At 61.1% G+C, this 911,790-nt stretch carries 837 protein-coding genes, 8 tRNA genes, 48 pseudogenes, 3 riboswitches and 2 other annotated features (2 of these 898 running past the window's edge); of the genes and pseudogenes, 363 read left to right on the forward strand and 530 right to left on the reverse strand.

Translation table 11 applies throughout. The features are described from left to right. The 4 genes from msrA to QOV41_RS11495 form a co-directional block, all read right to left on the reverse strand. On the reverse strand, positions 1-49 hold the 5' end (the start) of the coding sequence (gene msrA / locus QOV41_RS11480) for a peptide-methionine (S)-S-oxide reductase MsrA (RefSeq protein ID WP_284576697.1). The gene continues 677 nt to the left of window position 1, outside the view; 49 of the gene's 726 nt are visible here — the first part of the coding sequence; its start codon is at positions 47-49; the stop codon falls past the left edge of the window. A gap of 102 nt (positions 50-151) precedes the next feature. Beyond that, positions 152-421: an EscU/YscU/HrcU family type III secretion system export apparatus switch protein gene (locus QOV41_RS11485; protein ID WP_284576699.1), complete on the reverse strand. Its 270-nt coding sequence runs from the start codon at positions 419-421 to the stop codon at positions 152-154. Further along, on the reverse strand, positions 418-1,272 hold the full coding sequence (fliK, locus tag QOV41_RS11490; RefSeq protein ID WP_284576700.1) for a flagellar hook-length control protein FliK: 855 nt from the start codon (positions 1,270-1,272) through the stop codon (positions 418-420). The genes QOV41_RS11485 and fliK overlap by 4 nt, the downstream gene beginning before the upstream one ends. A gap of 943 nt (positions 1,273-2,215) precedes the next feature. Beyond that, positions 2,216-2,959, reverse strand: a complete 744-nt coding sequence (locus tag QOV41_RS11495) for a glycosyltransferase family 2 protein (RefSeq protein WP_284576702.1) — start codon at positions 2,957-2,959, stop codon at positions 2,216-2,218. Positions 2,960-3,116: 157 nt separating this feature from the next. On the opposite strand from QOV41_RS11495, the gene QOV41_RS11500 reads away from it, so the two are divergent. Further along, on the forward strand, positions 3,117-3,758 hold the full coding sequence (locus tag QOV41_RS11500; RefSeq protein WP_284576704.1) for a sulfite oxidase-like oxidoreductase: 642 nt from the start codon (positions 3,117-3,119) through the stop codon (positions 3,756-3,758). A gap of 119 nt (positions 3,759-3,877) precedes the next feature. Continuing rightward, entirely contained in the window at positions 3,878-4,702 is an 825-nt protein-coding gene (locus tag QOV41_RS11505) for an ion channel (protein WP_284576705.1), read from the forward strand. Here QOV41_RS11505 and QOV41_RS11510 read toward each other — a convergent pair. From QOV41_RS11510 to QOV41_RS11525, 4 genes are read right to left on the reverse strand one after another with little or no spacing between them, the layout of a single operon-like run. Next, positions 4,699-7,392: a sensor histidine kinase gene (locus tag QOV41_RS11510; protein ID WP_284576707.1), complete on the reverse strand. Its 2,694-nt coding sequence runs from the start codon at positions 7,390-7,392 to the stop codon at positions 4,699-4,701. The two genes, QOV41_RS11505 and QOV41_RS11510, sit on opposite strands and share 4 nt — an antisense overlap. After that, positions 7,393-7,626 carry a hypothetical protein gene (locus QOV41_RS11515; RefSeq protein WP_284576709.1) on the reverse strand — a complete coding sequence of 78 codons (234 nt, stop codon included), beginning with the start codon at positions 7,624-7,626 and terminating at the stop codon, positions 7,393-7,395. Next, a complete protein-coding gene (locus QOV41_RS11520; RefSeq protein ID WP_284576711.1) occupies positions 7,610-7,993 on the reverse strand; it encodes a response regulator transcription factor in 384 nt (127 codons plus the stop codon). Before QOV41_RS11520 ends, QOV41_RS11515 begins: the two co-directional genes overlap by 17 nt. Positions 7,994-8,047: 54 nt before the next feature. Further along, complete coding sequence (locus QOV41_RS11525; RefSeq protein WP_284576713.1) at positions 8,048-9,676, reverse strand: helix-turn-helix domain-containing protein; 1,629 nt, start codon at positions 9,674-9,676, stop codon at positions 8,048-8,050. 190 nt (positions 9,677-9,866) lie between these two features. Between QOV41_RS11525 and QOV41_RS11530 the strand changes: the two genes are divergently transcribed. Genes QOV41_RS11530 through QOV41_RS11550 form a run of 5 tightly spaced genes read left to right on the forward strand, consistent with a single transcriptional unit; the run spans position 9,867 to position 15,005 of the window. Further along, on the forward strand, positions 9,867-11,222 hold the full coding sequence (locus QOV41_RS11530) for a substrate-binding protein (RefSeq protein WP_284576715.1): 1,356 nt from the start codon (positions 9,867-9,869) through the stop codon (positions 11,220-11,222). A 54-nt stretch (positions 11,223-11,276) separates the two neighbouring features. Next, positions 11,277-12,308 (forward strand): branched-chain amino acid ABC transporter permease, encoded by a 1,032-nt coding sequence (locus tag QOV41_RS11535; protein WP_284576717.1) that lies wholly within the window; start codon positions 11,277-11,279, stop codon positions 12,306-12,308. A 4-nt stretch (positions 12,309-12,312) separates the two neighbouring features. Beyond that, positions 12,313-13,461, forward strand: a complete 1,149-nt coding sequence (locus tag QOV41_RS11540; RefSeq protein ID WP_284576719.1) for a branched-chain amino acid ABC transporter permease — start codon at positions 12,313-12,315, stop codon at positions 13,459-13,461. A 9-nt stretch (positions 13,462-13,470) separates the two neighbouring features. Then, positions 13,471-14,235 (forward strand): ABC transporter ATP-binding protein, encoded by a 765-nt coding sequence (locus tag QOV41_RS11545; RefSeq protein ID WP_284576721.1) that lies wholly within the window; start codon positions 13,471-13,473, stop codon positions 14,233-14,235. A gap of 14 nt (positions 14,236-14,249) precedes the next feature. After that, positions 14,250-15,005 (forward strand): ABC transporter ATP-binding protein, encoded by a 756-nt coding sequence (locus QOV41_RS11550; RefSeq protein ID WP_284581294.1) that lies wholly within the window; start codon positions 14,250-14,252, stop codon positions 15,003-15,005. Positions 15,006-15,090: 85 nt separating this feature from the next. On the opposite strand, the gene QOV41_RS11555 is transcribed toward QOV41_RS11550, so the two are convergent. The 7 genes from QOV41_RS11555 to QOV41_RS11585 all read right to left on the reverse strand — a co-directional run bounded on the left by QOV41_RS11555 (position 15,091) and on the right by QOV41_RS11585 (position 19,199). Next, positions 15,091-15,867 carry a LamB/YcsF family protein gene (locus tag QOV41_RS11555; RefSeq protein WP_284576723.1) on the reverse strand — a complete coding sequence of 259 codons (777 nt, stop codon included), beginning with the start codon at positions 15,865-15,867 and terminating at the stop codon, positions 15,091-15,093. Next, positions 15,864-16,763 (reverse strand): 5-oxoprolinase subunit C family protein, encoded by a 900-nt coding sequence (locus QOV41_RS11560; RefSeq protein WP_284576725.1) that lies wholly within the window; start codon positions 16,761-16,763, stop codon positions 15,864-15,866. The genes QOV41_RS11555 and QOV41_RS11560 overlap by 4 nt, the downstream gene beginning before the upstream one ends. Beyond that, positions 16,760-17,431, reverse strand: a complete 672-nt coding sequence (locus QOV41_RS11565) for a 5-oxoprolinase subunit B family protein (RefSeq protein ID WP_284576726.1) — start codon at positions 17,429-17,431, stop codon at positions 16,760-16,762. Before QOV41_RS11565 ends, QOV41_RS11560 begins: the two co-directional genes overlap by 4 nt. Before the next feature lie 102 nt (positions 17,432-17,533). Next, positions 17,534-17,710 carry a hypothetical protein gene (locus tag QOV41_RS11570; protein WP_284576727.1) on the reverse strand — a complete coding sequence of 59 codons (177 nt, stop codon included), beginning with the start codon at positions 17,708-17,710 and terminating at the stop codon, positions 17,534-17,536. Between the two features lie 119 nt (positions 17,711-17,829). After that, positions 17,830-18,066 (reverse strand): hypothetical protein, encoded by a 237-nt coding sequence (locus tag QOV41_RS11575; RefSeq protein ID WP_284576729.1) that lies wholly within the window; start codon positions 18,064-18,066, stop codon positions 17,830-17,832. A gap of 24 nt (positions 18,067-18,090) precedes the next feature. Then, positions 18,091-18,180 (reverse strand) — tRNA-Ser (locus QOV41_RS11580). A 47-nt stretch (positions 18,181-18,227) separates the two neighbouring features. Beyond that, entirely contained in the window at positions 18,228-19,199 is a 972-nt protein-coding gene (locus QOV41_RS11585; protein ID WP_284576730.1) for a quinone oxidoreductase family protein, read from the reverse strand. Positions 19,200-19,420: 221 nt separating this feature from the next. On the opposite strand from QOV41_RS11585, the gene QOV41_RS11590 reads away from it, so the two are divergent. Next, positions 19,421-20,584 (forward strand): FAD-dependent monooxygenase, encoded by a 1,164-nt coding sequence (locus tag QOV41_RS11590; protein ID WP_284576732.1) that lies wholly within the window; start codon positions 19,421-19,423, stop codon positions 20,582-20,584. Between the two features lie 54 nt (positions 20,585-20,638). Here the strand turns inward: QOV41_RS11590 and QOV41_RS11595 are convergent, their stop codons facing one another. From QOV41_RS11595 to QOV41_RS11605, 3 genes are all read right to left on the reverse strand, one after another. Continuing rightward, positions 20,639-21,349, reverse strand: coding sequence for an invasion associated locus B family protein (locus QOV41_RS11595; protein WP_284576734.1), 711 nt, complete (start codon positions 21,347-21,349; stop codon positions 20,639-20,641). Between the two features lie 244 nt (positions 21,350-21,593). Beyond that, a complete protein-coding gene (gene mfd, locus QOV41_RS11600) occupies positions 21,594-25,079 on the reverse strand; it encodes a transcription-repair coupling factor (protein ID WP_284576736.1) in 3,486 nt (1,161 codons plus the stop codon). Further along, a complete protein-coding gene (locus QOV41_RS11605; protein ID WP_284576738.1) occupies positions 25,076-25,366 on the reverse strand; it encodes an FAD assembly factor SdhE in 291 nt (96 codons plus the stop codon). The genes mfd and QOV41_RS11605 overlap by 4 nt, the downstream gene beginning before the upstream one ends. Positions 25,367-25,496: 130 nt before the next feature. On the opposite strand from QOV41_RS11605, the gene recG reads away from it, so the two are divergent. Beyond that, positions 25,497-27,605, forward strand: coding sequence for an ATP-dependent DNA helicase RecG (recG, locus tag QOV41_RS11610; RefSeq protein ID WP_284576740.1), 2,109 nt, complete (start codon positions 25,497-25,499; stop codon positions 27,603-27,605). Between the two features lie 101 nt (positions 27,606-27,706). On the opposite strand, the gene glmS is transcribed toward recG, so the two are convergent. Together glmS and glmU are read right to left on the reverse strand one after the other, a co-directional pair. Further along, positions 27,707-29,533: a glutamine--fructose-6-phosphate transaminase (isomerizing) gene (gene glmS / locus QOV41_RS11615; RefSeq protein WP_284576742.1), complete on the reverse strand. Its 1,827-nt coding sequence runs from the start codon at positions 29,531-29,533 to the stop codon at positions 27,707-27,709. Between the two features lie 3 nt (positions 29,534-29,536). Continuing rightward, positions 29,537-30,889 (reverse strand): bifunctional UDP-N-acetylglucosamine diphosphorylase/glucosamine-1-phosphate N-acetyltransferase GlmU, encoded by a 1,353-nt coding sequence (glmU, locus tag QOV41_RS11620; protein WP_284576744.1) that lies wholly within the window; start codon positions 30,887-30,889, stop codon positions 29,537-29,539. A gap of 141 nt (positions 30,890-31,030) precedes the next feature. Here glmU and QOV41_RS11625 point away from each other — a divergent pair, with 141 nt between their 5' ends. From QOV41_RS11625 to QOV41_RS11635, 3 genes are all read left to right on the forward strand, one after another. Further along, positions 31,031-31,798, forward strand: coding sequence for a coiled-coil domain-containing protein (locus QOV41_RS11625; protein WP_284576746.1), 768 nt, complete (start codon positions 31,031-31,033; stop codon positions 31,796-31,798). A 78-nt stretch (positions 31,799-31,876) separates the two neighbouring features. Next, positions 31,877-31,951 (forward strand) — tRNA-Lys (locus tag QOV41_RS11630). A gap of 30 nt (positions 31,952-31,981) precedes the next feature. After that, positions 31,982-32,509, forward strand: coding sequence for a hypothetical protein (locus QOV41_RS11635; RefSeq protein ID WP_284576748.1), 528 nt, complete (start codon positions 31,982-31,984; stop codon positions 32,507-32,509). Between the two features lie 43 nt (positions 32,510-32,552). Here QOV41_RS11635 and map read toward each other — a convergent pair whose 3' ends face one another. The 13 genes from map to QOV41_RS11700 form a co-directional block, all read right to left on the reverse strand. Further along, complete coding sequence (gene map / locus QOV41_RS11640) at positions 32,553-33,308, reverse strand: type I methionyl aminopeptidase (protein ID WP_284576750.1); 756 nt, start codon at positions 33,306-33,308, stop codon at positions 32,553-32,555. 4 nt (positions 33,309-33,312) lie between these two features. Beyond that, a complete protein-coding gene (gene pgi, locus QOV41_RS11645) occupies positions 33,313-34,953 on the reverse strand; it encodes a glucose-6-phosphate isomerase (RefSeq protein ID WP_415926712.1) in 1,641 nt (546 codons plus the stop codon). 22 nt (positions 34,954-34,975) lie between these two features. Next, positions 34,976-36,103: a tRNA guanosine(34) transglycosylase Tgt gene (gene tgt, locus QOV41_RS11650; protein ID WP_284576752.1), complete on the reverse strand. Its 1,128-nt coding sequence runs from the start codon at positions 36,101-36,103 to the stop codon at positions 34,976-34,978. A 197-nt stretch (positions 36,104-36,300) separates the two neighbouring features. Then, on the reverse strand, positions 36,301-37,374 hold the full coding sequence (queA, locus tag QOV41_RS11655; RefSeq protein ID WP_284576754.1) for a tRNA preQ1(34) S-adenosylmethionine ribosyltransferase-isomerase QueA: 1,074 nt from the start codon (positions 37,372-37,374) through the stop codon (positions 36,301-36,303). Positions 37,375-37,428: 54 nt separating this feature from the next. Further along, entirely contained in the window at positions 37,429-37,848 is a 420-nt protein-coding gene (locus QOV41_RS11660; protein WP_284576756.1) for a hypothetical protein, read from the reverse strand. Positions 37,849-37,858: 10 nt separating this feature from the next. Then, positions 37,859-38,308: a DMT family transporter gene (locus QOV41_RS11665; RefSeq protein WP_284581297.1), complete on the reverse strand. Its 450-nt coding sequence runs from the start codon at positions 38,306-38,308 to the stop codon at positions 37,859-37,861. Between the two features lie 115 nt (positions 38,309-38,423). Then, complete coding sequence (locus QOV41_RS11670) at positions 38,424-38,936, reverse strand: peptidylprolyl isomerase (RefSeq protein WP_284576758.1); 513 nt, start codon at positions 38,934-38,936, stop codon at positions 38,424-38,426. A gap of 179 nt (positions 38,937-39,115) precedes the next feature. Further along, positions 39,116-39,667, reverse strand: a complete 552-nt coding sequence (locus tag QOV41_RS11675) for a peptidylprolyl isomerase (RefSeq protein WP_415926713.1) — start codon at positions 39,665-39,667, stop codon at positions 39,116-39,118. After that, the gene (gene coaD, locus QOV41_RS11680) at positions 39,664-40,158 is read right to left on the reverse strand and encodes a pantetheine-phosphate adenylyltransferase (protein WP_284576760.1); all 495 of its coding nucleotides are present in this window, start codon (positions 40,156-40,158) and stop codon (positions 39,664-39,666) included. Before coaD ends, QOV41_RS11675 begins: the two co-directional genes overlap by 4 nt. A 29-nt stretch (positions 40,159-40,187) precedes the next feature. Further along, positions 40,188-41,438, reverse strand: coding sequence for an MFS transporter (locus QOV41_RS11685; protein WP_284576762.1), 1,251 nt, complete (start codon positions 41,436-41,438; stop codon positions 40,188-40,190). 106 nt (positions 41,439-41,544) lie between these two features. Then, entirely contained in the window at positions 41,545-44,280 is a 2,736-nt protein-coding gene (gene gyrA, locus QOV41_RS11690; RefSeq protein ID WP_284581300.1) for a DNA gyrase subunit A, read from the reverse strand. A 117-nt stretch (positions 44,281-44,397) separates the two neighbouring features. Next, on the reverse strand, positions 44,398-45,399 hold the full coding sequence (locus QOV41_RS11695) for an aminoglycoside phosphotransferase family protein (RefSeq protein WP_284576764.1): 1,002 nt from the start codon (positions 45,397-45,399) through the stop codon (positions 44,398-44,400). An 88-nt stretch (positions 45,400-45,487) separates the two neighbouring features. Then, a complete protein-coding gene (locus tag QOV41_RS11700; protein WP_284576766.1) occupies positions 45,488-45,892 on the reverse strand; it encodes a winged helix-turn-helix transcriptional regulator in 405 nt (134 codons plus the stop codon). 139 nt (positions 45,893-46,031) lie between these two features. Between QOV41_RS11700 and QOV41_RS11705 the strand changes: the two genes are divergently transcribed. The 3 genes from QOV41_RS11705 to QOV41_RS11715 all read left to right on the forward strand — a co-directional run bounded on the left by QOV41_RS11705 (position 46,032) and on the right by QOV41_RS11715 (position 50,085). Then, entirely contained in the window at positions 46,032-46,910 is an 879-nt protein-coding gene (locus QOV41_RS11705) for an NmrA family NAD(P)-binding protein (RefSeq protein WP_284576768.1), read from the forward strand. 112 nt (positions 46,911-47,022) lie between these two features. Further along, positions 47,023-49,371 carry an efflux RND transporter permease subunit gene (locus QOV41_RS11710; protein ID WP_284576771.1) on the forward strand — a complete coding sequence of 783 codons (2,349 nt, stop codon included), beginning with the start codon at positions 47,023-47,025 and terminating at the stop codon, positions 49,369-49,371. 186 nt (positions 49,372-49,557) lie between these two features. Next, entirely contained in the window at positions 49,558-50,085 is a 528-nt protein-coding gene (locus tag QOV41_RS11715; protein ID WP_284576773.1) for a hypothetical protein, read from the forward strand. 107 nt (positions 50,086-50,192) lie between these two features. Here the strand turns inward: QOV41_RS11715 and ssb are convergent, their stop codons facing one another. Continuing rightward, complete coding sequence (gene ssb / locus QOV41_RS11720) at positions 50,193-50,714, reverse strand: single-stranded DNA-binding protein (protein WP_284576774.1); 522 nt, start codon at positions 50,712-50,714, stop codon at positions 50,193-50,195. Positions 50,715-51,052: 338 nt separating this feature from the next. On the opposite strand from ssb, the gene QOV41_RS11725 reads away from it, so the two are divergent. The 4 genes from QOV41_RS11725 (at position 51,053) to QOV41_RS11740 (ending at position 55,195) form a co-directional block, all read left to right on the forward strand. Next, positions 51,053-51,205 carry a hypothetical protein gene (locus QOV41_RS11725; protein WP_284576776.1) on the forward strand — a complete coding sequence of 51 codons (153 nt, stop codon included), beginning with the start codon at positions 51,053-51,055 and terminating at the stop codon, positions 51,203-51,205. A gap of 374 nt (positions 51,206-51,579) precedes the next feature. Further along, positions 51,580-54,471 carry an excinuclease ABC subunit UvrA gene (gene uvrA, locus QOV41_RS11730; RefSeq protein WP_284576778.1) on the forward strand — a complete coding sequence of 964 codons (2,892 nt, stop codon included), beginning with the start codon at positions 51,580-51,582 and terminating at the stop codon, positions 54,469-54,471. 223 nt (positions 54,472-54,694) lie between these two features. Then, entirely contained in the window at positions 54,695-54,847 is a 153-nt protein-coding gene (locus QOV41_RS11735) for a hypothetical protein (protein WP_284576779.1), read from the forward strand. A 198-nt stretch (positions 54,848-55,045) separates the two neighbouring features. Further along, positions 55,046-55,195, forward strand: a complete 150-nt coding sequence (locus tag QOV41_RS11740; RefSeq protein ID WP_284576781.1) for a DUF1127 domain-containing protein — start codon at positions 55,046-55,048, stop codon at positions 55,193-55,195. A gap of 79 nt (positions 55,196-55,274) precedes the next feature. Here the strand turns inward: QOV41_RS11740 and QOV41_RS11745 are convergent, their stop codons facing one another. Next, on the reverse strand, positions 55,275-55,937 hold the full coding sequence (locus tag QOV41_RS11745) for a glutathione S-transferase family protein (RefSeq protein WP_284576782.1): 663 nt from the start codon (positions 55,935-55,937) through the stop codon (positions 55,275-55,277). A gap of 140 nt (positions 55,938-56,077) precedes the next feature. On the opposite strand from QOV41_RS11745, the gene QOV41_RS11750 reads away from it, so the two are divergent. Beyond that, positions 56,078-56,638, forward strand: a complete 561-nt coding sequence (locus QOV41_RS11750; RefSeq protein WP_284576783.1) for a type 1 glutamine amidotransferase domain-containing protein — start codon at positions 56,078-56,080, stop codon at positions 56,636-56,638. 42 nt (positions 56,639-56,680) lie between these two features. Continuing rightward, a complete protein-coding gene (gene trmFO / locus QOV41_RS11755; RefSeq protein WP_284576784.1) occupies positions 56,681-58,066 on the forward strand; it encodes a methylenetetrahydrofolate--tRNA-(uracil(54)-C(5))-methyltransferase (FADH(2)-oxidizing) TrmFO in 1,386 nt (461 codons plus the stop codon). Here trmFO and QOV41_RS11760 read toward each other — a convergent pair. The 4 genes from QOV41_RS11760 to yajC all read right to left on the reverse strand — a co-directional run bounded on the left by QOV41_RS11760 (position 58,063) and on the right by yajC (position 62,274). Next, positions 58,063-58,911, reverse strand: coding sequence for a phytoene/squalene synthase family protein (locus QOV41_RS11760; protein WP_284576786.1), 849 nt, complete (start codon positions 58,909-58,911; stop codon positions 58,063-58,065). The two genes, trmFO and QOV41_RS11760, sit on opposite strands and share 4 nt — an antisense overlap. Further along, the gene (locus QOV41_RS11765) at positions 58,912-59,301 is read right to left on the reverse strand and encodes an Mth938-like domain-containing protein (RefSeq protein ID WP_284576788.1); all 390 of its coding nucleotides are present in this window, start codon (positions 59,299-59,301) and stop codon (positions 58,912-58,914) included. A gap of 12 nt (positions 59,302-59,313) precedes the next feature. Further along, the gene (secD, locus tag QOV41_RS11770; RefSeq protein ID WP_284576790.1) at positions 59,314-61,860 is read right to left on the reverse strand and encodes a protein translocase subunit SecD; all 2,547 of its coding nucleotides are present in this window, start codon (positions 61,858-61,860) and stop codon (positions 59,314-59,316) included. Positions 61,861-61,923: 63 nt separating this feature from the next. Then, on the reverse strand, positions 61,924-62,274 hold the full coding sequence (gene yajC, locus QOV41_RS11775; RefSeq protein WP_284576792.1) for a preprotein translocase subunit YajC: 351 nt from the start codon (positions 62,272-62,274) through the stop codon (positions 61,924-61,926). A gap of 199 nt (positions 62,275-62,473) precedes the next feature. Between yajC and QOV41_RS11780 the strand changes: the two genes are divergently transcribed. Next, complete coding sequence (locus QOV41_RS11780; RefSeq protein ID WP_415926774.1) at positions 62,474-63,355, forward strand: ATP-binding protein; 882 nt, start codon at positions 62,474-62,476, stop codon at positions 63,353-63,355. Between the two features lie 56 nt (positions 63,356-63,411). Here the strand turns inward: QOV41_RS11780 and QOV41_RS11785 are convergent, their stop codons facing one another. From QOV41_RS11785 to QOV41_RS11835, 11 genes are all read right to left on the reverse strand, one after another. Further along, the gene (locus QOV41_RS11785) at positions 63,412-64,680 is read right to left on the reverse strand and encodes a peptidoglycan DD-metalloendopeptidase family protein (RefSeq protein WP_284576795.1); all 1,269 of its coding nucleotides are present in this window, start codon (positions 64,678-64,680) and stop codon (positions 63,412-63,414) included. A gap of 159 nt (positions 64,681-64,839) precedes the next feature. After that, positions 64,840-65,607, reverse strand: a complete 768-nt coding sequence (gene surE, locus QOV41_RS11790) for a 5'/3'-nucleotidase SurE (RefSeq protein WP_284576797.1) — start codon at positions 65,605-65,607, stop codon at positions 64,840-64,842. Beyond that, entirely contained in the window at positions 65,607-66,935 is a 1,329-nt protein-coding gene (serS, locus tag QOV41_RS11795) for a serine--tRNA ligase (protein WP_284576798.1), read from the reverse strand. Before serS ends, surE begins: the two co-directional genes overlap by 1 nt. 109 nt (positions 66,936-67,044) lie before the next feature. Further along, a complete protein-coding gene (tatC, locus tag QOV41_RS11800) occupies positions 67,045-67,857 on the reverse strand; it encodes a twin-arginine translocase subunit TatC (protein ID WP_284576800.1) in 813 nt (270 codons plus the stop codon). A 3-nt stretch (positions 67,858-67,860) separates the two neighbouring features. Continuing rightward, positions 67,861-68,595, reverse strand: a complete 735-nt coding sequence (gene tatB / locus QOV41_RS11805) for a Sec-independent protein translocase protein TatB (protein ID WP_284576802.1) — start codon at positions 68,593-68,595, stop codon at positions 67,861-67,863. A gap of 37 nt (positions 68,596-68,632) precedes the next feature. Next, complete coding sequence (gene tatA, locus QOV41_RS11810; protein WP_284576803.1) at positions 68,633-68,848, reverse strand: twin-arginine translocase TatA/TatE family subunit; 216 nt, start codon at positions 68,846-68,848, stop codon at positions 68,633-68,635. 129 nt (positions 68,849-68,977) lie between these two features. Next, positions 68,978-69,622, reverse strand: coding sequence for an SMC-Scp complex subunit ScpB (scpB, locus tag QOV41_RS11815; RefSeq protein ID WP_284576805.1), 645 nt, complete (start codon positions 69,620-69,622; stop codon positions 68,978-68,980). After that, on the reverse strand, positions 69,619-70,404 hold the full coding sequence (locus QOV41_RS11820) for a segregation and condensation protein A (RefSeq protein WP_284576807.1): 786 nt from the start codon (positions 70,402-70,404) through the stop codon (positions 69,619-69,621). Before QOV41_RS11820 ends, scpB begins: the two co-directional genes overlap by 4 nt. Positions 70,405-70,483: 79 nt before the next feature. Continuing rightward, the gene (locus QOV41_RS11825; RefSeq protein WP_284576809.1) at positions 70,484-72,556 is read right to left on the reverse strand and encodes an SPOR domain-containing protein; all 2,073 of its coding nucleotides are present in this window, start codon (positions 72,554-72,556) and stop codon (positions 70,484-70,486) included. Between the two features lie 76 nt (positions 72,557-72,632). After that, on the reverse strand, positions 72,633-74,378 hold the full coding sequence (argS, locus tag QOV41_RS11830; protein WP_284576811.1) for an arginine--tRNA ligase: 1,746 nt from the start codon (positions 74,376-74,378) through the stop codon (positions 72,633-72,635). Between the two features lie 31 nt (positions 74,379-74,409). Then, on the reverse strand, positions 74,410-75,585 hold the full coding sequence (locus tag QOV41_RS11835) for a deoxyguanosinetriphosphate triphosphohydrolase (RefSeq protein ID WP_284576812.1): 1,176 nt from the start codon (positions 75,583-75,585) through the stop codon (positions 74,410-74,412). Between the two features lie 68 nt (positions 75,586-75,653). On the opposite strand from QOV41_RS11835, the gene QOV41_RS11840 reads away from it, so the two are divergent. Genes QOV41_RS11840 through xth form a run of 3 tightly spaced genes read left to right on the forward strand, consistent with a single transcriptional unit; the run spans position 75,654 to position 77,967 of the window. Further along, complete coding sequence (locus QOV41_RS11840; RefSeq protein ID WP_284576813.1) at positions 75,654-76,004, forward strand: HesB/IscA family protein; 351 nt, start codon at positions 75,654-75,656, stop codon at positions 76,002-76,004. A gap of 60 nt (positions 76,005-76,064) precedes the next feature. Beyond that, complete coding sequence (locus QOV41_RS11845; RefSeq protein WP_284576814.1) at positions 76,065-77,171, forward strand: serine hydrolase domain-containing protein; 1,107 nt, start codon at positions 76,065-76,067, stop codon at positions 77,169-77,171. A gap of 16 nt (positions 77,172-77,187) precedes the next feature. Next, complete coding sequence (gene xth / locus QOV41_RS11850; protein ID WP_284581301.1) at positions 77,188-77,967, forward strand: exodeoxyribonuclease III; 780 nt, start codon at positions 77,188-77,190, stop codon at positions 77,965-77,967. Here xth and QOV41_RS11855 read toward each other — a convergent pair. The 5 genes from QOV41_RS11855 to QOV41_RS11875 all read right to left on the reverse strand — a co-directional run bounded on the left by QOV41_RS11855 (position 77,964) and on the right by QOV41_RS11875 (position 85,492). After that, entirely contained in the window at positions 77,964-78,773 is an 810-nt protein-coding gene (locus QOV41_RS11855) for a tetratricopeptide repeat protein (RefSeq protein WP_284576815.1), read from the reverse strand. The two genes, xth and QOV41_RS11855, sit on opposite strands and share 4 nt — an antisense overlap. A 501-nt stretch (positions 78,774-79,274) precedes the next feature. Continuing rightward, the gene (locus QOV41_RS11860; protein WP_284576816.1) at positions 79,275-82,034 is read right to left on the reverse strand and encodes a valine--tRNA ligase; all 2,760 of its coding nucleotides are present in this window, start codon (positions 82,032-82,034) and stop codon (positions 79,275-79,277) included. Between the two features lie 157 nt (positions 82,035-82,191). Next, positions 82,192-82,998 carry a PopZ family protein gene (locus QOV41_RS11865; protein ID WP_284576817.1) on the reverse strand — a complete coding sequence of 269 codons (807 nt, stop codon included), beginning with the start codon at positions 82,996-82,998 and terminating at the stop codon, positions 82,192-82,194. 189 nt (positions 82,999-83,187) lie between these two features. Beyond that, positions 83,188-84,552, reverse strand: a complete 1,365-nt coding sequence (locus QOV41_RS11870; RefSeq protein ID WP_284576818.1) for a TolC family outer membrane protein — start codon at positions 84,550-84,552, stop codon at positions 83,188-83,190. Positions 84,553-84,688: 136 nt separating this feature from the next. Then, entirely contained in the window at positions 84,689-85,492 is an 804-nt protein-coding gene (locus tag QOV41_RS11875) for a protein-L-isoaspartate O-methyltransferase family protein (RefSeq protein WP_284576819.1), read from the reverse strand. A 226-nt stretch (positions 85,493-85,718) separates the two neighbouring features. Between QOV41_RS11875 and QOV41_RS11880 the strand changes: the two genes are divergently transcribed. Both QOV41_RS11880 and QOV41_RS11885 read left to right on the forward strand, forming a co-directional pair. Further along, positions 85,719-86,993, forward strand: coding sequence for a lipopolysaccharide biosynthesis protein (locus QOV41_RS11880; protein ID WP_284576820.1), 1,275 nt, complete (start codon positions 85,719-85,721; stop codon positions 86,991-86,993). Continuing rightward, on the forward strand, positions 86,990-88,222 hold the full coding sequence (locus tag QOV41_RS11885; RefSeq protein ID WP_284576821.1) for a GNAT family N-acetyltransferase: 1,233 nt from the start codon (positions 86,990-86,992) through the stop codon (positions 88,220-88,222). The genes QOV41_RS11880 and QOV41_RS11885 overlap by 4 nt, the downstream gene beginning before the upstream one ends. A gap of 62 nt (positions 88,223-88,284) precedes the next feature. Here QOV41_RS11885 and QOV41_RS11890 read toward each other — a convergent pair whose 3' ends face one another. From QOV41_RS11890 to QOV41_RS11940, 11 genes are all read right to left on the reverse strand, one after another. Further along, entirely contained in the window at positions 88,285-89,265 is a 981-nt protein-coding gene (locus QOV41_RS11890) for a TerC family protein (RefSeq protein ID WP_284576822.1), read from the reverse strand. Then, positions 89,265-89,747, reverse strand: coding sequence for a TerB family tellurite resistance protein (locus QOV41_RS11895; protein ID WP_284576823.1), 483 nt, complete (start codon positions 89,745-89,747; stop codon positions 89,265-89,267). Before QOV41_RS11895 ends, QOV41_RS11890 begins: the two co-directional genes overlap by 1 nt. A 264-nt stretch (positions 89,748-90,011) precedes the next feature. Further along, positions 90,012-90,602 carry an exopolysaccharide biosynthesis protein gene (locus tag QOV41_RS11900; protein ID WP_284576824.1) on the reverse strand — a complete coding sequence of 197 codons (591 nt, stop codon included), beginning with the start codon at positions 90,600-90,602 and terminating at the stop codon, positions 90,012-90,014. A 67-nt stretch (positions 90,603-90,669) separates the two neighbouring features. Beyond that, complete coding sequence (locus tag QOV41_RS11905) at positions 90,670-90,924, reverse strand: hypothetical protein (RefSeq protein WP_284576825.1); 255 nt, start codon at positions 90,922-90,924, stop codon at positions 90,670-90,672. A gap of 44 nt (positions 90,925-90,968) precedes the next feature. Continuing rightward, entirely contained in the window at positions 90,969-92,747 is a 1,779-nt protein-coding gene (locus QOV41_RS11910) for a potassium/proton antiporter (protein ID WP_284581303.1), read from the reverse strand. Positions 92,748-92,780: 33 nt separating this feature from the next. Beyond that, positions 92,781-93,224 (reverse strand): PTS sugar transporter subunit IIA, encoded by a 444-nt coding sequence (locus tag QOV41_RS11915; RefSeq protein ID WP_284576826.1) that lies wholly within the window; start codon positions 93,222-93,224, stop codon positions 92,781-92,783. A 124-nt stretch (positions 93,225-93,348) separates the two neighbouring features. Continuing rightward, the gene (locus tag QOV41_RS11920) at positions 93,349-94,467 is read right to left on the reverse strand and encodes an FUSC family protein (protein ID WP_284576827.1); all 1,119 of its coding nucleotides are present in this window, start codon (positions 94,465-94,467) and stop codon (positions 93,349-93,351) included. A 115-nt stretch (positions 94,468-94,582) separates the two neighbouring features. Further along, positions 94,583-95,563: an energy transducer TonB gene (locus tag QOV41_RS11925; RefSeq protein WP_284576829.1), complete on the reverse strand. Its 981-nt coding sequence runs from the start codon at positions 95,561-95,563 to the stop codon at positions 94,583-94,585. A gap of 5 nt (positions 95,564-95,568) precedes the next feature. After that, positions 95,569-96,015, reverse strand: coding sequence for a TonB system transport protein ExbD (gene exbD / locus QOV41_RS11930; RefSeq protein ID WP_284576831.1), 447 nt, complete (start codon positions 96,013-96,015; stop codon positions 95,569-95,571). Between the two features lie 3 nt (positions 96,016-96,018). Continuing rightward, positions 96,019-96,993 (reverse strand): tonB-system energizer ExbB, encoded by a 975-nt coding sequence (gene exbB, locus QOV41_RS11935; RefSeq protein ID WP_284581304.1) that lies wholly within the window; start codon positions 96,991-96,993, stop codon positions 96,019-96,021. Between the two features lie 257 nt (positions 96,994-97,250). Beyond that, the gene (locus QOV41_RS11940) at positions 97,251-97,976 is read right to left on the reverse strand and encodes a helix-turn-helix domain-containing protein (protein ID WP_284576832.1); all 726 of its coding nucleotides are present in this window, start codon (positions 97,974-97,976) and stop codon (positions 97,251-97,253) included. A 358-nt stretch (positions 97,977-98,334) separates the two neighbouring features. Here QOV41_RS11940 and QOV41_RS11945 point away from each other — a divergent pair, with 358 nt between their 5' ends. From QOV41_RS11945 to melA (QOV41_RS11965), 5 genes are all read left to right on the forward strand, one after another. Further along, positions 98,335-100,422 carry an ABC transporter substrate-binding protein gene (locus QOV41_RS11945; RefSeq protein ID WP_284576834.1) on the forward strand — a complete coding sequence of 696 codons (2,088 nt, stop codon included), beginning with the start codon at positions 98,335-98,337 and terminating at the stop codon, positions 100,420-100,422. Between the two features lie 63 nt (positions 100,423-100,485). Beyond that, positions 100,486-101,496 carry an ABC transporter permease gene (locus tag QOV41_RS11950; RefSeq protein ID WP_284576836.1) on the forward strand — a complete coding sequence of 337 codons (1,011 nt, stop codon included), beginning with the start codon at positions 100,486-100,488 and terminating at the stop codon, positions 101,494-101,496. 59 nt (positions 101,497-101,555) lie between these two features. Continuing rightward, positions 101,556-102,686 (forward strand): ABC transporter permease, encoded by a 1,131-nt coding sequence (locus tag QOV41_RS11955; RefSeq protein WP_284581305.1) that lies wholly within the window; start codon positions 101,556-101,558, stop codon positions 102,684-102,686. An 11-nt stretch (positions 102,687-102,697) separates the two neighbouring features. Further along, entirely contained in the window at positions 102,698-104,368 is a 1,671-nt protein-coding gene (locus QOV41_RS11960) for an ABC transporter ATP-binding protein (RefSeq protein ID WP_284576838.1), read from the forward strand. A gap of 10 nt (positions 104,369-104,378) precedes the next feature. After that, positions 104,379-105,746, forward strand: a complete 1,368-nt coding sequence (gene melA / locus QOV41_RS11965; RefSeq protein ID WP_284576839.1) for an alpha-glucosidase/alpha-galactosidase — start codon at positions 104,379-104,381, stop codon at positions 105,744-105,746. A gap of 64 nt (positions 105,747-105,810) precedes the next feature. Here melA (QOV41_RS11965) and QOV41_RS11970 read toward each other — a convergent pair whose 3' ends face one another. Further along, positions 105,811-107,349: a tryptophan halogenase family protein gene (locus QOV41_RS11970; RefSeq protein ID WP_284576841.1), complete on the reverse strand. Its 1,539-nt coding sequence runs from the start codon at positions 107,347-107,349 to the stop codon at positions 105,811-105,813. A gap of 80 nt (positions 107,350-107,429) precedes the next feature. After that, positions 107,430-108,884: an alpha-glucosidase/alpha-galactosidase gene (melA, locus tag QOV41_RS11975; protein ID WP_284576843.1), complete on the reverse strand. Its 1,455-nt coding sequence runs from the start codon at positions 108,882-108,884 to the stop codon at positions 107,430-107,432. A 212-nt stretch (positions 108,885-109,096) separates the two neighbouring features. Here melA (QOV41_RS11975) and QOV41_RS11980 point away from each other — a divergent pair, with 212 nt between their 5' ends. The 4 genes from QOV41_RS11980 (at position 109,097) to QOV41_RS11995 (ending at position 112,860) form a co-directional block, all read left to right on the forward strand. Then, on the forward strand, positions 109,097-109,858 hold the full coding sequence (locus tag QOV41_RS11980; protein WP_284576845.1) for a helix-turn-helix domain-containing protein: 762 nt from the start codon (positions 109,097-109,099) through the stop codon (positions 109,856-109,858). Between the two features lie 230 nt (positions 109,859-110,088). Continuing rightward, positions 110,089-112,074 (forward strand): PP2C family protein-serine/threonine phosphatase, encoded by a 1,986-nt coding sequence (locus QOV41_RS11985; RefSeq protein ID WP_284576847.1) that lies wholly within the window; start codon positions 110,089-110,091, stop codon positions 112,072-112,074. Then, positions 112,061-112,396 (forward strand): STAS domain-containing protein, encoded by a 336-nt coding sequence (locus tag QOV41_RS11990; protein WP_284576849.1) that lies wholly within the window; start codon positions 112,061-112,063, stop codon positions 112,394-112,396. The genes QOV41_RS11985 and QOV41_RS11990 overlap by 14 nt, the downstream gene beginning before the upstream one ends. Before the next feature lie 11 nt (positions 112,397-112,407). Next, positions 112,408-112,860 (forward strand): ATP-binding protein, encoded by a 453-nt coding sequence (locus tag QOV41_RS11995; RefSeq protein ID WP_284576851.1) that lies wholly within the window; start codon positions 112,408-112,410, stop codon positions 112,858-112,860. Here QOV41_RS11995 and QOV41_RS12000 read toward each other — a convergent pair. From QOV41_RS12000 to QOV41_RS12015, 4 genes are all read right to left on the reverse strand, one after another. Then, positions 112,828-113,304: a hypothetical protein gene (locus QOV41_RS12000; RefSeq protein ID WP_284576853.1), complete on the reverse strand. Its 477-nt coding sequence runs from the start codon at positions 113,302-113,304 to the stop codon at positions 112,828-112,830. The genes QOV41_RS11995 and QOV41_RS12000 overlap by 33 nt on opposite strands. A gap of 30 nt (positions 113,305-113,334) precedes the next feature. Beyond that, positions 113,335-115,188, reverse strand: coding sequence for a glycosyltransferase family 2 protein (locus QOV41_RS12005; RefSeq protein ID WP_284576855.1), 1,854 nt, complete (start codon positions 115,186-115,188; stop codon positions 113,335-113,337). Positions 115,189-115,214: 26 nt separating this feature from the next. After that, positions 115,215-116,192: a carbohydrate-binding domain-containing protein gene (locus tag QOV41_RS12010; RefSeq protein WP_284576857.1), complete on the reverse strand. Its 978-nt coding sequence runs from the start codon at positions 116,190-116,192 to the stop codon at positions 115,215-115,217. Between the two features lie 809 nt (positions 116,193-117,001). Next, entirely contained in the window at positions 117,002-117,400 is a 399-nt protein-coding gene (locus QOV41_RS12015; protein WP_284576859.1) for an ArsR/SmtB family transcription factor, read from the reverse strand. 182 nt (positions 117,401-117,582) lie between these two features. Between QOV41_RS12015 and trhA the strand changes: the two genes are divergently transcribed. Then, positions 117,583-118,263 carry a PAQR family membrane homeostasis protein TrhA gene (gene trhA / locus QOV41_RS12020; protein WP_284576861.1) on the forward strand — a complete coding sequence of 227 codons (681 nt, stop codon included), beginning with the start codon at positions 117,583-117,585 and terminating at the stop codon, positions 118,261-118,263. Positions 118,264-118,269: 6 nt separating this feature from the next. On the opposite strand, the gene QOV41_RS12025 is transcribed toward trhA, so the two are convergent. Then, the gene (locus QOV41_RS12025; protein ID WP_284576863.1) at positions 118,270-118,743 is read right to left on the reverse strand and encodes a DUF192 domain-containing protein; all 474 of its coding nucleotides are present in this window, start codon (positions 118,741-118,743) and stop codon (positions 118,270-118,272) included. Between the two features lie 10 nt (positions 118,744-118,753). Continuing rightward, positions 118,754-119,302: a cold-shock protein gene (locus QOV41_RS12030; RefSeq protein WP_284581307.1), complete on the reverse strand. Its 549-nt coding sequence runs from the start codon at positions 119,300-119,302 to the stop codon at positions 118,754-118,756. A 237-nt stretch (positions 119,303-119,539) separates the two neighbouring features. On the opposite strand from QOV41_RS12030, the gene QOV41_RS12035 reads away from it, so the two are divergent. The 7 genes from QOV41_RS12035 (at position 119,540) to QOV41_RS12065 (ending at position 122,456) form a co-directional block, all read left to right on the forward strand. Continuing rightward, the gene (locus QOV41_RS12035) at positions 119,540-119,956 is read left to right on the forward strand and encodes a VOC family protein (RefSeq protein ID WP_284576864.1); all 417 of its coding nucleotides are present in this window, start codon (positions 119,540-119,542) and stop codon (positions 119,954-119,956) included. A gap of 153 nt (positions 119,957-120,109) precedes the next feature. Next, positions 120,110-120,595 carry a YcbK family protein gene (locus QOV41_RS12040; RefSeq protein WP_284576866.1) on the forward strand — a complete coding sequence of 162 codons (486 nt, stop codon included), beginning with the start codon at positions 120,110-120,112 and terminating at the stop codon, positions 120,593-120,595. A gap of 73 nt (positions 120,596-120,668) precedes the next feature. Continuing rightward, a tRNA-Glu gene (locus tag QOV41_RS12045) sits at positions 120,669-120,743 on the forward strand. A 51-nt stretch (positions 120,744-120,794) separates the two neighbouring features. Continuing rightward, positions 120,795-120,869, forward strand: a tRNA-Glu gene (locus tag QOV41_RS12050). 181 nt (positions 120,870-121,050) lie between these two features. Beyond that, entirely contained in the window at positions 121,051-121,251 is a 201-nt protein-coding gene (locus QOV41_RS12055) for a hypothetical protein (RefSeq protein WP_284576868.1), read from the forward strand. Between the two features lie 151 nt (positions 121,252-121,402). Next, positions 121,403-121,564 (forward strand): hypothetical protein, encoded by a 162-nt coding sequence (locus QOV41_RS12060; RefSeq protein WP_284576870.1) that lies wholly within the window; start codon positions 121,403-121,405, stop codon positions 121,562-121,564. 286 nt (positions 121,565-121,850) lie between these two features. Beyond that, positions 121,851-122,456, forward strand: coding sequence for a flavodoxin family protein (locus QOV41_RS12065; protein WP_284576872.1), 606 nt, complete (start codon positions 121,851-121,853; stop codon positions 122,454-122,456). A 35-nt stretch (positions 122,457-122,491) separates the two neighbouring features. On the opposite strand, the gene ribH is transcribed toward QOV41_RS12065, so the two are convergent. The 5 genes from ribH to QOV41_RS12090 all read right to left on the reverse strand — a co-directional run bounded on the left by ribH (position 122,492) and on the right by QOV41_RS12090 (position 127,806). After that, complete coding sequence (ribH, locus tag QOV41_RS12070) at positions 122,492-122,944, reverse strand: 6,7-dimethyl-8-ribityllumazine synthase (protein WP_284576874.1); 453 nt, start codon at positions 122,942-122,944, stop codon at positions 122,492-122,494. A 9-nt stretch (positions 122,945-122,953) separates the two neighbouring features. Next, positions 122,954-124,153, reverse strand: coding sequence for a 3,4-dihydroxy-2-butanone-4-phosphate synthase (gene ribB / locus QOV41_RS12075; protein ID WP_284576876.1), 1,200 nt, complete (start codon positions 124,151-124,153; stop codon positions 122,954-122,956). Then, a complete protein-coding gene (locus tag QOV41_RS12080; RefSeq protein ID WP_284576877.1) occupies positions 124,129-124,740 on the reverse strand; it encodes a riboflavin synthase in 612 nt (203 codons plus the stop codon). Before QOV41_RS12080 ends, ribB begins: the two co-directional genes overlap by 25 nt. Beyond that, positions 124,721-125,770 (reverse strand): bifunctional diaminohydroxyphosphoribosylaminopyrimidine deaminase/5-amino-6-(5-phosphoribosylamino)uracil reductase RibD, encoded by a 1,050-nt coding sequence (gene ribD / locus QOV41_RS12085; protein ID WP_284576879.1) that lies wholly within the window; start codon positions 125,768-125,770, stop codon positions 124,721-124,723. The genes QOV41_RS12080 and ribD overlap by 20 nt, the downstream gene beginning before the upstream one ends. 81 nt (positions 125,771-125,851) lie before the next feature. After that, positions 125,852-125,999: riboswitch (FMN riboswitch) on the reverse strand. Between the two features lie 142 nt (positions 126,000-126,141). Next, positions 126,142-127,806 (reverse strand): ABC transporter ATP-binding protein, encoded by a 1,665-nt coding sequence (locus QOV41_RS12090; RefSeq protein WP_284576881.1) that lies wholly within the window; start codon positions 127,804-127,806, stop codon positions 126,142-126,144. A 146-nt stretch (positions 127,807-127,952) separates the two neighbouring features. On the opposite strand from QOV41_RS12090, the gene QOV41_RS12095 reads away from it, so the two are divergent. Continuing rightward, positions 127,953-128,702 (forward strand): glutathione S-transferase, encoded by a 750-nt coding sequence (locus QOV41_RS12095; RefSeq protein WP_284576883.1) that lies wholly within the window; start codon positions 127,953-127,955, stop codon positions 128,700-128,702. Between the two features lie 3 nt (positions 128,703-128,705). Here the strand turns inward: QOV41_RS12095 and QOV41_RS12100 are convergent, their stop codons facing one another. Next, a complete protein-coding gene (locus QOV41_RS12100; RefSeq protein WP_284576885.1) occupies positions 128,706-129,404 on the reverse strand; it encodes a helix-turn-helix transcriptional regulator in 699 nt (232 codons plus the stop codon). A gap of 73 nt (positions 129,405-129,477) precedes the next feature. Here QOV41_RS12100 and QOV41_RS12105 point away from each other — a divergent pair, with 73 nt between their 5' ends. Then, positions 129,478-129,897, forward strand: coding sequence for a VOC family protein (locus QOV41_RS12105; RefSeq protein WP_284576887.1), 420 nt, complete (start codon positions 129,478-129,480; stop codon positions 129,895-129,897). 72 nt (positions 129,898-129,969) lie between these two features. On the opposite strand, the gene QOV41_RS12110 is transcribed toward QOV41_RS12105, so the two are convergent. From QOV41_RS12110 to QOV41_RS12120, 3 genes are all read right to left on the reverse strand, one after another. Further along, positions 129,970-131,130 carry an MFS transporter gene (locus QOV41_RS12110; RefSeq protein ID WP_284576888.1) on the reverse strand — a complete coding sequence of 387 codons (1,161 nt, stop codon included), beginning with the start codon at positions 131,128-131,130 and terminating at the stop codon, positions 129,970-129,972. After that, positions 131,127-131,672 (reverse strand): TetR/AcrR family transcriptional regulator, encoded by a 546-nt coding sequence (locus QOV41_RS12115; protein ID WP_284576890.1) that lies wholly within the window; start codon positions 131,670-131,672, stop codon positions 131,127-131,129. The genes QOV41_RS12110 and QOV41_RS12115 overlap by 4 nt, the downstream gene beginning before the upstream one ends. A 62-nt stretch (positions 131,673-131,734) precedes the next feature. Further along, positions 131,735-132,466, reverse strand: coding sequence for an SDR family oxidoreductase (locus QOV41_RS12120; RefSeq protein WP_284576892.1), 732 nt, complete (start codon positions 132,464-132,466; stop codon positions 131,735-131,737). 74 nt (positions 132,467-132,540) lie between these two features. Here QOV41_RS12120 and QOV41_RS12125 point away from each other — a divergent pair, with 74 nt between their 5' ends. Next, complete coding sequence (locus tag QOV41_RS12125; RefSeq protein WP_284576893.1) at positions 132,541-133,170, forward strand: TetR/AcrR family transcriptional regulator; 630 nt, start codon at positions 132,541-132,543, stop codon at positions 133,168-133,170. 81 nt (positions 133,171-133,251) lie between these two features. Here the strand turns inward: QOV41_RS12125 and QOV41_RS12130 are convergent, their stop codons facing one another. From QOV41_RS12130 to QOV41_RS12160, 7 genes are all read right to left on the reverse strand, one after another. Continuing rightward, a complete protein-coding gene (locus QOV41_RS12130; protein WP_284576895.1) occupies positions 133,252-134,331 on the reverse strand; it encodes a Gfo/Idh/MocA family protein in 1,080 nt (359 codons plus the stop codon). Then, the gene (locus QOV41_RS12135) at positions 134,328-135,182 is read right to left on the reverse strand and encodes a sugar phosphate isomerase/epimerase family protein (RefSeq protein WP_284576896.1); all 855 of its coding nucleotides are present in this window, start codon (positions 135,180-135,182) and stop codon (positions 134,328-134,330) included. The genes QOV41_RS12130 and QOV41_RS12135 overlap by 4 nt, the downstream gene beginning before the upstream one ends. A gap of 23 nt (positions 135,183-135,205) precedes the next feature. Beyond that, positions 135,206-136,609: a CehA/McbA family metallohydrolase gene (locus QOV41_RS12140; RefSeq protein WP_284576898.1), complete on the reverse strand. Its 1,404-nt coding sequence runs from the start codon at positions 136,607-136,609 to the stop codon at positions 135,206-135,208. A gap of 138 nt (positions 136,610-136,747) precedes the next feature. Continuing rightward, positions 136,748-137,854, reverse strand: coding sequence for an ABC transporter ATP-binding protein (locus tag QOV41_RS12145; RefSeq protein WP_284576899.1), 1,107 nt, complete (start codon positions 137,852-137,854; stop codon positions 136,748-136,750). A gap of 6 nt (positions 137,855-137,860) precedes the next feature. After that, positions 137,861-138,691: a carbohydrate ABC transporter permease gene (locus QOV41_RS12150; RefSeq protein WP_284576900.1), complete on the reverse strand. Its 831-nt coding sequence runs from the start codon at positions 138,689-138,691 to the stop codon at positions 137,861-137,863. Then, positions 138,688-139,629 carry a carbohydrate ABC transporter permease gene (locus QOV41_RS12155; RefSeq protein ID WP_284576901.1) on the reverse strand — a complete coding sequence of 314 codons (942 nt, stop codon included), beginning with the start codon at positions 139,627-139,629 and terminating at the stop codon, positions 138,688-138,690. Before QOV41_RS12155 ends, QOV41_RS12150 begins: the two co-directional genes overlap by 4 nt. Before the next feature lie 166 nt (positions 139,630-139,795). Further along, positions 139,796-141,142 carry an extracellular solute-binding protein gene (locus tag QOV41_RS12160; protein ID WP_284576903.1) on the reverse strand — a complete coding sequence of 449 codons (1,347 nt, stop codon included), beginning with the start codon at positions 141,140-141,142 and terminating at the stop codon, positions 139,796-139,798. A 300-nt stretch (positions 141,143-141,442) separates the two neighbouring features. Here QOV41_RS12160 and QOV41_RS12165 point away from each other — a divergent pair, with 300 nt between their 5' ends. Next, a complete protein-coding gene (locus QOV41_RS12165; RefSeq protein ID WP_284576905.1) occupies positions 141,443-142,486 on the forward strand; it encodes a LacI family DNA-binding transcriptional regulator in 1,044 nt (347 codons plus the stop codon). A 3-nt stretch (positions 142,487-142,489) separates the two neighbouring features. Next, positions 142,490-144,427, forward strand: a complete 1,938-nt coding sequence (locus QOV41_RS12170) for a DUF5054 domain-containing protein (protein ID WP_284576907.1) — start codon at positions 142,490-142,492, stop codon at positions 144,425-144,427. Between the two features lie 197 nt (positions 144,428-144,624). On the opposite strand, the gene QOV41_RS12175 is transcribed toward QOV41_RS12170, so the two are convergent. Then, positions 144,625-144,993 (reverse strand): response regulator, encoded by a 369-nt coding sequence (locus QOV41_RS12175; protein ID WP_284576909.1) that lies wholly within the window; start codon positions 144,991-144,993, stop codon positions 144,625-144,627. Between the two features lie 328 nt (positions 144,994-145,321). On the opposite strand from QOV41_RS12175, the gene QOV41_RS12180 reads away from it, so the two are divergent. Further along, on the forward strand, positions 145,322-146,824 hold the full coding sequence (locus QOV41_RS12180) for an ATPase domain-containing protein (protein WP_350149806.1): 1,503 nt from the start codon (positions 145,322-145,324) through the stop codon (positions 146,822-146,824). Continuing rightward, complete coding sequence (locus QOV41_RS12185; RefSeq protein WP_284576911.1) at positions 146,808-147,866, forward strand: sensor histidine kinase; 1,059 nt, start codon at positions 146,808-146,810, stop codon at positions 147,864-147,866. The genes QOV41_RS12180 and QOV41_RS12185 overlap by 17 nt, the downstream gene beginning before the upstream one ends. A 146-nt stretch (positions 147,867-148,012) precedes the next feature. Here QOV41_RS12185 and QOV41_RS12190 read toward each other — a convergent pair whose 3' ends face one another. After that, the gene (locus QOV41_RS12190) at positions 148,013-148,930 is read right to left on the reverse strand and encodes a DUF389 domain-containing protein (protein ID WP_284576912.1); all 918 of its coding nucleotides are present in this window, start codon (positions 148,928-148,930) and stop codon (positions 148,013-148,015) included. A gap of 276 nt (positions 148,931-149,206) precedes the next feature. On the opposite strand from QOV41_RS12190, the gene QOV41_RS12195 reads away from it, so the two are divergent. Continuing rightward, entirely contained in the window at positions 149,207-149,671 is a 465-nt protein-coding gene (locus QOV41_RS12195) for a DUF305 domain-containing protein (RefSeq protein ID WP_463054425.1), read from the forward strand. Positions 149,672-149,744: 73 nt separating this feature from the next. On the opposite strand, the gene QOV41_RS12200 is transcribed toward QOV41_RS12195, so the two are convergent. The 4 genes from QOV41_RS12200 to QOV41_RS12215 all read right to left on the reverse strand — a co-directional run bounded on the left by QOV41_RS12200 (position 149,745) and on the right by QOV41_RS12215 (position 152,097). After that, positions 149,745-150,377 (reverse strand): EAL domain-containing protein, encoded by a 633-nt coding sequence (locus QOV41_RS12200; protein ID WP_284576913.1) that lies wholly within the window; start codon positions 150,375-150,377, stop codon positions 149,745-149,747. Continuing rightward, the gene (locus QOV41_RS12205) at positions 150,320-151,141 is read right to left on the reverse strand and encodes a diguanylate cyclase domain-containing protein (RefSeq protein ID WP_284576914.1); all 822 of its coding nucleotides are present in this window, start codon (positions 151,139-151,141) and stop codon (positions 150,320-150,322) included. Before QOV41_RS12205 ends, QOV41_RS12200 begins: the two co-directional genes overlap by 58 nt. 5 nt (positions 151,142-151,146) lie before the next feature. Continuing rightward, entirely contained in the window at positions 151,147-151,500 is a 354-nt protein-coding gene (locus QOV41_RS12210; protein ID WP_284576916.1) for a GAF domain-containing protein, read from the reverse strand. Positions 151,501-151,731: 231 nt separating this feature from the next. Next, positions 151,732-152,097 carry a response regulator gene (locus tag QOV41_RS12215; RefSeq protein WP_284576917.1) on the reverse strand — a complete coding sequence of 122 codons (366 nt, stop codon included), beginning with the start codon at positions 152,095-152,097 and terminating at the stop codon, positions 151,732-151,734. Between the two features lie 196 nt (positions 152,098-152,293). Here QOV41_RS12215 and QOV41_RS12220 point away from each other — a divergent pair, with 196 nt between their 5' ends. Beyond that, positions 152,294-153,265: a sensor histidine kinase gene (locus tag QOV41_RS12220; protein ID WP_284576919.1), complete on the forward strand. Its 972-nt coding sequence runs from the start codon at positions 152,294-152,296 to the stop codon at positions 153,263-153,265. Positions 153,266-153,377: 112 nt separating this feature from the next. On the opposite strand, the gene QOV41_RS12225 is transcribed toward QOV41_RS12220, so the two are convergent. From QOV41_RS12225 to QOV41_RS12250, 6 genes are all read right to left on the reverse strand, one after another. Continuing rightward, a complete protein-coding gene (locus QOV41_RS12225; protein WP_284576921.1) occupies positions 153,378-153,935 on the reverse strand; it encodes a cupin in 558 nt (185 codons plus the stop codon). A gap of 52 nt (positions 153,936-153,987) precedes the next feature. Beyond that, positions 153,988-155,118, reverse strand: a complete 1,131-nt coding sequence (locus QOV41_RS12230; RefSeq protein WP_284576923.1) for an ABC transporter substrate-binding protein — start codon at positions 155,116-155,118, stop codon at positions 153,988-153,990. 62 nt (positions 155,119-155,180) lie between these two features. Further along, on the reverse strand, positions 155,181-156,167 hold the full coding sequence (locus QOV41_RS12235) for an ABC transporter permease (RefSeq protein WP_284576925.1): 987 nt from the start codon (positions 156,165-156,167) through the stop codon (positions 155,181-155,183). After that, the gene (locus tag QOV41_RS12240; RefSeq protein ID WP_284576927.1) at positions 156,164-157,147 is read right to left on the reverse strand and encodes an ABC transporter permease; all 984 of its coding nucleotides are present in this window, start codon (positions 157,145-157,147) and stop codon (positions 156,164-156,166) included. Before QOV41_RS12240 ends, QOV41_RS12235 begins: the two co-directional genes overlap by 4 nt. Beyond that, a complete protein-coding gene (locus QOV41_RS12245) occupies positions 157,144-158,658 on the reverse strand; it encodes a sugar ABC transporter ATP-binding protein (RefSeq protein WP_284576929.1) in 1,515 nt (504 codons plus the stop codon). The genes QOV41_RS12240 and QOV41_RS12245 overlap by 4 nt, the downstream gene beginning before the upstream one ends. Beyond that, on the reverse strand, positions 158,655-159,521 hold the full coding sequence (locus QOV41_RS12250) for a sugar phosphate isomerase/epimerase family protein (RefSeq protein WP_284576931.1): 867 nt from the start codon (positions 159,519-159,521) through the stop codon (positions 158,655-158,657). The genes QOV41_RS12245 and QOV41_RS12250 overlap by 4 nt, the downstream gene beginning before the upstream one ends. Positions 159,522-159,732: 211 nt before the next feature. Between QOV41_RS12250 and QOV41_RS12255 the strand changes: the two genes are divergently transcribed. After that, positions 159,733-160,827, forward strand: a complete 1,095-nt coding sequence (locus QOV41_RS12255) for a helix-turn-helix transcriptional regulator (RefSeq protein ID WP_284576933.1) — start codon at positions 159,733-159,735, stop codon at positions 160,825-160,827. An 84-nt stretch (positions 160,828-160,911) separates the two neighbouring features. On the opposite strand, the gene QOV41_RS12260 is transcribed toward QOV41_RS12255, so the two are convergent. Beyond that, a complete protein-coding gene (locus tag QOV41_RS12260) occupies positions 160,912-162,852 on the reverse strand; it encodes an alpha/beta fold hydrolase (RefSeq protein WP_284576935.1) in 1,941 nt (646 codons plus the stop codon). A gap of 179 nt (positions 162,853-163,031) precedes the next feature. On the opposite strand from QOV41_RS12260, the gene hisD (QOV41_RS12265) reads away from it, so the two are divergent. Beyond that, positions 163,032-164,330, forward strand: a complete 1,299-nt coding sequence (gene hisD / locus QOV41_RS12265) for a histidinol dehydrogenase (protein ID WP_284576936.1) — start codon at positions 163,032-163,034, stop codon at positions 164,328-164,330. Positions 164,331-164,473: 143 nt separating this feature from the next. Here hisD (QOV41_RS12265) and QOV41_RS12270 read toward each other — a convergent pair whose 3' ends face one another. The 12 genes from QOV41_RS12270 to QOV41_RS12325 all read right to left on the reverse strand — a co-directional run bounded on the left by QOV41_RS12270 (position 164,474) and on the right by QOV41_RS12325 (position 178,040). Next, positions 164,474-165,175, reverse strand: a complete 702-nt coding sequence (locus tag QOV41_RS12270; protein ID WP_284576939.1) for an RraA family protein — start codon at positions 165,173-165,175, stop codon at positions 164,474-164,476. Between the two features lie 49 nt (positions 165,176-165,224). After that, positions 165,225-166,265, reverse strand: a complete 1,041-nt coding sequence (locus tag QOV41_RS12275) for a cupin domain-containing protein (RefSeq protein ID WP_284576940.1) — start codon at positions 166,263-166,265, stop codon at positions 165,225-165,227. A 102-nt stretch (positions 166,266-166,367) separates the two neighbouring features. Beyond that, positions 166,368-167,444, reverse strand: coding sequence for a LacI family DNA-binding transcriptional regulator (locus QOV41_RS12280; protein WP_284576942.1), 1,077 nt, complete (start codon positions 167,442-167,444; stop codon positions 166,368-166,370). After that, positions 167,429-168,193, reverse strand: a complete 765-nt coding sequence (locus tag QOV41_RS12285) for an SDR family NAD(P)-dependent oxidoreductase (protein WP_284576944.1) — start codon at positions 168,191-168,193, stop codon at positions 167,429-167,431. The genes QOV41_RS12280 and QOV41_RS12285 overlap by 16 nt, the downstream gene beginning before the upstream one ends. A 2-nt stretch (positions 168,194-168,195) precedes the next feature. After that, on the reverse strand, positions 168,196-169,524 hold the full coding sequence (hisD, locus tag QOV41_RS12290) for a histidinol dehydrogenase (protein WP_284576946.1): 1,329 nt from the start codon (positions 169,522-169,524) through the stop codon (positions 168,196-168,198). Between the two features lie 70 nt (positions 169,525-169,594). Then, positions 169,595-171,193: an amidase gene (locus tag QOV41_RS12295; protein WP_284576948.1), complete on the reverse strand. Its 1,599-nt coding sequence runs from the start codon at positions 171,191-171,193 to the stop codon at positions 169,595-169,597. 7 nt (positions 171,194-171,200) lie between these two features. Beyond that, positions 171,201-172,253, reverse strand: coding sequence for an ABC transporter ATP-binding protein (locus tag QOV41_RS12300; protein ID WP_284576950.1), 1,053 nt, complete (start codon positions 172,251-172,253; stop codon positions 171,201-171,203). A 5-nt stretch (positions 172,254-172,258) separates the two neighbouring features. Then, entirely contained in the window at positions 172,259-173,143 is an 885-nt protein-coding gene (locus tag QOV41_RS12305; RefSeq protein WP_284576952.1) for a carbohydrate ABC transporter permease, read from the reverse strand. 2 nt (positions 173,144-173,145) lie between these two features. Further along, positions 173,146-174,177, reverse strand: coding sequence for a carbohydrate ABC transporter permease (locus QOV41_RS12310; protein ID WP_284576954.1), 1,032 nt, complete (start codon positions 174,175-174,177; stop codon positions 173,146-173,148). A 141-nt stretch (positions 174,178-174,318) separates the two neighbouring features. Beyond that, on the reverse strand, positions 174,319-175,557 hold the full coding sequence (locus tag QOV41_RS12315; RefSeq protein ID WP_284576955.1) for an ABC transporter substrate-binding protein: 1,239 nt from the start codon (positions 175,555-175,557) through the stop codon (positions 174,319-174,321). Positions 175,558-176,224: 667 nt separating this feature from the next. After that, positions 176,225-177,025 (reverse strand): lysophospholipid acyltransferase family protein, encoded by an 801-nt coding sequence (locus QOV41_RS12320; protein WP_284576957.1) that lies wholly within the window; start codon positions 177,023-177,025, stop codon positions 176,225-176,227. 79 nt (positions 177,026-177,104) lie between these two features. After that, positions 177,105-178,040: a flagellar motor protein MotB gene (locus QOV41_RS12325; protein WP_415926714.1), complete on the reverse strand. Its 936-nt coding sequence runs from the start codon at positions 178,038-178,040 to the stop codon at positions 177,105-177,107. A gap of 365 nt (positions 178,041-178,405) precedes the next feature. On the opposite strand from QOV41_RS12325, the gene QOV41_RS12330 reads away from it, so the two are divergent. From QOV41_RS12330 to QOV41_RS12350, 5 genes are all read left to right on the forward strand, one after another. Next, positions 178,406-179,743, forward strand: coding sequence for a flagellar hook protein FlgE (locus tag QOV41_RS12330; protein ID WP_284576959.1), 1,338 nt, complete (start codon positions 178,406-178,408; stop codon positions 179,741-179,743). 259 nt (positions 179,744-180,002) lie between these two features. Continuing rightward, entirely contained in the window at positions 180,003-180,425 is a 423-nt protein-coding gene (locus tag QOV41_RS12335) for a hypothetical protein (protein WP_284576961.1), read from the forward strand. 386 nt (positions 180,426-180,811) lie between these two features. Beyond that, positions 180,812-181,021: a hypothetical protein gene (locus QOV41_RS12340; RefSeq protein ID WP_284576962.1), complete on the forward strand. Its 210-nt coding sequence runs from the start codon at positions 180,812-180,814 to the stop codon at positions 181,019-181,021. Next, positions 181,018-181,311 carry a hypothetical protein gene (locus tag QOV41_RS12345; protein ID WP_284576963.1) on the forward strand — a complete coding sequence of 98 codons (294 nt, stop codon included), beginning with the start codon at positions 181,018-181,020 and terminating at the stop codon, positions 181,309-181,311. The genes QOV41_RS12340 and QOV41_RS12345 overlap by 4 nt, the downstream gene beginning before the upstream one ends. 105 nt (positions 181,312-181,416) lie before the next feature. Next, positions 181,417-181,620, forward strand: a complete 204-nt coding sequence (locus tag QOV41_RS12350) for a hypothetical protein (RefSeq protein WP_284576965.1) — start codon at positions 181,417-181,419, stop codon at positions 181,618-181,620. Here the strand turns inward: QOV41_RS12350 and QOV41_RS12355 are convergent. The 3 genes from QOV41_RS12355 to QOV41_RS12365 all read right to left on the reverse strand — a co-directional run bounded on the left by QOV41_RS12355 (position 181,582) and on the right by QOV41_RS12365 (position 184,794). Beyond that, on the reverse strand, positions 181,582-183,231 hold the full coding sequence (locus QOV41_RS12355) for an Ig-like domain-containing protein (protein ID WP_284576966.1): 1,650 nt from the start codon (positions 183,229-183,231) through the stop codon (positions 181,582-181,584). The two genes, QOV41_RS12350 and QOV41_RS12355, sit on opposite strands and share 39 nt — an antisense overlap. A 1,104-nt stretch (positions 183,232-184,335) precedes the next feature. Further along, positions 184,336-184,409: transfer RNA gene (locus QOV41_RS12360), tRNA-Cys, on the reverse strand. A 94-nt stretch (positions 184,410-184,503) separates the two neighbouring features. Continuing rightward, positions 184,504-184,794, reverse strand: a complete 291-nt coding sequence (locus tag QOV41_RS12365; protein WP_284576967.1) for a peptidoglycan-binding domain-containing protein — start codon at positions 184,792-184,794, stop codon at positions 184,504-184,506. A gap of 1,451 nt (positions 184,795-186,245) precedes the next feature. On the opposite strand from QOV41_RS12365, the gene QOV41_RS12370 reads away from it, so the two are divergent. Genes QOV41_RS12370 through QOV41_RS12380 form a run of 3 tightly spaced genes read left to right on the forward strand, consistent with a single transcriptional unit; the run spans position 186,246 to position 188,235 of the window. Beyond that, entirely contained in the window at positions 186,246-186,830 is a 585-nt protein-coding gene (locus QOV41_RS12370; RefSeq protein ID WP_284576971.1) for a sigma-70 family RNA polymerase sigma factor, read from the forward strand. Next, entirely contained in the window at positions 186,827-187,474 is a 648-nt protein-coding gene (locus tag QOV41_RS12375; RefSeq protein ID WP_284576972.1) for a ChrR family anti-sigma-E factor, read from the forward strand. Before QOV41_RS12370 ends, QOV41_RS12375 begins: the two co-directional genes overlap by 4 nt. Next, positions 187,471-188,235: an SDR family NAD(P)-dependent oxidoreductase gene (locus tag QOV41_RS12380; protein WP_284576973.1), complete on the forward strand. Its 765-nt coding sequence runs from the start codon at positions 187,471-187,473 to the stop codon at positions 188,233-188,235. Before QOV41_RS12375 ends, QOV41_RS12380 begins: the two co-directional genes overlap by 4 nt. Positions 188,236-188,238: 3 nt before the next feature. Here QOV41_RS12380 and QOV41_RS12385 read toward each other — a convergent pair whose 3' ends face one another. From QOV41_RS12385 to QOV41_RS12395, 3 genes are read right to left on the reverse strand one after another with little or no spacing between them, the layout of a single operon-like run. After that, on the reverse strand, positions 188,239-189,474 hold the full coding sequence (locus QOV41_RS12385) for an SAM-dependent methyltransferase (RefSeq protein WP_284576974.1): 1,236 nt from the start codon (positions 189,472-189,474) through the stop codon (positions 188,239-188,241). Between the two features lie 25 nt (positions 189,475-189,499). Further along, complete coding sequence (locus QOV41_RS12390; RefSeq protein WP_284576976.1) at positions 189,500-190,270, reverse strand: DUF1365 domain-containing protein; 771 nt, start codon at positions 190,268-190,270, stop codon at positions 189,500-189,502. After that, positions 190,255-191,589, reverse strand: a complete 1,335-nt coding sequence (locus QOV41_RS12395; protein WP_284576978.1) for an NAD(P)/FAD-dependent oxidoreductase — start codon at positions 191,587-191,589, stop codon at positions 190,255-190,257. Before QOV41_RS12395 ends, QOV41_RS12390 begins: the two co-directional genes overlap by 16 nt. A 137-nt stretch (positions 191,590-191,726) precedes the next feature. On the opposite strand from QOV41_RS12395, the gene QOV41_RS12400 reads away from it, so the two are divergent. Beyond that, positions 191,727-192,853 (forward strand): IS3 family transposase gene (locus QOV41_RS12400; protein ID WP_415926715.1). Its coding sequence is split into 2 segments (ribosomal slippage): positions 191,727-191,967 and positions 191,967-192,853, totalling 1,128 coding nucleotides; the frame shifts between segments, so codons are not numbered across the junction. A 35-nt stretch (positions 192,854-192,888) separates the two neighbouring features. Here QOV41_RS12400 and recJ read toward each other — a convergent pair. The 4 genes from recJ to QOV41_RS12420 form a co-directional block, all read right to left on the reverse strand. After that, entirely contained in the window at positions 192,889-194,679 is a 1,791-nt protein-coding gene (gene recJ, locus QOV41_RS12405; protein WP_284576980.1) for a single-stranded-DNA-specific exonuclease RecJ, read from the reverse strand. Between the two features lie 41 nt (positions 194,680-194,720). Further along, on the reverse strand, positions 194,721-195,707 hold the full coding sequence (gene glpX, locus QOV41_RS12410) for a class II fructose-bisphosphatase (protein WP_284576981.1): 987 nt from the start codon (positions 195,705-195,707) through the stop codon (positions 194,721-194,723). Between the two features lie 38 nt (positions 195,708-195,745). Further along, positions 195,746-197,086, reverse strand: a complete 1,341-nt coding sequence (locus tag QOV41_RS12415; protein ID WP_284581313.1) for a homoserine dehydrogenase — start codon at positions 197,084-197,086, stop codon at positions 195,746-195,748. 304 nt (positions 197,087-197,390) lie between these two features. Then, on the reverse strand, positions 197,391-198,602 hold the full coding sequence (locus tag QOV41_RS12420) for an LL-diaminopimelate aminotransferase (RefSeq protein ID WP_284576983.1): 1,212 nt from the start codon (positions 198,600-198,602) through the stop codon (positions 197,391-197,393). A gap of 406 nt (positions 198,603-199,008) precedes the next feature. Between QOV41_RS12420 and QOV41_RS12425 the strand changes: the two genes are divergently transcribed. After that, positions 199,009-200,340 (forward strand): glycosyltransferase, encoded by a 1,332-nt coding sequence (locus QOV41_RS12425; RefSeq protein ID WP_284576984.1) that lies wholly within the window; start codon positions 199,009-199,011, stop codon positions 200,338-200,340. A 9-nt stretch (positions 200,341-200,349) separates the two neighbouring features. Here the strand turns inward: QOV41_RS12425 and QOV41_RS12430 are convergent, their stop codons facing one another. The 4 genes from QOV41_RS12430 to QOV41_RS12445 form a co-directional block, all read right to left on the reverse strand. After that, entirely contained in the window at positions 200,350-200,997 is a 648-nt protein-coding gene (locus QOV41_RS12430) for an SdpI family protein (RefSeq protein WP_284576986.1), read from the reverse strand. A gap of 165 nt (positions 200,998-201,162) precedes the next feature. Beyond that, positions 201,163-201,645 carry a 30S ribosomal protein S9 gene (gene rpsI / locus QOV41_RS12435; RefSeq protein WP_284576987.1) on the reverse strand — a complete coding sequence of 161 codons (483 nt, stop codon included), beginning with the start codon at positions 201,643-201,645 and terminating at the stop codon, positions 201,163-201,165. Between the two features lie 2 nt (positions 201,646-201,647). Beyond that, positions 201,648-202,112: a 50S ribosomal protein L13 gene (gene rplM / locus QOV41_RS12440; RefSeq protein WP_284576989.1), complete on the reverse strand. Its 465-nt coding sequence runs from the start codon at positions 202,110-202,112 to the stop codon at positions 201,648-201,650. Between the two features lie 159 nt (positions 202,113-202,271). Then, on the reverse strand, positions 202,272-203,336 hold the full coding sequence (locus tag QOV41_RS12445; RefSeq protein ID WP_284576991.1) for a COX15/CtaA family protein: 1,065 nt from the start codon (positions 203,334-203,336) through the stop codon (positions 202,272-202,274). 79 nt (positions 203,337-203,415) lie between these two features. On the opposite strand from QOV41_RS12445, the gene QOV41_RS12450 reads away from it, so the two are divergent. Continuing rightward, positions 203,416-203,619, forward strand: a complete 204-nt coding sequence (locus QOV41_RS12450) for a DUF2842 domain-containing protein (RefSeq protein ID WP_284576992.1) — start codon at positions 203,416-203,418, stop codon at positions 203,617-203,619. On the opposite strand, the gene QOV41_RS12455 is transcribed toward QOV41_RS12450, so the two are convergent. Further along, a complete protein-coding gene (locus QOV41_RS12455; protein ID WP_284576993.1) occupies positions 203,616-204,656 on the reverse strand; it encodes a polysaccharide deacetylase family protein in 1,041 nt (346 codons plus the stop codon). The genes QOV41_RS12450 and QOV41_RS12455 overlap by 4 nt on opposite strands. 7 nt (positions 204,657-204,663) lie before the next feature. Next, positions 204,664-206,991, reverse strand: a complete 2,328-nt coding sequence (locus QOV41_RS12460) for an exopolysaccharide transport family protein (protein ID WP_284576995.1) — start codon at positions 206,989-206,991, stop codon at positions 204,664-204,666. A 153-nt stretch (positions 206,992-207,144) separates the two neighbouring features. On the opposite strand from QOV41_RS12460, the gene QOV41_RS12465 reads away from it, so the two are divergent. The 5 genes from QOV41_RS12465 (at position 207,145) to QOV41_RS12485 (ending at position 213,297) form a co-directional block, all read left to right on the forward strand. Further along, complete coding sequence (locus tag QOV41_RS12465) at positions 207,145-207,696, forward strand: polysaccharide biosynthesis/export family protein (RefSeq protein WP_284576997.1); 552 nt, start codon at positions 207,145-207,147, stop codon at positions 207,694-207,696. Next, positions 207,696-208,832, forward strand: a complete 1,137-nt coding sequence (locus QOV41_RS12470) for a glycosyltransferase (RefSeq protein WP_284576999.1) — start codon at positions 207,696-207,698, stop codon at positions 208,830-208,832. The genes QOV41_RS12465 and QOV41_RS12470 overlap by 1 nt, the downstream gene beginning before the upstream one ends. A 69-nt stretch (positions 208,833-208,901) precedes the next feature. Beyond that, entirely contained in the window at positions 208,902-210,422 is a 1,521-nt protein-coding gene (locus tag QOV41_RS12475; RefSeq protein WP_284577001.1) for an undecaprenyl-phosphate glucose phosphotransferase, read from the forward strand. Next, positions 210,419-211,879, forward strand: a complete 1,461-nt coding sequence (locus tag QOV41_RS12480; RefSeq protein WP_284577003.1) for a hypothetical protein — start codon at positions 210,419-210,421, stop codon at positions 211,877-211,879. The genes QOV41_RS12475 and QOV41_RS12480 overlap by 4 nt, the downstream gene beginning before the upstream one ends. Then, on the forward strand, positions 211,876-213,297 hold the full coding sequence (locus QOV41_RS12485; protein ID WP_284577005.1) for an O-antigen ligase family protein: 1,422 nt from the start codon (positions 211,876-211,878) through the stop codon (positions 213,295-213,297). Before QOV41_RS12480 ends, QOV41_RS12485 begins: the two co-directional genes overlap by 4 nt. Here the strand turns inward: QOV41_RS12485 and QOV41_RS12490 are convergent. The 15 genes from QOV41_RS12490 to QOV41_RS12560 all read right to left on the reverse strand — a co-directional run bounded on the left by QOV41_RS12490 (position 213,270) and on the right by QOV41_RS12560 (position 232,945). Further along, positions 213,270-214,244 (reverse strand): phosphotransferase enzyme family protein, encoded by a 975-nt coding sequence (locus tag QOV41_RS12490; protein WP_284577007.1) that lies wholly within the window; start codon positions 214,242-214,244, stop codon positions 213,270-213,272. The two genes, QOV41_RS12485 and QOV41_RS12490, sit on opposite strands and share 28 nt — an antisense overlap. Before the next feature lie 51 nt (positions 214,245-214,295). Next, positions 214,296-214,372, reverse strand: a tRNA-Pro gene (locus QOV41_RS12495). A 213-nt stretch (positions 214,373-214,585) separates the two neighbouring features. After that, positions 214,586-216,193 carry a GMC family oxidoreductase gene (locus tag QOV41_RS12500; protein ID WP_284577009.1) on the reverse strand — a complete coding sequence of 536 codons (1,608 nt, stop codon included), beginning with the start codon at positions 216,191-216,193 and terminating at the stop codon, positions 214,586-214,588. A gap of 94 nt (positions 216,194-216,287) precedes the next feature. Next, on the reverse strand, positions 216,288-216,935 hold the full coding sequence (locus QOV41_RS12505) for a ThuA domain-containing protein (protein WP_284577011.1): 648 nt from the start codon (positions 216,933-216,935) through the stop codon (positions 216,288-216,290). Positions 216,936-216,970: 35 nt separating this feature from the next. Further along, positions 216,971-218,644 (reverse strand): acyltransferase, encoded by a 1,674-nt coding sequence (locus tag QOV41_RS12510; protein ID WP_284577013.1) that lies wholly within the window; start codon positions 218,642-218,644, stop codon positions 216,971-216,973. Beyond that, positions 218,644-219,654 (reverse strand): hydroxyacid dehydrogenase, encoded by a 1,011-nt coding sequence (locus QOV41_RS12515; protein WP_284581314.1) that lies wholly within the window; start codon positions 219,652-219,654, stop codon positions 218,644-218,646. Before QOV41_RS12515 ends, QOV41_RS12510 begins: the two co-directional genes overlap by 1 nt. Beyond that, entirely contained in the window at positions 219,651-221,504 is a 1,854-nt protein-coding gene (locus QOV41_RS12520; RefSeq protein ID WP_284577014.1) for a DUF2264 domain-containing protein, read from the reverse strand. The genes QOV41_RS12515 and QOV41_RS12520 overlap by 4 nt, the downstream gene beginning before the upstream one ends. Continuing rightward, positions 221,505-222,539 (reverse strand): ABC transporter ATP-binding protein, encoded by a 1,035-nt coding sequence (locus tag QOV41_RS12525; protein ID WP_284577015.1) that lies wholly within the window; start codon positions 222,537-222,539, stop codon positions 221,505-221,507. After that, positions 222,536-223,573, reverse strand: coding sequence for an ABC transporter ATP-binding protein (locus QOV41_RS12530; protein ID WP_284581315.1), 1,038 nt, complete (start codon positions 223,571-223,573; stop codon positions 222,536-222,538). Before QOV41_RS12530 ends, QOV41_RS12525 begins: the two co-directional genes overlap by 4 nt. Beyond that, complete coding sequence (locus tag QOV41_RS12535) at positions 223,548-224,687, reverse strand: ABC transporter permease (RefSeq protein WP_284577018.1); 1,140 nt, start codon at positions 224,685-224,687, stop codon at positions 223,548-223,550. The genes QOV41_RS12530 and QOV41_RS12535 overlap by 26 nt, the downstream gene beginning before the upstream one ends. Next, positions 224,688-225,677: an ABC transporter permease gene (locus tag QOV41_RS12540; protein WP_284577019.1), complete on the reverse strand. Its 990-nt coding sequence runs from the start codon at positions 225,675-225,677 to the stop codon at positions 224,688-224,690. Between the two features lie 73 nt (positions 225,678-225,750). Further along, entirely contained in the window at positions 225,751-227,655 is a 1,905-nt protein-coding gene (locus tag QOV41_RS12545) for an ABC transporter substrate-binding protein (RefSeq protein WP_284577020.1), read from the reverse strand. A gap of 110 nt (positions 227,656-227,765) precedes the next feature. Further along, positions 227,766-229,499: a heparinase II/III domain-containing protein gene (locus QOV41_RS12550; RefSeq protein ID WP_284577022.1), complete on the reverse strand. Its 1,734-nt coding sequence runs from the start codon at positions 229,497-229,499 to the stop codon at positions 227,766-227,768. A gap of 302 nt (positions 229,500-229,801) precedes the next feature. Continuing rightward, positions 229,802-230,806 carry a LacI family DNA-binding transcriptional regulator gene (locus QOV41_RS12555; protein WP_284577023.1) on the reverse strand — a complete coding sequence of 335 codons (1,005 nt, stop codon included), beginning with the start codon at positions 230,804-230,806 and terminating at the stop codon, positions 229,802-229,804. Positions 230,807-230,977: 171 nt separating this feature from the next. Continuing rightward, complete coding sequence (locus tag QOV41_RS12560; protein ID WP_284577025.1) at positions 230,978-232,945, reverse strand: glucose/sorbosone family PQQ-dependent dehydrogenase; 1,968 nt, start codon at positions 232,943-232,945, stop codon at positions 230,978-230,980. 248 nt (positions 232,946-233,193) lie between these two features. Between QOV41_RS12560 and QOV41_RS12565 the strand changes: the two genes are divergently transcribed. The 11 genes from QOV41_RS12565 to QOV41_RS12615 all read left to right on the forward strand — a co-directional run bounded on the left by QOV41_RS12565 (position 233,194) and on the right by QOV41_RS12615 (position 245,359). After that, complete coding sequence (locus tag QOV41_RS12565) at positions 233,194-234,213, forward strand: LacI family DNA-binding transcriptional regulator (protein ID WP_284577027.1); 1,020 nt, start codon at positions 233,194-233,196, stop codon at positions 234,211-234,213. 320 nt (positions 234,214-234,533) lie between these two features. Further along, positions 234,534-235,685 carry an extracellular solute-binding protein gene (locus QOV41_RS12570; protein WP_284577028.1) on the forward strand — a complete coding sequence of 384 codons (1,152 nt, stop codon included), beginning with the start codon at positions 234,534-234,536 and terminating at the stop codon, positions 235,683-235,685. Continuing rightward, entirely contained in the window at positions 235,682-236,566 is an 885-nt protein-coding gene (locus QOV41_RS12575) for an ABC transporter permease (RefSeq protein WP_415926716.1), read from the forward strand. The genes QOV41_RS12570 and QOV41_RS12575 overlap by 4 nt, the downstream gene beginning before the upstream one ends. Position 236,567: 1 nt before the next feature. Continuing rightward, a complete protein-coding gene (locus QOV41_RS12580) occupies positions 236,568-237,422 on the forward strand; it encodes an ABC transporter permease (protein WP_415926717.1) in 855 nt (284 codons plus the stop codon). Positions 237,423-237,429: 7 nt separating this feature from the next. Continuing rightward, positions 237,430-238,467 (forward strand): ABC transporter ATP-binding protein, encoded by a 1,038-nt coding sequence (locus QOV41_RS12585; RefSeq protein WP_284577030.1) that lies wholly within the window; start codon positions 237,430-237,432, stop codon positions 238,465-238,467. 1 nt (position 238,468) lies between these two features. Further along, positions 238,469-239,305 (forward strand): glycerophosphodiester phosphodiesterase, encoded by an 837-nt coding sequence (locus QOV41_RS12590; RefSeq protein ID WP_284577031.1) that lies wholly within the window; start codon positions 238,469-238,471, stop codon positions 239,303-239,305. Continuing rightward, the gene (locus QOV41_RS12595) at positions 239,302-240,111 is read left to right on the forward strand and encodes an inositol monophosphatase family protein (protein WP_284577032.1); all 810 of its coding nucleotides are present in this window, start codon (positions 239,302-239,304) and stop codon (positions 240,109-240,111) included. The genes QOV41_RS12590 and QOV41_RS12595 overlap by 4 nt, the downstream gene beginning before the upstream one ends. Before the next feature lie 331 nt (positions 240,112-240,442). Continuing rightward, a complete protein-coding gene (locus QOV41_RS12600) occupies positions 240,443-241,744 on the forward strand; it encodes an extracellular solute-binding protein (RefSeq protein WP_284577033.1) in 1,302 nt (433 codons plus the stop codon). A 70-nt stretch (positions 241,745-241,814) separates the two neighbouring features. Next, on the forward strand, positions 241,815-242,696 hold the full coding sequence (locus QOV41_RS12605; RefSeq protein ID WP_284577034.1) for an ABC transporter permease subunit: 882 nt from the start codon (positions 241,815-241,817) through the stop codon (positions 242,694-242,696). Between the two features lie 9 nt (positions 242,697-242,705). Continuing rightward, a complete protein-coding gene (locus QOV41_RS12610) occupies positions 242,706-243,620 on the forward strand; it encodes an ABC transporter permease subunit (RefSeq protein ID WP_415926718.1) in 915 nt (304 codons plus the stop codon). A 1,025-nt stretch (positions 243,621-244,645) separates the two neighbouring features. After that, on the forward strand, positions 244,646-245,359 hold the full coding sequence (locus tag QOV41_RS12615; protein WP_284577035.1) for a PRC-barrel domain-containing protein: 714 nt from the start codon (positions 244,646-244,648) through the stop codon (positions 245,357-245,359). A 66-nt stretch (positions 245,360-245,425) separates the two neighbouring features. Here the strand turns inward: QOV41_RS12615 and QOV41_RS12620 are convergent, their stop codons facing one another. The 3 genes and pseudogenes from QOV41_RS12620 to QOV41_RS19750 all read right to left on the reverse strand — a co-directional run. Beyond that, entirely contained in the window at positions 245,426-246,496 is a 1,071-nt protein-coding gene (locus QOV41_RS12620; RefSeq protein WP_284577036.1) for an endonuclease/exonuclease/phosphatase family protein, read from the reverse strand. Between the two features lie 49 nt (positions 246,497-246,545). After that, positions 246,546-247,672 (reverse strand): IS3 family transposase gene (locus QOV41_RS12625; RefSeq protein WP_415926715.1). Its coding sequence is split into 2 segments (ribosomal slippage): positions 246,546-247,432 and positions 247,432-247,672, totalling 1,128 coding nucleotides; the frame shifts between segments, so codons are not numbered across the junction. 375 nt (positions 247,673-248,047) lie between these two features. Beyond that, positions 248,048-248,755, reverse strand: a pseudogene (locus QOV41_RS19750) (alpha/beta fold hydrolase); the annotation flags it as partial. 638 nt (positions 248,756-249,393) lie between these two features. Here QOV41_RS19750 and QOV41_RS12630 point away from each other — a divergent pair. Further along, positions 249,394-250,482: a PRC-barrel domain-containing protein gene (locus QOV41_RS12630; protein ID WP_284577038.1), complete on the forward strand. Its 1,089-nt coding sequence runs from the start codon at positions 249,394-249,396 to the stop codon at positions 250,480-250,482. A gap of 196 nt (positions 250,483-250,678) precedes the next feature. After that, positions 250,679-251,227 carry an iron transporter gene (locus tag QOV41_RS12635; protein ID WP_284577039.1) on the forward strand — a complete coding sequence of 183 codons (549 nt, stop codon included), beginning with the start codon at positions 250,679-250,681 and terminating at the stop codon, positions 251,225-251,227. Between the two features lie 73 nt (positions 251,228-251,300). Here the strand turns inward: QOV41_RS12635 and QOV41_RS12640 are convergent, their stop codons facing one another. Further along, on the reverse strand, positions 251,301-252,581 hold the full coding sequence (locus QOV41_RS12640; protein WP_284577041.1) for an HlyC/CorC family transporter: 1,281 nt from the start codon (positions 252,579-252,581) through the stop codon (positions 251,301-251,303). Between the two features lie 499 nt (positions 252,582-253,080). Between QOV41_RS12640 and QOV41_RS12645 the strand changes: the two genes are divergently transcribed. The 3 genes from QOV41_RS12645 (at position 253,081) to QOV41_RS12655 (ending at position 256,617) form a co-directional block, all read left to right on the forward strand. Then, positions 253,081-253,323 (forward strand): type II toxin-antitoxin system Phd/YefM family antitoxin, encoded by a 243-nt coding sequence (locus QOV41_RS12645; RefSeq protein ID WP_284577042.1) that lies wholly within the window; start codon positions 253,081-253,083, stop codon positions 253,321-253,323. Further along, complete coding sequence (locus tag QOV41_RS12650; protein ID WP_284577043.1) at positions 253,320-253,706, forward strand: type II toxin-antitoxin system VapC family toxin; 387 nt, start codon at positions 253,320-253,322, stop codon at positions 253,704-253,706. Before QOV41_RS12645 ends, QOV41_RS12650 begins: the two co-directional genes overlap by 4 nt. Positions 253,707-254,502: 796 nt before the next feature. Then, positions 254,503-256,617 carry a putative bifunctional diguanylate cyclase/phosphodiesterase gene (locus tag QOV41_RS12655; protein ID WP_284577045.1) on the forward strand — a complete coding sequence of 705 codons (2,115 nt, stop codon included), beginning with the start codon at positions 254,503-254,505 and terminating at the stop codon, positions 256,615-256,617. Between the two features lie 205 nt (positions 256,618-256,822). On the opposite strand, the gene QOV41_RS12660 is transcribed toward QOV41_RS12655, so the two are convergent. Further along, positions 256,823-258,100, reverse strand: a complete 1,278-nt coding sequence (locus tag QOV41_RS12660; protein ID WP_284577047.1) for a TolC family outer membrane protein — start codon at positions 258,098-258,100, stop codon at positions 256,823-256,825. Between the two features lie 494 nt (positions 258,101-258,594). On the opposite strand from QOV41_RS12660, the gene QOV41_RS12665 reads away from it, so the two are divergent. Further along, positions 258,595-258,744 (forward strand): hypothetical protein, encoded by a 150-nt coding sequence (locus QOV41_RS12665; protein WP_284577048.1) that lies wholly within the window; start codon positions 258,595-258,597, stop codon positions 258,742-258,744. A 683-nt stretch (positions 258,745-259,427) separates the two neighbouring features. Continuing rightward, positions 259,428-259,721: a hypothetical protein gene (locus QOV41_RS12670; protein ID WP_284577050.1), complete on the forward strand. Its 294-nt coding sequence runs from the start codon at positions 259,428-259,430 to the stop codon at positions 259,719-259,721. Positions 259,722-260,292: 571 nt separating this feature from the next. Here the strand turns inward: QOV41_RS12670 and QOV41_RS12675 are convergent. Further along, positions 260,293-261,567 carry a sensor domain-containing phosphodiesterase gene (locus tag QOV41_RS12675; protein WP_284577051.1) on the reverse strand — a complete coding sequence of 425 codons (1,275 nt, stop codon included), beginning with the start codon at positions 261,565-261,567 and terminating at the stop codon, positions 260,293-260,295. Positions 261,568-261,840: 273 nt separating this feature from the next. On the opposite strand from QOV41_RS12675, the gene QOV41_RS12680 reads away from it, so the two are divergent. The 5 genes and pseudogenes from QOV41_RS12680 to QOV41_RS12700 all read left to right on the forward strand — a co-directional run. Next, the gene (locus QOV41_RS12680) at positions 261,841-262,938 is read left to right on the forward strand and encodes a hypothetical protein (RefSeq protein WP_284577053.1); all 1,098 of its coding nucleotides are present in this window, start codon (positions 261,841-261,843) and stop codon (positions 262,936-262,938) included. Next, entirely contained in the window at positions 262,926-264,212 is a 1,287-nt protein-coding gene (locus tag QOV41_RS12685; RefSeq protein ID WP_284577055.1) for an NAD(P)/FAD-dependent oxidoreductase, read from the forward strand. The genes QOV41_RS12680 and QOV41_RS12685 overlap by 13 nt, the downstream gene beginning before the upstream one ends. A 441-nt stretch (positions 264,213-264,653) precedes the next feature. Next, positions 264,654-264,782: a hypothetical protein gene (locus tag QOV41_RS12690; protein ID WP_284577057.1), complete on the forward strand. Its 129-nt coding sequence runs from the start codon at positions 264,654-264,656 to the stop codon at positions 264,780-264,782. A 33-nt stretch (positions 264,783-264,815) separates the two neighbouring features. Next, a pseudogene (locus QOV41_RS12695) lies at positions 264,816-265,491 on the forward strand (IS3 family transposase); the annotation flags it as partial. Positions 265,492-265,806: 315 nt separating this feature from the next. After that, positions 265,807-266,016, forward strand: a pseudogene (locus QOV41_RS12700) (IS481 family transposase); the annotation flags it as partial. On the opposite strand, the pseudogene QOV41_RS12705 reads toward QOV41_RS12700, so the two are convergent. Further along, positions 266,017-266,193, reverse strand: a pseudogene (locus tag QOV41_RS12705) (IS256 family transposase); the annotation flags it as partial. A 58-nt stretch (positions 266,194-266,251) separates the two neighbouring features. Here QOV41_RS12705 and QOV41_RS12710 point away from each other — a divergent pair. Further along, positions 266,252-267,049 (forward strand): annotated as a pseudogene (locus QOV41_RS12710) (IS481 family transposase); the annotation flags it as partial. A 129-nt stretch (positions 267,050-267,178) separates the two neighbouring features. Further along, complete coding sequence (locus tag QOV41_RS12715) at positions 267,179-268,258, forward strand: IS5 family transposase (protein WP_284577058.1); 1,080 nt, start codon at positions 267,179-267,181, stop codon at positions 268,256-268,258. Positions 268,259-268,447: 189 nt separating this feature from the next. Here QOV41_RS12715 and QOV41_RS12720 read toward each other — a convergent pair. The 3 genes and pseudogenes from QOV41_RS12720 to QOV41_RS12730 form a co-directional block, all read right to left on the reverse strand. After that, a pseudogene (locus QOV41_RS12720) lies at positions 268,448-269,469 on the reverse strand (transposase). 44 nt (positions 269,470-269,513) lie between these two features. Beyond that, positions 269,514-270,731, reverse strand: coding sequence for a hypothetical protein (locus tag QOV41_RS12725; RefSeq protein ID WP_284577059.1), 1,218 nt, complete (start codon positions 270,729-270,731; stop codon positions 269,514-269,516). Then, a complete protein-coding gene (locus QOV41_RS12730; RefSeq protein ID WP_284577060.1) occupies positions 270,731-271,912 on the reverse strand; it encodes a lipopolysaccharide biosynthesis protein in 1,182 nt (393 codons plus the stop codon). Before QOV41_RS12730 ends, QOV41_RS12725 begins: the two co-directional genes overlap by 1 nt. 456 nt (positions 271,913-272,368) lie before the next feature. Between QOV41_RS12730 and QOV41_RS19755 the strand changes: the two genes are divergently transcribed. Further along, on the forward strand, positions 272,369-272,980 hold the full coding sequence (locus QOV41_RS19755; RefSeq protein WP_350149815.1) for a phosphotransferase: 612 nt from the start codon (positions 272,369-272,371) through the stop codon (positions 272,978-272,980). Here QOV41_RS19755 and QOV41_RS12735 read toward each other — a convergent pair. From QOV41_RS12735 to QOV41_RS12745, 3 genes are all read right to left on the reverse strand, one after another. Next, complete coding sequence (locus tag QOV41_RS12735) at positions 272,921-273,640, reverse strand: FkbM family methyltransferase (protein WP_284577061.1); 720 nt, start codon at positions 273,638-273,640, stop codon at positions 272,921-272,923. The two genes, QOV41_RS19755 and QOV41_RS12735, sit on opposite strands and share 60 nt — an antisense overlap. A 131-nt stretch (positions 273,641-273,771) precedes the next feature. Beyond that, the gene (locus QOV41_RS12740; RefSeq protein ID WP_284577062.1) at positions 273,772-274,530 is read right to left on the reverse strand and encodes a WecB/TagA/CpsF family glycosyltransferase; all 759 of its coding nucleotides are present in this window, start codon (positions 274,528-274,530) and stop codon (positions 273,772-273,774) included. A 13-nt stretch (positions 274,531-274,543) separates the two neighbouring features. Further along, positions 274,544-275,512 (reverse strand): NAD-dependent epimerase/dehydratase family protein, encoded by a 969-nt coding sequence (locus tag QOV41_RS12745; protein WP_284577063.1) that lies wholly within the window; start codon positions 275,510-275,512, stop codon positions 274,544-274,546. Positions 275,513-275,882: 370 nt separating this feature from the next. On the opposite strand from QOV41_RS12745, the pseudogene QOV41_RS19865 reads away from it, so the two are divergent. The 3 genes and pseudogenes from QOV41_RS19865 to QOV41_RS12755 all read left to right on the forward strand — a co-directional run. Continuing rightward, positions 275,883-276,205, forward strand: a pseudogene (locus QOV41_RS19865) (helix-turn-helix domain-containing protein); the annotation flags it as partial. A gap of 56 nt (positions 276,206-276,261) precedes the next feature. Next, positions 276,262-277,485 carry an IS256 family transposase gene (locus tag QOV41_RS12750; RefSeq protein WP_284577064.1) on the forward strand — a complete coding sequence of 408 codons (1,224 nt, stop codon included), beginning with the start codon at positions 276,262-276,264 and terminating at the stop codon, positions 277,483-277,485. Between the two features lie 71 nt (positions 277,486-277,556). Next, a pseudogene (locus QOV41_RS12755) lies at positions 277,557-277,989 on the forward strand (transposase); the annotation flags it as partial. Positions 277,990-279,122: 1,133 nt separating this feature from the next. On the opposite strand, the pseudogene QOV41_RS19890 reads toward QOV41_RS12755, so the two are convergent. Continuing rightward, positions 279,123-279,648, reverse strand: a pseudogene (locus tag QOV41_RS19890) (transposase). Positions 279,649-279,757: 109 nt separating this feature from the next. On the opposite strand from QOV41_RS19890, the pseudogene QOV41_RS12770 reads away from it, so the two are divergent. After that, positions 279,758-279,957: pseudogene (locus QOV41_RS12770) on the forward strand (transposase); the annotation flags it as partial. A 126-nt stretch (positions 279,958-280,083) separates the two neighbouring features. Here QOV41_RS12770 and QOV41_RS12775 read toward each other — a convergent pair. The 3 genes and pseudogenes from QOV41_RS12775 to QOV41_RS12785 all read right to left on the reverse strand — a co-directional run. Further along, a pseudogene (locus tag QOV41_RS12775) lies at positions 280,084-281,176 on the reverse strand (IS3 family transposase). 10 nt (positions 281,177-281,186) lie between these two features. After that, positions 281,187-281,519, reverse strand: a complete 333-nt coding sequence (locus tag QOV41_RS12780; RefSeq protein ID WP_284581320.1) for a hypothetical protein — start codon at positions 281,517-281,519, stop codon at positions 281,187-281,189. After that, a pseudogene (locus QOV41_RS12785) lies at positions 281,519-282,223 on the reverse strand (transposase); the annotation flags it as partial. The pseudogene QOV41_RS12785 and the gene QOV41_RS12780, both read right to left, overlap by 1 nt. 4 nt (positions 282,224-282,227) lie before the next feature. Between QOV41_RS12785 and QOV41_RS19895 the strand changes: the two are divergent. The 6 genes and pseudogenes from QOV41_RS19895 to QOV41_RS12810 all read left to right on the forward strand — a co-directional run. Then, a pseudogene (locus QOV41_RS19895) lies at positions 282,228-282,926 on the forward strand (transposase); the annotation flags it as partial. A gap of 554 nt (positions 282,927-283,480) precedes the next feature. Further along, positions 283,481-284,035 carry a hypothetical protein gene (locus tag QOV41_RS12795; RefSeq protein WP_284577068.1) on the forward strand — a complete coding sequence of 185 codons (555 nt, stop codon included), beginning with the start codon at positions 283,481-283,483 and terminating at the stop codon, positions 284,033-284,035. Positions 284,036-284,124: 89 nt separating this feature from the next. Then, positions 284,125-285,453, forward strand: a complete 1,329-nt coding sequence (locus tag QOV41_RS12800) for an O-antigen ligase family protein (RefSeq protein WP_284577069.1) — start codon at positions 284,125-284,127, stop codon at positions 285,451-285,453. Then, complete coding sequence (locus tag QOV41_RS12805) at positions 285,453-286,223, forward strand: metallophosphoesterase family protein (protein ID WP_284577070.1); 771 nt, start codon at positions 285,453-285,455, stop codon at positions 286,221-286,223. Before QOV41_RS12800 ends, QOV41_RS12805 begins: the two co-directional genes overlap by 1 nt. Before the next feature lie 95 nt (positions 286,224-286,318). Then, positions 286,319-286,588, forward strand: a pseudogene (locus tag QOV41_RS19770) (Wzz/FepE/Etk N-terminal domain-containing protein); the annotation flags it as partial. 24 nt (positions 286,589-286,612) lie between these two features. After that, on the forward strand, positions 286,613-288,436 hold the full coding sequence (locus QOV41_RS12810) for a GumC family protein (protein WP_284577071.1): 1,824 nt from the start codon (positions 286,613-286,615) through the stop codon (positions 288,434-288,436). A 56-nt stretch (positions 288,437-288,492) separates the two neighbouring features. Here QOV41_RS12810 and QOV41_RS12815 read toward each other — a convergent pair. The 5 genes and pseudogenes from QOV41_RS12815 to QOV41_RS12835 form a co-directional block, all read right to left on the reverse strand. Continuing rightward, positions 288,493-288,836: pseudogene (locus QOV41_RS12815) on the reverse strand (hypothetical protein). Then, positions 288,836-288,964, reverse strand: a pseudogene (locus tag QOV41_RS12820) (IS5/IS1182 family transposase); the annotation flags it as partial. The pseudogenes QOV41_RS12815 and QOV41_RS12820, both read right to left, overlap by 1 nt. Before the next feature lie 205 nt (positions 288,965-289,169). After that, positions 289,170-289,955, reverse strand: a complete 786-nt coding sequence (locus tag QOV41_RS12825) for a sugar transferase (protein ID WP_284577072.1) — start codon at positions 289,953-289,955, stop codon at positions 289,170-289,172. 162 nt (positions 289,956-290,117) lie between these two features. Beyond that, complete coding sequence (locus QOV41_RS12830; protein WP_284577073.1) at positions 290,118-290,591, reverse strand: hypothetical protein; 474 nt, start codon at positions 290,589-290,591, stop codon at positions 290,118-290,120. A gap of 206 nt (positions 290,592-290,797) precedes the next feature. Next, positions 290,798-291,370 (reverse strand): transglutaminase-like cysteine peptidase, encoded by a 573-nt coding sequence (locus QOV41_RS12835; protein WP_284577074.1) that lies wholly within the window; start codon positions 291,368-291,370, stop codon positions 290,798-290,800. Between the two features lie 467 nt (positions 291,371-291,837). Between QOV41_RS12835 and QOV41_RS12840 the strand changes: the two genes are divergently transcribed. Then, positions 291,838-293,256, forward strand: a complete 1,419-nt coding sequence (locus QOV41_RS12840) for a mannose-1-phosphate guanylyltransferase/mannose-6-phosphate isomerase (RefSeq protein WP_284577075.1) — start codon at positions 291,838-291,840, stop codon at positions 293,254-293,256. Positions 293,257-293,640: 384 nt separating this feature from the next. On the opposite strand, the pseudogene QOV41_RS12845 reads toward QOV41_RS12840, so the two are convergent. Both QOV41_RS12845 and QOV41_RS12850 read right to left on the reverse strand, forming a co-directional pair. Beyond that, positions 293,641-294,673: pseudogene (locus QOV41_RS12845) on the reverse strand (IS110 family RNA-guided transposase). 417 nt (positions 294,674-295,090) lie between these two features. Next, positions 295,091-295,270 carry a hypothetical protein gene (locus QOV41_RS12850; RefSeq protein ID WP_284577077.1) on the reverse strand — a complete coding sequence of 60 codons (180 nt, stop codon included), beginning with the start codon at positions 295,268-295,270 and terminating at the stop codon, positions 295,091-295,093. 313 nt (positions 295,271-295,583) lie between these two features. Between QOV41_RS12850 and QOV41_RS12855 the strand changes: the two genes are divergently transcribed. After that, positions 295,584-295,715 carry a hypothetical protein gene (locus QOV41_RS12855; RefSeq protein WP_284577078.1) on the forward strand — a complete coding sequence of 44 codons (132 nt, stop codon included), beginning with the start codon at positions 295,584-295,586 and terminating at the stop codon, positions 295,713-295,715. 300 nt (positions 295,716-296,015) lie between these two features. Then, positions 296,016-296,210 carry a hypothetical protein gene (locus QOV41_RS12860; protein ID WP_284577079.1) on the forward strand — a complete coding sequence of 65 codons (195 nt, stop codon included), beginning with the start codon at positions 296,016-296,018 and terminating at the stop codon, positions 296,208-296,210. A gap of 760 nt (positions 296,211-296,970) precedes the next feature. On the opposite strand, the gene QOV41_RS12865 is transcribed toward QOV41_RS12860, so the two are convergent. From QOV41_RS12865 to QOV41_RS12875, 3 genes are all read right to left on the reverse strand, one after another. Then, the gene (locus tag QOV41_RS12865; protein ID WP_284577081.1) at positions 296,971-297,303 is read right to left on the reverse strand and encodes a hypothetical protein; all 333 of its coding nucleotides are present in this window, start codon (positions 297,301-297,303) and stop codon (positions 296,971-296,973) included. 2,067 nt (positions 297,304-299,370) lie between these two features. Then, complete coding sequence (locus QOV41_RS12870; RefSeq protein ID WP_284577083.1) at positions 299,371-300,381, reverse strand: FecR domain-containing protein; 1,011 nt, start codon at positions 300,379-300,381, stop codon at positions 299,371-299,373. Positions 300,382-301,536: 1,155 nt separating this feature from the next. Continuing rightward, on the reverse strand, positions 301,537-302,109 hold the full coding sequence (locus tag QOV41_RS12875) for a hypothetical protein (protein WP_284577084.1): 573 nt from the start codon (positions 302,107-302,109) through the stop codon (positions 301,537-301,539). A gap of 332 nt (positions 302,110-302,441) precedes the next feature. Between QOV41_RS12875 and QOV41_RS12880 the strand changes: the two genes are divergently transcribed. From QOV41_RS12880 to csgH, 3 genes are all read left to right on the forward strand, one after another. After that, positions 302,442-302,789 carry a hypothetical protein gene (locus tag QOV41_RS12880; protein WP_284577086.1) on the forward strand — a complete coding sequence of 116 codons (348 nt, stop codon included), beginning with the start codon at positions 302,442-302,444 and terminating at the stop codon, positions 302,787-302,789. Between the two features lie 286 nt (positions 302,790-303,075). Continuing rightward, positions 303,076-303,264 (forward strand): hypothetical protein, encoded by a 189-nt coding sequence (locus QOV41_RS12885; RefSeq protein WP_284577088.1) that lies wholly within the window; start codon positions 303,076-303,078, stop codon positions 303,262-303,264. A gap of 2 nt (positions 303,265-303,266) precedes the next feature. Next, positions 303,267-303,662 (forward strand): curli-like amyloid fiber formation chaperone CsgH, encoded by a 396-nt coding sequence (gene csgH / locus QOV41_RS12890; protein WP_284577089.1) that lies wholly within the window; start codon positions 303,267-303,269, stop codon positions 303,660-303,662. Positions 303,663-303,754: 92 nt separating this feature from the next. Here the strand turns inward: csgH and QOV41_RS12895 are convergent, their stop codons facing one another. The 14 genes from QOV41_RS12895 to QOV41_RS12960 form a co-directional block, all read right to left on the reverse strand. After that, positions 303,755-305,029 carry a hypothetical protein gene (locus QOV41_RS12895; protein WP_284577091.1) on the reverse strand — a complete coding sequence of 425 codons (1,275 nt, stop codon included), beginning with the start codon at positions 305,027-305,029 and terminating at the stop codon, positions 303,755-303,757. Next, complete coding sequence (locus QOV41_RS12900) at positions 305,016-305,846, reverse strand: helix-turn-helix transcriptional regulator (protein WP_284577093.1); 831 nt, start codon at positions 305,844-305,846, stop codon at positions 305,016-305,018. Before QOV41_RS12900 ends, QOV41_RS12895 begins: the two co-directional genes overlap by 14 nt. Positions 305,847-305,918: 72 nt before the next feature. Continuing rightward, entirely contained in the window at positions 305,919-306,206 is a 288-nt protein-coding gene (locus QOV41_RS12905) for a hypothetical protein (RefSeq protein WP_284577095.1), read from the reverse strand. A gap of 1,043 nt (positions 306,207-307,249) precedes the next feature. Next, positions 307,250-307,519, reverse strand: coding sequence for a hypothetical protein (locus tag QOV41_RS12910; protein WP_284577096.1), 270 nt, complete (start codon positions 307,517-307,519; stop codon positions 307,250-307,252). A 1,176-nt stretch (positions 307,520-308,695) separates the two neighbouring features. Continuing rightward, positions 308,696-309,211, reverse strand: a complete 516-nt coding sequence (locus QOV41_RS12915) for a hypothetical protein (RefSeq protein ID WP_284577098.1) — start codon at positions 309,209-309,211, stop codon at positions 308,696-308,698. Positions 309,212-310,031: 820 nt separating this feature from the next. Further along, positions 310,032-310,892, reverse strand: a complete 861-nt coding sequence (locus tag QOV41_RS12920) for a 2-hydroxy-3-oxopropionate reductase (RefSeq protein WP_284577100.1) — start codon at positions 310,890-310,892, stop codon at positions 310,032-310,034. Beyond that, positions 310,889-311,674 carry a 2-oxo-tetronate isomerase gene (gene otnI, locus QOV41_RS12925; protein ID WP_284577102.1) on the reverse strand — a complete coding sequence of 262 codons (786 nt, stop codon included), beginning with the start codon at positions 311,672-311,674 and terminating at the stop codon, positions 310,889-310,891. Before otnI ends, QOV41_RS12920 begins: the two co-directional genes overlap by 4 nt. A gap of 3 nt (positions 311,675-311,677) precedes the next feature. After that, a complete protein-coding gene (locus QOV41_RS12930; RefSeq protein ID WP_284577104.1) occupies positions 311,678-312,595 on the reverse strand; it encodes a sugar phosphate isomerase/epimerase family protein in 918 nt (305 codons plus the stop codon). 10 nt (positions 312,596-312,605) lie between these two features. Beyond that, a complete protein-coding gene (locus QOV41_RS12935) occupies positions 312,606-313,637 on the reverse strand; it encodes a Gfo/Idh/MocA family protein (RefSeq protein ID WP_284577106.1) in 1,032 nt (343 codons plus the stop codon). Continuing rightward, complete coding sequence (locus QOV41_RS12940; RefSeq protein ID WP_284577108.1) at positions 313,634-315,352, reverse strand: ABC transporter ATP-binding protein; 1,719 nt, start codon at positions 315,350-315,352, stop codon at positions 313,634-313,636. Before QOV41_RS12940 ends, QOV41_RS12935 begins: the two co-directional genes overlap by 4 nt. Before the next feature lie 10 nt (positions 315,353-315,362). Further along, on the reverse strand, positions 315,363-316,529 hold the full coding sequence (locus QOV41_RS12945; protein ID WP_284577110.1) for an ABC transporter permease: 1,167 nt from the start codon (positions 316,527-316,529) through the stop codon (positions 315,363-315,365). A 9-nt stretch (positions 316,530-316,538) separates the two neighbouring features. Next, positions 316,539-317,525, reverse strand: a complete 987-nt coding sequence (locus tag QOV41_RS12950; protein WP_284577111.1) for an ABC transporter permease — start codon at positions 317,523-317,525, stop codon at positions 316,539-316,541. A 25-nt stretch (positions 317,526-317,550) separates the two neighbouring features. Next, complete coding sequence (locus QOV41_RS12955; protein WP_284577113.1) at positions 317,551-319,662, reverse strand: alpha-amylase family protein; 2,112 nt, start codon at positions 319,660-319,662, stop codon at positions 317,551-317,553. Positions 319,663-319,745: 83 nt separating this feature from the next. Then, positions 319,746-321,674, reverse strand: a complete 1,929-nt coding sequence (locus QOV41_RS12960; protein WP_284577115.1) for an ABC transporter substrate-binding protein — start codon at positions 321,672-321,674, stop codon at positions 319,746-319,748. A gap of 221 nt (positions 321,675-321,895) precedes the next feature. Here QOV41_RS12960 and QOV41_RS12965 point away from each other — a divergent pair, with 221 nt between their 5' ends. Further along, positions 321,896-322,870 carry a LacI family DNA-binding transcriptional regulator gene (locus tag QOV41_RS12965; RefSeq protein WP_284581322.1) on the forward strand — a complete coding sequence of 325 codons (975 nt, stop codon included), beginning with the start codon at positions 321,896-321,898 and terminating at the stop codon, positions 322,868-322,870. 408 nt (positions 322,871-323,278) lie between these two features. On the opposite strand, the gene QOV41_RS12970 is transcribed toward QOV41_RS12965, so the two are convergent. Further along, complete coding sequence (locus QOV41_RS12970) at positions 323,279-324,136, reverse strand: MurR/RpiR family transcriptional regulator (protein WP_284577117.1); 858 nt, start codon at positions 324,134-324,136, stop codon at positions 323,279-323,281. A gap of 267 nt (positions 324,137-324,403) precedes the next feature. Between QOV41_RS12970 and QOV41_RS12975 the strand changes: the two are divergent. The 5 genes and pseudogenes from QOV41_RS12975 (at position 324,404) to QOV41_RS12995 (ending at position 329,606) form a co-directional block, all read left to right on the forward strand. Further along, positions 324,404-325,920, forward strand: a pseudogene (locus QOV41_RS12975) (ABC transporter substrate-binding protein). A 55-nt stretch (positions 325,921-325,975) separates the two neighbouring features. Next, positions 325,976-327,034, forward strand: coding sequence for an ABC transporter permease (locus tag QOV41_RS12980; protein ID WP_284577119.1), 1,059 nt, complete (start codon positions 325,976-325,978; stop codon positions 327,032-327,034). A gap of 15 nt (positions 327,035-327,049) precedes the next feature. After that, the gene (locus QOV41_RS12985) at positions 327,050-328,042 is read left to right on the forward strand and encodes a serine hydrolase domain-containing protein (protein WP_284577121.1); all 993 of its coding nucleotides are present in this window, start codon (positions 327,050-327,052) and stop codon (positions 328,040-328,042) included. Between the two features lie 10 nt (positions 328,043-328,052). Further along, positions 328,053-329,174 carry an anhydro-N-acetylmuramic acid kinase gene (locus tag QOV41_RS12990; protein ID WP_284577123.1) on the forward strand — a complete coding sequence of 374 codons (1,122 nt, stop codon included), beginning with the start codon at positions 328,053-328,055 and terminating at the stop codon, positions 329,172-329,174. Continuing rightward, a pseudogene (locus QOV41_RS12995) lies at positions 329,167-329,606 on the forward strand (GNAT family N-acetyltransferase). The gene QOV41_RS12990 and the pseudogene QOV41_RS12995 overlap by 8 nt, the downstream one beginning before the upstream one ends. Before the next feature lie 17 nt (positions 329,607-329,623). On the opposite strand, the gene QOV41_RS13000 reads toward QOV41_RS12995, so the two are convergent. The 7 genes from QOV41_RS13000 to QOV41_RS13030 all read right to left on the reverse strand — a co-directional run bounded on the left by QOV41_RS13000 (position 329,624) and on the right by QOV41_RS13030 (position 336,437). Then, positions 329,624-330,565 (reverse strand): BadF/BadG/BcrA/BcrD ATPase family protein, encoded by a 942-nt coding sequence (locus QOV41_RS13000; RefSeq protein ID WP_284577124.1) that lies wholly within the window; start codon positions 330,563-330,565, stop codon positions 329,624-329,626. Further along, a complete protein-coding gene (locus QOV41_RS13005; protein ID WP_284577126.1) occupies positions 330,562-331,227 on the reverse strand; it encodes an N-acetylmannosamine-6-phosphate 2-epimerase in 666 nt (221 codons plus the stop codon). The genes QOV41_RS13000 and QOV41_RS13005 overlap by 4 nt, the downstream gene beginning before the upstream one ends. Then, entirely contained in the window at positions 331,224-332,105 is an 882-nt protein-coding gene (locus tag QOV41_RS13010) for a carbohydrate ABC transporter permease (protein WP_284577128.1), read from the reverse strand. Before QOV41_RS13010 ends, QOV41_RS13005 begins: the two co-directional genes overlap by 4 nt. Then, a complete protein-coding gene (locus QOV41_RS13015) occupies positions 332,102-333,022 on the reverse strand; it encodes a carbohydrate ABC transporter permease (RefSeq protein ID WP_284577129.1) in 921 nt (306 codons plus the stop codon). The genes QOV41_RS13010 and QOV41_RS13015 overlap by 4 nt, the downstream gene beginning before the upstream one ends. Before the next feature lie 73 nt (positions 333,023-333,095). Further along, positions 333,096-334,337: an extracellular solute-binding protein gene (locus QOV41_RS13020; protein ID WP_284577131.1), complete on the reverse strand. Its 1,242-nt coding sequence runs from the start codon at positions 334,335-334,337 to the stop codon at positions 333,096-333,098. Positions 334,338-334,389: 52 nt separating this feature from the next. After that, on the reverse strand, positions 334,390-335,454 hold the full coding sequence (locus QOV41_RS13025; protein ID WP_284577133.1) for an ABC transporter ATP-binding protein: 1,065 nt from the start codon (positions 335,452-335,454) through the stop codon (positions 334,390-334,392). Positions 335,455-335,588: 134 nt separating this feature from the next. Then, a complete protein-coding gene (locus QOV41_RS13030; RefSeq protein WP_284577135.1) occupies positions 335,589-336,437 on the reverse strand; it encodes a MurR/RpiR family transcriptional regulator in 849 nt (282 codons plus the stop codon). Positions 336,438-336,545: 108 nt separating this feature from the next. Between QOV41_RS13030 and murQ the strand changes: the two genes are divergently transcribed. The 7 genes from murQ (at position 336,546) to QOV41_RS13065 (ending at position 344,045) form a co-directional block, all read left to right on the forward strand. Beyond that, complete coding sequence (gene murQ, locus QOV41_RS13035) at positions 336,546-337,481, forward strand: N-acetylmuramic acid 6-phosphate etherase (RefSeq protein WP_284581323.1); 936 nt, start codon at positions 336,546-336,548, stop codon at positions 337,479-337,481. A 95-nt stretch (positions 337,482-337,576) separates the two neighbouring features. Further along, a complete protein-coding gene (locus tag QOV41_RS13040; protein WP_284577137.1) occupies positions 337,577-338,602 on the forward strand; it encodes a glycoside hydrolase family 3 N-terminal domain-containing protein in 1,026 nt (341 codons plus the stop codon). Between the two features lie 31 nt (positions 338,603-338,633). Continuing rightward, the gene (locus QOV41_RS13045; RefSeq protein WP_284577138.1) at positions 338,634-340,301 is read left to right on the forward strand and encodes an ABC transporter substrate-binding protein; all 1,668 of its coding nucleotides are present in this window, start codon (positions 338,634-338,636) and stop codon (positions 340,299-340,301) included. 161 nt (positions 340,302-340,462) lie between these two features. Beyond that, entirely contained in the window at positions 340,463-341,440 is a 978-nt protein-coding gene (locus QOV41_RS13050) for an ABC transporter permease (RefSeq protein WP_284577139.1), read from the forward strand. A 12-nt stretch (positions 341,441-341,452) separates the two neighbouring features. Continuing rightward, the gene (locus tag QOV41_RS13055) at positions 341,453-342,331 is read left to right on the forward strand and encodes an ABC transporter permease (RefSeq protein ID WP_284581325.1); all 879 of its coding nucleotides are present in this window, start codon (positions 341,453-341,455) and stop codon (positions 342,329-342,331) included. Then, on the forward strand, positions 342,328-343,146 hold the full coding sequence (locus QOV41_RS13060) for an ABC transporter ATP-binding protein (RefSeq protein ID WP_284577141.1): 819 nt from the start codon (positions 342,328-342,330) through the stop codon (positions 343,144-343,146). The genes QOV41_RS13055 and QOV41_RS13060 overlap by 4 nt, the downstream gene beginning before the upstream one ends. Next, complete coding sequence (locus QOV41_RS13065; RefSeq protein WP_284577143.1) at positions 343,143-344,045, forward strand: ABC transporter ATP-binding protein; 903 nt, start codon at positions 343,143-343,145, stop codon at positions 344,043-344,045. Before QOV41_RS13060 ends, QOV41_RS13065 begins: the two co-directional genes overlap by 4 nt. 186 nt (positions 344,046-344,231) lie before the next feature. Here the strand turns inward: QOV41_RS13065 and QOV41_RS13070 are convergent, their stop codons facing one another. Next, positions 344,232-344,870 carry a DUF1028 domain-containing protein gene (locus QOV41_RS13070; protein WP_284577145.1) on the reverse strand — a complete coding sequence of 213 codons (639 nt, stop codon included), beginning with the start codon at positions 344,868-344,870 and terminating at the stop codon, positions 344,232-344,234. A 136-nt stretch (positions 344,871-345,006) separates the two neighbouring features. Between QOV41_RS13070 and QOV41_RS13075 the strand changes: the two genes are divergently transcribed. From QOV41_RS13075 to QOV41_RS13115, 9 genes are all read left to right on the forward strand, one after another. Then, on the forward strand, positions 345,007-346,572 hold the full coding sequence (locus QOV41_RS13075) for an ABC transporter substrate-binding protein (RefSeq protein WP_284577146.1): 1,566 nt from the start codon (positions 345,007-345,009) through the stop codon (positions 346,570-346,572). Between the two features lie 61 nt (positions 346,573-346,633). Continuing rightward, positions 346,634-347,581, forward strand: coding sequence for an ABC transporter permease (locus QOV41_RS13080; RefSeq protein WP_284577147.1), 948 nt, complete (start codon positions 346,634-346,636; stop codon positions 347,579-347,581). Beyond that, entirely contained in the window at positions 347,578-349,371 is a 1,794-nt protein-coding gene (locus QOV41_RS13085; RefSeq protein ID WP_284577149.1) for a dipeptide/oligopeptide/nickel ABC transporter permease/ATP-binding protein, read from the forward strand. Before QOV41_RS13080 ends, QOV41_RS13085 begins: the two co-directional genes overlap by 4 nt. Next, positions 349,368-350,171 (forward strand): ATP-binding cassette domain-containing protein, encoded by an 804-nt coding sequence (locus QOV41_RS13090; RefSeq protein ID WP_284577151.1) that lies wholly within the window; start codon positions 349,368-349,370, stop codon positions 350,169-350,171. The genes QOV41_RS13085 and QOV41_RS13090 overlap by 4 nt, the downstream gene beginning before the upstream one ends. A 4-nt stretch (positions 350,172-350,175) precedes the next feature. Beyond that, on the forward strand, positions 350,176-351,000 hold the full coding sequence (locus QOV41_RS13095) for a FadR/GntR family transcriptional regulator (protein WP_284577153.1): 825 nt from the start codon (positions 350,176-350,178) through the stop codon (positions 350,998-351,000). Further along, positions 350,997-352,064: an osmoprotectant NAGGN system M42 family peptidase gene (locus QOV41_RS13100; RefSeq protein ID WP_284577155.1), complete on the forward strand. Its 1,068-nt coding sequence runs from the start codon at positions 350,997-350,999 to the stop codon at positions 352,062-352,064. The genes QOV41_RS13095 and QOV41_RS13100 overlap by 4 nt, the downstream gene beginning before the upstream one ends. 275 nt (positions 352,065-352,339) lie before the next feature. Further along, positions 352,340-353,521: an MFS transporter gene (locus QOV41_RS13105; protein ID WP_284577156.1), complete on the forward strand. Its 1,182-nt coding sequence runs from the start codon at positions 352,340-352,342 to the stop codon at positions 353,519-353,521. A 100-nt stretch (positions 353,522-353,621) separates the two neighbouring features. Further along, positions 353,622-353,867, forward strand: a complete 246-nt coding sequence (locus QOV41_RS13110; protein WP_284577158.1) for an SOS response-associated peptidase family protein — start codon at positions 353,622-353,624, stop codon at positions 353,865-353,867. Positions 353,868-354,247: 380 nt separating this feature from the next. Further along, positions 354,248-354,403, forward strand: coding sequence for a hypothetical protein (locus QOV41_RS13115; RefSeq protein WP_284577159.1), 156 nt, complete (start codon positions 354,248-354,250; stop codon positions 354,401-354,403). A gap of 220 nt (positions 354,404-354,623) precedes the next feature. On the opposite strand, the gene QOV41_RS13120 is transcribed toward QOV41_RS13115, so the two are convergent. Both QOV41_RS13120 and QOV41_RS13125 read right to left on the reverse strand, forming a co-directional pair. Continuing rightward, positions 354,624-354,809 carry a hypothetical protein gene (locus QOV41_RS13120; RefSeq protein WP_284577160.1) on the reverse strand — a complete coding sequence of 62 codons (186 nt, stop codon included), beginning with the start codon at positions 354,807-354,809 and terminating at the stop codon, positions 354,624-354,626. A 675-nt stretch (positions 354,810-355,484) separates the two neighbouring features. Further along, positions 355,485-355,634 (reverse strand): hypothetical protein, encoded by a 150-nt coding sequence (locus QOV41_RS13125; protein WP_284577161.1) that lies wholly within the window; start codon positions 355,632-355,634, stop codon positions 355,485-355,487. 126 nt (positions 355,635-355,760) lie between these two features. Here QOV41_RS13125 and QOV41_RS13130 point away from each other — a divergent pair, with 126 nt between their 5' ends. Then, a complete protein-coding gene (locus QOV41_RS13130) occupies positions 355,761-357,056 on the forward strand; it encodes a GGDEF domain-containing protein (RefSeq protein WP_284577163.1) in 1,296 nt (431 codons plus the stop codon). Here the strand turns inward: QOV41_RS13130 and QOV41_RS13135 are convergent. Continuing rightward, positions 357,053-357,256 (reverse strand): hypothetical protein, encoded by a 204-nt coding sequence (locus tag QOV41_RS13135; RefSeq protein WP_284577165.1) that lies wholly within the window; start codon positions 357,254-357,256, stop codon positions 357,053-357,055. The genes QOV41_RS13130 and QOV41_RS13135 overlap by 4 nt on opposite strands. 285 nt (positions 357,257-357,541) lie before the next feature. Here QOV41_RS13135 and QOV41_RS13140 point away from each other — a divergent pair, with 285 nt between their 5' ends. Beyond that, positions 357,542-358,039: a BA14K family protein gene (locus QOV41_RS13140; protein ID WP_284577166.1), complete on the forward strand. Its 498-nt coding sequence runs from the start codon at positions 357,542-357,544 to the stop codon at positions 358,037-358,039. Positions 358,040-358,327: 288 nt separating this feature from the next. Here QOV41_RS13140 and QOV41_RS13145 read toward each other — a convergent pair whose 3' ends face one another. From QOV41_RS13145 to QOV41_RS13165, 6 genes and pseudogenes are all read right to left on the reverse strand, one after another. Next, entirely contained in the window at positions 358,328-358,474 is a 147-nt protein-coding gene (locus QOV41_RS13145) for a hypothetical protein (protein ID WP_284577168.1), read from the reverse strand. 559 nt (positions 358,475-359,033) lie between these two features. Then, a complete protein-coding gene (locus QOV41_RS13150; RefSeq protein WP_284577169.1) occupies positions 359,034-359,561 on the reverse strand; it encodes an RES family NAD+ phosphorylase in 528 nt (175 codons plus the stop codon). Continuing rightward, complete coding sequence (locus QOV41_RS13155) at positions 359,554-359,925, reverse strand: antitoxin Xre/MbcA/ParS toxin-binding domain-containing protein (RefSeq protein WP_284577171.1); 372 nt, start codon at positions 359,923-359,925, stop codon at positions 359,554-359,556. The genes QOV41_RS13150 and QOV41_RS13155 overlap by 8 nt, the downstream gene beginning before the upstream one ends. Positions 359,926-360,175: 250 nt before the next feature. Then, positions 360,176-360,559, reverse strand: coding sequence for a type II toxin-antitoxin system PemK/MazF family toxin (locus tag QOV41_RS13160; RefSeq protein ID WP_284577173.1), 384 nt, complete (start codon positions 360,557-360,559; stop codon positions 360,176-360,178). Further along, positions 360,553-360,921, reverse strand: a complete 369-nt coding sequence (locus QOV41_RS19775) for an AbrB/MazE/SpoVT family DNA-binding domain-containing protein (protein WP_350149843.1) — start codon at positions 360,919-360,921, stop codon at positions 360,553-360,555. The genes QOV41_RS13160 and QOV41_RS19775 overlap by 7 nt, the downstream gene beginning before the upstream one ends. Positions 360,922-361,035: 114 nt before the next feature. Beyond that, positions 361,036-361,287: pseudogene (locus QOV41_RS13165) on the reverse strand (transposase domain-containing protein); the annotation flags it as partial. Positions 361,288-361,877: 590 nt separating this feature from the next. On the opposite strand from QOV41_RS13165, the gene QOV41_RS13170 reads away from it, so the two are divergent. Continuing rightward, positions 361,878-362,177, forward strand: coding sequence for a sunset domain-containing protein (locus QOV41_RS13170; protein WP_415926720.1), 300 nt, complete (start codon positions 361,878-361,880; stop codon positions 362,175-362,177). Positions 362,178-362,402: 225 nt separating this feature from the next. Here the strand turns inward: QOV41_RS13170 and vapC are convergent, their stop codons facing one another. From vapC to QOV41_RS13185, 3 genes and pseudogenes are all read right to left on the reverse strand, one after another. Next, positions 362,403-362,801 (reverse strand): type II toxin-antitoxin system tRNA(fMet)-specific endonuclease VapC, encoded by a 399-nt coding sequence (gene vapC, locus QOV41_RS13175; protein ID WP_284577175.1) that lies wholly within the window; start codon positions 362,799-362,801, stop codon positions 362,403-362,405. Next, positions 362,801-363,034: a type II toxin-antitoxin system VapB family antitoxin gene (gene vapB / locus QOV41_RS13180; RefSeq protein WP_284577177.1), complete on the reverse strand. Its 234-nt coding sequence runs from the start codon at positions 363,032-363,034 to the stop codon at positions 362,801-362,803. Before vapB ends, vapC begins: the two co-directional genes overlap by 1 nt. A gap of 249 nt (positions 363,035-363,283) precedes the next feature. Next, positions 363,284-363,464, reverse strand: a pseudogene (locus QOV41_RS13185) (ATP-binding protein); the annotation flags it as partial. 100 nt (positions 363,465-363,564) lie between these two features. On the opposite strand from QOV41_RS13185, the pseudogene QOV41_RS19870 reads away from it, so the two are divergent. After that, positions 363,565-363,895 (forward strand): annotated as a pseudogene (locus QOV41_RS19870) (transposase); the annotation flags it as partial. 287 nt (positions 363,896-364,182) lie between these two features. Next, positions 364,183-364,569 (forward strand): annotated as a pseudogene (locus QOV41_RS19780) (FecR domain-containing protein); the annotation flags it as partial. 99 nt (positions 364,570-364,668) lie between these two features. Here the strand turns inward: QOV41_RS19780 and QOV41_RS13195 are convergent. Continuing rightward, entirely contained in the window at positions 364,669-365,430 is a 762-nt protein-coding gene (locus QOV41_RS13195) for a hypothetical protein (protein WP_284577179.1), read from the reverse strand. Positions 365,431-365,562: 132 nt separating this feature from the next. Here QOV41_RS13195 and QOV41_RS19785 point away from each other — a divergent pair, with 132 nt between their 5' ends. After that, positions 365,563-366,201: a PilZ domain-containing protein gene (locus QOV41_RS19785; RefSeq protein ID WP_350149846.1), complete on the forward strand. Its 639-nt coding sequence runs from the start codon at positions 365,563-365,565 to the stop codon at positions 366,199-366,201. Here the strand turns inward: QOV41_RS19785 and QOV41_RS13200 are convergent. The 11 genes and pseudogenes from QOV41_RS13200 to QOV41_RS13250 form a co-directional block, all read right to left on the reverse strand. Further along, positions 366,198-366,594 (reverse strand): annotated as a pseudogene (locus QOV41_RS13200) (transposase); the annotation flags it as partial. The gene QOV41_RS19785 and the pseudogene QOV41_RS13200 sit on opposite strands and share 4 nt — an antisense overlap. A gap of 1,102 nt (positions 366,595-367,696) precedes the next feature. After that, complete coding sequence (locus QOV41_RS13205; RefSeq protein ID WP_284577180.1) at positions 367,697-367,936, reverse strand: tyrosine-type recombinase/integrase; 240 nt, start codon at positions 367,934-367,936, stop codon at positions 367,697-367,699. A gap of 224 nt (positions 367,937-368,160) precedes the next feature. Continuing rightward, a pseudogene (gene tnpC, locus QOV41_RS13210) lies at positions 368,161-369,703 on the reverse strand (IS66 family transposase). Between the two features lie 69 nt (positions 369,704-369,772). Then, complete coding sequence (gene tnpB / locus QOV41_RS13215) at positions 369,773-370,126, reverse strand: IS66 family insertion sequence element accessory protein TnpB (RefSeq protein WP_284577182.1); 354 nt, start codon at positions 370,124-370,126, stop codon at positions 369,773-369,775. Beyond that, a complete protein-coding gene (gene tnpA, locus QOV41_RS13220; RefSeq protein ID WP_284577183.1) occupies positions 370,123-370,515 on the reverse strand; it encodes an IS66-like element accessory protein TnpA in 393 nt (130 codons plus the stop codon). Before tnpA (QOV41_RS13220) ends, tnpB (QOV41_RS13215) begins: the two co-directional genes overlap by 4 nt. Continuing rightward, positions 370,478-371,227, reverse strand: a complete 750-nt coding sequence (locus QOV41_RS13225; RefSeq protein WP_284577184.1) for a tyrosine-type recombinase/integrase — start codon at positions 371,225-371,227, stop codon at positions 370,478-370,480. The genes tnpA (QOV41_RS13220) and QOV41_RS13225 overlap by 38 nt, the downstream gene beginning before the upstream one ends. Next, positions 371,224-373,140, reverse strand: a complete 1,917-nt coding sequence (locus QOV41_RS13230; protein ID WP_284577186.1) for an AAA family ATPase — start codon at positions 373,138-373,140, stop codon at positions 371,224-371,226. Before QOV41_RS13230 ends, QOV41_RS13225 begins: the two co-directional genes overlap by 4 nt. Positions 373,141-373,214: 74 nt before the next feature. Continuing rightward, on the reverse strand, positions 373,215-374,438 hold the full coding sequence (locus QOV41_RS13235) for a DUF4357 domain-containing protein (protein ID WP_284577188.1): 1,224 nt from the start codon (positions 374,436-374,438) through the stop codon (positions 373,215-373,217). 1,307 nt (positions 374,439-375,745) lie between these two features. Further along, positions 375,746-376,708, reverse strand: a complete 963-nt coding sequence (locus tag QOV41_RS13240) for an ABC transporter permease (protein WP_284577190.1) — start codon at positions 376,706-376,708, stop codon at positions 375,746-375,748. A gap of 2 nt (positions 376,709-376,710) precedes the next feature. Continuing rightward, entirely contained in the window at positions 376,711-378,234 is a 1,524-nt protein-coding gene (locus tag QOV41_RS13245; RefSeq protein ID WP_284577192.1) for a sugar ABC transporter ATP-binding protein, read from the reverse strand. Positions 378,235-378,274: 40 nt separating this feature from the next. Continuing rightward, positions 378,275-379,204 carry a substrate-binding domain-containing protein gene (locus tag QOV41_RS13250; RefSeq protein ID WP_284577193.1) on the reverse strand — a complete coding sequence of 310 codons (930 nt, stop codon included), beginning with the start codon at positions 379,202-379,204 and terminating at the stop codon, positions 378,275-378,277. Between the two features lie 120 nt (positions 379,205-379,324). On the opposite strand from QOV41_RS13250, the gene QOV41_RS13255 reads away from it, so the two are divergent. The 3 genes from QOV41_RS13255 (at position 379,325) to QOV41_RS13265 (ending at position 383,098) form a co-directional block, all read left to right on the forward strand. Continuing rightward, positions 379,325-380,776: a xylulokinase gene (locus QOV41_RS13255; RefSeq protein WP_284577194.1), complete on the forward strand. Its 1,452-nt coding sequence runs from the start codon at positions 379,325-379,327 to the stop codon at positions 380,774-380,776. A gap of 765 nt (positions 380,777-381,541) precedes the next feature. Further along, entirely contained in the window at positions 381,542-382,033 is a 492-nt protein-coding gene (locus QOV41_RS13260; protein ID WP_284577196.1) for a hypothetical protein, read from the forward strand. A 153-nt stretch (positions 382,034-382,186) separates the two neighbouring features. Continuing rightward, on the forward strand, positions 382,187-383,098 hold the full coding sequence (locus tag QOV41_RS13265; RefSeq protein WP_284577197.1) for a hypothetical protein: 912 nt from the start codon (positions 382,187-382,189) through the stop codon (positions 383,096-383,098). 219 nt (positions 383,099-383,317) lie between these two features. Here QOV41_RS13265 and QOV41_RS13270 read toward each other — a convergent pair whose 3' ends face one another. Beyond that, entirely contained in the window at positions 383,318-384,097 is a 780-nt protein-coding gene (locus QOV41_RS13270) for a hypothetical protein (protein ID WP_284577199.1), read from the reverse strand. Between the two features lie 853 nt (positions 384,098-384,950). Between QOV41_RS13270 and QOV41_RS13275 the strand changes: the two are divergent. The 3 pseudogenes from QOV41_RS13275 to QOV41_RS13285 form a co-directional block, all read left to right on the forward strand. After that, positions 384,951-385,337: pseudogene (locus QOV41_RS13275) on the forward strand (transposase); the annotation flags it as partial. Between the two features lie 88 nt (positions 385,338-385,425). Beyond that, positions 385,426-386,452: pseudogene (locus QOV41_RS13280) on the forward strand (IS110 family RNA-guided transposase). Between the two features lie 258 nt (positions 386,453-386,710). After that, a pseudogene (locus QOV41_RS13285) lies at positions 386,711-387,538 on the forward strand (IS256 family transposase); the annotation flags it as partial. Between the two features lie 500 nt (positions 387,539-388,038). Here QOV41_RS13285 and QOV41_RS13290 read toward each other — a convergent pair. The 4 genes and pseudogenes from QOV41_RS13290 to QOV41_RS13305 all read right to left on the reverse strand — a co-directional run bounded on the left by QOV41_RS13290 (position 388,039) and on the right by QOV41_RS13305 (position 390,647). Continuing rightward, positions 388,039-388,461, reverse strand: coding sequence for a transposase (locus QOV41_RS13290; RefSeq protein ID WP_350151166.1), 423 nt, complete (start codon positions 388,459-388,461; stop codon positions 388,039-388,041). A gap of 9 nt (positions 388,462-388,470) precedes the next feature. Beyond that, the gene (locus tag QOV41_RS13295) at positions 388,471-388,683 is read right to left on the reverse strand and encodes a hypothetical protein (RefSeq protein ID WP_284577201.1); all 213 of its coding nucleotides are present in this window, start codon (positions 388,681-388,683) and stop codon (positions 388,471-388,473) included. 284 nt (positions 388,684-388,967) lie between these two features. Continuing rightward, a pseudogene (locus QOV41_RS13300) lies at positions 388,968-390,107 on the reverse strand (IS110 family RNA-guided transposase). Between the two features lie 39 nt (positions 390,108-390,146). After that, a complete protein-coding gene (locus tag QOV41_RS13305) occupies positions 390,147-390,647 on the reverse strand; it encodes a transposase (RefSeq protein ID WP_284577203.1) in 501 nt (166 codons plus the stop codon). A gap of 264 nt (positions 390,648-390,911) precedes the next feature. Here QOV41_RS13305 and QOV41_RS13310 point away from each other — a divergent pair, with 264 nt between their 5' ends. Then, positions 390,912-391,946, forward strand: coding sequence for a hypothetical protein (locus tag QOV41_RS13310; RefSeq protein WP_284577205.1), 1,035 nt, complete (start codon positions 390,912-390,914; stop codon positions 391,944-391,946). Between the two features lie 555 nt (positions 391,947-392,501). Here QOV41_RS13310 and QOV41_RS13315 read toward each other — a convergent pair. Further along, a pseudogene (locus QOV41_RS13315) lies at positions 392,502-394,051 on the reverse strand (ISL3 family transposase). 401 nt (positions 394,052-394,452) lie between these two features. Next, positions 394,453-395,460, reverse strand: coding sequence for a DUF4214 domain-containing protein (locus tag QOV41_RS13320; RefSeq protein WP_284577206.1), 1,008 nt, complete (start codon positions 395,458-395,460; stop codon positions 394,453-394,455). A gap of 519 nt (positions 395,461-395,979) precedes the next feature. On the opposite strand from QOV41_RS13320, the gene QOV41_RS13325 reads away from it, so the two are divergent. The 4 genes and pseudogenes from QOV41_RS13325 to tnpC (QOV41_RS13340) all read left to right on the forward strand — a co-directional run. After that, the gene (locus QOV41_RS13325; RefSeq protein WP_284577208.1) at positions 395,980-396,204 is read left to right on the forward strand and encodes a hypothetical protein; all 225 of its coding nucleotides are present in this window, start codon (positions 395,980-395,982) and stop codon (positions 396,202-396,204) included. 354 nt (positions 396,205-396,558) lie between these two features. Further along, a complete protein-coding gene (locus QOV41_RS13330; RefSeq protein WP_284577209.1) occupies positions 396,559-396,924 on the forward strand; it encodes a transposase in 366 nt (121 codons plus the stop codon). Then, positions 396,921-397,283 carry an IS66 family insertion sequence element accessory protein TnpB gene (tnpB, locus tag QOV41_RS13335; protein ID WP_284577210.1) on the forward strand — a complete coding sequence of 121 codons (363 nt, stop codon included), beginning with the start codon at positions 396,921-396,923 and terminating at the stop codon, positions 397,281-397,283. Before QOV41_RS13330 ends, tnpB (QOV41_RS13335) begins: the two co-directional genes overlap by 4 nt. A gap of 47 nt (positions 397,284-397,330) precedes the next feature. Continuing rightward, positions 397,331-398,413, forward strand: a pseudogene (gene tnpC, locus QOV41_RS13340) (IS66 family transposase); the annotation flags it as partial. A gap of 276 nt (positions 398,414-398,689) precedes the next feature. On the opposite strand, the gene QOV41_RS13345 reads toward tnpC (QOV41_RS13340), so the two are convergent. Next, positions 398,690-399,712 carry an IS110 family RNA-guided transposase gene (locus QOV41_RS13345; RefSeq protein ID WP_284577211.1) on the reverse strand — a complete coding sequence of 341 codons (1,023 nt, stop codon included), beginning with the start codon at positions 399,710-399,712 and terminating at the stop codon, positions 398,690-398,692. A gap of 69 nt (positions 399,713-399,781) precedes the next feature. Between QOV41_RS13345 and QOV41_RS13350 the strand changes: the two are divergent. From QOV41_RS13350 to tnpC (QOV41_RS13365), 4 genes and pseudogenes are all read left to right on the forward strand, one after another. Further along, positions 399,782-400,175: pseudogene (locus QOV41_RS13350) on the forward strand (IS66 family transposase); the annotation flags it as partial. Between the two features lie 95 nt (positions 400,176-400,270). Next, on the forward strand, positions 400,271-400,636 hold the full coding sequence (gene tnpA / locus QOV41_RS13355; protein WP_284577212.1) for an IS66-like element accessory protein TnpA: 366 nt from the start codon (positions 400,271-400,273) through the stop codon (positions 400,634-400,636). Continuing rightward, the gene (gene tnpB, locus QOV41_RS13360) at positions 400,633-400,980 is read left to right on the forward strand and encodes an IS66 family insertion sequence element accessory protein TnpB (RefSeq protein WP_284577214.1); all 348 of its coding nucleotides are present in this window, start codon (positions 400,633-400,635) and stop codon (positions 400,978-400,980) included. The genes tnpA (QOV41_RS13355) and tnpB (QOV41_RS13360) overlap by 4 nt, the downstream gene beginning before the upstream one ends. Before the next feature lie 70 nt (positions 400,981-401,050). Further along, positions 401,051-402,131, forward strand: a pseudogene (gene tnpC / locus QOV41_RS13365) (IS66 family transposase); the annotation flags it as partial. 20 nt (positions 402,132-402,151) lie between these two features. On the opposite strand, the pseudogene QOV41_RS13370 reads toward tnpC (QOV41_RS13365), so the two are convergent. From QOV41_RS13370 to QOV41_RS13380, 3 genes and pseudogenes are all read right to left on the reverse strand, one after another. Continuing rightward, positions 402,152-403,225, reverse strand: a pseudogene (locus QOV41_RS13370) (IS5 family transposase); the annotation flags it as partial. A 115-nt stretch (positions 403,226-403,340) separates the two neighbouring features. Beyond that, the gene (locus QOV41_RS13375) at positions 403,341-404,609 is read right to left on the reverse strand and encodes a sugar transferase (RefSeq protein ID WP_284577216.1); all 1,269 of its coding nucleotides are present in this window, start codon (positions 404,607-404,609) and stop codon (positions 403,341-403,343) included. A gap of 70 nt (positions 404,610-404,679) precedes the next feature. Then, complete coding sequence (locus QOV41_RS13380; protein ID WP_284577217.1) at positions 404,680-405,810, reverse strand: glycosyltransferase family 4 protein; 1,131 nt, start codon at positions 405,808-405,810, stop codon at positions 404,680-404,682. Between the two features lie 745 nt (positions 405,811-406,555). Between QOV41_RS13380 and QOV41_RS13385 the strand changes: the two genes are divergently transcribed. The 4 genes from QOV41_RS13385 (at position 406,556) to QOV41_RS13400 (ending at position 411,237) form a co-directional block, all read left to right on the forward strand. After that, positions 406,556-407,662 carry a glycosyltransferase gene (locus QOV41_RS13385; RefSeq protein WP_284577219.1) on the forward strand — a complete coding sequence of 369 codons (1,107 nt, stop codon included), beginning with the start codon at positions 406,556-406,558 and terminating at the stop codon, positions 407,660-407,662. Between the two features lie 257 nt (positions 407,663-407,919). Then, complete coding sequence (locus tag QOV41_RS13390) at positions 407,920-409,338, forward strand: mannose-1-phosphate guanylyltransferase/mannose-6-phosphate isomerase (protein ID WP_284577221.1); 1,419 nt, start codon at positions 407,920-407,922, stop codon at positions 409,336-409,338. A 309-nt stretch (positions 409,339-409,647) separates the two neighbouring features. Beyond that, positions 409,648-410,895: a DUF4214 domain-containing protein gene (locus QOV41_RS13395; RefSeq protein WP_284577223.1), complete on the forward strand. Its 1,248-nt coding sequence runs from the start codon at positions 409,648-409,650 to the stop codon at positions 410,893-410,895. A gap of 126 nt (positions 410,896-411,021) precedes the next feature. After that, entirely contained in the window at positions 411,022-411,237 is a 216-nt protein-coding gene (locus tag QOV41_RS13400; protein WP_284577224.1) for a hypothetical protein, read from the forward strand. 416 nt (positions 411,238-411,653) lie between these two features. On the opposite strand, the gene QOV41_RS13405 is transcribed toward QOV41_RS13400, so the two are convergent. Both QOV41_RS13405 and QOV41_RS13410 read right to left on the reverse strand, forming a co-directional pair. Beyond that, positions 411,654-411,860, reverse strand: a complete 207-nt coding sequence (locus QOV41_RS13405) for a hypothetical protein (protein WP_284577226.1) — start codon at positions 411,858-411,860, stop codon at positions 411,654-411,656. Continuing rightward, positions 411,860-413,080, reverse strand: coding sequence for an IS256 family transposase (locus tag QOV41_RS13410; RefSeq protein WP_284577228.1), 1,221 nt, complete (start codon positions 413,078-413,080; stop codon positions 411,860-411,862). Before QOV41_RS13410 ends, QOV41_RS13405 begins: the two co-directional genes overlap by 1 nt. A 53-nt stretch (positions 413,081-413,133) precedes the next feature. Here QOV41_RS13410 and QOV41_RS13415 point away from each other — a divergent pair. Together QOV41_RS13415 and QOV41_RS13420 are read left to right on the forward strand one after the other, a co-directional pair. Beyond that, positions 413,134-413,411, forward strand: a pseudogene (locus QOV41_RS13415) (IS3 family transposase); the annotation flags it as partial. After that, a pseudogene (locus QOV41_RS13420) lies at positions 413,399-413,968 on the forward strand (IS66 family transposase); the annotation flags it as partial. The pseudogenes QOV41_RS13415 and QOV41_RS13420, both read left to right, overlap by 13 nt. 148 nt (positions 413,969-414,116) lie before the next feature. Here the strand turns inward: QOV41_RS13420 and QOV41_RS13425 are convergent. The 7 genes from QOV41_RS13425 to QOV41_RS13455 all read right to left on the reverse strand — a co-directional run bounded on the left by QOV41_RS13425 (position 414,117) and on the right by QOV41_RS13455 (position 424,384). Then, entirely contained in the window at positions 414,117-415,259 is a 1,143-nt protein-coding gene (locus QOV41_RS13425) for a glycosyltransferase (RefSeq protein ID WP_284577229.1), read from the reverse strand. A gap of 156 nt (positions 415,260-415,415) precedes the next feature. Next, positions 415,416-419,069 (reverse strand): glycosyltransferase, encoded by a 3,654-nt coding sequence (locus QOV41_RS13430; protein WP_284577231.1) that lies wholly within the window; start codon positions 419,067-419,069, stop codon positions 415,416-415,418. Then, complete coding sequence (locus QOV41_RS13435; RefSeq protein ID WP_284577233.1) at positions 419,066-420,259, reverse strand: methyltransferase domain-containing protein; 1,194 nt, start codon at positions 420,257-420,259, stop codon at positions 419,066-419,068. The genes QOV41_RS13430 and QOV41_RS13435 overlap by 4 nt, the downstream gene beginning before the upstream one ends. Continuing rightward, on the reverse strand, positions 420,256-421,473 hold the full coding sequence (locus tag QOV41_RS13440) for an ABC transporter ATP-binding protein (RefSeq protein WP_284577234.1): 1,218 nt from the start codon (positions 421,471-421,473) through the stop codon (positions 420,256-420,258). Before QOV41_RS13440 ends, QOV41_RS13435 begins: the two co-directional genes overlap by 4 nt. Further along, on the reverse strand, positions 421,470-422,264 hold the full coding sequence (locus tag QOV41_RS13445; protein WP_284577236.1) for an ABC transporter permease: 795 nt from the start codon (positions 422,262-422,264) through the stop codon (positions 421,470-421,472). The genes QOV41_RS13440 and QOV41_RS13445 overlap by 4 nt, the downstream gene beginning before the upstream one ends. After that, the gene (locus QOV41_RS13450; RefSeq protein WP_284577237.1) at positions 422,261-423,934 is read right to left on the reverse strand and encodes a hypothetical protein; all 1,674 of its coding nucleotides are present in this window, start codon (positions 423,932-423,934) and stop codon (positions 422,261-422,263) included. The genes QOV41_RS13445 and QOV41_RS13450 overlap by 4 nt, the downstream gene beginning before the upstream one ends. Before the next feature lie 216 nt (positions 423,935-424,150). After that, the gene (locus tag QOV41_RS13455) at positions 424,151-424,384 is read right to left on the reverse strand and encodes a hypothetical protein (RefSeq protein ID WP_284577239.1); all 234 of its coding nucleotides are present in this window, start codon (positions 424,382-424,384) and stop codon (positions 424,151-424,153) included. 20 nt (positions 424,385-424,404) lie between these two features. Between QOV41_RS13455 and QOV41_RS13460 the strand changes: the two genes are divergently transcribed. Further along, positions 424,405-424,704 (forward strand): hypothetical protein, encoded by a 300-nt coding sequence (locus tag QOV41_RS13460; RefSeq protein ID WP_284577240.1) that lies wholly within the window; start codon positions 424,405-424,407, stop codon positions 424,702-424,704. Between the two features lie 52 nt (positions 424,705-424,756). Next, positions 424,757-424,903, forward strand: a pseudogene (locus QOV41_RS13465) (transposase); the annotation flags it as partial. A gap of 184 nt (positions 424,904-425,087) precedes the next feature. Here QOV41_RS13465 and QOV41_RS13470 read toward each other — a convergent pair. From QOV41_RS13470 to QOV41_RS13505, 8 genes and pseudogenes are all read right to left on the reverse strand, one after another. Then, complete coding sequence (locus QOV41_RS13470; protein WP_284577242.1) at positions 425,088-425,849, reverse strand: class I SAM-dependent methyltransferase; 762 nt, start codon at positions 425,847-425,849, stop codon at positions 425,088-425,090. Positions 425,850-425,889: 40 nt separating this feature from the next. Then, entirely contained in the window at positions 425,890-426,534 is a 645-nt protein-coding gene (locus QOV41_RS13475; protein ID WP_284577243.1) for a hypothetical protein, read from the reverse strand. A gap of 1 nt (position 426,535) precedes the next feature. Further along, positions 426,536-428,842 (reverse strand): glycosyltransferase, encoded by a 2,307-nt coding sequence (locus tag QOV41_RS13480; protein WP_284577244.1) that lies wholly within the window; start codon positions 428,840-428,842, stop codon positions 426,536-426,538. A 77-nt stretch (positions 428,843-428,919) separates the two neighbouring features. Continuing rightward, positions 428,920-429,318, reverse strand: a complete 399-nt coding sequence (locus QOV41_RS13485; protein ID WP_284577246.1) for a hypothetical protein — start codon at positions 429,316-429,318, stop codon at positions 428,920-428,922. Positions 429,319-430,465: 1,147 nt separating this feature from the next. Then, positions 430,466-430,861, reverse strand: a complete 396-nt coding sequence (locus QOV41_RS13490) for a tyrosine-type recombinase/integrase (RefSeq protein WP_284577247.1) — start codon at positions 430,859-430,861, stop codon at positions 430,466-430,468. A gap of 20 nt (positions 430,862-430,881) precedes the next feature. Further along, positions 430,882-432,086 (reverse strand): annotated as a pseudogene (locus QOV41_RS13495) (IS256 family transposase). A gap of 125 nt (positions 432,087-432,211) precedes the next feature. Beyond that, entirely contained in the window at positions 432,212-432,631 is a 420-nt protein-coding gene (locus QOV41_RS13500; protein WP_284577249.1) for a tyrosine-type recombinase/integrase, read from the reverse strand. A 185-nt stretch (positions 432,632-432,816) separates the two neighbouring features. Then, entirely contained in the window at positions 432,817-433,095 is a 279-nt protein-coding gene (locus tag QOV41_RS13505; protein WP_284577250.1) for an Arm DNA-binding domain-containing protein, read from the reverse strand. Positions 433,096-433,187: 92 nt separating this feature from the next. On the opposite strand from QOV41_RS13505, the gene QOV41_RS19790 reads away from it, so the two are divergent. Beyond that, positions 433,188-433,466 (forward strand): helix-turn-helix domain-containing protein, encoded by a 279-nt coding sequence (locus QOV41_RS19790; RefSeq protein WP_350149865.1) that lies wholly within the window; start codon positions 433,188-433,190, stop codon positions 433,464-433,466. 228 nt (positions 433,467-433,694) lie between these two features. Here QOV41_RS19790 and QOV41_RS13510 read toward each other — a convergent pair whose 3' ends face one another. The 4 genes from QOV41_RS13510 to QOV41_RS13525 all read right to left on the reverse strand — a co-directional run bounded on the left by QOV41_RS13510 (position 433,695) and on the right by QOV41_RS13525 (position 437,911). Continuing rightward, complete coding sequence (locus tag QOV41_RS13510) at positions 433,695-433,913, reverse strand: DUF6447 family protein (RefSeq protein ID WP_284577252.1); 219 nt, start codon at positions 433,911-433,913, stop codon at positions 433,695-433,697. A gap of 16 nt (positions 433,914-433,929) precedes the next feature. Continuing rightward, positions 433,930-434,475: a hypothetical protein gene (locus QOV41_RS13515; RefSeq protein WP_284577253.1), complete on the reverse strand. Its 546-nt coding sequence runs from the start codon at positions 434,473-434,475 to the stop codon at positions 433,930-433,932. A gap of 53 nt (positions 434,476-434,528) precedes the next feature. Further along, the gene (locus tag QOV41_RS13520) at positions 434,529-435,335 is read right to left on the reverse strand and encodes a SapC family protein (RefSeq protein WP_284577254.1); all 807 of its coding nucleotides are present in this window, start codon (positions 435,333-435,335) and stop codon (positions 434,529-434,531) included. 347 nt (positions 435,336-435,682) lie between these two features. Continuing rightward, positions 435,683-437,911 (reverse strand): DUF4214 domain-containing protein, encoded by a 2,229-nt coding sequence (locus tag QOV41_RS13525; protein WP_284577256.1) that lies wholly within the window; start codon positions 437,909-437,911, stop codon positions 435,683-435,685. 424 nt (positions 437,912-438,335) lie between these two features. On the opposite strand from QOV41_RS13525, the gene QOV41_RS13530 reads away from it, so the two are divergent. The 7 genes from QOV41_RS13530 (at position 438,336) to QOV41_RS13560 (ending at position 446,618) form a co-directional block, all read left to right on the forward strand. Continuing rightward, complete coding sequence (locus QOV41_RS13530; protein ID WP_284577258.1) at positions 438,336-438,650, forward strand: helix-turn-helix domain-containing protein; 315 nt, start codon at positions 438,336-438,338, stop codon at positions 438,648-438,650. Positions 438,651-438,659: 9 nt separating this feature from the next. Next, complete coding sequence (locus QOV41_RS13535) at positions 438,660-440,339, forward strand: hypothetical protein (RefSeq protein WP_284577259.1); 1,680 nt, start codon at positions 438,660-438,662, stop codon at positions 440,337-440,339. A gap of 74 nt (positions 440,340-440,413) precedes the next feature. Next, positions 440,414-442,036, forward strand: coding sequence for a DUF6311 domain-containing protein (locus QOV41_RS13540; protein ID WP_284577260.1), 1,623 nt, complete (start codon positions 440,414-440,416; stop codon positions 442,034-442,036). After that, positions 442,033-442,977 (forward strand): glycosyltransferase family 2 protein, encoded by a 945-nt coding sequence (locus QOV41_RS13545; protein WP_284577261.1) that lies wholly within the window; start codon positions 442,033-442,035, stop codon positions 442,975-442,977. Before QOV41_RS13540 ends, QOV41_RS13545 begins: the two co-directional genes overlap by 4 nt. Continuing rightward, on the forward strand, positions 442,974-443,378 hold the full coding sequence (locus QOV41_RS13550; RefSeq protein WP_284577262.1) for a GtrA family protein: 405 nt from the start codon (positions 442,974-442,976) through the stop codon (positions 443,376-443,378). The genes QOV41_RS13545 and QOV41_RS13550 overlap by 4 nt, the downstream gene beginning before the upstream one ends. A 157-nt stretch (positions 443,379-443,535) precedes the next feature. Further along, positions 443,536-445,266 (forward strand): type I secretion system permease/ATPase, encoded by a 1,731-nt coding sequence (locus tag QOV41_RS13555; RefSeq protein ID WP_284577263.1) that lies wholly within the window; start codon positions 443,536-443,538, stop codon positions 445,264-445,266. An 11-nt stretch (positions 445,267-445,277) separates the two neighbouring features. Further along, a complete protein-coding gene (locus QOV41_RS13560; RefSeq protein WP_284577264.1) occupies positions 445,278-446,618 on the forward strand; it encodes an HlyD family type I secretion periplasmic adaptor subunit in 1,341 nt (446 codons plus the stop codon). Positions 446,619-446,777: 159 nt separating this feature from the next. Here QOV41_RS13560 and QOV41_RS13565 read toward each other — a convergent pair whose 3' ends face one another. From QOV41_RS13565 to QOV41_RS13575, 3 genes are all read right to left on the reverse strand, one after another. Beyond that, entirely contained in the window at positions 446,778-447,965 is a 1,188-nt protein-coding gene (locus QOV41_RS13565) for an O-antigen ligase family protein (RefSeq protein WP_284577265.1), read from the reverse strand. Positions 447,966-448,107: 142 nt separating this feature from the next. Further along, positions 448,108-449,313, reverse strand: a complete 1,206-nt coding sequence (locus QOV41_RS13570; RefSeq protein WP_284577267.1) for an EpsG family protein — start codon at positions 449,311-449,313, stop codon at positions 448,108-448,110. 73 nt (positions 449,314-449,386) lie between these two features. Next, a complete protein-coding gene (locus QOV41_RS13575; RefSeq protein ID WP_284577269.1) occupies positions 449,387-449,509 on the reverse strand; it encodes a hypothetical protein in 123 nt (40 codons plus the stop codon). Between the two features lie 132 nt (positions 449,510-449,641). On the opposite strand from QOV41_RS13575, the pseudogene QOV41_RS19900 reads away from it, so the two are divergent. From QOV41_RS19900 to QOV41_RS13595, 3 genes and pseudogenes are all read left to right on the forward strand, one after another. Then, positions 449,642-450,276: pseudogene (locus tag QOV41_RS19900) on the forward strand (IS5 family transposase); the annotation flags it as partial. 57 nt (positions 450,277-450,333) lie between these two features. After that, positions 450,334-451,554, forward strand: a complete 1,221-nt coding sequence (locus QOV41_RS13590; RefSeq protein ID WP_284577228.1) for an IS256 family transposase — start codon at positions 450,334-450,336, stop codon at positions 451,552-451,554. A gap of 41 nt (positions 451,555-451,595) precedes the next feature. Next, positions 451,596-451,751: pseudogene (locus tag QOV41_RS13595) on the forward strand (transposase); the annotation flags it as partial. Positions 451,752-452,026: 275 nt separating this feature from the next. On the opposite strand, the gene QOV41_RS13600 reads toward QOV41_RS13595, so the two are convergent. Continuing rightward, entirely contained in the window at positions 452,027-452,416 is a 390-nt protein-coding gene (locus QOV41_RS13600) for a hypothetical protein (RefSeq protein WP_284577270.1), read from the reverse strand. Positions 452,417-452,566: 150 nt separating this feature from the next. Next, entirely contained in the window at positions 452,567-453,502 is a 936-nt protein-coding gene (locus tag QOV41_RS13605; protein ID WP_284577271.1) for an IS110 family RNA-guided transposase, read from the reverse strand. Positions 453,503-453,702: 200 nt separating this feature from the next. Between QOV41_RS13605 and QOV41_RS13610 the strand changes: the two genes are divergently transcribed. Beyond that, a protein-coding gene (locus QOV41_RS13610) for an IS3 family transposase (protein WP_284577273.1) occupies positions 453,703-454,934 on the forward strand; the annotation gives its coding sequence in 2 pieces (ribosomal slippage) (positions 453,703-453,997 and positions 453,997-454,934; 1,233 coding nt in all). After that, positions 453,987-454,103: a sequence feature (AL1L pseudoknot), on the forward strand. Its footprint overlaps the gene before it by 117 nt. A 45-nt stretch (positions 454,935-454,979) precedes the next feature. On the opposite strand, the gene QOV41_RS13615 is transcribed toward QOV41_RS13610, so the two are convergent. Further along, positions 454,980-456,329 (reverse strand): TadE/TadG family type IV pilus assembly protein, encoded by a 1,350-nt coding sequence (locus QOV41_RS13615; protein WP_284577274.1) that lies wholly within the window; start codon positions 456,327-456,329, stop codon positions 454,980-454,982. A 470-nt stretch (positions 456,330-456,799) separates the two neighbouring features. Here QOV41_RS13615 and QOV41_RS13620 point away from each other — a divergent pair, with 470 nt between their 5' ends. After that, positions 456,800-458,152, forward strand: coding sequence for a M16 family metallopeptidase (locus tag QOV41_RS13620; protein WP_284577275.1), 1,353 nt, complete (start codon positions 456,800-456,802; stop codon positions 458,150-458,152). Then, entirely contained in the window at positions 458,149-459,489 is a 1,341-nt protein-coding gene (locus QOV41_RS13625) for a M16 family metallopeptidase (protein WP_284577277.1), read from the forward strand. Before QOV41_RS13620 ends, QOV41_RS13625 begins: the two co-directional genes overlap by 4 nt. 1,602 nt (positions 459,490-461,091) lie before the next feature. On the opposite strand, the pseudogene QOV41_RS13630 reads toward QOV41_RS13625, so the two are convergent. Further along, positions 461,092-461,289: pseudogene (locus QOV41_RS13630) on the reverse strand (hypothetical protein); the annotation flags it as partial. Positions 461,290-461,528: 239 nt separating this feature from the next. Beyond that, on the reverse strand, positions 461,529-463,208 hold the full coding sequence (locus QOV41_RS13635) for a flagellar hook-basal body complex protein (RefSeq protein ID WP_284577279.1): 1,680 nt from the start codon (positions 463,206-463,208) through the stop codon (positions 461,529-461,531). 408 nt (positions 463,209-463,616) lie between these two features. On the opposite strand from QOV41_RS13635, the pseudogene QOV41_RS13640 reads away from it, so the two are divergent. The 4 genes and pseudogenes from QOV41_RS13640 to QOV41_RS19795 form a co-directional block, all read left to right on the forward strand. Beyond that, positions 463,617-464,576: pseudogene (locus QOV41_RS13640) on the forward strand (IS630 family transposase). Between the two features lie 232 nt (positions 464,577-464,808). Continuing rightward, entirely contained in the window at positions 464,809-465,339 is a 531-nt protein-coding gene (gene lptE / locus QOV41_RS13645; RefSeq protein WP_284577280.1) for an LPS assembly lipoprotein LptE, read from the forward strand. 163 nt (positions 465,340-465,502) lie between these two features. After that, positions 465,503-465,655, forward strand: a pseudogene (locus QOV41_RS13650) (integrase core domain-containing protein); the annotation flags it as partial. A gap of 93 nt (positions 465,656-465,748) precedes the next feature. After that, positions 465,749-465,825: pseudogene (locus QOV41_RS19795) on the forward strand (IS3 family transposase); the annotation flags it as partial. 217 nt (positions 465,826-466,042) lie between these two features. On the opposite strand, the gene QOV41_RS13655 reads toward QOV41_RS19795, so the two are convergent. Beyond that, positions 466,043-467,281, reverse strand: a complete 1,239-nt coding sequence (locus QOV41_RS13655) for a family 16 glycosylhydrolase (protein WP_284577282.1) — start codon at positions 467,279-467,281, stop codon at positions 466,043-466,045. Between the two features lie 101 nt (positions 467,282-467,382). Between QOV41_RS13655 and QOV41_RS13660 the strand changes: the two are divergent. The 5 genes and pseudogenes from QOV41_RS13660 to QOV41_RS13680 all read left to right on the forward strand — a co-directional run. Continuing rightward, positions 467,383-467,524 (forward strand): annotated as a pseudogene (locus QOV41_RS13660) (IS3 family transposase); the annotation flags it as partial. 698 nt (positions 467,525-468,222) lie between these two features. Continuing rightward, the gene (locus QOV41_RS13665) at positions 468,223-468,435 is read left to right on the forward strand and encodes a cold-shock protein (protein WP_284577284.1); all 213 of its coding nucleotides are present in this window, start codon (positions 468,223-468,225) and stop codon (positions 468,433-468,435) included. A gap of 72 nt (positions 468,436-468,507) precedes the next feature. After that, a complete protein-coding gene (locus QOV41_RS13670; protein WP_284577285.1) occupies positions 468,508-469,203 on the forward strand; it encodes a spermidine synthase family protein in 696 nt (231 codons plus the stop codon). Between the two features lie 96 nt (positions 469,204-469,299). Further along, the gene (locus tag QOV41_RS13675) at positions 469,300-470,373 is read left to right on the forward strand and encodes a DUF4037 domain-containing protein (protein WP_284577286.1); all 1,074 of its coding nucleotides are present in this window, start codon (positions 469,300-469,302) and stop codon (positions 470,371-470,373) included. Positions 470,374-470,524: 151 nt separating this feature from the next. Then, the gene (locus tag QOV41_RS13680; protein WP_284577287.1) at positions 470,525-471,631 is read left to right on the forward strand and encodes a LacI family DNA-binding transcriptional regulator; all 1,107 of its coding nucleotides are present in this window, start codon (positions 470,525-470,527) and stop codon (positions 471,629-471,631) included. Here QOV41_RS13680 and QOV41_RS13685 read toward each other — a convergent pair. Then, positions 471,609-472,631 (reverse strand): LacI family DNA-binding transcriptional regulator, encoded by a 1,023-nt coding sequence (locus QOV41_RS13685; protein WP_284577288.1) that lies wholly within the window; start codon positions 472,629-472,631, stop codon positions 471,609-471,611. The genes QOV41_RS13680 and QOV41_RS13685 overlap by 23 nt on opposite strands. 179 nt (positions 472,632-472,810) lie before the next feature. Between QOV41_RS13685 and QOV41_RS13690 the strand changes: the two genes are divergently transcribed. The 11 genes from QOV41_RS13690 to QOV41_RS13740 all read left to right on the forward strand — a co-directional run bounded on the left by QOV41_RS13690 (position 472,811) and on the right by QOV41_RS13740 (position 487,403). Beyond that, a complete protein-coding gene (locus QOV41_RS13690) occupies positions 472,811-475,582 on the forward strand; it encodes a glycoside hydrolase family 2 protein (RefSeq protein ID WP_284577289.1) in 2,772 nt (923 codons plus the stop codon). A 91-nt stretch (positions 475,583-475,673) separates the two neighbouring features. Then, entirely contained in the window at positions 475,674-476,756 is a 1,083-nt protein-coding gene (locus tag QOV41_RS13695; protein WP_284577290.1) for an ABC transporter ATP-binding protein, read from the forward strand. 96 nt (positions 476,757-476,852) lie between these two features. After that, the gene (locus tag QOV41_RS13700; protein ID WP_284577291.1) at positions 476,853-478,127 is read left to right on the forward strand and encodes an extracellular solute-binding protein; all 1,275 of its coding nucleotides are present in this window, start codon (positions 476,853-476,855) and stop codon (positions 478,125-478,127) included. Between the two features lie 60 nt (positions 478,128-478,187). Further along, complete coding sequence (locus QOV41_RS13705; protein WP_284577292.1) at positions 478,188-479,069, forward strand: carbohydrate ABC transporter permease; 882 nt, start codon at positions 478,188-478,190, stop codon at positions 479,067-479,069. Between the two features lie 56 nt (positions 479,070-479,125). Then, positions 479,126-479,947: a carbohydrate ABC transporter permease gene (locus QOV41_RS13710; RefSeq protein WP_284581332.1), complete on the forward strand. Its 822-nt coding sequence runs from the start codon at positions 479,126-479,128 to the stop codon at positions 479,945-479,947. A gap of 248 nt (positions 479,948-480,195) precedes the next feature. Continuing rightward, positions 480,196-481,797 carry a peptide ABC transporter substrate-binding protein gene (locus tag QOV41_RS13715; RefSeq protein WP_284577293.1) on the forward strand — a complete coding sequence of 534 codons (1,602 nt, stop codon included), beginning with the start codon at positions 480,196-480,198 and terminating at the stop codon, positions 481,795-481,797. Between the two features lie 53 nt (positions 481,798-481,850). Continuing rightward, entirely contained in the window at positions 481,851-483,605 is a 1,755-nt protein-coding gene (locus tag QOV41_RS13720; RefSeq protein ID WP_284577294.1) for an ABC transporter ATP-binding protein, read from the forward strand. Positions 483,606-483,614: 9 nt separating this feature from the next. Next, entirely contained in the window at positions 483,615-484,544 is a 930-nt protein-coding gene (locus QOV41_RS13725; RefSeq protein ID WP_284577295.1) for an ABC transporter permease, read from the forward strand. Then, positions 484,541-485,425, forward strand: coding sequence for an ABC transporter permease (locus tag QOV41_RS13730; protein ID WP_284577296.1), 885 nt, complete (start codon positions 484,541-484,543; stop codon positions 485,423-485,425). Before QOV41_RS13725 ends, QOV41_RS13730 begins: the two co-directional genes overlap by 4 nt. A 1-nt stretch (position 485,426) precedes the next feature. Continuing rightward, positions 485,427-486,623, forward strand: coding sequence for an aminotransferase class V-fold PLP-dependent enzyme (locus tag QOV41_RS13735; RefSeq protein ID WP_284577297.1), 1,197 nt, complete (start codon positions 485,427-485,429; stop codon positions 486,621-486,623). Positions 486,624-486,680: 57 nt separating this feature from the next. Next, on the forward strand, positions 486,681-487,403 hold the full coding sequence (locus QOV41_RS13740) for a FadR/GntR family transcriptional regulator (RefSeq protein ID WP_284577298.1): 723 nt from the start codon (positions 486,681-486,683) through the stop codon (positions 487,401-487,403). 89 nt (positions 487,404-487,492) lie between these two features. Here the strand turns inward: QOV41_RS13740 and QOV41_RS13745 are convergent, their stop codons facing one another. Continuing rightward, on the reverse strand, positions 487,493-487,693 hold the full coding sequence (locus QOV41_RS13745) for a hypothetical protein (RefSeq protein WP_284577299.1): 201 nt from the start codon (positions 487,691-487,693) through the stop codon (positions 487,493-487,495). A gap of 169 nt (positions 487,694-487,862) precedes the next feature. Next, positions 487,863-487,914: a sequence feature (sul1 is cis-regulatory element that is thought to sense ions involved in sulfur or methionine metabolism; They are found in Alphaproteobacteria), on the forward strand. 249 nt (positions 487,915-488,163) lie between these two features. Between QOV41_RS13745 and QOV41_RS13750 the strand changes: the two genes are divergently transcribed. From QOV41_RS13750 to QOV41_RS13770, 5 genes are all read left to right on the forward strand, one after another. Continuing rightward, complete coding sequence (locus tag QOV41_RS13750; protein WP_284577300.1) at positions 488,164-489,651, forward strand: SulP family inorganic anion transporter; 1,488 nt, start codon at positions 488,164-488,166, stop codon at positions 489,649-489,651. A 13-nt stretch (positions 489,652-489,664) separates the two neighbouring features. After that, complete coding sequence (locus tag QOV41_RS13755) at positions 489,665-490,519, forward strand: universal stress protein (protein ID WP_284577301.1); 855 nt, start codon at positions 489,665-489,667, stop codon at positions 490,517-490,519. A 19-nt stretch (positions 490,520-490,538) separates the two neighbouring features. After that, a complete protein-coding gene (locus QOV41_RS13760; RefSeq protein ID WP_284577302.1) occupies positions 490,539-490,889 on the forward strand; it encodes a TraR/DksA family transcriptional regulator in 351 nt (116 codons plus the stop codon). 179 nt (positions 490,890-491,068) lie between these two features. Beyond that, a complete protein-coding gene (locus tag QOV41_RS13765; protein WP_284577303.1) occupies positions 491,069-492,346 on the forward strand; it encodes an MFS transporter in 1,278 nt (425 codons plus the stop codon). Between the two features lie 80 nt (positions 492,347-492,426). After that, positions 492,427-492,888 (forward strand): DUF4126 family protein, encoded by a 462-nt coding sequence (locus QOV41_RS13770; RefSeq protein WP_284577304.1) that lies wholly within the window; start codon positions 492,427-492,429, stop codon positions 492,886-492,888. A gap of 50 nt (positions 492,889-492,938) precedes the next feature. On the opposite strand, the gene QOV41_RS13775 is transcribed toward QOV41_RS13770, so the two are convergent. Beyond that, positions 492,939-493,490 carry an EF-hand domain-containing protein gene (locus tag QOV41_RS13775; RefSeq protein WP_284577305.1) on the reverse strand — a complete coding sequence of 184 codons (552 nt, stop codon included), beginning with the start codon at positions 493,488-493,490 and terminating at the stop codon, positions 492,939-492,941. 270 nt (positions 493,491-493,760) lie between these two features. Here QOV41_RS13775 and QOV41_RS13780 point away from each other — a divergent pair, with 270 nt between their 5' ends. Beyond that, positions 493,761-494,687, forward strand: a complete 927-nt coding sequence (locus tag QOV41_RS13780) for an MYG1 family protein (protein ID WP_284577306.1) — start codon at positions 493,761-493,763, stop codon at positions 494,685-494,687. A gap of 42 nt (positions 494,688-494,729) precedes the next feature. Here the strand turns inward: QOV41_RS13780 and wecB are convergent, their stop codons facing one another. Beyond that, positions 494,730-495,878, reverse strand: a complete 1,149-nt coding sequence (gene wecB / locus QOV41_RS13785; protein ID WP_284577307.1) for a non-hydrolyzing UDP-N-acetylglucosamine 2-epimerase — start codon at positions 495,876-495,878, stop codon at positions 494,730-494,732. Between the two features lie 174 nt (positions 495,879-496,052). Here wecB and QOV41_RS13790 point away from each other — a divergent pair, with 174 nt between their 5' ends. Next, positions 496,053-496,307 (forward strand): hypothetical protein, encoded by a 255-nt coding sequence (locus QOV41_RS13790; protein ID WP_284577308.1) that lies wholly within the window; start codon positions 496,053-496,055, stop codon positions 496,305-496,307. A gap of 83 nt (positions 496,308-496,390) precedes the next feature. On the opposite strand, the gene QOV41_RS13795 is transcribed toward QOV41_RS13790, so the two are convergent. After that, entirely contained in the window at positions 496,391-497,080 is a 690-nt protein-coding gene (locus QOV41_RS13795; protein WP_284577309.1) for an outer membrane protein, read from the reverse strand. Between the two features lie 337 nt (positions 497,081-497,417). Between QOV41_RS13795 and QOV41_RS13800 the strand changes: the two genes are divergently transcribed. The 3 genes from QOV41_RS13800 to QOV41_RS13810 all read left to right on the forward strand — a co-directional run bounded on the left by QOV41_RS13800 (position 497,418) and on the right by QOV41_RS13810 (position 499,659). Then, complete coding sequence (locus QOV41_RS13800) at positions 497,418-498,011, forward strand: acyloxyacyl hydrolase (RefSeq protein ID WP_284577310.1); 594 nt, start codon at positions 497,418-497,420, stop codon at positions 498,009-498,011. 89 nt (positions 498,012-498,100) lie between these two features. Next, positions 498,101-498,242: riboswitch (FMN riboswitch) on the forward strand. Positions 498,243-498,340: 98 nt separating this feature from the next. Beyond that, a complete protein-coding gene (locus tag QOV41_RS13805) occupies positions 498,341-499,303 on the forward strand; it encodes a DMT family transporter (RefSeq protein ID WP_284577312.1) in 963 nt (320 codons plus the stop codon). Between the two features lie 101 nt (positions 499,304-499,404). Continuing rightward, positions 499,405-499,659: a hypothetical protein gene (locus tag QOV41_RS13810; protein WP_284577313.1), complete on the forward strand. Its 255-nt coding sequence runs from the start codon at positions 499,405-499,407 to the stop codon at positions 499,657-499,659. On the opposite strand, the gene QOV41_RS13815 is transcribed toward QOV41_RS13810, so the two are convergent. The 6 genes from QOV41_RS13815 to QOV41_RS13840 form a co-directional block, all read right to left on the reverse strand. Beyond that, on the reverse strand, positions 499,656-500,111 hold the full coding sequence (locus QOV41_RS13815) for a MerR family transcriptional regulator (protein WP_284577314.1): 456 nt from the start codon (positions 500,109-500,111) through the stop codon (positions 499,656-499,658). The genes QOV41_RS13810 and QOV41_RS13815 overlap by 4 nt on opposite strands. A gap of 27 nt (positions 500,112-500,138) precedes the next feature. After that, positions 500,139-500,450, reverse strand: coding sequence for an integration host factor subunit alpha (locus QOV41_RS13820; protein WP_284577316.1), 312 nt, complete (start codon positions 500,448-500,450; stop codon positions 500,139-500,141). A 237-nt stretch (positions 500,451-500,687) separates the two neighbouring features. Beyond that, on the reverse strand, positions 500,688-501,665 hold the full coding sequence (locus QOV41_RS13825; protein ID WP_284577318.1) for a beta-ketoacyl-ACP synthase III: 978 nt from the start codon (positions 501,663-501,665) through the stop codon (positions 500,688-500,690). Between the two features lie 5 nt (positions 501,666-501,670). Next, positions 501,671-502,732 (reverse strand): phosphate acyltransferase PlsX, encoded by a 1,062-nt coding sequence (gene plsX, locus QOV41_RS13830; RefSeq protein ID WP_284577320.1) that lies wholly within the window; start codon positions 502,730-502,732, stop codon positions 501,671-501,673. A gap of 82 nt (positions 502,733-502,814) precedes the next feature. Further along, positions 502,815-503,354 carry a YceD family protein gene (locus tag QOV41_RS13835; protein ID WP_284577321.1) on the reverse strand — a complete coding sequence of 180 codons (540 nt, stop codon included), beginning with the start codon at positions 503,352-503,354 and terminating at the stop codon, positions 502,815-502,817. Then, the gene (locus QOV41_RS13840; protein WP_284577322.1) at positions 503,351-503,878 is read right to left on the reverse strand and encodes a ubiquinol-cytochrome C chaperone family protein; all 528 of its coding nucleotides are present in this window, start codon (positions 503,876-503,878) and stop codon (positions 503,351-503,353) included. The genes QOV41_RS13835 and QOV41_RS13840 overlap by 4 nt, the downstream gene beginning before the upstream one ends. Before the next feature lie 156 nt (positions 503,879-504,034). Between QOV41_RS13840 and QOV41_RS13845 the strand changes: the two genes are divergently transcribed. Next, on the forward strand, positions 504,035-504,487 hold the full coding sequence (locus tag QOV41_RS13845; RefSeq protein ID WP_284577323.1) for an outer membrane protein assembly factor BamE: 453 nt from the start codon (positions 504,035-504,037) through the stop codon (positions 504,485-504,487). Between the two features lie 39 nt (positions 504,488-504,526). On the opposite strand, the gene nusB is transcribed toward QOV41_RS13845, so the two are convergent. From nusB to QOV41_RS13880, 7 genes are all read right to left on the reverse strand, one after another. Then, a complete protein-coding gene (gene nusB / locus QOV41_RS13850) occupies positions 504,527-505,021 on the reverse strand; it encodes a transcription antitermination factor NusB (protein WP_284577324.1) in 495 nt (164 codons plus the stop codon). Positions 505,022-505,054: 33 nt separating this feature from the next. Continuing rightward, positions 505,055-505,543, reverse strand: a complete 489-nt coding sequence (gene nrdR / locus QOV41_RS13855) for a transcriptional regulator NrdR (protein WP_284577325.1) — start codon at positions 505,541-505,543, stop codon at positions 505,055-505,057. A gap of 20 nt (positions 505,544-505,563) precedes the next feature. Next, complete coding sequence (gene glyA, locus QOV41_RS13860) at positions 505,564-506,865, reverse strand: serine hydroxymethyltransferase (RefSeq protein ID WP_284577326.1); 1,302 nt, start codon at positions 506,863-506,865, stop codon at positions 505,564-505,566. A 119-nt stretch (positions 506,866-506,984) separates the two neighbouring features. Beyond that, positions 506,985-507,066: riboswitch (ZMP/ZTP riboswitch) on the reverse strand. A gap of 50 nt (positions 507,067-507,116) precedes the next feature. After that, positions 507,117-507,332 (reverse strand): DUF6898 family protein, encoded by a 216-nt coding sequence (locus QOV41_RS13865; RefSeq protein WP_284577327.1) that lies wholly within the window; start codon positions 507,330-507,332, stop codon positions 507,117-507,119. A gap of 75 nt (positions 507,333-507,407) precedes the next feature. Further along, positions 507,408-508,610: a L,D-transpeptidase family protein gene (locus tag QOV41_RS13870; RefSeq protein ID WP_284577328.1), complete on the reverse strand. Its 1,203-nt coding sequence runs from the start codon at positions 508,608-508,610 to the stop codon at positions 507,408-507,410. A 294-nt stretch (positions 508,611-508,904) separates the two neighbouring features. After that, positions 508,905-509,414: a transcriptional regulator LdtR gene (ldtR, locus tag QOV41_RS13875; RefSeq protein WP_284577330.1), complete on the reverse strand. Its 510-nt coding sequence runs from the start codon at positions 509,412-509,414 to the stop codon at positions 508,905-508,907. Positions 509,415-509,604: 190 nt separating this feature from the next. Next, positions 509,605-509,994: a hypothetical protein gene (locus tag QOV41_RS13880; protein WP_284577331.1), complete on the reverse strand. Its 390-nt coding sequence runs from the start codon at positions 509,992-509,994 to the stop codon at positions 509,605-509,607. A gap of 95 nt (positions 509,995-510,089) precedes the next feature. Here QOV41_RS13880 and hemB point away from each other — a divergent pair, with 95 nt between their 5' ends. The 3 genes from hemB to QOV41_RS13895 all read left to right on the forward strand — a co-directional run bounded on the left by hemB (position 510,090) and on the right by QOV41_RS13895 (position 512,466). Continuing rightward, complete coding sequence (gene hemB, locus QOV41_RS13885; RefSeq protein WP_284577332.1) at positions 510,090-511,103, forward strand: porphobilinogen synthase; 1,014 nt, start codon at positions 510,090-510,092, stop codon at positions 511,101-511,103. Positions 511,104-511,168: 65 nt separating this feature from the next. Further along, positions 511,169-511,678 (forward strand): RDD family protein, encoded by a 510-nt coding sequence (locus tag QOV41_RS13890; RefSeq protein ID WP_284577333.1) that lies wholly within the window; start codon positions 511,169-511,171, stop codon positions 511,676-511,678. 59 nt (positions 511,679-511,737) lie between these two features. After that, entirely contained in the window at positions 511,738-512,466 is a 729-nt protein-coding gene (locus QOV41_RS13895) for an arginyltransferase (RefSeq protein ID WP_284577335.1), read from the forward strand. A 7-nt stretch (positions 512,467-512,473) separates the two neighbouring features. On the opposite strand, the gene QOV41_RS13900 is transcribed toward QOV41_RS13895, so the two are convergent. From QOV41_RS13900 to rpoZ, 11 genes are all read right to left on the reverse strand, one after another. After that, complete coding sequence (locus tag QOV41_RS13900; RefSeq protein WP_284577336.1) at positions 512,474-512,794, reverse strand: Dabb family protein; 321 nt, start codon at positions 512,792-512,794, stop codon at positions 512,474-512,476. Continuing rightward, positions 512,791-515,091: a DNA topoisomerase IV subunit A gene (parC, locus tag QOV41_RS13905; RefSeq protein WP_284577338.1), complete on the reverse strand. Its 2,301-nt coding sequence runs from the start codon at positions 515,089-515,091 to the stop codon at positions 512,791-512,793. The genes QOV41_RS13900 and parC overlap by 4 nt, the downstream gene beginning before the upstream one ends. Before the next feature lie 169 nt (positions 515,092-515,260). Then, complete coding sequence (locus QOV41_RS13910) at positions 515,261-516,463, reverse strand: IS256 family transposase (protein WP_284577339.1); 1,203 nt, start codon at positions 516,461-516,463, stop codon at positions 515,261-515,263. 670 nt (positions 516,464-517,133) lie between these two features. After that, a complete protein-coding gene (recO, locus tag QOV41_RS13915; RefSeq protein ID WP_284577340.1) occupies positions 517,134-517,844 on the reverse strand; it encodes a DNA repair protein RecO in 711 nt (236 codons plus the stop codon). Positions 517,845-517,945: 101 nt separating this feature from the next. Continuing rightward, positions 517,946-518,869: a GTPase Era gene (gene era, locus QOV41_RS13920; RefSeq protein ID WP_284577341.1), complete on the reverse strand. Its 924-nt coding sequence runs from the start codon at positions 518,867-518,869 to the stop codon at positions 517,946-517,948. Continuing rightward, on the reverse strand, positions 518,866-519,573 hold the full coding sequence (rnc, locus tag QOV41_RS13925; protein ID WP_284577342.1) for a ribonuclease III: 708 nt from the start codon (positions 519,571-519,573) through the stop codon (positions 518,866-518,868). Before rnc ends, era begins: the two co-directional genes overlap by 4 nt. Continuing rightward, positions 519,573-520,364, reverse strand: coding sequence for a signal peptidase I (gene lepB / locus QOV41_RS13930; protein WP_284577343.1), 792 nt, complete (start codon positions 520,362-520,364; stop codon positions 519,573-519,575). The genes rnc and lepB overlap by 1 nt, the downstream gene beginning before the upstream one ends. Positions 520,365-520,394: 30 nt before the next feature. Continuing rightward, positions 520,395-520,814 carry a holo-ACP synthase gene (gene acpS / locus QOV41_RS13935; RefSeq protein WP_284577345.1) on the reverse strand — a complete coding sequence of 140 codons (420 nt, stop codon included), beginning with the start codon at positions 520,812-520,814 and terminating at the stop codon, positions 520,395-520,397. After that, a complete protein-coding gene (gene pyrE, locus QOV41_RS13940; RefSeq protein ID WP_284581334.1) occupies positions 520,811-521,404 on the reverse strand; it encodes an orotate phosphoribosyltransferase in 594 nt (197 codons plus the stop codon). Before pyrE ends, acpS begins: the two co-directional genes overlap by 4 nt. Further along, positions 521,391-523,673, reverse strand: a complete 2,283-nt coding sequence (locus QOV41_RS13945) for a RelA/SpoT family protein (protein ID WP_284577346.1) — start codon at positions 523,671-523,673, stop codon at positions 521,391-521,393. Before QOV41_RS13945 ends, pyrE begins: the two co-directional genes overlap by 14 nt. Positions 523,674-523,778: 105 nt before the next feature. Beyond that, on the reverse strand, positions 523,779-524,147 hold the full coding sequence (rpoZ, locus tag QOV41_RS13950; RefSeq protein WP_284577347.1) for a DNA-directed RNA polymerase subunit omega: 369 nt from the start codon (positions 524,145-524,147) through the stop codon (positions 523,779-523,781). A gap of 216 nt (positions 524,148-524,363) precedes the next feature. Between rpoZ and QOV41_RS13955 the strand changes: the two genes are divergently transcribed. Further along, positions 524,364-524,927 (forward strand): LabA-like NYN domain-containing protein, encoded by a 564-nt coding sequence (locus tag QOV41_RS13955; RefSeq protein WP_284577349.1) that lies wholly within the window; start codon positions 524,364-524,366, stop codon positions 524,925-524,927. Positions 524,928-524,930: 3 nt separating this feature from the next. On the opposite strand, the gene smpB is transcribed toward QOV41_RS13955, so the two are convergent. Both smpB and dapA read right to left on the reverse strand, forming a co-directional pair. Continuing rightward, entirely contained in the window at positions 524,931-525,431 is a 501-nt protein-coding gene (smpB, locus tag QOV41_RS13960; protein ID WP_284577350.1) for an SsrA-binding protein SmpB, read from the reverse strand. Between the two features lie 5 nt (positions 525,432-525,436). Further along, entirely contained in the window at positions 525,437-526,312 is an 876-nt protein-coding gene (gene dapA, locus QOV41_RS13965; protein ID WP_284577352.1) for a 4-hydroxy-tetrahydrodipicolinate synthase, read from the reverse strand. Between the two features lie 233 nt (positions 526,313-526,545). Between dapA and QOV41_RS13970 the strand changes: the two genes are divergently transcribed. Together QOV41_RS13970 and QOV41_RS13975 are read left to right on the forward strand one after the other, a co-directional pair. Next, positions 526,546-528,567, forward strand: coding sequence for a lytic transglycosylase domain-containing protein (locus QOV41_RS13970; RefSeq protein WP_284577353.1), 2,022 nt, complete (start codon positions 526,546-526,548; stop codon positions 528,565-528,567). A gap of 60 nt (positions 528,568-528,627) precedes the next feature. After that, positions 528,628-529,557, forward strand: coding sequence for an alpha/beta hydrolase (locus QOV41_RS13975; protein ID WP_284577354.1), 930 nt, complete (start codon positions 528,628-528,630; stop codon positions 529,555-529,557). Between the two features lie 4 nt (positions 529,558-529,561). Here the strand turns inward: QOV41_RS13975 and QOV41_RS13980 are convergent, their stop codons facing one another. The 6 genes from QOV41_RS13980 to QOV41_RS14005 all read right to left on the reverse strand — a co-directional run bounded on the left by QOV41_RS13980 (position 529,562) and on the right by QOV41_RS14005 (position 536,328). After that, a complete protein-coding gene (locus QOV41_RS13980) occupies positions 529,562-530,554 on the reverse strand; it encodes an OmpA family protein (protein ID WP_284577356.1) in 993 nt (330 codons plus the stop codon). Positions 530,555-530,825: 271 nt separating this feature from the next. Next, a complete protein-coding gene (locus QOV41_RS13985; protein ID WP_284577357.1) occupies positions 530,826-531,161 on the reverse strand; it encodes a hypothetical protein in 336 nt (111 codons plus the stop codon). A gap of 320 nt (positions 531,162-531,481) precedes the next feature. Continuing rightward, the gene (locus QOV41_RS13990) at positions 531,482-532,882 is read right to left on the reverse strand and encodes a porin family protein (protein ID WP_284577359.1); all 1,401 of its coding nucleotides are present in this window, start codon (positions 532,880-532,882) and stop codon (positions 531,482-531,484) included. A gap of 463 nt (positions 532,883-533,345) precedes the next feature. Continuing rightward, complete coding sequence (gene nagA / locus QOV41_RS13995) at positions 533,346-534,506, reverse strand: N-acetylglucosamine-6-phosphate deacetylase (protein WP_284577360.1); 1,161 nt, start codon at positions 534,504-534,506, stop codon at positions 533,346-533,348. Beyond that, positions 534,503-535,513 (reverse strand): SIS domain-containing protein, encoded by a 1,011-nt coding sequence (locus tag QOV41_RS14000; RefSeq protein WP_284581335.1) that lies wholly within the window; start codon positions 535,511-535,513, stop codon positions 534,503-534,505. The genes nagA and QOV41_RS14000 overlap by 4 nt, the downstream gene beginning before the upstream one ends. 26 nt (positions 535,514-535,539) lie before the next feature. After that, the gene (locus tag QOV41_RS14005; RefSeq protein WP_284577361.1) at positions 535,540-536,328 is read right to left on the reverse strand and encodes a GntR family transcriptional regulator; all 789 of its coding nucleotides are present in this window, start codon (positions 536,326-536,328) and stop codon (positions 535,540-535,542) included. A 246-nt stretch (positions 536,329-536,574) separates the two neighbouring features. Between QOV41_RS14005 and QOV41_RS14010 the strand changes: the two genes are divergently transcribed. Further along, on the forward strand, positions 536,575-537,477 hold the full coding sequence (locus tag QOV41_RS14010) for an N-acetylmuramic acid 6-phosphate etherase (protein WP_284577362.1): 903 nt from the start codon (positions 536,575-536,577) through the stop codon (positions 537,475-537,477). Between the two features lie 23 nt (positions 537,478-537,500). On the opposite strand, the gene QOV41_RS14015 is transcribed toward QOV41_RS14010, so the two are convergent. Next, positions 537,501-539,933 (reverse strand): glycoside hydrolase family 2 protein, encoded by a 2,433-nt coding sequence (locus QOV41_RS14015; protein WP_284577363.1) that lies wholly within the window; start codon positions 539,931-539,933, stop codon positions 537,501-537,503. A gap of 132 nt (positions 539,934-540,065) precedes the next feature. Between QOV41_RS14015 and QOV41_RS14020 the strand changes: the two genes are divergently transcribed. Both QOV41_RS14020 and QOV41_RS14025 read left to right on the forward strand, forming a co-directional pair. After that, positions 540,066-540,542, forward strand: a complete 477-nt coding sequence (locus QOV41_RS14020; RefSeq protein WP_284577364.1) for an SRPBCC family protein — start codon at positions 540,066-540,068, stop codon at positions 540,540-540,542. Between the two features lie 88 nt (positions 540,543-540,630). Continuing rightward, the gene (locus QOV41_RS14025) at positions 540,631-540,831 is read left to right on the forward strand and encodes a DUF2934 domain-containing protein (RefSeq protein WP_284577365.1); all 201 of its coding nucleotides are present in this window, start codon (positions 540,631-540,633) and stop codon (positions 540,829-540,831) included. A 104-nt stretch (positions 540,832-540,935) separates the two neighbouring features. Here the strand turns inward: QOV41_RS14025 and QOV41_RS14030 are convergent, their stop codons facing one another. After that, positions 540,936-541,379: a DUF1236 domain-containing protein gene (locus QOV41_RS14030; RefSeq protein ID WP_284577366.1), complete on the reverse strand. Its 444-nt coding sequence runs from the start codon at positions 541,377-541,379 to the stop codon at positions 540,936-540,938. Between the two features lie 330 nt (positions 541,380-541,709). Here QOV41_RS14030 and QOV41_RS14035 point away from each other — a divergent pair, with 330 nt between their 5' ends. Next, positions 541,710-542,042, forward strand: coding sequence for a DUF1236 domain-containing protein (locus tag QOV41_RS14035; RefSeq protein ID WP_284577367.1), 333 nt, complete (start codon positions 541,710-541,712; stop codon positions 542,040-542,042). Here QOV41_RS14035 and QOV41_RS14040 read toward each other — a convergent pair. The 6 genes from QOV41_RS14040 to QOV41_RS14065 form a co-directional block, all read right to left on the reverse strand. Then, positions 542,039-543,409, reverse strand: a complete 1,371-nt coding sequence (locus QOV41_RS14040; RefSeq protein WP_284577368.1) for an ATP-binding protein — start codon at positions 543,407-543,409, stop codon at positions 542,039-542,041. The two genes, QOV41_RS14035 and QOV41_RS14040, sit on opposite strands and share 4 nt — an antisense overlap. Continuing rightward, positions 543,406-544,068 carry a response regulator transcription factor gene (locus QOV41_RS14045; RefSeq protein WP_284577369.1) on the reverse strand — a complete coding sequence of 221 codons (663 nt, stop codon included), beginning with the start codon at positions 544,066-544,068 and terminating at the stop codon, positions 543,406-543,408. The genes QOV41_RS14040 and QOV41_RS14045 overlap by 4 nt, the downstream gene beginning before the upstream one ends. Next, the gene (locus QOV41_RS14050) at positions 544,069-544,665 is read right to left on the reverse strand and encodes a PepSY domain-containing protein (protein WP_284577370.1); all 597 of its coding nucleotides are present in this window, start codon (positions 544,663-544,665) and stop codon (positions 544,069-544,071) included. Between the two features lie 251 nt (positions 544,666-544,916). Next, positions 544,917-546,167 carry a nutrient deprivation-induced protein gene (locus QOV41_RS14055; protein ID WP_284577371.1) on the reverse strand — a complete coding sequence of 417 codons (1,251 nt, stop codon included), beginning with the start codon at positions 546,165-546,167 and terminating at the stop codon, positions 544,917-544,919. After that, entirely contained in the window at positions 546,167-546,583 is a 417-nt protein-coding gene (locus QOV41_RS14060) for a phage holin family protein (protein ID WP_284577372.1), read from the reverse strand. Before QOV41_RS14060 ends, QOV41_RS14055 begins: the two co-directional genes overlap by 1 nt. Next, the gene (locus tag QOV41_RS14065) at positions 546,570-547,256 is read right to left on the reverse strand and encodes a hypothetical protein (protein WP_284577373.1); all 687 of its coding nucleotides are present in this window, start codon (positions 547,254-547,256) and stop codon (positions 546,570-546,572) included. Before QOV41_RS14065 ends, QOV41_RS14060 begins: the two co-directional genes overlap by 14 nt. A 273-nt stretch (positions 547,257-547,529) precedes the next feature. Between QOV41_RS14065 and QOV41_RS14070 the strand changes: the two genes are divergently transcribed. Next, positions 547,530-548,681, forward strand: a complete 1,152-nt coding sequence (locus tag QOV41_RS14070; protein WP_284577374.1) for a GGDEF domain-containing protein — start codon at positions 547,530-547,532, stop codon at positions 548,679-548,681. A gap of 3 nt (positions 548,682-548,684) precedes the next feature. On the opposite strand, the gene QOV41_RS14075 is transcribed toward QOV41_RS14070, so the two are convergent. Then, positions 548,685-549,182 (reverse strand): SH3 domain-containing protein, encoded by a 498-nt coding sequence (locus QOV41_RS14075; RefSeq protein ID WP_284577375.1) that lies wholly within the window; start codon positions 549,180-549,182, stop codon positions 548,685-548,687. Positions 549,183-549,313: 131 nt separating this feature from the next. On the opposite strand from QOV41_RS14075, the gene QOV41_RS14080 reads away from it, so the two are divergent. Beyond that, positions 549,314-550,033: a class I SAM-dependent methyltransferase gene (locus tag QOV41_RS14080; RefSeq protein WP_284577376.1), complete on the forward strand. Its 720-nt coding sequence runs from the start codon at positions 549,314-549,316 to the stop codon at positions 550,031-550,033. A 3-nt stretch (positions 550,034-550,036) separates the two neighbouring features. On the opposite strand, the gene QOV41_RS14085 is transcribed toward QOV41_RS14080, so the two are convergent. Next, positions 550,037-550,915: an alpha/beta hydrolase family protein gene (locus QOV41_RS14085; protein WP_284577377.1), complete on the reverse strand. Its 879-nt coding sequence runs from the start codon at positions 550,913-550,915 to the stop codon at positions 550,037-550,039. A gap of 92 nt (positions 550,916-551,007) precedes the next feature. On the opposite strand from QOV41_RS14085, the gene QOV41_RS14090 reads away from it, so the two are divergent. Continuing rightward, positions 551,008-551,238 (forward strand): hypothetical protein, encoded by a 231-nt coding sequence (locus tag QOV41_RS14090; RefSeq protein WP_284577378.1) that lies wholly within the window; start codon positions 551,008-551,010, stop codon positions 551,236-551,238. A 4-nt stretch (positions 551,239-551,242) separates the two neighbouring features. On the opposite strand, the gene QOV41_RS14095 is transcribed toward QOV41_RS14090, so the two are convergent. The 6 genes from QOV41_RS14095 to QOV41_RS14120 form a co-directional block, all read right to left on the reverse strand. Further along, the gene (locus QOV41_RS14095) at positions 551,243-551,398 is read right to left on the reverse strand and encodes a hypothetical protein (protein ID WP_284577379.1); all 156 of its coding nucleotides are present in this window, start codon (positions 551,396-551,398) and stop codon (positions 551,243-551,245) included. A gap of 1 nt (position 551,399) precedes the next feature. Further along, on the reverse strand, positions 551,400-551,570 hold the full coding sequence (locus QOV41_RS14100; RefSeq protein ID WP_284577380.1) for a hypothetical protein: 171 nt from the start codon (positions 551,568-551,570) through the stop codon (positions 551,400-551,402). Between the two features lie 62 nt (positions 551,571-551,632). Continuing rightward, positions 551,633-552,148 carry an HD domain-containing protein gene (locus tag QOV41_RS14105; RefSeq protein ID WP_284577381.1) on the reverse strand — a complete coding sequence of 172 codons (516 nt, stop codon included), beginning with the start codon at positions 552,146-552,148 and terminating at the stop codon, positions 551,633-551,635. 1 nt (position 552,149) lies between these two features. Beyond that, positions 552,150-552,986 carry a DUF1206 domain-containing protein gene (locus QOV41_RS14110; protein WP_284577382.1) on the reverse strand — a complete coding sequence of 279 codons (837 nt, stop codon included), beginning with the start codon at positions 552,984-552,986 and terminating at the stop codon, positions 552,150-552,152. Between the two features lie 28 nt (positions 552,987-553,014). Then, on the reverse strand, positions 553,015-553,380 hold the full coding sequence (locus QOV41_RS14115) for a hypothetical protein (RefSeq protein ID WP_284577383.1): 366 nt from the start codon (positions 553,378-553,380) through the stop codon (positions 553,015-553,017). Between the two features lie 12 nt (positions 553,381-553,392). Then, positions 553,393-553,902, reverse strand: a complete 510-nt coding sequence (locus QOV41_RS14120; RefSeq protein ID WP_284577385.1) for a YidB family protein — start codon at positions 553,900-553,902, stop codon at positions 553,393-553,395. A gap of 186 nt (positions 553,903-554,088) precedes the next feature. Here QOV41_RS14120 and QOV41_RS14125 point away from each other — a divergent pair, with 186 nt between their 5' ends. From QOV41_RS14125 to QOV41_RS14145, 5 genes and pseudogenes are all read left to right on the forward strand, one after another. After that, complete coding sequence (locus tag QOV41_RS14125) at positions 554,089-554,547, forward strand: hypothetical protein (protein ID WP_284577386.1); 459 nt, start codon at positions 554,089-554,091, stop codon at positions 554,545-554,547. A 57-nt stretch (positions 554,548-554,604) separates the two neighbouring features. Beyond that, on the forward strand, positions 554,605-554,829 hold the full coding sequence (locus QOV41_RS14130; RefSeq protein WP_284577387.1) for a hypothetical protein: 225 nt from the start codon (positions 554,605-554,607) through the stop codon (positions 554,827-554,829). Between the two features lie 451 nt (positions 554,830-555,280). Then, positions 555,281-555,475, forward strand: a pseudogene (locus QOV41_RS14135) (arsenical resistance protein ArsH); the annotation flags it as partial. A 223-nt stretch (positions 555,476-555,698) separates the two neighbouring features. Further along, complete coding sequence (locus QOV41_RS14140; protein WP_350149904.1) at positions 555,699-556,259, forward strand: VWA domain-containing protein; 561 nt, start codon at positions 555,699-555,701, stop codon at positions 556,257-556,259. Between the two features lie 4 nt (positions 556,260-556,263). After that, positions 556,264-556,977 carry a DnaJ domain-containing protein gene (locus tag QOV41_RS14145; protein ID WP_284577389.1) on the forward strand — a complete coding sequence of 238 codons (714 nt, stop codon included), beginning with the start codon at positions 556,264-556,266 and terminating at the stop codon, positions 556,975-556,977. 7 nt (positions 556,978-556,984) lie between these two features. Here the strand turns inward: QOV41_RS14145 and QOV41_RS14150 are convergent, their stop codons facing one another. From QOV41_RS14150 to QOV41_RS14160, 3 genes are all read right to left on the reverse strand, one after another. Then, positions 556,985-557,359: an SPW repeat domain-containing protein gene (locus QOV41_RS14150; RefSeq protein ID WP_284577390.1), complete on the reverse strand. Its 375-nt coding sequence runs from the start codon at positions 557,357-557,359 to the stop codon at positions 556,985-556,987. A gap of 227 nt (positions 557,360-557,586) precedes the next feature. Continuing rightward, a complete protein-coding gene (locus QOV41_RS14155) occupies positions 557,587-557,961 on the reverse strand; it encodes a hypothetical protein (RefSeq protein WP_284577391.1) in 375 nt (124 codons plus the stop codon). Further along, positions 557,945-558,622 (reverse strand): helix-turn-helix domain-containing protein, encoded by a 678-nt coding sequence (locus tag QOV41_RS14160; RefSeq protein WP_284577392.1) that lies wholly within the window; start codon positions 558,620-558,622, stop codon positions 557,945-557,947. Before QOV41_RS14160 ends, QOV41_RS14155 begins: the two co-directional genes overlap by 17 nt. A 139-nt stretch (positions 558,623-558,761) precedes the next feature. Here QOV41_RS14160 and QOV41_RS14165 point away from each other — a divergent pair, with 139 nt between their 5' ends. Next, a complete protein-coding gene (locus QOV41_RS14165; RefSeq protein ID WP_284577393.1) occupies positions 558,762-559,505 on the forward strand; it encodes a response regulator in 744 nt (247 codons plus the stop codon). Here QOV41_RS14165 and QOV41_RS14170 read toward each other — a convergent pair. From QOV41_RS14170 to QOV41_RS14200, 7 genes are all read right to left on the reverse strand, one after another. Next, positions 559,495-561,042 (reverse strand): PAS domain S-box protein, encoded by a 1,548-nt coding sequence (locus tag QOV41_RS14170; protein ID WP_284577394.1) that lies wholly within the window; start codon positions 561,040-561,042, stop codon positions 559,495-559,497. The genes QOV41_RS14165 and QOV41_RS14170 overlap by 11 nt on opposite strands. A gap of 159 nt (positions 561,043-561,201) precedes the next feature. Beyond that, on the reverse strand, positions 561,202-561,402 hold the full coding sequence (locus tag QOV41_RS14175; protein WP_284577395.1) for an Asp23/Gls24 family envelope stress response protein: 201 nt from the start codon (positions 561,400-561,402) through the stop codon (positions 561,202-561,204). 51 nt (positions 561,403-561,453) lie between these two features. After that, positions 561,454-562,656 (reverse strand): cation:proton antiporter, encoded by a 1,203-nt coding sequence (locus tag QOV41_RS14180; RefSeq protein ID WP_284577396.1) that lies wholly within the window; start codon positions 562,654-562,656, stop codon positions 561,454-561,456. A 588-nt stretch (positions 562,657-563,244) separates the two neighbouring features. Beyond that, positions 563,245-563,430 carry a Flp family type IVb pilin gene (locus QOV41_RS14185; protein WP_284577397.1) on the reverse strand — a complete coding sequence of 62 codons (186 nt, stop codon included), beginning with the start codon at positions 563,428-563,430 and terminating at the stop codon, positions 563,245-563,247. Positions 563,431-563,735: 305 nt separating this feature from the next. Then, positions 563,736-564,896, reverse strand: coding sequence for a glycosyltransferase family 4 protein (locus QOV41_RS14190; protein ID WP_284577398.1), 1,161 nt, complete (start codon positions 564,894-564,896; stop codon positions 563,736-563,738). Positions 564,897-564,927: 31 nt separating this feature from the next. After that, complete coding sequence (locus QOV41_RS14195; RefSeq protein ID WP_284577399.1) at positions 564,928-566,241, reverse strand: oligosaccharide flippase family protein; 1,314 nt, start codon at positions 566,239-566,241, stop codon at positions 564,928-564,930. Positions 566,242-567,019: 778 nt separating this feature from the next. Further along, positions 567,020-567,109, reverse strand: a tRNA-Ser gene (locus QOV41_RS14200). Between the two features lie 174 nt (positions 567,110-567,283). Here QOV41_RS14200 and QOV41_RS14205 point away from each other — a divergent pair. Continuing rightward, positions 567,284-567,784: a DUF2147 domain-containing protein gene (locus QOV41_RS14205; protein WP_284577400.1), complete on the forward strand. Its 501-nt coding sequence runs from the start codon at positions 567,284-567,286 to the stop codon at positions 567,782-567,784. On the opposite strand, the gene QOV41_RS14210 is transcribed toward QOV41_RS14205, so the two are convergent. Further along, positions 567,771-568,469: a glutathione S-transferase family protein gene (locus QOV41_RS14210; RefSeq protein WP_284577401.1), complete on the reverse strand. Its 699-nt coding sequence runs from the start codon at positions 568,467-568,469 to the stop codon at positions 567,771-567,773. The genes QOV41_RS14205 and QOV41_RS14210 overlap by 14 nt on opposite strands. A 98-nt stretch (positions 568,470-568,567) precedes the next feature. Beyond that, on the reverse strand, positions 568,568-569,008 hold the full coding sequence (locus QOV41_RS14215) for a glyoxalase superfamily protein (protein ID WP_284577402.1): 441 nt from the start codon (positions 569,006-569,008) through the stop codon (positions 568,568-568,570). A 310-nt stretch (positions 569,009-569,318) separates the two neighbouring features. Between QOV41_RS14215 and QOV41_RS14220 the strand changes: the two genes are divergently transcribed. After that, positions 569,319-570,089, forward strand: a complete 771-nt coding sequence (locus tag QOV41_RS14220; RefSeq protein ID WP_284577403.1) for a sulfite exporter TauE/SafE family protein — start codon at positions 569,319-569,321, stop codon at positions 570,087-570,089. On the opposite strand, the gene QOV41_RS14225 is transcribed toward QOV41_RS14220, so the two are convergent. The 4 genes from QOV41_RS14225 to QOV41_RS14240 form a co-directional block, all read right to left on the reverse strand. Continuing rightward, on the reverse strand, positions 570,086-572,179 hold the full coding sequence (locus QOV41_RS14225) for a molybdopterin-containing oxidoreductase family protein (protein ID WP_284577404.1): 2,094 nt from the start codon (positions 572,177-572,179) through the stop codon (positions 570,086-570,088). The two genes, QOV41_RS14220 and QOV41_RS14225, sit on opposite strands and share 4 nt — an antisense overlap. Positions 572,180-572,323: 144 nt before the next feature. Beyond that, positions 572,324-572,923: a hypothetical protein gene (locus QOV41_RS14230; protein ID WP_284577405.1), complete on the reverse strand. Its 600-nt coding sequence runs from the start codon at positions 572,921-572,923 to the stop codon at positions 572,324-572,326. 233 nt (positions 572,924-573,156) lie between these two features. Continuing rightward, on the reverse strand, positions 573,157-573,471 hold the full coding sequence (gene sugE / locus QOV41_RS14235) for a quaternary ammonium compound efflux SMR transporter SugE (RefSeq protein ID WP_284581337.1): 315 nt from the start codon (positions 573,469-573,471) through the stop codon (positions 573,157-573,159). A 127-nt stretch (positions 573,472-573,598) separates the two neighbouring features. Continuing rightward, positions 573,599-575,167: an MDR family MFS transporter gene (locus QOV41_RS14240; protein WP_284577406.1), complete on the reverse strand. Its 1,569-nt coding sequence runs from the start codon at positions 575,165-575,167 to the stop codon at positions 573,599-573,601. Positions 575,168-575,298: 131 nt separating this feature from the next. Between QOV41_RS14240 and QOV41_RS14245 the strand changes: the two genes are divergently transcribed. Further along, a complete protein-coding gene (locus tag QOV41_RS14245) occupies positions 575,299-575,922 on the forward strand; it encodes a MarR family winged helix-turn-helix transcriptional regulator (protein WP_284577407.1) in 624 nt (207 codons plus the stop codon). Here QOV41_RS14245 and QOV41_RS14250 read toward each other — a convergent pair. The 4 genes from QOV41_RS14250 to QOV41_RS14265 form a co-directional block, all read right to left on the reverse strand. Then, positions 575,919-577,859 carry a DEAD/DEAH box helicase gene (locus QOV41_RS14250; protein WP_284577408.1) on the reverse strand — a complete coding sequence of 647 codons (1,941 nt, stop codon included), beginning with the start codon at positions 577,857-577,859 and terminating at the stop codon, positions 575,919-575,921. The genes QOV41_RS14245 and QOV41_RS14250 overlap by 4 nt on opposite strands. Before the next feature lie 196 nt (positions 577,860-578,055). Continuing rightward, on the reverse strand, positions 578,056-578,241 hold the full coding sequence (locus tag QOV41_RS14255; RefSeq protein ID WP_284577409.1) for a tautomerase family protein: 186 nt from the start codon (positions 578,239-578,241) through the stop codon (positions 578,056-578,058). Further along, a complete protein-coding gene (ndk, locus tag QOV41_RS14260) occupies positions 578,241-578,663 on the reverse strand; it encodes a nucleoside-diphosphate kinase (protein ID WP_284577410.1) in 423 nt (140 codons plus the stop codon). The genes QOV41_RS14255 and ndk overlap by 1 nt, the downstream gene beginning before the upstream one ends. Before the next feature lie 111 nt (positions 578,664-578,774). Then, the gene (locus QOV41_RS14265) at positions 578,775-579,149 is read right to left on the reverse strand and encodes a hypothetical protein (protein ID WP_284577411.1); all 375 of its coding nucleotides are present in this window, start codon (positions 579,147-579,149) and stop codon (positions 578,775-578,777) included. A gap of 210 nt (positions 579,150-579,359) precedes the next feature. On the opposite strand from QOV41_RS14265, the gene QOV41_RS14270 reads away from it, so the two are divergent. The 3 genes from QOV41_RS14270 to QOV41_RS14280 all read left to right on the forward strand — a co-directional run bounded on the left by QOV41_RS14270 (position 579,360) and on the right by QOV41_RS14280 (position 582,549). Continuing rightward, positions 579,360-581,228 carry an ABC-F family ATP-binding cassette domain-containing protein gene (locus QOV41_RS14270; protein WP_284577412.1) on the forward strand — a complete coding sequence of 623 codons (1,869 nt, stop codon included), beginning with the start codon at positions 579,360-579,362 and terminating at the stop codon, positions 581,226-581,228. Next, on the forward strand, positions 581,225-581,656 hold the full coding sequence (locus QOV41_RS14275; protein ID WP_284577413.1) for a cupin domain-containing protein: 432 nt from the start codon (positions 581,225-581,227) through the stop codon (positions 581,654-581,656). Before QOV41_RS14270 ends, QOV41_RS14275 begins: the two co-directional genes overlap by 4 nt. 68 nt (positions 581,657-581,724) lie before the next feature. Further along, positions 581,725-582,549 (forward strand): DUF4344 domain-containing metallopeptidase, encoded by an 825-nt coding sequence (locus QOV41_RS14280; protein ID WP_284577414.1) that lies wholly within the window; start codon positions 581,725-581,727, stop codon positions 582,547-582,549. Between the two features lie 19 nt (positions 582,550-582,568). On the opposite strand, the gene QOV41_RS14285 is transcribed toward QOV41_RS14280, so the two are convergent. Genes QOV41_RS14285 through QOV41_RS14295 form a run of 3 tightly spaced genes read right to left on the reverse strand, consistent with a single transcriptional unit; the run spans position 582,569 to position 585,132 of the window. Then, on the reverse strand, positions 582,569-583,186 hold the full coding sequence (locus tag QOV41_RS14285; RefSeq protein ID WP_284577415.1) for a YitT family protein: 618 nt from the start codon (positions 583,184-583,186) through the stop codon (positions 582,569-582,571). After that, positions 583,183-583,629: a DNA polymerase III subunit chi gene (locus QOV41_RS14290; RefSeq protein ID WP_284577416.1), complete on the reverse strand. Its 447-nt coding sequence runs from the start codon at positions 583,627-583,629 to the stop codon at positions 583,183-583,185. The genes QOV41_RS14285 and QOV41_RS14290 overlap by 4 nt, the downstream gene beginning before the upstream one ends. A 21-nt stretch (positions 583,630-583,650) precedes the next feature. Beyond that, positions 583,651-585,132: a leucyl aminopeptidase gene (locus QOV41_RS14295; protein WP_284577417.1), complete on the reverse strand. Its 1,482-nt coding sequence runs from the start codon at positions 585,130-585,132 to the stop codon at positions 583,651-583,653. Between the two features lie 191 nt (positions 585,133-585,323). Between QOV41_RS14295 and QOV41_RS14300 the strand changes: the two genes are divergently transcribed. The 6 genes from QOV41_RS14300 (at position 585,324) to rsmA (ending at position 592,655) form a co-directional block, all read left to right on the forward strand. Continuing rightward, positions 585,324-586,391 (forward strand): LptF/LptG family permease, encoded by a 1,068-nt coding sequence (locus QOV41_RS14300; protein WP_284577418.1) that lies wholly within the window; start codon positions 585,324-585,326, stop codon positions 586,389-586,391. Beyond that, positions 586,388-587,455, forward strand: coding sequence for an LptF/LptG family permease (locus tag QOV41_RS14305; protein WP_284577419.1), 1,068 nt, complete (start codon positions 586,388-586,390; stop codon positions 587,453-587,455). Before QOV41_RS14300 ends, QOV41_RS14305 begins: the two co-directional genes overlap by 4 nt. 23 nt (positions 587,456-587,478) lie before the next feature. After that, positions 587,479-589,764, forward strand: a complete 2,286-nt coding sequence (locus QOV41_RS14310) for an LPS-assembly protein LptD (protein WP_284577420.1) — start codon at positions 587,479-587,481, stop codon at positions 589,762-589,764. 72 nt (positions 589,765-589,836) lie between these two features. Beyond that, positions 589,837-590,766: a peptidylprolyl isomerase gene (locus tag QOV41_RS14315; RefSeq protein ID WP_284577421.1), complete on the forward strand. Its 930-nt coding sequence runs from the start codon at positions 589,837-589,839 to the stop codon at positions 590,764-590,766. Positions 590,767-590,817: 51 nt separating this feature from the next. Beyond that, entirely contained in the window at positions 590,818-591,816 is a 999-nt protein-coding gene (gene pdxA, locus QOV41_RS14320; RefSeq protein ID WP_284577422.1) for a 4-hydroxythreonine-4-phosphate dehydrogenase PdxA, read from the forward strand. Then, positions 591,813-592,655, forward strand: coding sequence for a 16S rRNA (adenine(1518)-N(6)/adenine(1519)-N(6))-dimethyltransferase RsmA (gene rsmA / locus QOV41_RS14325; protein WP_284577423.1), 843 nt, complete (start codon positions 591,813-591,815; stop codon positions 592,653-592,655). The genes pdxA and rsmA overlap by 4 nt, the downstream gene beginning before the upstream one ends. On the opposite strand, the gene QOV41_RS14330 is transcribed toward rsmA, so the two are convergent. From QOV41_RS14330 to fabD, 7 genes are all read right to left on the reverse strand, one after another. Further along, positions 592,652-593,896, reverse strand: coding sequence for an MFS transporter (locus QOV41_RS14330; RefSeq protein WP_284577424.1), 1,245 nt, complete (start codon positions 593,894-593,896; stop codon positions 592,652-592,654). The two genes, rsmA and QOV41_RS14330, sit on opposite strands and share 4 nt — an antisense overlap. A gap of 34 nt (positions 593,897-593,930) precedes the next feature. Continuing rightward, positions 593,931-594,569 (reverse strand): guanylate kinase, encoded by a 639-nt coding sequence (gmk, locus tag QOV41_RS14335; protein ID WP_284577425.1) that lies wholly within the window; start codon positions 594,567-594,569, stop codon positions 593,931-593,933. Between the two features lie 99 nt (positions 594,570-594,668). Further along, positions 594,669-595,790, reverse strand: a complete 1,122-nt coding sequence (mltG, locus tag QOV41_RS14340) for an endolytic transglycosylase MltG (RefSeq protein WP_284577426.1) — start codon at positions 595,788-595,790, stop codon at positions 594,669-594,671. 165 nt (positions 595,791-595,955) lie between these two features. Next, complete coding sequence (fabF, locus tag QOV41_RS14345) at positions 595,956-597,224, reverse strand: beta-ketoacyl-ACP synthase II (protein WP_284577427.1); 1,269 nt, start codon at positions 597,222-597,224, stop codon at positions 595,956-595,958. Between the two features lie 21 nt (positions 597,225-597,245). Further along, complete coding sequence (locus QOV41_RS14350) at positions 597,246-597,482, reverse strand: acyl carrier protein (protein WP_046103861.1); 237 nt, start codon at positions 597,480-597,482, stop codon at positions 597,246-597,248. Between the two features lie 227 nt (positions 597,483-597,709). Then, positions 597,710-598,447 carry a 3-oxoacyl-[acyl-carrier-protein] reductase gene (fabG, locus tag QOV41_RS14355; RefSeq protein WP_284577430.1) on the reverse strand — a complete coding sequence of 246 codons (738 nt, stop codon included), beginning with the start codon at positions 598,445-598,447 and terminating at the stop codon, positions 597,710-597,712. A gap of 56 nt (positions 598,448-598,503) precedes the next feature. Then, positions 598,504-599,454: an ACP S-malonyltransferase gene (fabD, locus tag QOV41_RS14360; protein WP_284577432.1), complete on the reverse strand. Its 951-nt coding sequence runs from the start codon at positions 599,452-599,454 to the stop codon at positions 598,504-598,506. A gap of 323 nt (positions 599,455-599,777) precedes the next feature. Here fabD and rpsF point away from each other — a divergent pair, with 323 nt between their 5' ends. From rpsF to QOV41_RS14410, 10 genes are all read left to right on the forward strand, one after another. Next, entirely contained in the window at positions 599,778-600,173 is a 396-nt protein-coding gene (gene rpsF, locus QOV41_RS14365; protein WP_284577433.1) for a 30S ribosomal protein S6, read from the forward strand. A 19-nt stretch (positions 600,174-600,192) separates the two neighbouring features. Further along, entirely contained in the window at positions 600,193-600,447 is a 255-nt protein-coding gene (rpsR, locus tag QOV41_RS14370) for a 30S ribosomal protein S18 (protein WP_284577435.1), read from the forward strand. Positions 600,448-600,548: 101 nt separating this feature from the next. Continuing rightward, complete coding sequence (rplI, locus tag QOV41_RS14375) at positions 600,549-601,121, forward strand: 50S ribosomal protein L9 (protein ID WP_284577436.1); 573 nt, start codon at positions 600,549-600,551, stop codon at positions 601,119-601,121. Between the two features lie 230 nt (positions 601,122-601,351). Beyond that, positions 601,352-602,836, forward strand: coding sequence for a replicative DNA helicase (locus QOV41_RS14380; RefSeq protein WP_284577438.1), 1,485 nt, complete (start codon positions 601,352-601,354; stop codon positions 602,834-602,836). Positions 602,837-602,838: 2 nt separating this feature from the next. Further along, positions 602,839-603,969, forward strand: coding sequence for an alanine racemase (alr, locus tag QOV41_RS14385; protein WP_284577439.1), 1,131 nt, complete (start codon positions 602,839-602,841; stop codon positions 603,967-603,969). A 74-nt stretch (positions 603,970-604,043) separates the two neighbouring features. Then, entirely contained in the window at positions 604,044-604,601 is a 558-nt protein-coding gene (locus tag QOV41_RS14390; protein WP_284577440.1) for a DUF1697 domain-containing protein, read from the forward strand. Next, positions 604,602-606,005, forward strand: coding sequence for a DNA repair protein RadA (gene radA, locus QOV41_RS14395; RefSeq protein WP_284577441.1), 1,404 nt, complete (start codon positions 604,602-604,604; stop codon positions 606,003-606,005). A 122-nt stretch (positions 606,006-606,127) separates the two neighbouring features. Beyond that, positions 606,128-606,727: a CvpA family protein gene (locus QOV41_RS14400; RefSeq protein WP_284577442.1), complete on the forward strand. Its 600-nt coding sequence runs from the start codon at positions 606,128-606,130 to the stop codon at positions 606,725-606,727. 166 nt (positions 606,728-606,893) lie between these two features. Beyond that, the gene (purF, locus tag QOV41_RS14405) at positions 606,894-608,381 is read left to right on the forward strand and encodes an amidophosphoribosyltransferase (protein WP_415926721.1); all 1,488 of its coding nucleotides are present in this window, start codon (positions 606,894-606,896) and stop codon (positions 608,379-608,381) included. Beyond that, the gene (locus QOV41_RS14410; RefSeq protein WP_284577445.1) at positions 608,381-609,115 is read left to right on the forward strand and encodes an SDR family NAD(P)-dependent oxidoreductase; all 735 of its coding nucleotides are present in this window, start codon (positions 608,381-608,383) and stop codon (positions 609,113-609,115) included. Before purF ends, QOV41_RS14410 begins: the two co-directional genes overlap by 1 nt. 60 nt (positions 609,116-609,175) lie before the next feature. Here QOV41_RS14410 and QOV41_RS14415 read toward each other — a convergent pair whose 3' ends face one another. From QOV41_RS14415 to guaB, 14 genes are all read right to left on the reverse strand, one after another. Then, positions 609,176-610,450: a hemolysin family protein gene (locus QOV41_RS14415; protein ID WP_284581338.1), complete on the reverse strand. Its 1,275-nt coding sequence runs from the start codon at positions 610,448-610,450 to the stop codon at positions 609,176-609,178. Between the two features lie 132 nt (positions 610,451-610,582). Beyond that, positions 610,583-612,043, reverse strand: coding sequence for a ribosome biogenesis GTPase Der (gene der / locus QOV41_RS14420; protein ID WP_284577447.1), 1,461 nt, complete (start codon positions 612,041-612,043; stop codon positions 610,583-610,585). A gap of 33 nt (positions 612,044-612,076) precedes the next feature. Then, positions 612,077-612,916: a tetratricopeptide repeat protein gene (locus tag QOV41_RS14425; protein ID WP_284577449.1), complete on the reverse strand. Its 840-nt coding sequence runs from the start codon at positions 612,914-612,916 to the stop codon at positions 612,077-612,079. A gap of 94 nt (positions 612,917-613,010) precedes the next feature. Then, positions 613,011-614,582, reverse strand: a complete 1,572-nt coding sequence (gene guaA, locus QOV41_RS14430; protein WP_284577450.1) for a glutamine-hydrolyzing GMP synthase — start codon at positions 614,580-614,582, stop codon at positions 613,011-613,013. A 53-nt stretch (positions 614,583-614,635) separates the two neighbouring features. Continuing rightward, positions 614,636-615,121 carry a TspO/MBR family protein gene (locus QOV41_RS14435; RefSeq protein ID WP_284577451.1) on the reverse strand — a complete coding sequence of 162 codons (486 nt, stop codon included), beginning with the start codon at positions 615,119-615,121 and terminating at the stop codon, positions 614,636-614,638. Positions 615,122-615,187: 66 nt separating this feature from the next. After that, the gene (locus tag QOV41_RS14440) at positions 615,188-616,477 is read right to left on the reverse strand and encodes an RsmB/NOP family class I SAM-dependent RNA methyltransferase (protein ID WP_284577452.1); all 1,290 of its coding nucleotides are present in this window, start codon (positions 616,475-616,477) and stop codon (positions 615,188-615,190) included. Then, a complete protein-coding gene (locus tag QOV41_RS14445; protein ID WP_284577453.1) occupies positions 616,477-616,845 on the reverse strand; it encodes a VOC family protein in 369 nt (122 codons plus the stop codon). Before QOV41_RS14445 ends, QOV41_RS14440 begins: the two co-directional genes overlap by 1 nt. Positions 616,846-616,860: 15 nt before the next feature. After that, positions 616,861-617,286, reverse strand: coding sequence for an MAPEG family protein (locus tag QOV41_RS14450; RefSeq protein WP_284577455.1), 426 nt, complete (start codon positions 617,284-617,286; stop codon positions 616,861-616,863). 83 nt (positions 617,287-617,369) lie between these two features. Then, on the reverse strand, positions 617,370-617,786 hold the full coding sequence (locus QOV41_RS14455) for an SRPBCC family protein (RefSeq protein ID WP_284577456.1): 417 nt from the start codon (positions 617,784-617,786) through the stop codon (positions 617,370-617,372). Further along, positions 617,783-618,181: a DUF1801 domain-containing protein gene (locus QOV41_RS14460; protein WP_284577458.1), complete on the reverse strand. Its 399-nt coding sequence runs from the start codon at positions 618,179-618,181 to the stop codon at positions 617,783-617,785. Before QOV41_RS14460 ends, QOV41_RS14455 begins: the two co-directional genes overlap by 4 nt. A 7-nt stretch (positions 618,182-618,188) precedes the next feature. After that, the gene (locus tag QOV41_RS14465) at positions 618,189-618,620 is read right to left on the reverse strand and encodes a DUF1801 domain-containing protein (RefSeq protein ID WP_284577459.1); all 432 of its coding nucleotides are present in this window, start codon (positions 618,618-618,620) and stop codon (positions 618,189-618,191) included. Positions 618,621-618,629: 9 nt separating this feature from the next. After that, positions 618,630-618,851, reverse strand: coding sequence for a hypothetical protein (locus tag QOV41_RS14470; RefSeq protein ID WP_284577460.1), 222 nt, complete (start codon positions 618,849-618,851; stop codon positions 618,630-618,632). After that, a complete protein-coding gene (locus tag QOV41_RS14475) occupies positions 618,848-619,171 on the reverse strand; it encodes an ArsR/SmtB family transcription factor (RefSeq protein WP_284577461.1) in 324 nt (107 codons plus the stop codon). Before QOV41_RS14475 ends, QOV41_RS14470 begins: the two co-directional genes overlap by 4 nt. A gap of 114 nt (positions 619,172-619,285) precedes the next feature. Continuing rightward, a complete protein-coding gene (gene guaB, locus QOV41_RS14480) occupies positions 619,286-620,788 on the reverse strand; it encodes an IMP dehydrogenase (RefSeq protein ID WP_284577463.1) in 1,503 nt (500 codons plus the stop codon). A gap of 160 nt (positions 620,789-620,948) precedes the next feature. Here guaB and QOV41_RS14485 point away from each other — a divergent pair, with 160 nt between their 5' ends. From QOV41_RS14485 to QOV41_RS14495, 3 genes are all read left to right on the forward strand, one after another. Continuing rightward, on the forward strand, positions 620,949-621,470 hold the full coding sequence (locus QOV41_RS14485) for a hypothetical protein (RefSeq protein WP_284577465.1): 522 nt from the start codon (positions 620,949-620,951) through the stop codon (positions 621,468-621,470). A 105-nt stretch (positions 621,471-621,575) separates the two neighbouring features. Then, positions 621,576-622,958 carry an MFS transporter gene (locus QOV41_RS14490; protein ID WP_284581340.1) on the forward strand — a complete coding sequence of 461 codons (1,383 nt, stop codon included), beginning with the start codon at positions 621,576-621,578 and terminating at the stop codon, positions 622,956-622,958. A gap of 35 nt (positions 622,959-622,993) precedes the next feature. Then, the gene (locus QOV41_RS14495; protein WP_463054430.1) at positions 622,994-624,361 is read left to right on the forward strand and encodes an MFS transporter; all 1,368 of its coding nucleotides are present in this window, start codon (positions 622,994-622,996) and stop codon (positions 624,359-624,361) included. Between the two features lie 6 nt (positions 624,362-624,367). On the opposite strand, the gene QOV41_RS14500 is transcribed toward QOV41_RS14495, so the two are convergent. Further along, positions 624,368-625,102: an RlmE family RNA methyltransferase gene (locus tag QOV41_RS14500; RefSeq protein ID WP_284577469.1), complete on the reverse strand. Its 735-nt coding sequence runs from the start codon at positions 625,100-625,102 to the stop codon at positions 624,368-624,370. Further along, a complete protein-coding gene (locus QOV41_RS14505; protein ID WP_284577470.1) occupies positions 625,092-626,276 on the reverse strand; it encodes a Ppx/GppA phosphatase family protein in 1,185 nt (394 codons plus the stop codon). The genes QOV41_RS14500 and QOV41_RS14505 overlap by 11 nt, the downstream gene beginning before the upstream one ends. 243 nt (positions 626,277-626,519) lie before the next feature. Here QOV41_RS14505 and QOV41_RS14510 point away from each other — a divergent pair. From QOV41_RS14510 to QOV41_RS14520, 3 genes are all read left to right on the forward strand, one after another. Next, positions 626,520-626,593: transfer RNA gene (locus tag QOV41_RS14510), tRNA-Gln, on the forward strand. Between the two features lie 148 nt (positions 626,594-626,741). Next, the gene (locus tag QOV41_RS14515) at positions 626,742-628,385 is read left to right on the forward strand and encodes a site-specific integrase (RefSeq protein ID WP_284577472.1); all 1,644 of its coding nucleotides are present in this window, start codon (positions 626,742-626,744) and stop codon (positions 628,383-628,385) included. Between the two features lie 630 nt (positions 628,386-629,015). Continuing rightward, complete coding sequence (locus QOV41_RS14520) at positions 629,016-629,777, forward strand: hypothetical protein (protein WP_284577473.1); 762 nt, start codon at positions 629,016-629,018, stop codon at positions 629,775-629,777. Between the two features lie 40 nt (positions 629,778-629,817). Here QOV41_RS14520 and QOV41_RS14525 read toward each other — a convergent pair whose 3' ends face one another. From QOV41_RS14525 to QOV41_RS14620, 20 genes are all read right to left on the reverse strand, one after another. Next, on the reverse strand, positions 629,818-630,375 hold the full coding sequence (locus QOV41_RS14525; RefSeq protein ID WP_284577475.1) for a hypothetical protein: 558 nt from the start codon (positions 630,373-630,375) through the stop codon (positions 629,818-629,820). Between the two features lie 98 nt (positions 630,376-630,473). Beyond that, positions 630,474-630,989, reverse strand: a complete 516-nt coding sequence (locus tag QOV41_RS14530) for a hypothetical protein (protein ID WP_284577476.1) — start codon at positions 630,987-630,989, stop codon at positions 630,474-630,476. 66 nt (positions 630,990-631,055) lie between these two features. Continuing rightward, the gene (locus QOV41_RS14535) at positions 631,056-631,268 is read right to left on the reverse strand and encodes a hypothetical protein (protein ID WP_284577478.1); all 213 of its coding nucleotides are present in this window, start codon (positions 631,266-631,268) and stop codon (positions 631,056-631,058) included. A gap of 227 nt (positions 631,269-631,495) precedes the next feature. Continuing rightward, positions 631,496-632,002, reverse strand: coding sequence for a hypothetical protein (locus tag QOV41_RS14540; RefSeq protein WP_284577479.1), 507 nt, complete (start codon positions 632,000-632,002; stop codon positions 631,496-631,498). A 64-nt stretch (positions 632,003-632,066) separates the two neighbouring features. Beyond that, positions 632,067-632,492 carry a hypothetical protein gene (locus tag QOV41_RS14545; RefSeq protein ID WP_284577481.1) on the reverse strand — a complete coding sequence of 142 codons (426 nt, stop codon included), beginning with the start codon at positions 632,490-632,492 and terminating at the stop codon, positions 632,067-632,069. A 436-nt stretch (positions 632,493-632,928) separates the two neighbouring features. Then, positions 632,929-635,211 carry a tape measure protein gene (locus QOV41_RS14550; protein WP_284577483.1) on the reverse strand — a complete coding sequence of 761 codons (2,283 nt, stop codon included), beginning with the start codon at positions 635,209-635,211 and terminating at the stop codon, positions 632,929-632,931. After that, the gene (locus QOV41_RS14555) at positions 635,208-636,827 is read right to left on the reverse strand and encodes a terminase large subunit (protein WP_284577484.1); all 1,620 of its coding nucleotides are present in this window, start codon (positions 636,825-636,827) and stop codon (positions 635,208-635,210) included. Before QOV41_RS14555 ends, QOV41_RS14550 begins: the two co-directional genes overlap by 4 nt. Continuing rightward, positions 636,802-637,170, reverse strand: coding sequence for a phage terminase small subunit P27 family (locus QOV41_RS14560; protein WP_350149930.1), 369 nt, complete (start codon positions 637,168-637,170; stop codon positions 636,802-636,804). The genes QOV41_RS14555 and QOV41_RS14560 overlap by 26 nt, the downstream gene beginning before the upstream one ends. 23 nt (positions 637,171-637,193) lie before the next feature. Next, complete coding sequence (locus QOV41_RS14565; RefSeq protein WP_284577487.1) at positions 637,194-637,508, reverse strand: phage head closure protein; 315 nt, start codon at positions 637,506-637,508, stop codon at positions 637,194-637,196. Continuing rightward, entirely contained in the window at positions 637,508-637,918 is a 411-nt protein-coding gene (locus tag QOV41_RS14570; RefSeq protein WP_284577489.1) for a DUF3168 domain-containing protein, read from the reverse strand. Before QOV41_RS14570 ends, QOV41_RS14565 begins: the two co-directional genes overlap by 1 nt. Further along, on the reverse strand, positions 637,915-638,340 hold the full coding sequence (locus QOV41_RS14575; protein ID WP_284577490.1) for an HK97-gp10 family putative phage morphogenesis protein: 426 nt from the start codon (positions 638,338-638,340) through the stop codon (positions 637,915-637,917). The genes QOV41_RS14570 and QOV41_RS14575 overlap by 4 nt, the downstream gene beginning before the upstream one ends. Continuing rightward, positions 638,340-638,630: a head-tail connector protein gene (locus QOV41_RS14580; protein WP_284577492.1), complete on the reverse strand. Its 291-nt coding sequence runs from the start codon at positions 638,628-638,630 to the stop codon at positions 638,340-638,342. The genes QOV41_RS14575 and QOV41_RS14580 overlap by 1 nt, the downstream gene beginning before the upstream one ends. Continuing rightward, positions 638,627-639,031, reverse strand: coding sequence for a hypothetical protein (locus QOV41_RS14585; protein ID WP_284577494.1), 405 nt, complete (start codon positions 639,029-639,031; stop codon positions 638,627-638,629). Before QOV41_RS14585 ends, QOV41_RS14580 begins: the two co-directional genes overlap by 4 nt. A gap of 14 nt (positions 639,032-639,045) precedes the next feature. After that, positions 639,046-639,396, reverse strand: a complete 351-nt coding sequence (locus tag QOV41_RS14590; protein ID WP_284577495.1) for an HNH endonuclease — start codon at positions 639,394-639,396, stop codon at positions 639,046-639,048. A 1-nt stretch (position 639,397) separates the two neighbouring features. After that, positions 639,398-640,009, reverse strand: a complete 612-nt coding sequence (locus QOV41_RS14595; protein ID WP_284577496.1) for a hypothetical protein — start codon at positions 640,007-640,009, stop codon at positions 639,398-639,400. A gap of 3 nt (positions 640,010-640,012) precedes the next feature. Further along, a complete protein-coding gene (locus tag QOV41_RS14600; RefSeq protein ID WP_284577498.1) occupies positions 640,013-641,521 on the reverse strand; it encodes a phage major capsid protein in 1,509 nt (502 codons plus the stop codon). After that, positions 641,521-641,838 (reverse strand): gene transfer agent family protein, encoded by a 318-nt coding sequence (locus tag QOV41_RS14605; RefSeq protein WP_284577499.1) that lies wholly within the window; start codon positions 641,836-641,838, stop codon positions 641,521-641,523. Before QOV41_RS14605 ends, QOV41_RS14600 begins: the two co-directional genes overlap by 1 nt. After that, positions 641,838-643,091, reverse strand: a complete 1,254-nt coding sequence (locus QOV41_RS14610) for a phage portal protein (protein WP_284577500.1) — start codon at positions 643,089-643,091, stop codon at positions 641,838-641,840. Before QOV41_RS14610 ends, QOV41_RS14605 begins: the two co-directional genes overlap by 1 nt. 69 nt (positions 643,092-643,160) lie before the next feature. Then, positions 643,161-643,940 carry a hypothetical protein gene (locus tag QOV41_RS14615; RefSeq protein ID WP_284577501.1) on the reverse strand — a complete coding sequence of 260 codons (780 nt, stop codon included), beginning with the start codon at positions 643,938-643,940 and terminating at the stop codon, positions 643,161-643,163. A gap of 191 nt (positions 643,941-644,131) precedes the next feature. Beyond that, the gene (locus tag QOV41_RS14620) at positions 644,132-644,680 is read right to left on the reverse strand and encodes a hypothetical protein (protein WP_284577503.1); all 549 of its coding nucleotides are present in this window, start codon (positions 644,678-644,680) and stop codon (positions 644,132-644,134) included. 446 nt (positions 644,681-645,126) lie between these two features. Here QOV41_RS14620 and QOV41_RS14625 point away from each other — a divergent pair, with 446 nt between their 5' ends. From QOV41_RS14625 to QOV41_RS14655, 7 genes are all read left to right on the forward strand, one after another. After that, the gene (locus QOV41_RS14625) at positions 645,127-645,972 is read left to right on the forward strand and encodes an autotransporter outer membrane beta-barrel domain-containing protein (RefSeq protein WP_284577505.1); all 846 of its coding nucleotides are present in this window, start codon (positions 645,127-645,129) and stop codon (positions 645,970-645,972) included. A gap of 231 nt (positions 645,973-646,203) precedes the next feature. Next, positions 646,204-647,226 carry a LacI family DNA-binding transcriptional regulator gene (locus QOV41_RS14630; protein ID WP_284577507.1) on the forward strand — a complete coding sequence of 341 codons (1,023 nt, stop codon included), beginning with the start codon at positions 646,204-646,206 and terminating at the stop codon, positions 647,224-647,226. Between the two features lie 91 nt (positions 647,227-647,317). Further along, positions 647,318-649,015 carry an ABC transporter substrate-binding protein gene (locus QOV41_RS14635; protein ID WP_284577508.1) on the forward strand — a complete coding sequence of 566 codons (1,698 nt, stop codon included), beginning with the start codon at positions 647,318-647,320 and terminating at the stop codon, positions 649,013-649,015. A gap of 179 nt (positions 649,016-649,194) precedes the next feature. Next, entirely contained in the window at positions 649,195-650,169 is a 975-nt protein-coding gene (locus QOV41_RS14640) for an ABC transporter permease (protein WP_284577510.1), read from the forward strand. 3 nt (positions 650,170-650,172) lie between these two features. Next, on the forward strand, positions 650,173-651,210 hold the full coding sequence (locus QOV41_RS14645; protein WP_284577512.1) for an ABC transporter permease: 1,038 nt from the start codon (positions 650,173-650,175) through the stop codon (positions 651,208-651,210). Further along, positions 651,200-652,171, forward strand: a complete 972-nt coding sequence (locus tag QOV41_RS14650; RefSeq protein ID WP_284577514.1) for an ABC transporter ATP-binding protein — start codon at positions 651,200-651,202, stop codon at positions 652,169-652,171. Before QOV41_RS14645 ends, QOV41_RS14650 begins: the two co-directional genes overlap by 11 nt. Then, complete coding sequence (locus QOV41_RS14655) at positions 652,153-653,169, forward strand: ABC transporter ATP-binding protein (protein WP_284577516.1); 1,017 nt, start codon at positions 652,153-652,155, stop codon at positions 653,167-653,169. The genes QOV41_RS14650 and QOV41_RS14655 overlap by 19 nt, the downstream gene beginning before the upstream one ends. A gap of 108 nt (positions 653,170-653,277) precedes the next feature. Here the strand turns inward: QOV41_RS14655 and nadE are convergent, their stop codons facing one another. From nadE to QOV41_RS14675, 4 genes are all read right to left on the reverse strand, one after another. After that, entirely contained in the window at positions 653,278-654,093 is an 816-nt protein-coding gene (nadE, locus tag QOV41_RS14660; protein ID WP_284577517.1) for an ammonia-dependent NAD(+) synthetase, read from the reverse strand. Positions 654,094-654,209: 116 nt separating this feature from the next. Beyond that, positions 654,210-655,655, reverse strand: coding sequence for a glycosyl transferase family protein (locus tag QOV41_RS14665; protein ID WP_284577519.1), 1,446 nt, complete (start codon positions 655,653-655,655; stop codon positions 654,210-654,212). Continuing rightward, a complete protein-coding gene (locus QOV41_RS14670) occupies positions 655,652-657,451 on the reverse strand; it encodes a hypothetical protein (RefSeq protein ID WP_284577520.1) in 1,800 nt (599 codons plus the stop codon). Before QOV41_RS14670 ends, QOV41_RS14665 begins: the two co-directional genes overlap by 4 nt. 118 nt (positions 657,452-657,569) lie before the next feature. Beyond that, on the reverse strand, positions 657,570-657,734 hold the full coding sequence (locus QOV41_RS14675; protein ID WP_284577522.1) for a hypothetical protein: 165 nt from the start codon (positions 657,732-657,734) through the stop codon (positions 657,570-657,572). Positions 657,735-658,449: 715 nt separating this feature from the next. On the opposite strand from QOV41_RS14675, the gene QOV41_RS14680 reads away from it, so the two are divergent. Further along, the gene (locus QOV41_RS14680; RefSeq protein WP_284577523.1) at positions 658,450-658,830 is read left to right on the forward strand and encodes a response regulator; all 381 of its coding nucleotides are present in this window, start codon (positions 658,450-658,452) and stop codon (positions 658,828-658,830) included. A 127-nt stretch (positions 658,831-658,957) separates the two neighbouring features. On the opposite strand, the gene QOV41_RS14685 is transcribed toward QOV41_RS14680, so the two are convergent. Together QOV41_RS14685 and QOV41_RS14690 are read right to left on the reverse strand one after the other, a co-directional pair. Continuing rightward, the gene (locus QOV41_RS14685) at positions 658,958-660,385 is read right to left on the reverse strand and encodes an aminobutyraldehyde dehydrogenase (protein ID WP_284577524.1); all 1,428 of its coding nucleotides are present in this window, start codon (positions 660,383-660,385) and stop codon (positions 658,958-658,960) included. Then, entirely contained in the window at positions 660,382-661,167 is a 786-nt protein-coding gene (locus QOV41_RS14690) for a gamma-glutamyl-gamma-aminobutyrate hydrolase family protein (protein WP_284577525.1), read from the reverse strand. The genes QOV41_RS14685 and QOV41_RS14690 overlap by 4 nt, the downstream gene beginning before the upstream one ends. A gap of 77 nt (positions 661,168-661,244) precedes the next feature. Here QOV41_RS14690 and QOV41_RS14695 point away from each other — a divergent pair, with 77 nt between their 5' ends. Next, positions 661,245-662,606, forward strand: coding sequence for a glutamine synthetase family protein (locus QOV41_RS14695; protein WP_284577526.1), 1,362 nt, complete (start codon positions 661,245-661,247; stop codon positions 662,604-662,606). Further along, a complete protein-coding gene (locus QOV41_RS14700; RefSeq protein ID WP_415926722.1) occupies positions 662,606-663,910 on the forward strand; it encodes an NAD(P)/FAD-dependent oxidoreductase in 1,305 nt (434 codons plus the stop codon). Before QOV41_RS14695 ends, QOV41_RS14700 begins: the two co-directional genes overlap by 1 nt. Positions 663,911-663,925: 15 nt before the next feature. Here the strand turns inward: QOV41_RS14700 and QOV41_RS14705 are convergent, their stop codons facing one another. Both QOV41_RS14705 and QOV41_RS14710 read right to left on the reverse strand, forming a co-directional pair. Continuing rightward, positions 663,926-664,468: a DUF4334 domain-containing protein gene (locus QOV41_RS14705; RefSeq protein ID WP_284577530.1), complete on the reverse strand. Its 543-nt coding sequence runs from the start codon at positions 664,466-664,468 to the stop codon at positions 663,926-663,928. A 4-nt stretch (positions 664,469-664,472) separates the two neighbouring features. Then, on the reverse strand, positions 664,473-664,655 hold the full coding sequence (locus tag QOV41_RS14710) for a DUF2188 domain-containing protein (RefSeq protein WP_284577532.1): 183 nt from the start codon (positions 664,653-664,655) through the stop codon (positions 664,473-664,475). A gap of 123 nt (positions 664,656-664,778) precedes the next feature. Between QOV41_RS14710 and QOV41_RS14715 the strand changes: the two genes are divergently transcribed. Next, positions 664,779-665,294 carry a DUF1440 domain-containing protein gene (locus tag QOV41_RS14715; protein ID WP_284577533.1) on the forward strand — a complete coding sequence of 172 codons (516 nt, stop codon included), beginning with the start codon at positions 664,779-664,781 and terminating at the stop codon, positions 665,292-665,294. Positions 665,295-665,302: 8 nt separating this feature from the next. Here QOV41_RS14715 and QOV41_RS14720 read toward each other — a convergent pair whose 3' ends face one another. The 5 genes from QOV41_RS14720 to iolG all read right to left on the reverse strand — a co-directional run bounded on the left by QOV41_RS14720 (position 665,303) and on the right by iolG (position 670,484). Continuing rightward, positions 665,303-666,415, reverse strand: coding sequence for a Gfo/Idh/MocA family protein (locus QOV41_RS14720; RefSeq protein ID WP_284577534.1), 1,113 nt, complete (start codon positions 666,413-666,415; stop codon positions 665,303-665,305). An 85-nt stretch (positions 666,416-666,500) separates the two neighbouring features. Beyond that, entirely contained in the window at positions 666,501-667,406 is a 906-nt protein-coding gene (locus QOV41_RS14725) for a sugar ABC transporter substrate-binding protein (protein ID WP_284577536.1), read from the reverse strand. Between the two features lie 73 nt (positions 667,407-667,479). Further along, complete coding sequence (locus QOV41_RS14730; RefSeq protein ID WP_284577537.1) at positions 667,480-668,487, reverse strand: ABC transporter permease; 1,008 nt, start codon at positions 668,485-668,487, stop codon at positions 667,480-667,482. A gap of 23 nt (positions 668,488-668,510) precedes the next feature. Further along, the gene (locus QOV41_RS14735) at positions 668,511-669,278 is read right to left on the reverse strand and encodes an ATP-binding cassette domain-containing protein (RefSeq protein WP_284581342.1); all 768 of its coding nucleotides are present in this window, start codon (positions 669,276-669,278) and stop codon (positions 668,511-668,513) included. A gap of 219 nt (positions 669,279-669,497) precedes the next feature. Beyond that, the gene (gene iolG, locus QOV41_RS14740; RefSeq protein WP_284577538.1) at positions 669,498-670,484 is read right to left on the reverse strand and encodes an inositol 2-dehydrogenase; all 987 of its coding nucleotides are present in this window, start codon (positions 670,482-670,484) and stop codon (positions 669,498-669,500) included. A gap of 177 nt (positions 670,485-670,661) precedes the next feature. On the opposite strand from iolG, the gene QOV41_RS14745 reads away from it, so the two are divergent. From QOV41_RS14745 to QOV41_RS14760, 4 genes are read left to right on the forward strand one after another with little or no spacing between them, the layout of a single operon-like run. Continuing rightward, on the forward strand, positions 670,662-670,988 hold the full coding sequence (locus QOV41_RS14745) for a hypothetical protein (protein ID WP_284577540.1): 327 nt from the start codon (positions 670,662-670,664) through the stop codon (positions 670,986-670,988). 21 nt (positions 670,989-671,009) lie between these two features. Beyond that, the gene (locus QOV41_RS14750; protein ID WP_284577541.1) at positions 671,010-671,216 is read left to right on the forward strand and encodes a sugar phosphorylase; all 207 of its coding nucleotides are present in this window, start codon (positions 671,010-671,012) and stop codon (positions 671,214-671,216) included. A gap of 12 nt (positions 671,217-671,228) precedes the next feature. Next, the gene (locus tag QOV41_RS14755) at positions 671,229-671,804 is read left to right on the forward strand and encodes an alpha-ketoglutarate-dependent dioxygenase AlkB (protein ID WP_284577542.1); all 576 of its coding nucleotides are present in this window, start codon (positions 671,229-671,231) and stop codon (positions 671,802-671,804) included. Continuing rightward, on the forward strand, positions 671,801-672,103 hold the full coding sequence (locus QOV41_RS14760; RefSeq protein WP_284577543.1) for a hypothetical protein: 303 nt from the start codon (positions 671,801-671,803) through the stop codon (positions 672,101-672,103). Before QOV41_RS14755 ends, QOV41_RS14760 begins: the two co-directional genes overlap by 4 nt. Here QOV41_RS14760 and murB read toward each other — a convergent pair. Beyond that, positions 672,072-673,106, reverse strand: coding sequence for a UDP-N-acetylmuramate dehydrogenase (gene murB, locus QOV41_RS14765; RefSeq protein ID WP_284577545.1), 1,035 nt, complete (start codon positions 673,104-673,106; stop codon positions 672,072-672,074). The two genes, QOV41_RS14760 and murB, sit on opposite strands and share 32 nt — an antisense overlap. Before the next feature lie 177 nt (positions 673,107-673,283). Here murB and QOV41_RS14770 point away from each other — a divergent pair, with 177 nt between their 5' ends. The 4 genes from QOV41_RS14770 to QOV41_RS14785 all read left to right on the forward strand — a co-directional run bounded on the left by QOV41_RS14770 (position 673,284) and on the right by QOV41_RS14785 (position 678,094). Continuing rightward, positions 673,284-674,030 (forward strand): SDR family NAD(P)-dependent oxidoreductase, encoded by a 747-nt coding sequence (locus tag QOV41_RS14770; protein ID WP_284577547.1) that lies wholly within the window; start codon positions 673,284-673,286, stop codon positions 674,028-674,030. Positions 674,031-674,331: 301 nt separating this feature from the next. Beyond that, positions 674,332-674,814 carry a hypothetical protein gene (locus QOV41_RS14775; protein ID WP_284577549.1) on the forward strand — a complete coding sequence of 161 codons (483 nt, stop codon included), beginning with the start codon at positions 674,332-674,334 and terminating at the stop codon, positions 674,812-674,814. Positions 674,815-674,840: 26 nt separating this feature from the next. Then, positions 674,841-675,554 carry an ABC transporter ATP-binding protein gene (locus QOV41_RS14780; RefSeq protein ID WP_284577550.1) on the forward strand — a complete coding sequence of 238 codons (714 nt, stop codon included), beginning with the start codon at positions 674,841-674,843 and terminating at the stop codon, positions 675,552-675,554. After that, complete coding sequence (locus tag QOV41_RS14785) at positions 675,551-678,094, forward strand: ABC transporter permease (RefSeq protein ID WP_284577551.1); 2,544 nt, start codon at positions 675,551-675,553, stop codon at positions 678,092-678,094. The genes QOV41_RS14780 and QOV41_RS14785 overlap by 4 nt, the downstream gene beginning before the upstream one ends. 474 nt (positions 678,095-678,568) lie before the next feature. On the opposite strand, the gene QOV41_RS14790 is transcribed toward QOV41_RS14785, so the two are convergent. Further along, on the reverse strand, positions 678,569-679,813 hold the full coding sequence (locus tag QOV41_RS14790; protein WP_284577552.1) for an MFS transporter: 1,245 nt from the start codon (positions 679,811-679,813) through the stop codon (positions 678,569-678,571). A 187-nt stretch (positions 679,814-680,000) separates the two neighbouring features. Between QOV41_RS14790 and QOV41_RS14795 the strand changes: the two genes are divergently transcribed. From QOV41_RS14795 to QOV41_RS14805, 3 genes are all read left to right on the forward strand, one after another. Continuing rightward, positions 680,001-680,297: a DUF1328 domain-containing protein gene (locus QOV41_RS14795; RefSeq protein WP_284577553.1), complete on the forward strand. Its 297-nt coding sequence runs from the start codon at positions 680,001-680,003 to the stop codon at positions 680,295-680,297. 37 nt (positions 680,298-680,334) lie between these two features. Further along, positions 680,335-680,721, forward strand: a complete 387-nt coding sequence (locus QOV41_RS14800; RefSeq protein WP_284577554.1) for a DUF4112 domain-containing protein — start codon at positions 680,335-680,337, stop codon at positions 680,719-680,721. A gap of 131 nt (positions 680,722-680,852) precedes the next feature. Next, complete coding sequence (locus QOV41_RS14805; protein ID WP_284577555.1) at positions 680,853-681,476, forward strand: hypothetical protein; 624 nt, start codon at positions 680,853-680,855, stop codon at positions 681,474-681,476. Positions 681,477-681,525: 49 nt separating this feature from the next. On the opposite strand, the gene QOV41_RS14810 is transcribed toward QOV41_RS14805, so the two are convergent. The 3 genes from QOV41_RS14810 to QOV41_RS14820 form a co-directional block, all read right to left on the reverse strand. Continuing rightward, positions 681,526-682,809: a saccharopine dehydrogenase family protein gene (locus QOV41_RS14810; RefSeq protein WP_284577556.1), complete on the reverse strand. Its 1,284-nt coding sequence runs from the start codon at positions 682,807-682,809 to the stop codon at positions 681,526-681,528. A gap of 123 nt (positions 682,810-682,932) precedes the next feature. Beyond that, positions 682,933-684,027: a carboxynorspermidine decarboxylase gene (locus tag QOV41_RS14815; RefSeq protein ID WP_284581343.1), complete on the reverse strand. Its 1,095-nt coding sequence runs from the start codon at positions 684,025-684,027 to the stop codon at positions 682,933-682,935. A gap of 220 nt (positions 684,028-684,247) precedes the next feature. Further along, the gene (locus tag QOV41_RS14820) at positions 684,248-684,763 is read right to left on the reverse strand and encodes a cell wall hydrolase (protein ID WP_284577558.1); all 516 of its coding nucleotides are present in this window, start codon (positions 684,761-684,763) and stop codon (positions 684,248-684,250) included. A gap of 236 nt (positions 684,764-684,999) precedes the next feature. On the opposite strand from QOV41_RS14820, the gene QOV41_RS14825 reads away from it, so the two are divergent. Next, a complete protein-coding gene (locus QOV41_RS14825) occupies positions 685,000-685,227 on the forward strand; it encodes a RodZ family helix-turn-helix domain-containing protein (RefSeq protein WP_284577559.1) in 228 nt (75 codons plus the stop codon). 9 nt (positions 685,228-685,236) lie between these two features. Here QOV41_RS14825 and QOV41_RS14830 read toward each other — a convergent pair whose 3' ends face one another. Next, entirely contained in the window at positions 685,237-685,728 is a 492-nt protein-coding gene (locus QOV41_RS14830) for a MarR family winged helix-turn-helix transcriptional regulator (protein WP_284577561.1), read from the reverse strand. Positions 685,729-686,011: 283 nt separating this feature from the next. Here QOV41_RS14830 and ectA point away from each other — a divergent pair, with 283 nt between their 5' ends. From ectA to QOV41_RS14860, 6 genes are all read left to right on the forward strand, one after another. Continuing rightward, complete coding sequence (gene ectA / locus QOV41_RS14835) at positions 686,012-686,569, forward strand: diaminobutyrate acetyltransferase (RefSeq protein WP_284577562.1); 558 nt, start codon at positions 686,012-686,014, stop codon at positions 686,567-686,569. 53 nt (positions 686,570-686,622) lie between these two features. Next, on the forward strand, positions 686,623-687,897 hold the full coding sequence (gene ectB, locus QOV41_RS14840) for a diaminobutyrate--2-oxoglutarate transaminase (protein ID WP_284577563.1): 1,275 nt from the start codon (positions 686,623-686,625) through the stop codon (positions 687,895-687,897). Between the two features lie 11 nt (positions 687,898-687,908). After that, positions 687,909-688,307: an ectoine synthase gene (locus QOV41_RS14845; protein ID WP_284577564.1), complete on the forward strand. Its 399-nt coding sequence runs from the start codon at positions 687,909-687,911 to the stop codon at positions 688,305-688,307. Positions 688,308-688,328: 21 nt separating this feature from the next. Next, positions 688,329-689,252 carry an ectoine hydroxylase gene (gene thpD / locus QOV41_RS14850; RefSeq protein WP_284577565.1) on the forward strand — a complete coding sequence of 308 codons (924 nt, stop codon included), beginning with the start codon at positions 688,329-688,331 and terminating at the stop codon, positions 689,250-689,252. 93 nt (positions 689,253-689,345) lie between these two features. Next, positions 689,346-690,794, forward strand: a complete 1,449-nt coding sequence (locus tag QOV41_RS14855) for an aspartate kinase (protein WP_284577566.1) — start codon at positions 689,346-689,348, stop codon at positions 690,792-690,794. Between the two features lie 105 nt (positions 690,795-690,899). Continuing rightward, on the forward strand, positions 690,900-691,112 hold the full coding sequence (locus QOV41_RS14860) for a hypothetical protein (protein WP_284577567.1): 213 nt from the start codon (positions 690,900-690,902) through the stop codon (positions 691,110-691,112). A 21-nt stretch (positions 691,113-691,133) separates the two neighbouring features. Here the strand turns inward: QOV41_RS14860 and QOV41_RS14865 are convergent, their stop codons facing one another. The 3 genes from QOV41_RS14865 to QOV41_RS14875 all read right to left on the reverse strand — a co-directional run bounded on the left by QOV41_RS14865 (position 691,134) and on the right by QOV41_RS14875 (position 694,597). Continuing rightward, complete coding sequence (locus tag QOV41_RS14865) at positions 691,134-692,231, reverse strand: M24 family metallopeptidase (RefSeq protein ID WP_284577569.1); 1,098 nt, start codon at positions 692,229-692,231, stop codon at positions 691,134-691,136. A gap of 105 nt (positions 692,232-692,336) precedes the next feature. Next, positions 692,337-693,920: an ABC transporter substrate-binding protein gene (locus tag QOV41_RS14870; protein WP_284577571.1), complete on the reverse strand. Its 1,584-nt coding sequence runs from the start codon at positions 693,918-693,920 to the stop codon at positions 692,337-692,339. Continuing rightward, positions 693,920-694,597 carry a helix-turn-helix domain-containing protein gene (locus QOV41_RS14875; RefSeq protein ID WP_284577572.1) on the reverse strand — a complete coding sequence of 226 codons (678 nt, stop codon included), beginning with the start codon at positions 694,595-694,597 and terminating at the stop codon, positions 693,920-693,922. The genes QOV41_RS14870 and QOV41_RS14875 overlap by 1 nt, the downstream gene beginning before the upstream one ends. A gap of 222 nt (positions 694,598-694,819) precedes the next feature. Between QOV41_RS14875 and QOV41_RS14880 the strand changes: the two genes are divergently transcribed. Genes QOV41_RS14880 through QOV41_RS14900 form a run of 5 tightly spaced genes read left to right on the forward strand, consistent with a single transcriptional unit; the run spans position 694,820 to position 698,778 of the window. Next, entirely contained in the window at positions 694,820-695,800 is a 981-nt protein-coding gene (locus tag QOV41_RS14880; RefSeq protein ID WP_284581345.1) for an ABC transporter permease, read from the forward strand. Further along, the gene (locus tag QOV41_RS14885; RefSeq protein ID WP_284577573.1) at positions 695,797-696,696 is read left to right on the forward strand and encodes an ABC transporter permease; all 900 of its coding nucleotides are present in this window, start codon (positions 695,797-695,799) and stop codon (positions 696,694-696,696) included. The genes QOV41_RS14880 and QOV41_RS14885 overlap by 4 nt, the downstream gene beginning before the upstream one ends. Continuing rightward, entirely contained in the window at positions 696,696-697,529 is an 834-nt protein-coding gene (locus QOV41_RS14890) for an ABC transporter ATP-binding protein (protein ID WP_284577575.1), read from the forward strand. Before QOV41_RS14885 ends, QOV41_RS14890 begins: the two co-directional genes overlap by 1 nt. Then, a complete protein-coding gene (locus tag QOV41_RS14895; RefSeq protein WP_284577576.1) occupies positions 697,526-698,275 on the forward strand; it encodes an ABC transporter ATP-binding protein in 750 nt (249 codons plus the stop codon). The genes QOV41_RS14890 and QOV41_RS14895 overlap by 4 nt, the downstream gene beginning before the upstream one ends. Before the next feature lie 11 nt (positions 698,276-698,286). Further along, positions 698,287-698,778 carry a GAF domain-containing protein gene (locus tag QOV41_RS14900; protein WP_284577577.1) on the forward strand — a complete coding sequence of 164 codons (492 nt, stop codon included), beginning with the start codon at positions 698,287-698,289 and terminating at the stop codon, positions 698,776-698,778. Between the two features lie 65 nt (positions 698,779-698,843). On the opposite strand, the gene putA is transcribed toward QOV41_RS14900, so the two are convergent. Then, positions 698,844-702,233: a bifunctional proline dehydrogenase/L-glutamate gamma-semialdehyde dehydrogenase PutA gene (gene putA, locus QOV41_RS14905; protein WP_284577579.1), complete on the reverse strand. Its 3,390-nt coding sequence runs from the start codon at positions 702,231-702,233 to the stop codon at positions 698,844-698,846. Positions 702,234-702,369: 136 nt separating this feature from the next. Here putA and QOV41_RS14910 point away from each other — a divergent pair, with 136 nt between their 5' ends. Beyond that, complete coding sequence (locus QOV41_RS14910; protein ID WP_284577581.1) at positions 702,370-702,846, forward strand: Lrp/AsnC family transcriptional regulator; 477 nt, start codon at positions 702,370-702,372, stop codon at positions 702,844-702,846. On the opposite strand, the gene fghA is transcribed toward QOV41_RS14910, so the two are convergent. Both fghA and QOV41_RS14920 read right to left on the reverse strand, forming a co-directional pair. Further along, positions 702,843-703,673, reverse strand: a complete 831-nt coding sequence (gene fghA / locus QOV41_RS14915) for an S-formylglutathione hydrolase (RefSeq protein WP_284577583.1) — start codon at positions 703,671-703,673, stop codon at positions 702,843-702,845. The two genes, QOV41_RS14910 and fghA, sit on opposite strands and share 4 nt — an antisense overlap. An 8-nt stretch (positions 703,674-703,681) precedes the next feature. Beyond that, the gene (locus tag QOV41_RS14920; protein ID WP_284577584.1) at positions 703,682-704,809 is read right to left on the reverse strand and encodes an S-(hydroxymethyl)glutathione dehydrogenase/class III alcohol dehydrogenase; all 1,128 of its coding nucleotides are present in this window, start codon (positions 704,807-704,809) and stop codon (positions 703,682-703,684) included. 284 nt (positions 704,810-705,093) lie between these two features. On the opposite strand from QOV41_RS14920, the gene QOV41_RS14925 reads away from it, so the two are divergent. The 12 genes from QOV41_RS14925 (at position 705,094) to QOV41_RS14980 (ending at position 722,787) form a co-directional block, all read left to right on the forward strand. Further along, on the forward strand, positions 705,094-708,372 hold the full coding sequence (locus QOV41_RS14925; protein WP_284577585.1) for a DEAD/DEAH box helicase: 3,279 nt from the start codon (positions 705,094-705,096) through the stop codon (positions 708,370-708,372). A 99-nt stretch (positions 708,373-708,471) separates the two neighbouring features. Further along, positions 708,472-709,035, forward strand: coding sequence for a biliverdin-producing heme oxygenase (locus QOV41_RS14930; RefSeq protein WP_284577587.1), 564 nt, complete (start codon positions 708,472-708,474; stop codon positions 709,033-709,035). Further along, a complete protein-coding gene (locus tag QOV41_RS14935; protein WP_284577588.1) occupies positions 709,019-711,556 on the forward strand; it encodes an HWE histidine kinase domain-containing protein in 2,538 nt (845 codons plus the stop codon). Before QOV41_RS14930 ends, QOV41_RS14935 begins: the two co-directional genes overlap by 17 nt. A 73-nt stretch (positions 711,557-711,629) precedes the next feature. Next, a complete protein-coding gene (locus tag QOV41_RS14940; RefSeq protein ID WP_284577590.1) occupies positions 711,630-712,571 on the forward strand; it encodes a diacylglycerol/lipid kinase family protein in 942 nt (313 codons plus the stop codon). A 3-nt stretch (positions 712,572-712,574) separates the two neighbouring features. Continuing rightward, positions 712,575-713,402 carry a metallophosphoesterase family protein gene (locus tag QOV41_RS14945; protein ID WP_284577591.1) on the forward strand — a complete coding sequence of 276 codons (828 nt, stop codon included), beginning with the start codon at positions 712,575-712,577 and terminating at the stop codon, positions 713,400-713,402. A gap of 93 nt (positions 713,403-713,495) precedes the next feature. After that, positions 713,496-714,446, forward strand: coding sequence for a class 1 fructose-bisphosphatase (locus tag QOV41_RS14950; RefSeq protein WP_284577592.1), 951 nt, complete (start codon positions 713,496-713,498; stop codon positions 714,444-714,446). Positions 714,447-714,529: 83 nt separating this feature from the next. Next, the gene (locus QOV41_RS14955; RefSeq protein WP_284577593.1) at positions 714,530-715,801 is read left to right on the forward strand and encodes an AGE family epimerase/isomerase; all 1,272 of its coding nucleotides are present in this window, start codon (positions 714,530-714,532) and stop codon (positions 715,799-715,801) included. Positions 715,802-715,855: 54 nt separating this feature from the next. Beyond that, positions 715,856-716,641: an SDR family oxidoreductase gene (locus tag QOV41_RS14960; RefSeq protein ID WP_284577594.1), complete on the forward strand. Its 786-nt coding sequence runs from the start codon at positions 715,856-715,858 to the stop codon at positions 716,639-716,641. A 44-nt stretch (positions 716,642-716,685) separates the two neighbouring features. Further along, the gene (gene cysQ / locus QOV41_RS14965; protein WP_284577595.1) at positions 716,686-717,501 is read left to right on the forward strand and encodes a 3'(2'),5'-bisphosphate nucleotidase CysQ; all 816 of its coding nucleotides are present in this window, start codon (positions 716,686-716,688) and stop codon (positions 717,499-717,501) included. A 132-nt stretch (positions 717,502-717,633) separates the two neighbouring features. Beyond that, positions 717,634-718,182, forward strand: coding sequence for a PadR family transcriptional regulator (locus tag QOV41_RS14970; RefSeq protein WP_284577596.1), 549 nt, complete (start codon positions 717,634-717,636; stop codon positions 718,180-718,182). Positions 718,183-718,196: 14 nt separating this feature from the next. After that, complete coding sequence (locus QOV41_RS14975; protein WP_284577597.1) at positions 718,197-719,462, forward strand: efflux RND transporter periplasmic adaptor subunit; 1,266 nt, start codon at positions 718,197-718,199, stop codon at positions 719,460-719,462. 1 nt (position 719,463) lies between these two features. Beyond that, positions 719,464-722,787, forward strand: a complete 3,324-nt coding sequence (locus QOV41_RS14980; RefSeq protein WP_284577598.1) for an efflux RND transporter permease subunit — start codon at positions 719,464-719,466, stop codon at positions 722,785-722,787. Between the two features lie 74 nt (positions 722,788-722,861). Here the strand turns inward: QOV41_RS14980 and QOV41_RS14985 are convergent, their stop codons facing one another. The 9 genes from QOV41_RS14985 to QOV41_RS15025 all read right to left on the reverse strand — a co-directional run bounded on the left by QOV41_RS14985 (position 722,862) and on the right by QOV41_RS15025 (position 734,297). Further along, on the reverse strand, positions 722,862-723,338 hold the full coding sequence (locus QOV41_RS14985; protein ID WP_284577599.1) for a GNAT family N-acetyltransferase: 477 nt from the start codon (positions 723,336-723,338) through the stop codon (positions 722,862-722,864). Positions 723,339-723,439: 101 nt separating this feature from the next. Further along, positions 723,440-725,335 (reverse strand): ABCB family ABC transporter ATP-binding protein/permease, encoded by a 1,896-nt coding sequence (locus QOV41_RS14990; RefSeq protein ID WP_284577600.1) that lies wholly within the window; start codon positions 725,333-725,335, stop codon positions 723,440-723,442. Beyond that, complete coding sequence (locus QOV41_RS14995) at positions 725,335-725,655, reverse strand: ArsR/SmtB family transcription factor (protein WP_284577601.1); 321 nt, start codon at positions 725,653-725,655, stop codon at positions 725,335-725,337. The genes QOV41_RS14990 and QOV41_RS14995 overlap by 1 nt, the downstream gene beginning before the upstream one ends. 148 nt (positions 725,656-725,803) lie before the next feature. Continuing rightward, positions 725,804-728,674 (reverse strand): LysM peptidoglycan-binding domain-containing protein, encoded by a 2,871-nt coding sequence (locus QOV41_RS15000; RefSeq protein WP_284577602.1) that lies wholly within the window; start codon positions 728,672-728,674, stop codon positions 725,804-725,806. A gap of 203 nt (positions 728,675-728,877) precedes the next feature. Continuing rightward, positions 728,878-730,494, reverse strand: coding sequence for a citramalate synthase (gene cimA / locus QOV41_RS15005; protein WP_284577603.1), 1,617 nt, complete (start codon positions 730,492-730,494; stop codon positions 728,878-728,880). 10 nt (positions 730,495-730,504) lie between these two features. After that, positions 730,505-730,981: a GFA family protein gene (locus QOV41_RS15010; protein ID WP_284577605.1), complete on the reverse strand. Its 477-nt coding sequence runs from the start codon at positions 730,979-730,981 to the stop codon at positions 730,505-730,507. Positions 730,982-731,078: 97 nt separating this feature from the next. Beyond that, positions 731,079-732,479: a cysteine--tRNA ligase gene (gene cysS / locus QOV41_RS15015; RefSeq protein ID WP_284577606.1), complete on the reverse strand. Its 1,401-nt coding sequence runs from the start codon at positions 732,477-732,479 to the stop codon at positions 731,079-731,081. 243 nt (positions 732,480-732,722) lie between these two features. Beyond that, the gene (locus QOV41_RS15020) at positions 732,723-733,175 is read right to left on the reverse strand and encodes a c-type cytochrome (RefSeq protein WP_284577607.1); all 453 of its coding nucleotides are present in this window, start codon (positions 733,173-733,175) and stop codon (positions 732,723-732,725) included. A 120-nt stretch (positions 733,176-733,295) separates the two neighbouring features. Continuing rightward, positions 733,296-734,297 carry a fumarylacetoacetate hydrolase family protein gene (locus QOV41_RS15025; protein WP_284577608.1) on the reverse strand — a complete coding sequence of 334 codons (1,002 nt, stop codon included), beginning with the start codon at positions 734,295-734,297 and terminating at the stop codon, positions 733,296-733,298. Between the two features lie 135 nt (positions 734,298-734,432). Between QOV41_RS15025 and QOV41_RS15030 the strand changes: the two genes are divergently transcribed. Then, a complete protein-coding gene (locus QOV41_RS15030) occupies positions 734,433-735,584 on the forward strand; it encodes a DUF2865 domain-containing protein (protein WP_284577609.1) in 1,152 nt (383 codons plus the stop codon). On the opposite strand, the gene gltX is transcribed toward QOV41_RS15030, so the two are convergent. From gltX to QOV41_RS15045, 3 genes are all read right to left on the reverse strand, one after another. After that, a complete protein-coding gene (gene gltX, locus QOV41_RS15035) occupies positions 735,529-736,854 on the reverse strand; it encodes a glutamate--tRNA ligase (RefSeq protein ID WP_284577610.1) in 1,326 nt (441 codons plus the stop codon). The genes QOV41_RS15030 and gltX overlap by 56 nt on opposite strands. Continuing rightward, on the reverse strand, positions 736,851-738,518 hold the full coding sequence (locus tag QOV41_RS15040; RefSeq protein WP_284577611.1) for an NAD+ synthase: 1,668 nt from the start codon (positions 738,516-738,518) through the stop codon (positions 736,851-736,853). Before QOV41_RS15040 ends, gltX begins: the two co-directional genes overlap by 4 nt. A 114-nt stretch (positions 738,519-738,632) precedes the next feature. Further along, complete coding sequence (locus QOV41_RS15045; protein WP_284577612.1) at positions 738,633-739,637, reverse strand: hypothetical protein; 1,005 nt, start codon at positions 739,635-739,637, stop codon at positions 738,633-738,635. A 223-nt stretch (positions 739,638-739,860) separates the two neighbouring features. Between QOV41_RS15045 and QOV41_RS15050 the strand changes: the two genes are divergently transcribed. Then, complete coding sequence (locus QOV41_RS15050) at positions 739,861-740,289, forward strand: response regulator (protein ID WP_284577613.1); 429 nt, start codon at positions 739,861-739,863, stop codon at positions 740,287-740,289. A 12-nt stretch (positions 740,290-740,301) separates the two neighbouring features. Here QOV41_RS15050 and QOV41_RS15055 read toward each other — a convergent pair whose 3' ends face one another. The 5 genes from QOV41_RS15055 to rpiA form a co-directional block, all read right to left on the reverse strand. Further along, positions 740,302-742,227 carry a PAS domain-containing protein gene (locus tag QOV41_RS15055; RefSeq protein ID WP_284577614.1) on the reverse strand — a complete coding sequence of 642 codons (1,926 nt, stop codon included), beginning with the start codon at positions 742,225-742,227 and terminating at the stop codon, positions 740,302-740,304. A gap of 84 nt (positions 742,228-742,311) precedes the next feature. Further along, positions 742,312-743,688 carry a class II 3-deoxy-7-phosphoheptulonate synthase gene (locus QOV41_RS15060; protein ID WP_284577615.1) on the reverse strand — a complete coding sequence of 459 codons (1,377 nt, stop codon included), beginning with the start codon at positions 743,686-743,688 and terminating at the stop codon, positions 742,312-742,314. Between the two features lie 198 nt (positions 743,689-743,886). Next, complete coding sequence (gene gorA, locus QOV41_RS15065) at positions 743,887-745,263, reverse strand: glutathione-disulfide reductase (protein WP_284577616.1); 1,377 nt, start codon at positions 745,261-745,263, stop codon at positions 743,887-743,889. 112 nt (positions 745,264-745,375) lie between these two features. Next, a complete protein-coding gene (locus QOV41_RS15070) occupies positions 745,376-745,888 on the reverse strand; it encodes a DUF2059 domain-containing protein (RefSeq protein ID WP_284577617.1) in 513 nt (170 codons plus the stop codon). 32 nt (positions 745,889-745,920) lie between these two features. Next, complete coding sequence (gene rpiA / locus QOV41_RS15075) at positions 745,921-746,613, reverse strand: ribose-5-phosphate isomerase RpiA (RefSeq protein WP_284577618.1); 693 nt, start codon at positions 746,611-746,613, stop codon at positions 745,921-745,923. Positions 746,614-746,865: 252 nt separating this feature from the next. Here rpiA and QOV41_RS15080 point away from each other — a divergent pair, with 252 nt between their 5' ends. Together QOV41_RS15080 and moaA are read left to right on the forward strand one after the other, a co-directional pair. Further along, on the forward strand, positions 746,866-747,459 hold the full coding sequence (locus QOV41_RS15080) for a L,D-transpeptidase (RefSeq protein ID WP_284577619.1): 594 nt from the start codon (positions 746,866-746,868) through the stop codon (positions 747,457-747,459). Between the two features lie 96 nt (positions 747,460-747,555). Beyond that, entirely contained in the window at positions 747,556-748,563 is a 1,008-nt protein-coding gene (moaA, locus tag QOV41_RS15085) for a GTP 3',8-cyclase MoaA (protein WP_284577620.1), read from the forward strand. Here the strand turns inward: moaA and QOV41_RS15090 are convergent. The 4 genes from QOV41_RS15090 to QOV41_RS15105 form a co-directional block, all read right to left on the reverse strand. Further along, positions 748,560-748,925, reverse strand: coding sequence for a response regulator (locus tag QOV41_RS15090; RefSeq protein WP_284577621.1), 366 nt, complete (start codon positions 748,923-748,925; stop codon positions 748,560-748,562). The two genes, moaA and QOV41_RS15090, sit on opposite strands and share 4 nt — an antisense overlap. An 83-nt stretch (positions 748,926-749,008) precedes the next feature. Continuing rightward, positions 749,009-749,422 (reverse strand): VOC family protein, encoded by a 414-nt coding sequence (locus tag QOV41_RS15095; protein ID WP_284577622.1) that lies wholly within the window; start codon positions 749,420-749,422, stop codon positions 749,009-749,011. Next, positions 749,419-749,898 (reverse strand): Lrp/AsnC family transcriptional regulator, encoded by a 480-nt coding sequence (locus tag QOV41_RS15100; protein ID WP_284577623.1) that lies wholly within the window; start codon positions 749,896-749,898, stop codon positions 749,419-749,421. Before QOV41_RS15100 ends, QOV41_RS15095 begins: the two co-directional genes overlap by 4 nt. Before the next feature lie 112 nt (positions 749,899-750,010). Continuing rightward, a complete protein-coding gene (locus QOV41_RS15105) occupies positions 750,011-750,508 on the reverse strand; it encodes a thermonuclease family protein (protein ID WP_284577624.1) in 498 nt (165 codons plus the stop codon). 199 nt (positions 750,509-750,707) lie between these two features. On the opposite strand from QOV41_RS15105, the gene QOV41_RS15110 reads away from it, so the two are divergent. Continuing rightward, entirely contained in the window at positions 750,708-752,192 is a 1,485-nt protein-coding gene (locus QOV41_RS15110; RefSeq protein WP_284577625.1) for a sensor histidine kinase, read from the forward strand. Here QOV41_RS15110 and cobT read toward each other — a convergent pair. Beyond that, positions 752,189-753,205, reverse strand: coding sequence for a nicotinate-nucleotide--dimethylbenzimidazole phosphoribosyltransferase (gene cobT, locus QOV41_RS15115; RefSeq protein WP_284577626.1), 1,017 nt, complete (start codon positions 753,203-753,205; stop codon positions 752,189-752,191). The genes QOV41_RS15110 and cobT overlap by 4 nt on opposite strands. A 65-nt stretch (positions 753,206-753,270) precedes the next feature. Between cobT and QOV41_RS15120 the strand changes: the two genes are divergently transcribed. After that, positions 753,271-754,119, forward strand: coding sequence for an adenosylcobinamide-GDP ribazoletransferase (locus QOV41_RS15120; protein WP_284577627.1), 849 nt, complete (start codon positions 753,271-753,273; stop codon positions 754,117-754,119). Between the two features lie 62 nt (positions 754,120-754,181). Further along, entirely contained in the window at positions 754,182-754,868 is a 687-nt protein-coding gene (locus QOV41_RS15125) for a retropepsin-like aspartic protease family protein (RefSeq protein WP_284577628.1), read from the forward strand. Positions 754,869-754,870: 2 nt separating this feature from the next. On the opposite strand, the gene dusA is transcribed toward QOV41_RS15125, so the two are convergent. Continuing rightward, the gene (dusA, locus tag QOV41_RS15130; protein WP_284577629.1) at positions 754,871-755,896 is read right to left on the reverse strand and encodes a tRNA dihydrouridine(20/20a) synthase DusA; all 1,026 of its coding nucleotides are present in this window, start codon (positions 755,894-755,896) and stop codon (positions 754,871-754,873) included. Positions 755,897-756,011: 115 nt separating this feature from the next. Between dusA and QOV41_RS15135 the strand changes: the two genes are divergently transcribed. From QOV41_RS15135 to QOV41_RS15145, 3 genes are all read left to right on the forward strand, one after another. Further along, positions 756,012-756,461 (forward strand): universal stress protein, encoded by a 450-nt coding sequence (locus QOV41_RS15135; protein ID WP_284577630.1) that lies wholly within the window; start codon positions 756,012-756,014, stop codon positions 756,459-756,461. A gap of 72 nt (positions 756,462-756,533) precedes the next feature. Then, a complete protein-coding gene (locus tag QOV41_RS15140; protein WP_284577631.1) occupies positions 756,534-757,904 on the forward strand; it encodes an FGGY-family carbohydrate kinase in 1,371 nt (456 codons plus the stop codon). A 43-nt stretch (positions 757,905-757,947) separates the two neighbouring features. Continuing rightward, complete coding sequence (locus tag QOV41_RS15145; protein WP_284577632.1) at positions 757,948-759,267, forward strand: NAD(P)/FAD-dependent oxidoreductase; 1,320 nt, start codon at positions 757,948-757,950, stop codon at positions 759,265-759,267. A gap of 4 nt (positions 759,268-759,271) precedes the next feature. Here the strand turns inward: QOV41_RS15145 and QOV41_RS15150 are convergent, their stop codons facing one another. The 3 genes from QOV41_RS15150 to QOV41_RS15160 all read right to left on the reverse strand — a co-directional run bounded on the left by QOV41_RS15150 (position 759,272) and on the right by QOV41_RS15160 (position 764,805). Continuing rightward, positions 759,272-760,189, reverse strand: a complete 918-nt coding sequence (locus tag QOV41_RS15150) for a DMT family transporter (RefSeq protein ID WP_284577633.1) — start codon at positions 760,187-760,189, stop codon at positions 759,272-759,274. A gap of 107 nt (positions 760,190-760,296) precedes the next feature. Then, positions 760,297-762,771 (reverse strand): beta-mannosidase, encoded by a 2,475-nt coding sequence (locus tag QOV41_RS15155; RefSeq protein WP_284577634.1) that lies wholly within the window; start codon positions 762,769-762,771, stop codon positions 760,297-760,299. Positions 762,772-762,954: 183 nt separating this feature from the next. Continuing rightward, entirely contained in the window at positions 762,955-764,805 is a 1,851-nt protein-coding gene (locus QOV41_RS15160; RefSeq protein WP_284577635.1) for an ABC transporter ATP-binding protein, read from the reverse strand. Positions 764,806-765,102: 297 nt separating this feature from the next. Between QOV41_RS15160 and pepN the strand changes: the two genes are divergently transcribed. Both pepN and QOV41_RS15170 read left to right on the forward strand, forming a co-directional pair. Further along, positions 765,103-767,742 (forward strand): aminopeptidase N, encoded by a 2,640-nt coding sequence (gene pepN / locus QOV41_RS15165; protein WP_284577636.1) that lies wholly within the window; start codon positions 765,103-765,105, stop codon positions 767,740-767,742. A 159-nt stretch (positions 767,743-767,901) separates the two neighbouring features. Then, complete coding sequence (locus tag QOV41_RS15170) at positions 767,902-769,566, forward strand: sensor histidine kinase (RefSeq protein ID WP_284577637.1); 1,665 nt, start codon at positions 767,902-767,904, stop codon at positions 769,564-769,566. A 2-nt stretch (positions 769,567-769,568) separates the two neighbouring features. Here QOV41_RS15170 and QOV41_RS15175 read toward each other — a convergent pair whose 3' ends face one another. From QOV41_RS15175 to ccmI, 8 genes are all read right to left on the reverse strand, one after another. Further along, on the reverse strand, positions 769,569-772,451 hold the full coding sequence (locus QOV41_RS15175; RefSeq protein WP_284577638.1) for a bifunctional [glutamine synthetase] adenylyltransferase/[glutamine synthetase]-adenylyl-L-tyrosine phosphorylase: 2,883 nt from the start codon (positions 772,449-772,451) through the stop codon (positions 769,569-769,571). Positions 772,452-772,499: 48 nt separating this feature from the next. Beyond that, the gene (locus QOV41_RS15180; RefSeq protein WP_284577639.1) at positions 772,500-773,912 is read right to left on the reverse strand and encodes a sensor histidine kinase; all 1,413 of its coding nucleotides are present in this window, start codon (positions 773,910-773,912) and stop codon (positions 772,500-772,502) included. Positions 773,913-773,915: 3 nt separating this feature from the next. Then, positions 773,916-774,587: a response regulator transcription factor gene (locus QOV41_RS15185; RefSeq protein WP_284577640.1), complete on the reverse strand. Its 672-nt coding sequence runs from the start codon at positions 774,585-774,587 to the stop codon at positions 773,916-773,918. 62 nt (positions 774,588-774,649) lie between these two features. Then, complete coding sequence (locus tag QOV41_RS15190) at positions 774,650-776,185, reverse strand: Do family serine endopeptidase (RefSeq protein ID WP_284577641.1); 1,536 nt, start codon at positions 776,183-776,185, stop codon at positions 774,650-774,652. A 120-nt stretch (positions 776,186-776,305) separates the two neighbouring features. Further along, entirely contained in the window at positions 776,306-776,782 is a 477-nt protein-coding gene (locus tag QOV41_RS15195; RefSeq protein WP_284577642.1) for a cytochrome c-type biogenesis protein, read from the reverse strand. Then, positions 776,779-778,752: a heme lyase CcmF/NrfE family subunit gene (locus tag QOV41_RS15200; RefSeq protein WP_284577643.1), complete on the reverse strand. Its 1,974-nt coding sequence runs from the start codon at positions 778,750-778,752 to the stop codon at positions 776,779-776,781. The genes QOV41_RS15195 and QOV41_RS15200 overlap by 4 nt, the downstream gene beginning before the upstream one ends. Beyond that, positions 778,749-779,225, reverse strand: coding sequence for a cytochrome c maturation protein CcmE (gene ccmE, locus QOV41_RS15205; RefSeq protein WP_284577644.1), 477 nt, complete (start codon positions 779,223-779,225; stop codon positions 778,749-778,751). Before ccmE ends, QOV41_RS15200 begins: the two co-directional genes overlap by 4 nt. Then, complete coding sequence (gene ccmI / locus QOV41_RS15210) at positions 779,222-780,307, reverse strand: c-type cytochrome biogenesis protein CcmI (RefSeq protein ID WP_284577645.1); 1,086 nt, start codon at positions 780,305-780,307, stop codon at positions 779,222-779,224. Before ccmI ends, ccmE begins: the two co-directional genes overlap by 4 nt. A 123-nt stretch (positions 780,308-780,430) precedes the next feature. Here ccmI and QOV41_RS15215 point away from each other — a divergent pair, with 123 nt between their 5' ends. Both QOV41_RS15215 and QOV41_RS15220 read left to right on the forward strand, forming a co-directional pair. After that, positions 780,431-781,492 (forward strand): FAD-binding oxidoreductase/lyase, encoded by a 1,062-nt coding sequence (locus QOV41_RS15215; RefSeq protein WP_284577646.1) that lies wholly within the window; start codon positions 780,431-780,433, stop codon positions 781,490-781,492. Beyond that, positions 781,489-783,489, forward strand: coding sequence for an FAD-dependent oxidoreductase (locus QOV41_RS15220; RefSeq protein WP_284577647.1), 2,001 nt, complete (start codon positions 781,489-781,491; stop codon positions 783,487-783,489). Before QOV41_RS15215 ends, QOV41_RS15220 begins: the two co-directional genes overlap by 4 nt. Here QOV41_RS15220 and QOV41_RS15225 read toward each other — a convergent pair. From QOV41_RS15225 to QOV41_RS15350, 26 genes and pseudogenes are all read right to left on the reverse strand, one after another. After that, the gene (locus QOV41_RS15225) at positions 783,486-784,703 is read right to left on the reverse strand and encodes a hypothetical protein (RefSeq protein WP_284577648.1); all 1,218 of its coding nucleotides are present in this window, start codon (positions 784,701-784,703) and stop codon (positions 783,486-783,488) included. The genes QOV41_RS15220 and QOV41_RS15225 overlap by 4 nt on opposite strands. Before the next feature lie 86 nt (positions 784,704-784,789). Continuing rightward, entirely contained in the window at positions 784,790-785,272 is a 483-nt protein-coding gene (locus QOV41_RS15230) for an RT0821/Lpp0805 family surface protein (RefSeq protein WP_284577649.1), read from the reverse strand. Positions 785,273-785,333: 61 nt separating this feature from the next. Then, on the reverse strand, positions 785,334-786,770 hold the full coding sequence (locus QOV41_RS15235; protein WP_284577650.1) for a sensor histidine kinase: 1,437 nt from the start codon (positions 786,768-786,770) through the stop codon (positions 785,334-785,336). A 1-nt stretch (position 786,771) separates the two neighbouring features. Further along, a complete protein-coding gene (locus QOV41_RS15240; RefSeq protein ID WP_284577651.1) occupies positions 786,772-787,431 on the reverse strand; it encodes a response regulator transcription factor in 660 nt (219 codons plus the stop codon). A 30-nt stretch (positions 787,432-787,461) separates the two neighbouring features. After that, complete coding sequence (locus QOV41_RS15245) at positions 787,462-787,752, reverse strand: PepSY domain-containing protein (protein WP_284577652.1); 291 nt, start codon at positions 787,750-787,752, stop codon at positions 787,462-787,464. A 125-nt stretch (positions 787,753-787,877) separates the two neighbouring features. After that, the gene (locus tag QOV41_RS15250; RefSeq protein WP_284577653.1) at positions 787,878-788,618 is read right to left on the reverse strand and encodes a glycoside hydrolase family 108 protein; all 741 of its coding nucleotides are present in this window, start codon (positions 788,616-788,618) and stop codon (positions 787,878-787,880) included. A 24-nt stretch (positions 788,619-788,642) separates the two neighbouring features. Then, positions 788,643-792,026 (reverse strand): baseplate multidomain protein megatron, encoded by a 3,384-nt coding sequence (locus QOV41_RS15255; protein WP_284577654.1) that lies wholly within the window; start codon positions 792,024-792,026, stop codon positions 788,643-788,645. Between the two features lie 24 nt (positions 792,027-792,050). After that, a complete protein-coding gene (locus tag QOV41_RS15260) occupies positions 792,051-792,467 on the reverse strand; it encodes an NlpC/P60 family protein (RefSeq protein ID WP_284577655.1) in 417 nt (138 codons plus the stop codon). After that, positions 792,464-793,354: a DUF2163 domain-containing protein gene (locus QOV41_RS15265; RefSeq protein WP_284577656.1), complete on the reverse strand. Its 891-nt coding sequence runs from the start codon at positions 793,352-793,354 to the stop codon at positions 792,464-792,466. The genes QOV41_RS15260 and QOV41_RS15265 overlap by 4 nt, the downstream gene beginning before the upstream one ends. After that, entirely contained in the window at positions 793,351-793,968 is a 618-nt protein-coding gene (locus tag QOV41_RS15270) for a DUF2460 domain-containing protein (protein ID WP_284577657.1), read from the reverse strand. Before QOV41_RS15270 ends, QOV41_RS15265 begins: the two co-directional genes overlap by 4 nt. Positions 793,969-794,126: 158 nt before the next feature. Then, entirely contained in the window at positions 794,127-794,672 is a 546-nt protein-coding gene (locus QOV41_RS15275; RefSeq protein WP_284577658.1) for a phage tail tape measure protein, read from the reverse strand. Further along, positions 794,662-794,853, reverse strand: coding sequence for a rcc01693 family protein (locus tag QOV41_RS15280; protein WP_284577659.1), 192 nt, complete (start codon positions 794,851-794,853; stop codon positions 794,662-794,664). The genes QOV41_RS15275 and QOV41_RS15280 overlap by 11 nt, the downstream gene beginning before the upstream one ends. Further along, on the reverse strand, positions 794,850-795,164 hold the full coding sequence (locus QOV41_RS15285; RefSeq protein WP_284577660.1) for a gene transfer agent family protein: 315 nt from the start codon (positions 795,162-795,164) through the stop codon (positions 794,850-794,852). The genes QOV41_RS15280 and QOV41_RS15285 overlap by 4 nt, the downstream gene beginning before the upstream one ends. Before the next feature lie 25 nt (positions 795,165-795,189). Further along, a complete protein-coding gene (locus QOV41_RS15290) occupies positions 795,190-795,603 on the reverse strand; it encodes a phage major tail protein, TP901-1 family (RefSeq protein WP_284577661.1) in 414 nt (137 codons plus the stop codon). Positions 795,604-795,736: 133 nt separating this feature from the next. Then, positions 795,737-796,141 (reverse strand): DUF3168 domain-containing protein, encoded by a 405-nt coding sequence (locus tag QOV41_RS15295; RefSeq protein WP_284577662.1) that lies wholly within the window; start codon positions 796,139-796,141, stop codon positions 795,737-795,739. Positions 796,142-796,145: 4 nt separating this feature from the next. Next, positions 796,146-796,487: a phage head closure protein gene (locus QOV41_RS15300; protein ID WP_284577663.1), complete on the reverse strand. Its 342-nt coding sequence runs from the start codon at positions 796,485-796,487 to the stop codon at positions 796,146-796,148. After that, positions 796,484-797,050 (reverse strand): head-tail connector protein, encoded by a 567-nt coding sequence (locus tag QOV41_RS15305; protein ID WP_284577664.1) that lies wholly within the window; start codon positions 797,048-797,050, stop codon positions 796,484-796,486. Before QOV41_RS15305 ends, QOV41_RS15300 begins: the two co-directional genes overlap by 4 nt. 246 nt (positions 797,051-797,296) lie before the next feature. Further along, a complete protein-coding gene (locus QOV41_RS15310; RefSeq protein ID WP_284577665.1) occupies positions 797,297-798,517 on the reverse strand; it encodes a phage major capsid protein in 1,221 nt (406 codons plus the stop codon). Between the two features lie 10 nt (positions 798,518-798,527). Further along, positions 798,528-799,013 (reverse strand): HK97 family phage prohead protease, encoded by a 486-nt coding sequence (locus QOV41_RS15315; RefSeq protein ID WP_284577666.1) that lies wholly within the window; start codon positions 799,011-799,013, stop codon positions 798,528-798,530. Further along, positions 799,010-799,135 (reverse strand): hypothetical protein, encoded by a 126-nt coding sequence (locus QOV41_RS15320; RefSeq protein WP_284577667.1) that lies wholly within the window; start codon positions 799,133-799,135, stop codon positions 799,010-799,012. The genes QOV41_RS15315 and QOV41_RS15320 overlap by 4 nt, the downstream gene beginning before the upstream one ends. Positions 799,136-799,140: 5 nt before the next feature. Further along, the gene (locus tag QOV41_RS15325) at positions 799,141-799,329 is read right to left on the reverse strand and encodes a hypothetical protein (RefSeq protein WP_284577668.1); all 189 of its coding nucleotides are present in this window, start codon (positions 799,327-799,329) and stop codon (positions 799,141-799,143) included. Between the two features lie 112 nt (positions 799,330-799,441). Beyond that, a pseudogene (locus QOV41_RS15330) lies at positions 799,442-800,592 on the reverse strand (phage portal protein). Between the two features lie 93 nt (positions 800,593-800,685). After that, positions 800,686-800,811 (reverse strand): hypothetical protein, encoded by a 126-nt coding sequence (locus tag QOV41_RS15335; protein ID WP_284577669.1) that lies wholly within the window; start codon positions 800,809-800,811, stop codon positions 800,686-800,688. Further along, positions 800,808-801,038, reverse strand: coding sequence for a hypothetical protein (locus QOV41_RS15340; protein ID WP_284577670.1), 231 nt, complete (start codon positions 801,036-801,038; stop codon positions 800,808-800,810). Before QOV41_RS15340 ends, QOV41_RS15335 begins: the two co-directional genes overlap by 4 nt. A gap of 38 nt (positions 801,039-801,076) precedes the next feature. After that, entirely contained in the window at positions 801,077-802,309 is a 1,233-nt protein-coding gene (locus QOV41_RS15345) for a DNA-packaging protein (protein WP_415926775.1), read from the reverse strand. After that, positions 802,299-802,739 carry a hypothetical protein gene (locus tag QOV41_RS15350; RefSeq protein WP_284577671.1) on the reverse strand — a complete coding sequence of 147 codons (441 nt, stop codon included), beginning with the start codon at positions 802,737-802,739 and terminating at the stop codon, positions 802,299-802,301. The genes QOV41_RS15345 and QOV41_RS15350 overlap by 11 nt, the downstream gene beginning before the upstream one ends. Before the next feature lie 88 nt (positions 802,740-802,827). Between QOV41_RS15350 and QOV41_RS15355 the strand changes: the two genes are divergently transcribed. Then, positions 802,828-803,073 carry a KTSC domain-containing protein gene (locus tag QOV41_RS15355; protein WP_284577672.1) on the forward strand — a complete coding sequence of 82 codons (246 nt, stop codon included), beginning with the start codon at positions 802,828-802,830 and terminating at the stop codon, positions 803,071-803,073. Positions 803,074-803,146: 73 nt separating this feature from the next. Here QOV41_RS15355 and QOV41_RS15360 read toward each other — a convergent pair whose 3' ends face one another. The 5 genes from QOV41_RS15360 to QOV41_RS15380 form a co-directional block, all read right to left on the reverse strand. Continuing rightward, a complete protein-coding gene (locus QOV41_RS15360; protein ID WP_284577673.1) occupies positions 803,147-804,379 on the reverse strand; it encodes a DUF2254 domain-containing protein in 1,233 nt (410 codons plus the stop codon). Between the two features lie 155 nt (positions 804,380-804,534). Further along, entirely contained in the window at positions 804,535-804,921 is a 387-nt protein-coding gene (locus QOV41_RS15365; protein WP_284577674.1) for a DUF2147 domain-containing protein, read from the reverse strand. Positions 804,922-805,065: 144 nt separating this feature from the next. Further along, complete coding sequence (locus QOV41_RS15370; protein ID WP_284577675.1) at positions 805,066-806,319, reverse strand: Hsp70 family protein; 1,254 nt, start codon at positions 806,317-806,319, stop codon at positions 805,066-805,068. A 72-nt stretch (positions 806,320-806,391) separates the two neighbouring features. Beyond that, entirely contained in the window at positions 806,392-807,039 is a 648-nt protein-coding gene (locus tag QOV41_RS15375) for a diguanylate cyclase domain-containing protein (protein WP_284577676.1), read from the reverse strand. Positions 807,040-807,119: 80 nt separating this feature from the next. Continuing rightward, a complete protein-coding gene (locus QOV41_RS15380) occupies positions 807,120-807,575 on the reverse strand; it encodes a YcgN family cysteine cluster protein (RefSeq protein ID WP_284577677.1) in 456 nt (151 codons plus the stop codon). A 129-nt stretch (positions 807,576-807,704) separates the two neighbouring features. On the opposite strand from QOV41_RS15380, the gene QOV41_RS15385 reads away from it, so the two are divergent. The 3 genes from QOV41_RS15385 to QOV41_RS15395 all read left to right on the forward strand — a co-directional run bounded on the left by QOV41_RS15385 (position 807,705) and on the right by QOV41_RS15395 (position 811,116). Beyond that, positions 807,705-809,879 (forward strand): transglycosylase domain-containing protein, encoded by a 2,175-nt coding sequence (locus QOV41_RS15385; RefSeq protein ID WP_284577678.1) that lies wholly within the window; start codon positions 807,705-807,707, stop codon positions 809,877-809,879. Between the two features lie 107 nt (positions 809,880-809,986). Beyond that, positions 809,987-810,559: a DUF1214 domain-containing protein gene (locus QOV41_RS15390; RefSeq protein ID WP_284577679.1), complete on the forward strand. Its 573-nt coding sequence runs from the start codon at positions 809,987-809,989 to the stop codon at positions 810,557-810,559. Further along, entirely contained in the window at positions 810,556-811,116 is a 561-nt protein-coding gene (locus tag QOV41_RS15395) for a DUF1254 domain-containing protein (protein ID WP_284577680.1), read from the forward strand. Before QOV41_RS15390 ends, QOV41_RS15395 begins: the two co-directional genes overlap by 4 nt. Here QOV41_RS15395 and chrA read toward each other — a convergent pair. The 4 genes from chrA to QOV41_RS15415 all read right to left on the reverse strand — a co-directional run bounded on the left by chrA (position 811,108) and on the right by QOV41_RS15415 (position 815,171). Continuing rightward, positions 811,108-812,316, reverse strand: coding sequence for a chromate efflux transporter (chrA, locus tag QOV41_RS15400; protein WP_284577681.1), 1,209 nt, complete (start codon positions 812,314-812,316; stop codon positions 811,108-811,110). The two genes, QOV41_RS15395 and chrA, sit on opposite strands and share 9 nt — an antisense overlap. 69 nt (positions 812,317-812,385) lie before the next feature. Continuing rightward, a complete protein-coding gene (locus QOV41_RS15405; RefSeq protein ID WP_284577682.1) occupies positions 812,386-814,089 on the reverse strand; it encodes a methyl-accepting chemotaxis protein in 1,704 nt (567 codons plus the stop codon). A 112-nt stretch (positions 814,090-814,201) separates the two neighbouring features. Continuing rightward, positions 814,202-815,011 (reverse strand): hypothetical protein, encoded by an 810-nt coding sequence (locus tag QOV41_RS15410; RefSeq protein ID WP_284577683.1) that lies wholly within the window; start codon positions 815,009-815,011, stop codon positions 814,202-814,204. Then, on the reverse strand, positions 815,004-815,171 hold the full coding sequence (locus QOV41_RS15415) for a hypothetical protein (RefSeq protein WP_284577684.1): 168 nt from the start codon (positions 815,169-815,171) through the stop codon (positions 815,004-815,006). The genes QOV41_RS15410 and QOV41_RS15415 overlap by 8 nt, the downstream gene beginning before the upstream one ends. Before the next feature lie 183 nt (positions 815,172-815,354). Here QOV41_RS15415 and QOV41_RS15420 point away from each other — a divergent pair, with 183 nt between their 5' ends. Further along, positions 815,355-816,497 carry a DUF2336 domain-containing protein gene (locus tag QOV41_RS15420; RefSeq protein WP_284577685.1) on the forward strand — a complete coding sequence of 381 codons (1,143 nt, stop codon included), beginning with the start codon at positions 815,355-815,357 and terminating at the stop codon, positions 816,495-816,497. On the opposite strand, the gene QOV41_RS15425 is transcribed toward QOV41_RS15420, so the two are convergent. Genes QOV41_RS15425 through QOV41_RS15435 form a run of 3 tightly spaced genes read right to left on the reverse strand, consistent with a single transcriptional unit; the run spans position 816,494 to position 819,760 of the window. Next, the gene (locus QOV41_RS15425; protein WP_284577686.1) at positions 816,494-816,829 is read right to left on the reverse strand and encodes a DUF1491 family protein; all 336 of its coding nucleotides are present in this window, start codon (positions 816,827-816,829) and stop codon (positions 816,494-816,496) included. The two genes, QOV41_RS15420 and QOV41_RS15425, sit on opposite strands and share 4 nt — an antisense overlap. Before the next feature lies 1 nt (position 816,830). Continuing rightward, positions 816,831-817,994: a peptidoglycan-binding domain-containing protein gene (locus tag QOV41_RS15430; protein WP_284577687.1), complete on the reverse strand. Its 1,164-nt coding sequence runs from the start codon at positions 817,992-817,994 to the stop codon at positions 816,831-816,833. Further along, positions 817,991-819,760 carry an ATP-binding protein gene (locus tag QOV41_RS15435; protein ID WP_284577688.1) on the reverse strand — a complete coding sequence of 590 codons (1,770 nt, stop codon included), beginning with the start codon at positions 819,758-819,760 and terminating at the stop codon, positions 817,991-817,993. Before QOV41_RS15435 ends, QOV41_RS15430 begins: the two co-directional genes overlap by 4 nt. A gap of 367 nt (positions 819,761-820,127) precedes the next feature. Between QOV41_RS15435 and QOV41_RS15440 the strand changes: the two genes are divergently transcribed. Together QOV41_RS15440 and QOV41_RS15445 are read left to right on the forward strand one after the other, a co-directional pair. Continuing rightward, on the forward strand, positions 820,128-820,415 hold the full coding sequence (locus QOV41_RS15440; RefSeq protein WP_284577689.1) for a hypothetical protein: 288 nt from the start codon (positions 820,128-820,130) through the stop codon (positions 820,413-820,415). A 155-nt stretch (positions 820,416-820,570) separates the two neighbouring features. Further along, positions 820,571-820,996, forward strand: a complete 426-nt coding sequence (locus QOV41_RS15445) for a SufE family protein (protein ID WP_284577690.1) — start codon at positions 820,571-820,573, stop codon at positions 820,994-820,996. A 7-nt stretch (positions 820,997-821,003) separates the two neighbouring features. Here the strand turns inward: QOV41_RS15445 and QOV41_RS15450 are convergent, their stop codons facing one another. The 10 genes and pseudogenes from QOV41_RS15450 to mbhE form a co-directional block, all read right to left on the reverse strand. Continuing rightward, a complete protein-coding gene (locus tag QOV41_RS15450; protein ID WP_284577691.1) occupies positions 821,004-821,501 on the reverse strand; it encodes a DUF6456 domain-containing protein in 498 nt (165 codons plus the stop codon). Continuing rightward, positions 821,488-821,865 (reverse strand): helix-turn-helix domain-containing protein, encoded by a 378-nt coding sequence (locus QOV41_RS15455; protein WP_284577692.1) that lies wholly within the window; start codon positions 821,863-821,865, stop codon positions 821,488-821,490. Before QOV41_RS15455 ends, QOV41_RS15450 begins: the two co-directional genes overlap by 14 nt. Before the next feature lie 196 nt (positions 821,866-822,061). Further along, positions 822,062-822,484, reverse strand: a complete 423-nt coding sequence (locus QOV41_RS15460; RefSeq protein WP_284577693.1) for a Ros/MucR family transcriptional regulator — start codon at positions 822,482-822,484, stop codon at positions 822,062-822,064. 128 nt (positions 822,485-822,612) lie between these two features. Beyond that, a complete protein-coding gene (gene mnhG / locus QOV41_RS15465) occupies positions 822,613-822,966 on the reverse strand; it encodes a monovalent cation/H(+) antiporter subunit G (RefSeq protein WP_284577694.1) in 354 nt (117 codons plus the stop codon). A 5-nt stretch (positions 822,967-822,971) separates the two neighbouring features. Continuing rightward, a pseudogene (locus tag QOV41_RS15470) lies at positions 822,972-823,271 on the reverse strand (cation:proton antiporter); the annotation flags it as partial. Then, the gene (locus tag QOV41_RS15475) at positions 823,268-823,747 is read right to left on the reverse strand and encodes a Na+/H+ antiporter subunit E (RefSeq protein ID WP_284577696.1); all 480 of its coding nucleotides are present in this window, start codon (positions 823,745-823,747) and stop codon (positions 823,268-823,270) included. The gene QOV41_RS15475 and the pseudogene QOV41_RS15470, both read right to left, overlap by 4 nt. After that, complete coding sequence (locus QOV41_RS15480) at positions 823,744-825,303, reverse strand: proton-conducting transporter transmembrane domain-containing protein (RefSeq protein ID WP_284577697.1); 1,560 nt, start codon at positions 825,301-825,303, stop codon at positions 823,744-823,746. Before QOV41_RS15480 ends, QOV41_RS15475 begins: the two co-directional genes overlap by 4 nt. Position 825,304: 1 nt before the next feature. Continuing rightward, entirely contained in the window at positions 825,305-825,682 is a 378-nt protein-coding gene (locus tag QOV41_RS15485; RefSeq protein ID WP_284577698.1) for a Na+/H+ antiporter subunit C, read from the reverse strand. Next, a complete protein-coding gene (locus QOV41_RS15490; RefSeq protein ID WP_284577699.1) occupies positions 825,682-826,107 on the reverse strand; it encodes a Na+/H+ antiporter subunit B in 426 nt (141 codons plus the stop codon). Before QOV41_RS15490 ends, QOV41_RS15485 begins: the two co-directional genes overlap by 1 nt. Next, entirely contained in the window at positions 826,104-828,497 is a 2,394-nt protein-coding gene (gene mbhE, locus QOV41_RS15495) for a hydrogen gas-evolving membrane-bound hydrogenase subunit E (protein WP_284577700.1), read from the reverse strand. Before mbhE ends, QOV41_RS15490 begins: the two co-directional genes overlap by 4 nt. Positions 828,498-828,748: 251 nt before the next feature. On the opposite strand from mbhE, the gene QOV41_RS15500 reads away from it, so the two are divergent. The 4 genes from QOV41_RS15500 to QOV41_RS15515 all read left to right on the forward strand — a co-directional run bounded on the left by QOV41_RS15500 (position 828,749) and on the right by QOV41_RS15515 (position 832,690). Then, positions 828,749-830,830 carry a S9 family peptidase gene (locus QOV41_RS15500; protein ID WP_284577701.1) on the forward strand — a complete coding sequence of 694 codons (2,082 nt, stop codon included), beginning with the start codon at positions 828,749-828,751 and terminating at the stop codon, positions 830,828-830,830. 72 nt (positions 830,831-830,902) lie between these two features. After that, positions 830,903-831,505, forward strand: coding sequence for a superoxide dismutase (locus tag QOV41_RS15505; RefSeq protein WP_284577702.1), 603 nt, complete (start codon positions 830,903-830,905; stop codon positions 831,503-831,505). Positions 831,506-831,653: 148 nt separating this feature from the next. After that, entirely contained in the window at positions 831,654-832,199 is a 546-nt protein-coding gene (locus tag QOV41_RS15510; RefSeq protein WP_284577703.1) for a response regulator, read from the forward strand. A 20-nt stretch (positions 832,200-832,219) separates the two neighbouring features. Then, positions 832,220-832,690, forward strand: coding sequence for a GNAT family N-acetyltransferase (locus QOV41_RS15515; protein WP_284577704.1), 471 nt, complete (start codon positions 832,220-832,222; stop codon positions 832,688-832,690). Here QOV41_RS15515 and QOV41_RS15520 read toward each other — a convergent pair. The 3 genes from QOV41_RS15520 to QOV41_RS15530 all read right to left on the reverse strand — a co-directional run bounded on the left by QOV41_RS15520 (position 832,687) and on the right by QOV41_RS15530 (position 835,849). After that, a complete protein-coding gene (locus tag QOV41_RS15520) occupies positions 832,687-833,241 on the reverse strand; it encodes an LOG family protein (protein ID WP_284577705.1) in 555 nt (184 codons plus the stop codon). The two genes, QOV41_RS15515 and QOV41_RS15520, sit on opposite strands and share 4 nt — an antisense overlap. A 1-nt stretch (position 833,242) precedes the next feature. Further along, positions 833,243-834,733: a helicase HerA-like domain-containing protein gene (locus QOV41_RS15525; RefSeq protein ID WP_284577706.1), complete on the reverse strand. Its 1,491-nt coding sequence runs from the start codon at positions 834,731-834,733 to the stop codon at positions 833,243-833,245. Between the two features lie 117 nt (positions 834,734-834,850). Further along, positions 834,851-835,849 (reverse strand): asparaginase, encoded by a 999-nt coding sequence (locus QOV41_RS15530; protein ID WP_284577707.1) that lies wholly within the window; start codon positions 835,847-835,849, stop codon positions 834,851-834,853. 148 nt (positions 835,850-835,997) lie between these two features. Between QOV41_RS15530 and QOV41_RS15535 the strand changes: the two genes are divergently transcribed. Then, a complete protein-coding gene (locus QOV41_RS15535; protein WP_284577708.1) occupies positions 835,998-836,867 on the forward strand; it encodes an NAD-dependent epimerase/dehydratase family protein in 870 nt (289 codons plus the stop codon). Positions 836,868-836,871: 4 nt separating this feature from the next. Here QOV41_RS15535 and QOV41_RS15540 read toward each other — a convergent pair whose 3' ends face one another. From QOV41_RS15540 to QOV41_RS15585, 10 genes are all read right to left on the reverse strand, one after another. Further along, positions 836,872-837,624, reverse strand: a complete 753-nt coding sequence (locus QOV41_RS15540) for an ABC transporter permease (RefSeq protein ID WP_284577709.1) — start codon at positions 837,622-837,624, stop codon at positions 836,872-836,874. After that, positions 837,621-838,556: an ABC transporter ATP-binding protein gene (locus QOV41_RS15545; RefSeq protein WP_284577710.1), complete on the reverse strand. Its 936-nt coding sequence runs from the start codon at positions 838,554-838,556 to the stop codon at positions 837,621-837,623. Before QOV41_RS15545 ends, QOV41_RS15540 begins: the two co-directional genes overlap by 4 nt. Then, positions 838,553-839,746: an ABC transporter permease gene (locus QOV41_RS15550; protein ID WP_284577711.1), complete on the reverse strand. Its 1,194-nt coding sequence runs from the start codon at positions 839,744-839,746 to the stop codon at positions 838,553-838,555. The genes QOV41_RS15545 and QOV41_RS15550 overlap by 4 nt, the downstream gene beginning before the upstream one ends. 106 nt (positions 839,747-839,852) lie before the next feature. Then, the gene (osmF, locus tag QOV41_RS15555) at positions 839,853-840,764 is read right to left on the reverse strand and encodes a glycine betaine ABC transporter substrate-binding protein OsmF (protein WP_284577712.1); all 912 of its coding nucleotides are present in this window, start codon (positions 840,762-840,764) and stop codon (positions 839,853-839,855) included. A 197-nt stretch (positions 840,765-840,961) separates the two neighbouring features. Beyond that, positions 840,962-841,294, reverse strand: a complete 333-nt coding sequence (gene rhaM, locus QOV41_RS15560; protein ID WP_284577713.1) for an L-rhamnose mutarotase — start codon at positions 841,292-841,294, stop codon at positions 840,962-840,964. Beyond that, the gene (locus tag QOV41_RS15565; protein ID WP_284577714.1) at positions 841,291-842,289 is read right to left on the reverse strand and encodes an ABC transporter permease; all 999 of its coding nucleotides are present in this window, start codon (positions 842,287-842,289) and stop codon (positions 841,291-841,293) included. Before QOV41_RS15565 ends, rhaM begins: the two co-directional genes overlap by 4 nt. Beyond that, positions 842,286-843,263 (reverse strand): ABC transporter permease, encoded by a 978-nt coding sequence (locus QOV41_RS15570; protein WP_284577715.1) that lies wholly within the window; start codon positions 843,261-843,263, stop codon positions 842,286-842,288. The genes QOV41_RS15565 and QOV41_RS15570 overlap by 4 nt, the downstream gene beginning before the upstream one ends. Then, a complete protein-coding gene (locus QOV41_RS15575; RefSeq protein WP_284577716.1) occupies positions 843,260-844,765 on the reverse strand; it encodes a sugar ABC transporter ATP-binding protein in 1,506 nt (501 codons plus the stop codon). Before QOV41_RS15575 ends, QOV41_RS15570 begins: the two co-directional genes overlap by 4 nt. 134 nt (positions 844,766-844,899) lie before the next feature. After that, entirely contained in the window at positions 844,900-845,886 is a 987-nt protein-coding gene (gene rhaS / locus QOV41_RS15580; RefSeq protein WP_284577717.1) for a rhamnose ABC transporter substrate-binding protein, read from the reverse strand. Between the two features lie 40 nt (positions 845,887-845,926). Beyond that, complete coding sequence (locus tag QOV41_RS15585) at positions 845,927-846,733, reverse strand: DeoR/GlpR family DNA-binding transcription regulator (RefSeq protein ID WP_284577718.1); 807 nt, start codon at positions 846,731-846,733, stop codon at positions 845,927-845,929. 180 nt (positions 846,734-846,913) lie between these two features. Here QOV41_RS15585 and QOV41_RS15590 point away from each other — a divergent pair, with 180 nt between their 5' ends. The 3 genes from QOV41_RS15590 to ybaK all read left to right on the forward strand — a co-directional run bounded on the left by QOV41_RS15590 (position 846,914) and on the right by ybaK (position 851,058). Further along, positions 846,914-849,013 carry a bifunctional rhamnulose-1-phosphate aldolase/short-chain dehydrogenase gene (locus tag QOV41_RS15590; RefSeq protein ID WP_284577719.1) on the forward strand — a complete coding sequence of 700 codons (2,100 nt, stop codon included), beginning with the start codon at positions 846,914-846,916 and terminating at the stop codon, positions 849,011-849,013. A gap of 169 nt (positions 849,014-849,182) precedes the next feature. Then, a complete protein-coding gene (gene rhaI, locus QOV41_RS15595) occupies positions 849,183-850,472 on the forward strand; it encodes an L-rhamnose catabolism isomerase (protein ID WP_284577720.1) in 1,290 nt (429 codons plus the stop codon). 112 nt (positions 850,473-850,584) lie between these two features. Next, positions 850,585-851,058 (forward strand): Cys-tRNA(Pro) deacylase, encoded by a 474-nt coding sequence (gene ybaK / locus QOV41_RS15600; RefSeq protein WP_284577721.1) that lies wholly within the window; start codon positions 850,585-850,587, stop codon positions 851,056-851,058. A 78-nt stretch (positions 851,059-851,136) separates the two neighbouring features. Here the strand turns inward: ybaK and QOV41_RS15605 are convergent, their stop codons facing one another. After that, positions 851,137-851,283 (reverse strand): DUF1127 domain-containing protein, encoded by a 147-nt coding sequence (locus tag QOV41_RS15605; protein WP_284577722.1) that lies wholly within the window; start codon positions 851,281-851,283, stop codon positions 851,137-851,139. Positions 851,284-851,484: 201 nt separating this feature from the next. Between QOV41_RS15605 and QOV41_RS15610 the strand changes: the two genes are divergently transcribed. From QOV41_RS15610 to QOV41_RS15620, 3 genes are read left to right on the forward strand one after another with little or no spacing between them, the layout of a single operon-like run. After that, a complete protein-coding gene (locus QOV41_RS15610) occupies positions 851,485-853,761 on the forward strand; it encodes a heavy metal translocating P-type ATPase (protein ID WP_284577723.1) in 2,277 nt (758 codons plus the stop codon). Then, entirely contained in the window at positions 853,758-854,189 is a 432-nt protein-coding gene (gene cueR, locus QOV41_RS15615) for a Cu(I)-responsive transcriptional regulator (protein WP_284577724.1), read from the forward strand. The genes QOV41_RS15610 and cueR overlap by 4 nt, the downstream gene beginning before the upstream one ends. Next, positions 854,167-854,367 (forward strand): heavy-metal-associated domain-containing protein, encoded by a 201-nt coding sequence (locus tag QOV41_RS15620; RefSeq protein WP_284577725.1) that lies wholly within the window; start codon positions 854,167-854,169, stop codon positions 854,365-854,367. Before cueR ends, QOV41_RS15620 begins: the two co-directional genes overlap by 23 nt. Here the strand turns inward: QOV41_RS15620 and QOV41_RS15625 are convergent. Beyond that, complete coding sequence (locus tag QOV41_RS15625; RefSeq protein ID WP_284577726.1) at positions 854,364-855,077, reverse strand: DUF1428 domain-containing protein; 714 nt, start codon at positions 855,075-855,077, stop codon at positions 854,364-854,366. The two genes, QOV41_RS15620 and QOV41_RS15625, sit on opposite strands and share 4 nt — an antisense overlap. Before the next feature lie 76 nt (positions 855,078-855,153). Between QOV41_RS15625 and QOV41_RS15630 the strand changes: the two genes are divergently transcribed. Further along, complete coding sequence (locus tag QOV41_RS15630) at positions 855,154-855,597, forward strand: MarR family winged helix-turn-helix transcriptional regulator (protein ID WP_284577727.1); 444 nt, start codon at positions 855,154-855,156, stop codon at positions 855,595-855,597. 59 nt (positions 855,598-855,656) lie between these two features. On the opposite strand, the gene QOV41_RS15635 is transcribed toward QOV41_RS15630, so the two are convergent. The 3 genes from QOV41_RS15635 to QOV41_RS15645 all read right to left on the reverse strand — a co-directional run bounded on the left by QOV41_RS15635 (position 855,657) and on the right by QOV41_RS15645 (position 859,222). Further along, on the reverse strand, positions 855,657-856,607 hold the full coding sequence (locus tag QOV41_RS15635; RefSeq protein WP_284577728.1) for a substrate-binding domain-containing protein: 951 nt from the start codon (positions 856,605-856,607) through the stop codon (positions 855,657-855,659). 73 nt (positions 856,608-856,680) lie between these two features. Beyond that, the gene (locus tag QOV41_RS15640; RefSeq protein WP_284577729.1) at positions 856,681-857,700 is read right to left on the reverse strand and encodes an ABC transporter permease; all 1,020 of its coding nucleotides are present in this window, start codon (positions 857,698-857,700) and stop codon (positions 856,681-856,683) included. Further along, positions 857,681-859,222, reverse strand: coding sequence for a sugar ABC transporter ATP-binding protein (locus tag QOV41_RS15645; protein ID WP_284581348.1), 1,542 nt, complete (start codon positions 859,220-859,222; stop codon positions 857,681-857,683). Before QOV41_RS15645 ends, QOV41_RS15640 begins: the two co-directional genes overlap by 20 nt. A gap of 206 nt (positions 859,223-859,428) precedes the next feature. On the opposite strand from QOV41_RS15645, the gene QOV41_RS15650 reads away from it, so the two are divergent. Genes QOV41_RS15650 through cobM form a run of 8 tightly spaced genes read left to right on the forward strand, consistent with a single transcriptional unit; the run spans position 859,429 to position 866,516 of the window. Beyond that, positions 859,429-860,460 carry a LacI family DNA-binding transcriptional regulator gene (locus QOV41_RS15650; protein WP_284577730.1) on the forward strand — a complete coding sequence of 344 codons (1,032 nt, stop codon included), beginning with the start codon at positions 859,429-859,431 and terminating at the stop codon, positions 860,458-860,460. A 44-nt stretch (positions 860,461-860,504) separates the two neighbouring features. Beyond that, a complete protein-coding gene (gene cobF, locus QOV41_RS15655) occupies positions 860,505-861,236 on the forward strand; it encodes a precorrin-6A synthase (deacetylating) (protein ID WP_284577731.1) in 732 nt (243 codons plus the stop codon). Between the two features lie 39 nt (positions 861,237-861,275). Then, positions 861,276-862,445: a precorrin-3B synthase gene (locus tag QOV41_RS15660; protein WP_284577732.1), complete on the forward strand. Its 1,170-nt coding sequence runs from the start codon at positions 861,276-861,278 to the stop codon at positions 862,443-862,445. A gap of 1 nt (position 862,446) precedes the next feature. After that, the gene (locus tag QOV41_RS15665) at positions 862,447-863,079 is read left to right on the forward strand and encodes a precorrin-8X methylmutase (RefSeq protein WP_284577733.1); all 633 of its coding nucleotides are present in this window, start codon (positions 862,447-862,449) and stop codon (positions 863,077-863,079) included. Then, positions 863,076-863,801 (forward strand): precorrin-2 C(20)-methyltransferase, encoded by a 726-nt coding sequence (locus tag QOV41_RS15670; protein WP_284577734.1) that lies wholly within the window; start codon positions 863,076-863,078, stop codon positions 863,799-863,801. Before QOV41_RS15665 ends, QOV41_RS15670 begins: the two co-directional genes overlap by 4 nt. Next, entirely contained in the window at positions 863,798-864,559 is a 762-nt protein-coding gene (locus tag QOV41_RS15675; RefSeq protein ID WP_284577735.1) for a precorrin-3B C(17)-methyltransferase, read from the forward strand. The genes QOV41_RS15670 and QOV41_RS15675 overlap by 4 nt, the downstream gene beginning before the upstream one ends. Continuing rightward, positions 864,556-865,761 carry a precorrin-6y C5,15-methyltransferase (decarboxylating) subunit CbiE gene (gene cbiE, locus QOV41_RS15680; protein ID WP_415926723.1) on the forward strand — a complete coding sequence of 402 codons (1,206 nt, stop codon included), beginning with the start codon at positions 864,556-864,558 and terminating at the stop codon, positions 865,759-865,761. Before QOV41_RS15675 ends, cbiE begins: the two co-directional genes overlap by 4 nt. Further along, the gene (gene cobM, locus QOV41_RS15685; protein ID WP_284577736.1) at positions 865,758-866,516 is read left to right on the forward strand and encodes a precorrin-4 C(11)-methyltransferase; all 759 of its coding nucleotides are present in this window, start codon (positions 865,758-865,760) and stop codon (positions 866,514-866,516) included. Before cbiE ends, cobM begins: the two co-directional genes overlap by 4 nt. Here the strand turns inward: cobM and QOV41_RS15690 are convergent. The 8 genes from QOV41_RS15690 to ugpB form a co-directional block, all read right to left on the reverse strand. Beyond that, the gene (locus tag QOV41_RS15690) at positions 866,513-867,739 is read right to left on the reverse strand and encodes an OpgC family protein (protein ID WP_284577737.1); all 1,227 of its coding nucleotides are present in this window, start codon (positions 867,737-867,739) and stop codon (positions 866,513-866,515) included. The two genes, cobM and QOV41_RS15690, sit on opposite strands and share 4 nt — an antisense overlap. Next, positions 867,726-869,480 carry a glucans biosynthesis glucosyltransferase MdoH gene (mdoH, locus tag QOV41_RS15695; RefSeq protein WP_284577738.1) on the reverse strand — a complete coding sequence of 585 codons (1,755 nt, stop codon included), beginning with the start codon at positions 869,478-869,480 and terminating at the stop codon, positions 867,726-867,728. Before mdoH ends, QOV41_RS15690 begins: the two co-directional genes overlap by 14 nt. A gap of 15 nt (positions 869,481-869,495) precedes the next feature. Beyond that, positions 869,496-869,633 carry a hypothetical protein gene (locus QOV41_RS15700; protein ID WP_284577739.1) on the reverse strand — a complete coding sequence of 46 codons (138 nt, stop codon included), beginning with the start codon at positions 869,631-869,633 and terminating at the stop codon, positions 869,496-869,498. Further along, entirely contained in the window at positions 869,623-871,170 is a 1,548-nt protein-coding gene (locus QOV41_RS15705; RefSeq protein WP_284577740.1) for an OpgD/OpgG family glucan biosynthesis protein, read from the reverse strand. Before QOV41_RS15705 ends, QOV41_RS15700 begins: the two co-directional genes overlap by 11 nt. A gap of 275 nt (positions 871,171-871,445) precedes the next feature. Then, complete coding sequence (locus QOV41_RS15710; RefSeq protein ID WP_284577741.1) at positions 871,446-872,489, reverse strand: sn-glycerol-3-phosphate import ATP-binding protein UgpC; 1,044 nt, start codon at positions 872,487-872,489, stop codon at positions 871,446-871,448. 4 nt (positions 872,490-872,493) lie between these two features. Next, complete coding sequence (gene ugpE, locus QOV41_RS15715) at positions 872,494-873,342, reverse strand: sn-glycerol-3-phosphate ABC transporter permease UgpE (protein ID WP_284577742.1); 849 nt, start codon at positions 873,340-873,342, stop codon at positions 872,494-872,496. A 23-nt stretch (positions 873,343-873,365) separates the two neighbouring features. Next, entirely contained in the window at positions 873,366-874,250 is an 885-nt protein-coding gene (gene ugpA, locus QOV41_RS15720; protein WP_284577743.1) for a sn-glycerol-3-phosphate ABC transporter permease UgpA, read from the reverse strand. 108 nt (positions 874,251-874,358) lie between these two features. Further along, positions 874,359-875,675, reverse strand: coding sequence for a sn-glycerol-3-phosphate ABC transporter substrate-binding protein UgpB (gene ugpB / locus QOV41_RS15725; protein WP_284577744.1), 1,317 nt, complete (start codon positions 875,673-875,675; stop codon positions 874,359-874,361). A 232-nt stretch (positions 875,676-875,907) separates the two neighbouring features. Here ugpB and QOV41_RS15730 point away from each other — a divergent pair, with 232 nt between their 5' ends. Beyond that, positions 875,908-877,233, forward strand: a complete 1,326-nt coding sequence (locus tag QOV41_RS15730) for an erythromycin esterase family protein (RefSeq protein ID WP_284577745.1) — start codon at positions 875,908-875,910, stop codon at positions 877,231-877,233. Between the two features lie 12 nt (positions 877,234-877,245). Here the strand turns inward: QOV41_RS15730 and QOV41_RS15735 are convergent, their stop codons facing one another. The 3 genes from QOV41_RS15735 to QOV41_RS15745 all read right to left on the reverse strand — a co-directional run bounded on the left by QOV41_RS15735 (position 877,246) and on the right by QOV41_RS15745 (position 879,605). Beyond that, positions 877,246-877,896, reverse strand: coding sequence for a phosphoribosyltransferase (locus QOV41_RS15735; protein WP_284577746.1), 651 nt, complete (start codon positions 877,894-877,896; stop codon positions 877,246-877,248). A gap of 60 nt (positions 877,897-877,956) precedes the next feature. Continuing rightward, positions 877,957-878,184: a hypothetical protein gene (locus tag QOV41_RS15740; RefSeq protein WP_284577747.1), complete on the reverse strand. Its 228-nt coding sequence runs from the start codon at positions 878,182-878,184 to the stop codon at positions 877,957-877,959. 182 nt (positions 878,185-878,366) lie between these two features. After that, positions 878,367-879,605: a glycosyltransferase gene (locus tag QOV41_RS15745; protein ID WP_284577748.1), complete on the reverse strand. Its 1,239-nt coding sequence runs from the start codon at positions 879,603-879,605 to the stop codon at positions 878,367-878,369. A 117-nt stretch (positions 879,606-879,722) separates the two neighbouring features. Between QOV41_RS15745 and QOV41_RS15750 the strand changes: the two genes are divergently transcribed. The 3 genes from QOV41_RS15750 (at position 879,723) to QOV41_RS15760 (ending at position 881,652) form a co-directional block, all read left to right on the forward strand. Beyond that, entirely contained in the window at positions 879,723-881,033 is a 1,311-nt protein-coding gene (locus tag QOV41_RS15750; RefSeq protein WP_284577749.1) for an MFS transporter, read from the forward strand. A 214-nt stretch (positions 881,034-881,247) separates the two neighbouring features. After that, the gene (locus QOV41_RS15755) at positions 881,248-881,454 is read left to right on the forward strand and encodes a hypothetical protein (protein ID WP_284577750.1); all 207 of its coding nucleotides are present in this window, start codon (positions 881,248-881,250) and stop codon (positions 881,452-881,454) included. A gap of 12 nt (positions 881,455-881,466) precedes the next feature. Beyond that, complete coding sequence (locus QOV41_RS15760; RefSeq protein WP_284577751.1) at positions 881,467-881,652, forward strand: hypothetical protein; 186 nt, start codon at positions 881,467-881,469, stop codon at positions 881,650-881,652. 65 nt (positions 881,653-881,717) lie between these two features. Here QOV41_RS15760 and QOV41_RS15765 read toward each other — a convergent pair whose 3' ends face one another. From QOV41_RS15765 to QOV41_RS15775, 3 genes are all read right to left on the reverse strand, one after another. Beyond that, positions 881,718-882,155 (reverse strand): FKBP-type peptidyl-prolyl cis-trans isomerase, encoded by a 438-nt coding sequence (locus QOV41_RS15765; protein ID WP_284577752.1) that lies wholly within the window; start codon positions 882,153-882,155, stop codon positions 881,718-881,720. 147 nt (positions 882,156-882,302) lie between these two features. Continuing rightward, positions 882,303-883,511, reverse strand: a complete 1,209-nt coding sequence (locus QOV41_RS15770; protein WP_284577753.1) for a TIGR03862 family flavoprotein — start codon at positions 883,509-883,511, stop codon at positions 882,303-882,305. 88 nt (positions 883,512-883,599) lie between these two features. Next, entirely contained in the window at positions 883,600-885,762 is a 2,163-nt protein-coding gene (locus QOV41_RS15775) for a TonB-dependent receptor domain-containing protein (protein WP_284577754.1), read from the reverse strand. Positions 885,763-885,952: 190 nt separating this feature from the next. Between QOV41_RS15775 and hemP the strand changes: the two genes are divergently transcribed. From hemP to QOV41_RS15800, 5 genes are all read left to right on the forward strand, one after another. Beyond that, the gene (gene hemP / locus QOV41_RS15780) at positions 885,953-886,117 is read left to right on the forward strand and encodes a hemin uptake protein HemP (RefSeq protein WP_284577755.1); all 165 of its coding nucleotides are present in this window, start codon (positions 885,953-885,955) and stop codon (positions 886,115-886,117) included. Between the two features lie 68 nt (positions 886,118-886,185). Then, positions 886,186-887,178: a hemin-degrading factor gene (locus QOV41_RS15785; protein ID WP_284577756.1), complete on the forward strand. Its 993-nt coding sequence runs from the start codon at positions 886,186-886,188 to the stop codon at positions 887,176-887,178. A 6-nt stretch (positions 887,179-887,184) separates the two neighbouring features. After that, the gene (locus QOV41_RS15790) at positions 887,185-888,066 is read left to right on the forward strand and encodes a heme/hemin ABC transporter substrate-binding protein (protein WP_284577757.1); all 882 of its coding nucleotides are present in this window, start codon (positions 887,185-887,187) and stop codon (positions 888,064-888,066) included. A gap of 11 nt (positions 888,067-888,077) precedes the next feature. After that, complete coding sequence (locus tag QOV41_RS15795) at positions 888,078-889,175, forward strand: FecCD family ABC transporter permease (RefSeq protein ID WP_284577758.1); 1,098 nt, start codon at positions 888,078-888,080, stop codon at positions 889,173-889,175. Between the two features lie 4 nt (positions 889,176-889,179). After that, positions 889,180-889,989 carry a heme ABC transporter ATP-binding protein gene (locus QOV41_RS15800; protein ID WP_284577759.1) on the forward strand — a complete coding sequence of 270 codons (810 nt, stop codon included), beginning with the start codon at positions 889,180-889,182 and terminating at the stop codon, positions 889,987-889,989. Between the two features lie 21 nt (positions 889,990-890,010). Here the strand turns inward: QOV41_RS15800 and QOV41_RS15805 are convergent, their stop codons facing one another. Continuing rightward, the gene (locus QOV41_RS15805) at positions 890,011-890,898 is read right to left on the reverse strand and encodes a LysR family transcriptional regulator (RefSeq protein WP_284577760.1); all 888 of its coding nucleotides are present in this window, start codon (positions 890,896-890,898) and stop codon (positions 890,011-890,013) included. A 91-nt stretch (positions 890,899-890,989) separates the two neighbouring features. Between QOV41_RS15805 and QOV41_RS15810 the strand changes: the two genes are divergently transcribed. Next, the gene (locus QOV41_RS15810) at positions 890,990-891,613 is read left to right on the forward strand and encodes a class I SAM-dependent methyltransferase (RefSeq protein WP_284577761.1); all 624 of its coding nucleotides are present in this window, start codon (positions 890,990-890,992) and stop codon (positions 891,611-891,613) included. A gap of 3 nt (positions 891,614-891,616) precedes the next feature. Here QOV41_RS15810 and QOV41_RS15815 read toward each other — a convergent pair whose 3' ends face one another. The 5 genes from QOV41_RS15815 to ytfQ form a co-directional block, all read right to left on the reverse strand. Next, positions 891,617-892,366: a FadR/GntR family transcriptional regulator gene (locus QOV41_RS15815; RefSeq protein ID WP_284577762.1), complete on the reverse strand. Its 750-nt coding sequence runs from the start codon at positions 892,364-892,366 to the stop codon at positions 891,617-891,619. A gap of 2 nt (positions 892,367-892,368) precedes the next feature. After that, complete coding sequence (gene yjfF / locus QOV41_RS15820; protein ID WP_284577763.1) at positions 892,369-893,346, reverse strand: galactofuranose ABC transporter, permease protein YjfF; 978 nt, start codon at positions 893,344-893,346, stop codon at positions 892,369-892,371. After that, positions 893,343-894,356 (reverse strand): ABC transporter permease, encoded by a 1,014-nt coding sequence (locus tag QOV41_RS15825; protein WP_284577764.1) that lies wholly within the window; start codon positions 894,354-894,356, stop codon positions 893,343-893,345. The genes yjfF and QOV41_RS15825 overlap by 4 nt, the downstream gene beginning before the upstream one ends. After that, positions 894,353-895,885 (reverse strand): sugar ABC transporter ATP-binding protein, encoded by a 1,533-nt coding sequence (locus tag QOV41_RS15830; protein WP_415926724.1) that lies wholly within the window; start codon positions 895,883-895,885, stop codon positions 894,353-894,355. Before QOV41_RS15830 ends, QOV41_RS15825 begins: the two co-directional genes overlap by 4 nt. Positions 895,886-895,956: 71 nt before the next feature. Then, a complete protein-coding gene (gene ytfQ / locus QOV41_RS15835) occupies positions 895,957-896,928 on the reverse strand; it encodes a galactofuranose ABC transporter, galactofuranose-binding protein YtfQ (protein ID WP_284577766.1) in 972 nt (323 codons plus the stop codon). 385 nt (positions 896,929-897,313) lie between these two features. On the opposite strand from ytfQ, the gene QOV41_RS15840 reads away from it, so the two are divergent. The 7 genes from QOV41_RS15840 (at position 897,314) to QOV41_RS15870 (ending at position 904,084) form a co-directional block, all read left to right on the forward strand. Then, entirely contained in the window at positions 897,314-897,862 is a 549-nt protein-coding gene (locus QOV41_RS15840; RefSeq protein WP_284577767.1) for an outer membrane protein, read from the forward strand. Positions 897,863-898,076: 214 nt separating this feature from the next. Beyond that, positions 898,077-898,250, forward strand: coding sequence for a DUF1127 domain-containing protein (locus QOV41_RS15845; RefSeq protein ID WP_284577768.1), 174 nt, complete (start codon positions 898,077-898,079; stop codon positions 898,248-898,250). Further along, complete coding sequence (locus QOV41_RS15850; RefSeq protein WP_284577769.1) at positions 898,247-898,510, forward strand: hypothetical protein; 264 nt, start codon at positions 898,247-898,249, stop codon at positions 898,508-898,510. Before QOV41_RS15845 ends, QOV41_RS15850 begins: the two co-directional genes overlap by 4 nt. 409 nt (positions 898,511-898,919) lie before the next feature. Next, complete coding sequence (locus QOV41_RS15855) at positions 898,920-899,444, forward strand: putative pterin-binding protein (protein WP_284577770.1); 525 nt, start codon at positions 898,920-898,922, stop codon at positions 899,442-899,444. After that, positions 899,441-900,811: a sensor histidine kinase gene (locus tag QOV41_RS15860; RefSeq protein WP_284577771.1), complete on the forward strand. Its 1,371-nt coding sequence runs from the start codon at positions 899,441-899,443 to the stop codon at positions 900,809-900,811. Before QOV41_RS15855 ends, QOV41_RS15860 begins: the two co-directional genes overlap by 4 nt. A gap of 2 nt (positions 900,812-900,813) precedes the next feature. Continuing rightward, positions 900,814-901,848: a response regulator gene (locus QOV41_RS15865; RefSeq protein WP_284577772.1), complete on the forward strand. Its 1,035-nt coding sequence runs from the start codon at positions 900,814-900,816 to the stop codon at positions 901,846-901,848. Positions 901,849-901,909: 61 nt separating this feature from the next. Then, positions 901,910-904,084 carry an AI-2E family transporter gene (locus QOV41_RS15870; RefSeq protein WP_284577773.1) on the forward strand — a complete coding sequence of 725 codons (2,175 nt, stop codon included), beginning with the start codon at positions 901,910-901,912 and terminating at the stop codon, positions 904,082-904,084. Between the two features lie 20 nt (positions 904,085-904,104). Here QOV41_RS15870 and QOV41_RS15875 read toward each other — a convergent pair whose 3' ends face one another. The 4 genes from QOV41_RS15875 to QOV41_RS15890 all read right to left on the reverse strand — a co-directional run bounded on the left by QOV41_RS15875 (position 904,105) and on the right by QOV41_RS15890 (position 909,503). Further along, positions 904,105-904,596 carry an NUDIX hydrolase gene (locus tag QOV41_RS15875; RefSeq protein ID WP_284577774.1) on the reverse strand — a complete coding sequence of 164 codons (492 nt, stop codon included), beginning with the start codon at positions 904,594-904,596 and terminating at the stop codon, positions 904,105-904,107. Positions 904,597-904,608: 12 nt separating this feature from the next. Next, complete coding sequence (locus QOV41_RS15880) at positions 904,609-905,736, reverse strand: THUMP domain-containing class I SAM-dependent RNA methyltransferase (protein WP_284577775.1); 1,128 nt, start codon at positions 905,734-905,736, stop codon at positions 904,609-904,611. Positions 905,737-905,867: 131 nt separating this feature from the next. Beyond that, on the reverse strand, positions 905,868-908,066 hold the full coding sequence (glgX, locus tag QOV41_RS15885) for a glycogen debranching protein GlgX (RefSeq protein ID WP_284581351.1): 2,199 nt from the start codon (positions 908,064-908,066) through the stop codon (positions 905,868-905,870). A gap of 310 nt (positions 908,067-908,376) precedes the next feature. Continuing rightward, positions 908,377-909,503 (reverse strand): IS3 family transposase gene (locus QOV41_RS15890; RefSeq protein WP_415926715.1). Its coding sequence is split into 2 segments (ribosomal slippage): positions 908,377-909,263 and positions 909,263-909,503, totalling 1,128 coding nucleotides; the frame shifts between segments, so codons are not numbered across the junction. A 217-nt stretch (positions 909,504-909,720) separates the two neighbouring features. Between QOV41_RS15890 and QOV41_RS15895 the strand changes: the two genes are divergently transcribed. Both QOV41_RS15895 and QOV41_RS15900 read left to right on the forward strand, forming a co-directional pair. Further along, positions 909,721-910,827, forward strand: a complete 1,107-nt coding sequence (locus QOV41_RS15895; protein WP_284577776.1) for a DNA topoisomerase IB — start codon at positions 909,721-909,723, stop codon at positions 910,825-910,827. A gap of 591 nt (positions 910,828-911,418) precedes the next feature. After that, complete coding sequence (locus QOV41_RS15900; RefSeq protein ID WP_284577777.1) at positions 911,419-911,571, forward strand: hypothetical protein; 153 nt, start codon at positions 911,419-911,421, stop codon at positions 911,569-911,571. A 47-nt stretch (positions 911,572-911,618) separates the two neighbouring features. Here the strand turns inward: QOV41_RS15900 and QOV41_RS15905 are convergent, their stop codons facing one another. After that, positions 911,619-911,790, reverse strand: the final stretch of a protein-coding gene (locus QOV41_RS15905; protein ID WP_284577778.1) for a DMT family transporter. It continues 716 nt past the right edge of the window; only the last 172 of its 888 coding nucleotides appear in the window; the start codon falls outside the window, past its right edge; its stop codon occupies positions 911,619-911,621.

Genomic DNA, 911,790 nt, shown 5'->3' on the forward strand with positions numbered 1-911,790 from the left:
AACGACGGCGGTCACGGCGGACCAAGGCGACAGCACGGGAGCGGGGCATGGAGACCTCTTGAGTATGACTATCCACTATATGGATATGCGATACCCCCAGATCAGCCTATTCACGCCGAAATGAAACTAAGCGCAGACTCCGGTAGCTCGTTCAGGACTTGGAGGTTCGCAAAACAAAGCCGATCACGATGGCGGCGGCTTCGTAGAGTTCGACCGGGATGGTGTCATCCAACTCCACACCACTGAGCGCCTCAGCAAGGGCTGGATTCGCCTCGATGACCACGTCATTTTCTTGCGCCAAAGCAACGATGCGCTCGGCCAGCAGACCACGGCCCTTGGCCACGACGCGGGGAGCCTCGCGACTGCCTTTTTCGTATTGCAGGGCTACCGCCAAGGGGCGGCTTACGGGCGGTATACTCATGAAACGGAATCCAAGAGGTGCCCCGAGGGGAGTAGCGGGGACGTGGGAACACCTTGCCGGAGGATAATCGATCCGGGCTGCAGGCCTGCCGCTTGGAGCTGCTCACGGAGGGATTCCATCTCCTGTTCCATCAACTGTCTTGTTTCATCTTCCGCCGCCCACAGCATGACGCCCGTGGCGCCGCCATGCAGTGACACCTGCGCGCCTACTTCCCCAAGTTTGGGAAGGTTGATCGCGAACCGCAACTGCCAGCCGCGCTCCTGATCGGCCTGCACACTGTTCTCTTGGTCGCGGGTGATCTGGATCTGCATGCTTGTCTGGTGGAGCCCGATCAGCACCGGAACCTCCAGATTCCATTCGGCCTTGCCGGATGCAAGGCTATCCGGCAGCGAAGAGTGCTGCTGCAGTCGAATTCGGGCCAGGGATGACTCTGTCCGCTCGAGCACTTGCCGCCCCACTTCGTCGGGTGGTGAGGTTGGGTCGATGGGTGCAATGTCGGCAGCGCGGGCGCGTGGCGGTGCACCTCGAACCGGCGGTGCGGCAACAGCGATTGCCGCCGCCGGCTGCTGCTTGCCGATCCATGAGACAAGGCTTTGTCGAAGCGCCAGCAAGGCGGACTTGACGTCGCCCTGCGGCGAAGGAGAGGTTCCAGCTGCCAACATGGCTTCCCGGAAAATGCCGCTGCTCAAGATCGCGTTGCGGAGTGCTGCGCCCCCGATCCCGCCAGCGGCCAACGGCAATTGCAGCGCTCCCAATTGTTCGGCCGCACGGAGCACCGGCTGTGGCAGCGCGGAGCGGACAGCTGGTGAGGCAAGAGCGCACAGCAAAGCAGCGCTAGAACTCTGCCGCATGCTCCAATCCCGCACCAAGCCGCCAAGCGCTTCTCGGGGATTGCCAGAGTGCGGCGCGCTTGGCCGCGCGAACGTCGCGGGTTCTGCCGGGAGATTCATGGTGGCGCCAATTCGCGCCTGTTGCCCGGTACCAAATACGGTGGGTGTCCGCCCGGAAGGCTTAGCAGCATCAGAAAGGGGAGCGCTCGGCTGTCCGGCCATTTGGCCTAACGGACGCGGGGTAGTGTTACTCTCCCCGGCTGGGGAGGCGCTTCTGGAGACATTAGTCCCGCTTGACGTTTTCCCCTCTGGGGCCTCCCCAGGCGCAGTCGAACTGACGCGCTGGGGAGCCACAAACATTGTGGAAGGCGCATCCGGCGCTCGCGTGGGACTACCACTGCCGTTCGAAACCTGGGGCGGTACAGCCGCCGCCAATTTGACGTTTGCAGAGCCGACTGTCGTCGGCATAACCGGAACACCTTGGATCACCGTTGGAGCTGTAGTCCCTGGCGCCAGAGATGCAGCGCTGGTGGCCACCAGCTTGGGTGAAACGCTTAGTTGAAGACGCGCACCACTTCCCTCCACTTGAAGAGCCAGTCGATCTCCTGGCTTTGCTGCGATAGGGAGCAGTAAGCTGAGCAATCGTCCCTTAATGTCCACCTGGGAAATACCTGAAGCTGCAGTGGAGACGACTTTCCCTTCGACGACCTCTCCTGCCCGGAGCGCAAGAGCGAGCAAGGCGTCGCTGCGCACCGGGCTGGCAAACGGCGGCATTGAATTGATCGGCATCACAGCGCACTTGTCCAAGGCTGCATCGAGAACAGACTTAGCTGCGCCACAAGACCCGTGAAGGCAAAGAGTGCATCAAGGTCAGCCATGAACAAGTTCCGCGTTGCCTCTGACTTGGGGCGAGACACAGAAACGCTAAACCAATCCCGTTACCAAAGCCGTACCGGGCGGACAGCTAGTCTGGGCGAATGTCCTTGTATTCCTTGGTGACTGGCTTGCCGCGGAACGTCACCCAAAAGAAATTCAGCGTGTAAGTGCCCGCTGTGCGGAACACCCCTTCCTTCTCAAGCCGGCGGCCCGAGGTTTTCATCTTGAGGGCGAACGTCCATTTGACACCGCCAACCTTAGATAGACGGACGGCGACGTCCGTATCCTCGCCGAAAAATTCGATGGATCGATCGTAGCCGCCAACCTTTTCCCACGCCGCTCGCTTGAAAACAAAATTGCCGCCCTGAACCACCGAACCAACGCGGAGAACGAACCGGTTCACCAGATAAATCAGTTTGGTGAGGCCATAGAAGCCGTTGACCAGGAAGCGGTTGAACGGGGCCATGTCGTAGTAGACGTAAGGACCACTCAGGCAGACAAGTTTGGGATCCTGCTCGAACTCGCGGTAGACCGTATCGAGCCACCCCTCGGGTACAATGGTGTCACTGTCGATGTTGGCGATCAGATCATAGCCTTCACTGGCGGCGAAGCCCGCGTCGCGCGCGTTGACCAGCCCCTTCTTCGGCTCATCAACGACGCGCACCGTTGGGAAGCTACGGGCGATTTCACCGGTTCGGTCGGTCGAGGCATTGTTCACCACAATTATGCCAGCTTCGCGGCCAGAGCGCGCGACTTCCGCTACTACCGATTCAAGACACTTCCCGATCAGCACCTCTTCGTTGTAGGCCGGTATCACGAAGGCCAGGCTCATCGCATCTTCCCCGCGGGCTCACACATCAAGTCGGTAGCGCATAACGGCTGACGCTAGGAACGGCAACACCAAGCCCCAATATTCGGCGGCTTTTCGGTTGACGGTGGGAGGTGCCCGCGTTCTGTTCGGTTCGCAAATGCACGGTGGGAGCCGACACATGCCAGACGAGAGCAAGCTCACTCGGACAAAGCAGAAATGGGCAGAGGAGGCTCGTTTCATCACTGGTCGCCAAAGCCGGCCCGAGGAGGACCGGCTTCCGCCGGGGCAGCACCTCGTCAAGAACTGGCCGGTCCTGGACATCGGCCTTGAACCCGTCATCGACTTGCCTAACTGGCGGCTGGACATCCGTGGTCTTGTGGATGCTCCCACCAGCTTGAAGTGGGAGGGGTTCCTCGCCCTGCCCCAGACAGAAAAGCTCTCGGACATCCACTGCGTCACCAGCTGGACAAGATATGACAACACGTGGAAAGGCCTATCCACCCAGGAACTTGCAGCCCGTGTCGGGCTGTCGCCTGAGGCGCGATTTGCCATCCTCACATGTGAAGACGGGTACACGACGAACCTGGCGCTATCAGACTTTCTCGTGGAAGACGCCATTCTGGCGCACAGCTGGGAAGGTGAGCCGTTGACCGCCGAACATGGCGGACCGGTGCGGCTGGTCGTTCCGCATCTCTACTTCTGGAAAAGCCCGAAATGGTTGCGCCGGATCGAGTTCACTGCAGAAGACAAACCCGGCTTCTGGGAAGTCCGAGGCTATCACAATCGCGGCGACCCGTGGCTGGAGGAGCGCTACTCGTGACCAGGGGTCGCGAGAAGCTCCACTGATTTCACCTGTGTGTTGTCGCTCCTACAGGAACAGGCTTAGCTGCTGTGTGTTGAGCAGGGGCCGTTATAACCGCGAGACAAGAACCGCCTAGGATGGTCGCAGAACAACAAGAAACCGCAGAGGCGGACGATTCCCCCGCGCGACGGCACTGGTTTGCCCGGGTACGCTCTCGCCTGCGCCTGCTCTACCACAGCCAAGCTGGGTACGCGCAGCGCTTCCAGGCGTCGGTGCTGATCGTCGATTTGGCGATCATCATCTTCTTTATAGCCTCACCACTCCTACGGGATTCGGAAGCCTTCCTGTGGATCGACTATTCCGTTGCAGCCCTGCTAGCGGCGGACTTCATCGCGCGGGCTCTAGCCAGCACCGACATCAGGCGCTGGCTCCGCCAAATACCGGTGATCATCGACATCTTCATCTTGGTCACCCTGCTTGCGCCGACTTGGCTGCTGAATCTAGGCTTCCTCCGGATCATGCGGCTGTGGACGCTGACCCGTACTCGCATCTTCTGGCGTCCTCTCGAAAAGCGCGGTCTCTTGGAGTATCAAGAGCCCATCCAGGCCATGATCAACCTGTTTGTGTTCGTCTTCATGGTGACCGGGTTTGTCTACACGGCGTTCGTGCGCCAAGGAGCTGGCATCACGGGATACGTGGATGCGCTTTATTTCACCGTCACGACCATGACCACCACCGGGTTCGGCGACATCACCTTGCCTGGAACATGGGGCAAGCTCACCTCGGTCGTCATCATGATCATGGGCATTTCGCTCTTCGTGCGGCTTGCCCAAGCTATCTTCCGCCCGCGCAAGGTTCACTTTCCCTGCCCCGAATGCGGCCTGCAAAAACATGATCCCGACGCGGTCCACTGCAAGGCATGCGGGCACATTCTCAACATACCCAATAGCGGGTCCTATTAGCGAATAACCGCGAGCTTTACCCGGAAGCAAGCCCCCGCGAGCTGTCCAGGCACGAGCTCGAGAGACCCGTTCATTCCCGCGATGATCTGGCGCGAGATGGCAAGGCCCAACCCTGCCCCGCTCTGCTCCGAGCCTCGCTCGCCCCGCGCAAATTTCTCGAAGATGAGCTTGCGCTCCGCCTTGGCTACGCCGGGTCCATTATCAGCAATGTCGACGAGATAGCGGCCGGAGCGCACGACGGAACTGATCTGCATGATTGGGTTGCTGGCATCGTTGTACTTCACGGCGTTCGAGATGAGATTGATGAAGACCTGACACAGGCGGTCGCTATCACCATTGACCATGACCGGCTTGGCGCGGCGTCCGCGTTCGACCGTCATGCCTCGTTGGCTCAGCAAGGCGTCACAAACCAAAAGGGCTCGGTCAAGCGCAGCCTCGGCATCTGTCGGCGCATTCGTCCAACTGCGTTCACCCCGCTCCAACGCCGATAAGTCCAGGATTTCATCGAGAAGCCGGGTAAGTCGCAGACTCTCCTGGTGGATAGTGGCAACGAAGCGTTGCCGCTGCCCCTCGTCCAACGCTTCGGGCTGCAGCAATATCTCAGAGAACGATCGGATGGAGGTCATGGGTGTGCGCACTTCGTGGCTCACTTGGCTCAGGAACTCATCCTTCTGGCTGTCGAGCTGGCGCAGTTGCGCATTGGCTTCCTCCAACTTCAGTGCAGTTGTACGTAATTCAGAAGAAGTTCTCTCAAGCTCTTGCGAGTACTCGATAACCTGCTGAGTTTCATCGGCCATTTGCATGACTTCCTCAAGCGAAACGTCGCGGCCGGAAACCACCTTCGACAACATCACATGGGCCGAAGCCGCTCCGATGGAACCGGCCAGTTCACGCTCCAGCTTGCCAATAAAGTCAGGTGAAGGATCGAGCCGGTCGGGTTCGACCCCGCTTCCCTGGGCCGCCGTCTCGAACAAGGTCACTGCACGAGTTTCGCCGAGCACACGTTCCGCAACGAAATAGAGATCGTTTGCTGTCGCCGATCCTCGTACGAAATTGCCCGCAGCCGTGGGCCGGCGGAAGACATCAACAAATACGCTGGCCTGTATTCGCTCTAGCGCCGACTGATTGGTGAGCAACGACACCGTCACGAGCGTCAACACATTCAAGCTGAGGCTCCAAAAGGCGGCATGGGAGAGCGGATCGAGCCCGTCCATCCCGAACATGGCCTCCGGACGCAGCCAGGAGATCCCCCAGGGGCCGTCCCGCATCGTTGCCGACACAGCAGGCGAAAAGCTTTCGAAGGAGGGCAGGAAACTGCACCAGAACCAGACCACGGAGCCAACAGAAATTGCGGCAATCGCCCCCTTCTGTGAAGCCTCTCGCCAGAACAGCGCGGCTAGAACAGCCGGGAAAAACTGTGCAATGGCCGTGAACGAGATCAGCCCGATTGGCGCCAGCGCATCGGAGTCCCGCGTGAAGAAGAAGTAGAAGAAGCCCAGCGACAGGATCAGCAGAATTGAGAAACGTCGCGCCCTGAGCAGCAGGCTCTTTACCCCGCGGCCGTCGCTGCCCTGCCCGGCGCCAAGCCGCAAAGCCAGGGGCATCACGATATGGTTTGAAACCATTATTGATAGCGCGATCGACTCCAGGATGATCATGGAAGTCGCGGATGAAAACCCGCCGATAAAGGCAAACAATGCCAAACTGTCCTGACCCGCAGCAAGCGGCAGCGTCAGTGCAAACATGTCCGGGTTGGCTCCCGCGGGCATGGTGGTGAGCCCATACATCGCGATAGGCAGGATAAAGATGCTCATCAGCAGCATATAGGCGGGAAACGCCCAGGCAGCGACGCGAAGGTGGCTCTCGTCGGAGTTCTCGACCACCGTGACCTGAAACTGCCGTGGCAAGCATACAATGGCGGCAACCGACAGGAACATGGTCGTGACCCAGCGGTCATCAAAACTGTTCTCGGGGTCGATGGTGATGCCAGCAGCGGCGGCCTTAGCGAAGATCCCATCCAGGCCACCACCAATGAACACCACAAAGATGCCAACGGCGAGCAATGCGGTGAGCTTTACCACCGCCTCGAAAGCGATCGCTGCCACGACGCCGTGATGCTGCTCCTTGGCATCCACATGTCGGGTGCCGAAAAGGATAGTGAAAAGCGCCATTCCCGCGGCAACGCCCAAGGCAAGCGTCACGTCATCTATGCCGCGCAGGCTGCCTTGACCGAACTCCGATGAGCCTGCGATGGCCTGGATGGATGATGTCACCGCCTTGAGTTGCAGCGCGATGTACGGAGCAATTCCAATCACCGCAAGAATGGTAACCAGCACGGCAAGCCGATTGGATTTGCCGAACCTCGAGGACAGCAGATCGGCAAGGGAGGTGATCCGCTGATTATGGCTGATGCGCACGAGTCGCCGAAGTAGGAACCACCAGCCGACGAAGACCAGCGTCGGCCCCATATAGATGGTGAGGAACTCGAGGCCGCTGCGAGCAGCATTACCAACCGCGCCATAGAAGGTCCAACTGGTGCAGTAGACCGAGATGGAGAGCGTATAGACGGCCGGGGAGTGTAGCCATGAGCGCTGGTTGGTTCGCGCCCTCCGGTCACCGAAATAGGCGAGAACGAACAGCAGTCCGACGTAGCCGATTGCTGTTGCGATCACGAAGTCGGCCGACAGCACTCAGCCTTCTCCCTCATCTGCCTCGGACATCGGCTCCGGAGGCAATTTGCGCGTAAGCAGCGCCGTCAGCACGATCATCAGCAGCCAAGCGCCGAAAAGATAGAGGATGATCTGTGGTACTCCGAACCGGTTTACCGGCCGGTCAAAGACGTAGACCAGAGGCGGAAAGAACAGCGCTGAACTTGCCACCGTCAGGGCCAGCATCGCGCTTTGCAGCTTACCCCGGTCCAGCATGTTCACCCAGCAGTTGACGCACCGCGCCCACGACCTCGGCATTGGCATAAGGCTTGGTGACAAAGCGGTTGGCCCCCAACTCCTCGGCAATGCGGCGATCCTGCTGTTGCCCCTTGGCGGTAAGAACCAGCACGGGCAAAGCGTGGGTATGGGCGTCCGCTCGAATGTGCTTGAGCACATCGAAGCCGTTTCGCTTCGGCAGCATGACGTCGAGCACCACCATGCGCGGCTGAAACTGACGCAAGGCCGCGATGGCAGCTTCGCCGTCCGTGACAGAACTAATGCTCCAACCTGCTCGCCTCAGAATGAAGTCGAGCGACTCCAAAATACTCGGCTCATCCTCGGCAATGAGAATATCGATAGCCAATGTCCCCCCACGATCTGCACGGTCTCCCCTCCGCGCTGCGACACTTAAGCGCAATCAGCTCGATCCGCCAAGGCCGAACTCTTGAGGCACAAGCGGGCCGCGGGTTTCCCGGTTGCGCCCTGAAGGCGGCGGCGCTTCCTCTTGCCGATCAGGGCAGTCGTGTCGAGTGCACAAGCGACAACTCGGGCCGACCGGCACGTCTGCAGCAGAATTGGTAAGGTCGAGACCTGCTCCGTAGATCGTCCGATCCGCATGCAGGGCATCGCATGCCAGCATGATCGAAACGGGTACAGCTGCCTCCCGGAAGGAGGCGGTTCTGCGCTGTACGGTTCTCGCCAGAAAGAGGTAGCGCGACCCATCCGAGAAGCGCACGACCTGCCGTTGCAGGACGTCCGGTTGGCGGAAGGCCATGTAGACCGCCCAAAGGGGGCAGGCATGACCGCTTTTAGGCAACAGCAAACCGGGAAGCGGGAAGTGCTTGGTGAGGCGACCGGCGGGATCGGAACGCAGAAAGCCGAATGGCACTCCTTCTTGGCCCGGCTTTCGCAGGGTGACGAGGCGATGCGCCACCTGCTCGAAGCTCGCCGAATAGAGCTGCCGCAGCTGATCGATGTCATAGGCGTGTGCGTCAGCATCAGCCAGGAATCGCGCATAGGGGAAGACTATAGCTCCAGCTAGGTAGGACCCCATGGCGCGGGTCGCCAAGCGTCGGGCCAAAGGGGTCGAAAGTACTGCGGCCGAAAGCGAGGTTGCAATCGCGTCAGAGCCCGCTAATTCACCGTAGAGCCGCGCCAACTGAAACTGTCGCGTCGCCAGCGTTGTGGTTCCTGCGAACCAGACCGTTCGGCTTGCCGGATCGTAGCGATACTGCCCAGGGTAGTCCGGAGGAAACTCCCTTGGTCGTGCGCCAACGAGCGTTTGGACACCAAACCCTGCATCGAGCGCCGTCACCATAGCCGCTGGCCCAAATGGTCCGTATTCGGCCAATTCGGAGCGGAGGTTGTCCGCCGCAGTTTCGAGCAGTTCGAAATAGTTGTTGGCATCGAGCAGCAGGTCGTCGATCTCGCGCGCTGGAGAGACGCTACGCCGCTCCTGGCTCGTGCTTTCGAATTGGCCGATAAGGGTACGAGCTACCTCAGTAAGGGTAAGGCTCTCGCGGCCGATGGTAGCCACAAACCGGGCGCGCTCTGTATCGTCCAGCTCTTCGACATCTTGCAGGATTTCGGCGCTGGAGCGGATGGCCGTAACGCCGCTCAGGATCTGATGCAGCAACTGCGACAGCAGCGGATCGGATCGAAGTCGGTCGGCATAGGCCTCTGCTTGGCTTTGTACGTCTCCATACGCTCTGTAGAGTCGTGCCAGCGCAGTGGCGCTGGCGGGATATTGCGCCACGAGTTCCCGCCGCTCGTCAGGTCGGAAGGACACCGACTCAAGCAGGGGATCGGCAAAGCTCTCCTCCAGCTCATGCAGCAGTTTCTGCTCCGCCTTTCCCTCCAACTCGTCGAGGCTAATCGAGAGTTGTTGGGCGATCCGGATCAGCAGGGCACCGCCGACATCGCGTTTATTATTCTCGATGAGATTGAGATAGCTCGGCGAAATGCCGACGGTGCGGGCCAGGGCCGCCTGTGAAATCCCGAGGTTCTTCCGGCGACTGCTGATCCGGAAACCGATCGGTGCACGCATGACCTGCCACTCCCCAGCGCCGCTTCTGTCAACGCATTGACTAGATCAGGTACGATCTAGAACAAGTATTTACAGAATAAGCTCACGATTACAATGCGCTATTGCCTCCATTTTCTCTGTGCCTGAATAATCAGGTAGCGGTGAGCTGACGGCTATGCATCGGCGGCCCCGCGCTAAAAGGAGGAAATCGATGACACTTTGGAAGCGCGGCCTTACCCGTCGTCGGGTGCTGCAGACCGGTCTTGCCGGCATAATCGGGACCGGCGTTGCACCCATGATCTTCACCAAGGGGGCGTGGGCGCAAGAATTCTGCAACAACCCCACCGGTGACACCGTCACCTTTGGGCTGAACCTGCCATTGACCGGCGCCTATGCGGAGGAAGGCGCGGACGAACAGAAGGCCTATGAACTCGCGATCCAGCACCTCAATGGTGAAGGCGATGGTGGCCTGCTCAACGTCATGCAGCCCTCTTCCCTCAAGGGAAATGGCATTCTCGGGAAGAAAGTCGCGTTCGTTACATCCGACAGCCAGACCAAGTCGGACGTTGCTCGTGCCGGCGCGACCCGTATGATCGAGCGCGATGGCGCTATAATGATCACCGGCGGTTCATCCTCGGGTGAAGCCATTGCCGTGCAAGGTCTCTGCCAGGAACTAGGCGTTATCTTCATGGCAGGGCTGACCCACTCCAACGACACAACGGGTAAGGACAAGAAGCGCTACGGTTTCCGCCACTTCTTCAATGCTTATCAGTCAGGCATTGGTCTGGCCCCTGTCCTTGTTCAGGAGTACGGCGCCGATCGCCGCGCCTATCACCTGACAGCCGACTACACCTGGGGCTGGACCCAGGAAGAATCCATCAAGAACGCTACCGAAGCGCTTGGTTGGGAGACCGTAGAAGCGGTTCGTACGCCTCTCGGGGCCGCCGACTTCTCGCAGTATCTGACCCCAGTGCTTAACTCCGGCGCAGATGTCCTGATCCTCAACCACTACGGCACCGACATGGTGAACTCGCTCACCCAGGCGGTGCAATTCGGGATGCGGGATCGTCAGGTTAACGGCAAGAACTTCGAGATCGTCACTCCCCTCATCTCCGAGCTTATGGCCAAGGGCGCTGGCGAGAGCGTCAAGGGCGTGTTCGGCACCTCGAACTGGCACTGGAACCTGCAGGACGAGGGCACCAAAGCCTTCACGAAGTCCTTCGGCGCCGCATACGGCTCGCCACCATCGCAGGCGGCACACACCGCTTATGTTCAGGCGCTGCTCTATGCAGATGCTGTTGAGCGTGCCGGCACCTTCTATCCGCCCGAAGTTATCGCAGCGCTGGAAGGGCACGAGTTCGACAATATGGGCAATGGCCCCACTCTTTACCGTGCCGAAGACCACCAGTGCATCAAGAACGTTCTCGTGGTGCGCGGAAATGAGAATCCGACCAGCGAGTTCGACGTGCTGAACATCGTTCAGGAAGTTCCGCGCGAAGAAGTGGCTTACGACCCCGACATGTTCGGCGGCGAGCTCGGCCCGGCCGAACCTGTGCCGATGTGCTAGTGCCCTGCCCGCCCCGGTGCACCGGGGCGGGCTCCGCTTCAGCCGGAGTCTTCTATGTTTGATGCCATTTTCCTGCAGTTCCTCAATGGACTGGACAAGGGCGGCGCCTATGCCTTGATCGCACTGGGTCTGACCCTGGTGTTCGGTACGCTGGGCGTTGTGAACTTCGCCCACGGTGCGCTCTTCATGCTGGGCGCATTCTGTGCAGTCTTCTTCCGTCAAATGCTGACGCTAGAGACTGTTACGGTCGACGAGACACAGTTGTCCCCCTGGGGAACACCGCTCGAGATACGCGAACCTCTGGTGCAGACCTGGTTCGGCGACCTCGGTGCGGTCCTCGTCAACTACTCGGTGCCCGCTTCCCTCATCCTCACCATTCCGGTGATGCTGATCGTCGGCATCGCGCTGGAACGCGGTATCATCAAGCATTTCTACAAGCGCCCGCATGCCGAGCAGATTCTGGTCACCTTCGGCCTCGCGATCGTTGCGCAGGAAATCATCAAGTCCGTATTTGGCCCCAATCCTCTGCCGCAGCCCATGCCGGTTGAACTGCGTGGCGCCGCCGACATCGGCGCGTGGCTAGGGATGCAGGCAGGCGTGATCACCTACCCCATCTGGCGTTTGGTCTACTTCGCCTTCGCGGCGGTTCTGATCGGAGGGGTGTTCGCCTTTCTTCAGTTTACCACCTTCGGGATGGTGGTGCGCGCTGGCATGGCCGATCGCGAGACCGTCGGCCTCCTTGGCATCAATATTGACCGGCGCTTCACCATCATGTTCGGCCTAGCGGCCGTGGTCGCCGGTATGGCTGGCGTCATGTACACGCCCCTCCTGCCCCCCAACTACCATCTTGGCATGGACTTCCTGGTGCTGAGCTTTGTGGTGGTGGTGGTGGGTGGCATGGGCTCGCTGCCCGGTGCGGTGGCCGCAGGGTTCCTGCTCGGCATCCTCCAATCCTTTGCATCCATGACGCAGGTAAAGGCCCTCATCCCGGGAATCGACCAGATCATCATCTACCTGGTTGCCGTCATCATTCTGCTAGTTCGTCCGCGGGGCCTCTTCGGTCGGCGCGGCGTGATGGAGGCCTAGGCCAATGCTCACTATGTCTCGCAATGACCTGTTGCTCTTCCTTGGCTTCGCCCTGGTCGTGGTCACCATGCCGATTTGGCTGCAGCCTTTCGGCGCCGCTTACCCCGACCTCCTCACGCGCTTCATGATTTTTGCGATCTTTGCGGTGGGCTTCAACATTCTCTTCGGCCTCACGGGCTATCTGAGCTTCGGCCATGCCGCCTTCTTCGGCGTCGGGTCCTACGCGGCCGTATGGTCGTTCAAGCTACTTAGCATGGATGCCCTGCCTGCCATGATCTTCGCTGTGGCAATTTCGGCTGTGTTCGCTCTGGTGATCGGCTTTGTGAGCCTCAGGCGCTCCGGCATCTACTTCTCGATCCTGACGCTCGCCTTCGCGCAGATGAGTTATAATCTCGCCTATTCGGTCCTGACGCCGATCACCAATGGTGAAACGGGTCTGCAGCTCACCCTGTCCGATCCGCGGCACCTCGACCGGCTCTTTGGTGAAGCGGCTGCCCGCCTGCCGGTCCCCAGCATCTTCGGGATGCCACTGACCGGTTACAACGCCTTTTACTTCTGCGCGGCCCTGTTGCTCATCACTTTCTTCCTCGCGCAGCGGATCGCAGGTTCACCATTTGGCATGATGCTCAAGGGCATTAAGTCCAACCAGACGCGCATGAACTACACAGGCTTCAATACCCGCCCCTACACCCTCGCCGCCTTTGTGATCTCCGGAATGTATGCGGGCCTGGCTGGCGGCCTCCTCGCCATTGTCGATCCACTTGCAGGCGCCGAGCGCATGCAGTGGACCGCCTCTGGCGAAGTCGTCCTGATGACCATCCTCGGCGGGGCTGGCACCCTCATCGGACCCGTCATCGGCGCCTGGCTGATCAAGTATTTCGAGAATATCTTCTCCGCGATCAACGAATCCATCCTGGCCCGCTTCTGGGATTTCCTTCCGGAGGGTCTCGATTATGCGGCTGTCGTTGTGACGAGCAAGTTCGTTGGCGAGGGCTGGTTCCTCACGCTGGGCCTCGTGTTCGTGCTGATCGTGGTCTTTCTACCCGGCGGCATTATGGAGGGCGTGCGCCGCATTGCCGGCCTCTTCGATCGCTCTCGGCGGTCCCCAACTAAGCCGGCCAAAGGCGCAGCGCATGCGCAGCCAGCGGAATAGGAGCGCACCATGAGCCAACCTAACATTGTTCTGCATGTCGCCGACGTCCACAAACGCTTTGGAGGACTGCACGCCCTCGCTGACGTGGATCTGCAGATCGAAGAAGGAAAGACTCACGCGATCATTGGCCCTAATGGCGCCGGCAAGTCGACCCTGCTTAACGTCATCATCGGCAAGCTTGCCCCAACGAGCGGACAGGTCGTTTTCGACGGGACTGTGCTGACAGGGCGCAAGCCGCACGAGATCAATCAGCTAGGCATCGCCCGCGTGTTCCAGACCCCGGAGATCTTTCCTGACCTGAGCGTTCTGCACAATGTGATGATACCAGCACTCGCCAAGCGCGACGGGGCTTTCAAGCTCAGCATGCTCCGTTCACTCGAGAGCGAAACATCGGTTCGGGCCGAAGCCGAACATATGCTCGAGGACGTCGGCATGCTTGGACGACGCGAGTCTCCAGCGGGAAGCCTTAGCCGCGGCGACAAGCGGCGGATGGAATTGGCAATGTGCCTGATCCAGCGTCCGCGCCTCCTACTACTCGACGAGCCTACCGCGGGAATGAGCCGGCACGACACCAACACGACGATCGACCTCCTCCAGAAGATTAAGAGCCGCGGGACAACCAAGGTGATCATCGAACACGACATGCATGTGGTGTTCTCCCTGGCGGACAAGATTTCGGTTCTAGCTCAAGGCCGCATTATTGCCGAGGGCACGCCCGACCAGGTGCGTGGCAATCCCAAAGTGCAGGAAGCCTATCTCGGAGGAGCACATTGATGAGCGCCCTGACCATGGAGAACACTATCCTGTCAAATAGCCACGCCGTCAGCGCAGATCCTGCCCCACCCTATTTCAGTATCCAGGACGTCCACGCCTATTATGGCGAGAGCTATATTGTTCAGGGTGTCTCGCTTGACATTCGTCAGGGGGAGATCCTGGCGCTGCTTGGCCGCAACGGCGCCGGCAAATCCTCCACCCTCCGCACGATCGCCCGGCTGGACAAGCCACAGATGCGCGAAGGCGAGATCTGGCTCGACGGTCAACCAATCCATCGCATGAGAAGCTTCGAGGCAGCTCGGGCTGGTATCCAACTGGTGCCGGAGGACCGCCGCATCATCGCGGGGTTAACCGTGGAAGAGAACCTCACGCTAGCCAAGGTAGCCCCAGGAGATGGCTGGAGTCTTGAACGGATCTACGAGAGCTTTCCGAGGTTGGCGGAGCGACGCAGGCAGGAAGGCGTGACGCTCTCGGGGGGCGAGCAGCAGATGCTGGCCATCGCTCGGGCGCTCGCTCGCGACCTTAAGCTCCTGCTTCTGGACGAGCCCTACGAAGGCCTAGCACCCGTTATCGTGCAGGAAATCGAACGCATCCTGCACTCCATCAAGTCACTGGGCATCACCACCATCATCGTTGAGCAGAATGCGGTTGCGGCGCTGAAGCTCGCTGACCGCGCCGTCATCCTCGACACTGGTGAAGTCGCCTTCACAGGCACTGCCAAGGAGGTCTTGGACAACGCAGAACTTCGCCACGAATATCTGGCGATCTAGCTTTCACACCCTGGACCTCAAGGTTCAAAGGCATTCCGCCGATTCAACCTCTCCCCGCCGAGAGGCCCAGGGTGTGAAACGTCGTTTAAGCGAGTGGCAGCGGGCTGCCCTCCACCTCAGGAGCGGCTGGTGCGATCTCGATCCCCTCAGCTTCGAGGGCGCGCCGGATATCCCGTGCGAGATCGACCGCTCCAGGCGTGTCGCCGTGCAGGCAGATGGATCTGGCAGCCGACTGAAGAATGGTACCGTCAACGGCAACTATCTCGCCGCGTCTGGCCAGCCGCAAACAGCGGCCAATAACCACCTCAGGTTCATGGATCACTGCACCGTCTGTCGTGCGCGATAAAAGCAGTCCTTCAGCCGAATAGGCGCGGTCGGCATACGCCTCACGGATTAGTGGCATCCCCAATGCTTTTGCTGCCCGCACCTGCTCGCTGTTGTCGAGCGCCATCACCGCCATTCTGCGGTTCATCGTCTGGATGCTGGCATATATGCCAACCGCAAGGGCCAACTCCTCAGCAGTTTGATTGGCCAGTGCGCCGTGCAGCTTCACGTACTCCAGGGAAACATCGGCTTCCTCGGCGAGGTGGTGGACTAGGAACAGCTGCGAACGAATCTGGCCCAGCAGTTGATCGAGCGGCATCACGAGCCGGAAGCGGCCGAAGCGCTCCCGATCGGCATATCCCGGATGAGCACCAGCGCGCACGCCGCGTGCTTTGCAGGTCTTTAGAATACGCCGGATGGTTGGCGCATCCCCCGCGTGGCCACCACACGCGATGGAGGCGCTCGAAACGACCTCGAGTAGATCATCATCGGCGCCCATGCCTTCGCCTAGATCGGCATTGAGATCGATCGAGTTCATTTTTGTCCCCGAAGAAGCCGATGCGCATGCTCCACCGACACAGGCGCGAAGGCAACCGCCTGCCCCGGTCGCATCTGGGCAAAGCGGTCCAGGTCTGCGGTTATCATACTGGCGATCCGCGGGTATCCGCCCGTCGGCTGGTGATCACGCATCAGAACGATAGGCGAGCCGTCTCCCAGGATCTGTATGTCTCCCGGGACCACGGCGTCCGAGACCAGCGACAAGCTGGTGGTACTGGCAAAAACACCAGCTTCGTCCTCCAACCTCACGCCCATTCGATCCAGTCGCCGCGAAATAGCAAAGGCCGCCGAACAGAAACGGTCCCGCACCTCTGCGGGAAAGGCATGCGCGTGGATGCCCCAGATAAAGCGGATGGGCCCTTCCTCATAGCGGGGGACTGGATGGTCGACATAGTGGTTCTGATCGTTTGCCGTGAGCTCGATCAGGTCCCCGGCCTCTAAGCCGCGACCGTCTAAGCCACCAAGCCGGACACGCGTGCTGGTGGCGCGGCTGCCCAAAACAGGCTCCAGACCAAACTCACTATTGAACCGCAGATAGCCGTAATTCCCCGAAGCACCGGGAGTGATCGATAGCACATCGCCGGCGGAGACTGCGGCCGCCGCGGGCCATGCGAGCTTGGAGCCGTTCAGTTTGGCGTTGAAGATACCACCCGCCAGCCCAATTCGGCACTTTCCGGATTCGACCACCAGATCAAGTCCAGCAAGGGTGAACTCGATGCCTGCCCCCGAAGCCTTGGCCAGCTTTCCCGCCAGATCGAACGCTCCACGATCCATCGGCCCTGACGCACTCAGGCCGTGCCGGAGCATGCCGAAGCGCCCCACATCCTGGATTGTAGTGAGGGGGGCAACGCGCTGTAGCCGGATCCTGGCCCTCACGGTACGACCTCGAACCGCACCCGGTCGCCGGCTCCCAATCGGGTGGGCGGATCGCTGCGGGCATCGAAGTTCGAGAACTCCGTCCAGCCGATCACATGCCAGCCTGTCGGCATCTCCGTCGCCGCTATGGCGGTTTGCCCAGCCGCAAACAGCAAGCTCCCCGCCGACACCTTGGCGCGCACGCTGGAGCGGCGGGGCAGATAGAGGTGTTGCGAGTGCAAGCCAAGATAGACAAACCCCGGTGCAAAGCCGGTCGCCAAGACCTTAAGGTCAGAGGCGTTATGTGCTGCAGCGAAGTCACTGGGCGTCATGCCCAGGCTGTCCGCCACCTCTTGGAGGTCTGGTCCACCCTCCCCGCCAAAAGTCGCCGGAATGACCCAGTCGGTTGACGGAGCGGCTTCAGCCCCGCCCAACCTAATCATCCGCAGCCGTAATTCGCCGGCGACCCGCGCAGGATCTGTGCGCAACGGATCGTACCGGAGCAGCACCGAGACAAGATTGGGTGCCAGCTCAACGACACCTGGCAGAGGGTCGGCGTCTAACTCCGTCGTCAGCGCAATAGCGGCGGCGTTCGCCTGCTCATCCACAACAGTGGCGAACCGCACCAGCAGTGCCGCATCGCCAATGGGCAGCACGGTGGGCGTGGGGAGTTTTGGCCAAGCAATCACATCGGGCTTCCGGACTGAACGAACACCAAACAGTCGTGTCCGACAGTCCGGCTGCGGTCAACTGCAGGAGCAGCAAACCGGCACGCGACAGCGGCTGCCTCCTCAGTTCAGCTCTTGGCCGTCCTGCTCCACCACGGCGTCGAACAAAATCCGAGCCTGCCCTGGCCCGATCGCCTCGATGGCGACCGCCGCGATGGCAGCGAACAGTTCAGCGATTTCCTGGGGATCGGTGATTTCGGCGTCGTCGTCTTCGGCGTCGGCGTTGATCAGGGTAAACACTGTAACGCGCCTCCACATTTGCCAATGACAGGAGTGTGCTGCGATTCCTGTTACAGAATAAATAATGGAAATGGACGATTGCGTGCCAGCAGACCCGTTGCCTGTTAGGTCAACCAGACTTACTCTTCGCCAGCTTCAAGGCGCTCGATATAGGCTTCGATGTCCTCGAAGCTCGCGGAAAATGGCTTGGGCGTGTCGCCATAGACGATCTTAAAACTTGCGTCGTCCCGCAACGCGTGACCGCCGGCGCCGCCAAGCACCTTGATCTTGTCCGATGTAAGAATCGTCAGCCCGTGCCGTGCCGCAATCCGCTTCATGCGGCGCATGCGCGAAGCTTCGAATTCCTTGCGGCTCACCTGAATTTCCTTCCGTGAGGAGAATGGCGGGCAGGGAGGGATTCGAACCCCCGGAAGGCTTGCACCTTCGCCGGTTTTCAAGACCGGAGCAATCAACCGCTCTGCCACCTGCCCGACGCATGAGCGTTTAGCGGCAGAGCGGGACAGTGTCCAGTGCCGAGCTAAGGCAGCAGCACCACAGATCCCGTGGTTTGCCGCGCTTCGAGCGCTCGGTGCGCCTCGGCAGCATCCGCCAAGGGGAAAGTCTGGCCGATCTGCACCTTGATTGCGCCATTCGCTATCGCCTTGAACAGCATGCGCGCGCCCTCCAAAAGGTCTTCTCGCGTGGAGAAATAGGCATTGCCGGTGGGACGGGTCACATACAGCGACCCTTTGCGCGCGAGCACCGTCACGTCGGGAATGGAAACCACGCCTGATGCGTTGCCGAAGCTCACCATGAGACCACGCGGTCGCAGGCAATCGAGAGATTTTTCGAACGTCGCTTTGCCTACACCGTCATAGACCACGTCCACGCCCCTGCCCTCGGTCAATTCGCGCACGCGGACGGCGAAATCTTCCGAGTTGTAGTTGATGACGTGGTCACAGCCATGCCGCCGCGCGTGGTCGACTTTCTCGTCAGTTCCCGCCGTTCCGATCACCGTCGCTCCCAGCGATTTGGCCCACTGCGTGGCGATCAGGCCGGTGCCGCCTGCTGCCGCATGCCAAAGGATTGTCTCGCCTTCGGCCAGGGCCCAGGTTTTGAAAAGGAGGTAGTAGGCGGTCAGGCCCTTGAGCATGACGGCGGCTGCGGTCTGGTCGTCTACACCTTCGGGGATCGGGACGACGCGGTCGGCCGCGGCCAGGCGTTCCGTGGCGTAGGCGCCGATTTGCCCCTGGTAGGCCACCCGGTCACCTACCTGCAGATGGGACACGCCCTCCCCAATTGCGGTGACGACACCGGCGCCCTCATTACCCCCGATGAACGGAGTCTGAACGGGATAAAGCCCTGAGCGCTGATAGGTATCGATGAAATTGAGCCCGATTGCAGACTGCCGAAGCTTCACCTGACCCGGACCCGGAGCGGCAACCTCCTGCTCCTCGAAGCTCAGGACCTCAGGACCACCGGTTTCACGAACAAAAATTGCTTTAGCCATTGATTTGGACTCCGGAACTTCAGGGGGCGGTCATGGGTGGGGACTGTGCTCGGCCAATCTAAGCAGTGCTGCAGCCGCCGGGAACCCCATCGGAGGTGATTTCACCTGGGCTTGCGGCATTCCGCAGCAGCCTTGCCGTGCCGGACCGCTGGTAGGGTCGCCTAACCCAATGTAACCTTCCCGTTCGATTTGCTGTAGCGCCAGAAGTGGAGATCAAGCCAATGAGCGTGCACGATGCAGAAGCGGTGGTAGTCGGCGGCGGGCTTGCCGGTATGGCGGCAGCGATTGCCGTAGCTGCAGCTGGCCTACGGACCCTCCACCTAGCACCGCCCGCCCCAGCGGACCGGCGCACTTCGGCGCTGATGATGCCGAGCGTTGACTATCTCCGGACCGCGGGGCTTATTGAAGCTCCGGCCGCTATGGGCCATGCGCTGACGCAGATCCGCATCATCGACGCAACCAACCGGCTGATCCGGGCGCCCGAAACACTATTCGACGCCAGGGAGTCGGGGCTCGAAGCGTTCGGATGGAATTTTGCCAACAGCAAGCTGCTGGAACGGTTCCAGGCCGTTGCCGAGCAGCAGGGTAACCTCGAGCGGCGCAATCTATCGGTTACCGGTCTCTCCCATCGCAGCGATGGCCCCGAATTGACCCTCGCGGATGGCACTACCATACGCGCTCCACTGATCGTTGGTGCGGATGGCAAAAAGTCTCTCATTCGCGCTGCGGGCGGCTTTCGCGCGCGGGAGAACGGTTTCACCCAGGCCGCCCTGGTATGCGATCTTGACCTTGCCCGCCCGATCGGGGGCACCTCGGTCGAGTTCCATTACCAGCAAGGCCCGTTCACTCTGGTGCCGGCGGGGGACAATCGCGCGAACCTTGTATGGATTGATGATCGGGCGGTCCTGCAGGAGGCGCAATCGGGTGGCAAGGAGCGCTTGCTGACCATGCTTGCAGAAAAGTCGCAGCGCCTGTTTGGTCGCGTCGAACTGGCGACCCCGGCCCATGTTTTTCCGCTCAGCACATTGAGCGTCGAGAAGGCTGGCGATCGTGGGGTGGTGCTTGTTGGCGAAGCCGCCCACGCTTTCCCGCCAATTGGCGCTCAAGGGCTCAATCTAGGTTTGCGAGACGTCGCCGATCTGGCCGATGTATTGGCTTGCGTGGACCGCTCCGCTCCTCGATGGGCTGAGCAGGTCAGCCAGTCCTATGCGACACGGCGTGCAGCCGACCTCGCGCGCACGGGCGGCATGGTCGACACACTTTTCCGCTCGCTACTTTCTGAAATGCTGCCGGCGCAGGCGCTGCGTGCCGGCGGCCTTTGGGCGCTCAAATTGCTGCCACCCTTGCGCAGGCAGGCCTTCTCAATCGGCATGGGCCTTCGCTAAAACAAAGGGGGTGCGGCTTAGCCGCGCCCCCTCATTTGTGGATTTGTTCGGCGCTTACTGAGCGGCAGGGGCCTCAGCCGGCGTTTCGGCAGGGGTCTCAGTGCCTTCTGCACCACCATCCAACTGGCGGCGCAGGTTTTCGGCGCGATCCTGCAGAACCTGCTCAAGGGCGTTCTCACCCGAGGTTTCCTGCTGGAACTGCTCGAACGTCAGCGACTCTTCGCTGTCATAGGTCGCGGTGAACCCGGCAAGACTGATCTCAATCGTCAGGTCTTCGTTCTGACGGTTCTTGGCAGTCAGCTTGAGCGTGCTGCCCTTCTTGAGGGAGTTGATATACTGCTCGTTCACGACCAGTTGTGTGGCGCAGGAGGTCGGGTCGCACAGCATGTAAGGTACGCGGACCGGCTCGGAGCCGTCGATCTGCCAGGTTAGGCCGAAAGGCAGCAGGACGCCGAGCGGAACCGCGGCAACTGCCAGCAGGCGGCTTTCCTGACCCGGATCATCGCGCAGCAGGAAAGAACCAAGAAACTGGCCGTTCGCCAGGACGACCTGGCGCATGATGCAGGCCTTCTGACCATCAGGAAGCGGATCGCACACCTTCAGCCAGTTCTGCGATGGCGCCGCTGTACTCGGGGCTGCTGCCGCAGCGGCTGGCGCTTCGGCGGCGGGAGCCTCTGGAGCGGCTTCCTGCGCGATAGCCGACAAGGGGGACAGCATCATCGCGGCCACTGCGAAACCGGCGACGAGGGGTTTCCTGATGTTCATAGAGTTTCCTTGGCTTCCTTGGCGGTTTAGCGGCATAGGCCGCCGGCAAATTCGAAGTGCCCTTCAAGGGGTCAAATCGGGCAATAACATGACCGATCACCCTTGCCAAAGCGTTAGACAAAACGAGGGCGAACGGGCGCAGGGCGCCCGTTCTCTGTGCTGCGGAGGTCAACCGCAACAGCAGAGTAACATCACATTGAACGGCAATGAGCCTAGCCCTTCTGTGTAAGGGCAGTCCAGTACCCTACGACATCTCTTCCACGAGCTTGGCCAAGCGTGAGAGAATCGCGGCTGCGCCTTTGAGACGCGCCTCCGGGTTGGGCCAGTTCCGCACAAAGACGAGCTTCTGATCGGGCTTGATACGCACCTGGTTGGCAGGATCGCTGACCAGCTTCACCAACCCAGCCGGATTGGGGAACTCGTTGTTGCGCAGCGTCAGTACAGCGCCCTTGGGGCCTGCATCCACCTTCTCGACGTTAGCCTTGCGACACAAAGCCTTCACCAGGATAACCTTAAGCAGCGCTTCAACTTCATCCGGCAGCGGGCCGAAGCGGTCGATTAGCTCGGCACCCGCAGCATCTATGTCCCTGATGTCGGTGAGGTCACCCAGGCGGCGGTAAAGCTGCATGCGCAACTGCAGGTCGGGTACATAGTGCTCTGGGATCATCACCGGCATGCCGAGAGAGATCTGCGGGCTCCACTCGTTTTTGTCCTCGTAATCCTCCTCACCGCTCTTGAGGTTGGCGACAGCCTCCTCGAGCATGGCTTGGTAGAGCTCGAACCCGACTTCGCGGATGTGGCCCGACTGCTCGTCACCCAGGAGATTACCCGCACCGCGAATATCCAGGTCATGGCTGGCAAGCTGGAACCCTGCACCGAGACTTTCGAGCGATTGCAGCACGCCAAGCCGCCGCTCGGCAGTATCGGTAAGCTTGCGATCGGGCGGCACGGTGAAGAGGGCATAGGCGCGCTGCTTGCTGCGCCCAATGCGACCGCGGATCTGATAGAGTTGCGCGAGCCCAAACTGATCGGCTCGATGGACGATCAGCGTGTTGGCGTTGGGAATATCAAGCCCTGATTCGACAATGGTGGTGGCGAGCAACACGTCGAACTTGTTGTCGTAGAAAGCATTCATGATGTCGTCGAGTTCGCCCGGCGGCATCTGGCCGTTGGCGACGACGAAATTCACCTCCGGGACCTGCGCCCGCAGGAACTCGGCGACCTCGTGCTGGTCCTTGATGCGCGGCACCACATAGAAGCTCTGCCCACCACGATACTTCTCGCGCAACAGTGCTTCGCGCACGGAAAGCGGATCAAACGGTGCAATAAAGGTGCGGATGGTGAGCCGGTCCACCGGCGGCGTCGCCAAGAGGCTGAGATCGCGGACGCCCGTGAGTGCAAGTTGCAGCGTGCGTGGGATAGGGGTCGCACTCAGGGTCAGCACATGAACATTGGCCTTGAGCTCCTTGAGGCGCTCCTTGTGACCAACGCCAAAGTGCTGCTCCTCGTCGATGATGAGCAGCCCGAGGTCCTTGAACTTGATGGTTTTGCTGAGCAGCGCGTGGGTGCCCACCACGATATCCACCTGCCCGTCCGCAAGTCCTTCCTTGGTCGCCTTGAGCTCGGAGGCGCTGACCATGCGCGAGGCATGGCGGACCCGCACGGGAAGGCCGGCGAAGCGCTCGGAGAAGGTCTTGAAGTGCTGGCGTGAGAGCAGCGTCGTCGGTACCACCACGGCAACCTGCTTGCCGGAAAGCGCCACGGCGAAGGCGGCCCGGAGTGCCACCTCGGTCTTGCCGAAACCCACATCGCCACAGACCAGGCGATCCATCACGCGCCCCGAGGTCAGATCATCGAACACCGCCTCGATGGCGTTGAGCTGGTCTTCCGTCTCTTCATAGGGGAAGCGCGCCACGAACTCGTCGTAGGCGCCCGAATTGATGTCGACGGCCTCAGCCTTGGTGAGCTGCCGGGCCGCCGCGATCTTGATGAGCTGCTCCGCCATCTCGCGGATGCGCTTCTTGAGACGGCCCTTCTTGGCCTGCCATGCGACGCCACCGAGCTTGTCGAGGGTAACGCTGGCATCGTCAGCCCCATAGCGCGTCAGCAGCTCGATGTTCTCGACCGGGAGATAGAGCTTGGTGTCGCCACCATATTCGAGCTCGACACATTCATGCGGGGCGCCACCAGCCTGAATGACCTTGAGCCCGAGGAAGCGGCCGATGCCATGGTCGACGTGAACGACAAGGTCGCCCGCCGCAAGGCTCGCAGCTTCGGTCAGGGCATCGGAGGCTTTCTTTTTGCGCTGCGGCCGCAGGATGCGTTCGCCAAGGATATCCTGCTCGGAAAGAACCAGCAGGTCCTTGGTCTCGAAACCTGTTTCCAGGGGCAGCACCACGAGAGACGTGGTGGCGGCGCTGGTCGTCTCGGCATCGCGCCAATTGTCGGCGAGCCTTGGATTGTTAAGGCCATGGTCCTGCAGCACCTGCGCCATGCGATCGCGCGTACCGGCACTCCAGCAGGCAACGACACTGCGACGGCCGTTGCGCCGCTCGGCGAGGAGCCGATCGACGATAGCCTGGAATAGATTGGTCTCTGCGGACTGCCGCTCGGCAGCAAAGCTCGGCGGCAGGTGCCCGCCGGCGTCGTCCACGGCCTTCGTTTCGGGCGCCATGAACTGGGACAGCTGAATGACCGAGGCACCGGCTAGCTGGTAGGGGTGCGTATCGACATCGTAGAGCAGGCCAGGCTGGATCGGCTTGTAGGGCGCCCCTGCCCCGGCTACCGCTGGCAACAGCCGAGCCGACTCACGCGTCTCGTAGTAGTCGCGAATCTGTTCGGCACGTTCGCCATAGGCCTCGACGGACTGGTCATCGAACACGAAAGGCGCGTCGCCGGTGTAGTCAGCCAGTGCATCGAGGTGCTCGTAGAAGAAGGGCAGCCAGTGCTCGGTGCCCGAGTAGCGCGAGCCACCGCTGACCGAGGCGTAGAGTGGATCATCGACCGTATTGCCGCCAAAGGCCGCCGTGTAGTTCTGGCGGAAACGCTTGATGGTCTCTTCGTTGAGAACGACCTCGCTCATCGGCGTCAGATCGATACGCTTGAGCTGTCCGGTGGTGCGCTGGGAGTCAGGATCGAAGGTGCGGATGGTCTCAAGTTGGCTGCCGAAGAAGTCAAACCGGAGCGGCGCTTCGGCATTGGCCGGGAAGAGGTCGATCAGCCCGCCGCGTACGGCGAACTCGCCGCTCTCGCGCACCGTCGGCACGCGCAGATACCCGTTGTTGGCGGCCCAGGCGATCAGCTTCTCGCTGTCCACCACGCGCCCGGCGGCGGCCGAGAACGACATGGTCTCGACGATGTCGCGCGGCGGCAGCTTCTGAATGAGGGCGTTGACGGCCGTCAGAACGATGGCGCCCTTGGCCTCGCCGGTCAGCGCCGCGAGGGTGTTCATCCGGGCAGCAATCGTAACGTTGTTGGGCGACACCCGATCATAGGGCAGGCTGTCCCAGGCGGGTAGCATCAGCAGCTGGTGTCCTGGCATCATGACACGCAGGACATCGGCCATGCGCTGCAGCCGGCGACCATCGCGCGCCACGAAAACTAGGCTGACCTTGTCGTCAGGCGCCGTTTCCAGCCGCTGCTGGACCAGTTTGGCCAGTTGCATGGGCTGCATGCCATCGGGAACATTGGCGATGGTGCGCGTTGGCCGCTGGGGAAGATGTTCGTTCATTTGCCGATCCGCTCCTGGTGATCAGCGATCACGAGCGCCAGGAATTCCTGATCCACATTGTCCGGTGGCGTTTCCTGCCCCATGACCCATTTGAGCAGATGGGGATCTTCCTCGCTCATCAAGGCCTCGAGCCGGTCGAGTTCGTCGTGGTCCATATGCTCGGTATGCGCATCGGCATAGGGGCCGAGCACCAGGTCCATCTCACGGGTGCCCCGGTGCCAGGCGCGGTAACGCAGCTTCTTGCGGCGCATAGCAATGTCTTCACGGCTCGCCATTTGTGACGCCATGATCCCCATTCCCTTGAATTCGGCGCCTTCCTTACGCGCATCGCCGGAGTTTGTCAGCCGTCAATGCCCGTGGGGGTGACGCGGTTGCCGCCGCTCATTAGCTTGCCGCCCAAGGAGCCCGTACCGAATCGTGTCCCGTCCCGAAAGCCTCTCACCGCTGTTCCGCTCGCTGCGCTCCATCAAGGGCGTGGGCGACAAGCTCGCGGCACTGCTGACGCGCTATTTCGGCGCGCCCGACGGGCAGGAGGCAATTGCACTCGACATTCTCATGCACATGCCCTCGGGCGTGGTCGACCGCCGGCGCCAGGTCGGCATTGCCGAGGCCTACCTCAATCAGATCGTAACGCTGCGGCTACACATCGACCGCCACCAGCCGCCGCCCCGTGGCAAGCCACACGTGCCCCACCGCGTCTTTGCCCATGACGAGACTGGGGAAGTGCAACTTGTGTTCTTTCGCGCCCAGGGTGGCTGGGTCGAGAAGGCGCTACCTATCGGCGAGGAGCGCTTTGTTTCGGGGCAGATCGGCTTCTTCAACGGCGAAAAGCAGATCACCCATCCGGACTACGTGGTCGAGCCGGACAAGTTCGCGACGCTGCCGCTGGTCGAGCCGGTCTACCCCCTCACCCAGGGGCTCAGTTCCAAGGCCCTTGCCAAGCTGGTGCGGCAGGTGGTCGAGAGTGTTCCGTCGCTGCCCGAGTGGATCGACCCGCAGACGCTGGCGTCGCGCAATTGGCCCAGCTTTGGCGCGGCCATGCACATGGTCCACCTGCCCACAGCACCAGGGGAGGCTGAACTCTGGTCGCCCGCCCGCATGCGGCTGGCCTATGACGAGTATCTGGCTGGGCAGATCACCCTGCAACTTATTCGCTCCACCATGGTGGCGGCGCGCGGAATTGCCCGCACCTTTACCGGCGAACTGACCGGGCGGGTTACCGAGGCCTTGCCGTTTTCCCTTACCGCCGGTCAACAACGGGCCGTCGACGAAATCCGCGCCGACCTCGCCTCGCCGGACCGCATGTCGCGCCTTCTCCAGGGTGATGTGGGTGCGGGCAAGACGGTCGTCGCGCTGATGGCAATGGCGGCCATGGCGGAAAGCGGGGCCCAATCGGCTATGATGGCGCCCACCGAGCTTCTCGCGGCACAGCACTACAAAACACTAAAGCCACTCTGCGACGCCGCCGGGCTTGGCTGCGAACTTCTCACTGGCAAGCTGCCCGCAGCTGAGCGCCGGGCGAAGCTCGCCGGTATTGCTGGTGGCGAGACCGACATCGTCGTCGGCACCCATGCGCTGTTTCAATCCGGCGTCGAATTCCGCAACCTCGGCCTTACCGTTGTCGACGAGCAGCACCGCTTCGGCGTGCATCAGCGCCTTGCGCTGTCGGACAAGGGCAAGCACACTGACCTCTTGGTCATGACGGCGACGCCTATCCCACGCACGCTGGTCCTAACTCATTTCGGTGACATGGCGGTTAGCATCCTTCGCGAGAAGCCACGCGGGCGCCAGCCCATCGACACGGCTGTGCTCTCGATCGGTGAATATGACCGCATCGTCGCCCGCTTGCAGGCGCGCCTGAGTGAAGGGGCGCAGGCGTTCTGGGTATGCCCGCTGGTGGAAGAGAGCGAACATCTGGAGGTCGTTGCCGCCGAAGAGCGCTCTGCCGAACTGCACAAGGTGTTCGGCGATCAGGTGGCCCTGGTGCACGGGCGCATGAGCGCGGCGGCCAAGCAGGAGGTGATGCAGCGTTTCGCCGCCAACGAGCTCAAGCTGCTCGTTGCCACCACAGTCATTGAAGTTGGCGTCGACGTGCCCAACGCCTCGATCATGATCATCGAGCACGCGGAACGGTTCGGGCTGGCGCAGCTCCATCAATTGCGGGGACGCGTTGGGCGCGGCTCCACCCGTTCGGCCTGCCTCCTGCTCTACAAGGACCCGCTCAGCGAGACTGCCAAGGCGCGCCTCGAGACCATCAAATCCACCGAGGACGGCTTCGTGATCGCCGAGCGCGACCTGGAGCTCCGCGGTCAGGGTGACGTTCTCGGCACCCGCCAATCAGGTATGCCGGGCTACCGGTTGGCGGTACCCGACGTACATCGGCATTTGCTGGAGTTCGCCCACGAGGAAGCCCGGACCTTGCTCGCGCGCAATCCCGGGCTGAGTGGACCAGAGGGCGAAGCCGCGCGCACGCTGCTCTATCTCGTCCGCAAGGATCTTGCGATCCCGCTGATCCGGGCTGGATGAGAGGGGACCGTAGACCTCATGGTGAGCTCGTCGAACCAGAGGTGCCCGACCTCGCCTTTCGACAAGCTCAGGGTAAGGTGTTGGGGCTTCGGTGGGGTGCCCTACTCCACCGTCACCGATTTCGCCAGATTGCGCGGCTGATCCACGTCCGTGCCCATGAAGACCGCTGTGTGATAAGCCAGCAACTGCACGGGGATGGTGGCAAGGATCGGCGCCACAAAGCTGTGGACGTGCGGGATGACAATGATGTCGGCGACGCCCTGTCCCACGGTTGCAGCCCCTCCCGCATCGGTGATCAGGATGATCTTGCCGCCGCGCGCGGCGACCTCCTGCATGTTCGACATTGTCTTCTCCACCAACTCGTCGGACGGGGCGACAACGATGACCGGCATATCCTCGTCAACCAGCGCGATCGGACCATGCTTAAGTTCGCCGGCGGCATAACCTTCTGCGTGGATGTAACTGATTTCCTTGAGCTTGAGTGCCCCTTCCATGGCAATCGGATACATGGGACCACGCCCTAAATAGAGGACGTCCTTGGCCTTGGAGAGCTGCTTGGCGATGCCCATGATCTGCTCTTCAGTGGCGAGCGCCTCCGAAACGGCGGCCGGAAGATGAGTGAGCCCTCGGACGAGTTCGGCTTCCTGTTCTGCCGTTAGGACACCGCGAGCGCGCCCAGCCGCAATGACAAGGCTTGCCAGAGCTGTCAGCTGCGCCGTGAGTGCCTTGGTGGACGCGACGCCGATCTCAGGCCCACAGAGAATGGGGAACACCACGCCCGACTCCCGGGCGATGGTGGATTCCAGTGTATTGACCAGAGAAGCAACGTGCTGACCCTGCCCCGCGCAATAGCGTAGCGCCGCCAACGTGTCCGCTGTCTCGCCCGACTGCGAGATGAAGAGCGACAGACCGCCCTTTTCCAACGGCGGCTCGCGATAGCGGAACTCGGAGGCCACGTCGATGTCGACCGGAAGCCGGGCAAAGCGTTCGAACCAGTATTTCGCGACAGCACCGGCAAAATAGGCGGTGCCGCAGGCACTGATGGTCAGCCGTGTGAGATCGGCGAAGTCGAACGGCAGGGTTTCGCGGATAGCCACCTGTTCGGCGCCCATATCCACATAATGGCTGAGCGTGTGCGAGATGGTCTCGGGCTGCTCATAGATCTCCTTGGACATGAAGTGGCGGTGATTGCCCTTGTCCACCATTAGCGCTGACGCCTGCGACACCCGCTGCTCACGCTGAACGATCGCATCCTGACCATCCCGAATGGTGACGCCCTTGGGCGTGATAACCGCCCAGTCGCCATCTTCGAGATAGGTCAGGCGCGAGGTGAAGGGCGCCAGCGCCATGGCGTCGGACCCCAGATACATCTCGGTGTCGCCATAGCCGATGGCCAATGGTGCCCCGTGCCGTGCCGCGATCAGCAGCCCGTTCTGATCCTTGAACAGGAACGCCAGAGCAAACGCCCCCTTGAGGCGCTTGAGCGTGTTGGCCACAGCCAATTCGGGCGCGGCACCATTGGCTAGTTCGCGGCTCACCCAAAGCGCCACCGACTCGGTATCGGTCTGCGACTTGGGCAGGTAGCCATCCCTGGCAAGATCCGCCAGCAAGTCGCGGAAGTTCTCGATGATGCCGTTGTGCACCACGGCTACGCGGTCGGTCGCATGCGGATGGGCATTCTGCTCCGTGGGCGCACCATGGGTCGCCCACCGGGTATGACCGATGCCGATCTGCCCTTCGAGCGGCTCGAAGCTTAGCTTCTGCGCCAGATTGCCGAGCTTGCCTTCGGCCCGCCTGCGCGTAATGGCGCCGCTCTCGAGCGTCGCCACGCCCGCGCTGTCATAGCCGCGATACTCCAGGCGCTTGAGCGCATCCACCAACCGGCCGGCGACCGGCGCACTGCCGACGATCCCAACGATCCCGCACATGATCTATACCTTCCCGGCTTTCTTCTTTGCCGCAGCATCGGCGAAGATTTCCTTCGCCCTTCCTGGCTTAGCCACTTGCCGTGCGCGCCCCAAGGCAAGTGCATCGGCGTCAACATCCTCGGTGATCACACTGCCGCTGGCGACCAAGGCGCCTGCTCCAATAGTGACGGGTGCCACTAACGACGCATTGGAGCCAATGAATGCACCATCTTCAATGACGGTCCGATGCTTGTTGTATCCATCATAGTTCACGGTGATGACGCCAGCGCCAATGTTGACGTTCTCGCCGACGGAAGCATCGCCGATATAGGTGAGGTGGCTGACCTTAGCGCCCTTGCCGATCTCGGCTTTCTTCACCTCGACGAAATTGCCGACCTTGGCTCCATCCTGCAACTCGGCGCCTGGGCGCAGCCGGGCGAAAGGTCCGACGGAAGCATCTGGTCCCACATGGGCGCCTTCAAGATGGCTGAAGGCGTGAATGGTGGCGCCGCTTTCGATCTTCACGCCGGGACCGAAAACCACATTGGGCTCGATGGTGACGTCTGGGGCAATGTCGGTGTCGTATGAGAACCAAACGCTAGCTGGGTCCTTCAGCGTTACTCCTGCCTTCATGAAGTCTGCGCGCCGCACCTCCTGGAACAGCGCCTCGGCACGGGCCAATTGCGTACGATCATTGACGCCCATGACGTCATTCTCAGGAGCCACGCCGAAACCGACATTCTTTCCCGCCTGATTTGCTAGTTCCACGAGATCGGTCAGATAAAATTCACCTTGGGAATTGTTTCCTTCCACCTTGTCGATGAGGTCGCGGAACACTTCGGCGCGGAAGGCCAAGATACACGCGTTGCAAAGCCCGATCCGACGCTCCTCTTCGCTAGCGTCCTTGTGCTCGCGAATAGCTAACAGCCGGTCCCCATCGGTGATGAAGCGGCCATAGCCTGTGGGGTCGCGCGGTTCAAAGCCCAATATAGCTACATCCAGACCGTCATCGAGCCGGTCGAGTACTGCCTTGAAATTTTGGCCGCGAAGGAGTGGATGATCCCCGTAAACAACGGCGACGTAACCTTCTGCTTGGCTGAACAGATCGCGTGCCATTGACGCGGCATGCGCCGTGCCCCGGGCGACCGTCTGCTCGAAATGTGTCACCTGTGGGTGCAGGCGGGAAACGGCAGTTCTGATGGTGTCGTGCTTGGGGCCCGTCACCAGCGCAACCCGCGTCGACCCTGCCTCCAGCGCTGCTCGCGTCACATGGCCGATGATGGGCATGCCACCAACCGGATGCAGCACCTTTGGGGTTGCCGATTTCATCCGCGTGCCTTCGCCCGCCGCAAGAATGATCGAAAGGAGTTCGGTCATGATGGTCCTCCGCGTATGGCGGGCTTGTTGCTGCGCAATTCTACAGATTTATGGCAGCCAGGAGTTGGCGAACCGCTAACCAAACCTGCATTCTCCCCGCAGACGCGGCCTTTGATTCGACCGCTCCATGAGGATGCCCCTTTGGCTAAAGCATCGGACCAGTTCCGGCAATCGGATGTCGCATTGTGGGGCATTGTCGCGCTGGTTTGCGGCGGCCTTGCCGTACTGGGTGCTAACATATCCGCCCTTGTTCCGCAGAGCGTGCTTGCCAGCCTGCACACGACCAGGCTGGAAGGCACGAGCGTCGAGCAATTGCGCCGCCAGGTTGCAGACCTCCGGGAAGAAGCCCGCCGGCTCGACCAGAGCAACAAGCAACTTGAAGCACGCTTCGGCCTTGAGGAGCAGGAAGGCAACGAAGTCGTGCGGCGTGTTGGCGCCCTCGAAGTCACCGTACCCCGCCTGCTCGAAGTGATACCTCCCGGCGCTGCCATCGACACGACAACGTTGACTTCGTCGATCGGAGCGGATGACGGGGTCGAGATGGAGGCCGAAGGCGGCACTGTGAGAGTGACCCAGCGTCCCATGCCGGGCGTAGCTTCCGCTCCAGCCGATCAGCCAATTCCCCAACCTGTCGCGAGCACCCCGGAGCCCGCCGACTACGGCATTGCCATCGGGCCGTCCATCGCCGACGCGCAGGCTCCTGCGGCCTGGCGCGACCTCAACGTGAAGCTGGGTCCGCTGCTCTTTGGTCTCGCTCCTCTGATCGGCGACCGTGACGATGGCACCCGGCAGATCGTGGCAGGGCCGGTTGTCGAACTGGCGGAAGCCACGGAACTCTGTGCCCGGTTCGAGCAGATTTCGGTGCCGTGCACGCCTGTGCCCTACACCGGCACGCCTCTTGATCGCTGATGGTGCGATTGCGGTTGACACGGAGGGCAACGTGGCTATGTTCCGCCGCGACGCCGAAAAGCGTCCGCCCCTTGGTGCGTGCCGGTAGCTCAGTGGTAGAGCATTCGACTTTTAATCGAATGGTCGAGGGTTCGACCCCCTCCCGGCATACCATCTTGAATTCTCGCGAAGGGGCCTCTCGCGGTGTCCAAAGACTTCACTGATCTGCTCAAGGTGCTCGCCGCCACGGTGCTCGTCTTTGCCGTCAGCACACTGGCAATGCTCTACGTGATCCTGCTGCTGGCCCAGTATGGTGCCGACCTGCCCATGGTAGGCTCGCTACCACTGAGCGCCCCACCCGAACTGGTGCCGCTGTTGGCTGACACGCGGCTGTGGACCACCTTGGGCGCCACCCTGGTGACCGCCACTGGGATCGCCCTGTTCTTCACCAGCACCACCATCGATATGGCCCTGCTGATCACGGCCAAGGCGGTGACGGTGGTCATGGTCGCCTTGCTCGGGTTCGTGGGTGGCCACATGGCCTATCTGCAACTCACCGAGAACACCGCGATCAGGTTGGCGCCGCTGACGCCCGCAGCCATCGCCCTGCTCGGTTTCCTGGTTCTGGCCAGCGTCCTCAGCGTCCCGAACCTGCGGCGGCTGGGCAATCTGCGGTTCATCGTCGCTATCGGGTTCGTGCTGCTCGGGCCAGTCTTGCTGATTGCTCTTTAGCGAATCATTCGAACACGTTGTGGATTTCTGCGGAAGCAGAAGACTAAGCAGCCAGCGTCACCACCACGGCCCCGCGCGTCGTCGCCACGACAGTGTGCTCATACTGAACGCAAGGCGCCGGCGGCTCGGCCACCAGCGTCCATTCATCGTCCTCGGATTTCTGGTCGGCCATACGCCCGCCTAGCGACAGAAAGGGCTCGATGGTGAATACCAGGCCATTACCCATGCGCCGCCGCTCGGACTTGTCCGGCCAGGTGGGAATCTCTCCCGGCTCGTCGTGGAGACTATCGCCCACACCGTGGCTAGCGAGATTGCGGATCAGCGTATAACCACCCTTCTTGGCGAACTTGCCGATGGCATCGCCGATATCGCCCAACGGGGCGCCTGCCTTAACGGCTCGGATGCCGGCCCACATCGCCTTCTTGCCGTCACGGCACAGCCCATCGAGCTTGCTGTTGCCCGGAGGGATCACGAACGAAGCGCCGGTATCGGCGAAGACGCCGTTCTTTTCAGCGGACACATCGATATTGACGAGATCACCGGCCTTGAGCACCCGATCCCCGGGGATGCCATGGGCGATCTCCTCGTTGACCGAGATGCAGGTGGCGCCGGGAAAGTTGTAGGTTACTTCCGGTGCCGAGCGGGCGCCATGTTCCTCGAGCAGCTTGCGGCCGATAGCGTCGAGCTCGGCCGTGGTCATGCCCGGCTCCATGGCCGCTGCCATGGCGTCGCGGGCGATGGCACAGATCCGTCCGATCTCCCGCAGGCTGTCGAGTTGTTCTTCGGTGGTGATGGTCAAGCAATCAGCCCTTGTTCGCCAAATAGTATTTCAGCAGCCCTTGCGTCGAGCTGTCATGGCCTTCGGCAGCCGACTTGCCTTCGACCTTGGGCAGCAGCGCCTTGGCGAGTTGCTTGCCCAGTTCCACGCCCCACTGGTCGTAGGAATTGACGTTCCAGACGACGCCTTGGACAAACACCTTGTGCTCGTAGAGCGCAACCAGCGAGCCCAGCACCTCCGGCGTCAGTTGCGGATACATCAGCGTGTTGGACGGGCGGTTGCCCGGGAACACCTTGTGCGGCGCCAGTTCCTTGATCTGATCTTTGGGGAGCCCCTGCGCCTTAAGTTCGGCGACGACCTCTTCCTCGGTCTTGCCGAGCATCAGCGCCTCCGATTGGGCCAGCACATTGGCAACCAGCTTGTCATGATGGGGCGGGAGGTTCTCGTGCGGCTTGGCCGCGACGAGGAAATCACAGGGGATGACATCCGTGCCCTGATGAATCAGCTGATAGAAAGCGTGCTGGCCATTGGTGCCCGGCTCGCCCCAGACGATGGGACCGGTCGACCACTCCACCGGCTTGCCCGAGAGCGTCACCGACTTGCCATTGGATTCCATATCCTGCTGCTGCAGATAGGCGGCAAAGCGGCTAAGGCGCTGGTCATAGGACAAGACGGCATGGGTAGAGAACCCCCAGGCATTGCGATACCAGACGCCAACCAGCGCCATGATAACTGGGAGATTGTCCTCGAGCGGGGTTTCGAGGAAGTGCCGGTCCATGGCGTCGGCGCCCTTGAGAAAGCCCGCGAAATTCTCGTAGCCAACAGCCATGGCGATCGGCAGGCCGATGGCGGACCAAACCGAATAGCGACCGCCGACCCAGTCCCAAAAGCCAAAGATCCGGTCTTCACGGATGCCGAACTTGGCGCAGGCCTCGATGTTGGTTGAAACAGCGGCAAAATGGCTGGGGACCGCCTCCTCGCCCAAGGCTTCGGCAATCCACTTGCGCGCCGAGTTGGCGTTGGTCATCGTTTCGTCGGTCGTAAACGTCTTGGACGCAACGATAAACAGCGTCTTTTTCGGGTCGAGGCGCTTGAGCGTATCGTGGATATGCGCACCATCGACATTGGACACGTAGTGGGCGCGCAAGTCGCCGCGGGTATAGGGCTCGAGCGCCAGTGTCACCATGGCGGGGCCAAGGTCGGAGCCACCAATGCCAATATTGACAATATCGGTGAACTGCTCGCCGCCATGGCCGCGAATGGTCCCGTCGCGCACCTGGGTGGTATAGCTTTCGATGCGAGCAAGCACGTCGCGGACGCCCGGCATAACGTCCTCGCCATCAACGGGAACCGGCTTATCCCCTTGATATCGCAGTGCCATGTGCATGACGGCGCGGTCTTCGGTGATGTTGATGTGCTCGCCCTCGCACATCTGGCTGCGGCGTTCCTCGACGCCGGCGGCGCGCGCCAGATCAAAGAGGGCGGCCATGACCTCCTCGTCGATCCGATTCTTGGAATAGTCCAGCAAGATGCCGGCGCCGCTGGCGGAAAAGCGCTGGAAACGGTTGGGATCCTCAGCAAACATCAGCCGCATGGGCCGCTCTTCCATGTGCTTCTTGAGCTTGCCCAGTGCCGAGAACCCAGCCTTGCGCCCAGATTTTGCCATGTCGATGAACCCTTCCTGAACCTTAAAGTGCTGCCAGATCGCCGGCAGTCCAGCTTGCCCGCGTCTCCGCAGCAAAATCGGTGAACCGCGACGCCTCGATGGCAGCGCGCGCACCCTGCACCAGTTCCTGGTAATAGGCGAGATTGATCTGCGAGAGGATCATCGCCCCCAAAATCTCTTCGGTACGCACCAGATGGTGCAGATAGGCGCGGCTCCACCGCCGGCAATTGGGATTGGGCGATGCCTCGTCGATGGGACGATGATCGTCCTTGTGCCGCGCATTCTTGAGGTTGATCACGCCGAACCGCGTATAGACGTGGCCATGGCGACCAGCGCGGGTGGGATGCACGCAATCGAACATGTCGATGCCGCGACCGATGGCGCCCAGAATGTCATCGGGCTTGCCAACCCCCATGAGGTAGCGCGGTCGGTCGGTGGGCAGTTCGGGCGTGATGGTCTCGATGACACGGAACATCACTTCCTGCGGCTCACCCACGGCGAGCCCGCCCACGGCATAGCCGTCGAAGCCGATGGATTTCAGCCCCTGCGCCGAGCGGGCCCGCAGTTCGGGATCATCGCCGCCCTGCACGATACCGAAAAGTGCCCGGTTCTGCTGATTGTTGAACGCCGCCTTTGAGCGATCGGCCCAACGCAGCGACAGCTCCATGGCCCGCTCCATCTCCTTGCGCTCGGCCGGCAACGCCAGGCACTCGTCGAGCTGCATGATGATGTCGCTGTCGAGCAAGGTCTGGATCTCGATGGAGCGCTCCGGCGTCAGCTCGTAGGCCGAGCCATCGATATGCGACTTGAAGGTTACGCCCTTCTCGGTGAGCTTGCGCAGCTTGGCGAGCGACATAACCTGAAAGCCGCCGCTGTCGGTGAGGATCGGCCGCTGCCAATCCATGAAATCGTGCAGGCCGCCCTGGGCGGCCACTCGCTCGGCGCCAGGCCGCAGCATCAGGTGATAGGTGTTACCCAACAGGATGTCGGCGCCGGTTTCCCGCACCTGCTCGGGGTACATGGCCTTGACCGTACCAGCAGTGCCCACTGGCATGAAGGCAGGCGTCTGGATGTCTCCACGAGGCGTGTCGATGCGGCCACGCCGCGCCATGCCGTCCGTGGCGGAAAGGGTGAAGGAGACTTGTTTCATGGGGCGGGTTCTAGCGGGTTGACCGGAAACGCACAACTGGGGCTGGCCCCCCACCTAGCCTCGCATAGTGAAGCGGATACCCCCACCTAACCTCCCCTTAAAGGGGGAGGAATCGTTCTGCTTACGCCGATGCCTCAACGCCCTCGATCCCGTCCCTCCCCCTCCCAGGGGGAGGTTAGGTTGGGGTTCCAAGTTAGCTATTCGTCGTCTCGCTCCGCCCGCAGCAACAGCGAGCCATCGCCATAGGAGTAGAACCGGTAACCCTCGCGTATCGCGTGGGCATAGGCGTTCTTCATCACCTCCAACCCCGAGAAAGCGCTGACCAGCATGAAGAGCGTCGATTTTGGCAGATGGAAATTGGTCATCAACACGTCGACCGTGTGGAAGCGGAAACCCGGCGTGATGAAAATGTCGGTATCCCCCACAAAGGGCTGCAGCGTCCCGGTAGCGCGGGATGCCGTCTCAAGGAGTCGGAGGCTCGTGGTCCCCACGGCGACAACCCTACCCCCTGCCTCCCGACGAGCCCGGATGCGCTCGGCGGTCGCCTGGTCGATCTCGCCCCATTCGGAATGCATCACATGGTCGTCGGTGTCTTCCGCTTTCATCGGCAGGAAGGTACCGGCCCCTACATGGAGCGTCACCCGCTCGATGCTGACGCCTTGATCGGAAAGATCCTGAAGGAGTTTTTCGGTGAAATGCAGTCCGGCCGTTGGGGCCGCAACGGCGCCATCTTCAGCGGCATAGACGGTCTGGTAGTCGACCTTATCGCGTTCCTCGATGTCACGTTTGGCCCCGATATAGGGGGGTAGCGGCATGGCGCCGTGCGATTTGATGGCTTCGTCCAGCTGGGCTCCACCCAGGACAAATTCCAGGGTAATCTCGCCGGTGTCTCCCTTCCCCGCGACGCGCGCCCGTAGCGGGTCGGCGTCGCCGTTCCCCAGCTCAAGCTCATCCAGCAGGGCGAGCCGCTTGGCCGGTCGCGCAAAAGCCCGCCAGGTGTGGGCGTCGACGCGCTTGTGGAGGTTGAACGATACCGTAGAGCGGTTCTCGCCGCGGATGCGGACGCCCCGCAATTCAGCCGGGAGCACCCGCGTGTCGTTGACAACCAGCACATCCCCTGCCCGGAGCAGATCCCGCAGGTCCGGAATGTGGAGGTCCGTCAAACCCTGCCGGGGGTCGACCAGAAGCAGGCGAGCGGAATCTCGCGGCTCGGCTGGATGAAGGGCAATCAGCTCTTCGGGGAGTTCGAAGTCGAATTCGGTAACGCGCATGGGCAGGTCCCTAGCATGGCTTGGCGCGATGGGAAATCTCACCAGTGGCCTTAGCTATTTGGATAGCGGCTGCACGTCGCAGACCACAGTCCAGACGCCACCCGCACTAACGGAAACGCCGCCGGTCACCAGACTCCTTGGCCGCTCATGGACCTCGACGATCCTTAAGCCGAGAGCCAGGATCGGGCTAACCCTGCCCGATCCATCTCGCCAGAGGACATCGGCGCCAATGAAGCCATTGCCAGCGAAATGCTCGGCGACGAACTCGCCATCATGGTTCGGGTGATCGGGATCGGTGGAGAAGCCATAATCACCGGTGAGTTGCATGTCGATGCGCAGGAAAGGCTGCTCGGCACGGCGGTCATAGTCGAAAACTACCATAACCTCGTTGCTCGCATCGGTGCAGGTATAGGTCTCTGCCGCGTGAGCCGAACTCGAGAGCAGCAGGGCCGCAGCACAGACGAGAGACCGCATCTTTGCCCTCCTAGAAAAGCCGGATCATCAAGGCGCCGGTGATTAATAGCACCGCTCCCGCCAAGCGCCCCATGGTGATTTCGCGCACCGCCATCCCCATGAAGCCGACGCGGTCGAGCGCGAGCCCGGCAATCAACTGACCCGCGACGGACAGGCCCATCACCGCTGCGGCGCCGATCATGGGGGTCAGCATGATGTTGGAGAACACATAGGCAGCGCCCAGGAGGCCACCGGCTACGAACATCCAAGGTTGGGGGGCGCCGAACTTGATCGCGATCCCCGTTGCGCCGCTGTAGAGGAAGGCAATCGCCCAAAGGACAATCGCGCCTGCGACAAAGGACACGCCCGCAGCGGCAATGGGTACTTCGAGGGCCCTGCCCAGTTGCGCGTTAATCGGCGCCTGGGTGGCGATGCACGCGCCGGCGAGAATGCCGACAAGAGCCCAGAGGAAGGTGTCCATTTTCATCAATCAGCATCGAAGGTGGCGCGCCGAGCAGCGCAGGGGCCAAAAGCATTCGGCGGCCCCTGCAGATTCTGCAAGGCCGCCGAAGCGAGATCAGCTATGCGCCTGAAGATCAGGCGGCGATGTCGGCCGCGACCTTCACCGAGACCATCTTGTCGGGATCGGTCACGGGCTCGCCGCGCTTGATCTGGTCGACATTCTCCATGCCTTCGATCACCTCGCCCCAAACGGTGTACTGGCGGTTGAGGAACGGTGCATCAGCAAAGCAGATGAAGAACTGCGAATTGGCCGAGTCGGGGCTCTGCGCCCGCGCCATGGAGGCGGTGCCGCGCTTGTGGGCCTCGGCGTTGAATTCCTGCTTGAGATTGGGGTACTGCGACCCGCCGGTGCCAGCGCGCGAGGGGTTGAAGTCGGCCGAGTTGGAATTGCCGAACTTAACGTCGCCGGTCTGGGCCATGAAGCCGTCGATCACGCGGTGGAACACCACACCATCATAGGCGCCTTCGCGCGCCAGCTTCTTGATGTGCTCGACATGCCCGGGCGCAACTTCGGGCTTCATCGCAATGACGACCTTGCCCTTGGTGGTTTCGATGACGAGGGTGTTTTCGGGATCGGCGTAAGCCATGAGGCGCTCCTGTTCTGGTTCGCGGGCGGTGTAAGGGTGTTATGCCGCGGAGGCAAGCCGGTGCCGGTCGGCACCCCCACGCCAGCCTCCTCCTCCAAGGGGGAGGTGTAGAGCACAATCTCCCTGCGCCACCGATACGTCCCTCCCCCTCACGAGGGGGAGGCTAGGTGGGGGTCTACTTACTTGTACTCGATCTTGGCCGAGACGATCTGGTCGGGGTTGTCGACCTGACCGTTCTGCGACTGCGCGCCCTTTTCAAGCGCATCGACCGCTTCCATGCCGCTCACCACGCGTCCGAAGACGGTGTACTGATTATCGAGGAAGCTCGCATCGGCATAGGTGATGAAGAACTGCGAGTTGAAGGAATCGGGGTCCTGCGAGCGAGCCGCGCCGACGACACCGCGCTGGAAGCTCTCGGAATTGAACTCGGCCTCGACATCGGGAAGCTCCGAGCCACCCATGCCGGTGCCGGTCGGATCACCAGTCTGGGCCATGAAGCCCTCGATCACGCGGTGGAAAACCACGCCATCATAGAAGCCCTCATTGGTCAGCGTCACGATGCGCTCGACATGCTTGGGGGCCAGTTCGGGCAAGAGCTCGATATCGACCACGCCGTCTTCGAGCGTCAGGATCAGATGGGGCTTACCCTCCTGGGCAAAACCGGACGTGGTGGACAGCGCGGCAGCACCGACAACAAGGGCAGCAAACAGGCGGCGGGTGATTGGCATCATTGGCTCTTGAGGGCTTTCAGCACGATTTGCGGGACAAAGGCAGAGATGTCTCCACCCATTTCGGCGATTTGCCGCACCAATGTGGCCGAGATATGCCGAACCGGTGGGCTTGAGGGCAAAAATACGGTCTGCAGGTCGGGCGCCATCTGCGCGTTCATGCCCACCATCTGCATTTCATAGTTATAGTCGGTAGTATCGCGCAGGCCGCGGATGATGAGTTTGGCGCCGTTCTCGCGCGCTGCATTGACCATCAGGCCGGAGAATTCGACAATCCGGAACTCGGTATCGGTGCGCCGACCGACGGGCGCCAGCACCTGCTCGAGCAGGGCGAGGCGATGGGCATGGGCGAAGAGCGGGTTTTTCTTGGTCGCGCTGATCCCCACGGCGACGACCAGCACATCAACAAGTTTGCAGGCCCGCTCGATCACGTCGAGATGGCCATTGGTCACCGGATCAAACGAGCCGGGATAAAAGCCCACCAAATGAGTCATGACGCTTTCTCCTCACTCTCCGGCTTGTGTCACGCACGCTTGGTGAGCGCAAGAACGAGGCTGCTGGCCAGGCCCAAAGCGATCAGCATGGCGCCACCAGCAGCAAACGCGACGGGTGTCCCATAGGCAGCGGCGATGGCGCTGCCGATAAAGGGCGCCGAGAGCATCACCGCCATGATGATCGCTTCGCCGGCCGCGAAAACCCGAGCGATGCGATCGGGCGGCGCCTCGCGCTGCACGATGGTGCGATAGGGCACGAGCATAAAGGCAGTGCTGCCGCCGGCCAGGGCCATCACGGCATAAAAGAGCAGTGCGGGCAGCACGTAGCCGGCGATGGCGGCGAGCGCGAGGGCCAGCGTCACGAGACCGGAGAAGATCGCAGCCCAGATCATGGTCGGCATGGGCCAGCGCGCCGCCAACCGACCGGCAACAAGAGCACCCAGCAGCCCGCCACCACCCGAGGCTGCGATGCTGATGCCGAACGCGGTGGCGCCGAGCCCGAATTCCTGCGTCAATAGAGCAATCAGCGCATCATAAAGAAAGAAGGCGAAATACGCGACCGATGAAAAGACTAGCGCTGCCAGAAGGAGACGGCTGCGGCGGAACTCGGCCACACCAGCGACGAGATCAGCAAGGAACTTGGTGGGCGCCTCGCTCTCGGGCTTTCGCCGCACAGGCAGAGCGATGCCCCAGACCAGCGCGGCGGCGAGCAGAGACAGCACGGCATTAATCCCAAACACCGCCTGGGCCGGAATAAGCGCAAGCAGCAGGCCGCCTATCGCCGGACCGGCGATCTTGGATGTCTGATTGATGGCGTGGTGCAGCCCGTTGGCGGTACCGAGCATCTCGGGAGGCGTCGAAGCCTGGATGGCGGCTTGCCGGGCGGGACCGAAGGCAGAATCGACGCAGGCCCGCAGGAATACGAGCCCCAGCACGGCGGCGGTGCTGGGGGCAACCACCAGCGCCAGCGTGGTCAGCGCCCGGCCGATATTGCTCAGCACCAGCACCCGGGCCAGCGGCGCCCGATCCACATAGACCGCCAGCAGCGGCCCGACGGCCACATAGGGCAAGGTCAGGACGAAGGCGAAGAGGGCCAGCACGAACGGCCCCTCGCCCCAGGCAAAGACCAGGAGCGCAATCACGGCGGCATAGTCCAGCCAGTCGGCGAAATCTGCGGGCACGCTGGCAAAGGCCAGGCGGCGCGGCACCGGCAGACGCAGGAGGGTCGCGTAACCGGTCGTTTGCGCTTGACCGAGCTCTGGTAGTGCGCTGTCGCTCATCGCATGATCTCCAGGGAAGAGAGAGACCATTCCGCTGCGGTAGGCGCAAGCGCCAAACTGCGGTCAGCGCAAAAGAAAAGGGGCGCCGGAGCGCCCCTTCCTGATCCTATTCTCCAGCTGGAGCGATGGGGTCGTTGCCCTCGATTTCGCCGGGCTCCTCGCCCTCGGGTTCGCTGATATGCTCGACCGAGACCACCTTTTCACCCTCGGCCGTATCAAAGACGATAACACCCTGGCTGGCGCGCGAGACCATCCGGATCGGCTTGTCGCCGCCGACCGGTAGGCGGATGGTCTGCCCGCCATTGCTGATCAGCATGATCTGGTCTTCTTCGGCGACCGGGAAGCTGGCGACCAGATGGCCGTTGCGCTTATTGACCGCCATGGCGACAATGCCCTTACCGCCGCGCCCGGTGATCCGGTATTCGTGGCTGGAGGTGCGCTTACCATAGCCGTTCTCGCTGATGGTCAGGATGAACTGTTCCTGCGCGCCCATCTTGGCGTAGAGTTCCTGATCCAGTTCTCCCGCCTCGACACCAGCTTCGTCGGCCGCAAGCTCTTCGGTCTCCACCTCACCGCGCATCGCGCGGCTGCGCTTGAGATATGCCGCGCGCTGCTCGGCGGTGGCATCGGAGTGGTTGATCACGGCCATGGAGATGACTTTGTCGCCCTCGGCCAATTGGATGCCGCGGACCCCCATGGAGTCGCGGCCCTTGAACAGGCGCACGTCGTCGGTGCGGAAGCGGATGGCTTGCCCCAGAGCGGTGGTCAGCAGCACGTCATCATTGACCGTACAGGTGTCGACGCCCACGATCTGATCGCCTTCATCGAGCTTCATGGCGATCTTGCCGTTCTGGCGCACCTCGACGAAGTCGGCCAGCGAGTTGCGGCGGACCGTGCCACGCGTCGTGGCGAACATGATGTCGAGATTACCCCAGGAGGTCTCGTCCTCGGGCAGCGGCATGATGGTGGTCAGCCGTTCGCCCTGCTCCAGCGGCAGGATGTTGATCAGCGCCTTGCCACGGGCGTTGGCCTGCGCCAGCGGCAGGCGCCACACCTTGAGCTTGTAGGCGATGCCGCGGCTGGTGAAGAACAGCACCGGCGTGTGGGTATTGGCCACAAAGAGGCGTGAGACGAAGTCTTCGTCACGCGTGGCCATGCCCGAGCGGCCCTTGCCACCGCGGTTCTGAGCCCGATAGGTCGAGAGCGGCACGCGCTTGATGTAGCCCTCATGGCTAACGGTAACCACCATGTCCTCGCGGGCAATCAGGTCCTCGTCGTCGAAATCGCCGACCACATCGGAAATTTCGGTGCGGCGGGGCGAAGCGAACTGGTCTTTGATCTCGATGAGTTCCTGGCGGATGATTTCCACAACGCGTTCGCGGCTACGCAGGATATCGAGATAGTCCTCAATCTGGGCGCCCAGACCGTTGAGTTCCTCGCCGATTTCGTCGCGGCCGAGCGCCGTCAGGCGTGCCAGACGCAGCTCGAGGATGGCGCGGGCCTGCTCCTCGGAAAGGTTGAAGGTGCCGTCATCGTTGATGCGGTGGCGCGGGTCGTCGATCAGTCGGATCAGCGGCTCGACATCGGCGGCCGGCCAGCGGCGCGTCATCAACTGCTCGCGTGCCGTCGCCGGATCGGGCGCGGTGCGGATGAGCTGGATGACTTCATCGATATTGGCGACGGCAACGGCGAGACCGACCAGGATATGGGCGCGGTCACGGGCCTTGTTGAGCAGGAACCGGGCGCGGCGGGTCACCACCTCGTGGCGGAAGTCGATGAAGCACTGCAAGATGTAGCGCAGGTTCATCAGCTCCGGCTTGCCGCCATTGAGCGCAACGAAGTTGCAGCCGAACGAACTCTGCAGCTGGGTGAAGCGGTAAAGCTGGTTCAGCACCACGTCGGGCAGTGCGTCGCGCTTGATCTCGATGACGACGCGCATGCCTTCGCGCGAGGACTCGTCGCGCATATCAGCGACGCCCTCGATGCGCTTGTCACGCACAAGTTCGGCGATCTTCTCGACCAGCACTGCCTTGTTCACCTGATAGGGCAGCTCGGTAATGATGATAGCTTCGCGTTCCTTACGCACTTCCTCGATGTTCACCCGTCCACGGATGATCACCGAGCCACGGCCCGTCTCATAGGCCGAGCGAATGCCGGCGCGCCCCAGGATGATGCCGCCGGTGGGGAAGTCGGGCCCCGGCAGAACCTCGGTCAGTTCCTCGGTGGTCACCTGCGGATTGTCGAGCACGAGCAGTGCCGCGTCGATGGTCTCCCCCAGATTGTGCGTGGGAATATTGGTGGCCATGCCCACGGCGATGCCGCCGCCGCCATTGACCAGCATATTGGGGAAGCGCGCGGGCAACACGCTGGGCTCTTTTTCCGAGCCGTCGTAGTTGTCGCGGAAGTCCACCGTGTCCTTGTCGAGATCATCGAGCAGGGAGTTGGTGATCTTTTGCATGCGCACTTCGGTGTAACGCATGGCTGCCGGCATATCGCCGTCGACCGAACCGAAATTGCCCTGCCCCTCCACCAGCATGTCGCCCATCGAGAAGGGCTGCGCCATGCGGACAAGCGCCATATAAACGGCGCTATCACCATGGGGGTGGTACTTACCGATCACGTCGCCGACGACGCGGGCCGACTTGCGGAACGGCTTGTTGTATTCGTAGCCGTTCTCGCTCATCGAGAAGAGGATGCGCCGGTGCACGGGCTTGAGGCCATCGCGCACGTCAGGCAGCGCGCGGCTGACGATCACGCTCATCGCATAGTCCAGATAGGACTTGCGCATCTCGTCGGTGATAGAGATCGGTGAGATGTCGGATGGCGACATGCCGCCAGCCATATCTTCGGGCTTATCGGTCACTGAGGTGATTCTTGGTTGTTCGAACTAGCTCATAGATAGGCGATTCCGCTCGAGATTACGAGGTTAGCGCCGCTCAAGCTGTGGAGAGTGGTCGCCCTAGAGCGCCCAGGCGTGGGAGCGTCGGATCACCCGGAGCCAATTCTGCGCCATCCAAGCGGCGCCAGCCCGCTGCTGCTCGTCCCGGTTCTCGTCCAGCGCCTCCCACAAATGCATGGTCAGTGCGCCTGCCAGGGCATTGGATGCGCCTGCCACCCAATAGGCGCTGCGCACGCTTTCGGTCAGCCGCCGCTCCATGCCCAGTCCCGAAAGATAGTGCTTGATGAGGCTGTCATGCGCACTAAGCGCCTCGGGTTCCCAAAGCCGCAGCGACTGGAGCATCGAGCTGGCGTCTTCCAGTGGCGAGCCCTCCCGGGCCCTGCCCCAGTCGAGCAAAACCGGTCGCGCCGGACTGGTGCTGCGGATCAGGGCATTGCCGGGGTGCACATCGCCATGGATGGGACGTCGGTGAAAGGGCTTTTCGGCGAGCAACTGTCCGCGCAGCCGCGGCAGGGCTTCAACGATCCGGTTCAGCGGGCGCAAGTCACGACTGAGCGGGCGCAGTTCCTTGACATACCGGCACCGGTCCAGCGCCTCGACCGCACTTTGGCCGGCTTGCACCAGTTCCGCTTCATAGTCCCATTCCGGCATGCGGATATCGGCACCGTCCAACTCGGCGTGGAATCGGCCCACTTCCCGCAACAGGCCCGCCGTCGACGCATTGTCGCGCCACGGCCAGGCGTTCTTGCGCCGCACGGCCTCGATCACCAGCAGCAGGGTCTCGCCACGGCGGTGGATGCCCAACAGGCGCGGCCCGAGCTTGGAGGCGTGTTGTTGCACCAGGCGCGCATAGATTTCGGCCTCCCGCCGCGGCCGCCCCGAAAGTTGTTTGACGACGAAGCGCAGTACCTTGCGACCGTTGCTGTCATAGCGCGCGGTAAAGAGGACCGTTTCAGCGGCTTCGGTGCCCCCCGCCATGGTCTTGCGCTGCAGATTAGCTCCTTCGCTCGCCACCTTGCCGATTAGTTCGGTCAGGGTCTGGCGCGCGGCCCATTCAGTCAAAGATCCCTCATGCATCCCAATAGTATCGGGAATTCAAAGAGGTGGCTCAACCTTGCTCCTGAATTTTTTTGGATTTCTCCCCCACCCATCAGGCAGGCTGGTCGAAGGTGCGCCGTGCGGCGTCGATCTGCTTGTGGTGCTCGCTGGCCCAGTGGATCAAATGACCGAACGGCACGATGATCGACTCGCCGAGCGACGTCAGCCGATACTCGACAGAGGGCGGGTTGGTGTCGAACACCCGGCGCGCCACCATGCCGTCCCGCTGCAGGTCACGCAGGGTTTGCGTCAGCATCTTTTGTGAAATGTCGGGCACTTCGCGCCGTAGCTGGTTGAACCGACGGGGGCCGCCGGCCAAGGTCATCACCAGCAGCATGCTCCATTTGTCGCTGATCTTGTCGAGCACGCCGCGCACCGGACAGTCGGTTATGGCGCCCGAGGCCTTCTCGTTCCAGCGCTCCACATAGAGTGCGGCTTCCTGCTGGGCATCGCGCATGGGGGTTACCTTCAGGTGACGTTGTGGGGAAGAAGTGCCTTCTTTTCAGCAGTGATGAAGGCGCCTAGTTAAGTCTCCATTCGATACCTACTCTCCATACGCCGCCAGGGCAAGGAGATGGGCAACATGGAGAATGGAAATGGCTGACTTCACCAAACAATCCCTGCTGGTCACCGGCGCGAGCGGTCACCTGGGCCAACTGGCCGTCGAGGAGCTCCTCGCCCGTGGCGCCAGCAGAGTCATCGCTGGCACGCGCGACCCCGCCAAACTTGAGCGGTTCAAGTCCCGCGGCGTCGAGGTGCGCAAGATCGATTTCGACGACACGGCGCTGGCCGAAGCCCTCGTAGGCGTCGATCGCATGCTCATGATCAGCACCGATGCAATCGGCACACGAATCGAGCAGCAGGCTTATGCAGCAACAGCTGCCAAGGCGGCGGGGGTGAAGCATATCGTCTATACCTCCGCGCCCTCGCCGCGACCAAATGCGGGTGGCGGCGCCGCCATCGACCACTACTGGACCGAACAGGCCATCGCCGCGACCGGGCTCGACTTCACCTTCATGCGCAACCACATCTATGCCGAGATCACGCTGATGGGTGCTCCGGCGGCGCTTGGCTCGGGGCAGCTCTTCGATGCGACTGACGGACGTGGCCGGGCCTATGTGACGCGAGCCGATGCGGCCCGTGCGGCTGCCGGAGCCCTGCTCAGTGCCGAGGGCAAATCCATCCATGATGTCACCGGACCCGCAGCCATCACCCAGGAAGAACTGGCGGCGCTATTGGCCGAATTGTCCGGCAAGCCGGTAACTCGCGTAGGCCTGACCGGCGAGCAGTTGCGGCAGGGCTTGGTTGCCTCTGGTGTGCCAGAAGGCATGGCGCATGTCCTTGTCGCCTTCGACCGTGACGCTGCCGAAGGTTACCACGCCGTGGTGAGCGACACGGTGGAGCGCTTCTCCGGTCGGCAGCCGCAATCGGTCCGGGACTTCCTCGTCGACAATCGGGCGGCGCTGAGCGCCTGAGGCCCTGCGCGTCCCACCTGGCGTGGGGCGCGCCACCGTCCGGCTGGACGCCACTGGCGCAAAGCCTTAGGAATCGCGCCCAATTTCTCGCCTGATGTTGGGGATTCGCGGTTTGGCCGAAGGTTCAGTTTTTCAGCGCGCTTGGCAGCGGGCCACGCGCGATCGGTCCATCGGCTTTGGTCTGGAGCGGCTCGGCGCCCTCACCCTGCGCCACCCGCGCATCATGGCGCTGCTGGTGGTGCTCTTCAGCGTTCTCTGCTTCTCGCAGATCCCCCGCGCCAATGTCGACGGCGACCTCTTGCGCGTCTACGCCCATTCGGGCCAGCACTATGATGCCTATGAGCGGCTGTCGGAGAATTTCGGCACCTTTGAGAACGACATCTATGTGCTGGTCAACTCGCCGCGGCTGACCGATCCCGAAGTGCTCGAGGAGATCCGCACCCTCGCGTTCGATCTCGAGCTCAACGACTTTGCCGTGGGCACCATGTCGCCCTTCACCTTGCGCAAGCCCGACGGCGACGGCGGCTCCGTTCCGGCAGTGCCCGAGGGCATGACCACCCCCGAGCAGGTGGCAGCGGCCCTAGCCGATTTGCAGCAGAACGACCCCATGATGCGCAACCTCATCACGCCCGATCTATCCGGCGTGGTGCTGATTATCTTCCCCAATCAGGAGATGACGCGCGAACTGGGCAATGCGGCGATGATCGAGAGCCTGCGCGAAACCGTCGCCTTCTACGAGAGCCAGGACATTCAGATCGAGCTGACCGGGCCCCCGCTCTGGACCTCCGAAATGCTCAATGCGGCGGTCGATGACCAGATCAAGTTCACCGTCTATGGCTTCGCGCTGGGCGCGGTCATTGCGCTTTTTGCCCTCCGCTCGTTGACCGGCGCGCTTCTTGTGGCCGCCACGCCGTTCCTGGCGGTGATGTGGTCGATGGGCATGATCCTGCTCCTCTTCGGCTCGTTCAGCTTTCTTACCATCATCGTGACAACGCTGGTGCTGGTGATGGCCTTTGCCGAGTCGATGTTCTTCATCTTCAACTGGCTCGCCTATTGGCGCGACGGCGATGACCCCAGCGCGGCCGTCGACCGGACGCTCAAATTGGTCGGCCCCGCCACCGCGCTCACCACGCTTACGACGCTGGTGGCCTTCGCCTCGCTCTATGTCTCGCCCGGCCAAGGCGTGCAGGAATTCGCACTGGCGGGTGCGCTGGGCTGCGTCATCATGTTCGTGTGCCTGATGACGGTGATGCCGCTGCTGCTCAAGGCGGCTGTCCGGCTCGGGTTCAAGCTGCCCAAGGCACCGAACTTTGCCCTCAACGCGCCCGTGCCGCTGGCCTGGAAGCTGGCGACCACAGCCGGCAGGCCGGTCACCATCCTCTCCGTGCTCCTCGTCATCCTCCTGCTGGTGCCGTTCTTCGTCATCCAGCCGCGTTTCTCCTTTGAGGACTATGTCGCCAACGAGTCCTCCGCGCTCACCGCTGCCGAGAGCATCGATGAAGGCGTGGGTGGCGTGGCGCCGCTTTATGTCCGCGTGCCGCTCGTCGAGAACGATCCCAATATCGGCCCGGCCGACTACGAGACACTGCGCATCGTCCACGAAATCGTCGAAGGCGAGCTGGGTGACAACAAGGTCATCTCGGCGGCCAGCATGACCAACTACACCGAGAGCGGCTTCACGCGCGAACAGGTGCTGAGCGCCGTCGGCCCCTTCATGCGCAAGCGCTTCGTGACCGATGATGGCTCGCAGGGCCTCGTCACCGGCTTCATGCCGACCGTCATCGAGAGCGGCAAGCTCAAGGAGCTCGTCGCCACCATCGAGAACCAGATCGCGGCGGCCGGCATCGAGGGCGCCGAAGTGGGTGGCTTCCGCGTGCTCACCACCTTCGCTACCGACGACATCGTGCGCTCGCTCCAGGCCTCGCTGACCGCCAGCGTCCTCATCAATCTGGTGCTGATCGGCATTGCCTTTGGCAGCTTCCGCATCGCCCTGGCCTCGACGGTGCCCAATGTCTTCCCGATCCTGGGCACAGTCGGCTATCTCTGGGCGACCGGCGCGGGGCTGCAATTGACCACGGTGATCGCGCTGACGATCGCCTTCGGCATTGCGGTCAACGACACCATCCACTTCCTCTCCCACTACATGCATGGGCGGCGGAACGAAGGGCTGGGTCACCTCGCCTCGGTGGAGCATACGCTCAAGCGCATTGGCGGAGCGATCGTCGCCACCACCGTCATCCTGTGCGCCGGCACGATCATCGTCGCCTTCTCGGCACTCCCCCAGGTGGCGCTGTTTGGCACGCTCTTCGTGCTGTCGCTGGGCCTGGCGCTGGTCGGCGACCTCTTCATGCTGCCGTCCATCCTGGTGGGTGGGGGCAAGTTCTTCGAGCGGCTGCGCGGCACCAAGGAAGATAAAACGAAGTCTGGTGCCACGCCGGTCGAACCAGAGCGGACCAGCTGAGACACAGCTGCTTGCGAGAAATCGGGGCACCCGAATAGATTGTAGACGTCTGATTCGTCTGGCAGGGGGCAGTCTCCTGCCGCAGTCACATTGTTGAGAAGCTTGCGGCCGGAGCCGCACGGATTTGGTATCGGTTTCCGGCATCGGATCTGCCGGGGGGCATGATTCACTGGAGGCTTAGTGCAAATGACCCATGTCGCATCCCTGACGCGCGCCGTCGCGCTCGCAGGCCTGCTCCTTACGTCTGGCGTCGCCAGCGGCCCGGCCTTTGCCGGTCCTGCTGAAGTGGCGTTGCTGCAGTCCTATATTGGGGACTGGCGCGGCCGCGGCACCCTGACCGGCGCCAACAAGGAGACGGTGGTGTGCCGCCTGTCGCTCAACCAGGGCAATCAGGACAAGGTCAACTACAACGGCCGCTGCACCCTGGCGGGCAACAATCTCTCCGTTGCCGGCACCCTGGCCTATATCGATGGTAGCCGCCGCTACGAAGCGGCGATGAGCTCGAACGCCACCTTCACCGGCACAGCAATTGGCCAGAAGCGCGGCAATGGCGTCATCTTCAACCTGCGCGAGCAGGAGGAAGACGAAGAGGGCAAGGAGTACAACATCTCCTCTCAGATCACGCTCGATAACGGTGCGATCAACGTCGCTTTCGATGTGGTCTATGTGGAAACCGGCGAGAGTTTCCGCGCCTCGGTGCCGTTCAGCCGGTAGGCTCCACTTACCGAACAGCAAAGGGCGGCTCGGTGGATCCGCCCTTTTTCTTGGCTGGGCACAAGGAAAAGGGGCCGTCCGGCCCCCCCTCATTCTGCGGTAAAACCTCAGAACGGAATATCGTCGTCCATGCCGCCCGGCTCGAAGGCCGGCGCATTGGTCGATGGCCGGCGCCCACCGCCACCCTGATCGCGCACGCCGCGGAAACCGGTGTCGTTGCCATAGCCGCCGCCGCCCTCGCCAGCGCCACCACCGCCGCGGAAGCCGCCTTCACCCTCACGGCCGTCGAGCAGCACCATGGAGGAGTTGAAGTTCTGCAGCACGATCTCGGTCGAGTACTTGTCCTGACCCGACTGATCCTGCCACTTGCGGGTCTGCAACTGGCCTTCGAGGTAAACCTTGGAACCCTTCTTAAGGTACTGCTCGGCCACGCGGGCCAGACCTTCCGAGAAGATCACCACGCGATGCCACTCGGTCTTTTCGCGCTGTTCGCCCGAATTGCGGTCCTTCCAGCGCTCGGATGTGGCGACCGACAGGTTCACCACCTTGCCGCCGCTCGGCAGGTTCCGCACCTCGGGGTCGGCACCGAGATTGCCCACCAGAATTACCTTGTTCACGCTGCCCGCCATGGCGAACTCCCTGTCAATTCAGCCTGGCGCGTCACCAGGCCCTTTCCAACACATTTGGCGCGCCGCTCAGCTGGGTCGCACCAATCCTGCGGCACCCTACCCCTTTGCCGATCCCGGCGCGCCCCCAAAGGCGAAGTTGTAAACAGGCGCCGCCGCAGCCCTGCAATCGCCGAGGCCAAAAGTTAATGTTCCCATTATGTTCTAGTGCACGAGATTGGTCAACAACCTCCTTCACATTACCGACGTTAACGAGTTTTCACTTACTTTACAGGAGCTTAAGTGGTGCTGCACGCTACCAGAGAGCATCCTCGTCACGTTCCAAACAAGGAGAACATGACATGAAAAAGTTCCTCGCCGCCCTGCTCGCTCTGACCGTGATTAGCGGAGCAGCCGCTCCCGCTTTTGCCGCGGCCCAGTCCTGCCCATTCGTTGATCAGTCGATGTGCCCCGCAGTAGCGCAGTCGCTGGTCAGCGAAGAGAGCAACGCCTGAGCGGTCCAGCGCTCGGCTACTGACACGCTATGTCAGGAGGCCTCCGTCAAGCCAGATCTTGGTTCCCGGAGTCCTCGTGACGCCGGGGACACTGCGTTACATGCGGTAGAGGGAGCGTTGTGGCTGTCCATGCATTCTTTCACGCACAATCGTGGGGCTTGACCAACAGCATTTCGTTCCGCTTATGTTCTCAGACGGGACTCGCTGCTGTTGCTTGGCGTACACGTCATGGTTACCACTCGGCTTGGCAGCCATGCTAACGGGTCGCTTGCGGGGCCTACGCCCCACGCCTATTTGCTGGCTAAGTTCCAGCACAATAAATGACCGATGCCCGTGCCGCCTCCTGGGGCACTGACCGATGGACGTGACCGACCATGCCAATGCCTAGCCAGAACCGTGAGATCATCGTGCGCGGCGCCCGCGAGCACAATCTCAAAGGCATCGATGTCAAGCTGCCGCGCGACAGCCTCATCGTCATGACGGGGCTCTCGGGTTCAGGCAAGTCGTCCTTGGCCTTCGACACCATCTATGCCGAGGGCCAGCGGCGCTATGTGGAGTCGCTGAGCGCTTATGCGCGGCAATTCCTCGAAATGATGCAGAAGCCCGATGTGGAGCACATCGAGGGGCTCTCCCCCGCCATTTCCATTGAACAGAAGACGACCTCGCGCAATCCGCGCTCGACGGTCGGCACTGTCACCGAAATTTACGACTATCTGCGCCTGCTCTTTGCGCGCGTCGGCGTGCCCTATTCGCCCGCCACGGGGCTGCCCATTGAATCGCAGACCGTCTCGCAAATGGTCGACCGGACCTTGGAGTTGCCCGAAGGCACGCGCCTCTATTTGCTGGCGCCCTTCGCCCGGGGCCGCAAGGGCGAGTACAAGAAGGAACTTGCAGACCTGATGCGCAAGGGCTTCCAGCGCGTCAAGATCGACGGCGAATACCACGAAATCGAGGACGCCCCCGCGCTCGACAAGAAGCTCAAGCACGACATCGAAGTGGTGGTCGACCGCGTGGTCGTCAGCCCCGACATCGCCGGCCGCCTGGCGGAAAGCTTCGAAACGGCGCTGAAGCTGGCCGATGGCATCGCACTCATCGAATTTGCTGATGAGCTGGACGAGAATGGTGAACCGCGCCAGATTACCTTTTCGGAGAAGTTCGCCTGCCCCGTTTCCGGCTTCACCATCACGGAGATCGAGCCGCGGCTGTTCTCGTTCAACAATCCTTTCGGCGCCTGCCCGGTCTGCGATGGCCTGGGCACCGAGCAGAAGATCGACCCGGACCAGATCGTCCCCGATGCGTCGCTCTCCGTTCGTGACGGCGCCATCCTGCCTTGGAGCAAGACCAGCGCGCCCTACTATCTGCAGACGCTGACTGCGGTGGCGAAGCACTACGGCGCCTCAACGGGAACCGCCTGGAGCGACCTGCCCTTCGAGGTGCAGCATGCGATGCTCTATGGCACCGACAAGACACCCATCAACTTCGTCTATGACGATGGCCTGCGGCAGTACAAGACGACCAAGCCCTTCGAAGGCGTCATCGGCAACCTTGAGCGGCGCTACAAGGAGACCGAAAGCGCCGGCATGCGCGAGGAGATCGAAAAGTACATGTCGGCCAAGCCTTGCGTGGCTTGTGGCGGTTATCGGCTCAAGCCCGAAACGCTGGCCGTAAAAATCGACGGCCTGCATATCGGTAAGGTCAGCGAGATGTCGATCAAGATTGCATCGACCTGGTTCACCGAGCTTTCGGCAAAGCTCAGCCCGACACAGTCCCAGATCGGCGAGCGCATCCTCAAGGAAATCCGTGATCGCCTCAGGTTCCTCAACGACGTGGGCCTGGAATACCTGTCCATGTCGCGCAATTCCGGCACTCTGTCGGGCGGTGAATCGCAGCGCATTCGCTTGGCGTCACAAATCGGCTCCGGCCTGACCGGCGTGCTCTATGTGCTCGACGAGCCGTCGATCGGCCTACATCAGCGCGACAATGCCCGCCTGCTTGAAACCCTGCAGCGCTTGCGCGACCTGGGCAACACCGTCATCGTCGTGGAACACGACGAAGACGCGATCCTGTCTGCCGACTATGTGCTCGATATCGGGCCGGGTGCGGGCGTCCACGGCGGCAATATCGTTGCCGAAGGCACGCCGCAGCAGATCCTCGACCACCCCGATTCCCTCACCGGCAAATACCTCTCGGGCCGCATGGGCATTCCCCTGCCGGCGGAGCGCCGCGAGGGCAAGACGGGCAAGTCCCTGAGCGTCAAGGGCGCCACCGGCAACAACCTCAAGAACGTTTCCGTAGATGTGCCGCTCGGCATGTTCGTGGCGATCACCGGCGTTTCGGGCGGCGGCAAGTCCACCCTGATGATCGACACCATGTACCAGGCCATTGCTCGCCGTCTCAACGGCGCGCGTGTCGTGCCGGCTCCGCACGAGTCACTGACCGGCCTCGAATTTCTCGACAAGGTGATCGACATCGACCAGTCGCCGATTGGTCGCACGCCCCGCTCCAATCCTGCAACCTACACCGGCGCCTTTACCCCGCTCCGCGAATGGTTTGCCGGGCTGCCCGAAGCCAAGGCCCGGGGCTATGGCCCCGGCCGCTTCAGCTTCAACGTCAAGGGCGGTCGCTGCGAGAAGTGCGAGGGCGATGGCGTTCTCAAGATCGAGATGCACTTCCTGCCCGACGTCTACGTCACCTGCGACGTGTGCAAGGGCAAGCGCTACAATCGCGAAACGCTGGAGGTGCAGTTCAAGGGCAAGTCGATCTCCGACATCCTCGACATGACCATCGATGAGGGCGTGGAGTTCTTCTCGGCCGTTCCGGTGATCCGCGACAAGCTGACGACGCTGCAGCGCGTTGGCCTGGGCTACGTCAAGATTGGTCAACCCGCGACCACCCTCTCCGGCGGCGAGGCGCAGCGCGTCAAGCTCTCCAAGGAGCTCTCCAAGCGCGCAACCGGGCGCACGCTCTACATGCTCGACGAACCGACGACAGGCCTGCACTTCCATGACGTGGCCAAGCTGCTCGAAGTGCTCCACGAGCTGGTCGAGGGTGGAAACACCGTAGTAGTCATCGAGCACAATCTCGAAGTGATCAAGACGGCCGACTGGGTCATCGACCTTGGACCCGAGGGCGGTGATGGCGGTGGCGAGATCGTGGCGGTGGGCACGCCCGAGGACGTCGCGGCCAATCCGCACTCCCATACGGGCACCTTCCTCAAGGAAGTAATGGACCGGCGTCCTCACTACACCACAAGGGCCGCGGAATAGCGGTCTTCTGCTGCCCTTATGGCGTGTCAGGGGCAACAGTCCGTTAGCACTTTCGGGGCATTTGGTGCAGTGCTCCGAAAGCTGTGCGAGGCGAGATTGCTACAGTTCGGTGAATTTGCCATGCGTGCCACGCATGATGCTGTTGACGCATAGGGCATGGCGCAACGTCCCAAATCGCCGCATCTTAGGCTTGCCTGCCACCAGTCAAATGGGAATTGAACCGATGTTTGTGCGTGCCGTCTGGCGCATCAAGCGCCTGGTCGACATCAAGCAGACGTTGCGGGAAATGGACGTTCCCTCGACGCGAGATGCCGACCTGCTGGGCCTGAGCGGCCCTGACTTCACCAAGATGACCCGGTCGCTGTTCGACCGCTAACCTGCACTTGCCACATTTCATAGCAAGGCCGCCGGATGGCCACCCGGCGGCCTTGTCTTTGCCGCGAGCCTTAACGGGTCATGAACCAAACCCGCCCCTACCCCCGCAAAGAATGCATAGCTCGTTTGACCAAAGACCCCCTGCTCATTCCCCCGACTCTGCCCTAAATATAGGCCTGTAACCAAAGGGGATTACCAAATGGACATTCGCAAGACTTTCAAGAAGTGGGCTGCATACCAGCAGACCGTCCGTGAACTCGGCGCTCTCGACAATCGTCAGCTCAACGATCTGGGCATTTCGCGCACTGACATCAATCGCATTGCACGCGACCATGCCGGCTCGCTCTAAGGTTTACTGCAACAACACTGTAGCTGCTGTAGATCGAACACCCGCTTCTCCCTGAGATGCGGGTGTTTTGATTCTATCCCTAGAACTCCAGGCGACCCACTAGTTCGCTGTAGTCCACCATCACCGCCGACCGAAATGCCCTCCGCTGCTGCAGCAGTGCATACCAATGTTCCACGCCCGGCATGCTCGGGCGCAGAACGGGCATGGTGAACCATCGATAGAGCGCCACGCCAGCCACGATGTCGGCATAGCTAAGTTCTTCTCCGCCAAGGTAGTTCTGCTTTAGAAGCACTCCCTCCAGAATGTGCAGGGCCGCCAGCGTGCCACGATGCGATCCGTCTATGGCCGCATGGTTGTGCTGTTCGGGCGGGGTGCGCACGAGTGCCCAGAAGAGGCCAAGCCAGGCAGGCTGAAAGGTCGTCGCCGTCCAATCGGTCCACTGATCGACGGCTGCCCGCTCGTTGACATCGCGTGGCCAGATGCTGCCTTCTCCATACGCCGCGGCGATATAGCGAACAATCGCATGACTTTCCCAGAGGGTCAGCTCACCATCTTGGAGCACTGGCACCAGGCCATTCGGATTGAGTGCTCTAAAGGCGGGATCCCCGAGCCCGCCGAAGCGACCACCGACCTCCCGGTGTTCGAAAGCCAGTTGGAGTTCCCGCAACGTCCAAACCGCCTTCTGCACATTAGCAGAACTGGAACGCCCCCATAAAACAAGCCCTTGGCTCATCTTGTCCATGTGCTCCGCCTCTGTGGTACATTCTTGCTCGAGCTTATCGAACTGGAGGAGCAACGGCAGGGATTTTATTCACATTGGCGCGGAGGGGCAACTCGCTGGAGTCCTCTCCCGTTTAGGCAGAGACCAATATGGAGAGAATCATGCGCGATCTATCAGGCAAGTCCATCGCTATCGTTGCAACCAACGGCTTCGAACAATCCGAGTTGGAGGTGCCCTTGAACAAGCTGCGGGAAGCCGGCGCCGAAGTGCACGTGATCTCGCTCGAGGCCGGGGAAATCAAAGGCTGGGACAAGACTGATTGGGGGAACACTGTTCCGGTTGACAAGACCGTCGATGCGGTGAGCGCTGACCTCTATGACGCAATCGTCCTGCCCGGTGGACAGATCAATCCCGACCTGCTTCGGGTCGAGCCCAAGGTGCTTGATTTGATCAAGGCGTTCTGGGAGCAGAAGAAGGTTGTGGCGGCAATTTGCCATGCGCCGTGGCTGCTGGTCGAAACGGGCATCGTGAAAGGCCGCAAGGTCACTTCCTATCCATCGGTGAAGACGGACGTCATCAATGCTGGCGGCCGTTGGGAGGACAGCCAGGTCGTTGCCGACCAGGGGCTTGTCACCAGCCGCAAGCCAGACGACCTCGATGCGTTCTGCGAAAAGATCGCCGAAGAAATCTGCGAAGGCTTGCACGAGCGCCGCGCGGCGTAACGCACCATTGCTTCGGCATGGCGGGCTTGCTATCTGCCCGCCATGTCCAAACAGATCATACATATCGTCGGCGGCGGCCTCGCCGGCTCGGAAGCCGCGTGGCAAGCCGCCGAAGCTGGCGTTCGGGTTGTGCTGCACGAAATGCGGCCGGTCCGCCCCACCGACGCCCACCACACCGATAGCCTTGCAGAACTCGTCTGCTCCAACAGCTTCCGCTCGGATGACCACGAGCAGAACGCCGTGGGCTTGCTGCATGAGGAGATGCGCCGCTGCGGCTCGCTGATCATGCGGGCGGCCGACCAGCACAAGCTGCCGGCGGGTGGCGCGCTGGCAGTGGACCGACACGGCTTTTCAGCGGCGGTTACCGAGGCGATCTCCAACCATCCAAACATCACCATCGCCCGCGAAGAAGTGGCTGGTTGGCCGCCGGAGGAGTGGGAGAATGTCATCATCGCATCGGGCCCGTTGACCTCCCCTGCCCTGGCCGATGCCATCCTTGCCAAGACCGGCGAAGACGCGCTGGCGTTCTTCGATGCAATCGCACCGATCGTCCACTATGACAGCATCAATCACGATATCGCCTGGAAGCAGTCGCGCTATGACAAGGCGGGCCCAGGCGGCACGGGAGCGGACTATCTCAACTGTCCCATGGACAAGGAGCAGTACGACCGTTTTGTCGACGCGCTGCTGTCCGCACCCCTGCATGAGTTTAAGGACTGGGAGAAGGTCCCCTACTTCGATGGCTGCCTGCCCATCGAAGTGATGGCCGAACGCGGCCGGGAGACTTTGCGGCACGGCCCCATGAAGCCGGTGGGCCTCACCAATCCGCGCAACCCCACAGTCAAGGCATATGCCATTGTGCAGCTCCGGCAGGATAACGCGCTGGGCACGCTATGGAACATGGTCGGCTTCCAGACCAAGATGCGCTATGGCGTCCAGACCGAGATCTTCCGCATGATCCCCGGGCTGGAAGAGGCGCAGTTCGCCCGGCTTGGCGGGTTGCACCGCAACACCTTCATCAACTCCCCCAAGGTGCTTGGGCCCGACCTGCGGCTCAAGGCAGATCCGCGCATTCGCTTTGCCGGGCAGGTCACCGGCGTCGAGGGCTATGTGGAGAGCGCTGCCGTAGGCCTCATCACCGGCCGCCTAGCGGCTGCCGATGCCAATGGTTCACCGCTGACAACGCCGCCGACAACGACGGCTCTGGGTGCGCTTGTGGCTCACATCACGGGTGGCCATATCGAGTCCGAGAGCTATAGCGGCGCTCGCAGCTTCCAACCGATGAACGTGAATTTCGGTCTTTTTCCGCCGGTCACCGTCACCCGTCCCGAAGGAGTCACGCGCTGGCGCGGCAATGACAAGGTCATGGCCAAACGGCGCGCGATCACCTCTCGAGCGCTGGACGATCTCGGCGCCTGGGCGAACTAGCGGCCTCGTCGCAACCCCCACCAGGAGAGCCGGGCGATCTTGCGCCAGTCCGGCTCATCTGGTGCGGCGGCGAAAACCGCGGCGTGGCTGCTTTTGAGGGCCGCCAGCTGCGGCCGCAGAATGGCGACCGGCGCAAACGCGGCGCGCAATTTGGCGGGAAGCACCCCAATTGCCGCATCAGCCTTGTCGAGATGCTCGCCAGCCATCTCGGTCAGCTGACCGACGGCTTCGACCACTCCCTCGCTCTCCTGGCCAGAAAAGAGCTCGCGCTCGCTGACCCCATTGGCCGCAAAAACCGACCAGGGCAGCATGATGCGGCCTTGCGAGGAGACATGGCCGAATGCCCGAAGGTGCCCGATTATCGCATGGGCCACGCCGAGGTGACCTGCCGCATCACCCGTCTCGACCGGTTCGCCGTCATTGAGGATCATGGCGGCGAGCTGATAAAGCGTCGAAGCCGTCTCGCCCGCATAGCCCTCGAAGGTGGCGACATCGGGCATCGGGTCGTCATAGAGATCGAAGCGCCGGGCTGCGATTAGGCGCAGCAGAGTGCCTGTTGGCAGCCGGTACTTCGTCACGGTGTCCAGCAGCGCTTCCGCCACGGGGTTCTGCCGGACCATGCCATGGCCTTCCCCATCGAGCGCATCGGCCCACCATTGCAGGCGGACCTCACCCGGAGCCGGATTGGTAACGCGCTCACGAACTGAGGCGACGTCGGCGTTGAAGGCGTAGAGAGCCGTCACCGCTTGGCGCTGCGGCCCGGTTAGCACCAGCGTGGCGAGATAGCGGTCCCGGTCGGCCGTGCGCAGAGCGTCCGCGGCGTGGCTGAAGCTGTCGGTATCCACTCAGCGGACCCTGTCGACCGCGATCAGAGCGGCGGCAACGGCACGTTCTTCAGCCATCAGGACATTGTAGGTGCGAACGGCACCTCCGGTGGCAATTGCTTCAACAATCACCTGGCGCTCACGAAAGGCTTCGCGCAGCTGCCGCGGAATGGCAGAGATGTCGTGCCCAAGCCCTATCAGCAGGACGTCGATATCGTCAGCAGCCGCCAACACGGGAGCGAGCGTTTCGAGCGTCACTTGGTCTGCTCGCTCGACGCCCCACGCTTGCATGCTACCCGGCACGCACAACAAGGACCCGCGGTGGGAAACACCGGCAAAGCGGAAGCCCCCATTCCCATAGGCATCGATCTGCGTCTGCTGCGGGTAGGAGCGAACTTCGCTTTCCGCCATGCACTAATCCTCTTAGACGGCGGCGCCGTCTGCCTGCTTGGCTTCAACGGCCTGCGGTTCTGCGCGTTCCTTGAGCCCCAGATAGACCAGGATCGGAGCCGCGATAAAGATCGAGGAGTAGGTGCCAACCAGCACGCCGAAGATCATCGACAGCACGAAGCTGCGGATCACTTCGCCGCCAAACACTGCAAGCGCCAGTAGGGCAAGCAATGTGGTTGGGCCCGTCAGGACTGTACGCGACAGTGTGGAGTTGATGGCACGGTTGAGCAGATCAACCAGCGGCACCTTGCGATACTTGCGCATGAACTCGCGCACGCGATCGTACACAACCACCGTGTCGTTAAGCGAATAGCCCACGATGGTCAGGATGGCCGCGATGCTGGAGGCGTTGAACTCGATACCCGTGAGCGCGAAGAAGCCGATTGTCAGTATAACGTCGTGCAGGGTCGAAACCACGGCGCCGACTGCAAACTGCCATTCGAACCGGAACCATAGATAGGCAAGGATCGCGAGCACGGCGACGGAGAGACCGATCGTGCTGGTCATGGCAAGTTCGCTAGAAACCGTGCCGCTTACCGCTTCGGTGCGGCGCACTTCGTAGTTCTCTGCGGTTAGAAGGTCTGTCACCCGGTCAACGGCAGCTTGCTGCGCCTCCGGGCCACCTTCCTGTAGTTCGATGCGGATCAGCAGGTCTTCTGGAGGGCCGAATCCCTGCACCTGCACGTCACCCAGATCGAGTGTCCCAAGCGCCTGCCGGATAACGCCAGGATCTGCTGGCCCATCCTGATGCTGCGCCTCTATCGAGGTGCCGCCCTTGAAGTCGATACCGAGATTAAGCCCATGAATGCCGAACCAAGCGAGCGAAGCAACTGAAAGGATCACAGAAGCCGTGATCGCAGCCTTGCGCCAGTTCATGAACGGGATCTTGGTGTCGTCAGGCACGAATTTGACCAGCTGAACCTTGAGCTGCTTGGGGCGCGCCGCGCCATACCAGCGCTCGATGATGAGCTTGGTAATGAAATAGGCACTGAACAGGGTCGTCATGATGCCGAGCGCCAGTGTCACCGCGAAGCCCTGCACGGGTCCGGAGCCCAGGAAGAACAGCACGATGGCGGCGATGAACGTAGTGACATTCGAGTCAAGGATGGCGCTCATCGCGTTGGAGAAGCCCGCCTCGATCGAGGCGATGATGGATCGTCCCGCCGCCCGCTCTTCTCGGATGCGCTCGAAGATCAGCACGTTGGCGTCAACCGCCATGCCCATTGTCAGCACGATACCCGCAATGCCCGGCAGCGTGAGAGTAGCGCCAAGCAGCGACAGAGCACCGATCACCATAAGTACGTTGATGATGAGCGCCACATTGGCGAAAACACCGAACACGCCATAGGCGATCAGCATAAAAATGACGGTGCTGATGCCGCCGATAATTCCCGCAATCAAGCCGCCCCGTACGCTGTCTGCGCCGAGGCTCGGGCCCACCGAGCGCTCCTCAACGATATCGAGGCTCGCCGGCAGGGCGCCGGCCCGGAGCAGCACGGCCAGGTCGTTGGCCGACGCCGTGGTGAAGCTGCCAGAGATCTGTCCACTGCCGCCGGTGATCGGCTGCTGAATGACTGGCGCGGTGATGACGAGATTGTCGAGCACAATCGCGAAGCGCTGACCCACATTGGCGGAGGTGATCTGTCCAAAGGTAATCGCGCCGCGGGTGTCGAAGCGGAAGCTCACCACCGGCATGCCACGTTGCTGATCATATGCGGGCTGGGCATCGACAAGGGACTCGCCACCCAAGGAGACGTCCTCATAGAGTAGCTCGGCGCCACCTTCCTGGGTGGGAACGATAATGGTACCGGCAGGCAGCCCCTGGGCCTCGGCCTGTGCGGCTGTCATGCCGGGATAGACCATGTGGAAGGTTAGGCGCGCCGTCTGCGAGATCAGATTCTTCAGACGATCTGAGTCGTCGAAACCGGGCACCTGCACGAGAACGCGCGTGTCGCCCTGGCGCTGGATCAGCGGTTCGGTGGTGCCCAACTCGTCGATACGGCTGCGAATAACTTCCACCGATTGCGCCACCAGGGCGCTCATGCGCTGGTTGATCCCCTCGCCAGTGAGAGCAATAGTGAGACGGCCGTCAGCCGCCTGACCAAACGCGAGTTCATCGACCCCGACGCCGGCGAACAATGCGTCGCTCAGGGTATTCTGCAAGCCCGCTAGCGCCGTCGCCGCCTGCTCGCGCTGCGATGGGTCGGTCAACTCAATGGTGATGGTGGCGGAAGCTTCATCGGTCGTGATAATGTTGCCAATACCGTTCTGGTTGGCCAGAACGTTGCGGGCATCGCGTCGAAGATCGCGCAATCGCTCGGTGATGATCGCTTCGCGATCCACCTCCAGAAGCAGGTGCGAGCCGCCCTGTAGGTCAAGGCCCAGCACCATTTGCTGCTTAGGCAACCAATCAGGCAGTCCGTTCACGAAGTCGCGGTCGAGAAAATTGGGGAGTGCAAAGAGCACGCCCATGAGGGCGACCAGAACAATGAGGACAGCGCGGATTGGCGAGGATTTCATCAAGAACGTCCTAGAAAGCAGAAACCGGAGCCCTTGGGCTCCGGCATTGGGAGTAGCCGGACTTTACGCCGGTTTGTTGTCGTTGACCGGCTCGGCCTTGCTACGCACATCTGCGACCATGCTACGCACCAGCTTGACCTTGACGCCCTGAGCGATTTCAACCTCAAGGTCCTCGCCGTCGACAGCCTTTGTCACCTTGCCCACGATGCCCCCAGTCGACACCACCGTGTCGCCACGACGGATGGCAGCCAACATGGCCTGCTGCGCCTTCAGGCGCTTCTGCTGCGGCCGAAAAATCAGAAACCAGAAGATGACCACCAGCAGAAGGATGGGCATGAGCTGGATAAAGATGTCGGCGATACCACCGGTGCCTGGGGCTCCGGCGGCCTGCGCAAAAGCGGGCGTTACGAACATAGGGCGTGCTCCATTTTCTCTTTTTACTTATGAAGGGGCCGCGCCAGGCACCAGCATCAACTGCGCTGCCACTGGACGCATCTGGGGCTTGTTGTACTTGCACCCCGGTCAAAATCGCGCGGACTATACCGTTGCACCCAAGCGATTGCAAAGCCATTCCAATGGCCACAAATTGCCGCGCCTACCACGAGGATCTTCCATAGTGCAGAGCACGAACTATCTGGCGGAAATTGCCGCAACTCTTGAGAAAATCGCCAAGTCACTGGAGACCATGGCACCAACCGCTGATGGCTCTGCAAGCGGCATCGGCGAGGTCGACGCCTACCATTGGGAGGGTAATAGCGCGGTCTTGATGCCCGTCCGTAAAGTAAGCCGCGTGCCACTTGAGATGCTCAAGGGAATCGACCAGGTGCAGGACATCCTGCTGCGGAACACCGAACAGTTCGCCCGGGGCCATGGTGCAAACAACGCTCTGCTCTGGGGCGCCCGTGGCATGGGCAAGAGTTCGCTGGTCAAAGCCATTCATGGAGACATCGCCGGGCGAGGGAACGATGGCTTCCAGCGACTCATCCTGATCGAGATTGCTCGCGAGGATCTGGAGACCCTCCCTGCCCTGATGCGGCGCATCGCTGGTGAGCCGGCTCGCTTTATCGTCTTTTGCGACGATCTGAGCTTTGACAGCGGCGAGACCAGCTATAAGTCCCTCAAGACCATTCTGGATGGCGGGTTGGAAGGCCGCCCCGACAATGTGCTGTTTTACGCAACTTCGAACCGCCGGCACCTGATGCCGCGCGACATGATCGAAAATGAGCGCTCAACCGCAATCAATCCGGGGGAAGCCGTGGAGGAGAAGGTCTCGCTGTCCGACCGGTTTGGCTTGTGGCTGGGCTTCCACAACTGCGACCAAGACACATTTCTCACGATGGTGCGCAGCTATGCCGAGCACTTTGGCTTGGGCTTGGATGAGCAGACCCTGCGAGCTCGCGCCATCGAGTGGGCAGCAACGCGCGGTGCACGATCCGGGCGCGTAGCCATCCAGCTGGTCCGTACTCTGGCCGGCGAAATGGGCAAGCCAGTTTGAGCTTGCGCAAATGAAAATCCCCGCCGTGGCGGGGATCTCGGTACTTCCGCAGCTCTCTAGCTGGCGAGAAGCGGCATCGGGTCGACTGGGGTGGCACCCTTGCGCAGTTCAAAGTGCAGCTGCGGCTTGGTGACCGAACCGGTCATACCAGCGGCACCAATTTTGTCGCCGCGGCTGACGGTGGCGCCCTTGGCAACGCTCATCGAGGACAGATGGGCGTAGGCCGAGACATAGCCATTGGGGTGGCGAATGAGGACGAGGTTGCCGTAGCCTTCCACGCCCGAACCGACATAGATCACGGTGCCATTCTCTGCGGCGGCAACCGCCGCGCCCTCTGACGCTTCAATGTTGATGCCGGTGCCTTTAGATGAGGCGAAATCGACCAGAACGCGGCCGCTGACTGGCCAGCGGAACTTGTCGTTGCCTGACATGGCAGGCTCTGCGGCCGGTGCGGTGGCGACTTGCGTCGGTGCAGGCTGCGGGGCGGCAGCCGGCTGAGCGGGAGCAGCCGGATTGGCGACGGGCGGCGTGCTGGCCTGCATGTTAGTTGGCACCGTCGCAGGAGCGGCCGGCTGGGCGGGCTGCGGCGCGGCCATTGGGATTGCGCTCGCAACTTGCGTGGGCGCCTTGGTGGCCAGAAGATCGGCCCGACCCGGAATCGTAATGGTCTGACCCACGACGATCTTGTCGGGCGAGGAAAGGCCGTTAGCCTGAACCAAGGCCTGCGTCGTCACATCGTATCGGCGAGCGATGGTGTAGAGTGACTCACCGCTGGCAATCGTATGGGTGAAAGTATTGCCGTTGGCCGGTGTCGGCGTTGTTGCTGCGGTGGCCATAGTAGGCACCGAGCTATTGGTGGGGAGGCTGCCGAGAACGGCAGGCGAAGGCATCGGCGCGGCCGAGGCGAGGGCGGGCTGGGGTTGCATGGCTGGCAGGGATCCCTGGGACGGTGAACTCAGTACTGGAAGGTCTTGGGACTGGACGGAGGGTGAGACCCCTGCCGTCGCCACCGGCTGTGCGAAGCCGGTATTGGCAGGTTGATTCCAAGCCGGCTGCACCGGCTGGCTGTTCCAGCTTGCACCACCGATGGGAGCGGGCGGCAGGAACTGGTTCTCGGCGACCATATTTTGTGGCGCACCCAGGCTAGAGGGCATGGGCTGATTGAAACTGGCGGGAGCGGACTGAGCCACCGAGCTAGTGGTGGTCGCATCACCGAAGGTTCGACTGCCGAGGCTTGAACACCCGGTCAGAGCGATGGCGGCGACCATCAGGCTTGCCATGGCAGTGGCGCCTTTGGGCGCGCTACGGAATAGGCGGATACGCATCAGCTCACTCGTTACGCAGGTACTCAACACAAGATCGAAACTACGCGAGTAAGGTAAAGACGAGTTTAAAGCCGATGCGAATTGCGCAAATTGCAGAGCGAGCGATTCAGGGCTGGGTAAGCCTAATGGAACGAGCATCATGAGTGATGCACCGCTGCATCACGGGGTAAGACGAGCCGCCAAGTCGCCAACGAGTGCCATGTGAGTTTGCTGCAGCAACATTGGGGTCACCGTGATGAAGCCGTCACGACGCATGGCCTCGAAATCGGCTGCCGGATCGAGCGGTAGCGGGGTTTCGGGAATGGCGATGAAGAATTTGCCATCATTGTCGCTCGCATAATAGCGAAAGGGCGAGCGGGAGAACCGCTGGTGCGGGACGACGGCAATGCCCTTAGTCGTCGCCGGGTCACAGAAGGGGAAATTGACGTTGTAGTATGTATCGGAACGCCGGTCGGCCGCGAGGATGGCCTTCACCGTTGCTACGCCGTGCGTCTCGGCGTTGGACCAGTTCACATCGCGCCCGTGCTCATAGTTGATGCCCTGGCTCATGGCGATGGCAACGGCGCCCTGCAGTGCACCCTCACGAGCGCCACCGGCGGTACCTGAGCAGTTGATGATATCGCCCAGGTTCTGCCCTGCATTTACACCCGAAAGCACGACATCGGCCGGCTTATCGCCCAGGATATGGGTCATGCCTGCAACAACGCAATCGGCTGGGGAGCCACCAACGACGGCAAAAGTTCGCTCTGCACGTTCCTCGAGCGCCAGCTCTCGACCGAGTGTGAATCTGTGCCCTGCCCCGCTCTGATTGCCGTCTGGTGCTACAATCCAAACGTCGTCCGAAATTGTACGGGCAATTTTGGCCATGATGGCGATGCCGGGCGCATCCACACCATCGTCATTGGTGATGAGGATGCGCAGGCTCATCAGCGGCCGCCTATTGACGTGAGACCACCCATATAGGGCTGTAGGACCTCCGGTATCAGAACCGTGCCGTCCTCCTGCTGGTAGTTTTCCATGACGGCGATGAGGCAGCGGCCGACCGCCGTTCCCGAGCCATTGAGGGTGTGAACATACCGGGGCGATTGCTTCTCGCCGGCCGGGCGATAGCGCGCTTCCATCCGCCGCGCTTGGAAATCACCGCAGACCGACACCGAGGAGATTTCGCGATAAGTGTCCTGGCCCGGCAGCCAGACTTCAAGATCATAGGTCTTGCGGGCGCCAAAGCCCATGTCGCCCGTGCACAGAGTCATGACCCGGTAATGAAGGCCCAGTTTCTGGAGCACCGCCTCTGCGCAGGCCAGCATGCGCTCATGCTCGTCGATCGAGGTCTCTGGCGTAGTGATGGAGACCATCTCAACCTTGTTGAACTGGTGCTGGCGCAGCATGCCACGCGTGTCACGACCGGCAGAGCCTGCCTCGGAGCGGAAGCACGGCGTTAGTGCTGCAAACCGCAAAGGAAGCTCTTCCTCGGACAAGATTGATTCCCGCACCAGATTGGTCAGTGGAACCTCGGCCGTTGGAATAAGCGCTAAACGGCTCTCCCCATGCGGCGTGAAGAAGAGGTCTTCCTCAAACTTGGGCAGCTGGTTAGTGCCAAAGAGAGGCTCGTCCCGAACCAGGATCGGCGGCTGGACCTCGGTGTACTCATGTTCGTTGGTGTGGAGATCCAGCATGAACTGGCCAAGAGCACGCTCGAGGCGCGCCACCTGCCCTTTGAGCACCACGAAGCGGCTACCCGAGAGTTTGGCTGCTGTCTCGAAATCCATCTGCCCAGCAGCCGCGCCAACTTCATAGTGCTCCTTGGGAGCAAAGGAGAAGCTGGGCGTGGCCGGGCGTTCCTTGGCTGCCGTTTCCGGCGATCCGTTGCGGCCGAAATACTCGACGTTGTCGCTCTCGTCGTCACCCTCGGGGACGTCATCTAGGGCGAGATTTGGAATCGCGGCTAGCGCGTTGCGAAGCTCGGCCTCAATCGCACGCTCTTCGGCCTCGCCCTCCGGGATGATCTCCTTGAGCCGCGACACCTCGGCCATCAGTTCGGCTGCCTTGGCTTCATCCTTTTGCGCCTTTGCCTGTCCGATTTGCTTGGACAAGGCATTGCGCTTTTCCTGCGCCTCGTTCAGGCGCTGGATGATTACCCGACGGCGATCATCGATTGCCAAGAGATCAGAGGCGCGAATCGATACGCCCTTGCGCTGTGACAGCGCGGCATCGAAAGCTTCGGCGTTGGCTCTGATCCACTTGATATCGAACATAAGCGCTACGGGACTGTGCCCGCCTCTTGGTTTGCCTGCCGAATGCACACGCCGAGACACGACCTCGTGGCTCGGCAGTTACACCATGAGGTCCAGCGGATACTGAGCGCTAAGACTGCCCGGCTGCCGCGGCAGCATCTGCGGCGGCCCGCTTCTTCTCGATGCGGCGCACGGAGAGAATTGCGAGTTCGTAGAGCAGGTAAATGGGCACGGCAAGGCCGATCTGGGAAATCGGATCTGGCGGGGTGATAAAAGCCGCAAAGGCAAGAATGCCCACAATGGCGTAGCGCCGGCCCTTCTTGAGCATGTCGACGTGCACGAGGTCGATCTGCGCTAGCAGGGTCAAGATCACCGGCAGTTGGAAGCTGACGCCGAAGGCCAGGATAAGCGTCATCGCAAGGCTGAGATACTCGGACACCTTGGTCAGCATCCTGATCTCTTCGGTCTGCATGCCAGCGAAAAAGCCGAGCGCCATGGGCAGGATGACGAAGTAGACCATCATCGCGCCCAGAATGAAGAAAAGGGGCGTTGCGATCAGATAGGGTATAAAGGCGCGGCGCTCATGCTTGTAGAGCCCAGGCGCCATGAACATGTAGATCTGGCTGGCAAGAAACGGAAAGCCGAGGAAAATGGCCCCGAAAAACGCTAGGTTGAGTTGCGTGAAAAAGAACTCCTGTGGAGCCGTGTAGATAAGCTCCAGGTCGCCCGGATTGTCGAATACCCGGCGGTACGGCACGAGTAGGAGATCGAAGATCTGGCCTGCAAAAATGAAGCAGCCGGCCATCAGAACGACAATCGCGATAGCCGAATAGATCAGACGCTTCCGCAACTCGACCAGATGCTCAAGAAGCGGCGCTTCACTACCCGCGAGTTCGTCCTCGGGCTCGGTGCTCTTGTCCTCGATCTGCTTCACGTCGGCCATAGATTAGCTCTCTCCACCGACGGCATCGCCCTGTCCGGCGCTGGGCTTCTTCTTGCGCGTACGGGCTTTTGGCTGCGGCCGGTCGAGGCTGTCAGCGGGCTCGGTCGAAAGACTTTGGGCCGCCCCACCCCGGGTCTTTGATGCGACGGTTGTTTTGCTGGCTGGAGCTTTCGCTGGCGCGGCCTTGCGTTGCCTCGGCGGCTTGGGTACCGGAGAGTCCGCAGGCTCACTCGGCAGTGCCTCGGTCGTCCCGTTGGCGGTGACCTTCTGCGCACTCTGCTCAGCTTCAGCCGAGGAGTCGGCGAGCGGCGTAAGCTCAGTCTTGATTAGCGGCCGCGTTGGTGCGGGCGCGGCTTTCACCGGGCCCACTTCGCTGCTGGTTGTCTGCTCAGTTATGCCAGCAGCGGCCTTGATCTCCTCGACGACGCTCTGACCGTCAGGATCGGCCGGCTTGAGCAAGCCGCTCGGCTTCGGACCTGTGGGCGTCATCGCATTGAAATCCCGTCGGATCTCGTCGCTCGTCTTCTTGAGCGGTGCGGCGATCGAATTGCGCAGATTGCGAACTTCGTCGAGACCAGTGGTCTTGTTCAACTCTCGCTGAAAATCATTGCCCATTCGCCGGACCTGGCCAGCGAACTTGCCTACCCGCTGCATAACGATGGGCAAGTCCTTTGGACCGATCACAATCAGCGCGATTACGCCGACGACCAGCATCTCTGTCCAGCCCAAGCCGAGCATAGTGATATTCCTTCAGTGCGCCGGCCGGCAACGCGGCTTAGACGACGTCTTTCTTCTCGGGCTCGTGAACCGCAGTGGTGTCAGCGGTCGTCGTTACGCGTTCAACGGGCTTGTCGTCGTCGCGCATGCCTTTCTGGAAGGCCTTAATCCCGGAAGCGACTTCGCCCATCATGCCGGAGATCTTGCCGCGTCCAAAGAGCAGGATTACGACGACGGCGACGACGAGAATGCCCCAAATACCTGGCGCGTGCATGTTGGTCTCCCTATAAATCTCAGAACGCGATACACGCGATAGATAGGTCAGAAATAGGTTTAATCGGCAGGAAACACAAGAACGTGTTCGCACGCTTCCGGCGAGTCACGGCAGTTCTCCCATGACAACTTATTGACCGTTTTCGTCTCCTCCAGCGTCATCAGCATTGAACGGGTCTTCGTCTTCGCGCAGTGCGCCATCGAAAGGCAGTGGGATCTGGAGGCCGGGAGGCAAGCGACCCGACAAAAGACCAGCCCCTTTGAGCTCTTCCAATCCGGGCAGATCCCCAAGGCTCTCCAGACCGAAATAGTCGAGAAAAGCATCTGTCGTGCCGTAGGTGACTGGCCGGCCAGGCGTGCGGCGCCGTCCTCGCATGCGGATCCACCCTGCCTCCATCAGCGTGTCCAGCGTTCCCTTGCCGGTGGCCACGCCTCGGACTTCTTCGATCTCGGCTCGAGTAGCCGGCTGGTGGTAAGCTATGATCGACAAGGTCTCGAGCGCAGCGCGCGGCAATGGTCGCGTCTCCTCGTCCTCGCGGCGGAGCAGGAAGGCGAGGTCTTCTGCCGTCCGAAACGCCCACTTTTCACCGCGCCGGACGAGAGTAACGCCACGCTCGGCGTAGCGCTGTCGTAGCGCCTCGATCAGAGCTGGAAAGTTGGCGCCTTCCCCGAGATAGGGCCGCAATTGCTCTATCCCGAGCGGCTCACGAGAGGCAAACAACAACGCTTCGAGGATGCGCAATTGCCGCTCTTGCACGCCGCACGGCTCAGTCACTGTGCATCCTTATGGCGACGGCGCATGAAGAGTGGGCCGAATGTCTCCTCCTGCCGCAAGTCGATTTGCCCTAACCGCACGAGTTCAAGGCTGGACGCGAAAGTGGAGGCGCGGGCGGTCACGCGTTCTGCCGGCTTGCTCAGATAGCTGAGGAGATAGGTGTCGAGCGGCACCCAATCGAAGCTGTCGCCGATGAGCCGCTGGAGAATGTCACGGGCGTCCTGCAAGGACCAGACCGTTCTGGTGGAGGGGGTGTACTCTGTCGCAACGGCCTTTTCGCGCTGCGTGCTGTAGGCCTTGAGAAGGTCGTAGAAGGACGCTTCCCAGCGGCTCTTGCGAACAATTTCCATCGGCTGGGACTCGCCCCTTGCATGAACCTGCATGCCCAGACGGGGCCGCGCCAGCAGTTGCGCCGACGCAGTTCGCATGGCTTCGAGGCGCTTCAAGCGAAACTGCAACAAGGCGGCCAGCATCTCGCCGGAGGGTTCTTCGTCGGAGGGCGCTTGCGGCACCATGAGGCGGCTTTTCAGATAGGCCAGCCAGGCCGCCATTACGAGGTAGTCGGCGGCAACCTCAATGCGCTTTTCACGAACCGTTTCGATGAACTTGAGATATTGCTCGGCTAGGGCGAGTACCGAAACTGCCGATAGGTCCACCTTCTGCCGCCGCGCCAGATCCAGCAGAAGATCGAGCGGTCCCTCATAGCCTCCCACATCGACGTGCAGGACTTGCTCGGTCGCTGCAGGCGCGGGGTCAAGCCAATCTGGCTGCGCGGGTGTCATAGCTGCGGGCGGGGTGTCTCAATCACCCGGGTATCCTTGGTCTCACCCGTGCTTAAGGTCAAGCATCACTCTGTTTGGGCTACATAGCGACGCAGTCGCCGCCTTGAGCTTTTACATTGTTGCACATCTCGGCGGCTTGCTGCATCGAGCTGGCCGGAACCCGAACGCGGTAGTAGATGCCGCGAGTGCCCAGGTCGGCTCGCTGGATTTCCATATTGGCGCCATTGAAGATGGGGCCAAACCGGGAGACCAGCTGGTTTGCCGTCGCGAGCGCGTCCTGTTCGGTACGCTGAGATGCCAGTTGCACATAGGCGGGGGCGGTATCGCCGGACGCCGGCTGCTGCGGTGCGACGCTAGCGGTGTCAGGAAGCGGGTCAATCACCGCGTTCACCGGGGACGTGGGCGCTGGCGGGGTGAAAGGGCTCGGCGTGGCTACTTGGGCCAGGTTTGTGGGCCGCGTTACTGGCACTGGTGCAGTTCGGCCAGCAATCGGATTGCCGCTAGGATCCACGGCAGGAACGATGGTGCCTGGCTCCACGGGCGCTACGGCGACGGCTTCTTCCGGCACAGGGGTCTCAGCAGTTAGCGCGTCAACCGGCGCCGTTTCGCCAGTCGAGGTGAGCGTGCCTGTGGCGGTTTCCGTGCTCGCCAGCAAGGCGGGGCTCGCCATCTGCGCACCAGGGACTTCCGGCACGTTAGGGCGGTCTACGGGTAGCATCGTGCTACCCGCGAGGCTCTCATCACCGCTCACAATGGTACCATCGGGACGAACGGTGACCGTGCGAACCTTGCGATTGGCCAAGCCTTCGGCACTCACGTCTGGTGTGGCGACCTGGGTGACTTCGTCCACATCGGCTTGATCACGGGAGACCAGTTGCTCGTCAGCGCTCGGCGGCACGCCTTCAATCTCGTTGAAGACGACCGACTGCGGCGTGGCGGCGGATGCAGTCTCGACAGCAGGCATTTCCTTGACGGGCGACGCATCGGCGGTCAGCAGGGGAACTGGACCGGCATCGCCGCCGGTTCCGAGGACCCAGTAAAGGCCGCCGCCGGCGACGACGAGGAGGGAAACTGCGACAAGCGGGCCAGCCACGGCGCGGCTAAACCCGAAGGAACGGGGCATGCGGGGGCGGCGAAGCCTGGGACCGCGCGGGGGAGCGGCGACGGGTTCTTCTGGCGCGTCTACCCAGCCGATCTCGGCACCAGTGGCCTCGGCGGCCGCCAGGATGGCTTCGTCTGCGCTGGTGACGCGCCGGTCTTCGGGTTGCGGCTCGCGCGGAAGGGTAGGCGTTGCGAGGCTCCGCAGCGCAGGACTTGCTACCGGTTTTGCAGCAGAAGTGGGAACGGACTGCACCTGGGGGGCGCCACCGTCTGGCTGCACTTCCGGCGATTTCGGTGGTGAATTGAGGTCGATCCGCACAGCGCTGCCGATTAGGCTCTCGATCTCGCTGATCGGGTCTACGTCTGCTTCGACCTGCGGGCGCTGCTGAGTGGGTGCAGGCGAATGCGTCGGAACTGCTTGGACCGGTGCCGGAGCAGCCGGTGCTTGGGCCACAACAGGAACGGCGACCGAGACGGTCGGTTCGACAGGTTGTGCCGAGGTCAACCCGAAGACTGGAGCGACGCGGAATTGGTCTAGTTCAGGACGCGAGGTCGGCTCTTGCCATGCAGAGGGCGCGGTCTCAACCGGCCGCGGCTGCGGCTGGCGAGCTTCTATGGGCATGGCCGGCGTTGGTGCACGAGGAGGAGCAGGCTGGGGCTGCGGTGACGGAGCCTCACTTATGGGCTCCGCCATTTCTGCGGCGATCAAGTCGGCGATGGAGTCGCGGGCTTGCTGCTGCGGCACTGAAGTCAGAGGCTCGCGCTGCGGCGATGGCTCCACCGGTGCGGCCGGCTTTGGCTGCGGAGCGGAAATGCCGAGATCGAAACGGAACGGCTCGGAGCCCCCACCCGTTCCAGGAGCGCTCTGGGGCCGCTGTGACGGAGCCGAGGGCTCGCCACCGGGGATACGAACCGGCGCCGGACGGGCTGGCGGCGGGGGAGCGGCCGGACGCTCGCTCTCAGCATCCTGGGCCATGAGCCTTGCAAGTTCGGCAATCAGGTCATCTGCGGGGTCGGGTTGTCCGGCCATCGGCTGCGGTTTCGCTGTCATCTAGCAGCGCCCTCTCAATTCCACGGCGCCCAAGCTGGGGCGTTTTGCCGCGAGTCAACATAGTATTGCGCCCGAATTATGAAAGCTCTTCGGGTGCTGACACGCCCAAGATCCCGAGGCCATTGACGAGAACCTGGCGCACGGCATCGACAAGGGCGAGTCGAGCCAAGGTCAGCTTTGGGTCTTCAGCATTAACAAACCGTAACGAAGGGTCTTCCTTGCCTTTCGCCCAGAAGCCATGGAACGCCGCTGCGAGCTCATGCAGGTAGAAGGCGATGCGGTGCGGCTCATGGGCGACGGCAGCCGCCGCCACGGTCCGCGGCCAAGCCGAAAGCACCCGCACAAGGTCTAGCTCCGCCTGGGTAGCGATCCGGTCGATCTCGGCGCGAGCGAGTGCAGCCTTCGAGGTGTCGAGGCCGGGAAGATCACGCGCCGCGACCTTGAAGACGGAATAGGCGCGGGCGTGAGCGTACTGGACGTAGAAGACAGGATTGTCCTTGGTCTGTTCCTTGACCAAGGCAAAGTCGAAGTCCATCGCCGCGTCATTACGCCGGAACAACAACATGAACCGGGTGGCGTCAGGACCGACTTCATCCACCAGATCAGCCAGGGTGATGAGATCGCCCGAGCGCTTGCTCATCTTGAACGGCTCGCCGTTCTTGAGCAGCCGGACGAGTTGGCAGATACGCACATCCATGTCGGCTTCGCCATGGGAGACGGCCTTGACGGCGGCCTGCAGGCGCTTGACGTAGCCGGAATGGTCTGCGCCGAGCACGTTGATCATGTGGTTGAAGCCGCGCAGATATTTGTTGCGGTGATAGGCGATGTCAGCCGCGAAATAGGTGTAAGCGCCGTCAGACTTGATCAGCGCCCGATCCGTGTCGTCGCCGTAATCGGTGGCCCGAAACAAGGTTTGCTCGCGGTCCTCCCACTCTTCGGGAGTCTTGCCCTTGGGCGCCTCCAGCCGGCCTTGATAGACCATGCCTTCCTCCCGCAGCCAGGCCAGCGTGGATTCGATATCCCCGCCCTGCCCGTGCAAGGTACGCTCGGAAAAGAACACGTCGTGGTGAATGTTGAGCTGAGCCAAATCGGCCTTGATCAGCTCCATCATTGCGGCCAGTGCAGCCTCACGCGCAATCAGCACCGCCTCTTCTTCGGGCAGGTCCAAGAGGCTACGGCCGTGCTCGGCCGCAAGGGCCTGGCCCGCCGGGATCAGATATTCACCGGGATAGAAGCCCGGTGGGATCTCGATCGTCTCGCCGAGCGCTTCGCGATAGCGCAACATGGCGGAGCGGCCCAGAATGATGGTCTGCCCGCCAGTGTCGTTGATGTAGTACTCGCGGGTGACATCATAGCCCGACCACGCCATCAGCGAGGCCAAGGTGTCGCCAAACACTGCACCGCGCGTGTGGCCGACATGCATGGGTCCGGTGGGATTGGCAGAGACATACTCCACGTTCACCCGCTGACCCTGGCCGAGCGTCGAGCGGCCGAAATCGTCGCCGAGTTCGGCAATGGAGCGCAACACCTGATGCCAGACAGGCGCAGACAGGCGGAAATTGATGAAGCCCGGTCCGGCAACCTCGACGCCGATCACATCGGCATCGGACTTGAACTGCTCGGCCAGTGCGCTGGCCACCTCGCGCGGATTTTTGCCGAGCGGCTTGGCAGTCACCATTGCGGCATTCGTCGACAAGTCGCCATGCGCGGGATCACGTGGGGGCTCAACAACGATACGCGCGAGCAGATCCGCGCTGATCTCGGGGTAAAGAGCCTGCATGGCAGTAGAAATGCGCGCGGCAAAAAGGGCGAAAACGTCCATGACTGACCTGAGAATTGAAGTGGCGCCGGGGTTAACGGAATTCCGGTCGAGCGTCAAACAACCGCGCATACTCGTCGAGGGCGTAGGGGTCGGTCATGCCGGCGATGAAATCGCCAATCACCTCCGCACGTGCAGCCTCCGATGGTGCTGCCGTCGCGGATGCGCCCCAGCGCCCCGGCATGTCCGAGGTGCGCAAATAGCGCGCGAAGAGATCGGAAACTACTCGCTCACTCTGATGCACCGGGGCCATGACGCTGGGGTGACGGTAAACACGCTCGAAGAGAAAGCGCTTGAGCCCTCGCTCGGCTCGTGCGGTATCTGCTGAAAACGCGACCAGGGTGCGCCCTGCTCTCCGCACTTCTTCGGGGCTTTCGACGCCGGCGCCCTCGAGGTTGTCCGAAGTGGTACGGATCACGTCTTCGATCGACCGCGTGATCAAACGCCGCTGAACTTCATGGGCCTGGCGCTTGGGCGCGATGGCGGGGTAGCGGGTGAGGACCTCCTGCACGATCGGGCCGACCAGCGGTACCTCGCGGAGGTCATCCAAGACAATCAGCCCTGCACGCAGGGCATCATCAATGTCGTGCGCGTTGTAAGCCACGTCATCGGCGATGGCAGCGATTTGCGCTTCCAGCGAGGCATGGGTCTCTGGTCGCAAGCCGGCAACGGCGGGGATTTGGTCAAGCGCTTCAACGGCGGCGCCGTCGCCGGTCAGGGGGCCGTTGTGCTTGAGGATGCCCTCCAGCGTTTCCCAGGTGAGATTGAGGCCGTCGTGCTCGGCGTAGCGGTTCTCCAGCCGAGTAACGATCCGGATGGCCTGCATGTTATGGTCAAACCCGCCAAAGGGGGACATGGCCGCATGCAGAGCCCGCTCACCGGCGTGTCCAAACGGGGTGTGGCCAAGGTCATGAGAAAGCGCCACCGCTTCGGCGAGGTCTTCGTTGAGCCGAAGGGCGCGCGCCATGGACCGCGCCATCTGGCTCACCTCCAACGTGTGGGTCAGCCGATTGCGGAAGTGGCGCCCCTCATGGTGGAGGAACACCTGCGTCTTGTGCTGTAGCCGCCGAAAGGCCGTGGAATGAATGATGCGGTCGCGGTCCCGCTGGAATTCGGAACGGGTGGGACTGGGTCCGGTGGAATAGAGCCGCCCCAGCGTTTCCTCGGGCCGGCTGGCATAGGGAGCGAGGTCGCTCGTCGGTGATGTCATAGGCCCTTCCATTAGTCGCCATTCGTTCCTATTTTAGCTGACCGTTATGTCATTACGGCTGGACTAAGATGACCGAAACCGCCCTCGCCTCTCCTGACGTCGTGCTGACCGATCGCGCTGCCAAGCGCGTTTCAAGAATTCTGTCGAAGGAACCTGCAGGTACGGTGCTTCGCGTATCGGTGGCAGGCGGCGGTTGCTCGGGGTTTCAGTACGAATACAATCTCGTACAGGAAACACCTGGTGAAGACGACATCGTGCTGCAAAAAGGCGATGCCGTCGTGCTGATCGATTCTATGAGCCTTGAGTTCATGGGAGGCGCGGAGATCGACTTCGTCGATGACTTGATCGGGCAATCTTTCCAGATCAGGAATCCGAACGCGGTCGCTTCATGCGGCTGCGGAACCAGCTTCGCCGTCTAAGCCATTTTGCATTGTTGAATCGGCTGCAACCCGGCACAAGGGAAGCTGGGGGATTTGACCATGGCCAACATGCAGGCGACCGACAGCACCATTGACGAAGCCATTGCGAGCGGCAAGCTTGTGGGAACGGTGGTGATGGTGGCGAAAGATGGTGAGACCATCTACGCCCGCAAAGCGGGATTGGCCGACCGCGAGGCGCAGAAGCCGGTAGAGCTCGACACGGTTTTCCGTGCGGCATCCCTAACCAAGCCCATCGTGGCCGCCACTATTCTGGCCATGGCAGATCACGGGCTCTTGCGCATCGATGAACCGGTGCGGCGCTACCTGCCGTATTTCCGACCCAGGATGGCTGATGGCACCGAGCCGGTCATCACGCTTCATCATCTTCTGACCCATACCGCCGGGCTCACCTATGACTATTCACGCGATCCCCGCATCAGCGGCGGTTTGACGAATTCGGATATGGCACTGGACGAGGTGCTGCGCCTGATAGCCGAGCAGCCACTGGCTTATCCGCCGGGAACCTCGTGGCAATATTCCGTGGCAATCGACGTTCTTGGCGGCGTTGTGGCAGCGGTCAATGGTGGGCAGTTGAGCGACGCCGTGGCTCATTATGTCACCGGTCCGCTGGCGATGCCCGATACAGTCTTCAGCCTTTCCGAGTCCTCTCGCCTGGCGACACCTTATGCTGACGGTGAAGATGAGCCGGCTCGCATGAGGGATCCACACGCTGCCAACAATCCTTGGGGTGGCGTCACCAGTTTTTCGCCCAGTCGGATTTTCAATTCGACAGCTTTTCAGTCTGGCGGAGCGGGCATGGCTACTACCGCGGCGGACTTCCTCCGCTTTCTCGAAGCGATGCTTCATGGAGGTGGACCCGTTCTCGCCCCGGCAACCGCCGCTAACGCCCTCCGTAACCAGATGGGCTATGAGCGCGAGCCTGGGCAGGCTTTCAGCTTCCTGGGCAGCTATACAGTCGACCCGGAGAAAGCGGGGCACCCCTGGGCCGCGGGCACCAACAATTGGGGTGGGATCTACGGCCACGTCTGGTCCATTGACCCGACCAATCGGATCTCCATGGTTTCGCTGAGCAACACCGCATTCTATGGTGGCGAACTGGATTATCCGCGCGCCCTGCGCCGCGCCGTTTACACCGATCTCGTCTGAGGAATACGCCATGGGCCTGCGCATCGCCACCTGGAACATCAATGGCATCAAGGCCCGGCTGGAACTGCTGTTGCGCTGGCTCGAGGAGGAAAAGCCCGACATCGTTTGTCTTCAGGAGATCAAGACGGTCGACGAGGGCTTCCCGCGCGCCGAGATCGAGGCGCTGGGTTACAATGTCGAGACGCATGGCCAAAAGAGCTGGAACGGCGTTGCCATTCTGTCTTTGGTGCCGTTCGACGAGGTCAATCGTGGCCTGCCTGGCGACGATAGCGACGAACAGGCTCGACTAATTGAAGCGGTGTTTTCAGTAGAGGCCGGCGCGATCCGCGTTTGCAACATCTACCTGCCGAATGGCAATCCGGTCGACAGCGAGAAATTTCCGTACAAGCTGGCCTGGATGGACCGACTGCTCGACTATGTCGAGACGCGGCTTACCTTTGAGGAGCCCTTCGTGCTGCTGGGAGATTTCAACCTCATTCCGGCACCTCTCGATGCCCACAACCCCGAGGGGTGGTGGGGCGATGCGCTCTATCGTCCCGAGAGCATGGAGCGGTTTCGCAAGCTGGTGAACCTGGGCATGACCGACGCCCTGCGCGCCACCACATCGGAGGTGGCCTATACGTTTTGGGATTTCCAGGCCGGTGCATGGCGACGCAATCTGGGGATCCGCATCGACCACCTGATGTTATCGCCGCAGGCCGCAGACCGGCTGGAGAGCGTTGTGGTCCACAAGGACGTGCGGGGCTGGGAGAAGCCCAGCGACCACGTCCCCGTGGAGGGGCAGTTCACGTTCTAGAAGGACGCGAACTGCGGTGCTACACTCGTGGCCAGGCTGCTTGCCTCGAGCCGCTGCTCGGGGGTTGCGATGGACATGGCCTGATTGAGCAGGTCACTAACGTAGGCCGCGTCGGCCGTGCCGATGCAGCGCTGCTGGCCCAGAGTCAGCCACATCAAGCCTTCGACCGGCTGTGCTTCGAAACCGGGAACTCCGTTGAACAACATGTCGCCAAGGCGCGCTTGAGCAAGGCAATGACCCTTGCGGGCGGCAAGTGAGAACCAGCGAGCGCTCTGCAGCGGGCTGACGCCCAATTCGCCCTCTTCGGCATAAAGTAGCCCAACCCGATACTGCGCATCGGCATCACCGAAATAAGTGGCGGCGTGCAGCAGCAGAGCGTGCGAGCGTTCCGCGTCAGCGGGGATGCCCGCATCGGGCAAACCCTTGCGGTAGTAGTCGCCCATCTTGACGAAGGACTGCGCGACGATATCGGACTCAAGCCCCTTGGGTGCCGCATCGGCGTGGAGGTTGGCAATCTGCGAGAAGTAGCCGAACGCCCGGACCGGATCCTTGGCCACGCCTTCGCCATTCTCGTACATGGTGCCCAGCTGGTACATGGCCATGGGCTGTCCTGCGGCGGCAGCACCTTCAAGCGCCGCCAGCAGATCGTCACCCGATACGCCGCCCCCTGCCCCATCCAGCATATTAGCCATGCCAAGGGCCGCGTCGGCTGCAGTTTGGGCGTGAACCGGCAGCGCTGTCGCGGCAAACGCGAACATGGCTGCCATAGCCACGGAAATCAGGGAATGGTCCCCAACTGACCGCATGATACTCCTTTTGCCCGTGCAAATGCGGGCTAACGTCAACCCACCGCCGCACCTCGGCACGAACTGGCCGGAAGCAGAAGCAGGATCATTGAAACAGTCTCGCTCGCGTGACGCGGCGGAGAAAGACTGCGTTAACACTTGGGTAAACTTTGTTTGTGTCGGCATTTGAGCGGAAGCGAGATCAATTCTGCTCCAAATCAGACCGCCACGTGTACTCGTGCGTGCTGGTAGTGCCTGCATCGTCCGAGCCATCTTCAGTTCACCTCCACGCCGATGACCGCCCTTCACCAAGGAAGGCGGTTACGAGCGGCACTGGGGGGAATAAAGCGTAGGCGGGCGCAATCTCGCCCACCCACACAGGTCATCCGCCCCGATGCCTATGCCGATCCGTTTAGGCGCAGATTGTGGCGGGAAACATCGCCAAAATGTTTCCGGCGGGCGTTCGCAAAGTGAATCGCGAACGCTGTTGCTGAATCAGCACATAGAGGCGGAACAGCCGCTCTAGCGGAGCCGCTCCAAGGCCTCCGCGATGCGCGTGCGGCGTTCAAGAGCGGCCTCGCGCCGGGTCTTCTGCTCCTCGATCACCTCTTCTGGCGCCTTGGCGACGAACTGCTCGTTGCCGAGCTTCTTGTCGATCTGGCCGACTTCAGCGTCGAGCTTGCCAACTTCCTTTTCAAGACGGGCGCGCTCTGTTGGAATGTCGATAAAGTCGGCAAGCGGCAGGGCCCAAGTCGCTTCGCCGACCACGAACTGCGCCGACTCGCCGGGGATGTCCTTGCCCGGCGTGATGCTGTCGAGCCGGGCCAGGCGCGTGATGAGCGAGGTCCCTGCCACCAGACGTGCTAGGGTGCGTTCTTGCGCGCCAACGACGACCAGAGGCAGCTTGGCGCTGGCGGGAACATTCATCTCCGCGCGAATGGAGCGGACGCTGGTGATCACCTCGATCAGCCAGTTGAGTTCGGCATCCGCCTCCGCATCCTCGAGCCCGTCGAGCTTTGGCCATTCAGCCAGGATCAACATGCTGTTGCGGGCAGGCCCGAACTTACCCGTTTCCGCCCACAGCTCTTCGGTGACGAAGGGCATGAAGGGGTGGAGAATGGCCAGGATCTGGTCGAGTGCCCAAGCCGCGGTGGCGCGGGTTTCGGCCTTGGCGACCTCATCCTCGCCCATAAAGACGGGCTTGGCGAATTCCACATACCAGTCGCAGAACGTGCCCCAGACGAAGTCATAGGCGGCGTTGGCGGCTTCGTTGAACTTGTAGTCCTCGATCCCCCGCGTCACCGCTGCGGCGCCGCGCGCCGTCGCGCCGACGATCCAGCGATTGAGCGGCAGCTTGTTGTTCTTTGGGTCGAAACCTTCGACCCGACGACACTCATTCATTTCGAGGAACCGCGCCGCGTTCCAGAGCTTGGTGACGAAGTTCCGGTAACCCTCAACACGGTTGATGGAGAGACGGATATCGCGGCCCTGCGCCGCCATGGCAGCGAGGGTGAAGCGTGTCGCGTCAGCGCCGTACTGATCGATGAGCTGGAGCGGGTCGATGACGTTGCCCTTGGTCTTGCTCATCTTCTGGCCCTTTTCGTCGCGGACCAGGGCATGCATGTAGACGGTGTGGAACGGCTCCTCTTCGAGGAACTCAAGGCCCATCATCATCATGCGGGCAACCCAGAAGAAGATGATGTCGAAGCCTGTCACCAGAACGCTGGTTGGATAATAGCGCTGGAGCTCGGCGGCTTTATCCGGCCAACCCAAGGTGGAGAACGGCCAGAGCGCCGAGGAAAACCATGTGTCGAGCACATCCTCGTCGCGCTTCAATTCCACTGTCTCGCCATAGTGCGCGTCGGCGAGCGCCTGCGCCTCGGCTTCATTGGCGGCGACGAAAGCTTCGTTGTCCGGACCATACCAAGCCGGAATGCGGTGGCCCCACCAGAGCTGGCGGGAAATACACCAAGGCTTGATGTTCTCGAGCCACGCAAAATAGGTGTTCTCGTACTGTTGCGGCACGAACTTCGTGCGACCCTCCCGCACGGCAGCCAGGGCTGGCTGAGCCAGCACGTCGGCCCTCACCCACCACTGGTCCGTCAAGAAGGGCTCGATAACAACGAGCTTGGACTTTTCATCGTGGGGGACCATGATCTTCTTGTCTTCGATATGGTCGAGTCCGCGCGCAGGGTTGTCCTCGGCCAGTGCCGTGAGGTCGGCAATGATGGCCTTGCGCGCCGCGAAGCGGTCCAAACCCCGATAGGGGGCAGGCACGAAGTCTGCATCGATGATCTCGCCCCTGGTGGTGAGAACATTGATCTGTTCGAGCTTGTTGCGAACACCCACCTCGAAGTCGTTGAAATCATGCGCGGGCGTGATCTTCACAGCGCCGGTGCCGAGGGCTGGATCGGCATATTCGTCGGCCACGATTGGAATGCGACGGCCAACCAGCGGCAGTTCCACGAACTTACCGACAAGATCCTTGTAGCGTTCGTCTTCCGGATGCACGGCCACGCCGGAGTCGCCGAGCATCGTTTCGGGGCGCGTGGTCGCTACAATGATGTAGTCGCGCGTTTCCCACTCGGTGGGCTTTCCATCTTCGTCGTGTGCAATCGGGAACTGGTAGGTGACGCCATCGGCTAGCGGGTAGCGCAGGTGCCACATATGACCCTTGACCTCGATGTTCTCGACCTCGAGGTCGGAAATTGCGGTTTCCAGGCCGGGGTGCCAGTTCACGAGGCGTTTGGCGCGATAGATTAAACCGCGCTTGTGTAGCTCAACGAAAACCTTGGTGACCGCACGAACCATCTGGTCATCGGCGTCGCCATGGTCACCCATGGTGAAGCGTTCGCGCGAGAAATCAGCGGAGGCACCCAGCCGCTTGAGCTGGTTCATGATCGTGCCGCCGCTCTCGTCTTTCCACTCCCAGACCCGGCGGACGAACTCCTCCCGGCCGAGATCCCGGCGAGACGGCTGCTGCTGCTCCATCAACCGGCGCTCGACGATCATCTGCGTGGCAATGCCAGCATGGTCCATGCCCGGCTGCCAGAGCACATCCTTCTTCAGCATGCGGTTGAAGCGAACGAGGATGTCTTGAATGGTATTGTTAAGCGCGTGCCCTATGTGCAGGGAGCCCGTGACGTTGGGCGGCGGAATGACGATGGTGAATGGCTCAGCCCCTGGCTCAGCCCCCGCGCCGGCAGCAAACGCGTCGGCCTTTTGCCAATCGGCGAAGATGCGGCCTTCAACGGCGCCGGGCTCGTAGGTCTTTTCAAGCATGGAGTCACTCGCAACAGCGGAGGCCCGCTGGCGAAGCGCCGGCAGGCCGGGAGGAAAGGTTGGCTGACTTGAAGCAAAACAGCGGCGCAGGGTCAACTGCGCCTATGCGCATGCCCGTGAAAACAAAAACGGCGCGCCCTAGGCGCGCCGCGTCTGGCTATTCGATACCGCGGGATATGCGACCGATTTCTTTTTCCACCATCCGCTCGACCACCGATGGCAGGTTCTCGTCGAGCCATTCCTTGAGCATGGGTCGCAGCATGTCGCGCATGAGCGACTCGATGGTGGCGCCACCATTGCCAATGCCAAGACCCTGCAGGCGCGTGATGGAACTGCGAACAGCAGCCTGGGTGGCCGGCTCCAGCAATTGGTCGGCCATGTCACTGGTCAGCGAAGGATCAGGTAGCGGCGCGGCCTGTGCCACTGTGGCTTGTGGCCGTGGCTCTGCAGCCTTGGGCGCGGGCTGCGGTGCTGGCTTGGGCTCTGGGGCGGGCTCAACTTGCGCCAGCTGCACCGGTTCAGGTCGCGGTGCCGGCTCGAAACTTGGCAGATCGTCTTCGTCCTCAGCCTCTTCAGTGGCAAAGTCGATGTCTTCTGGCTCCACCAAAGGTGAGAGCGCCTCAACAGGCTCATCAACCTCGTCCGGCTGTTCATCTTCGCCTTCTGTATCGGCGAGGATCGAATCGAAGCTGAAGCCGCTGACGTCGTCTTCGGCTTCCGCCTCTGGTTCATCATCAACGATCTGCGATGGCTTGAGCGCCAGGGGCTCGATGTCGTCGAGCATGTCGCTGAGATCCCGGTCGAGACCGCTCATGGGTCGAGCCGGCGTGGCCTCCATTGGCGGAGGGGCGGCCTGGATGGAGGGCCGGCGCGGAACCCCAGCAGCGTCATCGTCGGCTATAATCTGCCGGATGGACGACAGGATCTCATCCATTGAGGGTTCTTTGGGGGCAGGCTTGTTCATCAGTGCCTCTTACGCAAGCGCTCGATCGGTGGAATGCGGCCATCCGCCGGTGGTCGATCCGATTCGTCCCAATCACCATACCCTTTGAGGCAACAAGAAGGAATCGCGCTACCGACCGAGAAGGCGCTTTCCACTAAAAGTTGTGGCCGGGACTAGCCCGGCCACAAACGATAGGCGCTTGAAGTGCGATCAGTCCTCGACAGTGCGCAATTCCTGCCAAACGTCCTCGACAGTCTGGGTGTAGTCCACCACCTCTTCGATCCGCAGCGACTGACACAGTTCCTGTCCGGCGAGTTGGCCGGTCGCCGACAGGAGAGAGAAGGTGGCGACCACCTTCTGGGTAGACGCGTTGATGACGGCCTCGCGGGCGTTGATCAACTCGGCCTGGGAGTTGAGCACATCCAGCGTCGTGCGGGTGCCCAAGTCACGTTCCTGAATGACACCTTCGAGCACTTCCGAGCCGGCCGAAACTGCCGAGTTGGCGGCGGCAATCTGGGCATCTGCGCTCTGAATGCCGGCCCAAGCCGAAATGACCGCCTCGCGAATCTGGTCGTAGGCGGACATCGCGTCGACTTCGGACTGGATCTGCTCGAGATTAGCCTGCCGAACGCCTGACCCTATAGCTCCACCGGCATAGATGGGAATGGTGATGGAAATGCCAACGCTACCGCTGATGCCATCCGTGGGCGCGCCGCTCGGGCCCGTCCACCGCGTGCCAACCTGTCCCGTCAACGATGCGGTGGGACCAAATGCCGCCTGGGCTGCATCGCTTCCGGCCTGCGCGGCGCGTATGGCAGCCTTGGAGATCAGAATGGCTGGATGGTTGGCCTCGGCCTGGGCAATGGCGGCCTGGATACTCGAGGGGATGAGACGAGCGTAATTGTGGCTAGCCCCGAGACTGCCCGGCGAGGCCCCAACATAGCGCTGGAACGTCGCCTCGCTGACTTCAAGGCTGCTGATGGCTGCCTGATAGGCTGCACGACCCTGCGCAAGGCGTGCTTCGGCCTGAGCCACGTCGATGCGGGTGCCCTCACCTACTTCCAGCCGATCCTGCGCAGACTGCAGCTGCGCCTGGAAAAACTCCAAATTCTCCTGGCGCAACGCCACCAGCTGGCGATCGCTCAAAACCGACATGTAGGCCTGCACGACAGAGAGCAGGACATTCTGAGCAGTATTGAGAATCTGGTGCCGTGCGATCTCCGCACCGGCACGCGCCGCCTCGACCCGCGCGTCGGTCTGGAAATTGTCGAAAATGGTCTGGTTGTATTGCAGCCCGGTCGTTAGCGACTGGGAGTCATTGAATTGACCACCAACCATCGACCAATTGTAGTTGCCCGACACCGAGGCGCCAATCGTCGGCCGCTTCTGCGAAAGTGCCTGGGCAATGTTTTCTGCGGAAGCTTTCGCCTGCAGCACTGCCGATTGCAGCTCGGGCGAAAAAGAACAGGCTGCCGTCAACGCTTGGGTCAATGATTGTGCCTGCACCGGTGCAGTCGGAGCCATAGCAACTCCGAGCGCAAAGGCGCTCACCAACATCTTACGAATGATACGCATGGGCCGTCTCCGATCCCCAGAACACTAGCCGCCACATCGGGGATAAAACAATGTGCCGCGACAATCCTTACCGAAACTTAGCGAAACGAAACGGAACGGACCGTGCCCGCTCGGCAACAGAGCAGGCAAAACGCTACTAGAACACGAACTCTTCCTGCGGCTTGGCCGCAAAGAAGGCGGGCAGCGTCGCGTTGAACTCGGGACGACCCGCCACCGAATCTCCGGTTCGGATGAACACGGTGGCACTCGCCACAGCCCCCTTGCGGCGCATCAAGGTGACCAAACGTCCACCATCGGCGATAAGAGAAACAAAGCTATCGGGCAGCGCTTCGAGCGTACCCTCGACAAGAATGGCGTCGAACTTCTCACCCGCGAGCTGATCCACATCGCCTACGACGATGCGGGCGTTCGCTACATTTAACGCGGCCAGATTCGCTTGGGCGCGTGCTGCGAGGTCAGGATCAAGCTCGAGACCGACGACCGATTCTGCGAGGTTAGCAACAAGAGCCGTGGAGTAGCCAGTGGCCGCGCCAATAACCAAGGCCTTGTCGTTGTTGGTGACCTCAGCCAGCTGCACCAGCCGCGCCAGCGTTGAGGGGGCGCACATAAACCGACCCTGCCCCGGCTTTCCTAGCCAGTGAATGTCGTCGATATAGGCCAGGTCATGCCGGTATTCAGGCACGAACCGCTCGCGTGGCAGCGAAAGCATGCGCGAGATGATGCGCTGGTCAGTCACGCTGTTGGTGCGGACCTGGCCCTCGACCATGTTGACACGAGCATGTTCAAAATCGATCATTGGGAGGGTACCGCCGAGCTTATCCATATGCCGGACGTGAATATCCCCCGCCCCGCCCACTGGCAAGCGGGCAAGTTGCTCCGTGACAAAAAGTTGTTGGTGCTCAAGCTCACGGACCAAGAACGCGTTCAGAGGTTCGTTCATCTGGCATCGGGCGGTGAACGTAAAAAGGTAACTATACGGCCCACTAGACCGTGCCTTTCCGAAGTTTCGACAGTACTTTACCGCTCCAGCCTGGGGGGAACGGGACGGTGACGATCATGCACGGCGGCGCGCATTGAGCGCCTCTCCATCCATTGTGGCGAACAAGACCGGATCAGCCGGGCAATCCCTTGCGTCCGCCCCTTTTGCTGGTCAATCGATCCGCATCATGGGCATCCGTATCTTTGGCGCTGGACTGGGGCTCCTGGCTCAGGTTGTTGCCTCGCGCTTCATCGGCGTTGAAGAGTACGGGCACTTCGCCATCGTGTTCGTCTGGTTGCTGTTGCTAGGCCACCTCGGTACTGCCGGCACCTCTCAACTCCTCTATAAGCTGCTTGCCCAATATCTGGAGACGGGTCAGCTGGTTTTGGCCGCAGGCCTCCTCCGCTTCTGTATGTTGATGACCCTCCTTGCCTCGGGCCTCATTGCGGGCCTCGGCATCGCCGCAGTGCTGTCAGGCTTCCTGCCGCTCGACCCTGATTTTGTTCCGCTGGCCGTCGTCACCCTCTTCGCCGTCCCCCTGCTGGCCTTCCAAGACTTCCTGGAGGCGATCGCCCGCGGCCTCGATCGACCGACACTGGGGATTGGGCCGGCTTACCTGCTGCGACATCTGGCAATCATCGCTGGCCTCGTCGGTTTGTTGCTGGTGGGACAGATAGCAACATCGCTTACCGTCGTGGCGTTGGTCATTGTCGGGCTGGTCGCCAGCATGGCTACGCAGTACGCCCTGTTACGTTCACACCTTCGGGCGGCCATTGGCGGCACTGTGCCTCGCTATCGGTCGCGCGACTGGCTACGCACAACCATGCCGCTTGCTGCGGTCGACTTCGCCGAGGTGCTGTACTTCAATGCCGACGTGATCATCCTGGGCCTTCTGGTCCCCCCCGAACAGGTCGCGTTCTATTTCGCTGCCTCCCGCTTGACGCAGATCCTGGCCTACGTGCCCTATGGGGTCAGCGCTGCCACTGCTCAGAAATACGCGGCCCTCGGCGCTGCCAACCGCCGCAACGATCTTCAGACCCTGATTAGCAAGTCGGCGTTGCTGGCGAGTGTGCTTGCAGCCATCGCCGCACTCGCCTTGTCGCTGCTCGCAGGACCGCTGCTGGAGCTTTTTGGGAGCGGTTATGAGCAGGCCCGCGAACTTGTGCCGGTACTCTGCCTGGGGATGGTGGTCGCCTGCCTGCTCGGGCCGGGCGAGGACGTCCTCAACATGCTGGGAGAGGAGCGGCTGTGTGCTGTTGCCTTCGTCATCGCCCTGGTTGCCAATGTGGCGGCAGCATTCGTCTTGATACCAGTGATCGGACCCGTGGGAGCTGCCATAGCAGTGGTGCTGGGCTTTGCCGTTCGTGGCGTGATGCTGTCGCTCTTCGCCTACCGCCGCCTGGGCCTGGTGTTGCCAGCGCTGGGTACGCTCTTCGCAAAATCAAAGGGGCTTCAAACGTGACCAGTTCCTACACTGTCGAAGTGCTGGATCGGAGCGAACTATGCCAGCTGAGCGCGGCCAACTGGGACGAGCTTTCCGCGAATGCAATCGACGAGAACCCGTTCTACGCTCGCGCCTACGTAATCGCCGGGCTTCAGACCATCGACGCAAATGCCGATCTACGGGCGGTCACGGTGCGCGAACAGGGGGCGCTCGTAGGGCTGTTCCTGTTCCGACTAAAGCGGTGGCCGGTCGAACGCGCGGTGGCTGCCAGCAACGTCTATCAATTTAACACCCAGCCGCTGATCCACAGAGACCATGCCCGTGCCGTCGTGGCGGCTTGGCAGGACGCTCTACAGAAACGTCAAATTCCGCGCCGTTGGAGCTTTCCAGATATCTGTCTCTCCAGCGCCTTTATACGTGAGTGTCAGAGCCTAGGTGCCACCAGCCAATTGGACCTAATCCCTTCTGCCGCCTACGCGCGGGCGCGGCTTACCCGCCTTGACGGCGGCTTCGATGCTCATCTTCAAACTGTGGTCTCGAAGAGTCGCGCCAAGGACATCCAGCGCTCGCTTCGCCGTCTCCGGGAACTGGGAGAGGTGACCTTCGAGCGTCAGCGCGATCCTGCCATGGTTGTCCAGCGGATCGAGGACTTTCTCGCCATAGAGCATGCTGGCTGGAAAGGCCGGGCCGGCACTTCATTCCTGGCCAACGACGCTCATGCCGCATTCGCTCGGCGGGCTTTCCACCAAGAAGGGGCAGCCCGCACTTCGGTGGACTCGCTGTTGCTTGACGGCAAGCCAATCGCGATCTCCGTCAATCTGCAAACCGGCGACACAGTTTTCACCCCAAAATGTGCCTATGACGAGAACTTCCGCAAGTTCAGCCCTGGCCTGGTCTTGGAGTATCTCGTCATCGAAGCCTTCTATCGTGACGGGGAGTGCGCCGAGATGGATTCCTCAACCACGGTAGACAATCACGTTATTCAGGGGCTGTGGAACTGCGACAGGGCGATCGCGCAGGTGCTTATCGGCCCGCCGGGCTGGAAGACCCGCCTGCTGGCGTCGGCGCAGCAACGCTGGGCCAAAGCACGACACACGTTCAAGGCGAGAATCGGCGGGGAAAGAGTGCTGGGGATCCGGGCAGCGCTACGCAGGTGGAAGCACAAGGCCCGACTTATCCAGAGCAACGCGCTCGTTGGCAGTGCCGGCTTTCTGCATGCGTTGGAGGCTCTTGCCCCGGCAATCTGAGCTACGCGGAGCGAAGTCTATGGGCCAGGAGATCGGCTGAACCGAGCTCCCGGCCCTTGTTGTTAGCTCTCAGCCGGCTTCGGCACCGCCGTGCGCCACACCGAGTAGAGGATGCCTGTGGCCAGGATGATGAAGGTGATTGCCAGGGACCATTCGGCCGGGAATTTCTCCCACCCGAGCAGGTCGGCCACAAAGATCTTCGAGCCGATGAACACCAGCAACACTGCCAGAGCCTGCTTGAGGTAGGCAAAGCGGTGCAGGATTGCAGCCAGGGCGAAGTACAGCGCCCGCAGGCCCAGGATTGCAAAGATGTTGGACGTGTAGACGATGTAGGGGTCGGTGGTGATCGCGAAGATCGCCGGCACCGAGTCGACGGCGAAGATCACGTCGGCGATCTCTATCATGACGAGCGCCATGAAGAGCGGTGTCATAAACCTCACCAGCTTACCCGACTTCGGATCTGCCTGACGGATAAAGAACCGATCGCCATGCAGATTGTCTGTCACGCGGAACCGACGGCGCATGAAGCTAAGCACCGGATTGTTCGCAAGGTCGGTCTCGCCGTGTCCGCCCGTCAGCATTTTTATGCCGGTGAAAACCAGGAAAGCCGCAAACACATAGAGAAGCCAACCGAACTCGGAGACGAGCGTGGCGCCGACGCCGATCATTATGGCACGCAGGACGATGACGCCCAGAATACCCCAGAACAGCACCCGGTGCTGCAGATGACGGGGAATGGCGAAATAGCCGAAGATCATAGCAATGACGAAGACATTGTCCATCGCCAGGCTTTTCTCGACCACGAAGCCGGTGAGATATTCGACGCCAGACTGAGGGCCAAGCTGCCACCAGACAAAACCGCCGAACGTCACACCGAGGGCAATATAAAACCCTGAAAGCAGGAGGCTCTCGCGCACGTTGATTTCGTGGCCGTCCCGGTGCAGGACGCCTAGATCAAAGGCGAGCAACGCCATGACCAGACCAATAAAGCCGAGCCACATCCAGGCTGGCTGGCCTAGAAAAATGAGGGTGAGCAATTCCATCAGCGGTCACCTTCCCCAAGGCCCAGAACCACTTCGACGCGGTGCAACGCGCCAAGCTCCGCGGGATGAACAAGGCTGTCCGCGGCAACGACGTTGGTGCAGGTGGCATGGATCGTCCGGCGCTCGGCTGCAGATAGCTGAAGCGTCGCCAGAGAGGACAGAGCTCTGTCCTCCGCTTCGGCGGGATCATCGTCGTAGGCGCGCAGGTGACCGGCGAGTTCCTGCCCCAGATCGGCTACGGAAAAGCCGCGCAGGCGGGGGTTGGCGAGGAACGCCTCCACCAGACGACGGCGCTCGACGAGCTCGACCCGACCATCGGCCCGGGCGATGATTACCGCGGCAGCTACCAAGGCCTGCAGGATCGGCTCCGCACCTGCGCTCTCGACTTCATGGCGCAACTCGCGCGGGGACAGGGACTGCCGAACGCGCGATCCGCGGCCGGGGGAGAATAGGTCGTCATTTGTATTTCTGGCGTTTGCCATGGATGTTTCCTCTCAACTTGCCGCTCGGCACAGCTGAGGGAATGCGCATGGTGATCCAAGATTAGCCGGGCACCAAACGCAGGTGCCCACGAGCCCTGCCAAGGTGATCCGACATCGCGTGGCAGCAGAGCTACCAACGCCAGAGGGGCCCGGTCACGTCATCGAGATTGGGAGGCCTAGTTGTTCTTGCAAGTGGGGGTGCCAGATTTTTCCGCCGCGGACCAGAAGGCCCTGCAGCGCGCAAGCAAAGCGGTCAGCGACAGCTTATCCACTGAAGCCAAAGTACCAGACTGCAACAGGAACGCCGAGCAGCACAATTAGGGCCAGGATCATCAGTGCACCATCGCGAGTCAGCAGACTCGCGGCAAAGAGCGCGATCACAGCAGATGCGATGGAGCCTGATGTCGGAATTATTTCCATGAAAGGCATGAAAAGCGTTAGCAGGGCGACGAGAATGAGCGGCACAAGGAGTATGGGTCGGTGAAAAAGCCAGGTCAGGCGCGGCTTGATAAGTCGCTCGACCAAATGGACCGGCTTGCGCAGCCAGCCGATCCCCTTCCTGACCTTGTCGGTACCCATGTGCCGCTTGGTAATAAAGCCCGGCAACCAGACACATTTCCGGCCGAAGATCAGTTGCACGACCAGAAGGAGGACAATTACCCCGACCATAGTAGTCAGGCCCGGAATGCCGCTGGCCGGTGAGGTCGACACCAGTGAAAAGATCAGCATCAGGGACGCAAACGATCGCTGCCCGAGCGTTTTGACGACCTCGTCCACGGATATGCTGTCGCCCTGAGCCGATTTCTCGAGCTGATCGAGGACGTCGCTGAGCGCGTGTGTTCCTTGTTGTGCCATGCCCCACCTGCTTATGGAGGAGCAACGTTCGTTTTTCGGGGCTGGTTCCTCAGCCAGTCGGGGGCAGCTAAGGTGTCCACTCGCGCGTACAGGATTTGTCGACGTCCGCCGGTTGGCCGCTCTCCTGGTGCTCCAAACAGTCACATTGCGCCAGGAAAGCCGCCGCTTCGGCGTCAGTCAGCTTGTCGCGGGACTTTAGCATTTCCAACTGCCAGCGGCAGAGTTGGGTATTGGATGCCCCTTGGGCGAGCGCTGCGGTAGGTGTGACAAGGCACATAGCGTTGACAAGCGCCAGGAGTGCTGGCGAGACGAAACGGATCATTGCTACCCTTAATCTCGGCAGCGAAGAGAAACGGTCTGTCGGGTCTAATTGCGGCGTCGGCGATAAACGTCCATCAGCTTGCCACCAAGGTTGGTCCAGGATGTGCGGGGCCGGTCTTCATCCACGATAGCCAGTCCACAGGCGACTGCCTGCCCCGCATCGTCAACCTCCCGGACCACGAGTTCGACGGTTCCCAATGCTACCCGATCGCCTATTTCGGCGCGGCCGCCGACACGTGAACCGACGAAGTCGGCAATGCTCACATCGTCTACCTCCGCCGGCAGGGTCACGCCGTAGAGCGCCGCCAGCGTGTGGATCGATTGCCTTGGATCGACATCAAATATGCCGAAGAAATCGCGGTCGTCGGGTGCCACTTCCGCGGGGCCGGCGAAAAGTCGATCCAGCAGGCGCACAAAGCGCGGTGCAGTGAACACATAGACGTTGTCGGCGGGTTGTAGGTGTCGAACCTGCTGCCATTTCATAGAATGCCCATCCCGAATGACCAGTGATGGCCTGGCCCAGCGCGGCAGCCTTGCGCCACGAGCGACCGGGCTCCCCTCCGCCACTTTATAGACCACCAGTTCATGGTGAGCGGTGCCTGGGAGTTCCAGTTCCACGCGGTTGAGGGGACCAACTATTGGCGGCACGATCAGGCGGAGCCAGCGCGCCATTGGCCGCAAGGTCCAGCCTTGGAGAACCAGCGAAACGAGAACCACAATGAAAACGGTATTGAAATAGAGCTGTCCATTAGGCAGTTCAGCAATCACGGGCAGAATGGCTAGGAGGATCGAGACGGCACCACGCAGACCCACCCAGCCAACAAAGACCTGCTCGCGTCCGCGAAAGCCAAAGGGAAGCAGGCACAACCACACAGCAAACGGGCGAGCCACGAGGATCAATACAAATGCCAGCAACAAAGCTCCGGGCGCGGCAGCAAGGAATTCGGACGGCGTCGCATAAAGACCCAGCATCACAAACATGACGATTTGCGCTAGCCAGGTCATGCCTCCCTGAAACCGCCGCAGACCATCGGCGCCCCGCAGCCGCCGATTGCCGGCTACGAGGCCCGCGACGTAGACGGCAAGGAAGCCGCTACCGCCGAGAATTCCGGCGAGAGCGAAGAGGAAAAAGGCCGCTGCCAGGACCAGCACGGGATAAAGCGCACCCTCGAGATCGACGCGGTTGACCACCACGGCGATCAGCAGCCCGCCACCGATGCCCATCACCACACCCAGGCCCATCTGCTGGATGAAACCGAGAAGAACGCCAGCATCGGGGTAGTCGATACCCGCTGCGATTAGCTCGACCAGAAGCATGGTAAGGAAGATCGCCATTGGGTCGTTGGAGCCGGACTCCACTTCAAGCGTAGAGCGCACGCGCTCACGAATGGTAATCTGACCGATGCGCAGCAGGAAAAAGACGGCTGCCGCGTCGGTCGATCCGACGATGGCGCCAATCAGCAAGGACTGGAGCCATCCCAGTCCCAAGGCGTAGTGCGCGGCTACGCCAACTATGGCCGCGGTCAGAACCACGCCTAAGGTGGCTAGGGTGATCGCGGGTCCCGCCGCCTGCCGGAACGAGCGGATAGACGTGCCAAAGCCCGAATCGAAGAGGATGACGGCGAGCGCCAAGCTGCCGATGAAGTACGCAGCGCCTGCATCGTTGAAGCGCAAGCCCAGCCCATCCTCACCTGCCGCCAAGCCGACGAAGAGGAAAACGAGGAGCAGTGGCGCGCCGAAACGAAACGCTGCAAGGCTGGTGAAGATCGAAGCGACCAACAGCCCCGAGCTGACCAGAATGACGAGGTAAATCCAATCGACCAGGGAGTCCTCCTTCGTGCGCCTAACTTGTCGCGGTTAGTTTTCGAATGCCGCCATTACCTCCTCGGCGGACTGGGCACTGCGGAGCTGCTTGATCGTGTCTGCTTTCCGCAAAGCCCGCGCGAAGCTGGCAATGCCCTCGAGATGCGTCTTCGAGGCCCCCGCTGGGGTCAAGAGTAGCAAGACCAGGTCCACTGGCGTGCCGTCCGCAGCCCCAAAATCGACAGGTGTCGCTGGGCGCAAGAAGACCGCCATGGCTTCATCCAGGCCCTCCAGTTGCGCATGGGGAAAAGCAATGCCTGAGCCAATTGCGGTGGATCCCAACTTCTCACGGGCGGCAAGCGCGTGGCGGCATTCATCCACACGCGACCCGCACCGCTCGCTGACGCGCTCGGAGAGAAACTGCAGCACTTCCTTCTTGCTGCCGAGATCGACATCAAGATGCACATCAGCCGACTGCAGCAGGTCTGTGATGCTCATGACAAAATGTCTCCGGTTATCGCAACCGCTGCCGGATTGCGGGCGGCGATTGCTGTTGACTTAGACCAATAAATTAGCGCTGCCGCAATCGGTGCCCGACCGGCTAACGGTTGTTGCCCCCTGCTCAATTCGGGCAATCGTCTTCCGCCTTTTCGCCTACCCCGGCACTGTCCGCCAGGTGATCCATCTCCCGCCGCAATTGGCGCCAGCCAAATGCAACAATCTCGCGCTGCTTGTCCTCGGGGGTGAACTGGTCCGCTGGCCTGCGCTCCAGAAAGGCGTCCCAGTGCCGGGAAACATCCTCAAGATCCTGCCGGATCTGGTCCAGTGCGGATTGGTCGGGCGCATCGCCTGCAATGGCACCGGCGAGTTCGCCCATATAGGCGCAGCTTGCCTTGCGAGAGCGTGTCAGTAGCTCCTGCTGTTCTTCACCTGGGTGCCGGTCGCCACCACTGACCATGCGGTCGAACATGGACAGGTGGTGCCACAGCCGGTCAACCGCATGCAGCATCTGCCCATGCTGGTCGTTTCCGGATCGCTTGATCCATCTCGACTGTCCAAGGCGCTCGCGCGCGGTCGTCAGTTCCCGCGCCACCGCATCGTGGTGCTGGGACCACTTCTCGTTGCCGCAATGGGGATTTGGATCAAAGGCAAGAGCGATCAAGTCGCCGCACCGCTGGACCGCTTCGGATACGTGGTTCCGGGCGCTCTGATGCGCGGTCACCGGGAACACGAATGCGCCCGCGAGCGCACCAATGCCACACCCCACGGCGATGGCGTAGGCCTTCTCGAGAGCCTCTCCCAAGAGATCGCCGCCGCCGCTTGGCGAAAGGATGAGGATGGCGGCGACCACAGCGCCGAAACGCATCTGGGGCCGAACTTCGCCCACCGCACCCATGATCCCGATGGCCAGCAGCAGGGCAACAAGGTTCAACCATTCGGAGGAGCCGATCAGGACCACCCCGGCGAGACCAAGGACGATGCCGAGCGCAGCACCCATAACCCGTCCCAGAGCCACATTGACTGTGCCACCGACACTGGTCTGCAGCACATAGAGTGCCGAGATCACGGCCCAGGTTTTGTCAGGCACCGCCAGCAGCGTGCAAACGAGATAGGTCAAGCCGGTGGCGAGGGCTGCCCGGATTGCGGCACGGACAGCTTCGTGCCGATGAACCGTGGCGCTGAACGCCAGAAACGGAGCAATTCTTCGGCGCTTCGCTCCGGCTGAAGAGAAGATGGTCATAGTCTGGCTCGTTAGCTTTCATCGCCAACGGCCCTGCCGCAAAGAGGGTTGCGAACATCGAAATCAAGCTGGCGTGCCCTGCCCCGCCTCCGACCGAGCCCAGCCGCTCCAGGCTTCAGAGATCAAACTGGACCGGCAGGTTCAGCGTCATGCGCGCCTGGGCAATCTCGGGTGGTGGCGCGGGAACGGGAGACGCGCGGCTAATCATGTCGAGCGCCGCCTGATCGAGCTCGGGAAATCCCGAGGAGCGGACAACCCGTGCAGACAGTACGTTACCGCGCGGATCGATGGAAAACTCGACCTGCGCCAAGCCCTCCTCCCGGCGGGACTGGGAGGAGCGGGGATACCGCTTGTGCCGATTGAGGTAGGACATCAACTGCGATTGCCACCGCGCCGGTGAAACGCTTGGCGCGGAGGCCACGCCGCTGTTCGCGCTCCTGGCGACTTCCGCCTTGGGAGCCTCCACGGCTGGCGGTGCGGCGGTACGTGGCGCTGCCTTCTGTTCGGGAGGGCGCGGCGCGGCGCGGGGGCGCTGGCGCTGCTCGAGCAGACGCGCCGATTGCTGCACCGGAAGGGGCGCCACGACTGCCGGTTCGGGCGCCTCGCCCACCTCGGGGACGACCTCCTCCATGGGCGCATCGACGGGTTCCTCTTGCGGCTCCTCAGGCGCGGGTGGATCTTCTTCCGGCGGCTCCTCGACAACCGGTTCCGGCTCGACGAGTTCGGGCTCCACCGGCTCCTCCGTGGGCTGCTCCACCGGCTCTGGTTCCTCGAGCGGCTCTGGCTCCGCGGGCGTTTCCACCGCTTGCTCCACCGGCTCTTCGGATGGGGCAATCTCCTCCTGCTCGATCATGGCTTGTTGGTCGGGCGGGACATCGGCAATCGCTTGGTCGGTGGTCGTCGCCATGGGGGCCAGTTCGAGCATGATCGCGTCCGTGGGTGCGCCTTGCGGCGCAAGCTCCTCCGCCGGGCGCTTCATCAGCCAATAGGCACCGGCCGCTTGGGTCGAGAGCACGACGACGAAGGCGCCGGTCCACAGCAGCAGATCCCGCCACGACCTTCCCCCGGTGCCATCGATGTGTGCAGAACTGGCCAAGGGCGTCACGGGCCCGAGGTGCCGACGGGCTCCAGTGGCGTTTCGAGCCCCACCAGCGCGATCTTGAGGTATCCGGCAGCGCGCAGCAGGTTCATGACGCCCATCAGCTCGCCGTAGTCGACACTCTGGTCGGCGCGCAGAAAAATGCGCGTCTCCCGATCGTTCGCCGTCAAGTTATCCAGGGCGCCACCCAATCCGTCGCGGGCGACTGTCTCATCACCGAGCGAAAGATCAAGATTTGCTCTGAGCGTCACATAGACCGGCTCGTCGGGGCGCGGCGCCTGTGCCGCACTGGATGCCGGGAGATCGACATTGATGTCGACGGTCGAGAGTGGCGCCGCCACCATGAAGATGATCAGGAGCACCAGCATTACGTCGATGAAGGGCGTTACGTTGATCTCGTGGTTCTCCGCGAGATCTTCCCCTGCGTTCTGGCGAATGCCTCCAGCCATCCCCTACTCCGCCGCTACTGCTTGGAGGACGCCCGGGTGATTGCGGGCAACATAGCGATGGTCGAGATCGCTGCTGACCAGCCGTTCGATAGCGGCCGCGGCGTCTCCCAGAAGCAGTCGGTAGCCCGTGATGGAGCGCGCAAAGGCGTTGTAGAAGATAACCGCCGGAATGGCCGCCACGAGGCCAATGGCGGTGGCTAGCAAAGCCTCGGCAATGCCTGGCGCAACGACGGCGAGGCTGCTGGTCTGCGCGGCGGAGATGCTGATAAACGAGTTCATAATGCCCCAAACGGTTCCGAAGAGGCCTACGAATGGAGAGACTGACCCGATGCTGGCGAGGATGCCAGTTCCCGCCGACAGGCGCCGGCCGACAGCCAATTCGATGCGACCGAGCCGGGAGCCCACCCGCTCCTTGATGCCGCCGTTGTCGGCATAATCAATGACCGTTTCGGCGCGCTCCACCTCTTGCTGGGCTGCATGGAGCAGGCCCACTGCAGCGCCACGCCGACGCGCCAGCGCCTGCGCTGCCTCGGCAAGTGAGGTAGAATTCTGCAGCACGCGCAAAGTGCGGTTCAGCCGGGCTTTGGCTCCCATGAGTTCCAGCGTCTTGGCCAGCCAGATCGTCCAGGTTACCACCGAGGCAAGCGCCAAACCGACCATGACGGCTTTCACCACATAGTCGGCGGCCATGAACATGCCCCAAGGCGAATAGTCATGCGGCTGTGTGGCCGGCGCTAGCTCCATTGAAGAACTGGTGGTGGCGTTTGCCGGTGTCGCAGGCACAGCCTCCTCGTTCAATTGAGGCCCACCAGTACCGGCAGGAACTGCTTCAGCCGAGCCCGCCGATCCGGTTCCTGAAGACGACTGATCGGGAGCAATCACGCCCCCGGCAACACCCTGACCCAGCGCCAGACCGCCCTGGAGGAACATGGCTACTGCCACAACCAGCACAAGCCTAGGCGCCACTCTGCTCATAATAGTTGACTCATTTTATCCGCTTTACCGCTGCTTATGGCACGCTTGGTGCTGGTGTCAACGACTGACGGTAGTAGCGGGTCAGCATGACCATACTGATGGCAAAGGCGAAGGTTGCGGCAAACACTGGTGAGGACGAGAATGTCGGCTCCGTCCGTGTTGGCGCTGCTTTCCTTCGGTGAAGCCTTCCGCAAATCACAGATGCCTGCAGCAACAGCTCGTTTTTTGAGCCGGAATCAGATGTCCGGGGCACACTAAAACTAGCCGATGGTATCGCGCCGCATTTGCGTGGGAGTCATGCCGTAGGCGCGTCGGAAATGCTCATAAAATTGAGTCTGGGAGGTAAACCCCGCCTCCAGCGCCACGTTCGCTACTGAAAGGGTCCCGTCGAACAGCAGGGAGCGCGCGCGAATCAGACGCATGCGGATAACGAACTTCTGGACGGATATGTGCATGACCTTGGTGAAGAGGTTTGTCGCGTAGTTGGGGTGCAGCCCGACCACTTCGGCGATGTCGTTCGCGTTCAAAGGATCGGTGATGTTCTCGACGATATGGCGAACCATCTGCACCACATAGCGTACCGGGGAGCCTGTACGGGTCCGGGTCCCCACCTGGTCGATCCAGGCGGGCAGTAACGTATCCCAGCCTGTCATGGCGGCGCGGCGAAACATCGTTCCGATCTCCGCGCGCACCAGATCGGTGCGCAGCGAGTTTCCGCTGCGATAGTCAGCGTGCCAGCGTTCCAGCGCCTCCAGCCCGACGCATTCCGTCGTCAAAGCGATCACGCCGCCACCCATCAGCGTTTCCGTCAACCGGCCCAGCTGCGGCATTGCGAGAAACGAATCCATGGGCAGGTAGATGTTGAGCTGTCGGCCGGCCTCGGTATTCGGCCCCAAGCGCATCGTTTGGTGCGGGATGCCTGCCCAGAATGCCACCAGGCGCCCTGCCTCGATTGTCACCTGTCCAGCGTCGAAGGCATATTCCATGCTGCCTTCCGTCAGCCAATTGAACTCAATATGTCCATGAGTATGGGGGTGCGGCATGACCTGCGGCGCAAAGGAGCGAATCCCGAAGCGACCAAAGGCCTTACCCGAGGCATAGAAGCTCCTGTCTGGCCGCGGTGTGGGGCGAGGCGCTTTTTCGCGAACAGGAGGTCCGTCCTTTCGCACTGCCGCAACTGCCATGCTAAATCGATCTCTTCTTAGAAACCCGGAATAAGTCTCTACCATTCCGGATTGCTTCAGGCAAAGCAAGGCGTACCATTTTACCCCAAGCACGGGTGTAAGCCGGGAGGAGGTATCCGGTGACGGCGATCATCGCCGATCCGTTGCGCAGGGAGGAAAGATGAGAAGACATTCTATTGCCCTCGGTGGGGCAGGCCTGATGCTGGGCGTCTCCATGCTGGCGGTGCCGGCGCAGGATTATGCGGGCGAGTTGCCCGATCCCCCCGAATTTGCGGCACAAAGCGAGCCCAATTTCGTCAGCGTCTCGGACATTCTGGAATACCGCGCTCTGGAAGAGTACCACGAGCCAAGCTGGGTAACCGAGAAGTACGTGGACGCCGGACTATTGCCGCCCGTTGAAGAGCGCCTCCCAGAGGAACCGCTGGTTTTCAAGACTGCCAATATGCCCGACGGTATCGGCGTTTATGGCGACACCATGCGGCACGTGATCGGCGGCCGACCGGAAGGTTGGAACTATATCGCGGGCCAGTCCCAGGGGTGGGGCGGCATCGACATCGGCCTGTCAGAATGCCTGACCCGTACCGGCCCCCTGTTCATGGTGAACGCCGACGAACTCGAGCCGCTGCCGAACCTCGCGAAGAGTTGGGAGTGGTCAGAGGATGGCCACGAGCTGACCATGCACCTGGTCGAAGGCGCCAAATGGTCTGATGGCGACCCCTTCGACGCTGAAGACGTGATGTTCTACTGGGAGGACAACGTCCAGGACCCCAACGTCGCCGCCGTGCCATCCGGCACTGGCACGCCGGAACGCTTTGGCGCGGGTACGACGCTGGAGGCCCTCGACCCCTACACCATCAAGTGGACCTTCAAGGAAGCGTTTCCAACGCAGTATCTATACGCGATGGCCTACGACTCCTTCTGCCCGGGCCCAAGCCACATCCTCAAGGCCGAACATCCTAAATACAATCCGGACAATTCCTACGACGAGTACAAGAACGCCTTCCCGCCCGAATACCTGAACATGCCGGTCATGGGCGCATGGGTGCCGGTAGAATATCGCCCCGACGACATTATCGTCATGCGCCGCAACCCCTATTACTGGAAGGTGGACGAGGCCGGCAACCAGTTGCCCTATCTGAACGAGATGCACTACCGCCTGTCCACCTGGGCGGACCGCGACGTGCAGGCTGTGGCGGGCTCGGGCGACTTCTCCAACCTCGAACAGGCCGAGAGCTACGTGGAGTCCCTGCGCCGCTCGGCTGAGGATACAGCCCCGGCACGGCTGCAGTTTGGCGCCCGCACCATCGGTTACGCTCTGCGCATGAACATGTCGGCCAATGGTTGGGGTGAACCCGACGACCGCGCCCAGGCCGTGCGCGAACTCAACCGTGAGTTGGACTTCCGCAAGGCAGTGTCGATCGCTCTCGATCGCCAGCGCTTGGGTGAATCCCTGGTTCGTGGTCCTTTCACCGCCATCTATCCGGGCGGGCTCTATGCCGGCACGACATACTACGACAAGGCCTCTACCGTCTACTATCCCCATGACATCGAAGCCGCCAACAGCCTGCTCGACGGCCTCGGCCTGACCGATACCGACGGCAACGGCATCCGCAATTTCCCGGCTGATCAGGCGGGCGGCGCGGACGTAGAAATCACCTTGCTGGCGAATACCGACTACGGCACCGATACCAATTTGGCAGAAGGCGTGATCGCGCAGTTGGAGCCGCTGGGCATCCGAGTGATCGCCAACTTCCAGTCTGGCACTGCCCGTGACGATATGGCCCAGTCCGGCCAGTTCGACTGGACCGTGGAACGCCAGGGTGCTGAAATGGTCTCGGTGGTCCAGGGTACGACAGCGCTCGCGCCGACCGGCCCGCGCACCCATCCATTCCACAAGGCGGGACCGGATGGCACGCTTGACCTACTGCCTTTCGAGCAGGAACTGGTCGACACCGTGAACGACTTCATTGCCACCAGCGACAATGAAGAACGTGCCGACCTGATGAAGCAGTATCAGCGCATCTTTACCGAGAACGTTTATTCCGTCGGCCTGACGCAATATCCGGGCGCGCTGATCGTCAACAAGCGCTTCGCCAACATCCCGGCAGGCGCGCCGATCTTCATGTTCAACTGGGCTGAGGACAACATCATTCGCGAACGAGTCTTCGTTCCAGCCGACCAGCAGCAGGACTATGAACTGCATCCCGAGACGCTCCCCGGCGAACCGGGCGGCGCTGGCCCCGTGTAGTCACCTAGCCTCCAATCTCGGCAGGGGGAGAAATCCCCCTGCCCCATCGAAAGGCTTGCGGCCATGCTCCGATTTGTGACTGTGCGTATCTTGGGCGCCATCCCGCTGCTGCTTCTGCTCAGCATCGTGACCTTCGCCATCATCCAGGCCCCTCCGGGCGACTATGGCGACTATATTCGCGCCATGGCGGTGAACCAGGGCGGCGCCACCTTCGAGCAGGCTGAGATCCAGGCCAACCTCTACCGCGAGGCCAATGGCCTCAATGATCCGATGATCGTGCAATATTTCCGGTGGATCACTGGCATCGTCACCCGCTTCGACTTTGGCCACTCCTTCTACTACAACAAGGAAGTCGGCCAGGTCGTCGCCGAGCGCCTGCCTGCTACCATTGCTCTGGCGCTGGTCTGCCACCTGCTGGCCTCTCTGCTCGGCATCGGTCTCGGCATCATCGCCGCTACCCGGCAATATTCCTGGGTCGATACTGGCCTGGGCATCATCTCCTTCCTCGGCATGACCATCCCGCGCTTTCTGCTGGCCATCATCATCCTCTATGTGCTGGTGTTCCGCATGAACGTCAGCGAGGTCGGGATGTTCTTCTCCGCCCGCTATGGCGGCGCCCCTTGGAGCTGGGACAAGTTCGTCAACCTGATGACCCATATCTGGCCGGTCATCTTCATCGCGACCTTCGGTGGGCTCGCCTATAATATGCGGGTCATGCGAGCCAATTTGCTCGATGTGCTCAACAGCCAGTATGTTGAGACGGCGCGCGCCAAGGGGCTGCCCGAAGGCGCCGTGATCATGAAACACGCGGTGCCCAACGCGCTCCATCCGCTGGTCGCCTATCAGGGCGTGGTGCTGCCCTATATGCTGACCGGCGAAATCGAAGTGGCCATCGTCTTCGGCCTCGCCACGGTGGGCCCCGCCATTGTCGGCTCGATGGGCGTCGGCGACGTCTATGTAACCGCCACCTTCATGCTGGTACTGGCCGCCACCCTGATCATCGGCAACATCATCTCCGATGTGCTGCTCGTCGCGCTCGATCCGCGGGTTCGTCTCGGAGGCGGCAGCGAATGACCGATACCGACACCCGCCGCCCCTCCATCCCGCTACCGTCCGACGTCGCCGGCGGCCCCATGCCCCCGCCTGCCGAGCAGGCCGACGGCTCCGACGGTGTCACCAGCCGCTTCGGCGGCGGCAACGAGGGCTATGCTACTCTGGTTTGGCGGCGTTTCAAGCGCTCTCCCATGGGCATGATTGGGCTGATTCTGGTCGCGCTCATGCTGACCGTGTCGATCTTTGCCGACTTCTTCGCGCCGATGGATCCAAAGGAGGCTAACCTGCCCTTCGCGCCGCCGGACGTCATCGCCTTCGAGGACCCGGACGGCAATTTCAGCCTGATCCCGTACGTCTATCCCATCGGCGACACCGGCGAGTTCGACCCAGTAACGTTCCAACCCCTCACCGGGCTTATCAAGGACAACCCCACGCCGGTCGGCTTCTTCGTCGAGGGCTATGCCTATCATTTCCTCTGGGTCATTCCGTCCAACATCCACTTCTTCGGCGCCGTCGACGGGCGGCCGCTCCAGTTGCTTGGCACCGACAAATTCGGCCGCGATATCCTGTCGCGCGGTATCATCGGCTCGAGAATTTCCCTGATGATTGCCCTCGCGGTGGTCACGCTGACCACCATCGTCGGCACGCTCGTGGGCATTACCTCAGGCTATATCGGCGGCCGGCTCGACAGTTGGGTGCAGCGGTTCGTGGACTTCGTGCTCGCCTTTCCGCAGTTGCCGCTCTACCTGGCTTTGACCTCGCTCATTCCGGTCACTGCGCCATCCAACGTGTTCCTGTCCTTCGTCATTTTCGTGATGGCGGTGCTAGGCTGGGCGCAACTGAGCCGGGAAGTGCGCTCCAAGACGCTATCGCTCGCCCGCATCGAATATGTTCGCGCCGCCATCGCGGTTGGGGCCACCGACAGCCGCATCATCACCCGGCACATCCTGCCCAACGTGCTGAGCCACATAATCGTGGCAGTGACACTGGCCATTCCAAGCGTGGTGCTGCTCGAGAGCTTTCTTGGCTTCCTCGGCTTTGCGGTGAAGCCGCCGCTGATTTCCTGGGGCCTGATGCTCCAGGATACCGGCACCTTCTCGGTTATCGGCTCCTATCCCTGGATCCTCAGCCCCGTCATCTTCGTGCTGGTCACCGTCTTCGCGTTCAATGCGTTGGGCGACGGGCTGCGTGATGCGATCGACCCCTATTGAGGAAACGGCAGATGGCCCAACCCGATTTCACGCCTGTGTCAGACACCCGCCACGACTTGGGGAGCCATGGCCGCGAACTGATCCTCGATGCTCGCAATATTGGAGTGAACTTCAAGGTCGAAGGCGGCACCGTCAACGCGGTACGCGATGTGTCCTTCCAGTTGCACAAGGGCGAGACCATCGCCCTGGTTGGTGAATCCGGCTCCGGCAAGTCAGTCACCGCCCGCACGCTGATGAAACTGCTGACCAAGCGGGCGACGATCCTGCCCGAGACGCGGATTACCCTGTCGGGCAAGAACATCGTGACCATTAGCGACCGCGACATGCGCAAGCTGCGCGGCAATGACATCGCCATGATCTTCCAGGAGCCGATGAGTTCGCTGAACCCGGTCTATACGATCGGCCAGCAGCTATGCGAAGTGCTGCACTTGCACAACCGCATGAGCCGCGACGCCGCCATGAAGAAGGCCGAGGCCCTGCTGGAGGAAGTGCAGATCCCCGAACCCCGTGCGCGGCTCAACAACTATCCTCACCAGCTCTCGGGCGGGCAGCGCCAGCGCGTGATGATCGCCATGGCCCTGGCCAACCGCCCCGACGTGCTGATTGCCGACGAGCCGACCACGGCGCTGGACGTGACGGTGCAGGCGCAGATCCTCAACCTGATCAAGGACCTCAAGGACAAGTACGGCATGGCAGTGATTCTGATCACCCATGACCTGACCGTGGTCCGCCAGTTCTCTGAATATGTTTATGTCATGCAGAACGGGCGGGTACAGGAACACAATGCCACCGAGGCTTTGTTTGCCAATCCCCAGCATGCCTATACCCGACATCTGCTGGCCTCCGAACCAAAGGGCACAGCCTTGCCGCTCGAGGAGGGCGTGCACGAGACCGTGCTCGAGGGCAAGGAGGTCAAAGTCAGCTTCACCCTCAAGCGGGGCGGCTTCTTCAAACCCGACTTCTTCGAACTCAAGGCCGTGGACAATCTCGACATCCATCTGATGCGCCACGAGACGCTGGGCATCGTGGGGGAATCAGGCTCGGGCAAGACCACTTTCGGCCAGGCGCTGATCCGCCTAATTTCCAATCAAGGCGGCCAGATCTTCTTCGATGGGGAGCCGATCCACGATAAAGACCGTGCCGCCATGCGGCCGCTCCGTTCCCGTATGCAGATCGTCTTCCAGGATCCCTTTGCCAGCCTCAACCCACGCATGTCGATCCGCCAGATCATCGAGGAAGGTTTGATCGTCAACGATATCGGCACCAGCCGCACCGAGCGCGGTGACCGCGTGCGCCAAGCGCTCATCGACGCCGGGATGCCCGACACCATCCTCAACCGTTTCCCGCACGAATTCTCCGGCGGCCAGCGCCAGCGCATCGCCATCGCGCGGGCTATCGCGCTTGAACCCGAGTTTATCCTGCTCGATGAGCCGACTTCGGCTCTCGACCTTAGCGTGCAGGCACAGATCATAGACCTGCTGCGCAAGCTGCAGGACGAGAAAGGCCTCTCCTACTTGTTCATCAGCCACGACCTCAAAGTCGTCCGCGCCCTCTGCCACCGGGTCATGGTGATGCAGCACGGCAAGATCGTCGAACAGGGGCCCGTGGCCGACGTCCTCACCAATCCGCAAACCGATTATACGCGCCGCCTTGTCCGCGCCGCGTTCGAAATAGCCGCCTAGGAGCAACTCAATGGCAAATCCCAAGATAACTTTCATCGGCGCCGGTTCGGCGGTGTTCATGAAGAACATTGTCGGCGACATCCTGCAGCGCCCAGCCCTGGCGGGGGCCACGGTGCGCTTGATGGACATCAACCCTACCCGGCTTGAAGAGAGCGAAGTCATCGCCAGAAAGCTGATCGCCACCCTGGGCGTGCCGGCGCAGGTGGAGACCTATTCCAACCAGCGCCAAGCGCTTGACGGCACCAATTTTGTCGTCGTCTGCTTCCAGATCGGCGGCTACGAACCGTCCACCGTCATCGACTTTGACGTGCCCAAGCAATACAATTTGCGCCAGACCATCGCCGATACGCTAGGCGTCGGCGGCATCATGCGCGGCCTGCGCACCGTGCCACACCTTTGGAGCATCTGCGAGGACATGCTGCAGGTGGCGCCCGACGCCGTCATGCTGCAATACGTCAACCCGATGGCGATCAACACCTGGGCCATCTCGGAGAAGTACCCCACGATCAAGCAGGTCGGGCTCTGCCACTCGGTCCAGGGCACGGCGCATGAATTGGCCAACGACCTGGGCATTCCATACGAGGAAATCCGCTACCGCTCGGCGGGCATCAACCACATGGCGTTCTACCTCAAGTTCGAGCACCGCCAGCCCGACGGCTCCTATCGCGACCTCTATCCCGATCTCGTGCGCGCCTATCGCGAGGGCCGCGCGCCCAAGCCGACCTGGAACCCACGCTGCCCCAACAAGGTGCGCTACGAGATGCTGACCCGGCTCGGCTACTTCGTCACCGAAAGCTCGGAGCATTTCGCCGAGTATACCCCCTACTTCATCAAGGAAGGGCGCGAGGATATAATCGAGAAATTCGGCATCCCGCTCGATGAGTATCCCAAGCGCTGTGTCGAGCAGATCGCTCGCTGGAAGCAGACGTCAGAAGACTATCGCAAGGCCGAGCGCATCGAGGTCAAGCAGTCCAAGGAGTATGCCAGCTCCATCGTCAACTCGGTCTGGACGGGCGAGCCTTCGGTGATCTACGGCAACCTGCGCAACAACGGCGTCATCACCAGCCTGCCCCACAACGCAGCAGTCGAGGTGCCCTGCCTAGTCGACGACAACGGCCTGCAACCGACCTATATCGGCGAACTGCCGCCCCAGTTGACCGCTTTGATCCGCACCAACATCAACGTTCAGGAGCTGACCGTGCGGGCTCTCATGGAAGAAAACCGCGAACACATCTATCACGCGGCGATGATGGACCCGCACACCGCAGCCGAACTCGATCTGGAGCAGATCTGGAACCTAGTCGACGACCTCACCGAGGCCCATGGCAGCATGCTGCCCGAATGGGCCCGTGGCACCCCCAAGCAGCGCGTCGCCTAGTTGACACTTTCCCCTGCTGCCTCCTCGCGGCCCCAGCGCATCAGCACTGGGGCCGTTTGCCAGTCTAAGCGTCCTGGAGCAATTGTAGGAACTCGGCGTGGTCGAGCGCCAGCGCGCTTGCTGCGCGATACTCCTTGACCAGTGCATTGAACGTTTCTTGCGCAAAGCGGCGCAGTTTCGGGTCACGCTCCATTTCCCGCCGCGCTAGCGCTTGATCCAGGAGGCCCAACCCGTCGAGCACGGGATAGTAGAGCTGCGTCTCGATGTGCGGCAGACCGCCCAGGTAGTTAGGGAAGTGCTCGCGGCGCGGCATCTCGATCTGCCAGCGGGCAAGCCGCTGGCGCGCTTCGGGGTGGATGCGATTGGCACGCACCTCCCGCCAAAAGGGAGTGTCGTCCCTTTCGGTCACATAGTGCGTGTTGACGAAGGTCCGGAAGTCGTCGACCTGCTGTCCGACACGGGCATTGTAGTCGCCACGGTCGCGTGCCGTCATGTCTTGGGGAGATTTGAGGAACTGTTGACCGAACAACATCATCTGCACGATCGTGCCGTGGATGGATGTGGACTCCAGCGGCTCGAGAAAGCTCGAACTGAGGCCGACCGCGAGGCAATTGCCTACCCAGGCATTCTCCAGTCTACCGATCTGAAACCGAATGTCGCTCCGCACCTCGATGGGCTGGCCAAGCACCCGTTCCACTTCAGCCTTCGCCTCATCTGGCGTCGTGAACTCATCGGAATAGACATAGCCACAGCCATAGCGGGTGCGGGTCGGAATCTGCCACATCCATCCGGCGCTCTGCGCCCAAGCCAACGTATAGTTCGCTAGTTTCTCGCCTGGTTTGGCGTCAAGCCAGAATGGCAGAGCCCGGTTCACCGGCAGTTCATGCGCATACGACTTCCACGCCGCATTGAGTTCCTTGACGATCAGCTGCTTGCGAAAGCCTGTGGCATCGATGAAGAAGTCGCCGGCAAGCCTGCGGTTTTCATCCAGCACGAGGGCAGTGATATTGCCCGTTTCAGGATCACGTTCGATGCCAGAAACTGTGGCATCGACTTTCTCCACCCCTTTGGACTTGCTGGCGAAGAACCTTCCCACTAGCGCCTGATCGAAGTGGTATGCATGGTGGAACGGACCCAAGGGGATCAACGAGCCATCCACCTTGCGCGCATAGGGGGCCTTCTTGGCCTCGAGCAGTGGCTGAAACAGGTGCATCTCCTGCACCGGACGGCCGGCCGCGACAGCGTAGACATTGAGATAGTCGGACGGGGTACCCGCAGGGGCCCGCACCACTTGATGCGGATCATCGATGGGGCCGTAGTAGGTATAGCCGGGACGGCGCCAATCCTGGTGGCGGATGCCAAGCTTGAAGCTGGCGTCCGTTTTGCGCAGGAACTCGAACTCATCGATGCCGAAGTGCTTCAGCAGCACGCGAAAAGCGGCGGTCGTTGCTTCTCCTACGCCAACGGTGGGAATCTTGGAGGACTCCACGACCGAAAGCCGGATATCCAGATTTTGCCGGCGTGCCTCATCCTGAATGATGAAGGCGGCGATCCATCCCGCTGTGCCGCCGCCCACGATCACAAAATGTGCTGGTGTAGCCATCCTCACCCCCGTTCGATGGCAAACTAGAACGAGGACTTGCACTCAACAAGCGCAGGTCCTCGCCCTTGCCTAGACACCGTTCAGTGGTGGGCGCCGCTGATCTCGCGTAGTTCCTCGACGGAGCGGACCTTCTTGCGAGCGGCCCCTTCCCAGTCGCGCGTTTTCACCTGGGATCTGGCGAGGCGTTCCTTGGCCGCTGGCACTGCTTCAGCATATTGCGGGAGCCACTGCGCTTGGGCCACCACCATCTCGTCGACCATGGCCCAGACCTCGTCAGGCGTGCAGATCGCCCCGACAAGCGGATCGTGCAGAACGGCCAGTTTAAGGGTATTGATGTCACCCGTCATTGCCGCTTCCACCGAGAGACGCTGGACGCCCACGGACACCGTGCAGGTGGTCGCACAAGCGGTGGGCAGAGTGATCCCCTCGATCATGTTGATGCCGAAGCGATCAACGTAACCAGGGCTTTCAATTATAGCATCATCCGGCAGATTGGTGATGATGCCGTTGTTCCGGCGATTGAAATGGCCGCGGTAGGTACGGCCAGTTTCCATCGCCTCGATGATGTAGCTGGCGTGCTCGCGGGTCCGCTTGTGCTGGTCCAGCGGCTTGGCGGCTTGTTCCTTGAACAGGGGAAAGTCCGTTTCGAACCAGTTCCGCCGCTCGGTAGAATAGCGGAGATAACCGCCGGTCTCGCCGTGTATCCAATCGCTCATGTCAATCCAGCGACCGATTTCGTCGGGGCGCTTGCGATACCAGGGCAGATATTCCGAGAGGTGGCCGTTGCTTTCGGTGGAGTAGACGCCGAAGCGCTTGAGCACATCGATTCGCACTTTTTCGGTCTTGCTGTAGACGGGGTGGCGCTCGAAACCGGCGATCAGCTCGTCAGCCTCGACCTTCCGGCCCTTGGCGCGGACGTCGATATACCAAGTCTGATGGTTGATACCCGAGCAGACGTAGTCGAGTTCGTCATCCGTGATGCCCAGGACCTCGGCGATCTGGTGAGCGCCGTGCTGGACGCCATGACAGAGCCCCACCACATTGACGCCGCCGTAGAGATCGGCAGCCCAGGTATTCATGGCCATGGGGTTAGCGTAGTTCAGGAAAAGTGCATTGGTTTCAGCAACTTCCCGGATGTCCTTGCAGAAGTCCAGGATCACCGGAATGTTGCGCTGGCCGTAGAGAATACCGCCGGCGCAGATGGTGTCGCCAACGCATTGGTCGACGCCATATTTGAGCGGGATGGAGATGTCGGAGGAGAAGGCCTCCAACCCGCCGACGCGGACGCAGCTCATGATGTAGCGGGCGCCGCTGATCGCTTCGCGACGGTCGGTGGTGGCGGTAACCTTGGCAGGCAGCTTGTTTACCGACACAATAGTTTCAATGACTTGCCGCACCATATCGAGGTTGTGCGGGTTGATGTCGGTGAGGGCGAACTCGACATCGGCGAATTCCGGCACCTTGAGGAGGTCGGAAATCAGGGTCTTGGTGAAGCCGATCGACCCAGCACCGATCACAGTAACTTTGAATGACATGGCAGTCCTCCCGCTGTCGCACAATGGGCGATAATGTGGACACATTGCTAGCCTTGAGCGGCTCTCTGGTGGTAGAGAAAGCTTGTGCCAACCCGGGTAATTTTGTGCTTTCCCAACTCCTCGTTCACGGCCACGACGTGCGCGTTCTAGACCTGCCCAAAGCGCCGGTACCGCTCCACTGCATGGCCGCGAGTGCCGGATATGAACAGCGTATGAACGAGATTTACTCCTGGGATGGATTAAATCGGGGCAGTTCGCCTTTTGTCGTCGTGCAGCACACGCTCACCGGTGAGGGTCGGCTCGACTATGCCGGGGTCCAACATCGATTGGCTCCCGGCGACACGATGGTCCTGACGATGCCGCATGCCCATCGCTACTGGCTGGAGCGCGGTGGGCGATGGGATTATTTCTGGATCGTGCTCAATGGCCGCGAGGCGCTACGATTAGCGCGGGAGATCATCGATGCACGTGGTCCAGTCCTTCGACCTCCCTCCTCTGTGGTCGACCGAATGGCCGCTGGCTGCCTGATACTTCTTGAGCGACAGAGTATCGTTCCGGGAGAAGCCTCAGTTGCGGCTTACGGGGTGATGGCAGCTCTCCACGACGCAGCTTTCATCGGCCAAGAGGAGGCGTCACCCGTGCTCGCAGCCCCGCTACGCCGTGTCATCAACTACATAGAGCAGAACCTTTCGGCAGCGCTGCAAGTAGAGCAACTCGCCGCGATGGCCGAGATGAGCCGCGCTCACTTTGTGCGCCAGTTCAGCGCAGCCATGGGCAGTCCGCCTTCGGAGTGGGTGGTGGAACGGCGTATCGAGAGGATCGAGCGGCTGCTGGTCGCCACTGACCTAAGTGTGGCGGCTATCGCGCAGGCGACCGGCTTTGCCGACGGCAACTATCTCGCCAAGGCCTTCCGGCGACGCAGGGGCATGGCTCCCATCGAGTTTCGGAGGCACGCTCGGGAACAATTGGACTAGCCGACACACTCGACCGGCTCGTCAAATCTCCGACTTCAGAAGCTTCGCGACGCCAATAGTTCAGGTTCACATTGTCAGCCCACTGTTAACCCGTTGTTAATCAGCCGTTTGGAGGAACGGTCGATAGTGGAAAACTAGGTGAACTGATCGTTCTTTGTGGTTGTTTAATCCACGATGTGGCCGCAGGTAGGCGCTACCTGCTCTCGGGCCAACAGGTACGTGGACGCTTAATGAAGATACGCCACATCATCCTTGTTCTTACGCTGGCTCTGGGCCTGGCCCTGGTGTTGGTTGCGGCCATGTTGGTGCAAGAGGAACTTGTCAGGCTCGATACCGCACAGCGACTGCAAGCCTCCAACGAGGTGCGAGAGCACATGCTGGTAGCCAGCACGGCGCTGTCGCGCGAGCGAACCAGTACTTATGTGCACCTACTGACGGGTGATGGAGCGCCCCCAGCGCCAATCGGTGAGCTCCGCGAGCAAGTGGATCTGGCACTTGTGGAAGCCCGGCAGGACCTGACCCGAGGACGATCGTACCTTCCTAATGCGGATCGCAGTCTCGACGTTATTCGCCGGGCCGAGCAGCAGATCGAAGTATGGCGTCTGGTTGCGGATGAGGCGGGGGCAACCCAGGACGGCATGAGCCGGCGGGATGCTGCGGCTGCCTGGATTGCCAGTGCGACAGAACTGGTGCGCACCTTGCAATCCTCTCGCTTGAGCCTGCTGCACAACAATCGCCCTGTGGATCCCACGCTGCGCTCCGAGGCCAATGTCCGCGCCCACGCTGACGTGTTGCACGAAGCTGTCGCGTATAATGAGGCAGTCGGCGTGGGGCTGATTTCCGCAGCAGAAGCGGACCGATCCCGCCTCGAGGCGGTAATGGCCCGCAACGTGGGTCGCATGGAGCTGGCGTGGCAACTGATCGGCGGGGAAATTTCCTCATCGCTCACTCCAGATGTCCGCGGCACCATCGCTGCAGCCCAGCAGACCTATGAGCGCACCTACGATCCTCTACAGGTCACGGTGGTCAATGCGGCGCCAAACCTCACACCGGAAAACGTCCTACAGGCTTGGCAGCTGACCTCCGAGACGACTTTGGACAGCCTAACTCTGATGCAAGCGCACCTGCTGGAAAGTTCGCGCGTGAGGTTGGAAGGCCTCGTCGCACAGGCCCAGCGTTCGGCGTTCCTCGTGACCCTGCTGGCGGTGGGCGGAGTAGTTGCAGCTGTCCTTATTCTCCTGGTGGTTCGGCGACGCGTCATACAGCCGCTCAGACAGGTCAGCGAAGCCATGGTCCGCTTGGCAGCCAATGATCTCACGACACCGGCACCGCGTGCTCGTCGTCATGATGAAGTCGGGCAGATGACGAACGCACTGCGCACCTTCAAAGCCAACGCAATTCTGCGCCAGCGCACCCAAGTGGAGTTGCAGCGCGTGCACCACGACCTTCAAGACACTTATGACCAACTTCGGCGCGACCTCGAAGCCGCTGCCACGATCCAGATGGCCATGCTTCCGCCCCCCGCTGCGGTCGACAGCATCAACCATACTGGCCTCTACTCTCCTTCGAGCCTGGTGGCCGGTGACACCTACAACGTGATCCGACGACCGGGTGGCGGGGTGGGCTTTTTTCAGATTGATGTTGCCGGACATGGCGCGGCTGCTGCGTTGGTCTCGGTGGCCGGTCAGCACACGCTTTCGCAAGCCATTCTCACCCGCCGTGACGATGCGACGCTGGAAGACGTGCTCTCCGAGGTCAATCAGGAGTGGCCCCCTGACCTGCCTTATTTCACCACCATTTTCGGCGAGATAGACCCGACCTATCCCCGCGCCCGGATGGTGCAGGCCGGACACCCCTGCCCGCTTCTGATCGGCGCAAACGGACAGGTGCGTTTTTTGGGCGAGAGCGGATTTCCGATCGGCATGCTGCCACAGGCAACCTATGATACGCTGGAGTTCGAGTTCGCTGCGGGCGACCGGCTTCTGATCTATTCCGACGGCGTGATTGAAACGGAAAACCGGCTAGGGGAATTCTACTCCGAAGACCGCCTTCTCGCCCTTGTTGCCGAGCACGCGCAGCGGTCAACGAAAGATCTCTTGTTGACGCTGCAAGCTTCGCTCAGGAGCTGGCGGGGAATTGACAATCTGACGGACGATGTCAGCGTCCTTGTCATTGAGCGAAACACATCGTGGGGACCCACACATGCTATCCACTGAGACCACCGGAGACGTGCTGGTAGTCCGCCTGACCGAGAAGCGCCTCGACGCTGGCAAGGCACCGCTGTTCAAGGAGCGGATCGGGAGCTTGATCGAAGACGGTGCAAGTCGCCTGGTGCTCGATCTTCGCGACGTAGAATTCATCGACAGCTCGGGGCTGGGGGTGATCGTTTCCTGCCTTAAGCGTCTCGGCCCTGCCGGCAACCTCGCAATTGCCGGGGCCAGCAGCCCCGTGAAGCGGTTGTTCACCCTCACCCGCATGGACCGCGTCTTTTCCATGCACGATACGCCTGAAGCGGCTGTTGCTAGCCTTACCTCCTGAAGGAATGCAGCATGATCCCCGCCGTCAGCCTGCAAATAGACAGCGACCTCGATAGCGTTGAGCTCGTAGCCAAGGCGGTTCGCGCGCTTTGCTCGGACAAGTTGGGCGAAGACATGCTCGCGGACGTTGAACTGAGCGTGGTTGAAGCCATCAACAACGTGATCAAGCATGGCTACCGAGGCGAGAAGGGCCTGCCGGTCGAGGTCAAGATCAGCATCAAGTCAGATCGGGTGGTGCTGGACATCTTCGACGAAGCTCCTCCTATGCCGGGGAGCCTGCTCGAGCCGGACACGGCAGCGCTGTTCGATTTCAATCCTGAAAATCTCGACGAGCTACCAGAAGGCGGAATGGGATTGTCGCTGATCAAGATGACGATGGATGAGATCAGCTACTCTTCTCAATCCGGCATCAATCGGCTGACCCTGACCAAGCTATTCGAAAACCCCGGCACGCGCGTTCAGTAGTGCCAGAACGCGGGGCTCAAGCTCCGGAACGGCTGTAGCAAGGAGGCCGAGCGCGGGTGCGAGCGTCCGAACCTGCTGTCCGCTGCCCTGTTCCAGCATGGCTAGCACGCGGCCAGCGTCCCCAAGGAGTGCGTCGGCTGTGTCCACGCCATTTGCCGTTGCAAGAACCACTGCGTTTAGAAGAGCCGCCTGATGTAGCGGGACCTCAGGGTCTCGCTCGAAGTCTGACCGGGCCAGTTCGAGAGCATCACGCGCGGACTTAGACAACCCTGTTGACCGGTCCGGTAGCTCTCCGGTGACCGCCACTTGCGCCACGACTTGATCGCGGATGCGAGCCTCGGCATCCAGGGCCTCAAGATAGATGATCACCGCGGTCGAGCACACCAACGCCAACAAAAACGCGAGCTGCCCCCGGACCCGCAACAGGGCTTCGCTGAAACTCATGTGATGCACCTAGTTCCTACACAGACCAATTCAGACCGCCTCGCCCTGCATCTTGCCCGAGACGATATCGGCTTCGAACTCGGCATCAGGCTGCCAATAGGCTGCCCGGATGATGGGGAGCATCGAAACCGCATTGCTGAGCCCCCAAAGCGTGTTCGCGATCATCGCTCCTAGCGTATAGCCCGGAATTTCGAAGGTGTACGCTCCCCACCCCCAGACAAGCCCGCTCAAGGTCAAAACGACCACTGCCATTTGCCAGCGCACCAAGCGGCCATAGGTGCCGACCTGCCGATCCTTGGGAGTGACCGGGAACGAAATCTTTTGGCGTCGGATGATGGCCCAGAGCGCCTGCAAGTTGAGGGGAAAGGTGGCGAGATACCAAGCGCGCCCTTTGCTGTTGGAATTACCCCACACAGCAACAAGCTTGGACAATTCATTCAGCAGCAGGAAGGGCGAGATGTGGATGAAGAAATCGAGTGTATAGCCGGCAACTGGCACGATGCCGGTGAACAGGAAAACTATCGGTGAGACGATGAAGATCACATTCCAGATCGGTGACAGATAGGAATAGAAGGTGGCCGCATACATGAGCTTCTGCCAGAGCGTCAGGCCCTTGCGGAAGAAGGGGCTGTCGTTGACGAAGATGTCGAGCGTGCCGCCAGCGTATTTGAAGCGCTGCACCGTCCAACTGAGAAGGTCGTTGGGTGAGAGCATGCGGGCCTGAACCACTGGATGGAGTACCGATTTCCAGCCCCGCTCGCGGTCGGAATGCAGGGTCAGGGATGTGTAGATGTCTTCCGAGACATGAAACTTGTAGGGCTGAAACTCCTCATCAAGGGCGCCCTGCCAGCGCATGGCGCTCCGCAGGGTGTCCGAGATTGCCTCTTCCCCTGTGAGACGACGCGCGGCCGCTTCGTTGCGGCCGGCAGCTGCTTCGATCGCATCTGACCATTGGCGCAGGGCCGACTCCATGACCGCCTCGCGCCGGTGGATGGACCCGGCACCGCAGCAGAAACTCGCATTGGCCCAGTTGCGGCGGCGCAGAATGACGTCAAAAAACAATTGCGGATCGTTGGCGAAGGGATCCTCGCCCAGTTGTACCGGCCCGATCAGCCGCTCGATCCCGCGGCCTAGCCATGCACCCGGCTTGCCGAGCCGGCGTTCAAGCTTGGCCGGCAGAGGCACGCCTGGCGGCACGTCGTAGAACCATTGCGGCGTCTGCACCCAGGCCATTTTGGGGTCGCGGAAATAACCCAGCGTCTCCTCCAAGAAGGTCGGAAACGGGATCATGTCGGCATCGCAGATCAGGATAAAGTCGCCGGAGGTAAGGGTCATGGCGTTGCGCAGATTGCCTGCCTTAAACCCCACATTGTCGGTGCGAGTGATGTAGTTGACACCCTCCTCGGCCGCGACGGCCTCCATCGCCGGGCGCTTGCCGTCATCGAGCACATGCACCTTGAGATCGATTGGATAGGGATAGCGGAGTTGCTGGGCGGCGCGCAGCCCCAGGCGAACCAGTTCGGGATCCTCGCTGTAGGTGGCAAAAAAGACGTCGATCGATAGCGGCCGATCCGGCACCTCCGGATCATCGCTGCAATCGCGAACGGTTTCAGGCAGCGCTGGCGGGCGTGGCGACCGAGCCGACCACAGATTGATGGTAAAGAGCACCAGGCCAATGAAGGCGCCAGTTTCGGCCACGAGCAGCGGAATGGAAAACCACAGCGCATCGAAATTGATGGAGAACAGCCAGCGCCAGCCGATGTACCAGGCTCCGAACACCAGGCAGGCCGTGCACAGGAACTGCCACAGCGCCTCATGCAAAGGCGAAAACGGCAGGGGTGTCCAAGGCTTTTGCGCCTCAAAGCGGGAACGGGGGCGGGACAAGGTGACCTCTCGCGTGCAGCCGGACGCTACTCTCCAGGACCCTGAATCGGCTCGCCCGCCAGCACCTTAGCCTTGGCCTGCTCCAACAGCCAGAGCACCTCTTTCGGATCGGTGTTGCTGGAGCGGATGTAGAGCTCGCCATTGGACTGCCAGCCCAGGATCAGCGCCTGTTCGAGCCCAGCGTCCTGACCGTCGCCCAGCAGGCCGGCAACCGGGCCGCTGGATATGGCTTGCGGGCTCCACAATTGCACGTTTACCCGGCGGTTAGCCGCTGGATCGGCGCCGAATTCGGTCGTGCCCTCGGTGGGCACGATGTTGGCCGCAGGGAAATCGGCGCCGCTCTCAAGGAGTTGGTCGAGCACCGCCCCGGCCCGGGCCGCGGTGATCCGGCGATTGGTCACGTCCGAGCCTGTCTCATCGGCATAGCCGGTGATCGTCACCGAGCAGGCGCCGCTGATCGCTTGGCTGGCGAGATTGCCAAGATTGCCGGAGGGGTCGGTTTCGGGGACAAATTCATTGCGGGCAAAGCCGGTGACCTCAGCGCCGGCGGTGCAGGCAGCGGGCGCCCCCTGCCCCTCACGGTCGCTTGCGGCACCCGCTCCGATCCACCCGCCCTCTGGCGCATTGGCGACGGCGGTTTCGTCGCCTGACCATATCTGCACGCCGGCACCAGCGTCGCGCTCGATGGGCTCGCTGCCGCTGGTAAGGATGAAATCTTCAGGCGTGAGGCCCACCGCGCCGACACGCGCGGCCAGAATGCTGAGATTGCGGTCCTGCCCTTCGCCTTCCGAATAATCATTGGTGAGCCGCACGGTGAAATCACCGGCGCCCGCGAGCACTTGGTCGTCCACCTCGAAGCGAAAGGATGTACCTTCCGGCACGGGGTTCTCGACCGTGCCTGTGCCGACCACCTGTCCCCCAATGGCCGCTTCAAAGGCGGGACCGCCCTCGTAGGCCGAGCCGGAGAGGTTGAGCTCGACCTCTGCGCTCAAGGCAGGCGCCATCGCCAGCATTCCTGTGGTTCCAACCAAGACGCAAGACATAAACCGCAGAACCATTGTGACCTCCACTCTCACAAAACTCCAACGTTGCTCGCGCAAATTTGGATGCCCTGATTTAGGGGGACAGCAGCGTAGGGTTGCCGATTCATGGCCAAACAAGGCAGCAGTTTCGATATGCGCTGAGCCGCTCGGGATGGGAGCAATCGACGTAGAAGCTTGCCCGTTTACCAGTCTTAGGTCCGTGAGTTGTGGCTCGGCGCGATGACGTCGATAGTGCGGAACCGCCATGGCTGCAGAGCTGCGCTGGCCTGCAGTTTGGCCCGGAGTATGTCACCAGAAGGAGAGCTCTGCTCGAGCGGAGCGCACGCTGATGCTGATCCAGTTCATCTTGGCACTGATTGCCGGGGCGGCAGCGGGAACTACATATTTCCTGGTGGGACAATGGTGGCTAGCGCGGCATCAGCGCTCGTCGCTACCTAGACCCACACAGTCGAGCAAAGCGCCACAATTGGCGCGAGGGCCAACCGTTGATCGTTTCATTCAGGCGTTCAAGCAAGAGCGCGGAGACAAGAGCTAGCGGGCTAGAGCAGTTCCCACATAAGCCAGCCGATGCCGATGAGCGCAACCCAGCCGGCGAGCGCCAAGACGATGATCAGATAGAAGCGGGGCACCATCGAACCTCCGCGCGATAGCCATGTTTCCCAACGCGCTGAGCTCATACCCTTTCTGGCCTCTCAACAAGATGGGTAAACCACTCGTTAACGACCAGCGGCTCGCTTCACCCTCCGCCGATCCACAGCAAGGTGTTGAATTTAGAAGTCGAAGCCCATTTGCGACTGCGGGTCCGCCTTGATCTCCTTGATCGTCTTGGAAGCCGCTCGCTTTGCCGCCAGTGCTGCTGGCTCGGGCGTGGATGCAATGATGATCTGTGGCGCTGGCACCGGAGTTGCAGGGGTCATGATTTTGTCCAGCCATTGCTGAGCTGGCGTGAGCCGGTTAGGCAGGAGCCGGTAGCGGTTCTCGCGTCCCTTTTTGGTGAGGCCGATCACCTTGGCCGATTTCAGCACCCGCAGATGGCGTGAGATGGCCGGTCGGCTGATCCGGAATTCAGCCGAGAGCACGTGAACGGGTTGTGGCCCCTCTTGCAACATCTCGACGATTTTGCAGCGGGTAGGATCCGCCAAAGCGTTGAACAGGGAAACAGGAGACATGGGCACACTCGTTTGGCTTCTTATGGTAACGCCTTGATTACTCGTCAAGAAGCTGAGAGCGCAGGAAACCGGTTGTACACCACGGACGTTATGCGCGCGATAGGGATGTCGACGTTTTGGTTGTGCCCGCAACACAACCGCCATCTTTCCCTGCCATGCTGTGCGCCAGGAGTTTCGTTGTCTTGCAGAATACCAAATCATACTCGTGGTGGAGCCGAGAGCAGAGGCCATATACCTTCGCCGAGAAGGTAGCTGACAGCATAGTGCACCTGCTGGGGCTGATCGGGGCGGCTGCCGCCGGTTCCATCCTGCTGACGCTCGCCACCACCCAAACCGCACCCGATGCGGTACCGGCGCTGTCGGTTTATGTCGGGACGCTGCTGGCGGTTCTCGGTATTTCCTTTGCCTACAATCTGTGGCCGGTATCCCCGGTCAAAAAGTGGCTCGCCCGCTTCGATCAGGCCGCAATCTTTCTCTTTATTGCCGGCACTTACACTCCGTTCCTTGCGGTGATCGGCGGCACGCCGGTGGGGATGGCCATGACCACCTTCGTTTGGGGCGCGTCCCTCATCGGCGTGGCGCTGAAGCTTATTATTCCCGAGCGGTTCGGACGCCTAGCTATCGCGCTCTACCTCGCCATCGGCTGGAGCGGTGTGCTGGTCTTCCAGTCGCTCGCACAGACGCTGCCTGAAACCACTCTTTGGCTGCTGCTCGCGGGCGGTGTGACTTACTCGTTGGGCATCATCTTCCACCTGTGGGAGAAGTTGAAGTTCCAGAACGCTCTGTGGCACGTTTTCGTGGTGGGCGGCGCCAGCCTTCACCTGTGGGCGGTGATCGACTGCATGGTCATCCACCGGCTCTAGCGACGTCTATTCTGCTGCGTCTACCCGCTCGTGTTCCATCCGGTCGCCAGCCTTGAGGCCGATCTCCAGGGATCGACCACCTGGGATTTCGAGCACAAACTGCACCGGCCCTTCGGAAGGGATCGAGGTGGGGTCCTGCGGGCGCGCATTGACATGGACGTTGCTCACCACGCCGTCCGCGCGGACAAAAATCATGTCGAGCGGGATGAACGTATTTCGCATCCAAAAGGCAACCGGCCGCTCTTCTTTGAAATCGAACAGCATGCCCGCGTTGTCCGCCAGTTCAGTGCGGAACATTAGACCCTGAGCGCGACTTTCGGGCGTATCGACCAGCTCGACATCGAAGACATGTTCACCCGTTTCGGTGTGGAGCACCAAGCGGCTCTCATCGGCATGCGATGCAACCGTCAAAGCGAGCGCGAAACCCGCCACCCCGGCACTGCGCAGCACCGGAGCAAAGAACGAAAGCGACATGGTCATGGAGAGTTTCCTAGTGCGATGAGGGCGCGTCGCCCCATCCATCCGGCCTGATTTCGGCGACCATAAGGCCTTTAGGTCCGTTTCCGTAGCGAACCAGCACGTGTTGCCCCGGCCGCAATTCCGTAATGCCGAAGCGGCGCAGCGTCTCCATGTGCACGAAAACGTCCGGCGACCCTTCCCCTTCGGAGAGAAAGCCGAAGCCCCGAATGCGGTTGAACCACTTCACCTCGAGCCGAACCATGTTGGAGGTTGGCTCAACCACCACATGGGTGCGCGGCGCCGGCATTTGCGCCGGGTGGCGAGCGGTCGACTCATCCATAGAGACGATGCGGAACGCCTGTAGGCCGCCCGGACGGTTGAGCGCCTCGACGACGATACGCGCGCCCTCATAAGCGGTCTGGTAGCCGTCGCGGCGCAGGCAGGTTACGTGCAGCAGAACATCGGGCATGCCATTGTCGGGCACGATGAAACCGAAGCCTTTACCGGCGTCGAACCATTTGATGGAGCCCGAGATTTCAATCGTGTCCAGCTCGCTGCCGGGCGCATCGGCATGGCTCATCACGCCAGCCTCCGCCGCTGCGGTCGCAGGCATTTCGCCATCGCCCCTGAACTTGGCCCCCATGATCCCATCAGCCCTTCGTACTCGCCCCGCCGCCGCGAGGTACTCCCACAAAACCAAATCAGTGTGGCCGATTCAACGGCAAAAGTTAAGAAGGCGTTTCTGTTTTTGTTGGTGTTGCGGGGGAGCGGCAGGGTTGGTACCCCCTACTCCACATGTCAGCCAAGGAGAACGCCCATGAAATACCTGCACACCATGGTTCGGGTCAGCAATGTCGAGGAGAGCCTGCGGTTCTATTGCGAAGGCCTCGGCCTTGAGGAAGTACGCCGCACCGACAACGAAAAAGGCCGCTTCACCCTTATCTTCCTGCGCGCGCCCGGCGACACTGCTGGCGAGGTAGAACTGACCTACAACTGGGATCCGGAGGAATATACCGGCGGGCGCAATTTCGGGCATCTCGCCTACCGCGTCAAAGACATCTACCAGCTCTGCCAGCACCTCATGGACATGGGCGTGACTATTAACCGTCCGCCGCGCGATGGCCATATGGCGTTTGTCCGGTCTCCCGATGGCATCTCGGTCGAGCTGATCCAGGACGGCACGCTGCCGCCGCAGGAGCCTTGGGTGTCCATGCCCAATACCGGTCAGTGGTAAACCACCCCTGATCAGCACCCGGAGCTGACGCGAAAGGTTTCGCTAACCACGAGGGTTAGCCTGAGGTTAGCGAAACCCAGCGTATTTTAGCGACTTCACATGACCTGTTCTTGTTTGTTGCCAAAGCGCAACACCAGGCTTGGGGAAGTTGCGATGAAGTCCACCACCTCCACCATTAGATCCATGGCTGCCATCCTAGGCTGCGTCCTAACCCTGGGAGCCTGCGTGCCCATGGCAATGTTTGCTAGCTCCAACGGCTCGGCCTATTCGGGCAAGCGCACCGACTGGGGCACGTTCGTGTCGTCCAATGAGGTGAATGCTCTCTGCCTGTCGCCCAAGCTGCGCTTCCTGATCTGGGAGTTCGAAGGCCATTTCGGGCGCAAGGTCATCATGAACTCGGGCTATCGTGATACCTATCACAACGGCAAGGCTGGCGGGGCTAGCAATTCTTATCACACCAAGTGCATGGCGGCCGACTTCCACATCCCCGGTGTCGACAAGCGCCAGCTGATCGCCTTTGCGATGCGGACCAGCGCCGTCGGTGGATTGGGCTGTTATCCCGGCCGGCAGTTCATCCATGTGGACGTGCGCGACCGGCCCCGGGGCTACAACCGGCCGGTCACTTTTTCAGGCTGTTGAAAAAATCGCTCTTGATGGCGCAAATGGGTTGCACAAACAAAATCAGCCCTCTATACGACCGTCACGCGCTTAGGCGCCCTTCGTCTATCGGTTAGGACGGCACCCTTTCACGGTGCAGAGAGGGGTTCGATTCCCCTAGGGCGTACCACCCCCCTTGCTGGGGATTGGTGTTCGGTTTAACACTGAGCGCATTGGTTCCGCGCCCATCGTCTAGCGGTCAGGACGACGCCCTCTCACGGCGTAAACAGGGGTTCGATTCCCCTTGGGCGTACCAACCATTTCAAGGGCTGAGCCGAACAGTCCTGTTGGGTTCTCTTTCTGCAGTTATCGAGTTCATTTCCGGCGACTTGAATCTATCCAAGTGCCGAGGTCTCACCCCCCGACTTTCGCCGGTCACTCCGGTGCAATTGGCTCTATGGTGCACTCGGTGCCATGCCGGCGCTGGGGAGCGAGCAATGAAGACCTCGTATCGCGAGATCTATGGCGGGCCCGAAGTTGTGAGCGTAAGGCAAGCCCCGATGCCAGTGCCCGCTGAGGGCGGTGTCGTCGTGCAGGTCCATGCGGCAACGGTGAACCGCACCGACTGTGCGGTGCGTGTGTCGGCTCGGGTCAGAAGGCTGGCAGTGTCCTTCTCAGCTTTGCTGACTAGGCTTTGAGCCATACCGAGCCGCCTTGCGGCTTCGCCATCGGTTACCAGAGTGTTACCGGTCGCCGAATAGACAGCAGCCATTCTCACCAATGATATTTGGTAACGTTCCGGTAACCATACGGGCCCATGATTCTCCTCAGCCACAGAGAGGATCTCAAATGCACGTCGAGCACTATCAGGACGTCCGTCGCGCACGAGCGCCGGAAGACAAGGAACAGAAGGTCGACCCCATGTGGTCTGCCGATGAAGATGAACGGCGTCTTGCCATCTTCAAACGCGCCGCAGCCGGCGCCCGTAAAACGCTCCGGGGCCAGAACTGAGGCAATAGTCTCAGCGCATCGCGCACTCTCAACCAGCAAGCCGCCCAGTCTAACGGGGCGGCTTTGTTCTTTGCTCAGCACCAGATCTTTGGTGCGCCCATCAGCGAACAGGAGCTGCCAGACACATGGAGTGGATCTCGGCGCGCTCCCTCAGTGGAACGGCTTGGCAGCGGGCTGGTTGAGTACCTGACCACCGAATTGGTCGGGCACGTCGCTTCAGGGCAGCGGTTGGGCCGGACACTCGCACCGCTCGTGCTGGGCCAGGTTCGCCACAAGGAGTTATGACATGCCGCTAAGTGCCATTGCACTGAACTGTACCTTGAAGTCGTCGGGCTCGCCGTCTTCTACCGATCTCCTTCTAAGCCAAGTGCTGGAGGCCTTTCGCCAGGAAGGCGTGGAGGGTGAAATCCTCCGAGTTGCCGACTTCGACGTCAAACCAGGTGTGAGTTCGGATGAAGGCAATGGCGACCAGTGGCCACAGCTACGCCGGCGCATTCTCGATAGCGACATCCTGATTGTGGGAACGCCTATTTGGCTCGGGCAGCCCTCCAGCGTCTGCAAGCGGGTGCTGGAGCGCATGGACGCTTTCCTCGGGGAAAAAGATGACGCGGGGCGGCTGGTTTCCTACGGTATCGTGGCCGGCGTGGTCGTGGTGGGCAATGAGGATGGCGCCCACCACGTTTCAGCAGAGCTTTACCAAGCCCTCAACGATGTCGGCTTCACCCTGCCCGCGAATGCAGTGAGCTATTGGGTGGGTGAGGCCATGGGGTCGACGGACTACAACAAGCTGGAAGAGACCCCCGAAATGGTAGCGAGTGCCACCAAAGCGCTGGCGAAAAACGCGACACATCTGGCCCGTTTGCTTGGGAAAAGCCCCTACCCGGAGCAGTAGGTTCTCCCCTCTAAGCAGTTAGTTGCGCCTTGCACTCAAATCGATCGGATGGTCGCCAGCGCCTCGACACAGGCTGCGGCGGCTTCCCGGCCCTTGTTGTGGGCGTCGTCCCGGCTCCTGACGATTGCCTGTTCGTCGGTATAGGTGGTGAGAATGCCGAACGTCAGAGGCACGCCGGTGGCGAGCGAAGCCGACATCAGCCCCATGCTCGCCGCTTCGCTGATGTACTCGAAATGGGCGGTGTCGCCCTTGATGACGCAGCCGAGGCAGATCACTCCATCGAAGCGGCCACTCTGAGCCAGCTTCTGCGCGATTAGCGGGATCTCGAATGCTCCCGGGGCCGAATAAACGTTATCGTCGCCTACCGAGAGGCCCTGTTCAGCAAGATAGGCAATCGCCCCGTTCCGCAAACCGGAGGTGACCTCTTCATTGAAGCGGCTCACGATGATGGCCAGCCGCGTGGTGGCGGTCACAGTGTTGTCAGACATGGCGGAATCCTATTGATGGGTGAAGGTGTGCCCAAACTTCTCGCGCTTGGTGGCGAGATAGGCTTGATTGAATGGATTGGGTGGAATGACGAGCGGCCGCATCTCGCGCACGGAGACACCGAGGTGCTCCAGCGCCGTGGCCTTGGCCGGATTGTTGCTCAAGAGATCGAGTTGCTTGATGCCCAGCGACTGGAGTATTTGCGCCGCCATGCCGTAATCCCGAGCGTCGGGGGCGAAGCCCAGGGTCGTGTTGGCGTCGTAAGTGTCCTGGCCCTTGTCTTGCAGCGCATAGGCCCGGATCTTGTTGGCGAGACCAATACCGCGCCCCTCCTGCCCCCGCAGATAGATGAGGGCGCCGCCCTCGCTCCCAGAAATCAGGCGCATTGCCTCCTGAAGCTGAGGGCCGCAGTCACACCGCAGTGAACCCAGAGCATCGCCGGTCAGACACTCTGAATGCAGCCGAACCAAGGGTATGTCAGGCAATGGGTGCTTGACCACAGCGACGTGCTCGCTGCCATCCAAGATGGACCGGAATGCATGAACCCGCATGGGCTCGTCGGAAAAAACCGTGGGCAGTTCGGCACTACCGACTTCCTCGATCAGCTTCTCGGTGCGCAGCCGATGATCGACAATGTCCCTGATGCTTACCACGGCCAGTCCGTGGCGGAGCGCGAACGCCTCCAGATCCGGCCTGCGGGCCATCTGCCCGTCGTCTCGCATCACCTCGCAGATAACGGCTGAGCGCTGCAGCCCGGCAAGTCGCATGAGATCAATCGAGCCCTCGGTATGCCCGTTACGGACCAGAACACCACCATCCGCACTGCGAAGAGGAAACACATGGCCCGGTGAGACGACGTCCATAGGATTGACGGCGGGATCGGCGGCGACCTGAATGGTTCTGGCCCGGTCATGCGCCGAGATGCCCGTGGTGATGCCGTCGCGCGCTTCGATTGAGATCGTGAACGCGGTGGCCCGGCGGGCACGATTGGCTGATACCATAGGCGGCAAGCCAAGCCGATCCACCTGGGCACCTTCCAGCGCCAGACAGATCAATCCCCTGCCCTGCATGGCCATGAAGTTGATCGCTTCGGGCGTCACATGCTGGGCTGCCAGGATGAGGTCGCCCTCGTTCTCGCGGTCTTCATCGTCCACTAGCACGACCATCTTGCCGGAGCGGAGGTCGGCTAGTGCTTTGGATAGGGCTGACATAGGCGCTCCACATATTTGGCAATGACGTCGACTTCGACGTTGAGGGCGTCACCGACCTCAATGGACTGCAGGTTGGTGTGATCCCAGGTGTGGGGAATTATGGTCACAAAGAGCGACGCTTTGCCGGACACCGCATCGGTGATCCCGTTGACCGTGAGGCTTATGCCATTGAGGGCAATGGAGCCCTTCTCGACGCAGTAGCGCGCCAGCTCCGCTGGAATCTGGAACTCGAGACGACGCGATCCCGCTTCGGGCAAGATCGCGCTCAGAAAGGCTGTGCCATCCACATGGCCTTGCACCAGATGTCCCGAAAGCCGGGTTTCCAGGCGGACGGAGCGCTCCAGGTTGACGAGCTTTCCGGGCGCCAACCGCCCCAAATTGGTTCGATCGATCGTCTCGGGACTGACGAAGAACGTCGCCATCCCTTCTGACGCGAACGCGGTCACGGTCAAGCAGACGCCGTTGACCGCGACGCTCTCCCCCAGCTCTAGATCAGGATAGCCGGTCTCAAGCTGCAGCACGAGGCTTCCGCCTTGGCGCTCTATGGTTGTGACACGTCCCAGTTTCTCAATTATGCCCGAGAACATCGTGGTCCTTTTCCGTTAGCTCATGCAGTGCGCCGTCGCGCGGATGAATGGTGATGCGGTCTTCTGATCCGGAGGATCCGCCCTGCTCGATGAGAATGAGCTCGTCCCAAAGCGAACTCTTGAGCACCTCGGCGGTTAGGCGTGGACCCGCCTCGACTAGCACCTCCAGTGCTCCCTCCTCGGCAAAGCGGCGGAAGGCTGCGGGCAACGCGTCCTCGATCGACACGCTGAAGCCGCGCTCTCGGGCCGCATTGAGGTAAGCGGCAGGAACGCGCCTTTCTCGGTCAAAGATCGCCAGCAGTCGATGCTTGTGGAGGACGTCCGGCACGTGCCGAACGGTAAACTCCGGATTGTCAGCGAGTATGGTGCCCGAACCCGTCGCGATCACATCCGCCCGCCGGCGCAGGTGATGGGCAAAGGTCAAGGAGCGCGGTGAGGTGAAGGTCTTCTGTCCTGCAGGGGGTATCATGCTGCCATCTGGCCGCACCGCCCGTTTGACCGTCACCCAGGGCAAGCCGGTGCGGATGCGCTTATGAAATGGCGCGATAAGCCGCTCTGCCACTGGCAAGAGCTCGGCTCGGCGCGGATGCTGGAGATCGGCAAGGTAATGCACCTCCAGCCCTGCGTCCCGCAGGCGCTCGCCCCCAGAACCTACCACGCTGTCATTGGGATCTTGGCTGCCGATCCAGACGGCGCGCGCTGGGGTGGAGAGAATTGCATCGGTGCAAGGCGGTGTGCGCCCGGTGTGATTGCAAGGCTCGAGCGTCACCACGACGGTATGGATGCGCTCGACCAACCCTGCTTGGCGACAGAGGCTAATGGCAAGGGCTTCGGCGTGTCGCTCGCCAGCTTTCTGGTGGGCCGCGATGGCAAGTTCGTTTCCCTGCGCATCGAGTAAGACGCAGCCCACGGGAGGATTGGGTGCCGTGGCGCCTTCGAACGCCTTGGCAGCTTCGATTGCCCGCGCAAAAGCGCGCGCTAATATGGCGCCGCTCAGGGAAAGGTTGGGATCTGTCTGGTTTCGCCCCATGTTCGTCCTCATCTAGGTGACGAACTCAGGGCCAATGACAGGAAAAGCGCCCCTCCGAAACGAAGGGTCGCCGCTCACGTCATCTGTTCTCTTCCATCCGGACTATACCGTCGGCCTCGGAATTGAACCGAGTCTGCTGACCTCTCCATCAGGAGAGCGCTCGCGGGCTGATGCGCCAAATGGCACAAACACCGCCGGTGGGGAATTGCACCCCGCCCTGAGAACGTACCCGATCGACATGATCGGGCAGCCGCATGTAGGCCTAGAGGTGGCAGGATGCAAGTCGGTTCAGTTCCGCCGCAGAACTAACGTGATCGTTGGTTCGAGGGAACTGCGCTACTGGACTATGCTACTCGCGCAATTTTACTCCCCTACTTCCGCTGCAGCCCAATTCTGACGACCTTGTCGTCGGGTGCGATGACACTGAGACGGTGGGTGATCGCTATAATGGTGACTTCATCCCTGATGAGCCGCAATTGGTCCATGATGGACTTTTCCGACTCGGCGTCGAGCGCTGAATTGGCTTCATCCAGCAGCACGATAGCGGGGTCGCCATAGAGCGCGCGAGCAATGGCGATGCGCTGGCGTTCGCCACCGGAGAGCTTCAGGCCTCGCTCGCCGACGATGGTGTCAAAACCAGCATCCAAGCCTTCGATGAAGTCGAGGATTGCTGCCCGTTTGGCGGCGCGTTGGAGGCGGGCCGTGTCGAACGCGCGGCCCAGAACGATGTTGGTCGCCAGCGTATCATTCAACAGCACAATGTCCTGCGGCACCGCAGCCACCTGGGCAAACCAATCCGAGCGGGAGACCGCATCGAGATCAGTGCGGTCGACCGTAATGGTCCCGCTCGCCGGCGGCATGGCTTTCAAGAGCAACTTGAACAGAGTGGACTTGCCGGCGCCCGTGTCGCCCGTGATGTAGGTGATGGTGCCGCGCTGGGCGGTGAAGCTGGTTGGGGAAAGGCCGCGGCCATTGGGGTAAACGAACGAGACCTCGGTGAACGCGACAACGCCCTCGGTGAGGGCGAAGGGATGGCGGCTCGTCGGTTCCACATGAGCCTCTGCCTGCCACATCCGGGCGAAAGGAAGGAAGTTCGAGTAGGACTGGGCCAACTGCTGGATGGCCTGCCCCATCATCTGGAAGGGCATGTTGAGTTGGAGAAGGAGCGTGTTGAACAAGACAAGATCCCCCACCGTCAACTCGCCGGACGTGACGCGCGGAACCAGCAGCCAGAGGGTGATGGCGAACTGTGCGGTGAGCGCCAGGCCGAAAACAGATGCATATTTCACCTGGGTCGTCGCGTACCGCCCGAAGGCCTCGAGCACCGATCGCTCACGACTTGTGAACTGGCCAATCATCCACTGGTCTGACTGAAACTGACGCAGCGTTTCCATTGAGGATATGGCGTTGCCGATGAAGCGTGAGCTTGCCTGGGATTGCTCGATGGCTTCGTCGAGATGCGGCCGGGTCACCGAAGTCGCATGGGTAACGAGCGCCACGTACACCACGCCATAGGCAAATACGATAAGCGCGATGTCGAAGTTCAGCACGGTCCCGAGCAGGCCAAGAGCCAGGACAAGCTGTGCGACGCTGGGAAGGATCGCCGCGAGGGCAAACTGCACCACTATGTTGAGAGCGCTTGCACCCTTGTGCTGGGCACTTTCGATCTCAGCCGGGTTATGATCGAGAAAAAAGGTCGAGGTCTTCTCCACCAGTCTCGCGAAGAACGAGGTGGACGTGACGAAGTTCAGGCTCTCCGACGTCATGAATGTCAGAAAGCTGGACATCCGCTGAAAGGCGTAGGCAGCTCCCATGAGGACTGCGTAGACCATGAAGCCCCAGACAAGACCGCTGACCATTGTCGCGGAATTGAGCTGGTCGATCAGCCGCGAGAAGAGATAGGGAGCGCCGATACTGGTGAGCGTGCCAACCATGGTGGTGACAAGCACTGCGAGCAACGCCAGCCGAGCGGTCTTGAGGTACTTTGCGAGAATGGTGCGAAGTGGCGGCGAGATCAGAGCCAGGTCGATTTTCACGGTCACTTCCTCTCGCCGCGAGGTCTCGAAGCGTAGTCGATTCGGGAACTGCGCCAAGAAAATTGTGTGACTGGATGTAGATAGCGCCCAGAGGCGGACATCTTCGAAAGCCTGGCTCTTTGAGCCGCTGCAACGAACCCATCGCCATGACCCGCGTTGCCCTCACTGGCAACGGCACGTTCGGGAGACAAGAATTGGCCGATTATGAGCTTCTGTATTGGTCCGTCCCTTTTCGTGGACAGTTCGTACGAGCTGTCCTGGCATTTGCCGGCACGACTTGGACCGAGGGCGGAGATCAAAAAATCGCTGATCTGATGGAGGGGCCAATTGCGGACATGCCTGTGCCCTTCATGGGACCGCCCGTGCTGATCGATCGAAAAGCCGATTTCGCCATCGCGGAAATGCCGGCCATTATCCTGTATCTCGGCGAAGCGCTGGAGCTCCTCCCCGACACTCCGCAGCTGCGGGCAATGACCATGAAAATCGTCAATGATGCAAACGACGTCATTGACGAAATCACCCTCAACGGGGGCCAACAGATGTGGACGGAAGAGCGCTGGCGGGAGTACGTACCGCGCCTCAAGAAATGGATGAGCCTCTGGGAAGAGACTGGCCGGCGGTATGGACTTGAAGCCGATGCCGGCCACATCCTAGGCGGCAGCACGCCGGGCATAGCCGATGTGATTACCGCCACCCTATGGACCACAATGACCGAGCGCTTCAGTTCGGTTCGTGCGGTCTTTGAGGAAATGGCGCCCATGACGGCAGCCCTGTGCAGGAGGATATCGTCTCTGCCGTCACTCGCCGCCTTGGCAGATGACGCGCGCCGTGACTACGGAACGGCTTATGCCGGCGGGCAAATTGGTGCTTCCATGGCTAAGGTGCTGAACGGCTGAACCTCACCCACTTCTCGTCCCGCCCGTCTCCAGTTGCGCTATGTAGTCTCGCAGCATCGTGGCTCGGCGGGGGCGAAAGTTCTCGTCTCCCTTGCGGACACTCTGCAGGCGATCAAGCCGGAACATGCGGAAATCCCGCCGCAAGCAGCACCAGGCCAAAACCGTCAACGTCCGTTCGGAGTACATGATGGCGAGTGGCAGGATGCGCCGGTTGCTGATGGCGCCGGCACCGTCAGAATAGCTGATGTCGAGGGCGTATTCATGCCAACAGGCCTCCCGAACGGCATCCAGAAACACTGGGGCGCTTAGCTGCCGGTCCGGGCGATAAACGCGAGAAACCGCATGGAGGAGTTGCTGTTCGCGGTCGCTGGGCAGTGTCGCAGCAACCTTCGACAGTACCGCGTTTGCGGCCGCAGACATGGCAGGGTCCCGCATTGCCTTCACTTCAGCGAGCCCGAGGGCGATGACCTCGATTTCCTCCCTGGAAAAGGTTTGCGGCGGCAGAGCGTAGTCTTCGACCAGCCGATAGCCATAACCACGCTCCCCCTCGATTCGAGCGCCTGCAGCGCGGAGGCTATCGATGTCGCGATAGAGCGACCGCAGAGAAACTTCCATGGCTTCGGCCAATCTGGCGGCCGTGATGGGTGGCGGCATCTGCCGCATGAGTTGAAGCAGGCGAAAAAGCCGGTCTGTTCGGGCCATGTCTCCAACTGCCGGAAAGTGTCAGTTGGACTGCCTTATACCCGCAGCATTCCAAACCTCAAAGGAGCTGCAAATGGCAGTGAAAACAGTCGCCCACGTCAACTTCCGCGGTCAGGCACGCGAGGCGTTGAGCTTCTATGCGAGCGTGTTCGTAGGCGATGTCGCCATCGTCACCCACGCCCAGGCCTATGGCACGACAGATGAGGCGGAAGCGAACCTAGTCAGCTGGGGTCAGGTGGTCTCGACGGACGGTTTCGCCCTCATGGCGTACGACGTCCCCGCTGCCATGCCTTTCGATGCAGGCGAGATCCCCTTCTTCGTTTCTGTGCGGGGCGCTGACGCTGACGAGATCTCCGCCTATTGGAAAAAGCTCACCGAGGGCGCAACAATTATCCAACCGCTGGCGCAGTCCGGCTGGGCCAAGCTTTATGGGATGGTCAAGGACAAGTTCGGCGTGACTTGGGTCCTCGACGTGCCCGCTTACCCCGCATGATGCGCCGGGGCCTGGCACGGTCGGGCCCCTTCCGCACCTGGCTGTTCGTGCATTCGGCTTCAACTGGAAACGCTATCCAGCTACGGGACGATGAAGCCAAAGCGGGGCGGCGGGACCAGGGGACCAGAGCAAGGCCGTGCACATGAGAACCGCGAAGCATCCGAGCGCTGGAGCGCTGCCCATGTTGTCCCAAAGCGTCCCGAATAGCGGCGCGCCTATTGTTTGCCCAAGTGCAAGCATCAGGAACGGCAGGCCCAGCCCGAATGCAGGCTGGTCGGCATAGAGCTCGATGCCCCACAACAGGAATACCCCGCTCGACACAATATAGGCGAACCCGAACACGGCCATGACCGCAAAGCCGAGCCATGGCGCTTGCGGCGCTAGCGCAAGTCCGACCAGCGACAGCGCCATGCCGCCGATGGCGAAGCGGTGAACGCGAGCGGTACCGAAGCGCCCGGTCAGTATCCCCGTTCCGATCCCGACGATACCGGCAACGCCCAACACGATCCACGCCGTGGCAATCTGCACGTCTGTGAAGTGCGCATCCTCCCGCAGGACATTAGCGCCAAAGGTCCAAACTGCAGTGCTGGCTGCTCCCGCCAGCAGAGCGCTGATGCACAGCTTGGCCGTACCAACGCGGCTTAGATGCTGCAGCGAGACTCTGGAGGTTTGGTCGTCGTTCGCGCGCTGAGGCATGACGAAAATGAGCCAGACGCTCACGCCAGCACCGATGCTCGCGAAGAGAATATAGAGGCCCCTCCAACTGCCCGGAAACAAGATGACCGCAACGCCAGAAAAGATGATGCCTGCGGCCGTGCCGGCGTTGATTGCGCCATTAGCCCGAGGTCGCTGCATGGAGTCGAAGGTCTGTGCCACCGCTGTTGCTAGGGGTGGCGAGGTCAGCCCAGTGCTTAAGCCCGCCAGTGCCATCGCCAAGCCCAGGGTCCAGGCCGATGCTGCGGATGCGGCAAGCGCCAAGCCACTGACCGCAAGGATGCCGGCAACAACGGTCTGCTGGCGAGAGCTAAACTTGGTGCCAACCATGAATGTTGCGCCGATGCCGAGACAGTAGGCAGCAAAGGCACCACCCCCAATCCATCCAGCACCTGCCGCGTCAATCGCGAGATCGCGACGGATATCGGGCAGCATCAGTCCATAGGCAAACCGCGCCAGGCCATAGGTGAGAGCGGTGAGCGCGAAAGCGGCAGCAACCAAGTTGACCTTGCCCCTCATTGCGACCGCTCTTTTGCAAGAGCCACAAGCGCGCTGGCCGCCCGCTTCGCTTCGCCCACGACGGCGTTCGCCGACACACTCGCCGCCGCCGTCGCGCCTTCAAACAGCAGCCATATCTGCACCGCCAGAGCCGGATCTTCGCGTCCCAGGTTTTGAGCGACGCGCCGGGCAATCTCGCGCTCGAATTCCGCCTTCTGCGTGCGCACAAGAGCCACTATCTCCGCGCTAGCGCCGGCATATTCGCTGCGCGCCCGCAACAGCATGCAGCCGCGTGCCCCATGCTCATCCAGCCAAAGCTGCAACTGGTCGAAGAGGTCCGCAAAAGGATCAGCTGGGTTCTTCCCTTCCAGCCGCGCCATGAAGTGTCGATGCCGCTTCTCCAGCACCGCTCGCACTAATCCGTCGCGTGAGCCAAAGTGCTTGTAAAGCGTGCGCGTCGACGCCCCCGAGGGTGCGAGCACTGCATCGACGCCAACCCCACGGAACCCACTTGCCTCGAATACACTACTCGCGCCGGCGATGATGATCTCGCGCTTGTCCATGGAGTGAAGTGTAAAGCGTGCGTTTTACCCGGTCAACGCTCCGAGCCGTAATTTTGGTTAGGCTACCAGGGAGCGGTGCCCTGTGGTTCCACAAAGCGGCCGGAAACGGCATCCTCGCCTAGCAGGGCGTATTCGACCGGCAGGCGCGCGCCCTCAGCGGGCGTCATGAAGCCGTTGTGGCCGGTCAGGTCCGTTCTGACGTAGCCGGGTGCCACGGAGTTGACGACGATCGGTGCATCCTTGAGTTCAGCTGCCAACTGCACCGTAAGCATGTTGAGCGCTGCCTTGGAGGCATTGTAGCCGATCAACCGTGCATCATAGTACGGAGAGGTTGGGTCACCGTTGATTGCAAGCGAGCCCAACGTGGTCGAGAGATTGACGATCCGACCAGCTTGGGATCGACGCAGCAAGGGCAGCATGGCTTGGGTGACTGCGAGGGTGCCTAGGAAATTGGTCTCCATTAGCCTGCGGGCCGCAGCGACCGCAGCGACCGACGGTGGACCGTCAGCGGCATCCACGATGCCGGCATTGTTCACCAGAATGTCCAACCGCCCGTAAGTGTTTGAGATTTCTTCGGCGGCAGCGGTGATGGTAGCATTGTCATTGACGTCGATTTTGATGGGTTTGACGGTCAGTGCTGCTGCGACGAGCATGGATGCAGCCTGCTCTCCGCGCGCCGTATCGCGCGCGCCGAGCAGAACCGTCACACCAGCCTGCGCAAGCTGGCGTGCAATCTCCAGCCCGATCCCTTTGTTGGCGCCGGTGACAAGGGCGATGCGGTTCGTATCTGTCATGGAAATCCTTCTCCAATTGGTGTTTTGGACCCACCGGAAATATATGAAGGATTGTTCGCTTTGAGGATTCGCATATGGACGCAACACCCCCCTTGCACCTGAAGTCCCGGAAAAAGCCGCGTCAGGCTCGCTCAGAGATCACGGTCGAAGCTATATTCGAGGCGACTATTCAGGTTTTGCTGAGCGACGGCATACACCGGTTGACGACGACCCGAGTCGCCGCTCGGGCCGGCGTCTCGGTCGGGACCATGTATCAGTACTTCCCGCACAAACAGGCGTTGCTCTATGCGCTTAACGAGCGATATCTCGAGCTACTCGCCCAGCGTATGGAGAGGGCGTGCTTGGAGCAGCACGGAGCCCCTACAGCCACAATGATGGAGGCCCTTGTCACCTCCTATTGGGAGGCCAAAACAGAACGCAGCGATGTGACTCGGGCGCTCTACACTTCCGTCGTCGAACTCGATAACTCGGCACTCATCGGAGCTTTCTCTGCGCGCATGGATGCTGCTACGGCGGCGATGTTGGGGAGTGCCTCAGATGCACACTATGCCGACATTTCCCTCGTGAACACCACCCTGATATCGGTGGTCTTCGGCACTGTTCGCAATGTGTTCGAACGCAACCTGCCTCACTCAGTGCAGATGGACATCCGACGCCAGCTGATCGCCATGTGCCAATCATACCTACTGGCATCATCGAATTAGTCAGCCCGTATGCTCACTGTCGCGCCGGAGAGAGCCCAATCAGGTGGCGCAATCACTAGGAGCTACTCGCTACGTCGAAATCTATGTGCTGGACGAATGAAAGTGTCGGGCAACGTCCTTGAACAGCATGAGATCCTGAAGGGAGTCTTCGAGGGTCGTTCGTCCGGGCTGGCCGCTAGTGATGCTGTCGTAGAAGGCCGAGAGCTCGATGCGGAAAGGGTCTTCGTAAACCGGCCCGATAATTTCGGTGCCTGTTTCGCTGTCGCTGGAGGTGGTGATTTCCAGGCGCGTGGGCAGGTTGCGGATATAGGGTGTGTCGTAGTTTAGCTTGAAATGCTGGTTGTTTGTGAGCACTTCGATACCGGCATCAAAGCGTGAAACCTCGTCGATAACTGCTTCATAAACCGCGGTAAAATGGCCGTAGTCAAAAACGGCAACCACAGTTTCACCGCCATGCTGAACGGCGTAAGAACAGCTTTTTGGCGCGCCTAACAGATCCCGCATGGCCGAAAAGCTGTGGGAGGAGAGGCCCGTGAGCACTTGGTAGGCACGGAGTGCGTCGGGCGGGCAATCCTCGCCCATAACCGAGTGGAGCATGGACTGGGTCCGCGCCCGACCTTCAGCGATGAGTTCGGGCGCCAAGTCGTCGGGTTTAAAGACATTGCGGGTCTGGCGGACGAAGAACGGCGCCTCGCGGATGATGTCGCGCACCCGAACATGACGAATGGCCGGGAGCGGCGGCAGGCGCTTCTTGAGTTCAAGAAAGGGCCGCGAGAACCGGCGCATGTAGCCGACGAAGACGATCTGGCCGGGCCTTTGCGCGATGTCGAGGATGGGGCGCAGCTGCTCGGCCGTCAAACAGGCGGGCTTTTCAATGAAGACGTGCTTGCCGGACCGGATCGCCTGCTCCAGCAGCTCGGCGTGCAGGTGGTCCGGCGTCAGGATGAAAACGGCGTCGATGGTCGGGTCGGCGATCAGGCTCGCCGCGTCCTGATGACGTGTGGGAATGCCGTAGCGCTCCGCCACATAGCCGACCAGGCTGGGCGACACGTCGGTGATCGCGGTGACGCGAAAGCGGCTGTCGTCCGCCAACAGCGGCAGGTGCATGAGCTGGGCGACTTCACCCAGGCCAATCAGCCCCACCTTGATCGGGTTGCTCATGGCGTGATCGCCTTCATAAAAGCGAGGTTGCGAGCGGCCAGCTCGAGCGGGGTTTCGCTCATGGTTTCGGCGACGTCCTGTTCGACCACGATGGGGCCGGTAAATGCGCGAGCCTGCAGCACGCGCATCACCGCCTGGATGTCGACCGCTCCGTCAGGCAGCGGGCACATCACCCCTGCCCCATAAGACTCTGCTACCGAGAGCGTGCCATCGAGGACACGCGCGCGGACAGTAGGATCCACATTCTTGAGGTGCATGTAGGCGATGCGAGGGAAGACCTTTTCCATGTAGGCGACTGGGTCTTGGTCCCAGAATGCGTGGTGCCCGGTGTCGAAACAGAGATCGATGTCTGTTTCGGCGAGCAGCCGGTCGATCTGCGCCTCCCGCTCGACTGCGGTGCCAATATGGGGGTGAAAGCTGAGCTTGAGCCCATGCTCCCCTTCCACCACCTGCTGTGCATCCCTTAACAGGGCAGTGAGCGCCTGCCATCCGCTCTCGTCGAGCACACCCTCCTGGCCCGGCGGGTAGGCATTGGACTCGTCCATGACTACCAGATGCTGTGCTTCGAGGCTGACGAGCAGGTCAGCCAGCTCCGCCAACGTGGCGAGCAGTTGCGGACCCGAAGCGGCGTCGGAGAAGGCGTGGACGTGGGTGGCGCCGATCATGGTCAGGCCGCGCTGCGCCAATTCTTCGCGCAGGAGAATGGGATCGTTGGGGAGAAAACCGAACGGCCCCAACTCGGTGCCTCGGTAACCGGCCTGGGCAACTTCATCTAGGTATTGCTGCCAGGAGTAGGTGTTGCCGGTTGGGTAGTTGATGCCCCAGGAGCAGGGTGCGTTGCCGATAAGCATGGCGGTTTTCCAGGATTGAGTGCTTAGCCGTCCACGTAGATTGGATTGCTGATCGCGCGGCGAATGGGTTGCTCGGCGAGATTGCTGCCCTTGAGTTGCCAGGGTAGCTCGCGCGCCCCCATGGCAGCCGTTAGCTCGGCCAAAAGACGCTCGCGACTGGCGGCCGCGACGATCTCGGCGCGCAGGAATTTCTCTGCCCGCTCAGGCACTAAGGTGATCGCCCAGTCGTCGCTGCCGATGGTGGAGATGCGGACGGTTCCCACTGCATCAATGAGCATCAGGAGGTCCCCTTTTGCACCTCGGACTGTTGCACAAACCTGGTCTAACTGTGGTGCAGTGCCGCCCATACCTGTTGTGCCGGTGCTGATTTCGAGATGGGGACCGGTTGGGCTCTCGGTGATGTAGCCATGGCCGCGCTTCATGGCGCCGAGGATGGCATCTTCGGAAAGCTCATCGAGCCACAGGACGGTGGTGGGTCGGGCCAGCACCAGAGGACCTTCCGGCATGAGGCGATCGGGCTGGTGGAAGTCCGAGCCGCCGATGGCGGAGAGCTTCATGCCTGCGGCGAGGCGCCGCTGGTAGCGCTCGAGCGAGATCCAGTTCCAGGCCAGCCAGGTCGACTGCCAGACCTCCTGGCAGTCCGCTTCAGGGAAGTCGTAGTCCCAGGGGATGGTTGGTTTGTCGTGGTTGATGGAGAGCAGCCCACCCTTGTCATGGACCAGTTGCGCCAGCTTGTGGGCGTCGGCGGGTCGTGTCATGCGGAAGTCGATCCACTCGTCCACGCCATAGACATTGGCGTGGCCGGTGGCGGTGGTGACCTCCATGGCCCGGACGAAGACGAGGTCCGGCGAGGATTGTGGGTGGAAGTAACGCCGCTGCGTGATGGTGTTGTGATCGGCTACCGCGAGAAAATCGAGCCCGGCCTGCCGCGCTGCCTCGTGCAGCAGTTCAGGGGCGCCACGCGCGTCGGAATGGAAAGTGTGGCAGTGAAGGTCGCCGCGATACCACCCTCGCCCCTGGCGAACCGGAAAGGTACGCGCCGGCTGCGGCTCGATGCGGCGTTCGGTGTTGTCGAGGCTGATGGTGACGCTGGCCTCGGCGCCCTGCTCGGGGATCTTGTAGAGCCCCAGGATGACATTCCAGCGGCCCGGCTGGATCTCGCCATGCACATAGCCGGGCGTGGCGTCGTCGGTGGCGATGAAGAAATGCTCGCGAGCGCCACCGCTCCAGCCGCGGAAGCCCTCATTGGCAGGGTAGCCGGTGTCGCGCGGGTCGAAGGCGCCCAGGTCGATGACGCAGTCCTCGGCCTTGGGGTAGCTGAGTGTGACATCGATGCGGGTGGTGCCGACCGGTACGTCGAAGGGGATGTAGTAATAGGGATTGGCCGACTGATCAGCGCGGGTGATGTGAGCGGTGATGGTGGTCATCTGCCGCCCGCGTGTTGGAGCCTAGCGGCTACCCCCACCCAACCTCCCCCTAAAAGGGGGAGGAGCATCTGTGGTTGATCGGCGCCCCCGCGGTCAGGGAGCCACTCGGTCACAGCTAGGATAGAGGTCGCTCGCAATTCACTCCCCCACTGCCGGGATACGGTGGCCGGTGCTGTCGAAGAGGTGGACGTGCTGGCTGTCGAAGCCGAGCTGAACGCTCTTGCCGATATCGAGGTGGTCATCGATGAAAATGCGGGCGGTGACGCGTGGATTGTCGCCGCCTCGCTCGATGGTGACGAGGCTTTCAGGCCCCATATTTTCGTTGGCGAACAGTTCGCCCGCGATGGTGTTGGGTCCGCTGCCCGCGCCAATGTTCAGGTGTTCGGGTCGAATGCCGAGCGTGAGCTTGGGGCTGGTGGCCAGCGCTTTGCCGATGGCATCGGACATGGGCAGGGCCGAAACGGAGATGCCGTCGGCTCGCAATTGCAGTTGCCCCTCGAGCTGCGCAGCCTCCACCTCGACCAGGTTCATGGGTGGGTTGCCGACGAAATTGGCCACGAAGGTGGTGGAGGGGCGGCGGTAGATCTCGATGGGCGAAGCGTATTGAACGATCTTGCCCTGGTCCATCACGGCGATGCGGGTGGCGAGCGCCATTGCCTCGGCCTGGTCATGGGTGACGTAGATTGCCGTCATGCCCATGTCGCGCTGCAAGTGGTTGAGGAAGCCGCGCGCTTCGAGGCGCAGCTTGGCATCGAGGTTCGAGAGCGGCTCGTCGAAGAGATAGACCTTGGAAGGATAGACCAGGGCCCGAGCCAGCGAAGTGCGCTGTTGCTGGCCGCCGGAAATCTGGCTGGGTAGCCGATCGAGCAGATGGCCAATCTTGAGCACATCAGCCACTTCCTTGGCGCGGCCATGACGTTTGGCCACGGCTTCGCCCCGCACCTTGAGTGGATAGGCGATGTTGTCCGCCAGGTTCATGTGCGGATAGAGCGCATAATCCTGAAAGACCATAGAGATCTGGCGGTCCTTGGGATGATGATGGGTGACGTCCTCGTCACCGATCAGCACCTTTCCCGAGGTCGGGGTCTCGAGGCCGGCGATCATGCGCAGGCTGGTGGTCTTGCCGCAGCCGGAGGGGCCCAGCAGGCAGACAAACTCCCCATCGCCCACGGAAAAGCTTACATCGGCCACAGCATTGAAGCTGTTGAAGGTTTTGGTGACGTTCTGGAATTCGACAGATGCCATGAGCGGTTAGGCCTTGATGCCGCCAAAGAACCGGAAGCCGAACTTCCAGCTGACGAAGAGATAAAGGGCGATGACGGGGAGTGAGTAGATGAGCGAATAGGCTGCCAGCAGTGTGACAATGGGCGTGCCCGCTTCGGAATAGAAGGAGTAGATGGCGACTGAAGCTGGCATCTGATCGTCGCTGCGCAGGAGAATAAATGGGATGAGGAAGCTGCCCCAGATGTTTACGAAGCCCCAGACGACCACCACTACGATGCCAGGGCGGATGACCGGCAGCGCCACATCGAAGAAGGCCTGGACCGGCGACGCGCCAGCCACCATGGCGCTTTCCTCATAGGATTTGGGGATGGAGTCGATGAAGTCGCGCAGGATGAACATGGCGGTCGGCAAGAGACCGCCGGCGAAGGTGAGGATCACCGCGATGTGAGTGTCGATCAGGCGCATCGAGGAGATGATGAGAAAGATCGGCACCATGGCCGCCGACCCCGACACGACCGAGGAAAAAAGCAGCAGCACATAAGTGACTGCACCCTTGCCCGGGATGGATGAACGCGACAGTGCGTAGGCCGCCAGCGTCGCGGCGGCCCCGACGAGGATGACGCCACCCACTGCCTGGATGAGACTGTTCCAGAGCGCCCGAACGGCGAAGTTGTTGCCGAACACAGTGACGAAGTTGGAGAGGGTCCACGGCTCGGGCATGGCGAGCCCCAGCTCTGCGCGCGCGTTGAAGGGCGCAAAGATGAACCACAGGAGCGGCAAGGCAAAGGCGGCACCGATCAAGGCGGCTAGGGCTGAAAAGGCGAGGCGCCCGAAGAAGGCCGGCAGGGTCAGCTTCATGTGCGGGGCGCCTTCTTTTTGCGGCCGATGCTGAGATAGACCAGCGCAAAGGCGAGATTGATGAGCATCATGATGACGCCCACGGCTGCGCCCTTGCCGAACTGGAAGTCCTGGAAGGCCACGCGGTAGTTGTAGATGCTGACCAGTTCGGTGCGATAGCTCGGCCCGCCATTGGTGAGCAGGAACGGCGTGAAGGTGTTGAACGTCCACATTGTGATGAGGATGAGATCGGTGACGATGTGGCCGCGAATAAGCGGCAGGCCGATATCGCGGAACTTCTGCCAGGAGGATGCACCTGCCACATCTGCCGCCTGGAAGTAGCTGGGCGGGATGGAGGAAAAGGCCGAACTGAACAGCATCATGGAGAAGGCAGCACCGCGCCAGGTGTTGAACACCACGATGACCCAGAAGGGCTGGTCGAGCAGGAAATCGCCGGGCGGCAGCCCCAGGCTCGTGAGCAGCATGTTGAGCGTGCCCTGATCCCGATCGAGAAAGGCGAACCAGGCAAAGCCGATCACCACTTCGGGGAGGATCCAGGCGGCAATAACGAAGGTCTCGGTGATCCGCTTGATCACGGGCGGCACGGTCTGGATGAGCCAGGCCAAAAGCAACCCCAGGAGGGCCTGGCCGATCAAGGCCGAAGCGAGCACGAATTGCGTCGTGAGGATCAGTGAGAAGCCGAACTGGCCGCGCTGGAAGAAGTTGGACGGATCGAACAGTGCAAAATAGTTGGCGAAACCGACGAACTCTGGGTTGAGCGCGGTCCGTCCCAGCAAGGTGCGGTTAGTGAAGGAGACGAAGATCACCCAGAAGAAGGGGGCGATGACAAAGATCGCGACCAGCAGCCCGGCAGGCGTGAGGAAGGCGGCGCCGGCGCGCGTGGAGAGCAGAGCAAAATTGCGGACCTTGCGCCTGGGCTGGCCGGCTTCAGTGGACATGGGTGTTCCGGAGCATGACGGGAAAGCTCCCGAGAAGAGCGTGGGTGGGGCGTCTGGAAACTTGCGGCTGGCGCCGCCCCCACCCGGCCCTTCCAGGGAGGAAGCGTGAAAACAGCGCTCCCGGCGCCTGGTGATCCGCGGATCAGGAGGGCGCCGGGAGCATCGATCAGAGCAGGCTGACGGTGTTTTCCTCGCCAACAATGGCGGTGACCGCAGACTTGTACTGAGCCATGGCTTCTTCCGGCGAGAGTTCGCCCGAAACAACGGACTCGGTCATGCGCTGGATTTCAGACGAGACCGCATTGTAGTCCGGATCGTTCGGACGTGCCGTGGTGAGCGGGAGCAGCGTCTGGCTGACCTCGGTCAGGAACGGGCTGTTGGGGATCTCGATATCGGTGCGCGCAGTGATGCGCGGTTGCAGCTGCTGGAAGGCATTCTGCATTTCGGGCTCGTTCATGAACGAGAGCAGCGCCCAGGCTTCCTGCGGATGCTCGGTGGCAGGATTGAGGACAAAGCCCGTGCCGCCCGAGATAGTGACGAAATCCTGGCCGTTGATGCCAGCACCGGGTTCCTGCGCCGGGATCTTGGCCCAGCCCATGACCTCATCACGGTTGTCGACGGCGAATTCGGAGCCCTCCGGGGTGACCGAGCGGTAGAAGTAATCGCCCTCCAACAGCAGTGCCGTGACGCCATCGCGGAAATTGGCGAAGGAGCGGTTCCGGCCGTCAGCCAGGAGCTGGGCGCGTTGGTCGCCGAGCTCTTCGTCGACATAGATGGTCTTGTAGAGGTTGAGGGTATCGAGAATGCCCTGGCTTTCGACCACGTACTTGCCGTCCTGCATGACGCGCTCGCCGGTGCCGAGCAGCGCTAGCCAGTAGCCCTGCATGGTGGTGGCTTCGCCCATGGCAACGCCGGCGTTGAGCTGGATGGGGAAACTTTCTGGGAAGGCTTCCTTGACCGCGCGGCCGGCCTCGAGGATCTCTTCCCATGAGGTGGGCTGCCAGGTGTCGGCGTCGATACCAGCTTCGGCCAGCATGTCCTTGCGCGTGTAAAGCATGCGCACGTCGGTGCCGAGCGGAATGCCGTAATAGTCGCCCTGGTATTCCATCAGGGCGCGCGAGCCTTCCGACAACGCTTCCCAGCCGGACCAGTCGTTGACTTCCTCGCCGGCGACTTCGTGGAGCGGCTTGAGCAGGCCTCCCTCTACGAAGCTGGGGATCAGGAAACCATCGAAAGCCGAGACGTCGGGACCCGCGCCGGTGGAGAAATCGAGCGCCAGCTGCTGGGTGAGCTGGGCGTCTTCGCCGCCAAACTGGTTGAGCGTGACGTTGACGTCGGGATTGGCTTCCTCGAACGCCGGAATGACGCTGTTTTCGATCCACTCGGCGGTGGCGCTGTTGACGCCGCCAACCACGCAGCGGCAGGTAATATCGAGATCCACGGCAAAGGCCGGGCCGACCAGAGCCGTGGCAGCGCCAAGACCCAATGCAAGACTACGCAGACGATTGCTCATCGCAAAAATCCTCCCATGTGGTGGCTCCGAATTCTCCGGTAGCCGGTGTTGGTCTCCGGCAACGCCGTTAAGAGACCGGTGAAGAATGAACACGTTTTCATTTTCCGTCAATGCGGAGAATTCGCCGACGGAGAACGCCCTGTGGATGCACTGTCACCCATGGCAAGGTTTTGCGAAGCTGCTGTGACAATCTGGGAAGAATTGTATAGCCGGGCCATCGACCGTCAGCTTGACAGGTGACGTGGCACATCGGAGAGAAGTGAACACGATTTCATTGACATGGTGGTGTGGAGGAACGAGATGAGCGAGAGCGGCAGTCTAGCGCCCCGGCGCGCCACCGCCGAAATGGTGGCCCGGCGCGCCAATGTCTCGCGGGTAGCGGTGTCGCGCGCCTTCAACCCGCACACCTCGCTCAAGCCCGAGAAGCGGGCGCTGATCCTCAAGGTTGCGCAGGAGCTAAACTATACGCCGGACCGAGCAGCACGGGCGCTGGTCAGTGGCCGCTCGCACCTAGTGGGGATTATCGTGCCGGATGTGTGCAGTCACTGGGAAAGCCAGGAGATCGACGCGCTGACGACAGCGCTGCAAAACGAAGGGTTCGCTACGCTGCTGTTCAAGACACGCACCGACTACAGCATGGACGAGCGGCTTTTGGCCTATATGCGCGGCTTCAATCCTGACTCGGTGATCGCCTTCGTCGAGAACGTCAAGCCGACGACACTGGCACGCGTCCTCGACCGGGCCGTGCCCATCTACATTCACTATGCGCGGCCGGGAGAAGAAGCGCCGCCACCCGCCGACGGGCCGCTCTTTGATCGGCTCAACGTGTTGCAGCGGACTGGTGTCGAACAGGCCGTGGCGCTGCTGCAGGGATATGGGGTGAAGCGGATCGCCTATGTATCGGGCGTTGCCAAATCACGAGCTAACGTGGCGCGTGAGGCAATGCTGCGTGAAGTGCTTGCCGATCGCGGCATGGCTCCGCCGATCGTGGCGCCTGGCGATTTCAGCTACGACAAGGCCTATGCGGCGACGATCGACCTGTTCCGCATCGGCAAGGGCGTGGATGCCATCTTTGCGGCCAATGACGTCGGCGCGTTCGGGGCCATCGATGCCCTGCGGCATGAACTGGTGCTGCGCGTGCCCGAGGACGTCAAGGTGGTCGGCTTCGACGACATCGCCCAGTCGCACTGGAAGAGCTACAATCTGACCACGGTGAAGTTCGACCTCAACGAACGCGTTCGGGCGCTAGTCCGGCTAATCCTCCGGCGCCTTGCCGACCCGACTGCTCCCTCCCTCCAAGAAACGCTGCAGACCAGCCTCGTTGTCCGCGGCACCGTAGGCTGACCCATGAGCGACAAGCGCATCCACCTGATCTTCAAGACGCATCTCGACATTGGTTTCACCGACCATGCCGCCAAGGTCCGGCGGCAGTATCATGAGCAGTTCATTCCGCAGGCGATCAGCACGGGCGAGCATTTCTATGCCGAGGACCCGGAGCGGCCCCTGTTCATCTGGACCACGGGCGCCTGGCTGATCTGGGATCATCTCAACTCGCAATCGCCCGAACGGGTGAAGCGCCTGGAACAAGCCATTGAGCGCGGGCTGATCACCTGGCATGCCCTGCCCTTTACCACCCACACCGAACTCATGTCCCCTGCCCTGTTCCGCGCCGGGCTGAGCTATGCAAGGGAATTGGACCAAAGATTTGGAAAGAGCACCAGCGCCGCCAAGATGACCGACGTGCCAGGTCATACGCTGGGCATGGTGCCGCTGCTGGCCGAGGCTGGCGTGCGGTTCCTCCATCTTGGCGTCAATACCGCGAGCCCCGTGCCGGAGGTGCCGCCAATCTTCCGGTGGCGCGCGCCCGATGGCAGCGAAGTGGTGGTGATGTACCAGAACTCCTATGGCGCCACTGACTTCCCGGCCGGCGCCGATGTGGGGCTGAGCTTTGCCCACACCAACGACAATGTCGGCCCGCAAAGCGTCGCCCAGACGGTGGAAGCACTGCGGCACCTGCGGCACGAGCAACCGGATGCAGAGATCGTTGCCTCGACGCTGGACGCATTTGGCGCGGAGATGTGGGCCCGGCGCGAGCAGTTTCCCGTCGTCACCAAGGAGATTGGCGACAGCTGGATCTACGGCACCGCCAGCGATCCCGAAAAGCTTGCCCGGTTCCGGGCGCTGCAGCGCGTCTATGACGGCTTCGAAGAGGCGCTGACGCCGGAGCGGCTCGCTTTCGGGCGAGGTCTCGCCATGGTGGCCGAGCACACCTGGGGCGTGGACATCAAGACCTACCTCCGGGATGAGACGGCCTGGGACCGCCCGGAATTCGCGCAGGCGCGGCAAACGGATTACCGCTTCCAATACGCAGAGAAATCCTGGGCGGAGCAGCGCGGCTACCTCGACACCGCCGTTGCCGAGCTTACGCCGGCAGACCAAGCTATCGCGCAGGCCGCGTCGCAAGAACTAACTGCCGCAGCGGAGCCTGAGCTCAGGGATGGCTCGGAACTGCGGGATGGTGGCTGGAGCGCGAAGCTCGATCCGGTGACCGGGGACATCACCAGCATCACCGCGCCCGATGGCCGGGTGCTGGCGGGCCGTGACGGTACGCTGATGGGCTACCGGCATGAGAGTTATGATTGGGCGGCGTTGCAGCAGCATCTGGGGACCTATCTGCAGCATCGGCAGGAGTGGGCAATCCTCGACCATGACAAGCCAGGTCTTGATCGCGTGCGAACCGCCCGGACGGCCACCTTCGCGCCCAAGCTCACAGGCGTTGGGGGCGAGCAGGTCGCAGTCAGTACCTTGCCCGAGGATGCACACCGAGACCTGGGCGCGCCCGAGCGGGTCGAAGTAGAGATCCGCAGCATCGATAACCAGCGCCTCGAGATCAGACTGACGCTGCGGAACAAGCCGGCAAACCGAATGCCCGAGGCGGGCTTTTGGAACTTCACCCCCGCCGCGGCAACCGGCTGGGCCTTGCGCAAGCTGGGGCAATGGAACGAGGCGGAGAACATCGTCCGGGGTGGCGGCGGACAACTGCAAGCGGTCGAGGCGGTCAGTGCTCGCTGGGGCGATGAGCGTATGGTCTTGCAAGTGCTCGATAGTGCGCTTGTCGCGCCCGCGCTCTCGCCCTTCCTTGCCTTTCAGCCGGAACGGCCGGACTTCAGTGCCGGCGTGCGGTGCAATCTCTACAACAACAAGTGGGGCACCAACTTCCCGATGTGGTGGGAAGGAAACTGCACGTTCCGAATGGTGCTAGCCTTGGGTTCGATCGAGCTTTGATTGGCCCTCGTGCCTCTGGGAACTCGTTCAAGTCGGCTCTGCTCTCGCCTCTCCGCCAGATACGAAAAGTAGCGGAGCAGTTGGAAGATGTGCCCGCACTCCACCATCAAGGAGCGGAAATGGAGGGCTGCTTAAAGTCCGCTTCTCTGGAGGTGATCGCGTACGTGCGTTAGCTTCGCATTGTCAGGCCGGAATGCTTAAATGTGCTGCTCTAGAAAATCCACCGCGGAGTGGAGTGGGAAGGGCTTGGACAACATTGTGCTGCCCGGCACTCCTTTGGACCACCACATCCTGGCACTGTCGCCGCTCACATAGAGCACAGCCACGGTCGGGAGCAACTCCCGGGCTCGGCGACCAACGTCCCAACCGTCCGCCTTTCCAGGCATCCGTATATCGGTGAGCACGGCGGAGAAACGCTGCGGTTTTGCCTCCAGCAGCTCTATGGCAGCGTCGCCACTGTTTGCCGTAACGACGTTGAACCCGGCATCTTCCAGAGCCATCTCGATATTGAGGGCGAGCAAGGGCTCGTCCTCCGCGACCAGTACGGTCGGGATTCGCTCTTTCATGCCGTTGCTCCTCGGGTAATCAATGGAGCCGAACGGCACGCGATGCGCTTGCGTTGCAATTCGTGATCAGCGAACTGTCACGTAATCCTTAGCCGCAGCGAAGGTCAGGCAAGCCTAGCCGTTCAGCTCCGGGCGACTATATGTGCCTGGTTGCAGCTTGAGGGATGCTGCCCAGCTTGGGCTCAAAAACCTAACAGTGGGGAGCAACTTTCCTGCGGCCATGCCTGTTGCTTCGTAACAAGGATCACAATTGTCACGGAGCGGCGCTTCAAATATGAGTTCGTCCCAGGCTAGCGACGCCCCGGTTCGCGCCGGAGAAATTCAGAAAATGTCAGACCCAAGGATTTCTACCGGCACCCCAGGGTTAGACATTGTTCTGGGCGGCGGACTTACCCCCGGTCGGCTGTATCTGCTGGAAGGTGCCCCCGGCTCGGGGAAAACCACGATCAGCCTGCAATATTTGTTTGAAGGTGTTCGCCAGGGCGAGAAGTGCCTCTACATCACGCTTTCGGAAACCTCGGAAGAGCTCCAGGCAGTTGCCGTTTCTCACGGCTGGTCGTTGGACGACATCGACATGTTCGAGCTATCCTCGGCGGCGGACGTCTTGGGCGATGGTCGTGAGCAAACCCTCATCCATCCTTGGGAGGTGGAGCTCACCGCCACCGTCGATCTGATCATCAGCAGGGTGGAGGAAATCGGGCCGACGCGCCTGGTCTTCGACAGTCTGTCGGAGCTCCGGCTACTGGCGCAGGATTCATTGCGGTATCGGCGGCAGGTCCTTTCGCTCAAGCAATATTTCGCCGGCAAGAACATAACGGTCGTGCTGGTGGACGATCTTACCGGAGAGAGCGGCGCGCACGATGCTCACCTGCATTCTCTTGCGCATGGCGTTGTCACGCTCGAACGCAATACGCTGGAGTTTGGTGCGGCTCGCCGTCGCCTCCAGGTGCAGAAGATGCGGGGCATCAATTTCATAGGCGGCTTTCACGATGTAACGATCGAGCGGGGAGGATTGCACGTCTTCCCACGCCTGATCGCCTCGCAGCACCATACCCCTTTCGATAGCGAGCCAGTGAAGAGCGGGGTGGCCGAACTGGACGCTCTGATGGGCGGTGGCCCGCTGCGCGGTACCTGCGCCCTGCTCACAGGACCCGCCGGTGCCGGGAAGTCGACGGTCGCCATTCGGTACATCATGGAAGCCTGCGGACGCGGCGAAGCGGTGACGATGTACCAATTCGACGAGCGGATCGGCACGCTACTCGCCCGTTGCAGGAGCATGGGCCTCGATCCCACCCCTCACATCGAGTCCGGCCTGCTCAAAGTGCAGCAAGTGGATCCCGCTGAGATCACCCCGGGGGAGTTCGCCTGGCGGGTGCGAGAAGAGGTCGAAACGCGTGCGGTCAAGATAATCATCATCGACAGCATGAACGGGTATCTGGTCTCAATGCCCGAGGAAAAGCAGTTGCTGCTCCAGCTGCATGAGCTGCTGGCCTATCTCAGCCAGCAAGGGGTACTCACCCTGCTCGTAAACGCGCAGATGGGGCTAGTGGGGACCATGGGCACAAGCCAGCTCAATATCTCTTACATCTCCGACGTCGTGGTGCTGTTCAGGTTTTTCGAAGCAGAGGGGCGGTTGCGCAAAGCGATCTCAGTCATCAAGAACCGCAGCGGCTCTCACGAGGACTCGATCCGCGAGCTTGCGATCGATGCTGAAGGCATCCGCATCGGTGCCCGTCTGACCGAGTTCAGAGGCGTGCTGACGGGCACACCGGAGTTCGTGGGTGAGCAAAGCCGACTAATGGAAAACCGCGTCGATGCCGCTGCGGAGTGAGGTCGTCCACGTCCTCGCGACGCAAGGACGTGATGCACAAAACGTCTGCGGCATCCTGCAGCGCCACCATGTTCGTACCGGCATTGTGGGTAATCTCGAGGAACTCGCCGCAGCCTTGGGAGAAGATACCGGAGCTGTGGTCCTCACCGAAGAGGCAATGGCGCCGAGAAACTGGACCGCTCTGATCCAGGCGCTGCAGCAACAGCCCTCCTGGTCCTCCTATCCCTTTGTTTTCATCGTCAGCCGACGCAACAGCGAATTGTCTGCGAAAGCGCCACTGTCCCTGCTCCCCGCGGAACTGACCAATGTCATGGTGCTGGAAAAGCCAATGGGCTCCACCACCCTGGTCAGCGCCGTTCAATGGGCGCTGGGTGGGCGCGCTCGCCAGTTCCAAACGCGCGATCACCTGCTCGAGATGGAGAAAGCCGCGGCGCGCCAACGCCTGATGACCCGCGAGTTGGCGCACCGGGTCAAGAACACCATTGCCGTGCTGCAGTCGATCGTTTCGCAAACCATGCGGCCGTTCCCCGAAATGGTGCCGGTTCGGGATCAACTGATCGAGCGGTTCGGTGCCCTGGCGCGGGCGCACGATTTGCTGCTTGCAACCGATTTCCGCAGCGCGATGTTTCACGAACTTGTCGAGACATCCACCAGTGTTCATGACGCTGACGGGCAGCAAACCCGGTTCGCTGGTCCAGACTTCGAGATATCGCCACAGGCCGCATTGTCGTTCGCATTGGTGTTCCATGAACTGGCAACCAATGCGTCCAAATACGGCGCGCTCAGTACTCCGTCGGGACGGGTAGAGGTCAATTGGGAGTTTATGCCCGACCAGCTCTTCAAACTGTCCTGGCGCGAACTTGGCGGGCCGCCTGTGCGAGGACCGAGTTCCAAGGGGTTCGGCTCGCGTTTGATCAGTGCAACCCTCGCCGCGATGGGAGAGGTCGAGATGTCCTACGCAACATCGGGCATTGAGCTGTCATTCGCGGGGCCCGCGTCAGCGCTGACCCATGCCATCGACCAGTCTTTCGAGCTGAGCTGACGGCACCGACTAGTTCCGCCGAATAAGGCTGGTGCCTGCGGCGGCTGCCCCCGTTGCATCATGTGGCGCACGCAACCCGCGTCGCGCTTTTTCCACTGCTATAGGCGGCATTGCTTAGACGGGGCTCAGCCTGCGCCTGCAAAGCTTTACGGCAGTGTCTTGCGGTGATGGAGAAGAGCCTGTTTGGCTAGAACGCCAGCCCCTGCAGCCAAGAGGACGAGAAACGCTTCCAGAGCCCAGCGCGCCAACCCTCTCATGGCTAGTTCCAGATCTCCAGCGGCCAACCCCAAGCCGAAGATTGCCATGCTGGGGATAAGCGCGAGCGCCACCATGACGCCCGTGGCAAACACGGTTTCACGCGAGGTTACGACCGCAGACCCCGCGAGGCCGGCCAAGAGCGCGGTGAGGACGCCAGCCCACGAGAAGCTGGACCAGAACTCTATCCAGTGCTGGTCCAGAACATCGCCCCAAGGGGCCGGAGCCACAGTTATGGCTAGCAGGAACCCTATGGCGGAGCCGATCGCCAGCATAAGATAGCCCACAAGCGTCGAGACAAGGCCCTTGCGCATTTCGGACCAGACGCCGGTCACAGGACCAAAAACAATCCTCACCAGGGGCTCAAAACCAGGGGCGATGAGCATGGCGCCGATGACGATGTGCAATTGATCCTGCTGGAGACCAACTGCGGCAACCGCGCCGGCAAGCGTCATCAGGAGCAAGTAGTTGAGGGACAGGTTGGTCTCTCGACGTAGAAGCGTTTCTACTTCCTCCCACGGGGATTCATTGCGCTCGTTCTGGACCGGCCCGCGATCGTCTGGCGCCACCAATGCGGTGAGCTCGCTCATGGCGATACAGGAGCCTTTTGCGATCTTCATGGTCTGCATGACACCGAAGATGCGTTCTGCAGCCCGGTTGGTCGCCTGCACGGTAATCACATCACCGTCGGGACGAGACGAGCCGCCTACCTGCACAGAGATCGCCACAACACCGTCGATCCCTTGCAAGTGATCAAGGAGTTCCGTTCGGTTCTCTGCTGGAATGGCCAGCGTCAACACCCGTGCCATAATTCCCCCCTAGCCACTGCTGATGGGGCAATAGCCACAGAGCGGCCGATGTTCCCGTCTTGCCTCAGAGCAACTTGCCCTAAGGTGCCGGCTCGCCTTGCGCCTAACCTATGTCCAGGGCCGCTTGCCTTGAGCTGGAGCTGTTTCCGGGCACCGTGGTGGGCGACTATGGAACAGCGGCTCCATGCAGGCGTCTGCCCCTGACGGAAAGGAGAAGACCCGCATGGACCACGACCGTAACTCCAAGGACGACTTACCTCCAAATCCGACAAGAAGATGGACAAGATGAAGATGTCCTACTGGCGGTTCGCCGCCATGATCGCCACCTCAACGGTGGTGATGTACGGGTTGATGTATCTCAACACCTATGCGTTCGAGCATATGTTCTGGAGCGAAACCCGGGCCTGGATGGCTCTGGTCATGGGCGCCACCATGGCGATTGTCATGCTCGCCTTCATGCTCAACATGTACAAGAACAAGACTTGGAACTTCGCCATTTTCGGGGGCGCCGTGGTGGTGTTCGCCTTGGCCCTATGGCTGGTCCGCAGCCAGGTGACGGTCGACGACTCCGAGTATATGCAGGCCATGATCCCGCACCACTCCATCGCCATCTTGACCAGCAAGCGAGCGCAAATCAGCGATCCGCGCGTCCGCGAACTCACCGACCAGATTATCGAGACTCAAGAGCGCGAGATCGCGGAGATGAAGTTCCTCATCGAGGATCTGGAGGAGAGCGATTGATGGGCACCAGCGCCGTTGCTCTACTGCATGCGCAGGTAGCGTCTACACAAAGCTTTGCCGTACCTCGGAACTGTCAAGCGCGAGCCTTCTGCGCTTCGGACAACCAACTTTCGAAGGCGGCGAACTCCAGGGGTTTGGCAAGATAGTAGCCCTGTGCCTCGTCGCATCCAGCTTGCGCGAGGAGCCGATAGGCTTCGGCTGTCTCGATACCCTCAGCCACGATCCGGAAGCCCAAGCCCTGCAGCATGCCAATCATGGAGGTGACGAGCAGCAAATCCTTCTCTGCGCGCTCCATCTCCTGCACGAAAGAGCGGTCGATCTTAACGATGTGCGCAGGAATGCGCTTGAGGTAGGCAAGGCTGCTGTAGCCCGTGCCGAAATCGTCCACCGCAATATTGACACCAGCGGACCGCAGGACGTTGAGATGCGCAAGTGCCCGATCACCATTGCGGATCAGGGCGCTTTCGGTGACTTCGAGTTCCATTGATCCAGGCGGGGTGCCACTTTGTTGGACGCGCCGCAGCACACGCTCGGAGAAGTCCTCTTCGTCCAGGTTCGAGGCTGAAATGTTGATCGATATCTGCAGTCGCCGCCCCTCGGCGTTCCAGCCAGCGATATGGCTCAGCGCAGCGTCCAGTACCCAATCCGTCACGGCGCGGGCGAGCCCTGCCTTCTCGATGATGGGAATAAACTCGGCCGGCGGCACGGATCCAAGCTCAGGGTGGTTCCAGCGCAACAAGGCCTCCGCCCCCCGCAGGCCCCCGACTTGAAGTCCAGGCGCGGCTGGAACACCAGGCGCAGCTGATCGGGTGCCGCGAGGGCATTGGGCATATCGGCCACGAGCTTGAAGCGCCGCCGATGGGCTTCATCCTGGTCATCGGAATAAATAGCGACCGGCCGTTGAAGGTCACGGGCGTCTTGCGCCGCGCTCCTGGCGGTCCTCAGCACATCCTTGGCCGTGGTGACGCCCAGCCGAAACGGAGCCATGCCGATGGCTGGCCGGAAGGGCAATGACACGCAATCGGGTCCATGAGAGTTCACCAATGTCGCCCGGATGCGCTCGGCCGTGCCGTAGATCTCTTCGGGACTAAGCGTATTCAGCACCAGGCCGAAGTGGGTATGGTCGATATGATAGAGCTTGGTGTCGGGAAAGCTGTCTTTGAGCAGGCGGGAGGCGCTGGCAGCCAGATCGTCGGCAAAAGACGGGCCCAGGACACGAAGACTGTCCGAGAGCTGCTCGACAGGCAGAAGGTCGATGAAAACGGCGACGCGCTCCCCACCGGGCTGGTCACGGGCGGCGTCCTCGATGTCTTCGGCCATCTGGTTGCGGTTGGAGAGGCCGGTCGAGGCATCCACGCGCCCATAGGCGTGTTGCAGCTCGATCTGCGCCATGACCATGGCTGCCAGATCACTCAGCGCCTTAGTCTCCTGTTCGGTGATGTCTCGTGGTTCGGTGCCAAGGACGCACATCGCACCTAGCGTATAGCCGTCGCTGGTGGTGAGCGGTGCCCCGCATAGAAGCGGACGCCACTCTGCCCAAGGACGCTGTCGCGGTACTTCGCATCGGCTTGGAAGTCCCGGATGACCAGGGGACCGCAGCTGTCCGCGACTTCGCCGCACGGGGCCAGCTCGCGAGGGATTTCCTGGTGATCCACCCCGACCCGCGACTTGAACCACTGCCGGTCTGCATCGGTCAGGGAGACGGCAGCGATCGGCAGTCCGAAGATCTGCGCTGCCATTCGGGTTATCCGGTCAAAGCTCTCGGCTGGCGGGGTATTGAGAAGATTGAGCGCCTTCAACGCATTCAATCTTTCGACTTCGTAGCTCATGTCGCGTGGCATCCTGCTTGCTGCCCACATTGTGGACATTGCCAGCAAACACCGCCCTAACGTTTTCGGTTAATGATCTCTACTGCTCGCCTCAACACTTTGTCAGTTCCCGATTCTTGGTCCCCAGCCTGCTGGCAAGTGCAATACTGTGGAACAACTGCGTTGAAACGCGTCTGCGGGCACAACTCCGACTGGGCAAACAAAGAGCCGCTGTGGAGCCGAACACGTTTTCTAGTCTTGATAGCCGATCAACGCGGCTGCGACCTTGATCATGTTGATCGGCTTGGGGTGGAGCGGGATATCGGAGAAGCGGTCCGGGATGCTGTCCCGTCTCTCACCACTGGCAAATACAAAGGGTATGTTCGCCAGCCTGACTTCATCTGCCAGTCCGTAGATCATCTCCTGCCCCACTCTTATGTTCAGGATGCAGACGTCAGGCTTCTCGGCGCGGAGCATCTCGGCACCGGCATCCAGCGTCATTGCGGGTCCAACAACGATGCCGTTGTGAGACATGATCTCGTCTGCAATGTCGGCCCCTAGAAGATAATCGTCTCCAACGACCAGCACACGTCGCCCTGCGAAATCTGGGTTTGGCATTCTATTGAACTGTCTCCATTGTCCTTTGTAGAACTCCAGAGTTGCAGAACGGTTCGGAAGGCATCAACCTCTCGGCTAAGAGGCGCTCTCGGTGCTGTCGTCCCGATTATTTTGCCTCCCCGCCAGCCACTCTGGTTGCAACTGGGCTGCGTCACCGCCATGTTGCGCCTGATTATTCAGCATAGAGGTCAGATCCTTGGAAAGAATCGCCAAACTGGTGCTCGAAAGCGCCACCGATTACGCGATCATCACCATGGATCTGGCGGGAACCATCACCTATTGGAGCCCTGGCGCGGAGGACATCCTGGGGTGGGCAGCGCAGGACGCCATCGGGCAATCTGTCGACATCATCTTCACGCCGGAAGATCGCGCCAGCAACATTCCCGCCATGGAGTTGGGAAACGCACTCAGCCACGGTCGCAGCATTGACGAACGCTGGCACGTAAAAAAGGACGGAAGTGTTTTCTGGGCGAGCGGCGAAATGCTGCCTCTTGTAGACGGTGGGCCACCAGAGGGGTTCCTCAAGATTCTGCGCGACCGCACCCAGCAGAAGCGCGCCGAAGAGCTGCAGCACCTCCTGACGCAGGAACTCGGTCATCGCATCAAGAACATGATCGCTGTAACTCAAAGTGTGGTGAACCAGTCCTTTCGCGGAGCGCAGGACACCGAAACCGCCAGGCAGGCAATCCTGCAGCGTCTGGCAGTGCTCAGCAGCGCTCAGGACATTCTGGTCGCCGGTAGCACCGATGGAACCCCACTTGGCGAGCTGATCGGCAAGGCGCTGGCGCTCGCCGAAGAAAGGGGCAGAGCTTCACGCATACGCATCGAGGGACCGCACCTTCATGTGGGCCCACGTGCAGCGACATCGATCGCCCTTATCGTTCATGAGCTGCTTACCAACGCCCTGAAATATGGCGCGCTGTCGCGGGACGAAGGCGCTATCTCGGTCGCCTGGCGGCACTCCACACTGGAGGGGGCCCCTGCCCTGGAGTTGGTCTGGACCGAGAGCGAGGGTCCGGCGGTCGTGCCTCCGACCCAGAGCGGGTTCGGTTCGCGGCTGGTGCGAAGCGGCATAACGGGGGCGAAGAGCACAGTCGAACTCGACTTCGCACCAGAGGGACTGCAGTGCCGCATAGTGGCCGATCTCAAAGGCGTGCAAAGCGACTAGCGCTTTAAGCCAGATCGTCAGCTACTAAGCTTTCGATGCTTGGCGGCAATCGGCAGAACTATAGCGCCATGGCTTGCCATACTCACTGGTTGAGCGGTGATGCCACGCAGCTCTAGCCCAGGCCGGACCGGAAGTCGTTGAGACCGGCATCGACAGACGACGGTGCCTCGATCCAGTGGTGCATCGGCTGGCCTAGCGCCGGATCACGTGCCGGAATGGGAAGCATCATGATGCGCTTGACCGCTTGGCGGCGCCCTTCTTCCGTGAGTTTGGCCTGCTGGACATCGTCCCAGTCGCGACCGTCGGGATAGCCACCGACCATCTGGATGTCCGCGGAACTGCCCACCATGCAATGTGACACGCCGGCCGGCAGGACCATGATGTCACCGGTCTCCACGCGCACAGTTTGGCCGCCCTCACCAAACAACGTGACCTCCATCCAGCCGCGGGCGCAGCCGAGGCATTCGTGCGTGGTGGAGTGGAAGTGGTGATAGTCATAGATGCCGGGATAGCGCCAGTTGTTGAACCAGCCATTGGTGCGCAAGCGACCCTCTACGGCACCTTCCCCACCCCCGGGAACTGCGTCTCGGTGCACCAGGAGCGGGAAGCGGCTATTGGGCAGCATCCCAGTTGGCTTTGACCAGTATTGTTCAGTCTCGATTTGGCTCACCTCGACTCCCTTCCGAAAGAAGTTAGGGGCGCCGTGAGGCGCCCCATCCTGATTACTCCGAGCCACCCCAGGCCTCGGGATAGTTCGGCATGTCCTCACAGCCGCACATGGCGTAGTGCAGCGGTGGCATGTTCTCGTTGATATACTCATCAAGGACGTCTTCGGTGATGGCAGGCTGCGGCAGCACCCATTCCGGTCCGGGGACGGGTTCGCCCTTAAGCGTATTGACCGCAGCAATCAGGGCCGTGCGCCACTGGTAGGTTGGATAGGTTGGTGCGATCCCCTTGAAGCCCAGGTCGCGCCATTTCTGCAGGTAGTCCTGCTGGTCTTCACCGGTTACGACCGGGACATCAAAGCCCTGGTCCTCGAACGCCTCGACAGCCGCTACTGCGGTCGCGCCGGCATCCATCCAGACGGCGTCGATATTGCCGCGCTGCAGGTAGTCTTCGACGATCGACTTGGTCTTGGCATTGTCGCCATCGGTGAACTCTTCGCCCAGCACCGTCAGGCCCGCTTCGGCAAACATGTTGCGCGCGCCCGAGGCACGGGTTTCGAGCACGTCCACGCCGGGCAGGATCCGCAACATCAACACGTTGCCGCCTTCAGGGACATTGGCAATGATATGCTCAGCCGCCTGGATGCCGAAGCCATAGCCACCCACCGGGTGAACGAAGGTGACGGGGCAGTCGGTGGTGACGCCACGGTCGAAGACGATGACCGGCAGACCAGCCGCGCAGGCTTTTTCAACAGCCGGCGTCAGGGCGGCCGTCGAGTTCGGCGACACGATCAAGGCGTCGCAATCGCCACCGGCTAGCAGGTCATCGATATCGGCGATCTGCTTGTCGTCCGATCCCTCAGCATCGACATGGGTAAAGGTGCCGATTTCGGGATGCAGCTTGGCTTCCTCGGTCATGTTGGTGTAGCCCACCACACGCCACGGATTGTTGACGCCAGCATTGGAGAAGCACACCGTCCAGGGCCCCTCTTTCTGGAACTCGGATGTGTCGACCATTTCATCGCCCGCATACTGCAGGTAGGGCTGGTCTGCCGGGCCGTTGAAGGTTGCGGTAAGCTGTTCGCGCTGCTTCTCGAACTCGGCGGGATCATCGAAATTGGGCGCCTGCGCGAACGTTGTTCCCGATAGCAGGCCGAAGATGGCCAGGGTTGTAAAAGTCTTCTTCACGTCTTCCTCCCTTGTGAGGTTTTCTCACGTTCCTCAGGTGGCAATCAGCCGCCTGTCGACACTCATCGTCCGGCTCGCTTGCGCTGAGAGGTGGCAAGCGCAACCGCGCCGATGAGAATTAGTCCCTGCACCACGAGCCGAACCGGCTGCGCCAAGCCAAGCAGGTTGAGCAGGGTAAAGATCGCTTCGAGCGCCAGCGCCCCGGCAATCGCTGCGGGGACGGAGCCGCGGCCGCCCAGCAGTTGCGCACCGCCAATGACGGCTGCGGTTATCGCCTGCAGCTCGTAGCCTGATCCAATATCCACTGAGACCCCGGCCCGGCCGCCCAGGATCACGCCGGCCAGAACCGCAGTCAGTGCGGAAACAACGAAGGCGGAAATGCGTACCCGTTGCACCGGCACACCGGCCAGGCGGGCAGCCTGTGGGTTGTCGCCGACCGCATGCAGCAGGCGCCCGAAATTGGTGCGGTGCATGCCCCACCAAAGAATGGCGCCGAACGCCGCCAGACAAATCACGGCGATCGGCAAGAGCCCAATCAGCGGAATGTCGGTGATGTTGTTGCGGCCGAAGAAGCGGAAAGTGTCGGGCAAATAGCCGCGCGGAGCGCCCCCGGACCAGGTGAAGGCAACGCCATTGAGGGTAATCATCATGCCCAGGGTCGCGATCAGCGAAGGCACTTTGAGGTAGCTGACCACCAGACCATTGACGAGGCCGATCACCATACCGATGCCAAGCATCAGCGGGATGATCCAATAGGTCGAGTTGGGATCATTGCTGGCCAGCATGGAGGAGCCGATAACCGTCAGCGTCATGATCGAGCCGACGCTGAGGTCAAATCCACCCGAAACGATCACATAAAGCGCTCCACCCGAGAGGATGGCCAGGGCGGCAGCGCGCTTGAGGAAGTTCATGTAGCCGGTCGGCTCGCCAAAGGCCGGGTTCATGACGATGATGGCCAGGATCAGCGCCACCAGCAAGACGTAGACCGGGTTGATCTTGGGCAAACCGCGCTTCTTGAGTTCGGGCCGCGGGAGGGACTGATCGGTCATGCCGCCACCCTCTGTGAACGGGCGGCATAGAACGCCACTGCAGCCACGATGATGATGCCGCGGAGCACCTGCTTTATGAACGCATCCACCCCAGCGACGTTGAAGATCGAGTCGATCAGGGAAAAGATGATGACGCCAGCCATGGTGCCCCAGATGCCGCCCCGCCCTCCGGCCAAAACCGTTCCGCCGATGACCACAACGGCAATGGACTCCAGATCATAGACGCCCTCGGCGCCGATCCAGGGCGCCCCGGAGCGCAGGCGGGACGCAAGGTAGATGCCGGCAATGGCAGCGCAGAGTGAGCAAATGACATGGGCGCCGATTATCACCCGGTCGGTCTTGATCCCGGCCAGCCGCGCCGCGTCCTTGTTTCCGCCCACTGAATAGATGTCGGAGCCAAAGCGGGTGAAGCGCAGAACGAACCAGGCAAACCCCGCAAGCGCGAACATGAAAATCAGAGAATAAGGAACTATGCCCCAGGAACCATAGGCAAAAACCTGAAATTCTACTGGAACATTGCCGGCGAAGTTATTGTAATAGTACGAGAGTACACCTTGGATTATCAGCGACATGCCCAATGTGGCGATCAGCGGATTGACGTCGAGCTTGGCAATGATGAGGCCATTGATGAAGCCGACAATAGCACCCATGGCAAGCACGGTCAGCAGCGCCGGCAGCACCATGGCGGGTTCGCCATTCATCACCACCGAGGTTACCACCGCCGCTGCGGAGATCACGCTGGCGACGCTGAGGTCTATCGAGGCCACAAGGATGGCAAAGGTCTGCCCGATGGCCGTAATTCCCAGAGTGATCGATCGACCGAGGATTGCCACCAGATTATCGAGCGTCAGAAAGCGGGTCTCGCCTAGCGCGACCACAAGGACAACATAGAGCGAAATCGCCGCGAGCAGCAAAATGGTCGAAGCGTGGCGATCGAAGCGGAAACGCTGTCGTGCGGCCGATTGAGACGCGCTGTTCATGCCACCAACTCCTCGGCTTCGCCGGTTGCCGCCAGCATCAGTTCGGCCTCGCTTGCCGTGCGCCCGAACTCACCCACCAGCCGGCCCGCGCGCATGACCAGGATGCGGTCCGAGGCGCCGAGGATTTCAGGCAGGTCCGAAGACACCATCATCACGGCGGCACCGGCACGCGCCAGATCGCGCATCAGATGGTAGATGCTGGCTTTGGCGTCGACATCGATGCCGCGCGTTGGTTCGATGAAGATCAGCACCTTGGGCTTAAGCGCCAGCCAGCGTGCTACGATCGCTTTCTGCTGATTGCCGCCAGAGAGGAAGCGCATCTCCTGCTCATAGCTGGGCGCCCGCACTTTCATTTGGTCGAGCAGGGCATCCATGCCCGCCATATCGATGAAGCTGTTGGCGTTGCGATCACCCAAGGGATTGGCGAGGCCCCGGGCGGTGAGCATGCCGTTGTCGCGGACAGATTGCATCAGCACCAGCGCGCTGGCCTTGCGATCGCCCGGGAGCATGCCGATGCCGGCGCGGATGGCATCGCGTGGGGTCTTGAGGGCGACGGGTTTGCCCTCGAGGGTAATCGTGCCCGAGGTAAAGGGCTGGGCACCGAAAAGCGCCATGGCGAGTGCCGTTCGCCCTGCCCCCTGGAGCCCGGCGAACCCAACAATTTCGCCGGTGCGCAGTTCCAGGTTGATGTCGCTCAGGGCGTCGTTTCCGCCGCCCGACACCTGGAGCGCAGGCCTGCCGATTTCGGCAGCGCTCGCGGGTTCCGGATAGAACTCGGAGATGTCGCGGCCGACCATGGAGCGAACCACGACTTCGGGTTCCGGCACATGGTCGAAGCTCGCGGCGACTTCGCCGTCCTTGATCACGGTAACCCGATCGGCAACGCGGGTCACCTCTCGCATGCGGTGGGTGATGTAGACGATCGCCGTACCGGAGGCGCGAAGCTGCTGCACCAGCATGAACAGCACTTCACACTCGGTTTCGTTGAGCGCCGCAGTCGGCTCATCCATGACGATGACTTTGGCGTTGAGCGAAATGGCCTTGGCGATCTCCACCATTTGCTGGCTGGCCACATCAAGGTCGCCCACCAGCCGATCCGGCTCGATCCCATGGCGCACGCCGAAGAGGCCGAGGACGCGTTGCGTTTCGCCGACCATAGCCTTGGTGTCGATAAGCCCGTTCCTGCGCGGCTCGCGGCCGAGAAACAGGTTCTGCGCTACGCTGCGCTCGGGCAGCAACGAGAATTCCTGATAGATCACCGATATGCCGGCGAGCAGCGCCTGTTGGGGGTGGCTGAACTGCTGGGCGACGCCATCGATCAGCACCTCTCCGCCGTCGGGGCGATAAACCCCCGAGAGAATCTTGATCAATGTCGACTTGCCGGCGCCATTTTCCCCGCAGAGCGCATGAACCTCGCCGCGGCGGCAGGCGAACGACACGTCGCGCAAGGCTTTGACGCCTGGGAAGCTCTTGGTGATGCCGCGCATTTCGATGACGGGACTATCGCTCACGCGGCAAGCTCCCGCCCGGCGGCATCCCAGGTGCGCCGAATAAAGGCGGCACTTTCTCCATACAGCGTTTCGTAGTCAGGAAAGAGTGGGCGCCAGACGCGGGTCGCGGCGGCAATGGCAGGAAGACCGGCGCCAAAGGCTTCGAGCGTCACCCAACCATCGTAGCCGGAACGGCGCACCGCGCCCATGATCGAGGCGAAGTCGATGTGGCCTCGCCCCGGAATACCGCGATCGTTTTCCGAAATGTGGACGATCCCGACATAGGGAGCCACAATCTCGTAGGCCTCGACCTGATCGCGGTCTTCGATATTGGCATGGAACGTGTCGTACATGATCCGGCAGGCGGGATGATCCACACGGCGTGCGTAGTCCCGGCATTGCGCCGTGGTATTGAGGAAGTAGGTTTCGAACCGATTGAGGTGTTCGAGGCTGAGATAGATGCCATTGGCCTCGGCGCGCTCGGCTAGGGCACGATGCGCTTCGGCGCCGTAAGCCAGTTCACTCTCGGTTGGCCCTGTTCCGGTGAAGTGCCCGATTGGCGCGTGGATGGGGCCGCCAACACTTTGCGCACCCAAGGCAATGGCACAGTCCAGCGCCCAGTCGAGATGCTTGCGGCCTGCCGCCCGCGTTTCGGCATCGGACGAGATCGGGCTCATCTCGGAGCCGGGGACAATGGAGGTCGTGCAGCGCTCGAGTCCCATGGCATCGAGCTGCTTGCCCAACCAGGCATAGTGCTGAGGGTCGCCAGACAACACCGGCACCTCGACGCCATCATAGCCATGCGCCTTGATCTGCCCGATTGCGGGCAGATGCGCTTCGGTCACAAAATCGGTCAAGCACAGCAGATTGATGCCAAGCTTCATAAACGTTTCTCTCTCCCCACCACCGGCGCTTTCCGCTTGAGGTACGTGCAACATGCGCTGCAATCGTCGCCACCAGCGGAAATTGAACGCGCCCGGACGCGGCTCTGGTCAAATTCCTCCGTCGCCCGAAAATCTCTCTTGGCAGCGCTTTCCGCTACTCTCGTTGACTTTCAGGCATCCGACTCTCTAGCCTAGGCCTCAGGAGGCGGACGTGACGATCATTGCGCAGGAGAAGGCGCCGCGCGTTCGAATAAGAACAGTGGTAGATTTTGAACAAGGGGAGCAACCGATGAATGCTGAAATGCGCATGAGCGCCCTGTCCCGCCCGGCAGTGTTCACCGAACCTGGCGCCCTGATGTACGCAGGCAACTGCTCTGACCTTTATCAGGCGGCGCTTGCCGGCAAGGTGACGCTCAATGCCTGGACCCGTCGGAAATACCCCGGCAAGCCATTGGGTGATGCGCTGCCACAAGTGCTGTCGGTGGGCGGCTGGGACGCAGCCCGTGCGCAGGATTGGGGCCTCAAGGAACACTGCAATGAGGGCGTCAAAATCGCCTATCTGGCCCGCGGAAGTATGGTGCTCAAAGTCGACGGCCATCGGCACGAGTTGACCGAGGGGCAGATGTTCGTTGTTCGCCCCTGGCAATTGCACCAGTTCGGCGATCCGCATGTGTCAGCCAGCCAGATCGTTTGGGTGCTATTCGACGTCGGCGTGCGTCGCCCGCACGAGGATTGGCTGTGGCCAGATTGGATGGCTTGGTCGGAACGCGATACCGCTCGGCTCACCAAACTCCTGTCGCGCAACGAACAGCACGTGCTGACGGCCAGCCGCGAGGTAGCGCGCAGTTTCATGGAAATTGACGAGGTGGTTTCGAGCGAGGATATTGCCAGCAACGAGACGCGGCTGCGTCTACAAATTTCAATGTTGCTTCTGCAGTTCATGGAGCAGCTGGAGCGCCAGGCGCCAACCCTCAACGAAGATCTCGCCAGCTCCAAGCGCACCGTGCAGATTTTTTTGGATCGCCTTCCCCATGCGCTCGACCAGCAATGGACGCTCGAAAACATGGCCGCTGAATGCAGCTTGTCGCGCACGCAGTTCTCACAGCATTGCCAAGCGCTAACCAATATGACGCCGGTCCGCTACCTGCAGATGGTGCGGTTGGAGGCGGCTAGGAAATGGCTCTCCGAACGGGCCGCAGCCACGGTGACTGAGATCGCGCTGGAGTGCGGTTTCTCATCGAGCCAGTATTTCGCCACTTGCTACAAACGTCGTTTTGGCTACTCGCCGCAGCAAACGAGGGGCTGAGCGGCCGCTCCATTGGCGATGAGCGCCCTCGGCCGGTCGCAAGCTGATGGGCCACTTGCTCAGAACAAGCGGCCCATATGCTTTCTAGGCGAGTTCCGCCCGCTCCTCCTTGCCGGCATCTGCCAGTTGGGCGAGCTTGACCTGCACCAATAGGCTCAATTCGTCATAGACGTTCCACTCGTCGACGATCTTGCCGTTCTTCCAGTGGTAATGACTCATGCCCATTACCTGCACGCGCTTGCCCGTTGGGTCACCCAGCGTCGACAAAATGCCGTAGCCAAGATGGTGCCCTTCCATGACCCAGCGGACGGCCACCTTCGTGCCGCCCTCCTCGCACGGGTTGGAGGCCACATGCTGCACTTCATAGGACGCGTCGGGTAGCGACCCAATCAGCCCCAGATGCTGGTGGATGATGGCGGCTTGCCCATACAGTTCCTTCATCAGCGGCCCATGATACTGCGCGTTCGGCGCATAATCCTGTGCGATACGGCCGAACATGCGCTTGGTGAAAACCTCGTGCAGCATCTCGATTGTCTGGGCTTCCACATCGTTATGCGCCAGGCTGGTATCGGCTTTATCTGCGGGTGGCGTCTGGCCGAGGAAGCGGCGGTTTTCGCCGATGTCGAGCGACAGCAGGCCGGCATCAAACTTGGACTTGGCGGTCCGCATGGCGAAATGATGCGGATCGAGACCCAGTTGCTGGATGATGGCCATGCTGTCGGCCACCACCCACTCACGATAGATCTTGTTGCGGTAGATCATGCAGTCGGCAATCGTGCGCGACACGAAAGGCCGCCCCGTCGGTGGGCCGAAATGGCCATGCTGAGTGTGGCGGCCCGAGCCGGTTACCAGATGGCTGGTGTAAAAGCCTTCCTGATCATTCCCGTTCCAGATCACCTGCGTGCCCATGCCCCGCCGCTCTGGGAAACTCACCAGCCGCTGGATGGTGTCGCGCACCACGTCCTCGCGGTTGTAGATGGTGCCCGTGGTGCCATAGAGCACACAGTTGTGGGTGTAGTGGGTGTAGATCAGGCCGATATCGCGCTCGTCCCAGATCTTGTGCGTGCAGCGGATGATGTAGTCGACGATGTCGGTGTAGATGTCGTCAAACCCTTCCAGCGACTGCGCGCGCGGCCGATTTGTTGGTGCCAGATCGGCATAATCGTGCCGCTCCACCTGGAGCACCGACTCTTCCATCGCAGACGGCGAAGCGCCCTTGGTCTTTGGATTGGCGGGGACGTCGCTCATATCTGCTCCTTGCTTTGCCTGATCGGCACTTTTCGTGGTGGAAGCCAGCCAGTCGCGCACATGACGCGCCACTGCGGCGGGATTTTCAAGCGGGGCGAAATGCCCCGCTGCGGGAATGGTAAAATAGCGCGCGTTGGGAATACCTGCGGCCAGCTCTTCATGCGCCTCCAGCGGACATACCTGCTCATCAGCGCCGGCCAGCACCAGCGTTGGTACATCGATGGCGCCCAGCCTGGGCCGGCTGTCCACGCGATGGATCGCAACTTCCGATTGGCTGTCCAACACCTCGGGTCCCGCATCGCGCGCCATTGCCAGGATGGTCTCGCGCAAGGCCGCACTCTCGGAGTTACTCGATGAAATGAGGCGACACCACGCATCGAAGATATAGCCGTCCATGCCCTCGAGCCGCGCTTTCGCCACGGCGCCCCGGCGCGTGATGGCGTTGGCTTCAGGATCGGGGCGCGGCGTCGTGTCGAGCAGCGCCAGCCCAGCAATCCGATGTGGCGCCTGCGCGATCATCTCGAGCGCGACGATGCCGCCCAGCGAAAACCCGATCAGGTTAAAACGCTCCGGCGCATCGGCAAGGATCCGGGCCGCCAGCTCCGGCGTGCTCCGCTCCCCCGTGATATTCATCACCCGGGCATGGGGGTGACCGAGCAGTTCGAGCAGCGGCTGGAACAATCGTGCGTCGCACACCGTCCCCGGTAGCAGGAGGAGCGGCACGTCAAAGCCGTCGCTACTTTTCACTGTCTGGAACTGGGGAAAGGGTCTGTTCATCTCTGCCATTGCGGCGGCCACCACCGCGACCGGGCCATTCTCGGTAAAAAACACTGGCAAATATTGAATACGTATGCAAGATCAAAAATCCAGCCGCGTAGCGCCACGAGAATGCGTTGCAAAACCGTTCCTCTTCGTGGTGCCGGCCGCATGATCTGCTGCATTGGAGCGTTTCTCAGATGACCACCGACCCTGCCACGCCCTTTCCCGGCGTCACCTATGTCAAGGCGCCGGAGCGCTCCTCGCTGAGCGACAATGCCCCCGTCGAGAGCCTCGTGGCCGAGATCATCGCCAATGTCCGGGAGAATGGCGACAAGGCCGTACGGGCATATTCTGCTAAGTTCGACAAGGCCGAACTGGAAAGCTTTGAAGTTACACTTGAGGAGCGCGAGCAAGCTCTCGCTGAACTGGACCCGCAAACCCGCAAGGACACCGAGTTTGCCATCGAGAACGTGCGTAAGTTTGCCCAAGCGCAGCTTGCGACCATCCTGCCGCTGGAGGTTGAACCCCTGCCCGGCGTGCATATGGGCCACCGCGTCATCCCGATCGAGCGGGTCGGCTGCTACGTCCCTGGTGGCCGCTATCCCCTTCTGTCGGCTCCGATAATGACCATTGTCCCTGCCAAGGTGGCGGGTGTCGACGAGGTCATCGCCTGCCTGCCGCCCAACGCGCACAAGGCGATGATCGCCGGCTGTCATCTCTCGGGAGCCGACCGCATCTTCCGCATTGGTGGTGCGCAGGCCATCGCCGCCCTCGCCTACGGCACCGAGACGGTTCCCGCCGTCAACAAGATCGTCGGCCCTGGCAATGCTTTCGTCAATGAGGCCAAGCGCCAAGTCTTCGGCCCCGTCGGAATCGACCAACTCGCTGGACCCTCCGAGATCTTCGTGGTCGCCGACGCGACCGGCGATGCCGAGATGATCGCCACCGATCTGCTGGCCCAGGCCGAACACGACATCCGCACCCGTGTGGGCCTTATCACCACCGACCGAGACTTGGCGGAAGCCACCCTGCGCGAGGTCGAGGCGCAGCTGGCAACCCTCTCCACCGCCAGCACCGCTGGCGCCGCCTGGCGCGACTATGGCGAGATCACGGTCTGTGACTCCGAAGAGGCGATGATCGCCTATTCCGATTTGATCGCCGCAGAGCATCTGCAGGTGCATACGGCCGACGCAAAGGCGTTTGCCAAGAAGCTCCGCAACTACGGCTCCCTCTTCATCGGCGAGCTCGCCAGCGTCGTTTATTCCGACAAGAACTCGGGCACCAACCACACCCTCCCCACCATGGGCGCAGGCCGCTATACCGGCGGGCTCTGGGTCGGTGCTTACGTCAAGATCGCCACGCATCAATGGCTGGACGAACGCGGCGTCGAGCAGGTCGCGCCACCCGCTGCTCGCCAGTCCGCCAGCGAGGGACTCGAAGGCCACCGCCGCGCCGCCCAGCTCCGTCTGGATCGCATGCAGAAGAAGAACGGATAGGGGAAAGCACCCCCACCTAGCCTCCCCTGAGAGGGGGAGGAACAGGTTGCTAGCCGGGGCAGCATCAGCCCTAAACACACGCAAGCCATCCCTCCCCCTCTCAGGGGAGGCTAGGTGGGGGTACGGTGGATTTCGCCCCGCGCTCAGCCGATCTTGTCCGCCTCGGCCCAGGCCGCCCGCAGCTTCTCGATAGTGAACCCCGGCGCCCGCGCCGCGGTCAAAATCGGCACTTCCTTGCGCAGCACCACGTCGATAGCCCAAGCCATACGCTCGATGTGCTCGGCGGGGATGACTACCGCACCGTGCCGATCGGCGTGGATCAAGTCGTCGGGTTTCACCGCCATGCCCAGCACGTTCACCGGACAATCGAGCTCGGTTACATGCACAAAGGCGTGGCTCGGCCCCACTCGGCTGGCGATCACCTGATAGCCTTCATCCAGCATGGCTAGATCGCGCAGCACGCCATTGGTTACTGTACCGGCAAGACCCAGCCCCTTGTGCTGGGCAACCTGCATCTCGCCCCAGAAGCCACCAATCACATTGGGCCAATCGGTGTCCTCGATGACCACCACGTTCGGTCCCTCGCCCGCCGAGACATATTCGTAGTATTGGAGGCGCAGCGCCCGTACTTCCGCCGCCGGCTTTTGCGCAGGCGAAGAAGCACGGATCTTGGCGGTGCGGGCAAAGCCCACGACCGGCGGCAGGTCCGGGTCCGCGCAGACAATGGGCTGCTTGGTAAAGCCCTCTGCCGTGCGCCCGCCCATCACATGCTCCAGTGCGTTGCAGACGGTCGGCGTGTCGGATCTGCGCAGGGCGTCCAGCACTTCGGCGGAAATGTCGGGCATAGGTCCTCTCTTCAAGAAGCGGCCCGACCGAAGCCGGGCCAATATAGGGTTATTCAGCTGCTTGGGCGGCGGCAAACTGGGGCGCTGCGGGAGACGCTGCCCCGCGGATCACAAAGGCGATTGCATCGGCCGAAGCAGGGTTGCGGAAGCCGTGCATCAGCCCGATCGGAACAGTCAGCGTGTCGCCGGCACCCATGATCAGCTTGCCCCCGTCCCAGCTGAACTCGAGCGTCCCAGACTGCACGAAGATCACCTCCTGCTCAGCGCGGCTGTGCTGAGCTATGCTGGCGCCGGTTTCCAGCTTCAGGCGCCGCAGGGTGAAATCGTGCTGCCAATGTCCGCTGATGGGGCCAGCCTTGATGCCGTCCTGCCCATCCACATCACCGATGACGGGCGCTTCTTCCACGCCCTCGCCAGCCAAGGGGGAGTTTGGATCGCCTTTGATGTCAGCCGCTTTTATGGCGTACTTCTGCAGTTCTTCCAGCGGCGGCGTGGCCAGTTCCCGCAGCTTCTCCGCGCTCGGGGGCTGCTCGAGTTCGGCACCCTCGGGCACGGTTTCGCCCAGTGTCGTGTCCACCAACTTGCCGCCCTTGAGCAGCTTCAGCCCATAATCTTCGGCCATCTGGAAGACGCTTGGAGCCCAGACGACCTTGCCCGGATCGTCATGTCCCAGCACTACAAAGAGGAAGCCGGTTCCCTCGTCGCGCTTCTCGAAGCCGCGGAACATGTGCGTGGGCACGGTGGCGACGTCGCCCGGATCGACGTCGATATAGCCCTCGTCCTTGTTGGCGCCGAACACGAAGCGCCACTTGCCCGTGTGCACCACGAAGGTTTCCGCCGTGAGGTGGGAATGCTGCGAGTTGGTGCAGCCGAACGGCTGGCGCGCTGCGCCGACGTTAAACCCGTGGGCTTCGGGAATATGCACCACTTGCGCCGGGTTTTCGCTGACGCCCGGCCCGATGATGGTGAAGTTTTCCTTGCGGTCCGAACCGGGGGTGCGCGCATCGATGAAGGCGTTACGTAGCCCTTTGAGGTCCGCATAGCGGACGAGCCGCGGTTCCATGGCGTCCTGGGTCCACTTCGTGGTCATTGCAGGTGTCCTTTCAAATCGCGAATGAGAATAGCGTAGTGATTTGCATTCGTATGCACCGATAGTCGTACACAGGCCGTCAGCTTACGCAGTTTGTGCATGTCAGCTCTCGCGCGGTCGGTAGATGCGGCGGCCGTCGCTCTCCACGAGCCCTGCCTCAGTCAGGCGGGCGGAGCCGCGGACCACCAGGTCGCCGCTCAGGATGCGGTGCTCAGCCTCTATTTCCCCGCTGGTGATCTGATCCATCAGGATGTCGACCGTGGCTTCCACCATCTTCTTGAGCGGTTGGCTCATCGAGGTGATGCCGTAGCTGGTCCAGCGCGCCGGGCCGACGTCGTCATAGCCGACGATGGAGAGATCTTTCGGGATCGAAAGCCCGAACTCGTAGCGGGCGACATCCATCACGGCCACGGCCATGTGGTCGTTGGCAACGAACAGCGCCTCAGGCCGGTCCGAGCGCGATAGCATTTCCCGCGCCGCTGTCTCCGCGTCGGCACGATTATAGTTGCCGGTGCCGATGGTGATCTCGGTGAAGCCATGCGCCGCTAGCGCGTCCCGGTACCCCTCGAAGCGGTCGCGGTTGGTCGACGAGTTCTCGAGACCGGCGATATAGCCAAAGCTCTTGTGGCCACCAGCGACGAGGAAATCGGCGATGCGCTTGCCGCCCTCGCGGTTTCGGGTGGTCACGCTGGAAACCGCGTCGCGTTCGGTGGTGCGGTTGAACAGTACAACGGGGATACCGGCCGTCGCGCATTCCTCGGAGAGTTCGGAGGAGAGCGAGGTCGACGCCAAGATGATCCCGTCCACGCGATACTGCATCAGCTGATCGAAGACGGGATCGCTGTCGCGGTCCATGAAGCCGGTGAACAGCAGCAGATGGTAGTTCTCCGCGGCGAGAGCGCGGCCCAACTCTTCCAGCACATCGGGATAAAACAGGTTCTCGAGATAGGCCATCACCACGGCAATGATGCGCGAGCGTGAGGTGATCAGCGAGCGGGCAATGGCATTAGGCCGGTAGCCCAGGACCTTGGCCGAAGCGAGCACCTTGGCTCGCGTCTTGGGCGAAATGGAAGCGCCTGGCGTGAAGGTGCGCGACACGGCCGACTGCGACACGCCGGCATGCTCTGCCACCTGCGAGGACGTGACGCCCGGCTTTTTGCCGCCTATTCCGCTGTCCATCCGCCATCCACCAGAAGCGATGTGCCGGTCACCAATGCGGCGGCATCGGACGCCAGGAACACGATCGGGCCCATGATATCCTCCACCCGCCCAAGCCGACCGAGCTTGATCTTGGACAGGACCCAGGCCCTGAATTCGGGATCGCTGAGGCTCTTCTCCGTCAGTTCGGTCTCGATAAAGGTCGGGCACACAGTGTTGACGCGAATATTGCTGGCGCCAAGCTCGATGGCCATGCCTTTGGTCAATCCTTCAACAGCGTGCTTGCTAGCTGCGTAGATCGAGCGCCGCGGCCCTGACACATGCCCCATCTGCGAAGAGATGTTGATGATGGAGCCACCCTGCCCCGTAGCGAGCAGACGCCGGACCACGGCCTGCGAGACAAAGATGGTGGCAGCGAGGTTTAGGTCCATCACCGCACGATAGTCGGTCTCAGTCGCCGCCACGAATTCGCTGTGCCGCGCCGTGCCCGCCGAATTCACCAGTATCTGGAAAGGGTCCGCCTCAGCGATGAAGTCCGCCACGGCGTCGGTATCGGTGATGTCGATCGCGACGCCTTCGGCGGCAAGCCCCGCCTCCGCCATCTCATTGACGACCCGGGTCACGTCCTCCGCCGTGCGCGCCGCCACCGTCACATAGGCTCCGGCTTCCGCCAATGCCACGGATGCACCCAGCCCGATGCCACGCGTGCCGCCGGTAACAAGGGCACGTTTACCGTCGAGGCGAAAGCTGGGGGTACGCGGCAGGACCATCGCTATTTCACCGCCTCGGTGCGTGGCCCAGCCGCCGTGCCATATGGCACATTCCTGCCGCCATAGCGACGCACCCGCACATTGGCCTGTTCGGCGTGGCCGACAAAGCCTTCGAGCATGGCCAGCCGAGAGCCATATTCGCCGATCATTGCCGAAGCTTCGTCAGATGTGACGGTCTGCCAAGTACAGGTCTTCATAAACTTCCCCACCCAGAGACCGCCGGTATAGCGCGCCGCCTTCATTGTGGGGAGGGTATGATTGGTGCCGATGACCTTGTCGCCATAAGCCACATTGGTCCGCGGCCCCAAAAAGAGCGCACCGTAATTGCGCATGTTGTCCCGAAACCACATGTCGCGGTCGGTCATCACCTGCACATGCTCGGAGGCGATGCGGTCTGCCTCCGCCAGCATCTCGTCATAGTCCTCGCAAACGATCACTTCGCCGAAGTCCTGCCAAGCCTGCTGCGCGACCTCTCCCGTGGGCAGGATCTCCAGTAGCCGCTCGATCTCGGCCATGGTATCGCGGGCCAGCTTTTCCGAATTGGTCAGCAGAATGGCCGGCGATGTGGGGCCATGCTCGGCCTGGCCCAATAAATCGGTGGCGCAGATCTCGCCATCCACCGTCTCGTCGGCGATCACCAAAGTCTCGGTTGGGCCGGCAAACAGATCGATGCCCACCCGACCGTAGAGTTGGCGCTTCGCCTCGGCAACAAACGCGTTGCCGGGACCGACCAGCATGTCCACCGGATCGATGCTCTCGGTACCGATCGCCATGGCGCCGATCGCCTGAATGCCGCCTAGCACATAGATTTCGTCGGCACCGGCCATCGCCTGTGCGGCGACAATCGCCGGTGCGGGTCTGCCTCCAAAGGGCGGCGCACAGGTAATGACCCGCTCGCAGCCAGCTACCTTGGCGGTAATCACCGACATGTGAGCGGACGCCAGGAGCGGATATTTGCCACCCGGCACATAGCAGCCGACGGCACTGATCGGCACATGCTTGTGGCCGAGGATCACGCCAGGAAGGGTCTCGACCTCAAGATCGAGCATTGTTGCCTTCTGCTTTTCAGCAAAGTTGCGGACCTGCGCCTGGGCGAACTCGATATCGGCAAGGTCCTGCTCGGACAGTTCGGCCTTGCACGCCTCGATCTCTGACTGGCTCAGACGAAAGTCGGTACGATCCCACTTGTCGAACTTGCGCGACAGCTCACGGACGGCCTCGTCGCCTCGCTTCTCGATATCTGCCAGCATCGTCTCTACGGTCGCGCGAACCTGCCGGTCAGCCTCTAGCCGCGCTTCGACATCCTTACCGCGCTTCAGCCATGTCGGCATGGACGCCTCCTCCACTTCTTGAGAACAGTGTTGCATACGTATGCAACTTGGTAAACTGAAAGCTTGTGCTCTACGCCGCTTTCTTGGGCAGTGGCGGCCGAAGGTCGGCCAAGCCGGTGGTCTGCTCATAGTGATGCCCGACCTGACAGATCGTGGCCTCGTCCCAGTGCTTGCCAACCAACTGCATGCCCACCGGCAGCCCGTCCACAAAGCCAATCGGCAAAGCCAAGGCCGGATGCCCCGTCAGGTTGAACGGCAAGGTCCGCATCGCCGTCCAGCGCGGCGCTATGCCATCGAACTCGCTGAACTTGGGTGCTGTTGCCAGCACACTTGCGGTCAGCAATACATCGCAGCCCGCCAGTACCCGGTTCATCTGTTCTGCTATGGCGGTCCGTGCCCGCTGCGCTTGCAGCAGATCGGCAGCCGAAAGCGCGAACCCCGATGCCAGGCTTTGATAGGCGAGCCGCCCGTAATCCCCGGCCCTGCAACGCAGGTTATGCTCATGGATGGCATAGGCCTCGGCCTGCAGGATCACCGCCCCGCAATCCTCGATTTCCTGGTAGTCAGGAAGCTCAACCTCTTGAATTTCATAGCCCAAAAGGGACAGTTGGCTTGCCGCCTGGTCCAAAAGTGCTGCGGTCGGGGGCAACAGTCCGTTAGCATCAAGGTGCCAATTCCGCGCATAAGCTACTCGCAATCGAGGCTCTTGCTGCCCCAGCTTCGAGGCTGCAGCAGCACCGCGATTCGGTTCGGAGATGGCATCGAGGGTAACCGCAGCTTCCCCCACCGTCGCACTTACCGGCCCCACATGGTCCATGCTCCAGCTCAGTGGAAACACGCCATCGCGAGAGACCCGGCCATAAGTTGGCTTTAGCCCCACCACCCCGCAATAAGCGGCGGGCGAGCGCACGGAGCCACCGGTATCGGTACCAATGGCGGTCCGGAGCAATCCCCCCGCTACGGCAGCAGCGGATCCCGACGATGAACCGCCGGTGATATGATCGACATTCCAGGGATTTACAGCAGAGGGGAACGGCAGGTCGAAACTCGGCCCCACCACCGCAAACTCATAGGTCGACAGCTTGCCGAGCAGTACTGCGCCACGATCTTTCAAGCGTCTGGCGACCACGGCATCGGTGTCAGGCACATGGTCCTGCATCAGCCTTGAATGGCAGGTCGTTTTAATGCCTGCCGTATCGATCAGGTCCTTGAGACCGTAAGGAATTCCCTGCATCGGGCCCCTGTCGACCCCGCGAGAAAACGCTGCGTCGGCTGCTGCGGCATCGGCAAGTGCCCGCTGTTTCGTCACCGAGATGAACGCATGATAAACCGGATCCAGCGCCTCGATCCGCGCTAGCGCCGCCTCGGTCAATTCAACCGAGGACAAGCTTCCAGCCCGCAGGCGAGCACCTGCTTCGAGGATAGTGAGTTCGTGCAGCGGCTTGTTGGCAGCACCCTGGTCCGCAGACGCCATTGGCGAGGCTGCCGCCGTGAGTCCGGGCCCCTCAACTCCCAGCGTAAAGACGTGCGCTGGCTCACCTCTCGCGCTGCGCAGCCCTTCAGCGGCAGCCTTGAGGCCAGCTGCCCCTTCAAATATCTGCTTCTGATATTCCGCCGGAATGTCCAGCCTTTCAGCACGGGCAAGCGCCGGTAGATCTGCCGAACTCATCCTAGCCTCACGCCTCGATCCGTTGACCACTCTGGCGGTCGAACAGGTGCACTGATTGTGGGGCAACTGCAATGCGAACCACATCGCCGATCTCGGCGCGATAGTCCTTGCCGACCTTGATCGACACCAGTTCACCGGCAACGCGGAGCGAAATCATCGTTGCTTCACCCAGGAGCTCGACGGAGTAAATCGGCGCCTCGATCTGCCCCCCTTCGGCAGCAAGCGTCGCATCCTCGGCGCGGAAACCTAAAGTCACTGGGCCGTTGCTGCGCCCATTGAGGCCCCCGATACGAATGTTATCCCCGGTGAACACGCCATCGCTTATGATGCCGTCAACGAGGTTCATGGCGGGAGAGCCAATAAAGCCAGCAACAAAGGTGTTAGCCGGACGATCATAGATTTCCATGGGCGTGCCGACCTGTTGAATCACGCCCTTCTTCATCACCACAACCCGGTCAGCCAAAGTCATGGCCTCGATCTGATCGTGCGTCACGTAAATCGTGGTGCGCTTGAGGGTGTGATGCAAATTCTTGATCTGGGCGCGCGTGGATACACGTAGTTTCGCATCGAGGTTGGAGAGCGGCTCGTCCATCAGGAAGGCGTTGGGCTCGCGGACAATGGCCCGCGCCAGGGCCACGCGCTGCCGCTGCCCGCCGGAAAGCGCAGCCGGCCGGCGCTCGAGAAAATCATCGAGTTCCACCATCTTGCTGGCAGCCATCACGCGATCATGGTGCTGATCGGCCGGGACCTTCCGCACCTTGAGCGGGAAGCGGATGTTCTCGTAGACGGTCATATTGGGGTAGAGCCCATAGCTCTGGAACACCATCGAGATGTCCCGATCCTTGGGTTCAAGCTTGTTGACCAGCCGGTCGCCGATCCAGATCTCGCCTTCGGTGATGTCCTCAAGCCCAGCGATCATGCGCATGGTGGTGGTCTTGCCGCAGCCGGAGGGCCCCAGCAGCACCAGGAACTCCTGGTCGGCGATGTCGAGATTGAAGTTGTCGACACCGACGAAGTTGTTCCAACGCTTGGAGATGTTCTTGAGACGGATCTGCGCCATGAGGATCAGCCTTTCACTGCGCCGGCGGTCAAACCGCTGACGATCTGGCGTTGGAAGAAGAGGACGAGCACAAAGAGCGGCACCGTCGCCGAGACCACCGCAGCCACAGCAAACATCACATTGCCCTGCTCCTGCACCGAGCCGAGGAAGCTCGAGATCTTGGGCACCATGGTCTGATTGTCGGCAGACAGGAGCATGGAGGTGACGGCGAAGTCATTGTAGGCGAGTAAGAAGCTGAACAGCCCAGTGGTCACCACGCCGGGCCACATCACGGGTATGATGACCATGCGGAACGCCTGGAACCTGGTGCAACCATCCACCATGGCACTTTCATCCAAGTCCTTGGGAATACTTAGGAAGAAGGAGTGCAGCATCCACAGCGTGAAGGGCTGATTGATCGCCACCAGCACAATAATCGATGTCGGCAAAACGCCCCAGATGTTGAGCTGAAAAAAGGGCAGCAGATAGCCCGAGACCAAGGTGATGTGCGGCATGGCGCGGAAAACGAGGGCTGCGATCAGGATCCAGAAGGCGTAGCGCTGCCCCGACCGGGCGAGCGCATAGCCACCAAGCGTTCCCAGCGTCAGCGAGATCACCGTGACGCAAATCGTGACGATCCCTGTGTTCAGGGCAGCCTTCCAGAACTCCCGTGTAACCCAGGCGCCGTGGTAACCGTCACCCGTGAAGGGCGAGCCCGTCTGGCGAACCGTGTAAGTGCCGAAGATCGCATTCCACCAGCTCTCGCGGCTGAAGAAGTCCGGCTCCACCTTGAACGAGCCCCAAACCGTCCAGAAGAACGGAAAGGCTGCCAGGATTACCCAGATAACGATAAAGCCATAAATGAAGATGTTTAGGGGAAGCGGGCGTTTGTGAGTTGCCGTTTCAGACATGGTCACACCACCTTCCGGTTGAATTCGCGCCAGGTGCGGACCAGCACTGGCATCAGCAGGATGACCACCCCGAGGATCGTCAGAACCGACGTTGCGCCAGCCGAGCCAAAGAGCTGCGCGTCTCCCGACAGATCGTTGAAGATCATCCAGGACAGCGAAGTGGCGTTGGCCTCCGCAGAAAAGCCGACAATGGGCTCGAAGACCCGGAAATTATCCATGAGTTGCACCAGCGCGACAAATGTTGCGAGCGGCGCCAGATGCGGAATGATGACATAGCGGATGCGCTCCCAGCGCGAGGCGCCATCGATCATTGCCGACTCGAGAGTATCGGCTGGCACGGTCTGCAGACCGGCATAGAAAACGACGAAGCTGAAGGGTCCGTTGGTCCAGACGCCATAGGCCAGCAGAGATAGCCAAGTCAGCAGCGGAGAGGCGCGAAGCGACAGCGTCGGATCGTTGAAGATTTCCTGGATCGTCGCACCCACGATGCCGCGAGGCTGGATCATCCAATAGAGGATCAGCGAGCCGATGAGCGGCGTGATGATCATGGGCAGGAGCGAAAAGAATATCACCGGCCCTTTGGTGGGCTTGGGGAGCGCATTTACAGCCAAGGCGATCGCAAATCCGAGCGCCATGGCGAGCGGGGTCACGACGAAGCAATAGACCAGGGTGAAGGCAAGCGCCTTGTAGAATGGCAGATTGTAGATCCGGTTTACCACGTCGCCCAGGCCGCTGTTGCTGGCCAGGATTGCGCCGATTTCATCCACAGCGAGATGACCGCGATTGAGATAAGTCCCAAAGCCATTGAACTGTCCAAGTGGCTGGGCTTCCTTGAGCGCCTCCGTAGCGGCAGTGTCGACGCGCAATTCGGTCGTGCAGCCGCCGAAAGGCTGGCAATTCTCGACTTCGACCAGCACCCGCCCATGCTCGACATGCAGGCTCTGCACAACAACCGAAACGACCGGCAGGGCTATAAACAGCACCATGGCGATCAGCGACGGTAAGATGAAGGCAAAGAACGTCTTATGCGGCATGCGATGCCTCCCCCTGCTGCTGGTTTTTGAGAATCCATATGCGGTGCACCCCTGGAGAGTGCGGGTGGAGGTCCGGCAAGCCGGAGGGAATGGCCTCCACCAACGTCCTCCCGCCAACGCGGGAGGATCTCATTGGCGCCTTTAGAGGTAACCGCCCTCACGCGCCGCTGTGTCGTAAGCGGCCTTCACGTCGGCAAGAGCCTGCTCGGCTGACTCGTTGCCAGCCATGAACTCGGCCAATTCGGTGGACAGCGCCGTGTGAAGCAGGCCCATGTAGGGCTGCATCGGGTAGGCACGCGCGCCGCCATTGGCCGTGGCAATAACACCGACGGCCGCAGGGCCCGGCTCATAGCCTTCAACCAGCCAAGTGGCTACGCCAGAGTTCTCCGCTACCATCTCCGGGCTGATGCCATGGACCATAGCCTGGAAGGAGGCCGCTGCATCCTCGTCGGACACGTTCTTGGCAATGGTGAAGCCGTCCCACCAAAGGGCAGCCGCCGGAACGGTTCCGTCGCCGACGGTCGGGGCCGCTGCTAGCACGGTGTTCTCAGCAACGCCTTCAGCCGCACCCTCGTCATCGATGGTGGCGCCGGCAAGCGAGCCCCACTCGTTCATGATCGCAACATTCCCGGCTTCGTATTCAGCCTTGATCGCGTTGGCATCAAACGTCAGGTAATCGGGGTCCATGAACTCGGTCATGGCGCGCATGATCTCGAGCGTGCGCAGCCCGTCTTCATTGTCGATCGCCAGCTCTGCCGAGCCCGCCTCGAAAAATTCCGCGCCAGTCCCAAGATACGTGTTGACGAATTCCGCTGCGAGATCCCAGCCCGGCTTGACCGAGGCGGCCAACGGGTAATCCATCAGCCCTGCGTCCTTGATGGCCTGCGCCGCTGCCAGAACGTCTTCATAGGATGTCGGCGGCTCAACGCCGGCTTCTTCCAGAACATCTTTGCGATAGAACAGGTGCTGCGCGTTGCCCATAAATGCAATGGCCATTGTCTTGCCATCGATCTTGATCAGCTGATTGGGCATCAGGTCCTGACCATACTGCTCCACCAGATCATCAAGGGGCCGGATCAGATCGTCGTTGAGCAGCGGCACGATGGAGTTATTCGCCACTACCGCAACCGTGTATTCGGCCGGATTGATGGACAGCGCCGGAACCTGCAAGTTCTTGTGCTCAGCTGTAGCGTTGGCCGTCACGGTCACGCCGTCCGAGGCGCACTCTTCGGCTGTCGAATTGATGAGGCGCAGTGCCTCGAAGTCGTTGGAGAGAATGCGGACGGAGCCTGCCCCCTCTATTCCGCAATCCGCAAAAGCGGCGCCGGCAGTCAGGCCAAGCACGCCAAGCGACACCGTCGTCTTCAGCATTAAATTCATCTCGTTCTCCCTTGGCGCACGAGCACAAGGCCGGTCGCCGTCCCTGTTCCAACACTGTCCCGCAGCTGCGGTGAGTTCCTCAGACGCAGCCATTATCTTCCGCACGTCACAATTGTTACGGGCGCTTGCATACGAATGCAAACGCTTTTTGCATTCGTATGCAATGGCAGGTCGTGACTGATTGGGAACCCAGCAGCAGTTGCCGGAAATGCTTTAAAGAGCGAAGGAGAAAGCGTGGGGCTTTGTGGAGGAAGCCCCGGGGCAGCGGTGACGCTACCCTAGAAAGGTATCGGTAACCACTTTATGCCCGTCCAGGATGAAGCACCCGTGCATCTCTATTTCCTGCAGGCACTCCCTGGCGGAATGCACGAGGGGTCTGGGATCATCCTGAGGAGACATTGAAAGTCTCGTGAATATCGACCACGGTCCTGCGTGAGGCGGCAAACCCCTGCCGTCGCTCGTGGCGGTAAATCCCAGGTGGCGCCCCGGACCTCGGAACACATACACATCAACTGGCCGAGACAGTTCAGACACCAACAACATTTCTCCGCGGCAAGGCGCTAGAACAATCCGACTTCACGGCGTTTGTTCCACCGGAGGTGGGGAAAGGCCGGTGTTCCGGCCTTTCCCGAGATATGAAACTGTCCGAAGGCGAATAGAACGGACCTCAGGCAGCTAGGGAGATCCTACTCCGCTCGGCTTCAAGCATGCCCTCGGTCATGCTCGTGAACTCGGCCTCGGCCAAACCCGGGGGGATAATGGGGAGGTAGGAAACTGTTATCGTCCCGGGGGACTTGGGTCCCGACCCCGCCGTGCTCCAGAAGCAGCCGGAGTTGAGCGCAACTGGAAGCGCCGGAACACCCAGATGCTTATACAATAGCCCCGCGCCTCGTTTGAACTTCACCGGCTCCTCGGGACCTTTCCGGCTACCTTCAGGAAAGATAAGAATGGAACGTCCTTCCGAGAGAGCCGCACGACTTTGCTCCAGCATCAGGGAGAACGATTTGGCTCCGGAGGCCCGATCGATGATGATCATGGGAGAGCGTCGCAGGTACCAACCGAGAACAGGGATATTCAGCAGTTCCTTCTTGGCGACGATCGCAACATCAGGAGCCATGACAAGGAACGCCAAAGTTTCCCAAGTGGACTGGTGATTGGAGACGATGAGGCAGGGCGTATCATTTCGTACGCCGCTTTCGGTGTGCTTGAGGCCGACCATTACCCGCAAGATCGCCAGGATCCCACCGGCCCACAGCCGCGTAACCGACCGAATTGCCCGTTCCGGCGCACCCGTCAGGTAGAACCACGGAATTCCGACGGCGAACAAACCGGTCCACAAAGCCAGCACGACGTCGAAGGCTGCCGATCGAATATGAATGGAGCTCGTGATCTTAATTCTCGCGATGAACTGAGGATGCCACAACGGGGCAACGCGCGGCACGATGCGCACTGCTCGCATTGATAGCATATCGGATCCAGCAATTCTTCAGGCTGACCAAAGATTGATTCCCTAGTGCGACCCTTCCACCTGAAGGGACATCCCCGAACTAGTCCCGCGAAGAGGCAAGAGGCGGCTGGAGAATACTGATCTCGATACGCTCATTGGCAGCCATATAGGGGTCCGTGGGAAAGAAGGGCTCAGCTGTTGCACGGCCATGTACGGACTGCACCCATTTTTCGCTCAGCCCAAACTCGCCCAGCATGGAGCGCACCACGTTCGCGCGGTCCATGGTAAGCTCCCAAGGCCCGTAGCGTTCGTTGGCATAGCTGCCCCCAGCTGCTGTGTGCCCGGAGATCTTGAGCGGCGCTTGCAGCTGCTCAAGAGCCGGCGCAATTGAAGCCAGGGCCGCCCGCATAAACTCATGGGGGTTTTTGGACCCCTCCGGGAACATCGGCCTGCCTTGCTGGTCAACAATCTGGATGACGAAGCCCTCCTCGGTCTGCTCCAGGATCAGGTGCTCGGAGGCTTCAGCCAGTTCCGGCATGGCTTGCCAGGCTTGTCGGATCGTCGCGGCAGCGCTGTGGAAGGATTGATCTTTCATGGACTTCAGCTCGGTGGCGGATTGTCCGTCGGCCTTGTCTGCATCGCCCAAGTCGGTTGCGCCGCCACCTCCCCCTGTCGATGCGGCGTCCTCGTTGGACGGGGTGCCAGAGATGGCCCGGTCTTGCTCAAGGTCGATGACAGAACCAGCCATCTTTGCGCCGTTCGGCGCGACAACAGTGCCTGCCAGGGTACCGGCAGAACCATTCCACGAAGTACTAATGTTGGGTGGAGCGAAGTAGTCCGAGAGCCCCTCTTTCTGATCGGGCGTGGTCATGCTGATCAGCCAGAGCAGAAGAAAAAACGCCATCATCGCCGTGACGAAGTCCGCATAGGCGATCTTCCAGGCTCCACCATGATGGGCGTGCCCGGCCTTCTTGACCTTTTTGACGATGATCGGACGAGTGGTGGGGGCCATATCTACCGGGACGTGTTTCAGCAAGAGAGCGCCGACGCGGCGAGACAACCATGATGAGACGTCTGGCTTAACGTACCGTAAGCTCAGGCGAGGTTTTCGGTCTCCCAGGTGCGAACGTGTGAGACCGCGCGCTTAGTGACGTCCGTCAAGGGGCACTCTAGCTCAACTCCTCCCCTGCCCGATCTCGTAAACGTAATGCGTGCGCGTCTGAACCAAGGACCGGAAAAAATTGCCGGCCCGGCTGATCTTTTCTGCCGCGATAAAGCTAGCTGAAGCGGAACGATCGTCCGCAAACTCCAGGAATCGCAGTCCCTCGAACGCTGGCACAGCGATTGCATCATGCTAGCCAAGCGCACTCCACGCGCAGTGTGAAAGAATAGGGGAAACTCATGGGTATCTACGGCGCTCTCTCCAGTGCGGTGACGGGACTTCGCGCACAGGCGCACTCACTGGAGAACATCTCCGGCAACATCGCGAACTCCCAGACCACGGGATACAAGAGAATTGAAACCGACTTTCTCGACCTTATCCCCGATGCCCCGGTTAGCCGTCAGGTTCCAGGCGCGGTGCTGGCGCAGTCGCGCAGCACCAACGACGTCCAAGGTGACATCAAGACCGTGACCAACGAGACCTTCGTTGCCCTCAACGGCAATGGGTTTTTCGTTGTCGAGCCTACGGTGGGCCAGTCGGACGGCCAACCGGTCTTTGCCGGCACCAATTTCTACACCCGGCGCGGTGATTTCGAGATCGACAAGGCAGGTCGCCTGGTCAATGGTGCGGGCTATTACCTCAAGGGCCTCGATGTGGATCCGGGCACCGGCAACGTTTCTGGTTCTGTGCCCAAGATCATCGAGATCTCCAACGCCTTCCTGGAGGCACGGCCTACTACGACGATCAATTATGGCGCCAACCTGCCGCAACTGCCCAAGACGGCCAACTACAAGCCGACCGAGCCAGGTAGCGAACTACTGCGCGTAGATCTTCAGGGCCGCGACATTATGGGTGAACACGAGGATGAATTCATCAATAGCTCGATCTATGGTGGGGCGACCACAATCTACGCGGAAAACGGCGCCCCCGCTGACCTGCAGTTCCGTTGGGCTAAGGCCGATGGTGACACCTGGAACCTCTATTATCTAACGAAGAGCGAGGCCGCTGACGACCAAGCCGCCTGGAAGTGGGTCGATCAGGATTTCTCGTTCGGCAGCAATGGTGTGATGGAGAATCCCACCACCGACACGACAAACTTGAACACCGTCAACATCAATGGCGTGGCCATCGCGAACGTAAGCCTAAGCCATGGCGCCCAAGGCCTCTCGCAATTCGCGGACGTAAACGGGGCGGTAAGCGTCTCCACCTTGAGCCAGAACGGTTATGGCGCCGGTGAATTCGTCGCTGTTGCCATCGACGACAGCGGCCGCGTGGTCGCCAGCTATTCCAATGGCGAGAGGATCGACGTGGCACAGGTTGTCACTGCCCAGTTCAATGCCGTGAACAAGCTTAAGCGCCTAGATGGCGGGATATTTTCTGGCACATCTGAGTCTGGTGAGGCGATCCTGGACATCTCGGGCAGCGGCATTATTGGCGCCGCCTTGGAAGCGTCCAACACCGACATTTCGGATGAATTCACCAAGCTGATCGTCACCCAGCAGGCCTATGCGGCGAGCACTCGGATTGTCAGCACAGCGGATGAGATGCTGCAGGAAAGTCTCAGCATGGTACGCTAATCCGCCAACTCTGCAGTGACATCAACCTAAACCGGCCCACAGGCTCGAAGGCACTATCCGCCTTCAGCCGGGCCGGTCTAGGATAATGAGATGGATGAACCACGGAGATAAACAAGTTACTCTCGGCTCCGGCAATTAGCATGTTGCGGCTCTCTTGTGCTGACGCGATCCATAAAATTGCGAACAATTTTGTTCGGGTATTTCCATATCTTTTTGATCAAGTGTCAGAAGATTGTACAGCCACACCAAGAGCAAAACGATGGACAGCAAAATCGGCAACGCCCTAGGACCTACGGACGCGCTATTCACCGGCCACCAGGAGGCAATGCTCGCAGCCCTCGGTTGCGCCCGCCAATCGAAGCCGAACATCGATCTACCCTGCATCTGTCGGTTTGATGCACCTCGCTCTCAGTTCTTCGTGTCGGACGGCACAAAGGACGGCGAATTGTACGGAGCCGTCTTGATCGAGGGCGAGAAACCGCGGGTCGGCTACTTCAGCCGCTCAGAGCTGACGGTGCTTAAACGCGCAGGCCGGCTCAGGCGCACCGATTTGATGGATGATGTCCTGACGGTTCACGAGGTGGGTCGCATTGCGACCATGAGGTTCCAGGAGGCCCAGTCCGTGAGCCTGGCCGGCGCAACGGATCAATCCAAGCGACGGATGAATGCTCTGGCGCTGTAACGCGAGACCCAGTCTGGATAGATCCACCTCTTCTCAGCAAAGCTCAGAAATTGTTCATGCCGCTCCCCGGTTGTAGGGACCGTACTAAGGGCCGAAACACCGCGGGCGCGCAGAGACCGCGCTTGTTCGGTCAAGTTTTTTCTCATGGGGGTTCAGCCCCAATGCTGGTGCTGGACTGAAATTGCTCGCCTTTTTGTCGCTCCCGCTGCAAATTCCGGTTCCGAAATCTTGCAAATGCTTTTATCTTCGTTCGATCAAGTCGAACGGAGAGCTAGCGTGTAAGAACATGCTGTGGGACTGATCTGCCGCGCGCCCGGACCGCTGCTCGAGCCTGAGGTCACCAACGAGCATCAGTGGACGCCCCAAACGGTGATCGGTGCCCCCTCGTGGACGCCTACGATGTGCTGGATGCCACCGCCGGCCGGGTCGGTCCTCGCAAGCTGAAAGCCTACTGGCCGGAGTTCCAGGGCGAGTTCGATGAGCGGGTATCACCTGCAGAGATCGGCAGTGCAGAGCGACGGCGCCCGCGGCGCCAGCCGGTCACCATTGCAGATCAGCAGAATGGAGGTCAGCACTCCAACTTGCATTACGTATGATCCACGTCCACCACGTCGCCCTCCTGGCGAGCTTCACCACGTTCTGGCGTTGCTGGTGCTGGGTTAGCCTTACCTTCTCGCGCTCGTTCGGAGTGCGGAAGTCGATGCCGGCAGCGCAGGAGGCGGTTGCGGACTGGCAGCGTGCTAGGGAACTTGGGACTGTCGACATTGTTCGGAACGCCTTCGAGGCCGTTGCTGACCTCCCTGCCCCTAGCCTGATCATCGAGGTTGAGCTCGAGCAGTCGATCGGTCGGCCTGTGCGGGTGCCGAACTGCGGGCGGTTAGCATGAAGTTTGAGAGTTTCATCACCGCTGTGGGACGCGCCGGGGCGGTGGTGAGCGGCGGTCGGCTGCACTTCGGTGCGCCGGCCGCTCAGAAAAACTGGAGTGCTCACAATGCTTGAGCTCTCCCTAGCCACCGACCCTTGGGCCATTCTCGCTGAAGCGGGCCAGGCGCTCGGCGGCCAGATCGAAGAGATAATGGCTCTCTCGCCAACTGCGCTTGAATCGAGGAGAGCGGCGAGAGTAAGCCTCGCTGCAGGAGCGAGGCTTTCAAGGCGTTTAGTCTACGAACAGGCGGGAAAAATCGGGGAGCTGTAAATTGTGGCCAGTATCAGCTAGCCCGATCACCGATACACCCCAAGGACCGTCAGAACTTGGCACCTGAATTGCCATGACATACGTGCCCTCCATCGCGCCGGAGGTGATCTCCAGGACCGCAACCTCGCCGTGTGCGTCAACCTCTTCAGTGAAGCTCTGGAAACGAGCAAACACATCTTGGATATCGAGAATGCCGGTCCCATCAAGGCTGTCTCTGAAGATGTTGGTTACATCAGTTCCCATGTCCAGTTGGTCGCTCTCCGTTTCGAAGTCCTGAACCATGCTGAAGCCGTTGGTCGAGATTTCGAAGATTGGACCGTCAGCCGTTTCTTCGACGTAGCCGACCCCTGCGTTGGCGAGGAACCGGTCGGCTCCATCACCGCCTGTAAGCAGGTTAAACTCGCCAGCTCCGTGATCACTTGCGCCGCCATACAAAGCGTCATCGCCGCTATGACCGAAGATGAGGTCGGCGGCAGCTGTGCCTTCAATCTCATCGGCCTCGTTGGTCCCTGAAATGAAGCTGAGGGCAGCTCCAGCTCCGGGATTGCCAGCTACGTCGGTGTAGGCCCCCGCACTGATAGAGACACGGGCCGAAGTTACCGAATCTGACGGCAGGAAGGTTACGCCGTAGGTACTGCCGCTACCGGTCAGATCGGCAACGGTTCCGCCTTCTACTTCGATGTCCGAGATATCAAAGCCCCTCACCACCTCACTGAAGGTGACGGCAAGCTGGATGCTTCCGGCCTCATCAAGATTGGTATCGGCAACTTCGATGAATACCGTGGGCGGGGTTCTGTCGGTGGGCCGGGAGGGCTCCTGCGGCTCTTGGGGTTCCTGCGGCTCTTGAGGTTGTTCAAAGCCAGGGGGCAAGTCGTCTGGAGGGATTACTCCATCCGGGACGACCAGTTCTTGTCCTTCAACGGGTACGAAATCGGTTGGAAGTGGCTGGTTGGCGGGAATGGTGTAGCCCGCCGGAGGCACGTAGGTTGGCAGGAACGGTGCGACCTCTGCCACGCGCTGCATCAGTGCTTCGACGTCACCATTCTCAATCGCGGACTGCGCTCGAGGATCATTGGCAAACTGCGACAGGTTGATGCCGTTGCCGAGGCTGCGGCCTTCTTTGAAGCCGTTACTCATAAAATGGTCAAAGGCTGAGAATCCTCCCGCCCGAACAGCCGCGGCTACATCAGGATTGGCATCCAGATAGCCCTTGAGGTCGAAGAACTGCGAGGTGTTGCGCGGCTCGTGCTGACCATGAAGAACGAAGTGCTCGTAAGCCGAGGCAAACATCCCCGCCTGAATAGCGGCAGCAACATCAGGGTTAGCCGCGAGATAGACTTGCGCGTCGAAAAACAACGAGGCGTCTCGGCCTTCCTCCGCACCATGGCCCATAAAGTGCTCGAACGCAGTAATCAGGCCTGCAGCAACGACGGCCGCCACGTCCGGATTGGCATCAAGGTACAGCTCTGGCTCAAAGAGGGGAGACGGCGAGCGGTTCTCATATTTGCCATAAAGCTCGAAGTGGGCCTGCGCGGTGATTTCGCCGCGCTCAACAGCGGCTGCCACGTCGGGGTTATTGCTAAGGTACCAGACTTCGTTGAAGATGTTCATAATACTTCCTCAACCGGACCTTTTCTGCCAACCTCTCGTGAGGCAAGCAAACGTCGTCCGGTCATCAAATCTACAGGGTTATGGTCGGAGGCCTGCGGGTAGTCACCTCGACTACAACGCCGTCTCCTCGGCCCGAGTGCTCGGGTGCGGTCGCCGGTCTAGTCGGTGTTCGAAACCTTCGCCCCACCCAAATGGGTGGCGAGCTCTAATTGCTCGCACATCTGGAACTGCTGTGTCGTCTCAAGAGGATCTCAGCGCTAGAACTTGCCGCACGTATGATCCACGTCTGCGGAAGTTGACGCCGGCAGCGCAGGAGGCGGTTGCGGACTAGCAGCGTGCTACGGAACTTGGGAGCAAATGCGGAAGTTCCGGCTAATGGCCTTGATGCCGCCAGCGGAGGAAATCGAAATGCGCGCACCTATGATTGTCACAACCGCCGCCGCTCTGTTGTTCTCACTTGGCTTGCCGACTGAAGCGCAACAGCGATTTGAAGGGGAGCTTCTATTCGGTCCTTTTCCAGAGCGGGCTCAGCAAGACCGTTCTGACCGTGGAGACCGTCGCAATGAAGGAATGATGGTGTGCTCGGCGTTCGTAAGCAACGACTGGCGTGACACCATTCCGGTTCCAGACTCATGGCGTCCACGAGACTGTCTCGACTTCGCCAGAGGAATCGGAGCCTCGGGATACAGTCTGGGCTGCTTATTCGAAAGCGGGCAAATGCGAGTAATTTTCGGCGCGGCGGGGAGCGTCAATACGCGTGACGACGGCAGCCTTCCCGAACCGAATTGCGGCTGGAGCTTCCGGCGACAACGATAGAGCGCTTAGCAAGAGCGACACGGCTGCTGTTGCTGTCGTTACTCGCCTCGGGGGTGGGGTCTACGTCAAGTGGGACTACTGACGGCCAGCGAGTGGCGCGCACCTCGCTAGGCGGAGCTTTATCGTCCACAAGCTCCTATGTTGCATATCATGTTGCATAGATTCGCCGGGAGTTTCGAGAAAAGCCCGGAAATGCAGGGTATTCGCTTGCAACACAAATGCAACATGAACGAAGGGCTTCCGGCCCCTACCCCGCCGATAAACCATTAAAATGATTGAGAAGATCTCTGGAGGCCACGCCCGGAATTGAACCGGGGTACACGGATTTGCAATCCGCTGCGTCACCACTCCGCCACGTGGCCTCTGCTGCGGTTTCTCTGAGGTTTGGGCATAGCTGTCAAGCTGAGGTTTGCACACACTATCCGATGTGTGTGCAAAATCCGTTCCCCAGAGGTTCTACACCAGGTGGGCACATCCGCTCACTTCTCCCTGCATCGCCTCCTTGTCAGGCTCGGCACGCCCGGCAAACACCGGCTCAGTGGCGCGCCGCAACGCAGTCATCGTTTGAGCACCAGCGATGCCGTCGACGACTAGCTCTAGCCGGCCCTGGGCCGCCCGGACGGCGGCGTCCGTGGCTGGCCCGAAGTCGCCATCGATCAGCAAGCGCGGCGACGCGCCGTACTCACTCAGCAATTTCAGGCTCCGCACGGCAGCACCGCGCGACCCCCGCTTAAGCAGCGTGGTCATGATTGTCTCCGATGTTGATAATTGCGCCGCGCCAGACGCGCGGATGTGCTAAGCCGCTGGCCAACCGAAGGGATGGACCATGGCGACATTGTATTTCGTGCAGGGCTTCAGGCAGAAAGGCCGGAAGATGGAGCCGGACCAGCCGCAGCAGCACAAGAGTCCCGAGAAGCCATTGCAGCGGCGGAACGGATCGCGCCGACGCGAGCAGGCGTCTGGGCCTATTCAGCAGACGTTGACGTTGAAGCAGATACTTATGATGAGCCCAAGGTTCTGTTTAAAGTCGGGACACTGCCGCCGGGGCTAGCCGATTAAGCCCGCCAATCGCCAGAGCCCCTGCTAGTTCGAGCCTTCCAGGTGCCGCACGAAAGCGTCCGATGGCACCGAAGTTGTCCATTAACTCTGATTTTAATGGGAACGTCGGCAACAGGAACCAAGAAGGTCAGGCACCATTTGTTTGGTGCGGGGATTGATCACCCTCTCCTCAAGCTCGGCGGCTGGACACCTCGTCTGATGATGCCCGGGGCGGCCGCGCAAAAGCCAGCGGGAGGAATGATCGCTCCACAACTCCCATTCGGAAGTCCGCTGCCTAGCCCAACGTTTCCTGTGCGGCCAGCGCGAAGCCATCGTTTGTGGTTCCGCTGGGGCGGGTCCCGGGTTCGCGGTTATCGCTTCCCGCCCCACCACTCGGTTGCTTGAGCTCGAGCGACGTGGTGGAGCCCACAGCGCGTGTCGCCTTGTGGGTGACGCTGACAATACGATAGCTGCCGTCTACGCCGGGGCGAGCGCCGGTGAGAGTGAAAGCGCCCTCTGCTTGAGCCTCAGCGGCAAGGTCGAGCTCGACCGATCCTTCGCCGCCCTCGCGTTATCGTGAGGTGAACGACATGCTCGGCGACCTTTCAGAAGGCATGGGCAAGCGTTACAGCCGTGGCGCCGAGATGCGCAAAACCAGCGTCCGGGTATTCAAAAAACTGGCTCGGTAAGTGTGTGCAAAACGGCTCCGAATGCCCCGAAAATCATCAGCAACGAAGCCGCGTGTGTGCAGGAAATTGAAGCAGTTTCAAAGGCCTATGCAGATTTGCAATCCGCTGCGTCACCACTCCGCCACGTGGCCCCAGAGGCAGTTCCTAGTTGAGGTCAACGGCTTGCGCAATAGCGCCGAAAGCTTAGAGCGAAGTTTTTGATAGCCATCGAAGTGGTGCGTGGCAAACGGAGCGGCTCGCCCTTAGCGTAGGAGTGTGCGTGGCCTTGGCGACGCATAGCTCTTGCCTCCTTATGACCTCCGAAGCGTCGGTCGGAGCGAACACAGCCGACTACATACGGGTGATGGTGTTCGCAATCGACGACGCTGGACTGAATTTGCCAGTCCCATCAAACAGACATGATGATCCACCCACTCGATAACGCCGTATCCCATGCTGACAGGCGCGGAGTGGTCGATGTATGCCTTAGGAATGAGTGATAAAACCACGGGCCACGTGCCCGGCGATTCTGCGTCCGAAGACCCTGCCGTTCTGATTTCGCGCATCGCCAGTGCGAAAGACCGCAGCGCGCTGGCCGCGCTATTCGCCATGTTCGGTCCGCGCGTCAAATCCATGATGCTCAAGCTGGGCGCCAGCGATGCCCTGGCCGAAGACTTGGTACAGGAGACCTTTCTCACGGTGTGGCGCAAGTCCGCGCTCTATTCCAACCAGCGAGGAGCAGTCAGCACCTGGATCTTCACGATCGCCCGCAACTTGCGGATCGACCAGCTCAGGCGCCAGTCCAACAAGCCCTATGACGACCTCGAGACTGTGGAGCTTGCCAGCGACGATCCCATGGGCAGCGTTTTGGTAGAGCAGAACCAGATCATCGCCCGCGTCTCTGCGGCACTCGGTACGCTCTCTCCTGAGCAGCAGAGCGTGGTGCGCCTTAGTTTCATCCAGGACCTGCCGCATGCCCAGATTGCCGAAAAGCTCGGCATTCCGCTCGGCACCGTAAAATCAAGACTTCGCCTTGCATATGAACGGCTCCGGCCTTTGCTGGAGGATCTCCATTGACAGTTACTCACCACCCCGACATCACGACCTTGATGGCTTTCAGCGCCGGCACGCTGGACGATCCTTATGCGACTGTCATCGCAACGCACCTCGCCATGTCGGAGGGCGGCCGCGACACGGTGCGCCGCATCAATGTGATCGGCGGCGCCCTGTTGTCTTCCGAGCCCGAGGTGCCGCTGGCGGACACTGCGTTGGATAGGCTGCTCGATTCCATAGATGATCGGGAGCCGGCCTCTGCATCGGCAGGCGCAACTGCCAGGGACATTCCGCTTCCGCTGCAGCGTTACCTCCCGAACGGCCTTGCCGAGGTAAAATGGAAGTGGACCGGGCCGGGCGTGGCAACGGCCGACCTCGACTGGGGCAAGAATGGGAAGTCCCGTCTGATGCTACTGCGGGTCGCCGCCGGTCGCCCAGTGCCCGAGCATGGTCACGGTGGACAGGAATTAACGCTGATCCTCAAAGGCGCCTATCGCGACCGATTTGGCGTCTTTGGCCCGGGTGACATAGCGGACCATGACGAGGATGTGGAGCATCAGCCGATTGCCGAACCAGGCGATGACTGCATTTGCCTTGTGGCGGTCGACGCCAAGCTAACCTTCCGAGGTCGCCTGATGCGGACCCTGCAGCCGCTCTTTGGCATATGACGCTGCGGCCCGGCGTCGCTTGGGTCATCGGAGGTGGCTCGGGGATCGGAGCGGCAGTCGCCATTCTTCTTGCCCAACGCGGCTGGACAGTTGCCATTTCCGGGCGTCGGGAGGACAAACTTAATTCGGTTGCTAATGGGCAATCGTCAATCCGACCCTATCCGCTCGACGTCACCGACTCGGTGGCCATCGCAGAGAATATGAACCAGGTTGTGGCCGAACTCGGCCGCATCGATCTCTTCATATTCGGCGCTGCCGCGTGGCAGCCAATGAAGGTCGGCAACTACGATTTCGAGCAGTTCCACCGCGTCGTCGACACCAACTATCTCGGCTTCGTGCGGATGCTGGCGCCGCTCGTGACGCAGATGGAGCGTCAAGGCGGTGGACACCTTGCTGCCATCGCTTCGGTGGCCGGCTATTTCGGCCTGCCACGATCTGCGGCCTACTCCTCCACCAAGGCCGGCATGATCAACTTGCTCGAGACCATGCGAGCCGAGCTCGCCCCCAAGAACATTGTGGTACGCATGATCGCGCCAGGGTTCGTGAAATCCGAACTCACCGAGAAGAACGACTTCCCCATGCCGTTCCTGCTGGAGACGGACGATGCGGCACGTCGGATTGTCGATGGGCTGACGCAATCAGATCGGTTTGAAATTGCCTTCCCCCGACGTATGGTCTGGCTGATGAAGACAATCCGTTGGCTACCATATGGCGCATTCTTCCGGCTTACCGGCAGGATGCTGCCCAGAGACAACCCTTAGCCATTAGCTGGGACGGCGGTATTGGTAGATGCCAACATCGATCAGCCCTTCGGTAAAACCCGCCTCGCAGTAGCTCAGGTAGTAGACCCATTTGCGCCTGAAGCGCTCATCATAGCCTAGCGGGGCAATCATCGGCCAACGTTCAAGGAAGCGTTCGCGCCAGAGCCGGAGGGTCTTGGCATAGCTGAGGCGGAAGGTCTCCACATTCTCCAAGATCAGCCCGTGCCGCTCGCCGTATTCGCGCATCGCCGACTTGGTTAGCAGCATGCCGCCGGGGAAGATGTATCGCTGGATGAAATCGGGGCCGCTGCGATAGCCATCGAAATCGGCCTCGTTGATGGTAATCGCCTGGATGGCCGCTGTGCCACCTGGCTTCAGCCGATCATGAACGGTCTTGAAGTAGCTCGGCCAGTTCTCCTCACCCACCGCTTCGATCATTTCGATGGAGCCTATATGATCGTACTGCCCCTCAGTGTGCCGGTAGTCTTCGAAGACAAGCTTCGCCAGATCATCAAGACTCTGCCGCCGAAGGCGCTCCTGACCGTATTTTAGCTGCTCGGCTGAAAGCGTGATGCCGCGCAGATGCGCCTTGTAGTCTCTGGCCACCGTCTCGGCGAACCCACCCCAACCGCAGCCAATTTCAAGAACCGAGGAGCCCTCGGTAATCCCGGCCATGTCAGCGACACGGTGATACTTGGCGCGCTGCGCTTCCTCGAGACTCTGGTCGCCTGAGGTAAAAACGGCGGAGGAGTAGGTCATCGATGGATCGAGCCACTGACCATAGAATTCGTTGCCGAGATCGTAGTGCTCGGCGATGTTCCGCTTGGAGCCTTCGAGGGTATTTCGCCGCGATAGATGATAGTGGAGATCGCTGGCAGCACGGCGGAAGAAGCCGTAATTTGCCCGATCGAGCATCTCCCGGTTCTGCAGGAAGAACCGGAACAGAGCCGTTAGGTCATCCACCTCGACATCGCCGTTGAGGTAGGCAGCGGCGAACCCCACCGTTCCGCGCTGCATTGCTTCGCGAAGAACGTTGAGATTCTTTAGCTTGAGGACGGAGTGGCTCCCCGTGGCAGGATTGCCCAGCGTACGGCTACGGCCATTGGGCAAAACGACGGTGACCGCGCCATGCTTGGGATTGCCCACAAGTTTGACGCCGATAAGTTCAACTGCCCACGCCGCGAAGCGAGTCCACGGCGTAACTCCAGTCTGGGTATTCTCTACTGCTGTTTTGGTCATTGAGCCGCTTAGGTCCAGATCGTCACTAGGCTTGGCGGCGGGTCTTTGGCGGGCGCCGCAACTTCAGTGTCGTGGGCACACCCTTGAGCCACAAGAGCAGGGCCTCCCAATATATGCCGGCCAGTACTTTAGCCGTCATAAACGGATATGCAAGCAGCACTTTGATCAAGCTGGCATCCCGCAAAGGACGCTTTTCGCCGCTGAAATAGGCGGTTAGGCCGCCGCCTTCAACCGAGCCCAGAGTGACGCCGACAAACACCGTCTCCTCCGGCTTGCGTATGGAAAAACGATACTCGCCCTCCATGGTGTTGAAAGGGGAGACGTAGAGCCTCTTGGGAGCCATGTGGCTGATGACCGAACCCTCGTCTGCAACCGCCGCCTGGTAGAAGTGATGTTCACCGAACGTATTGCTGACCTCATAAAGCATGAAGCAGGTCTCACCGTCCGCATTGTCGCAAAAGTAGACCGTGATGGGGTTGAAGGCGAAGCCAAGGATGCGTGGATAGGCCAGCATCCTGATCCGGGAGATATCCCCAATCCCGGCAGCCAGCGCCTTGCGTCGCACAAAATCAGCCAAACTGCTCCCGTCCCGCGGCCCAAAATCACGAACGTGCAAGGACACAAAGTTCAAGCTGTTCAAAGAAAACAGCCGAAGGTCTCGGTCGAGGCTCTCAAGCTGTTCGATGTCGACCAGTATGGAGAAGACCCGATAGCGGAGCACATGGCGCTTGGGACGCGCCCGCTTGTGCACCACCTCGCCAACATAGAGCGCGCCAGCTTCTATTCCGCTGCCCATAGCTGCTCCGGCTGGTCCGCCCAGTTGTGTTCTATGCGCTGGCGTTCATGAGCAACCTGCCACGGGCGCCGTGGCGCGCCGATCCGCTCTGCCACTTCCAGCCCTGCCTGCAGGCCATCTTCGTGGAAGCCATATCCCATCCAGGCGCCGGCAAACCAGGTGCGCTGAACGCCTTGCACCTGCCAAAGATCGCGCTGAGCTGCGATGGCGCGGGCGTCGAATAGCGGATGCTCGTATTGCGCCTCGTAGTGCACTGTTCCCTGAGCAAAGGAGCGATGCGGATTGAGCGTCACAAACAGGTCCGTCTTGGTCCTGAGCGGCTGTAGCTTGTTCATCCAATAGGAGAGGCTCAACGCTGTATCCCCCTCCTCGCCTCGTAGATAGTTCCAGGAAGACCAGAGATGACGTCGCCTCGGCATGAAACTGGCGTCAGTGTGAAGAACGGCACGGTTGCTGACATTTCGAAAGGAGGAGAGGACATTCCGCTCCACTGCGCTAGCATCGCCGAGCAAGGCCAAAGCCTCGTCCGCATGGCATGCAAAAACCACCTGATCGAAGCGCTGGCGCGTCCCATCGGCAAAAAACACCTCCACGCCCTCTACGTGCCTTACCACTGAAGCAATATGGACGGACCTGCGCGTTTCGAAAGCCGCCTTAGCCAGTATGCGGCTGACATACTCCCTTGAGCCTCCAACAACCGTCCGCCACACCGGACGATTGGTCACCTGCAGAAGCGAGTGGTTGGCGAAGAACTCGATAAATGTTCTGGCGGGAAAATCGAGCATGCCGCGCGAGGGCGTAGACCAGATGGCGGCAGAGACCGGCAGGATGTGATCCTCGATAAACACCCGCGAATAGCCGAAACGGTCGAGGAACTCGCCGATCGAGATATCGGGTGAACAGCTGGCGACCTGACGCTGTGCTTGCCGGAAGAAGCGCAAAATGTCACCAACGAGCTGCCAGTGCTCCGGGCGGATGATGTTCCGGCGCTGCCCGAACAGGCCGTTGAGGTGATTGCCGGAATACTCGCGGCGCCCCTCCTCGATCGACACCGAAAAGCTCATGCTCGAGGGGGTCGTCGAAACCTCAAGGTGCGAAAACAGGGCCGTCAGATTTGGATAGTTCTGTTCGTTATAGACAATGAAGCCCGTGTCGACGGCGACTTTTCCTCCGGGCAGCTCGACAGCCACCGTGTTGGAGTGCCCGCCCAACCGGTTCTGCCTCTCCAGAACGGTAACCTGATGGTTTCGCGATAGCAACCAAGCTGCTGAAAGACCTGCGATACCTGAGCCAATAACAGCGATGGTGGGGAGTGTCATGGATCAGAGGTCTCGAGAGCTAACTAACACAAGTTACGTCGAGACAGTTCCTCTGGATCAAAGTTCCAGTGCTTTGTTTGAATAGCCCCTAGATTTGTAGACGCCTTCTTCCCTAATTTTGAGGCAAGGAGGCCTACATGGGCAAAGGCAATTTCAGCGACGAGTTCAAGCGGGACGCGGTGCGTCAGATCACCGAGCGGGGGTATCCCGTTTCGGAGGTGTCGCAGCGTCTGGGGGTGAGTGCTCATTCGCTCTACGAGTGGCGCAAGAAGTATGCATCGGATGTTTCCAAGGGTGGGGATCAGGCCGATGAGATCCGGCAGCTTAAGCGAGAACTGGCGCGGGTCACTGAGGAGCGCGACATCCTAAAAAAAGCGGCCGCGTACTTCGCCAAGGATGCAAAGTGAGGTACGCGTTTGTCGCCGAGCATCGCCAGCAGTTCTGTGTGCGCACCATGTGCCGGTGCCTTTCCATCCATCCCAGCGGCTATTATGCGTGGCTCAAAAGCCCTTTGAGCAAAAGGGCGCGGGAAGACATTCGCCAGACCGAGCTGATCGAAGAGGCCTGGAAGCAGAGCGGCAAGGTTTATGGCTACCGCAAGCTGCATGACGACCTGCTGGACCAGGGCGAGACCAGTTGCGCCAATCGTGTTGCGCGCCTGGCCAGACTGGCCGGGATCAAGGCTCAGATCGGCTACCGGCGCCGGCCTGGTGCCTATGGAGGCAAGCCATCTGTGGTGGTCGACAATACCCTGGCTCGTCAGTTCGACGTCGATGCGCCGGACACCGCCTGGGTGACCGACATCACCTATATCAAGACCATGGAGGGCTTTGCCTATCTGGCCGTGGTCATCGACCTGTTCTCGCGCCGCGTCGTCGGCTGGTCACTACAAAGCCGGCAGACCAGTGAGGTCGTCCTTCAGGCCCTGCACATGGCTGTCTGGCGCCGAAAGCCACAGAACACGGTGCTAGTCCATTCCGATCAGGGCTCCCAGTTCACCAGCATGGACTGGGCTAGCTTCCTGCGACACCACAATCTGGTTCACTCGATGAGCCGGCGCGGCAACTGCCATGACAATGCTGTGGCCGAAAGCTTCTTCAACCTGCTCAAGCGCGAGAGGATCAGGCGTCGGACCTATCGGACACGGGACGAAGCCCGCCAAGATGTGTTCGATTACATTGAGATGTTCTACAACCCCACCCGAAAGCACGTCCGCAACGGCATGCTCTCACCCGTCGAGTTCGAACGGCGGCACCAAATCTAACCCCGAAGGTGTCTACAGAACAAGGGGCTATTCAGTTACCCCTTTGGAACAGCGATGTCGCTGAGCCGAAACTGAACCTGTTCGCGGCCTTGATAGTGATCGATCGATAGGGCGCCGGCGAAGTGCAGGGGTGTGTCGCCCGAGCCAAGAAGCGCATTCCCGGTTGCCGATCCCGCAGCTCGGAAGGCGATTGCCTTAAGACGAGCCCCATCCTCCGAAGCAAGGCTGAAGCTCACGTGACCACCCTTCCCGACAATCTGGGCAAAGCGTGCGCGATGCGCGGGGAAGGCGAAGACCGGCCCTGGATTGCCGGCCCCAAAAGGGCCGGCGCGTTCGAGGTCCCGAACCAAGTCCACCGTGGCGCCGCGCGCCGTCAGTGCGGCGTCGACAGAAACGGCTGTGGACGCTCGGGCGGCGACGACCTGCTCGCCGAGTGCTTCGGAGATAAACGACCGAAATACCCCGAGTTCTCCTGCCCGGATGGTAACGCCAGCGGCCATCGCATGCCCGCCACCCTTGGGTATAAGACCGGCCTCTACCGCCTCGATGACAGCTCTGCCCAAATCAACGCCCGGCATGGAGCGTCCTGATCCGGTCCCATGCCCATCAGGTCCCAAGGCAATTGCGAAAGCCGGGCGATCAAAGCGTTCCCTTAGCCGCGCGGCAACCAATCCCACGACCCCGGGATGCCAGTTTGCCGAAGCGAGAACGAGGACCGGTGGCCCCTCTCCCGATCCGATTTCAAGTTCGGCGACGGCTGCCGCTTCCTCGACCGCCTCGATTTCGATGCGCTGCCGCTCCGAATTCAGCTCTTCTAGGCGCGAGGCTATTGCCATGGCGTGATGCTCGTCATTGACGGCGAGCAACTCAGTTCCCAAAGCTGCATTGCCGATCCGCCCACCCGCATTGATACGAGGTCCAACAAGGAAGCCCAGGTGATAGGGATTGAGCGGACCACTGACCCGTGCTGACAAAGCAAGCGTCGCCATGCCCACATTGCTGCCCTGGCGGGCGACTTCCAGGCCGCGGATGACGAAAGCTCGGTTCAAGCCAGTCAAAGGCACCACATCGCAAATTGTGCCGAGCGCCACTAGATCAAGGAGTTGCATGAGGTCGGGCAGTGCTGTGCCGCCCCGCTCGCGCAGCAGCCTGTTGACTGCGACTAGGGTCATGAAGGTTACACCGACGGCGCACAGGTACCCCAGGCCGGAGATGTCGTCGGGTCGATTGGGGTTCACCAGCGCCGATGCCGGCGGCAGTTCATGATCGGACAGGTGATGGTCGATGACGAGCACATCCGCGCCTCGGCTTCTTGCATGCGCAATGGGATTGTCGCTGGTCGTGCCGCAGTCAAGGGTGATGATGAGAGTGGCGCCGCTGTCGATCAGCTTGTCCATGGCGGCGATGTTAGGACCATAACCTTCGAATATGCGGTCCGGGATATGTACCTGCGGTTCGATCCCGAAATGCCGCAGGAAACGGGTCATCAGCGCACAAGAGCAGGCGCCGTCGACATCGTAGTCACCGAAAAGAGCAATGGCTTCGTGGTCGGTCACCGCCCGAGCCAATCTCTCCGCCAGCGCATCCATGTCCGTTAGCGTGGAAGGATCCGGCATCAAGGCGCGGATTGTTGGCGAAAGATGCATAGCGGCGTCATCGAGACCAACACCACGTGCAGCTATGACCCGCGCAAGTATCTCGGTGATCCCGGTGCGCTGGGAGATCGCCGTTGCGGTACGCGTAGCCTGCGCATCCAAGCGGTCACGCCAGGCGCGGCCGGTTACTGACCGGGTAACATCGAGGAAAGTGCGCGGGGCATTCAGCATGGCGCCACAGGTAGGCGATTTGTGGAGATGGGTCGAGAGGACTAGCGCGCGTGCCGAGCTCGAATCCACCGCACGGTCTGGCTCCAGCTGCGCATGACGATGGTACTCGTCTCAACCGAATCGCGACGTAGTTTGATACCGTCCAGGAGGGTGCCATCGGTAACGCCGGTAGCGGCAAAGAGTACGTCGCCAGAGGCAAGGTCACTTACTTCGTAGATGCGGTTCTGGTCCTCTATACCCATGGCGTAAGCGCGCTCCCGCTTGGCTGGCGTGTCGAGTATCAGCCGAACCTGCATCTGCCCGCCGATGCACCTGAGGGCGGCAGCGGCGAGCACGCCTTCGGGAGCACCACCTGAGCCTAGATAAATGTCAATGCCGGTGTCTTCGGTGTTGACGGCGTGAATAACCCCAGCGATGTCGCCGTCGCTGATGAGTTTCACGCCGACACCTAAGCTACGCAATTCCTCGATCAACGACGCGTGGCGGGGCCGATCCAATACAATTGCAGTGATTTCGGATAGTGGCACGCCCTTGGCGCTGGCAAGGCAGCGCACATTCTCGGTGGCCGACAAGTCGACATGCACGGTACCCGCGGGGTAGTTCGCGCCGATGGCGATCTTGTTCATGTAAACATCGCGGGCGACGTTCAGCAATCCGCCGCGCTCTGCCATAGCCAGCACTACAATGGAGTCCGGCTGGTTCTTAGCGCAAAGCGTCACGCCTTCGAGGGGGTCAACGGCGATGTCGACCTGCGGCCCTCCCCGCGCGCCAACCTCCTGCCCGATGAACAGCGTCTCGCATTCGTGCTCCTCGCCTTCGCCGATGACGATTCGCCCGTCGATGGCGACGCTGTCGAGCTCTTCCTTCAGCGCGAGAACGGCAGCTTCGTCAGCGGCTTTTTCATTGCCTTTGCCGCGCCACTCCGCGGCAGCAATAGCGGCACGCTCGGTAACCCGCACGAGTTCAAGAGTAAGGCTACGGTGCAGATGCGCCGGCCCCCGATCATCCTCGGTCTTGTTGAGCTTCATGCTTCTCCTCCCAGGGCCTGACTTGCCCCGGAGGGATGTCAGAGTGCTTCGATCCGGATCAATTGCGGTTTACCCACAATGAACCCGTCCGCAGCAATCTGCGCAAGCGAGTCGCGGACATCCGATTCCAAAGTTTTCTGCGTAATCATCACGACCGTGCGGGTTGGTGACCCGTCCGGCGCGGTGGCTTTAGCACTGAGATCGGAACGCTGTATGACGGAATCGATCGATATGGAGCGCTCCCCCATCCGCGTGGCGATAGCTGCCAGAGCGCCAGGAACGTCTTTGGCGTTGAGCCGGATATAGAAGCCGCCTTCATGGGCACGCATCGCCGCCTTCCGATAGGGCATCAGCTCCGCGCTGGGCACACCGAGTGGTGGGACACGTGTGCCGCGCGCAATATCGAGGATATCGGATAGAACCGAAGACGCCGTGGGCGGACCTCCAGCACCGGGACCCGCCAACAGCAGTTCGTGCACGTGATCGGTTTCGAGCGCCACCGCATTCATGACGCCATCGACGCCGGCGATTGCAGAGCCTTTCGGGACGAAGGTCGGGTGCACACGCTGCTCGATTCCATCCTCGGTGCGCCGGGCAATCCCTAGAAGCTTGATCTTATAACCGAGATCCGCAGCCACCTTGATGTCGTGCTGCGTTATGCCGGAAATACCTTCGACAAGGATCTGGTCCGGAGCGATCTCGTAACCGAAACAGAGGGTCGCCAAAATGGAGAGCTTGTGCGCGGTATCGTATCCCTCGACGTCGAATGTCGGGTCGGCTTCAGCGTATCCCAAGGCCTGAGCATCCTTGAGGCAATCGTTGAAGCTGATATCCTCATTGCCCATACGGGTCAAAATATAGTTGCAGGTGCCGTTCATAATCCCGAAGACCTTGGCGATCCGCGCTGTGCCCAAGCCTTCGCGCAAGGTCTTGATGACCGGAATGCCGCCGGCGACCGCAGCTTCGAACCCGAGTTGCGCCCCTGATTCCTCGGCGACTTTGGCCAGTTGCACCCCGTGCTTGGCCAGCAAGGCCTTGTTGGCGGTCACAACCGGGCGGCCGATCTCGAGAGCCGCTTTTACTGCGGCGTAGGCAGGCCCATCCTCGCCGCCAATGAGCTCCACAAAGAGGTCGATACCGTCGGACTTTGCGAGGGCCACCGGATCATCGAACCAATCCAGGCCTGAGATGTCGATGCCTCGGTCCCGGGAGCGGGAGCGGGCCGCCACCGCAGTTACGACGAGTTGACGGCCAAGCTTGCGCGTCAGTTCGGCGCCTTCCTTTTGCAGAATGCGGACCAGTGTTGCACCGACATTGCCGAGACCGGCTACGCCGACCCGGAGCGGCTGCTGAGCCTCCCCATCTCCATAGTCCTGCATCGCCTTGAGAATCCGGGTGCGGGTATCAGAACGCGGTTCGCGGCCTTCTCTAAGGTCAAAAACGAATAGCGGATCCCCAGCCACCGTGCGGCCAAAGCGTGTCGGTGTCCAGCCTCGGGCGGCAATGAAGGCTTCAACGGCTTGGCGGAAGGAGGCGATGTCACTCATGGTGGCGCATGTGCATAGGAAATCGCCTAGTCGTCAATAGGAGTGCAGGTATGCACTCAGCTTTGACGCAGGCGTTGTTGATTTCACCTCCCTTGGGCGGAGCTACCCAGGGAGGTGATTACTTTAAGGTCGGCGCTCAGGCTTTGAGCGGCACAACGTTCCCTGCCCCAGCTTTGCCGCCCAGGAGCTTCTTGACGTTACGTGCTGCCTGGCGAATGCGCTGTTCATTTTCAACGAAGGCCAACCGGATATACTGGTCCCCATATTCGCCAAAGCCGACGCCTGGTGCCACAGCCACTCCAGTTTCTTGGATCAGAAGCTTGGCAAACTCGAGGGAACCGAGATGGGCGAACTGCGCCGGAATAGGCGCCCAGGCGAACATCGTCGCTCTTGGAACTGGGATGTTCCACCCCGAGCGGCTGAAGCTCTCAACCATCACATCGCGCCGATGCTTGTAGATCTTGCGCACTTCCTCAATAACTTCGTCGCTACCATTGAGGGCCGCTGTCGCGGCGACCTGGATGGGCGTGAAGGCGCCGTAGTCGAGGTAGGACTTTACGCGCGCCAGGGCCGCGATCAGCCGTTCATTGCCAACTGCAAAGCCCACGCGCCAGCCTGGCATGGAATAGGTCTTGCTCATCGATGTGAACTCGACCGCAATGTCGATGGCACCCGGCACCTGCAGCACTGATGGCGGCGGTGCATCATCGAAATAGATCTCCGAATAGGCCAGATCGGAGAGAATGAAGATGTCGTTGGCCTTACAGTACTTGACCACCTCGGCGTAGAAATCGAGGTCTGCCGTATAAGCCGTCGGATTGGCGGGGTAGTTGAGAACCAGAGCGATCGGCTTGGGAATCGAGTGCCGCACGGCACGATCGAGCGAGCGCATAAAATCTTCGTTCGGATCTGCGGGCATCGAGCGAACCACCCCGCCGCTCATGATGAAGCCGAACGAGTGGATCGGATAGGTAGGGTTAGGCACCAGAACAACATCGCCGGGCGCAGTGATCGCCTGGGCCATGTTGGCAAAGCCCTCCTTTGACCCGAGTGTCGCCACCACTTGAGTGTCCGGGTTGAGCTTCACGCCGAAGCGGCGGCCATAATAGCTCGCCTGGGCTTTCCGCAGCCCAGGAATGCCCTTGGAGGTCGAATAGCGGTGCGTGCGCGAATCAAGCACCGTTTCCTTGAGCTTGTTGACGATGTGGTCAGGTGTTGGCAGGTCCGGATTGCCCATGCCCAGATCGATGATGTCGACGCCGCTCGCGCGGGCCTTGGCCTTGATGGGGTTAATGTGCTCGAACACATAGGGAGGAAGGCGGCGGATGCGGTGGAAGTCTTCGCTCATAATAATCCTCGACGGCCGGCGGGCCTGACGGCCGCGATGCAATGACGCTCTACCTATTGGGTCGTCAAATATCGCGGAATTGTGGTTGTGCTAGGGTTAAGGGTCTGCCCGCTCGGGCAGTTTGATCTATTCGGCTCTTCCCGGCCACGCGGGTGGCCATGGGGAAGAGCTAGCGGGCGTCCGCCGCTGCTGCTGCGCATGCAGCCGAAATCACTGCACCGGCGGCGAGCGAGGCTCCAACCTTGGCTACAGTGTATAGAGACAGCATGTCCCTTGCCCTTCAAAATCGATTTTTGTATTGAAACCGGCTATCGACAGGGCCGTTCATAAATGCTGGCCGGGTTCTTGTAAATGGCCGAAGGCGCGCCGACCTTCGACCGAACGGCCACTATGGTGAGGTACAGCTTTGAAGCGCATTGCGCTGGTCACGATTGGCACACAAGGCGACGTTCAACCCTATATAGCCCTGGCCATCGCGCTCAAGGATCGCGGCTACACGGTTGTCATGGGGGCTTCGGAGGAGTTCGAGCCGCTCGTCACCTCGCTGGGCATCGAGTTTCATTCCCTTGGCCCTTCGATCCAGGCGTTCCTGCGCCAGTCCCGCTTCGAGAATGCGATGAGCCAGTCCATGCTCATCAACGGCCCGTCCCTGCTCCGGCAGGGCCAGCAGATCGCGGAAACGGCAGCTCGTGCCGCCTGGGCCATGTGCCAAGGGGCCGACGCAATCGTCATCAACATGAATACCAGCTTCGGCATCGATATCGCCGAAGCTCTGAATATTCCCGCGATCATGACGGCTCTGCAGCCGCTGAACTCCACCAGCGAGTTCCCCATCTCGATGTACTACGTCGCCGATGATCTGGGACCGGCGCTCAACAAGCTGACCTACACGGCCGCCACGGTTCAGCAAGCTTATTGGAACCTGCCGCGCAATAAGCTGCGTCGCGAGCTCATGGGACTGGAAGCGCGGGTCATGGGTGGCGTCTTCACCAACACCGATGGTTCGCCGCTGACGACCCTCTACGCCTATTCCTCGGCCATTTCGCCACGCCCTCATGACTGGCCGCAAACAGCTATCGTGACCGGCTACTGGACCCTGCGGGACACTTCCGGCTGGGAGCCCTCCCCCGAGTTCAAGGCGTTTCTCTCGGCCGGCGAGGCGCCGGTCTATATCGGTTTCGGCTCCATGCCTTTCGGCGCAGAGCGCAACACACGTATCCTCAAGGAAGCTGTCGAACTCTGGGGCGGGCGCGCGGTGGTAGCCCGCGGTTGGGGGGGCATCGATCCCCGCGATCTGCCTGACAACATCTTTGCTATCGAAAAGGCTCCGCACGACAAGCTCTTCCGCTATGTCAGCGCTGTCGTGCATCATGGTGGCGCCGGGACGACCTCGGCTGGCCTGCACCTGGGCCGCCCCACCTTCGTGGTGCCGCAGGCCATGGATCAACCTTATTGGGGCCGCCGGGTTTATGAACTCGGCTGCGGCCCCAAACCGATCCGCCTCCGCAAGCTGACCGCCGAGACGCTGGCTGCAGCTTTGCAGGACCTCAGCTCCAATTCCGAGTACCGCCGCAACGCCGCCGACCTTGCCGAAGTGCTCCATGGAGAAGATGGGGAAGCAGAGGCAATCAAGGTGATCGAAGAGGTGATGGAGAACTACCGGCCTCGAGCGGTCAAGCTGAGAAAGATCCGGCGCTCGAAACGTCCAAAAAAGAGCGCTCTTAGGACCGCCGGTTAGTTGCGAGCGCTATTGCCGGCGAGAGAGCGCCAGCGCTGTGCTGGTTATCCCAGCAAGCGCTGGAGGCACCAGCAGCGCGACCGTTAGTGCAATGATCAACAGCCCAAGACCGGGATTGATCCAGGCAATGGCGATCAAAGCCAGACCACCCAGTGCGTAGCTCACCCCCAGAACATGATGGGCGATTCGCCAGTGGTGATCCGAAGCAATGGGCCATGGCAGGCGCATACCGGCATAGGTGTGCCGCTCGGCCTCCCGCAACACGATGCCCAAGACGAGAAGACCGGCGCCTTCAGCCAAAGTGACCAGCCGGAGCAGATCTAGATCCGAGCCGATGCCGAGCAATAGCAGCGAGAGCTGAACGGCAGCGATCGTGCCGAGGAGCACTGTCAGGACCGGGACGAAAATGTGCTGGGTCTTGGCTAGGTGGTTCCTGCTCAACATGCGCTCGAGCGAGAAGAAGGCGGCTAACAGCAAGATTTGCAAGCCGGGCGCCACAGGCAGCGTCCAGTCGCGGGGCCATTGCCGATCGGCCGTCCCGCCGCTCCAATGCGCGACGAATGCGAAGCTCTCGGGGATGTGGAGATAGGCCACAGCCGTGATCGCCACCGTCGCCGACAGAAGCAACACGTGAAAACGGGTAACGAGCCCCGTCATTTGGATGCGACGTTCCGACGCCGACACGTCAGCGGCGCATATACTGCACCATAGAACCCTGTGTCCCTCTGCAGATCAACGCCGTCTACGGTCATGTAACTGACAGTCCTGCGATCAACAAAAAAGGGCCGGTCACCCGGCCCTTCTCTGGATATGCTCCGAAGCTTAGCGCTTGGAGAACTGGAACGAACGACGGGCCTTCGCCTTGCCGTATTTCTTGCGCTCCACGACGCGCGGATCGCGGGTCAGGAAGCCACCCTTCTTGAGGGTCGGACGCAGTGCGGGCTCGAAATAGTTGAGCGCCTTGGAGATGCCGTGACGAACGGCACCGGCCTGGCCGGAAAGACCGCCACCGGCGACCGTGACGACGACGTCGTACTGGTCGTTACGTTCGGTCGCCACGATCGGCTGCTTCACGATCAGCTGCAGCACCGGGCGAGCAAAGTACTTCGCGAACTCGCGACCATTGACGGTCACGGTGCCTTTGCCTGGCTTGATCCAGACACGGGCAACGGCGTTCTTGCGCTTGCCGGTAGCATAGGCGCGGCCGAGGGAATCCAGCTTCTGCTCATGCACCGGAGCGGTGTTCACCGCCGGAGCAACAGAGGAGGTGCCAAGGTCTTCGAGAGAGTTGATGGTATCGGCCATGATTACTGCACCCGGCTGTTCTTGGTGTTCATCGCAGCAACGTCGAGCTTTGCCGGGTTCTGCGCTTCATGGGGATGCTCGGCACCTGAGTAAACACGCAGGTTCTTGAGCTGGGCACGGGTCAGCGGACCACCGGGCATCATGCGGCGGACGGCGTTCTCGAGCACGCGCTCGGGGAAGCGCCCCTCCAGCAGCTCGCGGGCGGTACGATCCTTGATGCCGCCGGGATAACCGGTGTGCCAGTAAAAGCGATGCTGGTCCAGCTTGCGGCCGGTCAGCTTCACCTTGTCCGCATTGATGACGATGATGTTGTCACCCATGTCCATATGCGGGGTGAAGGTCGGCTTGTGCTTGCCGCGCAGACGCGAGGCAATGATCGAAGCGACGCGACCTACAACGAGCCCTTCGGCGTCGATGAGGACCCACTTCTTTTCGATCTCGCTCGGTTTTGCCGAGTAAGTGCTCATGCTTGAATTCCCTAGAAATTTGGGGCTTGCCAACCTTCATCCAAGGAGAAAGCGGCACGTTCGGCGCCGCATGTACGCAGGAAACAACAGCCCGTCAAGTCACTAGATTTAGCTGAGCAAAATCAACGCTCTACTCATGCGGTATTATGATACCTCTAATCAACGACGGGCGCGGACCATGTCCGCGATATAGGCCGTGACTGCTCCCGCCAGCATGAACGCCAAAGCTTGGTGCCCCACCGCCAGCGAGATTGGCACCGCATGGAGCAATGTCATGATGCCGAGCACGACCTGCAGCAAAACGAGCACGCCAAGCCGTGGGAGCCAGCCATGCACACCATCGAAGCCGCCCTGGCGGGATTGTTGCCAGAGGACAACTGCCACATAGGCTACGATGAGGTAGGCGAGGCCGCGATGGATGAACTGAACGGTGAGGTTGTTCTCGAAGAAATTACGCCAGAATGGCTCCATCACGCCCATGCCCGAGGGAATGATGGCACCATCCATGAGCGGCCAAGTGTTGTAGCCCATGCCCGCATCGATACCGGCGACGAAGGCCCCTGCCCCAATCTGCAGGAACAGCAGGCAAAGTAGAATGCCAGCGGCCCATAAATGGTGCTTTCGCACGAGACCTGGAGTGCGCCCGGGCTCCAGCGAACGGGGGACATAGACCAGTGCCATGAACAACAAGGAGGCGGCGCAGAGGTGCGCGGCGAGGCGGTACTGGGAGACGGAGGTCAGCTCGGTAAGGCCCGAAGACACCATCCACCAGCCCAGCAAACCCTGGAAACCGCCAAGCACGAAGAGACCGAAGAGCGGCCAAGCGAGCTGCGGTGTGAATCGTTTCTGAACGAGAAAAACAAGGAACGGGACCATGAAAAGCAGCCCCAGCACGCGACCCAAAAGGCGGTGCAGATACTCCCAGAAGAAGATGTATTTGAAGTCGTCCAGCGACATCCAGTTATTGTTCACCTGGTACTGCGGGATCTGCTTATAGGCTTCGAATTCCGCAACCCATTGTTGATCATTTAGCGGCGGAATTGTCCCGGAGATTGGTTTCCAGCTGGTGATCGACAGTCCCGACTCGGTGAGGCGAGTAATGCCCCCCACGACCACCATCAAGAGCACGAAGGCAGCAAGGCTATAGAGCCAGATGCGGACTGACCGCAGCCGGTCATCGGCATATCGTGTATGGCTCAGTGCGGCATTGTGGACCACAGTCACGGCAGTTTCCTGGTAGTCGTCTGAATGCTCGGAGTGGTATGCCGCTCATTCCTACCCCGCAATAGGCGCGATGCCGCAGATGACGCAACGAAACAGGAAGTTGATCGGGATCCTGCTGATCCTGGGTTCGATGGTCGCCTGGCTGTCGATCTGCACTTCGATCTATCTGGCGTTCCCGCCCGCCCTGCCCTGGTGGGTCCTGATGCCCTATTTCATCGTTGCCGGCATGGGCTGGACCTTGCCAGCGATGTGGATCGTGCGCTGGATGGCGCGACCGGACTAATTGGTCAGCTTGCCGATTGCCGAGAACACAGATCCCGTCGCAAAGACATCGACATAGCGGCGCGATTGAAAGTACCCGTTGAGCGAGATGCGCGGGAGTGCATGAGGCTCCTCAAGGTGACGCGGGTAGAGACCGCCGGGACGGGTCGTCACTGCGGTATCAAAGCCGATCTCGCGAGCCAGATCGAATTCGCGCTGCCCGGCCGATAGCGGACCACCAAGCGGATAGGAGAAGTGCGCAGGGCGGTCGCCGAGGCGGTCCTCAATGATGTCCACACAGTCCCCCATCTCCGAACGTGCCTGCTTGAATGGTAGCTTGGCCAATTCGTAGTGATGCACCGTGTGGGCACCAATGGTGCAGAGCGGGTCACCAGCGAAGGCGCGCAGTTCCTCCCAATCCATGATCAGGCTTCGGCACTGGGCTGCAAGATTGTATCCATGCCTATCTGCAAAGGCGTGGAGGATCTCGAGCCGTTCCACTTCCGGCATGTTGCGCATGCGCCAGTACAGGTGGTCGAAGGCCTGCTGCTTCTCGCTTGTCGTCCGGGTATTGAGGTGCTCTATCGCACCCTTGGTGTCGACGGCGATCGCTCCCACCCGCGCGATGATATCCTCGATGGCTTGCCACCAGATCTCGCCGGTCCCGTCGACCAGGGCCGTCGGCACATATAGCGTGAACGGCGCCTCGTGCCGCCGCAGGATCGGCAGGGCATGAGTGAGATTGTCCCGATAGGCGTCGTCGAAGGTCAAGACGGCGAACTGCCTGCCTTTTGCGGGGCTTGCCAGGAGGACCATCGCTTCATCCAAGGTGACGATGTCCAGCCCCAGGGCTCTGATCCGTTCGATTACGTAGTCGAGGAACTGCGGCTGAATCTGCAGAATGGCATTGGGAGAAAAAGCGGGCGGCGTTTCCGGCAACACCCGATGCAGGGTAAAGATGACCCCGCGCGACCCGGACAGTGTCCGAAGCAGCCCCGGAAGACGGGAGGCCCATAAAGCCTCAAATACCGCGCGGATCGCTCTGTACTTGAGCGACATAGCCTACCTACGCCGCAACCATTGCAGGAATGGCGGCCACTTCGACATCCTGGAAGCCGTCATCCGCGAGTTCAGCACAGGCGGCGGCGACAGCTTCACGGTTGGCTTCCTCGTCGGTGACGAGAATGACACGAGCCTCTATCTCGGAGAACAACGGCAGGCTGGAAGAGGAACCAACAGGACCGGTCATCACCACAACCACCTCATAGATGTCTCCGAGCGCCTCGATCAGAGTGGCAGGCTTCATCGACTTCCGCTTCAATTTCGCAGAACATCCCCAGGACACTTCGGCGAAGGTGTTGTCGGAGGATTTCTGCACCACATCACCAAAGCTTGCTTCACCGCGGCTGAGATCGGTCAGCCCCAACTCTTCGCTGGGGCGTGCACTACCGGCATCCACCAGCGCGACACTGAGCCCAGCCGACAACGCATTCCGAACGAGATCCTCGGCCAGAGCCTCACATTCTTCGTTGGAGCGGTAGCCCGAGAGCATCATCAGGTTGGTACGGCCAAGCACGAGGTCGGACGCAAGGTCTTCAGCAGAAAGACTATTGTAGGACACGGCTGGAACCGATGGCATCACCGCGACCGCTACAGGTGCTACTTCCTCAATCCCTGGCTCATCGTTGGCGGGCTCATCGCTCACTTGCTCTGGGGTATCGGAATCGTTGACCTCGCTCAGCATGCGCATGAAGCGCTCGCGAGCCTCCCTTGCGGCAACCTCCTCTTTATCCAGAACGTCCACGACAACGGGCTCGATCTGGATAGGCGTGTCCTGGGCCACGATGACGGGGGCCACTGCAACTTCAGCTGTGCCGGTCTCTAGCTCGGGCTCAGCGACCTCTTCTTCCTCGTCAACCCAACGCTGATCAGGCTCCAACTCGTCCTCGGAAAACGGCACCTGCTCCAGTTCATCCTGAGCCCGCGGCGCAGGCGCTAGCGGCACAAGCGCGCGGCCGGACATCAGCTCACCGAAGGCCACTGCCCCCACCTGCCCCGCCAAAGCGACAAGAGCCACTGCCATCAGGATGAGCTGCGTTTTTGGCGAGGCTGGCGTCACCGAAGGCGCCGCAACACTGACGACCCGCACGTCGGGCAAAGCCGAATTGACGTCGGTCCGAGATACCGCTTCGTTGTAGCGCTGGAGGTAGCCCTCGAGCAGGCCGCGCTGTGCAGCCGCTTCGCGCTCGAGGCCGACGAGCGTGACATTGTCCTGCGTTGCAGTAGAGGCCGAGCCTTTGGCTGTTACCAACTCGTTGCGCAGCGAAGCTTCGAGGTCCGCCTCGATCTGCGCCTCCGCCTCCAGGGCTTCGGCTACCCGCCTCGCTTCGAGGCGGATCTGGTTGTCGAGTTCGGCGATCTGCGCGTTGAGGGCGAGGATTGCGGGGTGATTGGCTAGCAGAGTTGCAGAACGCTGCGCCCGCTCGCTCTGCAGCCCCCCCTTTTCCTGGGTCAGTTGCTGGATGATGACGGACTGACGGACATCACCGACACCCTCAAGCGGCACACCGCGCTCGATCATGTTGCGGATAAGATTGGCTCTGGAAAGAGCCGTGTTCTTGCGTTCCTGAGCCGCATTGATCTGGCCGACAATGGTCGAGAGTTCCTGATCGGCCAGGCTCGTATTGTTGGCACCGAGGAAAAGATCGTTCTGAACCCGGAAGTCGGCAACAGCTTTTTCTGCCTCGCTAACGCTGACGCGCAGTTTTGCAATCTCCTCGGCGAGCCAGCCCGACGCCTCGACGGTATCGCTCAACGATAGCTGCGCGCGTCGGGTCACGTGCGCATTGGCGACGGCGTTGGCGATTTCTGCTGCCAGTTGCGGATCAGTGGATTGTACGGAGACCGAGATAATCCTGGAATCACGCTCCTGGGCAACGGTGAGGCGCTCATTGAGGTTGTTCAGCACCGTCTCGTCGATGCTGGATGGCGTTGAGCGGCGGCCGAGCAATTGCCCTATCAGGCCCATTGGCGAGAACCCGCCACCGCTGCCGTTGAATTCGGTCACCGAGCGCAAATCCAGCCGATCGATGACGCTGACGAGAGTATCGCGCGATTTAAGAAGTTCGATTTGACTGGAGACCACGCCCGCCTCGTTGCCACTGAGAACCGGCGCCTGTTCGTTGGCAGAGCGTATGTAGATATTGCTCCGCGGCTCCACCAGGATGGAGGCCGAGGATTCATAAAGACGCGGCTGGAACATCAGGAAGACGAAGGTGGCGGCCAGAAGTCCCAGCGTCACAAGAATTATGCGCGGCAGCCGCCTGACCACAGCAGCCACCAGAGCCCTGACGTCAATGCGGGCTTCACTTGCGGCATGCGACTCATAGGTCATCACTATCCCCCGTCTCTCGTGGGCGATTTATCGCCGTGACGTGGTAAGCAAACCGTTAAGCGTGCCGCGTTTCGCAACCTCGGGTAAGCGCCGGAAGCAAATTGTTAACCATGCCAAGCCACAGTGCACCCAATCTCAAAGGTCGGGATTCTCATGCGCTGGCTACCAATACTTACCGTTGTCCTGATGCTGCCCGTGGCGGGCTGCGCCACCACTCGACCTGCGACCTATCTCGTGGAGACGAAGGGTCCCTATGAGCTCGACACCGGAGACACGGTTCGGGTCACCGTTTATGGTGATGCGGAGCTGACCACCACCTATCGGGTGGACGATGCCGGTGCGATTGCCTTCCCACTCGTAGGCCCGGTCCTGGTGCGCGGCACGACCACGAACGTTGCAGCACAGCGCGTCGCCTCGGCCCTTGCCAACGGCTATATGCGTAACCCCGATGTTGCCATTGAGGTCGCCGAGTACCGCCCCTTCTTCATCCAGGGCGAAATCGGCAATGCGGGGCAGTTCCCCTACGTTCACGGAATGACGGTGCGCTCTGCCATCAGCACCGCGGGCGGGTTCTCCGACACGGCTGACCGCAACCAAGCGGTGGTCTACCGGCGTCAGCACGATCAGATGGTCAAGGGCAATGTTGATCTCGACTTCCCGATCTTTCCCGGCGACACCATCGTCATTCTCGAACGCTGGTTCTGATGGCCGCAGGAAAACTGCGTATTCTGCAAGTTATGCGAGCGCCGGTTGGCGGACTGTTCCGCCACGTGGCGGACCTCACCAAATGGTTGAATGAACACGGCCACGATGTTGGCCTTGTTGTGGACAGTCTTGCGAACGACGCCCAGACAGAAAGCCGCCTAGAGGCACTCTCGGCCCATGCCAGCTTGGGCGTTCACCGCATCGCCATGCCGCGCGTCCTGGGCAGGGGCGACCTCAATGCGCCGCTGGCCGTGCGGCGCCTGGCGCAGTCCTTGTCGATAGACATTCTGCACGGTCACGGTGCCAAGGGCGGCTTTTATGCTCGACTGGCACGTCTCGGCAGATCGACCATCAGCGCCTTCTACACGCCGCATGGCGGCGTTCTGCATTTCCCGCGCAGCTCCGCTTCCGGCCGCCTCTTTCATCTGCTGGAACGTCGTCTGATGGCGCAAACCAGCGCCATCATTTTCGAAAGCGCCTATGCGCAAACAACTTACAGCGCACTGATTGGCAAACCGGCGTGCCCAACCGAGATCATCCACAATGGGCTGCAAGCCGAAGAATTCCAAGCAGTTCAGGCTGACGAGGATGCCAGTGATTTCGTCTTTGTCGGCGAGCTGCGGGAGCTCAAGGGCATCTTCGTCCTGATCGAAGCGCTGGACGGACTGCGACGTCCGGATGGCCAACCGGCCACGCTCGTCATGGCGGGAGACGGCCCTGCGCACGCGGCACTCGTCAGCGCGATTGAGCAACGTGGGCTAACCGGGCAGATCGAATTGGCCGGCTCACAGCCCGCCCGGAGCATGTTTGCCCGCGGACGCATTGCGGTGGTGCCGTCACTGGCAGAATCCCTGCCCTATATCGTCCTTGAGGCTGCGGCAGCCCAGCTGCCGGTGATCGCCACGCACGTCGGCGGCATTCCTGAGATTTTCGGCCCCACGGCTGCCAATCTCGTGCCAGCTGGCAATGCAGAGGCGTTGCGTGCGGCAATGCAGGCGGCGCTCGCTGATCCGGCCACCGCAAGGAGCGAGATGCACACAAGGCTCGATTACATACGGGAGCGGTTCTCCTCGGACACCATGGCGAGCCAAATCGAAGCTCTCTACCAGCGGGGATCGCGTAAGACTTACCCGTAAGGCTTCACCGAGTTTAAACCCATTGGACATGACAATGCGGGCCGAAGACTTCGCAACCGGTTGTGTCACATGTATCGCGTCGAGCCAAAACAGGCTGTGCTGGATCACGTCGCCAAGCAGAGCGCACCCGATGAGGTGAGGCAAGGCCTTTCGCCGCGCGCCGAGGCCATCATCGCTGCCCCGGTGGAACACGGGCTCTCGGGTCAGGTGCTCTCGGGCTTTGCCCAAGTACTCGAAGCAGTGCTTCTCGGTATCCTGGGCTTTGCCATCTATGAGTCTTATGTCGAGCTCGATCGGGGACAGCCGGAGTTTTACGTCCCCATCATTATGGGCGTCTGCGTTCTCGCCAACATTTTTCTCAACATCGCGCGTACCCATCGCATTGCCGCCTACCGCAAGCTCTTTACCCAGCTCAGCCGGGTGATCGCGGCCTGGGGCACGGTCATCGTCATCGCGGCCGTGTCCATCTATCTGCTCAAGATCGGCCAGCATGTTTCCCGGTTCTGGCTGCTGAGCTGGTTCGGGCTTGGGGCCGCGCTTCTCGTCGCCTACCGCCTGACGTTGCGAGCACTGGTGCTGCGCTGGACGACACAGGGCCGTCTGCGGCGGCGGACGGCAATTGTGGGTGGCGGCAAGGACGCCGAAGTGCTTGTCGAGCAGATCCGCAACAGCAACGACGTCGAACTTCTGGGATTGTTCGATGACCGGGTAGATGAACGCTCCCCCGGCGAGGTTGGCGGCTTTCCCAAGCTCGGCAAGGTCGCCGATCTCATCGAGTTCGCGCGCCGGACGCCCGTGGACCTTGTGCTCGTTTCCATGCCGCTCTCGGCGGAACAGCGCGTGCTGGAAATGCTGACGCAGCTCTGGGTGCTGCCAGTCGACATCCGGCTTTCGGCTCACATGAGCAAGCTCAAATTCACCAGCAGAGCCTATTCCTATGTCGGGGACATTGCTGTCTTCGACATGGCCGACCGTCCGATTTCGGACTGGAACCTGGTCTTTAAATGGATCTTCGACAAGTCCGTGGCGCTGACCGCGCTGATCCTCCTGTCCCCGATCATGGTGGCTACAGCCATCGCCATCAAGCTCGAGAGCAAGGGGCCGGTCTTCTTCATGCAGCAAAGGCACGGCTTCAACAATGAGCTGATCAAGATCTGCAAGTTCCGCTCCATGCGGACCGACATGCTCGATCTCAGTGCCGCCAAGCTCGTCACCAAGGACGATCCGCGCGTAACGCGGGTTGGACGGTTCATCCGCAAGACGTCGATTGACGAGCTGCCGCAACTGCTCAACGTGCTCAAGGGCGAGCTCTCGATCGTGGGTCCCCGCCCGCATGCCCTCCAAGCCAAGGCGGACAACAAGCTCTACTACGAAGCCGTTGAAGGCTATTTTGCCCGGCATCGGGTCAAGCCTGGCATGACCGGCTGGGCGCAGATCAACGGTTGGCGCGGCGAGACCGACACCATCGACAAGATCATGCAGCGCGTGAACCACGACCTCTACTATATCGAGCACTGGTCGATCCTGATGGATCTCTACATCGTGCTGATGACGCCCTTGCGGCTGTTCAACTCCGAGAACGCGTATTGATCCCCGTTATCAACACCCCTTGGAAGGCCGTCGGCCTGCTTGCGCTCACCGCCGTCGGCGCGTTGGCGGCAGCACCGGGACAGGCGCAAAGCGAGATCTGCATGGAATGCATACGGGTGCGGGTCGGGCCTCCGGTGGTGGTCCGTGGCCCCTTCCCGGACGAACTCGATGCGCCCTTCACGGCGCTTAAACTCGCCGACGGCTCGTTTCGCGCCTTCAGCGCCAACGGGTCGACCTATGCAATCGAGGGGCCGACGCTGTGGGACCTGGATGGTCCGCGCCGGGAGGTCATACAGGGCGGTGCGCCGGGGAGCATCAATGATTGTGGCAGCTGGCTGACCTCGACCATGCGAGCCGGCGACCTCGTCCTCGGCTTCGTCCACCAGGAACACGCCTGTGACTACAACCAGGGCCGCACCTATAAATCCATGGCTGTCGCCAGCTCGGCCGATGAGGGCCTCACCTGGAATGATTTGGGGACGGTGATCACCGGCACGGACACCCCGCAGCCCGACAGGACGACTGGCGAAGGCGACTGCACCATGGTGGATGGCTTTGACGGCTATCTCTACGCCTATTGTCTGCGCAATTCCGACTGGCAGACCATCGTCGCGCGGACGCCGCTGAGCAATCCCGTCTCCTGGCGCAAGTATTACGAGGGGCTGTGGGACGAGCCGGGGCTAGGCGGTCGCGCCAGCGATATTGGCTTTATCGGCACCGGCGCCGGCTATCTCAAGACGCACGATTGGGTGGCGGCGGTCGCGAACGACACTTGGTTCGGCGGTCTTCGACTGTCGCTATCTGCCGACAAGGTCAACTTCCTGGATCTCGATGAACCGCTCCTGACGATCGACGGGTCAGATTGGGATCGGCCGGCTGAGACCGACCTCATCGCCTATGCGACCATCATCAACCCGGCAGACGGTAGCAATATCGTCGATGACGACTTTCTCCTAAGCTACATCTATGTCCCGCCGGGTAAGGGTTTTGAGAGCCGATATCTCGTGCACCACGATGTGTCCCTTTCGGTAGAGGATCAGCCGATGGGCGTTCAAGTCGGCATGGCGCTGACCCGCTGGTCAGCCCCAGACGGAGAAAGCTACATCACCTCCAGCGGTCCATTGACCGGCGATCGGCTCGCTTATAGCAGGGACGCCAAGGTCGCCGACCTGCTGACCCACGCCCCCGAGGGGATCGACAGCATCAAACTTGCCGAGTGTTCCAGCGTGCAGGCCGGGCACCTCGATCACATCCTCGACCGCGCCGAAAGCTGTGCGGCAAACGGCTATATGCCAGAACGAACAGCAGGCTGGTTGTATGCGGCCGAACAACCCGGAACGGTGCCGGTCTATCGGTGCTTGGCCCAGGTGACGGAAACGCACTTCGCTTCGAGCGCACCCGATTGCGAAGGTCTTGGCCAGATTGAATCCCTGCTCGGCTACGGGCTCGCGCCATGAGCACCGATGTCGGCGCTCGGGGGACCACACGGCAGGTGGGGGTGAGCCTTGCGGGGCTGCGCTTCGCCGTCTTCACGACACGCAACCTGGTCTTCCTCATCGCCGTGCTGGCGATGAACTACACGCTCAGCCGTCCATCACCAGTTGATCTGCTGTACATCACGTCGTTTCTGATCACGCTCTTCTATCTGACCTTGCTGGAAAAGCCGGAAGTGACCCGCAGGTCGGTGATGCTCGCCCTCCTGCTCGGCGCCTGGGCGGTTTCCTACTTCCTGGCGTCCATGCCGCATTTCAGCAAGGATCAGGTCGGCTTTGAACTGCTGGCCAAGACCTTCGCGATCTCGATTGGGTTTGTGGGTGCTTTCGTTTCGATGAGCTGGAATCGCCGGCACTTCGAAACTTTCATGATGGTCTACATTGCGTCTTGCGTAATTGCCTCACTGCTCGGCACAGCCGGCTTTCTGATCCAGCACCCACTCCTGACTTGGGACGGGAGAGCCAAGGGCCTTATCGACGACCCGAACATGTACGGCTCGTTCCTCATTCCAGCCGTGGTGTTTTGTGCCTATTTCCTGTCGCGCGGACAGGGCAGCAAGTTGCTGCTCATCGGCTCGATCGCGGTTGTCCTCCTCGGCATCTTGCTGTCCTTTTCGCGTATCGCCATTGTGGCGGCGGGCTTTTGCCTCTTCGCCTACATCTTCTTCCACAATCGGCGGCACCCGCGTCGCTTGGTGCTGATTGTCGGCGGCCTGATCATGACCAGTGTGGCGCTCTTCGCGCTTGCGAGCCTCATCTCGGCTGAGTTCACCGACAAGCTCCTGGATCGCCTCACCTTTGCCAAGGCCTACGACCTGGGCGAGCAAGGGCGATATGCGCGCTATATGCTCGTCCTGCCCATGATCCTACAGAACCCAATCGGCGTCGGCGTGCTGCAGCTCGAAAAGATCTTCCCCGAGCCGATCCACAACATCTGGCTCAGTTCCTTCGTCAACTACGGTTGGGGCGGAGGCATCAGCTACATCATTCTTGCCGTCGGCAGCGTCGTGGTTTCGCTGCGTAACTACCGGCGGACAAACAACGAGATCGCCATCGCCTTGCTGATCTCGCTGATGGGCATCATCTTCTGTTCGTCCCTGCACGAGGGGGAGCACTGGCGGCACTCCTGGCTCTTCTACGGGCTGATTTGGGGCCTCAACTCCTACAATGTCGGGCTGCAGCGACCATCCCCCGCGAGGGTGCACGTCAGCCCGGTCAGGCACTCGCCGCAGCCGCAGCGGCGTCCGGCCACAGCTATTCCGTCGCGGACCGGCGTCCCTGCTCCAACAAGACGCAGTGTCGTCGCCCAAAGCAAAGAGCCAGGGGCGGAACGCACCCGCCGCTCAGTGACGGTTCAGTCCCAGAGGGAGCCGGCAAGGTAGCGCCGCGCCAGATCGGCAGTGCCCTCCGCAAACCCAGGCATATGGGATTGCGCCAGCGTGGTCTCGGCGTGTGAGCCGATCCAGGCAAGCAACGCCATGCGCCGCAGCATGACCATGGACTCGAGTTCCGCCTCATCCTCCTCGTTGAAGGGACGGACCGAGCGATAGCTGGAGAGCCAAGCCGATTTCAACGCTGGGATGGCCGGACTGGTCTCGTGGAATGAAATGGAGGCGGCGAAGTCGTAGCCGTACCAGCAGAAGCCGCAATCATCGAAGTCGATGAGGGTGATCTTGCCGGCATCGTCGAGAATATTGCCTAGCCGCATATCGGCATGCACCAAGCCGTATCGTTGCCGGCTCGTGCCATAGCGTTCCAGCCGCGCCGTGAGTGTCTGGCTCAGCTCTTCGAGAATGGCCGCAGTGGCGGGGTTGACGCCCGGAGCGCGGCGCCAATCACCCCAGAGCCCCTCCGGCGAAAGCACCGTCTCTGCATTCCACGCCTGGCGCTTGAAGCCGGACGGTCGCTCCCATTCCATCACGTGCCGATGCATGGTTGCGGCAAAATTGCCCAGTTTCCCGAATAGCCCCGTAAGATCGTCGGCCAGCGTCGGCTCGACGCCGGCGACAAAGCGAAAGAGCACGGCTAGCCGATCCTCGCCGCCTGCGGTTCGGAAGGCCTGCAGCAGGCTGCCGTTCCGCCCCCAGACCGGCTCGGGTATGGCAAGGTCGGTCGCCTGCCGCAAAGCCGTCAGCCAGGCAAGTTCGCTCTCGATGGACGGGCGGGACTGGTAACCTGGACGATGCACCCGTAGCGTGAAGCGCCCCTGCTCGGCCGTATCGATCAGAAAGGTGTGATTTTCGGAGTAGTTGATGAGTTGCGCCGCGGCGCCTTTGGTCTCGTTCCACAGGCCAAGCGCTGCATCAATATCGTACGCCTGCAGCGGCATAGGTAACCCCGTCTCCAGAGATGGAGCAACAAAACAGCTCTTTAGTGAAATTGGTCGGAGCGGCCGGATTTGAACCGACGACCCTTTGTCCCCCAGACAAATGCGCTACCAGGCTGCGCTACGCCCCGACTGCGCGGAGACATAGTCAAGCCCGGCACCGGATGCAACCCCATTCTTGGTGGGTCACCAACAAAGGGAAACGCTGGCTCAGCAGCTAGGCCGTCCTGCCGGTCGTCCGGAGCGGAATGCACAAGTAGTGACCAGCGATGTACGTCACAAACACCGCTTCGAGCTTCCTTCCAACCGCCAAGCGCTCCTGGCTGGGAACGACCCTGCTGGTTCTACTCAGCCGCTACCAAGTCTGCCGCCTTGCTGCCGATGGCCATGGCGGGCGCGTTGGTGTTGCCCGAGACGATAGTGGGCATGACCGAGCAATCGATCACCCGCAGGCCTTCAATCCCGCGGACGCGCAGACTGATATCGAGCACGGCGGCAGGATCCTTCTCCGGTCCCATCGGGGCGGACCCAGAAGGATGATAGTTGGTCTTGACCGTCTGCCCGGCAAAGGCGGCGAGGCTCTCATCATCCACGAGAGCAGGACCGGGCAATATCTCCTCGCGCACCTTGGACCGCAGCGGTTCAGTTTCCAGCAGTTCCCGCGCCACCCGCATGGCCTTGAGCGTCAGCCGCAGATCATCGGGATGGCCGAAGAAATTGCAGTTCACCAGCGGTTGCGCAGCGGGATCGGCAGAGCGCAGCCGGACCGTTCCTCGTGCCTTGGGGCGCAGAAGGCAGGAGGTAAAGGTCACACCCCAGGTCGGCTTGGCCTTGGCGACATCTCGATCCTGATAGACGATCGGCGCGCAATAGAGCTGGATGGTCGGCCGATCCCCGCCGTCGGGATCAAAGAAGAGACACGCCTCGATGCCCGTGGTGGTCACCGGGCCGGAATTGAACAGGAGATATTGTAGGCCATTGCGGATCATCGGCCAGCCCCGGTCCTGGCCGAAATAGCCGGACTTGCCCGTCGTCGTGGCGATGACTGGCACCTCATGATGGTCCTGGAGATTGGATCCCACAGGCAGGTCGGCAGCAACGGAAATGCCGTGCTCTTGGAGGTGATCTGCCGGCCCGATGCCCGAGAGCATCAGCAGTTTGGCGGTGTTATAGGTGCCCGCGGCCATCAGCACTTCGCGCTCGGCATGCACGCGGTGAGTTTCGCCAGCCGCAACATACTCCACACCCACAGCCCGCCCGCCATCGAGGAGTACGCGGTCCACGCGGGCTCCAGTTTCGATCTTGAGGCGCTGATCACCCTCTAGCTGATTCAGAAAGGCGACACTGGCATCGGAGCGGCGCATGCGGCGGTTCCATTTGCCATAGGTATGCTGCATGATGCCCACGCCGTTCTGCCGCTCGCCATTGAAGTCTGGATTAATGGCGTAGCCCATGCCCTGCGCCGCAAGCAGGAAGTCCTCGGTCGTATCGCTGAGATGCCCCGGGTCCGAGACGCGCAGCCCCCCATCAATGCCGTGATAGGAATTGTTGAAGCGGCTATTGGCCTCAAGCGAGCGGAAGTGCGGGAGCATGTCGGCATAGGACCATTGCTCGCCATTGCCGAGATGGGCGGCCCAACCTTCATAATCCTCCTTCTGGCCACGCATATAGACCATCGCGTTCACGGCACTGCCGCCGCCCAGCACTTTCGCCACCGGCACAACAGGTCCCCGCCCGCCGAGCTGTGGCTGAGGCGCCGTCTTGTGCATCTCAAGAAAAGTGTCGCGCGCCAGGTATTTCATGTAGCCGGCCGGCATACCCATGATCGGGTTGGTTCTGCGGCGGCCGCGCTCCAGCAGCAGAACGGACAGGCCATAATCGCGCACAAGGCGCATGGCGGCCACCGAGGCTGCCGATCCGCCTCCGACAATGATGAAATCGTATTTCTGCACGCCTTACCTCGATTACCCGCCGAACCCCATCTTATGTGCTATGCGACGCCAGCTCGGACCTATCAAAGCTGAAAGCGTGCGGGTGGGATAGAGGCTACCGGGCCGCCCAGAGGAGCCCCCGCTGGAGGATCGTACGCACCTGAGGGATCTCCAACTCATCGGCAGTATGGCCGAGCGAGGAATAGAACACCCGCCCCCGGTCGTGCTGTGTCGTGAAGACCACCGGCATCACCACATCCTTGCGCCAGGGATGGAATTCACCTGAGAAGGTGGTGGTGGCAAGCACCTCAACCGCCGGGTCGTAGTTGAGGTAATATTGCTCGGAGGTGTGCTCGAAGCTGTCTATACCCGCCATGATCGGGTGGTCCGATTTGGTCACATCCACCCGATAGGTGATGATGTTGCCCGGGTGCTGCACCCAGTAGCAGCTTGCCGCATAGCGGAAGGGTACGCTGGCGCGGAACGTCGTCGCGAGCCCCATGTGATAGCCTGCCAGGCCGGTTCCGGCGCGAATAGCTCGGACAAGGTTGTCCATCTTGTCGGGGGCGAGTTGCCCGTCGGTGATCACAGGCACGACGAGGTCGTTGCTACCCACGTCCTCGTCGCCCAGCGCGTCGTACTCCGGCGTCACGGTCACCGCAAAGCCTTCCGCCTCTAGTAGGTCGCGCACCACGTTGGCGCCGCGTTCGGGCGTGTGCAGTTCCATGCCGCCCCAGACGACCAGAGCCTTCTTGCCTGCCATTATTCAATGCCTCCACTCGGCGCAGCCCGTTGCGCCTACAATCCAAGCCCCACAGCCTCGGTCCGGTGCACGCCTTTGGGGACAAAGGTGAAGGACGTTTCAACGCCCAAGAGTTTGGCCGCCAGGTGTACGACAGACAGCCACATTTCGGTGCCTTGCAGACTGGGGAACTGGCCATCGGCGAAGGCAAAGCCTTGGTCCTCGACCCACCGCTCCCCTGCCCGCGTGATAATTGCACGGGCGATCGCCTCTGCTTCGGCGCGACGATGATCGGTCTGCCGCAGGCAAAGCCAGAGCGGATGGATGGTGTCGAGCAGATTGCAGGCCGTGTAGGTTGCGTCCGAGAAACCGCCATAGTTGCGGTAGTTGAGCAGCACGGAGTCGATTGCCCGTTCCGCGTTCGGGACCGGCAGGCCCCATTGCGCATAGGTACCGCGGGTCAGTCGATAGAAGCCATTGACCGGCTGCAGCAATCCTTGTTCAGCGGTCGGCGCGCCCCACAAACCGGTGCCGCGGTCCTGTTTGAGTGCCAACCAGCCGAACAGTGTCTCGCGCGATCGTGCGGTCTGGAAGTAGCGCGCGTTGAAATAGAGTGCCGTGCCGATGGCGTCGACAACCGAGCCAGCGCTCCAGGCGCGCTCGCGCCATGGGAGGTTTTCAAGCCAGGAGCACAGCTCGATTGCAGTGAGATCCTCCACTGCAGCAATGCGGTGCAGCGGATGGCTGCCCAGCGCTTCCAGCGCATATCCGACGGCCAGCACATTATAGAGCGCAAGGCCATTCTCTCGTAGCGCCTCCCCTGATCGGGGTGGCTGGAACGGATCTGGAAAGAGACCCGTGGTCGCTTCCTGTACAGCCTGCAGCCTCGCGACAGTGGCGATCCGGTCCAATCGCGGCGGGGTTTCGCCAAAGGCAGCCGCAATCTCGATGGCGTCACACAGGTGCCTGATGCTGCGGCGCTCGGTGCCATCGGCCTCGCGCGAGAGATACTCCCCGGCTCGTTCGTAGCGCGCTAGAATGGTTTTCCATTGCCCCTTGGCGGCGGCGCCAAGGCGTTCCAGCACCGCTGCAACGTCGCTCTTTCCAGACTGGCCTCGGTAGCGGACAACTTTTGCCGGGACGCCTGCAACGATTGCCAGCGGCGGCACGTCCCGACTGACCACCGCACCAGCGGCGATTACGGCCCCCTTGCCCACCCGCACGCCGTCGACGAGCACCGCATTGGCACCGATCCAAACGTCATCCTCAATGGTGATGCCGAGTGTCTCGTGCCTTTGCACATGGATCGGCACGCCGGGGTCATCGAAGCCATGATTGAAGCCCACCAGGGAAGAATGGCTGGCAATCCGCACGCCATCGCCGCACCGCACCTTGCCCGAGATCATGGCGTAGGAGTTGACGGTACAATGGGCGCCGAACTCGACATCGCCACGCACCAAGGCATGGCCGGCGATCCAGCTCCTTTCCCCCAGCACCAGATGCGTGGTGTAGATCGCCGCCTCGGCAGCGATGTATGCAGTTGGGGCAAACTGCGCTCCCGCCACCTCCTCCAGGAGCTTCAGCCGGGCTTGGTGGTCTGCACCGGCGATGTCTTCGGGCGTCCGATCCCAGGTCAGGAACTCCAGACGGCGGCGGTGCCATTGGCCATGCTCGTGAACATCGGCTCCGTTCCCGACAACTGGACCGCTTGTAGGGGTGCCCGCTTCCATTAGGCGAGCCGCTCCAGCAGCGCCGGTTCGACCTCATAGGCCATGGGCAAGCCGGCCACGAAGCGCTCGACCTCCTCGATTGCCATCTGCCCGAGTCGGAGTCTTTCGGTGCCGATCGCCCCGGCCACATGCGGGGTCAGGAAGACGTTGGGCAGGCTGAACAAGGGCGACTGGGCCTCCGGAATTTCGGGGTCGGTAACGTCGATCACCGCATGGATACGCTCGGTCTGCAGTTCAGCAATCAAGGCAGCTTCATCAACCAACGCACCGCGCGCGGTGTTGATCAAGGCCGCACCATCCTTCATGAGCTTGAGCTGGTGCGAGCCGATCATGCCGTGGGTCGACGGCAGTGAAGGGGCGTGGATCGACACCACGTCCGACCTGGCCATCAGCGCATCGAGATCCACCAGTTCGGCTATCTTGGTGATGGGGTCGCCCCCTTGCACGAACGGGTCATAGAGCAGCACCTCACAGTCGAGGCATTCGAGCAGCGTTGCTACCTTGCGGCCGATGCGCGAGGCGCCGATCAGCCCCACGGTGCGGCGGAAATTGCCGATAGGCTCGTCCATCAAAGCATAGCTGCTGCGGCGCGAGGGGTCGGCGCGATAGCGGTCGCGTAACTCGAATACGCGCTTGTTCGCGAAGATGATCGAGGCGAGCGTAAACTCGGCGACCGGTACCGCATTAGCATCGGCCGCATGGGTGACCCGGATGCCTGCCCCGTAGACTGCCGGATCAAGCATGTATTTCACCGTGCCCGCGGCATGCGCGATCAATTGCAAATTGGGGGCAGCGCGAACCGCTTCGGCGGTGATCATGGGACACCCCCAGCCGGTGATGAGGATATCCACGCAGGCCAATGTCTGCCGCGCCTGTGCACTCTCGAACTCTCCGAGTGGCTCCTCCTGGACCACGTCGCAGATCTGGGCGAGCCGGCTCAGCCCGTCCCCATCAAAGACGAACTTGGTTTTGTCGGCAGCCATGGCAAAGGCCAGCTTGGGTCGCATCAGAACCGCTCCGGTACCAGGATGGCGCTGACGTCAACGCCCTCGCGCGCAAACAGCGCCTCGATTTCACTCAGGTCAGGCGCCGCGGGAGGCTGGTTCAGTGCCGCCTCGGCCGCATCGCCTGGCGGCAGGGCCATAGCCGCCGTTACCAGCACCGTCGTGCCGGCGGGGATTTCACCGCGCAGTTGCGGCACAATGGTCTTGGCGACGATTAGATTGGTGTTGGGATATGCTCGATGCGCCCGCCCTTCCCGCTTTCCGCCCAAGTCCACTATGGCACTCACATCGGTCTGGCTCTTCGCGATGGCCCGGCTTGGCTCATCGATGCAGGTATCGGCGTTGAGGTCGGCCCGGGCAATGGCGAACCCGCCCTCTGTTCCGTGTAGCGCGCGTGGCGTCGTGATCCGATGCACGCGGATGTGCCAGGGATGGGCTGGCAGCAACCAGGTCTCGACGGTCACATCGTTCCAGGGTTTCCAGCGGCTGAAGAGCATGTTGCCGGCAATCTGGGCCACTTCGTTGGTTTCGCGAACCCGGAAGTGTCGGCCGTCGTCCGAGAGCGCCAGCGCCCCATCGAATGCCCCCATATTGTAGGCGCGTTCGTCCACCTCAACGGAGAACCCGTAACGGGAAGAGTACGCGAACTTGGCGTATTTCTCGCTGCCATGCCGCATCTGCCAGTTCTGCTGACCGCTTGAAAGCGCCACCACATTGCCTGTGGTGTGCATCATTATCATGCCGGGATGCCGGAGCGGCACCGGCTCGTCGGTGAACCGCGCTGGCGCCTCCTCAGCCGTCCAGAACGGATGATCCTCGGGCAGTGCCAGCGGCAGAAAGGCCTTGAGCGCCCAATAGGGTGAGCCGGCCGAATTGTAGCCCTCGGACATGAAGAGATTGGGATAGCCGTAGCCAATCGAGAGAACGCCGTCTCGATTGGCGATGGGGTGTTGGCTCCACCAGCGCAGATGGCGCAGGAAGTGCCCCTTGATCTCCCCCCAGGGCAGCGCCTCGATATCGGCAAAGGCGAGCGCGCCCCAGATGCCGGCACAGGCAAAGCGATAGGTCAGGCTTCGCCCGAAGGCCAGCGTGCCGCCCTCATCGTCAAACCAGTGCTGAATATCCTTGGCGAACAGCGCCGCCCGCTCCTTGTAGGCGGCGGCACGCTTGTCATCGTTACGCGCAAGCTTGCTGTAGATCAGGCCATAGAAGTGCATGGCGAATGGAATGTAGTGATCGATGCGCCGCACATTGCCATCGCGGTACCATCCGTCACCCAGATAGAAGCCGTCCAGCTCCTCGAGGTACTTCTCTGTGAGCGACCGATCGAAATCGACGCCGCACTCTTCTAGCCCCAGATCGACAAGGATGCGGAAGAACTTCCAATTGTTGTCCGCATAATCGAACTGCCGGGCGTGCTTGAGATAGGCGGCGAGATTGTCCTTCGCCTTTTGTTCCAGCGGCTCCCACACCAGGTGCGGCAGGAGCCGCATGGTAAAGCCGATTGCCGCCAACTCCACCATGCGTTGATCGGTCGAATTGACCGCGCCCCAATATTCGGGATGCTCGGGATTGGTGCCATTGGCCAGGCCGCGGCGATAGAGCTCCCAATGACCGAACTCCCCACCGCCCGCTGCCAAGGGCGTCAGCCCCCACAGCGGCCGAGCAAAGCCTTCGAGATCGGCTGCGGCGCGGTCGAAATGGGCAGCCGCCGCATCTAGCCGCACCCGCGCGCCGCCTTGGGAGAAATAGGGCAGCAGCGGCTGGAACAGGTCCTGCAAGCCTCGTTCAACATCGGCGCGGGTCTGGAGCGGATTGCCATGCAGCGGATTGGCGCTCAGCGGATCATAGGTCATTTAAGCGTAGGTCCTTTGCGGCGCCGCGTCATAGGCGCCATTGAGGTCGAGGGTTTCGGCGAAATGGCAGGCCGCTTCCTGGCGCGTGCCGTGAACTGGCCGAAGTGCCGGCTTTTCGGTGCGGCAGATGTCCTGGGCGTATTTGCAGCGGGTGTTGAAGGGGCAACCCACCGGACGATTGCCGAGATAAGGGATCTCCCCGCGCACTTCCTTGTTCCGCCCTTTCCGGCGGGTCGGATCGGCGATCGGCAGCGCCTCGAGCAGCAACTCGGTGTAGGGGTGCCGGGGCCTTTCGAAGAGCATTTCCGTCGGCGCATTCTCGACGATATTGCCGAGATACATGACCACCACACGGTCGGCGATGTAGTTCACCACGCCCAGATCGTGGCTGATGAAGATGTAGGTCAGCCCGAACTCGCTCTTGAGATCTTCGAGCAGATTGAGCACCTGCGCCTGGATCGAGACGTCGAGCGCCGAGACCGCCTCGTCGGCGATTACCAGCTTAGGGTCGAGCACCAGGGCCCGGGCGATGCCGATACGCTGCCGCTGCCCGCCTGAAAACGCATGGGGATACCGGTCCACAGCTTCACGCGGGATTCCTACTTTTTCGAGCGTGCTGATCACCCGCTCCTCCAGCGCCTTGCCCCGCGCGATCTTGTGGATACGCAATGGCTCGGCGACGATGTCGAAGACCCGCATATTGGGGTTGAGCGAGCTCATGGGATCCTGGAAGATCATGCGGATGTCCTGCCGCCAGGGCTTGATCTGCCGCTTGTTGAGCGCCGTGAGGTCCACATCCGGCTGCCCCTTGGGGTGGTAGATCACGCGGCCTTCGCTAGCCGGCTGCGCCTGGATGATACAGCGGCCCAAAGTGGTCTTGCCGCAGCCACTCTCGCCCACAATGGCCAGCGTCTCGCCGGCATCGACCGTGAGGTTGATATCGGTCAGCGCGTCCAGCCGCCGTTCGGGCGCGAACAGTCCACCCGAAAGCGTATAGTATTTGGATAAGTTGTTGACGGTGAGCAGCTTGGTCATGCCAGTTCCTCCACTGGCTGGCGCGTCAACAGGTGACAGCGCGCATGGTGGCCGTTGCCCATATCGTTCCGCTCCGGCCGGATGGTCGGACACGGCTCGAAGGCGTAGGGGCAGCGGCTCGTGAAGGCACAGCCCACCGGTCGATCCTTGGGCGACGGCACGGTGCCCCGAATGGGCGAAAGCCGTTCGCGATCAGCCTTGCGCGCCATCTTGGGAATGGAGCGCATCAAGGCCTGCGTATAGGGATGCTTGGGCGCGGCGAAGACGTCGAACACGTCCCCCTGCTCCACCACGTCCCCCAGATACATTACCGCCACTTCGTCGGCGATCTCGGCCACAACGCCTAGATCATGGGTGATGAACAGCATGGCCATGCCGTACTCTTCCTGGAGGTCTCGTAGCAGGTCGAGGATCTGCGCCTGCGTGGTCACGTCCAAGGCGGTGGTCGGTTCGTCGGCGATCAGCAGGTTGGGCTTGCACGCCAGCGCCATGGCGATCATGGCGCGCTGCCGCAGCCCGCCCGAAAGCTGGAACGGATAAGCGTCCGCTCGCTCGCGTGCACCGGGTATGCCGACCTGGTCGAGCAGCGTCACGGTGCGCTCCCGTGCCGCCTTGGGCTTGAGGCCCTCATGGACCACCATCATCTCGTCGATCTGGTCGCCGATCGTGTGCACCGGCGACAGCGAGCTCATGGGCTCCTGGAAGATCATGGAGATCTCGTTGCCGCGCACCTTGCGCATGTCGAGGCTATCAGGGTTGAGCCGCGCCAGATCAACCGGCGCTTCGTCCCGCGGAGCGAAGGAGATGCGCCCAGTGCGGATCTCGGCATTCTTGTCGAGCAGCCGCAGCACCGCCCGCGCGGTAACCGACTTGCCGCAGCCACTCTCACCCACCAGGGCCAGTGTCTTGCCGGGCGTCAGCGTCAGGTCCACCTGCCGGACGGCCTCGACGGGCGCCTCATCCGGCGAGGTGAAGACGATGGACATGTTGTCGATGGTCAGCAGGGGATTATCGGCCATGGGGATCAGCGGCATCACGGAGGCCGTCTCCAAGAAAGTTCATGGAAAGGATGATGATGACGACACAAACCCCTGGCGCCAAAAGCCAGGGCGCGCTCGCCAGGGTGCGGATGTTCTGCGCGTCTTGCAGCAGCGTGCCCCAGCTGACGATTGGCGCCTGCAGCCCGAGCCCTAGGAAGCTCAGCGCTGTTTCGGCCAGGATCATGCCGGGAATGGCCAGCGTCGCCGCCGCGATGATATGGCTCATGAAGCTGGGGACCATGTGCCTGGTGATGATGCGCCAGTCGCTGGCGCCGTCCAGTTGCGCGGCGGTCACGAAATCCTCGGTCCGCAGGGACAGAAAGCGTCCCCGCACCACACGTGCCAGTTCCGTCCAACCGATCAGTGAAAGAATGATGGTGATGGCGAAATAGGTCTGCAGCGCCGACCAGTCCTTCGGCAGCGCCGCCGCCAAGCCCAGCCACAGTGGAATGGTCGGCATCGAGCGGATGAACTCGACCGTGCGCATCACCGCACCGTCGAACCAGCCGCCGTAGTAGCCGGCAAAACCACCGATGATGATGCCGAAGAAGAGGCTGAGCGTCACACCCGCTAAGCCGATCGACAGCGAAATCCGTGTTCCATGGATCAGCCGGCTCAGCAGGTCACGCCCCAGCCGGTCCGCCCCCAGAATGTAGAAAGGCGCACGCGGGTCGGCGACGCCGATGAACTTAACCGACATCGGGATCACCCCGGCCAGCAGATAGGGGTCTGATGGCGCAAAGAACTGCACCGGAATACGCACCTCCTCGTCTATGACGAAGGTGCGACGCAGCGCGACCGGGTCGATTTCGGTCTTGTAGCCGTAGACATAGGGCCCCAGCTGCCAGCCGCCGTTTTCATCCAACGCAACGAAATGCAGCCCCTGCGGCGGCGCATAGGTATAGCGGGCGCTATACGCGCTGGGTTCTGTAGGCGCCCAAAATTCCGCCAGTAGCGCCACGAGGTAGAACAGCACCACGACGAACAGGCTCACCACGGCGAGGCGGTGGCGCTTAAAGCGTCGCCACATCAGGCCCAGTTGCGTTTCCCGGCGGGCGGGCTTGGCCTCCACGCCTACGACGGCGTCGTTGAGGATTTCGACCGACATCTACTTACTCCCGTAGCGAATGCGGGGATCGATCAACGCCAGCAGGATGTCCGAGACCAGAGTACCGATGACGGTAAGGACGCTGAGCAAGAGGATGATGGCGCCGGCCAGATACATATCCTGCGTGGTCAGGGACCGCAGAAGCATGGGCCCGGCAGTGGGGAGATTCATCACCACCGAGACGATGACCGATCCGGAGACCAGCGCGGGCAACAGCCAGCCGATGGTCGAGATCAGGGGATTGAGCGCGAGCCGCACCGGATACTTCAGAATGACCTTCCACTCGGGCAGTCCCTTGGAACGTCCGGTCACCACATAGGGCTTCTTGAGCTCATCAAGCAGGTTAGCGCGCAAGATGCGGATCAGCTCGGCAGTACCGGCGAGCGACAGGACCAGAATGGGAGCCCAGGCATGGCTGAGAAAGTCCCAGACCTTTGGCAGGCTCCAGCGCGCATTCTCGAAGGCGGGGGAATAGAGCCCGCCCAGCGTCGTGCCGAACCAGGTGAAGGCGACATACATCAGGATCAGGGCGAACAGAAAGTTTGGCACGGCCAGGCCGATGAAACCACCGATCGTGGCGAGATAGTCGCCCAGCGAATATTTCCGCACGGCGGCATAGGTGCCGATCGGCAACGCCACCAGCCACATAACGATCACCGCAAGGCCTTCGAGCAGGATGGAATTGCCCATGCGACCCCAGATCAATTCTGTCACCGGGCGTTTCCATTCGAAGCTGTGGCCGAAATCGCCGCGCAGAATTCCCGTGATCCACTGCCAATACTGCACATAGAAGGGCTCGCCCAAGGCATATTGCCGACGCAGGTTCTCGATCACGCGTGGATCTACCTGCTCACCTGTCGCAGCCAGCGAGGCAATATAGGTCGTCAGGTAGTCGCCGGGCGGCAACTGGATAATAGCGAACGCCACAAGCGAAATGGCGAACAAGGTCAACACAATGGCGATGATACGCCGGACGATGTACTGGACCATGGTGGGGGTGCCTTGATGGTGGGGGTCTCCCCGCGACGGAGCCGCGGGGAGAGACAAGCGGAGGAGGTTGCCGCTATTCGAAGTACCAGGTCACCGGATTCATCGGCGCCGGGGTCGGGAAGAGCCAGGCGTTGAACATCGTCTCCGGAGCGTTCCGCAGGTTGTTCTTGATGATCGAGTAGGAGTTCGGCATCAGGCTGACGCCGATCACTGGGAACTGCTCCTTGGTAATCTCGAGGATTTGGCGCATCAGCTCCTCGCGCTGGGCAGCATCGCTGGTGGCGCGCAGCTCGGTATAGAGCTCCATCTGCTCCTTGGCCCAGTCCGCTGGCTCCTCGGCGATTTCCGTGTCAGTCCCGGTGTACCAGGCCTGCCACTTGTAGGCCCAAACGGATTCAGCATGGGCTGGGAAGTAGTACCGGGGATCCTGGATGACCTCGAGGCCACCGTCGCCCGCCCAAATCTGGGCGTCATAGTCATTGCCGGGGCGCTTGTCGTAGAAGAGGGTCCGGTCGATGCTGTTGAGCTCCATTTCGATGCCCACAGCAGCAAGCTGCAACTGCATGATCTCGAGCATGTCGATCCACTCCGGCCGCAATGCCGAGATGACATCAACCGTGATCGAGACAGGGCGGCCATCGCTCATCAGGCGAATACCATCACTGTTGGTTTCCGTAAGACCTGCGGCTTCGAGGTGCTGGACGGCCAGTTCAGGGTCGAACTCGGTGTATTGTTTGGCCAGTTCCTCGTCATAGAACTGGGACTCGGGCCGGGGTGCCACCTGGAACGGTTCGCCCTGGCCGGTGAACACCACGTCGATAATTTCCTGCCGGTCTAGTGCGTGAGAGAGACCGATGCGGAAGTCCTTGTTCTGGAACAGCTCGCGCTTTGCCTCGTCGTCGTGGTTGAGGTTCAGCTGCAGCACCAGTGTGTTGGATGCCGAGGGGACCACCTCACCCAGGTGATAGTCACCCTGCTCCTGCCCATCAAAGAACAGGGGCTTGTTGACGGTGGTGGCGATATGGCGCTCCTGGAAGTCGATTTCGCCATTGAGGGCCAGCAACGTCAACTCTTCGGTGCTCTCACTCACCCGCATCGAAAGGGTGTCGATATAGGGCAGCTGGTTACCCTCGGTGTCCACCTTCCAGTAATAGGGATTGCGCTGCCAGGTCACACGGGAGTTGTTGGCCGTATAGGGGGTCTCAATGACCCAGGGATACAGCACGGGCAGTTCGGGGTTGGCGTACCGGATGGTTTCCCAGCCCCACGCACAGCGATCCTGCAGGTGAAGAGCCCAGCTGCTGAAGCCTGCTGCTTCTGCGTCGGCAGCAGCGTTCTCGTTGTAGCTGGGGTGGAACTGGCTGCAGTAGTCTTTTTGCAGCGATACGATGTGTAGCCCATCCGTACTGGCTAGCTGATCCATCAGCATGCCATTGGGGTTGGGGAAGATGAGCTTGAATGTCAGCTCGTCGATGACCTCAATGGACGGCATGTTGTTAGGGTTGTCGATCCAGCTCGAGGCTGGGTAGTCGGGGTCCTGGTACATCTCCACCGCGAAGGCAATGTCTTCGGTGGTGAATGGCTTTCCATCCGACCACTTCACGCCTTCTCGCAGGGTGAAGGTGTATTCGCGCGCGTCTTCACTGGCCTCCCAGGAGACGGCAAGATTAGGCAGGACCTCCTGCCACTGGTCGTCGAAGCGGACCAGTCCTTCATAGGCAACGGTCTTGACGATCATGCCGTTGTCACCGCCGCCGCGCATGCCCATGCGCCAGGTACCGCCATAGTTGCCGATGCTCTCGGCCTCCACCACCTGCGGCTCGGCCGGCAGGCGCTCCTCGACGGGTGGCAGATCACCGCTCTCCACCAGTGCCTCGAGTGCGGGCGCCTGCTGCTGCGCCCAGGCCGGGCCAGCTACCGCCAGCACGGCAGATATTGCGACGGAGCCGGCGAGCCCCAAAAGTCGTTCTTTCCTCATGTGTACTCCTCCCTTGCTCAGGACGTTGGCCCTGAAACCTCGTTGTGGCATCCGGCTCTTCCTCGTGAGCCGGTACCCTTGTGGTGCGCCCCTCGGGGCAGTCCAGCCGCTCAGCCGAGCGGCAAGATTTCCAGCGCGATGTGCCCTTCCCGCTTTGGCTGCCGCGGAGTGAACACCACGCGCGTCAAATCGACGGGCGGCTGATATTGCTTTTCCACTCCAGCATGCCGTTCCAGCGCCACTTCGACTTCCTGCTGGTCGAACTGGACACGCACTCCCGCGGCGCCCTCGCCGATCAGCACGGCATTATCCTGCAGACAGACCTCGGTCGCCGTAATCAGCACCGATTGCAGAACCCCATCGCCTCCAGCGAACTCATATCTGTCCTCGAGCAGCACGCGGCCGCCCGGCGCCTGGCGATCAAGCGCAATCGCGCGCCGCAGCGACCTCACCCCGGCCTCGGCCGGATATGCCGCTGCCATGTCGAGTTCCAGACGATCGGCACTCATGGTGTGTGAGTGGGAGAGCACTTGCGCTTCGCGCTCGCGACCTTCCACCTGTTCAAAGCCATTGACGACCGGCACCGAGTGGCCGCGCGACGATGCCATCAGGTTCTGATAGCGTTCGGGTCCGAAATAGGCTTTGGAATAGCGCCCGCGCCCTGGATCGGTCAGCACCACCTTGCCACCGGCGAGCACCATGAAGGAGCCCACGTCGTTTTGGTTGTGCATCTCCTGGTTGTGCCCGCCTTTGGCGGCGAGCCGAAGTGAGCCGGGCTGATCGGGATCAAGGCGGCTGATCATCCACCCCGTCTCCTCATACCAATCATGGAGCGGCAGCACGGCGGCCCTGCTCTTAGGCGGAAGAGGCCAGGCGTACTGGCGCAGGGGCCACGCGAACTGGTTGAAGCCGGCCACCTTGAAATCATTGCGCATGCCGAGGCCCAGCAGGTCGGGCATGTGCAGATGCTGCGCTAGATGGGTGAGCAACCCAGGATGGAACACCGGATTATTGTCGGAATCCGAGAAGCTCACCCAAACGTCTGGTGCCAGCATGGTGCGCAGCGGGAACTGCGCCACCGACCGGATGAACTCGCCCTCGAGCAGATCGATGGCCCCGCCACTGCGGGCATGCAGCAGCTGCGCCAGCACGACGTAATTGCCGAAGCCATAGGTCCAGTAGTCTGGCCCTTCTGAAGAGCCTCCCTCGCGATCGAAGGTCTCGAGGTAGTCCGCTAGGCTTTGCAGTCCGCGCGTGACGATTTCAGCAAGTCGTGCCGTGTCCGTTTCGAGATAGAGGGCAGCACCCACGGCGCCGGCGACACAAACCGCGGTCCAATTGTTAACCTGCTTTTCTGGGGTGGAATGAAGCCACCAATGATCGTTGCGATGGAGAAATGGTCCGACCACGCGTCGCTCCACCTCAGTCCGCAGCCGTGTCCGCAGGTGAGCCGACAACCGGTCGCCCACCAGATAATCCAGCTCCGCCATGTCCAGCGCGGTCATTGTAGCGGCCAGATCGACCGTCGGACGATCCGGATGATCGAGGTCTCGGGCATGGGCTGGCCAGGCCCAGTTAGTTTCCTCAAGGCGCGCCCAGGCGATTTCTTCGAGCGCGGGAACGAAACGCCCCTGCCCCTCCAGCCATTCCGCCAAAGTGAGGCGGTAGAGCATGTTGCGCCGGGTCCGCTGCGCATCTTCATAGGGCTCGCGGCGGCCGGTTTCTCTGAAGTCGCGGTAAAGCCGGGCCGGTAGCGCTGGAACTGGCGCTTCGGCATCGAGAGCTGCGTCTGCCAGCAGCGCCCCGATGACGTCGTCGCCAAGCCGCTCTTTAAGGCCATGCATTTCCGATGAATTCGAAACCGGAAAAGGCGCGAACGCTGACGCAGAAGCGAGCACCATGCTCACATGTCTGACGTTCCACCGCCGCAGATCCATTAGGTTTCCTCCAGGTCACCAGCCGGAAAGCTGCTTGAAGCACTTGTCGTTGTCCGGCACCGTCCCGCAAAACTATGCATGCTTGCGCAACATTGCAACAGTTTTTGCGGTTTGTGCAAATCTTTGCGCTCGGCGTAGAAAGAGCAGGACCGTAGTTTCCCACTGAAGCAGCTTTAGGCGACGATCAAGGGTAACAATACGGTAGCGAACTAGACGGAAAAGACTGTCTCGCCGGCAACCTGTGTCAGCCCGATTTGGAGCTGTTGCACAGCTGGCTCACCATCCATGTGCTGGGCCAGCAATCGCACTGCGCCTCGCCCGATCGCCTCCCGGTCCACCCGCATGGTACTCAGCCGCGGCGTCGCCATGTTGGCCACGGGTAGATCGTCAAAGCCCACGATGGAGAAGTTTCGTCCAAGCCGACTGTCCGGTCCGTAGATCCCCTCCAGCATCTCGACTGCCGCAATGTCGTTCCAGATGAACGCTGCCGATACATCATGTTTGAGCGCCAGGAGATCGGAGAGCAGTTCGGCGGTCGTTCGCTCGCCCGTATGGACGATGACCGCCTCAGCGCCAGGCGTTGCGGCCATCGCAGCCTGAAAGCCGCGCTCCCGCTGAAGGATCGTTGGGCGAACGCGGTGGGTATAATGGAGAATGCGCCGGTGTCCCGCGTCGAGCAGGCGCTGCGTCGCCTGGTAGGCCCCGTAGAAGTTGGCGGGTGATACCGAACTTAGGAGCATCTCCGGATCACTGCCATTAACCAGGACGACCGAGACCTCCTCGTTCTGGCTCCAGTCTACCAGCTCATCCCACCCATCGATCCCCGCCAGCAGCAGACCGCCGGCGTCCGCCTGCTCAATCTGCTTGCGGATCATCTCGAGCGTTACCGTCGCCTCGTTGACGAGCCGTACATCGAGCGTCATGCCGGACTCCGCCGCCTGCACTCGCATGCCCTCGACGATGCCGAAATAAAACCCGGACATGCCGCTTGTCGCCGAGCCAAGCGGCACCAAGGCTACGGCACGCTTCTCCCCGCCCACGGTAAGTGGTGTATGCTTGGATTTATAACCCAGCTGCCGCGCAATGCGCTGCACATCGCGCCGTACTGCATCACTGATGCCCGTCTCATTGGCCAGGGCCCGCGAGACGGTGCTGATGGAGACGCCGAGATGTTCGGCAATATCGGCCTGGTTCGCGCGGCGCTGGATGACCAATTTGCTTCTCCTGAACTCAACCACGCAATATTTGCGTTTCTTGAGCAAGGCAAGCCGATAGTTACGAGATGCGCCGCGCATCTATATTTGAGAGCGCGCCTACGAGGCCCAAAAGCGACCATATTGGGGCCTGAGGTGAGATGGTGGGGCGAAACCGCCCCACCACTTCGACTAGCGCTGCTCTGCAACCTCGCCGGGCTGCAAGGGACCGAACTCGTTGCCCCAATTGTTCCGGATATAGGTGGAGATTGCAGCGATCTGCAGGTCGTTCAGCTGGTCGCCGAATGGTGGCATGTAGCCAAAGCCATGCACCAAGGTACGGGCCAAGTACTCGTCATCCCCGAGCGACTCGTTGCCGACAAGGGCCGGGCCCTGGGCGCCCTGCCCGGTTGCGCCATGGCAAGCCCCGCAGTTGATGCCGTAGAGCGTCTGACCATTGTTAAACAGCTCATCGAAGCTGGTATCAGCGGTTTCGGTCGCAGCGGCTTGAGCTTCACCCTCGAGATCCGCAGCATCACCCTCAATGTCCCCGGGAACAGCTGCTGACTGCTCGTCGTTCGGGACGTCCGCATCCACCGGGTCGACGCTGGCGTCGTCCGCCGCCTGCTCGGTATCGTCACCTGCCGGCTCAGGCTGGCTTCCCTCAGTCACCTCCGGGGACAGCCCCAAGCCCGACGGCGCCTGGCCTGCGCCATCTTCACTCTCGTAGGTGAACGCAAGGATCGCCCCGGGATTGTGCAGCACATTGGTGAAGCCGCGATCGCCGTAGAGCTGGGCAGCGGTGCCGAAATTGTCAGTCGCGATGAAGACGGTTTTATTGTCCGCCCCTATGGCGGTGTCCCGATACCGGTTCTGCGTACCGAACCAGGCAGTAGGCAATCCTTCGGCCTCCGTGCCATCTTCGCTCAGCTGTTGCACGTAGAGCGTGCCATGCTTGAGCGTAGGCAGAAGCACCGAGTTGTCCCACTCGGGAATACCATCCTCTCCAGCCGCATAGTACTGGATGGAACCAGGAGCGATGGTCGGGTTACAGATCCAGCCGCAATTGCCTTCGAAGTCGTACTCGTCGCCCACCGTCCAATAGGTCGCAATCGGCTCAACGATCTCAGGCTCGAACTCGCTCTCGGGGTATCGTGGCACCTCATCGGGAATATCCCGGCCGGTATAGCGCAGATCCGCCGGCGCCTCACTCCAGTTGCCGTAGACGTAGACACTGTCGTCACGATAGCCCGCAACATTAGGCCAGCCATAATTGCCGCCGGGCTCGAGCACGTTCAGCTCGTCATCGGTATCGGGGCCATGCTCGGAAACATAGATTATGCCCTCGGCGCCGAAGTCGATGCCCTGCGGATTGCGGTGGCCATAGGTGAAGATATGGCTTCGCACGCCTTCAATCTCGGGATTATCCTCGGGGATTGACCCGTCCAAGTTTAAACGCAGAACCTTGCCAGTGTAGGATTGCCACTCCTCGGCGTCGACATCCTCCTGACTTGGCAGGGATTGAGCCAAGTTCGGCCGCTGGTAGTTGCCACCGAAATTGGCCCCCTGTTCGCCAAGCGTATAGTAGATTTTCATGTCGGGCCCGATCTTCACGCGGCCTGCGTTGTGGTCGTTCCAAGCAGGAACTCCGGAGATCAGGTCAACCGGATCGACAAGCACCTGGTTGGCCCCGTCATAGGTGTAGCGAACCAGCTTTTGCCGCGGATCTGGCGATTGGGTCGACCCAGCCTCGTAAGTGTAGGCGAGATAGACGTAGTCATTCCCGGTGCCCTGCAGCAGCTCAGGGTGGAGCGCCATCCCGAGGAGCCCCTGGTGCTGCACGTCGACGCTAACGTCTTCAAGCGTGAGCAGCGTCTGCTGCGCCCCGGTGAAGGGATCGACGCGCGTCACTTCACCAGTGGAACGCTCCGTGACCCAGATCATCTCATCAGGACCCCAGGTAATCTCCCATGGATTGGAAAGCCCGGTCGTGAGCACGCGAGCGGAAAAGAGCTGGTCATCGCCCTTCTCGACTTCCACGGGGTTCTCCTGCGCCATGGACAAGCTGGTGCTCATCATGAGGGCGAGACCAAGCGCTCCCCCACCCACCAATTGGTGCATCTTGAGTGATCGGGGGCCGCCTTGAATACCCTGGCGCATCGATGTCTCCTTATTCACTATGCTATTGTGGCGCGGAATACCGCAGCGAGTGACAACGACGCAGGAGCGACTTAGTTCGCGTTCTCGCTTACGACCTTTTCCGTAGCGCGGACCGTTCAGCGGTGAGACGACGAGCCTCGCAAAACCTGCAGCTCTCTTGTGCGGCGATTTCTGTAAAGGTACAGGCGTCCAGCTTGACTGCCGGTGCGGTTCTTTCCACAAGTCGACGTCCGCAGGAATAAAGCACGATGAGCGACACCAAGACGCGAACCTTTGTCACTGCACATATGGTCGCGGAACGAGCGGGAGTGTCGCGCTCGGCGGTGTCCCGAACCTTCACCAGCGGCGCCAGCGTGTCAGAGGCAACCCGCAAGAAGGTCCTCGAGGCGGCCGCATCTCTCGGCTACCATGTCAATCATTTGGCGCGCGGCCTGCGCGAACGCAGCAACATCGTCTGCCTGGTTGTGTCAGATGTAACCACGCCGATCCGCTCCCGGATGGTGGACGTGCTGACCCGCGATTTGCAGGCTGCCGGCAAGATCACGATGGTGATCAACACCGAAACTGACAATGAAAGCGTCTCTTCCGCCCTTCGGCAAACCCTTAATTACCGCGCGGACGCAACTGTTGTGTTGTCGGGCACGCCGCCCGCACAGCTCATTGAGACTTGCCTCGCCAATGGGCAGCAGGTGGTGCTGATCAATCGCGACGATCGGCTGAGCGGCTCCAGCAGTCTCAACGTTGACAATGCCATGGCCGCGCGTGAGGCCCTGTTCCTCCTGCAGCGCGCGGGGTGCCAACGGCTTGGCCTTATCACCTCGAACGCCCGAACGGCGAGCCTGGTGGAGCGGGAGCACGTGTTCATGGATGCAGCCAAGGCGTCGGGCATTCCTGTGACTGTAGCCGAGGGCGGGCCAACGAGCTATGCCTCGGGCGCGGAAGCGGCGCGGCGGGTGTTTGGTCGCTCCAATGCCCCTGACGGCGTTTTTTGTGTGACAGATTTGCTTGCCCTCGGCTTCATGGATGCCGCCCGGCATGAGTTCGGCCTCAAAATCCCAGACGATCTTTGCATCGTGGGGTTTGATGATATCGAGCAAGCGGGATGGCGCTCCTATCAACTCACCACCTTTGCACAGCCTCTCGAGACGATAGCCGACCGCGTGGTAGCGCTACTGGTCCGGCCCGAAATAGCTTCTTCCACACGGCAGGTCATCGAGCCCCTGCCCGTCTGGCGCAACACCGTTCGCCCCTCAAGCAGCATCGGTTAGCCCCCTCTTGCACACGTGAGCAAGATCTCGGCTGTCATCAAAGCGTTACGTGATAGCCGTAACACCCCGCTCAAGAGCGAGACGGAATGCACTTGTGTGCAACCGTCTTTGGGTGTTGTCTAGCTTCGTGACATGCGCAGCGGCGAAACCCAGCACCAGATTGGGATTGCCTTCCAGAACGCGGGTCACACCGAGGGAGGAGGCCCATGGGGCGGGCGAGCGGGTGCCGATCCACGCTCGTCGACGGCTTGCCGTATGCTGCCTCCGCGATCGGCGTTGCAAGCGCAGCGGCCCAGGGCCGCTTTGATGGGAGACTACAAATGAAACGTCGCGACTTCATGATCACAGCTGCCGCAGCCGCAGCTGGCACGGCATTTATGCCCCGCATGTCATTTGCCGCCGAAGGCGTGATCGACTGGTATACCAGTTCAGACAGCAACATTCTCGACTTTTGGACGAATACGGTGAAGCCTGCCTTTGAAGCAGCTCATCCGGGAGTTACGCTGAACCTGGTGGATGCCGGTGACGGCGCAGGCATTATCTCCATTGGCGAACGGGCCATAGCAGCCAAGCAGTCTGGTGCGGACCCGCAGGCCGATTTCTTTGAGTCCGGAGATGCTCTCCTGCCAGCCGGCGCCATCGATGCCGGGGTCTACACCAATATCGCCGAAGCCGGCCTTGCCAATTACGACAAGATCAACCCGCTGGCGATCCAGAGCGAGTATTCGCTTCCCTATCGCGGCAGCCAAGTTCTGCTGGCCTATGACACGACCAAGCTCGACCCCGCCGACGCCCCTAAGACGTGGGACGAGCTGGTTGCCTGGATCAAAGCCAATCCAGGCCAGTTCGTCTACAACCGCCCCGACAAAGGCGGCTCCGGCGGCAATTTCGTGCGCCGCGCCATCCATCAGGCCAATGGTCTCGATCCTTCTGTGTTCACCGTCGACAACTACACACAAGAGTTCGGCGATGAGGCGCTCGGCAAGGCTTGGGAAATCCTCAACGACATCGCTCCGTCCCTTTATGACAACGGCGCCTATGCCTCGGGCAACACACAGTCGCTGCAGTTGTTGAGCCAAGGCGTGGTCACGATGATCCCGGTCTGGTCCGATCAGGTGCTGCAGGCCATCGATCAAGGCGTCCTCCCAGAGACGACCGGACTCGTACAGCTGCAGGACCTTGCGCTGGCAGGTGGCTTTACGCGCTCCATCGTCATCGAGAACGGTACCAATCGTGATGCGTCGCTACAGCTGGCCGATTTCATCCTTTCAGAAGAAATCCAGAGCGCAATCCTGACTGAACTCGGCGGCTTCCCGGGGGTCAGCTGGGACTACATCTCGCCCGAACTGCGCGAGCGCTTCGCCGACATCGTGCCGCAGACCATCCCAACCTTCCCCGGCGGAGATTGGGAAGCTGCCATCAATGATGGTTGGTACCGCAACGTCGCCCCCAACGTCGATCGCAACTCGTGAACGAAGCAACCGCCGGAGCGGTACGTCCGCTCATCGACACTACGGACAGCAGGAGACCTTCGGGTCTCCTGCTTGTCGCCATCCCTGTTCTTCTCGTTGCTTGGCTGGTGATCTGGCCGATCATAAACGCCATTGCGAGGACCGTCTGGCGCCCTGGGGCGGATGGGGAATACGAGTTCACACTTTCCACATATGTCTTTTTCTTCTCAGACCAGTACAGCATCAACAATCTGACGATTACGCTCTGGACCACGCTGATGTGCGCTATCCTGTTGCTGGTGATCTGTCTGCCCATTTCCCTATACCTGCGCTTCTCGACGGGCCGCCTGCCAGCCTACGTCCAAGCGCTCGCCATCTTTCCCATGTTCGTGCCGTCGATCATCCTGGCTTATGCCTTCATTCGCGTGTTGGGGCCCAATGGCATGGTGGACATCCTGCTCAATGCAGTGGGGCTGCCGAAAATCCGCACTCCCTATCTGACGCCCTGGGGTCCGGTTATTGGCTTGGTTTGGGACAATGTGCCCCTCACCGTGCTGATCCTGCTCGCAGGGCTCGGCAGTGTAGCTAATCAGGGCATTGAGGCTGCCCGAGACGTCGGAGCAAATTGGCTGCAGGTGTTCTGGCACATCATCCTGCCCCGCATTTCTAATTCGATATTGGTGGCAATCTCGTTTGCAGTGCTGGGGATTTTCTCGTCCTTCACCTTGCCCTACCTGCTGGGACCAGCTTCTCCCGAGATGATGGGGCCATTTATGAACCGAACTTTCCGCGAGGTGAACGATCCGCTGAACGCCATCACGCAGGCGGTGATCACCTTCTGCTTCTGTATCGCTTTCGGGCTCTTCTACGTGCGCTCCGTGGCACGCAACCAGGGGAAGTGACATGGATCAGACCGCAATGGGCAGCCTCCCGACAACAAACGCACCACCGAACCGGCTGCCCATAGACTGGACTGGCGTCTCCTTTGCTGCCCTGCTCTCGATAGCGATCATCCTACCGCTGGTTGTCGTCGCCACCTGGGCCTTCACGGAAGTCTGGCGCTATCCGAACGTCATCCCTCAGCAGTTCGGCCTCCGGTTCTGGCACCAGACACTTTCACGCCCCGACGTATGGGCGGCGCTCACGCTCAGCCTGCAGCTCTCGACCGTCGTCACACTGCTGTCGGCAGCTATCTGCCTGCCGGCAGCCTATGCCTTCGCACGGCTTGACTTCCCGGGCCGCAGCATTCTCTTCTTCTCGTTCCTAGCCGGGCATGCCTTCCCAAAATTCGGTCTCTTGATCGCCATTGCCGCCATTTTCCTTCAGCTTAACCTTATCGGCACCTTCTGGGGCGTGGTGCTTATCCAGCTGGTGGGCACCTTGCTGTTCATGATCTGGATCCCTGTTGCAGCGTTCCAGTCCGTGGACCGGCGCATGGAGGAAGCCGCGCGGGACGTGGGGGCTTCGCCGCTCCGGGTGTTCTGGTCGATCACGCTGCCCCAGGCTGGCCCCACCATCGCAGCGGCGGTTCTCCTCAGTTTCGTCGGCACCTTCTACGAGACCGAAGGCGCTTGGCTCATCGGTGCGCCTGGCATTCGAACCATGCCGGTCCTGATGATCTCGTTCATCAACAATCAGATGGTCATTCAATTCGGCGCGGTCCTGTCCGTGATGCTCTGGGTGCCCTCCTTCATCGCTCTCATGTTTGCTCGCCGGGTTATCGGCGGCGGTGCCTTTGCCCGCGGGTTCGGCGCGTAGGAAGACTATGTCCCTTCTCAAGATATCTGATGTTACCAAGGTCTTCCCCAACGGCAATGTCGTCGCGGTAGACAAGTTCTCGCTCGAGGTCGCGGACGGCGAACTCGTTTGCCTGCTTGGCCCCTCTGGCTCGGGCAAATCGACCTTGCTGCGCATTGTGGGAGGCTTTGAGCGCCCCACCTCGGGGTTGATCACCATTGATGGCGAGGACATCACGCAGTTGCCGCCGGAGAAACGCCCCACAGGCATGGTCTTCCAGAGCCATGCGCTTTGGACCCACATGAACGTCTTCAAGAACCTGGCGTTTGGATTGAAGCTCCGCCGCCTGCCCGTTGGCGAAATCCGGAGCAAGGTCGAGGCGGTGCTCGAGTTGGTGGGGCTCGGCGGCTATGGCGACCGCCATGTGGGTCAGCTCTCGGGGGGCCAGCAGCAGCGTGTGGCTCTGGCGCGCTCACTGGTGCTCGAACCCAAAATATTGCTACTTGACGAGCCGTTCGCGAGCCTCGACCAGCATCTGCGGGAGCGCCTTCGTGAGGAGGTCCGCGACATCCAGCAGCGGCTGAAGATCACGACGCTTTTCGTTACCCACGGGCAGGACGAGGCCCTTTCGATGGCAGATCGCATCATTGTCATGCGCGACGGCCGAACCGAGCAAATCGATCGGCCTGACGTCGTGTACCGCGATCCCCAAACCCCCTTCGTGGCAGGGTTCATCGGCACGATGAATCTGCTTGAAGGGGAGGTCTGCGACGGCATCTTCGCCAGCGACGGCCTGTCAGTGCCAGTTCCAGTCTCCGATGGCGCAGCCATGCTGGCAGTTCGCCCTGAAGCACTGGACATCGAGGCGGCGGAGCCTGGCCAAGCCAAGGTCCACCGGGTGACCGATTTCGGCACCCACGGCCTGGTAGATCTCGATCTGCCCAATCGCACCCGTCTCAAGGCCGTGGTCTCTCATCCTGATCTTTTCAGGTCCGGTCAGGGCGTCCAACTCAAGCCACGCGCCATCTATGCCTACCGCAACAATCGCCAGATCTATCGGAGCTGAATTGACAGCACCTCTCTACATCGAACGGGATGGACATCGCACCTGGCTCAAATGGCACCGGGCGCGCCGCAAGCGCAGTGATCCGGTGTTTACCGGCGCCAGGATCGTGGAGGCCATGCAACTGGGCGCCAGCGTCGAGGTGGATCTCGTGGTCCACGCCGACAATGGCTTCGCCATTCTTCACAATCTCGCGCTGGAGGAGGAAACCACCGGCACTGGGCGCGTCCGCGAGACCAGCGCGAATACTCTGCGGAGCCTTGCCCTCCGTGCCAATGACGGCACGCCCCTGCCCGACCGGGTCATGCTGCTCGAGGATCTCTGCGCACTGCTGACCAAGTCACCTCCGCATGGAGACGGGCTCTTGCAGCTCGACCTGAAGGAAGACCTCGCGGCTCTGGATGACCGGACGGTCGCCAACTTTGCGACCAGCATCGCGCCGGTATTGGGCTCCCTCATTTTATCAGGCGGTGATGGCGCCGCCGTCAGCCTCTTGGCGACTGCTTCCCCAACACTGCGGACCGGATACGATCCCTGCTACGGGGACTCGCTTGCCCGTCTCCAGGCAACAGGCGACTACGCCACTTTCATCGCCGACGCACTTGCGACCGCGCCCACGGCTGAAATGATTTATCTCGCCTATGACATCGTGCTCTCGGCGGAGGCGGTTGGCTTCGACATTGTCGCCCCTATTCATGCTGCGGGCCGCCGCATCGACGCTTGGACAATTCGCGAGGTCACGCCCCAATCTCTTGCCGAGGTCGAACGCTTGCTTTCGCTCAAGGTCGACCAGATCACAACCGATGACCCGGAGGGGCTCTTCGCCGCATTCGTCAAATGACAATCGACTATGACCTGATACTCGACGAAATGGTTGCCATTGCGCGCGACGCTGGCACGCTTACTCTTGAGCACTTCCGCGATTTTCGAGCTCTTGAGATCGGCATCAAGGGCCCGGGAGACTTCGTCTCCGACGCGGACCGCGAGGCCGAGCAGCTGATCCGCAAGCGCCTCTTCGCCATCAATCCCGATTGGAGCCTGACAGGCGAAGAGTTCGCCCCCGTCGATGGCGCCGACCCGGAGCATCGGTGGCTGGTTGACCCGATCGACGGAACCACCAATTTCCTGAACGGTCAGCACTACACCATCACCATAGCCTTGCGGCGTGGACAGGAAACGCTCTGCGGTCTGGTGTACAATCCGGTTGCTGACGAGATGTTCACGGCCAGCAAGGGCGGTGGCGCGTGGCTGAACGGAGATCGCGTCCATGTTAGCCGTTCAACGGAGGTCGGCCTTATGTGCGTGGGCACCGGGCTGCCCACCCCCGGCCTTCAGCTTTATCCGGGCGCCTACCAACGGCTGGACATGATCCGCTCTAATATCGGAGCGGTGCGGGTCGTCGGCAGCGCGGCAAACTCTTGCGCCTACGTCGCCGCTGGACGGTTGACCGGCTACTATGAAGAGACCGGCTTTGTTGATACGGCGGCTGGCATTCTTCTGGTCGAGGAAGCCGGGGGCATCGTTACCGACTGGTGGGGCCGCGGACCTGAGGTTTTCGAGCGCACCGGCGCACTCATCGTCGCAAACCCGGCAACGCACGCTTTTTTGCTCGAGCAACTGCGATCAGTTCCGCGCAAGGAACCCTAGCAGCAACTGTTCACAGCCGCCGTACGAACTCTATCTCCACGCTGGCACCAATTCGTACCGGCAACGCGCGAGCCTGCGCGGGCTCACGCCACCATGCATTGCGAGCGGTGCCCGTGCCTGCCCCCACTATAGTGCCCCAGACGACCCCTGATGCGGGCTTTGCGGGCATTCGCCAGGTTGAGCCGAAGGGCACCAGTTGAGTGTCACCAAACTGCCGTGATCCCGTCACCCAGCTGTAAAGCACCGCTGCTACGCACGCGGGGCTCGCACTTAGATGAGCCAGCGGGGCAACAACTTCCTGCTGATACTTTTTGTCATGCAGGAGAGAACCATGGTTCGCCTATCCCTCGCCGCACTTACCGTCGCCCTGACGTCCACCACCGCCTTTGCTCAGACTGAAATCAGCTGGTGGCATGGCATGGGCGGGCATCTCGGTGACGTGATCAATCAGATTGCGACCGACTTCAACGCCAGCCAGGACGAATACGCTATCACCCCCGTATTCAAGGGCTCCTACGAAGAGACGCTGACTTCTGCCATCGCCGCCTTCCGCGCAGGCGAGCAGCCCAACGTCGTGCAGGTGTTTGACGCCGGCGCCGCAACGGTGATCGGTGCAAATGGCGCCACCATCCCCGTGCAGGACCTGCTGGAGAACAACGGTGTCGAATTCAACATCGAAGATTACATTCCAGGCGTGCGCTATTTCTTCGCAGACACCGAAGGCAAGATGATCGGCATGCCGTTCAACTCATCCTCGCCGGTGCTCTACTACAATATGGATGCGCTGAGCGCAGCTGGCATCGACGCCCCACCGGCGACCTATGAGGATTTCGAAGCGATGGCTCCGGCCCTCAAGGAAGCTGGCTACATTCCCCTGGTCCAGACCCATATTCCGTGGGAGTTCGTCGAGAACTTCCATTCGCGCCACAACCTGCCTTTTGCCTCTAACGACAATGGCTATAAAGGTGCTGACGGCACGGAAATCCTGATCAACTCGCCTGAAATGGCCATGCACTTCACCAAGGTGAAGGAGTGGCTCGATGCCGGCCTCTTCGGCTTCTTTGGAACGGGCTGGGATGATAACCAGGCCCACTTCAACGAGGGCGATGCAGCCATGTATATCGGCTCGTCGGGCGACTTCGGTGGGCTCACCGCTGCCGAATTGCCTTTCGAGTGGGCGTCCACCTATCTCCCCTATTGGGAATCCATCACCGAAGAGGGCTATCAGACCTTTATCGGCGGTGCCTCGCTGTTCGCAATGGCCGGCCACTCCGAGGAGGAAAACGCCGCTACTGCTGCCTTCTTCCAGTACCTGACTTCACCCGAAGTCCAGTACATGTGGCACCGCGAAACTGGCTATGTGCCAATCACCACTGCTGCGTACGAACTGGCCAAGGCGGAGGGCCATTATGAACGCTCTCCCGCCGCTGAGACCGCCATCCAGCAGCTTTCGCTCCAGAGCGGTGAAAACACCCGCGGCTACCGCATGGGCTTCTATGTCCAGATCCGCGACGTGGAGAACCGTGAGTTTGCCCGCTTTCTGAACGGCGAAACGACCATTGAGGACGCGCTGTCCACGATCGAGACCGAAGGCAACGAACTGCTGGCCCGCTTCGCGCAGACCCAACAGTAAGCTCTTTTGACTCTCCCTCGGCGGCCCAAATTTGGGGCCGCCGATTTCCTTGCCAAGCGAGGCTAATGTCTTGAAACGCGCCGGCTTCGATTCAAATTGGCTGCCAATACTGCTGCTGCTCCCGCAGCTCTCGATCATCGCCGTGTTCTTCTACTGGCCCGCCCTACAGGCGCTCCGGTCCTCCTTCTTCCTTGAGGACCCGTTCGGGTTCAGTGCCAGCTTCGTCGGACTTGAGAATTATGTGAGGCTCCTCCGCAGCCCGGAATATCTCAACAATGCCGGCTTCACCGTAGTGTTCTCGACCTCGGTCACGTTCTTTTCGCTCGCCATCGCCCTGCTGCTGGCCGTCAAGGCCGACAAGGTGATCCGCGGCGCCAAGACCTACCGGACCTTGTTGATGTGGGTCTATGCGGTGGCGCCCCCAGTGGCTGGGTTCATCACGCTCATCATGTTCAACCAGCGCTGGGGCCCGCTGACCAGCTTCTTTGAGTTGTTCGGCTGGGACTTCCGCGTTCGTCAGAACTATGCCGACACGGCCATAGCCATGATCGTGGCATCGGTGTGGAAGCAGATACCAGTCAACTTCATCTTTTTCCTTTCTGGCCTGCAGTCGATCCCCCGCAATGTCGTGGAAGCGGCAATGATCGACAATCGTTCGGCCGTGAGCCGGTTTTGGACCATCACCTTTCCGCTGCTCGCGCCTACCGGCTTCTTCCTGCTGATCACCAACATCACCTATTCACTATTCGATACCTTCGGGACGATCGACACTATTCTGAGAAACAACCCTGGAGATAACCCCGTGACCTTGGTCTACCGGGTTTATCTGGACGGGTTCCGCGGCCAGGATATCGGCGGGTCGTCGGCGCAATCCGTGGTGCTCATGGTTCTCGTCCTGCTGCTGACGGTGTTTCAGTTCCGCATGGTCGAACGTCGCATTCACTACAACTGAGGGACGATCATGGCTGAAATCTATGAGAGCCGCGCCATCATTGCCTCGACGACCACTCCGCAACTGCGCCGGGCCAAGTTCAATTGGGAGGCTGTTGGCGATCATGCAATCCTGATTGCGGGTGTGCTGTTCATGGTCGCGCCGCTCCTCATGCTGGTGCAGATGAGTTCCATGCCAGACATCGAGACGATCAAGTCGGGTCCCAGCCTTCAGTTCGGTGATCAGCTATGGCCGAACCTGATGAAGGCCCTCTTTGAATCGATGAGCTTTTCCGGTGCGAACACCGGTCTCAACATGTTCAAGAACTCACTGGTGCTGGGGCTCGGCTTTGCAATCGGCAAGGTGGTCATATCGATGATGGCGGCCTATGCCATTGTCTACTTCCGGCTTCGCTTTGGGATGGTCGCCTTCTGGCTGATCTTTACGACCCTGCTGCTGCCGCTTGAGGTGCGCATCGTGCCCTCCTATGAGATCACCCAGAAGCTCGGATTACTGAACACCTATACCGGGCTTATTGTGCCGCTGATCGCTTCGGCTACCGCGACCTTCTTCTTCCGCCAGTTCTATCTGTCGGTACCCGAAGAACTGCTGGAAGCGGCTCGCATCGACGGCGCCGGTCCCATCCGGTTCTTCATCGACATCCTCATTCCCCTTTCGCAAACAATGATCGCGGCGATCTTCATCATCATGTTTGTCTACGGCTGGAACCAGTATCTCTGGCCCACCATGATCGTCACTGATGAAAGCAAGTACACTCTGGTCCAAGGCATCAAGCAGATCACCCAAGGCTTGGACGGCAGTCAGCAAGTGCCTGAGTATGGGCGTTCAAACCTATTGGCCATGCTCGCCATCATTCCGCCGGTCGCGGTGGTGATTTTTTTCCAGCGCTGGTTCGTCAAAGGGCTGACTGAGAGCGACAAGTAGCGCTGGAGATTGTCGGTATGCTCTGAAGGCTTAGCTTCGCTTAAGCAGCTATCGGAAGGTTGAGGAGAACCGCTCCGCGGCATGGGTCCATCCTCGTCCAATAGCTCAGCTTGGGCGCTATTGACGAGCCTACGGTCGGCGCCAAGCAATAGCCTTGGCAGCACTGTAGCAGCCCGGGAGCACCTTGCGGCTGTAGTTGCCTGAGATGATCTGGACGCGGCCATCTGGGCACTGGCCAGTTACAACCCCCACGTGATTGCGCATGACCATGATAGCGCCGAACTGGGCCGGCTGGGCCGGCTTCCCATAGGTGGCGAAATCTCGAGCCCGATTGGAGCCGCGGGGTTGCAGGCCTGCTTCGGCAAGGATCTTGTCTAAGTAGCAGGCGCACCACCTGCTCGGGCAGCCACTTGGTCGGCTTTGCCCGAGATCCCCTTGCATGATCTGAATGAGGGGGCTCGCCGTTGAGGGTGCAACTCCAGCCAGGCTCATCAGAAAAACGGCAAATGCAAGGGTCGGGGCGAACAGCTTCATGCCGATGGGCACTCCTCTACTTCTACGCGAATACTCTGCGGCAAGGTGCGGCAAACCCACACACTGGCCATCTCCGACCGGCCCCAAACCGGTCACCGCGGCGCCCCATTTGGGTGGTGATGGCTGCCGTTGCAGCAGTGGCCATTCAGCCAGTCGTGGCGGTTCGGCGGTGGAGGCTGCAATGCAGGACTGGTTGACTAAGGGACTCATGAGAGTCGGCAAATGTATTCGCCACGTTTCCGTTGCGCGTTTGATCACGCGATAAGCGACTGATCACGCGATAAGCGACGAGCTCTCTCGAGCAGCTGCGGCACCTCTGCCACACTGAGCGACGGTCTTACGGCTTCGACCAAGCGCAGAAGAAGCCATGGCGTCACTGCGCATTGTGAGCCACGTGAATTGTTCGGAGCCAGGTTCACTAGCTGCACCGGTGGGCAACGAAATCACGGGGGTCTCGTTTGAGTCCATCAGGACATACAAAGGAGGACCCGATGAAGCGCACCCTCGTCGCGCCTATGGTTATGCTGTGCTGCGGTTTTGCGAGCAGCTCCCTGGCTCAAGGTCTGGAGCCGGTGATCGTCAACAACTGGGATGACGATTTCTGCCGCGACTCCGGCACCAGCGTCGCCGGACTGATCGCGGGCATCGACGTCTATGGGCCTGTTCGGGGAGCAGAGGCAATCGGCGAGACCGAAGACCTGATCGTCAGTCCAGATGGAGAGGTGTTGGCGCTCATAGCTGAAATCGGAGGCTTTCTCGACATCGGCGACGTCCATGTCAGCGTTCCATGGGAAGTGGTGGAGTTCGGCGAAGGCTGGGCCCGGGTCCCGATCATGGAAGCAAATGTCGGCGATTATCAATTGCTGGATGGCGAGACCGAGTACCGAGCAATTACCGGCGGCATCACCGCAGGCGTCGATGACCTCGATCCAGGTGCAGGTGCCTGGCGCGCCACCAACTTCATCGGCGATCTGGTCGATACCCGCGACGGGGTCAGCTTCGGGCGGGTGCAAGACCTGATAATTTCGGGCGACGAGGCCAAGGCGATCATCATCAGTCCAAATCTGGGCTTCGACCTGTTCACACAATACGCGGTCCCCTTTCAGCCTCTGGCCGAGGGCGAGTGGAGTCCGGGCGATCAGGTGTTTCAGCTGGTCTACGATGAGACCGAGATGGAAGACATCGGCGCCTTCGCCTGCGACTAGACGCGCGTCAAAGGTGCCGCTGGTGGACACGACTGCTGGGGCGGAAGCACCCTAGCGGTCTGGCGTCTATCGGGCCTCCTCTCGACCCTGCTGTATGGCTTCGCTGGCTCTCTCAACTTCCGCAGGGCTGGGTCTTGCATTGCGCTGGACCGACACAAGCTCAGGAGCATGACAGAGCTCGATAAGGAGTGGGAAGTGATCGGAGCCCACGTGGTCCATCAGCCCCATGTCCACGAGCCGAAAGCTGGGATCGAAAAACACATAGTCCAGTGGCCACCGCAGGATGGGCCAGTCTGCGTTGAAGGTCGGGAACGGTCCACGGCCAATCCGGGGGTCCAGGGTTCCGCTGATCTCCTGGAACAGGCGGGTCGTTCTTGACCAGCCGACGTCATTGAGATCCCCAGCCACAATAGCGGAGGTTTGCTCCTCCCGAATTTCTCGGGCGATCAGCAGCAGTTCGGCATCCCGCTCTTCGGTGTCCTCGAGAGGAGGGGGAACCGGGTGAACACCATGGAACGTGATCTCCCTGCCAGAGGGCAGCCTCACGCCCGTCTTAATCGACGGCACATAGTCCTCAAGGAGGAAGCGGACCTGCGGCTCAATCAGCTCATAGCGGGAGAAGAGATGCATGCCATAGCCGTCTTCCCGAGCCTGAGAGATGTGCTCACGATAGGCTTGCTTGAACGGCTCTAGCTCCTCGTCCCACCACTGATTGGTCTCCACTAGAAGCACCAGGTCTGGCTGGGTCTGGTCGACCATCGTCAGCAGTGGCTCGGAGGTGCGATTGCTGACTTGGACATTCGCGGTGAGCAAAAGCAGGCGAGATTCCACGGGGCACGACGCCATGGCAACAGCTTCCGTCGCAGCAAGCGGGGTGTATGGCCAGACCCTATAGGACTGCCAGGCACCGGCACCCACGAGGGCGGCCAATCCAATCAGCACCGGCCCCTTACGCAAGCTCAACACCACGGGCGAAAGCAGCAGGCAGGCAACTATTACCGCGAGCAGTTGGGAGCGGGGAAAATCCCAAACCCTGATCCACCATTCATTGCTCGGGACAGCAGGAATCACCGTCAGCAATATGGCGGCACCACTGACGACAATCAGGGCAACGGAGAGGGCGCGCCGCCAACCCATCAAGGTCTAACCGAGTGAATAGCCCCTTGTTCTGTAGACACCTTCGGGGTTAGATTTGGTGCCGCCGTTCGAACTCGACGGGTGAGAGCATGCCGTTGCGGACGTGCTTTCGGGTGGGGTTGTAGAACATCTCAATGTAATCGAACACATCTTGGCGGGCTTCGTCCCGTGTCCGATAGGTCCGACGCCTGATCCTCTCGCGCTTGAGCAGGTTGAAGAAGCTTTCGGCCACAGCATTGTCATGGCAGTTGCCGCGCCGGCTCATCGAGTGAACCAGATTGTGGTGTCGCAGGAAGCTAGCCCAGTCCATGCTGGTGAACTGGGAGCCCTGATCGGAATGGACTAGCACCGTGTTCTGTGGCTTTCGGCGCCAGACAGCCATGTGCAGGGCCTGAAGGACGACCTCACTGGTCTGCCGGCTTTGTAGTGACCAGCCGACGACGCGGCGCGAGAACAGGTCGATGACCACGGCCAGATAGGCAAAGCCCTCCATGGTCTTGATATAGGTGATGTCGGTCACCCAGGCGGTGTCCGGCGCATCGACGTCGAACTGACGAGCCAGGGTATTGTCGACCACCACAGATGGCTTGCCTCCATAGGCACCAGGCCGGCGCCGGTAGCCGATCTGAGCCTTGATCCCGGCCAGTCTGGCCAGGCGCGCAACACGATTGGCGCAACTGGTCTCGCCCTGGTCCAGCAGGTCGTCATGCAGCTTGCGGTAGCCATAAACCTTGCCGCTCTGCTTCCAGGCCTCTTCGATCAGCTCGGTCTGGCGAATGTCTTCCCGCGCCCTTTTGCTCAAAGGGCTTTTGAGCCACGCATAATAGCCGCTGGGATGGATGGAAAGGCACCGGCACATGGTGCGCACACAGAACTGCTGGCGATGCTCGGCGACAAACGCGTACCTCACTTTGCATCCTTGGCGAAGTACGCGGCCGCTTTTTTTAGGATGTCGCGCTCCTCAGTGACCCGCGCCAGTTCTCGCTTAAGCTGCCGGATCTCATCGGCCTGATCCCCACCCTTGGAAACATCCGATGCATACTTCTTGCGCCACTCGTAGAGCGAATGAGCACTCACCCCCAGACGCTGCGACACCTCCGAAACGGGATACCCCCGCTCGGTGATCTGACGCACCGCGTCCCGCTTGAACTCGTCGCTGAAATTGCCTTTGCCCATGTAGGCCTCCTTGCCTCAAAATTAGGGAAGAAGGCGTCTACAAATCTAGGGGCTATTCAGAGGTCCGCAAATGATAACTCCGATGTCCACCGACGAGTCTGGTCGTCCGTTCATCCATATCGTGTTCCACCATACTCTAGAACCACACACGTCCACAGACCACATCATCATCGCGGCGGCGGTTGGTTATGCATGGCAGCGAAGCTTTTCCTTGAGCAGGACCTCGTCGCATTCCCTCAGCAAAACAGGTGGAGAGCAGTTCAGCTGGCTCTTCCTGCCCGCAGGGGCCACTACCTCAAGCGCTTGTTGAAACTGCTGTCGGTAAGCAAGGACCTGCATGGCTTCGCCTCGCGAGCCAACATGTTTGAGCAAGGACTACTGGGCGACGTCCTTGATTGCCTCGAGCACCGCACCAGAGTGGGTGTAATGCGGCATGTGCCCACAGTTTGGGAGGAGCTTGAGCCGGGAATTTGGCAGGGCTTTGTGCAAGCGTACTGAGTGGTCCTGTGAGGACAGTACAGAATCGCATTCCCCGCAGAGGATGGCAGTGGTCAATTCCATATTAGGGTGGCGCTCTTGGAGTTGCGCCGCGCTGGGTTCCAAAAGCCAACTCTCAAGCGCAAAGGTGCGTGTTTGCTCCGCACGAGCGGTGAGCGAGAACGGGTAGCGGGCTGTCTTTTCCGGAACCTCATGCGGAGCGAAATGCGCTCTCCAGTTCACGGGCTCGCTTAGCCTGGATAGTGGCGGTAAAACGGTGTTGCACAGCAATGGCCCGATGATAGGCTGAGCTGCCAAGCTCGACACGTGCAACAGCGGCCTCCCCATCGGATAGTAGAAGCCCGAGAGCAGAACCAGCCCCGCGCAATGCTGAGGATAGGCAATCCCGTAGGCCAGAGCGGTTAAAGCGCCCCATGAGTGTCCCAGGACAATCGGCCTGTGGGCCTGCAACCGTGTCAATGCCGACCGAAAGAGTTCCGCCTGTCGCTGCGGGGTCCAGGAAACGCCCGATGGGCGAGAGCTATACCCAGAGCCTGGGCGGTCGAAGGCGATTACTCGATAATTTTGGCAAGCGGCTCCAATAACGTTTGGGTAAAATCCTGGAGCAGAGCGCCCTGCCCGTGCAGGAGGACGAGGGCCGGCCCACTACCCTTTTCTACATAGTGTAGACGGACTCCGTCCACCTCGATGAACTTGCCGATAGGCGGGAACCGTCGCTCAGCACTCCAGGATATGTATCGGGAAACCAAATGACTGCGGACAGCAGCAGCGCGGCGGCTATTGCCCAGCTCATGGGCGCGCGAGTTTCCTCGGCAGTAGAGTGGTTCATCGGCAGACATGACCTTTTACAGGTCAGAGTAAGCGATCAACGGCAATCGGGTTCTGGCGAACCCGCAGAGCTCCACGACAACAGAGACGACAATATCCGTACGGGCTGCGCCGCGCGTAGTAAACCGATTGGCAGCATCTTTGTAGAAGCCTCACCTGTGGCAGGAGCAAGTTTTGCCTTACATCATGCCCAAAGCTCCCTGAGTTCACCTCGCACCCGTACCTCATTGCGCTGCACTGTGCCTGCGGGCGGGAGAACACCAGGATGATTGTAGGATCACGCATCCGCTACTGGAGTGTAATGGCCGCAACCATCGCCCGTTGGTCTCGTTGGCTTACAAGGACGGGGCGGAACAGCCGCCGCGTTATCTTTCAACCATTCAAAGGAGACGAGAATGAAACGCAAAAGCACAGCCATATCGTTAGCTGCGGTTCTCATCGCCACTCCCGCGCTAGCACAGCAGACATATGTTTATTCGGACTACGACACGGATGCGAATCTCGGCCTAACTGACACCGAATTCGGCACCTATTCCGCTGACGTGTTTGGCCGGTATGACACCGATCGTGACATGATGCTGTCCGAGGAAGAGTACGGCCTCTTCAACAACGAAGTGGGTCCCTTCGACGAGCCGTTCGAGGCCTGGGACCGCGAGCCCGACGGGTTGTTGACCGAGGATGAGTTCGGAACAGGTTTTTATGGCGCGTACGACACCAACAATGACCTTCTGATCGACGAACCCGAGTTCGGTGCGTACGGCATGAACGAGCAGGTCGGCGATACGGTCGGTGGTCCGGACAACACCGTCCAGACCAATGAAATCGTTCGCCTATCGGACTGGCGCTACGATGATCTCTATGGTCCTGGCGTCAGCGTCGAAGAGTTGATGGACGACATGGACGTCTATGGCCCAACCGGTGAAGAGATCGGCGAGGTCGATGACGTCCTGTTCGGTTCCAACGGCCAGGCTCTCGCCATCATCGCAGAGATCGGGGGCTTCTGGGACATCGGTGATACTCATGTGAGCATCCCGTGGGAGATGGTCGAGGTGAACCTCGACAACGTCATCGTCCCGGTGACCGAAGACACGGTCGGCGACTACTCGCTTTTCGCCCAGGACTACATCACGGCCGATGGTGTTGCCCAGAACATCCAGCAGGTTGATGACGGCTGGTTCGACGACACAGAAACGGGCCCCTATGTATGGCGCGCCAGTGAGTTGATCGGCGAGTATGCGCGGCTGGCTCCTGAAGGCGCTACCGTTGCTGAGAACTACGGTTACGTGAACGACCTCATCATCGTTGATGGTACTCTGCGGGCAACCGTGGTTTCGCCTGATGTCGGTTGGGGCACCGGTGGCTACTATGCTTATCCGTACACCGGGTACCGTCGTGGCGCAGACTACTACGACATCCCGTATGATGAAACCGAAGCTCGTGGACTTGAGCCATTTGAGTACAACCGTATCGGCATGGTCGACTAACCGGCCGTTCAGATCGTGAATGAAATGGCCCCGGTGCAATGCTGGGGCCATTCTTTTAAGTAGCAGGCTCACGGTCAAGCAAGGTGCATTGTCGGGCTCGATGGATAAGGCCCGAACGGACTCAATCCTGCACCTTTCCGCATGCCGGAAGAGCGCGCGCCTCGAGCGTGGTCAGAAGAAACAGTAGGAGAACGTCATGGCAGGTCCCAATGAAGTCCCCAGCAACGAAGCTGATGAAAACCAGCTGCGGATTGCCCGCGAAGAAGGTGCCGTCTACCAGAAGGCGCTCAAATACATGGTTGAGGAAGTAGCCGACAATGGCGCCCAACGAACCGTCGGCGACTATCGCATCGGCATCGCCCAGGAAGAGGCTGAGGGCATGTACCGATTGGTTGGCGAAGGCCAGCTGGAATGGCAAGAGCCACAGGGAGAGAACTGCCACCTGGAGGTCTCCATCAGCGACGCAGGCGATCACCGGTTTGTTCCGGGCCTAAGCATCGAGGTGACGCTCACACCGAAATCCGGCGGCGCTCCGGTCGGACCCATTCAGGTGCCGTTTCTCTGGCATCCCGGCCTTTACCACTACGGCGCTAATCTCACCGTTCCAGGAGATGGCACGTACGACGTCAAGGTGGTCATCGCACCGGCCGAGTTCATGCGCCACGATAAGCGCAATGGCGAACGATACTCCAAAACGGTGGAGGTCACCTTCCCCGACTTCGAGATCAAGACCGGCAGCGAGTAGCCTGATACCTTGGCCCGCTGGGGCTGCGAGCGCCGTGCCCTAGTGGCTTACAGTCGCAACGGCGCGCCAGGTACTATCCGGTCGGGCCGCCCTCCCCGTTAGGGAAAATCTGAACTCTGGCAACGCGGTGCCTGTCCATTTCGAGCACCTTGAAGCGGTAGCCATGCGCCAAGTACTCTTGCTGGGGGTCAGGGATGCGCTTGGCTGCGCTGATCACAATCCCTGCAACTGTCGTGACCTCGTCATCTGGAAGATCCCAGTCCAGCGATCGGTTGAGATCGCGGATAGAGATCGTGCCGTCGACAACGTAGCTGGAGTCGGCTTGAGGTTCGATGCCGAAAGAGCTGTCATCATCGGGCTCATCATGCTCATCGGAGATCTCGCCGACGATTTCTTCGATGATGTCTTCGAGGGTCACCAGCCCCTCAACGGCGCCAGTTTCATTCAGCACCAGGGCCATGTGGGTGTGGCGCTTTAAAAAACCGGAAAGCTGCTTTTCCACGGGCACCGATTCCGGCACGAACCAGGGCTGCGTCATCACTTTGCGGATGTTCAGCTGTGATGCATCGCCACCCGATCTTAGAAGAGCCCTAAGGACATCCTTGCTATGCACAATGCCAACCACCTCGTCTGGATTGGCATCGAAGACTGGTATTCGGGTGTAGGCGCTGTCCAGGATCGCATCAATCAGCTGCTCGACTGGTTGGTTGATGTCGAGGCTGAACATCTTGGTGCGGTGGACCATGACGTCCCGTACTGCGAGGTCCCGCAGGTTCAGAATACCGCTCAGCATGTCCCGATCCCGCTTCACCACCTCGCCTTCGGAGTGTAGCAGGTCCACGGTTCCCCGGATCTCTTCATGACCTGACACCAATTTGGCCTCGTCAGGATCGAGTCCGAAAAGCCGCAGGATCACGTTTACCAGCGCCTGTACGGCCAGAGTGATGGGTGCGAATACCAGCACGATCAGCTTGATGACCGGTGCAACGGCTAGGGCGAATGCTTCCGGGCGGATAAGCGCCAGTGTTTTGGGCAGGACCTCCGAGAACACCACCACAGCCGCCGTCATGGCGATGGTGGCGTAAGCGATGCCCGCTTCCCCAAAGATCTGGATCAGGAGACTGGCGGCAAGCGTCGACGCAAGGATGTTGACGACGTTGTTGCCAAGCAGAATGGCCCCGATAAGTCGCTCCTTTTCAGAGGTGAGCTCTTCGACAAGGCTGGCCCGTTTCTCACCCGATCTTGCCAGCTGATGCATGCGGGCACGGGACGATGCGGTGAGCGCCGTCTCGGAGCCGGAAAAGAAAAAGCTCATCGCCAGAAGCAGCACGATGCCCACGCCGGTCAGCCACATATCGGATCAGTTCCTTCTTCAGTTGATCGCTACGCACCTTAGGGGAACATCAGCCATAGGTCACCTCAACCCCATCCTGCCGCAGCAACTAGGCGCATATGCCGCGACTGAGGGTGTGCTTTTGCGAAAAACTCAATCGCCTCGGCAGCATCGCCCCCTTTCAGGCGGACAACTCCCGGTGCAGCATCTCCACCAGGCACCATGACAAGGACAATGCGGATTGCTTCGCCACCTTTGCGCGGATCTCAAGATGATGTCAGAGCACGGCCTTCGCAGGATTACGGCTTCGGTCGTCTTCTTATCCACCATGCGCTCAAGGTCGCGCAGGCACGCGATCCTCTGTGGAGCTAAGGCGCTCGCACTATCTTTGCTGCACTTGGCCCGCCGCTGGGATGTAGACCCTGTTTGCTCGTCGCAATAGGGGTAGGAACGCACAATGAGCAGCCTTGAATACAACGCCGATCTGAACTAAGTTCGGTGAACTAAGTCGAGGTCGAGCATGAAAACGGTCAACATTCACGAAGCCAAGACGCACCTGTCCCGCCTGATCGCCCAGGCTGCAGAAGGTGAGCCTTTTGTGATTTCAAAGGCGGGCAAGCCTCTGGTGAAGGTTGTCCCCATTGCTGCCGAGCCTGTGGACAGCCGCCGGACAGGGTTCATGCGTGGGCAGTTCTCTGTTCCGGCCGATTTCGACACCATGGCATCGGAGCAGATCAGCGCGCTCTTTGGGGGGAAGCAGTGAAGCTGCTCCTTGATACCCACCTGCTCCTCTGGGCCGCCGGTCAGCCCGAGCAACTATCCGCCGAGGCGCGCGCACAAATAGAAGATCCCGACATAAGGCTGGTTTTCAGTGTGGCCAGCCTGTGGGAGGTCACCATCAAGTCGTCGCTAGGAAGAGCAGACTTCCAGGTCGATCCGCGACTGCTGCGGCGCGGTCTGCTTGACCACCATTACGAGGAGCTTCCAATCCTTGGGTCACACGCAGTGGGCGTGCAATCGCTACCTCCAATACACAAGGATCCCTTTGACCGTATTCTCGTTGCCCAGGCAATCGGGGAAGCAGTCACGCTTTTGACGATGGATGAGACGGTGGGGCGATATCCTGGCCCCATCCGCATGGTGTGAGTTAGCCGTCCAGGCTCGCCCTGCCCGGACGGCCACATCCAGCCACCCGCAGTAGCGGCATCCATCCCGAGCCCTCAGCAGGGGTGCCGCGCCGGCGTCAGCTCTCATCAGCAAAGCCGACCGCTGGTTGTTGTCATCGGCCAAAATCGATGCGCCACGCCCCAGGGATCGACAATACGCGTTATCGAACATTCCCCCGAGAACCGGCCGCTGTTCGATACCGAGCGATACCCAACATTGGCTAAGGGGCAATGCGTCAGGCGCGAGACAGCGGCTACCGATGACAAGACGCCCTCAGGCGATCACAGAAGTCGAATAGGACTGTAATGGAATGGCGGAACGACAGCCGATTGTATATTCCAGCCGCCTTGCGGGTAATCGGTAGCCTTCCGCCCTGGTTGAGCCGATCCGCCACTGAGGCCTCCGCTAGCAAGGTTGAACTGGACGACTAGCCGGGCCACTAATCCCGATCCGTGCTACCCCCGGCTTAGCGTTAAGGAGCACCGGCAAGCAGGATCAGCCAGCCCAGCAAAAATTGACGCACATAGCAGTTCGACAAACGGTTTTATCGGACATTTCCCCCGTCTGCGGGCGCTCCCCCTCGCCCCTCGCGCAGCGATCAACGCCCCCTTCCCCCGACCTGCTGCTCCTGCTCCTGCTCCTGAAAGGGGCAAGAGCTCCCCGGCAGCGACGGGGTTTTAATCCTGCAATTACTTGCGTAAAGTCACAGACCAAGTAACGGAGTTTTCGGGAAATACCGCAGATAGTACCCCCACGATTTACGCGCGAGCGCGAGATGGTTGAGCTGCAGCAAGATGACTTGGCTTCGCAGGACGTCTGGCGCCACGCCATCGAGCGGGCGCAGCTGGGGCTCTGGGACTGGGACCTCACGACCGACCGCTGCTTTTATTCGGCCAGCTGGTTTGCCATGCTGGGTTACAGCGAAACCGAGTTCCGGCACGACAGCGCGCTCTGGCTGCACCTGACCCATCCCGAGGACCGGGAGCGCGCGGTGCGCAGCGGCGAACGGCATCTGGCCGGTGAAACCGGCAGCATTGAAACCGAACTGCGCCTCCGACACCGGGACGGACGGTGGATCTGGGTGCTGGACCGTGGCGGCATCATCGAACGGGATGCATCGGGCCGTCCCCTGCGGGCGGTCGGCGTGCAAACCGACATTTCCCGGCAAAAGGCGGCCGAGGCCGAACTGGCAGATGCCAATGCGCAGATCAGGCTGGCCCTAGAGGCCAGCAGCATGGGGCTCTGGCAGTTTGACATCGATACGCAGAAAAGCCTCTGGGATGGCCGGACCAGAGAAATCTTCGGCCTGCCGCCGGTAGGCGATGAACTGGCACGGGAGGCCTGGCACGCCTTTCTCCATCCCGAGGACCGGGAGCGCACCGAACAGGCGCACGCCATACCGGTCAGTCCCGATAAGCCCACCAGGATCGGCTACCGGATCATCCGCGCTGACGGCCATGTCCGGCATGTCGAGACGCTGTGCAAGCTGCACCGGCTGCCCGGGACTTCGGGGCGCCTCGTGGGCACGATCCGGGATGTCACCGAGGAGCATGAGCGGCAGCAGCAACTTGCGACCGCTGCCCGTCAGGACCCCTTGACGGGCCTCCTCAACCGCGGCGGCTTCGAGGACGTCCTGACCCGGTGGATTGCAGAGGCTGCCGGCAGGCCTTTCGGGCTCTATTACATCGATCTCGACTTCTTCAAGGCGATCAACGACACGCTGGGCCATGCCGCCGGGGACGCGGCCCTGCGCGGCGTCGCCACCCGCGTCGGTCGAGCCATGCCCATGGCCGTGATGGCACGCCTCGGCGGCGATGAATTTGCCGTGGCGCTGCCGCTCGCCGACGAGGATCCAACCATGGCTGCCCAAAGCATGCTGACCGCCATCCGGCAGGTCGGGCCCCATACGCCCCAGGGACAGCGGCAGCTGGGCGCCAGCATCGGGGTAGCGATCATCAACTCACCCCACGCTACTCCCGCCGAAATTCTGGCGCGCGCCGATGATGCCTGCTATGCTGCCAAATCGGGCGGGCGGAACACATGGCACCTCGAGACCGAGGGCCAAGCCAGCTCCGGCATGAGTACGGCGCAACTGGTCGCTGAGCTGACCATAGCCATGGAGGATGGCCGGCTGCGCCTTTTCGGTCAGGAGATCCGCGCACTGGAGCGGCCGGAACAGCCCACCGGCCGGGTTGAGGTCCTGTCGAGACTTCTGTCCCGGCAAGGCCACCTGATCGCCCCAGGCGATTTTCTTCCGGCGGCTGAACGGTTCGGCATGGCCGCGGCGCTTGATCGCTACGTCATCCGCACCGCCTTGAAGACCTTTGGCCAGGCTCTCGGGCGAGGCGCCAATCTCACGCTCAGTTTCAATCTCTCGGCGCATACGCTCAGCGATCCCATGTTGTGGGACTTCGTTGCGACTGTCGCCGAGCAGACCGGCGCGGCGCTGAACAGGCTTGAGTTCGAGATCACCGAGACCGCAGCATTTACCAATATCGGCGCCGCAGAACTGTTTGTCACCGAAGCCCGCAGCCGGGGCTGCCGCGTCAGCCTCGACGATTTTGGTGCTGGACTGAGCTCGTTTTCCTATTTGCGCCGGTTTGCCGTGGACAGCGTCAAAGTGGATCAGTCCTTTGTCCAGAACGTGGAGTCCAGCCCGTTCGACCGAGAGGTGATCAAGTCTCTGGCTGCCATCAGCCGTTCCATGGGCGTCGATGTGATCGCCGAAGGAATTGAAACCCCGGCAGCGCTCGCAGCCTTGCTGGACCAAGACCTCCACATCACTCTGGGGCAAGGATTTCTGTTGCATCGCCCCGAACCGCTGGCACAGGTGGTGGCGAGACTGGTCCCGGGTGCCCAGGTCAAAGCTGTACAGCCAGCCCTCTTGTGAAACGATTTTTTGGCCGATGGCGGCGTTAAATGATCACCTGCAGGCCAACCATATCGATAACGAAGGCATCGTTCCAGTGACCGATGAGCGCAGCCCCGCCAGCCTTTCCCCAGGTTGAAGGTTCGCTAGATCAGCCCAATCGCCAGTCATCCACCCAGGGGTCGGATCGGCCCGAGGATCTGCTGCCCTCTATAAAACTATGGCCCTAGTCCTCGACAGTGCGTAATTCCTGCCAGACATCCTCGACCGTCTGGGTGTAGTCTACCACCTCTTCGATCCCCAGAGACTGGCACAGTTCCTGGCCGGCGAGTTGGCCGGTCGCCGACAGGAGAGAGAAGGTGGCGACCACCTTCTGGGTCGAGGCGTTGATGCCGGCCTTCCGGGCGTTGATCAACTCAGCCTGGGAGTTGAGCACATCCAGCGTCGTGCGGGTGCCCAAGTCACGCTCCTGAATGACACCTTCGAGCACTTCCGAGCCGGCCGGAACTGCCGAGTTGGCGGCGGCAATCTGGGCATCTGCGCTCTGAATGCCGGCCCAAGCCGAAATCACTGCTTCGCGGATCTGGTCGTAGGCGGACATCGCGTCGACTTCGGACTGGATCTGCTCGAGATTGGCCTGCCGAACGCCTGACCCTATAGCGCCACCGGCATAGATGGGAATGGTGATGGAAATGCCAACGCTGCCGCTCATGCCGTCCGTGGGCGCGCCGCTCGGGCCCGTCCACCGCGTACCGACCTGCCCCGTCAACGATGCGGTGGGACCAAATGCCGCCTGGGCTGCATCGCTTCCGGCCTGCGCGGCGCGTATGGCAGCCTTGGAGATCAGAATGGCTGGATGGTTGGCCTCGGCCTGGGCAATGGCGGCCTGGATACTCGAAGGGATGAGACGAGCGTAATTGTGACTGGCGCCGAGACTGCCCGGCGAGGCCCCAACATAGCGCTGGAAAGTCGCCTCGCTGACTTCAAGGCTGCTGATGGCTGCCTGATAGGCTGCACGACCCTGCGCAAGGCGTGCTTCGGCCTGAGCCACGTCGATGCGGGTGCCCTCACCCACTTCCAGCCGATCCTGCGCAGACTGCAGCTGCGCCTGGAACTCCAGGTTCTCCTGGCGCAACGCCACCAGCTGGCGATCGCTCAAAACCGACATGTAGGCCTGCACGACAGAGAGCAGGACATTCTGAGCGGTATTGAAAATCTGGTGCCGTGCGATCTCCGCACCGGCACGCGCCGCCTCGACCCGCGCGTCGGTCTGGAAATTGTCGAAAATGGTCTGGTTGTATTGCAGCCCGGTCGTTAGCGACTGGGAGTCATTGAATTGACCACCCACCATCGACCAATTGTAGTTGCCCGACAGCGAGGCGCCAATCGTCGGCCGCTTCTGCGAAAGTGCCTGGGCAATGTTTTCTGCGGAAGCTTTCGCCTGCAGCACTGCCGATTGCAGCTCGGGCGAAAACGAACAGGCTGCCGTCAACGCTTGGGTCAATGATTGTGCCTAGGCGGGAATTGCCATGGCGGTAAGCAACAGCGTCGCCCGGATGGCGAGACTTATTTGCGCATGCATCGAAGCACTCCACATGTCGAATCCACCCTAGCACAGTTCATGCACCCACCAGCCACAAAAGGACCACAGCAGACCGATCACTTGCACCAAGACAAGCAGCAGCAGAGATTTAGCAAAACTGCACTACACCGGATTACTGTCCATCTGTGTCTTTTCCGCCAACACCAGAACGTTTACGACCGGCAAGGGCACAATGCTCGACACTCGCCTCCTGCTGTCGAACGGCGGCTATGGCACTTTCCACCTCGGCTAGACGGCCCAGGGCGTCAAGATTGTCGATGCTCGTCAAGCCAGGCAATCCTGGCGCTGCGGAGCCTCGCGCCTGCACCTGTTCACGAAGCCGTAAGTGGCTGGACAGTCCTGCGGCAAATCAGTCAGCAGCGCTTTCGGACGCACTCACATCTCTGGAGCTTCAAATGGTCGAACCATCAGAAGCCGGGCCTGCCGCGCGTTCGGAATTTGGTCGGCTTCATATACTGCGGATCTATATCATTGTGCTGCTGGCGCTGGCGTCATGGACGTTTGTCATCGGTGCTGGTGCGCTGATCTGGGCTGTGCTGTCTTGATCCGCGCACTGGTGGAGGGGAGCGAGGATGCGAACGTTGCGGCGTTCATCGCATCCTCGCAGGTATCCGGCATTGGGTGCACGTCCGATGGATCTGGACCTGTCTAGCCTTGATCCATCGTTTCCAACCAAGCCGAATTGGCGATGGCGGCAGATAGTGCGCCATCTGCGGTAGTTTAAGTCCACCCGCTTTTGGTGGATCACGTCACCCGAAGGGCGTTGGAATAGACATCGACGATGTCCTTCGGATCCCGGAGTATTGTCCCAGCGATCCCTGAGGTGCTGGAACACCTCGCCGGGATTGCTGTGCGTTGTGCCATCTGCGAGCCCGTATTTCTTGCGGCCGTTGCCCTGCTCTCCAACCCTGGTCGGCGTGGACTGGAGGAGTAGACACGAAAGCGACGCCAAGAGCCGATGCGATGGTCTTCTTCATGATGACCTTCCCTCCTGAGGGTTGGTGACCTGCTCGCCAAGGGTCTGATCATACGGGATCCAAGGTGAAGAGAGGCTGACAGCAACATTATTATCCAAGATTGGCGCGCATCGTGTTGTACCCCACACTCTCTAGCGGCGATTACTTAGCCTGCCTGATTTGTGAACGTGAGCCGCGGATCAATAGCGTGGGAGGAACGTTGAGGAGGCCTTCGAGCTAATCCCGGCTCATCTATGAGGAGGAACAGCACCATGAAAGCTTCTGTCCTAGCCTTCGCGACCGCAGCAGCCTTTTCCCTGGCAGCAGCGGGCCACGCCAATGCCCAATTTGCCGCCGATGATCCGGTGGTGGATGGCTGCGCGATAAATGAAAATGGATATTATACCGATAGCGGCGTCACCAACCCGATGAACCACTCTCTGGTAGAAGACAGCGCTGAAGACTACAGGGTTCCCGTAGACCCCTGCATGGCCGATGTCTCGGTGCCGAACTCTGTCAATGAACGGATTGAGCGCTACTTCGCCGAGGCAGCAGCTCGCGATTAAGTCCAGGAAAGGCTCGGCCAAGGCCGGGCCTCTTTCATGATCACCCATGGTCATTCGGACTGACACAGGCCGTCGAAAGTATGATGTACTCGAGGGGTCATCAACAACCAGCCTCAGCACTTGGGGCTTTTCCGCTGGAGCACCAGGCTGCGGCGGGCTGGAGACACTGCAATGAGGACTTCTTCTAAAGACAAGAGCGGCACGCCCCTCCCGAGAGGCTGGGTCATCTTGGCATTGGCGACGGCGAGCTGGGGATTGGTGGCGGGGGCGTTATCTGCAACTGCCCACTCGCAGAAGCAAAGTTCGGCTAAGCGCCGGATCGATCCAAGCGCATAGTCAGTTTTCGTAGGCTCTATTTCCCTGGGCTGCGGCCCGGTCAATGCGTCAGCTTCGCTGGCCTTCTAACCAGACAGGCACTGAGCTTGGGGCAGTATGGCCCATCAAGGCGACGGTGGTATATGTCCCAGGAGAGTGGGTCGACCATCATTCTTGCCCGGCGCGAGCGACAGGCGGTCGCCGCGGCAAGCCTGCTCGCGTAGGCTCGCGATGTCCAGCCCAGTCGTGGATCGTGTCAGGCGGTGCGTGGAGGCGCGGCCAGCCGCCGCCCCCGGACGTCTTCCTGCAGATTTGCCGCTGCAAGGGCCTGCTCGACGGGCATGGGACGTCCCAAATGATAGCCCTGCGCGCAATTGATGCCCAGCTTCTGCAGGGCGCCCAGCTCTCGCTGATCTTCAACGCCTTCAGCAAGAATGACACATGCAGTCTGGCGTGCGAATTGCACGAGAGCGGCAGCGAGCGCATTGCGGGCAGGATCAGCATGGATGTTGCGCGTCAGACTGATGTCGAGCTTTATGATATCGGGCTGCAGCGCGAGGATGTGCCTCAGGCTGGCATATCCGGCGCCGGCATCATCCACGGCCAGCCGCACTCCAGCCCCACGCAGTTTGACCAGCGCGAGCTTGAGAGCGTCATAGTCCTCAACCGTAGCATGCTCGGTTATCTCAAGAACGACCCTGGGCCCATCAACAGCGGAAAGCATGCTGGCCAGCGCTGCCGAAACAATCGTCGCCGGGGCGACATTGAGGGTGAGATAAAACCGCGACGGGAGCCGGGACAGCAGCGCCAATCCCCTGGCGACCGCCCGCAATTCGAGCTCGAGGCCGAGCCCGACAGATTCCGCCTTGGCGAACCAGACATCGGGTGGATATCCCTCCGGCCCGGCGAACCGGGAGAGGCACTCGAACCCCAGAATCCGGTCATCCCGCAGTGATCTGATGGGCTGCAGGACAATGGACAGCTCATCCGCATCGAGAACCCGGCGCACCTGTTGCTCTGTGGCCTTCTGCTCCGCTTTGGCGGCCAGGTCCTGACCGATCTGCAAAGCCGTAAGTTCGGCGAAGGCACGCATGATTTTGAGATCACGCGAATTGAGGGACGGTTCAGGCTGCGTACTGACGCAGCAGAACATGCCATAGGTGCGACCGTCGGCGAGCTTGAGAGGGACACTTATATGGGCCTTGATCCCCATGGCCTGCGTCAGGGGAACGCCTTGGGCAAAGGGAAGTTCAGCGGTGTCCGGAATAATTTCGGGAAGTCGACCTTCGAGGATATGCCGGCAATAAACATCGTCGAGCGACATCGAGTCGCCGGCCTTGATCACCTGCTCGAGACCTGGCGCATCAACCGCCCGAAAATACGTCCGGTCACCTACGAATTCGGAAACATAGGCCACCTGCATACCGAGATGGGAGCGGACGGCCTCCAGGATGCGATCGAGCCCGGTCGGTGTTTCGGCGTCTCGGGCCGCCCGCAGCAGGTCAAGGGCATCTTTTATCTCTTCGGTCATTGGAGCCCTCCTCCTAGATGGTGAGCGACTGAGCCTCGCGCGGTTTTCTGCGGCTTACCGGCAGATCCCGACCGCACCAACTTTATCGGCACACAGTTGAGGAAACCTTTCGACTTCACCACCAATATGCAGCCAAGATCTTGGAAATCAACAACTTGATGATCAAGATTAACCATTCCCACCGAAAGAGTTATATGACGGTTAACAACTGATTAACAATCAACTAACAAATGATGACGGCACGAGGGTGCCTCATCCGGATAGGGGCGTCTGATGGTTGAGAAATTTGCGTTTCTGGTTCACCCCCGCAACACCTTGCGGGAAGATATGGGTCTGCTTTTTGGCCCGCCGTTCCGCCTCATTCCCGAAGCGGCACTGCGCACCGCATTGCGCCGGCTGCCGCTCCCTCCGATGGTAACCGGGCAACTTCATCGCGTGGACAGCCCCCAGGACGTCGCCGGCTCGATCATCACCGTGCCCCTTACCCCCACCCAGTTGCTGACACTCCCCCGCAATCAGGTGCAGGCGCGAATTTCTGCGGCCATCGACAAGGCCAAGGACTTGGGGGCGAGCGTAGTGGGTCTCGGCGCCCTTACCGCGCCCGCTTCGGCGGGTGGCAAGGCGTTCGCCAGGCGCACCGATATCGGGGTGACCAACGGCAACGCTTTCACCGCTGCCATGACCCTGCTCGCCATGGAACGCCTCCTGGTGCGCCTTCCCGCTGACACCCTGATCGCGCTCGTGGGCGCAACGGGCAGTGTTGGCACCTGCCTCACCCGCCTGCTGGCGCGCAAACATGCCGGCAGGCTGCTACTCGTGGCCCGCAACCGCGGCCGCCTTGAAACCCTGGCAGAGGAAGTCAGGAGCGATGATCTTGCGGTCAGCGTCAGCACGGACATGGCGGACGTCCGCAATGCGGGACTGGTGGTGCTGCTGACATCGGCACCCGAAGCGATCCTGCGCACCGAGCATCTGGGACAGGGAGCCGTGGTGCTCGACGACACCGTTCCCCGCAACACCGATGAAGGCCTCCTCAAGTCCCGGCCGGATGTAACAATCATCGATGGCGGCCTCGTCGAAATACCGGGCTTTGACCTCAAGGGCTGTTCCATCGGGCTGGCGCCGAAGCTGGCCTATGCCTGCCTCGCCGAAACCATGCTTTTGGCATTGAGCGGACATCGGGGGCACTTCTCCATCGGCGCACCCGAAGTTCACCAGGCCGAACATCTTCTCGGTCTGGCTGCACGATACCGGCATCTCGGCTTCCAACTGGCGCCGTTTCAGTCCTTCGGCCGCAAGCTCGGTGCCTTCGATTATCCGGAAACGGCGCCGCTCTTCTCCGGCAAGGAGGTCGTCACATGCGCCGCGTAGTCATTCTGGGCGGCGGATATGCCGGGCTGCACGCGCACGCCGTCCTCAAACGCCAGCTGAACCGCCAACTGGCGGCAGGCACCTGCGAGATAATTCTGGTCTCCCGTGACCCCTATCACACCTTTCATGGCTGGACCGGCGAGATTCTCTCGGGTCAACTGCCGGTCGAAACCACGCTGACACCGATCGAGCCGCTGGTGGGGAACCAGTTCCTCCAGGCAGAGGTTCTGTCCCTGGATGCCTCCCGCAATTGTCTGCAGCTGGCGGTTGACGGTCGTGTCGAGGAGCTCACCTTTGATCACCTGCTGCTCGCAACAGGCTCGAAGGATCCTTTCGAAACGCTTGATGGACTTGCCGAACACGGCTGGTGCATCAAGGACAGCCGCGACATGCAAAAGCTGGTCCGGCGTCTCGAGGAGATCGAGCGATCGCGTGCCAAGGTGCGCAACGTTGTTGTGGTCGGCGGCGGGTTTGCCGGGGTGGAGACGGCCGCCGCGCTGGCAGAGCGATTTGCCGGCAACGGGCAGACCACAATTCATCTGATGTCGGGTACGCACGAGTTGCTCGAGCAGTTGCGCCCCCAGTTTGATCGCCTTGCCGATACCGCAGCGGCGGCGCTCCGATCCTCCGGCGTTGTCGTCCATGCCGGCCAACACGCCGAAGCGATCGAATGCGACCACGTGAGGACGGCAGACGGCTATCAGCTTGCCTCGGACCTGACCATTGTTGCCGCAGGCATCAGCTTTTCGGTGCTCAAGGGATCAGAACACCTGCCGAGGAACGGTCGAGGTCAGTTGCTGACCGATTGCCACCTGCGGGTGGCCGGACAACACAACATCTGGGCGGCTGGCGATCTGGCGGAGGTATTGCATCCCCTCACCGGCGCTCCCTGCCTCGCCAATGCTCTTTGGGCGATGAAGCAAGGAGACTGCGTGGGACGCAACATTGCCGCGGCAGTTGCCGGCACACGGCTCAAGCCTTTCGCCTTCAAGGGCTTGGGGCAGACCGCCGGCCTGCCCGGGGGACGGGGCATCACCGAGCTCTTCGGCGTGCAGTTCACGGGGCGACTTGCCTGGTTGATCCGCATCCTGTTCTTTGCCTGGTACATGCCGTCCCGCTCAAGAGGGTTTAGCCTGGCGTTAGAACTTTTCAGCCGTATGACCCGACAGTCCTTGAGCCAAAAGGCCCATGCTTGGGATTCGGGTAGCCCCGCCTCGGATCCTGTGCGATCCATCGGCGTTTCCGCGCCAGCTCACTGGCATCGCCCCTCCTAGCAGGTAACAACACACCTCACCCGCGTGAGTACCGGCGGGTGAGGTGCTATGTCTGGGTCGACCTTAGAACAACCGCGCTGAGTAGATAAGGGGCAGAAACCCTGCTTTCGCGAAAGCCTAACGGTTCGCGGGTCCCGCCGGGTTCGAGCGGTCAGTATCCTCTCAGGCCCCTCCGATATGGACCTTGGGGGAGGTGTCGATTGAACTTTCGGATGAGCTGCAGACCTCGATCTGGTGGATAGTACAAAATCCTTCCATTGCCTGAGCTTTTGTGCCTGTGAGGCAGTCTGCCGCAGGCTTTACCCAGCGAATTGCAGGCGGCTCACCGGCACCGAGCGCACCCGCTTCCAGTCCATAAGAGCTGGCTCGGGAAATCTGAACAGTGAGATAAGTGGATTATCTGCCTGACAGCGGCCATCATGGCCGCGAACAGGAGAGATCATGACGAGACGACCCCGCCGCAACCATACCCCGGCGTTCAAGGCGAAGGTGGCACTGGCGGCGCTCAAGGGCGAGAAGAGAGGTGGCTCGGGAAAGTTGGACAGCGGGATAGGTGGATTTCGTGCCTGATGGCGGCCAGTATGGCTGCGCACAGGAGAGACCATGACGAGACGACCCCGCCGCAACCACACACCGGCATTTGAAGGCGAACGTGGCCCTGGCGGCGCTCACGGGCGAGAAGACGCTAGCCGAATTGGCACAGCCGTTCGATTTGCATGCCAACCAAATCACGCAATGGCGCAGCCAACTGCTTGAGGGTGCGGCTGATGTGTTCGGCGGCGACGCTCGCACCGAACCATCCGTCCCCGGCTGTGGATGTGAAAACGCTGCATGCCAAGATTGGCCAGCTGACGCTGGAGAACGATTTTTTGGAAGGTGCGCTCAGCAAAGCGGGCCTGCTGAGCGTAAAGCGATGATCGACCACGACCATGATCTGCCGGTGAGCCGGCAGGCACAGGTGCTCAACATCAGCCGGAGCAGCGTCTATTACCGGCCCCGTCCGGTATCACCCAGTGACCTGGCGCTGATGCGCCGGATCGATGAGCTGCATCTGGATTACCCGTTCGCTGGTGCCCGTATGTTGCGGGATATGCTGGCGAGGGAAGGACTTGCTGTCGGCCGGCTGCGCGTATCCACGCTGATGAAGCGCATGGGAATCCAGGCGATCTACCGCCGCCCCAATACCTCAAAACCGGCACTAGGCCACAAGGTCTACCCCTACCTCCTGCGCAAGTTGTCGGTGACGCGACCCAACCAGGTCTGGGCCATCGACATTACTCTGAGTAATTGATCGCCCGCGCTCTCCGGCGGATCTTGAGGACCGCCAATAAGAGAGGAGAGCAAATTGGAAACGTACTACGTTGGCCTTGACGTCTCGAAGGTCGAGACGGCGATCTGCATCCGACGCCAGGATGGGCACATAGAGTTGGCGGTGAAGAATGACAACGAGTGTGGGTCCATGATGCAGCTCCATGATCGGGCCACATCAGTGAATCACGATAGCATCGTTGTTGCGAGGGTTTTTGCCGGTCTCTAGATGTTTGATCCCGGACTTTGATGGTGCACTATTCTCCATGGAATGGAAGGATGCGCTATGGGACAGGTTCTACACGGCAGCGCCACAACGACAGAGGCAATCCGTCGAGCAATACAAAATAGTCAAGAGAGCCTGAGAACGCTTTCGAAGCGATATGGGATCAACCAGAAGACCGTCGCCAAGTGGAAGCGGCGGAGTTCGACGACCGACCTGAAGACCGGACCGAAAGAGCCGCATTCAACAGTTCTGTCCTTGGAAGACGAAGCGGGCGCCCTCACCACTGGCGAGGTGGTGGTCCATCTCTGCGTTCAGGGCACGCTCAGTCAGCGCCTTCTTCAGCGAATCCAGCAGACCGCCTTGTTCAAACGCCGCACTGGCCGCACCGCCAGCCAGGAGCTGGTCGAGAAGTTCGTTCGGTATGGCAGGTTCTTTGCGTCGCGACATAGGGGAGACTCCTTCTTACCCATTATGCCGCCTACACACGGAAATCCCGACACTCCCGGCGTTTCGCCGTCATACGCTCCTGCCGCTGGACGATTGTTTGTACGCTCTCCAGCCGACGATCCCGCATCTAACCCTGTCTTCACTGCATCGCTGTCTGCAACGACATGGCATCAGTCGCCTGCCCGATGGCGGGGGCGACAAACCTCCAAAGAAAAAGTTCAAGCGCTACCCCATCGGCTATTTCCACATCGACATCGCTGAGGTCCACACCGAAGAAGGCAAGCTTTACCTGCTGGTTGCCATCGATCGCACGTCGAAGTTCGCCTTTGTTGAACTGCATCAGAAGGCGACCCGCCGCGTTGCAGGGAACTTCCTGAGAGCCCTCGCCGCGGCCGTTCCCTACAAGATCCACACCGTGCTTACCGACAACGGCACGCACTTCACCGATCCAAAGGGCGGCGCCTGGACGCCGGAGGAGATCAAGACTTTACGGGCGGAAAAGGCGTTCTTCCACGCCCATTCCTTCGAACTCGCCTGCGCCGATCTCGACATCGAACATCGGCTCACCAAGCCGCGGCATCCGTGGACAAATGGTCAGGTCGAGCGGATGAACCGGACCATCAAGGAGGCGACCGTCAGGCGCTTCCACTACGACAGCCACGATCAGCTTCTTCAGCACCTTCGGGACTTCATCGACGCCTACAACTTTGGAGGGCGACTGAAGACGCTGAAGGGCCTCACTCCATACGAGTTCATCTGCAAGCAGTGGACTGCAAACCCAGATTCATTCATCATAGATCCGATCCATCAGATGCCGGGACTAAACATCTGGACGCCCGCAAAAACTAGGTGTTGAGCCTGGCGTCATCGTAAGGGCGGGCTAAGTCAGCACCTCGGGCAGCATTTGAGCTGGAGACCCGCAAAAACTCTCGCAGCATCGATGCTATCGTGATTCACTGATGTCGCCCGATCATGGAGCTGCATCATGGACCCACACTCGCTGTTCAGTCTCAACGATCATCTTGAGGCGCTGAGTCAGCATGGCGATCCGCTCGAGGTGTTGGAGCAGACGGTAGACTTTGAGTACTTCCGGTCTTGGCTGGTCGAAGGGCTGGGTTATGGCGATGGCAGCAAGGGTGGCCGCCCTCCGTTCGATCCGGTAGCCATGTTCAAGATACTGATCCTGCAAGCCCAGCACAACTTATCCGATGCCCGCATGGAGTTCATGATCCGGGATCGGCTCAGCTGGATGCGGTTCCTGGGGTTCTCGCTCGGTGACCGCACCCCCGATGAGAACACCATTCGCCATTTCCGCAACCGGATGACCGAGACCGGCACGCTCAAGCGGGTGATGAAGGCGTTCGACTGGCAACTGCACAAGAAGGGCTACATCCCTATGTCGGGGCAGATCGTCGACGCCTCCCTGGTGCCTGCGCCCAAGCAGCGCAACACCGATGGCGAGCGGGACGCCATCAAGGCTGGCAAGACGGCACAGGAGATATGGCCTGACGAGCCGGCCAAGGCGGCGCAGAAGGATACCGATGCGCGCTGGACGCTCAAGATTGGCGGCAGGGTGCGGTATCGGCCAGATGGCACGCCGTTGCCCATGATCGCGCTGCCGGTGTTCGGATACAAAAGCCATATCAGCATCGACCGGCGCTATGGCTTCATCCGGGCCGCTGCCGTGACCTCGGCCAATCATCCCGATGGACGCATGCTGCGCCAGGTCATCGACCGACAAAACACTGGCAGCGAAGTCTGGGCCGACAGCGCCTACCGCTCACAGAGCAACGAGGCTTGGCTCGCCGACCGCATGCTGACCAGCCGCATCCATCGGCGCAAGCCCAAGGGCAAATCGATGCCGATCGCGACCGCCAGAGCCAACGCGGCCAAGTCTGCGATCCGTGCCAAGGTCGAGCATGTCTTTGCCCATCAGAAAAACCGGTTCGGCCTGTTCATCCGCACCATCGGCATCACCAGAGCCGAAGCCAAACTCACCTTGGCCAATCTCGCCTACAACTTCGACCGCCTGATCTTCCACGAAAGGTGCGTTGCCAAGGCATGAGTCCGCCCGAAGCACCTCGAAAACGCCTCCATGGGTCGCCACCCAGGGCCGAAGCCCTAGCCCGACACTGAACTCAGCCAGCACTCATGGAAAAGCTGGGGCTCACCAAAGCAGTTTTTGCGGGTCTCCAGCTCTGGGTGTGACGGTCTGTGGTGTTCGACGAGTTTACTTCCTGGGTTCTGGGCAGACTCATGGCGTGGCAACGCACCTTTCGTGGAAGATCAGGCGGTCGAAGTTGTAGGCGAGATTGGCCAGCGTGAGTTTGGTTTCTGCCCGGCTGATACCGATGGTGCGGATGAACAGGCCGAAGCGGTTTTCTGATGGGCGAAGACATGCTCGACCTTGGCACGGATCGCAGACTTGGCCGCATTTGCTCTGGCGGTCGCGATCTGCATCGGCTTGCCCTTGGGCTTGCGCCGATGGATGCGGCTGGTCAGCATCCGATCAGTCAGCCAAGCCTCGTTGCTCTGTGAGCGGTAAGCACTGTCGGCCCAGACTTCGCTGCCAGTATTTTCCCGGTCGATGACCTGGCGCAGCATGCGTCCATCGGGATGATTAGCCGAGGTCACCGCAGCAGCCCGGATGAAGCCATAACGCCGATCGATGCTGATGTGGCTTTTGTAGCCGAACACCGGCAGCGCGATCAGGGGCAACGGTGTGCCATCTGGTCGGTACCGCACCTTGCCGCCAATCTTGAGCGTCCAGCGCGCATCGGTGTCCTTCTGGGCCGCTTTGGCCGGCTCGTCCGGCCATATCTCCTCAGCCGTCTTGCCGGCTTTGATGGCCTGCTGCCCCGACATGGGGATGTAGCCCTTCCTGTGTAGTTGCCAGTCGAAGGCCTTCATCACCCGCTTCAGGGTGCCGGTATCGGTCATCCGGTGGCGAAAATGGCGAATGGTGTTCTCATCGGGGGTGCGGTAACCGAGTGAGAACCCCAGGAACCGCATCCAACTGAGCCGATCCCGGATCATGAACTCCATGCGGGCATCGGACAGGTTGTGCTGGACTTGCAGGATCAGAATCTTGAACATGGCCACTGGATCGAACGGCGGCCGGCCTCCCTTGCTGCCATCGCCATAACCAAGCCCTTCGACCAGCCAAGACCGGAAGTACTCGAAATCTACCGTTCGCTCCAAAACCTCGAGCGGATCCCCCTGCTGGCTCAGTGCCTCAAGGTGATCGTTGAGACTGAATAGCGAGTGTGGGTCCATCACGACGCTCCATGATCAAGCGAGGTCAGTGAATCACGACAGCATCAAAGGCGCGAGGGTTTTTGCGGGCGTCCATCTAGCAGGCTTCTTGGCGGTACAATATCAGCCTTACGAAGGCACACCTCCGCCCATGCTAACGCGAGCAGAGAACCAAACAGAAAATTGATGGACGTCATGCCGGAGTTCACCGTGTTGATCCATAATACCATGCACATCATGGCGGTCGCAGAGCGGCTGTCCGGCCCACCGCGCACCAAATTCCGAACTCGACTTAACTGGCGTCCTAGAAACAACATGAACAACAGCAAGCCCATCACCCCGAGCCGAAACAGAATGTCGAACAAAGTGCTGTGTGTAGCCACAAGCAGTCTATCTTCGTCATCTTCAGAACGAAGCCGCCAACCATCATTGCGGATATCTGAGTAGTTGTTGGAAATCCACTCGGTTCCAAAGCCGACTCCAACGCCGAATGTGTCTACGACAGACCTTAAAACATCTCTCCAAAATAACGCTCTAATAGCTATGTTTGGATCGAGCGGAAGTAAATTACCGAGCAGAATAACCGACAAGACCGAACCAATCACCGCCGCACCGAGCAGCATGATTGGCAGAGTGCGATAAAATGGAAACAGCCTACATGCAACCAACGAAATCATGAACAGCACAGACTGACTGGAGTTACAGAACACCATCATTGCTCCGCAGCTGAACAAGAAAAGGGGCAAACTACGTACCCGATAAAAAACCCATATCGTGAAGAATATGAGGGTTGTAGCATTCTCGTTATTCAGCACATAAATCTGGGTTTTATAGTTCCACTCCCCTTCTCCTAGAAAACGTGACAACCGAGAAATGATTAGCGAGGCGATGAATAGTGAGAAGGCATGCATGATCACTTGTTGGCGCATTCTAGCAAGCCCACCAACCACCGCAGGATACACTATTAACAAGATGGGCAGCCAAGCCCACTGCCGCAGTGCGGCGCCTGGTTCATAATAAAGCGTCCAGCTCGGCGGCATCAGTCGCAGCAAGGATAGCGTTAGTAAAAGAGAAGCGAACAGAAAAAGAGGCATAAGGCCGCCCATCTGCCGCATGTTTGCAACCGTGGCAGTTGCGCAAGCGAAACATACGAGTGCCAACGGCCATTCACCTAGTGGCCTAACCGAACTGAAAACTAGTGCATACAGAGCAGCAGCAACCAAGGCGAAAATTGCGGGCGCACAAGGTTTAGCACGATCTAACGATCGTTCGGCGAGTTCCATCAGCGGCCTACCCTGAACAAATACGCTGTCGCAATCAGTTGCGCCCCCACGTACCCCGCCGATGCTCCTGCGATCCCGCCCCACCAGATTAGAGGGATGCTGCAAAGAGTGACCACCCCCCCAAGTGCGTAGCTACTAAACACCTTCTGCGTCCACTCGCGCGCCAGAAAGGCAAGCCGCAGCGGCAGCGCCACAGACATGAGGAGGTACTTGAGGAATATCACTTGAACTACCCACGAATAGCCAGAATATTCCTCTCCAAATACCACCCGAAGCAGGTATTCAGAGGGAACAACCAGCAGCACCCCCGCAATCAGCATGCAACAGACCGATAGGAGGATGAATCTATTCCTCTTCGCCCGCAATCGATTCAGTCCACCACTATTCAAAGCCCGAGAGAAGCTAGGAGGGAGAATATTCTCTGCCGCATGGAACCCGACGTGTGTTAAACCCAGTATCGATTGAGCCGCTCGCATTATCGCAGCGGCTTCTACACCAACCCAGATTCCAGTAGCTACAATAAAAAATTGCCCATTCGCCCAGTGCAATATCGATGAAGGCACGTTCCAAGACACATATCTTAGAGTTTTATTCACAATCTCATGTTTGCCTCCTGATGCGCCACTAAGTAGATATAAATATCTTTTAAACGGTAGGAGTGATATCGCTGAGCTCAGTAGAAAAAGGGAGAAAATACTGTGTAGCTCGAGCCTTTCCTGTGATGCTAGGACACCCAGTACGACAGCGACGTGCCTGATAAAGCTTGAGGATAGGGAGACTGCGGCATCTCCATCCATATAGGCGAGCTTCCTTAGAAATTCTTGCATTTGCGAGATCGCTGCGAAACTAAGGACAACAACTGCGTAGCTTGGCAGAGGCATCAGAACGCTCAGTGCGGCGGCTGCGAGCACAACGGTAGCGGTCTTGAGCTGCACCATGAAGTAAAAGCTCCTTACCCAGCTTGCACTTCCGTATTTCGGTGCCAAACTCTGCATGGGAGAGCTTATGCCCGCACTTACTAAGCCTTGCAGGAACAACAAGCCGGAGATTATCATGGCAAAGATACCAAAGTCAGCCATTTCTGTGCGACGCGCAATCAGCGCGAGCGTGACGAAGTTGCCTCCGCTAACAACTAGCTGATCAATGCCCACGAAGGTTAATCTCGAAACGCGCTTGCTCAACTCATTTACCCGCTCTGTAAATACATGACGTCTATACTCAGTAAGCTACGGCAAATACAGGCTAAAAAGCGCATTGCAAAGGCCGCAATATTAGCGGGATGGCCGCCCTCCCGCCGGGGGCTTTGGCTTCTACATCCGAATTTCAGCCGCCATTTGCGTGCGGTGAAGCTCCCGGAAGCTCTCGCGAGCGGGAAGGAATATGGTGGCTGGTCCAGCGGCGCATGGACGCGAGTCCCCCTTTCCCTGTTTTCGTGGCTGTGTTTCCCTTGGTTTGCGTACTCCAATGCGGCTCAAGCAACCGAATTTGAACCCGCTGATATACTCTTGGTTGACAAATTGGGTTCTCTGATCGCGTTTTCGACTGTGTCCAAGACTGTACGACGAAGCCTCCTCCCCTCCACAGATCACGTCACAGGTCGCATAGCCTTAGCTGATACTTATGGCAGTTGGGTCACGATGGCCAGCGCTCAAGGGGAATGGCTAGTAGAGCCACTTAATGTGGGACCATTGCTCTCAAAGGCACCGTCTTCGACGCGGAGGGCGTTCCTGGTAGAAGTCTTCTGCAGAATTGACCGCTCCGCGAAGCGAGAGCTTGACACTCTGCAGAGAAATAACTGGTTCAACGAGATTGCCCTCCTTAGCGCAGACCGCGCCTGGGCTTTCAACTTTTCTGAAGCAGCCATGATACTAACCAGCGCAAGCTCGAGTCTTATTCACGGAGATCTTTGGGGTGAGAATGTCGTCGTTTCGGGGCAAGGTCCGAAGCTCATTGATTTCGACAAAGTCTCGATAGCACCGACATTTGTCGACCCGCTTACCATGATCCTTTTAGAGGCTCGAATGCGTCGGTCGGACCTGCTAACTGACTACCTCGCAGGAACTTACGACCGCTACTTGTCAAGACTGTATAGCAGCAGTACTGTCGCGAGCGCCGAACAGTTGCGCCGAGTCTCGTTCATGGGCTGGTTAGCCTGGGCTAGGTCCCTAGGTTGGATCGATCAGCGTTCGCTAGTTCGCTTCCAAGCTCTGTACGGTAGCTGCTTCCGCCCAACACTGAGGCAGCGTTAGCGCAGGACGCTCTGGTACGTTGACAATGTCGAGGGGGTGCGGCAGCGATGTTTTGGCTGGCGCACCCGTTAGCCTGTCTTTGCGAGAGAACGTAAACTCCATCACATCTGGTATTTCCAACTGCTGAAATTTCACGACACCGCAGCAATTGTTTGGGTGTATATGAGTTACCCGATGATTCTGCAGCAGTCGCTCAAAGGCGAGCCTCATAAGTGAATGTCTCTGATGACCAAATAATTCACCCAAATCATGAAACTCCACGACTATGTGTCTAAACCTCGAAAGCAACTCGATCGGCGTATTTGCAAGCACCTCGTACTCCGACCCTTCTATATCCATCTGAATCAGCAAGTCTTGCTCTGAAGCTGTTTCAGGTACAGTCTGCTTGACCCAGTCGGTCAGAGTCAAATGAACAGGGGACACATGCGATCCCAAGTACCGCCTGACGAATCGAAAATTGGGATGTTCCATCGCAGGTCCACTCACCGAATAATCGGCCATAAATACCTTCATGTTCCTTTCGGCAAGTTCATACTCGAAGAGCGATTTAGCCCCTACTCCAGGTGAGAACGCGCAACTGATGTCCTCCAGATCGTCGGGCAGCAGGTAAGCGCCATCTGCGCTGCCTCCAATGCGAATGAGCGGCCGCTTCGGCTCCATGATTTGAAGCCTCTCCATGAGGTAAGACACATCATGGCATAAACTTTTTGCCCCAGAGACACGGCGAATTGCGTTCCCTATGAAGGAAGATCTAAGTCGCCGCCTTACTTTCCAAGCCGTCGTGTTTGTTGTCATGTTTTTCTTCTGATGGCGGTCAACCAGACAAACCGAGGCGCTAGTAAAATGTATCTCGGCCACAAACGGGCGGGATCTTGGATCAAGCGCCAAAGCCATTCTAAGCCGCTCTTTTGCATCCAGGCTGGCGCACGCCTTACTGTGCCGGCATGGAAGTCAAATGCGGCTCCCACGGCTAGCAACGTACAGGACGTATGCCTCACAAGCCTTTGCATCAAGTACTCCTGCTTTGGAGATGAAAGTCCAATCCAAACAACATCAGCTGACGCCTTTTCAATCTCTCCGCTCAGTTCGGCCAGCTCCCCTTCGGTGAGCTCATGATAAGGCGGCGTTTGATGACCAACAATTTGGACTTGCGGATACTTCCGCTGAAAATGTGCTTTCACCATTTCGCTTACGCCCGGCTTGCCACCGTAAAGGTAGTGCTTAAGGCTTGGCTGCGACATTAAGAAGTCCATTGTGTCAGGCCCGCAGGTTCGCTCTACACGAACACCTCGCCTTTTGCCGATCCAAACTAGTGGAGTGCCGTCGGGGAGTACGAGATTGGCGTTCCGGTGGACGCTCATCAATAAGGGATCGTCCTGCGCTCTGACGACATTACTCACATCTGGCGCAGTTACCATGCGGCCCGCATCATCTGAGGCCCAGCTCTGAATTATTCGAGCGACACACTCCGGAGTTACAGCACTGACCGGTACACCTAAAACATCGTAGCTCTCCAACTTGGAGAATGCACTCAGTTCTCTGACTTTCATTCGCATATCACGTTCAGCTCTTGTTCTTTCGAACCTGCCGCTCGATCCAAGCATAAGTTTTCTCTAAGCCTTTGACCAGTGGTTGGGATGGACGCCATCCCAGCTTCTCAGCAATGAGGTTGTTGTCTGAGTTACGGCCACGTACCCCGATAGGCCCAGGGACGTGGTTCTTGTGCAAATGCTTGCCGGCAATGTCCGCTACGGTGTCTACCAACTGGTTGATGCTGACCATCTCGTCTGAGCCTATGTTCACGGGCCCCTCGAACTCGGATTGCATCAGGCGAATAGTACCTTCGATGCACTCGTCGATAAAGAGGAAGGAACGGGTCTGAGTGCCGTCCCCCCATACTTCGATTTCCCCATTATCAGCGGCTTCTGCTACTTTGCGGCAAACGGCAGCTGGCGCTTTCTCTTTGCCGCCTTGCCATGTACCTTCAGGGCCAAATATATTATGATACCTTGCCACGCGATTGTTCATCGCGTGATTGCGATTGTACGCTAGAAATAGCCGCTCAGAAAACAACTTCTCCCAGCCATACTCACTGTCGGGTGCGGCCGGATAGGCAGAGTGTTCCTTGCAATTGGGGTTGGCGGGATCTTCTTGATTGTAGGCAGGGTACATACAAGCGGACGAGGAATAGAAGATCCGCTTGTTATTTCGCTTGTGAGCTCGATCGGCTATATTGAGGTTGATGGTAGCCGAGTTGTGCATGATGTTTGCGTCGTGTTCGCCGGTAAAAATGTAGCCCGCCCCCCCCATGTCAGCGGCAAGTTGATATATCTCGTCGAACCGACGATCTATGACCCGGTCGCAAAAATCCGGCTGGCGGAGGTCGCCAATAACGAAATCGTCCGCTAGGGTCTCGCTAAACTCTGGAAACTTAAGATCTACACCACGAACCCAAGCGCCATCTGTCTTCAATCTGGTGACTAAATGATTGCCAATGAAACCGCCCGCGCCCAAAACAAGTGCTGTCTTCATCAACCCAATTCCTCTTGATGTCCTGGACTTCTTAGCATGTAGGCAGGTAGTGCACCATTAAAAAGGCAATGACTTAGCCGGGGAAACCCTGCTTTCGCCGTCCACGTTGCATGCGAGCCGTGGCGGTCCCACCGAGGGTGGCATAGTAGTTGCTCCTGCTTCTGCCGGGGGAATATTGCCGATGGGCACGAGCAGACGCAGGTTGCTACAGCACCATTTGCACGACCCGGGCGCGCACCTCGGGTGAGAACTTGTTCGTGGGCTTGAACCCAGCGGCTCTTGGGTGTGACTCGCTTGGACTCCCGAGCGGCACACTTGCGCTGATTGAATGGGGGCGAAGGAGATTTCGCCCATGCTGGGATAGGTTTGTATTCGACAGGACCATTCCTCTGAGGAACTTCGGCGTCTGGCGTCACCAGCAAGGATGCCAAGCAGAGCCGCCGGTTGCTGTCGCTGGCGGCGGTTCTTGACGGGATGAACCGTGCTGACGCCGCCCGGATTGGCGGCATGGACCGGCAGACGCTCCGGGACTGGGTGCATCGGTTCAACGAGGCTGGCCCTGATGGTCTGTTCGACCACTGGTCGCTCTGCCCGCCGTCGCGACTATCGGAAGAGCAAAAAGCCGAACTCGTCACCATCGTTGATACCGGCCCCGATCTGGAAATGGACAGTGTGGTTCAGTGGCGCCGGGTGGGAGTGTCGGGATTTCCGTGTGTAGGCGGCATAATGGGTAAGAAGGAGTCTCCCCTATGTCGCGACGCAAAGAACCTGCCATACCGAACGAACTTCTCGACCAGCTCCTGGCTGGCGGTGCGGCCAGTGCGGCGTTTGAACAAGGCGGTCTGCTGGATTCGCTGAAGAAGGCGCTGACTGAGCGTGCCCTGAACGCAGAGATGGACCACCACCTCGCCAGTGGTGAGGGCGCTGGCAACATGCGGAACGGCTATGGCCGCAAAACCGTGACGACCGAGACCGGCAAGTTGGAGATCGATGTGCCGCGCGACCGGCAGTCGAGCTTTGATCCGCAACTGATCGCCAAGTACCAGCGCCGCTTCCCAGGGTTCGACGACAAGATCGTGTCGATGTACGCCCGCGGCATGAGCACCAGGGAGATCGCCGGGCACCTGCGCGATCTGTATGGCATCGATGTATCAGCGGACCTGATCAGCACCGTGACGGACGCTGTGCTTGATGAAGTCGCCACCTGGCAGCAACGGCCGCTTGACCCGGTTTATCCGCTGATCTTCTTCGATGCGATCCGGGTCAAGATCCGCGACGAAGGCATGGTGCGTAACAAGGCGATCCATATTGCTCTGGGAGTGCGCGCCGATGGCGCCAAGGAAGTGCTCGGCCTCTGGCTCGAGCAGAATGAAGGTGCCAAGTTCTGGCTGCGGGTGATGAACGAGCTCAGGAACCGCGGCACCGAGGACATCCTCTTGGCCGTTGTTGATGGGCTCAAGGGCTTCCCCGAGGCAATTACCGCCGTATTCCCCGAGACCGTGGTTCAGACCTGCATCGTCCATCTCCTGCGCAACTCGATGGACTTTGTCTCCTGGAAAGACCGCAAGGGACTGGCAACGGCGCTCAAGGACATCTACCGCGCGACCGATGCCGATGCTGCCGAAAAGGCGCTCGCGGACTTCGATGCCGGCTCTTGGGGGCAGCGCTATCCCGCCATCGGCCAGAGCTGGCGGCGCGCCTGGAGCGAGGTCATCCCGTTCTTTGCCTTCCCTGACGAGGTCCGCAGGATCGTCTACACCACCAACGCCATAGAGGCGCTAAACTCAAAGCTCCGGCGGGCGGTCAGGGCCAGGGGACACTTCCCCAGCGATGATGCCGCCACCAAGCTGCTTTACCTGATCTTGAACCGATCAGAGAAAGAGTGGAAAATGCCGCCACGTGAGTGGTCAATGGCCAAGGCGCAGTTTGCTGTCATCTTTGGCGAGCGCTTCATCAGGGCCATGGCGGCGTAATGTTTAACCGACCGCCCGCACACGAAATTACTGACACTCCCCGCCGGGTCGATCTTCAGCGCGTCGTTAATGGAACCCGGCCACGGCAAGCGGCAGATCAGCGTTATCAGAACGCCTACCTGTCCGGCGCAATCTGCTCGTCGCCGGCCTGGCACTGCCTTATGCCGATACCTTCGCCATGCAACTCCACATCAATGAGATCAGCAGAAGCATCCAGCGCGGCGCGCACGCCGTCTTGATGCTTCGCGCCGGCTGGCACCCAACGGCGAAACTCATCCTGCCGAAGAACATGACGCTACTCTTCCTGCCGTCCCATTCTCCGGAACTGAACCCGGTGGAGAACGTCTGACACCACCTGAGATAAAACTGGCTCTCAAATCGCGTCTTCGACACCTACGACGCAATCATCGACGCCGGGTCCCAAGCCTGGAACAACTTATCGCCCAGCCTTAAACCATCACCTCTATAGGCACGCGCAAGTGGGCACACGTCGGTGAATCATAACCGCCGTTGGTATTACTGGACCGACAGACCCGGTGCGGTTCGGCTCGGCACCACGATCTTGGTGGTGTGCAGCTTCGCGCTGCGAGCCGCTCCGTCAATATTGCGATGCCCCTAGCCGCGTGTAACCTGGAACAAACTTGAGGTCCAGCCTGCACCCATCACGTCTACGGACGAGCAAGTAGGCATTGTCTAACATGACCGCCGTGTAACTAGTTGGTCAGATGCGAGCGGGTAGGTAGAGCCAGGCTGTTCCCCAGCTCTACTTGTTGCGCTAAACAGCAGACAGGCACTTTCTGAACTCCACGAGAGCCCTTCTGGACCCCTGTAGCCCGAACTCGTAAGTGCGTTCTCCGCCCGAACTCGGCAGGACCATCCGCAGTCTAGTGCCGCGCTCAAGCGGCTCTAGAACATTCTCAATGTCAGGATCGACGAAGACCCTCACCGACCCGTCCGAACGCCAGCTACCGTCGAGATCCTCCCACTGTCCTGTGCGCCCAGTGGTGATGGTGATGCCCGAGATAGCGTCGCCCTCAACGTTAAATAGGTCCTCTTGCAATCCTGCTAGTGAAAAGCGAGCAGATCCCTTCTCACCTGCTTCTGCCCCCCGCTGTTTTTGATTGCTCAGTGTGAGCCGGGGCTCCCCCGAGGGAGACGGGAACCGAACACTACAGATGACCCGCTCCGGTTCACTCAAGGTTACGGATGTGTTGATACTCCAGGTGGGCGGCGGCGCCTCCTGTGCTGTTACCGCGCATGCTCCAAAACATAATATTCCGGCTGATAGTAAAGTCTTGTTCATCATCTGGTCTCCTGGTAAATGGGCCAGCAGAGCCTTGCACACTCGGCTACATGTTTGAAATCACATCCGAGGTGCTTGTGTGGATAGGTTGACCGGCTCGTCATTCACCCCGGTAAGTTGATTAGTCGTTTGGTTTGCCAGACGATCTGACTGACGGCCGCTGGCCCATGTCCTTCGTCAGTATTTTCAACTGGGGGTAGACTTGAGTTGGAGACCTGCTGCGAGCCGCGTGCCCCGACATCAAGTTGGTCATGGCGACGGCAGCAAGGGAGCTGGCCTCCGTCCTCTGATCCAGTGGACAAATCAAAATACTGGTGCTGCGGGCCAGCACACTCTAGGTCCTGTTGACAAAGTGCGGCATCCATATCCTTGCGGCGGCTAATGCGAGGGAACGCGGCGAAGGATTTTGCGGTCTTGTCGAAACGTGTGGCGATGCGGCGGAACTGCTTGAACCTGTCGGACATGCGTTCGATACGGTTGGGGTCCTTGTAGACCTTGAAGCCGCACGGCGGAGGGTTCTTGCGGTTCGCCTTGGGTGGGATCACAGGGACAATACCGCTTAGCAGCAGGTGCTGTCGATCATGTGCTGCCAGTCGTCGGTGAGCCCGAGTTCGACCAGGGTCTCGAGCAGAGCGTCCCAGACCCCTTGCTCGGCCCAGCGGCGGAAGCGGACATAGACCGAGTTCCACTTGCCATAGCGCTCATGCAGGTCGCGCCACGGGCAGCCAACCCTCAGGACATGGAGCATGCTGTTCAGATACCGGCGATTAACTTGCACGCCTGGACTTGCGTCCTCGTTCAGCCGGTAGGAGCTCGGCAATAGGCTGCCACTCTGCGTCGGGCAAATCTCCGCGCGCCAAAACCGCCTCCCGAAAAGCAGTCTTGAATCACGGCGAAAGCCAATTTGGGAAACCACTTTGCCAACACGGCCTAGTCTGATGCTGGGATTGAAGCGATCGTGCCAAAGTCCTGACACTCCCATCGGAGCCAGCGACCGAGGACGGGACGCCGGTGGCGGAGGTCTGTCGCAAGGCTGGCTGGGTAGCTGAGGCACCGTTCTATGACTGGCGCAAGCGCTACCCCGGACTGATGCTTCGGAGGTGAAGAGGTTGCGCCAACTCGAGGAGGAGAATGCCAAGCTTAAGCGCATCGTGGCGGACGTCAGCCTAGCAAGGCGTTGAAGAAGTCAGTCGGGTTCGCATTTGAAGCCTGAGTGATCGGCCTTGTGGATGAAGAAGTGGCTAACGAGGCGACTGGAGTGGACCCTGTTTCACCGGACAGTTCGGCGGTTGGGTTTAGGCACTGAGGCGCAGGAACTCGCGTGGTGAGCGGAACTTGAGGCCGGAGTGCGGGTGGACCTCACAATAGTCGTCGATCCATTCGGGCAGCAATGCGGTCTCCCTTGCGATATAGGCGCTGCCATTGTCCGAGAGCCATTCCAGCCGGTGTGAGACCTTGAGTGTCCGGAAGCGGCGCTCGACGGCCGCGATCATCAGGTCACAGACCATCTCGCCGGAGATGCCGGCATTGGCCACGGCCGACCAGGCGATGATCTCCCGGTCGCAGGCATCAATGACGAAAACGATGCGAACCACCTCGCCATTGCGGGCATGGATCTCCAGATGATCGGAGCACCACCGGATGTTGGAGCGCAGGGCAACGACAACGCCATCGTGGGTCCGCGTGGGCCGCAGCGCCGTATGCTTTTGAAGGGTGAGCCCGTTCTGCTGCATGACCCTGAGAACCCGCTTGGTGTTGATGGTGGGCTTGCCCTCCTTGCGCCGCTGCCGGTTGAGCAATGCCGTCAGACGGCGATAGCCATAGGTGGGGCGCTGGTCGATGATCGGGCGCAGTTCGGCAAGAAGAACGAGATCATCGGCCTTACGGTAAGGTCCGCGCAACTTGGATGCTTGGTCGCGCGCTCGATCAGGTTGGACCGGGAGACGCCCAGCGTACGGGCAATGAAGCTCATTGGGAATCGTCCTTTGGATCGCTCCACGACAGCAAGGGCGAGATCCGTTTTTTTGGGCGCGAGAGATCAAGAGCTTCCTTGAGGATCTCGGCTTCCATCGTTTTCTTGCCCAGCATGCGCTCGAGGTCGCGCACGCGCTTCTCCAGCTCCCGCACTTGGGAAGCACCCACAACATCTTCGTCGGCCTGAACGGCAGCATGGCCGCCTTCGAGCATACGGCGCTTCCAGGCGAAGAGCTGGGAAGGGGAGATGCCTGCACGGCGCGCCACGAACGAAACGCTCATGCCCGGCTGAGTGGATTCCTCCACCAACCGCACCTTCTCGGCCACTGACCAGCGCCAGCGGCGCTGCACGGAGGTGATGACTTCGACCCGTCGAAACGGCTCGTCGGAACTCTTGGACATAGTCGTACCCATAGGCGCATGCCTATGCCTTAGCGGCTAAGCCGCCTGGCCGGTCAAAATGGGGTGCGCTCCAGCGACCCGCAGTGCCGATCATGACCCATCCGCGGCCGCAGGCTGGGTCGTTGTCGTCGTAGCCATGCCATGAAAACTCAGCACAGGCGGCGCCGTCACGGGCGCCGTAGCGAACGTCGAGGAAGCCTTTGAGCGCGCCGAAGGCGACTTCGCCATCCGCCGGGCCCTCAAAGGTGAGGTGCGCTGGTTCGACGAGATCGAGGACATTGTTGTCCCAGACATCCATTTCGACGATGCGCCAGCGGCCGGCGAAGGCCTTCGCAAAGGCAGGCACCTTTGCCATCATCGGATCTCCGCAATCAGCTTTGGCAACCGCACCAGATTGTAGGCAGCGGCAGCGAAGGTGAAGGCCCAGCCAACCCGTTCGAGCCCCTTGAACCTGGTCTTGCGCTGTCCGGCCACGGTCTTGATCCAGCCGAAGGCCTCTTCAATCCGCTTTCTGGTGCGCAGGCTCACGGCGTAGCCGGAATGGCGCGCCGTGCGTCCATCGATCGCGGAGCGGCGGCCGCTGATGTTGCGGGCGACATGCGGCGTCACCTGCATCGAGCGCAGCTCGATGACGAAGTCCTCAGCGTCATATCCTTTGTCGGCGCCCAGCGTAATCGTCCGCGGCCGATCGGCATGGGGCTCAGTCATATGCAGCGCCGCCACTCGTTCGGCATGGCCGTCCGCCTGCGTCAGGCAGGCATCGACCAAAAGTCCGTGGCGGTTCTCCATCAGTCCGTGCCCCATAAAACAGAGCTTGGCCTCTTTGCCCGCACCCTTCTTGTACAACCGGCCTTGCGGGTCGGTGCTCGATGCATGGGTGGCGTTCGACCGCTTCGAGAAACTCGAATGGTCCCAAACAGCATCATCGATCCCGAGGCCCACGAACCAGCGGAACTGCAGGTCAAACTCCAGCCGCTCCATCAACTGGCGCTCCGAACGGATCGAATAGAATGCCTGCAGCAGCATCGCCCGCAGCAGCTTCTCGGGCGCGATAGAGGGCGTCGAATGGATGCGGAGACTGGTGGCACGGCGGTAACAGGTGGTGCGACATCGCACACGGATCAAGAACGAAGTCCATTCCATCCATCACACCCATCTGATCCCGAAGTGCCCACACGCTGATTTATTCAAAGGTCGCGGTCGCTCCTGGTTACTGCTGCAGTCGCTACCAAATGACGAGCGGCAAGCTATCGAGAGACACCTTCGTGAGCTTGGTTGGCTTGCTGACGACTTGGCGGTCCTTGACCGGGAGATTGCAGGGACCACCGTTGATGATCAGGCGATCAAACGCTTACACACTATTACCGGCACAAACTTGGTGGTGGCGGCCGGACTGGGGGCGGCAATCGGCGACATCGCTCTTGCTTCGAGAGTCCGCAAAAGCTGGTGAGCTATTTGGGCTCAATCCACGCGCAATCGGGCCTTGGTGCCGCCCACCATGGCCGGATTAGCAAGGCCGGACGCAGTCATGCCCGGGCGATGCTGGTGGAGGCCACCTAGGCGGCCGCGAAAGCACCAGGTCCGCTGCACGCGTTCTTCGTCCGCATCCGGTCCAGGCGAAGCCACCAGGTGGTGGCTGCCGTTGCGGTAGCAACGAAGCTGGCGGTGCTCGTCTGGCACATGCGGACCAAAGGCGAGGAATATCACTGGGCGCGCCCCAGTGGTTGCCCACAAGGTCCGAAGCCTCGTACCAAAGCGAGGTGCCTTTGGCGGCTGCGGCCGCCAAGACTCGATTAACTGTTCATAGCATTTCTGAGCCCGCTTTGCGATCTGCATCTCCCTGATCGCCGAGTTCCTTCAGCTGCTAGGCGTAGCTGGGACTCGGCGATTACCCTTCTGCTGTGACCTGTTTCGTATGTAATACGAGCCTTTGCTTGTCAGGCGACATGGAAAACAACTTTGCTGTCATACCCGTGGGCGTCTACACGCACAGGTGGGACAAAGTGGAACGTGCAAGCCGCCCGCCCCAGGTTTCCACCGCCGTTTTCAGAGCTTAAGGAGCTTGCCAACCGCCACGCTTGCACGCGAGAATAGTCGCTCCTCGCGCCCCATGCAGGCGTTCTCTTTACCAGCTTTGGTCAACACTGCCCGTCCGAAGCGAAGAACAATCAGGGCGAATCGCGCGTGAAGCATTCGAATAAGCGGCTATACCTATGGCTTTGCGCCTCTGGCGTTGTGCTCGCTATCCTTGGAGGATGGGTCGTCACACAAGAAGGAGCCGCGCACACCCACAATGGCGGTACGGCGCTCAAGACCATGAGCATGCGCTCCGAGCACGATGCAACAGGCCTTGGTGTCATTACGCGCTTTGAATTGCTTGCCACCTGTGAGATAGCGTTGCGATCGCGAAATTCCTTCGAGCTTAGGCTGATGCCGCAGTTCTCCTACGGCGAATTGCTGGAGCGGTGCCGCACAATTGCCGAGTCAATCGCCCAAGCTTCACCCAATTTCTCTCTGGCCCTCGCGGTTGCCGCGGACGCCGCCGGCCGGCAGCAGGACTGGCACAGCATGAACCGGTTCCTAGTGGCATCACAAAAGAGCGGTCCCAATGAACAGGTAATAGGCCGCTACCGCTTCCGGGTAGCCGAAGAAAACCTCACTCAGCTTACGCCTGCAGCCAAGCACAGTTATGAATCAGACCTCCGCCTGCAGGTCGTCAGCAAGAAGAGTACACCGTACATTGCCCGCCGATATGCAAGCGACGAAGCCTTCCGGGAACGGGTCGCTGCAGTTCTTTCCGAGATGGACCATGCCGATATACAGCGGTTCATCCGAACCTTGCGAAGTATGCTGCCCCGGGCACCTCAATGACGGAGCAGATGTCGGATATCGTCATTCATGCGACGCGAACAAGGTCGCCAAGCCATGATGGCAGGCTCGATAGAAGGCGCGCCAATACTGTGGCGCTCTGGGCCTGCCTCATACTTGTAGCACTCGCTCCTATACCCCTCGGGAGCGTGCGGCCACTAGCTTGGGGCGTCTGGTGTACCTACCTGGGCACGCTGCTGGCAGCATATAGTTTGCTCATGCATAGCAGCGGAGCGAATCTCCGGGTGCCTCTGCGCGAAATTGGACTCCCTGGGGTGCTATTCGCCCTCATGCTTTTGTGGCTCCTTGTGCAAGTACTGCCGCTTGGAAGAGTTGTGGGTGACTTTCCGATTGAGGGGATTTCCGGGCTTGTCTCCCTTGCGCCAACCATCAGCATTGACCCGGCGGCTACAATTCTCATGTTTGTTCGCCATGCCAGCTACGGCGTGCTCTTCTTCCTTGTTTTACAAGCGGTCGCTAACCCCGGCCGGCGGGAGACAGCTATTGCTGTGGTCCTCATCTCGTGCTTGGCTTACGCATTGCTCGGCATTGTCGCCCTCCAGACCGGCGATTGGATTCTAGGCGTGGACAAATGGGCCCATCACGGTTCTGCCACAGGTCCTTTTGTCAACCGCAACAGCTTTGCAACTTATCTGGCATTTGGCTGTGTGATCGCGTCCGCTCAGCTTTCGCAGCACCTGTCAGCGCGATTTGGCCGTCAACTCGAGGACGACGGAGCTATTCCCTACAATTTGAGCTCGATCCTGCTCTACGCCCTCGCCATGCTCTTTCTGCTTGCGGTTATCGTCGCTTCCCAGTCTAGAATGGGGCTTACTGCCGCCGCTATCGGGGCGACCGTTGTGTTTACCGCCATGGCACTGCGCTCCCTTCAGACTCTACCGGCGGTCGCCGCCGGAATCGCATTGCTTCTGGCGATCGGTATGGCCGCTATTGCTCTCTTCGGTGAAGGCATCTTCGACCGCTTCCAGACCGTAGAGTCATCTGCCGAAGTGAGATTCCAGCTCTACTACCAGGTGCTGCAGCTGATCCGGCTGCGCCCCTGGAGCGGTTTTGGGGGTGGCGCTTTCGAACTGGCGTTCCCACTGGTTCACCAATTTCCGGTCAGTGTCGACTTCAATTGGAACAGGGCACATAACAGCTATCTCTCCCTCTGGAGCGAACTCGGCCTGGTCGCCGGCAGCCTGCCCCTTGCCGTCATAGCGCTGATCGGCTGGCGCAGTGCAACCGCACCGAGAACCTGCGAGGCTGACTGGCGCTCCCGCTCTATCGCGATCGGGGCAATAGCGGTGGCTGCAGTGCACTCTCTGTTCGACTTCAGTCTGGAAATTCAGGCGAACGCAGTCCTTTTTGTTTTCCTTCTGGCGCTTGGTTTCCCTGCGCGCTCAAGGGCACAGTCGTAATGAGCATCTTCGACGGACTGTTTCGTTCAAGAAGCGCTACTTACTTTCGTAGCCATCTGCGCCTACAGCAATGGCCGGCAGCAGTTTACGCCATCGGCGATGTTCATGGCTGCCTGGACGCGTTCTTGCAGATGGAACAGTTAATCTCCGTGGACGCAGTGCCGTTTGCTGGACACAAGCTGATCGTGCTCCTCGGTGATTACGTGGATCGCGGTCCGCGCTCTGCCGACGTTCTCTCCCGCCTGATTGCTCCCCCACCGCCCGGTTTCACCCGTGTTGCTCTGGCCGGAAACCACGAGGAGATGATGTTGAACGCGCATGCGGGGAACGATGTCCGAGCCTGGTTGGACCTCGGTGGAAACGAAACCTTAAAGTCCTATGGAATCGATGATGAAGCGTTTGCGGTGGCCCCCCGGCGTATGCAGAAGCAACTTCTTGATGCACATATTCCCGCTGAGCATCTAAGCTTTCTCCATAATCTCCCGCTCACTCTCAGGATAGACCAAACAGTTTTGGTTCACGCCGGAATAAGGCGGAATATCCCGTTGGACCAGCAGTCCTCTGGCGATTTACTGTGGATCCGTCACGAGTTCCTAGAGACGGAAGCGATAGACGGCCTCACGGTAATTCATGGTCACTCCCCAAGTGAGAAGGTAGAGATAACCCCGGGGCGCATCGGCGTAGACACGGGCGCCTTTGCGACCGGCCGCCTTTCGGCGGTGCGATTGGTGCCCGGATTGGAACCCGTAATCTTGACTACAAGTTCCTGATTGTCTTTGAGGTAAAGCGCGGCGCAGTAGACTGCAGCGGGCGTTGTTTCGTTATAGTACCTATTTAGTGTCACCACGTGCCGGCGGGAAAAAATATGGATGAGACCGAGATCGACCTCCGCAACATATTTGGCCTACTGCGCCGACAGCTAAGGCTAATCATAGTCACAATTCTTCTCGTTGTCGCTGTAGCAGCGCTCGTGACATTATCGCTTACCCCGATCTATTCGTCGTCAGCGCTGGTTCTTGTGGACCCTGGTCGCAAGGATCTCCTCGCCCCTGACGTCCAGGCGTTTGTTGGCGGCAGCGACAGCGCCAAGGTTGATAGTGAGGTGGAGATCCTACGCTCCAACAGCGTGCTCCTGCGCGTTGTCGAAGCGGAGCGACTGGTGCAAGAACTTGTTCAGAATTGGAGCCCATCTCTGCGCCAACGACTGCTTGAATTTCTGCGCCTTGACAGTGCCGAGCCTCTCTCCGCGGGTGAAGCCGTTACCGCCGCGCTTCAAACCCTTCGAGAAGCTCTCACCGTCCAGCGCGTCGGGCTGACCTACGTGGTTTCGGTTCAGGCGCGCTCACCGGATCCGGAGCGCGCAGCGGAACTCGCCAATGCAGTCGCGCAAGCCTACGTCGATGAGCAGCTCCGCTCCAAGATCGATAACGTCTTGTCCGCACGCCAGATCATGCAGGAGCAAGTGGCGGACGCTCGACAAAACATTGTAGCTTCTGAGGGCGCCTTCGACCTCTATATTGAAAGCAATATGGCTCGTATCGTCGCTGATACCGGACGCACTGACCTCGCGCGAATGCAGGCGGAGATTGGCCAGCTTAGTGAAGCGCGCACGCAGTCGGCGGTACGGGCGGACAGCCTCGAAGCGAGCCTAGCGGAAGACAATTTTGCCGGTATAGTGCAGAATCTGCAAAATCAAGCAGCCATAGAACTCGGGCAGCGTCGGCAACGCCTTTCCCAACAGATCACCACCGCCTCACCGGCAGTAGCTTTGGATCTGGAGGCTGAACTAGCCAGCATCGATGAACAGATTCGCGCCGCCGCCGTCAACGAAGTGAACGCTCTCGAAGCTCAAGTTGCCCAAAATCAGGAAGAGGAACAGCAAACACGTCAGCAACTGCGCAGCGCGATTGCTTCGAGCGGCCTCTCGGCCGACATTCTCACCGAGCTGTTTGATCTGCAGCAAGGCGCCGACCTGTCCCGTCAACAGTATCAACGATTGCTAAGCCTGGAGCGGGACTTAGCAACTCGTGCCAGCCTGCAGGTCGCCGACAGCCGCATCGTGTCCCCTGCCCTGCCAAGCGCCCGGCCGGTTTTCCCAAACCCTGCTCTTATTCTGGCGTCGGCCGGACTTGCCGCATTTGGACTAGGTGTGCTTCTCGCCTTCGTCTATGAGAACCTGATCGGCGGTTTCACCCGTGCAGAACAAGCAGAAGCAGTGCTGAAGGCAAGAATGCCATCAGCAATTCCTCGGCAGAAGGGCACCGCCGCCGAGATATCTGCAATGATAGTCCACGCTCCGATGTCAGCTTTCGCGGAAGCCGTGCGCCGCCTCCGCGCCGCGATAGACCAGTGGCGTCCTCCTATGAACGCGTCTTCTACGGCCAAACAGTCGCAGGTCATCATGGTCACCTCCACCGAACCTAACGAGGGCAAAACCACAACGGCAGTGTCCTTGGCCCGCTCCTATGCGACGGGCGGCAGACGAGTACTGTTGATCGATGCAGATCTACGCAAGCCGGGAATTCATCGTCAGGTAGGGGTCGATCCTTCGATGGGGCTTCTCGAGTATCTCAGTGCCGCGCCGGAAGATGCCCCGGAGATCGCAGCCGTTATCACGAGTGACCCCCTCTCCAACGCCACTTTGCTGCTCGGCTCCAACCGAAGCGGTGTTCCAACTGACGATCTGGTATCATTGCCAGCTTTCGAGCGCTTGATAGAAGACTCCAAGAGAACCTTCGACATCATCGTTGTCGATACGCCGCCCGTCGGCCCGGTGGTCGACGCCCTCTATATAGCGCCTTTGGCCAATACGGTGGTTTTCGTTACTAAATGGGCTAGTACAGCTCAGCGGGACGCCAAGTCAGCACTAGACAGCATTAGAGTATCTGCTCCCGATGCTCAGGCTCTCGTAGTGTTGAACCAGGTTAGTGAATCCCGTTTAGCCTACCGGCGGAAATATGGGGGGTATTATGCGCAGGTTTGAGAGAAACTCAAACTGGGAACCGCATCGGGTGAGACTCAAGCAGGGCGTTGAAGAAATCAGTCGGGTTCGCAGTTGAAGCCTGAGTGATCGGCCTTGTGGATGAAGAAGTGGCCAACGAGGCGACCCGCAGTGCCGATCATGACCCAGCCGCGGCCGCAGGCTGGGTCGTTGTCGTCGTAGCCCTGCCATGAAAACTCAGAACAGGCGGCGCCGTCACGGGCGCCGTAGCGAACGTCGAGGAAGCCTTTGAGCGCGCCGAAGGCGATTTCGCCGTCCGCCGGGCCTCAAAAGTGAGGTGCGCTGGTTCGACGAGATCGAGGACATTGTTGTCCCAGACATCCATTTCGACGATGCGCCAGCGGCCGGCGAAGGCCTTCGCAAAGGCAGGCACCTTTGCCATCATCGGATCTCCGCAATCAGCTTTGGCAACCGCACCAGATTGTAGGCAGCGGCAGCGAAGGTGAAGGCCCAGCCAACCCGTTCGAACTCCTTGAACCTGGTCTTGCGCTGTCCGGCCACCCGCCTCAGGGCTTTGACGTGATCGTCGAGATCGAAAAGCGATGTGGGTCAGTGATGCCTTGTTTGAGCGATATTGTGAAACAAACATCAAACGCGCAAGGGTTTGCTGGCGTCCAATCCGGCGGACATGCGCCGTCAGCACTGCGGGGCCAAACCCTTGGAACTGAACGCCGTTTAGGTTGGTAGCACGTTCCGTGTAGCTTGTATGCCACAGTCAGGCGCCTGAGCCACCACCAAATTCCTGCCTAAAGGTCATAGCAATAATTTTAATGTCGAGCCAAAGGCTGAAGTTCTGAACATAGAAAAGATCGCAGTCTATTCGACGCCTAGCTAACGAGCTATCAACCGTAGGTCCGCGAAGACCCCTAGCCTGTGCTAGCCCGGTGAGACCGGGACGCACTAGCAAGCGTCGATCATAATATGGCACAAGTTCGCGATATGAGATGCCCCCAGCGAGCATATCGCTGACATGCGGGCGCGGCCCCACCAGTGACATCTCTCCCCTAAGCACGTTGAGAAGCTGAGGCAATTCATCGATGCTCGTCCGGCGAAGGAAGCTGCCCAACGGCGTCACCCGAGGATCGCCCTCAATGGTCTGGCGCACTCCGCTCGGATCGCAAAGTTCCGCGCTCATGGTGCGGAACTTAAGAGCGCAAAAAGGCTCATTATCTCTTCCTTCGCGCCGCTGCACGAAGATAATCGGGCCACGACTTTCGAATAGAATGGCTGCCGCGACCAGTATCAGGAAAGGCGCGAGCAAGACCAACGCAGCAGCCGCCCCCACTATGTCGAAAGCTCGCTTGACCCGCCCCTGCCATCCGAAGAAAGCGCTTGATACCTCGATATCTGAGGGAGATTCAAGCCAGAATTGCTCCGTCGAACCGGGCGAGGCCAAGTTATCATTGAGAGCCGCTAAGTCGCCGCTTCTGAAGCCATCCGCTACCAAGGCAATCGAGCCTTGGCGGAGTTCTGCTTCGCTGAAAGATTCGGCGCTACTCACCAGACTACTCCTCACCAACCGCCTTCGCCAAAGGCTAACTGTTCATTAAGACCACAACTCACCCGATAGCCAAGACCAACAGCACATTCATGGTCAACATACTTAGTGACGAATGGCCAGTGGGAGCAGGCCATTCCTAGGTTATCACTTTCAGAATAGCTCTCAGGGGCTAGCAGGAGGAGCCAAAACCACGGGCCCCGCACCACCTCCTGGCGCAGTTCCCGCGCCGATACCCGAAAATGCGGGAACCGCCCCGACGAACGCGGTGTCGGGAAAGAGCTGCTCGAAGAGCGCATCGATCACATCGCCGCAGCCCAACTCGCGAGCTATATCGCGCAATTTCTGAAAGAGCGCCAGCGCTTCGGCTTCAGTAATCGATCCAGCAGCGACCAGTTCGGCCACATAGGCTGAATATTCCTGTAAAGCCGGTTCGAGATATTCGACTGCGCAGCAGTTCGAGATATCTTCAAGCGGCTGCACCAGCGGCTCTTCAAGGTCCAGGTCTATGACCTCGCAATTGGTGAACAGTGCCCTGCCACGCTCCACTGCATCTTCAAGCGTCTGCGCGTTCACACCAGCTATTGACGACAAGCCCAACAGCCCCGCAACAAAGAAAGTCTTAAGCACTTTACGCATGGTGTCCTCGCATCCTTTGCCGCACGATCAGTGGTAAAACCTCTACGCCACGCAGTCAATTCCAAATTTACGAAGCTTTAAGCATTTACCGGCCGACTGCCATGCAACGGGATCAAACCAGCTTGGTTGCGCCAAATCATCATGCAGTAAGCAAATAAAAAGGGGCGCTGCGGCACCCCTTCTCATCAGTCACCAATGCATTGCTCTTATCCGGCAACCCAGCGCGTCGGGTTCGGAGAGGACATGGTGCGAATGCGATATCCCGATGCGGCCAAAGACTTAATCGAATTGGTAAGGTTATCCAGCACGTAATCTCCCTTGGTGGTCTTGACCACCAGAACGGCATGGGCCTGACCGCCTCTTGTATGGGTATAGGCAATGCGGAGGGCTCCGGAGGGGAGGCCCTGGCGGATCAGCTGCGCCCGCTTGGTCAGGACATAATCTTCACAATCCCCATATTGAGGATTGACCTGCCAGCTGTCACGCACATCATTGCGCGGCTTGATGGTAGCGTTGACGTGAATATTAACCTGCTGCAGCACAGCCAAGACATCCTGGGTCATCCTGACCTGACCGGCCTCGCCGGATCCGCCAGTGCACTGGTTGCGGTTCTTGGCGCAGAAGACCTGCATGGCAAAGGGTGTGAGCGCGGCGATGTGCATGTCGGTGCGCATGGGTAAACCTACATTGCTCGGCGCGTAGGCCACAGCTGTTCCGGTGGAGGTTATGACCAGGGCGAGAGCGCAGCCGGTCAGCACAGAAGCAAACTTGGTGTTCATCGAAGCCATCCCTCATAAGTTGATGGCTTGAGAATGCAGCCGGGGGTTTGCCGTTTGGTGCGCAATTTCGCTAAAACTTTATTCAAATGGATCGGTGATGAGGGCTGACGTCGTATTCTCTTCGTGCTTAATCTCGATCAGGAGAGTTATTCACGCGAGACCGAGCCGATGCTCAGCAATATCCAATATCGGCTCGGGCAGCGATGTCACCATTCGGGAGCTCGCGGAAACCGTGGCGAGCATCGCAAGCTACAAAGGCCGGATCGGTCTGACATCAGCAAGCCCGATGGTACGCCGCGCAAGCTGATGGATGTGAGACGTCACGCCCACTGGGCTGGTGGGCCGGCATCGGTTGAGCGAGGCATTGCAGAAACTTACCAGTGGTTCCTCAAGCAGAACGCATCCGCCCTCCGATCAGCCTGGTACAAACGCGCGAAAACTCATCTTTGGATAGGTCAACACAGCCCATGATCACTCCTGTTCTCCTCTCTGGCGGATCCGGTACCCGGTTGTGGCCTCTGTCGCGCAAGTCTTATCCAAAGCAGTTCGTGCCCCTCGTGGGTGATGAGAGCCTTTTCCAAGCTTCAGCGCGCCGGCTCTCCGGAGAAGGATATGGATTGCCGCTGGTGCTTACCAATGCCGATTTCCGCTTCATCGTGGCTGAGCAGTTGCAGAAGGTGGACATCGATCCGGGCGCCATATTGATTGAGCCGGAAGGCCGCAATACCGCACCGGCGATCCTCGCTGCAGCACTCTGGCTCGAGCGCAGCGATTCCGAAGCGCTGATGCTGATCGCACCCTCAGACCACGTTGTGCCTGATCCTGTAGCTTTCCGAGCGGCGGTTCAGATCGCGCGGCCAGCTGCGGAGCATGGTAAGATTGTCACTTTCGGCATTACCCCTGGCTATGCCGAGACGGGCTATGGCTATCTCGAACTCGCGGAGGAGCCCGGTGAAGTCTCCGCGCCAATCGATCTCCTGCGTTTCATCGAAAAGCCAACGCCCGAACGCGCACAGGAGATGATTGCATCCGGTACCTGTCTCTGGAACGCCGGCATCTTCCTAGTTTCGGCGGCAACGATGATCAAGTCGTTCCGCCAGTACGCCCCTGCCCTAATGGACCCTGTCGAGGCTGCACTTGCCGATGCCAAGCCCGACCTCGGCTTCCTGAGGCTTGATCCAGCTGCCTGGAGCCGAGCCGAGGACATCTCCATCGATTACGCAGTCATGGAAAAGAGCGACGACCTCGCCGTGGTTCCTTTCTCGGGCGGCTGGTCTGACCTAGGCGGCTGGGACGCAGTGCTGAGAGCCTCCGGACCAGATGAGAACGGGGTTGCCCTCTCCGGCAATGCCACGGCTATCGAATGTGCCGATACGCTGCTGCGCTCCGAAGACGACCGGATCGAGATCGTCGGCATTGGCCTCAACAACATCGTCGCCATTGCCACACCTGACGCCGTTCTCGTCGCTGATGCGTCTCGCAGCCAAGACGTGAAGCTGGCGGTCTCGGTACTCAAGGCTAAAGGCGCCCGCCAGGCCGAAGCCTCTCCGCGCGACCACCGGCCTTGGGGCTGGTATGAGACCTTGGCGCTCTCGAGCCGTTTCCAGGTCAAGCGCATCGTCGTGTTGCCGGGAGGGGTCTTGAGCCTCCAGTCTCACCACCACCGGTCAGAGCACTGGATTGTGGTCGAAGGGACAGCCCGGGTCAAGGTTGGCGATGAGGTCAAGCTCGTAACTGAGAACCAGTCCGTCTACGTTCCTCTTGGAGTCAGGCACAGATTAGAAAATCCGGGCAAGCTGCCAATGACGCTGATCGAGGTGCAGACCGGGCCCTATCTCGGTGAAGACGACATCATACGCTACGAGGACGCCTACGCCCGTCAATAACCAGTTGAAGCCATCGGACAAGCAGATACTAACCTTCGGAGACGCCCCGCCGCATGCGGACAATTGGTACCACAATCACCCGAAAAGGCCTCTATCGCCGGAGAATGTCCTCTGTGGATGGCTCCCGCATTGCAAGAGGTAATTCGAGGTTCTGGCCTATCGGTCGGGTGCAGTCTTCTGTCCCGCCGGTTGTTACAGCCATTGGTGACTGCTGGCCCTGATGGGGTCGGCGAACGGGGTCCCAATCTGATAAGCAGGCTCTAACGCCTCGGACATTTGACGGGTTGTCCCTTTTCCCGGCTTAACCGGTGTTGCCGTCACATCGCGTCGCTCTCACAACTTCATGAACAGATCGCTCGTCTCGATCTGTTGTTTTTCTCTGTTTCACATGGCCAGGCTTGGCGTGTGGCGAGCTTGATAGGTGCCGCCGCAAGCCATGATCGCCCAGACGATCCGTGCCATCTTGTTCGCCATTGCTACGCTCGCCACACTCACCGGTTTCCTAGCAAACAAAGCGAGGAGGCGCGGATCCGCCGTCTCAGGTTTATGCGGCGCCCGGCAGATCAAAGATGTCGCCCCGATCACAAGAAGCTTCCTCAGATATAGGTTGCCCATCTTCGTGATTCGCTCGAGCCGGTCCTTACCACCGCTGGAGTTCTGGGATGGGGTGAGCCCCAGCCAGGCAGCAAATTCTCGACCCGAGCGGAACTGTCCCGGATCGGCAACCGAAGCCGCCAATGCTCTCGCCCCGACTGGGTCTACGCCGGGTATTCTTGATAGCCGCCGCGCTACGTCATGCGTTCTTTGCCAAGCAAGGATTGAACGATCAATGGCTAGAGCCGAACATGAGTATCGAGCACTTGCTCGGAAGGGAGCCCCAGGATCTGCATTGCCAACGCCGGCACCTCAAGCGTTGCCTCCCTTGCGGCGATCTGGCTCGCCAAGCCGAGCGCCCGCTCCACACCTTCAGGGAGATCGATGCCAATCTCGGCTTGGAGCCCGCGGTTCATGTTGACCACTGGGTACGCTGCTTGACCAGCAGGTTACGAGCGAGGTGAAGCGATGGGGCGGCCTGCTGCTCGGCTGACTTCATGGCAACGAAGCGCATGGTAGGACGCGTCACCGCTTCGCAGATCGCCTCTGCATCCACCGCATCATTCTTGCCGCGCTTCACATAAGGCTTCACGTAGGCTGGGGCATCAAGCGCACATCATGGCCAAGAGCTGTCAGCTCTCGAGCCCAATAGTGCGAAGTTCCGCATGCCTCTATCCCAATCAGGCAGCAGCAATTTTGCAAAGAATGGTAGAACTTGGGATCGCCGCAGCGCCTTGCGCACGACGACACTACCCGACGCGTCAACGGCATGAACCTGGAAAATGCGCTTGACCAGATCAAGGCCTTTGGTGGTAATCTGCATGGCGGATGACTCCCTAGCTTGGGTTGCCTGACAGCAAGTCCATTGTGGCACTGAGATGCCGGAAGCGGGAGCCATCCACCTCATCTGATAACGGCAATTTGTCGTGCATGTGCGCCGAGGCGAAACGGCTTCGGGCTCCGCGAGGTACTAGGTGATTTTCGAGCATATCCCTGTATAGAGGCGGTAGTTCAACAGCTTGGTTTATCGGACATTCCCCGGCAAAGAGGCCTTGTCCGAGAGCGTGCAATATCGGACCGGCATCTGGTTAGCGAAAGCATTCGGCAAAAGATCAGGGCAAGGTGTCGGAGCGCATCGAAGCGGAAGAAATCTCTCTTCGGGTACCTGCGCATGAGCTCAGCGGCCACGCGGCTGCTGAGGTCCTTGTCCGGCGCCGCCAAAGGCGAGCCGGCGCAGCAATCAGCCGAGCGCGGCCAAGGCGCCAATGATAGACCAGATCAGCCAGCCAACGCCGACAAACAGTGCCCATGAAAGCAGAGCCATCGCGACAATGATCGGCAACCTGTGTCGGCGGAGCCAGTCCAGCCCTTGTTCCGGGTAACCCCAGCGCCGCAGAACTTCGTAAAGGCGTTCCAGCAATCGGCGCTCCTCCACCATTCGTGCGCGCACCCAAGATGATTCTTCGCTCCAACGCCACCTCGAACCCCGTGAGATGACAAACACCGACTTAAAATTGAGACTAAAATTGCGTTGATCTCAGAAGCGAGCGCGGAGGCGGCTGGCAGGCGGTTGACCAACTGCTCTTTGATGTGCAACTATTCCCCCGAGCCTGGCGCAAGCCTGGAACGCCCACGTGATCGCCACATGCGATCCGGTTCCCGCAATCTGCGAGAGGCTCGATCATGTCCGTATTGGCGTTTCCAAGCTCTCTCGTTCAAACGAGGAGAGCTTGATGAGTAGAGCTCAAACGACGTCTATCTGGCAGCGGCTTGGGACGGCTGGGATGTTGGTGTTTCTCGCACCGTTGCTGATCATCGTCGGCGCTGTTCATGCCCTAAGCAATCGCAGCCATGGCGGCCGCTAGTCGTTCAAGCTTCCGCAGTTGCGAGGTCGGCACAGGCACATTGTCCAACAATGACCCCGCTTAACCAAGTCGATACCACGCCTGCAGGACGGTTTTTGCTGGGGCTGGCGGGGACGTGAAGCTTCCCACACTCAGGCCTGCGGCAATCGCAGCTTCCGGGCAAAGACGCAGATCTGGAGTTCTATCCCATAGCAGAACACTCCCCGGAAAAATTCGTCGCCATGGGCTCGGCACACGCCTTGAACACCCACGAGATCGCCAGCGGACGATCACGGCCGGTTACTTTGTATCGAGATCAGCATGATGACCGCCCTTGGCTCACGGAACCTTCGGGATCAAATCTGGATCGCCGCCATGTGGGTTTTTCTTGCACCACTCATCGTTTTCCTTGGATTGTTGGACATCCTGACCGAGGGCCGCAGTCGAAACTGGCCCCTTAGCGGCAACGAGCACGAGGGCGGACAGCAGCGGGGTCGAGGCAGCCAGGATGGCTGAACGTTTCCCGAGCGGCGCCGTCGCCTGTGCCAGCCATTGCGGTTCTCTTGGCGACAGACACTAGAACAGCCGTGCAATGAGGTAGAATGCGACCCCGGCAGCGATGACTGCGGCCCAGCTTGCAGCTGCGAGGCCCAGGATTATCCATCCACGGGGGAGGCTACGCGCGCGTCTTCGATCGCACGTTTTCGCGTGCTTACCGGTGGAAACTGCCCTTCAATGCTCCGCAACAGCATTGTCGCGCTGGGTCGACGAGTTGTTCGGACGCTCTCTGATTTGGCCGGTCGATGTCTACACCGAAAGGCTTAGCTCACGGGCAAGTGCGTCAAACCAATTCCCGGTTACCAAGCGGCTGGCTCTGTTGTCCTAGCCGAGCAGGACTAGCTCTGTTGAGCAACTTGTCAGCATCAGGCCACCAGTCCAACCTCGATTGGCAGCTCGCGGGGTTAATGCCGGAAACATGACTGTCTCCCGAGCTGCTTTTCATCCAGGGGAACCCGCGCTCGGAAATGGCTATCCCCCCTGACCTGACTGCTGCCGTAGCCCGCTGGCGGCTGGACCAAAGCCCCGTTCCGACCAATAGCGAGGCGATTTGCACGCTTATCCGGGGCGGCTTCGAAGCTGATGGTCAGCATCTGTCAGCAGGCAAGCCGTACCACGATGGTGAGGTCGACGCACTTGCCAGGGCATTGCTTAACGCGGCAGCAAGGGGATCAAGGAACCTCGCCCCTGCGTCGCGCGCCCACCGGTTCGGGCGCATTCAGTGGCTCAAGACCAGCAGCAGGGATCCCATCAGGTAGACAACGGTTGAGACCGTAAGAGAGATACAGGCGAAAAGGAGACTGTATTTCTGCCGCCAGTCAACGACAGCCCGTTGCCAGATCTGGTTGTCATAACGCACGCTCACCATCGCAGGGATGATCGCCCAAAGGGTCGCTATGATCAGCAGCACGCTTGGAGCAAGGTCGGCTCTGCCGCCCACCAGATTGCTCCAGGACTGTGGCAGCAGCCACGCAGTCACATAGATGCTGAACCCGACCAACGGCAGGGCCGAGACTAGTGCAATCCTCGAAATGATCCACGTGCTCTTCAACGCTCCCTGCCCCCAGGATCAAGGAAAGCATGACCATGTTCCGCCTGCAAGCAGACAGCCTGCGGCACGGCCACAAGGTTTCGGCGGCAGGATCAATTTGCAACGCCTTGAAGATATGGATAGCAATCCCAAGGTCAGCACCGTTGTGCAGATGGTCCCGTTTCCTGGGGCTCGGTTCCCGTGGATTTCCCGGTTGTCCTCTCGCTCGCGCAGACGCAACTCTTGAGCGACTTTCATGTAAAGTGACGGTGCGGAATTGCTCTTCCAATCGCAGGTAACCAGGCCGCCCGCTCACTAGCCTGGCGAGTGCATGAACAGGCGCAATATGACGAGGCTCGCCCCGCCAACGACGCCCCAACTGGCACTCGCAAGTCCAAGGATAATCCATCCTCTGGGAAGACTCCCCTTTCCGGGTTTTGCAACAGCAATGTTCATCGAAAACAGTCCCCCTTTGACCGGCATGGTAAGCTGAGGGCAGGTTAAGAAAGGCTTAAACGCTGACCCCCAGCCATGCCGATGCCGCTCACATCCGGAGTCCGAAGAGCCGTTTTCTTCCGCCTCGCTCCATAGCACGCGGTTCAGCCAGAAGATGCGCCCGGTCCAGCATGTTCACCGCAGTCAGGTGAGCACGCGTGCGAAATTGTTAACCTCGGTCGGTGGAGAAAACGGCCGCTGCCCGGCATTGGCCGTTGCGGCGCTGCGCAGGATCAGTCCCCCGCACCTCTACAGCGCCCTCGACCACACCGCAGTCATTGTCGACTACGCAATCGTCGGTTGGGACTTGTCTTCTTCGCTGCTTTCATCCGCCAGCGGTTCCGACATCGGGTTTGTGACACCAGTCTCGGTCCGGTATCCGCTTTCATTGATCAGACAACCTTCCATAACCGGATCATCAACGAGGGCCATCCTGAGCAAGGGAAACGCTGGAACCGCCGACGGAGAAGGCGTCCGTGAGTTAAAGAACAGACAATTTCATCGTATAGTCTCCACTTCGTATGATATGAGAGGAGGCGTGATGAAGGTTATACCGGGCGACTCGATACACAACTTGCTTTGGCGCAGCGCAGACTTCCAGAGAACCGTGCCGGAATGGCAGTGACGAGGCTCTCTGGAGTGAGTACTACCAAGATGACCTTTGTAGTCTGTAAGAGACTGCAGAGGGTGTTTTAGCCCTCAGAGAGATCTCTTGTGCGAAGGCTGCGCAGAGCCGCGAATGTTTGAGCAGCGTTGAACTGATGTTCTCGCCTGCTCTCTCGGCTTGGCGCTGAGAGCAATCGGGCGTACCCGCATTGCCGCTGCACATCACCACCGGCACCTATTCTGCTTGTTGTTTCGAGGACCTGCGAGCTGCACGCCTTCAGGGCGCTGCTGTTAAGCCTACCCGAAAAGGTAATCGGCTCCGACCGGGTCGATGAGGCAGCAAACGCCGCAACCGAGCTGCCTCCGCGCTATCCACTGCATCCCGGGGCCAGCGCCGGCATTGCTGACGATTGCGGCCGACATTTCTGCCCATCGACGCTCGCAAGGCAAACCTGCGATCACCGTGCATTCTGACTTTGCGACTTCCCTTCGCTCCAAAAAGAAAGGCCCCGGCGGGTAACCGGGGCGAAGTGGCCTTTGGAGGTCACAGGTGCAAACCTGTAGGCGTTCAACAGATCGTGCCCGGCTTCGTTCCCTTGGAGCCGATCACGTTTTTAAAGGCGAGCGTTCCCTTTGACTGCGGGCTTCCCGCTCGGCGTGAAGCACCTGTTGGCAAATGCACCCGCACAGCGTGTCTTTCCATCAACACCCATGCGGCGTCAGGAGGAGATGGCTTGGTCAGCATCTTGGCTTTCGGGCACACCCCGCCAGCCAGTTCGCGGAGTTGTCCCCGCTGACATCGGAGCACCCGCGCCTGTGGCCGCAGGTCTAGCCCCCCGCCGCCCACATCCCGGCCGGTGGCTCTCCCCCGGATACTGAAGTTCGCCTGGCGTCCGGCCCCGTGATCGCGGATCACAAAGAGAAGCTGCAAGTGCATGGATAGAGATCCACACACCATGGGTAAACTGGAGCACCTTTCCGGGTCAATCAGTTCCCCTTGCCCTTGCCGTTGCCACCGCTCTTGCCGTCATCACCGCCATTGCCGCTCCCGCCATCGCGGTCGCCAGACTGGCCAGGAGCATTGCCGGTGTTTCCGGGAGAGCTTCCGCCGTGACCGGGGGCGTTGCCGCTATTGCCCGGAGAACCTCCGCCATGGCCGGGGGCGTTGCCGCTATTGCCCGGAGAACCTCCGCCGTGGCCAGGGGGGTCGCCGCTGTTGCCAGGGGGGTCGCCGCTGTTGCCAGGAGAACCTCCGCCGTGGCCGGGGGCGCTATCGCTATTGCCCGGAGAACTTCCACCGTGACCAGGGGCGTTGCCGCTATTTCCCGGAGAACCACCATCATGATCGCCGGATGCGTTGACGTAAGAGAACCCCGCTGCGACATGCCCCGGGGCACTGCCGCCGACCCGGGTCGGCGGCAGTGCCACCTCGGGGTTCGGGGGCCGAGGCGTGCCAGGCGAGACGGGCACAATATCGGCGCTGGTGATGGGCTGTTCACTGGAGGAAACCTCCTCACCGGCGCCCAGACTGATGGTGCTCTCGTGGCGCTCGTCATTCACCTCGACATTGCCGCGCGTGACCGCCACCCTGGACTGCACCTCATTGGACTGCACCACGAAGGCGGTACCCTTGACCACGGCAGCTAGAAACGGGGTCTGCACCGCGAAATGCTGTACGTTCCGGGCCTCGGCATCCACCCCGACTGTACCGGCATGATTGTAGACCGTCGTAAAGCCGCCTACATCGGCGATCTGAGCCGTGGTGTCGGGTCCCAGTTCCACCGTCTCGAGGTTGCGCACGAAGGTAGCTCGGCCGTTGGGCGCGCTTTTGATCACCCGGTCGTCCGAAACCACACTGCCCCGAACCAGCTGCTCCCATTGTCCATAGGTCAGCACGAATACGCCGCCGCGCAGCCGAGTTACGATCCAGTCATCGGCGAGCGCCGGGCTTGTGGTCAGCGCCAGGATGGCCAAGGCCGTCAGTATCCTGCCTTGCATCGCGCAATGTCCTCCAGATCGGCTTCCCGATTTTGAAAAGGACTATGGCGCCGCCAAGATTACCATGACCCTAAACCGCGGCGTTGCCTTTGAGCCATCGTTGCGTGGCCGGCACGGAAGTAAGAGCCTGGCCCCCAGCGATGCTGCCGCCGATGTCGAGCGTACCACACGCCCCATGCAGCGTGGGCTTGGCCGGAGAGCTCTGCCGTACCGGGGCCATCCAATGCACTCCAGCCCCTGCCCCGCGACACGCCCTTGTGGTGAGAGAGGATTGGGTCGCCGGTTCGCCGCGGTGTCCGGCAAGGGGCGTTATCGAACATTCCCCGGCTAACCGGCCGTTGTTCGAGGGGCGGTATCGCTCATTTGCCCGCTACGCGGCCGTTGTCCGCGGCTGGACGTCATCGCAGTTTTTGCCACTGGCACCTGACCGGCACGCCTCGCCCAAGCCTCTCAAAAACACAGCAAACCTGCCCCCTCGCGCCGGAGGCAAGCGCCCGGCGCGAGACAGCATCCAGGGCCGAACCCGCTTTTCGAGGCGCCGCGACGCCTGCTTTGGACGTGGTGACGGGAATGGCGCCATGACAAGCGGGCGGAACCATGCAGCGGCATTGGACCCTTGGCAACCCACAAGGCGGCGGTTGCGCATCTCTCGAAGCGCTCGCCAGCAATCTCGAGCTGGACAAAAAGCCAGTGCACGCGATCTGCGCCCATGCCACCCACCAGGCCGCAACCAGGGGCCTGCGGAGACGGCAAGCCGGATTGGCCCGCATGTTTGCGCGCCCTTCGATGTAAGATCATTGTGAAGCGCACCAGGGGCGAGCCCCCCGCCACCGCCGGAAGAACCTGCAGTTCGCGACCAAGCGAGAGTGCGTGAGCCCACTGCCCCGCTCGGAAAAACGTTGCCGCCGAGTGCCAGAATTTCCGGCAGGTTCGACCAACCAGAACGGCTGCAATGGCTTGGCGGTGCGATCGCGCCGGCCTGAAGTCGTCATCGAACTTGACGCCTATTTCACACCGCGCGCTTCTAATCGCCCAGGACCCCGGCCTCGCCGTGAAGCAGCTCTTAGGGAAGTGCAGATAACCCCGGAGCTGCTCGCACCGAGGTTGTGCGCTGATCGGGCAGATGGACGAGCGGCTATTGGATTGCCTATTGGCTCACTTCTTCCGACCGTCAATGCCCTCATCCCATTCCGGCCAGGACGGCATGTCTGGCCATTCAGGGCTGGCAGGACGAGTGGGTCCGCCGAGACCGGGGTGATGGGGGCTGCCCGGATGGTTGGGACCACCTGGCTTGCCTGGTCCTTGGGGGTAATGCGGTCCTTCCGGGGCTGGATCGATGGGTCCGTTCCCGCCATCATCTTCGCCATCATTGTCCCCGAAGCTGGAGGTTCGGACCGTGCCAGCGCCGCAGCCATCCTCGATCCACCTTGCCATGCGCTGCTGCATGCCGCGACTGGCGCTCTCCTGCAAGGCCTGCAGCGCCTCCATGATGTGCTCGCAACGCGTCCTGTCGAGGCTCCGCGACATATCGTAAAGACGGCGCGAGAGCCTATCGGCGTCCGCCCGCCCCCGATCGGCGTAGTCCATGGCAGACGAGCTGCAATTGGCGGCACCGTAGGACAGGCATCGTGCGACCACGCCATCCATTGCCGGCCGGAACATCTGTCCTTGCACCGGTGCGACGATGATCGCCATCGCCACTCCTGCTCCTATTACGATCTTTCTCATCTCGATCCTCCTTGCTGACGGATGAGGCGCGATACTCCGCGCCACGCACCGGCGATCGCAATGTGCCAAACGTCATGTGCAGCAATGCGTCCTGCATTTGGCAAGGACATCGATGGGACTTGCTCAATTTCCAACCTGGTCCATAGCTTGCCGTGGTGGTCCAGCGAACGACCGGCATCGCCCCAGCCCATCCATCACCTGCCGCCATGATGCCATACAGCGGGACGGGTCCGCGGCCGCCGCTCTAGGAATGGGGTGTCTCGAGGGAGAAACGAGCTCCACGACACGAACCGCCCCGGAATGGTCCGAGGGATATCAACAGGAGAAGCATCATGAACAAGATCATCGCCACCGCCGTCGCCGCCGTCCTGCTCGCCACCGGTGCAGCACAGGCTCAGAACGTGTCCATCGTCGAGCAGTACGGCTACAAGAACGGTCAGCTGACCGTTCAGACCGGCGAGAACTTCAGCTACACCGGCCAGGACGGTCGCTGGAACGAGTCGCGCACCGGGCAGAAGGGCGAGAACGAGGCCGCCACGATTCAGGACGGCGACGGCAATTTCTCGTTGACTGACCAGTACGGCCGCAACTCGGCCCAGACAAAGCAGTTCGGCGACGACCACTGGTCCGAGACCTACCAGCACGGTGCCGGCAACACCTCCCTCACCATCCAGAAGTAGTTCTGGAAAATAGGTGGGAGGGCCGGCGAGGGAGGGCATCCCTTCGCCGGCCTTCTTCATGTCAATAGACCTTCCCCCAGGGGGATGTGTCTCCTCCAAGGGAGATCGGAATGAAACTCAACTCCAAACTCGCCATCGCAGCCGCCATGCTAATCAGCACGCCGGTCATGGCGCAGAACGTCTCGGTCACCAGCCAGAAGGGCACGCACAACTCTGCCGTTACGGTGCAGCTTGAAAGCGGCTGGTCGTCGACCTTCCAGCGCGGAATGAGAACTCCGCCAGCACCGTGCAGACGGGCAAACAGGTCACCTCATCGATCGTGCAGATCGGCGACGGCCACGAGCGGGTCCACGTACAGATGCAGGACTACTCCGCCATGGGCAGCGTGCAGGTAGACGCCTTGCACTCAGGCATGACCAGGGACGGCTCCAGTGGCGGCACCGGCGGGGTGCATCTGCACTTCGGGCTCAAGTAGTCATGGCCAGGACCGTCACGAACGTCCGCGAGGCCGGGCTGCTCCTGGCGGTCCTCGGCGCCGCGGCGTTCGCTCAGGCGAGCAGCGGAGTGCCATTCATGCTCAAGACCTCGAACGAGAGCGGTGTCCGGTGCGGGGTGCAGGAACGCCTCGGCAATGGCATGGTGGAGATTCGCGGCATCGCGGTCTCCGATAGCATGGTGTCAGGCGACTACAGCTTCGAGGTCGTGCAGGAAGGAAGAGGTGGCCGCTCCGTCAACCGTCAGGCCGGCTCCTTTTCGCTGCAGCCGGGAGTTGAGACCATCCTCGGCACCGCCATCATCGGCGCCAACAGCTATCACGCCAGTCTCGTCATCGTGGTGGACGGCGTCACGATCGACTGCTCGCGGCAGGCCTGAGCGACGCCGCAGGTCTTGGAAATATGCGGGCCGCTCCACGGTTGGAGACGAGCGGGCAGCATGTGCAGGTGGCGGAACGCCATATCCTCAAATCAGAACCTGCGACTCAGCGACACGGACACAGCATAGCCAAATGTAGGCGTGCTTGTCAGGGTGGTTATCCCGGGCGAACGCGCAGGCAGATCAAGGTTGAGAGGACCGCTGCCCGAAGCGGCGGTGTCCCCACTCGTTGAAGTGGTGGGAACCGCGGTGAGATGCTCCACCTGTCCATTGAGCGAGAACACCGTTCCATTATCCGCCACGAACGACACCCCGCCCTTGAGGCGGAACAAGCCAGTGCCGCCCCAGCTGGTCCCCTCCTGCCCCGGCAGACCGATATCGGCCATCCCCTCCATAATGCCGGTGGCATCCATACGCCACTGCGTCGAGGTCAGCAGCCACCCCGCGTCCACCCCTACGGTGGCGCTCCAGCGCGTATCCAGGACCTTGGTGGTCGAGAGAGAGGCGAGTGGCCCCACCATGTGCGTGTCCATCCGTTCCTGCGTCCGCAGTCCCACTGTAGGGAAGCGATCGGGAATTCCGGGACCCTCTGCAGGGTCGATCAAGACCTCGTGCCGAACATCCTCTCCGGCGAAGCGGTAAGCGGCGCCGAGCCGAGGGACGACGCTCCACCCCTCTGCGGCCGGTATAGAGGTGGCGAACATGGCCTCCAGCCCGCCGCGGAAAGTGTGGCGGGATACGCTCGACTGTAGCATCGTGCCGCTTATGTCCCCCACCCCGGCGAAGGCGAAACCCTCAGGAGCGAGCACGCCCCCGTAGGCGGCCGAGGTCTCGGGCGAACCGCTCGTGGCCACCGCGGCGTAGGCGCCGCTTGAACCGTTGCGGTTGAGGGCGAACACGGCCTGGGTCCCGCCGCTGGGTGTGCTGCTCGCGATCACGGTGGCCGTGCCGGTGGCGGGCGCGATGACGCTCGATGAGGCCACTGAGCCCGAGGCGTCGAGCTCGATGACCCCCTGCGGCCTGCCGGCCACCAGCAGCACCCTATTGCCCGCGGATAGATCGTGAAGAGCAGTTGAGGATGATGAGGCAGCCAGGAACGAAGCCGACATTTCGACGAAAACGGGGATCTCGCCGAGACGCCCGAGCTCCAGGGCGCCGGCCAGGGATGCGGCGGGGCCGAACGCCATAGCGTCCTTCTCTGCCTGGAGCAGGGGAATACCCGCTGATGTCCATGGCATGCCACGCGCGTGTTGGGTCGCAAAGCCGATGCCCAGACTGCCGCCGGCGCCGCGGAACGGCGCCTCCTGCGCCTGGGACATGATGACACTGGAGACGGCGAGAAGAACAGACAGTTCAAGCACGCGCATGGAGGGCCAGCCTGGTGAGAAGGGAGACGAGCTGCGTCTGCCGGTGCGTCCCGGTCTTGCGCATCACCGAGAGCAGCAGATTGCGCATGCTCTGCTTGGAGGCGCGACGTGCAGCCGCGCAATCCCCGATGGTGTTGCCGCCGATCAACCCCTGGACCAGGTCAGTCTCGCCGGCGGTGAAGCCCAAAGCCTTCCAGAGCACGTCGGCATTCATGCGGATCGGCTTGGAGGCGTCGTCGAGCACGAGCAGGCATCGCCAGCCCTCCTCCTGAGACATGCCGTGGATCAAGCCGGGGCGCGTTCCCGATGGTGGCACGGTATGCATAGACGCAAAGATCCGCCCACCGTCCGAGGATAAGGTGGTGAGAACGCACCGGGCCGGCCGCCGGAACTCCCCGCCCCCAGTAGAAACGAAGGACTTTATCTGCAGATCGAGATTGGCGTCCCGGGCGTGCAAGACGCCGTCAGCTCCCAGGATAAGGCAGTCCATGTGCCGGATCATGCTCTCAGCATGATCGTTGCGTGCGCGGACTACACAACACGCGTCAAGCGCGAAGGCCGGTACGGGTATGAACTCGAGCAATGCATCGCCGCTCTGGCCTTCCAGCGCCGTAGCCTGCCGCTCCCGAACCAATTCGACCACCCGCACAATGTGCGGAGTCAGCACCTCCAAGGTTCGCCGAACGACGCGACGCGCATCGGGATCGTTCTTCTCGTACCGGATCTCCAGCACGAGCTGACGTGGACCGCTCCTGTGCACGACCGCGCCGACGACGTTCTCCGATGCGGTGCGGATAGCCAGGAATTCCTTGTGCAACGCCGAGCGCTCGGGAAGTTCGCTCTGCGCCAGGTCTGCTTCATCGTATAAATGGCCGAGAGGCTCGGACCATTATTGATGCGATATGTAGGGATCGTCCAGCCGAAGCCCTGTCATATAAGCTCGCTCTGCATCCTTCTCGAGCCCACGGTGGATCAGGAAGTTCCCTTGCAGACCAGTTCTGTCCTCGCCGAACAGAAGAACATTGATCCCGGGGCGGATGCGGTGCAGCGCATCCACCATTGCTTGAAGTGATCCCTCGTCTACTATCTTTTGGTAGACCGCACCGATCATCGACTCGGGCACTGCCCCGGCCCGCATGCCCCCATGCTCAAATGCTCGCAACATTTCGACCTTCAATGGCTTCTTCCGGCGGCAGGCAACTTTCGCCCCGCCTCGGGAGCAGGATGCTCCCGACTCCTCGCTCACTAAGATTCTAAACCGCAACAGTACTTTGGCTCGCAAAATGGAACCAGGTCAGTCTCGTTCCGGCCATTGGGGCATCGCCGGCTTGTGCAAGTCTTCTTCTGTGCGGTAGCATCTTCCACCAACCGCATGCGAAGAGTCAACTGATTACGATCACCTTTGTACTTGTCGATCGACTTACTGCAAGGAAAGCACTACAGCGCCTTCTCGTCCTTCTTCCACGCCGCGCCACGATTTTGCTATTTGCAGACCTCGCTCCGTTCTCCCATGGCTTGCGGAGCCTAACTCCAGTTCCGCGACGAAGTGCTCAGTGGCGAACCTACGAGGTCCCCCTGTTTGTTTTTCGGATAGCCTTAACGTCGTGGTCCCCCGGATATCCAGTGAGCTGGCAGAACCCGACGCGGGCCCTCACCGAGCTGGTGAGCCACCACCGATACCGGTCGTTTGGACCGGCCACGCCATGCACAGGATCAAGTGCACTTCAAGTTGCCTGCTCCAGTCCATGACGCCGGTGCCAACAACGGCGCGCTTCGATGCTAGAAGATCCTGTTGGCAGATCGCTGCTCGACCTGTCACGCAGGTCTGCCCCTATACGCTTCGCCACCGAAGGTCTGATTTCAACAATGGAGCCGGCCGGCAACGTGGCCGCTCAGCACTGCGGGAATGGTTATCGGCGAAGGCAGAACATGCGTTCAACCAAGAACGGCTCTGAACCGGCGATCAGGCAAATCAATGCTATACAACCCGTTCTTCCCGGCTGCTGATTGTGGCCGCAGCCGACCAGTTCAACACAGAGTCATTTCTTTTCTTCAGCCGGGGGGCAGTCAGAACTCGACGAGGCGCGGCAGTGGCGGCGGACAGACCGCCTTGTGGCCGGGCAAGCTGGCGACCTCCCGCTGAGCCAGCCTGGTGACCCATGCTAAAGCTTGCCCGGCAGCAACGAGGGCGCAGGCGCGCTCAGCCCTCCCACGCCGCTCCTATTCATTGATAGACGCACCCGGAGCGGCGATATCTTCAAAGCCGCTCAGCAGCGACCGCGTCCAGTCGAGTAGTTCCATCTGTTCGATCTGGTTACCGTCCGACTGGTCTCTCAGCTTCTGGTAGACCACCCCCATCTTGTGCAGCACCCTTTCCTTGAAGCCTGGATCGGTCTCGTCGGCAGCTTCGATGATACATGTGGCAAGCACGGCGACACCGAGCTTAGTTTCGTGCAAATCTGAACGCTTGTCCTGGGATGTGGCAGTCATGGCGTTTTGCGCTCCGATGCAATCGGTTCGCAGCCTAGCACTTGGTGTGGTTCCGGTCACCGCCAAAGGCTGAACGAATATTATGCTGCGCAGCCCACGGCAAGTACGCTCGACCGTCCCGCCTGCCTAGCCTGCCCTCAGACGCACTCGCTAGATCAATGAACTATAGTGAAAGAGGTGAACAAGTACCGAGTAGATGATCGTCTGCAGTACCCGTCGCTGGCGTAAGGGCTCTCACATGGCACTTGCGTTTTGGCGTGCGCGATCGGCTTAGGCGGTTGAACAGACGGTGGTCGTCGGTCCCGAGCTGATGGCGGCAATGACGACTGGTGCCTGATGCAGAACCCGCCGCTCGACATCAACAACATAATCGATCTGATCCCCCGAAGACTTGCTGCAGGGGCCGACGCCGCGGGAGGAGCAATGGGGAGGCCCGGATCGAGGATGTGGCCCGAGCCATGCGCAAGGAGTCGGATCAAAAGTCCCCAAGCCAACCAGGAGAGGCAAGCTCGGCATGGGCGGGATAGAAAAGCGTGAGCGTCATCGGGCTGCTGCAATTGCTCCTGGCATGGCAGCCGCTTAGCCGCTTTGATGAACGAGCTTATCTCCTATAATAAGCGTCTCCTCGGGGTATTCGATAACGCCAATGGTCTGTCATATGTGCAAAGGTAAGATCCACCATTGATGATGTAGAACATCCCCGCGAACGGGCCGTTTGTTCGACAGCAGACGTCTGCGTCATCCGCCCAAAGTGGATTATCCCGGCCCGCCGGTAGGCTAATCGGCGGCCCTGCATGCAGTTCACCTCCCCTTAGGAGCGGCGCGTCCTCGCCAACCCGCCGTCCCGATCTTGTTGCCCGGCAGTTCCAAGCCGGTCCAGCAGCCTTGTCCGCCGCAGAGCTGATTGCCCAGGGCAGCGACTGTTTTGACCGTTTTACCTCGTGGGGAAGTTGTGGGCGAGTTACCGCAGGTCACGGAGATCCGCCGCGAGGCTTTGGCCCTCCACCGAAATCGACCTCGCAGGATACGACTTTGAAGGGAGCAACCCGCCATCACCCACGGTTTTTGCTACGACCAAGAGCCATCGGGTTTATTCCCTACACGCCAAAAGGCTGCATGGGATGTGGATGAAGGCGGCAGGAGCAGCAGTTCCGCCTCTCGAGCCTCAACCAGAGGTCAACGGCTGTCAGCGCAAAGAACCTCAGATCTCCAAGTAGCCTGGAGTGAAGCCGAGCCCGACGCAAGGTCCCCAAACGAGACAGACGCCGTTGAGGTGACCGTGTCTGGCAGAGGCTCCATTACACACGTCTGCATCTTGGCTTGCTCGAGCAGGTCCGTTGCCAGTCCCTGCATAAGCTCATGGACTTCCTCACTCGAGGGTAGAAGCGGGCCGTACGCATTGAGCCCAGCAGTGGCGAGGACCTCTATGGTGTCACCAGCAACAAGCGGGATTTCGGCTGTCTGGGTCTGTGACATGAATACGCCCTTGAGAGCACCGCTGGCGTCCTTCCAGAGAAAAACGCTCGGGGGCTCGATGCCCAGCGAACCTGCGCTAACCGAGACACTACTCTCGGCGCCATGTTGGCCGGACAAAGCTTCCTTCGTCACATCGTACTGTGCGTGCAAATGCTCATGGGGAGCAGTCAAGGCGAGCGCCGTGACGCTGAGGCCCGAACCTAGCAGTGTCAGCATCTCTTAACTCCTCATCAATGATCGTACAGTTCTCAGGAACGTGGCCTAACGACTGCGCTCGCGGGTGGATCCGCGAACACAACCCAGCAGTTCGCGACGGTTGGCGCTACTACACATGTCCCACAGAATAGCGACAAGTTTAGGGCTCACGGACCGCTTTCCATGGCAGCGTAACTGCAAAGACTTCATCGCATATCCGGAAGGAGCGAAGGAACAGCGTCCTGCGCTTGCTTCTGCTAGGATCCCAGTCTCCATGAAGCAGTCACGATGGATTTGGACGGTGACGTGGCCGATGTGGTTTGACGCAAACGGGGGAGCTAGTGGAGCGTCTCCAATAGCGTTCTCTGATTTCGTTCCGTCGCCGTAGCTCTTGCATCTTCGTGTGCTTGCCAGCTCTGGGCCTATCCGCCGTCCTTGCTGACGCGCCGCATGTTTGTGTTGGGGGATGGGTGGATCGAAGCGGTAGCGTAGCGACGCTGATCGGGTCGCCGTTATCTCGTTACACTCCGAGGGGAGTGCCTGGGCAGGCAGGTTCAGCGACATCAGGAACTGCCCCGTATCCGTCATAGCGGACTGCCCTGCCAGCTATGACTATCCCGTGGTCGACAGCGGTGCCTTCAAGTTACCGTTGCGGAGCCCTCCTTGTCGTTGATAGCTGTCGACAGGACGGCATAGCGGATGCTCGCCTTGCCAGGGCGGTGCGAGCAATAGGACCTGAGCTTAAGTCGTAAACCGAACGCCATCAGCTCTTGCCAGTGCCTGCGGGTGTACACGGGTGCCCAGCCCGGAGACACCTGCGCAGCCTGCCGCCTGCGGTTCGCTACTGCTTGGCGACTATCCGATACAAGGAAGAGTGATCCTTGTCACCCAGTCCCTCCGCAAGAGCTTTGTGCATCAGCTGTTCCAGGCTTGCGGTATGAGGCAGACAAAGCTCGAGCTCCCTTGCTGCTTGAAGCGCTAGTCCGATGTCTTTTCTGTGGAGACGAACGCGAAAGCCGGGGTCGAAGGTGCCCTTGATCATCCGCTCGCCATGGACCTCGAGAATACGTGAAGAGGCGAAGCCCCCCATCAGCGCATCGCGCACTTTTGCTGGGTCGGCACCCGCCGCCTTGGCCAACGCCAGCCCTTCAGCCACCGCCTCGATGGTGAGGCCAACGATGATCTGATTGGTGACCTTGGCCGTCTGCCCGTCCCCCACTTCGCCGATGCGGGTGATGTTTTTGCCCATCAGTTCGAACAATGGCCTAGCGCGCTCGAAGTCGGCTTCCGACCCTCCCGCCATGATGGTCAGGGACGCCGCTTTGGCGCCAACCTCGCCGCCCGAGACCGGCGCGTCGACATAGCCGGCCCCCTGCTCCGCGATACGCCGGGCAAAATCCTTGGTGGCGCCGGGCGAAATCGAGCTCATGTCGATCACGAGCTTGCCTTCGGCAAGCCCCTCGGCCACCCCGTTCTCGCCGAATAGCACGGTCTCGACATCGGGCGTGTCGGGCAGCATCAGGATGACGATCTCGGCGGCCTCGGCCACCGCCTTGGCGCTGTCGAGCGCTACCCCGCCTTTGTCCACCAGATGCTGGGACACGTGCTTGACCCGGTGCAGGAACAGCTCATGCCGCGCCTCGATCAGATGCGCCGCCATGGGGCGCCCCATGACGCCAAGTCCGATAAAGCCGATCTTCATGCCTGTGTCCTCCAGGTCTCGAACCAAGTAAGCCCCGCACTGGTGCTGGCCTTCGGTTTGTATTCGGCGCCTACCCAGCCGTCGTAGCCGCTGCTGTCGAGTGCGCCAAAGATGTGCGGGTAGTTGATTTCGCCGCTCCCAGGCTCGTTGCGGCCTGGATTGTCGGCGATCTGCACGTGGGCGATGTGGTCCTTTAGGCGATGGAAGGTGGGCAGCAAATCTCCTTGCACAACTTGCATGTGGTAGAAGTCGTATTGCAGGTAAAGATTGTTGTGTCCGACCTTTCCGGCGATACGCTCGTAGTCGTCGGTGGAATTGACCAGAAAACTCGGGATGTCCCGAGTGTTGATAGGCTCGAGCAAGAGCTTGACGCCGGCATCTTCCAGGCGCGGAGCGGCATATCTGAGATTGTCGACCAGCACCTTTTCGAGCGCTGCGCGGTCCTGATCTTTCGGTGCTATACCGGCCAGGCAATTGACTTGGGTGCAGCCAGTCGCCTGCGCGTGGAGTATGGCCGTATCAACGCCAGCTTGGAACTGAGTCACGCGATCAGGAAGGCAGCCAATTCCCCGCTCGCCGCTTGCCCAGTCACCAGCTGGCAAGTTGAACAGCACTTGCGTCAGCTCGTGCCGGGCGAGCAGATCCTTAAGGGCGAGTGGGTCCTGGTCGTAGGCGCCGACATATTCGACGCCCTTGAAGCCGTCCGCGGCAGCGGCGGCAAATCGCTCCATGAAGGGCACTTCCGTGTAGAGCATCGAAAGATTTGCGGAAAATCTGGGCACGGATCAGGCTCCCCTAAGCGGACCGGGATAGGCGATGAAGTCCCCTCCGCGGCTGACCTTAAGGTAGTTGAGGGCATGGACCTGCCCGACCATTTCGAGCTCTTCGCGATAGACCGGGTCGTGCCAGCCTTCGATGTCGATGGCGCCGGTGTAGCCGACGAGGCGCAGTTCGGAGATGACGTCGGTCCAGTTGGTGTCGCCGAAGCCGGGGGTGCGCATCCAGACGGCCTTCTCTTTGCCGCCGAAACCATGGCGCTTTATCACATCCCAACGAATGGTCGCGTCTTTGCCATGGACATGGAAGATCTTTGGTCCCCACTCCCGGATTTGCGGGAGGGGGTCAATGAGGTACGCCATCTGGTGGCAAGGCTCCCATTCAAGTCCCAGATTGTCCTCGGGCAATTCGTTGAACATCATCGACCACGCGTCGGGATTATGGGCGATGTTCCAATCGCCGGTCTGCCAATTCCCGCCATGCATGGCACAGTTTTCGAACGCGATTCTGACGCCCTTGTCGGCGGCCCGCTTCGAGAGTTCGCTCCACACTTTCTTGAACTGGGGCAGGCTTTCCTCGATGGGTCGGTTGCGAATGCGGCCGGTGAACCCGGCGACGCAAGTGGCGCCGAAGTGATGAGCGTTGTCGATGAGCGCTTCCCAACCGCGCAGGGTCTCGATGTCTTTTTCTTTTTCTTCCAGCGGGTTCCCGAACATTCCCAAAGTCGAGATGGTGACGTCGCGATCGCCGATCACGTGCTTGAGACGCTTGGCGAGCTCGGGCAGGTCCTTGTTCACGGTCTGCCAGAAATAAGGTTCAATGCTTTCAAAGCCGTGGGGCAGGATTTTTTCGAGATAGCCAACCGGGTCGGGTTCGTGTCCGCGGATCATCGTGCCGATGCGGATGGCTTTGGGGTCTATCGCCATGAAATATCTCCTAAATCGTGATTTCGACACGACGGCCCTGGCCGACGCTGTCGATGGCGCCCAGCACCATGGCCAGGCTCTTGATGTTTTCGCGCCCGACGGTTTCGGGCACCGGCCCACCCCGTACTGCGGCAATGAAGTCGGTGATGACCCCCAAATGGCCGCCGACGCGGTCGGCTGGATCTAGTTGCGGGATTTCAACGGCTTGGGTGTCGGGCAGAAGCTTGCCCGCTTCATGTGGCAACGCCGTTTCGGCGCGGATGTCGGCGGCGCCGTCCCAGAGGATCGAGCCGGTGGTGCCGGTGATGCGCCAGGCGCTTTCCCAGCTGGTGCGGAAGCCTGGGGCGCACCAGGAGCCGCGGTAAGTCATTACGGCGCCGCGCGAAAAGCGGAAGCTGGCCAGAGCCGAGGAATCCTGGGCGTACCAGCTGCCCGCTGGATTCCATTCTTCGGCATACACCGAGACGGCACGGTCGTCGGCGACGAAGCGGGCGGCGTCGAAGGTATGGACCGCCATGTCGAGCAACAGCACGTGGGCCATGGTCTCGCGGAAGCCGCCGAAATGCGGGTCCAGGAAGAAATCGCAATGAATGCCAGTGACTTCGCCGATGCCGCCGGAAGCGACGAGGCGCCGGATGCGGCGGAGCTGTTCGAGGTAGCGGCGGTTCTGGACGACGACGTGGAGCTTGCCGGCGGCACCGGCTCTCGCGACCAAATCACGTGCCTGGTCCAGGGTTTCGGCCATGGGCTTCTCGGACAGCACATGGGCGCCGGCGGCAAGGGCGGTGGAGACGATCTCGTGACGCGCCGCGGGGATGGCGACGTCGAGGACAATGTCGGGATTGTGCTTTGCCAGCATGGACTTAAGGTCGGTGCCGATATCGGGATCGATGCCCTGCTCGGCCGCGCGCCTTTCGGCATTGGCGGGAAAAAAGTCGACGATGCCGACGATATCGACGCCGCCGATGGTCTTGATGCAGTCGAGCCATTTCCGGCTCATGGCGCCGGCGCCGGCGAGAACCGCGCGTTGATTGGTGGTCATGATGTTAGCAGACTGGTGTCTTTGAGAGGCACTGACAGGCGGGTTCGGTGAAGCATGCGCTTGTTGCGAGGATCGGGGTTGGGGACGGCCGAGATCAGCGCCCTAGTGTAGGCCGCGTCGGGGTCGGTGCAGATCTTTTCGGCCGAACCCACTTCCACCACCTTGCCGCGGTGCATCACCGCGACCCGGTCGCAGAAATAGCGCACCACCGAGATGTCGTGCGAGATGAAGATGAACGACAGATCGAGCCGCTGCTGGATGTCGAGCAGCAGGTCGAGGATTTGGCTGCGGATGGAGACGTCGAGGGCCGAGGTGGCTTCGTCGGCGATGATGATGCGGGGATCGAGCGCCAGGGCGCGGGCAATGCCGATGCGCTGGCGCTGGCCGCCGGAGAAGGCGTGGGGGTAACGCTCCATGACGTCGGGGGAGAGGCCGACCAGCCGAAGCAATTCGGCGACCTTTTCCTCGATCTGGCGGGACTTGAGCTTGCCCTCGACCACCAGGGGATCGCCGATGATCTGACGGATGGTCATGCGCGGGTTGAGCGAGGCGAAGGGGTCCTGGAAGATCAGCCGCACGTCGGCGTGAAACTTGCGCAAGCCGGCCTTTGGAAGCGTGGTGACGTCGATCTCCTGCCCCTCGCGGTCGCGATAGAGCACGCGCCCGGCGCTGGGCTCAACGACGCGCAGGATGAGGCGGCCGAGCGTGGTCTTGCCCGAGCCGCTTTCACCCACGATGCCCAGGTTCTCCCCGGCGTTGAGGGTGAGGCTGACATCATCCACGGCCTTGACCGCGAACTTGGCCGCGCCGGTGAAGCCGCGGGCGCCGCCATAGGTCTTGGCCAGGTTGTGCAGCGTCAGGATCGGCTGCGGCTCGACCCGCGCGACCGCACGGGCCTCGGCGGGCTGTTCGAGCTTGACCGTCGAGGCCAGGAGCCGGCGCGTATATGGGTGCTCGGCGGCGTAGAAGATGTCGTCGACCGAACCGGTTTCGACGATGCGGCCAAAGCGCATCACGGCGACGTCGTCAGCTACTTCGGCCACCACGCCCATATCGTGGGTGATTAGCAGCATGGCCATGCCACGCTCGCTCTGGAGGCGCTTAATAAGGTCAAGGATCTCGGCTTGGGTCGTCACGTCGAGGGCGGTAGTCGGTTCGTCGGCGATGAGAATATCGGGGTTGCAGGCCAGGGCCATGGCGATCATGGCGCGCTGGCGCATACCGCCCGAGAACTCGAAGGTGTAGCGATTGGCCATCTCGGCGGGGTTTGGGATTTCTACCTGGCCCAGCAGCTCGATGGTGCGCTGGCGTGCCGCCCTCTTGTCGAGACCGACATGGAGCCGCACCATCTCGTCGATCTGGCTGCCGATGGTGTGAACGGGCGAGAGCGAACTCATCGGCTCCTGGAAGATGAGGCCGATGCGGGCGCCGCGCACGGCGCGAACCTCGCGGCTATCGGCGGCGAGTTGGGCGAGGTCGGTTTCCTGACGCTGGGTGCGCAGTATCATCCTGCCCCCGACCATGACGCCGGGACGATCAACGATGCGCATCAGGGCGCGCGCTGTGACCGATTTGCCCGACCCACTCTCACCCACCAGCGCAAGGGTGCGGCCGCGGTGAAGATCGAAGCTGACCTCGCGCACGGCATGGAGGATGTGGGTGCGCAGGTGAAAATCGAGCGACAGGTTCTCAACGCTTAGAACTGGTTGTTCCATGGGGTCGGCCTCAGCTTCCATATGGATCGGCGGCATCGCGCAGGCCATCGCCGAAGAAGTTGAACGAGAGCACGGCGATCACCACCGCGAGGCTTGGCCAGATCAATAGCCAGGGCGCGGTCGAGATCGACCGGATGTTCTGCGCATCCTGCAGCAGCACGCCCCAGCTGACGACCGGCGGCTTGAGCCCGACGCCGAGGAAAGACAGCGAGGTTTCGGCGATGATCATGGAGGGCACGGCGAGCGTAACGACGGCCAGGATATGGCTGGTGAGCGAGGGCAGGATGTGGCGGAAGATGACGCGGCGCTCGCCCGAACCATCGAGCTTGGCGGCGGTCACGAAATCCTCGTTGCGCAGCGAGAAGAAGCGCCCACGCACCTCGCGCGCCAGCCCGGTCCAGCCGAGCAGCGATACGATGATGGTGATGACGAAGTAGACGTTGACGGGCGACCAGGTGAGCGGGATGGCCGCTGCCAGACCCAGCCAGAGCGGAATAGTGGGCATGGCGCTGACCACCTCGATCAGGCGCTGTATGACCGTGTCGACCCAGCCGCCGAAATAGCCCGAGATCGAGCCAAGGACGACACCGAGCACCAGCGATAGGCACACCCCGATCAAGCCGATCGACATGGAAATGCGGGTGCCGTAGATCAGGCGGCTGAGGAGATCGCGGCCGAGCCGGTCGGCGCCCAGCAGATACATGGTTTGGGTCGAATCGAGCGGGCCGAGCAGGTGGCGATTGCTCTCGAACAGCCCCCAGAACCGGTAGACCGGCCCTTCCACGAAAAAGCCGATGGGCACGATGATGCTCTCGTCGACCACGAAGGTGCGGCGCAGGGCGGCCTGATCGATCTCGACCGTGTACCCCTTCACATGGGGCTGGAACTGCCCGTCGGGGGTGAAAAGGCCGATGCTCTGGGGTGGCGCATAGGTGTATTGAGCGCGGCTCGTATCGGGCAGCTCGGGCGCCAGGAACTCGGCAAAGGCGCCGATGAGATAGAGCATGAGAATGACGCCAGCGCAGAACAGTGCGATCTTCTGGCCCAAGAATTTCCGCCAGATCAGCGTCCATTGTCCGGCGGCGGCGTCGGAGATGGGGTCCATACCGGGCTTGAGGCCGGAGATGGCGGGGCCGTCTTCGGCAAGCTTGGCGTCGAGGCTGGGAGACGTGGTCATGCCATCACCTCAATTGTATCGAATGCGCGGATCGAGCAGCGCAAGCAGGATGTCGGAAATCAGCATGCCCACCAGAGTGAGAACGCTGAGCAGCAGGATGAAGCTACCGGCCAGATACATGTCCTGCGCCACCAAAGCGCGCAGCAACAGCGGGCCGGCCGTGGGCAGGTTGAGCACGATGGCGGTGATGGTGACGCCGGATACAAGCTCGGGCAACACCCAGCCGATGGCCGACACGAAGGGGTTGAGGGCGATGCGCACGGGATATTTGAGGATCACCTTGTATTCGGGCAGGCCCTTGGCGCGCGCCGTGGTGACATAGGGCTTGGAGAGCTCGTCGGTGAGGTTGGCGCGCAGGATGCGGATCATGGCGGCAGTGCCGGACATGCCGATGACGATGATGGGGATCCACAGATGCAGGATCAGGTCCCAGGCCTTGCCCCAGCTCCAGGGCGCATCGACATATTCGGGCGAGAATAGCCCGCCCACCGACTGGCCGAAGACGCGGAAGGCGACATACATCAAGGTCAGCGCCAGGATGAAGTTGGGCACGGCGAGCCCGATGAAGCCGAAGAAGGTGAAGACGTGGTCGCCCACCGAATTGCGGCGCACGGCCGAATAGATGCCGATGGGCAGCGACACGGCCCAGACGAACAGCAGCGCGGCAAAGGAGATGGCCAAAGTCGAGCCCATGCGCGACCAGATGATCTCGGACACCGGCTGGTTCCATTCAAAGGAAAAGCCGAAATCTCCCCGGGTCAGGATGCCCGTCATCCACTTGCCGTATTGCACCCAGACCGGCTGATCCAGCCCATATTGGGCGCGCAGGCGCGCCACCGTTGCCGCATCGATCGGCGCGCCGCCGTCGGCGAGCGTCGACATCAACGAGGTGAGGTAATCGCCGGGGGGTAGTTGGATGATGGCGAACGAGATGATCGACATGCCGAACAGGGTCGGGATCATGTAGGCCAGTCGCTTCAGGATATAGTTCAGCATTGCCGCTCCTCCGGCGCCGCAGGGATCAGTGCCAGCTGAGGTGGACGACTTCCATCGTCTCCACCGTCGGCACCGCCACCGTGACGCGACCGTCTTTCAGCTCGAATGCAGCATCCTGGTCGGCCACCACAAGCCGCGCCGACCGCGGCGTGCGGCCTTCGGGCACCTCGATGGTGACCTTGAGCGGGCCCACAGGATAGGTTTCGCGCAGCGGGCCCTTCATCATCATGGGATTGGTGAGGTTGAGAAGGCAAAGCGCTCGTCCGTCAGCGCTTTCGTGCAGCGCCAGGTCGAAGACGCCACGACCCTCAATATTGGCCTCTTGCGTCTTGCCCAACGCCCATTTGACCGAGTTGGCGATGACGCGGCCCTGATCGGGCGCCAGGTAGGTCCAGAATACTTCGCCGATATTCCAGGGAATATAGACCACGCGCCCACCGGCTTCGGTGGTGCGGGCAACGAGGCCCGCGCCCTGAGGGGGCAGGCGCGGATAGACCTCTTCCATCGGCAGGTCCGGAAAATCAGGCACAGTCAGGAATGGCAGGTCGACTTGGGCGGTGGGCTCCACGGCAATGAGCTGGGTGCCACCGATGATGCGCTGGGCACCGGCAAAGCCCTGGGCAATGGGATGGTCGCCGTTGAGTGCCACATAAGCATTTTGCACCGGGCTGCGCGGCGGGCTCTTCATGGTGACGCCGAAGACATCGGCGAGGCCGAAATCGGCTCGGGCCTTGCCCGTGGCGTCGTAGAGCGAGGTTTCGTTGGCAGCAACGACGCTGCCGCCGGCGGCAACATAGTCGCGCACGGCCTGACACTGCTCGTCGGAGAGGTAGGTGGCATTGGCGAGGACCACGACCTTGAAGCGCTGCAGCGCCTCGAGCGTCATGACCTGGTCTGAGAGGAACTCGAACGGCAGCCGAGCTTCGACCAGAGCTTGGTAAAAGCCCATGTCGTTGTGTTCAGCCAGGTGCCGCTTGTCTGGATCCCAATGGCGCAGGGTAGTGGCCGGATCGATGATGGCGATCTCGGCGGTGGGGGCCATCTCCCCCAGCACTGGCTCGATGCGAGCATGCATGGTGAAGGCATTGGCCACGGGCTCGACCCAGCGATCGTCGGGGACGCAGGCATTGAACTTGGTGAACCAGGGGAACAGCCCCTGGGTAATGCCGGCATGGACCCATTGCTCGATCTCGGGGCCGGTCTGCACGGAGTCTTTCCAGCGCGGGATTTCCTCGGGACCGATCGAGGTGATGAGACCCACGGGACGATTGCGGAAGGTGGCACGGATGCGCTTGCCGTTGCGCCCGGCCGACCAGGCGGGCTCGACATTGCGGCGCCCCTGATGATCGACAAACAGGATGGGGCAGTGTTTTTCGATCAGCGAGAGGTCGAACTCCATCAGCGAGGAGCCGCTCATATTGGGAATGAAGCTGGCATGGGGACGCACGGCTTTGACCGCGTCATCCCAATGAGCGACAAGCTTGCTCAGGACCGTGCGACGCCAGGCGGCCCAGGCCTGCCAGACGGGATCGGCAGCGGCGCTGGTTTCGGGCAATTCGAAGCCGCTAGCGGCGCGGAAATTGTCCTCGCAAGCCTTGCAGTAGCACACGCCATGACCCTGCCAGCGGTTTCCGAACAGAGCGTCGATGTCGTATTTGGTAGCGATCTCGACGATGACCTCGGTCATGAACTCGAAATTGTAGCTCGAATAGGCGCAGGTGACGAAAATCTCGGGCATGGCCCAATGGCGGCGGGGCTGGCGATCCTTGGTGAGCGAGACCCATTCGGGATGCGCCTCGGCGGCGTCGGCATGAATGGCGTGTGGATCGACGCGGGCCATGACATGCATGTCGAGGGCGCGTGCCTCGGCCACCAGGGTGCCGAAGGGGTCGCTGTCGCCGATATATTTGGAGACGTAGTGAAGCGGGATGTCGCTGGGATAATAGGCGATGTAGCCGCCGGCCGAGAGGCACAGGGCGTTGGACTTGGTGCGCTTGAACACGTCCACCCAGAAAGCCGGGTCGTAGCGCTGCGGATCATCTTCGACAAAGGTGAGCTGGGTCCAGCGCGTGGCGTTCTGGTACCAATCGGGGGAACGCAGGGTGGTCACGTCTGGGCTGTCGGCGATCTTGAGCATGGGAGAGGATCCGAGCAATAGGTGGCAAGGGGCATACCGGCGGCAGGTGGCCGCCGGTATGAAGCTGACAGCTGGGAGGGGTGTCAGCTGATGTAGTACTGCTCCGGATTAGTGGGCGCCGGGGTGGGATAGCCCCAGGAGTTGGGCATGGTCTCGGGCACATTGTGGATGCGGTTAGAGACGATGCCGTAGCCATTGAGCGGCAGGGTGACCCCGAAGACGTAGAACTGATCGGCGGCGATCTGGATGATCTCCTTCATCAGTTCTTGCTGGCGGGCCTGATCGCCGGTCTGGCGCACCTCATTGTAGAGCTCGAACTGGCGCTTGGTGGCCTCTGGTGGTTCGATCGCATCTACAGAGTCAGGGTCGTTGTACCAGATCTGCCACCCCTTGGCGTAGAACGCCTCGGTGGTGTTGGGGAAGTAGTAGCGCGGATCGAGAATGGCGGAGATGCCGCTATTGCCGCCGAACTTGTGAACGGTGGCGTCGTATTCGCCGCCCTGGCGGACGCGCACTTCCCAGAGCGAGCGATCCATGGTGCGCATCTGCGCGTCGATGCCGATATTGCGCAGCATGGGCAGAACGAGCTGGAAGCTGTCGACGAACACCTGGCGGACCTGGTCGATCTCAAAGATCATGGTCAGGCGCTCGCCGTTTTCCATCAGGCGATAGCCTTCGCCGTCCTTTTCCGGAATGATCCCGTCGAGGATCTCGTTGGCCCGGGCTGGGTCGAACTCGACATATTGGGTGGCCAGCTGCTCGTTGTAGAGCGGGTCCTCGGGGCGGATGGAGGGCTGCGCCGGGGCGCCCTGCCCGATCAGCACCGTATCGATGATGGCCTGCCGGTCGATGGCGTGGCTCATGGCGATGCGGAAGTCCTTGTTCTGGAACAGGGCGCGCTTGGTCGGGTCCTGGTGGGTGAGATTGAGCTGGAACACCATCTCGTTGGGCTCGGTGGAGGTGGTGGTGTAAAAGCCGTAATTTCCCGCTTCCTGGCCGTCATAAAGCACAGCGCGATTGGCGGGGGTGGCGATCCACTGGTCGATTACGTCGATCTCGCCCTGCAGCGCCTTGAGCAGCAGCACCTCGTTGTCGGCGACCACGGCATAGGTCACTCGATCGATATAGGGGAGCTGGTTGCCCTGGGTGTCGACCTTAAAATAGTAGGGGTTGCGATCGGAAATGGCGTATTCGGCGGACTCCCCTAGCGGTTGCAGCACCTTCCAGCCGTAGAGGGTGGGCATGTCCTTGTTCTTGAATATCTCGCCGTCGACCGAAATCCCGCTCTTGATCTGGAACAGCTGTACCCAGCCGGTCATGCCTTGATCTTGGGCGATCTTGTCCGCATCGGGATTGTACTTGATGTGGAACTGCTCGAGGTAGTGGCGCGGGGTGCGGGTGGTGCGGTCGTCATTGGCCCAGGCGAGGCGCAGCGGCAGCAGGCCGTTGGGCTGGGAGAAGACGATGCGGAAGGTGGTATCGTCGACTTTTTCAAAGACCGCCTGATCGCCATTGGGCGAGCGCAGATGGCCTTGGGGGCTGGGGGTCAGTTCGGGATTCATCATCACGTCCTCGTAGAAAAACATGATGTCGTCGGTGGTGAAGGGCTGGCCATCGGACCATTTGTGACCCTCGCGCAGCTTGAACGTATAGACGGACGCGTCTTCGTTGGCCTCGTAGCTCTCTGCGACGTTGGGGATGACGCCGGTGAAATCAGGGGTGTAACGCACCAGCGGCTCGTAGCCCTGATAGCGGTGCATCATGTTCAGCGAACCGCCGCCAACAAGCGCGGTGCGCAGATCGCCGCCATATTGGCCGATGCTCTCATAGGGCTCCACCACCATAGGGTTTACCGGCAGCCGCTCGGCGATTGGCGGCAGATCGCCTGCAGCCACAGCATCGGCGAGCGCCGGTGCCTCTTTGGGAGTGGCCTGCGCGAAGGCAGGGATAGCTGGCAACAGCAGAGCTGCACCGGTGGCGGCAATAAACGTCCTGCGGGAAATGCTGGTCATTAATGTTCCTCCTAAGCTCGGCGCACTGAACGTCGCTCTATGAGCTAACACCAGCCTTCCAGCACAAAACCGTTAGGTCAACAAAATTCTCGTCACTCATGCAAAGCCCTGCTGAATTGCAAAATACTGAGGTACACCTACGGCTTATGAAGCATACCTTGCACATAACAATCGCTGTGCTATAACCTAACAAAACGCCCGGGAACCCTTCTTTGAAAAAAGTGACCCTCCAGGACATCGCCGACCATCTCGGGGTATCGAAGTTCGCTGTATCGAGGGCGTTAGCGGGAAAAGATGGCGTCAGCCCAACGACGCGCCAGCGCATCGCTGACACAGCTGTGGAGCTGGGCTATTCGCGGCCTGTCGACGTCGCCCCGGCGCAGCCGATCATCCAGATCGTTTTCGCTGAGCATGATCCGGTAAATAGCGAGCTCTGGATGCAAATGCAGAACGGCATCCAGGGCGAGGCGGCGGCGGCCGGTTTTCAGGTGCAGACCCATTGGGCCCCGGACGCCGAGAGGGTCGGTGCCATTGCTGGAATCAGTGCTGGCTTCATTCTGGTGGGCCAGCACAGTGCCGAGACGGTGGAGGCATTCCGACGCTCGGGACAGGCAATGGTGCGGCTCGGCTGGGTGTCACCGCTGGAGCAGACAGATCAAGTGTCCGGCGCCGATCATGAAGCTGGCAATGCCGTTGGTCAGTATCTGATTGCCCGTGGCCATCGCCGTATTGCCTTCGTGCACGGCAGCCGGGTGTTGCGTGGCCGTATGGAGCGCCTATTCGGATTGCGTGAGGCTGCCCTTGCCTGTGCTGGCACAAGGATCAGTGAGATCCAGTTCAGTCCCGCTAATCCCTTCGCAGAGGCCTTCCTCAACCTGAGCGTGGATGGCGAACTGCCGACCGCCCTTTTTTGCTCGCATGACAGCTTGGGCGTCTTCGTGGTTTCTGAACTGCATCGGCTTGGCTACAGCGTACCAGACGATGTTTCTGTCATTGGCTATGGCGACTTTGCCGCCGCGACCCAAATATCGCCGATGCTGACGACACTCCGCCTGCCTGGCACCGACATGGGCATTGCCGCTTTCAGAACAGTGATGGATAGGCTGGACCCCAGCCGGCGGCAACTGCCGCCCCAGCGACTGATGTTGGTGCCCGAGCTGATCGAGCGCGACTCAGTGGCAAATCTGGCGCCCTGAACATTGGCCTGGGGCTGTGGTCTCCTACGGCCGGTCACGGCCTCCTGCGGCCAATGTGCAACCAGGGCGAGCATCGGACAATCTCCGAGTTAACCCCAGTGGTCTGGCATTAGTGCTAAGGGAAGTTACACCACGGATGGTGTCGAACAATCCCCAGCAAATGGGCCGTTGTTCGACAACAACTTGCGCTATCGGACATTTCCCGCAGTCGCCGGCTCCGCCCGCCCCCCCAGCTATGGCGCTACGCCGCTGCCCGAACCAAGGTCGGACCTGCTCGGCGCCTAGTCGAGAATCGGTCTGACGCGAGCAGCGGCTTCTCCACCGCAAGACATGCAACGGCTTTTTAGGCAGGTATGGCACCAGCAATGTTCGTAGCCCGGCCCAGCCCATGCGTTCCTAAGCTCGAGATCAGACATTGCGAGGATGAGTAATGTCGCGCGTGCGCTGCAAAGCTTGAATGGACTGGTCGTAGCGCTGCTGCGCCACGCCCATGAAGAGGCAGTCGACGATGCACAATTGCGCCATGCGGCTGACCATTGCGCCGGCCCGCAATCGGCTCTCGCGCGCGTGGCTGATGAGCCGTTCCTGGGCCATTTTCGCCAGTGGCGAAGCCGGCGCTCCAGTGACCGCCACAGTCAGGGCACCGGCCTCTCCAGCGATTTCCAGATAGCGCACGGTATCGCACGTGGTGCCAGAATGGGAGAACCCGAGCGCCACCGTCGCCTCGGGCGCAAGCAAAGCTGCCGACCAAGCCTCATGAGAGTCAGCCATCACGAAAGCATTGCGGCCGATACGGAACAATTTGTGGTGCAGATCCTGTGCCACGAAGTGGCTTGCTCCGACCCCGAACAGGAGGATCCGCTGCGCCTTGTCCATTGCAGCGACCACCCGGCCTAACGCGTCAAAGTCGAGGCTCGAAACGGTCTCCTCGATGGCCATGATCTCGAGCGAAGCGACCTTGGCGGCCATGTCCTGCAGCGTATCGGCCTGAGCGATTTCGGCGCCCAATGTCATGCCCAGTCCAAACTGGGCTGCCTCGCGGCCCAGTTCGGTGGCGAGCGACATGCGCAATTGCGCGTATCCCGTGAGGCCCAGAGCACGACAAAACCGCACGACGGAAGCGACCGAAGTCTGGCAGGAGGCCGCCAGCTCCGAGATCGTCTGATCAAGGACTATGGACGGATTGGCGCGGATCGCATCCGCCACCCGTTGCATGGTGGGGGTGAACCCTGGCGCCGCACTTTCTATGCTCGATTGAATGCCCAATCCGTACTCCTGTGCGCAGCGGAGGATCCGCTCCCCTGCAGCATTCACCTGGTGACCAACGCAATGTAGCCAGTCGCACCGCGAAACAAAAGTTCATCCGCACGATCCAGCTTGAAAATCGTTGACACGATCTAGATGAACTTCCTAGGCTGCAATCAAGCTCGGCCAGCGCCATACCAAGCGTGCGCACCGCGGTGCTCCCGACCAGACATCCGACAGGCATAGTCGTGTTGTCTGGAACTGGACCAAATATGAGGAGGAACAAAAATGCTTCGACCAACTCGACGGACTTTGTGGGCAGGGCTTGCCGTAGCCGCCCTCTCGACGACCGCCCTGGCGCTGCCGGTCCAGGCCCAGACATTGCGCATGGCCTGGTCGCAGGACGCCACCGGCCTTGATCCTCACAAGCAGACGGCGTTTTCCTCCCTCCGCTTGCTCGAGTTGATCTACAGCCGCTTGTGCGGCTGGATGCCGATCTGAACGTAGTGCCTGCGATCGCCCAAAGCTGGGAGTTTTCGGAGCACGCGCAGACTCTCACCTTCACACTCGATCCTGATGCCCAGTTTTCTAACGGTGAGCCAGTAACCGCGGCTGACGTGAAAGCCTCGTTTGAGCGCATTCTTGATGAAGCGACATCGGCCGCCGCTCGGTCGAACTTCCTTTCGATCGAAAGCATCGACACGCCTGACGAGGGCACGGTCGTCTTCAACCTCAACACGGCTGATGTACCCATTCTGGCGTCCATGGCCACGATCAACGCTGCCATCGTGCCGTCAAGCGAGATCGAGGCAGGCTCGATCGGCACCACCACGGTCGGCTCTGGTCCGTTTATCCTTGATTCCTGGGAGCCGAATGCACGGGAAGTACTCACGGCCAATCCGGACTGGGCGGGCGGCGAGCTGGCGATCGATGGCATCAACGTCACCGTGCTGCCCGATGAGACGGCAATCCTGGCGTCGCTCCGTGCGGGACAGATCGACTTCGCCCTAATCAACGATCCGCTGGTCGCAACCATGGTGCCAAACGAGCCCAATTTGCAGCTGAACCGCGTGCCGGGCCTCGCCTACAACGTGCTCCAGCTCAACCCGTCCCGCGAGCCCATGGACAATCTGCAGGTGCGGCAGGCGATGTCCTGCGCGATCGATCGCCAGGAGATCGTCGATGCGGCACTCGCCGGCGAGGGTCATGTTACCGGTCCTTTGACCATGCCAGCCGTCGCCCAGGATCCAGATACGCTCTTCTGCTACGAGCAAGACCTCGATCGTGCCCGTCAGCTCATGGAAGAAGCGGGGATGGCGGACGGTTTCGCAGCGACCGTTATTGGCGCTACCGGTGAGCCGCCGGTGGCTGCCGCCGAAGCGCAAGTGCTGCAGCAGCAACTTGCCGAGATCGGCATCGAGCTCGAGATCGAGATGATGGAGCTCAACGTTTATGTTGATCGCTGGCTCAAGGGCGACTTCGATATGGCGGTGGCGCTCAATGGCGGGCGGCCCGATCCCTATCCGATGTATAATCGCTATTTCACCAAAGAGGGTAACCTCCTCAATGTCTCGAACTTCGTGGATGACATGCTTGACGACCTGATGGCGGAAGGTCAGCGGGAAACGGATCCGGCCAAGCGCGTCGAAATCTTCCAGGAGTTCGAACGTCATCTGGCCGAGCAGGCGCCCTGGCTCTGGCTCTCGACCTCCTACAACTACACGGCCCAGCGGGACAATGTCAGCGGCTACGAGCCGTCACCCACTGGTACGCTGTTCGGCTTGACCAAGGTCTCGGTCCAATAAACCTCAATTCAGGCCGGCCCTCGGGCCGGCCCATTTCCATGAGAACTGTTTCCTAATGCACTATGTGGCGCAGCGGCTGCTGACGTTTCCGCTGATCCTGCTGGGCGTTTCTATTCTGGTATTCGTGTCCATCCGCCTCATTCCGGGAGACGCCATTACCGCGATGCTCGGTACTGAAGCGGGTCTTCTCACCCCGCCGCAACGCGCCGCGCTTGCCAATTATTTCGGCATCGACCAGCCCGTCTGGTCGCAATATATCCGCTGGCTGAGCGGCCTGTTTCAAGGCGATCTGGGCGTCTCCACCATTTATGGCAGACCCGTCCTCCACGTCATCATCGAGCGCTTTCCGCTGACGCTGGAGCTGGCCATTCTCGCTATGCTGATCGCGCTCTCGGTTGGGATCCCTCTGGGCGTTCTAGCCGCCACCCGCAACGAACGCCCGAGCGATCTCGGTGTCCGCCTCCTGGCCATGCTTGGACAGTCCACACCCAGCTTTGTGCTGGGTATTCTCATCATCTATGTTTTGTCAGTGTTTTTCGGCGTCGTGCCGCCCATGGGTGTCTACACGCCGATCACCGTAGACCCGGTGGCCAATCTCAGCCAGCTGATCTTTCCTGCCATTACCCTTGGCTTTGCGTTCGCGGCATCGGTGACGCGCATTTCGCGTTCCGCCATGCTCGACGTCCTGAGCGAGGATTATGTGCGGACGGCCCGGTCCAAGGGTACCTCCGCCATGGGCGTCATCTGGCATCACGCCCTGCCGAATGCCCTCATCCCGGTGGTGACGTTATCGGGCGTCGAGTTCGGCTATCTTCTGGGCGGCGCGGTCATCGTGGAACAGATCTTCGCCCTGCCCGGGATCGGGCGATTGGTGCTCGATGCCATCAGCCAGCGCGATTATGCCCTGGTCCAGGGCACAGTGTTGCGATTTGCAGCGGGAGTTCGGCCTCGCCTATCTGTTTATCTCGCACGACATGGCGGTGGTGGCATCGCCCGCGCGCTGATGCTCAACCCCGATGTGGTGGTGCTTGACGAGGCTGTGTCAGCGCTGGACGTGTCGGTGCAGGCGCGCGTTCTGGACCTCCTGATCGGGTTGGCGCAGACCATCACGTGAGACTGGAGGCCTAGGATGAGCAGACTGGACCAAAAACTCGAGTTGGCCTTTGCCCCGCTTGCCACGGCAGTCCAAACGGGCCGCATCCCGGGTGGGGTGCTTGGTATAGTTGATAACGCCGGCAATCGCGTGATGCGGTCGCTGGGAGCGGCGCAGCTTGTGCCACAACATCGAGAGATGACCGATAACACCTGGTTCGATCTGGCGTCCCTCACCAAGGTGATCTTCACCACCCAGCGCATTCTCGCGCTGGCAGATGCAGGGCGCATCGATCTTGATGCGCCCCTGATCAGCGCATTGCCGGACTTTCGGCAGTACAATCCCGACAATTGGGAACGTCGCGTCACCTTCCGGCAGTGCCTAGGACATCAGACGCCGTTTCCGGCAGTTTTCCCGCTCTATACCTATGGCCGCGATCCTCAGCTGCTGCGCGCTTTTCTGCTGCAGCACCAGTGGGAAGCGGGTCCTGCAGTCTATTCAGACATCAATTTCATGCTTCTTGGTCTCGCGCTCGAGCGGATCGAGCGGCAAGGCATTCGGCAGATGGATCCCGGGCCTGGGTTTGCCTGGTCCGCCGATCCGGCGCAGAGCGCGGCAACGGAAGACGATAGTTGGCGGCACCGGGTGCTCGTCGGCGAAGTACACGACGATAATTGCTCGGCCCTCGAGGGTGCCGGCCATGCAGGGCTCTTTGGCACCGCTGACGCAGTCCTCGACTTCGCCAGGGACCGCCTTGCCGACACAGGTCCCGATGCTCCGATCCGCACCCCGCTCTCGGCGCGTCGCACCCATGGCTGGGAACGTCCCTACGAGGGGTGGTCCGGCGGCGAGCTCTGTTCGCCAGCAAGCATCGGTCATACTGGATTTACCGGGACAGGCCTCTGGATCGATTTTGAACGCGGCTGTGCTTGGACACTCCTCACCAACCGCGTGCATCCGACCCGTCACTTTGACAGCGGCATCGTCGCCCTGCGGCGTGCCGTCGGCGATCTGATCAATAGCGACTAGGAGACACAAGATGGATCCGATCTGGGCCGTCGGACTGATGACGGGGACCGTGCTCGACGGCAATATCGACGTGGCGCTGCTGCGCACGGATGGCGAGAGAATCGAGCAGTTTGGTGTCTTCCAGCTGGCGCCCTACCCCCAGTCGATCCGCAACCTGCTCGAGGACACTCTTGCGGCAGCGCGGAAGTGGAATTTCGAGGGCCCTGAGCCGGCAGTGTTCGCCCAGGCGGAAGAGGCACTAACCCGGGCGCAAGCGGCTGCAGTCGCGGCAGTCATTGAAGAGTCCGGGCTACGCCCGTCCGACATCGGCATTATCGGCTTTCACGGACAATCGGTACTCCATCGCGCGCCGCAGCCGGGCCGGATTGGTGCCACCCGGCAGCTCGGGGACGGGCAATTGATGTCCGATCTCTTGGGCATCCGCGTTGCCTTTGATTTTCGCTCGGCCGACGTGCGGGCCGGCGGTCAGGGAGCCCCGCTCGCCGCCCTTTACCACCAGGCGTTGCTGCGCCGCCTCGGTGCAAATGACGGCCGCACGGCCGTGCTCAATCTGGGTGGTGTGGCCAACATCACCTGGTGGAATGGCGAGGACCAGCTTGTTGCCTTCGACGTCGGTCCGGCCAACGCGCCGATCAACGACTTCATCAAGGCACGGGGTCTAGGGGATATGGACCGGGATGGGCAACTGGCCTTGAGCGGCACTGTCGATGAGGCGCGCCTCGCCGCCCTGCTCACCCATCCCTATCTAAATGCCCCCTACCCCAAATCGCTCGACCGCTTCGATTTCTCCTACACCATGGCCGATGGGCTGGGAGATGCCGATGGGGCCGCGACCCTGACAGCGTTCACCACCGGTGCTGTAGGCAAGGCGCTGGACCTGCTGCCGAGCCGCCCCCACCGCCTGGTAGTCTGCGGCGGTGGCCGGCACAACCCGGCAATTATGGCCATGCTCGAGAGCCGCACCGGGATTGAGGCAGTCTCCGCCGACGCTGTCGGTTGGCGCGGCGATGCCATCGAGGCGGAGTGCTTTGCTTTTCTCGCGGTTCGCGTGTTGCGGGGCCTGCCGATCAGCTTCCCCACGACCACGGGGGCCCCGCACCCAATGACGGGCGGCCGCCTGAGCGATGCCTGAACTTGCCCTCACAGTGACAAACTGCCCCGCGGCTGAAGACTTGGAGCGGATCGGCAGCAGCCTGGCAGCTTTCAATGAGAGCGACGTTGGCCCGGCGGAGCGACAGCCCCTCGCCGTTTTGATCCAGACGGAGGACAGTCTGGTGGCGGGGCTTTCCGGATACACCGCCTGGGGCTGGCTCTATGTGCAGTGGCTGTGGGTTTCCCAAAGCTATCGCGGACAGAAACTCGCGACGAGAATGTTAGCCGCTGCGGAACGGAGGCGCAGCGGCGTGGTTGTCACGGCGCTCATATCGACACCTTCAATCCCCATGCCCAACGTATCTATGAGCGCGCCGGCTATGCGGTGTTCGGCGCCCTGCCGGACTTTCCACATGGTCGCACCCGCAGTTTTCTGTTCAAGCGCCTGGCCGAACACGCAATTGCTTTCTAGAGGCTGGCGAGCAGCAGCTATCCAAGTCCCGCACCAGCAGCCACGATCCTGCGCCACGTTTCACCTTGTGGCGTCTGCAGGCGTGCCGCCGTCAGGGCAGCATCGAGGCTGAGAAAGCGAACCTCGTGCCCCGGCAGGGCGCGACGGATCGCCGGCTGGACGCGCTCGTGCAGTCCCACCACGCCGCCAACGAAACCCGTCGGACGGCGCCCTACCCTCGAGGTCAACGCCACCGCCAACCGAGCAAGTTCGGCGCCCGCCTCCTCCAATACGGCAGCAGCAGTAGCGTCGCCGGCCGTCGCCGCGCGAGCAACGGCAACAGCCAGTGCCCCAATCCGTCCCCGATCGCTGCCGTAGACGAACTGCCTTACATCGCTCCACTCCGATCCTCCAATTTCCCGAAAGATCTCTCGCGCAAGCGGTTCGACGGCGTCAAACGACCCCGTGTGGTCCAGCGTTTTATAAAGGCGATCCAGAGCTTGCAGAGCGATCCAGCTTCCTGACCCGGCATCATCAATCAGGATGCCGCGGCCACCAACCCGCACCACAACATCAGGACCGATATAAAGTCCGATGGACCCCGTTCCCGCTGAGACAAGTATCCCCTCACCAGGCGCAAAAGCCGCTGCATAGGCAAGCACCATGTCGTCCACGGCGGTGACCAAGTGCGCCGGGAGGTTCAGGTACCCGGCAGTAATCGCCTGTACGTCCGAACGCACTGCGGCACCAAATCCGGTCAGTCCAATGGTCACATCAAGGGCAAGAAAGTTCGATGTTTGAATCCCTTCGGCGATCATCCTCAACGAGGACGTAAGCCGATCCCTCTCGGTGGGATTGAACACATGCGCCGTTGCACCGGCCGCGGCCCCACGGCCGATCTCGTGCCCGGCATGATCGCACGCGACCCAGCGGCTTGCGGTACCGCCAACATCGATTCCGAGATGTACCGCCGTTGTCACGCCGGCACGCCTTGGACAACGAACCTGGCCGTGATCTCGCGAGGATTGGTAATCATGGTCCCAACCACAACGGCATGGGCACCAGCTTCGAACGCCTGCCGCACCAGATCAGGCGTGTTATAGCGGCCTTCGGCGATGACCGGCACGTCGAGCGTCCTTGCCAGAGCTTCGAGCAGTTTCAGGTCCGGCTCCGCCGGCCTGGGCTCGGTTTCGCTTGTGTAACCCGAAAGCGTTGTCGCCACATAGTTCGCGCCCCAAGCTGCTGCGGCCAAACCCTCGTCCAGGGTGGATATGTCGGCGAAGACTTCGGCGCCGAGTTCCTCGCGAATACGGCGCACGAGGACAGCAGGCGGTTCGCCATCGCGCGGCCGCGCCGTGCAATCGAGCGCCACAACTTCGGCGCCCGCTGACACGATGGTTTCCGCCGCCTCCAAGTTCGGGGTGATATAAACGGGATGATGGAGTGAGAACAGTTTGTGAATGCCGATTACCGGCAACTGGGCAGCCTTCACCGCTGCGATGTCCGCCGGACCATTGGCCCGGATGGCAACCGCGCCGCCGTCCCGCGCCGCCTGTGCCATCGCCCCCATATAGGTGGGGCCATGGAGCGGATTGTCCTCGCGCGCCTGACACGAGACGATCAGCCCTCGCGGCAGCTTCACTTCACGGCCCCCGAGGTCATCCCTGAGATGAACTGTTTGGAGAGGACGATATAGATGATGATGATCGGGGCCGCCGATAGTGTCAGCCCGGAAAACAGCACACCCCAGTCAGTCGTGTACTCACCCATGAAGGTGGTCAGCCCCTGCGGCAGGGTCTTGAGGTTATCGTTCTGAATGAAGACCAGAGGGAAAAAGAAGTCGTTCCAGATGGGAACCACGTTCTGGATTCCTGCAATGACCATGGCGGGGCGCACCAAAGGAAGCATGATCGACCACATGATCCGTGCTTCGCTCGCGCCATCCATTCGCGCTGCATCCTCCAGCTCGCTTGGCAGCGTCCGGATGAATCCGGTCATGATGAAGACGGTCGTGGGCAAGCCCATGGCCGTATAAACGAATATAAGGCTCAACTGATTGTTGAGGATCGAGAGGTCCCGCAACAGCATGAACAAGGGAATGATGGCCAGCTTCAGCGGCAAGGTCAGCCCCGCCAGAAAGAACATCAAGATGAAGGCCGATCCGGTGAACTGATAGCGCCCGATCGCGTAGGCAGCCATGGTCCCCAAGGTCAGGATCAGCACCATGGAGGTGCCAGTGACAAAGAACGAGTTCAGCAGGTAGCGTAAAAAGTTGGTCTCGGTCCAGATCCGGACGAAATTGCCCAGCTGGGTGAAGTCAGGGATACCAAAGGGAGATTGAAAGATCTGCGGCGTGGTCTTGAACGCCGAAAAGACCATGATGACGATCGGGGCCAGCATCAGCACCGTATTGGCGATTAGGATGATCTGCAGCAGACCGTCACGCCCCAAGGTTCCCAGGAGACCCTTCTGGTCGTAGTAGCCCGTTGTAGTCACGGCGTCGCTTGTGGTGGCGGTCATACCTGGATCTCCCGCGCGCGCAGCCGGATGGTGATGAATGTGGCGACGAATGCGATGAAGACGAAGATCAACACGGCCAAGGCACTGCCGAGCCCGAAATTCTGTTGGCCGGCCGAAACATTGCCAAATGCTGTTCGGTAGAAATAAAGGCCCAGAACATCGGTGGAGCCAAAGGGCGATCCGTCGAGACCTGCCATGATGTAGGGGAGCTCGAACCAATTGAAGGCGCCCACGAACAGAAGCGTGAAGACGATCGTGGCGCTGGGGGCAACCAGCGGCCAGACGATCTTGGTGATCTTGACCCACTCGCTTTGGGTTTCCATGCGCACCGCATCCAGTACCTCACTGGGGATGCGCTGCATGCCAGCCAGAAACACAAGAGTGGGAAACCCCACCATGTGCCAGGCTTGGGCAGCAATCAGCGAGAACAGGGCGGTGTCGCTCTGGCCCAGCCATGGCTGCGCCAGCCAATCAAGACCCACCCCACGCAGGGTAATGTTGACCACACCGAACAGCGGGTGAAGGAAGAGCTTGAAGAGATAACCGACAATAACTGTTGAGAGCACGACCGGCAGGAACACGGCCACGCGGTGAAACCGTGCACCTGGCAGCTCGCGCCACAAGGCATACGCCAGCAGGAACCCCAGTCCGTTCTGCAGCACCATAAGCGCAAAGAACACAATAACATTGTTCTTGAAGGCGTTGAGCGTCCAGCTCCGATAAGGTTCGACGAAGAGCACCGTGTGGAAGTTCTCAAGTCCCACGAAATCACCGCGGCGCAGCCCCTGCCAATCAAAGAATGCGTAGGCAAAGGCAGAAACGATTGGGTAGACGATAAACAGGGCTACAAAGGCGAGCGGTGGCACGACAAGGGCGGTGATCCACAGGCCGCGGCCCGTCATCCGAAGGTGAGGCATGTCGTTTCGCTTCGCTCTGGCGCTGCATAGTGCGGTCCCTCTCAGTTAAGAGGAACCGCTTGGTTGGGGAGTTTTAGTCCTGGAAAGGCTCGTACCAAGCGGCAAGACCGCTGGTCAGGGCATTGCCGATTTCCTCTGGCGTCGTCTCACCGGCGAAGAGCTTCTGCATCTCGGACTGGATGAGGACCGATCCAGAAGGCTCGCCATAGCGGAAATGCACCAGCATCAGGTAAGGGATGGACGACTGATTGAGCTCATTGACTTCGGCCAGCAGCGGGTCATTGAACTGCACGCCTGGCACAGCTGAAACATTGTTCAGTGTGTCCGCGAAGGCCTGGCCGAATTCCGGGCTCGCCAGATAGTTGAGGAACTTGACCGCAGCTTCCTTGTTGGGGCTGGCAGCATTGACGGCATAGCCACCATCAAAATAGAGGCCAACCAGCTTCGCGTCCTCGGCAGTCTCCCCCGGAGCCGCAAAGACGCCCAGTTCAAGGTCAGGGTTCTGTGCACGGAACGTCGCCAGTTCGTAGGAACCGCCGACGAACATGGCGGCCATGCCTGAGCTGAAGAGTTGCTGGGCAGAAGGATAGTCAAGGCCGATGAAACCGTCTGCGAAGTACTGCCCCGCAACGTCAGCCACTTCGCTCAGGGCATTGGTGAACCGTTCGTCGGTGAAGTCGGTGGTCCCGGCCATCAGCTCGTCGTAGAAGTCCTTGCCCATGAGCGAGGAGCCGAGCCCGAAGGTCACGGTCTCGTTCTGCCAGGCCGTCGCTGTGCCGTTGGCGAAGGGAATGACGCCGGCGTCGAGCAGGGTCTGGCTGGCGGCCTTCAGTTCTTCCCAGGTCTGCGGCTCTTCGAGGCCGTTCGCGTCGAAGATGTCCTGGTTGTAGATCACCAGCTGGGTCTGACTGGCAAAGGGCACTGCATAAATGGCGCCGTCGGCGCGCATGCTTTCAGCCGCAATGGCGGGCTCGGCGAACTCGGCGAGAGCCGGTACCGTTTCGGTGGTCAGCGGCTCTAGATAACCTGCCGAAGCGACGTTCTCCAGACCACCATAGGCACGCACCATCATGACGTCCGGCCCGGTGCCGCCAGCAAGCGCTGTGGACAGAATGGTGTTGTAGTTGGTGGCCTCGAAGGTCTCGAAGGTCACGGTGATACCAGGGTTGGCCGCTTCGAAGGTTTCGATGAACTGCTCGTAGGCAGCCCGGTCTTCCTGCCGCCAGCTCCAGAAGGTGAGATCCTGCGCCAGGGCAGGTGCGGCGATACAGAGTGCAGCCAAGGCTGCGCCGATGCGAATGATGTTGGTCTTCATTATTTCCCTCTTCTCGTTAGATTGACCATGGTGGACCGCCCTCCCCGACGCCCTAAGGCGTCAGCCGCCGGCCATCCTCGGCGGAAAACAGATGCACTGCACCCGGGTCGACCACGACAGCCACCCGCTCGTCAGGCTCGAAGATCTCGTCGGGCCCGGTGCGCGCAGCAAGCAGCGTACCGTCGGCCAGGCGAACATAAACATAGGCGTTGTCGCCCAGATATTCGGTATAGACGACCTCGCCGGTAAAGCCGTCGTCAAGAGCGTCCCTGCTCAGCGAGACGGCATCTGAACGTAGGCCAAGCTTGAGCGCCGGCACGTCAGGTAGCGCCCCCGCAAATACTGCGCCACCATCTACAATCGCCAGGCGATCGCCATCACGCCGCACATGGACCAGCGTCATGCGTGGTGAACCGATAAAGCTGGCGACAAAGGTGTTGGTTGGGGTCTCGTAGAGCTCACGGGGCGAACCGACCTGTTCGATGCGTCCCAAGTTCATCACCACGATTTTGTCGGCCAAGGTCATGGCTTCGACCTGGTCGTGAGTGACGTAGATCATCGTGCCGCCGATCTGACGATGCAGACGAGCAATCTCCAGCCGAACTTCGGAGCGCAATGCCGCATCAAGATTGGAGAGTGGTTCATCGAGCAGAAAAACTTCGGGCTTGCGGACCAGCGCCCGACCGATGGCGACGCGCTGGCGCTGGCCACCCGAAAGTTCCCGCGGCTTGCGCTGCAAAAGCGGCTCCAGCCGCAACATCCGCGCTGCCTCAGCAATGCGGGCTTCGACTTCAGCCTTGTCGAGCCCCATAAGGCGGGCGCCGAACGCCATGTTTTCGTAGACGTCCATATGCGGATAAAGTGCGTAGGACTGGAACACCATGGCGATACCGCGACGCGAAGGCGGTACGTCGTTCATGCGACGGCCGTTCAGAAGGAATTCGCCGCCCGAAAGTGGATCCAGGCCTGCAATCAGCCGCAACAGGGTCGACTTGCCGCAGCCGGATGGGCCAACGAAGACGACGAACTCACGATCGCCGATTTCCAGATCGATGCCATGAAGCACATCGGTATTCCGGAAGCTCTTCCTGATGTCCCGGAGCGAGAGTTGAGCCAACGAATATTCCTCCCACCTTCCTGCTCCTTCACGAACAGGCAACCATCAGACCGCTTGCCGACAACCGGAATACTAAATTCCTCGGCAGCGCTGCTGTCAAGAATAGAATATTACGCGACGGAGGGGAGTGCCGACTACACCTTGAGGACGGTTACCGCGGTTTCGCTGCGGTGAATGTAGTCGTGAGCATCGGACTGCCGACGCAGCAGCAGGATGAAGAGCATGTCGGTCAGCATCAGTTGCGCGTCCCGGGAGGTGATCGCCGATGACCGCACCCTCTCCTCGTCGCCCACGGTGAACAGATGAAGATGGGCGAGGTCCAGCAAAGGGTTGGGCTGCATTCCTGTGACCGAGATGATTGTGGCACCGCGCGCCTTGGCAAGTTCGGCAATGCGCAGGGTCTCCACACTGCGACCCGAATGAGAAAGCGCGATCAGCACATCTGCAGAAGTAAGCGCCGAGGCATTCGAGATCTGGATGTGAGTGTCGCTGTCCAAAAGGACAGAACGGCCTAGCTTCAGGAGTTTATAGGAGAAATCTCGGGCGACGAGAGAGGAAGCCCCCACCCCTGCCAACTGGATGCGGCGGGCATCAGCAAGCGCTTCCAGTGCCAAGTCGATGGTGTGCTCACTATTGGCGGCAGACGTTTCCCGCATCGAGAGCAGTTTGGATCCTGTCAACTTCTGCAGGATCGTCATATAGCTGTCGCTGGCTTCTATGGTGCCGTGAATGACACCTCCGGGGGCGTGCCACTCGATAGCTTTGGCCTTGTTCACTGCCAGCTTCAACTGCTGATATCCGGCATAGCCGAGCTTCTGGCTGAACTTCACCACACTGGATTGACTGCGTCCGGTCGCTTGGGCAAGCGCCGCCGAGGACAGGTTCACCATGAGGTCAGGGTGGTCGATAATGTACTGCGCAATTTGGCGATCGGCCTGCGTCATGGCTCCCAGTTTGGCTTCAAGAAGTTTCAAGATCGACATGCCAGCCCCTCATCAGCCCGGCAGCGTCGCGGAATACATAATTCCAAGTTTCGTTGACAGCCGGAATAATCACTCATAGCATCCCCCAATACTCTGAGTGAAGGCATGATGGCAAAAAGCACCCTGGTCGCAGAACTTGAACATCTCGTGTCCGAGTCTCGCAACCCCGACACCATGCAGATCGATCTGATGTCGACGCCGCAGATACTTGCAGCTATGAACGCTGAAGATGCGAAAGTGCCCGACGCCGTTAAGATGGTTCTGCCGCAGATTGCCGCTGCAGTCGACCGCATCGTCGAGGCGTTTCGTCAGGGTGGTCGGCTTATCTATATGGGCGCGGGGACCAGCGGCCGTCTTGGCGTACTCGACGCGTCGGAATGCCCGCCGACCTTTGGCGTGCCCGAAGGCATGGTGGTCGGCCTCATCGCTGGCGGTGACCGGGCCCTGCGGCATCCGATCGAAGGGGCAGAGGACAATCCCGGCGAAGGCAGACGGGATCTTGAGCGGATTGACGCCACTGCGCAGGATGTTGTCGTTGGCATCGCGGTCAGTGGTCGCACACCCTATGTCATCGGTGCCATCGACTACGCGGGCAGTATCGGTGCCACGACGGTAGCCCTCTCGTGCAATCCCGGGTCAGCCATTGACCGTATGGCCGACATCGCCATTTCACCGGTTGTGGGTCCCGAAGCCCTCACCGGGTCGACGCGCCTCAAGTCCGGCACGGCGCAGAAGCTGGTGCTGAACATGCTGACGACGGCCAGCATGATCCGCATCGGCAAGACCTACGAGAACCTAATGGTCGATGTGTCGGTGAGCAACGAGAAGCTTGCCGCGCGCGCGGTCCGCATCCTCGTGGAGGCGAGCGGCTGTTCTCCTGACCAGGCCGAGACTTACCTCGAAAAAAGCCGGAATAACGTGAAGCTGGCGATCCTAATGGCATTGACCGGGATGACCGCACAGGAGGGCGAGATCGCCTTGCAAAGCGCTGGCGGATTCCTGCGTCGAGCCGCGGGCGAACACCAGCCCAGAGCAACCGGTTAAGACAGGAGATCGGCGGTGAATTTTCGCGTCGAACTCCATGCCCTCCCACTGCGAGAGCGGCTCTACCGGGCCGCCAGGCACAAAGGCGTCAGCTGATGTCCGCCACTGCGCCCCTCGCCCTCTTTGTTGGTATGCCCGGCCACGAACTCTCCAGCAGCGAGCAATCTTTTTTTCGGGAAACCAATCCCTTCGGGCTCTTCCTGTTCAAGCGCAATCTCGACAGTCCCGACCAGATCCGCCGCATGGTCGATCAGTTCCGCACTGCGGTCAGCCGCGATGACGCGCCAGTCTATATCGACCAGGAAGGCGGCCGGGTGCAGCGCCTCGATAATGGCAATTGGCCCCTTTTCCGGGATCTGGGCAGCTTCGGCGCTCTCGCCCGCAAGGATCTCGAGCTCGGCAAATATGCCTTGCGTCAGTCGACCCTCGCCATGGGCGCCATGATGAGGGAGCTGGGCCTGGGCAGTGGCACCACCCCCGTGGTGGACCTGGCGCGCACAGGCACCCACAACGTCATCGGCAGCCGCTCATTCGGTGATGACCCAGCGCTTGTCGCCGAACTCGGCCGGGTTGTCCTCGATGCCATGCTTGAAGTGGGCTCCATGCCGATCATGAAACACATCCCCGGCTACGGTCGCGTCTCGGTGGATCCGCACTTCGACTGTCCTGTCGTGGACGCCACCATTGATGAGATGACGGACACTGACTTCGGTCCTTTCATCGCCCTTAAGGATAGTCCCTGGGCCATGGTCGCGCACCTGATCTTCACTCGGATCGACGCTGAGCGCCCTGCCTCAGTCTCCCCCGTCGTTCATGATCTAATCCGCGATCAGCTGGGTTTTGACGGCGTTATTGTTACCGATTGCCTCACCATGGAGGCGCTATCCGGCAGCTGGCCGGAACGTGTCCGCGCCGCACTCGACGCCGGCTACGATTTGGCGCTTCATAGCCAAGGCGATCTCGCCGCCAGCGAGGCTGCCGCCAAGGCCGCAGGTCCGATGACCACCCACAGCCTCGATCGTGTCGCGCGTGCCCAGGCCCGCCTTGGCAACCGCCAGGTCGACGTCCGGGCGCTCCACGCCGAGGTGGAACAAATTTTCAGGGAGAACGGCTTCGCCTGAGCGCGGCCGGACAAAAAGGAGAGATTGAAAGATGCACAAACTGAACTTACTGGCGGCAGCGTCCGTCGCCGTGCTCGGCCTGGCCGCGCCGGCCAGCGCCCAGGACAGCGGCAATGTGCTGACCCTCGCCTCCGAGCAGGTCACCACCTTCGTGCGCAATTTCAACCCCTTCAGCCAGACATCGGCCCGCTACACGACGCAGGACTTCATGTACGAGCCGCTGGTGGTGTTCAACCGCCTCAAGGGCAATGAACCGAACTACCGTCTGGCCGAAAGCTTTGAGCTGGCCGACGATTTGATGTCCATCACCTTCACCCTGCGCGAAGACCTCAAATGGTCCGATGGCGAAGACTTCACCGCCGACGATGTCCTCTTCACCTATGAGTACATCAAGGAGCATCCGGCGCTGGACTTCATCTCCATCTCGGCGCAGCTCGCCTCGGTGGAAAAAGTCGACGACCGCACTGTCCGTTTCAATCTCAACGAACCCAATTCGCTGATCGCCAACACCATTGTCGGCATGCCCATCGTGCCCGAGCACATCTGGTCCGAAGTCACAGATCCGGTCACCTTCGCCAACGAAAACCCCGTGGGCTCCGGCCCGATGACCGAGATCACCCGCTTCACCCCGCAGGTTTACGAGCAGTGCCGTAACCCGCACTATTGGGATGCCGATAACCTCGACGTCGATTGCCTGCGCATGCCACAGCTCGCCGACAATCCCCAGGTGCTCGCAGCATTGGCCGAAGGCAACCTCGATTGGGGTACCAGTTTTATTCCGGACATCGACAACACCTTCGTCGCCAGGGATCCGGAACACCACAAATACTGGTTCACGCCTTCCAGCCTCGTTTCGCTGCAGATGTCGCAGGTTTCGCCTGACGAAAACGCCCGTAAGGCCTTCAACGACGTCAATTTCCGCCGCGCCGTCAGCATGCTGATCGACCGCGAAACCATCGTCGACATTGCCGGATATGGCTATCCGCTCGTCAACCAGGATCCATCGGGCCTGGGCGAGCTCTATGCGTCCTTTGCCAATCCGGAAGTGCAAACCCAGTTCGGCCAATATGGCCGGTTTGATCTTGAAGCCGGCATCGCCCTGCTTGAAGAGTCCGGCTATGTCGACGCCGATGGTGACGGCTACCGCGACAATCCCGACGGCACACCGCTGGAGCTCGATTTCAAGGTTCCCAATGGCTGGACCGATTGGATCGATGCGGTGCAACTGTCCATGGAGACCTTGCAGGAAGCGGGCATCAACGTCTCGATGTCCACGCCGGAAGCTGCCGTCTGGACTTCGGACCTCATTGCCGGCAATTTCGAGCTGACGCTTAATGCGCTGTCGGCGACCGCCAATCCCTACCTGCCCTATATCCGCTCCTTCAATCCGGACGATTTTGGCAAGAGCCGCTTCACTGCGGCCCGCTGGGAAAACCCCGAGGTCGTGGAACTGCTGGGTCGCTACACCCAGGTCAAGGATCCTGCTGAGCAGAAATCGATCATGGACGAGATCCAGATGATCGTCGCCGAAGCGCTGCCGATCATTCCGATCTACAATAGCCCGGCCTTCTATCAGTACAACACCACCCGTTGGACCGGCTGGGCCGATGCCGAAAACCCGAAATATTCTCCGGTCGTTTCGGTCACCAACCCCACCCGCCTGCTGCAGCTACTCGATCTCGAGCCGGTTGCTGAATAAAGCATTGGGGTAGCGGACCACTCCGCTACCCACCCCAACGGCTGTCACCCCGGCGAGACCCCATCCTGACATCTCGAGATGGATCGATCCCCCTTGCGCGGGGATGACACCGCGGGTGACCATCACTTTGCCAGGCCCATCAAGGAGCAAGTGCAGAAACAATGACCTTCCTGCTGCGCCGCCTGGCCTTCTACCTCGCGGCATTCCTTGCTGCCGCGACGATCAATTTCTTCCTCCCCCGCCTCATGCCGGGCGACCCCATCGAGATCATGTTCTCGAGCGCCGGCAGCGAGCTGTCGCTGGAAAATCTCAATGCGCTCAAGCTCACCTTCGGCTTCATCGATGCACCACTGCATGAGCAATATCTGGCCTATCTCCAGAGCGTCTTCAGCGGCGATCTGGGTCGCTCGATCAAATACTTCCCGCTTCCGGTTACCGACCTTCTCGCCCGCGCCCTGGTCTGGACGCTGGGCCTCGTTGGTTTTGCCACGCTGATCAGCTTCACATTGGGCACCCTCCTCGGCATCACCGCCGCCTGGCGCCGCGGCAGCCGCTTCGACTCCATCGTCTCGCTGCTGTCGATCTTTACGAGTTCGGTCCCCGCCGTTGTCGTCGCGCTGATCACGCTCTTTGTTTTTGGTTACACACTGCGCTGGTTCCCCAATGGCTATGCCGCCGATCCCCTGCTCGATCCGGCCTTTTCATGGACCTATATTTCCAGCGTGCTGTATCACGGCACCCTTCCCATGCTGACCATGATCACCGTCCTGACTGGCGGCTTCACCGTCACTATGCGCAACAACATGATCAACCTTCTGGGCGAAGACTATATCGTCATGGGTCGAGCCAAGGGCCTGGCCGAGCAGCGCGTCATGCTGCTTTACGCCGCGCGCAACGCGCTCCTGCCCACCGTATCGAGCCTTGCCATTGCTATCGGCACCGTTTTGGGCGGCGCACTCGTGGTCGAGGTCGTGTTCAATTATCCCGGCATGGGCAACACGCTATATCAGGCTATCCTTGCGCGCGATTACCCGGTGATCCAGGGCCAGCTCCTGATCATGACCGGCGCCATGCTGATTTCCAACTTCATCGTCGATCTCAGCTATGTGCTGCTCGATCCGCGCCTCAAGAAGGCTTGAGCCATGGACCTTCTGAAACAACTGCTGCACAACAGAAAGGCAGTGGTGGGCGTCACCATCCTCCTCGTCATTGTGTTGATTGCGATATTTGCGCCTCTGCTGACCGAATACAGCCCCACCCAGCGCGTCGGCCGTCCGCACCAGCCACCGTCCGCCGACTACTGGCTTGGCACCACCCGCCTGGGCCACGACGTCTTCACCCGCCTGATCTATGGCGCCCGCGTTTCCCTGGCTGTTGGCTTTGGCGCTGGCCTCCTGATCACCGTGATCGGCACAGTTCTGGGTATCATTGCTGGCTACAAGGGCGGCGCCATCGACGAACTGATCAACTTCTTCACCAATATGGTGCTGGTCGTTCCCAACCTGCCATTGCTCCTGGTTATCGCCGCCTTTATCGGTCAGGCGAGCCCCCTGGTTATCGCGCTTATCTTGGGCTTTACCTCTTGGGCCTGGGGCGTGCGCGTCACCCGTTCGGAAACGCTGTCCATCCGGCAGCGCGACTTTGTCAAATCCGCCGAAATGCTGAGCGAGCCGTCCTGGCGGATCATGGCGCTCGAGATTTTTCCCAATCTGATTTCCATCGTTGGTATCAACTTCATCGGCAGCGTCATTTTTGCCGTGATCACCGAGGCGACGCTGGAATTCCTCGGCCTGGGCGACCCCAATACGGTCTCCTGGGGCATCATGCTCTACAATGCTCAGAATGCTTCGGCCCTTTCCGTCGGCGCCTGGTGGGACCTACTGTCCCCCTGCTTTGCGCTCGCCATCCTTGGCCTGGGCCTGGCGCTGATCAATTTCGCCATCGATGAAATCGCCAATCCGCGCCTGCGCACCGGTGGCATGCTCAATCGCTGGACCCGCATGGTCCGCGAGGGCGAGGGCAAGCTATGACCACGTCCACGCTTTTTGTTCGCGACCTCAACATCGACTATATCGGCGCCGAAACCGATTTCCACGCGGTCAAGAATGTCAGCTTCGACATCAAGCCCGGCGAGTTCTTCGGTCTGGCCGGCGAGTCCGGCTGCGGCAAGTCCACCATCGCTTTCGCCATCAGCCGCCTCCACCGCCCGCCGGCCCTGATCCGCAAGGGCAGTCAGATTCTGGTCAAAGACCGCGATGTTCTCGAGCTCGACGATGATGCGCTCCGCCGCTTCCGCTGGCGGGAAGTGGCCATGGTGTTTCAAAGCGCCATGAACTCGCTCAATCCGGTGCTGACCATAGAGGATCAGTTCTACGACGTGCTGCACACCCATACCGGCATGGGCCGTGCCGAGGCGCGCGCCCGCGCCGCCGAACTCCTCAAGCTTGTCGACATCTCGCCCGATCGGCTCGCCAGCTACCCGCACCAGTGTTCTGGCGGCATGCGGCAGCGCATCGTCATCGCCATTTGCCTCGCGCTCAATCCAAAGCTCTTGATCATGGACGAGCCGACCACCGCGCTCGACGTGGTGGTGCAGCGCGAAATCCTGCAGCGCATCGACGTGCTGCGCAAGCAATTGGGATTTTCGGTGCTGTTCATCACCCACGATCTGGGCCTGATGGTGCAGGTCAGCGACCGCATCGGGATCATGCTGGAAGGTGAACTGGTCGAGGTCAACGATGCCCAGACCATCTATCGCACGCCCCAGCACGACTATACACGGCGCCTCTGGGCCTCCATGCCCAAGCTTCATGGTGAACAAATCGGCCGGGAGCCAGGCGCATGAGCGACCCTATTCTTGCGCTCGACAACGTATCGAAGATCTTTGGCCGCGCCGACAAGCCGATCTACGCAGCCCGCGCTGTTTCTTTCGGGCTGCATGCCGGGCGCACGAAGGCTTTGGTGGGCGAATCGGGTTCTGGCAAGACCACGGCCGCGCGCCTCATCATGCGCGAATACCATCCCGATGACGGACGCCTGCTCTTTAAGGGCGAGGCGCTGGGCCAGGCCAGCGCCAAAGCCATCAAGGCTTATCGCGCCTCGGTACAGATGGTGTTCCAGGATCCGTTCTCGTCGCTCAACCCAACGCACACCATTCGCTATCATCTTGAGCGCCCCCTGCAGCTGCATCAAAGGCAGCTGAACGGCTCGCAACGCCGTGCTGCCATTGAGGCACTGCTGGAGCGCGTCAAGCTCGACCCCAAGCTGATCATGCCGAAATTCCCGCATGAACTCTCGGGCGGTCAGCGCCAGCGCATCAGCATTGCCCGGGCCCTTGCGGTCAACCCGCAGGTCATCGTGGCGGATGAACCGACCTCCATGCTCGACGTCTCGGTGCGTCTCGGCATTCTCAACCTGCTCAACGACATGAAACGGCACGACAATCTCGCGCTTCTCTACATCACCCACGATATCGCCACCGCACGCTTTGTCGCCGAAGACATCATGGTCATGTATGCCGGGCAGATCGTTGAATGGGGCGCCACCGAAAGCGTGCTCGGCAATCCCCAGCACCCCTATACCCGCCTTCTGCTCGCCGCCGTTCCCGATCCGGATCGCCGGTTCGGCGATGCGCCGCCGGAGGAGCTCCAACAGCTCGACTTCATTCGCCGCCAGGCCGCCTTGCCGCAGCCCGCGATACGCCAGGTGGCTGCCAACCACCATATACGCCCAATGCCCGGCTGAGACCGGACTGCAGCGGGCGCGCTCGAAAATGGCTGACAAGTGGCGTTATCGCACATTTGCCGCTGCCGCCGCCCCCCCACGCCCTCCGCGAAAACCCGCGCAGGCAGGGCAGACACCGCCCGACACAGCACACCCTGACGCGGCCCGAGCGCCCCCGCGCCAAAAGCAGAACTGCCGGGGGTTATACTATCGGCTTGGCACGTCCCGGAAGAAGTCGGCATAGCCGGGCGCCCGGGTTTCGGCGAGGATGACTGCGAGATCCTCTAGCGGGTTGAGCGACCAGTCAGAGCGGAGATCAACAGCTGGATAGCTCTGTCCAATGTAGACCTTGAGAGCTGCCGACCGAATGCCCCGCACATCACCGCCGGCTGCATTGGCACGCCGCAAGGCACCGATAAGGCGGTCCTCAAGGGCACCCTCTGTCAGCTCGAAGCCAAGCAGCAGCGCCGTTATGACTTCTGGACCCACCAGCATGTTTCCCGCGGCGACAATGCCCGGTGCCATCAAAGCGCCAGCGTAGGAGATGCATGCGGGCCCGGTCCAGGCGGCAGTGTGCCCCTTGCCGTCCACAATGATGCATTGCCGCTGATCTCGTGCTGCATCGTCCTCAACCAGCCGGTCCAGAGCCGCCTCCGGATCGCTGCCACTCGCCAGCAGATCCAGCCCCTCCAAGCCATAGAACGGGTTGGTCATGGCCTGGGTCGCAATCGCGCCAACACCGGCCCGGGCGTGCGGCACCAATGAGCCAACAACCGGTCCACCAGTGGCTGTGGCTACGCCCAATGCGCCAGTGCCCGGATCTCGTGCAACGATGGAAAAGGTCAAAAACGCGCCTCCCTGAACCCCCAATTTATACGCATAGATCGGTTGCGCTGCAAATTGATGCTGATAAATTGCAGCGCAAGGCCGTTCCGGAGGGGAGCTTTGGCGCGGTCGATACCGACATCCCTAGGAGGTAGTCATGACTGCAAAATGGAGGGGCGTAGCAGCCCTGGCTCTTGCGACAGCATTGGCGCTGTCTGGTCCTGCCAACGCGCAAACACCGCCCAATGTTCTCGTCGTCGGCCAAATCGCCGAACCGCAATCGCTCGATCCGCATGTCTCTACGGCCACCAACGACTTCCGCATCGCGGTCAACATCTATGACGGTCTGGTCCGCAACAAGCCTGGCACGCTTGAGATCGAACCGGCTCTGGCGACCGACTGGAGCGTGTCCGAAGATGGCCTCACCTACACCTTCAATCTGCGAGAAGGCGTGACCTTCCACGACGGGTCGCCATTCAATGCCGAGGCAGTGAAGTTCAACTTTGACCGCATGCTCGACGAGAGCCACCCCTTCCACGAGACGGGCCCATTCCCGCTGTCGTTCCAGTTCTCGGCGGTCGAAGAGGTCACCGTCATCGACGACAACACTGTCGAGTTCACGCTCAACGAACCGTTTGCGCCCTTCCTCTCCAATCTCGCCTCCCCCACCGGGCTCATTGTTTCCCCTGCGGCCGTCGAGCAGCATGGTGCCGATTATGGCCGCAATCCCTCTGGCACCGGCGCCTTCAAGTTCGAAGAGTGGCAGGCCAATCAGCGGGTGGTGGCCTCGCGCAATGAGAACTATTGGGATGGCGCAGCGCCGCTCGAAGCGGTGGTCTTCCGTCCCATTACCGATGCCAATACCCGGGTCGCCGAGATGCTCTCGGGTGGCATCGACGTACTGCTGGAAACACCACCGGACAATGTGGCGAACTTCGCCACCGATGACAGTTTCATCGTGCACGAAACGACCGGCCCGCATGTCTGGTACGTCATGCTCAACATGAAGGAAGGCCCTTTCACCGACCAGCGGGTACGCCAGGCGGTGAACTACGCCGTGAACAAGGAGAGCCTCGTCAACGACGTCCTCCAGGGCACCGCCACGGTTTCGGCCGGCCCCATTCCCTCGGCTTTCAACTGGGCCCACAACGAAGCGGTCAAGCCCTACCCCTATGATCCCGAGCGTGCCCGCGACCTTTTGGCCGAAGCGGACGCCGAGGGCGCCGAGCTGACCTTCTTTGTGACCGAAGGTGGATCGGGCATGCTGGACCCGGTCCCAATGGGAACCGCGATCCAGGCAGACCTCGCTGCCGTCGGTCTCGACGTCAACATCGAGACCTATGAGTGGAACACCTTCCTGGCTGAAGTGAACCCCGGCCTCGAGGGCAAGGCGGACATGGCAGAGATGGCTTGGATGACAACCGATCCCGACACCCTGCCCTTCCTGACGCTCCGCACCGGAGCCTGGCCGGAGGAAGGCGGCTTCAATTCGTCCTACTACTCCAATCCTGAAGTGGACGAACTGCTGGACCGGGCCCGCACCTCGACCGATCAGGAGGAACGCGGCGAGCTCTACCGGCAGGTGCAGGAAATCGTTCATGAGGACGCGCCCTGGCTCTTCGTCGCCAACTGGCAGCAAAACGCGGTGACCAGCGCGGCAGTGGGCGATTTCCAGCTGCAGCCGGACTTCAGCCTCGTGCTGCGCGACGTCACCAAGCAATAGTCTCAACCCCGGTCCCGCGGCCCCTCGCTGCGGGACTTCTCCTGCCGCGGTGGTGGTGCCCATGACTGGCTATATTGTCCGACGCCTTCTCACAGCCGTGCCGGTGATCCTGGGGTTGTCGGTGATCGTCTTCCTCATCATGGCGATGATCCCCGGCGATCCGGCTCTGGCGATCCTGGGCTCCTATGCAACGCCCGAGAATGTCGACCGCATCAACCGGGCGTTGGGGCTCGATCGCTCGCTACCCGAGCAGTACTTCATCTGGATCACCAACCTTGTCCAGGGTGACTTCGGCCGCTCCTACATCCTCAACCGCCCCGTGCTCGATGAAGTGCTGGAGCGCTTTGGTGCTACAATGATCCTGGCCGGCACGGCGCTCGTCCTGTGCTCCATACTGGGCCTGCTCACCGGCATCGCTTCAGCCGTGCGCCAGTTTGGCTGGACCGATCGCATCCTGACCTTCTTTGTGCTGATCGGCATTTCCATGCCCGCCTTCTGGCTCGGCCTGATCTTTATCTTCTTCTTTGCCGTGCAGTGGCGTCTCCTCCCCGCCTCGGGCATGTATGCCGTTTATGGCGGCGGCGACCTGCCTGACCTCCTGCGCCACCTTATTCTCCCGGCCGCGACCCTGGCCATTGTTGCAACCGGCGTCATCGCCCGCCTCACCCGTGCTGCCATGCTCGAGGTGCTGCGGCAGGATTTCGTGCGGACAGCACGCGCCAAGGGCTTGTCGGAACGCAAGGTGATCTATCGCCATGCTTTTCGCGCAGCGCTTGTCTCCATCATTCCCGTCATCGGGGTTCAGGCCGGGTTCGTTCTGGGCGGCTCGGTTTACATCGAGACGGTGTTCCAGTGGCCAGGCCTGGGCGCCATGTTGGTCAAGGCCGTCTCGACGCGTGATCTCCTCTTGGTACAAGGTGGTGTGCTCGTGGCGGCGACCGCCTATGTGCTGGTTAATCTGGCGACCGACGTTGCCCAGGCCATGCTCGACCCGAGGCTCAAGGCATGACCGATATTCCTCTGCCGCTTCCCGTAAAGACCCACGCGCGGCTCTCAAGCTGGCAATTGCTGATGAGCAACCGGATGGCTGCCGGCGGCCTCTTCCTGCTTGGGGCCATCCTCCTGCTTGCAGCTTTGGCGCCAATCCTGCCGCTGCCCGACCCCGACCTCACCGATCAGCCCAACCGGCTCCTGCCGCCGTTCTCACCCGGGCACCTTCTCGGCACCGACCATCTCGGCCGTGACATCCTGGCCCGCCTGCTTTGGGGCACCCAGGTTTCCATCCTTGTTGGGCTCAGCGCCACTCTGATCGCGGCGTTCTTCGGCTCACTCATTGGGCTGGTCGCGGGCTATGTCGGCGGACACACCGACAATGTCATGATGCGCCTGATCGATATGCTGATGGCGTTTCCCTACATTCTCCTGGCGCTCGCCATTGTTGCAGTGCTCGGTCCGGGGCTGCTCAACGCGCTCTACGCCATCGCCTTGGTCAACATTCCCTTCTTTGCCCGCAATATCCGCGGCGTCGTTCTTTCGACCCGCCATCGCGAGTTTATCGACGCGGCGCGCCTCTCCGGCAAAAGCCATCCGGAAATCCTCTTTACCGAGGTCCTGCCCAACGTCCTGCCGGTGATCGTCATCACCATGTCCACCACTGTGGGTTGGATGATCCTTGAAACCGCGGGCCTCTCCTTCCTCGGCCTTGGCGCCCAGCCACCCACTTCCGATCTCGGCTCCATGCTGGGCCAGGGCCGCGCGCAGCTCTTCACCGCGCCACATGTATCGATGATCCCCGGCCTCATGATCTTTGCACTGGTCATGAGCATCAACCTGCTCGGTGATGGGGTGCGCGATGTGCTCGATCCGCGACTCCGCTCCGGTGCCCTCAGCCGCCCCATGTCTGTCACGACCATAGATCGAAAGATCACGCCGGCGCCGACGCGCCCTTACTCTGACCTGCTGGAAGTGGAGCATCTGGAGACCGGTTTCCGCGCCAGCGGCGGCACTGTACCGGCGGTAAGAGGCGTGAGCTTCCGCTTAGGCAAGGGCGAATGCCTGGGCCTGATCGGGGAGAGCGGATCGGGCAAGAGCGTAACGGCCCTCTCGCTGCTCGGGCTTGTCCCCTCTCCTCCGGGCGTCATCAGCGGCGGCGCTGTTTATCTGGAGGGAACCGACCTCCTGTCTCTTCCGCAAGGCCAGATGATCGCGCAGCGGGGAGCGCGGGTGTCTTATGTCTTCCAGGATCCGCTCACGACACTGCATCCGCTGCTGTCGGTGGGCGACCAGGTCGCCGAGGCTATTACCGCGCATCAGCCGGTCGGCAAGCGGGAGGCCATGGCGCGCGCCGTCTCACTAATGGAGACCGTGGGTATTCGCGATGCGCAACACCGCGCCAGTGCGTACCCACACGAACTCTCAGGCGGGCAGCGCCAGCGCATCGGCATCGCCATGGCACTCGCCAATGATCCTGACGTCATCATTGCTGACGAGCCCACCACGGCGCTCGACGTCACGGTACAGGCGCGTATTCTCGATCTGCTGCAAGACCTCCGCCGCAGTCGTGGCCTGGCCCTCCTTCTCATCACCCATGATTTTGGCGTCGTGGCCGGCGTTTGCGACCGCGTAGCCGTGATGAAGGAGGGGGAGATCGTTGAACAAGGTCCCACCCCATCAGTGCTGGGTGCCCCGCAACACGACTACACCAGGCGTCTTATCGCCTGCGTCCCCGAACTCGGCGAGGGCCGCTTGTTCCTCGACAAGGTGCGCCCGCTCTTTGCAGCGGCGGAGGCCCGGGCATGACCGACGCCATTGCCATCGACCAGGTGAACAAGATCTTTGGCGGCGGCCGCACCTTCTTTGGCCGGGAGCGCCGGGCCCTTCATGCTGTGCGTGACGTGACCCTTTCGGTGCGCGACGGCGAGACGCTGGCTGTCGTGGGCGAAAGCGGATCGGGTAAATCCACCTTGGCGCGCATGCTGGTGGGCCTCGAGCGTCCGACTTCAGGCAGCATTACCATTGCCGGCAAGAGCGCGGCTGATTTGCGCTCTGAGGGCGCTCCGGCCTTCGGCCGCATAATTCAATATGTGTTTCAAGACCCAATCGCTTCCCTTAATCCCCGCAAGACCATCGACAGGATACTCGACGTGCCGCTCCGACGCCTCGCCCGCCTGGATGCCGCTGCCGGAGCGGCGCGCAAGCGGCAATTGCTTGATGCAGTGCAGATGCCGTCGAACACGCTGGAGCGCTTTCCCCATGAGTTCTCCGGAGGGCAGGCCCAGCGCATTGCCATCGCTCGAGCGCTGGCTGCGGACGCGCGCATCCTTGTTCTGGACGAGCCGGTAAGCGCACTCGACGTTTCCGTTCAGGCCCAGGTCCTCCTGCTGCTTGACGAGCTGAAGCGCGAGTTCGGCCTTTCCTACCTCTTCATCAGTCATGATCTGGCCGTTGTGGAATCGGTCGCCGACCGCGTCGCCGTCATGTATCTGGGCGAAGTCGTCGAGACCGGTGACGCCTGGCAGATATTTGCCGCCCCCGCCCACGACTACACCCGCAATCTTCTCGCCAGTGCGCCGCGCCTCGCGCCCACTCACCCAGCCTGAGCCGATGACCTCAATCAACACCATCGCAGATCTGCCTGACCTTGCAGCACCCGCTGCCAAGCGCAAGCGTACCGACGAGATCGTGGACGCCATCAAGCGCATGATTGTCGAGCACGGGCTCGAGCCCGGAGACCGCCTCCCCCAGGAGCGCGAGCTCATGGCCCAGTTCGAAGCGGGCAAGAGCACCGTGCGCGAGGCTCTCAAGGGCCTCGAGGTTCAAGGTTTGATCCGCGTTCGCACCGGTCCTGGCGGCGGGGCCTTCATCGAGCGCATGTCGGAAGGCCGGGCCATGAGCCTTCTGTCCAACTTCCTTTTCGCCAAGGATCTGAGCATCGCCAACATCTACGCCATGCGAAAGGTGCTTGAGCCACTTGTCGCCGCTGATGCAGTCGAGCTGATCGATGAGACCGGTTTCCAGCGTCTCGGCGAGATCATTGCCATCTATGACCATGAGCCAGCCGATGCCCAAGAACGCTGGCACCAGCGCATGGCCGAACTCGACTTCCATGGCGTGGTTGCCGAATATTCGAGCAATCCCGCGCTCGCTTTCACCTGCCGCTTTCTCCAGCGGCTCCTCAAAGATCTGACGGTCTGCCAGGATATCTACCAGCAGCCCGAACCAGTACTGCGCAGCTCCGGCATTCAGCACCAGCGCGATCTGATTGCGGCCATGCGGCGCAAGGACAAGCAAGCGGTCCAGGCGATCATGACCGAGCACATGCAGGAGGCCGAACAGCATATGCTCGATCTTCAGGCTCGGCTGGAGGATCGTTTTCTGGAGGAGACCCGGCACGGGGCCACCAGGTCACGAAAGGCCGTGGCGCGATGATCGACCAGACCTACCTCCTTGATAAGTTGAGTGCGCTGCTGCGCACGCCCAGTCCGGTGGGCATGACCGACGCGGCCACCGCTCTCGTTGCCGGTTGGCTGCGGGACCTTGGCTATTCACCTCAGTTCACCCGGCGGGGCGTTCTGTTCGTCACCATTGGAGCGGGCAGCCCGCAGCGAGCACTGGCAGCTCACCTGGACACCCTTGGCGCCATGGTCACCGAGCTCAAGGACAATGGGCGCCTCGCCCTGCGCAACACCGGCACCTGGGCCGCGCGTTTCGCCGAGGACGCACGCGTTTCGGTCTTCACCGACACGGGCCAGGCACGCGGCACCATTCTGCCCCTAAAGGCTTCCGGACACCGCTTCAACACTGATGTCGATACCCAAGAAGCCAGCTGGGACAATCTTGAAATCCGACTGGACCTGCCGGTCTATAACCGCGCCGATCTGGAGGCTGCGGGTTTCAATGTCGGTGACATGGTAGCGGTGGACGCCCAGCCAGAAGTCGTTGAGGGTTTCATCGTCTCCCGGCATCTGGACGACAAGGCCGGCTGCGCTGCACTTCTTGCCGCTCTCAAGGCGTTCAAGGACCGCGACGTCTTGCCCGCAGTGCCGTGCCAGGTGATGTTCACAATTGCCGAGGAGATCGGCATCGGCGGCACGCATGGTTTCGGGCCGGACGTACAGGAACTGGTTGCCATCGACAATTCCGTTTCTGGCCCGAACCAGGCAACCCGCGATGACTCCCTGGCTATTGCCATGCGCGATCGGCAGGGGCCATTCGACACCGCTCTCACCCGCCACCTGCTTTCATTATGCCAGATCAACAGCATTCCCCATGTCAGAGACACCTTTCGCCACTATCGCTCCGATAGTGCAGCTGCCGTGGAGGCCGGCTGGGATCTGCGCGTCGGGCTCGCCTGTTTTGCCCTCGACAGCTCACATGGCTGGGAACGCACCCATATTGCCTCGCTCGTTGCCTTAGCCCGACTGATCTGCGCCTATGTCGAAAGTCCTCTTGTGCCGCTCCCGGCCGAGACATACGAGGCGAGCCGGGACTAGTCCCGTTCTCTCCAGCAACTGACCTCGCCAATGCCTCCCTGCAACTTGCCACCCACCCCCTCATTGATGCAGCGGACACCGTGCCAAGTTCAAGAGGGGCCGCACTGGATGCAGATCCGCGCGCGGCCCGTCCTAACAAGCTGGCATAGAAGATTCAGCACTGGAGCCCGAAGATCCAAACAGGCAAATCCGGTCCGGACGACCGTCCAACAAGCAGTGATTTGAACATGAACACAGATGGTCGTGCAGTCCCTCGTGTATCGACATTCTCCAATATGACCACTGGAACAGGGGCGCTGCTGCTGCTGGCGCTCGGGCACACCATTTCCAATCTCGTACGCACCCTCCCGGCGGTCTCGACCGATGTCATCGCCGAGAGTTTTTCGGTGTCGCCCGGCGAGGTCGCCGCCATGACTGGTGTTTACCACCTTGCCTTTGCGGCAGGGCAAATCCCGGTCGGCGTTGCGCTTGACCGCTACGGCGTCAAGAGCGTCTTCATGGTGCTGATCGCCACCATCGCCGCAGGTGCTTTGTTGACTGCACTCGCTTCGAATCCGGCAGCTTTTCTGCTGGGCCAGGCCGTGCTGGGGCTGGGGTGTTCGGGTATGCTACTGTGCCCCCTCACCTACGCGGCCAAATCTCTGAGCAGCGCCAACTTTGCGCTCTGGTCCGCCCTGGTCCTGGCAGTGGGCAATAGCGGCATGCTGCTGTCAGCCAGTCCCATGGCCTATCTGATCGAAGTGGCTGGTTGGCAGCCTGCCTTCCTGGTGTCGTCTGTCCTGGCCTTGAGCCTTGCCCTTTTTGCTTGGCTGGCTCTTCCGGCCGATCGGGGCGCACCTTCGGCGGATCGCGATGCCGGCTCGGAATTCCGGCAGGTGGTGAGAATCGGCCTCTCACCTGTCCTGCGTGGGGTCATTTGCCTGGCCTTTGTTTCCTTTGCCGTGGTTATCGGCATACGCGGCATGTGGGCGGGCCCATGGCTCATGGAGGTCAAGGGTATGGACCGTGTCGGCGCGGGCAATGTGATGCTCGTGCTGACTGTGATGCTGATCACCATGCCCATGGTGATCAGCCTTGTGGACCGGCGTGTCCAGAGGAAAGGCGCTCTGCTGATAGGGGGACATCTGCTGGCCGGGGCCGTGCTTGTCGCCCTTTGTTTGGGAGCCGAACTGCCGGTGAGTTACGATATCGTGTTGCTGGTCATCTTCGGTATTGCTGTGTCGGTGCAGCCGCTGCTTTTTGCCTTGGGCCGCCAGTCAGTTGACACCGCCGATGCCGGCAAGGCCCTTGCCGCGGTCAATCTGGCGTTCTTTGCCGGGGCGGCGGCGATCCAGGCCTTGTCCGCACCCGTCGAGTGGCTCGGAGGCGTGGGTGGGGTCATCGCCTTTTTGGGCGCGTTGTCGTTTCTGGGGGCACTGGTCTTCTGGTGCATTGGTGGTCGGGCCCACCGAGAATGAGACAAAAAAGAGATCATCGCGGCGCTCGAGGATACTCTGACGGGCCGGTGCCCTGTTGTGCCGAAATATGCGCTGCCCGCAGCGATATGCCCGACGATGGTTGAGTGTCGACAGCCGCGAGGGCTTCAAGTCCTGCGGCTGCCTGATTCCTGCCGATGGCCATGTCGAGTGGACCAAGGCCGAGGACGGCGGCAAGGACCCCTGCCTCCTGCAGCTGCCGGATGGGCAGCCGTTCTCCTTCGCCGGCATCTGGGCCCATAACGACAATCTGGGCGTCACCAGCTGCACCATCATCACGGCGCCGGCGGTGCCGGAGATCGCCGACATCACACCCGCATGCCGGTGATGCTGCTATCCGAAGCCTAAGGCAGCTGGCTGGACACCGATCTTTAGGGCACCAACGCCAAAGGCCCTGTTTCTGAAAGCCCAGATCGCCAGCCAGCTGGAGTTCCTCCGGGTCAGCCAAGCCTCGAATAACCGCCGGTACGAGGGCACGGGAAACCAAGAAGCCGTTGATAAATTCGCTCTAGACGGGCTTCTGAGTACCCAGGAGGTGATCGGCGCCTTAACCTTTCGACAACCATAAGCCTCGATCCTACGGCCTCGATTAACTTGTCCGGAGCCGCGCAAATGCGTTCTCTTGCGGCCGCCCTTGGGTGCCTAGCTCTTATCGCTGTCGTTCCAGCTCTCGATGCAGGAGCGGCATCTCCTCAGAGAAGTCCAGAGTTGAAACTGCTAAAGCCGGGGCTTACCTATGTGAGCAACTTCCCCTTCGAAGATCGTCAGGCTGCCTGTCTCGTTCTCGAGTACGAGGAGGACACTCCTGCGTTCGCCGGTTGTTTGCGGGGTGACTTTCCAGAGAACCCATGGTTCGCGGTTTAGGTTGGCCCTGGTGTAACGACGACGGCCCCGACCGGGGGCTGGTCAAGGCCGTCACTGACTTGCTTAGGAGGCCAGTCAGCTCCTGAAATTCTCCAGCCGTATCTTCGTTGCGCTTTCTACCGGCTTCGCTCCAGGTACGGTGAACGAGTCCTTTCTAAAGCCTATAGCTCGCCGCTGGTCCTTCTCCGGCACAACTCATTCGACAGATCGCCCATGACCTTCAGGCCTCGACCACGGATGCCGGCGTCACCTGAGAGCGCACATCGGCAATGCTCTCCATGAACGCCTTGCGGATCAGCGGCGCGTGTTCGTCCAGCAGCCGATGATCTGCCTGGTAGTCGGCTTGCGGGCCATGGATCAGGCGCCCCACGTGAGGCTGTTCAAAAGCGCTGCGGTTGAGAACCATCGCTTAACTCTCCTCTTGCGGTTTTCCGGCGGATGGAGGATCTCAACGCCAGCGTTCTCGTTGCCCAACCTCAGCGAGACGATTCCCAGGTTCGATATGCTTACCCGCCGTGAGAAACGCGCTCTCGTAGCCGCGTCTAAAGCCGCTCTGTTGGTCACAGCGGCGGCTATTCTGTTCACACCCAAGTTCGACATTAAGGGCGGCGCTGATCGGCTGTTCGCCAAATCGCAGCCTGCGGTCACGGCCAGGGCTTCATAGCCCATTGAGCTGATGCTGCGAGAGCCACGCGATTGATGGCGATCCTTCGACGCGATCTGGTGGAATCTCGATGGGAGAACACCTTATGAAGTTGCTCACCGCTTCACTGGTTGCGCTATGCCTTGCAACAGCTTCGAGCTCTGCTGCGACCTACACCCTTGAAATTACAAACAAGACTGGCCGATCAATTTTCAAGGTCTGGGTAGATCCTGGTGAGATCGGAGCGGAGCTTGCGGTAGTAAGCCTGTTTGCAGCAGGCCTGTCACGGTGCCGGACGGCGTTTGCAGAAGCAGCCTCACCATCAACATGCTCAATGCCGGCCGCGCCAATAATTCGGTCTACTGGTGCAGTGATGAGAGCGTAATCGAAGTTGAGCTTCGGTGATTCTGCACTGCCTCGCCCTTGCAAATCGATCTCCTAGAGCACGGCCACACCAGCCGGAGCCAGCGGGCGCGCGGCAAGGAGACGCGGGTCCAGTTGGTTGCAGGGGGCCCGCTTCTGGTAGGCGGCGTAGAGCGCCGTGCCACCATCGGGCTGAGCGTTGAAGCTCAGGGCTTCGGCAGGCACTCGACCCTGCCCCTTTGACGTCACCTTCCCCGCCCTTCGTGTCGCGCATCGGGCGCCACTGATCAGCCGGGGCGATGTAATCCGGGTGCTTGGTGTCGATGGCTTCGGTCATGGCTTCGCAGTTCCTTGGCTGGAGGCGCCTATCAAATTTGTCCTGGCGCTGACCCGCTTAATTGTTCTTTGGCGTTTACAAGCAATGTTGCGACGACGCGACTTGCCATGAAGTGGACTGGCGCCGTGCCTGGTCAGTTCTTTTTCGCCTTGTTGAACCCGATCCTGAGCCTGCTGCTCGCAAGCTTATTCCTTGTGTTGTGGCTCAGGCGGCGCGACTCGCAATACCTGTTGCTTATGTGCGTCGCATTCCTGTTCAACGGCGCCGCGTTTGCCATGAGTGATTATCTTCATCATCTAGAAGGACCAGCACTGCGCTACGGCACCAACATAGCGTTCTATGTGGCCATCGTCCTGGCCTGTACTGGATCGCTGATGCGCGCCAAGCTGCGAATACCAACGATGGCGCTGGTTTGGCTTAGTGTGCTCACCGCTGTTGCGTTTAGTTGGTACCTTTTGGTGCAACCTTCGACTGAGGCTCGCATCTACGTGATGAGCCTCGCCTATGCCCTGATCACTGGCCAAACCGCATGGCTTCTCGTCAAATCGAGACCCCGCTCGGAAATTGACTGGCTATTCGTTGGCCTGATTATGCTCATCTTCCTGTTCGCGATCGTCCGACCACTTGCAGTTTGGCTAAATACCCTAGACCTCAACGAAGGAGGAGATTTCACATCCTCTGAATACTGGGGCACAGTGGTGGCATTCACGCCGGTGCTTGCGATAGTCGTGACGCTGACGTTTATCGGCGCGCTTGCCATGCAGGTCATTTCAGAGCTGCGTGGCGAAACACAAAGAGACTACCTGACCGGGCTGCTCAATCGCCGTGGTTTCGAAAAGCAATTGCTTTCAGAACTCGCGGCTGCCCGTGCCGGCTCAGTACCAGCAGCGGTAATGATCGCGGACATCGACGACTTCAAGAAGATCAACGACACCTTCGGCCATGCCACGGGAGACAAGGTGATTGTCCACGTCGCCCGCATCCTTACCGAGGTAGCCAACGCTGACGCCATCGGAAGGGCGGGCGGCGAAGAATACGCCTTGTTCTTCCGTCAGCGGCCAAGCGCCGGCCTGTTCCAAACCGCAGAGAACATTCGCGAGCAGCTGCAATCGGCACGATTGGACGATCTGCCGGACAGCTATCGGCTGACGATCAGCATCGGAATTCACGTCAGGCACCTGGGTGAGAGCCTCGCCGAAATGATGTCCAGAGCCGACGCGGCTCTTTACCGAGCCAAAGCTGAGGGCAAGGATCGGACATCTATGTCTCCACACAAGTTCCGCGTGGTTTCTGCCGAACAGAGCTTCTAGCATCCACTGTTTAGGCCCGAAACAGGCGGTAGAACGGCACTGCGCCCTCGGCCATCAGGTGACATGGAACAGCTGTGGTCGCCGAGGATGTAGCTGCGGTCGTCGACGCCTTCACCGGCCACAACAATGCCGATCTCGTCGGCCTTGTCCTCATGTCCATTGTTGCCGGATGGACCAACTGCGATGACGACGCGCTGCATGGATGGCCTCCCATTTCGGCAATGGCAGTGAAAGCCTCAGCGACTTCTAATTCGGCATCAGTGCAGATGATCATGGCCGCCTCTTGCCCTGACGAGGTGTGGAATTCAGGGCGACAATCGATAGCATCGCAGGGGACTGCAGCTGACACAGCCACCCGCGCCCCCGATCGAGGTTCTCTGCTGCTCTCGACAAGGTGAATACTGCCACCAGGTTTTGTCTGAACGACCCTCCCCTCTTCGACATTGCTCAGTCCTGCGGTGGGTGGACCGACGAGGAGCTAAGAAATGAAGAAGATCATTGCCGGCGCTTGCGCTGCAATCATGGCTGTCACGAGCTTCGGAGCGGCAGCGGCGCCAGCATCGGCGGGGCAGTTACAGATTACAACAGGCGCGCAGTTCATCAACGTTCAGTCATGGGGCACCCCAAAGGGCGGATGGGAACGGGACCGCGGCTGGAATGCTCGCGATCGGTTTGAGCGACGCCGCGACGGTTGGTACTTCAATGGTCATCGTGGCAGTCGTGATCGCCACCGTGGTTATCAGCGCTACAATGGTTTCTGGTTCCCCCCAGAGGCGTTCGCCGGCGCCATCATTGGCGGCATTATCGGCGGTGTGATTACCAACCAAGCGCCTCGCCATGGGAACAGCTATGGCGCGGTGCGCATCACCCGAGAGCACCTGGTCTGGTGCGAGAACCGCTTCCGGTCCTACCGGGCTTCGGACAACACGTTCCAGCCCTATAACGGGCCCCGCCAGCAGTGCATCTCTCCCTATCTGCGCTAACAATTACAGGCAATGACGCGCAAAGGGCGGTTCTTCGGAGCCGCCCTTCTCCTTGGCGACAAAGAAAAGGCGCTACGACCGATTATGGGAGCGCCTTAGGTTCTCTCGGGAGGAGAGAGGGAGGATCGCTAACAATTTGCGCCTGCGGTATTAACGAGGGCTTAACGGTCATTTGGACGTGCAACAGACTTTGGGGACACCGACGGTGTCCCATCTACCCCGAGCCTGATCGGTGATCCAAGGCCCCGCCAGATGGCTCGAATGCCACTGGTGTACAGAAACGGAAACCTAAGGTCGCCTCTTGGTGTCGATGATCTCGACTGGTCCGTCAGGAGTAACGTCATCGAACATGCCGACGACGAGCCTGCCCGTGAAAACTGCGCCGGTGTCGAGGTTCGTTCGACCCTTTAACCCATAGAGGCGGTTGTTCGACATCAGGTTTGTCGCACATCCCCCCGTCAGGGGCCGTTGTCCGGCAGAAGGTTTCATCGCCCGGTGCGGGGCTTTGGCGCACGCCAGGAGAGGCAGGATTTCCACTGGCGCATTTCGGCTAGGCCCGTTTGTTTGCCTATGGCCGCATGGTTGCCTTTCCCGAGTGCAACCCGAAGCACTCGAACCAGCACAGTCCAAGCCCCAAAGCGCATGATGGTTTGGCACCCGCTCGACCTCTTGCTCTCGCGGCATCAGCCAGGCCAGTAAAGCTGAGACTTTGATTCCGGTGTTGGAGCCAACCTGTTGAAACATCGGTCGAATAGCCGAGCTTCCCGGTCCTCACATGCGCTGACCGCAAGAGCGAAAGTTCCCGATGTCCGCACGCCGTTGCTACTGGCACTCGACGGACCTGGACTGAAGTGGAGTGGAAAAGCCGAAGGAGTTATGGCCAAGAGATATTGCGGCCATGGACTAAATCGCCAAACATGGTGTGGTTGTTTGCCCCCCCGCGATTGCGCTCGACGCCGCTCCTGATCATGTCTCGCGTGCGGACTTCGCCAACTCACTCTTTGGGAGGCCCCCAGGACGCCGGTGATTTCGGCATCCGGCCTTCGGGGTCAAGGATCTCAAGCCTGGGTTGGCCTGGGCGGTTCCAACGCCAAAGTGCGACGCAGGTGCCGCCCGGCGACATGTAAGACGGATAGACGACGCCATCGGCGCCGGCATCAACCAGTCTTTGATATGCAGTGTGAGTGGCAGGAACGATGCCGCTGTCGAGATCGGAGCGCCATTCGATCTGATGAATGCTCTCCTCTAAGCCAAACTGTCGCAAGACTGTGGCAACGGTCAAATCAGGGAGGTATGCGCCAGTCAGGTGCAACTGGGCGATCAGAGCTGAATGCTGTACGAAGCCCTGATTGTACTCCGCCCAGGCCGTTGAAAGCTCACGAGCCGCGTAGATGGTCGGAACGCCCAGCGGATTCCATCGGCCGCCGAACCGAGCAGCCCCCTCCCCCGACAAGGGTTGATATGACCACCGGGGGACATAGGCCCGCCACAATATGATCGGTGGCGCTGGGCCTTCAGGCATAAACGCCCGAACGAACAGCCTCGAGATAGGCCAGAACGCGATCGCTCTTCCCCTCTCCAACGAGATCATAGGCGGTCTTGCCAGCCCATCCCGGGATGGGCTGATGTTTAAACCAGATCACCGCGCGGTTTTCATCGCCGGCCATCTCCGCAGCCATGGCCAGAATTCGGACAATTGGGCTGAGGGCCGCATCGACCTTCCGACTGGCAGACTTGGCCGCCAGGGTATTGCGAGCGATCCCAATTAGCCTCGCGAGTTCGGACTGGTGGAGCCCGAGCTGCTCGGAGAGCCGGTGCGCCGAAAGGAACGGCGAATTACCATCGCCGAAGCGTGTGGCACCAATTTCAAGACCCTGGGATTGCATAGCACATTCCGATCGCGCATTGGTCATCTCCCGGTCAATATGGGCGCAAACTCTGCCCACTTCAAGACGGTGTCCAGCCGCCCCCGCGCTAGTCGGTCTCGCCAATGACCGCGGGCTGCCGGCACCCTCGGCACCATACCGCCCGATAAAACCCTTCCCTCGAAACGACTATTTGCCTCTGGCAGTTCTGTTCGCCGATGGCGTTTTTACGGGGGAAGTTCCCGTCCCAAACAACCCAGACGGCATCGGTCTATTCCTCTTCCTCGTCCTCAGGAAGGTAGAGACCGAACAGCAGGCCGAACTTGGCCAGGACTTCATCCATGATGTAATCCGGCACCTTCTCTCCGGTCGGCGTGCCTCCCCTCTTGCGCCAATCAAGTGCCTTGATTTGATCGACCTGGATGGTGCCGGTAATGGATGTGCCGGCGCCGGTCAGATTGACCCCGACGCCGAGAGCCTTCGACTTGTTGCCCACCGTAGTGATCGGCGCGAAGAACGGCATCCCGGATGCTTTGTTGAACTTCCCGACAGACACCACCAGAGCGTAGTGTTTGCCGGCCTGTTCACTGCCGGCGGATGGTGACAGGTTCAGGTGATAAATGTCGCCGGGATGAGGGTACTGCGGCGTTACCAAATCTCACGCCCCACGGGGGGAGCGTCGATCCAGGCTTGCTCTTCCTCGGACCGAGGCGAGCTGAAGTCACATTCGGCAAGGAGATGGTCCAAGGTATACGCCGGTCGACGAAGCCGGCGCTTTGGGCCAGTCGGTTGAACCGCCTCAACGATCAGCCGAGAGCCTTCCACGGAAACTGTCATTTCCGTTCCTTCGGTCAGGTCAAGTGCATGACGGGCCGGCGCCGGCACCGTCATTATCAGCGACCCGCCTGCTTTTTTCAGAGTTGTGTGGGTAAGCACCCGCTTGGGGGCTTCAGTGCCAATGCGCCGCCTCTCCTCTAGCATGGACTTGCCGCCCTTGGCCGCGCCCCTCTCAATCATTCCCTTGCCTTCCTCGGACCCTTGAACCCACGATCTATGCCACCAGGCTTTCGCGGGGCCCTTCTACTCGAAGGTCATCAGCCTTGCCGCGTAACCTTCGATGTCGGACTATATCTAACATTGTCGCTTCATTTTTTCAAGGATGCGCCTGACTGGCCGTTTCCATCTTCCCTGGAACTTCTCGGCTACCCGCTTACCTCTGTTCCGGGGCAGCAGGTCTTCGAGTTGGTGGCTGGGATGGTCGGCGATACGATACAAAACGTCGGCGAACCAGGCCTGCCGATCAACATCGTTGAGCTTGGCGGTTACGATGAGGCTCTACATGAAAGCAGTCCGCTGCCCGCTACGATCGGAGCCGGCGAACAACGGCCGTTGCGCCGGGGATTGTCCGACAAGGCTTCTTGTCGGACATTCAGCCACTTGCATGGGGAGCGGCCGCGCTCGCACCCGGACGGCTGAATGGCCAGCTCCCTTTCATGCAAGAAGTGAACGCGCCAGCATAAGTGGCGTGGTTGAGACAGTGCTCACCAGACCAGGCCTTGGACGTCCACCGTGGACGCATTCAGCATCTCGCGCGCCTTGCCGGCATGGCGAATTATGACCCGGACGCGCTACCATCCCGGATAGTTCACAACACTCGGCAGTGCTCTGCACTCCCAATGACTTCAGCGTAGCCGCTATCCAGATGTTTCCGTAAGAGGTTTGTCCTGAGTACGGGGCGCGGCAGACCATTGCGGGCAGTGGCGGCCTCCTCAACCAACCGGGATGGTGCGGGGCCTTTGCGGCTCTCAGATGGACGTGGGTGATGGAATTGGCCTAACGCCAACTTCTCTTACCGCCGCCCACTTTTGCGGCGGTTCCGGGCGGAACAACCAACTTCTGCTTTACCACACGGCCACGCTGAAGTTGAACGGCAGCCGCAACCATCCTTACCTGCGAAAAAGGAGCGTTGTGCGATGCAGAGAAGATCTTCCTTGCTACCCGTGATTAGTGCTGCCGCTTTTGGCTTCGTGGGGGCCTATGGCCTTCTTGCTCCTGATCATGGGCAATCAGCAATGCAGGCGGTGCTTGGCAGCTTCGGCGCGGCGGGCTGCACCATTAAGGGCAATGTGAGCATCAGTGGCGGCGAACGGATCTACCACACGCCGGGCCAGCGATATTATGCAGAAACGGTGATCCGGCCCGAATATGGCGAGAAATATTTCTGCTCGGAACAGGAAGCACGCGCTGCAGGTTGGCGTCGAGCCGGCTTCTAACGAGCACGGGGCATGTTTGGCCACACGAAAGCAGCGCTATCCCATGAGCCACATAGAAGCGGTTGTTCGACATCAGGTTTCATCGGCATTTGCGGGTAGACCAGGGTGTGTTCACCGCCGCACCCCCCACCTATCTGGTGTGCAAGGCCGCCCTCGCTCGAGAGGTTGGCCCTCGAGGTCAGGTCGAACGGAATGGGAGTCGAGACGGCGAACCAGTGGATGTGGTCACACCCAGTTCTCGCTACGCAGGCCCGGCATGCGGGAGAATTCCCGCATGTTGTTGGTTACCAGGATCAGGCCTTCTGACCGGGCATGCCCACCGATCTGCATGTCGTGCGGTCTGCAAGGCGTGCCGGCTCGCTCCAGCTCGGCGCGGATCTGTCCGTAGTGGCTGGCCGCCTTCTCCGCAAAGGAGAGTACCTCAAGCCGACCGGCGAAATGATCAATGGCAACAAGGTTCTCAGCACGGCGCATGGACTTTTCTGCACCATAATGGAGTTCACCCAAGGTGATGCTGGAGATGCACAATTGCTCCGCCAATGCATTAAACTTTTCCCGAAGAGCAGGCGGATAGGTCTTCATCACATAGATGCAGATGTTGGTATCGAGCATGTAGGTAAGCATCAGAAAGCCTCACGTTCTTCTGCCGCAGGTTGCTCGCGCTCACTTAGAAAATCTCCGCTGACCCGAGGGCCGAGCTCGAACAGGTCGTCCCAGCGTTGCCCCTGTGGCACGATCAAGCGGCTTCTGCCGACTTTGAGAACATCGACCTGATGGACATGGCCCGGGAAAGCCACGGCCTTTGGCAGCCGGACCGCCTGACTGCGATTGCTCATGAAGATGGTGGACTTGGTCATCGCAACCCCATGTATATCCTCTCGGGATATACATGGAGCATCTGCTGGCCTTCGGCAAGAGCCACGCGCAATTTCCGGGGAGATACTGTCTTACGTACCGCAGGTAAACGCCACGCTCTACGCACACGACCCACACGGCAACATGGTGTGGGTCAGCTGCCGTGCATACCAATGCATACCGAACAGCGCGGTGAGATCCCGCAAGCCAGGAGAAACGTCTCAATCCAGGCGATCACCCGAGAAAGTTGCATCGAGGATAATCAGGTCAAGGCGCAGCAGGCGCTCAGCAAGCTGGCCTGCCCCTTAGAGGCCTTTTCCTGCTCGAGAGCGTTGACCAGGTCGACGGTGGCGAAGAAGCGAACCTTGTTGTGCCGGTATTGCACCGCCTGGTTTCCGAGGGCCGTAGCAATTGGGTTTTACCCATTCCCGGGTCGCGCAGGTGGAAAGCTGCAGTGAGCAATGGCCGACACCAGGTGCTGTCGAACATCTCCGCCGGTGTTCGACATCAGGTTTGTCGCACATCCCCCCGCATCGAGGCGGTTGTTCGACATCAGGCGTTATCGAACATTCTCCCGGGCCACGGGGGCACTCCTTCGGCGAGCATTGGCTCGCAATCCCCTATCAAGGTCCAGCGCCCGGCCAAAGTGGGGAGGAAAAGCACAACTCCCCGCGCCGCCGCCCCGCAGCGCAATGGCTACCGCGAACGGGACTTGGACGCAGGCCGGCACGATCGAGCTGCGCATCCCCAAGCTGCGCAAAGGCAGTTACTTTCGGGGTTCCTGGAGCCTCGGCGGCTGGCCGAGAAGGCTCTGACCGCAGTGATCCAGGAGTCCTACATCCAGGGCATCTCGACACGGCCTCGATATTCTCCCAGTTTTCGTCCCACCCTGAGCGCGTCTGCCAAAAGTGAGACATCGCTGTTCTCGTGCCGAGAGAGTAGCCGAATGCAGAGAATGCAACCGGTGCCATTAAATGGAGAGAAACGCCGACCGAGCATTCCCGGCAATTAGACACTTCGTTTCAAGCTCCCCTTAATCCCGCACGCGCACCCTAAGGCCATATACATCTAGGGGGAGCGGCTCGTCCGCAGCGGTATGAAGATCAGCAGACACCTAGCCGCCATTCTAATGGCAGGAATAGCGCAATCAATGGTACACGCAGCGGCCGCCGACGACTGGGTTGCCACAAAACTGCGCGGCTCTGTACTCGCCTTCCAAGACGGGCAATGGTTGCCGCTGCAGCGCGGCGATGTTGTGTCTGATGAGCGATACATAAAGACCCTCGGCAATGGCCGAGTCCAGTTCACGCGGGGCGCCGAGTCAATCGACCTGTCGGGGCACACAATGGTGCAGATCCTGGACAGAGACGGCGAGAAGTTCACCAACCTGCACCAGCACTATGGCCAAGTCGCCGTCGAGGTAGAAAAGCAGGAGGTGAACCATTTCGCGGTTGTGACGCCACACATGGCTGCAGTTGTGAAAGGAACGCTGTTTGCCGTCAGGAGCGGACACACGGGCGCAAGCGTCGGTGTGGATCGCGGCCGCGTGAGCGTGGCTGATCCAGATACCGGCACCAGTGTGGACATCACCCCAGGACAATCCGCCAGCGTTGACCCGCAGGGTCGTTTTGACGTGTCAGCGGATGGTGGAGTTGAGCTTCCCACCATTCGCAACTCTGCTGGGGAAGTGGTGCTGCCTGAACAGACCGGTGCACCAGCCGAGAGTGCCAGTGAGGGCACCTCTCCAAGCTTCGCTCCCTTTGCCGGCGTTCCTTCGATCAGCGGTGACGAAGAAAATTCGAGCGAACCCGTCGAGAACCGCACCGGTAATGACCCGGGTGGCAACAATGGTAGTGGCCAGGGCGGCAACAATGGCAATGGCCAGGGTGGCGGCAACGACAATGGCCAGGGCGGCGGCAACGGTAACGGCCAGGGCGGCGGCAACGCCAACGGCCAGAGCGGCGGCAACGGCAATGGCCAGGGCGGCGGCAACGGCAACGGCCAGAGCGGCGGCAACGGCAATGGCCAGGGCGGCGGCAATGGCAATGGCCAGGGCAGCGGCAACGGTAACGGCCAGGGCGGCGGCAACGGCAACGGCCAGAGCGGCGGCAACGGCAATGGCCAGGGCGGCGGCAATGGCAATGGCCAGGGCAGCGGCAACGGTAACGGCCAGGGCGGCGGCAACGGCAATGGCCAGGGCGGCGGCAATGGCAATGGCCAGGGCAGCGGCAACGGCAACGGCAACGGCAACGGCCAGGGCGGCGGCAATGGCAATGGCCAGGGCAGCGGCAACGGTAACGGCCAGGGTGGTGGCAACACCGGTGGAAACGGTGGTGGCAATGGCGGCGGCCAGGGCGGCGGCGACGGTGGCGGCAATGGCGGCCAGGGTGGTGGCCAAGGTGGTAGCAATGGCGGCGGCAACGGTGGCGGCGATCGCAGAGGATAGAGTTTGCGCGCGTCCTCACCGCGTGTTTGCTCAATTGCTTTAGGTCCGTAAGTTTTTACGACCCGCTGCCCTGTGGCTCAACCGATGAGTAGTACCATTCAATACGCACGTTTCATTGGGGGAGTCGCCAGTAGGCTGACGCTTCTGGATAAGTCTGACCGCCCCGTGTCGAACTCGGCAGTGTCCTGCTGGACCAGTTCGCTCAGCCCGATCCAAGTAGTAGTTTCCTGTGGTAAGCAGCTAGGGCGGGGGCAAAAGCTAGTTGTTCAGCTGGCGGCCATTGGTGGTTTCCTCGGGCGTGTAGAGCGGGCTGTTGATGGCGGCTTCGCCATAAGATTGCTCCTGGATGAGGCAGGTCGACGCAAATTGTCAGCCAAGATTGTTTGGTACCGTAAGCGCGTCCTTCATGCTGCAGCTGACAATCGGAGTTACAAGAGGTGGAGGCCAGCCAGAAGGGAAAGCACGCTCTTGCTTGCGGATGCGAGGACCGCAAGCTGCCGAGTACTGGATGTCTCTGCTTCCGGTGCAGCGGTCGCGGTCGAATTGAGACCGGGAGTTGGCGAACCACTGGCGGTTGGCCAACTCGTCGGAAAGGTCGTCAGGCACCTGGATGAAGGATTTGCAGTTCAATTCTTGTCTATACAAGATGAAGGCGCCAACGAAGAATTGCTCCTCCCGCTGGCACCGGACGCGAATTCCGCCTTCTATTTCTATATAGATTAGCCGCGGCAAGAGGTTTGGTGCAGGCGGGGGGCACCACTGACCCAATCGAGCTCGCACTTTCCCCCCGAGATTGCTAGCGTTCGGCTTTCAGCTGGTCTGCCCCCACAGAAGGGGCGGTAGTCGGAACCGCTCTTGATGACGGCGTGGACAACACGCGCCATGTTGGCGGTTATCGCGGTGAGCGCGTGCCGCAGCTCGGGGTTGTCCCCGGTCACGAGCTATGTAGCGCTCGAACTTATCGCGAAAGCTGTTCTCCTTCTGGCGAATGGCCACCTGCGCGGCTAACCACAGGGTCCGCCGCATGCGTGCATTGCCATACTTGGACAATTTGGTGCGGCCGCCGCAGAATTTAATTGGTTGCTTTTTGAGCATTGAGGCTTCGCCCGCGTCAGCGGGTTGTAAGCAATAAGATCCAGCGAAGGGGAGCTGATGCCTTAGAATCGGCGACAGCCGCCGTTGCCGACCAGCAGTTCAAGGGAAGAAATTGAAGTCAGCGGGGGTGATTGGAGGCCTACGGGTAGTCACCTGGACTACAAGGCCGCCTCCGCGGCCCGAGTGCTCGGGCGCTGTCGCCGGTCTAGTAGGTGTTAGAACCTTTCGCCCCACCCAAACGGGTGGCGAGCTCCAATTGCTCGCACATCTGGAACTGCTGAATCGCCTCGAAGAGGACCTCAGCGCTCTAACTTGCCGCATAGGGTCCACGTCCACCACGTCGCACTCCTGGCGAGCTTCACCTTCGTTCTGGGGGTGCTGGTGCTGGGTTAGCCTTACCTTCTCCCGCTCGTTCAGAGTGCGGAAGTTGATGCCGCAGCGCAGGAGGCGGTTGCGGACTAGCAGCGTGCTACGGAACTTGGGAGCAAATCCGGAAGTTCCGGCTGATGGCCTTTTATGCCGCCAGTGGAGGAAATCGATATGCGCGCACTTATGATTGTCACAATCGCCGCCGCTCTGTTGTTCTCACATGGCTTACCGATTGAAGCGCAACAGCGATTTGAAGGGGAGCTTCTATTCGGTCCTTTTCCAGAGAGGGTTGAGCAAGACCGTGCTGTCCGTGGAGACCGTCGCAATGAGGGAATGATGGTGTGCTCGGTGTTCGTAAGCAACGACTGGCGTGACACCATTCCGGTTCCAGACACATGGCGTCCACGAGACTGTCTTGACTTCGCCAGAGGAATTGGAGCCTCGGAATACAGTCTGGGCTGCATATTCGAAAGCGGACGAATGCGAGTAATTTTCGGCGCGCCGGGGAGCGTCAATACGCGTATCGACGGCAGCCTTCCCGAACCGAATTGCGGCTGGAGCTTCCGGCGGCAGCGATAGAGCGGTTCCGACAGCGCCATGGAGGCAATTGGCGGCACAGTCTTTCGGCGTGGCAGCAGCGATTTCGGAGATTTAGGTGGCGCGCCCGAAGAGATTCGAATTCCTGCCCCCAGACTCGTAGTCGGGTGCGCCTCCGCCGGAAGAATTCCCCCCGACGGTGCGTAGCGGAGTTGCTCTACCTCCAAAGATCAAGATCGACGTTTTCGATGTAGCGGGCGACCACATTCATGGACTTCCAGCCACCGGCCCGCATGATTTGCAGCACGCCATGACCGTCAATCGTCAACTGCTGAGCCGCTCCCACCCGCAATGAATGGCCAGAAACGTCCCGCTCGAGTTCAGCCTCTTGATCGTGCCGATGTGCCAACTTTTTGAGGACTCGGGAGACCACCACCGGATCAAGAAACCGGCGCAAAACCTTCTCGTGATATATCGGGCGCAGTGTAAGCGGTGTTCTGCGGCCACTTGGGCTCAGGGTCGAGGGAACTGAACGACGTTGTTGCCGCGCATGAAGGCGATGGCTCCTTCGCTGTTTAGAGCGGCTAAGGCAGCATCGCGCGCCTCGCTGTCGGTCTCGAACTGATTGGGAGGGCGCCTCGTTGCTGGTGGTTTCCGATTATGCCGCCAGAGCCAAGAGCGTCAATCGCCCAGCTTTGCAGCATAGTTCCACGGCAGCAGATCGTTGATGCGGCTCTGCTTGTAGTCGGCGATGATGGCGTGGAGTGTTGCGGCCAGCCAGGCATAGGGATCGACAGCGTTGAGCTTGCAGGTTTCGATCAACGAGGCGATGACAGCCCAGTTTTCAGCACCGGCATCATGGCCGGCGAAGAGCGCGTTCTTCCGGTTCAGCGCGATCGGGCGGATGGTCCGCTCAACGGTATTGTTGTCGAGCTCGATGCGGCCATCGGTGAGGAACAGCACTAACCCCGACCAGTATTTGGCGATGTAGCTCAAGGCCTCCCCAAGCGGCGCTTTCGCGGAGACGCGGGCGCGATGAAGGTCGAGCCAAGCCTTTGTCCGGGCGACGGCTGGTCCGGATCGTTCCTGGCGAGCAGCGAGACGCTGTTCGGGGCCCAGGCCTCGGATCTCGGCTTCGATGGTATAGAGCTCGCCGATGAGCCGCACACCCTCTTCCGCAATCGGGGCGGTGCCGGCGCGCGTGATCTCGATCAGCTTGCGACGGGCATGGGCCCAGCAATAGGCGAGTTGGATACCCGCGCCGACGCGGGGGCGCGATCAGTCGGTTGTAGCCGGCATAGCCATCCACCTGCAGGATGCCGCCAAAGCCCTGCAATATCTGTTCGGCATGAAGACCACCTCGGCCCGGGGCATAGGTGAAGGCAACACCGGGTGGTGCGGTGCCATTCCAGGGACGATCATCGCGGGCCAGGGCCCAGAAGTATCCGGTCTTGGTTTTGCGGGCACCGGGATCGAGCACTGGCGCGCGAGTTTCATCCATGAACAGCTTGGATGAGCGCTTCAGATCCGCCATTAGGGCAGCATAGACCGGACGCAACTCGAAGGCGGCCCGACCAACCCAGTCGGCCAGCGTTGAGCGGTCCAGATCAACACCCTGACGACTGAAGATCTGCGCCTGGCGATAGAGCGGGAGGTGGTCCGCATACTTGCTGACCAGGACATGGGCGACCGTGGCCTCGGTCGGCAGCCCGCCAGGGATCAGCCGAGCGGGCGCCGGCGCCTGCACCACGCCGTCGGTGCAGGACCGGCAGGCATATTTGGGGCGACGGGTCACGATCACGCGGAACTGGGCCGGGATCACGTCGAGCCGCTCGGAGACGTCCTCGCCGATGCAGTGCAGCCCGCCGCCACAGCCACAGACCAGGCTTTCGGGTTCGATGATCTCTTCGATCCGCGGCAGGTGTTTGGGGAGTGAACCACGATTGGTACTGCGCGGCTTGGCCGGACGTCGGGCCAGCCGGTCCTCGGCGTCCTCCGCGGCCTGGACAACCGCGATTGCCATTTCCAGATCCTCCAGCGCCAGCTCGAACTGGTCCGGGTCGCTCTTTTCCGATCGACGCCCGAAGGCCGCCTGCTTGAACGCGGCAACCAGCTTTTCCAGTTGAGCGATCCGCTCGTCCTTGCGCTGATCACGCACCTCCGCTGCGATCAGCATCGCCTTGAGGGCAGCAATGTCATCGGGAAGTTCGGCGGCATCGAGCATGGCCAGAATCTACCAGATCAGGCGCCGCCGATCCCGCAAAAAGACCAGCCCTGAGTCATCCTGCCGCAGTTATTCGACCGCTTCTGGTGCCCGCGCTTCTACCGCCCGAACCCGCCGCCAGTCGAGCCCAGAGAACAGCGCCTCGAACTGCGCGTGGCTCAACGTCATCAGGCCGTCCTTCACCGCAGGCCAGCTGAAGTTGTGCTCTTCGAGGCGCTTGTAGGCCATGACGAGACCCGTGCCATCCCAGTAGAGCAACTTCAGCCGATCGCTTTTGCGAGCACGGAACACGAAGACCGTGCCGGTGAACGGGTCCTCGTGCAACACGTTCTTGACCAGCGCAGCCAGGCTGTCGTGACCTTTGCGGAAGTCGATCGGCTTGGTGGCTACCATGATCCGCACCCGGTTCGAGGGGAAGATCATGTGATCGCCGTCAGTGCACGAACGACCGAAGCAATCCGGCGCGCGGAGGCACCTGGCTCCAGCCGGATGACCACCGATCCCAGCACGATCTCCGGCCCGACCGCCGCCACTGGTTCCGCCGCCGTTACATCCTCAACGACTGGAGCGACCATCAACGTCGCGAACTCCATCTGGTCCTTTGGCGCCGGTAGCACCAGCTTCCCGTTTCTAGCCATCGTCCGCCACGAGGAGACATGGTTGGCCTTCAGACCATGCCGCAGCGCGACCTCGCCCACCGTGGTCCCAGGTCGAAGTGTCTCGGCGACAATCCGAGCCTTCTCATCATCGGGCCATTGCCGGTTGCGGCGGCGCCTACCGCCACTTGTGAGAAACTCCAATGGAGCGTCCATGGAGAACCTCCCGCACCAACTTCAATCCGTGCGGAATCTCATGGCTGACAAAAGAACGGAAGGTGGGGCGGGAACACCGCTTACGGCGCAGTAGCGCACCCTCCACAATCTTTGTTACCTCAAGCCAGTGGCGAACTCGCTCCGAAGTTTTCGTCGAAAGCGGCGCCATCCGCCCCTCGCCGGTCGGATCGTTCTTTGCGCGTCTGATGAGAATTGAGAGATTACCTCGCTGGTTTTCTGTCAGGTCGTCGGCACGGAGGGCCACCAGTTCTCCTCTTCTGCATAAGGTGTCGAAGCCCACCCGAACCAGTATCTCGTCGCGCAGACCGATAAGATCTGACGTACACTCCTCGATCAGGCGGTCCCGGATCTTGGCGGTGACCCCCAGTGCCTGGCCCGGGCGGGCGGGTTTCTTGCGACGCGCCCGCCGGACTGCGAGCTTCACGTCCTCATCCTTGCTGGGATCGGGGTGCCGCAGCAGGCGGTGAATGCGGGCGACGCCGCAAAGGCGGCGCCCTAATGTGGAGGGCAGCCGATGCTGCGCCTCCTTGTTCACATACTCCACCACGGTCTCTGGAGTGGCTGGAAGAGCGATGTGGCCATGGCTGATGCACCAAGCCTCAAAATGCTCCATATCCGCTGCATAGCCGCGCAGAGTATGATCGCTATAGGCGCCTTCGAGCCGCTCGAGTTCCTTGCGCCAGTCGCTCATGTCAGCTGCCCTGATTCAGCAGGTTCAACCGCCGAGTCCTGCTCCGTGCCGGCGATGTGGCGCAGTTCTTCGCCCGAGACTACGCGGCGCGCCACCAGGCGCTGAACCAAAGCCTCGATCAGGTGACGGTTCTCCAGAACAAGTCCGCGCGAGCGCAGCATGAGCTGCTGCAAGCGTTTCTCGAGACCACTTCTGGTGGCTAGATCGAGCTCATGAAGGCGGGAGACATCGAGATCGAACGACAGCAGCTGATCGAACAGGCCGGACCGGAACTGCGCTTCGACCAAGAGTTGGGTTGCCATGGCCAAATCGGTGCGAGCCCCGGCATCGCACCGTCCAAGCAGTTCCAGATCTGCCGCGCGGCCGGCCAGAGCAATGGTCACCAGATCCTCGATCCGGGCCCGGTCCAGGTAGAGCGCGCTGAGGTCGCTCACCATGGATCCGGCAGATCCGCCATTCTTCAGCAGCGAAACTGCACTTACCGGCACACCGAGGACCGCCGCCACGATGGCGTGGCCGGCTTCGTGCACCGCGACACGGCGGAGCTCGGCATAAGTACGATCGTCAGTGCCGACCATTGCATGTTCGAGGTCCTGGACGGTCAGCTGACGCGAACCGGCCACGGCGCTCGACTTCGCCATTCCTACCCAACCGGCAATTGCAGCCGGCGTTGGCAAGCCGAAAGCGAAGGCGATGTCGACGACACGCTCCAGCTCCGAGGCTGCAAGATGGCTTCCCACGTAGAACCGAAAGAGATCGGCGACTTCCTCGCGGTTGCCCGGCGGGCTCACTGTCAAGGTCTGCCCGATGCGGCCCGCCCGCAGCACGGCCGCATCGACCCGCTCGGGATAGTTGCTGGCAGCGAGCAACACCAGCGGTTTGCTGGACCGCCGCAGCTTATCGATGTTGAGCAGCACGCCCGTGACGACAGTATTCCACCACTCGCGGTGCTCCGGTGCGAGCGTCCGCCGATCGGGCAAGGCTTCAAGCTCATCGATGAACCCAATCGTTTGACCGTTTTCTTCGACCTGGCGGAAGAACTCGGCAGCGGCCCGGGTGACCCCACCAAGATGCCCATCCGACAACTCAAACCATTCCTTGACGCTGGTCCCGACGAACCGCCACCCGGCAGCGCGGGCGATGGCTTGCGCCAGAAGGGTTTTGCCGGTTCCGGGCGGCCCCGCAAGAAGCGCGAAGGGGGCGTCACGCGAGGTGAGCTCACCTATTTCGAGCTGCTGGAGACGGACGAGCAGCTCCGCGCTCCAGGCCCGTACCCGAGGCGAGAGCGGAAGTTCGGAAACCGGCGGGATAGTGCTGTCTGGGACCAGAGCGATCTCTTGGCGCTTGGCTGCAAGGCGGAGGCGGCGCAGACAATCGGCGGGCTGTGAGCGCGGACGGAGAGCCGCACAGAGTTCAGGAAGATCAAGTGCGGCATCTTCGGCGCGGATCCCGCGGGCTCGCTTGCCGGTGACCTCTGAAATGGCTTTACGCAGCGAGCGCCGGCTCAAACCTGAAAATTTGAGGCTCACGTCGGCGGCGGTGCGGAGCGGCACCGGCACCAGCCCTTCCACGTCAGTGGAGATGGCGATGACCGCACTGCCGCCGCGCTGGGCAACGATCAGACTGTCTTCTTCCTGGGCGGTGCTGCTGGCGCGTTTGCCGGGGCGATAGCCTTGCACAACGACATCTGTATAGTCGCGGTTCAATTGGCGGCGAAGGGCTGTGACCCAGCTGTCGCTCGGCACCTCGATCAGGACGACCATTCCGGGCTGGTGCTCCAGCGCATGGTCGAGTTTCTTGCCAATCAGTTGGTTTACCGCTTGCTGTGCCAGAATGCCTGCAACATCGATGACTTCGCGCAGCGGCGCTTCGTCGTCCTGGCCCTGGGCCTGGATCTGTGGAAATTTACGCATGAGTTCTCCTCGGCGCTCCGCTTGGGAGCTCCTGGATTGAAAAAGGTGGGGTGGGGTGATTGGGCTCGCCGGTGCTAGGCCGCGGGTGACAGAGAGTCCGGATCGTCTGCTGGAGGTCGGGTCCAGGCCGAGAGGTTCGGGCCTTTCGATCCGATAAGGAAATTGGCGGCGCCGCTACCGGAGCCAAAGCAAAGCGGTTCGTTCAGGCGAAAGCGTCCATTGTCCTCGGCCAAGACGCCGGAAAAGAGCCATTCGTGGCGACGGGTCATGGGCGCCGAACCGCTCGAACGGGTTACGCGCGAGCGAACTTCGCTGCCCGCGTGCACGATCCACTCGCCCTCATGTTCGGTTGCCTCAGCATTTATGCCTGCGGCATAGAGGTGGTAGGCGGTGCCGTCCGCGGGGCGCCTTCCGGCAAAAACCGGATATTCTGGATCGCCCTCCGCTCCAACGACGAAATGGAGGACGGGAATATCGGCGAAGCCGAACCCGGCAGCCTTGGCGAGACAGAGGGCCTGGGCCACGAAAAGGCGCAGCTCAAGATATTCCGCAAAGTCGCCGCGATCGCCATTTGGCAGGTGGTGGGCGAGCTTGTACCCCGGCAGCCCGTTTACAATGAGGCCCAGTATTCGTTCGGCAACGCCGGCCTGTTCCTCGGACATGTGCCCGGCAGCGTCCCGGATCACCACGAGCCGGTCAAAGCCGCTGAGATGACCATCAACGATACGCTGGCGGCCCTTGAAAGACTTGCCGGTGTAAGCCTTCTTGCCGGTGAGCGCGCAATAGATGATCGGGCCGTTGATCCCGTGGGAGAGATCAGTGCAGTCGGCGACATCGACGATGAAAATCTCGGGGACAAAGCCGATTGCACTGGAATGGCTGACCGAGGAGCGGAGCTCAACCACATTAGTGTGGCGAAAACCCTGCTTGGCGCCTGGGGTCAGCGAAGGCGAACTGGTCCCCCCTGCCCCCTTCCCGGACGTACCCGATGGCATGCTGATGCGCGTGTGCGGCCCGATCTCGCCAGGTTCACGCTGGAGAACGCCCGCCTCGATCATGGCCATGATCGCCTCGACCGGTGCGGGATGGCCGGGCAGAACAACGATCAATTCGGCGATGCTCGCCGAGCCGGTCTCGAGCACGGTGGCGAGGACGCGCACCTGGACGTCGAAGGTTATGGCCCAGTGCCGCACGAGGCCCGGCGCATCAATGCCGGACCCGGTCGGATCGATTGTGTTGAAGAACGAAGAAACGCACTTGCCCGCGATAGCGCAGGCGTCGAAAATAGACGCAGCCATTGTAACCTCTACTACAGGTTGTGATGGTCAGGCTGCCGGAAACCCGTTGGCGCGGGTCCGGTAGCCGCTCTTTCGAACGGAACCTGGCCAAAAGACACCATCATTGGCGCCTTCTGCAGTGAAGATGGGAGAGGTTTTCCGAACCGTCAACCCAGCATCGAATCAGATGTTGGATGTGGTTAACGCGAGCCTAATTGCGTCTATGCCGCCTGTACAATCAACTGCTTAGTCGGAAGAGTTCATCTGGTACGGCGGGCAACGTCTCGTCATCATACGATGCCTAGGTGTCGGCGGATCGAGGGCAGGCTGAATTTCTGAGGCCAACCGCAGTGGCCGCCCTGGTGCAGCAGCCCCCCTGATTCGACATGCTCACCCCTTGGCCGCCACTCCCATGCGCGGCTCTTTTTCGACCGCTCAGTCTGTTCAGCTTCACCCCGGGAAGCTGGGCAAATGTTTGGTAACGGCGATTGTCAATCGTGCAACCTCGGTCCGGCGAGTCCAATCGCTCGGGTGGCAGTGCCAGTGTGCCGCCTTCTCATCACCAGCTAAACCGCTTGTCCGGTCAGTTCATGGCGGAGTGTCTTAGGCTCTCGATTTGGGGAAGGTGTTGTTGCCCATCCACCCTGCCCCTTTTTCCCGCTGACTGACATGTACGCCCCCATCCGCGGCTACGCTTTCCACGATCACCTCGCCCTCCCTGCCCGCAGGAATGTGCCGGCAGGAAGGGAGGCACAGGTCGGGCGCCCCAGGGCAGCTCCGGCATTTCCACTGGTCATTCTACTGCAATGAGTTCGCCATTGCTTTCAGATCAGGTACGACAGTGTTCCGAGCATCGGCTTCGGGAGATCGGGTGAGCCGCGCTCTGTGCCAGCAGGTTGGCACCGGGCGCCTCAGCACTGCGTCCATTAGTATGGGAATGCATGCTGTCGCCGCGGTAGCGTATCGCCGATCCTGCCGCAGCCCCCTACTTCAAGGCTACATGTTCGACTGTACACGTTATCGCACTAATGTCAGTAACGCCTGACCTCAACCCCGTCCCCCAATCCTTCCAAAGATGCGCCGATCCTGCCCCCTCGCGGCCGAGCGGGAACCCGCCGGTGCACGACAGCAGCCTCGACCGACACCGCACCATGCCGTCACCGAGGCCCACTTCTGACGTGCGAGAAAGGGTAGATGGGCGGGCCGAGCAATCGGTGGGCCCTGCGGGTCATCACCAGCCTGCCCGTCCCTCTCGAGCCCCGCCGCTCATGACGCCGCTTGCAAGATCAGAGAGGAACGAAAAAACTGAACCAACAATCCTATCGGTGCTATCGCCTATTCAGCGACAAGGAGCTTGCGGCAACCGCAAGCAGGATCAACCCGCCCACTAGGACCTGACGCACATAGCTGTCCACACTCATCTGAGTGAGGCCATTGTCGAGCACCCCAAGGACAAGCACCCCCACCACGGTGGCGAGGATCCTCGGTTCGCCGTGGCGTGCCATGGTAGTTCCGAGAAAGACCGCGGCGATGGCGTTGAGCATGAGCCCGCTCCCCTGCACCGGATTCGCCGAAGCAACGCGGCTGGCGTACATAAGGCCACCGGCTGCCGCCGCGAGGCCGGTCAGGGCAAAGGCGGTCAGCCGCAGCCGCTTGACGGCAATTCCGCTCAAATGGGCGGCCTCCATATTGCCCCCGATGGCATAAAGCCGCCGACCCAGCGTCGTCTGCTCCAGCAGGATCCAAACCGCCAGCACGACCACAATGGCGATAATCGAGAGGTTGGGTAGGCTTATCGCCACCCCGCCCCACTCGCCAAGCGACACCCCGCCACGGGCAAAATTGCCGAACGCCTCGGGGATGGACCGACCCGAAATGGTCCTGCCACCGCTGACCACAAAAGCGATGCCGGAGAACATGGTCATGGTGGCTAGGGTCGCTATAAAGGGTAGGATACCGACCAGGCTGACCATGGCGCCGTTGAAAACGCCGCCGAGCAGGCCAATCGCCAGGGCCAGCAGCAGGGCGATCCAGACCGGCTGGTCGGCCGCCATGGCCAGAGCTGCCACGATGCCCGCCAGGCTCGCCATGGAGCCGACACTGAGATCGAAGTCGCCCATCACCATCACAATGGTCATGCCCGCAGCCACGACCATGAGCATGGACACCTGCTGGGTGATGTTCAGCCAGTTGCGCGCCGTGGGAAAGGTGTTCGGCAGCATGATCGAGAAAAAGACGATGATTGCTGCAAAGCCGACAAGCGTGCCGTAACGGCGGATGAAAACCTGCATGGTCAGGAGACCCCGATGGTTGAATTACGGCCGTAGCACAGATTGATGAGGGTCCCCTCCGCCAGACCTGCCGCCGCGGTGATCGTTGTAAAGCGGCCCTGCCGCATCACCCCGATGCGGTCGCTGAGCGCCAGAATTTCCGGCAAGTCCGAAGACACCAGAATGATTGCCGTCCCCCGGGCAGTGAGTTCTCTCAGCATGGAGTAGATATCGTACCTGGCCCCTATATCGACACCGCGCGTTGGCTCCTCGAGCAGGAGCAGTTTAGGAGATCCGGCCAAGGCCCGACCAAAGACGACTTTCTGCTGATTGCCGCCGCTCAGTTCCAGGACCGGCTGCCGCGGCCCCGACGCCTTGAGCCGAATGGCGCGGCCAATGTCATCGGCGAGACGCTGCTCCCGTCGTGGTGTCAGCCAGGTGCCCAGAACGCTGTGGCGCTTGAGATGGGCAAGGGTGATGTTTTCGTAGATGGGACGCGCCATCACCAATCCCTGGCCACGGCGTTCGCGTGGAACATAGGCAACCCCGGCCTGCCAGGCCGCGGCTGGGCGATGGGGACTGTAGGCTGCGCCGTCAACGGCCATGCGACCGCCACTGGGCCGAAGGTCACCAAGAAGCGTGCGGATCAGTTCGGTCTGACCCGACCCGGACAGTCCGGCGATGCCCAGGATCTCGCCTTTCCGGACAGCGAAATCGAGTGGGCCGATGTTCTCCGCCCGCAGTCCTTCGGCGCCGAAGGCCTGCTGACTTGCGGGAGGGGCGATCGGCTTGGGATAGGCTTCCGCCACCGTGCGACCGATCATCACGGCGACCAGGTCGTCATGGGTGATCTCGGCCATGCGTCCACTGTCGATGGAACGGCCATCCCGCAGCACCGTGGCCCGATCGCACAGAGCCATGATCTCGTCCAGCCGGTGGGACACATAGAGCACCGAGCTGCCGATGGCCCGGATTTCCCGCAAAACCCCGAACAGGCGTTCACTCTCGTCCCGCGTCAGCGCGGCCGTCGGCTCGTCCATCACATAAAGCCGGGCGTCCTCAAGCAGCGCGGCAGAGATGCGTACCAGCATCTGGTCGCCCAGCGACAACGCCCCCAAAGTTGTTTTAGGATCGATGTGATCGATGCCCAGCCGCTCCAATGCGCGTCCCGCCGCGGCATTGAGCTGGCGCCAGTCGACCAGAACACCCGCCCGCTGGGGATAGCGTCGCCCCATGAGGATGTTCTCGGCCACCGAGAGGGTCGAAACAACGTTGAACTCCTGGTGGATGAAGCGCAGGCCCAGGCGATAGGCGGTCTTGGTGCTATTGATGTGAACCGGCGAACCATCGACCGCAATCTGGGCAGTATCGGGGGTAACCACTCCGGCCAGAATCTTGATCAGGGTGGACTTGCCGGCGCCGTTCTCGCCCATCAGGGCGTGGATTTCACCCCGTGAAATGACCAGATCGGCGCCACGAAGCGCCGGCACACCCGCATAGGACTTGCTGACCCCGGTGGCGGAAAGAAGCGGAGTGGGAGGGACCATGATCGGCCCTTCCCTACTCTCTTGTCGTGCACAAGCGCAACTATTGGTTTGCGTTGGCGACGGTGATCAGCTTGGTGGGCACGTAAATCACCGATTGCCGGATTTCTTCACCGTCGAGGTAGCGGGCAACCGCGTCCGCCGTTGCGGTGCCGATCCCGGCAAAATCCTGGGCAACAGTCGCCTCGAAATTCCCGCCAGCCGCCACGGCCTCCCGGGCCTGGGGATTGGCGTCGATGCCGGTGATGACGATGCCTTCTCCTTCACGGCCTGCCGCCTCGATAGCCTGCAAGGCGCCGAGCGCCGGCTGGTCCCATGCAGCCCAGACGGCCTTGATGCTGCCGGGCTCGGGATTGGCGGCAAGGATCGCTTCCATCTTGGCGCGACTGTCGGCAATGCCGCCATCAGCAACGTCGGGCGTAACGCTGTCGAGAACGGTGATGTCGGGATAATTGCCAAAAACGGCATCGGCGACTACCCCGCGGACCTGCACCGGGGGGAAAGCATCAAAGACGAACATCACCACATTGCCCTCGCCATTGATGCGATTGGCAACGTAGGCTGAGGTCTCAGCGGCCATGGCATAGCCGTTGCTGGTGACATTGGTGACCAGCAACGGATCGGAACCGGCATCCATGCCGAACACCGGAATTTCATTATCGCGCGCGGTCTGCAGACCCGCCGTCACCTGCGAGGGATCCACATTGATGACGATGGCGTCGACATCCTGGACGACCAGGTCCTCGATGCGGGCAATAACGGCAGCCACATCACCGGCAGTGTCGATAACATTGACCTCCCACCCCTTTTCAGCCGCAACTTCCTCGAAAGCCTCAACGTAGAACTGAGTTCCGGGCTGGGCCATGTAGGGTGTGACAATCGCCACCCTCGACTGGGCATAGGCAGCACCGATCGGGAGCATGGTAACCCCGATGACCAGAGTCGAAACGACTAGTTTGATGTTGGCAGGCAAGGGAACACTCCTCATGAACTCCCGAGGGCAAGCCATGCGGGAGCAATTGTTTTCCTTTTTCTTCAAGGCACTATATGGCCGATCGGGAGATCGGCAAGTCATATCGAGGGGAAGCCTGGCGTGAATTTCACTTTGATCGGTATCGATGTGGGGACAACAGCCACCAAGGCGACCCTGATCGATGCACAGGGCCGAGAACTCGCCAGCTTCAGCCGTCCGCACGGTACCGATCGGTCCGGTCCGGGCAAGGCCGAGCAGTCCGCCGGCGTCTGGATGCAAAGCGTTCTGGCGGCACTGCAGCACTTTGCCGATCATGCCGACCTGTCGAACCTTGCCGGCATCGGGCTCACCTCGCAGGTCAACACCCATCTATTTGTCGACAGCGCAGGCGCACCTCTGCGCCCGGCCATTACCTGGCAGGACACCCGATCTGCAGCAGATGCAGCACACCTCGATCATGCGGTCACCGCCGAACAGAAGACCGCCTGGTTCGGCGGCCCTGTCCCCATTGATGCCAGCCATGCCCTGTCGCGCATGGCTTTCATGGCTCGCACCGAGCCCGAGAGATGGGCGAGAACTCGGCACGTGCTCTTGCCCAAGGACTTCTGTGCCTTTCAGCTGACCGGCGAGCTGGCTTCCGATCCGGTGTCGGCGACCGGGCTCGTCGATAGCAAGGGAAGTTACGTCAATGCCCTGCTCGAGCTCGTTCCCGGGGCCAGGCAACGCCTACCCCCGCTGTTCCCCTTCCATCATGCTGTGGGTCGCGTCAAAGCGGGGCTGCCGTGTGCGGGCACGCCCGTCATGGTGGGGGCAATGGACGCCTGGGCCGGCATGTTCGGGTGCGGAGTGATCGAGGAAGGGGACATGATGTACCAGTCCGGCACCAGCGAGGTTGCCGGGATCGTATCGTCCCAGGTCGTACCAACGCCGGGCGTGATCCTGTTTCCGCCTTATCAGGGCATTCGCATGCATGCCGCCCCGACGCAGGCCGGCGGTGCCTCGATAGCCTGGCTGTCCGCTCTCTTGGGACGGTCGCCGCAGGACCTTTCCCTTTTGGCTGAAAGGCTGAACCGCTCCGAGACGATCCCCTTCTTTCTGCCGCACCTGGCCGGCGAGCGGGCACCGGTCTGGGATGCGGCGTCGCGCGGCGTCTTTGCGCGGCTCGATGAGAGTGCGGGTCCGGGACATCTGGCCCATGCAGTGATGGAGGGCGTTGCGCACTCGGTTCGCTGGGCCTTCGCAGCACTCGAAAAATCGGCTGACCTGCCGCTGGGGAACGTACGGATCGGCGGCGGCGGCTCGCGATCCAACGTCTGGTGCCAGATACGCGCTGACGTATTGGGGACGGGAATGCAACGAGCTGCGGTGCCTGCTGCAGCTGCTCTGGGCGCGGCGATCATTGCCGGCGTGGGATGCGGTGCGTTTAGCTCACTTACCAATGCCGTTCGGCAACTGGTGCAGTATGACCGCGAGTTTCTACCAGATGCCGGCAGAATTGAGTACTACAAGGAGCGGCACGGACATTTCCTTGCTCTATATGAAAGCATAGCACCGTTCAATCAGCGCTTCTGAGTGTTAGTTTTGCTGCCGTCGCTCGCCGTCGGGAGTTCGGTGCTGTTCACGGCTCAATTGAGCTGCGTTCGGAACTTGGAGCGGGTCTGGAGGCCCCGCTATCAGGGTACGGCAAGCGCAACCAGATGCCCGCAGGCTGCGCTTGCGCGTGCTGGTGTTAGTCCTGCTTGGCGTTTTGAACGTAGCCGTGCCCGGGTATGCAGTCCTCAACGGGCTCATTGACTCCAAGGTCATGCAGTTGGGTACTCTCTTCGCCGAGAAACAGGTGCTCCATGCCCCCTTCCGCGGTCTTGAGAAGCTGATGCGACGTGGCTCGGCGGAGACGTTTGGGAACAGGCCGGTGCCGTCATTCCTGCGCTGCTCATGCTGCTCACACCGATAGCATTATCGCAGCGACTCTCTATCGTGCTCTGTGGCAACAGAGTCCGTTAAACCACGAATAGCTGAGAACGGCGGCCCAGCGATTGAATTGGTTCGAGCCACCTCGCCCGTGCACATGCTTTCGGGGCGTGCACAAATTTCATCGCGCCACGGCCGTTATGTTGGAGAATGTACACCTAACGAACCTTGGTCGTTTCACGCGGACCGTCCTTTCCCTGCCGTGCGCCGAACAGCCGGGAGACCGTCGACGTGACCGTTATCCGGTGGGCTCACTCGCGACCCTGCCTCTGCTGGCCTCTGAGGACCGGCGATTAGTTAAAGCTTTATCTATCCTCCTATTTGGACGTGGAGAGGAGCCGGACGAAGGCATGCTTTAAGCAATGCATGAACCTTGAAGTCGAAGACGAAATCATTGGCAGATTTGACCAGGCGCTGCAGGGACGCTTTGAAACGCTCAAGCCAGCGCGGGCTATTGAGCGTAGCATCGATTTCATCGCTGCTTTGCGTGCTGACTATGTTCCTTGGACGGACATCGAGCGCCTCTTCAATCGCGCGTTGTCTGCGCGCGGTAAGCCTGAGCTCGCCTATGGTTCGGTAGCTCGCCTCTACCATCTCGCTCGTGGGAACACTGGAAGTACCGGTTCCGGAGCTTCGCTCCAGGCTGGATCCACTCCGCTCCCACAGGCGGCTTCCGCACCCGAAAGCGCAATCGAATCGACCGTCACCAGCACCGCGGCCGAGGTCGATGCACCAGGAGGTCCACCTGATCAGGTCTTAACCACAGCGGATTCGGCGACCGACCGCGGTTCGGCAGATCCTCACCTTGAGCGCATCCAGGCGCGGCGCAGGGCAAAGAGGGAGATGAACCAACAATGAGCAAGCAGACCAATAGTCACGTTGTTGAACCCACCAGCGTCTCTTTGCCTCCCGCTCGAGCGGGCCCATCTGCACAAGAGTTGAGGCGATCAACCACCACCGGTCGCCCGCGGTCGCCCGGGCGAACACAACAACAGCAATAGAAAGTTACAAATGTCCAATAGCAATCGGGGCGCCATACTACCGCCCACCTTTTTCGCCGACTACGACGTCTTTATCGCCGCCAACCGTAAGGGCGGCATCGGCAAGACCACGATCATTCTGTTCCTGATTGCCTGTGCGCTCCTGCGCAAGGCCGTCTTGCGGGCCTTTGAAATCGATCGTCAGAGCCGTCTCCAGCGCATGTATCCGGGCATCGTTGAACAAGTGGATCTGCCGAGCACGGACCAGTTGATCGAGGACGATCTTTCGGAGGGTCGTGCTTTGGCCCGCGTCTGGCACGCCTTGCGTTCAGCAAAGGAGACAGGCCTCGTATTCCTCGACATCGGTGCAAATTACGAAGAACGAGTGGCCGAGGGGATGCTCCGGGCACGCATTCACAAGAGCATGGCCGCTGCAGGACGGCGGGTTTGTGTGCTCATTCCCTTAGACGGCGCTTCCGACACCATCACGGCCGCTGCCACGGCGGTTCGGCACTTCGGAACCGCCGTTCCGGAAGCGGAATTCGTGTTCGTTCAACGTCAGGCAGAACTCACCATCGACAGTGGTGCACAATCACTGCTCTCGGATGCAGCCAGGAAGGCTTATGTTGAGGTCATCGCACCGCTGCGGGTGCCCGAACGCACTCTCAACATGGGACAGATGAGACAGGGCATACACAGGGCGTTCGTTGCTCTTGCGAAAAACCCGCTGGACTTCATGGAGAGCAGCCCGGCATTGCTTGGAGCTGCAGCAGCTGGTGCGGCTGGCGATCCGCTCCAGGACGAATTTGCGGGGATGGAGATACTGGCCTACTTCGATGATTTCGTCGGCCAGATCGATGAGGAGGCCCAGCGCGTGCTTGGCTTTCGCACCGCCACCGGTGCGCCCGGGAAGAACTCAGGGCCGTCTTCAAAGCCTGCTTGATCTTCTCGCTACCCGCCATCCTGATGGCCTGGAGAAGTCGTTGCGCGGCATCATGGACCTCCTGCAAGCAGGCGACGTGGCGTGGTTAGTGAATAAGGTTCGAGAGAACACGGAACTGTCTGCCTCTCAAAGCCAGGCGTACTCCGGGTATGCCGAAACCTGGAGTGATCTTGTGCGCCTTTTCTGCAGGCTCGTTGAGAAGCTGTTCGGCCGCTGAGTTTAATCTATTGGCGGCTGAGCCTTCATCACTATGGGAACATTATAGAGCCCATCACCCAAGCAAAGCGGCGGCGGAAGTGGTTCTTCGCCGCCTCTTCTCTGAGGTTGCAAGTGGCGACGGAGCTCGTCCCTGGCCTCTTTTAAATCGGTGAAGCAAGCAAGATCGAAGCGTGTTCCCGCGAGGCCTCGAAGTCCCCATTGCTCGAGATCCGTTTCCTTCGTACCTACCCCCCGCCTTCTCCTCCCGATTGCGCACGCAGCAGCAAGGTGCAGTCTAAGTGGACCCAGAGCAGGGTAAATCTGAGCCGCGTTGAAATCGAAAGCCAAGGCGATGTTCGTTAGGACCTGCAAGCTTGGCATCCGGTCCTCATGCCCGAGACGGCCGAAATCAAGTAGTTCCTCCGCAGCATTGTTGCGCAGGAGCATAACCGGATCATCGGCCCGCTTGAGTCCAGACAGATCGATATTGCGGTCGACGAAATTATGCATTCGGTTGGCGCGGTGACATAGAACAAGCAAACTCTGGAGCATTCTAATTTCACGGCTTAACGCTGGCACTTCCCTTTCCCAACCCTCTTTCCGCCTGACGGGAACTTCGATCGCACGGCCCTGCTGCTCAAGGCTATCCGCAAACTGGCGCAATGAGGCTGCGCCATAGAGAGTTTTTAGCCGTTTTGGGCCCAATTGCTCTCGCAATCGTCTAAGTGCATATTCGGCATTCGTTGAACGCTTCATTTTTCCACGGGCGGCACTCTTGAAGTCTGACAAATAGCCGAGCAATATGGCTCGAGCATGTACCGCAGGATCTCCCTCCACCTTACCCGCCATGGCACCCACAAGTAGCCGCTCTAGTCGGTAGACCTGCGCCCCCACATTTTCCTGGACCGCGAGTTCATCTTCGGAATAAGGCTTGGCACCTCGGTCGAGCGGCCCCCCCCCTCAGTCCCCATTTATCATTTAGAACCACCGGGACTTCGAGAAACCTCCGCTTGTCTTCTGGTAAGAGAATAGTGCCCGTGTTCTCGTACATTTGCGCTGTGCCATAGCTCAGACACCAATCCTGGTGAAATTTATCACTACCCAACGCTGCGACAGTCGCCACGTAGCCCCGGACAGCATTGGCAACATCACGCAGCCGATAGCCGAACGAGCGGGAGTACTTCTCCTTCAGTATCGTGATGTGCAGGACGTGCGGACTGGAGAGGGCAACTGGCATATTGTTGATCGGCCCAAAGTACAGGGGGCACTTCTGGAAGAGCTCTGGGAGATCGCTGCTGACGCTCGCTTGGTATGCCCCCATCCCCATCTGCGGTCTCCTATTCCGATTGTCTCCTAGCGGAGAGAGACGACGTCGATCCTCGGCAGATCAGCCGATGCAGTCGCCCCTTCCCTCCTTAGCCGTCAAAGCTAACCGACAGGTTGACGAGGGTATTGCCCCTGTACTGAGGGCAGTGGCTACCACTGGAAATAAGACCCGTGGGTCGTGTCCCGGGACGTGGTGTAACTGAGGTGGTCAAGCCGCTCGCGAGCGCGCCATTACGAGCGCCGTAGTGAGCGAGCGGCTGGGTGGTCATCGACGGATTTCCGGTAAGGTCTGGTTGCTTACCCCAACCCTGCACCTGAAGGACCACCGATGACCGACACGATGATGAACCTGCGCACGCTGGTAGAGAAGACCCCCGACGCCGATATTCTACGTGAGATGATTGGCTTTGCTGCCGAGCGGTTGATGGAGCTGGAAGTGGGTGCTGCCACTGGCGCCAGCTATGGCGAGAAGAGCGTCGAGCGGCGGGTCCAGCGCAATGGCTACCGCGAGCGGGACTGGGAGACGCGGGCCGGCACAGTCGAGCTGCGCATCCCCAAGCTGCGCAAGGGCAGCTACTTCCCGGGTTTTCTGGAACCTCGGCGGTTGGCCGAGAAGGCTCTGACGGCGGTGATCCAGGAGGCCTACATTCAGGGCATCTCCACCCGGTCAGTGGACGACCTGGTCAAAGCCATGGGCATGAGTGGCATCTCCAAGAGATGGGGTGGATGCCAGCCTTCACCGACGGCATCGCAATGTGCCAATTTCGTGGTGTTAGCGCCACGCAAAGGAGAGGCAGGCATCCATGAAGAAGGTTACCATCATCGGGGTAGATTTGGCAAAGAACGTCTTTCAGCTGCATGGGGCAGCAGCTGACGGATCTGTCGTATTCCGGAAGAAGTTCTCGCGATTACAGTTCCAGAAGTTCATGGCGGCCCAGCCAGCTTGTATCGTGGCAATGGAGGCATGCGGCGGTGCTCACTATTGGGCTCGGGAGATGGCTCGACTTGGACATGACCCGAAACTCATCGCACCCCACTACGTGAAGCCATTTGTAAAGCGGCAGAAGAACGACGCAGCGGATGCGGAAGCTATCGTGGAGGCCGCTCAGCGGCCAACCATGCGGTTCGTCGAACCCAAAACCGAGGAGCAACAGTCCCGCGCCATTGTGTTCCGCAGCCGGGAGCAACTGGTCAATCAGCGTACCGAGTTGATCAATGCCTTGCGCGCGCATCTGTATGAGTTTGGTTATGTCGCGCCCCAGGGGATTGGTCACCTGAGCCGACTTGCAGGGGTGATTGAAGACGAAACCCCCGCGCTGCCTGACCTCGTCCGCGATCTGTGCCGTGACCTCCTCGATCGGATCGATGAACTGACCTCACGGATCGATGGGCTGAAGAAGCGGATCGAGGCCCTGTCCAGGCAGGCTGAGGCGTCCAGGCGTCTGCAGACCATGCCGGGAGTGGGACCCATCACCGCCTTGGCGATCGAAACGTTCGCGCCGCCAATGGAGACGTTTAGATGCAGTCGTGACTTTGCCGCCTGGCTTGGCTTGGTGTCGCTGCAAAAATCGACAGGTGGCAAGCAGAGGCTGGGAAAAACATCGAAGATGGGTCAGCGTGATATTCGCCGGTTGCTCATCATTGGCGCCATGGCGGTAGTGCGATGGGCCTCCCGGAGGGGCGCACAACGATTCCTGGCTTAGTCGTATGCTGGGGACAAAGCCGCGAATACTCGTCGCAATCGCCCTGGCCAACAAAATGGCACGGGGGATTTGGGCGATGCTGACGAGACAGGAGGCCTACCGAGACCGAGTGTCGGCAACTGCATAATATGTCAGTAGCGCACCTAATATCGGTACATCGGATGTGAGGAAGGCATGAACTGCATGGGCAAATGATCGACCAGATCTGGGTTGGGAGAACCAGTACTTGGCATTGAGCATAGGTAGCTCGCCCAAGAGATTTGGACCTGACCCGCGCATCACCATACCGGCCTGCGGCCATGTGAACGGCGGCAAATGAAGGCCTGACACAAGACCGCACTCGATCACACGCTCAAAAAGTTCAAATTTTCCTTGCATAACGGCTGGCATCCACACAAGCCAGGTCAGCCGGCTGTGGGAGGAGATCGATGGCCGGGTGAAGGCCTTCCTCGAGCGGCCGATCGAAGGGGACTGGCCGTACCTGTGGATCGACGCGACCTACCTCAAGGTGCGCAGGGGCGGCCGCATCGTCTCGGTAGCGGCCATCATGGCCGTTGGCGTCAATGCCGATGGCCGGCGCGAGGTGCTGGGCATGGAGATCGGCACCTCGGAGGCCGAGGCGATCTGGACCGAGTTCCTGCGCAAGTTGACCCGCCGGGGCCTGCGAGGCGTGAAGCTGGTGATCTCCGATGCTCATGAGGGCATCAAGGCGGCTGTCACCAAGGTCCTCTGCGCCACCTGGCAACGCTGCCGCGTCCACTTCATGCGCAACGTCCTCGCCCATGCCGGCAAGAGCGGTCGCCGCGTGGCCAGTGCCTTTATCGCCACGGCCTTCGCCCAGGAGACGCCGGAGGCGGCCAGCACCCAGTGGCGCGCCGTTGCCGACCAAATTCGCCCTCGCGTGCCCAAGCTCGCCGCTATCATGGACGAGGCCGAGCACGACGTCCTCGCCTACATGAGCTTCCCCAAGGAGCATCGGGCCAAGTTGCACAGCAACAACCCGATTGAACGGGCCAACGGCGAGGTGAAGCGCCGGACCGAGGTCGTGGGCATCTTCCCCAACGAGGACGCCATCACCCGGCTAGTCGGCGCGATCCTGCTCGAGCAAAATGATGAGTGGGCGGTTCAGCGCGCCAGATACATGACACTGGAATCTGTCGCGCCATTGAGCGATGATCCCCTCGTCAGCTTGCCGGCAGTTCCCGCACGCTGATCAACCCGGCCAAGCCGGATATACGTGGAGGCCTCGCCTCAGTTACACCACGCCAAGGGGCACGATCGACCCGTGGATGTTGCCATAGATCGGGAGCGTTCGGGACGCACCCTTGTGCTTAGGCGCTTGGCCGGATCGACAGGGTCAGCGCTTGCCCTTCCTTCCTTGGTCCGGCTGCCCATCATCGGCTCTGCCTCTTGGGTGCCCACATCGGGGACATCCCCGACCTGCTCCTGGCTCTGGAGTGCTCCCCTCTCGTGCAACGCAGTGTGCGAACCGCAAACACCTGGAAGTGCCGGTCTCCGACTCCCGGCCTCCGCATCCGTGTTGCCGAGGCAAAACCTGGGTAAAGGCAATCAGCTGGACGGCCGCAAAAACTATAGGTGTTTGAGCCTGGCGTTCTCGTGAGGGCGGGCTAAATCAGCATCTCGGGCGGCATTTGGGCCTTGGGTTTGATTTCTGCGGTGCTCGAAAAGGGCACTTCTCGCTTTCGGGCAGACTCATGCCCTGGCAACGCACCTTTCGTGGAGGATCAGGCGGTCGAAGTTGTAGGTAAGACTGGCCAAGGTGAGTTTGGCTTCGGCTCGGGCGATGCCGATGGTGCGGATGAACAGGCCGAACCGGTTTTTCTGATGGGCAAAGACATGCTCGACCTTGGCACGTATCGCAGACTTGGCCGCATTGGCTCTGGCGGTCGCGATCGGCATCGGTTTACCCTTGGGCTTGCGCCCATGGATGCGGCTGGTCAGCATGCGGTCGGCCAACCAAGCCTCGTTGCTCTGTGAGCGGTAAGCGCTGTCGGCCCAGACTTCGCTGCCAGTGTTTTGCCGGTCGATGACCTGGCGCAGCGTGCGCCCATCGGGATGGTTGGCCGAGGTCACGGCAGCGGCCCGGATGAAGCCATAGCGCCGGTCGATGCTGATATGGCATTTTTATCCGAACACCGGCAGGGCGATCATGGGCAACGGTGTGCCATCTGGGCGATACCGCACCTTGCCGCCGATCTTGAGCGTACAGCGCGCGTCTGTATCTTTCTGCGCCGCCTTGGCCGGCTCGTCCGGCCAGATCTCCTCAGCCGTCTTGCCCGCTTTGATGGCCTGCTGCTCGCCATCAGTGTTGCGCTCACATGGGAATGGACCTGTCAAGATTCATCATTGGTCCGGCATAGGCTTCCTCCAACTTGCACAGCTTGGGATCCAGGTTCCGAGCCTAGTTGCATGACACGGCTCGTTTGCCGAGCCTGGTCCAACTCACATACGGTCGCCGCTGATGCGGCCGCACCAACATCCCGCGTGCGGCGGGCAAGGCTCAGGACGATGTGACCATTCTGCTTAAGCGGCATTTCGCCAAGCGCAACATCGGTTCGCCGACCTGGATCCGTCAGGACTGATCTGGTCCTGATGGAACTCCAAATGCTTGCGAGCGGGTTCTACCCCGCCCGTTTCATGACCGCCCCCTCGATGACGACGCGCGCCACCAGAAGCTTACGCGCGAGTGCCACGATGGTCGACTTCTTCAAACGACCTCGTCCGCCGAACACGATCCTTAAACCAATGGGTCAGTGTAGAATTCGTCTGATGTTGTAGCCAAAGCCAGGACATCTGGATCAGCGTGGCCCGCAGTGTTGGGTTGCCCCCGCTTTCGAGACGCCTTGTTCCCGATCGATGGAGCCGCTCTGCCATGGGGTGGGAGCTAATCCTGCATATGCGGCGACCTGGCGGCGGTTATCAAATTGCCGGAACAAGCATTCAGACGATATCACAGCAGCGAACTCGGCGCCGATGCCCTTGATCTCGAGCAGCATCTTGGCAGGCGGCGACTTCACCACTGTGGCTTGCGCCGCGATGAGTGCGTCCCGCTCATCTTCGACTGACGATCTGCTCAAGAAGAAGCTCAAGCCGATCCAACTTCCGACAAATCTGCGCTTTCATGTGTGGAGGCCAAACACGTCCATCGCCAGTCCGGAGTTCTTCAAACCGTTGTCGCCGATCCTTGCTCAACGGCGCATAATCCGTGATGCCCTGCGAGAACAGGAGTCCCTTGATGCGGTTGACATGAGCGACACGCTCATTGGTTAGCGTCTTACGTTCGCGGCAAAGCCGGCGATGATCTTCTTCCTCGGTCGACGGCACCCGAACCATGGCACAGACCCGTGGTTCGCCGCGCTTGTAGGCCATCAAGGTTCGAAGAAGCGCCTCCCGTCAATGCGGTCCGTCTTGGCTCGTCGACGGCGGCGCGATACCGCAATCGAGGCGGGATCAACGACATGGCTTTCGATTCCGTCGTTCTCGAGCACTCGGTGTATCCAGAAGCCGTCGAGCCCGGCCTCCTGGATCGTGATGATCGGGTAGTCATGCCCGGTTTTGGACCGGCTTCGTCCGCGCAGTTTCGAAAATAGAGCAAATAGCCCGGCCATGTCTCCAGCTCGCACGGAATGCTTCGACATCTTCTCCCCGTTCCCCGGCGATATCCATGTTATCAACCACTTAGAACGGCTAAGTTCCATCGACACGAAATTTGCGCCAAGATCAGTGCGGATGGCGGTTGGCTGGGTGGTTCGTGCTGTCATATGCATGGTCGCCTCACAGATTGAGTGGGAAGGACAACCTCATTCTGCAAAAGCCGCAGGCCGCCATCCACCCCATAGGATCTGCTTGGGCGCCGGCACCAGGGAGGCATCGACGATCTGCCCCGACATGGGGATGTAGTCCTTCTTGTGCAGTTGCCAGTCGAACGCTTTCATCACCCGCTTGAGCGTGCCGGTCTCGGTCATCCGGTTGCGGAAATGGCGGATGGTGTTCTCATCGGGGGTGCGGTTACCCAGCGAGAAGCCCAGGAACCGCATCCAGCTGAGCCGATCCCGGATCATGAACTCCATGCGGGCATCGGACAGGTTGTGCTGGGCCTGCAGGATCAGGATCTTCACCATGGCTACCGGATCGAAGGGCGGGCGTCCGCCCTTGCTGCCATCGCCATAACCCAGCCCCTCGACAAGCCAGCCGCGGAAATACTCGAAGTCCACCGTCCGCTCCAATACCTCGAGCGGATCGCCATGCTCGCTCAGCGCTTCAAGGTGATCGTTCAGGCTGAAAAGCGAATGCGGATCCATGATGACGCTCCATGATCGGGCGCCATCAATGAATCATGGCTGCAGCAAAGGCGCGAGGGTTTTTGAGGGTCTCCAGACTGAGCCGCATCGGAATCAATCAGAGTAAATCGGAGCAGCTCAGAATACTCGCGAATAGAACAGATTATGTCATAATACTTGTTATTTGGATTGTTTTCGCATTTCGCAAAACTGACAGCATAGTCGGTCTAGACTATTGCATAATTCGCCGTTACAATTTGATCGTACGGTTGCAATGGCGGCACTATGGCTTCGCAGTTCTTTCATGTCAGCATCTATGGTCGAAAGGCGCGAAAGGGCGCATCGCGCCACGAGACTGCCCAAGGTATGCTAAACGAGGCCGCGCGCGTGCCCTCGGCGACGGGTCACCTTAAATCGCCAGTGCCGCCGGTACACTTATACGGGCAATCGCTCCACGCCATAGGCAAGAAGGTGCAAGCACTCGGAGTTCTCGGTCGCGATTGTCGCGGACGCAGGCTGCGCTCCGACGCAGGCTTACTCATGTGCGCCGTAGCTTCCTATCCGGTGCCACTTCTCCAGATGGAGAAAGATTGCAGCGATTACCGGCGCTGGAAGGCGTATGTGGTTGCCTGGCTTCAGGAGCAATTCGGGCCACATCTGAGTGGCGTCTTGGAACATCAGGATGAGACCTACGGTCACGTCCATGCTTTTGTGCTGCCTCCAGTCGCTGAAGACGGGCAGTTGCAATGGGAGATTGTACATCCTGGCCGGCGAGCAAAAAAAGCGGCCGCCGCCGCCGGTGCTTCTTCGCGTGACCAGGACGCTGCGTACGTGGTGGCCATGCAGTCTTGCCAGGATAGCTTTCATAGCTCGGTGAGCGGCCATTTCGGCCATGTTCGTCTCGCAACGCTGCGCGATCGCCGGCCTCGCAAAGAGCATCTCTTGATCAGATCTCTTGAGGCGGAAAACGATCGCATCGCGCGTCAGGTCGCAGAGCTCCAAACAGAGCTAGCAAAACAAGCCAGCATACCGGCTGCCCCGGCACCGACACGCAACGCCGGGCAAGTTGTACCTGAAGCGCAAGAAGAAGCAGGAAGCTCCTTTGACGTGGATGACACCCGTGACGATCATGACGCTTACGCCTCGGAGGTGGAGGCAGAAAGTGCCAACCGAATTGATTTCGCCGAAGCATCTGATGATCTCGGCCTGGAGGAACCGGAGGAGGCATGGGACGATCACCACGACGATAGCTGGGAAGAGAGTCTCGAAGCCGAGTTCGACGACCATTCCGCGCATGACCGCTCCGAGGCAGACGGGTGAGCTGCCACAAATGGTCGGCCCGCAGTAACGCCCTGTGTTTTCGCGCTACCTGCTGGAGGGGAACGCTCTCCCGTCGCGCATTCCGTACACCCTGGAAGCACTTGCACGCGAGACGGTTCTGGGCCAGTCTCTCTTGCCAGGACGGGGCACCTTCTGGTCACCTGATGGAACTTGACCCTCTTTTTCCGCATCGTCAGACCAACGAATTCAAACCCAGACCCGTGTTCACTGAGGAGCGGAAGCACGCAAACGAGCTGCTCGCGCAAAACCACTTCCCAAAGCGGGTTGGAGCAGATCACCAGCGCAGCAGTATCCCGCCATGCTTTTTCCTGGCAAAGGTCAAAAGCGCCGGCCGGGAGGAAAATTAGCGCCCTTGCCAGGCATGCCTGGTGACGAGATCAAGCGATCTTCTCCGCCATCGGACAGGATCCCAGCGCCATGTTCATGCAGCAAGGCACCTGCCAGTCCCAGCCCCCTTAGGTCAATCGGCCCGGAACATTGACCCCTTATCGGCGTTCAGTACTGGCTCTGACGCAGTTTTGGTGATCTGGAGCATCAGCGGGCACCGGTCAACCGGGCCTGCAGCAGGTCTAACTTCCCCCGCCGGTACATTTTCCGCTTCACCAACTTGAGCTTGGTGATCTGGCCCTCCGGCTGACCGTTCGACCACTTGGACACGATGGCAGCTCGGACGGCCTGGATATCTCGGTCGACGCCGTTGGCGAACGATGCCACTAGGCTGGTGCGACCTCGCTCGATCCAGGGATTGAGATCGGCCTCGGTCGTGCGCCGTATTATGACGTGGAAGGCCCCCATAATCTCGCGCGCTTTGATCAGCGCGGGGACGCCTGCCTCGACGGCGGCGACCGTGACGGTCTCTGCCTTTGATAGTGTGTCCCCTGAGGTTGTCATCAGTCGCGCGATAGTTCGCGCCGATGGGCTGCGCCGCAAGGTATCGGCATCCATCCTATCGGCTCGCCGTCGGCGCGTTGCCCACTCGGAGACGACCCGCAGCGAGCCGCAAAAAGCTTGGGCCTTTAGCTGTCGCCAAAGTTCGGCAGCGTTACGATGACCGGCGGCCCATTGGGCGTCGAGCCATGGCAGGTGGACCTCCAGAGAACTCTCACGAACCCTGAACACATCCTCACGCTGACCGCGAAGGATCTGCCGGACTAGACCACGGCTATGGCCGGTGCGACGGACAATCTCCTTGATCGCCACGTTGTCCTTGGCCAATGCGAAGACGGCAGCGTTGGCCTCCTCGCGGCGCTGGTAGCCTTCGTATTGGATCCGCTCGGCAGCAGTTAGAAGCTCCGGGTTGATGGTAGCAGTGCCAATCGCGGCTCTGATGTGACGCATAGATTTGCGGACAGCGTCGAGGAAGGCGCGGCTGGCGTTCTCCATCAGGTGCCATCGATCGGCAACTTGGACGGCGTGCGGCAGCGCCTTGCTTACCGCCAGGGAATAGGCACCGCCCCGGTCGCGCGCCACGATGGCTATCTGGGGTTGTTCGCTTAGCCAAGCCTGAGCGGTGGCAGGTTCACGCTCCCGGGAGCAGGCTTATTGGCCGCCGTCGCTCAAGGTCACAGACAATCGTCGCGCTGGTTACGTCGCCAGGCTCAATCGTCAATGCCAATCACCTCGGACGCGGGAATGCCGGGCAACCGTCGCCGAACCACCCGCAACAGTGTATCGTTGCTGACAGGCAGCATCAGTCGCTTGGCGAAGACAGCTCCGGGGCGGCCGCCCAATGCCAGCCCAAGATGATGGACCAGGCCCTCCAGCCTGCCAGTGCGTCTGGACCACGGCGCCAGCACCTGATGTTCGAACCGCTCCGTGAAGATGATCTGACCGCAGGTAACTACCTCACATCGAAACCGGCGGACGGTCGCGATCAGTCGTACAGACCGCCCAGCCATCGGCAGATCGACAATGCGCCGGCGATAGCGGCTATGGACGCGGCCACTCTCGGCACCACAGCTGGGGCATCGACTGGTGGCACCGGTGCTGTGGATCTCCACCATCGTGGTATCGGCAGTCGATGTAGCGCTTGTGACCGCGAAGCCTCGCGGTACCAGAGACGAGAGGCGAAGCGGCCTTTGCATGTAGCAATCCTAGCTGACGGGAATCACCGCCAGTCAGCTCGCCAACTTCACCAAAGCTGAGTCAGAGCCAAATTGCACGCCGAAACACACCCCTTGCTCTGGTCTGGTGGCGCCGCCACCTCTTATCATCTCCGGAACGCCCTCCCGACTCCCTGGATTGATGGAGAGTGTCCCCATGGCAGCAGTGTCCTTAGGCGACGCCCGCTGGCAGAGGCCGCAATTCGAGCCGAATGGTCAATGATGTCCTCTATGGGACACTTGCCCCTTGTCGGGCGAATGCGCGATAACGCCTTTTGTCGAACAATGGCCAGCGCGCCAACTCGATCGATGATCGCACGCGCTCCACATTCACTTCTGGAAAGTGGCCGGCAAGGAGTGATGGGCAGCGTCAGCAATCCACTTCAGTATAGCCAGATGCCATCGCTGATCTCGCCGATGGTCTGTGCCTTGTTCTCGTTGCTCTCCGAGAAGAATGCCAGCAGGTCGCGGCGGTTAGTTTCACCGGCGGCAAGTTTACCCACCCAGTAATTGTAGCCGCCTTGGTCGTAGTCGCGGCCGAGAGTGTGAGTGTATAGCAGGTCAACGAATTCGGCATCCGAGACCGTCTGCTCTGTACCGAAGGTACTTACGAACTCAGGCGAGTACAAGAAGCTGTCCGCAATATCGACCAGCGTGGTGTTTCCCTCGTCCATGCGGCCGATCCAGTACTTCAACCCCTCATTGTCTGGCGTGCGCTCGAACGCTGCTTGATACAATCTGTAGACCTGCCCCGCATTGCCATTGAGATCCAAGGCAAGCACACCGTCATCGAACTGTAGGCGTTCAACACCGGTAAGGGTCGCGTCGATACGATCGGCGGCGCTGTACAAGTCGAGTTCAGCGCTGAACCTTTCCAGGCGGTAATTATTCCCCACCCCTTGGAGCACAACCCAGTCCAACCCTGCTCCACCGGCAACAGAGCTACTTCCGCTGCCGAGATAGATGACGTCGTCACCGCCGGCTCCGTTGATGTAGTCGTCACCTCCATTGCCGTAGATATAGTCGTTACCGTCATAACCCGAGATCCGGTCCGCATGTACGGATCCAAAAATTTCGTCGTCACCTGCCAACACAAGGCTGAACAGGTCGCCCAACCTGTTAGACGCGATGTAACCGTCCGCCAGGTGCGCTGGGATCTGGAAGTCGTAGGTTTCAGAGGCAAGCTGGTCGCCATCGTATTGCGAGTAGCCCGTTAGAACGCCGCCGGTCAGGTAGTAGTCGGCAGAGTACCGGAAATCGTACCCGTCATATACAGCGGTCAGAAAGCCGTCACTTACAACGAGGCGAGTGCTGCTGGCCTCATACACTTGCCCATACCAGGCGCTCGGGTCGATCGTGTTCAGCGAGACGTAAGAGTTAACAACGGCCATGGCGCTCTCCTTGAACAAATGTACTAGTCGACTGAACGTGATCAATCCACGGAGGTCAACGCCGATGTTGCGTTAACCTTTCTTTTACGGTGCAGCTTGATTGCCGAGATTCGGCAATTAGCTGATGGTCGGTGAAGGAGACAGCCTGGCCAATGGACTTCGGCTTGGCGCACCGGCTCGAGGTATAATCTCCGCCATGATGCAACGCCAACGGCCCTCACCGATGCCGACTTCAGGAAAGAACATCACCGCTGTTGTTTCCCGAGGCTCTATCCTATTCGAGGATTAGAGTATCCCATCAAATCTCGAGGCATTTGGAGCATAGGCCCGTTAGGGAGGCCCCGGTCCGGTGGAGAAGATTTGTTCACAAGGTTCGTCTCCCAAACCTTCGGAGGCCGGATGTTCCTAGATAGCGAGTCACTTCCCGTGCCGGTCTAGGAAGTTGACCAAGCAATCAGGAGAGAAAAGTGGTACTACAGGTCCGGCGAGGCCTTCGCGGTGTCCAAGGAGTTTTGCAAATTGACGCTCCATCTTCGCTATAGCCGCGCCACGGCGGTAGTTTATGAGGCACCAGCCGGTTCGGCGTTGCCGCATCTAGCCGTTGTGCTGCTGGACGGGGAGGTCCTTGTTGCTCACCCGCTGAACGATCGTGACGCAGCGGCGCATTACGCCTCTGAAGCGCGCAAGGTGCTCCAAGCTTTGGAGCTCTCAGACCCTACGCTTGTGATCGACCAGGAAGTCTAACGGTTGCTGGTCGGTCATGGACTGCGCACCGCCCCGCCGCCTCCGGAAAAACTTGGAGATCGCCGCCGTCGGTTAGGCCTATGCCCAGTTTGCCCAGTCTTGCGCTGGCCCGAGGTAGTAGGAACGGCACTGCTGTCGTAGCTCCTGTGCCTACCGGTAGGCCCCGTGACGGGAGATATCTCAGCGTAAACGGAGGTGTGCTTCTTTCTATTTCGACCGCTCCGCGAGGGCCCCACACTATCTTTTCCATCCCAGTCTTCGTAAGCGCCAAGGCCATCCCGTCTGACGTGAAGGTGAGTGGCGAGGTATTGGCACCGTAGCTTGATGACGGTGTGAGTTCCTATGACTGCGCATATGCCCAGTGATAGAAGCTTCCAGTTGCTGGAGGTGGTGCCGAACCGAATAGAGAACAGTCCGGTAGTGGGACGGCGCAACTGGCCGGACGAGACCAAGGCGCGGATCGTCGAAGAGGCATTGGCCCCCGACGTGAACGTGTCGGCGATTGCGCGGCGCTACGGGATGTCGCCGTCCCAATTGTTCGGCTGGCGCCGCAAAGCCATAGCCAAGGGCCAGGTTGAACGGCATGAACGGCTTGGCGAAGACTCTGGCACCTCGGGCGGGGTCATCGAGATCGGCATCGCGGGTGCCACAGTCCGCGTTGGGCCGGCGGTGAGTGAGGACCATCTGCGCCGTGTTATCCGTGCCATCAGGTCGGCATGATCCCCTCGAGCGTGAAGGTGTATCTAGCCAGCCAATCGGTCGACTTCAGGAAGGGACCTGAAGGTCTGATCGGGCTGGTGCGCGATGCCGGTGCCGATCCGTTCAACGGCTCGCTTTACGTGTTCCGCGCCAAACGTGCAGACCGGATCAAGATGGGACGGGACCGGCCTCTGCCTTTACGCCAAGCGGCTGGAGAAAGCGGCGTTCTGCTGGCCCAGGATCGGCAACAGCCGGGTCCAGCTGAGCCATGCCCAACTGCTGTCGCTGGTGGAGGGCATGGACTGGAAACGGGTGCGCGCGGTGCCGGTGAGCCGTTCGCAAACGGCTGGGTAAAAGCCTGCGGCAGACTGACTCACTGACCCAAAACCCTCAGGCAATCTGGAGCCTTTTGTGCCATGATGCGCCTATGGTTCCAGCCGATCCGCAGCAGCTCCCGGATGACGTTGACGCCCTCAAGGCGATGATTGCTGCTGCCCATGCCCAGAAGGCGTCGGCCGATCAAGAGCGCCTGGCGCTGGAAGCCGAAATCGCCGAAGTCAAGCTCATCAACGCTACGGCCGACGAGCGCATCGCGCGCCTGACCTCGATCATCGCCATGCTGCAGCGCGCCCAATATGGCACACGCTCGGAACGCCTGCGTCACGACCCACTCGATGATGAGCAGATGGCCTTCGTGTTCGATGAAATCGAAACCGGCATCGGCGAGATCGAGGCCGGGCTGGCCGCGCGCGACAAACAAGCTGCAGCGCCGCGTGCTTCACGTCCGCGCAAGGGCTTTGCGCCGCACCTGGAACGCATCGAGCAGGTGATCGAGCCAGAGGTGCCAGCTGATTGCGTGGGCCTTGAAGCCGTGCGCATTGGCGAGGACGTCTCCGAGCGCCTCGATGTGATCCCGGCCACATTCCGCGTCATCATCACCCGCCGCCCTAAATACGCCTATCGCCTGGCTGACGGCGAAGACCGCATCGTGCAGGCGCCGGCGCCCGACCACCTGATTGCCGGTGGCATCCCCACCGAGGCGCTGCTGGCCCAAATCGCGGTCAGCAAATACGCCGACGGCTTGCCGCTTTACCGGCAGGAGGAGATCTATGCCCGGGACGGGGTGGAACTGGAACGCTCGCTGATGGCCCAGTGGATGGGACGGCTCGGCTTCGAACTCGAGCCGTTGGCCCAATATGTGCTGCATACCATCAAACAGGGGGAGCGCGTCTTTGCCGACGAGCCCCGGTTACCGACGATGGCACCGGGATCCGGGAAGGTGAAGACGGCTTGGCTCTGGGCCTATGCCCGGGACGATCGACCGTTCGGCGGATCAGGACCACCTATGGTGGCCTATCGCTTCGAGGACAGTCGATCGGGTGACTGCGTCGTCCGACATCTGGATGGCTATCGCGGGATCCTGCAGGTGGACGGGTACGCCGCCTACGACCGACTGGGTAAGGATCGTGGCGCTAACGACGCTATGACCCTGGCCGGGTGCTGGGCGCATCTATGGACGCCCCCGGTTTTGCAAGAACTTTTCACGCGTTTCTGGCGGAGCCTGCGGCTGCAGTCATCTATTCGGCCTCTCGTGTTGTGACGCACCCTGCGTCACCGGCCTTGATGGAATATCCGCGAACCAGACCCCAATCACACTGCGCGAACTCGAAGTTCGATGCGCCCAACGGGTTCACCTGGTCCCGGAACGCCCGGCTTGCCATCACACGCTTTTCTGTCCTCGCAACCGCTTCAGCCCGTTTCCAGGCAGAACTGCACTACCTCGGTGTCACGCGGCCCTTTGTACGGGCTGACCATAAATTCCGCCGAACCGCAGCAACGCCCAAACTACTCGGGCTGTTTTATTGGCGATGGCAACTGCTGCGACATTCGCGGGTCGGCGATCACGTAGCTGAGCTAGCCATGTCCAGGAGCGACCCTTCCATCGCATGATTGAGCGACTGCCATGAATTAGCAGTTTTCGCAGATATCCGTCGCCGCGCTTGCTGATCCCACCGAGCTGTTCTTTGCCCCCCGTTGAATGCTGTCTGGGCACGAGCCCAAGCCAAGCGGCAAAGTGGCGCCCTGATGCGAAGTCGCTTGGATCACGCATGGAAGCAACAAGGGCACTGGCCGTGATGACGCCGACGCCAGGGATTGTCATCAAGCGGCGGCAAGCCTCAGAGGACTTCGCCACCAGAGCAAGATCGTCATCGATTTGGACTAGCTTGGTTTTGATCTCACGAAGCTGGCTGACAAGATATCGTAACGCATGTCGCGCCACCGACGGGATGCGGGTCTCGCTTTCATCTTCGATCATCACGGTCAACAAGCCGATGTTGTGAGCTCGGTTCGGCCCGATGACGCCAAATTCGGCCAGATGGCCTCGGATCGCATTGATGAGCTGGGTGCGTTGGCGGATGAGCATCTCCCGGACGCGGTGAATGACCAGGACCTCCTGCTGCATCTCCTCCTTGATCGGAACAAAACGCATCGTGGGTCGCGTTACCGCTTCGCAGATGGCCTCCGCATCGGCGGCATCATTCTTGTTGGTCTTGACATAGGGCCGTACATATTGCGCAGGGATCAACCGCACATCGTGTCCAATGCTGCGCAACAGCCGGCCCCAATAATGTGCACCCGGGCAGGCCTCAAGAGCAACGAGGCAGGCTGGTAGAGCCTGGAAGAAAGGCTCGACCTGCTCGCGCTTGAGCTGGCGCCTGACTACCACTCTACCGCGCTCATCGGCGCAATGAACTTGAAAGACGGACTTGGCAATATCGAGGCCAACTACGTGAACTGCGTTTGGCATGGTACCCTCCTTCACTCTGATGAAGCCCTATGGTGCCCCTCTGCGCGATGCCGCGGAAGGGGGCGTCCATACCATCATTCGCGGCGCAGGTTCTTCGACCTGCATGCCAGCGATGGCTCGCCCTTTGCCGGTGTCGTAGTCAAGGCCATGGCGCCGCTCTGGGCCATTGAGGAGGACATCCGCGGGTATGGTGCCGAGGTTCGCGCCTGCCGAGCGATCACGCCCCATCGTGACCGACCTGTTCGCCATGCTGGATCGGGAGCTGCCGCGCCTGTCGGGCAAGTCCAAACTGGCCGAGATCATCCGCTATACCGTCAGCCGCCGCGCCGCTCTCGAGCGCTTCCTTGCCGACGGTCGCATCGAGATCGACTCAAATATCGTCGAACGGGCAATCCGTCCGCAGACCATCACCCGCAAGAATGCGCTCTTCGCCGGCTCAGATGGTGGTGGCCGCGCTTGGGCGTACGCCTTCGGTGAAGGCCGCCTTGTCCGTTTAGGTGCTTCGGTCTGATGCTGCGCTCATGAGTATGCTCTTACGAGCGCAGTTATGAGCACAGCATGGGTCATGTGACGGTTATTTCTGGTCCCGAGCGTCGGCGGCAGTGGAGCGATGGGGAGCGCGAGGCGATCCTGATGGCGGCTTTCGCTCCCGGCGCTGTTGTTGCCAAGGTCGCGCGGCAGTTCGATGTTTCCACGAGCCTGATCTACAAGTGGCGCCGTGAGGCTCTCAAGGGTGAGGAGCCGGCGTTTGTACCAGCGGTGTTGCAGCAGGATGCCCCTCATCCTGCGCAGCGGGGTTGGGCTGACCAGCCAACTGCGATCTCGCCCGCCATCATCGTAGATCTGGCGCCTGGCCGAAGCGTACGTATTTCGCCCCAGGCGCCCGAAGGGCTGGTGACTTCGGTACTGCGGGCACTGCGATGATCCCGGTTCGCTCCGATGTGCGCGTGTGGCTGGCCAGCGGCTATACCGATATGCGCAAGGGTATGGGTGGCTTGGCACGCCTGATCCAGGAAGGATTGGGACGGGACCCGTTTGCCGGAGACGTGTTCGTGTTTCGGGGGCGCAGCGGAACACTGATCAAGGCCCTCTGGCACGACGGTGTGGGCCTGTCGCTCTATGCCAAGCGCCTGGAACGTGGGCGCTTCATCTGGCCCTCCACGGAGGGTGGTGTCGTCCATTTGAGCTGCGGTCAGATGAGCTATCTGCTCGAGGGGATCGACTGGCGTAACCCGCAGCAGAGCTGGCGTCCCACGCGCGCGGGGTAGACCCTTTTCTTTTCGTCTTGGCGCAATTTTCTGCTTCACGCCTGAGCATGGCTATGATTCCATCATGGCCATGCAGTCCAGTGTTTCGCCCCTGCCCGATGATGTGGAAGCCCTCAAAACGGCCTTGGCAGCGGCCACCATGCGGGCCGACCAAGCTGAGGCGGCACTGCTGGGCGCTCGGGCCGAGCGGTCCGATGACCAGGCACTGATCGCGCATCTCAAGCTGCAGATCGAGAAGCTCAAGCACCAGCTTTTCGGCGCCAGGTCGGAGCGGAGCAGCCGCCTGCTGGACCAACTCGAGCTTCAGCTCGAGGAGTTGGAAGCCACGGCCAGCCAGGACGAGGCAATGGCTCAGCTGGCGGCCCGCAAGGCCGCCGCTGCAACCGGCTTTGAACGGCGCCGACCATCCCGCCAGCCGTTTCCTGAGCATCTGCCGCGCGAGCGCGTCGTCATTCCTGCGCCTTGTACTTGTTCAGCTTGCGGCGGCACCCGCTTGAGCCGGATCGGTGAAGATGTCACCGAGACGCTCGAAGTCATTCCGCGCCGCTGGAAGGTCATTCAGACGGTGCGTGAGAAGTTCGCTTGTCGGGACTGCGAGAAGATCAGCCAGCCACCGGCACCATTTCATGTGGTTGCCCGCGGCTGGGCGGGCCCCGGCTTACTGGCAATGATGCTGTTCGAGAAGTTCGGCCAGCATCAACCGCTTAACCGGCAGGTGGAACGCTATGGTCGCGAGGGCGTGCCGCTCAGCCTCTCGACCCTTGCCGATCAGGTCGGAGCGGCCGCGGCGGTGCTCGAACCTTTGCATCATAGGCTGGCGGCTCACGTCATGGGTGCCGAACGGCTGCACGGCGATGATACCACCGTGCCGGTGCTTGCCAGAGGCAAGGCCGCAACGGGCCGGATCTGGACCTATGTCCGCGATGACCGACCCTTTGGCGGACCGGCGCCACCAGCAGCGCTGTTCTACTATTCGCCCAATCGCGCCGGTGAGCATCCAAGGCAACACCTGGCGGATTGGTCCGGTATTCTGCAGGCCGACGCCTATGGCGGCTATGCCCGGCTCTATGATGCTGGTCGCCAACCCGGTCCGGTCCTGGAGGAGCCACGCGCGCCGCGCCTTCTTCACGCTGGCCGATATCGAGGCGAGCGCCGGATCTCCGCAATCATTCTTTGGCAACCGCACCAGATTGTAGGCAGCGAAGGTGAAGGCCCAGCCAACCCGTTCGAGCCCCTTGAACCTAGTCTTGCGCTGTCCGGCCACGGTCTTGATCCAGCCGAAGGCCTCTTCAATCCGCTTTCTGATGCGCAGGCTCACGGCGTAGCCGGAATGGCGTGCCGTGCGTCCATCGATCGCGGAGCGGCGGCCGCTGATGTTGCGGGCGACATGCGGCGTCACCTGCATCGAGCGCAGCTCGTTGATGAAGTCCTCAGCGTCATATCCTTTGTCGGCGCCCAGCGTAATCGTCCGCGGCCGATCGGCATGGGGCTCAATCATATGCAGCGCCGCCACTCGTTCGGCATGGCCGTCCGCCTGCGTCAGGCAGGCATCGACCAAAAGTCCGTGGCGGTTCTCCATCAGTCCGTGCCCCATAAAGCAGAGCTTGGCCTCTTTGTCCGCACCCTTCTTGTACAATCGGGCTTGCGGGTCGGTGCTCGATGCATGGGTGGCGTTCGACCGCTTCTGACCATGAAAGCTCGCATCCGGGTTGCGCCCACCACTGCTCCCAGGCGGCTCATCCGCGTTGTCCTCCGGGCACCTGGGCCGGACACTCTTCATCGACGCCCACGCCTCGATCAGCGTGCCATCGACCGAGAAGTGCTCCGTGGATAGCAGCTTCTTGACTGGGGGCTGTGCCAGGACCGCTGCCAGGAACTTGGCCGCGATATCGCCCTCGAGCAGCCGGTCGCGGTTCTTCGAGAAACTCGAATGGTCCCAAACAGCATCATCGATCCCGAGGCCCACGAACCAGCGGAACAGCAGGTCAAACTCCAGCCGCTCCATCAACTGGCGCTCCGAACGGATCGAATAGAATGCCTGCAGCAGCATCGCCCGCAGCAGCTTCTCGGGCGCGATGGAGGGCCGCCCCAAACCCGAATATAGCGAAGAAAACTCACCTTCCAGCGCCAGCAGCGCCTCATTCACCAGCCGACGGATCGTACGCAGCGGGTGATCCTTCCGCACCCGTGACTCCAGATCCACATAGCTGAACAAGGCACCAGTTCTCTCGTCCGATCCCCGCAATCCCGCCTCCCCAAATCAGCGGACACCATTGAATCACGCGACAGCCGATCCGACGAGCGACTTCTTCAACACCCTGCTAGATGTGAGACGAAGGTGGCTTAGAGCTTTTCACCTATCAACGCGCTCCAGAGCCGAACAGCACCGTTTTGACTGTTTTGAAGAGCACGAGCAGATCGAGATCCAGCGAGAGATGCTTGATGTAGTATAGGTCAAAAGAGAGCTTCTCGAGCTCCTCCTGCGTGGTTCCGGCGTAACCCGACGTCACTTGTGCCCAGCCGGTGATGCCGGGCAAGACTAGTGACCGCAAGGCGTATTTAGGCTCGACCTCCTCAACCGCTCGAGAGACGTATTCCGCAACAGGTCTGGGGCCGATCAGGCTCATATCGCCGCGCAATATGTTGACGATCTGAGGCAGCTCATCGAAACGCAACTTCCGGATCAGTTCACAACCTGGAATGATCCGCTTATCGCCGATACTGGTCGATCCGCCCCCACTACCCCGGTACATAGTTCGGAACTTGTACATGCGGAAGCGGCGCCCACCATATCCGCGACGGATCTGAACAAAGACCACCGGGCTGCCATCTCGTGCAAATATGTAAAGCGCGACAAGCGCCGCGATAGGCACCGTCAGTGGCAGGCTCAGAAGCACACCGGCTAGATCAAAGAAGCGCTTTGTACGCGCATAGAGCATCTGGCCGGGTGCGTACGACAGGTGCGATGTGTCGAAACTCGAAACGTCCAATCTCCCCCGCTTTATTTCCAGATAGCGCATCCACGGCATGACCTCGATGCCGCCCAGATAACAGGCCGCCAACAGCGGAGACCATGCTTCGCTGTGGTGCTCCGTGGGGTCAATCAACAGGATCTCGGTGCCCCCGAGTTCAGCTTCCGGCCCAGCGAGCAAAGGCAGTTCGCCGATTTCACGCATGACGTGGTCTGAACCAGAAAAGCCTGCCAGAGCCACTCTTTCATCCAGCTGGCGGTGAAAGCGGACATTGGCAAACGCCATACAGAACACAGTAATGGGAAGACACAGCGCCAGCCCCGAATAGCTCACCGGGACCCGCAGAGCCGATAGAACGCTAACAGCGACGCTGAAGAGCGCGGCAGTCACCACACTGGAGATAACAATGGGCGCCTCATGGCGCCGAAACGCCGTCAGAATTGCCGCAGATATCAAAGGAACGAAGGAGAGGGCGAGAATCGCGGCGCTGATATTGAGCCAGTCTGTTCGCCCCGGAAGCGTGATAATGTAGAGGTAGCACAGCGCCTGCAGGATCACCGCCACGCCTACGGCGAAGGAAAAAGACTGTATCTCGCGAGCGAAGCGGTGACGTCGCGTGCGCCCACCTTGTGTTTGAACATAGGAGAGATCACGCACCGGATAGCTCGGGCCGGATCGACGTCGAGAGCGCTTTAGCATGAGGCTGTGCCTTGGCGGTGGCGCTGCACTAGAGCCCCATGGTTTCGATCATTTGTGCGTTAATCGTACGCACGTCGAACTTCTGTTCGGCGAGACGCCGGCTCTGGCGACCCATCTCCGACACTAGGCTTGGCTCATCGATAAACTTTTGCATCGCTTCAGCCAGAGCAGCGGGGTTTCGGGGCGGCACGAAGAACCCGTTAACACCTTCTACCACCGTTTCCCTACACCCCGGTGTGTCGGCGGTGATTACCGGACGGCCACTCGCCATCGCCTCCTGGATTGAACGCGGAAGCCCTTCCCTATAGTAGGACGGAAGGACATACACCCCGCTTTGGGCAAGCCACGGGCGGACGTCGACATGGCCGGGCCACTCTATGATCTTGTTCTCTGCCCACTGCTTAATGTGAGCAAGAGCAATCGCGTCGGGGTTGGAATCAACTCCGCCGAGGAGAACGAAGCGCACCTCAGGAAATTTGGCCTTAATGATCTTCGCCGCTTCCACGTAGTCGACAATCCCCTTTGCAGCTAATAGCCGCGCGGCGAGTACGAAGGTGATTGGCTTGTTTGCTGGAGGGAGAAGGGGCCACGCGGAGAGATCTACGCCTGTTCCATTAACGCGCACGATCTGGTCACCCTTGACCATCCCCATGGCTTGCAGTTCACGAGCGTCGTCAGGATTCTGAACGAATACTTTTTCAGCTCGGCTAAGCGCGAGGGTATAAAGCAACCGCGCTACACAGTGGATCGACGCGCCGGGCAGACGTTCGCGAGCCCGCATGTCAAAGGCGTAGCCCAACCCAGCGACAAGAGCGTATCGTTGCGGAACTCCTGCCATTGCCGCTGCCAAAGTGCCATAAATCACGGGCTTAATTGCAAAGCTTAGAACCGCATCCAGAGAGAGGCCTGCCAGGACGTGGCGCAGTTGGAGCAAATCTGTGACATCACGCACCGGATTAAGCCCCGTGCGCGATAAGGAAATTTCGACCGCCTCGACGCCTATGTTGGCTAGTGCCTTCCGCTTCGTCGCATCAATGCCTGGGGCAAGGGCGAATACCTGATGCCCCCGCCGCGCGATGTCTTCAAGAAGCGGTGCGCGGAAGTTTAGTAGCGAGAAGGCATCATTGCTGATGATTGCGAATCGTACCTTGCGTATCAAGGTGAACTGGCCAAAAGGTTTTCTGGAGCAGGAACCTGTGCATCATAACGAAGGAGGCGGCGCACATAGTCAAGGCTACGACTTGGATTGAGCCTACGGGCCGGATACAAAACTGACAGACCAGTTGCTCGTCCGTACCGGTGAGGTGAATTCACTCGGTTTCCCTCCGTGGGCACAACGATGCGAACTTTCCTCGAGCGGGCTAGTGGAAGGGACCGTGCCAGCATGCCCTCTACGAATGAGTGCTGGAGTGGGTTGGACCTACCGAGGATGGCTACAACGGTTTGCAAAGTCACCCACACCCACAAAGGTCGTCACCTACAACAATACTGGTAGAGGTGTCGAGGCACTCCGCTACCGCGAACCCGCCCTGAAGGTGGTGAGTCAGCCCGTTTCTATATCGCTTCCATGGCGGCCTGCAAAGGACGGCAGATAGAGTTTGCGAGTGACGAGCAACTCTTCTATGTCTGATTTGCGAGGAAGCGCAGGTGGAGCGGCGGATTAGCCCACTGAGCGGATTACTGGCTTGTCCGTTGAAGTAGAGTGACCCTGAAGGAACTTGGCAGAACCCAGCTCCGGCTACCGATTCCAAGCTGTAGCAGCCCACGCGTCGTTCCAAGCGCGAGAACAACACCGAATTCTCCTTAGGCGCTGTTGTCGCTCGGTTGCGGGTGATAGGAACTAACTGCTTCAGTTCGAGGCAGGGTTATTGATGGAGTGCTCTGGCGAGCTAAAGCCCACAAAGATGCGCATTCTCCACGTGTTCAAAACCTATCTGCCCGAGAGCTTCGCCGGTGTTGAACGGGTTATCTGGCAGATCGCTGAAGGATGTGCCGATCTGGGCATCGAAAGCGAAGTTCTGTCCCTTAGCCGCCACCCAGCCGAAAACTCCGTCGATGTAGGTCGGCATTTTGCTCGGAAATCAAGGCTGCTGATCAACTACGCTTCGACGGGGCTATCACTTGATCTGGTCGGCGCCCTACGTGAGCAGTCCCGCGCCGCGGATGTGGTGCATTATCATTACCCTTGGCCCATGATGGACCTTGCACACTTTCTCGCTCGCCCCGCTCGCCCGACCCTTCTGACTTATCATTCAGACATCGTCCGCCAGAAGGGGCTGGAGAAGTTCTACTCACCGCTACGCAGGGTTTTCTTGGAACAGGTTGACCACATCGTGGCGACCTCTCCCAACTATATGCAAACCAGCCCCATTCTTGAGCGCTATCTTGGCAAGACCAGCGTCATACCCATCGGCTTGGATCCAGCTTTGCAACCCGCACCTACACCGGAACGGTTGCGGAGTTGGAGTGAGCGCCTCGGCAGTCGGTTCTTTCTCTTCGTAGGTGCGCTGCGGTACTACAAGGGAATTCAGTTCCTGATCGATGCAGCCAAGGCGAGTGGATTGCCGCTGGTCATTGTCGGCGATGGGGAAATGCACCGAAACATCGCTTCGGCTGACCTGCCAAATATCACCATGGTGGGACCCGTAGCCGACGAGGACAAGGCGGCACTACTTCACCTGTGCACCGCCTTTGTATTTCCCTCACACCTTCGCTCTGAAGCTTTTGGCGTGGCCCTACTGGAGGCGGCGTTTACAGGCAAGGCCATGATAAGCTGCGAACTGGGAACAGGGACCAGCTATGTCAATGTTGATGGAGAGACCGGGATTGTGGTTCCGCCGGCGGATGCAGAGGCCCTCACATATGCCATGAACAGCCTCTGGAACGATCAAGAGCGGTGCGCAAGCTACGGCCGCGCTGCGGCGGAACGGGCTCATCGTCTCTTTACAGCCCAGGATATGACGAAGGGCTATGTTGAGCTTTACAGAAGCCTCGACGCGAAAGAGCGCTAGCAGCTCGGTCAAATCTCGCTACTAACAAACATTCCGTCCGACGCCTGCGTGGATGGTATCATCAACGCCATCAAAGCTAGAGAGATCCGCAGCCTTTGCACGCGCTGTCTCTGCATTCTGTGATCGAGAAATACGTACCCACCTTGAACAGTGCGCTCTAGACAATTACCAGTACCCATCGTTCAGAAGCCACTCAGATTCCAAGCTGTCTGAGCCGAAGCGCGTAGACTCCAATCTGGTTTAGGTCAGCAAACCTTATGATTACACCCGTTCTTCTCTCCGGCGGTTTCGGTACGCGCTTGTGGCCTGCCTCCCGGAAAGCCTTCCCCAAACAGTTCGTGTCGCTCCTCGGCGAGGAGACGCTGTTTCAAGCTTCGGCACTGCGCCTTTCCGGTGCAGGATATGGATCACCGCTGGTACTTACCAATGCGGACTTCCGTTTTGTCGTCACCGAACAGCTCCAAAAGGTCGGCATAGACCCAGGTGCTATTCTCATCGAGCCGGAGGCTCGCAACACAGCACCAGCGGTGCTTGCGGCAGCGCTCTGGCTGCAGCGCAGCAATCCAGAGAGTTTCATGCTGATCGCACCTTCGGATCATGCAATTCCGGATCCTGACGCGTTTCGAGCGGCAGTTGAGACCGGCCTTCCGGCGGCAACTGAAGGCAAGATCGTCACGTTCGGCATCATTCCAGACCGTGTTGAGACTGGCTATGGCTATCTTGAACTAGCGCAGCAACCGAGTGGCACATCCGCTCCAATTGACTTGGTACGCTTCGTTGAGAAGCCAAGTTACCAAGGCGCTGAAGAGATGATAGCCTCGGGTACCTATCTCTGGAATTCCGGGATCTTCCTGGCCTCAGTTGCAACCATGGTAGATGCTTTCCGTCAGCACGCCCCTGCCTTGGTGAACCAGGTGGGAGCCGCACTGGCAGATGCCAGGACAGACCTGGGTTTCCTGAGACTTGACCCGAAAGCCTGGAGCACGGCTGAGGATATTTCGATCGACTATGCAGTCATGGAGAAGAGCGACAATCTTGCCGTGGTCCCTCTCGCCGCCGGATGGTCAGACCTAGGCAGCTGGGACGCGGTATTGCGAGCCTCATCGGTCGACCCAGACGGGGTGGCGCTCAATGGCAATGCCACTGCCATTGAGTGCTCCGATACACTGCTGCGTTCAGAAGACGAGCGGCTAGAGGTCGTTGGGATCGGGTTAAAAAACATTGTTGCCATTGCAACGTCCGACGCTGTTCTCATAGCGGACCTGGCACGCAGCCAAGACGTTAAGCTAGCGGTGTCAGCGCTGAAAGTGAAGGGCGCCCGCCAAGCAGAAGCCTCACCCCGTGACCACCGGCCATGGGGCTGGTATGAGACAGTCGCCCGTTCAGGCCGGTTTCAGGTCAAACGCATCGTGGTAAATGCAGGAGGTGTATTGAGCCTCCAGTCCCATCACCACCGCTCAGAGCACTGGATCGTGGTCGAAGGCACAGCTCGAGTGACAATCGAAGATGAGGTCAAACTCGTCACGGAAAATCAGTCCGTTTATATTCCGCTTGGGTCGAAGCACCGGCTGGAAAATCCAGGCAAGTTGCCCATGACGCTGATCGAGGTGCAGACAGGTCCGTATCTGGGTGAAGACGATATCGTTCGATACGAGGATGTGTACGCTCGCGTTTGATCAGTCGCGTCCAGAAGCCATCTTGCGGCGCGGGCAACCAGCATCTGAAGCGTCGGCACAAGTCGAAGGAACGGCAACTGGTGTGGTCGATCACCTCCCAGCAAGCGGGGCCCTGCCCCACCCCACCGCGCCCGACATCAGGCGCCAGCAGTCCATTGCGCCGTAACGTCAACGTGATGAAGCTCCGAGGCTCGTGATTTGAAAAGGAGCGCGAACGCCCGCATTTGCGGCGCCGTCGTTGCCGGCTCTTAACGAATTCATGCGGCAATAGCGACCTTCGCTGCAACTTCGAGGCCCCCGGAACTGAACATGTCTGATTACGAATTTACAGGCGCCAAATGGGGTGCTCCATCGCTAGGAGCGAGCGGCGGCCAAGTCACCTGGAGTTTCGCCAAGCTGGCAGGCGCCTTCTACAGCTTCGACGCTGCCATTACGCAGGTGACATACCAGAACCTGATTAGGGACGCCTTCCAAGCATGGGAAGATGTTGCCAACATCGATTTTGTGGAGGTCGCCGATAGCTCAACTTCGAAGATCCGTCTCGGTTGGGATGCGATAGACGGGCGATACAACACCATTGGTGAAGCAACCTACAGCTACTGGCATGGGAGCGAATTCAATCAGCTCGCCAAATCAGAAATCCGCTTTGACACGGCGGAAGTTTGGTCAACAGCCAAGCACTACGTCGCCGGAACTATCAACTTCTACGCCGTTGCGGTACATGAGATTGGTCATGCTTTGGGCTTGGGGCACACCGATGAGCGGGACACAATTATGTTCCCAACCGTTGGGACACGGGTCGCTCTGTCATCCGGTGACATAGCCGGCGCACAGGCTCTTTACGGACCAAGTCTGGCAGCCACAGCGCCGACAGCAGCAGCGTTCAACGGGTCGGCTGCCGCTGATGTTTATGTTGGCACAGGTGCCAACGAAATCATCCTTGGCGATGGCGGCAATGATCGGCTAACCGGCGGCGGCGGCAATGACCACATCGACGGCGGGGCGGGTGTAGACACCGCCGTTTACGGCGGCAGAATGAACCAGTTTCGATTGTCGTCTGACAACGGTGGTGGCGTGACTATAGTGGATTTGCGGACCGGTTCTCCTGAGGGAACGGACACGCTGCTGGGTGTAGAGCGAATTGAGTTCAGCGATGGAACGCTGGCTTTAGATATCAGCGGCATCGCTGGCCAAGCGTATCGGTTGTACCAAGCATCCTTTGAGCGTACGCCTGATAATGAGGGCCTTAAGTACTGGATCGGCCGCATGGATGAGGGGAACACCACCCTCATCGATATTGCAGATAGTTTCCTTCACTCGCCGGAGTTCGTGAGGACCTACGGTACAGAGCAGACCGTTCCCAGCGGGGAATTCGTTGATCTGCTCTACACCCACACCTTGGGACGCGAGTACGATCAGGGTGGATACGATTACTGGGTGGACAAACTCGAAGCAGGAACCACCAACCGTCGAGACCTCCTGGCCTTCTTCTCGGAGAGTGATGAGAACAAGGCCCAGGTTGCGGACGCAATCAGTGACGGCATTTGGCTCTACTAAGGACGGCTTCGCCATGGCAGCGCCCCTTACAGCATAGTCTATCGAGTTCTCTGATGGTTGAATTGCGCCGCCTGCCCGGTTGTGGCTCTATGCGTACGGGCTAGGAGACTAAGACCAGAGATGCAGGTGAACGTATTTATTGGGCACCGCTCCGGCGAGCAGCCAGAGCTGCTGGTACTGCCGTATGGGCCGATGGCTGCCATCCCGCCTCACCTGCAGACACTCGAATGGCGGCACATGGCAACGACCGGAGCAGGCGATAGACTGCTCGGAGCGACCGAAGACAAGATCAAGGCCGAGATAGCAATCAGCGGGTATGCCGTAGTAAGACCGACCGGCTAGTTTGATCCGAATGGTACGGCGATAAGCGGCACTTTCGCCAGGGCAGCTGATCGTTCCTGCTCACGGTGAAGGTCTACAGCTGCGCTGAAGGTCATTCCTGACACCAGCAAGGCAAACGCGCCCAAACTCAACTGCGCCCATCGCCGTTTTAAGCCCTCTGGCCACGCTAGCACCACTTGGAGAGCGCCAACCACCAACAGCAAAAAGGACATGAGTAGAAGAACGATCATGGATGCCGGCCAGAACTCTGAGGTGGTCCCGGTTTCTGAGACAGGGTCATAAGGTGATCTTCCGACGAAAGGGGCGATCCAGCATGAAGACACGTAGACGGTTTACGGCCGAGTTCAAGGCCAAGGTGGCGCCTGAGGCGATCCGCGGCGAGCGGACGATTTCGGAATTGGCGACGAACACCAGCTTCACCCCAACCAGATCATGCGGAGGAAACGGCAGGCCACCGAGAACCTGGCCAAGGCTTCGACGAGAAGGTAACGGATGCACAGGTGGGCCGAGAGGCGGAGGTGATGAAGCTGCACGCCAAGATCGGGCAGCTTGTCGTTGAGCGAGATTTTTGCCAAAGCCTTGGGAGTGTCAGTAATTTCGTGTGCGGGCGGTCGGTTAAACATTACGCCGCCATGGCCCTGATGAAGCGCTCGCCAAAGATGACAGCAAACTGCGCCTTGGCCATTGACCACTCACGTGGCGGCATTTTCCACTCTTTCTCTGATCGGTTCAAGATCAGGTAAAGCAGCTTGGTGGCGGCATCATCGCTGGGGAAGTGTCCCCTGGCCCTGACCGCCCGCCGGAGCTTTGAGTTTAGCGCCTCTATGGCGTTGGTGGTGTAGACGATCCTGCGGACCTCGTCAGGGAAGGCAAAGAACGGGATGACCTCGCTCCAGGCGCGCCGCCAGCTCTGGCCGATGGCGGGATAGCGCTGCCCCCAAGAGCCGGCATCGAAGTCCGCGAGCGCCTTTTCGGCAGCATCGGCATCGGTCGCGCGGTAGATGTCCTTGAGCGCCGTTGCCAGTCCCTTGCGGTCTTTCCAGGAGACAAAGTCCATCGAGTTGCGCAGGAGATGGACGATGCAGGTCTGAACCACGGTCTCGGGGAATACGGCGGTAATTGCCTCGGGGAAGCCCTTGAGCCCATCAACAACGGCCAAGAGGATGTCCTCGGTGCCGCGGTTCCTGAGCTCGTTCATCACCCGCAGCCAGAACTTGGCACCTTCATTCTGCTCGAGCCAGAGGCCGAGCACTTCCTTGGCGCCATCGGCGCGCACTCCCAGAGCAATATGGATCGCCTTGTTACGCACCATGCCTTCGTCGCGGATCTTGACCCGGATCGCATCGAAGAAGATCAGCGGATAAACCGGGTCAAGCGGCCGTTGCTGCCAGGTGGCGACTTCATCAAGCACAGCGTCCGTCACGGTGCTGATCAGGTCCGCTGATACATCGATGCCATACAGATCGCGCAGGTGCCCGGCGATCTCCCTGGTGCTCATGCCGCGGGCGTACATCGACACGATCTTGTCGTCGAACCCTGGGAAGCGGCGCTGGTACTTGGCGATCAGTTGCGGATCAAAGCTCGACTGCCGGTCGCGCGGCACATCGATCTCCAACTTGCCGGTCTCGGTCGTCACGGTTTTGCGGCCATAGCCGTTCCGCATGTTGCCAGCGCCCTCACCACTGGCGAGGTGGTGGTCCATCTCTGCGTTCAGGGCACGCTCAGTCAGCGCCTTCTTCAGCGAATCCAGCAGACCGCCTTGTTCAAACGCCATGGCCGCACCGCCAGCCAGGAGCTGGTCGAGAAGTTCGTTCGGTATGGCAGGTTCTTTGCGTCGCGACATAGGGGAGACTCCTTCTTACCCATTATGCCGCCTACACACGGAAATCCCGACACTCCCAAAGCCTTCGATCGCTGAGCCTCGATCGGAGGAGAATGATGATCGATTCTGATCTCAACCGGCTCTCGATCCGCCGCCAATGCGAACTGGTTTCGATCTCGCGGGCCTCGTTATCGGCAACCGGCGGGAGAGACGCCCGAGAACCTCGAACTGATGCGCATCATCGACGAGGCCTTCATGGAAATTCCCTGGGTATGGCTCCCGACAGATGGCGCGGCACCTATGCCGTCAGGGCTGGTGCGTCGGCCGCAAGCGGATCGTGGCGCCAATGATACCATGACCCTGGCCGGGTGCTGGGCACACGCACGGCGCAAGTTTTTCGACCTGCATGCCAGCGATGGCTCGCCCTTACCAGTGCCGTGGTCAGGGCCATGGCGCCGCTCTGGGCCATCGAGGAGGACATCCGCGGCTATGGCGCCGGACTGCGCGCCAGCATCCGGGCCGAACGTTCCCGCCCCATCGTCACCGAGCTGTTCGCCATGCTGGAGCGGGAGCTGCCGCGCCTGTCGGGCAAATCCAAACTGGCTGAGATCATCCGCTACACCCTGAGCCGCAGGACGTCCTTCCAGCGCTTCCTTGCCGACGGTCGTATCGAGATCGACTCCAACATCGTCGAGCGGGCAATCCGCCCGCAGACCATCACCCGCAAAAACGCGCTCTTCGCCAGATGGTGGTGGCCGGGCCTGGGCTACGATCGCAACGCTGCTGACGACGGCGAAAATGAACGGTATCGATCCGCACGCGTGGCTGACCCAAACCCTCCAGCGCATCGCCGGCGGCTGGCCAAACAGCCAGATCGCCGACCTCATGCCATGGAACTTCAGGCCGTAACGGCCTCGCCTACTTCTCCGCTTACCGCTTACACGTCAAACCCCACTATGCACCAATAATCGCCCTGGATCGCCAATGCGGGGACCACTCGACGACCGGAGGATCATCAAGCAAGCGGAGCTGCACTCGCTGGTTCGACTGAGATGCTTCAAACGGAAGCGACGCTAGAGTAGAGCTTTCGTGCCTCAGCTTGGGCGATCGCCGCACTCATGCCGGACAGAAACCGCTCCCGGGTAAACAGTTGCGCCCGTTGTTCACACGCTACTCGCATTTCCAGTGCGCGATCTGGTGTAAGCATACGGACCGCTCCCTGAAGGTCCCCTGCAGAAGGCTCGGCCGGAAGAAGGAAGCCGGTTTGACCTGGTACAACAGTTTCCAAGAGCCCGCCTTCGGCCACCCCAATCACCGGCTTGCCCGCTGCCATAGACTCGACCGGTGACATACCAAAATCTTCCTCGACCGGGATATAGATGGTCGCGACGGCCCGTGCGACCAGTAGCTTAAGCTCAGCATCCTCAGTCCAGCCCGTGAAGCGGATATTCGGCACCCCCGCAGCTAAAGCTTTCAGCTCATCTTCCTGTTCTCCCCCGGAGGCGACAACAAGATGCAGGTCAGGCATGGCTTTGAAAGCCTCTACAATAGTGCGGATACGCTTAAGTGGGGTAAGCCGCGCAGTGGAAAGGTAATAACCCTGCGACTGTTCCCACCTAAATCCTTCCGTATCTACTGGAGGATAGACGACGACGCTGTCTCGTCCCAGATATCTCTTGATACGCCTCCTGATATTCTCGGAGTTGGCAACAATCATGTCCATGCGCCCGACCGAACGCTCATACCCCCGTTGGAACCAGGCACCGGCCATCGAGAGCCCAAGTCGGCGTCCCACCCCGCCAGTGGCCTCGTAGAACGATTTCTGATCATAGAGGAACCGGGGAGGCGTATGGCAGTAGAAGATGTTGACCCCGGACCCATCTTGCTTGGGCGCGGCGAAAGGAGCCGCTACTCCACTAAAGATGCGCACAGGATAATTGACAGAACGGCGCCTCTCCATAGCGAACGACATCGCCAGAGCTATCGTGGCCAAGCCCGGGGTCTTGATCACCTTGCCCGACATCAGGCTACGGGAGTCAGCTGGAAAGTTCTCCTCGCCGTAGCTGAGTTCCGTTCGATAACCGTATACAAGTTCAGCATCGAGCGCGCAGGCGAGTTCAAGTGCTAAGCGCTCACCACCGCCACGAATTGCGAAGTAATCGTGGTACAGTGAGGTGGTAGAATTACCTTCGCGCAACATTTAGCTCCTACTGACATTCCCACCTGAGCGTCGTCCACTTCTGCCAACTCAGCCGAAGGCATTCACCGGCTATATAGTCTCGTGCTAACCGACTTCCGGGAGTTCTCGGCCAACGCGCACCAACACTGTTCCCTATTCCGACCCAAGCAGATCAGACTACGACGGTAGGGAGCTTGATGCGTGCCCAGTTCGCACATCTCGTAGGCGTTGGCGATTTAAACCGCGGAGCGTGCCTGCAAGGCGGCGGCCCAGAACCGGATACGCGTGAATTTCTCGCCACTCGGCAGCGCGTGCAAGGACACTGCTCACCAACGGGGTGTTTGCCCGCAGGTCATAGGCCAGCTTCTTCAAGCCGTCAGCAAGCTCTCTCGGCGTGGCTCCGGGTAAGGCAAATACGACTTGCGATACGTCGTCAAAAATCGGCGAAGGAGTTACGGCTACAGCCTTCCCTACGGCCAGACCGTAGCGCACGGCGCCGCTCGCGGACTCGGCCGTGGCTTGATATGGATAGACGATGATTTCGCTAGTAGACAGCAGCTTCAAGCTTTCCGCATCGGACAAAAACTCCGTTGTAAGCCGAACCTGGTCTGAGAGGTTGTAGCGCGCGACCAGAGAGTGCGCCTCTTCGATAAGCTGATACGAGACCGCGGCAGGAAAAGCTGCGTTGACGAGATCGAGTTCGAAGCGGAACCCCTCCTCCTTCAAGAGGCGAGCTGCTTCGATCAACTCGATTAGACCTTTGTTTGGAAGGAAGAAACCGTAGCTGGCTAGGCGCACTGGATCGCTCGGCAAGCGCTTCTTTGCCTTTACCTCAGGTGCTGCGAGGACGCCGTGAGGAAAGAGAGCAACATTATCGATGAGACCATGGGCCTTTAGCTGATTAAGATCCTTCACTGAGTGCACTAGTAGCCGATCGCAACGCATCAACGACTGTACAATGGCGGCTAGTCGCTTGTTTGGGTCATGCTGCGGATCGATGGTGGCGTGAAGCGTTACGACGACTGTCTTATCGGCGTCCTTCAGGCGCTTGATCAGCAAAGCAAATTGGTCCAGATCGAAAAACGCGTAGTTGAACTGAATGACGATGGTGTCGAGGCCGAACTCATCCACCGCTTGCATCAAGCGTGAAAAGTCGTCGACCTTTCCTTCACGCCAGCAGCGGCAAACATTATCCGGATCGTCGTCGGGTTCTTCATCTGGATCATCGGCAAGAATAAGCACCGGAATGTCCAGGCCTTCTAACAGATGTTCCGAATAGGTGGCGATACCGCACCGCTTGCGGAACGTGGTAACCCAACCAAGGCGAGGCTCGGCGATGAGGTCGTCGGTTGTTATGGAGCGCACCGCCTCAAGAGTGCGGGAGGCTACGTCGTCCCACGACCAATGACTTAGCAAGTCGAAGGTCTTCTTCGGACGCTTTTGCGCGACCGCTTCTTGCATCAGTTCCGCCAAGTGGTCGGGGTTTGGCTCTGCCCATGCGCTGATCGAATTGCCAGCCTGATGGGTGGTGGCCGCGGCGAACGAATAGTCGATCAGCGAGGCGTTGTCTGAGGTGCAGAAGTCGAGGTGGCCACTCCATCCGGTAGCAATTACATGTAGGCCGGCGAGCATGGCCTCGGCGATGGGCAGTCCAAAGCCTTCCGCTCGGCTCGGTGCGACTAACGTATCGCACTGCTCGTAAAGCCTCTTCAGCTGCGCGTCGGATAGGTCGTCCATAATGAGGGTAACAGGGGGGTAGTTCGGATTGGCGGACCGCAACTCCGACAGCTGCTGCTCTATGGTGTTGTGGGGATTCTGAAAGGTCTTGATGACAAGCAGAACATCATCAGCGCGAGTGAATGCCTCGCCGTAGCTCTTGAGTAGCACATCTGCCCCCTTGCGCGGAAAGCAAGAAGAGACATGAAGGAAAGTGTGCGCGGCGGTTTTGATTGTGTAGCTGGGATCGGCAACAACGCGGGCCCAATGATCCACACCATTGCCAACCACTGTGGCCGGCACCGACACGCCAGCATCGATCATGACCTTGCGAACGTGTTCGGAAGTGGCGGTGACGAACTGGAGATATTCGTTGAACCCCTCGGCATATGAGAAGGGAAACCCCGTCTCCTCCCACGCATAGCAGCTGAAGCCGTTGAGCTGTCCGGCCATGTCGGAAATACGCGGAGGATACATGTTGCGGGAAACTATTTCGGCCGCACGATCGGCCCCGTTTCGTGCGTGCAATGCTGCTACATCAGCATTATTGCGAAGGAACGTAGCATCGGCCTCGTAGTCGCCGGGCCCCTCTGAAGCGAATAGGGAGGCTCCAACGCCCTTTCGATCAAGGGCCAGGCCGAGTTCGCGGTTGACCAGCGCCAAACTGTAACTGCTGTCGAATGGCCCTTCTATGCGCCAACTCGGCTGAGCAGAAACGTTGATGGGACGTAGGCGATTTTCGACTGCCGTGCGGTTGGCAGCGGCAGCCTGAGCAAACTCTGCCAAGTCGGCGGAGCTTGGCGGTGAAAACTGGCTAGCGAGCCCTCTAACCCGTTCGATGAGACTGTGCTCTACGCGCTCGAGGCGAGCAACCGTCTTCGCCCAATCTTCAGGATTAGCCGCTGGAAGCGCTGTGGCCCGCAGCTGGGTAAGCGCCTTTTCAGCACTGGAGGCCCAGGAGAAACGTTTCGCCTGCGACTTTCCTCGTTCAATCAGGCTGGCACGAAACGCCGCGTCGGTGAGGACACGCTCAAGACTGCTCCTGATGGCGTCCACCGAACGGGGATCAAACAGCGCGTCCGGATTGCCTATAATCTCCGGTATGCTCGAGGCATTGGCACCAATGGTCGGTGCACCGCACTGCATTGCCTCTAGACACGGCAGCCCGAACCCTTCGTAGAGCGAAGGGAAAACGAAAGCGTCACAGATGTTGAGCAGTTTGATTAGCTCTGCGTCGGGGATAAAGCCCAACAGCTTGAGTGCATCCGGTGGCAGACCAGCTTGGCGGGCCTTATCCTCAAGTTGCTGGCGCTCTCCTGCGGAAATCCCGCCGGCGAATACCAGCTGACGCCCCTGGCGCGTTACAAGTGGCAGGCGCGCGAACGCTTCTATCAGCCGATCAAGGTTCTTCCTTGGATCTGCACCACCCGTGTAGAATACGAAACGGCCAATAATACCATGGCGCCGTTTTACAGCGTCCCGCGCATCGGCAGAGAGGTTAAGCGGACGGAATTCGGGCTCAGCGCCTTCCGATGCGTTGATGACACGTTCGGCAGGGTATCGAGCGCGTTCTAAAAATTCACTCGATGTGTAGTTGGAGATCGTTATCACCGCCGCGGCGTCACTAATCTCGTTGAGCTTGGCATGGTAGTGCCGGCTGTAGTCAGGGCTTAGATAGCGTTCCGGGAGCGCGAGGGGTATAAGATCATGCACTGCCACTACGGTGGGTACAGTCGCAAGCCGCCCAATACTCAGCGTAGCATCATCACCATAACCCTCAAAAAAACTGGGAATGAACACCACGTCCGGTGCCAACATTTCAATATAGGCTTCACGCAGCAGTGCCGCGGCGCTGTAGCGCCAGCGGTGTTGTGGATCGACATCCCCTGCTTCGCCGAGCATACGCACGATGTGAAGATTTTGCTGCGGCACGGCCGCGAATCTCTGGCGCAATGGAATAAGCGTTTGGTCGAACTGGTCGTTAAGCAGAAGATGGACGTTGTCAGCTTCAGCTTGTCGTACGATTTCGCTCGCAATGTTGGAAGCGTATCGGCCCAGTCCCCGGAACCGACTCTCGTTCTGGCAGGCCTGCAAATCGATCAGAATACGCGTCATCGAATTCCACTGTCCGGCTTCTCGGAGAGCCGAAGGTAAATGCTGGTCGCTCGGGGCGACAGCAGGCGCTCGTCGAGAAGTTGATGATAAGGAAGCCCAGCAGACTGCGCAGCCCGCAAATCTCCATAAATCAGTCGCTGAGCGCGCGTAAAGAGCCCCGGAAAATGGAGCTTGAGCTTCCGAGCGAGCCAACGCGTATGTGGCAGCTTAAGAGCCGACTGTACGGACTCGCGTAGAATTCGGCGGGTGAAGCTTCGGCCCCGCTGAACCAATGTTCCAGCAGCTCGGACGGGGGCGCTCACCCGCCAGGAAGTGCTTTCGTAAACCGCCCGGAGTTCCGCAGCTTGATCTTCCAGCCTGCGCTCCATCGCATGTTGTGCTGACCGTAGCTCCGCGAGATCATCGCGCAACTCGCGCTTTGCCCTCTCGACAGAACGATCTTCAATCGAGGCTTCGAACCGGCTCGATAGAGTATCGAGGGTGAGGCCCCGATCCACGGCGAACACTACACTGGCTGAGGCCATGACGTGCTCCGGACCACTCTTCTGAGCCACAAGAGCATAGTCCGGACTGACCCCGCCGAGAACGTCGAGCAGGCGGGCGGTATCCCTCTCACTCAAGCCAGGACTCTCTTGCAGGCGCAATATCTCTGCGCGGGCAAAACCATAATAGCGCGCCAGGAAGGACATTAGGCCAGGCGGCAACGGCTTATTGTGAGTTGGATCCATGTGGAAGCTTAAGCTGCCGACATGGAGATTCTCGGCGTTAGGCGTTTCGAGGATCAATAAGCCTCCAGGCCGCAGAGCGCGCATGGCCTGACGAAACACCTCTTGCAAAACGTCGAAAGGCAAGTGCTCGGCGATATGAAATCCGGACACAATCGAGAGACTGTCGTCCGGCTCCCCAGCAAGATATGCGATCGCATCGCCATTTGTAGCGGGGAGCCCACGTACAAAGCATTCGGCCAACATGCCCTCGTCGAGGTCCACGCCATGCGCTGAAAAACCATAGGACAGGGCCAGCTCAAGCCACTCACCGCGCCCGCACCCCAGGTCCAGAACCCTGCCCCCAGGCGCCTCCTTGGCGATGACGCGCAAAAAGGCCCCATAGCCTCGCTCCAGCCGACCGGCAATCTCTTCGCGGCTGCCGCGAAAAGCTTGTTCGAAAGCATGATAGAAGTTCTGGCTCACCGCTCCATCTCCAAAGTTGGTGGTATCCACGCGATGCCAACAAACTCGGAGTGCCTGAGGTTAACCACACTGAAAGTGACCGCTAGATCCTGCCACTGATAGTTACGGGAAATGTGGGTATCTTTATCGTGAAGCGCCACGGCAATGGAGTAATTGCCATATCCGATGTTCACAGGGAATCGGAACTTGAAGGTGACTTTTTCGCCGGCGGCAACGTTAGTGAGCGGTTGACCCAATTGGTAGGTGTTGGTGCCAAAGATCGGCGTTCCGAGTCGGTCCTTCAGCATGTAGCCGGCGACAAGTTCTCCGACGGGCTGGTTAGCTCTCGCGACCACTCGCAACACCGCCTCGCTTCCGACGGTGAGCATCTCCGTTGGGCGACCCTCATCATCAAGCAGGGTCACGTCCTCGATTGTGACTTCCCCCGAGCCGGATCGGGTTCGAACCCTACCCTTCTCGTCGGTGGTCTGCTCGAGCAGATGCCCCTCCTTCTGTGCCACCAGAGCATTGTATAGGTCGAGCACTTCCTCGGGCGCTCCATCGCTACGGACCTGGCCAGAGTCGATGAGGATCGCCCGATTGCAGAGCGAAATGATAGACGCTCTGTCGTGAGATACCAGCAGCAGGGTGGTCCCTGCCGTTCGAAACTCTCGTATGCGATTGAAGCTCTTGTGCTGAAAATAAGCGTCGCCGACGGATAGGGCCTCGTCCACAATCAAGATTTCGGGGCGAACCGCGGTCGCGACGGCGAATGCCAGGCGAACCTGCATGCCACTCGAATACACCCGGATCGGCTGATCGAAGTAGCTGCCAATCTCAGCGAATGCTTCGATTCCACCGATCAGGCTATCAATCTGCTCCTGCGAAAACCCCATGAGCCCGGCTGAATTGTAGACGTTTTGACGCCCTGTCATATCGGGATTGAAGCCCATCCCCAGTTCAAGCAGGGCCGCGACGCGCCCGTTCAGCGACACCGATCCCTTGGTGGGCTGCATGGTACCCGTGATGATCTTGAGGAGGGTACTCTTGCCCGCGCCGTTTTGACCAACAATTCCAACAGCTTCTCCAGGCTCAATGTCAAATTTGATCCCCTTCAGAATGTCAGTTTGGCCACGCAGCCGGGGTGCAGCGCCGAACCATGACAGGATGCGTCCCCATTCACTGCGATAGGTGAAAAAGCTCTTGTGGACGTCGTCCACGCGGATTGCAGTCATAGTACGTCCACGATGTCAGAATTGGCACGGCGGAACACAAACAGGGCGACAAAACAAAGGGTTAGCGCGAGGAGAGCGATGGCGGCGATGGCGGGGAGGTTGGGAGGTTGGTGGTAGAGGACAATGCTGTGATAGCTCTCGACCAGAATATAGAGCGGGTTGAGGGCTAGTATCCGCCGATAGGTTTCGGGCACAACATTGGCGGGATAGACGATAGGCGTGAACCAGAACAGCAACTGGATAATAATGGGGACGACCTGTTCGACATCGCGCACGAAGACATTGATGACGCCCAGTATCAGACCGGTTCCGGCAGCGAGTGCGGCGATGATGGGGACCAGGAGAAAGTAGTACATCAGGTATGGCGTGACGAAATGCCCGAGAAACAGGAAAATCACGTTCATCACCAGAAACAATGCGAGATTATTCACCAAGGCCGAACCAATGGCGATGATGGGCAAAGTCATGCGCGGGAAGTTCACCTTCTTGAGCGCATTGGCGTTGTTGATGAAGATCTTGAGGCAGCGGTCGAGGATTTCTACGAACAGGTTCCACGCCAGTAGACCCGCCATGAGATAGACGGCGTAACCATAGGTGGAATCAACACCTGGCAGCCGCGAGGACAGGAGATTGGAGAGGATGAAGGCATAGATCAGAACTTGAGACAGTGGCTGAAGAACCACCCACAAACCCCCGAGCCGGCTGCGAATGAAGCGCGTCAGGAAGTCGTTGCGGATCGAGGTCAGTATGAAAAACCGGTACTGCCAAAGGCTGCGGAGCAGACCGTTCATGTGGATCTTCCGAGAAATACCGGGCCCCGTATAGGCCCGCCGATAGCACTTTGCAAGTTTAGCCTTGCCGTGCCGATTGTCACACCGCCCTTGGTTGCGGGCCTCAAAGCGGGAACAAATGCTAACGGAACGTGCACAGTGAGGGCCTGAACTGCTGTCAAACCGCTAAAGCACGAGGTCGGGGGAAACTGGCGCTGGTAGATCCACACCTGGTGGTCTCCCGGACACGCCATGATCTCATCGGGGGTGCCGAACCGCTCGAGATAGTCGGCGGGCAGGTTTGCGGTCAGCACGAAGTTGGGGCGGAAGGGTTCGCCATCGGTGCGCCGGTCGCGCCAGCGCGCGGTGAAGTTGATATGAGTGTTGAGCCCGGCCTGGGAGAGGTGGATGGCGCCGCCCGACAGGAAGATGACGGATTTGGCGTAGTCGTAATCGGCATAACCGTCGGTGAGGCCACGCTGCTCGAGACAGGCAATCAGTGGCGCGTGCTGGCCGGTGCGGAATGCAGTGAGGAGGCTCGGCGACAACCAGAGGGCCAGAACGCCGAGAGCCAGCCCGACGCCACCAGCCAGCAGGCGGAGGCGCCCTGCCCGCAGCAGCCGCAGTGGTGGCGGCAAGAGGAGCAGCGGCGCTAAATACACAATGGCGATCATGTAGCGCAGCTTGGAGGGGTGATCGATGGCCCCGACCAGTATGGGCAGCACGAGGACGGCCAGGGTCGACAGGGTGAGAAGAAGCGTCTGCACCTGGCGCTCGCTGACGCTGCGGCGCGCGAACAGCTCGCCGATGGTGGCCAGCAGGAGGACGATGCTGACGAGCGCAGCAAGGCTATAGGCAAAGAGCGCGCCGTCGCCATCGGCCAGCCCCTCCCCCAGCACGCGGAAGAACTCGCGGGCCGCATCGAGGGGGCTCACGGCAAAGAGCTCCGCCTGGGAGCTGGGGAAGGGCTTGACCCGTTCGGCCAGGTAAGCGGCGACGCCGAGGAGGCTGACGAGACCGGGCGCCAGGAGGCGGCGCGGCTGGCGCGCCACGAGGGCGAGAAGCCCGGCTGTCGCGGCCAGAGGCGCGACAAACCAAACGAGGAAGATGGGATCGGAATAGACGGTCGCCACGGTGATGGCGCAGAGGACCGGGAGGGCAATCGGCGCCCTGCCCCGCACCAGGACTTGGGCGGCCAATCCAATCGCGACCAGCAGCATCAGCGTCGCGCCGGTGTGGATATAGATCGAGGCGGCGTAGTTGAGGAGCCATTGGATGGGCCGCCCGGCTACAAGGGTGATGAGGACGAGCCCGGCGCCGTAAAGGATAATTGCGGGCGTCGGAGTGAGGCCGAGCGCAGTGCCGAGCAGCAAACCGCCGGCAAGGGCGAAGGCCCCGAGTAGGAGGAGGCTCGCCAGCACGATGGCGACCCGGCCGTCGATGGGCAACAGCGCGGTCAGCGCAAAAAGCCAATCGGGAAAGGCGTAGAGCGCGGCCGAACTCACCCAATCGAACAAGGAGCCGCCCGTAGCGAGGTCCCGCACCAGCAGGAAGGGATGGACGAAATCGCCATCGAAGAGGCGGTAGGGATATTCGCCCGCAGACATCAGGGCCGTGGCATAGGCGAGCGCCACCAGGGTGGCGGCGAGGAGCGCGGTGACGGCGGCGGTTATGGGCTTGGACGCGGACATGGCTGCGGCGGGTGAGCGATAGGACCTCTATAGGGGAGGCTCGGGGGCACGGCAAACATTTGGTGAGCGGGGGAGTGGAAACAGGGGTCCCGCTGCGCGGGAATGACATGGTGGGTGGAGGGGGCTGCGGGTCACCCCACTCTAGCTTTGCTACGGCCTGGGAGGCCGAGCGGCGCTACCCTCCCCTTCATGGGGAGGGTCAAAAAGTGCGCGTGGCTACTTGGTGCGGACCAGGCAATCGCGTTCGCCGACCAGTCCATAATTCTCCCGAAGCACCGTTTCGGCTTCGGCAGCGGAGAGCTCGGGCAGCGAGTGACTTCCCCCGCGGGGCAAGTGGAGCGTCGAACCCTCCAAACGATAGCCGCGCTCGCCGCCCTGCTCGGGATAGGTGCAGGGGGCTGCGGACACACCGGGCACGGCAAGGGTGAGGACAATAAGGGGGATCAGCATGGCGGATAGCTCCTTGTGGGATGGCACGCAAAGCATGGCGATGCGGCAATCTCGTGACCCCTTCCCAGGCCACCGGGATCGGCTTGGCAGCTGGTGGGCAGCAAGCTTGCGCCCTATTGCTCCTGGGCCGGCATAGCCGCCTGCAAGGCTCTCGCATAGGCCGCGCGAGCAGTCTGGAGAATGGCAAGGGTCTGCTGGGCTTCGGCGATCTTTTAATCGACCACCTGCAGATTGGTGATCTGGCTCCGTGCCTCTTCGGACAAGGCAGCGAGATCGAATTGCTTGCCGTCGATGGTGATGGTTGCGCCTGTTGTGAATAGCCCCTAGATTTGTAGACGCCTTCTTCCCTAATTTTGAGGCAAGGAGGCCTACATGGGCAGAGGCAATTTTAGCGACGAGTTCAAACGGGACGCGGTGCGTCAGATCACCGAGCGGGGGTATCCCGTTTCGGAGGTGTCGCAGCGTCTGGGCGTGAGTGCCCATTCGCTCTACGAGTGGCGCAAGAAATATGCATCGGATATTCTTTCATCCCAAGTTGCGCTAAGTCGGGAGGATTGATCCCGCCTAGAGCGCTTGAACCGGGTGTCCCGATCAATGTAGATTTGTTCAGCCGGACTCAAGGGGAGCTTCGGCAATGCATCCCAGGCCGAAGTTTTTTATCAACGACCGTCCGGTTTGATCCACGGCATGGTCACAGTGACCGTTAGCCCAACACCTTCCGATACAAGGCCCGGCCACCGCTGATCCCGTTGTCCAGGGTCTCCCGCTGAAAAGCTTGATCGTTATCGAAAAACAACTCGCAGATCATCTGGACATGGGGAATTGCCGTTTGCGCGGCCGGATACCAGTCTCGAACAGCGGCATTGCTTGCGGGGTTCATTGTGGGCGACCGATCAAAGGTCCAATGGAGGTCATCAAACAGGATGAAACCGCCCGGCTTGACGAGCTCCTTAAGCAGTATGGCGGCAGGTGCATCGTGCACAAAGCTGTGCGCGCCGTCGAGATAAGCGAAGTCGAGCATCGGTCCAGACCCTTCCCTGCGCTTTTTGAGGGCGATCTGTGCCAGGTTCCAGCTGTAACTGTCATAGGTTTTTCGCGAATTACCATAGGCTTCAATGTTGCTGAAGCCCTCGTTCAGTAGATCACGCGCGAGCTCGTCGACGGACACCTCGAAATCGAACAGCAGCAGCTTGCCGCGGCCATTGAGCCGCTTGGCAATTGCAAAAGTGGTAGCGCCAACCCCTACGCCAATCTCCGCAACAACGGGAGCAAGGCATCCGGAGCCAAGAACATTATCAAGCACCAGGAGAGCATCCGCGGAAGGGGCGGAAATGCCTTGGTAGTGCGCCGTCCCGATCTTCTCTAGCATCGCCGGATTTCCCCGCAGATGAGCATAGTGCGATGGTAACGCAGTCGCGGAGCTTATGCATAAGTCGGGGCCCAGATTAGAAACCCAGACTTCCATAAAAGCAGCACAGTTATACCAAGCCAGTAGTGGGGCCAGATCACGCCCCCCGAAGCAGCTCCAACCCAATCGCCACTGTGCTCAACGAAGAAGCGATCGGCTTTAAATCCGTAGCGTCGTTCGATGGACATTCAACGTATATGTTGCGGACGCGATCACGTCCATGCAGCAGGGCGAGGGCAGTCGAGACCGTCGCCTGATCGGCAAAGAACTCGGCATTGGTGTGCATCTGACCGAAGGCGTGGTTGGTCGAGCTGCGCGTGGAGCGGGCAACGAAGTCACCGGACCAGTCAACACGCGTAAGCGGCACGGTATCCCGCAGCCGGTTGGCAATCGGGGCATGGCCATCGGCACGAGCCTTCTCGCAGACGATGTCGACGTCACCGGTCGAAATCGTCCGGAAGTGACCATCAACGCCGTTGATGTTGACGCCCGGGCGCAGCACCATGCGGATGGCTTCGGCATAATCTCCGCCTATCTTTATGCCATCGAACTCAAAAACCTCGCCGCAATATCGGGCAGTCAGGATCGCACAGGCCAGAGCAAGGCTTTGCGATTTAAGATCCACTTCCTGCTTGCGGAAGATGATCGTAGACAAGAGGGGAAGGGCGTCGGTGTAGCAGTTGCTGGTGAGTTCAACGCAGGTTTCGCCGAGCGCGGCGTCGTAGGTTGCAGTGTAGCGCATCTTAGTGAACCCTGGAATTGAGCGTGAGCTCGCAAGCTTCACCGTTCGCCGCGATCTGATGGAAGGTCATCCCCGTCTGCAGTTCCAGGCTGAACTGTGATTGCTGAATGGCCTCGTGGCCACGGATAGACGGAGACACGAGGCTGTAGACCTGACCGTCTTCATTGAAGTCGGCGACGATCTTAAGGGCATGCCCCATCAGGGACTGTGCATTCACCCGATTCAGGCGGGCCATGAGTGATGAGAGATCGTCGAATGTCTCGGACCTGAGAGCGCGCTCACCCGACTGCAGGTTGAGATCTTTCCAGTTGAATGGAACTTCGCGGTCGATCTTACTTTGCTGCACGGAGCTCATCTGGACGGGTATCCCGAGCAGGGCTTCGATTTCCTTCTTGATCTTGCGTGCTTTTTTTAAGCTCTTGATCGCCGCCGAGCGGAAGTAGATCGGCTGATTAAGGCCAGCGTTGCGGGTGCAGAAGTCACCGGGAGTGACTCCGAACACTGCTTCGAGCATACCAGCGTTCATTTTGATGATGGTGCTGGACGGATCTGCTTGTGTTAACGGCTCCTCGGTCGGCTCGTGAGCATCAAGCAAGTTCTGCTGCAGATGCTCAGTGAATTCTTCCGAGGCTTCCGCCGGAGCCACCTGGATTGGCTCGGCAACCTGCTGCGCTTTGAAGGCGGTGATCGGGATGTAGATCTGCCAAACGCCGGCATAGTCCGGAAGCTTGGAGACTATCGTATCGAAAGACATCTGGTTGCGGCAGTAGACCTCCTTGTCGATTTCCTTGGCCCGCTCGCGCAGACCGGCATCCTTATTCCAACAGTAGGTGTTGAGGGCGCGGGTTCGGGCCGTCTGCCCGTTTGACGCTTGGTTAGCCGTGCCCGTGATGGTCACGTTGCTCGAGTGATAGCGTCGTAGCGTCACGTAGCTGCCGGTGTGCTCGATCCTGAAGCCCATGAGAGCCATTCGCAAGGCAAGGTCGAGATCCGAACCGAGCGCAAACGCCTCGTCATAGGGAACCGTTTGCATAACGTCCTTGCGGTAGAAACAGGCGGGATGAGCTGTTATCTTGCCGGTGCCGCGCAGCAAGGTGGCTGCGGTACGCTGCTTGCCGCTGTTGCGCTCGATCACGCCAGTGGTTTCGTCCCAGTCGATCCAGCCTCCATGCGAACCGTGGATCTGACCATCCTTCTGGAAGGCGCGTAGATGGTCGGCAAGACGGTTGGGCAAAGCCGTGTCGTCATCATCCACGACGCAGATATATTTGCCGCGAGCGTTTTCCGTAACCAGGTTGCGAGCGCCCGGAATGGAGGCCCGGCTTGTGCTTTCAAGTCGGATTAGCCCCTTAGCCCATTGTATTTTGTTGAGCGAAGCGCGCAAGTTTTCGACAGCTTGCTCGCTGGAGCCATTGTCCACCACCATGATCTCGAAGTCATGGTCGATCTGCCCGCGAAAGCTGTCGATCGCTTCACGCACCATGCGGAGATGATTTGGGCGCTCCGTCGTTGCGATCCCGAGCGTAACCAGCGGTGCAATTCGCTTCTGGATCTGGGGAGATGCGATTTCAGCGAAATTCGAATACAGGAAAGACATGGAGCGCAGCACGCTCTTGTCCGTATGAGCAATCTTTTGGTTCTGCTGACGAAGCTTCAGAATGCCGTTCATGGAGATCGATGGCTTATGCCACACATGGAAGAGCTGGAGGGCAGCATTGTCCGCCCAATAAAGAGTGCGACCCGAACGGCGAACACGCTCAGCGAAATCTCCGTCCTCATTGCCCCATCCGGTAAAGCGTGAATCCACGCCGCCCACGGCTTCCCAGGTCTTGCGCGAGAAGATTACAAGTCCACCCTGACCCCACTTGGCGCGGAGCCGACCTTTTGGCTTTCCGCCATTCAGCACCACCTTCAAGGCGTCCTGCACGGAAAGTTCCTCGTGCAGGTCTGTGGCCTGAGCAATGCCGATACCCAGACGACCGGCGGCTGCATCGGCAACCATGCGTTCCAGTTCGCCTCTGCTGCAGTTGGAAATCAACATGTCAGCGTCGGCTTTGGCGATCACGTCATTGGACGCAAGCAGCACCCCGGCATTTATGGCTTCACCGCAGCTCCATATTTCCGCTTCGAGGCGTACAACTGTCGCGATGGAGGGCACGTGTTCGCTAAGAACAATTGGCTCAGCGGAGCCGAAATCGACCACAATTATTTCGTTGAGGTAGGGTGAACCCAGCGCCGCAAAGCTTTGGATACAAGCATCGACACGTTCACTGGGCCAATTCCGGACAGGCAAGACAAGCGTGAGCACAGTTGATTCCTCAGAAGTTGGGTTGATCGCTACCCAACTCCCGAAGCTTAGCGACGGTATGGTTACTCGTACGTTAATCAGCCCGCGGAGCTAGTCGGGAAATTGTCCAGCGTCTCCGAACCAATTGCTGTAATTATTCTATTGCCAACGCCGAAACCGACATCGCCGCTGCGCGCTGCAATAGCCAAATCACGCAATACTATAGTTGATCCACCAGTCGTATCTAAAAGCATTGCGTTGAGCTGCTCCAGAGATAGGCGGTTATTTCCAACTACAATGAAGCGTACACCCATGTCTTGAAGACGTTTAACCAGAACTTGCGCATTGGATACGTCTCCCTGCGCTGCCTGTTGTTGAACCATGTTCAGGAACATGGATGGGTCAACATCATAGCTCAGGGTAGGTGTCACCGAAGTTGCTACAATAGCTGTAGCTGCTAGGGCGGCGGTGAGCTTCTTCAAGTCGAATTTACGCATCTCAAACTCCGTATTTATACGGCAATATGGAGCGGATCCGTTTCGGTACGATTAACGTCCTATGGACGTTTTGCTCCTGTCCATTAGTTGTGCTGACAGCCATTCAAGTGGGCCTTCTCGTGGGCCAGGACGAGTTCAGACATCCGGGGACTCATTCTTTCTTCTAAGAGGATCACTCTGCCTTCTAGCGTGCACGCCTTCCTACCTCCGCACCAGAAGTTCGTCTCGAACGAGGCAACCCGCTCGACCGTATAGTTCTGCGTAGGTTCTGCGAGGCACCTCAGCGAGTTAGGCACACTGAATTTCCAGCCATCAACCTCGACATAGCGCCACTCCGCTGCCTCCGTCGTAAGCGGTGCAGCAAGCAGACACGCTGCAATTGCAAGAGAGTGGAAATTCGGCACTGATGTCCTCCACGACTGAAGGACCAATAATGTTGTCTGCCGAGTGAATTACCATGTTTACCGATGATTAACGTTACCGGCGATGCGAATCCACTTGATCGGATATTGCGGTGGTGCGAACTCAGAAGCCTGGCAGCGGACTAGCAAGCAACTACAAAGCGATGACGATCGCCCGGCGGAGCTCCGTACCCGCCCACTTTTTGCTGACGAGTAGCGAGGTGATGCTGCTACTAGGTCGAACTCGGGGGTGAAAGAAACACTACGTCCATCATGCAGTTCCAGGGGCCTCTCTCAGAGCGGTAGATGGATTTGATCCCACGAGCTTTCTGTCGAAGGGGAAGAGGACCTCAAGTCCATAGAAGGGTCGTTTCCTTAGAAGTGATTGGCCTCCAACAGGGGGAGTGTTCTTTCTATCTCTCTAAAGAAAACCACACACACCCACATTCTCTCTATCCATACCTTTATGCATTACCAGAACGTTTATTATTCCTGCATATCGGTGCTGCCCCCGCCTGAATGAGCATCTGTAAAGTCAGCTAATTTCGGTGTTGGCGGGGTATAGCCCGACTAAGTTGACACTGATTTCCCCTCAAAATAGGTCGAGCCCGTACACGATATCCGGGTAGGTGGGGCGGTCCTCGCCTGGGGGGCTAAACGGTTGTCAGTGAGCTTCTCTGCTCATCCTAGACAGGAGTGGACCCCGCCCTGCAGCAGGACAGTGGATCTCAAAGACGTCGGAAGAATCAGCTAGTCGGAAGGCAGACGTCCTCTGCAACACTCAAGTACGCTCGCTCAACGACGGCTGCGGCTTTTTCTGCAGCATCTCTCCGAGTACCGTCACTTAGATGTGCATAGCGTTGGGTGGTTCGGAGTTGGGTATGCCCCAAGAGATCTTGCACTACATAGATGGACACGCCGGTGTTCACCAGGAAGCTTGCAAACGAGTGCCGCAGATCATGCAGTCGGACATCGGGAAGCCCTGCTCGTTTTCTGATGCGGTGCCACGGTCCATACAGCGATGATGGGGGACGTCCGGTCTCGGGCGATGGGAAGATGTAGGGATTGCCTTTGGTGCGCTTGATTGCCTTCAACGATCGTGTCCTTCGGCGTGGTGTAACTGAGGCAGGGCCTCCACGCATATCCGGCTTGGCCGGGTTGGTCAGCGTGCGGGGACTGCCGGCAGGCTGACGAGGGGATCATCGCTCAAATGGGCAACGGATTCCAGCGACATGTATCTGGCGCGCTGCACAGCCCACTCATCGTTTTGCTCGAGCAGGATGGCGCCCACGAGCCGGACGATGGCATCCTCGTTGGGGAAGATGCCCACCACCTCGGTCCGGCGCTTCACCTCGCCATTGACCCGTTTTATCGGGTTGTTCGAGTGAAGCTTGGCCCGATGCTCCTTGGGGAAGCTCATATAGGCGAGGACGTCGTGCTCGGCCTCATCCATGATGGTGGCGAGCTTGGGCACGCGAGTGCGGATCTGGTCGGCAACGGCGCGCCATTGGATACTTGCGGCCTCAGGGGTCTCCTGGGCGAAGGCTGTAGCGATAAAGGCGCTGGCCACCCGGCGACCGCTCTTGCCAGCATGAGCAAGGACGTTGCGCATGAAGTGAACCCGGCAGCGTTGCCAGGTTGCACAAAGGACCTTGGTGACAGCCGCCTTGATGCCTTATCATGAGCATCGGAGATGACCAGCTTCACGCCTCGTAGGCCGCGGCGGGTCAGCTTGCGCAGGAACTCGGTCCAGATCGCCTCGGCTTCCGAGGTGCCGATCTCCATGCCCAGCACCTCGCGTCTACCATCGGCGTTGACGCCGATAGCCATGATGGCAGCCACCGAGACAATGCGGCCACCCCGGCGCACCTTGAGGTAGGTGGCGTCGATCCACAGATAGGGCCAATCGCCCTCGATCGGTCGGTCCAGGAACGCTTTAACCTTACCGTCGATCTCCTCGCATAGCCGGCTCACCTGGCTTTTGGAGATGCCGCTCATGCCCATGGCCTTGACCAGGTCATCTACCGAGCGGGTGGAAATGCCTTGGATGTAGGCTTCTTGGATCACTGCCGTCAGCGCCTTCTCCGCCATCCGGCGCGGCTCAAGAAAGCCAGGGAAGTAGCTGCCCTTGCGCAGCTTGGGGATGCGCAGCTCGACTGTGCCGGCTCGTGTCTCCCAGTCCCGTTCGCGGTAGCCATTGCGCTGGACCCGCCGCTCAGTGCTCTTCTCGCCATAAGCGGCGCCGGTGGCAGCGCTAACCTCCAGCTCCATCAACCGTTCAGCAGCAAAGCCAATCATCTCGCGCAGAATATCGGCGTCGGGGGTCTTCTCTACCAGCGTGCGCAGGTTCATCATCGAGTCGGTCATCGGTGGTCCTTCAGGTGCAGGGTTGGGGTAAGCAACCAGACCTTACCGGAAATCCGTCGATGACCACCCAGCCGCTCGCTCGCTACGGCGCTCGTAATGGCGCGCTCGCGAGCGGCTTGACCAGCTCAGTTACACCACGTCCCGGGACACGACCCCTTCAACAGCGTAATCGCCTGCCCGCTTAACGTAATCTTCCGAGGCTTGCCGGACTTCGAGCGAGGGACCAGCAGTGTCCTCTTGCGCCAGTCAATCTGCTTCCACTCAGCGTGAGTGATCTCATTCCGCCTTGCGCCGGTCAGGAGCAACAGTAGGACCGCATCTGCTGCAACCCTGTTCTCATCCTCGGCCACGGACAGCAGCACTCGCCTCGTCTCCTCTGCCGACAGGAAACGCTCACGGTGAATGTCAGGGGCAAGCTGCAGGGGCGCTGTAGGATTGTCCACGGCAACGCCGGTAATTTTCCATTTTCTCGCCAGGTTGAAGATGTAGCGAAGCAGGATAACAATACGGTTGGTCGTGCCGGCAGCATAGCCTTTGACCCGCATGGTGCGCACCAGGTCACCAACTTGCTCAGCGGAACCTCATCAAGGTAGAGCCGTCCGAGGGCGGGCAGGATGTGGATGCGAAGAATGGTCTCATCAGTTTTCCAGCTTCGCTTGTATTCCTTGACGAAGGGGAGGTAGCGGGATTGAACCAACTCAGCTAACGTCAGGCTTGCCCGCAGTTCCTGTCATTGGACCTGGGGGTCAGGACCAAGAAAGGCTTCGGCTTTGACGGCGCGCCCCTTCCGGCGGGCTTGTTCAAGTGTGACGGCGTCTGCCGTGCCGATCTTGTACTGGCGCTGTGAACCGCGTGCATCGGTGTAACGCTGGAAAAAGGTCTTGCGACCGGTGTTTCGCACCTCCAAGACAAGCCCGGTCAGGCAGGTATCAAAATACTCAGCCTTGGTGCGCCCCTCGGGACACCTTGCGGAGCGAACGAGGGTGGCAGTGAGATTGACCTTTGGCATAGGTGAGAGCGCTTCGTTAAGATCGTCTTTTAGGACGTATACATCCTGATTATGAATGTTCAAGCGCGTATTGATACGTGGGCAGCTTCGCCGTGAGCGCGAGCATCAACTCTCACAAGGCGTCACTGGGGGCACGTATTCGGGCAGCTCGTGGCGTTCTGGGCTGGAGCCAGGCCGACCTTGCTCAGCGCATAGGAAGCACCCAACGATCGGTTAATCGCATTGAACAAGGAGCTGTAGATGCTCGTAGCTCAACAGTCTCCGCTATTGATCAAGCGTTCCGAGATGCAGGGATTATTTTCGAGGACCTAGGTGAAGGCGGCTTCAAGCTCACCGCCCCATCCTCATTGTTTCTGCCGAAGGCTCCGTAAGATGAACCACTGAGGACGACGGTCAAGCTAAGGCTAAAAAGGGTGCTGCCGACAGCATGCCGACAGGGCGGACACGGAAAGCGCAACTAAGCCTTTCCTCGCCACTCCTGTATTCCCGTTTAAAATGAATGTTCTACGCCGCTCTATGGCAGCTGAAAGCCGCCCACGGCATGCCGACAAGATTAGGGGGAAATCGGCCACATAGCGTCAGGTCAAACTATGCTTGCCCTATTGCTGCACACCTTCATCACCGGGCAGAGCCGCCTGCAAAGCCCGCGCATAAGCAGCCCGGGCAGTCTGGAGAATGGCAAGGGTCTGCTGCGCTTCGGCGATCTTCTGATCCACCACCTGCAGATTGGTGATCTGGCTCCGCGCCTCTTCAGACAGGCTGCTCAGATTGTACTGCTTACCGTCAATGGTGATGTTTCCACCAGTTGCATCGGACATAAGGTTTCCTTTTCTTCTAGTTCAGGGTGAGTTGGCCGTGGTCATCCCCGAGCCAGTCAGCTTCGATCTGCAGATTCCAGCCCGCCGCCTCTGCCTGCCGCTTCAGCAGTTCAACAAGCCGGTGCAGGTCGAGGCGGTTCAGGACCACTGCGACGGGGGCCCCTCCTCCACCTTGCACGACCATGTGGAAGTCCTTCGGAGTCACCTTGATGTTCACAGTGGTGACGAGACGGGGCGTTACTTGGATCGTTTCACCTGCGGACGCGTCAGTTTCGGGCTTGGAGACGCCTGTGTTCCCCTGCCCCACCCCAGCAATAGCACCTTGGTGCTCCATTAGGACAATGTCGCTGCGCATTGCGTCGGGCGCTTTGCTGGCGGCAGTGTTGGAGCGCTCAATGATGCTCGCGATCCCGTTGATCAACCGAGCTGTAAGTCGGCGGGTAAGAAGCAGGGCCTGCTGCCCTCCTCCAGCATCTAACGCTAGCACAATGAGCCGATCTTCCGGCTCGTGAAAGAGGATTTTTAGTTGGGTTGCGGTGAAGGCACTTGAGGATTGAGGCATGGTAGGTTTTGTCCTGCAGCTGGCAGCATTACTCAGCAGTCGCTAAGCTCACCTCAATCCTTGAGGATCGCATCCCAGTCGATCTTCTCCTCAAGATCATCATCTTGAGGCTTAAAGAAGGATGCTTGATCCTGTTGCCGCTTTTTGTTCTGTTGCCGATGGTTTTTATGAGCCTGCGCCAATCTAGTCAGCATAGACATGTTTTGCATCGACAGGAGCTGCGCGTACGCTAACGCCAAAGCGCCACCTCGGCGCAGCACCAGAAAACTCTCATCGCTCAGCTTGTTTAAACTAGTCTCGCTGACGCGGAGCAGACCCGTCACGTCACGCTGCGCTCCGCCTTCTTGAAGCTTGATCGGCCAGTCCTCCAACACGCCATGCTCGTGCAGCAACCCCGCCATCTGCTTGGCTGCTTGCTGACCGTTGCGGCTGGCAACTAGGAAGTTCAGCATCTCTTTCGTCGCCTCGGAGGGTTGACCATCCTCGTTAAAAAACGGCTCGCCTTCACCGTCATCACTTACCAAGGCGCTGTCCTCATCCAGGCACAGGGTCAACCGATCTTCCGATGCAGCGCCCAAGAGGAATGGCTGGCTGCGTAAAGCGGCAGGCACGTAGCTGCCCACCCACTGCCCCTGCGGAGCAACGAAGAGGTTTTGCTCAGGCTTGAAGGCTAAAACTGCCACCGGAGCTATGTCACCGTTCGCAGCTGTGAACGCGATCGGTAAGGCACCGGCTGCGTGGCCAAGCTCGTTTGCCGCTAGAAGCACCACGTGCGCACGTTCTGCGAACAAGTAGTTTTGATTACGCTTCCAAGTCTTTCGAGCGTGGCGCTCACGCGTAACAGGCGTTATGTTCGTCATTCGACCCTCCCATTCTGGTGCTCAATGCTTCACTCCAGCAGCGCGCGCTATAGAGCGCTTTAAGTGCAGCCCGCGCAGAGCCCCTCCCGCATTTTAGGTGTTATCCGGGAAACGCTCGGTAATAGCAGCAGCCAGCTGCTTGAGACCGGACGCCGCGAACACAAAGTAGTGGTCCCGCTCTGCTGTAACGAGTTTAAGAAGCACCTCCCGACGGCCCTCCTGCTGAACCACTCGGAACCTCGTAACATGCTGAGCTTGTATCTTCACTTGGTCGTCACTCGTCGCTTCCTCAAAAGACAAAGCGGCGATGATTTCTCACCGCCGCCTCTATGATTAAGCAGACGCTATTAGACGAACACGAAGTCGCTTGTAGACAGGTCAGTCACACCGGTCAGCGAGATCTGGTAGTCGTTGTTATTCAGCGTGCCATCGTTGTTGATGTCGATCCAGAGCATGTTGCTGCTGGTATCGAGAACAACGTCAACGAAGGTATCAGCAGCCACCGTGGAGCCCTGAGCAGCACCAAAGCCGTTTGCCTCGCCAACATAGCGGAGCGTAGTACCGGCCGGAAGCGTGAGACCAGACAGGTCAAGCTTGTCAGTGCCAGCGACAAAGTCGGTGATGGTCACCGAGAAGCCCTGAGCAGCGTCCTCAATCACGAACACGTCTGCACCACCGTTACCAGTAGCCGTATCCGCCGCGCCCAGCGTGATGATATCGGCACGCGAGCCGCCGATGAATACATCAGCTTCAGCCGTGCCGGCGGAGATCGTCAGGACACCAGTCAAACCAGAGGCATCAATGGTGACACCCTGATCATTGCCATCCAGATCGGTCCAAACAGCCGCACCGTTTACAGTAACTGCGCCTGCTCCCGAAGCAACCAACTGAGCATAAGCGCTGGTGTTATCCAGAACAACCTCGCCAGCACCATTGCTGTCGCCGTCGAGATTGAAAGCCTCCAGATTAACAACACCGCTGCCGGTGAATTGACCAAAGGCGTCAGCGGCGTGCTCGATTGTAAGGTTGACTGTGCCGCCATCAGCGTCGAAGCCAACCGTGTCGCTGTCCTGAAGGTTGACGAACGAGTTGTTATTCAACGAGATCAGAGTGTCGATGTTGACACGATTAGCATCGATGTCGGAACCAAGCGCATCTGCGAAAGCAATCTGCTCAACGCCAGCAAGCGCATTGATACGAGCATAGTTTGCATTGGTCAGAGTAGTTGCACCGGTCGAGAGTACAACCGTGTCACGGCCCGCACCGAGATTGATGCTATCTGCGGAAGTGAGATTGCCGAGGGAGAGACCCACGACGTCGGCTCCAGCGCTGCCTTTGAGGGTCAGATCAGCAGTATTGCCGCTGAGATCAATGACAAGACCACCGGTGTTACCCGAAGCGTCAACGCTCGTCAGATCAGTAAGCTCAGCATCCGCAGAGAGGTCAAGCCTGCCTGCACCAGTGATCACCAGCGAAGTAGCATTGTCGTTGTCTTCATATTCGACGAAGCTGTTACCCGCAACGTCGATATTGATTGTACGGACCTCGTCAGCACCATTAGAAATGACTTCGACGTAAGCGCGAGCTGCAGCGGTTCCGAAGCTGTTCAAGTTGATCTGAACGGAACCGTCGGCGCCGAATACACCTTCATCGTAATCAACGACTACGCCGCCAGTGCCGTTGCTCGCGTTGATAGCTACGTTCGACCCAACGTTGTCAAATGTCGTAGAGTTCGAACCGGAGTTTACCTGAGCGACAGATGTAAGCCCGGAAACGCCAGCGAGATTAACAGTCACGCCGGCAACATCGCGAACCTGCAGGCGCTCAACGTTGGTGAGTGCAGGAGCTGCGGTTACGTCCGCGTTCAGTGTCAGGGAGAGAGTATCAACACCTGTACCGCCGTTGATGCTGTCAGCAGCATCAAGCGTCGCATTGTTGCCAATGAACGTGTCATTACCGGCAGTACCGACAAGAGCGTCAATACCAGTAGTGAGCGTGAAAGTGCTACCAGGATTGGCAGCACCTGCGAAGTATGCATCTGCATCAGCCTTGGCAGCATCAACCGAAGCCTGCGTCTCGTCCACACCATCCACAACGGCATCGGCCTGCACAGCAGCCTCAGCGTCGTATTCAAAGCCAGGAGTCGAAGCAGCGTTCTGCGTCCAATAGAGACCAACTTCGGTCTTGTTGTCGAGAACAGCACGGTCAGCAACGCCCTGGGCGGTTTCGCTGGTGATCGCGTTCTGCTGGATCTGGGTGATCACTTCGCCCGGAGTCTTACGACCCGAGGAGATCTCCGCCATGTAGTAAGCAAGGCCATCCGCATCAACGTCGCGGTTGAACATGTTCTGGTAGATCGAACGGATGAAGTTTTCCGACGAAGCCAGCTGCGGGAAGGCCAGGAAGGGATAGGTGGAGATCGCTTCGGGCGAGGCAGCGAACGAGTCAGCGATGTCCTTCAGCGACACGCCAGCGTTCACACGGCCGATCCAGTAGGACAGACCTTCTGGATCTGGAGCACGGTCATAGTAGCCGATGTAGAGCTGAGTAATCAGCTGTGCGGTGGTATATTCCATTGGTGGATATCCTCTTCCAATGACAATCGTACGTATGCCAGACCTCTGGCACACAGGTTCCCTCGAGCCGCTGCAGAAGAACCCCGAGGAGCGCTTTGCCGCCGACAGCTGCGAAGTCTATTTTGGAAATTGGGGTTCCCCCCGCATCCTCCAAAACGGCGCCGAGGAGTTTCGCGATTCGCCGCAATTACTCATCAAGCCCGGCATTGGTGTAGCGAAACTCCGATGCGTCAGCAATAGGGTGTAGAGTAAATTTCATACCAATGTTTGTTGACCCCCAAAGGCGGCTCTGCGATAGAATGGCCCAAGTTCTCTAGATAGAGCGCTGGCAGCGGGCTTCGGCCAGCTGACCTCGGGGGCTTAAGACCTATAACAAACCGGGGCGGGTGTTGCTGCCAGACCACACTCAGGGGTATCGAGCGTCATGTTGGCCAAAACACAAGCACAGGGGAGCGAGACGACCGAACTGCGGCAAGCCGCCGGTCTCTGGCTCAAGGAATGTCGCGAGGCGGCGGGGATCTCCCAGCGCGAACTCGCCAAAACTCTCCATCTCGACTATTATACGTTTATCTCGCAGCTGGAAAACGGCCGGGGCCGTATTCCGCCCAACCGTTATCGCGACTGGGCCGCGGCGCTGCAGATCGACGAGAAGAGCTTCGCCAAGCGGCTGCTGATGTATTATGATCCGGTGACCTACGAGATTCTGTTCTCCGACACCGTGACCGACGCGGCTGTTTAAAGGGACCCGATGACGCTACTTTCCTTCCCCTCCCCGTTTGGCAAGCCCCGGGCGGCTGCCGCCGTTGCGGCGCCCGCACCTCGGCCCCGCCAGGCGAGCGACTGGGGACAGCAGGAGCTGGCCGATCTCTATCGGGTCGAGGCGCTGCTGGTGCAGGCCAATATGGGGGTGGAGACCGAGCGCGGCACCACCGACGAAGGCGAGCCGTGGTTTGTGTTCTGCCGGCCCGATGGCGAGGTGTTTGTCCACCTTTGCCGCATTGACGGGGAATATCTGCTCGATAGCCCCGGTCTCGATGCGCCGCTGCGGGGCACCGATTTCGCGGGGTTGATCGACCAGTTCGTGCGCAGCGCGGCGGCGCGGGCGGCCACGGGCAATGTGGTGCAGTTCCGCAAGGCGCGGCATGACAGCGTGGTTCGGCTGCATCCAGGCATCATGATGGCGGCGCTGATCTGGTCGCTTTATCTCGCCAGCGACCATCTGATGGAAGCCGCACACGCGGCCGAACTCGACCTGGAGGCGGCCGACCTGGGTGGGCTGCTGGGGCTCGAGCCGGGCGCCGACGCCGATGGGCTGGTCGCCGAGCTTGATGCGCAGCTGGCCGGTAATGATAATGCCGGTGCGCCGCCGGCCGAGGGGCCGCGCAGTGCCGAGGGTCGCGGCTGGACTGGTGGCGCGGCATCAGCGGGTCTGGCGGCAACGCTGACGGCCATCGCCGTGACCTATGGGCTGATCGAACAGCGGCAGATCGAACTGGACCTGGCGCATAAGGCCGGTGCGGGCGCGAGCGGTGGCACTGCCCTGCTCCCAGCCGATGCGCTGGACCTCGTGGTCGCCGATGCCGCCGCCTTTGACGGCGCCACGCCACTGGTGCTGGCGCAGGACCCCGGCCCCATCGTCTTGGACGGATTGGCGCTGATCGACCTGACACAGATGGTCGCCGATGGACTGGCCACGGTTTTGGGCAAGCTCGCAGCGGCTGAAACCGCGGCCGACCAGCCCCTGCCTGCAGCCGAGCTGGGGAGCGAGCCCATGCTTTCCGCCGGAGCACGGACGCACGCAGCGCCTGAAACGCAGTGGCAGGCGGCCGCGGTGACCCCACCCGCCGCGCCCACCATTCCGGCGCCTGCGGGAAGCAAGCCGGTATCGGAGGCCATGTCGCTGGTCGCCATGGCCGAAAAGCAATTGGGCAAGCTCACCACCTATACGCTGGACGGCAAGACGATCTCAGCGTCGTTCGACCTGACCGCCTTTAACTTCCAAGGCAGCGCCATGCCGCTACCAGAGGGCGGTGACCTGGTGATCGCAGACGCGGGCGGATGGATCCCGGGCGTGCGGCCGCTGCTCTTGGGTGAATTCGATTTGGTGCTGACGCCCACCGCCGAGGGCAGCGAAGATGATTTTGGCACTCCCTCTTCAGACCACGAAGTACCGGCAGCAGGCGGCGTTGGCATGGGGTTGGGCAATTACGACGCTTTTGCACGCGCCTTTCTCCAGGACTTTATGAGCAGGTCCGATAGCATAGAGATGATCAAGGTTGACCATGCGCTGATCCTGGTGGACATGACGGCCATGGACGATCGGTTCGACCGCTATACATCGAGGAGCTGGGTTACCGACGATAATATGGTGATCACCGCGGTCGGCCACTATAACGACTTCCTTGAGAGCGGACTGTTGTTCGCCTAACCGGCGCAGACTTGATCAGGGCCGCTCTCGCCAGTAGAGAGCTCCCACTCCCCTTCCCGTTCAGCCGGATCGCAATGCCGCACCGCGTCCTCGCCACGTTGTCTGAGCACAAGGTGGACATTATAGGCTTTATTGCCTCCTGCGTGGTGGGTGGCATCTTCCTATGGTTGATCACCCCACCTGGATTCATCCTGGGCGTGTCGAGTTATTGGGACACCCAACTCGAGGACATCGCGCAGTATATCTCGGGCTACCGCGCCTACATGGCAGCGCCATGGTCGCTGCCACTGCTCCGGATCCCCTCGCTCAACTGGCCGCATGGCACGACAGTGACCTTTGTGGACGCCATCCCAGTTTTTGCCTTTGCCATAAAGCTCGTCGATCCCCTGCTACCGATCCCGCATAATCCATACGGGGTGTGGGTGCTGTTCTGTTTCGCGCTGCAAGGCGGGTCGGCCTGGTTCCTCTCGCGGCAAGTGGTCGGGCGCAATTATCTACTCGCGGCGCTGGGCGTCGCGCTGTGTATCATGATGCCGTCCCTAAGTGCCCGGATGGGTCATCTGAGCCTTCAGGCGCATTTCATCCTGCTGATCGCTCTTGGGCTATACTTCCGTGGTCAACGTCTGGAACGACGGCAGACTGTGCTCTGGACGCTGTTGCTGGTGTTCGCCTTTTACACCAATTTTTATCTCACCGCGATGACAACCGCCCTGATGCTCGCAAGTGCAGCAGACAGGACGCTGCGCACGCGACGCCTCGTTGACATGAGCTTTTGTGCCATTCCGCTCCTTGCGGTCGTGATCACGGTCCCACTTACCTTAGGAACCGCCTTCGGCTCAGCCGTACCTGATACGGGCTTTGGCTTCTATTCCATGAACCTCCTCGCACCGGTAGCCGAGGGTCACCTGCTGGCAATGCCGTTCTACGAACCTGGGACAGCGGGACAGTACGAGGGCTACAACTACCTGGGGTTAGGCCTGATCATACTGACTGTGTTCGCCCTTGTTCAGGCAAGGACCAAGGTCGCTGGTGAATTCCACCGCTTCGGGCCTTTCCTTGTCGCCATTTTGATTCTGTGCGTCGTTTACGCGCTGTCGAACGAAGTGTACCTGAGCAATGTCCACCTGTTGCACTGGCAAGTGCCTGGATCACTGGTATCGTTGTTCGAAGCCTTCCGCTCCTCGGGTCGGTTCTTCTGGGTCGTTTCCTACGCGCTGGTGGTCTTCGCCTTGTTCGGCCTCAAGCACATGTCGGGGTTGTCGCGGGGGCTGATTGTTTTCGGAGTACTGGTCATCCAGTTGGCGGACCTAGTGCCCATATATGTGGACATCAAAGACAGCCTAGATCGAGAACCGAATATCCTCGCCGATATTCCGGCATGGAAACTTGCTCTCGATGGAGTCGAAACAATCCACGCCTTTCCGAAATTCAAATGCCCGGGCGGCTATGCGCGAGAAGTCCTGCCGCTGCAGATGGTCGCGGCCGAGGGCGGTTACAATCTTACCACCGGGTTCATTTCCAGGTATGGAGCGGACTGTGATGCTGTAGCGGAGGAAATTGCCGCCTCCGATCCCCTCATCGCCGCCTACGTGTTCGCACACACGCACTATACAGACGATCAAATCCAATCCTTTCTGACCCCGGAAGCTCAATGTCAAAGACTGGAGATCTGGACGGTTTGCCGCATCCAGCCGTGACCAATCCCGTGACGTTCTCGGTGGTGGTACCCTGCTACAATGAAGCCGACGGCATCTCTGCGTTCTGGGATCGGCTTGTATCCGTGATGGGCGACCTGGGGGCACCATGGGAGGCCGTTTTCGTCAATGACGGCAGCCGCGACGCGACCTTAGACCGCCTCCTTGCGCTCCGGAGCGTCCATCAGAACATCAAGATCATCGACTTCAGCCGGAATTTCGGCAAGGAAGCAGCTATAACAGCGGGCCTCGATCACGCTGTGGGCGAGGCCTGCGTCGTCATCGATGCCGACTTGCAGCATCCGCCAGAGACCATCAAGCTCATGGTGTCGCTGTGGCGATCGGGTTCGGAGGTTGTGTTAGGTAAGCGCAAGGACCGTTCCGCGGACTCGAAACTTAGAACTTGGTTTAGCAATCGGTTCTACAGTATTGCCACTCGTATTTTTGAGGTGCCTATCCCCAAGGACGTCGGCGACTTCCGGCTCATGGACCGCAAGGTGGTGACCGCAGTGGGGAATATGCGCGAGAATCAACGCTTCATGAAGGGTCTATTCGCCTGGGTCGGCTTCAAGACCGTTGTTGTCGAATTCGAGGTGGGTGTACGCGAGCATGGAACATCCAGCTTCAATCTGTGGAAGCTTCTTAACTTCGCGGTCGACGGCATAACCAGCTTCACCACCGTGCCGCTACGCTTGTGGTTCTATATCGGCTCCGCCATATCTGCATTCTCATTGATATATGGTGCCGCCATCGCAATTTCGGCACTATTGTTCGGCAATGCAGTGCCAGGCTATCCATCTCTAGCCACGCTGGTTGCTTTTATAGGCGGAGTTCAGCTCATCGGCATCGGTGTATTGGGTGAGTACATCGGACGTGTCTACCGTGAGGTCAAAATGCGTCCGATTTACATTGTACGCGATTGCTATGAGAAAAAGGGGCAATGAGGAACATCGCTGCAAAGCTACAAAGCCTGTTGCGAACAGAGTTCGTGCTGTTCTGCTGCGTCGGTGTTGCCAACACCATCATCCATGCTTCCATCGTGATTGGACTTGTGGAAGTGGCAGGCTTTAGGTCAACCATTGCCAATACCGCTGCGTTTTTTGCGGCCAATGTCTTCTCTTACATTTGCAACGCACGGCTCACGTTCAAGACTGCGCTGTCAGCCCGCGGGTACTTGCGTTTCCTAAGCTCGTCTTTGTTCGTGCTGGCAGCGACGGTGAGCATCGCAGCGGCTGGTGAGTTGGCTGGCGTGCACTATTTGGTGGCCACTGCGTGCCTGATGATCGTCTCGCCTCTTTCGAGCTATTTGCTGGTAAGGCACTTTGCATTCGGCAAGCGGGCGTGACGGGAGTGCCTTGGGGCAGCGCGAACAGTGGATTGTGGTGCTAGAATCCTGCATCACTGGTATATGAAGCCGAAGGTGCTGCTGATCACCGTTGGCGCGCGAACAATTATCTGGGGCTGGACGGCACACCTTATAAAAGGCCGGGTGAAAGCGAATTATGACAACACTTAATCCATTCAAAGCGGCCCTTAAGAGCTACCGAACCATCCTCGTGGCAACCATCACGTTCAGTGTGGCTATCAACATGCTGATGTTTGTCTCCCCGCTCTACATGCTGCAGGTCTATGATCGTGTGCTGCAGAGCCGCAGCGAGACCACTCTGGTTATGATCACCTTCATCGCGCTCGCTATGCTGGCGGTGTACGCGATGCTGGAGTGGGTTCGGTCGCGCGTGCTCGTCCGGGCTGGCTTGCGTTTCGACGAGATGATCGCAAAAGGCCTGTTCAACCGGGTGGTGACCTCAACGATCCGGCAGCCTGGTGGGAAGTCCGAGTTCGTGCTCGGCGACGTTGACCGGCTGCGTGAATTCCTGACCGGCTCAGGCCTGATCGCCATCTGCGATGTGCCTTGGGTGCCGGTATTCATTCTCTTCTGCTTCCTGTTCCACCCCATGGTGGGGTATGTGGCGCTTGCCGGTGCAATCATTGTCTTCGCCCTGGCGCTGCTTAACGAGATTATGACCAAGAAGACGCTGAATGAGGCTTCGGGTCTAGGACAGTCAGCCCAACACTTCGCTACCACGACCCTGCAGAACATCGAGGCCATTCGCGCACTCGGTATGGAAAATAGCCTCCGCAGCCGATGGCACGATATGCACCGCGGTATGCTGGAAAAGCAGGCCGTCGCTAGCGACCATGCTGGGGCCATTCAGTCCTTCTCCAAGTTCATCCGCATGGGTTTGCAGGTGCTCATTCTGGGTGTGGGCGCCTATCTGGTGCTCCAGGGAGAGATTTCGCCCGGTTCGATGATCGCCTGTTCCATTCTCATGGGACGCGCCTTGCAGCCGGTTGACCAGGTGGTGGGGCAATGGAAGCAGGTGGTGGGCGCCCGCCAGGCCTATGGGCGTCTTTCCCAACTCTTCACCCAAGTGCCCGGCGAAGAGGAAAAGACCCAACTACCCAATCCGAGCGGCCGCATCTCCATTGCAAACCTGGCGGTGGTGCCACCCGGCTCGCGCACGCCATTGCTGCAGGGCGTGAGTTTTGAGGCAATTCCCGGCGAGGCCGTTGCGTTGGTGGGCCCCAGTGGTGCCGGCAAATCCAGTTTGATGCGGGCCCTGGTCGGCATCTGGCCGGCTGCGGCAGGAAGCATTCGATTGGACGGCGCTGAGCTGCAGCACTGGGAGCCAGACATGCTTGGCAAGCATCTCGGCTACCTGCCGCAATCAGTGGAACTGTTCAATGGGACCGTCGCTGAGAACATTTCGCGCTTTCAGGAAGGTGCTCGGGACCAGGATGTGCTGGTCGCGGCACAGCAGGCGCGCGTACACCAGATGATCCAGAACCTGCCTGACGGATACAACACTCAGATCGGCGTCGGTGGACGGTCCTTGTCTGGTGGGCAGAGGCAGCGCGTTGGCCTTGCCCGGGCGCTCTATGGTGATCCGGCTCTGATCATACTGGATGAGCCCAATGCCAATCTCGACAGCGAGGGCGAGGAGGCGCTGTTCCAGATCATTCAGGAGCTCAAGGCGCGCGGCAAGACGATCCTTTTTGTCAGCCACAAGATGAGCCTGGTCAGCCTGGCCGAGAAATCCCTGATCTTGGCAGACGGGCGCATGCGCTCCTTCGGACCCACTCAGGAATTGTTGAAGATCAAACCTGCGCCAAAGGCGGTACAAGCTCCTGCGGTGCCGGCAGCCGTCCCGCAGACCCGCAGCATCGCCTAAGGACATAACTCATGTCAGCGACGACTTTCACGAGCGACGAGCCAAACGCACCCCGCGGCAAGGCCAAGGAATTCTCGCCCCGCCCCTATGTGATGATGGGTTATGCGACGATACTGATGACCTTCGGGGTGTTTGGCGTGTGGGCCGCCACCGCGCCGCTGGCCGCCGGTGTTGTTGCCGGAGGAACGGTTTCGGTGGAGTCGAGCCGCAAGATCGTGCAGCATCTGGAGGGTGGCATCGTTGAGGCCATTCACGGACGTGAAGGCGAGATCGTGGAGGCGGGCGAAGTGGTGCTCGAACTCGACGCGACCGAGGCGCAGGGCAACGTAGCCTATCTCGCGGGCCGCATGTACATGCTGCAGGCGCAACAAGCTCGGCTGGAGGCCGAAAGCACCAATGCTGAGGGCATTGTTTTTCCAGAGGTGCTGCTGAACTCGACCGACAGCCTCGTCACGCGTATCGTGACCCTGCAGCAGACCTTGTTCAACGATAGAAAAGCCAGCAAAGACGGGCAGATAGCCATCTTCACTTCGCGCATCGATCAACTTGAAGAAGCCATTCGTGGCATGACCGTTCAGAAGGGTGCGCTCGAAGAGCAGATGACATCTCTGAACGAAGAGGTTGCGCGGCTGACTCAGGGTCAGGAATCGGGCGTTGTCGCAACTAACCAGTTGTCCTCGATGACGCGGTCCGTCCTGCAGTTGCAGGGCGAGCTCGGTTCGGTGACTTCCGAGATCGCCAAGCTGCGACAGTCGATTTCCGAAAGTGAACTCCAGATCATCCAGGTGAGCCAGGAATTCGTGGAGCGCGCGGGAACCGAGCTACGCGACGTGCGCGAGCAGCTCAACGAGACCACCGAACGTTACCACGTCGCGCTTGACGTTTTGGAGCGAACGACGGTGCGGGCTCCGGTTCGAGGCATGCTGCAGAACATCAAGGTGCACACCATCGGTGGCGTGATCCGCCCTGCCGAGCCGGTGATGGACATCATTCCCCTAGATGACGACCTGGTCATTGCGGCGCAAATTCGGCCGATCGACATTGATAGCATCTCAATCGGTCAGGAAGCGGAGGTTCGGTTCCCAGCGTTCTCCACCAAGTCAACGCCAGCCATCTTCGGGCGAATCTCAGTCGTTTCGCAGGACGTTATCGAACCGACGCAATCCAACGAGTTGCCGTACTACAGCGCCCGAATCGAGGTTGCCGACACCGACGTCCCGCAGGATATTCGTGAGCGGCTGCTGCCCGGTATGCCGGTAGACGTGATTGTCTCCACAGGCGAGAGAACGATGTTCGAGTACTTCGTACGCCCGATGACCGACATGTTCCACAAGGGTATGCGTGAACAGTAATTGGGTCGCGCGGATACGATTGCGGAGGGGCTACCCCCCCGCAAAGCCAATAGCAGGAACGGGCTCAACGCGAGCACATCCTACTGCTCGCGGACGTGGGTCTCAGGAGTTGCCGTCACCGCGCACCGCCTGACCTGCGCTAAAGTGCATTCATCCGGGTCAGCTCTCGTGAGTGCTCGATGGCGATGAATTCACATCCAAGGCGGCAATCAACGCCAAGACCACGGCATATAGTACAGTCTGCGTGAGAATTCCAATCATCGCGTTGGTCAAACCCATGGCGAAGTAGCCGACAGGCATCACCACACCGAGGTACAATGCAGCATTCCTCCAGCGGCCTCTGGTGGCCAACGCTCCAGCAAGCGGCGCGGCCAGGTACAACACGTAGCTGAGGAGCCCCAAACTGCCACCGATCACCGCGAAATCCGCTATGTCATTGTGTAGGTGTTGCGAGGGTTTGTACTGGACGGGACCAGGAGGGGCATACTGCGCCGCGGCATGGGTGTAGTCGATCAAGCCATGGCCAAATATTGGCGATGCCTGAAAGGCATTCCACGCGCTGATATACATGTGGAAGCGCTCTCCCACTGAACTGTCACCCGTTGTTCCGCTTGAGAACAAGGTGACGACTGATCCCAATCGCTCCAGCCGTTGTGCAAATCCCAAGACGTAGGCCAAGTAGCCGCCGCCTATCAGAACCACGAGGGTAGCGGCGGCCGCTGGTAGCACCCATCTGCGCGGGAGCAACATGCCCGAGATCATCGCTGCCGCTGCGATGGACACGGGAACGGCTGCAAGAATGGGCCCACGAGAGTTCGCGAGAACAACAGCGATTAGGCCGAGGACCGGCCCTATGACGAAGATGAATCTGCTTCGTCCCTTGGTGCCGAATACGCCAATCAGCGCGACAAACCCGATGGTCAGAGCCAAGTCCGCGAAGTGAATGACGTTGTTTACCGAGTAACCACCGCGGGAGAGCCCCCGCACTGCCACGTCATAGACAGCCACCGCGAATGCGCCCGCTGCACCCACAAGCGCGAAGATGCCGACGAGAGTTGGTGTTAGCTCCCGGCCCAACTTCTGCAACAGCGATGCAAGAGGTCCAACCAGGAAAAGCGGAGCGAGTACGAGAACGGCGAGGACATGGTTCGGGGTGGTCGCAGTAAACACCAGGGCAAGTGCCAAGATAGCCCCAGCGGCTAGCGGCAGCAAAACCGCAGGCTGGCGAATGACACCCCGGCCGCTCGGTTGCACGAATACCAGAATCAGACCGACGCCCATCAGCGCAAGCACGGTGACGTTCGCCACTTCGGGCAGTACAGTCGGCAGGCTTAAGCCGGCAACCAAGGCTATCCAAGAGAGCAGATAAGTTACTTTTCGGGAGAGAGGAATTTAGATGAACCTTTGCACGAGAGTACTTCTAAAGTTGCCCCTGGGGCGCAATGGGAGCCAACGCTAGGCGAGCTAATGAGCGGCGCGTCAGACACTATCATAGCCAACTTTGCAGCACAGATTTATAGGGAAGCCAGGATGGCGCGTTGTCGGCATAGGCGAGCCAGACGCCGAAAGCCGCTGCACTGCATGCGATGATGGCTGCTTGAACGAAGTGAGAGACCGTCCTCCCTGAAATGCTCGGTAGTGTTGCAAAGGCGTATAGCTGCAAAGGCACAAAAAACAGCGCTGTTCTATCAGCCAGAGTGGAGCGCCAGAAGGCGAGCGCGAACAGGCAGACGACAACCAGCGAGGCAATCGTCCAGAGCCATTGCGTTGGTGCCGGGAGCGGGATGCGGCTCAGAATGACGATGAAGCCCGCGGCCGCGACAACAGATTGGGCAATGCGCGCTAGAGCGCCTGCGGAATAAACCCTTGTGACGTCATCTGCTTGCCCCGGCTCCGCTGTGGAGCCTGGCGTCAGTGGCACTTCCGTCCCAGGCGCCACCGATTGCACCGGAGAAAGCGCTGATGGTGGCGCTGGGGGAGTTGATGCCTCTCCCGCCGAAGCTGGAAAACCTGCCTCCCCTGCCGTTATGATATAGCCTTGGATAAGCGAGGCAGCGTGGCCCCACAAAACGGCAAGAACGAGAACAGCCCCGTAGACTATCACCCCTCCTAGCCGAACGAGTGCAGCACGGCCCCATTTTCCGGCGAAAAGGGCTGGCGCAAACACCAGGAGGCAAACGGCCGTCTTGTGAAACACGGCGGCAATGGTGACAAAAGCCAAGAACTTCCGCACGCCCCGTTCTTGGACCGCCAGCATTGCGAGCATACCGAAGCCCACGGCTACAGATTGACGCGAATATCCCATGAACACGACTGTCACGAGATAGGGAAAGGCGACCAGCAGCGCCAAAGTTGGATTCGCCTGGCGGCTGCAGAATATAATCAGCGGTATGATCGCCAGGACGGCGCAAGTAAAATTGACCAGGTAAATCCCGCCGAACCAGTTGGCACCTATCCAGTTCAGGAGCGCATAGCCGGGGTCGGTGGACTGCAGAACGGTGGCAATGTCTGCGTCTTTGGCCGCATCCACCCAGGACAGGTAGTTGTCCCAGTCGTCGCCAACTTCGTGGCGTAAGCCCACCCAGATTATCAAGAGACCCGCTGCTGCGGCCGCTCCGGCAAATCCGGTGCGCGGCCGAAGAAATGAGAGCAGCGCAAGAAGCCCGAACGGAAGGCAGTAGATCAACGTGTGCAATGTCGCTCGCTCATCTGTTTGCCTGCGTCACAGGACACATCAGCTGGATGCTGCAGTGCACCTTGTCGCAAAGTCAGCCGCGCCCCAGCGTAATGGAGACGCGAGCCGTGGTGAAGTCCCCGAGCTTGCACCAGAGGAGATTGTTCCGGATGAGAGCGATCGGGCGGGCCAGAGGCTCCTGATCAACAATGTGCATTATCGGAGCTTGCTCCAGCCTGCAGAGATGTGGGGCCTTCAGAAGCCGCCCAAACCGAGCTAGGGCCTGTTGACAAACTGGATTCCCAAATCGGGCTTACCGTGATTCAAGACTGCTTTTTAGGAGGCGGTTTTGGCACGTGGGGATTTGTCGGACGCAGAGTGGCGGCTCATCTGGGAGCTATTGCCGGCCGAGCGAGGGCGCAAGTCCCGACCAGCGCAAGATAACCGTCGCTATCTGAACGGCATGCTCCATGTTCTGCGCGTTGGCTGCCCCTGGCGCGACATGCATGAGCGCTATGGGAAGTGGAATTCAGTCTATGTGCGCTTCCGTCGCTGGGCCGAGCAAGGGGTCTGGGATGCCTTGCTCGAGACCCTGGTCGAACTCGGGCTCACCGACGACTGGCAACACATGATCGACAGCACCACAGTACGCGGCCACAGCCAGGCAGCGGGCGCTAAAGGGGGACTTATAAGGAGGCTTTTGGTCGATCACGCGGCGGCTTTACGTGCAAAATCCACGCCCGCACAGACGGTCAAGGACGCCCTCTTGGCTTTGTCCTCACGGGCGGAGAAGCATCCGACTATGCAGCCGTTCCTTCCTTGTTGGCCATGCCGGTGGGCAAGCCGCGATTGCTCCTTGCCGATAAAGGATACGATGGCGACGGCGTGCGCCAGGACTTGCTGCTGAGCGGCATTGTTCCGGTGATCCCACCCAAAGCCAACCGCAAGAATCTGCCCCCATGCGACTTCAAGGCCTACAAAGATGGGAGTGTCGGGATTTCCGTGTGTAGGCGGCATAATGGGTAAGAAGGAGTCTCCCCTATGTCGCGACGCAAAGAACCTGCCATACCGAACGAACTTCTCGACCAGCTCCTGGCTGGCGGTGCGGCCATGGCGTTTGAACAAGGCGGTCTGCTGGATTCGCTGAAGAAGGCGCTGACTGAGCGTGCCCTGAACGCAGAGATGGACCACCACCTCGCCAGTGGTGAGGGCGCTGGCAACATGCGGAACGGCTATGGCCGCAAAACCGTGACGACCGAGACCGGCAAGTTGGAGATCGATGTGCCGCGCGACCGGCAGTCGAGCTTTGATCCGCAACTGATCGCCAAGTACCAGCGCCGCTTCCCAGGGTTCGACGACAAGATCGTGTCGATGTACGCCCGCGGCATGAGCACCAGGGAGATCGCCGGGCACCTGCGCGATCTGTATGGCATCGATGTATCAGCGGACCTGATCAGCACCGTGACGGACGCTGTGCTTGATGAAGTCGCCACCTGGCAGCAACGGCCGCTTGACCCGGTTTATCCGCTGATCTTCTTCGATGCGATCCGGGTCAAGATCCGCGACGAAGGCATGGTGCGTAACAAGGCGATCCATATTGCTCTGGGAGTGCGCGCCGATGGCGCCAAGGAAGTGCTCGGCCTCTGGCTCGAGCAGAATGAAGGTGCCAAGTTCTGGCTGCGGGTGATGAACGAGCTCAGGAACCGCGGCACCGAGGACATCCTCTTGGCCGTTGTTGATGGGCTCAAGGGCTTCCCCGAGGCAATTACCGCCGTATTCCCCGAGACCGTGGTTCAGACCTGCATCGTCCATCTCCTGCGCAACTCGATGGACTTTGTCTCCTGGAAAGACCGCAAGGGACTGGCAACGGCGCTCAAGGACATCTACCGCGCGACCGATGCCGATGCTGCCGAAAAGGCGCTCGCGGACTTCGATGCCGGCTCTTGGGGGCAGCGCTATCCCGCCATCGGCCAGAGCTGGCGGCGCGCCTGGAGCGAGGTCATCCCGTTCTTTGCCTTCCCTGACGAGGTCCGCAGGATCGTCTACACCACCAACGCCATAGAGGCGCTAAACTCAAAGCTCCGGCGGGCGGTCAGGGCCAGGGGACACTTCCCCAGCGATGATGCCGCCACCAAGCTGCTTTACCTGATCTTGAACCGATCAGAGAAAGAGTGGAAAATGCCGCCACGTGAGTGGTCAATGGCCAAGGCGCAGTTTGCTGTCATCTTTGGCGAGCGCTTCATCAGGGCCATGGCGGCGTAATGTTTAACCGACCGCCCGCACACGAAATTACTGACACTCCCTACAAAGATCGCAACCGGATCGAGCGCATGTTCAACCGGCTCAAGCAGTTCAGGCGCATCGCCACACGCTTTGACAAGACTGCGAAATCCTTCTCGGCCTTCCTCGCCCTAGCCGCTGCAAGGATATGGATGCCGTACTTTGTCAACAGGACCTAGCAGGCTCCCGCGACGCCTCCTATGGCCTCCACCTCCCCAGGATTACTCACGCCAGGAGCTACCACCTCTGCGATGACTGTCAATTCAATTCCAACTAAAGCGAAAGGACCAGCTCAAGATCGACACCCTTGCCGGGGTTTTGGAACGCTCAGGCGGCGGTGACGCTTCCTGGCGCCTGACTTCTCAGGCACCCCCAGGCGATTTTGCAGGTGGCACCCGCACAGCCAGGCCTCCGAGGAACTGGTTTGTTGTGCGGAGTTTTACGACAGGCCAACTCAGCAGCACTGACTAGTCGTCGTCATCATCGTCTTCATCGTCATCGTCGTCATCGTCATCATCGTCATCATCGTCATCGTCATCGCCGTCATTTTCATCATCGTCGTCTTCGTCTTCGTCTTCGTCTTCGCCATCGCCGTCGCCGTCATTGTCGTCGTCGCCGTCTTCCTCGTCATTCCCGTTGCCGCCGCTGCCATTGGCGCCACCCGTGCCGCCAGCGTTCCCGTTTTCGCCACCGTTCCCCGTGCCGCCGCCGTTCCCGTTCCCCCCAGCGTTGCCGTTTTCGCCACCGCTGCCGTTGCCGCCGCCATTGCCGTGGCCAGATCCGGTTCCGGGTTGATCCTCAGCAGGCGATGTCGGGGCACCAAGGGTTGGGCTGTCGCCATCATCGGAACCATCAGAACCGCTTAGCGAGCCAGAGCTAGCTTCTGCCGCAAATAGCCCGGTAACACCGGGAACAAAGACCGGTGTTTCGGCAGGCGGAGCCGGCGGCGGTGCAACCGGCGGGGGCGGCGCCGGGAGTTCGCCGGCAACTGTATTCAGGTAGCCAGGATTTCCCGGAAGTAGGCGCCGTCCGCAACCATACTGTTCAAGACGCTGAGCAGCTTTCTGGCGGTCGCCGTCAGTGCGGCTTTCACTGGTTTCCCTGCGTCCTGTAACTTTCGCCGGAAGGCTTTGAACGTTGTCGAATGCCTTGAGGCATGCAAGGCAGCAAGATACAGGACTGTTCTGACGGTTGCCCTTCCGCCGCCGATGACCCGCTTACCCTGTCGCTGTCCACTGTCACGGGCGATCGGAGCGAGACCGGCTAATGCCGCGATCTTTCGGCGATCCGTCGTGCCGATTTCCGGCAGCTCGGCCATCAAGGTTGCGGAAACGATCATACCTACGCCAGGCACTGATTGAAGCATGCGGTCCGTTTCCGCTATTTCGGGCGACGATTGGATGATCTCGGCGATCCTGGCCTCGACCTTTGCAATTCGCCGTTCCAGAACCAGGATCAGGCTTTTCATATCGGATCTGGAATCGCTGTCTGTCGTTTGCTGGAGACGGGTCGCCTCCTGCTTTCGCATTTCAACTAATTGACGGCGCCGGATGATCTGCGCGAGCAGCACTTGCCTGGTAGCCGAGATCGGGGGCGTCTGTGCCGGCTGCAGCTTCTGTCCAAAGGTCGCGAGCATCCTGGCATCAACGCGGTCGGTCTTGCCGATCACTCCCATGGCTCTGGCGAAGTCACGCGCTTGGCGAGGATTGACTCGACTGAAGCTGGATTTACCCGCCTCAAGCCCGTCGCGCAGCGCTCGATCGTAACCGCCGCTAGCCTCAAAGATGACCCATGCTCCCTCGCGCGCAACAGCACTGGCAAAGCTCCGGATTCCGGCTGGAGTGTTCTCGATACGCCGGGCACCATGAGCTGGATGATAGATGTCGAGCCAAGCCTTGGCGACATCAACGCCGATGTAAATCTGGTCCATTATGTCTCCTGTTCCTGTACTGCGGGGTCTGCGCAACAGCCCCAATCAACTGTTCAGGATGAACGCGAAAATCGGGTGGCTCCCTTGCCGGCAAACGGGCTTGATCAATGGCCCCGGAGGCTCGCGGGATGCCACCCGCACCATCCATAATAACCGATCTCGCAAAGACAGGAGGCTCCAACTCCTGAGTAGGATGGAGCATGACAAGCAAGACCACGAACAAGTTTTCAGTTGAGGTTCGCGCCCGAGCAGTGCGCATGGTGCAGGAGCATGGCGAGGATTACCCATCCCGCTGGGCGGCGGTCGTATCGATCGCCGAGAAGATCGGCTGCTCGGCCCAAACCCTCAATGAGTGGCTGAAGAAGGCCGAGATCGACAGCGGCCGGCGCGCTGGTGTGACCACGGATATGGCCGAGCGGTTGAAGTCTCTGGAGCGGGAGAACCGGGAGCTGCGGCAGGCCAATGAGATCCTGCGCAAAGCCTCCGCATATTTCGCCCAGGCGGAGCTCGACCGCCCGTTCAAGCGATGATTGCCTTCATTGATGAGCACCGGGATGCTTATGGGGTCGAGCCGATCTGCAGAGTTCTGCCGATCGCCCCATCGAGCTACCACGAACGCGTTGCCCAGCGTTGTGATCCTTGCCGGCGGTCTTCCCGATCCAAGCGCGATGAGGTGCTCAAGCCTGAGATCATGCGTGTGTTTGCCGAGAACTTCGGCGTCTACGGCGTGCGCAAGGTCTGGCGCCAGATGCAGCGGGAAGGCTTTGATATTGCGCGGTGCAGTGTCGCGCGCCTGATGCGCGATCTGGGACTGCAGGGCGTGATACGGGGCAAGCCGGTGCGCACCACGATCAGCGACAAGGCGGCGCCTTGCCCACTCGATCACGTCAATCGCCAGTTCCATGCCCCTGCGCCCAACAGGCTCTGGGTCTCAGATTTTACCTATGTGGCGACCTGGGCCGGGTTCGCCTATGTGGCTTTCGTGATCGACGTCTATGCCCGCTATATCGTGGGCTGGCGGGTCAGCCGCACCGCCCATGCCAGCTTCGTTCTAGACGCTCTCGAGCAAGCGATCCACGACCGCCGCCCCATGCATCGCGGGGGTCTGGTTCATCATTCGGATCGCGGGTCGCAATACGTCAGTATTCGCTACACCGAGCGCCTGGCCGAAGCCGGCATCGAACCGTCTGTGGGCAGCGTTGGCGACAGTTACGACAATGCCTTAGCCGAGAGCATCAACGGTCTTTACAAGGCCGAGGTAATTCATCGGAGCGGGCCCTGGCGGAACATCGAAGCCGTCGAGTTCGCCACCCTCGAATGGGTCGACTGGTTCAATCACCGACGACTGCTGGAGCCCATAGGCAACATCCCGCCAGCCGAAGCTGAGGCAAACTTCTACGGCGCACTGGAACAACCGGCCATGGCCGCATAACTCAAACCAAACAGCCTCCGGATTTCCCGGTGCGGTTCAACTCGCCTACTGCACCACTCGTACGTCGGCCAGCATCTCAGCTATTTTTTTGAATGCCAGTTTCAGTGCGTCGGCATTGGCCGCGTCGTGGTAGTGATTTGTACTTGTTGCACAATCTTCTAGCATGTCGTCTGCCTCCTCATCGAGGTCTCCGAATGCGACCGTAAAGACTTCGATGTTTCTCCCTTTGGCGTATTCGCATAGCCGTTCAGTATCGGCGTTTGTTTCACGCAATTGGCTTTCTTGTTCAGAAGCCCTTCCGCTAGGGTGGACGTGGGTACCGTCCTTTTCGTTATACCTCAGCGTGTTCTCGCCATCGGTCATAAGTACCATGACCTTTCGAGGGTCAATGTTCTCGGGATCATATGTGTGCCCCTGATCGAAGGGAACCGTGGGGGAAAGCACGTTGATCCCCCAAAGCAAGCCGGATGGAATATATGTGTAAAGGGTGGACCCGCCCCAACTTATTTCCATGCCGTTGACAGCAGCACGAAGTGTATGTTCTTGATCGGTAAGAGGAACAATCGGCGTGTTGCATCTCTGGCTAGTACCCATGTGCCCTATGTAGTCTGTGTACGACTGCTCATCGGACAGACGTAATGCGCCTATTCGAGATAGAGCGCATCCATACCATTTGTAGTATACATACCGACATGACCACCAGTAGTCACAAACTCTTATCCGATAGTCGTCTTCGACATCCATCCAGGGTTGGCTGCGGTTTACCAGGCCAACATTGACGTACTCAGAGTACGGTACGACAGATACCATCACTTCAGCGCGTGAATCTGCCAGAACCTCATCCAAGAGCTGATTGGTTGCGTCCTTGAGCGCCTCGATCTTGGTAGAACCAGAGCCAGCGCTGCCAGACATAGACCCGGTGTTGTCGAGTACTAGTGCCAGTTCGAGACGCCCACCTTGCGCGCGTTCCGCCACAGATCTGGCTTGAACGGCGAGAGTGTCGATCCCGACCAGACGGATAAAGTAGGTCTCCACCGAGCCGGTGACCGTTGTCTCTACTTGTTCGGTAGCCGGAGTGTAGGTTACGCTTTCCAGTGCGATCCCGGGCCAACGTTCGAGTGCAGGATTGGCGAAGCCTGCCACCACTAGCCTAAGCTTGGCGCTGTCTCTCTCGCGAGACGTGGCACCCGCGAGTGCTCCAGCATCTGCGGCGTGTTGGGCTGCGCTTCTAGCGGTCATCCAGAAGGTGTAGTCAACCGCCGCACCTGCCACGGCGAATAAGACAATAGCCATGACGCCAAAGATGGTCGCGAAGGCGCCTGACGTGTCCTTGCCGAAGCGCCGGACCGTGTCGCAGAAGCGATTCCATCTGCCGATCTTGGGGGTAGTGTTCATCTGCCGGTCCCTCACCACCGCAAGTCTTGCATCCACATGGATAAACAAGCGGTGAAAGTACCAAAGAGCGCACCAGATTTCGTAGGTCTGCGATGCAGCTGACCACCAAGGCCAGAGAGGCTCAAAGTTTCGGAGAACTGGCCATCGATCCTGTTCCGTCGTCCTAGTGCAGCCGGGCCATAAGTGGGATTGTGGCTGACGTGCTGACAATCAGGGATCTAGAAAATTCCTCAAGTCCAACCGGTCCGAGGCCGAACCCTTCGGAATCCGGGTTCACCTTGATCGGCCTTGATGAAGCCGGTATTGCGCTATACTCGTCACTTGGGGCGTGCACCTCCTCGTAAACGGCCGGGGCGGCACTATTTACCGCCCACTCTCGGTTTCGTGCGCGCAGCACCAGGAGGTGCGGCATCCGCTCCGATTTGCCCATAGCTTGACGCGGACGAGGGCGCTGTACCGAGGGAACAAGAATGCATCGATCCGCACTGGGACTATTGACCGGCTTTGCTTTTGTCGTCTCTGCGGTGGCCCAGGAGACCGTTCCAGCGCCGGCGATCAGCCAGTTCACGCTGGACAACGGTTTGGAGGTGGTAGTCATTCCCGATCCTCGTGCACCGATCGTCACCCATATGGTGTGGTACCGCGTCGGCGCTGCCGACGAGCCGCCCGGCCAGTCCGGCGTCGCCCATTTCCTCGAGCACCTGATGTTCCGGGGCACCGAGGCTTATCCCGCCGGCGTTCTGGCCCGCATGGTGAGCGAACTGGGTGGCAACATGAACGCGTTCACCAGCGCGGACGTGACCACCTATTTTCAGACCGTGCCGCCCGATGCTCTAGGTGAGATGATGGCCATCGAGGCCGACCGCATGCGCAATGTGGCGTTACCGCCCGAGGTGATCGATGCGGAGCGTTCGGTGGTCATGGAGGAACGCCGACAGGTCATAGAATCCAGGCCCGAGGGCGTGCTGGCCGAGGCGTTCGCGGCAACCCAGTTCCAGAACCATCCCTATGGCTCTCCGGTGATCGGCTGGGCCCATGAGATCGCCGCGTTGAGCCGTGAAGATGCCTTAAGCTTTTACAATCAGTACTATGCGCCCAACAACGCGTTGGTAGTGATTGCCGGCGATGTCGAGCTCGACACCGTGCGCGAGCTGGCCGAAAGTACCTATGGCGCGGTTCCCCCAGTACCCGATCTGCCGGAGCGCGTTCGTCCCGAAGAACCGCCCCAGGAGACGAGCCGCACCGTCACCCTGAGCGATCCACGCGTGGCGCTTCCCGGTTTCACGCGCGGCTGGGTGGTGCCGAGCTACCGGACAGCCGAGACGGGCGAAGCCGAGGCGCTCGACGTCCTGGCGGCGCTCTTGAGCGATGGCACCCGCAGCCGGCTCTATCAGGAATTGGTGGTGGAACAGGGTATCGCGGTGCGCGCCGGCGCCAGTTATGGCGGCTCTGCCTATGATGTGGCCACCTTCACTCTCTCGGGGGCGCCACGGCCAGGCACGAGCCTCGATGACCTTGAAGCGGCCATCTATGCCGAGATCGAGGACATCATCGCCAATGGTGTCACCCAGGAGGAACTGGATCGGGTGACAACCCGGTTTATCCGCGACACCGTGTTCCTGCGCGACGACCCCGCCAACATGGCGCGAAGCTATGGGCTTTGGCTGGCAAACGGCCGTACCATCGAAGAGTTGGCCAACTGGCCCCAAACCATCGCCGCCGTCACTCCGGAGGCGGTCCAGGACGTTGCCGCCCGCTATCTGCGTCCCGAGAACGCCGTCACCGGCTACCTCCTGCCCGAAGCCCAGGAACAAGCACAATGATCGCCTTGCCCCGACCTCTTCGCCAGGCACTAACGCTGCTCCTGGTCCCCTTGGCCGTTGCCGCCCTGGTCCTGCCCGCGCAGGCGCAGATCAAGTTCCGCGAGATCACCTCGCCTAAGGGGATCACCGCCTGGATGGTGGAGGATTATACGGTTCCCATCATCACCCTGGCTTTCGCGTTCGAGGGCGGCGCAGCGCAGGACCCTGACGACCAGCTGGGCCGAGCCAATCTGATGTCGTCGCTGCTTGACGAGGGCGCCGGCGATCTTGGCAGCGAGGCCTTCCAGATCCGGCTCGACGAGGTTGGGCTCGAACTGGGGTTCTCGGCGGACCAGGACACGTTTTCCGGCTCGGCTCGCATGCTGGCGGATCAGCGTGGAGAAGCGGCACCTCTCCTGGCGCTGGCAGTCAACGCGCCGCGCTTCGATCAACCGGCGGTCGATCGCATGCGCGCCCAGATCATGGCAGGCCTGGTGGCGCGATCGGAGGACCCCGGCTATGCGGCAAGACTGATGTGGAACAAGGCATTGTTTGGCGATCATCCCTATGGTCGCCCCGAGGAGGGCACGCTGGAAACGCTGCCCAACATCTCCCTTCAAGATTTGAAGGCCTATCACCATGCGGTTTTCGCCCGCGACACTCTCAAGGTGGGGATCGTGGGCGCGATTAGTCCTGATGCGGCAGGCGCGCTGATCGACCAGGTGTTCGGTGGTTTGGCAGAGACGCCCGAGCTGAAGCCGGTTCTGCAAGCAGAGCTGAGCTTTGGGCAGGAATTGGCGGTCGACTACCCGCTGCCCCAGACGAGCATCAACATGGCGTTTCCTGGCGTGGCTGAAGACCATCCCGACTTCTTCCCCGCCCGTGTGCTGACCGAACTGGTGGCCGGCAGAGGCCTCTTGTCAACGCTCAATGTGGAGGTGCGGGAAAAGCGCGGCCTCAGCTATGGCGTCTCTGGATCCATGGTCAACCTTGAGCATGCCGAAGCCATTACCATCGGCACATCCACCAGTCCCGCCCAGGCGGACGAGGCGGTCGAGGTCATCCGGGCGACGTTGTCGGGGGTAGCCGAGAACGGTCCACAGCAAGACGAACTGGAGCGCATCAAGCGCTATCTGATCGGTGCCTTTCCGATCAATCAGCTTCGCTCGTCAATCTCGATCGCGCGGGCCATGGTGGGCCAGCAATTGCGCGATCTGCCGATCGACTACATCGAGGAACGCACCGAACGGATCGAAGCGGTTTCCGCCGCAGAGGTGCAAGCCGTGGCCCAGGAGATTTTCACCGCCGAACCCAGCCTGATGCTTGTCGGTCCCGATCCAGATCCGGAACAAGAGTAACGTCCTTCTCCTGATTGGGACGACCAGGTCACCCTTTGATCCCTTTGGCGAATAGAGGCATCGGGTGAACCGACAGGACAAGCGTTCCCGACTGTTGAGGACAGCTTTGGCAGAGCCAGGTTGAACCCGAGCAGAAAGGGCACACCCGTGAACACGTCACTGCTGGACAATATCCCCGATCGGCTCTTGGAGACGTTGCAGCAGCAGGGAACTCCCGCGCATTGTTCCCTGGATCTGGGGGGACGTGCAGCGTTTGGCGAGGACCGGCTGGGGCTGACCATAAGCCAAACGGGCGCAGAGCCAGGTGGAACGCATGGGATGCAGACCTTTGGGTTGGCCCTGTTTCGCTGTCGGCCGAGCGCCTGATCTGCGAGCCCCCCGTGACACGCCAGTGGGCGCGATCATGGGCACCTGGCCCGGCTCTGGCTGCGGGGCACGCCAGTTCGTCGAGAACCCTGCCCGGTCTGCCGCCAAATGCGCGATAACGCTGATTGCCAGACTTCTGGCGCTCGGGGGCGGACTGCCCAACAATTTGGACGGTTGAGTAGCGGCAATGGGCACGATGCCGAACATGGCCATGTGTGCGGCCATGAACCACTCCATCCCACGCAGGTGTGGTCCTGCGACAGCTGGCGACCGACAGGGGGCGGAAGATAGCGCAGCGACAGCCCGATTGCGTCGAGCAGTCTGTTAGCAGACTGCGAAACGGGCCTACCCTGACGCATTGACACTTGGAGCTGCCCCTAAAAGGTAAATTCGTCAGTTCGGGGTGGTTGGAATGATACGACAGGCGATCGCTGCCGCATTTCATGCTGCCCTGGTGGGCTCAGGGTGCTCGTTTCAGCCCGTCTATCAACCCCATGCCGCAGGCTTGGACGCCACGGGCGTTGTGTTCGACATGGCCGAGCCAAATTCTCGGCTCGAGCAGCGAACGCGATGTAGGCCTTGCCGCCCCACCCCAGACCCGGCGCGGCGGCGTGGCGGTCGGCAGCGCTGAAATTCTCGAAGTGACGGTCACAGCTACGGCCGTGGTCAACCGCCCGGGTATGGAAGCTTTCACCGTGACCCGCTTCGCCACGGCGCTTCACAACTCGAGCAAGTCCGGCTCAGTGTTGGCCACGAACCTTGCTCAGGAGAAGGCACACGAGGTTGCGGCAAACGCCGTCGCCGAAAGGGGGCCAGTTCACCCTCACTTGGCAGGGCTGCTTCATTGCTTCCGGAGATCCAAGCGTGCCCTGCCTCGCCTGCCCTTCTTACCATTGTAAACGAGTAAAGGGTGCACGCTCGTAAAGGCTGAAAGGCGCCGCCAAGGAGCAATGGGGAGTGCCCGGCGCTGCCAAGAGCGATAAGGCCATTTGCCGAGCAGCGGCCTCTTCTCAGGGGACGTTCGACAACATCGAGCGTTGAACCCGATGGACGCCGCTGTGCAGGATCTGGCTATGCCCCTAATCGGCCAGCCATTTCACCGCCTGGCGCGCGGCAAATTAGTTCTGCGGCGAGATAGTGTTGATGGTCACCTCGGCATCCTCGCCATCAACCAGCACAATTGGCGACGCTCTTTGAAGAAAACTTGCCAAGCCTGCCAACAGGTCAGGGCAGTCGTCATGCATAAGCATGAGTACGTCGGCATCTCCCGCAACGCCGCAGCTGGAACAGCGCGAAGATCAGGAGAGAGACGCCCATGACGACAGACGCCGCGGAGGCCAGTCCATAGAGCTTGAGATCGCTGGCAAGGGCGGTCTGCTAGATGAACTGAACAACCAAAGTGTTTGCCGTTCCGGGCCAGCCACCATCGGTCAAGCAGCACCGGTACGACGACGAGGTAGCATGCAGATACAGGAGGCTTGACGCGAAGGCACTGCCGGTTCGTGGCGGCAAACGCCAGCTACTGCGATAACGTCGGTAGATCGCGTCTTTGCGACTGATCCATGCCATCGCACATTCAACCTGCCCTAGCACGGCCAAGGCCGTCAGAGCGCCTCATGCAGATCTATCGTCGACGCCTCGCCGCATTACTCACCACTCCTGTTGCAAATTGCCTACCGCATTGCGTCGAGCGCTTTACCCAGCATTTTGTCGACGGTTGAAGCCACCTGAGTGTTGGCTGAGTAGGCCTGCTGAGTCAGGATCAGGGCTTCGAACTCACGAGGAATATCGGTATTGGAGCCTTCGACGGCGCCGCTGATCAGCTGAACATTTTCTATTGCGATGGGGTCCCCCGACGCCGCGGAAGCGAAGAACCCCCCATTGTCGCCCGGCGTCAGACCTTCCGGTGCTTTGAAACGGACGAGCCGCACCGTGCCCGCTTCTTCTCTGAGCCCGTTATCGAAAACTTTGTAAAGCTGACCGTTCTCGGAGACCTCCACACTAACAAACTTGCCCTTAGCGTTTCCGTTCTGTTGGAGCTCAGTGGTGCGGACCTGTCCACTAGCGCTGAAGAACTGAGTGACCTCACCTGCTGCATGTTTGAGCGTCAGATCACCGAACGCCTTGCCATTGATCACAACATCTCTGAGCTGCAGTCCAGCCGTGCCTACCGGCTCGCCTGCCGCGTTCCGAATCTCGGTGAGCTCGGTACCGTTAAACTGATACTCACCGGCCTTGACCCATTTGGGTTGTCCCTCCGTCGCGGCCGCATCTCCAAGGTAGTACAAGGCCCAGGTCTCGTTGCCGGGTTGCGAGCTGATCTTGGCCCAGCGCATGTCCAGATTGGCGTTCTGCCCGGCATCGTCATAGAGGGTGGCCGCTCCACCAGGAATAGAACCGTCGAGAAAGGTGCGTTCGTCGGGTGCGGCAATGTTGCCAACCAATCCCGGGCTGAAAGTGCCGCTCGCTGTGGCAGTCATTCCCGCAAAAGTAGTTGTAACCTCGAGTTTCTCGGAGTAATCCCCCTCGAGCTCGACGACCAGGTAGTTCTCGTCATCGATATAGACTGTGGCGCCGCTTGCCTCCGGATAGCGCGATTTCACGGCAGCTTCAATCGCCTCCATCATGTCATCGTGGGTACCCGTCGCATCCACCTCGATGTCGTCCGGACCTAGAGGCGGCATTGTGCCCTCGCCGGTGTTGAAAACGAAACGCTGGGTGCGGTCCCCATAGGTCAAGACGACTTCCTCGCCCGTATTGAGATCGTCCGAGCTAACCAGGTCTCCGGCGGGATAGGGGTATTCTACCCTAATCGTGGTTCGGGGAGTCGTTGCCAAGTTGCCGCTGCCGGGCACCTTTGGATCATAAGATGGGGGCATCGGGAGGCTGGGAAGATTGAAGTTATAGTCGATGGACGTGGAGGGCTTCTGAGCCAGCTCGCCTTCCTGGTCGATGAAGTTGGTTTCTCCAGCAGCTCCGAGCCGCAGCCCCGACCCATTGGTAAGGTTCCCAAGAGCATCGAGGCGGAAATCACCGCGCCGAGTATAGACTGTTTGGCCGTCCGCGGTCTGGCTGACGAAGAATTGGTTACCCGTGAGCGCCATGTTGGTGCCGATCGATGAAGCCACAATGTCGCCACTGGCGGTGTTGTTTGCCTTGGAGCTAAACGTGATGCTGCTCCCCCCCATCGCCCGGCCCGTTGCGTCGGGCCCCAGTAACTCGGAGAAACTGCTGTCGATCCGCTTGTAGCCAGCTGTCCTCGAGTTTGCGATGTTGCCGGAGATATTCTGCAGGGCAAAACTCTGGGCCTGCATTCCTGCGACCGCGTTGTACATCGCATTGAAGGCTACCATTCTGTTCTCCAAACACGCTTGTCGATGGGGCTTCGCTATCGATCATGCAAGGGCCGTGCCAAAAAAGAATAGCCCGATCAGCGGCAACCACGTAGGTTGCATGCGGTCGTTTTTGCCGCGTCCTGATCGCGACCCGGTCATTGTTGCCCACCTAAGGTCGCCGCCGGTGCAGCAGACCACACGCATATGATGCAGTGGCTCCGCCTTCAAAAGTACAGCCAGCACTGAGCTAAAGTGCATCAACACAGCGATCGACCTGCAAGCCTGGAATCGGGCGCTCGGCAAAAGTCCGGCGAAGGCACAAAGGTGCAAAGACCAGAGCGTAACCCGAGCTGAGTGAATCGGGCAGGTTTCCAAATCAGTGGTGATCTGATTCACAGTGTTCGCCGGTGAGGGAGGCCGGTGGACATGTCGAGAGCTCTTTCCCTCGGTCTTCGTACACGTGTTCTTGCCGCCGTAGCTGACAGTTTGAGCCACCGCCAAGCTGGTGAGCGCTTTGGCATCAGCGCAGCTAGCGTGAGCCGCCGGAGAGCGCGAGCAGGGCGAGCCTCTTCCTGAGGCGCTAGGCGGCGACCGGCGGTCCGGCCGTGTCGACGCCTGCAAGGCCCTGATCCTGTCTCTGCTCGAGGAGTCACCCGACATCACCCTTAAAGAGATGCGTCAGGCGCTCGCCAAACGCGGCCACCCCTTCGGCTTCGGGACCATCCACCGCTTTTTCGCGCGCCACGCCATCACTTGAAAAAAAAGACGCTCCAAGCGACCGAGCAGGACCGGCCAGACATTCTGAAGCAGCGGCAGGACTGGTTCGAGGGGCAGCTTGATCTCGATCCGACCAAGCTTGTCTTCATCGATGAGACCTGGGCGAAGACCAACATGGTTCGCACCCACGGTCGGGCACCTCGAGGTGAACGGCTGCGGGCCGGTGCACCTCATGGCCATTGGCGCACTACCACCTCTGTTGGGGCGGTAGTGCTGCGCGGCATGATTGCGCCATTCGTGCTCAACGCGCCGATCAACCGCACGGCGTTCGAGGCCTATGTCGAGCAAGTTCTGATGCCGGAATTGCGGCCCGGCGACATCGTCATCATGGATAATCTCTCCAGCCACAAGGGAACCCAGACCCGGGAGCTGATCGAGGCAGCTGGCGCCTTGCTGATGTTCCTGCCGCCATACAGCCCTAACTTCAACCCGATTGAAGACGCCTTCGCCAAACTTAAGGCGATGCTACGAAAAGCTGCCGAGCGAACAGTCGATGCGCTCTGGAACAGGATTGGCAGATTGATCGAAACCTTCACGCCTACCGAATGCGCCAACTACTTCGTCGCCGCTGGATACTATGCAGACTATCGGTGGGCTGCACGAGGATAATTTCCAGTCCATTCCTCGAGCTAGCTGCACCGCCGCCAGCAGCTGGACCTGGTCCGGCGTCAGCACCAGTTCCATGCGATTGCCTCGGCGGTGTTGGCTCACCCACCAGGGAGCCGCCTTGCCGCTCCAGAATTCAGCAGATCGACAGCAGACCGCCAAGCGGGTCCACCCTCACGCATTGACACTTAGCGCCTGCCCCCTACAAGCTACGTCGTCAGTTCGGGTGATAGTGATGATACGACAGACGCTTGCTGCCGCAGTTCTTGTTGCCCTGGTAGGGTCCGGGTGTTCGTTTCAGCCCGTCTATCAGACCAATGCCGCAGGTTTGGACGCCGCGAGCCTTGCGTTCAACATGGCCGAACCGAATTCCCGGCTCGAGCAGATGGTCTATCAGGAGCTATCGCTGCGCTTTACCAGCTCCGGGCATCCCAACACGCCGCACTTGCGGGTGGTCGCCTCTAGCAGCGAGCGCGTTGCGTCCCTTTCCGCCACACCCCAGACCCGGCGCGGCGGCGTGACCATCGGCAGCGCTGAAGCTGTTGAAGTAACGGTCACCGCTACGGCCGTGGTCACACACGTGGGTATGGAAGCTTTCACCGTGAGCCGCGTCGCCACGGCGCTTTACAACTCCAACATACCCAACTCGGTTTTGGCCACGAGCGTTGCTCAGGAGAAGGCACAGGAGGATGCGGCAAAGGCCGCCGCCGAGTCCTTGCGGCTGGCGCTGCTGGCGCGCTTCTCGATAAGCAGCGGAGCGTTGTAGGGGCTATTTCACCTCCACCCGCAGAGCTGCCATCGCTGCAGCTATTCTTCCGGTAAGCCGAGCGCCTCGCCCCGTCTGCCGTTCTGGCCATGTAAACGAATGAAGCTAGCCTGACCCCCGACGCCGGCGGGCGCCTCCAGGGAGCGATGCTGCGGGCGCAATCCTGAACACGCGTTGGTTCCGTAGCCTTGACGATGCCCGGGCAAAGATGGAGGAGTGGCGTAGGGATTACAACGAGGTCCGTCCCCACAGCGCAACCGGAAATAAGCCCCCGATATCGCTCTTGCACCGATCGGCGGCATCCGGCCCCTCCTGATCGCTTCATCCCCCAAAACACCCCGTTGGGTGGTCCAAACTCGGGAGCAGCTCAGCCCATCTATGCACCAACAATAACCCTGGACCGCCAGCAAGGGGGCAGACCTATCGAACCCTGGACGAAGCCGCCCAGGAGGTATTCGACTACATCGAGATGTCTACAACCCAGGCTGAAAGCACGCCCGCAACGGCATGCTATCGCCGGTGGAGTTCGAGCGACGGTACCAGACCTAACCCAGAAGATGTCTACAGAACCTGGGGCTATTCATCCCCACAATACCGACCCGATGAACCTCTAGGGGCTTGATCAATCCCTTGCAGAACCTTCCGAATACAGGTTGTTGGTCGTTGCCCCCGGCCCATGGCCAGTGACTTGCGTCGATCAGATTCAGATGAAAGCGAAGTCATCATAGCTGAGGTTCGCTTTCAGCACGCCATCGAACGTCAGAGTGCTGCCATCCGCAAACTTCAAAACTGCATCTCCCTCTACGTCACTGATGTTGCGGTAGAGCTGCGAGAAGCCCTTCACGCCAGCCAGAGCTTTCGAGACAACCACCACATCGTGGTCGTCACCAGCATTGGGATTGAAGTCCAAGATGATGTCGTTCTCGGCAGTGCCTCCACGCGTCTTGGTGGTGCCAGTAGGAACAAAGTAGAAGATGTCTTGACCACCAGCGCCTTCAAAGACGTCCGAGCTTTGAAAGAAGTCGTACAAGTGGTTAGCTTCAGCAGTTCCTTGGATGGTCACCGAAGGTTGCGGTATCAGCGTTGTTGCACTGTCGCCGATAAGGGCCATCTCTCCATCGAGCGGGGCATAACCCACCCCAGCAACTTTTCCCACCAGTGCAGTGCCGGAATCGACCCACTTGCCTGCCCACGCTTCCATCTCAGGGTTCGTGTCAACACACCAGAGGTTCACAAAGCACTTCATGTCACCAGTGGTCCAGATGTCCCCTGGCATATGCGATGCGTCAAAAGTGCCTACAGTTATCCCGTCGATTGTGAAGGTGGCGTTGGTCCCGGTGACGGTGACCGCATAGGTGTGGAAGCCTTCGGTGGCGTCAAAGCCAAGGTCAATGATCAGTGACCCTTGTTGCTCCTCCAAGGTGACGTGCTCGCCGGTTACCGTCTCCATGTGGATGTTAAGACGCACGACGTTGATGTCGATATCACCGTCACCGTCGAAGTCTGCGCCGTCCTTCCCTAGAAACTCAAAATCGAACTCGATCCAAGGATCATTGAAGTGATCGGCTTTGTAGGTGAACAGGCCAAAGACGGAACCGCTTGTCAGTTCCGGAGCTTGTGCTGTCCACGACCAAGTTCCGGTGGAGGCAACGTCGTAGGACTGAACCTCGCCGCTCTCATAAGGCAGGCGAGCGCGCTTGGGAGCGTTATCAAGAATAAAGTCGAGGGTGTCCGTTTCTTCGTTCCAAACGACGTTTTTGGGCGACCATTTCAGGATACTCGATTGTCCAGCGTTCCAGTCAGACACCTGCCAAGCGTCGCTCAGCAGAGGATTGGTTTCATATCTTGGGTACGCCATGGCGCCGCAGCTTTCAGGTTGATCTCCCTTCGGCGGCATCAGACCGCTTAAGGCAGAAATGTGTTCTGCAAGGGAGATTGCCATTGCTGCTTAGAAGGCGCGCTCACAAGTTAGTGATCAACAACATAGCTTGGCGTTTGTGACAGAAATGTCGCGTCGATTTACCGACATCAGTAGGCTGGATGCTGCTCAGGCACGAGAGGATCAGGCGCCGGACCTATCGAACCCGGATCGAAGCCCGCCCAGGATCTGTTCGACCAGATCGAGATGTTCCACAACCCGAACCGCAAGCCCGCCCGCAACGGCATGCTATCGCCGTTGGAGTTCGCGGCCAGCGCCCGCCGCCGCGTTCGCCCCGTCTCGCTCTCGGCCGAGCGCCTGATCTCTGATCCGGTCCTCTGTACGCCACCCCGGCTCATGTACGCCTGAGGCACCATGGTAAGCCGGTCTGGCGCCATCGATAGCAAAGAACCAGCCAGGTGTGGGCAAATGTCGGGCACCGGGCGGTAGCGGACAGGGCCTGGACAACGGGCAGATGTTGCTCACGCCCAACTCCGGACAACGGCCGGTTCGCCGGGCGAATGTTCGATAACGCCCAACTCCGAACAACGGCCGGTTTGCCGGGGAATGTTCGATAACGCCCATTGTTGTACCCCCGCGGATCTGCCGTGAACCGTGTCCGAAGCCTAGTCGAACTGGTCGCAGCTGCGGCTCGCCCAGCCCGATCTTTCCTTGGCAGTCTGGCGCGTGGTATGCACCCGAGACATCCAGATGAACGGCAGGCTCCATCCCGTTCCGGGCGAGGGACGAGGATCCCGAGACAAACGCGTCGACGAGGAACGACACGTTCACCCTTGCAGCCGTGCCAATATCGGTTATCTTGCGCACACACGTTTGCAGCCGAAGTCGGCTGCCGCTGCCGAATGATACTCGGCTACTGGGCTCCACTACTTGCGAACGTCACCCCCGCCTGCATGTCGCACGCAGGGAAACCGCTCGTATGAGAGCACATAAGGACCACTTCCATGGCTATCAAAGGCACCGTAAAGTTCTTCAACACCACCAAGGGCTTTGGCTTCATCTCCCCCGAAAACGGCGGCAAGGACGCCTTTGTCCATATCTCCGCTGTTCAGCGTTCGGGCCTCGAAAGCCTCTACGAGAACGACAAGGTGGAGTATGAGCTCGAGACCGGCCGCGACGGCAAGGAGTCGGCGACCAACCTCAAGCTGCTCGACTAAAATTTTTGGGGGCGCCTCTAGGGGCGCCCTCTTTCTATTTATGTCGAGGATCCGCCGCTTTCCGAGTTACGCATGAAGCCCTGGATCCATCTCGACACCGCTGACGTTCCTGGCGGATCAACCCAACTGCGCCTCATGCAAAGAGATGACGAGTTCTCCATCATGCTCGGCACCAACGAGCTGATGAACTCTCGCCTTAGTGGCTCGGAGCACGCGCTGGCGGAACTCGCCTCCAAACGGATCGGGACGCGAGGCAAACCAAAAATCCTAATCGGCGGGCTGGGGATGGGTTTTACCCTCCGAGCGGCACTTTCAAGCTTCCCGGCCGATGCCGAGATCGTGGTGGCCGAACTCGTTCCCCAGGTGATCGACTGGGCGCACGGGCTTCTGGCACCTGTTTTCGGAAGCTGCCTCGCAGATCCGAGGGTGAGCGTCATCAACTCCGACGTCGGTCTCCTAATCTCCAGCGCCAGGCTTGATTACGATGCCATTCTGCTGGACGTCGACAATGGGCCGGACGGGGTAAGCCGCGCACAGAACGATCAACTCTATGGCGCCCCAGGGTTGAATGCTGCTTGGGCGGCCTTGCGGGCAGACGGTCTACTTGCCGTCTGGTCTTCGGGTCCCAGCCCATCATTCTCTCGGCGCCTCCTAACGGGGAACTTCTCCGTCGAGGAGGCCAAGGTACGGGCAAGGACTGGCGGGCGTGGAGCGCGTCACGTCATCTGGCTAGCGACTAAGCGTGAGGGACCCAAAGGTAGAGGATAGCAGATCGGTGTTTTGGGCGCAGTTCTCCACCAACGTCTCCCAGCGCCATTCGGGTCGTGCTTACCCGTAGTATTGCAAGACGAATGGAGGGACGAGATGCAGGGCATCGAGCTTTCGCGCCGCTTCTATTTCGACGTGGTCCGTCCGTGGTTGAGCACCATTGCGCCCGGCCTTCCCCACGCCGCTGCGTTGATTGGCTCTGGGTCGGAGCTGCTTGGGTTCGATGACAAAACCTCAAAAGACCACAACTGGGGTCCCAGAGTTCAGTTGTTCGTCTCTCCAGAAGGGTTCAACGAACATGCTGAGGATATTGTGGAGACGTTTCTCCGCGACGCGCCCGCGTCATTTCTTGGCGAGCCGATCGGCTGGCGATGCCGCCCGAACTCTCCTCCCGAGGGTGAGGCGGCAGTTGGGCGTCTTGCGCATGGTGTGGAAGTCTTCACTCTTGCCGGCGGCCTCCGAACTATCCTGGGGCTGGAGTCGGTGACGGACATTACCCCACTGCGCTGGCTTGCCTTGCCTGAACAGCGCCTGCTCGCCTTTACCGCGGGCGCGGTCTTCCACGACGATGGGATTGGCCTGGAGGACGCCCGTAGCGCCCTGGCGTACTTCCCAAGAGATGTTTGGTTGTACAAAATCGCCTGCCAGTGGGGGCGTATCGCCGAGGAACAGGCATTTGTTGGTCGGGCTGGACAGGTAGGTGATGATCTGGGATCGCGGGTTATCGCCGGCCGGCTGGTTCGGGACATTATGCGATTGAGTTTTCTCCTGGAGCGCCGATACGCGCCCTATCCGAAGTGGTTCGGACGGGCGTTCTCCCAGCTCCCGATCGCTGTGACCCTGGCTCCGCTCCTCGACGAGGTATTGCTTGCAGCCAACTGGCAGGAGCGCGGAAACGCTCTCGCGGCGGCTTATCTCGTGTTGGCAAAACGGCAGCAGGAGGATGGCACCGGCGGTGACTTCGAGCCGGTCATCGGCCCCTATCATAATCGGCCATTTCCGACGATCAACACTGACGACCTGATTGCCGCCAGCGCGAGTGGCATCGGGGACCCGCAGCTCAGGCAGCTGCCGTTATTGGGCTCACTGGATCAGGTCACCGACCTCACTCCGCTTATCGAGAACCCCTCGAGGTCAGCACGAATGATAAAAAGTCTCTTTGACGTGTGAACGTCTGCAAAGAATTGCAGCTGCTGCGGACGGGGTCGTGCCAGTTGTTGAAACACATGGTGCTCACCGAGCTCACTAGACCTAACTCACTGTATCGGCATATGCTAATGTGAGCTGAACAGTATTAGCAAAACGCCAAGCCGAAGTGGCCATGTCCAAAAAGATCGCCCAGACGGAAGTGACACATGAACTCGGCCGGCAAAGGCGCGGAGCGCGCCGGGTGACGATGACGGATGTGGCGCGGGAGGCTGGGTGCTCCCAGGCGACGGTATCATTCGTTCTGAACAATGCGCCGGGGATCCGGCTGTCGGCAGAAACTCGGGCGCGGGTGGTCAGTGCGGCGCGGAAATTGGGCTATGCGGTTGCCGGCGTGCCACACACAGGCGCCGGCTCGGCCAATCGGGTGATTGGGTTCGTCGTAGACCAGTTGGCAACCAGCCCCGAAGCCATGGTGGCGATCGAAGGCGTCAGCCAGGCCGCCCGGGCGGATGGCAGTTTTGTGCTGGTGTCCCAGACATTCAATGACGTCGCGGTCGAAAAGGATGTGGTGCGCCAACTGGTTGGCAGTGGTGCGGCCGCCATCGTCTACATGACGATCTTCACGCGCGAGGTGGAACTGCCAGACGACCTGGCAGAGCTCGAGCTCCCCATATACCTGCTCAATTGCTACACTGCCGACCAGGCCTTCCCAGCTGTCATTCCGAGCGAAGTGGCCGGGGGGCAGCGCTGCACGCGCTACCTTATCGAACATGGGCATAGCCGTATCGCCACCATTACCGGGGAGTTGTGGATGGAGGCAGCGCAGGATCGGCTCAAGGGCTACCGGCGGGCGCTGGCGACGGCGGACATCCCCTTTGATCCCGACCTGGTGGTGGAAGGGGACTGGTCGGCGAGTTCCGGGTTCGAGGGGACATGTAAGCTGCTGAGCCTCGATGAGCCACCTACTGCCATTTTCTGCCAGAACGATCGGACGGCGATCGGTTGCTACGAGGCGCTGAAGGAGGCGGGCCTCGTCATTCCCACCGATATGTCTGTGGTGGGCTACGACGACGAGGAAATTGCTCGGCATCTGCACCCGCAACTCACCACCTCGGTGCTGCCGCACCGGGCAATGGGGCAATGGGTGATCGAGCAGATGCAGGAGACAAATGGAGTCCGGCTCTCGCGCTATCCTCTGGTAAAGCTTGAATGTCCGCTGGTCGAACGGGCTTCGGTGAGCACTCCCCCGGTGCAGGTCAGGCCCGTGGCGGCGCAATAGAGGCGCGCGCGACCAGCTCGCACTCGATCTTGATCTTCTGCATGCGCTGATCCTGGTCCGCGGCTTCGAAGCCGTCGAGCAACTGCCCGACAGCCCAGCGCGCCATCTCGTCGTGCGGCAGGATCACGGTCGAAAGCGGCGGCTGCATGTTGGCAGCCAGATCCTCGTCATCGAAGCCGACAATGGAGATGTCCTCGGGAACCCGAAGGCCTAGTTCGCGGGCCGCCTCGTAGCAGCCGATGGCCATTCGGTCATTGAAACAAAAAATGGCGGTCGGCGGGTTGGGGTCCAAGAGCAAGGCCCTGGCCCGCTCCCGACCAGCGCGAATGCTCCATCCGCCCGAGGTTACCAACTGGTCATGGCTCGAGACTTGCCACTTGGTCATGGCCTGGCGGAAGCCCTTCTCCCGATCGACTGACGCTTCGAGCACGGGTTCACCGGCAAGGTGGGCAATGCGGCGATGGCCGGCCTGCAACAGAGCTTCGGTCGCTGCATAGCCGCCGACCAAATCGCCAGGCACAACGGAGGGATAGCGAAGCTTTTTCTCGTAACAATTAAGTAGGACAAGCGGCAACTCGTCGAAGCTTGGCGGTACGCTGACCTGCCGGGTAATGAGCGTCGTATAGATGGCGCCGATGGCCTGCTGGGCGACCAGCAGTTCCATGGCAGCCTGTTCCAGCGCTGCATTGGAACCCGTGCAGAAGGTCGCGACGGTCACGTCCTGCAGCGCCGCTTCATCCCGAGCGCCCTCAAGGAATGGGGCGGCGAAAGGGGTAGTTGAGACCTCATCGATAAAGAGGCCGATGATGCGCTTGCGCCCCTCGGGCACCGGATGACCCTGGCCACGGCGGTAGCCCAGCTCCTCGGCGGCTTCGAGCACGCGGCGGCGCGTAGCTTTCGAGATTCGCGCGTTGGGAACGCCGTTGAGAACCAGTGAGACGGTGGCCTGGGATACGCCGGCGCGGTCGGCCACGTCATGCATGGTTGCGCGCTTGTCCATCAGGTCCCTCCCCCTCTCACACCTCAGTCTGATGCCGCATATACCCCCAAATGGCCAGCGGACTGTTCACCTTATCTGCCGCATTAGCGCTCCTATTGCTGCCCAACTGCACCCTCTTGCCAGAGCTCTGGGACCGGCCTATGGTGATAATATTATAACTAATATTGCTTGAGGGTAAGATGAGCGGCACTGCGGAGGCACGGGCACTCGGGACGGAATCGGCAGCCCGACAGAGTCTCTCGCTGGATGGGGTTTGGCAGTTCCGGCACGAGGATGGTCCCTGGCGTGACGCCCACGTTCCCGGACCCTGGCAGGCCGAATTCTCCGACCTGGTCGATACGAGCGGTCGAGCTGTCTACAAGCGCAGCTTTGCCGTACCCGCTGGTTGGGAGCAGCGTGAACTGGCGCTCAAGTTTGGAGCGGTGAGCTATTTCTGCGAAGTACTGCTCAACGGTGAAAAGATCGGCGAGCACGAGGGCGCTTACCTGCCGTTCGAGCTCATCGTCCCGGCGCGGCTGATCCGAACCAGCAACGAAGTTGAGGTGCGGGTCACCATGCCTTCGGCAGATCACCGCCTCTATCCTGACTTCCCCTTTAGCGAGATCCCGCACGGCAAGATCAGCTGGTACGGTCGCATCGGCGGGCTATGGCAGTCGGTATCGCTCGAGGCGCGGGACGCGCGCCGGATTACCGATGTGGTGATCACTGCGGGCATGGACCGCCAGGTGCGGGTCAATCTCGATTTTAGCGAACCCGCCCTGGGGCTCCCAGCGCAGCTTAGTGTTTGTGACAGCGATGGCGCTGTGGTCGCCCAGGCCCAGGTCACGGCAGCTGCCGAAGCCGAGGCGCTACTAAGCGTACCCGACGCCAAGCTCTGGTCCGTCGACACCCCGAACCTCTACTCCCTGACGGTAGACCTCGCTGATGCCGACACTGTCACCCACAGTTTCGGTTTCCGGACGATCGAGACGGCTGAGGGAAAAATCCTCCTTAACGGCGAACCTATCTATATGCGGGGCGCGCTGGACCAGGACTACTATCCGGACGGCATCTACACGCCGCCCTCACTGGAGTTCCTCGAGGATCAGGCGCGCAAGGCCAAGGAGCTGGGGCTCAACACCCTGCGCTGCCACATCAAGGTGCCTGACCCGCGCTATTACGAGGTTGCCGACCGGCTTGGCTTGCTCGTCTGGACCGAAGTGCCCAATGTGGCGACCTTTACGCAGGCCTCGGCGCGGCGCATGCGCGAAACCATGGAGGGTATCCTCCAGCGCGACCGCAACCATCCCTCGATCATCGCCTGGACATTAATCAATGAGGATTGGGGCACGCGGCTGGTCGAGAACGCCGAGCACCGGCAATGGCTCAAGGACAGCTATGACTGGCTCAAGGCCAAGGACCCCACCCGGCTCGTGGTGGACAACTCGGCCTGTTTCCCCAACTTCCACGTCAAGACCGACCTCAATGACTATCACTATTACCGTTCCGTCCCCGAGCGACGCCAGGAATGGGACGACATCACCGCCCAGTTCGCGGCAGGTGCGGACTGGACGTTCTCGCCGCTAGGCGATGCGGAACGGCGGGGCGACGAGCCATTGATTGTTTCAGAATTTGGGGTATGGGGCCTGCCCGACCCGAAGCTGCTGCGCGGCGCGAACGGCAAGGAGCCCGATTGGTTTGAAACCGGTTCGCTTTGGGGTGATGGGGTTGCCCTGCCCCACGGCATCGAGGCGCGTTTTGCAGCGCTCGACCTGCATCGCACCTTTGGCTCGTTCGATCAGTTCATCGAGCAGGTGCAGTGGTACCAATTCATGAACCTCCGCTACCAGATCGAGCAGATGCGGCTGCATCCCTCGATCGTGGGTTATGTGATCACCGAACTGACGGATGTGCACTGGGAGGCCAATGGCCTCCTGGACATGGAACGCAACCCGCGCGTGTTCCACGACGTATTCGGGACCATCAACGCCGACATCGTCATCGTGCCCAGGCCCGAGCGCTATTCGGCCTATGCCGGCGCGGACCTGCCCATCGAGCTCACGGTTGCGACGGGCGGCCACACCATTCCCGCCGGCGCGGTGCTGCGGTGGAGCGGCGATGTGTCGGGTCATATCGAGGTGCCAGCGACCGGCCCTGTGTCCACCGCTTCCTTGGGCACGCACGCCTTTTCCATGCCTGCCAGTCCCGACAACCGCATGCTCCGCATCGATTTTACGCTCGAGGCGGACGGCGCGGTGCTGGCGCGCAATAGCTGCGAGATCGCGCTCTTTGCCGAGCGCAGCACGGCGAGACAAACCTCCATTGCCGCTGTGGATCCGAAACTCGCGGCTTACGCTGCCGGCCTCGGTTACCAAATCCTCCCGGCTGCCGAGGCCGACATCGTCCTCTGCCATGCGGTGGACGGCAAGGACGTCGAAGCCATCAAGGCGGGTGCCCGTTACCTGATCCTGGCCGATGGCAGCGTCGAAACAAATCGCAACCTGCGCACCGACATGCCGGACGGGGAATTGCCACACCGCAGCATCGTGGCAGATGGCAAGAAGTTCCGACCCAGTCTCGACCAGCATCTGCCCGGCATCAGCCTGGTCGAGCGGGACGGCACGATCTGGCGCGGCGACTGGATCGCCGGCTTCAGCTGGGTCCGTCGCGACGGCCCGTATGCCGCCATTCCCGGTGGACCGATCCTGGACCTCGCCTTTTCCGATGTGGTGCCGCACCACCTGCTGACCGGCTTCCGGCCCTGGGAGATTGGCAACAATGTTCACGCCGGCATGGTGGTCGGCTGGGTGCACAAGCCCGCCGCCATCATTGGCGAGAAACGAGTCGGGCGTGGCGGCGTCGTGGCGACCACGTTCCGCCTGACGCAAGCGGCGCCGGGCAGCGACGCGATGGCCGCAGCGCTCTTCGATGCCCTCGTGCAAACGACCAAGGAGTTGCCGGTGGACCGCTAGCGCGGCCCGCTCACATCAGGCGCGGAGGACTAAACGAGACGCAAAGACGGCAAAAGCCGCAGCGGATCGGCAGACCCAAGAGGAGGAAGCCATGGCCGACATCGTACTCAACGACGTCAGCAAGTCTTATGGACAGGTGAGCGTGCTCGAGCACGTCTCGATGCACATTCAATCGGGCGAGTTCATCGTCTTCCTGGGGCCATCGGGCTGTGGCAAGTCCACGCTGCTGCGGATGATCGCTGGATTGGAAGCGATCAATGGCGGCGAGATCCGCATCGGTGATCGCAGGGTGGACCAGCTACCGCCCAACCAGCGCGGCGTGGCCATGGTGTTCCAGAACTACGCGCTCTATCCGCACATGACCGTGCGGGAGAATATGAGCTTCGGGCTGCAAAATGTCGGCACCAGCAAGACCGAGGTTTCGCGGCGAGTGGACGAGGCGGCACGCATGCTGGAGATCATGCCGCTGCTGGACCGCCGCCCTGCGCAACTTTCTGGAGGTCAGCGCCAGCGCGTCGCCATCGGACGTGCCATCGTGCGCGAGCCTCAAGCATTTCTTCTCGATGAGCCCCTCTCCAACCTCGATGCGGGATTGCGGGTGCGCACTCGGGTGGAACTGGCGCAATTGCACCAGCGGATCGGCACCACGATGGTCTTCGTCACGCACGACCAGACCGAGGCCATGACCCTGGCCAGCCGCATCGTGGTCATGAACAACCGCAAGGTTGAGCAGATTGGCACGCCTATGGAGGTCTATTCCCGGCCCGCCAGCCGCTTTGTCGCCGCCTTTGTCGGCTCGCCTGCCATGAACTTCCTGCCGGCCACGGTTGCGGAGCAAGGGGGCGGTCATGCGGTGGTCGCTGCAGGCGGCGCAAGGATCGCGACGAGCATTCCGGTGGCGGGCCTTCCCACCGGAGGGGAGCTGACACTGGGTATCCGCCCGGACGCTTTGCGCGTGGTGCCATCAGGCGGCACGCTCACCGGCAGTGCCGAGCTCGTGGAGCGCCTTGGCGATCGCACATTCGTGCATGTGCGCCTGGCCGGCGGCGATCTGGTGGTGGCGGAGGACAGCGGCAAGAGCACGCTTCGCACAGGGCAGCCGGTTGTCCTGGAGGTGGATCCGGCAGCGACGCACCTGTTTGACGAAGGAGGCGCTGCCTACCACGCGAACTAGGCAAAACAAGTTTCCGGGGCGCGGCCCTACCCGCTCAATGCGACGCGCAACCGGACAGGCAATACGCATAGAGCATTTTTCATTGGGAGGAACCAAATGAACAAGAGCTTGAAACGACTGGCCTTGGCTTCGACGGCTTTCCTGGCCTTGGCCAGCGGCGCTGTGGCGCAGCAGACCGTTGTCTGGTGGGATTTTCTAGGCGGCGGCGACGGGGTTCGCATGAAGTCGCTCATCGACCAGTTCAACCAGGAGCACCAGGGCGAGATCCAGATCGAGGCCACCACCCTTGAGTGGGGTTCGCCCTACTACACCAAGCTGCAGACATCGGCGGCGATCGGGGAAGGCCCCGACATCGCTACCTATCACCTGTCACGCATGCCTCTTGCGGTCGATAGCGGCACCCTGGCCGAGATCAGCGATGAAGACATGGAGTCGGTGGGCCTATCCGACGCGTCCTACACTGAAGCGGCCGCCAACGCTGCCAAGGTGGACGACACGCGCTATGGCGTTCCGTTCGACCAGCATGGCCTCATCCTCTTCTACAACAAGGACATGCTGGAAGAAGCCGGCATGTTGGACGAGAACGGCTTGCCAACCGGGCTCGACGGCATGGAGAATTTCGAGGCGGCGCTCGAGCAGTTCACTACGGACGGGATGTATGGGCTGTCGATGCCGACCGGAGACCGCTATCGCATGGTCTATAGCCTCTTTGGCCAGCAGGGCGGCACCATGTATGACGAGGCTGCCGGTGGCTTCTTCCCCACCGACGAGGATCTGGAGAAGCTGTCCACGGCAACCGAAACGATGGCGCGCTGGGTGGAGAATGGCTGGACACCGCAGCAGATCGAGTCACCGGCAGCCCTGGCGCTCTTTACCTCGGGGCAATCGCCATTCTTCCTGATGGGCAACTGGGAGGTGCCAACCTTCACTGACCTCGCCGAAAGGGGCGAGATGTTCGAGTGGGGCGCGGTGGAAGTTCCGGTGCTCTTCGACCAGCCGGCAGCATGGTCCGACAGCCACGCCTTCGTCATTCCCGCCAATGCCGGCGCCGAAGCCGATCCCGAAAAGCGGGCGGCGGTGATGGAAGTCATCAAGTGGATGAACGAAAACTCCCTCGATTGGGCGGGCGCGGGCCATCTCCCAGCCTATAACGAAGTGCGCCAGAGTGCCGAGTTCCAGGAGATGAAGCCCCAATCGGTCTATGCCGGCTTTGCCGATACGGCCGTGTTCGATCCGCGCACGACGCTTGCCGGCCCGGCCGCCCCCCTGGGCGACGCCTGGAACAACTACATCGTGCCCGCCACCTCCGGCGAGATGGAGCCTGCCGACGCCGCCGCGCAGATGCGCGACGACCTCAACAGCCAGCTCTAGGCGAAGCGACCGGCCGGCGCCCCAGGGTGCCGGCCTTCTCTGTTCCGTGGAGGTTCGGCGATGCTGCGAGACAAACGCCAGGAATATCTCACCGCGCTGGTGCTGGTGGGTCCATTCATCATCATCTATGGCGCCCTGTTCGTCTGGCCCACCATCCAGATGGTGATGCTGAGCTTCACGGACGCACCGCTGATCGGCCCGGGCGAGTGGGTGGGCCTCGAGAACTACTTCAAGATTTTGAGCCACCGGCTGTTTCATGCCGCCTTTTGGAACACCGCGTATTTCGTGGTTCTGACGGTGGTGCCCAACACGCTGGTGTCGCTAGCCATTGCCATGGCGGTGAACCGGCTCAAGGGCTGGCAGCAGAGCCTGGTGCTCGCGGCTTTCTTCCTGCCCTACATCCTGCCGGTGTCGGTGGTGTTCCTCACCTGGAACTGGATCATCGATGTGCAATATGGGCTGATCCAGTGGCTGGTGCGGCCCTTCAATGGCGGCGAGCCCATCTCGCTGACCCGCACCATTCCCCTATTCATGCCTACGGTTGCCTTTGTCACCATCTGGTGGACGCTGGGGTTCAACGTGCTGCTGTTCATCGCGGGGTTGCGCAATATCTCACCTGAGATCTATGAAGCGGCGGCGCTGGACAGCGCCGGTCGCTGGCGCCAATTTGCCCGCATCACCTGGCCGCTGATCTGGCCGGTGACGGCGCTGGTGCTGACCATCCAGCTCATCGCGCAGCTCAAAATCTTCGATCAGGTCTACCTATTCTCGATCGGCGGGCGGCAGGACGCGACCATCGTCCTGGTGCAGTACATCTACAAGCTCGCCTTCCAGCAAAACCGGGGTGGCGAGGGGGCGACGGCGGCGGTGCTGCTGTTTGCCATGATTATCGTCCTGTCAGTGCTGCAATATCAATTGCTCCGCGCGCGAGGTGAAAAATGACCGCCGAAGCCATTCCGCATGTTGCCGTCAAGACTGAGCGCACGCACCGCGATCCGATGCTCGATTTGGGTGGGCTGGTGCTATCGGCGGTCACCATCGCCTTTGCCCTCTTGGCGTTCTTTCCACTCTACTGGGCGATCATCACCTCGTTCAAATCCGATACGGAGGTGATTGCCAGCGGGCTCTCCCTGTGGCCGCAGCGCCCAACGCTGGACAGCTATATCCACATCTGGGAGCGGACCAACATCACGCAGTGGTACATCAATTCCATGGTGACCTCGGTGCTGATTACCGCAGGGGTGGTGATCAGTTCGGCCGGCTGCGCCTATGCGCTGAGCCAGCTCGACTTCCCCGGCCGGCGGCTCATTTATGTGCTGATCCTGGCGTGCTTCATGGTGCCGATGCAGGCGCTGATCGTGAACCATTTCGTGTTGATGGCGCAGTTCAAACTGCTCAACACCTGGGCCGGCATCATCCTGCCGCAACTGATCGTTCCGGTGGTGATCATCGTCTACAAGCAGTTCTTCGACTCCGTCCCCAAGGAGTTCCGCGAGGCAGCGATGATGGACAGCGCGGGGCATTTCAAGATCCTGTTCCGCATCTACCTGCCGATGAACTGGGGGGTCACGGCTGCCCTTTCGATCATCACCTTTATCGGGGCCTGGAACGCGTTTCTGTGGCCGTTTCTCGCGGCAACGGGGGAAGCAACGATGACGGTGCCGGTGGGCATCACGCAGGTAAAAGATGCCTATGGGATCGTGTACGCCAAGCTGATGGCTTCGGCCGTGCTCGCGGGCTTGCCCGTGGCAGTGCTGTACCTGATCTTTCAGCGACGGGTGACGCAGGCGGTGATGCTCTCGGCCGGGGTAAAGGGCTGAGATCGCCGACGCCGGGAGACGCTACCCTTCGCGGTGTCACCGGCTCAAACCACCTCTCTCCGCTGTGCGAAGTGGCAAGTGATCAATAAGGAAAGGCGCAAGGAGAGTTGCACACCCTCCGATAATTTGTCAGACATATGGCATTTAAAGGTCGAGGGGTCGACCTTTCGAAGAGCAAGAAATGGTTCTCGGCATTGTTGCGGGGACCGGCACAGGGAAAGTCCAAGCTCGTTACAAGGAGGGAGCACATGAACTTCTTACATAGAACGGTCGGCTTGTTGGTTGCGGCCACCAGCCTCACTCTTCCGGTCGTGGCACAAACCACAATCGTGGCGCCGACAGGGTCCACTGCCGGCACCTATATGGACTATATGAAGACGGTCTATGACCGTGGCACCGGGTCGGAACTGCTGCAGATCCCGCTGGCGACCTTCGACAAGGAGTTCGAGCTGACGCCGATGGCGGCCGAAAGCTGGAGCCAATCCGAGGATGGGCTGACATGGACCTTCAAGCTGCGGGACGGGCTGGTGTGGTCCGATGGCGAGCCGCTCACCGCGGAAGACTATGTGTTCGCCCTCCAGCGGGCGGCCACCAGCGGCTATGATTTTGCCTGGTACTGGGACTTCGCCGGGGGCATCCAAGGCTGGAAGGAAGTGACCGAGGGCACGGCCGAGGCCTCTACGCTTGGTGTCCGGGCAGTGGACGATCAGACCATCGAGGTCACTACCAACGCGCCAAAGCCCTATTTTCCCTCGGTGACCAGCCTCTGGTACCCCGTGCCCAAGCACAAGGTGGACGAGCTAGGTGACGACTGGGCACTCAATGTCGACAGCATCGTCTCCTCCGGCCCGTTCTCGATCGAGAGCTGGGAGAAGTCGAACAACTCCGTCGTATTCGTCAAATCCGACACCTATACCGGCCCATGGCAGGCACAGGTCGACCGGCTGGAGCTCGACCCGACTCTCGCTGCCCCGGAAGTCGGACTTCCGGCCTTCCTTGCTGGCGATGCGGACTATTCCTTCCTCAACACTGGACAAGTGCCGGTCGCGACGCAGCGGTTTCCGGACGGCATTCGCCAGAACGCGGTCTTCGCCACCTCCTACATCGCCTATGATCTGGAGGCGGAGCCCTTCAATGACGTCGATGTGCGCCGGGCGCTCTACCATGCAGTGGACCGCGAGGAACTGACCTCCACGGTCCTCAAGGACATCGCCATCCCAGCCGGCTCGATCCTGCCGCCCGGCTATCCCGGCTACAGCGAAGACGTGGTGGCGCAGGCCACGTTTGATCCTGAACTCGCTCAACAATATCTGGCTGAAGCGGGTTATCCCGACGGCGAGGGTTTCCCGCCCATCGAAATCTGGATCCGCGAGGAAGGCGGCTACAACTCGGCAATCGTTCCGGCCATGGCCCAGTACCTGCAGGCTGAATTCGAGGAGATTCTGGGGATCGATGTTTCCATCCGCAGCCTTCCCGGGCCGGAATGGATGGATGGCATGCGTGGCAAGCGCAACAACATCTTCATCGCGCCGTACGAGTACGACTATCTCGATCCGTCCAACTTCTACGGCATCTTTTACAATGGCGGGCGCCACAACTACTTCGTCCCCGAATATGATGCGCTGGTGGCGGAGGCTGACGCCGAGGCCGATTGGGAAACCCGCGTCGAGCTCTATGAACAGGCCGAGCAGGTGATGATCGATCAAGGTCTGATCGTCCCCCTGGTTCACCCGATCACCACGGCAGTGATCTCCGAAGAGCTGGGTGGCGAGGCGTCCGAACCCAACTCCTTGGGCTTCACGCCCCTCGACCGGCTCGGGCACTACTTCTTCACCCATCTGACGAAGTAAGCGCCTGCACTCTGCACCTTCCGGCACGCCGGAGGGTGCTTCGGGGACCAACTATGCCGCTTGTTGAAATCGAAGACCTTCGCGTGAGTTTCCGCCAGTATGGCGGCCGCGTGGATGCCGTGCGGGGCATCAGCTTCAGCCTGGAACAGGGCGAAAGCCTCGGCATCGTGGGGGAATCGGGATCGGGCAAATCCGTTAGTTGCAGTGCGCTCTTGCGGCTGCTTCCAGCGACCGCGGAGATCAGCGCCACCAAGCTCCGGCTCGACGGCACCGATGTGCAAAAAGCGAACAAGGAGGATTTGGCCCGATTGCGCGGACGCACGGCCGCAATGATCTTCCAGGATCCGATGACGGCGTTCGACCCCGTCTTTACGGTCGGGCACCAGATCAGCGAGACCATCCAGGCGCATCGCCCGGTGAGCACGAAAGCGGCCCGGCAAGAGGCCGAAGCGATGCTGCGCCGGGTCGAGATCATCAATGCGCGCGACGTGCTTGATTATTATCCACACCAGCTCTCGGGCGGCATGTTGCAGCGCGCCATGATCGCCATGGCGCTCTCCTGCCAGCCCAAGCTGCTGATTGCGGACGAGCCGACTACGGCACTGGACGTCACCATTCAGGCGCAGATCCTGCAGCTGATCAAGAAGGTGCAGGCCGAATTTGGCATGGCGCTGATCATGATTACCCATGATCTGGGGGTGATTGCCGAAACGGTGGACCGTGTCCTCGTCATGTATGCCGGCGAGGTGATGGAACAAGGCGCCGTGCAACAAATCTTCGACGCACCGCAGCACGCCTATACCAAGCAATTGCTGGCGAGCCTGCAAACGCGCTTCGAACCATCGCGCGGGGACGAGGATGCAGCGCCCGCCCTTGAACTGCGCGGCGTGGCCAAGACGTATCGTACCCGGCGCCGGCGTGGGCTGTTCAGCCAGTATGGCGACTTCCACGCGGTGCGGGAGGTCAACCTCACCCTGCCCCGCAACCGTATTGTGGCCGTTGTTGGCGAAAGCGGTTCGGGCAAGACGACCACCGGCATGATGGCCTTGCGTTTGACCGATGTGAGCCGGGGGCAGATTCTGGTCCACGGGACGGATATCTCCAGCCTCTCCACCGAGGCGCTCAAGCCGTGGCGACGCCAGCTGCAGGTGGTGTTCCAGGACAGCTATTCAGCGCTCGACCCCATGATGACGCTGACGCAGATCATCGCCGAACCCCTGCATATTCACAAAGTGGGCTCCGCGCGCGAGCAGCGGGAGAAGGCGCTGGACTGGCTGGAGCGGGTGAGTCTCGACCGTGCCTTCGCCGACCGCTATCCGCATGAACTGTCCGGGGGGCAGCGGCAGCGCGTCGCCATCGCCCGGGCGCTAGTGCTGGAGCCAAGTGTGCTCGTGGCCGATGAGCCAACTTCGGCGCTGGACGTCACGGTCAAGGCGCAGATCATCGGGCTGCTCAAGCGCCTCCAGGCCGAGATGGGCCTCTCCATCCTCTTTATCAGCCACGATCTTTCCACCGTGAGATCATTGGCCGACAGCGTGGTCGTTATGTATCGCGGGCGGGTGGTGGAAGAAGCGCCGACCCATCGCATCTTCGCCGAACCGCAGCACCCCTACACAAGGGCCCTGCTCGACGCCGTGCCGGCGGCCAACCCTCGCGACAAGCGCGAGCGCCGCTTTCTTTCGGCTGAAGAGATCGACGCCCAGACGCCACGCTTCACGGTGGTGCAGACCGGCACAGCGCCACGAGCGGAGCCGCAATTGGTCACGCTTGCGGGCGGACACCGCGTCGAAGCACTCGTCACGTCATAGGGGCAAGTGATGATCGGTTACATCCTTCGTCGTCTCCTGTCGGTCGCCGTAACGTTTGTTGCGGTTTCGATCATCATCTTCTTGATGATGCACGCCATTCCGGGTGGGCCCTTCGACGCCAACGAGATGCCGGTGTCGGCCGCGGTGCGGGAGCGCATGATGGCGCAACTGGGCCTCGATCAGCCGCTCCATGTCCAATATTTGAACTATATGGCCGGCGTGCTCCGGTTCGACTTCGGCGTGCCTTACCAGAGCCCCGGTGAGAGCGTCATCCAACTCCTGTCGCGCGCCTGGGTGCCGAGCCTGGTCTTGGGCGGACTGGGCGTGCTCATCGGGGCGCCGCTGGGTATTCTCCTCGGCATGGCCGCGGCGCTCAACCGCAACACCTGGGTCGACTATATTGCCTCGGTGTTCGCCACGCTGGGCCTGACCATCCCGGTTTTTGTGACGGCCATGCTGTTGATCCTGATCTTTGCAGTTTGGCTGAACTGGTTGCCCGCCAGCGGCTGGCCCCACCCGGAGCGGTGGATCCTGCCGGTCGCGTGTTACGCCACCATTCCGCTGGCAACCTATGCCCGCTACACCCGCTCGGCGATGCTCGACACGATGAGCCGACCCTTTGTCACCGTATTGCGGGCAAAGGGGCTGTCGGAGCGGCGGATCGTCTTCCAGCATGTCCTGCGCAACTCGGCCATTCCGCTGGTGACGGTCTTCCTGCCCATGTTTATCGGCACAGCAACCGGGTCCATCTTTGTGGAAGCCATGTTCCGGGTGCCGGGGCTGGGCGCCTATTTCGTCTCCTCTATCCAGCAGCGGGACTATCCACTCGAGATGGCGCTGATGCTGATGATCACCTTCATGTATTGCATCGCCTATCTCCTGTCGGACCTGGTCTATGCCCTGATCAACCCGCGTATTCGGGTGGGAGGCACCTCATGAGCGAGTTCACAGCAGAGGCTCCCCCGGCCCGGCAACGCGGTCCGCTCTGGTTTGCCTGGCGCCGCTTCCTGGGCAACAAGGCGGCGGTGGTGGGTGGCGCCGTGCTCCTGGTTCTGGTGCTGATGGCGGTGTTCGCCCCGCTCATCACGCCATACCCGCCTGAAGGGCAACTCTTTCTTACCGAAGCACTGGCGTTTCCCTCGGCAAGCCATTGGTTTGGAGTCGATAATCTGGGGCGGGACTTCTATAGCCGCATCGTCTACGGCGCCCGAGTATCGCTCTCGATCGGTTTCATCGCGGCGGGTTTTTCGGTGCTCATCGGTATCCCGCTGGGTGCGCTTGCGGGGTATTTCGGTGGCAAGGTCGACTGGATCATCATGCGCATCATCGAGCTTTTTTCGGTGGTCCCGCCGCTGCTCGGTGCCCTGTTGCTGGGGTCGCTGACGCGGGGTGGCTATGGCATGATTGTCTTCATCGCCGCGCTGTTCGGCTGGGTGCAGGTGTGCCTGTTGGTTCGGGCGCAGGTGAAGTCTTTCCGCGAGAAGGAATTCGTTCGTGCGGCGCAAGCCCTGGGCGCGTCACCCGCCTACATCATCCGTCGACACCTTATTCCCAATTCCATCAGCCCCATCATCGTCGGGTTCGTCCTGGCGATCCCCCTGGCAATGATGCTCGAGGCGAGCCTGAGCTTTCTCGGGGTCGGGGTGCCGCCGCCAACGCCCACCTGGGGACAGATGATCAATGAGGGCATCGACTACATGTTCTTCTACTGGCACCTCGCAGTGTTTCCCACCGCTGCGCTCGCCATCAGCGTGCTGGCGACCTCGCTTTTCGGCGACGGCCTGCGCGACGCCCTCGATCCGACCCTGAAAGGCCGTTGAAGTGTCCGCCAATCTTGCCCGACAGTTTTTGCTGCGCGAAGACGTCGTCTTCCTCAATCATGGCTCGTTCGGCGCCTGCCCCCGGCCGGTGTTCGAAGCCTATCAGCGGTTCCAGTTGGAGCTGGAAAGTGAGCCGGTGGAGTTTCTGGGCCGGCGCCTCACCGAACTCATGCGCACGCCGCGCGAGGTGCTTGCGGCCGAACTCGGGGCGGCGCCAGCAAATATCGCAGCGGTGACGAACGCCACGAGCGGCCTCAACATCGTCGCCCGCTCGCTGCAGCTGCGGCCCGGCGACCAGATTCTAACCACCGACCACGAGTACTCGGCGCTGGAAAAGACCTGGGCTTTTGTTTGCCGCCAGACCGGCGCGGAAGTGGTCGTGGTGAAGGTGCCACTGCCGCTGGTTTCCGAAGCCAATTTTACCGATGCGATCATCGCCGGAATGACTGAGCGCACCCGAGTACTCTTTCTCAGCCACATTACCTCGCCGACCGCCCTGCTCTTCCCCATCGCCGAAGTGGTGGCCGAAGCACGCCGCCGGGCGATCTGGTCGGTCATCGATGGCGCTCATACGCCGGGGCACATTCCGCTCGAGCTTGATAGCTTGGGCGCGGATTTCTACGCGGGCAATTGCCACAAATGGATGATGACACCCAAGGGGTCCGCCTTTCTCTATGCGCGTCCGGAGGTGCAGGGCCTGCTTGATCCACTGGTTATCAGCCACGGCTGGACGGCGCAGAGCAAGGAACCGGGGGCCAAAGGGGCCTTCGGCAACTCGCCCTTTATCGACGAAATCGAGGTGCAGGGAACACGCGACCCGTCGGCGTGGCTCGCCATGCCAGAAGCAATCCGCTTCCGGCAGGACAATGACTGGACCGGCGTCGCTGCACATTGCACCGCTCTGGCCCAAGACACTGCGCGGCGACTGCAGGGACTGACCGGCCTCGCGCCATTGTCGGCCCCCGAATTTTCGGCGCCGCAAATGGTGGCGATGCCTATTCCCGAATGCGACACCGCCGAGGTCCACAAGACCTTGTTCGATCGGTACAAAATCGAAATGCCAGTCTTCCGGTGGCAGGACACCTACATCGCCCGGCTTTCGGTGCAGGGTTATAATTCTCGACCGCAGATGGACGTTCTGCTGGAGGCGCTCGGCGAACTGCTCGATCTTGGTGAGCCTCGGCGCGCGCATGGCTGACAACGGCGCCAAGATGTGGTGTTTGGCGCCAGCGAAGATGCCTCAAGGACTGGGCTCATGAGTCGGCAAGCACCGCTGCACTTTCTCGAACCGCTGGAGAACCGATCCCGCAACGTGGCGGTGTTGGATGCCCTTGCCGAGATGGTGGAGCGTGCCGGTTTGCAGATCGGTGATCGGCTGCCGCCGGAAACCTCACTGGCGACGAGCCTAGGTGTTGGACGATCGACCATACGGGAAGCGCTTAACCGCTGGGAGGGACTGGGAATCATCCGGCGCCGGCGCGGTGATGGCACCTATTTGTCAGCTCGGGTGCAGACCTCGCGGGGCATTGTCCCGACCATGGTCAGGCTGGAAGGCGAAGCGCTCCTGCGGCTTATGGAAATCCGCCGGACGCTCGAAAATGACGTCGTTCGTAAGGCGACGTTGAAGGCCACGCGCGCGCAACGTGAAGAGATTTCCCGCTTGTGCGAGATCTTGCTCGTCGAAGTTGATGCCGGTCGCCCCTGGCGCAAGGCCGACCACGCCTTTCACGGCGCTATCTATGACGCGTCGGGTAACCCGATGTATGGGCAGTTGCTGATGAACCTCGACCGCGCCCTTGAGCGAGGCGGTTCGTCGCCCTTTTCGGCCGACGCCTTTGGGCTTGGCTCCTTCCCCATGCACCGGGATCTCGCCGATGCCATTTTGGTCGAGAATGTGGATCGAGCGACAGCGGCGATCAACGCGATCCTCGATTCGGTTGAGACCGAGGTGCGCGCTATCATTGCCTTGGGGAAGTAGCGGACGGCAGTACCGCCCGCCTCTATGGTCTCGCTTACCGATGAGGTGCCAAGCGAGGCAATTGTTAGCGTCTGACGCTGAGTGTCAGGTCAGTTTGCGATGACGGCACCGGTAGCAGCGCCAGCACCAGCGCCTACGACTGCACCAGGGGTACCGGCGACCGCTCCACCAACTGCAGCACCTGCGACGCCACCAACGGCTGCGCCAGTGACGGTCCGCTGCGTGGACGTGCAGCCGGTGATCGAGAGAGCCGCGACGGCGACGACGGCGATTGGGGCGAACTTCTTCATCGGGATGCTCCTTTGTGCGTGATGCCAATTGAACAAACCTATGGGCATGCAGTTCCGACGTTGGTTGCAGTTTGTCTTAGGCAAAGAATGCTGAGCTGTCGTTTCAATCGGCATTGATGTTGGTGGAAGGTTGCTATCGGGCAGAGATTGGGGCAATAACGGGCTTGTCGTCGGACCCGCTTGGCGGGTGGCTTCTCCGGGCGCCTATCCCCCGGTCAACTCAAGCACAGTATTTGACAGATCTGCGTTCGCGCATTGTATCCAGCACCACTGTTCTTCGACCCCTTCTGAATAGCTCTTTTATCCACGGCTTGCCGCATTTGGTGGGCCGATCGCGATAGCAGGATTGTTCCCGCTACTGAAAGAGCCGGAAGCCACTGGATCACTGCAGCGACGCACCGAGCCGAATGCGGGGCATCTACTCTGCTGCGCATTCCCACGCTGAAGCCCTACTCTTTACGGAAGAATAAATGATCGAAACCTTGCACCGAATGCGCGCCGAATGGTTCGGCAACATTCGTGGAGACATACTCGCCGGCCTTGTGGTCGCACTTGCCCTGATCCCGGAAGCCATCGCCTTTTCGATCATTGCAGGCGTCGACCCCAAAATCGGCCTTTACGCTTCCTTCTCCATCGCCGTCCTGATCGCTTTTGTGGGTGGGCGCCCGGGCATGATCTCGGCGGCAACGGCCGCCACGGCGGTGCTGATGATTACCCTGGTGCGGGATTATGGGCTAGAATATCTGCTGGCCGCGACCGTTCTTGCGGGCCTGCTCCAGATCGCGGCCGGGTTCCTGAAGCTGGGCTATGTCATGCGGTTCGTATCGAAGTCGGTCATGACCGGCTTCGTCAACGCGCTGGCCATCCTGATCTTCATGGCGCAATTGCCCGAGTTGACCAACGTGACCTGGCTCACCTACGCAATGGTGGCTGGCGGTCTCGCGATCATCTATCTCTTCCCGCGCATCACCAAGGCGATCCCTTCGCCGCTGGTGTGCATCGTGGTGCTGACGGCTATTTCGATCGTCCTCGGCATGGACCTGCGTACCGTGGGCGACATGGGCGCATTGCCCGACACCTTGCCGGTGTTCCTCATTCCGCAGATCCCGCTCACGCTTGAAACGCTCCTCATCATCCTGCCCTACTCAGCCGCCGTTGCGGTGGTGGGGCTGCTGGAATCGTTGATGACGGCACAGATCGTAGATGACCTGACCGACACCAAGAGCGACAAGAACCAGGAGTGCATCGGCCAGGGCATTGCCAATACGGCCACTGGCTTCATTGGCGGCATGGCAGGTTGCGCGATGATCGGGCAGTCCATCATCAACATCAAATCGGGCGGGCGTGGCCGCTTGTCGACCTTCATGGCCGGGGTGTTCCTGCTGTTCATGATCCTGGTGCTGGGCGATCTGGTCAGCATCATCCCCATGGCGGCTCTGGTCGCGATCATGATCATGGTTTCGATCGGTACCTTTTCCTGGGTGTCGCTGAAGAACCTGGTCGTGCATCCCCGCAGCTCCTCGATCGTCATGCTCGCGACCGTGGTCACGGTGGTCTACACACATAACCTCGCAATCGGCGTGCTGATCGGCGTCCTACTGTCCGGCATCTTCTTTGCGTGGAAGATATCGCAGATCTTCCGCGTCACTTCAGTTGCGTCCGATGACGGCCGGGAACGCACCTATACGGTGGAAGGGCAGATCTTCTTTGCGTCGGCCGAGGACTTCACGGCCGCGTTCGACTTCAAAGAGGCGCTCGACAAGGTCACCATCGATGTCAGCCGCGCCCACATCTGGGATATCTCAAGCGTCCAGGCGCTGGACATGATTATCCTCAAGTTCCGCCGCGAAGGCGCGGAGGTGCAACTGGTTGGCATGAACAACGCCAGCGAGACCATCGTCGACCGACTGGCTATCCATGACAAACCAGGGGCGCTCGAACGCCTCATGGGACACTAAGGGAGGATCACCAATGCCTAAGCTCATCGCCTTCGTAGACGGTTCGGTCTACTCTGAAAGCGTGCTGGACCATGCCGCCTGGGTCGCAACGACCATCGGAGCCTCCGTGGACGTCGTTCATGTAATCGGGCGCCGTGATGTATCCAGCGCACCAGTCGATCTCAGCGGCAATCTGGAAGCAGGCGCGCATAGCGCCCTGCTGAACGATCTGGCTGCCCATGACGAGCAACGCGCCAAGCTCGCGCGGGACCGGGGCCGTCTCATCGTCGACACCGCCCGATCCAGGCTGCTCACTGCCGGGGTCGGAGAGGTGCACGCTAAGCTGCGCATGGGCGACATTGTGGATGCGGTCCATGAGCTCGAAGCAGACGCCGATCTCGTCCTTATCGGCAAGCGGGGGGAAGCAGCCGACTTTGCCAAGCTGCACCTCGGCTCTAATCTGGAGCGTGTCGCCCGCACTAGTCGTAAGCCGGTTCTTGTTGCATCGCGCGCCTTCAAGCCCGTCAACCGGTTCTTGATCGCGTTCGATGGCGGCGAGAGCATCATGAAGGCCGTGAACCACATTGCTGCGGGCACGCTGTTCCCCGGTCTTGCCTGTACCATGATCATGGTGGGCAAGGAGACCCCAGAGAACCGCGGCAAGCTGGAGAGTTCGGCGGGGACCCTGCGCAACGCAGGCTACGCCGTCGATGCGCTGATCGAACCGGGCGAACCGGACAAGGTGATCGCAGCCCATGCCGAAGCCGACCACATCGACCTCCTGGTTATGGGCGCCTATGGCCATTCGCGGGTACGCAGCTTCATCATCGGCAGCACCACGACCGAAATGATCCGCTCGGTCCGGATCCCCGTGATGCTGTTCCGCTAGGAAGCGAGCGCCCGGATTCATGCCAGATTCCGATCTCTCCACCGAGATGCTCCCCCGGCTCCAGCAGGAGCTGGAGGAGCTGATCCGGCTTTCGGAAGCTACCGAACAGGACCGCGCGCCCGTGGCCCTCGACCAGCAGAGCGTCGGGCGGCTATCCAGGATGGACGCCATGCAGGGGCAAGCTCTGGCGCAAGCCTCGGACGTCCGGCGGCGTGCCCGCAAGGTTGCCGTAGAGGCGGCCCTGCGCCGCATCGAACTGGGCGAATATGGCTATTGCGAAGACTGCGGTGAGCCTATCGCTGCCGGGCGGCTCAGGGTCGATCCAGCGACCCGGTTCTGCATCTCCTGCGCGCAGTCCTCCGAACGCTAGGCGACCATGCCGCGAGGGTTTACGATCGGCCGACACTTGGGCTAGTTTGACCCAGCTTCATCCGAGCCGCAGTCTGCTCGGTTTCCTTTTCCACCCACCACGGTCCGAGGCTTCGCGAATGCCAGCGGACAATTCAGCAGGCGCTTCTGCGCCTGTTAGCTCCGGATATCGCCTCCAGCATGACGGCCCAGACCAAATCTCCGCCCCTATCCGAACTCACAGCGCGTCAGGTCCAATGGATCGCGGGGGGCTACGCCATGGCGTTTGCGACGATACCGGGGCAGACCATCTTCATCGCGCAGTTCAATACGGCCATTCGAACCCAGTTCGAACTCAGTCACGGGGCGTTTGGCGGCATCTACACCATTGCAACGCTTGCCAGCGCCGTCTGTCTGGTTTGGGCCGGTGGGCTGGCGGACCGGATCGGCGCCCGGGCTTTGGCCATTGCCTCGGCTGTCGGGCTGGGACTGGTTGCGCTCGCCATGTCGGTACAGAACCACATTGTAACCCTCGTGCTGACCTTGGCGGCGCTGCGGTTCTTTGGCCAGGGCATGCTGAGCCACATTGCGATGACGACCATGTCGCGCTGGTTCAACCGCTTCCGCGGCCGGGCGATCTCGCTGGCGGGACTTGGCACCGCCACTGGCGACGCCTTGACCCCGTTTATGATCACCCTGGCTATCCTGACATTTGGCTGGCGCGAGGTTTGGTTCGGCACCGCCCTGACGCTGTTCCTGGTGATCTGCCCCATTATCTGGTTCCTGCTGCGCGACCCACCGGATGGAAAGCGCGCAGTGGCGCGGGGACAGGTCAACCCGGATGGGGAGACCGGTGGCAGCTTGACTGGGTCGCAGTGGAATCGTGGCCGGGTATTACGCGATCCGCTGTTCTTCATGATCATCCCCGGCATCATGGCACCACCAGCGATTGGCACGCTCTACATGTTTCACCAGGCGCATCTGGTGGAGCTCAAGGGGTGGGACCTGACCTTTTTCACAGCCTCCTACCCGCTCCTGGCGCTCACCGTCGTCGTGACGTCGCTCTTGGCGGGAGCGCTCGTCGACCGCTTTGGCGCATGGCGCCTGATGCCAGTTTTCCTTTTGCCCGAAGGGATCGGGTGCCTGGTTTTGGGCCTCATTGAACCCCAATGGTCGAACCCGCTGTTCTTCATCTTGTTCGGTTTGACTGCCGGGATGATGTCACCAGTGGTGGGTGCGCTCTGGGCCGAGGTGTACGGCACAAGGCATATCGGAGCCATTCGCGCATTGGCTACGGCGGCGCTGGTCGCCGCATCGGCCTTGGGACCGGGCATTGCCGGCTATCTGATCGACATCGGTATCGATCTCGACCTGCAGAGCTTCGGCTATGCCGCCTATTGCTTTGGCGGTGCTGCCCTGTTCTTCGCGCTACGGGTGCCGTTCAAGCGGCGCATCGCCGAAACGGCGCGCGGCGAATAAACGAGAGAGCCGGCTGAGGATGCGAGGGAACTGCCCGGTCCGCGACCGGTTGATCTCCCATACTTAACGGGAGATTGCTTGTGCTTGCTTCATTTCTGATGGGCCTCGTGGCCGGACAACGTGCGATGACACCGCTCGCCACCGTTTCTGTAGCCGCTGCCTATGATTTACTGCCCCAAGATAATGGCGCGCCGCGCCTCTTGAGTCATCCGATGGTCGTCACCGGGGCGGTGACCTTGGCCTTGGCCGAGATTGCCGGGGACAAGCAGAAATCGGCGCCGGACCGAATCGTACCGATTGGTTTGACCGCTCGGTTCATCACCTCGGCCATTGCGGGGGCGGCGCTCTCGCCCCGTCGCGACCGGTGGCTGGGTGCGGCGGTGGGTGGCACGACGGCCGTATTGGCCTCCTACCCCGGTTGGAAGGCCCGGCTGAAGGCGATGGAACAGCACGGCCAGACGACGACTGGCCTGGTCGAGGATGCCGCTGTGGTCGCGGGTGCCGCTGCAATTGTCGGCGGGCAGCGCATGATGCGGGGTTAGTTTGAAAACGAGAAGGTGGGCCAAGCGGCCCACCTTCGACTTGCGGATCTTTAGAAGTCGAACCAGCCCTCTTCACCGAGATCACCTGGCTGCGCACCGAACTCGTCGGGGGTCAAGACCTGATCGTCATCGCGGTCAAAGGAGGTGTAGACGCCTTGGTTGAACTCATCCTCGGTCAGCTGGGCGTCGCCATCGGCGTCCCACTCGTTGTAGCGGGCGGTCGTATCCCAGCCAGCCCGGAATTCGGGCTCTTCGATGAAGCCGCTCTCGTCGGTGTCCCAGTCGCCGTAGTCATTGTCGAAAAGCCCGCCACGAGCATATTCATCTTCGGAGATGCCGCCGCTGGCGTCACGGTCATAGGCGCCGTAAAGGCCGGTGCCGATCTCATTGTTGTCCAGATAGCCGCTCGTGTCGGCATCCCAGTTGCGATACATGCCGGTGCCGGTGAAGCCAGTCGAGAATTCGTTCTGATCGATCTGGTTGTCGGTATTGAGGTCCCAACCAGCGTCCTGCGCCAGTACCGGGGTTGCAACCAGCGCGGTGGAAAGCCCAAGGGCTAGAATGAACTTGTTGCATTTCTGCTCTGTGTCCGAACGACTCAAGCCGCTCACCGAACCAATGAGTGGAGGAGCGGCTGCGTTCCTCCACCTGCTGCGCTCGGCTACTGATCTCTGCTGTGATGACCATCAACCCTAGGGTTACGAAGAGATCACGAGTTAGTGGTGAGGTGGAGGAGACGATGCAGCTTACTTGTTGTTAACCCTGGATAACCTGAGTATTGCTTGGTTCAAAGGAGTCTTTCCTGCGAGCGCCTCAGCTCTCGTCGCGTGAGAACCCGCACCAACTCGCAACCTCTTACTGAAGTAGTTCGCATGACCATCGCCTATCTTGTGACCCATTCGGGCGGATTTCATGCGGATGAGCTGCTCTCCAGCGTTGTCCTTACCCGGCTCCATCCGGACGCCGCGATCGTGCGCAGCCGGGCACCTGAATGGATTACGCCGAGCACTGATCGCATCATCTATGATGTGGGCGGCGCCTATGATCCGCAGCACGCCATCTTCGATCATCATCAACGGGGCGCCCCACTGCGCGAGGATGGGCAGCCCTATAGCTCGTTCGGGCTGGTCTGGAGACATCACGGTCGGGACTATCTCGCAGCGAGCGGCATTCCCGCAGAGCATGTCGAAGAGGTCTATGCGGCCTTCGACGCCGATTTCGTGCTCCCGATAGATCTCACGGACAATGGCGCGCTAAGCCCCACGGGCCCCTTGGCGGACCTCACGCTACCGGTACTGCTCGAAACGTTGAAACCAGTGTTCGACGACAAGACGCCAGAAGCCGATGACCGGGCGTTCCATGGGGCGCTGGCAATTGCCCGCAGTTTCGTGGAAGCCCGGGTGGCGCGCTACGCCGCCAAGCTGCGGGCAGAGAGCATTGTTAGCCAGGCCATCGAGGCTGCGGGCTCGAGGCCTATCCTTGAGCTGCCCATGGGCATGCCCTTCCGTCCGGCTATTGTTAAAGCAGGCGCCGAGCACCTGCTGTTTGTCGTGCATCCGCGGGATCGGGACTGGTGCGTCACGACGATCCGGCGGGGCGACGAGGGCTTCGAAACGCGCGCCGATCTGCCGGCGAGTTGGGCTGGGCTGACCAATGCAGATCTCGAGGCTGCCTCGGGTGTGGTTGGCGCCAGCTTCTGCCACAACGGGCGCTTCGTGGCAGCAGCCAAGACGCGCGAGGCTGCGCTCGCCATGGCCGAACTGGCCGTCAGCGAAGCCCAGGCCCATCCCCCGCATTAGCATGACCGTTGAGGGCTGAAGGCTGGCCCTTGGGCGCTTGGCTTAAATCCGGCTTGCTAGCAGGTCGACTATGCGCTCGCCTGCCCGCCCGTCCCCGTAGGGATTGTGGGTCTCAGCCATCTGAAGATAGGCGGTTTCTTGCTCCAAGAGCTGAATAGCCGTGCTGACAATCTTGTCGACGTCCGTGCCGACCAGGCGGGCTGTACCGGCCTCCACCCCTTCTGGACGCTCGGTGTTCTCCCGCATCACCAGCACCGGTTTGCCAAGCGCAGGCGCTTCCTCCTGAATGCCGCCGCTGTCAGTGAGCACCAGATAGCTGCGCTTGAGTAGGTACAAGAAGGGCAGATAGTCCAGCGGATCGGTGAGGATCAGGTTAGGTGTGCCCCGAAGCCGGCGATCAACAATGTCCCGCACGTTTGGATTGGGATGAACGGGGTAGACGATCTGCGTGTCGGGCCGGGCGGCCAGTTGGCTCAGGGCGGTGCAGATCCGTTCGATCCCGCCATCGAAATTCTCCCGTCGATGACCCGTAACCAGGATCAGCTTTTTCGTGGGGTCGAGAAAAGCAAACCGCTGGGCAAAAGAGGCGCTGATGGTGGGATCGGCATCCATAGCCTTGGAGAAATGCAGCAGGGTATCAATGACCGTGTTGCCGGTGACGAATACGCTGGCCTCTTTCTTGCCTTCCGCCAGCAGATTGCGCTGCGCCTGCTCAGTCGGCGCGAAATGCCACTCCGCAAGTTCGCCAAGGACCCGCCGGTTCAGCTCTTCGGGGAAAGGCGAATTGATATCGTGGCTGCGTAGCCCCGCCTCCACATGCGCCACAGGAATACGCTGATAGAAGGCTGCGAGGGCTGCTGCCATTGCGGTCGTGGTATCCCCCTGCACAAGGATTGCGTCCGGGCGAAACGCTTCGATGACCTCCTGCACTCCCGCCAGCACCTGCGCAGTGACCCCAGCGAGTGTTTGCCCAGGGCGCATGACGTCGAGGTCGTCGTGGACGGGCATGCCGGTGAGTTCGACGATACGATCCACCATCTCCCGGTGCTGAGCGGTGATGCAGACCCTGGTTTTAATGCCAGGTCTCGCCATCGCTGCGCGAACGACGGGAAAGCACTTGAGGGCTTCCGGCCGCGTACCGAAAACCACCAGGAGCCGCTTGGCTTGGGGCTGTTGCAGATCGATGCTCATACGGAGCTGCAACGCAGGACATTGGCCGTCAGATGCATCGAGGTGGCTCTGCCCTGAGCCGTAGAGAGGACGAAATTGATAAAATTGCGGGGGGTTAGCGTTACCGGACGCCGGAACTTGCCGTGCGAATACTGCGTGGACATCTTGGCAAGAAGCCGAAGGACCGCTATCGACATGTTGCTGCGTAACCTCCCTATCCAGCTGGATGAAGAAGTAACGATTCTCTTGAACATGGACAAAGATCTCGCATCAGCGATGAACAAGTGGCGTCTTGAGCAGGACCCGCCGCCGGATCCGGTTGCCGCCATTCACGTCCTGCTCAGGCGGGCCCTGGAGGCTGACGGCTACACCCCGGCGACAGATATAGAGCAGACCAAGGACCGCGAGCTGCAGGACCTTGTGCGGGCGTTTCAAGCAGTCAGCCGCTGATGCCGCAGCATGATTGATGCCGCGACCAGGCCGTCGCACACGTTAGCAAACGATGCGAACCGCGGTGTTGCTGCCCCGCTTTTCTAGAACTCGCCGGCGTCGAAGGAGTAGCTGATGCCACCTAGCACATGGTGGCTGGTGAAGTTCGTCGAGAACGTCCCCGCGCCATCGGCAAGGCGCGCGGTGTTAACCGAATAGCTTAGCTTATATTCGCCAAACACACGCCAATCCTCGGCGAACTCATAGCTGGCGCCGGCCAGTGCCTGGAAGGCAGGCCCGGTTAGCTGGTATTCGAAGGTCTCGGTGGCCCCCACGACAGTGCTGGGAGTAGTTGTGACCTCGACATGAGGAATGCTGACGCCGGCCCCTGCCCCGACATAAGCGCGGAGGCCGTTTTCCCAATCATGTTTGTAAAGGGCGTTGGCGGTCAGCAGGTTCAGCCCGTCGGTGAATTCGAGGCGCGTGTAATTGCCTGGCGCGCCGAGTTGGCTTAAATCCGCATAGGCCTTAGCATGGGTGAAGTCGAGCGCTAGGCCCCAGCTGGCGAAGCTCTCCGGCCAGTAGGTCAGCCGAGCGCCATAGTAGACCGGCCCCTCGAACGAGCGCCCTTCCCATTTGAAGTAGCCGCCCTGCACGCTCGTCCCGTTCGAAAGCTCGCCATGGGTATGCGAACTTTCGTTCATCCCGCCGTAGACGGAGACCTCGAGTTCGCCGGCAAAAGCAGCGGTAGACGTCAAGAGCAGGAGCCCAGCAAGGGCCGCAGTTTTTGGCATGGGTGTCACGGGCAAATCAGCGGGATGTAAGGGAATGCTAAGCTCGCCACGGTTGAAGTCAAACCCATGCTGCTGCTCCGCGCAGGTTTTAGGCATGCGTGATAGATGAGCAACAGTACTCCCGAGCCCCCTTTCATTCCGCGGGAAGCGGATGGGCTGGGCACCTTCCGTGGGACCCTTGAACAGCAGTGGTCATCGACTGGCGCGGTGTGGGTCAGCGGCCCGTCCTTGCCAAGGCTCCACAACCATGCTTCCTTCTTGCCTGCAAGCAAACGGGCCGGTTTGGCGGGTCCTTAGCAGCAGCTGCCTGCTAGATGCGTGTTCGAGAGTGAGTTCGATGGCGACATTGAGATCCTGCCTGCTGTTGATGGCTGCACTAGCTGGCACGAGCATGCCAGCCGTTGCCCAAGACCTTCCCTCGGCAGGTGTACTCGATATCGTCGATGAGGTGCGCATCGGCGCCTCCTACCACTTGGTGCATTACACCATGCTGCCGCAGAACCCGCAGGATTGGGTTTGGGATCGGCTAGAGGACGTCAATTTCGACGTTCTGTTCACCTCGCCAGACCTCGACGCGTTTCGGTGGATCGGGTCCCCTCGCCCAGAGATTGGTGCGACGGTGAACCTGCGCGGGGAAGACAGCCTATTCCACGCGGGGCTGACATGGCAGGCACAGCTCTTTGACACGCCGCTTTATCTTGAAGGCACATTCGGCGGCGCCATCCACACTGGCTATTTGGGCGATGAAGCTCCGCTTGGCCGACGCAAGTATGGCTGCCGTGTCAATTTCTATGAGCGTTTCGGCGTGGGCATGACCCTGACCGAAAACGCGACCGCGACACTGGCTTACGAACACATGTCGAACGCCGGATTGTGCGAACATAATGCCGGCATATCCAATCTGAGCCTCAAGTTCGGCTGGAAGTTCTAGCCGCTACGCACCCCTCAGTCGGCCGGCCCGGACCCCTTGCTTCCCTGCGATGGCTACCCTACTTAGACCGGTGCAGGGGTAACGCCTTGCATTGTTCTCAGGGCGGGGTGCGATTCCCCACCGGCGGTAAGGCGGCAACGCCAAGCCCGCGAGCGCCCGACGCAAGTCGGGGTCAGCAGATCCGGTGCGACTCCGGAGCCGACGGTATAGTCCGGATGAAAGAGAACGGGATAAGCGCTGTGTGTCAGCGCCCACGCCGATTACGGCTGGGCCTGCCATGCCACTCCTTCCCGTAACCCTGAGGAAACTGGTTACGGAAAGGACACGAGATGAACCAGATTTCCTCTTCCCGCAACGGCGCCCTGCTCGGCGCGCTGTTCATGCTCGGCGCAGGAATTACCTTCGCCATCACCAACATCGTCACGCCGATAGTCACCTACCAGATGGGCGTGCCATCCACCGCGGTGGTGTTCTGGCAGTATGTGCTGGCGACATCGGTGGCCCTGCCGCTGATCTGGAGGATCGGTTTTTCCAAACTCAAGACGCGGCACCCGGTGCTTCATGAAGCGCGGGCGTTCATTTCTGCGGTGGGCGTACAGTTCTTCGCGTTCGGCTTTGCCAGTGGTGTGCCCGTCTGGCAGATGGTCGCCCTGTCGATGACCGGACCATTCTTTGTTATCGCCGGTGCAACGCTCTTTCTGGGTGAGAAGCTCACCCCGCAACGGCTTGGTGCCGCAGTGGTAGGCTTCCTGGGGGCCGTGCTGGTGAGCCAAATCGGGTCGGAACAGTTCACCTGGGCCTCGGTGCTGCCGCTGCTCGCGGCCGCGTGTTGGGGCAGCGTCTCCGTCATCACCAAATATTTGACGCGCGACGAAGAGCCTGAGTCGCTCACGCTCTACATGCTGGTACTAATCACACCCAACCATTTCCTGATCGGCCTCCTGCTGGGTATGGCAGTGGCGTTGTTGCCCGCCGGGCTTTTGCCCGCAAGCCTTGCGACCGGCTTTGACTTCATGCTGCCGACCGGGGACGCTCTGTGGCTGATCGTTCTGCTTGGTGTGGTTACAGCGGGCGCGCAGTATTTCCTGAGCCTGGCGTACAACACGGCCGACGCCACCTATCTGCAGCCCTTCGACGACCTGAAGCTGCCTCTCAACGTCATCCTGGGATGGATCGTGTTGGGTCAGGTGCCCGATCTCCTGTTCTGGCCCGGCGCCCTGCTGATCCTTGGTGCCTCGAGCTTCATCCTCTGGCAGGAGGCGGACCATCGTCGTCGCCTTAGCTACGCATAAGTTCAAGTTGCCGCAGACAGGCGCCCTGCAGGTCCATGCGGGGCGCCTATGCTCTTTTCCCACGCTGTATTTAGGGTAGAAGGGCGACAAAGGAGCAAAGCATGGCACTCAAGAGCACCGAAGCGACCTGGTTTCGCCCATTGTGGCGCCGCATCGCGGTAACCGCATTCCTGGCAGTATGGCTCGCTTGGGAGTTGATCTGGACACAGGACAGCTTCTGGGCCCTGTTGGTGGGCGCCGCACTCGCCTACTCGCTCTACAACTTCTTTTATGCCTTCCCCAAGGAAGAGCCTGCTGCAGCGCCCGATCCCGATGCGGAAACGCCACCCCGCACCAGCGAGGAACGCCGGGACTAGGTCTCGCGCGCCCGCTCCAGGATGCGCTTGCATTCGAGCAACTCGCGCATCACGTCCGAGAGCTTATCGCGGGCTTCCTGATCCAGCGCCGGGTTCGCCGTCATTTGGGCCTCTTCCAACTCAGCCTCGTCACCGGCGGCCTCGGCCTGCTCGATCATCGGCAACAGGTCTTCGAGCGGTTTGCCCTCGCCCACCGCGATGACGTAGCGCGCCCCCTGTTCCTTGAGGATGCGCTGCACGCCTTTAATGGTAAAGCCTTGATCGTACAGCAAGTGCCGGATGCCGCGTAGCAGCATGACGTCCTCGGGGCGGTAGTACCGGCGGCCACCGCCGCGCTTTAACGGCTTGATGGTGGAGAATCGGGTTTCCCAGAAGCGCAGGACATGCTGTGGCAGGTCTAGCTCTTCGGCCGCTTCGGAGATGGTCCGGAAGGCGTCTGGGGACTTGTCCACTGGCCTATGAGACTCGCTGGATGCTGTTTAGTTTTCAGCACTAACCATAGATTTGTTGATCTTGGACTTCAACACGTTGGACGGTTTGAACACAAGAACCTGTCGGGGGAGGATCGGCACCTCTTCACCCGTCTTCGGATTGCGACCGATCCGCTCGTTTTTGGAGCGCACCTGAAAAGATCCGAACGATGACAGCTTGACGTTGTTGCCCGAAATCAGGGCTTCGCAGATCAGCTCCAGAACCCGTTCGACCAGTTCGGCCGACTCGGTGCGAGACAATCCGACCGTGCCATAGACTGCTTCGGCCAGATCTGCCCGCGTTACTGTCTTCTGCGTCATCCACACCCCCGTCTTGCCGAAAGGTTGGGATTCCTACTGGAACAAGCTCCTGCCGGCATCCAGCAAGAAGCTTGAGGTACGATCTCCGAGAGACCGACCCTGCCACAGGAATCCTTCTGCTCCGGTCAGCACCATTGGCACCGCAATACCCTCATGCGGTTGGCGTTGGCACCTATGTCCTCCACCCACAGGGACACTAACGCCTTGAAACGCCTAAGGTCAATCGGCGCTAACCACTTACCAGCGGATGAGCGAAGCGCCCCAGGTGAAGCCGCCGCCCATGGCTTCCAACATGACCAGATCGCCCTGCTTGATACGGCCATCGGCAACGGCGACGCTGAGGGCCAGTGGAACCGAGGCTGCCGAAGTGTTGGCGTGCACATCGACAGTGATGATCACCTTCTCGGGCGGCAAGCCGAGCTTGTTGCCAGCGCCGTCGATGATGCGCTTGTTGGCTTGGTGGGGCACAAACCAGTCGAGATCATCCACGGTGTAGCCACCGGCTTCCAGCGCCGCATAGACAACATCGGTGATCTTGCCCACGGCATGGCGGAAAACCTCAGGCCCCTGCATATGCACATGGCCAGTCGTGCCGGTAGAGGACGGGCCGCCATCGACATAGAGCTTGTCCCAGTGATGGCCATCAGAGCGGAGAGATGATGACAACACCCCCTGATCGGGAGCATCGTCCGCCAGTTCTACTTTCTCCATGACGACTGCACCCGCGCCATCGCCGAAGAGCACGCAGGTCGAGCGATCGGTCCAGTCCAGAAGGCGGGAGAAGGTTTCTGCCCCGATGACCAGAGCGCGGGTGCCAAGGCCATTCTTGAGGTAGGAGTCGGCTGTTGCCACGGCATAGACGAAACCAGAGCACACAGCCTGGATGTCGAAGGCCATACCGTGATGGATGCCAAGCTTCATCTGCACCAGGGTGGCCGCGGCCGGAAAGGTATAGTCCGGCGTAGTCGTCGCAACGATTATGAGATCGATGTCATCAGGAGTGACGCCCGCATGGGCCATGGCCTTGCGAGCCGCCTCGACAGCCAGATCGGACGTGAACTGGCCTTCTGCCGCAATGTGTCGTTCCTTGATGCCGACCCGCTGCTGGATCCACTCGTCGGAGGTTTCGACCATGGCTGCCAGTTCGGCATTGGTCAGCACCTTCTCGGGAAGATAGCCGCCTACGCCGCGGATGATGGATCGCGTTTTGGTCACGCCGGTTATGCCTCGGTTTCTCGGTTAGCGACAGCACTGGCTGCCTTGATGGGAAAGCGCTTGATAGAGTCCTTGATCTTCTCCACCAGGCGGCTGCGTCCCATTTCATATGCAAGGCCCAAGGCACTTTTGTAACCGATCTCGTCGGTTCCGCCGTGAGATTTGATCACCACCCCGTTGAGCCCCATGAAGACGCCGCCATTGACGGTCCGCGGGTCCATCTTGCGCCGCACGGCGTTGAGAGCAGAAGTGGCAAACAGCGCGCCGATCTTGCTCATCATGTTGGAGCGCAGTGCCTCCGAGAGATACTTGCCGACCTGGCGAGCGGTACCTTCCGCGGTCTTCAGCGCGATGTTGCCGACGAAGCCTTCGGTGACCACCACATCGACAGTGCCCTTGCCGATGTCATCGCCTTCCACGAAGCCATGGTAGCGAAACCCGTTGCCACTTGCTTCAGCGAGCACCCGCCCGGCCTCCTTGATGGAGTCGAGGCCTTTCACTTCTTCGGTGCCGACGTTGAGCAGACCCACGCTGGGCTGCTCGTCGTTGAAGAGACACCTGGCGAGGGCTGAGCCCAGTACGGCATAATCGACGAGTTGCTGCGCATCCGCGCCGATTGTGGCGCCCATGTCCAAAACGATGATATCGCGGCGCAAGGTGGGCCAGATCGCCGCTATGCCGGGGCGTTCAATACCTTCCATGGGGCGCAGGCAAAATGTAGCCATGGCCATCAGGGCGCCGGTATTGCCGCCCGAGATGGCAACGTCGGCCTCCCCATCCTTCACCGTCTGGATGGCCATCCACATCGAGGATGTGCCCTTGCCCTTGCGGAGTGCCTGGCTCGGTTTTTCGTCCATCGCGACGACCTGCTCGCAGTGGCGCACGACCGAGGCGGACTTGAGCTCGGAGAATTCATCCAGGAGCGGATGAATCTGCTCCTGCCGTCCGTGAAAGATGAACCTGACGTTGTTGCGCTCCTTGAGGGCAAGGAGGGCACCGTGGATCACCGCTCGAGGAGCGTTGTCACCCCCCATCGCATCCACAGAAATGGTAATCGTATCTGTCATAATCGCCCGTTCTGCGCCTCCGGCTGGAGGGCACGCAAACATATCCCATCAACCGGTCGGTGCAACCCTGCACCCGAGACGCCTATTCCGACGAGGGCTTGAGCTTGGCAAGTGCAGCAAACGGGCCACTTGCTTCGCCATCATCCTTAGCAGGGAGATCATCCAAGCTTTCACCCGGAAGCCGAGGATAGGGGTCTATAGCCAGGGCCAAGGTTTCGATCAGCAAAGCGCTGAGGTCGACCTCGGGGCCGTCCAGGTGATCGGGGAAATCCTCGTCCTCGAGATCCACAAAGACTTCCGAGCCCGGGGTCGGCTTTGAACCCTCAGCCTCAGGAAGAAACACGCGGTCAACCGGCTCATCGATGTCCTGGGTTACCGGCTCAAACGTAACAACGGAGGGCTGCACGAGCCGCGCCTTGATATGACCCTGGGCGCGAATTCCGCCGCGCAGAGGGACTACGGTCAAAGCTGCATCGAACGACTCGATGGCGCTGACCTTCAACTGTTCAGCCAGCGCTGCCCGCACCTCTTGATCAAGCGATACCTCGACCGAACGGCCGGTCGCCGGTAAGCGGTCAAGTCGAACAATGGCGTCAAAGAGCGGCGAGTTGGATGTGGTCATGCAGTACCCTCGAATCGAATGTCTCCGCTGGTGATCGAGTCTGCCGGCTGCGTAGCCAGGGCGCGGTCCTGCGCGAGCACATAGGTGGCCAATGCCTCCACATGGGGTCCGGTTTCCCCGTCGAAAACATTACGCGCAAGCACCGCCTCGAGTGCAGCCGCGTCATCGCGATCCATGGCTTCGTTCAACGCAGCGAGCAGGCCAAAGAAAATGTTCCCCATCTTCTTGATCTTCTTGGGAACGCCCAGGTCTCCTGCCCCCATCTCACGAAGCGAGCGATCCATGTCCTTGAAGAAGAGGTCGAAAACAGCTTGGCTGAAGTCCTTTTGCGGTCCTGACTGAGCCCGCAACCTGCGAAACAGCAGCGCCAGATGCAGGCTGATCATGTCGAAACGGCCAGTGACGGTGTCGGGGACGTGCCAGTCGGCGTAGAGGCGAGGCTGCCGGGATTGCGCCACAATGGCGCTATAGACGGCGTAAACCGGCTCGGCAGCAGTTTTCTTGCGAAACAGTGACAGGATCATGGGTGCGCTCAGCGTCTGGATCGGTCCAACTGGCGGGCAAAACAGCCAGCCGGACGTTTGCCAGCTTGCCAGAAGGCGTGGTTGGCAGCTACACATTCGGCCGCCATCGCCATGTGGTGCTGGCTATAGTCGAGAGCCATCGGGAAAGTCAAACTCATGCTCCTGCGTACTGTCTCTGGTCCTGTCGCGCCAATTGCGGCCGTTCTGCTTGGTCTGGCGCTCGCCGGCTGTGCGGGTACCAATGGGCTCGTCACCAAGCGGACGCAAGGCTATGAAATCTCCGACAGCGCGATGCAGCAGATCCGCCCCGGACAAAGCGAGCAGCTTGTCCGGCTGGTGCTTGGATCGCCGCAGTCGACCAACACATTCGGTGACCAGTCAGCCTATTACTATGTCGAGACGAAGGTGCGGCAGACCTCGTTCGGCTTGACCATGGTGGATTCGCGCACGGTGCTGGCGATCTACTTCGACAACAACAAGAAGGTTATCGACAAAGCGGTCTACACCCTACAGGACGGCAAGACGGTCGCCATCGAAACGCGCCGGACACCATCATTCGGTGATGACCGAACCTTTATCGATCAGATCCTGAATTCAGTCGGTATGTAAGCGGCAAGGTAGCCCCCCACATCGGGGGCTTTCCTTTGGCTATTTGGTCGCTGTTAGATCGTCGCCGGCCGCACGGGCGAGCGAGTCCAACGTCGCGTTGACCAGTCCCGAGGCATCGTCCTCGTAGAAGGCGCGCGCCACATCCACGTATTCGGTAATAACGACGCGCGCGGGAATATCCTTGCGGCGGAGGAGTTCGAAGCCCGCGGCCCGCAGAATTGCCCTTAAGGTGGCATCGACGCGTTCCATCGGCCAGTTGGCAGCAAGGGCCTGGTCCACCGCCGGATCAATCGCCAGCTGATGCTTGGCCACGCCAGAGACAATCTGCCGGAAAAAGTCGGCATCGGCCGGCAGGTACTGCTCGCCCTCGATCTCCCGACCAAGGTGGAACGAGCCGAATTGGGCCAGAGTGTCCTCGAGCGTCGCCCGGCCGACATCCATCTGATAGAGCGCCTGGACCGCAGCGAGGCGGGCGGCGCCCCTTTGATTGGCCGGGCGGAAAGCCTCCGGATCGCGTTTCGGTGCGGTGACCATGGGTATCCTGTTCGTGTGTCGGCGCGGGGCGACCTAGTCCTGAGACGATAGGCCGTCTGCATGCCTATCTTGTTCCGGGCCGAGATCGGCCAGGAAATTGCGGAAGTCGTCAGCGGCAGAAAAGTTCTTGTAGACAGAGGCGAAGCGAACGAACGCCACATCATCAAGGCCCTTGAGCCCTTCCATGACATATTCGCCGATCTGATCGGAAGTGACTTCGACGTCACCGAGCGATTCGAGCTGTCGAACAATGCCCGAGATCATGCGCTCGACGCGCTCCGGCTCGACCGACCGCTTGCGCAGGGCAGTGTAGACGGAGCGTGCGAGTTTTTCGCGGTCGAACGGGACCTTACGGCCGCTTTTTTTCACGACGGTTAAATCGCGCAATTGCACGCGTTCAAAGGTGGTGAAGCGGCCGCCGCAGCCGTTGCAGACACGTCGGCGGCGGATAGCGCCCGAATCTTCGGTCGGGCGGCTATCCTTCACTTGAGTGTCGTCATTGCCGCAATAAGGACAGCGCATTGTTACCTTTGAGCGTAGCGTTAGGCGTAGATTGGGAAGCGGGCGGTGAGCGCCTTCACCTTGTCGCGGACTGCGCTCTCGACGGCGGCATTGCCCTCATCCGAGTTGGCTTCGCGCAGCCCATCCAGCACCTCGACGATCAAAGCACCGATCTCTTGGAATTCCGCAACGCCGAACCCACGAGTGGTCCCGGCAGGGGTGCCGAGGCGAATACCCGAGGTCACGAACGGCTTTTCCGGATCGAATGGAATGCCGTTCTTGTTGCAGGTGATGTAGGCACGACCAAGGCCCTGCTCCGCCCGTTTGCCGGTGGCGTTCTTGGGCCGCAGGTCGACGAGCATCAGATGGTTGTCGGTGCCGCCGGAAACGACGTCGAGCCCCTGTGACTTGAGCGCCTCGGCAAGGGCGCGGGCATTGTCCACGACCTGACGGGCATAGGACTTGAACTCGGGCTGCAGTGCCTCCTTGAAGGCAACGGCCTTGGCGGCGATGACGTGCATGAGCGGCCCGCCCTGCAGGCCGGGGAACACCGCCGAATTGATCTTCTTGGCGATTTCTTCGTCGTTGCTGAGGATCATGCCGCCGCGCGGACCGCGCAAGGATTTGTGCGTTGTGGTCGTTACGACGTGGGCATGCGGGACCGGCGATGGGTGAACGCCACCAGCAACGAGGCCGGCGATGTGGGCCATATCGACCATGAGGTAGGCGCCAACAGAATCAGCGATCTGGCGGAAGCGGGCCCAATCCCAGATGCGGGAATAGGCGGTGCCCCCAGCTACGATCAGCTTGGGCTTGTGCTGCTGGGCGAGCCGCTCGACTTCATCCATGTCGAGGAGGTGGTCGTCGCGGCGCACGCCATAGGAGACGACGTTAAACCACTTGCCGCTCATGTTCACCGGCGAGCCGTGCGTGAGGTGACCACCGGAGTTGAGATCGAGTCCCATAAAGGTGTCGCCCGGCTGCAGCAGTGCCAGGAACACGGCCTGGTTCATCTGCGAGCCCGAGTTGGGCTGCACATTGGCAAACTGCGCGCCGAAGAGCTGCTTGGCACGTTCAATCGCGAGAGTTTCGGCAACGTCGACAAATTGGCAGCCGCCATAGTAGCGTTTGCCGGGGTACCCCTCGGCATATTTGTTGGTCATGATCGACCCCTGCGCCTCAAGCACAGCGCGGGACACGATATTTTCCGACGCAATCAGTTCGATCTCGTGCTGCTGCCGGCCCAATTCATTGCCAATCGCTTCGGCGATCTCGGGATCGATCTCGGCCAGCGAACTGGAAAAGAAGTTGGGAAAGAGCGAGGAAGATGTGGCGGCGCTCATGGGACGATGACCTCGCAAGTAATCGAGAGGATGGGCATAGCCGAGGCCTTATCATGGCGCGAAGCGCGATTCCAAGGCCAGGAAGATTGCTTTGAAGACATAGGGCTCCCCTGTGTGCGGATGGGCGCCCAGGCGAGCGGCTCTCTAGGTTCGCGTTCCCCGATGGTTACCCATCTTTTCTCGCCAGTAGCGCGAACGGCCGGAATATGCCGCAGATTGGGGAGGAGAGAAAGTGAAAAACGCGCGAGCGATCAGGCAAACTTGCCGCGGGGTGCAGGGGCTGGCGCCGGCTCGGGTTTAGCCAGGGCACGGCGAAGCTTGGCGAGAGCCAGTCGCTCCATGTGACCACGCGCGGCATTAAGTGGCGCGATGACCACCACCTCGGTCCCCGTCGCTTCATCGATGGCGGCGACGCGCATCTGCTGGCCCATCTGGACGAATTCGAACAGGACCGCACCGTCGCTCATGAAGAATCTCCGTAGGCGGAGATTAGCGGGTCTGGACGAGGGCGGAAAGGCCTGCGACCGTTCCGCCCTGCCCCGCTAGGCTTCGAAGGTAACTTTGCCCTGAGCGTCGAACTGGTAGACGTCATCCCGGAAGCTGACGGTACCCTGACGATTGGCCCAGGCGGTGATGTAGGTCGTGTGGATCGGCACGCGCGCCTGGCACTCCACGTCGAGACGTTCAAGCGAAGCGAAGGTGGTGTCGACCCGGGCACGATCCCAATCGCCATTGTCACGCAAGAGCCAGCTAACCAGGTCAGCGACATTGTCGACGCGAACGCAACCCGAAGAGTGGAAGCGGGCATTTTCGCCGAAGAGCTCCTTGCCGGGCGTGTCGTGCAGGTAGCAATCGTAGGGATTGTAGAAATTGATTTTGCAGTGGCCCATGGAGTTGGCCGCCCCCGGCTCCTGGCGATACATGTAGTTGATCGCATTGCCAAGATTGGTCCAATCGATGGAAGCGGGCGAGATCTCGTTGCCGCTGCCGTCGTAAATATGGATATTCTGCTCGGCTAGATAGTTGGGGTTTTCCAGCATGTACTTGGTCAAATCCTTCTGAACCAAGGACTTCGGGACATGCCAATAAGGATTGAAATTGATCTGGCTGATCTTGCTGGCCATGATTGGCGTGGCGCGATCCACGCGGCCGACAACGGCGGTGTGGCGCTGCTCAACCATGCCGTCATTCACCGCCTCGATCGTGGCAGCCGGAATGTTGACGACAACATAGCGTGGGCTGAGTGACGACGCCGTATTCTGGACGCGCGTAAAGTTGAGATAAAGCTGCTGCAGGCGCGTGGCGGCCGGAACCGACAGCGCATACCAGGTCGCCTCATCCACCTGGCCGTTGACGATCAGGCCATGACGGGCCTGGAAGGTGCGGACACCACGGTCGGTCTCGGCATCGAACAAATCGTTGACGTTCTCGACGATGGCCATATCGTTCGAGGAAATCAGGCGACGCTTGAGGGCGATCACCGGACGACCATCCTTGCCCAAACTCAGACCATAGGCTTCCTGCGGAATCTCTTCCCAGCCGCCATTGGCGACGAATGGCTCGTATTGGGAGATGGCGAGCTGCAGATTATAGGCTGTGTCGTAGGACAGGATCGGCTCGTTGGTCGCGATCAGCGCCTCGGCGGCGGCAGTATTACCACCCTGATCGACGTCGCGCAGCACGCGCTTGCGCGAAAACATGTCCCAAATGGACTCGCTTTCCTGAGCGCGCACAATGGCAGGCATTGCGATTGTCGCACCACCCACGGCGAGTGTGCGAAGGAGAGAACGTCTATTTAGCCGCATCGAAAGTCACCCAATTCGTCCCTGCCAGGCAGGCATTTAGATACCATCTCGTCCGGCGCGCTCACAACGCGGTCAACCGCATGTGAACCTGTTCAGACTCTGTCAACTACGCTTAGGACGAGAACGGTTTAAACCAGGTAACGGCGTGGCTTTTGTTTGCGGCACAAATAAGAACGTCGGCCGTGCGGCCGACGTTGTTGAAGCTGTTGTGGCAGGCCGGCAACAGTTAAGTTGCTAGAGCTTGTAGAGGATCTGATCGACCCAGAAGCGCTCAAGGCGGGCCAGAGCCTTGTTGAGACCGTCGAACTCGTCGTCGCCCAGGCCACCGACCTTGTCGATCGATTTGAGATGACGATCATAAAGTTCGTCGATCACTTCGGCCACTTCTTCGCCCTTGGGCGTCAGCTTGATGCGGACCGAGCGGCGGTCGGAGCGGGAGCGCTCCTGGAAGATGTAACCCGTCTCCACCAACTTCTTGAGGTTGTAGGAAACGTTCGAGCCAAGATAGTAGCCGCGGGAGCGCAGTTCGCCGGCGGTCAGTTCGGCATCGCCGATGTTGAACATCAGCAAGGCCTGTACGGGGTTGATGTCGTCCCACCCCATGCGGTCGAACTCGTCCTTGATCAGATCGAGTAGCCGGCGGTGCAGGCGTTCGACACGCGAAACAGCCTCCAGATAGAGCGGCTTCAGGCTGCGGGTCTGTTCAGGAACCATTGCCTCGGCGGCGTTGGATTTGATTGCCATTTTTGCCTCACTGTTCTCTTCGTCTGTGCGATTTTTCGCATCTCATGGGGCTAAACTACGGCGCCCCGACTAAGATCGCCCTAAGCAGTACGCTTAAGAGCATCTTACTGAAAGGCAATGGGAATTTGGCTTTATTCTTCGTTACACCAGTGCAGAAAATTGTAACCTTACCAGTGTGTGGACGCCTTCGTCAGTCGGCAGCCCGGGCGCGACGGATGCGGACACTCAGCACGAATATGATGAGAATGGCGGCAAGAAGGACCAGGCGAACGGCAAAGCCAATAGCGGACATCTGAACGTCCGGGCTGCCCATAAGGTAGAATAGAAGCTCGACGCAGGTGGAGCCCACCAGGAGCACCGCACCCCAGCTTGCCTTGATCCAGAGACCGACGGCGGCGAAGAGGCGAGCCAGGGCGAAGATCGCCAGATAGACAAACCCCGCGGTGCCAAGCTCAGCGATGGGACTGACTGCTCCTAGGTTGACTCCCAACAATCGGGCAGCGTCATTGAGACCCAGCGCCAGACTGATCATCGCGACGATGCGGATATAGATCCCGAAAGGTTGGGCATTGAGGTGCATGGCAGCCTTCTAGTCCTCGCCTGCCGATGCGACAAGCGGGTGCTTGGAGGAACGTAGTGGCGCTGCTAGACCCGTGCGCAGCAAGGAGACCGATGATGGCCGAGCAGTGGGACAAGCACGACATGAGCTTCCTGGACGGACGGCGCCTGCGCCGGCCGCGGCGCACGGCCTGGAGTCGCGCTATGGTGCGCGAAACGGTGCTGACCTCAGCCGACCTTATCTGGCCGCTCTTTGTTATCGAGGGGCAGAATGAAAAGACGCAGATCCGCACCATGCCGGGGGTGGAGCGGCTGAGCGTCGACCTTTGCGTGCAGGCAGCCAAAGCGGCACGCGACGCCGGCATCCCTGCTCTGGCCTTGTTTCCCAACACACCTGACCACTTGCGCAGCGAGAGCGCCGAAGAGGCGTATAATCCCGACAACCTCATGTGCCGGGCGCTGTCGGCCATCAAGGATGCCGTGCCGGAGATCGGACTGATCGCGGATGTCGCCTTGGACGAGTATTCAGCCAATGGCCAGGATGGGCTGGTGCGCGACGGCGAAATCCTCAACGACGAGACTATCGCCGTCATGGTGCGCTCCGCCCTGGTGCAGACCAGGGCTGGCGCCGATATCATTGCACCATCCGACATGATGGATGGGCGCGTCGCGGCACTGCGCGCGGCTCTGGATCAGGAGGGATTCGAGCAGACGCAAATCATGGCGTATGCTGCCAAATATGCCTCCTACTTCTACGGGCCATTCCGGGAAGCGGTGGGATCGGGAAACCGGCTGGTGGGCGACAAGCGGACCTACCAGATGGACTACGCCAATTCCGACGAGGCGATGCGCGAGATCGAGCAGGATCTGGCGGAGGGGGCCGACAGCGTCATGGTCAAGCCGGGGCTGCCCTACCTCGACATCGTGCGGCGGGCCAAGAGCGAGTTCAACGTCCCCATCTACGCGTACCAGGTGAGCGGCGAGTACGCGATGATCGAGATGGCGGCGGCGGCGGGCGCGATCGACCGCAAGGGCGCCATTCTCGAAAGCCTTTATGCGTTCAAGCGCGCCGGGGCAAACGGGGTGTTGAGCTATTTCGCCCTGGAGGTCGCCCGCGACTTGGGCGCCTAAGCCACGATCCGATTTTGTTGCGCACGATACTTGCGGCAGGCGCGAGCCATAACGATGTTGATGGCATGAACCAGAGCCAGACCATGTTGCCCGATCCCGCTACCGCTCCCGAGCTGTTCGAGGGCGTGCTGACGCGACGCGCCTTTGCCTTTGTGATCGATACGATTATCATCACCGCAATGGTGGTGGGCTTCAGCTTTATCGGCCTGATCGCAGGCTTTCTCACCTTTGGCTTGGCCTGGGCGGCCCTGATCTTCGTGATCCCGCTTTCCATCATTCTCTACTATGCGGTGACACTTGGCTCCCCCAAGCGGGCGACCATCGGCATGCAGATGATGGATCTGGTGCTCACTCCGACCCGTGGCCAGCCGTTGGACGGCTGGATGGCCGTGATCCACGCCGCGATCTTCTGGGTGACCGTCTGGATCTCCTGGCCGCTGTCGCTGCTCTTTGCCCTCTTCACGCCGCGTCGGCAGATGATTCACGATCTGATCGTCGGCGGGCTGATGGTCCGCCGGTCGCCCATGGTTCGTCATTGGCAGGACCATAGCTTCCGCAACCAGGCGGCCTATTGAGCCGTTGCCGACGGGGGCTGGCGGGAGTACACTCCCCTGATTGCATCCATGGGTCATGAATGACCGATCATACGCCCGAAACAACGCAGCTGTTCCTGACCGCGGCGATGCCGTGTCCCTACTTGCCTGGAAAGCAGGAGCGGAAGCTGTTCACCCACCTTTCGGGCCGGCGAGCATCAAGCCTGCACCATCTACTGAGCGAGAATGGCTTCCGGCGCAGCCAAAATCTTATCTACCGCCCCGCTTGCGAAGCCTGCAGCGCCTGCCAATCGGTACGGATTGTGGCGGAGAAATTTGAGGAAAGCCGCCGCTTTCGCCGCGTGCAGCGGAACAATGGCGACCTCTCGGTAGAAGTTCGTCCCGCCGTGGCGACCTCAGAACAATACGACCTCTTCAAGCGCTATCTTGAGTCGCGTCACCAGGGCGGTGGCATGACGCAGATGAGCTTTGTCGACTATGAGTACATGGTCGAGGACACGCCGGTGCAGTCAATCCTCGTCGAGTATCGCTCGGCCGAACATCCGGACCAGCCACTCGTCGCCGTGGCGCTGACCGATGTGATGCCCGACGGCCTCTCCATGGTCTATAGCTTCTACGATCCGGACCTGGCGCATCGGAGCCTGGGTACTTTCCTGATCCTCGACCATGTCGAGCAGGTGCGCTCGGCCGGGCTGAGCTATGTCTATCTGGGCTATTGGGTGAAGGACTCGCCCAAGATGGCATATAAGGTCCAGTACCGGCCGCTCGAGGTGCAAAAGGGCACCTCCGGCTGGTGCCCCATCGAGTAGCCAGCGCTTACTGCTGCGCCGCAACTTCCATATCGAAGATCATCAGCACGTTCTGGCCGCCCTCGAGTGCCGCAACGAGCTTGGCGCCGGCCGCCTTGTGGGCGGGATCGGCGAGATAGCGATCGCGGGCAGCGGCATCGGCCAAATCCATGATGAAGCCGTCATTGTAGCCCTGGGAGCGGCCTTCCGGAGAGATGTTCGGCCCGAAATCGGCGCTGAGGAGACCATCGATCTGGCCCACCAGAGCGGCGAGCCCGGCGTAGATCTCTGAGCGCTCATCAGCGCTCACATCAGCCCGGAATTTCACGAAAACACAGTGACGGATCATCCAACGAACCTGTTGTTGCGGGGGAAACCATTGGGCGGCTGCCGTCCGGCAGTGGCGCGATCGCCCAGCCAGGCGGTCAGCTCTTCCATGGGCTTGGTGTAGGTGCGGCCCGAACTATCAGTCCAGGTGAGCCCGTCTGCGGCGTAGAAGGATTTAAGATCGGAGATGCCGCCATCCTTGTAGCGCTGGAGGCGCACGCCCTTGCCACGGCTCATTTCGGCCAGTTGGGCGGCGGGGAAGACCAGCAATTTGCGGTTTTGCCCGATCACGGCGATGCGGTCGCCGGTGAAGGGGACGAGCAGCTTGGCTTCGGCGGGTGCGGTGACGTTGAGTATCTGCTTGCCCTTGCGGGTGTTGGCGATCATATCGTCTTCGCCAACAATGAAGCCGTAGCCGTTGGATGACGCGATGATCCGCTTGGCTCCCTGGCGGTAGACGAAGAGATCGACGATCTCCTGTCCCTCTTCGACGTCCACCATAATGCGCACCGGCTCGCCCTGCCCGCGGCCACCCGGTAGCTTATCACCGGAGAGGGTATAGATCCGGCCGCCGGTGGTCAGCATCAGGATCTTGTCGGTGGTCTCAGCCTTGAATGACAGCTTCAGCCGGTCGCCGGCCTTGAAGCCTTTTTCGTCGATATCATCGGTGTGACCCTTGAGCGCGCGGATCCAACCTTTTTCCGAGAGGATCACCGTGATCGGTTCGCGCTCGATAAAGGCCTCGGTGATCTCGGCGTGATCGGTGTCGGGCGCTTCCCCGAAGATGGTGCGGCGGGCGCCGAGCGCATGCGGCGTCTCGCCGTCCGCTTCGAAGAGCGGATAGGCTTTCTTGAGCGCTTCGACCTGTTTGGCGATCTCACCCCACTGACGCTTGTCTGACGCCAGGAGCGTCTCGAGCTTGCCTTTCTCTTCGGTGAGGTTCTTGTGCTCCTTGCGCAGCTCGAGTTCCTCGAGCTTGCGCAGTGAACGCAGGCGCATGTTGAGGATGGCTTCTGCCTGATTGTCGGTGAGCGAGAAAGTGCTCATCAGGGAGGCCTTGGCATCATCCTCCTCGCGGATGATGCGGATGACTTCATCGAGGTTGAGATAGGCGACGATGTAGCCTTCGAGCACCTCCAGACGCGCAGCGATCTGCGCGAGCCGGTGCTCGGTGCGCCGCACCAACACGACCTTGCGATGATCAAGCCAAGCCTTGAGCGCATCGGCGAGGCTCATCACCCGCGGGACGGTGCCCTTGTCCAGCACGTTGAGATTGAGCGGGAAACGCAGCTCCAGATCGGTGACCTTGAAGAGCTGTTCCATCAGGATCACCGCGTCGACGGTGCCGGCGCGTGGTTCCAGGACGAGACGGATATCGTCGGCGCTTTCGTCACGGACGTCCTTGAGCAGCGGCAGCTTCTTGGCAAGGAGCAGTTCGGCAATCTTTTCGACCAGCCGTGACTTCTGCACGCCATAGGGAATCTGGGTGACGACGATCTGGTAGACGCCCCTGCCCTTTTCTTCTTTGTTCCAGACGGCCCGGACACGGAATGAACCGCGGCCCGTCTCATAGGCCTTGACAATGGCCGAGCGGGTTTCGACCATGTGACCGCCGGTGGGGAAATCGGGACCGCGGACAAGATCGTCCTGGTTCGGGGGCGCCGACGGGTCGGGGTGGACGAGATCCTCGGTGGTACAGGCCGGATTGTGGATCAGCTTGAGCGCGGCGTTGCAGAGCTCGACAAGATTGTGCGGCGGCACAGAGGTCGCCATGCCGACGGCGATGCCGGTCGAGCCATTGGCGAGGAGATTGGGGAAGTTCGAGGGAAGGACGACCGGCTCTTCGTCTTCACCGTCATAGGTCGGCTTGAAGTCGATGGCGTTCTCGGTGATCCCCTCGAGAAGGCGGGTTGCGACTTCGGTCATGCGCGATTCGGTGTAGCGCATGGCCGCCGGTGAATCGCCGTCGATGTTACCGAAATTGCCTTGGCCGTCGACCAGCGGGTAGCGAAGGGCGAAATCCTGGGCGAGCCGCACCAGGGCGTCGTAGATCGACTGGTCGCCGTGCGGATGGAACTTACCGATCACGTCACCAACGATACGGGCCGACTTCTTGTAGCCCTGGCCGGGGTCGAGCCGCAGCAGACGCATGGCGTGGATGATGCGACGGTGCACGGGCTTGAGACCGTCACGCGCATCGGGCAAGGCGCGCTGCGTGATGGTGGAGAGCGCATAGCTCAGATACCGCTCCTCAAGCGCCTGCTTGAGGTCGACGATGCGCTGATCGTCGGCAGGCGGCAGGGTATCGGCGTCAGACATGCAAGCGGTTCTCCCTGAGAACGAATCAGGAAATCAGTATAGCCAAGGTGGCGTCGTGGCTCTGGTTTTTCGGCGAAAACACGGGGTTTTGCACGGCAAATGGATCGTGTCCTTCGGCGTGGTGTAACTGAGGCAGGGCCTCCACGCATATCCGGCTTGGCCGGGTTGGTCAGCGTGCGGGGACTGCCGGCAGGCTGACGAGGGGATCATCGCTCAAATGGGCAACGGATTCCAGCGACATGTATCTGGCGCGCTGCACAGCCCACTCATCGTTTTGCTCGAGCAGGATGGCGCCCACGAGCCGGACGATGGCATCCTCGTTGGGGAAGATGCCCACCACCTCGGTCCGGCGCTTCACCTCGCCATTGACCCGTTCTATCGGGTTGTTCGAGTGAAGCTTGGCCCGATGCTCCTTGGGGAAGCTCATATAGGCGAGGACGTCGTGCTCGGCCTCATCCATGATGGTGGCGAGCTTGGGCACGCGAGTGCGGATCTGGTCGGCAACGGCGCGCCATTGGATACTTGCGGCCTCAGGGGTCTCCTGGGCGAAGGCTGTAGCGATAAAGGCGCTGGCCACCCGGCGACCGCTCTTGCCAGCATGAGCAAGGACGTTGCGCATGAAGTGAACCCGGCAGCGTTGCCAGGTTGCACAAAGGACCTTGGTGACAGCCGCCTTGATGCCTTCATGAGCATCGGAGATGACCAGCTTCACGCCTCGTAGGCCGCGGCGGGTCAGCTTGCGCAGGAACTCGGTCCAGATCGCCTCGGCTTCCGAGGTGCCGATCTCCATGCCCAGCACCTCGCGTCTACCATCGGCGTTGACGCCGATAGCCATGATGGCAGCCACCGAGACAATGCGGCCACCCCGGCGCACCTTGAGGTAGGTGGCGTCGATCCACAGATAGGGCCAATCGCCCTCGATCGGTCGGTCCAGGAACGCTTTAACCTTACCGTCGATCTCCTCGCATAGCCGGCTCACCTGGCTTTTGGAGATGCCGCTCATGCCCATGGCCTTGACCAGGTCATCTACCGAGCGGGTGGAAATGCCTTGGATGTAGGCTTCTTGGATCACTGCCGTCAGCGCCTTCTCCGCCATCCGGCGCGGCTCAAGAAAGCCAGGGAAGTAGCTGCCCTTGCGCAGCTTGGGGATGCGCAGCTCGACTGTGCCGGCTCGTGTCTCCCAGTCCCGTTCGCGGTAGCCATTGCGCTGGACCCGCCGCTCAGTGCTCTTCTCGCCATAAGCGGCGCCGGTGGCAGCGCTAACCTCCAGCTCCATCAACCGTTCAGCAGCAAAGCCAATCATCTCGCGCAGAATATCGGCGTCGGGGGTCTTCTCTACCAGCGTGCGCAGGTTCATCATCGAGTCGGTCATCGGTGGTCCTTCAGGTGCAGGGTTGGGGTAAGCAACCAGACCTTACCGGAAATCCGTCGATGACCACCCAGCCGCTCGCTCGCTACGGCGCTCGTAATGGCGCGCTCGCGAGCGGCTTGACCAGCTCAGTTACACCACGTCCCGGGACACGACCGGCAAATGGCATGCCAAAGCGCCGCCTGAGCTGCGGTTGCCACCTGTGGAGCGGACCCCGAGGCAACGCCGCCTCTTGGGATTGGTAGTAGGTGAGACGACTTCGCCTCGGGATTTGCCGGGATTTGCCGGACCAGCTGGTGTTGCGTCTCCCCAAAGCATGCAGGGAGAGGCGTATATCCGACCAACACCGCTCGGACCCACTCTGGGGGCGATCTCCCCGAAGTCCCGTGGTTCCACCCGCCTGTCTGGTAGCTGCAGCGCCGCTCCTGCGGGGGAATGGAGGGAGTGTAGCTGACGTTTAGGGGATGGGGATAAGTGGATAGGTGGATAGGTGGATAGGTGGATAGATTAGGTGATGGGGTAGAAACCCCCACCTAGCCTCCCCCTGGGAGGGGGAGGAACGGCTCCACTCTGTTGCGACGCTGGTGCCCTCTTCTCCTCTCCCTTCAGGGGGAGGCCGGGTGGGGGTTGTTGCGTCGGACTGCGGTTGGCGGAGGACCTCCTCTGACGCTGGCTAATCCAGAGGTCGGGAGAGAAGCTCGACCAGCGGCTCACGCGTGGGGGGCGGGTCGAGCTGGCGGGGGCCCCAAACGTGAGAGTGGAGGAAGTGGCCGGAGAGCCGGAAAGCGGCGGCGATGTCGGAAGGGCTGGCATTGCCACGCCCGGAGAGAAAGCTGGGGAGCGGCAGCAGGCGCTCCAGATAGGGTTGGGCGGCATTGCGCGAGACTGCGCGGCCCGACCGTGGAGAAACATGGGTGAGATCATCCAACACACCGGTTGCGGCGCAGGCCGATAGATCGAGACCGTAGCCAAGCTCATCCAGGATGGCGAGTTCGAAGCGGACAAGCTCAGCCCCGTCCGGAGGAACCTCGAGCAGGCGCAGGGCCATGCCAAGCAAACGATCATGCGGGTCGCGTTCGGGAAGCAAACGAAGATGCTCGCAGACAAGCTGGCTGAGATAGAGTCGGCGGCGGTCGGCGATCAATTCGGCCGCACGGGCTTGCAGCAGTTCGATGGTGAAAGCGCCCAGGTGGTCTTCCAGCCGGGCGCGCCAGGTGAGTTGGACCGTGTTGCCAGGCTGGAGCGCCGCCGCCTGTTTGCTGGAGCGGCCACCGCGCACGAGCCCGAGTTGCCGACCGCGGCCGACCACCATCGCTTCGGCGATGACGCTGGATTCGCCGTGGCGGCGAACCCCGATCAGCAGGCCCTCACCGGTCCATTCCACAACGGGGGCTCCAGCGGATGTGGCGAGGCATCCCTCTCCTGGTCTCCCCCACAAGGGGGGAGGTGAATTCAGCAATGAGCCGCAGTGGCAGTGCTATGCTCTCACATCTTCCCATGGGGATATTCCAGGCCCATTTCGCGGTAGCGCTCGGGGTCGTCGCCCCACTTCTCCCGGACCTTGACGAAGAGGAAGAGATGGATGGGGACTTCGTACATCTCCATCAGTTCCTTGCGGGCCTCCTGGCCGATGGCCTTGATGGTCTGCCCACCAGCACCAAGCACGATCTTCTTGTGGCTGTCGCGGGTGACGTAGACCACCTGGTCGATTTTGTAGGAGCCATCCTTCTGGATCTTAAAGCTCTCGGTCTCGACCGTGGCGTTGTAGGGGATTTCGTCGTGGACGCGCAGGAAGAGCTTTTCGCGCGTGATCTCGGCCGCGGTGATTGCCATGGTGAGGTCGGTGAGGTGATCTTCCGGGAAGTGCCAGGGGCCGGGCGGGATGTGCTTGACGCACCAATCCATGAAGTCGGCGACGCCGTAGCCCTTGAGGGCCGAAATCATGAAGGTCGCCTCAAAACGTAGCTTCTCGTTGAGCGTTTGGGAAAGCTCCAGCAGTGCCTCGTTCTTGATGGCGTCGATCTTGTTGAGAATCAGCACCTTAGGGTGGCGAATGCTCGCAAGACCCTCGATCATTGAATCAAGATCGGGCGTTATCCCCCTTTCAGCATCAACGATAAAGGCGACGAGGTCGGCATCCCCTGCCCCGCCCCAGGCGCTTTCCACCATGGCACGGTCGAGCCGGCGCTTGGGCGCGAAGATACCGGGGGTGTCGATAAAGACGAGCTGCGCCGCATCGACGGTCACCACACCACGCACCTGGCTGCGCGTGGTCTGCGCCTTGTGGGTGACGATGGACACCTTGGTGCCGACCAGCGCATTGAGGAGGGTCGACTTGCCCGCGTTAGGGGCACCGACCAGCGCGATAAAGCCGCAGGAGGTATCGGCGGGCTGGGACGCATCGGTCATTTCGGTTCCTTCCAAACATTCTGGCGGATCAGAAACTGCTCCGCGGCCTTGTGCTCGGCGATCTTCTTGGATGAGCCGGTGGCGCTGAGCGGCTCGAATTCGCCGAGGCGCACCGAGATGGTGAATTCGGGCGCGTGGTCGGGGCCGGTGCGCTCGGTCTGGGTATAGCTGGGTGGTTCGAGTCCACGCGCCTGCGCCCACTCTTGGAGGGTCGTCTTGGCGTCGGCGCGGTTGGCTTGGCCGTCTACCAAGAACTCCTCGAACATCCGCTCGACGAATTCATAAGCCTTGCCCAGACCACCATCGCAGAAGATGGCGCCGATCACCGCCTCGGTCGCGTCGCCAAGGATCGCTTCCTTTTCAGCGCCCCCGGTGCGCGCCTCGCTCTCGCCCAGGTTCAGCTCGCGACCCAGATCGAGCGTGCGCGCAATGATGGCGCAGGTTTCCTTGCGCACAAGCGTGTTGAGCGTACGGCTCAGCTCGCCCTCATTGGCCTTGGGATAGCGGCGATAGAGCATGTCGGCAACAACGAGCCCAAGGACGCGGTCGCCGAGGAATTCCAACCGCTGGTAGGAGTGCTCGATACGCTTGCTGGGCGACACTGCGCTCGAGTGGGTCAGCGCCCGCTCAAGCAGATCCAGATCGGCAAAGCGATAGCCGAGGCGAAACTGGAGTTTTTCGTGGGTCCGGTCGCGCCTGCTCATCACTCGATGGATTCGAACATGCGATCCCACCGTACATTGGCGGGCCAATGCCAGATCTGCCAGGGCGGAATGTTGTCGCGAATGGAGAAGAACCGCGCCTCGGCCTTGGCGATCAAGTTCACCTCGGGCACGTAGCCGACCTGGCTCAGCACGCGGCTATCGGCGGAGCGATCACGATTGTCGCCCATCATGAAGTAATGATCGGGGGGCACCACATATTCAGGTGTGTTGTCCAGTGGACCATTGTCAGAGATTTCCTGAATGATGTGCACCGAACCATTGGGGAAGGTCTCGCGGTAGACGGTAACCTCGCGGGTGTCGCCTTCGCTGTCGGTATCGAGCGCGGTGCCGATTTCCTCGCGCTCCACTATCGTGCCGTTGATGTAGAGCCGGCCGTCGCGCACCTGGATACGATCTCCGGGCAAGCCAACGATACGTTTGATGTATTCGACGTTCTGCGGCACCGGGCGGAAAACGGCGACGTCACCACGGTTGGGCTCGCGGCCGAAGATGCGCTCGGTGATCGGCAGCTCAAAATCGAGCGCGGTGAAATTGCCGTAGCGGCCGAGCGAGAAGGAGTGCTTGCCGTAACCCCAGACGAACTTGTTGGCGACGAAATAGTCGCCGATCATCAGGGTCTGCTGCATAGACGCGGTGGGGATGGAAAAAGGCTGGTAGAGGAAAGAGCGCAACACGATGGCGATCAGTAGCGCCTCGGCAACGACGACGATGGTTTCCACCCATTCATTCGTCGCAGACTTCTTGGCGGTCTTGTCGGCGGAAGAGCTCATATATTTCCCCGGGGAAAGCGTGCCGAAGCGTTAGGCGTTTGTTCCTGCCGGGTCAATCGGCAGCGCTTCGATGATGACGAAGGCCTGGGCGAGCCCCGCGTCGTCCGTGATGGTGAGGTGAATGTGGGGCACGTGGCCGGGGGGCACAAGGCGCGCCAGCGCTTTTGCCGCGCCATTGGTCAGGTGCATGGTCGGTTTGCCCGACGGCAGGTTCACTACCCCCATATCGCGCCAGTAGACGCCGAACGCGAGGCCTGTGCCCAAAGCCTTGGAGCAGGCTTCCTTGGCGGCGAAGCGCTTGGCGTAGGAGGCGGCGCGCTGAGCCCGGCGATCTGACTTGCGGCGTTCAATGTCAGTGAAGCAGCGATTGGTGAAGCGCTCGCCATAGCGGGCCAGCGTTTTTTCCACTCGACCGATCTGGCACAGATCGGAGCCCAGCCCGATGATCATTTCACCCCCTGGATGCCGCGACTGCCTGGCTTGGTGGGGGGAATGGCGGCCAGTTCAGGTGGCAGTTGATCGGCTGGGTAGGCCGGCACCTTGTATTCGATAAGGCTCACCAGCGGCACGCCGACATCCGCTTCACCGCCGGAACGGTCGATGAGGCAGGCAGCAGCGACCACGTTGGCGCCGATATCCCGCAGAGCTTCGACGCATTCGCGAATGGAGAGGCCGGTCGAAACAATGTCCTCGACGACGATGACCTTGTCGTCAGGCGAAATCTCAAAGCCCCGGCGGAGCTCGAACTTGCCCTCCACCCGCTCGGTGTAGAGCGCGGGCAGACCGAGTTGGCGCGCGGTTTCATAGCCGGGGATGATTCCCCCGATGGCCGGCGAGACTACTTTCGTCACTTCAGCGTAGCCCGCGGAGCGAATCTGGTCGGCCAGGGCGCGGCAGAGCTTTTCTGTCTGGTGCGCGTATTGGAAGACCTTGGCCTTTTGCAGGAAGACCGGCGAGCGGAGCCCCGACGAGAGAATGAAGTGCCCTTCGAGCATAGCCCCGCATTCGCGGAAGATCGCCAACACTTCATCTTTGGTCATCATTGTGTCTCCGGTCGACATTGCCATCCCATTCCAGCGTCGAGATCATGCCCGCCTCGCGCGTGCTCGCCCGCTGCACGGCCGAGAGGCCGGGGCTGCGCTTGAGCGTTGCCAGAACATCGGTGAGCTGGGCAAGATCGCGCACTTCGATTTCAAAGATCATGTGGTGGAAATCGGGGGAGATCATCCGCATTACAAGGTTGTTAATGTTGGCGTCGCACGCTGCAATGGCCGAGGAAATCTGCGCCAGCGAGCCCGGCTTGTTCACCGATTCCATTGCGATAACAGCAGGGTAGAGCCCTTCCCTGCCACTGAGATTCCAGCGCACGTCAACCCAGGCCACGTCGCTGTCGTGCATGTCGATGAGCGCATCGGAATGGATGGGGTAGATCGTCAGTGGAGCATCAGGCTGGAGGATGCCCACGAGGCGATCGCCAGGGACGACGCCTTCTCCTGAGATCGCCACCGGCATGTGGAAGTCCAGTTGTGCAAGCGCAGTCTTGGCGCGGGGCCCCGCTTTCTGTCCCCCCGGAACCCGGAACCGGAACAGATCGGAGGAACGCAGGGCGAACCATCCTGCAGCGGTATCGGCGACGGGGAGATCGAGCTTGCGGCGGCGCTTGTGGAGGCCCTTGATGGTGGCAAGTTCGGTGCCCAATGGCTCGGAGCCGATCTTGCCCTCGCCCACCGCGATCAGCATTTCGCGCTTGCCCGGCATGCCCAGGGCCTCTGCCAGTGCGGCAGATTCGGAGTCGTCCAGCGACACGCCCTCACGGTCGAGCATCATGTTGAGCACGTGCTCGCCCAGAGCGTAGGCGCGTTGCGCTGCCGCCTGTCGGACAGCGCGCCGAATAGCAGCACGCGCCTTGCCGGTTGCTGCAATGCCGAGCCAGTTGAGTGGCGGCATATGGTTCTGATCGCGAATGATCTCCACTTCGTCGCCGGAGCGAAGATGGGTGACGAGCGGCAGGATGGAGCCGTTGATTTTAGCGCCGACACAGGTGTCGCCAATGTCGGTGTGGAGCGCGTAGGCGAAGTCGATTGGCGTCGCGCCACGCGGCAGCGCGATCAGTCGCCCCCGTGGGGTGAAGCAGAAAACCTGGTCCTGGAACAGCTCCAGGCGGGTGTATTCAAGGAAGTCCTCGGTCGAATTGCCGGCGGTCAGGTGCTCGATGGTGGAGCGGAGCGAGCCATAGGCGTGCGATTCGTGCTCGATGCGTGTGAGGTCGGCCGAGGCGCCATCCTTGTAGAGGGCGTGGGCGGCGATGCCGAACTCGGCAATACGGTCCATCTCCTCGGTGCGGATCTGCAATTCGGCACGCTGCCGTCCTGGACCGACGATGGTGGTGTGGATCGACTGGTAATCGTTGTGCTTGGGGACGGAGATATAGTCCTTGAACCGCCCGGGCACGACCTTCCACTTGGTGTGGACGACCCCGACGGTGCGGTAGCATTCTTCCACCGAGCCGACGATGACGCGGAAGCCGATCATGTCGGAGAGCTGTTCGAGCGCGATCTGCTTGCGCTCGATCTTGGTGAAGATCGAGAATGGTGACTTCAGGCGCGCCTTGACCCGGGCGCTGATGCCGGTGGCGGCGAGCCGCTCCGTCAATTCGGTCGAGATGCTGGAGATGGTCTCGCTATATTCGGACTGCATTTCTGCAAGGCGCGATGTGATGGCCTTGTAATGCTCGGGCTGGAGGATCTTGAAGGAGATATCCTCGAGCTCGTTGCGCATGTCCTGCATGCCCATGCGGCCGGCAAGCGGCGCATAGATGTCCATGGTCTCCTGCGCGATACGCGTCCGCTTCTCGGGCGGCATATATTGCAGCGTGCGCATGTTGTGCAGGCGGTCGGCCAGTTTGACGAGAAGCACCCGCACATCCTGGCTGATGGCCAGGAGCAGCTTGCGCAGGTTTTCTGCCTGCGCCTCTTCGCGCGAGACCAGATTGAGGCGCTCAATCTTGGTGAGGCCATCGACAATGGCACCGATCTCGCTGCCGAACATCTGGTCGATCTCAGACCGGGTAGCGTCGGTGTCCTCGATCGTATCGTGCAGGAGGCCAACGGCAATCGAGGCATCGTCGAGCCGGAGGTCCGTCAGGATAGCGGCGACTTCGAGCGGATGATTGAAGTAGGGGTCGCCAGAAGCACGCTTCTGTGAGCCATGCTTTTGCATGGCGTAAACATAGGCCTTGTTCAAAAGCTGCTCATCGACGTTCGGGTTGTAGGCCTGAACGCGTTCGACAAGCTCATATTGCCGCATCATGGGAAGTCGCCGCTCGCTCGCGTCTGCAACTTAGCGCGTTGAAAAGGAAAGAAAAAGGCGCCCGGTGCTGACCGGACGCCTGAAAATGTCAGGTTGCGACAATAATCAGTCGTCGCGACGCTCCGGCGGGGCCAGGCTTTCGATGCCGCGCAGCAGTTCTTCTTCGCTGATGGTGTCGAAATTGATCGAGTCGTCGCCGCCGGCGCTCTCGATGAGCGGCGCCGCATGGCTCTCCGGCTCGTCGACCTCGACATATTTCTGCAGCGAGTGGATCAGATCCTCACGCAGGTCTTCCGGCGAGATGGTGCCGTCACCAATTTCGCGGAGCGCTACAACGGGATTCTTGTCGTTGTCACGGGCGACAGTAATCTGTGCACCCGACGAGATCATGCGCGCACGATGGGCGGCCATGAGGACGAGATCGAAGCGGTTCTCGATCTTTTCAATGCAGTCTTCAACGGTGACGCGTGCCACGAACGTCTCCAAAACTTGTGGAATGAACGCTTGCCATACACGAAGGCGTATGGCGGCACAAGGATTGCTTACGCTTTTGGCTGCCAAGATGACGTGAGCAACTTGGCTGCAGTTGCGGCTATCGGCGCAGTGTGCGAAGAGCCACACAGCTTAATGTTTCCGGCGGAACTTAACAGCGTAGCGCGCGCAGTGTTGCGGCAAACCTGGGGTGTCTTCATGGCTATCGATCCTCGAGAGAAGATCGCGCTTTTTATCGATGGCGCCAACCTCTACGCCGCATCGAAGGCCATCGGGATCGACATCGACTACCGTCGCCTGCTGACCGAATTCTCGGCCAAGGCCTATCTCCTGCGCGCGAACTACTACACGGCGCTGGTGGAAGATCAGGAATACTCCTCGATCCGCCCCCTGATCGACTGGCTCGATTACAACGGGTTCACAGTCGTCACCAAGCCGGCGCGCGAATTCACCGACGCCACGGGACGACGCAAAATCAAGGGGAACATGGACATCGAGCTCACCGTCGACGCCCTCGAACTCTCCCCCTATTATGACCATCTGGTGCTGTTTTCCGGCGACGGCGATTTCACTGCGCTCGTGGCAGCGCTGCAGCGCAGGGGCAAGCGGGTAACAGTCGTGTCGACCCTGACAACGCCGACGCCGATGATCTCGGACGAGTTGCGGCGCCAAGCTGACTTCTTCATGGAACTGACGGAGCTCGCCAAGAGCGTCGGGCGGCCGCAAGCGGCACGGCCGGTGCCGAGCCCCGCCACCGAGTAGGCGTCAGCCGCGACCGCCCTCTTTGAGGATCCGCGACTTATCCCGGTTCCAGTCGCGATTGCGCTGGGTTTCGCGCTTGTCGTAGTTCTTCTTGCCCTTGCCCAGGCCGATTAGCACCTTGGCACGGCCTTGATCGTTGAAATAGATCTTGAGCGGCACAATGGTATTGCCTGCCCTGGAAACCTCCGAATCCAGGCGCGACAGCTGCTTTTTGGAAACGAGCAGTTTCCGCGGACGGCGCTCGGAGTGATTGAACCGGTTCGCCTGCAGGTATTCGGGGATGTGCGCGTTGATGAGCCAGAGCTCGCCCTGTTCGGGCGAGGCATAGGATTCGGCAATCTGCGCCTTCCCCAGCCTGAGCGATTTCACTTCCGTTCCCGTCAACACGAGACCGGCCTCTAGGGTATCCTCGATCTCGTAATCAAACCGCGCGCGCCGGTTCTCAGCCACCAGGCCGTGGCTGATCACACCATTTTTTTTCTTGTCGTTCTTTTGCTGGACCATACGCTCTAGATAAGGCCTGCATGGCGCAATGCAAAGTCGATAGCGTCTTCCGTAGCCTTGGTAATCGGCACCAGTGGCAAACGCAGTTCATTGGCGCAGAGATTAAGCCGGTTGGCTGCGTACTTTACAGCGGTGGGATTGGGCTCAAGGAAGAGGTTGCGATGCAGGTGCACCAACTTGTCCTGGATAGCCAGTGCCCCCCTAAAGTCACCTGCCAGCGAGAGCTCCTGCAGTTGCGAGCAAAGGCGCGGCGCGACGTTGGCTGTCACGGAGATGCAGCCGGAGCCGCCATGGGCATTGAAGCCTAGGGCAGTCATGTCCTCGCCCGACAGCAGGATGAAGTCCTTACCTAGCTTGTCGCGTTGCAGGCTCGCCCGGCTCATGTCGGCCGTGGCATCCTTGACGCCGATGATGTTGTCGTGAGCATCCCGCAGACGCGCAATGGTATCGACCGTGAGATCGACCACGGTCCGGCCGGGTACACTGTAGAGAATAACAGGAATACCGACGGCGGAGGCCACAGCCGAGAAGTGCTGGAAGAGTCCTTCCTGGTTAGGCCGATTGTAGTAGGGCACGACCGAAAGCACCGCGTCAGCACCGGTCTCCTCGGCGAACTTGGCCAAGGATACGGCCTCGGCGGTGGAATTGGACCCCGCGCCAGCCAGGACCGGAACGCGCTTGTTGGCCACCTCGACGCAGATTTCGACGACCCGCCGGTGCTCTTCGTGGCTAACGGTGGGGCTCTCCCCAGTCGTGCCCACGGGCACCAAGCCGTGACTGCCTTCGGCAATCTGCCAATCGACAAAGCTCGAGAAGGCTTTCTCGTCCACCACTCCGTTCCGGAAGGGGGTGAGAAGCGCCGTGATCGATCCTCGCAGCATCTGTCGAACTATCCTTGTTTGGTCTGCCACAGTTCAGCCGTGGCGGTATGAGATGGGGGCGCACCATAGTTTTTCTTGGTGAGCACCACAACGCTTTGTTGCGGGTGGTGTTCCGGCAAACGGCAGGACGCAACGGCGGAAACCCAGCATTTACCACGAAGTGGTAAAACTGGCTTACCCGCAAGGATCGGGCGCCTTGCTGGACATGGGTGCGCGTACCAGTAGGACAGCAGATGAGAAAAGCCCTTTTGACCGGCATAATGACCCTGACTTTGGGAGCGGGTGGCTTTGCTGTCTACCCTCTGGTGTCTGCAACAGAACCGGTCGACACGGTGGTGACGGGTTCGGTTCGCTCGACGGCACCGATCGCCAGGAAGAGTGAAAAGGGATCAGCTGCTTTCCGAGCGGCTCTAGGCGAACTGGCCGATGGCAACGCTGTCGAGGCGTTCAAAGCCGCTGCGGCACTGCCCAATGCGGTGGAGCGGCGAACGATCCAGTGGGCGGCAATCTACTTCAACGCTGGCAAGATCGATTACCATGCAGCGGCAGCTCTGGCGGAAGAGGCGCCAGAATTTGCGGCTTCCTCCACATTCCAGACGCGGCTGGAGCAGTCGTTGACCCGCGCCAAGCTGACCGACGCGGAACTGCTGGAGCTCTACCCGGCAGCTGCGCCCAGTACGATGACAGCGCAGATCGACCTGGCGCAGGCGCTTCTGCGCGCCGGAGAGACCAAACGCGCAACCGAGCTGGCGCAGAGCCTTTGGACCGAGAACTTCCTGACCCGCGAGCAAGAAGCAGAGGTGCTAGCAACTCTGGGCTCGCTGCTCGATAAGGACGACCACTGGGCGCGAGCCATGCGCCTGATGATGCATGATCGCGCCAAGGGAAGCGAGCGGCTGCTGGGCTTTTTCGATGAGGCGCAGAAATCGCTGGTGGTGGCTCGGGCAGCAGTGTCGCGCAATGACGCCGATGCAAAGGCGCGCCTTGATGCGGTGCACCCCAGCATGCAGACCAATCCCGTCTTCATATTCTCCCGGGCCCAGCGCGCCCGGCAGTTCGAGCTTTGGGAGAGCGCGGTCGAATGGCTCAACAAGGCGCCCGCCGAGGTTCCTGAAGCGGGTGAATGGTGGGACGAGCGGGAGGTTTTGGCGCGTCAGCTGCTGGCCTTGGGAGACACCCAACTTGCCTTCGAGGCCGCTGCCGGGCAGACCAACGGGCCGGCAGGGCCATTGGTCCAGGCGAAGTTCTATGCCGGCTGGATCGCCCTGACCTTCCTCGACGATGGGCAAGCGGCACGGGAACAGTTCGCGGCAATGACCGCGCACGCGACGCTGCCTGACTCCATTAGCCAGGCCAATTATTGGCTGGCCCGTGCTGAACTGCGGCTGGGCAATGAGGCGGCGGCGCACGCAGCACTCAAGCGCGCGGCAGAGCACCGAACAGTGTTTTACGGCCAGCTAGCGCGTGCCGAGCTTGGTGAACCGCTCGAAGTGCGCAATTTGCCCAATGCGCGGGATATCACGACGCTTTTCGAACAGAAGCCGCTCGTGCGCGCGGTTCGACTGCTTGCGGCCAATGGCGAGTGGCGCATGGCGGTGCCCCTGTTGCGGCAACTCGGCTTTGGCGCCGACCAGCCTGGCGAATTGTTGTTGGCGGCTGAACTCGCGCGGGAAATTGGCGCCTATCAGCTCTCGATCGCTATCGCCGCACAGGCCGACCAGAAGGGCCATGCGCTCGACCTGCTGAGCTTCCCCGAAGGCGAATGGGCGGACGAGGTGAAGCTGGCAGCTGACGAGGCGGCGGTGCATGCCGTAGTGCGGCAGGAGTCCATGTTCCAGGTGGATGCGGTTTCCCATGCAGGGGCGCGCGGCCTGATGCAGTTGATGCCGGGCACTGCCAAAGACGTGGCGCGTGACCTGGGGCTGGATTACTCGCCGTCTCGCCTGGTGAGCGATCCCGCTTACAATACCCTGCTTGGCTCCACCTATCTTGCCACGCAGCTGGAGCGCTATGACGGCTCGTTGCTGCTTGCCGCAGCGGCATACAACGCCGGGCCGGGTAACGCCAACAAGTGGATCAAGGCATATGGCGATCCCCGCACGGCTCGTGTCGATCCGGTGGTTTGGGTGGAACTGATCCCGTTTTCGGAAACACGAACTTATGTGAAGCGCGTGCTCGGCAACTATTTGGTTTATCGGGAGCGGCTTGGGGCTGAACCGATCACCCAGCAGCAGGCCTTGCGCAGCATTCGCTAGATACACTGCCTTGCGGCCATGCGATGGGTGCCGCTAGAAAGCGACATCCGGGAGTAGTCCATGCCGCGCGCCAGAACCGTACCCGCCGATCACCCCGCCTTTGCTGCGCTGCCCGTGAGCCATATTGCTCTTGGCTCCGGGCTGCGGGTCGCGGTGCATGTTGCCGGGCAGTTCTCGAGCCAGGTCCTGCCGGTTGTTTGTCTACCCGGCTATCAGCGCAACATGAGCGACTTTGCCGAGTTTACATCGGCGCTGCGCCGCACCAGTGGGGGAGATCGCCCGGTGGTGCTGATCGATCTTCCCGGTCGCGGGCGTTCCGATGATCGTCCTCGTGGCGACTATAGTTCGTTGGCCGATGCGCGTGACGTGGCCAGCGTGCTGGCGGCGCTCGGGATTGAGCAGGTGGTGATCTTGGGGCAAGGCCATGGTGGTCAGGTCGCAATGGCGCTGGCGGCGGACCATCCGCTGCTTATCGCCGGTACGGTTCTTCTGGATTCGGGTCCAGTTACAGATTCTCGCGGCATCGTGCGGCTGCGCAACAATCTTTCGCATGTGGAGGGTCTGCGCGGCCCCAAGCTCGTACAAGGCGATTTTCGGCGGGTGCTGGCCGGCGACTATCCCGGCTTGCCGGTTGAGCGGCTCGACGCGTTGATGGGGCGAACACACTATCTCGACAAGCGCGGCCGGGCGCGACCGCTCTACGACAAGCGGCTCATGGCGGCGCTTGCCAGCATAAATTTTGACGATGTGCTCGCGGCGCAGTGGCCCTTCTACGATGCGCTGACCTGTGCCCCCCTGCTGCTGATGCGGACGCAATTGACCGACCAGCTGCGGCGAGAAACCTACGACGAAATGGTGCGCCGCCGCCCAGATGCGGCTGCGACAACGATCCCCGGACAAGGGTCCCCTGCCCTGTTTGATCAGCGAGAGCACATCGAGGCCGTCGCACATTTCATTGCCGGGCTGCCGCCCCTGCGGCGTGCTGCCTAGCGGCTCACGCCTCCTCGTCGGGAATGGTCACCACGATGCGCCGGTTGAGCCGCTTCCCTGCTTCGGTCTCATTGTCGGCCACGGGCTGCGTTTCGCCGTTACCGACGGCATAGAGGCGCTGCGGTTCGATGCCGCGGGCAACAAGGCCGGCAACAACAGCTTCGGCGCGAGCAACCGAGAGGGCAAGGTTCTTGCGGTCATCGCCGGCGGCATCGGTATGACCTTCAATGTAGACCGCGGAGGCGGTGCAGTTCTTCAGGTCGGCCGCCAATTCGTCCAACGCCAGTTCAGAACTTGGGGTAACGGCTGCGGAGCCAGACCGGAAGAGAATGGCGTTGCGGGAGGAGAATTCTTCTAGCGCCGATCGGCACTCTCCAGAATTGGAGAGTGGAATTTCGGAAGCTGCGGTGACTTGCACAAGTTCCGCAGCAACGCTTTCGGCGGCAGGGAGGAGGCCACTCTCGACGGCTGCAGCAGCTTCTTTCGGCAGAGAGATCTCGGCACGCACCAGAACCACACCTGGTGGGACGCCGGCGTCCAGCAGCTCCTGCAATGCCTGGTGGTCGGCGGGCGAGCGCGCCATGCCGGTGATAGAAATGACGTTCTCGCGGAGGGCAAAACGACCTTCGCTTAGATAATCAAGAACACCAAGACCGAAGGTGGTTGCGCTTTGATAGACAGCCGGTTCACCGCTGCCGAGTTGCAGCCAGTGGATATCGGCACCCTCTCGTTCGGCGAACGCCCGGCGGATTGCCTCGCTCGGTGCATAGCCATCGAACACAATGACGCCAGCGGGTTGGCGAGTTGCGCTCATCCAATAATCTTCTACCCGCAGCGCTTCGAAGGTGACAAAGGAACTGCTGTGGGTGAGTTCTGCTGGAGGCGTGGTGTCGGTTGCTTGCCCGAAAGCGGGGGACTGCATCAGCAGTGCCAAGTTGATCCCCCCCATGACTGTCGCGATGGTCAATCCGCGTTTTGATCCTGCCGACGGCTTCATGCTTGCTCCAGCGTCGATGACTGCCGATCGAATCTAGATGAAAAAAGGGTGATTCACGACCGGGTGTGAGCAGCCATGGAGTCGCAGCAACGCCGCTCTCAACCGCTAGCGATCATCCGAGGGCGATGCAAAAAACGAGTGGAGCGAAGGAGGAAGGGTGCTGCCGAGCAGCACTCGGACGGGTTGGCAAGCTTGAGTGATAGCAGGCGGGAGTTACAAACGGAAAAGGCCCGGCAGTGCCGGGCCTCCTGCATATCGATACAGGCCGTGCTTAGTTCGTAAGCGAGTCGGCGCCGCTATCGTCGGCATCAACGGTGCCATCAATCGCGCCATCGCCGATGCCGGTGAATTCGCCGTCCTCGCATTCATCAACGGGGATCTGGCCGTCATCGAGGTCGCCGCCGTCCATATCGTCATCACCCTCGTCCACCAGGGACTCGCCCGTGGGAGTGGCAACCCCGCTCTCGGTCTCGACGCCTTCGGTGTTGATGGGGCAACCCTCGACGACGGGTTCGAGGAGAGTGGTGGCATCCTGAGCAAGAGCTACGCTCGACATCCCGAGCGAGAGAGCGGCAGCAGTTGCAAGTGCAAAAATAGAAGACTTCATGGTTTTGATCTCCACGCTGTTTGAGCCAGTAGCGGCTTGATCAGGAAACGTTACGCTCCGGATTTCGATCCCATAAAATTTCCTGGAACCGAAGCACGTCTCCGGGGTTACGCGCAGTCGGCGCATTGGTCAGCGGTCCTCATTCTGTCCCGGGCTGGCACTGCTGGACAGATTTGTTAGCGGAGAGCTTACCGCAAGCACCCTGAGCGCGACATCATCAACTTCTAAGTCCTCTGCAGCCCAGCTGTGCCTAAGAAATAGCGCTCAAAGAAAAGGCCCAGCGTGAGCTGGGCCTTCCATAAGTGGTCGTGATCCGAGGATTACTCGAACGACTTGGCAGCCTTGAAGGTAACCTTGTAGGCTTCGGTGCTGAACACTTCGCCCTTGAGCGAGGAGGTGAAACCACCGCCAGGAGCCCAAGCGAGTTCGGCAGCGCCGTAGTACACGGTGTCGTCGATACCAGTGGTGGAGGTGTCGTCAGCGGTGATGGCGTCAACGCCGTCGCCGAAGTAGGCACCGACTTCACCGGTCAGCTTGATGGTCTCGGTGACCGCAGCAACAGCCTGGAGGGCAACCTGGGTCGTGTCGAGATCATAGAGGTCGTCGTAGAAGTAACGAGCGCCAAGGTTGATCGCAACGCCTTCGGTGACCGCAACGCCGACCGAACCGCCGACGCCGTAATCGGTGTAATCGCCAAGGGCGCCGTCTTCGACATTGGCAACTTCACCCGAAAGAGCGATCTTGAAGAGGTCGAAGGTGGCTTCGGCGCTGACCAGTGCGTTGAGGACGTCGATGTCAGCGAAGTTACGATCTTCCCAGTAGCCAACAGCGCCACGGACCTTGAACACGTCAAAGGTACCGCTTGCGCCAGCATGCACGAACCAGGATTCGACGTCGCCGTCGAGAATACCCAGGGCAGCACCGGTGACGTGTGCAGTTACGCCCGCACCAGCGTAGCTTACCACGCCGACAAGCGTGCCATGACGAGAAGTGTTAGCAACTTCAGCAGAATCGAAGGTGCTATCGCCGTTCAGGTTCTCAAGACCAACACCGACGCTAACGCCGTTGCCAAGGTCCGAGACAACCTGGATCACGTGACCACCAAGATAGGTGGTGTCGCCGTCAACAAGAATACCCTTGCCGTCGATAGCATCGGAGTTGAACAGGCCGAGGAAGTTGAAAGGTTCGTCATCGGACAGGTTAGCGATCGAGCCCTTGCGGCCAGCCATGATTACAGTGGCGTCACCGATCGAAACATAAGCTTCGTCGATCTGAACGCCATCGAACTTGCCGTCGTTGTCGGGAGTTGAAACGTCCACACCTGCTGCGGTCACCGTGTTGTTCACGCGCGTGATGTCGGTTTCTTTCAGCTTGATCACGGCGCTGGCAGGACCGAAGTCGCTCGGTGCAGTACCAACGAACTTCAACCAAGCTTCGACCTTGGTCGCCCAGTCGGCATCGCCATCGTTCACGGGAACCTTGCGAGTACCATCGAATGTCCGCGCAACAGCGTCTTCGGTGCGGTAGTCGCCCCAGATGAATTCGTAGGAAACGCCACCGGTGATCTGCAGGCAGTTGGTGTCGGACGACAGGGTCAGGCCCGAAAGACCGAGGGTATCGCAGACGTCAAGCGACGTCAGAACGCCGAGATCGGCAGCATAGCCTGCGGTCGAAAGACCAGCAGCGGCAACAGAACCGAGGATAAGGCTCTTGAGTTTCATTAGTTGACCTCCAAAGTCAGTCATTTTGTGCCGGTTACCCAGCGGCTTGTCGAAACGCGACCACACTATCGTGGTGCAGTGTGTTGCCGTCGCGCTGCGACCGACAAACGATCCCATGCATGGATTCGCAAGACCCACTCTACGCATCGGGAAAAGCGGCGCAATTGGGCAGAAGGGGTTTCGGCGCTGCCACAATGTGGTTGCGAAGTGGCTGTTGCAGATTCAGCACAGATTTGGAAACGACCTGTTAAGAATAGTTAATGAAGCCTTAATAGGGCTGCCGAAGAGGCGGCTTCCAAGGGGCTTTCGTGCTGGTGCATGCGTAAAGTAGTGGCTTTGTCGGCCCCGCATCCAAGCCGGCAAGGCCGAACTCGGCTGGGTAGAATTGTGGAGAGATTTCGGCAGTCTGATGTTCGGGCGCCCGGCACTGGGGAGCAGTTTCCGACTCTGGCGGACAGATCCACTAGTTGGTTGACCAGACCTTTTTGCCATTGATCCAGGTGGTTCGAACTTCTCGTCCGGGAGAAAGCTGGACGAAGTTGGCCCGAGCGCCGGGGCGGAGGTGTCCGTGTTGCGCGTCAATGCCGAGCGCGCGCGACGGAACAAGGGACGCCATATTGAGAGCCGTCTCTAGGGGCAACCCCATGTGAGAGTGCATGAACTCGACAGCATCGATCATGTCGAGATCGGCGCCGGCGAGGGTACCGTCTGCGAGGCGCAGGGCCCCGTCGGCGCGGGTGATGGTGCGACCGTTGAGGGTCAGTTCAGCAATGTCGGTGCCGGTCTGCGACATGGAATCGGTAACGAGGAAAATGTGTTCGGCGCCTTTGGCGGCAAGTGCGACCTGGATGCTGGCGGGGTGGACGTGAATGCCGTCGGCGATGAGACCCGCATAGATGGTGGGGTGAGCAAGGGTAGCGCCGACGACGCCGGGCTCACGGCTGCCCAGTTGGCTCATGGCATTGAAGAGGTGCGTGGTCATGGTGGCGCCGGCTTCGAAGGCAGCGCTGGCAGTGGCGTGAGTGGCGTCGGAGTGGCCGAGGCTGACGATGATCCCAGCGCCGGCTAACGCGCTGATTTGCTGTGAATCTACGGTTTCGGAGGCGACGGTGCAGAGCAGGTTGGGAAGCACCTGGCGGGCGGCGACGAGGCGGTCGAGGTCGGCATCGGTCATCGGGCGGATGAGGGCGGGGTCGTGTGTGCCCTTGCGGGGTAGCGAGAGATGCGGGCCTTCCAAGTGGAGTCCGAGAAAACCCGGAAGTGCTTGTTCTGCTGCAGCTTTCCCCGCGGCGATGGCGGCGGTGTTGATCTCGACGGAGTCGGTAATCAGGGTCGGCAGGAGCGCCGTGGTGCCGAACTGGGCATGGGCGGCGATGATGGTGCGGATGGCCGAGAGGCTGGGATCGTTATTGAACAGGACCCCGCCACCACCGTTGACCTGGAGGTCGACGAAGCCCGGCGCCACAAAGCCACCTTCGAGATGAACGGTTTCCGACCGCGCCGGCACCGCATCTGAATGCACAATCGCGGCGACATGGCCGAACTCGATGAGCAGAGCAGCATTGTCATGCCACTCGAACCCATCAAAGATGCGCGGGGCGACAACCGCCAGCAGATCACTCATACGGTTTCGGTGACCTTTTTCAGCATTGGGGGCTCGTCGGGGTTGAGACCGCGATGGCGCGCCAGGGCTTCGACAAAGCCATAGAAGGAGACGACCAGCGCCAGCGGATCGGTGAGCGGATGGCCGGTTGCGGCAAAGGGGAGCTTGCGCGCATCGCCTGATATATCGCTGGTAAGGAAGGCGAGTGCCCCCTGCCCGGCGAGGTTGTGAGCCATGCCGGCAACCGACCATTCGGCGGCGTCGCGAGCAGCAAGCCCGAGGACGGGGTAACCGGGCGTGACGATGGAAACGGGACCGTGCATGACCTCGGCGGAGCTGTAGGCCTCCCCTTGGATGCCGCAAGTCTCCTTGAACTTGAGGGCCGCCTCATTGGCGATGGCCCAGGCGGGACCGCGACCGAGCACATAAAGCGCTTTCTGCCCGTCGAGAGCCGTGACCATGTCGGACCAGTCGCAGGCGACTGCCTGGCTGAGAGATTGGGGGAGATTGTCGACAGCCTCGCCCAAGGCCGTGTCGCCACTCCAGCGCGCCAGGAGGGCCAAGCCGGCAACGACGGAACTGGCGAAGGTCTTGGTCGCAGCGACGCTCTTTTCCACGCCCGCGTGCAGATCAACGGTGAACTCGGCCGTCTCAGCCAGCGGCGAGCCAGCGGTGTTGGTGATGGCGATGGTGGTGGCGCCGGAGCGGCGGGCGGACTGGGCCATGCCCACGATATCGGGCGACTTGCCGGATTGGGAGATCGCGATAGTGGCGGCGCGGTCGAGCTTGAGATCCTTGCCATATATGGAGGCGATGGAAGGGCCGACCGAAGCGACCGGCAGGCCAAGCGTCAGCTCGATAGCGTATTTGAGATAGGAGGAGGCGTGATCCGACGAACCGCGGGCCACGGTAGTGACGAGCAGGGGATCGCGTTCGCGTAGCGCGGCAGCGGCTTGGTCCAGCACTGGTCCTGAATTCTGCAGAAAGCGCGCGACGGCCGCGGGGATTTCCTCGACCTCGCGACGCATATGCGTGGTGGCGGTGGTGGGCAAAGTCACTGTTTGCTGGCTCCGTTTATGTGTGTATCGCCAAGGCGCAGCTCGGCCACGAAATCATAGGTGTCGCCACGGTAGATCGAGCGGGTGAATTCGATCACGCGCCCCGAGGCAAGATAAGATGTGCGTTCGATGTGAAGCCCGGCGGCACCGACCGGCACTTGCAGCAGCTGGGCGTTCTCTTCATCGAGATTGGCGGCTCGAATGCGCTGGATGGCGCGCACCGGCCGGCTGCCGGCCTTGTCCAAATGCCTGTAAAGTGAATCGGTTACGGACTCAGGATCAGGCAAGACGCGAGACGAGAGGCTGGCCCGCTCGATGGCCAGCGGCACGTCGCCGGTGAGCCGAAGGCGGGCGATGCGGGCGACCTGCTCGCCCGGCGAGAGGGCGAGAATAATCGTTTCTTCGGGTGAAGGCAGATAGAGGCCGCGATCCAGCCAGTCGGCGCGAACGGCCATGCCGCGGCGCGCCATATCCTCGGTGAAGGAGGTTAGTTGGGAGAGCGACTGCTCGACGCGCTGGGTCTGCGGCGCAACGAAGGTGCCCGAGCCGTGGCGCTGCACCAGCACCCCATCCTTGACCAATTGCAGCACCGCCTTACGGACGGTGACGCGCGACACATCGACCTTCTGCGCCAAATCGCGTTCGGACGGCAGCGCATCGCCGGGATTGATATCGCCGCGGTGGATGGCGTCCTCAATCCAACGCTTAAGCTGCAGATAAAGCGGTCCACCAGGCGGCAGCGCAACGGGGCCATCAGCAAAGAAGGCGTTGGACAACTCTGCCACCGTCACTGTTCCCCCACCATGTTTGCCCCGACGTGTAGTATTCCGAATTCCTCCGCCCGTGTTCAGGCGGCGCGGCGGTATAATACCAATAAAATACCATTCACCAAGCCCCCGCCCGCAAATTTCTATGCCGTCAGGCAGTGGTGAGAGGGCTGGAGCAGGAGAAGGGGCTTAGGCGTACTTACTCCTGAATGCGGCTGGACAAGTGGTATGTTTTTGGCATTATCCGCGCCGATCGGAGTTCCCATGAGCCAACGCCAAACCGAACTGAGCCATCCGCGCGCCCAAGGCATCGACACCCTGCCTGCCGAAGAGGCCCTGATGATCCTGGCAGAGGGCCAAGCCGAGGCTGCACTGGCGGCGCAAAAGGCCGTGCCGGAAATTGCCAGGGGCGCCAAGCTGGCTGCCGACGCAATCCAGGTGGGTGGGCGGCTGATCTATGCGGCGGCGGGCAGTTCGGGGCTGATGGCTCTAGCAGATGCGCTGGAACTGCCGGGCACCTTTGGAATCGCCCGCGAGCAGGTGGTGGTTCTATTCGCCGGCGGTGCGGCTGCGCTAACTCATCTTGAAGGTGGCCCGGAAGATGATGCCGAGGCGGCCCGCAAGGAAGTCGAAGATTTGGGCGTAGGTGCAGGAGACTGCCTCATCGGCGTTACGGCGAGCGGCAGTACCCCCTACCCGCTGGCTGCAGTTCAGGCAGCGCGCGCTGCGGGAGCGGCGACGATCGGCATCGCCAACAATGAAGGGGCAACGCTGTTCGAGCATGTGGATGTTGCCATCTGCCTGCCGACGCCGGCCGAGGTGATCGCCGGGTCCACCCGGATGGGCGCGGGAACGGCCCAGAAGATCGCGCTCAATATGCTCTCCACCCAAATGGCGATGCTGCTGGGCCATGTGCATGACGGCATGATGGTCAATGTCGTTGCCGACAACATCAAGCTGCGTGATCGTGCCAAGCGGATGGTGGCAGCGATCAGCGGGACTGACGAAGCCACCGCCGAGCGGGCGCTGGAAGCCACGGATGGTGCGATCAAGCCGGCGGTGCTGATCGCAGCAGGCGCCCCTGGCTCGGATGAAGCGCAGCGGCTGCTCGAGGAGAGCGAAGGGCATCTGCGCCCGGCCCTGGAGCGATTGTCGCCCATAGCCTAGCGCTGCGGCGCCTGCCCTTCACATCATCCTTGCACGAGATCGTTGGCGCACCGGAAGACCGGCTTGCTGCTCAAAATCTCGGCGGTCAGCGGCACTGGACTGGTCACCAAAAAGCTACGCGTTTCACCTGGCAGGAGAGTGACCAGCATGTCGTCGATTTCAGCATCGGGGTGAGTGCGGTCAACGAACAGGCAGAGGTCCTTGAGAAGGGTTCGCGCCCTCAGGGTGACGCGCCACTGTTGACCTTCCCCCTCCACGTCGATTTCTACCTTGGGCTTGGGCAGGTCGAGCGCGATGTCTTCGGCGAAGTAGTGGTACGCAGTGCTATCATGCATGGTGGCGATGAGAAGCTCGCGGGCGGGATCGCCAGGCGTCGCCACAGCAGCAGGAATGGCTAGGGAGCCGATGTCGAGCCGATCGGCGCAGAGCCGCCAATGGGTCCATTCAGCCAAGACCGTGCCGTCGAAGCGTAGGCGCTTGATGGTCACCGGACCACGCCAGAACAGCGTCCGCTCATTGGCGGCGAAGAGGTACAGTTCCTCGCCGCGCGGCTGAATGGTGAGAAGGTGGGGGGCATAGACGGCGCGCATGGCGTACCAGAGCGGCTTGAGACGTCCGTAGCCATCGATGGCTGACCAGGAGGTCACCGGCCAGCAATCGTTCAGCTGCCAGACGATGGCACCCATATTGACGGGTCGATGCGAGCGCATGTGCTCGACGGCAAGGCGAATGGCCCGGGCCTGGTTGAGCTGAGTGGCGAAGTGCCAGTCGTCCATGGATTGGGGGGATGGCAGGTGCCCCGCGAGGCCACGCAGGAGCTTGCCATTGCCGATGGTCGCCTTCTGGTGGTGCCAGACACCGGGAGATGTTGGCGTCATCGGCTGATCATGCACGGACTGGCTGAGCGTCGCCCAGGTGGGCGGGGCCTGCCAACCGAACTCCGAGGCAAAGCGCGGGATACTTCCCCTATAGTGCTCGTACCCAATGTCGTTCCACACGTCCCAGATATGGGTGCAGCCATGGGCGGGATTATTGGGATGAATATCCATGCTGCCCGAATAAGGACTGCCTGCCCAATAGGGGCGCGTGGGGTCGAGTTCAGCGACGAGACGCGGCAGGAGGTCAAGATAGTAGCCGAGCCCCCAGGTGCGCCCCTCGAGCGCGGCCTGCCAGCCCCAATCCACCCAGCCCCAGATGTTCTCGTTGTTGCCATTCCAGAGCACGAGCGCGGGATGCGGCATCAGCCGGACGATGTTGTCGCGCGCCTCGGCTTCGATCTCGGCGGGAAGATCGCCTTCCTCCGGATAGGCGGCACAGGCAAAGAGGAAATCCTGCCAGACCAGCATGCCAGCTTCATTGCAGGCCTCGTAGAAGGCGTCGGTCTCGTAGATGCCGCCGCCCCAAACGCGGAGCAGATTGATGTTGGCGCGCTTGGCCTGATCGACGCGGGCGCGGTAGCGATCGGGCGTGACGCGCGGGAGAAAACAATCGTCGGGGATCCAATTGGCGCCGCAGACATAGACGGGAACGTCGTTGACCACGATGGTGAAGGCGGTGCCGTGCGCGTCACTGCCGGTGTCCAGCCGCACCGATCGGAAGCCGATGCGGCGGGACCAGGTGTCGAGCACTTCCTCGCCTCGCAGCAGTTCGACGGTCAAATCATAAAGAGGCTGGCCGCCAAGGCCATGCGGCCACCACAGCTGGGGTTCGGGAACGAGAAGATCGAACGAGGCCAAGCCCTCGACCGGTAACTCACTGGTTACGCCAGCGACAGTGCCGCGGAGGACGGCTCCGGGGGTGCCACCTACAATTTCGGCACTGATGCGCACATGACCATCGGCACCGTGAACTGTGATCTCTGGCCGAACGGAGGCAAGGCGGGCCTCGCTCCAGCTTTCAAGGGTAATGGATTGCCAGATACCGGCAGTGACGAGAGTGGGGCCCCAGTCCCAACCGAAATTGCAAGCCATCTTGCGCATGAGATTGGCGGGGCCCGGATAATTGTTGGGGCGCGGCTCGTATTGGCTGGCGAGCTGTTCGCCACGGGTCCAGGCAGATTCAAAGAGGATCGAAAGCGTGTTCTCGCCCTCCCGCAGCAGCGCGGAGACGTCGAACCGGAAGGTCCGGTTCATGTTGGCGGTTTCGCCGATGAGGGTGCCATTGAGCGAAAGGCGCGCGAAGGTGTCGAGCCCCGGGCAGACGAGGTCCACCTGCCCTGCCCCGTTGTCGTGCCAATCGAAAGCCAGGTCGTAGCGCCAGTCACAACGGCCCACCCAATCCACGGCGATTTCGTTGAGGTCGAGATAGGGATCGGGGATGAGCCGGGCCGCGAGCAGGTCGGTGTGCACCGTGCCCGGCACCGTGGCGGGAATAGCATCGGGCAGTTCGGGGGCGCCCACTGGTCGAGCGCAGGTCAGGGTCCAGTCGGTTTCGAGCACGCGCCGCGTCAGGGTCATCTTGGCCTCGCCTTGGTTCTGGGCTTCCATACATGGAGCGGGGGCCAGGATCGAAGATTTCTTTCGCCCTCATGTCGAAGACCGGTTGCCTCCGTCGTCGCCTGTGTGAAGCTCAATGCAAAGGAGAGAAAGATGAGTCTTCCTACCCAAGACACTGAACGCGATCTGGTTTTGGTCCGGGTGCTGGATGCGCCGCGCGACAAGATCTTCCGCTGCTGGACCGAGCCGGGACTTATCAAGCAGTGGTTCACGCCCAAGCCCTGGACCACGCCGAAGGCCGAAGTGGACCTAAGGCCCGGTGGGCGGAACGTCATCACCATGGCCGATGAAAACGGGACCGAGTTCCCCAATCCCGGGCAGTATCTGGAGATTGTGCCCAACGAGAAGCTCGTTTTTACCGACGCCTATGTCGGGGATTGGGAGCCTTCCGAGAAACCGTTCTTCACAGGCATCCTGCTGTTCGAGGACGCCGGTGAGGGCAAGACGAAATATACGGCGGTCGCGCGGCATTGGACTGTGGAAGATACCGAGAACCACAAGAAGATGGGTTTCCATGAGGGTTGGGGTATTTGCGCCGATCAGCTCGAGGCGCTCGCAAAGACGCTCTGAGGCGAGCAACTCCGTCGCCCTCCTGCCGTTACACTCGCATGGCTCGACGCCAGCCGGCGTCAGCCTCATACGGCATGAGGAGGATGAGATGGACCGCACGCACGAGGACAAGATTCGCGACCGCGCCTACGCGCTTTGGGAGAGGGATGGCTCGCCCGAGGGCAAGCACGAGGAGTATTGGCACCGCGCGGAGCGGGAACTTGCCGAAGAAGATGGGGTGGACACCTCCGAAGAGAACTCGACCGTCTCCCCCATTCCGCTGGTGCCTGGCAGCGTGCCGATGGGCTAATCTAGTACCGCGTTATGCCGGTGGCTGAAGCACAGAAGGGGGGACCATGTGATCAGCCCGATCTTCATTAGCAGCCCGGGCTATGCGCCCGGGCTTGTGTCGGGTTACTGCTCCACGGCCACAACGGTGCCGGGCGAATAGACTACGGAGCGGTCGGACAGGTCCACGAACCAGAGACGATCTTCGGTGTAAAAATAGCCGAAGTTCTCATCGCCTTCGATGGGATGAATGGTGATAGTTTCTGGCAGAACGTAGCCGACCTCCAATTCACCTTCTACGGTGATCGGATCGATGGGGTTGAGGCGGGCATATTCCACCGACGAGGCTTCGACGCCAGCCTGCGCACCAAGGGTGGCGCCGGTAAAGCCGCCGATCACCGCGCCAATCGGCCCAAAGATCAGACCGCCAACAACGGCACCGGTAGCACCACCAGCGGCGCCGCCCACGGCAGCGCCAGCATCGGTATCGGCGTTTGTGGTGGTCTGCGCGAGGACTGGGGCGGCTGCAAGAGACAGCGCCGCGACCGAAGCAAGAAGCATGTTCTTCATTCTTAATCTCCTGTGTAGGACTCCACTTGGAATTGACGCCCCAAGAACACGTAGTGTTGGTGTTTGTTCCCGCGCCATGAAAATGAACCAGTTGCGCCGTTTTTACGCCATTCCGAGAAGATGAACCACATCGTTACTTAATGGTCAGGATATGTACTTTGGATTCACTGGATCATTCGGAACCGTAATCTTCTCCGGCGAGTTCACACCACGCTCCAAGGCTTCGTGGCGCCAGCCTCGCTGGCTAGGTGCAGTGGTGAACCCGAACAACCAAGTGCTACCGTGCCCTGGTCGCACGCGATTCTTGGTTCAGCAGCAAGGAGGGTACGCATGGCCCTGCAACGATCGATTGCCGTTCTCTTGCTTGCTCTCGTGATGGGACCGGCGCTCGCCCAGACGAACCCGCAGGAGATGTCAGTCGAACAGCAAGGCCGGCTCCGTGCTGCAATCACGGCGGCGCAGTCGGGGCCGATCGTGGATGTCGACTTCGCTGTCACCCCGGGCGCGCAGGTGCCCGACCACGTCTCGTTGCAACCGCTACCAGCCGAGATCACTGAGATTGCTCCCGAGCTTGCCGGGCAAAGCTTCTTCCTTTTGCCCGATGGGCGAATTGCAGTGGTGGCTCCGCAATCGCGGGAGATAATCCGGGTCTTCTCGCTTTAGGCAGCAGATCCCGCGGCGTTCGCCAGGGGTAGCGAGAGGCGCACGCGCAGTCCCCCGACCTCGGCACGATGATAGCTGATCGTGCCGCCGTTGATCTCCAGTATCTCAGCAGCCATGGCGAGCCCTAGTCCGGTTCCAGGCTTGCTCTCATCAAGCCGGCGCCCCCGCACGCCCAGTTGCGCCAGATCGGACTCTGCAATGCCGGGCCCGTCATCTTCAATGCTGAGCACGGCGGCCTCTCCTTCTTGGCTGCCATAGACCAAAACGCGCGAGTTCGCCCATTTCGCAGCGTTCTCAAGGAGGATGCCGACAAGCTCAAGGAGATCCTGCCGGTGCAAGTCCACCGTGCAGTCGTCTCCCAGCTGAGCAACCCAATGCAGCCCCTCGCCGCGTCCGGTCTTTTTCAACACGGTCAACGTCCGCAGTACGGCAGCGTTGAGCGAGGAGCGCGCAGCGTGAGAGGTGGTGCGCAGGCGAAGCGACGCTAGCCGCAATTGGTGGTCGATGCGCTCGGACATTTCCGTAGACAGGCTTTCGATCATCTCGGCGTCATGCGGGCTACCACTCTCGCGCAAACGATCTGCAACGCCATGCAGCGCCGCCAGTGGCGTCTTGAGCCCATGAGCAAGATCTGCCGCCCGCGACCGCGCCTTTTCCATGGCCGCATCCCTCGCAGTCAGCAATTGGTTGACTTCCTCGACCAATGGCGACAACTCGGTCGGGTGATTGCCAGCGAGCCGTTCAGCGTCACCCCGGCGCACGGATTCTATCGCCCGACGAAGTGTCTTGATTGGTGCCAATCCCAGGAGAACCTGCAGCCAAGCAGCCACTAGCAGTAGGCCCCCGAGCAGGAGCAAGAGGCGTGTGGTATCCTGCTGGAAACTGGCGATTGCCTCGTCGATGGCGCGGTGATCCTCTCCGATGGTAACGAGGAAAGAGCGGGGGCCATTGGCACCTTCGAGTTCGATCCGCCGCGTCAAGGCGAGCAAGTTCTGCTCGCCCGGCCCAACTTCATGGTGCAGGAGCTCGCCTTGGGCTTCGGGGGACGGCGTCTGCAGCACAAAATCCCACAGGGAGCGCGAGCGGGTGATCTCGCCATTGTCCATCGCTTCGATCTGCCAGTAGCGGCCACTGAAGGGGGTGGAATAAAGTGGATCGGGGAGCGGCGCGCTGATGGCCGGAACGGGGTTCTCCGGCATCAAGACGGCAGCGAGCCGGCTCACCGCAGCCGACATTCCCACCTGAGCCGCGCGCTCGATGTTCACTGTGAAGAGATGCTGCAGTACGCCCGCTGCGACGATCAGCGAAATGACGACCCAGACCAGCGCAAGACCAAGCATGCGCAGGCGCAGGGATCGAAGGATCATGCATCTTCTCCCAGCACATAGCCGAAGCCACGCCGGGTTCTTATCACCTCTTGCCCGAGACGCTTCCGGACACGACCGACCAGCACCTCGACAGCGTTGGAGTCGCGTTCATAGTCCTGGTTGTAGATGTGCTCGGTGATCTCCAGTTGCGACACCACCCGTCCACGCTGGTGCACCAGATAGGCGACCAGTTTGTATTCTTGCGGCGTGAGATCGATTGGTGCGCCATCAAGAAAAACCTGCATTTTGCCCGTGTCGAGCATGTAGCGGCCGAAGGGCACACGGGAGGACGCCAAGCCGCTGGCCCGGCGAACCAGTGAGCGCACGCGAGCGACGATTTCCATGATGTGGAACGGCTTCACCACGTAGTCGTCGGCGCCTGCTTCGATACCGTCGACGCGCTCCTCCCACTGCCCGCGGGCCGTGAGGATCAGGACCGGCGTGGTTTTTCCGGCGGCGCGCCAGCGCTTGAGAATGGTAAGACCATCCATTTGTGGTAGGCCGAGGTCCAGGATGATCGCATCAAAGGCCTCGGAGTCGCCGCGAAACCAGACACTCTCCCCTTCGCTTTCCCGCTCGACGGCGAAACCCGCGCGGGAGAGCGCATTGGTCAGCGTTTCGGCGATACGGTCGTCGTCTTCGGCAACTAGCACCCGCACTCAGCGCACCTCCAGATGGGCGCCGGTTCGCGCCAGATAATATTCAGTTTGCACCCGACCTGCGGGGGTCAGCACCTTGACCGCATAGAGAAGAAAGCCCTTCACGCGGATCAGTTCGGCGTCGATCAGACTGCCGCCTTCGGTCCGCGCCTCCAGATCGGGAAGCAAGGTTTCAAGCGGCACGGCAATGCCCGACCGGACTGCTTCAAGCGCCGCACGCTCTGTACTGCTGCCAATGCTCGACCCGCTTCCGGGATTGCTCGAGGCAGGACTTCCATTGGAGCTCGGCTTGCCTGTACTACCGACCCCGGCACCTCCAGGGCTGTTGCCGGAGCTACTGCCACCTCCGGCGTCGCCGCTATTGCCAGGGCTGCTACCGCCTCCGGTATTGCCACTGTTGCCGGGACTGCTGCCGCCGCCGGCATTGCCACTATTGCCGGGGCCGCTGCCACCGCCACTGTTTTCAGCGCTGCCGGACTCGCTGCCGCTATTCCCGTTGCCTCCGCCGTTGCCATTTCCCTGCGCCCCAGCGGGCGCACTCAGGAAGGCAGTCAAAAAAATGATGGTGAGGAGCGGTCGGGCGAACATGGTGATCATTCTAGTGCTGCAAAGCTGACGGAAGCCTGACAAGTTTCATCACAGCCCCCTCACAGCAAGTCTGTTAGCGTGCTGACGTTGACTCCAAGGTCCCATGCTGCGTCACAGCTTTGGAGCGTCGGCCCTAAGGCACCAGCAGATGCCGCCCCGCACTGCTGGTGCCTTTTCTTCTGCGCGATCCAACAGTTTCAATACGCAAAAAGGGAAGGCAGTTGCCCGCCTTCCCTCTTTGCGATCAGCTTACGCGGTATTTAGAACCGGGTCGGCCCCGGGGTCGAGCTGCCGGTCGTCCCCGCATTGTTGCGTGGGGAGGTTGAGCTGCCCAGATCGTTGGGCTTGGTGGTCGCGCTCGAGCTGGCTTTGTTTGCGGCCTCGTTTCCAGCTTCGGATGCCTTGGACGCAGCGTTGGTCGCCTTGTCCTTGGTGTCCTCATAGAGCGAGGATGCACGCTCCTTGGCCTCATCGTGAAGCTCGGATACCTTCTCACGACCCTTTTCATAGGCTTGCGCGGCCTGTGAGGCAGCTTCGCCCTTGAGGCTATCGGCAGCGTCGCCCATCAGCTCGTCTTCCTGACGAGTATGCGGCAAGGCAGCACCGATGGCAGCGCCCGCAGCAAAGGCCAGAGCTCCAGCGATCAGCGGCTGCTCGCGCATCTGATGCATCAGCTCGCTGTTGAGCTGTCCAGCCCGCTCGCCAGCATAGGCGGCGCCCCCACCAATAGCGCTACGAGCACCGGAGGCACCATCGCTAATGGCATGACGTGCACCAGCAGCGCGTTCGCCGATGGCATTACGCGCTCCGGCAACACGGCGACCCATGGAGCGGCGACGCGAGTTCAGGTTGTCGCCAGCGCCCTGCATCTTCTCGCGGGCCATCTGCCATGTGTGCGATGCCCACTCCAGAGCCTCATCGAGCACGTTGCCCGCTTCGTCGCGGAACGTATTGACCTGCTGCCCGGCGGAGTCAGTGAAACCGCGGAACCTGTTGCCCGCCTCGTCCATGAAGTGACCGGCGCGCTTGCCCATCTTGTCGGATTCGGCCTTGTACTTGCGGCCAGCATCATCGGTGAATTCGCTGAACGTCCGGCCGCGATCGTCAGACGAGCTCCCTACACGCTGCAGGCTGGTGCCCGAGATGGTTGCGACGGGGTACTCAACCTCATCATAATCATAGTCGTCCATGTCATCGTAATCGTCGACATAGTCGACGTCGTATTCTTCATAGACTTCAACAGTTCGGGTGCGGCGGGGTGGCTTCGCCATCAACCAGGCCAAGCTCACACCCAGAAGCGCGAGCGGGATTGGATTGGCAGTTGCGGTACGCTGCAGATTGCCGACGAACTCGCCGCTACTGCCCTTGGCGAAGCTGAGAACCTCGTCGAAGATGTCTCCGGGAGACAAGCGCCCCTGGATTGCATCAATCTTGTTTTCCACACGTCCGCGCTGAGCCTCGACTTCGCGCTGTAGCTCGGCCGCACTTTTGTTATCGGAATCATAGGCCATTAGATTCTCTCCTTTACGACGTCAGCATCACGCGCCAGGGAGCTGGTCGTGCGATCCAGCGTCAGATTGCTGGTCTTGAGGTTACTGCGGCCCTTGGCAATCATCGCCCAGGCAATAATGCCGACCACAACGGCCACGATGAAGGCTGCGAGGGTGGTCGCGAACACTTCTTCCATGCCTTGCGCGACAAGGAAGGACGCGAGCAGCGTAACGATGGCACTGAGCAGCACGCCCAGGGCACCAAGCCCCAGGACGGCACCGGCCATAATCATCTCCACCCCACCAAGCGTCTGAGACACCTTCTCGGATGCCTCAGCCTTGGCCAGTTGGATCTCCTTGCGGAAAAGCCCGGAAATATCGGACGCTAACCCGCTGATCAGCTCCGGAAGGGAGCGGGTATCATTAGTGTCGGCCATTGGTGGAGCTCCCCGAGGTGTAGGAAGTTGCGCCGCCGCTGGTGGAGCTGGTGCCCGCGCCATAGGAGGTACCGGCAGAATAGGTCGAACCGGTTGACCCAGACGGCGTGCTTACCGTCGACCCTCGGGTCGTGCCATAGCTGGTGCCCGCACTATAGGTGGAGGCGGTGGAACGAGGACCCGTAACGTCACGGCGGTGCGACGAAGACATGGCGAAGCGGCTGGCAGCGAAACCGGCGAGAGCCGCGATACCCAGGAATGCCAGCGGCTGACGACGACCGAAATCTTGCGCCATTTCCATGAGGTCTGCCGCGTCGCGATCGCGCACATTGCTAGAGACACGGCTAAGGCTGCCGGCGACTTCCCGTGTGTAGCGGGCGATGGTGGGCTGATCTTCAAGCTGATCGGCGACCTTGTTCATGGCCGAAGCGACGCCGTCGATCTGGCCGGCGGCAAGGTCCTTCTGGTCGTTGGCGAAGGACTTAGCCTTTTCGCCAACGGCACCGACTTGATCCATGGCCTGATCTTTGAGTTCGTTGACGTCCTTGGCCGCCTGGCGACGAACTTCGTCCATGTCGCGCTGAGCGGTCTCCTTGACCTTGTTGAGGTCTTCCTTCACCCGCTGTTCGGGGGCCTGGTTGCTCGTGGTGTTATTCGGATCTTGGATGCTCATGATCCTGCTCCTTGGTTGAGGGGGACCGTCCTCGCCGTACCGCCCTCCGGCCGGCGTTTCATATCATCACAATGGGCGTGAGGACCTTCCGTTCCCCCGGAGCTTGGGATTCCGGGATGCTCATGATGTGCTCGCTGGTCGCCGAGCGTAGTGGCTACTTCGAATGCTATCAGCGATCAGCGATGAATATTTACGTTCGGGTCACTCTACTGGGCTAAGGACAGAGATATGTTTAGCTTTGCCGCCTAGGATGCCGTTGCGTAGGGGATTGGCATGCCGTTCGACTATCGATCACTGCTGGTAGCGATTATCTTCAGTGGCGGCGCCATGAGCCTTACGCTGGTTTCAGCCTGGCTGACGGCGCGCCAGGACAGGTTCCTGATGACCTGGGCCGCGGGCATGATGGTGCTGGTGGCAGCAACCATTACGTTCGCTGCATATGATGAGACCGGGCTTTTATGGATCGGCGCTCTGGCTTTCATGCTGCTGCCGAGCGGGTGCGCGATTGTGTGGGGTGCATCTCGGCAATTCCGGTCTCTTGCTTATCCTATGTGGCACGTGCTGGCGCTGTGCGGGACTTCCGCAGCACTAATGAGCGGCACGTTCGCCTTTGGTGTTACGGGGGTCGGAATCATCTCGTCCAATGTCTTGGCGGGTGCGCTACTCGCAATGACTGGTCTTGCATTCTGGTCGTCCAGGGCAGAGTCGCCGGCACTGATGTCATCCCTTTTTGGGCTTTATCTGGTCTCGGGTGCGTCCTTCGTGCTGTGCGGCGTCGCGCTCCTCTCTCAGCAACAGTTCGTCGTCCAAGGAATGCCGGACAACTGGGCGGAGGATCTAAACGCGCTGGTGTCGATCATCGGGATCACCGGCATCGGCGCGATCTCGGTGGCGCTGAACCATTCAAGGTTGGCGTTGCGACACCAGTCCGAGGCGCGCACGGACAATCTCACAGGCCTCACCAATCGGCGCTCTCTTTTCGAGATACATAACATTCTGCCCCCGCGCACTGCGGTCATCCTTTTCGACCTCGACGACTTCAAGGCGATCAACGACAGTTTCGGGCATGCGGCAGGCGATACCATGCTGCAAGCATTCGCGCAGTGCATCCGGGAGACGATGCCGCCACACTCCACTGCTGCCCGCATAGGAGGGGAGGAATTCGCGATTGTCATGGAGGATATGGACGGGCCGGCTGCCATGTTCGTTGCAGACAGTCTCCGGCTCGTGTTCGGCGCATCGACCATTCGCATCCCGTCCGGCTCCATTCGGGGCACGGTCAGCGCCGGAGTGGCGAATTCTGGTGACCTTCCCAGCACCCTCGACGAGGTGCTGCGGCGAGCAGATGACGCGCTTTATGCCGCCAAGCGTCAGGGCCGCAACCGCGTGAACCTTGAGGCGCCTCGGCTGGTGGCTATCGGCTGAGGGCTACTGGCCGCTCAGATAGCTGCGGTTGACCCAACCTTGCCAGCCATCTGCCCGGACTTTCTGCCAGCCATTCGTGGCGTAGGGCAGGAAAGCAATGCCGCATTGCCGTGGACCAAGCCCGGTCAGGATGCGGGATTTCGGCGAGGGATAGGCACGCAAGTTCAGCACGTCGTTGCGAGCCACACCGGTGACGCAATACATGGCGGGCGAAACCATCGAGAGATAGTGGCGGTGGGCCCAGCCGGCATTGTGGCCGTCTTCAACCGGACACCAATCTCCTTTGCAAGAGCCGGTGATCATCACACCGCAGTCGCCGTAATTCTTGCGGGCGACGATACGGGATTGCGCGCTGGGCCCGCGGCGGAGGTTGAGGACGTCGTCCGTTCGAACATTGACAACGCAGTGCTCCTCACCGGGCACCACCGGATCAGCAATGACCGACGTAGAGCCGAAGAGGCTGCCGCCGAGCAGCAGAAGTGCGGCCAGTATCTGTCTCATGGAATTCCGCATGATCCTCACTCCCTTAAATTAGTATTGCAAGGTATGAAGAGCAATCTGAACGGCAGATGAAGGAGCGGTTGCCACCTTGCCGTTTGCTTGAAGGCGCTACCAGGGACGAGGCAACTTGCATGAGCCACGCGCTCTACCCGGCGAGTTTTTATGAGAGTCGGCGCGAGCACACGCGCCACGCTGCAGACCGGATCCTGAACGCGCTTCCGCGTCGCATGCCGCGCCGGAGCCTCGCCGATATTGGCTGCGGAACGGGCACATGGCTAGCGGCGGCGTTGGCTAATGGGGCCGGCCGGGCAATCGGGTTCGAGGGCGACTGGGTGCGTCCCGACATGCTGGACGATGCCAAGATCGAGTTTACCGCCGTCGACTTGGAGCAGCCCCTCGCCGGACCTGCGGTTGACCTTGTGCTTTCTCTGGAAGTGGCGGAACACCTCTCCGAGGAGCGTGCCCCCAGTTACGTCGCCGATCTCGCCGCCATGGGCTCGGCAGTGCTGTTCAGTGCTGCCATACCCGGGCAAGGCGGCGTAGGGCATCGCAACGAACAATGGCAGAGCTGGTGGGCTCACCTGTTCGCGGCGCATGAGCTACTCGCCTTTGACATCATTCGTCCGCAGATTTGGAGTGACGAGCAGATACCCGCCTGGTACCGCCAGAACTTGGTGTTGTACCTAAGGCAGGACATCGGGCGGAACCTGTTGCTGACGCCCACCGCGCCCCAACTGCTGGATAAGGTTCACCCGGCCTTTTGGGAGCGTGCCAACCGAGAGTTGCGTTATGCCGGTGCCCTGCCCGAGTCTGAAGTCTTGCGTCGGCATCCGGTTCAGAAGCAGCAGTGATCGCTAAAGGTGCTCGCGCAAGAAGGCGAGCATGGCTTGACGCATACGCGGTGTCTCCTCGTGCCCGACACCCGGCTCCGAGATGAGTTGCAGGTTAGCAGGTGCAGATGCATAGGCCGGGAGAAGCTCTTCCCAGGCACGACTGAATGCCTGGGGCGGCGTGAGGCGGTCGGCCTCACCGAGGCAGACCAGTTGTGGGCGAGGCGCAATGAGTGCGGCGATTGCCCCTGCATCGGCTTCTTCGAGAAGGCCGGGCACCACCATATAGATGCCATGGCCGTCATGGGCACCCAGTTCGATCATGGTGCGCTGGTCGGCAAAGCAACAGAGCTGGGCAACAGCTTTAATCCGGTTATCGAGGGCAGCGAGCCAATAGCTCAGCGTGCAGCCCATGGACATGCCGAAGGCGCCTAGCCGGCTGGCATCCACGTCCGGTCGCCCGGCAAGATAGCTAAGGGCAGCCGCCTGCTCGCACACCATCTGTCCGATGAGAGACTTGCCTCTCCACAAAAGCGCCTTTGCGGCTGCCGCCTCACTGGTGGACGAGCGCACACCGAACACAGGCATGTCGACGGCCAGTGTCACATAGCCGGCTCGCGCGAGAACGGGGCCGAGTGGCTCCTGCAGATACTCTCGACCGTCCAAAAGCTCCTGCGCGCCGATCTCGTACTTGCCCCCGTGAGAATGCGCATAGAGGATGGCCGGCAAAGGACCGGCGCTGCCAGTCGGACGCGTGAGTAGACCACGCGTATTCGCATCTCCGATCCGCAGAGTCAGGGTCTCGACGGCGTAATCGCCATGCTCGGCAATTGCAGTGCCGAGGACCGAGAAATCGGGCTCTTTGAAGTGCAGAAGCCCCGCCAGCCGGTGTCGCGTGACCATGGTCTGTGCCGTTCCCTCCAAACTAGCGCTGAATCACCGAAGTGATCATGTGGCCGGCTTGCGCGGTACGCCAGCCCGATTATAGAGGGACTATGAACCGGGCTCCCATTTCTCCCATGGACTTCAAGGTCACAGCCTCCGACTATGACCCGGTGGCGCAGCATCTCCATTTCACGGCCAGTGGAACGCGCGCGGGAGTGAAGTTCACGGTTGCCTCGCGCATCAAATGCCTCAAGGATCCGGTTACTCCTGAGAACATCCACCTGGTGGTCTTGCTCGCCCTCACCGATATCTTCCGTCGCCCCAGCGCCTCCGGCCGGTAGGGAGTTACGGCTTCTTCTTGTTGTTCGGATCGAGCGCGTCGTGATTGCCTGGCTTGCCCAAGGGCGCCTTCTTTTTATCCCGCTGCTCCTGGTCCGGCTTGCCGGCTGCGGTGGCGCCAGCATCAATAACCTTCTCAGGGTCCTTGCGATCGTCAGCCATGTCATGGTCCTCCCGCGATGGAACCTGCGACCACCATCACCAGTTCGTCGATGTCGATTTCGCCATTCACCGAGAAACGGTCACCCTGCCGGTCGACCTTGAGAGCCTGCGGCCTGGCTTCCGCCTGCCGGGTTAGCTCGGCAATGATCGCTTCGCGAATTTGTCTTTCCATTGAAATCACCTCTTCTGTTCAACTGGTGGAAGGCCAGAGCGTTCCCAAACCACGATGCTTGCCTAGCCCTGGGACGCTGCTTCGGCAGCGCGGCGCCAGAGCGTGCTGTCGCCCTCCTTAAGCACCTCGAGGAGCGCAATTTTCTCGCGCTTGTAGACGCGCCAAAAGCTGGGATCGTATTTGGCGGTAGTGCGGGTGTTGTCGATGAGATCGGCAAGCTTGATGGTCTTGGCAGCCGGGGTAGCCTTTGCAGTATGCAGCAGGTCAAGATGCTTGCGCTTGCGCCGGTTGCCATCAGCGGGGCCCGAGACGTCAGTCAGCCAGTCCACGAGTTCGCCCACTTCTCGACCAAACTCGTTGAGGATTTCTTCGATCGTGACCGGCGTATCCTCAACGACGTCGTGCAGCAAAGCCGCCGCAATCATCGGCCCTTCGTGAGGAACCGTCCGCACGATTTCGGCCACAGCTATGGGATGCACGATGTATGGCTCGCCGGTATACTTCCGACGCTGATTGATAGAGCCGTGAGCTGCAGCCGCAAAGGCAAGCGCCCTTCGTTCAAGGCTCGCTGCATCCATGCTAGCTCACCAGGTTTGCGGCCGCGCTTTTGACCTTTGCGACTCGCGGGACAGCCATCGTGCGGTATCGTGCCTCGACGAAGCTGTAGATGCCGAAGGCGATCAGCCCCAGGGCCGCCAAGCCATAGAGGAAACGCCCAAAAGGAAGCTGGTGCACCCAGTCCAAAGCCTCGGCAGTACCGCCGGCCTGTTGGCCGCTGATGGTGATGGCACCGTAGAGCAAAAAACCTCCGGTGATCGCCAGTAAAACGCCACGAGCGGAAAGGCCAAAGGCGCACACCAGATGGAGCTTGTGCTCGTGATCTGCCGGAAGCTGTACGCGCTTTTGGTATTGGGCGGCCACGCCGCGCCATACCTGCACAAGTCCGACCCCGATTACGACGAGGCCAACGAGCCCGAGCATCCAGCGGCCAAAGGGTTGCTGGAGAAGCCAGGAGGCCATGCCGTCCCGTCCGCCGCCGCCCTGACCGCCCCCAGAGCTGCCCACCCCAAGCGCCAGCCGCACAGCAACGAAGACCAAAAAACCATTTGCGACAGCGCTGGCGAAGTTGCCGGCACGCGCGGCATAGCCTTTCGCGTCGTCGTCGTGATGGTCGGCATTGAGCAAGGCTTCCGCCAGGCGCCACATAACGTGGCCGATCAGTCCGATTGCTACCAGCCCCAAGAGTATACGGCCGAATGGCTGGCGCAGAATAGTCGCCAGTGCGCCTTCCGAGTTCGCCTGCCCACCTCCCCCGCCCCAGAAGACGGAGCTTAGTGCGATATAACCGAGGACTAAATAGACCGCACCACGAGCGGCGTATCCACTGCGGGCGAGGAGTTCGAGCTTGTCGTTCATTGCCGTTCCTTTTTCGGCACAACGACACTTAAAGCGGCAGCGTTCCTGCGGAATTTGTAGATGATGCACGGGTCTCGCCCGGCGTTGCTGCTAACTGGTTGATGGCGGCCAAAAGCTCCCTCCTGAGACTGTCCATCTCCGTCAACGCCGTTTCGACCCCGGCTGCGAGTTCGTGGCTGGTGTCCGGCGTGGTAGCCGCGGCGTCGGCCAAGTCCTGCCGTTCCGCTTCGACCGCGGCCAGTGTGCGGCGCGCCACGTCGATGACGTCCGGCTGAGGGCGCCCGGTCTCGCGCGCTTCGCCAGTAGCGCGAATGATGGCAATCGGGTCATTGGACCAACTCGCCACCGATTGGCGAGCCAGGTCAAAACGGGTCGTGAGTTCGTCGAGGGTCAAGTCGCGCCTGCGTTATGCCTGGCCTGACGGCGAATACCGATCAGCTTCCTGCTCACTGGGCACCCGACCCTCAGGCGTGAGCCGATCAACCGTGTCGGGGAGACTGGAGCTCAGGCGCTGCAGCAGGTCGCTCCGGGAGAGGCCCGTCTGCGCCTGCAGTTGCTCGAGCACGTCGTCGCCCAAGGCAGCTTCGAGGTGCTGAGGATCAACGGAGCGGTTGGGGCCCTTGTTCACCCACGACTCCGCCTCTTCGCCATGGCCGGTTTGCCGGAAACGATCAAGCAGACTGCCAAGTCCTTCGTTCAGTGCCTTGCCCTGCCCAGAGGACGCGCCGCCGCCGAGCATGTCGCCTAAGCCGCCCAACATACCGCCGAGCCCGTTGGAGCCACCCTGCCCGGCCTGTCCGCTGCCGGACATACCGCCGAGCATCCGCCCGATGTCATCCCGGTGCTGAAAACCCTTGACTGCGAGGAGGCCCAGCAGTGCCATGCCAGCCGAGCCCATGTTTAAACCACGTGCCATTGCCGTTCTCCGTTGTAGCCGGAGGGTAAGGCGTTGACGTGTGGTTGGTTCCGCTTGGGGTATCGGGCAAAACACTCCCGGTAGATAAACCGTGGCTACTGCCGGAGCCAATGCTGGAGGAAGGCGTTCTTTCAATGAGCCTGCAATGTTTAGCGGCTCAATGGCTCGGGGGGAGCGCGGCAAGTCATGCGGATCACGGCAATCTTTGCTGTCTTGGCCACAGCCACAAGCGGGGCGAGCGCTCAGCAGTTCGACACGCCAAGTGATCTCCTGCGCACACTCTATCTATCCTACATTTCGGGAGTAGAGATCCACGATTTCAGCGCTTACTTCTCGGACGATCTGACTCAAAAGCTCAATGGACAGCGGATCGGACAGGCGGAGCTGCGAGCCCTGGGAGTGGACCCCATCACAGGTGGCAAGGACTGGCAAATCTCCAGCTTCGAGATCCATCCGTTGTCCGAGGCCGGGCGCAGTGCGGATGTAGATGTATCTTTTGTGAACTTTCGGCAGCCCGTATCATTAAGCTTCGAGCTTGTTTGGGAGCCCGTGCACGGCTGGCAGATCGACCATATTACGGGGCGAGCGGGGGACGTGGAGTGGTGTACCCGCGATGTGATCTCCCTGACGCAGACCTCTCCCTAGTCCGGCCCTTGCGGAACGGGTTTCCAGCGAAGCCCACCCTGCCCATAGGAGGACCCGATGACCCTAACCCGCAGCGACATCACAAATATTCTTGGCCCCGTGGACAATCAGAAGGCAGCGGAACTGGCGGCGATCGATGCGACCCCGGCAGAACTCGCGCAAGCGTGGGCCTGGGTCAACAATGACGAGGCGCTGATCAATGAAGGGCGTCCCCTGCCCAGCGGACGGGTGGCGCAACTCGTGGGAATACTCGAGCCGCCAGGGGACGAGGACGAACTCTAGGGCAGCTGTTCAAACGTGATCGCCGCGCATGGAACGCGGCGGCGCGGCTCCCGTTGCCTGCCTGCAGGTTCATCCCTGCGAAAGACCCTCCCAAGAAGGCCCCAGCCGCGCCCCCGGTTGGGGCCATTCTTGTAGCTAATGCCTACAGCCCCTTTGGCGAAGTCGCCCGGCCTCACGGGATGCCGCAGAATACCAAGTCGAGTCACCTCGCCACTCCGGCTCGGAGGGCCGGGTCGAGAGCGATCGGCGGAGCCGATATTCTATCAATCCGTGATTTACCGGGTGCGGGAGGTGGCGAGCCTTCCCGTCCGAAACCGCTGCGGCGGCCGACACGAACCTTGCGAGCCTCTGATTGCCAAATTCGCTCCATGCTGCAGCCCCAAGGAAGCGAGCTATGCCTGAACGCGTCTATGAGCCATGACCAATCCCACCCAGTCCTCCGTCCCCCCAAGCGTGGCAGGAGTTCGATGAGGCTGCGCGCATGAAGCCATCCAGCTACTACGACCGCATCGTCGACGTCATGGAAGAACTGGTGAAGTTCACGCTGGTCAATCGCAGCATCGCGCCTTACCTGACCTCCCGCTATAGCGAGCGCAAAGCAGCCGAGCGCAAGCGGCAGGAACAGGCTGCAAGCAGCGACGTCTGAAGTTCCTTGGCTTGCGAGGGCCGCCTGCGAGACCCATATTGGGGGCATGGCTGAAAAAAGATCCAGTATCGACAAGCTGAACACGCGCGGGACTTCCGGAGCACAGATGCCGGCCAGCTCGTCCAGCGGGCAGATATCGAGCTTCGTTGAGCAAGTTGGCAAGCTTGCACGAACGGGAACGAGCGAGGGCACCGGGAGGCTACTCTTTGCCCTTGATGCCACGATGAGCCGTCAGCCGACGTGGGATTTGGCGTGCGGCCTTCAGGCGCAAATGTTCACGTCGCTCCCGAAGGATGCAGCGCTTGAGGTGCAACTGCTTTACTTCCGCGGCTTCGGAGAATGCAGGGCGTCCAAGTGGGTCCGGAATACTGAGGCCTTGTCTCGCTTAATGTCCGGCATTGATTGCCGTGGCGGCCACACGCAGATCGGAAAGGTCTTCTCCCATGCACGGACAGAGCATGCCCGCAAGAAGATCAACGCGATGGTATATGTGGGCGACGCTATCGAAGAGGATGTGGACACGCTCGCCGAAAAAGCCGGGCAATTGGGGTTACTTGGATGCCCTCTCTTCATCTTTCAGGAGGGGAACAACCCCGGCGTGGAAGCCGCCTTTCGGGAGTTCGCACGCCTAACCAAGGGCGCCTATGCCCGCTTCGACGAACGCGCACCAGATCAATTGGCGGAACTGCTGCGAGCCGTGGCTGCCTACGCCGCCGGCGGGCGTGATTTGCTGAAGCTGCAGCGATCGGGCACTGCGACGGCGTTGCTGCAGCAGCTCTCATAAAGCAATGGGATATGTACTTGGCATCGGCCTACTTCTCCTCATGGGGTTAGCCGCGTATCAATGGGTTGTCGGCATGCGTCCGCAGGCGCGGGGTCGCGTGCTCCGTTGGGGGCTGGGCGGCGTTGCCGTGGGTGCTGCAATCGGCTTGGCGCTGTTGCGCCGCTTCGACCTGGCGTTCTTTGCTGCCGTCGGTGCTTTTTCCATCATCGCCAAGGGGCGTATCGGCCCTTATCAGCTGGGCGGCGACAAGGTGAATGACGGCAACATCTCTAAAGTGCAGAGCCGCTACCTCGCGATGGAGCTCGACCATGATACGGGAGAAGTCAGCGGGCGAGTGCTGTCGGGCCAGTTTGGTGGCTGGGATCTAATGGATCTCGGCGAAGCGGAAACGCGGGCCTTGATCGAGGAAATCCGACATGATCCCGATAGCCTGGCACTGCTCGAGAGCTGGCTTGACGCCAATCGGGCTGGATGGCGCGAGTATTTCGAGGAGGCGGCCGCGTCGCAGGAAACGACCGGAGCCGCGGCAGATCCCGAGGCCGAAGCTTATGAGGTGCTGGGGCTGGCTCCTGGGGCGAGTGCCGACGAGGTCCGCTCAGCTCATCGCGAGTTGATGAAGAAAGTTCATCCCGACCATGGCGGATCGAGTTTCCTCGCCTCGAAGATCAACGAGGCTCGCGATCTTTTGCTGGATAGGCTGAAGGGAAGCCAGCCGTGAGCCGAGATCAGGCGCGGTGTTCAAACCCTTGGTCGAACTTGGAATGCTTGCGCGTCAACAGGGCAACGCCGATCTCGGCAACTCCTAGGACCACATGGGGCACCCAGATCTGATCGGAAAATCCGAACAACCAGAATGGCGAGAGGATCAGGACCAACCCGGCCAGAATATCGGCGCCTAGATGCACAGCCATGGGCACGATCTTGACGACGCTCAATTCATACCGCGTGATAAGGCTGGTCATCAGGAGAACAATGCCGATGACAACTGGCACCCAGAGTGCAGCCGAGTTGCCGACGCCAAACCCGAACGCAAACGGTACGACGATAAGGACGGCTGCCATCAGGTAATCGATGATGCCATGGACGCGGGTACTAATCATAGGGACTTGCCTTCACGAGTTGATAGCTTCAGGAGCACTTGGAACGTGTTAGGGAAGGCAGTTTCGCTTCCTGCCGGACAGGCGAGGCCTCGATCCGCAGATGACGATTGACGATCACTTGCCCGCCCGCCGGGAATTCCTTTCCACCGCTATGCTCCCTTGCGGTGAAAACAAACGCGCGTGAGGGGTGTTGCAAGACCTAACGTAAGTTGGCGGGGGCCAGAAGGTCAGCCGAGCCTGTCGTGGATTTGCACTGCCGCTGCAGCGCTCTGGAGGAGAATGGTTGCAACTGCTTGCTCAGCCTCCGAACTCTCCAGATCGACGCCCAAAAGCACGACCCCAGGGCCCAGAGCCTGCACCTGCTCAAAAGCGGCTTCGGGCAAGAGGCGGCTCAACGACAGCACCGAACTTGGCTGAGGCCAGTCGACGAATGGTCGGATAGCCCCGGCTTCTGCGGTGTAGAGGGTGTAGTTTTTGACGCCATGCTGCTGCAAAGCTTCGAGAGTGTCGACGAGGCCGGTGCCATCGGCAAAGGCACCCACCGCGATCCGCTTCCGCTCTCCCGCAAGCTCTTTGGCCCTGGTGTCAGTGAACCGTTTCATCGCCGTCGGCCAGTTCACGGAGCCGCTCCAGATCACGCACGACGAAAGACCCGCGTGTTGGCAAATCAATCACCCCCATGGCACGGAGGCGGGTCATGTTCCGGCTCACCGTTTCGATAGTGAGACCCAGATAATCGGCGATATCTACCCGGCACATCGGCAGTGGCAGTACCTGACCTGCGGTGCCACCCGGGTGTCGCATCGCCATTGTCATGAGGAAGGTTGCGATCCGCTCCATGGCGCTCTTGCGGCAGAGGAGGATCGATAGGTCCTGCATGGTGGCTACCTGACCGCCAGCCAGTTCCAGTAGCTTCTCGCCCAGTTCTGGCCGCTCCCGCATCGCCCGCAGCAGCGAACTTTTGGGGACAGCACGAACGCGTGTTGTGCCCAGCGCGTCGCAGTCGAAGCGGTAGGCTTCCCCGTGACCAAAGCCGACGATGTCCCCGGCAAATGCAAAAGAAACGATCTGCCGGCGGCCATCCGAAAAGATCTTGTACGCCCGCAGGGCACCGCTCAGAACTTCATAGAAGCCGCTGGTTTCATCACCCTCGCGGAATAGCACCTCATGCGCATCAAGTACGCGAACGCCGCCATTGGAAGCCACGCCGCCCATCCAGGGCGTTTGAGTGTCGTGGGCGGATGCGATAGGTGAAAGCTGCATGGTGCTGGTCCTTGATAGTCACCGACGTCTGTCGACGGAGACAATCAACCAAAGCCATGTAAGGGGCGTACGCCGCTGGCGTATCGAATTGTAACCGAGTGTAACGGCGCTGACGGCCGTAGGCATGTCCGGAGGGCGAATGAGCGAGGCGGCGCCTCACATCCTGGTGGTCGATGACGATGCGCAGGTGCGGCGCATGCTGCGTCGATGCTTCGAGGAGGAGAATTACCGAGTCAGCGAGGCAGAGGATCAGGCTGGGGTCGATGCCGCGCTGGAGACGGGAATAGACCTCATCACGCTCGACCTTAATCTGGGCGGGATCGATGGTCTCTCTATAGCCCGTGCGGTCCGGCAGAGGTGGGATTTGCCCATCATCATGATCACTGGAAAAGGCGACATGATCGACCGCATTGTTGGGCTGGAGCTCGGCGCTGACGACTACATAGCCAAACCCTTCCACCTGCGCGAAGTACTCGCTCGGGTTCGCTCGGTGCTGCGCAGAAGTGGTGCTCGAACCGCGCCAATCCCAGCAGAGCCGACAGCAGGGGCCGCCGAGACGATCCGCTTCGACGAGTTTGCACTCGATCTCAGCCGACGCGCGTTGCAGCGGAATGGCGAAGAGCTGCGCATCACCACGGGCGAATTCGATCTCTTAGTGCTTTTCGCCAAGAACCCGCATCGCGTCCTGAGCCGCGACCAAATCATGGACCTGTTGAAGGGCCACGACTGGTCACCGAACGACAGAAGCATCGACAACCAGATAGCGCGGCTCCGCAAGCTTATCGACAGCGACGGGGATCAACCGCGTCTGCTGAAAACAGTGCGTGGGGTCGGCTACACGTTCACTCCGCAGAGCCTCAGCAAGAGCAGCGTCACGGCCTGAGCGCCTCGGCGATTGCTTCGGCCAGTTCGGCTTGCCGATAAGGCTTACGAAGCACCTTGAGCTGTTGGTCCGATTGGGGCTGCTCGCGGGCAAGTTCCTCGGCAAATCCTGAGGTGAGCAGGATTCTCACCTCGGGGTAAAGCTCCCGAACCTGCGCGCTCAACTCGTATCCGGACATGCCGCCGGGCATGACAAGGTCGGTAAACAGCAAGTCGACCTTGGCGCCGCTCGCTAGCACCGCCAAGGCTTCGCTGGCTGAGCTGGCGGCAAGCACCTCATAGCCAAGCTGGGTCAACCGCGCGAGCGTGAGCTTGCGAACCCGGTCGTCGTCTTCGACCGCCAGCACAACCTGGCCGCTACCTTGGCGCGGCGCCTGGTCAGCTGTTGATGATGCGAGTTCGGCCGGTTCCAGATGCCGCGGCAAATAGATGCTGACAGTCGTGCCCCTGCCCGCCTCGCTATAGATGCTGCTGTGACCGCCCGACTGCTTGGCGAAGCCATAGATCATCGACAGGCCGAGCCCGGTACCGCGGCCCTGCGGTTTGGTGGTGAAAAATGGCTCGAACGCCCGGTCCCGGACTTCGGTGGGCATGCCCGTGCCGGTGTCGGAAACCGAGAGCCGCACATAGTCTCCTGGAGACAACCCTTCGAGATCGTCCACCTCGCGCGCCTCCACAGTGGTGTTGGAGGTTTCAATGATCAGGCGGCCACCATCGGGCATAGCGTCGCGTGCATTGACCGCAAGGTTGACGATGGCGCTTTCGACTTGGGAGGCGTCGACCCGTGTCGACCAGAGGTTGGGCGCCAGCGCATTGGAGAGATAAATAGTCGCCCCGAGGGTTCGATGCAGCATGTCGGTCAACCCCAACACGAAGCTGTTGAGGTTGACGACTTCCGGCTCCAGATGGGAGCGGCGAGCAAAAGCCAGCAATCGGCCCGTCAGCCGCGCGCCAAGATCAGCTGCCTCCAGAGCTTCGTTGGCAAGCTCCTGCTGCAGTGGTGTGGTGAGCTTGCCCTCCAGCATTTCCAAATTGCCGATGATGACGGTCAGCAGATTGTTGAAATCATGAGCGATGCCGCCGGTCAGCTGCCCCAGTGCCTCCATCTTCTGGGCCTGGCGCAAAGCCATTTCGGTAGCCTTGTGCGCTGACAGATCATGGATGATGCCGGTGAAATGGGTGCGCCCATCCATTTCGAACTCGCTCACCGCCAGATGCATCGGGAACAGCGAGCCGTCCCGGCGCCGACCCGTCACCTCGCGCCCGATGCCGATGATGCGTTTGCGACCGGTACTGCGGTAGTTGCGGATATAGTCGTCGTGTTCTGAAAGGTATGGCTCCGGCATAAGGAAGCGAACGTTTTGGCCGATGAACTCCTCCAGCTCATAGCCAAACAGGCGTGCCGCAGCAGGGTTGACGGTGGTGATGATTCCCGTCGCGTCGATGGTGATAATAGCGTCGACCGCCGATTCCAGCATTGCCTGCAGCTTGCGGGCTTGGCCCAACAAACTGGGGTCATGATCGATCGCGCTTGCCATGCACTTCCTCCAGAGTTCGCTCGCGGGAAGTCCTAGCGGGATGGCAGTTTCAGCACAAACGAAATGCCCGAGAGGCCAGAAGCGGGGCGGAATGCTTGATCCAGGTCAAACCTTTGAGTTGAACACTCCCAAAGATGGCCGCAAACCTTACCGGGTCGATCACACCGCCATAGGCGGCGCCAAGACCCAGAACAGCAGAATGACCAGGAGCGCGGCCACAATGGCGCCTGCACTTGGATAATACCTGTACCGACCGCCGCGGGTGTAGGGCCAGCGGTCTTGCGTATGGCCCCACGCTGGCCAAGCCACAATGGCTAAAATGATGAAGACCAGCAGCAACGCGAAAAGAAAGGCGCTCATCGTAGTCGCTCCGTGTGTGTTCCAAGGTGTGTCAGCCGGTCAGGAGACTGGTCACATGTGTTCTGTCCCAAAGTCCTTTTGCTCGTGCGCACCAGCCAGACGTTGACCGGCAAATCGCACGGTGATCGCCCCGGCGAGGCAGGTTATGAAAATAACGATGATGATGGCGTCCAGAAGCTCGTCACTGACAAGGCCTGCGTCGGAGGCCGTCGTCGTCACGGCGAGGGTAGCCGCTGCTTGCGGTATCGTCAGGCCGATCATGACAAAGCGCGCGAGGCGTCCATAGTCGAAGAGATGTCCAGCGATCCACGCCGCCATGGTCTTGCCTACAATAATGACCAGCAGGATTGATCCCGCCATCAACCACACGTTCATATCGGCGAAGACTTCGAGCCTGAGCCGCATGCCCGTCTCAATGAAAAAGAACGGGATGAACAGCATACGGCCGGCAAAGATGAGATGCTCGAAGAGTTCCTCGCGGCCTTTCAGCACCCGGTTGAGGCAGATGCCGGCGAGGAAAGCCCCCAGGATGTCCTCCGCTCCAACTTCTTCGGCGACTGTCGCGAGCAACACCAATATCCCAAGGACAAACAAGGCACTTTCTGCGCGCGTCGTGCCGAGGGTATCGAATACCCAGCGGGTCACGCGAGGAACGGCAAAAAGCGCAATGGCGGCGACGACTGTGAACATGATGATGGGCCATACCCAACCGAAGGCGCCACCGTCCGACCCAGAGACTTGCAGGACCACAATAAGGACGATCAGCGCTGCCGTGTCAGTCAGGAGCGTGCCCCCTACCGCCGCGACCATGGGACGCTCGTGGACCAGATCCATTCGCTCGATCATGGGATAGGCGATCAGCGTATGGGACGAGATCGCAGCCGCCAAAAGCGCTGCACCCGGCCAGTCGAACCCAAGAACCAGGCCAAGCCCGAAAGCGAGTGCGAAAGAGATCACCAGCGCCAGCCCGCCGAAAACTGCAGCCTCGCTCTTGTGGCGGCGAACCACGTCCAGATCGATCTCCAGACCCGCCAGGAACATGATGTAGAGAAGCCCCACAGAGCCGAGCAGTTCGACCGCCATGTCAGGCGCCAGAACATTAAGCGCGCCGGGCCCGATCAGCATGCCAATGAGCAAGAGACCGATCAAAGCCGGCACCGGCAGCTTTCGGAATGTGAGCTGTACCAGTAGCGCCGCCAGCACCAGCACGGTGAACTCCAGCACGGGCTCCTCTATGGGGAAACTCAGTTCCATCCGGATACCTGTAGCCGTTTCTTCGTCGCTTGGACGCGCTTCGATTTACTTCTCTGGGGCAATAGCATCACCTTCGGCGAACGAGTGAAGCTAACAACCGTTCCAGCAGCTTGCTTGGTTCGCAGGCGCCTGGTTTCGGCCGTCTAGGTGAGATCGGGTGATGGTTCATGGACTCCGCGCAATCGCTGGACGGATCGAGAGTGCCACGGTCATTTGAGTCACACCAACTATGTCCCCCCAAGTGCACAGTTATCGCGGTGCGCATCAGACCCCCGAAGGAACCAGCAGGGTGATCCAAGTTTGAGAGCAGCTCAGACAAGCCCCCAAAGTATCCATCACGCTGAATAGAATTTGGGATAACGTGGATCTTTATCACCTCCCAATCGGATCTCCTGCAGGGAGTACTCTGGCGCGGTACCGCCGGCGTTATCTGATGGTTCCGCGGTTCGACGACCTGTTGGCGGCCTGATCTCTCAAAAGGTAAAACCCCACCGGCGAAGAAACCGGTGGGGTAAGATAGACGAGCCAATCGTTGTAACAACCACTGCCTCATGCGCTAGGAGTCTGGAAATACGCAGGGAAGCTGTGCTACGTTCCGGTAGCCTCCGTCCATTCCATCTTCGTATTAATGGTCTCGAAGGTGGCTTTCAGGTTTCCACCGAGCACGCTTACCGCAGCGATGATACCAACGGAAATGAGGGCAGCGATAAGCCCGTATTCGATCGCGGTCGCGCCGCTTTCGTCGTCCTGGAATTTTTTCAGAAGTGCCTTCATTTTCGAGCCCTCAGTTGAACTGTGAAGGCAACCTAGCAAGCTCTCGTTTCAAAGCGGTTAATCGCCGAAGCGCAAATTTCGACGATCGAGGCATAGTTAACATGGAGTAACCAAGGCAAAGGAGGCCATCCTTGCGACGATCTTCGCAAAGACGTTTACCTGAAATGACTGTCTCTACAACCCGGCGCGTCGCCTCATGCCGCTAAAGTTCAGGCAGTCTCTAGATGAGCCTAAAACTGCATTCTCAGACTCAGAGCTATTATCCCGAGAGTTAGGCCAGTACGCGGCATGCATCAGAAACACAGTCACCGCACCTGTTTCGCGGGGACAATGTCCGCTGCGGCAACGATCCTTCTGGCGCGTTCGGCCCAGGTATAGTTCACCAGAAAATCTCGGTGGGCAGTTTCTCCAAGGCGCGTTCTCAAAGCGCTATCGTCGCACAGCGTTTTGATAGCCGCCGCCCATGCTGACGGATCGTTTGGTGGACAGAGGATAGCGTTTTCGCCGTCGCGCAGGACTTCGCGTAGGACAGCAAGGTCGGAGGCGATTATCGGTTTTCCTACCGCCATATACTCAAACATCTTGAGAGGGGAGGTCCATGATCCGATATCGAAACCCACTTTGCGGAACATGTTCTGACCGCTGGATACTGTCCAGATTTGCTCTTGGTTCGGCAACAAGACAACGTGTGATCTCGATATATGGGCCGCCGCCTGACTGTGGGGCTGATGGCCCAGGAACTCTATATTGGGAAACTCCGAGAGCGCCGCCTGCCAGCTTGCAATATCTTCTGGCCGGCCACCGACAATGGTGAAGTGCGCCCAGGGACACAAAGGCACAAGTTGGGCGATGAGCTCCATGCCCTTGCCCTTATATAAATGCCCCACATATCCGACTCGAAAGGGCCCCACATCGGGCGGCAGCGGCAAGGCGCCACGATCCGCGGGATCTGCTCCATCGGCAGCGACGAGGATGCGGCCTTCCAGCTCTGGGTAAAGCCTTAGAAACTCGTTCTTCAGAGCCTCTGTGATTACGATGAGCTTACGAAAGGTAGGCAAAACCAGCATGCGCCTGAAGAGGCGGTCGGCCAGGGATCCCGAGGCCAGAGGGTGATGCTGCTCCACCATCATCGGCACCCCCCAACGGGCGCTCAGATAGCCAGAGAGCAGATTTCGGGCAATCCCAAGGTCCGCGTCGCGAACAGCTGCCCGAGCCGCCAGAAGAGCATTGATGCGACGCGTTCCTGGAACGGGAAACATCGGCCGTCGCTGCAGCTTGAAATCTGGGGCGACGCCGGACGCCGCAAAAATTTCGGCGTCACCGACTGCTCTATCCTGCCAATGGGTATCTGCGTGCAGTGTAACCTCATGCCCCTCCCTGGCCAGGGCGGAACACATCTTCATGACGTGGACACTGTTGGCTGCAAGGGATGGGAGGTAGGACGCGGACAGGTAGGCGATACGCATTCTTTCATCCCTAGGTGCTGGTTTCATCTCGCTACCACGGTGCCGTTCGGATTCCCGTGACGCGACGGGCAAGGCGGTACAGGATTATGTTCTGGATGGCCATGGAAATTGCCGTAGCCGCAGCGGCCCCCATAGGTCCGAAGAGCGGAATGAGACCAAGATTGAGGGCGATATTGAACAACATCACGAAGAACAACACGCGCGATACGAGTTTCTCGTGGCCCGTCATGGAAAGGAAGAAGCTGACGGAGGCAAAAAAAGCATTCGCGAGCTGTCCGAGTCCAAGAATAAGGATGTAATTCTCGGCGCCGGCAAACTCGGATCCCATGATGGTGACCACGATCTGCCGTCCAAACAGAACGAACACGAGGTAGGTTAGCGCTGCCAGTGCGAATACCGCCATCGCATTCATTCTTGCGAGCTTCTGCAGTGCGGCAGTGTCAGCCTTTGCATGAAGGCGAGCGAAGTACGGCCCTACGACCCAAAAGGCAGCAACTTGCCCCAATTCGATCAATGCCGCTCCTTGGAGAGCCACGCGGTAGAGCCCGACTTCCGTCGGGGCAACCAGCAAACCGAGCATGAGAACATCCGTCTGCTTGATGATTTGGCCGATTGCTGCCACGAGGGCCATGGAGCGCGCGCTGGCGAGCCAGGCGCTTCGGTCGGCAACCCCGTTCAGTTCGCTCGAGTGCTTGCCGCTCGGCCAGGAGTTGCGCAGAAGTAGACTCAACAGCGCAAGAATAATCGCCGCCGAAACCAGATTGAGCGCAACCGCTTCGGCGCCCCGTAAATCGCGATCCAAAAGGAAATATGCGCCTACCAGCAGGCTCGTCATCAAGACAGGTCGAAGCAGACTTTCCGGATAGACGCTGGCTAGCACTTTGCGCAAGCCGCGCAGAGCGGCAGATCTGATGGCGGATAGCACTAGCACCGGCACTAAAACCAAGCCGAGAACGAGCGCAAGGTTTTGTCCTGTCGGAAGCTTGCCCCAGAAAACTGCAAGGGCGATGCCGCTCAACACGACGCCAATTGCAGAGAAAGCAAGCGCTACCTGATTGGACCACCGCCATATTTCCTGTATCGCCCGCCAGTTTCCCCGCTGCTCCTCCTTGGCAATTTCCCGGGTCAAGAAATTTGGCAGGCCGAACTGAGAGAAGATGGACAGCAGCGTTGCGACTGAAAGGGCAAAGGCATAGATGCCGAACTCTTCTGCCCCCAGCAAGCGGGCCAGGACCACGCCGACGACCAGGCTGAGGAGGATGCTTGCGCCTTTCAGACTAAACGCAAGCGCAGCGCTCGCGCGAATGGAGCCACTTGCGAGGGATCGAATTTTCCAAGGCTTCAACTAGCACACCCCTCTAGCACCACAAAGAGCAGTACGATAACCGCCATTCCGACCGATATCGTCTGCTGCTGCTTGGTCGAGGGGGTAGTTGCAGCGCCGGCGTTGACCAGGTGAGCCTTCGCCAGTAGAGCCCTCGGGAACTTGCTTTGCCAGGAGCACCGCAATCGGCAATCGTGACAGTCGGCCAACGCCGACTAGAGCCAAAGTCGTGACATTTGCCACTTCGGTTAAAATCGTCGACAGGCAGAGGCCGGTAGTCAGCGCGAGCCAAGCCAAGCCATTGGTGATATCTTGCAAGCACAAGGTTTCCGCTCAGTGATGCGCGGGAACATGTCCGGCACCGCCTGGCACGTCAACTACTGGAGAGGAACCTGTGCGGGCTAATCGCGCATTGGCTTATTAGCCGTGGCATTGAGGACCTTGAGTTCGGCGATCTCGGCATGAGCCGCAGCGACCTTTCCCCTGCGGTGTCGATGTGATCCGGAGTTGCTGCGGTCGGCGGGAATGACGCTTCCGCCGTGACAACCCCCAAAAGCGACTAAGTATTTATGTTTGCCGATCAGCCTGCCGCAGGTTTTTACGTAGCCGATGGCTGCCGGCGCACAAGCGCATTCGCCTCCGGTCCATTTCATCTACCGGAGGTAGGCTCAGATACGCTCGACTGTTGCCGATCCGTGGCCAGCACAAGGCCGCCTTCCCTGACGATTAGCGTCGAGCCACAAGCGGTCCCATCCCAATAGACGATCTTGATGGAGGTCCGCAGCAGAATGTGAGGAAATGGCGGAGAGGAAGGGATTCGAACCCTCGAGACAGTTGCCCATCTGCACCCTTAGCAGGGGTGTGCCTTCGACCACTCGGCCACCTCTCCGGCAAGGCCGTGGATAGCGGGAGGGGGGGCGCATGGCAAGTGGTTTTTAGGCGGGTGTGCTGATCGTGGTCGTAAGGCAGCAGGATGAAGAATGTGGAGGGGTAAATTCCTTTGTTCTGTCACGAAGAGACGGCTTAATCTCTTCGCGAAACGGGCGAATCGAGGAGTGGCGGCATGGGCTCTGCGTTCGGGGTGATTTTGGGGGGAGTGCTGGCGGTGCTCGGTTACGGCGCGGCATTGGCACAAGAAGCGATAGAGGGAACCTGGCGGACGCAATTGCAGTCGGAAATCACCATCGCGCCCTGCGCCGAAGGGTTCTGCGGCGCGCTCAGCAAGATTGTGGTGCCCAGCGAAGGGCTTTCGGCCGACGAGATTGCTGCAGCCGCGGCCATGCCGGTCGAGGCCTATACAGACCACCGCAACAAGGATGCAAACCTGCGCAGCCGGCCCATGCTGGGGTTGCAAATCCTGACGCTACGCCCCAGCACCAAGCCGGGTATTTATGATGGCGACATCTACAATCCCCAGGATGGGAATACCTATTCGGGCTATGTAGAGATGGTGACGATGGATCTTATGCGCCTCAATGGCTGCGTGCTCTACAACATCATTTGCCGCGGCGAGGATTGGGTCCGGGTGATCCCCGAACCCGAAGCGCTGCCTAGCGCTGGTTGAACAGGATTTTCTGAGCGTCCTTGTCTTGGCTGAGATCGCTCGAGGGCTGATCCTTGCCGATCTGGAGGCCTTTGACGACCGCAGGCCGCTGCCCCAGGCGCTCGATCCAAGCCTTCACATTGGGGAAGTCGTTGATGTCCTGCCCTTGGCGCTCCCACCCCTGGGCCCAGCCGATCGACATGATGTCGGCGATGGAATAATCACCGGCGATGTAGTCTTGGGCTTCGAGCTGCTTGTTGAGCACGCCATAGAGACGGTGGGTTTCGTCGACATAGCGCTTGATGGCGTAGGGGATCTTCTCGGGTGCATAGAGGGCGAAATGGTGGTTCTGGCCGAGCATGGGGCCGAAACCGCCGGCCTGCCAGAAGACCCATTCATCGACCCTGACCTGCTGGCGCGGATCGGCGGGGTAGAACTTGCCGAACTTGGTCGCCAGATATTTGAGGATGGCACCCGATTCGAAGATGGAGATGGGCGTGCCCCCGGGACCTTCCGGGTCGACAATGGCCGGAATTTTGTTGTTGGGGGAGATGGCTAGAAAGTCCGGCTTGAACTGGTCACCCTTGCCGATATCGATGCGATGGTAGGTCCACGGCACTTCTAGCTCCTCGAGCATGATGTGGACCTTCTGGCCATTGGGCGTGGGCAGCGAATAGGCGTCGATCGGCTTGGTCTGGGAGGTCATTGCCAGTTCCGTTTGGTTGCTGTTGCGGCTAGCCTATCGGCACTTGCCGATGAATGGCAAGGCGAGCAGATGTCCCGCCCTGCCCGCTTCAGGGTCGATTATTCTCGCGCAACGCGCATTTGTGGGCGCCCGTTGCCCAGCAAGGCCGGAGAGACGCCGTGAATATCGACGGTTGCGGTGACGCGCTGCCGGAAGGCCGAGAAGAGGTCAGAGGTGACGACGTCCACAGGCTCGTCGAAGAGTACAGTCACCTGGTAGTGGCGCATGTCGACCAGCAGTTGGACACCGAGCATGAGGCCACGGAAGTTCTGGCCGAGATAGGTGCCCCTAACCCGATGGCCGACCTGCAGGGGCGCGGCGACCCTGTCGGGCAGCATGGCGCGGGCGGTATTCCAGTCGCGGTAGCCGTGGGCTTGAGCAACCGCCTCAAGCGCAGCGCCCTGGGTGAGCGGTTCGCCCTGGCGGGCGCGTTCCTCTCGCAATGCCTTGGCTTCGGATTTGAGCGTTTGGGCGGAAATGGTGTCGAGCGAAAACGACATAACGTGGTCCTCATGTGCAAGAGGCGACTATTCGCATGGGGCTCGCGTTGCCATGGAGCGCCTCGCAGGGATGAACCAGATGTTCGGTCTCGTGCTCGGGGCTGGGCTTCACCATCGGACGTATCCGGCGAGCGGCAGGTGCCAGCAACCGGGAGGCGGTATGATCCTGCGAGGTGAAGTTGTCAATCGCAGATAAACGCCAGTGATGGCGGGCATCAGACAAAAATGTTGGGTAGGCCAGGCGAAGCGGACTAGGAGGTAGGGATCTTCTTCCAATTCGCCACAAGCCAAGTGACTCCACCGAGGCGCCATGCTCGAAACCCTCTTTCTCCTTGTTGCCGGCCTCCTGGGCGGCGCTGTTAACTCGCTTGCTGGGGGAGGATCGTTCATCGTCTTTCCCGCACTCCTGGCCGTTGGCGTACCACCGGTTATCGCAAACGCGTCCAACACCTATGCGGCCATGCCGGGTTATGTAAGTGGGACGGTTGGCTACTGGAGTGCGATGGCCAAGTACAAGGACCGGCTGGTGCTCTACACCATCATGTCCCTGGTGTTTGGTTACATCGGCGCCGAACTGCTGCTGGTGGTTTCGGACAAGGTCTTTTCGCTGGTCGTGCCCTGGCTGATGGCCTTTGCGGTGCTGCTCTTTATCTTCGGCAACCAGATCAACAGCTTGGTGGCATCTCGGGGTGGTAGCGGGCGTGGCATGAGGCTCGTCGGTTCCGCGCTGCTGCTGGTGTTCCTGGCGCTGGTTTGCGTCTATGGCGGCTTCTTCAATGCCGGCCTGGGCATCCTGCTGCTGGCGTTCCTGGCAACCGCGGGTATGAGCGACATTCACGCGATGAACGGGCTCAAGCTTTATATCTCGAGCATCGTGGCCCTCGTCGCAGTGGCTCGCTTTGCCTTTAACGGCTCGATCGACTGGTATCATGGCTCCATCGCCTTGGTGGGCGTGGTCGTGGGCGGGTATCTCGCAGCTCGGCTGGCTCACCTCATCCCGCGGCAGTGGATCCGGACGGGCGTCATCATCTACGGCGTAGTAATGACGGGCTACTTCTTCTGGGGCGCCTATCTGGCCTAATGGGCTTTCGTGATCCAGACGGCACTGTCATGGTAGGTGGTGCCGCCAAATGGGGGGGCCGGCGTGGCACTGGTGAGCGCGTTGATGCCCCACCCGCCACGATGCGACCTGTTCTTGTGAAGGCCCTCGGCAATCAGCACGCCGAGAGACATGCCGAGCCGCACGCGTGCGGTTAGAATAACGCTGCCGCGCCTATTGCCGACTTTGACCGCATCGCCCTCCGCGATGTCGAGGCGTAATGCGTCCTCGGGGTGGATGAAGACGGTTGGCACGCCCTCGCGCTTCTGGCTGCCGGGCGTCTCGTTAAACGACGAGTTGAGGAAGCCTCGAGCGGGGCTAGTGGCAAGCCGAAAGGGGTGCTCGTGATCTGTCTCTTCGGTGATGCCCCAGTGATCGGCAAACCGGGGCATATCTGCCGGGTCACAGACCCAGAGATAACCCTTTCTATCGGCAGTGCCCTGCCAGTTGGGGGCAAAGCGGAATTTGCCGTCTGGCCAGGCAAAGCCATCCGCGAAACGGGCCTGCGCGTCCGGACGCTCGCGATCGACGAAGCCGGTCTTTTCGACCTCTTCAAGCGCGGGGTAGTTGGAGCGCTGGAAAGTGTCGGCAACCACATCCCTGTCGTTGGTGCGGAAGACATCGTCGGTCAGACCAAGCCGGAGCGCCAGCGCGTTAATGACCTCGTGGTTGGAGCGGACGTCCCCGGGACGTTCGATCAGGGCGGGGCCGAAGAGCACGCGGGTGTGGCCGCCGCGGGTGTAATAATCGTTGTGTTCCAGGAACATAGTGGCAGGAAGGACAATGTCGGCGAGTTCGGCGGTCTCGGTCATGAACTGTTCATGAACAACCAGAAACAGGTCCTCGCGCGCCAAGCCGCGACGGGTGAGCTGCTGTTCGGGGGCGACAGAGGCCGGATTGGTGTTTTGGACGATCATGGCCATGACCGGTGCGCCACCTTTGAGGGCGGTGGCGTCGCCGGTAAGAATGAGACCGATCTCACTCATGTCGAGCCAGCGGGGGTCGCCCTTCTGGAGAAAACTGCCGGTGAGACGCGACTTGTCCAGCGACCAGGTGCCGGAATTGGAGTGGAAGGCTCCACCCCCGCGGTGTTGCCAGGCACCGGTCATGGCCGGAATGCAAAGCGCGGCATGCATGGCGGTGGCGCCGTTGCGCTGCCGGGTGAAACCGTAGCCCAACCGGAAATAGCTGCGCGGCGTCATGCCGACAAGACGGGCGAAAGCCTCGATCTGCTCGACTGAAAGGCCGGTGATCGGGGATGCCCATTCGGGCGTTCGGGCGGCAAGATGGGCTTCGAACTCGGGTCCGAAATCGGTGTAGCGCGCCATATAGGCTCGGTCGGCGAGCCCCTCGCGCAGCAGCACATGCATGACCGCCACGGCCAAGGCCCCATCGGTGCCGGGGCGGAGGATCAGGCCCATATCGGCCTGAGCCATTGTTGCGGTTTCATAGATGTCGATAACGACCACCTTGGCGCCCCGCTCCTTCCGGGCGCGCATAGCGTGGGTCATCACATTGACCTGGGTGTGGACCGCATTGGTGCCCCAGATGACGACGCAATCGCTTTCTGCCATCTGCTCGGGATTGACGCCGCCCAGCATGCCCGTCCCAGCAATATAGCCGGGCCAGGCGGTGCCAGTGCAGATAGTGTCGTATTGGCGCGAATAGCCCTTGGCGGCACGAAGGCGCTCAATGCCATCGCGCTGCACATGACCCATGGTGCCGGCGTAGAAATAGGGCCAGATCGCCTCGGGTCCATGTTCTGCCTCGATCTGGGTGAAACGGGTGGCGATCTCGTCGAGTGCATCCTCCCAGCCAATTTGCTGCCACTGCCCTGAGCCCTTGGGCCCGACGCGGCGCATCGGGTGCAGCAAGCGCTCGGGATGATGGATGCGCTCCGCGTAGCGGGCAACCTTCTCGCAGATGACGCCAGCCGTATAAGGATCGTCCTTGGCACCACGAACGCGCCCGATGGTGTGTGCATCGACGATCTCGACATCGAGCGCACAGGCCGACGGGCAATCATGCGGACAAACGGACCGTGCGGTGCGCAGAGCGAGAGGCTTGTTCATGACGCCGAAGCTACCTGAGGGGACATGACCCCTCAAATCCTTTGATGTGATGGGATCGATCGCGCCGGTGAATGGATGCCCTGGAGGACGTAACCCCACCTAACCTCCCCCTGGGGAGGGATTGGCTGCACTCGGCGTCGGTGGCTATAGGGTTGCGAACGCCTTGGTGGCGGTTTCAGAATTGCGGCGAGCGCGATTGGTGGCGTGGATCGCCAGTTGCGCAGCGCCGGAATGGAACTGCGAGAAAGTCACCGTTTCACTGTGCTGAGTGGTGACGCTGATGCCCCGCCAATTGGGCTGGACCGAGCGCACATCGGACCAGGCAATGCGGGTCTCACGGCCAAAGGCACTGCGATATTCAAGCAAGGTGTTGTTCCAGCGCACCTTGGTGAACAGGCCCCAAACGCCGATACCGAAGGCCCCTGCCCCAAGCGCAAGCGACGCGATGAAAGTGGCAACCAGCTGAGTAGTATCGACATGCCTAGTGCCGCCAATGACGATAACCGCCGACATGAGCACCACGGCCAGAGCAGCGGCGCCATAACAGGCGAAGTATTCGACCATGGACGGACGGAGCTCGGACCAGCCATCGGTGGAAACAGCCTCTTCTCCCTGCACCAGACGAAGCGCAAGAAAGGCCGCATAGCCAAAGGCGACCACGCCGGCGGCGCGGGAGAGCGGCAGATGTGCTGTGGCAGGCACGTATTTGAGGACGATAAGGGCGACGATTACGAAAAGTGGCACTGCCACTTCCTGCCAGCGCAAGGGCACGAGAGCTCTCCAAAATTACCAGAGCCGAGCGACGCAGTTCGGCGATGGGAAGAGAGTCTCGCAACACGCAGTGGGTGGCCACTAACAATCTTGCAAGCGTGCAAGTTTCTGCGGAACCCCGACTTTTTTACAACAGCAAGGAGTTCAAGCAGAGATTCAGCTAACGGGCAGACAGAATCTACAGAAGCACCCAAGCGCCTGAAGGATCAGGATATAACCTTGAGGCCGATGATGCCAGCGATGATCAAGCCCAAACAGGCAAGTCGCGCCACCGTAGCTGGATCGCCAAAGAGGTACATGCCCAAGATCGCTGTTCCAACGGTGCCAATACCTGTCCAGACGGCATAGCCGGTGCCGACCGGCAGCTCGCGCAGGGCGATGCCCAGCAGCACCACGCTGATGATCATTGCCCCCACGGTCAGCACGGTGGGAATTGGGCGAGTGAAGCCCTCCGTGTATTTGAGGCCTAGGGCCCAACCGGTCTCGAACAAGCCGGCAATGACGAGGTAAACCCATGCGATGAGAGAAGCCTCCAAAGGAGCTTGGCCGGGTCGTCCCGGAATGTAGGGGAGCACTGCGGGGTCGTCCCCGCAGTGCCACCGATATAGGGCAGCTGCGGCGCGAGAGAAAGATGCGGCGCAACTCTTCCTAGCGGGGAGTAGCCGGCGCTCCTACCGCAGCCGCAGCAGCCTCCTCCTCGGCGTCAAGCTCGACCTCCGGCTCCTTACGCAGGGTAGTGGCAAGTGGCAGCTCCTTAAGGAAGAAAAGCAGCAAGAAGGCGATCATCGATGCCCCGGCGGCCGTTAGGAACACAGGGTGGAGCGCCGCGGCAAAGCCTTCGAGCACCTGATGACGAACCGGCCCCGGCAAAGCGGCAATGGCTTGGGCGTTCATGGCGCCAGCGGAACTTGCAGGAACTAGCCCAGCCACTTGCCCGGCCAGACCGCTCGCAAAGATTGCGCCGAAGACCGACACGCCGATCGACCCGCCGATCTGCCGAAAGAGCGTGGTGCCGGCCGTGGCGACCCCCACCAGATTGCGGTCGACGGCGTTCTGGGTTGCGGTGACGCTGACGCTGTTGACCGGGCCGATGCCCATGCCCACCAGAAACATGAACAAGGAAACCTGCCAATCCGGCGTTTTCAGAGCCATGGTGCCGAGCAATGTGAGGCCGATGACCAGCAGCGCCGTGGATACAATGGGCAGAACTTTGTAATGTCCGGTGCGGCTCATGAGAAAACCCGAAAGGGTAGAGGCGCCGATCAGGCCCACCATCATCGGCAGAAGCTGCAGCGCGGAGTTGGTCGGCGAAACACCCTTGGCGATCTGCAGATGCATCGGCAGGAAGGTGATGGAGCCAAACATCGCCATGCCCACGAGGAAGCCCGCGATGTTGGTGATGACGAAAGTGTTGTTGCGGAACAGGCCGAGCGGCAACACGGGCTCGGCGGCGTGCAACTCCACCCAAGCGAAAACGGCAAGTCCGACCAATGCAGCCCCGATAAGACCTATGATCTGGGGCGACATCCAAGGGAAAGTGTTTCCGCCAAGGCTGGTGGCGAGCACGAAGGCCGAGAGAGCAGCCGTGAGCAAGGTGAAGCCGAGATAGTCTATCTGGTGGGCGACGCGATTGGGTTTTGGCTTAAGGGCAAAGGCGATTACAGCCAGCGCCAGGGCGCCGAGCGGCAAATTGATGATGAAGATCCACTGCCAGCTTAGATGCTCGACGATGACGCCGCCAAGGAGCGGCCCAACGACAGTCGACACGCCGAAGACGGCACCAAACACCCCCTGGATTTTGCCGCGTTGGCGCGGGGGAATGACGTCTGCCACCACCGTCATGGCCACCACCATGAGGCCCCCACCCCCGAGCCCCTGAACGGCGCGGGCAACGATGAGGAAGTTCATGGAATTGGCGAACGCCGAAAGACCCGCACCGGCGAGAAAGATGAGAATGGCCACCTGCAGCACAATCTTGCGGCCATAGAGATCGCCGAGCTTGCCATAGATGGGCGCGACGACGGTGGAGCTGAGAAGATAGGCAATGACCACCCAGGTCAGGTGTTCGAGGCCACCCAGTTCCGAGACGATCACTGGTAGGGCAGTCGATACGATGGTTTGGCCCAGGGAGGCCAGCAACAGCGTCACCGCCACGGCACCGATAATCAGCGGGATGGATTGTTCGTCCGGCGGCTGGGATGGCTTGATGGCGGACATGATGATTTCCTGGCTTGCAGTCGCCGGCCTTGGGGTGGCCTTGTGGAGTGATGTTTTGGCGGATATATGTGCCCCTAGCAAATACATGTCAACAGCATGCTTCTGCGCGGAACAGGGAACGAGGGGCTGTGATGAGTAAGGCCGGTGAGACTTTGCAGATGGATGCGATCCTGCGTGGAGCGGGCATTGCCAAAAGCACTGTGCAGGCGGTGATCAGCGTCGACGCCCTGCTGCAGAACTGGCGGCGGCGGGCCATGAAGCGCGAACTCGGCCACCGCGCGCTGCAGGACCTCGGCATCGCGCTTGAGCTACAGCAACTTGATGTGCTGACCGCAATTGGAGCGTCTGTAGATGAGTTCGGCGAACTGGCTAACGGTGAAACCACTGTCTCTTCGGTGGGTGAGCGGCTGGGGATCGATCCTTCCCGCGCCAGCCGTGTCGTTAGCGAAATGGTCGAGGCGGGGTATGCCAGGCGAGCTGTAAGCCAGGCCGATGCGCGTCGTACCGTTGTCGAGCTCACCGAGGCGGGAGGTGCGATAGTGGAAGCGGTGCGCGCCTACAAGTTCCTGATCATGGGAGACTTCCTCAGCAGCTGGACGACGGTGGAAGTCGCCCAGCTCGTGCCACTGCTCCGCAAGTTCGGCGCCTGGCCGGAGCACGCACAGACCGGTGTGGACAAATTTGGAGCAGAGATTGCCGCCCTTTCCGAGCAGGTGGCGGTAGCCGCCACCCGCGCAAAAGCAATCCAGGCCTAGACCTGAGGCTTGCGCTTGGGCTTGTGGTCCTTTTTGGCTGGCTTGGCCTTCTTCGGCCGGGGCTCGCCTTCGGCCGCCTTGCCGGCCCATTTCGGCTTACCCTTGTCCTTAGTCGTCGGCTTGGGGCCGCGCGGCTTGTCCGGGCGCGGCGCGCGGACTTCCTCTGCAGGCGGAGCCTCAAAGTCGTCGGCACCAAGCGCAGTCGAGCCGTAGCGCTGCTTTCGGTCGCTTCGTTCGGAGCGCGGCGCTGCGGGATCATAGCGGGCCGGCGGCCCCGGAGGGCGCTTGTTGGACGGGCGTGGTCCGGCCGCTCGGGGAGAGGTGGGGCGCTCGCCGGGGGCGTCGATGGCGAGGATCTGGACGCCACGCTCGCCCGAGCCGTTTTTCTCCACACTACGGGCGAAGCTGTCGGCCTTATCGGCAGCGACTTCGAAATGGCTTTCGGTGTCGAAGATGCGGATTGAGCCGATGGCAGTCTTGGTGACGTTGCCGGCCTTGCACAGCATGGGCAACACCCAACGCGGTTCCGCCTTGTGCTTGCGACCCACGGTGACCTTGAACCAAGTGCCGCCCTCGAAACGCTCGCGCGTGCGTGGGTCCTTGTCGCCGGGCTTGTCCGGCATGGCGTTCTCCGTAACGTCCTCGGGCGCCGGTCGGGAGGCCAATTGCTGGCGCAAATAGGCGGCGGCGATGGCTTCGGCGCTGTGACGAGCCAGCAATTGCGCGACGAACTCACTCTCATCTTCGGCCACCGGCCGGCTCAATGCTTCTGCCGTCAGGATGGATTCCCGATATTGAGCTTCGATCTGTGCGGCGCTGGGAGGCGCCATCATGCTGACGTCCAGCTTGGCGGTTTTCAGGATGCGCTGGGCCACGTTGCGCCGATGCATGGGGGCGATGATGACGCAGGTGCCCTTGCGCCCTGCCCGCCCCGTGCGGCCGGACCGGTGGAGCAGCGTATCGGCGTTGGTTGGAAGGTCGGCATGGATGACGAGGTCAAGATTGGGCAGATCGATGCCGCGGGCAGCTACGTCAGTGGCAACGCAGATTCGGGCGCGGCCATCGCGCATAGATTGCAGGGCGTTGGTGCGTTCGGACTGGGTGAGCTCGCCCGAAAGCGTCACGACGTCGAAGCCGCGATTGTGGAGGCGTGCTGAGAGATGTTTCACGCCCTCGCGGGTGGAGGCAAAAACAATGGTGTTGGCGCTGTCGAAGAACAGCAGCGTGTTAATGATGGCGTTCTCCCGCTCGGCGGCGGGGACCAGCATCAGCTTGTAGTCGATATCGGCATGCTGCTCTTCGCCCGAAGTGGCGCTGATGCGCAAAGCATCCCGCTGGAAGGTCTTGGCCAGTTGCGCGATTGGGCGCGGCACGGTGGCCGAAAACAGCAGCGTGCGCCGGTCTTCGGGCGCGGCGTCGAGGATGAACTCGAGGTCTTCGCGAAAGCCCAGATCGAGCATCTCGTCGGCCTCGTCGAGAACGACGGCGCGGAGTCCCGACATATCGAGGGCGCCACGGGTGATATGATCCCGCAGACGGCCGGGTGTGCCCACGATGATGTGGGCGCCGCGTTCCAGAGCCCGGCGCTCGGTGCGGGCATCCATGCCACCGACGGCCGACGCCGTACGGGCGCCGGCTTCGGCATAGAGCCAGTCAAGTTCGCGCTGCACCTGGAGGGCGAGTTCGCGCGTGGGGGCGATCACCAGGGCCAAAGGCGCACCGGCGGCGCCGAAGCTGTCGTCCTCACCGAGCAGGGTCGGCGCAATGGCCATGCCGAAGGCAACGGTTTTGCCCGAGCCGGTCTGCGCCGAAACGAGGAGATCGCGGCCGGCGGTCTCATCCTCGATAATGGCGGACTGAACGGGGGTGAGTGTTTCGTAGCCCTTGGCGGTAAGGGCACGGGCAAGCGGCGGAAGGATCGTTGCAGGCAGGGACATAGGTGACTTTCATGGGACGCCGGCCAAGCACTTGGCGTCATTTTCCCACAATGGCGGTCATGCCCTGCGGGGAGATTGGAAAAAGAAGGTCCCGCGGTGGCGGGGAGATGCCGTGGTATTGGCGGCACCGATAACACATAGAAGCGAAAAGGGCCGCCATGAAGGCGACCCTCGAAAAATGCGGCAGGCTCCGGGCCTAACGCTCGCTGAAAGGAATGCCGCCCTTGGCCTTGCTGTCCTTAGGCGACTCGACGATCTGCACCGTGACCTTTTCAGGATCGGTGCCGAAATTCTTCACCACCGCATCGGTGATGTCCTTCATAAGGCCCCGCTTCTGCTCGGCAGTGCGGCCCTCAACAGCGTAGACGTAGACCTCGGGCATTAGCCGACCAGTTCGTCGTCGTTGAAGAAGTACTTGATCTCTTCGGCAGCAGTCTCGGGGGCGTCCGAGCCGTGGACGGAGTTCTCGCCGACGGACAGTGCAAATTCCTTGCGGATGGTGCCTTCGGCAGCGTTGGCCGGATTGGTGGCGCCCATAATCTCGCGGTTCTTGAGGATGGCGCCCTCGCCTTCCAGCACCTGGACCACGACGGGCGAAGCGATCATCTGATCGACCAACTCACCGAAGAAGGGGCGGTCCTTGTGGACTGCGTAGAAGCCTTCGGCCTGCTCGCGGGTCATGTGGATCTTCTTGAGGGCGATCGGGCGCAGGCCGTTCTCTTCGAACTTGGCGATGATCTTGCCGATAAGGTTGCGGCGGACCGCATCGGGCTTGATGATGGAGAAGGTGCGTTCGATCGCCATGGCGGTCTGGTCCCTGCTTAAGCTGGTTGGAAGGTGGCGCGCTTGTAGCGGGAGACTGCGACGGAGACAAGACGGCGGCGCGCATGTTCAACCGCCGTCTCGCGCAATGGATCAGCCGTCGACTGCGGTGGTGCCCATGGCGATGATGCCGCCATCCGGCGCGAGCAACGTGACCTCCACGGCTTCCACCATGTCGTTTGCCTCGATGGTCTGGTTCACCTCGATCTGCACGATCTGCAAGGTGCACACTTCCGCCGTGTCGATGGTGGGGAAAGCAATGGCAAGCGTGCCGCTGTTCAAGTCGCCCCGTTGGGCGGGCCCTACCTCCTCGCAGGCGCTTCCCTCATATGAAAAAGAAATCTCCACCTGATTGGGCAGGGTGCGTTGGGCCTCAAGCCCAATAAGTTGACGAGGCTCCTGTGCGGCAAGATGGCTTGGTGCAAAGGCCAGCACGGCGGCAGCAGTAGCAAGCATGGTCTTGATCATGAGTGGACCCCTTCTATCTGATGGCTCGGAAACGCTGAGGGGCACACAAGGGATGCCTCGTTGTGCCAGAGATGGGAGGCATGCGCCACAGCGGTTGCCATAAGCATCGCTTAACTCTATCCAACGACCCCAAGATTTCCGCAGGATCGACACTACTCCGCACTCGTTGCTAGCGCGAGCCTGCCTTCAGTTTCGAAGATTGCCTCTGATATGCTGACCATTTCCAATCTCACCTATCGCATTCAAGGCCGCGAACTGTTCGAGGATGCTTCAGTGGTTCTGCCCACGGGATCCAAGACGGGCTTCGTCGGCAAGAACGGCACCGGCAAGACCACGCTGTTTCACCTGATCCAGGGACACATCGCAGCCGACACCGGCAACATCGATCTCGCCAAGAAGGCGCGGATCGGCGCAGTGGCGCAGGAAGCGCCGGCTGGCAATGAAAGCGTTCTCGACGTCGTACTCTCGGCCGATAAAGAGCGCACTGCCCTGATGGTCGAGGCCGAAACGGCGACCGACCCAGACCGGATCGGTGAGATCTACACTCGGCTGGCCGATATTGATGCTCACACGGCAGAGGCGCGCGCTTCGGCCATTCTCAAGGGTCTTGGTTTCGAGCAGGACCGGCAGAATGCCCCGACGCACGAGCTGTCGGGTGGCTGGCGCATGCGCGTGGCACTGGCGGGTGTGCTTTTCAGCCAACCGGACCTGCTGCTGCTGGACGAGCCGACCAACTATCTCGATCTTGAAGGCACGTTGTGGCTCGAGAAATATCTCGCGACCTACCCGTATACGGTTTTCATGATCAGCCACGATCGCGACCTCCTAAACAAATCGGTCAATTCGATCATCCATCTCGAGCATCGCAAGCTCACCTTCTACAAGGGCAATTACGACACGTTCGAAGAGACCCGTCGCATGCAGATGGAGCTCAACAATAAGTCGCGTGACAAGACGCTCGACCAGATCGCGCATCTGCAAAAGTTCGTTGACCGCTTCAAAGCCAAGGCGAGCAAGGCCAAGCAGGCGCAGGCGCGCGTCAAGATGATCGAAAAGCTCAAGCCTCCTGCTGCCATGTTCGACGAATATGCGGCGCCTTTCCGCTTTCAACAGCCCAAGACTGAGGCCCCTACCCCAATGATCACCCTGGATGGCGTGGCTGCGGGCTATGGTGACAAAACTATCCTGCGCAACATCACCATGCGGATCGACCCCGAGGACCGCATTGCCCTGATCGGTGTCAACGGCAATGGCAAGTCCACCTTCGCTAAGTTGTTGGCGGGCGACATCGAGGCCATGGGTGGCACGCTCAGGAAGGGCAAGAAGCTCGAAATCGCGCACTTCGCCCAGCACCAGATGGACAAGCTCAAGCCCGAGTGGACGCCGCTCGAGCACGTCATCGAGCTGATGCCGACAGACAATGAGGCCAAGCGCCGTTCGCGCCTGAACCAGATGGGGCTGACCACCAGCCGCATGGACACCAAGGCGAAGAACCTCTCAGGTGGAGAGCGGGCTCGGCTACTGATGGGCCTCATAACCTTCTCGGGCCCGGGCATGATGATCCTGGACGAGCCCACCAACCATCTCGACATCGACAGCCGCGATGCGTTGGTACATGCGCTCAACGATTACGAAGGCGCCGTGCTCATCATCAGCCACGATCGCCATCTGATCGAGGCTACCTGTGACACTCTGTGGATCGCCGAAGGTGGCACCATCCGCGAGCTGGACGAGGACCTCGACAGCTATCAGCGCTCCATCACCTCGGGCAAGGAGAGCCGGTCGGGCGGTGGCAGCAAGGCGGAACGGAAGCTCTCCAAGCAGGAAGCGGCTGCGCGCCGTGCCGAGCTTTCTCCGATCAAATCGTCCATTAAGGATGCTGAAACCAAGATCGCCCGTTTGAAGGTGGAAATCGGCAAAATCGAAGTCCAGCTGGCTGACCCCAAGGTCTACAACGGCGCTCCCGAGCGGGTTATTGCTCTGGGCAAGGACAAGGCGCGCTTCAGCGCGGACCTTGAGACCACCGAAGAGCAGTGGCTGGCGCTCAGCGCCGAGCTGGAGGAAGCCGAACGGGCATGAGCAAGCTCAGCGCCAAGGATGTCATCTTTACCCTTGGGATGCAGCGCCATCCCGAGGGCGGCTGGTATGCCCAGACCTTCGAAGATGATGCCAAGGCGGATGGGCGGGCGCATTCGACCGCTATATACTACTTGCTGGAAGCAGGGGACCGTTCGCACTGGCATCGGGTAGACGCGGTAGAGGTCTGGCACTTCTATGCTGGCGCACCACTGCGGTTGCTAATCTCCGATGGCGTGTCGGTGGACGAGCACATGTTGGGCAACAATCTTGAAAAGGGCCAGCGACCGCAGGTGGTGGTGCCACGGGACGCCTGGCAGGCGGCGGAGAGCACGGGTGCCTGGACATTGGTAGGCTGCACGGTGGCGCCGGGCTTCCGCTTTTCCGGGTTCGAGCTCGCCGACAAGGACTGGGCGCCAGGCCAAAAGTAACGACAAGCTTCGTTGACACTGGCTGCAAGCTTGCCTCTGGTTGGGAACGTCCAACTCCCGAGTGCCCGATGCGTCTAGCCCTGTCCCTGTTCTTCGCAGCAACCCTTGCAGTCTTCGGCTGCGGCGCCGTTGCGGCGCAGGATCAGCCTCCCAGCAAGGCAGAACAGGCTGATAGCCGGCGGTTTGCCGCCCACAACAGCCTCTTCGTACTTTATCATGAAGTGGCGCACCTGCTGTTCGATCAGCTCTCGGTGCCCGTCTTGGGGCGCGAAGAGGACGCGGCCGATAATATGGCCAGTTGGCTCCTCCTCAAGAAGCGCAGCAAAGAAGCCGACCAGGCACTCGCCGATGCCGCCCAGGGTTGGGTGCTGTCTGGAGTGGCGTATGACAGCGGTGGCATGGAATCTGACTTCTACGCTGCCCATAGCCTCGATAAGCAGCGCGCTTTCCAGATCGTCTGCTTGATGGTGGGGAGCGATCAGAAAGCCTTCCGGTCCATCGCCAATCAGTACCGCATCGATCGCGACCGGCAGGATAGCTGCCAAGTCGACTTCGACACTGTTGCGCGGAGCTTCGAGGCGGTGCTGGGTGGGGGCAAGTACAAGACGGATGGGACCAGCGTGACGGTTACCTACCACCCAGCCGAGGAAGACTTGCAGGCTGCAGCCGATGCATTCAGGTCCAGCGGCGTGTTCGATCAGGTCGCGCAGGAACTTCGCACCAAGTACAAGCTGCGCCGGCACGTGCGCTTTAATGCGCGAAGCTGCGGGGAGGCAAACGCCTATTACGACCCGGAGAGCCTGGAAGTGATCTTCTGCTACGAGTTGATGCAGGACTATATGGACCTCTACACCGGCGCGTTGGCCGAATCAGGGTCCGGCAAGACCAAGTGACGATGATCGTGCCTCGTCGTCAGCTAAAACCGACATAGCGCCCGGGCTTGTGGTTGAGCGCGATGATCATGTTGAGCACCAGCGCGCCGGCGATGGAGTAGATCACGCGGTCAAAGGGCAGGATGAAAAAGGCGAGGACGAGGATCACCGCGTCAACGCCAAGCTGAAAATAGCCAGCCCGGATGCCGAAATTTTCTTGTAGGAACAGCGCCAGAATATTGACGCCACCGACGCTGGCCTTGTGGCGAAACAGCGAGAGAATGCCCAAGCCCATGAGCCCGCCACCAATTAGGGCGGCAAAGAGCGGTTCGACCTGGCTGACATCGAGCCAAAGAGGGAATTGGCTGGTGAAGTAAGATACCAGACCGACGCAGACAAAGGTCTTGATGGCGAAGGGCCAGCCCATGCGCATCACAGCCAGCACGTAGAACGGCAGGTTGATCGCGAAGAAGAGCACGCCGAAGCTGATGCCGGTCATATATTGCAGGAGGAGTGCCAGACCGGCGGAACTGCCCGTGGTGAGGGTCACCTCCGAATAAAGCACCACGCCCAGGGAGACCAGAGTGGTCCCGATGAGCATGGCGAAGATGTCCTCATGCAGCTTGTGCTTGCTGGGGGTCGAAAGATCGGGAGTCATGCCTTTTTCACCCAGCGCCCATCGGGCTCCTGCTGCCAATAAGTAACGTTGTTGCCGTCGCGCAGGATTTTCCAGGCGGAACGGGCTTCAGCCACGGCATCGGGGTCGTGGCCTGAGAACATGAAGACGATCCGTTCATAGCCGTCGGCCGACTGTGGCACTGCCCGATCCACGTAAAAGCGGCAGACCGCGCCGTTGGGATTTTCGGCCCCGGTGGTGAGCAGAATCGGCTGATAGGCATCCACCGCATCCCCGGCCAAGCCGTGGGGCAGGAAACTGTCGTCCCGATACGTCCAGAGATGGGCGTCGAGCGCCTCGGCCTGTTCCGTTGAACCGACCTCGACAACAGCCCGCCAGCCGCGCTCGAGCGTCTTCTCCAGCAATTGCGGGAGGACGACCTCAAGCGGACGGGCTTCGAGATGGTAGAACAGAACGTCGGGCATGGGAGCGCTCGCTGGCTCGGATCAGCCTTCGTAGTGATCGCGCACGAGTCGGTCGAGGAGAGCCACTCCGAATCCCACACCCCAGGAGGTGTTGACCTCAGTGCTCGAACCGCCGAATGCCGTCCCGGCGATGTCTAGGTGTGCCCATGGCACGCCATTGACGAAGCGCTGCAGGAAGTGGGCTGCGGTGATGGAGCCTGCGCCGCGCCCGGTCGAGTTTTTGATGTCGGCGAACTTGGACTCGAGCAGTTTGTCATAGGCTGGCGCCAGCGGCATACGCCAGACCTTCTCGTTGGCCGCGATACCGGCCGCCAGAAGCTGGCTGGCCAAGTCATCATCGTTGGAGAAGAGCCCGGCATGTTCGTGGCCGAGGGCGACGATGATGGCGCCAGTTAAGGTCGCCAGGTTGATCATGAAACGCGGCTTGAAGCGGTCCTGCGTGTACCAGAGCGCGTCGGACAGCACTAGACGACCCTCAGCGTCGGTATTGATGACCTCGATCGTGGTGCCGCTCATGGCTTTGACAACATCGCCAGGGCGCACCGCCCTTCCCGAGGGCATGTTCTCGACCAGCCCGATCACGCCGACAGCATTGACCTTGGCCTTGCGGGTTGCCAGCGCGAGCATGAGGCCGGTCACGGCCGCGGCGCCGCCCATATCGCCCTTCATGTCTTCCATGGAGGCCGCTGGCTTGATCGAAATGCCGCCGGTATCGAAGACCACGCCCTTGCCGACGAACGCCAGTGGGGCAGCATTTGCCTTCCCGCCACGCCACTGCATGATGGCTAGCCGCGCCGGACGATCCGAGCCTTTGGCGACGCAGAGCAGCGAACCCATGCCGAGCGCTTCGAGCTGTTCGGGTTCGAGGATTTCCACCTCCACGCCACCCCGCGCGAGTTCGGCGGCGCGTTCGGCAAACTCGACTGGCCCCAGCACATTGGCAGGTTCGTTGACCAGATCGCGCGCAAGGAGAGTGCCATCGACAGTCGCGCCTCGGTCGGCAATGGCGCTCTGCGCCGCCTCGGGATCGGAGACGTGTAGGGTGATGGTCAGTTCGGCCGGCGCGTCGCTGTCCTTGGCGGACTTGTACTTGTCGAACTTGTAATGTCGGAGCCGGAGGCCTGCGGCGAGTTCGCCGACAGCCGCGGGGTTGGCGCCGGGCTCATCGATGACGACAGCAACAGAAGCGGCCTTGGTGGCAGCGATCTTAGCCATCAGGGAGCCGCCCCGGTCCGTCCAGGCGTTGAGCGGCGTCTCGCTAGCGGCTTTGCCGCTGCCAAGGACGAGGAGGCGTCCGCCGCCCTGGGGCAGCACATCAAGCATTTGCCCCTGCTTGCCCTTGAAGGCCCCGGCCCCACTTGCCGCCGCCCAGTCCAGACCCGTCGCAGACCAGTGCGCTGCGCCCGCGCCCTCGGGTGTATTGCCTTCGGCAGCATAGATAATGGTGAGGTCGGCAGTGACGTCAGCAAGCGCCGCCGTCTTGATCTGAAGGGTCTGGGACATGAAAGGCCTGAATTGGCGCCGAAGCGGCGAGAAGCAATGGTCCTCCTAGTGTGGGACTCTCTTGCGCCGCGTCAATCCCGCAACAGCGGGAGCAGCAAATCGGCTTTGGCAAGGCCCCGCGCTTGCCGACCGGCGCGAACTCCCCCATGGTCCCGTCGATCCTCGGTGAAAGGGAGCCGGCTGCGCCCCGTATGAAGCGGCTACCCAGCTATTTGTCACGCATCTTCCTAGTCGACGCCGTCATTCTGTTCGGCGTCGTCTGTTTTTTGTTGTGGCTCGTCAGTTGCCTGCGTTCGTTCGATGTCATCTCCGTCAAGGGTCAGGGAGTCTGGACGCTGGGTTACCAGGGCCTACTCAGCATGCCGCCACTGGCGATTTCGTTCTTCTATATCTGTATCGGTATTGGCCTCGTGCGCGCCCTACAGGCGCTCAAGGGCAATCAGGAACTCAACATCATCCATTCCAGCGGTGGACTACCGGGGCTGTGGCGGGCTGCCGGCGTGGTCACTACCGCCGGAGTGGTAGGCGTCTTGCTGCTCTCAAACTTCATCGAGCCCTATGCCAATCGGCGCGCGAGCATCCTGAGCGCCAGCGTAGCCGCCGATTTGGTGAGTTCTACCCTCAAGCCGCAGCGCTTCACGCAGGTGACGCCGGGCGTCGTGCTGCTGATCGGTGGGCGCTCGGGTAATGGCGAGATCCAAGAGTTCTTTGCCGATGACCGGCGCGATCCAGAGACCCGTCGCACCTACATCGCAGAAACTGCTCAGGTTTCCACAGATGGTGAGGAATATGTGGTCGAACTGCGCAACGGATCGCTGCAGAATCACGACGCGAGCGGCCGTTTCTCCGAGATCACATTCGAGAGCTACGACCTCAATGTGGAGCGCCTGTCGCAAGCCACTGGCGAGAGCAATCCGATCTGGGAGCAGGACAGCATCACCCTGGTTCGCATGGCCATGGCCACCGGCTGGACCTCGGACATCGTTCGGCGGCTGGCCGATCGGAACGCCGAAGGGCTGCGGGTGATCGGCATTTGCCTTTTGGTTCTCTCTATGAGCGCATTCCCAAGTGGCAGGCGCGCTAAGGTAGGCGTTCCGCTGGAAGCCTTTGTGCTCCTGATCGCTTTTGGAGAGCGTGGCATCAGCACCTACAGCCCTATGGGCAGCGCTACCGGAGCGTTAGCAATGATCGTGATCGGAACTGCCGTGCTGTTGTGGCGCGTACGACCGCGGCGCACCTGGCCGATGGTGACTGCATGAGTCGGATCGATTGGCTGGTTCTGAAGCGCCTCGGCAGCCGGATCGGCGTCACCGTCTTCATCTTCTATGGGCTGATCGCGCTGGTGGAATCGCTGGATGCGTGGCGGTTCAACTACGTAGCTGAGCAGAACGGCTTCCCTATGGCGCTGCTCATGCTGGCGATGGTTGCGGTCAAATGGACGATCAAGACGCTGCCGGTCACGGTGCTGATGGGAGCGATCATCGGGCTGATCGACCTCAAAGCACGGCACGAGATGACGGTGATAAAATCCAGCGGCATTTCGATCTGGCGCATCGTGCGGGCACCGACGATCGCCTTGCTGCTAATTACGTTTTTCGTCGTGCTCACCGCCGAGACGGTGAGTACGATGATCAATCGCGACCTCTACCCCACACCGCCTGGACCGACGACACAAACCCCTGCCGGCGAAATCTGGCTGGAGCAGCGCAGTGGGGACATGCGCTACGTGCTGATGGCGACCGGGATGGAGCCTGGTGGCAGCGAATTGCACAATGTCACTGCTTTCATGTTGAACGGCGCTGACCAAGAGCGCATCGAGGCACCACAAGCTCGGCTCGAGAATGGTGAGTGGGTGTTCCCCACGGCAGTGGCGCGGAAGCCGGAGAGTGGCGCCATGCCGCTGACGGACTACCGATTGCCGACCAGTTCAACACCGGCCGAGATTAGCCTAAAACTCTCCTCGACCGAGGACATGACCGTCTTTGAACTGGCCGAACTGTTGCGCCGGGGCGTGGCCGATAGTGCCATTCAAAGCGCCGCAACCATGCGCCTGATCAAGCTGATGGCGCTGCCGTTGGTGCTGACCGGCTCGCTTTACATTGCCTTTGCGTTTACCGCGGGTTATCGAAGATCCTCTAATTTTGGTCCAGCGGTCCTCTATGGGATCGTGCTTGGGTTTGTTGTATTCGTGATTACCGAGATGGCCGACCGCGCGGGGTCGACTGGCGTTCTCGACCCGACGTTTGCGGCGGCCGGACCGGCACTAGTGGCGATCGTCATCGGCGTGACGGTGCTGCTGTACAAGGAAGACGGGCGCGCGTGAGGACCTGCCACTGGAGCGAGAGGATGAAGCAGTCGCTCCGGCGCGCCGTAGGCGGTGCCGCGCTGACGCTTGCCCTCTCCTTGGGGGCCATGGGTCAAGGCATCCTGCCCGCAGACCTCTTTTCGGCACCCATCGATCCGGCGGCGCCCACCTCTGTCGAAGCTAACGCTCTAACATTTGAGGCAGACACCAACACCATTCTCGCCAGCGGGGATGTTGTGCTCGGCCAAGGCGGTTACGTGGTTACGGGCGAGAACCTCGTCTACAACCGCGCCACTGGAGAGGTTCGGTTTACCGGCGCCGTTGTCATCCGGGACCCATCAGGCAACATTGCCGAGACCAATGACCTGACCCTGAGGGGGCCCATGCGGCAGGCTTTCCTCGATTCCCTCACACTGACCACCTATGACGGCGCCCGCGTTACCGCGGACAGCACCGAGTATGATGCGGCGCTCCAAACCATTCTGAACAACACCACTTATGCGCCATGCGGGGAATGCATCGACGCGCAAGGGCGGCGGATCGGCTGGTCGATGCACGCGACCAGGGTGACCTACAATCAGGAAGATGGTTCGGTTTATCTCGAGCAACCGAGCCTTGCCATTCTGGGAATCCCGATCGCCTGGGTGCCATTCCTGTGGTTGCCCGACACGAGCGACACGGCGCTCGCCAATGTCCGGATGCCCAGTGTCGACAGCAGCGACAAGACCGGGTTCAAGGTCGAGGTACCGATCACAGCTTATTCCAGCCGCTGGACCGACATCTACCTGACGCCGACACTGTTGACCCGCCAAGGCTTCCTCTTGGGTGCCGAGTGGGTGCAGCGCTTCGACCGCGGTTCGTTCCAGATCAAGGCGTCCGGCCTCTACCAGCGCGACCGTTCCGCCTTCGCAGGTACCGTTGGTGATCTGGACTGGCGCGGCGCCATCCAAACTACTGGGGCGTTTGTGCCAGCATCCAACTGGACTGCCGGTTGGAGCTATACTGCGTTTACAGACGCGGCGTATCTCGAGGATTACCGGCTGGCGGTCGGAGAAGCGACGGTCAACCAGGTGTTCACGACCTATTTGCGGGGCAACACCTATTTCGACGCCCGGCTGCAGCAGTTCAATAAACTCGGCAACGTGACGCAGGAGACGCAGGGACAGCAAGCCCAGGCACTACCGCGCGTGCAGTTCGATCATATCGAGCAACTGCCGCCGGGCTATGGGCGCGTCGAGATCAGCGGGCGGTTGCTGGGCGTGCGTCGGGAATTTGACGCGACCACTACAGTGAACGGTGTTCCCTATACCTTCGGCTATGCCGGCAACAAGCAGCACGCCAGCTTCGAAGCGGGCTGGACGACACAGTGGATCGGCGCCGGCGGCTTCGTGGCGACGCCTTATGTGGGGGGGCGTGCTGATATCGCCTACTACGACGGCGGCAGTAGCCTAGCTTCGGCCCCAGACGCCTCGGCGTTGTGGAATGCAACTCCAATCGCTGCCATGGATGTGCGTTACCCGCTTGTGGCAAGTGACGGACAGACAGTGCACCTGGTGGAGCCCATTGCTCAACTGGTGTACCGCGGCTCGGACACGAGCTTGGTGGGCATTACCAATGAAGATTCTCATGGCGTGGTGCTGGACGACACCAATCTCTTCAGCTTCAACCGGTTCTCCGGCGGCGACCGCCAGGAGACAGGTCTACGGGCGAATGTCGGCGGGCGCTATCAGGCGAGCTTCGCCGATGGGGGCTATGTCGAACTGGTTGGCGGCCAATCTTTCCATCTAGCCGGACCTAATGCTTTTGCCCAAAACGATCCAGCGCAGCTGGGCGTCGGCTCTGGTCTTGAGGCGACTGCATCCTATGCGGTGCTGGGCGCCTATGGCGCGCTTTCGCAAGGCGTCAGGTTTGGCGGCAAGGTCCTGATCGACAGCAATGACCCGCGTGTGGCGAGGGCGAGCCTCGGGGCCAGCTATACCGGCGAGTGGTTTGGTGCGGGACTGGACTATCTCTATATCGATGCCAATCCGGACGCCGGCGTGCTCGAGGCGCAGCATGAGATCGGATCGAACCTTTCGATCCCTGTGACCGAGTACTGGACCGCGAGAGGCGAGGTATACTGGGACCTGGCGGCGCAAAACTGGCTTCAGGTGGGCGGCGGACTGACCTATGATGACGGTTACCTGTTGATGGGAGCCAATGCCCTGCGCACCGGCCCCACTCACAGCTCCCCAAATGATACGCGCGTCACCGCGTCATTCTTCATCAAGGCTCCAGCCGGCTTGAATGTGGGCTATACTGGTGGGGTGCCGGTGCCGGCCTTCTAGGCCTCACATCGGATTTTGGCCGCATTCATCCGGCAATTGACAGCGCGACAGCCCCGCCGCATGAAAGCGGGCATGATCTTTCCTGAAGTGGACGAGAAAACGATGGCGAAGTGGACCTGGGGGCGCATAGTTGGCGCCGCGATCGCCGGTGTGATGCTGACAGTTGCCGCGGCTTTGCCGGCGGCGGCGCAGAATGTGCGGGTGACCGTTGACGGCACGCCGATCACCGACATGCAAGTTTCTCAGCGTGTGCGGTTGTTCGCACTCGAGGGCAACAAGACCGGCACCCAGGGCGCTACCGACCAGCTGATCACCGAAGCCATCCAGATGGCAGAAGCCAAGCGGCTGGGTATCACGGTTTCCAATGCTCAGGTCGACGATGCCCTCCAGCAGGTCGCTCGCAATATCGGCATGGGCCAGGATCGCTTGGTGCAGATGCTGCAAGAAGGCGGCGTGAACATCGACAGCCTACGCGATCGTCTGCGTGCTGCGGTCGCTTGGAACGCTGTCACAGAAGCGGCAATCATGCCGCAGGTGCAGATCTCGGATTTCGAACTGGACCAGCAGGCCGCTACGCGCGTGCAGGACTACCAGAACTTCGACTACATCCTCAAAGAAGTCATCTTCGTTGGCGCCGGCTCGAGCAATCGGTCAGGCCAGGCAAACCAGTACCGTGCCAGCTTCACCGGCTGCGACGCAGCCGTCCCGCTGTCACTGAGCTACACCGACGCTGCAGTCGTCGATATCGGCCGCCGTCACGCTACCCAGATGCCCGAAGCTCTGGCGAAGGAACTGGCCGGTCTCAATGTGGGCGGAATTACCAAGCCCCGAGTGGTGGAAAGCGGCGTGTCGATGCTCGCCGTGTGCGAGAAGACGCAGGCGGAAGACCTAACCTTCATCAAGGGCGACCTGCGCGCCGAAGCCGGTAATGATGCCCTGGCGGAACAGCAAGCCAAGTACTTGGCCGACCTGCGCGAACGCGCCAAGATCATCTACAACTAAGTTCGCCGAGCCCGCCAATGGCGGGCTCCTGCACCTTCGGTGGGGGCCGGAATGCACAAGCCGCTGGCAATCAGCATGGGCGAGCCGGCTGGCATTGGTCCCGATATCCTGCTCAGCCTCTATGCACGGCGGCATGAGCTTAATCTGCCGCCCTTCATCGTCTATGGCCATCTGGACTTCCTGCGCGCGCGCGCCACTCGGCTAGGCCTAAAGATCGGGGCCGAGGCGGCGCAGCCGGCGGAGGCAGAAGCACTTTTTAAGCGGGCACTGCCGGTCTATCCCATCGAAGGCTCGGTGCCGGATCAGCCGGGTCTAGCAAGCGAGGGGGCAGGCGACGTCGTTATCAAGTCGATCGCTGCCGCGGTGCAGGCGACCTTAGCTGGCGCGTGTCGGGGGCTTGTGACCGCTCCTATTCACAAAGCGGTGCTCTATCACGCGGGGTTCAATCATCCCGGACATACTGAATATCTGGCAGAGCTTTGCACCCGCGACGGCAAAACCCCGTTGCCTGTGATGATGCTGGCCCATGGCGGACTGCGAGCTGTGCCCGTCACCATTCATGTCCCGCTCCACGACGTGCCTGGGCTTCTCTCCCGGGAACTCATCGCCGAGACTATCCGGGTCGTCCACCACGACCTCGTCCAGCACTTCCGGATTAGTGCCCCTCAAATTGCCGTCGCCGGGCTCAACCCTCACGCTGGGGAAGCTGGAACGATCGGGCGGGAAGAGTTGGAAATCATTCAGCCAGCGGTCGCGGACGTGCAGGCGGAAGGTATCGCCGCCGAAGGTCCCCTGCCCGCAGACACGCTGTTCTATCCCACGCATTGGGCGCGCTACGACGCAGTCATCGCCATGTATCACGACCAAGCGTTAATCCCGATCAAGACGATAGCCTTCGAAGAAGCCGTCAATCTGACGCTGGGACTGCCCATCGTTCGGACCTCACCCGACCACGGGACCGCCTTCAACCTGGCAGGAACCGGGCGCGCCTCGCCCAAGAGCTTCCTTTCCGCCATTGAAATGGCCGATGCCATGACGCGTGCCGCATGAGCCAAATCGACGACCTGCCACCCCTGCGTGAGGTGATTGCCGAGCACGGCCTAAGGGCAAAAAAAGAGCTCGGGCAGAACTTCCTGCTCGACCTCAATCTGACCGCCCGTATCGCCCGGGTGGGTGGGTCGCTAGAGGGAGTGCGGGTCATCGAAGTTGGCCCGGGCCCAGGTGGGCTCACGCGGGCCTTGCTGGCCGAGGGCGCAAAGGAAGTGATCGCCATCGAGCGGGATGCGCGTGCGCTACCGGCATTGGCGCAGATCTCTGAAGCCTATCCAGGGCGGCTGACCGTGATCAGCGGGGATGCCATGGAGGTCGACTATGGCCTTCTCGCGGAGGGCCCCACCCGGATCATCGCCAACTTGCCTTACAATATCGCGACGCCCCTGCTCACCGGGTGGTTGACGCGCGACCCCTGGCCCAGCTTCTTCGAGAGCCTGACGCTGATGTTCCAGCGCGAGGTGGCTGAACGCATATGCGCGGCGCCGGGCGACGATGCCTATGGACGGCTAGGGGTTCTGGCCGGTTGGCGCACCAATGCCCGGATCGCCTTTAATGTCGGACGGCAGGCATTCGTGCCGCCACCAAATGTAACCTCGGCTGTGGTGCATCTGGTGCCCAAAGCTATTAGCGACGACGTGCGGGTCAAGGATCTCGAACATGTCACGCGAGCCGCGTTCGGGCAGCGGCGCAAGATGGTGCGACAAAGCCTCAAATCCACCGGTGTTCCGGTCGAGGCTCTTCTAGCCGTGGCAAACTTAAAAGGCGACGAGCGCGCCGAGGAGTTGCCCGTCGAGGCCTTCCTGGCCATGGCGCGCGCCCTGCCCCAACTCCGCTAGACACCCGCTAGAGGCGCGGCCGGTTTATCGGGAACTTGTAGCGGCGGCAGCAAGATCAACCGCAGGGCCACCAGCAATGCAAGTACTACGGCGCCACCGCTGACCAGCATCACGCCGGCCCAGCCCCACGCGACCCAGGCATAGCCGCCCAGGGTGCCCAGCACCGACGAGCCGAGATAATAGGCAAAGAGATAAATGGCGGAGGCTTGCGCCCGCCCAACAACGGCGCGGCGGGCCACCCAGGCACTGGCGACGCCATGGGCGGCAAAATAGCCGATGGTGGCGATGGCTAGCCCCGCGATGATGATCGGTGTCGACGGCACAATCGTGAGGAAGACACCCGATGCCATAACCAGCACTAGGACCCAGAACACTCTGCGGCGACCCAAGCGCTGCGCCAGCCCACCGGCCCAGGCAGAACTGAGGCTGCCCAGCAGATAGACAATGAAAATCGCCGAGATGGCGGAGTGACTGAGCGCGAAGGGCGGCAGTGCCAGTCGGAACCCCGCATAGTTGTAGAGCGTGACGAAACTGCCCATGAGCAGAAATGCCGAGGCGAAGAGCCACGGCAAGCCCGGGTCTTCGAACTGCAGTTTGATCAGCCCGGCAAGCTCGCGACCACTGATCCGACGACGGGAAGAGTTGTAAGGGGTGGGGAGCAGGAGGACCACCAGCAGGGCCGCGCAGGCAATGCTCACACCCAAAACCAGCAGCGCCGGCCGCCAACCGATCCAGTCGGCGAGCACGCCCGATAGGAGGCGCCCGGCCATCCCACCGAAGGCAGTGCCACCGATATAGAGCCCCATAGAGGAGCCGAGCGCCTCCGGGTCCATTTCTTCCGCCAGGTACACCATGGCAACGGCCGGCAAGCCTGAGAGGCTCACGCCCATCAGGGTGCGAACAAGAAGGAGAGACGGCCAATCGGGGCAGAATGGTAGTGCGAGCCCAAAAATGGCCGTGACGACAATAGCGCCGACCATAAGGGTCTTGCGGCCAATTCGGTCGGAGATCCAGCTTGCGAGGAGCAACGCCACAGCCAATGTGCCGGTGGTCACTGAAAGAGCCAGCGAGCTGGTGCCGGCATCGAGACCAAACTCTTCCGCAAAAATCGGTAGCAGGGGCTGCACGGAATAAAGTGAAGCAAAAACAGCGAAGGCCGAGAGAAAGAAGGCCGCGTTCGCTCGACGGAACGCTGGAGTGCCGCGCCTGATGACCGTCGGCGGAAGCGGGCTTTGGCTCACGATGCGATATCTGCCCGCACTTGTTCAGCTTCTGTCAGAGTGAATCGATTTGGCTCTGCAAGTCTTTAACGAAGCTCTCCAAATTCATCTGCCGCTCACGCTTGAGGCGAGCCGAAACGAGGATGGACCGAATGCGCTGCGTCGAGCTCTCGAGGTCCTCATTGACGATGACGTAGTCGTATTCGCCGTAGTGCTCCATTTCGAGCCGCGCGTTTTTCAATCGTTTCTCGATGGTGCCGACGCTGTCTTGTGCACGGCGCTCCAGGCGCGCCCGCAACTCCTTGATGGTCGGGGGTAGAATGAACACCGTCACCATGTCGGATCGGCTATTGCGATAGAGCTGCAGCGTGCCCTGGTAGTCTATGTCGAAGAGAATATCGTTGCCGGCCGCCAGCAGTTCTTCCACCTGTGCACGAGGCGTGCCGTAGAAATTGCCATGCACCTCAGCGGATTCCAGCAGCTCGCCGTCGGCCTGCATACGCTTGAAGGTCGCCACATCAATGAAGTGGTAGTGCTTGCCATCCACCTCATCGGTGCGGCGCGCGCGCGTTGTCACGGAAACCGAGAGCCGAATGTTCGGGTCTGCACCGAATAGAGCTCGCGAGATCGAGGACTTACCGGCACCCGAAGGGGACGCGATCACCAGCATCACGCCGCGGCGCTGAAACTCCATTCCGGCTGTCCTTTAGGAATGTAAACTGCTGGCTTGTTGATCCATCAAAGCGCCTGGGTCAAGCTGGCGCAGATGCGGTCCACTGCATTCTTGCTACCCTTATTGAGCGGGGGCCACAGGCTCCACCTCTCCAGGGTCATCTTCCTGCGACAGCTGACGAGCAGCCTCTGCTTCCTCTGCACGCGCTGCGGCTTCCGCTTCGATCTCACGGTAGCGCGCGACGTTCTGCTGATGCTCGGCATAGGTCTCGGCGAAGACGTGGCCCTCACTGGGCGTAGCACCTTTAGCGACAAAGTAGAGATAGTCGTGCTCGTCGGGGCTAGCGACAGCACGGAGCGAGTCAATACCGGGATTGGCGATAGGTGTCGGCGGGAGGCCGTCGATCTGGTAGGTATTGTACGGGGTCATCGCATCGATTTCAGAGCGCCTCAGCCCGCGATCAAGCGTCTGCTGACCCATGGTGATGCCATAAATAATGGTGGGATCGGACTGCAGGCGCATACCTTCGCGCAGCCGGTTCACAAAGACAGCTGCCACCTGCGGGCGTTCACTGCCCAACCCCGTCTCGCGTTCGACGATGGAGGCAAGCGTGAGCATTTCTTCCGGGCTCCCGAGCGGCAGGTCCGGCTGGCGTGAGTCCCAGACCTCCGCCAAAGTAGTTGTCATCGCGGCCTGCATGGAATCGAGCACAGATTGCCTTGTGTCTCCCGGCGTGTAGTCATAACTGCCGGGCAGGATCGAGCCTTCGGCCGGCATGACTGTGATCTCACCAGTCAAGTCTGTATTATCGTTTATACGCTGCACTACCTGCCAGGCGGTCCAACCCTCGGGGATCGTCACGGCATAGCGGATCGGATTGCCTTCTGTCAGTTCGCGCAGGATGTCGGCCATGCTGGCGCCAGCGGGGATGCGGAACTCTCCCGCCTTGATGTTGGTGTTGTCCTCCAACCGTTGCGCCAACTGACGGAAGATGAAGGCATTGGTGATGATTCCCTGCTCCTCCAGCCGTTGGGAAGCACTGGTAAGGGTATTCCCCGCCTCCACTCGGAAGGTGGTTTCTTCGATGAGGGGACCGTCCCCATAGTATTGTGAAGCTGTGTAAAACAGGATGCCGCCGACGACGACCAGCCCGATGACCAGGAGCGTAAGAGCGCCGTTGACTACATCAACGAAGCCGTTGCTGGAGCGGCGGCGCTGGCGGCGTCCCTTACGTTCGATCATCTGATGTCGTCACCCTCTCAGCATCTGGCCGAATCCCGCCCGGCTTCTGTCATTGCACTGGTGCCAAACTGTGGCGGAGCGGCGGCAATTTGGCACGACCATCCACAATGACAAGGGGCACAGAGCGCGATGGCGCTCTGTGCCCCTGGAGTAATCGTGGATAACCTAGCTGACCTTGCGCATCACCAGCGTTGCGTTGGTCCCACCAAAGCCAAAGCTATTGGAGAGCGCCACGTTGATCTCTTTCTTGAACGCCTCTTTCGGCACAAGATTGATGGGCGTTTCAACCGACGGGTTGTCGAGATTAAGGGTCGGCGGAGCGATGTTGTCGCGCATCGCCAAGAGGCAGAAGATCGCTTCCACCGAACCGGCGGCACCCAGGAGGTGCCCGATGGCCGACTTGGTCGAACTCATGACTGCTTTTTCGGCGGCAGCGCCCAGAACGCGGGTCACGGCGCCCAGTTCGATCTCGTCGCCCAGAGGGGTCGAAGTGCCGTGCGCATTGATGTAGTCGACTTCGCCAGCGGAGATGCCAGCTCGCTTGATTGCGGCCGACATGGCGCGATAGCCACCATCGCCATCCGGCGCCGGAGCGGTAATGTGATAGGCATCGCCGGATAGGCCATAGCCGATCACTTCACCGTAGATCTTGGCCCCACGGGCCTTGGCGCGTTCATAGTCCTCAAGGACAACTATACCGGCTCCCTCGCCCATGACGAAACCATCGCGATCCTTGTCGTAGGGGCGGGAAGCAGCTTCCGGGTTGTCGTTGAAGCCGGTGGAGAGTGCCCGGGCCGCAGCAAAACCGGCCAGTGAAAGGCGGTTCACGCAGCTCTCGGCGCCGCCAGCGACCATGACGTCGGCGTCACCCAAGGCAATAAGGCGGGCTGCATCACCAATGGCGTGCGCGCCGGTCGAGCAGGCTGTCACCACTGAGTGGTTAGGGCCTTTAAGACCGAAGCGAATGGAAACATGGCCCGAGGCGAGATTGATCAGGCGCCCCGGAATAAAGAATGGGCTGATCCGGCGTGGACCTTTTTCGTGCAGCGTTACAGAGGCATCATAGATGCCGCCGATGCCACCAATGCCCGAGCCGATCAGAACGCCGGTGCGCTCCTGCTCTTCCTGGGTCTTAGGGACAACGCCGGCATCTTCAATCGCCTGCTGAGAGGCGGCCATCGCATAAACGATGAAATCGTCGACCTTGCGTTGTTCCTTGGCCTCCATCCACTCATCTGGATTGTACTTGCCGTCGGCGTAATCGCCGAGCGGCAAGCGATGAGCAATTTGGCAGGCGATATCATCGACCTGGAAATCGTCGATCCGTTTGGCGCCACTCTTTCCGGCGAGGATATTCGCCCAAGTGGCTTCAACTCCGCAGCCGAGGGGCGTTACGAGGCCCATCCCGGTGACGACAACGCGGCGTAGTTCCATGTCGATACCTATCCGACCAGCTTAGCTGGTGGCTTTGGTGAGGAAGGCGACAGCGTCGCCGAAAGTCTGGATCGACTCGGCAGCGTCGTCCGGGATTTCCACGGAAAACTCTTCCTCGAAGGCCATCACCAGCTCGACCTGGTCGAGCGAGTCGGCGCCCAGATCGTCGATAAAGCTGGCCTTTTCGGTGACCTTCTCGGCATCCACATTGAGGTGTTCCACAACGATCTTGCGGACCCGATCAGCGACATCGCTCATATTTGACTTCCCTTTTCGAAATCGACGTTTGTTGGCTTCTTATTGGCGCGACGCCAATTCTTCAAGCACCGTGTTGGCTGGCAAGACCGGAAATGTAGGCGCCTCCAAAGGCGCCAGCAAGGCGGCTCGTCCATGCAGCAGCAGCGGCGAGTATCGCACTAGAAACGGCTCTGCCAGAAGCCAGTTCCTTGGTTTTCAACGGCTTTGCACGTGCAAAACCGCCGAAATCAGATCATAGCCATGCCGCCATTGACGTTTAGAGTGTGGCCAGTGACATAACCAGCAGCATCACTGGCGAGGAAAACCGCACAGGCGGCAACTTCTTGGGCGGTTCCAAGGCGAGCAGCCGGAATTGTCGACAAGATCGAGTCGCGCTGTTTGTCGTTCAGCTCTTCGGTCATTGCCGACGCGATAAAACCTGGCGCTATCGAGTTCACGGTGATGTTGCGCGAGGCGACTTCATGGGCTAGCGCCTTGTTCATTCCGATCAGGCCAGCCTTGGACGCGGCATAGTTGCCCTGCCCGGGATTCCCCATCACTCCGACTACCGACGAGATCCCGATGATGCGGCCAAAGCGCTGCTTCATCATGCCGCGCAAGACGGCCCGGTTGAGGTGAAAGGCGGCAGTAAGATTGACGGCCAAGACCTCGTCCCACTCTTCATCCTTCATGCGCATGAAGATGTTGTCGCGGGTCATGCCGGCATTGTTGACGAGAATGTCGAGGCCACCCAGCGCCGCTTCGGCGGCGGGAACGAGTTTATCGACCTCATCAAGCTTGGAAAGATTGCAGGGCAGAATTGGGCTGTCCTTGCCGATCTCCTTAGCCGTATCTTCCAGCGCGCCGACGCGCGTACCGCTGAGAGCTACGGTTGCCCCTGCCGCTGCCAAGGCCTTGGCGATCTCCCGGCCGATACCGCCGCTGGCGCCCGTGACCAGTGCGCGCTTGCCAGACAAATCAAACATTTAGTCCTCCTCCGCGGAGATATAGAGTCACAGCCTTGAGTGGCCGATGCAAGGTCTTAAGACAGAACCTGAGCGACGAATGCGTCGATGTCGGCTGGTGTGCCGATAGCTATAGCCGACACATCGGGATTGATGCGCTTCGCCAGCCCGGTCAACACCTTGCCAGTGCCGAGTTCTACCAGATTGGTGACACCACCCTCTTTGGTGAGCCAGGTAACGCTCTCGGTCCAGCGCACTACCCCAGTTACCTGCTCAACCAGGCGCTGCCGAATCTCTGCGGGTTCGCTAATGGGTGTCGCAAGGACGTTGGAGACCACCGGCACGACCGGCGCATGCATCTCGACCTCAGCCAATGCGGCTGCCATGGATTCGGCAGCAGGCTGCATCAAGGAGCAGTGAAAAGGGGCGCTCACGGGAAGCAGGAGCGCCCGCTTAGCGCCCTTGCCCTTGGCCAGTTCCACAGCGCGCTCCACTGCGGCGGTCGCGCCAGAAACAACTATTTGGCCGGGCGCATTGTCATTGGCGACTTCACAGACCTCGCCCTGCCCTGCCTCGGCGGCAACTTCCCGAGCGGTGGCGAGATCGAGGCCCAGAAGCGCAGCCATAGCGCCGTGACCGACCGGAACGGCTTTCTGCATAGCCTGGCCGCGCGTCTTCAAAAGCCTAGCGGCATCGATCAGCGAGAACGTTCCGGCGGCACAAAGAGCAGAATACTCGCCGAGCGAGTGACCAGCCACGTAGGCCGCGTGCTCGGCCAGCCGGACGCCCCGCGTCTCCAGCACCCGCGCTAACGCCACACTGACAGCCATCAGGGCCGGCTGGGCATTTTCGGTGAGGCGCAGGTTATCTTCAGGACCCTCAAACATGACTGTCGAGAGCTTCTGCCCCAACGCTTCATCCACTTCTGCAAAGACGGCGCGTGCTTCGGGGTAGGTTTCAGCCAGTTCCTTACCCATGCCAACAGCCTGACTGCCCTGGCCGGGGAAGGTGAAAGCAAAGCTGGTCATGAAGCTTCCTCTTGAAAGTGTTTGTTGTGCGCCGCACAGGGTCGTTCTGTTCACGGGCGTTTGACGGGAACGTGTGGCGGAGTCAAGGCGAAGCCCGGCTTCCCGGCAGTTTTGCCTTGCTTCGGTGCACCCCTTCGCATATAGCCGCGCCAGCAATTCGTTTGGCCGGGGGCTGAACGGAGGGTTTGCCATTTCGGTGAATAGGCTTTGTGCCGGCCTCCCGTGTTCCCGCTCTTTAGAAGACTGCTTTGACGCCTTTCCGGCTTCAAGGAGGCTCCGCGCCAGGGAATTGCTGAGTGTTAAACCTCTAGGAAGGCGCATCAATGGCCCTTTACGAACATATTTTCCTGGCGCGCCAGGACGTTTCCCAGCAGCAGGTCGAAGAGCTTTCCGCTCAGCTGACCGAAGTGCTCGGCCAGGGTGGCGGCAAGGTCACCAAGAACGAATATTGGGGGCTCAAGGGCCTCTCCTACCGCATCCGCAAGAACCGCAAGGCGCACTACACGCTGATGAACATCGAAGCTCCGGCTGCAGCCGTCGCCGAGATGGAGCGTCAGATGCGCATCAATGAAGACATTCTGCGCTTCATGACCGTGCGCGTCGATGAGCTTGAAGAAGGCCCGTCTGCGATGATGCAGAAGCGCGATCGCGACGACCGCGATGGCCGTGGTGGCGACCGCGGCGGCTTCGGCGGCGAACGCCGTCCGCGCCGGTTCTAATTAGAAGGACAGAAAAGCTATGGCTATTAAAGACCTTACCACCGCCCAGGCCCGCCGTCCGTTCCAGCGCCGCCGCAAGACCTGCCCGTTCTCGGGCGAAGGCGCGCCAAAGATCGACTACAAGGACGTGCGCCTGCTCTCGCGTTACGTTTCGGAGCGCGGCAAGATCGTGCCGAGCCGCATCACTGCTGTTTCGGCTAAGAAGCAACGCGAGCTGGCTCGCGCCATCAAGCGTGCCCGTTTCATCGGCATCATGCCCTACGCCGTTCAGTAATCTGAACGCATTCTGAACGACAATAACGAGCGCTGGGGTCGCGGAATGGTTCGCGACTCCTAACCGTCCACTTCGGGCGGGACAGCACAAGGAATATCCCCATGAAAGTCATTCTGCTCGAGCGCGTTGGCCGTACCGGCGCCATCGGCGACGAAGTCGTCGTCAAGGACGGTTTCGCCCGCAACTTCCTCCTGCCCCAGGGCAAGGCACTGCGCGCGACCGAAGCCAACCGCGCCAAGTTCGCCTCCGAACGCGCCAACATCGAACAGCGCAACGAAGAGCGTCGCCGCTCGGCTACCGGCATTGCCGAAGGTCTCAACGGCAAGGCGATCACCCTGATCCGCCAGGCCGCTGAAACCGGCCAGCTCTATGGTTCGGTTGCTGCCCGCGATATCGTCGAGGCGCTGGCCTCCGATGGTTACACCGTGCAGCGCAGCCAGGTGGACCTGACCGACCCGATCAAGTCGGTGGGCCTACACACCGTGGCGCTCAACCTGCACCCGGAAGTCGCCGTCTCGATCACTGTCAACGTGGCCCGCTCGGATGACGAAGCCGTGCGCCAGGCCGCAGGTGAAGACGTCACCATCACCCAGTTCGAAGTCGATGAGGACAGCGACTTCGCAGCTGGCCAGGCTGACGCTGCCAGCGACGACCGCTTCGACGACGCAGTCTAAGCGACAGCGCCTGATCAAAGCCGAAGGCCGGGCCTCAGCTCCCGGCCTTTTTGTTTGTCTACGACTCGGCTATGTTCACGACCTGTTCACAGCAAGACCGGGGTGCTATATTCCCCGTTGTCCACAGAGTTCACAGGGACGGAGACGCCCCGTTAACCCATGCTCCCATAGTCCGAGACTCTTGCCCGCACCGCGTGGTTAAGAAAGGTTAACAACACTCCCGAGGCATCATGGCAGAGATCGCGCGGCTTCATCCGGCCGAAGAAAAGTCATTCCGTCTGGCCCCGCACAATGTGGAGGCCGAGCAGGCTCTGCTGGGCGCCATTCTGATCAACAATGACGCCTTCTACCGCGTTTCGGACTTTCTGGAGCCCGTTCACTTCTACGAGCCGATCCACCGCGATATCTACGAGGTGGCTGGCAAGATCATACGCGCCGGCAAGTCGGCCGATCCAACAACGATCAAGACCCATCTGCCAGAACAATTGCTGCCCGAAGTCACCATGGCGCAGTATCTGGCGCGCCTCGCGGCCGAAGCCACCACCGTGCTCAATGCGGCCGACTACGGGCAGTCGATCTATGACCTCGCGATTCGTCGCAACCTGATCCTGGTCGGCGAGGAGATGGTGTCGGTGGCCTATGAGTCGGATGTCGACATGACGCCCGACAAGCAGATCGAGAAGGTGGAGGGCGAACTCTTCGCCCTGGCTGAGAAGGGCCGCTATGACGGCGGGTTTCAGAATTTCGGCAGCGCCTTATCGGCCTCCATCCAGATGGCCGGCGAAGCCTATCAGCGTGATGGTGGCCTGTCAGGCATTGCCACGCTGCTCGATGACCTTGACCGCCAAATGGGCGGGTTGCAGCGTTCGGACTTGATCGTTTTGGCCGGACGTCCGGCCATGGGCAAAACGTCGCTCGTGACCAACATCGCCTTCAATGTCGCGAAATCCTGGAAGGGGGAGGTCACGCCGGATGGGCACGTAAAGACCACCAATGGCGGCATTGTCGGCTTCTTCAGCCTCGAAATGAGCTCGGAGCAGCTGGCTACGCGTATTCTGGCCGAGCAGGCCGAGATTTCGTCTTCCGACATCCGCCGCGGCCGCATCCATGACAGCCAGTTTTCCAAGCTGGTCGACGTCTCGAACATGATGAGCAAGCTGCCGCTCTATATCGACGACACCGGTGGCATCAGCGTGGCGCAACTGGCGGCGCGGGCCCGGCGGCTGAAGCGGCAGAAGGGTCTCGATTTCCTGATCGTGGACTATCTGCAACTGCTGTCTGGTTCTAGCAAGGCCTCGAGCCAGAACCGCGTGCAGGAGCTGACCGAGATCACGACGACCCTCAAGGCGCTCGCCAAGGAACTCGAAGTGCCGATCATTGCCTTATCCCAGCTCTCCCGTCAGGTGGAAGCGCGTGACGACAAGCATCCGCAGCTAGCGGATTTGCGCGAATCGGGTTCTATCGAGCAGGACGCCGACGTGGTGCTGTTTGTTTATCGCGAGGAATACTACCTCAAGAACAAGGAGCCCAAGGAAGGCACTCCGGAACACATGGCCTGGCAGGCAGAGATGGAAAAGGTGTACGGCAAGGCCGAAGTCATCATCGCCAAGCAGCGTCACGGTCCCACCGGCACCGTACAGCTGAGCTTTGAGGCCCAGTTCACCCGTTTCGGCAACCTGGCGCGGGCGGACTACCTGCCCGAACGCATGGAATAGGCATGGCGCTGCAATCGGGGCTTGGGGGCCAACTGAGTATCGACCTGGGGGCTCTGGCCCGCAATTGGCGCGCACTCGACAAGGTGAGTGCCGGAGCGCTGACGGCTGCGGTGGTAAAGGCCGATGCCTATGGCACCGGCATCACCATGGCGGCCAAGGCACTCTTCGCTGCTGGAGCCAGGTTCTTCTTTGTGGCCACGCCCGACGAGGGGCTTGCGGTGCGCGCCGCCGTGCCGGAGGCGCATATCTTTGTGCTCGACGGGCTCTATCCCGGCGCTGCCAATCTCTATGTGCGGCAGAACCTCATGCCAGTGATTTCTTCCATGGCGATGCTGGAGGAGTGGCTAGCCAAGTGCCTGGAGCGCAACGAGGCCTATCCGAGCGCCTTTCATTTCGACACCGGCATGAACCGGCTCGGCTTCCGGCTCAATGAAGCTTCTGCCGTGCGGCAGCGCATCGAGGCTCTGGGATATGCCCCGCAAATGGTGATGAGCCATCTCGCCTGCGCCGATATGCCTAACCACGAAAAGAACCGGACGCAGCTGGCGCTTTTCGGTTCGGTGATGACGCAGTTCCCCGGCGTCCCGGCTTCACTGGCCAATTCGGCTGGGTTGATGACGGGCCGCGACTACCACTTCCAGATGGTGCGTCCCGGGATTGCGCTCTATGGCGGCCGTGCCGTCACGGGCCGCAAGAACCCCATGGCGCCTGTCGTGACGCTGCATGTGCCGATCCTGCAGGTCAAGGAAGCCCGTACCGGCGAGACGGTGGGCTATGGCGCCGGCTATTCGCTGTCGCGCGACAGCCGCCTCGCCATTATCGGCCATGGCTATGCCGACGGCTTCTTCCGTTCGCTCTCGGCAAGCAATGCGCGCCCCGGGGGCAAGGTGGCGATCCGCGGCGTGGTCTGCCCCGTGATTGGCCGCGTCTCGATGGACCTGACAATCGTCGATATCACCGAACTTGGGTCTGATCTGCCGACGCCCGGAGAGGGCGCCGAAGTGTTGGGCAACCTCGTCTCCGCCGATGACCAGGCAGATGCGGCAGGCACAATCGGCTACGAGATTTTGACCGCGCTCAAAGGCCGCTACAACCGCAACTATGTGGGCGACGGCCACCTGCCACCCGACTGAAGTTCTCTTTTTGTTCTTGCGCAGTGCGCTAGCGGACGGTAACTACCGTTCCTGTACTCAACCATGGGGGCACTGTGAGCGAGGCGCTGTCCACCTTTATCGTGCTGTTGCGCGCCATCGGACCGGTCACCCATCGGATCATGTCCATGAACCAGTGGCGCGATGCGGTTGAGGCGGCAGGCTATGGACGGGTGGAGACCTATGTGGCGACCGGCAACATGCTGATGGAGGGTGCGGGAACGCCGGCTGGCGTCACGCGGCAGATGAACAAGATCCTGCGCGAACTTGGCCTTGGCTCCAACACCATTGCCGTCGTGCGGCGGCCGGGACAGATGCGCAAGCTCCTGCTTGCCAATCCATTTCCCGAGGCAGCGGCAGAGCGGCCAGGCAATGTAGGCGTCTATTTCTTCGCTGAAAAGCCTGAGCTTGGCTGGCTGGCTGACTACCAGGGCCCGGAGCGGCTGCACGTCGAGGGGGAGCACCTGATCGTGGATTTCCCCTTGGGTATCTCAAAGAGCCCACGTCTTATAGGGATGATTGAGAAAAGATCTGGCACGGCAACGGCCCGCAATTGGAATACGCTGCGCGCACTTGTTGAGCGTGCCGCAGCCCGCAATGGGAAAGAGCACTGATTGGCAAAGTCCCGCACCAGTTTTGTTTGCCAGGCCTGCGGCGCGGTCACCTCACGCTGGCAGGGTCGCTGCGATGCCTGTGGCGAGTGGAACACCATTGTCGAAGAGGTGGCCGATTCGGGCGTGGGTGCCGGTCCAAAGGCTGCCAAGGCGGGCGGCAGGCCAGCCAATCTCGTCCCCCTTTCAGGTGAAACCGAAAGTGCTGCACGGGTTGTTACCGGCATCACCGAACTTGACCGGGTGACTGGCGGCGGGTTTGTGATGGGATCGGCGCTCCTGGTGGGGGGCGATCCGGGTATCGGCAAATCGACGCTGCTGTTGCAATCGGCCGCAGCGCTAGCCAACCAGGGTAAGCGTGTCGTCTACGTTTCGGGCGAGGAAGCGGTGGCGCAGGTGCGCCTGCGGGCCCAAAGGCTAGGGCTGGGCGAAGCCAGCGTGCTGCTCGCGGCCGAAACCAATGTGGAGATCATCCTCGCCACACTGGAGAACGGGCCGGCGCCCGATCTTGTCATCATCGATTCCATCCAGACGCTGTGGACCGATCGCGTCGATAGTGCACCCGGTACGGTCACGCAGGTGCGCACTTCGGCACAGGCGCTGACGCGCTTCGCCAAAAAAAGCGGCGCGGCCGTGGTGCTGGTGGGGCATGTTACCAAGGACGGCCAGATCGCCGGCCCTCGGGTGGTCGAGCACATGGTGGACGCGGTGCTCTATTTCGAGGGCGACACCAGCCATACCTTCCGCATCCTGCGCGGGGTGAAGAATCGCTATGGGGCGACCGACGAAATCGGCGTCTTCGCGATGACGGAACTGGGGCTGGAGCAAGTGGCAAACCCCTCGGCCCTGTTCCTGGACCAGCGCGACGAAGGCGCCGCCGGGTCAGCTGTTTTCGCCGGGATGGAGGGCACGCGGCCAATCCTGATCGAAATCCAGGCGCTGGTGGCCCCCTCCCCGCTGGGTACACCCCGCCGAGCGGTGGTGGGCTGGGACTCGTCGCGTCTTTCCATGGTGCTGGCGGTGCTCGAGACCCGCTGCGGTGTTCGGATTGGGGCCAACGACATTTACCTCAATGTGGCGGGTGGGCTTAAAATCAACGAGCCGGCTGCGGACCTCGCCGTGGCGGCGGCGCTGATCTCCTCACTCACCAATGCACCCCTCCCCTCCGACAGCGTCTATTTCGGCGAGATTTCGCTGGCGGGTGGTGTTCGTCCGGTCGTGCATGGATCATTGCGGCTGCGGGAGGCGCAAAAACTCGGGTTCAAGTCCGTTTCCACCGGCAGGCTGAGCAATGCGGATCGGGCCAGCGGCCTGGACGTTTCGGAGTTCACGGCCCTAGCCGATCTGGTCGGCCGCATTGCAGCGACGGGCACACCGCGGCAGCGGCAAGACGACGAAGGCTGGTAGTCGCCAAGCTCAGGAAGTTAACGTTTCTGGGCACATCGGCCTGCAAGCCTTGGCATTGTGCCGCAAAGCCGGTAAACGAGCCCAGACGGCCGGGGCGACTTTTTGGAGCGTAGCGAGTAAATATGCTGACAGCGTTCGACGTTGGTGTTGGTGTGCTGGTGCTGATTTCAGCGATCCTGGCCACCGCCCGAGGCCTCACACGCGAGGTGTTGTCACTGGCCACTTGGGCCGGTTCGGCGGCAATCGCCATCTATATGTGGCAGTACCATCCCGAGATCGCGCGAGGCTATATTGACGAGCCAATCGTGGCCGATATCGCAACGGTGGTGGTGACCTTCATCGTTGCGCTGATCGTCCTCCATCTCCTCACCATGCGTATTGCCGATTTCGTCGTGGACAGCCGCATCGGCCCGATCGACCGGACGCTCGGCTTTGTGTTCGGAGTGCTGCGCGGCATCCTTATAGCCATCGTCATCACCATTTTCGGCACTTGGTTGCTGGGCAGCAATCTGCCCCCGTGGGCCGCCCAGTCGCAATCGCTGCCGCATTTGCAGAGCATGGGCAGCACGCTGATTTCCATGCTCCCAGAGGGCCTCGAGGAGCAGGTCACCGAGATACTGCGCGGCGGCACCGGACTGACGGACGAAGAACCACCGGCGGTTCAGGAAGTGCCTGTCGCACCTGCAACAGAACCGACTGTGACCCCGCCGGCGCCGATTTGATCACCTTGTGGTGAGCACGCTGCGCTCGCCACAACCCTGACCGCCTTTCAGGACAGTGGTTTCGCGCAGCGAATTGGGCTAAAGGCGGGACCATCAACCTCAGTCTTGGCCGTACCGCCCGCGAGGCGGCCAGCGCGCTGCTTGCAGCATTGGCATGGAGAGCCCGGTGACTCACCCGAGCGACGATTTCAATCTTGATGACGACACCCTGCATGAAGAGTGCGGGGTGTTTGGCATTTTGGGCCACCCCGACGCCGGGGCACTGACGGCCTTGGGGCTGCATGCGCTGCAGCATCGCGGGCAGGAAGCGGCCGGCATTGTCAGCTTCGATGGCCGGCAGTTCCACTCGGAGCGCCAACTGGGCCTCGTGGGAGACCACTTCACCGATCCCGCCACACTCAAGCGCATCCCGGGCAACATGGCGATGGGCCATGTGCGCTATTCCACCACCGGCGAAACGATCCTGCGCAATGTGCAGCCGCTGTTTGCCGAATTGGAAGTGGGCGGCATTGCGATTGCCCACAATGGCAATTTGACCAACGGGCTTACGCTGCGGCGCCGGCTGATCGCCCAAGGGGCCATATGCCAGTCGACATCGGACACCGAGGTCATCCTCCATCTGATCGCCCGATCGCAGCGCACCTCGTCCTCTGACCGTTTCGTCGATGCGATCGGCGCGGTGGAGGGTGCCTATGCAATGGTCGCCATGACGCGCACCAAGCTGATCGGCGCGCGCGACCCCAATGGCATTCGGCCGCTGGTGTTGGGCGATCTCGATGGCAAGCCGATCTTTGCCTCCGAAACCTGCGCGCTTGACATTATAGGCGCCAAATTCGTGCGGGACGTCGAGAACGGCGAAGTGGTGGTCTGCGAGATACAGCCGGACGGGTCGGTCAGCATCGAATCGCTCAAGCCGTTTCCGCCGCGTCGGGAACGGGTCTGCTTGTTCGAGTATGTCTATTTCGCACGGCCCGACTCGGTTGTTGCCGGGCGCAGCGTCTATTCGGCTCGCAAGCGCATGGGCCTCAACCTCGCCAAGGAAGCGCCGGTGGAGGCCGATGTGGTAGTGCCGGTGCCCGATGGGGGAACGCCAGCCGCGATCGGCTACGCGCAGCAGAGCGGCATTCCGTTCGAGCTGGGCATCATCCGCAACCACTATGTGGGCCGCACATTCATCGAGCCGACGCAGTCCATCCGGGCGTTTGGCGTTAAGCTCAAGCACTCGGCCAACCGGGCGGAAATCGCCGGCAAGCGGGTGGTGCTGATTGATGATTCCATCGTGCGAGGCACCACATCGGTCAAGATCGTGCAGATGATGCGCGAAGCCGGCGCGACGGAAGTGCATATCCGCGTTGCCAGCCCGATGATCTATCACTCGGACTACTACGGCATCGATACGCCCGACCCCGAGAAGCTGCTGGCCAACCAGCATGACGATCTGGAATCGATGTGCAAGTTCATCGGTGCGGACTCGCTGGCGTTCCTGTCCATTGACGGGCTCTACCAGGCCGTTGGCGGCGAGAAGCGCAATGCGCAGGCGCCCCAATTCACCGACCATTATTTTACCGGAGACTACCCCACGCAGTTGACCGATTTGAACGGGCGCGCCAAGAACGAGCCCAAACAAATCTCACTGCTGAAAGAGGCCGGTTAATGGCTGTACAACAAGACCTTGCCGGCAAGGTCATCCTCATCACCGGCGCCTCGCGCGGCATTGGTTATGCTGCAGGGGTAGAGGCGGCGCGTCGTGGGGCACATGTGGTAGCGGTCGCCCGCACTGTTGGCGGGCTTGAGGAACTCGATGACGAGATCCAGGAGATGGGCTCAAGCGCTACGCTAGTGCCGCTCGACCTGCGTGACGGCGAAGCCATCGACAGGCTCGGTGCTGCCATCTTCGAGCGCTGGGGACATCTGGATGGGGTGATCGGCAATGCCGGCCAGCTCGGCGTGCTTAGCCCCTGGGCGCATATCAAGCCGGAAGACTTCGAGAAGGTGATGACTGTCAATGTCACCGCCAACTACCGATTGATCCGCTCTGTCGACCTGTTGCTTCGACAGGCACCCGATGGACGCGCCGTCTTTGTTTCCTCGGGTGCAGCGCGCTCGGCTCGGCCGTTTTGGGGCCTCTATGCCGCCAGCAAGGCGGCGCTGGACGCCATGGTCAAATCCTATGCCGGCGAGATCGAGAACACCAGGGTGAGGGCCAACTCATTCAATCCCGGGCCAGTGCGGACCGCGATGCGGGCTAAAGCGATGCCGGGTGAGAACCCCGAGACGCTGCCCACTCCCGCCGAAATCGCACCCAAGCTCGTTGACCTGGTGAGCCCTGGGCTCACCCAAAACGGGCAACTGTTCAGCATTCAAAGTGGCGAGTTCTCGCCACTCTAACTGTCGCTATTGGAGATCTGTTCTCCCCTCCTGGCGAAGGGAGAAAAAGCTAGGATATCACTAAGTGACGTCCGGCGCGATCCGGCTCATCAACACCTTATCGATGCGGCGGCCATCGAGATCCATGATCTCAAACTTCCAGCCATTATGCTCAAACGTCTCGGCGACGGCCGGGATGTGGTTGAGGATAGATAGGATGTAGCCCGCGACCGTCTCGAACTTGGGATCCTTGGGGAGCGCAACTTTTAGCTTGTCGCTGAATTCGTCCACCGGCATCCACCCAGCGACGAGCCAGGAGCCATCTTCCCGGCGGACAAGAGCGGGATCATCACCTGTTTCTTCCTGGAACACGCCGGTGATGACCTCAAGAATATCAGCCGACGTCACGATCCCTTCGAAATGCCCGTATTCGTCGACGACCAGCGCCATATGCACGGTCGAGTTGCGGATCGCCTTGACGACATCCAGGGCATCGGCGTGGTCCATAACCACCGGTACGGGCTGGACGAACTTGCGTAGCTCGAGCGGCTGACCATTGGCGAAAACGCCGATGATGTCCTTGATCGCAACCACGCCTGTTATCGAATCCGGCCCACCGTCCTGCACCAGCAGGCGCGAACGATGCGTGTTCAATATCGTTTTGCGAATTTCGTCACTGTCATCAGCGAGATCAATCAGGTCCACCTCGAGACGCGGCGTCATGAGGCCACGTGCGGAGCGGTCGGCCAAGCGCATCACGCCCGAGATCATCGAATGCTCGTCGGTTTCGATAACGCCCGCCGTCGTCGCCTCGGCGATCAGGGTCCTTACCTCTTCTTCGGTGACCTTCTCCTCGGCGTCTCCGCCCTGCCCCAGCAGCGTGAGAACAGCTTTGCCGGAGATGTCGAGCAGCCACACCAAAGGCGAGCCGATCTTGGCCAGCACCTTCATGGCGGGCGCCACGCGGGCAGCCACGCCTTCAGCATCACGCAACGCGACCTGCTTGGGCACGAGTTCGCCCAGGATCAAAGACCCATAAGTGATGAGCACCACCACAATACCTACGCCAAGCACATCAGCGAGGTTATCGGCCATGCCCATAGACTCAAGCCAGTCGGTCAGGCGCAGGCCCAGAGTGGCACCCGAGAAGGCGCCCGAAAGAATGCCGACCAGGGTGATACCGATCTGCACGGAAGACAAGAACTTGCCGGGGTCCTCGGCGAGCTCGATTGCCGTGGCGGCGCCTTTATTGCCGTTGTCGGCCATGCCGCGGAGGCGGGCCGGACGAGCGGACACAACGGCCAGTTCGGACATAGCCAAAGCACCGTTCACGATAATAAGAACGATGACGATCAGAATTTCTAAAAACAAGGTGGTTTCGTTGGATGCGGCCCCGCACTCAGCATCGGGTCGCTTCAGCGCTTACAATATAGAGACATGGCCATACGTTTCGCCATGGGGGTGCGAGAAAATACCTCCGCGCTGTACCTAGCCGATGCGTCGCTTCTCTTTGTCATCATAGGGATTCTTGCTACCCCCACGGACCCAAAGGCGGATGGGCGTACCCTTGATGTCGAAAGCCTCGCGCAGACCATTAACGAGATAACGCTGATACGCCATCGGCAGCGCCTCGGGGCGAGAGGCAAAGAGGATAAAGCTTGGCGGCCGGGTCTTAGCTTGGGTCATATAGCGTAGCTTGAGGCGGCGACCCGACACGGCTGGAGGCGGGTGGCTATCGACCATGCCCGAAAGCCAGCGGTTAAGGCGAGCTGTCGAGACGTGGCTGTTCCAAGACCGCTCGATGGTGAAGATCGCGTCCATCAGCTTGTCGATGTTGCGCCCGGTCAGCCCAGAAAGGGTCACCAGCGGCACGCCCCGCAATTGCGGCAAGAGGCGCTCGCAAGCCTCGCGCAAGTCCGAGAGCGCCGCATTCTTGTCCTCGATGAGGTCCCACTTGTTGAGGGCGATGACCATTGCCCGACCTTCACGTTCAACGAGATCGGCGAGCGCGAGATCCTGCTTCTCAAAGGGGATCGTCGCGTCGAGCATGAGCACGACGACTTCGGCGTACTGAATGGAGCGCAGGCTGTCGCCAACTGCCAGCTTCTCCAATTTCTCGGTGACGCGGGAACGGCGACGAATGCCGGCCGTGTCAACCAGATTGATAGTGCGACCCTCCCACTCCCAGGGAACGAGGATGGAGTCTCGCGTGATGCCAGCTTCCGGGCCGACCAGCACGCGATCCTCGCCGACCATGCGGTTGATGAGGGTAGACTTGCCGGCATTGGGGCGACCGACAATAGCGACGTTGAGGTAGCGCTTGGGATTCCATCGCAGGGTTGCCTCTTCGCCCTCGCCTTCCAGCATGTCGGCAGTGATGTCGACATCCACCTCGGGCATGGCATCGAGATCGCTCTGCTCACTCTCCTCCTGCTCGGCGTGCGCGAGGGCGACGCGGTCGATGGCCGTCGACACGATCGAGTACAGTTCTGAGAGGCCAAGGCCATGCTCGGCCGAGAGCGGTATCGGCTCTCCGAAACCGAGCTTGAATGCTTCGACGAGCCCAGCTTCGGCGGCGCTACTTTCGGCCTTGTTGCCTACGAGGTGAACTTCCTTGCCGGCCTTGCGCAACACTTGAGCGAAGCGCTGGTCGAGTGGCACCACGCCGGCGCGAGCATCGATCATGAAAAGAATGACGTCGGCTTCATTGATGGCCAGCTCGGTTTGCTGGCGCATGCGATCTTCAAGGCTGCCGTCCTTGACGTCCTCGTAGCCCGCCGTGTCGAGCACCCGGAAGGTGAGGTCCGCGATGCGCCCTTCGGCCTCGCGCCTATCGCGGGTAACCCCCGGCGTATCGTCGACAAGCGCGATCTTGCGCCCGACCAGCCGGTTGAAGAGGGTCGACTTGCCGACATTGGGGCGACCGACAATCGCAACTGTAACTGTCATGTCTTTTGTCCGATCGGCAGGAGCAGGCAGACGCTATTGCGCCGGGGCTGTCTCGGGGGTGGCAACGGGTACCAGAGGCCCAGTATCGGACTGGGCTTCGACTGGCGGCGTAACGCTCTCGGCCGCCACGGGTTCGGCGGCAATCTCTGCGGCGGGCTCTGCCTCTACCACAGTTTCTTCCGTCAGGCCGCTAGTCTCAGCCACCGCCTCCGGCTCCACGGCGCCTTCGGCGAGAAGTTGTGCCATGTAGTAGCCCATGCGGTTGCGCTGGCTGCTTTGGCTCAGCGGGTCGTTGAGCACGGCGTCGAACTGCGCCTGCGCAGCTGCATAGTCGCCGGCTTGGTAGTAGGCCAAGCCCAGGGCTTCGCGGGCGGCGTTGCGCAGCGGGTTGCCTTCGGCAGCTACCGTTGCAAGGCGCGCCTCGACGTCGGCAACACTACCGGCATCGACCAGGAGCATACCCGCTTGTACCAGTGCGAGCTCACGCAAATAAGGATTGGACAGGCTATTGGCGAGCCCGTCATATGCAGCCACTGCTTCGGCGGTGTTGCCCTGCCGGGTCAGGAGCCCGGCTTGCGCGAATTGCGCCAAAGTGGGGTAGCGGCCAGAGCCGTCGGCCATCAGCGCTTCAAGTTGCGCCTGGGCGGCGGCAAGATCACCACCATCGGCCAGTTCCAGCGCTGCATAGAGCTCATCGGAGGACTGGGCGGCGTTGTTGTTGTGGTACCAAGTCCAGCCCTCGTTGACGGCAACGACAGCTACCACGGCAATTGCAGCGCTAATCACGAAGGGGGCGAAACGCCGCCACAGGGCGCGCATACGGTCGCTGCGCAGCTCCTCGTCGACTTCGCGAAAGATATTGTCCTGAGCCATGGCCTGCCTGAGGTCGGATGCTAGTTTTGCGGCACCCTTAGCATGGTGCCCGGTGAATGCAAATGCGCGGAGGGCCCGGCCCTCCAGCGCTCCGTCATTCCCACTCGATGGTGCCGGGCGGCTTGCTGGTCACGTCGTAGACGACCCGGTTGATACCACGCACTTCGTTGATGATGCGGGTAGCGGTGCGGCCCAGGAAGTTCATGTCAAACTGGTAGAAGTCGGCGGTCATGCCATCTACCGAGGTGACAGCCCGAAGCGCGCAGACGAACTCATAGGTACGGCCATCACCCATGACGCCTACGGTCTGCACCGGCAGGAGCACGGCGAATGCCTGCCAGATCTTGTCGTACTGACCAGACTTGCGGATTTCATCGAGGTAAATGGCGTCGGCCTGGCGCAGAATGTCGAGTTTTTCCGGCGTGATGCCGCCGGGGCAGCGGATCGCAAGGCCTGGCCCTGGGAAGGGGTGACGACCGATGAAGCTATCGGGCAGGCCGAGCTCGCGACCGAGGGCGCGGACTTCGTCCTTGAAGAGCTCACGCAGCGGCTCGACCAGTTGCATGTTCATGCGTTCGGGCAAGCCACCGACGTTGTGGTGGGACTTGATGGTGACTGACGGACCACCAGAGAAAGAGACGGACTCAATCACATCGGGATAGAGCGTGCCCTGCGCGAGGAATTCGGCGCCGCCGAGTTTTTTGGCTTCGGCCTCGAAAGTCTCGATGAACAGCCGGCCGATGATCTTGCGCTTGGTCTCGGGGTCGGACTGCCCCTCCAGCTCGCTGAGGAAGAGCCGCGAGGCGTCCACATGCACCAGCGGAATGTTGTACTGATCGCGGAACATGGAAACGACCTGCTCGCTCTCATTGAGCCGCATCAAGCCATGGTCGACATAAATGCAGGTGAGCTGGTCGCCGATGGCCTCGTGGATGAGGACGGCCGCAACCGAAGAATCGACCCCGCCGGAGAGGCCGCAGATGACCTTGCCCGAACCGACCTGGGCCCGGATCTTCTCGACCATCATCTGGCGATAGGCGGCCATGGTCCAGGTCGCTTCGATGCCGCAGATCTTGTGGACGAAATTGGCGTAGAGCTTGGCGCCATCGGGGGTGTGGACCACCTCGGGGTGGAACTGTACCGCCCAGATGCGCCGCTCCTCATCGGCGATCATGGCGAAGGGCGCGCCGGCCGACGTGCCGACAACCTCAAAGCCGTCGGGAATGGAGACGACGCGGTCGCCATGGCTCATCCAGACCTGGTGCTCGGTGCCGAGCTCCCACACGCCTTCGAAAAGCGCGGAAGCTTTTTGCACCTTGAGATCGGACCGGCCGAACTCACGGTGATGGCCTGCTTCCACTTTGCCCCCCAGCGCCATGCAAAGCGCCTGCTGGCCATAACAAATGCCCAGGATCGGTACCCCGGCTTCAAGGATCACCGGATCGATGCTGGGTGCATTCTCGTCCAGGGTGGAAGCCGGGCTTCCAGAGAGAACTACACCCTTCGGCTGCAGCGCTGTGAAGGCTTCACCGGCATGCTGGAAGGGGTGGATCTCGCAATAGACGCCTGTCTCGCGAATGCGGCGCGCGATCAACTGGGTGACCTGCGAACCGAAATCGACGATGAGGATCGAATGCGGGTGATCGGCGATGTCTGGGCTTTGCATGGCGAGGCCTTATCGCCATGGCGCAAATTGCGCAAGCCGTCCCAATGCAAGCCTCAGTTGAGAATGGCGAGGGAGGCGTTAAGCAGGGTCGCAAAGCCCACCCACGCAGCATAGGGCACGAAGAGCCAGGCGGCGAGCTTGTCGAGCTTCCCAGCACTGACAATGAAGCCGATGATGAGCGCAATCATGATGAGAATGACCGCCAAGGCGAGCCAAAGCATTTCGCCGATGAAGAACACCGGAGACCAGGTCCAGTTCACCACCATCTGCGCAAACCAGAGCTTCATAGCGGTGGAACTCGCGTCGATCATGAAGATGCGCCAGCCGGCCACGGCGATCATCGCGTAGAGCGTGAACCAGACCGGCCCAAACACCCAATTCGGTGGATTAAAGGGGGGCTTTTCTAGATTCTGATACCAGGTACCGGGGGAAGTCTGGGTGCCGATCAGCGCGCCGACGCCGATCACCACCACGAGGAAGGCGGAGAGGACAAGCCAAGAACGGGGCGTCTTGTAGTCGACGGCGGAGGCAGCAGCCATGGCAAACAACCGGGGATTGATGGACACCCGGCTTGAACGCGCGGCTAGCGCCGGCGGTTCACCTGATCAGCCGGTGCGACGTAGCGCGTGAAAGTAAAAGCCGTCCGTAGCTGTCCGGTGCGGCGTCAGCGTCAGCCCGCCGCCCGTGGAGACAAGCCCTTCTGGGAGCAGGGTGCCAAATGCGGCGTCCCACAGTTGGGCTGCCGGGACGTCCTCAAACGCTGGATAGGCGGACTTGAAGGCAGCGATCTGGTCATCATTCTCCTCGGGGAGGATGGAGCAGGTGATGTAGATAAGCGTGCCGCCGAGCTTCACATAGGTTTGCCCTTCTGCCAGCACCGCGGCTTGATCTGCAACGCGCTGCGCCAGCAAATCCGACGTTAGCTTCCACTTGGTATCGGGCCGACGACGCCAAGTGCCGGTGCCGCTGCATGGCGCATCGATAACGACGCGATCCATCTTACCGCGAAGATCGTCTAGCGCGCCGGCTTCGGGGGCACGGACCTGAACGTTACGCGCGCCATTGCGCTTAAGGCGCTCGTAAATGGGCGCAAGGCGGCTGCGGTCGCTGTCATAGGCGAATATCTGACCGCGATTATCCATGGCAGCGGCAAGCGCCAGCGTCTTGCCACCCGCGCCGGCGCAAAGGTCCAGCGCCTGTTCACCGGGACGGGCATTTGCCAGCGCGGCCACAATCTGGCTGCCCTGGTCCTGCACCTCGAACCAGCCCTTCTGATAGCCTTCGTCGGTCGTCACATTGGGGGTGCGCGCATCGCGCGGGCCTGCAGGCATGGTGAGGCCGTTGGGTGAGATGGAGGCCTCCGCCGGATCAAAGCGCGCCAGCGACTTCACGACCCGCTCGCGCGTGGATTTCAGCGTGTTTACGCGGAGGTCCAGGGAGGGCCTGCCGGACATGCCCTGCCCTTCTGCAACCCAATTTTCGCCCAGGCCACGGGCGAGAGATGGTGCGAGCCATTCGGGAACATCGGCCCGGACGTAGTCGGGCGCGGTCGCGGGATCAGATGACAGGCGCTCGACTTCTTCGTCGCTCAGGGGAGCCGGAGCGTGGTCATCCTCCTTAAAGGTTTCGTTCAGAGAAGCAGGGTCTTCCTTCCAATCGCGAACCGCGACGGCGAGTACCAGAGCGCGCGGGCTATCATCGCCCATCGCAAAGGCATGGGAGGCGCGTCGGCGGAGGGCATCATAGACCAAATTGCCGATAGCTGCGCGATCGCCCGCGCCGGCGAAACGGTTGTTGAGCCCCCAGGCCTTGAGGGCTTCAGAAACCGGGCGCTTGCGCGATTCCACATCCGCAAGGACTGCAATGGCGGCGGCCAGACGACCGGGGAGACGCATCACTGTTTTCCTGGAAAATGGCAGACATTGATGCGGTTGCCGCTGAAGTCGGTGAAGTCAAACCAGCGCATGGCTCCGTTGGTGTTGATCGGTGTTACCTCCGATCCTGCCGCAACAAGGCTCTCGCGGAGCGCCTCGGGATCGGGAGCGTAGAAGTTGAACGCCACGTGGGTGTTTGGGTCGATTCGCTCCACCGGGATCAAGGTCAGGGCAGTGCTCGTTGACGGAGCGCCCGCGAACCGAAGGCCGATGTGCTGAGCCGAGCGAAATATCTCCACCATGTCAAAGAGCCGGCGATACCACTCGGCAGCAGCGCTGGTGTCGATAGCAGGCACGAAGATGGTGTCGATGCGCAGGACGGGTGGCATTTGGACTTCACCGGCTCAAACAAAAAGGACGCGTCCAACGAGCCATAGCCAGAGCAGGGTCAATACCGCAAGGCCGGCGACATAGGCGCTGAAGCGGCGGAAGACCCGATTGCTGGTCACGTGAATGGCGGCATGGACATAGCGGAGGGCGACGAAGAGCCAGGCGAGAACGACTTCAACCCAGCCCATCGCGCCGGCCCAGAGCGTCACCAGAACGGCAACATAGAACAGCACAGGCAGCTGGAACTGGTTGTCGAAACTGTTCGACAGGAGGCGCGCGCGGAGTGGGTAGGCGGAGCGATCCACCGCGATATCCTTGACGTCGACCTCTCCGGACATCACGCGGGGCACGCGTTCCCGCCCCATCATGGCGAGGATTGCGATCGTCAGCAGAACTTGGGCGGCGATTGCAAGCACGAGGAGCTTGGCAGTAAGGGGCATGTTCAAGCTCTGCTGCAGATTCGGGGCGCGGGACTAAGTGCTTGTACCCTAATCAGTTCCCGCTTGCACACACCCCTTGCTGCTCAAGCCCGCTCTGCCACCTCTTCCAGCTGGTCGAGAAACCCCTTCCAACCGGCATGTGCGCCGCCATAGGCCTGCTTCTGGTCTGGGCGGAAGCCCGATTGCTCCATCCGCAGATGCGTCCCGGTGGCGGTCGGCGTTAAGGTCAGGGTAACGACACTCTCGAGCGCATAGGCGGGATCATCGCTGGCAAAGTTCCAGCTATAGGAGAGCACCCGGTTGGGCTCGATGGCGAGCACCTCACAGTCGAGCGTGCCACCCCACTCGCCGCGCAACTGGAACTTGTGACCGAGCTCCAGCGCAAAGTTATTCTTCATCAGCCACTCCTCGATCAGGTGCGGCTGGGTCAGGGCGCGCCAGAGCTTCTCGGGGGGATAGGCGAATTCCCGTTCGACAATCGCCGTACGAAGTTCGGTCATCGAACCTCTCCCTTGGTGTGGGTCTTGGCTGGTCGAGAAAGATTGAGCGTAATCGCTGCGCGGATCAGTTCCTTGAACGCCTCTTGGTTTATCTCCGCACCTTCCGGGAAATCGATAGCGCGTCGCGTATTGCCTTCCAGGCTGGAGTTGAAGAGGTGTGCCGGATCCGCCACGGCGGCACCCTTTGCGAAGGTGGTTTTTACGACCTTCTTATAAACTTCGCCGGTGCAGATAATGCCGCTGCGGGACCACACGGGCTTGTCCCATTTCCACTCTTCCTCCACGGCAGGATCGGCCTCAAGGATCAGTCGGCGGATCTGCGCGAGGACCTCCCCGCGCCAGTCGGTTAGAGCAGCAATCCTGGCGTCGATCAGTTCGGATGGACCCGCTGTCATTCTCTGCTCACATCTTCTCGCCTGGCAGGCGGCTGGCCTGAACGACCCAATCGGTAAACTGGGCCTCGTCGAGTTCGTCGTTCTCAAAGATATCGAGGTAACGAACCGCCTTCTGCTTGGAGGGCCCGGGCGGCTGCGGACTTAGAGAGGCCCCTTGCATGAAGGTGACCTTGAGGTATTTGTCGAAGCAGTGGTAGCCGAGGAAATAATGATCCTGCTCTACCCCGTAGAGCGGCGAGTTCCACTTCACCGCTTTGCGGACCCCAGGAACGGTGCAAGTGACGAGCTGGTCGATGCGGCGAACCAGGGGGCTTTTCCAACCCGGCGCAGCGGCGATGTAGGCGTCGATCGGCGCCTGTCCATAGCCTTTAGGAATCTGCGGGTTGCCGCCTGAGAGCAGCACCACCCGGGCGGGCGCTTTCCACTCGTTCTCAGCCATTTTCGCCACCTAACTGCCGACGCGTCGGGCGGTGCGCCACCGGGCGAGATAAGGCAGCACGAACAGGTAGAGCCCGCTGAACAATAGCAGGAATAGCGGCACCAAGGTCAGAGCACCAATCCAGAGTGCTACGTCTCCGCGTCCCATGACGGCAAAGTTGGCAAGAACCATCAGCGTGAAGCTGATCGACAGCCACCGATGCGACTGGCGTATCCACTTGTTGGCATTCATTGATCCATCCTCTTGAGCAGGTCTTCCAAACTGTCGAAGCGGTTCTCCCAGAAGCCAGCCATTTCGCGCGTCCAGTCGAGTAGCGGGGAGAGGCCCCTGGCATCGGCCGTGTAGTGCGTTTGGCGGCCCTCATGACGATCCCGAACCAGCCCCGCTTGTTTGAGGACGGCAAGGTGCTTGGAAACGGTGGGCTGGGCGACGCCGGCGAAGGTGGTGAGAGCACCCACCGTCTGCTCCCCCTCGCGACAGAGTCGCTCGAACAGTGATCGACGCGTGGGGTCCGCAAGGGATCGAAAAAGCAGATCCTGGTGTTCTTGCATCAATCCATTCACCATTGACTATGAATTAACGTATAGCCGGCGAGCTATGGAAAATCAATAGCACCGTCCGCCCTCCCCTATTCCAGGGGAAGGACGAGTTCAGGGTCTCAGAGATTAGCGGGCGCTTCGGTAGTTTGGCGCTTCCCGGGTGATGGTCACGTCGTGGACGTGGCTCTCGTTGAGCGCAGCGCCGGAAATCTTCACGAAGGTGGCGTTCTCGCGGAAGTCTTTGAGGGTATGGGCTCCGGTATAGCCCATGGAGGCACGCAAGCCTCCAGCAAGCTGGTGCAGCACTGCCCCAACCGCGCCTTTATAGGGCACCTGGCCTTCGATGCCTTCTGGTACGAGCTTCATCTGATCGCGTACGTCCTGCTGGAAGTAGCGGTCGGCCGAGCCGGACCCCATGGCACCCACGGAGCCCATGCCTCGGTACGATTTGTAGGAGCGACCCTGATACAGGTAGACCTCGCCAGGAGCTTCATCGGTGCCGGCCAAAAGCGAGCCGACCATCACACAGGAGGCGCCGCCGGCGAGGGCTTTGGCCATGTCGCCCGAAAACTTGATGCCGCCATCGGCAATCACCGGAACGCCCTGCTTGGCGCCCTCCTCGGCACAGGACATCACTGCTGCCAGTTGCGGCACACCGACGCCGGCCACCACGCGTGTGGTGCAAATCGAGCCTGGGCCGATCCCGACCTTGATGGAATCCGCGCCGGCGTCAATCAGCGCCTTGGTAGCTTCAGCTGTCGCGACATTGCCGGCGACGATACGGGTGGAATTGCTCTCGCGCTTGACGCGCTCCACCGCCTCGGCAACCCGTACGGAGTGACCGTGCGCGGTGTCGATCACGAGGAGGTCGACACCGGCCTCGATCAACTGCATGGAGCGCTCAAAGCCCTGATCACCCACGGTAGACGCAGCGGCAACGCGCAGCCGCCCCTGCTCGTCCTTGACGGCATGCGGATTGAGCTGCGCCTTCTCGATATCCTTGACGGTGATGAGACCGATACAGCGGTAGTCCTCGTCCACGACCAGGAGCTTCTCGATGCGGTGGCGGTGCAGCAGCACCTTGGCTTCATCCTTGGAGACGCCCTCGCGTACGGTGACGAGCTTCTCGAACGTCATCAGTTCGCGGATGGGCTGGGCTGGATGCGAGGCGAAGCGCACGTCCCGGTTGGTGAGAATACCCACGAGCTTGCCAGTGGCGCGCCCGCCAGTGCCGCCGTTTTCGACCACGGGAATGCCGGAAATGCGATGGTTCTGCATCAGCGCCAAGGCATCGGCAAGCGTCGCGTCGGGTCCGATGGTGATGGGATTCACCACCATGCCCGACTCGAAGCTTTTGACCTGGCGCACCTCTTCGGCCTGTTCGGCAGCGGTGAGGTTCTTGTGAATGACGCCCAAGCCGCCGGCCTGGGCCATGGCAATGGCCATTGCGCTCTCGGTGACCGTGTCCATAGCCGACGAAAGGATGGGAAGATTGAGCGCTATGTCCTTGGTGACATAGGTTGAAATGTCGGTGTCGGTCGGCAGGATATCGGAGCGTGCTGGCTGCAAGAGCACGTCGTCGAAGGTGAGTGCCGCATCGCCGGTGATGGTGGTAATAATCTTCGCCAAGGCCAGACCCTTCCTGCCTTCTGAACATGTCAGAGATGAATGGATTGGAGCTCAGACAGCTATTCTGCCGGAGCTCAGGTTGGCGAGGGTCAATAGCACCGCGAAGGGGACTTGCATAGGCTTTGTAGCGGAGCAGAATGGCGTTAGGCGGAGAGCTGAAATGCGAGTTGGAACAGTAGTGGCGGGGCTGTTGATCGCGACACCGTTGTACGCGGGGGAACTCGGCGCTTGGCTACCGGCAGGGCAGGGGTCGGTCGCATGCTGGTCGCGCGAGTATGACGCGGCACATCTGGCTAGCCATCCTGAGCAGAAGGTCAGCCAGGTGGCGCTGGGTCTCACCTTCTCGGCAGCCGATGCGGACAACCGCGACCGGCAACAGTTTGCCCTTTCGGCCAGCCTGCGGGATGGCAGCCACGGGACGGCGGTCGGTGAATGCAGGGCCGGCGATGGCGCGATGATCTGCGGGTTGGAATGCGACGGTGGCGGCATTGTCGTAACCTCGCGCGGCGAGAGTGTCCTGGTAGATTTGGAGCAGAGCGGATTTATCCGCCTCGCCAGCGAGTGCGGCGCAGACGAAGGCTTTGTTCTGGAAGCAGGAGCCGATGACCGGCAGTTCCTGCTGCACCAACTTCCCGCCGACCAGTGCACTGGAAGTCTCGGAGAATTGGCTAAGCTTCAGTAACGTCACGACTTGGCAGCGGAACCGAGCCTAGCTCATAGTACTTGTGGGCTCACCTCCCTCGGTCGACGATTCCCCGGTTTCATGCCACCAATCCGCCTCACCCCGCTGATCCTGGCGGTCGCCCTCTTCATGGAACAGATGGACTCGACTGTCATCGCCACTTCGCTGCCGGCAATTGCGGCCGATATCGGCACCGATCCGATCGCGCTCAAGCTGGCGCTGACCGCCTACTTCGTGGCGCTGGCCATCTTCATTCCCATCAGCGGATGGATGGCGGACCGGTTCGGCGCCAAGAACATCTTTCGCATCGCCATCTTCGTATTCATGCTGGGCTCGCTGGCCTGCTCCTTCGCCTCCTCGCTGGAGAGCTTCGTGCTGTCCCGGTTCTTCCAAGGCATCGGTTCATCGATGATGACGCCCGTCGGGCGTCTCTTGCTAGTCCGGGCGACACCGCGCAACGAGCTTGTTGCAGCGCTTGCGTGGCTGACAGTGCCGGCGCTGCTGGGGCCGCTCTCGGGGCCGCTGATCGGCGGTTTTCTTACTACTTACCTCAGCTGGCACTGGATCTTTTGGATCAACATACCCATCGGCATTGCAGGGATCATTCTGTCGAGCATCTATCTCAAGGTGCCCGAAATACGCAGCCCGCGGCCTATTGATCTCCCCGGTTTCTTTTTGGCCGGAGTGGCGTTTGCCGGCTGCGTCTTCGGCCTCTCGGTCGTGAGCCTTCCCGCGCTGCCGCTCGCCTATGGCTACATGACATTGGGCACCGGCGTCCTCTCGGGCATTCTCTACCTGCTGCACGCCCGACGCACTGCGTTTCCGCTGCTCGACCCAGCGCTGCTGCGGCACCGCCTGTTCCGCAGTGCCATCACCGGCGGCTCCATATTCCGCATCGGCGTGGGGGCGATGCCCTTCCTCCTGCCCTTGATGTTGCAGCTCGGCTTTGGGCTGAACCCCTTTCAGTCTGGCGCCATCACCTTTGTGGCCGCTATCGGTGCGATCATGAGCAAGTTCATGGCCGAGCGCATCTATGCCCGCTTCGGCTTTCCGCGTGTGCTGGGCACTGCTGCTGTTGTGGGCGGCCTCTTGATCGGAGCGCAAGGGCTGTTCACCGCCACGACTCCGGTGCCGATCATGATGGCTGTGCTGCTGGTCGGCGGGGTCCTGCGGTCCGTATTCTTCACCGGTTCCAACGCTATAGCCTATGCCGATGTGGACGACGAAGAGGCCGCTCAGGGCACGGCAATCGTTGCCGTGGCGCAGCAGCTCTCCATCGCCTTTGGGGTCGCCGTCGCGGGCGCCATTCTCGAGATCAGCACGCATACCCATGGCGGTGGCCTGACGCTGTGGGACTTCCGCATCGCCTTTTTCACCGTCGGCGGGCTCAGCGCGCTGGCGGGCCTCGTTTATTTCGCGCTGCCGGCAAATGCCGGCAGCAATGTCTCGGGTCATCGTGCCATCGAGCATCAGGAGGAGCGAGCATGAGCACGGCTGCGGCGACAGCTGCGCGCACCACGCCCCTGATCCTCGCTACCGCGCTTTTCATGGAAAACATGGACTCCACGGTGATCGCGACCTCCCTGGCCGCCATCGCCACCGATATCGGCACCGAACCCATTGCGCTGAAGCTAGCACTCACCTCCTATCTTGTGGCGCTTGCGATCTTCATCCCCATTTCGAGTTGGATGGCGGATCGCTTCGGCGCCCGGCGCGTGTTCCGGACCGCCATGCTGGTATTCATGGTGGGCTCGATTGCCTGTGCTTTCTCGAACTCGCTGACGGCATTCGTCATCGCCCGCTTCGTGCAGGGCATGGGCGGGGCCATGATGGGCCCAGTGGCGCGGCTGGTGCTGGTGCGCCAGACGCCGCGACATCAACTGGTCGACGCCATGGCCTGGCTGACAATACCGGCACTGATCGGCCCTATTGTTGGACCGCCCTTCGGTGGCTTTCTCACAACTTATTTTTCCTGGCACTGGATCTTCATCATCAATGTGCCGATCGGGATTGCCGGTATCATGCTAGTCGGTCTGGTCCTGCCCAACGAGAAGCGCAACGCGCCCCGCAAGATCGACATGAAGGGCTTTGTTCTCGCCGGCTCGGCCTTCGCGCTCTTTGCCTTCGGCTGCTCGGTGGTGAGCCTTCCAGCGCTGCCGCCGATCTATGGCGCCGTTGCCGCAGCGCTCGGTATTGGGCTGGGCGCCGCCTACACATGGCATGCGCTCGACACCGAGCAACCGCTACTGGACCTGCGCCTCCTGCGGTTTCCGGCGTTCCGCACCGCCGTCGTGGCGGGGACCTTCTTCCGTCTGGGCCAGGGCGCGACGCCCTTTCTTTTCCCGCTGATGCTGCAGCTTAACTTCGGGATGACGCCTTTCCAGTCCGGCATGGTGACGTTCTCGGCGGCTGTGGGCGCACTGGCTGCCAAGTTCGTCGCCAATCGCATCTTTGCCCACTGGGGGTTCAAATATCCGCTGGTGGCCTCCACTGCCATTTCGGCGCTGGGCGTGTTCGCCATGGGGCTTTATACGCCCGCCACCCCGATCCCGCTGATCCTTGGGGTGCTGGTGTTCGTGGGGTTCTGGAACTCCACCTTCTGGACGGGATCGAATGCCTTCGTCTTCGCCGACATTTCCGACAAGGACGCCGGCCAGGCCAACGTAATCAGCCAGGTGTGGGGCCAGTTGATGTTCGCCATGGGCGTAGCACTGGGTGGCGGCACCCTGGAACTCGCGCATCGGGTACGCGGCGGCGACGACCTTGCACTCAGCGACTTCCACATCGCCTTCTATGTGGTGGCGGCTGTCTGCGCGATCTCGACGGTGATGTTCATCCGCATTCCCCGCAATGCCGGCTACGAATTGCTCCGCGGCCCGCATCTTCACTGACAGGGGTCAATCCTCTATCTCTTCCGCTGGTTCGTCAGTCCGTCCCTTGAAGCCCTTGGCGATCAAGTAGGCCTCGGCAGAATCGCTGCGGCTGGAGGGTGGCTTGGCGTGGAAAGTGCTCTTGAAGTGACGCTTGAGCATGTGGAGCAGTTCATGTTCGGTGCCGCCCTGGAACACCTTTGCAACGAAGATCCCGCCGGGCGCCAGCACGTCGAGCGCGAAGTCGGCAGCAATCTCGATCAGTTGCACGATGCGGATGTGATCGGTGGCGCGGTGGCCAGTGGTTGGCCAGGCCATGTCGGACATAACGAGATCGGCCTTCTTGCCGCCCATAGCTTCGATCAGCATGGCGGGCGCATCGTTCTCGGTGAAATCCTTCTGGAGCAGGATGACGCCGGGGATCGGATCCATCTCGAGATAATCGATGCCCACGATCAGAGGATTGGCCACGGTCGAGCCGGTCGCCTTGGCGGCAACTTGCGACCAGCCCCCCGGCGCGGCGCCCAAATCGACAACCCGCATGCCCTTGCGAAAGAGCTTATGCTTGTCGTCCATCTCCTTGATCTTGAAGGCAGCCCGCGAGCGGTAGCCCTCCGCCCGAGCACGGGCGACATAGGGATCATTGAGTTGCCGCTCGAGCCATTTGGTCGAGGAGACCTTGCGGCCCTTGGCAGATTTGACGCGGATCTTGAGGTCCTTGTCGGACTTACGCCCGCCGGTGCCGAGAGCCTTATCCACCATTGCTGTTCCTCCGCGGGTAGCGTGAGGGTCGACGCCCCCGATCGGCATCAATCAGCGAGATCAGGATGCCCTCGCGCAAGCCCCGGTCGGCCACCCGCACCCGCTCGGTCGGCCATTCGCGACGGATCGCCTCGAAGATGGCGCAACCGGGCAGCACCAGATCGGCGCGGTCCTTGCCGATGCAGGGATGGGCGACGCGCCGCTCGAACGGCATGCCAAGCAGCACCCGCATGGTCTCATCGACCTCGATGCGCTTCATCCAGAGCCCGTCGACCTTTTGCCGTTCGTACCGCTCGAGACCGAGATGCAGCCCCGCCAATGTCGTCACCGTACCCGAGGTCCCGATCAGGTGCACCGGATGGGTGCCGATCATCTGGCGCAGCTTTTCGCGCCCACGGAACTGCTTGAGGTGCTCGGCAACGTGCGCCACCATAGCCTCGAACACTTCGGGCGTGACATTGATCCCGCCGAACTTTTCAGCGATCGAGACCACCCCCACCGGCAGCGATTGCCAGGAGCGGATGGACGCTGACATGCGGCCCTGCGATTTGGGCCGACCGCCCCTGAAATCGAGCCAAGCCAGTTCCGACGACCCACCGCCAATATCGAACATCAGCGCGCCCTGCGCCGCGCCCTCGATAAGGTCAGCACAGCCGGTCACGGCCAGTTCCGCCTCGGTACGGCGGTCGACGATTTCGAGCTCGATCCCCAGCTCTTCGTTCACCCGCTCCAGAAACGCCGGACCGTTCTCGGCAGCCCGACAGGCCTCGGTCGCGATCAGGCGCATGCGCGCAGGTTGATGCTCGCGCAGCTTGTTGCGACACTGGCGCAGCGCCTCCATGGTGCGGTCCATCGCGGCGTCCGACAATCTGCCGGTAACCGATACGCCTTCACCCAGCCGGACGATGCGTGTGAAGCCATCCAGCACACGGAAGCCATGGTCATGCGGCCGGGCGATGAGGAGACGGCAATTGTTGGTGCCGAGATCGAGCGCGGCATAAAGCGGGCCGCGATGCTTGCGAGGGGGAGTGGTGGCGGCGGGGGTCCGCTTTTCCGCTGTGACCTGGGGCCGTGAGCCCCCTGCCCCTCCCGGCCGGCCGGAGCCTGCAGGGATACGGATCGCCGGCTCGTCTGGCGACGAAAGCACGGCGGCGGACCGATCAGAATCGGTCACTTTGATCTCCTGTCGTACGCGGTCGCAGGAGACGGCTGGGCCGCTCGCGCCCGAACGCACTGTTTTTGCGTGTCACCGAAGACCCTAGAGCAAGGGGACTGGGAGCGCAATGCAAAGCAGGATGAAGAAAGGTCGGCGGGAGGCGCTTGCAATCTCATGCGGCTTTGTCTATGCAATGCCCGCGCCGGACAGATGGCTTGCCTCACCCGCGCCGCCACCCAAGCTCCATGGTGGCACCCCTGCTGGGGAATAGTTCAATGGTAGAACAGCGGACTCTGACTCCGTCGATCTTGGTTCGAATCCAGGTTCCCCAGCCAATCCTCCTTAAGTCGTTGATTTCATTGTAAGTCGCTGCTTTTGCAGTGCTTTCTTGCGGTCAACTGATCCACTTTGGTGATCCACTTTCAGGCACAATCGCCTGCATCTCGGCACCAGATGGCTATAACTTTGGGGAAGGAGAAATGCATGACGTCCGGCTCCAATCTCAAGACTCGTGGCCCTGTCTATTACGCTAGGCTCAAGGTGCCTGTTGAACTTCAGCAGCTCATGGGCACCGCTGAGCTAGTTCGTTCGCTCCGAACTAAAGACCGGCGCACCGCCAACGTGCGAAAGCTCTCTGTGCTATCGGAATGGCACCAAAAGTTTGATGAACTCCGCCGCCGCCGCGATATGACTGAGGCGGACTTTGCCAACGCCACATGGGAGCAATACACCACCGAGCTTCAGCACGACGACTTGGCGCGCGCCCTCCCCGGCACCGACAAGGAAACTCCTAAGGACATTCGCCAGTATCATTTGAAAGCCTTGCGCGACCATCTGGGCCGGGGCGAAACGGTTCTGGTGCATTGGGCTGCGGACAGCTTTATCGACCGTCGGCAGCTCCTCCTTGAAAAAGGCAGCGCTCAATATCGGGAACTTTGCTTCCGTCTGATGCGCGCCCAGATCGAAGCCTTGCAGCGCGCCAGTGAGCGCGATCTTGGCAATTATGCCGGAATGCCATCCGATCCCATTGTTACCCGCCCAACGGCAACGGCAGAAGTCGCTAAGCCAGGAGAACGGCTGATGGACCTGTTCGAGCGTTATGCAAAGGAAAATCCAAAGCGCGTCAAGGAAGCTGCTCTCATGCAGGCACGGCGCGATATTGGCACGTTCATTGAACTTGTCGGCAGCGACTTTCCCGTAACCAGCCTAGACAAGAAGGCAGCGCGTGAATGGAAGGCGCTGCTTATGGAATACCCGGTGAAGGCAGCAGAGATTGGCATCTTTCGAGGCATGGGGATCAAGGAGATTGTCGAGGCAAACCGCCTATCAAAGACCCCCAGGCCGGTTATTACCGCTAAGACGGTCAACCGCTACATCGCTGCCTTCAGCGCCTTCTGCAATTGGCTAGTAGCGCACGACTACCTCTCGGCTAACCCATTCCCCGAAATGTATCTATCGGTGGACAAGACAAAGACGAACGCCCGCCCCTTCACTGACGAAGAGCGCAAGGTGTTGTTTGCCTCTCCATTCTTCACCGGCTGCAAGGACGATTCTAAATGGCATGTGCCGGGAGACCATCTGATCCGCGACGATCATCGCTATTGGCTCCCTTTCGTGATGATGTATTCAGGCGCACGACCCGGTGAAATTGCCCAGCTCCTAGTGGATGATGTTCGGCAGATGCACGGCGTTTGGGTGCTGCACCTTACCGATGAAGGTGACGACGAAAAGAGCCTGAAGACAAAGGGATCGTTCCGCGTGGTTCCCGTCCACTCCAAGCTGGTGGAGATGGGCTTTATCGATCATGTAAATCGCCAGCGGGAAGCTGGTGAGCGGCGCGTCTTCCCCGAAGCTGAACGCAATGCGCGAGGTCATATCGCATCAGCGTTCGAGAAGAAGTTCGGCACCTATCTCATCAAGCTCGGCCTGAAGCAGGGGCGCGGGATCTCGCTCTACAGCTTCCGTCACGGCTTCTCCGACGCGATGCGGGAGGCCGGCTTCATGGATGATGAGTTTGGCTTCCTTATGGGACACAGCAAGTTCAGCATGACTGCGCGCTATGGCCAGCTTCCGCAGGGCACCTTGCAGAAGCGTGTGCAGTTGATTGAATCAGCAACGTATAGATGATTGGCTTCAGCCGACGGCAAGCGCACGAATGCTAACTCCGATGAATATCGGCATGCTTACAGCGAAAAACGAGCATGTAAACCAAGCAACTACCCACACCGAACCGCGCAGCCACCGGTTGCGTGGAGCGATATTATGCGCCCAAACTGTTGGTAGGAGCGAAGTCAGGATCATCCACCTAACTGTAACTACAACTGAGAAGAGCAACGCGAGAGCCATGGCTGTGCCGGACATTGCCGTATACCAACCTGGCCCGTCCGAGCGAAGGACTGCGAATATTCCTGCCCAAGTAGCAGCCCAGATGGTTGGGACAGTAAGGGTATACCTGGCGTAGTCAAACCATGGTTTTTCCTTGTCGATGGCTTCCCGCGCAGTATCGGGAATAACGGGTCGCGGGATAGCGATCTTCATTTGTGGCTCTCCAGCACGAGCTTCAGTATTTGATATCGCAAATTTGCTCGCTGTTGGGAGGGGTTGTGGTCAGGGAAAAGCAACACATCAAGATTGACGAGCTATCCAGAACAATGGTCCTTCTATTGGTCTAAGCAGTGACCTTGAAAGGCAATAACCGTGGAGTATGGCGCTCCTGAACCGGCGATCACTCGCCTGCATAGAGCATGGGGGTAAGGCTTGGGTAAAGCGGAGTTATTGTTCGCGGTTTTCCTTCTATTCACTACTTTAACCGCTTTGGCCGTAGGTCCGACAATTGGCGGCGAACCGGACACTTGGCTCTACCATTATCAGACGCTATTCGCCGGGCTCCTTGCGCTAGTCAGCGCAATCGGAGCAGCTGTCCTATTGTATCAACAAACGCGTCAAACGGCGGCAATCGAGTGGGAGCGAAAGCAAGGACAAAGAGAGGCAGCCCGCAGTTGGCTATCACTCCATCTCTCGGCCATTGTCGGCTACGCTAAAGGGACAGGTCAGGGCATTTGGTATCTGATGGGTCAGTGCCACAACGGCATATTGCCGGGAGGCGCGCAAATGCCGGACCTGCCTCCCCTTCCGATGGAAGCGGCGCTGGCGGTGAAGGAATTTGCAGAGTTCGCGACCAGGGAAGAGGCGCAGTATCTCGCGCTTATGTTCGCCACCATGCAGGTGCTGGAGAGCCGCGTCAGCTCAGTGGCTACTTCACGCGGAATGCACTACGCAAACTTAGAGGACTACCTTGAAGATGCGGCGGAGCTTTATGCGCGCGCCGAAGTTCTACTCCACTATGCGCGGCACACAACTCAGACGTTCCCTCCCGGCGTGACATGGGACAGATATTGCGCGGCCCTGTTGTTCATCACAGACTACAATGGCGCAACAGAGCGCATCGCCCGGCACATTGACGAAGGCGCTCAGGGGAACATGCAGTCGCTTTTGCCAAACAGATTCCAGCGTGAATGAGCGCCCCATAGGTCTGGGGCGCTCGTTGGTTGCACCAGTGCTAGGTGGCGGTCAACGCGTTAGAAATCGCGAGAACGTTCGAGTTGAACCGCTGCCGGTCTGCCGGATGTTTCTCGGTGAAAGCCGCCAAGTATTCCAACAACGTCACCAATGAAGCGGGATCAGAAGCCAGAATGAGGCTCACAAGCTCTGCCGCTGCGGCAACATCAGCATCCGCAAACTCTTCATTGCCGCGCTTTTCCATGTAATCTGCCCTGGCCGACCGATCGCGCTCGCGCCGTTCCGCCATTGCGCGGTTCACCTCCTCAGCACTTCCATGCTTAGACTGCGCCTGCTTGATGATGCCGGAGATTGCTGAGCTCAGGCCAGGAGTGTTTCCGTCCTCCAGGAAATTCGCCGGAGTGCGACCATGCAACTCCAGCAGCCGCGCAAGTTCCCGAAGATGCTGCGCGCTGAGGCTGCCATCTTCGACCTCCCTCAACAGCTCTTCAGAATCTCTCACCACAAGTTCGAGGTGCCCTTCCTCTGCAAGACCCGTGATGACATGATCGAGCTCATCAAGCACCGCACGTTCAATTGCAGTCGCGTTGTTCGACATGGTATTGTCTCCATAGTGACGGCAGGTGGAAGCGCCTGCCACGCTGCGCCGCCGGGGTGGGTGACGATTGCAACCCGATGCCCACCCGGCGGGATTTCCTACTTTTCCTTGACGCTCCATTCCGGCAGCGGCCAGCGGACTTGCCGCTCCAGGCGGGAGAGCAAACTGTTCAGCCGCACTACATCTGCGAGCGCCTGCTTTTTTCGTTGTGGGTCAGAGAGGTCCGCTGCCTGTAGTTCAGCGATGCGCTGGGCAATCTCCAGTCGCTTGTAGCGATTGATGATGCCTGCCAGTTCTGTGGCGGCATCGAGCAGTTGCCCCACCATGATTTCGGCCCGGCCAATTGATCCCGCGTGGCCCTCGTAAGTGGTTTCTTCGATTTCGCCAGTGGTGGATTTCGGCCCGCTGTCATCTTCGAACGACGGAGCTTCTAGACCCATGATGTCGAAGTTCATTTCGACATTCATCCAATTCCCATCTTGGCTGAGATACTCAAAGAAGGGAGTGCGCAAGAAGTCGGCAGTGCTATCCCCCGCCGTAAGTCGCTCTGTCTTCTTGGCTTGCGCCTGCCGTTCGCGGTAGCGCCGCTGCTTCTCTGCTGGTGAAAGTGCCATGCCTAAGCTTCCTCACTTGGTAACGGTCTTTTAGTTACCGTTACGTTGGAAGTCAAGCCGCTTCTGTCAGGGCTCGCGCTCGATGATCGCGCGCGCCCACTCCGGCCAAATGTTCAGGTCGCCACCTAGCCGGTCCATGATCATGTATTCCTCCACCCTGCCGGTCACCGGACAAGGCCTGAAGCCCATGCGAGCACATAGCTCCGCGTCGTGTTGCGCTTGATTTGTAAGGTTCGCCCAAGTCAGGCTGGAGAGGTAGGTTGGCGCGTCGTCGGTCATTTGTGCCCCAGGTGCTTTGATGATGCTTTGCTGGCACGGCAAGAATCTGACTGTCAAACGAATTTATGCAGTCTGTTCAGAGACTTAAGGCGCTAATTCGCTAAATAGCGAAAGAGCTAAAGCCCGCATCGCAGGGGAAACGATGCGGGCTTTATGTCTTCGCCGGTGACGGACCAAGGAACCGGCAGGATCATTATAGCGCTAGGCTTCTGAGATGCAGACGATTGTCAGTTTTTCTTCGCGGCGCGCGCGTCACGCTTCCGCTTGGCTTCCTTCGCCTTGAAGGCCACTAGCTCTTCCGGGGTCATGTCTTGCAGCTTCGCCTGCTTAAAGGCTGATTGTTGCTTTCTACGGCGCTCCTGCTTCTCAGGGCCGTCTGGCACCCGATACGCTCGAACTGTTCGGCGCTCGGTTTCCATGATGTGCCCGGCATACTCTCCACGACGCTGCGCATTGTATTCATCGCGCCCTTCTCCCTTGCGCTTCGCATCAACGGCTTCCCAATCCCGCTTGTTTTGGTTGTAGCGAGTGTCATGCTCTTTGATGTGTTCGGAGGCATCGCGCGCGCGGCGCAGCAGTTCATCTTGCCGTGGCAACTTTGAGCCTTCTGACGGCTGCTCACCGGATGATGCATCGCCAATATCAGGGGAAATGCTGTCAAGATCGGCAAGAAAACTGATCACCGCACCGGAGTGACTGTTCAATTTTGATTGACTATCATCATCTATTGGCATACAAATAGGCCTAATGAAGTGGCATTCATTCAAGCCCTTAGCGTCTCGCGCTAGGGGCTTTTCTTTATGAGGCCTGCCGAACGAGCTTGGCGAAGTCTTCCGCTACGTCGCGGGAAAACGCGCGAGCTTCGCCTTCAAACGGCACCGAAACCTTCACACCGTTCCCGCGCCGCTCCACGACAAAGTTGCTGTCCAGGTCCATCAAATTGATGGGCTGACCCGTGGCGGCACGCTCAATGGCGGCGGCAAGATCAGCCGCAGATGCTTTGGTGAAAGTAGTCGGGGTATTCTGACCCAAGGTGATACGAACGCCATCAGCAAGGCGCTCAACCTTGATACCGGGCAGATCAGCCGGAATGGTGCCACTTTCGATCTCTCTGCGGACAAAGCGAGCGATAGTTTCAGCCATGGAAAGCTTGAGGGTCTCACCAATGGCAACCAATTGTTGGTGCCGCTCGGTAGGGATAGTGACGGTGGTAATGTTGCGCATGAGCCCTTCTCGTTAATGCAATTTCGTTATAGAACGCAATTGCATTAGTGTCAAATGGAGGTATGCGAGCGTCCGGCGACAAATTTCGGGGAACGCGTCCGGCGACAAATTTCGCTCGTATAGACCCTATATAGATAGAGATAGTTATAAGCAGATAATCTATCCGATGCGAAAATTGTCGCGGACGCGCTTTAGCGGCCTAACTCGCCGCCTGCGGCGGCTCGCGCCCTCCGGGCAGGCGCGCGCTTCGCGCGCGGCGAGTAGATGACTTCCTGGCCGGAAGAGGGTTTGTTCCTCCGGCTTGAAACTTTGCTCCAGCCTCGACTTCAACAAACCTGTTTAGAGACTCACCGGCTGGGGCAAGCCCTGCGGCTGGGCATGCACTCCACCGCACACCCTTTCACCCGCCCAGAGTCACCGCTGCGCGCCTGAGGCACTACTTGCGCATCACCCCGCCCGGTCGCATGGCCTGCCTCAGCTCCTGTTGCACCACAAGGCGCATGCTATTTTCAACTTGCTTAGCCATCCGGCGCGACAGGTCTGCGTTCTGCTCTGGCGTTCCAGCGCTTCCCTCCACCTTGATATTGTTGGTGACGCTCATGCTCACGCCATTGTCGTTGGCACCACGGAGGTTGTCATTCGCAGCGCGAACGGCGGGACCATCCCCGACAAGCCCACCCGACGAAAAGGCGGCAATACTGCCATCATTGATGGCGCGCAGCAGGTCTAGATGCTTCGCCGTCTGGGAAGCCCTTACTACGAACTCACCATCGCTCAGCCGGGCCGGGATGCTGTCACTTGTTGCGGTGCCAGGCCCACGAATAAGCCCACCGGTCGCAGCCTCGACAACACCACCGTCACTGAAGCCAAAAAGGCCGCCAAGCAGCCCGCCGCCACCAGCGCCGCCCATGAGGTTCGAGAAGAGGCTGTTGATGACGCTATCTAGGGCCATATCAAGCAACCGGTCGGCAAGGCGGCTGAAGGCGTTTGTTAGTGCAGTGGCCGCATCGGTGCCGTTCATGAGGTCACTGAAGAGCCCGCCCAGGAAGTCTTTCGCCAAACCCTTCGCACCTTCCATGGCGCTCTGCATCTGATCCATGGCAGCGTTCTGCCGTTCGATCTCAGTCACCAACTCACGGATAGACTGCTTCTGCGCATCTGTGGCGCTGGACCCAGCACGGCGAATCTCGGCATCGATGCGCTTCGCGACGTCACCCGTGCCGATCAAGCGCAGTTCGCTCTCCAGCTCGGCAATAAGCTCTTTCGCGGCATCACGCTCTGCCCTCATAGCCGAAGCACGACCACCACCGCCACCGCCACTACCATTGCTGGCAGGCGTGATCGGATAGTCTGCCAACGTCACCGGCTTCACCGGCGTTGGTGCCTTGAAGGTGGAAGAGAACTCCTGCCAAGTCGGTGCCGAACCGACGGCATCGGTCTGCCCAGCGGCGGCATGAGCAGCAACAGCGGCATCGCGCAGCGCAATGAAGTTGCCGATGACTTCAGCAATCTTTGCCTGAAGGTTGGCGAAGTCGGGGTTGGCTTCCCCCAGCGCAGTGATGGCCTCCCCTGCCATGTCGGCAGTGCCCTTCCCCTCAAGAAGCTGCTGCACTAGGTCCTGAAAGGCTGCGCCCACTTCACCGAACTGGCCTTTGGTGTTCTGAGCCAAATTGACCACCGCCTGCTCTGCCTGCGCAAGCTCCAGCTCAGCATCGGTCACGGAAGTGCCCAAGCGGTCGAACTTAGCCGCTAAGCCATCCACCATTTCGATGACACGCTGAATGTCCTTCACGTCATTGGCAAAGGTCTGGCTTATCGCATCGCCAAGATCATTAAGCGCGCTGTCAAAGGCGGGCGAGTTGACCAGATTGGTGATGCTGGTGCCCAGGGTATCAAGGAAGCTGGCGAAGCGCTGCCCAGCCTGTGACGTTTCATTGAACCGACCAGCGGCATCGATTAGGACATTCTGAAGGCGCACAAACGAAGCTGAGACGGTCATCTCCGCACCAGCGACCTTGTCCTGCAACACCGCCGAACCGGCTTGAAAGGCGTCAAAGAACGCCTGCGACGAAACCTTGCCGTCGACAACCAGCGCCCGGAGCTTGGCAACCGATCCACCGGCTTCATCCAGACCGGCAGCAGCGGCCTGCGCAATCGGCAGTGCGCCCTCAAGGATGCTGTTGAACTCTTCAGCCCGAATGACGCCTGAGCCCATTGCTTGCGATAGCTGGAGCAACGCACCGCTTGCGGACTGCGCATCGGTGCCTGCTACGCGCAGCGCCAAGGCTACGTTGTCGGTAAAGCTCAGCATGTCTTCCGTTGAAGCGCCAAGTTCGCCCTGCACCAGCGACACGCGAGAATAGAGCTGGGCAAGTGCCTCCAGCGGCGCGGCGTTACGTTGCGCAGATGCGAAGAGGCTCTGATAAACCTTGTCCAAGTCTTTTCCCGCCAAGCCCGCCACCTTCAGCGAGTTGGTGACGCGGGTGCTGGCGTCGATGAGCTGCTGAGCGGCGCGTGCAGAGAATGCACCGGCGAACCCAGCAAGCAGGCCAGTGCCGATGCCGGAGAAGTGGCGTTCAATGGTGGATGCCGCGCGCTTCGCCCGCTTCTCCATCCCGTCGAAGTTGCGGCCCACGATGCCGCTAGCCTTGCGCATCTCGCGCTCGAGCTTGTTGATGCGCGCCTCGATAGAGACGGCAAGGATCTGATCGTTACTCATCCATAGACCTTTTTCATGAATTCTGGGTCGTCCCAGGCGGACGGTGAATTGTCGTTTGCAGCCGCGCGCGATACGGCCATCCAGGCGGCAACAGCGCCATCGATGCGCCCGGTGCTCTTGCCCTTGTGCATCGTGCGATTGCCTGCGCTGTCGGTGTAGATGGCGACATTGGAGAAGCACCAGCGAAGCACTGGATGCCCACCATGCCGGAAGGTGCCACCAACAATGTTGCGCTCCAGCTCGTTCAGCGCGGGCGATTGCGTCACCCATCCCTGCCGCATGGTGAGCACCGGCAGGCCATCTTCAAGCAGCGGAGCCATCACCGGCTGTGCATAGGCCGGGTCAAAGTTCAGCTCCCGCACGTCATAGCGGGCGCACAGCTCGCGTAGGTGCTCCGTCACGGCGCTATAGTCGATGACGTTGCCGGGCGTGGCGGTGAGAAACCCCTGCTCTGCCCACTCCGGATAAGGCACACCGTCCCGATCGGCACGGTCGCGCAATAGGTCGCCCGGGAGAAAAAAGTGCGGCTGCACGCTGATGGTGCCGTCTTCATCGCGGAACGCCGCGACAACGGCGGTGAGGTCGGTCGTGGTGCTCATGTCCACACCGATCCAACATGGCTCATTGTCCATCGGCTCGACCTCACCGGCGCATCGGTCATAAACGTCCATGTCAATGAAGGGATCGGTGCTCTGGTCTAGCCAGATGTTGAGCTTGAGCTGTCGGAAGCTCTGCCGCTCCCGCATGCTGCGCTCTGCCTTGGCGGCTGCGCGGCGGAAGCCTTCAAGGCTGGGATAGCCATGCCTCAGGCCCGGATTGGTCGCATACCAAACGGCTTCATCACGCCAGTCAGCATCGCGCTCGGCTTCGAACAGGATCGGGAGAACTGAAGGATCAACTACGTCACCGCGCGCCACCTTCCGCGCGTCTTCGATCTGCTCCCAGGCGACGTTCTCCTGCCCACGTCCGGCAGTCGTCGCCACTACCATCAGGGTGTTGTCCGACTTATCCAAGCCGGATTGCAGCGCTTCCCAAAGGTAGAAGTTCGGCCAGACGTGCAGCTCATCGGCCAGCACAAAGTTTGGTGTCCGGCCATGCTGCGTGCCAGCATCGCCGGAGATGACTTCTAACGTCACCCGTTCCTTGCCGTAGATGATCTTTTTTGCGCTGTTATGTGCATCATAGACCTTCACCGCGTCGGTGATCTGCTTGCGGGCATGCACGATGCCCAATGCTTCCTTGAAAGCGATGCTGGCTTGCTTCCGGTCGGCAGCGGCGAAGATGGCCTCACCATGCGGCACCCGCTCCGGCCCAATGGTGTGCAAGAGAGCAAGGGCCGCGGCAGTGCTGGTCTTCCGGTTGCCGCGGGGAAGCAAAAGCACCACCGTCTTCACGATACGCGTGCCGTCGGGATGGCGCGGGCCATAGATGCGCCGCACCACCCGCTCCAGCCAAGGGTCTAGTTGAAAGCCCCTGCCCGGCAGCTTGCTCTTGGGATGCTTAAGCCAGCGCAGGAAATCGACGGCACGTTCCCCATCGCCGAAGGTGTCTTCGATGGGGGAGCCGTCATAAATCCAAGCCGGATAGGTGCTAGATGGCGAAGGGGTTATCGTCATCGTTCTCTTCGCTGCGCACGGCAGGCCGTGACCGGCTCACCGGCGTCAGGCCAAGCTCAGCAGCGCAAAGCCGCTGCGTCGTCTGGGCAGCATTCATGATGCCAAAGGCAGGGTGCCGCTTGCCCGCTGGGGTGACTAGGCCTTCCGCATTGAGCACGCGCCGGGCTTCCCGCATGGTTGCCACCGCAAGGCAATAGTTCTCCAGCGTTGCAAGATCGGCTTCGGTGAGGGTCTTGCGCTCCAGCACCAGAATAGGTGCGATCTTGCGCCATTCTGCCTTACCGTCTTTCGGCAGATAGGTCGGTGCATGGGGCACAACCGTAACAGGGCTGCTACCGCTCACGATGCTTGCTGGCTTCCGGCCTCTCATGTCGAAGCCTCACATCGAAGTTCAAGCGCGCGGTTCCGGCCTAGCTCGACGATGCCGGTGAGGTCATAAGGATTGCCGCGATAGATCAGCCGGTCCTTGGTCGTTAGGCCATGATAGTAGCGAATACGAAACACCAGCGCGGCAGTGTCAGCTTCCCCGTAGGGCTGCCCGCCTTCCGTGATGCCGTTGCTCACCAGCTCAGCGCGAAGCACTGCGAAGTCAGTCCAAGTGCTGGTCACGGTGCCAGCCGGGCTGATGTGCTCGGTGCGCCGTTGCAGGATAATCGTGCGATCTAACTTCCCGGCGCGCATCAGAGGAACTTCCCCATCTGCGCGCGGAGGCTGATCACGCCATGAGCCCAACCGGATGGGTCGCGCATATAGATGCTGCGCTCCACGCGGATGCCGTCGTGAAGGTCAAAGCCCGGCACCGAAAGCTCACGGCCAATGGCATTCCATACGGCACCGCCGATGGTCTTTGCGCCTTCGAGCCCTTCCCCTTCTGCCCAAATGTGCAGGTCCAGATAGCAGGTCACGTTCCGATAGTTGCGGTAGTGACCGGCCACCTCGACCTGCCCAGCTCCCAGGATAATGCTGGGAAAGGCTTCGGGCCGGGTGTTGCCGTCGCGGATTTCGTGCGGGTCCACCAACTCCATCACGTGCGGTGAAGCGATAAGGCGGTTACGGATTGCAGTCTGTAGGGCAAGGCTTGGTTCGGTCACTGTTTACTCCACCATTCGCGCACGGCCTTTCCGGCAGTGCGGTTGAGACGATTGTTGATGCGCTTCTGAAGGGTTCGGACGGCAGGCCAGAAGAATGGCTGGGCCGGTGCATGGGCGGTGCCGTATTCCACCAGATGCGGATAGCGAACTTCCGAATTGCCAACCGTCACCACGGCCTCAAGCTCATGGGCGGTGCGGGAGCCGCCCGGTTGGGAGTAAGGGGGAGTGGTGCCGCCGGGTGGCGTCACTTCGATGCTTTCAATGAGTGCGCCCGTGTCACGCGACGGCTCAGCGAGATGCTTCATCACGCCTGCCAGCTCTTCACCTGATTTGACGATGGCGGGCTGCATGTCGCGCCGGACAGCATCGGGAATGCCTTCGATCCGGGCCAAAACCCGCTTTAGCTGCGGTGAATAGCCCATCAAAACACCCACTTCCGGTGCGGTGCGATTAGATCGGCATAGCCAAGGGGAAGCTCCTGAGCGCCAACACCGACAAGCACGGCTTCCCGGTTTTCAAACAGGTGCGCGGCCTTCATGAGAATGGCTTCCTGAAGGTCGGCAGGCGCATCGCCATAGATGACCGGTGTTTCAGCGCCAATGTCCGCAGCAACGGACGCTTCGGCAGCGGCGATCTTGCGGGTCAGCAACTCATCGTCGGCATTGTCATCGATGATGTTGAGCTGGGCTCTAAGGTCGGTAAGTGCGGTCACTGTAAAAACTCTATTTCGGTGAAATCTTGCGCGACGGGCCCCCCGCCGGTCCCCTCAAGGGCTGGCAAGTTCTCGACCACCCCCGGTGAGCAGCCTTGGGGCTTTGCTCGGCCAGGAGGCTGGTAACGAAGATTTAACAAATGTGATTTGAGCCATGCGCTAGGCGGGATACAGTGTTGCATCTGACGCATGGAGGTGTGCTGATGAACGTGCAGTGGAGCATTCTGACTTTGAGCCAGCAACAAGCCCTTCGTTCCATTCTCGCGGGGAGCCAAACTCAAGTTCACCGCGAAACGGAAGAGCAACTCCGAAACCTTGGGCTTGCTGAACGAGAAGGCAGTCATGCCCGGATAAGCCAGATCGGCTTGCAGCTTCTCTCTGGCCATTAACGGCTTGTTCAAGGCTAGGCGCCGCCTCATGGCTGCACCGGCCTGCGCTCTTCACGCTGCTTGTGCTTGGAGTGGCAGGAGGTGCACAGCGCCTGCCAATTGGTGCGGTCCCAGAACAGCCGGTCATCGCCCTTGTGCGGAGTGACGTGATCCACCACAGCAGCGGGATTGCCGCACCGGACGCAATGGGGATGGGCTAGCAGGTAGGCAGCCCGCGCCTTCCGCCATTTATGGTTGTAGCCACGCTCGCGCGCTGAAGGGCGGCGGCGATCATGGCGGGCTTTGCGGGCGCGATCCGAAGCGATCTGACAAGCGCAGCGCTCACGGGACGGCACGATGCTTCCGCAACTGCAAAGGCGTGGGGGTGCGACGGGCATGCTACTGCCTCGACTTGAGCGAGTGCAGTGCCTCGCGATTGAATGCGGGGTCAAATCCCTGCTCTTCAATCTGCTTGAGGCGCTCGGTGGTATAGACTTCTGGTGCGTGGCCGGTCTTTTCGGTCGTGCCAAACACGGCTTTCAGAATGTCCGTAATGAGGTCGGTGCGTCCGCTCTTGGCGGCGATGATTTCGGCGGGAGTTGCGTTCCATGCTTCCTCAGGTGCCCAGCCCAGCCAGCCGGTGGCGATGCCGAAGAGCTGCGCAAAGACTTGCTCAGGATCGGCAGGCTTACCGGATGCTGGCTTAGACGGCGTGGGTTCGTCAGGATCGATACCCGCGATAGCCAGGGCGAATTGTGCAAGCGGTCCGGTGAGCCTGCTCCGGACGTTGCCAAGGCCAGAAGCCGCGATTTCAGCCAGCAACAAGCCGGGCGTGATAGCCGCTTCCCTCAGCATGTCCGTGATGACGATGGTGTTGAAGTCCTGCACGGCGGCAAGCAGGCCGGATAGCCCATGCCGCCGGACAAGGCGCATGCTGGCGCGGAGGGACGGGCGAAGCTCATGAGCCTCGCCTGCCAACTCGACAAAGATGCCGTCCGCTCCAAACTTCATCGCTTAGGCGGCGATCTTCAGCTTGGTCAGGGCTTCGCCCATCACCACGCGGCCACCAACACGGCGGCGGGCATGGAGCTTGACGATGCCATTGCCAGCGCCGGTGAGATCGTCGCGGATGATTTCGAAACCGGTCCGGTCTGCGATGGCATAACCGGTTGCGAAATCACCAAAGACGATAGGCGTGGTGCCTGCGGCGGCGTTTGGCATGTCCACTGCCTCATAGACCGGACGGCCAAGCAGAAGCGGCGGCTGACCGGCAGCGATGCCACGTTCCCAAAGGTAGGAGCCGTCAGTGTCCTTCAGCTTGCGGACGGTCGCCATGGTCTGGCGGTTCATCAGCCAAGCGCCGTTGGCGGAATAGGCAGTCTTGACCGAGTAGAAGAGGTCAATGAGGTCATCGCCGGTGATGCCAGCAACTTCGAAGTCCGCAACGTCAGCAGAAGTGAGCACGCCTTCAGCCTGAGTGGTGCCGTTGCCGGTCACAAACCAAGAGGCTTCCTTCTGACCAAAGCGGCGGGCGACGTGGTTGCCCAGGTAGCTGGTGAGGTCGATCTGAGCATCTTCGAGCAGGATGCGCGTGACCGGCACAATGACCGCCATCTCGAAGGGCTTGAGGTCGATCTGATCAAAGGTCGGCTCATCTTCAGTGCGGGCAGCGGTTTCGGTGACAGAGACCGGCTCGACTTCATCAACGAGGCGCGGGAGCTGAAGCAGCGGACCGGACATGCTGATGGTCTGAGCAAGGCCACGGACTGGAGAGAACTCAGCAACCTTCTCCAGAATGGAGGTGGCAACCTGCTCAGGTGCCAGAATGCCGCCGCTCGACGGTGCGGCATAGCCAAGGGACTTCACTTCGGTGCTGTCACCGGAGCGCACGAAATCGGCAAATGCCTTTCGCTCGTTATCGTTGGCAGCAGCCGGGCTGTTGTCGTTGGCAGCGGTTGGGCGGTTTGCCTTCGCTTCCATCTTGTCCAGGCGCGCCGTGAGCTTGGTGATGTTGTCGTTTGCCGCCTTCAGTTCGAGGGCGACTTCTTCGGTAGTCTCGTTTTCCATATGGGTGTGTTCCTGTTCCATGGATTTGACAGAGGTAATCCGCGCGCCGGGGTGCACCGGGCGGCGACAAAGAGAGATTTCCGTGACAGTGACGGCGGAGAACTTGCGACCGCCGGTCGGCAATGGGTCAAAGGCATCTGCCTTGAAGCCGATGCTGAGGCCATTGATGCGGCGCGCCTTCATCAGTGCATGCGCGTCGCGGGAAGGCTTCACGCCTTCAATGAAGAGACGGCCTTTGACCTCAAGCCCGGCGTCGGTCTGCTCAGCAGTTTCCCAGACGCCAACAACCTTGTTCTGGTCGTGCTCTAGGATGATCGGCAGCGCATCGGGAAAGCTGAAGGCTCCCTTTTCGATCACGTCACCAACGCTATCCGGTAAGCCGAACGGCCATGCGATGCCGGAGAGAGTGCCAGCGTCATCGATGCTAACCTCGGCTTTGACTTCTAGCTTCTCCATCAGGCAGCAACCTCATCGCTGGGCTGCGCTGCCGGGCCGGTCCAAAGGTCGGTGAGAATGTCCAGCGCGAGCAAGTGAAGCTCACCAAGCGGGTGCGCTTTCACGTATGCCTGCACTAGGGCCTGAGCCTCTTCCGGATGAGTGCCACCGCCGATGAGGCCAAGCCGGACGGTGTTGACGATCTCGCCAAAGCCCATGCGGCGGGTGTTCTCGATAATGGCACCGATGCCCTTGCCGGTGAGGCGTTCAAGTTCTGGAATCAGGTGCGGCGTGAGCGAGAAGTCCCGCTCACGGTCGCCAAAGAATGCTTTATGCATCAGGCGGCGTCTTTCTCGGTCTCAGGTGGATTGTCGTTGTTCGCCTGCGCCGGTGCAGCGCTGGTCGTGTAAGGGTTTTGCAGCACGTCACCGCCGGGCAGCGGCGGCAAGTTCCGAGCCGCTCGCACTTCATTGGCGGTCATCACGCCCATGCTGCGGTATTGTGCAAACGAGCGCGCCTGAGCCTCATGGCTCACGGTGAGCAAGTCATCAGTTACGAATTCAAAGAAGCGCTTGGTGCGCTCTTCTGAGGTCAGCAGCACGCGGGCATAAGCCCATTCCCAAGCCTCCAGCCAAGGGCGGAGCGTGTAGGTAAGAAACTGGTGCCCCATCTCTTCGGTGTTTGACCAAGTGCCGCGCGTGAGATCGAAAAGCATGGTCGGTGGCACGCGGAAGGCGCGGGCAATCTCTTCGGTCTGAAACCGGCGCATCTGCTCAAATTGAGCGTCAGTGCTGGAAAGGCCAGTCTGCTGATAGGTGGTGCCTTCCGGCAGAATGGCGGGCTTGCCGCTGTTGCTCGGATTGCCGAAGGTGGCATTCCACATATCCGCAATGTTCTTGAGCGCTGCCGGGCTCTTGGCGTCAGTGCTCAAGATGCCGGACGGTCGTGCGCCATTGCTGAAGAGCTTGGCTGCATGGCGCTCTAGATCGATGGCAAGAGCAATGGCGTTGCGGGCCCGGTGAATAGGTGCGGAGCCGCCGAAGGCCTGAACATGAAGCACGTCCCGATAGTCATACCGGACCGCTTTGCGGGCGTTGCCGTGCCGGACCAGGTAGAACGGCTCGGCAGTTGCGGCATCGGTCTTCACCTCGACGCTGCCGGGCTCCAGACGAATAAACTCTACAACGCGACCATCAACACGGTTCGCCAGGGCAAAACCGCCTTGATCGTGCAAGAGCGCATCTTGGGTGAGCTGAGTGCGCAGCTCGGCAGCGCTAGTCCAATCGTTGGCCTCATCGTGCGCAAGGCGAAAGGCAGGGTGAGCCGGGTCGGCTTCCTTGCCCTTGGCATTACGCACGAAGAGTTTGGCCGGGAGGGTGCCAACCGCTTCAGCGATCAGCTCCACTGCCGAAGAGACAGCAGGCACCTGCATTGCCGTTGCTGGCGTGACAGAGATGTTGGAGTGCGTTGGCGCGGCACCAAACAGGCAAGCAGCAAGCGGATCGGTGAGCGTTACCGGCTCAGAAGTGGCTTCTTCAGCCTTTGTTTCGGTGCGCTCAAAGAGGGCGCGGAAAGCATCGAAGAGGGACAAGGGATCGCTCAAGTTGTTTACTTGAGGAATATTGTCTCACAAACGTCATAAAAAGCAAAGAAGAAAGGACTATATTCCTTCTTCCGAGCTTTGTGGCTCAACCAAACTGAGGAGCTTCTGACAGGCCACCCGCCCTTCGCGAACCCCCATTTGCCTCACTTCAGCTTGCACCGGCATAGAGGCCTTCCTTGAAGCCTCGTGCAAATCCTTCAAATCTATGGAGAGCTGCTTGAGCAATTCGATCCCCCTGATCTCTATGGCTTCATTCTCTCCAGCTAAATTCGCTGCCTTTTTAGAGCCAGCGTAAAGGAGCTCAATCCGAGCTGCCAATCGCGGGTTTGAAGAGGGAGACCAATCCTTCTCAAGAGAGATAATTACCTGCCCACCGTAAAGAACCATGAACCGGCTGCTCATCCTATCGAGAGTGCCGTTTGCTATCTCAAGCAATCTGTCGATTTGCTCATCAACGCGCCGTTCCTCATCAACCTGCCGCTGCCGCTTAAGTAACTCAGTTTGCTCTGCTATGAAGGCTACGTTCTTACGAGCTTCAGTAACCTGTTCAGTCGCGACAGCACGCGCTTCAATCAGCTCTTGCCTCTGAGCGGCCAATTCACGGCGCTGCAACAGGACCGCTGCGACCAGCCACAAAAAGGCCAGTGGGGCAAACGCGCCAGCGAAGAAGTCTCCCATCGCGTTCGGCTCAAGGCAAGTGAGGCGCTCGTGAAGCCACCAGCCTTCGCAATGTGAAGTTTGGCTCAGAAACCAGAGGCAAATAGCCGCCCAAACAACTGAGATGGCGAGTGCTATCCAGAGCTCAAGGCTTCTCTCATCTTCTTTCTTTTTAGCCAAAACGAACGATCTCCACCAGCTCAGCTCGCCGCCTTAAGGTTCCGTCCTGCTCTACATCATACCACTTGCCTGGCAACTTTAGCACAGACCACCAAACCACCCGCATGAACTCGGCGCGCGAGACGTGGTCGGCCTAGAAGGATTGAACTCAGTCCCGCGTGATCGACTAACATCGATTGCGGTGAACGAGATCACCCGATCAGTTCGATACCGGATTGCTGAGAGTCCATTACCGCATGATATGCTTCTCGCAACTGCGACTTTGATGCTATCTGACGTGTCTCAAAGCATTGATCCCACTCAGCGATCCACTTGAAATCAGGTGACTCCCGGCGGTTGCCGTCGCCGCCCTGAATTGCAGTCTTCAATCGGGCGTCCTCTCCTGCACCGTTGTAAGTTGAGAAGATCATCTCCATGAAACTTTGATATTTATCGTAGAAATCTTTGGGAAGAAGATAACGATATATATGTATTTGCCGGTCAAGCGTGCGTTTTTTCGAAATTATGTCAATGGGCCTACTCTTCTTCCACTCACCGACCCACATAAAATAGCAGTAAATGTCGTTTAGAGCAGGGGATATTTGATCGTATAGCTCGATTCTCTTCTCAATTAATTTCCGGCTTCGCCACTGCTTCTGTTCCAGGTCTTTTAATCTTTGATTTAGCTTTACACCGAGCACTACTACAGCAATCGGGGTGAGAGCTGAGACGACTAGCTTCAGCACTTCCAGCCACACCATCAGTCCCTCCGAATCCGTGCACTTACCTGCATCTTGCACTGTCCCACACAGGTGATCCACTTTGGTCCATCTTTTTGGCTGATGATCTTGCTAACCTGTTGAAAACTATATACTACGTTCGATAAAGGTAGGGTCCAGGTTCCCCAGCCAGCCTCTTTCGCGCGTTATTATCGAGGGTTTAAAGATTAACCGGAACAGGCGATCGGAACACCCTTTCGTAACAAGCTAACTCGGCGTTGTCGTCCTGAACTGGGTGTGGCCACGCGACCACATGAATCGCCTGATGACCCTCACGGCTATAGCCGCTCGGCGGAGCCTGGCGCTCTCTAAGTCTATCTCGGTATGGATCGCGTCGAAGATCGTTGCCGATTTCGGCCCGCCCTTTGGCGCAGTCGGGGACTACTCCAACACCATCGATAGTGTGGCTGGACGCGTCGTTGCGACAGATGCGGACGGCACACGGATGGTGGCTCTCCCCATTTGCCAGCTTCGGCCGCGTGGACGGCGCCACCGCGGCGCAGGAAGCTGATGTGGGCAATGCCGGCGTCACTGGCGGCGTAGAGTTTGACGTCACGCCCGAGTTCTCGTTGGGGCTTTTTGCCGGTGGCAGCGCTGGTTCACTACGTGCCGACGACGGCAACTCCGCCAATAGTAGCGGGATACATGGCGGCGCGGTGCTATCCTATGACAACAAGGCGGTGTTTGCCGACCTCACCATCGGCGTCAGCCGCTTCTGGGGCAACAGCAACCACGTTGCGGCGCCCGGTCTGGCTGGAACTGTGCTCGGCGCCGACGACTTCAGTGCTGGCGCTAGTTCCGTCGACATGGCGTTTTGGGGAGGGGCAGAGGTAGGATACCGCTCCAACCTGGACAAGGTCGATGTTGCTCCCTACGCCTTCGGTCGCGTGGTGAACCAGCAGCTCGGAGCCTTCGGCGAGAGCTCGACCAGCGTTTTGGCGCTGTCAGGTGACGCGACCGGAATGACCACTGCAGAAGTAGGTGTGGGCGTTCAATGGCTCGGGTCGCCGCTGCTGGTTCAGCAGTTGACCATCACTCCCTCGCTTGACGTGGCCTACGGTCGCCGCCTGGGCGACTTCGAGCGTCCAGTAAGCCTGCTGGGCAATAGCCTGGCGTCGACAGTCCCTGTGGGCCGGGACATGCTGCACATCGATGCGGCTCTAGATGTGTCGAAACCCCAAAGTCCGTTAAGCGTTCGCCTCGGCTACTCCGGTTCGCTGAGTAGCGGCGCACATGCACACGCGGTTAAGGTGAGCCTAATCGGTTCTTTCTAGCGCCGCACTTTGGCATAGGTTTCCGGGTGCAGCTCAGATCAGCACTCGGAAGCATGCCCCAGCTCTTCATTCGTTGTGGAGGAGCGTGATGGCTCGCGATCACCTGAGCACCTGCTGCTTCTCTGTCGTCACAGTCCGCCGCCCTAACAGCGCTTGACAGCGAAATAAAATCGGGAGCATCTTCTCTCTGGGATCGGTCCCACAAGTGGCCGACGGGAGGAAGCAAACGGGATGGCAACCATCACCGATGTTGCGCAGCTTGCCGGAGTTTCGCGCTCCACCGTATCGCGGGTGGTGGCGAGAAACGGTTATGTTTCGGACGCCAAACGCAAGGCGATTGAACAGGCAATCGCCGAACTGGGATACCGGCCGAATACGCTGGCGCAAGCGCTACGCTCCAATCGCTCCAACGTTATTGGGGCGGTGGTGGTTGACATCGGAACTCCCTACTTCGCCAGCATGGTCTTCGGTGTGCAGAGGGCCATCCGCCCTGCCGGCAAATCGCTGATGGTTTCCTCCGGCTACGCCGATCAGGACCAGGAAGCCCGCGCCATTATGGAACTGGTCGATCGCTCCTGCGACGGTATCGTGCTTTACCTCGAGCGTCCCATGCGTCCTGACGTGGTGGACATCGTGCAAGCAGCTCAGATCCCCATAGTGTCGATTGGACACGATCATTGCCCTGTCTCGCGCGGACGCGTGGTGCTCAACAATTATGAGGGCGCGCGGCAAGCGATGCGGTACTTGCTCGAACAAGGGCATCGCCAGATCGTCTACCTTTCAGGGCAACTCACGATCGGCGACACGCTTGATCGCATGCAGGGCATAGCGGCGGCGCTTGAAGAGTTCGGCCTCGAACTTGACGATATTCACATCGTCAATGGCGCTTTCCATGAGAGTTTCGGCTATCGCGCCAGCAAAGAATTGGTGCAGCAAGGGCGCCAGTTTACCGCCATTTTCGCTGGCGATGATGACATCGCTGCGGGCGTGTACCAGGCGCTTCGTGAACTCGGGCTGTCCATCCCCGGCGACGTTTCGGTTATGGGCTTCGATGACGCCTTCTACGCTAAGCACCTGACACCGCCGCTGACCACCGTTCGCCAAGAAGTGGATGCGCTGGGGCAGAGCGCAGCGCAGATGTTGCTACGCCTGCTGGAGGATCCGCTCGCTGGCCCGCTGCACTCGGGCCACGAGACCAGTCTTGCTGTGCGCGCAAGCGTTGCTCAGCCCCACTCGATCGAGGAGGTCGCTTAGTCGCTCTACCATGCCGGTCCGTAGGAGGAAGCCGGAGTACTCTAGAATATGGGATCGATCCCATTGTTTTTGTTCACGAGGAGGAGAACACATGACGGGAAACAAAATGAAGTCCATCGGGCGCATTGCCCTGATGAGTGTAGGCATCTCGGCACTGGCGTTGGGTTTGCCAGCCTTTGCACAGGACGGTGATGTGGTGCTTCGCCTGCACGTTCTAGACAGCGATGCACTGGTCGAGAACTTCAACCCCAACAATCCCACCGGACCCCAGCAGATCGTTCGTGATTTCGTTTACGAGCCGCTCTGGATCGACAATGTGTGGAACCCCGACGAGGACTACCCGGCTCTCGCGACCTCCTATGAGATCGCTGAGGATCTGATGTCGATTACCTACAAGTTGCGCGAAGGCGTCACGTGGAGCGACGGCGAAGAGTTCAACGCCGACGACGTGGTGTTCACCTTCGACTACGCCAAGGCCAATCAAGACTACCCGATGGGTATCGACGTCTATATGGAGGAGACCGACACCGGCAGCATCGTCAGCGTCGAGAAGGTGGATGACTACACGGTCAAGTTCAACTTGCATGAACCTGACTCGCTCGCCCGCTATGCGATTGGCGGCATCTACCCACTGCCGGAGCACATCTGGGCCGATGTGGAGGATCCCAAGAACTTCGCCAATCCTGATCCGGTCGGCACTGGCCCCTGGACGGAACTTGCCAATTTCTCGCGCTCCTCGGTCGATTTCTGCCGCAACGAGACTAGCCGCTATAATGAAGAAAATGCGATCGACTGCCTGCGCTTCCTGCAGCTCAACGGCAACGAGCAGATCATCGCCTCGATGTCTGCCGGCGATGTCGATTGGCTGGGTACCGGACTGACCGATCCGGAAATTACCTTCAAGCCGCAGTCCGAATTCAACAATTACTGGCTCCCCCCGGGTGGCGACGTGAACCTGCAGATCAACACCACCAAGCCGCCATTCAACAATCTCGAATTCCGCCAGGCCATGTCGGTTGCCATCGACCGCGACACCATTGTGGATATCTCGACTTTCGGCCTCACCACCCACACGCGCTTTCCCGTGGGCACGGGCGAGACCTACAGCACCTGGTTCAACGAAGAAGCGCTCGAACCCTATACTTGGCTGATGCGGTACGATCCCGATCGGGCCATGGAACTGCTCGATGGCGCCGGGTTCGTCGATGCCGACGGAGACGGCTGGCGTGACAACCCCGATGGCACGCCCATCCAGTTCGACATCAACATCCCCAATGGCTGGACAGACTGGATCAACACTGGGCAGACCATCTCGGAAAACCTGCAGGACGTCGGCATCAACGCCTCCGTGCGCACCATGGACCAGGGTGCTTGGAACGATCAGGCCCGCACCGGAGACTTCGACTCCTACATCATGTGGACCAACGGCGGCCCGACCCCGTACAACACGTACAATCCGATGTTCAATCCGCGGAACATGGAAAAGGGCCGCGTCGACTACCAGGCCATGCACCAGATGCGCTTGCCCGAGGTCGAAGAAGCCCTCCAGGCCTTCCGCAGCACGGCTGACCGTGATGAACAGATGGCGCACATGAACACCATCCACACGGCAATTGCCGAAAACCTCCCGATCATCGGGCTCTTCGCCAATCCCACCTGGTATGAATACTCGACCCGCAACTTCCAAGGGTGGGTGACCGAAGAAAACCCGTTCGTTCGTCCTACCGTGCATGAGGGTACGCGTGAGCGGGTGATCCACGCTCTCGCTCTCAAGCCGGTCAGCCGGTAACTCCCACGCGGACCAGCGGCTCCCAGCCGCTGGTCAAGTTCAAGGCCCTCACCCGCTGCTCTGCGGTGATCTCCCCGCACGTGAGGGGTGATTGTCTGCCAGCCCAATAGCGACCTTCCCTCTAAGGAGAGGTCTGTCAGCCGGGCGGGTGACTGGGCTTTCCTTTCCGGAGGACCGAAATGACCTATATTCTGCGGCGTCTCGCTTTCTATCTGGCGGCGTTTTTTCTGGCGGTCACGCTCAATTTCTTTATTCCGCGCGTCATGCCGGGCGATCCGTCAGCGCGCATCATCGCCTCCTTCCAAGGGCGCTTGAACGAAGCTCAAGTCGAGGCCATTCGGGCTTCATACGGCGCCAGCGGCTCGCTTTGGGAGCAATATATCGGCTACGTCGCTCAGGTGTTGCGCTTCGATTTCGGTATATCGACCGTCCAGTTTCCCGAACCCACCTCGTCGCTGCTGTTTTACGGCGCGACATGGACCCTGGTACTGGTTGGCATCTCCATTGCCCTCGCCTTTGTCATCGGCACCATGATGGGCATTCATGCCGCCTGGAACCGGGGCGGCTTTTTCGACAGCCTGTTTACGCCGCTTAATGTCATCCTCAACGCTTTCACGCCTGCCGTGGTGGCGCTGCTGCTCTTTTATGCCTTTTCGTTGGAGCTCAAATGGTTCCCCCTAGGGCGCGCACATGCCACCGGTCTTGCACCCGCTCTTGACCTGCAATTCATCGGAAGCGTCCTCTACCATGCAACTTTGCCGGTTCTGTCGATACTGATCGTCAGCTTCGGTGGCTGGCACCTAGGCATGCGCAACGTGATGATCAACCTCCTCAACGAGGACTTCGTGATCCTGGCGCGCGCCAAGGGACTGAGTGATCGACGCGTGCGCTACCGCTATGTGGCCCGCAACGCCATCATGCCGCAGATCACCTCCCTGGCGCTGTCCGTCGGGTTCCTGCTGGGCGGAGCCTTGGTGACTGAGCAGGTGTTCAACTATCCGGGGCTGGGCAAGTTCACCGTCACCGCCATCGAAAGCCGCGACTACTCCTTCATACAGGCGCAGCTGTTGCTGCTGACCATGTCGGTTCTCGTGGCAAACCTTCTGTCCGACATCGCCAATGTCGTTCTCGACCCGCGGCTGCGAAAGGGCTGACCCATGGCTGACATCATCCACACCGCTTCAGTTCCGCTACTGGATCGACTTGACGAGGCAGCCATTGCCAGCGCTGCCCCCAGCCAGGCCGAACTCATGCGCGAGTTGCGCATCAAGTCTCGACCGGGCTGGACCAGCCGTTTACCGCCATCCATGGCGGCCTTCGTGACTAATCCAAAGGGGATGGTGGGCATCGTCATCCTGCTTGGCATGGTCCTGTTTTCGATCCTGGTGCCGATTTTCAGCGAGTACAATCCCCACCGCCGCGCCGGTAAGCCACACGTGAGGCCCAGCTACGAGCATGTTCTGGGTACCACCCGCATGGGCAAGGACGTGTTTACCCAGGTCGCCTATGGCGGACGTATTAGCCTCGCGGTGGGCTTCGGCGCAGGATTGGCCTCTGCCCTGATCGGTTTGGCGATCGGTATCTCCGCCGGCTATTTTGGCGGCCGGACCGATGACATCCTGACCTTCTTTGTCAATGTGGTCCTGGTCTTGCCCGGGCTGCCACTCATCATCGTCATCGCGAGCCTGGTCGAAAGTGCGGGCCCCCTCGTCATCGGCATCGTGCTGGCGCTGACCGGTTGGGGCTGGTCCGCGCGGACCATCCGCACCCAGACCTTGTCACTGCGGACGCGGGAATTTGTCCTCTCCGCCGAACTCATGGGCGAAAAGAAGTGGCGGATCATCCTCAAGGAGATCTTCCCCAATATGTTGAGCTTCTTCATGGGCGGGCTGGTGCTGGGCACCATTGCCGCAATCCTTGCCGAAGCCGCCCTCAGCTTCATCGGCCTGGGCGACCCCAATGCCGTTACCTGGGGCACCATGCTCTACTGGGCGCAGAACAACATGGCGCTTCAAAGCGGCGCCTGGTGGGAAATCTGGCCACCGGCCATTGCCATCATGCTCACTGGCGCCGCCCTCGTCATGATCAATTTCGCGGTGGACGAAATCACCAATCCGCAACTCAAGGCATCACGCGGCATCGGCCGCATCAAGCGGTATCTCAGCCGCAGGGGGAGAAGCGCCGATGTCTTCTGATCGCGTCCTGATCGAAGTTCGCAACCTGACCGTCGATTATGTCGGCGAACATTCTGTCGCTCGCGCCGTCAACGGGATCGACTTCGACATCAAGGAAGGCGAGGCCTTTGGCCTGGCTGGTGAGAGCGGCTGCGGCAAGTCCACTGTCGCCTTCGCCCTGGCGCGGCTGACCCGTTTGCCGGGCCTGGTCTCCGGGGGAGAGGTGCGCCTCAACGGAGAGGATGTGCTCAAGTTCGACAAAGCGCGCCTCAAGGCCTATCGCTGGAACGAGGTCAGCTTCGTCTTTCAGTCGGCGATGAACGCGCTTAACCCGGTCATTCCGGTGTCCGAGCAGATCATGGACGTGATCCAGACCCATCAACCCGAACTTGGCAAAGAGGGTGCCCGGACCCGCTCCATCGAACTCTTCGAGCTTGTCGGCATTCCTTCCAAGCGCCTCGACGATTACTCACATCAGTTCTCCGGTGGCATGCGCCAGCGCATCTGCATAGCAATCGCTCTGGCGCTCAACCCACGCCTTATCATCATGGACGAGCCGACCACCGCACTCGACGTGGTGGTGCAGCGCGACATCATCGAGCAGATCGTTGAACTCAAGTCTCGCCTTGGTTTCTCAGTGCTCTTCATCACCCACGATCTTGGCCTGATGATCGAGTTCTGCGACCGCATCGGGGTCATGTATTCCGGTCAACTGGTCGAGATCGCTCCTTCCGAAGCCATCCTCCAGAATGCATTGCATCCCTATACGCGCGCACTCGGCAACAGCTTCCCGCCGCTCACCGGCCCACGCGCCCGCATGGAAGGGATCCCGGGTACGCCCCCCGACCTTCGTTTCCTGCCGCAAGGCTGCCGCTTCGCCCCGCGCTGCCCGCACGCCATGGACATTTGCCGGGTTGATGATCCCGCCCTGCGTTACTATCCCGAGAACCGGAGCCAGGCCGCATGTCACTTGCTGAACTAGACACCTCCGGCACTGCTGCCGAGAGCCTTGTCGGCGAAACCGTTATCGAGATGGACGATGTCGACAAGGACTTCCTCCTTGGCGGCGCCTTTCTGAACCAGACCCATCTCCAGGCCCTCTCCGGCATTTCGCTCAAACTCACCCGCGGCCGGGCACTAGCGCTTGTGGGGGAGTCAGGCTCGGGAAAGTCCACCTGCGCCCGCATGCTCGCCCGCGCCTACGAGCCGACCAGCGGCGCGATCCGTTTCCATGGCGAAGACATCAGCACCTTCAAGGGTGCGCGCCTCCAACGCTACCGCTCCGAAGTGCAGATGGTTTTTCAGGACCCCTTCGGCTCTCTCAACCCCACACAGTCGATCGGCTATCACCTCGAGCGCCCGCTGCGACTCCATCGCCCGGATCTAAAGGGCAAGGCGATCGCCGCCGAAATGCTCGATCTGCTCGACAGTGTGGGGCTTCGCCCTGCCGTCGACTACCTCAAGCGCCGCCCGCATGAGCTCTCCGGCGGTCAGCGCCAGCGCGTCGCCATCGCTCGCGCTCTCTCGGTCCGTCCTCAAGTGCTGCTCGCCGACGAGCCGACCTCGATGCTCGACGTGTCTGTCCGTCTGGGCATCCTCAACCTGCTGGAAGATCTCAAGCAGGACAGGCGATTGGCAGCGCTCTACATCACTCACGACATCGCAACGGCGCGATACTTCGCCGAGGATACGGCGGTCATGTATGCCGGGCATGTGGTTGAGCAAGGCCCCAGCCAGGAGATTACCGACAATCCGCGGCATCCATACACGCAACTGCTGATCGAAGCGGTGCCTAACCCGCACCGCAAGATTGCCGCCGTTCCGGGGCGTCGCGCCACAGACATTCCCTTGTGGACCCGAGATAGCCGCGGCTGTCCTTTCGTCTCCCGCTGCCTGCGCGCAACAGACATCTGCAAACAGATCATGCCATCAGCGACACCGGTTGGGGCGGGTCACACCGCGCGGTGCCATCACTTATAGTACCCGAGCGTATTCCCCCGATTGCACTGTTCGAAGCAGCAACGCCTCAGGCGGTCGGCAGTGTCAGGGCCCCCAGGCCCCTGACACATCACGCAATCCAGTGATCGGCTATGGTGATGGTGCGACGGGCAGCGCGCGCTTGTGGCTGGAGTTGCGGTAGAAGCGCATGATGATCTGTTCGGCTTCGGTGTCGATCTGCTTGCCTTCGAGAAAATCATCGATCTGCTCGTAGGTAGTGCCGAAGGCCTCTTCGTCGGGACGAAGAGGGGCGCTGTCTTCCAGGTCAGCAGTCGGCACCTTTTCCACGAGATGCTTGGGTGCGCCCAAAACACCTGCAACGGCCCGGACGCGGCGCTTGTTCAAGCCCGAGAGGGGAAGGACGTCAGCGGCTCCATCACCAAACTTGGTGAAGAAACCCATGAGCGCTTCGGCCGCATGGTCGGTGCCAATCACCAGACCCTGCAGGCCGCCCGCCAAGGCATACTGGGCGATCATGCGTTGTCGCGCCTTTACGTTCCCAAGGACAAAGTCCTCTTGTGCTGGGCTAGCGGGGACGAAGCCAGAAGCTCTGACCTGCTCCCACATCGCGTCTGCCGCCGGTTTGATGTCGACCGTATGAACGGCGTCAGGCTTTATCGTTTCGAGTGCGGCCTGGGCGTCGGCTTCGTCGGCCTGTTTGCCATAGGGAAGACGCACGGCCACGAATTGTGCTGCATGTCCTTCTTCCCGCATCTCCTGAACCGCTTTTTGTGCGATCAGGCCCGCCGTGGTCGAATCCACGCCACCGCTGATACCCAACACATAGGCCTTCATCCCTGAAGCCTTCAGATAGGACTTGAGGAAGTCGATCCGCCGTCTCGCCTCCTTTTCCGCATTGAAGTTAGCGGCGACGCCGAGCGTCTCGATGATCTCTGCCTGCTGCATCAGAGTTGCTTCCTTTACCTGGTCTGTTGGTGGGTGAACGCCCGTAGGGCCGATCGGATGCCGGCCCCCACCATTGCCGCAATATCGCTCCTCCAAGCGCTCCCCAGCCCTACAGCTTAGCCGGTTGGATAGGAATGGGTGGTCTTATCCCAGACAATAGGCGCGCCGGTCAGTTTGTGGCGCGCGAACACCGATATCGCACGAGCGAGGGCGAAGAAATTCAAGAGGTTCGAAACAACCATGCGGGGGCCAGCCATCATCCCTTGCAGCGGGCCATAGAGGCGCGCGGTGAAGATGGAGCGCTGCAGCAGTCTGTTGCCCAGCAAAACCAGATTGGTCATGAGCAGCACGGCGTAGGCATCAGCGTTAAGCAGCAGGAACGGCGGCCGGTCGGTCGGAGGAACAAGCGAGAACACGATGTTCAGCGCCAAGAAGTTGAGCATCACGTAATAGGCGATGATGGCAGCCGGCGCGGTGATCAGCCCCTTCCGGTCGCGGAGCAGAAAGTACTTGTGACCCAGCGACCCTTCCCAACCATGCTGGGACCAACCCTGGAACGCAATGCCGAGCAACCAGCGGGCGCGCTGGCGATAGGCGGCGCGAAAGTCGGATGGAAAGTACTCACGCGTCGCCACCGGTAGCCATTCAAGTCGCCCGCGCGCCGCACCTGCATGACCGCGCTGGTCGACGGTGATGCCGATGGGAAATTTGACGAAAATTTCACGCATGCCCATGGCGGCGAGACGGAACGCGATGTCGTAGTCCTCCGTAAGGCTGGTGGTGGAGAACACCTCCCCTGCCCGCTCAGCGCGCAGAGCATCGATGGCACGACGGCTGAAGCAGGCGGAGACGCCCGCGCAAGGCACCACTCCGGTCATGCTTTCTCGTACCACCAGGTCCTTGGAGTGCCACTCGGCGAACTCATCCATATAGGTGCCGGCAACCAATTCCTCGATGCCTCGCGGAAACGAGTAGACCGGCAGCTGGATCAAATCCATGCGTCCAAGGAGATGGTTGAACAGCTTGAGTTCGTAAGGGTGGATCACATCCTCGCTGTCATGCAGCGCTACACCCGCGAAGCGGGTATTCTGGCTGCGCTCATAGGCGAAGATGTCACCCAACACGACGTTGAGGCAGTCGGCCTTGTTGGTGGGGCCGTCGCGCGGCACCACCGACATTTGCACGTTGGGAAACCGCTCCATTGCCGCCCGCACCTCGGCGATTGTGTCGGGATCGTTCTGGTAGACGCCGACAAAAATCCGATAATTGCTATACCGGATCAGGCGATTGCTCGCTGCGAGCATGGCGCCGATCACCTCGCTTTCATGCCAGGCAGGAACCATCAGCGCGATCGGCTGCTCGGGCCGGGCGTCGAGCTGTTCGGCGGTGAGGCGCGGATAGATCGCCCGCGCCCAGAACCAGCGATAAAAGCTGTAGCTCCAATACCAGGCGTCGACAAACAGATCGTCGAGGCTGGACAGCAGGATCAGCACGGTCACCGCCACCGCAAGCAACTCAATGACTTGCTGGTAGGTGGCCAGATAGAAAATGAACTGGCTCATTGCCGCGGACGCTGCCCCAGCGTTTTGCGGATCGTCAGCCGCGCGGCAAGGATCAGCAGCATAAGGGCAAGGAGCCCCACGGCGATCCAGAGCCCGTATTGTTGGAAAAAGCCGGTGAGCTCGCGCCCGGTGTCGCGTGCCTCGGCAAGAAGTGGCCGGTCTGGCGTGGCGCCATCCTGCCAGAGCACGCCGGCATCCCCGACCAGCGCGACCGTTCCGTTGCGGAATTCGAGGACCCGCGGCTGCGGCACGGGACTATTGGCGGGCAGAACGACCTCGACAACGCCACTCTCGGCCACAAGGTTTACCCGGGCCAAGGCGGCTTCAGCCGAAAAGTCCAGCGGCGCTTGTCCATCCGCAACAGGGATTGACGAGATGGGACCACCGGCCATTCGGATAGTAGGCAGGCTCGTCTCTGCAGCACCGAAACTTACCTCCACCTGCGGCGTCAACACGCCCAGTCCATGCAACAGTCGCGCTGCCAAGCTCAGATAGGCTTGCAGGTCTGGAGAGCCCGCCAGCGTCTTCGGCAGGGCGATGTGCACGCCACCACCAAGCCGGCCAGCAAAAGCAGCGAAGCCGTCGGCATTGTTGCGGTCGTAGCGCAGGCCGCTGCCGCTCAGGATCTGGACGGCGTAACCCGATTGCTGCTGACATTGGGCGGCGAGGGCGCGGTCCACTACGACGCGAAGATTGTTGCTGAAATCGAGCATGTCGGGCGGCAGCGTCAGGCGCAGCGTGTTCTGGCCAGTGGCGAGCCGCTGGGCACTCAGCAGTTGCCCATTGAGGTAAATGGTGGCGATTGGCGGTGCGCCCGAACGATCGGGGGCTGCAGCCAGCTCCAGCACCGCCTCGCTGGGCAGCCGCCCGCTTGCGCCGACCAGGGGAAAGTCGAGGTTGAACTCGCCGCGGCTGCGAATCCCTTGCGAGGGCGGCAGGTTCTCAAAAACCGTCAGACTATTTGTCACGGGCAGACGTGCACCCGGCGGCTCGCCAGTGGCCACGCGGCCAGCGCTTGCCAACACACCAGGGGCACTGCGCCAGAGTTGTGCCAGTGCACGAGTGCCTTCGCCCGGTGCAACGGCTATGCGCACTTGCTCGCCCGTATTCACCAGTTCGGCGCCCTTGGCGTTCGCATCCACTGTCAGCGCCACCACGGCGTCTGTATCCGTTGCGAGGCTGAAGTCACGGTTCTGGGTTAACAGCATCACGCCCAGTTCGATCGCGGCAGCAGCTTCTGCCTCCGACATCTGCGAGGGCAGACCCACTACGCCCGCCTGCGGCATCAAGGACAGCGCGTCGGCAATCGTGGTGATCTCGTTGAGTTCCACGGCATAAGCGATGCTGCTGGCTGGCAAGATGGTGATGCTGTTGGCCGGGTCGATCTCTGCGGTGCAGACATCAGCGGGAGCAACCAGATCCCCGCGGAAGCGAACCTCCAGGCCCGCAGGAACCGCCAGAAATGGTTCCGGCACCGTCTCCAGCACGAAACGGGAGGCGGCCTGTTCACCCGGCAGCAGATGTATGGCATCAACGGGCAACCCGTTGATGCTGACAACGAGGCTGCCGCGCTCGAGATTGGGGGCCACCGCGCGCCCATTCACCGTCAGACGCAAGTCGCGGATAGTCGCCTGGCTCGGCATGGGCAGGAACGCACTCTTGGACTCGCTATCGGAGAGCAGCAGGCCATCGGACAGGCCCAATTGACCCAACTCCCACTCGAAGGTGGCAGGAGCTGCAATCGCGCTGGCAGAAGATAGGAGCGTGGCCAGTACCACTTGCAGCAGTCGCTTCACTTCAGAATTCCGGCACGAGCCCGTTTGAGAAAGTGTCGCCGCTACGCCCCTTTTAACCATCTGACCAGCCCTGGGTGAACATAGCTTGTGGTCAGTGTGGGCATGGCTCCGCGCACGGCTACCGACCCGCAAAACGCACGACAAGGAGAAAGCCGATGGCGCCCCCCAGGATCAGGCCCAGCGCGGCACCCCAGGTTCCGGCCAGATGCGCGCCCAAAAGGCTCAAGATGACGGAGATCACAAAGCCGAGAAGGACGAGAAGAAGGGACGCAAGAACTTCCATGCACAACAACCCGGCAAATCCAACCAAGGAGCAACCGCCGTCCGCGCGGGATGGTTTCAAGCGTTAATTGTTATGGTTAATGAGGTCTGAATACGGAGGGTCGCATTCACCTATTTGAGAAGAGGGAACGGCAGCAGATTTGGTGCATTTTTGCGGATGAGGCAGGAGGCAGCGAAAATGGCGCTGAAAGAGCTCTTCACAGGAACGCTGCAACGCGGCGACACCGCTACCAGCTTGCAACAGACCCATCGGTTCCGGAACTACGCCATCGTGGCCCTGGCTTGGGCCGCGTTGCTGCTGCTTTTGCTTCACCCGGCACTATCGCTCCTAGCACTGCTGAGCGCCCCAGTGCTGCTCCGAGCCCGGCCTGCGCCAGTCCCCGTGCGCGTACGGTCTCAGACAATCCTGAAGTAAACACACGGCATTCTCGCTTTGTCTGAGGTAAAGCGAGCCGCGGTCGAGCGTCTGGTACGGATGGTGTTGAGCGTGTCGACACTAAGCCCACCTCCGTCGTCGGTGAGAACCGCTTCCACCGCATAACGGGTCTGCTCGAGTCCCAAGCTGCGGTCGATGGCGACCTGCACCTACGGCTCGAGATCCTTCACATTGAAGCATCCGCCGGAAAATTGTGAACACCCAGGACAGGAACTTGCCTTCTTCCCCAGCATTGAAAGGCCAGCGTCACCAGTCCTAACAACTCTTCTTGAGGCTCCGTGTGACCGCCAATAACGCTACGCGCGTTCTGATCGTCGAAGACGATCCGATCATCGCCCTTATCATGGAAGAAATGGTCGAAGACCTGGGCTATCTTGTCGTCGGCCCCGCCCGTACCGTCGAGGATGGCCTTGCGCTCGCCGGTGGCGATGGCCTGGACTTCGCATTGCTCGATTTCGAGATCGGCGATGGCGACGCTTCCTCCATCGCGCAAACCTGTGCCGACCGCGCCATCCCGTTTGCCTTCACAACGGGCAACGATCCGGTGGCGCTCCGGCAAAATTTCCCGGAGCCTCCGATCATCAGCAAGCCGGTGCTGCAGGCTGAACTGCTCAGCGTCTTGCCTGCTGCCGCGGCTTCAGGAACACTCGTCCAGCATTGAAAACTCAGACCGGGAGCACCACGCTCCCGGTCTCCCGCCGCCGCGTGACCTGAACGGACTCCAACCAGCACGTACCGTGATCGCCAGCGGCACACGCCTTGGAAATTCCCGCTAGCACCAGATCGGTTTAGCCGATCATCAAATGCCGCACCTGGGTGTAGTCAAGCAGCGACTGCATGGAGAGATCGGACCCATAGCCCGAATTCTTCATGCCGCCATGTGGCATCTCGGTCGCCATCACCCCGTGAGTGTTGATCCAGGTGACACCATATTCGAGGGCATTGGCAATTTCCATCGCCACCTCAGCCTGGCGGGACCACACCGAGGATCCAAGCCCGTACTCCGACTGGTTCGCCCAGTCGACCGCCTCCTGCACGTCGTTGAAGGGCGTGAGGCTTAGCACCGGACCGAAGACTTCCTTCTGCACGATTTCCGCTGTGATTGGCGCGGCAACCAATGTGGGCGTATGGAAAAAGCCTTCTGTGTCAGCCGGCGTGCCCTGGATGACGTCGGCGCCTTCACCGCGAGCGCGGCTGACAAAGCCCTCCACTCGCTCCAGTTGTCGGGCACTGATAACTGGGCCGAATTCGACATCGTCGCGTTCGGGCCGGCCGTAAACCAGCGAGGTGATCATGGTCTCGAGTTTGTCGGTCAGCTTCTGCGCTAAGCTTTGATGGACGAAAATCCGGCAGGCTGCGGTGCAATCCTGCCCCGCATTGTAGAAGCTAGCCTCGCGCAGCGTGTCCACGAGCTTGTCGAGATCGGCGTCCTCGCACACGATGACGGGCGCTTTGCCACCCAGTTCCAGATGAGTGCGCTTGATCATCGGCCCCGCCGCTGCCTGCAGCACGGCGCGCCCCGTTCGAACATCCCCTGTCAGCGAAATCATCCGCACCAGATCGTGCGAGATCAAGGCATTGCCCACGTCCGGACCATTGCCGCAGACTACGTTGACCACGCCTGCGGGCAACACTTCGGCGAAAATCTCGCTGAGCGCGAGCAGGCTTAGTGGTGTCAGTTCCGAGGGCTTGATGACCACGGCATTGCCAGCGGCGATGGCGGGCGCGATCTTCCAGGCAGCCATGAGCAGCGGGTAGTTCCAGGGGGCGATCTGCGCGACGACGCCGACCGGGTCTCGCCGCATCAGGCTCGTCATCTTGGAGGACCGATAATTGCCCGAAGCCGGTCCCGGCATGTTACGTACGGCGGTGCCAAAGAAGCGAAAGACATCGGCGACATTGGCGAGTTCGCCGCCCCGCACGAAGCGCAGCGGCTTGCCGGCATTGCGCGACTCGGTGGCTGCCAGCTGGTCCACGCGTGCCTCGATCGCATCGGCAATGCGCAAGAGTGCAAGGCTCCGCTCCTTAGGCGGGCGCTTCGCCCAATCCTTGTAGGCGCCATTGGCGGCACGCACTGCTTGGTCCACCTGATCCAGGCTTGCCGATGGCACATCGGCGAGCGGCTTGCCCAGGGCCGGCTCATAAGCGGTTTCCGCAGGGCCCTGCCCGTCTACGAACTGCCCGTCGATGAAGAGGCGCGTTGCAAAGTCTGTCATGTCGTCAACTCCGATCCGGGCGCAGGCATATAGCTCGCCCGCGCGGTTTCCCCCACGAAATGCCAGAAGGCGAGATCATGCGGGCGCTCCGCAGGTCGCCACTCGGGGTGCCACTGCACCGCAAAAACCGGTGCCGGCGTGTGGGAGGTGGAGAAGGCTTCGATCACGCCATCGGGCCCTCTTGCATTCACCACGAGGCCTTGGCCCAGGCGATCAACCACCTGAAAGTGGACGCTGTTGACGCGCAAACGGTCACCACCTGCATAGCGTTGCAGCATGCTCCCGGTGGCGACGTCCACGTCATGGTCATGGGCGAACATCTCAGCAAGTTCGGCATCGGCATGGGCGTGGTGCCCATCGGCGCCGGCTCCCGCCCGCAGGTCCCGCAGCGAGCCCCCAAGGGCGACGTTGATCTCCTGCAAGCCGCGGCAGATGCCAAAGACTGGCTTGGCTGCCGTCATCGCTGCATGAATCAGCGCACTGCCGAACTGGTCCCGTCCCGCATCATGAGGCGCCTGCGCCGCCAGATCCGAACCATAGCGGCTTGGATGGATGTTAGAGTTGCTGCCGGTCAGCAGTATGGCGTCAAGCCGAGCGATGATTTTGGCTGCATGGCCTTCTGACTGGTTCGAAGGGACGACCAGCGGCACACAGTCGGCAAACTGCTCTAGCGCCTCAAGATAACGGTGCTTGACAGCCTGGGCAGGCTCCCCTTCAACCGGACGATTGCAGGCAATTACGCCGATGACCGGCTTGTGCTCTACCATTGCTTGCTCACTCATTTGACGCTGAGGGGTTCTCAGCCTGCTTGCACCTGCTACTCTAACGCTATGACATACATAGCGTACGACCGACAGTCATGAGCACTGACATGATTGCGAACACCGACATCGTCTCCTGGCTCGAGCAGAACCCGCAAATCGAGGTGCTGCACACGGCGGTCTGCGACCTCAACGGCATCATGCGTGGCAAGCGGATCCCCATCGACCAGGCGCGTCGCATCGGCGAGAACGGCATCCGCATGCCCCTGTCGATCGTGGGGGTGGACGTTTGGGGGGAAGACATCGTCGGCAATCCCCTGGTCTATACCGGCGGCGACACCGACGGCATCTGCAGCCCCACCGGGCGCGGCGCCTTGCCCATCAACTGGACAACCCGCCCAAGCGCGATGATCCCGCTCTGGCTGTTCCAGGACATCAACACGCCTTTCCTGGCCGACCCCCGGCAAGCGCTGGCCCATGTCGTTCGCCGCTATGCCGAGAACGGCTTGCGCCCAGTGGTCGCCACCGAGCTGGAGTTCTACCTTGTCGATCCTGAGGCAGATTCAGCGGTGCCGCCGATCTCGCCCTATACCGGCAAGCGGCTCGATTCCGACGCCATCCTGTCGCTCGACGAGTTGGAGGATTTCGGCGAGTTCTTCCGCGACGTCTACCTGCAATGCGAGCAGCAGGGCGTCCCCGCCGATACCGCCATTGCCGAAAACGGCATCGGTCAGTTCGAAATCAACCTGCTGCACACCGATGCGCTCAAGGCGGGCGACGACGCGGTGCTGTTCAAGCGGATCGTCAAGGGCGTTGCGCGCAAGCACAAGCTGGTCGCCACCTTCATGGCCAAGCCGTATGGCGGGCGTTCGGGTAACGGCTTCCATGTCCACTTCAGCGTCAACGACGCCGCCGACATCAATGTTTTCGACGACGGCACCGAGTCGGGCTCGGAGGTGATGATGCACGCGGTCGGCGGACTCCTTGCAGGGATGGCCGAGTCGACCCTCCTTTTCGCCCCGCACTTCAACTCTTATCGGCGACTACGGCCCGACACCCATGCGCCCAGCGCCGTGTCCTGGGGCTATGAAAACCGCACGACCGCGGTGCGCATCCCCGGCGGCAATCACAAGGCCCGCCGTATCGAGCACCGCGTGGCAGGCGCTGATGCCAATCCCTACCTCGTCATCGCGGGCATTCTCGGTGCGGCGCTCGTCGGCATCGAGGACGAAATGAAGCCGCCCAAGCCGTTTTCCGGCCGCGCCTATTCCGAGCGCCTGCCCAAACTGCCGGCCGACTGGGCCTCGGCAGTCAATGCCTTCGAGGACGGCAACCTCATCCCCCGCATCTTCGACCCGACGCTGCAATCGATGTTTGTCGCCTGTAAGCGCCAGGAGATCGCCGGCTTTGCTTCGCAGGTGACCGATCTCGAATTCAGCGCTTATCTGGAGGTTGTGTGATGGCCCAACCCAACTATGCTGGCGACGGTTCCTACCCGCCGAGCTATTATGCGGCCTCGCGCAACATTATCCGCACACCGGTCAAACTCCAGGGTGACGTCCAGGCGGACGTCTGTGTCGTGGGTGCCGGCTATTCGGGCTTGTCAGCGGCCATTCACCTCGCCGAAAAGGGCTTCAAAGTCGTCGTGGTCGAGGGCGCTCTGGTCGGCTGGGGTGCCTCGGGCCGCAATGGCGGTCAGGTCGTTAATGGGCTGAACGCCAGCCTTGAAACCGTCACCCGCCGCTACGGCGAGGACACGGCCCGTTTCGTCGGCAGCCTCCTCCAGGAAGGCGCTGGCATCATCTATAACTGGGTCGATCGCTACGGCATCGAGTGCGACCTGCGGCGCGGCAACATCTACGCCGCCTACACCGCCCAGCACATGCGCGACCTCGAAGCCAAGCAGATGCTCTGGCTGCAGCACGGCATGGACGGCCACGAACTGCTCGATCGCGAGCGCATCCGCGAACATATAAACAGCCCGGTTTATGTCGGGGGCATGATCGACCATTCGGGCGGCCACATGCACCCGCTCAACCTCGCTCTGGGCGAAGCCAAGGCGCTGGAAAGCCTTGGCGGGGTGATCTACGAGAAGTCGCCGGTCACTGGCGTCACGCAGGGTCCAGACACTGCCGTGGTAAAAACGGCCAGCGGTTCGGTCACCGCTCCCGCCGTCCTCGTCTGCGGCAACGCCTATCTGGGCAATGTCGTGCCCGAACTCACCGCCCGCGTCATGCCCGTCTCTACTCAGATGATGGCCACCGAACCGCTCGGTGAGGAGCGCGCCCACGCTCTCCTTCCCACCGGCCTGTGCGTCGAGGATGTCCGCTATATCCTAGACTATTTTCGCCTCAGCGCCGATCACCGGCTGATCTTCGGCGGCGGCGTCGTTTATGGCGGCACCGATCCCGCCGATGTCGTCGCCAAGCTCCGGCCCAACATGGAAAAGGTGTTCCCGCAATTGCGCGACACCAAGGTCGACTATGCCTGGAGCGGCAATTTCGCCCTCTCCTTCTCGCGGGTGCCGCAACTGGGCCGGCTGGGCAACCGGGTCTATTTCGCCCATGGCTATAGCGGGCACGGCATAACGGGCTCGCATCTCTTCGGCCGCATACTCGCCGAGGCTGTACGCGGCGATCTCACCCGCTTCGACACCTTTGCGAGCCTGCCCTGGATCCCCTTCCCCGGCGGCCGCATGTTCCGCGCCCAATATTCGACGCTGGGCTCATGGTGGTATGCGCTCAAGGACCGGCTGGGCATCTAGCCCCGGCCACTTCCCTCAGCCCGGCTCCCGCCGCAGGGTGAAGAAGAAGGGCGGCAATCCGCGGCAGTCCATCAGCCCCAGCAAAAGATCGGAGGTGACGCTGCGGAACACATCGTTGATCGGCTGGCGATCGTAGATGATGGCGGCGCTGACGACACTGCGGTGCAGCACCGCGCGCAGGCGCGCCGTGGGCTTGTCGTTCCGGATTAAGTGTTTGCCGGCCTTGAAGGCGGTCGCCATCGCGCCAGTGCGCCGCATCGGCATATGCGCAGCCAAGCCCGGGTCTAGCCATTTCGGGTCCACCGCGACGATCCCCTCCGAACCGTGCCGGAATAGAAGCGGCAACACGCTCTCGCTGTCGCGCACCTCCTTGCCATACCACCCGTAAGCGGTGAGCACGCCGTCAAGCGGATGGCCAGTCGCAATCTCGGCGCCGCGCCACCTGCCGGTGAAAGCCTCGGGCGCGAACGCGGGCAGTGCGTCGAACGCGGCCAGCGCCGTCTCGGCGCTCGTCCCTTGCGCCTCCGCAGCTTCTATCCAAGCCTGGTTGATCGCCATCGCTCTAGTCGGGTCGCTTTTCGGGAGGTCCATGGATAATCGAGGGCTCGCCGCCACCCCGTTCGCGGCCCAGTTGTCGGGCGGCAGCCAGCGCCTCTTCCTGGCTTTCGAAGGGGCCGCGCCGCTGCCCATCGGAGAACTCGCAGCACCAGCCCTCCCCCATGATCTCCCAGATATAGACGGTCATGCTCTGCCTCCTTGCGCCTCTCCAACCAACCGCGAAAGCTCCCCTTGGTTCACTCGCGCCTGTGTTGTTTAGGGGAACAATCTCTGCCGCGCCCGATTGCTCCAGCGTGACAGGAGACCCAAGATGAGCGCAAACATTCCTGGCTTTGATGCCTCTGGCGCATTGATGGGCGCTGCCGCCGGCTTCGCGGCAGTCTGGATCATGGACCGTGTCGATTGGTTTGCGTACGAGCATGAGGATGCAGCCGCTCGCGAGCGCACCAAAACCGTGCGACCCGGCGGCATGGACCCGGCCCATGTTGCTGCCGATCGTATTGCCCGTCGAGCCGGCGTCACCCTCGAGCCGAGAGATCACAACCCGGCGGGTCTCGCCATGCACTATGCCATCGGCGTGGTGCCCGCAGCCTTTTATGGCGGGTTCCGGGAGAGCGTTCCCCAGATCAGCGCTGGCCATGGTGCGCTGTTCGGCATGGCCATGTTCCTGGGCCACGACGAGGTTATGAACCCGCTGATGGGGCTTGCGGTCAAGCCGAACGCCTATCCGTGGCAGGCCCATGGACGAGGCTTTATTGCCCATCTCGCCTATGGCCTCGCCCTCGAAACACTGCTCCGCCTAACCGACCCGCGCGTTCGGCACTAAGCGGCGATCTAGAGCTCGACCCAGCGCCCCTCGTCATGGCTGCGCGCCATGGCGTGTACCGCACGCTCGATCAGAAGCCCGTGGCCGAAGTCGATCACCCGCGCCGCCTCGCCTCCAATGGCCCGCAGCACTTCGTGGCATTCGATCAGCTTGAGGTCGTTGAAGCCCAGTCCATGCCCGGGCGCTGGGATGAACCTGTCATAGGGGGCATGCTGTGGTCCAGCCAGGACAGTGCGGAAACCTTGTTCAGAGGGGCGACCCTCCGCCACAAAGAGCTGGAACTCGTTCATCCGCTCCTGATCATAGGCAATGGTCCCCTTGTCGCCAAAGATCTGAAGCGCAATGCGGCCCTTGCGCCCCCAGGCTGATCGATTGAGCGCCATTACCCCGGACACGCCGCCATGCAGCCGCAGCAGCACGGAGGCGATATCCCAGGTCTCGACGGGGCGCTGCCCGCCGCCAGTGACCGGTCGCTGCTCATGGGGCTTGGCGAGCTGTGCCATCACGGCCTCGACAGGTCCAAGCAAGGTCTGCAGCAGGCTCAAGGGATGCACGCCGAAGTCGTCAAGCGCTCCATAGCCGGAGCTCCGTTCGCTCTTCCAGTAGAACGGAGCTTCGGGATCGGCCATAAAATCCTCGTCCATCTCCAGCCGCACATGGTTCACCCGGCCGATAATCCCGTCTTTGACCAGCCCCTCGATGTGACGGACCACCGGGTTCTGGATGTAGTTGTAACCCAACACCGCGACGCGACCGCTCGCTGCGGCCACCGCCGCCATGCGCTCGGCGTCCTCCAGCACCACAGCCATGGGCTTTTCGCACCAGACGTGCTTGCCCGCTTCGAGGGCTGCAATAGCCATTTCGGCGTGAAAAGCATTGGGCGTGGTGATGGAGATCACCGCCACCTCGGGGTCGGCAAGCAGGTCGCGCCAGTCCGCCGTTGCGTGTTCGAAGCCGAATTCCGCGGCCCGTTGCGCGGCAAGGTCCGGATTGGCTTCGGCAAGGTGGCGCAACATGACCTTTGGTCCATCGCCGAACACTGCCCTCACGCCATTCCAGGCCAGCGCGTGGCACTTGCCCATATAGCCGGTGCCGATCAGTCCCACACCGATTGTGTCCACCTCATCCTCCGCTTCTTGCCTGCAGTCCCACATGAATGCGCCCGGAGCTTTCGCTCCGGGCGCGGCCCGTCAGGAGGACGAGAGCCTACTGGTATTCAGCCGCGTTTTCGGATGTCACCAGAACCGTGCCGGTGTCGATCACCGGGTCGATGGTTTCGCCGTTCTTGAGGTCCACCAGCGCCTGGATGCCGAAGCCACCCATATTGCCGGGAGCTTGCGCCACCGTAGCCGCCATGTCGCCGGCGATAACCGCGGCTGCGGCATCAGGATTGGCGTCGTAGCCCACCACCATCACGTCATCGCGGGCAGCAGCCTTGAGGGCTTCCACCGCCCCTAGCGCCATGTTGTCGTTGGAGCCGAAGATACCCATAATGCTAGGGTTACCCGCAAGAATGTTCTCGGTGACCGAGAGGCCCTTGGCACGGTCCCATTCGGCGGTTTGCTCGGCCACCACATTGAGCCCGCAGGCCTCGAGGCCAGCCTTGGCACCATTGGCGCGAAGCTGGGCGGTCGAGTGGCTCATCACGCCCTGGAGGATGGCAACGTCGGCGCCCTCCTCGATATTGTCGCACATATACTGCGCCGCCAGTGCGGCACCCGCCTCATTGTCGGTGCCGATAAAGGTCACACCTTCATTGGAGCCCATGGTATCAACAAAGACGACGGGCACGCCCTGTTCACGCGCGGCCTCGATCACCGGGGCCAGGGCATTTGGATCGGTTGGGGCAATGGCGAGGCCATCGATGCCTTGGGCGAGCAGGTCCTCAACCTGGGTAATCTGTGCCTGCACGTCCGTCTCCGCGGGCGGTGCCACCACCACAACTTCTACCCCCAGTTCCTCACCCTTGGCCTTGGCGCCCTCTTCTACCGCTGCCCAGAAGGGATTGCCGGCGCCCGGCCCCTTCATTGCCAGCACATAGGCAGCATTGGCGCCGCTCGTCATTGCCGTCACCGTAGCGATTGCCACGCCGGCCATCAAAAGCTTCTTCATTTCAACATCCTCCCAGTCTCCAGATCGTCCTCACCGCAGCGCCGGAGACATGTGCGTGCGGCTTATCTCTCCTCTAGCTGCGTGAGCCTGCTTTGCGCCGCAGCACATCGATGTAGACCGCAACGATGATGACGAGCCCGATCAGGATCTGCTGCCAAAACGCCGAGACATTGTTGATGTTGAGCCCGTTGCGCAGGATGCCCATGATCAGCACACCGGCGAGCACACCGATCACCGTGCCGCGCCCCCCGAAGAAGGAAGCACCGCCGATGATTACCGCTGCGATGGCATCCAGTTCGATGCCGATACCGGCATTGGGAAATCCAGAGTCCGTGCGGCCAGCCAGCAGCAGGCCCGAGAGCCCGGCGAAAAAGCCCGAGATCATGTAGACCACCACCAAAGTGCGATCGACATTGATGCCGGACACCCGCGCCGCGTAGGGATTGCCGCCGATTGCGAAGATGTGCCGGCCCATATTGGTCCTTTGCAGGAAGAACCACAGGCTCACCGCGCAGACCAGCACCAGGATGAGGCTGGCTGGCAGGCCCGCCGGGGGAGCAAGGCCAAAGCCGAAGTAGGCCTGACCGATGAACCGGACCTCCTCCTGCAGGCCGGATACCGGCGCACCATTGGAGATGAGAAAGGTCAGCCCGCGTGCGACGTTGAGGGTGCCCAAGGTCATGATGAAGGGGTGCGGCAGCTTCAGCACCGTTAGGCCAATGCCGTTCACAAATCCGACGGCTAGCCCGATTGCGGGACCGATCAGCAGCACGATAGGCCAGGGGATGCCTGCCTTGCTGGCGATCGCCAGTGCCACCATCGACAGGGCCATGATCGATCCGACGGAGAGGTCTATGCCCGCCGTGACGATCACCACATACATGCCTAGGGCCAATAGGGCGAGGCTGGCATTCTGCTTAAGAATGTTGGTTAGGTTGACCGAGCTGAGGAACACATCGGGCTTGATCGCTGCCAACACCAGCATCATAGCAATGACGACAAAGATGATGCCGTAGCCCTCGAGAAACTTGGTGAGCGTCGGATTGGATTTGCGCTGCACGGGAGCGGTGGCTTCAGTCATTGGTTCGTCCCCGCTTCCATCCCTTAGTGCAGCCTGTCGTGGGCTAAAGCTTCAGTGTGCCCCTTGGTGCCCATGATCCAGCCGATCACTTCGTTGCGGCTGGTCTGCTCCAGCTTGGCTTCAGCAAAATTGGTCCCCTGAAAGAGCGCCATGACGCGATCGCAGCAGTAGAAGATGTCGTCCATGCGGTGCGAGATGATGATCACCGCCACCCCGTGCTCCTTAAGCGAGCGGATGAGGTCAAGCACCTTGCCCACCTCCTTGATCGCAAGGGCTGCTGTGGGCTCGTCCATGATGACGAGCTTGGCGTCGAAAGCCGTAGCGCGAGCGATCGCCACCGCCTGGCGCTGTCCGCCCGAGAGATCCTCGGTGTTCTGGTCGATGGATTTGACGTGAATTTTGAGGTTTTCGAGGTGCTCGGCGGCCATGTGCCGGGCCCGCTGATGATCGATGATGGTCAGCGGACCAAACTTGCGGCCTGGCTCCCGCCCCAGATAGATGTTCTCGTAAATTGGCATGTTGCCCGCCAGGGCGAAGTCCTGGTGCACCATTTCGATGCCCAGGCGCTGAGCGTCCTTGGGGCTCGAAAATCTTACCCGCTTGCCGTCGAAGGTCAACTCGCCCTCGCTGGGTACGAACAGGCCCGAGAGGATCTTCATCAGGGTGGACTTGCCAGCGCCATTGTCGCCGACCACGCCCAGCACCTCTCCCGGCGCCACGTGAAAGTTCACGTCATGCAGCGCAGTGATGGCGCCAAAGTACTTCGAGATGCCACGCGCCTCGAGCAGCATACCAGCGATCCTCCCTTCCACCCGGGCCCTCCTCGCCCTGATGGAATAAAAAGAGGTTTTCAGCTTGCTGCTGGAATGTCAATTCCCTTTACCATGAGTGGCACGCTTGTACCTGTGTGGCTTCTGCAACCGGTGTTTCTTGCCTGTTGCAGTATCCCTCGACGCTAAAGAACACGTTCAGGAACCGTTCCTTCTCATGGCATTTTCCGGGCCGGCGCTTCAGGAGATGCGCACTGCTTCACCCGTTTGGAGCGAGCGCGCCGCTGCCTCCGCCAGCTTCTGCGCCATCAATCCATCATGGCCCGAAGCACTCGGCGCTTCACCCTTCTCGAGGAAATCGAGGAAGGCATTCACCTCATTGGCATAGGCCTGCTGGTAGCGCTCCACAAAGGAGAACGGGATCAGATCGGCGGTGAAGCCCCGCTCATCGGCGCGTTCCACCGTCGTCAAGTGCACATTGTTGGCGCGCAACATTCCTTTGGATCCATGCACTTCGATGCGCTGGTCATGCCCGTAAGTAGCGCGGCGAGAGTTGGTGATGACCGCGATCTTGCCCGAAGCGGTTTGCATGTGAACGACGGCCGTGTCCACATCCCCAGCCCCCTTGATCGCCGGATCCGTTAGCACGCTTCCCAGCGCATGTACCACCACTGGTTCTTCTCCCAAGAGGAAGCGCACCATATCGAAATCGTGGATCATCATATCCCGATAGATGCCGCCAGATCGCTCGATATAGGAGACCGGCGGCGGTGCCGGGTCGCGCGCGATAATGGTGACCATCTCCACCTCACCAATTGAGCCCTCCCGCAGTGTCTTCGCCAAGGCCGCATAGTTAGGGTCATAGCGCCGGTGAAAGCCGATCATCAGCGGCACGCCAGCTTTCTCCACCACGGGCAGGCACTGCTCGATCCGCTCCACGCTCAACGACACGGGCTTCTCGCAAAGGATCGCCTTGCCCGCCCGCGCCACCTGCTCCATGATGTCGGCATGGGTATCGGTCGGCGTGGCGATGAGCACGGCGTCGACATCGGAGGCCAGGACCTCCTCGATCGAGGACACCTCAGCCCCCACGCTCTCTGCGAGCGCTGAAGCAGCCTCCGGCACCGCATCGGCGATATACGCAACCCGCGCCCGACCCGACTGCTGCAAATTCCGCGCATGCACCTTGCCGATGCGCCCCGCTCCCAAAATACCAAACTTGACCATTCTAACGCGCCCTCGCGAAACATTTGTTCCGTAGAGTGCCACTTCCAGAATCGGCACTCAAGCTCAGAACGCCGGGCACCGAGTAAGGAAAGTTGCCGCCCATCAAGGAGAGGAACCAATCGCGCCTCCGGGCAATTCAGAAGGGTTGCGCTGCGTATCGGCGTTGGGAGTTGTCGCATGAACTTCATTGATCCTCTGGCAAAGATCACCGTCGAGCCTACCCGCTACTACCTTGTTCTTCATTGCCGTGACGCATGGTGGGTTGATTGCGATGGGAAAGCCTTTGGTCCTTGCGCAAGCAAGGAAGTGGCAATCCACTCCGCGCAAAAGCTCATCAGCATTTTTGAAGACCCCGCGCATCGTGCCGAAGTCTGGGCGCCAGATGAAGGCGGCAGAACTAAGCTTGTGTGGAAACGCACGCCTGCTGGCGAGATCATTTGTGCAACGGAGGCCTGGACGGTACCGGCCGATCAGCGGAACTTTCAAGAGCACATTCAGTTTTAGCTCTCGAAGGAGAATACAAACATGAAGCTTCGAGACTTGCTGGCCCGAGTGAAGGACCTCCCGCCCGATACGCTGGTGTGCGTTGCAGAAGTGGATGAAGCTTTCGCCGCCAACGTCGCCGAGATTGAGCACGTGGATTCAGCCAAGGCTGAGCGCTCTCAGGCCGATGGCAAGGAAGCCATCAATCTCGACGGTGGTTCGGAGAAGGTTCTAGTCATCCGTTGGTGACATCCTCCCCCAATGCAAACCGATCTGTTTGGTGGTCCTGAGCCAAGCCTGCCCCACGGCTTCCGTTATCAGCCGGACGTGGTCACCCCCAACATGCAAGCTGAAGCGCTGGCGGCGCTGACCTACCTCCCCTTCAAAGCCTTCGACTTCCACGGCTTTGAAGGTAAACGCCGCGTTGTATCGTTCGGCTGGCGATATGACTTCAGCAGCGAGAGATTAGAGCCGACGGACGAGATGCCGGCCTTCCTCTTGTCGCTCCGCGAAGTCGCCGCAGGGTTTGCAGGGCTTCCTTCCAGCGCACTCCAGCAGGCGCTCGTAACCGAATACGGGCCCGGCGCGCCTATTGGATGGCACCGTGATAAGGCGGTGTTCGGCAGGATTGTCGGAGTTTCGCTGCTGTCGCGCTGCGAATTCCGTTTGCGTCGGAAAATCGGTGCGAAGTGGGAACGAGCCAAGCTTACAGTGGAGCCCGGTTCAGCCTACCTGCTTTCTGGCCCCGCCCGAACGGAGTGGGAGCACTCCATACCGCCAGTGGAGCACATGCGTTACTCCATAACCTTCCGCGAACTTTTGGGGACCGGCCGGTGACCGCCCGTTCCCAAGTTGAGGTCAGCCCCGATGACGTCTGGGGAGCATTTCGCTGGGCGGAGCGCCCGCGATGCAGCTGCGGCGAGCTTGCTCGCGCGGTAGAAGAGGGACTCATTTTCGTCAGTGACCAGATCATCGAGGTCAGCGGAGAACAAGTTAACCGCTTCTACCTGCTGCCCGTCCAGGGCGATGGCTTCTTTGCCCTATCCGAAGGGGTCGCAATCGACCGCTGTCCGTGGTGCGGCGATCGCGCGATCGGCCGCAAGCTCAAATCAGTTCCGGCTCCTGGACTAGACTAACGCCAAAGCGATCGCGCACTGCGCTGGTAATGCGCTCCGCCAGTTCGGCGATCTCCGCTTGCGTAGCGCCACCATTGTTGACCAGCACCAGAGCATGGCGCTCAGAGACGCCGGCGCCACCCAATCGATACCCTTTGAAGCCGCTTTGCTCGATCAACCATGCGGCGGACAGCTTCGCCCTGCCATCCGCCTGCGGATAACGGGGCATATTGATGTGGCTGGCTGTCAGCTGGTTGGCTACGTCGGCCGAGACAATAGGATTGTGGAAGAACGACCCAGCATTTCCTGTCCGCCGCCAATCGGGCAGCTTGCTCTGCCTCACGGCAACCACGGTGTCGAGGATCGTGGCGGCATCAACATCCTCGGGCAGTTGATTTAGCCCGGGATACGCCAGATTGGGACGCCACTCGCGCGGTAGGGATAGCTTGACAGAAACTACGATGAAACGGCCCGGCGTGCCTTTGAAGACGCTCTGGCGATAGGAAAAATTGCAGGCGGCCCGGTCAAACGTAACCATCGCCTGTTCGGATGTATCGAAGGCCACCAGGGACACGAAGCGGTCCACCAGCTCACAACCATAGGCGCCAATGTTCTGCACGGGGGCTGCGCCCATCGTGCCCGGGATGCCTGCGAGATTTTCCAGGCCCGGCAAGCCTTGCGCGACTGTCCAGCAAACCGCTTCGTGCCAGTCTTCTCCGGCCCCGAACTCCACCACTGTCTCACTGGGGGTTTGGCTCACCACCGCCCTGCCCTTGATCGACATACGTGCCACCACACCATCGTAGAATGGGCGCAACACGACGTTACTGCCGCCCCCAAGGACGCGAAGCGGCAAGTCGAGGCGGCGCGCCTCCTCCAGAAGCGGTGCTGCTTCGTTTGCATTTGTGATGGTCGCACCGAACCGGGCTCGCGCCTCAAGGCCAAGCGTATTGTGAGCGCTAAGGTCGAAGTCTGGCGTTAACTCGACATGGTGGCTCGCGGAGAGGCTAGCTGTGACCGACATGCACTCGTCTTTTCTTGTGGGACTTATCCCAAACCAAAGCTGATGGGCTTATGCCACCATCGCCAGTGAGAGGCAAAGATTGGGTTGCCCTGATTTGGAAGTCGGCAAGCTTGCGCTGATGCCGTGGCACCCGGATAGTATTGACTGCTCGACTCCTAAGCCGAGTGGGAGGCACAATTGAACAAGATCGATCTTGATGGGCGCATAGCTGTGGTGACCGGTGGTGCCCAGGGCATAGGTTACGCGATTGCACGCCGTCTTATTGCTTCTGGCGCGCGCGTGAGCTTGTGGGACATAAATGGCGAGATGCTCGCCAAGGCGACATCCGAGCTAGGGGATGCAGCCTCCGGTCAAGTAGTCGACATTGTTGACTATTCCGCTGTTGAGGCTGCCACCGCGAACATCGAACAAACACTCGGCGGTTTGGACATCCTCGTTCACTCCGCAGGCATTGCGGGCAAGAACGCGCCGCTCGATGAGTATGATCTTAGCGAGTGGCAGCGTGTCATCGCAGTTGACCTTAATGGCGCCTTTTATGTGAACCGTGCAGTTCTGCGCGGCATGAAGGCTCGCAACTATGGCCGCATCGTCAACATCGCCTCCATTGCCGGAAAGGAGGGCAACCCCAACGCGGCTGCCTATGCGGCGGCAAAAGCTGGCGTCATCGCCATGACCAAAGCGGTAGGCAAGGAATGTGCTGGGCACAACATTGCGATCAACGCTATCACGCCGGCCACCGCCAAGACCGGCATTCTTGATGAACTCAAGCCCGAGTTCATCGACTACATGTTGAGTCGCATTCCGCGCGGACGCTTTTTGGAAGTCGAAGAAGCCGCCAGCATGGTGGCCTGGTTGGTCTCTGAGGAGAACAGCTTCACAACCGCGTCGGTCTTCGATCTTTCCGGAGGACGAGCTACATACTAGAGCGGTGTGCAGACACCAGCTTGGCCAGAGATTGTGAACACTTCGGCCCCGCCATCACTTAACCGCGATCAGCTCCGCTCTCAAAGAAGTGGTAAGGCTGCATGGCAAATATTGGGCGTCTCACTATTTCCCATAGCTCTAACCGGCTATAAGGAAGCGGTTGAGCATCTATGCGCTCGTGACCTTCCTGGTCAGGGCCGCATTGGTGGAATTGATTGTACCGGCCGATGCATAAGGCAGCGGTCGCTGTTTGGGGGCAAGCGTGCGGTTTCCTGTTCGTACTTTCGTGGCCGGAGCACTCGTGGCTACCACTTTCTTCGCCGCTGGAGCCGCGCAGGCCGGCCAAGCAGAAATCGATCGGCTGGCGAATTACGTCGGGGATTGGCGCGGCACAGGGCTACTGGTCGGCGGCGATGAGCCTGAGACCTTCACCTGCCGCTTAAGCGTTTCCAAGGGGAATGCGCTGAAGATCAACTATGCCGGCCGGTGCGCACTGCTTAACCGCAATCTGTCGGTCAGTGGGACCATCGCCTACAATGATCAGGCGCAGCAATACGAAGCTGCGATGTCTTCCAACGCCAAGTTCACCGGGCAGGCAGTCGGTCGCGTACGTGGCGAAAACGTTGTGTTTGATCTTCGAAAGCAAGACCGAGACCAATCGGGCAACGACATCGAAGTCGGCGCCGTCATTATCTTGGAGGGGCCGGCAATCACCGTGAACTTCGAAGTGGAATTCAACGATTCCGGCGATGTTCTGACTGCAAGCGTTCCTTTCGCGCAGTGATCGGCAGGGATCAATCAGAGTCCAAGATGCACGACCGAATCCATCACGAGCAACCCTTGATCGACGTGAGGGGCGCCAGTCTTGTGGTCAATGCTCAGCGCCAGACGCATATTCTCAAGGACGTCAGCTTTAGCGTCTCGCCCGGAGAGATCGTGGCGATAACGGGAGCATCCGGCAGCGGCAAGACATCCTTGCTGATGCTGCTGGGTGGGTTGCAGAAGGCCACCAGCGGGCAGGTCGTCGTCGATGGTCAAGATCTGAGCGGCTTGAACGAGGACCAACTCGCCGTGTTTCGTCGCGGCCGTGTGGCCATACTCTTCCAGAATATCAATCTTATTCCCTCGCTAACCGCGGGCGACAACGTTGGGCTGGCACTCGAGATCGTCCAACCCACCCTATCCACCTCAGAACTGACCGCGCGATCCATCGAAGCATTGCGGCAGGTGGGTCTGGAAAACCGTAGCGACAACCTACCCGCTGCGCTTTCCGGCGGCGAGCAGCAGCGTGTCGGATTAGCGAGAGCCTTGGTGACGCAGCCCAAGCTGCTGCTGGCAGATGAACCCACTGGCAACCTCGATGCGGCGAGCGGAGCGAAGGTCATCGAACTTATGTTTTCGCTGGCACGAGAACAGGATGCTGCTGTCGTGATAATCACCCATGACCCGGCCCTCGCTGCTCGGGCCGACCGCACCCTGGTGATGACCGCCGGTGTGCTGCGTCCGGAGACAGCCCTGTCTTGAGCCGGCTGCTGCGTCAGATCCGTTTCGCGCTGGCCGACCTCAAGGGCGATGTTCGGCGCTTCGGCCTGCTCCTGGCCTGTCTGGCGCTCGGCACCGGTTTGGTGGCCGCTGTCGGATCTGTTAGCGCCAATCTTGAACGCACCCTTGAGCGCGAAGCCGGCGTGCTGCTGGGCGGTGACATCGAAGTCACTCAGGAAGGCGAGCCGATCGACGCGGCACTAGTGGAGCAGTTCCGTAGTCTGGGCGAAGTTGCAGAGGTGGTCGACACCAATGCACGGGCGAGTTCGGAGGGGCAGAATGCTCTTGTAGATCTCCTAGCCGCCGGTTCTACCTACCCATTGATCGGCACCATAAGCTCGCCGCAGCTTTCGCCTGGCGTCGCGCTCGATGCGTTCCTGGCCGAACGCGATGGCATGTCCGGTGTGCTGGCTGATCCGGTGCTCTTGCAGCGCCTGAGCGTCGGGCTCGGGTCTACTGTTCGGATCGGCGGAACGCCTTTCGAGGTCCGCGGCACGCTCTCGGGAGTTCCAGACGGCCCGGTTCGCGGCGTTCGCCTAGGCCTCACGGCCCTTATCCCCCTTGAGAGCTACAACACCTTAGCGACCCGGGACATTCCCTTGCCTGGACTTTCGCCTCTCTACCGGTACAAGATCCGGCTTGGAGAAGACTTGGCCGTTCCGGAGGCGCTCGCAGTTCTGGAACAACTCTCCGCTTCTGCCGAGTGGCAAGTCCGCACGGCGCGTGAGGCGATCGGGCCGCTGGTGGAGTACTACGACCTCTTTGCCCGATATCTGCTGCTGATCGGGTTGGCCGCCGTACTGATCGGCGGGTCAGGCGTTTCTCAGGTCGTGACGGCCTACATGCTTGAGCGCCAGCGCTCTGTTGCCACAATGCGGGCGCTCGGCGCCACCGGCTCACGCCTATTGGTGCACTATATGGCCCAGATCGTGCTGCTGGCCATTATAGGTGTCGGCATTGGCGTCTTGGCGGGTGCACTCCTCTCCTTTGCCCTTTTGACCCCGCTGAGTGCTGCCATCGGCTTTCCCTTGCGCGGTACGCTGGAGCTCGTCCCACTGGCAGCCGCGACGGGCTTCGGGCTATTGGCGAGCGCCTTGTTCGCCTATCTCCCATTGCTCCGCGCGCAGCAGATCAGCCCGGGCGTCCTGTTCCGCTCCGCCGTTGCCACGCTCCCGCCGATGCCCCTACGGGCGCTGACCGGACTGGACATCGCGCTACCACTGCTGGTTGCGGGATCCGCCGCCATTGCACTTGCCTACGTGCTGACCGGTGATCTGGCGTTGACGCTCGGAGCAGCGGTTGCTGCCGGACTGGTGCTGCTTGTGCTACAAAACGTCTCCAAATTGCTACAGTTTACCCTGGGACTGGTGCGGCCGGGTAAGGCATGGGTCCGCGGATTGCTGCGCGGAGCGACCGCTCCGGGGTCGGCTGCAGCCGCAACTATTGTCTCGGTCGGCATGGGTTTAACCCTGCTGCTTTCAATGGTTCTGGTTGTTTCCAGTCTCCGTGCAGAGCTGATCGATGCCGTAGTGGAGGATGCGCCCAGCCTCATCGCGACCGATCTTTTTTCCGATGAAGTTGAGACCTTGCAGCAGTTCGCTCAGGACGGGCAGATCGATTGGGTATTAGCAACGCCCATGCTGCGGGGGCGCGTCTTGCGTCTTGATGACAAGGACGTATCTAGCGCCGGCTCGCCGGAGGCCCGCTTTCTGTTTTCAGGTGACATTCCCCTCGGCATGGAACGCGAACTGCCACAAGGCTCCCGGATCGAAGCTGGCCAGTGGTGGGCCGCTGACTATGACGGCCCCCCGCTGGTTTCGCTGCCGTCCCAGCTACAGCGAGAGTTGGGGCTTGAGGTCGGCGACGTCGCTGAGTTCGAGCTTTTTGGGGAAGTCGTTCAGGCAAGCATTGCCAGCTTTCGCGAGTACCGCTTCCAGGAGGGACTCAACTTCGCCGTGGCGTTTTCGCCCGGGTTCATAGAGCAATATCCTCTGACCTACCTCGCATCCATCAAGGTCCACCCCGGCGAAGACGTACCAGTTCAGCAGGCGCTCGCTGCCGAGTTCCCAGATGTCAATTTCGTGCCGGTGGGAGATACCATTGCGCAGCTTTCCAGCGCGCTGAACCAATTAGCGGGCGTGGTACTGGCCGCTGGAGCGCTGGCGCTGACAAACGGAATTCTCGTGCTGATTGGCGCCACCTCTACAGGCCGCAAGCAGCGCGAAGCGGAGGCCGTGATCATGAAAGTTCTGGGCGCGACACGACGCGAGTTGCTCACCTCGGAAGCCATCTATTTCGTTGGATTGGCAATCTATGCGGCAGTGTTTGCCATGATCCTTGGGATCGTGCTTGCTTACCTCGTTGCAGGCAATGTTTTGGGCATAGCGCTCTCGCTCGACGCTACCTCGTTGCTGGTTGTTGCAATCGGGGCGGTGCTGCTGGTGACAGTCGTAGGAGTCCTCAACACGCGCCGCATACTCTCGGTTAGCCCTTCGCAGTTTCTCCGAGGGCGCGTTCTATAGTCAGTCAGGAACGCCTAGCATGCGGCGGCATTTGGCGCGAGTGTGCTGCAGCGCACTGGAATGGAAATCAGATCCGACTCTGAACTGGAGGGCGGAAGGCGGAGCCCCTATCTAAGCTGGCAAAGGGGAAGAGATGACGAGATCTGAGCTCGAGAAACTTAAGCGCATTCTGGGCTTACTAGGTTCAAACCACGGAGGAGAACGGGCGTCAGCTGCTTTGGCGGCTCATAAGCTCCTACAATCCGCCGGCACTTCCTGGGACGAACTCCTGCGCCGAACCGACCCCAGGCGGAAGACCGGATATGGCCAAGACTACCTTGAAGCTGCTGAATCGCGGATGCGCCAGTTGCGAGGCGAAAACGAGCGCCTGGAGGCACAGAACAAACTTCTGAAGTCCCGTTTGGCCGCGGCACGAGAGCAACTCGCGCATGCCAGAGCTGACGACGAAAGCCCGGCTTAGGCAAACTCGCTCAGTTACGCAGGGTGCGCCTCGCTCTCCGGCTCCCCTTCAGGGTGCAGCGGCGCCACAACTGGTGTCGTTTGCGGGAGCGGACGGAAAGCGGCTTGTTCGTCGGCCGGCAGCGGCGGCCTCACAGATGCTCGCCAGACCCCGAAAGCAGCGGCAGCAGCGCCAAGGAGCGCGGTGAAGGCAAAAAGTCCCGCTGGCCCAAGCCGAGCCATCAGCACTGAGGCAACGAGTGGTCCAATAATTGCTGCGACGGAGTTTATAAGGATCATGCCCCCGCTCGCAGCGACAAGATCCTGCTTGGCCACATGGTCGTTCGTGTGGGCCAGGCAGATGGGATAGATGCTGAAGGAAATACCCCCAAACAGGAGCGTTATCCCAAGGAATAGCCAGTTGCCGTCCGGAAGCAGCCACATGGCTACGCTGAGGACACCCAGCGCCGCTGAAACGCCGATGATGATCGTGCGACGGTCAAAAGCGTCAGAGAGCCAGCCTAATGGCCACTGCAAGACCACTCCTCCTGCAATGAGAATGGTCATAAATGCTGCCGTCCCTGACATGCCGAACCCGGATTGGGCCGCAAAGACCGGGGCAAGTCCATAGAGGGCGCCGCTTACAGCCCCGCTGATGGCAACTCCAGCGAGGCCGAGTGGCGAAGCCTGATACAGAGCGCGCAGACTGAATGAAGTCACATGTGGCAGCACGGGAGGCGCTGCTCGGGTTAGGCAGAGAGGCACCAGCGAGAGCGACAGCAGAACCGAAATGATCATGAACAGCACCGGACTGCCCAACACGTTGAAGTTCAGGAGTTGCTGACCTGCCGCCATCGCCGTGAACAGCGTGATCATATAGGTAGACAGGATTTGACCGCGGCTCTCATTGGTCGCCTGTTCGTTCAACCAACTCTCGATGCACATGTAGATGCCAGCCAGGCAGACACCCTCGATGAAGCGCAAGGCAACCCAGATCAGAAGGTCTGGAGTGAGCGCGTGACCCAGCGACGCGGCAGAATAAATAGAGGCTAGTGCGGCAAAAACCCGGATATGGCCGGCGCGGGCAATGAAGCGAAAACACTGCAGCGAGCCCAGCGTCAGGCCAGCAAAGAATGCCGCACTGACGAAGCCAATGGCGATCGAACTGGCGCCGGTATTGGCCATACGCAACCCGATGAGCGTGCCTAGGGCGCCGTTTCCCAGCATCATGAAGGCTACGCTGAAGAGTACAGGGAGGACAGGTCGGATGGCTGTGAGCATGTGCCTCGGCTTTGCGGTCAGAGAGTCTTGTTGAGGGTAACGTCTGCTGTAGTTGGGTGGGTTCCTGCAGTGCGGAAGTGACGCGCTACTGGTCTGAACAACAGCAGATTTCGTATATGGTCAACGAGAGTGGTGCGGGGCGGCAGTCTCGTAGGACGCTGTGGTAGAAGGCCGAAGTGCCCAATGCATGGGGAGCTTGTTAGTCGTTGAACGGCAGAAACGCCACCCGAGGTCGACAGTTTGGCGGAACTGTGGAACTTCGCCGCAAAAGGGGACGTTGGTCCTTCAGGTCAAAAATGGAGGGCTTACCATGCTTGAACTACTTATCGCACTCGTGGTCATCGCGCTGATTGCCGGCGCCCTAGGCTTCACGGGCATTGCTCGCGGCGCTGCGGGTCTCGCCAAGATCGTGTTCTTTATTCTGCTGGCGATCATCGTTATTTTCCTGATTCTTGGCGTGCTCGGGATCGCGGCGATATTCTAGCGCACGAACCCAGGTCGTAGGCGCTATTGTGCCAACATTGTCCAAAAGAACTGCGCCTGTCGCTACCGCAACTCAGCCAGCCGACCATCGGCTGGCTGAGCTCGACCGTCTGGCTAACCTCTTGGACTCGCGCTGGGGCATTCCCGGTACATCCATGCGGTTTGGCGTGGACGCGCTGGTGGGTCTGGTCCCCGGCATCGGCGACGCCGCCGCGGGTGCCGTGTCGCTCTACATCATTTCACAGGCAGCCAAGCACGGTGCGCCCCGACCATTGATCGGCCGCATGGTGGCCAACACTGCTGTGGATTTCGTGGTGGGTTCAGTTCCGCTTCTGGGTTCCGTGTTCGACCTGTTCTTCAAGGCCAACAAACGCAATATGCGGCTCCTACGAGAGCATTTCGAGACAACACCAGACTCGCGCTAGTCTGGCCGCCTCGCGTGAGGGGCTATACCTACCAGATCATCGTACTTGCCCCGATCCCGGCTCTGAACACCTCAGACTGCATCTTTCTCCCCTTGTACTCGTTCGCCCGTAAGCGCTAGCGGGAGATCGATATGGACTGGCTTGTGGACAATCGGGAGCTACTCAGCCTCTTGGCCAATCTTGGCATGCTGGTAGTCTGGATTACCTACCTGCAGGTTTTCATCAGCAGCTACCGGCGCCAGAACAAGCCCAAAATCCTGATCAATCTCGGCGGCGGACGAGAACTGGACGCACGGTGTCTCGTCAGCAACATGAGCGCCGACCCAATCTATGTGCAGTCCATCATCGCAAAACTGCACACGGCGGATCGCGAGATTGCCTGCCCGGTGACCGAGCTCGATGGGGTGGAAGACTGGGAGGAGCCGTCCGACCTGCGGCTGTGGTCGCGACAGGGGCCGCTCGGTGCCGGGAATGTACGCGACATGGGTTCGCTGCGCTCAATCTTCGACCACGTGCTGCGTAGAAAATCGCCAAACGAGGACCCGAGCGCGGTGCAACAGGAACTTATCTCGTTCGAACTTCAGGTCGCGGCGGTCTATGGATCGGAGGACCTGCTGGTCGGTGCAAAGCGCCAGTTCAAAGTGCGGAGCAAGGATGATCAGGTCTGTGTGCAGCCGCTAACCGTCGATGCGAAACAGATCCGCTCCCGTCGGGAGCGGAAGGAGATCAGCCGTCTACTGGAGCAGGAGCTTTAGAAAAGAAAACGGCCCGGGCATTGGGCCCGGACCGTCTGGAGTACTTCCGCTAGAGCGCCGCTGCAATCTTGACTGCTGGCACCAACGGCGCCTCGTCAAAGGTCAGTGGGCGATCCCCTGCCGCATCGTGGATGCGGGTGGGCAGGCCCATCTCGGCCAACAGATCCAGGAACGGACGGGCGGGCAGTTGCTCGACATTGACCATGCGCTTGGCATCCCAATCACCCTCGGCAATCAGGATCGCCGCGGCCACGGGGGGTACACCAGCCGTGTAGGAGATGGCCTGGCTTCCGACCTCGGCATAGTTTTCGGCGTGATCGGAAATGTTGTAGATAAACACCTCCTGCGCCATGCCATCCTTGGTGCCTTTAACGAGATCACCAATGCAGGTCTTGCCTCGGTAGTTCGGCGCCAGTGATGCCGGATCGGGCAGCACGGCCTTGACTACCTTAAGCGGCACCACCTGGAGGCCTTCGGCGGTCGTTACCGGCTGCTCGGAGAGCAGCCCGAGATTGTTGAGGACGGTGAACACGTTGATGTAGTGCTCGCCAAAACCCATCCAGAACCGAACATTGGGCACGTTGAGATTGGCCGAGAGCGAGTGAATCTCGTCATGGCCAGTCAGGTAAGTGGTCTGCGCGCCAACAACCGGCAGGTCATCGGTGCGCTTGACCTCAAACATCTTGTTGGAGGTCCACTGGCTGTCCTGCCAGGTCCAGACCTGGCCGGTGAACTCGCGGAAGTTGATTTCCGGATCGAAGTTCGTGGCGAAGTACTTGCCGTGCGAACCAGCATTGACGTCGATGATGTCAATCGAGTCGATGGAGTCGAAATACTCCTCAGCCGCCAGCGCCGCATAGGCGTTGACGACGCCCGGGTCGAACCCAGCACCCAAAATGGCAGTAATGCCCTTGCGCTCGCATTCGGCGCGGTGCGTCCACTCGTAATTGCCGTACCAGGGCGGCGTTTCGCAGATCTTTTGGGGATCTTCGTGGATGGCGGTGTCGATATAGGCAGCCCCAGTCTCGATGCAGGCGCGCAGCACCGACATGTTGAGGAAGGAGGAGCCCACATTGATCACTATGCCCGCCCGAGTTCGGGCGATCAGCGCTTTTGTCGCCTCGACGTCCAGAGCGTCAAGCTGATGAGCTTGCAACACGCCGGGCATCTTGAGGGATCGTTTCTCGAGCACGCTCTGAACGATCGCGTGGCACTTGTCGACAGTGCGCGAGGCGATGTGGATATCGCCGAGCACGTCGTTTGCTTGAGCGGCCTTATGGGCGACGACCTGCGCCACACCTCCGGCCCCGACAATCAGGACATTCTTTTTCAATTGGCACGAAACACCTTTTCTAATGCGCGGCCGGCAAGGCTCTCAGCCTGCCCTCTGGACGCGCCCCAATCGGCACCGGCGCCTGAGCGGCTACCGGCAGTGGCTACGCTGAACCACGTCACCTCAAGAGAGGCTATCGACGTAGTCCGTGTAGGTGAAGCTCTTGACGAGCCGCACCCGACCGTCCAGTTCCCTCACGGCTATAGAGGGCATCTGAACGCCGTTGAACCAGTTCTTTTTCACCATGGTATAGCCGCCCGCATCCAGAATTGAGATGCGCTGGCCGACCGCCAATGGCTGTTCGAACTGGAACTCCCCAAAGATGTCACCGGCAAGACATGACTTGCCGCACACCATGTAACTATGACCGCCCCGGTTCGGTAGGACCTTGGCTTCGAGGCGGTAGATCAAAAGATCGAGCATATGCGCTTCGATCGAAGAGTCAACGACTGCCAAGTCCTTGCCGTTGTTCAAGATATCGAGAACGGTGACCTCTAGCGTCGTCGAATTGGTAATCGCGGCCTCACCGGGCTCGAGATAAACTTGGACATTCCAGCGCTCCGAGAAGGCCTTGAGCCGATCGGCGAAGGCCTCGAGCGGATAGTTTTCGCCGGTGAAGTGAATACCGCCGCCCAGGCTGACCCAGTCGAGTTGTTCGAGGACGCTGCCGAAGCGCGCTTCGATGCCGGCCAGTATCTCGGAGAAGCTCTCGAAACTGTTGTTCTCGCAGTGACAGTGGATCATCACACCCGAGATTCGATCGAGCACCGGAAGGATGCGGTCCAAATCCCATTCACCCAAGCGGCTGTGTGGACGAGCCGGGTCGGCGATGATGAAACTGGAGTGGCTCACTTGCGGGTTGAGCCGCAGGCCGAGCTGTTTGCCGGCTGCAGCGCCGGCGAAGCGGGTCAGCTGATTGACCGAGTTGAAGATGATCTTGTCGCAATTGGCGACGACCGCCTCTATTTCGTCATCCGAAAAAGCGACGGAATAGGCGTGGGTCTCGCCGCCGAACTTCTCACGGCCAAGGCGAACTTCGTTGAGCGAGGAGGACGTCGTCCCGTCCATGTGCTCGGCCATGAGGTCAAACACCGACCAAGTGGCGAAGCACTTGAGCGCCAGCAGGCATTTGACGCCCGACCTCTGACGCAAATACGATATTTTCTCAAGGTTCCCAAGAAGTACCGTCTTGTCGACGAGGTAATAAGGCGTCTGCAACGTCAATCTAAGCTATCGCACCTCAGGCCGGATCTGCGGGAGTAGCAGGTTGCACGCTGACAAAGCTGGCGCGCACCGCGAAAGCGCACACATACACATTCACTTCCCCTGAAACAAGTGAACGCGCCATTACGACGCGGATGGAACAGCTGAGACTAAAAGGAGGTTCAGCCGACCCCGTGGCCTGGGCCGACTGCACCTGCAATCGTTAGGCTGCGAACTAGCCCCGATAAAAGATGTGCTGCCCGATCTGCTTGAGCTTCTGCATCTTCGGAGCCCAGTTCGGGTTCACATAGTTGGCATGGTAGTGCGTTGCGAGGTGAAGTTCAGCCACCAGCGGCTCGCTGTCAGTGGCCTTTTCAGCAATCTCCATCGCCAAGTTCCAGGCCTTGGTTTCGCTGCGCGTCTCTGGAACGCCATCGCAGGCGAAGGAGAACTGGCAAGCATTGCGCTTGTGCTTGTTCTGATAGACGACGCCGCAGATGCTGTCAGGATAGCGCTTGTCGGCAACGCGGTTGAGAATGACCTGAGCGACGGCCATTTGACCATCGCGGCTCTCGCCGCGGGCTTCATAGTATATTGCGGTCGCCAGGCAATCGACTTCGCTCGCACTAGATGCAGCCTGAGCACTGGCTGTGGTACCCAGCGTTGCCGTAACAGCGGTAAACGTCAGCACCGTCAACATGGAGAGTATCTGGCGGGAGGCACGATTGGGCAGAAGTGAAGAAAGCCGCATTTATTTTGGAACCGCTTCGTTAGTCGTTGAGTTTAAGCTAGTCGCCCCTGGCGAAGCGGTGCGCTTAGACTACGCAGAAGCGCGCATAATCGGGCGGAGTATGTTCAAGGTCTGGGCCATTCCCAGACCAGAATGTGGCAGCCGTTACCTTGACGCGAGTTAACGTTGCGGGAGCAGGCTGCCTATGGGCCGTCTGTATAAGGGAACTTCAAGCCTGCCTCACGCCTTGTGCGGTCATGAGCAAGATCAGTTTTACCGATGGTGGCGGATCCCCAGCAGAAGACCGCAACCGCCGCGAGCGGCTAGGCCTTAGCGTAGACGACCTGGCGGCAGCCGCTAGAATCGACAGCGCTACGCTTGTTGCTTACGAGCAGACCAACGCCGGATCCGAACCAGACCTTGTGGTACGACAAAAGGTCGGTGAGGCGCTCACCCGCCTTGAGGCGGAGAGCGAGACCGAATGACTGCCGCCCTTAGTTTGGTTCGGGATCGGCTATCAGACGAGCGGATGAGTCAAGCACAGCCGCTGCATCGATATCCTCTTGCCCTAGCATCGCAGCCACGCGTTCAAGCGCTGAGAGCAGCATCAACTGCTCCCATTCCGGCAAGCCGCTGAACTGCTGATGAAAGCGTGCATGCGCTCCGTCCGGCGCTATAGCGAGAACACGGCGGCCCGCATCCGTTAGGGACAGCCACACCTGACGTCGATCGCTCTCACCTTTGCGGCGCAAGATCATGCCTTGCGCTTCCAGTTTCTGGATCAGCGCTGTCGTCGTAGCCTGGGTGATGCCCATGCGAGCGGCAATGTGACCAGCTGTATGTTCACTCCCCTCCTCCAGAAGCTGCATGAAAATGAGCTGGGATGGTGTGAGGCCGGTCTCGCGCATCAGCGCCTTGGAGTTGAGCTCGGTTACCCGCAGTATCTTGCGCATGGCCGAAAGGGCAGATCTGGTCCGAGCTTCCAAGACGGGCACCCAAAATGAAGCGATTCAATCTTCTCTAGCGCCGCAGAGCCCGCTGCTAAAGCAGGAAAGTAGGGGCTCGGCGATTTAGTTAGCCCTTTATAAACATATTTGCTCGGCTTACCCCCGATTCTCATCAGCGCCTAGTGTCACCAAATCTCCACATAGCCAGCAACCGCCCGGCCTGCCGACGTTAGCGCCTCACCCACAGAGTGCAACAACTCCCCGCCTGTTGACATTTAGTTATAACGAGCTAACTAATTGGTGCAACGAAAGCGGAGGGAGCATGCAATTGGCAGCCCAGGCAGACGGTACACCGAACAAGGCCAACGATTCTCTCGTGCTGCGCCCGCCGCGCCCGGAGGATGGTGCCAGGGTGTGGCAATTGGTGCATGAGACGGCTAGCCTCGATGATAACTCAATGTACTGTAATCTGCTGCAATGCAGCCATTTTGCAGGCACTTGTGCTATCGCCGAACTCAATGGCGCCGTGGCTGGGTGGGTGTCGGGCTACGTGCCGCCTGAGGCTCCTGATACTCTCTTTATCTGGCAGGTTTGCGTCGCCGAGCACGCCCGCGGCCGTGGGCTTGCCAGGCAGCTGATCGGTTCGGTCTTGACGCGCCCTGCCTGCGAGAATGTTTCGAATCTTCAAAGCACCATCACCGACGGCAACGCCGCCTCCTGGGCATTGTTCGGGTCATTAGCCAAATCCTTGGGCGCGACACTCGGCCGTCAGCCGCACTTCGAGCGCGAAGGACATTTCGGCGGCCAATACGACACCGAACACCTAGTGACCATTGGCCCCTTCTCCAAAGGCGGCCTGCCGGTGCGCAACGCCGCCTGATCGCCCTCCCATTCTCTTTGAAAGCTTAGCCGTCCCTAAGGAGGCAAACCCCTATGACTGACCAGATTGCAACATTCGACCGCGTGGAGAGCCAGGTTCGTTCCTATTCGCGCAGCTTCCCCAAGCTCTTCAACAAGGCGCAGGGCGCCACGATCTTCGATGACGAAGGCACTGCCTATACGGACTTCCTTGCGGGGTGCTCGTCGCTCAACTACGGGCACAACGATCCGGACCTCAAGGCAGCGTTGATCGACTATATCAGCGAGGACGGCATCGCTCATGGCCTCGACATGTTCACCGATGCCAAGGAGCAATTCCTCGAAGCTTTCGAGCGTCTGATCCTCAAGCCACGCGGTATGGACTATCGCGTGCAGTTCACCGGCCCTACCGGAGCCAATGCGGTAGAAGCGGCTATCAAACTGGCGCGCAAGGTAACCGGCCGCACCAATGTGATCTCCTTCACCAATGGATTTCACGGGGTGACCCTTGGTGCTTTGGCAGCGACAGGCAATTCCGGGCACCGTGGTGGCGCCGGCATTCCACTTCACGGCGTGACCCGCGCGCCGTTCGACGGCTATTACGGCAAAGACATCAACACCGCGGAACTGCTCGACCAGCAATTGTCCGACCCGTCGGGCGGCATCGATGCACCGGCCGCGATCATCGTCGAGCCCGTTCAGGGTGAAGGTGGGCTCAACGTCGCTTCACAGGGCTGGCTCAAGAAGATCCAGGCCATCGCGAAAAAGCACGGTGCGCTCTTCATCATCGATGACATTCAGGCTGGTTGTGGCCGGACGGGGACATTTTTCTCCTTTGAGAAGTTCGGCCTGTCGCCCGATATTGTCACTATGGCGAAGTCGCTGTCGGGCATGGGGCTGCCCTTCGCAATCACACTGCTCAAGCCCCAGCATGACATCTGGAAGCCGGCCGAGCACAACGGTACTTTCCGCGGTAACAATCATGCCTTCGTTACGGCCCGGGCGGCGCTCGATAAGTTCTGGGCTGACGGCGCCTTCGAAACCGAACTCGCTGAGAAGGCTGAGTTCCTGCACCGGCGCCTGCGTTCCATCGCCAATGAGTACGGGCTGCGCGTCAAGGGGCGTGGCTTGATGGTCGGCATCGAGACCGACTCGGGTGAAACCGCCTCAGCCATTTGCAAGCTCTGCTTCGAGGACCGGCTGATCATCGAGACATCGGGCGCCCATGACGAGATCGTCAAAATCCTGGCGCCCCTCACCATCGACATGGACCAGTTCGCACGAGGCCTCGACATTCTCGAGAACGCCTTCGAGGCCGAACTCGGTGGCCAGCGCGCCGCCGCGGAATAAGGAAGCACGAGATGATCGTTCGTAATCTCAATGACGCCCGCAAGGGTGAGCGCCTCGTCAATTCCAACGGCTGGGACTCCACCAGACTGCTGCTCGCCGGCGATAATATGGGCTTCTCGTTCCACATCACCCGCATCCATGCGGGTACCAGCCACGAGTTCCACTACAAGCACCACTTCGAGAGCGTCTACTGCATCTCGGGTAATGGCGAGATCGAGGATCTAGCGACTGGCGAAGTCCACCAGATCGAGCCTGGCGTGATGTACGCGCTCAACCTCAATGACAAGCACCGGCTCACGGCCCGCGACGAGATGGTGATGGCCTGCTGCTTCAATCCGCCGGTGACGGGCACCGAAGTGCACCGCGAGGACGGCTCCTACGCGCCGGCAGAACTTGCAGAAACCGCTTAAGCCCCAGAGAGAGATCAACACATGTCACTCGCAACCAACCATATTGCCGACGACTATCCGACCCGCGGCAGCACCGAAACCTGGCTTGAGCGCAAGGATCCCGTATTCTGGGGCAACTGGACGCCGGAAGCGCCGTTGACCCGCGCCCAGGTCGAGAGCTTCGAGAAGAATGGCTTTCTCGTGCTCACCAACGTTTTCTCGGAGGTGGAGATCGCCAAGCTCAAGGATGAGTCGGCGCGCATCCGTTCCGGCGAGATCCAGCTGCAGGCCGACAACCTCATTACCGAGCCTGGGTCAAATGCAGTCCGCACCGTGTTTCGCCTTGATGAAGAGAGCACCATCTTCGACCGCCTCGCGCGGGACGAGAGGGTCGCCGGTCGCGTCAAGTTCCTGCTCGATGACGATCTCTACCTGCATCAGAGCCGGCTGAACTATAAGCCGGGCTTTACCGGCAAGGAGTTTTATTGGCACTCCGATTTCGAGACCTGGCATGCCGAGGATGGCATGCCACGCATGCGGGCCATTTCGGCTTCGATCCTTTTGACCGACAATGATGCGCTCAATGGTCCGCTGATGCTGATGCCCGGTTCGCACCAGCACTTCGTGTCTTGTGCAGGCGAGACGCCGGAGGATAATCATAAATCTTCGCTCAAGAAGCAGGAGATCGGTGTCCCCTCCCCCGACGCGCTAACCCAGATGGCTAACAAGTTCGGCATCGAATATGCTGCGGGCAAGGCAGGTACGGTGGTGCTCTTCGACTGCAACACCATGCACGGATCGAACGGCAACATCACGCCCTTCCCGCGCTCCAACGCGTTCTTTGTCTACAATTCGTGGTCCAATCGCGTGGTATCGCCGTTCGCCGCCAAGAAGCCGCGTCCACCCTTCCTGGCCTCACGCGATCCGAAGGCCCCGCTGGCCATCGAAGGCGGCAAGATCAGCTAAAGGCCGGCCCCTTGACATCCTCCTCCCCGCACGCGGGGAGGACCTTTGGCATGCCTTGCAATGCCCACGAGACACAAACCTCGGACTTGTATTTTGACCACCCCAGCCCACACAGTCGAAAAGATCGGCGGCACCTCCATGTCGCGCAGCCACGAACTGCTGGAGACGGTTCTCATCGGCGGCCGCTCTGCCGACACGCTCTACAACCGTGTCTTTGTTGTCTCGGCCTATGCTGGCATGACCAACAGCCTGCTCGAGCACAAAAAGACCGGAGAGCCGGGCGTCTATGCACTGTTTGCCAATGCGGAATCGGGTTGGCAATGGGGTGATGCGCTCTCGGCCGTTGCCAAGGAGATGGTGGAAAAGAATGCCGAAATCTTCGCCGATCCATCAAGCCGCGACTTGGCCGACAAGTTTATTCGCGAGCGGATCGAGGGCGTGCGCTCTTGTCTGATCGACCTGTCGCGGCTCTGTTCCTTCGGGCATTTCCAGCTGGCGTCACACCTGCTGACCGTGCGGGAGATGCTGTCTTCGTTGGGTGAAGCGCAGTCGGCCTACAACACTGCGCTGCTACTGCGGCAGCATGGGGTAAATGCCCGTTTCGTTGACCTCACCGGCTGGCGACAGGACGAGGAGCGGCCTCTCGACGAGCACATTCGCGCGCAGTTCGATGGCATTGACCTCGCCCGCGAGATGCCGATCGTCACCGGTTACGCCCAATGCATCGAGCAGTTAATGAAGACCTATGACCGTGGCTACTCCGAGGTGACATTGTCGCGAGTGGCGGTGGTGACCGGCGCTGCCGAAGCGATCATCCACAAGGAGTTCCACCTCTCCTCGGCCGATCCCAAGATTGTGGGCTCCGACCGGGTGCGGGTGATCGGTGAGACTAATTACGACGTGGCCGACCAGCTCTCGAATATGGGCATGGAGGCCATCCACCCCCGCGCGGCCAAGTCGTTGCGCCAAGCCGGTATTCCGCTGCGCGTCAAAAACGCCTTCGAGCCGGAGCATCCAGGCACTGTGATCCGTTCGGATTTGCCCGCACGCACGCCTGGCGCCGAGATCGTAACCGGCCTATCGGGTGTTTTCGCATTGCAGTTCCACGACCAGGATATGGTTGGGGTCAAGGGATATGACGCGAAGATCCTCGATGCGCTGACCCGGCATAAGGTCTGGATCATCTCCAAGACCTCCAACGCCAACACGATCACGCATTATCTCAAGGGATCAATGAAGGCCATCCGGCGGGTGGAGAGCGATCTGTCAGAAGCCTTCCCGACCTCGTCTATTGCCCTGCGCAAGCTTGCGATTGTGTCGGCGATTGGTCGCGACCTACGGGGTGCCGGGGTGCTCTCGCGCGCCATCGCCGCGCTTGACCATGCGGGGATCGAGCCCATCGGCATCACCGACATGATCCGCAAGGTCGACCTACAGGTGATGGTCGAAGAGGATCAGTTCGAGACGGCTATAGCGGCCCTGCACCAGGGCCTGGTAGAGGAACGGGTGGCCCGGCGGACCGAGATGAAACGCGTCGCGTAAGGCGCTCTATCCACAGAAAATTCAATTCAGAAACTTTGCTTAAAGTGCCACTGGAACAAAATGCGCGCGCGGTGTCTTAGTGCACAGGCAGAGCGAGTCGCGACCATGCAAGACCAAGCTTACTCCGACAACGGCCTTCTCAAGACGATTGGCCGCATAGAACAGTGCCTCGGCGCCCTGCAGCCCAACCGTGCCGCAGAGATCCGCTTGCGCATGAAGATCGAAGAGGCGCTCGAGACCGGATACGAGATCGCCTATGCCCGCAAGGATACGGACAGCAGCAATGTCAGCAACGTGATCCCGTTCCCCGGCAGGTGAACCGGACCAGTGGTTTGATGTCTAAGCGGATACCGTTGTTCTCGGCATCTCTGATAGGACTTCCGCCACCCCGTTGCGGATGATGACAATCTCCTCAAGGCGCAGCCCGAACCGACCCTGGAGGTAAATCCCAGGCTCGATCGAAAACACCATGCCTTCATCCAACACCGTCTCACTGCTGGCGGTGATGTAGGGGGCTTCGTGGATGTCGACGCCCAAGCCGTGGCCGGTACGGTGGAGGAAATTGGGGCCATAGCCGGCCGCGGTGATGATGTCGCGGGCGGCTTTGTCCACCACACTCGCCGGCACACCCGGCTTGGCGGCCTTAATCGCCGCATTAACGGCCCGCTCCAGTATCGAATGAACCTCCTGGTAGCCTTTGGGCGCCGAGCCAAGATAGCCCACACGCGTCATATCCGAGGGATACCCGCCAATACGGCCGCCAGTGTCGATCAGCACCGCGTCGCCGGGTGCCAACTTGGTGTTGCCGGTGTGGTGATGGGGAAAGGCGCCGTTTGCACCGAAGCAGACGCTGCAGAACTCGGTGGTGGCGCCGTTGGCCTTATAGAAGTCGCGGATAACGGTGGCGACTTCCGTTTCAGTGATGCCGGGACGTAGTGCGGCAAAGCCCGCTTCCATGGCGCGGTCATTGAGCAGAGCACTCGCCTTGAGCCGCTCATATTCGTCCGCATCTTTGCGTGAGCGGAGATAGCCGACCGTATCCTCGGTAAACCGGCGGGAAGCGCCGGGAAGCGCATCGAGCAGCAGTAGCGCAAAATCGGCGCGCATGGTTTCGTCAAGCACGATGGAAGGACTGATGCGAGGCACGCCCGCCGCGTCGATCAGTTCCTCGAGCGCCGGCTGCGGCCCGTCGGCGTCGGCCCACGGAAAGAAAGGAAGATCGGTGTGCTGGCGCGCACTGTCGACATTGAGCGCGGGCATAAGGATTCCAGCAAAGCTCTGGCTCACCAGCAGCAAGACGGGACGCTCATCGCCATGCGGCGAGAGGTCAGCGAGCCAAAGCATATGGCTCGAGGGGCCGATGGCGACGAGATCGGTACCGGTAGCTTCCATGCGGGCGCGCAGATTTGCCATGCGCGTGGAGAGATGGGCGTTCATGTTTGGCTCGAAAGAGAATGCTGGTCGGAAGAGTGGAGGAGCCGAGCCCGAGGGACCAACCCGGCTCCCCTGCGGCGGCGGTCAGGTGCCACCGCTGTCTGGCGCCTAGTCCTTGGTGACGAGGCGATAGTAGACGAAGTCCGAAGTGGCGCCGTTCACATAGCCTTCGACGTTCTCGGCCATGGCGACCTGCGACTCGGCCTGGAACATGATGACGATGGGCGAGCTTTCCTGAACCTTCTGCTGCAGCTCGACATACATCTCGTTGCGCTTCTCGGCATCTGGCTCGGCCAAAGCCGCCATCGTCATCTCGTTCAGTTCGGCGGGAACTTCCCAGCTGTTCCGCCATGTGGTGGTCGCCTGATAGTTGTCATCGGAATTATCCGAATTATAGGCGAACGCCTTGGCGTTGGAGTGCGGATCCATGAAATCCGGGCCCCAATAGAGAAGCATGGCTTCGTGCGCCCGCTCCCGATACTTGGTGATGACCTGAGCGCCAGTTCCTGGGACGATCTCAAAGTTAATCCCCGCCTCGGCGAAGCTGGCCTGCAGTGACTGGGCTATATCGGTGAAGGGCGTGGAGTTGATCACATCGAGGGTGACCTCGATCGGCGTCGTGATGCCCGCCTCTTCGAGGATCTGCTTAGCCTTCTCCAGATCGTAGCTATAGGGCGTCTCGTCATAGGAACCTGGAAAACCTTTGGGCCAGAAGGCCTGATGCTTCTCCATCTGCCCGGCGAGGAAGGACTGCGTCATGCCGTCGTAGTCCACGAGGTAGCGGGCAGCTTCCCACACAGCTGGTGGCGTAAGTTCGTCCGTCTTTTGGTTGAACGATAGGAAGTGGACCGCCGCCTGAGGGTAAGCCTCCACCTTGATTGGTGCTGCCAGGCCGCCGATCTGATCGGGAGTCAGGTTCTTGGCCATATCAACGTCGCCCGACGTCAGCAGGAGCTGCTGGGTAGCGGCTTCGGCAACATGGCGGATCAGCACCTGCTTCATGGCGGGGGCGCCACGGAAGTAGTTCTCATTGGCACTCATGCGCACGAATTCGGCCGGACGATAGTCGGTCAGAACGAACGGGCCGGAACCCGCAGAATTCGTGTTGAGCCAGGTGTTGCCCAAGTCGCCGTCGACCTCGTGCTCCATAACCAGAGCCTCGTCGACAATGGAGGCCGGGCGCGCTGCCAGCACGTTCAGCACGAAGCCCGAGGCGAAGTCACCCTCCCAACGAACGGTGACTGTGTCGCCGTCGACCGTTACCATCTCCTCGATATTCTCCGGCGTCCAGCCAAGCTGGGTCAGGATGAAAGCGGGGGTGAGGTTGAGATCGACGACACGCTTGAACGAGAAGAGCACGTCTTCGGGGCGAACCGGATTGCCCGACGCGAAGTTGGTGTCGCGGAGTGTGAAGGTGATCGACTTTGCCTCTTCATCGATCGTCCAGTCTTCGGCGAGGCCGCCGACCAGCTGTGTAGTATCCTCAGCTTCATACTGCACCAGACGGTCATAGAGATTGGTATTGATCTCCCCCGCGGTAAACTCATAGGCCTGCGCTGGATCAAGCGCGACGATGTCGTCAATGTTCTGGGCGATCACCAGTGCATCGGCGGGGGTGGCGGCATAGGCTGCCCCGGCCGCGAGCGGCAGGGTCAGTGCAGTAGCCAGAAGGGCTGCGCGAAAATGCTTCATCAGCGTTTCTCCATTGGTTTGACCATTTTCTTATTCTTGGCCGGTTTTGGGGTGCCGGTTTTTACCTTGTCTGGTAGCTGGCGCGTGGGCCGAGCCGTCGAGCGGAACAAAGCGAGCGTGCCGGTCCAAAGCAGGCGCGCTGGCTGATCGGTGTGATTGGACCACGAATGGGGGCGATTGCCGCGGAAATGCAAACTGTCGCCGGCGTTCATCACCATATCCTCGCCGTCGAGGCGCTGCATGATGGAACCCTCAAGCACGAAGAGGATCTCCTCGCCCTCGTGCGCGACAGTTTCCGAGCGGTAGCCCGGCGGCACTGTCATTACGAAACTGCTGAGCTGATTGCCAGGGAAGTCAGCCCCGAGCCGCTCGTAGATCATCGATGAGCCATCCACCGAGAAGCGGTTGCGTTCACTGGCCCGGGTCAGTGCGGTGTGGGTGGCCGGCGCGGCGATGAAGTAATCGATGCTGACGCCAAGCGCTCGCGCGATCTGCGCCAGCGTGCCCAGTGAGGGCGTAGCGTGATCCCGCTCTACCTGGCTCAGATAGCCCACCGAAACCTCTGCAGACTCTCCCAAATCCATCAGGGTCATCTGCTGCTGGCGGCGACGCGCACGGATCAGCGCACCCACTTTGGGATGCCCCTCCTCTGCTTTCATCGCCGGTACTGCCGCCATGCCTGCCACCAAAATTTTTTTGATCTAACCAAACTTTCTTGTAAGGTGAAAGCGAAATCTCAAGAGCTTGATACCGCACAGGAGAGTCATTCCGTGCGCGTAACTCTTTGTTTCGCCAAAGGAATGTAGTTGACGCTCGAACCACAAACCAGTGTCTCCGTTGCGCCCTCCGCCTACCGTGCTCGCCGCTGGGGGCGCCGGTTTTCTGCCGTTGCATGGTTCGTGGTGACTGTTTTTCTGACCTTTCTCGGTCTCCTTGCGATTACCTTCTTCATCGGCCGCGTCATTCCCATCGATCCCGTGCTGGCGGTGGTCGGTGATCGCGCGCCCCAGGCCGTCTATGATGCCACCCGCGAGGCGATGGGCCTCAACCAGCCGCTACCGATCCAGTTCATCGGCTATGTCGGCAGCGTCTTGACGGGAGACCTCGGGCAGTCGGTTTCCACTGGGCGTCCGGTCGTCGAGGATTTGGCGCGGTTCTTCCCCGCCACCCTGGAGATGGCCACCATCGGCATCCTGATCGGGGTCGCGCTCGGCGTGCCGTTGGGTGTGACGGCTGCGGCGCGGCAGGGGTCGATCACCGATCAGGTCATCCGGGTTGTGGGCCTGCTGGGCTATTCCATGCCGGCGTTCTGGCTTGGCCTGGTCGGCCTCGCGCTCTTCTACGCCCAACTGCAATGGGTCGCCGGGCCAGGACGCCTCGACATCTTCTACGACGGGCTGGTAGCGCAGGTGACTGGTCTGATCCTGATCGACAGCCTTATCGCCGGCGAGATCGACATCTTCTGGAATGCCCTGCATCACCTAATTCTGCCGGCATCGGTGCTGGGCTTTTTTAGCCTGGCCTATATCGCCCGCATGACGCGCAGCTTCATGCTCGACCAGCTGGGGCAGGAGTTCGTCACCACCGCCCGCGTCAAGGGGGTGCCGGAGCGGGTGGTGATCTGGCGCCATGCCTTTAAGCCCATCCGCGTGCCGCTGATCACCGTGATCGGCCTTTCCTATGCCGGCCTGCTCGAGGGCTCGGTGATGATCGAAACTGTTTTCAGCTGGCCCGGCATCGGCAATTATCTGACCACCGCCCTGCTCAATGCCGACATGAACGCCGTGCTCGGCGCTACGCTGGTGATCGGTGCTGTCTTCATCTTCATCAATAAGGTCTCCGATGTGCTTTATCGGGTTCTGGATCCGAGGGCGGCATGACCACGCGTGACTGGCTGCTCGCCGACTCCCCTTCCTCCCGCTGGCAGGCCAATGCAGGCCGCGCCTATCGCGTTTTCACGGCGCTCTTGCGCAACCCGCTTTCGGTGCTGGGCGGGCTCATCATCCTTGTCCTGGTGCTGACGGCTCTGTTTGCGCCGTGGCTGGCGCCCTATTCGGCAACGGGACAGAACCTCTCCGCCCGCCTTCTGCCCCCTTCAGCCGACCACTGGATGGGCACGGACGAGCTTGGCCGGGACATCTTCTCGCGGGTCATCTGGGGCAGCCAGATCACCCTCACCATCGTCGCACTTGTGGCCCTGATCTCGGCGCCCCTGGGTCTCCTGGTCGGTGCCGTTTCGGGCTTTTTCGGCGGCTGGATCGACCGCGTGCTGATGGGGTTTACAGACATCTTCCTGTCCATGCCCAAGCTGATCCTAGCGCTTGCCTTTGTTGCGGCGCTTGGTCCCGGCATCAACAACGCCATCATCGCCATCGCGATCACCAGTTGGCCCGCTTATGCGCGCATCGCTCGCGCCGAGACGCTGACCATCCGCAATTCCGAGTTCATTGCCGCGGTGCAGCTGGCCGGCGCCAACCCGGTGCGCATCATCGTGCAGCACATCCTGCCGCTCTGCACGAGTTCCATGATCATCCGCGTCACGCTTGATATGGCCGGGGTCATCCTGACGGCTGCCGGATTGGGTTTCATCGGCCTTGGCGCCCAGCCACCATTGCCCGAGTGGGGCGCCATGATCTCGCGCGGCCGCACCTTCATCCTCGATCAATGGTGGGTCGCGACCATGCCGGGCTTCGCCATTATACTGGTGAGCCTGGGCTTCTGTTTCCTCGGTGACGGGCTGCGCGACGTGCTCGATCCAAAAAGCGAGGGGAAGTGATGAGCACCCTTCTCGACGTCGAAAACCTCCGCGTCAGCTTCCCCGCCCATCAGGGGCGAGTCGAGGTGGTGAAGGGAATATCCTTCTCCCTCCGCCATGAGCGCCTGGGCATTGTCGGCGAGAGCGGCTCGGGCAAGTCGATGACCGGCCGCGCCATTCTCAAGCTCATCCGCAAGCCCGGGCTGGTGACCGCCGACCGCCTCGCCTTTCATGGCGTTCCCATTCTCGAGCAGAGCGAAAAGCAGATGCGCGCCATTCGCGGCGCCCGCATCTCCATGGTCATGCAGGACCCCAAGTTCTCGCTCAATCCGGTGATGACCGTGGGCGAGCAGATCGCCGAAGCCCTGGTGACACATCGCAAGCTTGGCCGCCGCGAGGTCCAGGAGCGCATCCTTTCCATGCTCGAGGCGGTCCGCATCAACGATCCCAAGCGCGTCGCCGCCCTTTACCCCCATGAAGTCTCGGGCGGCATGGGGCAGCGCGTCATGATCGCCATGATGCTCATCCCCGAACCTGAACTGCTGATAGCCGACGAGCCGACCTCGGCGCTCGACGTCTCCGTGCAGGCGCAGGTGCTCGACATTATCGATGATCTCGTTAGCCAGAAAGGGATGGGGCTGATCCTAATCAGCCACGATCTCAATCTGGTCAGCCGCTATTGCGACCGCATCCTCGTCATGAACGCAGGGCGCGTGGTAGAGGAAAGTGCCGCCGGGCAGTTGGAACATGCACAGCACCCCTATACGCGTGGGCTCCTCGCCGCCATGCCCACCATAGACGAGGCGCGAGACGAACTGCCGGTGCTCGACCGTACGCAATGGGCGGGCACATGAACGCGATCACACTCGAAAGCCTCGACATCTCCTACGGCGACACCAAGGTCGTTCACGAGGTCGGCTTTTCCGTCGCCGAAGGGGAGAGCTTTGCCCTCGTTGGCGAAAGCGGCTCTGGCAAGTCCACCATTCTGCGCGCCATTGCGGGGCTGGCTCCCGATTGGGAAGGAACGATTGAAGTTCTTGGCCGCGCCCGCAGCCATGGCGTGGACCGGACCGTCTCCCGTCAGGTGCAGATGGTCTTCCAGGATCCCTACGGATCGCTCCATCCGCGCAAGACCATTGATGCAACGCTAAGCGAACCGCTTGCAATCCACGGCATCGGCAATCGCGGTGACCGCGTGGAGGCGATGCTGGCGGCTGTGGGGTTGGACCAGCGCTTCCGATTCCGGTTCTCGCATCAGCTGTCCGGCGGCCAGCGCCAGCGCGTCGCCATCGCTCGGGCATTGATGCTCGAGCCCAAGGTGCTGCTGCTCGACGAGCCCACCTCGGCGCTCGACGTTTCGGTACAAGCCGAAATCCTCAACCTGCTCAAGCGCCTCCGCCGGGAACAGGGCCTTACCTATTTGCTCGTCACGCACAATCTGCCGGTGGTGAGCTTCCTCTGCGACCGCTTGGCTGTAATGCGGCACGGGCGGATCGTCGAGATCGCCTCGGTCGAACAACTCAAGGGCGGCGATCTGCGCGCACCCTATTCGAAAGAACTGTTGGCTGCCTCCGACGGGCGCGCCAGCGTCATCGCTTAAGGAACATTTGGATGACTGACTATTTCGCCGCCATCACGGCGTTCGATGCCGCAATTGGCCAGGCCGCGGGGGCGGACCAGGCTTTCGCGGCTCTACAGCGGCTAGCCGAAGCTACCGTGGGCGTAAAGCTCTTCACCTTCATGACTGTCGATATGGAGAATGAAGTCGCAAGACGGGCCTATACCAGCGACCCTGCGAACTACCCCACCTCAGGGACCAAGCCGATCCGCTACGACAGCTGGTTCGACATCGTCCACAAGGAGCGGCAGTATTTCGTCGCCAACACTATCGCCGACATCGCCAAGGTGTTCCCGGATTACGAGTTGATCGACTCCCTAGGCTGCCAGTCGGTGGTCAATATGCCGGTCGAGATCGGCGGCGAACTGGTCGGCACCGTCAACATGCTGCATGATGACGGCTACTACACGCCCGAGCGGGTCGATCTAATCCGCGAAGTGCTCGCCGTCCCGGCGAAGCTTGCTGCCGTGCTGGCGCGCGGCTAAGCCGCTCGTAGACAAGTAATATAAGAAGCCCGCAGGTGTGCCTGCGGGCTTCTTGGCCTCTGCTCTCAGCCTGCTTGTGCGAGAAGGCTGGCATTGCCACCAGCTGCCGTCGTGTCGATGCAAACATGGCGCTCGAGTCTTAGCCGCTCCCCCTCGGATTGGTCGGTGATGAGCGGCAAGAGCACACCTTGTCGGTTGGCAAGTGCCACACGTACCTGGCGAAGCATCGCATCGTCACCGAAGCAGGCAACAATATCGAAGCCAGTGCCATTTGTCAGGGTTCCGAGATCGACCACGCCGGAGACCACCGTGCACCCTGCCGCCTCGGCCATGGCGCGTTGCTTTTCCCGATCAGCTTCTGTTGGGCCAAGGCAAAGCAGAGCCCCTCGAGGCGCGGAATGGAGAACATTGCTCTCCCCGGTCGGGCCAGGAAGTGGGAGCGGCTCGCTACTTACCATGCTGCCGGCTGCGGTGAACCGCGGCAGATAATGCGGCCCGCCAGCCTTGGGACCGGTGCCGGAAAGACCTTCGCCACCAAACGGCTGGGAGCCCACCACCGCCCCGATCTGGTTGCGGTTGACGTATATATTGCCCACGCGCATGGCAGCCGAGACCTTGCGGACGCGTGAGGAAATGCGCGTATGCAGGCCGAAAGTTAGGCCGTAGCCAGACAGGTTTATGGCCGCGATCACCTCTTCAAGCTGATCCGCTGCAAAGGTCGCGACATGCAGCACTGGCCCAAAGATCTCTTCGGGAATGGCTTGGATACCGGCCACACGGAGCACGGTAGGTGCGACGAAAGTACCCGAGGTCGGGACCTGCAGCTGATGCACGATCTTGTCCGAATTGGCCTCAACATAGCCCTGGATCTTAGCTCGAGCAGGTTCATCAATGATGGGACCGATATCGATGGCGAGCTGCCACGGATCGCCCAGCCGCAATTCATCCATTGCGCCTTTGAGCATTAGGAGGGTGCGCTCGGCCGCATCCTCCTGCACATAGAGAATGCGGAGCGCAGAGCACCTTTGACCCGCCGACTGAAAGGCAGATGCAATTATGTCCCGGACCGCCTGCTCTGGCAGCGCGGTGGAATCGACGATCATGGCATTGAGCCCACCGGTTTCGGCGATCAGTGGCGCTCGCGGCGATACATTTTCCGCCATCGCCTGCTCGATCCGGCGCGCGGTCGGCAGCGAGCCGGTGAAGGCGACGCCTGCAATGCGCGGGTCCGAGGTCAGGGCCGTGCCCACCTCACCAGCGCCGGGTAGCAGCTGCAGGGCATCGCGGGGAATGCCCGCCTCTTGCATGAGCTCAACGGCAAGTGCTGCAATAAGCGGCGTTTGCGGTGCGGGCTTGGCCAAGACCGGGTTGCCGGTCACGAGGGCAGCTGCGATCTGCCCAGTGAAGATGGCCAGAGGAAAGTTCCAGGGCGAGATAGCAACGAATGGGCCGCGCGGTGTCGCCAGATCCTGCCGCTCGGCTTCCGCCGCATAGTAGCGGAGGAAGTCCACCGCCTCGCGGACCTCCGCCACAGCGTCTGCCCAGGTCTTGCCGGCCTCCCGCGCCAGCAGGGCAAATAGTTCGGCGCTGTTGGCTTCGTAGAGGTCCGCTACCTCCCGCAGGAGCGCGGCTCGTGTTTCCACTGGAGTCTGGGGCCAGTTGGAGGCAGCAGCACTGGCGATGGCAGCCTTTACTTCTTCTCGTGTGGCATGGACCACACTGCCGATCCGATCTGTAGCATCTGCAGGATTGCGGAGCTCCAAAGCATCCTGCTGGCTCGCTGAGCTCGGCAAGCTGTCGGCGAGCATCGGCTTAGCTTGCCACCGCTCAGTACGGAAGGCTGCCCTTGCAGCCTCCATGGCGCCGAACGCAATAGGGTCCGTCAGGTCGAGGCCGGCAGAGTTTCGCCGGCCCGCAAACATGTCGGCTGGCGCATAGATTGCGGGGTTGGGCAAGCCGTCCCCAAGGGCCAGGAGCTTGCCGATTGGGTCCTCGGCGACCGTAGCTGCCGGGATATCCTCATCGGCTATCTGGTAGACAAAGGAGCCATTGGCGCCATTCTCCAAAAGCCGCCGCACGAGGTAGGCGAGCAGGTCCTTATGGGCTCCAACTGGCGCATAGATGCGGGTACGCGTGCCATGCTTCTTCCCGAGGACCTCATGGAGGCGCTCGCCCATGCCATGGAGGCGCTGGAACTCGAAGCTGTCGGCCCCCCTTCCTGCCACCTCAGCCAAATGCAGCACAGCGGCTGCAGTGTGGGCATTGTGGGTCGCAAATTGCGGGTAGAGGCGCCCGGCAGCGAAGAGCCGGCGCGCGGCGGCGATATAGCTGACGTCCGTCGCCGCCTTGCGCGTGAACACGGGGTAGCCGGGAAGCCCAAGCACTTGGGCGCGCTTGATTTCGGCATCCCAGTAGGCGCCTTTGACCAGGCGAACCATGATGCGTCGGTCGAGGGCCTCAGCGGTTGCCTGAAGCCAGTCGACCAGGGGGAGGATGCGCTTGCCATAGGCCTGAATGACCACCCCGAAGCCATCCCAACCGGCGAGTTCGGGGCTCGCTAGCACCGCCTCAATTACCTCAAGGGACAGGTCGAGCCGGTCAGCTTCCTCGGCATCGATGTTGAAGCCCATATTGGCCTTCCTCGCCGCGAGCGCCAACTGGCGTGTCGCTTCGAACAATTCCGTCAGTACGCGGTCGCGCTGGGCGTATTCATATCGCGGGTGCAAGGCGGAGAGCTTGACTGAAATGCCGGGATTGTCGCGCACGGCCGGAGCGGTGCATCGCGGCGCGAGCGTGGCGATAGCCCGCCTATAAGCATCGAAGTAGCGGACTGCGTCGTCACTAGTCCGCGCCGCTTCACCCAGCATGTCGTAGGAATAACGGTAGCCCGCGGCTTCTGGCTTGCGCGCATTAGCAATCGCCTCATCGATGGTGCGCCCAAAGACGAACTGGCTACCCAGCAGCCGCATCGCCTGCCGTACCGCGCTGCGGATCACCGGCTCGCCCAGGCGGGCCACAGCGCGATGAAGGGCGTTCTTAGGCCCCACTTCTGCGTCGCCAAGCACATCCGCCGTTAGGCTCAGCGCCCAGGAGGAGAAGTTCACCAGCTGGTGCGGGGAGGCACCAAAGTGACTGGTCCAGTCCGAGCCGGCGACCTTGTCGTGGATCAGCGCGTCGATGGTTTCGGCATCCGGCACCCGTAACAGCGCCTCGGCGAGCGACATCAACGCCACACCTTCATCGGTGGCCAGACCGTACTCGCTGAGAAAGCTCTCCATGAGCCCGAGGCGGTTGCCCGACCTAACCTCCTCCACCAGCCGCTCGGCGCGCTGGGAGATGGTGGTCCGCTCCCCCTCTGGCAGTTTGGCTTGCTTGACCAAATCCCAGGCAAGTTGCGTTTCGTCGGAGTAAATGCAGGCGCGCAGTGCAGTTTTTGCCGTTAAGATTTCGTTCATCTTGGCTTCTCGATCGCCCCGGCAGCGGCCGGTCCAGCCGAAATAATAGCTTTGCTCTAAAAGTCTTTTCGGCCAATCTGGCACTCAGCTACGAGACTCTGACGCAATTTGGCGGCCTGAACTAAGCGAATCTCCTATGAAACTAGTCAGCCACGAGACACTCGATTCAATCGACCAGCGCATCCTCGCCGAACTGATGCGCGACGCCAGGATAAGCGTCGCAGAACTCAGCCGCCGGGTAAATCTTTCTAAGACGCCCTGCCAGGCGCGCATCACTCGGCTCGAGAAAGCGGGCTACATATTGGGTTACCGCGCGGTAATCGACCCGAAGAAACTAGGTCAACCCCATATCGCTTTTGTGGAAGTGAAGCTGTCTGACACCCGTGCTCCAGCACTTCAGGCCTTCAACAAGGCTGTCCGCGCCATCCCCGAAGTGGAGCAGGCACACATGATCGCCTCGAGCTTCGACTACCTGCTCAAGGTTCGAACCAAGGACATTGCTGACTACCGCGAGGTGCTGGGAGAAAAACTTTCTGCCCTGCCCCATGTGGCACACACTAGCACCCACGTTTCGATGGAGGCGGTAAAGGACGAAGGCGAAAGCCCCCGCTAGCGTAGTCGCTCCGCATGCCAGCGCAGATGATCATCCATGAAGGTCGAGATGAAGTTGTAGGAGTGATCATAGCCCTCCTGCATGCGTAGCGTGAGCCTTTGACCTGCTGTCTTGCAGGCCTCCTCGAAGCGCCAGGGCATCAGTCCGGTTTCAAGGAAACTGTCTGCTGTGCCCTGGTCGATCAAAAAGTCGTCAAACCGGCGCCCGTCTTCCACCAGCGCTGTGGCATCGTAGCGCCGCCAAGTAGTCTGATTGCCGAGATACTTCTCGAATGCCGGTTGGGACCAATCAGCGACCGAAGGCGCAACAATGGGCGCGAAGGCCGAACAAGACCGGAACCGGTCCGGATTGTTGAGCGCCATGATCATCGCGCCATGCCCACCCATGGAGTGGCCGAAGATGCCCTGCCGCGCCATATCGACGGGGAAATGCTCGGCGACGAGCGCCGGCAGCTCTTCGCCGATATAGGTGGCCATGCGGTAGTTGCTGGCGTAGGGCGCTTCAGTGGCATCTAGATAAAAGCCTGCGCCACAGCCGAACTTCCAATTGTCTGGTTCATCTGGCACGTCGGGACCGCGAGGACTGGTGTCGGGCAGGACGATAACAAGCCCGAGTTCGGCGGCAAGCTGGCGGTACTCGCCCTTGTCCATAGCGTTGGCATGGGTGCAGGTCAGGCCAGAGAGGTACCACAGCACCGGCAGTTTCTGACCGCGATTATGCGGCGGCACGAACACGGCAAAAGTCATCGGGCAGGCGCAGGCGGCAGACTGATGACGATAGACGCCCTGGATACCGCCATGAGCCTTGGATTGGCAGATAATCTCCATGCTCGGCCTCAGTAGAGCACGACGGAGCGGATGCTCTCGCCAGCGTGCATCAGGTCGAAACCCTTGTTGATGTCCTCCAGACGCAGCGTGTGCGTGACCATGGGATCGATCTCGATCTTGCCGCCCATATACCAATCAACAATCTTGGGCACGTCCGTGCGGCCGCGCGCACCGCCAAAGGCAGTGCCCATCCAAGTGCGGCCGGTCACGAGTTGGAACGGACGGGTTGAAATTTCCTGACCGGCGCCGGCGACGCCGATCACCACCGACTTGCCCCACCCGCGGTGACTGGCCTCGAGTGCCTGGCGCATCACCTTGGTGTTGCCGGTGCAATCAAAGGTGTAGTCGGCGCCCCCGATCTGGTCGATGCCACGCTTGGTCATGTTGACGATATGCTGGACGACATCTCCTTCAATCTCGGTTGGATTGATAAAGTGCGTCATTCCGAAGCGCTCACCCCAGGGCTTCTTGTCGTTGTTGATATCAACGCCAATGATCATGTCGGCGCCAGCCAAGCGCAGGCCCTGGATGACGTTAAGTCCGATGCCGCCAAGCCCGAAGACCACTGCTGTCGATCCGACCTCGACCTTGGCAGTATTGAGCACCGCGCCCACGCCTGTGGTAACACCGCAGCCGACATAGAAGACCTTGTCGAAGGGCGCTGCGGGATCGATCTTGGCGAGCGCGATCTCTGGCAGAACGGTATGATTAGCGAAGGTGGAGCAGCCCATGTAATGGTAGATCGGCTGCCCCTTGTAGGAGAAGCGTGTAGTGCCATCAGGCATCAGACCCTTTCCTTGAGTTGCGCGAATCGCGGTGCAAAGATTGGTCTTGCCCGAGAGGCAAGAGGCGCATTCGCGACACTCGGGGGTGTAGAGTGGGATCACGTGATCGCCCACTGCAACGCTGGTCACCCCCGCACCGACCTCGAGCACAACGCCCGCACCCTCGTGGCCCAGAATCGCGGGGAAAATGCCCTCGGGGTCTGCCCCCGACAGGGTAAACTCATCGGTATGGCAAATGCCGGTCGCCTTGATCTCGACCAGAACCTCGCCTGCCTTGGGGCCCTCCAGATCCACTTCGACTACCTCGAGCGGCTTGCCAGCCTCGAACGCTACGGCAGCGCGTGTCTTCATTTTTGCACCCTCGTCCTCAGGAATCTTGGTCACTGGTTTCGGGCGTAAAGCAAGATGTACGGCAAGTCGAGAAGCGCACGGGAAGCTAGCCTTGAGCAAAGCTCTAGTCCGTTACGGAACGGCTGCGACCGGAGGACGTTCGATAGCGGCCTTCCGACGAGTCCCAGATGCCTGCAACAAAATCCAAAAATGTCCTTGAACAGCCACGCCGAAGTGATCGGGGCCACCCTGCCGGAGCCGCCGATACGATGCTCAGTGCGCCAACCCAACCACCAGCCTCGGCTATGGCATCGAAATTGGCGGACCTGCTTGGAAGCTCAAAGAATACGGTGCTCTATCTCACCACCAGCGAGCAGCGGGCGGACGACACCGGAGAGGCGCTGCGGTGCTTCGCCCCAGACGCAGAGGTGCTGGTTCTCCCCCCGTGGGATTGCCTACCCTATGACCGAGCCTCCCCCTCACGCGAAGGCATGGGCCGACGTTTGGCGACGCTGCGGCGGCTGCAGAAACCCCAGCAAGAGCGTCCGCGGATCATCGTTGCCCCCGTTGAAGCTGCGCTGCAGAGATTGCCGCCCGCGGCAGCTGTCGAGACGTGCTGGAGTATCTCGACGGGATCACGGCTGAACCGAGAGGAGCTAGAGGCGTTCGGCCGACAGGCGGGATATCTCCTCGACGACCGGGTAGATGAGCCGGGTGAGTTGGCCCTGCTGGGGGAGGTGGTCGACGTCTTCCCGGCTGATGCGGTGAGACCAGTCCGCCTTTGGCTGAGCGAGGACGAGCACGTCACGGACATCAGGACCTATGATCCTGCCACCCAGCTAAGCATAGAAGATCTGGATTGCTTAGAGCTGCTGCCGGCGTCCGAGGTGGTCCTCCCTCAGGGTGTGGAAGAAGCCCGCAGCGCGGGGGCAGAGCATCGCCTCTCTCGGCATTACGAAAGCCTCACGACTCTGTTCCACCTAACGCGAGGTTCACGAATTGTCATTAGCGCCGAGGCCCGTGTCCGCGCCGATGCCATACTCGAGCAAATCGAAGAAGCATACCGCTCTGCCAGAGACTTTGCCGTTGACGCGCACCCCGCGCCTCCAGATGAACTTTACCTTACGCCGACTGAATGGAAGGATGCACTAAAGGGTGCAGAAGCATCGCCGGACTTAGCCGCAGTTAGTGCCCTGCCGGCCTTTATTCGTGAAGCCAATCCGCGGAAGGCCTTCGCTGATTTTGTGAAGCAGCAAGTGGCCGAGGGCGCTTGCTGCGTTCTTGCGGGAACCGCAGAGGAACTTAGTCGCATGGAGCGCCGCTTGAAGCGCTATCGAAAAGAGCTAATCGAGCGCACGGATAGCTGGACAATGGCATTTGGCTCCGCCGCAGGAAGCGTGATCACGCTAGAGGCAGATCTTGGTCATGGCTTCGCGGATCAGGCGAAGGGGCTGGTTCTTGTGACTGCCAGCGATGTGTTCGGCAGCCGCCTGGCAGACAGTCATGTCGCTCCTCAGGAAGTCCTCGGGACACCTGAGTTGAAGGTGGGGGACGTTGTCGTTCACGAGGATCATGGCGTCGGCGTGCTGCAAAGTCTCGAACGCATAGAAGTAGATGGGATTGAACATGACACCATGCGGATCGAATATCATGGCGGTGCATCGCTCCTCGTGCCGGTTGAGGAGTTTGGCAAAGTCTGGCGCTATGGGGCAGATCCAGATGCGGTCAGCCTCGATCGGCTGCATACGGATGCATGGCTAAAGCGGCGGGCAGAGGTGAGCGTTGAGATCGATATGGCTGCCGCGGGGCTAGTTGAACTGGCGACGGAAAGATCAACGGCAACGGCGCCAATCATCCGCCCTCCTCAAGCCGTCTATAACCGGCTCGCGTCGCGCTTCCCATTCGCCGAAACGGCTGATCAAGCAGCCACAATCGAGGCGATCCTGCAGGATCTGGCATCAGGCCACCCTGCCAACCGGCTCGTGTGCGGTGATGTTGGCTTCGGCAAAACCGAGATTGCGCTGCGCGCTGCAGCCGCGGCAGCACTGACCGGACACCAGGTAGCGGTGGTGGCGCCAACAACTGTGCTAGCGCGACAGCACCTTGAAAGTTTCGGGCGGCGCTTTGCCGGCACGGACATCAAAGTGGCACACCTCTCGCGATTGGCATCGAAGGCGGAGGCAGAAACGGTCAAGAATGGCTTGGCCGATGGTTCGGTCCGGATCGTCATCGCCACCCATGCTATTGCCTCAAGCGGGGTGCGCTTCGACGACTTGGGCCTCGTAATCCTCGATGAAGAGCAGCGCTTTGGTGCCCGGTTCAAGCAGCAGATCCACGAGATCGCACCCACGGCACACTTCGTGATGTTGAGCGCCACGCCCATCCCGCGCACGCTGCTGGGAGCTTTGGCAGGTATTCAGGACGTCAGCATCTTGTCGACACCACCAGCGAGACGGCGGCCTGTAAGAACCTTTGTGTGCCCCTTTGACCGTGCCACGGCTAAGACAGCGCTCATGCGTGAACATCGGCGGGGTGGCCAGAGCTTCCTAGTGGTGCCGCGTATCTCGGACATCGAGGAGATGCGGCGGCAACTAGCCGAACTCGTTCCAGACCTCACCGTCCTGGTCGCACATGGAGAGATGGCGGTGGATGCGATTGACAACAACATGGTCTCCTTCGCCAGTGGCGGTGCTGACGTGCTGTTGGCGACCAATATCATTGAGAGTGGGCTCGACGTTCCGCGCGCCAATACCATGCTAGTTTGGCGGCCGGATCGGTTCGGTCTTTCGCAACTGCATCAATTGCGCGGGCGGGTAGGACGAGGCCGCGTGCAAGCCGTGACGTATCTTTTCTCTGATCCGGCTGAAGACCTTTCCGCGGCTGCCCAGGCGCGCCTGGAGACTCTCGTTGCGTACGACAGGCTGGGGGCTGGGCTCCAGATCAGCATGCGGGACCTTGATCAGCGGGGCGGGGGCGACCTGCTGGGCGATGAGCAGTCGGGGCACAGCAAGCTCTTAGGGCAAGGACTTTACCAGCAGCTCATGTCGCGAGCGCTAAGGACAGCACAGGGAGAGGAGCTTGGGCCCCAGTGGCCGGTTCAAACTCACCTCGGGCTCTCAGGAGCCATTCCTCAAGACTATGTTCCTGAAGCAAATGTTCGAATCGGACTCTATTCCCGGGTGCAGCGCGCCGAAAGCGTCAAGGAGTTGCAGCAGTTCAACGAGGAACTGGAGGATCGGTTTGGCGCGCCTCCGCGGGAGGTCGTGAGGCTTCTCAAGTTGCGGGCAATCGCTATCCGCGCGCGACGCCTTGGCATCGAAAGGATCGATGGGGGGCCGTTTGGGCTAGCCTTCACCTTCCGGAAGACGCCTGGACAGGCGCTGCTCGACGAGTGGTTGAAGTTGCAGCCAATTTCACAAAAGGACGATCGAATTCTCGTCGAAGCTCCAACAAAGGATGGTGGGCAGCGGCTTGCACTGGCGCGGAAATACCTGCAGCTCTTCGCCAAGTCCCCCGCCGAGCGGCCACCCCCTTCGCAACAGCGCGCTTCTAAGGGGCGCAGGCAGGCTAGAGCAGAAACGTGACTTGAAAATACGCCCCACATGGCAAAGTTTATCGACGCCTTGCGGGAAGCTGAGTAGTTTCGCCGCCTTTGCACGACTCAAACACGGACGTAAGCTCTCTTGAACTCCACCCTGCGCACTCACCTGCGCAACGCCACTGGCCAGATCCATGCGCAACTGGATGCGCTCGTTGGCGAGTTCAGCGATCTTGCTCGATACAAGATCTACCTGAAGGGGCTCTATGCATTCCGCGCTCCGATAGAGTGGGACATCAGCTCGGCTGATTTGCCGGCAAGCTATGGAGATTGGCGGCCCCGCATGATCGGTTTGGAACTGCGGCAAGACTTGGAGGATCTTCTGGTTGAAGCAGGACGGCCGGAAAGGCTGGCACCAGTTACGGCGCGGTCAGAGTCCTGGTGGGCAGGCACGCTTTACGTACTGGAGGGATCGTCCATCGGCGCCCGCCTCCTCCACCGGCGCGCACACGCGCTTGGGCTCTCAGACGAGCATGGCGCGCGGCACCTTGCTGCACAAACCAGCCGGCGGGACACGTGGCCCACCTTCCTGGGTCTAATCGAAAGCTCAACCGCTATAGACCCAAACATTGCCGGAGAAGCGGCGCAAAACGCCTTCTCCCTGGCCCTCAACGCCTTCGCGAAAGAAGCTGATGTCTGCCACAACTGAGGTCGACCTGACCAATTGCGATCGGGAGCCCATCCATATACCCGGCAGCATACAGCCACATGGGTGCTTGCTCGCGTGCGACATGCGTGCCGAAGCGGTTTTGCGCCATTCGGTAAACGCGTCAGAGATGCTGGAGTGCAGCAACGAGCTCAATGGGTCACGCCTAGGGGATGTGCTGGGACGGGAGAATGCTCACGCCATTCGCAATGCGCTCTCCAGGACTCAGGACCCGCAGCGCGCTAGCTTGCTGTTCGGCATGACCCTGCCGTCTGGCAGGAACTTCGACGTCGCGGTTCATCGCTTCAAAGACCACAGTATTATCGAGCTTGAACCAAGCCAGGGGACGCTCGCTGAGCCGCTCGATCTCGCCCGGTCCATGATCGGCCGCATCACAAACGTAATCTCCGTCGAACGCTTGGTGCGGGACACAGCCAAGCTCATCCATGCGATGTTGGGCTATGATCGGGTGATGGTCTATCAGTTCGACCACGACGGCGCCGGAAAGGTACTGAGCGAGGCCAAACACTCGAAGCTGGAGAGTTTCCTGGGGCAGTATTTTCCGGCAACTGACATCCCCCAGCAAGCGCGTGCACTTTATCTGCAGAACACCATCCGCATTATTTCCGACGCTGATTGCAAGCGCATCCCCGTCGTTCCGGCAAGCGACGCTCTCGGCCAGCCCCTGGATCTGACATTTGCGCATCTTCGTAGTGTCTCTCCTGTCCATTGCGAATACCTCCGCAACATGGGGGTGGGCGCATCGATGTCGATTTCGATCATCGTGGATGGGGCGCTCTGGGGACTGATCGCCTGCCACCACTACAGTCCACGGACTCTGACGATGTCCGAGCGCGTTGCCGCCGAAATGTTCGGCGAATTCTTCTCCCTGCAATTAAGCGTCTTGCAGCAAAAGCGCACCCTGGACATGGCTACCAATGCCAGAGCAGCGCTCGACCGCTTCCTGCGCCATGCCACGCGCGCCAATAGTATCAGCGAAACGCTGCGAGAACGTCTGTCAGACTTCCGCGAGCTCATTCCCTGCGATGGCATCGGGCTGTGGCTTGATGGCCAGTGGGCGGCAATGGGCGACACGCCGCCTGAGCACGCAATTGGAGGGTTAACTGCACTTGCCGCCGAAGTAAGCGAAGGTCGCATCTGGTCGACGAACCGCCTGGCGGAAACTGCTCAGGGCGCGGAAGAGTACGCGGGAATGGCAGCTGGCATGCTGATTGTCCCTTTGTCCCAGCGTCCTCGCGATTATCTGTTCTTTTTCCGCAAGGAAGTTGCCCAGACCCTCAATTGGGCAGGCAATCCAGAAAAGACCTATACGACCGGTCCGTTGGGGGACCGGCTTACCCCCCGCAAGAGCTTCGCCATCTGGAAGGAAACAGTACACCTGCAGTCCCTCCCCTGGACTGAGGACGAGCGTCAGTTTGCCGAGGCGGCTCGTGCGGCTCTGGCCGAATTGGTGCTGCAGCAAAGCGAACTGCTTGCGGATGAGCGCGAGAAGGAAGAAGCGCGTCGTCGAATGCTCAATGGCGAGCTCAACCACCGGGTCAAGAATATCTTGGCGGTCATCAAGTCTCTAGTGGGACGACCGAGCGAAGGAACTGAAAGTCTAGAGCACTATGCCAATGCCCTGCGCGGGCGTATTCAGGCACTCGCCACCGCGCACGACCAGATCGCTAGGGGCGATGGGGGGGACTTGCGGGACCTTCTGAACGCTGAACTCGCCCCCTACCGCGACAGCGGCGAGAGGGTCCAGCTCAAAGGCCTGCCAGTCTGTCTTGCGCCTCGTGCCTTCTCGGTCATGGCCCTGGTGCTGCACGAATTGTCCACAAATGCGGTGAAGTACGGTGCGCTCTCCCAGTCAGGCGGCGCGCTGACTGTGCGGTGGCAGATGGAGGACGGGGGCGGCTGTTTGATCCATTGGACGGAAAGCGGTGGACCGGTGGTGACACCGCCAGAGAAGCAAGGATTTGGGACCATGCTGATCGGTCGCAGCGTACCTCACGATCTCGGCGGCGAAACCCAGGTCCACTATCGTCCCGATGGTCTAGAGGTGCGCTTTTTGATCCCGGCACAATTTGTTTTCAGGAGGGATGCGGAGGAGATCGATCCTGTGGCAGCGCCCGCGGGTGACGAGACAAGCGCTACCAGTCTGGCTGGTCGATCGGTGATGATCGTGGAGGACCAGGTGCTTATCGCCATGGACCTCGAGATGATGCTGAGTGAGGCAGGCATGTCGGTCGTGACAGCCGCCTCCGTGAGAGAGTCCTTGAACAAGGTACAGGAGCATGCACTCGACGCCGCCATTCTCGACTTCAACCTAGGTGAAGAGAGTTCCCTGCAGGTTGCTGAGGAGCTGCAGCGACGAGGCGTCCCGTTCGCCTTCGCTAGCGGCTACGGTGATCATGGGGCACTCCCGGAGACCATGAGTCATGTGCCCATGGTTGCTAAACCCTATGAGCCGGCCGCCATTCTTAGAACACTAGCAGAGGTCCTCGCCAATCATCGCTGAAGCTTGAGGTCACTGTGAACCAATCGGGGACGGTTCCGTTGTGTCGGACAGTTGATCTCCGGTCCCCCATCCCATGTCCCGAAGCTACTACGTCATCTTCAATGCCAATGCCGGCACGGCCCTCGGCATGGGGCTGACCGCCGATCGGCTACAAGAGGAATTTCGGGCGGCAGGTCTCAACGCCACGATCAATGCGGATGTTAATGACTCGATGGAGCAGCGGATCACCAAGGCGATCGCCAGCGAAGCGGAGGTCATTGTGGCCGCCGGAGGCGACGGCACCATTACCACGGTCGCCAATGCGGTCATCGACACGAACAAAATACTGGCCATCCTCCCGCTCGGCACGGTGAACGCACTGGCCAAGGACATGCACATCCCCCTTGCTACAGCTGAAGCCGTAGCGGCGCTTGGTCGCTCCGAGATACACAAGATTGACGCGGGAGAGGTCAATGGCCAGGTATTTCTCCACAAGGTAGTGGTTGGGCTGGTACCCGCCATGGCCGCCGGTCGGGAGTTTATACGTGGGCGGGAAAGCTGGGGGGCGCGACTAGCTTTACTACGCTACTTTGCTCGACGTATCGTCCGTACCAAGCGAATGGCCGTTGCCATCGAAATGCCCGATGGCGAGCGCCGAGTTGAGCGCATCCATTCCCTCGCCGTCGCCAGCAATGAATACGATGAGGCTTTCGGGCACCTGCTGTCACGGGCACGGCTCGATACGGGGACTTTGACGCTTTACGTCTTCAAACATCTCAACTTCCTTGAGGTCCTCCGCCTGGCCGGAGGAATGGTCCTGGGGCGCTGGCGAGACGCCGAGTCACTGCGATTGGAGAAGGTCAAATCAGTAACCATCGACAGCCACAAGCGGCTGCTCAAGGTGATGTTCGATGGGGATGTGCGCTCGTTGGAAACGCCGCTTCACTTCCGCATCCGCCCTCAAGCATTGGCAGTACTAGTGCCACCCGAAGCTGAAGGGGTGCACGAGGTACCGGCGGCGACAAGCTTAGGATAAGCAATGAGACTGGTCCATATTTCCGATCTTCATTTTGGGCACCATGATCCACTGCTCGCCGAGGGCTTAGCGGGGGATATTGAGGCACAGGCTCCTGACCTCATCATCGCCAGCGGCGACTTCACCCAAGTCGGTACCAAAGCAGAGTTCGAGCAGGCGCGTGCCTTTCTCGACATGCTGACGCCGCCGGTTTTCGCCGTTCCAGGCAATCACGACGTACCGGCCATCAACATCTTCAAGCGTTTTCTCGATCCCTATGGGCTTTATAAGCGGTACATCCACCCCGAGCTCGAGCCACTTCTTGAAATGGGCGGCGTGGCTTTCGCCGGGATCAAGACGTCGCGGCGCCTAAGGCTCGAGTGGAACTGGGGCCACGGGACCATTTCACGGCATCAACTCGATGCTCTTGAAGAGCGGTTCGCCAAGACGTCACCAGATGCGATCAGGGTGGTTGTCGCACATCATCCGCTGCTCTTTCCAGACTCGCCGATGATGCAAAAAACGAAACTGGTGAAGCGGGCCGATGTGGCTTTAGAAACCTTCTCCCGCCTTGGCGTGCGGCTAGTTCTCTCAGGTCACTTCCATCTCTCTTATGTCCGCAAGCATGAGTACACAGGAGCGGTAAAGGAAGGATCGCCGGTGGGGTTACGGAAGTCGGCGGTAGCCCCCATTCTTATCGCGCAGGCCTCGTCCACCATCTCCACCCGCCTGCGCGGAGAACCGAACGCTTACAACCTCATCGACATCAATCCCGATCGCATTACCATCACGGTACGAGAGTGGCGCGAGGGAACATGGTTCACGCGCGAGCGGGAATCCGAGCCGACTTAAACGATCCGCCGCGACCGCTCCACCCAAAGTCGGCCTTGCTTCATCCCTCCGCTTAGGGAGAGTTAGAAGGCCCTTTTCTGCCTGGAGTGAAACATGACCTCTCTCGCCGACTGGCTCGCCGGCCAATCCGTCGACCCCAAACTGGCCTCGACCGTAGCAAGCATGGCTGCCGCCAGCGTAGAAATCGCCGGCGTGCTACGGCAAGCCGCGATCAAGGGGCAGGTTGTTCTCGCCTCTGGGACCAATGTGCAAGGCGAACAGCAGAAGGCTCTGGACGTCATCTCGAACGACATAGTTCTCAAGCACTTGCGGGAGAATGCCGCGGTCTCGATTCTGATCTCGGAGGAACTAGAGGAAGCCGTTCATCTGTCGAATGACGGTAAGTACATCATTGCTACCGATCCGCTCGACGGCTCTTCCAACCTCGACGTCAACGTTACAGTCGGCACGATTTTTTCCGTGCTGGACGCAGGCAAGGGCATGCTGCAGCCCGGCTCAGCACAGCTCGCAGCGGCCTACACGGCCTATGGCCCGGCGACCAATCTCGTGCTCACCTTTGGAACAAGCGTGGCCGTGTTCACGCTAGACGATGTTGGAGTGTTCCAGCTCACGGACGACGAGGTGGAGGTCCCCCCTGCGACATCAGAGTTTGCCATCAACACGGCGCGTGAGCGGTTCTGGGATGAGGCGACGACCACCTATGTGCGCGAGAATGTCGTCGGCGAAAGCGGCCGTGCCGGTAAGCGCTACAATATGCGGTGGGTGGGATCGATGGTGGCGGACGTGCACCGGATTCTCATGCGCGGCGGCATCTTCCTTTATCCGCTTGATAGCGAAACTGTAACCAAGGGCGGGCGCTTGCGTCTGCTCTACGAAGCCAATCCAATGGCCATGCTGATCGAGACCGCTGGTGGTCGCTCAACCACGGGGAAGCAAGGCATTTTGGACGTAGTTCCAACAGCAATCCACCAGCGGGTTCCGGTTATTCTGGGCTCCGCGGAGGAAGTGCAGCGGGTGGAGCAGCTCTACTCCACTAGCGGCTAGACGCATTTGCAACGTTCTCGTCGGCCCATTATACGGGAGCCGCATAACAACATGCCGGCGCCCGTTGCCGGCTGGGAGCCAGCATGACCGACGCCATCCCTGACCTGCCCCGCACCAATTCAAGCCCATGGAGCCAGCGCCCTTTCCATCGTCAGTACCTGATGCGGCAGTCGAACAACCTCTTCGACTTCTTCCAGGCGGCCTCGATTAACAAGAATGGTGGCTTTTTCGAACTCGATGACGAGGGGCGCCCTCTTGATGGGGACAATCCCGTTCGCGCCATCCACGCTACAACGCGGATGGTGCACTGCTTCGCCATCGGCAGTCTGATCGGGCGACCAGGATCAGACGAGATCGTCGATCACGGTATGCGCTATGTCTGGGAGCAACATCGCGACCAAAAGAATGGCGGTTATATTTGGTCCCTAGATGGGAACGGACCCAAGGACAACAGCAAGCAAGGTTATGGGCACGCCTTCGTGCTGCTTGCCGCATCCAGTGCCAAACTGGTGGGGCATCCCCTCGCAGATCGAATGCTGGCGGATGTAACAGATGTCATTGTCCGCCGCTTCTGGGACGAGCATCGGGGCGCCATCCGGGAAGAGTTCGCCAATAACTGGTCCGAGATCAGCACATATCGCGGCCAGAACTCCAACATGCATCTTACCGAGGCGCTGATGGCGGCCTTCGAGGCCACCGGCGAGAAGATGTATCTCGATATGGCCGAACGCATCGCTGATCTCGTTATCCGGCAGCATGCCGTGCCGCTGGGGCATCGCGTTGCCGAGCACTTCGACGAGAACTGGACGCTCGACAAGGATTATCTGGGCTCCGAGATGTTCCGGCCGGCCGGCACCACTCCTGGACATTGGCTTGAATGGGCAAGGCTGCTCTACCAGTTGTGGACCCTTGGGGAGAAGCGGCTCTCATGGCTGACGGACGCTGCGCGCCAATTGTTTCAGCAAGCGGTTGCGCTGGGTTGGGATGACGTTAACGGCGGCTTCTTCTATACGCTAGACTGGAACAATCAGCCCGTTATGCGGGAAAAACTCTGGTGGCCTGTTGCCGAGGCTATCGGCGCTGCCGCTTTCCTGACCGCCTACGACCGAGACGATTATTTCCAGACTTGGTATCGCAAGCTCTGGGATTATGCGGAAAACCACGTGATCGATCACCAGCGGGGCGGCTGGCGGAGCGAACTGACCGAAGACCTGCAGCCAAGCTCGCGACTCTTTGTGGGCAAGCCCGACATCTATCACGCGTTACAGGCCTGCCTAATTCCGCTCTATCCAGCTACTGGAAGCCTCACAAAGGCAATCATCGAGGCTGACCACACTGATAAGTTCGCGCGTTAAGCGGACCAACCATCCTCATCTTCGCGCGTTGTTGGGCGAAACGGAGGTATCAGGATGAGCGAGCTAGATGGCAAGGTGGCGCTGGTTACGGGCGCCGGTTCGGGCATCGGCAAGGCCTCGGCTCTAGCACTCGGCCGAGCCGGCGCTACGGTAGTCGTGATGAGCCGCACGGCGGACGAAGTAGAGCAGACTGCAAAGGAGATCCGGGACGCGGGTGGCAGGGCCCAGGCGCTGACCGCCGACACCTCCGATGACGCCGCGATGCAGCAATTGTTCGAGCAGATGATCGGCGAACACAAGCGGCTCGACATTGTGCTCGCCAACGCCGGCATTAACGGCGTCTGGGCTCCTATTGAGGACCTCAAACCGGAAGAATTCGACAAAACCATCGCGGTTAACCTGCGTGGAACATTTCTGACCATCCACTACGCCGTGCCGCATCTCATCAAGGCAGGTGGCGGATCAATCGTCGTTGTCTCCTCGATCAACGGGACCCGTACGTTCACCAGCCCGGGTGCTACCGCCTATTCGATCACCAAGGCTGGCCAACTGGCGATGGTGCAGCAATTAGCGCTGGAGCTAGGTGATCGAGGCATTCGCATCAACGCTATCTGCCCCGGCAAGATAGAGTCGGAAATCTCGGACAACACGCAGCAGCGTGGCGCAGAAGAGACGCAAGTGCCGGTTGAATTCCCCCAAGGCGATATTCCGCTGACCGGTGGAGAAGCCGGGAAAGCCGAAGATGTAGCGGAACTAGTGCTATTCCTGGCCTCTGACCGGTCCCGGCATATCACAGGAACCCCAGTGTGGATCGACGGCGGCCAGAGCTTGTTGCGCTAGCTCCGGCTCCCGCGTAGAGGGGCGGCATCAAACAATGGTGCCGCATGACACGCCGTTCTACCGATTTCACCAGTACAGCCCTGCAGGCGGCGATCGAAGCTGCACGCCTGATCATGGAGGTCTATGCGCGCCCAATTTCCACAGAGCTCAAAGCTGATGGTTCACCCGTGACGGAGGCAGACGGCGCCGCTGAAGCCGTCATTCTTCAGCATCTGGCGCCACTTGGACTTCCGGTTCTTGGCGAGGAGAGCGTCGCAGCCGGCATGATCCCCGACTTAGGCGAACGGTATTTCGTAGTCGACCCGCTGGACGGAACCAAGGAATTCATCAAGCGCAACGGCGAGTTCACCGTAAACATCGCTCTGGTGGAGAGCGGCTTCCCCGTGATGGGAGTGGTGCTTGCACCGGCGACGGGAGAAGCCTTCGTGGGTGACCTCAATGGCGCATATACATGCCGCATCGAAGATGGGGTAGCGAGTGAGAAGCGTTCGATAACAGTTGCTCCAGGCGGGCCTATCCGGATTGTCGCCAGTCGTTCGCACGGCCACGCTGCTCTGGCCCAGTTGTGCGACACCATGCAAGTGCAGGAAGATGTGTCGGTTGGATCATCGCTGAAGTTCTGTCTGCTGGCACGAGGAGATGCGCAGCTTTATCCGCGCTTCACACCCACATGCGAGTGGGACACCGCTGCCGGACAAGCGGTGCTGGAGGCCGCCGGCGGCAGCGTAGTTACGCTCGATGGCGAACGCCTGCACTATGGGAAGGGCGGCTCGGACTTCCTTAACCCGTTCTTTGTAGCTGCAGCCGACGAGGCGCTCGCCCAGCGCGCGGCCGCGTTGATCCGGCAGTTGCTCACCTAAACACCTGCCATGCAATCTGATCTTAACTGATCTACCCTCTTTCGAGGGCCGTACAACTTGCGCACATGACGGTCGTGCATATATAGACCCGACATATATCAACCCGGCATAGGTGCCGGCGGAGCCGCGCGCATGAATGTACGAACCCTTTGCCTTTCTATCCTCCATGAGGGGGAGACGACCGGGTATGAAATCCGGCGCCTCTGTGTGGAGGGCAATTGTTCATACTTCATCGAAGCGAGCTTTGGCTCTATCTACCCTGCCCTCGCCAAGCTCGAGGACGAGGGACTGGTTACCAGCCGTACAGAACAACAAGATGGCAAGCCGGCAAAAAAGGTCTACTCGATCACCGAGGCCGGACGCGCAGCATTTGCGCAGCATCTATCAGAGCCGCTCGGCGACGATATGTTCCGCAGTCCCTTCCTGCTGTTTGCCCGTTTTGCCCACATTCTGCCGCCGGATTTGGTGGAAACGAGGTTGCAAGACTATCTCGAGCGCACCCGCGAAAGGCGGCAACACCTCGAAGAAGCTGCCAGTGAGCGGAGCCTCAATGCGTCGGATGCATGGGTGGTAAACTACGGAAGGGCCATTGCAGACGTTGCAGAGAAGTACCTGCAGGCCCATATGGACGAATTGATCACATTGGCGCGAGCCGAGCCAAACAAAAAAGCGGCTGAGTAAGGGGCGAACTCAAGATGCGTGCACTATTTTCCTATGGCGTTGCCTTTCTGATCTTGCTTGGCGCCGGGGCTTGGCTCGCCACGGGAACGCTGGTTATCGGCGGAAATGGGCCCGGAAATGGAGAACGCCCAATCATCTCCGTGCTGGAAGGTGAGGAACACGGACCGATCCATGACACGCTGGCAGACGCTGGAGTTCTGGCGGAGCACCCGAAGCCCGAAGTAGACCCTAGTCTCACTATTGCTCAGCGCCAGCAAGTTGCAGCGAATGCTGATCGCTCCCTGCAGGCTGTCCGTACGGTGCGCTATACCGCGGCAGCAATGCCCATCGAGGTGCCCCTGCGTGGGCGTACCCAAGCGAGAGCCATCGTAAGCGCCGTTGGCGAAACGCAAGGCACAGTGGCGGAGGTTCACGTCACCAAAGGGGAGCGCGTGGAGGCGGGGGACCCGCTCTGCACTCTCGATCAGGGTACCCGGGCTGCTGCGGTCACCCAAGCAGAAGCCAGCCTTGCGCAAGCGGAAGTTGCTCTGGAACAAGCCCAGTTGGAATTTGAAACCAACGCAAGCCTGCGCGAACGCGGTCTTGCTGCAGAAAACACGGCAAACCAAGCTCAGGTAGGCCTGAGCTCGGCTCGAGCACAGGTCACCGCTGCGCAGGCGCAGGTAGATAATGCACGCGCCGAGCTGGAGCGCACCGTCATTTCAGCACGCGTACCTGGACTTGTTCAAGACCCTGTAGCCACCGTCGGCTCGATGCTGGGCCAGGGAACGCCGTGCGCAACGATCGTCCAGCTTGATCCGATTGTCTTCAGCGGCATGGTACCCGAGGCGCACATCAATCTCGCTAAGGTGGGTCTAGATGCGGTCATCAAAACCGTAACCGGCCATACCGCCGAAGGAGAAGTGACCTACATTGCGTCACAGGCCGACAACGCCACGCGTGCTTTCCCCGTCGAGATCGAAATCCCTAACGAGGACTATGCGATCCGGGACGGCGTCACTGCCGAGGCCGTAGTCAATATCGGCACGGCGCCAGGGCACCTGTTGCCGCAATCGGTGCTGACGCTGGACGATGAGGGAACACTCGGCGTCCGCACTGTGGAAGATGGTGTCGTGGCCTTCCATCCCATCACGATCGTTAGCGACACGCGTCAAGGCGTCTGGGTCTCAGGCCTGCCTGCCATTGCCGACGTCATTACCGTCGGCCAGGAAAACGTATCAGCGGGACAAGCGGTAGCTGCCTCGCCAGTGGATGCTCCCGCGATCGAGGAAGGCGCCTGACATGCTCGATTTCATCGAAAAAATTCTGAGAATGCCGCGCGTCGTCCTGACCATCATGGTGATCATGGTGGCGGCCGGAGTCTCGGCCTATGTGTCGCTGCCCAAGGAGAGTTTCCCGGCAATCGATGTGCCGTATCTCTACGTTTCGATCAGCCAGACGGGCGTTTCGCCCAGAGACGCGGAGAATTTGCTCGCCAAGCCCGCCGAAGAGGAGCTCGCCACGCTCCCAGGCCTGGTCAATATCAACTCGACATCGACCACCGGCCATGCGTCGGTTTTTCTCGAGTTCGATATCAACACCGACAAGGACCAAGCACTGCAGGATACGCGCGCCCGAATGGACGCACTGCGCGCGGAATTGCCAGAAGACGCGAACGATCCCAGCGTACATGAAGTCGATCTCGTTGGTCAGCCGATCATATCAGTGGCCATTTATGGCAGCGCCCCGGAAAAGGAGCTCGTGCGCCGAGCCGAGGAGTTGCAGGACTCCCTAGAAGGGATTGCAGAAGTACGCGAGGCGGTGCTTTCCGGTGCGCGTGAGGAAGTCCTCGAGGTGAGGATCGATCTGCTGCGTCTTGAAGCCTATGGGCTCACAGCCAATCAGCTCTTCGATGCGCTGAACCGCAACAATATGGTGGTGCCCGGCGGCACTCTGAACACGGGACAGGGCTCGTTTAATATCGAGGTTCCTGGCCTTATCACCACTGCGAAGGATGTTTATGAGCTGCCGCTCAAGACCGACGGCAATACCGTCGTCACCTTCGGCGACGTGGCGACCATCACCCGCACTTTGGAAGACGCAACTGAATATACTCAGGTAAATGGCTCTCCAGCCATGATCCTGGGCATTTCCAAGAAGCTTGGCACGAACATCATCGATGTATCGGACAAGGTACGAGCAACCACCGCTGAATTGGCAGAAACCTGGCCCGAAGGCGTGGAGTACAGCTTCTTCCTGGACCAGGCTGAAACGACCACCAGCATGTTCCGCTCGTTGGAAGCGGCTGTTCTGACAGCTGTGGCACTGGTGCTGATCACCTGCGTGGCGACATTAGGCGTTCGCCCAGCCATCATGATTGGCCTCTCAATCCCGCTGTCGTTCATGATGGCGTTTCTGGTAGCTCAGATGCTCGGCATGACCATCAACATGATGGTCATGTTCGGCCTCGTGATCGCTGTTGGTGTGCTCGTCGACGACCCAGTCGTGGTCGTGGAATATGCCGAGCGCAAGTTGCAGGAGGGGGTTTCCAAGAAGGAAGCCTTCATCCTAGCGGTACGCAAGATGTTCGTGCCCGTCGTCGGTGCTACCGCCACAACGCTGGGGGCATTCGTGCCCCTGCTGTTCTGGCCGGGGATCATCGGCAAGTTCATGAGTTACCTGCCGATGATCGTGATCATTGTCATGGTAGCTTCGCTAATCTCTGCCCTCATTTTCATGCCTGTCATCGGTGCTGCGATCGCCTCCACGCATGTGGACCAGAAGGCAAAGGAAGCCGCTGACATCGTTATGTACGCGGACAAGTTCGACTCCCGGAAAGTCCGTGGCGTGACGGGCGTCTATGTCCGGGTGCTTGAAAAGCTTTTGCGGTGGCCCTTGCCGACCCTTGTGGTGGGTTTTGGCATCATTGCTGCGATCTTTGTCACCTACGCACAGAACCCCACCGGTAGTGAAGCTTTCCCGGCCTCTGAACCGGAATACGCGACCGTGGCCGTGGTCGGGCGAGGCAACTACTCGCCCGAAGAGATCCGCGACATGCTGATGCAGGTCGAGGCAGAGCTGATGCAGGTCCAGGGGATCCAGGACGTGATCATGCAGTTCGGCTCGACCGGTGCTTTCGGCTCGACGCCACCCGACACGATTGGCAACTTCCAGTTGCAACTAATGGATTACAACCACCGCGTGAGGGCCGAGGAAATCTTCAGCGACATCCGTGAGCGTGTTGCCGGGTTCGCAGGGCTCGACATCCAGGTGCTTGCCGCCGAGAGCGGCCCGCCGGCTGGTAAAGACATAAATATGCGGGTGGAAAGCACCAGCTATGATGATCTGGTGCCGGTCGTCGCCGCCATTCGTAGCCACCTTGAGTCGTTGCCCAACACGGTCGATATCGAAGACGGCCGCCCCTCCCCTGGGATCGATTGGCAAATAACAATCGACCGAAACGAGGCTGGACGATACGGCATAGGCGTGCGTGAGTTGGCGCCCTACGTTCAGCTCGTCACCTCGGGCGTGAACCTTGGTACCTATCGCGACGCGGAAACCGGTGAAGAGTTGGACATCAAAGTTCGGCTTCCCGAAGACGAGCGCACCTTTGACGCGCTCGATTCAATGCGCATCGCAACCGCAAATGGCCTTATTCCGGTCAGCAACTTCATTGACCGCACAGCGGTGCCGAAGGTGGCAAGTATCGAGCGGCGAAACCAAGTCTATGTCATGCCGGTAGCCGCCGGTCTGGCGAACCTGCCCGAGGACGTCTATGCAGCTGATGTGGTTGAGGAGGTCCAGGCTTGGATCGCCGAGCAGGACTTTCCCGATACGGTGACGGTAGCCTTCGGTGGCGCGGAAGAACAGATGGGCGACGCCAACGCGTTCATCATGCAGGCTTTCGGCATGGCGATGTTCCTGATCTTCTTTGTGCTGCTGCTCGAGTACAACAGTTTCTATCAGGTGATGGTGACCCTCACGACCGTCATTATGTCGGTGGCTGGCGTGCTGCTGGGCATGCTGATCACGGGTATGAGCTTCTCGGCCATTATGACCGGGCTGGGCATCGTGGCGCTGGCGGGCATTGTGGTGAAGAACGGCATCGTCCTGATCGACACCTATAACGACTACCATCGCCATCAGGGTGTCGAGGCGGTGAAGGCCATGCTGCTTACTGCTGCCCAGCGTGTTCGACCGGTGCTATTGACGGCGTTCCTGACGGCTTTGGGCGTGATCCCGATGTGGGCAAATGTGGAGTTCGACTTCCTCCGCCGCGAGATCGTGGTGGGCGGCATCGCTGGCTCCTGGTTCATCCACCTCTCGGCGGCACTGGTCTCGGGTCTTTTCTTCTCCACGGCGCTGACGCTGATCATGGTTCCGGTGATGATCACCGCTCCAAGCGTAATGTGGAGCCAGATCAAGTGGACCGGACATCAGTTCGGTCGATTTGGCCGGTTCGTGACCGGTCGCGGTGGTCAGTCAGCCCAGGCCGTGCCTGCTGGCTTCGATGGCATGGCGCTGGAGATCCCGGCGGATGCCGATGGCTCTCGCCGCTACATCGTCAGTCCGGACGCGGGTCTAAAGAACAACGAGCGGCCCGATCGCCCCGAAGCGGCCGAGTGAGGCCAAGAAGCACGACAGGCCCGCAGCGATGCGGGCCTTTCTATTTCCAGCCCAATGCTTGTTTGCCAAGGATTTTACGCGAGGTTGAGCTCGTACAGCCGCCAATCGGTGTCGTCGAAGTGAATATCGCTCACGCCCGCGGCTCGATTTGCTAGCAGCTTCCGCCAGAAGCTTTGGGCCGAATGATTGGGGTGGGGAACGGCGACGTGCCATAGCCCGCGATGAGCTTCCAATGCGAGCTCGATCGCCGCCCTGCCAACGCCGCGTTGGCGATAAGATTTCAGCACGAAGAACTCCGCCATAAACCAGCAGGGAGACCTTCCGGTTAGCGGACATGTGTCGATCACTAGGGCAAATCCAGTGATCTCGTCGTCAGACATGATGAGGTACGGATACCGCCAGAACCGGTCGAGATATTGGTATTCGAAGTGGCCATCCCTGCCGACAGGAAACGGCATGAACTCGGTCATGTCGTAGAGATAGAGCTGAATGAGATTGGCGAGCACGGTCTTCTGCTCGGGCGTGGCGGGATGGAGATTAATGGCGCTCATCCAGCCACTCTATCATCTTTCCGCGGCCCGGCGCAGCCCATCGGAGCGGAGGCGCGCAGATTGAGGGTACTTTCCCCCTCACGAGGGGAGCGACTTAGCCCCTACTCTGCCGCCTCTTCCTTGCGCTTGAAGTAGCCATCGGGATCAGCTGTTTTTTGCCGCAGTTGCTCTTCAGCCTCGGTGACTTCGCGCTGGCGATTCCACATCTGCGCGTAAATGCCTCCCTGCTCCAGAAGCGTTGCATGGTTGCCCCGCTCGGCAATTTGCCCTTCGCGCAGCACCAGGATCTCGTGTGCGTTCACTACTGTTGAGAGCCGGTGAGCAATCACCACCGTGGTACGCCCCTTCGAGACTTCATCAAGAGCAGACTGAATATCGCGCTCGGTCTTGGTATCGAGGGCAGAGGTGGCTTCGTCGAGAATCAGGACCGACGGTGCCTTGAGAATGGTGCGAGCGATCGCAACCCGCTGCTTCTCACCGCCGGAGAGCTTTAGCCCCCGCTCTCCTACTGGCGTATCATAGCCTTTGGGCAGACTCTCGATGAAGGGGCCGACCTGGGCCATCGAGGCGGCGGTACGCACCTCCTCATCGGTGGCATCTGGGCGGCCGTAGCGGATATTGTAGCCAATCGTATCGTTGAACAGCACTGTGTCTTGCGGCACCATGCCGATCGAGGCACGCAGGCTCTCCTGTGTGACGTCACGCAAATCCTGCCCGTCGATGGTAATGGCGCCGCCCGTTACGTCGTAGAATCGATAAAGCAGGCGCGAGATGGTGGATTTGCCAGCGCCAGTCGGCCCGACGATTGCCACTGTTTTGCCGGCTGGAACTTCAAAGCTCACGCCCTTCAGAATCTGACGGTCTTCATCGTAGGCGAAGTGGACGTCTTCGAACCGGATTACCGGGCCGGTAATTTTGAGTGGCGTGGCGCCTACCTTGTCTTCGATCTCGGGATCCTGATCGAGCAGTTTGAACATCTCCTCGATGTCGGTAAGCCCTTGGCGCAATTCCCGGTAGACAAAGCCGATGAAGTTGAGCGGCCGGTAAATCTGCATCAGGAAGGTATTGAGCAGCACGAAGTCGCCGAGCGTCAGGGTTCCATCCATAACGCCGAGAACGGCCATAACGGAGATGACCAGGAAACCGCCATAGAAGATCAGCGCCTGACCGAAGTTCAGAAAGCCGAGCGAAGTCCAGATGCGAATGGCCGAACGCTCGTAGCCTGCCATGGAGGCGTCGTAGCGTTGCGCCTCCATCCGCTCGTTAGCGAAGTACTTCACCGTTTCATAGTTGAGAAGGCTGTCGATTGCCTTTCCGTTGGCATCGGTGTCGGACTCGTTCATGTCCCGACGGATCGTGATGCGCCAGTTCGAGGCCTTGATGGTGAAATAGAGATAGCCCCAGATCATCAGGACCAAGACACCCAAGTAGCTGACGCCAAACATCCAGACGAAGATCACCGCCACGATGACGAATTCGATGATCGTGGGGGCGATGTTGAGCATAGCGAAACGCACCACCGTCTCGATGCCTTTGGTGCCGCGCTCGATGACCCGGCTCAAGCCGCCGGTGCGGCGCGCCAGGTGGAAGCGCAGAGAGAGGCGGTGCATGTGGTGGAAAGTCTGGAGCGCCAACTTGCGGACGGCATTCTGGCCGACACTGGCAAAGAGCACATCGCGCAACTGCTGGAAGCCTGCATCGATGACGTTGCCAAGCGCGTAGGCAATGACGAGAATGATCGGGACCGCAAGGCCCAGGATCACTGCCGGGTCAGGACTGGAACCCTCAAGGCTATCGATAATGCCCTTATAGGCAAATGGGATTAGCGTCGTCGCCACCTTGCTCAGGAGCAACGCACCGATGGCGAGCGCCACACGCAGGCGCAAATCCGGCCTGTCTGCCGGCCACATATAGCTCCACAGGTTCCGAATGGTCGAGACAACCGACCCCTCGTCCGCGCTAACGGACGGCTTCTTCTCGACGCTATCTGCGGACATTAAGCGGTCTCTGCTGTGAGTTTTGCGCCGCTGGGGCTGAAGCCAGCAATCATGCCGCTATAAGCCTCGCCAAGGGCTTGGAGACGATCGTGTTGGACGATGTAGCAGTTGCGGGTACCACGAGGTTGGCGCTGAATCAAACCGGCATCGAGCAGAACCTTGATATGCTGCGACACTGTTGATTGTGCCAGAGGCAGCGACTCGGTCACGTCGGCGCAACAGCACTGGCCCTGTTGCTGAGTGGCGAGTATTCGCAAGATGTTGAGGCGGACAGGATGACCGAGCGCCCGCATGATATTGGCAATGTCGTCGTCACGCATGGGTTCAACGCTATTATCGGTGATTGACGATAGAAATGGGCATTGCGACCGCCCGCGTCAATAGCGCGAGAGGCAGCGCAGTGCGGAAGTCTCCCTTCTTCTCCACAACCACACGCCGCTCCCGAAGGGGACCGGCGCTGGTATGGTGCTACTCGAAGATTTCGGCCGGCAGTTCGAACACCTGCCCCGGATAGATGCGATCGGGATCGCGAATCTGGCCAGTGTTGGCCTGATAGATCGTGGTGTACTTCATTCCCTCGCCATAGACTCGCCGGGCGATAGTCCAGAGGTTATCGCCGCGCCGAATGATGGCTTTGCCGGAGGCAAACCGCTGTGCTTCCGGGTCGCCGATTGCGACCGCCACCATAGTGGGAACTCCCTCTTCGTTGCCCGCCTGCTCGGCGGTAGCTTGCTCCACCGAAACTTCATCTCCCAAGCCCTGCTCGGGCACCGGCTGAAGGGCCGCTAGGTCTGATTGTGACGGAGCGGCGGGGGCGGCGGACTGCGGTTCGGCAGCCGCTATCATGGGCTCGCTCGCTGAAGGCTGAGGGGCCTGTCCATCCGTTGGCGCTTGGGCGGGGGTCGGCATCTCCGAAGATACGGTGGAAGCATCGTCGTCGGCGGCGGTCGGCCTCCGTGCCGGTTGACCAGCTTGTGTCTCCGACTCTCCAGCGGCTGCTGCTTCGGCAGGCGCGGGCTGCCCGGTAGGGTCCGTGGCTGGCCCCGGGTTGGATGCAGCGGACGGCACGATCCCACCAGCACCGCCCTCTTCTGTCTGTATGGAGTCGGAACTCGCGTCGACGCTAGGCGCAACCTCTGCGATAGCGGCCTCGTCGGCACCTTCGTTTGCCGTTCCAGGCTCATCGGCGCCAGCAACCACCGCGTCGTCCACCGGCGGAGCGGAGTCCTGGGACTGCGACGATGCAGCCTCTCCTGCGGCTGTGGTCGTTCGAGGCGTCGACTGTTCGTTGACTGGGGCGACATTCGACTGACTGGCAGCGGTGCCGCCGCGCGCTATGTCTTCGTCCTCAGCGAGGTCAAGACTCGAACCTGCGCGAGTCGTCTCCTGCACATCCCCATTTAGCTGGGCACGATCTGACGCGACCGGATCAACGGTCGGCGTTACTGGAGAGCCACCCGCCTGCGGAGTGGACTGTGGGGACGATGGCGCAACATCTTCGGCCGAATCTGGCGACGGGACCATTTCGAAGGTCGGCTCGGGTGAGCTTTCCGCTTCTTCACTCACGCCACTGGACGGCGAGGCCGACTGGTTTTCTACGGAACTTGATCCGTCCGTGCTGCTAGAAGCGGGGGTATCCTCCGGATCTAGCGCATTTTCGGCGGCACCTTCTGTAGAAGAGGCATCACCCTCGCCTGACCCAATGGTCGTGGCAGGCTCAGCGGTTGTATCCGCCTCGGCGACGCGGAGGTTCTCCTCGGGTAGGTCGACCACGAAGTCCACCTCGGCGCGGGCAAGCACGTCAGCGCTGCCGGGCTCGAGCAGGTCGACGCGGACACGCTGACTTGGCTTGGCGAGCACGTTACCTGCCTCAGCCAACCAGCGCCCGTTTCGAACGATCGTGTCGGCAACAAAGCTGTTATCGACATAGAGGCGGACGATGCCCCCCTCAGGCCCGGCACCCGCAAAGAAGGTGCGATCGCCTTCGATCTCGATGGCGTCGATGGTAGGCGGGGTGCCTTCGAACATCGTTGGCTCTGAGGTCGGCTCCTCGGGATTGGCTGTCGCAACCGCAACATCCTCTGGGGGCTCCGGCGCCGTTTCTCCAGCGTCGGCAACTGCAGGCGAACCAACCTCATCATCGGTGATCCGAGCTTGTTCGGTCTCGGCGTTCACTGCGGACTCATCGGTCGAAGCGTCATTCGCTGTTGAGACTTCGGTCTGCTCCGGCGTCGTTTCATCCGGGGCCGAGGGTGCAGCGGCCGGAACCGGGTCCGTCTGCGCGTCGGCAGGTTCGGCGGGCGAGCCGCCGTCCGTCGTTAGTGCAGCACTGCCACCTGCAGGGTCTTGCGTCCCCTCGGTGTCGACCTCCGGTGTCGGCCCATCGGTCTCGACTGCTGCTTGATGGATTTGGTCTCGGCGGGCATCCGCCAATTCACCGCTATCTTCCGCTTGAGCGGCGTCGTTAGTCGTCACTTGCGCCGGAGCAGTCGGCGCGGATGTCGCCGAACCTGTATCTTCCTCGTCGCCCTGTTCTCCGAACTCGCTCGCCCCCTCAGGCTCAACGGCTGTAGCAACGTCACTCTCAGCGGATGCTGCAGTTTCCGCTGGTACCTCTTGATCAGCAGCAGACACTGCAGGCAGATCGGCGTCGGGTGTAAGTGGGTCGGGAAGTGCGGCCACTTCCATTGTCTCTTCTTTACCCGAAGGGACCGGCTCAGGAGAAGCAGACCCAGGCTCCGACGACACAGCGGCAAGCGGCTCCTCTTGCCTCTCAGGCTGTTCGTCGCCGCCAACAGGATCGGTCGCGGCGAGCTGGGTACGGTCCTCTACGGAACGCCCACCCTGCAGAATGTCACTGGCTTCTCCCGGAGTGCTGGCTACCACCAGCGGCTCACTGCTTCGGTCTTCATTGATGACCACGACAATGGACTCTGCCGAGCGCCCTTCGCGCCCGACTTCAGCCAGAGTGATCTCGCTTCCCCCTGGGCTGATCGGCTGATCGGGCACAAGGACCCAGTCGCCGCTCGCTTCCACCGTTGTGGTTCCGATCAGTTCGCCGTTGGAATAGACCTCAACCTGCGTCCCGGGAGTACCGCTGCCCGCGATGACCACTGAGCCGTCCGGCTCTGCGCGCAGAAGCCCGAAGGTTGCTGTCACGACGTTGCCCGCCACGGCTCTGTCGATGTCTGCGGTGGCTGGAGGAGTAACGTCCAGCTCAGGTTCAGCTATGGCCGCGTCCACCTCGGGAGCGATGGTCGCCACTTGTCCAACCGGTTCCAGGTTCTCTGCCTCGGCTACAACTGGATCGGCAGGCGGTAGCAGTCCGGCGTTGGTCATCCGGTCGCGTAGACAAACGCCCATGCCATCGGGAGATTTAAAGCAGGTGACGAGGGTTGGACCTGTTAGAACGCCAATAATGACAACAAGGGTAACCGCCGCGGCGCCAACAGTCAGCGCCAGTGGTTGGTTGGGAGCGGGATCGGCCAGTTCGTCCTCCGGGACATTTGCGGCAGGCGCGACCCGTCGGAAGGCTGCCCTTGTTACGCGACTTTCTCTGCTGTCCCCTGCGCCGCATCAGTCTTCAACAGCTTATATGTGAGCGACTCATACAGAGCTTCAAAGGATGCATCAATAATATTGGGGGAGACGCCGATGGTGTACCACCGCTCGCCGGCACCATCACGGCTTTCTACCAATACACGGGTGACCGCGCCCGTGCCGCCGTCCAGGATACGGACCTTAAAGTCAACTAATTCAATATCTTCGATATAGGTTGAATACTTGCCGAGGTCCTTGCGCAGAGCGAGATCGAGCGCATTGACCGGCCCGTTGCCTTCGGCGACCGACATCAAAAGTTCGCCATCGATCCGAATCTTGACCACAGCTTCGGTCATCGTGACCTCTTCGCCGTAGGCATTGTGTCGCCGCTCCACGCTGGCGCGGTAGTTCTCGACCTGGAAGAAGCTGGGCAAAGTGCCAAGCACTTCGTGCGCGAGCACGCAGAAGGAAGCGTCGGCACCGTCATAGGAATAGCCGCGGGATTCCCGTTCCTTGACCGTCGCGAGCAAGCGTTCGAGACGCGGGTCATCCTTGGCAAGTTCAATGCCGTGGCGGGACAGAGCGGTCAAAAGATTAGATTTACCAGCCTGTTGGCTCACCATTATGGAGCGCTCATTGCCGACACTTTCGGGCGGCACATGCTCGTAGGTGGAGAAGTCCTTGAGGAGGGCTGAGGCGTGAATGCCGGCCTTGGTGGCGAAGGCAGACGCACCGACATAGGGCGCTTGGCGCAACGGTGCGCGATTGAGGCGATCATCCAAGGCGCGAGATATCTTGGTGAGCCTTTGAAGGTGTGTTTCGTCGATGCCAGTTTCGAAGCGATCGGTGAAAAACGGCTTTAGAATCAAGGTTGGGATGATGGTAACGAGGTTGGCGTTGCCGCAGCGTTCCCCTACCCCGTTGAGGGTCCCCTGGATCTGACGGGCGCCCGCTTCGACGGCCGCGAGAGTGTTGGCGACGGCCTGGCCGGTATCATCATGGGCATGGATTCCGAGCCGCTCACCGGGGCATATGGTTAGCACACTGCTGACAATAGCGGTAACCTCAGCGGGCATAGTGCCACCATTGGTGTCGCACAAAACCACCCATCGGGCGCCGACCTCGAGCGCGGCCTCGACACAGGCGAGCGCATAGTCCGGGTTGGCCTTGTAGCCATCAAAAAAGTGCTCGCAATCGACCAGCGCCTCCTTGCCGGCAGCGACGGCGGCGGCAACGGTGTCGCGGATGCCGTCGAGGTTTTCTTCGAGCGATATCTCCAGCGCCAGTTGCACCTGGTAGTCCCAGGTCTTGGCAACAAAGCAGGTGGCGTCTGCAACGGAGTTGACCAGCGCCTGCACCCCTGGATCGTTGGCGGCGGAGCGTCCGGCGCGCTTGGTCATGCCAAAGGCGGTGAAGGTGGCGTTCTTGGTGCGCCGCTCGGTGAAGAATTCGGTGTCGACCGGATTGGCGCCGGGGTACCCGCCCTCGATATAATCGACGCCGAGATCTTCGAGCAGCCGGGTGATGGAAATCTTGTCCTCGAGCGAAAACTCGATGCCGGCGGTCTGCGCGCCATCGCGAAGCGTCGTGTCGAAGATGTAGAGGCGCTCTTTGGACATGGGTGCTTACCTATCCGGCCGGCCACTGGCCGGTGTCGTGGTCGGGATGCTGGTGATTGGTCGATTGGATGAACGCCGCCGTCGGGTTCTCCTGATCGGTGGGCGGCTGGTCGGGCAGATTGCCGAGGCCATTTACCCAGGAATGGCGGCTTTCGATGCCATGCTGATCCAGGGGCGGAAAGGCTTCGGGATGGTCAAGCGAGCCGATCGAGACGGAGATGCGGTCGCTATCGACATAGGCGAAGGTCAGCGGCGTACCGCAAGCGCGGCAGAAGCCGCGCTCCGCCTGTTCGGAGGAACGGAAGATTGCCAGTTCACCGCGGATGACTTCGAACTTGGTGCGGAGGCCGCCGACCAGCGGCGCGTAGAATGCGCCGAAGGCCTTTTGACACATGCGGCAGTGACAGATGTGGGCACCGTCAGGCTTTTCGGTCCATCGGTAGCGCACGGCTCCACACTGGCAGCCGCCGGAGAAGAGTTCGCTCATGGGGCAAGCTCCTGCAGCGCATGCCAGATAGCGTCTACCACCTTCTCCCCTTGGGGGAGAAGGTGGTGCGGAGCGCCGGATGAGGGGGACTGGGGGGTCACCGCTTCATTTCCCATTTGGTCTGGCGGTTGCCATTCTCGTCCTTGTAGTCGAGGAGACTGATGCCCCGTTCGGCGAGGTCGGTGCGAATGGCGTCGGCGCCGGCGAAGTCTTTACTTGCAAGGGCGGCGAGGCGGCTAGCGATCTTGGCCTCGACTTCGGGATCGGCGGCAAGGCTGCGGACGATCTTGACGCCGAGGAGGTCGGCCAACGCCAGGCCTTCGGCGGCACGGCCTTCATCGACGATAAGGCTATGCATCCGGGCAATGGCTCCGGGGGTGTCGAGATCCTCCAGCAAGCGCGTAAGTGACTCTGCTTCGGGTGTGCTTGCCGGCACCACATCCGCAGCAAAGCGCTCCCATTTTTCCAGAAGGATCGCCGCCTCCTCCAGACGCCGGACTGAAAAGTCGATGGGCTCGCGGTAGTGGGTCATCAGCATGGCAAGACGCAGGACTTCGCCGGGCCATTTGCGGCCGCCGAACTTGTCGGTTTCGAGCAGGTCGTGAATGGTAACGAAGTTGCCCAGGCTTTTGGACATCTTCTGGCCTTCGACCTGCAGAAAACCGTTGTGCATCCAAACCTTTGCCATGGCAGGCGTCCCGTGGGCGCAACGGGATTGAGCAATCTCGTTTTCATGATGGGGGAAGATGAGGTCCAGCCCCCCGCCATGGATGTCGAACACTTCACCCAGATAGGCAGCGCTCATGGCCGAGCATTCGATGTGCCAGCCCGGACGCCCCCTGCCCCAGGGGCTGTCCCAGCCCGGCTCGTCGGGCGAAGACTGCTTCCAGAGCACGAAGTCGGCAGCGTTCTTCTTGTGTGTTTCCACAGCGATGCGGGCGCCGGCCAGATTGTCCTCCAGGTTGCGGCCCGAGAGCTGCCCGTAGTCAGCCATGGACGTAACATCAAAGAGCACTTCGCCATTGGCTTCGTAGGCGTGGCCTTTGGCTATGAGCGACTGGATCAGGTTCACCATGTCCGGCTTGCCATCGGGTCGTGGCAGGACGAAGTCGGTGGCCCGCGGCTGAAAATTGGGTTCGAGCGTACCCAGCGCCTTGGCATCGGCGAGGAACTGCGCAGCAGTTTTTTCCGTCACTTGGCGGATGGCATCATTGAGCGGCAGATCGGGGAAGTCCCGGGCAGCGCGTGCGTTAATCTTGTCGTCGACGTCGGTGATGTTGCGGACATAGGTCACCTGCTCAGCGCCGTGGAGATGACGCAGCAGGCGGAACAGCACGTCGAAAACGATCACGGGCCGGGCGTTGCCGATATGGGCAAAATCGTAGACGGTCGGGCCGCAGACATACATGCGCACATTGCCAGCATCCAAAGGCGCGAACGGCTCCTTGGTGCGGGTGAGCGTATTGTAGAGCTTAAGCTGCGGGGTTCCGGAGGTCATCGAAGCGCTTTCTGGCCGTGCGGAGTGGAGCGGCGGGCGGCTCTTCGGTATCAGAACTATCGGGATGAAGAAGACCGCCCACCAACAAAGGGTTAGCAGGTAATAATGCAGCCGGTGATGATGGCAAAGGTCTTCATGAGTTGGGACATTGCCGCTGCGCCTAGGAGAAATCAAGCCGAAAAGAAAAAAGGGCGGCCCGAAGGCCGCCCAATCGCTTTGGAGGCGATGTAGAACTGAGCTGGGCTATTCGGCCCGAAATTGCTGATGACACGTGCCGCACGTCTGGCTGACTGACTTGAGCGCTGCCGTGTAGCCTTGAGTGTCGCCGGCTTGTGCCGCGGCCAGGCCCTCTTCGGCGGCAGCCCTGCCGGCATCCGTAATGGCGACAAATTCCTCCCAGTTTTCCCAGATTGCAGGCAGCGCTTCGCTGTCACCGACGATCGAGCCTTCCGGAAAGAGTGCTGGAATGTGGGTGAAGTTGGTGAGGAGCGTCTGCATCGCGGCCGCCGCCTCGTCTCCCGAGAGACCGCTTGCGGAGCGCACGATGCCGCCATTCTCACGCATAGTGGCCTGGCGCAGCTCAACTGCCTCTTCTGCCGTTTCTGGCGGGGTGAAATCGTCCTGTGCAACGACGCCACTGCCGACGGCAGCTATCATGCCTGCCAAGGCCAAGGCGGTGAACTTCCTGATCGACATGGATTGCGCCCTCAACGTGCTTTGCTTTGGCGAGCGTCCCAACGCCCGTGGGATCAGAGTTGCACGAGGTTGTGACAGTCCCAATCAGTACACGGGAATGTTACCAACGCCGCCAAACCTTTATAGCAGTCTGACAGTCTGGGCGATTTCGCCAAAGACCGGTTGGCCATTCTGACCAATCGCCGCAATGCGGACAGTGTCGCCAGGCTGCAGAAAGGCGGTGCGAGCGCGACCATACTTAATCTTCTCGACTGTGCGCGCTTCGGCAATGCAGGCGAAGCCAGTGCCATCGCGCTTGATTGGCAGGCTTTCATCGTGGCGGTTGGAGATCGTGCCGCCGCCGATAATCGTGCCGGCGCCAAGCGGCCGCGTACGTGCAGCTTCAACGATGATGTCGACGAAGTCGAAATGCATGTCGGTGCCGGCATTGGGCTGGCCGTAAAGCGCGTCATTGACGGTGATGCGCACAGGCAAGTGGAGGCGGTTGTCGCGCCAAGCATCACCAAGGGTGTCGGGCGTCGCCACAACTGGCGCAAAGGCGGTGGAAGGCTTGGCGTGAAAGAACCCGAAGCCATTCTGCAGATCATCGACCACCAGCCGGCGTAGGGAAACGTCGTTGCAGACGGTGACGAGGCGAATGGCGGCAGCGGCCTGTTCGCGGGTGGGACGCATGGGCACCGGCCCGATGATCACGGCAACTTCCGCCTCGAAGTCCAGCGCGAGATCGGCTTCCGGGATCATGATGGGAGCAGTTGGCGCGAGGAGCGAGTCGGAACCGCCTTGGTAGAGCAGTGGGCGAACCGACTGCAGCTCCTCATCCTTGCTGCCCTTGAGACTGCGCACGCGTTCGAGATGACTGAGGTAGCCGGAGCCATCGATCCATTGATAGGCGCGCGGTAGCGGGGCGAGAGTATCGGCTGGCACGAACTTCTGGCCGGCGATATCGCGAGCCTCCAGCTGACGGCTGAGGGCCGCCAGTTGCGGCGCATGGGTACTCCAGTCATCCAGCGCAGACTGTAAGGAAGGCGCTATCCGGCCTGCGCTGACACAGCGGCTCAAATCTGTGGAGACAACGACGAGGTGCCCGTCGGGCCGGCCATTGTGCAGGGTTGCCAGATACATCGGCGCAATCTCTTTTGTTGTGTGACACCGCAGCGCTACCACGGGTAGAACGCTGCCCCTATAGTGTCACGGTTGGTTCTAACGATCCTAAAGGACCAGCCCCTTTGCGAAACTGGAATTTTGGTAGTGGTGACTTTGAGCAGAATCAACGCGCGATCGCTCGTGCTCCTAATGCTCTCGGCGATCTGTCTGTTGCTTGACGTAAACACGGCCTATGCACAGTCCGCCCAATGCGGGCGGCTCGAAGGGGCGTTGCGGCAATTCGATCGCAATGCGGAATTCCAGCAGCTGGGCGGTAACTCGCAGGCTGCCCGCCAGCTCGCGCAGCAGGTGCAGGCCGCCGAAAGCCGCTATATTCGCGATGGCTGCAATGACGCCGCACGAGCGGGGCGAACGCTAACCCCGCAGTGCCAGCAGATCGGCCGCAACGTTCTTGATCTGCGCGCCGAATATGCCCGCGTGGCAGAGGCGGTAGACACGGCGAACGCCGTGGCAGGCCAGCGCGAAGCTATTCTCCAGGAGCTCGCCCGCTTTGGGTGTGGCGTCGACCGGGGCTCTAGCGCCACCTTCTCCAATGACCGGCAGAGCGTGTTCGACCGCGTCTTCGGCACGACTTCGGAAGGCGATTTCACTGATGGCCAGATGGTGGATGGTGGCGATTACTGGGGCTACCAAGGATATCAGACAATCCGGACCCTCTGCGTTCGCCTCAGTGATGGCTTCTTCTGGCCGATCAGCTACGCGACGCTGCAGGACTATGTGATGAACGATGCCCAGCAATGTCAGGCGATGTGTCCCAATACGGAAGTACAGCTCTATTTCTACGACAATCCAGGGCAAGAACCCGAGCAGATGCGAAACGTCTATGGCAATGCCTACACCGCTTTGCCGAATGCCTTCCGCTTCCGCGAGGCGTTTGACAAAGACGCCAGCTGTCAGGCGCAGCCGCAGTCCGACGGCAAGGTGACGGTGGCGCGCAGCGAAGATGGCAAAACCCGCGCGATGATCGAGGTGGCGGGCGTGAGTTTTCCGATGCCGCTGCGGGATCCGCGGGGGCAGATGCCGGCAGCCGTGGCGCCGATCGAAGCACCGCTGGAGGTTGCAAACCTCGTCTCCGTGCCGCTGCCACGCCCGCGGCCAGCCGGCCCTGGCGAAACCCCAGTCACCCGACCCGCCGTCGCAGCGGGCGTGGACAACAGCCTGCGGCTAGTTCAGTTCGGCAACAAGACCGTCAGGGTAGTCGGTCCAGACACGCCTTACGCCCAACCAGTGGAAGCAGGGACTTAAGCTCGGGGCCATCGTGGCGGCCCGTCAGCGCCAGCCGAAGAGGCAGGAACAACGGCTTGCCCTTGCGGCTGGTCGCACCCTTGAGGGCGTTGGTCCACTCCCCCCAGGTCTGGTCGGTCCAGGGTTCCGGGGGCAGAAGCTCGCGGGCAGTTGCGAGAAATTCGCGATCTTCTTCGGCAACGACCGGTTCGACGGGACCACGCACGAGCATGGCCCATTGCACGATGTCGTCGAATTTGACCAGGTTATCACGCAGCGCCAGCCAGAGCGCTTCGTTGTCCAGCCCTACCGCAGCAAGGCGCGGCAGCACCTGCTCATACGACATGGCGTGGAGGAGCCGTGCATTGAGGGTGTCAAGCTCGGCCGGATCGAAACGCGCCGGTCCGTGCGAGATCATCGAGAAGTCGAGCCGCGCCGCAATATCTTCGAGCGAAGCGTAGGGTTCGACCGAGAGGCTGGTGCCGGTGAGCGTGGCCATGATGGCGATGGCGAGAGGCTCGTAACCCGCTTCACGGAAATCCGTGATGGATTGGGAGCCCAGGCGCTTGGAGAAGCCCTGCCCTTCCGCATCGGTCAGGAGATTGTGGTGGGCAAAGGTGGGCACTGTTCCACCCAGCGCTTCGAAGATCTCGATCTGCGTGCCGGTGTTGGAGACATGGTCTTCGCCCCGGATCACGTGGGTGATGCCGAGATCAATGTCGTCGACCACCGAGGGGAGCGTATAAAGGTACGAGCCATCCTCGCGCACCAGGACGGGATCGGACATGGACGCCGTATTGACGGTCTGCGAGCCCTTGATGAGGTCCTCGAACTGGACGGGACGGCCATCGAGCTTGAAGCGCCAATGGGGCTTGCGGCCCTCCGCTTCGAGGCGCGCCCGGTCTTCGTCGGTCAGCTTGAGGGCCGCACGGTCATAGATGGGGGGCTTGCCCATGGCGCGGGCGCGCTTGCGACGGCGGTCGAGCTCATCCTCGGTTTCGTAGCAGGGATAGAGCCGGCCGGCGGCGATCAGCCGGTCACGGGCTGCATCGTAGAGCGCGGTGCGTTCGGACTGGCGCACCAGCAGGTCGGACCGGACACCCAGCCAAGCCAGGTCGACCTCGATGCCGTCCGCGAATTCGCGGGTGGAGCGCGCTAGATCGGTATCGTCCATGCGCAGCACGTAGCGGCCGCCATTGCGGCGGGCATAGAACCAGTTGAGCAATGCAGGGCGCGCATTGCCAATGTGGATGCGACCGGTGGGCGATGGCGCCCAGCGTACAGCAATCATCCGACTGTCCCGTCTTTGTAGCCATTGGTGATGGGGTAACGCCGGCCCAGGCCAAAGGCGCGCAGCGATAGTTTGGGACCGGGCGCCGATTGGCGGCGCTTGTATTCGGCAATGTTGAGGAGCTTTTCGATACGGCGCACCAGCGCGCCGTCGAAACCTTGGTCGACGATTTCGGCGATCGACTGTTCCTCCTCGACCATGGCAGTGAGGATGGCGTCGAGCACCGGATAAGGCGGCAGGCTGTCCTGGTCGGTCTGGTCGGGGCGCAGTTCGGCGCTGGGCGCCTTGTCGATAATGTTCTGCGGGATCACCTGGCCAGCGGGTCCGTGGCAATCGCCCGGCATATTGGCATTACGCCAGCGTGCGAGGTGATAGACTTCCATCTTGAACATGTCCTTGAGCGGATTGTAGCCGCCGTTCATGTCCCCATAGATCGTCGCGTAGCCGACGGCCATTTCGCTCTTGTTACCCGTAGTCAGCAGCATGGAGCCAAGCTTGTTGGACAGCGCCATCAGCACCACGCCGCGCATTCGCGACTGGATATTTTCCTCGGTCAGATCCTGCGGGCGATCAGCGAAGAGGGGCGCGAGTTCCTGGAGCGCGGCGTCGACGGGATTGCCGATGGAGACGACATCATAGCGTACGCCAAGCAGGTCCGCGCATTCCTTGGCGTCCTTGATGCTTGCCTCGGAGGTATACCGATAGGGCAGCATGACGCAGTGGACGTTTTCCGCCCCCAATGCATCGACCGCCATGGCGGCAACCACAGCGCTATCGATCCCACCAGAGAGGCCAAGCACCACCTGGCTGAAACCGTTCTTGTGCACGTAGTCGCGCAGGCCCAGCACGCAAGCACGCCAAGGCGCTTCGTCGACTGAGGGTAGTTCGGTGACAGTACCGTTCACACAGGTCCAGCGGTCGTCGACCCGTTCCCAATCGGTGAGAATGAAATCGCTCTCGAAAGACTTGCCCTGGAAGACTAGCTTGTCGCCCGGCTCCATGCCGAAGGAAGCGCCGTCATAGACCAGTTCATCCTGGCCACCCACCTGATTGAGGTAGAGCAGCGGGATGTCGTCCTCGGCGGTCCGCGCGCGGACGAGATTTTTGCGGGTGTGCTGCTTATCACGCCAATAGGGTGACCCATTGGGGCACAGCAGGATCTCGGCACCACTCATGGCGAGGTGCTCGCAGACCGACTGATGCCAGATGTCCTCGCAGATGGGAATGCCAACCGAGACGCCCTTGATCGTGACAGGCTCTGGCAGCGGGCCGGGGTTGAAGTACCGCTTTTCGTAAAAAACGTCGCTGTTGGGCAGGTCGCGCTTGAACCGGACCGCAATAACCGTGCCACGCTCAGCGACGATCACCGCATTGTGGAGGCCATTGCTGTCCTGCCAGATGGAGGGAAGCACAATGACCAAATCGGTTCGGGCCGTTTCAGCAACCATTGCGTGCGCTGCGGCAATGGCATCGGCGACGAATTGGGGCTTGAAGAGCAGATCGTCCGGGAAGTAGCCGGTGAGAAAAAGCTCGGAGAACATGAGGATGTCGGCGTTCGCAGCCTCAGCATCCTTGAGCGCCTGACGAGCAAGCGCGAGATTGCCCACGAGATCGCCCACTTTGGGATTGAGCTGGGCGAGCGCAATACGGAGGCGGTCTGTCACGGCTGAGCTGCCTTGATGAATAGGGAATGCCGGCAGCGGAGGGCCTGACGCGCGCAAGACTTATCCGCTCACCCTGGAGAGGGCAAGCGGACAGCTGACGGCGATGGGATGATCCTAGAAACGGCCGGCGACCTCGAGAAGCAGACCGTAGCGGAGCATGGAGAAGGGATTGTCTTCGAGTACGTATTTCTGACGGGCGAGTGTAGGCGCAGTGTACTCGGTGCCGTCGGCGTTGAGCGCCGGCGGAGTGATTACCGCCTCATCGAAGGTCGCGTTGTAGGCGCCCTGCAGGTAGGACGCTCGTCCGCCAACCCTGACCGTAAAGTTGTCTGTGGGATTGAACCCGATCATGGCCTTGCCGCCGACTCCATAGCCAAAGCCATTGATGCTGGTGACGGAGGCCTGTTGAATAAGGTCGTTCTCACCTCCGGGCCGGAGCCCGTAAGCACCATAGGAGCCGTTCACCCACGCATAGGGTGTTGAGGTTACCTCACCGCTGATATCGAACGCACCCGCGTCGACCTTGCCAGCCAGACCCAGCTTCAGCGCGTGGATGTCGAAATTGTTGACTTCGCTGTTGCCACCAACGGTCCATTCTCCGGTCGAACTGGACCAAGCGATGTCGGAAGACGATTGCGCAGTGGTAAAGTTGAACCGGCCCGTGTCTGGTGAATCATTCGTGTACTGATACCCGACCACCGGGCCAAGCCCGCCCGCTCCATTGCCGAAGGCGAGCCAGGCAAAGTCGGCGCCTACATAGCCTAGCCGGACTGCAGGTAGGTCCAGGTTAGATCCGCCGTTGATGTTGTAGGTGCCGTCGTGAGCGATCCCATAGCCGCCGTAAGCTTCCACGTAAGAGCGGGTGTAGTCATCTTCCACACGGGCGAAAGCTTCGCCGATGTGGGAGGTGGAGTCGATGCTCTCGCTCCTGCCAGAAAGCTCATGCTCATGCTTTGACCACGCATACCAATAACGCAGGCCCGCTTCGAAGCGCAGGGATTCTTCGGAATTGACTTCCCAGCCCGGCTCGTAGGAGGGCCGCAAGATGGGGTAATCCGCGGAGAAGACTGACGCGGTGGTGCAGAGCACGAGGGTGACGCCAAGCAGAACACGCTGCATTTGGTTCTCCGGATACGCAATGACAGTGAAGAAAGGTATCGCCTGTTTAGGGTTAATGTTCCGCTAAGCACAAAGAACGGATAAATGTTGGGGGTTTGGTAACTTGAAGATTGCAGGTTCTGGTAACAAGCGCGCGAACTAGCGCCCGCGGCGGCAACCCTTCAGCCAATGGGGAGTTGTCTCCGCTAAGCCAGAAGGCCGAGTGCGATAAAGAGTTGTGAGTATGACGTGTAGAATACTGGTCGTTGAAGACGAGATTTTCGTCGCCACCGAAATCGAGCATGTGATCGAGGAGATGGGCCACGAACCTATCGGCATAGCCTTTGATCAGGGCTCGGCTTTGGCACGCGCCAGCGCCACCGATGTCGCTTTGGTGGACCTCAACCTTCAGGACGGCCCCACCGGCATTGATATCGGCCGCATCCTCGCCCAGACGCATGGTGTTACCGTGCTGTTCATGACGGCCAATCCGGGTCAGCTGGGCGATGGCATTCCAGGCACCCTTGGCGTTCTACCTAAGCCAGCAACCGATGCGGAACTCCGCTCGGCCCTGGCCTACGCCGTGGCTCGCCGTGAGGCCGCCGAGGCCGCCCCACCGCGTCGCATGCGCCTTTGGGGCGACAGCAGCGATATGGCAGCTGCCGTGGTTTAGCCAAACCAGACTTTAGAGCTGGGCCTGATCGGCGATCTGCCGCAGGCGCGCCGAGCGCCGAAGGTTGACGATCGGCAGGTCGATTTCGAGGCGCAGCCCATCCGCTTCCCAGAACCGCTCAAGCTTGCCGCGCAACTGCCCTTCCACGCTAAGGGCTACAAGCCGCGTACCGAAGCCATCACCGCCGACACCCTCTGCCACCGCTGGACCATCCATCTCCTTCCAAGTGAGATGGAGTCGGCCGTCTGCCAGGCGTCCGGTCAGGACCACACGGCCTTCCGCCTTTGACAAGGCGCCGTACTTGGCGGCGTTCGTACCCAATTCATGAAAGAGCAAGGCCAACGGTGTCGCGGCCGCGTCATCGATCTCGGCGTCGTCACCGTGGTATTCGAGCCGATCGCGCGTATCATCATTGTCATAGGCCCGTAGGAGACGGGCAATTAGTGCCTTGAGGGATCCCTGGTTTTCGGGCGGGCGCGAAACATTGCTATGCGGGCGCACGAAGTCGTGGGCTTCGCCTAAGGCATAGATGCGCTGCCGTAGATCGTCTGCGAAGGGTTTGGTCTCGGGGCGATTGCGGGCCGACAGACCAATGATGCCGGTTAGGACCGCAAAGATGTTCTTGATGCGGTGGCTCAATTCCTGAGCGATCAACTCGCGCTCTTCAGCGGCCACCTTGGTTTCGTGAATATCGGTGCAGGTGCCGAACCAACGAATTATCGCGCCACTCTCATCATGCACCGGCAGGGCGCGACCAAGCGTCCAACGGTACTCGCCCGAATGGTGCCGCAGGCGATATTCTATGTTGTAAGGCTCGCCCGTATCGAGGCAGTGTTGCCAAACGGCCCAAGCGCGGTCCTGATCTTCCGGGTGGAACATCCCGTTCCAGCCCTCTCCGTCCGTCGAACCAACCGGAACGCCGGTGAACTCATACCAGCGCGCGTTGTAGTAGTCGTGGGCTCCGTCGGCAGTGGTCGACCAGACCATTTGCGGCATAGTGTCGGCAAGTGTGCGAAAGCGCAACTCGCTTTCGGCCAGCGCTTCGGTGACGCGGCGCTGCTCGGTGATGTCGATGACCACACCGGGGAAACGCTGCACCACCCCCGCCCCGTCGGTGCGAGGACGACCGGACGCGACGACCCAGCGGATCTGACCGTCTTCACCGACGAGCCGATATTGCGACCGAAAAGGCTCCGCCCGCTCCAGGCTCGCGGTAATCTCCTCGCGCACCCGAACCCGGTCATCGGGGTGAATAGCTTGAGTGAAGTCGTTCAGGGGCACACCGAGGCCGGCTCGCAGCGGATCCAGATTGTAGAGTTCGGCAAACCGGTCGTCAGCAGTGACAAGGTCGTTTGCGACGTCCCAGTCCCAGGTGCCGACCAAGCTGGTTCCGCTCAACGCAAGGGAAAGCCGCTCCTCGCTACGCGCCAGCGCCCGCTCAGCCATGACACGGTCTGTTGTTTCATGCACGATGGTGAGGGTGCCGATGGGCTCCCCCGCTTCGTCCAGCACCGGGCTGTAGTGTAGGTTCATCCATACAGATTCAGGCTGACCGAACCGATCAAGTACTAGTTCCTGATCATGCAGGATCTGGCTCTCGCCAAGCAGCCCAGCCGCCATCTTTTCCTGAATGAATTCGGTCACTTCCGGCCAGGCTTCGCTCGCCGGCATGCCGAATATCTTGGGATGCCGGGCACCGGCGAAATCTGCATAGGCATTGTTGTAGACGAGGATACCCGCCTCGCCGATCATCATCGCCATGGGCGTGGTAGAGATCATCATGACGCGCACGGCACCGCGCAGGCTTTCAGGCCAGGCGGGGATGGGACCAAGTGGATTGGCCGTCCAATCATAGTCGTTGAGCAGCTTCAGAGTTGGGTCGCACTCAAGCTGCGCACGGCGCTCCGGACTAGCTGCAGGAAACAGCGATTTGGGCATGCATCACTCTGTCAGTTTGGACGACGGAGCGCCATAGCATAGCACAGTCGTGGTAGCTGTAACCTGCTTAAAACGCAGCGTTTTCTACTCCCCGGCAATCCGGTTCTGGTGGGGCGGCTTTTGTGCATGCACCTCTTCGGCTACCAGAAACGCCAGCTCGAGCGCTTGGCTGGCATTGAGACGAGGGTCGCAATAGGTATGGTAGCGATCCGACAAGGTGGCCTCGGTAACCGCCGCGACGCCGCCGACGCATTCGGTGACGTCGTCGCCGGTCATTTCGATGTGGACACCACCCGCATAGGTGCCCATCTCGCGGTGCACTTCGAAGAACGACTTCACCTCTGACAGTACCCGATCGAAGGGCCGGGTCTTAAAGCCGGTCGACGCCTTGATGGTGTTGCCGTGCATCGGGTCTGAGCACCAGACGACGGTGCGGCCGGCGCGCTGGACGGTTTCGATGAGGCGCGGCAGGTGGTCCTGCACCTTGTCGGCGCCGAAGCGACCGATAAGCGTAATACGGCCCGCTTCATCCGTCGGGTTCAGGCGATCGAGCAAGCGCAGCAGATCGTCGCTGCTGAGCGAGGGGCCGCATTTGATTCCGATGGGGTTCCGGATGCCGGCGAAGTACTCGACATGGGCGGCGTCGGGCTGACGGGTGCGGTCACCGATCCAGAGCATGTGCCCGGAGGTGGCGTACCAATCATTGGTGATGGAGTCGCGGCGGGTCAGCGCCTCTTCGTAGCCCAGGAGCAGCGCTTCATGGCTGGTGAAGAAGCTGGTCTGGCGCAGGGCCGGCGTGTTCTCGGGCGTGAGTCCAAGCGCGGACATGAAGGTGATGGCATCGTCAATCTTGCGGGCGACTTCCTCGTAGCGGGGAAACCAGTTCGAGCCCTTCATGAACCCGACGGTCCACTCATGGATACGCGTGAGATCGGCGTAGCCACCCGAAGCGAAGGCGCGGAGGAGATTGAGCGTCGCTGCCGACTGCCGGTAGGCCTGCAACAGCCGATCTGGATCGGGAATGCGGGCACCTTCGGCGAACTCGATGGAATTGATGATATCGCCGCGATAGCTCGGGAGTTCGACCCCGTCGATGGTCTCGGTGTCCGACGAGCGGGGCTTGGCGAACTGGCCGGCAACGCGACCGACCTTCACCACGGGCTTGGAGGCGCCGTGGGTCAGCACCACCGCCATCTGGAGGAAGACGCGGAAGAAATCGCGGATGTGGTCGGCGCCATGCTCGGCGAAACTCTCGGCGCAATCGCCGCCCTGGAGCAGGAAGGCCTCACCACGGGCAACAGCGGCCAACTTGCCCTTGAGGTCACGCGCCTCGCCGGCAAAGACCAGCGGCGGAAAGGTGGAGAGTTGCCGCTCGGCATCTGCCAGCGCCACCGGATCGGGATAGGCCGGCACCTGGGAAATGGGCTTGTCGCGCCAGCTACTCGGGGTCCAGGTGCTCATCGTTTGTCCTCACGCGGTGTCGCCCGGCCGAGATAGCAATCAGCGCCGCCCCTGCCAAGCGCAAAGGAGACACGATGGCGTGCCGAAGCGCCGCCTTGGCCAGAATGGCGCCCTCCCTTCCATCCGGATCCCCGCACGCCGTTGAGGCCTCCACCCGGCCTCCCCCTGGTAGGGGGAGGTAAAGAAAGGGAGAGGCGGCTAACCGACGTGCTTTTCGCCGTTGCGGTAGATGTAGGTGGGGCTCTTGAAGGTAACCAGTTCCTCGGCGGCGCTGGGGTGGAGGGCCATGGCACGATCAAAATCGGCCTTGCTGGCCTTCATGCCCATGGGCACGGCCACCAACTGCGCCATCTCGGCGGCGCCGGGCCCCAGGATATGGCAACCGAGCACCCTACCCCCGTCCTTTTCGGTGATGAGCTTGAGGATCATGCGCTCTGTGCGGGTCGAGAGCGTGTTGATCATCGGGCGGAAGCGGGCGACGTAAACATCGATGTCACCATGGGTAGCCGCCTCCGCTTCGGTGAGGCCAACGGCGCCGATCTCTGGATCGGAGAATACCGCGGTGGGGATCAGCGAGTGATCGACTGCCAGCGGATTATTGTTGAAGACGGTTTCGGCGAAATACCAGCCTTCACGGATCGCCACGGGGGTGAGTTGCGCGCGTCCGGTAACGTCGCCGACTGCGTAGATCGAAGGGCAGGAGGACTGCGAAAAAGCGTCAACAGCGATGGCGCCGCCGGCCGTCAGTTCGACGCCGGCAGTTTCGAGGCCCAGCCCACGCGTGTTGGACACGCGCCCGGTGGCAAACATGACCGCGCCAAACGGGGCCGAGACGCCGTCGGAGAAGTGCGCCATGACGTCATTTCCGGCCTGAGTGAGCGAATTGACGTTGGTCTGGTAGATGAGGCGGATGCCGCGGTCCGTCAGCCCGGCTTCGAGGCCCCGCCGCATGTCCTCGTCGAAGTGGCGCAGGATGCAATCACCCCGGTAGACGATGGTCGTATCGACGCCCAGACCAGCAAAGATGGTCGCAAACTCCACGGCAACATAGCCGCCGCCTTCGATCAATATCGAATGGGGCAGCTTTTCCATGTCGAAGGCTTCGTTGGAGGTGATGCCCAACTCCGCCCCCGGAATATGTGGAATGAAAGGATGCGCGCCGGTTGCGATCAAGAGGTAACGGGTGGTTAAATCACGCTTGCCGCCTACCAGATGGATGCTGTTGGGGCCGGTGACGACCGCTCGATCCTTGATGATTTCGACGCCCGGCTTTTCGAGATTGGCGGTATAGCCCGACTCAAGCCGGGTGATTTCCCTTTCCTTGTTGGCGACCAGGGTCGACCAATCAAAACGTGCGTCTACCTGCCAGCCGAAGCTCGACGCGACATCGAACATGTCGTTGAAGCGCGCCGCATAGACATAGAGCTTCTTGGGGACGCAGCCGCGAATGACGCAGGTGCCGCCGACGCGGTATTCCTCGACCACGGCTACCTTGGCACCGTAGGTCGCCGCCATGCGCGCCGCGCGCACGCCGCCCGAGCCGGCACCAATAACGAGGAGGTCGTAGTCGGTCATGGCATACTCCTGCTGGCTTCATCGGCAATAGACGATGAACATGGGAAGGCGCTTCGCATAAAAAAAGACCCCGCACAAGGCGAGGTCTCCGGTCAAGTTCTTTGAGAGGAATTTAGAGCTCGATACCCTGGGCGCGCAGTTCAGCGCGGACCTGCGCGAAGAACTCGCGCTGCAGGTTGTTGGTGAAGACCTGCAGGACGCGTTGGAGATCCTGATTGGCCTCTGCATTGGTCTGAGCGAGCTTCTGACCAACCGGGGATTCGTAGAAGTCCACGATCTGTTGGAGTTCTTCCGTGGTGAAGCGCACTGCATAGATGCGCGCGAACTGGTCGAGCAGCTCGCCTTTGCGGCCACGATAGTTCTCGAGCACCTTGCTGATGGCAGCGTCAGTCTGCTCGACGATTTCGGGGTTCTGCTGGATGATCTGGCGCATAGCATCGATGCCAGTCTGGACAAGGGTCACCTCGTAGACCGCCGAACGATCGGTCAGGTCGACATATTGCCGCGCCAGCGCCAACTGGTCGGGCGCCACCTCCTGCGCCACTGCGGGGCTTGCAAAGGCCAGCATACCCGCGCCAAGCGCCACCATCATCATCGCCTTCGCGCGCGTCTTCACACCGGTCATTGTCGAATACCCCATCCGTGTCCCGAGAAATGCTACTTCGTCAGCGTTCTTACGCCATCCGGCGTGGCCACATAAGCCCTGTCACACAGATGCAGAAACAGCCCATGCTGCACCACACCGGCAATATCGAGCAGGTCACGCGAGAGCGCTTCTGGCTGCGAAATGCGGCCAAAAAATGCATCCAGGATGAGGTGCCCGCCATCGGTGACGAAGGGGTCTCCCTCCCCGCTCTGGCGGAGCTCCAGGCCACCTTGAGCGCCATGGCTGGCCAGTACCGCCTCGAGCGCCCGGCGCGTGGCGCCCAGACCGAAGCGGTTGACCTCGATAGGCAGCGGATATCGGCCGAGCGTGTCGACCAGCTTGCCGCCATCGGCGATAACGATCATCCGGTCGGAGGCGGCCGCAACGATCTTCTCGCGCAGGAGCGCACCACCACCGCCCTTGATGAGATTGAGATCGGTGTCGAGCTCGTCGGCACCGTCGACTGTCACGTCCAGCTGCACCAGCGTTTCAAGATCGGACAGGGGAATGCCAAGGCCCTCGGCTTGACGAGCGGTCGCTTCGGACGTCGGCACGCAGATGCAGTCGAAACCCTCGGCGACCTTTTGGCCGAGCAGATCGACGAAATGGCGGGCCGTCGAGCCCGTGCCGAGCCCCAAGCGCATGCCTGGCTGGAGCTCGGACAACGCCGATTCGGCGGCGACGCGTTTCAGTTCCTCGCTCATGCTGGCTCCCCTGCCCCTGTTTGATGCCAAATTGCAGCCTCGTAGAGGCCTGTCAACTTCGGGACTGCGGCGGTTTCACGGATTGGTGAACACCCACTGTAACCTCCCGGCAACACATTTCAGTGATGCTGGAGCAAGTGTGTCGGATCTGTGTCTCCGCTCTTCTCGCCGAGTCACAAAGCGTCTAAGCAACCCGAATTCTTTCGGCGGGGGTCTCCCTCGTCCGTTGTACTTAAGAGGCCAAGTCGTCTGATGTTCAAGTGGAAGTCTGCGATAGCATTGGTGCTGTCGATCGTCTTAGCTGCCACCAGTGTGATGCCCAGCATTGCGGCGCGGGTCTACAATCCAGATACCAACACCTGGGAAGAGCCCGCCGTGGCGCAGAGCCGCGGGCGTGGCTACACACCGATCCGCAAAGAGGTTGTCGACTACGCGACCAAGCACCAGCCCGGCACTATCGTCATCGAAACCGACGAGCGCCGCCTCTATTTGGTGCTGGAAGACGGCAAGGCTCTTAAATACGGCATCGGGGTTGGCCGCGACGGCTTCACCTGGTCGGGCACCCACCGCATTACCCGCAAGGCCGAGTGGCCGGGCTGGACCCCGCCTCCGGCGATGCGCAAGCGCGTCCCCGACCTGCCGGCCTATATGCCGGGCGGGCCGGACAATCCGCTCGGTGCGCGGGCACTTTATATCGGCTCCACCCTCTATCGCGTGCATGGCACGTCCGAACCCTGGTCAATTGGCCAAGCTGTGTCGTCTGGCTGCATTCGCCTCACCAATGATGACGTCGTTGACCTCTATGAGCGCGTGAAGGTCGGCGCCCGGATCGTCGTCAATCACTAGATGCCTATCCTCTTCGTGATCAAAGGCCGCTTTCTGGGCGGCCTTTTTATTTCGGGGTGCTTTGTATTTGCCTGCCGCAGGCGCTAGATTTGCACAATGAATGCTCCGCTCTCCCGCCCGCTGGTCGACCGCTTTGGACGCACGGTCTCGTATCTGCGCATCTCGGTCACCGATCGATGCGATTTCCGCTGCGTCTATTGCATGGCCGAGGAGATGAGTTTCCTGCCCAAGCGGGAGGTGCTGAGCTTCGAGGAAATCGAGACCATCGCCGCGGCGTTCGTGGCGCGCGGCACCACCAAGCTGCGGCTGACAGGCGGCGAGCCCCTGGTGCGCCGGGACATCATGGACCTGGTGCGGACACTGGGCGGGCATCTGGGCAAGGGGCTCGACGAGCTGACGCTGACCACCAATGGCAGCCAATTGGCCAAAAATGCCGAAGCGCTGGCGCGGGCCGGGGTGCGCCGGATCAATGTCTCGCTCGACACCCTTGATGCAGAGCGCTTTGCCGCCATCACTCGGCGCGGGCGGCTGGCCGACGTGCTGAGCGGGATCGAGGCAGCGCGCGGGGCCGGGCTCGAGCTCAAGATCAACATGGTCGCCATGGCCGGGGTGAACGAAGACGAGATCGAGCCTATGATGGCCTGGGCGCATGGCCAGGGGATGGGGCTGACCCTCATCGAAGGCATGCCGCTGGGCGAGGTGGGCATCGATCGCGTCGACACCTACCTGCCCTTGCGTGAACTGCATGACAAGCTGACCCGCCGCTATACGCTGACGCGGATCGACAAGCGGACCGGCGGGCCGGCACGCTATGTTCATGTCAGCGAGACTAGCGGCATTCTCGGCTTCATCACGCCGATGAGCCACAATTTCTGCGAGAGTTGTAATCGCGTGCGCCTCACGGCCACGGGGCAGTTGTTCCTCTGTCTGGGGCAGGAAGATCAGGTCAATTTGCGCGATGCCCTACGCGACGGGGGGATGGAGGGCCTCGATGCGGCGCTCGATCGGGCCATGCTAATCAAGCCCAAGGGACATGACTTCGTGATCGACCGCGCCCAGCCGCAACCCACCCTGGGCCGGCACATGAGCATGACGGGGGGCTAGTGGGCCTCGGCCGGTTCGTCGGTTTCGGCGACGAGCTCATCGATGCGGCGCAACAGGGTTGCGGCATCGATTGGCTTGTTCTCGACGCTACCGCGCAGCCGCTCCGGCAGGTCTTCGGCAGGGTGTCCGGTAACAATCAGATAAGGGATGTGCGCGGCTTCAAGGCTCTCGATCACCGGCGCGCCGCTGGCGCCGCGCAGTTCAAAGTCCACCAGGGCAAAGTCCACCCTGTTGGCGTCGAGCAGCTCAAGAGCGCGCGAGACCGAGGGGGTGGGACCAACGATTGCGTGCCTGGCTTCGCGTAGCACCGAAGTAAAGTCGGAGGCGGTCAGCCATTCATCCTCAACGACAAGTACGTTCATCGGCACCAGGGCTCCGGATCCTCGAAGGAGTTCGATCCCGAATAATCCGCGACGGTGCGAATCGTTGCGATTCGCGCCTGACCCTAGGAGATGCGGCGGTTTGGCGTGCGCTCGATCAGCTCGACCAGGGTGCCATCAGGATCCCGGCAGAAGGCGACGCGCTGGATGAGCTCGGTATTGTGGGCGGCTCGCGGCCGCTCAACGATCGGCACGCCGGCAGCTTCGAGCTTGGCCACCAAAGCATCGACATCATCGAAGGCGAACGTCATGTGGCGCATGCCGGCCTCACCGGCTGGCACATCGCGCGTTGGCGTAACCGGCTCCGCGGGTGAGAATATCTCCAGCATGCCGCCGCCGGCGTCCAGGAACGCCAGTTCGCCGCTCGCCTGGCCCTTACGCAAAACCAGCCGCAAGCCCAGCAGGTCGCAATAGAAGGCGATGGTCCGATCAAGGTCGCCGGCAGTCATGCCGATATGTTCGAAACCGAGCAGGCTCATTTGTCGTCGTCCACAATGCGGGCGAAGTCGAGCGGCAGGGCGGTCGTATACTTGATCTGGCCCATGGCAAAGGCCGAGCTCACATCGGTCAGATTGATCTTGCTGATCAGGCGCTTGTAGAAGGCGTCGTAGGCGCCGATGTCGGGCACCACCACACGCATGAGATAGTCGACATCGCCGCTCATGCGGTAGAATTCCACCACCTCCGGAAATTCGTCGATTACGCCTGCGAATTTTCGCATCCAGGCGTCGTTGTGCTCATTGGTCTTGACCGAGACGAAGACCGTAACACCGACATTGACCTTGACCGGGTCGAGCACGGCAACGCGGCGCTGAATAACGCCGTCTTCTTCCATCTTCTGGATGCGGCGCCAGCAGGGGGTGGTGGAGAGGCCGACTTTGCGGCCGATTTCGGCCACCGGCATGGTCGCGTCTTTCTGCAGGAGGGTCAGTATCTTCCTGTCGATCTTGTCCAAAGCAAATCGCCCCCGCGAAATGAGATTTTCCAGAACGGCAAAATCTATGGTGATTATGCCCCACTAAGTGCCACATCGTGCTGAACTCCGCAATAATCTTGCGTGCGCCCGCTTAGAACCCAAATAGGCTGAGCCAGCCGTTGCCGCCCTGCCCGCGAGGATGCTCATCACGCCAGTTGCGCGGGAGATCGAAGCCGCCCCGCCAGATGCCGCGTCGCGCCGCTTTGGCGGTCGCCTGCTCGCGCTCGTAGTCGCCAGCGGAGACCGCGAGCCCTTCAGCGACCAAGAGCTGTCCGATGTCACGATCGCCCAGCGAGCAGCGGGCGAGGAGGCGCCCATATTGATCCCGGTCCTCAGGCTGGCAGTGGATTGGACCCGAGTCCAGTAGCTCGGCGAGCCGGTTGCGCGCCTGCCGGCCACACGGCCAGTCGCGTCCACCTGCGTCCGTGCAAGCCTGGTTGAGTTCGGGGGCGTCGAGCCCGAGGAGGCGAATGCGTTCTTCGCCCAAGCGGAAGCTATCGCCGTCCCCAACCCGGGCAGCGCCGGCAATAGTGGGCATCTGGGGTTCAAGCCAGACCGCGAGCATGGCCACGCCGACTAGCACCAGCACGGCGAGGGCACCCCCGCCCCTGCCGGCAAACCATCGTCTTCTCCGCAATCTCTGCCGCAGGATTTCACCGCCCGTTAACTACGCCCTCGGTACTGTCTTACAGCAGCGTAGCGAATGCGTTTTTGTTCGCCTTATTTAGTAACGAGTAAAGAGTTCAATGGCTTCCCAGCCGGCTGTCATAGATGACGTCCGCTCTCAAATGGGGCGTGACAGTAAGCGTGCGGCTCAAAAAACCGTGCTCGATGCCCGTCAGAAGCTGACGTCGAGTTCCGGTACCCGCGCCGATTTCGACTACGAACTGATGCACGATTATGCCGATACTCGGCTGGCGGCGTCGGTGCCGCTGGCCGCTATCGTGGTCATCCTTTCGGTCGTGGCGAGCCTGTGGGTGCCGGTGGTTTTCACCACCATATGGGCCGGCATGGTGTTGCTGAGCCTTTTGGTGGTGGCGCTCGTTGCCCGCCGCTTCAAGGCTGCCGACAGTTCCAAGTTCAATGCGGCGCAGTGGACCGCGAGCTTCGTGGCCAGCGAGACGGTGCATGGCATCGCTTGGTCCACCATCGCCTTGTTCTCCCTCTTGGCGCCCACCGACACGTTGACGCCGCTGATGTTCGCCATGGTGCTGGTGAGCGTTGCTTCCAATGCCTTTGCTACCAAATCGCTGCCGCATGCGACGCTGATGAGCACCATGCCCGTGACCGCTACCGTCTCGGCAAACTTGTTGGTGATTGGCGGCACGCTGAATTACACGCTGGCGGCTATCGCCATCTGTGGTGAACTGTTTTTTGTCTATCTTGCCCGCCAGCTGCACGGCTCGGCCCTCGAAACCATCAGCCATCAGGCCGAGAAGGACACGCTGATCGCCGAGCTGGAAGAGGCGCGGCAGATGTCGGACGAGGCGCGGCGTCATGCCGAGCAGGCCAATATCGCCAAGTCGCAATTTCTGGCCACCATGAGTCATGAGCTCCGCACTCCGCTCAATGCCATTATCGGCTTTTCCGAAGTGCTGAAATCGGAGCTACTGGGACCCCATCAGGTGCCGCAATACAAGGAATATGCCGGGGACATCCACGGCAGCGGCCAGCATCTGCTAAACCTCATCAACGAGTTGCTCGACCTCAGCCGCATCGAGGCGGGCAAATATGAGCTCAACGAAGAAGTGGTGTCACTCGTCGACATCGCCGAAGACTGCCGCCGCATGATGGAACTGCGCGCCAAGTCCAAGGGGATCGAGTTGATCTACAATGCCAGCAACAACCTCCCGCGGTTGTGGGGCGACGAGCGCGCCATCCGCCAGGTGGTGCTGAACCTTTTGAGCAATGCCATCAAGTTCACGCCCCAGCACGGCAAGGTGACGCTGGTGGTGACACGCAGCGCCGATGGCGGGCAGCTGATCTCGGTCAAGGACAATGGCCCCGGCATTCCCGAAGAAGAGATCCAGACGGTCCTTTCCTCATTCGGACAGGGTTCGCTGGCGCAAAAGACCGCCGAACAGGGCGCCGGACTCGGGCTGCCGATCGTGCAGAAGATCATGGAACTGCACCAGGGCCGGTTCGACCTCTTCTCCAAGCTGCGCTTTGGCACCGAGGTGATCGCCACCTTCCCCCGCGCCCGCGTCATGGATGCGCTGGCGCCGGTGGTGGAAAAGCGCAACCGTCTCGAGATTTATTCGGAAGCTGGCTAGTCGGCCTTGCCGCTCACGGCAGCACTCTCGAAGGTCGCCATGTTGGTGTGGAGGTGCAGGGCCGTCTTGGCCAGCACTGCCGCCAAGGCGGCGCCACTCCCCTCACCCAGGCGCATACCAAGATCGAGCAGGCCTTTTTGATCCATGGCGGCCAGGGCGCGGGCATGGCCCGCCTCCGCCGAGACGTGAGCGAACAGACAGTGATCGATGGCGGCCGGATTGACCGCATGAGCGATGGCGGCAGCGGCCGTGGCAACAAAGCCATCGACGATCACCGGCACCTTCTGGTGACGGGCGGCGATCAGCGCGCCGAGCATGGCGGCGATTTCGCGGCCCCCGACGCGGGCGAGAATCGCCAGCGGATGGTCGAGGGCACCAGCATGGAAGGCGAGAGCCCGGTCGACTGCATCGGCCTTGCGCGAGAGGCCGGAGTCGTCCACGCCGGTACCCCGTCCGACCCAGTCGGCACCACTGCCGCCATAAAGCGCAGCGTAGATGGCTGCGGCCACGGTGGTATTGCCAATGCCCATTTCGCCCAGGCAGATCAGGTCAGGTTTGCCCGCAATTGCTTCCATGCCGTAGGCGATGGTGGCGGCACACATCTTGTCGTCGAGTGCGGCTTCCTTGGTGATGTCGCCCGTCGGCAGTTCCAGCGCCAGTTCGAAAACGCGCAGATTGATCTCGTGCAGCGCACAAATCTGGCTGATGGCTGCGCCACCATTGGTGAAATTGGCCACCATTTGGGCGGTCACCTCCCGCGGGAACGCTGAGACCCCTTGATCGGTGACGCCGTGATTGGCGGCAAAGATGGTCACCATGGGATTGTCGAGTCGCGGGCGGGCGCGGCCCTGCCAGCGTGCGAGGAACTCAACGAGACCTTCCAGCACGCCCAGCGAGCCCGCCGGTTTGGTCAACTGCGCATCATGGGCGCGGACGGCAGCAACTGCGGCCTCGTCCCCGTCGGGCAAGATGGTGAGCAGTTCGACGACGTCGGCATAGGCTGGGTTCAGCATGGCGGGACAGACATGGTGTGTTAGGAAGGTGCGAACTTGTTGCTCATCGGGAACCGAAAAGCAAATTGAACTCCGACCTGCCCAACACATCAGAGAACCTCGAAAAGCGTGAGCCTGCTGCGGGGAGCGGGCTAGCCGCGGAAGCAGGACTGTGGGCCGACTTTATCATGGCTCTTCGTTTCTTTTCGCGCCTGCCCACCGGCAGTTCGCCACACCAGAAGCCGGAACTGGGCCGGATTGCCATGGCCCTGCCCCTGGCCAGCGTGGCCATGGGGATTGGGCCAGCGCTGGTGCTGGCGGGTGGGGCGATGGTGGGATTGCCGAGCTATTTCGCTGCGGCGCTAGCCGTGGCGGCGATGATCCTGGTCAGTGGTGCCATGGCCGAAGACGCCCTTGCCGATGCAGCAGACGGGCTCTTTGGTGGCCACACGCCCGAGCGCCGGCTGGAGATCATGAAAGACAGCCGCCACGGCAGTTACGGGGTTGCGGCGCTTTGTCTGTTCATTCTGCTGCGCGTGACTGCGCTCGGCGCGATGGCCCTGGTCAATCCATTGGCAGCAGGGGCGGTGTGGCTTGCAGCCAGTGTTGGGGGACGATCGGGCGGATTATGGCTGGCGGTCGCCCTCCCCACGGCGCGCCGGGACGGCGCATCGGCTGCCGCCGGGCGGCTGCCGGCGCAGAACTTCGCCGTAGGCGCAGTCTTTTCCGGCGTGCTGCTCTTCGTGTTCGCAGGACCGTTCAGCAGCGTTGTAGCGCTGCTGCTTGCGCTTCTTCTCGCCGGTATAGTCATAGCCGGCTGGACGGCTCTGTGCAGACGGTTCGTCGGCGGGCAAACCGGAGACCTGATTGGTGCGTTGGGAGCATTGGTGGAACTGGCAGTGCTAACGGGATTGTTGCCCTTCGTGCTGCGGTGACGGGTTGAAAAAGGGGGCGATAATCCCTTTATCGGCAGGGTAAGCAAGAGCAAGGACATGGCATGATCTTTATCGGCATAGCCTTGCTTGTCGCCGTCGGGCTCGCGCTTCTCATCAGCTCGGATGCGGGCAGCCTTGTTGGGCTTACACAGGCCCAGACCGGTCAACTCATTCCTCTTTTGGTGCTGCTGATTGTCTTTGCGGGCGGGCTTTTCACCCGGCGGCGCCGGGCCACGGAACTCATCACGAGCGTCTTGCTTTGGGTCGGAATCTTCGGCGTAGCGGCCGTGTCCTATGCCTATCGCGACGAGATCACGGGTGTTGCCGGGCGTGTCATGGGCGAATTGCAGCCCGGTGTCGCCATGGTGGATGCCGAGCGGGGCACCGCCGTTTTCCGCCGGGGCATCAGCGGGCATTTCGAAGTCAATGCCACGATCAACGGCCATACCACACCCATGGTGTTCGACACAGGCGCCAGCGCAGTAGTGCTCACCATTGCCGATGCCGAGGCCGCGGGAATTGATACGGACGGTCTGCGCTTTTCCATTCCTGTTTCGACCGCGAATGGGACCGGTCGGGCCGCGCGGGTGCGGCTTGACCAGATCGAGGTGGGCGGCATCTTGCGCGAAGGCGTGACGGCATTCGTCGCAAAAGAGATGGCTCTGGAGCAGAGCCTCCTCGGCATGACGTTCCTCGAAACGCTCAGCCGCTATAGCGTCACGCGAAATTCGCTGGAACTGCTGGACTAGGTCTAGCTGGCCTCGGCCAAGCGGGGTCGCTGCACGGCTTCCAGCGCCCGGAACATCACGCGGGCATCGGCGTCTGGCTTGCAGGCATCGACACTCAGGATCTGGCGGAACTGGCGGGCGCCGGGGAGGCCATTGGCCAGGCCTAGCATGTGACGCGCCACATTGTTGAGACGTACGCCTTCGGCGCGCTGGCGCTCGGCGTAATCCGCCATGGCGTGCATCACCCCCTCAAGGCTCGGCGCCTTGTGTTCGGACCCGAAGAAACGACCATCGACCTCGGCCAGCAGCATGGGGTTGTGATAGGCCGCCCGCCCCAACATGACGCCGTCGGTATGGGCAAGATGCGCCTCGGCAGCCTCAAGCGTGTCGATGCCGCCATTGATCAAAAGCGGCAAAGGCGCCAAGCGCTGGCGCAGCCGGTAGACGCGCGGATAATCCAACGGCGGAATCGTGCGGTTCTCCTTGGGCGAGAGACCCTTGAGCCACGCCTTACGCGCATGCACATAGAGAGCAGCCACGCCAGCCGCCAGCATGGTTTCGGCGAAGAGATCGAGGCTTTCCTCGGTGTCCTGATCGTCGATGCCGATGCGGCATTTGACGGTGACCGGCCGGGAGGTCGCCTCGCGCATGGCGCGCACGCATTCGGCGACGAGTTCGGGTTCGGCCATGAGGCAGGCGCCGAAGCGCCCCGACTGGACGCGATCGGAGGGACAGCCGACATTGAGGTTGATCTCGGCAAAGCCGGCTTGATCGGCAAGACGGGTAGCGGCGGCCAGCTCGGCCGGATCGGAGCCGCCAAGCTGGAGCGCTAAAGGCTGCTCGACCGGATCAAACCGCAGGTGACGCTGCCAATCGCCATGCACCACCGCGGCGCTGGTGACCATCTCGGTGAAGAGCAAGGCTTCGCGCGTCAGCAGCCGATGCAGGTACCGGCAATGCCGGTCCGTCCAGTCCATCATGGGGGCAACGGAGAAACGGCGCGCTTGTCCAACGAGATCGACGCTTGCGCCTGGGCTGTGGTCTGTCATGCGGTCTCTTTACCCGCAAGGACTGGCGTAGACAATTGCAGGGCAAGTGATCTGGATCAAAGCTCGCGGAGCCGGACCGGTGCATTCTGGACGCATCATGACCAAGGAGGGCAGCATGTATACCAAGATTCTTATCGCGACCGATGGTTCGGACCTTTCCACCAAGGCGCTGCGGCACGGCCTCGGACTCGCCAGGCTCGATGGTGCCAAAGTGGTGGTGATGACCGCAACGGAGCCGTCCATGCTCTATGCCTCGAGCGCCGGTGGCATGATCATGGACACCGGGCAGGTCATTGCCGATCTTGAGCGGACCAATGCGGAGGCGGCGAACCACATCCTGGAAGGCGCCAAGAAGGTTGCCGCAGAAGGGCAGCAGACGATCGAAGTGCTCCATGTGGCGGAGCGGCAAACCGCAGACGCCATTCTGGATACGGCAAAGGACCAGAAGGCGGACCTGATCGTGATGGGTTCGCATGGACGGCGCGGTATCGGGCGACTGCTGCTGGGCAGCCAGGCGGCCGAAGTGCTGGCGCGCTCGAGCCTTCCCGTGCTGATCGTCAAGTAGCACGGCGCCTCGCTATGGAATGGCAGCGGCGATTGGGCTATTGCCGCTGCATCTCTATCGGAGCGCCAGACCATGCCAGCACCTCGCCAGATTGCCGTTATCGATATCGGCAAGACCAATGCCAAGCTGGTGCTGCTGGATGCCCAAACCCATGAGCAACTCGCCGTCCGCAGTACGCCCAATACGGTGCTCGGAGACGACATCTATCCCCATGCCGATGTGGAGCGGCTGTGGGCGTTCATTCTTGGCGGCTTGAAGGAGCTTCAGGCATGCTATGGAGTGGATGGCATTTCCATCACCACGCATGGGGCAACCGCAGCCCTGGTGGCGCATGACCAACTCGCCTTGCCGGTGCTGGACTATGAGCATGCTGGCCCCGAAGAGACGGCGCTGGAATATGCAGCAGTGCGCCCCGAGTTCAACGAAACGCTGTCGCCTCGGCTGCCCAACGGGCTTAATCTGGGCGCACAGATCTTTTGGCAGAGCCGGGCTTTTTCCGACCGCTTTGCCGAGGTCACCCACATCCTCACTTACCCCCAATATTGGGCGTGGCGGCTGACCGGCGTTGCCGCAAGCGAGGTGACCTCGCTTGGCTGCCACACCGATCTGTGGGTCCCCAATGCCGGCCGGTTCTCGTCTCTGGTGGTGGAGATGGGCTGGCAACCCTTCTTCCCCAATGTGATGCCTGCGGCCACGGTGTTGGGCACGCTGCTGCCGGACATTGCCGAGCAGACGGGATTATCGGCGGAAACGCCGGTCGCCTGCGGGATCCACGATTCCAATTCTTCGCTGGTGCCGCATCTCGGTGCGCATGAGGCGCCCTTCACCATTGTTTCGAGTGGCACCTGGACGATTTGCATGACCGTGGGGGGTGACACCGCTGGCCTAGATGCCGAACGGGACAGCCTTGCCAATGTCGATGCGTTCGGGCGCCCCGTGCCCACCGCACGCTTCATGGGCGGGCGCGAGTTCGACATGCTGGTGCCCAATGCCGCCGAGCCCAGTGACGCCGATAACAGCCGGGTCGTCTCCGATGCCATCCAGGCCCGGCCTAGCTTTGTGCCCGGCGTGGGGCCCTTTCCCCATCTTGTCGGTCGGTGGACCCATGACGAAGCGCAGTTGAGCGCGGGGGAGCGGACTGCGGCGGTATCGCTCTATCTGGCCCTCGTCACGCAAGCGTGCCTCTCGCTGTGCGGGCTGGGCCGGGAGATCATCATCGAGGGTCCGCTGGCGCGCAACCGGCTTTATGCGCAGGCGCTGGCGCGGCTTACGGGCGTGCCGGTCCGCATCTCCGCCGATGCCACGGGTACGAGCCTGGGCGCGATGATGCTATTCAAAGGCGCCGCACATCTGCTGGCCGGAGGCGAAGCGGTAGCGCCATTAGAGCTCGAGGGGTTCGAGGCCTACGCAAGTCACTGGCGACAAACAGTGCGCCCCCACTGACTTGCTCCGCCAGCCAAAGGGGCGCAGTGTCGAAGCCTAAGAGATGAAGGGGCGCATCTTGGCTGGAGAACGGCATCACGTCGTCATCATCGGTGGAGGCTTCGGCGGGCTGGCTGCCGCCAAGGCGCTGGATGGCGCGGGGGTGGACATTACCCTGATCGACAGGCGGAACCATCACCTGTTCCAGCCCCTGCTCTACCAAGTGGCCACCGCTGCGCTTGGGACTGCGGAAATCGCCTGGCCCATTCGGCACATCTTGCGGCGACGGCGCGATGTCCAAGTGTTGCTGGCAACGGTCAGTGGGGTCGACACGGCGGCCAAGCGCGTGTTGATCGAGGACGGCGCCCCGATATCCTATGATAGCCTGATCATCGCCACGGGCGCCCGTCATGCCTATTTCGGTCATGATGAATGGGAGCCCTTCGCGCCCGGCCTCAAGACGCTCGAAGATGCGACGGAAATCCGCCGCAAGCTATTGCTGGCCTTCGAGGCTGCCGAGCGGGAGCCTGACCGGGAGAAGCGCCGCGCCCTCCTGACGTTCGCCATCATTGGCGCGGGACCGACGGGTGTCGAGATGGCTGGGGCGATCATCGAGCTGGCGCGCGAAACGCTGCCGGGGGATTTCCGCACCATCCAGCCGGCGGATGCCCGCGTGGTGGTCATCGAGGGCGCCAATCGAGTGCTCTCCAACTTCAAGCCCGAGCTATCCGACTATACGCTGGGTGCCCTGCGCCGGCTGGGCGTGGAGGTGGAGCTTGGCAACATGGTCAGCAAGATCGATAGCGATGGGGTGACCTATGGCGACAACTTCCTGGCCGCGGAAACTGTCATCTGGGCGGCGGGCGTGCAGGCATCACCGGCGGCAAAGTGGCTGAGCGTGGAAGCCGATCGCGCTGGGCGGGTGAAGGTGGAGGCGGATCTCTCGGCGCCGGGGCACTCCGATATCTTCGTAGTTGGCGACACGGCCGCCATGATCAATGGGGACGGCAAGTCGGTGCCGGGGATCGGCGATGCGGCCAAGCAGGCTGGGCGTCACGCGGGGCGGGTGATCCGGGCGCGCTTGACCGGCGACACGCGGGCGATGCCGTTCCAGTATGGGCACAAGGGGGATCTGGCCACCATCGGCAAGCGCGCGGCAGTGATCGACTTTGGCTGGATCCGCCTCAAGGGCTGGATCGCCTGGTGGGTCTGGGGCCTCGCCCACATCTACTTCCTTATAGATGCCAAGAACCGCATGTTCGTGGCACTGAACTGGCTCTGGATCTATCTCACCGGGCAACGCAGCGCGCGCCTCATCACCCAGGGGCCAGCGCAGTCACCGGAGCCGAGCAAGGGCCGGTCGCCCGAAGAACTCCTCAAGTAGGCTGCTAGCGCGGCTCAGCAATAGGCGTTGTCGGCTTGGCCAACGCACGCTCACGCATCCAGATATAGAGCCCGCTACCGATGACGACGGGCGCTCCCACATAGAGCCACACATCGGGCGGCTGGTTGAAGATCAGCCAGCTCGAGGCCGACATGAAGATGATCTGGAAATAGGAGAACGGAGCGAGGACCGAGGCTGGTGCCATGGTCGACGCCATGGTGATCAGCTGGTGCCCCAGAAAGCCGAAGAGCCCTACGGTGAAGAAGGCCAGCCAACCATCGGGACTGGTGGGCCATGACCAGTTGAAGAGCACAAAAGGCAAGAGCAGCACCGTTGCGAAGATGCCGACATAGAACTGGCTGGTTGCGGCATTATCGAACAGCGCTACGCGGCGGGTGAAGAGCATATAGAAGGCCGTGCTGAGCGCGGCGACGAGACAGAGCAAGGCGGCGGGGTGGAACGCGTCTGTTCCAGGCCGCACGATGACGAGGACACCCAGAAAGCCAACACCAATGGCCGTCCAGCGCCGCCAGCCGACCGTCTCGCCCAGCATGGGCACGGAAAGAGCGCAGATCAGCAGCGGCACCGTGAAGGCGATGGAGCCGGTGACGGTCAGCGGTAGGTATTGCACGGCCAGGAAGTTGCACCCGGTGGCGCCCAGCAGGGCGATGGCGCGGAAGAACTGGAGACGCATATTGCCGCTGCGCACGAGCCCCCGGCCATATCGCGGCAGGTGGATGGCGGCGACAAGGACGAGGTGAATGGCATAGCGGAGAAAGACGATCTGGACCGCCCAGATACCGACCGAACCCAGCCATTTGGCCGAGCTATCTATGCCGGTGAACATGAGATAGGCGCCCAGGGCGAGCCCAATGCCGAGGAGGCGACGCTCCTCAGGAAACGCTTTGGCGGCGGCGGTCATGGCAGGTCCGGTATGCGGCGCGGGGGAGGTGCGCAGGAGACCTTAGCGATGAAAGAAGCGGCCGCCCGTGTCAATCACACGGGCGGTAAATCTTGTATGGAAGTAACTCAGAAGGTCTCGGCAAGGTTGCGGATGCGCAGCGAGGGAGCAAGTTCGGCGGACGTCACCGTACGGTTGTGCCGGGGCGAGAAGCTCAGCTCGGTTTTGCGGCCGGGTAGAAGGGTCACGGCGTTATCCGAGAAGAAGCCGGGCACATCCACGGTGGCGGTAGCGAAAAGCGCAGGCTTGTCCGTTTCGAGTGTCAGGATGGGCTTGCCATCATTGTCGGACCAGGAACTGCTGATGGTGGGTGCGCCAAGCTCATAGGCTTTGTACGCCTTGGGGAAGAAGTCGTTTTCGCCCAACAGAATGCCTCGGGCATCGGTCCAGGAGAAGAACAGGAACTCATCGGTGCTAAGGTCCGCGCTTTGGAGTGTGGCAACTTCCATTGCGGCATCGGGGCTGATGGTACAATTGCCGGAGAACACAACACGATCGCCGCCGCCGATCTTTACCGCGCGCACTTCGAGACCGATTGTGGTGGGCGATGCAGTGTCGTTGATGCCTTTGAAGGTAATCTGGCGCTTGTCGGCTGATGGAACGGCAACAACGTTGACCGGCAGGTAGAAGCGCTTGGCCATATAATGCAGCAGCTTCCACTGCCCGCCATAATCGAGCGAGGACCAGGAAGCGACCGGCCAGATGTCGTTGATCTGCCAATAGAGCGTCCCCATGCAGCGCGGCTTGGTGGAGCGCCAGTATTCGATGGCCGTCTTGATGGCGAGGCCCTGCTGGATTTGGCTGAGGAACACCATCTGCTCGAAATCGCGCGGAAAGCGGAAGTACCGCGTCATCGTCTCGAGGATGCGGGCATTGCCGCCCTCGTTGCGCTGGTGGTTTTCCATCACCGGCGAAGAGGGATTACGGTCCTGCGGCTCGGTGAAGCTCTCGATGACATTCATCGAGGTGAAGGACTGAAAGCCGAATTCGGAAGCAAAGCGCGGATTGATGCCGCGATAGGCTTCGAAGGGCTTGGCCGAGTGCCACACATCCCAATAGTGGAGATCGCCACGCGTATCGGCGTGCCAGCCATCCGAGAAATCGAGGTAGCCGAGCGAGGGGGAAGATGGCCAGAAGCGGCGGGCCGAATCCTCGTCCTCGACAATGCGCTGCAGCATGGAGTTGAGCCGGTCGTAATTGGCGATGTAGCGCTCCTTGTCCGAGCGCGTTTCGGGATACCAGTTGAGCGAGCCGATGACTTCATTGTCCCCGCACCAAAGGGCGATCGAGGCATGGTGGGAGAGGCGCCGCACCTGCTGGGTGATCTCGAGATGGACGTTGTCCAGGAACTCCCGGTTGGACGGATAGCTCATGCAGGAGAACATGAAATCGTGCCAGAGCAGGATGCCCAGTTCGTCGCAGAGCTCGTAGAAGTAGTCCGGCTCGTATTGGCCGCCGCCCCAGATGCGGAGCATGTTCATGTTGGCCGACTTGGCACTTTCGAGCAGGTCACGAATAACGGCGGGGGTAATGCGCGAGGGAATGGCGTCGGCCGGAATCCAGTTGGCGCCCATCATGGTGATGTCGCGACCATTGATGCGGCACTTGAAGGTGTGATCGATCTCGTCGGGCTCGACCACCCATTCGAGCTTGCGGAGGCCAATCTTGCGGCGCGTAACCTCGCCTTCGAGATCGGTGACAAGATCATAGAGCGGCTGCTCGCCCTGCCCCACCGGCCACCAGAGATTTGGATTCTCAATGCTCACCCTGTGAGTGAAGAGGTTTTCGCCCGGACGGACCGTTAGCGAGCCGCCGATCTTCTGACCAGCGATGGTATGCTCAAGTTTCACCTCACCTTCCGCAAAGGCGAAAAGCCGAGTCTTTATCGTGAGTTCGACTGACTTCTCACTGTGCTGCTGATCGACCTGCACGCTTTCCTGGCGGGCAAGGCGCGACTTCCGCAGGCTCATGGTGCCATAAACGCCGATGGGCATGAGGCAGATGCCCCAGTCCCAACCGGCGTGGCAGGCCGCCTTGCGGATGAAGTTCATGTGGATGCCCTTCAGTCCATTGGTCTGGTAGTTGTAGGTGAAGGGGATGGGGAATGGGTGGGCCTCGGCGCGGGCCTTGGCCACCTCAGGGGCAACCGCGAAATCGAGCCGCAGCGTATTCTCCCCCTCGCGTACTTTCCCGGTCACGTCGAAGTCGTAGCGCACAAAGCTGTTGTCGGTGCGGGCGATCTCCTCGCCATTGAGAGAGATAGTGGCGATGCAGTCCACCTCGGCCAGGGTCAGCGTCAGGTAGCCATCAATGTCCGCAGCCGTGGCCGTGAAGGGTCGCTCGACCGCCCAGGCTGTCTCGTTGACCCACATCACCACCTTTTCGTTCTCGCCCCAATAGGGGTCGGGAATGTCGCCGGCGGCGAGCAGCGCGGAGTGAACATCGCCGGGAAGCTGAATGGGGAGGCTGGTATCCCGCGTCGGTGATGTGAGGGTGAAGGCGCCGCTCAGATCGAGGGCGGAATAGGTGGCGGGTATGGTCATCTGGGCTCCTCCGGCAGGCGCCATGGCGCCAGCGCGCCACTCGCGTCGGAGTAGCGAAATCGATTGCAACGCCGTTCTAAACGGTCTCGCTGCCCCTTCCAATGGGGCTGCGATGGTTTTTGCAACGATCTTGTAGAGGTGCCGCGCAAAAGGGGAGGAGCTGTTGCTCCTCCCCTAACGCGTTTATTGCGCCGCCTGCTCAGAGTGTTCGGCGTCGATGAATCCGCCGGACTGGCGGGCCCAGAGGCTTGAATACAGCCCCCCGGTTTCGAGCAGTTCGGCGTGGGTGCCTTGTTCGACAATCTGCCCCTTATCGAGCACAACCAGCCGGTCCATCATGGCAATGGTGGAGAGGCGATGGGCGATAGCGATCACCGTCTTGCCTTCCATCAGCAGCTGTAGCTGATCCTGGATTGCGGCTTCCACTTCGGAATCGAGGGCTGAGGTTGCTTCGTCCAGCACCAGGATGGGTGCGTTCTTGAGCAGGACGCGGGCGATGGCGATGCGCTGGCGCTGGCCGCCAGAGAGCTTCACACCACGTTCGCCCACATGGGCGTCGTAGCCCGTGCGGCCCTTGGCATCGGCAAGGCCGTCGATGAAGGCTGCGGCCTCGGCGGTCTCGGCCGCCTGCCGCATCATCTCCTCGGTCGCATCGGGGCGGCCATACATGATGTTGTCGCGGACGGAGCGATGCAGGAGCGAGGTGTCCTGCGTCACCAAGCCGATATTGGCGCGAAGCGAATCCTGGGTGACTCGGGCGATATCGTCGCCATCGATCAGAATGCGGCCATCGGCACGGTCGTAGAAGCGCAGGAGCAGGTTCACCAGCGTCGACTTGCCTGCCCCGGACCGGCCCACGAGACCGATCTTTTCCCCGGGGTTGATGTGCAGGTTGAGGTTCTCGATGACACCACCAGTCTTGCCATAGTGGAACGAGACATTCTCGAACCGGATATCACCCTTGACCGCCGGCAGCGCCTTGGCCTCGGGTTCGTCTTTCACGATGCTGGGCAGCGCCAGCGAGGAAATACCGTCGCGCACCACGCCGATATTCTCGAAGAGGGCTGACATTTCCCACATCACCCACTGGCTCATGCCTTGGAACCGGAGCACGAGCGCCGCCGCGACGGCCACGGCGCCGGGGGTCATGTTGCCGCCCATCCACTGGTAGATGCCGACTACCACCACCGCGAACAGCAGAATGCAGTTCATGAGGGTGATGGCGCTTTGCAGCAGGGTCACCAGACGCATCTGCCGGTAGACCGTGCCAATAAAGCCATCCATGGCTTCGCGGGCATAGCCTTCCTCGCGCCGGGAGTGAGAGAAGAGCTTTACGGTAGCAATGTTGGTGTAGCTGTCGACAATGCGTCCAGTCATCATCGAACGGGCATCGGCCTGTGCTTCGGAGACCTTGCCCAGGCGCGGGATGAAGTAGCGCAGCAGCGCGACATAGAGGACGAGCCACACGATAAACGGGACGGCAAGCCAGATGTCGCTCATGGCCGCCAGCACGACGGCGCCCGAGAAATACACCACCACATAGACGGTGACGTCGAGCACCTTCATGACGACTTCGCGCACCGCAAGCGCGGTCTGCATCAGCTTGGCGCCGATGCGGCCGGCGAACTCGTCCTGGAAGTAGCTCATCGACTGGCGAATGAGATAGCGGTGCGCCATCCAGCGGATGCGCTGGGGCAGATTGCCCAACAGCGTCTGGTGGATAATCATCGCGTCGATCACCTGAAGGCCCGGGATGGCGATCAGCAGGACCACTGCCATGCCAACCAGCGTCCAGCCTTCTTCAGCAAGGAAGGTCTCGGGGTTCGCGGCGCTCAACCAGTCAACGATCGATCCCAAAAAACCGAAGAGCATGATTTCGAGCACAGCGATGGCCGCACCCAGAATGGTCATGGCGGCCAGGTAGCGCCTGGCCCCATCGGAAAAATGGAGACAGAAGGCGAGCAACCCCTTGGGAGGCTGTGCCGGCTCCTGGAGCGGATAAGGATCGAGCCGTTGTTCAAACCAACGCAACATTGCAATCACCACGTGATGAAGGGTCGACCGCAGAGGCGCCGACCTTGCCGGAGTATGGCTAGAGGACGTGCGAGCCGGTGCGATTTCGACCGGAGGAAAATCGAATACTGCGCTCGATACGCCCAAACCGGCGCAGAGGAACGACTTTGGCCTAGCGGAGCCCTCTCCTCAAAGCCCATCGAATTGGCGTAGAAGAAGAAAAGAAGTGGCGTCCGGCCGCTGACCATACACTATGGCGCCGAATCTAGTGTTGCGGCGCAGCCACAACTAAGCACCCTCAGACTGACGGATCAATCCATGCGCACGGAAAACGAGCACACCATCTACTTCAAGGATTACGCACCGAGCCCCTATCGCGTGCTCTCCGTCGATCTCGACTTCCGTATTCGCCCCGAGAACACCCGCGTCCGGGCGCTGCTGACGATTGAACCACATCCGGACACGGCACCGGGTACCCCACTGGTGCTCGATGGTGATGATTTGAGGCTGGAGTCCATTGCGCTTGACGGTGCGCCCATGCTGGCAGCGGACTACGCGACCGACGCAAACGGGCTCACCCTTGTTGAGCCGCCGCACCGGCGCTTCGTGCTGGAAACTGAAGTCATCCTGCAGCCGCAGGGCAATACCAAGCTCATGGGCCTTTATCGTTCCAGCGGCACCTGGTGCACGCAATGCGAGCCCGAGGGCTTCCGGAGGATCACCTATTATCTCGACCGTCCGGACATCCTGGCCACCTTCAAGGTGACGATGCGGGCACCGCGCGATGTCGCACCCGTCCTCCTCGCCAATGGCAATCTTCTCGAAAAAGGTGCTGCCGATGATGGCATGCACTATGCGGTCTGGCACGACCCGTTCCCCAAGCCGTCCTATCTCTTTGCGCTCGTGGCCGGGGATCTTGGCTCCATTAAAGACAGCTTTACGACCGCTTCAGGGCGCGCGGTGGATCTCGCGATCTATTGCGAGCACGGCAAGGAAGACCAGTGCCACTGGGCGATGGATAGCCTCAAGCGTTCCATGTCCTGGGACGAGCGTCGCTTCGGGCGCGAATATGACCTCGACATCTTCAACATCGTTGCGGTGAGCGACTTTAATTTCGGCGCGATGGAGAACAAGGGGCTCAACATCTTCAACGACAAGCTGGTCTTTGCCCAGCCCGAGAGCGCGACCGACGCCGACTATGACAATATCGAGCGTGTCATCGCGCATGAGTACTTCCACAATTGGACAGGCAATCGCATCACCTGTCGCGACTGGTTCCAGCTGTGCCTTAAGGAAGGGCTGACGGTTTACCGCGACCAGGAGTTCACCAGCGACGAGCGCAGCCGGGCGGTAAAGCGCATCTCGGACGTCGTAACCTTACGTTCCGCACAGTTCCCCGAAGATGGCGGACCGCTGGCGCACCCTGCCCGTCCGGACCAGTATCGGGAGATCAACAACTTCTATACGCCGACGGTTTACGAAAAGGGCGCCGAGATCGTGCGCATGCTGGCGACCCTGCTGGGAGAAGCGGGCTTCCGCAAGGGCATGGACCTCTATTTCGAGCGACACGACGGACAAGCAACGACCATCGAGGCTTTCCTCGCGGCCTTCGCTGAAGCTAACAATGTCGATCTCGAGCACTTCAAAACCTGGTATTTGCAGGCTGGGACGCCAAAGCTCACCGCCGAAGACAGCTACGACGCCGAGCGGCAGAGTTATACGCTGACGCTTAGCCAAGAGACGCAGCCAACCCCGGGCCAGCCCACCAAGCAGCCATTGGTGATACCCCTCAAGTTTGCGCTGATCGGCCCCAATGGCAGCCCCATGAACTGGAGCGATGTTTCTGGTGCCGAAGTGCGCGACGACCTGATCGTGCTCGACGCCGCCAGGGCAGAGGTGACTTTCACCGGTGTATCCAGCCGGCCGGTACCGTCACTGCTGCGCGGCTTCTCTGCCCCCGTTGTTCTCGAAACGACGGCCGGCATGGAAGACCAGCTCTTCCTGGCCCGCCACGATGATGATCCCTTTGGTCGCTGGCAGGCCCTGCAGGATGTCGGCATGGCTCTGGCGATCGCCGCCATTCAGGGGACACCCTGGAGCGAAGCGGACGTTCCAGCCCTCAGTGCCGCCATGGGGGATACCTTGGGCAGCGAGAGCCTCGACGACGCCTTCAAGGCTCTGGCTCTGCAATTGCCGAGTGAAGCGCAAATCGCGCGCAATATTGGCAAGGACGTGGACCCCGATCGCATCCACGAAGTTCGCGCGGCATTGACCAGGGCAGTCTTCGAACCAATCGCCCTGCCCCTACTGCAGCGGTACCGAGCTCTGTCGAGCGATGCTCCCTATTCGCCCGATGCGGCCAGCACCGGCCGCCGCGCTTTGCGGAACCGCGCGATGGGGCTCTTGGTCGCCAGCGACGCGGCGGGCGCAGCAGCCTTAGCTGCCCAGCAATACCACGATGCCAAGAACATGACAGATCGGCTGGCTGCGCTTTCGGCGAGTGCACTGGCCTGGACCGGTGAGGCCCCGGCCCTGCTTGCGGACTTCTACGAGCGGTTCGGCGGCAACCCGCTGGTGCTGGACAAGTGGCTGGCCGTCACCGCCAGCGTGCCACGGGAGGGGGTGATCGAGCGGATCGGCAGCACCCTGGCGGATCCGGCATTTCCCAAGACCAACCCCAATCGGCTGCGGGCGCTGATGGGTACCTTTGCCATGAACAATCCCACGCAGTTCACGCGACGGGATGGCGCCGGTTTCCGGTTCGTGGCGGACTTCGTAGGAGAGGTGGACAAGATCAATCCGCAGGTTGCAGCACGGGTGCTGACTGGCTTCCGGATCTGGCCGATGCTCGAGCAAAGCCGCCGCAAAGCGGCCCATTCGGCCCTATCAGCGCTGCAATCAAAGGGCGCGCTCAGCCGCAACACGGCGGACATTCTGGCCCGCATGCTGGCGAGCTAAACCACGTTCTTGGAAGAATTTTTCTTCTGCCGCTAAGTGACTCAGTCGACTCGCCTTTTGGCGGGTCGGCACCTTCGAACCCCCTAGCCAGGTATGGACACGGAGTCCCGCCTGATTCATTGTTCGTTAAGGGCAAATCGCGGGGGTTAGCACCTTCTCATGATCAGAAAATCCATGCAGTCGCCGGAGACCTCCGGCGCTGGCGCTACCGGATTCGGCGCAGACAAAGACAAGGCGGTACGCGTAACCGCTCGGGAGCGCTCAGCCCCGCATCTGTTTTGTGGCACTTTCTCGATCAATCCCGTCACCGCGGCGGTAGCCATAACTGCCTTCGTAGCCGCCTCACTGTTCGTGATCTATGACAGTGTCCGCACGCTGGACGACGCCAGTGACGATCTGGCGCTGATCTCGGAGGCTTTCGCTGAAGAACTCGCAGACGTTTCCCCCGAGGCAGTTCAATTGCTGCTCGAGAGCATCGGCTCCTCCGATATGACGTTTGCCGAGGCAAATTTCCTCAACGGCGTCTCCGAGGGCAGCTCTGACATGAGACAAGCCTTCGAAGCGGTGGACCTGTCGGGCGTTGATCTGGCGCACTCATCCGAAGCCACCGTCACTGGGATCGCTCAACGCGGCGCGATGGCTTTCGGGCTCGCGGTTCTCCTGGTGTTGATTGCCTGGCGCGGCCGTAGCTGGGAAATGCCGGATTTCGCCCAGCGCTACAGCTACGAAACGTTGGCCGAATCCATCCCCATGGGCATCGCCTGCTGGACCAAGTCGGGGCGGCTCGTGGTCTGCAACGCGCAGTATCGGGAACGCCTTAGCCTCACCAGCAAGTCGATGACCTACCATGAGGCGGTCTCAAGCCTGATCGCTGGCGGCTACATGAAACTGCTCAACGACGATGACAGCAATCGCCTGCTGGAACTACATCGCAATGATGGCTCCTGCCTCATGATCGACGAGCGTCCGATGCGGGACGGCGGTTTTATGACGCTGGTCACCGACGTCACGGAACGCAAACAGGCGGACCTGCTGCTCTCATCCATCCGCGAGGAGCAGCGAACACTGGCGCGGCGCTACCATGAAGAGAAACTCAAGGCAGAAGCCGCAAGCCGGGCTAAGACCAACTTCCTCGCCCATCTCAGCCACGACATTCGAACCCCGCTGAACCACATCATCGGGTTCGCCGAGTTGATGCGGCACCAGACCTATGGACCCTTAGGGGACGCGCGCTATGGCGAATATGTGCAGTCGATCAAGAGCTCGGGCGAGCACCTGCTAAACTCCTTCGCCACCATTCTCGACCTCGCCGAACTCGAGAGCGGCCAAAAAACGCTGCGCAGCGATCCCGTGCCGCTGGACGAACTGCTCAACGGCATCGAACAGCGCTATGCGGCACAGGCGCAGCGCGCCAAGTTGGAATTCCTGCGCGGGGAGCCTTCGGGCGCTGTGGTGCGGGGCGATCGTCTCGGGCTTGCCCGCATGATCGGCAATGTCGTCGAGAACTCAATCCGGTTCACCCCTGCAGGCGGACAGGTGACCCTTGCTGCCTATGCCGCTCCCGATGGCGTGGTGATCGAAATCACCGATACAGGACTGGGGATGACCGAGGAGCGCCTCGCGAGCCTTTCGCAACCCTTCGCGTTGGGGGACGCCACTTTCACCCGTGAAGGCGCAGGACCAGGGCTCGGCATTTCGATCTCTCGCGCCATTGCCGAACTCAGCGGCGGACACATGGCCATCGATTCCAGCCCGTCGCTGGGGACGACGGTGGCCATTTCCCTGCCGCTCCAGGCGACTGCCGTGCTGCAGGCGGCCGAGTAGCCTCAGAGCGAGCGCGCCTTCTCGTACCACTTGGCCGCAGCGGCGCTGACTTCCTCCCGCATTTGCTCGATATCGAGCTCAAGCCTTCCGAAGTTGGGATAGTGTGTCAGGCCCGCCAGCAACTCCTTGAAGGCAGCGGTCCAGGCTTCCTCCTTGAAAGGGCTGACAAGGGCCGAACTCATCACCTGCAGCACCGCGGTATAGAGTTGATGGATTTCGGCCAGGCGACGGCCTTCGGCGAGCAGGCCGGTTTCCTCCATCCGCACCAGAACTTGCGTGGTGATAGCCTGGGGCAGCGCAATGGTTTTGCCGGCAACCAGTTGCGCCGACTGCGCGATAAACTCGAGATCGACCATCCCACCGCGGGCGAGCTTGAGGTCGAATGGATGACGGGCCGACCGCTCCTTGGCCATAAGTTCGCGCATCGAGATGACATCGTCCACCGCCTTGGCGAAGTCCCGCCCCCGCGACATCACTTCATCAATCGCGCCGTCGATTGCGGCGCCAAAATCGCCATCCGCAGCCACAACACGCGCGCGAGTAAGCGCCATATGCTCCCAGGTCCAGGCGTGATCCCGATGGTAGGCACTAAAGCCGGCGAGACTGGTGGCGAGCGGCCCAGCATTGCCGGAAGGGCGCAAGCGCATGTCCACTTCGTAGAGGACACCCTCTGCCGTTGGGGCGGTGAGGGCCGCAAGGAGGCGCTGGGTCAGACGGATATAGTATTGCGTGGTGGAAAGGGACTTCTCGCCGTCGGATTCGGTGTCAGGTGCGTCGTACAGAAGGATGAAGTCTAGGTCCGACGACACGGTCATCTCGCGGCTGGCCATCTTGCCGAAAGCGAGGAGGCCTACTTTCCCACCGGGGATGACGCCGTGCCGCCGCTGAAACTCCACGCGCACACTTTCAAAGAGGCGGTTCAGCAGGGTTTCGGCGAGGGCCGTGAACTGTTCGCCCGCGCCAGTGGCGCTGACGGTGCCCGAGAGCAGGCCGGCAGCAATCAGAAACTTCTGCTCCTGGCCGATGATACGGGCCCGGTCGATGATCTCTTCATAGGAGCGCGCCTCGGCGAGAAACGCATCCACCTTGGCGACCAGCACGTCACGGTGGGTGACATCGTTGGCGAATGCCGGATCGATCAGCCCATCCATAACATGGGCCCGATGGATCACCGCTTCCGACATCCGCGGTGCGGAGGCCATGAGTTGCACCAGGAGGCGCCGCAAATCGGCGTGCGCGCGCAGCAGCGAGAAGAGTTGGACGCCGGTGGGCAGGCGAGACAGGAAATCGTCGAATTTTTCGAGCGCGCCGTCGGCATTGCCAGCCTCGCTGATGGTCTTGAGCAGGCTAGGCAGCAACTCGGTCAGGTGGGCGCGGGCGGCGCTGGCCCGAGTGGCGGCGTAGCTGCCATAATGCCACCTTCGCACCGTCTCTATCACCTTGTGCGGATCGGCAAAGCCCATGGCCGAGAGAGTCTCTAGGGTACCCGGATCATCGTCGCTGCCGGTGAAGACAAGGTTGCCCTCGTCGCCTCCCAATGTTTCGCCTTCGGTAAAGAGCTCGGAATAATAGCCGACGACGCGCTCCAGGGCGGCGCGGTACTCGCCTTCGAAGACACGCCGATCTGCCCGACCCATGAGCCTGCCAATCGTTGCGACCTCGTCGGCCGTGGCCGGCATCACATGGGTCTGCTCGTCGCGCAACATCTGCAGGCGGTTCTCGACGCCCCGCAGGAACCAATAGGTTTGGGTGAGCTCGGTTGCCGCCTTGGGGGTGATCCAGTTGGCGTCAGCCAGCGCCGCAAGCGCATGCGCTGTTGGCTTGACGCGCAGGGATTTATCCCGGCCACCCGCAATCAATTGCTGGGTTTGGGTGAAGAACTCAATTTCGCGGATGCCGCCACGGCCGAGCTTTACATTGTGCCCTTCGACGCGGATCTCCCCGACGTTCTTGGAAATGTTGATCTGCCGCTTCATCGCCTGGATATCGGCGATGGTGGCGAAATCGAGATGCTTGCGCCAGACATAGGGCGCAAGCTCCTTGAGGAAGGCGGCACCGACCGCTTTGTCTCCGGCGCAGGGGCGCGCCTTGATCCAGGCAGCGCGTTCCCAGTTCTGGCCCCGCACCTCGTAGTAGTTCAGTGCCGCATCGAAGGGGATCGCAACGGGTGTCGAACCGGGATCAGGGCGGAGACGCAGATCGGTGCGGAAGACATAGCCACGCGCCTGCCGGTCCTCCATGAGCCCGACCAGCTTCTGGACCATGCGGGAATAGAGCTTGGTCGCTTCCAGCGGCTCGGCGAGCACCCCCTTGTCGGGGTCATAGAAGGCGACGATGTCGATGTCGGAGGAATAATTCAGTTCCTGCCCGCCATGCTTGCCCAGCGCGAAGATGGCCAGACCGGAATTGGCGGCATTGGCCTGCTCCAGAGGCAAGGCAAGCTGGCCCTTGCCCGCCGCCAGCCGCATCAGCAGGTTCAGCGCTGCGTCGAGTGCAGCATCAGCGAGATCGGAGAGGGCGGCGGTGGCCTGTGCCGTGCTCCAGGAACCCCCTGTTTCGGCGATAGCGGCAAGCAGTGCGGTACGGCCCTTGCCGATGCGCAGCTGAGGCGCAAGCGCGGCTTCGTCCCCGGCTGAAAGACCTGCAGCAGTGACTTCCTCGACAATGTCGGTGAAGGCCCCGTCGGCGTCTCCGGCCAGCACGGACGCCAACCATGCGGCATTAGCCTCGGCGAGATCGAGAAGATAGGGCGCCGCTTCAAACAATGGCCCCAGCGTACCGCTGGCGCTGGCAATAACATTGCGCTCGCCGTCGGGCAGTTGTGTAAGCCAGCCGTCGAAACGCGGGAGATCGGCGGCGGGGAGCTCGTGCAAGATCAGTGGCATACCAAATCGATAGCCTGCACGCCCCATATCGGCAAGCGCGGCGGACAGCTAGGTGTCGGGCAAATCGATCACCGCCAGCACACCGGGAGCATTGTCCTCGATGCGGAAGGTGCCGCCATGCAGGCGCGTAACTGCATCCACCAGCGAAAGGCCAAGGCCAGAACCCGCCTCCGACCGACTGACTTCCAGCCTTACGAAGCGCTCAAGCACACGGCGACGTTCCTCGGCGGGAATGCCAGGCCCATTGTCGCCCACCTCGATCAGTACACGACCATGCTGGCGATGAAGGCCAATGGTGACGCGTCCCTGCCCCTCACCGTCGGGCTTGGCATATTTAACCGCGTTTTCGAGCAGATTGACCATAGCCTGCCCGATAAGTTCGCGATTGGCGCGCAGGCGGACCTCCGGCTCGATGGTAGTCTCCACGACGATGTTGGCGTCTTCGGCGACAGGACTATAAAGCTCGGCGACATCGGCGACGACGGCGCTGACATCTACCTCACTCAAGGCGCCACTAGGGGCGCCGGCCTCCGCCCGTGCAATCATCAAAAGGGCATTGAAGGTCTGGATGAGCCGATCGCTCTCGGCAATCGTGGTTTCCAGCGCCGACTGCCGCGTTGCGTCGGTGGCGCCGTCGCGGAGGGCCGACTCAGCCTGGTTGCGCAGGCGGGTCAGCGGTGTCTTGAGATCATGCGCCACATTGTCGGTGACCTCCTTGAGCCCCTGTAGCAATTGCTCGATCCGATCCAGCATGGCGTTGAGATTGGTCGCGAGACCATCAAACTCGTCGTTGCGGCTGGTCACCGGCACGCGCTCGGAGAGATTGCCCGACATGATCTTTGTGGAGGTGTCGCGAATGGTGTCGATGCGCTTGAGCACGCGACGAGCCGTGATGCCGCCGGCGATCACGGAGAAGAGGATGATCCCGATCACACCAACAAGGAAGCTCTGGACGATGATGGCGGAAAAGCCCCGACGCTCCACGACGTCACGGCCCACCACAAGGCGCATGCCGTTGGCAAGCACGACAGAGCGCACAACCGCATAGCCCCGCGGGCCGGACGTGAACTCGTTAGCGTCCCCGCTTTCCCCGAACGGATCGGCACGCTCATAGTCAAAGGCGTAGACGCCAGGCTGCAGCAGCACATAAGCGGGCACGTCGGCCACGTTGCCGAGCAAGTACTGACCCGTGGCATCCCCGAGATAATAGACGCCGGGCCCGGGCGAGCGAGAAACGCGATCAACGGCATAGGCCAACGCTCGGATACCCTGATTGGCATCGATGCTCTGCAAGACCCGCACCTCCCGCTCGATCTGGTTGGCCTGCTGGCGCTGAATCGAAACGGAGGATTGCCAGCCGATGAAGGCCAGCAGCAGGATGGCAAAAACCACAAAGATCAGAATGAATGTGGCTGTCAGCCGGACCGTGGACGTGCGGACAAGTTGAAGGAAACGGCTCACGCGCTACTCGCGGATCGTATAGCCGGCGCCACGCACTGTTTGCAGGAGCGCGGTGGCATGGCCCTTGTCGATCTTGGAGCGGAGGCGCGACATATGCACATCGATGACGTTGGTCTGGGGGTCGAAATGGTAATCCCAAACATTCTCCAGCAGCATGGTGCGGGTCACGACCTTACCGGCATTCTTCATGAGGTATTCAAGCAGCCGGAATTCACGTGGCTGCAGGAGGATAGTCTCGCCACCCCGCTCAACCTTGCGCGACAACCGGTCCAGGGAGAGATCTCCGACCTGGTAGTGCGTCGCCGCCTCGGACGGGCTGGATCGCCGCGCCAGCACTTCCACGCGGGCAAGCAGTTCGGTGAATGCGTAGGGCTTGGTCAGATAGTCGTCACCGCCGGCGCGTAGCCCCGTTACGCGGTCATCGACTTCACCCAGTGCCGACAGGATCAGTACCGGGCTTTTGTTGCCCTCGGCGCGCAGCGATTCAATGATGGACAGGCCGTCGCGGCGCGGCAGCATGCGGTCGACGATGAGCACGTCGTAATCCATGCCGGAAGCCATGGCATAGCCGGTGTCACCGTCGGTTGCATGGTGGGTCACGTGCCCGGCCTCGTCCAGCGCTTGGATCAGGTAACTGGCGGCCTCGCGGTCGTCCTCGATCAGTAGAATTTTCACCGCGAGCCCTCGCGACCACAGATACAATTCGGCCCCGAAGCGAACTCCGGGGCCGGTTTAGCCTACTCGCTCAGCGGCAGGCCGACAAAGCGGGTCACGCCATCACGGCTCAGCTTTACCAGCGCCGTGTTGCGACCACGATCCTGCACGCCTTCGATGGCGGACTCGAAGTCTTCCACGCTCGAAACGGGCTGGTTGTCGACCTCAAGAATGGTGTCACCGACCGAGAAGCCCTTCTGGGCAGCCTCGGAGGCGGGATCAACATCCTGAATCAGGAGGCCATCAGTGCCGTCGCCATTGGGAACCAGGGTCAGACCAACGCTAGTTTCACCGGAGGGAACTTCCTCCTGCGGCACAGGCGCTTCCTCGCTCGGAGCAGCTGGTTGTTCAGACAGCGTACCAAGAGTGACGGAGAGTGTCGTTTCCTCGCCATCACGCCAGATGGTCAGCTCGACGGTGCTGTCGGGCGCCTTGCCGGCGATCGTGCGGCTGAGGTCGAGCGCATCGTCGATCTGCTCGCCGTCCACCTCAAGGATGATGTCGCCAGACTGAATGCCTGCCGGAGCGGCCGGACCATCGGGCGCGGCATCCTGCACGATTGCACCAAGCGGCTGGTCAAGACCGACGCTGTCAGCGATGTCGCGGCTGACGTCCTGGATGGAAACACCTAGATAGCCACGGGTGACCGAGCCGGTCTCGATCAGCTGACGAACGATCTGCTTCACCGTCTGAGCGGGAATGGCGAACGCGATACCGACATTGCCACCATTAGGCGAATAGATCGCGGTGTTGACGCCAACCACTTCGCCTTCGGTGTTAAAGGCCGGACCACCCGAGTTGCCGGTGTTTACCGCCGCGTCGATCTGGAGGAAGTCGCCATAATTGGAGCCGCCGATATTGCGGCCCGCACCGGAGATCACGCCAACGGTGACGGTGCCACCCAGGCCAAAGGGATTACCGACCGCAACGACCCAATCACCAACGCGGCTGGCTTCGTCCTCGAAGGTTACGAAAGGCAAGTCTTCGCCCTCGATCTTGAGCACGGCCAGATCGGTGCGCTCGTCGGTACCGACGACTTCAGCAACCTGCTCGGTACCATCGTCGAAGACGACCGTGACCTTGGTGGCATCGGCTACCACGTGATTATTGGTGACGACGAAGCCGTCAGCCGAAATCACGAAACCCGAGCCAGCAGCCATGAAGCGGCGCGGTGGCATTGGCACATCTTCTCCGCCCGGACCGGGCATGCCGAACTGGTCACCACCGAACTGGTCGAAGAAATCGCGGAAGGGGTGCCCCTCAGGCAGGTCGGGGAAATTGAAGTTGAACTCGCGGCCACCACGTTGCATGGAGCGGGGAGACTCTTCGGCTTCGACCAGAATGGAGACCACGGCAGGGCTCACCGCCTCAACCAGATCGGCGAAGCCTTCCTGCTGATTGCGGGGCGCGACCGAGATCTCAGCGGCAGGTTGAACCTGAGCGATGGCATTCTGACCGGTCATGACGAATGCGGTGCTGACACCGCCAACGCCAACCATCAACGCCAGGGCGGAAGCCCCGAGCCAACGGCTTGTACGCTTGAGTATAGTCGTGCGCATGAATTCACTCTCCTTGGGGAAGCCCTCACAGCTTATGCTGTAGATATGGAATGCCTCGCCTTTCAGAGAAGTTGCCCCAACATTAAACCTTGGTAATGCGCATCAAGGTGCGTAGCCGCGCTAGGAGCGCCCCTCGTCCCCTGGTTCGGCCATGAGATCGTCCAAAGCCGCCTGCTCCTGGGGCGAAAGCCCACCGCCATCCGTGGAGGAGCGGCGCCGGGACATCACCCACAATCCGCCGAGTCCGGCGGCGAGCAGCGCCGGTGCGGCGACCCAGAGCAACAAAGTGTGACCACCAAGCCTCGGGTTGAGCAGCACATATTCTCCGTAGCGATCGACCAGATACTGACGCACTTGCTCGTCGGTATCGCCGGCGACTAGCCGCTCGCGAACGATGACGCGCAGGTCGCGAGCAAGATCGGCATCGCTGTCGTCGATGGACTGGTTCTGGCAGACTAGGCAGCGCAATCCAGCCGAGATGTCACGCGCCCGCTGCTCGAGCACCGGGTCGTCCAGGATCTCGTTGGGGCTGAGCGCAGCCACTGGCGCGGCCAGCAGTAGAGCAAGGGCGAGAAGCAGGCTTCGCATCCAATTCATTGCGCCGGCTCCGGAACAGGCCTGCTCGCCCGACGGGGAGCGCCAACGCGCAGCCGCCGGTCGGTTAGGGAAAGGCAGCCGGCAAACGCCATCAGCAGTGCACCCAGCCAGATCAGGGTGATGTAGGGCTTGTACCAAACCCGAACCACATGCGTATCGTCCAGCGGCTCGCCCAACTGCAGATAAAGCTGGGAGAAGCCGTAGGTGGTAATGGCCGCCTCTGTGGTTGGCATGCCGCTCGCAACATAGGTCCGCCGATCGGCCACCAGTTCACGCGTGCCGTTGTCCGGCGCGGTGACGGTGAAATGCCCCGCATCGGCGATGTAATTGGGCCCGGGAAGCTGCTCGAAGCTGTCGAAGGCAATTGTGTAGCCGGATAGCTCCGCTGTTTCGCCCGGATTGAGGGTCGTGACCAGTTCGGTTTCCCAGGCTGTGGTCGCTACGATGCCGAGTACAGTAACGCCCATACCGAAATGGCCAATGGCGGTAGACCAGGCCGAGCGCGGCAAGCCGACCAGTCGTCGCCAGCTTTCCCGCAGGGGAATGCGGCCGAGCCGACTGCGCTCGACCAGTTCGGCAATGGCGCCGAACGCCACCCAGAAGCCGAGCAGCAGACCCAAAGGCGCTAGCGAAATCGACACCCCGCCAAGGGCCGAGATCAGGATGGTGACGAAGATGGCCAGCGCTGCGGCGCCGATAAGCCGCTGTGCGGCACTTACGATGTCGGCTCGTTTCCAGGCGAGCAGCGGACCGAAAGGCAAGACAATCAGCAGCGGGGCCATCAGCGCCGTGAAGGTGAGATTGAAGAATGGTGCACCGACCGAAATGCTCGTACCCGTCAAGGCGTCTAGCAGCAGCGGGTAGAGCGTGCCCACGAGCACCGCCCCAACAGCTGTGGCAAGGAATAGATTGTTGAGGATAAGGGCGCCCTCGCGGCTCACCGGTGCGAAAAGTCCACCCTGCCGCAGCGCGGCAGCGCGCAAGGCGAACAGGGCGAAGGCACCGCCGATCACGATGGCCAGGAGCGTCAGGATCACCATGCCACGCGTCGGATCACTGGCGAAGGTATGCACCGAAGTCAGAATACCCGAGCGCACCAGGAACGTGCCTAGCAACGACAATGAGAAGGTGATGATGGACAGAAAGATCGTCCAGATTTTGAGGGCGTTGCGCTTTTCCATCACCAGCGCCGAGTGCAGCAGCGCCGTGCCGGCCAGCCAAGGCATGAAGCTGGCATTTTCCACCGGATCCCAGAACCACCAGCCGCCCCAGCCGAGCTCGTAATAGGCCCAGTACGAACCCATGGCGATGCCCAGAGTAAGGAAGGTCCAGCTCAGCATCGTCCAGGGCCGCACCCAGCGGGCCCAGGTCTGGTCGACGCGTCCCGATACCAGCGCTGCGATGGCGAACGAGAAGCAAATCGAAAAACCGACATAGCCCGCGTAGAGCAAAGGCGGATGGATGGCGAGGCCGATATCCTGCAAGACCGGGTTGAGGTCGTTGCCCTCCAGGGGCGGCTGCAGCAGACGCTCGAATGGGTTAGAGGTAAAAATGGAGAAGCCTGCGAAGGCGGCCGTCAGCAGGCTTTGCGTGCCCAGCACGAGGGTCAGCAGATCGCTGGGTAAGCGGCGTCCGAAGAGCGCGACCAAGGCGCCAAAGAGCACCAGGATAAGCACCCAGAGCACCATCGAGCCCTCGTGGTTCCCCCAGACGCCCGAGATCTTGTAGATCAGCGGCTTAAGGGAATGGGAATGGTTCGCTGCCAGCGCCAGGCTGAAATCGGAGACGACGAATGCCTGCACGAGGGCCGCGAAAGCCACGGCCACCAGCACCAATTGCAGCACCGCAGCCTGGCTCAGCACCATGGCGATACGCCGCCCGGAGCGCCAATAGGCAAAGCCGCCGATCGCCGAAACGGTGGCGACCACAAAGGCAAGGATCAGGGCATAGTGGCCAAGTTCGATGGTCACTGGGTGCCCGCCTCCGGCCGCCATTCCCCTTGCGCTTTCAGCGCCTCGACCACTTCCTTGGGCACATAATTCTCATCATGCTTGGCCAGCACGTTGGTGGCCTGGAACTCGCCGCCCGGGCCAAGGCTGCCTTCCGCGACCACACCCTGCCCCTCCCGGAAGAGATCTGGCAGAATGCCGGTGTAGTGCGCCACGATGTCGGTGCCTCCGTCGGTGACAACGAAGCTGTTCTCCTGCCCCTCGCGCACCCAGCTACCGTCCTTGACCAGCCCGCCCAGCCGGATCGACTGACCGGGCCCCACGTCGCGAGCTACGACATCGGACGGCGAATAGAAAAAGACTATCTGGTCGCGCAGCGCGACAAGCACCAGCGTTGCCGCGAGCGCCACCACCGCCGCCAGTCCGGCGATGACCGCAAGCCGCTTCTGCTTGCGCGACCAGCCTTTTTTCCGAACCGTGGTGGACATGGTCATGGCGCCTCTCCGTTCAAGGTCAAGCCGGCGCCGAGCGCCAGCGTATCCAGTTCGCCGCGGTCGAAAGCTGCCGGATAGGCCGCCACCGCATCGTCATACGCAGCTTGCGCTCGCTCGGTATCGCCCAGCACTAGGTAGGCACGTACCAATTGTGTCCAGTCTTCCACTGACCCGCCCTGAGCCGCCAAGCGTTCGGCGAGACCCGAGACCATCTGCTGGATCATTTCTGCCTCTTGGCCGGTTTGAGGCAGTTGGCCGTCGTTCTGAGCTGCCGCCAGGCCCTGCCGGGCCGCGCCGATCCAGGGCTCGTCTCCCGCGGCCAGGGCCAGCGCCTCCCCCCAGGCGGTGATCGCCTCGTCGTAACGGCCCATGCGCGTGAACTCGGCCCCAAGATAGAGGCGGGACATGACGTGGGTCGGATCGCTTGCAGACGCCGACTGCAATAGCTCTACAGCCTCGGTAGACCCAGCCTCGCCAGCTATCAGCAGCAGCGCCTCGGCAAGGCTCGTTTGCCGGTCAGCGGTGGGACCATCCAGCGCAATAAGACGCCGATAGGCATTCGCCGCGTCTTGGTAGCGGCCGAGTTGGAGATAGGCAGGCGCAATGACGTTCCAGCCTTGCAGGTCGTCTGGATTGGCTGCCAGGGCCTGCTCGATACGATCGACCGCAGCGTCGAGGTCCAGCTCCTGCGCAGCAACGTCGCGGCGCTCCGACAACGGCTGCGCCGGCAGGTTCGGACTGCCGAGAAGCGCGTAGAGACCTAACGCCGTTATCGCGATCAGCGCCAGCCCGCCCATGAGCGGCCCCTGCCCCAATTCTCTGGTTGTGCCGGGCGTGCGGCCAGCGTCGCCCTTGAGCCGGATCACCTCGCGCGCCAGTTCAGCCTTGGCAGCATTGGCTTCCGCTTCACCCAGCTTGCCAGCGGCCTGGTCAGCATCAATGCCGGCCAACAGCGCGCGCAAATGGGTGTTGAGATCAGCGGATTCGCCCGTACCTGCGTTGACCACGCGCCGACCGGCTGCGTAGAACAGCGCAGCGCACGCAATGGCGGTGATGGCGATGGCGATAAACCAGAAAAGCATTGGCCCGGGATGCTTGACGCCGGCTCGCGGCAAGAACACGCCATCTATAGGCCGAATGCGGCGAAAAACCACAAAAACACGCAGCGTTGAGACGGACGCATTGCCACAGGGCAGCCTTGGCGCATGAGCCAAATCAATATCGACTTCGCCGTCATCGGGGCCACGCCGCTGGCGCGCCTACTCACCGGCCAGCTCGCAACAGCCCATGGCAAGAGCGTCATCTTGGTTGGCCAGAGCCAATCCGCCTACCGGTTGCCGCGCGCCCTTGATCTCTCTGTCGGCGCTGTCACCCGGCCAGACAGCTGGGCGCTGTTGACGGCCGGCACGCCAGAAACGCTCAAGCTGTTGTCACGCATCGGCGGACGCGGCACCTGGTTTCGGGTGGATCCGATCCTCTTTGCGCGAGGAGCGGCCGAAAAGGAGGCGCTGGCCCATATCCGGCACATGGCTGCCGCCTACGGCGTCTCAGTCGAGCGTGTGCCCCGTCCCGATCTCCCCAGCGGCGACGGAGGAATCGTGCTGCGCGACGCAGTACAGTTGCACCGCCCCGCCCTTGAGTCCGCACTCGATGCGTGGCTGGACAAGAACGGTGTAACTCGCGTCGCTGCTCCAACACTGGTCGCGCCGAACGACCATGGCGGGGCGGAAATCCATCACGAGAACCGGCAATATAGTGCCAGCCAACTCATCCTCGCCGATGATGAAGCCCTCCTTGAACACGTCTCGCCAGCAGACTGGCCTTCTCTCCTACAGATCAGGGAGGCTGCAACCATCCTGGCCGAACCGACACCTGCCCTTCCTGCCGCGGTGATGCAGTTGATCGACAATGGCACCATCCTCGCCCAGTCGGCAGCCCGCGGCGTCGTCGGACTGGGCGCTGGGGAACTGGAGAATTTTGCAAGCGAGTTCAAGGCGCTACTCGGCCCCGGTCGACCGTTTGTGCAGGCGGGTCAGGCCCGCTATCGGCGGGTACTTACAAAGGACGGGGCCCCAGCGGTTGGCAGGCTCGGGCAAACAGGATCCACGGTGCTCGCCGGATTGGGACTGGGCGGAGCTTTCCTTGCACCGACCCTCGGACGCTGGCTATGCGGCGCCGCCAGCGATGCCGAGAATGCTTGGCTGAACGCTCGCATGGTAAGCCGCGACACGAGCTCGGCCGTGACCGATTTTGGGGTGGCCGCATGAAGGGACAGCCTGGTCGTCTAATCGCCGATGGAAGAACGCCCCTTGCGGGCGCGGCCATCGAGCGCGACACGCCGCTTCGTTTTCAGCTGAATGGTCGCACCATCAATGGTTTTTTCGGCGATACAGTTCTAAGCGCCGTCCTAGCCTCAGGTCTCGACTTTGCCGGAACCTGGCGCGGGGCATCAGTTGCCTTGGGAGAGCGCCACGCGCCGCCTATCGCGCTTGCCGCTTCGCCTTCGGGCGCGCTGCCAATGGACCGCACGCCTGCGGTCAACGATGCTGAATTCATCACCCTCGACCAAGCACGAACGCCGCGCCTGTGGACGAGAGCCAGAAACCTCCTGTCGCGATCCCGCTCGCTCGATCTGGAACTCGAGCGCCCAGAGGCCATGCAGTTGCCTTGGCTTTCGGCGCCGGCAGAGCCTGGCCCCCGGGCAGACCTCTTGGTGATCGGCGGTGGCGTTGCCGGGATGACCGCGGCATTGGCCGCCGCCAAAGCCGGTGAACGGGTCATCCTGCTGGAGCGGACGCCGCTACTCGGCGGACATTCCCGCCTGTTTGGCCGCCAAGATGGAGAAGAAACCCCGGACGAAGCCATCGCACGACTCTCAGCTGCGATCTCGGCGACCGATGCTATAACGGTCGTCACCCGCGCCGAGGCCATCTCCGTCCGCGCCGGTACGGTTCGCGCCCATGTCGTGGAAAACGCTGGCTCCGAACCAGCGGCACAGGTGCACGACTATTCCGCCAAACACATCATCATTGCAACGGGTGCGCTGGAGCGGCTGCCGATCTTTCCGGGCAATCGGGTGCCCGGGGTCGTCACCTCTCAGGAGGCACTCGCGCTCGCCCACCATTACGGTGTCTGGCGCGGCAAAGCTGCAGTCTTTGCCACCGTCACCAACCCGGCCTATCGCTTGGCCATGCTCGCGCACGATGCCGGGATCGCGATTCATCGCATCTTTGACGCTAGACCCCATCCGCACTCCCGCTTCATCGAGTTTTCCAAGGCATATGGCATTCGGCTGGCGCCCGGCATACTGCCAGCTGCCGCATCTCTGGCGCCGCGCAGCCGTGGCCTTATTGTCCAACCAAAGCTCTCAATGGACGGCTATGAACGCGTGGAGCCGACGGTCACGGCCGATCGGCTGGTGGTCTCGGGCGGTTGGCAGCCCGATCTGACGCTCTGGCACATGGCCGGCGGAGAAAGCCAATGGAGTGGCGACCAGCAGCGCTTGGAAGCGGTCGGGAGCTTGGCGGGTGTCGCCCTTGCTGGCTCGGCAGCCGGCTATCTTAGCCGCCACGCCTGCCTGCAAAGCGGTGAAGATGCCGTTGCGCAACTCCTCGGTCGTCAACGTTTAATGGCCGAAGAACGGCTCATCGATCCGCTCTATGAAACGCCTGACGGGGGGACCCCCATAACCACCGGGGCGTCCGACGACGCGCCCGCGTTTCTGGACGGCGGACGTCGCTATATGCCCGCGCCGCAGGAGAAGCGCAAAGGGTGGCGCGGCTGGCTCTCGCGCCGGTCGCGGGTGGCGCCCTGGTCGCTCGCCGATACTCCCAAGCCGCTCGACATCATCGACATCGCCGCTGGCGTTCAGTTGGGATTGATCCCGCCCGAGAGCGCAGGCGTCGTCGCCCTTGAGCGGGTGCCGATGATCGCTGTGGACCGTACCCCGCCCGCTCAGGCGGCGGACACCGCGGTGCCAACGGTCCCGAGCTTTCTTGCTGGCCGGTTTGGGTCCGATGCCGGGCTGTGGCTGGTCTCGCCCCTTGAACCGCGCCAGCTTGAACCGGGCGCCCTGCTTCACGAGCATGAGGAGGTTCGCGATCCCGCTTTGGCTATCGGCGTCGTCCTGCGTCCGGTGGAAAACGGTGGTGTAGCCCTGCTCTCACTCTCTGTACGAGCGGGACAGATCATCAGCCTAAGGGCGCAGGATCGTGCAGTCCAGGTCCGGGTGGTGATCGACCATCATGAACCCGATCAGGTTTAGCCGCGGCGTTCCGCGGCAGCTCGGGCGCGACGCAGCGTCTCGGCATATTCAGGGTTGAACCGCACCTCGGCCATCTTGATGGCTGCATCCAATCGGGCATTGGTCGGCACATCGCCGGGATGCTGGCGGAGCAGATCGAGGTTGCGCTGGATGTGAGTTTCCAGCGCCTGCCCCGCCTGGCTCCAGGTTTGATCGAACGCAGCATTGAGCGCCAGCGAGTCCCGGCAGTCCCGGATGGTTGAGAGCAGATAGATGCCGTTGATCGCCGCCAGCAGCATGTCGCTGTCCAGCCGATCGGCGCCCTCTCGCCCGCGCCGCATGGCGAGGTTGAGATCGGGCACGATGTCCTTGAGGCGCGGTTCGATCCGCTCGGAGACGAGCTTGGTGAGGCCTGCAAGGATCGTCGTCCAGCGGCTATTGCGCGAGAACTCGACATACCCTGTGAGCGAGCGCACCAGCCGGTGGAAACGCTCCAGCCCACGGCACGTCAGGTCGATATCGGCGAAGGCCCCATTGGGCTGCAGCAGGTAGATCTGGTTCTGCGCATGCGCAAGAATCGCGTCGAGAATGGGGGTATACCCGGTGCGGGCCAAGGTCTCTTCATTGGCACTCCCCGCGCGACGGATCAGTGTACTGACCAGGCGGGTAGGATTGGCGATGTGTCCCATGGCGGCATGGAACAGCAATGCGGCCATGGCCTGGTCCTGCAACGGCATGGACTGCACAGCAGTGCTGAGTGCCGCTTCATCTGTCATGTTGTTGATGGCCCGGCCGAAGGCCTGAGCCTTGGTCAGCAGGGCGCGATGACGCAGGGCTCCCATGAGGGTGGGCAGGCTGTCACGCGCTTCGTCGCTGCCCAGCATGGCGCGCAGGCGTCGGCCAGTTTCGAAATCGGCGCCAGCATCTTCGATGCCCTTCTTCATGCGCTTGAGGATTTCGGCCATGAGCGGCTCGAGATCAGCAGCGCCAAAATTGCCGTTGACGACACCTTCGGCAGAAATCAGGTCAGAGCAGAGGTCGCGCACGACCCAGGTCCATACCGCCTTGGCGTGGGCACGCGAGACCGAGCCGGGAAAGACAAAGGCGACCGGATCTTCCACGATCACGGGGTCAATCAGCCCACAAAAGGGCTTCACGACGACCTTGCCAGCGCGCGCGGAGGCGCGTGGCTTGGTCGGTGTCTGATGGGGTGGGACGTTTACGGCGTGGGTCATCAACGCATCAGGTTTGGAGGGCACTTCCCCCAAACCTTAGCCAGCGTTGGTAAAGATTCCTTACCGGCCGAACACCGGAAGTTGGATCAGGCTACGCCCTGCTCCACAGTCCAGATGCCGTTCTGCTCGCGGCACGCGGTACCCTTGCGCACGTAATCGGTGCCACCAATCTTCACGGTGTGCGTGAAGTCGCGGCAATCAAGATTGTTGACGCGCACATACGGGCCCACGGCAATGCTGCCCGTGGTGCCGCGGTCACCGGCCCATTGGCGCGGCGCGCCAGGGCGACCGAACTGCAGTGCATAGAACTGGGCGCTGTTGGCTTCCTGAGAGTCCTTGGCGGTCATTTGGCGCAAGGCAGCCGGATCAACGAAACCGTTGGCAACGCTAGTGGTCAGCATGGCTTGCTGCGTGGTCTGGGCGGGGGTGGGAACCACAGGTGCCGGAGCGACCACCGGAGCGGGCGTTGCCACGACCGGCGCCTGCGCCATGCGGGTGCTACCGGTGCTGGAGCACGCGGCAAGGCTAACGGCGAGAAGCGGGACAGCAATCAGAGCAATGCGATTCATGGGTGTTTTCGTCTCTCTGGCGGATGAGTGGCTCTTGTGAACCTATTGCGGCGGAAATGCGTCAAGCAGCAACCGGTTTCTTTGCGTCGCTGCCTCTTGCACCGGGTAGCCGCAACTCCACCAAGAGCCCGCCGAGGTCCGATTTCTTGAGGTCCAGGCTGCCTCCATAGACGTCGACCAGTTCCTTGACGATGTCGAGCCCCAGCCCGGAACCGGGCGTTTTCTCATCCAGCCTGACACCGCGACGCAACACTTTCTTGGCGTCCGCTTCGCTGAGACCCGGCCCGTCATCATCGATGCAGATCACCAGCATGGTGCTGCCCTGGTTACGTTCGCTGCCCAGATGCACCCGCACACTGCCCTTCGACCATTTGCAGGCGTTGTCCAAGAGATTGCCTGCCATCTCTTCGAGGTCGGCCTCGTCGCCCCGGAACCACGGCAGGGATGAATGCGTACGGTGAAAGCCGATTTCCACATCGGGATGGATCTTGCGCATCACGCGGGTCAGCCGAACCATGATGGCGGTGGCATCAGCTTTCTTGCCAACAATGGAAGTTCGCGCAGCCAGGCGCGCCCGCTCGAGATAAGTCGAGACCATGGCGCTCATCTTTTCGGTCTCGCCGAGCACCACATCGGCCAAAGGGCCGCTATTGGCACCGGCTTCGTTGCGCAGCACCGCCACTGGGGTCTTCAGCGCATGCGCCAGATTGCCTACCTGGTTGCGGGCGCGTTCGATGATCTGCGCGTTGGAGCGGAGAAGCTCATTGACCTCCTCGGCCACCGGGGCAATCTCGCGCGGATAAACCCCGGTCACCTGTACGCTTTCGCCCTCGCGGACGGCTTCGATTGCCTGGCTAAGCCGGCCGATGGGGCGCAATGCGAAGCGCGCCACGATCGCGCTCATGATGGCCAACATGACACCGACTGCACTGAGCACGATCAGGGTTTGACCGCGGAAGTCGTCCACGAGCTGGAGGATTTCGCTGAGATTGCCGGTTACGACGATTTGATAGCGTTCCGGCGCCACGGTCACGGTGCGCTCCACGACGCGCATGGACGTACCGAATGCATCGTCCATGATGGCGCTGCGCCGCCCCATCGCGTCGGCGGGCCCGAGCAGCACGGGCGGGTCGATGCCGACCATCGAGTTGGAAAGATTGTAAAGGGCGCCGTCGGCATCCCGGATGGCCCAATACCAGCCTGAGCGCGGACGGCCGAAGCGCGGGTCGGTCAGGGCGATATCGGCGCTGGTGGGGTCGCCCGTCTCCAGCAAAGCGCCGGTTAGGCTCTCCACATGGAACTGCAGCGTATTGGAAAGGGAATTGTCCAGCGCTCGCGAATAAAGATCGGTCAGGAGAAAGCCGGTCGCCACCAGAGCCAGGATCAGCCAGCCTACCGACAGCCAGAACAGCGATACGGCAATAGAGCCCTTGCGCCGGGTCGGTAAAGTGGGCGCCTCCTGCCCCACCGGCTGGGCGGCTGGACCGGCTTGATCCAAGCTAGTCTTCCGCCACCTGATAGCCCAGCCCGCGCACCGTCTGGATGCAGTCCTCCGGCAGTTTCTTGCGCAGGCGTCCCACAAACACCTCGATGGTGTTGCTGTCGCGATCAAAGTCCTGGTCGTAAAGGTGCTCGGTCAGTTCGGTCCGCGAGATCACCTTGCCCTTATGGTGCATCAGATAGCTCAGGAGCCGCAATTCGTGACTGGTAAGCTTCACCGCCTGACCATCCACGGTCACCTTGCCCGAGCGAACATCGAGCCGGACCGGACCGGCCGTGATTTCGTTGCTGGCGAGCCCCGCCGCACGGCGCACCAATGCCCGCATGCGCGCCAGCACTTCTTCCATATGAAAGGGCTTGGCGACATAATCGTCGGCGCCCGCATCGATGCCCTGCACCTTGTCGCTCCAGCGGTCGCGTGCCGTCAGCAGCAGCACCGGGGTAGTCTTGCCGGCCCGGCGCCACTTTTCCAGCACCGACAGGCCGTCCATCTGCGGCAAGCCAATATCGAGCACGATCGCGTCATAGGGTTCGGTTTCGCCCAGAAAGTGTCCCTCTTCACCGTCAAACGCCACGTCCACGGCGTAGCCCGCCTCGGTCAGTGCCTCTTTGAGTTGGCGGTTGAGATTGGTGTCGTCCTCGACAACAAGAATACGCAAGCCCGGCTCCCCTGACGATGCAACCGCGCGCTATTGCGCGCTCAAAACGAGGTTCTGTGCCTCTCCATTCGGCGACAGCACGCCAATGATATAGACCAGTTGCCCGCCTTCGTCACAGACCTGAACCGAAAGGACTTCAGCGCTAGAGTCGATGCCGGCCGAAGCCAGAACCGCGGCCAACGACATGATCTCGCCGGACGAAACGGATTGCTGGATCTGCCGATTGTCCAGGCACTGCGCCTGGGCAGCACCGGTGGAGGCGACGCCCACCGCCACGGCGGCGGCGAGCGGCACTATGATGTCATGCGTGAAGATGTTCATGTCAGCAAACTAGGTTCGCGTTGCTGAATGGGACATGAATGGGGTGTTGCATAGCCGCTACACCTTCTTGTTACTTCCGGCCACGGCACCTCAATATCGGCTCTGCTCCGCCGCCAGGCAAGGTTTCACGCCCGGCCGATATCGGCCTTCAGCCCCTTGCGGAGGAAAATCACGGCCAGAGCCTCCATGATGAGGTGACCAGCCGAATTGCCGTCCAGCGCCGGCAACTCGATGCCTAGCACCTGGGCCAGACCGGCCAGCAACATGAAAGCAGCGACGATATAGGTCTTGTAGCCGGAGAATAGGGTCAATTCAGTGCTCCTGTGATGAAGTGGATCAGCGGGCGCCATGGCAAGTGCGGCCGCTCGAATGGCGGCCACCCGTGCTGTCCAGCCGCGCCCGAAAACGGAAAAGGTGGAGAGACGACCGAGAAAGCCCAGGCGCCGGTCACAAAGACTGCTGACCAGCGCTGCCGCGGAGCGCGACCGGATTGCCCCTAGGGTCAGAGGCCCGACGACACCGTCGACTGCAACGCCGAGCAGTACCTGCAAGGTGCGGACCGCTCGACCAGGTCCTGAGTTCACGGCGAAATCGAACAACGCCAGGTCTAATCCCGCAGGCAGGTCACCGGCTCGGACGGCATTCCAGTAGCTGGCACGATAGATACGGGCGGCTTCAGCCCGCTTTAGGCCTCGCACCGCACTCTTGGGCAGCTTCCACCAGGGGGAAACCTGGCGCCATCGCGCCAGCGTCTTGCGGGTGATGCCCATATTAGTGGCCCCGCCGGGGTCCTGCCGATGGTCGACATAACCGCCCTCGTGCCGCAGCACCTCATCAAGGCAGAGGTCGAACCGCGTTCGCACCATGGCCAGTTCTCCATAGTTCAGCTGTCAGGAAAAACTCACCACATGGGTGGTGCCGGTGAGGTCTGAGTGCCCGGCATAGACCCTCAGGACGCGCGTGCTGCCCAGCCATTCGGCTTCCACCGGTGCCACGCCAACGCGGCCATCGAGCAGCATCACCCTACGACCTTCAGAGATTTGGTGCATGCGATCGGCCGTACCGTCGGCACCGCGTACGAGGCCCCTGATCCGGAAGTGCCCCGGCCCGAGCAGGTCCGCATTCTGGAAGCCGATGACCTCCCAAGCTCCGGCGTCATTCTCGACGGCCAGTCGATTGGCACCGGCAAGCACTGCTTCTGCCGTCACCGAGGACAAGTGGCCGGCGAGGAGCTGGAGGTCGAGCTCTACAGCGCTATCCAGCACCCCAGCCACTCCCGGCGGGAGCCCCGCGGCCGTCCTGCCGACGACGGCGCGGCGACCGAGATCGACGACCGCAGCGCCCGTCACCTCCTCGGTTACCTGCAGGGCGCCCGGCCAGGGCTGCGCAAATCCGCCAAGCACCAAGCGCCCATGCGCCGATGATCCTCGCCCAGCCGGCAGATGCGCGGCAACGATGACCGGCAGCGCCGGAACCGCCGCGCCGCCAACCGACAGCATGGGTCTATCGGGGTCGATCGCCACCGCGATCTCGGCGGGGACGCTTCGGGCGGTCACCCGCCGCGTCAGCCCGTCCCGTATCTCGCTGACCTCGAATGGTCCGCCAGCCAAGCCGACGAAATCCACAAGGTCGCCCGGCTCCAGCGCAAGGCGGGACGGCGGCAACTCGAAGGTTAGGGTCTCGCGCCCTACGCCCTTGGCGATCAGCAACCTCTCCGCCGCGACACGCGCGCCCTCGCCATCGAGCGTCAGGGCGTAAGCCTCGCGCTCCAGCGACCCAACGGCGTCAGTCAGTGCTGTAACCGTCCCGGCGAGATAGTCGCGTTCCCGATCAATATAACTCAGCGCCAGACGGCTGGCGGCTTCAGCCGGGTCGTCGCGCCGCTGCGTCAGGTCGGCACCCTCACCCGCCGACAAATCGGCCAAGGCGAGCAACGCGACATTCCCCCGCTTCGGTGCGGACAACCGCAGGCCATCGGCGTCATTACGCAGGCGTAGGCCAGCAATCGATATCAGCGGCTCCAGCGCCTCTCGCCCACTCGTCGTTTCGGCCAACACATAGCCGGCGATCATCGGCAGGGAAGGCTCCGCCCACAGTCCCACGCCATGCTCCGCCGCCACCGCCTCGGCCAGTTCAGCCGGCGTGGCCACACCCAGTCGCCCCGTCAGCCAATGCCCCGTTCGATGGTTCTCGCCGTCGGCCCAGACCTCGGTCATGGCGGGAAAGGCTGGATAGGGCCGCGCATCCCAGGTCCAGAGATAGATGCGCGAGATATCCACCATGCCCGGCGGATTGTTCGCCGCCTCGTTCCACCAGCGCTGATGCGCGCGCAGGAACTGCCGCTGGATCAGCGGATCGGGCGTACCTTTCGAAAAGTAAGGTCTTCCACCCTCGGCGCTCTTGCTGTCACCGAAGATGTTAGGCTGGTTGGCGCCCTTGTCGACCGCGCCGCATCCCAGTTCGGTGAACCAGATGGGCTTGGATCGGGGCACCCAGGCCGTTGGGCTAGCGCTTCTTACGCCGCCGGGGCGTTCGTGGTGCCGCTGGCTCCACCAGTTGACGAGATCCTTGAAGCGCCACACCCAATGCTCGCCATAAGCACCATCGGTGATCGGGCTCCGCAACTGCGCCGCCCGATCTGCCTCGCTCCCGTAGTACCAGTCGAAGCCTTCGCCGCCGGCGATGTTGCTGCTGAGGTAGTCGAGATCATAGCCGCTCTGATTGGCGTCCAAATGCGCGTTGCCATCGCGCCAGTCGGCCAGCGGCATGTAGTTGTCGATACCCACCGCATCGATATCCGGCGAGGCCCAGAGCGGATCGAGATGAAAAAACTTCTCGCCCCCGCCCTGCACCCCGCCATATTCGCTCCAATCGGCCGCATAGGTGAGCTTGGTGCCCGTTCCCACCACGGCCCGCACATCGGCTGCCAAAGCCACCAGCGCTTCCACAAACGGAAAGCTGTTCCCCGGCCCCCGTATCCCCGTCAGCCCGCGCAATTCCGAACCGATGACCAGCGCGTCGAGACCACCCGCCGCCGCGCCGAGCGCTGCATAATGGAGCACCATCTCGCAATAACGTGCTGCGAAGCTCGCCACCTGCGCCAGAGCTGCGCTCGTGCCGTCGGGCGAGCCGGATTGTCCAGCGGCGGGGTGACAAGTGATCCGGCCGCGCCAGGGATAAGCCGCCTGCTCGCCCCAGCCATAGGGGTCGGGCAGGCCGTTGTCGGCCGGCACGTCCATCATCACCATGGGATAGAGCGTCACCTGAAGGCCCCGGGCCTTGAGATCGGCGGTGGCCGCAAGCACTGCGGCATCCGATGGCGTGCCGCCATAGGCTGGGCCGCCATCATGCGTGGAGACTACCGGAACCTGGTCGCGCGTAAAGCCCGCGACACTCCATTCGGTCCCCGTCACCTGGCGGTTTGCGGCTTCCACCCGCGGCCTGATCCGGCAGGCTTCGCAGCGCAGATCATCACCGAACCAGGCGACCACCAGCGCCACGCGCTCGAGATTGGGACAGAGCGCCACCAGCTCATCGATCGAGACCGTCCAGTCGCTAACGCCGCTCGTCAGGTGCATGTTCTCGGCGGCCGTGACACCCGGGCTCACCACCCGCACTCGCGGCACCGGGTCATAGCCGAACTCGGTCGCGCCGGGGATCACGGTGATGGCCCGAATGGACGGCTCCAGATCCCCGACTAGCCGGCACAGCTCCACGCTCAGTTGCGGGATGCGATTGCCGAAGCGGCCCAGCGGCAATTGCTCCACAACGAGGTAGCAGATCCCGCGATAGGCTGGCGCGATACCCTGCGTCGCCTCGATCAGCCCGTCGGGGAACTGGTCCTCGGTGCCCCGATAAAACCGCAGCGTCAGACCGTCGGTGTCGAGCGATTGCCCGTCCGCCCAGATGCGCCCCAGCCGCTGCACCTCGCCCTCGCAGAACGCCACGGCAAAGCTGGCGCCCACCTGCTCGGCGTCCGGGCTGCCCATGCCCTTGGCGCCACTCCCATCGGCATCGAGCAGTTCCAGCTCGCGTGCCCAGATGATGTTGCCACTGAGCCGTGCCCAACCATAAAGCCGGGGCACGGCGCCGCCTTCCGACGAGCCCTGGATGCGAATGTCGCTCGCGCCAGGCTGCCGACGCTCGCCAAAGATCATGCCGTCCACGGCCGATCCGGCGAGAGCGCCCAAGGCGCGCCCGGCCATGGCACCGAACGGGCCGCCCACCAGCCCGCCAACGAACTGCCCCGCCAGCGAAAGCGCCAAAGTGGCCATGAAATGTCCTTGCTGTTGAAGAGATCAGGGGAACCAGAAGCGGCCGCTGATCCGCCGCGCCCAGGCTTCGGTCAGATTGGCCTCGACGACGCCGAGCCGTTCCTGCGCGTGGATGAAGCGCTGCGGCGAAACCATAATCCCGCAATGCTTGGGCTCGGCCATGCCGCTGAGTCTAAACAGCACAACCTGCCCAGCTTCCACCGGCCCGGTCACCGGCATCAGCAATTGCTCCGCCGCCGCGCGCAGCGCCCCGGCATGCTCGGGATCGCGCATGTCGGCGCGATAGGGCGGCACGGCCATGGGCTCGCCGCCATAGAGATCCCGCCACACCCCGCGCAGCAGCCCCAGGCAATCACAGCCGGCGCCCGCAAGCGATGCCTGATGCCGATAGGGCGTACCGAGGAATTTACGCGCCGCCGCAACCGCCGCCGCCGCCTTCATTTCACGACCGCTCGGCCGTCCAGCGGATCGCCGTTGCGCGGGTGGCGCAGCACATAGTCACTGCCTGGAATATGAGGAAAGCCACGAAAGTTGGCTGCATTGCCAAAGCGATCCCGACAGGTGGCAAAGCGTCTGTCGCAGCCGGCGGTCACCACCAGTGTGTCGCCCGGCTCGATCCAGTCGGCCACCCGCATGGCAAAGCCGAGCACGTCGCCCGCGCCGGTGCGTTCATGGCTCATCACCGGATCGCTCAGGTCCGCGCGCTTGCCCGTGCTCCAGCCTGCTCGCCCGAACGCAAACCACCCAGCTGCGAAACTCTCCAGCCCCGATACCAGGCAGCGATAGGGATCATCCAACCCAATCACGGTCGCCTCGCCTCGGCGCGCGGGGTCGTTGAGATCCACCCCGCAGCGTCCATCCCCCAATTGCGCATCGCACAGGCTCTGGTAAACGCGCCCATGCACCGCCTGCAGCCCCTGCTGCGGCGAGCGCAGTTCGGCCCGGAACACGCCGTCCTCGCGCACGCTCTCTCCGATGGTGTCGGTGCGCAACAGCACGCGCTGCCCCACCTCGGCCCAGTTCACCCGCCAGCTTTCCACCACCGCGCCGTCATAGCGCCCCAACGCAATATCCCCTTCGGTGATCGCCGCATCGGTCAGTATGCCCAGCACCTCGCCCGTCGCTACCTCAGCGCCCAGCCGCGCCGGCGCCTCGCCGCTATCCAAGCCGGACGCTGGCGAATAGGTCAGGCCGCCAAATTCGAGCAGGCAATCATGGTCGGTAAAGCCCAGCACCAGCCCGTCCCGCCGCACCAGCTTCCAGCAGGTGCACAGGGTCGTCTCGCCGCTCGCCAAATGGCCGGCAAGCCCTGCTTCCAGCCCCCTCATAGGAGAATCTCCACCAGCGGAATGGACGGCACCTCGGCGCCATCAAAACTTGAAAGCTCGATATCCAGCCGGTCGGTATCGAAGCGCACCGGCACATCGAACAGAAACCCCGCGGTGACGCTTGCACCCGCCATGGGCGGCACGGCAAAACTGACGAGCCCCGTCGTTTCATCGAGCGTCCAGCCGCCCGCCTCAACCCCTCCCACCGCCACCAACACCGAACCCGCCACGGGTTTGCGGATCGGCCGGAGATAGGGATCGAACACAGCCCCATAGCGCTTGATCAGCTGAAACGCGGTCCGCACCCCGTCTCCGGTGCCAATCTCCTGGTCCAGCGCTGTTGGCACCGGGCCGCCACTCGAATGGTCCAGCCCGTCGCGCCAGAGGAAGCCGTGCAGCCGTCCCCGCCGCTCCTCAAAAAAGGCGAGCACCGCCGCCATGTCGGCCCTTGACTTGATGCCATAGCCGGCATTGTAGCGCCGCCGCGAATGTCGCCAGCGGCTGTTGCGCTCCTCACCGCCACCGGCCAGCGTCACCACATCGGTGCGCCGCTCGGGCCCACCGCGCGCGCCCAGCGCCACATCGAGCGGAAACCTCACATGATGGAATGCCATTGGTTTTCTCCAAGATTATCGGCGCGGGTGTCACCCCCACCCAGCCTCCCCCTGGAGGGGGAGGAGCTACCCCCGAGTGAGCCCCTGTGCCGCCGCAAACTCGATAGATCCCTCCCCCTACCAGGGGGAGGCTAGGTGGGGGTTGTCACGAGAGGCACTCAGCTCCCACGGGCGCCCCGCTTCACCGCTCGTAGCAGCATGGCGCTGACCTCCGCCTCACTCGCCACAAAGCTCCTTGCATCGCCGGCTGTCACGTTGAACGTCACCTGCACCGCGCCACCACCACCGGCGACACCCAGCCGTCCATCCGAACCTCGCCGGAGCGGCATGATGGCCTCCGCCCCAGCTTCCCCGGCGAGTCCCAAGCCCCGCCCTAGCGGAAAGTAGCTGGGTGCTGCGATCACCCCGCCCTTGGCAAAGGGCGTGATCGGCAGCACCGGATTGGCTGCGGTGAATACACTCTCCACCAGTCCGCCCACCAACGTCCCCAGCGGCTTGATTGCCGCCTTGAGCGCGATGTCGGCAAAGCTGCGGGCGATCTCGCCCAGCAGGCTGCGGAACGAACGTCCATCCACCAGCGCCCCGCGAAAGGCGGTCGAAATCGAGCGCGCCACGCCATCGGCCAGATCGCCAATCCGCTCCAGCTCGGTCGAAACCGCGCCGAGCTCACCGCGGAAATCGCCTTCAAAAAGATCATCTGCCATCGGGAAACTGCGCCATCAGCGCCTCCAATTCCTGGCGCCCCAGCGGTCCCGGGCGCTCGCCAAGCAGCGCGCTCCAGGCCGAAGCTAGTTCGCGCGGCGTCATGGTCCAGAAGTCGCGCGGTGCCAGCCGCAGCACGCCCAGTCCGAAGCCCATCGCGTCGCCCCAGGGGAACGTGCTCATGCCGGCTCTCCGAAGGTCGCCCGCAACAGCCGGGCCGCAATTTCGGCCGCGCCCTTGAGCCCGCCTTCAATGGTCAGCCGCGCCAGATCGTCATCGGTGACCGCGTTACCGCCGCCGCGCAGACCGGCGCCCAGGATTGCCGTCAGGTCCCGCGCCGAAATCCGCCCGGCGCCAAAGCGATCAGCGAGCCCGACGAGATCGCCCGCCTGCAGCCGCGCTTCGAGTTCAGCCAAAGCGCCCAGCGTCAGGCACAAGATCATCCGCTCGCCGCCGATAACGGCATCGATTTCACCCCGTTGGGTGTTCGCCATGCTTGTTCTCCGGTTGATAAGCGGCTCAGATCGCCGCGAAACTCACTTCGCCCGCACTTTCGAGCGCCAGGTCGAAGGTGACTTCCCCCGCATGATCCGCCGAAAACTCCAGCGCCACGATCTGAAAGGGTCCTTCGACGACGCCGAAATCGGGCAGCACCAGCTGCCAGCGCCTTATGATGCCACCAAAGAAGAGCGCCCTTATCTGCGCGTCCGAAGCCTGGTCCTTGAACACCCCGGCCCCCGAGAGGGAGGCGCGCTTGACCCCGCCACCGGCCAGCAATTCCCGCCACCGCCCGGCGCTCTCGGCGTCGGTCGTGTCCACCGTTGCGGCATTGAGCGCCAGCGCCCGCGTCCGCAGCCCGGCCACCGTCAAAAAACTGCCCGCGCCGTCAGCGTCGAGCTTGAGCAACATGTTCTTCCCGCTCTGCGCGGCCATCGATCTCTCCTGTTATTCGCCCCCCACCCGCCCCCCTCTAAGGGGGAGGAGCATTCCGGGTGCAGGCCTCAATCTCCCAGCAAACTCCGGCAGGTTCCTCCCCCTCCCAGGGGGAGGCTAGGTGGGGGTAGCCTCAAGTGGCGGCTTCAACCTCACTCATCACCCGCAAGCTCACCGCCGCCCGCGCCCACCCGGTCTTGCTATCGATCACCGTATCCGTCCGCACATGCTCGACCGAGCTCACCACCAGCCCCGGCACACTCAGCGCCAGCGCCACCGCCACCACCCCTTCGGCAATCTCAACCGCCGCCCGCCGGCTCGGCTGGTCACTCCAGCAATGAAGCAGCAGGCGGTGTTCGTGGCCGGGCACGAGATCGGCGTCACGCTGGATCAGGTCATGACGGGCAAGCACCACATAAGGCGGTTTCCGGCCCTTGGGCGGGGCATCGAACACCCCCTGTCCGATCAGCGGTGCCAGCACCGCATCGGCCCTGAGCGCGCCCACCAGCGCATCCTGCAGCAACACGACTGGATGCATCGCCTTACCCCGTGTAGCTGGTTTCGCGGCAGGCGCAGCTGAGATAGGCGCAGCGCCCGTTGAGATCGCTCGCGCTCACCACTTCCAGATTCCGCCCGCGATAGACGATGCGATCCCCCGGTGAGACGTCGCGCCGAAAGCGCAGCACCACCGAATGGGAGATCGCCACCACGCGACCGTCGCCGTCGGTGGCCTGCCGCCCGGCATGGCTGCGCACCCGTGCCCAGAGCTGGGTGATCGGCACATAGAGAGCCGCATGCCCGCCGCCCACCTCATCCACCAGCTCGCGGCGCTTGAGTTCCACCCGGTCGGTGAGCGTGCCGATCGGCGGCACTTTCTCGCTCAAAGCCGCACCACCTTGTGCCGGGCGACCAGCCGGTCGAACCCGGAGGGCACCACCGCCCCCGAGCCAGCCATAATCACCGCGTCGCGGTGCTCATGCCAATGCGCCACCAACGCCAGGATCGCCTGGCGCATATCGGCAGGCACGTCTTCGGGTTCGGTGCCGAAGCCGGCGACATAGTCGATCTCGATGCCATGGCGCTGGCGTTGCACCGGCATGCCCGCAATGGTCGAGGGGAGGAGCAACCGATCCGGTTCGGCCAGGAACTGCGCCAGTGGCACCGCATGGCTCACCCCCGCCTCGTCCACCGCGTTGATTTCGCTCAGTGCGATAAAGGGGCTCACCGGCAGCTTGACCGCGCCGCTCTCGAGCCAGTCGTCGAGCACCACGCGCCAGCTCTGCGCCAGAAGCGCCCGCCCGGTAACCCCCTCGACATGCAGACGCGCGGCACCGATCAGCGTGGCGATGAGCCCGTCCTCAGCCCCATCATCCACCTTGAGGAACGCCTTGGCCTCGACAAGCGAAACCGGCTCCTCCGCGGGTCCCGCGAGAAGATAGGATATCATCTGTTTTGCTTTCTATCTGTTGGGGCGGGCTCACCCCCGCCCAGCCTACCCTTCGCGTGGGAGGAGAAGAGAGGCACCGATTTGGCGACAACCGCGATCAGTCCCTCCCCCTCGCAGGGGGAGGCTAGGTGGAGGTCCCTCTAGGATGCCGCCGCAAACTGGCGTTCGTCAGCCTGCGTCAGATGGAGTGGAGGGCCGAGCACCGGAGCACAGGCCCTCCGCTCAAGCTGGCCAGGATCACAAAAGTCAGGAAGCGGCGAACTTCAGCAGCTTGATCGCGTCATAATCCGCAATCCCGCCGCCCACGCGCTTGGTCGTATAGAACAGCACATAGGTCTTGGAGCTGAACGGGTCGCGCAGGACGCTCACGCCTTGCCGGTCGACGATCAGATAGCCGCGCCGGAAATCGCCGAACGCCACCGAAAACGAATTGGCCGCGATGTTGGGCATGTCCTCGGCTTCGACCAGGTCAAAGCCCATGAACTTGGCCCGCCCATCGGCGCTCGCGGCGGGCTGCCAGAGATAATTGCCGTCAGCGTCCTTGAGCTTCCTTACCGTGCCCTGCACCTTGCGGTTCATCAGCCAGCTGGCATTCTGCCGGTAGCCGGCCTTGAGCGCATAAACGAGGTCGATCAGCACGTCGCTGGCATTGGCACCCGGCAGCGCTCCGGCAGCACCCGTCGCCACATAGCCCATATTGCCCCAGCTCCAGCCCGCCTCTGGCACCGTGGTGGCCGTCAAGAATCCCTTGGGCTTGTTGACGCCATCGCCGGTGACAAAGGCGGTGGTCTCCTGCGCGGCAAAGGCGGCGTTGACCTCATCGGCAATCCACTGCCCCACATCCACCGCGGCATCGTCGAGAAAGGCCGAAGTCGCCGCCGGCATGGCGTAGAGCTCCATGGTGGGGTAGCTCAGCTCGGCCAGGGTCTGACTCGCGGTGGTTGGCCGCGCCGCCGTCTCCCCCACCCAGCCCACCGCCGGCCCGGTCACCGAGATCGGGCGCTTATAGACACTGCCCGAGACCTGCCGCACCCCGGCAATGGAGCGGATCGGCGACACCGCACTCATCAGCCGCGTGATTTCGGCCTCGGTCTCGCCGGGCACCACGAAGCCGCCATCGGCATTGACGCCGCTCGACAGCGCCTTTTCCTCGCCACGCTTTACATAGGCCGAGAACGCCTCCTTGTATTCGCCGTCCGGCAGTGCCCCCTTGCCGTCCAGCACGGGGCGACTGCGGTCAGCCAGGGCGCGGTCCATCGCGGCCTTCTGCCCATCGAGTACGGCGTTGAGCCGGTCGAGCTTGCCTTCCAGCAAGCCATCGGCGCTACCGCGCTTTTCCAGTTCGCCCAGGCGCTGGTCGTTGGTGGCCTTGAACTCCTCGAAGGCGCGCGAAAAATCGGCGAAGAGCGCGGCAATATCGCTCCCCGCGCCGGCCTTGGTCTCAAGGCCGTCACTGGTCATGTCCATGAAGCTGTCCTTATGACTTGCGGATGGTCTGGGTCGCCGCCGCAATGGCCGCGCCGGTTCGAAGCGATGACGGCGCGATCCGCGCGTCTTCCATCATCGGAAAAGTGACGATCGAAACCTCGTAGAGGTCGATCTCGTGGAGCCGTCGGCGCCCGGTCCCCGGCTCGCGCGTCGCCCGCACCGTGCGGAAGCCGATCGACAGCCCATCAAGTGCACCGGTTTCGATCAGCCGCCGCAGCGCATCGGCCCGGGGCACGCCTGGCACCAGCCGCCCCGACACGAATAGGCCGTGGCGATCCTCGCCCAAGGCCTCCCACTGCCCCACCACTTCCTTGGGGTCGTGCTGGAAGAGGAGGCGAATGCGGCCGCGCCTTTTGGTGAGGCTCTGCCGAAAGGCGCCGGGCAGCACCACGTCGCCCCCGGCGTCAAGCCGGTTGAACACGCTGGCGTAGCCGGAGAACCGCCCCTCGGCATCGATGGAGATGGCCCCACTCACGGCTTGCCCACCGGCTTGGGCGGCTTGATGCCTCCCTTTATCGTTGCCAGCGTTCCCGCCAAATTCCAAGCAAACTGCCGAAACGTCTGCTGCGCCACCACCCGAGTGTCCTTCTTGCCCATGGGCTTCAATCCCGCTTGTTGAACAATTGGTTGAGCGTGGCGATCTCCTGCACGAAGTCGTTGAAGCGCCGGTTCGCCCCCGCCAGCTCCTTGAGGCTCCACACGAGCAAGCCGCTCGCCCCGCTCGCCCATAAAAACAGCGCCAGATGCGCCAGATCCCCCCGCTCGACGACGGATTTTGTCAGCTCGTCCATGGTGTTGTTCCTCTTCACCTCACAGTGTCATCCCCGCGAAAGGGGGGACCTCTGTTCGGTCTGGTAACGGCAACAGGGGTTCCCGCTTGCAGGGGATGACACCCCGGTGGCACTAGACGCCCAGCATCGTCCGCTTCTCCGCGTCGCTCAAAAACGCCGCGGCCCCCACGCGCGCCCACAGCGCCGCACGGTCCTCTGCAAGTGCTTCCACCGCGTCGAAGTCCGGCTCTACCTTGGCGCCGTCGAAGGCGGGCCCCAGCCAGCCGGTCAGCTCATCCGCCACCCGCACCACCAGGGGGATCAGCGTCTGCCGCCAGAGCGCCCGGTTGGCCTCGGCGAGGTTGGCATAGGTGTTGTCGCCGGGAATACCGAGCAGCATGGGCGGCACCCCGAAGGCAGCGCGATCTCGCGCGCCGCGGCGTGCTTGGCCTCGATGAAATCCATATCGCGCGGTGTCAGCGCCAGCGCCTTCCAGTCGAGCCCGCCTTCAAGCAGCATCGGCCGCCCGGCATTGGCCGCGCCGGAGAAGTTCTCCTCGAGCTCGCTCTTGAGCCGCTCGAATTGCTCGGCTGACAGACTCGCGCCGCCCGCCTGGTAGACCAGCGCGCCGCTGGGCCGCGCCGCATTGTCGAGTAGTGCCTTGTTCCACTGGCTGGCCGCGTTGTGGATGTCGAGGCTGGTCTGCGCCGCAGCCAGCGGCGCCATGCCGTAGTGGTCGTCCATGGGGTGGAACAACGCCAGATGCAGCACCTGGGCTACCGGCCCACTATCCTGGCGCAGCCGCACCGTCCGGCCGCCAGCGGTGTAGTCATATGCCTCAGGCCAACCATCGGCGCTAGCCACCACCTGCATGCGGTCGGGCCGCAGCCCGAACAGCGCCCGCACCTCGCCGTCGACCACACCAGCCTGCAAAAAGGCATTCCCCGCCGTCTGCAGATAGGCATAGACGGCCTCAAGCATTTCCCCGCCCGATTGCCGTCCATTGGGGCGCGCCAGCAGGTGCTCCAGCGGATGGTTCTCCACCCGTTTGCCGCCTTCTGTGATGCACAACGGCACCCGGTTGGCCGTCTCAGCGATCAGCCGCACGCAGCGATAAACCACCGGATTGCGCTGAAAGCCCTGGTTGACCAGGCTGGCAAAGCCGCGCTGGCTCCAACTGGCTGCGCCCAGCTGGCTCAGCGTCACCAGGCTATGTCCGGCAAAATCCTTGCGTTCGGGCACGGCTGAGCGCCCGCTGCGGAGGCGGTTGAACCAGTTCGGCATGAAGGTAAATCCCGTTCTGCCCCGCTTTCGCGGGCACCAACAAAAAAGCCCCGGCTATTGCCAGGGCTCGATCAATTCAGGGATGGCGCGCTGTTACTCGGCCGGGTGGTGGCCGTGCCGGTGGCGCAGCTCGCGCATGTGCAGCCACGCGCCGCCCCAGCCGATGGCCACCACGGCCGCCGGCATGACCAGAAATGCGAAAATCTCGATGAAGCTCATGATTTCAGTCCTCCAAGGACGAACCTTGCCCCCAAATGTAGGGCAACCGCGGCCAAAAGCCAAATCACGCCGCCCAGAGCAAACGTCCAGGGCGTGACCGCCGTTCCCGAGGCGCCATAGATGACGGCGGCGATCGGCGCCAAGAGCCCCACCGTCACGCAGGCTGTCGAGGCCCGGTCCAGCGCGTTGGCCAGCAATTTGGTGCGTTCGTTTTCCACCAGACTCATGATTTCACCCTAGCAGTCGCACCCACTGTCGGCACCACCTAAAGCCCGCGAATGCGGGGACGTCGCTCGTCCAGCACCAGCTCGGTCAAAGCCCAGACCAACGCATCCACGCGGTCAGGCGAATGCCCGCCGCTGCGCCCATCGGCGCCAAAGGCACACATTTCGTCTTCCAGCGCCACGAGCCCCGCCGCATGCTGCACGAGGCCCCGCGCATAAAGCGCTGCCACGGGTTCTGCCCGCAGCCACTTGCCGCGTGTCGCCCGCACAGTTCGCACCGGCACCGCCGGATCGACTTGCGCCAGCACCGAGCGGACAAGGTCACCGCCCTGGTTCACCTCCACCACAATGGCGTCGGCACTGTGGGCATGAAAGGCGCGAACCGCCCGTCGGGCCCAGTCGAGCGGCGCGGCCTGACGCAAGGTCGCATCCTCCAGCACCACCGCCCCCTCGCCCAGCCGCCCCGCCACGACGATCCCGCAGGCGTCCGAGCGTTCCGTGCCGGTCACCGGCGGGTCCACCGCCACCACGATGCGCCCCATTTCGCCACCGCCAAAGAGCTGGAACATGCTGCGTCGCCACAGCGCCCCGGGCAGGTCCTCGATCAGTTCGCCGTCCAGTTCCTGCCGCCCCAGCACCGTGCCGCGATAGCGCGCCACGACGGCGTCAAGGAAGGTGGGAGCTAGATTGAGCTTATTGGCGTCCGTCACCATGCGAGTCACGACCGTCCGATGATCGCGCAAGAGCCGCTTGATCAGCTTGGTCGGCCGTGGCGTTGTCGTTGCAAGTTGCCGCGGTCGATGCCCCAGCCGCAGGCCGAACTGCAGCATGTCCCAGGCTGCCTCCCCGTCAGGCCATTTGGCCACCTCGTCACACCAGGCCGCCGCGAATTGCGGTCCCCGGAACCGGTCCGGCTCAGATCCAGAAAGAACTGTCGCTTCCACGCCATTTGCCCAGGTAAGGAGGTTCCCGCGCAGCTGGGGACGTTCATCGGGTGGGTGAACACGCATCAGCCCACTCTCGCCTTTCACCATGATAGAGATTGCCTCGGTCATGGTTTCCCCGACCAGGGCAATCGGGGTCACACCCTCCTCCACCAAGGATCGAACCCACTCGGCTCCCGCGCGAGTCTTTCCCGAGCCGCGGCCACCCATCAGGAGCCAGGTCGTCCAGTCGTCTGGCGGGGGCAATTGTTGGTCTCGTGCCCAGAACTGCCAGTCGAACTTGAGCAGGTCGATTTCGCCGTTGTTCAACCAGCAAACATCATCCCACATCATTGCGCCGGGTAAGCTGCTCAATGCGCTTGGCGACCTTCCGGCGCAGTTCGGTCAGGTCCTTCTGCGCGGGTCTTTGTGCTGCATCTGCTTTTTCCAGCTCCATTAGCTTCTCCATGGTTTTGGCCATTGTGCCGAGCAGCGCGGCCTCCTTGTCGACTGGTTCCTTCATCTGCTTCTCCAGGATGGATAATTGCAGGGCCAACACCCGCATCATCTTGGCTATTAGAGTGCCGCGCTCGATTTTGCGGGCGCTGCGCTTGACCCAGTTCTCCCTCTCGCGCCGATAGCGCAACTTGCCTTCGCTCACCCCAAAACGGGCTCGTAGCTCCGCCTCGGTCTCGTCGCGGGCTTCATAGGCGATCCGTAGGCCATGCCAGTCGACTTCACTCGCCTCGTCCCCACCCTCCTCACCTACCCGATGAATCATTTGTGAATCGATCTTAACGATTTGCAGGAACTCCTTGGAATCGAGCAGGATTCGTCCATGCGGAGTCAGCGACCCGAGGAGGTCCCCCATGTCATCCGCAATTCGTCACATCCACTACAAGCCCGAGCTCGAGGAACTCTCGGTCTGGTTCGGGCCCGAGGGCCGGCGCTACAAATATTTCGGTGTGCCGTCCGCCCTCTACGACGCTTTGCGCCAGGCGCCCTCACGAGGGCGCTTTTTCAATGAGTCGATCCGGGGGCGCTTTGAATGTCGCCTCGTCGACCCGTCCGAGAAGCGCAACCGCCGTTGGCAGGCCCTGCGATCAGCTTCGTGACCCAGTTTCGTGATTATGCCTGAACCATAGCATGCCCCCGTGACGCGGGGATAAGATGGATAAGTGGTATAACTCAGGTATTGGCGAAACCGGCCGCCGCCTCCAACGCGGCCTGATCGCCCGGTGCGGTGAGCGCCAGCCGGGCCCGGGCATAGACGTCACGAGCGGTCAGCAGGGCCGCTTCGCGCAAGGATGCGTTGTTGGTGGCGATGACTTCCAGGCCACTGAGTAGCCGAAGCACCACTTCCACCATGCCAGCGCCGTCTCGGGCAATGGGGCGGAACACATCCTCGAATAGGTCATCGGGGTTGAGGGGCGGCACGAAGATCCGGTCGTGTTTAGGGTCGGGCACTTCATCGGGTGGCTGCCAGTCACAGAGCAGCCGGGTCACCGTGCCTACCACGTCGATGGCAGTGCCGGGATCGTTGGTTCCTGGTGAGAGGGCTTTGTCGGCAATCTCGCCCAGCACCACTAGGCCGAACCGGGGGTCACTATCGAAGGTTCGAACATCTCCCAGAGTGAAGGCGTCGATCAATTCCTGCACGCAACTGGCGTCGAAATCGCCTTCCACGCTCATCAGCGCCCGCATGGGAGAAACATAGGTGCCGGGTCGCGCCGTCACGGCGATAGTGAGGTTCTGTGCCTCGGCGACCCGCTGCAACCGTGCGGCATCGAGATGCTGCACATAACCGAGCTTGGGGGCGTTGATGGGCCTGCCCCTGGCTTCCCCCTCCAACAGGTGACAGTCAAACAAGGCGTGATGGCTTAAGGTCTCGAAAGCCCTCTGGGTCGCCAGTTCCACACGGTCGATCGTCTGGGTCACCCGGCCGATGGCGGAAATCTGGCCGATCCACCGGATCAGCGCCGTGACGACCAGCACGACCACCAGCAGCGTCACCGCAAACAGCAGCAGCCGCCCGGCCTCGCTATAGATGCCGGCATAAAGCCCAATAATGCCCACGATCGAATACAGGAAAGCGCCGATGAAGACCGAAATTGACGTTTGGGCGCTCCGGTCAGCCGTAATCAGCGGCACGGCCCGCGGCGTCGTGGCAGCCGACGCTGCATTGAGGGCACTCGCCACCGTCGATAGGGCGAAAACCGCCACCGTTAGCAGGCTGGCAGCCAGAATCTCGAGGATGGACTGCACCGCATTTTGCGGCACGGTAAAGGGAAGCTCGTCGGGCGCGAGAAACGCCATGTAATAGGCCGTGACCACGGTCAGCACGGCAATGAGCGAGAAAGCTGCCGGCAGAAACCACATCTTCTGCAGTAGCTGCCGAATATAGAAAGAAATCTGGCTCAAACTGTCCCCTCACGCATCAATGCAGCAACGCGCGAGAGTGGCAAAGAGTTGTCGCATCCCCTGGGGACGCCCGAGCGGGTGCCATCAGCCGGTGCACAGTTCTTCTCCTCCCCTCCCAGGGGGAGGCCGGGTGGGGGTCCTGCCCCTTCTAAGCCTTAGATACGAACCAGCCCAATATCCTTGCAGGCAGTGAACTGGCAGCCACGCAGCTGCATCTGGTTCTGGCCCAACAGCGTCACCGAACCGGAAACCTTCTTGCCTTGGTAGTTGAGGGTGCCGCGCCACTTGTTCTCCGCCGCCTGCTCGGCGCCGTTCACGACGACCTTGTTAAGAAGCGCGAGATTCTGCGGCGTCTGCGCATCCTTGCGCAGCCAGGTCAGCTTGGCGCACAGTTGCGTGCCGTCGCCGCAATAGTTCACCGCATACCGGGATTCGCCACTGGCGGTCTGCCAGGTACCAACGGGCGAGAGGTCCTGCGCCATGGCAGGCGCGATCATGCCAAAAGCGATGGCGAGCGTGGCAAAGGTCTTGTGGAACTTCATGGGTCATCCTTGGATATCTCTGCGCCGACAGGCCCACAACAGAGGGTGCTCTGGCGCGCACTGATTGGTTGACCCGAATATGCCCGTCTGCCGCTGAACCGATCAGGAATCGATCAGGAATCGAGCGTTCAGATAGCGTTCATTTCAACCGAACTTGCGCTTGGCATCGAGCGACAGTCCCAGCCCTACACTGCCCAGCACGTCCGTCCGCACCAGTTCGGCCGCGGGGAAAAGCGCTTCCAGACGCCGGGCAATGGCCGGCACCTGCGTAGAGCCGCCGGTCAGGATCAAGCTGTCGATTCCGCCCGCGTCGACCCCGGCCCGTCGCAGCGTCTCGCCGATTGTTGCTTCGATCCTGCCCACCGCGTTCTCGAGCGCGGCGGTCAGGTCCTCCACGCCGATCGCGGTTTCGATCGCCCGGTCGCGCACCGGAAAGTGGAAGGCGGTTCGCGGGTGATCCGACAGCTCGATCTTGGCGCTCTCCACCGCCCCAACCAGCCGATGCCCCAGCCGATCCTCGATCAGTTCGATCATCATCTCGACCCGTTCCGCTGCAACGGCCTCGTTCCGCGTGCCCCGTAGGTCCCGCAGGGTCTGGGCATTGTAGAGTCGGTTGATCCGGTGCCAGGTAGAAAGGTCGTAGTATGGCGCGACGGGAAGGTGCCGCTTGCCGTCCCGCGTTCGCGTGCCCAGCCCCAGCTCGGGCATCACCCTGGCCATGGCGAGCAGCCGGTCGAAATCGGTGCCGCCGACATGCACGCCCGCCGTGGCGAGGATATCCCCTGCCCGATCAGCCGCCCGGGCCCGCTCGGGCGAAACTCGCACCACCGAGAAATCCGACGTTCCGCCGCCCAGATCGACGATCAGCGCCAGCCGCTCGCTGGTGACCTGCCGCTCATAATCCAGCGCTGCGGCGATAGGTTCGAACTGGAAGGCGACCTCGCTGAAGCCCTGCGCCCTTACCGCCGCTTCCAGCTGGTTCTGTGCCTCGGCATCGGCCGCAGCATCGTCGTCGACAAAGTGCACGGGGCGTCCACAGACCACCCGCGAGACCTCTTCGACCAGTCCCGCTTCCACCCGCCGCTTCAGTTCGGCAATGAAGATGCCCAGTATCTCCACAAAGCCATAGCTGCGCGCTTTGACGCGCGTGGTGTCGCCGATCAGGCTCGTACCTAGCACGCTCTTGAGCGAGCGCATCAGCCGCCCGTCGGCGCCGGTGACATATTCTGCCACCGCATCCCGACCGAAGCGGACCCTATCGTCCTCGAAGCCAAAAAAGATGACGCTGGGAATAGTCTCGCGCTCACCTTCGAGCGGCATCAGGTGCGGCACGCCATTGCGCACCAGACCCATTGTCGAATTGGACGTGCCGAAGTCTAGGCCGCAAGCAAGGGTCATGGCAGAGCATCCGTCTCAGGGGCGCCGGGGGACGGCTCTCTTAGGGGTTCAAGTCTGGGAGGGCAACCGCCTCTAGGCGGCCTTACGGTGATCCTCACTGGTGCGCAGATCGACGACTTCCAGGCGCCCCAAGCCCTTGCGCTGCGCGCGCTTTACCGCTTCGACCGCGGCCTCGAAGAAACTCCGGTCATATTCGTCGGTCGGGTTGACCACGGCCAGTCCGAGGCTCGCCGTAACGATGCCGGCATGGCTCTCCTTGTGGGGCAAGGCGAGCGCCCGCACGGCAGCTGCGATCTTTTCGGCTGATGCGCGGGCCATCAGGCCCGGCCAATCGGGCAGCACCAGTACGAGGCCCGCCCGGCCATAGCGCAGGCATTTGCCGGTATCGGTCGATAGGGCCTCAGCGCTCGCCTCGATGACAGCGGCCAGGCACTGGTCGGCGGCGTCCTTCCCATAGGCAGCGAAATACTCCCCGAACTGGTCGATTTCGATAACGAGCAGGCTGAGCGATACCCGCTTGGCGGCGGCACGCTCCCAACCCATGTTCAGCGCTGCTTCTAGATGGTCGCCCAACCGCGTGCGCGGCCCCACCGACCGGGCGATCGCCGCGGTGCCATAGGCCGGCTGGCGCTGGCGCTGCGGTGGTCGCACCGCGTTGAGCGCGTCGCGCACGCGCGACCAGAACTGGGTTGAGTCTTTGGGCTGAGCCGTATCGGTCATGTGGCGCTGTCCTGGCTGGCTACTCCCCAGATCAGGCCACAGCATGGTTAATCGCCAGTTAACCGGGCTTCATCAGGGCTTTAGAGGCTCTCGGGCGGCTCCCATTCGGGCCAGTCGACCGCATGCTCTTCCCAGGTGTCGGGCGCCACCTCCTCCTCGGCAAAGGTACGGCCCTTCACCGAGACACCAACATCGACCACCGTCTGCGGGTCGCCCGAAACCAGCGGGTGCCACCAGGCCAGACCCTTGCCCTCGGCAATGCGCCGATAGGCACAGGTGGTGGGAATCCACTTGATCTCCCGCACATTCTCGGTGGTCAGCTTGATGCAGTCAGGCACCTTGGCCTGCCGTCCGGGGTAGTCGGTGCAGGCGCAGCTATCGCCATCGAGCAGCCGGCACCGCACATCGGAGGTGATGAGCGTACCGGTGTCCTCATCCTCGAGCTTGATCAGGCAGCAGCGCCCGCATCCATCGCAGAGCGCTTCCCACTCCGTTGGGCTCATCTCCTCGAGGGTCTTCTCGTCCCAAAAAGCCATCGTCCCTCAATTGTGCAAGGCTGTTGCTGGAATGCGCTTGTCTGCATGCAACGCTGATCATATTCCAGCGATTATGTTGCTTTACGGGGCAGACGGGCACAACAGTCCGTGAGGCAAATCCAGGGAAACATGGCGCAGGATCCGTTCTACACCAAGGCGAAACGCAAGAAGTCGTCGGGCATGATGGCCGCCGACGCTTGGCTGGATTCCAGCTTTTACGAGTTCTGGCACTGGCTCGGCGCGGGCTATACGCGCTTCCAGGACATCATGAGCGTGTTCCACGTTTCCGGCATCAAGCGGTTCTTCGTGGAAGTCTTTTCGGATGCCTTTTCCTTTTTCGCCATCGGCTCGGTGCTGATGGTGGCGCTGGCCATGCCCGCCTTCAATGTCACCGCTACGGGCGAATACAACAAGGCCGAAGACTATTCGATCATCTTCCTTGACCGGTTCGGCGCCGAGACCGGTCGCCGCGGCATCCGCTCGGACGACTCCGTGCCCCTCAAGGACATGCCGGACTACCTGATCAAGGCGACCCTCGCCACCGAGGATCGGCGCTATTACGAGCATTTCGGCATCGACGTGCTGGGCACGCTGCGCGCGCTGCTCACCAATGCCTCAGGCGACACGAGCCTGCATGGCGGCTCCTCAATCACCCAGCAGCTGGCCAAGCAGCTGTTTCTTTCCTCCGAGCGCACCATTGAGCGAAAGATCGTCGAGGCCTTCCTGTCGGTCTGGTTGGAGTGGAACTACAGCAAGGACGAGATACTCAAGCTCTATCTCGATCGCGCCTATATGGGCGGCGGCAATTTCGGGGTGGTCGCCGCCTCCGAATACTATTTCGGCAAACGCGTTCAGGACATCAGCCTGGCTGAAGCGGCCATGCTCTCGGGCCTCTACAAGGCCCCCGGCCGGTGGGCCCCGCATATCGACCTCGCGGCCGCTCGTGGTCGCGCCAATGTGGTGTTGTCCAATCTGGTGGCTGCCGGCTTCCTCACTGAGGGCCAGGTGACCGCCGCGCGCCGCAACCCCGCGACACCGATCGACCGTTCCGAAGACGCCAATTCGCCCAATTACTTTCTGGATTGGGCGTTCGAGCAAGCCAAGGACATCATCGCCGATAGCAGCACCAACTCGAACAATTTTTTGATCCGCACCACCATCGACACCACCTTGCAGAAATACGCGGAGGAGGCGGTGGTCTCTACCGTGCGCGAACAGGGCGAGCAGTATGATGTGTCGGAGGCAGCCATGGTGGTTACCGACACCCAGGGCGCCATCCGCGCCATGGTCGGCGGCATGGATTACGCCAAGAGCCAGTTCAATCGCGCCATCGTCTCCACGCGCCAGCCCGGCTCGGCCTACAAGATCTTCGTCTATGCCGAAGCGTTCGAGCAATTGGGCCTCACCCCCGATGACCCGATCACCGATCGCCCGGTCTGCATCGGTGACTGGTGCCCGCAGAATTATGGCCGTAACTACAAGGGCAGCGTGAGCCTCGAAAGCGCCTTCGCGCAATCGCTCAACACAGTCCCGGTCACGCTCTCGGTTAAGACGGGCCGCGATTCCATTGCCGAGCTCAGTCACCGCATGGGCCTGACCGCCGATTATCCCGTCACCCGTTCTCTGGCCCTTGGCGTGGCTTCGGTATCGGTGCTGGACATGACCTCCTCTTATGCGGTTCTCGCCAATCGCGGTCTCAAGACCCCCGCCTATGGCATCACCCGCATGAGCACGCTCACGGGCGATGTGATCTACGAGGTTGACCCGGAGGCCCCGCGTGAGCGCATCCTCAGCGAAACCACCGTGGCCAACATGAACCGCATGTTGCGCAGTGTGGTAACGGGTGGCACTGGCCGACGTGCCGATGTGCCCGGGGTGCCCGCCGTCGGTAAGTCGGGGACGACCTCGTCCTATCGCGATGCCTGGTTCTGCGGCTTTACCGGCAATTACGTCGCGGCGGTCTGGCTGGGCAATGACGACTATCACCCCACCAACGACCTGACGGGCGGCAACCTGCCTGCCATGGTGTGGCAAAAGTTCATGGCCTATGCCCATACCAACACCGACATCGAGCCCGTCTTTGGCGTCGAATACGAGTTCCAGCCCGAGGAGCCGTTGATTGCCGAGGGAGATCTCGACCCAGCGCTCGTGGAAGAACTGATCGAGCGGCCACCCAGCCTCACGCCAGAGGCTGCGCGCAAGCTGGCTGATCTGGCCGAGATGTTCGGCGCCTCGCTCGAGGCGACGACCACCGCCTCTACCCAAGCCAGTGCTCCGGTCCCCATGATCAGCCAAGGGTTGTAGCGCCCGCCCTTCCACCCCTGCGCACCCCTTGCTATAGGCTGGGGGTCGCCCCTCCTGCGCAGGTCCTTGCCCGCATGCTGAAATCCGCCCTTGTGAGCTGCTGACCGGTGCGCTTCGTCCTGTACCTCCTGATGATGATCGCAGTGGCCCTCAGCGTGGGTTTCGGGCTCAGCTATTATGCGCTGACGGATGGCCGCCTCTTTGGCGTGGCTCAAGTGGGCCCGTGGATCGCCTGGCCTGATCTGGGTTCCAACACTCCAAATCCCTACACACGCGGCCATCTCGCACGTCAGGCAACGCTCCAACTCGGACAGGCCGAGGGCCTGCAGTTCATTGCGACAACCGACAGCGTCGGCGAGCCCCTGACGCGGGCGTGCAGCTACCGAATAGTGGGCCGCACGCCGCTCGCAACGTTCTGGACCCTGGTTGCGGTCGACGAGAATGGCACCAACATCGCTTCCCCACAGAGCGAGATTGTCATGCGATCCACTCGCATCGTGCGCGTGGATGATGGTGAGATAGCCATCAATGTGGGCAATCAGTTGATGCCTGGGAACTGGCTCGAATTGACGGGCGAAGGGCCATTCAGACTGCAGCTCACGCTTTATGATACCGCCGCTTTCTCGGGGTTCTCCAGCGACGAAACCATGCCCGAAATTCTCCGGGGTGACTGCGCATGATCCGCTTTCTCCTCTGGCTACTGGCTGGCCTCGTTCTGGGCGGCGTCATCCATATCGTGGTGATCCTCACCCTGCCGCTTCTGACCGAGGAGACGGTCTGGGACAATATCGAGGCACTCGAGGCACGTAATCGGGTCGTGATCCTTCCTGCCATCGAGCCTGGCGCCGCCAATCCGCTCGATCTGGATCCGGACTTGGTCTACGGCATCTGTCAGGTTGATCTTGCTGAAGGGCCTGCCTTCCTCGCCGGCACCCTTCCCGACGCCTTCTGGTCGGTGGCGCTGTTCAACCAGCGCGGGATCGTCACCTACTCAACGACCAATCGCGACGGCATCGGCCAGACGTTGGACCTGGGCATCTTCAACGCCGCGCAGACGCGTCTGCTTGCCCAGCAGCAGCTGGACGTCGAGGAAGGGGTGCTGGTGGTGGAATCGCGCGACGATGAGCTATTTGTGGTGCTCCGACTGGCGCCCCCGCACCAGGCAATGCGCGAGCGCTTCGAGGATCGCCTCGCCGATGTCAGCTGCGGAACGCGTTCTTTGGAGGCCTCAGGCTAGGATTGCCATGGCGCCGCCGGCTGCTGCGAGCAGCAACACCACGACCCATGGGGGCGTCTTCCACATCACCAGCAACAGGAACCCGCTCAGCGCCAGCGCAAAATCGATCGGCAGCAAAACTGCGCTCGTCCAGACCGGATCATAAAGCGCAGCAGTTAGTATTCCAACGACAGCGGCATTCGCCCCGCGCATCGCCGCCTGCGCCGCCGGCCGGCCGCGCAGGGCCGACCAGAACGGCAAGGCGCCAATCAGTAGCAGCAGGCCAGGCAGGAAAATTGCGACCAGCGCCACCGCCGCGCCCGCGATGCCACCGGGCGGCACGACGGCCACGGCGCCGAGATAGGCCGCAAAAGTAAAGAGTGGCCCGGGCACAGCCTGCGTCGCTCCATAGCCCGCCAGGAATGCATCCTCGCTTACCCACCCACGTGCGACCGTTTCGGCATCGAGCAGCGGCAGCACGACGTGGCCGCCGCCGAACACCAGCGCGCCAGCGCGGTAGAAGGCGTCAAACAGCGATACGCTTTGCGCGTTCCCAGCCCCCGCCAGCAGCGGCAAGCCAATGAGCAGCAGAAAAAACACCAGCAATGCTGCGGCCCCTGCCTGCTTGCTGATGCCAAACTGCAGCGGCGCCACTTCTGGTCCCGCACCATTGCGGCACAGCCAGAGGCCGGCGCCAGCCCCTACGAGGATCGCACCCACCTGACCGATGGAGCCTGCCAGGAGGACCGAGAGAAACACTGCAAGCAGAGCAATGCCCGCCCGGTTTCGATCGGGCGTGAGCGTCCGGGCCATGCCCCAAACCGCTTGCGCCACCACGGCGACCGCCACGAGCTTGAGGCCATGCAACACGCCCTGGGCAATGGGCGAGTCGAGCGCTGCGGCACCCAAGGCGAAGAGAACGAGCAGCAGCGCGGATGGAAGGGTAAAGGCCGTCCAGGCAGCAATTGCCCCCAGCGGCCCAGCGCGGAGCAATCCAAGGGCAAAACCCACCTGGCTTGATGCAGGGCCGGGCAGGAACTGGCAAAGCGCCACCAGATCGCCATAGGCGCTCTCGGTCAGCCATTTGCGGCGCACCACCAGTTCGTCGCGGAAATAGCCGAGATGGGCGATTGGGCCGCCGAAGGAAGTCAGGCCCAATTTGAGAAAGGCCAGGAACACCTCTACTGGTGTTCCCGACCGCTTGACTTCTGCCTGCTGCAAACCTTGCGTCCTCTGACTAGCCCCGCTCACCCTCACCGTTGAACATGACAGCTCGGTGAAGGTCTAGCCTCAGGCGACGCGCAGTTTCACGACGTTGCCCGGATTTTCTTCTTGGATCCGGAAAATCTCAGCGATGCCGTCGAGTTCGCTTGCCTGGCCTTCGGCCTGCTCAATCGCGGCATTAGTTTCTTCAACCAGCGCTGCGTTGTGCTGGGTCATTTCGTCCAGTAGGCGAATAGCGGTGACCATCTCGGCAATCGAGGATGCCTGCTCCTGGCTTGCGGTTGCGATGCCTTCCACCAGGGCAGAGTTCTGGTTGACGGCCTCCAGCATGGAGCCAAGGCGCTTGGCCGCATCGGACACCAGCTTGGAGCCATTGCGCACCTCGTCGGCAGATTGCTGCACCAACGCCTTAACCTCGGCGGAAGCGGAGGCTGCCGACTGGGCGAGCCGGCGCACTTCCACGGCAACCACGGCGAACCCCTTACCGGCATCTCCGGCCCGCGCCGCCTCGACCGAGGCGTTGAGCGCCAGTAGATTGGTCTGGAACGCCACGTCATCGATAAGCCCAATGATCGAAGAAATCTTGTTCGATGACTGGCTGATCCGCTCCATTGCCGAGTTTGCATCGGTCATCACTGCGCCACTCTCGGTGGCAACCTTTGAAACTGCATTTGCCGTGATTGCTGCCTCGCCTGCCCGCTTGGCGTTATCGGAGACAGTGGTGGACAACTGTTCGATCGCGGCGCTGGTCTCTTCGATGGTAGCCGCTTGCCGGGTCGTGCGTTCGGCAAGATCGTTGGCGCCTGTCAGGATTTCGCCCGTCGCGTTCTTGAGCGTCGCCGAAGTCTGGCGCAATTGCCGGATGATGTCAGCAAAGCGCCCCGTCGTCTCGTTGAAGGCATGCCGCACTTCCTCCAACTCGCCCTCGAAGGGCTCGGTGATGCGCGTGTTGAGCTCGCCGTCCGCCAACTTGGCCAGACCCTGGCCGAGCAAGTTGACGGCGCGCTTGCGAGCGGTCACGTCCGTTGCGTATTTCACGACCTTGTAGGGTTTGCCCTCCAGGTCGAAGATTGGGTTGTAGGATGCCTGGATCCACACCTCTCGGCCTGCTTTGCCGAGCCGGCGAAACTCGCCTGCCTCGAACTCGCCCTGCCCCAAGCGCTGCCAGAACGCCTTGTATTCGGCACTCCGCGCGTAGTCTTGGGTGACAAATAGGCTATGATGCCGGCCCACTAGCTCCTCCAGGTCGTAGCCCATGGCGGCGCAAAAATTGGCGTTGGCCGAAACGATGTTGCCCGTCAGATCGAACTCGATCACCGCCTGCGACCGGCCGATAGCGTTGAGTTGCCCTTCGCTTGCTGCTGCAGCCATCCGCTGCGCGGTCACGTCGGAGGCGAGCTTGACCACCTTGATCGGATTGCCCTTGTCGTCGAACACCGGGTTGTAGCTCGCCTGGATCCAGACCGGCTGGCCATCCTTAGCGAAGCGCTTGTATTCGCCACGGTCGAACTCGCCGCCCCCTAGCCTTGCCCAGAATGCCTTGTACTCAGGGCCCTTGACCTCTTCGGGGTCAACAAAGATCGCGTGATGCTTGCCGACGACTTCCTCCAGCGAATAGCCCATGAGGGCGAGAAAATTCTGGTTCGCGGTCAGAATAGTGCCATCCAGGTCGAACTGGATGATCGCCTGCGAGGCTTCGAATGCGGCTAGCGTCGCGCGATCATTTGCCGCCGCGTTCGCGCGGAACGGGCGGGAAAAGAGGCTCTTCATTGTGGCAACTCCTGCGTCCAGGTAGAACAATGCTACTGGAACGCACAGGTTCCCTGCTCAGATCAAAATTTCTCAGCAAATACAAACGGTTAATGGATGTTAACCGTTTAACCTACTTGGGCAACACAATTTCGGTGTCGATCCGCTGCGTCGCATAGCGGGAGGGCACCACCGCATGTCCAGCGGTCAGCCCGCCCTGGGCCCCGCTGCAGAAGTCGTGGCGGTTCGCGCGTCCGACGAAAAGGTGCAGTTGGCGCAGTGCCTCGTCTACTGCCATCGATTGTTCATGGGGTGTTTCGACCAGCAGGTGATCCAGCGCGTAGTTGTAACTCGTGTAGCGATAATTTAGCGCCCGCACGAACCAGGCGATGCGCATGTCGTTCTCGGCCCGGCGCGCGGCAACGTCCGCCGTTGCCTCACCACCAAGCTGCAGCCCCTGCTGCGCCACCGCCCGTTGCCGGTCCACTTCGATCACCGCGCAGATCGCAAGGAACGTCGCCGGAATGGTGTCGAGATCGGCAGCAATATCGCGCCCAACGGTGGCATAGCGCGTGCGCGAGGAGCGATAGTCCGTGCTGCGCAGCCAATTGTAGTAACGGTCCGGCGCATATTTGTGATCGAGGGCTGGCGTCACCCGCGTCCGCTGCAGTTCGACCGCCACATCGTAGAACCAGTCCTGGGTGTGGGGCGAGACAAGGAACCGCCAGACGCGGTCATGCATCTCCCGTTCCTGGTCGGTCTGATTGAAGCTCGACACCGGTTCCCGACGGGCCCGTGCCAGTGCACCACCGACCGCGGGCATCGCCGTGTCATGGGTAAAGCTGGGGCGTGCCCGACCGAAATCGCCGACCGGCCGTGGGCCACAAGCGGCCAGCGCAAGCACTACTCCGGCCACGACGCCGGCGCGCAGAAACTTATCCACGCTTACGCTTGCGCGGGGTAGGATCGAGCCTGGTCGATGGCGGTGGCGCCCCACGTTCATAACGAACCCCGGTAAAGATCAGGATCTGGGCCGTGCCGCGCGGTTTGTCCGCTGCCGCAGGCGGCGCGTTGCGGCGTTCGAAATTGACGAGCTTTCCCAAGCTGTCCTCCAATCCGGCCCCGTTCCTTTCGGCAGCCGCGTTGTCAGTTGCAAATCAGCACGTGACGCCCCTCGTGCAGGACCGCATTAAGAGATCGTCAAGGTTAACAGTCTGCTAACGAATTACCGGCAAGAGTGAGCCTGCATCGAATGTGATGCAGAATTTGAGTCGACGGACCCGCACATGCTTGGTTTTCAGCCCTATGAGACATTCCAATTGCTGATCGAGAATGGCGGGGTAGACCGCACCAATACCCTTCTCATCGCCGCCTGCGACGCCTATGCGCGGCGCGGCAAACCCACTTCTCCCGAATTGGAACAGTTCGAGGCCCTCGCTACCCGCCTCTTCCCGCTGGCCGGCTCCCAAGCGCGCGCCAAGGGTGCAGCGATCCTTGGCCGGGCCGAGATGCTGTCCCCGGCGCTCGAGCAGCTGGTGGTCGAGCACATCGGGGAGGATCTCAACACCTTCCTTGAGGGCGCTGCCGACCTCTCCGAACCCACCATGATCGAGATCATCGCCCGCTACGATGTTTCGGCGGCGGCCGTGCTTGCCTCGCGCGATGACCTCTCCAATGTGGTGCTTGCCAAGCTCTTCCAGATGAATTCGCGCAAGGTCTACCGCGCCCTAGCATCCAACATTTCCATCGTGCCCCGCGGCGCTTATCTCAGCGCCCTCGCCCGCTCCGCCCAGATGGATCATCTCGTGGCCGAAGCGCTGGCCAAGCGCGACGACTTCGATGCGGCCCTCCTCGCTCCGGCATTCTTCGACCTCTCCGACGCCGACCGCACCAAGGTCATCCGCGCCTTTGCCCATCGCGAAACGCCGCTGGCGCCCATCCAGAAGACCATCGAACAGCTCACCGTCGCCAATGCGGAGCTGACCAAGGCGCTGATGAAGCTCTTCTCGGAAAACCGCCGGCCCGAGGTTACCAAACTTCTCAGTCAGTTGACGGGGCTCGACGAAGTGCGCTGCGGGCAGATCGCCCACGACGTCACCGGTGCGTCCCTCTTTGTTATCCTGCGCGCCTTTGGCTGTTCGGCCTATGACGGGCTCAAGGTGCTGATCCACGCCACCAGCCACGACACCGACCGGTCGCAGGCGCTGGCCGACTTTGCGACGCTCTTTGGCAATGTAAGCCCCGAATCGATGGCCTACCTGATGAGCGCATGGCGCGGCGAGGTGAACCTGCTCGAGCTCAACAAGCCCGAATACAAGCCGTTCACCCAGACCAGCACCCGCACTCCCAACACCATTGTCGCCAACAGTCCAGTGGTGGAACAGGCGATCGAGGCCCTGTCGCGCATCGGCATCAAGCGCGCGAGCTAAGGCGTCAGATCGAGCCCGGCATCGTCGCCGCGCAGGTCGAGGCTTATTACCCAAAGATCGGGATCGAATCGAGCTTCTTGCTCAATGCGGTCCCGTACCTTGCTGGCATCCACCCGCGCGAAACGGCGCTGGAATATCAGCCCAGCATCATCTCGCTCGGCGTTTACCGGGGCCGGCGTAAACAGCGACACCGTGCCATCGAGGTGATCGACTTCAACGAAAACCTGCCCGGCAACCGGATCACCTCGACGGGACACCACGCACATATGACCCAGATCATTATGGCGCCGCACGAACACGCCGCACCAGATGTCGGTGCGTAGCCGGCTCACCTCAGATCGACGCCCCGGCGTCGAGCAGGAGGCCGACCAAGTCTGGGTTGACCTGCCCTGTCACCTTGTAGCTATGGAAGTTCTCGAACTCGCGGATCGCCCGAGCCGTGGAGTCGCCGGGATGGCCATCGATCGAGTCGTGATAGAAGCCGAGGCTGGCAAGCCCGCGCTGGATTTGGCTCACGAGCTGAGTGTTGTTGGCAGGCGCAAGCGTGGGTGCAGCGGCAGTCTGCGGCTGTGCCACAGGTTGCGGCGGAGCCATGTTTTCAAGTGAAGCCACCTTGACCGGTGCGGGCATCGGCTGCTGTCGAGGAGCGGCGGCAACCGGCAGGGCTGGAATGGGCTGGGCGCCCTGCGCGGCAGGTGTTTCGGCAACACCACCCACAGCCGCCACGATAGAGTCGATGGTTTGTGCCGCGGCACTACCAACTGTGTCGACCGCCCGGTCGACTGGCGTCAGCGTTTGCACCCGGGCAACAACTTGGTCAGGCGCTGGCGCAACGGGCTGAGCAGCTGGCGCGGCCTGCGCCTGCTGCACAATGGCGGGCTGCGGAGCGGGGGCGGCCACCACCGCAGCCGCAGGCTGGGCCACCGGCACTTTCCCCTGCGCGTCGGCGCGAGTTATGGCGTCGATGATATCGGGCGTGAGCGCGCCCGTCGGCTCAAGGCCATTGCGCTCCTCGAAAGCGCGGATCGCCTGAGCCGTCCGCGGACCATAAAAGCCATCCACCGTCCCTGAAAAGAGGCCGATCTCCGCCAGTTTTTTCTGCACGGCAAACGCGTCGCGGTTCCCCACCGGCGCATCGGGAATGGCCGGTTGCGCCGGTGCGACGCTGCCAGTCGTCTCCTGCGTGACTGCGGGCTCGCTGACGCTCGAAATCTCTGGCCGTGACGCTGGCACGGGCGCGCTAATCAGTGGAACACCAGAGACAGCGGCAGGCACATTGGGGGCCGGAGCGAAGAAGGGGGCCGGGTGCTCACTGGTTTGGAAGTAGAGGGCATTGCTGCCCGCAAGGGCCGTTAACGTCACCAGGGCCAGAAGCCCCGTAGACGCGGCAGGCGCCCGCATGTAGCGCGAGACAGCCCAGAGGCCAGCACGGCCGATCTGGGATGCAAGAACGCTGCCCGCCGCGAGGGGCAGGCGCGAGAGGGTTGTTGCCGTCATTGCGCTTTTCTTTTTTCTTCGGGCCATGGAATTGTTGGTTCGGCGGCAGGCTCTTTGCGGAATTGGGTTACCACCGCAGTGTCTTCGGAGTTTATTGCTGGACCGTTTATGGGCAGCAATACGGTCATGGTTGTCCCCGCCCCAATTTCCGAGATCGCCCGCAAAGTGCCGCCATGCAGCTCGATCAGCCCCTTGACGATGGAGAGCCCCAGCCCAGTCCCGTCATAGCGGCGCGATAGGCCATCCTGCACCTGGAAGAAGGGCTCGCCGATTCGCTCCAGCGATTCGGGTGCCATGCCGACGCCAAAATCGCTCACCGACAGGTTCAGCATCTGCCCCTGCCGCTTGAGACTCACCCGCACCGAGCCGCCGTCATGGCTGAACTTGATAGCGTTGGAGACCAGGTTGATCAGAATCTGCCGGCATGCCCGCTCGTCGCCCACCAGCAGCGGCAAGTTCTGCCCGATATCGGTCTCGATCTGCACCCTACGGGACTTGGCGACACCGTCAACCATGGCAAGGCAAGGGCCGACCAGTGCGGCTGCCTGGAAAGGCTCTCTCTGCAGTTCCATCTTACCCGCCTCGATCCTGCTCATGTCGAGCAGCATCCGAACCACTTCGAGCAGGTGCTTGCCACTTTGATGAATGAGCCCGGCATATTCCCGATTGGTGTCGGACAAATCCCCGCCGATGCCGCTGGTCATCATCTCGGAAAAGCCGACGACAGCGTTGAGGGGCGTTCTCAGCTCATGGCCGATCGTCGCGAGGAAGCGGGACTTGGCCTCCGAGGTTTCCTCGGCCGTCCGGCGCGCCTCACGCATGGCGGCTTCATGGTTTTTGCGTTCGGTGACGTCGCGGAAGAGCGCCACGACCTCGTGCCGCCCATCGGTCTCTTGCGGGTCGATCACCGGGGCAAAGCTCACCTCGACCCAGATGAAGCTGGGAACTGTGGCGCCCGGTTCATCCCGCCGCAGCCGGACCTCGATCACCCGCGCCTTGCCGCCGATATTGGCATCGGCAAAAGCGGTCAGATAGGCTGGGCGATCCAGCACGTGCAACCGTTCCGCAAGGCTGCTCGTCGTGATCTCAAACCTGCGGCAACCAAAAAGCTTCTCGGAGGAGTGCGACACCAACAAAAGGTCACCCTCGGAGGAAAAACGCAGTACGCCATCGCGAACGTGTTCGATCAGGTGCTGATAAGCGTTCACCTGCGCACGGTCATGTACCTCATACGCGGCGCCGATCCGATTGGCTGTGTAAGCCACAAGGCCCAGGGCGGCTAGGAACGCCACGCCGGCGACGGGCAGATAAAGGTCTCTGGCGAGTGGGATTGCCGGCGCGCCAACGATCGAGGCAGCGACACAGGCTGCAAGCACGCCTGCCAGCAGCAGCCAGCTCTGGCGACGCACTGCCCGGCGCCCGAGCAGCGATGCGAGGACCGGCCCCATGCTTGCAATGCCCAATCCCGCATCGCCCAGTTCGGGGTCAACGAAGGTCAAAACCGTACCCATGGCCATGATGGCGAAGACCTGGCCGGCCGCGGCCTCATCATGCCGGCCACTATGATGCAGCGACAGCGTCACCATACCGGCGGCAAGGCAAAGGGCCGCCAGGACGAACGGCACCGCAGCGCCACCCACCATCCAGAAGACGCTCATGGGCATGGACGCAGCTGCAATGGCGATCAGTGCGCGGGAGTTATTGGCCAGCGTCTTGCGGCGCAGCACTTCGGGACGATGGGCTGACCCAGAATTGGCCAGACTCATCTCCTTGCTTGCGCCGAAAGAGAACAGGCTATGCATACGCAATACTCACAAACGTCGACGCCGGTGGTCGGACCGGACTGGTCCCGAGGCTTGGCTGGTGGGCCGCGCCCCGCCTGAATGGACATCAGGTTCTTGTTATCGCCACACTGCGAGCCAAGAGCTAAGGCCCCCTTAAGCGCGCTGCCGCGGGGCCGTCCGGGTGCACCCTAGCGCGTCCTTTCGGCAGTTAGCGTAAACAAGCCCTTTCGCTAAACGTCCGATTTGCTTCAAACTTTATCGAAATGTCCCAGCACGGTTTAATGACCGCTCCCTAGTCTGAGGATCGACGCAGCATGGTGCTGCACGATTTGGCGGGACCGTTCATTCCATGTTTGCAGTGGCTCGATCCGTTTTCTGGCTGACCCTGGCGTATCTGGTGATCAAGCCCGGGGCCGATCTTCCGGACACCGCCGAATTGTCAGCCCAGGCGATGGCGGCGGGCTCGCAGATGATCGCCCAGCAGATCGAGGCCATCGAGTGCCAGTCGTGGGAATGTATGGGCGGCAAGGCCGTTATTGCAGCTGCCCTTCCCGCCACAGCGCCGGTGGCGGCGAGAGTGGATGCAAACCCCATTCCAGTTCCCCTGCCCCGCCGGCGGCCGGACCAGCTCGGCTGATCCAAGCAACTCTCCAGTTTCACCAGAGGTCTTAGTCACTCCCAAGCGACGCCCCGAACGACCTCTGGTCCTTGCCGCAAGCACACTGCCCTGTGCTTGCGGCCTTTTCCCTTCCCGGGCTGGAAAAGGCCGTTCCACTCGCCTAGATAGGCTCTATGACCGAGCCCGCCGCCTTTCAGGATATCGCCGAAAACCTTTCCTTCCTGGACGACTGGGAGGATCGCTATCGCTATTTGATCGAGCTCGGCCAGGCGCTCCCCAAGCTCAGCCCCGAAGAAAAGACGCCCGCTAACAAGGTGCATGGCTGCGTGTCTCAGGTGTGGCTTGCAGCGGACCAGCAGCAGCGCGATGGCCAGGCCGTGCTGACCTATCGCGGCGAAAGTGACGCGATGATCGTGCAGGGTCTCGTCGCCGTTCTGCTGGCCCTGTATTCGGGCCGGCCTGCCAATGAAATTGCCGAGACGGACGCGATCGCCTTCTTCGACAAGATCGGGCTGCGCGAACACCTGACTACGCAGCGCTCCAACGGGCTGGTTGCCATGGTCAACCGCATCCGCTCCGAGGCCCAGGCGCTGCGCTAGTCCTTGGTCACGAGATGATGGGCAGTCGCTCCTCCAGCCATGCCCGCGTGCGCCGCCCTTCCAGACCTGCCACATGTGGGCTCAGCCCAAACGCCGCTGCGAGTTGATCAAGGGCAATCCGCAACACCAGCTTGGCGCTGCGGCGCGGCCACTGCCGTTCGGTTTCGATCACCTGCAATCCCTTCTCCAGGGCACAGACGTCGAAGGCAACACCCCAGCAGTCGATCGGCAGGGTCTCGGCCAGCCGGTTGAGCAATCGGCGAGCGTCAGCTGCGCTGTCGGACATGTCGCTCGCCCCTGCCCCGCCGCCACGCCGGCCGCCAACATGGGCGGCGTCATAGGACATCGTCACGCGCTGCACCAGCTGAGCCCTGGCGATCAATCCGCTCAGCCGATCGGCGGCAGCGAGGTGATGCGCTTGGAGGAAGGGCTGGCCGTTGCGCTCCTTGCTGGCGGCCAGGCGGGCGAGTGTTGGCTCTGCTGAGGGGCGACTAGTGATCGGCATTGCCGCGCCCCTCCGCCACCCCACTCTGCAGGCATCTTTCGAGCCGCTCCACTTCGGCATCGAACACCGGATCGTCGCGGCGATCCTCGATCTTGGCGCAGGCGTAGGAAACGGTTGTACGATCTCGCCCGAAGATCAGGGCGATGTCCAGGAGCGATTGGCCGAGCACCACATGGGCAAGATACATGGCCAGGTGCCGCGCTTCCGAAGCACTGGCCCGGCATCGCCGGCGCCCAATGAGCAGCCGTTCGGGAATGCGCTTTTCCTGTGCTATCAGCGTGATAGCTGTGGCGCATGGAGACCGCGCCTGGAGCCCGCGCATCACGGCCGGCTCGCCCGTGGATAGATGTGAACTGTGCCTCATGGCTTGGACCTGCTACAACGTGTAGGATTATATTCCTACATACTGCAGCAGCGCAAGCGCGCGGGGATAAGTTGGATAAAGCTCAGAAAATTCAAACGGCCGCTCCTGGGAGCGGCCGTTTGAAGCGTAGTTATCGCCGGGGTCCTGCCGCTCTAGACGGCATTCTGGACGCGACGTTTCGTAGCGTGTTGCTGCTTTAGGCAGCCTTGCGGCCGAGGCCGTTGTCCTTGGCGAGCTTGGAGCGCGTCGCGGAGTAGTTCGGAGCAACCATCGGGTAATCTGCCGGCAGGCCCCACTTCTCGCGGTATTCTTCCGGCGAGAGATTGTAGTGGGTGCGAAGATGGCGCTTCAAAGATTTGAACTTCTTGCCGTCTTCGAGGCAGATGATGTAATCGGGAGCCACGGACTTGCGGACCGGTACGGCGGGCTTGAGTTCCTCGACCTGGACCGGTGCTTCATTGGACTGAAGAGCGCGCAATGCTCCGTGAACGTCGGCGATCAACTTTGGAAGATCAGTCGGACTCACAGAATTGTGGCTCACATAGGCTGAGACGATTTCAGTGCTGAGTTCGATCAGGTCGTTCTCAAAACCGTTCGCCGCGCCGGCAGTTTCACTCATGTTTCAACCTTTCGATTATTCTTATTGGGCTGGACGAGGGCAATCACAGCCAACCCCTCTTACTAGGTCTCTTCTGAGGGAGCCGCAAGCGGGACAGACACAAAATACACAAGACCTTTGAGGCTAAGTTATGTCGGCTCAGGTTCAGCCGGATTTGACTTAACTTGTTCTGCCCGCGCATCTTCTTCAATATTCTCAAGACGCGAATAACTTACCCGAGCCAGAAGGTGCGCGGATAACGGTGTCGTGAGTAAGAGAAAGATAATCCCGAATACTGCGCGTAGGGCAATGGCCCAGTCGAAGCAAACCAGAATAACAGCAACCAGAATCAGCCCACCGCCCACTGCACCCGCTTTGGAGGCGGCGTGCATGCGCGTCAGCAGATCCGGAAGGCGTAGCACCCCGATAGTGGCGAGGAGGCTGAAGAAGGCACCTAGTACGAGCATGAAGCTCGCCAGATAGATCATAAGGTCCACGATCATGGCCGCCCCCTTTGCGCCTTCTCGTCGGCCTGGCGGCGCGACAGGATGTAGCGAGCGAAAGCGACCGTCGCAAGAAAGCCCAGGAGGGCCAGGGCGATAGCAATGTCGAGATAGAGCATCAGACCGGTGCGGATCGCGATAGCAGCGATGAAGCCCATTGCCACCACAGTCAACAGGTCCAGCGCCAACACCCTGTCCGCCAGTGTCGGCCCGATGATGATGCGCACCATGCCGACCAGCAGCGCCACTGTCAGGAGCACTAGCGCGATCAGCGTCGACACGGAGAGAACGGCCATTGGCGTCATGAGAACACCTTTTGGATCTTGGCTTCGAATCCCCCGGCGATATCGGCGATCAGTTCCTCGCGCGTGCTCAGTTGCAAGACATGCATGTAGAGCGTGTGCTTGTCGGCAGAAACGTCGATGCTCAGCGTACCGGGGGTCAGCGTGATCATGTTGGCCAGAAGTGTGATCTCGGCGTCCGAACGGACGGTGAGGGGAAAGGCCACAATTGCGGGCTTGAGCTTCTGATGCAGATTGGGTGATAGGACCAAGGCAGCCACGCGGACGGCACTCAGCACGAGTTCCCGCAGGAACAGCATCAGCAGCCGGAAGATGCGCCAGACCCGCAGCAGAAACAGCGGTCGGGCATATGTGTTGCGCAACAGCGTTGCCGCGAGGCCCCCGATAACGAGGCCCAGCAACAAGTTAAGTTCGGAGAAGTTTCCGTTGATGCCCGTCCAGATCAGGGCGAGCACGATAACCAGAAGCGCTAGTCTCATGACCCATCTCCTCTTAGCCCGAAGGCCTCGACATAGCGCGAACTATCGAGCATGTCGGCCGCACCGGTCCGCACGACCTCGAACAGAGGATTTGGCCACAGGCCAGCTGCCACGACGATGACCGTGAGCAGGGCAGCCGCACCGCCACGCACCCATTCGCGCGGCCAGATGGCTGATTTAGGCTCTTGCTCCTGAGGAGCCGGGCGCCAAAAGATATGCGCCCACAACCGAGACCCGGCGATCAGCGTCAATGCGGCATTGACGAGTATGGCCCCAACCAGCAGGCCCCCGGTCCAGCCCCCCATCGTTAGCCCCCCCTCGATCAGCAGCAATTTTGGCCAAAAACCAAGGAAGGGCGGCAGGCCGGCAATGGCCAGCATCAGCACGAAGAAGAGAATCGAGATCGCGGTGTTGCTGGCGTAGATGCCGCCCATCTGTCGCGAATCCACCTGCCCCGTCCGGCGTTCGATGATGCCGAGCACGAGATAAAAGGCTGCCATGCTGACCATGGCATGTAGGATATAGAGCCCCGCTCCACCCACGCCGGCAGCATTCGGAATGGCGATACCGGCCATGACCGCGCCGATGCCGCCAATCAGCATGAACCCCACGGCCCGGCGCAGATTGGTTTCGGCAATCGCGCCAAGTGGCCCGATAACTAGCGTCGCGATGGCGACCAGAGCCAGAACGGGCTCGAGGAGGTCACGGCTCGCGGGCAGCACCACGACCAACGCCCGCAAGAGCGCGTATATACCGACCTTGGTGAGGAGGCCGGCAAATAGCGCCGCTACAGCTGCCGGAGGAGCATGATAGGAGGCAGGCAACCAGTTGTTCACCGGGAACGCCGCTGCTTTCATGCCGAAGGCGAGTAGCAACAGCCCTGCCACCGCTGTCATTGCCGCTGGGTTCGCGCTTGGTGCGACCTGCAGGATGTCCGCCATGTTGAGCGTACCCACAAGCCCATAGAGCAGCCCCAGCGAAAGCAGGAAAAAGCTCGTCGCTAGGAAGTTGAGGAAGCCGTATTTCACCGCCCCATCGAGCTGAATGGGCCGGCCGCCCAGCACCAGGAGCCCGAAGGAAGCGATCAGCATCACTTCGAACCAGACATAAAGGTTGAAGAGGTCGCCGGTCAGAAACGACCCCGTCACTCCCGCGAGCAGCAGCAGCAACATGCCGTGGAACCCGTCGCCCCGTGCCTCTGGCGGTCGGTCCGCTTCGGCGTAGATCAGAACGAACAGTGTTACCACTGCTGCGGCAAGCGCAAACACAGCCCCGAACAGATCGGCGGTAAAGCTGATGCCGAAGGGCGGCAACCACTTGCCCATGGTCATGCTGACCGGCCCCACCTCTACTATGCGTAGGATCAGCGCTATCTCGCAGGCAATCATGGCCAAGATCACCAGCCCGCTGAGGACCGCCAATATGGCCGATCCCTTGCGCAGCATGACCAAAATAGCCGAGCCCAGCAGCGCCAGCGCGACCGGCAGGACGATGACCCATTCGCTGGCTGGCGTCGCCGTTTCAATCATGGCGGGAAAGTCCGCAGGCACTGCCATGTCAGTAGCTCAATGGGGGGTTAGGTGCGTCCGCTGGTTCGGCGACGCGCATATTGTCGGTGTTATCGGCATCAAGCGTTTGGTACGCCCGGAAGGCTAGCACCAAGAGAAAGCTGAACATGGCAAAGCCGATGACGATTGCCGTGAGGATCAGTGCCTGCGGCAGCGGATTGGCGATGATTCCCGCAGGCTGATCCAGGCCTGGCGCGACGATGGGTGCAGCCTCGCGCGTCAGCCGTCCGCCCGTGAAAATCAACAGGTTCACCCCATTCCCAAAGATGGTGAGACCCAGCAGCATGCGGATCAATGATCGCGACAGCAGCAGGAAGATGCCCATCGCGATAAACAGGCCAACAACTATGGCGAGTGTTTGGTCCATCAGAGTTCCTCGCTTTCGTCGGCTTCGAGGGACAGCGCCACGGAACTGATCGTGCCAAACACCGCGAAGTAGACGCCGATGTCGAAGAACAAGGGTGTCGACAAGGGAACGACTGTGTCTCCGAGCTCTAGATAGAGCCAAATGCTGGTGAGGAAGGGGGAGCCAGTAAAAAGCGACGCGAGCCCCGAGAGCACGGCGATGCAAACGCCAAAGCCAGCTATCGCCAGTGGGTCGAAGCGGAGCGCTCGGCGTACTTCGGAAACACCAGAGGCCATTCCGAAAATGGTCATCGCGGAAGCAGCGATCAGGCCGCCGATGAATCCACCACCGGGCTCATTGTGCCCCCGCAGGAGCACATAGACTGAAAAGACCAGGATGATGGTGACGAGAAACGGCGTCAGCGTGCGAAAGATCAGCGAATTCATGATTTCGCCTTTCGGCGCAGGGGTGCGCGAATAATTGGCGCAATGGGCCGCTTGCGACTGCGAAGCAAGGCTAGGATGGCGACACCGGCGCCCATCACCACCGCAATTTCACCCAAGGTGTCGATGCCGCGATAGTCCACCAGGATAACATTGACGATGTTGGCACCATGCGCGATCGGCACACTGGTGGCCGCATAGAACTCGCTGAGGCGCAGATCCAGCGGACCCGACAGCACCACCATTAGCGTCAGCGTCACGCCCAGTCCGCAGACCAACGCAATAGTGCCGTCGCGCGCCAGGTCTTCCAGCGGGCGCTTGTCAGCCTCGTCGAGTCGCAGCCGGGTCATCACCAAGGTCAGGATCACGACGGACAGCACTTCCACCATGAACTGCGTAAAGGCCAGGTCGGGCGCACCGAACAGGAGGAAGATCAGGGCCAGAGCGGCTCCCTGAATACCAAGAGCGATGATGGCGAAGAGCCGATTGCCGGCCAACATCACCGCTAGCAATCCAATTGCCGCCAAGAGGATCACCCCCCACTCATAGCTGCGCAGGTCCGGCCAACGCAGCACATTGGACCAATCGCCCAGCTCGGCAATCGGCAGCAGCGCGTTAAGCCCGCCTAGCCCGAGTAAGGGCACAAACAGCGCCAGCGCGAACATGATGAACACGACGCCGAGATAAAGCTCGAGGCGACCATGATGCAGCAAACGAGTCACATCGGCGGCGAAGCGAATGAGGCCGAACATGACGGCATCGAAGACCGTATCGGCGGTCCAGCCCACGGCATTGGCGCCGCGGCGCAGCACGGTGCGAATGCGCGACCCCTGCGTATAGGCCAGGATCCCGAGGAGCCAGGTCAGCGCCGACAGCACGACAACCGGGCTCAGCCAATTGATGCCACCCCAGGTCAGGTGCCCCTCGACCGGTTCATTCAGGATCGCCGTTGCGCCGGGACCCACGATGTCGTGGCTGAACCAGTCGATCAGCAACGACGCCACCACCCCCGCGCCGCCAAGCAAAAGCGGCCCAACGAGCATGGCGATCGGTGCCTCGTGCGGCGATTTGGGCGTGGGCGACAACTCACCCAGGAAGGGCTTGATCAGAATCAAGAGGCCCACGGCGGCCAGAAGGGCATTGCCGACGACGAGGACAACCAGGATAAGGAGGGGCTGCCACTCCGGCTTGAACACGGCGTAGTACATCTCCTCCTTGGCGAAGAAGGCGAGGCTGAGCGGCAGGCCAACCATGGACAGCACGGCCAAGGCGGTGCTGATGAAGGTCACCGGCATCTTGTCGGCGAGACCACTGAGGGCGGTGATCTCGCGCGTGCCGGTCTCGTGATCCACCGCGCCCACGATCATAAACATGGCCGCCTTGTAGAGGGCGTGCGCAACGAAGTAGAGGAGCGCCGCGGAAATCGCGAGCTCGCCGCCTAGACCGATCAGCAGCACCAATAGACCCAGCGAGGCAATGGTGGTCTGCGCCAGCATCTGCTTCATGTCCGATTGGCGCAGCGCCCCAAGGCAGCCCCAGATCAGCGTCACTCCGCCGAAAATGGTAAGCAGCGTGGCCCAGATGTTGGTTTCGCCCAGCACCGGGGTCATGCGCGCCAGAAGATAAACGCCCGCCTGCACCATGGTGGCGGAATGGAGGAAGGCAGAAACGGGGGTCGGCGCCTCCATGGCGTTGGGCAGCCAGAAATGCAGCGGGAACTGCGCCGATTTGGTGAAGGCGGCGGCGAGGAAACAGGCGAGAACCAGGCCATAGAGTGCGTGCCCGCGCAGCACATCATCCATCTCGCGCAACGCGCTCATGTCCCACTCGCCCGTGAGCACCTGGGTGAGCACCACGCCAACCAAGAGCGCCAACCCGCCCATATTGGTGATCACCAGGGCCTGGATGGCACCGCGGCGCGACGCCTGGCGGGCATGGTCGAACCCGATCAAGAGGAAGGAGGTGATTGAGGTCAGCTCCCAGAACATGAAGAGCGCCAGGAGATTGTCGGCCAAGACGAGCCCCAGCATCGCGCCCATAAAGGCTAGCAGAAAGGCGAGGAACCGGCCCAGATGGTGATGCCCCTTGAGATAGGAGGCGGCATAGATGACGATCAGCGCGCCGACGCCTGAGATGGTCAGTGCGAAGGTCAGGCTTAGCCCGTCGATGAAGAACGACAGCTCAAGCCCATAGGCGGGCACCCAGTCAATGGCCGCGCGCACCGTCTCGCCATGGGCAATCGGATCAAGAAAGCTCAGCAGGTAAAGAAAGATCGCGGCTGGCACGAGAGCCAGCAGCCAACCGGCGAAAGGCTTGGTGTAGCGGTTGATCAGCGGCGCCAGCGCGGCGGCGGCAAATGGCCCGATGGCCACCAGCGCTATTGTCGCATCCATGTCCTGCCCCGAAACTGGCGTAAAACCTCCGGCCGCCGAATCCAGCAGCCCCAATGTGCGAGGAGGACATTAGCGATTGGACCGGTTGGGACAAGTCAAAACGGACCACCGTGACAACTTATCCCAGTCTCAAGTCCTCGGAAAAGCAGCAGAAACTCTGCTGCTCCAGCCCTTTGTTTGCTCGCCGGGCTCACCTATGTGAGAAGACCTTGCCGCTCTCGTCGACCACTTCCAACCTGCCGGATTGTTTCATGACCAAGACCACGCCCCCCACTGCTGCCCGAAAGCCGCATGCGGTCACCCATCACGGCATTCGCCGGGAGGACCCGTTTCATTGGCTACGGGCAGACAATTGGCAGGAGGTCATGCAAAAGCCGGAGACGCTCAATCCCGAGATCCGTGCCTATCTCGAAGCCGAGAACGACTTCTACGAAGCCCAGTTCGGCGGGCCGACGGCGACCCTTCAGGACAAAATCTACAAGGAAATCCGCGGGCGCATCAAAGAGGACGACAGCGGCATTCCCTCGCCCGACGGTCCCTTCGCCTATAATTCGCGCATGCTGGAGGGCAAGCAGTACCCCCAGATGGTGCGGACGCTGCGTGAGGGTGGCCCGGAAACCGTGCTACTCGACTGCAATGTGGAAGCAGGCGAGGGGTATTTTGGCTTCGCCGGCGCCGAGCACGACCGCTCGCATCGCTTTCTCGCCTGGGCTGCCGACCGCGCCGGCTCGGAATATTACGAGATCGTGGTGCGCGACCTCGAGACCGGCATCGACAGCCCCGAGACCATCAAGGATACGGCGGGCTCCTATGTCTGGAGCAACGACTCCAGCGCGCTTTACTACACCGAATATGACGAGAACCACCGGCCGTTCCGTGTGCGCCTGCATCGCATCGGCACCGACCAGGCCGACGATCCGATCATCTACGAGGAGAAGGACCCCGGCTTTTTTGTGGGCGTCGGCCGCACCCAGAGCGACAAATTCATCGTCATCGACGCGCATGACCACCAGACCTCGGAATGCTGGCTGATCGATGCCGAGCATGGCGGGGAACCGCGCGTCGTGGCGCCCCGCGTGCCCGAGCGCGAATATGATATCGAGGAGCGCGAGGGCCTCCTCTACATCCGCACCAATGCCGATGGCGCCGAAGACTTCAAGGTCGTTACCGCACCGGTCGAAGCCCCGGGCGCCGAGAACTGGACCGATCTCGTACCCCACCGCCAGGGCGTGCTGATCCTCGACACCATTGTCATCCGCAATCACCTGTTGCGGCTCGAGCGCTTCGAAGGCCTGCCGCGCATCGTCGTTCGCGACCTGCGCACGGGGCGCGAAGAAACCGTCGGCTTTGAGGAGGAGGCCTATTCGCTGGGCATGTCGGTCGGCTACGAGTTCGACACCACCGTCTTCCGGCTCACCTATTCTTCCCCCACCACCCCGTCGCGCACCTATGACGTCGATGTCGAGACGGGCGCCCGCACCCTGCTCAAGGAGCAGGAAGTCCCCTCCGGCCACAACCCGGACGACTACGAAACGCGCCGCCTATTTGCCACCGCGCCCGATGGCGAACAGGTCCCGGTGACCCTGCTCTATCGCAAGGGCACCCCGCTCGACGGCACCGCCCCTGCCCTGCTTTACGGCTATGGCGCCTATGGCATGTCGATGCCGGCGGCCTTTTCCATCTCGGCACTGTCGCTGGTCGATCGCGGCATGGTCCATGCGACGGCCCATATCCGCGGCGGCATGGAAAAAGGCTATCGCTGGTATCGGCTTGGCCGGCGCGAGCACAAGACCAACACTTTCACCGATTTCATCGCCGCGGCCGAAATGCTGATCAATGAGGGTTACACGGCCAAGGGCCGCATCGTTGCCCAGGGCGGCTCGGCCGGCGGCATGCTGATGGGCGCCATCGCCAATATGCGGCCCGATCTCTGGGGCGGCATTCTGGCCCAGGTGCCGTTTGTCGACGTGCTCAATACCATGCTCGACGCAACCCTGCCGCTCACCCCGCCCGAATGGCCCGAATGGGGCAATCCGCTCGCCTCGGCCGAGGACTACAACCGCATCGCCGCCTATGCGCCCTATGAGCAGGTGGCCGCACAGGATTACCCGCCCATCTTCGCCCTGGCTGGCCTTACCGACCCGCGCGTCACCTATTGGGAGCCAGCCAAATGGGTGGCCAAGCTCCGGGCAACCAAGACGGGTGAGGCGCCATTATATCTTAAGACCAATATGGGCGCTGGCCACGCGGGGGCATCGGGCCGCTTTGACCGTCTCAAGGAAACTGCTGAAGCCTACGCCTTCGCTCTCCATTGCGTGGGCCTGACCGACTGATTGTCCCATCCGGCCCAAGCGTCTATAGACAACCCAAATTCGAGTTCACCAGAGCATAACAAGGAGGCCCCAATGGCTTTTGAACTGCCCGAACTGCCTTACGCCAAGGACGCGCTCGCGCCCTATATGTCTGCCGAAACGCTCGAATTCCACCACGACAAGCACCACCAGGCCTATGTGACCAAGGGCAATGAGCTGCTTGCCGGCTCCGGCCTTGAAGGCAAAAGCCTCGAAGAGATCGTTCAGCAGTCGCACGGCAAGAACCAGGCGCTGTTCAACAATGCCGGCCAACACTTCAACCACATCCATTTCTGGCAGTGGATGAAGCCCAATGGCGGCGGCAAGTCGCTCCCCGGCAAGCTGCAGGCCGCTGTCGATTCCGATCTTGGGGGCTTTGACAAGTTCCGCAGCGATTTCATCGCCGCTGGCGTCGGCCAGTTCGGTTCGGGCTGGGCCTGGCTCTCCTGGAAGGACGGCAAGCTCGCCATAGAGAAGACCCCGAACGGGGAATCTCCGCTGGTCACCGGCGGCAAGCCGCTGCTCGGCGTCGATGTGTGGGAGCACTCCTATTACATTGACTATCGCAATGCGCGTCCCAAGTACCTCGAGGCCTGGTTCGACAACCTGGTCAACTGGGAGCATGTCGAGCAACTGTTCGACCAAGCGCAGAAGTAAGCACTCCAAAGCCTAGTCCGAGCCCGCCGCACTTCGTGCCGGCGGGCTCTTTCATGTCTCCACAGGCCGATGACCATTGGTGGAACCCACATCTTCACCGTCCCGTTACAACGTGTTAACGGATCATTAACGGTGAGAGGGTTCTGCGTTGTCCGAGTCGGCCAAAGTTGTTGGCATCATTGCAGCAAATCCTGCGCTGTCGTCACTCCTGGCGATGGTGGTGGCCGGAGACTCGCACCTGCGCGTCCGCCAGTTCGAGTCCGAGGCCGATCTGCTCGCCTATATGGGCATCGCGCCGCTGCACATGCTGGTCTGCGATTTCGATCGTGTGGACGGTCGCCCCGCCTACGAGATGGTTGAGGGCATTCGCCTCAACGCGTCTCTCGTCTCGCCCGACGTGCCGGTCATTGCGCTCACCCGGACCATCACCCCGCCCATGCGTCATCAGGCGATCAGCGCTGGTATCGATGAGGTGATCATGAAGCCGATGTCGCCGCGGCACCTGCTGCAGCGCATTCAGACGCGGCTGCGTACGCGGAGTGTCGTGGGCGCACTGGGCGGTTATCGCGGTCCCGACCGCCGCAACCGCACGCCCCTACCGGAGCCGCACCCAGCGCCCGCCCGCCGGTCCACCGACAATGTGGTTCCGCTCTTTCCCGACCGGCGCACGGCCCTTTCCGGCCTGGAAATCTGACTTATGCCAGGCGGCTGCCGGTGAGCAGCGTTGCCGCTCTATCGATGCGCCTCGCCTCGGCAGAGGACGTCGATGCTATACGGGAACTGGTGCGTGCCGCATACGCCAAATGGGTTCCCGTAGTCGGTCGCGAGCCCCGGCCGATGACGGCTGCTTATCAAGACTCCATCAACAGGCATCGTTTTGACCTGCTTCACGCCGACACTAAGCTAATCGCCCTGATCGAGACTGCTATTCGGGAAAACCATCTCTGGATCGAGAACCTGGCCGTTCTTCCAGAATACCAGGGCCGTGGCTATGGACGGCAGCTCTTGGCGCACGCTGAACAGCTGGCGGCGGGGGCGGGGCGCTCCGAGGTCCGGCTTCTGACCAACGCTGCTTTCGAGGCCAATGTCCGCCTCTACGAGGCAGTCGGCTATCACACCACCAGCACGGAACCGTTCATGGGCGGAACGACGCTCTACATGAGCAAGCAACTCTCCCGCCCCTAGCCCCTCGCGGGCAAGACGCGCTGCAAGCGGTTCCACGTGTCCTCGACGCTATCGGCAAACTGCAGCGACTTTTCGTAGGCCGAGAACTGGTGGGACATCACGTCATTGCCGAAACCCCGGATAACATCATAGGCTTTATGCCGATTGAGCATCACCACCGGCAAGACGCGACCCTGTGCATTGGCCGCCGCCCAACTGTTGAACAGCGCCGTGACCGAGGACAGCGAGCCCGGCAAAGCCACATAGGCGGTGGCAAGGTTGCCGATGCGCGCCAGACGCTCCTGCGCCGTGTCGAGCACTTCCAGCGGCACGCCGTCCAGCGCCTTGGGCAAGGTTATCGTCCCATCGGCAATCACCTGCACCGCGCCCCCAGCAGTCCGCGCGGCGGTGATCAGCGGCACGGGCACATAGCCATTGTCAGCCAGGCAGATCAGCCGCGCACCGCGCTTGGCGAAATGCGAGCCCGCCTGACTCATCATGCTAGCGCGTTCCGGGTCTCCCGGCCCCCGGTCCGAGGCAAAGACGGCAATGAGGGGTGCTGTTTCGGCCATGCTATCGTCCCCGTTTCAGGCTACCCAGGATACCGCGCACCAGCGCCCGTCCCAGTTGGTTGGCAACCGTCCGCGCCAGCGAGTTCATGGCCGCCTCGCCCGGCGTCTGCCGCGTGGAGCGCCGCGGCCGGGCTTCGGCGTAAGTCCGGGAGGCAGTCTTGGCTTCGAGTTCTTCCTGCTGCTGCCGCTCTTCGGCAAGCTGCTTGTCGCGCGTGCGGCGCGCGAGCACCTCAAAGGCCGACTCGCGGTCGATAGCTTGGTCATAGAGCCCTCCCACCGGAGAAGTGGCCATCACCGCCTGCCGCTCCTGGGGAGAAATCGGCCCGATACGCCCCGAGGGTGGGCGGATCAAGGTCCGGCCAACGACCGACGGGATGCCCTTGTCCTCCAGCACCGAAACCAGCGCCTCGCCGGTGCCGAGTTGGGTGATGACCTCTTCGGTGGCGAAGTCCGGATTGGGCCGGAAAGTCTCGGCGGCGACTTTGACCGCCTTTTGCTCGCGCGGCGTATAGGCGCGCAGAGCATGCTGCACGCGACTGCCCAGCTGGGCCAAAACGGTTTCGGGCACGTCCGCCGGGTTCTGCGTGACGAAATAGACACCAACGCCTTTGGAGCGCACCAGCCGCACCACTTGCTCGACCTTGTCGATCAACGCCTTGGGCGCATCGTCGAACAGCAGATGGGCCTCGTCGAAAAAAAAGACCAGTCGCGGCTTTTCCGGGTCGCCCACTTCGGGCAGGTCCTCGAAAAGCTCGGAAAGGAGCCACAGCAGGAACGTCGCGTAGAGGCGCGGCGAGCGCATGAGCTCGTCGGCCGCCAGCACGGAGACGAAGCCCCGCCCGTTGGTGCCGGTGCGCATGAGATCGGCAATCTCGAGCGACCGTTCACCAAAGAGATTGGCGCCACCCTGCTCTTCCAGCACCAAAAGGGCGCGCTGGATGGCACCGATGCTTTGCGGCGCGACATTGCCGTAGGTCGTTGAAATTTCCGAGCTGCGCTGCTGCAGATCGACCAGGAGCGCGCGCAGGTCCTTGAGGTCAAGGAGCAGCAGCCCGTCTTCGTCAGCCACGCGAAAGGCGATATTGAGCACGCCCTCTTGGGTGTCGTTGAGTTCGAGCATGCGGCTGAGGAGCAAGGCGCCCATCTCCGACACGGTGGTCCGCATCGGATGCCCCTGCTTGCCAAAGAGATCCCAAAAGATCACCGGCGCCGCCTCGAACCGATATTGTTCGCCCAGGCCGATCTCTTGCGCCCGCTTCAGCAGTGGCTCCTTAGGCTCACCGGCAACGGCTATGCCCGAGAGGTCACCCTTGATATCGGCACAAAACACCGGCACCCCGGCGCGCGAGAAACCCTCCGCCAGCACCTGCAGCGACACCGTCTTGCCGGTGCCGGTCGCGCCCGTGACGAGGCCGTGCCGGTTGCCATAGCGCAGGCTCAGATACTCGGGTTGCGTGCTGGTTCCCAGATAGATCTTGTCGTCGAGGAGCATTGGCCCTGCCGGTCTTGTGTTGCGCCCTTATAGCCGCCGCCGTCTTGCCGGGACAAGCCGAAGCGGGCCGCAACGCAGTTTTCGCGCGCTTGGGGAAGGCTCGGGCTTCCAACGATGTCACACCCGGCTGACGAGTTCCCCCACCTGTGCCCCGCGCACGCTCTTGATGGGCTGGCGGGCAAACTGCTCCAGCACTCGGCTTTGTGCCGCATCCGGGTCGGCAATCTTGATCAGCAATCCGGCAAGCATCGCCTGCGAAGCGGCCATGTGTCCGTCGTCGCATTTGAGCGCATAGCCCCAACCTTTGTCGCGGATGGCCCCACACTGCACGCCTTCGGCCCCGATCTTCTGCATCACCCGGCCAGCAAACGCCCCCATTATCAGCGTATCGGCATGCCCGGTCCCCGCCACCAGATGCGGGTGCTTGGTCGCCGCATCAAAGAGGCGGTGCGCGGCTCGCGCCAGATTGGGGGGCAACCCCTCCCCTGTCGACATGCGCGCAAACCCTAAGGCAAAGGCCCGCAGCGGCGCCGCGTAGGTGGGAATCGAGCACCCGTCCGTCCCGCAGCGATCCTCGCTTAAGGTCTCGCCGATCACCGTCTCAACCGCCGCCCGCACTTCCTGCTGCACTTGGTGCTCGCGCCCGACATAGCCGGAAGTCGGCACGCCCATGGCCAGCGCCACGCTCAGCATGCCGGCATGCTTGCCCGAGCAATTGTTGTGGAGCGGACTAGGCTCGGCGCCCTGCGCCCGCAACGCCTCGCGCGCTGCCGGATTGGTCGGCAGATGGGCGCCACATTCAAGGTCAGCTGCCGAAAGGCCCAGCCGGGCGAGCAGCCCCGATGCCGTCGCGACATGCGCCTCCTCCCCATGGTGGGACGCGCAGGCCAGCGCCAGTTCTTCATCGCTGTGATGGAACTTGCCCTCGGCTTCGCGCGCGAAGATGGGCAGCGCCTGCATCGACTTGATCGCCGACCGCGGAAAGATCGCCCGCTCGATATCCCCCGCCTGGGCGATGATCTTGCCGCTGGCATCGACCACGACATAGGCGCCGCGATGGCGGTTCTCCACCCAGTTGCCCCTGATAGTCTCGGCGAGAATGGGATTGGCGTCCATGGCGAAGGCTCCGGCTGAAGAGGGTTCGACATAGGCTGCCCCGCCGAGCGGACGCAAGCGGAAGCTTTTTGCCGTTCAGAATGCGTTCGTCTTGGCGACCAAACCAAGACGTGCGAGTCTCCCCCCAACAACAAGAGGAGATCGATCAATGGCGAAAGTTCTGGTGACCGGCGGCAGCGGCAAGCTCGGCAGGGCCGTGCTCAAGGACCTCGTAGCCCATGGCTATGACGTACTAAACCTCGATCAACAATCGCTTGCCGAGCCGACCTGCCCGTCCGTCAAGGTCGATCTCACCAATTTCGGCGAAGTCGCCTCGGCCATTCTGGGCGGTGTCGACGAGCGGGGCGGTCCTTTCGATGCTGTCGTCCATCTTGCCGCCATTCCCGCGCCCGGCCTCGCCGCCAATGCCCGCACTTTTACCAACAACGTCCCCTCCACCTACAACGTTTTGGAGGCCTGCCGGCTCGCCAAGATCCGCAATGTGGTCATTGCCTCCAGCGAGACCGTCCTGGGCCTCCCTTTCGACAACCCGCCGCCTTATGCGCCCGTGGATGAAGAGTATTTTCCCCGCCCCGAGAGCGCTTATTCCCTGGGGAAACTGGTAGACGAAACCATCGCCGCCCAGTTCTGCCGCTGGGATCCCGAGTTGCGCATCTGCGCCTTGCGCTTCTCCAACGTCATGTATCCCGAGGATTACGCCAAGTTCCCCAAATTCGACAATGACCCGCGCGCCCGCAAGTGGAACCTCTGGGGCTATATCGACGCCCGTGACGGAGCGCAGGCGGTGCGCCGCGCGATTCAGGCGGATTTCACCGGCTTTGAAGCCTTCATCATCGCCAATGCGGATACGGTGATGAGCCGCTCAAACATGTCGCTCCTGGCCGAAGTTTTTCCGGACGTGCCGACCAAGGGCAATATCAGCACCAACTCCACCCTGCTTGCCATTGATAAGGCCAAGCGCCTGCTGGGCTACTCTCCCCAATATAGCTGGCGCAACGAAATCAGCGCCAAAGGCTAGCGGCTCATGCGGCAGCGCGCACGGCCTGCCCCGTGCGCGCCATCAGCCAGCGCTCAAGTGCGGCCATGCCGTCATAGATCAGCACTGCAAGGATCCCCACCACCATGCCGCCCTGCAGCACGAACGCCGTGTTGCCGGTCAACAGACCGGCAATGATCACCTCGCCCAGGGTGCGCGCCGCCACCGTCGAGCCGATCGTGGCGGTGCCAAGCGAAATGACCGTGGACAGCCGAATGCCCGCCAGGATCACCGGCAGGGCCAATGGCAGTTCCACGCTGACCAGCCGTTGCCAGCCGCTCATGCCCATGCCACGGGCAGCCTCTGTCACCTTTTTCGGCAGGTTGAGCAGGCCCGCCAGACTGTTCTCGAAGATCGGCAGGAGCCCATAGAGAAACAGCGCCACCAGCGTCGGCGCAGTGCCAAAACCGAGCACCGGCACCGCGAGCGCCAAAACCGCTACTGGCGGGAAGGTCTGGCCGATATTGGCGAGTGAGCGTGACAGCGGCAGGAACTCGGCGCCGAATGGGCGGGTCACGATGATTGCCAGGCCAACAGCAACCAGGGTGGCGGCGAATGTCGCTGCGGCAACGATCGCCAGATGGTTGAGCGTCAGGTCGAGAATGGCCCCTTGTTCATAGATGGCGGGCTGCCGCGGCCCTGCGAACAGGGCAAAGAATGCCGAAAAGCTCTGCGGGCTCACGAGAAAAGCGAGCAGTACGACCAGTGCGACAAGCCTCAGGATCAGGCCGATCTTCATCGAGGCCGCGCAGCGAGTTGTTCGAGTTGCCCCCGGCTCACCCTGCCGATGATCTCACCATTCCGCTGGACGGGGGCACTCAGTCGGCCGGTCCAGAGCAGGTCGGCAAGGGCGTCGCGCAATGACAGCGAAGCCTCAAGCGCAGTCCCCTCCGCCTCGCCGGGCTCCACATGATCGGCGACCCGCTCGAGGGACAGCAGCCGGAAGGGCCGCTCAGCCGTACCGATAAGTTCGGCCACAAAGGGCGAGGCTGGGTGGGCGATGATTTCCTGCGGCGACGCCACCTGCAACAGCTTGCCCTTGTCGAGCACGGCAATGGTGTCGCCCAGATGAATGGCCTCCTCCATGTCGTGCGTCACCAACACGATGGTGGTGCCGAACCGGCGCTGGATGGTAAGCAAATCTTCCTGCGCCTTGGCGCGGATCAGCGGATCGAGCGCGCCGAACGGCTCATCCATGAGGAGGATGTTGGGGCCCGCCGCGAGGGCTCGCGCCACGCCAACGCGCTGCTGCTGCCCCCCCGACAAGGCCCCCGGCATGCGGTCGCGATATTCGCCGGGCTCAAGCTGAAACAGCTGCAGCAGTTCATCGACCCGGGCCCGGATCCGCTTGGCATCCCACCCCAGAAGCTTTGGCACCGTTCCGATATTTTGAGCGACGGTGCGATGCGGAAACAGCCCATGCCCCTGAATTGCGTAGCCGATCTGGCGGCGCAATTGGTAGGCTGGTTTACTCGCGATGTCCTCGCCATCGATGCGGATCGTCCCGGTGCTCGGCACCACGAGCTTGTTGATCATGCGCACCAGGGTGGTTTTGCCGGAGCCCGAGGTGCCAACCACCGCGCAGATCGTATGCGGCTGAATGGTCATGGTGACGTCATCCACAACTGGCAGGCCCTCATAGGTCTTGCTGATGTTTTCGATTTCGATCATCGGCGCCGCCCTCCGGGTGTGCTCAACTCGACCATGGCATCAAGCACCACGGCTGCGGCAAAGGCGAGCGCGACCGTGGGGATCGCGCCCAGCAGCACCAGATCCATGGCCGTTTGCCCAATCCCTTGGAACACGAACACGCCGAATCCTCCGCCGCCGATCAGCGCAGCAATGGTCGCCAACCCGATATTTTGCACCAGTACGATCCTTATGCCGGTGAGAATGACCGGAAAGGCGAGCGGCAGTTCGACGCCGAAGAGCCGTTGTGGGCTGCTCATGCCCATGCCCTTGGCTGCATCCACCGCTGAGCTGGGAACGCCGAGCAGCCCCACCACGGCATTGGAAACGACCGGCAGGAGCGAATAGGCAAAGAGTGCCACCAGGGCAGGCGCGGTACCGATGCCCGAAATGCCGATCGCCGAGGCACCCGGCACATTGGCCGCCACCCAGGCCAGGGGCGCAATCAAGAGGCCGAACAGCGCGATGGAGGGGACAGTCTGGACAATGTTGAGCACGTTCAGCACAGCGGCCCGGAGCGGCCGAACCTTGTAGCAGAGCACGCCCAGCGGCACGCCCACGACCGTCGCCAAAGCCATGGAACCGAAGGCCAGCACCAGGTGGGTCTGTGCCTCCTGCCAGAAGGCCGGCGCTCGATTGGCGTATTCCTTCAGGATCGACAGATCGTCCCAGGCCCCGCTCCACAGCATTGCACCAACCGCAGCGGCAACTCCGATCAGCACGCCGATGCGGGCCAGTGGCCCGAGCCGCAGGCGGATCAAGGAGTCCGCGACGAGCAGCGCAAAGGCAGTCCCCAAAAGCCAAAAACCTGCCGCCGGCGAAACGCGGGCGAAGGTGTCTCCCTCTGGAGTGAGATGGCTGGCCGACCAGCCGATCAGCACCCCCAGCGTCGCCACCACCAAAAAGCCGGCCGCCAGCCGAACGACACCCGGCAAGCGCAGCAGCGCAAGGACGATCCCCACCACTACCACACCGACTAGCAGCGCCGATGGGAGGGAAGGAAGCGCTTCCAGGATGCTTCTGGTCTCTCCCGGCACGATGCGGTTGGCGCGAAACAATGCGAAGGGCGAGAACGCGCCGGCAAGAGCGATGAGCCCGATCAGCACGCCGAGCTTGTCGAGTTTCAACCAGCTCGGCTCCTCGGCAGCTTTACTCGCAGCGGCAAAGTTCATCGACGGTCCAGCTTGGTGATGCAACTGCAGCTGCGCGGGCACGGCGCCGCCGCGCTCCCGATGAGTCATGCGAGGCAGTGGGGAGGAATGTTCCTCCCCATTGCTGTTAGTCGAGGAAGCCGTTCTGCGTCAGGTAATCGGTGGCGACAGCAGCCGCAGCTTCGCCGCCCACCTGCACCCGACCATTGAGCTCCTGCAGAACTTCAAGCGTCAGGCCTTCGAAGACTGGCTTCAGCAGTTCTTCGATCTGGGAGTATTCCTGCAGCACTTCCTCGCGGATGATCGGCGCCGGCTGGTACACCGGCTGAACGCCCTGATCGTCTTCCAGCACGGTCAGGCCGGACGGGGCGATACCGCCATCGGTGCCATAGACCATCGCGGCGTTGACGCCGTTGGTCTGTTGAGCGGCAGCAGCGATAGTCGCTGCCGTATCGCCGCCCGACAGCGTTACCAGCTGATCGGGCGAAAGCTCGAAGCCATAGACCTCCTGGAACTTGGGAAGGGCTGCGGGCGAGTTCACAAATTCGGCCGATGCGGCCAGCTTGACTTCACCGCCGCCGGAGACCCATTCGCCGAACTCGGTGAAGGTGGTGAGATTGTTGGCCTCGGCAACATCGTTGCGCAGGGCAACCGCCCAGGTGTTGTTGGCAGGCGATGGGGTCAACCAGACAATCTTGTTGGCCTCGTAGTCGAGTTCGGAGGCCTCGGTGTAGGCGCTCTCGGCATTGTTCCAGAGCGGCTCATCGGCACGATCAAAGAAGAACGCCGCATTGCCGGTATATTCGGGATAAATGTCGATCTCGCCCGCCGTGATGGCCTCGCGCACGATAGGCGTGCCGCCAAGCTGAATGCGATCGGTGACGGGGATCTCATTGTCCTCCAGCACCTGCTTGATGATGTTGCCCAGCACGCCGCCTTCGGTGTCGATCTTTGAGGAAACGACAACCTGCGCATTTGCGGCAGTGGCGGAAATGACAAAGGCGGCGGCGGCAGTCAGAAGCTTGGCGGATAGACGCATGGGATTCTCCGTTGTGGCCCTACAGCGGGACGCTTGAGGTCCTAGCCTAACGTCTCGACAGAATTGGGCTAGACCCAATTTGCCTCTTGAGCATGTCCGACTGACCGACCAGGATTGTTACGGAGCTACAATCCTCAAGGATCACCGAGGGTTTCACACCCTCGGCCTCAATCGACACTATTTCGTCTTCGGCGGCACTATTTCATCCAGAACATGGGCGTGAGATCGGTCGAGAGGGGTTCGTTCTTGTCGTTCGTCGCCATGATGTCTGCCATGTGAGCCCACCAGCGCTGCATCACTGCGGTCTTTGGCAGGTCTGCCATGGTGTGATCCCGGCGCCGCCACAGCACGCCGAAAAGGGTGTTGGTCTCCTCGTCGAGGTGAATGGAATAGTCCTTCACCCCCGCTTGGTGCAGCAGATCGACCAGTTCAGGAAAGATTTCGTCGTGCCGCTTCTTGTACTCGGCGGCCATCCCCGGGTTGAGCTGCATCTTGAAGGCGTGCTTCTCGTAACTATCGTCGGTGATCATGCGCGTTGCTTCCACATCTTGAACAGGATCGGCAGCGCGATCACCACGATCAGCAAGGCGCCGATGAAGATGGACATAATCACGCCCGGCACGTTGAGAAGCCCTAGGCCGAAGGTGACAAGCCCCATGATCAGCGCTGCAAGCACAACGCCGATAATTGAACCTGCGCCGCCCAGGATCGAGACGCCGCCCAGCACCACCATGGTGATGGCTTCGAGTTCCCAACCCTGTGCAATTGATGGGCGCGTCGAGCCGAGCCGGGCGGTGAGGAGGATGGCCGCGATCCCACTCATCAGCCCCGTGAGGCAGAAGAGGACAAACTTGATGCGCTCGACGCGAACACCGGAGAACTTGGCCGCGACATCATTGTTGCCGATGGCAAAGATGCGGCGGCCGAAATTGGTGCGGTGCAGCACCACCCAGTAGATCACCGCGCAAACGAGGAACAGCACCAGTTCGAACGAGATCACCCAGGTGACATAGCCCTGCCCGAACCAGGAGAAGCTGGCCGGGTAGCCACCAAAGCTCTGGTCTCCCAGGATAATGAAGCTGATGCCGCGGAAGAGGCTCATCGTGCCGATGGTGACCACGATCGAGGGCAGCTTCAGCCCAGTGACCAGGAAGCCGTTGAAGGCACCACAGGCAATGCCCGTCGCGACACCGACCGCCACCAGAACCGGCGTATCCGCCCCGTATTGCAGCGCCAACCCCATCAGCGTCGAGGCGAGTGCGATGATCGACGCCACCGACAGATCGATCTCGCCCGATATGATCAACAACGCCATGGCTAGCGCAATCAGCGCCTTTTCGGTGAAGTTGAAGGTCATGTCCGACAAGCTCCACTCGTTCAGGAAGTACGGTGAAGCAAAGGAATTGGCGATGAAGATCGCAATGGCCACTAGGACCAGCAGGGTCTCCCAGCTCAGGACGGCCGATTTGAACGGGTTGTCGAGCCGGTTGGGGAGCTGGCGGCCGGCTGCGGGAATGTCAGTCATGTGGCTTCCGCCTTCTTGAGAATAATGCGGCCCTTGCTCCGCTCGCCACGGGCGTTGAGCACCACGGCCAGCAGGATTGCGGCGCCCGAAATCGCCATCTGCCAGAAGGGCGAGATGTTGATGACTGGCAGGGCGTTGTTGATGACCCCAAGGAAGATCGCGCCTAGCAGCACGCCCACCACCGAGCCGATACCGCCGGCGATGGAGACGCCCCCGATCACGCACGCCGCGATAATGGTGAGCTCATAGCCGCTCGCCACTTCTACCGAGGCGATCACATAGCGAGAAATCCAGAGGTAGCCCGCAAGGCCCGCCACGGCACCGGCGATCACGAAAGCCATGAACTTGGTGAAGCCCACATTGATCCCCGTATAAACCGCAGCGGTCGGGTTGACCCCGATGGCGTAGAGCGCCCGGCCCAGCGAGGTGCGGGTCATCAGCAGGTAGAACAACACGGCGACCACGATAGCGGTCCAACTCAGAACCGGCAGGCCCAGGAAGGCGGCTCGCTGGAACTGGATGAACTCCGTGCTCATCTGCGCTGCGTTGACCCAAGCGCCGCCCGAGATGACGAACACCAAGCCGCGGAAGATGGTGAGCGTGCCCAGTGTCACCACGATCGGCGGGATGTTGAGCTTCCAAACGAGAATGCCGTTAAAGGCACCCAGGGCAGCGCCGACACAGACTGCCAGTGCGATCAGCAGCGGAATGGTGATCCAGGGCGCCGCTGCATTGAGCATGGCCACGATCATGCCGGTCAGCGCCAGGTTCGAGGCCATGGAGAGGTCAATGGAGCGGGTGAGGATCACCACCATCTGCCCCAGTGCCAGCATCATCAGGATGGACGTATCGTTGAAGATAGTCAGCAGGTTACGCGGCTCGGCGAAGCGCGGAAAGCGCAGCGTCACCAGGACCAGCACCAGGATGATCCCGAGGCCCAACAAGACTTCGCGGTTCTTGGTCAAGGCTTTCATGCTGCCTGCTCCTCGGCGATCCCGGCCGCCAGGCGCACCAGCGTCTCCGGCTTGAGATTGGTGTTGTCCAATGTGTCGATCACCCGGCCTTCGCGCATGACGACGATGCGGTCGCTCATGCCCATCACCTCGGGCAGTTCGGACGAGACCATGATGACCGAGAGCCCCTGCGCCACGAGCTCACCCATGAAGGCGTGCACCGCGGCCTTGGAGCCGATGTCGATGCCTTTTGTAGGCTCGTCGAGAATGATGACCTTGGGCAGGGTGGCCAGCCATTTGGCGATCACCACCTTCTGTTGATTGCCGCCCGACAGCGTCGAGACGTCCTGGCTCAGCGAGGACGCCCGCAAGTCGAGCCGCTCGGTATAGGTCCGCGCCAGCTCGAATTCCTCGGCCATGCGGAGAAAGCCAGACTTGCTGGTCTTGCCCAGCGATGGCAGCGAGACATTCTTGAAGATGGGTTCGCCCGTGATGACGCCCTGCTTGCCGCGCTCCTCGGGCACATAGACGATGCCGGCATCCACCGCATCGGCTGCCGATTTGGGTGCGATCACCTCGCCCTCGAGCACCAGTTCGCCGCCCGACGGCTGGGTCATGCCAAAGACCGCCTGCATGACCTCGGAGCGGCCGGCACCGACCAGGCCGTAGAAACCCAGGATCTCGCCCTTGCGCACCTGGAAGGACACGTCCTCGAACTCAGTGGGATGGCTGAGCCCCCGCGCTTCGAGCACCACTTCGCCGATCTCGGCGGTCCGTGCGGGGAATACCTGGTCCACAGAGCGGCCAACCATCATCTGCACGATCTCGCTCTGGCGGGTGTCCTTGATCAGGCCCTTGCCCACCATTTCGCCATCGCGGAACACGGTGAAGCGGTCGGCGATGCGGTAGATCTCGTCGAACTTGTGACTGATAAAGAGCAGCGCCTTGCCATCCCGCTTGAGCAGTTCGATCAGGACGTAGAGTTCCTCGATTTCCTTCTGGCTCAAGGCGGCGGTCGGCTCATCCATGATCACGACCTGCGCGTCGATGGAAAGCGCCCGCGCCACGGCCACCAGGTGCTTCTTGGCGATGCCCAGTTCCTTGAGCTTGATGCCAGGATCGATACCTGCAGCCATGGAATCCAGCGTCTTGCGCGATTCCTCGCGCATGGCCTTCCAGTCGATCATGCCGAAGCGATTGCGCGGCGCATGGCCGAGATAGATATTTTCGGCAACGGTCAACTCGTCGAACAGCACCGTTTCCTGGTGGATCGCCGTCACGCCTGCCTCGAAAGCCGCATGGGCGGTCGGCAGGCTCACCGGCTTGCCCCCCACGGTGATTTCGCCACCATCGGGCTGGTAGATGCCGGTCAAGATCTTGACCAGGGTCGATTTACCCGCCCCATTCTCCCCGATCAGCGCGGTGACCTCGCCGGGATAGAGCTCCAGCGAAACCCCGTTGAGCGCCCGCACGCCGGGAAAGCTCTTGGAGATGCCTGAAAGGGTGAGGATGGGTTGGGTCATCAACAAAGTTCCACCGGGTCATTCCCGCGGGAGCGGGAACCCCTGTTGTTAGAAACGGAGGTCCCCGCTTGCGCGGGGATGACACCGTGGCAAAAGGCTCGGCGCACTTTGCGCCGAGCCCTGCTATGTGCAGATCAATAGATCTCGGCGAACTCGTCGATGTTGGACGCGTCGAACTGGAACGGCGCGGCCATGGCGGCGGCGTTGGTGTCGTCCAGGGTCACTTCACCCACGCGACCGATCGAGAAGGTCGCGCCGGGCGCGGCTTCTTCACCTTCAACCAGGGCATTGGCCAGCATCACGGCCGAGTAGCCCAGGTCGATCGGGTTCCACAGCGCCACGGCCTGCGAAGCGCCGTTGTCGATGAACTGCTTGAACTCGGAGGGCAGTGCCAGACCGGTCACATTGACTTCGCCGATGCGGTCCTGGTCGGTGACGACCTGAGCAGCAGCCACGACGCCGACAGTGGTCGGGGCGATGATCGCGTCGAGCTCGGGATAGGCAGCGAGCAGGCCGCGGGCTTCTTCGGTGGACTTCACCGAGTCGTCGTCGCCATAAACCACCGAAACGAGGTTGATGTTGGGGAACTTCTCGGGGATGGCGGCCTTGGCAGCTTCGATCCAGGCGTTCTGGTTGGTCGCAGTCGAAGCGGCCGAAAGAATCGCCACGTCACCACCCTCGGGCAGGTAGTCGGCAGCCAGCTTGATGATGGTCTCGCCGATCAGCTGGGTTTCGGAGGGGTTGAGGTGGATCTGGCGGCCCTCGGGAGCCACACCGCTATCAAAGCTTACCACCTTGATGCCGCGCTGCATGGCGCGCTGCAGGGCCGGAACGAGCGCGTCCGGATCGTTGGCCGAGATGGCGATCGCGTCGACCTGCTGGGCGATCAGCGAGTTGACCACTTCGATCTGGGCTTCAGCGGTGGCCGCGGTGGGGCCGGTATAGATGACCTCGACGTCGCCAAGCTCCTCGGCAGCTTCCTGGGCGCCGCGATTGGCCGCGTCGAAGAAGCCGTTGCCCAGCGACTTGACGACCAGCGCGATGCGGGTCTGCGCATAGGCAGGAGCGGCAAGCAGCAGCGCGGCAGCGGTGCCGGCGGCTAGGATTTTCATGAGTTTCATTGGTTGATCCCTCCCTGGGATAGTTGGTCTATGGTTTGGCTCAGGCGACTGTTGATTGGCGTTCCGCCTGCGCACTGGTCTCCGCCACGATGAGCCGCACGCCTGCCGTTTCCAGCATTTGGCGGTCTTCGTCGCGGATGCCGCTATCGGTGACAACAGCGGCAATTCGGTCGAGCCCACATAGGATGAGGCTCGATCTTCCCGAAAACTTCGATGAGTCGGCCAGAACGATCAGTTCATCGGCTTGGCCGATGAGCGCCAGTTCGGACTGGACGACCATCGGATCGGCTTCCATCAGGCCGTGCTGGCCGATGCCCTGGCAGCCGATGAACATGCGCTTGGCGTAGAAGTGGCTGGCTACCACACCGCCGAAGGGCGAGAGGATGACGTTCTGCTCGCGATAGACCGTGCCACCGGGGATGACGACGGAGTTGCGCGAATTGTGCAGCAGGAATTCGGCGATAGCGAAGCTGTTGGTGAAGACACTAAGGCGCTTGCCGGTCAGGTGATGCACCATCTGGTAGGTGGTCGTGCCGCCATTGATGATGATCGGCTCGCCGTCCTGGCACAATTCCGCAGCCGCACGGGCGATTGCCCGCTTCTGAGTGATGTTGATCGTTTCGCTCACTGAGAACGGTCGACCAACCAGCGCGTGCTGGTCTGGCGGGTTCACGGCCTCGGCCCCGCCCCGCACCCGGCGCACCTGCCCGCGCACATGCAGTGCTGCAATGTCACGGCGGATGGTGGCTTCAGAGGATCCGGTCACTTCCACCAGATCGCCAACCGTCACCATTGGCCGCGACTGGGCGGCGGCCAGAATGACTCTATGACGTTCGGTTTCGTGCAAGGCTGCTATCCTCCTGGCGCATTCCTAGCCAGCAAGTTCGATCAGTGTCAATCATCAAACCATCAGAAGCAAAACATGTTAGCCGTACATGCGCGTTCCTGATTGTTTCTGATTGACAGCTACAATCGATCATGGCCATGTCCCGGCCAGTTAAAGACCACTTTAGTCCGGGAGGAACGCATGTCCGACACTGCGCCAAAGCGCCTTGAGAACAAATGGGACGACGCCAAGGCGGCCGCCATGAGCGAGCCCGAGCGCCTCGTCTATCGCTCCAACTTGCTCGGTTCGGACAAGCGCGTCACCAATTACGGTGGCGGCAACACCTCCTCTAAGATTTGGCAGAAAGACCCACTGACGGGCGAAGAGGTCGAGGTTCTCTGGGTCAAGGGTTCGGGTGGTGACAATGCCTCGATCAAGCTCGAGGGTTTTGCCACGCTCTATATGGACAAGCTGCGCGCCCTGAAGGGTCTCTATCGCGGCGTCGAGTTCGAAGACGAGATGGTCGGCTATCTGCCGCACGCGACTTTCAACCTCAATCCGCGCGCCTCCTCCATCGACACGCCGCTCCATGCCTATGTGAATCGGCCCTATGTCGATCACATGCACCCCGACGCCATTATTGCCATCGCGGCCTCCAAGAATTCCAAGGAGCTGACCCAGCAGATCTTTGGCGACACCATTGGCTGGCTGCCGTGGAAGAAGCCAGGTTTTGAGCTTGGCCTGTGGCTGGAGAAGTTCTGCCTGGAGAACCCCGATGCCAAGGGCGTGGTTCTCGAATCTCACGGTCTCTTCACCTGGGGCGACACGCCCAAGGAATGCTACGAGACCACCATCGCCATCATCAATCAGGCCATCGCCTGGTTTGAAGAGCAGACTGCCGGCAAGACCATCTTCGGCGGCGAAGCTGTTCAGTCGCTCCCTGCCGAGCAGCGCCGGGCGATTGCGGCCAGGCTCATGCCCAAGATTCGCGGCTTCATCTCGGAAGACAGCCATAAGCTGGGCCATTTCGATGACAGCGACGCCGTCCTGGAGTTCGTCAACTCCAAGAACCTGCGGCCGCTGGCAGCGCTGGGCACCTCCTGCCCTGACCACTTCCTGCGCACCAAGATCCGCCCGCTGGTGATCGACCTTGATCCCGCCAACCCCGATGTCGACGCCGTCCTCGCCGGGCTGGGCGACCAGATCGCCGCCTACCGCGCCGATTACGCGGCCTATTACGAGCGCTCCAAGCACGACAATTCGCCCGCCATCCGCGACCCGAACGCAGTGGTCTACCTGATCCCCGGCGTGGGCATGATCACCTTTGCCAAGGACAAGGCGACCGCCCGCATCTCCGGCGAGTTCTACGTCAACGCCATCAATGTGATGCGCGGCGCCTCGACCGTATCGGAATATCAGGGCCTGCCCGAGCAGGAAGCTTTCGACATCGAGTATTGGCTGCTTGAAGAAGCCAAGCTCCAGCGCATGCCCAAGCCGAAGTCACTGGCTGGCAAGATCGCTCTTGTCACCGGTGGCGCCGGCGGCATCGGCAAGGCCACCGCCGCTCGCCTTCTGCGGGAAGGTGCCTGCGTGGTGCTGGCCGACATTGACCAGAATGCGCTCGACAACGCCACTCAGGAGCTGTCGGACGTCTTCGGCGCCGACTTCGTCCGCCCGGTGAACATCAACGTCACCAGGGAAGAGCAGGTCATCTCCGGGTTCACGCACGCCGTGGTGGAGTTCGGTGGCCTCGACATCTTGGTGTCCAATGCCGGCCTCGCTTCTTCGGCGCCGATCGAGGAAACCTCGCTCGAGCTCTGGAACAAGAACATGGACATCCTGTCCACGGGTTACTTCCTGGTCAGCCGTGAGGCATTCCGCCTGTTCCGCACCCAGCACATCGGCGGCAATGTCGTCTTCGTCGCCTCCAAGAACGGCCTTGCCGCTTCCCCCAACGCCTCCGCCTACTGCACCGCCAAGGCCGCCGAGATCCACCTCGCCCGCTGCCTCGCCCTCGAGGGTGCGGAAGCGCAGATCCGCGTCAACGTCGTCAATCCCGACGCCGTGCTGCGTGGGTCCAAGATTTGGGCCGGTGAATGGCTCGAGCAGCGCGCATCGACATACAAGACCGACAAGGATGGTCTCGAGGAAATGTACCGCCAGCGTTCGATGCTGAAGCGTTCGGTGTTCCCCGAGGACATCGCCGAGGCCATCTACTTCTTTGCTTCGGAGGCCTCGGCGAAATCCACCGGCAACATCATCAATGTCGACGCGGGCAACGCCCAGTCGTTCACGCGGTAATCGAAGCAGAGGGAGGAAGCCCCTCACCCGTGTCGCGCTAAGGCCATCCACCCTATCCTACAAGGGTAGAGGGGTGACCTGACGGGTAGGAAAGCCTCGGCGCCCCCTTCTCCCCTGGTGGGAGAAGGGGCCCGAAGGGCGGATGAGGGTTCCTTCGGGAGAACAATAAATGACCGAATACATCATCGAGCCTTCCGTCGTGGAAGCTGACAACGCCAAGCGCGAAGCCGACCTTCGCCGCGACTACGAGAGTCTCGGCGAGCGCCTTGATCGGCGCGGCGTCGCCATCGACGCCATCAAGGCCAAGGTTGCCGCATTCAACATCGCCGTCCCTTCCTGGGGCGTCGGCACCGGCGGCACGCGCTTTGCGCGCTTCCCGGGCAAGGGCGAACCCCGCGATATCTTCGACAAGATCGAGGATTGCGCCGTTATCGCCCAGATGACCCAGGCGACCAATACCGTCTCGCTCCACATTCCGTGGGACAAGGCCGATCCGAACCGGTTGAAGCAGGCCGCCAGCCGCTTCAATCTCGGCTTCGATGCCATGAACTCCAATACCTTCGCGGACGCCAAGGGCCAGATGCAGAGCTATAAGTTCGGCTCGCTCTCGGCCTATGACAAGGCCACGCGCGACCAGGCCATCGAGCACAATCTCGAATGCATCGAGATCGGCAAGACCATTGGCTCCAAGGCGCTGACGGTGTGGATCGGCGACGGCTCGAACTTCCCCGGGCAGACTAATTTTGCCACCCAGTTCGAGAACTATCTCGACTCCATGAAGGCCATCTATGCCGCCCTGCCCGATGACTGGCGGGTCTATACTGAGCACAAGATGTACGAGCCGGCCTTCTACTCAACGGTCGTGCAGGATTGGGGCACCAACTACATGATCGCCAAGGAGCTCGGCGACAAAGCCTATTGCCTCGTCGACCTCGGCCATCATGCCCCCAACGTCAATATCGAGATGATTGTCTCGCGCCTGGCGCAGTTCGGCAAGCTGGGCGGCTTCCACTTCAACGACAGCAAGTATGGCGACGACGATCTCGACGCCGGCTCCATCGACCCCTACCGCCTGTTCCTGGTGTTCAACGAACTGGTGGATGCCGAGGAGCGCTACAGCGACTTCCATCCGGCGCACATGCTCGATCAGTCGCACAACGTCACCGATCCCATCGAGTCGCTGATGCTGTCGGCCGCCGATGTGCAGCGCGCCTATGCCCAGGCACTCCTGGTAGACCGTAAGGGGCTTACGGCTGCTCAAAGCGGTAACGATGCGCTAGCGGCAACGCAGCATCTGCGCCACGCCTACCGCACCGATGTGGAGCCTATTCTGGCTATGGCACGCCTCGAAAAGGGTGGCGCTATCGATCTTCTCAGCGCCTATCGCGCCTCCGGCTATCGCGCCAAGGTCGCCGAAATCCGCCCTGCCGTTGAAGCTGGTTCCAGCGGCATCGTTTAAGAACACAACGCTCCTCCCCGCGTTGCGTCTAAGGCTCGGCAGTGATGCCGAGCCTTTTGCATTAACTGACAGCCACTTGCCTGGCGCGCCGTTTGTTCTACAACAAGCCATCATGTCCAAGAACACGCCCGCAACGCTGGCACTCACCAGGGCCGACATCGCCTTCACCACCGCCACCTATGATTACGACCCCGGAGCTGACCGGGTCGGACTCCAGGCTGCCGAGGCGCTCGGTGTCTCGCCCGCAATCGTGCTAAAGACGCTCATGGCCGAAGTCGATGGCAAGCCGGTCTGCGTGGTGGTGCCCTCCGACGAAGAGGTTAACATGAAAAAGCTTGCTGCCGCTTTTGGTGGCAAGAGCGCTCACATGATGAAGCCGGCGGACGCTGAGCGCCTGACTGGCTACAAAGTAGGCGGCATCAGTCCCTTCGGGCAAAAAAAGCAGGTGCCCACTGCTGTCGAGGAAATCGCCACCCTCGAAGAGCTGGTCTATCTCAACGGCGGCCAACGCGGATTGCAGATCCAGCTCAAGCCAGAGGACCTAATCATCGCCCTTGGTGCCAAGGCAGCCGATCTCATCCGCTGAAGCGTTCATGTGCCCAAAAAAGACAAAAGGCGCCCGTTCAGGACGCCTTCATCTTCATAACAGCTTTGTCGCCGCGCCTTAGCGGGCGTAGGTACCGCGGGCGATTTCCTTGATATCGGAGCGGGTGATGCCGAGATCGTTCAGCTGACGCTGGTCGAGCGAGCTGAGCTCGCGCATGGTGCGCTGATACTGGGCAAACTGGCTAATACGCTGACGGATGTTCATTTTCTTTTCCCCTTCACTTTGGTTGACCCTTATCTAGGTCGGCCCGCCCGTGATGAGTAGTTGGCCTGCGTGCACATCCGTTATGCATTCGGTGCAAAGAAAATGGGCAACTTAGTTCATAAGAGGTTCATTTCGGATCCTCGGAAACCTTGACCTTCCCACGATGGGAAGCCCTATATGCAACGGGACGAGGTAAGTCCCATGAATCAGCATATCCATTTCAGCAAAGTCTCCATCGACATTCAGGGCATGAGTTGCGCTTCCTGCGTCGCCCGTGTTGAAAAGGCATTGCTCAAGGTGCCGGAGGTACAATCGGCTGCCGTAAACCTGGCAACTGAGCGCGCAACGATCGAGCTGACCGATCCGGCCGCCATCGAGGCAACACTCCGCGCCGTCGAAAAGACCGGCTACAATGCCACACCGACGCCGGTCGCTCAGCCTCGCGACGAGCATGGCGGCCACAACCATCATGATGAAGATGCCGCCCTGCTACGGCGCGACGTTCTCATTGCGGCAGTCTTCACCCTGCCGCTCTTCGTGCTGGAGATGGGCAGCCACTTCTATGCTCCCGTGCACCACTGGTTGATGGGATTAGTACCGCAGCAAACCCTCTTTTTGCTGTACTTTTTGCTGGCAACTGTTGTGCTGTTCGGGCCCGGATTGCGGTTCTTCAAGGCTGGTATTCCTGCCCTCTTCCGTGGCGCGCCCGAGATGAATTCCCTGGTCGCCCTGGGCGCCGGAGCCGCGTATCTCTATTCGGTCGTTGCCACCTTTACGCCCGGCGTACTGCCTGCAGGAACGCAGCACGTCTACTACGAATCTGCCGCCGTTATCGTCACGCTGATCCTCGTCGGCCGCTGGCTGGAAGCGCTTGCCAAAGGAAGAACAGGAGAAGCCATCCAGCGCCTCGTGCAGCAGCAAGCCAAAACCGCGCGCGTGCAGCGGAACGGGGGAAATGTCGACTTGCCAATCGAGGAGGTCGTCTTGGGTGACCTGATCTTGGTCCGCCCAGGCGAGAAGATCCCGGTTGACGGGGAGATCGTCGAAGGCAGCAGCCACATCGACGAGTCGATGATCTCGGGCGAACCGCTACCCGTCTCCAAAAGTGCCGGTGCACAGGTCATCGGCGGTACGCTCAACACGTCTGGCAGTTTCAGTTTCCGCGCGACCAAAGTGGGCGCAGACACCATGCTGGCGCAGATCATCCGCTTGGTTGAAGAGGCACAGGGCGGTAAGCTGCCGATCCAGCGTCAGGTGGACAAGATCACCGGCTGGTTCGTTCCCGTGGTGATCGGGCTAGCGGTGCTGACCTTTGCTGGTTGGACGCTCTTTGGTCCTGCGCCTGGCTATGTCCTTGGGCTTGTGAACGCTGTCGCCGTTGTCATCATTGCCTGCCCATGTGCCATGGGCTTGGCGACGCCCACCGCCATTATGGTCGGCACGGGGCGTGCAGCCGAACTCGGCGTGCTGTTCCGCAAGAGCGAAGCCTTGCAGCAATTGAGCGGGGTTAGCGTGATTGCCTTCGACAAGACAGGCACGCTGACACGGGGCAAGCCTGAACTTACAGATCTCATTCTGGATAATGATTTCGAGCACGACGAGGTGCTTGCACTGGTAGCGGCCCTCGAGAGCCGCTCTGAACACCCTATCGGCGAGGCCATCGTTGCAGCGGCCGAGAAGCAAGGCTTGACGCTCGGTCAGGTCACCGAGGTCAAAGCCGTCACGGGTGAAGGCATCCGTGCCCGTGTGGACGGTCGGCTGGTCGCGGTGGGCTCACAGCGTTTCCTCAGCCAGTTCGACTTTTCGGATTTCGGCCAAGCTCTCGACAGACTGGCAGACGAGGGTAAGACGCCGGTCTTTGCTGCGATAGACGACAAGCTGGCTGCTGCCATCGTTGTCGCCGACGCAGTGAAGCCCACCAGTCGTTCGGTGATCGCGGCGCTGCACCGGATGAACATCAAGACAGCCATGATCTCGGGCGACAACCGGCGCACGGCCGAAGCTATCGCCCGCCAACTCGGCATTGACGAGGTGCGGGCCGAAGTATTGCCTGCGGAAAAGGTTGCGGCGCTTAAATCCTTACGGCCCCTTGGACAGGTGGGTTTCGTGGGCGATGGCATCAATGACGCCCCTGCCCTGGCGGAGGCAGATGTTGGCATTGCCGTTGGAACCGGCACCGATGCCGCCATTGAGAGTGCGGATGTGGTGCTGCTTGGAGGCGATCTCCGCGGGGTTCTCGATGCGATCTCGAGCAGCCGAGCGACGCTGCGCAACATCCATCAGAACCTGTTCTGGGCATTTGCCTACAACGTGCTGTTGATCCCGGTGGCGGCGGGCGTGCTCTATGCGCCGTTTGCCATGCTGCTATCGCCAATGATTGCGGCGGGCGCTATGGCGCTATCGAGTGTGTTCGTGGTCGGAAACGCCCTGCGGCTTAAAAGATTACGGCGGGTGCAGCTCGAAGGAGAGATGGCATGAACATCGGTCAGGCAGCGGATGCTTCGGGTGTGTCGGCGAAGATGATCCGCTACTACGAATCCATCGGCCTTATCCGTCCGCCCGAGCGTACGGAAAGCAATTATCGGGTCTATGGCGCCGATGAGGTTCACGTGCTGCGCTTCATCAAGCGCGCACGGACGCTGGGGTTCTCCATGGAAGAAACTTCAACATTGCTGAGGCTTTGGCAGGACAAGAGCCGCGCCAGCGCCGAGGTCAAGGAAATCGCCAGCCGGCATGTTGTGGAGCTGGAGCAGAAGATCTCCGAGCTGCAAAGCATGGCAAAAACGCTGCGGCATTTGGTGCATTGCTGCGGGGGCGACGAGCGCCCGGATTGCCCGATTCTCGAGGATCTCGCGGGTGCAGAGATACAGAAAGGACATCAAGATGAACGACAGATTAACGCTTAAAGTGGATGATATGACCTGCAATCATTGCGTGGGGACGGTGCGCACAGCGCTCGAAGAGGCTTTGCCGGATCCACGGGTTGAGATCGACCTGGCCAATCACCGCGTGACCTTCACAGGCGACCGCGCGAAAGGCGAGAACGCCATTCGCGAGGCCGGCTACACGCCCGAAGCTATCTAGGCGTCGAGTAGCGGGACAAAGCCGCCATAGATCCGACGCGCCTCGTCCTGCGGCTGGTCCGCTGAATGCATGCGCGGGTCTTCGAAGATCTTGGGCCACGCAGCGTCGCGAACCTCCTTGGACGGCCATTCGACCACGGAGAAGATGACCGTTTCGCCGTCCTTGGCTTGCACCGCGTCCTTGAAGTCGGTGACTTGCCCATCGGGCAAAAAGTCGCCCCAGGTCTCGAAGATGCGGGTGGCGCCGTTCTCTTTGAACACCTCGACCTGTTGCCGAGCAAGGGTCCGGTAGTCCTCGAAGCGGTCCACAGGCACGGGCGCCAGGGCGCCATCGACATAGCCCGGCTTGCCGCCCCGGCCGGTATCAAGGATTTCGTCGAAGCCGCCATAGAGCATGCGGGTGCCGTCGAATGGCATATTCTTCGCGATCTCCTCCATGCGCGGATCGGCGATCATCTTGCGATTGGCTTCCTGGGCGGCCTCCCGGGTAGGGTATTCATGCCAGGAGTAGACGATCACCTCGTCGGGTTTGGCCTTCACGGCGCGACGGAAATCGGTGACCTTCCCGTCCGGGACCTCATCGCCCCAAACTTCCATCAGGCGTTTCGCGCCGAACTCCTGAAAGATCGCGACGGTCTCTTCTGCCAGTTGGCGGTAGGCTTCCTTGTTGGCCGCCGGTACGGCGGCCACAAAACCAGCAATATAGGTCATTCCCAAACTCCTCTCCTGGTCCACAGGTGAACGCATGCTGATTGACACTTACGTTGATGTCAACGTATTTTGCAGCATGACTTCTAGTACTCTCGACTTTGCCACCACTCTCCATGTCCGCGACCACTGTCTTTGCCTTGCCGCACAACGGGCGGCGCGAGCCCTCGCTCGTCGCTTTGACATCGCCCTGCGGCCGGTGGGACTGACCAATGGGCAGTTCTCGCTGCTGATGTCGTTGAACCGCCCAGAGCCACCGACACTCGGCTCGGTAGCTTCGCTCTTGGCGATGGATCGCACGACGCTAACCGCGGCTTTGAAACCGCTGGAGCGGGAGGGGCTCGTCGCCACCACGGCCGATCCCAAGGACCGACGCAGCCGGCTGCTGCAGCTTACCGATGCGGGGCGGCAGCGGCTGGGGGCGGCGCTACCGATCTGGCGAGAAACGCACCGGCTGGTCGACGAAGCTTTCGAGCCGGACGAAGGCAAGGCGTTGCGGCAGAGCCTCAACAAGATCGGCTGACAACAAAGGGGCGCCTTGCAGCGCCCCTCGTTTCGACAGCGTCTGATTGCGTTGGGAGGTCAGAACGGGCTGTCGGGAAAGTAGAACTGCTCGGCATTTTCCTGGGTGATCAGGGGCGAACCAAGGATGTATTCGCCGCGAACCGGGCCGTTGGAGGTGAAGTGCGCCACGGTGACGTCCATGGCGGTCGCGATCTGTGCCGGCGGATAGAGCACGTCGACGGGAACGAGCTCGTCGCCTTCCATTACGCCCTTGACGATCTCCTTCATGCCGGCGCCGCCGACCACGAACATCTCGTCTTCACGGCCAGCCTGGCGGATAGCTTCCACCACGCCGAGAGTGATGTCATCATCCTGAGCCCAGACACCATCTATGTCAGGGAAGCGCGACAGGAAGTCCTGCATCACTTCGAAGCCGTCATCACGGTTCCAGTTGGCGAACTCGTCGTCGAGCACATTGATGCCCGAGCCTTCGATAGTGGACATGAAGGCGTCGAACCGCTCGGTGTCGAGCACGGTGGGGATGCCGCGCAGGATAACGATGTTGTCGCCTTCACCAAGACGGGTCATCATGTATTCGGCCGAGTTCACACCCATTTCGGTGTTGTTGCCGGACACATAGACGTCCTGGATGGTCGGATCGGTCAGGCCGCGATCTACCACGGTGATGAACGCACCCGCATCCTTAACGGCCCGAACCGGCTCAGTCAGGGGCTCGGATTCGAAGGGGAGCACAACGAGAGCGTCGATCTGCTGCACCGAAACAAGGTCTTCAAGATCGCTGGCCTGGTCCGACGGACCGTCGGCGGTGACGATGATGAGGTCGATATTGGGATGCGCAGCCTCGAGCCGCTTTTCGGCTTCTTGGGCATGCCAGTTGAGACCACCCATGAAACCATGCGTCGCGGCCGGGATCGAAACGCCGATCTTGACCTGTTCGTCCTGCGCCAAGGCAGAGCCGGCCAGAACGCTGGTGGCCATAAGGCCAAGTGCGATTGCCTTTAGAGACATAAAAGTCCTCCCTACTATGTTCGGCACCGAAACACGGCGCCAGTGATCCCGCCCGTTAGGGGCGTGGAATTGGCTACTCGGCCTTCTTGCGCCCGGCGCGGAGCGAGCCACGCTGCAAGTAAACTGCCGCGATGATGATCACGCCCTGAACCGCCCCGTTGAGGTAGTTGGAGATGATCTCGGTGAGATTGAGGATATTGCCAATGGCGGTCAGGATCAGCGCGCCGATCACTGTGCCGCCGACCCGGCCGAAGCCGCCCTTGAGCATAGTGCCGCCGATGATCACCGCCGCGATGGCTTCAAGCTCCCAGAGGACGCCTGTTGCTGCCGAGGCGGAGCCCAGGCGCGGCACATAGATGATGGTGGCCAGCGACACGCATAGACCCTGCAGGATGAAAGTCATGGTGCGCACCCGGTCGACCTTAATAGCCGAATAGCGGGCAACATGCTCGTTGCTGCCAATGGCCATGCAGTAGCGGCCGAACGCCGTCCGGTTCATCAAAATCCAGCCCAGAATGGCGACGATGATGAAGACCCAGACAGGATAGGGCAGGCGCAGGAAGCTGTCGTAGTAGACCGGGCGGTAGATCTCGCGGGCGCTGTTGTTGAGCGACAGGGTCCCGCCATTGGCAAAGTAAGTCACCAGCGAACGGTAGATTCCCATGGTGCCCAGGGTAACGATGAAGGCCTCGATCTTCCCTTTGGTGGTCAGAAAGCCGTTGATGAACCCCGCACCGACGCCCAGGATCAGCGAGCAGCCGATGCCCAGGACCACCGTCCAGATGGACACACCCATGGAATCCACCGCCCAGTTCATGACAATGATCATGACACCGGCGATGAAGGCGGCCATGGAGCCGACCGACAAGTCGATGCCGCCGGCCGTGATGACGAATGTGGCACCAACGGCGATAATGCCGATAAAGGCTGAACGGGTCAGCAGGTTGGTGACATTACCCTCGCCCAGAAAGAGCGGGTTGAGCGAATAGCCCAGGATGACCAGCAGGATCAGCGCGACGAGCGGCCCGGCGGTCTTAAGGTCGATGCGGAAGCCCTTGGACGACTTCACCGGTTCATGCGCTGAGACGCTCATCTTCCCCACTTTGCTTGATGCCTGCGGCGTACCGCATGATTTCTGCTTCCTGGATTTCCGCGCCTTCCAGCGTTCCGGCCAGGCGCCCTTCCCGCATCACCAGCACCCGATGGGAGAGCCCGATGACCTCCTGCATCTCCGATGAGATGAGAATGATCGACTTACCCTCGGCCGCGAGCGCTGCGACGATGTGATAGATCTGCTGCTTGGTGCCGACATCGATGCCACGCGTCGGCTCATCCATGATGATGATGTCCGGCTCGGTTTCCATCGTCTTGCCCAGCATTAGCTTTTGCTGATTGCCGCCCGAGAGCTTACCGACCTGAACTGAAGCATCGCGCGCCCGGATATCGAACCGGCGCGTGGCGCGCTCGAGGGCTTCGGCCTCGCTCGCGCCATTGAGAAAGCCGCCCTTGAGATGCTTTTTGATGGTCAGCAACGTAAGGTTGGGCTGCAGCCCCACGTTGAGGAGCAGCCCCTTGCCCTTGCGATCCTTGGTCATATAGGCGAGCCCGGCATCGACGGACTTGCCGACATCGGCGAAGTGGGTTTCCTCGCCACCGAGTTTGACGGAGCCGCCCGTCTTGTGGGTCAACCCGACGATTGCCTCTGCAACAGCCGTACGCCCCGAGCCGATAAGACCCGCAAAGCCCAGGATCTCGCCACGGCGCAGATCGAATGAAACGTCACGAACACCGGGCGCCTCGAGATTGCGCACCGCGAGCACGACGGGGGCATCGACATCGGGCTCGTGCTTGGGCGGATAGAGATTTGAGAGTTCGCGCCCCACCATCATCTGGGCGATGGAATCGGGGGTCAGCGCCTCGGTGCCCAGGGTTGCGATCAACTGCCCATCGCGCAGGACCGTCACCCGTTGGGCCAGCTGCATGATTTCGTCGAGCTTGTGCGAAATGAAGATCACGGCGACGCCGCGCTCGGTGAGCCGCTTGATCTGCTCGAACAGCGTTTCTGTCTCTCCCACCGAAAGCACGGCAGTGGGCTCATCCATGATCAACACACGCGCATCGCGGCTGATGGCTTTGGCGATTTCCACCATCTGCTTGTCGGCGACCGAAAGCGTGTTGATGCGAGCATCGGGATCGACGCGCACATGTAGCGTATCCAGAATGGCCGCAGCGCGGCGGCGCATCTCCCCAAGGTCGAGGAAACCAAACTTCTTGATCTCGCGACCAAGAAAGATCGAGTCAGCGACCGTCAGGTGCTCGGCAAGATTGAGCTCCTGGTGGATAAGCACGATACCCATTGCCTCCGCCTCGCCATTGGGCGGAAGCGTGACCACCTTGCCATCGTAGGTGATGGTGCCGGAGGTGGGCTGCTCGATACCGGAAAGAACTTTGATGAGAGTGGATTTGCCGGCGCCATTTTCGCCGATGATGGCGTGAACCTCGCCAGGACGAATGTCAAAATCGATGCTGAACAGCACAGGGATGTCGCCGAACGACTTGGAGATCCTGTTAGCCGACAGGATTGCAGGCGCAGCGGTGCCCTCGGCACTCGACATCATGATTCCTCCCCTTGGACATGGCGGTTTTACGGAGCCGGCTCTCTGTCCACGAGCTCAGATGTAAAGGTTTTCAGGATTGATGTAAAGGTTTACAGTGCCTGCAGAGCCTATAGCTTGTGTACAGGCTCTGGTGTCGCTCGCACCTTGTGCTAAAGGCAAAAAGCGGGCCACCCGGGGGAGGATCGCGCGGGTCGGAGCGCCAAGTGCTGCAACGGAAACTGGCCACCATTGAAGATGTCGCGGCGCGGGCCGGCGTGTCCATCGCCACCGTCAGCCGCGCCATCAACGAGCCTACAAAGGTGGCGGCAGAAACCCGGCGGCGGGTGACCGAGGCGATCGCCCAGACCGGCTACACCACCAATGCCATGGCCCGCTCGCTGCGCATGCGGCGCAGTAACATGATCCTTATCCTTGCCCCCGATGTCGGCGACCCGAACTTCTCCAACATCCTGGTGGGGCTCGAGACAGAAGCAAGCAAGCGCGGCTATGGTGTGCTGATCGGCAATACGCAGAACGACCCCAGCCGAGAGACGGACTATCTGCGTTTCATCAGTTCCAACCAGGCAGACGGGCTCATCCTCTTTACCGGGCACCTACCCTATGGCTTTGGCCAGGAGGGCCCGCTGACACGGCTACCGCCTATGGTCGCCGTCAACGAGCCAGTTCCCGACAGCGACGTTCCCTTTGTGGGCGTGGACAATTTCGAAGGAGCGCGGATCGCCACCGAGCATCTGATCTCGCAGGGGCACCGCCGCATCGGTTTTATCGGCCGCTCCACGAGCAAGATGATCAACACGCTGCGCGAGCGCGGCTATCGCGCGGCGCTGGAGGGCGCCGGCATACCCATCGAGCCGCGGCTGATCCTGGATGGTGATGGCACGACGGAAAGCGGCCGCGCGGCAGCCGAGCATATGTTTGTGCGCGATGTGCTGCCCACCGCGTTTTTTTGCGTGAACGACGCGACAGCCCTGGGCGTGATCATCGCGCTCAATGCACGGCGCTATGATCTGCCGCGACAGTTTTCGGTGATGGGGTTTGACGACATCTCCTTTGCCAACTTTGTCTCCCCATCGCTCACCACCATGAAGCAGCCGCGCCTCAAGATGGGTGAGGAAGCGATGGAATTGCTGTTGGCGTTGTTGGAGGGCGAGGCGCCGCGGCAGAACGAGGTTCTGCTGCGGGCCGAACTCATCGTGCGCAATTCGGTGGCGCGGATTTCGAGCGATCGCCGCTGAGAGCGCTTGCCAGACGCTCCGGCCGGATGCAAAGCCTTCTCTTCATGAAGACCCTTCTCATCATCGGCATCGGAACGGGCAATCCCGAGCACGTCACCGTGCAGGCCATCAATGCCCTCAACCGGGCGGATGTGCTGTTTATTCCCGACAAGGGCGCCGGCAAGGGCGATCTGGCCGAGGTGCGGCGCGACATCATCGCGCGCTATGTCACCAATCCGGCGAGCCGCTCCATTCTGTATGATGTGCCTAGGCGCGATGCCGCAAATCCCGACTATGAGGGGGGCGTGGAAGAGTGGCACCGGGCGCTGGCGCAGCGCTTTTCCGGGCTGCTCAGGGAGGTGCCGGAGGACGGGGCTGGAGCGTTCCTGGTCTGGGGTGACCCGGGGCTTTATGATTCCACCATCCGCATTATCGAGCGCCTGCGGGAGACTGAGGCAATCGCGGTCGAGATTATCCCCGGCATCACAGCCATCCAGGCGCTGACGGCAGCGCATGGGATTGCGCTCAACCGCATCGGCATGCCGGTCCACATCACCACCGGCCGGCGGCTCGGGGATGTGGCGGAAGATAGCGTGGTTATGCTCGACGGGCAGACAGCGTTCATGGAAGCCGATGCGGATCTTGAAATCTTCTGGGGCGCCTATCTTGGCACCTTAGACGAAATTACCGTCAGCGGACGATTGGGCGATGTCCGTGACGAGATCGTCGCCACCCGCAAGGCCGCACGTGAGCGGCATGGCTGGATCATGGATACCTACCTCCTGCGTAAGCGCTGAGGCTTCTGTCCGGTGGCACAAGCGTGCTAAACCGGCGCCATGTCCTTGGCCCTGCCGATAGACCTGCCACGGCGCCGCGGCGCCTGCCCCTCGCTTGATGCCCCCATGCAGACCGGCGATGGTCTTTTGGCGCGCATTCGCGTGCGTGGGGCGCGGCTTACGCCGGGGCAGTTGGCCGAGATCGGTCAGTTAGCCATCGCGCATGGCAATGGCTTGGTGGAGATCAGCGCCAGAGGCAATCTGCAGGTTCGGGGGCTGAGCAAGGGCACTGCCCCCCTCTTTGCGGCAGCGGTGGAACAGACAGTCGCCATCGAACGCGGCCTCGTCGTCGAGACACCGCCTTTGGCGGGCGAGGACCCACAGGAGCAGGCAGATCCGCGTTCCTTAGCACAGCGTATTCGCGACGCTGCCCGGGAGCTGGAGGGTCGTTTAGGCCCCAAGGTCACTGTAATTGTGGATGGAGGCGGGCAGGTCCGTCTCGATGCCCTCAAGGCGGATATCCGACTTACCGCCAACGGGGGCAATGAGTGGCTGTTTGCGATTGGACGGGGTGAAGCGGAGAGCTGTTCTGCACAAGAGGCGGTGGCGAAGGCACTCGACGCGTTAAAGCAGATCGCGGCACGCGGGCCTGCGGCACGGGGAGCGGATTTAGTCTCAGGACCACCGCAACGCAGCGGCACAGTTGAACCTAACGTGGGCACCGTTGTACTCCGATCAGGGGCGGCGTTTGGGTTGACACTGCCATTCGGGGCCACGGACGGGAGAACACTGGTCGAGCTTGCGGGCGTGGCCGATGCGGCGCGTGTCGCTGCCTTCGTTCTCGCGCCGCATCACGGCTTAATCGCTATCGGTGGCGACGAGGCATTTGGAAGGGAAGCCGGTGCGCTGGGGTTCGTCACGCAAAGCTCTGACGCTCGCCTGCGGATCAGCGCCTGCATCGGCAGCCAAGGCTGCGCCTCAGGGCATATCCCCGCACGGCGGATCGCCAGTCAGTTGGCGGCCCACAACTTGCCGCGTTCGCCGCAGCACCTGCATGTGTCTGGCTGCGTCAAAGGCTGTGCTCACCCCCGCCCCATCGATTACACACTGGTCGGCACTGGCGATGGTTGTGGTCTTGTGGTCGGCGGCACGGCAGGCGATACACCGCGCATGTTGTTGCAAGAAGACCAGATCGAGTCTGCGCTCACGCAAGCCCTGCAGCAGGGGTGAGATGGTGCAGTACGACTATATTAAGGATGGCGATGCCATCTACCGGCAGTCTTTCGCCATCATCCGAGCGGAAGCCGATCTGTCGCGCTTTTCCGCCGACGAGGCGGAATTGGCGATACGGATGATCCACGCCGCGGGCATGGTCGAGGCAGCAGAGCATTTCGTTTTCGGCCCCGGCTTCGTCGCCACTGCGCGCGCCGCACTTGCAGCAGGCGCCCTCATATTCTGCGATGCTGAGATGGTGGCACGAGGCGTAACAGCAGCGCGCCTCCCGGCAAGCAACGAGGTGCTCTGCACACTGAGGGACCCGCAGACACCTGCCCTGGCTGGCGAGATCGGCAACACCCGCTCGGCCGCAGCGCTGCGGCTTTGGCTGCCACGGCTCGCAGGCGCCGTTGTCGCCATCGGCAATGCGCCAACCGCACTCTTCCACTTGCTCGAACTTCTCCGTGATGGGGCACCGAAACCAGCCGCGATCTTAGGCATGCCAGTTGGCTTCGTCGGTGCCGCTGAATCCAAGGATGCGCTGGCTGAGAATTCCTATGGGGTGCCCTTTGCCATCGTGCGGGGACGGCTTGGCGGCTCTGCCATGACGGCAGCTGCGCTCAATGCCTTGGCGAGGCCGGGCATATGATCGGCAAGCTCATCGGCGTCGGTACGGGCCCGGGCGACCCCGAACTCCTTACCCTCAAGGCCGCCCGCGCCATCGAGAACGCCGATGTCGTGGCGTTTTTCGCCAAGCAGGGCAATTCCAGCAATGCCAAAGCCATTGTTGCGGGGCTGATCCGGCCCGGCACCATCGAGGAGCCGCTTGGGTATCCGGTCACCACCGAGATCGACCGGCGCCATGCGGATTATAAGAGCGCCACAACCGCGTTTTACGAGGATGCCGCCCGTCGCGTCGCCAGCCATCTCGATGCTGGCCGCAATGTAGCCGTGCTCAGCGAAGGCGATCCGCTGTTCTACGGCAGCTACATGCATCTGCATGTGCGTCTGGCCCCACGCTATGACACCGAAGTCATCCCCGGGATCACGGCCATGTCGGGCTGCTGGTCGGCGGCGGGCCTGCCGCTGGTGCAGGGCGACGATATCCTCACGGTGCTGCCTGGGACGCTGGAGGAAACAGATCTCGCCGGGCGACTGGACGGCAGTGATGGCGCGGTGATCATGAAGGTGGGGCGCAACCTGCCCAAAATTAGGCGGGCATTGGCAGCATCCGGTCGGCTCGACGGCGCCATCTATGTCGAACGGGGGACCATGGCGAATGGGTATTCCATGCCCCTCGCCCGCAAGGCGGACGATATAGCACCCTATTTCGCCCTCGTGCTGGTACCGGGCTGGAGTACGAGGCCATGAGTGGGCAGCTGATCGTCGTCGGGACTGGCCCCGGCAATCCCGCGCAAACCACCCCGGAAGCCCTCTCGGCTATCGAGCGATCAAACGTCTTCTTTGGGTACGGCCCTTATCTGGATCGCCTCCAGTTGCGGCCAGACCAGCGGCGCGTCGCTTCCGATAACCGCGAAGAACTGGCGCGCGCCAAGGATGCGCTGATGACGGCCGCCTCGGGCGAGCAGGTCTGTGTTGTGTCGGGTGGCGATCCAGGCGTTTTCGCCATGGCGGCGGCGATTTGCGAAGCCATCGAGGATGGGCCGCCTGCCTGGCGTGAGCTGCACCTGGAAGTTGTGCCTGGGGTGACCGCGATGCTAGCCGTCGCTGCCCGCGCCGGAGCGCCGTTGGGACATGACTTTTGCGCGATTTCGCTCTCGGACAACCTCAAGCCTTGGCCGCTGATCGAACAGCGACTGCGGGCCGTGGCTGGCGCCGGATTGGTGATCGCGCTCTATAATCCCATCAGCAGGGCACGCCCTTGGCAGTTGGGAACCGCCTTCGCCATTCTGCGGGAGGTTCTGCCCTGGTCGACACCGGTGATCTTCGGTCGCGCCGCTGGCCGCCCCGATGAGGCAATCACGGTGGTCACTCTGGCCGAAGCTGACCCCAACCGGGCCGACATGGCCACCTGCGTTATCATTGGTTCTCCCGACACCCGGATCATCGAACGTCCAGGACAGGCACCGCTGGTTTATTCCCCACGCTCGGCTGGAGAGCGATTGTGAGTTGGCTCAGCATCGTCGGTATCGGCGAGGATGGGTTGGCGGGCATCGGGGAAGCGGCGCGCGCGGCCATCGCCGACGCCGAGATCGTCTTTGGTGGCGCCCGCCACCTTGAACTTGCGGCGCCCGCTATAACAGGCAAAACGCAAGTCTGGCTGTCGCCATTCTCAGGCTCCGTGGATGCCGTGCTGGCCAGCCGTGGCAAAAGTACCTGTGTCCTCGCGTCTGGGGACCCATTTATGTTTGGCGTTGGTGCCACACTGGTCCGACACATTGATGCGGCGCAGATGCGGGTGTTTCCGCATCCCTCCGCATTCAGCCTCGCTGCCAGCCGGCTGGGTTGGCCATTGCAGGACGTTGCCACCGTTTCGCTCCATGGGCGACCGCTCGACCTGATCCGGCCCCATCTTCAGCCGGGCGCCCGCATCCTGACCTTGACCTCTGATGAGCATGGCCCGGCGGCCTTGGCGCGCCTGCTTACCGAAGCCGGCTTCGGCATCTCCATAATCTCCGTGCTGGAGGCCCTGGGCGGCCCCCGCGAAAAAATCCGCAGCCAGGTTGCGGTGAACTTCGGGCTCGCCGACGTCGACCCGCTCAATGTCTGCGCCGTCAGCGTGGTCGCTCTGCCCGGCGCCCGCGTCCTGCAGCTTGCTCCCGGTCTCGATGACAGCCTCTTCGAGCATGACGGACAGATCACCAAGCGCGATATCCGCGCACTGACGCTATCTACCCTGGCGCCCCGCCATGGCGAATTACTATGGGATATCGGCGCTGGCTCAGGCTCGGTCGGCATTGAATGGATGCTGGCCGATTCAAGCCTCCGCACCATTGCCATCGAAGCCGATGCAGAGCGCGCCACACGAGTGGAGCGGAATGCCAAGGCACTCGGCGTGCCTGACCTCAAGGTGGTGCTCGGCTCTGCTCCCGACGCGCTGAGTGGGCTCGAACCTCCCCATGCAATTTTCATCGGCGGCGGCGGCAGCGACCCTGGCGTCCTCGATAGCGCACTTGCCGCCCTGCGGGCGGGCGGTAGGCTGGTCGCAAACGCGGTGACGCTGGAGATGGAAGCGATGCTCCTTGCACGCCATGCGGAGTTGGGCGGCAATCTCACCCGCATCGCCATCTCGCGGGCCGACGCGGTGGGGGGGATGACGGGGTGGCGACCGGCCATGCCGATCACCCAATGGAGCTGGAGCAAGCCATGACAGTGCACTTCATCGGCGCCGGCCCCGGAGCGGCGGATCTCATTACCGTACGCGGGCGTGACCTGCTCGCCCGCTGTCCCGTGTGCCTTTATGCCGGCTCGATCGTGCCGGCCGAAATGCTGGCCTGGTGCCCGCCGGATGCACAGCTGGTCGACACGGCGCCCCTGTCGCTCGACGAGATCGAAGCCGAGTACAAACGCGCGCATGGAGCGGGACAGGACGTGGCGCGCCTGCATTCGGGGGACCTCGCCATGTGGAGCGCGGTGGCCGAGCAAATGCGGCGGCTCGATAGGCTCGGTATTGCCTATACCGTGACGCCGGGCGTGCCGGCCTTCGCTGCCGCAGCAGCGGCACTGGGGCGCGAATTGACCATTCCGGCCACGGCGCAAAGCTTGGTGCTGACGCGTGTGGGTGGACGCGCCTCGCCCATGCCAGAAGGGGAGACGCTGCGCGGTTTCGGTGCCACCGGCGCGACGCTTGGCATTCACCTTGCCATTCATGCCCTGGACCGGGTCGTTGCCGAACTAACACCAATTTATGGCGCTGACTGCCCGGTGGCGATTGTCGCGCATGCATCCTGGCCGGAGGAGAAGATCATTCGGGGCACATTGGGCGATATCGAGGAGCGGTTCTCGGCCGATCCGGTGGAGCGGACAGCCATCATCTTTGTGGGCCAAAGCCTGGGTGCTGAGGACTTCCGCGAAAGCGCGCTTTATGATCCCGCCTATCAGCGCCGCTTCCGCGGCAGGGACTAAGCCAGCTGGGGCCGACTTGCCTGCTGCGTCTTGGTGAGCGCCCAGGCGAGCAGCCACAGCGCCACCAGGCCCGCCCCCAACAGCATTCCGTCGAAGAGCGGCTCGGGCTGCCGACCTTCCTTGATCGCCTGCAGCAACATGCTGAAGACGGTACCGGTGGCAAAGACCGGCAGGCCCTGTCGGCCCAGGAGACGTAACGGGGCCGCCAGAGCCGATCCCGCGGCCTGGCGGACGCCAGGCAAATAGGCGAGAAAGTAGAAGAGTGCCAAGGCGTGGAGCAGTCGCGGCAGGGCCAGGAAGCTCTTGTCGAACCAGGTGATGTAGAATGGCACTCCGAGCTTCGAGAGAGCCCCGAGGCCCTGCCGCCCCAGCTCGCCCAAGGGTGGTATCTTCATCCAGAGCAGCACGAACAAGAGAAAAGCGCCGGCGGCGACCCAGAGGCCGCGCGAGTAGGGAATGAAGCGGCTTCCCACCTTCATTGCGGCTCCCGAGAGCAGGCCGACGACGAAGAGTACCTGCCAAGCCAGCGGATTGAAGAACCAGCCACCCGATTGCGGAAAGTTGGGCAGGTTTAGGCGCCACTGCCCCGCCACCGCCCAGAGGAGCAGAGACAAGCTTAGCACCAGCCATGGGCGCTTGAGCCCGCCGATCATCAAGAGCGGCGTTGCCAGCAGCAGCATCATGTAGAGTGGCAGGATGTTGAGATAGCCGAGTTGGTAGCTGAGCAGGGGAAGGCCGACGATGGCACTGAGCGGCTGCTGAAACAGCGGCGCGATGTTGTTCTTACTCAGAAGCTCGGGCACGCCGAACCATTTTGCCGCCGCCGCGAAAATCGCAAGGCTCAGCAAGGTGATACTGATGTGGACGAAATAGAGCTGCCGGGCACGCGCCCAAACCTTGGCCGTAGCGGCCCAGAGATTGCCGCCCCGGAAGCGGTTCGAATACGCAAGCCCGGCCGCAAGACCGGACATGAAGACGAAAGCCTCCGCCGCATCCGAGAAGCCGAAATTTCGATTGGTGAAGGTCTCGTAGACCGTGCCTGGGACGTGGTTGATGAAGATCATCACGAGAGCCAGACCACGGAACATGTCGAGCCGCGGATCGCGCCCTGTGGGCACCCCGGTGGTGTCTTGACCAGCAGAGCTGGGCCAAATGGATCGCCGCCAGCCTGGGGGCTGGAGGCTTGTCGATGAACGGGGCACCGCGGCCTCAGGCAGCGACATGCTGGGCGGTCCTGGCTATTGGAACCGCGAAAGCAGTTTCTGGCTTGGTCCAGGCTTCGAGCACTGCGGCTTGGTCGCGCATGACCTTGGCAGGCGAAAGCTCGGCATCGCTGAGGAAAAACCACGGCAGGGCAGTCCGGCGCGGCGGGCGCGAACTGAACGAGATCAGGAGCGGCGCAAGCATTGCCGGCACTGCCGCGGGCGCCACCCAGAGCGTAACTGCGGGAGCCCACAGCATGGCCGCGGCCAGCACGAAAGCACCCAGCGCAACGATCCACCAGCTTGCCCGCAGGGCATCAGCGGGGCTGATCCAATTCTGACCTCTTTGGGTGGCTGGCCAGCCGCCATCGAGGCCCAGCAGCACCTGCAGCACGGCGCGCGTTTGCAGCATCAGCATCACGGGAGCAAGGACCGTCGAGAAGAGGATTTCGCCACAGACGGATAGGAGCGCCCGTGCTGAGCCACCGAAGCGCTGATTGCGGCCAGCCAAGCCCCGAAGCAGGATCATGAACTTGGGCACGATCAGCACGGCGGCAACAGCAGCGCCCAGTGTCCACATCGGCACGGGTGGCGTGTTGAATCCAAAGAACGCACGGGGATGGTCGGGAAAAATGGCCGCAAGCAGACTGGTGGCGAGCAACAGCAGCCAGAGCGGAGAGGCCATATAGGCCATGATACCCTGAAGGAAGGTGAAGCGGCTCCAGAATTTGAGACCGGGTGCACCCAACAGACGCCCATGTTGCAGATTGCCTTGGCACCAGCGGCGGTCGCGCTTGGCATATTCAATGAGGTTCTCTGGCCCCTCCTCGAAGGAGCCCCCCAGATGAGGGTCAACCAGCACCGTCCAACCGTTGCGCGAAAGCAGCGCCGCTTCCACGTAGTCATGGCTCAGGATGTGCCCGCCAAAAGGCGGCTTCCCTGAGAGCTCGGGCAATCCGCAACTGGCGGCAAAAGCACGAACGCGAACAATGGCGTTGTGCCCCCAGTAGGGCCCTTCGCGTCCCTGCATCAGGGCCGCGCCGCGTGCGAAGACTGGCGAAAGATAGGCCGAAGAAAACTGCATCATACGGCCAAAGAGCGTCTGCGCATGGATGATGCGGGGCACGGTCTGCAGCAGGCCGAGCTTGGCGTCGGCATCCATACGGCGGGCAAGCTCACCAATCGTCTCGGCTTCCATCAAGCTGTCGGCATCGAGGATTAACGCGTAGTCGTAGGCACCGCCGGAACGGGCGATGAAATCCTCGATATTGCCAGCCTTGCGACCCGTATTGCGCTCGCGGCGGCGGTAGAAAATGCGGCCTGCTGCCTGGGGCTCACGCAGCAGTTGCTCGAACCAGAGCACTTCCTGAGCGGCGACTTCGATTGAAGTCGTGTCCGAGAGGATGGCAAAATGGAAGCGGTCGGAGAAACCCAGCTCCACTAGGCCGCGGTTCATCGCCGCTATGCGGGCAAAGGTCTCCACCGGATCTTCATTGTAGATGGGCACGAGGATTACGGTCATGCCCACAGGCAGCGCAACTTTGGCTACCGGCACCCGTTCGGCGGCGAAGACACCAAGCACCGCGGCCGACGCCCCCCAGATCAGCCAAAAGCCGCTGATCAGCACCAGCACCCCGCGGACGAGGTCGAGGAAGGTCACGCCACCCTGCCCGGTATAGCGCATGAAGAGGTAACTACCGAGCAGGCCCACCACAAAAGCTGCGGCCAACATCAGAGTACGGAGAAGGATGGGCCGGGCCATGGTGATCGGAATTACCTAGCGAACCGCAAGAACCAGGAAGACGTCGCGCAGGGCGCCGAACAGGGAGCGCCGACGTTCCAGCTGCTGCTTGGGCATGGCCATCGGGGCATCCGGCAAGCCGTAGGCGAAAGGAAATTGCCCATCATGCTTCATTTGCGGGCCTCCATTGGTAGAGCCAAGTTTCGGTAAGTTGCCGGCCGTCGCCCACCAGGTAGGCGCGCAGCTCGAGCGGGGTTGTCCCGTCGGATTCTACGTCGAAAACCAGGCGCCAAGCGCCATTGGCGTCAACACGTGAGAGAGCAGTATGCTGGGCTACACCACCGGACACTGTCGCAACGACGTCGATCTGCATACCCGCGGGCCAGTCGGCCAGCTCCCCTCCGACGAAGTCCACCACAAATTTCCGCAGGCTTGCAGCATTCTCAACGCCGGATACTCCGCCCTGCCCGGCACGCGTCTCGGCGACATAGGCGAGATTGGAGTTGCTCCACGGGTCGAGATTGCCCCAGATCAACCGATAGGCATATTCGCGCGACTGGCCGGCCAGCACCGGCTCGGACGGCACGAAAAAGGCGACGATGTTGTCGTCGGCTTCGAGCTTTGCGGGGATTTCGATTAGCCGCACCGTGCCCTGCCCCCAGGATCCGACAGGTTCAACCCGCAGCGAGGGGCGGCGCTCGTAATGGGCGCCCGCATCCTGATAGGTTTCGAAATTGCGTCCGCGCTGATAGAGGCCGAAGGCACGCGGATTATTCTCCCATAAATAGGAGTTACCGAGATCAGCGGAATTGTTGAGCGCCCGCCACATGACCTCGCCGTTCTCCCGCTCGACAAGCAAGCCATTGCTGTCGTGCACCTGCGGCCGATAATCGTCGAAACTGGTTCGGTTCGCTTCGGCGAACAGGAACATAGAGGTAAGCGGCGCAACGCCGATTTCCTGGACATCGCTGCGGAAGAACAGGCGCGCTGTGACGTCCATTGTCGTTTCCTGCACAGTGTCGGAGGCAGGCGTGATGACAAAGCGATAGGCGCCAGTGACGCTGGGGCTTTCAAGCGCGGCATAGATCGTGAGCGGCCCATCGCCCATCGGCTTTTCGAGATAGAACTCGGAAAAGCGCGGGAATTCCTCAGGCACATCAACCCAGGAATTAAGCACGAGGCCGCGTGCGCTCAGCCCGTAGATGTTATCGCGGCCAAGGGCGCGGAAATAGCTCGCACCCAGGAAGGAGACCAGCTCGTCCCAGGCTCCGGCGCGATTGAGCGGATGGTTGACGCGGAAGCCAGCGACACCTGAGAATTCGCCGAGCGCGGCGGCTGCCTGCTTCACCTCGCTGTCATGATACTCGAAATCTCCCGCCGTGAACTCGATCGGGCTGGCCTGCCCCTCTTCGATTTCGAAGAGCTTGATCGGCTCGGGGTAGAGCCAGCCCATGTGGAAGGCCTGGATGCGATAGCCGTTGTCCTCGGCTAGCCACTTGCTCTGCTCGGCGCGGTATTGGATCAGCCGATAGCTGTCGTAGTCGAGCCCCGCAAAGGCGGAGGGCAGCCTGAACTCGAGCGGCGCATGCGGCACCGCAGCCAAGTCCTGCATGCGGGCGCTGAAGCTCTCAAAGTCGAACGGGGAAGCTTTCCCGTTCTCGTCCTGCGCCAAGGCGGCGCTTGTATGCGACGTGGTTGTGAGCAAAGCCAAAGCCGCGGTCCCGAGAAGGACGGTCCGGCGGCTGCAACGGGGGGTAGAACCAGGGTTCAAGAAGGGCTATCCGGCGTAGGGTTGTTCTCTGCTCTTTCGGCAAAGTCACGAACGCCGGATAGGTGGAAAAGTTGATGCATGGAGGCCATGCACCAAACGCGCAGCTCACGCGTGTGTGAATGTCTAAGTTACTGAGCTTTCTTTGCTTCTCCGGAAGCGCTTTGCCGGTGCTTCGCAGCTCGCCGAGGCATCCGTGGGTGCAATGTGCCCTGCCCCTACTCCACTCGTTTTCCCGATTGGCTGTTGAAGGGGTGGATGGCTGAGAGTGGGATGTGGCAGGTGATGGTTTGGGCTTCGGAGACGGTGGCGCGGCCGTGGGTAACCAGGATCAGCGGTTCGGCGAGGGGGTCGAGACGCACATAGAGGTGGCTTTCCCCGCCCACCGGCTCGATCAGTTCAACCACGCCGGTGAGGGTGATGCCTTCGCCCGGACCCAGACGCAGGGCGTCGGGGCGGATGCCGATGATGTCGGCGCCTTGGGGTAGCTGGTCGGGCAGCGTGCCGGCGGCGGCGCGAAGCTGATCGAGGGGGATGAGGTTCATGGGTGGCGAGCCGATGAACCCCGCGACGAAGAGCGAGGCGGGCCGCTCATAGAGGTCCATGGGCTTGCCCTCCTGCTCGATGCGGCCGGCATGCATCACCACCAGCCGATCGGCCAGGGTCATGGCCTCGAGCTGGTCGTGGGTCACATAGACGCTGGTGGTGCCCAGCGAGCGCTGGAGCCGGCGGATCTCGATGCGCATCTGCCCGCGCAGCTTGGCGTCGAGATTGGAGAGCGGCTCGTCGAACAGGAAGGCCTTGGGCTGGCGCACGATGGCGCGGCCCATGGCGACGCGCTGGCGCTGCCCCCCCGAGAGCTGGCGCGGCTTGCGGTCGAGGAAGGGCGTGATCTCGAGGATGCGGGCCGCTTCACTGACGCGGGCGTCGATCTCGGGTCGTGGCGTGCCGCGGTTCTTGAGCCCGTATTCCAGGTTCTGCCGCACGCTCATATGGGGATACAGCGCATAGTTCTGGAACACCATGGCGATGTCGCGCTCGGCAGGTTCCTTGTCGTTGACCACCGCATCGTCGATGGCGATGGTGCCCTCGGTCACCGTTTCGAGCCCGGCGATCATGCGCAGCAGCGTGGACTTGCCGCAGCCCGAAGGGCCCACCAGCACCACCAGTTCGCCATCGAGGATGTTGAGGTCGAGCCCGTGCACCACCTGGGCGCCACCGGGATAGGTCTTTTTGACCCCGGACAGGGTGATCGTGGCCATGGGGTTATTTCTCCGTTTCGACCAGGCCTTTAACGAAGAGGCGCTGCATGAAGATGACAATAAGGACGGGGGGCAGCATGGCCAGCATCACGGCGGCCATGACCAGGTGCCATTGCGGCTCGGCATCGGCCGTGGCGGCCAGCCGCTTGATGCCCATGACCACCGTGTAATAGCGGCTGTCGGTGGTCACCAGCAGGGGCCAGAGATATTGCACCCAGCCATAGATGAACAGGATCACGAACAGTGCCGCGATATTGGTGCGGCTGAGCGGCAGCAGGATATCGCGGAAGAACTTCATGGGCCCCGCCCCGTCCACCCGCGCTGCTTCCATCAGCTCATCGGGGATGGTGAGGAAAAACTGACGGAAGAGGAACGTGGCCGTCGCCGAGGCGATCAGCGGCAGGGTCAGCCCCAGATAGGAGTTGAGCAGGCCCAGATTGGCGACCACTGCAAAGGTGGGGATGATGCGCACCTCGACCGGCAGCATCAGGGTGATGAAGATGATCCAGAAGGCCAGAAGGCGGAACGGGAACTTGAAGAAGACGATGGCATAGGCCGACAGCAGCGAGATGATGATCTTGCCCACCGCGATGATCACCGCAATGATCAGCGAGTTGGTGAGCATGATCCATAGCGGTGGCGCGCCGGCCGTGGAGATGCCCACGGTCAGCATGCGGCCGTAGTTTTCCAGCAGGTGCGGACCCGGCAGGAGCGGCACCAGCCCGCGGAAGAAGTCGCCGCTGGTGTGGGTGGAGGCGACAAAGGCCAGATAGACCGGGAAGGCGACGACAAGGACGCCGGCCAGCAGCACCAGATGGGTGAGCAGCGTCAGCCAGGGGCGGTTTTCGACCATGATGTTTTGTTTCCCTCTGGTCCCTAGTACTGCACGCGCCGCTCGACATAGCGGAACTGCACCACCGTCAGGGCGATGACGATCAGCATCAGCACCACCGACTGGGCTGCCGAGGAGCCGATGTTGAGCCCCAAAAAGCCGTCGGCATAGACCTTGTAGACCAGGATGTTGGTGGCCTGCCCCGGGCCGCCCGAGGTGGTCGCATCGATGATGCCGAAGGTGTCGAACATGGCGTAGTTGATGTTGACGATCAAAAGGAAGAAGGAGGTGGGTGACAGGAGCGGGAAGATGATGGTCCAGAACCGCTTCATGGGCCCCGCGCCATCGATGGCCGCCGCCTCGCTCAGCGATTGGGGCACCGATTGCAGCCCCGCCACGAAGAACAGGAAGTTGTAGGAGATCTGCTTCCAGCTCGCCGCAATGATGACCAGGAGCATGGCCTGCTCGCCATTGACGCGATGGTTCCAGCCAATGCCCAGCCCCCGCAGCAGATAGGGGGCGATGCCGATGGTGGGGTTGAACATGAACCACCATAAAATGCCCACCACCACCGGGGCCACTGCATAGGGCCAGACCAGCAGCGTGGTATAGATCCGATTGGTGCGCAGCACGCGGTTGACCGCCACCGCCAGCACCAGCGACAGGCTCATCGAGAACAGCGTTACCGAGATGGCGAACACCCCCGTGACCCAGAGCGCGTTGACGTAACCGGGGTCGGCAAACAGGCGCTGGTAGTTCTCGAACCAGATAAAGGTGGTGCGGAAGCCAAAGGGGTCCTCGCGCTCAAAGCTCGACTTCACCGCCTGGGCCGCCGGCCAGATAAAAAACACCAGCGTGACCGCCAGCTGCGGGGCCAGCAGCAGATAGGGCAAGAGCTTGTTGGGGAAGATGGTGCGCTTGGCCTGCATGGGCACTCCGGCGGCAATAGGCTGCTATCGAAGGGGGCCTGGCACGGCTGCGCCAGGCCCCTTGGAGATTGGGTGGCTGAGCCGCCAGGGCGGCTCAGCGGCAGCGGCTTAGCTGTTGGCGGCTTCGAAGTCGCGCAGGATCTGGTTGCCACGCTCGACAGCCGCGTCCAGGGCTTCCTGGGCGGTCTTGTTGCCGGCCAGGAGAGCTTCGAACTCTTCGTCGATAACGGTGCGCACCTGGGTCAGATTGCCAAAGCGGATGCCCTTGGAGTTGGCCGACGGCTCACCCCGGGTGATCTGCTCAATGGCCACTTCCGAACCGGGGTTCTCGCCGTAATAGCCCTGCTCCTGGCCCAGCTCATAGGCGGCATTGGTGATCGGCAGGTAGCCGGTCGCCTGGTGCCACTCGGCCTGCACTTCGGGGCTCGAGAGATAGGTGAAGAACTGGGCAACGCCGTCATAGACCGCCTCGTCCTTGCCGTTCAGCACCCACAGGGTCGCCCCGCCGATGATCGAGTTCTTGGGCTCTGCAATCGCATCGTCGTAATAGGGCAGCGGGGCAAAGCCGACCTCGAAATCGGTGGCGTTGGCGATGACGCCGGCGCGCGAAGCCGAGGAGTTCATGTACATGGCGCATTCGCCCGCATAGAACTTCGGCGGCGCATCGGCACCACCCACCGGACCGCCATACTGGAACAGGCCTTCGTCAGCCCAGGCCTTGAGGTTCTCCCAGTGCTGGGTCTGCACCTCGCCATTGAAGGTGAACTCGGTGCCCAGGCCACCAAAGCCGTTCTCGAGCGTGCCATAGGGCTGGTCGTGAATGGCCGAGAGGTTCTCCAGCTGCACCCAGCTTACCCAACCGGTGGTGAAGCCGCAGGGGGCAGCACCCGCCTCCATGATGGTGCGGCTCATCTCCTCGAGCTCGGCCCAGGTCCGGGGCGGGGTCTCGGGGTCAAGCCCGGCAGCCTCGAACACGTCCTTGTTGTAGTACATGATCGGGGTCGAGGAGTTGAACGGCATCGAGAGGATGTTGCCCTCGGTGTCCGAATAATAGCCGGTCACCGGCTCGAGGAACGCCGACGGATCCCAGGGCTGATCATTGTCGGTCATCAGCTGGTAGACCGGGTACACGGCTCCTTCGGCGGCCATCATGGTGCCGGTGCCCACTTCGAAGACCTGCACGATGGCAGGCTGCTCATTGGCACGGAAGGCGGCAATCGCCGCGGTCAAGGTCTCGGCGTAGCCGCCCTTGTAGGTCGGCACCACAACAAACTCGTCCTGGCTCTCGTTGAAGCCCTGCGCAATCGCCTCAAGCTTCTGACCCAACTCGGCATCCATCGCATGCCACCAGCTGATCTCAGTTTGCGCAAAGGCGGTGGTCGACGTCAGGGCAATGGTAAGTGCGGCAAGGGATAGGCGAACCATGGTTCTCTCCTGCATGACAAAAAAGTATCAGCAGGAAACTGCTGCCCCCGCTGGCTCGTCTCAGTGCGAGCGCCGCGTGCCTAACAATGGTGCTTTACGGTTGGGTGACAAAGCCGTGACGGTTCTGTGACACCCAACAGCTATCGCGGCCATTGCCGGATTGATCCTAGGACAGGACCCGGAGCTAGCCTCGAGGGTCAGCGTTTGCTCGTTAGGAGAAAGGAGTGCCACCATGACCGATCTCATCCCCAGTCCCGACGCCACCATCGACGTCGCCCGCGAGATCCGACATGCGGCAGTGCCGCTGCCCGATCCCCGCCACGCACTGGAGTTCGGGCCCTTTTTCGATGAGCTGGCCGACGCCAAGATCGTTCTCTTGGGCGAGGCGAGCCATGGCACATCCGAGTTCTACTGCGCGCGGGCCGCGATTACCCGGTCGCTTATCGAGCATCACGGCTTCAACATCGTGGCGGTCGAGGCGGACTGGCCCGATGCCAACCGCATCGACCGCTATGTCCGGCATCGGGCCGGCGGCCGGGATGACGAGCAATCCTTTGCCCGTTTCCCCAACTGGATGTGGCGCAACGAGGAGGTTGCCGGGTTTGTCGAATGGCTGCGGGCCCACAATGAAGCCAAGGCGCCGGCAACACGCGCCGAGTTTCGGGGCCTCGATGTCTATTCCCTGCGTGGTTCCATCGGCGAGGTGCTCGACTACCTCGATCGTGTCGATCCCGAGCAAGCGCATCGGGCTCGCCGCCGCTATGGCTGCCTTACCCCCTGGCAGGGGGAGCCGGCGTACTATGGCCGTGCGGTCATCACTGGCGAGAAAGACCCGTGCGAAGCGGCTGTCGTTCAGCAGTTGAGCGATCTCCTCAGCCGGCAGATGGACTATGTAGGCCGAGATGGCGAGGACTTCTTCGATGCCGCGCAGAATGCCCGCATTGTCCGCTCGGCCGAACAATATTATCGCATCATGTATAGCGGCTCCAATGACAGCTGGAACCTGCGCGACCGGCACATGTTCGATACGCTGGAAGCCCTGCTTGCCCATCGCGGACCCGATGCCAAGGCAGTTGTCTGGGCCCACAACTCCCATATCGGGGACGCGTCAGCCACCGAAATGGGGTGGAGCGGCCAGTTCAACATCGGCGAACTCTGCAAAACGGCATATCGCGAGCAGGCGATCACCATTGGCTTTGGCACCGATCACGGCGAGGTGGCCGCTGCAGATGATTGGGACGAACCCATGCAGGTCAAGACCGTGCTCCCCTCCCGCCCAGACTCCTACGAACGCATCTTCCGCCATGTCGGGGTGCCCAGGGCGCTCATGGATCTGCGGCACGACGGAGTAGTGCGTGCCGCTCTAGCTGAGCCGCGGCTGGAGCGGGCGATCGGGGTCATCTACCGCCCCGATACGGAGCGCCAAAGCCATTACTTCAAAGCCGTGCTGCCCGAGCAGTTCGATACCTATGTGTGGTTCGAGGAGACTCATGCGGTGACGCCCCTCCCCATCGCACGTCCGCATGGCGTGCCAGAGACATATCCTTTTTGCGTGTAGACGCCTTACGGTCTACGAGTCGCCGGCACGCGCGAGCAGATCGATTACCTCCGCATCGCTCACCTGCGAGAAATCTCGGTAGTGCTGCCCCACAGCCGCGAAGTCGTGAACGCTCAGCAGACACACAACCTCGTTGCACAGAGGCGCCAAACGGTTGAGCGACGAAGAAGCGGCCACCGGCACGGCCAGCACGACGCGTTGCGGCTCCATTTCGCCGAGCACTCGCAGCGCCGCCTCGACGGTGCTACCGGTAGCAATGCCATCATCGACCAGGATTATGGTGCGGCCCAACACGTCGGTTGGCGCGCGACTGCCGCGGTAATGAAGGCGGCGGCGCTCCAGCTCGGCAGTTTCAGTGGCGATGATGCGGTCGAGATCGGCTCGGCTGGGCCGGAAGACGGCGAGCGCCGCATCATTGAACACGGCTCGAGGTGGGCTGGTGCCGGCAATTGCACCAACGGCGTATTCCGGCTGCCCCGGTGCGCCCAACTTGCGAACGAAGAGCAGGTCGAGGCTCGAGCCGAGTGCCTGTGCCACTTCGAACCCCACCGGCACGCCGCCGCGCGGCAATGCCAACACGAGGGGCGCATCCAAATGCAAGCCGGCGCAGGCCTGAGCCAGCTTTCGCCCTGCATCTTGTCGATCTTCGAAAATCTGCGCCATGGCCATCCCTCCGGTTCAGGAGGAAACGCAAGGGCGGCGGCTGATGTTCACGGAAATGGGCTAGCTGCGCTCAGCCGCATAGAGAAGAACACTCTGAGGGGTAAAATCCTCCCGCAGAAACCAGACCTTGGCGCGCAACTGCTTGCCGTGCAGCGCCAGCTTCTCCCGCAAAGCCACCTCACCCGCCTTGACGGGGCAGCTTGCTTTTACCTGGATGCACTCGGAGAGTTCAATGGCGCCTTCGGCCGGCTTGCACGCTTGCACGCTATAGTAACCGGAATCGCTCAATCGTATGGTCCCATACTGCCGTGGTGCCCAGAATTCGGCACATCCGTTAACAAATGGTTTCCGCCGACGCTGCGGACCCCCTTCACCGCTAGGGCGAAAACAAGGCACGCGACAGATAACGTCCCAAAACGGGATAAGCAAGGGCGCCGTTCCGTATGTCGGCTATGCAGGGTTAACGGGGCTCAAGCCCTTGCAGCGCAACGCTGTTCAATGAAGTTCACGGCCGTCGCCACCCCGTCTTCCGAGCTGATCAGGGCGCCCAGTTCAACTGCGCGGGCCTGTATAGTCGAATCCTTGAGGCACCTGATGGTGTTGATCAGATCCACCGGGGTGAGCGTCTTCCGATCGAGCCGCGCCGGTCCCGCACCAAGCGCAGCAACGCGCCGAGCCCAGAAGGGCTGGTCACCGAAAAACGGGCAGACGGCGGTCGGCAGGCCGGCCCGCAGCGACGCGCCGGTTGTACCCGCGCCACCATGATGGATGGTTGCTGCCATCAGAGGAAAGAGCCGGTCATGTGGCGCAGTGCCGAGAACATGGATGTGCGGGGCGCCGGCCGCTGCCGCCAGTGCCCCGCCCCCAGTTGCGAGAATACCCCTGCTGCCGGTCCCCGCCAGTACTTCGACGACTAGGCGGGTGAGGCGCTCGTCGCCTCCCGGCATGCTGCCAAAGCCGACATAGATGGGCGGCGCGCCAGCGGCAAGGAAATGCGCCAACTCGGCGGGTGGCTGCCACTCCGGTGCATCGCGGAACCAGTAGCCGCTAACCAGGACGTCCGGGGTCCATTCAAGAGGCACGGGCACTACATGGCGGCTATAGGCATAGATCGTCGCTGTCGGTTTCCACCCGCCCGACCGGGCAGATAGTCCGAGAGCCTCCTGCCGCCACTTCCGGATCAGCTTGCCAAAGAGCATCCCCGCGCCATGAATGGAGAGAAGATGGCTCGCCCGGTTGAGCGGCCCCAGATCGGCAAAGGGTACAACCGGGCTCGGGAAGGCTGATGTGGGGGTAAAGCCTGGCAGAGGTGAGGCGAGAAAAGCTGGCACGGCGAGCCGCTCCGCCATCGATGGCGCGGCAACGGATTTGGGATGATAAATCATTGCATCGGGCTCAAACGCAGCCGCAGCGGTCCATTCCTGCTCCAGCACCCGCCCCATCAGCGGCCGCACCTTGCGCAAGAGCTTGAGGCCTGCGGCTAAGCCGAGTCCCTGTCCCAGAGCCTTTTCGCCTTCTGGTGTCTTGAGCAGTCCGAGAAACTCAGCCGGCAACGGCACGAACCCGATCTCATTGCCTTCAAACATGGGCGCGAACTGGGCCGGAGCGGCCACCTGAACATTGTGCCCGCGCCGGGCCAGGCCCTCGGCAAGCGCCAGGTAAGGCTGCACGTCGCCTCGCGTGCCAAGGGTATGAATGGAAAGGCGCATGGGGGAGCTTGCCCTCTGCTGGTTGCGCCGAACTCTAGCACAGTCTTCTGAGCTTGCCTTCTTCCAGCCGCTCCCGCTTCATGCCGCCACTGAGATTCTTCTGTCGGGAGCTGGCCCATGAGACACACTGTGGAAAGCGTACTCAGCCGCGCAGGCACTGGTCCATTCCAGCGCCGGCTGCTGGGCGTCTTCGGACTGGTCTGGGCGGCCGACGCCATGCAGGTGTTGGCTGTGGGCTTCACCGCCGCCTCTATTGCGGCAAGCTTCGGGCTCTCGGTGCCCGAAGCTTTGCAGACCGGGACGCTCTTCTTTCTCGGCATGCTGATCGGCGCAAGCCTCTTCGGGCGGCTGGCCGACCGTTTCGGCCGACGCAATGTGCTCATCATCACCGTTGCCGGCGATGCCATTTTCGGGCTGCTCTCGGTGTTCGCACCCAATTTCGCGGTGTTGCTGGCGCTGCGGTTCCTCACCGGGCTTGCAGTGGGTGGCACCTTGCCAGTCGATTATGCGCTGATGGCCGAATTCCTCCCCGCGCGCAACCGCGGCCGCTGGCTCGTCATGCTCGAGGGCTTTTGGGCCATCGGAACCGTGGTCATTGCGATGGCCGCGTGGATTGCCAGTCTCACCGTTGAGACCGATGCCTGGCGCTGGATATTCCTTGTCACGGGGCTGCCGGCCCTCGTTGGCATCTGGCTGCGTCTGTGGGTGCCCGAATCCCCACTTTATCTTCTGAAGACCGGGCGGCGGGACGAGGCACGGGCCGTTCTCGACAAGGTGCTCCGGACCAATGGCAAGGCGCCGCTCGCCGCTGGAGATAGCATCGCGATGGCTCCTCCAGCTGGTGGAACCGGCATCTTCTCACCAGAGCTGCGGCGGCGCACCCTCTTTATCCTCCTTGTCTGGTTTCTTGTTTCCATCTCCTACTACGGCGTCTTTACCTGGATGCCGGCGCGGCTGGCTGCCGAAGGCTTTGGGTATGTGCGCGGATATGGGTTCCTGGTCTTGGTTGCGCTGGCGCAGATCCCTGGCTATGCGCTGGCCGCGTGGGGTGTGGAAGCTGTCGGCCGTAAGCCGACACTCATCGGCTTTCTGCTCCTCAGCGCTGCCGGTTGCCTGCTGTTCGTAGTGGCTGGCGACGCCTACCTCATTGGCGGATCGATCCTGCTGATGAGCTTTGCCCTTCTAGGCACCTGGGGCGCCCTTTATGCCTTCACTCCTGAACTCTATCCTACCGTCTCGCGAGCGACGGGCACGGGTGCAGCCGGGTCCATGGCCCGCTTAGGCGGCCTACTCGCGCCATCGGCTTTGGCACTGGTGGTGACGCAGAGTTTCACGGCAGCGGTCGCACTTTTCGCCGCCCTCCTTTTGCTGGGCGCTGGAGCAGCTGTGCTGGTCGATGCCGAAACAAGGCAGCAGGAGCTGCGCTAACCAAGGCGAGATAGAAAGTCACCGGCAAGGGTGGAGCGAGAGTGGAGCCGTTGTATTCGTTGCCGTTTTAGAGATGCGTCCGGACTAGCTGACAACGCGCTGACAGCCAAAAGCTGTTATAAATCATCGTTCACAAACAAGAGCTTACCGGCAACCTTCCCCAACCCGCCGCGTTTCTTTCGCAACACTGGTCGTAACCAGCAGGAAAAGTGCAGTGCGGAACGAAACGGATCAGGTCAGACCAGCTCGGGCGAAAGTGACGATTGTCGATGACAACGCGTCAGTGGGCCCTCTGGCATTCATCACCACCCTAGTGCTGATGTTTGCGCTACTGGCGCTGATGCTGCCCGGCGGCATCCCTGGCCTCACAGCCTTGGACCTTGCCGGACCTCAGGTCCTCTCGTTCACCGCCGCCAAGTGACAGGAGAAGAAGGTGTCCTTACCTCGCTCGTTTTATCGTCGTCGGCAGCGGAGCAGGCTGCTGAAAGCCGCCGTGGTCGTTACCGCTGCAGCCATTCTGTTTACCCCGTCGGCAGATGACCTCAACCTCGACGGCATTGGCGCAATCGCATCGGCCATTCCGCTCGTGACCACCGTCCAGGCAGAAGACGCAGTCTAGCGCCTCGCCTGCTGAGAGGTAGAGCCTTTTCGGAGCGCCCCGGGGCGCTCCGATTGTTTTTAGCCTCAAGCGGCTTCGACGATATCGAGCAGTTCGACGTCGAAAACCAGGTCCTGTCCAGCAAGCGGATGATTGGCATCGACTTTGACGCTCTCGTCATCCACGGCAACCACGGTAATCGGCAGCATGCCACCGTCGGCAGTGCGCGCCTGGAGCTTGGTACCGACCTGCACGTCGATGCCTGTAGGAACGGCGGACTTGTCGAAGGTCTGCACGGCTTCGGGGCGGTGCGGCCCATAGGCGGCCTCGCTCGGGATGGTGACGGTGCTCTTGCTGCCCGGCTCCATGCCTTCGACATGGTCTTCGAGCCCACGGATCACCTGCCCCTGCCCGAGGGTAAACTCCAGGGGCTGACGACCCACGGAGCTATCAAACTCGGTTCCGTCGGTGAGGCGTCCGGAATAGTTGATGCGGACGGTATCGCCGTTCTTGGCCTTGGTCATGTTGAGATCTTTCGGGTTGGTAGCCCGACCAGACGGTCTTTGGGCCCAATTCAAGTCAGTTGCACGCCCGATCACGTGCAACGGCGTATCCCTAACGTAAGGGCTTGGTCCCGGATGTAAACCGCCTAGGGTGAAAAAGGCCCCTTCTTAGCCTCTGGCAGCGAGGAAACGGTCGATGCCCTCGGCCGCCGCCCGCCCGGTCGCCATGCAAGCGGTGAGCAGATATCCACCGGTCGGCGCCTCCCAGTCCAACATCTCGCCTGCCGCGAACAGGCCGGGAATGGCGCTGAGCATAGAGTTGTTGTCGATGCTACTAAGCTTGATGCCACCTGCGGAGGAAATCGCCTCCGCAAGGGGGCGTGTCTGCAATAGCGTGAGCGGCAGGGCCTTGAGCTGTGCGGCCAGCGCCGGAGGCGCCAGACCGGCAGCTTCAGGCACACATTCGCGCACCAGCGCCGCCTTGATCCCGTTCAGGCCGGCGCCCTTGCGCAGCCTGTTACCGAAGCTTGCCTTGGGCGGTTGTCGCTCGAGATCCGCTGCAAGCCGCTCGTGGCTTCGCTGCGGCACGAGGTCCAGCGTGAGCGTGGCTAGGCCTTCTGCCGCAATTTGATCGCGAAGGGCTGCGGAATGGGCATAGACGAGACTTCCCTCTACGCCCCAGCGCGTGACGACGAACTCGCCCCCAAGCGCTCCGGCACTGCTCGTCGCCGTGACGTTCTTGACCGGCTCTCCACCAAAGCGCTCCACCAGAAAGGGGCTCCACTCGGTCTCGAAACCGCAATTTGCGGGCAGGAACGGCGCCACCGCGACGCCCCGCTCGGTCAGCCAAGGCGCCCACTGCCCATCCGACCCCAAGCGCGGCCAACTGGCACCGCCCAGCGCCAGCAAGATCGCGTCGAAGCGCAATAATTTTTGTCCTGCGGGCGTCGTGAAAACCAGGTCGTCTCCCGAAAAACCCTGCCACCGGTGGCGCGTACGAATGACGACGCCTTGCTTTTCAAGCCGCGCCAGCCATGCCCGCAGGAGCGGCGAGCCTTTCATGCTGGTGGGAAAGACCCGGCCTGAGGACCCTACGAAGGTCTCGATACCCAGCCCCGCGCACCAGTCTCTGATGTCAGCCGCCGTGAAGCCATCGAGCGCGACTCGCAGCCGCTCTCCTGCCGCGCCATAGCGGCCGAGTAGCACCTCGTGCGGTTCGCTATGCGTGATGTTAAGGCCGGACTTGCCAGCCATCAAGAATTTGCGCCCAACTGTCGGCATCGCTTCGAGCACCGTGACGGCATGGCCGCGGGCGGACAGCACTTCCGCCGCCATTAGCCCTGCCGGCCCGCCGCCGATGATTCCGATGTGCGCCATAAGGCCTCCGCCCGTTGCGGCTCCTCGTGGCACCTGATGCCCCGCTTGTCGAGAGGCAGGCAGCGTTGGCGCCACCTGCCCCCCAAGGTCAGTAGTCGAACTGTTTGGCCAAGGTCAGCTTAAACGTCCGCCCTACCGAGCGGTTGGTCGAGAGGTTCTCGCGGTAGTCGGCGTTGAAGACATTGTCGATCGAGGCCTGCAACTCGGTGCCTGCCAAAGCGTCGTAGTCGGGCTTCCAAGAGGCGAAGAGATCGAGCGTCCCGTACCCTTCTGCGGTGCCGTCCGCCCCCATGCCACTCGCCGAACTCGCTACGATATAGCGGCCCTCATCAGCCAAAGTCACTCGCGCGCCATATTCGAGATGCCACTCCGGATTGCGGGCACCGAGTGTCACCACGATCTTGTTCTGCGGCACCGTCCTTAGTGGCGTGTCGGTGACGAGGTCGTTGCCGATGGTCAGGGTGTAGGCCAGATTGGCGAAGACGTAATCGGAACTATAGGCACCCTCGATCTCGAGGCCATAGAGCTCTGCTTCGGCGATGTTGCCGTAGTAGCTCGGCGGCGGCGCGCCGAAAGCGTTCTGCTCGTTAGAGGCGATCATGTCAGTGATGCGGCTATAAAAGGCCGTGGCTTTGAGGCTCGCGACATCACCTGAAAGAGCAAGATCATAGCCGGAGAGTGCTATGCCGCCTTCGATGCTGTTGGCCTGCTCCTTGCGGAGGTCAAGACTCCTGGTCTTGCCCGATGAACCGGCGGGATTCCGACCGCCTGGTCGGGTGGGCCCAGCCGAGGAATAGAGTTCATCGATGGTGGGCAGGCGTTCGGTATGGGCGACTGAACCGAAGATGCTGACCGCATCATTGAACTCGTAAAGCGCTGCGAGCTTAGGGGAAAAAGCGTAGCCGTCACGTTCGGCGATGCTCGAACTAGCCGGATCCACCCAGTGGCCGTCGCCCCGCAGGCCGGCAACAATGGTCAGTCGATCGTCCCAGATGAACTCATCCTGAACGAAAACTCCGAGCCTTTTCTCGGTTCCTTCGGGATGCGTTGGCACCACGGTGGCGCCACTCGGAAAGGTCACCAAGCGATCCTGGCTGCTCGCCTGGAATCCGGCGGTGAAATAGTTCTCAAAACCTTCGCCGATCCATTCCACCGTATTGTCGGCGGTCAGCTGATAGGTGCGGTATTGAAAATCCTGGTCCGCGAAGACCGATGGAGGAGCCGCGTTCGACAATGGTCCGTTCGGCGTGGCGCGGTGATTGCGCTGTTCGTTGATCGTGTCGGAAAAACTGAACGCCACATTGGTGTCGAACCAGGGATTGTCAGTGTCCGGATTGGACCATTCGATCACTGCGGTCCTGTCGACCACCTTGCGGTCGATAAAGCCGAAGGGATCCATTTGCGTCACGCCGGTCTGAGCGTAGCGGCTCTGGTCAGTCTCCGAGTTGAAGTGCTGATAGGAGGCGCGGAGCGTCTGTTCGTCGTTGTCGCCAAAATGCATGGTGCCCTTGACGAGCCCTGACAGGGTGCTGAACTCGGAACCGTCGAGCAGATTGCCATTGGCCTGAGTCACATTCTCTTGCCGGCGCCAATTGCCGGCGGCCAGCACTTCGAAGGTTTCGCTGATCTGCTGGGCCAGCACGGCCGAAGTCAGGGTCTGTAGCCCGTTGCTGGAAAAGCCGGCCTTGACCCGCACCGCGCCGTTGTACCCATCCTTGATGAAGTCCGAGGCGTCCTTGGTGGTAAAATTAATCACGCCACCAATCGCCCCGGCGCCGTAAAGTGTCGATGACCCCGGTCCGCGCAGCACTTCGACCTGCTTATAGAGCTCGGGGTCGGAGAAGAACGAACCCATGCGGTACTGCTCGAAGAACTTGGGCACTCCGTCGACATTGACGACGATCCGCGACCCGTCGGAAGAATTTTCGGTGGTGCCGATACCGCGAATGTTGAAGGCTTCGCCCAGCTGCCGATCGCTGCCCACGATAGTAACGCCTGGCACCGTCTCGAACAGTTCGCCCGTGGTGGTTGCCTGTGCCTGATCGATCTCGGCCTGGTTGATCACGGTTACCGCCTGAGGGGTATCGATGGCGACTTTAGGAGCCCTTCCGGCGCCGATCACCAGCCGCTCAAGCAGTGTCACATTCCCCGCATTTATGTTGCTCTGCGCCGCAGCCCCGTGCAGCGCAATAGCCCCCAGTGTGACGCCACCCAGCAATGCTGCAGCGCGCGATCTAACCAGCCCCATCATAGTCTCCAGTCCAATTGTTTCTACGTTGGCTGGCTGGCGTTTGGCTGGCTCGCTCGGGTGAGAAGTTAATATGACTCTTTCTATCACCTATTGCGCCTAGTAGATAAGCTGTCTAAGAGAGTCAAGTTTTCTTGAACAGCTGGAGAGCACCCGCGGGTGCCATCAAGCTGCTGAATAGACTGGACTATCGATGAACGCCGCCGAAGCAAACCGCCAGGAAGATTTCCACCGAGAGACTCGCGAGCTCGACACAAGGGAGCTTTTTGGCGCGACCGATGAACTGCTCATCGTCCACAAAGGCGTGCGCTATCGGCTGCGTATCACCCGCCAAGACAAGCTCATTCTTACCAAATAGGCTGCCCCGTGACCCACCGCTCCAAGACACCTGCCGAAATTCGGCACCTACGCTCGCTGCAACCGGAAATGCGCGAACGTGACTTTGCCCGCATTCACTCAATCTCAGAGGCCGAACTGGTCGCCGCGCAAGTGGGCAACACCGTGGTGCGCCTGAACCCCGACATCGAGATCCTGCTCAACGGACTTCGTGCCGCCGGCGAGATCATGGTGCTCACCCGCAATGAAAGCGCCGTCCACGAAAAAATCGGCACGGTGGAAAAGGTCGTTGTGGGTCCCAAGGCGTCGATGGTGCTTGGTGCCCAGATAGACCTGCGCATATTTCCCTCCCGCTGGGCCTTCGGCTTTGCCGTGGAGAAGACCGACAAGGAAGGCGCGCTCAAGCGTTCACTCCAGTTCTTCGATGCGCAAGGCAATGCCGTCTTCAAGGTGCATGCTCGGCCCGCCACCAATCTTGAGGAATGGAGTGTGCTGCTCGGCAATCTGCGCCATGCCGAGCAGGGCGACGCTATTGTCGTCCAGCCGACCGAACCGGCAGCGGCCCTTGGAGAACCTGCCGACCTCGATCAGTTGCGGGAGCACTGGGCTGGCCTCACTGACACGCACCAGTTCTTCCCCATGTTGCAAAAGCTCAACCTGCCGCGGCTGCAGGCACTCCAGATGGTGGGTACCGATTACGCCTGGCAGCTGGACCATGCTGCTGTGGCCGGGCTCTTTAATGCCGTCGCGGGCACCGACCTGCCGATCATGGCCTTTGTGGGCAATCGCGGTTGCATCCAGATTCACGCAGGCCCCATCACCAAGACGGCCCTGATGGGGCCGTGGCTCAACGTCATGGACGAGACCTTCCACCTTCACCTCAGGCTCGACCAAATCGCCTCGGCCTGGGCGGTGCGCAAGCCGACGAGCGACGGGCATGTGAGTTCGGTCGAGGTTTACGACAATGCGGGCGAACTCATCATCCAGTTCTTTGGCAAGCGGCAGGAGGGCACTGATGAGCGGCCCCAATGGCGCAGCGTTGTCGAAGCCTTGCCGGTCCTTTCCCAAACCAATGCGGCCTGAGTTGTCATGAACAAGCGCATCTTTATCCGCCTCGCCGCAACGGCCCTCTTGGTGCTCCATTGGAGCCCCAGCCTTGTTGCCGCGCAGGATTTGCATCCTTTCGCCGATACCTCCCGGCTAGTGTCCATCGGCGGCTCGCTCACCGAGATCATCTACGCCCTGGGCAAAGAGGATCGGCTGGTGGCGCGGGATCAAACCGCATCCTACCCGCCGGAGGTGAGAGAACTGCCCGACGTGGGCTATATGCGGCAGCTGGCGCCCGAAGGCGTACTCTCGGTCAGTCCGTCCGCCCTGCTGGTGCTGGAAGGCAGCGGCCCGCCCGAAGCCCTTGAGGTGCTTGCCTCTGCCGGGGTCGAGTATCAGTCGGTGCCGGAAAGCTACTCGGCCGAAGGCGTGCTCACCAAGATCCGGGCAGTGGGCCAGGCACTTGGCGTCGATGATGAGGCGGCAAGCTTTGCCGCCCAGGTTGAGCAGCAATTTGCTGACCTAGCGGCCCATACCGATACAATCGAGACTTCCTCTCGCGTTCTGTTCATCCTCTCTACCGAAGGCGGCAAGATCCAGGCGTCCGGCACTGGGACGGCGGCTGACGGCATCATCAAGCTCGCTGGAGCGGTCAACGCAATCACTGAATACTCCGGCTACAAGGCGCTTACGGAGGAGGCGATCCTTGCCGCAGCGCCTGACGCCATCGTGATGATGGATCGTGGTGGCGATCACGGCGCGTCCGACGCCGACCTCCTGGCCAATCCGGCCATCGCGCTGACCCCGGCCGGGCAGAACAAAGCCATTCACCGCATGGACGGCGCCTACCTGCTTGGCTTCGGCCCTCGTACGGCACAGGCGGCGGCCGAGCTTGCTGACCGGCTGGCGAGCCGGACGCACTAAGGAGTCCGTCGATGTCGCAAGCGCTTCCGCTGCCAGCCTTTGCCCTACCCAGCATCACGGCTGGGGACCGTAGCCGACTCGGCCGTGTCACGGTGGGTGTGCTCGCAGCGGTCCTCTTGGGGGCCATGATCCTCTCTATGACGACTGGCGCTTCCGGAGCCTCGGCTGCGGCTGTCATCAAGGCCTGGTTCGGCTTTGCGCCCGAAAACGAGGCGCAGGCGCTGCGCGACTATGCGGTCATCTACAACATCCGCCTGCCACGAATGCTCTTGGGTGTGCTGATCGGGGCAGCCTTGGCGGTTTCGGGTCTCTTGATGCAGGGCCTGTTCCGCAACCCCTTGGCAGACCCCGGCCTCGTGGGGGTCTCGGCCGGAGCGAGCCTTGGCGCGGTTGGCATCATCGTGCTGGGCACCACAATGCTGGCTCCGCTCACAGCCCTGCTTGGCATCTATACCCTCCAACTCGCCTCCTTTGTCGGTGGCCTGATCACCACCTTCATTCTCTATCGGGTGGCAACGCGCAGCGGGCAGACGGCGGTAGCCACCATGCTGTTGGCTGGCATCGCCATCGGCGCATTGGCGGGAGCCGTTACCGGCGTGCTCGTCTATGTCGCGACGGATGCGCAACTGCGCGACCTCACCTTTTGGGGGCTCGGCTCCCTCTCGGGAGCCAATTGGACCAAGATTGCCGCGTCCGGGCCGATAATCCTCCTGGCGCTCCTCGCATCGGCTTTCCTAGCCAAGGGCCTCAATGCGATGACGCTTGGCGAAGCGACGGCGGCGCATCTCGGGGTGCCGGTGCAGCGCTTCAAGCTCCTCACCATTGTTGCGGTTGCTGCGGCAACCGGCGCCGCGGTGGCCGTTAGCGGGGGCATTGGGTTTGTCGGCATTGTCGTGCCGCATCTGTTGCGCCTCATTATCGGTCCCGACCACCGCTACCTGCTGCCGGCCACTGCCTTGCTGGGCGCATCCTTCCTGCTTCTGGCGGACGCCATCTGCCGCACCATCGTGGCCCCGGCGGAGCTGCCCATCGGCATCATCACCGCTGCAATTGGAGGGCCGTTCTTCCTCTGGATCCTGCTGCACCGTCGCTCCGCTATCGCCTGGTAACGCCATGATCGAAGTCGAAGACCTTTCTGTCGCCATCGGTGGCCGCACCATCCTCCAAGGCATCTGCTTCAGCGCCGCGCCAGGCACCCTAACGGCAGTGGTCGGGCCGAACGGCTCTGGCAAATCCACGCTGATGAAGGCCATGTGCCGCGACTATGAGTATGGGGGCGCGGTGCGCCTCAATGACCGTGACCTTGCCGAACTGACGCCGGCGCAAGCTGCAGCGTTACGCGCCGTGCTCCCACAGGCCAGCACCCTGCCCTTTCCCTTTACCGTTCATGAAGTGGTTGCGATGGGGCTCACTGCGGGTCGCCCCGGGGTGCCACGAGAAATGCTCCGGCGCCTGCCGGCGGATGCCCTTGCAGCTGTCGATCTCGCCGGATTCAGCGGGCGCTTTTTTGGCGAGCTTTCCGGGGGTGAGCAGCAGCGCGTCCATCTCGCACGGGTGCTCTGCCAGGTCTGGGTGCCGGTGCTCGAAGGCGTACCGCGCTACCTGTTCCTCGACGAGCCGGTGTCGAGCCTCGACATCAAGCACCAGCTGATGATCATGGATGTGGCGCGGCGCTTCGCCGATGCCGGGGGCGGTGTGGTGGCCATTCTCCATGATCTCAACCTTGCCGCCATGTATGCCGACCAGATTTTGGCCATTCGAGAGGGACGACTGGCGGCAAAGGGATCACCGGGCGAGGTTTTAACCGATGATCTGCTGACCACGGTCTTTGATTGCCCGATGCGGGTCGGCGCCCTCCCCTCCGGGGGGCAGCCCTTCGTCCTCCCCCAATCTGCCGATCGGCAGTTGCTGGCCGCCGAGTAAGATCCCTTGCGACGGAGGCGACTAGCTGAAGGCTTCGGCCAGGACATCGTAGACGAGCCGGATCCGGCGGCTGGTATGAATTTCCCGGTGCGTCACCAACCAGACCTCCACGGGGAACGGCGCGATTTCGGGTAGCACCGGCTCCATGCCGGGCACGTCTACGACGAAGTCCTTGAAGATCAGCGCAATGCCCAGGCCGCGCTGCAGCAGTTCGAAGCCGACGACCGTGGAGTCAGCTATGCATCGGAAGTTGGCCGCCGCTACCGGTACATCACGCGCGTTGAGTTCGGCGACCATGCGATCGACGGCCGTGCTAAATCCGATAAAGTCGTGATCCGCGAGCTCGGCGGCTGTGCGCGGGCGGCCTCGCCGATCCAGGTATCTGGTAGAGGCAAACAGCTGCGCCGAGGTCGAGCGGCACTTGCGGGCCACGAGGTCTGGTTGATGCGGCCGGACATGGCGGATCGCAATATCAGCCTCTCGCCGCATGAGGTCGCTGATGGCGTTGGACGCGATGATCTCGACGGTGACACCCGGGGCTTCTTCGCGCAGGCGCTCCAACACCGGCGGCAGCAATCGGGCCGCGACCAGGTCGCTGGCACTGATCCGGACGAGCCCCGCGACCGATTGCGACTGCCCTGAGGCGACCAGCGAAACGCGGCTCGCCGCCTCACCCATTTCCCGCACATGAACGAGGAGGTCGCGACCAGCTTCGGTCAGGACCAGCGACCTGCCGACACGGTCGAACAGCGTAACCCCGAGATCCTGTTCAAGGGCCGAGACCTGGCGCCCCAGCGTGGGTTGCGTCTGACCCAGCGCCTTGGCGGCTGCCGAAAGCGAGCCGGCTTCCGCCGTCGCCAGAAAGCCGCGGACCTGGTTCCAATCGAATGAGACAGCCTGCCAATTCATGCATTTATGTATAATGAAGCGGCGCTTTTCAGCAATGTTATGCCCGCCCCCACCGATGTATTCTCCGCACCAGACTGCAACGGGGGATGAGATGACCACAGCAAGCCGGTTCTGGGACAAGATGGCGGTCCGCTATTCCAAGCAGCCGATTGCGGACGAGGACGCTTACCGCAAGAAGCTCGCCAAAACGCGCGAATATCTCAGCCCCACTTCCCAGGTCCTCGAAATTGGTTGCGGCACTGGCAGCACCGCCCTGCTTCACGCCCCTTTCGTTGCGCACATCCGCGCCACCGACTTTTCCGAACAAATGCTGGAGATCGCACGCGGCAAGGCGCAGGCGCAGGGCATCACCAATGTTACCTTCGAAAAAGACGACATCAGCGCGTTGCAAGCGGTTGACGCTCAATATGATGCGGTGCTTGCCATGAGCGTGCTCCATCTGCTCAGGGACAAGGATGCGGCGATCACCAAGGTCTACCGCATGCTCAAGCCAGGCGGGGTCTTTGTCTCGAGCACGGCGTGCCTGGGGGACCGCATGGCATTCTTCAAGGTGCTGGCTCCGATCGGCCGCGCCGTGGGCCTGCTGCCTGTGCTCAACGTCATGAGTCAGACAGAACTGGTGCACAGCCTGGAGGCGACTGGCTTCACCGTCGACCATTTTTGGCATCCCGGAGGGATTGCGGCCGTATTTATCATCGCCAAAAAGCCGGCGTGAGCCTCAGTTGCCGGTCCCCAGCACCGCGACCTTATCGAGCTGAAGGCAGGCTGCGAGGGCGGCAACACAGTCCGGCCCGCTGCCCTGCTCCATGGTCCGAACCAGTTCCTCCCGCCCCAGCAGGCTCCGGGACCGATAGGTCGATACATCGGCATTTTTTGCTTGCAGCGGCCGCGTCAATGCCAGCGCCAGCGTCAATTCGACAACGCCGGTGACCGAGCGCAGCAAGACGTTCTGCGAGCACTCGGCAATGGTGTGGTGGATTTCGAGGCAAGCCAGCCCGAACTGCTCCAGGTTTTCACCGGAGGCATCCATCTGGTGGTGCCAGTACTTTATAATGCGCACGTGCTCAGCGGTGCGATGGCGAACCGCCAGTTCGCCTGCCTGGAGTTCGAGCGCCTCCCGGACCTCGAACAGACTACGGTAGAAGTGCGGGTCGGGCTTGGCCTCGTAGTGCCAGAACAGCACCTGGGGATCGAAGAAGTTCCAGCGCGCCCGTGGAGAGACCCGCGTGCCCACCTTCGGTCGCGCCTCCACCAATCCCTTGGACTCTAAGGTTTTTAGCGCTTCGCGGAGCACGGTACGAGAGACGCCATAGGTCTCCATCATCGCCGCATCGCTCGGCAGCACGGAGCCGATGGCGAACTTGCCGGTGACGATCCCGTGCCCGATCTCATTGATAACAAAGGTATGAAAGTTGCGTGCAGCCGGCCGCCCGGACAGCGAGCGAATAAGGCTGCCTGCTTCGATCATTCCTATGCCTTTTCGGGAGCCTTATCACTCGCCGAGGAAGCCGCAAATATGAGTCGCTGCAGAACGATGAACAAGAAGAGCAGGATGCCGATGACGATCTTGGTCCACCAGCTCGATAGGGTACCGTCGAAGATGATGTAGGTCTGGACGAGCCCGAGCAGCATGACCCCGATAAAGGTACCGAGCACAAAGCCATAGCCCCCAGTCAGCAGCGTGCCGCCGATCACCACTGCGCTGATCGCGTCGAGCTCCACACCAACCGCGGCGAGCGGGTAGCCCGCCGAGGTATAGAGCGAGAAGACAATACCGGCGAGTGCGGCAAGGACGCTGGAGAGCAGGTAGATCTGGATGGTGGTCTTGGCCACCGGCACACCCATTAGTTCAGCCGAGGCGGTGTTGCCGCCCAGCGCGTAGACATAAGAGCCGAAACGGGTCCGGTGCGCCAGAAGAGCTCCCAGGATGAAGACCGCGATCATCAGAAGGCCGATGAAGCTTAGCCGCCCGCCGCCCGGGAGGCGGATAATGAGGTCGGAGATCCAGTCATAGAACTCATGATCAATGCCGACCGAATCCTGGGTGATGACCGAGGCGCCACCGCGCGCCAGGAACATGCCCGCCAAGGTGACAATAAAGGCAGGCACCTGCAGATAGTGGATGGCGAGCCCCATAGCGGCGCCAAAAATTGCCGCCACGCCCAGTGCCAAGGCGAAAGCCACCAAGGGGTGCAGGCCAGCCCAGGAAATGAGCACGGCCACCAGCACGCCGGTGAAGCCGATAACCGCTCCGACCGAAAGATCGATGCCCCCCGAAATAATGACGAAAGTCATGCCGACAGCAGCGATGCCAAGAAATGCGTTGTCCGTCAGGAAATTGCCGAGCACGCGGGTCGAGAACATGTTGGGGAACTGCAGAACGCTCAGGCCATAGGCGATGATGAAGATGACCGCAGTGGCCGCGAGGGGACGAAGGCTCCGGTTCATCGCTGCACCGCTTTTCTGGTGGTCGCCACGGGCTTGGGCCGGTTCGGCACGAGGCGGGTGGCAAAGGGAGACTGGACCAGCAGGATGAGGATGATCATGCCGGCCTTGACGATCAGGTTGAACTCGGGCCGGAAGCCCGAAACCAGAATGCCCGTATTCATCGCCTGAATGATCAGGGCGCCGACCACGGCCATGGGCACCGAGAACCGCCCGCCCAGTAGCGAGGTTCCGCCGATCACGACGGCCAGAATGGCGTCCAGTTCAAGCCAGAGACCGGCATTATTGGCGTCAGCGCCGCGAATGTCGCCGGCAACGATGATGCCGGCCACGGCGGCACAGAACCCGCTCAGCCCATAGACCAGGAACAGCAGCATGCGGCTGCGAATACCGGCGAGACTGGCCGCGGCGCGGTTGACGCCCACAGCCTCGATGAAGAGGCCGACGGCGGTTCGGCGGACGAACAAGGTCACCAGCACCATCAGCGCTATCGCAATCACTGCTGCCATGGGCAGGCCCAGGAAGGAACCCGTGCCGATGAAGACCAGCAGCGGATCGTTGAAGGTGACGATGGAACCTTCAGTGATGAGCTGGGCAATGCCCCGCCCCGCCACCATCAGCACCAGCGTGGCGACGATCGGCTGAATATCGAGCACGGCGACTAGGAAGCCATTCCAAAGCCCGCAAAGAACCCCAACGGACAGAGCGGCCAACACGGCTATGGGCGCGGGGTAGCCTGACACCACCAGGGTCGCGGCTACGGCTCCCGATACCGCCATCACTGCGCCAACCGACAGGTCGACGCCTTTGGTCGCGATGACGCCGGTCATGCCAATGGCAAGGATGGCAACGGGAGCGCCGCGATTGATGACGTCGATCACGCTGCCAAAAAACCGTCCGTCCTGCCAGGTGACTTGAAAGAAGTTAGGGAATAGCAGCCAGTTGATGAGCAGTACGCCCAGCAGTGCCAGAAACTGCGGGCTTGTGAAAAAGGAAAGCGCCCGGCGCATCATGCCACCGCCTCTTCGTGATGGTTGGCGATGGCCTGCACAATCACTCCTGGGTTGATGTTCTCGCCATGCAGTTCGGCTACGAGTTCGCGGTCGCGCATGACGACAATGCGAGAGCTGTAGGCGACCACTTCATCCAGTTCAGAAGAGATCACGACCAGCGCCAGTCCCTCGTCGCGCAGTCGGTTGATGGTGCGCACGATCTCGGCGTGAGCGCCCACATCGATACCGCGCGTAGGCTCATCGAGGATCAGGAAGGTCGGATCGGTTGCCAACCAGCGCGAGAGAATGACTTTTTGCTGATTGCCGCCTGATAGCAGCTTGACCGGCATGTCGAGCGAAGCCGCCCTGATATCGAGGGCCTCGCCGAATTTGCCGGCGATCTCCATCTGCTCGTCCCGGTTGAGGGCGCGGAACCAGCCTAGTTTACCCTGAAGGGCGATGATGATGTTCTCGCGAACCGAGAGGTCGCCCAGGATGCCCTCCGCCTTGCGATCTTCGGGGCAAAAGCCGAAGCCATGGGCGATGGCGTCAGTGGGGCTATTGATGCTCACCGTCTGGCCGGACACCTTCACCGTCCCGGAATCGGCAGTATCCGCGCCGAACATGATGCGCGCCATTTCAGTACGACCGGAGCCGAGCAGCCCCGCCACCCCGATGACCTCGCCCTTGTGAATGGTGAGATTGAACGGCCGCACACTCCGTTTGCGTCCATAATCGGTGAACTCAAGCAGCACTTCGCCTTCGGGGCGGTTCTGATCGAGATTGGTCGCGCCTGAAAAGGCGATGTCCTTGCCCAGCATCAGCCGAACCACGTCGCCACGGTTGAGACTGTCGAGTGACCGCGTTTCAATCAACCGGCCGTTGCGGAGCACGGTTACCCGGTCGGCAATAGCAAAAACCTGGTCGAGGAAATGGGTGATGAAGACAATGGCGAGGCCCGATTGCTTCAGCCCCGCGATCACCTCAAAAAGGCGTTCGACCTCGTTGCGATCAAGGCTGGCGGTTGGTTCATCCAGGATCAACACTTTGCCCGAGAGGGCTACCGCGCGCGCTATCGCAACGATCTGCTGCACGGCCACCGAGTGTGCCCCAAGTTCGCTGCCTGGATCAATGTCGAGATCATAGCGAGCAAGCATCTCGCGCGCCTCACGCTCCATGCGGCGCCGATCGACCAAGCCGAAACGGGTGGGTTGATGACCAAGAAAAAGGTTCTCCGCCACCGTACGGTTGGGCAGCAGATTGACCTCCTGATAAACGGTCCCGATGCCATAGGTCTGGGCGTGCTGGGGATTGTCGAGCGTCACCTGGACGCCATCGACATAGACGCCGCCGCCATCGGGCTGATAGGCGCCCGTCAGCACCTTGATGAGCGTCGACTTGCCCGCGCCATTCTCGCCCAGGAGAGCATGGACTTCACCGGGCCGGAGCCCGAAATCGACCTGATCGAGCGCAACATGGGCACCAAAGATCTTGGTCACGCCACGTGCCTCGAGTGCGAAACCGCTCTCGTCCACTCTCGCCTCCCCCATTCGCGCGGCCTTTTGCGGCTCTTCGCGACGTTCCCGCCGGCCGGAGCCGACGGGGTTGCACCAAATAGGTTTTAGTAGCCCAGATCCTTGCGGCGATCATATTCGCCCTGCGGATCGTCCTCAGCCGTATAGAGCTTGGACTCGGTGATGATGAACTTCTCAGGTTCGGTACCATCGGCCATGTACGCAGCAAGCGCGTCGAATGCGGGGCCAGCCATGTTCGGCGTCAGCTCGACCGTGGCGTTAGCTTCACCTGCGGCGATGGCCGAGAAGATGTCCGGAACCGCGTCGATCGAGACCACCTTGATGTCCTCGCCCGGCTGCAACCCAGCATCTTTGATCGCCTGGATGGCGCCAACGGCCATGTCATCGTTATGGGCATAGAGGGCGCAGATATCGGCTCCGCCGTTCTCGGCCTTAAGGAAGCCTTCCATCACTTCCTTGCCCTTGGCCCGGGTGAAATCACCCGTCTGGCTGCGCACGATGGTAATGTTGTCGTGGCCAGCGATGGCTTCTTCGAAGCCCGCCTTGCGGTTGATAGCCGGAGTCGAACCGACTGTACCCTGGAGTTCGACGACGCGGCACTCGTCGTCACCGACGTTATCGACTAGCCATTCGCCCGCCACTCGACCTTCCTCGACTTGGTCAGAAGCCACCGAGGTGAGGTAGAGGTCTTCCGGTGCATCGACGCCGCGATCAAGCAGCACCACCGGAATTTCGGCTTCCTGCGCCTCGGTCAAAACGTCTTCCCAGCCGGTGGCGACCACCGGAGCCACGAGGATGCCGTCGACGCCTTGGGCGATGAAGCCGCGGATGGCCTTGATCTGGTTTTCTTGTTTCTGCTGGGCGTCGGCGAACCGCAGATCGACGCCGCGCGCCTCCGCCTCCTGGCGGGTCACTGCCGTTTCGGCAGCGCGCCAGCCGGACTCCGAGCCGATCTGCGAAAAGCCGATGACCTTGCCCTCGAGCGACTGCGCGAAGACTGCGGAAGACAAGGCGGTAGCGAGGCCCGCCGCGACGGCGAGCGTTTTAACGATGTTCATGATGTTCCTCCCGTTAGCCGGTGCGACGTGTTCATCTGCACCGATAAGCAGACGCTAGCAAAAGTACTATTATATGTAAAGCGCATGAATGGGCAGGCGCCCACTCTCCGAACTTCCTCGTACTCCTGCGGCTGCCTGGACGCAGCCCGCAGTTGCAAAAGCGATTCGGCTGCGTTAATCTGTTGTTAACGGGCTCTTCAGCACAGCCCCGTTATGGCCCGGTCGGACTGCACTCCCAGCCGGGCCATGATCTTGTCCGGCTTCAAAAACAGTGTCCATGATGCAACACCAACGCGTTCAACAGCGCAGCGGGACGCCAGCGGCATTGTGGAAGGGCGTTTCCGGGCGTAGCTTAGGCCTACGCAAATCAATGCAGAGGTCTTTCATGTTCATTCGTTCACTGCTGCTCGGCGCTTCGTTCGCCGTTGTTGGTTCCGTTGCCGCTCAGGCCGCTGACCTGATCATCCCGACCACCCCAATGCCGATCTATGAAGAAGCCGGCTTCAGCTGGGATGGCATGTATGCCGGTATCCGCGCTGGCGGTATCTTCAACGACGGTGACGACACTGATGGCGTCATCGGCGGCGTTGTCGGCGTGAACTTCATGGCTGTCGACGCCTTCGTGGTCGGCGCTGAAGTTTCGGGCGACTACGTCTGGACCGACGGCGAGGAAGATTACGGTCAGTTCCTGGCCAGCCTGCGTGCCGGTGCCGTTGTTACGGACGCAGCCCTGATCTACGCAATCGGTGGTGTTGGCGTTAACGTCGCTGACGGCGATAGCGATGCTATCTACCAGCTTGGTGGTGGCGTTGAGTTCCTCGTCACCGAGAACGTCTCGGTTCGCGGTGAAGTTGTTGGTCTCGGCACCTTTGACGATGGCGATGACTTCTTCGAAGGCACCAAGGCCACCGTCGGCGTTTCCTACCACTTCTAAGATCCTGCTGGCTTAGCCAGCACTCAGATCGGAACGGCGGCCAACTTGTTGGCCGCCGTTTTTGTTTGCGCTGGACCCTCAGCTCACCGGCCATACGAAACCTGTCGAAACCAATACGAAACTGAACGAAATCTTGTTTGCTCCCCCCTAAACAGGTGGGGCCACCCCGCTCGGCAGTAGTTAAACCGCCGGCTCCAAACAAATGGAGACCGAAATGTTTAGAGCTTTTGACCATTGGCGCGAGCGACAGCGAAACCGCGCCACCTACCACCAGCTATCCCGCTTGAGCGACACACTGCTTTCCGATGTGGGGCTGACCCGTAGTGAACTCGAGGATCTGCGGCTCGGGCGCGGACCTGCGGGTCACCGCGAGGTGTTAGGCTCATGAGCGCTTCCGCCAATATGAGTCGGAGCCCCCTGCCGCCGCACGCCCAGCCCGATCCACTCCTCCTTTGGACAATCGACAAGCTGGAACAGTCCCTGGTGGTGCTGCGAACCAGCCGCGAGGAAGATGTACTCCTGCGCACCAAGATCGAGGAAGCCATCGAGATTGGCTATGAAGTGGCCTACTCCCGAGCTGCCGCGAGCCGCCCTGCGGGCAAGATCTTCCAGTTCGCGCCACAGGCTGCGCGCGCGGGCGGGTCGTGAACAGGCACTAGGCACATCAGTTATGTACTTCATCCTTACCCGCCGCGGCAAACGCCGCCTGGCGAACGCCTGCACCGGAACCCTGCTTGCGGTGTCGGGCGTCGTCCTCCTCCTCCCCAAGGAGATAGGGCCCCCGGCGATCATGTCCGCAATATTTCCTGTTGACCTGCAAATGTCGGCCGGATTTGACACCTCCGCCGCCCGGTAGCCCGGGCGGCGCCTCTTCAAGCCTCTCCCTACGTATATGTAGGCGCCCGAAGAGCGACAAATTCTAGTGCAGTCTTGCCTGCGCTATACTATTCTCCCGCACCTGTAACCTTGAGACCTTGGCATTGCCCAAGACGAGCTCGGATCGAGGTGTGTTGTGTTGCCCAAGCAAGTCTTACGGTTGCCTCCTGCTGACGCTGACATGTGGTGGAGAAGCTCACGGCAACTGGTGCTGAGTTTAGCGGCTGTCCTGCTGAGCTTGCTCGCTGTTCCCGCTCTCGCTTTGGAGGTCCTGCCAAGGCCCGAAGGCAAGGTGATCCTCACCATCAGTGGGAATATCGCCATCACGAACTCGCCGCGCGGCGCCGAGTTCGACCGGCAGATGCTGCAATCGCTGGGACTGAGCACGATCAGCACCACCACGACCTGGACCGATGGTGTTCAGCTTTTCGAGGGCGTCCTCGTTCGCAAGGTGCTGGAGCGCGTCGGAGCCAAGGGCACTCAAGCGGTGGCTACGGCCCTCAACGATTTCGTTGCCCCTGTTCCCCTCGAGGAGGTGCAACAATACGACGTGCTGCTCGCCATGAACATGAATGGCAAGGAAATGCAGGTCAGCGATTGGGGGCCCCTCTGGATCGTCTACCCGCGCGATAACCATCCCGAACTGCAGGATGCCCGTTTCAATGAGCGTTGGGTCTGGCAGTTGCGGGAGTTGCGCATCGAATGAGCCGGCGACGCTGGATGCCGACCCGGTTTCTAGTTGCCTCCGTAGCCATGGCGATTCTCTTTGCGCTTCTGGTTGCCGCATCGGTGCGCCTGGTCGCTAGCGAAAACGAGTTGGGCGGCGATGTTGCCGAGGACATGGTTTGGCTCTCCAGCCAGGCACAGTACGAGGCAGTGCGCTTCGCGGAAGCTGCCGCGCATCATGCTGCTGGCGGGCTCCCCCTCGATGAAGTGCAACTCCGTCTTGATGTCCTGGCGAGCCGTCTTTCCGTGCTGGAGCAGGGAGAGCCACGTCGCCAGATAGGCGCCCTCGGTTTCAGCGAGGACCTAGCGGGGCACCGCGCCATTCTCGCGGACGCAGCAGAGCGGATCGCCTTGATCGCTGATGACGCCCGCCAGCTGGAGTGGATCCGCGAGAACATCCTCGCCCTGGCGCAAACGCTGCGCGGCACCGCCAACGCGGCTCTCCTCGCCGAACGACAACAGGACGTGGTGCTGCGCGACCAACGCAAGCGCATGCTGCTCGAGATTCTCGGCGCGCTCGCTGCGACTATGCTGACGGGTTTGCTTCTGGCAGTGATCCTGGTGCGGGATCAACGCAACATTGCCAACGCCGAAGCCGCGCTCGAGCGCGAGCGTCAGGTCTCCAAGCTGCACCGGTCCTTCATCTCGGTGGTTTCCCATCAATTTCGCACCCCCATTGCCATTGTGGATGCAAGCGCCCAGCGCATGATCCGCCGGGGCGCTTCGATGAGTGTCGAAGAAATTTCGGTACGTGCACAAAAGATGCGGGACGCATGCCTGCGGCTGACGCGGCTCATGGAAAGCACCCTGGATGCCGCTCGCCTGGAAGAGGGTGAGATCCGGTTCAATCCGCTGCCCTGCGACGTGGGACAATTATTGCACCGGGTCTGCGATACGCGGCCTGACTTCGAACAGGGCCGGATCGAGCTAAGGATTGCCGATCTGCCGAGCTCGGCTCTGGTCGACGAAACACTGCTCGAGCAGGCGGTGCAAAACTTGGTCTCGAACGCCCTCAAATACTCACCACAGGACACCAGCATCACCGTCGAGGGAGGCAAGGCCCGAGAAGAATTGTTCATCCGGGTGCGCGACCGAGGTGTCGGCATTCCAGCGGATGAGTTGGGATCATTGTTCCAGCGGTTTTTCCGAGCCCGTACGGCAGCCAACGTGGCGGGTACTGGTATTGGCTTGAGCTTTGCCGCCCACATTCTCAAACTGCATGGTGGGACCGTGGAGGTGGAAAGTGAAGAGGGTCGCGGCTCGACCTTCACGCTGCGCCTCCCCTATCGCCCGGCGGAAGCTCCCAGTTCGCCATCCGATGTGGCCGTTTCCGAATTGGCGCTCTGATCATGCCGACCACCATTCTCTGCGTGGAAGACGAAGCCGATTTGCGAGCCGACCTCGCGGAGGAATTGCTGGCCGCCGGCTATGATGTCGTTGAAGCCAGCAACGGAGAAGAAGCCCTGGACTATCTTGGCCATAGCCGGCCAGACCTGGTCCTGTGCGATATCACTATGCCGAAAATGTCAGGGCTCGAGCTCCTGGCGCGGGTTCGGGAGCAGCCGGCATTTGCCGACCTGCCGTTCATCTTCCTCACGGCGCTGGCGGGACGCCGTGACGTTATCGCAGGCAAGGCCGCCGGCGTCGACGACTACCTCACCAAGCCCATCGATTTCGACCTGATGCTGATTACAATCGCAGCCAGGCTGGAGCAGGTTGCGCGCATCAAGGGGATCACTCCTCCAGTTGCTCCGGTTGAACCGATCAGCATTGGCTCGGCCCTGCTCGGCGCCAACGAAGCGTTGAACCGAATGGCGGTCGGCATTTTCCTGTTGGACGCCGAGCGCAAGGTGGTCTTTCGCAACCGGCGGGCAGAGGACTTGCTCGGGGAGGCCGACGGCATCACCCTGTCGCGCGACGGTCTGCTGCGGGGCGAAAAGCCTCAGCAGACTAACGCCCTCCGCGAGATGATCGATCTAGCCTTGTCGCGGGCTGCAGCCGGATCGCGCCAGCCGACCCAAGCTCTGGCCCTGTCGCGCAATTCAGGTCGCCGCTCGCTATTTGCAATTGCCTGCCCCGTGGCGCGTGAGCCTGTGGCTACGGGCGAGCCCGTCGTGGCCGTCTTCGTTTCCGACCCCGAACGCCGGCTCAGCCAGGCTGCTGAGGCTGTGGCACAGCTCTATGGCCTTACCCCGGCGGAAACCCGACTCGCGATGGCGCTCTCGAAGGGTCTGCGCCTCGACGAGATTGCGGACGAGTTCGGTATTTCCCGCAACACAGTCAACTACACGATGAAGAACCTCTTCCGCAAAACCGATACAGACCGACAGGCAGATCTAATCAGTCTCTTCATCTCCAGCCCACTGATCCTCGAGAGCGACTAGCTGCTTGGCTGGAACGAAAGGGCGAGCTTCTACTTAACAAGGCTTCAGCGGGAACCAAGTCTTGCCTCAGATCCACCCAACTTTCCGCAGCCGCCAGCGCCGCCCTGCCTTCGAGGCGGTCGCGACTTTCGCCATTATCGCAGCCCTGCTCTATCTTGGTGCCGGCATCATCGTCCCGGTGGTTCTGGCAACCCTGCTAGCCTTCGCGCTGACGCCGCTCGTCACTTGGCTCAACCGGCGGCTCCACCTCCCCGACCCCATGGCCGTGATCCTGGCAGTTCTGCTTGCCGCCAGTGTTTTGGGGGGGTTTGTCTTCCTGGCCGGTATTCAGGTGGCACGGCTGGCGCAGGAACTGCCCGCGTATCAACAGACCATCTCGGCCAAGATCGAGGGCTTGCAGGAGAGCCTGGGCGGCAGCGTGCTGCTCGACCGGATCAACAACACGATCGGCGACCTCAGCCAGCAACTCTCGGGGCCTGAGGAGGGTGAGGCGCTTCCGCGTGGCGAGCCCGTGCCCGTTACCATCTCCAACGAAATTGGCCCGATGGGCATTCTCACCTCCGTGCTGGGCTCGATTATTGGCCCGGTAGCCACGGTTGCCATCGTGACTGTGTTCCTGATTTTCCTGCTGATGGGGCGCGCCGATCTGCAGGAACGCTTCATTCGCCTAGTCGGCGGCGGGGGCTATTCCAAGACCAATATGGCAATTGCCGATGCCAGCAAGCGCGTCGGTCGTTATCTCCTGATCCAACTCAGTATTAACGTCACCTACGGCTTCATCTTCGGGGTCGGCCTATGGTTGATCGGGGTACCCAGTGCCGTGCTTTGGGGCCTGCTCATCATTCTCTTCCGCTACATCCCCTTCGTCGGCGCCCTGATCATCGCTGTCGTGCCGTTCATGCTCGCCTTCGCGGTCGACCCCGGCTGGAACATGCTCCTGATGTCGGTTGGCCTCTTCCTGGTGCTGGACCTCACCACGGCCAACGCGGTGGAGCCACGGCTTTACGGCTCTAGCACCGGCGTTTCGGCCATTGCTATTCTTCTCTCCGCCATGTTTTGGGCGACACTTTGGGGACCGATCGGGCTGATCCTGGCTACGCCGATGACGGTGTGCCTCGTGGTTATTGGCCGGCACTTGCCGCAGTTCCAGTTCCTCGAAACCTTGCTGGGCAGCGAGCCTGTGCTTTCTCCCCCCGAGCGCCTCTACCAGCGCATGCTCAAAGGAGATGCCGAGGACGCTATCGACATGACGGACGAGTATGTGGAGGAGCATGGCGCCGGGCAGTATCTGCGCGAGGTCATGTTGCCAGCGCTCCACCTGGCGAACCGGGAACTATCGGATCGCCCGGAGGCGCTGCATCAGCGGCGGCAATTGGTTCAATCGTTCGAGGCAGTGCTCGAAGAGATCGCCGAGGCAGATCACACCGAGCACAGCAATGTGCTGTTGGTCGGTGGGCGGAGCGAGATCGACGAGTGTGCAGCGCGGCTGCTGGCAATCACGTTGGATGATGCAGGCGTCGGCAGCACTGTCCTTCCACCCGTGGCCGTCCGCCAGGAGGCTATTGGAAGGCTGGATCTCGACGGCGTCGACCTGGTGACGCTGGTCTTTCTCGGCGCCGTCAACCGCGCCCAGACCCGCTACGTCTCCCGACGCATTCATCGCATGGCACCCCGGGTGAAGGTTGTCGTCTGTGCACTCAGCGACGAACAACGCGGTGAAACCATCGAGACCCTGCATATCGACGCCATCTACCGGTCCATGGGAGATGCCGTTGAGGGGATCGCTGATAGCGCCAACTGGCTCGATAAGCCGCCGCGCGGGGAACCGGGCAAGACACGCCCATTTGCAGGTGCCGGTCGCGGCGACGATGCACTGGGCCGCGCCGTTCAGCAGGTCGCCGATAGCTTTGCCGTACCTGTCGCCACGATCAATCTGATCGAAGATGAGCGGCACATGGAAGAGGAAGACGCGTTCCGCCTGACGCGCCTAGTGGTAGATACCGGAGAACCGTTGGTCATTCATTCGGAAACGCCAAACCCCCTGGTGGGGGACAACGCCTATCTCCAGACCAACGGCGTTGATCTTTATGCCGGAGCGCCCCTGACCCTTGCAGATGGGCGTTGCGTGGGTGCCTTGGTGCTTCTGGACTACGAACCGCGCGCCTTCAGCGAGGACGATGTTGCGCGCCTCAAAGAAGCTGCCGAGGATCTGGTGCGCCGCTTCGCCGGGATCTGATTCCACCGTTTAGCGCTGTCTCATGATCGCGGCTTGTTCGCCTCGGCCTGCGGCAGCGGCGACAGCCTGACTTTGCCGTGCTCGAGCCAATCCAACAGATCGTTTAGCGTATTGTAGAAGTAGGGCACTGCGGGTCGCTGCTGCACTTCGCGCACAGGCATCCACGCGCAGGCGCGCACCTCGTCAGGCGCGAGGTGCAGTAGGGGGACCTCCTCCAGTAGCAAGGCAAAGGCCACATATTCGAATGCTGTGCTGCCTTTCCCAACAAGGTAGCTGGCGATCTCGCTGAGGGCGCCGGGCGCGGTTTTGAGCCCGATTTCTTCCCCGAGCTCTCGCACGATGCACTGCCGTGGCGTTTCGCCGTCTTCGATCTTGCCGGTGGGGATGCCCCAATGAAGACCCAGCGGCTTGTGGGCCTGTCGCTGCGTGAGCAGCACGTGACCCCTCACCAGGCAAAAACAGCCTGCAGCTCGGAAAGCCACAGGTTTATCTGACGTCTTGTGCCGGATCATGCCGTAGTAAGGCTAAGTAACGCGCTTTGGCAGGGGCGGAGTTTGAAAGAGCGTGATGCGTAGGCCGCCGTGCAGCACTGGGGGACCGGGCTCCAAAAACGGCAGGCCGGTGGCTCGTGCAAGGCCTGCGTCGGTGGTGATGATGCCCACGCGCCACCCGCCAAAGCGGCTTTTCAAAACCGCGCCCAATGAACGGTACAGCGCAGCGAGCGGTGCCTTGTTGCCGATGCGGGTGCCATAGGGCGGATTGACGATCACGAGGCCCGGCGGGCCTTCGGGACAAGCTAAGTCTTCGATCGACAACTGCTCGAAAAGGGTGAGTTCCGCCACCCCTGCCCGCCCGGCATTCTCTGTGCTCATCCGGATTGCGCCCGCGTCCCGGTCACTGCCGTAGTGCCGAATGGCTGACGTCTGTGGGGCGGCGGCGGAACGCAATGCGTTCCACGCATCGGGATCGAACGTCTTCAGTTGCTGGAAGGCAAAGGAGCGTTCACGGCCAGGCTTCACCCCCGCCGCAATCTCGGCCGCCTCGATCACGAAGGTGCCTGAGCCACACATAGGGTCCAGCACAGGCTCGTTCCCGCCATACCCACACTGCCGCAGGAACAGTGCCGCCATGGTCTCGCGCATGGGGGCGCGGTTAACGGCTTCCTTGAAGCCGCGCTTGTGGAGGGACTCCCCCGTCGTGTCGATGCTGACGGTGACCAAATCGTCTTCGATCCGCACCATCACCCGCACTTCCGCGTCTTCGGCTATGGGTGCTCCCAGCTCTTCCCTGATGGCGGTCGCCACCCGCTGGGCCGCCGCGCCGGCGTGATAGATGCGCGACCGCTTGCACGCGGCCTCTACTTTCACCGGTATATCGGCGCGCAGGACCTCGCCCCACGCGATCTTGCGTGCCCGCTTGTCCAATTGTGCCAGATGCATGGCCCGAAATGACCCGATGCGCGCCAGTACGCGGGTTGCACCACGCAATTCGAGATTGGCGCGCCACACGTCGGGCCAATCTCCAAGGAGGGCTACGCCGCCATCGGTGACCTTTGCACCGGTAAACCCAACCGCATGGGCCTCCTCGCGAAGCCCCGCTTCGAGCCCCGGCGTCGCGACAAGATAGATTTCGAAGGTGCTGGGTTCAGTCATGAGCCACATGGGTAGGGAGAAGGCACCCGCCCTAGCACGCGCAGGCCTAGACCACCAAGGCTCTTGGCGCTGTGCCGAGCCACGGAGCGATCAGTCGGTGAAGCGGCTTCGTGAAGCCGCTTCACCGGTGACTACTTCAGGAGATCGGGCAGCGGCGCTTCGGCGACGTCCAGAATGGCGCCGACCCCTTGCCGTAACTCGCGGCGATGCTGTTGGTCCGAACCCGCCACAAACAGCAGGAACGACCGCCCGGTGACCTCATAGGTGTGGCCGAATGGGAAGCGCGGCGCATCGGTTCGTCCGGGTTGGTTGGTATCGATCAGTCCAACCCAGTCCTGTGCCTCGGGCACCTCCGGCAGCACGAACTCGACCACGTCGTGGTGTGCGTTGAACACCAGCAGCAAGGTGGCGTCCGATCCACGCTTACGGATGCCGGTCGGCTGCGCTCGACCATCGAGCAGCATGCCGAAACACTTCGCGGCTGGATCGCCCCACTGCTCCTGGGTCAGCTCCTCCCCATGAGGCGACATCCAGGTCACGTCCCTGACCTCGAGTTCCTCATTATAGGTGCCGACCAAATAGCGTCCGCGATGCAAGATGGGATAGGCCTTGCGCACCGCGATGAGCTTGCGAGTGAACTCGATCAGGTCCTTGCCAGCAGGGTCGATCCCGTCCCAGTTCAGCCAGGTTATCTCGTTGTCCTGCGCATAGGCATTGTTGTTGCCCTTTTGGGTATGGCCGAATTCGTCGCCGGCCAACATCATGGGGGTTCCCTGCGACAGGAGCAGGGTCGCTAGCAGATTGCGCTTCTGCCGCTCCCGAAGTTTTTGGATTTCTGGATCATCGGTTGGCCCCTCCTCTCCATGATTCCAGGAGTGATTGTTGGAGTGACCATCGCGGTTCTCCTCCCCATTCGCCTCATTGTGCTTGTCATTGTAGGAGACAAGATCGTTGAGGTTGAAGCCATCATGGGCGGTGATGAAGTTGACGCTCGAATACGGCTTGCGCCCGCGCTTGTTGAAGAGGTCGCCCGACCCGGAAATGCGGGACGCCATCTCGGAAAGTTTGCCCTCTTCGCCCTTCCAGAAGGCGCGTACTGTGTCGCGGTATTTGTCGTTCCACTCGGCCCAACCCGGTGGGAACTGCCCCACCTGGTAACCGCCGGGGCCAATGTCCCAGGGCTCGGCGATCAGCTTGACACTCGAGAGCACCGGATCCTGGCGGCAGGCATCCAGGAACCCGCCGCCTTCATCGAAGCCATGTGGCTCACGCGCCAGGATCGTCGCCAGATCGAACCGGAATCCGTCAACCCGCATCTGCGTTGCCCAATATCGCAACGAGTCAGCCACCATCTGTAGCACCCGGGGGTGCGAAAGGTTCACTGTATTGCCGGTCCCGGTGTCGTTTATATAGTACCGCTTCTGGTCGGGCAGCAGGCGATAATAGTTTGCGTTGTCGATGCCCTTGAAACTCAGATGCGGTCCGAGTTCGTTGCCTTCAGCGGTATGGTTGTAGACGACGTCGAGGATAACCTCGATACCGGCAGCATGGAACTGGTTGACCATCTCCTTGAATTCATTGGCAAAGGGCGAGTGGAGATAGCGCGCCTCGGGCGCAAAGAAGCCGATGGAGTTGTAGCCCCAATAGTTTCGCAGCCCCTTGTCGACCAGATAGCCGTCATCGACAAACGCATGAACCGGCAGGAATTCGGCCGAGGTAATCCCGAGCGAGCGCAGATATTGCGCCACACGGCCATGCGCCATTCCCGCAAAAGTGCCGCGCTCCTCTTCCGGTATGTGCTTGTTTAGCTTAGTAAATCCCTTGACGTGCATCTCATAGACAATAGTCTGCTCCCACGGCACGCTCGGCCGCAGATCAGAGCCCCAGGTGAAAGCCGGGTCGATCACCCGGGCCTTGGGCACCAGATGCGCGCTGTCGCGATCGTCGAAGGAGAGGTCCTTGTCTGGAGAATCGAGCTTGTAGCCGAAGAGCTCGGGCTGCCAGATAACGTCGCCGACCAATTGCTTGGCATAGGGGTCGATCAGCAGCTTGTTATGGTTGAACCGGTGCCCCGCATCGGGCGCAAAGGGGCCGTAGACTCGGTACCCGTAGACTGTCCCAGGGCGGGCCTCGGGCAAGTAACCGTGCCACACCTCGTCGGTATATTCGGGTAGCTCGATCCGCTCGAGTTCCTTGGTTCCTTCCATGTCGAAGAGGCACAGTTCAACTTTGGTGGCGTTGGCCGAGAAAATTGCGAAATTGACGCCGAGGCCATCCCATGTTGCTCCCAAGGGGAACGGCCGGCCCTCCCGAATAACCGATCGGTGCATGGGGATTGGGCTACCGACGTCCCCCACGTTGTGAGCGGGAGCGCGACGCCCGGTCGTTTGCGGATTGGTGGGAGTGGCAGGTTTGGCAGGCTTATTGGTGGTCTTGGCTGGTCCAGTAGACTTCATTTGCGCCCTATAGAGTTCACCTGACGTCAGCCGGGCCGGACAAGGGGTTCGGGGCCATGAAGCGGAATGACGGCGTGGATGTGCCAGCACGAAACTCGCCTGTGATGCTTCAGTTCCGCCACCGCTTGGCAACACCAACCGCCAGAGGATTGAATAGCCCCTTGTTCTGTAGACACCTTCGGGGTTAGATTTGGTGCCGCCGTTCGAACTCGACGGGTGAGAGCATGCCGTTGCGGACGTGCTTTCGGGTGGGGTTGTAGAACATCTCAATGTAATCGAACACATCTTGGCGGGCTTCGTCCCGTGTCCGATAGGTCCGACGCCTGATCCTCTCGCGCTTGAGCAGGTTGAAGAAGCTTTCGGCCACAGCATTGTCATGGCAGTTGCCGCGCCGGCTCATCGAGTGAACCAGATTGTGGTGTCGCAGGAAGCTAGCCCAGTCCATGCTGGTGAACTGGGAGCCCTGATCGGAATGGACTAGCACCGTGTTCTGTGGCTTTCGGCGCCAGACAGCCATGTGCAGGGCCTGAAGGACGACCTCACTGGTCTGCCGGCTTTGTAGTGACCAGCCGACGACGCGGCGCGAGAACAGGTCGATGACCACGGCCAGATAGGCAAAGCCCTCCATGGTCTTGATATAGGTGATGTCGGTCACCCAGGCGGTGTCCGGCGCATCGACGTCGAACTGACGAGCCAGGGTATTGTCGACCACCACAGATGGCTTGCCTCCATAGGCACCAGGCCGGCGCCGGTAGCCGATCTGAGCCTTGATCCCGGCCAGTCTGGCCAGGCGCGCAACACGATTGGCGCAACTGGTCTCGCCCTGGTCCAGCAGGTCGTCATGCAGCTTGCGGTAGCCATAAACCTTGCCGCTCTGCTTCCAGGCCTCTTCGATCAGCTCGGTCTGGCGAATGTCTTCCCGCGCCCTTTTGCTCAAAGGGCTTTTGAGCCACGCATAATAGCCGCTGGGATGGATGGAAAGGCACCGGCACATGGTGCGCACACAGAACTGCTGGCGATGCTCGGCGACAAACGCGTACCTCACTTTGCATCCTTGGCGAAGTACGCGGCCGCTTTTTTTAGGATGTCGCGCTCCTCAGTGACCCGCGCCAGTTCTCGCTTAAGCTGCCGGATCTCATCGGCCTGATCCCCACCCTTGGAAACATCCGATGCATACTTCTTGCGCCACTCGTAGAGCGAATGAGCACTCACCCCCAGACGCTGCGACACCTCCGAAACGGGATACCCCCGCTCGGTGATCTGACGCACCGCGTCCCGCTTGAACTCGTCGCTGAAATTGCCTTTGCCCATGTAGGCCTCCTTGCCTCAAAATTAGGGAAGAAGGCGTCTACAAATCTAGGGGCTATTCAGATCTTCCTTGGTTGGTCTCCTACGTCGTGAACAGGAACCAAAATCCCCGACGGCCCCTTCTTGCGGAGGCAGGCGACAGGGTTGCGCGCCCGGATCGAGTTCATCAGCCCTTGGCTGAGCTCGGCACCGGGTCGAACCTATCCAGAAAAGAGTGGACGTGAGTAGTACTACGGCAGAACCAGCGGAGATCTCTCCTGACATCGTCAATCCCGAACAGGCGGCCGAGGCAGCAGGGCTCGTTTATGTCTCGGAGGAACACCCTGGCATTCGCCGCCGTAAGTCGGGAAATGGCTTTAGCTACCGGTCACCGGAGGGCACGGTCGTCAAGGACAAGGACGTGCTCAGCCGGATCCGCTCCCTGGCAATCCCGCCTGCCTGGACCGAAGTGTGGATCTGCGCCGATCCCAACGGGCATATCCAAGCGACAGGGCGAGACGCCAAGGGCCGCAAGCAATATCGCTATCATCCCAAGTTTCGGGAGGTTCGTGACAGCGCCAAGTTCGAGCATGTCGTCGAGTTTGCCCGATCGCTTCCCCAAATTCGCAAGGTCGTCGCCGAACATATGAAGCTCAGGGGCTTACCGCGAGAGAAAGTGCTCGCGGCGACGGTCCACCTGCTGGAATCCACCCTGATCCGTGTCGGTAATGACGACTACGCCAAGCACAACAAGAGTTATGGCCTGACTACCCTTCGTGACAGGCATGTCGCTTTGAACGGCTCCGAACTGCGGTTCCAGTTCAAGGGCAAGAGCGGCAAGATGTGGCGCCTCAACCTGCGTGACCGGCGGCTCGCCAAAATCGTAAAGGCCTGCCAGGACTTGCCGGGCCAGGAACTGCTGCAATATGTGGACGAGAATGGCGACGTTCGCGACGTGACCTCGTCGGACGTAAACGCCTACCTGCGTGAGATTACCGGCAAGGACATCACTGCCAAGGACTTCCGCACCTGGGCAGGAACAGTGCTCGCGGCGCTGGCGCTCGATGAATTCGAGGGCTTCGACACGGCCGCCAAGGCCAAGAAGAATGTCCGGGCAGCGATTGAGCGGGTGTCTTCACGGCTCGGCAACACGCCAACAATCTGCCGCAAGTGCTACGTCCACCCAGCGGTCCTCGACTCTTACCTCAGCGGCTCGCTGGTGCTGCAGGTCCGTGAAGAAATCGAAAGCGAACTGCGCGACGACCTCCCCGGCCTGCAACCGGAGGAAGCCGCCGTTATGGTGCTCCTGCAGCAAAGGCTCGCAGATCGCTCATCCGAAGCCGCCTGAGCGTCGGATGAGCTAGACCGCCCTAGCCACCGAAGTAAGGATTTTCCGGAAAGTTACCCTCGAGGCAACGGGAGAATTCACGGGTTCCTTCCTCGTAATCGAGCCGCACGCATGCTGCGCGACGTTCAGCCTCCGGGAAGGCCGCGATATAGGAAGCGCCCGGCTCTAGTCTTGCCAGATCGTCCCGTGGTGAGGGGCTTGGCGCCGCCGGTGTCTGGGCCGGTTGAGCCTTAGGCTGGGCCTGAAAGGCCGGCTGAGGTTGGGCAACTACCGCTCTGGTAGTAGGAGCAGGCGCTGTCGAGATTACAGCGACAACGTCGTTGCGTGGAGCTGTGGCACAGCCGGCGATCGAACAGGCTACGACTAAGGCAGTCAGGGTCTTGTACATGGGTCACCTCGCGAAAACGACTTAATCAAGCAGGACCGAATCTGTTCCAGCGCATCACCTCAATGCACACCCGTGTTGATGATCGTTGCAGGAAAGGCACTGCCGTCACGTTAACCTTGCCTTAACCTTTTTCTTTCGCAGCATCGAAGAAGGTGGCAAAGGAGGTTCGACTCGCTCGCAGTGCGAGAATCCCCAGGAACCAAATGCGTACCACCCGCCAGAAGCGTCGCCGTGCATTCGTGCTCAAAGGGGGCCTGGTTCTGGCCACCGCGATTATCATTCTGACGCCGAAGTTCGAACTGGACCTGAGTGGCATTTCCAACCCGCTCGTGACTTCCGCGCAGGCTTTTGAGTAGGCTGAAACAGCAGCGGTCGTGCAGCCACTTGTAAGCCGCGCCGCCAGCTATGCCGATACGATAGTCGGCTTTCGTCCGACCCGTGTTCCCACTGCGCAGGCAGCAATGATGAGCCCTCCTCCGATCCACAGGGGCCATCCGGGGAACTCGGCGAAGAACACAAGGCCAAGGACAGCGGCCCAGATCAGGCCTGTATAATCGACCACGGCAAACACCGAA

The organism is Devosia sp. RR2S18 (genome assembly GCF_030177755.1).
In the GTDB taxonomy this organism is placed as follows: domain Bacteria; phylum Pseudomonadota; class Alphaproteobacteria; order Rhizobiales; family Devosiaceae; genus Devosia; species Devosia rhizosphaerae.

What these genes read in the sequence shown, in the direction of transcription:
- QOV41_RS11485 (WP_284576699.1), bottom strand. Translation starts at nt 421, where the DNA reads ATGAGTATACCGCCCGTAAGCCGCCCCTTGGCGGTAGCCCTGCAATAC.
- fliK (WP_284576700.1), bottom strand. Translation starts at nt 1,272, where the DNA reads ATGCGGCAGAGTTCTAGCGCTGCTTTGCTGTGCGCTCTTGCCTCACCA.
- QOV41_RS11495 (WP_284576702.1), bottom strand. Translation starts at nt 2,959, where the DNA reads ATGAGCCTGGCCTTCGTGATACCGGCCTACAACGAAGAGGTGCTGATC.
- QOV41_RS11500 (WP_284576704.1), top strand. Translation starts at nt 3,117, where the DNA reads ATGCCAGACGAGAGCAAGCTCACTCGGACAAAGCAGAAATGGGCAGAG.
- QOV41_RS11505 (WP_284576705.1), top strand. Translation starts at nt 3,878, where the DNA reads ATGGTCGCAGAACAACAAGAAACCGCAGAGGCGGACGATTCCCCCGCG.
- QOV41_RS11515 (WP_284576709.1), bottom strand. Translation starts at nt 7,626, where the DNA reads ATGCTGGACCGGGGTAAGCTGCAAAGCGCGATGCTGGCCCTGACGGTG.
- QOV41_RS11525 (WP_284576713.1), bottom strand. Translation starts at nt 9,676, where the DNA reads ATGCGTGCACCGATCGGTTTCCGGATCAGCAGTCGCCGGAAGAACCTC.
- QOV41_RS11530 (WP_284576715.1), top strand. Translation starts at nt 9,867, where the DNA reads ATGACACTTTGGAAGCGCGGCCTTACCCGTCGTCGGGTGCTGCAGACC.
- QOV41_RS11535 (WP_284576717.1), top strand. Translation starts at nt 11,277, where the DNA reads ATGTTTGATGCCATTTTCCTGCAGTTCCTCAATGGACTGGACAAGGGC.
- QOV41_RS11540 (WP_284576719.1), top strand. Translation starts at nt 12,313, where the DNA reads ATGCTCACTATGTCTCGCAATGACCTGTTGCTCTTCCTTGGCTTCGCC.
- QOV41_RS11545 (WP_284576721.1), top strand. Translation starts at nt 13,471, where the DNA reads ATGAGCCAACCTAACATTGTTCTGCATGTCGCCGACGTCCACAAACGC.
- QOV41_RS11550 (WP_284581294.1), top strand. Translation starts at nt 14,250, where the DNA reads ATGGAGAACACTATCCTGTCAAATAGCCACGCCGTCAGCGCAGATCCT.
- QOV41_RS11555 (WP_284576723.1), bottom strand. Translation starts at nt 15,867, where the DNA reads ATGAACTCGATCGATCTCAATGCCGATCTAGGCGAAGGCATGGGCGCC.
- QOV41_RS11585 (WP_284576730.1), bottom strand. Translation starts at nt 19,199, where the DNA reads ATGGCTAAAGCAATTTTTGTTCGTGAAACCGGTGGTCCTGAGGTCCTG.
- QOV41_RS11590 (WP_284576732.1), top strand. Translation starts at nt 19,421, where the DNA reads ATGAGCGTGCACGATGCAGAAGCGGTGGTAGTCGGCGGCGGGCTTGCC.
- QOV41_RS11595 (WP_284576734.1), bottom strand. Translation starts at nt 21,349, where the DNA reads ATGAACATCAGGAAACCCCTCGTCGCCGGTTTCGCAGTGGCCGCGATG.
- mfd (WP_284576736.1), bottom strand. Translation starts at nt 25,079, where the DNA reads ATGAACGAACATCTTCCCCAGCGGCCAACGCGCACCATCGCCAATGTT.
- QOV41_RS11605 (WP_284576738.1), bottom strand. Translation starts at nt 25,366, where the DNA reads ATGGCGTCACAAATGGCGAGCCGTGAAGACATTGCTATGCGCCGCAAG.
- glmS (WP_284576742.1), bottom strand. Translation starts at nt 29,533, where the DNA reads ATGTGCGGGATCGTTGGGATCGTCGGCAGTGCGCCGGTCGCCGGCCGG.
- glmU (WP_284576744.1), bottom strand. Translation starts at nt 30,889, where the DNA reads ATGACCGAACTCCTTTCGATCATTCTTGCGGCGGGCGAAGGCACGCGG.
- pgi (WP_415926712.1), bottom strand. Translation starts at nt 34,953, where the DNA reads ATGGCAAAATCTGGGCGCAAGGCTGGGTTCTCGGCACTGGGCAAGCTC.
- tgt (WP_284576752.1), bottom strand. Translation starts at nt 36,103, where the DNA reads ATGAAACAAGTCTCCTTCACCCTTTCCGCCACGGACGGCATGGCGCGG.
- queA (WP_284576754.1), bottom strand. Translation starts at nt 37,374, where the DNA reads ATGCGCGTTACCGAATTCGACTTCGAACTCCCCGAAGAGCTGATTGCC.
- QOV41_RS11660 (WP_284576756.1), bottom strand. Translation starts at nt 37,848, where the DNA reads ATGCGGTCTCTCGTCTGTGCTGCGGCCCTGCTGCTCTCGAGTTCGGCT.
- QOV41_RS11665 (WP_284581297.1), bottom strand. Translation starts at nt 38,308, where the DNA reads ATGGACACCTTCCTCTGGGCTCTTGTCGGCATTCTCGCCGGCGCGTGC.
- QOV41_RS11670 (WP_284576758.1), bottom strand. Translation starts at nt 38,936, where the DNA reads ATGGCTTACGCCGATCCCGAAAACACCCTCGTCATCGAAACCACCAAG.
- QOV41_RS11675 (WP_415926713.1), bottom strand. Translation starts at nt 39,667, where the DNA reads ATGATGCCAATCACCCGCCGCCTGTTTGCTGCCCTTGTTGTCGGTGCT.
- coaD (WP_284576760.1), bottom strand. Translation starts at nt 40,158, where the DNA reads ATGACTCATTTGGTGGGCTTTTATCCCGGCTCGTTTGATCCGGTGACC.
- QOV41_RS11685 (WP_284576762.1), bottom strand. Translation starts at nt 41,438, where the DNA reads ATGAGCGACAGCGCACTACCAGAGCTCGGTCAAGCGCAAACGACCGGT.
- gyrA (WP_284581300.1), bottom strand. Translation starts at nt 44,280, where the DNA reads ATGGCTGGCGGCATGTCGCCATCCGACATCTCACCGATCTCTATCACC.
- QOV41_RS11700 (WP_284576766.1), bottom strand. Translation starts at nt 45,892, where the DNA reads ATGCGCGATGCCCAGCAGGAAGCCGCACTCTATGTGGAGCGCTGGAAC.
- QOV41_RS11705 (WP_284576768.1), top strand. Translation starts at nt 46,032, where the DNA reads ATGGCTGACTTCACCAAACAATCCCTGCTGGTCACCGGCGCGAGCGGT.
- QOV41_RS11715 (WP_284576773.1), top strand. Translation starts at nt 49,558, where the DNA reads ATGACCCATGTCGCATCCCTGACGCGCGCCGTCGCGCTCGCAGGCCTG.
- ssb (WP_284576774.1), bottom strand. Translation starts at nt 50,714, where the DNA reads ATGGCGGGCAGCGTGAACAAGGTAATTCTGGTGGGCAATCTCGGTGCC.
- QOV41_RS11725 (WP_284576776.1), top strand. Translation starts at nt 51,053, where the DNA reads ATGAAAAAGTTCCTCGCCGCCCTGCTCGCTCTGACCGTGATTAGCGGA.
- uvrA (WP_284576778.1), top strand. Translation starts at nt 51,580, where the DNA reads ATGCCAATGCCTAGCCAGAACCGTGAGATCATCGTGCGCGGCGCCCGC.
- QOV41_RS11735 (WP_284576779.1), top strand. Translation starts at nt 54,695, where the DNA reads ATGTTTGTGCGTGCCGTCTGGCGCATCAAGCGCCTGGTCGACATCAAG.
- QOV41_RS11740 (WP_284576781.1), top strand. Translation starts at nt 55,046, where the DNA reads ATGGACATTCGCAAGACTTTCAAGAAGTGGGCTGCATACCAGCAGACC.
- QOV41_RS11745 (WP_284576782.1), bottom strand. Translation starts at nt 55,937, where the DNA reads ATGGACAAGATGAGCCAAGGGCTTGTTTTATGGGGGCGTTCCAGTTCT.
- QOV41_RS11750 (WP_284576783.1), top strand. Translation starts at nt 56,078, where the DNA reads ATGCGCGATCTATCAGGCAAGTCCATCGCTATCGTTGCAACCAACGGC.
- trmFO (WP_284576784.1), top strand. Translation starts at nt 56,681, where the DNA reads ATGTCCAAACAGATCATACATATCGTCGGCGGCGGCCTCGCCGGCTCG.
- QOV41_RS11765 (WP_284576788.1), bottom strand. Translation starts at nt 59,301, where the DNA reads ATGGCGGAAAGCGAAGTTCGCTCCTACCCGCAGCAGACGCAGATCGAT.
- secD (WP_284576790.1), bottom strand. Translation starts at nt 61,860, where the DNA reads ATGAAATCCTCGCCAATCCGCGCTGTCCTCATTGTTCTGGTCGCCCTC.
- yajC (WP_284576792.1), bottom strand. Translation starts at nt 62,274, where the DNA reads ATGTTCGTAACGCCCGCTTTTGCGCAGGCCGCCGGAGCCCCAGGCACC.
- QOV41_RS11785 (WP_284576795.1), bottom strand. Translation starts at nt 64,680, where the DNA reads ATGCGTATCCGCCTATTCCGTAGCGCGCCCAAAGGCGCCACTGCCATG.
- surE (WP_284576797.1), bottom strand. Translation starts at nt 65,607, where the DNA reads ATGAGCCTGCGCATCCTCATCACCAATGACGATGGTGTGGATGCGCCC.
- serS (WP_284576798.1), bottom strand. Translation starts at nt 66,935, where the DNA reads ATGTTCGATATCAAGTGGATCAGAGCCAACGCCGAAGCTTTCGATGCC.
- tatC (WP_284576800.1), bottom strand. Translation starts at nt 67,857, where the DNA reads ATGGCCGACGTGAAGCAGATCGAGGACAAGAGCACCGAGCCCGAGGAC.
- tatB (WP_284576802.1), bottom strand. Translation starts at nt 68,595, where the DNA reads ATGCTCGGCTTGGGCTGGACAGAGATGCTGGTCGTCGGCGTAATCGCG.
- tatA (WP_284576803.1), bottom strand. Translation starts at nt 68,848, where the DNA reads ATGCACGCGCCAGGTATTTGGGGCATTCTCGTCGTCGCCGTCGTCGTA.
- QOV41_RS11820 (WP_284576807.1), bottom strand. Translation starts at nt 70,404, where the DNA reads ATGACACCCGCGCAGCCAGATTGGCTTGACCCCGCGCCTGCAGCGACC.
- QOV41_RS11825 (WP_284576809.1), bottom strand. Translation starts at nt 72,556, where the DNA reads ATGACAGCGAAACCGCAGCCGATGGCCGGACAACCCGACCCCGCAGAT.
- argS (WP_284576811.1), bottom strand. Translation starts at nt 74,378, where the DNA reads ATGGACGTTTTCGCCCTTTTTGCCGCGCGCATTTCTACTGCCATGCAG.
- QOV41_RS11835 (WP_284576812.1), bottom strand. Translation starts at nt 75,585, where the DNA reads ATGACATCACCGACGAGCGACCTCGCTCCCTATGCCAGCCGGCCCGAG.
- QOV41_RS11840 (WP_284576813.1), top strand. Translation starts at nt 75,654, where the DNA reads ATGACCGAAACCGCCCTCGCCTCTCCTGACGTCGTGCTGACCGATCGC.
- QOV41_RS11845 (WP_284576814.1), top strand. Translation starts at nt 76,065, where the DNA reads ATGGCCAACATGCAGGCGACCGACAGCACCATTGACGAAGCCATTGCG.
- QOV41_RS11855 (WP_284576815.1), bottom strand. Translation starts at nt 78,773, where the DNA reads ATGCGGTCAGTTGGGGACCATTCCCTGATTTCCGTGGCTATGGCAGCC.
- QOV41_RS11860 (WP_284576816.1), bottom strand. Translation starts at nt 82,034, where the DNA reads ATGCTTGAAAAGACCTACGAGCCCGGCGCCGTTGAAGGCCGCATCTTC.
- QOV41_RS11865 (WP_284576817.1), bottom strand. Translation starts at nt 82,998, where the DNA reads ATGAACAAGCCTGCCCCCAAAGAACCCTCAATGGATGAGATCCTGTCG.
- QOV41_RS11870 (WP_284576818.1), bottom strand. Translation starts at nt 84,552, where the DNA reads ATGCGTATCATTCGTAAGATGTTGGTGAGCGCCTTTGCGCTCGGAGTT.
- QOV41_RS11875 (WP_284576819.1), bottom strand. Translation starts at nt 85,492, where the DNA reads ATGAACGAACCTCTGAACGCGTTCTTGGTCCGTGAGCTTGAGCACCAA.
- QOV41_RS11880 (WP_284576820.1), top strand. Translation starts at nt 85,719, where the DNA reads ATGGGCATCCGTATCTTTGGCGCTGGACTGGGGCTCCTGGCTCAGGTT.
- QOV41_RS11890 (WP_284576822.1), bottom strand. Translation starts at nt 89,265, where the DNA reads ATGGAATTGCTCACCCTCATTTTTCTAGGCCAGCCAGCCTGGATGTGG.
- QOV41_RS11895 (WP_284576823.1), bottom strand. Translation starts at nt 89,747, where the DNA reads ATGGCAAACGCCAGAAATACAAATGACGACCTATTCTCCCCCGGCCGC.
- QOV41_RS11900 (WP_284576824.1), bottom strand. Translation starts at nt 90,602, where the DNA reads ATGGCACAACAAGGAACACACGCGCTCAGCGACGTCCTCGATCAGCTC.
- QOV41_RS11905 (WP_284576825.1), bottom strand. Translation starts at nt 90,924, where the DNA reads ATGATCCGTTTCGTCTCGCCAGCACTCCTGGCGCTTGTCAACGCTATG.
- QOV41_RS11915 (WP_284576826.1), bottom strand. Translation starts at nt 93,224, where the DNA reads ATGAGCATCACAGACCTGCTGCAGTCGGCTGATGTGCATCTTGATGTC.
- QOV41_RS11920 (WP_284576827.1), bottom strand. Translation starts at nt 94,467, where the DNA reads ATGACCATCTTCTCTTCAGCCGGAGCGAAGCGCCGAAGAATTGCTCCG.
- exbD (WP_284576831.1), bottom strand. Translation starts at nt 96,015, where the DNA reads ATGGCTGGAGGCATTCGCCAGAACGCAGGGGAAGATCTCGCGGAGAAC.
- QOV41_RS11940 (WP_284576832.1), bottom strand. Translation starts at nt 97,976, where the DNA reads ATGGAATATGCCTTCGACGCTGGACAGGTGACAATCGAGGCAGGGCGC.
- QOV41_RS11945 (WP_284576834.1), top strand. Translation starts at nt 98,335, where the DNA reads ATGAGAAGACATTCTATTGCCCTCGGTGGGGCAGGCCTGATGCTGGGC.
- QOV41_RS11950 (WP_284576836.1), top strand. Translation starts at nt 100,486, where the DNA reads ATGCTCCGATTTGTGACTGTGCGTATCTTGGGCGCCATCCCGCTGCTG.
- QOV41_RS11955 (WP_284581305.1), top strand. Translation starts at nt 101,556, where the DNA reads ATGCCCCCGCCTGCCGAGCAGGCCGACGGCTCCGACGGTGTCACCAGC.
- QOV41_RS11960 (WP_284576838.1), top strand. Translation starts at nt 102,698, where the DNA reads ATGGCCCAACCCGATTTCACGCCTGTGTCAGACACCCGCCACGACTTG.
- melA (WP_284576839.1), top strand. Translation starts at nt 104,379, where the DNA reads ATGGCAAATCCCAAGATAACTTTCATCGGCGCCGGTTCGGCGGTGTTC.
- QOV41_RS11970 (WP_284576841.1), bottom strand. Translation starts at nt 107,349, where the DNA reads ATGGCTACACCAGCACATTTTGTGATCGTGGGCGGCGGCACAGCGGGA.
- melA (WP_284576843.1), bottom strand. Translation starts at nt 108,884, where the DNA reads ATGTCATTCAAAGTTACTGTGATCGGTGCTGGGTCGATCGGCTTCACC.
- QOV41_RS11980 (WP_284576845.1), top strand. Translation starts at nt 109,097, where the DNA reads ATGAACGAGATTTACTCCTGGGATGGATTAAATCGGGGCAGTTCGCCT.
- QOV41_RS11985 (WP_284576847.1), top strand. Translation starts at nt 110,089, where the DNA reads ATGAAGATACGCCACATCATCCTTGTTCTTACGCTGGCTCTGGGCCTG.
- QOV41_RS11990 (WP_284576849.1), top strand. Translation starts at nt 112,061, where the DNA reads ATGCTATCCACTGAGACCACCGGAGACGTGCTGGTAGTCCGCCTGACC.
- QOV41_RS11995 (WP_284576851.1), top strand. Translation starts at nt 112,408, where the DNA reads ATGATCCCCGCCGTCAGCCTGCAAATAGACAGCGACCTCGATAGCGTT.
- QOV41_RS12000 (WP_284576853.1), bottom strand. Translation starts at nt 113,304, where the DNA reads ATGAGTTTCAGCGAAGCCCTGTTGCGGGTCCGGGGGCAGCTCGCGTTT.
- QOV41_RS12010 (WP_284576857.1), bottom strand. Translation starts at nt 116,192, where the DNA reads ATGGCGCCTGCCTTGAGCGCAGAGGTCGAGCTCAACCTCTCCGGCTCG.
- QOV41_RS12015 (WP_284576859.1), bottom strand. Translation starts at nt 117,400, where the DNA reads ATGTCTCCTGTTTCCCTGTTCAACGCTTTGGCGGATCCTACCCGCTGC.
- QOV41_RS12025 (WP_284576863.1), bottom strand. Translation starts at nt 118,743, where the DNA reads ATGACCATGTCGCTTTCGTTCTTTGCTCCGGTGCTGCGCAGTGCCGGG.
- QOV41_RS12030 (WP_284581307.1), bottom strand. Translation starts at nt 119,302, where the DNA reads ATGAGCCATGCCGATGCGCCCGGCAGCGAGCTGGACACGATTGAAATC.
- QOV41_RS12035 (WP_284576864.1), top strand. Translation starts at nt 119,540, where the DNA reads ATGAAATACCTGCACACCATGGTTCGGGTCAGCAATGTCGAGGAGAGC.
- QOV41_RS12040 (WP_284576866.1), top strand. Translation starts at nt 120,110, where the DNA reads ATGAAGTCCACCACCTCCACCATTAGATCCATGGCTGCCATCCTAGGC.
- QOV41_RS12055 (WP_284576868.1), top strand. Translation starts at nt 121,051, where the DNA reads ATGAAGACCTCGTATCGCGAGATCTATGGCGGGCCCGAAGTTGTGAGC.
- QOV41_RS12060 (WP_284576870.1), top strand. Translation starts at nt 121,403, where the DNA reads ATGCACGTCGAGCACTATCAGGACGTCCGTCGCGCACGAGCGCCGGAA.
- QOV41_RS12065 (WP_284576872.1), top strand. Translation starts at nt 121,851, where the DNA reads ATGCCGCTAAGTGCCATTGCACTGAACTGTACCTTGAAGTCGTCGGGC.
- ribH (WP_284576874.1), bottom strand. Translation starts at nt 122,944, where the DNA reads ATGTCTGACAACACTGTGACCGCCACCACGCGGCTGGCCATCATCGTG.
- ribB (WP_284576876.1), bottom strand. Translation starts at nt 124,153, where the DNA reads ATGTCAGCCCTATCCAAAGCACTAGCCGACCTCCGCTCCGGCAAGATG.
- QOV41_RS12080 (WP_284576877.1), bottom strand. Translation starts at nt 124,740, where the DNA reads ATGTTCTCGGGCATAATTGAGAAACTGGGACGTGTCACAACCATAGAG.
- ribD (WP_284576879.1), bottom strand. Translation starts at nt 125,770, where the DNA reads ATGGGGCGAAACCAGACAGATCCCAACCTTTCCCTGAGCGGCGCCATA.
- QOV41_RS12095 (WP_284576883.1), top strand. Translation starts at nt 127,953, where the DNA reads ATGACCCGCGTTGCCCTCACTGGCAACGGCACGTTCGGGAGACAAGAA.
- QOV41_RS12100 (WP_284576885.1), bottom strand. Translation starts at nt 129,404, where the DNA reads ATGGCCCGAACAGACCGGCTTTTTCGCCTGCTTCAACTCATGCGGCAG.
- QOV41_RS12105 (WP_284576887.1), top strand. Translation starts at nt 129,478, where the DNA reads ATGGCAGTGAAAACAGTCGCCCACGTCAACTTCCGCGGTCAGGCACGC.
- QOV41_RS12110 (WP_284576888.1), bottom strand. Translation starts at nt 131,130, where the DNA reads ATGAGGGGCAAGGTCAACTTGGTTGCTGCCGCTTTCGCGCTCACCGCT.
- QOV41_RS12115 (WP_284576890.1), bottom strand. Translation starts at nt 131,672, where the DNA reads ATGGACAAGCGCGAGATCATCATCGCCGGCGCGAGTAGTGTATTCGAG.
- QOV41_RS12120 (WP_284576892.1), bottom strand. Translation starts at nt 132,466, where the DNA reads ATGACAGATACGAACCGCATCGCCCTTGTCACCGGCGCCAACAAAGGG.
- QOV41_RS12125 (WP_284576893.1), top strand. Translation starts at nt 132,541, where the DNA reads ATGGACGCAACACCCCCCTTGCACCTGAAGTCCCGGAAAAAGCCGCGT.
- QOV41_RS12130 (WP_284576895.1), bottom strand. Translation starts at nt 134,331, where the DNA reads ATGAGCAACCCGATCAAGGTGGGGCTGATTGGCCTGGGTGAAGTCGCC.
- QOV41_RS12135 (WP_284576896.1), bottom strand. Translation starts at nt 135,182, where the DNA reads ATGCTTATCGGCAACGCACCCTGCTCCTGGGGCATCAACTACCCAACC.
- QOV41_RS12140 (WP_284576898.1), bottom strand. Translation starts at nt 136,609, where the DNA reads ATGACCACCATCACCGCTCACATCACCCGCGCTGATCAGTCGGCCAAT.
- QOV41_RS12145 (WP_284576899.1), bottom strand. Translation starts at nt 137,854, where the DNA reads ATGGCATCTGTCGAATTCCAGAACGTCACCAAAACCTTCAACAGCTTC.
- QOV41_RS12150 (WP_284576900.1), bottom strand. Translation starts at nt 138,691, where the DNA reads ATGAAGCTGACCCTGCCGGCCTTCTTCGGGCGCCTCGCCTTTTCAGCC.
- QOV41_RS12155 (WP_284576901.1), bottom strand. Translation starts at nt 139,629, where the DNA reads ATGTCCACTGAAGCCGGCCAGCCCAGGCGCAAGGTCCGCAATTTTGCT.
- QOV41_RS12160 (WP_284576903.1), bottom strand. Translation starts at nt 141,142, where the DNA reads ATGAGCAATCGTCTGCGTAGTCTTGCATTGGGTCTTGGCGCTGCCACG.
- QOV41_RS12165 (WP_284576905.1), top strand. Translation starts at nt 141,443, where the DNA reads ATGAGCGAGAGCGGCAGTCTAGCGCCCCGGCGCGCCACCGCCGAAATG.
- QOV41_RS12170 (WP_284576907.1), top strand. Translation starts at nt 142,490, where the DNA reads ATGAGCGACAAGCGCATCCACCTGATCTTCAAGACGCATCTCGACATT.
- QOV41_RS12175 (WP_284576909.1), bottom strand. Translation starts at nt 144,993, where the DNA reads ATGAAAGAGCGAATCCCGACCGTACTGGTCGCGGAGGACGAGCCCTTG.
- QOV41_RS12180 (WP_350149806.1), top strand. Translation starts at nt 145,322, where the DNA reads ATGTCAGACCCAAGGATTTCTACCGGCACCCCAGGGTTAGACATTGTT.
- QOV41_RS12185 (WP_284576911.1), top strand. Translation starts at nt 146,808, where the DNA reads ATGCCGCTGCGGAGTGAGGTCGTCCACGTCCTCGCGACGCAAGGACGT.
- QOV41_RS12190 (WP_284576912.1), bottom strand. Translation starts at nt 148,930, where the DNA reads ATGGCACGGGTGTTGACGCTGGCCATTCCAGCAGAGAACCGAACGGAA.
- QOV41_RS12195 (WP_463054425.1), top strand. Translation starts at nt 149,207, where the DNA reads ATGGACAAGATGAAGATGTCCTACTGGCGGTTCGCCGCCATGATCGCC.
- QOV41_RS12205 (WP_284576914.1), bottom strand. Translation starts at nt 151,141, where the DNA reads ATGTGCGTCCTTGGCACCGAACCACGAGACATCACCGAACAGGAGACT.
- QOV41_RS12210 (WP_284576916.1), bottom strand. Translation starts at nt 151,500, where the DNA reads ATGAGCTACGAAGTCGAAAGATTGAATGCGTTGAAGGCGCTCAATCTT.
- QOV41_RS12215 (WP_284576917.1), bottom strand. Translation starts at nt 152,097, where the DNA reads ATGCCAAACCCAGATTTCGCAGGGCGACGTGTGCTGGTCGTTGGAGAC.
- QOV41_RS12235 (WP_284576925.1), bottom strand. Translation starts at nt 156,167, where the DNA reads ATGACCGATCAGTCCCTCCCGCGGCCCGAACTCAAGAAGCGCGGTTTG.
- QOV41_RS12240 (WP_284576927.1), bottom strand. Translation starts at nt 157,147, where the DNA reads ATGAACAGCGCGTCTCAATCGGCCGCACGACAGCGTTTCCGCTTCGAT.
- QOV41_RS12250 (WP_284576931.1), bottom strand. Translation starts at nt 159,521, where the DNA reads ATGAAGCTTGGCATCAATCTGCTGTGCTTGACCGATTTTGTGACCGAA.
- QOV41_RS12260 (WP_284576935.1), bottom strand. Translation starts at nt 162,852, where the DNA reads ATGAACAGACCCTTTCCCCAGTTCCAGACAGTGAAAAGTAGCGACGGC.
- hisD (WP_284576936.1), top strand. Translation starts at nt 163,032, where the DNA reads ATGACCACCGACCCTGCCACGCCCTTTCCCGGCGTCACCTATGTCAAG.
- QOV41_RS12270 (WP_284576939.1), bottom strand. Translation starts at nt 165,175, where the DNA reads ATGCCCGACATTTCCGCCGAAGTGCTGGACGCCCTGCGCAGATCCGAC.
- QOV41_RS12275 (WP_284576940.1), bottom strand. Translation starts at nt 166,265, where the DNA reads ATGACCACGAAGTGGACCCAGGACGCCATGGAACCGCGGCTCGTCCGC.
- QOV41_RS12280 (WP_284576942.1), bottom strand. Translation starts at nt 167,444, where the DNA reads ATGGACAGCGGAATAGGCGGCAAAAAGCCGGGCGTCACGTCCTCGCAG.
- QOV41_RS12285 (WP_284576944.1), bottom strand. Translation starts at nt 168,193, where the DNA reads ATGGTCCTGCCGCGTACCCCCAGCTTTCGCCTCGACGGTAAACGTGCC.
- hisD (WP_284576946.1), bottom strand. Translation starts at nt 169,524, where the DNA reads ATGCCGACATGGCTGAAGCGCGGTAAGGATGTCGAAGCGCGGCTAGAG.
- QOV41_RS12295 (WP_284576948.1), bottom strand. Translation starts at nt 171,193, where the DNA reads ATGAGTTCGGCAGATCTACCGGCGCTTGCCCGTGCTGAAAGGCTGGAC.
- QOV41_RS12300 (WP_284576950.1), bottom strand. Translation starts at nt 172,253, where the DNA reads ATGGCGCAGATCCGTCTCAAGAACATCTCCAAGCGTTGGAACAACTTC.
- QOV41_RS12305 (WP_284576952.1), bottom strand. Translation starts at nt 173,143, where the DNA reads ATGTCTGAAACGGCAACTCACAAACGCCCGCTTCCCCTAAACATCTTC.
- QOV41_RS12310 (WP_284576954.1), bottom strand. Translation starts at nt 174,177, where the DNA reads ATGCCGCATAAGACGTTCTTTGCCTTCATCTTACCGTCGCTGATCGCC.
- QOV41_RS12315 (WP_284576955.1), bottom strand. Translation starts at nt 175,557, where the DNA reads ATGAATTTAATGCTGAAGACGACGGTGTCGCTTGGCGTGCTTGGCCTG.
- QOV41_RS12320 (WP_284576957.1), bottom strand. Translation starts at nt 177,025, where the DNA reads ATGCTATCAATGCGAGCAGTGCGCATCGTGCCGCGCGTTGCCCCGTTG.
- QOV41_RS12330 (WP_284576959.1), top strand. Translation starts at nt 178,406, where the DNA reads ATGGGTATCTACGGCGCTCTCTCCAGTGCGGTGACGGGACTTCGCGCA.
- QOV41_RS12335 (WP_284576961.1), top strand. Translation starts at nt 180,003, where the DNA reads ATGGACAGCAAAATCGGCAACGCCCTAGGACCTACGGACGCGCTATTC.
- QOV41_RS12345 (WP_284576963.1), top strand. Translation starts at nt 181,018, where the DNA reads ATGATCCACGTCCACCACGTCGCCCTCCTGGCGAGCTTCACCACGTTC.
- QOV41_RS12350 (WP_284576965.1), top strand. Translation starts at nt 181,417, where the DNA reads ATGCTTGAGCTCTCCCTAGCCACCGACCCTTGGGCCATTCTCGCTGAA.
- QOV41_RS12355 (WP_284576966.1), bottom strand. Translation starts at nt 183,231, where the DNA reads ATGAACATCTTCAACGAAGTCTGGTACCTTAGCAATAACCCCGACGTG.
- QOV41_RS12365 (WP_284576967.1), bottom strand. Translation starts at nt 184,794, where the DNA reads ATGACCACGCTGCTTAAGCGGGGGTCGCGCGGTGCTGCCGTGCGGAGC.
- QOV41_RS12370 (WP_284576971.1), top strand. Translation starts at nt 186,246, where the DNA reads ATGAGTGATAAAACCACGGGCCACGTGCCCGGCGATTCTGCGTCCGAA.
- QOV41_RS12380 (WP_284576973.1), top strand. Translation starts at nt 187,471, where the DNA reads ATGACGCTGCGGCCCGGCGTCGCTTGGGTCATCGGAGGTGGCTCGGGG.
- QOV41_RS12385 (WP_284576974.1), bottom strand. Translation starts at nt 189,474, where the DNA reads ATGACCAAAACAGCAGTAGAGAATACCCAGACTGGAGTTACGCCGTGG.
- QOV41_RS12390 (WP_284576976.1), bottom strand. Translation starts at nt 190,270, where the DNA reads ATGGGCAGCGGAATAGAAGCTGGCGCGCTCTATGTTGGCGAGGTGGTG.
- QOV41_RS12395 (WP_284576978.1), bottom strand. Translation starts at nt 191,589, where the DNA reads ATGACACTCCCCACCATCGCTGTTATTGGCTCAGGTATCGCAGGTCTT.
- recJ (WP_284576980.1), bottom strand. Translation starts at nt 194,679, where the DNA reads ATGCTGAATGCCCCGCGCACTTTCCTCGATGTTACCCGGTCAGTAACC.
- glpX (WP_284576981.1), bottom strand. Translation starts at nt 195,707, where the DNA reads ATGAAGCTCAACAAGACCGAGGATGATCGGGGGCCGGCGCATCTGCAC.
- QOV41_RS12415 (WP_284581313.1), bottom strand. Translation starts at nt 197,086, where the DNA reads ATGCAGGACTATGGAGATGGGGAGGCTCAGCAGCCGCTCCGGGTCGGC.
- QOV41_RS12420 (WP_284576983.1), bottom strand. Translation starts at nt 198,602, where the DNA reads ATGAGCGAAGACTTCCACCGCATCCGCCGCCTTCCTCCCTATGTGTTC.
- QOV41_RS12430 (WP_284576986.1), bottom strand. Translation starts at nt 200,997, where the DNA reads ATGACGGGGCTCGTTACCCGTTTTCACGTGTTGCTTCTGTCGGCGACG.
- rpsI (WP_284576987.1), bottom strand. Translation starts at nt 201,645, where the DNA reads ATGGCCGATACCATCAACTCTCTCGAAGACCTTGGCACCTCCTCTGTT.
- rplM (WP_284576989.1), bottom strand. Translation starts at nt 202,112, where the DNA reads ATGAGCACTTACTCGGCAAAACCGAGCGAGATCGAAAAGAAGTGGGTC.
- QOV41_RS12450 (WP_284576992.1), top strand. Translation starts at nt 203,416, where the DNA reads ATGACGCAACGAAACAGGAAGTTGATCGGGATCCTGCTGATCCTGGGT.
- QOV41_RS12455 (WP_284576993.1), bottom strand. Translation starts at nt 204,656, where the DNA reads ATGTCGCTCAAGTACAGAGCGATCCGCGCGGTATTTGAGGCTTTATGG.
- QOV41_RS12460 (WP_284576995.1), bottom strand. Translation starts at nt 206,991, where the DNA reads ATGACCTATGAGTCGCATGCCGCAAGTGAAGCCCGCATTGACGTCAGG.
- QOV41_RS12465 (WP_284576997.1), top strand. Translation starts at nt 207,145, where the DNA reads ATGCGCTGGCTACCAATACTTACCGTTGTCCTGATGCTGCCCGTGGCG.
- QOV41_RS12470 (WP_284576999.1), top strand. Translation starts at nt 207,696, where the DNA reads ATGGCCGCAGGAAAACTGCGTATTCTGCAAGTTATGCGAGCGCCGGTT.
- QOV41_RS12475 (WP_284577001.1), top strand. Translation starts at nt 208,902, where the DNA reads ATGTATCGCGTCGAGCCAAAACAGGCTGTGCTGGATCACGTCGCCAAG.
- QOV41_RS12485 (WP_284577005.1), top strand. Translation starts at nt 211,876, where the DNA reads ATGAGCACCGATGTCGGCGCTCGGGGGACCACACGGCAGGTGGGGGTG.
- QOV41_RS12490 (WP_284577007.1), bottom strand. Translation starts at nt 214,244, where the DNA reads ATGCCGCTGCAGGCGTACGATATTGATGCAGCGCTTGGCCTGTGGAAC.
- QOV41_RS12505 (WP_284577011.1), bottom strand. Translation starts at nt 216,935, where the DNA reads ATGGCAGGCAAGAAGGCTCTGGTCGTCTGGGGCGGCATGGAACTGCAC.
- QOV41_RS12510 (WP_284577013.1), bottom strand. Translation starts at nt 218,644, where the DNA reads ATGGAAGCGGGCACCCCTACAAGCGGTCCAGTTGTCGGGAACGGAGCC.
- QOV41_RS12520 (WP_284577014.1), bottom strand. Translation starts at nt 221,504, where the DNA reads ATGACCTATGATCCGCTGAGCGCCAATCCGCTGCATGGCAATCCGCTC.
- QOV41_RS12525 (WP_284577015.1), bottom strand. Translation starts at nt 222,539, where the DNA reads ATGACCAAGCTGCTCACCGTCAACAACTTATCCAAATACTATACGCTT.
- QOV41_RS12530 (WP_284581315.1), bottom strand. Translation starts at nt 223,573, where the DNA reads ATGCCGCTGATCCCCATGGCCGATAATCCCCTGCTGACCATCGACAAC.
- QOV41_RS12535 (WP_284577018.1), bottom strand. Translation starts at nt 224,687, where the DNA reads ATGTCGGTCGAAATCCTCAACGACGCCGTCGTAGGCGTGGAGGCCAAG.
- QOV41_RS12540 (WP_284577019.1), bottom strand. Translation starts at nt 225,677, where the DNA reads ATGGTCCAGTACATCGTCCGGCGTATCATCGCCATTGTGTTGACCTTG.
- QOV41_RS12545 (WP_284577020.1), bottom strand. Translation starts at nt 227,655, where the DNA reads ATGAGGAAAGAACGACTTTTGGGGCTCGCCGGCTCCGTCGCAATATCT.
- QOV41_RS12550 (WP_284577022.1), bottom strand. Translation starts at nt 229,499, where the DNA reads ATGCATGGCCTTAAAGAGCGGCTTGGCGACGACGTCATCGGGGCGCTG.
- QOV41_RS12560 (WP_284577025.1), bottom strand. Translation starts at nt 232,945, where the DNA reads ATGCGCCAGGGTATTCAAGGCGGCCCCCGATCACTCAAGATGCACCAA.
- QOV41_RS12565 (WP_284577027.1), top strand. Translation starts at nt 233,194, where the DNA reads ATGAGCGACACCAAGACGCGAACCTTTGTCACTGCACATATGGTCGCG.
- QOV41_RS12570 (WP_284577028.1), top strand. Translation starts at nt 234,534, where the DNA reads ATGAAACGTCGCGACTTCATGATCACAGCTGCCGCAGCCGCAGCTGGC.
- QOV41_RS12580 (WP_415926717.1), top strand. Translation starts at nt 236,568, where the DNA reads ATGGATCAGACCGCAATGGGCAGCCTCCCGACAACAAACGCACCACCG.
- QOV41_RS12585 (WP_284577030.1), top strand. Translation starts at nt 237,430, where the DNA reads ATGTCCCTTCTCAAGATATCTGATGTTACCAAGGTCTTCCCCAACGGC.
- QOV41_RS12595 (WP_284577032.1), top strand. Translation starts at nt 239,302, where the DNA reads ATGACAATCGACTATGACCTGATACTCGACGAAATGGTTGCCATTGCG.
- QOV41_RS12600 (WP_284577033.1), top strand. Translation starts at nt 240,443, where the DNA reads ATGGTTCGCCTATCCCTCGCCGCACTTACCGTCGCCCTGACGTCCACC.
- QOV41_RS12610 (WP_415926718.1), top strand. Translation starts at nt 242,706, where the DNA reads ATGGCTGAAATCTATGAGAGCCGCGCCATCATTGCCTCGACGACCACT.
- QOV41_RS12615 (WP_284577035.1), top strand. Translation starts at nt 244,646, where the DNA reads ATGAAGCGCACCCTCGTCGCGCCTATGGTTATGCTGTGCTGCGGTTTT.
- QOV41_RS12620 (WP_284577036.1), bottom strand. Translation starts at nt 246,496, where the DNA reads ATGGGTTGGCGGCGCGCCCTCTCCGTTGCCCTGATTGTCGTCAGTGGT.
- QOV41_RS12630 (WP_284577038.1), top strand. Translation starts at nt 249,394, where the DNA reads ATGAAACGCAAAAGCACAGCCATATCGTTAGCTGCGGTTCTCATCGCC.
- QOV41_RS12635 (WP_284577039.1), top strand. Translation starts at nt 250,679, where the DNA reads ATGGCAGGTCCCAATGAAGTCCCCAGCAACGAAGCTGATGAAAACCAG.
- QOV41_RS12640 (WP_284577041.1), bottom strand. Translation starts at nt 252,581, where the DNA reads ATGTGGCTGACCGGCGTGGGCATCGTGCTGCTTCTGGCGATGAGCTTT.
- QOV41_RS12645 (WP_284577042.1), top strand. Translation starts at nt 253,081, where the DNA reads ATGAAAACGGTCAACATTCACGAAGCCAAGACGCACCTGTCCCGCCTG.
- QOV41_RS12655 (WP_284577045.1), top strand. Translation starts at nt 254,503, where the DNA reads ATGGTTGAGCTGCAGCAAGATGACTTGGCTTCGCAGGACGTCTGGCGC.
- QOV41_RS12665 (WP_284577048.1), top strand. Translation starts at nt 258,595, where the DNA reads ATGGTCGAACCATCAGAAGCCGGGCCTGCCGCGCGTTCGGAATTTGGT.
- QOV41_RS12670 (WP_284577050.1), top strand. Translation starts at nt 259,428, where the DNA reads ATGAAAGCTTCTGTCCTAGCCTTCGCGACCGCAGCAGCCTTTTCCCTG.
- QOV41_RS12675 (WP_284577051.1), bottom strand. Translation starts at nt 261,567, where the DNA reads ATGACCGAAGAGATAAAAGATGCCCTTGACCTGCTGCGGGCGGCCCGA.
- QOV41_RS12680 (WP_284577053.1), top strand. Translation starts at nt 261,841, where the DNA reads ATGGTTGAGAAATTTGCGTTTCTGGTTCACCCCCGCAACACCTTGCGG.
- QOV41_RS12685 (WP_284577055.1), top strand. Translation starts at nt 262,926, where the DNA reads ATGCGCCGCGTAGTCATTCTGGGCGGCGGATATGCCGGGCTGCACGCG.
- QOV41_RS12690 (WP_284577057.1), top strand. Translation starts at nt 264,654, where the DNA reads ATGACGAGACGACCCCGCCGCAACCATACCCCGGCGTTCAAGGCGAAG.
- QOV41_RS12715 (WP_284577058.1), top strand. Translation starts at nt 267,179, where the DNA reads ATGGACCCACACTCGCTGTTCAGTCTCAACGATCATCTTGAGGCGCTG.
- QOV41_RS12725 (WP_284577059.1), bottom strand. Translation starts at nt 270,731, where the DNA reads ATGGAACTCGCCGAACGATCGTTAGATCGTGCTAAACCTTGTGCGCCC.
- QOV41_RS19755 (WP_350149815.1), top strand. Translation starts at nt 272,369, where the DNA reads ATGGCCAGCGCTCAAGGGGAATGGCTAGTAGAGCCACTTAATGTGGGA.
- QOV41_RS12735 (WP_284577061.1), bottom strand. Translation starts at nt 273,640, where the DNA reads ATGGAGCCGAAGCGGCCGCTCATTCGCATTGGAGGCAGCGCAGATGGC.
- QOV41_RS12740 (WP_284577062.1), bottom strand. Translation starts at nt 274,530, where the DNA reads ATGAAAGTCAGAGAACTGAGTGCATTCTCCAAGTTGGAGAGCTACGAT.
- QOV41_RS12745 (WP_284577063.1), bottom strand. Translation starts at nt 275,512, where the DNA reads ATGAAGACAGCACTTGTTTTGGGCGCGGGCGGTTTCATTGGCAATCAT.
- QOV41_RS12750 (WP_284577064.1), top strand. Translation starts at nt 276,262, where the DNA reads ATGTCGCGACGCAAAGAACCTGCCATACCGAACGAACTTCTCGACCAG.
- QOV41_RS12780 (WP_284581320.1), bottom strand. Translation starts at nt 281,519, where the DNA reads ATGGCAAAGGTGCCTGCCTTTGCGAAGGCCTTCGCCGGCCGCTGGCGC.
- QOV41_RS12795 (WP_284577068.1), top strand. Translation starts at nt 283,481, where the DNA reads ATGAGCATGCGCTCCGAGCACGATGCAACAGGCCTTGGTGTCATTACG.
- QOV41_RS12805 (WP_284577070.1), top strand. Translation starts at nt 285,453, where the DNA reads ATGAGCATCTTCGACGGACTGTTTCGTTCAAGAAGCGCTACTTACTTT.
- QOV41_RS12830 (WP_284577073.1), bottom strand. Translation starts at nt 290,591, where the DNA reads ATGCGTAAAGTGCTTAAGACTTTCTTTGTTGCGGGGCTGTTGGGCTTG.
- QOV41_RS12835 (WP_284577074.1), bottom strand. Translation starts at nt 291,370, where the DNA reads ATGAACACCAAGTTTGCTTCTGTGCTGACCGGCTGCGCTCTCGCCCTG.
- QOV41_RS12840 (WP_284577075.1), top strand. Translation starts at nt 291,838, where the DNA reads ATGATCACTCCTGTTCTCCTCTCTGGCGGATCCGGTACCCGGTTGTGG.
- QOV41_RS12855 (WP_284577078.1), top strand. Translation starts at nt 295,584, where the DNA reads ATGAGTAGAGCTCAAACGACGTCTATCTGGCAGCGGCTTGGGACGGCT.
- QOV41_RS12860 (WP_284577079.1), top strand. Translation starts at nt 296,016, where the DNA reads ATGATGACCGCCCTTGGCTCACGGAACCTTCGGGATCAAATCTGGATC.
- QOV41_RS12870 (WP_284577083.1), bottom strand. Translation starts at nt 300,381, where the DNA reads ATGCAAGGCAGGATACTGACGGCCTTGGCCATCCTGGCGCTGACCACA.
- QOV41_RS12875 (WP_284577084.1), bottom strand. Translation starts at nt 302,109, where the DNA reads ATGAGAAAGATCGTAATAGGAGCAGGAGTGGCGATGGCGATCATCGTC.
- QOV41_RS12880 (WP_284577086.1), top strand. Translation starts at nt 302,442, where the DNA reads ATGAACAAGATCATCGCCACCGCCGTCGCCGCCGTCCTGCTCGCCACC.
- csgH (WP_284577089.1), top strand. Translation starts at nt 303,267, where the DNA reads ATGGCCAGGACCGTCACGAACGTCCGCGAGGCCGGGCTGCTCCTGGCG.
- QOV41_RS12895 (WP_284577091.1), bottom strand. Translation starts at nt 305,029, where the DNA reads ATGCGCGTGCTTGAACTGTCTGTTCTTCTCGCCGTCTCCAGTGTCATC.
- QOV41_RS12910 (WP_284577096.1), bottom strand. Translation starts at nt 307,519, where the DNA reads ATGACTGCCACATCCCAGGACAAGCGTTCAGATTTGCACGAAACTAAG.
- QOV41_RS12915 (WP_284577098.1), bottom strand. Translation starts at nt 309,211, where the DNA reads ATGCTGACACTGCTAGGTTCGGGCCTCAGCGTCACGGCGCTCGCCTTG.
- QOV41_RS12920 (WP_284577100.1), bottom strand. Translation starts at nt 310,892, where the DNA reads ATGAAGATCGGCTTTATCGGACTTGGCGTCATGGGGCGCCCCATGGCG.
- QOV41_RS12930 (WP_284577104.1), bottom strand. Translation starts at nt 312,595, where the DNA reads ATGGCGATAGACCCCAAAGCCATCCGCATCGGCACGATGATCCGCGGA.
- QOV41_RS12935 (WP_284577106.1), bottom strand. Translation starts at nt 313,637, where the DNA reads ATGACCACCAATCAACGCGCGGTTCTCGCCGGCGCCGGCGCCATGAGC.
- QOV41_RS12940 (WP_284577108.1), bottom strand. Translation starts at nt 315,352, where the DNA reads ATGGAACAACCAGTTCTAAGCGTTGAGAACCTGTCGCTCGATTTTCAC.
- QOV41_RS12945 (WP_284577110.1), bottom strand. Translation starts at nt 316,529, where the DNA reads ATGACCACGTCTCCCAGCCTCGACGCCAAGCTTGCCGAAGACGGCCCC.
- QOV41_RS12950 (WP_284577111.1), bottom strand. Translation starts at nt 317,525, where the DNA reads ATGCTGAACTATATCCTGAAGCGACTGGCCTACATGATCCCGACCCTG.
- QOV41_RS12955 (WP_284577113.1), bottom strand. Translation starts at nt 319,662, where the DNA reads ATGCTCAAGATCGCCGACAGCCCAGACGTGACCACCCTGCGTTCCCCC.
- QOV41_RS12960 (WP_284577115.1), bottom strand. Translation starts at nt 321,674, where the DNA reads ATGACCAGCATTTCCCGCAGGACGTTTATTGCCGCCACCGGTGCAGCT.
- QOV41_RS12980 (WP_284577119.1), top strand. Translation starts at nt 325,976, where the DNA reads ATGCACTATGTGGCGCAGCGGCTGCTGACGTTTCCGCTGATCCTGCTG.
- QOV41_RS12985 (WP_284577121.1), top strand. Translation starts at nt 327,050, where the DNA reads ATGAGCAGACTGGACCAAAAACTCGAGTTGGCCTTTGCCCCGCTTGCC.
- QOV41_RS12990 (WP_284577123.1), top strand. Translation starts at nt 328,053, where the DNA reads ATGGATCCGATCTGGGCCGTCGGACTGATGACGGGGACCGTGCTCGAC.
- QOV41_RS13010 (WP_284577128.1), bottom strand. Translation starts at nt 332,105, where the DNA reads ATGACCGCCACCACAAGCGACGCCGTGACTACAACGGGCTACTACGAC.
- QOV41_RS13015 (WP_284577129.1), bottom strand. Translation starts at nt 333,022, where the DNA reads ATGCCTCACCTTCGGATGACGGGCCGCGGCCTGTGGATCACCGCCCTT.
- QOV41_RS13020 (WP_284577131.1), bottom strand. Translation starts at nt 334,337, where the DNA reads ATGAAGACCAACATCATTCGCATCGGCGCAGCCTTGGCTGCACTCTGT.
- QOV41_RS13030 (WP_284577135.1), bottom strand. Translation starts at nt 336,437, where the DNA reads ATGTCGATCTTGAAACTTCTTGAAGCCAAACTGGGAGCCATGACGCAG.
- murQ (WP_284581323.1), top strand. Translation starts at nt 336,546, where the DNA reads ATGGCAAAAAGCACCCTGGTCGCAGAACTTGAACATCTCGTGTCCGAG.
- QOV41_RS13040 (WP_284577137.1), top strand. Translation starts at nt 337,577, where the DNA reads ATGTCCGCCACTGCGCCCCTCGCCCTCTTTGTTGGTATGCCCGGCCAC.
- QOV41_RS13045 (WP_284577138.1), top strand. Translation starts at nt 338,634, where the DNA reads ATGCACAAACTGAACTTACTGGCGGCAGCGTCCGTCGCCGTGCTCGGC.
- QOV41_RS13050 (WP_284577139.1), top strand. Translation starts at nt 340,463, where the DNA reads ATGACCTTCCTGCTGCGCCGCCTGGCCTTCTACCTCGCGGCATTCCTT.
- QOV41_RS13060 (WP_284577141.1), top strand. Translation starts at nt 342,328, where the DNA reads ATGACCACGTCCACGCTTTTTGTTCGCGACCTCAACATCGACTATATC.
- QOV41_RS13065 (WP_284577143.1), top strand. Translation starts at nt 343,143, where the DNA reads ATGAGCGACCCTATTCTTGCGCTCGACAACGTATCGAAGATCTTTGGC.
- QOV41_RS13075 (WP_284577146.1), top strand. Translation starts at nt 345,007, where the DNA reads ATGACTGCAAAATGGAGGGGCGTAGCAGCCCTGGCTCTTGCGACAGCA.
- QOV41_RS13080 (WP_284577147.1), top strand. Translation starts at nt 346,634, where the DNA reads ATGACTGGCTATATTGTCCGACGCCTTCTCACAGCCGTGCCGGTGATC.
- QOV41_RS13085 (WP_284577149.1), top strand. Translation starts at nt 347,578, where the DNA reads ATGACCGATATTCCTCTGCCGCTTCCCGTAAAGACCCACGCGCGGCTC.
- QOV41_RS13090 (WP_284577151.1), top strand. Translation starts at nt 349,368, where the DNA reads ATGACCGACGCCATTGCCATCGACCAGGTGAACAAGATCTTTGGCGGC.
- QOV41_RS13095 (WP_284577153.1), top strand. Translation starts at nt 350,176, where the DNA reads ATGACCTCAATCAACACCATCGCAGATCTGCCTGACCTTGCAGCACCC.
- QOV41_RS13100 (WP_284577155.1), top strand. Translation starts at nt 350,997, where the DNA reads ATGATCGACCAGACCTACCTCCTTGATAAGTTGAGTGCGCTGCTGCGC.
- QOV41_RS13105 (WP_284577156.1), top strand. Translation starts at nt 352,340, where the DNA reads ATGACCACTGGAACAGGGGCGCTGCTGCTGCTGGCGCTCGGGCACACC.
- QOV41_RS13120 (WP_284577160.1), bottom strand. Translation starts at nt 354,809, where the DNA reads ATGGTTCTCAACCGCAGCGCTTTTGAACAGCCTCACGTGGGGCGCCTG.
- QOV41_RS13135 (WP_284577165.1), bottom strand. Translation starts at nt 357,256, where the DNA reads ATGCAGCGCGTCGTCATCGCAGTTGGTCCATCCGGCAACAATGGACAT.
- QOV41_RS13140 (WP_284577166.1), top strand. Translation starts at nt 357,542, where the DNA reads ATGAAGAAGATCATTGCCGGCGCTTGCGCTGCAATCATGGCTGTCACG.
- QOV41_RS13145 (WP_284577168.1), bottom strand. Translation starts at nt 358,474, where the DNA reads ATGTCGAACAACCGCCTCTATGGGTTAAAGGGTCGAACGAACCTCGAC.
- QOV41_RS13150 (WP_284577169.1), bottom strand. Translation starts at nt 359,561, where the DNA reads ATGCCTGAAGGCCCAGCGCCACCGATCATATTGTGGCGGGCCTATGTC.
- QOV41_RS13155 (WP_284577171.1), bottom strand. Translation starts at nt 359,925, where the DNA reads ATGCAATCCCAGGGTCTTGAAATTGGTGCCACACGCTTCGGCGATGGT.
- QOV41_RS19775 (WP_350149843.1), bottom strand. Translation starts at nt 360,921, where the DNA reads ATGATTGAGAGGGGCGCGGCCAAGGGCGGCAAGTCCATGCTAGAGGAG.
- QOV41_RS13170 (WP_415926720.1), top strand. Translation starts at nt 361,878, where the DNA reads ATGCAGAGAAGATCTTCCTTGCTACCCGTGATTAGTGCTGCCGCTTTT.
- vapC (WP_284577175.1), bottom strand. Translation starts at nt 362,801, where the DNA reads ATGCTTACCTACATGCTCGATACCAACATCTGCATCTATGTGATGAAG.
- vapB (WP_284577177.1), bottom strand. Translation starts at nt 363,034, where the DNA reads ATGACCAAGTCCACCATCTTCATGAGCAATCGCAGTCAGGCGGTCCGG.
- QOV41_RS19785 (WP_350149846.1), top strand. Translation starts at nt 365,563, where the DNA reads ATGAGTAGTACCATTCAATACGCACGTTTCATTGGGGGAGTCGCCAGT.
- tnpB (WP_284577182.1), bottom strand. Translation starts at nt 370,126, where the DNA reads ATGATCTTCCCCTCGAACCGGGTGCGGATCATGGTAGCCACCAAGCCG.
- tnpA (WP_284577183.1), bottom strand. Translation starts at nt 370,515, where the DNA reads ATGGACGCTCCATTGGAGTTTCTCACAAGTGGCGGTAGGCGCCGCCGC.
- QOV41_RS13225 (WP_284577184.1), bottom strand. Translation starts at nt 371,227, where the DNA reads ATGAGCGACTGGCGCAAGGAACTCGAGCGGCTCGAAGGCGCCTATAGC.
- QOV41_RS13230 (WP_284577186.1), bottom strand. Translation starts at nt 373,140, where the DNA reads ATGCGTAAATTTCCACAGATCCAGGCCCAGGGCCAGGACGACGAAGCG.
- QOV41_RS13235 (WP_284577188.1), bottom strand. Translation starts at nt 374,438, where the DNA reads ATGGCTGCGTCTATTTTCGACGCCTGCGCTATCGCGGGCAAGTGCGTT.
- QOV41_RS13240 (WP_284577190.1), bottom strand. Translation starts at nt 376,708, where the DNA reads ATGCAGGTTTTCATCCGCCGTTACGGCACGCTTGTCGGCTTTGCAGCA.
- QOV41_RS13245 (WP_284577192.1), bottom strand. Translation starts at nt 378,234, where the DNA reads ATGGTCCCTCCCACTCCGCTTCTTTCCGCCACCGGGGTCAGCAAGTCC.
- QOV41_RS13260 (WP_284577196.1), top strand. Translation starts at nt 381,542, where the DNA reads ATGAACCTTGAAGTCGAAGACGAAATCATTGGCAGATTTGACCAGGCG.
- QOV41_RS13265 (WP_284577197.1), top strand. Translation starts at nt 382,187, where the DNA reads ATGTCCAATAGCAATCGGGGCGCCATACTACCGCCCACCTTTTTCGCC.
- QOV41_RS13305 (WP_284577203.1), bottom strand. Translation starts at nt 390,647, where the DNA reads ATGGATCCGCATTCGCTTTTCAGCCTGAACGATCACCTTGAAGCGCTG.
- QOV41_RS13310 (WP_284577205.1), top strand. Translation starts at nt 390,912, where the DNA reads ATGGCTTCGCAGTTCTTTCATGTCAGCATCTATGGTCGAAAGGCGCGA.
- QOV41_RS13320 (WP_284577206.1), bottom strand. Translation starts at nt 395,460, where the DNA reads ATGGCCGTTGTTAACTCTTACGTCTCGCTGAACACGATCGACCCGAGC.
- QOV41_RS13330 (WP_284577209.1), top strand. Translation starts at nt 396,559, where the DNA reads ATGCCCAGTGATAGAAGCTTCCAGTTGCTGGAGGTGGTGCCGAACCGA.
- tnpB (WP_284577210.1), top strand. Translation starts at nt 396,921, where the DNA reads ATGATCCCCTCGAGCGTGAAGGTGTATCTAGCCAGCCAATCGGTCGAC.
- QOV41_RS13345 (WP_284577211.1), bottom strand. Translation starts at nt 399,712, where the DNA reads ATGCCAAACGCAGTTCACGTAGTTGGCCTCGATATTGCCAAGTCCGTC.
- tnpA (WP_284577212.1), top strand. Translation starts at nt 400,271, where the DNA reads ATGGGTCATGTGACGGTTATTTCTGGTCCCGAGCGTCGGCGGCAGTGG.
- tnpB (WP_284577214.1), top strand. Translation starts at nt 400,633, where the DNA reads ATGATCCCGGTTCGCTCCGATGTGCGCGTGTGGCTGGCCAGCGGCTAT.
- QOV41_RS13385 (WP_284577219.1), top strand. Translation starts at nt 406,556, where the DNA reads ATGCGCATTCTCCACGTGTTCAAAACCTATCTGCCCGAGAGCTTCGCC.
- QOV41_RS13390 (WP_284577221.1), top strand. Translation starts at nt 407,920, where the DNA reads ATGATTACACCCGTTCTTCTCTCCGGCGGTTTCGGTACGCGCTTGTGG.
- QOV41_RS13395 (WP_284577223.1), top strand. Translation starts at nt 409,648, where the DNA reads ATGTCTGATTACGAATTTACAGGCGCCAAATGGGGTGCTCCATCGCTA.
- QOV41_RS13405 (WP_284577226.1), bottom strand. Translation starts at nt 411,860, where the DNA reads ATGTTTAACCGACCGCCCGCACACGAAATTACTGACACTCCCAAGGCT.
- QOV41_RS13410 (WP_284577228.1), bottom strand. Translation starts at nt 413,080, where the DNA reads ATGTCGCGACGCAAAGAACCTGCCATACCGAACGAACTTCTCGACCAG.
- QOV41_RS13425 (WP_284577229.1), bottom strand. Translation starts at nt 415,259, where the DNA reads ATGTTGCGCGAAGGTAATTCTACCACCTCACTGTACCACGATTACTTC.
- QOV41_RS13430 (WP_284577231.1), bottom strand. Translation starts at nt 419,069, where the DNA reads ATGACGCGTATTCTGATCGATTTGCAGGCCTGCCAGAACGAGAGTCGG.
- QOV41_RS13440 (WP_284577234.1), bottom strand. Translation starts at nt 421,473, where the DNA reads ATGACTGCAATCCGCGTGGACGACGTCCACAAGAGCTTTTTCACCTAT.
- QOV41_RS13445 (WP_284577236.1), bottom strand. Translation starts at nt 422,264, where the DNA reads ATGAACGGTCTGCTCCGCAGCCTTTGGCAGTACCGGTTTTTCATACTG.
- QOV41_RS13450 (WP_284577237.1), bottom strand. Translation starts at nt 423,934, where the DNA reads ATGTCCGCGTCCAAGCCCATAACCGCCGCCGTCACCGCGCTCCTCGCC.
- QOV41_RS13455 (WP_284577239.1), bottom strand. Translation starts at nt 424,384, where the DNA reads ATGCTGATCCCCCTTATTGTCCTCACCCTTGCCGTGCCCGGTGTGTCC.
- QOV41_RS13460 (WP_284577240.1), top strand. Translation starts at nt 424,405, where the DNA reads ATGGCACGCAAAGCATGGCGATGCGGCAATCTCGTGACCCCTTCCCAG.
- QOV41_RS13470 (WP_284577242.1), bottom strand. Translation starts at nt 425,849, where the DNA reads ATGGAAGTCTGGGTTTCTAATCTGGGCCCCGACTTATGCATAAGCTCC.
- QOV41_RS13475 (WP_284577243.1), bottom strand. Translation starts at nt 426,534, where the DNA reads ATGCGCTACACTGCAACCTACGACGCCGCGCTCGGCGAAACCTGCGTT.
- QOV41_RS13485 (WP_284577246.1), bottom strand. Translation starts at nt 429,318, where the DNA reads ATGCGTAAATTCGACTTGAAGAAGCTCACCGCCGCCCTAGCAGCTACA.
- QOV41_RS13490 (WP_284577247.1), bottom strand. Translation starts at nt 430,861, where the DNA reads ATGCGTGGAGGCCCTGCCTCAGTTACACCACGCCGAAGGACACGATCG.
- QOV41_RS13500 (WP_284577249.1), bottom strand. Translation starts at nt 432,631, where the DNA reads ATGCGGGTCAAAGGCTATGCTGCCGGCACGACCAACCGTATTGTTATC.
- QOV41_RS13505 (WP_284577250.1), bottom strand. Translation starts at nt 433,095, where the DNA reads ATGCCAAAGGTCAATCTCACTGCCACCCTCGTTCGCTCCGCAAGGTGT.
- QOV41_RS13510 (WP_284577252.1), bottom strand. Translation starts at nt 433,913, where the DNA reads ATGTCCGATGCAACTGGTGGAAACATCACCATTGACGGTAAGCAGTAC.
- QOV41_RS13515 (WP_284577253.1), bottom strand. Translation starts at nt 434,475, where the DNA reads ATGCCTCAATCCTCAAGTGCCTTCACCGCAACCCAACTAAAAATCCTC.
- QOV41_RS13520 (WP_284577254.1), bottom strand. Translation starts at nt 435,335, where the DNA reads ATGACGAACATAACGCCTGTTACGCGTGAGCGCCACGCTCGAAAGACT.
- QOV41_RS13525 (WP_284577256.1), bottom strand. Translation starts at nt 437,911, where the DNA reads ATGGAATATACCACCGCACAGCTGATTACTCAGCTCTACATCGGCTAC.
- QOV41_RS13530 (WP_284577258.1), top strand. Translation starts at nt 438,336, where the DNA reads ATGTTGGCCAAAACACAAGCACAGGGGAGCGAGACGACCGAACTGCGG.
- QOV41_RS13535 (WP_284577259.1), top strand. Translation starts at nt 438,660, where the DNA reads ATGACGCTACTTTCCTTCCCCTCCCCGTTTGGCAAGCCCCGGGCGGCT.
- QOV41_RS13540 (WP_284577260.1), top strand. Translation starts at nt 440,414, where the DNA reads ATGCCGCACCGCGTCCTCGCCACGTTGTCTGAGCACAAGGTGGACATT.
- QOV41_RS13550 (WP_284577262.1), top strand. Translation starts at nt 442,974, where the DNA reads ATGAGGAACATCGCTGCAAAGCTACAAAGCCTGTTGCGAACAGAGTTC.
- QOV41_RS13555 (WP_284577263.1), top strand. Translation starts at nt 443,536, where the DNA reads ATGACAACACTTAATCCATTCAAAGCGGCCCTTAAGAGCTACCGAACC.
- QOV41_RS13560 (WP_284577264.1), top strand. Translation starts at nt 445,278, where the DNA reads ATGTCAGCGACGACTTTCACGAGCGACGAGCCAAACGCACCCCGCGGC.
- QOV41_RS13575 (WP_284577269.1), bottom strand. Translation starts at nt 449,509, where the DNA reads ATGCACATTGTTGATCAGGAGCCTCTGGCCCGCCCGATCGCTCTCATC.
- QOV41_RS13590 (WP_284577228.1), top strand. Translation starts at nt 450,334, where the DNA reads ATGTCGCGACGCAAAGAACCTGCCATACCGAACGAACTTCTCGACCAG.
- QOV41_RS13600 (WP_284577270.1), bottom strand. Translation starts at nt 452,416, where the DNA reads ATGATGGCGACAGCCCAACCCTTGGTGCCCCGACATCGCCTGCTGAGG.
- QOV41_RS13605 (WP_284577271.1), bottom strand. Translation starts at nt 453,502, where the DNA reads ATGGACCAGATTTACATCGGCGTTGATGTCGCCAAGGCTTGGCTCGAC.
- QOV41_RS13615 (WP_284577274.1), bottom strand. Translation starts at nt 456,329, where the DNA reads ATGAACACTACCCCCAAGATCGGCAGATGGAATCGCTTCTGCGACACG.
- QOV41_RS13620 (WP_284577275.1), top strand. Translation starts at nt 456,800, where the DNA reads ATGCATCGATCCGCACTGGGACTATTGACCGGCTTTGCTTTTGTCGTC.
- QOV41_RS13625 (WP_284577277.1), top strand. Translation starts at nt 458,149, where the DNA reads ATGATCGCCTTGCCCCGACCTCTTCGCCAGGCACTAACGCTGCTCCTG.
- QOV41_RS13635 (WP_284577279.1), bottom strand. Translation starts at nt 463,208, where the DNA reads ATGGTAGCCTTCAATGCGATGTACAACGCGGTCGCAGGAATGCAGGCC.
- lptE (WP_284577280.1), top strand. Translation starts at nt 464,809, where the DNA reads ATGATACGACAGACGCTTGCTGCCGCAGTTCTTGTTGCCCTGGTAGGG.
- QOV41_RS13655 (WP_284577282.1), bottom strand. Translation starts at nt 467,281, where the DNA reads ATGGCAATCTCCCTTGCAGAACACATTTCTGCCTTAAGCGGTCTGATG.
- QOV41_RS13665 (WP_284577284.1), top strand. Translation starts at nt 468,223, where the DNA reads ATGGCTATCAAAGGCACCGTAAAGTTCTTCAACACCACCAAGGGCTTT.
- QOV41_RS13670 (WP_284577285.1), top strand. Translation starts at nt 468,508, where the DNA reads ATGAAGCCCTGGATCCATCTCGACACCGCTGACGTTCCTGGCGGATCA.
- QOV41_RS13675 (WP_284577286.1), top strand. Translation starts at nt 469,300, where the DNA reads ATGCAGGGCATCGAGCTTTCGCGCCGCTTCTATTTCGACGTGGTCCGT.
- QOV41_RS13680 (WP_284577287.1), top strand. Translation starts at nt 470,525, where the DNA reads ATGTCCAAAAAGATCGCCCAGACGGAAGTGACACATGAACTCGGCCGG.
- QOV41_RS13685 (WP_284577288.1), bottom strand. Translation starts at nt 472,631, where the DNA reads ATGGACAAGCGCGCAACCATGCATGACGTGGCCGACCGCGCCGGCGTA.
- QOV41_RS13690 (WP_284577289.1), top strand. Translation starts at nt 472,811, where the DNA reads ATGAGCGGCACTGCGGAGGCACGGGCACTCGGGACGGAATCGGCAGCC.
- QOV41_RS13695 (WP_284577290.1), top strand. Translation starts at nt 475,674, where the DNA reads ATGGCCGACATCGTACTCAACGACGTCAGCAAGTCTTATGGACAGGTG.
- QOV41_RS13700 (WP_284577291.1), top strand. Translation starts at nt 476,853, where the DNA reads ATGAACAAGAGCTTGAAACGACTGGCCTTGGCTTCGACGGCTTTCCTG.
- QOV41_RS13705 (WP_284577292.1), top strand. Translation starts at nt 478,188, where the DNA reads ATGCTGCGAGACAAACGCCAGGAATATCTCACCGCGCTGGTGCTGGTG.
- QOV41_RS13710 (WP_284581332.1), top strand. Translation starts at nt 479,126, where the DNA reads ATGCTCGATTTGGGTGGGCTGGTGCTATCGGCGGTCACCATCGCCTTT.
- QOV41_RS13715 (WP_284577293.1), top strand. Translation starts at nt 480,196, where the DNA reads ATGAACTTCTTACATAGAACGGTCGGCTTGTTGGTTGCGGCCACCAGC.
- QOV41_RS13720 (WP_284577294.1), top strand. Translation starts at nt 481,851, where the DNA reads ATGCCGCTTGTTGAAATCGAAGACCTTCGCGTGAGTTTCCGCCAGTAT.
- QOV41_RS13725 (WP_284577295.1), top strand. Translation starts at nt 483,615, where the DNA reads ATGATCGGTTACATCCTTCGTCGTCTCCTGTCGGTCGCCGTAACGTTT.
- QOV41_RS13730 (WP_284577296.1), top strand. Translation starts at nt 484,541, where the DNA reads ATGAGCGAGTTCACAGCAGAGGCTCCCCCGGCCCGGCAACGCGGTCCG.
- QOV41_RS13740 (WP_284577298.1), top strand. Translation starts at nt 486,681, where the DNA reads ATGAGTCGGCAAGCACCGCTGCACTTTCTCGAACCGCTGGAGAACCGA.
- QOV41_RS13745 (WP_284577299.1), bottom strand. Translation starts at nt 487,693, where the DNA reads ATGAAGAAGTTCGCCCCAATCGCCGTCGTCGCCGTCGCGGCTCTCTCG.
- QOV41_RS13750 (WP_284577300.1), top strand. Translation starts at nt 488,164, where the DNA reads ATGATCGAAACCTTGCACCGAATGCGCGCCGAATGGTTCGGCAACATT.
- QOV41_RS13755 (WP_284577301.1), top strand. Translation starts at nt 489,665, where the DNA reads ATGCCTAAGCTCATCGCCTTCGTAGACGGTTCGGTCTACTCTGAAAGC.
- QOV41_RS13760 (WP_284577302.1), top strand. Translation starts at nt 490,539, where the DNA reads ATGCCAGATTCCGATCTCTCCACCGAGATGCTCCCCCGGCTCCAGCAG.
- QOV41_RS13765 (WP_284577303.1), top strand. Translation starts at nt 491,069, where the DNA reads ATGACGGCCCAGACCAAATCTCCGCCCCTATCCGAACTCACAGCGCGT.
- QOV41_RS13780 (WP_284577306.1), top strand. Translation starts at nt 493,761, where the DNA reads ATGACCATCGCCTATCTTGTGACCCATTCGGGCGGATTTCATGCGGAT.
- wecB (WP_284577307.1), bottom strand. Translation starts at nt 495,878, where the DNA reads ATGAGCATCGATCTGCAACAGCCCCAAGCCAAGCGGCTCCTGGTGGTT.
- QOV41_RS13790 (WP_284577308.1), top strand. Translation starts at nt 496,053, where the DNA reads ATGTTGCTGCGTAACCTCCCTATCCAGCTGGATGAAGAAGTAACGATT.
- QOV41_RS13795 (WP_284577309.1), bottom strand. Translation starts at nt 497,080, where the DNA reads ATGCCAAAAACTGCGGCCCTTGCTGGGCTCCTGCTCTTGACGTCTACC.
- QOV41_RS13800 (WP_284577310.1), top strand. Translation starts at nt 497,418, where the DNA reads ATGGCGACATTGAGATCCTGCCTGCTGTTGATGGCTGCACTAGCTGGC.
- QOV41_RS13805 (WP_284577312.1), top strand. Translation starts at nt 498,341, where the DNA reads ATGAACCAGATTTCCTCTTCCCGCAACGGCGCCCTGCTCGGCGCGCTG.
- QOV41_RS13810 (WP_284577313.1), top strand. Translation starts at nt 499,405, where the DNA reads ATGGCACTCAAGAGCACCGAAGCGACCTGGTTTCGCCCATTGTGGCGC.
- QOV41_RS13820 (WP_284577316.1), bottom strand. Translation starts at nt 500,450, where the DNA reads ATGACGCAGAAGACAGTAACGCGGGCAGATCTGGCCGAAGCAGTCTAT.
- plsX (WP_284577320.1), bottom strand. Translation starts at nt 502,732, where the DNA reads ATGACAGATACGATTACCATTTCTGTGGATGCGATGGGGGGTGACAAC.
- QOV41_RS13835 (WP_284577321.1), bottom strand. Translation starts at nt 503,354, where the DNA reads ATGACCACATCCAACTCGCCGCTCTTTGACGCCATTGTTCGACTTGAC.
- QOV41_RS13840 (WP_284577322.1), bottom strand. Translation starts at nt 503,878, where the DNA reads ATGATCCTGTCACTGTTTCGCAAGAAAACTGCTGCCGAGCCGGTTTAC.
- QOV41_RS13845 (WP_284577323.1), top strand. Translation starts at nt 504,035, where the DNA reads ATGCTCCTGCGTACTGTCTCTGGTCCTGTCGCGCCAATTGCGGCCGTT.
- nusB (WP_284577324.1), bottom strand. Translation starts at nt 505,021, where the DNA reads ATGGTCACCGCACCGAAACGCGATCCGGAGGCTTTCCGCCCGGCCAAT.
- nrdR (WP_284577325.1), bottom strand. Translation starts at nt 505,543, where the DNA reads ATGCGCTGTCCTTATTGCGGCAATGACGACACTCAAGTGAAGGATAGC.
- glyA (WP_284577326.1), bottom strand. Translation starts at nt 506,865, where the DNA reads ATGAGCGCCGCCACATCTTCCTCGCTCTTTCCCAACTTCTTTTCCAGT.
- QOV41_RS13865 (WP_284577327.1), bottom strand. Translation starts at nt 507,332, where the DNA reads ATGAGCGACGGTGCGGTCCTGTTCGAATTCGTCCAGATGGGCCAGCAG.
- QOV41_RS13870 (WP_284577328.1), bottom strand. Translation starts at nt 508,610, where the DNA reads ATGCCTGCCATTGTGCGCGCTCAGGAAAGCGAGTCCATTTGGGACATG.
- ldtR (WP_284577330.1), bottom strand. Translation starts at nt 509,414, where the DNA reads ATGGCAATCAAATCCAACGCCGCCGAGGCAATGGTTCCTGAACAGACC.
- QOV41_RS13880 (WP_284577331.1), bottom strand. Translation starts at nt 509,994, where the DNA reads ATGCACCTCAATGCCCAACCTTTCGGGATCTATATCCGCATCGTCGCG.
- hemB (WP_284577332.1), top strand. Translation starts at nt 510,090, where the DNA reads ATGGCCGAGCAGTGGGACAAGCACGACATGAGCTTCCTGGACGGACGG.
- QOV41_RS13890 (WP_284577333.1), top strand. Translation starts at nt 511,169, where the DNA reads ATGAACCAGAGCCAGACCATGTTGCCCGATCCCGCTACCGCTCCCGAG.
- QOV41_RS13895 (WP_284577335.1), top strand. Translation starts at nt 511,738, where the DNA reads ATGACCGATCATACGCCCGAAACAACGCAGCTGTTCCTGACCGCGGCG.
- QOV41_RS13900 (WP_284577336.1), bottom strand. Translation starts at nt 512,794, where the DNA reads ATGATCCGTCACTGTGTTTTCGTGAAATTCCGGGCTGATGTGAGCGCT.
- parC (WP_284577338.1), bottom strand. Translation starts at nt 515,091, where the DNA reads ATGTCTGACGCCGATACCCTGCCGCCTGCCGACGATCAGCGCATCGTC.
- QOV41_RS13910 (WP_284577339.1), bottom strand. Translation starts at nt 516,463, where the DNA reads ATGACCGACTCGATGATGAACCTGCGCACGCTGGTAGAGAAGACCCCC.
- era (WP_284577341.1), bottom strand. Translation starts at nt 518,869, where the DNA reads ATGACCGATGCGTCCCAGCCCGCCGATACCTCCTGCGGCTTTATCGCG.
- rnc (WP_284577342.1), bottom strand. Translation starts at nt 519,573, where the DNA reads ATGAGCAGGCGCGACCGGACCCACGAAAAACTCCAGTTTCGCCTCGGC.
- lepB (WP_284577343.1), bottom strand. Translation starts at nt 520,364, where the DNA reads ATGAGCTCTTCCGCCGACAAGACCGCCAAGAAGTCTGCGACGAATGAA.
- acpS (WP_284577345.1), bottom strand. Translation starts at nt 520,814, where the DNA reads ATGATCATCGGGCTGGGCTCCGATCTGTGCCAGATCGGTCGAGTGGAA.
- pyrE (WP_284581334.1), bottom strand. Translation starts at nt 521,404, where the DNA reads ATGACCAAAGATGAAGTGTTGGCGATCTTCCGCGAATGCGGGGCTATG.
- QOV41_RS13945 (WP_284577346.1), bottom strand. Translation starts at nt 523,673, where the DNA reads ATGATGCGGCAATATGAGCTTGTCGAACGCGTTCAGGCCTACAACCCG.
- QOV41_RS13955 (WP_284577349.1), top strand. Translation starts at nt 524,364, where the DNA reads ATGGCTATCGATCCTCGAGAGAAGATCGCGCTTTTTATCGATGGCGCC.
- smpB (WP_284577350.1), bottom strand. Translation starts at nt 525,431, where the DNA reads ATGGTCCAGCAAAAGAACGACAAGAAAAAAAATGGTGTGATCAGCCAC.
- dapA (WP_284577352.1), bottom strand. Translation starts at nt 526,312, where the DNA reads ATGCTGCGAGGATCGATCACGGCGCTTCTCACCCCCTTCCGGAACGGA.
- QOV41_RS13970 (WP_284577353.1), top strand. Translation starts at nt 526,546, where the DNA reads ATGAGAAAAGCCCTTTTGACCGGCATAATGACCCTGACTTTGGGAGCG.
- QOV41_RS13975 (WP_284577354.1), top strand. Translation starts at nt 528,628, where the DNA reads ATGCCGCGCGCCAGAACCGTACCCGCCGATCACCCCGCCTTTGCTGCG.
- QOV41_RS13980 (WP_284577356.1), bottom strand. Translation starts at nt 530,554, where the DNA reads ATGAAGCCGTCGGCAGGATCAAAACGCGGATTGACCATCGCGACAGTC.
- QOV41_RS13985 (WP_284577357.1), bottom strand. Translation starts at nt 531,161, where the DNA reads ATGAAGTCTTCTATTTTTGCACTTGCAACTGCTGCCGCTCTCTCGCTC.
- QOV41_RS13990 (WP_284577359.1), bottom strand. Translation starts at nt 532,882, where the DNA reads ATGAAACTCAAGAGCCTTATCCTCGGTTCTGTTGCCGCTGCTGGTCTT.
- nagA (WP_284577360.1), bottom strand. Translation starts at nt 534,506, where the DNA reads ATGAGTGATCTGCTGGCGGTTGTCGCCCCGCGCATCTTTGATGGGTTC.
- QOV41_RS14000 (WP_284581335.1), bottom strand. Translation starts at nt 535,513, where the DNA reads ATGCGTCGCGAGGTCGAGGAAATCCCCGCGGCCGTCGCGCGCTTTCTG.
- QOV41_RS14010 (WP_284577362.1), top strand. Translation starts at nt 536,575, where the DNA reads ATGAGCCAACGCCAAACCGAACTGAGCCATCCGCGCGCCCAAGGCATC.
- QOV41_RS14015 (WP_284577363.1), bottom strand. Translation starts at nt 539,933, where the DNA reads ATGACCCTGACGCGGCGCGTGCTCGAAACCGACTGGACCCTGACCTGC.
- QOV41_RS14020 (WP_284577364.1), top strand. Translation starts at nt 540,066, where the DNA reads ATGAGTCTTCCTACCCAAGACACTGAACGCGATCTGGTTTTGGTCCGG.
- QOV41_RS14025 (WP_284577365.1), top strand. Translation starts at nt 540,631, where the DNA reads ATGGACCGCACGCACGAGGACAAGATTCGCGACCGCGCCTACGCGCTT.
- QOV41_RS14030 (WP_284577366.1), bottom strand. Translation starts at nt 541,379, where the DNA reads ATGAAGAACATGCTTCTTGCTTCGGTCGCGGCGCTGTCTCTTGCAGCC.
- QOV41_RS14035 (WP_284577367.1), top strand. Translation starts at nt 541,710, where the DNA reads ATGGCCCTGCAACGATCGATTGCCGTTCTCTTGCTTGCTCTCGTGATG.
- QOV41_RS14040 (WP_284577368.1), bottom strand. Translation starts at nt 543,409, where the DNA reads ATGATCCTTCGATCCCTGCGCCTGCGCATGCTTGGTCTTGCGCTGGTC.
- QOV41_RS14050 (WP_284577370.1), bottom strand. Translation starts at nt 544,665, where the DNA reads ATGATCACCATGTTCGCCCGACCGCTCCTCACCATCATTTTTTTGACT.
- QOV41_RS14055 (WP_284577371.1), bottom strand. Translation starts at nt 546,167, where the DNA reads ATGGCCTATGATTCCGATAACAAAAGTGCGGCCGAGCTACAGCGCGAA.
- QOV41_RS14060 (WP_284577372.1), bottom strand. Translation starts at nt 546,583, where the DNA reads ATGGCCGACACTAATGATACCCGCTCCCTTCCGGAGCTGATCAGCGGG.
- QOV41_RS14065 (WP_284577373.1), bottom strand. Translation starts at nt 547,256, where the DNA reads ATGAGCATCCAAGATCCGAATAACACCACGAGCAACCAGGCCCCCGAA.
- QOV41_RS14070 (WP_284577374.1), top strand. Translation starts at nt 547,530, where the DNA reads ATGCCGTTCGACTATCGATCACTGCTGGTAGCGATTATCTTCAGTGGC.
- QOV41_RS14075 (WP_284577375.1), bottom strand. Translation starts at nt 549,182, where the DNA reads ATGAGACAGATACTGGCCGCACTTCTGCTGCTCGGCGGCAGCCTCTTC.
- QOV41_RS14080 (WP_284577376.1), top strand. Translation starts at nt 549,314, where the DNA reads ATGAGCCACGCGCTCTACCCGGCGAGTTTTTATGAGAGTCGGCGCGAG.
- QOV41_RS14085 (WP_284577377.1), bottom strand. Translation starts at nt 550,915, where the DNA reads ATGGTCACGCGACACCGGCTGGCGGGGCTTCTGCACTTCAAAGAGCCC.
- QOV41_RS14090 (WP_284577378.1), top strand. Translation starts at nt 551,008, where the DNA reads ATGAACCGGGCTCCCATTTCTCCCATGGACTTCAAGGTCACAGCCTCC.
- QOV41_RS14095 (WP_284577379.1), bottom strand. Translation starts at nt 551,398, where the DNA reads ATGGCTGACGATCGCAAGGACCCTGAGAAGGTTATTGATGCTGGCGCC.
- QOV41_RS14100 (WP_284577380.1), bottom strand. Translation starts at nt 551,570, where the DNA reads ATGGAAAGACAAATTCGCGAAGCGATCATTGCCGAGCTAACCCGGCAG.
- QOV41_RS14105 (WP_284577381.1), bottom strand. Translation starts at nt 552,148, where the DNA reads ATGGATGCAGCGAGCCTTGAACGAAGGGCGCTTGCCTTTGCGGCTGCA.
- QOV41_RS14110 (WP_284577382.1), bottom strand. Translation starts at nt 552,986, where the DNA reads ATGAACGACAAGCTCGAACTCCTCGCCCGCAGTGGATACGCCGCTCGT.
- QOV41_RS14120 (WP_284577385.1), bottom strand. Translation starts at nt 553,902, where the DNA reads ATGGCACGTGGTTTAAACATGGGCTCGGCTGGCATGGCACTGCTGGGC.
- QOV41_RS14125 (WP_284577386.1), top strand. Translation starts at nt 554,089, where the DNA reads ATGCGGATCACGGCAATCTTTGCTGTCTTGGCCACAGCCACAAGCGGG.
- QOV41_RS14130 (WP_284577387.1), top strand. Translation starts at nt 554,605, where the DNA reads ATGACCCTAACCCGCAGCGACATCACAAATATTCTTGGCCCCGTGGAC.
- QOV41_RS14140 (WP_350149904.1), top strand. Translation starts at nt 555,699, where the DNA reads ATGAGCCGTCAGCCGACGTGGGATTTGGCGTGCGGCCTTCAGGCGCAA.
- QOV41_RS14145 (WP_284577389.1), top strand. Translation starts at nt 556,264, where the DNA reads ATGGGATATGTACTTGGCATCGGCCTACTTCTCCTCATGGGGTTAGCC.
- QOV41_RS14150 (WP_284577390.1), bottom strand. Translation starts at nt 557,359, where the DNA reads ATGATTAGTACCCGCGTCCATGGCATCATCGATTACCTGATGGCAGCC.
- QOV41_RS14155 (WP_284577391.1), bottom strand. Translation starts at nt 557,961, where the DNA reads ATGAAACGGTTCACTGACACCAGGGCCAAAGAGCTTGCGGGAGAGCGG.
- QOV41_RS14160 (WP_284577392.1), bottom strand. Translation starts at nt 558,622, where the DNA reads ATGCAGCTTTCACCTATCGCATCCGCCCACGACACTCAAACGCCCTGG.
- QOV41_RS14165 (WP_284577393.1), top strand. Translation starts at nt 558,762, where the DNA reads ATGAGCGAGGCGGCGCCTCACATCCTGGTGGTCGATGACGATGCGCAG.
- QOV41_RS14170 (WP_284577394.1), bottom strand. Translation starts at nt 561,042, where the DNA reads ATGGCAAGCGCGATCGATCATGACCCCAGTTTGTTGGGCCAAGCCCGC.
- QOV41_RS14175 (WP_284577395.1), bottom strand. Translation starts at nt 561,402, where the DNA reads ATGAGCGCCTTTCTTTTCGCGTTGCTGCTGGTCTTCATCATTTTAGCC.
- QOV41_RS14180 (WP_284577396.1), bottom strand. Translation starts at nt 562,656, where the DNA reads ATGGAACTGAGTTTCCCCATAGAGGAGCCCGTGCTGGAGTTCACCGTG.
- QOV41_RS14185 (WP_284577397.1), bottom strand. Translation starts at nt 563,430, where the DNA reads ATGAAGGCACTTCTGAAAAAATTCCAGGACGACGAAAGCGGCGCGACC.
- QOV41_RS14190 (WP_284577398.1), bottom strand. Translation starts at nt 564,896, where the DNA reads ATGCGTATCGCCTACCTGTCCGCGTCCTACCTCCCATCCCTTGCAGCC.
- QOV41_RS14205 (WP_284577400.1), top strand. Translation starts at nt 567,284, where the DNA reads ATGGGCTCTGCGTTCGGGGTGATTTTGGGGGGAGTGCTGGCGGTGCTC.
- QOV41_RS14210 (WP_284577401.1), bottom strand. Translation starts at nt 568,469, where the DNA reads ATGACCTCCCAGACCAAGCCGATCGACGCCTATTCGCTGCCCACGCCC.
- QOV41_RS14215 (WP_284577402.1), bottom strand. Translation starts at nt 569,008, where the DNA reads ATGTCGTTTTCGCTCGACACCATTTCCGCCCAAACGCTCAAATCCGAA.
- QOV41_RS14220 (WP_284577403.1), top strand. Translation starts at nt 569,319, where the DNA reads ATGCTCGAAACCCTCTTTCTCCTTGTTGCCGGCCTCCTGGGCGGCGCT.
- QOV41_RS14225 (WP_284577404.1), bottom strand. Translation starts at nt 572,179, where the DNA reads ATGAACAAGCCTCTCGCTCTGCGCACCGCACGGTCCGTTTGTCCGCAT.
- QOV41_RS14240 (WP_284577406.1), bottom strand. Translation starts at nt 575,167, where the DNA reads ATGTCCGCCATCAAGCCATCCCAGCCGCCGGACGAACAATCCATCCCG.
- QOV41_RS14245 (WP_284577407.1), top strand. Translation starts at nt 575,299, where the DNA reads ATGAGTAAGGCCGGTGAGACTTTGCAGATGGATGCGATCCTGCGTGGA.
- QOV41_RS14250 (WP_284577408.1), bottom strand. Translation starts at nt 577,859, where the DNA reads ATGTCCCTGCCTGCAACGATCCTTCCGCCGCTTGCCCGTGCCCTTACC.
- QOV41_RS14255 (WP_284577409.1), bottom strand. Translation starts at nt 578,241, where the DNA reads ATGCCCGAGGTCTACGTCTACGCTGTTGAGGGCCGCACTGCCGAGCAG.
- ndk (WP_284577410.1), bottom strand. Translation starts at nt 578,663, where the DNA reads ATGGCGATCGAACGCACCTTCTCCATCATCAAGCCCGATGCGGTCCGC.
- QOV41_RS14265 (WP_284577411.1), bottom strand. Translation starts at nt 579,149, where the DNA reads ATGATCAAGACCATGCTTGCTACTGCTGCCGCCGTGCTGGCCTTTGCA.
- QOV41_RS14270 (WP_284577412.1), top strand. Translation starts at nt 579,360, where the DNA reads ATGCTGACCATTTCCAATCTCACCTATCGCATTCAAGGCCGCGAACTG.
- QOV41_RS14275 (WP_284577413.1), top strand. Translation starts at nt 581,225, where the DNA reads ATGAGCAAGCTCAGCGCCAAGGATGTCATCTTTACCCTTGGGATGCAG.
- QOV41_RS14280 (WP_284577414.1), top strand. Translation starts at nt 581,725, where the DNA reads ATGCGTCTAGCCCTGTCCCTGTTCTTCGCAGCAACCCTTGCAGTCTTC.
- QOV41_RS14285 (WP_284577415.1), bottom strand. Translation starts at nt 583,186, where the DNA reads ATGACTCCCGATCTTTCGACCCCCAGCAAGCACAAGCTGCATGAGGAC.
- QOV41_RS14290 (WP_284577416.1), bottom strand. Translation starts at nt 583,629, where the DNA reads ATGCCCGACGTTCTGTTCTACCATCTCGAAGCCCGTCCGCTTGAGGTC.
- QOV41_RS14295 (WP_284577417.1), bottom strand. Translation starts at nt 585,132, where the DNA reads ATGTCCCAGACCCTTCAGATCAAGACGGCGGCGCTTGCTGACGTCACT.
- QOV41_RS14300 (WP_284577418.1), top strand. Translation starts at nt 585,324, where the DNA reads ATGAAGCGGCTACCCAGCTATTTGTCACGCATCTTCCTAGTCGACGCC.
- QOV41_RS14305 (WP_284577419.1), top strand. Translation starts at nt 586,388, where the DNA reads ATGAGTCGGATCGATTGGCTGGTTCTGAAGCGCCTCGGCAGCCGGATC.
- QOV41_RS14310 (WP_284577420.1), top strand. Translation starts at nt 587,479, where the DNA reads ATGAAGCAGTCGCTCCGGCGCGCCGTAGGCGGTGCCGCGCTGACGCTT.
- QOV41_RS14315 (WP_284577421.1), top strand. Translation starts at nt 589,837, where the DNA reads ATGATCTTTCCTGAAGTGGACGAGAAAACGATGGCGAAGTGGACCTGG.
- pdxA (WP_284577422.1), top strand. Translation starts at nt 590,818, where the DNA reads ATGCACAAGCCGCTGGCAATCAGCATGGGCGAGCCGGCTGGCATTGGT.
- rsmA (WP_284577423.1), top strand. Translation starts at nt 591,813, where the DNA reads ATGAGCCAAATCGACGACCTGCCACCCCTGCGTGAGGTGATTGCCGAG.
- gmk (WP_284577425.1), bottom strand. Translation starts at nt 594,569, where the DNA reads ATGGAGTTTCAGCGCCGCGGCGTGATGCTGGTGATCGCGTCCCCTTCG.
- mltG (WP_284577426.1), bottom strand. Translation starts at nt 595,790, where the DNA reads ATGATCGAACGTAAGGGACGCCGCCAGCGCCGCCGCTCCAGCAACGGC.
- fabF (WP_284577427.1), bottom strand. Translation starts at nt 597,224, where the DNA reads ATGGAACTACGCCGCGTTGTCGTCACCGGGATGGGCCTCGTAACGCCC.
- QOV41_RS14350 (WP_046103861.1), bottom strand. Translation starts at nt 597,482, where the DNA reads ATGAGCGATGTCGCTGATCGGGTCCGCAAGATCGTTGTGGAACACCTC.
- fabG (WP_284577430.1), bottom strand. Translation starts at nt 598,447, where the DNA reads ATGTTTGATTTGTCTGGCAAGCGCGCACTGGTCACGGGCGCCAGCGGC.
- fabD (WP_284577432.1), bottom strand. Translation starts at nt 599,454, where the DNA reads ATGACCAGCTTTGCTTTCACCTTCCCCGGCCAGGGCAGTCAGGCTGTT.
- rpsF (WP_284577433.1), top strand. Translation starts at nt 599,778, where the DNA reads ATGGCCCTTTACGAACATATTTTCCTGGCGCGCCAGGACGTTTCCCAG.
- rpsR (WP_284577435.1), top strand. Translation starts at nt 600,193, where the DNA reads ATGGCTATTAAAGACCTTACCACCGCCCAGGCCCGCCGTCCGTTCCAG.
- rplI (WP_284577436.1), top strand. Translation starts at nt 600,549, where the DNA reads ATGAAAGTCATTCTGCTCGAGCGCGTTGGCCGTACCGGCGCCATCGGC.
- QOV41_RS14380 (WP_284577438.1), top strand. Translation starts at nt 601,352, where the DNA reads ATGGCAGAGATCGCGCGGCTTCATCCGGCCGAAGAAAAGTCATTCCGT.
- alr (WP_284577439.1), top strand. Translation starts at nt 602,839, where the DNA reads ATGGCGCTGCAATCGGGGCTTGGGGGCCAACTGAGTATCGACCTGGGG.
- QOV41_RS14400 (WP_284577442.1), top strand. Translation starts at nt 606,128, where the DNA reads ATGCTGACAGCGTTCGACGTTGGTGTTGGTGTGCTGGTGCTGATTTCA.
- QOV41_RS14410 (WP_284577445.1), top strand. Translation starts at nt 608,381, where the DNA reads ATGGCTGTACAACAAGACCTTGCCGGCAAGGTCATCCTCATCACCGGC.
- der (WP_284577447.1), bottom strand. Translation starts at nt 612,043, where the DNA reads ATGACAGTTACAGTTGCGATTGTCGGTCGCCCCAATGTCGGCAAGTCG.
- QOV41_RS14425 (WP_284577449.1), bottom strand. Translation starts at nt 612,916, where the DNA reads ATGGCTCAGGACAATATCTTTCGCGAAGTCGACGAGGAGCTGCGCAGC.
- guaA (WP_284577450.1), bottom strand. Translation starts at nt 614,582, where the DNA reads ATGCAAAGCCCAGACATCGCCGATCACCCGCATTCGATCCTCATCGTC.
- QOV41_RS14435 (WP_284577451.1), bottom strand. Translation starts at nt 615,121, where the DNA reads ATGGCTGCTGCCTCCGCCGTCGACTACAAGACGCCCCGTTCTTGGCTT.
- QOV41_RS14440 (WP_284577452.1), bottom strand. Translation starts at nt 616,477, where the DNA reads ATGCGTCTCCCCGGTCGTCTGGCCGCCGCCATTGCAGTCCTTGCGGAT.
- QOV41_RS14445 (WP_284577453.1), bottom strand. Translation starts at nt 616,845, where the DNA reads ATGCCACCCGTCCTGCGCATCGACACCATCTTCGTGCCTGCTATCGAC.
- QOV41_RS14450 (WP_284577455.1), bottom strand. Translation starts at nt 617,286, where the DNA reads ATGCCCCTTACTGCCAAGCTCCTCGTGCTTGCAATCGCCGCCCAAGTT.
- QOV41_RS14455 (WP_284577456.1), bottom strand. Translation starts at nt 617,786, where the DNA reads ATGACCGAACTTCGTACGGCGATTGTCGAACGGGAATTCGCCTATCCC.
- QOV41_RS14460 (WP_284577458.1), bottom strand. Translation starts at nt 618,181, where the DNA reads ATGACAGCGGGTCCATCCGAACTGATCGACGCCAGGATTGCTGCTCTA.
- QOV41_RS14465 (WP_284577459.1), bottom strand. Translation starts at nt 618,620, where the DNA reads ATGGCTGAGAACGAGTGGAAAGCGCCCGCCCGGGTGGTGCTGCTCTCA.
- QOV41_RS14470 (WP_284577460.1), bottom strand. Translation starts at nt 618,851, where the DNA reads ATGAATGCCAACAAGTGGATACGCCAGTCGCATCGGTGGCTGTCGATC.
- QOV41_RS14475 (WP_284577461.1), bottom strand. Translation starts at nt 619,171, where the DNA reads ATGCAAGAACACCAGGATCTGCTTTTTCGATCCCTTGCGGACCCCACG.
- QOV41_RS14485 (WP_284577465.1), top strand. Translation starts at nt 620,949, where the DNA reads ATGCGAGTTGGAACAGTAGTGGCGGGGCTGTTGATCGCGACACCGTTG.
- QOV41_RS14500 (WP_284577469.1), bottom strand. Translation starts at nt 625,102, where the DNA reads ATGGTGGATAAGGCTCTCGGCACCGGCGGGCGTAAGTCCGACAAGGAC.
- QOV41_RS14515 (WP_284577472.1), top strand. Translation starts at nt 626,742, where the DNA reads ATGACGTCCGGCTCCAATCTCAAGACTCGTGGCCCTGTCTATTACGCT.
- QOV41_RS14525 (WP_284577475.1), bottom strand. Translation starts at nt 630,375, where the DNA reads ATGTCGAACAACGCGACTGCAATTGAACGTGCGGTGCTTGATGAGCTC.
- QOV41_RS14530 (WP_284577476.1), bottom strand. Translation starts at nt 630,989, where the DNA reads ATGGCACTTTCACCAGCAGAGAAGCAGCGGCGCTACCGCGAACGGCAG.
- QOV41_RS14535 (WP_284577478.1), bottom strand. Translation starts at nt 631,268, where the DNA reads ATGACCGACGACGCGCCAACCTACCTCTCCAGCCTGACTTGGGCGAAC.
- QOV41_RS14540 (WP_284577479.1), bottom strand. Translation starts at nt 632,002, where the DNA reads ATGCCAATAGATGATGATAGTCAATCAAAATTGAACAGTCACTCCGGT.
- QOV41_RS14545 (WP_284577481.1), bottom strand. Translation starts at nt 632,492, where the DNA reads ATGCGCAACATTACCACCGTCACTATCCCTACCGAGCGGCACCAACAA.
- QOV41_RS14550 (WP_284577483.1), bottom strand. Translation starts at nt 635,211, where the DNA reads ATGAGTAACGATCAGATCCTTGCCGTCTCTATCGAGGCGCGCATCAAC.
- QOV41_RS14555 (WP_284577484.1), bottom strand. Translation starts at nt 636,827, where the DNA reads ATGACGATAACCCCTTCGCCATCTAGCACCTATCCGGCTTGGATTTAT.
- QOV41_RS14565 (WP_284577487.1), bottom strand. Translation starts at nt 637,508, where the DNA reads ATGCGCGCCGGGAAGTTAGATCGCACGATTATCCTGCAACGGCGCACC.
- QOV41_RS14575 (WP_284577490.1), bottom strand. Translation starts at nt 638,340, where the DNA reads ATGGGCTATTCACCGCAGCTAAAGCGGGTTTTGGCCCGGATCGAAGGC.
- QOV41_RS14590 (WP_284577495.1), bottom strand. Translation starts at nt 639,396, where the DNA reads ATGCCCGTCGCACCCCCACGCCTTTGCAGTTGCGGAAGCATCGTGCCG.
- QOV41_RS14595 (WP_284577496.1), bottom strand. Translation starts at nt 640,009, where the DNA reads ATGAAGTTTGGAGCGGACGGCATCTTTGTCGAGTTGGCAGGCGAGGCT.
- QOV41_RS14600 (WP_284577498.1), bottom strand. Translation starts at nt 641,521, where the DNA reads ATGGAGAAGCTAGAAGTCAAAGCCGAGGTTAGCATCGATGACGCTGGC.
- QOV41_RS14605 (WP_284577499.1), bottom strand. Translation starts at nt 641,838, where the DNA reads ATGCATAAAGCATTCTTTGGCGACCGTGAGCGGGACTTCTCGCTCACG.
- QOV41_RS14620 (WP_284577503.1), bottom strand. Translation starts at nt 644,680, where the DNA reads ATGGTGTGGCTGGAAGTGCTGAAGCTAGTCGTCTCAGCTCTCACCCCG.
- QOV41_RS14625 (WP_284577505.1), top strand. Translation starts at nt 645,127, where the DNA reads ATGCGGACGGCACACGGATGGTGGCTCTCCCCATTTGCCAGCTTCGGC.
- QOV41_RS14630 (WP_284577507.1), top strand. Translation starts at nt 646,204, where the DNA reads ATGGCAACCATCACCGATGTTGCGCAGCTTGCCGGAGTTTCGCGCTCC.
- QOV41_RS14635 (WP_284577508.1), top strand. Translation starts at nt 647,318, where the DNA reads ATGACGGGAAACAAAATGAAGTCCATCGGGCGCATTGCCCTGATGAGT.
- QOV41_RS14640 (WP_284577510.1), top strand. Translation starts at nt 649,195, where the DNA reads ATGACCTATATTCTGCGGCGTCTCGCTTTCTATCTGGCGGCGTTTTTT.
- QOV41_RS14645 (WP_284577512.1), top strand. Translation starts at nt 650,173, where the DNA reads ATGGCTGACATCATCCACACCGCTTCAGTTCCGCTACTGGATCGACTT.
- QOV41_RS14650 (WP_284577514.1), top strand. Translation starts at nt 651,200, where the DNA reads ATGTCTTCTGATCGCGTCCTGATCGAAGTTCGCAACCTGACCGTCGAT.
- QOV41_RS14655 (WP_284577516.1), top strand. Translation starts at nt 652,153, where the DNA reads ATGTCACTTGCTGAACTAGACACCTCCGGCACTGCTGCCGAGAGCCTT.
- nadE (WP_284577517.1), bottom strand. Translation starts at nt 654,093, where the DNA reads ATGCAGCAGGCAGAGATCATCGAGACGCTCGGCGTCGCCGCTAACTTC.
- QOV41_RS14665 (WP_284577519.1), bottom strand. Translation starts at nt 655,655, where the DNA reads ATGAGCCAGTTCATTTTCTATCTGGCCACCTACCAGCAAGTCATTGAG.
- QOV41_RS14675 (WP_284577522.1), bottom strand. Translation starts at nt 657,734, where the DNA reads ATGGAAGTTCTTGCGTCCCTTCTTCTCGTCCTTCTCGGCTTTGTGATC.
- QOV41_RS14685 (WP_284577524.1), bottom strand. Translation starts at nt 660,385, where the DNA reads ATGACAGACTTTGCAACGCGCCTCTTCATCGACGGGCAGTTCGTAGAC.
- QOV41_RS14690 (WP_284577525.1), bottom strand. Translation starts at nt 661,167, where the DNA reads ATGAGTGAGCAAGCAATGGTAGAGCACAAGCCGGTCATCGGCGTAATT.
- QOV41_RS14695 (WP_284577526.1), top strand. Translation starts at nt 661,245, where the DNA reads ATGAGCACTGACATGATTGCGAACACCGACATCGTCTCCTGGCTCGAG.
- QOV41_RS14700 (WP_415926722.1), top strand. Translation starts at nt 662,606, where the DNA reads ATGGCCCAACCCAACTATGCTGGCGACGGTTCCTACCCGCCGAGCTAT.
- QOV41_RS14705 (WP_284577530.1), bottom strand. Translation starts at nt 664,468, where the DNA reads ATGGCGATCAACCAGGCTTGGATAGAAGCTGCGGAGGCGCAAGGGACG.
- QOV41_RS14710 (WP_284577532.1), bottom strand. Translation starts at nt 664,655, where the DNA reads ATGACCGTCTATATCTGGGAGATCATGGGGGAGGGCTGGTGCTGCGAG.
- QOV41_RS14715 (WP_284577533.1), top strand. Translation starts at nt 664,779, where the DNA reads ATGAGCGCAAACATTCCTGGCTTTGATGCCTCTGGCGCATTGATGGGC.
- QOV41_RS14725 (WP_284577536.1), bottom strand. Translation starts at nt 667,406, where the DNA reads ATGAAGAAGCTTTTGATGGCCGGCGTGGCAATCGCTACGGTGACGGCA.
- QOV41_RS14730 (WP_284577537.1), bottom strand. Translation starts at nt 668,487, where the DNA reads ATGACTGAAGCCACCGCTCCCGTGCAGCGCAAATCCAATCCGACGCTC.
- QOV41_RS14735 (WP_284581342.1), bottom strand. Translation starts at nt 669,278, where the DNA reads ATGCTGCTCGAGGCGCGTGGCATCTCGAAGTACTTTGGCGCCATCACT.
- iolG (WP_284577538.1), bottom strand. Translation starts at nt 670,484, where the DNA reads ATGGTCAAGTTTGGTATTTTGGGAGCGGGGCGCATCGGCAAGGTGCAT.
- QOV41_RS14745 (WP_284577540.1), top strand. Translation starts at nt 670,662, where the DNA reads ATGAACTTCATTGATCCTCTGGCAAAGATCACCGTCGAGCCTACCCGC.
- QOV41_RS14750 (WP_284577541.1), top strand. Translation starts at nt 671,010, where the DNA reads ATGAAGCTTCGAGACTTGCTGGCCCGAGTGAAGGACCTCCCGCCCGAT.
- QOV41_RS14755 (WP_284577542.1), top strand. Translation starts at nt 671,229, where the DNA reads ATGCAAACCGATCTGTTTGGTGGTCCTGAGCCAAGCCTGCCCCACGGC.
- murB (WP_284577545.1), bottom strand. Translation starts at nt 673,106, where the DNA reads ATGTCGGTCACAGCTAGCCTCTCCGCGAGCCACCATGTCGAGTTAACG.
- QOV41_RS14780 (WP_284577550.1), top strand. Translation starts at nt 674,841, where the DNA reads ATGCACGACCGAATCCATCACGAGCAACCCTTGATCGACGTGAGGGGC.
- QOV41_RS14790 (WP_284577552.1), bottom strand. Translation starts at nt 679,813, where the DNA reads ATGCTCACAGCCATCCGACCTGTCCTCCCTGTACTCTTCAGCGTAGCC.
- QOV41_RS14795 (WP_284577553.1), top strand. Translation starts at nt 680,001, where the DNA reads ATGGGGAGCTTGTTAGTCGTTGAACGGCAGAAACGCCACCCGAGGTCG.
- QOV41_RS14805 (WP_284577555.1), top strand. Translation starts at nt 680,853, where the DNA reads ATGGACTGGCTTGTGGACAATCGGGAGCTACTCAGCCTCTTGGCCAAT.
- QOV41_RS14820 (WP_284577558.1), bottom strand. Translation starts at nt 684,763, where the DNA reads ATGCGGCTTTCTTCACTTCTGCCCAATCGTGCCTCCCGCCAGATACTC.
- QOV41_RS14825 (WP_284577559.1), top strand. Translation starts at nt 685,000, where the DNA reads ATGAGCAAGATCAGTTTTACCGATGGTGGCGGATCCCCAGCAGAAGAC.
- ectA (WP_284577562.1), top strand. Translation starts at nt 686,012, where the DNA reads ATGCAATTGGCAGCCCAGGCAGACGGTACACCGAACAAGGCCAACGAT.
- ectB (WP_284577563.1), top strand. Translation starts at nt 686,623, where the DNA reads ATGACTGACCAGATTGCAACATTCGACCGCGTGGAGAGCCAGGTTCGT.
- QOV41_RS14845 (WP_284577564.1), top strand. Translation starts at nt 687,909, where the DNA reads ATGATCGTTCGTAATCTCAATGACGCCCGCAAGGGTGAGCGCCTCGTC.
- thpD (WP_284577565.1), top strand. Translation starts at nt 688,329, where the DNA reads ATGTCACTCGCAACCAACCATATTGCCGACGACTATCCGACCCGCGGC.
- QOV41_RS14860 (WP_284577567.1), top strand. Translation starts at nt 690,900, where the DNA reads ATGCAAGACCAAGCTTACTCCGACAACGGCCTTCTCAAGACGATTGGC.
- QOV41_RS14865 (WP_284577569.1), bottom strand. Translation starts at nt 692,231, where the DNA reads ATGAACGCCCATCTCTCCACGCGCATGGCAAATCTGCGCGCCCGCATG.
- QOV41_RS14870 (WP_284577571.1), bottom strand. Translation starts at nt 693,920, where the DNA reads ATGAAGCATTTTCGCGCAGCCCTTCTGGCTACTGCACTGACCCTGCCG.
- QOV41_RS14875 (WP_284577572.1), bottom strand. Translation starts at nt 694,597, where the DNA reads ATGGCGGCAGTACCGGCGATGAAAGCAGAGGAGGGGCATCCCAAAGTG.
- QOV41_RS14885 (WP_284577573.1), top strand. Translation starts at nt 695,797, where the DNA reads ATGACCACGCGTGACTGGCTGCTCGCCGACTCCCCTTCCTCCCGCTGG.
- QOV41_RS14890 (WP_284577575.1), top strand. Translation starts at nt 696,696, where the DNA reads ATGAGCACCCTTCTCGACGTCGAAAACCTCCGCGTCAGCTTCCCCGCC.
- QOV41_RS14895 (WP_284577576.1), top strand. Translation starts at nt 697,526, where the DNA reads ATGAACGCGATCACACTCGAAAGCCTCGACATCTCCTACGGCGACACC.
- QOV41_RS14900 (WP_284577577.1), top strand. Translation starts at nt 698,287, where the DNA reads ATGACTGACTATTTCGCCGCCATCACGGCGTTCGATGCCGCAATTGGC.
- putA (WP_284577579.1), bottom strand. Translation starts at nt 702,233, where the DNA reads ATGAACGAAATCTTAACGGCAAAAACTGCACTGCGCGCCTGCATTTAC.
- QOV41_RS14910 (WP_284577581.1), top strand. Translation starts at nt 702,370, where the DNA reads ATGAAACTAGTCAGCCACGAGACACTCGATTCAATCGACCAGCGCATC.
- fghA (WP_284577583.1), bottom strand. Translation starts at nt 703,673, where the DNA reads ATGGAGATTATCTGCCAATCCAAGGCTCATGGCGGTATCCAGGGCGTC.
- QOV41_RS14920 (WP_284577584.1), bottom strand. Translation starts at nt 704,809, where the DNA reads ATGAAGACACGCGCTGCCGTAGCGTTCGAGGCTGGCAAGCCGCTCGAG.
- QOV41_RS14925 (WP_284577585.1), top strand. Translation starts at nt 705,094, where the DNA reads ATGGCATCGAAATTGGCGGACCTGCTTGGAAGCTCAAAGAATACGGTG.
- QOV41_RS14935 (WP_284577588.1), top strand. Translation starts at nt 709,019, where the DNA reads ATGTCTGCCACAACTGAGGTCGACCTGACCAATTGCGATCGGGAGCCC.
- QOV41_RS14940 (WP_284577590.1), top strand. Translation starts at nt 711,630, where the DNA reads ATGTCCCGAAGCTACTACGTCATCTTCAATGCCAATGCCGGCACGGCC.
- QOV41_RS14945 (WP_284577591.1), top strand. Translation starts at nt 712,575, where the DNA reads ATGAGACTGGTCCATATTTCCGATCTTCATTTTGGGCACCATGATCCA.
- QOV41_RS14950 (WP_284577592.1), top strand. Translation starts at nt 713,496, where the DNA reads ATGACCTCTCTCGCCGACTGGCTCGCCGGCCAATCCGTCGACCCCAAA.
- QOV41_RS14955 (WP_284577593.1), top strand. Translation starts at nt 714,530, where the DNA reads ATGACCGACGCCATCCCTGACCTGCCCCGCACCAATTCAAGCCCATGG.
- QOV41_RS14960 (WP_284577594.1), top strand. Translation starts at nt 715,856, where the DNA reads ATGAGCGAGCTAGATGGCAAGGTGGCGCTGGTTACGGGCGCCGGTTCG.
- cysQ (WP_284577595.1), top strand. Translation starts at nt 716,686, where the DNA reads ATGACACGCCGTTCTACCGATTTCACCAGTACAGCCCTGCAGGCGGCG.
- QOV41_RS14970 (WP_284577596.1), top strand. Translation starts at nt 717,634, where the DNA reads ATGAATGTACGAACCCTTTGCCTTTCTATCCTCCATGAGGGGGAGACG.
- QOV41_RS14975 (WP_284577597.1), top strand. Translation starts at nt 718,197, where the DNA reads ATGCGTGCACTATTTTCCTATGGCGTTGCCTTTCTGATCTTGCTTGGC.
- QOV41_RS14980 (WP_284577598.1), top strand. Translation starts at nt 719,464, where the DNA reads ATGCTCGATTTCATCGAAAAAATTCTGAGAATGCCGCGCGTCGTCCTG.
- QOV41_RS14985 (WP_284577599.1), bottom strand. Translation starts at nt 723,338, where the DNA reads ATGAGCGCCATTAATCTCCATCCCGCCACGCCCGAGCAGAAGACCGTG.
- QOV41_RS14990 (WP_284577600.1), bottom strand. Translation starts at nt 725,335, where the DNA reads ATGTCCGCAGATAGCGTCGAGAAGAAGCCGTCCGTTAGCGCGGACGAG.
- QOV41_RS14995 (WP_284577601.1), bottom strand. Translation starts at nt 725,655, where the DNA reads ATGCGTGACGACGACATTGCCAATATCATGCGGGCGCTCGGTCATCCT.
- QOV41_RS15000 (WP_284577602.1), bottom strand. Translation starts at nt 728,674, where the DNA reads ATGACCAACGCCGGACTGCTACCGCCTGCCGATCCAGTTGTAGCCGAG.
- cimA (WP_284577603.1), bottom strand. Translation starts at nt 730,494, where the DNA reads ATGTCCAAAGAGCGCCTCTACATCTTCGACACGACGCTTCGCGATGGC.
- QOV41_RS15010 (WP_284577605.1), bottom strand. Translation starts at nt 730,981, where the DNA reads ATGAGCGAACTCTTCTCCGGCGGCTGCCAGTGTGGAGCCGTGCGCTAC.
- cysS (WP_284577606.1), bottom strand. Translation starts at nt 732,479, where the DNA reads ATGACCTCCGGAACCCCGCAGCTTAAGCTCTACAATACGCTCACCCGC.
- QOV41_RS15020 (WP_284577607.1), bottom strand. Translation starts at nt 733,175, where the DNA reads ATGTCGATCAGGAAGTTCACCGCCTTGGCCTTGGCAGGCATGATAGCT.
- QOV41_RS15025 (WP_284577608.1), bottom strand. Translation starts at nt 734,297, where the DNA reads ATGTATCTGGCAACCCTGCACAATGGCCGGCCCGACGGGCACCTCGTC.
- gltX (WP_284577610.1), bottom strand. Translation starts at nt 736,854, where the DNA reads ATGATTGCTGTACGCTGGGCGCCATCGCCCACCGGTCGCATCCACATT.
- QOV41_RS15045 (WP_284577612.1), bottom strand. Translation starts at nt 739,637, where the DNA reads ATGCAGCGTGTTCTGCTTGGCGTCACCCTCGTGCTCTGCACCACCGCG.
- QOV41_RS15050 (WP_284577613.1), top strand. Translation starts at nt 739,861, where the DNA reads ATGACGTGTAGAATACTGGTCGTTGAAGACGAGATTTTCGTCGCCACC.
- QOV41_RS15055 (WP_284577614.1), bottom strand. Translation starts at nt 742,227, where the DNA reads ATGCCCAAATCGCTGTTTCCTGCAGCTAGTCCGGAGCGCCGTGCGCAG.
- QOV41_RS15060 (WP_284577615.1), bottom strand. Translation starts at nt 743,688, where the DNA reads ATGAGCACCTGGACCCCGAGTAGCTGGCGCGACAAGCCCATTTCCCAG.
- gorA (WP_284577616.1), bottom strand. Translation starts at nt 745,263, where the DNA reads ATGACCGACTACGACCTCCTCGTTATTGGTGCCGGCTCGGGCGGCGTG.
- QOV41_RS15070 (WP_284577617.1), bottom strand. Translation starts at nt 745,888, where the DNA reads ATGACCGGTGTGAAGACGCGCGCGAAGGCGATGATGATGGTGGCGCTT.
- rpiA (WP_284577618.1), bottom strand. Translation starts at nt 746,613, where the DNA reads ATGAGCGAGGAACTGAAACGCGTCGCCGCCGAATCGGCGTTGTCCGAG.
- QOV41_RS15080 (WP_284577619.1), top strand. Translation starts at nt 746,866, where the DNA reads ATGTTCAAGTGGAAGTCTGCGATAGCATTGGTGCTGTCGATCGTCTTA.
- moaA (WP_284577620.1), top strand. Translation starts at nt 747,556, where the DNA reads ATGAATGCTCCGCTCTCCCGCCCGCTGGTCGACCGCTTTGGACGCACG.
- QOV41_RS15090 (WP_284577621.1), bottom strand. Translation starts at nt 748,925, where the DNA reads ATGAACGTACTTGTCGTTGAGGATGAATGGCTGACCGCCTCCGACTTT.
- QOV41_RS15095 (WP_284577622.1), bottom strand. Translation starts at nt 749,422, where the DNA reads ATGAGCCTGCTCGGTTTCGAACATATCGGCATGACTGCCGGCGACCTT.
- QOV41_RS15110 (WP_284577625.1), top strand. Translation starts at nt 750,708, where the DNA reads ATGGGGCGTGACAGTAAGCGTGCGGCTCAAAAAACCGTGCTCGATGCC.
- cobT (WP_284577626.1), bottom strand. Translation starts at nt 753,205, where the DNA reads ATGCTGAACCCAGCCTATGCCGACGTCGTCGAACTGCTCACCATCTTG.
- QOV41_RS15125 (WP_284577628.1), top strand. Translation starts at nt 754,182, where the DNA reads ATGATCTTTATCGGCATAGCCTTGCTTGTCGCCGTCGGGCTCGCGCTT.
- dusA (WP_284577629.1), bottom strand. Translation starts at nt 755,896, where the DNA reads ATGACAGACCACAGCCCAGGCGCAAGCGTCGATCTCGTTGGACAAGCG.
- QOV41_RS15135 (WP_284577630.1), top strand. Translation starts at nt 756,012, where the DNA reads ATGTATACCAAGATTCTTATCGCGACCGATGGTTCGGACCTTTCCACC.
- QOV41_RS15140 (WP_284577631.1), top strand. Translation starts at nt 756,534, where the DNA reads ATGCCAGCACCTCGCCAGATTGCCGTTATCGATATCGGCAAGACCAAT.
- QOV41_RS15145 (WP_284577632.1), top strand. Translation starts at nt 757,948, where the DNA reads ATGAAGGGGCGCATCTTGGCTGGAGAACGGCATCACGTCGTCATCATC.
- QOV41_RS15150 (WP_284577633.1), bottom strand. Translation starts at nt 760,189, where the DNA reads ATGACCGCCGCCGCCAAAGCGTTTCCTGAGGAGCGTCGCCTCCTCGGC.
- QOV41_RS15155 (WP_284577634.1), bottom strand. Translation starts at nt 762,771, where the DNA reads ATGACCATACCCGCCACCTATTCCGCCCTCGATCTGAGCGGCGCCTTC.
- QOV41_RS15160 (WP_284577635.1), bottom strand. Translation starts at nt 764,805, where the DNA reads ATGTTGCGTTGGTTTGAACAACGGCTCGATCCTTATCCGCTCCAGGAG.
- pepN (WP_284577636.1), top strand. Translation starts at nt 765,103, where the DNA reads ATGCGCACGGAAAACGAGCACACCATCTACTTCAAGGATTACGCACCG.
- QOV41_RS15170 (WP_284577637.1), top strand. Translation starts at nt 767,902, where the DNA reads ATGATCAGAAAATCCATGCAGTCGCCGGAGACCTCCGGCGCTGGCGCT.
- QOV41_RS15175 (WP_284577638.1), bottom strand. Translation starts at nt 772,451, where the DNA reads ATGCCACTGATCTTGCACGAGCTCCCCGCCGCCGATCTCCCGCGTTTC.
- QOV41_RS15190 (WP_284577641.1), bottom strand. Translation starts at nt 776,185, where the DNA reads ATGCGCACGACTATACTCAAGCGTACAAGCCGTTGGCTCGGGGCTTCC.
- QOV41_RS15195 (WP_284577642.1), bottom strand. Translation starts at nt 776,782, where the DNA reads ATGAATTGGATGCGAAGCCTGCTTCTCGCCCTTGCTCTACTGCTGGCC.
- ccmE (WP_284577644.1), bottom strand. Translation starts at nt 779,225, where the DNA reads ATGACCATGTCCACCACGGTTCGGAAAAAAGGCTGGTCGCGCAAGCAG.
- ccmI (WP_284577645.1), bottom strand. Translation starts at nt 780,307, where the DNA reads ATGCTTTTCTGGTTTATCGCCATCGCCATCACCGCCATTGCGTGCGCT.
- QOV41_RS15215 (WP_284577646.1), top strand. Translation starts at nt 780,431, where the DNA reads ATGAGCCAAATCAATATCGACTTCGCCGTCATCGGGGCCACGCCGCTG.
- QOV41_RS15220 (WP_284577647.1), top strand. Translation starts at nt 781,489, where the DNA reads ATGAAGGGACAGCCTGGTCGTCTAATCGCCGATGGAAGAACGCCCCTT.
- QOV41_RS15225 (WP_284577648.1), bottom strand. Translation starts at nt 784,703, where the DNA reads ATGACCCACGCCGTAAACGTCCCACCCCATCAGACACCGACCAAGCCA.
- QOV41_RS15230 (WP_284577649.1), bottom strand. Translation starts at nt 785,272, where the DNA reads ATGAATCGCATTGCTCTGATTGCTGTCCCGCTTCTCGCCGTTAGCCTT.
- QOV41_RS15245 (WP_284577652.1), bottom strand. Translation starts at nt 787,752, where the DNA reads ATGAACATCTTCACGCATGACATCATAGTGCCGCTCGCCGCCGCCGTG.
- QOV41_RS15250 (WP_284577653.1), bottom strand. Translation starts at nt 788,618, where the DNA reads ATGGTGCGAACGCGGTTCGACCTCTGCCTTGATGAGGTGCTGCGGCAC.
- QOV41_RS15255 (WP_284577654.1), bottom strand. Translation starts at nt 792,026, where the DNA reads ATGGCCACTTTGGCGCTTTCGCTGGCGGGGCAGTTCGTTGGCGGGCTG.
- QOV41_RS15260 (WP_284577655.1), bottom strand. Translation starts at nt 792,467, where the DNA reads ATGAAGGCGGCGGCGGCGGTTGCGGCGGCGCGTAAATTCCTCGGTACG.
- QOV41_RS15265 (WP_284577656.1), bottom strand. Translation starts at nt 793,354, where the DNA reads ATGAGGGGGCTGGAAGCAGGGCTTGCCGGCCATTTGGCGAGCGGCGAG.
- QOV41_RS15270 (WP_284577657.1), bottom strand. Translation starts at nt 793,968, where the DNA reads ATGGCATTCCATCATGTGAGGTTTCCGCTCGATGTGGCGCTGGGCGCG.
- QOV41_RS15275 (WP_284577658.1), bottom strand. Translation starts at nt 794,672, where the DNA reads ATGGCAGATGATCTTTTTGAAGGCGATTTCCGCGGTGAGCTCGGCGCG.
- QOV41_RS15280 (WP_284577659.1), bottom strand. Translation starts at nt 794,853, where the DNA reads ATGAGCACGTTCCCCTGGGGCGACGCGATGGGCTTCGGACTGGGCGTG.
- QOV41_RS15285 (WP_284577660.1), bottom strand. Translation starts at nt 795,164, where the DNA reads ATGGCGAACACCCAACGGGGTGAAATCGATGCCGTTATCGGCGGCGAG.
- QOV41_RS15290 (WP_284577661.1), bottom strand. Translation starts at nt 795,603, where the DNA reads ATGGCCGCGCAGAGCGGGAAGAACATGTTGCTCAAGCTCGACGCTGAC.
- QOV41_RS15295 (WP_284577662.1), bottom strand. Translation starts at nt 796,141, where the DNA reads ATGCATCCAGTCGTGTTGCTGCAGGATGCGCTGGTGGGCGCGCTCAGG.
- QOV41_RS15305 (WP_284577664.1), bottom strand. Translation starts at nt 797,050, where the DNA reads ATGATATCCTATCTTCTCGCGGGACCCGCGGAGGAGCCGGTTTCGCTT.
- QOV41_RS15310 (WP_284577665.1), bottom strand. Translation starts at nt 798,517, where the DNA reads ATGGACATGACCAGTGACGGCCTTGAGACCAAGGCCGGCGCGGGGAGC.
- QOV41_RS15320 (WP_284577667.1), bottom strand. Translation starts at nt 799,135, where the DNA reads ATGGGCAAGAAGGACACTCGGGTGGTGGCGCAGCAGACGTTTCGGCAG.
- QOV41_RS15325 (WP_284577668.1), bottom strand. Translation starts at nt 799,329, where the DNA reads ATGGACGAGCTGACAAAATCCGTCGTCGAGCGGGGGGATCTGGCGCAT.
- QOV41_RS15335 (WP_284577669.1), bottom strand. Translation starts at nt 800,811, where the DNA reads ATGAGCTTCATCGAGATTTTCGCATTTCTGGTCATGCCGGCGGCCGTG.
- QOV41_RS15340 (WP_284577670.1), bottom strand. Translation starts at nt 801,038, where the DNA reads ATGAGTCTGGTGGAAAACGAACGCACCAAATTGCTGGCCAACGCGCTG.
- QOV41_RS15345 (WP_415926775.1), bottom strand. Translation starts at nt 802,309, where the DNA reads ATGTGGGATGATGTTTGCTGGTTGAACAACGGCGAAATCGACCTGCTC.
- QOV41_RS15350 (WP_284577671.1), bottom strand. Translation starts at nt 802,739, where the DNA reads ATGATTCATCGGGTAGGTGAGGAGGGTGGGGACGAGGCGAGTGAAGTC.
- QOV41_RS15355 (WP_284577672.1), top strand. Translation starts at nt 802,828, where the DNA reads ATGTCATCCGCAATTCGTCACATCCACTACAAGCCCGAGCTCGAGGAA.
- QOV41_RS15365 (WP_284577674.1), bottom strand. Translation starts at nt 804,921, where the DNA reads ATGAAGTTCCACAAGACCTTTGCCACGCTCGCCATCGCTTTTGGCATG.
- QOV41_RS15370 (WP_284577675.1), bottom strand. Translation starts at nt 806,319, where the DNA reads ATGACCCTTGCTTGCGGCCTAGACTTCGGCACGTCCAATTCGACAATG.
- QOV41_RS15375 (WP_284577676.1), bottom strand. Translation starts at nt 807,039, where the DNA reads ATGACCGATACGGCTCAGCCCAAAGACTCAACCCAGTTCTGGTCGCGC.
- QOV41_RS15380 (WP_284577677.1), bottom strand. Translation starts at nt 807,575, where the DNA reads ATGGCTTTTTGGGACGAGAAGACCCTCGAGGAGATGAGCCCAACGGAG.
- QOV41_RS15385 (WP_284577678.1), top strand. Translation starts at nt 807,705, where the DNA reads ATGGCGCAGGATCCGTTCTACACCAAGGCGAAACGCAAGAAGTCGTCG.
- QOV41_RS15395 (WP_284577680.1), top strand. Translation starts at nt 810,556, where the DNA reads ATGATCCGCTTTCTCCTCTGGCTACTGGCTGGCCTCGTTCTGGGCGGC.
- QOV41_RS15405 (WP_284577682.1), bottom strand. Translation starts at nt 814,089, where the DNA reads ATGAAGAGCCTCTTTTCCCGCCCGTTCCGCGCGAACGCGGCGGCAAAT.
- QOV41_RS15420 (WP_284577685.1), top strand. Translation starts at nt 815,355, where the DNA reads ATGCTTGGTTTTCAGCCCTATGAGACATTCCAATTGCTGATCGAGAAT.
- QOV41_RS15430 (WP_284577687.1), bottom strand. Translation starts at nt 817,994, where the DNA reads ATGACGGCAACAACCCTCTCGCGCCTGCCCCTCGCGGCGGGCAGCGTT.
- QOV41_RS15435 (WP_284577688.1), bottom strand. Translation starts at nt 819,760, where the DNA reads ATGAGTCTGGCCAATTCTGGGTCAGCCCATCGTCCCGAAGTGCTGCGC.
- QOV41_RS15440 (WP_284577689.1), top strand. Translation starts at nt 820,128, where the DNA reads ATGTTTGCAGTGGCTCGATCCGTTTTCTGGCTGACCCTGGCGTATCTG.
- QOV41_RS15445 (WP_284577690.1), top strand. Translation starts at nt 820,571, where the DNA reads ATGACCGAGCCCGCCGCCTTTCAGGATATCGCCGAAAACCTTTCCTTC.
- QOV41_RS15450 (WP_284577691.1), bottom strand. Translation starts at nt 821,501, where the DNA reads ATGCCGATCACTAGTCGCCCCTCAGCAGAGCCAACACTCGCCCGCCTG.
- QOV41_RS15455 (WP_284577692.1), bottom strand. Translation starts at nt 821,865, where the DNA reads ATGAGGCACAGTTCACATCTATCCACGGGCGAGCCGGCCGTGATGCGC.
- QOV41_RS15460 (WP_284577693.1), bottom strand. Translation starts at nt 822,484, where the DNA reads ATGAGTGAAACTGCCGGCGCGGCGAACGGTTTTGAGAACGACCTGATC.
- mnhG (WP_284577694.1), bottom strand. Translation starts at nt 822,966, where the DNA reads ATGATCGTGGACCTTATGATCTATCTGGCGAGCTTCATGCTCGTACTA.
- QOV41_RS15475 (WP_284577696.1), bottom strand. Translation starts at nt 823,747, where the DNA reads ATGAGACTAGCGCTTCTGGTTATCGTGCTCGCCCTGATCTGGACGGGC.
- QOV41_RS15480 (WP_284577697.1), bottom strand. Translation starts at nt 825,303, where the DNA reads ATGGCAGTGCCTGCGGACTTTCCCGCCATGATTGAAACGGCGACGCCA.
- QOV41_RS15485 (WP_284577698.1), bottom strand. Translation starts at nt 825,682, where the DNA reads ATGGACCAAACACTCGCCATAGTTGTTGGCCTGTTTATCGCGATGGGC.
- QOV41_RS15490 (WP_284577699.1), bottom strand. Translation starts at nt 826,107, where the DNA reads ATGAATTCGCTGATCTTTCGCACGCTGACGCCGTTTCTCGTCACCATC.
- mbhE (WP_284577700.1), bottom strand. Translation starts at nt 828,497, where the DNA reads ATGGATGCGACAATAGCGCTGGTGGCCATCGGGCCATTTGCCGCCGCC.
- QOV41_RS15500 (WP_284577701.1), top strand. Translation starts at nt 828,749, where the DNA reads ATGACCAAGACCACGCCCCCCACTGCTGCCCGAAAGCCGCATGCGGTC.
- QOV41_RS15505 (WP_284577702.1), top strand. Translation starts at nt 830,903, where the DNA reads ATGGCTTTTGAACTGCCCGAACTGCCTTACGCCAAGGACGCGCTCGCG.
- QOV41_RS15520 (WP_284577705.1), bottom strand. Translation starts at nt 833,241, where the DNA reads ATGGCCGAAACAGCACCCCTCATTGCCGTCTTTGCCTCGGACCGGGGG.
- QOV41_RS15525 (WP_284577706.1), bottom strand. Translation starts at nt 834,733, where the DNA reads ATGCTCCTCGACGACAAGATCTATCTGGGAACCAGCACGCAACCCGAG.
- QOV41_RS15530 (WP_284577707.1), bottom strand. Translation starts at nt 835,849, where the DNA reads ATGGACGCCAATCCCATTCTCGCCGAGACTATCAGGGGCAACTGGGTG.
- QOV41_RS15535 (WP_284577708.1), top strand. Translation starts at nt 835,998, where the DNA reads ATGGCGAAAGTTCTGGTGACCGGCGGCAGCGGCAAGCTCGGCAGGGCC.
- QOV41_RS15540 (WP_284577709.1), bottom strand. Translation starts at nt 837,624, where the DNA reads ATGAAGATCGGCCTGATCCTGAGGCTTGTCGCACTGGTCGTACTGCTC.
- QOV41_RS15545 (WP_284577710.1), bottom strand. Translation starts at nt 838,556, where the DNA reads ATGATCGAAATCGAAAACATCAGCAAGACCTATGAGGGCCTGCCAGTT.
- QOV41_RS15550 (WP_284577711.1), bottom strand. Translation starts at nt 839,746, where the DNA reads ATGAACTTTGCCGCTGCGAGTAAAGCTGCCGAGGAGCCGAGCTGGTTG.
- osmF (WP_284577712.1), bottom strand. Translation starts at nt 840,764, where the DNA reads ATGCGTCTATCCGCCAAGCTTCTGACTGCCGCCGCCGCCTTTGTCATT.
- rhaM (WP_284577713.1), bottom strand. Translation starts at nt 841,294, where the DNA reads ATGATCACCGACGATAGTTACGAGAAGCACGCCTTCAAGATGCAGCTC.
- QOV41_RS15565 (WP_284577714.1), bottom strand. Translation starts at nt 842,289, where the DNA reads ATGACTGACATTCCCGCAGCCGGCCGCCAGCTCCCCAACCGGCTCGAC.
- QOV41_RS15570 (WP_284577715.1), bottom strand. Translation starts at nt 843,263, where the DNA reads ATGAAAGCCTTGACCAAGAACCGCGAAGTCTTGTTGGGCCTCGGGATC.
- QOV41_RS15575 (WP_284577716.1), bottom strand. Translation starts at nt 844,765, where the DNA reads ATGACCCAACCCATCCTCACCCTTTCAGGCATCTCCAAGAGCTTTCCC.
- rhaS (WP_284577717.1), bottom strand. Translation starts at nt 845,886, where the DNA reads ATGAAACTCATGAAAATCCTAGCCGCCGGCACCGCTGCCGCGCTGCTG.
- QOV41_RS15590 (WP_284577719.1), top strand. Translation starts at nt 846,914, where the DNA reads ATGTCCGACACTGCGCCAAAGCGCCTTGAGAACAAATGGGACGACGCC.
- rhaI (WP_284577720.1), top strand. Translation starts at nt 849,183, where the DNA reads ATGACCGAATACATCATCGAGCCTTCCGTCGTGGAAGCTGACAACGCC.
- ybaK (WP_284577721.1), top strand. Translation starts at nt 850,585, where the DNA reads ATGTCCAAGAACACGCCCGCAACGCTGGCACTCACCAGGGCCGACATC.
- QOV41_RS15605 (WP_284577722.1), bottom strand. Translation starts at nt 851,283, where the DNA reads ATGAACATCCGTCAGCGTATTAGCCAGTTTGCCCAGTATCAGCGCACC.
- QOV41_RS15610 (WP_284577723.1), top strand. Translation starts at nt 851,485, where the DNA reads ATGAATCAGCATATCCATTTCAGCAAAGTCTCCATCGACATTCAGGGC.
- cueR (WP_284577724.1), top strand. Translation starts at nt 853,758, where the DNA reads ATGAACATCGGTCAGGCAGCGGATGCTTCGGGTGTGTCGGCGAAGATG.
- QOV41_RS15620 (WP_284577725.1), top strand. Translation starts at nt 854,167, where the DNA reads ATGAACGACAGATTAACGCTTAAAGTGGATGATATGACCTGCAATCAT.
- QOV41_RS15625 (WP_284577726.1), bottom strand. Translation starts at nt 855,077, where the DNA reads ATGACCTATATTGCTGGTTTTGTGGCCGCCGTACCGGCGGCCAACAAG.
- QOV41_RS15630 (WP_284577727.1), top strand. Translation starts at nt 855,154, where the DNA reads ATGACTTCTAGTACTCTCGACTTTGCCACCACTCTCCATGTCCGCGAC.
- QOV41_RS15635 (WP_284577728.1), bottom strand. Translation starts at nt 856,607, where the DNA reads ATGTCTCTAAAGGCAATCGCACTTGGCCTTATGGCCACCAGCGTTCTG.
- QOV41_RS15640 (WP_284577729.1), bottom strand. Translation starts at nt 857,700, where the DNA reads ATGAGCGTCTCAGCGCATGAACCGGTGAAGTCGTCCAAGGGCTTCCGC.
- QOV41_RS15645 (WP_284581348.1), bottom strand. Translation starts at nt 859,222, where the DNA reads ATGTCGAGTGCCGAGGGCACCGCTGCGCCTGCAATCCTGTCGGCTAAC.
- cobF (WP_284577731.1), top strand. Translation starts at nt 860,505, where the DNA reads ATGAAGACCCTTCTCATCATCGGCATCGGAACGGGCAATCCCGAGCAC.
- QOV41_RS15660 (WP_284577732.1), top strand. Translation starts at nt 861,276, where the DNA reads ATGTCCTTGGCCCTGCCGATAGACCTGCCACGGCGCCGCGGCGCCTGC.
- QOV41_RS15665 (WP_284577733.1), top strand. Translation starts at nt 862,447, where the DNA reads ATGGTGCAGTACGACTATATTAAGGATGGCGATGCCATCTACCGGCAG.
- QOV41_RS15670 (WP_284577734.1), top strand. Translation starts at nt 863,076, where the DNA reads ATGATCGGCAAGCTCATCGGCGTCGGTACGGGCCCGGGCGACCCCGAA.
- QOV41_RS15675 (WP_284577735.1), top strand. Translation starts at nt 863,798, where the DNA reads ATGAGTGGGCAGCTGATCGTCGTCGGGACTGGCCCCGGCAATCCCGCG.
- cobM (WP_284577736.1), top strand. Translation starts at nt 865,758, where the DNA reads ATGACAGTGCACTTCATCGGCGCCGGCCCCGGAGCGGCGGATCTCATT.
- QOV41_RS15690 (WP_284577737.1), bottom strand. Translation starts at nt 867,739, where the DNA reads ATGTCGCTGCCTGAGGCCGCGGTGCCCCGTTCATCGACAAGCCTCCAG.
- mdoH (WP_284577738.1), bottom strand. Translation starts at nt 869,480, where the DNA reads ATGGCCCGGCCCATCCTTCTCCGTACTCTGATGTTGGCCGCAGCTTTT.
- QOV41_RS15700 (WP_284577739.1), bottom strand. Translation starts at nt 869,633, where the DNA reads ATGAAGCATGATGGGCAATTTCCTTTCGCCTACGGCTTGCCGGATGCC.
- QOV41_RS15710 (WP_284577741.1), bottom strand. Translation starts at nt 872,489, where the DNA reads ATGGCCACGATCACCCTGTCCGGGGTCAAAAAGACCTATCCCGGTGGC.
- ugpE (WP_284577742.1), bottom strand. Translation starts at nt 873,342, where the DNA reads ATGGTCGAAAACCGCCCCTGGCTGACGCTGCTCACCCATCTGGTGCTG.
- ugpA (WP_284577743.1), bottom strand. Translation starts at nt 874,250, where the DNA reads ATGCAGGCCAAGCGCACCATCTTCCCCAACAAGCTCTTGCCCTATCTG.
- ugpB (WP_284577744.1), bottom strand. Translation starts at nt 875,675, where the DNA reads ATGGTTCGCCTATCCCTTGCCGCACTTACCATTGCCCTGACGTCGACC.
- QOV41_RS15730 (WP_284577745.1), top strand. Translation starts at nt 875,908, where the DNA reads ATGACCGATCTCATCCCCAGTCCCGACGCCACCATCGACGTCGCCCGC.
- QOV41_RS15735 (WP_284577746.1), bottom strand. Translation starts at nt 877,896, where the DNA reads ATGGCGCAGATTTTCGAAGATCGACAAGATGCAGGGCGAAAGCTGGCT.
- QOV41_RS15745 (WP_284577748.1), bottom strand. Translation starts at nt 879,605, where the DNA reads ATGCGCCTTTCCATTCATACCCTTGGCACGCGAGGCGACGTGCAGCCT.
- QOV41_RS15750 (WP_284577749.1), top strand. Translation starts at nt 879,723, where the DNA reads ATGAGACACACTGTGGAAAGCGTACTCAGCCGCGCAGGCACTGGTCCA.
- QOV41_RS15765 (WP_284577752.1), bottom strand. Translation starts at nt 882,155, where the DNA reads ATGACCAAGGCCAAGAACGGCGATACCGTCCGCATCAACTATTCCGGA.
- QOV41_RS15770 (WP_284577753.1), bottom strand. Translation starts at nt 883,511, where the DNA reads ATGGCGCACATCGGAATCATCGGCGGCGGGCCGGCAGGGCTAATGGCG.
- QOV41_RS15775 (WP_284577754.1), bottom strand. Translation starts at nt 885,762, where the DNA reads ATGATGGGGCTGGTTAGATCGCGCGCTGCAGCATTGCTGGGTGGCGTC.
- hemP (WP_284577755.1), top strand. Translation starts at nt 885,953, where the DNA reads ATGAACGCCGCCGAAGCAAACCGCCAGGAAGATTTCCACCGAGAGACT.
- QOV41_RS15785 (WP_284577756.1), top strand. Translation starts at nt 886,186, where the DNA reads ATGCGCGAACGTGACTTTGCCCGCATTCACTCAATCTCAGAGGCCGAA.
- QOV41_RS15790 (WP_284577757.1), top strand. Translation starts at nt 887,185, where the DNA reads ATGAACAAGCGCATCTTTATCCGCCTCGCCGCAACGGCCCTCTTGGTG.
- QOV41_RS15795 (WP_284577758.1), top strand. Translation starts at nt 888,078, where the DNA reads ATGTCGCAAGCGCTTCCGCTGCCAGCCTTTGCCCTACCCAGCATCACG.
- QOV41_RS15800 (WP_284577759.1), top strand. Translation starts at nt 889,180, where the DNA reads ATGATCGAAGTCGAAGACCTTTCTGTCGCCATCGGTGGCCGCACCATC.
- QOV41_RS15805 (WP_284577760.1), bottom strand. Translation starts at nt 890,898, where the DNA reads ATGAATTGGCAGGCTGTCTCATTCGATTGGAACCAGGTCCGCGGCTTT.
- QOV41_RS15810 (WP_284577761.1), top strand. Translation starts at nt 890,990, where the DNA reads ATGACCACAGCAAGCCGGTTCTGGGACAAGATGGCGGTCCGCTATTCC.
- QOV41_RS15815 (WP_284577762.1), bottom strand. Translation starts at nt 892,366, where the DNA reads ATGATCGAAGCAGGCAGCCTTATTCGCTCGCTGTCCGGGCGGCCGGCT.
- yjfF (WP_284577763.1), bottom strand. Translation starts at nt 893,346, where the DNA reads ATGAACCGGAGCCTTCGTCCCCTCGCGGCCACTGCGGTCATCTTCATC.
- QOV41_RS15825 (WP_284577764.1), bottom strand. Translation starts at nt 894,356, where the DNA reads ATGATGCGCCGGGCGCTTTCCTTTTTCACAAGCCCGCAGTTTCTGGCA.
- QOV41_RS15830 (WP_415926724.1), bottom strand. Translation starts at nt 895,885, where the DNA reads ATGGGGGAGGCGAGAGTGGACGAGAGCGGTTTCGCACTCGAGGCACGT.
- ytfQ (WP_284577766.1), bottom strand. Translation starts at nt 896,928, where the DNA reads ATGAACATCGTTAAAACGCTCGCCGTCGCGGCGGGCCTCGCTACCGCC.
- QOV41_RS15840 (WP_284577767.1), top strand. Translation starts at nt 897,314, where the DNA reads ATGTTCATTCGTTCACTGCTGCTCGGCGCTTCGTTCGCCGTTGTTGGT.
- QOV41_RS15845 (WP_284577768.1), top strand. Translation starts at nt 898,077, where the DNA reads ATGTTTAGAGCTTTTGACCATTGGCGCGAGCGACAGCGAAACCGCGCC.
- QOV41_RS15850 (WP_284577769.1), top strand. Translation starts at nt 898,247, where the DNA reads ATGAGCGCTTCCGCCAATATGAGTCGGAGCCCCCTGCCGCCGCACGCC.
- QOV41_RS15855 (WP_284577770.1), top strand. Translation starts at nt 898,920, where the DNA reads ATGTGGTGGAGAAGCTCACGGCAACTGGTGCTGAGTTTAGCGGCTGTC.
- QOV41_RS15860 (WP_284577771.1), top strand. Translation starts at nt 899,441, where the DNA reads ATGAGCCGGCGACGCTGGATGCCGACCCGGTTTCTAGTTGCCTCCGTA.
- QOV41_RS15865 (WP_284577772.1), top strand. Translation starts at nt 900,814, where the DNA reads ATGCCGACCACCATTCTCTGCGTGGAAGACGAAGCCGATTTGCGAGCC.
- QOV41_RS15875 (WP_284577774.1), bottom strand. Translation starts at nt 904,596, where the DNA reads ATGATCCGGCACAAGACGTCAGATAAACCTGTGGCTTTCCGAGCTGCA.
- QOV41_RS15880 (WP_284577775.1), bottom strand. Translation starts at nt 905,736, where the DNA reads ATGACTGAACCCAGCACCTTCGAAATCTATCTTGTCGCGACGCCGGGG.
- glgX (WP_284581351.1), bottom strand. Translation starts at nt 908,066, where the DNA reads ATGCACCGATCGGTTATTCGGGAGGGCCGGCCGTTCCCCTTGGGAGCA.
- QOV41_RS15900 (WP_284577777.1), top strand. Translation starts at nt 911,419, where the DNA reads ATGCGTACCACCCGCCAGAAGCGTCGCCGTGCATTCGTGCTCAAAGGG.